Here is an 801,390-nt window from a genome sequence, read left to right on the forward strand (position 1 = left end):
GCGGTGGGTGTGCTGACGGCCGTACAGGGCGGTGAAGGAGCCGAAGGTCGCATACAGGGCGAGGTCGGTGCGGCCGATCGCCCAGAGCAGGAGGAGCGGGATAGCGATGGAGACACCGGCACGGAGGGCGACGCGGTGGGCGCCGGCGTGCGGGCCGAAGGCGATCAGCTCACGGGGGTGGGGCAGGGCGGTGGAGACGGGCATCGAGATCCTCGGGTCGTGGGATCCGAGCGGCGGCGGTCGGCAGGATGCTTCACGCGTGAAGCACTTATACTTTACCCGTGAATGATCAGAAGCGCGACGCCGTCGACGACATCCGGGCGGGATGGGCGGTCCTGCGCCCCGAGCTCGACACGAGCCCGGTCGACGTCGTCGGGCGACTGATGCGCGCCTCCGCCCTGATCGTCAGGGCGACGGAGGAGCGGCTCGCCGCGTTCGGGCTCACGCGCGGTGAGTTCGACGTGCTGACGACGCTCCGCAGGGCGGGAGAACCGCAGTCGCCGACCGTCCTCCGCACGATCGGGCTCGCCTCCGCCCCCGCGATCACCAAGCGCGTGCACGCGCTCGAGAAGCGCGGGCTGGTCGCGCGGTCGGCGAATCCGGCCGACGGACGCGGGGCGCTGATCGCGCTGACCCCGGCGGGCGCCTCCCTCATCGATCTCGCGTTCCCGGAGGTTCTGGCGGTAGAGCGCACGCTGCTCGCCGCGGTCGAGCCGGGCGCTCACGAGGAGGCGGCGCGCTCCCTCCGCGCCGTGCTCGCGAGCGTGGAGGCGGCCTCGACGCCGTGACGGCCGCGGCTACCGTGGACTCATGCGCCTGACCTCGAGCTTCACCGTGGCCACGCGACCGCCGCTCCTGCAGCTGGTGAAGACGGCGGCCGCCACGGTGGTGACCTGGATCGTCGCGGGACTGATCTTCCCCGAGACGCTGCCGGTGTTCGGCGCGATCGCGGCCCTCCTGGTCGTGGCGCCGAGCGTGAACCAGTCGTTCTCGAAGGCGATCGAGCGCAGCGTCGGCGTGATCGTGGGCGTCGTCGTCGGCTCGCTGATCGGCACGCTCTTCGGGGCCGACAGCACGATCGTGCTCCTCGCGATCGTGGCTGCGATCGCGGTGGGCTGGGCGATCCGGCTGACTCCCGCCTCCGCAGTGCAGATCCCGATCAGCGCGATGCTCGTGCTCTCGGTGGGCTCGGTCACGCCGAACTACGCGTTCGACCGCATCATCGAGACGCTGATCGGGGCGGTCATCGGAGTCGTGATCAACGGAGCGATCGTGCCGCCGGTCACGCTCGCGCCGGCCGAGCGGGCGGTGGGCGATCTGACCACGCAGGTCGCGGCGGCCCTCGACGATCTGGCCGACGCTCTGCAGGCGCCGGTCGCACGGGCCCGTCTCGACGAGCTGCTGATCAACGCGCGGCTGCTGCAGACCATGCAGCAGAAGGCGGAGGAGGCGATCGCGACCGGCGAGGAGTCGCTGCGGCTGAACCCGCGCCGCTCGGCCCATCGCGACCGGCTCGTGGCCCTCGACGAGGTCACGCCCCGCCTCGCCCGCATCGTGACGCGGGTGCGCGGGATGACCCGCACGGTGCACGACCTGTACGACGTGGACCTGGTGGGCGAGCCGACGATCGCGGACATCGCGGTGCAGCTGCACCGGGCGGCGCACGATCTGAGACTGCTCGTGCAGTCGTCGGTCGCGGTGCCCGAGCCGGAGCCGATCACGGACGAGCTTCCCGCGCTCACCGCACCGCTGGTGATCGCGACCCCCCACCCTGAGCACTGGATCCTGATGGGGGCGCTCGCCGAGGACCTGCGGCGCATCCGCGAGGAGATCGTGGGCGAGGAGTCCTGACGGGTCAGGACGTCTCTGCGTCGTCGTGCAGCGCGGCGGGGTCGGTGGCCTCGGCGTGCTGCGTCTTGCCCTCGGCGATCAGCGAGTCGTCGTCGAGGAGGACGCCGGCGAGCTCGGTCACGCGCCCGCGGACCGCGCCGAGCGGATCGGCGATGGGAGCGTCCTCCTGCGATCGGTCGATCTCGTCGTCGGGGAAGCGCTGCAGCTCGGCCTCGCTCCGGTCGGGCTGGGGGGCGCGGGCGTGCTCCACGCAGAGGCGTGCGACCTCTTCGGCGTGCCCGTGCATCACGGAGTGGGCGGCGTCGGGGATCTCCCACGAGCGGGCGTGCGGGATGGCCTCGGCGATCTCCTCGACCCACTCCCGCGGCACGAGCCGGTCGTGCTCGCCCCGGATGACGAGGGTCGAGGCGCGGATCCGCGGAACCGTCTGCTCGATCGGGTAGCGCATCATCTCGGGCAGCACCCGCGAGAACCAGCGCGGGCCGCAGAGGAGGTAGGCGGCCGCCGCGAGGATCGCGAGCTTCGGCGGCTCGCGGACGCTCGACTGCGCGAAGCGGAGCGCGGCGATCGGAAGCCGGCGCTCGTGGCGGTTCATGACCGGCCCCAGCAGCACGATCGTGGTGAGCTCGGGCCGGCGCGCCGCGAGCTCGGCGACGACCTGGGTGCCCATCGAGTGCCCGAGCACGACGGGGTCGACCAGCCCGAGCTCGTCGATGACCGCGCCGACGAGCTCGGCGTAGTCGGCGATGCTCATCCGCTCGGCATGCGGCGGATGCGGCACCCCGCCGAAGCCCGGCAGGTCGAGGGCGTGCACCGGACCGAACTCGTTGAGCGCGGGGGCGAGGCGCTCGAAGTAGGTGGCAGCGACTCCGATCCCGGGTACGAGCACGAAGGTGCGCTCACCTCTGCGACCGACGGTGCTCACGCGCGCCCAGACGCGGCCGTGGTGCACCCGCTGCACCGAGACGTCGGTGAGCGTGAGGCGTCGTCTCGGATCGCGCCGCCGCGAGCGCGTGGTCGCGAAGACGTCGCGCGCTCCGTTGCGCAGGCTCGCGGCGAGGGTGCGGAGGGGTCGGCCTGGTCGGGGCATGGGCGCCTCCTCTGATCTCGGCGGGGGATTCGGTCGGGAGCGAGCCTAGAGCCGCGTCGACGCGCTCAGATCAGCATCTCCTCCGAACGGTGGAGAACGAGGCGGGCCGGGCCGAGGTGGAGGACGCCGTTGGTGAGGGGCGTGCTGCGGATCCCGCCGCGCCTCCGCATCGCCTTGTGCGCCCCGGGCGCGAGCGAAACGTTCATCCAGGCGCAGGGGTTGGCGGGCCGGCCGCCCTGGAACTCGATCCGCTCGCCGGCCTGCTCGAGGGCGAACGTGCGGCCCGCGAGGGCGTCGATGTCGGCGCCTCGGACGACGATGTTGCGGCGGGTGTCGGCCGGATCGAAGGGAGGCGCGCCCAGCTCGGCGGCGACGTGCTCGAGCGACTCGATCGCGAAGAGGGTGACGGCGGCGGTCCGGTGCGCCCGCTGCGCGAAGTAGCGGTCGCCGACGATGCCCAGGCCTGCGCGGATCTCGATCCGCTCGGGCTGCTCGTTGCCCTCGGAGGGGATCGGGCCGTCGGCGGGGCGGCCCTCGAAGCGGTGCAGGGGAGAGACGACGAAGCGCACGAGCTCGATCGCGGCGGCCTCCATGGGTGCCACGCTACGCGGCCGCCCCGTCCGGTGTCGGCGGGGGATCCAGATCTCGCCGAGGGAGCCGGTTCTCGCGGTGTCCCGGCGAGAACTGGTTCCCTCACCGGGGCCGCTGCCGATTCGCGGAGGGGACGTCCGCCATGTATAGTCGTACCTCGTTGCGTGCGCCCCTCGGGCCGCGCGATGGACTGCGCCCGTAGCTCAACGGATAGAGCATCTGACTACGGATCAGAAGGTTGGGGGTTCGAATCCCTCCGGGCGCACTCGGAATCCAGGCCCTCACCGGCCTCGGAGCCACCGAGTACTGGTTGAGACAGTGCCACTCGCGAGAGTGCTGAACGGCCCGCTTCGGCGGGCCGTTCTTCGTTAATGGCTCCGCGAGCGGACGTTTCGCGCCACGCGAGGAACTACCGATCCCGCATGCTGCGACGCGGACGTCCCTGTCGAGGCGGTCGAGCCCGCCCGGTACCCTTCCGGTCCCGAGTGCAGCGATCTTCACGGGTGCTCCTCTCGCGTCGAGGGGGGAGGGGAGTGCGGCGCCGGTCATCGGTTGACGTAGCCCATGTGCTGGTCGTTGTACCGGTCGCCGTGCACGCCGATGCGCTGCGCGAGTCCGGTGAGGTCGGCGACCTCGTCCGCGGAGAGGGCCACCGTCATGGCGCCGGCGTTCTCCTCGATGCGGGAGGTGCGACGCGTGCCCGGGATCGGGACGATCCACGGCTGCTGCGCGAGGAGCCAGGCCAGGGCGATCTGGCCCGGAGCCGCGTTCCTGCGCGCGGCCAGGTCGGTCACGTGGTCGACGAGGGCCTGGTTGGCGGTCCGGTTGTCCTCGGTGAAGCGGGGGATGCCGGCGCGGACGTCGCCGTCCGCGAACGTCGTCGACGTGTCGACGGTGCCGGTCAGGAATCCCTTGCCGAGTGGGCTGAAGGGCACGAAGCCGATCCCGAGTTCCGCGAGGGTGGGCAGCACCTCCGCCTCCGGATCACGGGTCCACAGCGAGTACTCGCTCTGAACGGCGGTCACGGGGAACACGCTGTGCGCGCGACGGATCGTTCCCGCGGCGGCTTCCGACAGTCCGAAGTGGCGGACCTTCCCCTCGGCGACGAGCTCGCCGACTGCTCCGGCGACGTCCTCGATCGGCACGTCGGGATCGACGCGGTGCTGGTAGAACAGGTCGATCACGTCGGTGCGGAGGCGGCGCAGCGACTCCTCGGCGACAGTACGGATGCGGTCAGGACGGCTGTCGAGCCCCACGCTCGTCCCGTTCCGGATGTCCCAGCCGAACTTGGTGGCGAGGACGACCTCGCCGCGGAGCGGCTCGAGGGCCTCGCCGACCAGCTCCTCGTTGACGAACGGCCCGTACACCTCTGCGGTGTCGAAGAAGGTGACGCCGCGGTCGACGGCCGAGCGGAGCACGGCGATCATGTCGTCGCGGGTGCCGGGATTCGGGCCGTAGCTCTGGGACATGCCCATGCAGCCCAGACCGATCGCCGACACCTCGAGTCCCTGTCCCAGTGTGCGCAGGTGCATGTCGGTTCTCCTTCGTTCAGTTCTGATCGGCCGGTGGAGGGTCCGAACCGGCGGATGCCGTGCGTCGTCCGACGGCGGGGTGGGCGGTTCTCGGGCCGGTCAGCGGCCTTCGTACTCGTCGTCGGTGATGTGCTCTGCCCAGGTGGTGGTGGTCGCGGGGTCGTCGGCGTTCTCGAGGATCGCGAGGTGCTCCATGAACACGCCGGGCGCGGAGGCGTGCCAGTGCTCCTCCCGGGGCGGGGTGTAGAGCGTCTGACCGGCGTGCACCTCGACGATGCTGCCGTCCCGGGTGCCGAAGCGTCCGATTCCGGCGGTGACGTGGAGGTACTGGCCGCGGGCGTGCGAGTGCCAGGCGGTGCGCGCGCCGGGCGCGAAGCGGACGCGGCCGACGACGGTGCGCTGGTCGGCGTCGTGGGGAGCGACGATCGGGTCGAGCCAGACGTGTCCGGCGAACTGCTCGGGCGGGTTCTCGACGGTCGGTGTGCGGGGTTCGATGTTCACGGTGTTCCTCCGGTTCGGGGCGGCTGTCTCGACGGTCGGCATTGCCGACGCAAGGTCAGGAGTCGGCGCGGGTCGCCCCGGCGACGTCCTGCAGGTGGGTGGCGGCCCAGGTGCCGAGAAGGCGCAGCTGGTCCTCCGCAGCGCTGCCGGGGGTGGCGGCGTAGATCATCAGCGACAGACCGGGATCGGCGAGCAGCTCGGTTCCGACCAGCTCGAGGGTGATGGACCCGACCACGGGGTGGTTCGCGATCTTCGCGACGGCGTCGTGGCGGCGCACGTTCGCGTTCGCCCAGCGGTCGCGGAACGGCTCGCTCCGAGTGGAGAGCTCGCCGATGACCTCGGTGATGCGCTTGTCGAAGGGATCCCGGCCTGCTTCGCGGCGGAGGACCGCGACGGTCGCGTCGACGGCGGCGATCCAGTCGGGATAGAAGGTCTGCGCGGCCGGATCGAAGACGTTGAAGGTGGCCAGGTTCGGTCTCGCCAGTCGCTTGGTGTAGATCGGCGAGTAGAAGGCACGGCCGAGGTCGTTGGCGGCGAGGATGTCCATGGCGCCGTTGCGGACGAAGGCAGGCGCTCCGGTGATGGCCGCGAGAGCGGCGAGGATCCCGGGACGCACTCCCTGAAACGAGGGCCGCCGTGTCCTGACTCGCGCCGTGGCCTGAGCTCCCCGGGCGAGGTTGCCGAGGTACTCGCGTTCCGCGTCATCGAGCCTCAGCACGTTCGAGAGAGCATCGAGGACCTGCTCGGACACGCCGGAGATCTGCCCGCGTTCGAGGCGCGAGTAGTACTCGGTCGAGACGCCGGCGAGCATGGCCACCTCTTCTCGACGCAGTCCCTGAACGCGGCGGCGTCCACCGAAGTCCGGCAGGCCGACGTCCTCGGGACGCAGACGCGCCCGCCGGGAGGTGAGGAACCCGCGGACCTCGTTGCTGTTGTCCATGACGTCCACGCTAGGTCGCCCCCGCCGATCCAGACATGCCCTGCGAGTACGTACACAACCGGTCCCTCCCGCCCAGGAGGGAACCGGAGTGGACTCGTTCCCGGCACAGGAGGACGCGGTTCCGGCGCCGACCGCCCACGAGACGACCCTCGAACTGCGCCCGCGACGACCCGACCCCCGATCGAGAGAAGAAGACGATGACCGATCCCACTCCCCACCAGGTCGGCGGAGGCCGCCGCAGCCTGGGCGATTTCGCCGCGAAGCTCGCCGCTCTCACCGACGACGTGCTCTTCGAGGACGTCTGGAACCGCCCGGAGCTCTCGCCCCGAGACCGCAGCCTCCTCACCGTCGCCGTCCTCGCCGCCGGCGGCGACCTCGACCAGCTCGAGTTCCACCTCGGCCGCGGAGTGGAGAACGGTCTCACCCGGGACGAGCTGATCGAGGCGATCACCCATGTCGCCTTTTACGCCGGCTGGCCCAAGGGCATGGGCGCGATGACCGTCGCGAAGCGCGTCCTCACCGACTGACCGCCCGCTCCCGAACCCCACCTCACGACAGAAGAAGGAACCGGAAGAACCCATGAGAGCAGCCTTCATGTTCGGCGCCGGCGACGTGCGCATCGAGAACGTCCCCGATCCCGAGATCCAGCACCCCACCGATGCCATCGTGCGCACGGTCCGCTCCTGCATCTGCGGCTCCGACCTGCACCCGTACCACTCCCTCCCCGCCTCGGAGCAGGGCACCCCGATGGGCCACGAGCTCATCGGGATCGTCGAGGAGACCGGCTCGGCCGTCTCCACCGTGAAGAAGGGCGACTTCGTCATCGTCCCCTTCTCCTTCAGCGACAACACCTGCTCCTTCTGCCGCGACGGATTCCACACCGCCTGCAAGCACGGCGGCTTCTACGGCACCCCCGAGGTCGGCGGCCTGCAGGCCGAGCTCTCCCGCATCCCGCTCGCCGACGGCAGCCTCGTCGTCGTTCCGGGCGTCACCGAGAACGACAGCGCGCTGTTCCCGAGCCTGCTGACCCTCTCGGACGTCTACCTCACCGGACACCACGCCGCCCACATGGGTCGCGTCGAACCGGGGAAGACCGTCACCGTCATCGGTGACGGCGCCGTGGGCCTCTCCGCCGTCCTCGCGGCGAAGCAGCTCGGCGCCGAGACGATCATCCTGATGGGCCGCCACACCGCGCGCACCGACCTCGGCCGCGACTTCGGCGCCACCCACGTCGTCGCCGCGCGCGGCGAAGAGGGCATCGCGGAGGTGAGGGAGATCACCGGCGGCGAAGGCAGCCACGTGGTCCTCGAGGCCGTCGGCCACATGCCGGCCTACGAGCAGGCCTACGGGGTCGTCCGGCCCGGAGGCGTCATCTCCCGCGTCGGAGTGCCCCAGTACGAGGACGCCCCGGTCGGCTTCGGATCCTTGTTCGGCACGAACATCACCCTCACGGGAGGACCCGCACCGGTCCGCGCGTACCTCGAGCAGGCGATCCCGCTGGTCCTCGACGGCACCATCGACCCCGGCCGCGTCTTCGACCGGACCGTCACCCTCACCGACGTCCCCACCGGCTACACCGCCATGGACGCCCGCGAGGCCCTCAAGGTCCTCGTCACCGTCTGAACCCGCACCGCCTCTCCGGCGGCTCCAGCGTCCTGCCGGGTGCTCGCGGTCAGGGCTCGCCCCACTGCTCGCTTGACACCCGGTGGCTATTAGTTATAGCTTCTGCCTATACCCACTAGCCTGGAGGCCGAAATGCTCGAACACCTGATCACCGACGAGGGAACCATCGCCTACGACATCGCCGGGACCGGACCTCTCGTCGTCCTGGCGCACGGGATGGGCGACAGCCGGCACTCGTACCGGTTCCTCGTCCCCGAGCTCGTCGCCGCCGGGTTCCGGGTGGCGAACGTGGACATCCGCGGCTGCGGAGAATCCAGCACCGGCTGGTCCTCCTACGACCGGACGGCCATCGCCGGCGACCTGGTCGCCGTCGTGCGACACCTGGGCGGCCCCGCGGTCATCGTCGGCCAGTCCATCAGCGGGGGCGCGGCGACCATCGCCGCAGCGACGGCACCCGACGTGATCGCCGGGATCGTCGAGCTGGCCCCCTTCACCCGCAAGCAGTCCTTCGACCTCGTCGGCGTCCTCCGGCACAAGCACGTCCGCGCCGGGATGACCCAGCTCACTCGAGTCATGATGGGCAGCAGCCTCGCGGGGTGGATGAAGTACCTCGACATCGCGATCCCCGCCAAGCCGGCCGATTGGACGCTCGAACGGGCTCGCATCGAGACGTCGATGAGTCGGCCCGAGCGGATGGCGGTTCTGCACGCCATGACGAAGACCTCGCCGGCCGACGCGGGCGAGCACCTGGCAGCGGTCCGGTGCCCGGTGCTGATCATCGAGGGCAGCGCCGACCCGGACTGGGCCGATCCGCGCGCAGAGGGGATGCGCATCGTCGGCGATCTCCGCGCGGGCCTGGGTACCGTCGAGGTCATCGACGGAGCGGGGCACTACCCGCACACGGAGACCCCCGCCGCCGTCCTCGCCCTCCTCCTCCCGTTCCTCGCGACGACTCTCCTCCCGACCTCGAGCGATGCCTAGAGCTGGTCCGGCGCCCGCGACCGTCATCCGGGTGGCTGCGGACCTGGCCGACGAGCTCAGCCCGGCGCACCTGAGCATGAGCGTCGTGGCCGACCGTCTGGGCGTGAGGGCTCCCTCGCTGTACAAGCACGTCGACGGGCTCGCCGACCTCACCCACCGGGTCGCCGTCCTAGGAGCCACCGAACTCGGCGATGCGCTCCGCGACGCGATGCAGGGTCGATCCGGCGGCGACGCCCTCGCGGCTGCGGCCCGGACGGTCCGCACCTACGTCAGGGAGCACCCGGGCCGCTACGCCGCCACCATCGGAGCCACCCCGACCCGCCCCGACGACTCCCTGACCTCAGCACGGGAGCACGCCCTGCGCTCCTTCGCCGCCGTCCTGCACGGATACGACCTCGACCCCGGCCAGCAGATCCACGCGATCCGCATGCTCCGCAGCACTCTGCACGGCTTCGCCGCTCTCGAGACCTCGAACGGATTCCCGATGAGCCCCGACGTCGAGGAGAGCTCCGCCTGGATGGTCGACTTCATCGACCGCGGCCTCCGCGCGGCAGGACGATCGTGACCAGCGCGCCCCTCGCCACGAGTGACCCGTCGAGCTCGGGGTGCAGGACGTCCTGGTCGATCAGATCTGCGTCCCGCGCTGCTCCCGCGGGCTGACGCCGTACCGGCGACGGTAGGCGGCGGCGAAGGCGGCGGGCGTGCCGTATCCGCAGGAGGCGGCGATCGACGCGACAGGGAGGTCGGAGCCGCGCAGCAGCTCGCGAGCGTGCTCCATCCTCAGAGCGGTCAGGTGCCGCATCGGAGTCGAGCCGGTCGTGGCCGAGAAGCAGCGGAGGAAGTGGAAGGGGCTGAGGTGCACGAGGGAGGCGAGCTCGTCCACCGTGACCGGGTCGGCGAGGTGTGCGGCGAGGTGCCCGGTCACGAGGTCGAGCTGCGCCCGAGACAGGCGCGGTCCGTTCGCGGGCCGGTCCGACTCCGGGAGGGACAGCAGGTGGGTCACGAGCGAGGTGCTGACCGCGTCCGCCAGCAGCGGCGGCGCCCCGGCCCGCGCAGCGCGAGCCAGTTCGAGCATCGCGGAGCGCACGAAGTCGTCTCCGACGGCGAGGAAGTCGAGGCGGTCGGACGACGCCCCGGGAAGCGCCTCGAGGACTCCGGATACCAGCGGCGCGTCGATCGTGACATGCAGCGAGCGGAACGTCTCGTCGCTCGGGCTGCGCCAGGACGCGCGGATCTCGCGGCCGGGCGCCGTCGCGGCGGACCGCCCCGGGGACGCGAGCCCTCGCGCCCACCGTCCGTGCGGTCGGGCGCTCTCGATGAGATAGGAGCCGGCGGTCACCAGGATCAGCTGGAGAGCCTCCGTCGCGGGCGCGGACACCTCGTGGTCGTGCGGATCGACGACCTCTCGCACGGCGACGTCGGTCCACCCCGCGACGGGGCCGGTGAGCGGCGCAGAATCGCGGTCCGGCAGCGTGCTCACCGCACCGAGCCGAACGCCCGCACCGAGACGTCCTGCCACTCGCGCCAGGTCTGCAGCCGTTCGGCGTAGAGGGCCTCGATGGCGGGCAGGACCGTGCCGAGGATGAGGCGGGCGGGCGGATCCTCCGCGTCGACGAGCTCCAGGATCGCCGCGCTCGTCGCCGCGGGGTCTCCGACGCCGAACTCCGGCCCGTCCGCGTGCACCGCCGCGTAGTCCGGCAGCTCGGCGCTCCGGCGGGAGCCTCGCGAGAGCCAGTCGGTGGCGTACGGGCCCGGCTCCACGCACGTGACGCGCACTCCGAAGGCCGCCACCTCCTGCCGGAGCGACTCGCTCAGTCCTTCCAGTGCCCACTTCGACGCGTGGTAGGCGCCGATGCCGGGGAAGGCGCGGACGCCGCCCTCGCTGGTGACCTGGAGCAGCCGGCCGCGCGAACGGCGGAGCGAGGGGAGCGCCGCCTGGGTCACCCAGAGGGCGCCGAAGAAGTTCGTCTCCATCTGCTCGCGGATCTCGCGCTCGGTCAGCTCCTCGACCATGCCGAAGTGCCCGTAGCCGGCGTTGTTCACCACGATGTCGATGCCGCCGAAGTGCTGCTCCACGCGATCGACTGCGGTGAGCACTTCCGTGCGGTCGGTCACGTCGAGCGCGAGCGGGAGCAGGCGCTCGGGGAATCGAGCGGCGAGGTCGGTGAGGCTGTCGATGTCGCGAGCTGTGGCCGCGACGCGGTCGCCGCGCTCGAGTGCAGCCTCGGCCCAGAGGCGTCCGAATCCGCTCGACGTGCCGGTGAGGAACCAGGTTCTCGAAGTCGTCATGCTGCGAGTCTCCGCTCATCGGAGTTCTTCCGGAAGCGAATGCTCGTCACCGTCAACAGTCCTCACTGGAATGTTGCGCGCATACTGGGACGATGACGCTCGACGTGCATCCGCAGCTTCTCCGAGCACTGGTGGCGGTGCTGCGCACAGGCTCCTTCACGGGGGCGTCGGAGGAGACCGGGTTCACCCAGTCGGCCGTCTCGAAGCAGATCGCCGCGCTCGAGGATGCCGTCGGCGCGTCGCTCTTCCAGCGCGGACCGCGGGGCGTCGTCCCCACTCCGGCCGCTCTCGGGGTCGCCCGGCACGCCGCGGCGGTCCTGGATCACCTCGACGCCGCGGCCCGCGAGGTCGCGGACCTCGGCCGGACGCCGCTCGGCAGGGTCACCCTCGGCTCATTCGCGACCGCCGCGATGCACCTCGCGCCGGAGGCGATCGCCCGCGTGACGCGCGCGCACCCCTCGATCGATGTCGCGCTCCTCGAGTCCTCGACCCCGGTGCAGCTCCGGCGGCTGCGCGCCGGGCGCCTCGACCTCGCTGTCGTGGCCATCGGCTCGGAGCCCCACGAGTACGACCTCGCCGGCATCGACTCCGAGCCGCTGCCCGCCGGCGCCCTGCACGTCGCGGTGAGCGAGCGGCACCCCTGGGCGCACGCCCGCTCGCTGAGCCTCGAGGATCTCGCCGACGCCGACTGGGTGATCGGGCGGGGCGCGCGGGGCGAGCCGCAGTTCGGAGCGTGGCCGGCCCTCACGACGCCCAGGGTGGTCGCGGAGATCGACGGCTGGAGCAGCCGTCTCGGCTTCGTCGCCGCGGGCCTGGGCGTCACGACCGTGCCCGCCCTCGCGATCGCCGGCCTGCCGCGCGGGGTGGTCCCCGTTCCCGTCGAGGGGCCGCGCTGGGCGGCACGCTCGCTCCGGATCGCGTGGGTCGGACCGGTCGGCGACGCGGCTCGGGTCGTCCGCTCCGCGCTGCACGCGGTCGCGGCCGAGATCGCGGCGGCGAGCGCCTCCGACCGGGGCTAGGGGCCGGTCAGGTCGCGGGAGCGTCTCAGGCGAGGCCGCCGTTGACGAAGACCACCTGCCCGTTGACCCAGCGGCCCGGGCCGGCCAGGAACGCGACGGTCTCGGCGATGTCCTCCGGCTGACCGAGCCGCTCGAGCGGCACCGCGCCGGCCAGGCGGCCGATCTCCTCCTCCGTCTTGCCGTCGAGGAAGAGGGGAGTGGCGGTCGGTCCGGGAGCGACGGCGTTGACGGTGATGTCCCTGCCGCGCAGCTCCCGGGCGAGCACGAGCGTGAGTGCCTCGACGGCCGCCTTCGACGCCGCGTACGGCGCGTAGGTGGCGAACGAGGTGCGAGTGACGCTGGTCGAGAAGGTGATCAGCGCGCCTCCGGGTCGCAGTCTCGTCGCGGCGAGCTGCGCGATCACGAAGGGTCCGCGGATGTTGGTGCGGTGCATCCGATCCAGATCGGCGAGATCGAAGGTCGCGACGGGGCCGAGAATCATGATGCCGGCCGTGTTCACCACGACGTCGAGGCCGCCGAGCGCCTCCTCCGCCTCGGTGAAGGCCGCGGCCATCGCGGTCTCGTCCGCGATGTCTCCGCCGACGACGACGGCCTCGACGCCGTGCGCGCGGACCCCCTCGGCGACCTCCTCCGCGCGGCCGCGGTTCCCGGCGTAGTGGACGGCGACCGCGATGCCGTCGCGGGCGAGCCGCTCCACGACGGCGCGGCCGATCCCTCCGGAGCCGCCGGTCACGAGGGCGGTGCGGGCCTGGTCCTGTGCGGTCATCGGTTCTCTCCCTGAGCTGTGGTCCGTGCGGGGGCGTCGGTGTCGGTGGGGGCGAGGAGATCCTGCATCCGGATCCGCTCGTAGAACTCGCGGCGCACGGCGTCGCCGAGCTCGAAGACGCGGGCGGCGCCGTCGTCGGCCGGGTCGATGACGACCCGGAAGGGCCGCTCACCGCGGGGCAGGCCGACCACGCGCGCGATCTCGACCGCGATCTCCCGCGGATCGGCATCGCTCGGTGCGAGTTCGGCGAGGCGCGCCGAGACGTCGTCCATCAGCCCCGGGTAACGGTCGTCGTAGGCGGCGGCGATCTCGGCGCGTGCTGCCCGCCCCGCGTGCGCGAAGTGGTTCGTCCCCGTCGTGTAGGAGCCGGGCACGACGATCACGGTGTCGATGCCGAAGCGCGCGACCTCGGCCGCGTAGCCGACGGCGAGCGCATCCTCGGCCGCCTTGGCCGCGAAGTAGGGCCCGAGGTAGGGCGGGGTGCCGCCGCGCGAGCTCGACGAGCCCACCCAGACGAGCAGGCCGTCCTCCTGCGCCCGGAGGATCGGCAGCACCGCGTGGTTGAGCCTCTGCGTCGAGAGGACGTTGACGTCGTAGACCTCGGCCAGCTGCTCCACGGTGAACGCCTCGGTCGGCCCGAGGACCATGTGACCGGCGTTGTGCACGACGACGTCGATGCGCTCGCTCTCCTGGGCGATCCGCGCGACGGCGTCGTCGACGGACGCCTGGTCGGAGACGTCGAGCTCGATCGGGCGCAGATCGACGCCGTGCTCGACGGCGAAGGCTCGGGCCTCCTCGGCGGCGGGAGCGTTCCGCCCGTCCATCGCCCGCATCCCCGCGTAGACGCGGTGGCCCGCGAGAGCGAGCTCGCGCACGGTCATGGCCCCGAATCCGCTCGAGGCGCCCGACACGATCACAGTTCTCGACATGGTGGTCCTTTCGTGGGGAGAACGGGTCCCTCCCACTCTCGATCGGGTGCAGCTGCCGCGCTGTCGCGATCCTGCGCGCAAGGAGCGCGATCCTGCGCACTCTCTCGAGGCTCAGGGAGCCGACGGCGATCGGAAGGGCGCGTAGAGCTCCTCCGGTGCGCGGTGGAGCTGCGCCTTGACCTCGGCGGTCTCGCCGTCGAGCGCCTCGGCGCGTCCGGCCGCGAGCGCGTCGAGCGCGAGTGCGACGGCGGCGCGGGGATGGTTCTTCGGGATGTCCCAGCCGGCCATCATGTCCGTGTCCGTCGAGGACAGGTGCACGCCGACGACCCGGGTGCCCTGGCTCGCCAGCTCGAGCCTGGTGCTGTTGGTCAGCTGCCACTCGGCGGCCTTCGCCGCCGCGTACGCCCCGTTGCCCGGGTGGACGCGGAAGGAGAGCAGCGACATGACGTTCACGATCGCGCCGCCGCCGTTCCGCTCGAGGACGGGGGCGAACGCGCGGGTCATCGCGAGGGTGCCGAAGAAGTGCGTGTCCATCTCGGCCCGGATCGCATCGAGGTCGCCCGTCACCAGGTTCTGCAGGGTCGCGATCCCCGCGTTGTTGATGAGCAGGTCGACATCGCCTGCCCGGGCTGCGGCGTCTGCGACCTGCTCCGGATCCGTGATGTCGAGCCGGATCGTCTCGACTCGCGGATCGTCCCGCAGTCCCTCGAGACTCGGGAGGCTGCGGGCCGTCGCGTACACGCGGCGCGCTCCGCGCTCGAGCAGCTCCTCGACGAAGTGCCTTCCCAGTCCTCTGCCGGCGCCGGTGACGAGTGCGGTCGCTCCTGTGATGTCCATGTCGTCACCGTAGGATCTGACATCAGTGTCAGCTTCAAGAGGCCGGGGGAAACGGGATGAAGATCGGCGAAGTGGCGCGGCGCACCGGAGTCAGCGTGCGGTCGCTCCGGTACTACGAAGCGCGGCAGCTCATCACCTCCCGCCGGACGGACGGTGGCCAGCGCCTCTTCGAAGCCGACACCGTGGACCGGGTCCTGCTGGTGCAGCAGCTGTTCCGAGCGGGTCTCGGGAGCGCCGACGTGGTGCTGCTCCTGCCCTGCATCTACTCGGGCACGACCACACCCGCGATGCTCACGCTGCTCGAGGACGAGCAGTCGCGGCTCGACGCGCAGATCGAGGAGCTCGTGGCGACGCGCGACCGCCTGGCGGAGCTCCGCGTGGATGCGGCCGGGCGCCTGGCTGCCTGACTGCACGCGTGCCCTGGTGCAGGCCCGCCGTCTCGCGGCACTCTGTATGCATGACGTCGCAGATGATCGATCCCTCCGTCCCTCCGAGCGGCCCCGGCTGCGTCGAGTGCGAGCAGTCGGGCTCATGGTGGCTGCATCTGCGCCGCTGCGCGCGCTGCGGGCACGTCGGCTGCTGCGACGACTCCCTCAACCGGCACGCGACCGCGCACTGGCGGGCCACCGGCCACACCGTGATGCAGAGCTTCGAGCCCGGCGAGGACTGGTTCTGGGACTTCGCTGCCGACGACTACACCGAAGGCCCGCGTCTCGCCGACCCGCAGAGCCACCCGGCGGGTCAGACGACGCCCGGACCGGCGGATCGGGTGCCCCGCGACTGGCAGATCCTCCTCGCCGAGCGCTGAGCGGAGCACGCCAGAGCGGCCCTGCGCTCATGCCTCCTCGAAGCCGTCCAGCGCCTCCGCCTCGGCGATGCGCAGGCGCATCTGCCGGTAGCGGTGGAACTGGTAGACGCCGTGCAGCACCGCGAGGGCCGCGGCGGCGGTGATGCCCGCGGCGATCGACGGGAGCTCGGCGGCACCGCTCTGCGTGAGCGCCAGCGTGACTCCGGCTCCGGCGACGATCGAATTCACGACGGCGATCGCCGAGGACATGGTGAAGAAGATGCCGCGCCAGCTGCGCCTCCGGCCGATCTCGAGCATCTCGTTCGGAGCGTGCGGGCCGCGCGGCATCGTGAAGTAGCTGCCGGCGCCGGGCAGCAGGGTGCCGTAGTAGCGCCGGATGCGCTGGATGGCGGTGAGTGCGGCGATGTCCTCCATCGAGGTCTGCACGAGTCGCTCGTAGGTGAACACGCCGAGCAGGACGACGACCGGGATGATCACCGCCAGGAACCCCATCGCGTACGGGGTGGGTGCGAGGAAGCCGAACGCCACGAGCGAGCTCGACAGCATCGTCAGGTAGAGGGACGACCTGCTGCTCGACTCGGTGACGGTGATGCCCCGTGCCGACTCGAGGACGAAGTGCTCGGTCAGCAGGGCGTTGAGGAACGCCGCGGGCCGGTCGGGGAGCGAGGCGGCCGACACGGAGGCCACGGGCAGCGCGTCCGGGCGCGGCGCCTCCTCCTCGTCGAGGCGGTCGCTCGGCTCGGGGTTCACCAGGGGCTCCCGTGCGTCCGGGTCACGAGGACGTCTCCTGCAGGTAGCGGTGGGCGAAGGTCACGGCCATGGCGCCCTCGCCGACGGCCGAGGCGACCCGCTTGACGGAGCTGCGGCGCACGTCTCCCGCGGCGAAGGAACCCGGGACGCTCGTCTCGAGGTAGAACGGCGCGCGCTCCAGGGGCCAACCGGGTGCCGCGTGCTCGCCCGTGAGGTCGGGGCCCGTCACGAGGTACCCGGAGGCGTCGCGGACGATGGCGGTGCCCTCGGCCCAGGAGGTGTCGGGCGCGCCGCCGATGCAGACGAAGAGGTGCGAGGTCCCGATCGCGCCGTGCACCCCCGTCGCGGTGTTCTCGACGTCGATCGACTCGAGCGCTTCGACGCCGTGCAGGCCGGTAACCCTCGAGTCGAGCATGATCGTCACGTTCGGCTGCCGGACGACCCTGTCGGCGAGGTAGGACGAGAGGCTGTCGGCCAGATCGGGACCACGCACGAGCATGGTCACGTGCCGCGCGTGGGCGGCGAGGTTCATCACCGCCTGGCCGGCCGAGTTCCCGCCTCCGACGACCACGACGTCCTGCCCCTCGCAGAGCGGCGCCTCGCTGGTGCCCGCTCCGTAGTAGACGCCGACACCGAGCAGCTCGTCCTCGCGCTCGAGGCCGAGCCGGCGCCACTCGATGCCGGTGGCGCAGATGTTGGCCCGCGCGACGATGGTCGTCCCGTCGGCGAGCCGCGCGTGGATCCGGTCGTCGGCGAACCGGGCCCTGATCCCCTCGCGCATCATCAGCAGCTCGGCGCCGAAGTCGACGGCCTGCTGCCGGGCGCGCTCCGCGAGGCTCGCGCCCGCGATGCCGTGCGGGAAGCCGAGGTAGTTCTCGATCAGGCTGCTGTAGCCGGCCTGCCCGCCGATCGCGGACCGCTCCAGGACGACCACGCGCAGCCCCTCAGAGGCGGCGTAGACGGCGGCCGAGAGACCGGCCGGCCCGGCGCCGTAGATCGAGAGGTCGTACTCGGCGAGCCGCGGGGAGCTGATCCAGCCGAGCCGGGTGGCGACCTCGGCGATGCTCGGATCCGATGCCCGGGTCCCGTCGGGGAAGACGACGAGGGGGAGGGCGGCTTCGGCGAGCGGTCGGCCGGCGACCGCGACGCACTGCTCGTCGGTGTCGAGCGGTGTCCACGAGAACGAGACCACGCTGCGCGAGAGGAAGTCGCGGATCTCCCAGGCGTCGCGGCTCTCGCGCCGCCCGTACAGGCGGACCTGCGGGAGCTCGGGCTCGCGGGGCGATCGCGCGGTCACGACGCCCTCCGCGCCTCGAGTCCGCCGCGGAAGCGCATCAGCTTAAGGCACAGGTGCAGCGCACTCCGCGCGAGTCCGTCGTCGAGCGCGGCCCTGACCCCGGCCGGCAGGTTCTCGAGCCGGTAGTAGAGCGTGGTGCGGTGGATGTGCAGGATCGCGCACGCCTCGCGCACGCTGCCTCGCACGTCGAGGTAGACCTCGACGGTCTGCCGCTGGATGTCGTCGCCCTTCTCGAGCAGCGTCGCCGCCGCGGGCGAGAGCATCGCGAGTTGAGAGCTGTCGGCGGCGACGGAGGAGAGGAGCACCCACGCGCCGAGATCGGCGATGTCTCCGCGATCGCGGCCGTCGGGCAGCGAGCTGACGATGCTCGCCGCGAGGGAGGCGTGATCGGCGGTCGAGCGGAGGTCGTCGTCCTCCCGTCGGTGACGGGCGGACCCGATGGCGAGGACGCTCGTGCCGCGGCTGCGCGCCTCCGCGCGGACGACCGCGTCCGCCTCGTCGCCGAGGGTGGATCCCGGGGCCTCCAAGCTGACGAAGAGCAGCATCCCGCCCTCATCGGCGAGGAGCACGAGACCCGAGGAGGGGGACGCGTCGAGGCGACGCGCGAGCGACGCCCTCTGCAGCGCCCCGCCCGCGCGGTCGAGGAGCACCGCGCGGACGACGGTGTGCTGGTCGCGCCGCAGCCAGTGGCGCTCGACGGCCTCGGCGAACGAGGAGCGGCGCCTCGCCGGATCGGAGGCCAGCAGCCCCGAGAGGACCTCGGCTCGCCGGGAGCTGTCGGCGAGCGGGGCCGACGGGCTGAGGATGCGGCGGACGGAGTCGACCGCCGCCTCGATGAGGGAGTAGTGCTCCGATGCCAGCGGCGGCAGCTGGTCGTGCCCGACGCGGAGGACCGCGAGGCGGCCGCGGAGGTCACCGACAGGGAAGAGGCAGCGTCGGTGCGCGTCCGGAGCGGCGCTGCGGGCGGGCTCCTCGGGGAAGCGCAGCGTCGCGCGCTGCCCGATGGCGCCTCCCGTGCTCGAGGCGAGCACGCAGCTGCGGGGATCCTCGATCGCCACGGGCCGTCCGAGTGCTCCGGCGAGCTCGTCGACCACGTTCTGCAGGTTCATCGGCGGATGTCCGGGTGGGGGCTCATGGGCCGATCCTCGTGGAGGGTCCGCCCCGCTAGCGTGCCCCTCGCAGGCCCCCCTTACCGGTGCCGGGGCGGCGGACCCGGATCAGGCGTCGAGCGCCCACTTCGGGCGGACCCAGTGGCAGGTGTAGCCGCCGGGGTGCTTGCGCAGGTAGTCCTGGTGCTCCTCCTCGGCGTCCCAGAACTCGCCCGCCGGCTCGACCTCGGTGACGACCGGGCCGGGCCACCGTCCCGACGCGTCGATGTCGGCGATCGTCTCGCGGGCGACCCGCTCCTGCTCGGGGCCGAGGAAGAGGATGACGGAGCGGTAGGCGGTGCCGATGTCGTTGCCCTGCCGGTTCTTCGTGGTGGGATCGTGCACCTGGAAGAAGAACTCGAGCAGATCGCGGTAGGAGAGCTGCTCGGGATCGAACTCGATCTCGACCGCCTCCGCGTGGTCGCCGTGGTGGCGGTAGGTCGCGTTCGGAGTGCTGCCGCCGGCGTACCCGGCACGGGTGCTGAAGACACCCGGCATGTCGCGGATGAGCTCCTGGAGCCCCCAGAAGCACCCGCCGGCGAGGATCGCGCGCTCCTCGGCCATCAGGCGCCGGCCTTCGTGTCGTGCCCGGTCGTGTGCAGAGAATCCATCATGCGGATCAGTCCATCACGGACGAGGGCGTCCCGGTGGGCGTCGGAGGACACTCCGAGCAGGACGGCGCTTCCCTGGCCCTCCGATGGCCACGCTCGGGCGCGGACGTCGGATTACCGTGACGGTCGTGGACGACGACGGAGCGGACGTGCCGCCGGATCCCGCTCGAGGGCGGGCGCTGCTGACGCCCTGGGCGCAGCGGCCCGCCGTGCTGCTCGACCGGCACCTCGAGGTGCTCTCCGCGACTCCTCTCGCGCGGGCCCTCTCGCCCGCTCTCGTCGAGGGCGTGAACATCGCCCGCTTCACGTTCCTCGACCCGCAGGCCCAGCAGGACAGGGCCTGCTGGCGGAACGCGGCGGACGAGATCACTGCTCTGCTGAGCGACTCGCTCGATCGGCACGAGGGGGACCGCGGGTTCCGGAGCGTCGTGGGAGAGCTATCGGCCAGGAGCCCGCGCTTCGCCACCACCTGGGCCGTCGGCGCCCGTGCCGCCGGGAGCGGGTCGGTCCGCTTCCTCGACACCGCCGTCGGCACCGTTCCGTTGGGCTACCGCGTGACCCGGCTGGACGACGAGCACACGCTGCTCGTGTTCGAGCCCGCCGACGCGGCGGCGCGCGATGCGCTCGGGCGTCTCGCTCTCACCGTTCGGGAGCCGCCGGCTCCGCGTTCGCCATGACGTCGGACACCGTCTGCCGAGCAGCGGGGCGGAGCGAGGCCAAGTGGTCGATCGCCGCGGCGGCGGGAGTCCCCGGTCGGGCGAGGTACGTCACCACGAAGTGGCCCGGTGCCACGGCCGATTCGAACGTCTGCATGTCGAAGTCGAGCCAACCGAACGGAGCCACGTCGATCCGCAGCGCTCTCTGGGTGATCGGGCGGACCTCGTACTCGGCCCAGACCGAGCGGAACTGCCGGTACCGCACCGAGCACTCGCCGACGATCTCCTGAAGACGCGGGTCGTCGGGATCGCTGTAGAACCTCAGGGCGGCGATCAGTTCGCGGAAGATGCTGTCCCAGACCTCGAGCTGGTCGGCCGGGATGCCGTCCTCACGAGCGTGGACGTACCCCTCCGCGACCGAGAGCAGGAGGTTCGCGCCTGGCACTCCCTTCTCCGGGGCGATGCGCCGGAGGAGGTCGTTCGTCCCGAGGACATCGAGGTTCCGGTCGAACGCGAAGGCCGGGGTCATCGGCCAGTGCTCCAGCAGCGCCTCCATCGATGGCGCCGTGGTCGACGGCGCCCGATCGCCCGGGGGAGGAAGCGGACGAGCGAGACGGAACAGGTAGGCGCGCTCGTGCTCGTCGAGGTCGAGCGCGTGAGCGAGCGCTCGGAGTACCTGATCCGAGGGGGTGATGTCGTGACCCTGCTCGACGCGGAGGTAGTAGTCGCGGCTGATCCTCGCGCGGTCGGCGACCTCCTCCCGCCGGAGACCGGGGACCCTGCGCCTCGTGCCGGCGGTGGTCAGGCCGACCTGCTCCGGTCGCAGCGCCGCACGCCTGGCGCGGAGGAAGCCCGCGAGGGGGCTGGGGCTGCTCATCGTCGGACTCCGTCGGGTCATCTGGCGGTGCCGTGCTCGCCGCCCGGTGAGGGACGACGACACATGTCGATCAATGATCGCGCTCTCACGACGGAGGCGCCACTCGGCCCGCGCAGTCGCTCGCACGGTCGCTGGGCAACCCCCTTCTTCGCGAGTGGAGATTCAGGACGAGCCGCGTCGGGTGGATCCTCCGCTCAGCCCGGGGAGGACGTCCTGCTGGGGAAGAAGTGGCGTTCGAGGGGTTCGCCGTGGACGTGAGCCAGCGCAGCCGCGCGGATCTCGCGATCGCGACCCGTGAGACGTTGAGTCTCCTGCCGTCGGAACTCGCCCCACGACGGCACCATGAACGTCTCGAGCTGCACGTCGGCCTCTTCGCCGCTCCGGTAGAGGGCCCATCTCGAGGCCCCGGTCCGGCGTCGAGAACCTTCCACGAGGCGCATAGCGGATCGGAACGCGGCGAGGGCGCCGGCGTCGACCGTGTAGGAGATCTGCACGAGCACCGGCCCGTCCGCGGGCTGCGGCTCGAACACCAGCGTGGGTGTGGGCCACGACATCGAGATGCTGCGATCGACGGTGCTCGTTCCCGGGAGCAGAGGGAGCGCCCGCACGCTGGCCGCCACGACGAGCAGCAGGGCGGCCGACACCGCGTAGGCGAGCGAGGTGCCGAGGGCCTGCGCCACCAGACCCCAGCCGATCGAACCGATGGCCATGACCCCCATGAAGACGAAGATGTAGATCGAGGCCCCGCGGGACCGCACCCACTGGGGCAGGGTGAGCTGCAGGGCCGCGTTCAGCACCGTCAGGGTCCCGATCCACGCCAGCCCCGCGAGGACCAGGAGGATCAGCGTCGGCACGAAGGGGAGGAACGCCGCTGCGAGCGACCCCGCCGCGAAGAGCACCGAGCTCGCTGCGATGACGAGGTTGTCGGGGAAGCGGTGTCGAGCGAGAGGCAGGGCGAAGATGCCGAGCACGGCGCCGACGCCGAGAGCACCGAGGAGGAAGCCGTATCCGCTCGAGTCGAGCTGGAGCCGTTTCGCGGTGAGCGGCAGGAGAGCCCAGAGGGCGCTGGCGGGGAGGGCGAAGAGCGCGGACCTCAGCAGGATCCGGCGGACGAGGTGCGCCGAGGCGACGTACCGGATCCCGGCCTTCAACGCGGCGCCGAACTGCTCGCGATCGTCGAGGCCGGTCTGAGTGGGCCGCTTCCACCAGAGGAGGGCCAGCACCGCCCCGATGAAGCTCAGCGCGTTGATGCCGAAGACGACGGGAGCCCCGAACGCCGACAGCACGACTCCTGCCAGAGCGGGGCCGACCGCTCGGGCGCCGTTCACCGTCACACCGCCGAGAGCGGAGGACGCGGCGATCAGCTCGCGCGGCACGAGCTCCGGCTGGATCGCCTGCCAGGCCGGCGAGGTCAGGGTGGAGGTGATGCCGAGCAGGAAGGTGAAGGCCAGGATCGTCCACGGCGTCAGAGCGCCGACGGCCGCCACGACCGTCAGGGCGGCCGCCAGCAGGGCGCTGGCCGATGAGCCCCAGATCAGCAGCCGTCGTCGGTCGAGGGAGTCGGCCAGGACGCCCGCGGGGAGGGCGACGAGGAGTGAGGGCGCCAGGCTCGCCGTCTGCACCAGGGCGATGACCGCCGCACCCGCGGCAGCCTCGACCAGGTACCACTGGGCTCCGACGGTCTGCATCCAGGTGCCGATGTTGCTGCCCAGCTGGGCGAACCACAGCACCCGGAACGCGGTGATCGCCATCGGTGCCCATGCCGACGGCGGCGCCGGTGGCGGGGCAGAGGATGAAGGCGAGCGCATCCCTCCCTCTCGCGCAGCGTCGTCAGTCACCGGGGGGTGCCTGCCGCACCGAGAAGAGGTTGCCGAACGGGTCCAGCAACTGGCAGAGCCGCTCCCCGGTGAACACCGTCTTCGGACCGCGGTGCGCGAGGGCACCGTGGGCGATCCAGTCGGCGATGAAGGCGTCGACGTCGGGGACTGTCCAATAGGGACTGGTTCCGGCAGGTCCGGGCCGGTTCAGCTCGTCCCGCTCGTGCAGGGTCAGGCGCGTTCCGTTCAGGTCGAAGGCCACGAGCGCCCCTCCGCGGACGACGGGATCGCGCTGAAGGCGTGCCGAGTACCAGGCGACCGCCGCGTCGAGGTCGTCGACGAAGTAGAACACGTTGCCGATCCCGGCGAACTCCGCGGGCGCCATCCTCACGCCACCGAGAGCGCGTCGCGAAGGAAAGCGAGAGACGGGCCGATGGCCGCCTCCAGGTACCCCTCGGCGTGATGAGTGCCCGGGATCAGCTGCAGCGTGCTCGCGACGCCGACCGCCGACAGCGCCGCCTGCATGGCCTGCGCATCGCTGACCGGGACGAACTCGGCGAGCGAGTTGGCGAGGAACACCGGCCCGCCGGTCGGCGAGGCGTGACGAGGGGTGGAGGCCGCGGCGAGCAGGCTGCGGTCGCCTCCGACCTCGTTGAGGATCGTCCAGCGCAGGAAGGCGTCGTTGCGACCGGTCTGATTGATGTCGGCGCTCTTCATCGCGTCGAGGTCCTGCGACGTGGGGAGGGCCGGAAGGCCGTCCGTCGCTTCGACGATCTGCAGGAGGTCGAACATGCCCGACCAGCTGACCGCAGGCCGGCCGCTGGCGATGCTGGCCTCGACCACCAGGTTGCCGCCTGCCGAGCCGCCGAAGAACGCCAGCCTGCTCCTATCGAATGCCCAGTCGGACGAGACGGCCCACTGCGCCGCAGCGAGGACGTCCTCCCTGCTGGCCGGGAAGGTCGCCTCCGGGGCCTCGCGGTAGTTCGCTGCGAACACGATGTAGCCGGCGTCGACCAGCTTCGTCGCCAGCGCCGGCTCCTTGCTCTTGTCTCCCCTGAACCACCCACCGCCGTGGATGAGGACGATGGCGGCTCGAGCACTGTCCGCCGCCGCGGACACCGTCCTGCTGTACACGTCGAGCAGCAGAGGAACCGACCCGACCAGGCCGTACTGGATGTTGGGACTGACTGACACCTCGTCCGACACGGGGACTCCTTCTCCGGTTGAGTGCTGCGGCTCTGTCAGAACCTATGAGCGTGACCCGGGCTGAACCAGACCCTGGCGAGGTCACCCAGAAGCGTCCGGATCCTCCGCCGCCGTGACCGTGTCTCCCGCCGCCCGGACACCCGCCGAGAGCTGTGCCGCTCCGTGAAGGGGGACGGTCGCGTGGCGACCCGACTCGACGCTCGAGATCCGACAGCTTCGCAGGGGTGTGCAGCCCGGTCACGGCTTCGACCCTTCCGCTATCCAGCGCTTGAGGACGGCGACTCGGGCGGAGGGCCAGGCGCCATCGCAGGGCATCGCGCCGCTCTCCACGGCAGAGAGGATCGCGTCCTGGTGAGCGACGACATCGGAGTAGTCCCACAAGTCGAACGCCGTGACCATGCTGTTCCGGTCGAAGTCCCGGAAGAGCGGTGTGATGTCGGTCGCGAAATGCAGGGCAGCAGTGCCCTCATCCGAGTCGATCATGGTGTTCTCCTCTCACTGTCCAGCCGGATCTGAAGGTGTCGATGGCACCGGGAAGGGTCAGAGGAACTGGCGGAAGTTGGTCGATGCCAAGTCGAGCAGTTCGTCTCCGCGCCCGCTCAGTACTGTGCGGATGGCGTAGAGCGTGAAGCCCTTCGCCTGCTCCAGTGTCACGTTCGGCGGCATCGAGAGCTCCTGTCGATCCGAGCGCACTGAGATCAAGGCGGGGCCGTCGTGTGCCAGGGCTCTCGTCATCGCCTCCTCGAGCTCGTCGGAGTCGTCCACACGGAACCCGGCGATCCCGATCGCTTCGGCGACCGCCGCGAAATCGGGATTCTTCAGATCCGTACCGAAAGAGACGAATCCGGATGCTTTCATCTCCAGCTCGACGAAGTTCAACGACGAGTTGTCGAACACCACGATCTTCACCGGCAGGTTGTTCTGCACGATGGTGATCAGCTCGCCGAGCAGCATCGCCAAGCCGCCGTCGCCGGCCATCGCGATGATCTGCCGGTCGGGGAAGGCGGTCTGGGCGCCGATGGCGTGCGAGACCGCGTTCGCCATGGATCCATGGACGAAGGACCCGATCACGCGTCGCTTCCCGTTCGTCCTCACATAGCGCGCCGCCCAGATGACGGGAGATCCGACATCGGGGATGAAGACGGCGTCCTCGTCTGCGAGACGGTCGAGCACTCGAGCGATGTACTGCGGATGCAGGGGCTTCTGGTGCCCGGCCGGTACGGCCAGGTCGTCCAGTTTCTCGCGGGTCCTGGCGTAGTGCTTCCGAGCCTCGTCGAGGTGGTGACTGTGTCGTGAACCGTTCAGCAGCGGCAGGAGGGCGAGGGCCGTGTCTCTCACGGTCCCGACCAGTCCGATGTCGACCGGGTGCCGCTTGCCGAGCTGTTCGCCGCGGATGTCGACCTGGATGTGCTTCGCTCCCGCGGGATAGAACTGCTCGTAGGGGAAGTCTGTTCCGAGCATGAGGACGACGTCCGCGTCCTCCATGGCCCGGTAGCCGGAGGTGAATCCGAGAAGCCCGGTCATGCCGACGTCGTAGGGGTTGTCCCACTCGATGTGCTCTTTGCCACGAAGTGCATGCACTATCGGCGCCTGCAGACGTTCGGCGAGGGCGATCACCTCGTCGTGGGCTCCCTGCACGCCTGCGCCCGCGAGGATCGTCACCCTGCTCGCGTGGTTGAGCATGTCCGCGGTTCGCTGAAGCTCTCCTTCGGACGGGATGATGCGGGGCCTTGCCTGCTCCACCCGGACCGTGCGGTGGTGCCAGGCTTCGGCGACCAGGACATCGCCGGGGATGACGAGCACCGCGACACCGCGCTTCTCCACCGCGGCGCGCATCGCGATCTCGAGCAGCCGCGGCATCTGCTTCGCGTCAGCGACGTACTCGACGTAGACAGAGCACTCACGGAAGAGCTCCTGCGGGTGGGTCTCCTGGAAGTAGCCGGTGCCGATCTCCTTCGTCGGGATGTGGGCCGCGATGGCGAGGACCGGGACACGCGATCTGTTCGCGTCGTAGAGACCGTTGATGAGATGCAGGTTGCCCGGGCCGCAGCCCCCCGCACACACGGCCAGGTCTCCGGTGAGTTCTGCGGAGGCGGCAGCGGCGAACGCGGCGGCCTCCTCGTGACGGACGTGCACCCAGCTGACGGTGCCGTCCTTCCGCAACGCGTCGGTGAATCCGTTGAGGGTGTCACCGGGCAGACCGTAGATGCGGCGGACGTCGTTCTCACGGAGAGTGGCGACGATGACTTCGGCGACGGTGGGCATGAGGGCACGATTCCTTTCCTCGCAGCGTGATGTTGTCATCACTGCCTTCCGACGATGATGGGCCGGTCGGCCGGGGAAAAGATTCATCAAATGACGGAACTCCCGCTCGATCGTCCGCACCTCCACCGTTCTTGCGGTCGACGAACGGTTCGGCTCGCGAACTCGTCGACCCCGGAGCGGCGAGGGCCGACACGCGCGCGAGACGTGCCGACACCAGCCGCTCAGGCCGGTGTCGGCGGGTCGGGCCGGCGCGGCCGGACCGCGCGGCGGAGGGGGTCGCCTGGCTCTCTCTCCTTCTCGAGCGGTCTGACGACGACCGGGCTCCGAGCGGCTGAGCGGAGTGGGAGTAGAGGTACCCGGGGTTCCGCCGCGCCGGAGGGCGATCAGCGCGACCACGCGGCAGTCCAGGAGGAGCCGCTCCGTCCCGAGCGGTGATCCTCCGTGATCACCGTCTCCGGCCAGAGACGCGCAGATGCACCCCGCAACGTCCCGGGGTGCACCTGCGCGTCACGACTGCCGGTGCCGCCCCGGTGCTACGCCTGGATGAACGCCAGCAGGTCGGGGTTGATGACGTCGGCGTGGACCGTCAGCATGCCGTGCGGGTAGCCCTCGTAGATCTTGAGGGTCGAGTTCTGCAGCAGCTCGTGCTGCTTCAGCGCGGCGTCCTTGTAGGGCACGACCTGGTCGTCGTCGCCCTGCGTGACGAGGACCGGGACGGTGATGGCCTCGAGGTCCGCGGTCTGGTCGGTCTCGGAGAACGCGGCGATGCCCTCGTAGTGCGCGAGCGCCGATCCGGTCATGCCCTGACGCCACCAGTTGTCGATCACCGGCTGCGAGACCGCCGCGCCGGGGCGGTTGAACCCGTAGAACGGGCCGGAGGCGACGGCCTGGAAGAACTCGGCGCGGTTGGCCGCGAGTGCCTCGCGGAAGCCGTCGAAGACGGAGATCGGCGTCCCGTCGGGGTTCGCCTCGGTCTGCACCATCAGCGGGGGCACCGACGAGACGAGGACCGCCTTCGCCACACGGCCCTGGGGCTCGCCGTACTTCGCCACGTAGCGCGCGACCTGGCCGCCGCCCGTGGAGTGGCCGATGTGGACGGCGTTGCGGAGGTCGAGGTGCTCGACCACGGCGTTGACGTCGCTGGCGTAGTGGTCCATGTCGTGACCGGTGCCCACCTGGGTCGAGCGGCCGTGACCGCGACGGTCGCTCGCGATCACGCGGTAGCCGTGGGAGTGGAAGAACAGCATCTGCGCGTCCCAGTCGTCCGAGGACAGCGGCCATCCGTGGTGGAACACGATGGGCTGCGCGTCGACGCTTCCCCAGTCTTTGTAGTAGATCTCTAAGCCATCGTCCGTGGTCACAAACGGCATGATCGAAACCTCCGTGCTCAGGTCGATCCCGAGCCCTGCCCGGGTCGAATTCGAAGTGGTCGTCGTCTCTGGGAGTCCAGAGTGGCTCCACGATAACGGCGGGTATTCGCGCTGCGCGGGGTCGTCGTCGATGTTCCTACGTTTGTCCAGACCCTCCTCTTCTGCAGGTGAACGGGTGCTCTGCGGCGGGTGAACGGCTGCCGTCAGGAGGTCGCAGCCTCGACAGTGAGGGGTTCGGGGGACGTCGCCTGAGGACTCTGCGCAGCGGCGGTGAAGGACTCCGGCGTGATGTCGAAGCGCATGTCGAAGGCGACCGGAGGCAGCGCCTCGCCGGGAGCGATCGATCCTGACCAGAAGGCGGTGACGATGTTCCCGTCTCCGTAGTCGCCCAGTGTCCACCCCGCCTGCGCTCCGTTCGAGAGGCCGTAGCAGATTCCCGTCTCCTCGGCCGGGGCGAAGAGCAGCTGCACCGATGCGGTGGTGACGGGAGAGGTCCCCCCGACGACCTCCAGCTGCACGCCCGGCTTGTAGAACGGCGCGCCGGTGACGGCGAACGTCCAGCTGCGCCAGTGCAGCTCGCCTCCTGTGCTGGCCGACGCACGGGGCGCACTGAGAGCGGCCGCGATGACGGGAGCGCTCCAGGCTCCCGCCCGCACAACGGTCCGTCGATCGACATCGATGTGGTCGTGTGCCATGAGAACCCCGGTCCCGTCGCGGAGGGCGGCCCACGGAACGGGGCGGCCGTCACCTGGTGAGGACCGTAACGCACGAGCGCGGTCGCGCCGGAATTCGTCACGCACTGTTCTTCGACCGGTTGGCCGATAGCGGAAGAAACTAGCGGAGAAGGCCTTCGACGAACGGCCCGGCGACGGCCTGCTCAGACGGAGTCGCGCCTCACCGGCGGGCACGCGACGAGCTGCGGGTGCTCGGCGGCAGTGGCACCCCTGCTCAGGAGGAGCCTGACGCCCGCTGCGCCGAGCTCGTAGTGGGGCAGGGCGACGGTCGTCAGCGGAGGCCGGAGGTGGGCCGCGATCACGTCCTGATTGTCGAAGCCGATCACGGCGACGTCCTCGGGGATCCGCAGGCCGTGCTCGCGCAGCCCGTCGTAGAGCCCCATCGCGACACGGTCGTTGTGGCAGAACACGGCGCCGGCGCGCGAGGCCAGGATCCGCTCGGTCGCGAGGTACCCGCCCTCCTGCTCGGGCGAGGCCTCGACGACCAGGTCCTCGTCGAAGGGCAGGCCGGCCGCGTCGAGAGCGGAGCGGTAGCCCGCGAGCCGGCCGCTGCGAGCGGGGGAGACCGTGGTCGTGTTGATGAAGGCGATGCGGCGGTGGCCCGCGGCCAGCAGCTCCTCGGTCGCCGTCCGGCCGCCCTGCTCCTCGTCCGGCACCACCGCAGGCAGGCCGCTGCCCGGGGCGAAGCAGTTCACCAGCACGGTGTCGGTCTCCTGCAGCATCTCCGGCACGACGATCTCGCGGTGGTACCAGGTGGAGTAGAGGATGCCGTGCACCTGGTGCTCGAGCATCATCGCGATCGCCTCGTCCTCGGCCGCGCGGTTGCCGTCGGAGTTCGCGATCAGGAGCACGTAGCCCTGTCTCCAGGCCTCGTCCTGAGCGCCGTGGATGATCTGGCCGGCGAAGGGAGTGGTCGCGATCGCGTCGGCCACGAGCCCGATGAAGCGGGAGCTCCCGTGCCGGAGCGTCTTCGCGAGGGCGTTGGGGCGGTAGCCGAGGCGGGCCACCGCCTCCTGGACCCGGAGCCGCGCACCCTCGCCGATCCGGGCCCCCGGCTTGTCGTTGACGACGTGGGAGACGGTCGCCACGGACACGCCGGCCGCCTTCGCCACGTCTCTCATGGTGACGACCGGTCCGTTGCGCCCGTGGTCCGTCGTGCTCATCCCTTGGTCGCTCCGCTCTCGAGGCCCTGGATCATGGCCTTGTTCAAGACGAGGAAGACCAGCAGAAGCGGCGTCACCGTCACGCAGACCGCCGCGAAGGTGGCCGTCCAGTCAGTGTTCCCCATCGCGCCGATGTAGTTCTGCAGGCCGAGCGGGATCGTCTTCAACCCGTCCGAGAGGACGAAGGTGTTGGCGAAGATGAAGTCGTTCCAGATGAAGATGCTGTTCACCAGCACGACCGTGATGATCGTGTTCACCGACAGCGGCGACGTGATCCTCAGGAAGATCCGGAACGGACCCGCTCCGTCGAGCGAGGCCGCCTCGTACATCTCGGCGGGGATGTACTCGTAGAACGACGAGAACAGGTACACCGCCATCGGCAGGGCGAATGCGGCGAGCGGGATGATCATCGACAGGTGCGTGTCGAGGAGTCCGACCCGCGAGTAGTCGATGAACAGCGGGACGAGGGCGATCTGCACCGGCACGATGATGCCCAGGAGGAACAGCGAGCGCACGACCCTGCTCCCTCGGAATCCGAGGACCTGCAGGGCGAAGGCCGCCATCATCCCGGCCACGACGATCACGGCGCTGGCGCCGAGGGTGACGATCAGGCTGTTGACGATGTTCAGCCCGAGGTTCCCGCTCCCGAAGGCGCGGGAGTAGTTCTCGAGCGTGACCTCGGCGGGCAGGGCGAACGGGTTGCCGCCGGCGAAGTCGGCGGCGGTGCGGAAGCTGGTCAGGAACAGCCAGGCCAGGGGGTACACCTGCACGAGGACGATCGCGACGACGGTCACGGTGAGCAGGATCCGCTGCGCCCGCAGCCGCGGGGACCGGTGCGGCCGGCGCGGGCGCGGTGCCGGGGTGGTCGGGAGAGCGGCCGCTGTCGGCCGGGTGAGCACGGGCGTGGTCATGAGTCGTCCCTTCGACGCAGGAGCAGGAGGATGATGCCGACCGCGATCAGGCACTCGATCACGATGAAGACCGAGATCGCGCTGGCGTAGCCGTAGTCGGTGTGCACGAAGGCCGTCTTGTACATGTAGGTCGTCAGGAGCTCGGACGACTGGCCCGGCCCGCCGTTCGTGAGTAGGTAGGGGATGTCGAACCCGCGCAGGGCGAAGGTGGTGGCCATGATCGTCGTGGTGATCCAGACCGGGCGGATGTACGGGAAGCGCACTCGCCAGAACAGCTGCCACCAGGTCGCGCCGTCCAGCCGGGCCGCCTCCTCGAGCTCGCGCGGGACGGCCAGCAGGGCGGCGTAGATGATCAGCATGTACAGCCCGGTGAAGCGCCAGCCCTCCGGGATCGACACGGCGGCCAGCACCGTCGACACGTTCGAGAGCCAGGCCGTCTGCAGGCCGTCGAGCCCGATCCAGCCGAGAGCCTGGTTGAGCAGTCCCAGCGGCTCCAGCGAGTAGATCCGCTGGAACAGGATGGCGATCGCCACGGTCGAGATGACGGCGGGCAGGAGGTAGAGCGTCTTGACCAGCTCGCGGGCCCGCGGGAGGGCGGTGAGCAGGCTCGCGACGATGAGCGCGCCGCCGAGCTGGAGCACGAGGCAGATCGCCAGGTAGCCGAGGGCATTGCCGAACGAGGTCCAGAAGACGTCGTCGCGGGTCAGCATCTTGACGTAGTTGTCGAGGCCGACGAAGGCCATGTCGGTGATGCCGTCCCAGCGGAAGAAGCTCAGGACGAGCGACTGCACGATCGGGAGCAGCACGGCCAGCCCGTAGACCACGAGCGGTGGCAGGAGGAAGACGAGGACCGAGAGGCGGGAGCGGCGGGGGAGCATCGAGGCGACGGCGGGCCGCGCGCGTCGCCTCGTCGGCGCGGGAGCGAGCTCAGTCATCGCTGTTCTCCGCGAGGGCCGCATCCATCGTCTCGACGAACTGGTCGGGAGTGGTGTCGCCCTGGACGAGCAGGGTCAGCTCCTGCTGCAGGCGGGTGTTGGTGGCGGGGTCGAGCTGGGTGTCCCAGGGCATCGCGATGGCGGAGCCGACGCTGTCGGCCTGCTCGACGGCGCGGGTGTACAGGGGCGTGGCGTCGGCGGGGACGGCCGTGGTGGCCGTGGTGGTGGGCGAGAGGGCGCCGGTGGCGGCGTAGACCTCGGGGTAGCGCTTCAGGGCGAAGGCGAGGAAGTCGCGCACCAGCGGGTCGTAGGTCTGGGAGTTGACGGCCATGCCGATGCCGGACGGGGTGACGTACTCGTCGTCGGCGGTCACGGCTCCCTCGACGCTCGGCAGGGTGAAGTAGTCGACGGAGTCGCGGACCGCGGGGTCGAGCGCCTCGGTCGCGAGGTTGCCCAGCTCCCAGGTGCCGATGTTGTAGACCGCGGCCTTCCCCGAGGTGAAGAGCGCCTGCGCATCGGCGTAGCCCGTCGACGAGAAGCCCTCCTGGAAGCAGCCCGCCTCGCCGAGCGACGAGAGCCACTCGGCCGCGGCGCGACCGGGCGCGTCCGAGAAGGAGGCCTCACCGTTCTTGAGGTCCTGCACGTACTGCGGACCCGCCGTGCGGAACGGGTAATAGGCCATGTAGCGCTCGAGCGGCCACTGGTCCTGGCCGTCCAGGGCGATCGGCGTGACGCCCTGGGCCCGCAGCGCCTCGCACATCGCGGGGAAGTCGTCGAGGGTCGCGGGGACGGTGACTCCGGCCTTCTGCAGGAGCGCCTTGTTGTACCAGAAGAACTCCAGCTGGAACTCGAACGGGACCATGTACAGCGATCCGTCGTCGAAGCGCTGGTAGTCGAGGGCGGCCTCCCGGTACTCGTCGGCCAGGCCGAGGTCCTCGAGCAGGGCGTCGACGTCCATCATCCGGCCCTGCCCGGCGAGCTTCTGCGCGAACGGGGTGGCGTCGGTGTCGAAGAGCTCGGGCAGCTTGTTCGCGGCGGCGAGCGTCTCGTACTTCTGGACGTACGAGGGGCGGTCGGGGGTCGTGATCAGATCGAGCTCGAAGCCGGGGTGGTCGGCCGCGTACTCGTCGGCGATCTGCTGCATCGCCGTGATGACGCCTCCGTCGGCGGGGCGCGAGAGCAGCCACGAGATCGGGCGCGGGACGATCTCGCCCTCGGGGTTCACGTCGGTGGGGGCTGCACCGGACGAGCCTCCGGCGCAGCCGGAGAGGAGCAGGACGAGGGCGGTCGAGGCTGCGGCGAGGAACGAGCCTCTGCGCGTGATGGCGGGCATGATCGGAATCTCCATTGATCGGTGTGGGTGGTGGGCGTGCGGGGTGGGGAGTCGACGGGGTCAGGCGTCGGCGGAGACGAGCAGGCGCGCCTCGTCGGAGTCGGTCGCCGGTCGGCGTTCGGCGAGGGCGAAGCCGACGATCTCGACCCGGCCCTCTCCGACGAAGACGCCGACCTCGCCGGCGGGGCGGTCGTACAGGCGCGTGCTGAGCACGACGGCGTCGTCGACCGTGGCGATGCAAAGGTCGCCGTCGACGACGACCTCGAGCTCGTGGCGGCCGGGTTCGAGGCGGACCGGCCGCTCGAGCTCCACGGCGAAGGGGACGTCGCCCGAGATCTGCCACTGCTCGGTCCCGGTCGCCCGGCGGGGCCACCGGTCGATGACGAGGCGGTGGCGACGCGGTTCGAGGCGCAGGACGTAGCTCTCGTCGCCGTCGGCGCTCGCCCGGAGGAGCACGCCGCACTCGGTGGTGCCGGCGCCGATGTCGAGGGTGGCGACCAGGCGGAAGGCGGTGGGCGCCTCCGCCCCGGTCAGCAGCTGCGCGTAGCCGTCGGGGGCGTCGAGGACGCTCCCCTCGGGGGGCAGCGGGCGCGGCTCCTCGAAGCTCTCGCGCAGCTCGTCCGTCGGGTGGAAGGCGAGGGTGCCGTCGGCCCGCTGCTCGGCCTCGAGCACCGAGAGGGTGCCCGCCCACTGCCAGGCGCCGTCGTCGCTCGAGTCCTCGCGGGAGGCGATCCAGCCGAAGAAGAAGCGGCGGCCGTCCCGCTGGGCCGACTTGGCCGCGTAGAAGGCCCGGCCGTCGATCGTGTCGTGCTCGGGCACGAGCCAGGGCCCGTGCAGATCGCGCGACATCCGGTAGCGGGTGGCGAAGGAGTCGCTGAACTCCGACCAGACGAGGTACCACCAGCCGCCCCAGCGGAAGACCTCCGGGCACTCGTGGGCGAGGTAGCGCCGCGGGTCCCAGAACGGCTCGGCCGGCTGCCAGACAGCCAGGTCGGTGGAGGTGCACTGCGCGATCACGCCGCGCCGTCGTGAGGGGCCGTCGATGTGGCGGGCCGTGATGAGCATGCGCCAGAGGCCCGCCTCCTCGTCGCGGAAGACGAAGGGATCGCGCCAGTCGGCCGTCTCGTAGCCGGGGGTCGCGCCGAAGGTGTCCGCGGGGCGGCGCTGCCAGGTGCGCATGCCGTCGTGGCTGGTCGCGTGCAGGACGAGCTGCAGGGGGAGGCCGTCGGGACCGCGGTGCTCGGGGTTCTGGCCGGTGTAGAAGACGTGGTGGACGCCCTCGGCGTCCTGGACGACGCTGCCCGTGTAGACGTTGAAGTCGTCCGAGTGGGGGCCGCCGGAGTCGAGGGCGACCCCCGCGTCCTCGAAGTCGATCAGGTTCCGCGTGATCACGCGCCGCCAGGGCATGCCCTCCTTCGGCGTCGCCCGCGTCTCGTGCAGGTGGAAGAGGTGGAACCCGTCATCGTCCTGCCAGGGGATGAGATCCCCGACCCAGGCGTTCTCGGGGCGGTGGAAGCCGCGCTGACTCATGTCACTCCATCGTGTGGTTAATCGGTTACGCACACCATAACCGCTTCTCGAGTCATTGATCAACCGTTTAATCACGCGAATTCGGCTCGAGTCGGCCCGGTCGCGACGACGGCTCGAGCGCGACGAAGGCCCCGGGCGCGGAGGCGCACCGGGGCCGGGTGTGGGGGCCCTAGACGGGACGCCGGAGGAGCCCGCCCGGCGAGCGGATCGTCGCCGCAGCGATCGCCATCGCTCGGGTGAGGGCGAGGATCGGATCCTGGTCGCCGAGGACGAGCCCGGCGACGACGGTGGTGAAGGTCGCGTCACCGGCACCCATCGTGTCGATGATCGCGCCCGGCGCCGACGCGATGGGCGCCTCGGTGCGCTGCGAGCGGCCCACGAGGGCTGCTCCGTCGGGCCCCGCCGTCTCGAGGACCACCCCGGCGCCCGCCGCGAGCAGCCGCTCGGTGGCGTCGGGCAGGCCGGCGCCGAAGACGAGCTCGGCGTCGTCGGCGCCGACCTTCACCAGATCGGCGCGGGCCGCCAGTCTCAGCAGGCCCTCGGCGAAGGCGGTCCGATCGCGCAGCAGGCCGTGCCGCGGGTTCGGGTCGAGCGCCAGCCGGGCGGAGGGAGGGAGGAGCGCCTCCAGGGTCCGCACCTCGGCGGGATCGTCGAACGGGAACCCGCTGACGACGATCACGTCGGCCCGGGCGGCCGCCTGCCGCAGCGCCTCCGTCGGCACGAGCGTCCGCCGGCGCGTCGCCTCGGAGAAGGAGTAGCGCGGCTCGCCCGCCGAGCGGTCGGAGACGGCGCGCCCGGTGCCGAGCGGAGCCTCGGTCGCCAGCAGCGCGACGCCGTGCGCCTCGAGGTGCCCGCGGAGCAGCGCGCCGGCCGGATCGTCGCCGACCATGCCGGCGAGCACGGCCGGGACGCCGAGCACCGCGAATCCCACCGCGACGTTCAGCGCGGAGCCTCCCGCGACATCGATCGACCCCTCGGGCGTCCGCAGCTCGTCGATCAGCACGTCACCGAGGACGAGGACCGCCGGCCGGACGGCCCTCTCGTGCTCACCGGCCATCGAGCACGGTGACGTCGAGGGAGACGTCCGCGAGCACCGCGGACTCGGAGCGCAGCAGCACGGCGATGTCGTCGTCGGCGGGGAAGATCTGGTCGGTGAGGACGATGCGGCCGTCGTCGGCGAACACCTCGATCGAGGAGACGTCGACCCACACGTCGAGCTCGACGCCGCCCTCTCGCGAGGGGACTGCGGCCGTCGAGACACTCGCGAAGGCGGGCGAGAAGCTCGTGTCGCCGGACTCCCGGCGGTCGATGCTCAGGCGGCCCTCCTCGATGCGGACGACGGTGCCGCGCGTGCCGTCGGCCGAGGCGCGCACGACCAGCTCGAGAGGTGCCGCGGCGGGCCGGCAGCGGAGGCGGATCCGGAGCGCCCGGCCGTGCGCGCTCTCCGGGACCGCGAAGAGCCCGGCGCTCGGCGACGGGTCGTCGGAGGAGAAGTCGGGCTCCCCGGTCGCAGGAAGGGCCGGACGCTGCACCAGCCGCTCGCCCTCGAGCGAGAGCAGGCGGGGCAGAGCGGCGGATCCGCGCCACGGCGAGGTCGGGACCGTGTGGGCGTAGTCCCAGTTGCTCATCCACCCGATCATCGTGGGCGCGGGGGAGTCGGACACCGTCACTCCCGCGTAGAAGTCGCGCCCGCGGTCGAGCCAGTCCCACGACGTCGCGGTGAAGGAGGTGCCGTCGAAGTCGCCGACGAAGTACTGCATGCCCGAGCCGCCCGCCGGGTTGCCGGGGTTCAGCGAGACCAGCAGCACCCAGCGGCCGTCGAGCGGGAAGAGGTCGGGACACTCCCACACCCCGTCCGTCGCGCCCGCCGGGCCGAACACCGACAGCGGCGTCCACGAGCGCAGGTCGTCGGAGCGGAAGAGGTGGACCTGGTGATCCAGCGCCTCCACGGTCGCCATCACCCAGTGGTCCTGGTAGCGGAACACCTTGGGATCGCGGAAGTCGGCGGTGCCGCGGTCCAGGACCACCCCGTGCTTCGTCCAGGTCTCGCCGCCGTCCGTGCTCGAGGCGAGGGCCTGCGACTGGCTGCCCTCGCGATCGGAGGTGTAGAGCGCCACGAGCGGAGGCTCCTCCGCGGTGCCGAGCCCGGAGGAGTTCGTCGCGTCGAAGACGATCGAGCCGGAGAAGACGCCCTCGTGCTCATCGTGCAGCAGTGCGACGGGGTGCTCGGTCCAGGTGAGCAGGTCGGCGCTGGAGGCGTGGCCCCAGCTCATGTTCCCCCAGTCGTCTCCGCTCGGGTTGTGCTGGAAGTAGAGGTGGTAGCGGCCGCCGTGGTGGATCAGGCCGTTCGGGTCGTTCATCCAGTGGCGGGCCGGTGCGAAGTGCACGGCCGGCCTCACGGAGAGGGCGGTGGTGGTCATCGAGGGGTCCTCTCGGGGTGCGTGAGCAGGGTGGTGTCGGGGGTGCCGACGGGGGGAGTGCCTCCGAGGGCGCCGACGACGGGCCGGTCGGCGTCGTCGATGCCGTCGCGGTTCACCCAGTGCGTGCCGGTGATCCACTGCACGGCCCCGCGGTCGGCGCCCGCGCTGCGGCGGGAGGTGATGCCGGCGATCTCGGCTCGCGCCTGCGCTCGGTCGGCGCGGTCGAAGGCCTCGGTCCGGTGCGGATCGGGCGCGGCCGAGATCAGGAGTCGCGTGTAGGGGTGGCGGGGCGAGTCCATGACCTCGGCGCTGCTGCCGCCCTCGACGAGGACGCCCTGGAGCATCACGCTCGTGGTGTCGGCGAGGAAGCGGGCCGAGGCGAGGTCGTGGGTGATGTAGAGGATCGAGATCCCCCGCTCGTCTCGCAGGCGGCGCAGGAGCTGGAGGACCCCCATCCGCACCGAGACGTCGAGCATCGAGGTCGGCTCGTCGGCGAGGATCACCTTCGGGTCGGCGGCGAGGGCGCGCGCGACGGCGACCCGCTGGCGCTGGCCTCCGGAGAGCTCGTGCGGGTACCGGTCGAGGAACCCGGGGTCGAGCTCGACCGACTCCATCAGCTCCTGGGCGCGCGCGACGCGCTCGCGGGCGTTCAGCTCGGGAGCGTGCAGGACCAGGGGCCGCTCGAGGAAGTGGCGGACCTTCTTCGTCGGGTTCAGCGATCCGAAGGGGTCCTGGAAGACCATCTGCACCGTTCGGCGGTAGTTCCGCGACGCTCGGCGGGGCTCCTTCTGCAGGACGTCGACACCGTCGACGACCATGCGGCCGGAGGTCGGCTCGACGAGGCGCGCGAGCATCCGCGCGATGGTGCTCTTGCCACTGCCGGACTCGCCGACGAGGGCCATGATCTCGCCCGCGTGCAGCTCGAGGTCGGCGTGGTCGACGGCGACCGTGGACTTCTTCGAGAAGAGCCCGCCGGTGCGGAACTCCTTGGTCAGCCCGCTGAGCGAGACGACGACCTCGCGCTCGTCGGCCTTCTCGACCGGGGCCGCCTCGCCGCCGGTGCTCCGCTGGATCGGCGGGAACGCCGCGATCAGCTTGCGCGTGTAGTCGCTCTGGGGGTTCGCGTACACCTCGCGCGACACTCCGCTCTCGAGGAGGCGGCCGTGCCGCATCACGCCGAGCCGCTGCGAGATCTCGACCATGAGGGAGAGGTCGTGCGTGATGAAGAGGATCGCGAAGCCCAGGCGCTGCTGCAGCTCCTTGATCTCGTGGATGATCTCCTGCTGCACGACCACGTCGAGGGCCGTGGTCGGCTCGTCCATGATCAGCATCGGCGGTTCGAGCGCGAGCGCGATCGCGATGACGGCGCGCTGCCGCATGCCGCCCGAGAGCTGGTGCGGGTAGGCGTCGATCCGATCGCGGTCGATCCCGACGAGCTCGAGCAGCTCGGCCGCTCGGGCCCTGGCGGCCCGACGGCTGTCGCCGCGGTGGGTGGCGAGGACGTCGACGATCTGGTCGCCGACGGTCATCACCGGATTGAGCGCGTTCATCGCGCTCTGGAAGACCATCGAGACGCGGCTCCAGCGGAAGCGGCGCAGCTCCTCGTCGTCGAGGGAGGTGACGTCGACGCCGTCGCAGTGGATGGAGCCCGAGACGACGCGGCCGTTGGCGCCGAGGAGCCGGAGGATCGCCGTGGCGATCGTCGACTTGCCACTGCCGGACTCGCCCGCGAGGCCGAACGTCTCGCCGCGGCGGATCGTGAAGGACACGTCGTCGACGGCGCGGACGGTGCCGGCCCCGGTCTCGTACTCGATCGAGAGGTTGCGGACGTCGAGGACGACGTCGTCGGTCGAGGGGGAGGAGGTGCTCATTTCCGGAGGCCCTTCTTCTTCGCGCGGATGAGGCGCGGATTGGTGATCTCGTCGACCGCGTAGTTGATGAGCGCGAGCGAGAAGGCGACGAGCGCGATCGCGACGCCGGAGGGGACGAAGGTCCACCAGGTCGCCCGGATCAGGGAGCCCTCGATGCTCGACCAGTAGAGGTTCGTGCCCCAGCTGACCGACGAGACGTCGCCCAGGCCCAGGAACTCCAGGCCCGCCTGAGCGCCGATGCCGAAGATGACGCACGCGAGGAAGGTGCTCATCACGACGGACGCCATGTTGGGGAGCATCTCGCGCAGCATGATGTGCAGCGAGCGCTCGCCGGTGACGACGGAGGCGTCGATGAAGTCCTTGCCGCGCAGCGACAGCGCCTGCGAGCGGATGACGCGGGCCGAGCCCGCCCAGCCCGTGGCGACGAGCACCAGGATGATCGTGCCCGGCCCGGGCGGCAGGAACGCGGCGAGGATGATCAGCAGCGGCAGTCCGGGGATCAGCAGGAACACGTTGGTCACGACGGAGAGCACGTCGTCGACGACCCGCCCGAAGTACGCCGAGGCGAGGCCGACGATTAGTCCGACGACCGTGGCCGCGATGCCGACCGCGAATCCGATCGAGAGCGAGCTGCGCGACCCCCAGAGCAGGAGGGCGAGGACGTCCTCGCCCTTCGCCGTCGTGCCGAGCAGGTGGGCGAGCGAGGGCGCTTCGGAGCCGGCGACCACGGCGGTGTTCGGATCGCCGGGGGAGAGCAGGGGAGCGGCCAGCGAGAGGAGGACGAAGAGGGCGAGGATCGCGACGCCGACGACGGCGCGGCGGTCCTTGAGGATCCGCGCGAGGAAGTGGCTGCGCACGGCGCGGGTGGGCGCGGGCGTCGCGCTCAGCGGGTCGTCGATCGCGGTGGCGGGGAGGGGGTTCTGGAGGGACATGGCTACCTCACTCGCACGCGCGGGTCGAGCCGCACGTAGACGATGTCGATCAGGAAGTTGGCGATCAGGACGGCTGCGGTCAGGGTCAGGAAGATCCCCTGCATCAGCGGATAGTCGAGCGCCTGCACAGCGCGCAGCAGCTGGTACCCGATCCCCGGGTAGGCGAAGACGACCTCGGTCAGCAGAGCGCCGCCGACGACGAAGCCGATCGACATGCCGAACGAGGTGATCGAGGGGAGCATGGCGTTGCGGGCGGCGTAGCGGAACATGATGCGCCCCTCCCGCAGGCCCTTGGCGCGGGCCATCGTGATGTAGTCCTCGGCCGAGGTCGCGATCATCGTGTTGCGCATCCCGAGCATCCAGCCGCCGATCGAGACGGCGACGATCGTCACCGCGGGCAGGAACAGGTGGGTGAGCACGTCGCCGAGGAACTGGGGTGAGAAGGACGGCTGCGAGCCGAGCGTGAAGGCCTGCCCGATCGGGAACCACCTCAGCGTCACGGCGAAGAGGAACAGCGCGCCCATCGCGATGAAGAAGTAGGGGAACGAGCCGACGAAGACGAGCAGGGGCGGGAGGATGCGGTCGAGGACGCCGTTGCGGCGCCAGGCGACCACGATGCCGAGCAGGTTGCCGAGGATCACAGCGACGATCAGCGCGGAGCCGCCCAGCAGCAGGGTCCAGCCGAGCTGTGTGCCGATCACCTGGGTGACCGGCGTCGGGAACTGCGAGATCGACATGCCCAGCTGCCCGGTGAACACGTCGCCGAGGTACTGCACGTACTGCAGCGGCAGCGGTCGGTCGTCGAGCCCGAACAGGTGGCGGAACTGGTCGATCTGCTCATCGGTGAGCGAGCCCTGCATCGTGCCGATCATCCGGCCGACGGGATCGCCGGGGATGAGGCGGGGGAGCAGGAAGTTGATCGTCAGCGACGCCCAGAACGCGATGAGGTAGAAGCCGAGCCGACGGAGCACGAAGGTCATGAGAGTGGTCCTCCTGAGGTGTTGGGGAAGAAGGAAGGGCGTCCCGCCCGGCGCGCGCCGGGCAGGACGGAGTCAGCGGGGGACACGGTCCGCTCGCGACGGGAAGGGCCGAGCCGGGCGGCTCGGGGAGTCCTGGTACCAGTAGGCGACCGAGGACACGTCGTCGGAGCGCTCGACGAGGTCCGGGCCGACCTGCCCGATCTGCTGCAGGGTCACCCGCAGGCTCTCGTGGAAGTAGACCGGGTCGGGCTCGTGCCACCGGTACATACCGTGGACGGGCGCCATCGCTGTCGCGTACACCGCCTGCTGGGACTCGTCCCGGGTCGAGTACTGGGGGTAGCCGACGTACGGGGCGCTGTAGGTGAGCACCTGCGGCTCGAACTCCTTCGACAGGCGGTCCTGGAACGCCCAGGCGCCGCCGTAGTAGTCCTCGGTCCCGGTGCCGCAGATCGTCGGGTGGTCGGTGTCGCCGTCGAGGAAGAACTTCATCTCGCCCTCGCCCCACCAGTACCGCTCGAGCTGGACGATCGTCAGCGAGGTGCCGACGAGCACTCCCGAGCCCTCGACGCCGTCGAGGACCGTGTAGTCCACGCCTCGGGTCGTGGGGTTCTCGCGCCGGTACTCCGCGTGGAAGCGGAGCGGTCCGATCTCCGACGTGTCCTTCTTCTCGAGGTAGTCGATCTGGTAGAACAGCCCGCCCACGTCGACGGGGTGCTGGTTCTCGAGGGTGATCCGCGCCCCGTCGGCGAAGGGCATCGTGAAGTACGCGTTCATCCCCCCGGTCGGCGCGACGAGCACCAGGCTCGAGGTGACCAGGCTGCGCTGCCCGTTCCCGTTGCAGAAGAAGTCGCCCAGCGGCGCCTCGACGGCGGGCGTCTCGGAGCCGTCCCAGTACATCCGCAGCACCAGGTCGCGCAGCACGAAGCCGACCGCCTCGGTGTGCGTGGACACCGTGAACCAGAGGTGCCGGATCTCGCCGGCGCCCGAGAGGTCGGCGAGCGTGGTCGTCTCGCCGGCGGGCAGGGTGATGCAGGGGGCGCCCTTCCGGCCGGGGCCGAGGATCGAGGAGGCGCGGCCGCCCTCTCCCGGCGCTCCGGTCGGGTTCTCGGCCGTGACGGCCCTCGACCGGTCGCCGGCAGTCAGCGCCGCGTTGGCGCGGGTGAGCCAGTCGCTGCTCATCGGTCCTCCTCCTTCTCGTCCTGGATGCTCCGGAGCTCGCCGGAGACCTCGACACGACCCTCCTGAGCGAAGACCGCGAGCGAGTCGCCCCGCTGGTCGTAGCCGCGGAAGGTGAAGGCGGCGGTGCCGCCGAGGTAGACGACCGAGATCTCGCCGTCGAACACGATCGTCATCGTCACGTCGCCCTGAGGCGTCTCGAACGGGCGCACATCGAACGGCGCGTCCGACCCGAAACGGTCGAGGCGGTCGATCCGCACCCGGTGCTTCCCGGGTTCGAGGGTGACGGAGTAGCCGGGGCGGCCGGTCTCGTCGGTCCGCAGCTCGACGCCGAACGCCTTGGTGCCCGGCCCGGGAGTGAGCACGAGGTCGACGAGGCCGGTGTGCGGCATCCGCGTCAGCACCCGGCGCTCGAAGCCGTGCTCCGACCCGATGGTGCTCGCCTCGAGAGCGACCGGAGCCGCCGCGCGCGTCTGCTCGAGCGTCCGGCGGGTGAGAGCGGCCTCGACGACGCGCAGCGTGCCGTCGTCGTTCTGCAGCAGCTCGTGGACGACGAGGTTGCCGCCCCACAGCCAGGGCGCGCCGTCCTGGCCGACGGCGTAGTTCGGGCACCAGCCGACGAGGTAGCGGCGCTCGCCGTCCGAGACCGTCTTGGCGGCGTAGAGCCCGAGACCATCGAGCTCGTCGTCGTCGGGCGCGGTCCACGGGCCGTCGAGCGAGGTGGCGGTGCGGTAGCGGGTGACCGTGCGGTCGGTGAGCGTGGAGTACACGAGGTACCAGCGGTCGCCCACCCGGAACAGATCGGGGCACTCGTGCATCGAGAAGAGGCCGGGAGCCCAGAGCGGCTCGCCGACGGTCCAGGTCAGACCGTCGGGCGAGGTGGCGGTCGCGGTGACGCCTCGGCGCAGCTCCGGCCCCTCGAGGCTCTGGCCGGCGATCAGCATCCGGTAGCCGCCGTTCTCGTCCTCGAAGACGAACGGGTCGCGCCACTCGTGAGCGTCGTAGAGTCCGGCGTCCGAGACGAGCGCGAACTCCGTGTCCTTCTCCCAGGTCACGAGGTCGGTGCTGGTGGCCCGCAGGACCGTCTGGTGGCGGCCGCCGTGCTCCTTCTGCCACTCGCCGAAGCCGGTGTAGTAGGCGTAGTAGCGGTCGCCGATGCGGACGACGCTGCCGGTCGCAGCGGAGGCGTCGGCGTCGCGGAGGCCCCCGCGGCGCACGGCCGGGCCGTGCTCCTCGAACTCGACGAAGTCGGTGGTCGAGATGTGCCACCAGTCGGTCTCGACGCGATCGTGGGTGTCATCCGCGTAGCGCTTGAGGTAGAAGACGTGGAACACGCCGTCGGCGAAGTAGGGGATGGTGTCGCCCAGGCGAGCGCGCTCGGGCTTGTAGAACAGGGTCACAGGAGTCGCCTTCACAGGAGAGAGGGGGCGGTGGGGCCCGAGGGCCCCACCGCCGGAGGGACTAGCGCGGGTGGATCGTCGTCAGGACCTTGACCGTGCTCGACGCCTCGGGGGAGAGGGTCGCGTACGGGTCGTCCTCGCTGGGCCAGCCCACGAAGGTGGTGCTGTTGTAGGCGCCCCACTCCGGGCCGGGGAACAGCGGGATCGTCGGGGCCTTCTCGGAGTAGAGGGCCTGCAGCTGGTTCATCACGGAGCGCTGCTCGTCCTCGCTGGTGGCCGCAGCGAACTGGTCGAGCAGGACGTCGGCCTGCGGGTCGCAGAAGCGCTGGAAGTTCTGCGTGGCCTGCTCGCCCGCGGGCTGGACGGTGCGGCAGGAGAGCATGCCCCGGTAGAACTCGTAGGGCGTGACGCCGGTCTGGCTCCAGGCGATGTTGCCCTGGTAGGTGCCGCCGAAGAGCGCCTGGTTGATCTGCGACCAGTCCTGCACCTTCAGCGGAGCGTCGATCCCGATCGCCTTCATGTCGTCCGAGATCACCTGCGCGACCGCGATCCAGTCGGTCGACGCCGAGCCGACGCCGATCGTGAACGAGACCGGAGTGCCGTCGGGGGAGACCCGCATGCCGTCCGAGCCCTTGGTGTAGCCCGCGGCGTCGAGCTTCGCGTTCGCCGCGTCGACGTCGTAGGTGGTCCAGTCGCACTGCGAGACGATGCTCGCGTCGCGCCAGGAGTCGTAGGCGTCGCTCAGACCGGTGCAGTCGGCGGCGTGGGTGTACCCGCTCATCCCGGTCGAGGCGACCTTGTCGCGATCGATGCCCATGCTGATCGCCTTGCGCAGCTCCACATCGTCGAACGGCGCCTGGGTGGTGTTCAGCGTGAGCGAGATGGTGTTGCCGACCGAGGGGAACCAGTAGCCGCGGTGCTCGGGATCGGGATCGACGTAGGTCTTCTGGATGTCCTGGATGAAGCCGAGGCCGAAGTCGATGTCACCGTTGATCGCCGCGATGTTCGCCGCGTCGTTGCCGCCGTAGGCGATGACGCGGATCCCGGAGTAGTCGGCCTTGTCCTTCTGCCAGTAGTCGGGGTTGCGGAGCAGATCGAAGGACTGCGCCGAGAAGCTCTGCACCTGGGTGAAGGGCCCTGACCCCACCGGGTCGGGGTTCTGGAAGGTGGCCGGGTCGTCGACGTCCTTCCAGATGTGCTCGGGGACGACCACCTGGACGCCGAGCTCGTAGAGCCCGGGGGTGTACGGGCGGTTGAAGGTGTAAGTGACCGTCTTGTCGTCCGTCGCCGCGACCGAGTCGACGTAGTCGTAGGTCGCGTCGCCGAGGACCTCGCGCACGAGACCGAAGGTGTAGGCGACGTCCTGCGCGGTGAGGGCCTCTCCGTCCGACCAGGTCAGGCCGTCGTTCAGAGTGAAGGTGAGCTGCAGGCCGTCGTCGCTCCACTGGTAGCCGCTGGCGAGCCAGGGGTCGATCTCGCCCTTCGCGAGGTTCGTGACCATCAGCGACTCGTAGATCGACCGGTTGGTGATCTTGAGCGCTGTCGGTGAGAACGGGTTGAAGTTGCGGGTGAAGGAGGCGTTGCCGATGGAGGCGATGCGCAGGGTGTCGCCGGTGCTCGCGCTGGGGGCGGCGGTGCACCCGGCAGCGCCGAGCGCCACCGTTGCGGCGAGAGCCGCGGGAACTACTAACGCGCGCCAGAAGCGTCGCGCAGAAGATCGGGACATTGTTTTTCCTTTCGACTGTGAATGGAACGGGCGAGGTCCAGGGGCTGGGGGTCTCGCCACGTGGTGCGCCTCCGCGAGACGGCGGAGGAGGTCGGTGGGTCGGTCAGACGGAGTCGCGGAGGATCGGGGGGCAGCGGACCGTGAATCGTCCGGTGCCGCGATCGGCGGGGTCGCGGACGAGGAGCTCGGCTCCGAGCCGCCCCATCTCGTGGAAGGGCAGGGCGATGCTCGTGAGGGAGGGGCGCAGGTACTCGGCGATGACCTCGTGGTTGTCGAAGCCGACGATCGAGAGGTCGGAGGGGATGCTGAGGCCGTGCTCGCGGGCCGCGTCGTAGGCGCCCATCGCGATGCGGTCGTTGCCGCAGAAGAGGCCGTCGGGCCGTGCCCGCGAGAGGAGCGCGCTCGTGGCCTCGTAGCCGGTCTTCGCGTCCGCGCCGCCGATCACGATCAGCTCGGGATCGACCGGGATCCCGGCCTCGTCGAGGGCCTGCCGGTAGCCGGCGAGCCGGCCGCGCGCCGCGTCGAGGTGCTCGTCGATGCTGACGAGCGCGATCCTGCGGCGTCCGCGCTCGATCAGCAGCCGGGTGGCCGTGTAGCCGCCGTGCTGCTCGTCGGGCACGATCGACGGATGCGTGCCGGCCTCGTCGTAGCAGTGCACGAGGACGACGTCGATGTCGTCGAGGGCGCGGGGGATCTCGATCGCGCGGTTGAAGGTCGTCGCGATCATGACGCCACCGACCCGGTGCTCGAGCATCATCTCGACCGACCGGCGATCGGGGTGGTCGGGAGTCGGAGTGCCGACGATGATGAGCGACTTGCCGTGCTCCCAGAACCACTCCTGAGCACCGGCGATGAGCTCGCCCGCGAAGGGGGTCGAGACGATGTCCGTGACGAGGCCGAAGAGATCGCTCGTCCGGCCCGCGAGGGCACGGGCTCCCGCATTGGGGCGGTAGCCGAGCTCCGCTGCGGCGGCGAGGACCCGGGCCCTGGTCTCGCTCGAGACCTGCTTCTCGTCGTTGAAGGCGAACGAGACGGCCGAGCGCGAGACGCCGATGTGGCGCGCCACGTCGCTCATGGTGATTGCTCTCCGAGCCATTGGGCAACCTCCCTGTCGCGCGCCAGAAGTAAAGCTAACGCGCGTTAGAAGCGACGTCAACACCCGGACGGGAACTCCGATCCGCGACCGACGGACCGCTTCCGACGACGCGGCTAGTCGAGAGCGCCGAGGACGACGGCCGCCGAACGGGCGACGAGCGCGTCGTCGTAGGCCGCGTCGGGGTCGTTGCGCGCTGTGAGGATCGACAGGACGATCGGATCGCGGCCCGGAGGCGTGACCACCGCGACGTCGTTGCGGATCCCGCCCGCCCCGCCCGACTTGTCGGCGACGACCCATCCGCTCGGCGCGCCGGCGCGGACGAGCGCATCGCCCGTCGCGTTGCCGCTCATCCAGTCCAGGAGGAGCGCCCGGTCCTCGCCGGGCAGGGCGGTGCCGAGGGTGACGGCGCGCAGCGCAGCGGTGAAGGCGGCCGGAGTGGTGGTGTTCGCGGTGCTGCCCGGCTCGATCGTGTTCAGCGCGGGCTCGTCGTCGACGACCTCGGTCGTCGTGTCGCCGAGGTCCTCCAGACCCCTGTCGAGGGCGGACGGCCCGCCCAGGCGGGCGAGCACCAGGTTCAGGGCGGTGTTGTCGCTCCTGCGCACCGCCGCCTCCGCGAGCTCGGAGAGCGGGAGTCCCTCGCCGATGCTCTCGCTCGTGACGGGCGAGTAGCCGGCCGCCTCGACGTCGGCGGCGGTCCAGGTGACGATCTCGTCGCGCTCCGCGGCGGGAACGGCGCGGAGGAACTGGGCCGCGGCGAGCACTTTGATGCTCGACGCGTAGCCGAAGCGCTCGTCCTGGCGGTGCGAGACGAGTCGATCGGAGGCGGTGTCGACGGCACTGACGCCGATCCGCGCGTCGAACTCGCTCTCGAGCGCCGCGAGCTCGGCGGAGACGTCGATCGGCGCCGAGGACGCGGGCGGTGCGGCGGCGGTCGACGGGGGCGACGATGCGGCCGGCGCGCCGGGCGAGGTGCAGCCGGCGAGCACGAGGACGGCCGCGACGAGGAGGAGGGGCCGAGCGGCGGCACCCGGCGGGCGGCCCCTCACAGCGCCGAGTAGACGAGGAGGAAGACGCCGGCCGCCGCGGCGGTGACCGCGAGTGCCGCGACCGCGACGATCACGCGCGGACGCCTCCGCACGATCGCGAGGACGAGGAACCCGGCTCCCAGGATGATCTGGAGCCACCAGTAGACGGGGCTGGTCGAGTCGATGATCGCGCCGAGCGCCCACAGGCCCTCGCCGATCAGCACGCCCGAGAGCGGCGCGACCGCCAGCACGCGCCAGGGCGTCGTCCCGTGCAGGGTCAGCGCGGCGGCGGCTCCGAGGATCGGACCGGCGGGGACGGCGAGCAGCCAGAACACGTCGGTGAACGGAGGCGAGTAGCCGAAGCCGCGCGCCGCGGTGACGAGGTCGTAGCCCTCGAGCAGCGCCCAGAACGTCAGCAGCCCGAGCAGCGCCGCCGGCACCGGGCGGGCGCCGCCCATCCGCACCAGCGCGAACACGAGCATCGACCAGCCGCCGGAGGAGTTGGCGAACGAGCTGAGCGATGCCGGGAGCGAGCCCTGCAGCAGGCTGGTCAGCCCGCCGAGGATCAGGCCGCCGATCAGGGCGACGACGAGGGCGCGCAGCAGACGCGGGCGGGGCACGGCAGGAGGCATGAGTCGATTCTCGCCAGGTGGGAGGCGGGGGGCATCGGGGAAGACCCTGATCCGCTGACGCGAGTACCGCCGCGTCAGCGCGGCGACGGGCTCGGCCCGCCGGCCAGTAGCAGGGTCCCGGTCACGAGCTGCCAGGCTGTCACCGTGTAGACGGCGACGCGCTCCCAGACGCCGTCGGGCAGCAGATCGAGGGCGGTGCTCCCGGAGTCGACCCGCAGCAGCACCAGCCCGAGCAGCCCGACAGTGCCGAGGACGATGCCGACCGTCCCGGGCGCCCAGCGCGTGCGCGACCGCAGCACGGTGACTCCCGCGGTGATCGCGGCCAGGTTCCCGCCGATGATCGCCAGGGCGGCGCCCAGGACGTGGATCCCCGCGGTGCCGTTCTCGAGGCTCTGCCGGCTGCCGTGCACGAGGCCGACCAGGGCGATGCCGACGGAGTGGGCCGCGGCGAGAGCGAGGAAGGCCCACCGCGGGCCTCCGGAGCTCGCGCGCACCGTCGTCAGCGCGGCAGCGAGGAACAGCACTCCCTCGATGACGAAGCCGGCGTTCATCACCGCGTGCAGGGGCGAGTCGATCGCGCGGCCCTCGTAGGCGCCGACCTCGGGCACGCCGAGGTCGCTGATGTAGTTCTCGGCGTAGCTGTAGCCGGGGAAGGCCGAGGCCGCGACCGCCTCCGCGCCGAGGTAGACGAGAGGCCCGACGATCCAGAGCAGGCCCGCGATCGTGCGGAGGCGGCGAGGAGTGGTCACCGCCCCATCCTCCGCGATCGGCTCCGGTCGCTCTGACGGATCCGGGGCCGCGCACAGCGGAGCCCGCCGGACACGCAGCCCGGACCCGTTGTGCTCCGAACGGGTGACATCCCTCCGGATGCGCGACCGCGCAGGACCGATGATCCACCGCCCGTCGCGAATCGACGGATGTGCGAGCCGCCCCACCGGCGCTCCAGTGCCCTGATCGGGTATAGCGTCGGGACCAGCGTGAGTCTTCGCGCTGCACTCTCCTCGGCACATGACCGGTGGTCCCGCTCGCGAGCGGATCCGGCCCTGCGGAGCCTCTGAGCCCGCCGCTCCCGCTCGTTCGCGAGCTCTTCGACGACGATGAGGGAGACCCCGATGGGTGAATTGATCTTCGGTGCGTGGCGGCGGCGGATCGTGTTCGACGACCGCACCCTGACGCACCTGCGCGTCGCGCTCCGGACGCGGATGGAGCGCGGTGCGTCCTTCCGGCTGACCTGGAGCACTGCCGGCGACGGCGGCTACCGGTCGCAGGCGATCCTGGTGCACCCCGGTTCGGTGCTCGAGTACCGCTTCGACGGGCACCACGCCGACCTGCTGAACCGCGCGTGGCTGCGCGAGCTGCTCGGGCCGACGCTGAGCCGCGACATGGTCCTCACCGCCGAGCCGGTCTAGGACCGGTCGGCGAGCGCTCGAGGCGACGGCACTCAGGCGCGGTCGTGGAGGGTGACGTGGTAGCCGTCGGGGTCGGCGAAGGTGAAGGTGCGGCCGAAGGGGCCGTCGATCGGAGCCGAGACGATCGGGTGGCCGTCGGCGACGAGGGCGTCGTGGATGTCCTGTACATCGGTGGCGTGCAGCCAGATCGCCGCGCCGATCCCGGGCCGGTCGACTCCGGTGAGATCGGTGCCGGGGGCGATGTCGCGCAGCGCGAAGGCGATCGGGCTCGTGTCGAAGACGACGGCGTGCGGCGGGCCGGTGGGCGATCGGACGAGGCCGAGGTACTGCTCGTAGAACGCCTGGGATGCCGCGAGGTCGCGGGTCTGCAGCGAGACGAAGTCGGGTCCGGTGACGGCCATGGGGTGCTCCTGTCGGTTCGTGTCAGTTGACTGACATCGACGACTCTATGTCAGACTACTGACATGAGTCAAGACGGGATCGACCTCCCCACCTCCCTCGGCTACCTGCTGAAAGAGGCGTCGAGCGCCCTCCGCACCGCCATGGAGGCGGAGCTGCGCCCGCTCGGGATGACCGTGACCCACTACTCCTGCCTCGAGCTCCTGGCCCAGCGGCCCGGGCTCTCGAACTCCGAGCTGGCTCGCGGCGCCTTCGTGACCAGGCAGTCGATGAACGTGCTGCTGCAGGCCCTCGAGCGCGAGGGAGACGTGATCCGCCCCGCGGAGGCGCGCGTGGGCAAGGTTCTCCCGACGCAACTGACTCCGCACGGTCGGCGCCGCCTCGAGGCCGCGACCGTCGCGATCCGGGGCGTCGAGCTCCGGATGCTGGCCGGCAGCACGGCGGAGCAGCAGGCCGACGCCGCGCGGATCCTCCGCGGGATGATCCGCGCGCTGCGCGAGAGCGCGTAGTCGCCGCGGGCCCGATGTGCGCCGCCTGGGTCCCCGTGGAGGAGCGCGACGTAGGGTCGGAGGATCGCATCCCGGTCCCCGGTGCCCTGAACGTCGTTCGGGGGGCTCGCAACCGAAGGACGACATCATGATGACTCTCTCCCACACCGGCGGCTCTCTCCTGCTCGAGGACGACACCGCATCGGCCGTGGTCCGGTACTCGATGGCCCTCGCCGGTCACCGCGAGATGAGCACCGTCACGCTCGAGGACGCCGGCACTCCGGCACCGCACGCGCAGGTGCTCCTCGTCGTCGGCATGGGGGTCGCACTCTCGGTCCGCGCCGCGTGCGGTGACGTCGGGGCGTCCGACGGAGTCGAGTCCGGGGACGACCTCGACGTCAGGACCGCCGCCCTGAACGCCCCGCAGAACGCCGTCATGGCGACCGAGGAGGAGGCGCGCCGGGACGCCGCCGCCACCGCGGACGTCGACTCCTACTTCGACCTGCTCTGAGATCCCCGGTCGCCTGAGGCCCGGCGCGGTGTCGTTACCCTGGAGGCAGGAGCGACGTGATCGCGGCGCTCCGCCCGACCCCGAGGGGTCCGCTGCATGGCCCTGCGCACCAGCCTGGTCGACGACCTGACCGGCGCCCCCATCGCCGATGGCCGGGGCGGCACCGTCAGCTTCTCGATCGACGACGACGCGTACGAGATCGACCTGACGGCCGCGAACATCGGCAGGCTGCACCTCGCGCTCGCCCGCTACGTCGACTCCGCCCGGCTGCTCTCGCCCGGAGGCTCGGCACCGCGGATCACGACCGTCGCCGCGAGCGCCGGACGCAAGAGCCCCGAGATGCTGGCCGCGATCCGGCACTGGGCGAAGCGCCACGGCCACGAGGTGCCGCCGTCGGGCCGCATCCCTGCCGAGGTGCAGGCCGCGTACGACGCGGCGCACTGAGTCAGAGCCGGGCGAGCGTCGTCCGCGCCATCAGGAACACGCCGTACTGCACGACTCCGAGGCCGACGACGACCAGGACCGCCGTTCCGTAGGGCGGCAGCGCGAGGAAGCGGAACGCGCCGTCGAGCCCCGTCGCCCGATCGGCGTCACCGGTCGCCGCCGCGACGAGGAAGATCGCGCCGGCCAGGCCGACGGCGACTCCCTTCGCGATGTAGCCGGACGTGCCGAGAGCCGACACGACTCGACCACGCCGGCCGGACGGGACGCGGATCAGCTTGCGGAAGCCGCGGCGCACGCCGATCGCGATGAAGCCGATCCCGCTGCCGAGCACGATCGCGCCGGTGAGGGCCAGGATCACGAGCCCCGTCGTCGTGGCGACGAGCTCCTGGTTGATGGTCCTGATGGTCGTCGACGAGCTCGTCGAGCCGCCGAGGGCGAAGACGAGGGCCGTGCCGGCGAGGGCCAGAGAGGCGAGCCCCTTCCCCGCCTCGACCACACGGCGCCCCCAGCGGGTCGCGCGCCGGGGGCTGTCGGAGGAGCCGCCGAGCGACAGCTGCCAGAGGCCGAGCGCGAGCACGGCGGCGAACGCGGCCCAGATCGCGAACCGGCCGAGCGGTGCGCTCGTGAGGCGGGCGATCGCTCCGGATGCATCGGCCTCCACCACCGAGGTGTCACCGAAGGCGAGTCGGATCGCGATCGCGCCGATGACGAGGTGCAGCAGGCCGTTGACTGCGAAGCCGAGCCTGGCGAGCCGTCGGAACCGCCGGATCCGGGAGCCCGGGAGGCGGCGCGGCGTGAGGTCCGTCGGCACCCTCCCACTGTCTCACGGGGTGCGGGCGCCCTCAGTCCAGCCGCTCCGCGAGCGCGACGATGATCCCCTCCGGTCCGCGGACGTAGGCCATCAGCCAGACGTCCTCGAAGCGGCCGATGCCGCCGACCAGTCCGAAGCCCTCGGCGGCGAGCCGGTCGACCTCTGCGTGCAGGTCGTCGACCTCGAAGGCGAGGCTGCGGAGGCCGAGAGCGGTGGCGGGCGCCGGCTCGGGGACGGCCTCGGGATCGGGGTGGACGAAGCGCGAGAGCTCGACCGAGGTGCCTCCGCCCGGGGTCGTCAGCATGACGATCCCGGTGTGCGAGCCGGGGATGCCGATGACCGTGTCGATGAACTCGCCCTGCACCTCCGCCCGGCCGTCGATCTCGAGACCGAGGGCGACGAAGAAGGCGGTCGCCGCCTCCAGATCGCGCACCGTCACGCCGATGTGGTCGAACCGCTTGAGAGGAGCCATGCCGACAGGGTCGCGCGCTTGCGGTGCCCGGGCAAGGGCGACCGCGCGCCGGATCGATCCTCCCCGTGCGGGTCAGCCCCGCCGGCCCGCGAACAGCGCGTGCAGCAGCGGCAGCACCGACGCCACGAGGAGGACCGTCCCGAACGCTCCGTCGTCGGGGCGCACGATCGCGCCCGCGATCAGCAGGCCCGCGAACAGCACCGCCGAGACGACGCGGCGCACCATGCCCTCGAGCACGGTCAGCCGTCGCTCGACCGACGGGACGGTCACGGCCAGCGTGCCGTCCTCGAGAGTGGTGGCCAGCTCGTCGAGCCGGCGGGGGAGGCGCCAGACCAGGCCGAGGGTGTCGAGCGCCTGCCTGCCGACGTCCTGCGCGACGTTGCCGCGCTCCTCGCGGATCAGCTGCTGCGCGTACGGCTCGACCGAGTCCCACAGGTTGAAGGCCGGGTCGAGCGCACTGGCGACGCCGGAGGTGAGCGACATCGCCCGGACGATGAGCAGGAAGTTCTCGGGCAGCTGGAACGGCAGCGAGCGCACGACGTCGCCGAACTGCACCGCGAAGTCGCGGAACTCCCGCGGGTCGACCTCCCGCAGCTCCGCGAATCCCATGCCGCCGAAGCGGGCGAACAGCTGGGTCATCGCGCGCTCGAGCTCGCGAGAGTCGGCGGAGGGGAGCAGCACCCCGACCTTGCGCGCCGCATCGACGAGACCCTTGCCGTCGCGCGAGGCGGCGGCGATCAGCATCGCGCGCAGGCCCGCCCGCGTGGTCGGCGGCACCTCGCCCATCATCCCGAAGTCGATGAACGTCAGCTTCCACGGCAGCTCGGAGCCCGGGGTCGGGGTGACGAAGACGTTGCCGGGGTGCGGATCGGCGTGGAAGTAGCCGTTCGTGAAGAGCTGGTCGAACATGACCGCCGCGAAGACCGGAGCGACCTCGGCCGGGTCGATGCCGGCGGCGCGGAGAGCGTCGGCGTCCGTGATCTTGATGGCGGTGACGTCCTGGAGGGTCAGCACTTTGCGGGTCGAGCGCTCCCAGACGACGTCCGGGACGCCGACGCGCGCATCGCCCGCGAAGTCGGCGGCGAAGCGGACCGAGTTGGCCGCCTCCTGCAGGTAGTCGATCTCCTCCAGGGAGGTGACCGCGAACTCCTCCACGAGCGCGGGCGCGTCGACGCGATCGGAGACGAGACGCACGTGCGTCAGCCAGCCGCCCACGCGGCGCAGTGCCGCGAGGTCGACGTCGACGATCGCGTCGATCCCCGGCCGCTGGACCTTGATGATCGCGGTCGAGTGGCCGGTGTCGGCGGCGTCGGAGGGGGAGAGCCTGGCGCGATGGGCCTGTCCGAGCGAGGCGGCGGCGACCGGGGTCTCGTCGATGCCCGCATAGGCGCGCTCGAGCGGCAGACCCAGCTCGGACTCCGCGAGCGCGCGGATCCGGGGGAAGGGGACGGCCGGCACCTCGTCCTGCAGCCCCTCGAGCTCACGGGTGATCTCGGGGGGCAGCACGTCGAGGCGCGACGACATGAACTGCCCGACCTTGATCATCAGGCCGCCGAGCTCGACGGCGAGCACGTGGAAGCTGCGCGCGAAGCGGCGCATCCGGGCGGGCCGGGTGCGCAGGGCGATCGACGACAGCCCGACGCGGGGCAGCAGCAGATCGAAGAACCAGGTCACCGCGAGGTGCCAGGAGGCGAAGCGCAGGATGCGGCGGTAGCGCCGCTGGTCGCTGCGCGCGCGGCGACGGCCCGGGCCCTCAGGGCCCGGGCGTACCGGCGCCACCCGGGTCAGTCCTGCGCGAGGATCGCGTACAGCCTGCGGCGCGAGTCCTCGAGTTCCGTGATGGCCTTGCGGATCTGGTCCGGAGTGCCGGAGCGACCGACCTGAGCGGCGGCCTGCGCGAGCTCGACGCCCGCCTTCGGCAGGGCGCCGAAGTCGACGGGCTCGGGCTCGCCGGCGAAGGGGGCCGAGGTTCCGGAGGCGGCGACCTGAGCGCGACCCGCCTCGGTCAGCGAGTAGGTCTTGCGGCCGTTCGACTCGTCGGCGGCGATGAGTCCCTCGTCGGCCAGCAGCTGGAGGGTCGGGTAGACGGAGCCGGGGCTCGGCTTCCAGCTGCCACCGCTGCGCTCCTCGATCTCGTGGATGATCTGGTAGCCGTGCATGGGCTGCTCGGCGAGGAGCGCGAGCACCGCCGCGCGGACGTCGCCGCGGCCGACCCGCGTGCCGACGCGCTTCTCGAAGTTGGAGCGGACCTGCTCCATGGCCTGCCAGATGCCCTCGATGGGGTTGCCGGAGCCGAAAGCACCGGTCGATGACGAACTGTTCATGATGACCTCCCGTTTCTGCGAACGATACTCAGCGATATGTGCGGCGACTGTGAACGACTGCCTCCGCTTTCCTGGGAAGTCAATGCCCCCAGTCCGAATCCGCCGAGCCGTGAGACTGGATCCATGAGTGAATCCGGCAGCAGCCAGACCCTGAACGCCGGTCGTCCGGCCCGCTTCATCCGCTGGGTCCGCACGAGGGACCGCTGGTTCCCCGAGATCCTGCACGGCCGCTACCTCGGCACCACCGCCCAGGGCTGGGAGGTCAGCGCCGACGGCGAGACGCGCTACCTCGACCAGTCGGTGTGGGCGGTGTACAAGTAGGGACTCCTCCGGGAGCCCTGCGTCGAGGGAACCGGTTCCGGCCGGGGCGCCGCGTTCTGCGCGGTGTCCGGGCGGGAACCGGTTCCCTCGCTCGCGTCAGGCCTTCCACTCCCCGGCGGCACGGAGGCGCTGGATCTCGTCCTTCAGCTCGCTCGTGCGGCCCGGCAGCTCGTTCTCGAGCGTCGAGCCGCCGCCCTCGCCCCAGAAGTCGTCGACGGAGCTGCCCGCGAGCTGTCCGCGCCGCGTGTGCACGTCGAGCGCGTACTCCGGGATCTCGAACGGCTTCTCGGAGGCGTTGATGAGGTGCAGGGTGAGGTTCGCGAGCTCGTCGGAGGTGCGGTCCTTCGTCCGCTCCGAGAGGAAGCGGATCGCGTGGGTCGCGAACAGCCAGCGGTCGCCGAACGTCCGATCGAGGCGCTCGTGCATCTGGTAGAGGCTGTTCACGACGACCGGCTCGGAGTAGCTGCCGTCTCCGACGTCCTCGCACGAGATGACGTTCAGGCGCGCCCACATCATCTCCTCGAGGTCGGCGCTCGACTCGTACATCTCGCGGCCGACGAGCAGCGCGAGTTGCGTGTCTCCGCGTCGGATCGACTTCTGCAGGGTCGAGATGAGCTCGTCGGCGGCGTAGCCGCGGGCCGAGGTGACGCGGGTCCAGGGGTCTTCGGAGTAGTGCACGGGCATGGTGGTCTCGCTTTCGAGAGGTGCGGGCGTCGAGGGTCGACGCGATGAGGAGGCGCGCGAGGGCGTCGCGCGCGGGAGAAGAGGGAACGGCCGGGCTCAGCGAGCGGCGGGGGCTCGCGAGTTCGACAGCCGCCAGGTGCCCAGACGCCAGGCGCCGCTGAGGCGGCGGAGGGGCGCGGATGCGGGCACGGTGGTCGACTCCTCAGGGGGCTCCTCGGTCGTGAGCTCTGTCGGACCCTATCCGGACTCCTCCGGCGGCCGCGCCTGAGCGCGCGAGTGTTCACACGGTCGAAACGTGCCCTCGCGGGCTCCTCCTCAGGACGGTCTCCCCTCGGTTGTCCACAGATCGGCCGAGCGGCCCCGCGGTCACATGAAAGTGAGCATTACTCTCCTGGCACGGGGCTGACGTGAACCGTCGCCGGTGCCGAGCACCGAGCGGCTGAGGAGAGGACATCGGATGAGTCGAACGGAACGGTCGGGGCCGGCTGGCCGTCGGAGGCGGGAGGCGGGAGCCGTCCGCGCGTTCGCGGGGACGACGGCGGGCTGCGCGCTCGTCGGCGGGCTGCTGGGCGGTGGGGTGGCGGTGACACCCGCCGCGGCCGCCGACGCACCGCACACGACGATCGAGAACACGCTCCTGCACGGCGGGGCGACGAACGCCGGAGTGACGACGGTGTCGGCGTGGGTGCAGAAGGGCGAGACACTGCACGTCGACCTCCATCCGCTCAAGGGCGGGTCGGGATCGGGAGAGGGCGAGAGCGGCGGCGGCACCGCCGCGATCACCGCGCCCGACGGCTCCGTGCTCGACGCGCAGGCCTTCCCGCGCGGCGCTCCGCCGACCGACGCGGCCGGAGGGTCCTTCGTCGCCGGCGAGACGGGCGTGTTCCGCATCAGCGTGAGCGACGACGACGTGACGGCGCCCGTCAACCTGGTGTGGAGCATCGGCGTCGCCGACGGCTCGGGCGCGGCGATCGCGGGCCGGGTGTGGTCCGACTCGTACGCCGTCCAGTCGGGCGCGAAGGCGAGCTACGCGACGCCGGGGGAGCGCAGCTCCTCGTTCACGCTCTACGCCGTCACCGAGACCGGCGCGCGCTACGACATGTCGCTGCGCGGCTACGACGGAGTCGCGTCGACGCTCCAGGCGACCAACAAGGGCAACGTCCGGGTCGGGTCCTCCGATCCGTCCTACCTCTCGGTGCCGATGCCGCAGTCGAGCGAGGCGGGCGGAGTCGGCGCGCAGTACGTGCAGGCCTCCGGGCGCTCCGGCATCGCCGGGCTGCAGAGCTACAAGCTGTTCCTGGATCCACCCTCCGATGATCTCCCTCCGTCGATCTCGCCCGACTACCTCGCGCCGACGATCGAGGGCCTGGCCTACCGACGGGCGGGATCCGCGTCGAACGCGGGTTCGCTCACGGGCACGCTCGGCACGCAGCCGGGGACGGTCACGGTCGACATCGATGCCGACGGAGACGGTGACTACGAGGGGGCGCGCGACGTCCGGCTCACCGAGATCGTCGCCGATCCGGGGCCGTTCTCGGTCGACTGGGACGGACTCGACGCACAGGGCGCGGGGGTCGATACGGCCGACCCCGATGTCGGGTTCCGTGCATCGATCGGCCGCACCAACGAGTTCCACTTCACCCGCGTCGACGCCGAGTCGTCATCGGGGGGCATCTCGATCGTGCGGTCCACCGGAGGCGGGACCGGCCCGTCCGAGATCCACTGGGACGACTCCCTCCTCTCCGGCTCCAACGGGCAGCGCTACTCGGTCACTGCGCACGAGACCTCGGGAGACGGCGGGGCCGACTCCGCTGCCGGGGTGCACCGCTGGGAGGCGGACGACTCCGGGCAGGGGCGCGCTCCGAACGCGAACGACTCCGTCCACGGGTCGTACGGCGACCTGCGCGCGATCGACGACTACGCCTTCGGCTCCGACGGGGCGGTCGCGACCGCCGGCCTGGACGCGCTGGCCCCGCACGTCACGATCGCGAAGAGCTCGACCTCGCCCTCGGACGTGCCGCTGCTCCCCGGAGCGCGAGTGCCCTACCGGGTGACCCTGACCTCTGACGGATCCGGCGACTACGCCGACGCCGCGGTCGTCGACTTCCTCGACGAGGGCGTGCTCGACGACGCCGACCTCGACGCGGAGTCGATCCGCACCTCGCACGGCGCGGCCACGATCGATCCCGTCACGGGGCGGATCGACTGGGCCGCCGGGACTCTCCCGGTCGGGACGGTCGCGGAGCTGACGTTCGAGGTCGTCGTCCGCGCCGGCGGAGACGGGGCGCTGGTGAACACGGCATGCGTCGCGGGCGCTCCGTTCGTCCCGTCCGACACGGGGACCGGAACAGATGCGAACCCGTGCGCGACCGTGCCGCACACCATCGGCGAGGGCCGGCTGTGGCTGCAGAAGACGGCGTCCCAGCCGTCCGCCGGGCACGGCGGGCAGGCCGGGTTCGACGTCGTGGTCGGCAATGCGGGCACGGTCGAGGCGACCGACGTCACGGTGACCGACGTCCCGACCCTCGAGCACCTCTCCGACGCGACCATCGAGAACGGGCACGGCGGCGTCCAGCCGGCGACGGAGCCGGTCACCGGGCTGCGGATCCCGGCGGGCGGGCAGATCGCCCTGCACGTGACCGGACGGGTCGCCGACGGCGTCGACGCCCTGACGATCCCGAACCGCGCGACGATCTCCGATCAGCCCGACGGGTTCACTCCGCCGACGGTGCAGAACCCCTGCGCCGACGACGCTGCCTTCTCGTGCGCCGAGATCCCCGTGCCGCCCGCGGGCGGCCGGCTCGAGATCGAGAAGACGGCGCTCCGCGCCTCGGTCACGCACGGCGACCGGGCGGGCTTCGAGATCGAGGTCTCGAACATCGGCGACCGGCCGGCCGAGGGAGTCACCCTCACCGACCTGCCGACGCTCGCGCACCTCTCCGCGGTGACGATCTCCCGCGACGGCGGGCCGGCCTCCTCCGATCTGTCGATCGAGGGGCTCGATCTCGCTCCCGGGGCGACGACGACCTTCACGGTGAGCGGCCTCGTCGGCGACGGGGTCGATGCGTGGACGATCCCGAACCGGGCGCGGATCGATGACCTGCCCGCCGGGTTCGAGCCCACGCTCGTCCGCAGTCCCTGCTCGGACGACGCGTCCGCGTCCTGCGCGCAGGTGGTGGTTCCGGCGATCGGGCTCGTCCCGACCGCCCTCGCCTCGACCGGCGCGGCCGCCGGACCGCTGACGGCGGGCGGGGCGCTGCTCCTGCTCGCCGGCGGCGGGCTGCTCGCCGGTCGCCGGAGGCGCGCACTCCGCCCGATCGCGCACTGACTCCGCCCGAACGGGTGCTGACACCGCCCGATCGAGCACCGACACCGAACGAGGGGGGCTCCGGACCCGGAGCCCCCCTCCCACCACGACCCGAGGCGCCCTGCGGCGCCGACACCGGAAGGCACCGCACGATGTCCCCCTCCCACGACGAACTGCCGCTGCGGGTCACCGAGCGCTTCCCCCTGCCCGACGGGAGCGTCGGCGTCAGCACCTGGTCGGCGGCCGACCCGGAGCAGCTCGAGCAGCAGCTGCGGACCCGCGCCGGTCACGCCCACCCCGAGCGCGAACCCGCGCGCCGCCTGCACCTCGCCTCGCCGCCGCTGGTGCGGATCGAGGTCTGGGAGGCCGGCGTGCGGCACCTCCTCGATCCGGCGCACGAGGCGCTGGCCGACCCGCGATGGCATCGGGCCCTCGCCCGGTCGCGGCGACCGGCGTGGCTCCGACGCCTCGTCGGCCCGGCCGATCTCCCGCAGACGGATCCTCCGGTCGGGGCGGCGCGGTGGACCGAGCGCCCCGGAGGGATCGGCTGAGCCGCGTCAGCCCTTGACGGCCCCGGACGTCATGCCGGCGACGATCTGGCGGTTGAAGAAGATGTACATCACCAGCGGCGGGATCGTGATGAGCAGCACGTCCATGAAGAGGAGGTTCCACGACGACTGCGACTGCGACGAGAAGTTGTAGAGCGTCAGCTGCACGGTGGCGTTGTCGTCGCCCGGGAGGAAGTACAGCGCGTAGGTGAAGTCGTTGAACACCGCGACGGCCTGCACCACGATCACGGTCACGATCACCGGCTTCAGCAGCGGCAGCACCACGGTGAAGAACAGCCGGAACGGGCCGGCTCCGTCGATGACGGCGGCCTCGTCGAGCTCGCGCGGAATCGTCGAGACGAAGGCGCGGAACAGGAGGATGCAGAACGACAGACCGAACGCCACGTGCACTGCGATCAGACCGGGGAGGGTCTTGAAGAGCTCGAGGCCCTGCAGCACCCAGATCGTCGGCACCACGGCCGGCGGGATGATCAGGCCGGCGAGGACGAAGCCGTTGACGAGCGGGTTCCACTTCGACCGGCGGCGCTGCAGCACGTAGCCGACCATCGCGGCGAGGACCACCATCACCGTCACCGAGACGATCGTCAGGACCGCGCTGTTCACGAAGGCGCGCAGCAGCAGGAAGTTCCGCGCCTCGATCACGGCCTGCAGGTTCTCGAAGAACTGCCACTGGGTGGGGAACGAGAAGCCGAGCAGGGACGACTCCTGCTGCGTCTTCGACGCGGTGAGGACGATGAAGGCGAAGGGGACGATGAAGACGATCAGCGAGAGCACGATCGCGGCGATGCCGCCTCCGTAGCGCCAGGCGCGCGAGCCGCGGCCGACGCCGCGCTGCTTGACCTTGGACCGGAGGGGATCGGCGTCGAGGGGGGCCTTCGAGAGCGGGGACGGGGTGAGCGGGGTAGTGGTCACTGCTCGTTGTCCTTCCGGTTGAGCCAGGCCGACAGCGGGAAGATGATCGCCGCCACGACGAGGAAGAGGATGACGTTGCCCGCGGTCGAGAGACCGTAGAAGCCCGCCTGGTACTGCTTGTAGATGACGGAGGCGACCACGTCGCTCGTGAAGCCCGGCCCGCCCTTCGTCATCGCCCAGATCAGGTCGAACGAGCGCAGACCGCCGATGAGAGAGAGGAGCACCACCGTCACGGTCGCGGGGCGCAGGAGCGGCAGGGTGATGTGCCGGAAGTTGTGCCAGGCGCCGGCGCCGTCGACGCGGGCGGCCTCGAAGTAGTCCTGGGGGATCGCGACGATGCCCGCGATGTAGATCAGGGTCGCGAGCCCGACGCCCTTCCAGACGTCGACGAGGGCGACCGAGAACAGCGCCCACTGCGGATCCGTCAGCCAGCCGGGACCCGCGACGCCGATCGCGGCGAGACCCTGGTTGACGATGCCGTCGAAGGGATCGAGCAGCACCTTGAAGGTGATGCCGATGCCGATCGTCGACACCAGCACCGGGAAGAAGACGACGCTGCGGAGGAATCCGCGCCCGATGATCTGCGAGCTGAGCAGCAGTCCCAGGGCCATCCCGAGCACGATCTTCATGCCAGAGGTGATCGCGGCGTAGATGAAGGTGTTCACGAAGCCGGTCGAGAGCGCCGGGTCCTGGAAGAAGGCGACGAAGTTGTCGAACCCGATGAAGGTCGAGTCGAACAGCGTCCAGCGCGTCAGAGAGAAGTAGAGCGAGGCGGCGGTCGGTACGAGGAAGAGCACCACGTAGAAGACGCCTGCGGGGAGGTAGAACCAGGTCGGGTACGGGCTCTTCATGGCCCGGCGGCGCTTGGGCGGCTCCGCGGTGCGGGTGGGCGCGGGGCGCTCCTCCGTGAGTGTCGTCATGGGATCTCCGTCGATCGGGATGCGCGGGAGGGGTGGGGCTGCGCCCCGTCGGTGCGGTGAGCGGGGAGGATCCTCCGCCGCTCACCGCACCGCGGTGCTCACCAGCCTTCGAGGCCGAGCTGCTGGGCCTGCTTGGTGACGTCGTCGTCGTACTGCTTGGCACCCTCCGCCGCGGGAGTGATGCCCGAGCCCACCGCGACCGTGATCTGCTCGAGCGCCGGCCCCTTGATCGGCGAGAGGAACTCGAGAGCGAGACCGGTGTCACCGCTGTCGAAGTACGGCTGCATGTCCGACACGAGCGCCGGCACGTCGTCCGGCAGCGTGCAGCCGTCGATCACGAACGGACCCTGGGGCGCCGCGACCTCGCTCTGGATGTCGCAGCTCTCGGGGGTCACGAGGAACGCCATCAGCTTCTTCGCGCTCTCGAGCTTGGCGCCCTCGGTCGACTTGGGGATGTAGACCGCGTTGGGCTGCCATACCGTCAGCGGGTTCGAGTCGGCGGAGTCGCCGGGGAGCGGGAAGAGGCCGACCTTGTCGAGCGAGTCGGGGTAGTTCTGGATCAGCGGGCCGGCCGCGAAGGTCAGCATCGGGTACTGAGCACCCTCGCCGGTCGCGACCATGCGGACGCCGTCGTCGTAGGTCGCCGAGGCGTAGTCCTCGTTGGTGAGACCCGACTCGGCCACCTGCTGGAGGTGGTCGAAGCCCGCGAGCGCCGGCTCGTCGACGTACTTGGCCTTGTTGGCCGTGTAGTCGGTCGCCCACTCCGGGTCCTTCTCGAGCACGTTCGCGAAGTCGCCGAGCACGAAGAGCTGCGAGGTCCAGGTGTCGCCGTAGGTCTGGATGATCGGCGCGACGTCGCCGGCGGCCTTGATCTTCTCGCTGTTCGCGATGAAGTCGTCCCAGGTCTTCGGCACGGAGAGGCCGAGCGAGCTGTAGACGTCCTTGTTGTAGAGCACCGCACCGCCCATCGCCTGGCCGAGCGGGATGCCGTAGAGATCAGAGTCGGTCGAGACGACCGTGCGGAAGCCCTCGTCGAGCGAGTCGACCCAGGCCTCGTCCGAGAGGGGAGCGAGGTTCTGGTCGGGGTTGAGTGCCTGGAAGAGCGAGCCCGAGTTGTAGGCGAAGACGTCGTTCATCTCGCCGGTCGCGAGGCGCGTCTTGATCAGGTTGTCACCCTCGCTGCCCTGGGGGCGGGTCTCGATGTCGAGGGCGATGTCCGGGTTCTCCTCCTCGAACTTCGCCTTGAGCGCGTCCCAGAGCTCGACGGTCGCCGTCTGGTTGTCGATGAGCACGCTGAGCGTGGATCCGTCGGCGGAATCGCCACCGCCACCGCCTCCGGTGCTGCAGCCGGTGAGCGCGAGAGCGAGAGCCGCTCCTCCTGCGCCGAGGGCGAGCAGGGCTCGCCGGTTCTGTCGGAACGACATCCAATACCTCCATGTATCGACAACTTCGCTGTTGCGGGGGGTGCCCGAGGCGCCGATCCGATCCGCCCGATGAGGGCCTCGAGAAGCGGCGCAGGGAGAACATACGTCTGCTCCGTGAAACGTGTCAATCGATCTACGAAAATTTGTGGACCGATCTACAGGATCGTGAATGAACCGTTACAGTGGCGTTCGCGGCTTCCATCGGCGAGCCGCATCCGGGCATGTTCGACGAGGCGCAGGGGAGGCCGTGATGAGCTCGATCGACAGCGTTCGCGGCCACGCGACCATCCAGGACGTCGCCCTGCACGCCGGCGTCTCGCGCGCCGCCGTCTCGAAGGTGATCCGCAACGCCTACGGAGTCAGCGCCTCGATGCGCGAGCGCGTGACGGCGGCGATCGTCGAGCTCGACTACCGCCCGAGCGTCGCGGCGCGGGCGATGCGCGGCTCGAGCTTCACCATCGGCGTCGAGGTCCCGCACCTGGGCAACGCCTTCTTCAACCGCATCGTCACCGGAGCCAGCGCCGCGCTCGAGGGCAGCCGCTACCAGCTCATCGTCGCGCCCGCCCAGAGCGATCTCGGCGAGGGATTCCGTGCCATCGAGGCGCTCGTCGACCGCCAGGTGGACGGTCTGATCGCCGTCTCGCCCATGGTCGAGCCCGCCTGGCTCGAGCGCCTCGCCCTCCGCACGCCGGTCGTGATGCTCGGCCGCCACGACGACTCGACCGGCTACGACACCGTGACCAACGACGACGTCGCGGGCACCGACTCCGTGATGGACCACCTCCTCGCCCTCGGCCACCGGCGCATCGCGCACCTCACCGTGAGCGAGCAGATCACCGACCGGGTGGCGGGCGCCCCGCACTCCGTCCGGCTCGTGCGCTACGAGCAGCGGATGCGCGAGGCCGGCCTCACCGAGGAACTGCAGGTGATCCACCTCGACCCCGTCGTGGACAACGCCCGCGCTCGCTCGCTCGAGGTCTTCCTCTCGCCCGACCGGCCGACCGCGCTCTTCGCCGGGAACGACTCGCTCGCCCTCGACGCCCTGTGGGCCCGCGACGACGCCGGACTCACCGCCGCCGACGTCGCGATCGTCGGCTACGACGACATCGAGGTCGCGGGGCACCCCGGCATCTCGCTGACCACCGTCGACCAGCACGGAGAAGAGCTCGGCGACCGCGCCGTGCGCCTGCTGCTCGAGCGCCTCGACGGGCGCACGGAGGCGGTCCACTTCCAGCGCGACCCGATCCTGCGGGTCCGCGCCTCCTCGGGCCCTGCTCTCCACTGACCGATACGACTGACCGCACACCACCACCACGCAGAAGGACGACGATGACCGACTGGACCGCCCGCTTCCTGGCCCCCGATGACGACCTCGGCGGTGCCGCCCCCCTCCTCCGCCGCGAGACCCCCCTCGAGACCGGCCACGGGGAGGTCGCCTCGGCGACCCTCCGCCTCTCGGCGCTGGGCATCGTCGAGGCGTTCCTCGACGGCGAGCCCGCCTCGGACGAGCTGTTCACCCCCGGGTGGACGAGCTACGAGTGGCGCCTGCGCTACTCCGAGCACGACGTGACCGCCCTGATCGGCGGCGAGAGCGTGACCCTCGGCCTGGCTCTCGGCGACGGCTGGTACCGCGGACGCCTGACCTGGGGCGAGGGCGCCGCGCCCTACGGGAGCGAGATCGCCGGTGCCGCCGAGCTGCGGATCCGCTTCGCCGACGGCCACGAGCAGCTGATCGTCACCGACGACAGCTGGCGCGCCGGCGCGAGCGCGACCACCGCCGACAGCATCTACGACGGCCAGGACATCGACGCCCGCCGCGAGCCGCACGGCTGGAAGGGCGCCGGATTCGACGACTCCGCCTGGGCCGGCGTGCACGAGGTCGAGGTCGACCCGGCGATGCTCGAGCCCTACATCGCACCTCCCGTGCGCCGCCTCGCCGAGATCGCGCCGCAGAAGATCTGGACCAGCCCCTCGGGCCGCACCCTCGTCGACTTCGGCGAGAACCTCGTCGGCTGGATCCGCGTCGCGGTCACCGGGCCGGAGGGGAGCGTCATCACCCTGCGCCACGCCGAGGTCCTCGAGGACGACGAGCTGGGTGTGCGTCCGCTGCGCGAGGCGAAGGCGACCGACCGTTTCACCCTGTCCGGAGGCGCGGACGTCTTCGAGCCGACCCTCACCTTCCACGGATTCCGCTACGCCGAGGTCGAGGGGTGGCCGGGCGACATCGAGTCCGGAGCTCTCACCGCGGTCGTCGTCAGCAGCGACCTGCGGCGCATCGGCACCTTCCGCAGCTCCGAGCCGCTGCTCGACACGCTGCACGACAACGTCTTCCGCGGTATGCGCGGCAACTTCCTCGACGTGCCCACCGACTGCCCGCAGCGCGACGAGCGCCTCGGCTGGACGGGCGACATCGCCGCGTTCGCGCCCACCGCCGTGTACCTCGCCGACGCCGAGGACTTCCTCCGCGACTGGCTGCGCGACCTCGCGCTCGAACAGGCGCACCACGACGGCGCCGTGCCGTTCGTCGTGCCCGACGTGCTCAAGCGCCGCGCGGCCGAGACCAGCTTCCCTCCGATGGACTCGACCGCCCTGTGGAGCGACGCGGCAGCCTGGGTGCCGTGGGCCGTCTGGCAGGCGTACGGTGACCCGACGGTGCTCGAGGAGTCGTTCGACTCGATGGCCTCGCACGCCCGCCGCGTCCGCTCGAAGCTGTCCGACTCGGGGGTCTGGGACACCGGCTTCCAGTTCGGCGACTGGCTCGACCCCGACGCGGCCCCCGACAAGCCGGCCGACGCGAAGGCCGACACCGGAGTCGTCGCCACGGCCTGCGCGTACCGCACCGCCCGCATCGTCGCCGACACCGCCGCAGTGCTCGGCCGCGACGAGGAGGCGCAGGAGTTCTCGCAGATGGCGTCGGAGCTGCGCGAGGCGTTCCGCGCGAAGTACGTCGCCGACCAGCGCGTCTTCAGCGACTGCACGACCGTATACTCGCTCGCGATCGTCTTCGGCCTGCTCGACGACTCCGAGCTGGGCTGGGCCGGCGACCGCCTCGCCGAGCTCGTCGCCGAGAGCGGATACACGATCTCGACCGGCTTCGCGGGCACCCCGTTCATCACCGACGCGCTCTCGTCGACCGGGCACATCGACGAGGCCTACCGCCTGCTCCTGCAGCGCGAGTGCCCGTCGTGGCTGTACCCGGTGACGATGGGCGCGACCACGATCTGGGAGCGCTGGGACTCGATGCTGCCCGACGGCACCATCAACCCGGGCGAGATGACGAGCTTCAACCACTACGCGCTCGGAGCCGTCGCCGACTGGCTGCACCGCGTGGTCGGCGGCCTCGCGCCGCTCGATCCCGGCTACTCGCGCCTCCTGATCGCCCCGCAGCCCGGCGGCGACCTGACCTGGGCGGAGTCGACCCTCGAGACCCCGCACGGCCTCGCGAGCGTGCGCTGGGACCGCGACGGCTCCGACGTCTCGCTCGCCGTCACGGTGCCCGCGGGTGCGACCGCCGTCGTCCGCGCGGCCGGCGCCCCCGACCGCGAGCTCGCGGCGGGGCAGCACACGCTGACGCTCTGAGTGGAGCGGGCCCGGCGCTGTCGAGGCGTCGGGCCCGCCTCTCGTCGAGGGAGCCGGTCAGTACGCGCTGATGTAGCTGCGCAGGAGCGAGCCGAACGGGCCGGGCGGAGCGCCGGTCTCGCGGAGCATCAGTCGGAGTCCTGGTGCTCCAGCGATACGGCGGAGCACCGAGGCGGCGTCGCCCCGTGCCCCGGTGCCGACGTCACCGCCGATCCGCCATCCGCCGATCTCGTCAGCGCTGTGCGCGTTCCTGATCAGCATCAGGTTGACGATGTCGAGCAGATCCTTCGCTGCTCGCCGCGACTCGTAGGCGAGCGCCTGACGATCAGCGCTCGCTCGACCCCGGGGACGCGCGTGGAGAACGCGAGCGGTGTCCCGTCGAGCATGACCACCGTCACGTCGAGCTCGAGCGTTCCGCGCAGAGCGAGGTCCAGGCCCGGTGCGCTGTCGAACCCGCGCCCGCCGTGCTCCGTGCGCTCGAATCTGCAGTGAGAGACGGCACGAGGACATCGATCTCGCGTTCACCCGAGCCATCGTGGTCGCCCGGACTCGGCGTGTAGCCGCTGGCACCTCCGCAGGCTGAAACCGGACGAACCTCTCTGTTCTCAAGGTTTCATCCGATCGATTCGTCCTGATCCGGCGAACGAGCGCCGCCATGGCGGCACAGGGGCGCGAATAAGGTGCAGTTCGTGCAAGAATGCACTCCGTGACTGATAGTGCAACGCAGAGGATGCGGGAGCGGCGCGCCCAGCTCGGCGCACGGGCCCGCGAGCTCGCCGTCGAGCGCGGCCTCAGCGGCTTCACGATCGACGAGCTCTGCGAGGACGTCGGCGTCTCTCGGCGCACCTTCTTCAACTACTTCCCGACGAAGGAGCAGGCCGTCCTCGGCCGCCCCGAGGAGGGCCTCGAGGGGGAGGCGCTCGAGCGGTTCCTCGCGGGAGGCGGCGATCCCGGCACGCTGTCGCCGACGCTCCTCGATGCTCTGGTCGACCTCGCGGTCGAGCACTTCGAGGGCATCGGACTCACCCCCGACGGCGCTCACGAACTCGTCGCCCTGCTCGAGCGCGAACCCAAGCTCTTCACCGCGCTGATGCAGGCGGGCAGCGACCGCGACCGGCTGCTCGAGCGCTTCTCCGCCGAGCGGGAGGGCGTCGCGCCCGACGACCCGCGCCTCCGCCTCGCCGTGCAGCTCGTCGGCACCCTCGCCCGCCACGCCGTCGAGGAGTCGCTCTCCCACGCCGACGGCCCGCCGTTCGAGGTGCTCCTGCGCGCCCGCCTCGATCTCGCCCGCACACTCCTGACAAGCACACCCGACCCCGAGAAGGACCGATGACCACCACCGCCGCCCCGAAGCCGCTGCTGCTCACGCAGCGCAGGATCTGGATCATCTTCTCGGCGCTGATCGCCGGGATGCTGCTCTCGAGCCTCGACCAGACGATCGTCTCGACCGCGATGCCCACCATCGTCGGCCAGCTCGGCGGAGTCGAGCACCAGGCCTGGATCACGACCGCCTACCTGCTCGCGACCACCATCGTCATGCCGATCTACGGCAAGTTCGGCGACGTGCTCGGCCGGCGCAACCTGTTCCTGGTCGCGATCGCCCTGTTCACGATCGCCTCCGTCGGCTGCGCGTTCGCGGGCGACTTCTGGAGCTTCGTCGTGTTCCGCGCCCTGCAGGGTCTCGGCGGCGGCGGGCTGATGATCCTCTCGCAGGCGATCATCGCCGACATCGTGCCGGCCAACCAGCGCGGCAAGTACCTCGGCCCGATCGGCGCCGTCTTCGGCCTCTCGGCCATCGCGGGGCCGCTGCTCGGAGGCCTGTTCGTCGACCACCTGACCTGGCAGTGGGCGTTCTACATCAACATCCCGGTCGGCATCGCGGCCTTCGCGATCGCCTGGTTCGCGCTGACCCTGCCGAGCAAGAAGGCGCAGAAGAGGATCGACATCCCCGGAGTCGTCCTGCTCTCGGCCGCGACGACGCTCCTCATCTTCTTCACCGACTTCGGCGGCGACGCCGCTCACGGCTGGGGCGACTCCCTCACCTGGCTCTTCGGTGCCGGCTTCGTGCTCGCCGTCGCGGGGTTCATCCGCGTGGAGTCGCGGGCCGAGGATCCGATCATCCCGCTGAGCCTGTTCCGCAACCCGATCTTCGTGAACGCGACGGCCATCGGCCTCACGCTCGGCCTCGGCATGTTCTCGGCGATCGCCTTCATCCCCACGTTCCTGCAGATGGCATCGGGCACCTCCGCCGCCGTCTCGGGGCTCCTGATGCTGCCGATGATGGCGGGTCTGATGGGCACCTCGATCGCCTCCGGCATCCTGATCACCCGCACCGGCAAGTACAAGCTCTACCCGATCATCGGCACGATCCTCACCGCGCTCGCGATGACGGCGATGACGACGCTCGCGGCCGACACTCCGATCTGGCTGATCTGCGTCTACCTCTTCTTCTTCGGCGCAGGGCTAGGCCTGATCATGCAGGTCGTCGTACTCGTCGTGCAGAACGCGGTTCCCGCCGAGCAGATCGGCACGGCGACCAGCTCGAACAACTACTTCCGCGAGGTGGGAGCGGCGCTGGGCGTCGCGATCTTCGGCACGATCTTCACCAACTCGCTGACCGAGAAGCTGACGGCCGTGTTCGCGGGCTCGGGTGACGCCTCCGCCGCGGCCGCCACGCTCGACCCGCAGACCCTCGCGACCCTGCCGCAGTCGGTGCAGGACGGAGTCGTCGCCGCCTATGCGGAGTCGCTCGCGCCGGTCTTCTGGTACCTGATCCCGTTCATCCTGATCGCGCTGGTGCTCGCGATCTTCCTCAGGCAGATCCCGCTGTCGGACCAGGCCGGCATGGTCGCCCGCGGCGAGGCCGTCGGCGGCGAGGAGGCGGAGCGGCTGTCGCGCGAGGAGCCGGAGCACCCGTCTCGCGAGGACGCCGCTGACGCGACCGGGGGCCTCCGCACGCCCTGACGCCGACTCCCGTGATCGACTCCGCGAGATGCCACTTCAGTACTTCCGCGTCGGCGTGTCGCGTACCGAAGAGGCATCTCGCGGGGAGGTGTCCGGGGCGAGACTCGCGGAGGGGCGAGGCGTCAGGCGGCGATCTCGTCCTCGAGCGGGTCGTCCTCGAGGGGGTCGGTCGGCTCGTCCAGCGGCACGAGCTCGGCGGCGAGGCGTGCCCGCTCGACGCCCGCGATCAGCACCGCGAACGCCTCCTCCAGCGAGTCGGAGTCGCGCAGCAGCACGCGCTCGCCGCTCTCGACGTCGAGTCGCACGGTCTTGTAGACCGGCCGCGCCAGATCGGCGGCGAAGGTGATCAGGCCGAGCGCCACGCCGGCGCGGCGGGCGCGCGCGATCCAGCGGTTGGAGTGGGTGCGGAGCAGGATCATGGCCGTGCCGTTCTCGAGGCGTGGGGGTGCGGCGGGGGAGTGTGTGCGTGGATCCTCTCGAAGCTTCCTGTACGGACGGCCTCCGTGTCCCGCACTTGACATCAGAGGCGCGATCCGTCGTTTCGCGTCAGTCGACGACGCGGCCCCGAGCGCCGGCCGCCGCCCGCAGCGCTCGCACGAACTCCGGCACCACCGGATTCGGACTCGAGCGCACCAGCACGCCGATCTCACGGCTCGCGCGCGGGTCGTCGATCGGGATCTCGCGCACGCCGTCGTCGATGGAGGAGGGGCTCGGCGGGAGGATCGTGATCCCCAGCCCCGCGGCGGCGAGGCCCCGCGCGGCGCGGTAGTCGCCGACCTCGAAGGCGGGCACGGGGTCACGGCCGTCGATCGCCAGCAGGCGGCGGGCCGACTCGTGCAGCCCGTAGCCCGGCGAGAGCATGATCAGGTCGAGCCCGCGCAGGTCCTCCACCGTCACCGAGCGGCGGGTGGCGAGCGGATGCCGACGGTGCACGACCGCCAGCAGGGGCTCCGTGTAGAGGGTGGTCGTGGTGGTGCCCGGGAGGGTCGGCGGGTCGGCGATGATCGCGAGCTCCGCCTCCCCGTCAGCGACCGCCCGGAGGCAGAGCGCGCGCGAGCCGTGGCGCAGCCCGAAGCCGACACGGGGCCAGCGCCGGCGGAACCGGCGGATCACATCGGGCACGTAGCTCTCGCCGAGCAGCGTCTGGAAGGCGATCGAGATCCGTCCGTTCTCGAGGTCGCCCGCCTGGCGCACCTCCGCGAGACCGGCCCGGATCAGCGCCATGCCGTCCTGTGCGGCATCCGCGAGACGCGTGCCCGCCTCGGTGAGGACGACTCCGCGGCCCTCCCGCCGCGTGAGCGGGGTGCCGACGAGCTCGGTGAGGCGGGCGACCGAGCGGCTGGCGGTCGGCTGAGGTACGCCGAGCTCGGCGGCCGCGGCGGTCACGCTCCCCGTCTGCCCCACGGCGACGAGGACGGGCAGGAGGCGCAGGATCGCGGGCCATTCGGCGTCGTCACTCATGCTCTCAGCGTATGGGTCGAGTGGAAACCGGCATTGGTCATGCGCTGAGGTGCAGGCCTAGCCTCGTGTCATGACCCTCCGCGAGCGCTCGACGGAGGCTCCGCCCGCCTCCCAGCGCCGCCTGATCATCGCTCTGCTCGCCGCGGGCCTCGCCACGTTCGCCGAGCTCTACGCCGTGCAGAGCGTGCTGCCGCAGCTGGCGCGCGAGTGGCGGCTGACCCCCTCCGACGCCGCCCTCACGGTCTCGGCCGCCACGCTCGGCCTCGCGCTGATGGTGCTGCCGTGGGCGTCGATCGCCGAGCGGATCGGGCGGCTCGAGTCGATGCGGATCGCCGTGCTCTCCTCGGTCGTCCTCGCGCTGCTCGCCTGCGTCGCGCCGTCGTTCGAGGCGCTGCTGGTGCTGCGGTTCCTCGGCGGGGCGGCGCTCGGAGCGGTGCCGGCGCTCGCCGTGGCGGCCATCCACGACCGGGTGGGAGGCGCGGCGGCCACCGCGGCCTCGGCCGCCTATGTCTCGGGGACGACGCTGGGCGGCGCCGCGGGGCGCCTGATCGCCGGGCCGCTCGCCTCCGTCGTCGGCTGGCGTGCGGCGCTGCTGGTCGTGACGCTGGTGTGCGCGGCGGCGGCCCTCGCGTTCGTGCTGCTCGCACCGCGCGGGGGCGCGCGGCAGGTTCCGGAGGCGTCGGGCTGGCGGATGAAGACCGGCCGGGTCCTCCGCGATCCGGTTCTCGTCGCGATCGCGCTGCAGACGTTCTTCGTCGTCGGCGTGTTCGTCGCGGTGTACAACTACCTCGCGTTCCGGCTCGAGGCGGCGCCGTTCGCGCTGCCGCCGGCGCTCGTCTCGCTCCTCTTCGTCACCTACCTCGCGGGCACCGTCTCGTCCCGCGTCGCCGGCGTGTGGGCGCCACGACTCGGGCCGCGCACCATGATGCGGATCGGGATCGCCGCGATGATCATCGGCCTCGTCGTGATGCTGGCCGACGTCGTCGCCGTCGTGATCGCCGGGCTGGTCGTGTTCTCGGCCGGCTTCTTCGCGGTGCATGCGACCGGAGCGGCGTGGACCGGCGCGCGAGCCCCCTCCGAGCTGCGCGGCCACGCGGGCGCCGTCTACACGATCGCCTTCTACGCGGGTTCAGGAGTGGGCGGCTGGCTGCTCGGGCTCGTCATCGGCGTCGGCGGCTGGGGCGCCCTGACCGCCGTGATGATCGCCGCGCTGCTCGTGGGTGCGGGCATCGCGAGCCTGCCCTCGCGGGCTCGGGTCGCCTCCGCCGGCTGACTGGTCGAGAACGGCTGTGTCGGGTCAGCGGAGGCAGCCGTTCGTGACGGATCGAACGCGCCACCGCACGAAGACGTGCGCCAGGATGGGGACTCGAGCGCACGAAGCGGGGGCGGCATGGCCGAGAGCACCGAGACGGATCCGCGGTACCACGCGGCCTATCAGCGCGGCTACGACGGCCCCGAGCCCGAGCGGCTCACGCGGGCCGAGGAGCGGTTCCGGCGGCCACGACGTGACGGCGGCGGGGCGGCCCGATCGGTCGCGGAGCCCGTCGTCCCGCAGCCTCCGGAGGCACGTCCCGAGCGGGAGTCGCCCTTCGCGGCGCTGTCGTTCGTCGCCGATCAGACGCCGTCGCCCCTCGCCGACCAGGCGCGACCACTGCTCGCCGGAACGCCGGTCGACCCCGACGTCCCGCCGGTGCCCGGACCTGCACCGACGGCCGCGCTGTTCGCCACCCGCCGCGTCTCGTTGACGCTGGCCGCGGTCGGCACCGTCCTGATCGCAGTCGGCCTCCTCACCCTGTGGCGGAGCGCGCAGAGCTGGTACTCCTCCTCTCCGATCCAGAACACGTTCGGCGTCGAGCAGTACCTCCGCGAGCTCACGAACACCCTGACGGGGCCGTGCCTCACGGTCGGGCTCGTCGCCCTGTGCTTCTCGGTCCTCGTCCCGCTCGTGCGGGCGGTGCGGCGGTGACGCACCCGCGCCTCTGGTGGGCGGCGGCGATCCTGCTCGCCGTCGTGCTCTGGGCGGCCGTCCTGGCCGTCCCCGCGATCATCCTGCTCCTGCCCGATCAGTGGCAGGGCAGCGACCCCCAGCCGCCGCCCGAGCTGATCGTGCGGCAGGCGCTCTACTCCGTCTCGCCGCCTCTGCTCACGGCGGCACTCGTCCTCACGTCGGCGCTGATCGTCGTCGCCGTCGCGCTGCGGACGCCCTCGGCACCCGCGGCCGACGAGGCGCAGGAGGGCGACGACGAGTGGGCCGAGGCGGTGCTCGTCGAGCGGTGAGCCCCACCTCGGCCGGGTTCGCGTGCGCCGCAGCGGCGAGCGAATCGGGACCAGGGGAAACAGTTTCGGATAGTGTCGAGGAACACCCCCGACCGAAAGGCCCCCGTGGCCCGCACTCCCGATACGCGCGTCACCCTCGACGCGGTCGCCGCGCGGGCGGGAGTCTCGAAGGCCACGGCCTCGAAGGTCCTCAACGGCCGCCCCGGCGCCTCGCCGACCACCCGCGCGCGGGTCGAGCAGGCTCTGCGCGACCTGGGCTACACGCCCACGCCCCGGGCGTCGCGTCTCGGCGGCGGCATCACCGTCGTCTTCGACACGCTGCTCAGCCTCTACTCGCTGCGCGTGCTCGAGGGCATCGTCGGAGGCGCCCAGCACGAACACGTCGACGTCACGACCGGCGTCCTCGCGCCGAGCGACTCCGCGGAGGAGGGGCTGCGGTTCGACCGGGCCTTCGTCCGCTCGGTCGCCGCGAAGGGGCACCTCGGCATCCTCGCCGTCACGACCGCCATCGACGCCCGCCTCGTCGCGGCGTGCGCGGAGGCGTCGCTCCCGCTCGTCGCGGTCGACGCGCCGAATCCGCTCGACCCCTCCGTCGTCAGCATCGGTTCGAACCACTGGGTCGGCGGGCAGCAGTCGACCGAGCACCTCGTCTCGCTCGGGCACCGCCGGATCGCCTTCGTCGGCGGCGACGCCCGCAACCCGGGTCTGCGCGCCCGCTACGGCGGCTATCGAGAGGCGCTCGCCGCGGCCGGCATCACCGAGGATCCGGCCCTGGTGTCGGAGCACGGCATGGCGAGCGCGGAGCGCATCGTCCCCGGGATGCTCGCCCTCGCCGACCCGCCCACCGCGATCGTCGCCACGAACGACGGAGACGGTCTGCACTCGATCCGCGCGGTGATCGGTGCCGGGCTCACCGTCCCCGGGGACGTCAGCGTGATGGGGTACGACGACACCTTCTCCGCGCTGCCCACCGCGCCCCTGCTCTCGACCGTGCGGACCCCGATGCACGACATCGGGCGCCTCGCCGTGGACACCCTGCTGCGGATGCACGACGGCATCGCCCCGATCTCGCACCGCATCGAGCTCGCGACGACGCTGGTCCTGCGCGAGTCGACCGCGCCGCCCCGCGGCTGAGCTCAGGCCCTCGACGCCCGGCGCACGCCGATCAGCACGACCAGGCGGAGGAAGCCGACCAGGCCCGTGCCGACCAGCGCCGCGAACAGCAGCACCACGCCGAGACCGGCGACCCAGGTGGTCTCACCCGCGACGCCCTGGATCAGGAACTCGAGGCAGAACAGCGCGAGACCGGTGTACGTGAGGACGAGCACGATGATCGTCCCCGGCCGCATCAGTCGCTGACGCGGTGTGCGCCAGAGGGCGGGAGGCTCGAACGCGCGCCGGAAGAGGCGGAGGGTCAGCGTCCCGACCAGCCCGACCAGAGCGGTGCCGATGAGGACGATGCCCGCCTCGCCGATCCCCGTGACCCCGGAGCCGGCCAGAGAGAGGACCAGGCCGACGGCCACGAGGACGGCTCCGAGCACTCCGGCGCCCATCGCCGCGAACATCCCGAAGCCGCCGCGCACGACACTCTCCTGCTCGGGCCGGGGCTCGAGCGGCGCATCGACCACGCGGTGCGGGGCGGGAGGGCGGGCGGAGGCCGCCGCACTCGGGCCGGGACCCGCTCCCTGCGTCTCGACGACGTTCTCGCGCACGGGGATGTAGCGCAGCGGCGCATCGATCCGCACCTCGGGTCGGCCGCGGACGACCACCGTCGCGCCGACCCCGACCGTCCGGGGGAGCGAGCAGGGGGCGAGCAGCAGCGTGTCCTCGGAGGCGAGGGACCACTCGGCGACCCGGTGATCGGTGCCGTACCACTCGGCCGCCTGCGCACCGCCGAGCGTGATCGAGATCGGACGCCCGTCGACGAAGGCCGAGGGGTCGAGGTCGAACCGGCCGAGGTTGCGCACGGTCGCCGACACCCGCCACCAGTCGTCGCCCGCGTGCGAGAGGCGCACCTCGACGTCGATCAGCGAGGCGGGCGTCGCGCGCCGCCGCCCGACCACTACGACGACGACCGCCGCGATCGCGACGAGCAGGCCGCCGAGCAGGCCGACGAGGGCGACGATGAACTCCATCCGCCCAGTCAACCAGGCGGTGCGCCGCTAGATCGCTGCGCCCAGGGTCGCTGTGTCGAGGACGAAGCGGTAGCGGACGTCGTTCCGGCGCAGTCGCGCCAGGGCGTCCTCGATGTCGTCGGCCCCGACGACCTCGACGTCGGCGACGATCCCGTGCTCGCCGCAGAAGTCGAGGAGCTCCTGCGTCGAGCGTCGTCCCGCGCTGCCCCCCGACGAGAGGCGCTTGCGCCCGACGAGGAGGTCCATCGTCTCGATCGCGATCGGACCGAGGTGGCCGAGCGAGTAGAGCGTTCCGTCGAGGTCGAGGAGGCCGAGGAGCGGAGCGAGGGCGTGCTCGACCGCGACGGTGTCGAGGATCACGTCGAGCGTCCCGCGCGCCGCGCGCATCTGCTCCTCCGTGCTCGACACGACGACACGGGAGGCGCCCAGCTCACGCGCATCGTCGGACTTGGCCGGCGAGGTCGTGATCACGGTGACCTCGGCGCCGAGGGCGCGCCCGAGCCGGACGGCGAGGTGGCCGAGGCCACCGAGGCCGACCACTCCGAGTCGGGTGCCGGCCCCCACTCCGGCGGCACGGAGGGGTTCCCAGACCGTGACCCCGGCGCACATCAGCGGGGCGACGGCCGCGGGGTCGAGCGACTCGGGGCGCCGGTAGACGAATCGCTCGCGGGCCACGTACGTCGTGGCGAAGGCGCCGAGGGTGGGCGACCCGTCGAGGCGGTCGCGGCCGCCGTAGGTGAGGGTGGGGAACTCCTCGCAGAAGTTCTCCTGCCCCGCCCTGCAGAGGCGGCACGTGCCGCAGGAGTCGACGATGTTGCCCACGGCGACCGCGTCGCCCGCGCGCAGATCCGTCACGGCGTCGCCGATCGCGACGACCTCGCCGACGAACTCGTGGCCGGGCACGAGGGGGAATCCTGCGTCGTCGGTCGAGTCGAGCGCGTGCAGATCCGTGTGGCAGACGCCGCAGTGCGTCACCCGGATCTCGACATCGTCGGGTCGGAGGGGGCGACGACGGACGGCGGTGGGGGCGAGGGGGGAGCCGGGGCGCGGGGAGAGGAGGGCGATCGTGTCCATGGCCCGAGTCTACCTACTAGTCGGTAGGTGGCTAGGCTCGACCTCATGACCGACGCCCGTGACACCCGCCTGCGGATCCTCGCCGCCGCCACCGAGGAGTTCGCGCGCCACGGCATCGCCGGAGCACGGGTCGACCGGGTGGCGCAGCGCTCGGGCATGAGCAAGCCGATGATCTACACGTACTTCTCCTCGAAAGAGGGGCTCTTCGATGCGGTCTTCGAGACGCACGTCGTGGCGAACAGCGACCGGGTGCCCTTCGACGTCGAGGACCTGCCGGGCTACGCGGTCCGGCTCTACAACGACTACCTCGCCGATCCGGCCCTGCTGCGCCTCGTGATGTGGAAGCGGCTCGAGCGCATCGAGACCGGCTATCTCTTCGCCGGCCACGAGGCGCACGATGCGGCGCACGTCGCCCGCATCTCCGACGCGCAGAAGGCGGGCAGGGTGCGTCGTGATCTCGAGCCGCAGGACGTCTGGTCGATCCTGATCGCCACGGCCGCGACCTGGGCGCAGAGCTCGATCACCGCGGTCGCGTCGTCCGAGGAGCCCGAGGAGCAGCACGTCCGCCGGCGCCTCGCACTCGCCGCCGTCGTCCGAGACGGACTGCTGGCCGGCTGAGCGCCGTGCGTCGATCACCGCGGGCGCGCTGCTCCAGAGGCGGGGACTCCCACTCCGGGGGTTTGGCCCGTCGCGGAGGGTTCTGCATACTGGGGCAGCCGCCCCCAACAGGGAGCGTTCAGCTGCGACAGCGGAGGGTGGAGCGGTGTCGACCGTGCGCAACCGGGCCCTCGCCGCCCGCCGGACCGCCAGCCCCCTGCCTCTCTGGCTGGGCGTGGCGGGTCTTGTGGTGAGCCTGGCGCTGGCGATCCTGGCCGCCTCGACGGCCGCCGCACCGGTGCGGGTCCTCGGCGTCCCGCTGCCGCTCGTGCGCGGCGGCGCGGTGTGGATGAGCGTCGTCGGCTACCTGCTGACTCCGCTGCTCGTGTTCCTCGCGGCCGGGTGGGACCTCTCCTCCCAGCGAGCGAACAGCCTCCGCGACGCCCGGCACTTCGCCCCCGACCCGCGGCTGACGCGCTGGCTGCTGTGGCTCTCGGGAGCCGCGCTGCTCCTCGGTGCCTGGCACATCCTCAACATCAGCGTCCCGGTGTCCGAGTGGCTCGGCCTGTGATCCGGCGGGCGCTCGCGGTGGTCGTCACCGCGCTCCTGCTCGTGCTGGGCTTCGGAGCCGCGGCGCAGGCGCAGACCACCGCACCCTCCTCCGCCTCGCTCACCGACATCGGCCGCGGCGCCATCGAGGACCTCCGCACCTGCCTCTCCTCCTCCGACGTCCTCAACGTCTACTACCTCGTCGACAACTCCGGATCGCTGAACACCGGGGGCGACGACGATCGCGGCTCCGACCCCGATGTCGCCCGCGCCGACATCCTCGCGGGCAGCCTGGCCGAGCTCGGTGGCCTGCGCGACGACCTCACCGTCAACTGGGGCGCCGCCTTCTTCAGCCGCGCCTTCGAGCCCGCCGTCGACTGGCAGCAGTGGACGGGCGACAGCCCGGCCGCGCTCGCCGACACCATCCGCGCCAAGACCCCGGGCGGCGGCACCAACTGGCTGGCCGGCCTGCAGGGTGTGCAGTCGGCGCTGCAGAGCCAGCCGAGCGCCGGCTCGGCCTGCCAGCTCGTCGTCTGGCTGACCGACGGCGAGATCGACCTCGGCTCCTCTCAGGCGACCGCCGACGCGACCAACGCCCTCTGCGGCGCCCGCATCGACCCCGACGGCGCCGAGCCCAGTGGCTTCGGCGTCCTCGCCGCTCTCCGCCAGGCCGGAGTCGTCGTGATCGGCACCCTCCTCGCCGACGGCGATCAGCGCGAGGAGGCCCGCGTGATGTGGCCGCTGGTCGAGGGCAGCGGGGCTTACGGAGGCGGCACCGCCACGTGCGGACCCGCGACGGCCCCCGAGGGCTCCGTCCGCGGCGCCGTGGTCGACGCCTCCGATCCCACCGCCCTCGCCTCGGTGTTCCTCGAGCTCGGCGCCCGCATCGCCGGCGGGGCGCAGCAGGCCCTCGCGGCCGACGGCACCTTCTGGATCGACGCAGGGATCTCGCGCATCCAGGCTGTGGTCACCGATCCCGCCTGGACTCTCACGCCGCCCGCGAGCTCCGGCCTCGGAATCCTGTCGGCGACGTCGCCCGAGCTGCAGGTGAGCGGCTCGTCCGGCGCCCAGCTCGTGCAGCTCACCGTCGACCGCCCCGAGCTGCAGGGCCAGTGGACCCTGACCGGCGCCGACAGCGTCTTCTCCTTCTCCGACCTCCGGATCGTCTTCGACGACGCCAACCAGGTCGAGCGCGCCGACGACGGCTCGCTCGCGGCCAGCCTCACCGCCCGCGTCGAGCACGCCGACGGCTCCCCGGTCGACCTCTCCGTCTACGGTCAGGCCGCCTTCACCGCGACCGCCACCGCCGACGGCATCACGACGGCGCTGCCCGACGCCCGCATCGACGCGGCGACCGGAGTCATCACCCTGCCGCTGCCCGCCGACGTGACGGCCTCCGAGATCCTCGTGACCGCCTCCGTCGACCCGCTGATCACCGCGGCGCACCAGGTCGCGCTCGCGCCGGTCACCACTCAGCAGACCGTCACCACGGTGCTGCCCGCCGCGTTCCCGAGCGTCTCGTCGCCCGTCGTGCTCTCCGAGCTCGCCGGCGCCGAGGGCCGCGCGGAGGGGACCCTCGCGATCCAGGGGCCGACCGCCGGCGGCGACGGCCAGGTCTGCCTGACGGACCCGCCCACCGTCACGAGCGACAACGCCGACCGCGCCGACAGCTGGGCGTGGACCTTCACCGACGCCTCGGGTGCGGCCCTCGCGCCCAGTGCCTGCATCACCGTCGCGCAGGGTGCCTCCGCCACCCTCGCGGTCACCGCCGAGAACCCCGTGGCCGCCGACTCCTCCGTCACCGCGACCCTCCCGCTCGACATCCGCACCGCCGCCGGCAGCAGCGCGCCGCAGACGATCGCGCTGTCGTTCCCCTCGACCTTCCCGGTGAACGCGGCCGCGATCGGTCTCGTCTCGCTGGTGCTGCTCCTGCTCGGGGTGCTCCTCCCGCTTCTGCTGCTGTGGCTCTTCAACCGCCGCAACACGCGGATCGCGATGGTGGGCTCGTTCCAGCGCGGCACGATCCCGGTCGAGATCACGCCCGAGGGCGTCCGCGCCGCGCCGACCGCGACGCGCCTCGACGAGCGCTTCCGCTACCTCCGCAGCGAGACCGGCGTGCGCGAGCTCGCCGATCCCGAGCTGGGGCGCCTGCGCGCGCACGTGCCGTGGTGGCCGCTCAAGGCGCCGAGCTACCGGGTGGGCCCGCCCGCGAACGGAGTCGTCATCGCCTCCCGCACGGGCACCCGCAGCACCTCGGCGGGCCGGCCGCTCGCCGACGGCGGAGTCGCCTTCACCTCCCTCCCGCTCGACGCCTTCTGGGCGATCGTCGTCCCGGAGCAGGAGCTCGACCGGCCGCGCAGCGAGGAGCCGGTCCGCGCGACCGCCGTGCTCTACCACCGCGTCGACCGCGACGACGAGGGGCAGTACGACCGCCGCCTCGACGACCTGCTCCGCGACTCCGGCGCCCCCGCCTGGGTCACCGTCGACGCCCTCCGCCGCGAGCGGGCGGCGAAGCGCCCCGAGGCCCAGGACCCGCCGAGACCCGCCGCACCGCGCGACGGCGCCCCCGCGCGCAGCAGCGTCCCCTCCCGGCCGGTCTCGCCCCCGCGCCCCGGCACCCCGCCGCCACGCTCAGGAGGCGCTCCCGGCCGGCCGAGCTCCCCGCCCCCACCCCGCCCCGGCGGCGGCAGCACACCGCCCCCGCCGCCCGGCCGCTCCAGCCCCCGAACCCCTCCGCCCCGCGGTCGCTGACAGCGACCCTCCGCCCTCGGTCGCGTGACAGCGACCTCCTGCGATACGACGAAAGCAGACAGCCATGCTCAAACCCTTCCTCCTCATCGGAGTCGGCGGCTCCGGCGGCAAGACCCTCCGCGGCATCAAGTACCAGCTCGAGCTCAAGCTCCAGCAGCTCGGCTGGGAGGGCGGCATCCCCGCCGCCTGGCGCTTCCTGCACTTCGACACCCCGACCGTCCAGGACGGCATGGAGTACCAGGCGCCGTTCCTGCCCCGGCAGGACTACCGCGGACTCGTCAGCACCGCGGCGACGTTCGACATCGTGCACGGCTCGATCACGAGCGCGCACGCCACCAACAACGCGATGCGCCACGACATCGAGCGCCAGCTGCCCGACCCGCGCCTGGTGAAGGTCGACGTCACGAAGGGCGCCGGCCAGTACCGCGCCGTCGGCCGCGCCGTCGCGCTCGCGGCCACGAAGGAGATCGCGCAGGCCGCGCGCATCGCGATCGCGAAGATGAACGACGCCGAGGCGCTCGCCGAGCTGCAGACCCTCGGTCAGCGTCTGCGCGCCCGCGACGACGGCGGAGACGGCAGCCCGATCGTCATCGTCATCTCGTCGGTCGCCGGCGGCTCGGGAGCGGGCCAGTTCCTCGACGTGATCGAGATCGTGAAGTCGACCGCCAAGCAGTACCCGTGGTCGAACCAGTTCTTCAGCATGCTCTACGCGCCCGACGTGTTCGATCAGCTGAACGTGACCGCCGGCATGCCCGGCAACGCGCTCGCCTCGATCTCCGAGACCATGAACGGCTTCTGGACCGACACTCCGTCGCCCGCGACCCTCGAACTCCTGCGCACCAAGGGCGTCGCCCCCTCGTACGGAGCCGCGATGGACCGCGTCGGCGCCGCGTACCCGTTCATCGTCGGCCGCAGCAACAGCAAGGTCACCTTCGAGGATCAGAACGCCGTCTACGACGCCGTCGCCACCAGCCTCACCGCGTGGATGATCGACGAGCGCGTGCAGGACGACATGATCGCCTACTCCTCGGGCAACTGGCAGGCCCGCTCGGCCGCCAACGTGCTGCCCGACAACTCCGGGCTGATGAGCCCGGCGCACCACTCGCCGCCCTTCTCCTCGATCGGCTTCGGCCGCGTCACGCTCGGCCGCGAGCGCTTCCTCGAGTACTCGGCCGAGCGCTTCGCCCGCTCGGCGATCGACCGGATGCTCTTCGCGCATGCCGAGGAGGACCCGCAGTTCGAGCGGATGACCGAGCGCGAGTACATCGAGAAGTCGGCCGACAGCGAGTACCAGCGCTTCCTCCGCGAGCTGCGGCTGAACGAGGAGACCGCCGAGCACAACGACGTCACCGACGCGCTGCGCGACACCTCCGTGCTCGACCTGATCAAGGCCGAGCTGCAGCGCACCGCCGACGACGAGCTGAGCCGCCCGGAGTCGCTCGACCGCCAGGGCGGCACCGACATCACCACCTGGACCGACCGCCTGGTCAACGAGTACACGCGGGCCAACCCCCGCCTCCTGCAGCGCGATCGCGAGGCGCGCCAGCAGCGCCTCGACGAGTGGACGCGCACCATGCCCGGCCACATCCTCGAGACCGTCTCGCGCTACGTCGCGCAGGACGGCCTGCCGGTCGTCGTGGCGATGCTCCGCCGCCTCGAGCGCGGCCTCAAGGGCACCGTCGACGCGCTGCGCGTCGAGGCCCGCCAGCACGAGGAGTGGGTGGGCACCCTGAGCTCGCTCGTCTCCGACGAGCTGCGCACCTCGGCGAACCAGCAGTCGATCCGCCCCGATCAGGAGGCGGTGCAGTTCGCGATCCAGCGGCTCGGGCAGGCGCTCGAGTGGTCCTCGGAGGCGTCGCTGCGCGACTCCGCATGGGCCCTGCTCGCCGAGCTGCGCGAGACCTTCCTCGGCCCGCTCGCCGACTACCTCGACGGCTCCCGCACCGCGCTGCTGCAGCGCGTGCACTCGCGCAAGACCAGCGACGACCGCGAGAACGCCTACGAGTTCTGGCCGCGCCGTGTCGACGAGACCGTGCCGCGCAAGTACACCCCGGCGCCCAACGAGCGGATGCTCATCGAGCCCGAGAAGTACCCGGGCGAGTTCCAGAAGCTGGTCCGCGCCTCGGTCGAGGGTGACGCGAAGTACCAGGACGCCGTGCTGCGGGTCCTGACCGACCAGCTCGTCGGGATCAGCCCCGACACCGAGGGGGAGGCGGGCGCCTGGTCGCTCGTCGGCAACCCGCGCACCTGGCGCCCCACCGTGACCGCCGACCCGGCCGTCGCGAACGCCGCCCAGCGCGCCTCCTTCGAGCTCGCGAGCGACCCCGAGACCTACGTCGCCCGGGCCCGCGCCTGGATGAAGCGCGACGGCACCCCGTTCGCCGCCTACATCGGCGAGGATCTGCTCGGCTTCTTCGACCGCGAGGTGCTGCCGCCCGACGTGTTCGCCGCCCGCCGCGACCGCTACCGCGAGCAGCTGCAGGCCGCGCTCGGCGCCAGCGAGCCGCTGGTCAAGCTCAACCCGGCGCTGCTGCGCGCCGTGCACGGCAAGGCGATCAACCAGGACACCTCGCTCGTGTTCAGCTCGATCCCGTTCCGTGCGGGCACCGAGATGTACGAGGTCACCAAGGGCGTGCTCGCGCAGATGGGCGTCTGGGACGACGCGACGAGCGAGTCGTGGTTCCAGGATCAGAAGGTCGACGGCATCGAGGTCTTCGCGATGTCGGGCTTCCCCTATCAGCCGATCGTCATGGACTCGGTGATGGAGCCGATCGCCCGCGGCTGGCTCGCGCAGTCGAACACGCAGGACAGCCGCGAGGCGTTCTGGAAGTTCAAGCGCGCGCGCCTGCTCGGCGAGAGCATCCCCGCCGACCCCCGCGCCATCGAGTCGATGATCCGCGGCTGGTACGTCGCCAAGGCACTCGGCCGCCTGGCCGTCGACTCGTCGCAGGGCGAGAAGGGGCCCAAGCTCTCGGTCTGGGACCCGTCGACGCGCTCCTACGCCGACTTCCCGCACCCGCTGCTCAGCGAGCGCAACGCCCGCCCCGCCGACTTCCCCGGCGTCGTGCTGCAGTCGCTCGCGATCGCGATGGCGCTCTGCAACGTCGAGGGCACCCTCGCTCCGCTGGCCGCCTACCGCGTGCTGATCTCGCTGGGCCGGCGCGATGAGGACACCGACCTGTCCGAGTGGCTGCAGAGCGCCGCTCTGCCCACGGGCGCGCCGGTTCCGGAGGCGTCCCGCGCCGGTTCCGCCGACGGCGACCTCGCGTCGCGTCGCGCCGCCGTTCAGGCCTACCTCTCGAACGAGCTCGCCCGCTTCGACAGCGAGATCGTGCAGCAGGACGAGATGGTGTCGGTCTACGACTACCCGGTGACGTGGGAGATGCGGGAGCAGTTCGTGGACGCGATCCGCGCGCTCGTCTCGTCGGTGGTCTCGACCGGACCCCGGGACACCGGAGTTTGAGCATGTCCGACGGTTCGCGGCCCGATGGTTTCTGGCCCGACGGCAAGGCGGCGATCGTCCTGCTGCCCAGCGGTGCGCAGGGCGAGACCCTGCTCGAGCTCGCCGCGCAGTGGACCAAGACCGGACTCCTCGGCCAGGCGCTCTGGGTGCTGCCCGAGCACGTGAAGACGTCCGAGTACGCGCCTCCGCAGATCGAGGCCGTGGTACTCGGGGTGGGCGCCGACCTCGAATCGGTCGCGATCTCGGTCGACCTCTTCGAGGCGCTGGCGGAGGAGCCGCTCGGCCTGGTCCGGCTGGTCACCCTCCGCTCGGCCCTGCCCGAGCGCCAGACCGACGCCGCGCAGGACGCGGTCGCCGACCTGGTCAGCCGGTGGGTGCGCACCTCGATGCCGCTGCCGAACCCCTCCGCCACGCTCGTCGACCAGACCACCGAGCTGCGCCGGGTGACGCTGATCTGCGCGCCCACCGCGTTCCAGCTGCGCGAGCGGGTCGAGGCGCACGAGCACGGCTTCATCGTCATCGCGTCGCCCGAGGACCGCTCGAGCCCCTGGTCGGGCGACGCCTTCGTGCGCGACGACGAGCGCTTCACCGGCTTCACCCTGACCCATCTGGCGAGCGTCGCCGGGCTCTGGAACGGCATCACCGACGGCAGCGTCGAGCTGATGAGCCGCGAGACCGACGGCGGCGACTCCGTCTGGATCTCGCGCGTGTTCATGAACGCGGTGCTGACGGAGTCGCTCGGCCGTCGCGTCGCCGCCGGCGTGCTCGAGAACGCGGCCCGCCCCGACTCCCTGCTGATCGACCCCAGCGTCAGCCCGCCACCGCCCGGCACCGCCTTCATCGAGGACGGCCAGATCGCCGGCTACGTCGACGGCATGGTCGAGGGCGCTCTGCGGCTCGACGGCGGCGCGCTCACCTACGACTCCGCGGGCGCGCTGGACGTTCCGGAGCCCTCTCGGATCGGCTTCTTCGCGCAGATCGGGCGCTTCTTCGCCTTCTCGGCGGGCAAGCTCGTGCAGATGCCGCGCTGGAGCGCCCGCTGGCTGTCGTCGAGCGCCAACCGCTCGATGACCCGCGCGCTGCACACCGCCGAGGGCTCGGCGGTCGTCGGCTCCTCGTTCGACGAGGTGCTGGATGTGCGCGACCGCCTGCTGCTCGCCGACCTCGAGCGCCTGCGCGACGACGAGGGCCGCGCCCGCGTCGAGGCCGGAGCCCCTGCTGCGATGGCGCACGTGCGCACGACGCCTCAGCTGTGGGCCGGGCTCCGCGAGCTGGTGTTCGGCGCGCTCGACGGCAGCGCCGACCTGCGCGACGCGGGCTTCGTGCCCGTCGAGGGCGCGGTGCCCGTGTTCGGGCGGGTGGGCGACGTGCTCGCGCTGCCCGACGGGCCGTGGGAGTCGGGCACGCACGACGTGCCGCCGGGGTTCCCGGCGCGGGTGGACTGGTACGCGCTCGCGCTGTCGGATCCGCGGAGGCAGCTGGAGAACTGGGTGACGGCGGCGGAGGCGTCGGCGGCTGCGGAGGTGCCGGACGTCGCGGAAGCGTCGTTCGCCCCGCCCGCGCAGGAGACCCTCGTCGAGGAGGAGGCCGCGAGCACCGACTCCGCCGAGCCCGCGCGACCCGTGGTGCAGATCGAGGTCCCTGCGGAGGAGCCCGTCGCGCCGGTCGTCTCCGTCGCGCCTTCTGTTGACCCCGAGACGCGCCGCTCCGGCCGCATGCAGGCGCTCGCCGAGTACGACCTCTGGGCCGGCGCGCAGAGCTCGTCGTTCGTCTGGCGCTTCCTCGACCGGATCGGCTCCGAGCGACGCCGCGCCGAGGACGAGGTGGCCTACCTCGTGGGCGAGATCGACGCGATCCGGCCCCAGCGCCCGGGTGAGCTGCTGGCGCTGCGCCGCGACTTCCACCGCTCGATGCTCGTCGGCTGGATCACCGTGCTCGCCCTGGCGCTCGCCGTGGGCGTCGGCATCTGGTTCGTCAACGACTACGCCGCGCGCACCGATTCGTTCGATCCGCGCATCCTGACCTCGCTGCTCTCGTGGACGCTCGTCGGCCTCGGCGGCGCCGCGCTGCTCATCACCCTCGTCTCGCTCGTGCGCTACCACGCCGGCTGGTCGCGCTTCGAGCGCCGCATCGAGGTCGAGCGCACCCGCCTCGCCCACTACGGAGCGAGTGCCAGGCGGGCCCGGGAGGAGGCCGCCCGCCTCCGCTCGGTGCACCGGCAGGCCGTGGACTGGCTGGTGCTGCTGTCGAAGGCCATCCACCGGCCGTGGCACGTGCCTCCGGTGTGGACCCAGCACGAGACCTTCGACGTCGAGCGCGGCGCCATGCCCTTCGCCGTGCGCCTCGCCACCGTCAGCGGCGAGGAGACCGCCGCCGTCGCCCGCATGCGCGCCGCGATGACGTCCAAGCTGGTCCGCCGCGGCTGGCGCCACGAGGCCTTCGAGGCCCTCGTGCAGGAGATGGCCGCCGACTACGGAGCCGGCCAGGGCTTCGGCCTCTCGGCGCTCGACGAGGACCTCCCGCACTCGTCGAACCACACCCGGCGGATGCTGCTCCGCGCCCTCGACGACGAGTCCCTGCTCACGCGGATCGCCGCCCCGCGCCTCGCCGACATCGTCGCCTCCGTCCAGCGCGACGAGGAGTCGATCGCCCGCCCACGCGTGCGCCCCATGGGCTCGAACCCCCTGAACGCCCTGCGCCGCCCCGAGGACTACGAGGGCATCGAGCTCGACGTGCCGTGGGACGACTTCCTGCTGGAGTCGCTGACGCGCGCCGACCCGATGACCCCGGTGAGCGCCACGGTGCTGACCGAGCTGCAGGTGGGGGAGCGGTACCACGAGCGGGTGACGAGCTTCCTCGTCGCGCCGTCGCGACTGCAGGAGCGGCTGCGGTTCGATCCCGCCGCGCCGATCCACGTGGTGCCGTACGAGGGGGCGACGGGTGCGCCGGTGGATCTGGTGTGGCGCGTGGATGTCGTCGGGCCGGTGCCGCGCGCGGCGATCCGGCTGTGGGACGGGGCGGTGCGCGCCGACTCCGAGCCCACCGTGGCGCCGAGAGACGTGGACACGGGCATCTAGTGGTGGGAGCGCCTCCGCCGCCTCGCCCGGAAGCGTCGCGGCGGGTGGCGCCTCCGGTGCTTCGCGGTGCCGTCCCTGCGCGCGTCGTGCGCCGGCGGACGCCGTGGTGGGCGTTCGTAGTCGCCGCTGTGGCTGCTGCGGCTGTCGCCTTCGCTGTGGTCGGAGTGGGGGAGACGGTCGGCGCGCCGGGTGCCATTGGGACGACATCGGCATCTCCCTCCGCGGCTGTTGCTTCTGCGCCCGCTTCGCCTGTCGCTTCGCCTGCTGTTTCGCCGACCGCCACGACTGCCGCTTCGCCGTCCACTGCTGCTGTCGGCCCCGCCGCCGAAGCCCTCGCCGCCCTCGCGGCAATCCCGACCGTCGATGGCTTCGCCGACCTCCCCTACGACCGCGACCTCTTCGGCCAGGCCTGGTCCGACGTCGACCGCAACGGCTGCGACACCCGCAACGACATCCTCGGTCGCGATCTGATGGATCCCGTGTTCAAGCCCGGTACTCGCGACTGCAAAGTCCTCGCGGGCCTGCTGATCGATCCCTACGACGGCACCGCCGTCTCCTTCGTCTCCGGATCGAACACCTCTCGCCTGGTGCAGATCGACCACGTCGTCGCCCTCGGCTGGGCCTGGCACCACGGCGCCTGGGCATGGAGCGACGAGCAGCGCCTCGCCTTCGCTAACGACCCGGCGAACCTCGTCGCGGCCTCGGAGGAGACGAACCAGGCGAAGAGCGATGCGGGGCCGGGGGAGTGGCTGCCGCCCGCGCGGGAGCTGCAGTGCGGCTACATCGAGCAATTTGTAGCGGTAGTGAGCGCGTACGGGCTCGAGGTGACCGAGCTGGATCGGAAAGCGGCGAAGGCAGTGCTAGCCAATTGCTAATCATCGCTCTATAGGGCGAGAGGATCGAGTTTTCGACAGCTGCCGATAACACGAGCGAACCTCACCCATTGTATCGAGCGGGTTATTTAGCCTGCTTCTATGCCGGTTCAGATCTACGCGTCAGATTTCGCCTATGAACTCGATAGAACCTCGGAGGAGGCGAGCCGGATACTTGAGGATCGGTTCGGTGTGGGGAACGGCCGACCGGAAGGCTGGCTTCTCACGGAAGGCCAGGCGGCCAAATTGCAAGAGGATTTCCCGCCACCGCCGCAAGCGGGCCGCCGATTTGATCTCCCTATCGGCAAAGAGATCCGTCGGCGCTCGCTACTTCGAGCTCTCGGTGGCTCTTGGCAGAACGGGATCGCGCCGTCAGCTTCGCTGCCTGAGATATTCGCTTTTACAAACCCGAAAACCGGCGCTCGCTTCGGCTACGACCAGTTCGAAGGCGTCCGAGCGGATGGCTCATACGCTTATACGGGAGACGGCCAACGCGGTGATCAGAGCTTCGGATCATCGAATGCTGCGCTAAGAGACGCAGCGCAGAATGGGAAAGCCATTCGCCTGTTCAAAGCTAATGGTCCAAGAGTGACATATATCGGCGTTTTCACAAACGGCACTCCAAACTATGTGTATCGAACCATTCGAAGCGCCTACGAGAGCGAGCGTCGTGGAATCATTTTCAATCTTCTACCGCTAGACGCCGACCTTCGAATGCTGTCCGTTCCAGTCGATTCGTCGGGTGCAAAACCTGGGCCGCGGGACTGGGTCGCTCCAAACGTCTCAGACATTGTGATCTCCGGCGGAGATGAGGCTCTCGCGGGTGATCGGGTTGTGACCAGGGTTGAGTTTGAGCTTCAGAGAGACTTTGGGCATTGGCTCATTCAGCAGGGAACTCCGCCGAGTCTCTTGTCGCTCTCCCCCGGCTCTTCTCCGATTCAGCCAGATCTCTATGTTGAGTCCCGCGGTTGGATTGTCGAGGCGAAGAAGTCGACCGCGCGATCCCTTGTCAGAATGGCAATTGGTCAGGTGCTGGACTACGCGCACGTTGCAAGACGTCAAGGGTACCCGGCAGCCCCACTCATTCTTCTTCCAGGTAGGCCGGATGAGGATATGGTCGATTTGATCCGGAGTCTCTCGATCATCACTGCTATCCGGACGGACGACGGCTTCCAGCTCATCGACCCCTAGGTCGCGCTGCCCAGCAGGCGAACGGCAGGAAGATCTGGGGTCGCCCAGATCAGTGATGAAAGGTCGGACGGTAGCAGCCACCGGAGCTCGTCATGGTCGGTGCTCGAGGTCGGTCGTTCGCCCCACAGCGTCGCGAAATAGCAGTGCAGGCGAATGACTGCTGATGGGGTCGTCGTGGTGTCGACTGTGGCCACCTCACCGACCAGAATGCTGACGCCCAACTCCTCCACGATCTCGCGCTGCAGCGCCTGCTCGGGCGTTTCCGCGGTCTCGATCTTGCCGCCGGGGAACTCCCAGAAGCCAGCCGACGCTTTTCCCTCGCGTCGGCGGCAGGCGAGCACGTGGTCGCCATCCCGGATGATGGCGGCGACGACGTCGAGAGAATTCACCTGACGATCTTCCCTGGTGCACGGCGGATTCGTCGCGAGTGCGGCCGCGCTTCACTCGACACGGAGCCTCACTTCTTCAGCGGGTCGTTCCCCCAGTTCATCAGCGAGTACCGCCACTTCGTCTCGGTCACATCCCCCGACGGCCGCTGCTTCGAGTGCCGCGCGACGTACGCCGTGACCTTCTTCATGTGCGCGTAGTCGTCATCCGTGAGGTCGGCCTGCTTGGTGCCGAGGATCTCGACGATGCGGCGGCCGCTCTCGTGGCCGGTGGACTCGCCTCCGCTCGCGGGTTTCTGGCCCACCTCTTTCGACTCGTCCTTCTTGAGCCAGTCCTCGATCTGCTTCGCGGTCATGTTCACAGCGTCGTGGAACTCGTCGCGGATCGTGTGCTTCTCGTCGTCTGTCGTCATCGTCGGCCCTGCTCTGCTCACGCCCCCGGCATGGGGTACGCCTCCACTCGAGCGTCCCGTCGCCGAGAGGTCAAGCCCCATGCCCTCGCGCAGCCGCCGACGTAGCGTCGAAGACGTCCGCATCCCGCGTGACCCCCAGCAGAGAAGAGGCAGTCATGCCCTCACGCAACACGCTCGTCCGCAGCCTCCACGACCTCGGTGCCGCCGCCTGGTTCGGAGGCTCCCTCATGGGCGCCGTCGGCCTCAACGGCGCCGCATCCACGTCCTCCGACCCGTCGGAGCGCCTCCGTCTCGCCGCGAACGGCTGGGCGCGCTGGACTCCGGTGCAGCTCGCCGCGATCGCCGCACACGGCGTCGGAGGCATCGGCCTCATCCTGGGCAACAAGACGCGCCTCGCCAACCAGCAGGAGAGCCGCACCAACACGATCATCAAGACTGTCGTAACCGGCCTCGCCGGCGCCGCGTCCGTCACCGCCGCCATCGCCGGCGCGACTCAGGCGAAGCACGCCGACGAGGGCGCGAAGGGCGTCACGGAGGAGTCGTCGAACAACTCGCCCGAGCTGACCACCGCGCTGCGCGTGCAGAAGGTGACGCAGTGGGCGATCCCCGTGCTCACCGCCGTCATCATCATCCTCGGCGCCCAGCAGGGCGAGCAGCAGCGCCCGGTGAAGGGCCTGTTCGAGACCACGGCGCGGATGTTCCGCAAGTAGAAGATCATCGTCGCGAGGTTCACAACGTAGGAAGACTTTCGCGAGGTCCGCGTCGTTGCGGGGCCTCGATGACGATCAGACGCAATCCATCCTTCGTTGTGAACAGGGGGAGGCTGCCTCGGCGTCATTCGCGGACATGATCGGCAACCGGCAGTCATAGAGTTGCGGGCCGAGCCTCGACCCCGAAGGCCGGGGTCAGCGCGGCGTGCCCGAGCGGCCAGTGAGCGGTCTGCAACACCGCTGACGCGGGTTCCAATTCTGCCGTCGCATGCGAACTGAGGACGGAGCCGTCAACCGTCCTCCGCTTGACGATGCAACCCCTACGGCGTCGCCGTGCAGAGGGCCGTCGCGAACGCGCCGGTGCTCGTCTCCTCCGCGATCACCGTGCCGTCGAGGGTGATGCGGCAGGTGATGTCGCCCTCGTCGTCGGCGCCGTTGGTCGCGGTGAGGGTGAAGGCCTGGAAGGCGGCACCGGTCTGCGCCTGAAGTTCCTCGGTGAAGGGGAGCGCGACGTCGGTGGCCTGCTCGACGCCGGGGTCCGCGTCGTCGAAGGTCGCGTAGACGACGGTGGCAGAGGTGCCCGTGCCGGTGACCTCGTAGACGAGCGGCACGGTGGGGCCGTCGGTGGCGTTCGCCTGGGCGGTCTGGATGGCGTTCGAGACGCCGGTCGCGAAGCCGGCGGTGTAGACGATGGCCAGGACGATCGACAGGACCAGCGCGACCGCGTTCAGGATCACTCCGGCGATCGCGGTGCCGCGGGTGCGGTTCTTGAGGAACAGCGCGACGATGCCCAGCACGAGGCCGATGAAGGCGAGGAAGCCCGAGACGTAGTTGACGATCGGGATCACGGCGCCGACGAGGGCGAGGATGCCGATGATGAGGGACGCGAGGCCGAGGCCGTTGCCCGTCTTGGCGGGAGCGGGCGCCGGACCGCTGCCGGAATCGGAGAACACGGCGGGGTTGAACTGGGTCATGGGGCGATCCTCCCAGGCGGGCGGCCCCCGAGCGCGATTGACGCCGCTATCTCTACATAGGTAGCCTCGCGGCATGACTCCGCTCTCCCGCGTCACCGCCGCCACCGCGGACGTGCTGCGCACCCTTCTCGACTCCGACGGACCCACCTGGGGGATGCTCGTCATCAAGGCGACCGGCCGCCCCGCGGGCAGCGTCTACCCGATCCTCGAGCGGCTCGAGGGCGCCGGCTGGGTGACCTCGGCGTGGGAGTCGGACACCGAGCGCAGCGGCCCGCGCCGGCGGCTCTACGAGCTCACGGGCGAGGGGGCGGAGGCGGCACCCGCCGCGATCGCGCGTGTCGCCGCCCCGACACGGGCCGTCCGCATCGCGGGGGCGACCGCATGATCGACCTGCTGCTGCGCCTCCTGGCCTGCCTCCTTCCTCCGCTCGCGCGCGACCGCTACCTCGAGGAGTGGCGCGCCGATATCGCCGGCGCGCCCGAGCACCGCCGCGACGTCCTCCTGGGCGCGCTCGTGCTCAGTGCCACCCTCGACCGGGGACTGCCCGCGCATTCGGGCGAGCCGCGGTTCCTCCGGCCGCGCCGCCTCGCCCGGCGGGGCCTGGGGCTGCTGACCGCGGCGGCCGTGGTGCTGATCGGCATCTACCTCACCGGCGGGGGCATCGTTCCCGAGGGCGCCTCGGAGGGCGTGCTCGCCGCGCTGCAGGCGACCGGCAGGACCCTCACCGTGCTGGCGATCGTGACCGCGCTCGTCGGAGCCGCCTACCTCGCCGGCGCGGCCCGCGCGGCCGCGACGCGCACGGCCCGGATCTCGCTGCTCGCGGCCATCGCCGGACCCGCCATGGTCGTCGTCGGGGTCCTGGTGCCCGGAGCTCCGTGGTGGCTGCCGCTGCTGGGCTTCACCGTCGTGTTCGCCGGGCTCGCCACCGGGATCGCGGTCACGGGCGGGACGCGTCCGATCGCCGTCGAGCATCGGACGGCGCCTCGGCGGCAGCGTGTGCCCGTCGCCGTCGGTAGTGCCGTGCTCGTGGTCGCCGTGATCGTGGTCGGTGGGATCGACCTGATCGTCTGGAACCCGCTGTCGAAGGTACCGGGCACCGATCTCGCGACCATCTACGCGCTGATGGCCGAGCGCGACGGGTTCTCCCTCACGGGGACCCTCGTCGCGACGGCGATCTGGGCGGTCTTCTGGAGCGTGCCCGCGCTGCTCGTGGCGGGGCTCGCCGTGCACCGCGCGGGAGCGAACCTCACTCCGCGACGCCTCGTGATCGTGATGCTCTCGCTGGTCGGCGCCGCGATCTTCTGCCGCTTCTTCACCGGCTTCGGGATCGGCATGTCGATCGCCGACTCCTTCTCCACGAACGGCGGCGACGGGTCGATCGTCTCGGCGGTGCTCCCTTCGGTGGGTCAGCTCGCGCTCGCGGGGGCAGCGATCGCACTCGGCTGGGCTCCGCGCGTGCAGTCCAGGCCGGTCGAGAGCGCGGCGGTCGCCTGACGTGCGCACAACGTCAGCCAGGATCGCCTCTCGCGCGCGATGGTGCACGAGCGCCACTCTCAGCTGACGTTGCGCGCGCAGAAGCGGGGCCGGCGGACGAACCGCCGACCCCGCTTCCGCTGCACTGACTACTTCTGGGCGGTCCGCCTGCGCGTCGCGGTCAGCGCCAGCGCACCCGCGCCTCCGGCCACGAGCGCGAACGCCAGGGCGGCGAGCCCGGTCGTCCCCTCGGTGCCGGTGTGCGCGAGGGCAGCGGCGGGCTTACCAGTAGCGGTCGCGGTCGGAGTCGCGGACGGCACCGGGACGACCGGCGCGGCCGTCGCAGTCGGCGCCGCAGTCGGCTCAGGCGACACGGTCGGCTCAGGCGACACGGTCGGCTCCGGCGTCACCGTCGGCTCCGGCGTCGGCACGGTCGCCGCCAGCTCCGGAGTCGAGGCCGGCGCCACGCGGTGCAGCGTCGCCTGCTCGTAGTCGTACGACATCGCGAGCAGCGCCGCGTCCTGGCTGCGCGGGGCGGCCAGCTCGAGGCCCGCTGCGGCTCCGGTCGAGGTGAATCCGGCCGGCAGCGAGACCGTCGGGACTCCGGTGTTCGCGCCGACGTCGCAGAACGTCGTGCCCGCCCAGTCGGGAGTCGCCGAGGTCGCGCTGGTCGGCATCGCCAGGGCGTCGAGGTCGTTGTCGACGAAGAACTGGTCCATCGCCGCCTTGCCCGCGTCCTGAGCGGCGATCGCCGCGTCGTAGGCGGGGTTCGGGATGTCGGCGTTGCTCTCGAAGAAGGCGACGTCGTCCGGCAGCAGCGAGGTCTTGCCGTCGGCGATGACGTCCGAGAAGGTCAGCGCGTCGGCCGGCTCGGTGAGGGCGGCGAGGCCCTCGGGCCAGGTCGCCTCGGTGGTGGCGAAGAACGAGTCGATGCCCGGGCGCATGTCGAGGTAGCCGCCGCTGACGAGCGTGCCCGAGACGAACTCGCGGGTGAAGGTCGGCACCTCGACGATCTCGGCTCCCTGCGCGGCCAGGTCGGCGACGGCCTGGTCGATGAGCGCCGTGGTCTCGGCGAGGCCGGGGCGGGCCGGGTCCTCCTCGTAGTCCCAGCGGACGTAGCCGATGCGCTTGCCCTCGAGGGCGGTGTCGCTGAGCCCCTCGACGTAGGTCGAGCTGTCCTGGTCGTCGGCGATGACGGTCAGCGGGTCGGTCGGGTCGAAGCCGGCCAGCACCTCCATCAGCAGGGCCGCGTCGGTCACGGTCGTGGTCATCGGGCCCGAGACGTCCTGGCGGGGCGAGAGCGGGACGATGCCGGTGACGCTGGTCAGGCCCATGGTCGGGCGGTAGCCGACGAGGCTCTGGTGCGCGCTCGGGCCGACGATCGAGCCGCAGGTGTCGGTGCCGAGGCCCGCGGGGGCGTAGCCGGCGGCGACGGCCGCGCCGGTGCCTCCGCTCGAGCCGCTGGCGCTGTTGGCCTGGTTGTAGGGGTTGTGGGTGCGGCCGCGCTCGGAGCTGAGCGTGTACGTGCCGTGCCAGGCGAACTCGGCCATGTTGGTCTTCGCGAGGATGATCGCGCCGGCCGCGCGCAGGCGCTCCACCGCTGTCGAGTCGAGCTTGGTCTGGTAGGTGTGCAGGGAGGCGCTGCCGGCGGTCGTCGGCATGTCGAACGTGGCGTAGTTGTCCTTCACCACGATCGGGATGCCGTGCAGCGGGCCGCGGATCGTGCCGGCCGCGCGCTCGGCGTCGAGCTCGGCCGCGGTGGCGAGCGCCTCCGGGTTGGCGAGGATCACCGCCGCGAGGCCGGGCTGGTCGCCGTAGGGGTCGTCGTACGCGGCGATGCGGTCGAGGTACCGCTGGGTGAGCGCGACGGAGGTGGTCGCTCCCGACTCGAGCAGCGCGAGCGCGTCCGTGATGCTGAGGTCGACGACCGCGGGGGCGGTGACGGCGGGGGCGGTGGTCGCGCCGAACGCCGAGGGGGCGGCGAGGGCGGCGCTGAGGGCGAGGCCGGAGCAGAGGGCGGTGGCGGCGGAGAGTCGGGCGACCCTCCGGGCGGGGGAGAGAGACAAGCGGGAACCTTCGGATCGAGTGAGAGGGGGCTTGGAACCTCCCCAGTTTCGAGGGGCCGTGTTGCCGCTCTGTTTCCGTCCCGGGTCGATCGAGCGCACCCGCGTGTCACCCTTCAACGGGTAGGCGCCACCGCCCCCTCCGGCACGTGGGTGAGGATGTCGCCCGGCTGGCAGCCGAGGACCTCGCAGATGGCGTCGAGGGTCGAGAAGCGGACGGCCTTGGCGCGGCCGTTCTTGAGGATCGAGATGTTGGCGGTGGTGATGCCGACGGCCGCGGCGAGGTCGGTGACCGACATCTTGCGCTTGGCCAGCTCGACGTCGAGGTTGATGACGATGGCCATCAGACGACCTCGGCGAGCTCGCTGCGCTGCTCGACGGCGAGGTGCAGGAGGCGGCGCATCACGACCACGAGCAGGGCCAGGGCGGCGCTCGCGACGGCCACCAGCGCGAAGGCGAATGCGGGGAGCGGGGCTGGGACCGCGGCGAAGACGGCGATCGCGCCGACCGTCGCGAGGACCGAGCCCGCGACGAAGGCGCCGATCGCGAGGTCGACCCAGAGGTCGGAGCGGCGGTCGCCGGCGAACAGCGCGTCGTCGCGGACGAGGCTGAGCAGGCGCCAGATCGACACCAGCACCACCTCGATGCACAGCACTCCGGCGACGACCACGGCGACCAGGACGCCGTCGACCGGCCCGCCGTCGAGGGCGGTGAGCGCGACCGAGCCGACGCTGAGCTGGGCCAGCACGGAGCCGAGCAGCAGCAGGACGAGCAGCGCGCGGAGCGCGACGAGGACGGTTCGGGGCATCATCAGCTCCTGTATCGAATAACGTGCGGTTCGTATTGTTTATCGATACTGTCACCTCTCGAGACCGGCGGCAAGGCGCCTCCGGGGACGGGTGGCACGATGGCGCGGTATCGACGACTCCTCGGCGCGGCTCTGCTCGCCGGTGCCCTGCTCACCGGAGCACTGACCGGCTGCTCGGCGGACCACGGGCGGGCGCTCGACGCGGCGCTGTCGGTGGACCAGTGCGTGCTCGAGAGCACCACGGACTCGCGCCCGCGCCCGTTCCTCTCGCGGGACACCCCCGCGGTGTTCGACGTCGGCGTGACCGCGTCGGAGGAGTGCACGCTCGAGCAGCTGACCGCGACCGCGATGACGGTGGCCGAGGCCGCGGTGGAGGCGCTCGACGGCGTCCCCGCCTGGCTCACCTCGAGCGAGTACACCCAGCGCGTCGGCGACGACGTGTTCGCGATCGCCGACGTCCACGTCGATCCGCGCGCGGTCGTCGCCGCGCTCGAGGGCTGGGATGCGCTGCGCCGCGACGTCGACGGCGGCGTCGCGGTGCGGACGTTCGCGGGCGACTCCGCGATCGAGGTCGGGCTCGCCGCGGGGAGCCCCGACACGGCGATGGGGGTGCTCGAGAGGTTCCTCGCGGGCGGCACGGCGATCTCGCGGGGGATCCCGGAGTGGACCATCACCCGGCCGGCGGGCGGCGGGCTCCCCGCCTCCGCGGTCGTCGTTCACGAGCGGCCCGCGGAGGAGCTGCTCCGCCTCGCGCGGGAGATCGAGGGGGCCTTCACCGGCGCGACGTCGATGCAGCTCGGTGCCACGGTGCTGAGCTTCACCGTGAAAGGCGGCGATGGCGCGGGGCGCCCTCTGACCGACTCCGCCCTCTGGTCGTCGGTGCTCGGCACGATGACGGCGATGACGGACCGGGGGAGCGGCTACGGCATCGGCGGAGTCGTCGACGCGGAGGCGGCGGACGGCTCGGGGCGGGTCGTCGACGACTTCGCAGCGGCGAGCACCGACTGCGCGGCGCCTCCGGGCGGGGGTGCGACCACGCGGGCCGCCTTCGATCACCTGGCCACCGTGATCAGGCCCGCGCATCCGGGGATGCTGTTCCCGCAGGCCGGGCTGAGCGCCCCCGCGTGCCGGTGACCGGCGGAACAGCCTCACAACCAAGGCTGAACGACCTCGATGCCCGAATATGCGACGTTTCGCCTGATCCAGCCTTACTCGTGTGGCCCCGCGCCGTCACACCGCCCAGCCCGCCTCCGCCAGCGCGAGCGCCGCGTCGGCGCGGGGCGAGTACGGCAGGTCGGTGTCGAGCACCACGCGGTAGTCGGTGTCGCCCGGGCCGACCCAGAGGATGGAGTCGTCGGCGCGCGCGTCGCCCAGCGCGGCCCGCACGGCGAGGGCCGGCTCGGGGACCTCGCGCACCTCGCAGCCGCGACCGAGGGCGCCGTCGAGCAGGGCGCGGCGGATCCGCGCCGGGTCCTCGAAGCGCGGGTGGTGGTCGGTGACGATCACGAGGTCGGCCCGGTCGGCGGCGGCGCGGCCCATCGGCGCGCGCTTGCTCGGGTCGCGGTCGCCGTCGGCGCCGAGGATGACGAGCACGCGGCCCGGGGTCACCTCGCACAGGGCGTCGACGGTGCGCGCGACCGAGTCGGGGGTGTGCGAGAAGTCGACGTAGAGGCGCGGGCCCTCGGCGCCCGAGACGAGCAGGGTCCGGCCGGGCACCGAGACGACGATCCCGGAGGCGAGTGCCGCGGCGATCGCGGACCGCGCGTGGCCCGCCTCCACCAGCATCACGACGGCCAGCGCGGCGTTCGACGCCATGTGGCGGCCGATCAGGGGGACGGAGGTGGTCATCGACCAGCCGTCGGGGGCCACGAGCCTGAAGCGCGTCCCGGTCGCGGACGACGCGAGGACGTCCACGGTCCAGTCCGCGTCGACGGTGCCGACCGTGACCACGGGCACCTCCGCCTCCGCGGCGACGGTGCGACCCGACTCCGAGTCGACGACGACGACTCCGCGGCGACTCCGATCGGGACGGAAGAGCCGCTGCTTCGCCCGGAGGTAGGTGCCCAGGTCGCCGAAGTCGTCGAGGTGGTCGTGGCTGAGGTTGGTGAAGCCGGCGACGTCGAAGACGAGCCCCTCGACGCGCGAGCGGACGAGAGCCTGCGCGCTGACCTCGATCGCGGCGGACTCGACTCCGTCCTCGTTCATCCGCGCGAGGAGCGCGTGCAGCTCCGACGCCTCCGGAGAGGTCAGCCGGCTCGCGACCACGTGGTCGCCGCTGCGCCGCTCGGCCGTCGAGCTGATCCCCGAGGTCGCTCCGAGCTGCCGCAGCACCGCGTCGAGGAGGTGCACCGTGCTGGTCTTGCCGTTGGTGCCCGTCACGCCGAGGAGCGTCGGTCGCAGCCGGTCGGTGCCGTAGACGCGGGCGGCGACGGCGCCCAGTGCGGTGCGCGGGTCGGGGCTCACGAGCACGGGCAGTTCGGAGGCGCGCGCCGCGGTCATCCCGGCCTCATCGGTCAGCACGGCGACGGCTCCCGCCGCGGCCGCCTGTGCGGCGAACTCCGCACCGTGCGATCGGCGGCCCGGGAGCGCGGCGAAGAGCGCCCCCGCCCGCACCTCGCGGTGCGACACGGTGACGCTCGTCACCACGACGTCGCCGCGGCCGTCGAGCCCGAGCCCGACGGCCGCGGCGAGCTCTTCGAGCCGAGCCCCTCTGCAGTGGCTCGGCTCGAGGAGCCGGAAGACCGGCATCCGCTACTTCGCGGTCGGCCCGTAGAACGAGCTGATCTCGTCGAGCTCCATCTCGGCCGTCGTCTGGATGAGCTTCAGCAGATCGGGGTCGAGGCCCGGTGCGTACTCCTCGAAGCGCTCGGGAGCGATGACCGAGGGAACGCCCTCGGGCGCCTGCTCCTTCGACTCCAAATCGGTGCCGTCGTTCGACGGCGAGGCCCCGCGGAAGATCTTCCCCGCCTCCGACGCGCCCTCGAGGTCGAAGGTGTACTGCTTGCTCTGCAGCCCCAGGTCGAGGAGCTTCTTGACCTCGGGGAACTTCTCGGCGTTGGTCTTCGGGATCGGCAGGGTCTTCTTCCAGTCGATCCCGAGGGTCTCGAGCGCCTTCGCGTAGGCGTTCTCGTGCGCCTGGTCGCGGACGATCAGATAGGCGATCGTCGAGCGGGCCGTCTTGTTGGCGGTCATCTCGTAGATGCGCGACTTCTGCAGACGCCCGGTCGACTCGAGCATGAGGTTGTAGAGCAGGTCGAGCACGAGGTTGCCGGAGTTGTAGACGTAGCTGCCGCTCCACGGGTTGCCCACCGAGTCGACCGGCAGGGCGCCCTGCGCGCCGACGAGGTAGTGGTGGATGTTGCCCGTGTCGAGGGCGATGTTCAGCGGAGTCGCGCCGCCCGAACCCGGCTTGTCGAGCGGATCGGTCGGCTTGCCCTGGTACTGCGGCGAGCCGTCGAGCAGGCGCGAGATGGTGGTGCCGATCAGCTCGACGTGGCTGATCTCCTCCGTGCCGATGCCCTGGATGAGGTCGCGGTAGGGCTTCGCGTCGGCGCCGCGGAAGTTCATCGCCTGGAAGAGGTACTGCATCATCGTGCGCATCTCGCCGAACTGACCGCCGAGCCCCTCCTGGAGCGCGTTCGCGGCGGCCGGATCCGGCTCGTCCTGCTCGATGTCGCTGATGAGTCGCTGCACGTGGAAGAACACCATTGCCTCCAGAAAGGATCGGGAATCTCCAGCGTCCGTCGTGCTCCGGGCGCTTGCTAAGAGGCTTGCCACGGAGGGTCGGGTGTGCACCGCGGGTGCCGGGAACGGCGTGGCAGGCTGGAGCGATGCGGCCCTACGACACCCGAGCCCTCGCCTCCGCTGTGATCGGAGTCGCGGCCGTGCTGTCGATGTCCGTGCCCGCGGTGGGTGCGGTGCTCGCCGTCGTCGCGATCGTGCTCGGGCTCGGCGCCCGGCGGAGGCTGCGCGCCGACGAGACCCTCCGCGGCAGCCGTGCGAGCTTCGCGGGCGTGGTGCTCGGGCTGGGCGCGCTCGCGGTGGGGGTCGTCCCGCAGCTGCTCGGGAGCCTGCTGACGCTCCTCGCTTAGCGCCGCTCGTCGCCTAGCGCAGGGCGAACGCCTCCCGGTAGACGCTCTCGAGCTCGGGGGAGTCGGGGCCGCTCAGGCCGCAGGTGAGAATGACGCCTCCGGACGCCGCGACGAGGTAGTCGACGCCCGGCTCGAAGGTGATCGGGGCGCCGTCGACCGCCGACTCGGGCGACTGCGTCACCTCGAGGGTGTCGGCGACCTGCCCGGCGTAGCGGTCGACGACGCGGAGGGTGACGACTCCCTGGTCGATGCCGGTCGCCTCGGCGCGGAACGCGACCTCGGCGGGTTCGAGCGCCGCCGCATCCACAGGGGAGCACATGTCCATCGGGCCCCCGGTGGAGGGGAGCTGGAGGGTGGAGGCTGCTCCGCCGCCGACCCCGAAGGCGAGCGGCAGCAGGAGCGACGCGGCGGCTCCCGCGCTCAGGGCGCCGACGCCGGCGATCATCCAGCGCGAGCGGCGGGTGGGCGTGTGCCGGGGGGTGTCGTCTCCGGTCGCCGCCGCGAGGTGCGCGCCGAGCTCCTCGGCGGTCAGCGGAGCGAGGCCGCGCGCGGGGTCGGCGGAGCGCATCCGCCAGCGGACCTCGTCGTCGTCGATTCCGGTCATCGGGATCCTCCTGCTCTGGTCTGCTCGAACAGCTCGGCGAAGCGCCGCCGGGCGCGGTGCAGCCGGATCGACGCGGCGTTCGCGGTGATGCCGAGCACCTCCGCGATCGCGCGGGAGTCGAGCTCCTCCCACGCCCAGAGGCGCAGCAGCTCGGCGTCGGACTCGCGGAGGCGGGCGAGGACGAGGCGGACGGTCTCGTCCGACTCCGACGGCCCCTGCTCGGCGTCGACTTGCACCTGCGGCGGGTCGACAACGGCGATGCGCTGCGCCAGGAGCACCTGGCGGCGCTGAGTGCGGCGCGCGTTCTGCAGCTGCAGACGCGCGACTCCGATCGCCCAGGGCACCGGGTCGTCGGGGATGTCGTCGGGGCGGCGCCAGAGCACCGAGAGCGTCGCGGCGAGCACGTCGTCGGCCGTCGCCTCGTCGGTGCGGCGCCAGAGGTAGCGGCGGACCGGATCGGCGACCGCGGCGGCGACCGCGGCGAACCGGTCGGGGCCCGCGAGGGGAGCTGGCATGTTCCTCATGCTCCCCTGTGTCCGGGAGGCGCGCCCTGCTTTCACCCGGCGCGGCGAGCGGCTCGGAGGAGCGTCGCAGGCTGCGCTGATGCCCTGCTCGTCGAATCCGGTTCGGCTCGTGGGATCTGCGTGTTCCTGCGAGCCGGAGGTCGGCTGGTGCGCGTCCGCTGCTGCCGTGCACGCCGATTCCGGTGAACGAGCGTGCACCGCGGCACAGGGCGTGCACCGCGGCCTGCGGAGGAGTGGGCCCGGCTCGCTACTCTGGACCGCCCCCACCCGCCCTTCCGCCGAGGAGCCCCATGCCCATCTGGACCCTGCACGGCGACGGCCGCACCGTCGCACCCGGCGCCGTCGTCGCCCCCGGCGAGCGGCTGAGCTGGCCCGCCACGATCGCGATCGGCATCCAGCACGTCGTCGCCATGTTCGGCGCGACCTTCCTCGTGCCCGTGCTCACCGGCTTCCCGGTCGCCACGACGCTGCTGTTCTCAGGGGTCGGCACGCTGCTGTTCCTGGTGATCACGCGCAACAAGCTGCCCAGCTACCTCGGGTCGAGCTTCGCGTTCATCGCTCCGGTCACCGCGGCGACCGCGGTCGGCGGCACGGGGTCGGCGCTCGCCGGAGTCGTGGCCGTCGGCGTCCTGCTCGCGGCGGTCGGCTTCGTGGTGCAGTTCGCGGGCCTCGGCTGGATCGACCGGCTGATGCCTCCGGTCGTGTCGGGCGCGATCGTCGCCCTGATCGGCTTCAACCTCGCGCCGACGGCGTGGCTCTCGTTCCAGCAGGCGCCCGTGACGGGCACCGTCACCCTCGCCGCGATCGTGCTCGGCAGCGTGTTCTTCCGCGGCTTCCTCGGCCGCATCTCGATCTTCGTCGGAGTCGTGATCGGCTACTTCGTCGCTCTGCTGCGCAACGAGATCGACTACTCCGCCGTCTCCGACGCGGCCTGGGTGGGGCTGCCTCCGTTCACGTTCCCCGACTTCGCGAGCGGATCGACGTGGTCGGGCATCGCGATGTTCCTCCCCGTCGTGCTCGTGCTGATCGCCGAGAACGTCGGTCACGTGCGCGGTGTCGCGACGATGACCGACTCCTCCGTCAACGCGCACACCGGCCGCGCGCTGATCGCCGACGGCCTCGCGACCACCGTCTCGGGCGCCTTCGGCGGCTCGGGCACCACCACCTACGGCGAGAACATCGGCGTGATGGCCGCGACCCGCGTCTACTCGACCGCCGCCTACTGGGTCGCGGGCATCACGGCCGTGCTGCTCAGCCTCTCGCCCAAGGTCGGCGCCGTCTTCAACTCGATCCCGGCCGGGGTCCTCGGAGGCGCGACCACCGCGCTCTACGGACTCATCGGTGTGATCGGCATCAAGATCTGGATCGACAACCGCGTCGACTTCTCCCGCCCGGTCAATCAGTACACGGCCGCGGTCTCGCTCGTGATCGCGATCGCGGGCTTCGCGTTCTCGTCCGGCGGCTTCGAGCTCGGCGGCATCGTGCTGGGCGCCGCGGCGGCCCTGGTGATCTACCACCTGGGCAACGCGGTCGCCCGCTGGCGCCGCACCGGCGCGGACGACGGCGGGCCCCTGCCCGTGATCGGCCAGCTGGGCGGCGACGCGCAGGACCGCTAGGGGCGGCGCCGTTGGACACTTCTCGCCGTTCTGAGCTCCTCAGAAGGGCGGATCTCGTCCACCGGCGGCGCTGGCCGCGGCGCTGTTCGACACTTTCCGCCGTTCTGAAGTCGTCGCAGGGGCGATTCTCGTCCCACGGCCACGGCCCCCTTCGAGCAGTGAGTACCGATCCGATGAGGAAGAGGCGCACATGACCGGCATCGATCCGTTCTCGAGCATCGCGGAGCTGCGGGCGGCGCTCGCCGCGAAGGAGGTGTCGGCGGTCGAGGTCGCGGAAGGCCGCCTCGCCGCCGTCGCCGGGCACCCGAGCACCCTGGTGGCGCACGACCCCGAGGCGGTGCTGCGCGCAGCGGCGTCCGTCGACGAGCGGAGGCGGCGCGGTGAGCCCCTCGGCCCGCTCGCCGGGGTGCCGATCACGGTCAAGGACGCGTTCGAGGTCGAGGGGCTCGTCGGCAGCGTCGGCACGGCCGAGAGCGTGCATCTGTCGCAGAACGACGCTCCCGCGGTCGCGGCGCTGCGGGCGGCCGACGCCGTCATCCTCGGAAAGACCAACGTCCCGGCGTTCCTCGCCTCGCTCGACACGGTCAACGACGTCTACGGTCGCACGGCCAATCCGTGGGGCACCGGCCTCTCGGCCGGCGGCTCCTCGGGCGGGTCCGCGGCGGCCGTCGCCTCCGGGCTGTCGTGGGGCGATCTGGGCAGCGACCTGGTCGGCTCGATCCGGGTGCCCGCCGCGTGGAACGGGGTCTGCGGGCACCGCCCCAGCAACGGGGTGATCTCGAAGCGCGGCCACCTTCCGTGGCGGACGAGCACGCGGCTCGAGCCCTCCTGCTCCGTCGCGGGCCCGATCGCCCGCAGCGCGGACGACGCCGCGGCGCTCTTCGAGGCGCTCGCGGGAACGGCCTCGCCCGGTCCCTGGCGGCTCGCCCTGCCGGCTCCGCGCTTCGCGGCGCTCGGCGAGCTGAGGGTCGGGCTGTGGCTGTCGGAGGCGTCGGCCCCGGTCGACGACGAGACGGCGGAGGCGCTCGACGCGCTCGCCGACCGCCTCGCCACCGCGGGCGTCACCGTCCGCCCGGTCCGCGACTCCGTCCTCGCGACCCCCGACGCCGAGCGCCTCTTCGACCGGCTGGTGCAGCACGAGATCGCCTACGGAGCGGCGCTCGACGGCACGGCGGCCGGATTCGACACCGTCGGCGACCCCACCGCGGGAGCCCCGGCGGCGCAGGTCTGGGCCGACTGGGACGCGCAGCTCGAACTCCGTGACCGCTGGCACGACATGATCGCCGACGTCGACGTGGTGCTCGCCCCGACCGTGCCGTTCGCGGCCCCCGCCGCTCCCGTCGCGCCGGAGGACGAGCGCGCGATCAGCCGCTGGAGCACCCTGGCGAACCTCGCGATGGGCCCGTCGACCGTCCTTCCGATCGCGCTGGGCTCGTCCTCGGGCCTGCCGGTCGCCGCGCAGCTGATCGGGGCACACGGGCACGACCTGTCGACGCTCGCGGCGGCGCGGATGCTGGCGGAAGCAGGACTCGTCCCGCGTACGCTCAGGGCGCGCTGAGCCCCGCCAGCGAGAGCTTCGCGTACAGGTCCTCGAGCAGCAGGCGCGTGTCGACGGCCGTGTAGACGCGCACGTCCGGCCCGCCGTTCCCCGGAACGTACTGCCCCGCCTCCGAGATCCCGGGCCGCGGCACCCGCACGCTGCGGCTCGACGAGGTGTCGGGCTCGAACGCCGAGAGCAGGGCCGTCGCGAGCACGAGCGGGCTGTCGCCGAGCGCGTAGGTCTCGCCGAAGCTCATGCCGTGCGTCGCCCCCATCACCGAGACGGCGTCGAGGGCGTCGAAGAGGTGCCGGCCGAGGGCGCCTGCGCCGTGCATCCGCACGCGCAGCTCGGCCGTCGAGGCGAGCACCTGGCGGTACGAGTCGCGCGCGAACTGCTCGATCGGAAGCTCCGAGGCGAAGACCTCGGCCGCGGCGGGCACGTCGATCAGCAGGTTGTACTCGATCGGCATGGCGCCGGGCGGAGGCGACGCGAGCCCCGGGTGCTCGGGTCCGCCGATCCAGACCAGCGTCATTCTCGAGGCGATCGCCGGCTCGAGGCGGAGCGCCGCGGCGACCTCGGTGAGGCCGGCCCCGGCGCAGAGGTAGAGCGGTCGCGGATCCTCGCGGAGCGCCTCCGCGACGATCGCGCGGGCGGCGGGCGACGCCTCCGGAGCAGCAGCCAGCGCGAGGTTCGACCCCGCGATCACCGGCACGTCGGAGCGACCGCACAGGGCGAGCACCTCGCGCGCCGCCGATGCCGCGTTGTCGGCCGACCGGCCAGAGGGGTCGAAGGGGTCGTCGGGCCGCAAGTGCGAGCCGATCACGAGCCCGAGCTCGACGGAGGGCGACAGCGCGTGCTGCGCCAGCTGCACCAGGCCGTCGGGGTCGCCGGAGTAGTCGTTGTCCGAGATCACCCGGACCCGTGCGCCGCTCATGACAGCACCTTCGTCAGACGGATCGCCATGAACTGCCGCGCCGGCAACTCCACGCGGAACGACCCCGAGAAGGTTCCGGGCACTCGGGAGACCGTCATGCCCCAGGTGTCCACGACATCGACGATCCACTCGTCGGCGGGATCGCGCACGATCGTGCGGAAGCTCGGCCGGTTGAAGCCGAAGTAGACCAGCTGCACACTGCCCGATCCGCCCCAGGGGGCGTCCCAGTCCGAGGGCAGCGGATCGATGCGGCCGCCGGGCATCTCTGCGGTGAGGCGGCGGAGGAACGCGATCCGCGCGGGGGAGTCGCCGATGAGCTCGCCGCCCTTCGACCACCACAGCTCCTCGCGGTCGTTGAGGTACGTCTCGCCGTGGCCGACGTAGCCGCCGCGGACGGCGCCCTCCCAGAAGCGGCGGGTCATCTCCTCGCCGGTGATGTTGCCCCAGCCCTGGTCGATGTCGCCCTCGTAGGCGCACTCGTCGATGACGACGGGCTTGCCCCACTCCTCGCGCCACGCGTCGGTGTTCTCGGCGGTGCGGTAGACGTCGATCCGCTGCACGCTCGCGTGCGTGATCCACGGGCGCGTGTAGTCGTAGAAGCCGAAGCAGTTGTGGATCGAGAGCAGGTGCCCGACCGGGTCCTCGGCGACGACGATCGCGGCGAGCCGCTCCCAGTCGTCCACCGACTTCGACCAGAGCAGGTCGTACTCGTTGGCCAGCGACCACCAGACGTTCGGGTGCGCGGCCAGGCGGCGCACGACGTACCGCGTGAACAGGTCGTCGGCGGCCCGCCCCATGTCCGAGAAGCCCCAGCGGTCGTAGGCGTGGAAGAGGATCAGGTCGGCCTGGATCCCGAGGGCGGCGAGATCGGCGACGCGCTCCTCGAGGTGGCGGAAGAACGCCGGCTCGGGGCGGTCGACGTCCCACTCCCCGTCGGCACCGCGCGAGAACGGGTACAGCTCGGGCTCGTTCGTGTTGTACAGGTACGCCTTGGGGAACACGCACATCCGCACCTTGGTGAAGGGCGACTCCGCGAGCGTCGCGAGGGTCGCCTCCTCGAGGGCCTCGCCCTGGTGCGTCCAGGCGTAGGCGGTGGTACCGAGCGGCACGTGCCGGGTGCCGTCCTCGTGCGCGAAGTGGAAGGTGTCGGCGACGCGGACCGGCCCGTGCGCCTCCGGGAGCGCCGCCTCGACGACGACCGTGCCGCTCAGGCCGTCGAGCGAGCGGGCGGAGGAGGACACCGTCACGCTCCAGACACCCGCCTCGCGGGGCAGGAAGCGGGCGCGGTAGACGCCGTCGCCGTCGTAGAAGCCGCCGGTGCGCACGGCGAGATCGCCGAGCCGGAACTCGGCCGAGAACTCGACGTCGACGAACGGGTTGCCGTGCGAGGGTCCGTCGACGACGATCTCGCAGACCGCCTGCACGGTGCCCGGAGCAGCGGCGCGCAGCCGCGCAGAGGCGCGGGGAGCGTCGTCGTAGTCGTCGCGCGGCACGACGGCGACGCGCTCGGGCCGCGGGGCCGCGACTCCGGAGTCGTCGACCGCGCCGAGAGCGCTCCAGAACGACGCCTCACGGGCCGGGTCGGTCTTCAGCAGCGGGTCCATGCCGATGACCAGGCCCAGCGGCGCCGAGCGCAGCTGCACGAGCAGCGGCGAGTTGACGACTCCGGGGGCGAATCGGCGGACGACGACGGCGGCGTCGGCGTGATCGAGCACCGTGCCGAGGGTCGAGTCGCGGGTGAACGCCACGGTCACACCTCCACGGTGGTCAGGGTCTGGACGGAGCGGCGGAACTCGGCCTGCATGTCGAGCGCGTCGCGCTGCAGCAGCCACTGCACCTGCAGGCCGTCCATGGTGGCGACCGTGCGGATGGCGGCGCTGCGCGGATCGACGCCGGGCACGAGCTGGCCGCGGGTGAGCATGTCGCCGAACGCGTCGGTGAACAGGTCGACGACGTAGCGGTAGCGGTTGGCGAAGTACTCGTGCGCCGGGTGGTCGGCATGCGTCGCCTCGGCCGAGAGCACGCACTGCAGCTCGACGAGGCCGGGGATCTTCGCGTTGTAGGCGACCAGCTCGACGAGGGCGCGCACGGTCTCGAGCCCGGGGACGGCCTCGCCGCTCGGCACGCGCGTGATCGAGTGGTCGTCGCGGAGGGTGAGCACGGCCGAGAGCAGCTCCCACTTGTTGGCGAAGTGGTGCAGCACGCCGGCCTGGCTCAATCCGACCTTCTCGGCGATCTCGCGGAGGGAGGCGGCGTGGTACCCGCTCGCCGAGAACACCTCGAGGCCCGCGCTGACGATCTCGGCGCGCCGGGCCGCTGTCTTGGCGTACTGCCCGCGCGGGCGCCGCGGGGGTGAGGTGGGGAGTGCCATGAAGTGCCTCCTGGCGCATCGTTGCGAGGTGGTGGTGCGGAGCTCTGTGGGCGGGCTGGGATGCCGCCGGTGCGAGAAACCTAGCCCCTCGAGGTTTCCGAGTCAAAAACCTGGCGTCGATTAGGCTTTTGGGTTTCTCCCCGTCAGCGCGCAGATAGGGGCACCCCCGAATCCTGTGACCGGTCACGAAAATCACGAAAACCTAACGCCGCGAAGTTTTTTTGATGAAAACCTAGGGGTCATCTGTTTTTCGTGTTAGCTTCCTCGGCACCGGCTCATGGACGAGCCGGGAGAACCTGGAGACCGAAGATGTTCCGATGGAAGAGGCTGGCGGCCGCTGCGATCGCCATCACCACGATGGTCGGCTTGACCAGCTGCGCTGCCGACTCGGGAGGAGGATCCTCCGACGGCTCGGGCGGCACCCTCACTCTCGGTGCGATCCAGACCCTGTCGACGTTCGCCGCCGCGGACTCGTACTGGGCCAACGAGTCGCCCTACATGCAGGCCGTCTACGACACGGTCCTCCGCGCCGAGCCCGACGGCACGATCACCGAGGGCCTCGCCTCCGCGTGGGAGTACAACGAGGACAGCACCGTCCTCACGCTGACGATCCGCGATGGAGTCACCTTCTCGGACGGCTCGACGCTCGACGCCGACGCGGTCGCCCAGAACCTGATCCGCTTCCGCGACGGCAACTCGCCCGACACGAACAAGATGGCCGACCTCGCCGACGCCGTCGCGACCGACGCCTCGACCGTCACCGTCACGCTCAAGCAGGCCAACCCGACCTTCCTCTTCTACCTGACGCAGAACGCCGGCCTCGTCGAGGCTCCGTCGGCGTTCGAGTCGGCCGACATCCAGACCACGCCGGTCGGATCCGGTCCCTACGAGCTCGACGCGGCGAAGACCGTCATCGGCACCTCCTACGCCTTCACCAAGCGCGACGGCTACTGGGACGAGGAGTCGGTCCACTACGACGATCTCGTGATCAACGTCTACAGCGACTCCACCGCTCTGGTGAACGCGATCAAGGGCGGACAGGTCAACGCGGCCAACACCGTCGACAACAACGACCTGAAGGAGATCGAGGCGTCGGGCTTCACCGTCAACGCCTTCGAGCTCAACTGGACGGGCCTGCTCCTGCTCGACCGCGACGGCACGATCGCTCCCGCCCTCAAGGACGTCCGCGTCCGCCAGGCGATCAACTACGCGTTCGACAAGGAGTCGCTGCTCACGGCCATCGGCCAGGGCTACGGCACCCCGACCACGCAGATCTTCCCGACCTCGTCCGAGGGATACGACGAGTCGCTCGACGACGACTACCCCTACGACCCCGAGAAGGCCAAGGAGCTGCTCGCCGAGGCCGGCTACCCCGACGGCTTCGAGCTGAACATGCCCAGCTCCTCGCTGGTCGGCTCCGCGACCTTCACGCTCATCCAGCAGCAGCTCTCCGAGGTCGGCATCACCGTGACCTACACCGACGCCGGCAACAACTTCATCGCCGACGTGCTCGCTCCGAAGTACGCCGCCACCTGGCTCACGCTGCAGCAGGACCCCGACTGGGCCCTGATCAACTTCGAGCTCAGCCCGAACGCGATCTTCAACCCCTTCAAGAACGCCGACCCCGAGCTCGAGACCCTCATCGAGGCCGTGCGCACCGCCCCGGAGGCGGACTACGCCGCAGCCGTCCAGGCCGTCAACAAGTACACGGTCGACAACGCCTGGTTCGCCCCCTGGTACCGCCAGCAGTCGAGCTTCGTGACGGATGCGAACACCAAGGTCGAGACCCAGACGGGCAACGCCTACCCGTACCTCTGGAACATCACCCCGGCCTGATCCGGTGGTGAAGGGGCCGGCCCTCGGGTCGGCCCCTCCCCTTCTCGGCGCTCGGGCGCTGTCTCTCCTTGATCGAAGGAACCACTGATGACCAGGTTCATCCTGCGACGCGTCATCTCGGGGATCATCCTCGTGGTGCTGATCTCCGTCGTCGCGTACGCCCTCCTCTACCTCGGCGGCGGCGACATCGCCCGCCGCATCCTCGGACAGAACGCGACGCCGGAGGCGGTGGCCCAGCGGGCCGCGCAGCTCGGCCTCGACCAGCCCATCTGGTCGCAGTACGTCGGCTGGCTCGGCCACGCCGTCACCGGCGACCTCGGCAACTCGTGGTTCACCGGCCAGGCCGTCACGACCGCCATCAGCACCCGGGTCAGCGTCACCCTCTCGCTGGTCATCGGCGCCACTCTCATCTCGGCGGTCATCGCCGTCGTCCTCGGCGTGTGGGCCGCGGTCCGCCGCGGCTGGGCCGACAAGCTCGTGCAGGTGGTCTCGATCCTCGGGTTCGCGATCCCCGGCTTCCTCATCGCGCTGGGGCTGGTGACGGTCTTCGCGATCAACCTCCGCCTGTTCAAGCCGACCGGCTACGTCAACCTCACCGATTCGTTCTCGGGCTGGGTCGCCACCGTCACCCTGCCGATCATCGCCCTCGCGATCGGAGGCATCGCCGGTGTCGCCCAGCAGGTCCGCGGCTCGGTCATCGATGCCCTCCGCCAGGACTACGTGCGGACGCTGCGCTCGCGCGGCCTCCCCGCCTCCCGCGTGGTCTTCCAGCACGTGCTCCGCAATGCGGGCGGCCCCGCACTCGCGGTCCTCGCAGTGCAGTTCATCGGCCTCCTCGGCGGCGCGGTGATCGTCGAGCAGATCTTCGCGATCCCCGGCCTCGGCCAGGTCGCGGTCACGGCGACCACCCAGGGGGACATCCCGCTGGTCATGGGCCTCGTGCTCATCACGGCGATCATCGTCGTCATCGTCAACCTGCTCATCGACCTGCTCCAGGGCTGGCTCAACCCGAAGGTGCGACTCTCATGACCTCCACCGCCCCGCTGCCCGACCCGTCCCTCACCGTGGGCATGGAGGAGCGAGCCGCACGCACGCACCTCTTCCGCCGCCTCCTGCACAACCCGATCGGGCTCGTCTCGCTCGTCTTCCTCGCCCTCGTCGTGCTCTCGGCGATCCTCGCGCCGCTGCTCGCGCCGGCCGACCCGAACAAGGCGTCGCTGCAGGACGTGCTCGCGGCGCCCGGTGCCGCGCACCTGCTCGGCGCCGACAGTGCCGGCCGCGACGTGCTCTCCCGCCTGCTCTTCGCCACGCAGTTCAGCCTCGCTGGCGCCCTGGTCGCCCTCCTCGTCGCGATGATCATCGGAGTGACGAGCGGTCTGCTCGCCGGCTACTTCGGCGGCTGGTTCGACTCGGTGTCGGCCTGGACGACCGGCCTCCTGATGGCGCTCCCCGGCATCGTGGTGCTCCTCGCCGCCCGCGCCGTCATCGGCCCGTCGATGTGGCTGTCGATGGCCATCTTCGGCGTCCTGCTGTCGCCCGCGTTCCACCGGCTGGTCTACGCCTCCGTCACCGCGGTGCGCGGTGAGCTGTTCGTCGACGCCGCCCGCGTCTCGGGGCTCAGCAACGGCCGCATCATCGCCCGGCACATCCTCACCGTCGTCCGAGCTCCCGTCATCATCCAGGCGGCGCTCATCGCGGGCATCGCCATCGCGATCCAGGCCGGACTCGAGTTCCTCGGCCTCGGAGACCTGTCGATCCCGACCTGGGGCTCGATGCTCAACGACGGCTTCTCGAACGTGTTCAACGCTCCGATCCTGATGCTCTGGCCGAGCCTCGCGATCGGTCTCACCTCGATCGCGCTGACCCTGCTGGGCAATGCGATGCGGGATGAGCTCGAGCGCAGCGCCTCCGGGTCGAAGCGCTCGAAGAAGCGCAAGGCGGCCTCGGCGCCGGCCACCGTGCCGACCAGCCTCTCGACGATCGGCATCCAGACCATGCTCGACGAGGACGCGGCCCGGCCGCAGACCGTCGTGCACGAGGAGACGTCCGCCTCCGGCAGTGCCGCCGAGGTGCTCCGCGTCACGAACCTCTCGGTCGGCTACGGCCAGGGCGACGGATCGACGAAGACCGTCGTCCACGACGTCTCGCTCACGGTCCGCCGCGGCGAGATCCACGGGCTCATCGGCGAGTCGGGCTCGGGCAAGACGCAGACCGCCTGGTCGGTCCTGCGCCTGCTGCCCGAGGGCGGCCGCATCACCGGCGGCTCCATCGTCTTCGACGGATCCGACCTCGCTCACCTCTCCGAGAAGGAGATGACGAAGCTGCGCGGCAAGCGCATCGCGTACATCCCCCAGGAGCCGATGTCGAACCTCGACCCCTCGTTCACCATCGGCACCCAGCTCGTGCAGCCGATGCGCGTGTGCCTGGGCCTCTCGAAGGCGGACGCGAAGGAGCGCGCGCTCGCGCTGCTCGCCCGAGTGGGCATCCCCAACCCGCAGCGGACCTTCGACGCCTACCCGCACGAGGTCTCGGGCGGCATGGCGCAGCGCGTGCTGATCGCCGGTGCCGTCTCGTGCGACCCCGACCTGCTGATCGCGGACGAGCCGACCACCGCGCTCGACGTGACGGTGCAGGCCGAGGTGCTCGACCTGCTCCGCGAGCTGCAGTCCGAGCTCGACATGGGCATGATCCTCGTCACGCACAACTTCGGCGTGGTCGCCGACCTGTGCGACCGCGTCTCGGTCATGCGCGACGGGCGGATCGTCGAGACCGGGCCGGTGCGCTCGATCTTCGCCGACCCCCGCCACCCCTACACCCGCGCCCTGTTCGACGCGATCCTCGAGGAGGGGCCCGCCCGCGGACCGCTCGTCGCCACCACCGCCGTGAAGGAGGCCTCGCGATGAGCGCCAGCTCTCTCACTGAATCCAGCCTGCTGGACATCAAGGACGTCGTCGTCGAATACCCGGGCAAGGGCTTCCGCGCCCCGTCGTTCAAGGCTCTGAAGGGCGTCTCGCTCGACATCCGCCCCGGCGAGACCGTGGGTCTCGTCGGGGAGTCGGGCTCGGGCAAGACGACGCTCGGCCGCGCGGTGCTGGGGCTCGCCCCGGTGACCGGAGGCGAGATCGTCTACAACGGCCGCGACATCGCGCACCTGAACCGGCGCGAGCGCCGAGGGCTCTCCTCCGAGATCCAGGTCGTGTTCCAGGATCCGTACACCTCGCTCAACCCGTCGCTGACGATCGAGCAGATCCTGGTCGAGCCGCTCACGGTGCGGAAGGTCGACGGCAAGGTCGCCTCCAAGCGCGTGCGCGAGCTGCTCGACCAGGTGGGCCTGCCGCAGTCGGCGGCCGACCGCCTGCCGCGCGAGTTCTCGGGCGGTCAGCGGCAGCGGATCGCGATCGCCCGGGCGCTCGCCCTCGAGCCGCGCCTGATCGTCTGCGACGAGCCGGTCTCGGCGCTGGATCTCTCGACCCAGGCGCGCGTACTCGATCTCTTCACCGAGATCCAGGAGCGCACCGGAGTGGCGTACCTCTTCGTCTCGCACGACCTCGCGGTCGTGCGGCACCTCTCGCACCGGGTCGCCGTGATGTACCACGGCGAGATCGTGGAGTGGGGCGACGGCGACCAGGTCACCGCGCGGCCGGAGCACGCCTACACGCAGCGACTGTTCCTGGCGGCCCCCGTGGCCGACCCCGTGCGCCAGGAGGCGCGTCGCGAGGAGCGCCGCGCGTTCGTCGCCGCGCACTCCTGACGGAGTGCCGATCCTCGCGAAGGGGGTCGGCACCCTCTGCCGTCAGAAACCAACTACTGCTAGGTTTTGAGTGACGATGCCGTCGCTCCTAGAGAGAGAGTCACTGTGACCGACACCTCCACCGCTCCCCGCATCCCGGCTGAGGGACCCGACGCCGATGCCCTGCTCACCGAGCTCCTCGGCCGCCTCGACCTCGAGGAGAAGGTGCAGCTGCTCACCGGCCGCGACTTCTGGACCACCTGGCCGATCGAGAAGATCGGACTGCGCCGCATGCTCGTCTCCGACGGCCCCTCCGGGGTGCGCGGCGAGGTCTGGGACGAGCGCTCGCCCTCGCTCAACCTGCCCTCGGCGACCGCGCTCTCCTCCTCCTGGGACCGCTCGATCGCGAAGCGCTACGGAGCCGCCGCCGCCGTCGAGGCCCGCCGCAAGGACGTCGACGTCGTGCTCGGCCCGACCATCAACCTGCACCGCTCGCCGCTCGGCGGCCGCCACTTCGAGGGCTTCAGCGAGGACCCGGTGCTCACCGCCGACCTCGCTGCCGCCTACGTGAGCGGTGTGCAGGAGAACGGCGTCGGCGCGACCCCGAAGCACTACATCGCCAACGACTCCGAGACCGACCGCTTCACCGTCGACGTGCGCGTCGGCGACCGCGCCCTGCGCGAGCTCTACCTGCTCGCCTTCGAGCGCGCGATCGTCGAGACCCGCGCCTGGCTCGTGATGAGCTCGTACAACTCGATCAACGGCGTGACCGCGACCGAGAACGACCTGCTCGAGACTCCGCTGAACAGCGAGTGGGGCTTCGACGGAGTCGTCATCAGCGACTGGACCGCCGTGCGCTCGGTCGACAGCGCCCGTGCCGCGCAGGACCTCGTCATGCCCGGCCCCGACGGCCCGTGGGGCGCGGCGCTGGTCGCCGCCGTCCGCGCCGGAGAGATCGAGGAGTCGGTCATCGACCGCAAGGTCCGCCGCATCCTCCGCCTCGCCGCGCGGGTCGGCGCCCTGGAGGGCTTCGAGCCCGCCGTCGCCGAGCCCGTGCTCGTCGAGGACGGCCGTGCCTTCGCCCGCGAGGCCGCCGCGGCCGGCAGCGTCCTGCTGCGCAACACCGGCGAGCTGCCGTGGGACGCCTCGTCGCTCTCCTCCGTCGCCGTGATCGGCCACAACGCCCGCGAGGCCCGCACCCAGGGCGGCGGATCCGCCACGGTCCTCCCCGAGAAGGTCGTCACTCCGCTCGACGGCGTCCGCGCGGCGCTGCCTCACGCCCGGGTCGACTACGCTCTCGGCGCGGTCGTGCAGGACGGAGTCGCCCCGCTCGTCCTCGAGACGATCACCAACCCGGTCACCGGCGAGCCGGGGCAGCGCGTGCGCTTCCTCGACTCCTCCGGCGCCGAGCTCTTCGTCGAGGATCGCCGCGCCACCTCCCTCGTCTGGTTCGGCGGAACGGCGCCCATCGCCGCGTCGGCCCGCGTCGAGTTCTCGACGATCCTGACGCCCGCGGCCGACGCCACCGTGCGCCTCGGCTTCGCGGTCGCCGGCACCGCCCGCGTCTTCGTCGACGGCGAGCTGTTCCTCGAGGAGACCCTCTCGCCGGTCGGCAACGACCTCGGCGCCTCGCTCCTCGCGCCGCCGTCGGTCTCGGCTCCGCTCACCGTCACCGAGGGCACGCCGGTCGACATCCGCATCGAGTACGACATCGTGCACGCCGAGGGCGACCTCGACGGCGCGCTCGGCTTCACCTACGGCCTCGAGCCCGACGACACCCCGGCCGACGAGCTCATCGCGGAGGCGGTAGCGCTCGCCCGCGACGCCGACGTCGCTCTCGTGGTCGTCGGCACCAACTCCGCCGTCGAGTCGGAGGGCTACGACCGCAGCTCGCTCGACCTTCCCGGCCAGCAGGACGCGCTCGTGCGCGCCGTCGCCGCCGTCAACCCGCGCACCGTCGTCGTCGTCAACGCCGGAGCCCCCGTCCTGCTGCCGTGGCGCGACGAGGTCGCGGCCGTGCTCGTCGGCTACTTCGGCGGGCAGGAGATGGGCGACGCCGTCGCCGACATCCTCCTCGGCCGCGTCGAGCCCGGCGGACGCCTGCCCACCACCTGGCCTGCCGCGATCGAGGACGTCCCCGTGCTCTCGACGCTGCCCACCGACGGCGAGCTGCACTACGACGAGGGCATCCACATCGGCTACCGCGCCTGGCTGCGCAGTGAGGTCGAGCCCGCCTACGGCTTCGGTCACGGCCTCGGCTACACGTCGTTCGAGCTGCTCGCGGTGGCGACACCCGCCCCCGCGACGGCGGGCGAGGACGCGGTCCTCCTCGTCGACGTCGTCAACACCGGCGAGCGCGCGGGCAAGGTCGTGCTGCAGGCCTACGCCGAGCGCCGCGACTCCGCCGTCGAGCGCCCCGTGCGCTGGTTGGTCGGCTTCGACAGCGCGATCCTCGAGGCCGGAGCGACCGCGCAGATCGCGGTGACCGTGCCGACGCGCCTCCTCGCCACCTGGAACGACGGCTGGGAGTACGAGGCCGGCGCCTTCACCGTGCGGGTCGGCACCTCGCTCGAGGACGTCCCGCTGACGACCGAACTCGAGCTGCTGGCATGAGCGCCACGGTGGCGGGTCCTGTCGGGGCGCCGTTCCCGAACCCGCTGATCCCCGGGTTCAACCCCGACCCGAGCGTCGTGCTCGTCGACGGCGTCTACCACCTCGTCACCTCGAGCTTCGAGTACCTGCCGGGCCTGCCCGTCTACCGCAGCACCGATTTCGAGACCTGGGAGCGGATCGGCAACATCGCGACGCGCGCCGAGCAGATCGCCGTCGACGAGGTGCCGACGGGACTCGGAGTCTGGGCGCCGACCATCCGCTACCGCGACGGGCTCTTCCACGTGATCGTGGTCGTCCCCGCAGGGCGTGGTGGCGTGGTGTTCACGGCGGAGGACCCCGCTGGGCCCTGGAGCGACGGTCTCGTCCTGCGCTCCGAGAACGGGGCGGGCCTCCAGGGCATCGACCCCGACCTCGCCTGGGACGAGGACGGCACCGCGTACGTCACCTACTCGGGTCTGATCCTCGACGGGCCCGACGCCGGGCAGCACCTCGGGATCCAGCAGGTGCGCGTCGATCTCTCCAGCGGCGCGATCCTCGAGGAGCCGCGCTCGCTGTGGTCGGGCACGGGCGGCGGCTTCCCGGAGGCGCCCCACCTGTACCAGCGCGGGTCCACCTGGTACCTGCTCATCGCCGAGGGCGGTACCGAGCGCGGCCACGGAGTCTCGATCGCTCGCGGCGACGCGCCGATCGGCCCGTTCGAGACGGCTCCGACGAACCCGTTCCTCACCGCGCGCGGCACGACGCGGCCCGTCCAGAACACCGGGCACGGCGACCTCGTCGAGGGACCCGACGGCTCCACGCTGCTGGTCGTGCTCGGCGTGCGCCCGCGCGGGGCGACCCGCTCGTTCTCGGCGCTCGGGCGCGAGACGTTCGTGACCCGCGTCGACTGGGTCGACGGCTGGCCCGTGGCCGAGCCCGTGGAGCTCGCACCCCGCGGACCGCTCCGCGACGACGTCGATTTCTCGGGGCCGCTCGACTCCGGCTGGATCGGCGTGCGCCGCCTGCCCTCCGCGATCTCGACGATCAAGGATGGCGCGCTCGTGATCGCGGGGGAGGGGCGGACGCTCCGGCACCCCCAGCCGACGTTCGTGGGCCGCCGGCAGCTCACGCAGACGATGCAGGCGTCGGTCGTGGTCGATGTGAGCGGAGGCACCGGCGGGCTGGCTGTGCGCTACGACGAGGACTCGTTCTACGCGATCGAGGCCGAGTCGACCGGCTCGGGGACGCGGGTGACCGCCCGCGCGGTGATCCCCTCCTTCGAGCAGGAGTGGACCGCCGAGCTGCCCGAAGGACCGGTGACGCTGGTGCTCGAATCTGAGCGCGACGGCGGCATCGGCTTCGGACCCGGCCAGATGACCAGCGACTTCGTCGTGCTGCGCGCCGAGGCGGGCGGAGTCTCGCGAACACTCGCCCGCGTCGACGGCCGCTACCTCACCTCCGAGACCGCGACCTCGTTCACCGGCCGCGTGCTCGGCCTCTACGCCGCGACGGGCGCGCCCGCGTTCTCGGCGTACCGCTACACCGGCACGGACGACTAGCAGCGCCGTTTACCACGTTTGGGAGAGCCCGCAACCCGGTGCACTCCCAGGCGGCTCCCGAATACCGTCGAGGAAGACGACCGCAGCTGCGGATCGCCGCCATCGAAGACAGCAAGGAGCACCACCGTGCCGCAGATCATCGAGACCGTCGACGTCAACGTCCCCGTGTCCGTCGCGTACAACCAGTGGACCCAGTTCGAGGAGTTCCCGAAGTTCCTCGACGAGGTCGAGTCGATCCAGCAGGTCACCGACACCCTGACCGTCTGGAAGGTGAAGGTCGGCCCCGTCGAGCGCGAGTTCGAGGCCAACATCACCGAGCAGCACCCCGACGAGCGCGTCGCCTGGAACAGCACCGGCGGCGAGACCGACCACGCCGGAGTCGTCACCTTCCACAAGCTCGCCGAGGCCGAGACCCGCGTCACCGTGCAGCTCGACTGGGAGCCCAAGGGCTTCCTCGAGACGCTCGGCTCCCTCGTCGGCGCAGGCAGCCACGCCGTCAAGAAGGACCTCCAGAACTTCAAGGAGTACATCGAGTCCAAGGGCTCGCCGGACGGCGCCTGGCGCGGCGACGTCAAGGCCTGAGACATGAGCGACAACAAGGAAGCGGACGGCCTGGGCACCGAGGGCACGATCCCGGATTCCGAGGACGGCATCGCCCTGACCGTGTCGGGCGACTCCCACTTCAATCCCGAAGAGGACGCGCCCCACGAGGACGACGAGAAGTGACATCCACGAAGGGCCCGGCGGACTGATCCGCCGGGCCCTTCGTCGTTCGCCGTAGCGCCGGCTCAGCGCCAGGCGCGGGCGTACTGCGGAGGCGCGATCGCTGCGCCCAGCTCGTGTGCCATGCGCGTCGCGGCGTGCGGGTCGCGGAGCAGCTCCCGCGCCATCAGCACCACGTCGGCATCGCCCGCCGCGATCACGCCCTCGGCCTGCTCCGCCGTCGTGATCAGACCCACTGCGCCGACCGGGGCGCCGGTCGCCCGCCGCAGCTCGCGAGCGAACGGCACCTGGTAGAGCGGCGCGACGGGGATGTCGGTGCCGCCGACCAGGCCGCCCGTCGACACGTCGAACAGGTCGACTCCGGCGTCGCGCGCCCACTCGGACACGCGGATCGTCTCCTCGAGCGTCCAGCCGCCCTCGGCCCAGTCGGTGGCCGAGAAGCGCACCAGCAGGGGGAGCTCGCCGATCTCGGCGCGCACCGCCCGCACGACCTCGAGCAGGAGGCGCGCCCGGTTCTCGAGCGACCCGCCGTAGGAGTCGCCGCGCCGGTTCGACAGCGGCGACAGGAACTGATGCAGCAGGTAGCCGTGGGCGGCGTGCAACTCGATCACGTCGAAGCCCGCCTCGACCGCGCGGCGGGCGGAGTCGCGGAACGCCGCGACGAGCGCCGGCAGCTCCTCGACGTCGAGCGCCCGCGGAGCCGCGTAGCCGTCGAACGCGACCGCCGAAGGCGCGACCGTGTCCCAGCCGCCCTCCGCGGCGGGCACGGTGCCACGGCCGCTCCACTCCCGATAGGTCGACGCCTTGCGGCCGGCGTGCGCCAGCTGAACCCCGGCGAGCGCACCCTGCGAGTGCACGAAGTCGACGATCGGCGCCCACGCGTCGCGCTGGGCGTCGTTCCACAGGCCGGTGTCCCAGGGGCTGATGCGCCCCTCAGGCACGACGGCCGTCGCCTCCGCGATCACCACCCCCACACCGCCACGGGCGATCGAGCCGAGGTGCACGAGATGCCAGGAGGTGGGTGCGCCGTCCTGCGCCTCGACCGAGTACTGGCACATCGGCGCCGCCCACAGTCGATTTCGGGCGGTGCGGGAGCGGAGGGTGAGCGGCCGGAAGAGGGCCGGCCCGGGAGCGTCGTCAGTCATGGAGAGGAGTAACCGGGAACAGCGCCCGGCTATGCCCGATCGGCTCCGTGCCCGCCTCAGCGTGGCCAGGTCGACCCGGGCGCGTCCTGCCAGACGTCGCTCGACGGCGCGAGCTCGTCGAGCTCGTCGAACAGCGCATCGGGGATGTCGAGGGCGTCGTCGGCGACGAAGGCGTCGACGTGCTCGGCCGTCGTCGCGCCGACCACCGTCGTCGTCACCCGCGGGTCCCGCGTCGAGAACTGCAGCGCCGCCGCGGCGAGCGGCACTCCGGCGCGCTCGCAGGCGGCCCCCATCGCCGCGACCGCCTCCACGATCTCGGCGGGCGCCGTCTGGTAGGCGTAGCTGCGCACCGGCTCGGGCCAGCGGGCGAGCGCACCTCCGCCGTACACCGCCGCGTTGACCACGATGACGCCGCGGTCGACGGAGGCGTCCAGCAACTCCTCCGAGGAGCGATCGACGAGGGTGAACCGGTTGTGAGTGATCACCGCGTCGAACAACCCGGTGTCGATGTAGTGCAGCAGCATCGGCGCCGGACCGCCCGAGATGCCGATGGACAGTGCGACCCCCGCCTCCTTCATGGCGACCAGCGCCTTCACGGGGCCGTCGTCGGCGAATGCCTCCTCGTACGAGATGCGCTCGGGGTCGTGCAGGTACAGGAGGGGCAGCACGTCCATCCCGAGGCGCTCGCGGCTCTCGTCGAGGCTGCGCCGCATCCGCTCGGCCGAGAAGCTGCCGGTCTCGGGGTCCCGATCGAGCTTGGTGACCACGGTGATCCCCTCCGGAACTCCGCCACGTGCCCGCAGCGCCTCGCCGATCAGGCGCTCGCTGTGCCCGAGGGCGTACTCGTTCGAGGTGTCGATCACCGAGACGGCGCGATCTCCCGTCGTCTCGAGCACCCGCTCGAGGGCCGGAACCCGGTCGAGGTCGCGGACGCGCTCGGGCCTCCACGAGGTGCCGAGGGTGAGACGGGTGACGGAGGCGCCGGACGGGCCGAAGGGACGGAGGCTGGACTGCGATGTCATGCCGTCAGCCTTGCAGTGATCGGGGCTCAGTGCACGAGCGTGCTCAGTGCACGAGCGTGCTCAGCCACACGACGACGAAGCCGAGCAGCGTGGTGGTCAGCGTGCTCAGGAGGCGCCGCCCGAGCGAGCTGCCGCGTCGCGCGGACATCACGTAGCCGAGCACGGCGAGGATCACGACGCCCGAGCCGAGCGCGAGGTAGTAGGCCGTGTACTCCTCGACGAGCTCGAGCGGTCCGAGCGCGAGGAACAGGGCGGGCACGATCATCGCGGCGATCATGCCGATCGAGTGCCGCACGGTGTCGCCGATCGCTGCGACCACGGTGCGTGCGGTGGGCTCGGTGGTCGGCAGGCGCGCGATGGTCCCCGCGTAGACGTGCGCGACCCAGAACACCGTCACCGACCCGAGGAGGAAGAGGAGCACCTCGAGGTCGGTGTCCTTGTCCCAGCCGACGGCGATGAGCGTGATCGCGAGGACCGTGCCGTAGATCGCCCCCTCGGTGCGCATCACGGCGACGACGGCGCCGACGGTGTCGGTCTTCTGCATGGTGCTCGGCCTTCCGCTGGGCACGGGGACCGGCGGCGGGCCGGTCTGATGCTCACCCTAATGGGCGGCCGGGCCGGGCTGCGATCACGCGATCGCTGCGTCAGGGCACTCGGCGGTGGGTGACGATGCTGACTCCGGACTCGAACTGCCGCGACTCGGCGCGGTCGAACCGGCGGGCCGCGTAGGCCGCGCCCCCGAAGAGCGGGACTCCGTCGCCGAGCACGACCGGGTTCACCTTGAGGATCAGCGTGTCGATCTCGTCGATCAGGGCGCCAGCGAGCGCACCGCCGCCGGCGAGCCAGAGACCGCCGCCGTCCGCTGCGCGCAGCTCGCGGATCGTGGCGACCGGGTCCGCGGTGGTCTCGACAGCTTCCGGAACCTCGCGGCCGCCCCGGGTCGCGACGATCTGCCGCAGGTGCGGATACGGGCTGTCGATACCGGCGTCGAGCGCGGGCGTGTAGGTGCGCCACCCCATGATCACGGTGTCGAAGCGGGAGCCGTCGGCCGCGACTCCGAGTGCCTGCTGGGCGTGGACCGGGAGCGTGTCGCTGTAGTCGGCGAGGATCGCCGCGAAGTGGTCGCCTTCGGCCGGGAACGCGCTCCAGTCGCCGTCGGGCGCGGCGATGAGTCCGTCGAGACTGGTCGCGACGAAGTAGGTCAGCTCGCGCACGGCGCACCTCCGGTTCGATCGCGCCGAGTCTACGAGCGGGGGAGGATCTCGCCCTCTACTGCGGCGCGTCAGGACGGCGGCGGCTCGGCGGATGGTGGCGGCGAGTCGGCGAAGAGCACGGATGCAGTCCCGGGGGAGAGCGCAGGTGGCGGGCCCCCGGGCAGTACCGGTGGCCGGGTCGTGACCCGCCGCCCGGTGGGCGTGGTCCACTCGGCGGTGCCGTCGGGGAGGAGGGTGTAGTTCCAGCGATCGCCGTGCCGGACGTGGTGGTGCCCCGTGCAGAGCGAGACGAGGTTGTGGAGCGCGGTGTCGCCGCCGTTCCGCCACTCGACGCTGTGGTCGGCCTCGCTGGTGGCGGCAGGGCGGGTGCAGCCCGGGAAACGGCAGGTCTGGTCACGCAACTGCAGGGCCAGTCGCATCTGCGGCGGCGGGACACGGAGGGTGCGTCCGACGGAGGCGATCATCCCCGTTGCCGGGTCGGTCAGCACCCGCGTGAAGGTCGCGCCCACGCCGACGAGCTCTCGGGCGATATCGGCCGGGATCGGTCCGTAGCCGTCGAGATGGCCGCCATGGTCGTCGAGACCGACGGCCGTGGTGGCGGGGAGCGTGACTCGGATCTCGGCGCGGATACCCGGCACGAAGGTCGACACCGGGCCGTCACTCTCGAGCGGAGTGGTTCCGGCGATGTCGCCCTTGCAGACCAGATCGGCCAGTGCGTCGGCGCGCAGCTGCGCGAGCGTCCGCGCGTCGCCCGACTCCTCCGCGGCAGCGCGCAGGGTGCGGGCCATCCTGTCGAGGCGGTGGAGTGCTCCGACTGCGACCGGCGCCGGCAGCAGCGCGCAGAGTGTGGCCATCCCGTCGATCCCGGCCGACACCCACACCGAGCGCTCCTGACGCGCGAGTTCGTGCCTCTCGGAGAGGGGCTGCTCGTGCAGCTCCTCTCTCAGCTGCGCGACAGCGCGACGCAGCTGGCCCGGCGTCAGCGAGACGGCCAGCGCCGCAGCGCCTTCGTCGAATTCGGCGCGGGACTCGACGGGCAGGGTCGCCGCAGCCGCGCAGATCACCCGACCCGCCTCCCACCGGAGGAGCGCGCCGGCGAGGGCGGCCCGGGTCCGTGGCAGATCGTCGACCAGCAGTCGCGCCTGCTCGAGCTCGTTCGACGCCACCCGTTCGGAGACGCCCATCGCGACCGCGAACTCCGCGCGGATCGACCGCTCGGCCAGCTCCTTCGACTCGCCGGCCGACGTCCCCTTCGCGAACGACTCCGGAGAGGCGATCGCGGTGCGGTACCCCGCGTACAGCTGCTCCGCGGAGGCGAGGAGGATCGGCGCGGCGGCGCGCGCGAGCTCACCCGCACGGTCCCCGTGTCTGCGGGCTTCGTCGAGCGCCGCCCTTGCCTGTTCTGTCGCTGCCATGCAGAGAGTCAAACGGTCGGAGCCGGCGCCGGAACCGCGGGATCCGTTCCGATCGACGACTCACCGGAGCGATCGCCCTGTGGAGGAGCGTCGTCAGCGCCAGTGCGCCAGTTCGTTCGCCAGTGTGGCCCGGGCCCGCGCGAGCATGCCGCGCACGGTCGTCAGCGGCAGGCCGAGCTCGCGGCCGATGTCGAGGTAGCTGACGCCGTCGAGGCGCAGTTCCCAGCAACGGCGCTGCAGTGTCGGCATCGCGGCCAGGACGCGGCGGGCGTCGGCGGCGAGGGAGGCTCGGCCGGCCAGGGCGTCCGGGGCGTCGTGCGGCGAGGCCGGCAGTTCGTCATCGAGCTCGGCGCGGGTGCGCAGGGCACTCGAGCGCAGGCGGTCGTAGCTCTTGCGGCGGACGGTGGTGACGAGCCAGCCGGCGATGGTGTCGCCATCGATCACGCTGTCAGCGTGGCTCCAGGCGGCGAGGAAGGTGTCCTGCACCACGTCGTCGACGTCGGCGTGTGACCCGCCGAGGGTACGGCGTGCGGTGGCCTGCAGCAGTCCCGTGTAGCGCCGCACGATCACGGCGAACGCCTCGCCGTCGCCGGAGGCGGCCCGGATGACGAGGACGCGATCGGAGTCCGGGTCGAGCGCCGGGACGGGCGGGCGGAGTGTCCTCCGGGTGGCGGCGACCAGCGCCGGAGCGAGCGCGACCACCGCCGAGCCCAGGGAAGGAGCGGGTGCGGTCGGCGCGGGGACGATCTGGGCGGACAGGAGGGCGGGTGGCGCGGTCGTGAGCATGCGGACTCCGGTGGTCAGGAATATGTGTACGCATGATTCGGAGGCGCCGGCGAGACGGATGCACCGCTGGGCACCCCAAAACAGGGGGTGCAGACGGCCCTAGTTCCAGTCGAGCGGGTCCTCATCGATGTCGGACCCCACGAAGATGCAGAACGGATGACCGGAGGGGTCGGCGAGCACATACAGGGCCTCGGCGGGGTCGCCACTCTGGTCGTCGATCACGACGGCTCCCAGCGACACGGCGAGTTCCCGCTTCCGCTCGAGCTCGGCGGCGTCGCGCACCATGAAGTCGAGGTGCAGCTGCTGGCGCACCGGACCCTCGGGCCAGGTCACCGCGGGGAGGTCGGCCACCCTCTGGAAGGCGAGGCGGTCGCCCTCCGGGGTGCGGATCGCGACCCACTCGGCGGAGTCGTCCGAGCCGTCGGCCGGTGGCTCGTCGCCCGGGCGGTACCGCCCGCCCACCAGTGAGCAGTAGAAAGCGGAGAGGGCACGCGTGTCCTCGGTGTCGAGCACGATCTGTCGGAGTCTCATGGGCGGAGGCTACGCCCGACCGACGACACCGTTCAGCGCCGTGTGAGCACCAGGTGCACGACTCCGCTCGGCGAGGGCGTCGCCTCGATCGAGAAGCGCTCCTCGAGGCCCTCGAGTCCGTCCCAGAGGCGCTCGCCGCGGCCGAGGACGATCGGGACGAGGACGAGGTGGAGGTGGTCGATCAGATCGGCCTCGAGGAACTGCCGCACGGTGGCGACACCGCCTCCGATCCGGATGTCGCGCCCGTCTGCGAGGGCTCTCGCCTGCTCGAGGGCAGCGGCGGGCTCGGCGTCGACGAAGTGGAAGCTCGTCCCGCCCTCCATCCGGAGCATCGGGCGCGGGTGGTGGGTCAGGACGACGACGGGCGTGTGGAAGACGGGGTCCTCGCCCCACCAGCCGCGCCAGTCCTCGTCCTCCCACGGGCCGCGCTGGGGTCCGAACTTGTTGCGGCCCATGATCTCGGCGCCGATCCCGTGCCTCCAGCCGGAGGCGAGAGCGTCGTCGACGCCGACGGAGCCCGGAGTCTCGCCGGGCATGCCCATCTCGCGGAAGGTCCGCGTCCCGACGGCCCACTCGACGAGCCGGTGGCCGGCGTGGCCGAAGGGGGAGTCGAGGCTCTGCCCCTCACCGGCGCCGTAGCCGTCGAGGGAGACCGAGAAGTTGTGCACGCGGACGAGGGACATGTCATCTCCTGAGGGACGGGGGCTGTGCCGCCATCGTCCTCCTTCAGGCCGGGCAGTGCAGCTGTGTGCGCTCGCCGGAGCGGTCGATGTCGTGCAGGTCCATCGGCTTGCCGCAGAGTGGGCAGCGCGGGTCGGCGGTCGGCACGAACGGCGCCTCCGGGGAGCCGGTGCCGATGTGCGCGGGGCCGGTGAAGCTGTAGATGATCCGGTTGAACTTGTTGTAGAAGCCGGGCTTCCCGTCGAACGGGTTCATCGGGTTCGGCGTCCTTCGTGTCATAACCCTTAGTATACTAAGTAATCGTGACGACCTCTCCTCCGGCCGTGGATCCACTCGCCCTCGACCGCCAGCTCTGCTTCGCGCTGGCCGTCGCCTCCCGCACGGTGATCGGCGCCTACAAGCCGATCCTCGAGCCGCTCGGGCTGACGCACCCGCAGTACCTCGTCATGCTCGCGCTCTGGGAGCGGGAGCCGCGCTCGCTCTCGGACATCGCCGAGGTGCTCCGCCTCGAGCCCGCGACCCTCTCGCCGCTGATCAAGCGGCTGGAGGCGGCCGGCCTCGCGACCCGTGCCCGCGATCCCCGCGATGAGCGGCTGCTCGCCGTCCGCCTGACCACGGCGGGGCGGGAGCTGCGGCTCCGGGCCGAGCAGGTGCCTCCGCAGGTCGTCGACGCGCTCGGCGTCGACCTCGACGAGCTGCTCGAGCTGCAGTCGCGCCTCACGGCGGTCATCGAGCGGATAGCGCCGGCCTGATCGCTTCCGGTCGTCCTCAGTTCCGCCCGTCCGCCGCCCGGAGGTGCTCGAGCAGCGCTGGCACGAGCAGCGACCAGGTCTCGGGCGGGGGGAACTGGTGACCGAGCCCGGCGACGGGCAGGAGGCGCGCACCCGTGATCTCTCGGGCCAGGGCCTCACCGTGCCCGAGGGGGAACAGCGGATCCTCGGTCCCGTGGACGACGAGCGTGGGCGCGGTGATCCTCCCGAGCTCCTCGCGGGTGCCGCTCGCCGACGGGATCGCCCAGTGGTTCGATCCGGCAGAGAGGTCGATCGAGCGGTCGAAGGCGGTGTCGCTGATCCGCCGCACCCGCGCCTCGTCGACGGGGATCGAGCCGCCGAACAGCACTTCGTCGGCGAGAGTCCGCCGGAAGACGGCGTCGCGGTCGGTCCAGTCGGTCGGCGGCTGCTCGTGCTCGAACGAGGCCGCCAGTGCGGGCGACATCTCGGGCAGTCCCTCGGAGCCGGGACCGCCGGGGCTCGTCGAGAGCAGGGTCAGCGAGCGGATCAGCTCGGGCCGCGCGATCGCGAGCTGCTGCGCGAGTCCGCCTCCGAGGGAGATGCCGATCACGTGCGCGGGCGAGAGGCCCGCCCCGGTGATCACTCCGGCCAGGTCGTCGACCAGGTCGTCACCGGTGTAGTCGGCCTCGCCGGGCGGACGCGTCGTCGACTGCCCGGTGTCGCGCAGGTCGTAGCGCAGCACGCGGTAGCCACCGGCGGCGATCGCCTCGCAGAGCTCGACGTCCCACCAGTCGGAGGGGGACGAGGCGCCCGGGACCAGCACGACCCCCGGATCACCGGACGCTCCGAACTCGCGGACCCAGAGCTCTACTCCGTTCACGGCGAGCAGGCGGCCGGTGCGATCGTCGGTCATGCGCCCCACTCTCGTCCGGAGGCGAGCACGCGGCAAGCGCCCCGGTGCGGTCGCTGCGGGGTCGGCGCGGTCGGCGGTCCGCTGAGCGCGATCCTCCGCGAGAATGCGAGGACCCCCGGGCTCGGGGGCGATCGCGACGGCGAGGAGCCACGATGACCGATGACGACGCCCAGCGGATCCGGACCGTCACGTGGCAGGACCCGATGCTCGGGGCAGCGGCCGCGCAGACGATGAGCGGGCTGGAGTACCTCCGGGCGATGCTCGACGGCAGCATCCCGCCGCCGCCGATCGTGGCGCTGATGAACATGCGGCTCGAGCGCGTCGAGCAGGGGCGGGTCGAGTTCGCCTGCGAGCCCGACGAGTCGCACTACAACCCGATCGGGCGCGTGCACGGCGGCTTCGCCTGCACCGCCCTCGACTCGGCGGCGGGCTGCGCCGTGCAATCGACGCTGCCCGCCGGAGTCGGGTACACCTCGCTCGACCTCACCGTCAGCTACCTGCGCGGTGTGCACGCCGGCGGTGGCGAGCTCCGCGCGATCGGCACCGTCGTGAAGCCGGGGCGCCGCGTCGCCTTCGCGGAGGCGCGCCTCGTCGACGCGCAGGACCGCGTGGTCGCGACGGCCACGTCGACGCTCCTGGTTTTCCCGCACACGGGGGAGTAGGGCATCTCGCGCCGTGAGCAGGCATCTGATCGCGCCCGGGTCTCGCTCCGGCCGGCAGTGCCTGACGCAGTTCTCACTCGAGGTGGCGCAGGTCGCCGCTGACAGGAGGCAGGGACCGTGTCCACCGTTCCGCGACGCTCGCCGTCACACTGCTCCTGGCGCTGAGCGGCTGCTCGCCCCCCGAGGGCCACCCGCCAGCGCCGACACCGTCACCCACCATCACCGTCGCGACGATCGTGAACGATGCCGCCTGCCTCGCGTTCTACGACGCCGACGAGAGCTGGTCGGACACCGCCGAGCCGGCTGACGATCTGCGCGACATCATCCCCGACGCCGACGAGTTCCTCGCCGGGCAGCTCACGAACGTCGCGAACGCGCTCGACGGCATCGAGTCGGACGTGCCCTACGGCGAGGCCGAGTCGATCGCCGAGTCGCAGATCGACCGGGTCTGCCTCGACGCGGGCGTCCCCGAGCCGCACGTCGAGAACATCGCCACGTGACGGCCTCAGAGCACGATGACTCCGTCGATCACTCCCTGAGCGATGTCGGTGACGCGGGCCTGTCGCGAGCGGGCGCGCTGGCGCAGGATCACCCACGCCGCCTCCATGTCGACGTTCAGGCTGTGGGAGATGACGCCCTTCGCCTGCTCGATCAGCACTCGCGCGTCGAGCGCGCGCTGCAGCTGGTCGCGGGCGAGCGACGCCTCGCGCACGGTGCGCTCCTGCACGAGGCCGATGGTCGCGACATCGGCGATCGTCTGCGCGGCGCGGACGTCCGACTCCGCGAGTGCCCCTGGCGTGTCTAGGAAGAAGTTGAGCGATCCGATCGTCTCGCGACGCAGGCGCAGCGGCACCGCGTGCACCGACTGGTAGCCGGAGTCGCGCACACCGTGGGCGAACGCCGGCCACCGCCTCACGATCTCGTCGAGCGAGCCGGCCGTCACGACCGACCCGTGCTCGTACGACTCGACGCACGGCCCGTCGCCGGTCGAGAGCTGCAGCACCTCGATGAGGCGGATCCGCTCGCTCGTCGACGCCATCACCACCAGCTGGCCGTGGCCGTCGGCGAGGACGATGCCCACGTCGACGGCGTCGAAGATCATCGCGCACCGGTCGACCAGATCGTGCAGGAAGTCGACGACGTCGAAGTCGTCGACCAGAGTGTCGGCGACGGTCGTCAGGGTCTCGAGGAGCAGCTGCTCGCGCACCGAACCAGTCATCGGTCCATCCTTCTTTCGGGGTCGTCGCCGTGGCCGGGCGAGAAGTCGAGTTGTCTGTCCACGATCCGAGCGGCGACCTCGCGCACGCTCAGTCCCGCGGTGAAGGCGTAGACGCGGATGGTGAGCAGCGCCTCGTCCGGGGTCGATCCCGTCTGGGCGATCACCATGCCGGTCGCCTGGTGCACCTCGCGGCGCGAGAGCGCGGGGTCGCGGACGACCACTCCGCTGTCGGCCTCATCGAGCGCGCGGGAGACGACGGAGCGGGCGAGCAGGGTCGAGAGGTTCGTCGCGAGACGCAGCTGCTCGGCCTCCAGAGGCTCGGCCGAGTCGCTGTAGAGCGAGACGGCGCCGATGCTCAGCGTGCCCACGAGGAGGGGGACGGCGAGCACGGAGCAGACGCCCACCCGGGTCAGCGTCGCGGCGAAGAAGGGCCAGATCTCGCGATCGTGGTCCACCTGCATGCTGACGGGCCGGAGGTTGCGGTAGGCGTTCCAGCCCGGACCCTCGCCCAGATCGATCTGCGCGCCGTCGAGGTCCGCCGCCCGGGAGCTGCTCGCCACGAGCGTCTCGACATCGAACGGGTGTCCGAGAGCGGAGGCGGCAGCGTCGTCCACCGGCAGCAGCGTCACGAAGGACGTCAGCAGAGAGCCGAGGTCGCGGTCCTGCCCGTCGCCGTGCGCCGCGGTGAGTTCGCCGATCACGAGAAGAGACGGTAGCGAAGATGCGGTGCTGGCATGGGGAGAAACCTCGATCATCGCTCGATGACGTATCTCCGCGGTCTCACGGCGCGCACGCTGTCGAGAATTCTACCCGCTCGCGACGCCCCCCCCCCGCGGGGCGGTCTCGGCACGCTCGCGGGTTCGCGGCCGTGAGGGGCGATCGGCGGCGGGATCTCGAGGTCTGGACCTCGGCGAACCTCTGGTCTAACGTGTCGCTCGGCGGCCCTGACCCTGTTGCCGACGTCGTAGGCGATCGATCAGGGGAAGGCCGATGTCGCGCTCACGGAGTATCACGACCGCTCAGGTTCTCGAGCGGCGCCCGCCCCGCCCCCTCCGAGCCGACGTCCTCGATGACGACTCCGTGACGGAGGAGGCGCTCGTCGGGCTCCTCGCCGCGCTGAGCGTCCCGGGCGCCATCGACGCGGGTCTCGCGGCAGTGGTCTCGGAGCAGGCCCGAAGGTTCCGGGCCCTGCTCGGCGAGGCCCGCGTCGTCCGGGGGTCGGCCTTCGACGGCCGCGTGAGCGTGGTCGAGGGTGTGCCGATCGCGCCGCTCGCGGGCCGGCCCGACTGCGGCTAGCGCGGCCGGGTCTTGAGCGGGACGGCCGGCAGATCGGCCAGCGTCGGCGACACGAGGCCGATCACGTCGGAGTAGTGCTCGACGTCTCCGCCGCGCACGAACGACCAGCACTTCAGCGATGCGGGCCGCTCCTGCAGCGGCAGCGGGCTGGCCTCCACGGCGATGACCGACGGTGAGCGGTGCACGACACGCACGGGCACGCTCCTGCGCCGACCGTCGACCGTGTGGGTGGCCCAGGCGCGCAGCCGGTCGCCCTGGCGATCGACGCCGACCGACAGGACCGATCCGAAGTCGGCCGAGGCCGCGCCCATCCCGATCTGGAAGTCGGGGCCCGCCCCGTCGAGCAGGAACACGAGGTCGAGTCCGCGAAGGTGGCGGATCGCGTACGTCGCCGACAGCATTCCGCGCCCGAAGGTCGCCGTCCGGGCGTGGGCGTCGGCGAGGTGCTGTCGTGCGTCGCGCTCCTGCATGCGGGTTTCCTCCGGGGCTCTCGGACCCCACGTTAGGGGTACTCAGGCGACTCCCGACCTCCGAGGCGTGCCCGAGTGCGTTCTGCGGCCGGAGTCGGGCCGTGCGCAGTGCGACGATCGAGCGACCGGCTCGAGGACGCCGCGGCGCTCCTGTCTGTCACCGCGCCTCCTGCCGCGCCTAGGCTCGCCCCGTGACTGCAGACCACGCTCTCTCGCCACTGCCCACCCCGGCGCTCCTGCTCGACGAGGCGGTTCTCGACCGCAACATCGCCGCGACGGCGGCCTCGGCCCGCGAGCGCGGGCTGGCGCTGCGCCCGCACGCCAAGACGCACAAGTCGGTCGAGATCGGCCGGAGGCAGCTCGCGGCTGGAGCCGTCGGACTCACCGTCGCGACGGTGTCGGAGGCGGAGGTCTTCGCAGCGGGTGGTGTGCGCGACCTCTTCATCGCCTACCCGCTCTGGCTCGACGCCGAGCGCGCCGCGCGCCTCCGACGGGTGCTCGCGGTCGCCCGGATCCGGGTGGGGGTCGACTCCGCCGAGTCGGCCGCGCGTCTCGTCGCCGCGATCCCGGAGGAGGAGCGCTCGGCCCTCGAGGTCGTCGTCGAGATCGACTCGGGTCACCACCGCAGCGGCGTGCTGCCCGCCGAGGCCGGAGCCGTCGCCGGCGCGGCCGTCGCCGCGGGCCTCGACGTCGCGGGGGTCTTCACCTTCCCCGGCCACAGCTACGGCCTCGACCAGCGCGCCGCTGCGGCTCGCGACGAGGCCGGGGCGCTCGCCGCCGCCGTCGACTCCCTCGCCGTCGCAGGGGTGAGCGCGCGGGTGGTGAGCGGCGGCTCGACCCCCTCCGCCGCCTTCGCCGATGCGGGGGTCCTGACCGAGCTGCGCCCCGGTGTCTCCGCGCTCGGCGACGCTCAGCAGTGGGAGATCGGCACCACGGGCGTCGAGTCGATCGCTGTCACCGTTCTCTCGACGATCGTCTCGCGCCGCGGCGACCACCTCATCGCCGACGCCGGGAGCAAGGTGCTCTCCTCCGATCGCGGCGCCGCCTCCACCGGCTTCGGGCGGCTGCCCGCGTTCCCGGAGGCGCGCATCACCGTGCTGTCGGAGCACCACGCGACGATCACGGGTGTCGATCTGCCGCTCGGCACGCGGATCCGCATCGCCCCGAACCACGTCTGCACCGCGGTGAACCTCGCCGACGAGTACCGCGTGCTCCTCGTCGACGGAGGCGTCGCCTCCTGGCCCGTCGACGCCCGGGGCCGCAACACCTGAGCGTCAGGCCGGCGCGCGCCGCGGGATCCGCAGGCCGACCAGCGAGCTGAGCCCGAGCAGAACGAAGGCGGAGGCGAACGCCGCGGTCGGCGAGGCGGCGTCGGCGAGCAGGCCCGCGAGCAGCGGTCCGATCACACCGCCGAGGTCGGAGGCGGCCTGGAACACCGACACCGGGCGGCCGCCGCGCTCGCCGGCCGCATCGCCCACGAGCGCGCCGGGAGCGGTGCCCATGAAGGCGGCCGCCGCTCCGTAGGCGCAGAGCAGCACGACCAGCAGCCACAGCTCGCCGACCAGCGGCATCGCCAGCATCGCGACGGCCGCGACCGCGAAGCCTCCGATCAGCGCGGGCCGCCGGCCGACCGTGTCGACGAAGCGGCCGGCGGGGGCGAGCGCGAGGGTCTGCACCACGGCCGCGATCGCGAAGGCGATGCCGGTCCAGGCGGGGTCGCCGCCGAGCCCCTCGACGACGAGCACGGGCACCAGGGTCGCCCGCACGCCCATCGCCGACCAGCCGAGCGCGAAGTTCGCGAGGACGGCGCTCTGGTAGCGCCGGTCGCGGGCGACCTCGCGCAGGGGCCTGACGATCGCCGGAGCCGCTGCCGCCGCCTCCCGATCGGGCCGACGCAGCAGCACCAGGCCGACCAGACCGGCGACGGCGAGGGTGCCCGCGTAGAAGAAGAAGGGAGCGGTCAGCGAGATCGCGCTGAGCACGCCTCCGATCGCCGGACCCGCCATGCCGCCGAGCAGGAACCCGCCCTGGTAGAAGCCGATCGCGCGCCCGCGCCGCTCCGGAGCGGCCGTGCGCAGGAGGAGGGTCATCGCGGCGACCGAGAACATCGCCGAGCCCACGCCTCCGGCGCCGCGCAGCAGGAGGAGGTGCGCGTAGTCGCCCGCCAGGCCGACCAGCGCGCTCGACACGGCGACGATGCCGATGCCGGTCGCGAGCACCACGCGCTCGCCGAGGCGATCGACGAGCGGCCCGACGAACGGAGTGGCGACCAGCCGCATCAGCGCGAACGCCGACACGACCGCGCCCACCTCGACGTAGCCGACCCCGAAGCTCCGCACGAAGACGGGCAGCACCGGCACGACCACGCCGAACCCGAGCATCACGAAGAACGCGACGATCCCGAGCACCTTCACCTCGCGGGGGAGTCGCTCCGCCTCGTCACGGGACTTCCACGGAGAACGCACCCATCGACGCTACCCCGTCCTCCGAGGTCCCCCGCCACCGTCAGCAGGCCCTTGCGGAAGGCCTCCCTGCTCGCTCGTGGACGACCGCGCGGTGCGGTCAGTCGGCGAGCGGCTCGATCGACGCGAGGATCCCCGGGTAGCTCACGTAGTAGAGGACGTCGTCCTCGTGCACGACTCCGCGGCCCGGGTAGCTGTCGTCCGTGCCGTCGGGGCCGTTGAGGAATCCCGCGGCGGACGCGTCGTCGGCGACGAATCCCTCGGCGAGCAGCGCGGTCCGGCGCTCGGCCCACTCGTCGTCGTCGACGGCCAGCTGGCCGACCACGACCGAGACGTCGCCCTGGCCGGTCCACCGGCAGAGGACGCCGTCGGCGGCGATCTCCTGCACGATCGGGTAGTCGAAGTCGAACGCGGTGGCCTCGGCGGCGAGCGTGAGCCCGTCCTCGGTCAGAGAGGCGACCTCCTCCGGGGTCAGCAGCTGGTCGCACACGGTGAGTGCAGCGGCCGTGGCGGTCGGCAGCGGAGTGTCCGCGGCGGGCGGAGTCGATGCGGTCGGAGTGGCGCTCGCGGTGGTCGGGGCCGCGGTGGGCGTGGGCGTCGCCGAGGTGCATCCCGCCAGGGCGCCTCCCGTCAGCGCGAGCAGAATCGCCGCCGCTCCCAGCCTCGGTCCTGACGTCGTCCGTCCCACGGTGAGCCCCCTCGTTCAGGGACGCGGCCGATCCCGAGCCCCCTCTCCGAGCCTAGGCGTGCGCCGTCGTTCCCTGTCCACCCCCGGCCGGTGAGGAATGCCACGGCCCTCGAGGGGTTGTCCTCAGGGATGACTTCCGCAGCAGACCAGTCCCCCTCCTCCGCTCACCGCGCCCTCGTGGTCGGCGCCACCGGGATCGGAGGCTCCGCCCTCGTCGATCTGCTCACCGAGCGCGGCTGGCCCGTCACCGCCCTCTCGCGCAGACCGATCGCCGAGCGGCCCGGCGTCACTCCGCTCTCGGCCGACCTGCGCTCGGCCGACGACCTCGCCCGCGTGCTCGCCGACGAGCGGCCGACGCACGTCTTCTTCACCGCGTGGTCGCGCCAGGCGACCGAGGAGGAGAACATCGCCGTCAACGGCGGCATGGTCCGCGATCTGCTCGCCGCGCTCTCGCACGCACCGCTCGAGCACGTCGCCCTGGTCACCGGGCTCAAGCACTACCTCGGCCCGTTCGAGGCGTACGGGCAGGGCGCGATGCCCGACACCCCGTTCCACGAGGAGGAGGCGCGGCTCGACGCCCCCAACTTCTACTACGCGCAGGAGGACGAGCTCTTCGCCGCCGCCGAGCGCGACTCGTTCACCTGGTCGGTGCACCGCTCGCACACCGTGATCGGCCACGCCGTCGGCAACGCGATGAACATGGGGCTCACACTCGCCGTCGCGGCGTCGATCCACCGCGCGCAGGGCACCCCCTTCGTCTTCCCCGGTTCGCTCACGCAGTGGAACGGCCTGACCGACATGACCGACTCGAGCGTCCTCGCCGAGCAGATGCTCTGGGCGGCGACGTCCGAGGCGGGCCGCGATCAGGCCTTCAACGTGGTCAACGGCGACGTGTTCCGCTGGCGCTGGATGTGGTCGCGGATCGCCGAGCACTTCGGAGTCGAGCCCGTCGGCCCGGGGGAGGAGCCGCAGCCGCTCGAGCAGCAGATGGCCGACGCCGGCCGGATCTGGCAGCGGCTCGTCCGCGAGCACGACCTCGTCGAGCCCGACCTCGAGCGCGTCGCCTCGTGGTGGCACACCGATGCCGATCTCGGCCGCCGCATCGAGGTCGTCACCGACATCAGCAAGTCGCGCCTGGCCGGCTTCACGGTGCACCACCGCACGGTCGACTCGTTCACGGCCCTCTTCGACCGCTACCGCGCGGAGCGCCTGATCCCCTAATACCCGCCACCCCCATCCGGTCGCCCGCTCGACGCCCGCCGGACACCCGGGCGCCACCCCGCGTCTCCCGGCGCTGCCTAACGTCACGGCATGGCGGAGGCGGTGAGCACCAGGTGATCGAGCGGGTGGACCCGTTCCTCGGCACCGAGGCGACCCTCCTGCCGGAGCCGACGGGGCTCGCGGCGACCTGGTGGTCGCCCAAGCCGCAGATCGGCAACACGCATCCGGGGGCGACCTTCCCGCTCGGGATGGTCTCGGCGTGCTCCTACTCCGGCGCGTACCCGACCGGCTACGGCCGGTACGACCTGGCACTCGAGGGCGTGCCGCCGACGATCCACGACGGCCTCGTCGCCTCCGGATTCACGCACTTCCAGCAATCGGGCACCGGCGCGATCCGGAAGTACTACAACTACCTCCGCGTCACGCCCATGCTCGAGCCGCTCGACGACCTCGGGCGCAGCTGGGAGCTCGAGGACGAGGTCGCCGAGCCGGGCTACTACGCCGCGACCCTCTCCTCCGGCATCCGCGCCGAGCTCACCGTCGGACCCTCCTCGGTCGTGCACCGCTACACGTTCCCCGAGCACCGCAGCGCCCGCGTCGTCGTCGACCTCTCGCTGGGCGGCCTCGCGATCCCGTCGGGCGCGACCGTGCCCCTCCGCTCGCACCTGCACTCGATCTCGCCGGGTGTCGCCGCGGGCGAGGTCGTGATGGAGGGGGCACCCCTCGCCGTCCACCTCGAGTGCGACGCCCTGCGCTGGCGGCAGATGCTCTGGTACGACCGTCGGCTGATGCCCGGCGGCACCCGGCTCGATTTCGACCACATCCGCCCGACGACGCTCCGCCCGTTCGGGCTGATGTGGGCCGGCCCGAGCGCGGCCGGGCAGACCGTCGAGCTGCGGATGGGCTTCTCGCTCCGCGGGACCGATCGCGCCCGCGAGAACCTGCACCGCGACGTGCCGCCCGCCGGCACCGGCTTCGACCAGCGCCGCGATCGCACCCGCAAGACCTGGCGCAAGCGCCTGCGCTCGATCGCGGTCGACACCCCGTCTGCCGAGCGCGAGACGGTGTTCGCCACGGCGCTCTACCACTCGCTGATCAAGCCCTGCCTGGCGCCCGACGAGAGCCCCTTCTGGCCCAGCGAGGGCCCCTTCGTCTTCGACATCAGCACGATGTGGGACATCTACCGCACCCAGCTCCCGCTGCTCACCGCGCTCGTCCCCGACCGCGCGATCGAGATCGGAGCGGCGCTGCTCACCATCTGCGAGGAGGAGGGCAACTTCCCGATCGGCTACCGGATGGCCAAGGGCAGCGACCGCTTCTCGCGCCAGGGCAGCGCCCTCGCGCACACCTTCCTCGCCGATCTCTGCCGCCTCGGGCTGTCGGGCATCGACTGGGAGGCGGCGCTCGTGCACATGAGCGAGGACCTCAAGCGCACCTACGGCGAGGAGTTCCTCGCCGTGGGCGAGGCGCATCCGATCAGCCACACCCTCGATCTCGCGCACGGCTACTGGTGCACCGCGGTCGTCGCGCGGCACGTCGGCGACCGCGTGCTCGCCGAGCAGCTCGAGGAGAAGGCGGCGCAGTGGGTGAACGCCTACGACCTGCGATCGGGGCTGCTCAAGGACTCGACCTACTACGAGGGCACCCGGCACAACTACTCGTTCCGGCTGCTGCACGACATGGCCGGCCGCATCGCGCTGAGCGGAGGCGACGACGCGTTCGTCGCCCAGCTCGACGAATTCTTCGGCTACGGCGCCGAGGCGGTCGTGCAGCCGGGCCTGCGCCCCGACCGCGCCGAGATGCTCGCGGGCGCGGCCCTCGGGCGCTTCGAGGGGCTGAACAACGAGCCCGACATGGAGGCGCCCTGGGCGTACCACTACGCGGGCCGCCCCGATCGCACGGCCGAGATCGTGCACGCGGTCGTGCACCAGCGCTTCGCGACGGGTCGCGGCGGCCTGCCGGGCAACGACGACTCCGGCGGACTCAGCTCCTGGTACGTCTGGGCGAGCCTCGGGCTCTTCCCGGTCGCCGGCCAGGGCCTGCTGCTGGTCAACGCGCCGGCGTTCGCGCGGGCCTCGCTCGCGGTCGGCGGTGGCGACTTCGAGATCCGCACCACCGGATTCGTCGAGCCCGTGCCCGGCGGACCGGTCCAGTACGTGCAGTCGGCCGAGCTGAACGGCGAGCCCCTCGAGGCGAGTGTCATCAGCGCCGCCGACCTGCATCGCGGCGGCGAGCTGACGCTGCACCTCGGGGCCGAGCCCGTCGGCTGGGGGAGCGCGGTCGCCCACCGGCCGCCCTCGTTCCCGCTCCGCTGACGCCGCTGCGCCGACGCACTGCGCTGTCACCCCTGCGCCGACCACCTGACCACCACCCCCCTGACCCCGATCGCCCCGAAGGAGACCCATGGACCAGAGCACGCACGACCAGACCGTGCAGAACCGACTCGTCATCGTGGTCCGCGCGGATCCGGTGATCTGCGGACACTCGGTCGAGGCCCGCAACCTCGCCGAGACCGCCCTCGAGCGCGGCTTCGACGAGGTGCGCATCGTCACCTGGCCGATCGAGCGCCTCCAGGCTGCGGGCCTCCCGCTCAAGCCGCTCGACGCGGTGCTGCCGTACAGCGACGGCATCATCGTCGAGCGCCCCGAGCCGGTCGGCGACTACAAGGTGCCCGACGGCCGGTTCCTCGCCGGCATGGTCGGCCGCCTGGTCGAGCTGTTCACCGACGGTGTGCCCACGGTCTGCCTGTCGCTCTACCTCAGCCCCCACACCATCGCGGTGTCGGACGCCCTCCGCGCCGCCTGGAGCACGGGACTCCCCGTCGACGTCACCACGGTCGCCGAGGCGGTCGGGTCCGACGTCACCAACGTGGTCCGCCGCGCGGTGGAGGAGGGACGCCTCGGCGCCGCCGCCCACATCTTCGCCTCGTACCTCTCGCAGGACCACTGCGTCGCCGTCTCGGAGTACACCCGCGACCTCATCGTCGAGGAGGCCGAGCGGATCGACGCCGCGCACGGCACCCGCTTCGCCGAGCAGTGCCGCGCCCGCATCGAGATCTCGTACCCGGCGATCGACTCCGATGCCTACACGCACCTCGATCCCGCCGTCGTCGACGAGGTCGTCCGCGCGCGGGGTCTGCGCAGCGACGGCTACGTCCTCTTCCTCTCGCGCCTCACCGAGGCGAAGGGCGTCGAGGATCTCATCGGCGGCTTCGAGCGCAGCCGCGTTCACGCCGACCACGAGCTCGTCATCGCGGGGCGCGGCCCTCAGGAGGCGGAGCTGCGCCGTCTCGCGGCCGCGTCACCTCTCGCGCACCGCATCCGCTTCCTCGATGACGTCGGCGACGCCGAGAAGCCCTACCTGATGGCAGGCTGCTCCGCGTTCGTGCTGCCGTCGAAGCCGCGCCCCGAGTTCGTCGAGACCTTCGGGATCGCCCTCGCCGAGAAGATGCTGGCCGGAGGCGGCCCCGTCATCACGACCCTCACCGGCGGCATCGGCGAGGCGATCGGCGAGCACGCCTTCATCACGCCCGTCGACGATCCCGCGACGATCGCGGCTCTCCTCGACCACGTGATCCTCGATCTGTCAGCGGAGGAGAGGGCTCACCGTGCGCTCGCCGCCCGCGACTACGCCCTGCAGTTCGACCGCCGCACCGTGTTCGACCGCTTGTTCGCGCGGGTCCCACGCCCGGTGCGGGCCGAGCACGCGCTCTAGGCCCGAGGTCAGACGAGGGGACGTTCGTCCGGCGCGGCCTGAGCGAGGAGCCACAGGCGGTGCCGGACGAAGCGGAGGGTGAAGCTGCGGCGCTCGGCGCCTCCGATCCGCTCGGCGAGCACGCGGATGCCGAGGACGGCCACGACGCTCCAGTGCTCGAAGCCGTCGGAGACGACGGCCGTGAAGACGTCGCCGGGAGCGACGTCGTGCTCGGACTCGCTGCCCAGGGCGCCCTGAGTGGTGGTCTGCGGTTCTCGGGACATCTCGATGGTCATCGCGCCGACTCCTGACAGGGCGGACCTCACGGTGGTGCTTCGGGGAGTGGGCGTCGTGTCCGACCGCCGGACGCGTGAGGGGGCTCGGCGCTCGACGGTCGGTCATGAGTGCGACTCGAGGGGACGAGCCCGCCGAAACGTCCTTTGCGTCGCCCTCGAAGTGTAGGGCGGACAGATCGGGGGTGGCGCAAAATGTCAAGCACTTGCGAGCTGCTTCGAATGCAGAGCTCACCGTTGGAAAGAGGAGAGGCCCGCCTCCCTCGGGAGACGGGCTTCAGATGGGGCGGCCGCTCGATCGGGAGCGGTCCGACTCCTGAGGTCAGGCCGCGGTCTCGGTCCGGCGCATCGGCACGGCGGTGCTAGCGGGCTCCGCGACGATGCGCAGTCCCGCTCCGCTGTTCGCGCGCTCCATCAGGGCCTCGACCCATTCCGGGTTGATCGTGGGCTGGCGGCTGCCCTTGAACTCGAACTGGATCGGGATGGTGGGGTGCATCCACACCCCGCGACGGCCGGTTCCCGACTGCGGGCTGGCGTCGAGGGTGAGCAGGAAGCGCTCGTCCCGGCGGAACTTGTTGATGATGACGATCTGGAGGTGGGCGAGCGCCCGATCCTCGACCTCGATGGCGGCGGGAGGCGTTCCGTACAGGATGTTGCCCATGGTCTTCTCCGATCAGACGAGTAGCGGGTGCGGGAACACCCTATCGCTAGACAGGCTTCCTACTAGTCAAGCTAGTTAGTTCGAGTCGGAGATCGACGGAACGTCCCGTGGCCGACTGCACGCGGGTGCGATGAACGGATCGAGCCGCTCAGGAGTCGACCGACGTCAGGCTCGGCGGCGCTGGAACTCGAGGTCGACGAGGTCGAGCTCCGAGTCGTCCGCTGCGGTGTCGGCCGAGTCGACGCCCGCGGCCTGCGCCGGCTTCTCGACGATCTCGCGCATGGTCTCGAGGAATCGGATCACGGTGGCGGCCTCGGCCCCCGTGAGCTGTTCGGCGGCCTCGAGCATGCGGCGGTGCATCTCGTCGAGCGTCTCGCGGACCTCGCGGTGCGACGTGGGAGTCGCGACGATGCGGATGGCGCGGCGGTCGCTCGGATGCGGCTGGCGCTCTACGTGGCCGCTCTTGACCAGGCGGTCGATGAGCACCGTCGTCGAGGCGGAGGAGATGCCGAGGTAGGCGGCCAGGTCCTTCGGGCTCACGTGCTGACCCGACTGCTGTCGACGCATCAGGAACTGCACGGCCATGAGGTCGTTCTCGCCCATGCCCATCGATCCGCGCGTGCGGCGGCGCATCGCCGACTCGGCGGTCCGGAAGGCCCTCATCGACGCCAGCACCTCGACCGCACCGGGCTCGCTCGTCGCTCCGGGGTACCAGAAGGCCCCGGATCGATTCGTCGAGGCGTCGTCCATGCCGATCAGTTTAGACAGACACGTAGCAAGAACGTCTAGTTATGCATATCCCCGCGCTGGCACTTGCTTCGGGTCGGTGCGCGGGGTACAACTCAGATAGCTAGTTAGACAAGCTAGCGATTATGATGAACCGGGTCTGCGCCTCCGACCCTGTCGCTGTCGAGAAGGAGGATCGAGATGCCCGCAGCAGCGGAACTCGTCGACCACCTCCTCGGGGCGACCCTGCTCGACCGCTACCTCCTGCTCGAGCGCATCGGGGCGGGTGGCAGTGGCGTCGTGTACCGCGCCCGCGACCTCCGTCTCGCTCGGGCCGTCGCGGTGAAGGTGCACCGCTCGGCCGCCGACACCCCGGACGAGCGCTCCCGTCGCGAGCGCGAGACGCGCCTCCAGATCGACTCACGGCACCCGTCCATCGTCGATGTCCTCGACCAGGGCGAGGCGGGGGAGTCGTCGTTCCTCGTGCTCGAGTACTTCGCCGCCGCCGATCCCGCAGCGCGGTGGTTCACCTCGGGCGACGCGCGGCTCCTCGCTGAGGTCGGCGCTCAGATCGCCGATGCGCTCGCGCACCTGCACGAGCAGGGCGTCGTGCACCGCGATGTGAAGCCCGAGAACGTCCTCGTCCGCTCGCGCCCGGTCCCCTCCGGTACCGCGCTCTGCGAGGCGAAGCTCAGCGACTTCGGCATCGCCCGGTCGCTCGAGGATGCCCGGCTGACCCGCTCCGACGTCCTCGTGGGCACAGCCGCCTACCTGAGCCCCGAGAGTCTCGGCTCCGGTGACGTCGGACCCGCTTCGGACGTGTACTCCCTCGGTCTGGTGCTGCTCGAAGCGCTCTCGGGCGCCCGCGCCTACAGCGGCACGACGCTCGAGATCTCGCTGCAGCGGATGCACCACGCACCGGTGATCCCCGCCTCGGTCCCGCAGCACTGGCGTTCTCTGATCGCGGCCATGACGGCCCTGGACCCCGCCGCACGCCCCTCCGCTCGCGAGGTCGCCCGGCGTCTGTGGGCGGAGGTGCACGGCGCGCCGCCGGTCGAACCGGAACGGATGCGTCTGCAGGGGGCCCTCGCCACGCTCGCGGCGCTCGCCGTCGGAGCCTTGTCGACCCTCGCCGTGGCGGGCTGGCCGGCCTGACCGGGCTCGCAGGCGCCGTCGAGGCGGTCTGAGTACGCTTCCGAGCGTCCCTCGACCGACCCCGACCGCCCGCCGACGCGGGCCTCGAACGGAGCCGATCCCATGAGCCCGCGCCGCCTCTTCCGCCTCCTGTCGATCGTCGAGGCCGTGACCTGGACCCTGCTGATCGCGGGAATGCTGCTCAAGTACGTCGTGCGCGCGGGCGACTGGCCGGTGAGCGTCGCCGGGCCGATCCACGGCTTCGCGTTCCTCGCCTACGGAGCCGCCGCCCTCGTCCTCGCGGTCAATCAGCGCTGGTCCGCGGGCGCGACGCTGCTCGCGGTGGCCAGCGCGGTCGTCCCCTACGCGACGGTCCCGCTCGAGCGCGGCTTCGAGCGCCGCGGGATGCTCGAGGGTCCGTGGCGGCGCGAGGCCGGATCCGACCCGCGAGACCGGGGGATCCTCAGCCGGCTGCTCCGCTGGGCGCTCGGTCGTCCCGTCCTCGCGGGCGCCGTGGTGCTGGCGGCGGTCGCCGCGGTGTTCGGCGCGCTGCTGGTCGTCGGCCCGCCCGGGGGCGGCGCGGCCTGAGCTAGACCTTCGCGCGGACGCGGTTGTTGCGGGCGGCGTGCTCGAGCTCGACCAGGCCGAGGTGCTCGAGGAGCGGCGGCAGGTAGACGCCGAAGCGCCCGCGGTAGCCGCGGCGGAGTCCGTACCAGCCGCCGACCGGATTCGCCTCGTCGCGTCCGAACGCCTCGACGCTGCCGGCGGGCGCGGGCTTGCTCTCGTCGGCGCCGCCCAGGGGGACCCACCCGCCCTGCTGGAGCAGCCAGGCATGCAGATCGGTGACGGCGCGCAGCTGGTAGGTGAGCGTCGTCGAGCCGACCGTGCAGACGAGGGTCTCGCCGTCGCGATGCATCGTGTACGCGGAGGTGCCGGGAGCGGTGGTGAGCGCGAGGCGGGCGTCGGCGCCGCCGATGATCGCCGTGATGTCGGACATGCCCGCGAGGCTACGCGCGTGCCCGCTCGAGTGGTGGGGTGCGGCGCCTCTCGGACGTCCTGCCCGCTGATCGAGCCCGCAGCCCGCGCAGCGGGCGCATCGAGATCCACCAGTATCGGAAGGCCGGATCAGGAGGCCGATCTGCGGACGCCGACGGGTCTCGAGACGTCCCTGCCGGGCTGCGGGCTCGACCAGCAGGCGGGGGACCGTGCCGGGCGGCGTCGGGCGCTACCTCGTCTCGACGTCGATCAGGATCTCGGCCGCGCGGCGGGCGTGCAGGGCCGACTCCGGAGTGCCCGCGATCGCCGCGGTGGTCTGCGCGCCCTCGGCCAGGATCGCCAGCTGTGCCGCGAGCTCGGCGCCGCCACCCGCCTCCTCGGCGAGGGTCCCGAGGAACTGCTGGAACGACTCCTTGTGCTCGCGGGCGAGCCGGGCGACGGAGGGGTTCGAGGAGCCGAGCTCGCCGAAGGCGTTGATGAAGCCGCAGCCTCGGAAGGAGTCCTCGGAGAACCAGTCGAAGAGGAAGTCGTAGATGGCCAGGAGCTTCTCGCGGGCGCCCGATGCGGAGTCGACGCGGGCCGTGACACCCTCCGACCAGTGCTCGTGGCGGCCCTGCAGCACCGCGACGACGACCGCCTCCTTGCTCGGGAACTCGGAGTACAGGCGCTTGAGCGAGACCCCGGCGGCCGTCCGGAGCTCGTCCATCCCGACCGACTGGATGCCGCGCTCGTAGTAGAGCCGATCGGCGGCGGCGAGGATCGCCTCGCGGGGGGCGCGCTCGAGAGTGGGGGCCATCCCCCCATGGTAGGCGCTCCGGGAACGGGCGTTCTCGGCAGGCGGCAGCGCAGACGCTCCGGTGTCGGACGTCGCTGCTAGCGTCGCCGCATCGAGGAGAGGTGGAGCAGATGGTCCTGGCGATGCAGGCGGACGACTTCGGGGGGCCGGCGGCCCTCCACGCGGTCGAGGTCGACCCCGGTGAGCCCGGCCCGGGACGCGTCCGGCTCCGGGTGCGCGCGGCCGGGGTGAACCCCTCCGATGCCAAGCAGCTGAGGGGGGTCTTCGGAGGGCGCACCCCGGTGCGTCCCGGCGGGGAGGTCTCGGGAGTGGTCACGGCGGTGGGTGCCGACGCGATCGGTCCGCTCGGCGCGATGGCCGTCGGCGACGAGGTCGTCGGGTTCCGGGTCGTGGGCGGGTTCGCGGAGGAGATCGTCGTCCCCGCCGGGTCGGTCCTGCCCAAGCCTGCGGGGCTCGGCTGGGCGGCGGCGGCAGGGCTGCTGCTGACCGGCACGACCGCCGCGCACCTGCTCGAGGCGACGCACGTCACGGGCGGTGACACCGTGCTCGTGCACGGCGCGAGCGGATCGGTCGGCTCGCTTCTCGTGCAGCTGGCCCGGGCCAGGGGTGCCCGGGTGATCGGCACGGCGGGGGAGCGCGGCGAGGCGCTCGTGCGTCGCTTCGGCGGCGAGCCCGTCCGCTACGGCGACGGCCTCGAGCAGCGGGTCCGCGCGCTCGCGCCCGGCGGCATCGACGTCGCCCTCGACACCGCCGGCACCGACGAGGCCCTCGACGTGTCGGTCGCCCTCGTCGCCGACCGCTCGCGCATCGCCACGATCGCCGGGTTCGAGCACGCCGCCCGGCTCGGTGGTGTCCTCCTGCTCGGCGGCGGCGACGGAGCCGACCCCGGCACCGCGCTCCGCAGCGCCGCGCGGGCCCCCTTGCTCGAGAGTGCCGGCCGCGGCGAGCTCGAGGTGGTCCTCGGCCCCTCGTTCCCGCTGCGCGAGGCCGCGGAGGCGATCGAGCTGGTCGCCTCCGGACGCGCCGGCGGCAAGGTGGTGCTTCTCCCCTGACCGCGCCTGCACCGGTCGTCCTCGACCTGGAGGCGAACGGCCCGTTCGACCGCGAGGGCGCGGCGAGCCTCCTCCGCGCGCACTCCCTTCCGGGAGTCGACCGGGTCGCGGGCGACGGCACCCGCCTCGAGCGGCTCCTCTCCCTCGACGGCACCCCGCACCTGATCGCGCTCGAGCTGACCGCGACGGGGGTCCGCCTCGAGACCGCCGCCGCTATCGCCGCCGAGGCCGCCCGACGCGTGCGCGCCTGGTTCGACCTCGACTCCGACCTCGCGGCGATCGGCCGCGAGCTCTCCCTCGACCCGGTCCTGGCGCCGGTCATCGCCGCGCGACCGGGTCTGCGCGCCGTGCAGTACCCCGAGCCGTTCGAGTCCGCGGTGATGGCGGTGCTCGGCCAGCAGGTCTCCGTCGCCGCCGCCCGCACGTTCGGCGGGCGCGCGGTGGCGGCCTTCGGTGCCGTGGGTGCGCAGGGTCTCGCCCGCTTCCCGACCCCGGAGGCGCTCCTCGCGCCCGATCCGGAGGTGCTGCGCTCGGCGATCGGCATCACGAACGCCCGCGCGAGGACGGTCCGGGCGGTGGCCGCGGCCTTCGCCGGCGGCCTCGCGCTCGACCGCGACGGCGACCTCGTCGAGCAGCGCCGTCTCCTGCTCGCGATCCCCGGGATCGGACCCTGGACGGCCGACTACCTGCGGCTGCGCCTCCTCGGCGATCCCGACGCGTTCCCGGCCGGCGATCTCGTCCTGCGTCGCGCGCTCGGCGGCATCACGACCGCGGCGGCCGAGACGCGGTCGCTGTCATGGCGTCCGCACCGCGCGCACGCCGCCTTCTGGCTGTGGGCGTCGACGGGAGCGGTCTGAACCGGTCCGGCACCGATCAGCGCGAACGTCCGTCAGCTCACGAGGCGAGCTGCTCGGACGCCGATCAGCTCAGGTACTCGACGTCGTCGTACAGCAGCGGGGAGTCCTCCGCCTCGGTGTCCTCGACCGGGATCTCCTCGTGCTCGAGGATCACCGCGACTCCCGGCGACACCAGGACGCAGACCTCGCGATCGCCGGCGACCATGAAGTTGACCATGTCGCCGTGCGCGCGGACCGCCTCGACCAGGCGCTTCTCGAGTGTCTCGGTGTCGGCCTCGATCGGCAGGAGGAATCGGCGCCCGTCGATGCTGAGGGTCGTGCGCTTCACCGTCGCCGCTTCGGGAGGCTCGCCTCCGCGTCCCGGCGTGACCGCCTTGACGCGCATCGCCGACGAGTTCATCCGGATGACGGCGTTCATCCGGCACTCGGTCGGGACTCGTGGTGGCGGCGACCGCTCGTCCGGCGGTCCTCCTTCATCTCCGACTCGAAGAGGTGGCGGCGCCCCCCGGCGAGGCTGTCCCGCGCGGCCTGCTCCTGCTCGCGGAACTCGCGGTAGTAGGTGTCGTCGTAGTCCTCGACGATCTGGAACGTCCAGCGGCCCTCGATCACGTTGCGCCCGACGAGGTCGGCTTCGAGAGAATCGGCGATGTCGTCGTGCCCTGCGGCCCGGAACGCCTCGACCGCCTCACCGAGGGCGAGGTCCGCCGATCCGGTGAGCCGGTGGAATCCGTAGAGCAGGCCGCGTGCGTGCTCGACGGTCTCGAGCGCCTCCGACAGCTTGCCCAGCGCCGCCACCGTGGCGCTGTCGAGACCCTCCGGACGCAGGTGCGCGGAATCGGGTCTGTCGGCTGAGCGAGTCATCTCCGTGAGCTTAGGCCGACCTCATTTCTCTGTGACCCCCTTGCGCCAGGGGCCCGGAAGGGGTCGCCCTCGTCGCGAGAGCGCCCTCAGGCGGTGGTGAGCCGGCGCGGAGGCAGGCTCGTGAGCCGCACCTCGCTCAGCACGCCCGCGTCGGCCGTCGCCGTCAGGTAGGTGCAGGCGGGCTGGCGCCGGCGATCGGTCGGCGAGCCCGGATTCAGCAGCCTCATGCCGCGGGGCGAGACCGAGTCCCAGGGGATGTGGCTGTGCCCGAAGACCAGGAGATCGGTGTCGGGATGCGCGGCATCGGCCCGTGCCTCTCGCCCCGTGGCGGCTCCGGTCTCGTGCACGACGCCGACGCGCAGGCCACCGACGGTCGCGTGCGCGACCTCCGGCAGCCGGGCGCGCAGCCCCGCGGGGTCGTTGTTGCCCCAGACCGCCAGGAGGTGCCGCGAGCGCGCCTCGAGGGCGTCGAGCGTCTCCTCGTCGACCCAGTCGCCCGCGTGCACGACGAGGTCGGCGTCGTCGACGGCGCCCCAGACCTCGTCCGGGAGCGCCTTCGCCCGCTTGGGCAGGTGCGTGTCGGCGAGGAGCAGCAGCCGAACCGGGCCGCCGAGCTCGAGAGGCATCAGTGGGCGGGGCCGGGCGTCGGCTCCACCCCGCCGTCGGCTCCCGGCTCGTCGGCGGTCGCCGAGCCGCGGAGGCGGTCGTCGAGCGCGTCGACACCCGGCACGAACCAGAGGTGGTCACCCCGGTTCGACTCGACCACGAAGTCGTGCAGCGCGCTCGAGGCCGACACGTGCGCGGTGATGTCACCGAGGATCACGAGGCGCTTGCGGTAGTTGACGAGCTTCTGCACGAACTCGCCGGCGATGCCGGAGCGGAGGCGGAAGAACTCCGGGTCGAGGCGGCCGACGGGCACGACGATCGTCTCGACGTCGCCGCCGTAGGTCTCGGCCACCAGCGCGAGCGCGTCCTCGGGGGTGGACAGTGCGGCGCCCTCGTCGTCGACGAGGAGGAGGGGGACGCCCTGACGGGTCTCGGTTCGCATCCTCTCAGCCAACCACGTCGCTCCGGCCGTCGCTCAGCCGCCCGCGCGGAACGAGCGCAGGCGGAGGCTGTTCAGCACGACGAACACGCTCGAGAACGCCATCGCGGCACCGGCGACCAGCGGGCCGAGCAGCCCTGCCATCGCCAGGGGGATCGCGGCGACGTTGTAGGCGAAGGCCCAGAAGAGATTGCCGCGGATGACGCCCAGCGTCCGGCGGCCGAGCCTCAGGGCGTCGGGCACGCGCGAGAGGTCGTCGCCCACGAGCGTGATGTCGCTCGCCTCGATGGCCGCGTCCGAGCCGGCTCCCATCGCGATCCCGACGTCGGCCGCTGCCAGGGCAGCCGCATCGTTGACGCCGTCGCCGACGAAGGCGACGCTGCGCCCCTCCGCCTTCAACCGCTCGATCACGGCGAGCTTGCCCTCGGGGAGGACCTCGGCGATCATCTCGTCGATGCCGACCGCCGCCGCGAGAGACGCGGCCGCCCGGGTGGTGTCGCCGGTGAGGACGAGCACGCGCAGCCCGCGCCCGCGGAGGGACGCCACGGCGGTCGCGGCGTCGGCTCGGGGCTGGTCGCGCAGCACCACGATGCCGCGCAGCTCGCCCTCCCAGCCGACTCCGACGACCGTGCCGCCCGACTCGGCGGCTCGCGAGACCTCGCCGGCCAGGGCTTCGGAGTCGTACCCCCACTGCTCCTCGAGCCAGCCGAGCCGCCCCGCGACGACGAGGCGCTCGCCGACCCGGGCGCGCACGCCGACGCCGGCGCTCGCGCGGAAGCCGGTCGCCTCCGGCGCGTCGAGTCCTCGCGCCTGGGCTCCGCGCACGATCGCGGCCGCGAGCGGATGCTCCGATCCGCGCTCGACGGCGGCGAGCATCCGCAGCGCCTCGTCGTCGGCGGTCGAGACCAGCTCGAAGGCGCCCGTCGTGAGCGTGCCCGTCTTGTCGAAGACGACCGTGTCGACACGACGGCTGCTCTCGAGCACCTCGGGTCCGCGGATCAGGATGCCCAGCTGCGATCCGCGTCCGGTGCCGACCAGCACGGCGGTCGGTGTCGCGAGACCGAGCGCGCAGGGGCACGCCACGACCAGCACGGCGACGGCGGGCGAGACGGCGGCCGCGAGGTCCGCTCCCGAGAGGAGCCAGCCGGCGAGCGTCGCGAGCGCGAGAACCACCACGACGGGCACGAAGACGGAGGAGACGCGGTCGGCGAGGCGCTGAACCCGGGCCTTGCCGGCCTGGGCCTCCGAGACGAGACGGCCCATCCTGGCGAGCGTGGTCGCGGATCCGACGCGGTCGACCCGGACGGTCAGGACGCCGTGCGCATTGAGCACGCCGCCGGTGACGGAAGATCCGGGGCCCACCTCGACCGGCACGCTCTCGCCGGTGAGCAGGCTCGCATCGACCGCGCTCGAGCCGTCGAGCACGGTGCCGTCGGCCGCGACGACCTCACCGGGCCGCACGCGGATCCGGTCGCCGACCGCGAGCGCAGTGGCGGTCACGCGCTCTTCGCCGCCGTCGGTCGTGAGGCGTGCCGCGTCCTTCGCGCCGAGGTGGAGGAGCGCTCGCAGGGCCGCGCCCGCGTCCCGCTTCGATCGGGCCTCGAGGTAGCGGCCGGCGAGCACCAGAACGGGCACGGCCGCCGCGACCTCGAGGTAGATCTCGTCGTGGCCCGAGCGCGAGCCGAGCAGCTCGAACGGCATGCTCATGCCGATCCGCCCTGCGTCGCCGAGGAACAGGGCGTACACCGACCAGAGGAACGCGGCGCTGACGCCGAGGCTGATCAGGGTGTCCATCGTGGTCGAGCCGTGTCGGGCCGCCCGCCAGGCATTCCGGTGGAACGGCCAGGCGCCCCAGACCGCCACCGGAGCGGCGAGAGTGAGGGTGAGCCACTGCCAGTTCGCGAACTGCAGCGGAGGGATCATCGAGAGCAGCACGACCGGCGCGGCCAGCAGGGCGGAGATCAGCAGTCGCGTGCGCAGTATCCGTCGCTCGTCGTCTCCGGGCTCGACCTCCCGGCCGGCCTCGGGGGCCGAGGTCTGCGGCACGGTGGCCGTGTAGCCGGCCGCCTCGACCGCGGCGATCGCCTCTGCCGCGGTCGTCCCCTCCGGCAGGGTGAGCGTCGCGCGCTCGAGTGCCAGGTTGACGCTTGACGTCACTCCGGGGAGCGCGTCCAGCCTCCGCTCGACCCTCGCCACGCAGGAGGCGCAGGTCATCCCGCCGATCTCGAGCTCGAGCGTCGTGCCGGCCATCGGATCAGTCTTCTCCGCCGTCAGGACAGGGGAGCGAGCCGGTAGCCGGCGTCGGCGATCGCGCCGGCGATCTCCTCCCGGCCGAGCGGGCGGGTCGAGCCGACCGTCACCCGCGACACGCCGTCGGGAGCCAGGGAGATGTCGACGCTCTCGACCTCGGGATAGGCGGCGAGCTCCTCCGTGACGCTGTTCACGCAGTGCTCACAGGTCATGCCCGCGACGCCGAAGCTGACGGAGGAGGCGCTCGAGGCGGCGGCGGCGGATCCGTGGGACTCGCCGTGGCCGCCGCACGCGCAGGCGTCCCCCGAGCCGCAGCCGCCGCCGGTGCTCGCCGCGCCGCCCTTGGCCGTGAGTCCGAGATCGAGGCGGGTGCTGCTCATGCGCGTCTCCTTGCGTGGGTTCCGGGAGGGGAGTTGATACCCCCGGGGGGTACCTCCATCCTAGGTCGGCTGGGCCCTCCCGGCAAGGCGCTCCCGGCGAGGTGGGAGGCGGAGGCACGAGAATCGGAGGCAGCCACGCCATCGACAGGAGGACGGTCATGACCCAGACCCCGCCGCCGCCCTGGGGTGCACCGGGCACGCCGACCGGCCCGCGGGTCCCCCTGCCGCCCCGCACCCGCTTCGAGCCGACGACCCTCGTGACGACCCCGCTGCACGCGCGGCGCCTCCGCTCCGCGCTGGACTCGCGGCTGCGCCAGGCGTCCCCCGAGCGGCAGAGGCGCCTCGCCGAGCTGGCCGAGATCGGCGAGGGAGTCGTCGTCCTCCGGACGCGCGAGTTCGACCGCGCCCTCGAGCGCCTGGGGGCCCCCGCCTCCGCCGCCACGAGCCGCGGAGCCGTGGTCGTCACGCTCGGCGGAGGCGGGCCGGCGCTCGCCGCGGAGCGCGCCGACTCCCTCGCGATCGCGGCGTGGAGCGACGTCTCCGGAGTCGAGGTCGGCACCGTCGCCCACGGGGCGCACCGCGTCCGGGCCGCCGTGCTGTCGGTGCTGGCGCCGCTCCCGCCCGTCGCCGAGGGCTTCCGGGGGCTGGCGCGCGCCTCCCGAGCCGCGCGCCGCCGCCGGACGGTGCTCGTGCCGCTCGTGGTCGCCTCCCCGGGCCCGCTCGGCTGGGTCGTCGCGGACGACCGCGCCTTCCTGTTCGCCCTCGACCGCCTCCGGACCGCGCACGAGGGGGCCGCGCGATGAGGGCGCGACTGCCCTTCGTGCTCGCTGCCCTCGGCGCCCTGGGCCTCGGGCTCGCCCTGCGCTTCCTGCTGACCGGGCTGTTCGCCGACGTGGCGGGCAGTGTCCTCTACGTCGTGCTGGTCGCGGTGCTGGCGTGCGTGGTGCTGCCGCGGCTGTCACCCGTGACGGCGGCGGGCATCGCGCTCGCCTGGTCGATCGCCATGGAGCAGCTGCAGGCGATCGGAGCCGCGGCGCGCCTCGTCGAGCTGTGGCCGCCGCTGGCGCTCGTGGTCGGCAGCACGTTCTCGTGGCTCGACATCGCCGCCTACGTCCTCGGCGCAGTCGTGGCGGCGGCGGTGCTGATCGCGGTGGGGCCGCGGGGGGACGCGGAGGAGCCCGCACCGCGCCCGTAGTGTGGCCCCATGGATGAGGTACCCGGCTCAGCAGCTCGCGCCGACCCGCTGGGCGGCGACACCGGCGGCGTGCCGACAGCGCACCGCGACGCCCTCCGTCGCCCGCGCGACCGCCGACGCGATCGCCGCGTGCCCGAGCCGGTCGACCGCTTCTCGACCGGCGAGGAGTTCCCCGAGTACCGGGTCGATCTCGAGCGGATCCGCTTCTCGCCCTACTTCGCGCGGCTCTCGGCCGTCACGCAGGTCATCTCGCCCAGCGGAGTCGGCCAGGTCGTCCACAACCGCCTCACCCACTCGATCAAGGTCACCGCGGTCGCCCGTGCGATCGCCATGCAGCTCACCACGACCGACCGCGCCCAGCGCGAGCTCGTCGAGCGCCTCGGCGGCTGCGATCCCGTGGTCGTGCAGGCCGCGGCCAGCGCCCACGACCTGGGGCACCCTCCGTTCGGCCACCTCGGCGAGCAGGCGCTCGACCGCCTCGCCCGCGAGAAGCTCGGGCTCGAGGAGGGCTTCGAGGGCAACGCGCAGTCGTTCCGCATCCTCTCCGAGCTCGATGTCTGCGAGACGGTCGAGGCGGGGCTGAACCTCACGGCGGCCTCCCGTGCTGCCGTGCTCAAGTACCCCTGGGGGCGCGTCGTCTGCCGCCCGGGCATCGACTCCACCGACCCGACGGAGCTGCCGCGCGGCTCGACGGCCAGCCGCTGGGAGACCGCGCCGCCCAAGTTCTCGGCCTACACGCTCGATCTCGATGATCTGCTCGACGCCCGCGCGGGCTTTGAGGCCATCGCGCCGTGGCAGCAGACGCTCGAGTGCTCGGTGATGGACGTCGCCGACGACATCGCCTACTCGCTGCACGACCTCGACGACTTCTACCGGGCGGGAGTGCTGCAGCAGGCGGCCGTCGCGGTCGAGTTCCGCGCGTTCCTCCGCGAGCAGCACGCGCTCGCCTCGCTCGACGCCGGCGAGCTGTGGGGCCGGGCGCCGGGGCACTCTCTCGAGATGCTGCGGCGCAGGCTGGTCGCCCGCGACCCGTGGATCGCCGGCGACGAGCTGTTCCGCGCCTCGGTCGAGCGGGTGTCGACCGAGTTGGTCGAAGGGCTGCTCGCACTGCCGTTCGACGGCTCGACCCGCACGGAGCGGGCGATCGAGTCGTTCGTGTCGTCGTGGATCGGGCGACTGCAGCGCTCGGTGCTGGTGCTCGCCGACCCGAACGTCCGCTCGGGGCACGTGTCGCTCCTCCCGGACGCGTGGCACGACGTGGCGGTGCTGAAGTTCGTGCACACGCGCTTCGTGATCGACCGTCCCGATTTCGCGACCTACCAGCGCGGGCAGTCGCAGGTGCTCGAGACGCTGGTCACGCATCTCGACGACTGGCTGGCCGACCCGCGCGACAACGCCCGCGCCCCGCAGAAGCTGCTCGATCTGATCGAGCTCGCGACAGACGGCTACTTCCGCCTGCGCGCCGACCGCCCGGAGTGGCTGCCGGCGGGGGAGCGCGGCCGACCGCGCGCCGACCCGCAGTCGCTCGAGCGCCTGGGCCGTGCGCGCGGGATCGTCGACTACGTCGCCACGCTCACCGATGAGCAGGCGATGGCGCTCGCCGCGCGCCTCCGCGGCGACCGCGAGCCCTGGGCGATGGGGACCTAGCCCCGGCATCTCGCGGGGGCGGATGAGGGGCTCAGCGCGGCAGGTGCTCCTCGACCAGCGCTGCGAACTCCGGAGTCGCCGGCGACTCGCGCGGTCGCACCCGCGCCACGACCCGGCCGTCGCGCACCAGGAACTTCTCGAAGTTCCACTGCACGTCACCGGCGGCTCCCGACGCGTCCACCGCCTCCGTCAGCATCGAGTAGAGGGGATGGCGCTCGGGGCCGTTCACCTCGGTCTTGGCCAGCACGGGGAAGTCGACGCCGTAGGTCGCCGAGCAGAACGCCTGGATCTCGTCGTTCGTCCCCGGCTCCTGCCCGTTGAACTGGTTGCAGGGGAAGCCCACGATCGAGAGTCCCTCGTACCGCGTCGACAGCTCCTGCAGCTCGCCGTACTGCGGAGTGAGCCCGCAGCGGCTCGCGACGTTCACGATCAGCAGCAGGTCGTCGCGGTACTCGCTCAGGGTCGTCGGGGTTCCGTCCGCCGTCTCGACGGGCACGTCGTAGATGTCCACCGGTCGAGCCTACGTGCCGGGCGGGGGGTGGTTGACAGAGCAGAGGCTGTGTGGCGGCCCCCCTGACGCCCCGCCGATGCGGGCCACAACAGGTCACCCGAAGCGTCCAGCGTTCATTCAGGGAGCATCGGGTCAACGACAGCGTAAAATCACCGGGGCACTTGCCAGGATCGACAACTCGACAGGGAGTTCCGTTGGACGGAAACGCAACGACCACGCACCGCAACGTCGCGTTGCTGTCCGTCGCGACCACGATGGCCCCGCGCGTGACCACGTCGGACGAGATCGATGCGCGACTCGCGCCCGCGCTCAAGCGCCTGCGCCTGCCCACCGGACTCCTCCAGCGTGTCGCCGGTGTGTACGAGCGGCGCAACTGGGACTCGGAGCAGGACTTCGACGGTGCCGCCATCGAGGCGGGCAAGCGCGCCCTGGCCGAGGCGGGGATCCGGCCCGACCAGATCGGGCTGATCATCAACACGTCGGTCACCCGCAAGCACCTCGAGCCCTCGGTCGCCGTCCGCCTGCACCACGGGCTCGGGCTGCCCTCCTCCGCCATCAACTTCGACATCGCGAACGCGTGCCTCGGCTTCGTCAACGGCATGACTCTCGCTGCCCAGCTCATCGACGCCGGCCAGATCCAGTACGCGATGATCATCGACGGCGAGGACGCGGACGAGATCCAGGTCAACACGATCGAGCGCCTCAAGCGCGAGGGTATGAGCCGCACCGACTTCATGAGCGAGTTCGCCAGCCTCACCCTCGGCTCCGGGGCGGCCGCGGCCATCCTCGGCCCGGCGGATGCGCACCCGCAGGGCCACCGCCTCCTCGGCGGCATCACCCGCGCGGCCACGCAGTTCAACGAGCTCTGCGTCGGCAGCGTCGACGGCATGTTCACCGACGCGAAGGCGCTCCTCAAGGGCGGGATGGAGCTCGTCGTCTCCGCCTGGAAGGAGGCGAAGCGCGACTGGAACTGGGGCAAGATGGACCGCTACATCACCCACCAGGTCTCCTCCGTGCACACGAACGGCCTCGTCAAGGCGGTCGGCCTCGACAAGACCCGCGTCCCCACGACCTTCGGCACTCTCGGCAACGTCGGTCCCGCGTCGATCCCGATCACGCTCGCCCAGGAGGCGCCGACCCTCAAGCAGGGCGACCGCGTCCTGCTGATGGGAGTCGGATCCGGCATCAACACCGCGATGCTCGAGATCGCCTGGTGAGCACCGGCGCGCACCCGGCGTCGAGGATCCGCGCCGCGCTCGGCTCGAGCGCCCCGGCCCAGGTGCCGCCCGTCGGGCTCGACGGGCTCGACCCCGCGTGGTCGCGACTCGTCGAGGCGCCCGACGCCGGGGGCCTCAGCCGCAGCTGGCATCTGCTCGACACGGGGGAGGCGCTCGGCACCGAGCCCGTCGGCACGATCCTCTGCGTGCACGGCAACCCCACCTGGTCCTACCTCTGGCGCGATCTCGCCCGCGCGTCCCTCGAGGCAGCCCGTCGCGGCGAGCCGGCCTGGCGCGTCGTCGCCGTCGATCAGCTCGAGATGGGCTTCTCGGAGCGCACCGGCACGCTGCACACGCTCGCCGATCGCGTCCGCGAGCTCTCGAACCTCACCGACGTGCTCGGGCTCACCGATGTCGTCACCCTCGGTCACGACTGGGGCGGAGTCGTCTCGCTCGGCTGGGCCGTGGACCACCCCGCCGAGCTGCGCGGCGCGATGCTGCTGAACACCGCCGTGCACCAGCCCGCCGACTCGCCCATCCCGGCGCCGCTGCGCCTGGCACTGGCCTCGGGAGTCCTCGGAGTCTCGACCGTCGGCACTCCGGCGTTCCTCGAGACCACGCTCGCGCTCGGCCATCCCGCGCTGCCCACCGCGGTGAAGGACGGCTATCGCGCGCCCTACTCCGGAGCCGCCCGGCGCGGCGGGATCGGCGGGTTCGTCGCCGACATCCCCGTCGACTCCGGCCACCCGAGCCACCACGAGCTCGTCCGGATCGCCGAGGGCGTGCGAGAGCTCGCCGTCCCCGTGCTGATGCTCTGGGGTCCGCTCGACCCGATCTTCTCGGACCGCTACCTCGACGACCTCGCCGACCGCCTCCCGCACGCTCAGATCCACCGCTTCGAGGGCGCCGGCCATCTGCTGGCGGAGGACGTCGACTACGCCTCCGCGGTGCTCACGTGGCTGGGCGACGCGACCTCCGAGCGCGGTCCCGCTCCCGATGTCCGGCGGCCGACCGTGCCGGTCGAGTCGCTCTGGCGTCACCTCGAGGCGAACTCCGACGACGACGGCGTCGCCCTGGTCGAGATGGCGCCCCCCGGAGGCGGCGGGCCGCGGACGGTGTCGTGGCGCCTGCTCTCGCGACGGGTCCGCGAACTCGCCGCGGGCCTGCGCGCCTCGGGCGTGCAGCGCGGTGACCGCGTCTCGCTTCTGGTGCCGCCGGGAGCCGACCTCACCGCCCTGCTCTACGCGTGCCTCCGCATCGGCGCCGTCGTGGTCGTCGCGGACGCGGGCCTCGGGCTCCGCGGGCTCACCCGCGCCGTCCGCGGCACCTGGCCCGACCTCGTGGTCGGCGCCCTGCCCGGGCTGACCGTCGCCCGTGCCCTCGGCTGGCCCGGCGGCCGCATCTCGACGCAGACGCTGCCGCGAGCCTCCGCGAAGGCCCTCGGCGTCGGCACCTCGCTCGGTCAGCTGATCGAGCTGGGCCGCGCCGAACTCGCCGCGAACGCCTGGGCGCTGGGCGAGCCGCCGTCGCCCGACACGGTCGCGGCGATCCTCTTCACGTCCGGGTCCACCGGCCCCGCCAAGGGAGTCGTCTACACGCACCGCCAGCTGGCCGGCGTCCGCGACACCCTCGCCCGCCAGTACGGCATCGGCGAGGGGACGGGACTCGTCGCAGGCTTCGCTCCATTCGCGCTGCTGGGCCCCGCTCTCGGCGCGCGCTCCGTCACTCCGGACATGGACGTCACGTCGCCCCGCACGCTCACCGCGAGGGCCGTCGCCGCAGCGGCCGCGCAGGTCGATGCGACCGTCCTCTTCCTGTCGCCGGCCGCGCTCGCGAACGTGGTCGCCACCTCCGGCGCCCTCGACGCCGACCACCATCGCGCGCTCGGAGGCGTTCGCACCTTCCTCTCGGCCGGCGCCCCCGTTCCTCAGGCACTGCTCGCCGAGGCGCAGGCGCTGATGCCGGACTCCTCAGCGCACACCCCCTACGGCATGACCGAGGCGCTGCTGCTGACCGATGCGTCGCTCGACGGCATCCGCGAGGCGGGGCTCGACGACGACCCGCGCGGAGGTGTCTGCGTCGGCACCCCCGCCGCCGGCGTCCGGCTGCGCCTCGCCCCGCTCGACGCCGACGGGGTCCCCGCCACCGAGCCGAGAGAGGTCGTCGGAGTCACGGGCGAGATCGTCGTCTCGGCCGGCCACGTCGAGGACCACTACGAGCGGCTCTGGCTCACCGACCGTGCCGCCCGCATCGGCGCGGTCGCGGGCGAGCGCTGGCACCGCACGGGTGACGTCGGCCGCGTCGACTCCGAGGGCCGGCTGTGGGTCGAGGGGCGCCTGCCGCACGTGGTCGTGACTCCGGAGGGGGTCGTCACACCGGTCGGTCCGGAGCAGCGGATCGAGGCGCGCGTCGCCCCCGTCGCCCGTGCGGCCGTCGTCGGGGTCGGGCCCCGCGGGGTGTCTCAGCTCGTCGCCGTCGTCGAGATGCGTCATGCGGTGCACCGCACCGCGCTCGCTCCGGCCGGGCTCGCCGACGAGATCCGCGCCGCCGTCGGAGCCCCGGTCGCCGCGGTGCTCGTCGTGCCTGCGCTGCCGACCGACATCCGGCACAACTCCAAGATCGACCGAGCCGCACTCTCCCGCTGGGCCGAGGGGATCCTCGCGGGCGGACGGATGGTCGCGCCGTGAAGGTCCTGGTGACCGGCGCGAGCGGTCTGCTCGGCGGCGCGGTCGCCTCCGGTCTCGTCGCCGAGGGCCACGAGGTGCGCACCTTCCAGCGTCGCGAGTCGGGTGTGGCCGGCGCGACGGACGCGCGCGGCTCGCTGACCGATCCGCGGGCGGTGGAGGAGGCGGTCACCGGCTCCGACGCCGTCGTTCACCTCGCCGCCAAGGTCTCGCTCGCGGGGGACCCGGGCGACTTCGACCGTGTGAACGTCGACGGCACGCGCCGCCTGCTGGCCGCCGCCGCGCGAGCGGGCGTCTCGCGCTTCGTGCAGGTCTCGTCGCCGTCGGTCGCGCACGCCGGCTCGTCGATCGCGGGCTCCGACGCCGAACCGGCCGATCCCGATCGGGCCCGCGGCGACTACGCGCGCACGAAGGCGCGCAGCGAGCTTCTCGCCCTCGCGGCCGATGCCCCCGGCTTCGCGGTGGTCGCGGTGCGTCCGCACCTGGTCTGGGGCCCCGGAGACACGCAGCTCGTCGCGCGGATCGTCGAGCGGGCGCGCGCGGGTCGCCTCCCGCTGCTCGGCGACGGGCAGGCGCTGATCGACTCGACGTACATCGACAACGCGGCATCGGCCATCGCCGCCGCCCTCCGCCGGGCCGAGGACGTGCACGGGCAGGCCCACGTGGTCACCAACGGCGAGCCGCGGCCGGTGGCCGAGCTGCTCGCCGGAATCTGCCGCGCCGCGGGCGTGGAGCCGCCGCGCTGGTCGGTGCCCGCCTCCGTCGCCCGCGCCGCCGGCTCGCTCGTCGAGCGCGTCTGGGCCGTGCGTCCGGGCCAGGACGAGCCGCCGATGACGCGGTTCCTCGCCGAGCAGCTCTCGACGGCGCACTGGTTCGATCAGCGCCGCACCCGCGCCGACCTGCAGTGGACCCCCTCGGTCACGCTCGACGAGGGCCTCGCGCGCCTCGCCGCCTCCTACGCCCGCTGAGACCCGCGCACAGCATCAGCTGAGAGTGGCCGTCGCGCACGATGGTGCGCGAGAGGGCGTCTCAGCTGACGTTGCGCGGTGTCCCCACCTCGTGGACACGACGAAACGGACGGGACACCCGAGGAGGGCGTCCCGTCCGTTTCAGGAGGGGGTCGTCAGCCGGCCGTGATCAGCCGTTCGTGCTCAGTCGGCGAGGATCAGGTACAGCGCGCGCCGGGTCTCGTCGAGCTTCGCGGACGCGGCGGCCCGCTGCTCCGGTGTCGCCCCGCGGAACTGGTGCACGGCCGCCATCAGCTTGCCGACGTTCTCCATGAAGGCGCGGTCGGCGTCGCTCGCTCCGGGAGTCGCCTCCCAGGCGGCGGCGAGCTCGTCGGCGTGCTCGCGGACGTAGGTGCCGCCCGCGTCCGTCAGCTGGTACTCGGTGCCGCGGCCCTCGCCGACGGCCGTGATGAGGCCCTCGTCGACGAGCTGCTGGAGGGTGGGGTAGACCGAGCCGGGGCTGGGACGCCACGAGCCGTTGGTCTTCTCGGCGATGGCCTTGATCAGGCCGTAGCCGTTCGAGGAGGTCTCGGCGAGGAGGGAGAGGAGGGCGGCGCGGACGTCACCGCGGCGGGCGCGTCCGCCACCGCGGCCGAAGCCGGGTCCGCCGAAGCCGGGGCCGCCACCGAATCCGGGGCCGCCGAAGCCGAAGCCCGGGCCGAATCCGCGTCCGTGGCCGCCGGGGCCGCGACGCTCGCGCTGGCCGGGGTGGTCGTGTCCGTGCCCTCGGCGGGCGTCGCGGTCGGACGAGGTGCGATCTGAGAAGAAGTCGTGGGAGTTCATGGGTTTTCCGTTTCTGTCGGTGGAGGATCCCTTTCGATCGGATCCGTTCGCCCGTCTCGAGCGAATGCTCTTCGATCTGTCGGCGATGCAGTAACGATATATCGGTACTGTTCACCGAGTCAAGAGGAAACGGAAGATCGCTACGCTGACCCCGCCCACCGAACCGAGAGGCTCGCATGCCCCCGCTCTCCTCCGATGCGCTCGCCGCCGTCCTCGACGAGACGCTCCTCACCGGCGCCGTCCTCACCGACCGCTCCAGCAACCTCGGCAACCTCCGCCGCCTCGCCGCCCGCGAGCCGGCCCACCTCTACGGCGTCGACGTCGCCGAGCACTGGAGCGTCGAGAGCCTCCTCGCCCTGATGGGGGAGCGGGTCGGCATCAGCACCGACCCCTCGTTCGAGCACGGCCAGGACCGCATCGACGCAGCACTCGCGGTCGCCGGCCTCGACGCCTACCGCCTGCGGTTCGCGGAGGCGGTCCGCGACGGCGGCCTCCTCCTCTTCGCGACCGCGCACCCCGCCACCCTGATGGACGTCTACCGGCGGTTCGCGGCGGCGGCCGCGGAGGCGGGCGCCCGCGTCCTCGACGTCAACGCGCTGCCGTTCGCGCGCCCCGACGGCATCCCCCTCGCGGTGGCCGACCAGCACCTCCGGCTGTGGTCGACCGGAGGCGTCACCTGCGCCTACCGCGGCGGCAGCCTCGTGCACACCCATGCTCCCGAGCCCATGAACGCGCTCCTCGACGAGCTCGACGCCCTCGGCCTCCGCCCCGATCTCGTGATCGCCGACCACGGCTGGGCCGGTGCCTCGGGCCGTCGCGGGCTCCGCACGATCGCCATCGCCGACTGCAACGACCCGGCGGTCTTCGTCGCCGAGGCGCAGGGCTCGATCGAGGTGGTCGTCCCGCTCGACGACGGTCTCGCGGTGCACCTGTACGAGCCCGTGATCGACTACGTCCTCGACGCCCTCGCTGTCCACTCCGAGCGGGTGAGCAGTTCCGGCTCGTAGTATCGTTCTCGGCTCGTCAGGATCCGTGGATCCGGCGAGCCGAACGCGTTCCCGCGAGCCCGAGGTCCTCCCTCGCCACCCCCTCCCAGACGGAGCATCCGTGACTCAGCCCCAGGACGGCCTCCTCCCGCGCTTCGCCGTGGGCGTCGACATCGGCGGGACCTCGATCAAGGCCTCCCTGGTCGACGTCACCACCGGCGAGCGCGCCGCGCGCCGCTTCGCCGTCGCCAATCCGCTCGGCAAGGAGCCGGAGGACTTCGCCGCCGCGATCGCCGGGATCGTCCGCGACGTGTCGCCCATCGCGGGCACGCCGGTCGGAGTCGGGTTCCCCGGCATCGTCCGCGGCGGAGTCGTCCGCCAGACCACGCACGTCTCGCAGCGCTGGGTCGGCCTCGACGCGCAGGCCATGCTCTCGGAGGCGACCGGAGTCGACGTCGTCGTGGTCAACGACGCCGACGCTGCCGGAGTCGCCGAGCGCGAGTTCGGCGCGATGAGGGACCGCGACGGCCTGTGCCTCCTCACGACGCTCGGCACCGGAATCGGCACGGCGCTCGTCTACGACGGAGTCGTGATCCCCAACTCCGAGCTCGGTCACGTGCACATCGACGGCCCCGACTTCGAGCCGCAGGTCGGCTTCTCGGCCGTGCGCCGCGAGCGCATCACCCTCGAGGAGTGGGCCGGCCGCCTGAGCGTCTACTACCGCCACCTCGAGATGCTGCTCTCGCCGCAGCTGTTCGTGATCGGAGGCGCCGCGGCGCACGTCTTCGACGAGTTCGCGCGATTCCTCGACATCGGCACCGAGATCGTCCCGGCCCGCTTCGGCAACGACGCCGGATTCACGGGCGCCGCGATGGTCGCAGTCTCGCCCGACCGCCTCGCGCCCTGGCACCGCTCCACGAGCGGTGCCTGCCTCGACCCCGGAACCCCCGCCATCGCCGACTGACCGTCAGCCCGCCAGCAGCCCCCGGTACACCGCGTCCAGCCGCGCCGCGGTCGACGCCCACGAGTGCGCCGCCGCCCACTCCACGCCGCCGCGCCCGAGTCGCTCGCGCTCCACGGAGTCCGCCAGCAGCCGCCGGATCTCGGCCGCCCAGACCCCGGGGTCGTCGGAGTCGATCAGCACCCCGCTCCGTCCCTCGCTCACGGCGTCGACGAGCCCCGTGGTCCGCCGCGCGAGCACCGGCGTGCCGCTCGCCGCGGCCTCGAGCGCGATCAGCCCGAAGGTCTCGGCCGCCGACGGCACCAGGGCGAGGCGGGCACTCCGGAGGCGCACGGCGGTCTCGTCGCGATCGGCCACCCCGTCGAAGCGCACCGAGTCGGCCACGCCGAGCGTGCGCACCGCCTCCGCGACCTGGTCGAGGTAGCCCTCGCGGCCCGGCGCCGGCCCGCCGACGAGCCGCAGCACCGGCCGCTCGCCGGCCGGGATCCGCGCGAGAGCCTGCACCGCGAGAAGCTGCCCCTTGAGCGGCTGCATCCGGCCGACCAGCACGATCTCGCGCGGGCGCTCGGCCGTCCCGGGACGGAACCGCGGGTCGACTCCGGGCGCCACGATCGTCACCTTGCCCGCATCGACGCCGTACCCGCGCACGACGTCGTCGTACTCCGCCGTCCCCGCGACCACGACGGCGTCGGCGGAGGCGAGCACCGAGTGCTCCGACCGGATCCGCTCCTCGGGTTCGCGAGCGTCGCCGGGCACGAGCCGCACGTTCTTCGCGAGCGAGTTCGAGTGCATCGAGTGCACGTGCGGCGCCCCGGTCAGCATCCCGGCGAGCCCGGACACCCAGTAGTGCGAGTGCACCACGTCGGCACCGGCTGCGGCATGGGCGAAGACGGGCGCTGCGGCGGCGAGCGCGTACTTGTCGCCCTCGGGCACCGGCACCCCGACCACCTCGACGCCCGGCGCGAGCGGCAGCGTCCCGGAGCCGCGGGTCAGCACCGTGACCTCCCAGCCCAGCACGGCGAGCTCGGGCAGCACCGCCGCGAGGTACACGTTCATGCCGCCCGCATCGCCCGTCGAGGGCTGCTCGAGCGGAGAGGTGTGCGCCGAGACGACCGACAGGCGAGGCATCCCTCCATCGTAGGAGGGGCACGGATCCCGGCCCGCGGCTCGCACGGCTCCCGTAATCGGGTTGAATGGACGGATGCGTTCCGTTCGGGCCGCGGAGAGCAAGAGGTCCATGGCCCGCCAGAGTCCCCCCGCACCAGCGCCGGAGTCGGTGGCGCTCGGGACGAACGAGCCGTTCTCCGAGCAGGACATCCGCGCACTGGTCGGCACCGCCGCCTTCGAGAAGGGCACCGCCTACGCCGACGAGAGGCGTGTCGGCGAGCTGCAGTGGTTCGGCGGCCGCACCCGGCTCTTCGGTCAGGTGCAGGGCTCCGGCCGCTCGCCGTACGCCGTCAGCGTGCAGCTCCGCGAGGACGCCGGTCGCTCGATCCTGCTCGGCGGCGCCTGCAGCTGCCCCGTCAAGCACGAGTGCAAGCACGTCGCGGCGGTCCTCATCGAGGCTCTCCGTCGCGAGCGCGAGGGCGGTCTCACCGGTCCCACCGCGGGGGTCGACGCGGTTCCGGAGTGGCGCAGCGCACTCGCTCCGCTGCTCGCGGGCGCCGAGCGCTCGCACTCCGGCATCCCGCTCGGCCTCCAGTTCGAGCTCCTCCCCGGCGAGCCGGTCCGACGACCGCCCGGCCGCTACAACAGCTACCGTCCGCCGCCCGAGCCCCGCCCCCGCCTGGGCATCCGGCCGGTCCGGATGGGCGACCGCGACCGCTGGGTGCGCACCGGCACCAGCTGGCGCGACCTCGGCTACCTGCACTACAGCCACGACTACGACGAGCGCCAGATCGACGTCGTCCGCGAGATGCAGGGCATCCTCTCGGGCCACAGCGCCTCGAGCTACTACTCGCCCGACACCTGGCTCTACCTCGACCAGTGCCGGAGCGAGGCCATCTGGGCAGCGCTGCACGGCGCCGTCCGCGCGGGGATCGGCCTGGTCATGGGCGACCGCGACCAGACTCCGCTGCGGATCCTCGACACCACGGCGACCGCCTCCATCGACGTCACCCGCACCGCGAGCGGCCTCGAGCTGCGCTCGCTGGTCGCGATCGGCGAGCATCCCGCGCCCGAGGAGTTCGGCTTCATCGGCGACCCCGCCGTCGGCCTCTACACCTGGGAGCCCGGCGACGAGCTGCGCGCCCGCCCCGTGACGCTCGTGCCGTTCGCGGCGCCGCTGGTCTCCTCCGCCCGCACCTTCCTCTGGAGCCGCGAGGCGATCCGCATCCCCGAGCAGGAGGAGTCGGCGTTCCTCACCGAGCACTACCAGCGCCTGCACCGCCTGTTCGCGATCGTGTCGCGCGACGGCTCCTTCGAGGCGCCCCCGGTGCCCGAGCCGCGCCTGGGTCTCACCCTCGAGCACACCGAGGGCGCCGGCCTCCGCGGCTCCTGGTGGTGGCGCTATGGCGTCGAGGGCGCGCGCGGAGTCGAGGCCGAGCGCCTCCCGCTGCGGCTCGACGACGAGTCCGGCTACCGTGACGCCGAGGCCGAGCAGCGCATCCTCGACTCGCTCACCGGTGCAGGCATCGATCCGGAGTCGACCCCCGCGCTGGTCTCCCGCTCGAGCCGGCGCTTGCGGCCCGCGTTCGATCTGCGCGGCATGCAGACCGTCGGGTTCCTCACCGGAGAGGTCGAGCGCCTCCGCGAGCTCGGCACGGTCGAGATCGAGGAGATCGGCGAGCGCGTCGAGTACCGCGAGGCCGCGGTCGCCCCGGTCGTCGCCGTGCAGACCGTCGCTCAGCCCGACAGCCGCGACTGGTTCAACCTCGAGATCTCGGTCACGGTCAACGACGAGGCGGTCCCGCTCGCCGAGATCTTCCTCGCCCTCGCGCGCGGCGACGAGTACATGGTGCTGCCGAGCGGCGTCTACTTCGCGCTCGACGACGAGCGCTTCGGCCGCCTCCGCGAGCTGATCGCCGAGGCGCGCGAGCTCTCGGACGACCAGGGCGAGACCCTGCGCATCAGCCGCTTCCAGTCGTCACTGTGGGACGAGCTCGTCGAGCTCGGCGTCGTCGAGGCGCAGGCCGCGGCGTGGCGCCGGGCGGTCGAGGGGCTCTCCGGATTCACGGCCACGGGGGCCCTCGAGTCGCGCCCGCTCCCTGACGGCTTCTCGGTGGAGCTGCGCCCGTACCAGCAGCTCGGTTACGACTGGCTCTCGTTCCTCTACGACAACCAGCTCGGCGGAGTCCTCGCCGACGACATGGGCCTGGGCAAGACCGTGCAGTCGCTGGCGCTCGTCGCCCGCGCGATGCAGGAGCAGCGCGTCGAGATCGGAGACGCGGGCACCTCGCCGCGCCCGTTCCTCGTAGTGGCGCCCACGAGCGTCGTGCCCAACTGGGTCGGTGAGGCCAAGCGCTTCGCCCCGGGCCTGAAGGTCGTCGGCATCGACGAGACGTCCAAGAAGAAGCGCAGAGCGCTCTCGTCCGTGATCGGCGAGGCCGAGCTGGTGGTCACCTCCTACGCCCTGTTCCGCCTCGACTACGAGTCGTACGCGGGCATCCGCTGGGCGGGCTTCATGCTCGACGAGGCGCAGTTCGTCAAGAACCGGCAGTCGGCCACCCACCAGCTCGCGCGCCGGCTCGACGTGCCCTTCAAGCTCGCGATCACGGGCACTCCGATGGAGAACAACGTGATGGAGCTGTGGTCGCTCCTCTCGATCGTCGCGCCGGGCCTGTTCCCGTCGCCGGTCGGGTTCGCCGAGTTCTACCAGAAGCCGATCGAGCGCGACGCCGACACCGAGAAGCTCAGCCAGCTGCGCCGCCGCATCCGCCCGCTGATGCTGCGGCGGACGAAGGAGCTCGTCGCGACGGAGCTGCCGCCCAAGCAGGAGCAGACCCTCCAGGTCGAGCTCGGCCCGCGTCAGCGCAAGGTCTACGACACCTACCTCGCCCGCGAGCGACAAAGGGTGCTCGGGCTCATCGGCGACTTCGAGAAGAACCGCTTCGCGATCTTCCGCGCCCTCACGGTGCTGCGGCAGGTGGCGCTCGACGCGGCGCTCGTCGACGAAGCGCACGCGACGGTCCCCTCGACCAAGCTCGACCTGCTCGACGAGCTGCTCGCCGACGCGCTGGCCGAGGGGCACCGGGTTCTGGTGTTCAGCCAGTTCACGCGCTTCCTCGGTCGCGTGCGCGGGCGCCTCGATGCGGCGGGCGTCGAGTACGCCTATCTCGACGGAGCGACCAAGAAGCGCGACGAGGTCATCGAGCGGTTCCGCTCGGGCGACGCGGGCGTGTTCCTGATCTCGCTGAAGGCGGGCGGCTTCGGGCTCAACCTCACCGAGGCCGACTACTGCATCCTGCTCGACCCGTGGTGGAACCCGGCGACGGAGTCGCAGGCCGTCGACCGCGCGCACCGCATCGGTCAGACGCGCTCGGTGATGGTCTACCGCCTCGTCGCGAAGGACACGATCGAGGAGAAGGTCATGGCCCTCAAGGAGGCGAAGGCCGCCCTCTTCGCGGCCGTCATGTCCGACGACGGCGCGGCGGCCACCGGCGGCATCACAGCGGAGGACGTGCGGGAGCTGCTGGGCTGATCGAGCTGCTGGGCTGATCGTGCTGCCGGGCCGATCGCTCAGCAGCCCTGCTCGGCCAGCACCTTCGCGAAGGCGCCCGTCTGGTAGACGTACTCGTAGGCCCACGCGCCGATGCTGCTCGGCTCTCCGGAGGAGACCATCAGCACCTGCCCGTCCCAGCAGCGCTCCATCAGGATGCGCGCCCGCGTGATGTGCGGCGTCTGCGTGATGACGGCGACCGAGTCCCACCCGTTCGACTCCGCGTAGTCGCGGAGGGATCGCGCCTCACCCCGGGTCGTCCCCGGCACCGCGGTGAAGCAGACCACGACCATGTCCGGCTCGTCGCAGGCGACCACGTCGCTCTCCTCGGGTCCTGCCGCGAGCTCCGACTGCCAGACCGAGATCAGGAGCGTGTCGGCCACGCCCTCCTCGACCAGCTCGCGGCCGAGCTCCGTGCGGGCCCGAGTGGCCGGCCCGAGCACCAGCACGGCGTCGACGTGCGCGGGCACGTCGTCCGTCGCCGGGAGAACGTAGACGGGGACGCCGACGGCCACCAGCACGACGAGCGCGACCAGCGCCCCGACGGCGGCCCGGCGCGCCGAGCGCAGCGATACCCGCATGCAGCCTCCGATCCCCGGCGGTCACGGTACCGCAGCCGTGTGACGCCGATGTGTCGTCCGCCGTCCCCTGCCTGCCGGTCGACCAGCCGCCGCAGGCGGCGTCTCGAGACCCACCAGCGTCAGCAGATCTTCCGTCGGGCCTCGTCAGCCCAGCAGCCCCCGCACTCCCGCCTCGACGTCAGCGCCGAGCCGTCCGGCCCGCCGGGCGAGCCGCACCGCCACCGACCGGTGCGGGTGCAGCAGCCGCCGCGCCGCCGTGCAGGGGAGGGCGAACGCGCCCGTCACCCCCGCGTCGATCCCCTCGAGCCCGCCGTCGTCGCGGCCGTGCACGAGCTCGCGGCCCTCCCGCGCCAGCGGATCCGGCAGCATCGTCTCGCCGAGCGGCAGCCGCAGCACCGCGAGCACTGCCGCGGCCGCGATGCGCCCCGCGAGGGGCCGCCCGATCGCACCGGCGGCGAGCTCGCCGAAGAAGTCCGCCTGCCGCTCCAGGATCGCGATCGCCGCCTCTGCCACCCGCTCCATCTCGGGGTGCAGCGACAGCCGCGCCAACCGCCGGTAGGCGTGGATCGCGATGTGCGCGTCGACGGCCAGTGCGAGCGCCAGAGGCCCCGCGACCAGCCCCGCGGCCCGGTCGCGCAGCGCGCGGGGGACGGCGGCCTGCTCGGGTGGCCTGGTGTCGACGCCGCGGATCTGCGGCGACGCCGCGAGCACCTCGCCCAGCGCGTCGGCGATGCGGTGGCGGTCGGCCGCCCAGGCGGGCGCGAACGCCCGCACTCGGGGGTCGGGGTGCACGCGCACGATCGGCAGCACTCGCGCGATCACCGCGTGCTCGACGGCGCGTAGGTAGGCGGTCGCGACGATCGCCTCGCGATCGAGCGGAGTGTCCTCGAACTCCCGGAGCGAGAAGCGGTCGCGGAGGCTCCCGTGCGCACTCCGCGTGTAGCTCTCGACGTCGAACGGTTCCGCGATGCCCATGCTGTCCGCCCTTCGGTTCGACCGTACCGCTCCTCTCGCGCTCCTGCGCAGCGAGAGCCCGAACTCGCGCCCCTGCCACACTGGGAGCCGAGCGCCGCCCGGCGCGACGAGGGGGGCGGCATGACCCATCGGGGCTCGGCGATCGGCGCGGTGGTCTTCGCCGCCGTCTGCTTCGGCACCACAGGCACGGCGCAGTCCCTCGGCGCCGCGGCGGTCGATCCGCTGCTCCTGGGCGCTGCCCGCATCGTGCTCGGAGGCGCGCTCCTCGCCGCGCTGCTCGGCCTCGAGGCGGGCCGCGGCACACGGCGCACCCCGCAGCGCGCGCGGCGCTCGACGGTCCTCCTCGTCCTCCTCGGCGCGGTCGGCGTCGTCGCCTACCAGCCCGCCTTCTTCACCGGCACCGCCGAGAACGGAGTCGCGGTCGGCACGATCGTCGCGCTCGGCTCCGCCCCCGCCTTCACCGGCCTGCTCGAGTGGCTGGTGCTGCGCACCGCGCCGAGCCTGCGCTGGTTCACCTCCACGGCCCTCGCCGCCGTGGGTGTCGTGCTGCTCGCCGGCCTCGTGACGGGCGGCGCGAGCGGAGGCGTGTCTCTCCTCGGTCTCGCGGCCTCTGCCGGCGCGGGCGCCTCCTACGCCCTCTACGCCGTCTGCGGAAAGCTGCTGCTCGAGCGCGGTCTCACCCCGGCCGCCGCGATGGGCGCGCAGTTCGGAGTCGCGGCGGTGCTCGCCCTGCCGCTCCTCCTCGCGAGCGCTCCGCAGCAGCTCGTCGGCGCCCTGCCGGCCGTCCTCTGGCTCGGAGTGGTCACGGTGGCACTCGCCTACACCTTCTTCGCCCGCGGCCTCCGTCTCCTCCCCGCAGCGACCGTCTCGACCCTCACGCTCGTCGAGCCCGCCACCGCGACCCTCCTGGGCGTCGCCGTGCTCGGCGAGCGGCTGACCCCGGAGGCGGTCGCCGGCGTCGCCGTGCTCGTCGCCGCAGTCCTCCTCCTCGCCCTCCCCGCGAGGCGCACCGATCGGCAGGCGGCGTCGAGCCTCGCGGAGTAGCCTCGCTCGTGCCGCGGCGCCCTGGCGCCTCACCGATCGACGACGAGGGGCGGAGCGCATGACCAACCCCTGGCTCGCTCTGCCCGGGAGCGGTCGTCGCCGCCCGCTCGTCGAGGCCTCGTGGGAGCGCGCGAGGGGCCATCGCCTCGATCCGGAGCGCCTCACCGCTCCGCTCACCTTCTCAAGCGCCGACCTGCGCGACTACCGGATGGGGCACCCGCTCGCCTCCGTCCTCCCGGTGATCCGGCGACTCCTCGTGCGGGACGCCGACGAGGACAGCGGGGTGCTCGTCGCGGTCGGCGACGCCCTGGGCCGCCTGCTCTGGATCGACGGCGACCAGCGCCTGAAGGGCCTCGCCGAGGGCATGTCGTTCGTCGAGGGCGCGGCGTGGGCCGAGCCCGATGTCGGCACGTCGGCCCCGGGCACCGCGCTGGTGCTCGATCACGGCGTGCAGATCCACGGGGCCGAGCACTTCGCCTCGCTGGTGCATCCCTGGAGCTGCACCGCCGTGCCCATCCACGACCCCGAGACGCACGAGATCCTCGGAGTCATCGACATCACGGGGGGAGCGGAGGTCGTCGCCCCGCAGACCCTGCCCCTGATGGAGGCAACCGCGGCGGCCGTCGAGAGCGAGCTCCTCATCCAGAGGCTCCGCCGGCCGCGGCATCCGCGGCGCGCGAGACCGGCGGCCGCCCGGGCACCGAGCCTGCGCGTCCTCGGGCGCGAGACCGGCCTCGTCACCGCCGACGGAGTCGCGCTCGAGCTGAGCGCGCGCCACGCCGAGATCCTCACCCTGCTCGCCTGGCATCGCGCGGGACTCTCGGCCGAGCAGCTCGCGCTGCACGTGCACGGTCGCGAGGAGGCCGTGGTCACGGTCCGCGCCGAGATGGTGCGCCTGCGCAAGATCCTCGAGACCTCGCTGCCGCGCCTCGTGCCGCTCTCGCGCCCGTACCGGCTCGGCAGCCCGGTCGACCTCGATGCGAGGCAGGTGCTCGGGCTCCTCGACCGCGGGTCACACCGCCTCGCGCTCGACGCCTACGCGGGTCCACCGCTGCCCGGATCGGAGGCGCCCGGCATCCGCGCGATCGCCGACGACCTCCGAGCGAGGGTCCGCGAGAGCGTGCTGACGAGCGCCGCCGTCGAGACTCTGCTCGCCTACGCCAACGGCCCCGACGGCTCGGACGACACCGAGGTCTGGACCGAGCTGCTGCGCCTCCTCCCGCGCCGCTCGCCGCGCAGGGCCGGCGTGGTCGCCCATCTCGAGGCCCTCGAGCGCGACTGAGGGCCGTGCAACGTCGTGCAACCCCCCGCGACGTAGCGTCGGACCGGGCGCTCACCCCGCGCCCGCCCGACAACGATGTCGATGGAGGTCCCCATGACGCTGTACGCCGATCCGGTAGCCGAGCAGGCACCGAAGGAGCCGGAATCCACGGTCTACGCCAACCCGGGCACGGAAGGATCCGTCGCCTCGTTCCGCTCGCGCTACGACCACTTCATCGGAGGCGAGTACGTCGCCCCCGCGAAGGGCCAGTACTTCGAGAACATCACTCCGATCACGGGCAAGCCGTTCTGCGAGATCGCCCGCGGCACCGCGGCCGACGTCGACCGGGCGGTCGAGGCGGGCTGGAAGGCGTTCGCGAGCTGGGGCAAGACCAGCCCGACCGAGCGCTCGAACATGTTGCTGAAGATCGCCGACCGGATGGAGGCGAACCTCGAGCTCCTCGCGGTCGCCGAGACCTGGGAGAACGGCAAGCCGGTGCGCGAGACCCTCGCCGCCGACATCCCGCTTGCGATCGATCACTTCCGCTACTTCGCCGGAGCCATCCGCGCGCAGGAGGGCGGCGTCTCCGAGATCGACCACGACACCATCGCCTACCACTTCCACGAGCCGCTCGGAGTGGTCGGGCAGATCATCCCCTGGAACTTCCCGATCCTGATGGCGGTGTGGAAGCTCGCTCCGGCGCTCGCCGCGGGCAATTGCGTGGTGCTGAAGCCGGCCGAGCAGACTCCCGCGTCGATCCACGTGCTGCTCGACCTGATCTCTGACCTGATCCCCGCCGGCGTGCTCAACGTGGTCAACGGGTTCGGCATCGAGGCCGGCGCGCCCCTCGCCTCGCACCCGCGCATCCGCAAGATCGCCTTCACCGGAGAGACGACCACCGGTCGCCTGATCATGCAGTACGCGAGCGAGAACCTCATCCCGGTCACGCTCGAGCTCGGCGGCAAGAGCCCGAACGTCTTCTTCGCCGACGTGGCCGCCGAACGCGACTCGTTCTACGACAAGGCGCTCGAGGGCTTCTCGTTCTTCGCCCTCAACCAGGGCGAGGTCTGCACCTGCCCGTCGCGCGCGCTGGTGCAGAAGTCGATCTACGACGACTTCGTCGGCGACGGGATCGAGAGGGTCCGCCGCATCAAGCAGGGCAACCCGCTCGACCTCTCCACGATGATCGGCGCCCAGGCGTCCAACGACCAGCTCGAGAAGATCCTGTCGTACATGGACATCGGCAAGCAGGAGGGCGCGAAGCTGCTCATCGGCGGCGACCGCGCCGACCTCGGCGGTGAGCTCAGCGGCGGCTACTACGTCAACCCGACGGTCTTCGAGGGGCGCAACTCGATGCGCATCTTCCAGGAGGAGATCTTCGGACCTGTCCTCGCCCTGACCTCGTTCGACGACTTCGACGACGCCATCGGCATCGCGAACGACACGCTCTACGGCCTCGGCGCCGGAGTCTGGAGCCGCAACGGCGCCCAGCTCTACCGCGCCGGCCGCGCCATCGAAGCGGGCCGTGTCTGGTCGAACACCTACCACCAGTACCCCGCGCACGCGGCGTTCGGCGGCTACAAGCAGTCGGGCATCGGACGCGAGAACCACAAGGTGATGCTCGACCACTACCAGCAGACGAAGAACCTCCTGGTGTCCTACGCGGAAGGGCCGATGGGCTTCTTCTGAGTTGTTGTGCGAGGGCTCCTCGTTCCTCGTCGCCCTCGCCGCGGTCGGCTTTCCGAGGGGGTTGCGGTGGGAGGAGCGGGGAGCGTTCGCGCCGAGATCGATTCGCTGGGACGCGAATCAATCGTTCGGTGCTTGTCTGCACCGGCTCCTCGTTCCTCGTCGCCGGTGCCGCAGTCGGCACTCCGAGGTGGTTGCGGTGGGACGAGCGGGGAGCGTCCGCGCCTAGGGCGATTCGCTGGCACGCGAATCGGCCGTTCGGCGCTTCCCCTTGCGCGGCGCTTCCACGACCTGCCGAGCCGATTCGTCACGAGCGGCTCCCACGCAACAGCCGACACGACCACCCGTGACGAGTCGCACCACCGAAGAAGGGACACTCCATGACGAGCACGCGTGTCGATGTGACACCGGAGGCGGCGGACATGCTCCGCGCGATGACCGAGCTGCACGGGCCCCTGATGTTCCACCAGTCGGGAGGCTGCTGCGACGGCAGCTCACCGATGTGCTTCCCGGTCGGGATGTTCCGCACCGGCGCCTCCGACGTGCTGCTGGAGACCCTGCGCATCGACGGTCTCGAGCCGATCGAGTTCTTCATGTCGCGCTCCCAGTTCGAGTACTGGAAGCACACCCACCTCACCGTCGACCTCGTCACCGGGCGAGGGAGCGGTTTCAGCGTCGAGGCACCCGAGGGCAAGCGCTTCATGATCCGCAGCCGCCTCCTGACCGATGCGGAGCTGGTCGAGTACGGCCTGCTGCCCGAGGCCGCCGTGCAGCTCTGATCCGCCGGGTCAGACGCTCGGCTGCGGCGGAGCGGTCGCGGCGCTCCCCGTGCTGAGCTGCAGCCTCACCTCGGACCCGCGTACGACGGAGGTGCCCGCCGCCGGATCCGTGGAGGCGACCTGACCGGTCGGCACGGTCGAATCGACCTGGGTCGCTGCGCCGACCATCAGCCCGGCCGCCGTGAGCGCGCTCGTCGCGGCGTCGATGCTGCGCCCGGCGACGTCGGGCACGGTGACCATCGGCGCCGTGACGTACTGGGCGTCCGGAGGAGTGAAGTCCGACCCTCCGTACTCGCGGTCGAACGCGGCCATCACCGGGTTCCAGATGCGGTGCCGCGCCAGGATCGCCGGACCGCTGTCGAGGTCGATCGAGTCGAGCGCCATCCGCCTGCCCGAGGCGTCGAGTGCCGAGATGCTGCCCACCCACACCGCGAGCGCCACCTCGGAGGAGGCGCCGAGCGTCCAGCCGTCGGCCGCGCCGTCGGTCGTTCCCGTCTTCGTGATGTGCTCGATGCCGTCGCCGGGGCTCGCGGCCCGACCGGTGCCCTGCGAGGTGACCTCGAGCAGTGCGTACTGCGTCGCTCGGGCGACCGCCTTGCTGGTCGACTGCGTGCAGGTCGACTCGGGTGCGGCGATGTCCTGGCCCTCCGGGCCGACGATCGAGTCGATCGCCACGGCCGAGCAGGTGAGACCGTCGTCGGCGATGCCCGCGTAGGCGATCGCCATCGTCAGCGGAGCGATCTCGTTCGTGCCCAGCACGGTCGCAGGAGTCTTGAGGAGGTCCGTGCCGTCGGCTCGATGCACCAGGAAGGATTCGGCCGTGTCGCGGATCTCGCAGAGATCGAGCAGGTGCGCCATCCCGATGAACCCGGTGTTGATCGAGTCGATCGTCGATTCGAGGGCGTTGAGCGAATCGGGGAAGATCTGCCCGCCGTTGTTCTGCGGGTTGAACGAGGCGTAGTTCTGCGTTCCGTCGCAGCTGTCCGCGAAGCCCGTCCAGTTCTTGTTCTTCGCATCGAACTGCTCCAGGAGCGAGTGGCCGTCCTTCAGCCACTGCATCAGCGTGAACACCTTGTAGGTCGAGCCGGGCTGGAAGCCGTTGCCGCCGCCGTACGCGGCGTCCACGTTGAGGTTGATGGCGGAGTAGTCGGCCCCCTCCGCCGAGGCGATCTGCTCCGGGTCCTGGCTGTACTCCTTGTTCTGCACCATGCTCAGGATCCGTCCGGTGCCGGTCTCGACCCCGACCGCCGCCGCGCCGACGTCGAAGCGGGGGTCCGAGGCGGGAACCTGCTCGGTCATCACCTGCGCCGAGGTCTCCTGCATCCCGAGGTCGATCGTCGTGTAGACCTTGAGCCCGCCGCGCTTCAACGCCGCGTACCGCTCATCGTCGGTGGCACCCAGTGCCGGGTCGTTGCGCAGCACGTGCGAGACGTAGTCGCAGAAGTAGGCGGCGCTCCCCGCGGTCTGGCAGCCGGTGGAGGGCGGCGTGATGTCGGGTACGAGGGCCTCGGCGACGGCGGCGTCGTGCGCGGCGGCGTCGATCTTGCCGTACTCGAGCATCCGGTCGAGGATGTAGTCGCGGCGCGAGGTCGTCTGGGCGTACCCGTTCGCCTCTCCGTTGGCCGCGTCGTCGGGCCGGTCGAAGCGGAACTTCTCGGGGTTGTTGACGATGGCCAGCAGCGCCGCGGACTGCGCGATCGAGAGGTCCGCCGCCGAGGTGCCGAAGTAGTACTCCGCTGCCGCCTCGATGCCGTAGACCGTGCCTCCGAACAGCGCGATGTTGAGGTAGCCGAGCAGGATGTCGTCCTTCGAGTACTCCTTCTCGAGACCGATCGCCAGGCGCATCTCCTTCAGCTTGCGCTCGGGAGTGGTCGCCGTCGCCTCGGCGTAGGCCGCGTCGCGCTCGGTCTCGTCCGAGATCGACTCGGCCTTCTGCACGAGGACGTTCTTGACGTACTGCTGGGTGATCGACGAGCCGCCCTGGGTCTCGCTGTCGAGGAGGTAGGTGCTCGCGATCGCGCGCAGCGTCCCCTGCAGGTCGATGCCACCGTGGTCGTAGAACCGCGGATCCTCGCTCGCCACGAGCGCGTCCTTCACCGAGTCGGCGATCTGGTCGCCCGACACCTCGATGCGGTTCTGGTCGTAGAAGGAGGCGAGCAGCGTCGGGTCGTCGGGGTCGCCCGCGTAGACGTCGGTCTTCTGCATCAGCTCGCCGACCTCGAGGTAGCTCGGGAGCGATTCGAACACCGAGATCGTGCCCGAGGTGGCCGCCGTGGTGAGGGCGACGGCCGGAGCGACGACCACCGTGGCGAGCAGGCCGGCGATCACGCTGACGATCACGAATCCGAACAGCGCGCCGAGAGCTCCGTGGACGGTTCGACGGGGCTGGAAGACGGGGACGTTCGGTCGCTTCAGGATGGATCCTCTCGCTGCATCAGCACCTTAGGCGCGGCCTCCGACATGATCGATCAGGCGCGCCAGCCTCGACCGGGTCCGGTCGACGCGTGCACGACCGCAGGGCACTCCGGCCGCGTCAGTCGAGCAGTGTGCCGTTGACGTCGGCGATGTCGCCCGTGTTGACCGGCGCCTTCCCGGTGCTGACCTGGAGCGGCACGACGGCCCCGCGCAGCACGGTCTCGCCGGCACTCGGAGTCGTGGACGCGACGGAGCCCTGGGAGACGCTCGCGGAGTCGACGGGCTCGGTGATGCCGATCGTGAAGCCCGCCGCGGTGAGGGTCGCCGTCGCCTCGGCGACCGTCGAGCCGGTGACGTCGGGGACCTCTGTCGTGGTCGAGCTCCGCGCGGAGGAGGCGAGCATCGAGGTCGGCGGATCGATGAAGTCGTCTCCGCCGTACTTCTGGTCGAGCGCGGTCATGATCGGCTTGAAGATCGCGTGCCGGGTCTGGGCGGCCTGGGTCGGGATCCCCTCCGTGCCGGTGAGCCTGATGTTGCGGAGGTTGATCTTGGTGCCGTCGTCGAACCCGTTGATGCTGCCCACCCAGACGGCCAGGGCGGCCGACTTGCTGGCCCCCGCGGTCCACACGTCGGCGGCGTCGTCCGTGGTGCCGGTCTTGCCGATGTGCTCGATGCCGTCCCTCGGGTCGGAGGCGTAGCCGGTGCCCGAGGTCATCACGCGCTGCATCGCGTACTGCATGCCGTGTGCGACCTCGGCGGTGACCGAGGGCGTGCAGGTCGAGGCGGGCGCGGCGACGGGCGCTCCGGAGGCGTCGGTGATCCGGTCGATCACGATGGCCGAGCAGGTGGTGCCGTCGTTGGCGATGCCCGCGTAGGCCGTCGCGATGGTCAGCGGCGCGATCTCGTTCGTGCCGAGGACCGAGGCGGGGCCGCTCTGGAGCTCTCTGCCGTCGGCCCGGTGCACGCCGAAGGACTCGGCGGTGGTGCGCACGTCGCAGACGTCGAGCTCGTGCGCCATCCCCATGAACCCGGTGTTGATCGAGTTCGTGGTGGCCTGGAGCGCCGTCATCGAGCCCGCGTCCTCGGAGGAGTCGTCGTTCTTCGGAGCGAAGCGGGCGCCGTCGTAGTACCCGTCTCCGTCGAGGTTGCACTTCTGCGGGTACGTGCTGAAGCCCGAGGTCGGCGAGGCGAACGACTCGTTGATCGTGTGCCCCGACATCAGCCAGCGTGCGAGGGTGAACACCTTGTAGGTGGAGCCGGTCTGGACACCGGACCCGCCGCCCATGGCGAGGTCGACGTTGAGGTTGATGGCGGTGTAGCCGGGGTTCGCGGCGAGGAACTCCTCGTCCTGGCTGTAGTTCGTGTTCTGCACCATCGACAGCACCCGCCCGGTGCCGGGCTGCACGGTGGCGGCGGTCGCTCCGAGATCGAAGCGCGGGTCGGTGGCGGGGATGTAGGAGCTCAGGGCGACCTGCGAGGAGCTCTGGATGTCGAGGTCGAGCGTCGTCACGACGTCGAACCCGCCCTGGCGGATGCGCTGGTAGCGCTCGTCGTCGGTCGCACCGAAGACCTCGTCGTTGCGCAGCACGTTGAGCACGTAGTCGCAGAAGTAGGCGGCGTTGCCGGCCGTCGCGCAACCCGTCGAGGGCTGGGTGATGTTCGGGGTGATCGGCTCGGCGACCGCGGCGTCGTACTGCTCCTGGCTGATCTTCGCGTACTTCAGCTCCTCCGCGAGGATGTAGTCGCGGCGCTCCTTCGTCTCGGCGTAGCCGTTGGCGGCACCGTTCGCCTCGTCGGCGGGGTCGTCGAAGCGGAACTTCTCGGGGTTGTTCACGATCGCGATCAGCGACGCCGCCTGCGAGGTCGACAGCTGGCTCGCGGGAATGCCGTAGTAGTAGTTGGCGGCCGCCTCGATGCCGTAGACCGTGCCTCCGAAGAGGGCGATGTTGAGATACCCGAGGAGGATGTCGTCCTTCGACGACTCCTTCTCGAGGCCGATCGCGAGGCGCATCTCCTTCAGCTTGCGCTCGGGAGTGGGGTCGATCGCCTCCTTGTAGGCCGCGTCGCGCTCGGCCTCGTCGGTGATCGACTCGGCCTTCTGCACGAGCACGTTCTTGACGTACTGCTGGGTGATCGAGGAGCCACCGCCCGAGTCGTTGCCGAGGAGGTAGGTCTGCGAGACGGCGCGCAGCGTGCCCTGGAGGTCGATGCCGCCGTGCTCGTAGAAGCGCGGGTCCTCGCCCGCGACGGCCGCGTCCTTCGCGGTCTGCGCGACGTCGTCCCAGCCGACCTCGACCCGGTTCTGGTCGTAGACCGAGGCGAGCAGGGTGGTGCCGTCGCCGGCGTAGATGTTGGTGCGCTGCATCAGCTGGCCGACGTCGAGGTAGCCCGGGAGGTTCTGGAACAGGCCGATCGTGTTGCTCGTCGCGAGCCCGGTCAACGCGAGCGCCGGGGTCACCCCGACGGTGATGAGGACGCCGGCGACGACGCTCATCCCGATGAATCCCACGATCGCCCGCAGCGACATCCCGAGCGGCTTGGCGGAGCGTCGGGATGCGGTGGGGAGAGCCATGGAGCGGTCGTCCTTTCGGCACGGCGGAGCCGTGGCAGTGCAGAAGGGGAGAGGGGCGAGAGCCTCGCGTCGAACATGCGTCCCCCGAGGTGAATCGTACGTGACGCATCCGACAGGGGCGCGTCCCTCCGCAGAACGACATGCGCGGTGGCGAGGATGCACAGGTCGTCTCTCAGCCTTCGCGGCGGCAGTCGCTCGAGGGGACCCCCGCGGGGCTGTGCGAAGGCCGTAACAGGCGCCCGTCGGGCGCGATGCCTCCGTATCGTTGACCCTGCGTCCCTCGCGCAGGACGCAGCGGCGACGCACCCGCACCATGCGCCGGTCCCGGGGCCCCGGGACGGTCGGATCCGGCAGAAAGCACACCACCATGGCACGCATCTACGACGACGTGACGCAGCTCGTCGGCAACACCCCTCTCGTCCGCATCAACCGCCTCGAGGGCTCCGGCAGCGCGACCGTGCTCGCCAAGCTCGAGTTCTACAACCCCGCGAACAGCGTGAAGGACCGCATCGGCGTCGCCATCGTCGACGCGGCGGAGGCCTCGGGAGAGCTGCCTCCCGGCGGGACCATCGTGGAGGGCACCAGCGGCAACACGGGCATCGCCCTCGCTCTCGTCGGCGCGGCCCGCGGCTACAAGGTCGTGCTGACCATGCCCGAGACGATGTCGGTCGAGCGCCGCGTGCTGCTGCGCGCCTACGGAGCCGAGATCGTGCTGACCCCCGGCGGCGAGGGCATGCGCGGCGCGGTCGAGAAGGCGCAGGCGATCGTCGCCGAGACCCCCGGTGCGATCCTCGCCCGCCAGTTCGAGAACGCCGCGAACCCCGAGGTGCACCGCCGCACCACCGCCGAGGAGATCTGGAACGACACCGACGGCGAGGTCGACGTCTTCGTCGCCGGCATCGGCACGGGCGGCACCATCACCGGAGTCGGCCAGGTGCTCAAGGAGCGCAAGCCCGGCGTGCAGATCATCGGCGTCGAGCCGATCGATTCGCCGCTGCTCACCCAGGGCACCGCCGGTCCGCACAAGATCCAGGGCATCGGTGCGAACTTCGTGCCCGCGATCCTCGACCGCGAGGTCTACGACGAGATCATCGACGTGACCCTCGCCGACTCCGTGCGCGTGGCGCGCGACCTGGCCGCGCAGGAGGGCATCCTGGGAGGCATCTCCTCCGGTTCGATCATGTGGGCCGCCCTCGAGGTCGCCAAGCGCCCCGAGAACGCCGGCAAGACGATCGTCGCGATCGTCTGCGACTTCGGCGAGCGCTACATCTCGACCGTCCTCTACGAGGACCTCCGCAGCTGAGCGGGACGCCAGGTTCCGGTCGAGCAGGCACGATCTCGGCCGGAACCCAGCAGCCCGGCGCGCTCCGACGTCTGATCGAGGACGTCCGGACGGCGCGCGAGCGCGACCCCGCGGCCCGCAGCGCCGTCGAGGTCGTCCTCGCCTACCCCGGACTCCACGCCGTGTGGGTCCACCGCGTCGCCCACTCCTGGTGGCGGCGCGGCCTCCGCCTCCCCGCGCGTCTGCTCGCGCAGGCGGCGCGTGCCGTCACCGGAGTCGAGATCCACCCGGGCGCGGTCATCGGCCGTCGCCTCTTCATCGACCACGGGATGGGAGTCGTGATCGGCGAGACGGCTCGCATCGGCGACGACTGCATGCTGTACCACGGGGTCACGCTGGGCGGGAAGTCGGCTCGGCGCGAGCGCCGCCACCCGAGCATCGGCGACCGGGTGGTGCTCGGTGCCGGCTCCGTCGTGCTCGGCCCGATCACCCTGGGCTCCGATGTCAGCGTCGGCGCCAACGCGGTCGTGGTGAAGGACGCCCCGGACGGTGCCGTGCTGGTGGGCATCCCCGCGCGCGACCTTCGGGCGATGGGCCGCGCCGACGACGCCCCCGCCGACTCCGGCTTCTTCGTCGATCCCGCGATCTACATCTAGCCGCGCGCCGGGCGGGAGGCGCCTGCGCGGCTCGGCCCGTCACTCCGCCCCCCTCGACACCCTTCGGCTCGTGACACCACCTTCGGCTCGCGAGTACCGCGTATTCCTGCGAGCCGAACGCGATCTCGCGAGCCGGAGGTCCACCCGGAGTCGGTGGCCCGGGTCTAGGAGCCGTGCGCGATCCTCCGCGGAGCGCCCTTGATCGTCGCGAACGCGTCGAGCGCGTGCGCCCGGGTCTCCTTCAGGTCGAGGATCGGCGCGGGGTAGTCCTCGCCGTCCTGGGTGAGGGTGTCGCCGAGCGTCCACGGCTCGTGCACCGCCGAGCCGCCCACCGACGCGAGCTCGGGCACGTTCTCGCGGATGTAGTCGCCGTCGGGGTCGAACTTCTTCGACTGCGTCACCGGGTTGAAGACGCGGAAGTAGGGCGACGCGTCGGCACCCGAGCCCGCGACCCACTGCCAGTTGGCCGCGTTGCTCGCCGGGTCGGCGTCGACGAGCGTGTCCCAGAACCAGCTCTCGCCCACCCGCCAGTCGACGAGCATGTTCTTGATCAGGAACGAGGCGGTGACCATCCGGACCCGGTTGTGCATGTACCCCGTGTTCCATAGCTCGCGCATCCCGGCGTCGACGAGCGGGTAGCCCGTGCGCCCCTGGTGCCACGCCTGGATCTCGTCGTCGTGCGGCTCGCCCCAGGGGAAGGAGTCGAAGCGCGTGTCGAAGTTCGCGGTCGCGAGATCGGGCCAGTGGAAGAGCAGGTGGTAGCAGAACTCTCGCCAGAGCACCTCCGACGCGAAGCGCTCGCCGCCCTGCCCGCGGTGCGTGCCGTCGCGGTGCGCCTCCTCGACCGCGTGCCATACCTGGAACGGGCTGATCTCGCCCCAGCGCAGGTGCGCCGAGAGGTTCGAGGTCGCATCCTGCGCCGGCTTGTCGCGCCCGTCGGCGTACTCGTCGAGCTGCTCGGCGATGAAGGCCCGGAGGCGCTTCGCCGCGGCCTTCTCGCCCGGCTCCCAGCGCTGCCGCAGGCCCTCGGCCCAGTCGGGGCGGGTCGGCAGCAGCTCCCAGTCGTCGAGGGTGTCGGAGGCGATCCGCCCACGGAAGCCGTCGATCGAGCGCGGTCGGGCGAGCGGGGCGCGAGGGGTGTCGCGGTTGCGGCAGGCCCGGGCGAAGGGGGTGTAGACGGAGTAGGGACCGCCGCCGCCGGTCTGCACCGTCCACGGTTCGAACAGCAGCGAACCCTGGTGGCTCTCGGCCTCGATGCCGCGCGAGCGCAGGCTCTCCTTGACCGCCGTGTCGACGGCGCGCTCGGCTCCTCCGTAGCGGCGGTTCCAGTGCACCGCGCCCGCGCCGACCTCCTCGGCGAGCTGCAGGACCACGGCCTCCGCCGGGCCGCGCCGCAGCACGAGCGACGCGCCGTGCTCGTCGAGGTCGGACGCCAGCGAGACGAGGCTCCCGTGCAGCCACCAGCGCGCGGCGCCGCCGAGCGGACGGATCCCCGACGACTCGTCGTCGAGCACGTAGAGGACGACGACCGGGGCGTCGCGATCGACCGCTGCGCGCAGGGCGGGGTTGTCCGCGAGACGCAGGTCGTCGCGGAGCCAGACGAGGGTCGGAGAGGAGGAGCTCATGATCTGACCATGATCGGCGAGGTCGTCGCCCGGAGCGAAGACCTGGCCGCGCACGCCGGTGCGTGCTAACGGCCCCGTGTGTCAGCGGAGTGTCGTCAGCGCAGGCGCGTCACGCGGAGTCGACGCTTTCGCGCAGCTTGTCGCACAGCGCGATCAGCTGCGCCAGCTCGTCGTCGTCGAGGGCGGATCCCACCTGGTCCGAGATGGTCTCCATATGGGTCATGGCGACGCGGCGGAACAGGTCGTAGCCCTGGTCCGTGATCGCGATGACCGTTCCGCGGGCGTCGGTCGGATCCTCGCTCTTGGTCACGAGGCCGCGGCTGACGAGCCGGTCGATGAGGCGGCTGACGCTGGGCTGCGTGAGCAGCACGTGACGATTGAGATCGCGCAGACGCGCTCGGCGCTCCGGCTGGCGAGTCAGGTTGAAGAGGACGTCGTACTCGTTGAGCGAGATCTCCTTCGACGGGAACTCCGTGCTCAGTGTCCGCATCACGTGGACCTGGGCTCGGAAGAGCGACTCCCATGCCGCCACAGCGCGTCTCGATGCCACGCGGCCTCCTCTGTCGTTCTCAGGATACGGCGTGTCCACGCTCAGGAGGCACGCCGTGCTGACCCGTCCGGAACAGTCGCGGAGCCCGGACCGGGATCGCCATCGCGTCGGTCCGGGAACGACAGAAGGCCGGCCGCTGAGGCGAGCGGCCGGCCTTCATTCCCTTGCACCAAGAGTGTCCTGCAATCACATTCGCGCTTCGCCGCCACAGCAAACGACTAACGCTCTTGAACTATATTACGGATCGATAACGCCGCAAGACCTGATTTGCTGAGACCTCGCTGGGTGCCTCCGGAGCCCACCTCTAGGGTCGAGGGATGACTCGCACCGACCGCCTCTACGCCCTCGTGGAGGAGCTGCGCGCCGTCGCACCGCGGCCGAGGAGCGCCCGCTGGCTGGCGGGGAGATTCGAGGTCAGCGCCCGCACGATCGAGCGAGACCTCTCGGCCCTGCAGCAGAGCGGAGTCCCGATCTGGGCGGAGCCCGGGCGCAACGGGGGCTACTGCCTCGATCCGGCGCACACCCTGGCGCCCCTGAACATGACGGTCGACGAGGCTCTCGCGGTGATGATCGGTCTGGGCGCGCTCACGACCAGCCCGTTCCGTGACGCGGCGGCGTCGGCGCTCCGCAAGGTCGTGGCCGTCGCTGACGACAGCAGTCTCGCGGAGTCTGCGGCCCTGGCCGCCCGCATCCACCTGCTCGGCGTGCACCGACCCGGCGGGAATCCGCCCGCGCTGGCCGATGCGTTGACGAGCGGACGCGTCCTGCGGATCGACTACACCGACAGCCACGGCGTCTCCACACAGCGGGACGTCGAACCCCTGGGCTTCGTCGGCAAGGGCAGTGACTGGTATCTGATCGCCTGGTGCCGCCTGCGCGACGGTCTCCGGGCGTTCCGCGGCGACCGCATCACCGCGGCCGAGCCGCAGGCCGAGCGACCGCCGCGCCGTCCCCTCCGCGGGGAGGACCTCGGCATCATCGACGGGGAGCTGCGCAGGGTCGGTGCGGGCGGGAAGTCTCCGTGAACACCGACAGGACGGTGTCGCCGACGTGGCCCAGGGTGGAGTCGTCGGGCCGGGTGGCCCGACGGGAAGGACACCGTGGACCTCGTCTCGATCCGCATCATCACGCACGACGTCGATCGCCTCGCCCGCTTCTACGAGGTGGTGACGGGAGTGGTCGCCACCCGGCCCGCTCCGGTCTTCGCCGAGCTGAGGACGCCCAGCGGGCTCCTCGCGATCGCGAGCACGGCCACCGTCGCGATGCTCGGCGAGCGCGCGCCGACGCCCGGCCGCAACGACTCGGCGATCATCGAGTTCCTCGTCGCCGATGTCGACGCGGAGTTCGCTCGACTCCGCGACGTGCTCGAGGACGTCGTGCTCGAGCCCACCACGATGCCGTGGGGCAACCGCTCGACCCTCTTCCGCGACCCCGACGGCACCCTCGTGAACCTCTTCTCCCGCCCGTCGCCCTGACGCCGACACCGGCGGTCGAGGAACCACGGATCGTCGAGACCGCCCGTCAGCTCGGGCTCCCTCGACCTCTCACCCTCGGCGTCCCGGGGCGGCCGGAGTACCGGACTGCTGCACTGTCGATCACGCCTCCTGACGGTGCCGGCGCAGCCGCACGGCCCCCTCGGCGAGTGCGACGACCGGCCGCCATGCTCGAGGCGTCCGGTTGAGAACGCGTGCCAGCGTTCTCAACGAGCCGGACGCAGCACGCTCTGCGGGACGCAACCACCCTGGGAGCCGACCGCGGCGGAGCGAGCGCTGCGCGCTCGCGCAGCGATCCGACTCAGAACAGGTCGGGCGAGGGCGTCGAGGCGTAGCGGATGGCGACGTCGGCGTGGCGGTCGAAGCGGTAGCCGACGCCGCGGACCGTGCGGACGATGTCCTCGTAGCGGCCGAGCTTGGCGCGGAGGCGGCGGACGTGCACGTCGATGGTGCGCTCGTTGGGGGCGTCGTCGTCGGCGGCACCCCAGAGGGAGGCGATCAGCTCGGCGCGCTCGATGGTGCGGCCCTCGCGCAGCACGAGGTACTGCAGCAGCTCGAACTCCTTGTAGGTGAGAGCGGTGGTCTCGTCGTCGAGGATGACGCGCTTGCGGGAGATGTCGATGACGACTCCTCCGGGGGCGCGGTCGAGGTCGGGCTCGGCGTCGGCGCGGCGGCGGGCGACGGCCGCCGGGTCCTGCAGGGCGAGGCGCACGACGTCGACGTCGCGTCCGCCGGCGCCCTGCGGGGCGAGGGCGACGGAGGCGTAGGTCTCGGCGTCCGGGGCGAGGAGTGCGGTGACGCGCTTGAGTTCCTCGACGAGGCGGCCGAGGTCGACTCCGGCCGCACGGGCCTTCGCCTCGTCGATGCCGACGTAGAGGGCGAAGCCGCGGGCCTCGGTGCCCTGGGGCACGGCGCGCAGGCGCGGGGCAGTGGGGGTGCTCTCGGTGACGGCCTGGAGGCGGGGGGTCTCGGTGCTGGCGGCGGTACGGGCGTGGAGGAGGGTCATGACGAATCCTTGGGGGTGTTCGGATCCGGGACGAGTGTATGAGGAGCGGATCCGGGTGTGCGCTGCGGCGCCGTCCGCGTGACGCGGCCGGCAGAGACGGATGCGGGCATCCGGGGGACCCACCGCGCCTGCGACGCCCGTCCGATCGAGGTGATCGGCCCGATCAGGAGGATCGGGGGGCGGAGGCTGTGCGGGGATCCGGCGAGGTCAGTGCCTCACGCACACATTCGACAACACATGACGAGGCCCCCGGCCATCATCATGCCGGCATTCCCGGAGGCCTCGAAGGAGGTCAGGGCGTGCGCGTTGTCAGTCATGTTCAGAAGTAAAGCGGACGATGACGCCGTGCGTCAACAGATCTCCGCGGGTCGCGCGGAATGCGTGGGCGCCCGCCCCTGGGACGGGGGCGCCCACGACCGGTCAGCCCGCCAGGCCGTACAGGCGGTCGCCCGCGTCGCCGAGCCCGGGCACGATGTAGCCCAGCTCGTTGAGGCGCTCGTCGAGCGAGCCGAGGACGATCGTCACGTCGCGGTCGCCGAACGCCTTCTCGACGGCGGCGAGCCCCTCGGGGGCGGCCAGCAGGCACACGGCCGTGACGTCGACGGCACCGCGGTCGAACAGGAACTGGATCGCCGCGATGAGCGAGCCTCCGGTGGCCAGCATCGGATCGAGCACGAAGCACTGCCGGTTGGAGAGGTCCTCGGGGAGGCGCTCGGCGTAGGTGGTGGGCTCGAGGGTCTCCTCGTTGCGCGCCATGCCGAGGAACCCGACCTCGGCGGTGGGGATGAGCTTCACCATGCCCTCGAGCATCCCGAGGCCCGCGCGGAGGATCGGGACCACCAGCGGCTGCGGGTCGCTGAGCGCGAGGCCCGTGGTCGTCGTGACCGGCGTCTCGATGGTGACCGAGCGGGTGCGGACGCCGCGGGTCGCCTCGTAGGCGAGGAGCGTCATCAGCTCCTCGGCCAGCTGCCGGAAGGTGGGGGAGGGGGTGCGCTTGTCGCGCAGCACGGTGAGCTTGTGCGTGATCAGCGGGTGGTCGGCTACGTGGACGCGCATAAGCTCAATCTACTTGGCGGCCGTGGGCCGCCGGAGCCGGGAGGAGTGGCGTGATGCGCGAGAGCGACCTGCGCCCGCCCCCCGGCTCGGACGGCTGGATGGCGCTGGCGCTCGGCGAGGCGAGGCGGGCCTCCGGCTGGGGTGACGTGCCGGTCGGCGCGGTGGTCGTCGACGCCGACGGTGCCGTCATCGGCCGCGGGCGCAACGAGAAGGAGCTGCGCACGGATCCGACCGCGCACGCCGAGGTCGTCGCCCTGCGCGAGGCCGCGAAGGCCCGCCGGGACTGGCAGTTGACCGGCTGCACCCTCGTGGTCACCCTCGAGCCGTGCGCGATGTGCGCCGGCGCGATCCTCGCCTCCCGGATCGAGCGCGTGGTCTTCGGCGCCTGGGACGAGAAGGCGGGCGCGGCGGGATCGCTGCACGACCTCCTCCGCGACCGCCGGCACAACCACGTGGTCGAGGTCTACCCGGGAGTGCGCGCCGACGAGAGCACGCGGCTGCTCGTCGACTTCTTCGCCGCCCGGCGCTGAGCCCGAGTCAGGCCCCCAGCCACTCGGTCAACGCGAGCTCGGTCGCTGTGAGCATGCGGGCGAAGCGTCCGGCGTCGACGTCGGCCTCGAGAGTGCCTGAGCAGTAGCCCGCCTCAGCGGCGTACGCCGCGTCGCCCTCGAGCCACCGCCCGGCCATCTCGCCCGTGAGCTCGGGGTGGAACTGCACGCCGAGCAGCCAGTCGCCGATGCCGAAGGCCTCGACGGGGTACTCCTCCGAGGTGGCCAGCACTGTCGCGCTCGGCGGCAGGTCGAAGGTGTCGCCGTGCCACTGCATCACCGGCACGCCCGCGAAGTGGCGCAGCGGCGACCGCAGCCCCGCCTCCGTGGGCTCGATCGTCCGGAAGCCGACTTCACGCGTCGGGCCCGCGTAGACGCGCTCGCCGAGCGCCGCCGCGATCAGCTGTGCGCCGAAGCAGACGCCGAGCGTGGGACGGCGGGAGTGCAGTCGATCCTGCAGCAGCGCGATCTCGGGGGTGATGAAGGGGTGGTGGACGGTCTCGTAGACGCCGGCGCTCGATCCGAGCGTGACGACCAGATCGGGATCGACGATGTCGACGGAGCCGAGATCGGTGCCGGCCACCGCCTCCACCTCGAAGCCCAGACCGCGCAGGATCGGGTCGAGGACGCCGAGGCCGGCGCCCCGCTCGTTGACGATCGCCAGTGCGTGCCGCACGTCACACCGCCGTATCGGGGTCGGCGCGGTCGACGTCGGGCTCGAGGTAGATGACGCGAGCGGCAGGAACGGCGTCGCGGATCCGCTGCTCGGTCGCATCGATGCCCGCGGCCAGCTCCGCGACGGTCTCGGCCGCCGGGAAGGCGAGCTTCGCGGCGACGAGGATCTCGTCCGGACCGAGGTAGAGGGTCCTCATGTGGATGATGCGGTCGACGTCGTCGCCCGACTCGATCGCCGAGCGGATCGCCGCCGTGTCGGCCGGGGTCGCGCCCTCGCCGACGAGGAGGCTCTTGGTCTCGACGCCGAGGACGATCGCGACGATGATCAGCAGCGTGCCGATCATGATCGTGCCGATCGCGTCGAAGACCGAGTTCCCGGTGATCACCGAGAGCACGACTCCGAGGAACGCGAAGGTCAGACCGGTCAGTGCCGCGACGTCCTCGAGCAGCACGACCGGCAGCTCCGGCGCCTTCGCCCGGCGGATGAACTGCAGCCACGACTGCGCGCCGCGCGCGGGGTTCGACTCCTTCACCGCGGTGCGCAGCGAGTAGCTCTCGAGCCCGATCGACACCAGGAGCACGACGATCGGCAGCCAGACGTTCTCGAGCTCGTGCGGGTGCGTGATCTTGTCGATGCCCTCGTAGAGCGAGAAGACGCCTCCGACCGAGAACAGGATGATCGCGACGACGAAGGCGTAGACGTACCGCTCGCGGCCGTAGCCGAAGGGGTGCTCGTCGTCGGCGGCCTTGCGCGACTTGCGGCCGCCGAGCAGGAGGAGCAGCTGGTTGCCCGAGTCCGCGAGCGAGTGCACGCCCTCGGCGAGCATCGAGGCCGACCCCGAGAAGAACCAGGCGACGAACTTCGTCAGAGCGATGCCGAGATTCGCGGACAGCGCCGCGACGATGGCCCTGCTTCCTCCGGATGCGCTCACGTGGTCTCCTCGAGGATCCGAATGCGGGTGGGGCGGTCGGGCCATCCTAGGGAGTCCGCGCCCCGGCGGTGGAGCCGCTGTCCGCCCTTCGTAGGATGTGCGGATGACCGATGCTCCCGTGCAGCTCCCGTCCATCGCCGTCCTGGGCCTCGGCTCGATGGGCGGAGCGATCCTCTCGGGGCTCCTCGCTCCGGGCGTGCAGGTCGAGGGCGGGGTCCGCGTGACCAACCGCGACGCCGCGAAGGCGGCGCTCTGGCACGACCACCCGGTCGTCACCGCGTTCGCGACCAGCGATGATCCGGAGGCGAACCGCCGGGCCGTCGAGGGCGCCTCCGTCGTACTCGTGGCCGTCAAGCCGCACATGGTGCCGGCGCTGCTCGACGAGATCGCCGAGGCGCTCGCTCCGGGCGCGGTCGTGGTGAGCGTCGCTGCGGGAGTCACGGTCGAGACGTTCGAGCGCCACCTGCCCGAGTCGGTCGCCGTGCTGCGCTCGATGCCCAACACCCCCGCCGTCGTGGGGCGCGCCGTCACCGGGCTCAGCGCGGGTACGCGGTCGAGCGCCGAGGACCTCGCGCTGGTGCGCCGTCTGTTCGAGACGGTGGGCGAGGTGGTCGAGGTGCCGGAGTCGCAGCTCGACGCGCTCTCGACGATCTCCGGTTCCGGCCCGGCCTACGTCTTCCTGCTGATCGAGCAGCTGACGGCGGCGGCGATCGCGAAGGGCTTCACGCCCGAGCAGGCGGCGACCATGGTGAACGGCACGTTCCTCGGGGCGGCCGAGCTCCTCGTCGACTCCGGAGAGGACCCGGCCGAGCTGCGCCGCCGGGTGACGAGCCCGAACGGCACCACCGAGCGGGCGATCGCGGTGCTGCAGGAGGCGGACCTCGCCGCGCTCTTCGCCCGCGCGACCGACGCGGCCCTGGCCCGCGCCCGCGAGCTCGCCGCCTCCTGACGCCCGTGCTCAGGAGCCGAGGGCCGCGAAGCGCTCGATGTCGCTGGGGGTGCCGCTGACCACGATCAGGTCGTGGTTCGAGACGACGGTCTGCTCGGTGGCGTAGGTGAACGGCTTGCCGGGGCTCTTCACTCCGACGACCGTCACCCGGTGCTTGCGGCGCACCCCCGACTCGGTGAGGGTGAGGCCGCGGATGGGCTTCGGCGGGTACATCTTGGCCAGCACGAAGTCGTCGTCGAACTCGATGAAGTCGAGCATGCGGCCCGAGACGAGGTGCGCGACGCGCTCGCCGGCCTCGGCCTCGGGGTAGATGACGTGGTTGGCGCCGATCCGCTCGAGGATCTTGCCGTGCGAGCGCGAGATCGCCTTGGCCCAGATCTGCGGGATCTTGAGGTCGACCAGGTTCGCGGTGATCAGCACCGAGGCCTCGATCGAGGAGCCGACGGCGACGACGGCGACCTGGAAGTCCTGCGCGCCGATCTGCGCGAGGGCGTCGAGCGAGCGAGCGTCGGCCTGCACCGCGTGGGTCACCCGCTCCGACCACTTCTGCACGAGGCCCGCGTCGGCGTCGACGGCGAGCACCTCGCGGTCGAGTCGGTCGAGCTGGCCGGCGGTGGCGGCGCCGAAGCGCCCCAGGCCGATCACCAGCACCGGGGCGTCGTACCTGATGCGGTCAACCAACGATGGGCCTCTCTTCGGGTCGTCTGAACAGCTGCCGGCGCTGGCTGGCGGCGAGCGCGGCGGCGAGTGTCACGGTACCAACGCGGCCCATGAACATCGTCAGCGCCAGCACGTAGACACCGGAGGGGGGCAGCTCGGCGGTGAGCCCTGTCGAGAGCCCGGAGGTGGCGAAGGCCGAGATCACGTCGAACAGCACGTAGTCGAGGGAGGCCTTCGTGATCTGCAGGATGATCACCGACGAGACCGCGACGGTCGTGGCTCCCCACAGCACGACCGAGACGCCCAGGCGCAGCACGTCGTTGGGGATCCGCCGGCCGAACGCCTCCATGTCGTTCACACCGCGGGCCTCGGCGAACGCGGCGAGGAACAGGATCGCCAGCGTCGTGACCTTGATGCCGCCCGCGGTCGAGGCCGAGCCTCCGCCGATGAACATCAGCATGTCGGTGACGAGCAGGCTCGAGCCGTTGAGATCGGGGATCGTGATCGTCGAGAAGCCGCCGGAGCGCGTCATCGTCGACAGGAAGAACGACTGGAACACCGTGTCGCCCGCATCGAGCACCCCGAAGGTCTTCGGATTGTCGAACTCGAGCACGATGTAGAGCACCGCCCCGGCGACCAGCAGGATCACCGAGGTGAGCAGCGTCAGCTTGACGTGCACCGACCACTTGCTCGGGCGGCGCCAGCCCCGCGAGAGGGCGTAGATCACCGGGAACCCGATCGAGCCGAGGAACACGCCGATCATCAGGATGCTGAGGAACCAGTAGTCGTCCTCGAACGGGGTGAGGCCCGCGGCGTTCGGCGCGAACCCGGTGTTCGTGAACGCCATCGCCGAGTAGTAGAAGGAGTGCCAGACCGCCTCGCCGATCGGGATGCCGTCGATCAGCATCCGCGGGAACAGCAGCAGAGCGACGACGACCTCGATCGCGGCGGCGCTGACGGCCACCGTGGTCAGCAGCCCGCCGATCTCGCCGAGCCGGACCGCCTGGCCCTCGGCGACGGGGCCGGAGTGGATCCGCAGGGGGTTCGAGTCGCTCGCGACCATCAGCTTCGCGCGGAGGCCGAGTCGGCGTGAGACGGCCAGCCCCATGATCGACGCGAGGGTCAGCACGCCGAGCGCGCCGATGTTCACGCCGACGAAGATGATCGAGTGGCCGAACGCCGACCAGTACGTGGCCATGTCGACGGTCGCGAGGCCGGTGACGCAGATGACCGACATCGCGGTGAAGAATGCGTCGTGCAGCGGAGTGACGGTGCCGGTCGTGCTCGAGATCGGCAGAGAGAAGAGGAGCGTGAAGACGAGGATCAGCGCCGAGAAGATCAGGATCGCGAAGCGCGAGGGCGAGCGGCCGGCGAAGTCGTCGATCAGATCGCGGGCCCGCTCGAAACCGGACCAGGGCGAGATCGGCGAGACGCCGACGGGGCTGCGGAACTGCTGCCGAACCACCACGGCGATCCTCCACTCGATCGCGGCCATGCTACCCGGCCCGCGTCGCGGACCCGGCATGCACGGCACGGCATACGCGCAGGCGCCACCCTGGTCGGCCGGGAGCCGCGCTGACTACCCTGGGCGACATGGCTGACATCTTCGCGGTGATCGCGGACGGCACGCGCCGCGACATCCTCTCGATCCTGCTCGAGCAGCGGGCCGAGGGGACGACCGTCGCGGGGGGCATGAGCGTCTCGCGGATCGTCGCGCGGCTCGAGCTGAGCCAGCCGACGGTGTCGAAGCACCTCAAGGTCCTGCGCGAGGCGGGGCTGGTCACCGTCCGCGAGAGCGGGCAGCACCGCTACTACGCGCTGCAGTACACGCCGCTCGAGGAGCTGGAGGACTGGCTCCTCCCGTTCCTGGCCGCCGACGACCTCGACGAGGAGCCCGGCGTGCTCGACGCACCGACCGCGGCGCGCGCCGAGTCGCTCGGGCGGGCGCTCGCCGACCGGACGCACCAGGTCAGCACGGTGGTGCAGGACATCCAGCGCGGAGTGAGCGAGGGCGCCACGAAGGTGGCCGAGGTGCTGCGCATCCGCAAGTGACCGGCCGTCCGCCCCGGTGCTCCGTGTCGTGTAAGCTCGCGGGAGCCAGTTTTTCGTAAGCGGCCGTCCGTCGGGCGGTCGACCCCCTGAACGTTGTGAGGTCTTCGTGGGTTCTGTCATCAAGAAGCGTCGCAAGCGTATGGCGAAGAAGAAGCACCGCAAGCTGCTTCGCAAGACTCGTCACCAGCGTCGCAACAAGAAGTAGGCTCGCGCCTCTTCCCACTCGAGCGTCCGCCCCTCACGGGGTAGGGCGCTCGTCTGCGTTACAGCACTCCTCTGCGTCACAGCACTCCTCGGCGTCACGGGGCCTGCCGGTCGCTACGCGCCTCCGCTCGGTGCGTCCCGGCCTCCCTCTACACTGACCGGATGGCGGACGTGCAGCTGACTCTCGTGGGGAAGCCCGGCTGCCATCTCTGCGACGACGCCCGCGCGGTGATCCAGGGGGTCCTCTCCGACCTCGGTGACGACGCCACGGCGCCGGTCGTCATGCTGTCGGAGCTGTCGATCCTCGACGACGCGGAGCTCCACGAGCAGTACGTCGAGGAGATCCCCGTCCTCCTGATCGACGGGCGCGTCCACACCTACTGGCGCGTCGACCCCGTGCGCCTCCGCCGAGCCCTCCTGGAGCACGCATGACCATCCGCCACGTCGTCGCCTGGAAGCTGAACGCCGACGATCCTGCGCAGCGCTCGGAGCACACGGAGCAGATCTCGGACGCCCTGCGGAGCCTGCTGCCGATCATCCCCGAGATCGAGTCGATGACGATCGGCAGGAACGCGATGTTCCCGAAGGACAACTTCGACATGGTGCTCGTCGCCGACTACGCCGACGCCGACGCGCTGAACGCCTACGTCGAGCACCCCGATCACCGACGAGTGGCCGGGTTCATCCGACCCCTGGTGCGCGAGCGGGCCTGCGTCGACTTCGAGGTCTGAGCTCATGGCATGGCCTGCGGCCGTCGCGTCGTTCTGGTGAGGGCTGCAGCTGTCGCGTCGTTCTGGTGAGGGCCTGCGGGCGTCGCGTCGTTTTGGTGAGGGCCTGCGGGCGTCGCGTCGTCGCTGACGGTGCGGGTGCGGAGCGGCCGTGATCGGAACGTTGTAGAGCGCCCTCGCATGGGGGACCGGAATTCCTTCAACCCGTGGTTGAAGCCGCATAGTCTCTTCACGGGGAGGGCCGCTCCCCGTTTCCGGGGTGCACGCCGCCCCGGCGGGGGAGGAACATCCATGTCACGTCAGCGTCGCCGCAGCGCGGCCTCAGGGTTCGCCGCCGTCGCGGTGCTCGTCGCGACTCTCGCGCTGCCCACCGCCGCGCACGCGACAGAGACCGTGCCGACCGACCCTGCGACCTCGGTCGTGACCGAGCCCGAACTGCCCTCGATCCCGGAGGTGCCGGCCGAGCCGGAGATCCCGACGATCCCCGAGGTGCCGACGGAGCCGACCACCGACCCCGAGCCGGAGGTGCCGGGCGTGCCCGAGGTGCCGGTTCCCGAACCGGAGCCGGAGGTGCCCGGTGTCCCCGAGGTGCCGACCGAGCCCGAGCAGCCGAGTGAGCCCTCGCAGCCGAACGAGCCGTCCCAGCCGCAGCAGCCGACTCAGCCGCAGCAGCCCAGCCAGCCGCAGCAGCCCGCTCAGCCGGCGCAGCCCGCTCAGCCGGCGCCCGGATCGTCCTCCGGCGGCAGCTCCGGCGGCAGCGGCGGCGGCTCGAGCGGTGGCGGTTCGAACGGCGGCACCGCGACGACGGAGGCGGGCTCGGCCGCGCCGCGCTCGTCGGCACCCGGACGCACGCTCCTCTCGACCTCGGCCGCCGATCCGGCTGCCGCTCCCGCTCCCGCCTCCGAGGGCCAGCCCGCCACCGAGGCGAGCACCCCCGCCGTCTCCGTCTACCTGACCCGCGACGCGGGAGTCGACCCGGGCGCGCTCACCGTCGACCTCGCCCGGTTCTACGGAGTGGGCGTCGCCTACGCCGGCTTCCAGCGCGAGGAGGTCGCCACGGCCGTGCTCCGCGCGCCGGCGGGCACCGAGACCGCGCTCAGCGTCGCCGACCGGCAGGACGGCGCGGCCTTCAGCACCGGCTCGGCCACCGTGCCCGCCGTGGCGCTCACGTCGATCGGCAGCTACACCGTGACCACGACCGGCGACCGCGGGTCCCGCGCCGAGACGACCTTCGCGCTGATCGCCTCCTCCGGACCCGGCGTCCTCGTCGAGCCCCGCGAGGCGGGCGGCGAGCAGGCGGAGGCGCCCCGCGGCGCGGTCTGGGGCTTCGGCCCGGTCGAGAGCGTCGCCGTCGCGGCGTACACCACGGCGGGCAAGCGCGCCGATCTCGCGGCCGGCGACCTGGCGGTGCGCGTCGATGCGCTCGGCTGGTCCGATCTCGCGCTCGGCGACTCCGTCGTGGAGGACCCGACGGCCGCGCTCTACTGCATCGTCGCCGTGGGCTCGATCTCTGGCCGCACCGCCGCGGTGACCGTGGCCTACCCCGAGGGCGATTCGGCCGCCGAGGTCCCCGAGGCGTCGCAGGTCTGCGGCATCGCCATCACCGCCGCGAAGACCGGGCTCGGCTCGACGGCCGCCGGCAGCACCGAGGGGACCGGCGGTCTCTCGGCGGGAGTCGGCCTCACCATCGGCGCGGGCGTGCTGGTCGCCGCACTCGTCGCAGGCCTCGTCACCGCCGTGGTGCTCCGCCGCCGCCGTGAGAACGACGACCTCCTCATCGGCGGCCCCCTGCCCCACCCCACCGAGGAGTAGGGCACGCCGCTCGATCGAGCGGGAGCACGCGGAACGCCCGCGGGACGATGATGTCCCGCGGGCGTTCCGTCGCGGAGCGTCAGCCGAGGGCGGTGAAGCGCAGGAGGATCGTGCGGGCCTCGGGGCGCAGCTGGAAGTCGGGCCACACGTCGGGACCGCAGGCGCGCGAGCCGAGACCGTGCTGGGCCGCGTCGATGGTGAGGACCGAGCGGCTCGACTCCGGGAGCTCGTGCGGATGACCCGCGGCGGTCAGCTCGTGCGCGGTGTGGCGGGCGAGCGTGAAGCCGGGGAGCCGTCCGTGCAGGTCGGCGGCGGCTTCGATCCGGAGGCGCGGCGAGCCTCCGGAATGCAGGATCAGCTCGCGCAGCGCACTCCGGTGCCCGTTCTCCTGCGGGCGCGCGTAGGTGGTCGCGAGCTCGTCGATGCCGGACGAGAAGCGGCCGACGCGGGCGGCGCGCAGGCTGTCGGGGTACGACTCGCGAGGGCCGGTGCCGAACCACTCCGCCGCGTCGACGGACGCCGGGAGGTCGAGCCGGATGCCGAGCCGGGGCCAGACGGAGCCCCAGCCGCGGGTCGGCGCGAGGTCGACCCGCAGGACGACGGCGTCGCCGTCGGTGCTCCAGCGCTCCTCGACCAGCAGTGCCGCGTCGAGGTCGGCGGCCGACCAGCGGGTGCGGCGTCGGACTCCGTCGGAGGTGTCGAGCTCCTCGATGCGGCCGATCAGGCGGTCGAGGCCGGCCTCCCGCCAGAGAGAGGCGGAGGAGGGCGCCACCGTGCCGCGTCCGTCGCCGGCCCACGGGTCCTCGTCGACGTAGCCCGGGAAGCCGGCGCCCTCGTCGTTGTCGGTCGGTGCTCGCCACAGCTCGGCGCGCGGGCCGTCGACCGCGAGCCCGGCGAGCGAGACGAGCCGCCCGTGCCGGAAGGCGGCGGGGCCGAGCGTGCCTGATCCGTCGAGCGCTCCTCCGCGCCGCGACCGCGCCCAGTAGGGAGTCGCCGCGGGAGCCGAGAGCCGGCGCTGCCCGGTCGCGAGCACGTGCCCCTCCTCGGCCCAGGCGGTCGCCGACGCGAGAACGACGTCGACCGTGAGCCAGGCCTCTCCTCCGGACGGCACGTCGAGCGGAGGCGGCACGAGCCGCGCGGAGTCGCCCGCCGCGATCGCGGGGGCGTCGAGGGTCCCCTCCGCCGTCACGCGCCCGTCGAGCTCGAGCCGCCAGGCGAAGCGCAGGTCGGCGGTGGAGGCGGTGTGCCGGCGGTTCTCGACGAGCACGGCGTCCTCGCCGACGCTCACGCGCACCGGCGAGACGATCTGCTTCCACTCGAAGAGGCCGGGGCTCGGCGTGCTGTCCGAGAGCACCATGCCGTCCATCACGAAGTTGCCGTCGTGCACGACCTCGCCGAAGTCGCCGCCGTACGCGTAGTACTCGACGCCATCGGCAGTCGTGGCGCGGAGGCCGTGGTCGCGCCACTCCCAGACGAAGCCGCCGTGCAGGCGCGGGTAGCGGTCGACGAGGTCCTCGTACTGGTCGATCGCGCCCGGGCCGTTGCCCATCGCGTGGACGTACTCGCAGAGCAGGAACGGCTTGGTGCGCTGACGCGCCGACTCGCCCGCGGTGCAGCCCAGGAGGATCGAGCGCGAGTCGTCGCGGCCGATCCGCTCGGTCTCGGGGATCGAGGAGTACATCCGCGAGTACACGTCGGTGTAGGCACCGGTGTAGTCGCCCTCGTAGTGCACGGGGCGCTCGGGATCGCGGCCGTGCACCCAGGCCGACATCGCGGCGAGGTTCGATCCCGTGCCGGCCTCGTTGCCGAGCGACCAGATCACGATGCTCGGGTGGTTCTTGTCGCGCTCGAGCGTGCGCTCGACCCGGTCGAGGTACGCTTCGCGCCAGGCGGGGTCGTCGCTCGGGTTGCCCGCCCAGTCGTAGCGCGCGAAGCCGTGGGTCTCGAGGTCGCACTCGAGGATCACCCAGAAGCCCAGCTCGTCGGCGAGGTCGAGCAGGCGCGGGTGCGGCGGGTAGTGGCTGGTGCGGATCGCGTTGACGTTGAACCGCTTCATCATCGCGAGGTCGGCGCGGGCGAAGTCCTCGTCGAAGACGCGACCGCGGTCGGGGTGCGTCTCGTGGCGGTTGACGCCGTGGAAGACGACTCGGGAGCCGTTCACGAGGAACCGGTCGCCGCGGATCTCGACCGTGCGGAAGCCCAGACGGAGCGAGACGGTCTCGCCCGCGGAGGCGAGCTCGGCGTCGTACAGACGCGGCACCTCCGCCGACCACGGCTCGACGGCGGGCACCTCGATCGGAGTGACGTCGTCGGCCGTGGCCCAGACCGTCTCGATGCCGAGCTCGGGGACGCGCAGCGTGACGGGGAACGCCTCCGCCTCGGCCCTGATCTCGGTCTCGAGCCGGCCGGCGCCCTCCGAGTAGGAGGCGCGCACCCAGGCGTCCTCGATCCCGCCGGTGGGACGCGCGAGCAGGTGCACCGAGCGGAAGATCCCCGGCAGCCACCACTGGTCCTGATCCTCGACGTAGCTCGACGCCGACCACTGATGCACCCGGACGACGACCAGGTTCTCGCCCGGCCGCACCGCCCCGGTCACATCGAACTCCTGCGCGAGACGGCTGCCGGAGCCGATGCCGATCTCGACGCCGTTGACCCAGACCCGGTAGCGCGACTCGACCCCGTCGAACCGCAGGACGATCGCGGCGGCGTCGCTCCACGACTCCGGCACCTGGAACGAGCGCCGGTAGTCGCCGGTCGGATTCTCATCGGGGACGAACGGCGGCTCGGTCGCGAAGGGGAACTGCACGTTCGTGTAGGCGGGGCGGCCGTATCGGCCGTCGCCCTCGAGGACCCAGTGCGCGGGGACCGTCAGCAGCTCCCAACCGGAGTCGTCGAAGGACTCGCCCCCGACGTCGTCCACTCCCTCGCCGTCGGGCAGCACGCCGAGACCCCCGAGCGTCCCCGGAGCGGCGGGGAGCAGGCGGAAGCGCCACTCCCCGTCGAGGGTGAGCGCAGGAGCATCGGTGTGCAGCCACGACCGGGCGGGCCGGCGGAGGCCGGATCCGGGACCGGTATCGGTGAGGTAGTGGGCGGTCGTCGGGGGAGTCGTCACTTCACGGAGCCTTCCGTCAGGCCGCCGCGCCAGAAGCGCTGCAGCACGATCATGGCGATGGCGAGCGGGATGATCGACAGCAGCACGCCGCCGGTCGTCAGCTCGTAGAACTCGGGCAGGCGATCGACCTGACTGAGCCAGTTGTTGAGACCGAGTGTGATGGGGAACAGGTTCGTGTCCGAGAGCATCACGAGCGGCAGGAAGTAGTTGTTCCAGATCCCGACGAGCTGGAAGAGGAACACGGTCACCAGCGCCGGGGTCAGGATGCGCAGGCCCAGCGTGTGGAAGATGCGCAACTCGCTCGCGCCGTCGATCCGAGCCGCCTCGATGATCGCCGTGTCGACCGTCGCCTGCGCGTAGATGCGGCAGAGGAAGAGGCCGAACGGAGAGACCAGCGAGGGGATCAGCACGCTCCAGTAGGTGTTCGCGATCCCCATCTGGCTGAAGAGGAGGAACAGGGGCAGCGCCGTCGCGGTCCCCGGGACCAGGACGCCCGCGAGGATGGTGCCGAAGACGAGCTTGCTGCCCTTGAACTCGTACTTCGCCAACGCGTAGCCGCCCGCCGCCGCGAGGTACGTCGCGAGCAGTGCGCCGACTCCGGCGTAGAGCACCGAGTTGAGGAACCAGCGGACGAAGATGCCGCCGTCGTAGGTCAGCACCTGGCGGAGGTTGTCCCAGAGCGCGAAGGTCGGCGCGAACCAGAAGCCGTAGGTGGCGAAGAGGTCCTCGGTGGTCTTGGTCGCCGCGACGACGACCCAGTAGACGGGGACCAGGAAGTAGACGGCGACGATGACGAGGATCGCGGTGACGATGATCGTCGAGGCGCGGTTGCGGCCCGCCGATCGGTCGGGGCCGCGGGCGGGACGCACGGGGCGGTCGGCGGTGACCACTCCGGTCGTCGTCGTGGGCTGCTCGGTGCGCTCGACCGTGCTCATGAGGACTTCCTGTTCGAGATCGAGAGGAACGTGAACGAGAGGATGAACGCGACCAGCGCGATCAGGACGGCCTGCGCGGCGGCGACGTTGTAGTCGTTGTAGGCGAAGGCGGTCGTATAGGCGCTGAGGTTGGGCGTGTACTGGCTGTCGATCGCGGGAGCCACGGTCTTGAGCACCTGCGCCTCGGCGAAGAGCTGCAGCGTGCCGATGATCGAGAAGATCGTCGTGAGCACGAGGGCGGGGCGGATGAGCGGCAGCTGGATGCTGCGCGCGACGCGCCAGGTGGAGGCTCCGTCGACCTTCGCGGCCTCGTAGAGCTCGACCGGGATCGCCTTCAGCTGGGCGACGATGATCAGCATGTTGTAGCCGGTGTAGCTCCAGAGCGAGATGTTCGCGATCGACCACAGCACCGAGTTCGCTCCGAGGAAGTCGGGCTCGAGCCCGACGACGTTCGCCGCGTCGATGATCGGGCTCAGCCCCGGCACGTAGAGGAACGACCAGAGGATCGTGGCGATGACTCCGGGGACCCCGTAGGGCAGGAAGTACGCCGCGCGGAAGAAGCCGGGCATCCGGGCGGAGGCCGACTCGAGCATCAGCGCGAGCACCGTGCAGAGCGCGATCATGATCGGCACCTGGACGATGCCGAAGAGGAACATCCGGCCGATGGAGGCGATGAAGTTGCCGTCGGCGAGGGCCTGCGCGTAGTTGTCGAAGCCCGCGAACCCGCTCGTCACTCCGGCCTCGCCGAACAGGCCCGAGCGGGTCACCTTGGTGAAGCTCGAGCCGATCGCGACGACGATCGGGATGATGAAGGTGAGGACGAAGAGCGCCAGGAAGGGCGCCAGGAGGATCCACGGAGCGCGGCCGACGGCGCGACTGCGCGTGGTCGGTCTGCCCGAGGTGGCCGCGACGGCGGCGGCTGCGGGGGACGTCGTGGTCGTCATGCCGATGCCTTCCTGATGCTGAGGCCCTTGTTCTCGAAGACCGTGATGATCTGGTTCTCGGCCTCGGCGACCGCGTCGACGAGCGACGTGCCGGACGCCTTCTTGCGGAAGCCGTCGCTGAGGATGTTGAACGACTGCTGGGTGACGGGCCACCACGACCAGTCGGGGTTCTGCTCCTTCGAGGCGGGCACCATGACGTCCTCGTTGTAGTTCTCGCCGCTGAAGAACTCGCTCGGCTCCTGCCGGGTGGTGCCGATCTCGCCGACGGCGGGCGACCAGCCGATGCCGCTGTTGGCGATCATCGCGTCGATGCCCTCCTGCGAGGTGGTCATCCAGACGGCGAACTCGAGAGCCTCCTGCGGGTGCTTGCTGCTCGCGAAGACCGCCGCGGTCGACCCGCCGAGGAAGCTCGAGCCGAAGCCCGTGTCGCCCCAGGTCGGCATCGGCGCCACCTTCCACTTGCCCGAGCCGCCGCTGACACCCTGGATGAGGGCGTCGCCCCAGCTGCCGGTGGTGCACGAGGCGATCCCACCGCTCGCGGCCGCCGCGAACCAGGCGGGGGAGTAGGCGCCGTAGCCGGTCTGCACGAGGTCCTGGTCGATGGCGGTGTCGAAGAACTGCGCGACCTGCGTCGTCGCGTCGTCGGTCATGTCGATGACCCAGCCGTCGTCCTCCGCCTTCAGCCACTGCGCCCCGGCCTGCGTCGCGAAGGCGGCGAAGACGGAGGCGTCGGCGAGCGGGAAGCAGTCGATGTAGGAGTCGACGCCGCGCAGCTCGGTGGCGACCGCGGCCCACTCGTCCCAGGTCGCGGGGGCGGCCGCGCCGACCTTGTCGAGGATCTCGGGCTGGTAGAAGAACGCCATGGGGCCGCTGTCCTGCGGGATCCCGTAGACGCCTCCGGTGTAGCTGACCTGGCCCCAGAGCGTGGGGTCGTACCGGTCGGCGTACTGCTCGGCACCGTAGCGGTTGAGGTCGACGAGTCCGTTGACGAGCATGAACTCGGGCAGCGAGCGCATCTCGACCTGGCCGATGTCGGGGCCGCCACCGGCGGCGAGGGCCGAGTAGAGCTTCTGGTACCCGCCGGCGTTGCCGCCGGGGATCCAGACCGCGTCGACCTGCACGTTCGGGTTCGAGGCGTTCCAGACGTCGCAGACCTTCTGCAGATCCTTGAGCCACGCCCAGTACTGCAGGCGGATCGGTCCGCTCGCGGCGGGGATCGCCGCCGCGGTGTTGACCGAGACGGTGCCGGGGGTGGCGCAGGCCGTGAGCCCGCCGAGTGCCGCGGTGCCGAGTCCGGCGGCGATGAGCTGTCTCCGTGTGAACGGTGTCACTGTCCCTCACTTCATCGTGGTGGAGTTCCGCGACGCTGCGCCGCGGATGCTTCGGACGCTATCACAAAGTCGAGTAGCCACTCGAAATTCGTTTGGCGACCGCGTCCCGAGGCGTGGAACGCGCGCTACGCTGAGCGGTCCGAGGGGTAGACGGCCTCCCGGGGCGCGAGGAGCAGCGATGACGGAGGCGGTCCCCACGCGGAGTGCGCGCCGCGGCCCGTACGCCAAGTCGGCCGAGCGGAGGCGCAGCATCATCGCGGCGGCGCACGCCGTCTTCGCGGCACGCGGCTACGCCCGCGGCTCGCTGCAGGACGTCGCCGACCGGGTCGGCCTCAGCCAGACCAGCCTGCTGCACTACTTCCCGACGAAGAACGAGCTGCTGCTCGCCGTGCTCGAGCACCGCGACCTGATCACGGGCGACGGCTCGTCGCCGCCCGACCCCCAGGAAGGGCTCGTCGCGGGGATCCTGCGCCAGACCCGCTACAACGAGACCGCGCCCGGAGTGATCGAGCTCTACGCGGTGCTGTGCGGCGAGTCGACGACCGACGAGCATCCGGGGCGCGAGTTCTTCGCTCGACGCTTCGGGAGGCTCCGCGCCGAGTACACCTCGGAGCTGCTCGCACTGCGCGACGCGGGGCGGCTGCGCGAGGGCGCGGACCCCGAGCGGGTCGCAGCGTCGATCATCGCTCTGTGGGACGGCATCCAGCTGCAGTGGCTGCTCGACCACGACGCGGTCGACATGGTGGCGTGCCTGGCCGACTACCTCGACCTGGTGATCCTGCCGGCGCCGCCGCAGGTCCCACCCGGCCGATCCGTCACGAACGGCTCGTCCGACTCGGTGTGAGGAGCCGTTCGTGACGGATCGATCGTGCCGGCGGCACGGGGATCAGGGCAGGAGGCGCGTCGGACCGCGGAAGAGGTAGGTGACCTCGCGGAGGTTGGCCTGCTGAAGCATCAGCATGATGACGCGCGACAGGCCCATGCCGAAGCCGCCGTGCGGCGGCACGCCGTAGCGGAAGAAGTCGAGGTAGAAGCCGAGCTCCTCGGGGTCGAGGCCCTTCTCGCGCGCCTGCTCGACGAGGACGTCGATGCGGTGCTCGCGCTGGGCGCCGGTCGAGATCTCGACTCCGTTGTAGATGAGGTCGTAGCTGTTGGTGATCGTCCCGTCGCCCTCGCGGCGCATGTGGTAGAACGGCCGGATGCTCGAGGCGTAGTCGGTCAGGAACACGAAGTCGTGACCGAACTCCTCCTGCACGTACGCCGCGATGCGGCGCTCGCCCTCGGGGTCCATGTCGTCGTCGGCGCGCGGCACCTCGTAGCCGCGCTCGGCGACGATGCGCTTGGCCTCGGCGAGCGGGATGCGCGGGAACGGCGTGGTCGGCACCGTGAGATCGATGTCGAAGAGCGCCTTCACCTCGGCGCCGTGCTTGGCGACGACGGCGGTGAGCCCCGCGACGATGAGCTGCTCGTGCAGCTCCATGACGTCCTCGTGCGAGTCGATCCACGAGACCTCGGAGTCGACGCTCGTGAACTCGGTCGCGTGCCGCGAGGTGAAGCTCGGGTCGGCCCGGAACGCGGGCCCGACCTCGAACACCTTGCCGAAGCCCGCGGGCTGCGCCATCTGCTTGAAGAACTGCGGGCTCTGCGCGAGGTAGGCCTTGGTCTCGAAGTACTCGACCTCGAAGAGCTCGGCGCGCGACTCCGAGGCGCTCGCCATCAGCTTCGGGGTGTGGATCTCGATGAAGTCGTTGTCGACCCAGTAGGTGCGCAGGGCGTGCTCGAACGTGGTCTGCACGCGGGCGATCAGGTTCTGCTCGGGGCGGCGCAGGTCGAGGAAGCGCCAGTCCATGCGCTTGTCGATGCCGGAATCGGGGGCGATGGGAGCCTCCGGAATCGACTCGGACACGATCTCGAGCGTCTCGAGCTTGACCTCGATGCCGCCGAGCTTGACGCGCTCGTCGTGCTTGAGCGCGCCGGTGACCGTGATGAACGAGCCCTGCGCGAGGCCGGAGATGGTCTCGGTGATCGCGAGCCTGGCTGCGGAGGCGTCATCGCCTTCGACCGCCTCGCGGATCGCGGGGTTCACCAGCTGCACGGCGCCCGACTCGTCGCGGAGGACGACGAACTGCACCTTCTTCTGATCGCGCACGGTCTCGACCCAGCCGGAGACGCGCACCGGCCCGTCTTCGAGGGCGGCGAGCTTCTTGACGGTGGTTCGGGGGAGGCGGGTCGCGTCGGTCACGGTAGGGGAGTCTACTCGCGAGGGTTCGCGGAGCGGTCCTCCAGCTACCATCCCCGCATGAGCACCGCACTGATCACCGGAGCGTCCAGCGGCATCGGCGCCGCCTTCGCCCGCGCGTTCGCCGAGAGGGGGTGGAGCCTCGTGCTGGTCGCCCGCGGCGAGCAGCGGCTCCAGGAGGCGGCGCGCGCCTTCGAGGCGCTCGGCGCTCCCCACGTCGAGGTCCTCGCGGCCGACCTCAGTGATCGCGAGCACGTCGAGCGGGTGCGCGCTCGGGTGGCCGACCGTGAGAACCCGATCCGGGTCCTCGTCAACAACGCCGGCTTCGGCATCGACGGCAGCTTCTCCGAGCCCGACATGGAGGCGCAGGACGAGGCGTTCGAGGTGATGGTCCGCTCCGTCGCGGTGCTCTCGGGAGCGGCGGCGGAGGCGATGACCGCGCGTGGGCAGGGCGCGATCCTCACCGTGTCGAGCGTCGCCGGCTTCGTGCACCTCGGCCCCTACTCGGCGGTGAAGGCCTGGGCGACGGCGTTCACGCAGTCGCTGGCCGTCGAGCTGCGCGGCACGGGCGTCCGGGCGGCGGCGCTCTGTCCCGGATGGGTGCGCACCGAGTTCCACGAGCGCGCGGCGATGGACACCTCCTCCATTCCGGAGGCGCTGTGGCTCGACGCCGATGAGGTGGTCGAGGAGTTCCTCCGCGACGTCGCGCGAGGCAGCGTGGTGTCGGTGCCGTCGTGGCGGTTCGGGGTGCCGGTCGCGGTCGCGAGGCACCTGCCCGACGCGCTGGTCCGCCGCATCTCGTCGGCGGTCCTCGCGAGGCGCTGACCGCGCCACCGGGCGCGTCGCCGACCCTGAGTGCGGCTCCGGCTCAGGCGTCCCTTTCCCGGCGTTCGCCCACGCCGCGTTCCGTACACTTGACGCTCGTGGTTGCCGATCAGATCCATCTCGTGCGGCACGGCGAGGTGTTCAACCCCGACCGGGTCCTCTACGGGCGACTCCCGAACTTCCGGCTCTCCGAGCTCGGCCACCGGATGGCCCGCGCGGCGGCCGACGACCTGCTCGAGCGGCGTCGACACGTGACCGCGCTGATCGCCTCCCCGCTGCAGCGCACGCGGGAGTCGGCGCAGCCGATCTCGCAGGCGTTCGAGCTCGAGGTGGGCATCGACGAGCGGATCATCGAGCCCTCCAACCGCTTCGAGGGCAAGCGCATGGAGGCGCGCGCCTCGGCGCTGCGGAACCCGCGCAGCTGGCCGTGGCTCCGCAACCCCTTCGAGCCCAGCTGGGGTGAGCCCTACCTCTCGATCTCGGCGCGGATGTACGCCGCGATGGAGTCGGCCTGGGAGTCGACCGTCGAGGGTGACGTCGCCCTCGTCAGCCACCAGCTCCCGATCTGGACAGCCCACCGCGCCATCGCCGGCGAGCGGCTCTTCCACGACCCCCGCAAGCGCCGTTGCGCGCTCTCGAGCATCACCACGTTCGAGCGCAGCGGCGACCGCTTCGTCGAGGTCGGCTACTCCGACCCCGCGGGCGGGCTCCAGGGTCTCGCGACCGACGTCGGAGCCGTCTGATGGCGCGGCTCCGCGCGGCGGCAGTGCTGGCTCTCGCGGCCGCTCTCGTGCTCTCGGGCTGCACCGAGGACAAGCTCGCGACGCAGTACCGAGTCGGCGACAACAAGGGCTACATCTCCGGAGACGGGACCGTCACCGAGATCGCCTCGGCCGATCGCGACGAGCCGATCGTCTTCTCCGGGACCGACGAGAACGGCGAGAGCATCGACTCCGCCGACCTCGCCGGCCGCGTCGTGGTCGTCAACTTCTGGTATGCCAGCTGCGCCCCGTGCCGTGCCGAGGCGGCGGACCTCGAGTCGGTGAACACGGAGTTCGCCGGCCAGGACGTCTCGTTCGTCGGCGTCAACGTGCGCGACCAGGCGCCGACCGCGGCCGCCTTCGCCGAGACCTACGAGCTCACCTACCCCTCGATCGTCGACGTCGACGGATCCACCCAGCTCGCCTTCTCGGGCAAGGTGCCGCCGAACGCGGTTCCGACCACCCTCGTCCTCGACAAGGAGGGGCGCGTCGCCTCGCGCATCCTCGGCCAGATCCAGGAGGCGTCGATCCTCTCGACGCTCGTGGGCGACACGCTCGCGGAACCGGAGTAGCCGCGTGGGCGACATCGTCATCAGCGGACAGCTGCTCCTCGCGGTGCCGATCGCGCTCCTCGCCGGACTGGTGTCGTTCGCGTCGCCGTGCGTGCTCCCGCTCGTGCCCGGCTACCTCGCCTACGTGGGCGGCTTCACCGACGCCGACGAGCGCGCGGCGCGTGGCCGCCGCCGGGTGGTGCTCGGCGTGCTGCTCTTCGTACTCGGCTTCTCACTCGTGTTCGTGCTCTACGGGACCGCGGCCGGCTCGATCGGCTTCTGGATGCAGCGCTACAGCGACGTCATCACGCGCGTGCTCGGCGTGGTCGTCATCGCGATGGGGCTCGTCTTCATCGGGCAGTTCTCGTTCCTCCAGCGGACGCTGCGCCCGAGCATCCGTCCCGCGACCGGGCTCATCGGAGCGCCGCTGCTGGGAATCGTCTTCGGCATCGGCTGGACGCCGTGCCTCGGCCCGACGCTCAGCTCGATCCTCGCGCTGGGGCTCGGAGCCGGCTCACCGTGGCGGGGCGCTCTCCTCGCGCTGATGTACTGCCTCGGCCTCGGGCTGCCGTTCCTGCTCGTGGCGTTCGGCTTCAGCTGGGTCACCACCGCCCTCGCCGTCGTGAAGCGGCACATCCGCGCGATCAACATCGCCGGAGGCGTCGCCCTCGTCCTGATCGGAGTGCTCATGGTGACCGGGATCTGGAACACCCTCGTCTACGGATCCCTCGCAGGGGTGATCAATGGCTTCCAGCCCGCGATCTGAGCCCGGGGCGCGATCCGACCCCGGCACGTCGGTCGACGGCGACGCCGCGCAGAAGCGTGCCGACGCGACCTTCCGCCCCGCCGACCACTTCGACTCCGACGCCGACGCGATCACGCAGCCCAAGCTGGGCCTCACCGGCTGGCTGCGCTGGATGTGGCGGCAGCTCACGAGCATGCGCACGGCGCTGTTCCTCCTGCTACTGCTGGCGATCGCGGCGGTGCCCGGCTCGCTCGTGCCGCAGCGCTCCTCCGACCCGAACGGCGTCACCCAGTACTTCGTCGACAACCCCGATCTGGCGCCGCTGCTCGACAAGGTGCAGGCGTTCGACACCTACACCTCGGCCTGGTTCTCGAGCATCTACCTGCTGCTGTTCATCTCGCTGATCGGCTGCATCATCCCGCGCACGAAGCACCACTTCGAGGCCATGCGCTCGCGGCCGCCGCGCACCCCCGCGCGCCTGCAGCGTCTCGCCGGGTACACCGTGCGCGAGGTCGGCGGCGCGAGCGAGGCCGAGGCGATCGACTCCGCCCACGCCGTGCTGCGTCGCGCGGGCTACCGCGTCGAGCGGTACGACGACCCCCGCGGGCGCTGGACGAGCGTGTCGGCCGAGCGCGGCTACCTCCGCGAGACCGGCAACCTCGTGTTCCACTCCGCGCTGGTCGGGATCCTCGTCGCGGTCGGAGTCGGCGGCGGATTCGGCTACAGCGGCCAGCGCGTGCTCGTCGAGGGCGGGCAGGGCTTCGCGAACAACCTCGCCGCCTACGACTCGTTCAACCCGGGCCGCTTCTTCGACAGCAGCCAGCTCGACCCGTATCAGCTGACGCTCGACAGCCTCGACGTGAAGTACGAGGAGCAGAACCAGAAGGCGCTGGGGCAGCCCGTCGACTTCACCGCGAACGTGACCACCACCGAGCGCGGAGGCGGCACCGAGGACCGCACGATCAAGGTCAACGAGCCGCTCGCGATCGGCGGCACCAACGTCTATCTGCTCGGCAACGGCTACGCGCCGACGATCACGGTGCGCGATCCGTCGGGGACGGCGATCTTCACGGATGCGGTGCCGTTCCTCCCGCAGGACGCGAACCTGACCTCGGTCGGCGTCGTGAAGGTGCCCGACGGTCTCGCGGAGCAGATCGGCATGACGGGGTTCTTCTACCCGACGCAGGACGAGCTCGCCTCGGGCGCCTCGACCTCGGTCTTCCCCGACCTGCAGTACCCCGTGCTCTCGCTGAACGTCTTCTCGGGCGACCTCGGCCTCGACGCCGGCGTCCCCACCTCCGTCTACGTGCTCAACGTCGACAAGCTCACCCGGCTCACCGGTGGCACGACCGGGGTCGCCTCGATCGCGCTCAAGCCCGGGCAGACGGCCGACCTCCCGAACGGACTCGGGACGGTGACGTTCGAGAACGTCGGAGCCGACCCCTCCGTCGTCGGGACCGACAGCGTCAAGCGGTTCGCCTCGTTCGACATCCACCACGACGCCACGCAGGGCTGGGTGCTGCTGTTCGCGATCCTGGTGCTCGCGGGGCTGCTGACGTCGCTGTTCGTGCCGCGCCGGCGCGTGTGGGTGAAGGCGACGACGGGATCGGACGGCGCTCTGACGCTCGAGTACGCGGGCCTGGCCCGCGGTGAGGATCCGCAGCTGGTCCGCGCGGTGCGCGAGGTCGCCGACCGGCACGCGCCGCTCGACGCCTCCTGACGGCGTGCCCTGAGCGCTGCCTCCCGGGCCACCGCGCCCCGACCGCACCGCAGAGGAGGAAGGACGCCCTAACCTGTGCGTTCGCGCAGGGGCGGGCTCGGGCCGCAGCGATTACCCTGAAGGAGTGATCGAGACCCTTTCGCAGTACTCCGTGCTGTGCCTCTACTCCGCCATGGGCATCTATGCGCTGGCGTTCATCTTCTTCGCGGTCGACCTCGCCCGCCGCGCCTCGGTCGCCGACGGCGAGTCGATCGAGGTCGTGCAGGAGGCGGAGCGCCTCGCGTCGGCGGCCGCCGCCGACCGTGCGGCGAGCGGCAGGGCGACGGTGGCCGCAGGTTCGGGTCGCACGACCGCGACCCTCTCGCGCCTGGGCAGCCGCGTCGAGGACGAGGTCTACAACGCGCCGGCCCGCTCGAAGGCGATGCGCATCGGCTTCTCGCTCACCCTGCTCGCCTTCGTGCTGCACCTCGGTGCGACCGTGCTCCGCGGAGTCGCGGCCGGCCGCGTGCCGTGGGCCAACATGTACGAGTTCTCGATCACGGGCACCCTCATCATCATCGGCGTGTTCCTCGGCGTGCAGCTGCGCTGGGACCTGCGCTTCCTCGGCGCGTTCATCACCGGCCTCGTCCTGGTGCTGCTCGGAGTCGCGACCGTCAACTACTACGTGGACGTCGTGCCACTGCCACCGGCACTGCAGTCGTACTGGCTCGTGATCCACGTGCTCGTCGCCATCCTCGGCACGGCGTTCTTCGCCCTCGGCTTCGCGCTGTCGGTCACCCAGCTCCTCCAGTCGCGGAGGGAGGCGGAGGGCGAGTCGCCGCGCTCGCTCCTGCGGTTCCTGCGCACGCTGCCCAGCGCGCTCACGCTCGAGAACCTCGCCTACCGCGTCACGATCATCGGCTTCATCCTCTGGACCTTCACGCTCATCGCGGGCGCGGTCTGGGCCGAGAAGGCCTGGGGCCGCTACTGGGGCTGGGACACCAAGGAGGTCTGGACGTTCATCATCTGGACCATCTACGCCGGCTACATCCACGCCCGCGCGACCCGCGGCTGGCGCGGCACCCCCTCGGCCTGGCTCGCGATCATCGGCTTCGCAGCCGTCATGTTCAACTTCGGCGTCGTGAACGTCTTCTTCAAGGGGCTCCACGCCTACTCCGGCCTCGACACCGGCATGTGATCGGCGGGCCCTGGCGGGGCCGCTCGCGGCGTTGTCGGCGACGACCGTAGCGTCGCTACGGCCGACGCCTCCGCCTTGCGATCGACCCCACCAGGACCCGCCGATTCAGGGGGTGCGCTTTCGAGAACCGCACGCGCCTGCGGTGTTCGATCCGTCACGGATGGCGCGTCCGACTCGCTTCAGGGAGCCGTTCGCGCCGGATCGATCGCCCGCCGATGATCCGGCGGGTCTGCTGTCCGCGACCTGCTACTCGGCGGGCACGGCGGCGCCGCCCCTGATCACGTCGATCAGGTGGGGGGCGAAGGGGGCGTCGAGCGCGAGCACGTAGCGGGTGCGGGAGCCCTCGGGGTGCACGTCGCGGTAGATGCCGCGGAGGTCGGGCAGGGTCTGGCCGCGGCCGGGTCCGGTGGTCGCGTCGACCTCGACCGGGACGCGCGGGGCGGAGGCGAGGCTCAGCGCCTCGACGGCGATCGCGGCGGCCATCGGGTCGTGCAGGGCTGCGGTCCGGACGCCGAAGTGGCCCACGTAGAAGTCGAAGTAGAAATCGAGCGCGCGGCCGATCGTCGCGGCGAGCGGGTCGGCAGAGGCGAGCAGCACCGCGCGGTGCTCCTCCGTCATCAGGTGCCGCATGGTCACGTCGAGCGGGACGAGGGTCAGATCCCAGTCGGCGGCGACCACCTCGGCGGCCGCTGCGGGGTCGTGCCAGATGTTCGCCTCCGCCACCGCGCTGATGTTGCCGGGCACGAGCGCCGCCCCGCCCATCACCGTGACCGAGTGCAGCAGCGACGGCAGCTCGGGGTGCTTGCGGAGCGCCAGCGCGATGTTCGTCAGCGGGCCGATCGCGACGAGGCGCAGCTCGCCGGCGTGCTCGCGGGCGAGGCGGAGGAGGAGATCGGCCGGGTCCTCGTCGACCGGCTCGGCGCCGACGGGCAGGTCGACGTCTCCGATGCCGTTGTCGCCGTGCACGTAGGGGGCACCGCCGGCGTACGCCTCCTCGAGGAAGTCGTGCGCCCCGATCGCGACGGGGATGTCGGTGCGGCCGGCGAGCGCGAGCAGGCCGAGGCTGTTCACCGCGGCCTGGCGCGCGTCGGTGTTGCCGCTCACGGTGCTGATGCCGACGAGGTCGGCGAGCGGGGAGCGCAGGAGGTAGGCGAGGGCGAGCGAGTCGTCGATGCCGGTGTCGCAATCGAGGAAGACGGGAACGGCGGGCACGGGTCTCCGATCAGAGGGGGTGGGGGACGCGACGGGCGACGGCGGCCGAGCGCCTCCATTCTGGTCCGTCTGCACCATTCGGTTCACCACGCCGCCGGTAGCCTGGCTGTGCGCGGTCGCCCGTCCGCCGACAGCAGAGGAGGACCGGTGCCGCGTCCCTCGCTCGTCTCGACCGTCGCCGACGCACTGCTCGACGACATCGTGGCGGGCCGCATCCCGATCGGCTCCGAGCTGCCGAGCGAGGCCGAGCTGGCGCTCTCTCACGACGTGAGCCGCGCGACGATGCGCGAGGCGCTCGGGCGTCTGCAGGGTCTCAATGTGATCGACGCGCGGCGGGGCAAGCGGGGGGCCGTGAATCCCGTCGAGCGCTGGACCGACCTCGAGCCGATCCTCCGGGCCACAGCCTCCGGTGTCGACTCGGCGGCGGCGTCACTGCACCTGATCGAGGTGCGCGAGATGATCGAGACCGGCGCGTCCGCCCTCGCCGCCGTCCGCCGCTCCGAGGCCGACCTCGAGCGGATGGAGGCGGAGCTCGAGCGGATGCGCGCCGCACACGACGAGGGCGACCTGGCGGGCTTCGTGGCCGCCGACATCGCCTTCCACGACGTGATCCTCGCCGCGACCGGCAATGTGTTCGTCGCCGCGGTCTTTGCCCCGCTCGCCAAGGTCATGCGGGCGAAGCGCGAGCAGACGTCGGCGCTGGTGCGGATCCAGGAGAACGCACTGGTCAAGCACCGCGCCGTGCTCGACGCGATCCGATCGGGGGACGCGGATGCCTCGCGCGCGGCGATGGCCGACCACATTGCGCAGACGGCCGAGGACCTCCGCCGCTACGTGCTGCCGCCGCCGCGCGACTAGGAGGCGTTCGCCCGCGCGTAGCCGAGCGCTGTCACGACATGTGGACCCCACAGCTCGATCGCTGCGCGGTCGTCGTCGAGGCGCGGCACCGTCACCCACTCCTTGAGCGTCCGGGTGCCCATCACGACGGGCTCGGCGAGGCCCTCCGCGATCAGGTCGAGAGTGTCCTGCCGCGTCAGCTTCACGATGAGCCGGGCGTCGTGGCTGAGGAAGCACACGATCTTCCCGTGGAAGCGGATCGCGGGGGAGCCGAACATCGTCGCGATGTCGACGTCGACGATCCGGCAGTGCTCGATCAGATCCTCGAGCAGGTGGCGACGGGCCTCGATCGGGACGGTCATGCCCGGGATGCTACTGGCTGCCCTTGACGGGCGAGCCGCAACTTGTATGATATCTGACAACCCAGGACGAAGGAGTACCGGTGATCTCGGAAGACACACTGCTCGCGCAGCACCCCGCGGAGGTCCCGGTCGCGGCCGAGTCCGTCGCCCGGACCCGCACCGAGCGCACGCCGATCCTGATCGTGCTCGACGACGACCCCACCGGGACGCAGTCGGTCGCCGACCTCCCCGTTCTGACCGCCTGGAGCGAGGACGACCTGCGCTGGGCCCTGCAGACCGGCGCGCCCGCCGTCTACGTGCTCACGAACACCCGGAGTCTCGCCCCCGAGACGGCCACCGCGCTCACTCGCGAGATCGTCGCGAGCACCCTCGCCGCCTCCCGAGCTCTCGAGGTCCCGGTCACCTTCGTCAGCCGTAGCGACTCGACACTGCGCGGGCACTTCCCGCTCGAGACCGACGAGATCGCGGCGGCGGTCGGTGCCGTCGACGCCGTGATCCTCGTCCCCGCGTTCCCCGACGCGGGCCGCGTGACGATCGGCGGGGTGCACTACATGCGCGGTGCAGAAGGGCTCCAGCCCGTCGCCGAGACCGAGTTCGCCCGCGACTCCACCTTCGGCTACGCCCACTCGGATCTCCGCGAGTGGGTCGAGGAGAAGACCGCCGGACGCTGGACGGCCGAGCAGGTGGTCTCGCTCGACCTCCACACGATCCGCGCCGGTGCCGAGGCGATCTCCGCCGTCCTCGCTCCGCTGCAGGGCGGCGTGCCCGTGGTGGTCGACGCCGTCACCGAGAACGATCTGAGGCTCCTGGCCCTGGGGCTCGCCGCGGCGGAGGAGGCCGGCGCCCGCCTCCTCTACCGCGTCGGTCCGCCGTTCGTGCGCGCCCGCATCGGCCAGGAGGTGCACGCACCGCTCACTGCCGCCGAGATCTTCCCGGAGGAGGCGCCCGCCGGCACCGCTCGCGGCGGTCTCGTCGTCGTCGGCTCGCACGTCGGGCTCACCTCGCGACAGCTGGCGCGTCTCGAGGCGACCGGCACGCTGCAGGCCGTGCTCGAGATCGACGTCGACGCGGCCGTCGACCCGTCGCGTGCCCCGGCGCATCTGGCCACGCTCGTCGAGGAGGCGGTGACCGCCCTCCGCGACGGTGACGTGGCGGTGCACACCAGCCGCTCGCTGCGCCGGACCGACGACCCGCAGGAGAGCCTCGACATCTCGCGGCGCGTCTCGGCCGCCGTGGTCGAGGTGGTGCAGGGCGTGCTCGCGCAGCTGCGTCCGCGGTTCGTGATCGCGAAGGGCGGCATCACGTCGAGCGACGTCGCCTCGAAGGGCCTCGCCGTCCGCCGCGCGATCGTGCGCGGCCCGATGCTCCCCGGGATCGTCTCGCTGTGGGAGCCCGTCGACGGCCCCGCCGCGGGCGTCCCCTACATCGTGTTCGCCGGCAACGTCGGCGACGACGACTCGCTCGCGCGGGTCGCCGCGACCCTCAGCGCCCCTGCGCTCTGACCCGCTCGACCCCGCTGACCCTTCGACCCCTCAGGAGACCCTCGTGCCCGCCTACACCGTCGCCGTCCTCGGACTCGGCGCCATGGGACTCCCCATGGCCACGCGTCTCGCCGGCTCCCTCACCGTCCACGGCTTCGACATCGCCGAGCCGCGACTCGAGCTGGCGCGCGAGGCGGGAATCCGCCCGTTCGCCTCCGCTCGAGAGGCGGTGGCCGGCGCCGACGCCACCCTCCTCGCCGTGCGCAACAGCGCCCAGCTGCGCGAGGTGCTCTTCGGCGGCACGGAGACGGAGGGGATCGCCACCGCGCTCGTCCCCGGCTCCGTCGTCATCATGACCAGCACTGTCGGCATCACCGACGTCGTCGACGTGGCGGCGGCGCTCGCCGAGCACGGTGTCGAGCTGGTCGACGCGCCGCTCAGCGGCGGCCCCGTCCGCGCGGGCCAGGGGGATCTGCTGATCGTCGTGGGCGCGACTCCGGCCGCGCGCGAGAAGGCGCAGCCGGTGCTCGACCTGCTCGCGTCGACGCTGAGCGTCATCGGCGATCGACCCGGAGACGGTCAGGCCTTCAAGACCGTCAACCAGCTGCTCTGCGGAGTGCACATCGCCGCCGGCGCAGAGGCCCTGGCGCTCGCGGCGAAGCTGGGACTCGACCCCGCGGCGACCCTCGAGACGCTGTCGGCCGGCGCGGCGGGCTCCTTCATGCTCGCGAACCGCGGCCCGCGGATGCTGCAGGCCGACGACGAGGGCGGAGCGGAGGTGCTCAGCCGCCTCGACATCTTCGTCAAGGACATGGGGATCGTGACGACGGCCGCGCGCGGGGCGGGTCTCGCGACTCCGGTCGCCGCCGCCGCGGAGCAGCTCTTCCTCCTCGGCGCCGCGCAGGGCCTGGCCGCCGCGGACGACTCCGCTGTCATCTCGGTGATCGCGCCCGGCTGAGCGGCAGAGCTGAACGCCAGAGCCGAGCGTCAGAGCAGTGCGTAGGAGTCGCGCAGCCGCGCCCGCCACCACGCGAGCCGCTCCGGCGAGACGGCGTGGCGCGCGAGCAGATCCTCCGACACCTCGACCCGCTCGACGGCGATCGTCCCGTCGACCGGGCGCAGCGGTCGCTCGGTGACATCGGCCGCCAGGAGCGACGCGGTGCCGAGACCGCAGTCGTAGGGCAGCTCGGGCAGGGCGGCGGCGAGGGCGGCGCCCATGGCGAGCCCGACCGAGCTGTCGAGCGCGCTCGAGACCACGGCGGGCAGTCCCGCCTCCGCGGTGATCGCGAGCGCTCGGCGCACGCCGCCCAGTGGCTGCGCCTTGACGACCAGCAGGTCGGCCGCGCCTGCGCGGGCCACGGCGAGCGGATCGACGGCCTTGCGCACGCTCTCGTCGGCCGCGATCGGGATGCCCATGTACTTCACCCGGTAGCGCAGCTCGGCCAGCTCGTCGACGCTCGCGCAGGGCTGCTCGAGGTACTCGAGGTCCACTCCGGCCATCGCGTGCACGGCGTGCTCGGCCTCGTCGACGTTCCAGGCGCCGTTCGCGTCGATGCGGATGCGGCCCTCCGGCCCGAGGACGCGGCGGACTTCCTCGACCCGCGCGACGTCGTCGGCGAGGGTCTGGCCGCGCTCGGCGACCTTCACCTTGGCCGTGCGGCAGCCGTGGTAGCTCTCGAGGATCGCGGCGACCTCGGCCGGGTCGACCGCGGGCACGGTCGCGTTGACGGGGATGCGGTCGCGCAGCGCGATGGGCTGCTCGTTCCAGCCGTAGTCGAGCGCGGCGCGCAGCCACGCGGCGGACTCCTCGGCACCGTACTCGAGGAACGGCGAGAACTCGGTCCAGCCCTCCGGCCCCCGCACCAGCGCGATCTCGCGGTGATCGACCCCGCGGAAGCGCGTCCGCAGCGGCAGGGACACGACGCGCAGGCCCGCGTCGACCTCGTCGAGGGTGGGGAGGGGGGAGCCGGGCACGTCATCGTCCATGCCGCCATTGTCCTCCGGGTGCGCCGGCGCGCAGAACCGACCAGCCGTCGCCGCCTCCCGGCCACGATCGTGCGCGCTCGCCCACCGTGCGAGACTGGCGGCGCTGCCGCTCGACCCCGGAGGAACGCGATGACCCAGGCCCCGATGAGTCCGCCGCCCGCTCCCGGCCGTCGCCCGCTCGGCACCGCCGGCTGGGTCGCCCTCGCCTCGAGCGCCGTCCTCGGGGTGCTGTACACCGGGACCCTCGGCACGCTGCTCGCGCTCAGCGTCACCGCCGCGGTCGACGTGGCGGGCGACGCCGTGCCGACCGACGTGCCCGGCTTCTCCGATGCGCCCGACGCGGGCGGGGACGCGGGCGACCCGTTCTACGACTACCCCGGCTACCAGGACGGCGACGCGGCGATCGTCCTCGACCAGCCCTCCGCGGAGGCGGCCGTCGCCGCCTCGACCGCGGCCGTCTCCGCCGTCGAGGCGGCCGCGATCGGCGGCTGGGAGTCGGCCGACGACGAGTACTACGAGCGCTCCGACAACGCCTACGGCGGGCCGTCGCTGCTGTACGACTACATCTCGGCCACCGACTACGCCGACGCCGACCTGAGCACCGAGGCCGACAAGCAGGCCGTCGTCGACCTCTTCACCGCGGCGGTCGCGCCTCTCGGCTTCGACTCCGTCGACATCGCCGACACCCCGGCCGACTGGTCGGAGGTCGGCTACGACCTCGACGGCGACCTCACCGATGAGGACGCCTCGGCGACGCTCTGGATCGTGACGGCCTACTCGAGCACCCAGCCCGTCCCCTCGATCGAGCTCGGACTCGTCGACCTCGACGCCGACTCGACGGGCGAGGTCGCGGCGATGCTCGGCGATGTCGGCATCACTCCGCCCGACAACGGCGCCTTCCTCGCGGGCTACGCGAACAGCCTGCTCGAGGAGGGCGACCGCGCGGAGTTCACCGAGCGGATGGCCGACTTCGGCGGAGTCGCCGCGACCTGAGGTACCGGCATCCACCGGTCCCCGCAAGCCCGAGCCGAGCGCTCCCCGGCCGCCTAGCGTGAGGGGATGGCCGAGCACCGAGCGACGAGACCCCTGCGCGACTACGCGGCGATCGGCGATGGGAGGACCGTCGCCCTGATCGCCCGGGACGGCAGCGTCGACTGGATGCCCGTTCCCGATCTCGGCTCCGTCCCCGCGTTCGCGGCGATCATCGACGGGCGCTCCGGCGGCTGCATCGAGCTCGGTCCGGTCGAGCCGGCGGAGGTGTCGCGCGAGTACCTCCGCGACACGAACGTGCTGCAGACCACCTTCACCACCGAGTCCGGGTCCGTCACCGTCACCGACGCACTCGTCACCGGGATCGCCGGCCGCCTCCCGTGGGCCGAGCTCGCGCGGCGCGTCGACGGCGTGTCGGGCGAGGTGCGGATGCGCTGGGCCGTGCGGCCGGGCACCGGTCTCGGCACCATGTCGCCGTGGATCCAGAACGCCGACGGCCGCTCGCTCATCCGCGTCGGGAACATCACGATCGGCGTGACGGGCGACGGCCACGGCCCCGACAGCGACGACGCCCCCTCGGGCGCCGGCGACGAGCTGACCGGATCGTTCACGGTCACGACCGACAAGGGCCGCCACGTGCTCGTCGTCTCGGCCACCCACGACGAGCCGCTGCACTTCCCCGACGCGACGAACGTCGACCGGGGCATCGACCGCACGATCCGAAGCTGGCAGGACTGGTCGGAGGAGTTCTCGTACGACGGCCCCTGGTCGGACGCGGTGCAGCGCAGCGCGCTCGCGCTCAAGCTGCTGATCTACTCGCCCACCGGAGCGATCGCGGCGGCCGCGACCACGTCGCTCCCGGAGTCGCCGAACGGCGGCAAGAACTGGGACTACCGCTTCGCCTGGATCCGCGACGCCGCCTACACGGCGCACGCGCTGGTCCGATTCGGACTGCGGGAGGAGACGCACGCGGCCCTCTCGTGGCTCCTGCGCACGATCAAGGAGCACGGCCCCGACCTGCACATCTTCTACGGACTCGACGGCTCGTTGCCGACCGGGCTCACCGAGTACGACGTTCCGGGCTGGTCGGGCATCGGCCCGGTCGTCTCGGGCAACGGCGCCCAGGATCAGCTGCAGCTCGGCGTCTTCGGCGATCTCTTCGACATCTGCCGCATCTACGTCGACGAGGGCAACGTCCTCGACATCCAGACGGGGCAGCTGCTCTCTCGGGTCGCCGACAGCACGTGCGATCTCTGGCGCAACCGTGACGCGGGCATGTGGGAGCTCGAGGAGGAGCAGCACTACACCTCCTCGAAGATGGGCTGCTGGCAGGCCCTCGACGCGGCCGTGCACCTCGCCGAGCTGGGCCAGGTGCCGGGCAGCGCCGAGCGCTGGCGCTTCGAGCGCGACCGCATCCGCGACTGGATCGAGGAGAACTGCTGGTCGGAGGAGCTCGGCGCCTACGTGATGTACCCGGGCACCGAGGAGCTCGACGCCTCCGTTCTGCTGCACACCACGAGCGGGTACGAGCGCGGCGAGCGGATGATCTCGACGATCGACGCGCTGGTCGCGGAGCTCGGCCGGGGCCCGCTGATGTTCCGCTACTCCGGGATGGAGGGCGAGGAGCACCCGTTCGTCGCCTGCTCCTTCTGGCTCGTCTCCGCGCTGGCCTGCGTCGGCCGGCACGAGGAGGCGATCGCGCTGATGGACGAGCTGGTCGAGACGATCCCGAACGACGTGGGGATCATGTCCGAGATGGTCGCCGTCGACGACCTCGCGTTCTGGGGCAACCTCCCGCAGGGCCTCAGCCACCTCGCGCTGATCAACGCCGCGATCACGATCGAGGAGCTCGCTCCCGACAAGCTCGGCGATCGCTAGACCCGGCGAGGGCTCTGCGCAACCCGCTTGAGCGCCGCGGAGGGGGAGCGTAGACCGGAACCATCGCCTGAGCACGTACCCGGCGATGCCGTGCCGCTCGGCCCCCGCACCGCTCGCATCCGGGAGCCGCCCAGCAGCACCCGTCACACTCGGAGTCGGAGATCCGCACTCCGGCACTGCAAGAGAAAGGATCGGTCCATGACCACCACCCTCGAACGCCACACCGAAGCCCCCGCCGGCTCCGGCGCCAAGACCAGCCGCCGCCAGAACGCCGAGAAGGGCTTCAAGGCCTCCAAGGAGCTGCTCGACAGCCTCCAGATCGTGCTCGTCGACCTGATCGAGCTGCACGTCCAGGGCAAGCAGGCGCACTGGAACGTCGTGGGGAAGAACTTCCGCGACCTCCACCTCCAGCTCGACGAGATCATCGAAGCGGCCCGCGAGTTCAGCGACGACGTCGCCGAGCGGATGCGCGCGCTGCACGGCATCCCGGACGGGCGCAGCGACACCGTCGCCGCGACCACGACGCTGCCCGAGTACCCGCACGGCGAGATCGACACCGCCGAGACGGTCGACCTCGTCACCATCCGCCTCGAGAACACCGCGGCGACCATGCGCGAGGTGCACGACAGCGTCGACGAGGAGGACCCGACCAGCGCGGACCTGCTCCACGCGATCATCCAGAGCCTCGAGCAGTACGCCTGGATGGTGTCGGCCGAGAACCGCCGCACCTCCACCGCGAAGTAACCGCACGGCACTGACGAAGAGGGATCCCGCCACGTGCGGGGTCCCTCTTCGTCTGCGGGGGTGCCCTGGTGAGACAGGCCCCGGCAGAACCCTTCACAGCCTCCGCGGCGGTCCGTACCGTTGCCGCCATGGATCACCGGGCCGAGGTACGCGAATTCCTGGCGTCGCGCCGCGGCCGCCTCACCCCCGCCGAGGCGGGGATCGAGCCGAGCGGCGGCAGCCGCCGGGTCCCCGGACTCCGCCGCGACGAGGTGGCCCGCCTCGCCGGCATGAGTGTCGACTACTACACCCGGATCGAGCGCGGGAACCTCGCAGGAGTGTCCGACTCCGTGCTCGACGCGATCGCGCGTGCCCTCGGCCTCGACCGGGCCGAGCACGACCACCTCTGCGATCTCGCCCGCACGGCCGACGAGGCCGGGGTGCGCTCACGCTCCCGGCCGTCGGTCGCGCCGACGATCCGGCCCGAGCTGCAGTACCTGCTCGACGCGATCACCGGCGCTCCGGCCTTCGTGTCGAACATCCGGATGGACCTGGTCGCCGCGAACGCGCTCGGCTACGCGCTCTACTCCGAGATGTACCGGGGCGCCGCGCGACCGGCCAACCACTCGCGCTTCATCTTCCTCGACCCGCGAGCGCACTCGTTCTACCCCGACTGGGAGCGGGCGGCCGATGTCAACGTCGCGATCCTCCGCCGCGACGCCGGCCGCAACCCGCACGACCGCCGGCTCGCCGAGCTGGTCGGCGAGCTCTCGATGCGCAGCGACGACTTCCGCACGCGGTGGGCCGAGCACAACGTGCGCCGGCACTACACCGGCCTGAAGCAGTTCGACCACCCCGCGGTCGGCCTGCTCGAGCTGACCTTCCAGGCGACCGAGCTCCAGGACGACCCCGGCCACTCGATGACGGTCTACCCGGCGGTCCCCGGCAGCGCCTCCGACGAGAAGCTGCGGCTGCTCGCGACGTGGGCCGCGACCGAGGACATCGCGCGGCTCACGACCTGATCCCCTCTGCTTCCCGATCTCTCTGTCCGGAAGGACGTCATGACCTCCACCGCGCCCGCCTCCGCCGCCACTGAGCCTCCGATGCCCTGGCTCGCGCTGGCGCTGCTCGCGACGATGGGCTTCCTCCTCGTCGCCGCCGAGACCATGCCCGCGGGCCTGCTCCCGGTGATCGCCGAGGGGATGGGGATCAGCGAGGGGACCGTCGGGCAGTTCATCAGCGTGTGGGCCCTCGGGACCGTGGTCGTCACGATCCCGGCGATCAGCCTGACCCGCGGATTCCGGCGGAAGCCCCTGCTCCTGGTCGCCATCGCGGGTCTGATCGTCGCGAACACCGTCACCGCACTCTCGAGCGATGTCGTCGTGTCGCTCGGCTCGAGATTCGTCGCAGGAGCGTTCACCGGGATCATCTGGGGGATGCTCGCGGCGTACGGCCGCCGGATCAGCCCGCCCCGCCGCGCCGGACTCGCGCTCTCGATCGTCTCGGTGGGAGCGCCGGTCGGCTTCGCGCTCGGGACTCCGCTCGGCGCCTGGCTCGGCACGACCTTCGACTGGCGCTGGTCGTTCGGCGGGCTCAGCCTGATCGCCCTGATCACGTTCGTCCTGATCGCCCTGCTCGTCCCCGACGCTCCCGGACAGCCGAGGAGCGCCACGGGGAGCCTCCCGCTGACGCGCGTTTTCGCCATGCCGGGTGTGGCGATGGTCTGCCTGGTGATCGTCGTGTGGATGCTGGCGCACAACACGATCTACACCTACATCGCACCGTTCCTGCGCGAGGGCGGCTCGGGCCTCGGCCCCGACCTCGTGCTCCTCGTCTACGGCGTCTCCTCGATCATCGGAGTCGCGCTCACGGCGGCGCTCATCGACCGCTTCCCCCGGGCCCTGCTGCACGGGAGCGTCGGTCTGTTCGTCGTCGCCGGTCTCGTCCTCCTCGTCGGCCGTGCCGCCCCCGGCGCCGTGCTGTTCGCGAGCATGCTGTGGGGCATCGCGTTCGGAGGCTCCTCCGCACAGCTCCAGTCGGCGCTGAGCCGCGCGGGGCGCGAGAACTCCGACATCGCGAACTCGTTCCTCCCGGTGGCGTTCAACCTCGCGATCTTCGCGGCGGGCGTCGTCGGCGCCGTGCTGCTCGAGAGCGTCGACGCGCTCGCCCTCGCGGGTCTGATGGCGGCGCTGGGCACGGTCGCCCTCGTCCTCACCCTCCTCGGCCGCCGGACGGCGTTCACCGCGGACCACGTCGATCCGTCCCCCTCTGCGCCCCTCTCGCCGACGCCGACGATCCGGCCACGACCACGACCCGGCTCGAGCACGTGACCGCCGCCCGCGGAGGTGCGAGTGCAGGGCTGACGGGCAGCCCCCGCCAGTAGGGTCGAGGCCATGAGCACGCAGGTTTCCGAGCTGTTCGACGCGCGCCGCTGGGCGCCCGTCGCCGGGTTCGACGGTCTCGAGGACATCACCTACCACCACGACCCGAGCGGCCGCATCGCCCGCGTCGCGTTCGACCGGCCGGAGGTGCGCAACGCCTTCCGCCCGCGGACGGTCGACGAGCTCTTCCGCGCCCTCGAGGACGCGCGGACGAACCCGCGCATCGGCGTCGTCATCCTGACCGGGAACGGCCCGAGCCCGCGCGACGGCGGCTGGGCGTTCTGCTCGGGAGGCGACCAGCGCATCCGGGGACGCGACGGCTACCGCTACTCCGACGGGGAGACGGCCGAGGGGATCGACTCCGCCCGCAACGGGCGCCTGCACATCCTCGAGGTCCAGCGTCTGATCCGCTTCATGCCGAAGGTCGTCATCGCCGCGGTCCCCGGCTGGGCGGCCGGAGGCGGTCACTCCCTGCACGTGGTCTGCGACCTCACGATCGCCTCGGCCGAGCACGGGCGCTTCAAGCAGACCGACGCCGACGTCGGCTCGTTCGACGCGGGCTACGGATCGGCGTACTTCGCCCGCCAGATCGGGCAGAAGAACGCCCGCGAGGTCTTCTTCCTCGCCCGCGAGTACTCGGCGCAGCGCGCCTACGAGATGGGGGCCGTCAACGCGGTCGTCCCGCACGCCGAGCTCGAGCCGACCGCGATCGAGTGGGCCGAGACGATCCTGACCAAGTCGCCCACCGCGATCCGGATGCTCAAGTACGCCTTCAACGCCGTCGACGACGGCCTGGTCGGCCAGCAGCTCTTCGCGGGCGAGACCACGCGCCTCGCCTACGGCACCGACGAGGCCGTCGAGGGCCGCGACTCCTTCCTCGAGAAGCGCGAGCCCGACTGGTCGCCGTTCCCGTGGCAGTTCTGAGTCGCGGGGCGCGGAGGTGACGCGCGCGCTGATCGAGGTCGATCCGGCTCCGGAGGCGGTGCTGATCGCCCTCCGCGCGGCGCTCGACGGCAGCGGGCCCGCCGTCCGCATCGCCGCGCCCGGTGCGCCGGCGGTCGCGAGCGGCACGGTCCCGCAGAGGGTCGCCGTCGTGGTCGAGACCTCCGGATCCTCCGGTCCGCCCAAGCGCGTCGCGCTCGCGACATCGGCGCTGCTCACGAGCGCCTCCGCGGCGCTCGCCGAGCTGGGCGGGCCCGGTCGCTGGCTGCTCTGCCTCCCGACCCACTACGTCGCCGGTGTGCAGGTGCTGGTGCGCTCGCTCACCGCCGACGCCGATCCGGTGCTGCTCCCGCTCGGCGGCTTCGACGCGGCGGCCTTCTTCGAGGCGGCTCGGACGATGCCCGCGGGGGAGCGCCGCTACTCCTCGCTCGTGCCGGTGCAGCTCGCGCGCCTGCTCGACCGGGCCGAGGGCGATCCGGCCGACGCCGAGACCCTCCGGTCGTTCGACGCCCTGCTGATCGGCGGGCAGTCGACCCCGCAGCCGCTGCGCGAGCGCGCGGCGGCGATCGGCGCGCGCATCCGGCTCACCTACGGGTCGAGCGAGACCGCCGGCGGCTGCGTCTACGACGGCGTCCCGCTGCAGGGCGTGCAGGTGCGCATCGACGACGGCCAGGTGCTCCTCGGCGGTCCGACGCTCGCCGAGGGCTACCTCGGCACCGGAGGCGCCCCCGATGACGAGCGCACCGCCTCGGCCTTCGTCTCGCTCGGCGGGCAGCGCTGGTACCGCACCGGAGACTCCGGAGTGCTGGCCGACGGCCGCCTGAGCGTCACCGGCCGGCTCGACCGCGTGCTGGTCTCGGGCGGCGAGAAGGTGTCGCTCGACGCCGTCGAGCGGGTGCTGCGCGAAGGGGGGATCGCCGACGCGGTCGCCGTCCGCCGGCCGGACGAGCGCTGGGGGGAGGTACCGGTCGTGATCACGGCCGAGGCGGCTCCCGCGCTCGCCGAGCTGCGTGAAGCCGTCGTCGAGCGGCTGGGGCGGGCCGCGGCACCGGCGGCGATCCTCCGCGTGCCCGAGATCCCCCTTCTCGCCTCCGGCAAGCCCGACCGGCGGGCGCTCGAGCAGCTGGCGGAGGAGTCCCGCGATTCCTGAGACCGCTCGGCCCGCGCACGTCCCAGCCCCAGGGGGCATCGAGGCCACTCGGTAGGATTCCCTCCGTGTCGAGTACGAGTCGCAAGAAGAAGCCGCGCAGCGGTCGCCCCGGCGGCAACCCCCGCAAGGTCGAGGTGAAGCCCGCCGGCGTCCGCGAGTGGATCGGCGGAGCCCGGCTCCGGACCCTCCCGCTGGCCATCGCCCCCGTCCTCATCGGCACCGGCGCGACGCAGGTGACGGACGAGGGCTGGCACTGGGTGCGCGCCCTGCTCTGCCTCGCGGTCGCGCTGGCCCTGCAGATCGGCGTCAACTACGCCAACGACTACTCCGACGGAGTCCGCGGGACCGACGCGAACCGGGTCGGCCCGTCGCGGCTGACCGGCTCGGGCGCCGCGAAGCCGAAGACCGTGCTCACCGTGGCCCTGGTCTTCTTCGGCCTGGCGGGTCTGGCGGGACTCGCGCTGACGGTCCTCTCCGGGTTCTGGTGGCTCCTGATCGTCGGCGCGGCCGCGATCGCCGCCGCCTGGTTCTACACCGGCGGGCGCCGGCCCTACGGTTACCTCGGCCTCGGCGAGGTCTTCGTGTTCGTGTTCTTCGGGCTCGTCGCCACGGTCGGCACGACGTTCGTGCAGATCGGCCGCACCAATCAGGAGTCGTGGCTCGGCGCGGTCGCGGCCGGCCTCTTCGCCTGCGCTGTCCTGATGGTCAACAACATCCGCGACATCCCCACCGACCGGCTGTCGGGCAAGCGGACGCTCGCGGTGCTCACCGGCCCGACGGTCTCGCGCGCGATCTACAGCGCCTTCGTGCTGGTGCCGTTCGCGATCGCGGTCATCCTCGCGCTGTTCTACCCGCTGGCGTGGCTGACGCTCTTCGTGCTGCTGGCGATCCTCCCGGCGATCCTGATCACCCTGACCGCGCGCACCGCCAAGGAGCTGATCCTCGCCCTGCAGCTGACGAGCCTCGGCGGCCTCGCCTACGCCGCGATCCTGGGCGCGGCGCTCGCGTTCTGACCCGGCGGCCTGGCCGGGGGAACCCCGGTCCGTCGAAGGAGCCCGTCGTCCCGGGCGGCCTCGACGGTCAGGGGTTCCCTCAGCGCCTACCCGCGCCGAGTTGGCCGGGAGGTCAGCGCTCGTCGCGGGAGGCGTCGATCGCGGCGTCCTCGATGTCGTCGTCCGTGGCCTTCCGCGGCACGTCCTTGCGGCGCTCGTAGATCGCCTCGGCGATGCGCTCGCGGGGCTTGCGCAGCAGGATGTACGACAGCGACATGCTCGCGACAGCGGCGACGATGCCCGCGGTGACGGCGGCGGTGAGCTCCGAGTCGAGGAACGTGCGGGCCGGCAGGTACACCAGCACGAAGACGGCGGCGAACATCGCCAGGCGCAGGAGCGAGTAGACGACGACCGCGCGGCTCAGTTTCACCGGCTCAGTGTACGTCGACCCCGGCAGGCGGTCCCGTATGCACCCCGGGAGCTCCCTGTCCAGCGACCGTGCGCCCGGTTCTCGGGAGTGTGCCGGACGTACACTGAATCCATGATCCGCCTCGTCATCGGCCTGCTCGTGGCCCTCGCCGTCTTCACGGTCTACACCGTGATCGACGTCGCTCTGAGCGATCGTCGTGCGGTGCGCGCCATCCCGAAGTGGTCGTGGCTGATCGTGGTCCTCGTCCTGCCTCTCATCGGGGCCGGCCTCTGGTTCTGGATCGGACGCCCGCGCAAGCAGCGGGCCGAGACCCGCCGCTTCACGGCCCCCGACGACGACCCCGACTTCCTCGGCACCCTCCGCCAGGAGCGCGACCCCGAGAAGGAGCGCGAGCAGGCCGAGCGCATCGCGCAGCTCGAGCGCGATCTCGCCGACCTCGACGAGCCGGGAGAGACCGACGGCTCCGGTCGCCGGGATGCCTGACCACCTTCCGGTCGCCCCCTCCACCCGTTTCGCGATCGACCTCCTCACCCGTTTCGTCGCGCTCGGAGTCACCGACGTCGTCGTCGCTCCCGGGTCGCGCTCGCAGGCGCTCGCCCTCGTCGCCGCCGAACTCGAGACGCGGGGGAGCATCCGGCTGCACGTGCGCGTCGACGAGCGCTCGGCAGGATTCCTCGCGCTCGGCCTCGCACTCGAGTCGGGCCGCCCGGCCGTCCTCGTGACCACCTCCGGAACGGCGACGGTCAACCTGCACCCCGCCGTGCTCGAGGCCGACGCGTCGGACGTGCCGATGATCGTGATGACGGCCGACAGGCCGGACGAGCTCCGCGGGATCCGCGCCAACCAGACGACCGATCAGCGCGAGCTCTTCGGCCGCGCCGTGCGCCTCTTCGAGGACGTCCCGGCGCCGGATGCGGAGAGCACCCCTGACACCGCGACCGCACTGGCCGATCGCGCGATCGCGGCGGCCCTGCGACCCGGCGGTCCGGTGCACCTGAACCTCGCCTTCCGCGATCCGCTCTCGTCGCGCCTCCCCGCGTTCGCTGATCCCGTGCCCGGCGCTCCTGATCTGCCTGCTCTCGAGGCCGAGCCGACGACCGTCTGCGCGGGCCCGGACGAGCCGCTGACCGTCGTGATCGCCGGCGACAAGGCGGGCGCGGAGGCCGAGGCGATCGCCCGCGCCGGCGACTGGCCCCTGCTCGCCGAGGTCTCCTCCGGTGCCCGCTTCGGCCCGCAGCTCGTGGTCGCCTGGCGGGCGCTCCTCGCCGAGCCCGAGTTCGGCGGACGGATCGGGCGCGCCGTCGTCCTCGGACATCCGACGCTCTCGCGCGAGGTTCCCGAGCTGCTGCGTCGCGACGATGTCGAGGTGATCGTGGTCGACCACGGGCGTCGCGAGTTCTACAACCCCGGCCGACGCGCGCGTCGCGTCGCCGCCGTCGACGTGGCGCGGGTCCCCGGATCGCCGCGTCCCGAGCGGGCGGAGCGCGCCTGGACGGGATCGTGGGTCTTCGCGAGCCGCGCGCTGCTCGAGGCGACGGATCCCGACGCGATCGACGAGGTCCCCGACGGCGGCACGATGTCGGTCGAGGACCGCCGAGGCTACGCCCGCAACGCCCTCGCGGCAGTGCGCGCACCGCTGACGCGCGAGTTCGTCGTCTCGGCGGTCTGGCGGGTGACCTGGCCGCACGACCGGCTGCTGTTCGGAGCGTCGCGCCTGATCCGCGTGGCCGACGGCACCCTGCCCGGCAAGAAGGTGACGGTGCACGCGAACCGCGGGCTCGCGGGCATCGACGGCACGGTCTCGACCGCCGTCGGCATCGCGACGGCGTCGCAGTCGGGCGAGCGCGGCTCCGGAGGCGTCACTCGCGTGATCCTGGGCGACCTGACCCTGCTCCATGAGGCGGGCGGCCTCCTTCTCGCGCCCGGCGAGCGGCGCCCCCGCGTGCAGCTCGTCGTCGTCAACGACGGAGGCGGCACGATCTTCGACGGCCTCGAGGTCGCGTCGAGCTCGGCGCCCGACGCCTTCGACCGCGTGCAGTTCACCCCGCAGTCGGTCGACCTCGAGGCGCTCGCCCGCGCCTACGGCTGGAGCTTCCGTCGCGTCGCGACCCGCGGTGAGCTCGAGCAGGCGCTCATGTCGCCGGGTGACGGCCCGGGCATCGTCGAGATCCCGCTGGCCCGCTGAGGCGCACCTCGCTCGGCTCTGCGCGCTCCCTGCTGGTCGAGCAGCCCGCGCATCGAGATCCACCTGCGTCGGAAGACAGGATCAGAAGGCGGATCTGCGGGAGCCGGCGGGTCTCGTTCCGCCCCTGCGGGGCTACTCGAGCAGCAGCGGGGGCTCAGGCCCCGTCGGCACCGCCGAGGGCGTCGAGCACCGGGCGGAACTTCATCCGGGTCTCGGCGAGCTCGGACGCCGGGTCGCTGTCGGCGACGATGCCCGCTCCCGCCCATGCCGTGACGCCGCCGTCCTCGGCGATCTCGGCGCTGCGCAGGCCCACGGCCCACTCGCCGTCGCCGTTGCCGTCGATCCAGCCGACGGGGCCGGCGTAGCGGCCGCGGTCGAAGGGCTCCAGCTCCTCCAGCAGTGCGAGAGCCCGGTCGGTCGGGGTACCCGCGACGGCGGCCGTCGGGTGCAGGGCGTCGACGAGGTCGAGCGCGGTGGAGGAATCGTCCAGCGTGCCGCGGACATCGGTCGCGAGGTGCCAGACGTTCGGCAGTTCGAGCGTGAACGGCTCGTCGCTCACCGTCAGTGAGCGGGTGTGCGGTCGCAGCTCCTGAAGCAGACTCGCGATGGCGAAGGCGTGCTCCGAACGGTCCTTCGGGCTGTCGAGGAGCGCCTGCGCGACGCGCGCGTCCTCGGCGGCGTCGCCTCCGCGGGCGCTGGTGCCGGCGAGAACGCGCGCGGTGATCGCACCGTGGTCGACGCCGACGAGGGTCTCGGGACTCGCTCCGACGAAGCCGTCCACCGCGAAGGTCCAGCAGTCGGAGTAGCCCGTCGCGAAGTCGCTCAGGAGGTGTCGCAGGTCGGCGTCGAGCGGGAGCCGGCCGACGAGGTCGCGCGCGAGCACCACCTTCTCGAGCGACCCCGAGCGGATGGTGGCGACCGCAGAGGCCACGGCGGCGCGATACGCGTCGGGCGTCATCGCGCCGGGCTCGAGGTCGACGCGGTACCGCGGGCCGAGCGGAGCCGCCGCGGGCGCCTCGATGGCGGCGCCGCCTCCGCTCGTCGAGACGGTCGTCACCCAGGAGCGCCCCCCGCGGGTACCGACGACGGTGCGCGGCACGATCAGGACGCTGCGCGCCGACGACCGGCTCGAGAACGCGAACGCGCCGAAGGCGACGAGCCCGGTGCCGGGCAGCCCGACTGGGTCGGCGACCACGGCGGAGGCGGACAGCGCGCGCCACGCGTCGGCCGCGTCGCGCAGGCGGCCGGGCCCCGAGAACTCGAGGCGCAGCGCCTCACCGAAGCCCGCGAGACCCGATCCGCCGCGCTGCCAGAGCAGTGGACGACGCGGATCCACGCGGGACACGAGCCCGAGCGGGGAGTCCAGCGGCGTCGTGTCCACGTGGAGAGGAGGAGCCCCGGTGCCGATGAGCGTCACTCCTTCAGAGTACGCCCGCGCCAGAAGACGGGTCGTCCCACGCCCGCCCGGCCCGCGCCGAAAGGGCCGGGCTAGCCTGATCCGGTCCGGGACCGTCGGGCTAGGCGGAGCAGGACGGTCCCGGCACCCCGGGCTTCCGGCACCTCTCGATCCCTGCACAGGCGTGCGACCGGGGCGGATGCACAGCCGCCCCGCCGCCCGCCGCTCTAGACTCGATGATCGTGACTAAGGCAGACCTCACCAAGCGACCCGACGAGGTCGCAGCCATGTTCGACACGGTGGCGCCCGCTTACGACCTGACCAACACGGTCCTCTCGGTCGGCAACGACCACCTGTGGCGGATCGCCACGACGCGCGCCGTGAACCCGGCCGCCGGTGAGCGGATCCTCGACGTCGCGGCGGGCACGGGCACCTCGAGCGCCTCGCTCGCCCGCTCCGGAGCGAGCGTCGTCGCCGCCGACTTCTCGCGCGGGATGATCTCGGTCGGCCGCCGCCGTCACGCCGACGACGAGCGCATCGAGTTCGTGCACGCCGACGCGATGGACCTGCCGTTCGAGGACGACTCGTTCGACGCCGTCACGATCTCGTTCGGCCTGCGCAACGTCGCCGAGCCCACCACGGCGATCGCCGAGTTCTTCCGCGTGGTGAAGCCCGGCGGGCGCATCGTGATCTGCGAGTTCTCGACTCCGCCCGCGAAGCCCCTCGCCGCGGCCTACGACCTCTACCTCTCGAAGGTGATGCCCGCGATCGTGCGGATCGCCTCCTCCAACGACCCCGCCTACGACTACCTCGGCGAGTCCATCCGGGCCTGGCCCGAGCAGAAGGTCGTCGCCTCCTGGCTCCGCGACGCCGGTTTCGAGCGCGTCGCGTACCGCAACCTCACCGCGGGCATCGTCGCGCTGCACCGCGGCATCAAGCCGATCACCGCCGGCCGATGAGCGCCGGGGCCCCCTCGGGGCGAGACGTTAGGGTTTCAGTGTGAACGCCAGTGCGCCCGTCGCCCGCCGCAGCCCGTCTCTGACGGCGCAGCTCGGCCTCTCCGAGCGCATCTTCTCCTCCGCCTCCGACCGCGCGCTCGCCCGCACGATCGATGACGGACTGGAGCAGGTCGAGGCCGGGATGGTCCACCAGCTGTCCTTCGCGGACGCGGTCGCCGACGTCTCGACCCGCTACCTCCTCGAGGCCGGCGGCAAGCGCGTGCGGCCGATGCTGACCCTGCTCACCGCGCAGCTCGGCCGCGGCAACACCCCCGAGGTGCTCAGCGCCGCGCAGGCGATCGAGATCACCCACCTCGGCTCGCTCTACCACGACGACGTGATGGACGAGGCCGAGAAGCGCCGCGGAGTCCCGTCGGCGCAGACGGTGTGGGGCAACAACGTCGCGATCCTCACCGGTGACCTGCTCTTCGCGCGCGCCAACCAGCTGATGACCGAGCTGGGCGAGCGGGCGATCCGCCTCCAGACCGACACCTTCGAACGCCTCGTCCTCGGGCAGCTGCACGAGACCGTCGGCCCGAGCGACGGCGAGGACCCGGTCGAGCACTACCTCGGCGTCCTGGCCGACAAGACCGGCTCGCTGATCGCAGCGGCGGCCCGCACCGGCGTCGTCTTCTCGGAGGCGCCCGCGCCGTTCGAGGAGGCCGTCCGCGTCTTCGGCGAGAAGATCGGCGTCGCCTTCCAGATCGTCGACGACGTCATCGATCTCTCGCCGCAGCCGGAGGAGACGGGCAAGAACCCGGGCACCGACATCCGCGCCGGAGTCTCGACGCTGCCCATCCTGCGACTGCGCGAGCGCGCGTCCTCCGATCGGACGGCGGCCCTGCTGCTCGCGCGCATCGAGAGCTACGTGAGCCGCACCCACGATGCGATCGCGCACACCGACGAGCAGAGCGCCGACATCACCGACGCCATCGCCCAGCTGCGCGACCACGACGTCACCACCCAGACGCTCGCCGAGGCCCACCGCTGGGCCGACGAGGCCGTGGCCGCACTCGCTCCGCTGCCCGACGGCTCGGTCCGCAAGGCGCTCACGCGCTTCGCCGACACGGTCGTCGACCGCAACGGCTGACCCTTACCGTCGCGGCGCACCACGCGCCGCAGTTATGAGACCGGAGGCGCGGCACTGCGCCCCGGCAGGAGGAACGCAATGACCAAGCTCAGGCTGGCCATCGTCGGCGCGGGTCCCGCGGGCATCTACGCCGCCGACCTCATGATCAAGGCCGAGAAGAAGTTCGACGTCTCGATCGATCTGTTCGAGCAGCTCCCGGCGCCCTACGGGCTGGTGCGCTACGGAGTCGCCCCCGACCACCCGCGCATCAAGGGGATCATCACGGCGCTCCGCGAGGTCCTCGACCGCGGCGACATCCGGATCTTCGGCAACGTGCACTTCGGCACCGATATCACGCTCGAGGATCTCAAGCGCCACTACCACGCAGTGATCTTCTCGACCGGAGCGATCCGCGACGCCCCGCTCGAGATCCCGGGCGTCGAGCTCGAGGGCTCGTACGGCGCCGCCGACTTCGTCAGCTGGTTCGACGGCCACCCCGACGTGCCGCGCACGTGGCCGCTCGAGGCGTCCTCGGTGGCCGTGATCGGCAACGGCAACGTCGCGCTCGACGTGTCGCGGATGCTCGCGAAGCACGCCGACGACCTCCTCCCCACCGAGGTTCCGCCGAACGTCTACGAGGGCCTCAAGGCCTCGCCCGTCACCGACGTCCACGTGTTCGGGCGCCGGGGGCCGGCGCAGGTGAAGTTCACGCCGCTCGAGCTGCGCGAGCTCGGCGAGCTGCGCGACGTCGACATGATCGTCGCCGACGAGGACTTCGTGATGGACCCCGCCTCGCAGGCGGCCATCGACACCAACAAGCAGGTCATGGTCATCAACCGGGTGCTGAACCAGTGGCGCACCCGCGAGGTCGGGGCCGCGTCGCGCCGCCTCCACCTGCACTTCTGGGCCAAGCCGCTCGAGTTCGTCGACGACGGCGAGGGGCGCGTCGCGGCGATCCGCTACGAGCGCACCGAGCCCGACGGCGAGGGCGGTGTGCGCGGCACGGGCGAGATCCGCGAGGTGCCGGTGCAGGCCGTCTACCGCGCTGTCGGCTACTTCGGCTCGCCTCTCGACGGCCTGCCGTTCGACGAGCGCCGCGGAGTGATCCCGAACCGTGAGGGAATGGTCCTGGACGACGAGGACCAGCCGGTCCACGGCGTCTACGCGACCGGCTGGATCAAGCGCGGACCGGTCGGGCTCATCGGCCACACGAAGTCCGACGCGATGGAGACCGTCGGGCACGTGCTCAACGACCAGGCCTCGTGGTGGACGCCGGCGCACCCCGAGGAGTCGGCGATCGTCGCCCTCCTCGAGGAGCGCGAGGTCCCGTACACCGACCTCGACGGCTGGCACCGTCTCGACGAGCACGAGATGGCGCTCGGTGCGCCCGAGGGTCGCGTGCGCGTCAAGGTCGTGCCGCGCGAGGACATGATCGCGATCTCGCGGTCCGAGGTCGTCGCGCGCTGACACCGCTCGATCGAGGGCCCTCCGGAGCGATCCGGGGGGCCCTTCGCCGTCGTCGCGCGGATGTCGGTGGGCTCCCGTACCATTCGGGCAACCACGAGGACGGGGACGCCATGAGCACGCAAGGCCCGCACGACGTCATCCGGGTGCGCGGCGCCCGGCAGAACAACCTGCGCGGGGTCGACGTCGACATCCCCAAGCGCCGCATCACGGTCTTCACCGGTGTCTCGGGCTCGGGCAAGTCGTCCCTGGTGTTCGGCACGATCGCGGCCGAGTCGCAGCGACTGATCAACGAGACCTACTCCGCGTTCCTCCAGCAGTTCATGGGCTCGCCCGCCCGCCCCGATGTCGAGTCGCTCGACGGGCTCTCGGCCACGATCGTGGTCGATCAGGAGCGGATGGGCTCGAACGCCCGCTCGACGGTCGGCACCGCGACCGATGCGTACACGATGCTGCGCATCCTCTTCAGTCGCATCGGCGACCCCCACGTGGGCACCAGCGGCGCCTTCTCGTTCAACCTGCCCGAGGGGATGTGCCCGCGGTGCGAGGGCACGGGGCGCGTCTCCGACATCGACCTCGACGCGCTCTTCGACCGCTCGAAGTCGCTCGACGGCGGAGCGCTCGACGCGATCCCCAACTTCGTCGTCGGCGGCTGGTACTGGAAGAGCCTCGCCGAATCGGGCCTGTACCCCGCCGACGTGCCGATCGCCGACTTCACCCCGCAGCAGCTCGACGACTTCCTGTACCACCCGTCCGCCAAGATGGCGATCGCGGGCATGAACCTCACCTACGAGGGGCTCGTGGTCAAGGTGACCAGGCTCTACCTCGCGAAGGAGGCGGCGCAGGCGCACATCCGCGCCTTCGCCGAGCGGGTGGCCACCTTCGCCGACTGCCCCGAGTGCGGCGGAGCGCGGCTGACGCGGGCGGCGCTCTCCTCCCTGATCGCCGGGCGGAACATCGCGGAGTGCTCGTCGATGCAGGCGACCGATCTGGCCGAGTGGCTGCGCACCGTCGAGGACGCCTCGGTCGCTCCGATCGTCGACGCGCTGCTCGGCACGCTCGACTCGCTGGTGCAGGTCGGGCTGGGATACCTCTCGCTCGATCGCGAGTCGGGCACCCTCTCGGGAGGCGAGGCGCAGCGGGTCAAGATGGTGCGGCACCTCGGCTCGAGCCTGACCGACATCACCTACGTCTTCGACGAGCCGACGGCGGGCCTGCATCCGCACGACGTGTCGCGGGTGGTCGAGCTGCTCCGCCGGCTCCGCGACAAGGGCAACACGGTGCTCGTCGTCGAGCACAAGCCCGAGATCATCCGGATGGCCGACCACGTCGTCGACCTGGGGCCCCGCGCCGGCGCGCACGGCGGCGAGATCCGCTTCGAGGGGTCGGTCGAGGAGCTCCGCGGGTCGGACACCCTGACGGGGCGCCACCTCGAGCACCGGGTGCCGCTCAAGTCCGCCGTCCGCTCTCCGCGCGGCGTCGCCGAGATCCGCGGGGCCGCGACCCACAACCTCCGCGGTGTCGACGTCGACGTGCCGCTGGGAGTGCTGGCCGTGGTGACGGGAGTCGCGGGGTCGGGCAAGTCCTCGCTCATCCACGGCTCGCTGGCGAAGCGCGAGGGGGTGATCGTCGCCGATCAGTCGCCCATCCGCGGGTCGCGGCGGAGCAATCCGGCCACCTACACGGGCGTGCTGGACTCCATCCGCGCCGCCTTCGCGAAGGCCAACAAGGTCAAGCCCGCGCTGTTCAGCGCCAACTCCGCCGGCGCCTGCCCGGTCTGCAAGGGCGCGGGGCTGATCTTCACCGAGCTGGGCCCGGCCGCGACGGTCTCCTCGGTCTGCGAGGAGTGCGAGGGCAAGCGCTTCACCGCCGAGGTGCTCGAGTACCGGCTCGACGGCAGGAACATCCACGAGGTGCTCTCGATGCCGATCCTCGAGGCGGCCGGCTTCTTCGACTCGGGGCCGGCGCACACGGTCCTCGCCCGCCTGGTCGACGTCGGCCTCGGCTACATCACCCTCGGGCAGCCGCTCAACACGCTCTCGGGCGGCGAGCGGCAGCGACTGAAGCTGGCCATCAACATGGCCTCGAAGGGCTCGGTCTACATCCTCGACGAGCCGACGACCGGGCTGCACCTGGCCGATGTCGACAACCTGCTGGGCCTGCTCGACCGGCTGGTCGACTCCGGCAACTCGGTGATCGTGATCGAGCACCACCAGGCGCTGATGGCGCACGCCGACTGGATCATCGACGTGGGACCCGGCGCCGGCCACGAGGGCGGCTCGATCGTCTTCGAGGGGACGCCGTCGGCACTCGTCGCCGACGCCGACACCCTCACCGCGCGGGCGCTGCGCGCCTACGTCGGCTGAGCACCGAGGGAACGCCGGACCGTCACCGCCCGTTCCGGGACTCCTCGACGGTTCGGGGTTCCCTCGCCGACGCCGCGTCAGCGCGCGAAGGGGCCCTTCAGGGCAGCCCACTGCAGCAGCATGATCGTCTTGGCGTCGACGATCTGCACGCCGATCTGGGCGAGCGCCTCGTCGAACGAGAGCTCGACCAGCTCGGTGTCCTCGCCCTCGTCGGCGAGACCCGCGTAGGCGCCCTCGCGCGAGCCCGCGCGGTAGCGGCCGGCGAAGAAGTGCAGCTTCTCGGTGATCGAGCCCGGGCTCATGTACGAGTCGAAAACGTGCTCGAGGCGGCCGATCTCGAGGCCGGTCTCCTCCTCCGCCTCGCGGCGGGCGCCCTCCTCCGGGCCGTCCTCGTCGAGGAGCCCGGCCGGCACCTCGAGGAGCATGCCGTCGAGGTTGCCGTTGACGTAGGTGGGGTAGCGGAACTGGCGGACCAGCACGACCGTGCGTGCGTCGGGGTCGAAGAGCAGCACGGCCGCGCCGTTGCCCCGGTCGTACGTCTCGCGGTGCTCGGTGGTCCAGCGGCCGTCGCGGTGCCGGTACTCGAACTCGGTGGTGCGGAGGATGTACCAGTGGCTGGAGAGCAGGGTCACCTGCTTCACCACGACATCCGGGTTGCCGGTGAGGTCGTAGCCCTCGCCGTCGAGGCCGGTGCGGCCTCGACGATCGGGGACGTCGATGCCGGGAGTCGAGATGTCCGTTGCGTTCGACATGCCTCAGCGGAAGTTGACGAACTGGAGGTCGAGGTCGAGATCGGCCCCGCGCAGCAGCGCCATCGTCGCCTGCAGGTCGTCGCGGCTCTTGGAGGAGACGCGGAGCTCGTCGCCCTGGATCTGCGACTTGACCGACTTGGGCGCCTCGTCGCGGATCAGCTTGTTGATCTTCTTCGCGTGCTCCTGATCGATGCCGTCCTTGAGGGTCGACTCGATCCGGTACTCCTTGCCCGAGGCGAAGGGCTCGCCCGAGTCGAGGCTCTTGAGGCTGATGCCGCGCTTGATCAGCTTCGTCTGGAACACGTCGAGGATGGCGTTCGCGCGCTCCTCGGTGTTGGCCTTGATCAGGATCTTCTCGCCGCTCCAGGCGATCGAGGCGCCGACGTTCTTGAAGTCGTAGCGCTGCTCGACCTCCTTGTGGGCCTGGTTCAGGGCGTTGTCCGCCTCCATCTTGTCGACCTTGCTGACGACGTCGAACGTTGAATCTGCCATGCCTCCGAGCTTAGCTTTCGGGGGCTGCGGGGCCGATGCGCAGGCACCGCTGGTGCTGGTGCGCAGGCACGCCTGATAACACTGGAGGGTGCGCCGCCTCCCATCCCTGCTCGTCGTGCCGCTCGTCGCTGCGCTGCTCGCGGGCTGCGCTCCCTCGGCGCCCTCCTCCTCCGTCGACTACGAGGCCGGTGTGAGCACGGTGCCGCCGACGGTGAGCGCCCCCGCCGCCGCCGACCCCGCGCTGCTCGAGGACGCGGACGAGACCGCGGCGACGCCGGTGCGGCTCCTCACCCGCGCCGACTGGCTGTCGAGCGCGGCGGAGGGGAGCGGCATCCCCGAGCGAGCGCTCACCGCCTACGCGGGCGCCGCGCTCCTCACCTCCTCCGTCGACCCCGGCTGTCGGCTCGACTGGGCGACGCTCGCCGGCATCGGCTACGTCGAGAGCCGGCACGGGACGATCTTCGGCGGTGTCCTCGGCGAGGACGGCCGCCCCTCCGAGCCGATCTACGGCCCCCGCCTGGACGGCACGCAGTTCGACCTCGTCGAGGACAACGACGGCGGAGCGCTCGACGGCGACCCCGAGGTCGACCGCGCGATGGGACCGCTGCAGATCATCCCGGCCACCTGGATGGCGTGGGCGTCGACCGGCTGGGACCCGCAGAACGTCGATCAGCAGGCCGTCACCGCGGCGCGCTACCTGTGCGAGGCGGGCGGCGACCTCTCGACCGAGTCGGGCTGGCGCGCGGCGATCGCGGCCTACAACCCCGCGGCGAGCTACGCGGGCAAGGTCGCCGAGGCGGCCTCGCGCTATGCGGCGGCGACGGAGTGACCGGGCGCGCTCGATTTCCGATCCACCGGCCGCGTGGGTATCCTTGTCCAGCGCCTCCGGTCAGAGCCAGCCTCGCGGCCGGGTGCGCCACGGCGAGTTACCCTAGCGGCCAAAGGGATCTGACTGTAAATCAGACGGCGTAGCCTTCGGGGGTTCGAATCCCTCACTCGCCACTCCACGCACTACAACCAGCGATTCTGGTGTGTTTCGTGTGCTGAAGCTCCTCGTCCCCGGATGGAGCGTCTGCCGGAACCGTCCCTCGGAGTGCAGAGCTCCGGAAGCCCCGCGATCGCCTCCTGGAGGGGGTCGGCGGGGCTTTTTCCGTGCCGGCGGTGGTGCTGTGCCGAGCACCTGCCTCACAACTGAGGCTGGATGCTGCGAATCGCCGATTTCATCGCGATTCGGGTCGTCCAGCCTGAGTTGTGGATCCGCGCGACGACGCCGCCGGGCAGCGGTCAGAGAGAGGCGGGCGGATCCACGGCGAGGAACTGCCCGAGCGACAGGGGAGGGCGGCCGGTCAGGCGCTCGACGTCTCCGCTCACCTGCTCCAGCTCGCCGGCGGCGACGGCCGTGTAGGTGCTGACCCAGGCATCGAGCTGCCAGGGCGGCGCGTTCCAGCGGGCGCGCGATGCGTAGGCCTCGTCGAGGGTCTCGTCGATGAAGGCGGCGGGGCGGCCGGCCGCGGTCAGGGTCGCCGCGATCTCGGCGAAGGTGACGGCCTCGGGGCCGGTGAGCTCGTAGGTGGCGCCCCGGTGCTCCTCCGGAGAGCGGAGGATCGCGGCGGCCGTGCGGGCGACATCCGCACGCGCGACGATCGCCGCCCTGCCCTCACCCGCCGGTCCGCGGATCGCGCCGTCCTCGCCGAGCATCTCCGACATGAAGTCGAGGTAGAGGTTGTCGCGGAGGAAGGTCCAGGCCATGCCCGACGCGCGGATCGCCTCCTCCGTCGCGGCGTGATCGCGGGCGAGCGTGAAGGTCGCGGTCGGGGACGCGCCGACGAAGGAGGTGTAGACGATGTGCTCGACGCCGGCCTCCGCGGCGGTGGCGACCAGCGCGAGGTGCTCCGAGAGGCGGTCCTCCTGCTCCGCGGCCGAGACCATCAGCAGCAGTCGCACGCCGCTGAGCGCGTCGCCGACGTCGGTGAAGGAGGCGCGCCTGGTCTCGGCTCCGGGGAGCACGGGCGCGCGCGAGGGGTCGCGGGCGAGGAGACGGAGGGGGAGGCCCTCCTCGGCGAGGAGGCGGGCGACGCGGCCGCCCACGGCTCCCGTCACTCCGGTGACGGCGATCGGCTGCTGAGTGCTCATGCTCTCCATGATCCTCCGCGCGCCGGTCCCTAGGCTGGGCGCATGAGTGCCAACGCGTCCCTCCTCGCCATCGCCCGATCGATCGCCGTGGAGGCTGCGCATCTCGCCCGGCAGCGTCGGCAGGACGGAGTCGAGATCGCGGCGTCGAAGTCGTCGCCCGAGGACGTGGTCACGGCCGCCGACCGCGAGGTCGAGCAGCTCATCCGGCGCCGTCTCGCCGAGGCTCGGCCCGATGACGCGTTCCTCGGGGAGGAGTCGGGCGGCGGAGGAGGGACGAGTGGGCTCACGTGGGTCGTCGATCCGATCGACGGCACGGTCAACTACCTGTACGGCATCCCCTCGTACGCGGTGAGCATCGCGGTCGTCGAGGGCGAGCCCGACCCGGCGACGTGGACGGCGCTCGCCGGAGCAGTCGTCAACGGTGCCACCGGCGAGGTGTGGACGGCCGCCGGGGGAGAGGGCGCCGAGCGCGACGGAGTCGCTCTGCGCGCGGTACCGCCGGCCTCCCTCTCGCTCGCGCTGGTGGGGACGGGCTTCGGCTACGACGCGGGCCGGCGGATGCGTCAGGGCGCGGTGGTGCAGGAGCTGCTCGGAGAGGTGCGCGATATCCGGCGGATCGGATCCGCGGCGCTCGATCTCTGCGCGGTCGCGACGGGACAGCTGAACGCGTACTTCGAGCGCGGGCTCAACCCGTGGGACCTCGCGGCTGGCGCCCTGATCGCGCAGGAGGCGGGCGTGCGCGTCGAGGGCTTCGGCGGACGCGCGGCGAGCTCGGAGCTGCTGATCGCGGCGCCCGACCCGCTGTTCGGCGAGCTCGAGGCGGTGCTGCGTCGGTTGAGGGCGGACGACGTCTGACCTGCGCGCGACTGATGCAGGCGCATGCATCCCCGCGCAACGGAGGCGCCACCCGTCGGTGCTGTCGAGCTCGAATCGAGCGTGACGAGGGCCGGCTCTGGTCGGATCGGGCCGCTGTGGGTATCCTTTATGAATTCGTGATAATCGCACAGGATGCGATCACGGATGCCCGGGAAGCGCTTCGACCCCTGACGCAGCACTCTCCCCCTCCCCGACCCCGACGGAAGATCCCGATTTCGTGAGCCTCGATTCGCCCTCCACCGCTGCCTCCGCATCGACCCCCGGCGAATCGACCCCACCCCTCTCGCGGCGCGAGGCACGTGAGCGCGAGCGTGCCGCGGTACTCGCCGCCGAGGTCTCGTCGGAGGGAGTCTCGGCGAGCCCCGCCGAGCTGCGCGACGCAGAGCGCCGCGTCGCCGCGTCGCGCACGACTCCGCCCGCCCCTGTCGCCGCTCCCCGGGTCGCGCCGTTGCGCCCCGTGCGCGGTGGCCGCCGCCTCGGTGGACTCGTCGCCGTCTCGTTCGCCGCGGCCATCATCGCGGCGACCTCGGTGCCGGCGACCTCGCTGCTGACGGCCGAGGACGTGCAGGCGCAGGGGATGGCATCGATCACCTCGGACGAGGCCCGCGACTCGCAGTCGTTCACCACCGGCGAGGTCAGCGCCGAGACGGTGGCGCGCGACGGGTTCGGCGTGCAGGAGCGGAAGACCCAGACGAACGTCGCAGCGATCGGCCGGACGTCCGACTCGGGGTTCACCAACGATCCCAACGCCTCGGTCCAGTGGCCGTTCGCGGTGGGCGTCCCGGTCGGCGACCGCTTCGGCTACCGCAACTGCGCCGGCTGCTCCGTGAACCACGGCGGCACCGACTTCAACCCGGGCGACGGCTCGCCGATCCAGGCGATCGCCGACGGCGTCGTCCGCACGGTGATCGACGGCGAGGGCTCGCTCGGCGTGCACGTGATCATCGACCACGAGATCGACGGCGAGCTGGTCTCGAGCGTGTACGCGCACATGCAGCACGGCTCGGCGGCGGTCAGCGAGGGCGACCCCGTCAAGGTCGGCCAGCTGCTCGGGCTCGTCGGCACGACCGGCATGTCGACCGGGCCGCACCTGCACTTCGAGATCCGCCTCGACGGGACGACGAAGGTCGACTCGTACCTCTGGCTCAAGGAGAACGCGAACCGCTGATCGCGCGGCCGCCGCGCGACCTGACATCCGGTCGGTCGAGTGCGGTCTGCAGGCGTTCGTGCCGTCTGCAGGAGTCGGAGTGCGGTCTGCAGGTGATAAGTCGCTGAGAGCGCTTCCACCCGTGTCGAACGACTCGCACGGCCGGGATCGCCTGCAGATCGCACCCGCACCTCCTGCAGATCGCACGTGCTCCTGCAGACCGCACCTGCGCCCCGCGGGAGCACGCACCTGTCAGTCGGCGCGGAGCCAGACCGTCGTGTCGCCCGGTAGTGCCGGCTCGTGCAGCTCCTCCGACGCGACCAGCACCGTGCCCACCGGCAGCTCGACAGGGTCGGAGCCCGTGTTCGCGATCACGGTGACGGCGCCGTTGCGGAACGCGACCACCTCCTCCGGGAAGCCCTCGAGCCACTCGACGGCACCTTCGCCGAGACGCTCGGCACCGCGCACCGCGAGCAGCGACCGGTAGAGCTCGAGCGTCGACCCCTCGACACCGCGCTGGGCGTCGCGCGCGAACGGCGCCCAGTCACCCGGCTGCGGCAGCCACGAGGCGCCGGAGCCGCTGAAGCCGTAGGCGGGGTCGGCCGCCTCCCAGGGCAGGGGCACCCGGCAGCCGTCGCGCCCGTAGCGCTCGCCGTGCGTGCGGAACCAGGTCGGATCCTGGCGGGCCTCGTCGGGCAGGTCGATCGCCTCGGGCAGGCCGAGCTCCTCGCCCTGGTAGACGTAAGCCGAACCGGGGAGCGCCAGCATCAGCGCGGTCGCGGCGCGGGCACGCCGCAGCCCCAGCACGGGGTCGGGCAGTCCGGGGGTGCGCGGTCCGATGCCGTAGCCCTGCGGATTGTCGGACGTCAGCGCCAGGCGGCTGGCGTGACGCACGACGTCGTGGTTCGAGAGGACCCAGGTCGACGGGGCGCCGACCCGGGCGAAGGCGGTGAGCGAGGCGTCGACGATGTCGCGCAGAGCGGGCCCGGCCCACGGCGTCTCGAGGTAGGCGAAGTTGAAGGCCTGGTGCATCTCGTCGGGGCGGACCCAGCGCGCGAGCTTCGAGAGCGGCTGCACCCACGCCTCCGCGCAGAGCACGCGGTCGTCGGGGTACTCGGCGAGCAGCTCGTGCCAGTCGCGGTAGATCTCGTGCACGCCGTCCTGGGCCCAGTAGGGCGCGGTGACCGGATCCTCGCCGTCGGACGGGGCGACGCCTCCCATGGAGCCGCTGTCGGCGGGCGGGGTGTAGTCGGGCAGCCCGTCGGCCTTGATCATGCCGTGCGCCACGTCGACGCGGAAGCCGTCGACGCCGCGGTCGAGCCAGAAGCGCAGGACCTCGCGGAAGCGCTCGCGCACCCACTCGTTCGTCCAGTCGAAGTCGGGCTGCGAGGTGTCGAACAGGTGCAGGTACCACTGACCGGCCGCGCCGTCGGGCTCGGTGACGCGGGTCCAGGCGGGGCCGCCGAAGACCGACTCCCAGTTGTTCGGGGGCAGCTCTCCCGAGGTGCCGCGGCCGTCGCGGAAGAGGTAGCGCGCCCGCTCGGCGCTGCCCGCGGGGGCCGCGAGCGCCTCCTGGAACCACCGGTGGGCACTCGAGGAGTGGTTGGGGACGAGGTCGACGATGATGCGGATGCCGAGGGCGTGCGCCCGCGCGAGCATCGCGTCGAAGTCGGCGAGGGTGCCGAAGAGCGGATCGACGTCGCAGTAGTCGGCGACGTCGTAGCCGGCGTCCCTCTGCGGAGAGGTCATGAACGGCGAGAGCCAGATCGCGTCGACTCCGAGCTCGGCGAGGCTGTCGAGTCGGGAGGTGATGCCGAGCAGATCGCCGATGCCGTCGCCGTTCGAGTCCGCGAAGGAGCGCGGGTAGATCTGGTAGATGACCGCCGTGCGCCACCACTCCGAGCCCGGGCGGCTCGTGGTGTCGGAGGAGTTCTCGGGCGCGCCGGAGAGAGCGGAGTCCAGGGTCATGGAATCAAGGGTATCGGCAGCCTGTCCCGCGAGCTCAGCGCGTCGAGGCCCTAGGGTCGACGGGTGAGCGATGAGACCCCCGACCAGGCCCGAGCCCGACGCCGGAGGGCCCTGCTCTGGGTCGTCCCTCTGCTCGTGCTGCTGATCGGCGGACTCGTCGCGGTGACCGTGGCGATCGGAGGCTTCGCCGCGCGCTCCATGACGGGCGCGCAGCCGATCGCGCAGCTGCAGCAGGCCTAGGCCCTAGGCCTTCGCGGCCGGCCCGTCCTCGTCCTCGGGCTGCGGCGCGGTCGAGCGTTCAGCGGCCTCCTCGGAGGCGTGCCCCGACTCCGGCCCCGAGTGCGCCTGCTCGTCGGCCCGGCTGACCGCGTCGGCGAGCTCGTCGGCGACGAGGTACCCCATCGAGACCGCCTCGGCGCGATAGGCCGCGCGGCCGACCATGTGCGCCGAGACGGGGACGGTCAGCAGCTGGAATCCGATGACCAGCACCACGGTGCCCGCTGCGGCGAAGCCGGGATTGCGGATGGCGACGGCCAGCATCACGCAGATCAGCCCAAGCACCTGAGGCTTGGTGCCGGCGTGCATCCGCGAGAGCAGGTCGTCGAAACGGAGCAGCCCGATCGCGGCGACCAGCGACAGCACGGCGCCGGCGGTGACGAGCACGCCCGTGACGATGTCCCAGAAGAGGTCCATCTCAGTCCTCCTCGCGGTTGGCCATGAACTTCGCGACGCTGATCGATCCGAAGACCGCGAACAGCGCGAGCCCGAGGGCGACGGGCAGCGTCGTCGCGTGCTGGTTGACCGCCATCTCGGCACCCAGGCCGCAGATGATCGTCGCGACGAGCACGTCGGCGGCGACGACCCGGTCGAGGATCGAGGGTCCGCGGAGGATGCGGATCAGGGAGAGCAGGGTCGCCGCTCCGAACAGGGGGACGAGGATCCAGGCGAGCCAGTCGATCATCGCAGCGCCCCCGCTCCCTCGCCGAGCGGCTGGTTGACGCGTGCGACGTCCTCGCGCGAGCCGATCGCGCGGACGATGCGCGCCTCGGTCTGCAGCACGGTGCGGCGCACCTCCTCGATCCGGTGACCCTCGTCGTGGGTGACGCCCAGCACGTGCAGGTACAGCACGTTCTGCTGCGGGTCGACGTCGATCACGAGGGAGCCGGGGACGAGTGAGACGGCCTCGGTGGTCCAGACGAGCATCCCCTCGGAGCGGCTGCGCAGGTGCACGGCGACGATCGCGTTGTGCACCGGCACCGGCAGCGTGAGGATCTGCCACGAGACCTTGACCGAGGCGATCGCGATGTCGGCGGCCAGACGGAGGAGGAACACCAGCAGGCACCAGGGGTTCACCCGGTTCGAGAACTCGACCGGCGGCAGGTAGAAGACCCGCGTGATCAGGAGGGCGACGAGGAATCCCGAGACGATCGAGAGGACCGAGACGTCGTCCCAGAGCAGCACCCAGATGCCGACGAGGGTGACGAACATCGCGAAGCGGTTCCAGAAGTCGACACGGCGGCGCGGGCTCATCGGGGCCCCTCCTCTCCGAAGGACGAGTCGCGGTAGACGGTCGCGATGTAGGTGGAGGGGTCGGCGATCGCCTCGGAGGCCCGCTCGCTCGCCTCGTAGAGCGGTCCGGCGCCGATCGTCAGCACGACGCTGACGAGCACCATGCCGGCCGTCGCGAGCACCATCATCGGCGGCGAGTGGCGGGTGCGGACGGTGCCGGTGTCGTGCGGATCCTCCTGCAGCTGGTCGATCAGCGGCGACTCGTAGCCGGGCACCTCCTCCTGGCGGCGCCAGAACGCCATGTTCCAGACACGCGCGACGGCGTAGAGGGTGAGCAGCGAGGTCACCGCTCCGGCACCGATGACGGCCCAGACCAGCCAGTTCGGCTGCTCGACGGCCGACTCCGTGCCGGCGACGAACAGGCCGACCTTGCCCAGGAACCCGGTGAAGGGAGGGATGCCGCCCAGGTTCATCGCGGGGATGAAGTACAGCAGCGCGAGCAGCGGCGAGGCCTTGAGCAGCCCGCCGAGTCGGAGGATCGAGGTCGTCCCTCCGACGCGCTCGATGAGTCCCGTGGCCAGGAACAGCGTCGTCTGCACGGTGATGTGGTGGATCACGTAGAAGATCGTCGCCGCGTAGCCCGCCGGGGTGCCGATCGCGATGCCGAACACCATGTAGCCGATGTGCGAGACGAGCGTGAAGGAGAGCATCCGCTTGATGTCGGCCTGCGCGACCGCGCCGAGGATGCCGACGATCAGGGTGAGCAGGGCGACGACCAGCAGGACCTCGCTGAGCGCACCTCCCGGGAACAGCAGCGTCTCGGTGCGGATCAGCGCGTAGACGCCGACCTTGGTGAGCAGGCCTGCGAACACCGCCGTGACGGGGGCCGGGGCGGTCGGGTACGAGTCCGGCAGCCAGAACGACAGCGGGAAGACCGCCGCCTTGATCCCGAAGCCCAGCAGGAGCATCACGTGCAGCACCATCTGCACGTCGGCGGGCAGCTCGGCGATGCGGATCGACAGCTGCGCCATGTTGACGGTGCCGGTCGCGCCGTACAGCAGGCCGATCGCCGAGAGGAAGAAGACACTCGAGACCAGGCTCACGACCACGTAGGTCGTGCCCGCCCGGATGCGCGGCGCGGTGCCGCCGAGGGTGATCAGGACGTAGCTGGCTGCGAGGAGGATCTCGAAGCCGACGTAGAGGTTGAAGAGGTCGCCCGCGACGAAGGCGTTGAGGATGCCCGCCGAGAGGATCAGGTAGGTCGGGTGGAAGATCGTGACCGGAGTCTCGCGGTTGCCGTCGACGAGACCCTGTCCCACCGAGAACAGCAGGACGCCGAGCAGCGTGATCGACGTGATCACGAGCATCAGCGCGGCCAGCGGATCGACGACCAGCACGATGCCCCACGGCGGCTCCCAGCCGCCCACGTAGACGGCGTCGCCGCCTCCGTCGCCCGCGAGCACGATCACGAGCATCACGCACGAGATCACGAGGACCGCCGAGAGCGTCACGATGTTGACGAGGATCTGCGCACGACGGTGGCGGCCGAGGATCAGCGCGAGCGCAGCACCCAGCAGGGGGAGGGTGACGACGAGGGGGATCAGCGCGGTCATCGGTCCTCCTTCCTGTCATCGGTCATGGCGCTCTCGGCGTGCTTGGCCGCCGTGCCCTCGTCGCTCGACTCGAGCAGCACGTCGAGGGCGCGGTCGTCGGCCGTGGTCTGCGCCGAGATACCGGCCGCATCGGCGCGGACCGAGGTGTCGGTCTCGTCGTCCTCGACCTGGTCGGCGTTGGCGAGGCGCCAGCGCCGGTAGATCATCGCGAGGAGGAAGGCCGAGACTCCGAACGTGATCACGATCGCCGTGAGGATCAGGGCCTGGGGGAGCGGATCGGCCATCTCGTCGGCGATCTGCTCGTAGGAGCGGCCGTCGTCGGTGACGAACGGAGCGACTCCGGACCGCCCCGCCATCAGCAGGATCAGGATGTTGGTCGCGTTGCCGATCAGGAGGAAGCCGATCAGGATGCGGGTGAGGCTGCGCTCGAGCATCTGGTAGACGCCCGCGGCGTACAGCACCGCCATCACGACGACGAGGACGAGGGTGATGCTCACGCGTCGTCCCCCCGCCCGGGGCCGCCGACGACCGTCGAGCCGGTCGGGAGCTTCGTCTCGAGCCCGTCGACCGTGCCGTCGCCCGGTCCCGGCGTGCTGTCCGTCGAGTGGGTGACGCCGTCGCCCGAGGCCGCACCGCTCTCGGCCTCCTCGCCGTGGCGGTCGACCTCGCCGCCGAGGCTGCGGAGGATGTCGAGGGCCAGACCGATCACGATGAGGTAGACCCCGATGTCGAAGAGGGTGGAGGTGCCCAGGTGCAGCTCGCCGAGGATCGGCACCTCGAGGTCGAGCCAGCTCGACTCGAGCACCTGCAACCCGAAGACGAGCGAGGACACCGCGGTGCCCACCGCGAAGAGCAGCCCCAGGCCGAGCACCTTGCCGGCGTCGATCGGCGCGGCCTCGCCGAGCTCGAAGCGGCCTCCGGCGAGATAACGCGCGACGAGAGCGAGACCGGCGAGCAGGCCGCCCGCGAAGCCTCCGCCCGGGGTGTTGTGGCCGGTGAAGAGCAGGTAGACCGAGACGATCATCGCGGGGTGGAACAGGAGGCGCACCAGCACCTCGAGGACGATCGAGCGGTTCTCGGGGCGCAGCGTGCGCCCGGCGACGAGCCAGGAGCCGCGGTCGGCGTCCTTCGCGGGGGCGGTGAGGTCGAGGGCGCGCTCGGCGCGGTCTGCCGCACTCTGCGACTCGAGGCGGGGCGCGCCTCCTGCCCTGCTCGAGAGGAAGATCAGGCTCGCGACGCCCGTGGCCACGACGACGAGGACCGAGATCTCGCCCATCGTGTCCCAGGCGCGGATGTCGACGAGCAGGACGTTGACGATGTTGCGGCCCTTGCCCTCCTCGTAGGCGAGGCGGGGCAGCTCGGCCGAGATCGGCACGGCGGTGCGGGCGCCGAGCGCGATCGCCGCGACGACGGCCATCACGGCGCCGACCGAGATGCCGATGACCGCGCGCAGGCGCTTGCGCATCGGCTGGTGCTTCTGCGCGATCCGCGTCGGGAGGCGGCGCAGCACGAGCACGAAGACCACCAGGGTTACCGTCTCGATGAGGGCCTGGGTGAGGGCGAGGTCGGGGGCGCCCTGCAGGGCGAAGAGGGCGACCATCCCGTAGCCGGTGGCGCCGGCGAGCAGCACCGCGGCGACGCGGTTGCGGGCGATCGCGCAGAGGATCGCGGCGACGATCATCACCGCGGCGACGGCCAGCTGACCGGGGCTGTCCCAGAAGACGAGCTCCTCGGGCCAGGTGCGGTTGAGGGCCGAGGCGGTGCCCGCTCCGACGAAGAAGACCGCGAAGATCACGGTGAGATAGCGGGGGAGCGAGCCGCGCTGCACGAACTCGGTCACCGTGCTCGAGACGCGGTCGAGCCAGCGGACCGTCGCCCAGTAGCCCTCAGCGGAGTCGATGCGGTTGGGCAGCAGCGACTGCGCCCTCGCGACGGCGACCCGCTTCGAGAAGAGGAGGAGCCCGATCGCGATGACCAGGGCGCTCAGGCCCAGCGCCGGCTCGACGCCGTGCCAGAGGGCCAGGTGGTAGGTGCCGTGCTCGGCGAGAGCCTCCGCCGCCAGCGCGGGGTCGGCGTCTGCTGCGGCGAGCGGCAGGGTGTCGGCGTAGACGGCGACGAGCGGGTCGATGGCCGACGCGGCGACGCCTCCGGCCACGCTCGCGACAGCGAGGACGACCGGGGCGGCGGTGAAGGTCCACGACTCGGCGTGCAGCTCGGTGTCCTCGAGGCCCTTCTTGCGGGCGAAGGCGCCCCAGAAGAAGCGAGCCGAGTAGGCGACCGTGAGGATCGACCCCAGGATCAGCCCGATCAGCGCGACCCAGGCCCAGACCGAGCCCTGCTCGCCTGCCTCGAGAAGGCTCGTGAAGACGGCCTCCTTGGCGACGAAGCCGAGCAGGGGCGGGAGGCCGGCCATCGAGAGCACGCCGATCAGGGCGGCGGCGGCGAGCACGGGCGCCTGCCGGCCGAGCCCGCTGAGCTTGCGCAGGTCGCGGGTGCCGGCGCGGTGGTCGACGATGCCGACGACGAGGAAGAGCAGAGCCTTGAAGAGCGCGTGGCCGATCAGGAGCGTGAGGCCGGCGAGGGCGGAGTCGCGCGAGCCGAAGCCGACGGCGACCGTGAGGAAGCCGAGCTGGCTGACGGTGCCGTAGGCGAGTACGAGCTTGAGGTCGTACTGACGCAGCGAGCGCCAGCCGCCGACCAGCATCGTCCACACCCCGACGCAGACGATCACGGGCAGCCAGACGGAGTCGTCGGCGAAGCCGGGCGCGAGGCGGGCGACGAGGTAGATGCCCGCCTTCACCATCGCCGCGGCGTGCAGATACGCGCTGACCGGAGTGGGCGCGGCCATCGCGGCCGGGAGCCAGAAGTGGAACGGGACCAGCGCCGACTTCGAGAACGCGCCGAGCAGCACCAGCACGAGTGCGACCGACACGATCGGGCCGGACGGCGCGGCGGCGACGATGCCCTCGAGGCTCGTCGTGCCCGCCTGCACGATCAGGATCACGACGCCGACGAGCATCGCCAGTCCGCCGAGCGTGGTGACGAGAAGGGCCTGGAGCCCTGCTCCGCGGCTCTCCTTGCGACCGCTGTAGTGGCCGATCAGGAGGTAGGAGAGAACGCTCGTCGCCTCCCAGAAGACGAAGAGGATGATCACGTCGTCGGCGGTGACCAGCCCGTACATCACGCCGGCGAAGGCGAACAGCAGGGCGGCGAAGCGCCCGAGCGACGGCTCGTCTCGGCGGAAGTAGCTCGCGCAGTACGCGAGGACGAGGGCGCCGACTCCGCTGACCACGAGGGCGAGCACCGTCGAGAGAGCGTCGAGCCGGAAGGAGAGGGCGATGTCGAGGGAGGGGATCCACTCCACCCGCTCGCGGATCTCACCGCCGGCGAGGACGGTCGGCAGCGAGGCGGCCGTGGCGACGAAGGTGCCGGCCGGGACGAGAGCCAGACCGTAGAAGGCCTTCGGGCCGACACGATCGACGATCCAGGGAGTGACGACGGCGAGAGCGAAGGTGATCGTGAGGATGAGGAGCATCACATGTTCCTCTCAAGTCATACCCAGCGCAGTCGTACCTCAAGGGTACTGGAGGGCCCCGCGCGGGAAGCTGAGTGCGGACAGGCTTGACGGGTCACCGTACTTTTGGTCCATGGCCCGTTCCCTCCTGCCCCGTCAGCTCTGCCGACTCCGAGTGCACGATGTCGCGACCGGAGTCGCCACCACCGTGTTCGAGTCGGACACCCTGCTCGTCGAGGCGCCGAACTGGTCGCCCGACGGCTCGTTCCTCGTGGTCAACGGTGACGGCGGCCTCTTCCGGCTCCCGCTGGACGGCTCGGGATCGCTCGAGGCGATCGCGCTCGACGGCGTGCCCGACGAGCTCAACAACGATCACGTCCTCGCTCCGGAGGGCGGCACCGCCTACGTCTCCGCGCGCGACGGGCACCTCTACGCGGTCGCGCTCGACGGATCGGCGCCGGCCCGTCGCCTGACCGCCCCGCCGGAGGGCGCCCGCTTCAAGCACTATCTGCACGGCGTCTCGCCCGACGGCACGCTGCTCGCGCTGATCGGCGGCGGCGAGGACGCCTCCGGGGTCTGGCGGACCAACGTGTACACGATGCCCGCCGGCGGCGGTCCGCTCACGGCGCTCACCGACGACGAGCACCCCGACGACGGGGTCGACTTCGCACCGGACGGGCGGAGCGTGTACTTCAACTCCGAGCGCGCAGGCTCCGGGGCGCAGATCTTCCGGATGTCCGTGGACGGCTCCGAGCCCGAGCACGTCGTCGAGTCGGACACCGTCGACTGGTTCCCGCACGTGTCACCCGACGGCGCGCACCTGCTCTACCTGGCGTATCCCCCGGGCACCGCCGGGCACCCCGAGAACCTGCCCGTGGAGCTCCGGCTGATCGACCTCCCCTCCGCCACCGCGCCGGGCCGTGTCGTGCAGCGCCTCGTCGGCGGGCAGGGCACGATCAACGTCGCGGGCTGGGCGCCCGACTCGACGCGTTTCGCCTACGCCGACTATCCGATGGACGACTGACGCCCCACCCTGAGTGCTTGCCGAACATGACGGGGAGGGGGTCTCGCGGGTGCGCGGCGGCGGGTTGAATCGGACGATGACGATCGACAGCGCAGCCCCGGCCCACGACTCCTCCACCCGCGCACCGCTCGGCGATTCCGGGATCGAGGTGTTCCCGCTCTCGCTCGGCGGCAACGTCTTCGGCTGGACTTCGGGGCGGCAGACCTCGTTCGACGTGCTCGACGGCTACGTGGCCGCGGGCGGGAACTTCATCGACACCGCCGACTCCTACTCGGCCTGGGTGCCCGGCAACAGGGGCGGCGAGTCCGAGACCATCATCGGCGAGTGGCTGACCCGCCCCGGGACCTCGCGCGAGGACGTCGTCATCGCGACCAAGGTGAGCCGCCACCCGCAGTTCACCGGCCTCGCTCCCGCGAACGTCCGCGCAGCGGCCCGTGCGTCGCTCGAGCGCCTGCGAACCGACCGCATCGACCTCTACTACGCCCACTTCGACGACGACGCCGTGCCCCTCGAGGACATCGCGCGCGTCTTCTCCGAGCTCGTCGACGAGGGGCTCGTGCGCTCGATCGGCGTCTCGAACTTCAGCGCCGAGCGCGTCTCGGGGTGGCTGCGCATCGCGGCGGAGGAGGGGCTGCACGCGCCGGTCGCCCTCCAGCCGCACTACAACCTGGTCGAGCGCGGCATCGAGGCCGACCTGCTGCCCCTCGCGCGCGAGGCGGGCCTCGCGGTCGTGCCGTACTACGCGCTCGCCTCCGGCTTCCTGACCGGCAAGTACCGCGACGGAGCGACGCCGGACAGCCCCCGCGCCTCCGGAGCCGCGCAGTACCTCGACGCCCGCGGGCGCCGGGTGCTCGCCGCGCTCGACGCGGTGGCCGAGGCGCACGCCGCCGAGGTCGCGACGGTCGCGCTCGCGTGGCTCCGCTCGCAGCCCGGCGTCGTCGCGCCGATCGCGAGCGCCCGCGTGATGGAGCAGCTGCCCGCACTCGTCGCCTCGGCGTCGCTGGAGCTGGACGCCGCGGAGCTCACGGCGCTCGACACGGCGAGCCGCTCCTAGAAGCCCGGTCGTGCAGGGTCCGGGACCGGTCAGCGCAGCGGTCCTGCACCCCGCCCGACCGCGGTCGGTGACGCCCCTCCGGGGTGCTATTGTCTAACGGTGCCAAATCGCGGGCACGCCTCGAGAGGGGCGACGAAGACCCGCAGGTGCGCCCCCTTAGCTCATTGGTAGAGCACTTCCTTGGTAAGGAAGAGGTAGTGGGTCCGATTCCCACAGGGGGCTCCGTTCCCGGCAGGCCGAGCCTCCGGAGACGCGCGGCGGGGTAGCTCAGGTGGTTAGAGCACACGGCTCATAATCGTGGTGTCGCGGGTTCAAGTCCCGCTCCCGCTACGTTCAGGAAGAACCCCGTCTCGCATCTCGCGGCGGGGTTCTTCTGCGTCAGCACGGCACGCCGGTCGCTCCGCGCCGAGGTCTGCACGCGGCCGAGAGGTAAGGCTAGGCTAACCGAACCCGCCGCATCCGTCGGCCCGTCCGGAGGTCCCGCATGCCACGCTCGTTCACCCCGACCAGGCCCACCGATCCCCAGGTCATCGCCGTCGAGGTCGTGCGGACTGCGCGGGTGACGCCGAGCATGCAGCGCGTCACGTTCGGCGGCCCGGGAGTGGCGCTCCTGCATCCTCTCGGGCACGACCAGTGGTTCCGGTTGTTCCTCCCGCGCCCGGGGCAGGAGGAGCTGCGGCTCCCCACCCGCGCGAGTGCGCTCTGGTACGCCCAGTACCTCGCGATGCCCCGGGCCCGCCGCCCGTTCGTGCGCAACTACACCGTCCGCCGGTACCGCGCCGAGGGAGCCGACGGCGGTCCCGAGCTCGATGTCGACTTCGTGGTGCACGGTGAGGAGGGGGAGGCGGGACCGGCGGTGACCTTCGCGCTCACCGCCGCGGCAGGCGATCGGGTCGGCATCCTCGACCAGGGCTTCGGCTACCGCCGTGCGGACGGCACCGACTGGTGCCTCCTCGTCGCCGACGAGACAGGACTGCCCGCGGTCGCAGGGATCCTGGAGTCGCTGCCCGCCGCCCGTCGCGTGGAGGTGTTCCTCGAGGTGCCCGGCGACGAGGACCATCAGCCGATCACCGCCTCCGAGGCCGTCACGGTGCACTGGCTGCCGCGTGCCGAGGCGCACGCCCGGCCCGGCGAGCACGCACTCGACGTGCTCCGTGGAGCCGAGCTGCCGGGCGGTCGCCCCTCCGTCTTCGCGGTGGGCGAGTCGGCTCTCGCCACCGGTGCTCGTCGCCACCTCGTCGCCGAGCGGGGTGTCGACAAGCGCGACATCACCTTCGCCGGCTACTGGCGGCACGGAGTCGCGGCGCCCTGATCGCGCGTCACAGCCAGCCGTTGCGCTCCGCGATGCGGGCGGCGTCGGCGCGATTGCGCGCACCGGTCTTGCCGATGACCGCCGACAGGTGATTGCGGACCGTCCCCTCCGAGAGGTGCAGCATCCGCGCCAGGTCGGCGATCGAGCCGCCGGTGCGCGCGGCCGAGAGCACGTCGGTCTCGCGCTCGGTGAGCGGCGTACCGCCCTGGGCCAGCGACTCCGCAGCGAGGGAGGGATCGACGACGTGCAGCCCCTGCGCCACGCGCCGGACGGCGTCGGCGAGCTGGGCCGAGGGGGTGTCCTTCACGACGAATCCCGAGGCGCCCGCGTGCATCGCGCGGCTGAGGTACCCGGGGCGGCCGAAGGTCGTCACGATCAGCACCCGGCACTGCGGCAGCGCGGCGCGGAGCTCGCCGGCGGCGGTGATGCCGTCCATCCCGGGCATCTCGATGTCGAGCAGCGCCACATCCGGAGTGCTGGCCCGCGCCGCGGCGAGCACCTCGTCGCCCCGGCCGACCTCGGCGACCACCTCGATGTCGTCCTCGAGCGAGAGCAGCGCCGCGAGCGCGCCGCGCACCAGCGCCTGGTCGTCGGCGATCAGCAGGCGGAGGATCGGCCCGCTCATCGCGGACCCTCCGGCAGCGAGGCCCGCAGACTGAAGCCGCCCAGGTCGCTCGTGCCCGTCGAGAGCCGACCGCCCGCCGACTCGACCCGTTCGCGCAGTCCGCTGAGACCCGTCGACATCGGCGACTCCGCCCGCCGGCCGACCCCGTCGTCGGCGATCTCGACCTCGCAGCCGCTCAGGCGGATCCGGCAGCGGGAGGCGCCCGCGTGGCGGACGACGTTCGTCACTCCCTCGCGGATCACCCAGCCGACCAGCTCGCGGTGCGCGGGCGGCACGGCGTCGGTCGACGACGGCAGATCCGCAGTGACGCCGGCGGCGGTGAGCGCGCCCCGCGCCGCGGCGAGCTCGCCACTCGCGGTCATCGCCCGGAAGCCGGAGACGGTGGCCCGCACGTCGGCGAGCGCTCCGCGGGCGAGCGATTCGACGTCGGCGATCTCGGCGCGCGCCCGTACCGGATCCGCGTCGATCAGCCGCCCCGCCAGCTCGGACTTGACGGTGATGACGGTCAGGGAGTGCCCGAGGATGTCGTGGATGTCCCGCGCCACCCGGCTCCGCTCCCGCTCGGCGGTCATCAGCTCGAGCTCGGCCTGCGTGGCGCGCAGCTGGTTGACCGTCGCGATCGTGCGGGCGAAGGTCGCCATCATCAGTGAGATGGACAGGACGATGACGGGAACGATGAACGCCGTCTCTGTCCAGCCGCCCGCGTCGACCCGGACCGCGAGGGTGACGAGCGTGAGGCCGCCGACGATCAGCAGCGTCATCCGCCACGAGAACACGCACATGCCGACCAGCACGCCGACGTAGGTCCAGAGCCCGGTGACGTCCCGGCCGAGCCACGGCAGGAGGGTGAACGAGAGAGCGAGCATCGCTGCGCAGACGACGACGCGTCCGCGTGCTGCGAGCATCCAGGCGACCGGGGGCGCGATGAGGAACGCGAGGCTGAAGACCACGATGAGGGCGACGCCCGAGACGCGGAACGCGGTGGAGCCCTCCGAACGCAGGATGTCGGGAACGGTCGAGTAGGCCCAGAAGAGCGAGAAGGCGGCGCCGACGTACCAGCGGGTCGCGCGCCCGGTCCAGAGCGCCGATCTCAGCGAGGCGGAGCTGTCGGCACCGGCCGTCGCAGGGCGGATCGGCCAGCCGGGCCCGCCCGCGTCCCGCTGCTCGCGCATCGTGCTCACCGGCCCACCTTAGGTCCGCCTCCCCGGGCGTCAGACACGCTTCGTGTCGCGGCGGAAGAAGACCACGGTGCCCCCGAGGAACACCGCCAGCCAGACGATCGCGTTGATCAGCGCCGCCAGGTCGAAGCCCTCGCCGGTCAGCGGCGCCCGGGCGAGCTCGGCGATCCCGTAGACCGGGGTGAACGAGGCGATCGTCTGCATGAAGTCGGGCATGCTGCTGACCGGGTAGAACAGTCCGCCGAGGAACGCGAGCAGGACGATCACGAGGCTCGTCGCCTGCGCGGCGTTCTCGCCCGGCACCAGGTAGCCGACCATCAGGCCGAGCGAGGTGAAGACGGCGCTCGCGAGCAGCCAGCCGGCGACTCCGGTCGAGAGCCACTGCGCGGTCGAGAGCTGCACGCCGCTGACAGCGCCCACGAGGTAGGTCGCGACGACGGCGACGAGGCCCAGCATCATCCCGGCGATCATCTTGATCAGTACGTTGACGAACGGGTCGAGCGGGGTCAGCCGCAGCTGGCGGCTCCAGCCCTGGGCGCGCTCGACGGCGACGGAGGCGCCGGTCTGCGTCGCCGACATCATCGCCCCGTACATCGCCATCGACACCATGATGAACGCCGCGACCGAGGTCCCTCCCTGCGCGACCGGTGTCGCGGTCAGCGCCTCGTCGCGGAGCGGGTAGCCGATGATCAGGAACATCATCACGGGGAAGACGAGCGTGAACACCAGCGTCCGCCGGTTGCGGAGCTTGCGTGCGAGCTCGATGCGGAGGTAGGTGAGCGTGAAGCCGCCGAACGGCGGGACGCGGCGATCGAGTCGCACCCGGTCGGCGGGCGTGGTGGCGGTCATGCGGAGGCTCCTTCGGAGGTGAGGGCGAGGAACACGCTCTCGAGGTTCTGGGCCGTGATCTCGAGGTCGAGCGCGCTGGTCCGGGTGAGCAGGTGGCGCGCGACCGCGTCGGAGTCGCCGGTGTGGATCGTGACGCGGTCGCCCCGCGCCTCCACCGAGTCGACGGAGGGGAGGGACGCCAGCCCATCGAGATCCGCGCCGGGCAGGGTCGCCTGCACGATCCGCCCCGAGACCAGGTTCTTGATCTGGCTGGTCGCGCCGTCGGCGACGATGCGGCCGCGGCTCATCAGCACGATGCGATCCGCGTACTCGTCGGCCTCGTCGAGGTAGTGCGTCGCGAAGAGCACGGTGCGCCCGCGGGCGGCGTCGGCGCGGATCGCGCTCCAGAACGCGCGCCGCCCCTCGACGTCCATGCCGGTCGTCGGCTCGTCGAGGATCAGCAGCCCCGGATCGGGCAGCAGTGCCATGGCGAAGCGGAGGCGCTGCTGCTCGCCGCCGGAGCAGACGCCGACGCGGCGCGCGGCGAGGCCGGTGATCCCGGCCCGTTCGAGCACCTCGTCGACCGGGCGGGCGTCGGCGAAGAGGCTGGCCGTGAGCTGCAGCGTCTCGCGCACCGTGAGGTCCTTGAGGAGCCCGCCGGTCTGCAGCACCGCCGAGACCAGTCCGTGGGCGATCGCCGTGCGGGGCTCGTGGCCGAAGACCCGGACCGCACCGGAGTCGGGGGAGGAGAGCCCCAGGATCATGTCGATCGTGGTCGTCTTGCCCGCGCCGTTCGGGCCGAGGAACGCGACGATCTCGCCGGGGGCGACGGTCAGGTCGACTCCGGCCACCGCGGTGACGGAGCCGAAGCTCTTCGTGATCGCGGAGGCATCGATCGCGGGGGAGGCGTGCGCTGGCTGTGTCATGCCTCCAGCATCTCGGCGGACCGCGGCGAGGACCTCGCCCGTCCGTCACGACTGGGCCATGACATCCGTCACGGGCGGCCGTCGCGAGTCTCCCCTCGGTCCTGAGATACGCGGGGTGCTGTGCACCCGAGCGGAGACTCGAGTCAGACGGTGCAGCCCGCGAAGAGGACGTCGTCGGAGGCGACGAGGTCGTCGAGGGTCAGCAGCCGGTCGAGGTCGTGGCCGGCCGCGAGGGCGTTCGCGCGCTCGAGTGCGGTCTGCGGGGCGAGCCGCCCTTCCATCACGCCGCCGAGAGCGCGCACCGCGCAGGCGGCGACGACTCCCTCCGGGGTGCCGCCGATGCCGAGCACCAGGTCGACGCGGCCCGCGGGGTCGGCCGCCTCGATCGCGACCGACACGTCGCCCTCACCGCGCAGCTCGAGCGAGACGCCCGCGGCCCGGAGTGCGGAGACGAGCTCGGAGTGCCGCGGCTTGTCGAGCACCACGACGACGAGCTCGCCGAGAGGCTTGCCGAGTGCCTCCGCCAGCCGCCGCGCGTTCTCGGCCGGAGCGAGATCGAGCGAGACGACTCCGGCGCCCGCGGCCGAGCAGACGAGCTTGTCCATGTAGAAGACGTCGCGCGGGTCGAGCATCGTGCCGCGCGGCGCGAGCGCGATGACGCAGACCGAGCCCGGGATCCCCTCCGCCGTCAGCCGCGTGCCGTCGAGCGGATCGACCGCGACGTCGCAGGAGGGTGCACTCGCCCGCCCGAGCCGCTCGCCGTTCGCGAGCATGGGTGCGTCGTCCTTCTCGCCCTCGCCGATGACGACGATGCCGTCGAACGGCGCCTCGGCGAGCACCGCGCGCATCGCCACGACCGACGCCGCATCGGCCGCGAGCTTGTCACCCCGGCCGTACCAGCCGCGCGCCGCCTCCGCCGCTGCTCTGACGCTCTCGCCCACCGCCTCCCGCAGTTCGGGCGGGTACGAGGGCGACGCGATCAGGCGGACGTCGCTCACGCGCGCGCCGGCTGCGAGGTCGCCGTGCGCACCAGGCGCTCGAGCGTGCGCAGCCCGTCCGAGGAGAGCACCGACTCGAGGTGCCCCTGCACCGACGCGATCCCCTCGCCGCGGAGCGCGTTGACGACTCCGGTCGCCGCGTCGCCCGAGACCTCGAGGTCGAGCAGCGGCGTACGCGTCGTGCCCGCACCGGCGACGGAGGAGAAGGTGTTGTAGAAGCCGATCGCCGCGTCCTCGCCGAACACGTCGACCGCCAGGCGCACGCCCTGGCGCGGGGCGGGCAGCGGCTCGACCGGCAGCCCCGCCAGCAGCGAGAGCATCTGGTGGCTGAGGCAGACGGCCAGCATCGGCCGCTCCGAGTCGAGCCGCTCGGTCATCAGGGCGCGCAGGCGCGCGATCCGCGGTTCGGAGTCGTCCCGCGGGTCGCCGGGGCCGGGACCGAACACGACGAGGTCGTCCGAGAGCACGTCCTCGACGCTCGACCAGCGCTCGACCCGGGCGTCCATGCCGAGGTGGCGCAGCTGGTGCGCGAGCATCGTCGTGAACTGGTCCTCGTTGTCGACGATCAGGGCGGTGTGCCCGGCGAGACCCTCGATGTGCTCGGGGGCCTGGGGGCGGAGCCAGAACGAGGCGAGCCGCTCGTTGCGGGCCTCGAGCGCCTCCTGGACCCCCGGCTGCGCGTTGAGGTCGATCGCGGGCGGGACGTCGCGGTGCGGCAGGAGCCCGAGCGCCGAGAGCACGCCCGACGCCTTCGCCCGGGTCTCGGCGACCTCGCCCTCGGGGGTCGAGTGGCGCACGAGCGTGGCGCCTGCGGGCACCGTCAGCCGGCCGTCCTCGCGGAGGTAGGCGGTGCGGATCAGGATCGGCGCGTCGACCGTGTAGCCCTGCTCCTCGGGCTCGAACAGGGCGAGCACGCCGGAGTAGTAGCCGCGCGGCTCCTTCTCGTACTCGGCGATCACCGCGCACGCGTTCTCCATCGGCGAGCCGGTGACGGTCGGCGCGAACATCGTCAGGCGCAGCACCTCGCGCACGTCGAGGTCGGTGCGGCCCTCGAGCAGGTACTCGGTGTGGCTCAGCCGCGACATCTGCTTGAGGAAGGGCCCGAGGATGCGTCCGCCGTTCGGGCAGACCGCGCTCATCATCTTCATCTCCTCGTCCACCACCATGAAGAGCTCCTCGCTCTCCTTCACATCGGCGAGGAACGCGAGCACCCCCTCGCCCGTGGGGCCGGTGGCGGGGTGGCGGAAGGTGCCGCTGATCGGGTTCATCATCGCCACACCGTCGCGCACCGACACGTGCCGCTCAGGGGTGGCCCCGACCGCGGTCACCGTCGGAGCACCGTCGGTGCCCGGGGTGTGGATCGCGAAGGTCCAGTAGGCGCCCGACTCGTCGGTGAGCAGCCGGCGGAACCAGGCCAGCACCGCCTCGACGGCAGGGGCGTCGGTCTGCGCGACGAAGGCTCGGTTGATCACGAAGTTGGCGCCCTCGCCCCGGCCGATCTCGTCGTCGATCACGCGGCGGACGATCTCGGCGTACTCCTCGTCGGGAACGTCGAAGCCGCGCTCCTCGACGGGGATCTCGCGCTCGGGCAGCAGCGCGAGCACCTCGGCCAGCGGGACGCTCTCGCGCTCGCGCACGATCAGGTTCCGCAGCGGCGCCCCGTCGTCCTTCGCCGCGAAGCCGCGCTCGCGCACCTGGCGGTAGGGCACCAGGGTGAGCACCTCGTCGCCGTCGAGCGGGATGTCGGCGAGCCCGTCGACATCGACCACGTCACCGGTGAAGACGTCGACCTCGGTGCGGCCCTGGCGGAGGACGACCGCGAACGGCAGCGAGCCGTCGGAGGCGAGGATGCGGGAGAGCAGCGAGGTCATCGTGGTCCTTGGGTCGGGGTGTCCCTCACCCGGGCCCCGACATGCAGAACGACCGCCCGGTCGAGGCGGTCGTGTGCGAGAGGAGTCTGCGCGTCGGCCTGCCTAGGAGGCGGGCCACCAGGAGCGGCGGAGGGTCGACGTGCGCATGGGGGGAGTCTAGGGGACCGGCCCTCAGGCGGCCAAGGTGGTCGCGACCCGCTCGGTCGACTCGCCCCGCAGGTGCCGGAGGAGGAGGGTCGCGCCCGCCGTCGCCGCGGGCGTCGCGACCACCGCGCCTCCGGGAACGAGGAAGGCGAGGTAGACCGCGATGCCGAAGCCGAGCGACACCGCGCGATGCCTGCCCAGCAGGCGCCGGCGCTCGCCGAGGCTCATCCCGCGGGCGTCGCCGGCGAATCCGGTGAGCTCGAGGGCGAGCGCCCGGCCGCCGACGAGGGCGCCGGCGATCAGGCCCACGATCTGCCCGACGACGGGGATGAAGCCGAGCAGCACGAGGACCACGCCGATGGCGAGCGAGGTGGCGACCAGCACAGCGGAGTCGCGGACGCTGCGGCCGAGCCCGCGCCAGAACCCCGTCTCGTGCTCGTCGGGCACGCCGCCGAGCTCGTCCTCGACCCCGCGCCAGATCCGCTCGTAGAAGGGATCGCCCACCAGGAGGGTGACGGCGGCGAAGAGCACGACCCCCAGGGCGACCAGCGCGCCGACCGCCGCGATCGCGAGCAGGAGGCGCGCGGTCGACGCCCACGCCTCGCCCCAGCCGTCGAGGAACGGGGTCAGCGCGCTCACGACCTCGTCGATGCGGGTGAGCGCGAGGACGAGGACGCAGACGAAGACGAGGCCGACGATCAGCGGCGGGATCGCCCCGAGGAGCATCGACCGCGGCGATCGGACCCAGGTCCCGAAGCCCCGCCCGAACAGCCGTGCGCCGAGAGCCAGGTCGCGGAGGATCGCCATCTCCCGATCCTCGCAGAGACCGGGCTGCGCGCCCGTTATCCGATCGATGCGGAACGTGGTCGCACGGTGGATGTGCGTGCGTTCAGCCGGCTGATAGACATCAGCCAGGCGCCACGGGGGCAGCTTCGGCGTCGATCCCGCTTCCACATTCTCGAGAAGGAACACATCCATGTCTCTCCGGGGGACCTCTCTCCGCTCGCGCTCGCGTCTCGCGTGCCTCACTCTCGCCGTCGGCCTCGCCGCCGGCGTCCTCGCGCCGGGGGCGGCCGCGAGTACCAGCACTCCCGAGCCCACGTCCACCGCGGTCCCGACCGCGTCTCCCCTTCCGACGGCCACGACCGCGCCGACCGCGACTCCGACCGCGACTCCGACCGCGACCGCGACTCCGACCGCAACCGCGACTCCGACCGCGACCGCGACGGCCACCGCGACTCCCACCGCGACCGCGACTCCGACTCCCGAGCCGACGCCGCCGCAGGTGGGCTGCTTCGACGGCCCTCCCGGCGCGGAGCACGACGGCGGAGTCGGAGTGATCCTCGACGGAGTCCCGTCCGTGTCGGCTCGTCCCGGCGCTCTGGTCCTCGATCTCCCGCGCGTCACCGAGCGCGGGTGCTACGACTCCGTGGTCTTCGGGTACACCGTCAGCAGCAAGGAATACCCGCGGATCGTCGCGGCGGACGAGTCGTTCGAGGTGCCCGATGCCGGACTCGACAGCTCGAGTGTCGTCGTCGACATCCCCTTCGCAGGGGAGTGGGGTGTCGACGTGTGGGCTTACGGCCGGACCGGCGGTGACGTCTGGGCCAAGGTGAGCGTCTTCTCGGCGACCGTCTCCGTCGCGAGCATCCCGCTGTCGAGCGAGGAGCAGGCGCTGGCGGACGCCGCCGACTACAGCGCGTGCGTCGCATCGAACGACGGGCAGGTGATCGTCAGCCAGTCCGGTGATGTCACGGCGAGCACGAAGAACGGCGTGATGACCGTGGTGCTCCCCGCGATCCGCACTGTCGACTGCCTCGACTCGGTGACCCTGGTGGTGTGGGCGGCCGACTACGACCGGCCGACCGAGGACCACCCGTTCGTGGCGGACGAGCTCGACCGGATCGAGATCCCGGCCGACTACAGCGGCGGTACCTTCAGCTACCCGGTCGCCGCGGGCCACATCGACGCGATGGTCACGGTGGTGGGCACCCTCGGGACCGCTCAGGGCGGACTCGAGTACGTGACGTACCGCGCGCACGTGCCGCGGCCCGGTGATGCCACCACCGTCTCCACCACGGGCAGCGGGACGCGTGGCGGCCCGGCCCTCGCCGCCACGGGCGTCGAGGCCGCGGGCGTCGGTTCCGGCGCGGTGGCACTGCTCGCGCTCGGACTCCTCACGCTCGTCGTGACGCGCCGCCGAGCCGCACAGCAGCGCTAGTCGCTCCACGCGAGAGGCCCGGGAGTCGATCCTCCCGGGCCTCTCGCGTGCCCCGGCTCAGGCGAGCTCGAACGGGGCGAGCAGGCCGCTCATCGCCTTGGTGCGCGGCATCGCGAACTCGTCGCGGCGCGACGTCGTGACTCCCATCGCCACGAGGCCCTCGACCAGCCGCACGGCCGAGACCACGCCGTCGATCACGGGCACGCCGAGCTCGCGTGAGAGATCGCGGCAGAGGTCGGCCATCCCGGCGCAGCCGAGCACGATCGAGTCCGACCCGTCGGCGGCGAGCGCGTCGCGGCAGGCCTCGAGGATCACGCGGCGCGCGTCGGAGCGCGGGTCCTCGAGCTCGAGCACCGGGATGTCGCAGGCGTGCACGTCGCGGCACGCCTCGCCGAATCCCGCCCGGCGCGCGATGTCCCAGGCGCGACCGCTGGTGCGCGAGAGCGTCGTGACCACGCTGAAGCCTCGGCCGACGAGTGTCGCCATGTGCATCGCCGCCTCCGCGATGCCGATCACCGGGCCGCTCGCGACCTCGCGGGCGGCGTCGACGCCCGGGTCGCCGAAGCACGCGATGACCGCGCCGTCGCTCCCCGCCGCCTCCGCCCGCGCGATCTCGTGCAGCACGCCGGGTACCGCGAGGGCCTCGTCGTAGTGGCTCTCGATCGAGGCCGGGCCCATCGGGGGCGTCACCGCGGCGATCTCCGTCCCGACCGAGGCGACCGAGCGCGCGGCGCGCCCGATCGTCTCGGTCATCGAGGCGCTGGTGTTGGGATTGATGACGGTGATGAGCACGGTGTCCTCGATCGGGGTGGGGGAGGAGAGGGGAGGGGCCCCTCCGGGATCAGACGAGCGCGCCGTCGCTGACGTTCTCGAGGTCGTCCTCGAGCCGGCCGATGCGCGGCGACCGGCGCTCGAGCACCGCCATGGCGACGAAACCGAGCCCGCAGCCGATGAACCAGCTGTAGTCGCCGAGCCAGGTGAAGGAGGCGCCGCCCGCCTCCTCGATCCAGCGCGGCACGAGGACCGAGAGGACGGAGGGGACGCCGCCGATCGCGGTCGCCCAGACGGCGTTGGGGTTGAACCCCTTCGAGAACCAGTAGCGGCCCTTCTCGCTCATCGAGTAGAGGTCGTCGACCCAGACTCGCTGGCGGCTGATCAGGTAGTAGCCGGCGATGAGCACGCCGAACAGCGGGCCGATCAGGGCACCGAGGATGCCGAGCGTGTAGTGGATCGCGGTGTCGTTCGAGTACCAGTTCCACGGGGTGAGCAGCACCGATCCGACAGCGGCGATCATGCCGCCCATCCGCCAGCTGATCTTCTTCGGATTCACGTTCGAGAAGTCGAACGCGGGCGAGATGAAGTTGGCGACGATGTTGATGCCGATCGTGGCGATCACGAAGGTGAGCCCGCCCAGCAGGACGGCGAACCAGGTGTCGATCCGCTCGACCGTCTCGATCGGGTCGGTGATCAGCTCGCCGAAGACGGGCACCGTCGCGGAGGCGGTGATCACCGTGAGCAGCGAGAAGAAGAGGAAGTTGATCGGGAGTCCGAGGAGGTTGCCCTTCTTGACCGCCTTGTAGCTGCGGGCGTAACGCGAGAAGTCCCCGAAGTTGAGCATCGGGCCCGAGAAGTAGGCGACCACGAGGGCGACGGCCGAGATCATGACCGGGATCGACGCGGCGAAGTCGAGGGGCTCGCCCGAGCCGAGGTTCAGCGAGATGTTCTCCCACCCCGCCTGCGAGACGAGGTAGATCGCGAGGATCAGCATCACAACGTAGACCGCGGGGCCGGCCCAGTCGATGAAGCGGCGGATCGACTCCATGCCCCGCCAGAACAGGGCGGCCTGCGCGACCCAGAGGATCGCGTAGGAGACGTAGCCGAGTGCCGAGAGTCCGAGGAACGAGGCCTCGGGGGTGTTCCACGAGGCGAGGTCGGGGAAGAACTTGAGGAACACGATGTTCAGCGACTGCGCCGCGAGGTAGGTCTGCACTCCGTACCACGCGATCGCGATGAGGCCGCGGATGATGCCGGGGATGTTCGCGCCGCGGATGCCGAAGATCGCGCGGTTGATGACCGGGTACGGGACGCCGGTGACCTGGCTCGGCTTCGCGACCAGGTTGCAGAAGATCTGCACGATCACGATGCCGACCACGAGCGCGACCAGCACCTGCCAGCCGGCCAGGCCCAGCGCGAACAGCGAGCCCGCGGTGACGTAGCCGCCGACGCTGTGCACGTCCGACATCCAGAACGCGAAGATGTTGTAGCTCGACCAGCGCTGCTTGGCGAGCGGAGCCAGGTCGTCGTTGGCGAGGCGGTCGTCGTAGCCCGGCTTGATCAGCGGGGCGCCGGCGGGGAGGTCGTCGTCGATCGACACCGCGGAGTGCGGGTCGGTGCGGGCGGCGGTGGCGCGGTCGGTCATGGTGGATCCACCTCTCGGGCGGTCGTGCGTCGGCGAGCGCACGGACGGGATGTGTCAGGGTGGTCGCGACGGCGGGCCGACCGGGTCGGCCGCCACCGCGAGGGTCGTGGAGCAGTGGGCATCGTGTGAAGTGATCGCTTCACGGATGTCAACCTACGACTCGGCCCCCCGCGGATCGTTTCGGCTCCGTTACGGGTGCGTGACGATCACTGAGGAAGGACGACGGGCGATGCTCTCCGACAGCTCCGCCGACGGTGGCGGCACCGCTGGACCTCGGGACGCCGCCGAGGAGCGGGCGCTCGCCGCGGCCGTCGGCGACCGCGAGCGGCTCGGAGCGCGGCTGCGCGATCTGCGCCTCGCGTCGGGGATGTCGCTGCGGGCCCTGGCCGGCGACCTCGGGATCTCGGCCAGCGCCGTGTCGCAGATCGAGCGCGGGGCGATGCAGCCGTCGGTCGGCCGCTTGATCGCGATGGTCGGAGCCCTGGGTGTCCCGCTGTCGGCCGTCTTCGACGAGTCGGCCCCCGCGCCCGCCCTGATCGAGACCGCGGTCGTCCGCGCGGGCGAGGTGGCGCCGGTCACCCTCGACGGAGGCGTGCTCTTCCGCCGGCTCGCACCCGGGCCGATCGACGCGGTGGACTTCTTCGAGTCGACCTATCCGCCGGGGTCGACCTCGACGGCGCACCGGCAGTTCCTCCGCCACGACGGCTTCGAGGTCGGGACCGTGACGCTCGGCGAGCTGACGGTCGAGTTCGAGGACGAGATCGTCGTGCTGGCCGCGGGCGACGCCATCACCTTCCCGTGCGAGCGCCCGCACAGGATGGTCAATCGCGGGACCGGGACCGCGATCGCGACCTGGTTGATCGTGCACCGCTGAGTCGCGCGCCCACCCCGGTCCCGCCCGCCTGCTCCTCGGACCATCCCGGTATGGGATCCTGTTCGCGCTCCTCCACAGCGGGGGCGAGGTGGGTTCTTGTCCACATCCCACGGTGGATCCGGGGGGAGACCGGCCTCGATGTCGGTGCCGCCTGATGGGCTGGGCACCTCGAGCGATTGGTGCGGAACGTGGATGGATGCAAGGACGACAGGCGCGGCGACGGATGTCCGCGGTGGTGTGCGGGAGAGCACGACGAGGTCTCGACGGTGGCCGACCGGCTGCATCGCTCGGCCGTGCGATCGCTGCCCGTGGTGCTCTGGGCGGGCAGTCGGGAGGTCGATGGGCCGAGCGCGGCGACGGTGCACGTCTCGCTGTGCCGGCCGGGTCCGGCGGGGGAGGAGCGACTGCGACTCGAGGCCGACGAGCTCGGCGAGGTCGATCTCGACCTCAGCTCGGCGGCGCGTCTCGCCAGGGGGGTGGAGACGGTGCTCGGCCTACTCGGTCACGCCTCGTGAGGCGCGGGGCGGGTTGGGCGGCAGCAGATCCATCAGCTCGATGTCGAGCGCCTCGCAGAGGGCGAACAGGGTGCGCAGCGTCGGGTTGGCGGGCGACCCCGGCTTCGACTCGCCCTTCTCGAACTTCTGGTAGGTGTATCCGGCGAGCCCCGCCGCGTGCGCGATGCGCTCCTGGCTCTCGCCCTTCGCGATGCGGGCGCGGTGCAGGGTGGTGCCGAGCTCACGCGCGTAGGCGGCCCAGTCGCGTTCGGGGGTGGGAGTCGACATCCGGCCAGCTTCCGAGATGTTCGGCTCCCGGTCAGCCATATGCAGATGGGAAATTCGCTGTGGGCATACTCGGGTGGCCTGAGCGGGCCGGTGACCGGTCATTCGGGGGGTAGGCGCGCACCGCCTAAGATGGCCGGGTGCCAGTGAACACCGAACTCGTCGGGCGCGCCTTCGCCCCCACCGAGCCCTATCAGGTGGGTCGTGAGAAGGTGCGCGAGTTCGCGCGCGCCGTCTTCGCGATGTCCCCCCTCCACCACGACCCCGAGGCCGCCCGGAGCGCCGGATACGCCGACGTGATCGCGCCGTCGACCTTCCCCGTGGTGATGCAGGAGTTGACCATCGCGCAGATGCTGGCCGAGCCCGACGCCGACATCGACTTCAGCCGCGTCGTCCACGGCGACCAGCGGTTCGCCTACAGCCGCCCCATCGTCGCCGGCGACGAGCTGACGGCGCAGCTGACCATCGCGGGCGTGAAGCGGCTCGGTCCGCACTCCATGATCACGATCGAGTCCTTCATCGCCGACGACAACGGCGAGCACGTCGTGACCGCCGTGTCCACTCTCGTCGTCAGGGGAGACGAATGAGCGCCGAGCGCACCACCCCGGCCGGAGCCGTCGTCGACGCTCCCGCCGGCCGTCCCGTCCTCTCCGACCTCGAGGTCGGCCAGGTGATCGCCGAGCGCCGTTTCCACTTCGATCGCGACACCCTCGTCCGCTACGCCGCCGCCTCCGGCGACTTCAACGCCATCCACTACCGCGACGACGTCGCGGCCGAGGTGGGCCTCCCCGGCGTCCTCGCCCATGGCATGCTCACGATGGGCACGGCCGTCCAGGTCGTCGTCGATTGGATCGGCGACCCCGGCCTCGTCGTCGACTACCGGGTCCGCTTCACCCGCCCGATCGTCGTCGACCCGCGGGACGGCGCCGAGGTCGACGTCGTGGCGAAGGTCGGCGAGATCGACTCCGATGCCGGCGCCGCGCGGATCGACCTGGCGGTCACCGTCGCCGGCCAGGCCGTGCTGGGGAAGGCCCAGGCGCGCGTCTCGCTCGTCTGACCCGTCCCCGATGACCACCCCCTCCCTCTCCTCCCTCACGACTCTGAGGGTCGGCGGCGCTCCCGAGCGCTGCTTCGAGGCCGCGACCGCGGACGAGCTCGTCTCGGTGCTGCACGAGCTGTGGGCCGAGGACGAGGCGTGGCTGCTCGTCGGCGGCGGCTCGAACCTCCTCGTCGGTGACGACGGAGTCGAGGGCACGGTCGTCCTGGTGCGCACGACCGGCGTCGAGCGCCTCGAGTCCGAGCGACCGGGCGCCGTGCACCTCCGTGTGCAGGCGGGCGAATCGTGGGACGGCCTCGTCGCCACCGCTGTCGAGCGCGGCTGGGCCGGGCTGGAGGCCCTCAGCGGGATCCCCGGCACCGTCGGCGCATCGCCGGTGCAGAACATCGGCGCCTACGGGCAGGAGCTCTCGGACACTCTCGTCGCGGTGTCCTTCCTCGACGAGGACGCTTCGGAGCCGGTCAGGCTGACCGCCGCCGAGCTCGGTCTCGGCTACCGCACCTCCGTCATCAAGCAGGGTCGCCGCGGCGCGGTCCTCGCGGTCGAGTTCCTCCTCGAGGAGGCGGGCGCGGGCGGGGCCGGTGCTCCGGTCGCCTACGCCCAGCTCGCCTCGGCGCTCGGAGTCGCGCTCGGCGACCGGGTGCCCCTCGCCGAGGTGCGCGAGACGGTGCTGCGCCTTCGAGCCGCGAAGGGCATGGTTCTCGATCCGCGCGACCCCGACACCGCGAGTGCCGGCTCCTTCTTCACCAACCCGATCGTCACGACCGCGTTCGCCGGCGGCCTGCCGCCCGCCGCACCCCGCTGGCCGGTCGAGCCGGTGCACGAGGCCGCGGTCGTCACCCCGCTCTCGGCCGTCGAGGCGGGCGAGCCGGTCGGCGTCCCCGCCCCCTCGGCACCCGGCGAGCTGGTCAAGCTCAGCGCCGCCTGGCTGATCGAGCACTCCGGAGTCTCACGCGGCTTCGCGCTGCCCGGCTCGCGCGCCGCCGTGTCGAGCAAGCACACGCTCGCGCTCACCAATCGGGGCGGAGCGCGGGCCGAGGAGATCGCCGAGCTCGCCCGCTACGTGCAGGGCAGGGTCCTCGCCGAGTTCGGCGTCCTCCTGCACCCCGAGCCGGTCGTGGTCGGCACCACCGTCTGACCCGTGCGGGTCAGGAGTCCCGCCGGATCCAGCGGAACGTGAGCCGGCAGGCGACGAGGCCCACGACCAGCCAGACGGCCAGGACGAGGGCCACTCCGCCGAGATCCCACGAACCGTCGACCTCGAGCTGCTCGAAGTCCGACGGCAGGAACACGGCGCGCATCCCCTGGGCGATCCACTTCAGCGGGAACACGCTCGCGACGTTCTGCAGCCAGTCGGGCAGCGTGGTGAACGACAGGTACGACCCCGAGATGAACTGCAGCACCAGCAGCGGAGGCACGATGACGGCCGTCGCGCTCTTGCCCGATCGAGGGAGCGCCGAGACCGCGATGCCGAGGATCGCCGAGGTGGCGACTCCGCCCAGGTACACCCAGGCGAAGGTCGCCCAGCGCCCGCTGTCGCTCGGCAGCTCGACCGAGAAGACGGTCGCCGCCACGATCAGGAGGAGCGCGGTCTGCGCGAGGCTCGTCACGAGCACCTGCCCGAACTTGCCGAGGAAGTAGCTCAGCACGGGCAGGGGAGCCCCGGCGAGGCGCTTCAGGGTGCCGTCGCTGCGCTCGACCGCGATATCGACGCCGAGGTTCTGCACGCCCGAGAGCAGGATGCCCGCCGCAGCGAGCCCCGGCACGTAGTACTCGGCCATCGTGATGCCCGGGTCCTGCGGGTCGGCCTGCATGATCGCGTTCTCGCCGAAGGCGACCGAGAAGATCGTCAGCAGCAGCACCGGGAAGAGGAACGTGAAGAAGACCTGGTCGGGCGCGCGGAAGTACGACCGGACCTCGTAGCGCGCCCGCGCGGCGCCGAGGCGCAGTGTCCGGACGGGGCCGTAGCGGAGGGGCGTCGAGCGGATCGGCTGCCGGGTCACGGTGCTCATGCGGGCTCTCCGATGCGGTCGAGGGAGTCGCCCGCGCGGTCGTCGCGGATGAGGTCGAGGTAGATGTCCTCGAGACTCGGCCGCACCACCGCGAGGGCGGTCGGCTCACCCAGGCGATCGCTGAGCTCGGCGACGGTGCGCGCGGGCTCGGAGGAGCGCACGCGCCGCAGCAGCCCGCCCTCCTCCCACTGCACGATCGGCACACGCGCCTCGTCGCCGCCGATCTCGCTCACCGGGCCGATCGCGAGCAGGCGGCCGCCGGCGATGACGGCCGCGCGATCGCCGAGCCGAGCCGCCTCGTCGAGGTAGTGGGTGGTCAGCAGGATCGTCGTGCCCTCGCTCTTGAGGAGCGCGACGAGATCCCAGAAGGAGTGGCGCGCCTCCGGATCGAAGCCCGTGGTGGGCTCGTCGAGGAACACGAGCTCGGGACGGCCGATGATGCCGAGGGCGACGTCGACGCGGCGGCGCTGACCGCCCGAGAGCTTGCCGATGCGCGAGCGCGCCTTGGCGGTGAGCCCGACCGCCTCGATCGTCTCGTCGACGTCGCGCGGATGCGGGTAGAGGCCGGCGAAGTGCGCGATCTGCTCGCGGACCGTCGCGTTGCCGGATTCACCGCTGGACTGCAGCACGATCCCCAGGCGCGACTTCCAGGCGAGATCGCCGTGCCGCGGGTCGGTCCCGAGCACGCTCACCTCGCCTCCTGAGCGGTCGCGGTAGCCCTCGAGGATCTCGATCGTCGTCGACTTGCCGGCGCCGTTGGGCCCGAGCAGCGCGAAGGTCTCGCCGCGGTGGATGTCGAACGAGATCCCGGTGACGGCCGGCGCACCGCCGTAGTCCTTCCGCAGATCGCGGACACGGACCGCGGGCTCATCGCTCATCCCACCAGCGTGCACGAACCCCGCCCTCAGCGACAGTAATAGTCCCCATCCGCCCCTTTTCCCCTAGCAGAGGCGCCCACACCCCGCGACTGCTATGGCTTCCACCGATCCGGACCGGTGTCGTGCATCGGTCCGGATCGAGCGCCTGCAGACCCCCGACCCCGTTCGAGCGCAACCGGCGATTCGCGTCTCAGCGAATCGTTGTGCGCGAACGCGACCCGCTCTCTGGATCGCGACCCCCTCGGAAGCCGACTGCGGCTGATCGACGACGAAGGAGGAGATCAGCTCGAGGGACACCGCGACTGCGGCCGATCGACGACGAAGGAGGAGAGAGGCTAGGAAAACAGCGCCTGGAGGCGCTTCACGCCTTCGAGCAGCGCGTCGTCGCCCAGGGCGTAGGACAGCCGGAGGTAGCCGCTCGGTCCGAAGGCCTCGCCGGGCACTGTGGCGACCTCGGCCTGCTCGAGGATGAAGTCGGCGAGCTCGAGCGAGGTCGTCGGAGTGACGCCGCGCCACTCCCGGTTGAGGAGGCCACGGACGTCCGGGTACACGTAGAACGCGCCGCCGGGGGTCGGGCACTCGACCCCGTCGATCGCGTTCAGCTCGGCGACGATGGTGCGGCGACGACGGTCGAAGGCGAGGCGCATCTCCTCCGCCGGCTGCTGCGGGCCGGTGAGGGCGGCGATCGCCGCGCGCTGCGAGATGTTCGAGACGTTGCTCGAGAGGTGCGACTGCAGGTTCGAGGCGCCCTTGATCGCGTCGGCCGGGCCCACCATCCACCCCACGCGCCAGCCGGTCATCGCGTAGGTCTTGGCGACGCCGTTGACCAGGATGGTGCGGTCGCGCAGTGCGGGCACGGCCTCGACGATCGAGGTGGCGCTCTCGAGCGGCGCCGCGTCGTCCTGGCCCTCGGCCGCGTAGACGAGGTTCTGGTAGATCTCGTCGGCGATGACCCAGAGACCGTGCTCGTCGGCCCACCGGCCGATGGCCGCGGTCTGCTCGGCGGAGTAGACGGCCCCGGTGGGGTTGGACGGCGACACGAAGAGGAGGACCTTGGTGCGCTCGGTGCGCGCCGCCTCCAGCTGCTCGACCGTGACGAGGTAGCCCTGGTCGGCTCCCGCGAAGACGTCGACCTGCACGCCTCCGGCGAGCTTGATCGCCTCGGGGTACGTGGTCCAGTAGGGAGTGGGGACGAGGACCTCGTCGCCGTCGTCGAGGAGGGTCTGGAACGCCTGGTACACGGCCTGCTTGCCGCCGTTCGTCACGACGACCTGCGAGGGCTCGACGGCCCATCCGGAGTCGCGCGCCGTCTTGTCGGCGATGGCCTGCCGGAGGTCGGGGAGGCCCGCGGCCGGCGTGTAGCGGTAGTTCCTCGGGTCGAGCACCGCGGCCGACGCGGCCTCGACGATGTGCTGCGGCGTCCGGAAGTCGGGCTCGCCCGCGGCGTACGAGATGACGGGCCGCCCCTGCGCCTGGAGGGCCTTCGCCTTCGCGTCGACCTTGAGGGTCGCGGACTCGGCGATGGCGGAGATGCGGGCGGAGATGCGCGTGGGTGAGGACACGATCGTCAGCGTATCCTCTGCGCGCGGGAGCCTCCATCCGCGGCCCGGCGCTCGGCTGGACACGCCCCACGGGGCCACGTACACTCGTCCGAGGTAGTCGAACTCTGCCCCGATTCACTGCGCCCGAGAGGGTGCCGGAGGGGTGGAGCAGGGTCCGATTCCTCCTCGGATGCTCGCAACGGCATCCATAGGGCGGTGGCTCAATTGGTAGAGCAGCGGTCTCCAAAACCGCAGGTTGCAGGTTCGAGCCCTGTCCGCCCTGCACATCGATGCCCGTCGCACGCGGTCCCCGCGAAGCAGCGGACATCGGTCCAGGGCCGCCCGATGGGCGGCCGGCCACACCGGAGGTTCCGGTGCGGGAAAGGTGCGTGCAGGTGGCCGGGAAAGCAGTCGACGAGCCGAGCGAGGACGTCGTCGCGATCGCGAATCAGCAGCGAGCCGCGCGGCGCAATCCGTTCGCGAGAATCGCCCTCTTCATCCGGCAGGTCATCGCCGAGCTGAAGAAGGTCGTCACGCCGACCCGCAAAGAGCTGGGCAACTACGTCGTGGTGGTGCTGATCTTCGTCGTCATCATGATGGCGCTGGTCTCGTTCCTCGACTGGGTGTTCGCGCTGGCCGTGACCTACGTGTTCGGCACACCCGCCACCTGAGCCCGGAGGCGTCCGCGACCGCGAGAGCGGCGGACGCCGGCGACAGCGGTGCGCGGCCCGACGGGTGCGCACCGGATCGAACGAGAGAGAGTTGTGACGAGTGTCTGACAGAAACCGCGACGACGTCGACTGGGCGACGGCTGCCGAGCAGTCGTCGGAGGTCGACGAGGCGCAGGAGGGCGGGACCCTCGCCCAGGCTGAGGACGCCATCGAGCCCGCCGAGGAGGGCGCGCTGAGCGTCATCGACGAGAACGAGTCCGAGGACGACCTCGCCTCCGACCTGGAGGCCGCGCTTGACGCCATCGGCTCGATCGACGACCCCGAGGCCGACGAGGCCGTGGACGAGGCCGCGCACATCGACACCGTCGAGGAGGCCGAAGCGGCCCTCGAGGCCGTCGAGGACGAGGCCGAGGTCGCCGCGGAGGACGCGGAGGCCGAGGGCGAGGACGTCGCCGACATCGACCCCTACGAGGCGTTCCGCACCGAGCTCCGCGGCAAGATGGGCAAGTGGTACGTCATCCACTCCTACGCCGGCTTCGAGAAGCGCGTGAAGTCGAACATCGAGAACCGCAAGGTCTCGCTCGAGGCCGAGGACTACATCTTCGAGGTCCAGGTCCCGATGGAGGACGTGGTCGAGATCAAGAACGGCCAGCGCAAGATGGTGACCCGCGTGCGGATCCCCGGCTACGTGCTGGTGCGCATGGACCTCAACGAGGACTCGTGGTCGGTCGTCCGCCACACCCCCGGCGTGACCGGCTTCGTGGGCAACGCCCACAACCCGACCCCGCTGCGCTTCGAGGAGGCCTTCACGATGCTGAAGAGCCTCGTCGAGATCAAGGAGGTCGCGCCCTCGAAGGCTCCCGGCGCCAAGGGCCAGAAGCAGGCGCAGCGCGTCCTGCCGGCCGAGGTCGACTTCGAGATCGGCGAGACCATCACCATCAAGGAGGGCTCGTTCGCGGGTCTGCCCGGATCGATCAGCGAGATCAAGCCCGAGAGCGGCAAGCTCACGGTGCTGGTGTCGCTCTTCGAGCGCGAGACCCCGGTCGAGCTGTCGTTCGACCAGGTCACCAAGCTCTGACGCACATCGTCCCGCCCGAACGCCTCCTCCGCACCGTCGGAGGGGGCGTTCCGCGTTGCGGTCTCCCCGGAGTCGCCCTGTCGGTACCGGGCTGCAGCGTGTAAGCTCGTACGGGTTTTCGTGTCGGCGCCCAACTGCGTGCGCGCCGGCCGACCCTCCTCCACCGCGATCCGACTCCGTCGGGTGCGCGGGAGAGCGGCCGGGAACCCCCGACCACTCGAACCCTGAGAAAAGGAATCCTGAATGGCCCCCAAGAAGAAGGTCACCGGCCTGATCAAGCTCCAGATCAAGGCCGGCGCGGCGAACCCCGCGCCCCCGATCGGTCCGGCGCTCGGTCAGCACGGCGTCAACATCATGGAGTTCTGCAAGGCGTACAACGCGCAGACCGAGTCGCAGCGCGGCAACGTCATCCCCGTCGAGATCACCGTCTACGAGGACCGTTCGTTCACGTTCATCCTCAAGACCCCGCCCGCCGCGGAGCTCATCAAGAAGGCCGCCGGCGTCGCCAAGGGCTCGTCGACCCCGCACACCGTCAAGGTCGCCAAGCTGACCCGCGCGCAGGTCCGCGAGATCGCCGAGGCGAAGCAGGCCGACCTGAACGCCAACGACATCGAGGCCGCGTCGAAGATCATCGCCGGCACTGCTCGTTCGATGGGCATCACGGTAGAGGGCTAGTCCTCCGCCCTTCCAGAACTCAACACCCGTGGGAGAGCCCGCCAGGCTCTAGAACCACATTCTCGTTTCAAGGAGAAACAACATGGCACAGAAGTCGAAGGCCTACCGGGCCGCCGCGGCCAAGCTCGAAGAGGGCAAGTTCTACACCGCCGACGAGGCGGTCGCGCTCGCCCGCGAGACCGGTTCCGCCAAGTTCAACAGCACCGTCGAGGTCGCCCTCAAGCTCGGTGTCGACCCGCGCAAGGCCGACCAGATGGTCCGCGGCACGGTCATCCTCCCGCACGGCACGGGCAAGACCGCCCGCGTCATCGTGTTCGCGACCGGCCCCGCGGCCGAGGCCGCGATCGCTGCGGGCGCCGACGAGGTCGGCGGCGCCGAGCTCATCGAGAAGGTGGCGGGCGGCTACACGTCGTTCGACTCCGCCGTCTCGACGCCGGAGCTCATGGGCCAGGTCGGTCGTCTCGGAAAGGTGCTCGGCCCCCGCGGCCTCATGCCCAACCCGAAGACCGGCACCGTGACCCCGGACGTGGCCAAGGCCGTGACCGAGATCAAGGGCGGAAAGATCGAGTTCCGCGTCGACAAGCACGCCAACGTGCACCTCGTCGTCGGCAAGGCCGCGTTCACCGAGGAGCAGCTCCAGGAGAACTTCAAGACGGCTCTCGACGAGATCAACCGTCTCAAGCCGTCCTCCTCGAAGGGTCGCTACATCCAGAAGGCCGCCGTCTCGACGACGTTCGGCCCCGGCATCCCGCTGGACGTGAACGTCCTCTCCTGAGCCTCGGCTCGGCAGTGACGAGGAGGGGGTCCGCTTCGGCGGGCCCCCTCCTTCGTCGTCTCCGGGTGCGGTCATACTGATCTGCATGCCCGACACGAGCACCCCCGCGATCCGCCGCGCCGTCGCCTCGGACGCCGTCGCCCTCGCCGAGCTGGCGGCCGCGACGTTCCCGCTCGCCTGCCCCCCGCACACCACTGCGGAGGCGAAGGCCGACTTCGTCCGCACGGTGCTCTCGGTCGAGCGGTTCCGCGAGTACCTCGCCGAGGAGGCTCGGGTGCTGTTCGTCGCCGAGGACGAGAGCGGGGCGGTCGGGTACACCATGCTGATCCGCGGCGAACCCTCGGACGCGGACGCCGCCTCCGCGATCACCCACCGGCCGACGGTCGAGGTGAGCAAGTGCTACGCGCTGCCCGCCCGGCACGGATCGGGCGTCGCCGGGCTGCTGATGAGCGCCAGTCTCGACGACGCGCGGGAGAGCGGTGCACGCGGCGTGTGGCTCGGCGTGAACCAGGAGAACGAGCGGGCGCGCCGCTTCTACGCGAAGCACGGCTTCGCGGTCGTGGGCACGAAGCGCTTCCTCGTCGGCGGGCGCTACGAGGACGACTTCGTCCTCGAGCGCGCCCTCGCCTGACGCGTGGTTCGCGACATGCCTCTTCGGTACGCCTCCGTCGGCGTGTCGCGTACCGAAGAGGCATCTCGCGAGGCGGTCAGCCCTCGGCGACGGTGAGGACGATCTTGCCGCGGGTGTGGCCGGTCTCGAGCTGCTCGTGGGCCTCGCAGGCGCGGGCGAGCGGGAAGATGCCGTCGATGAAGACGCGGACGTCGCCCGACTCGAGCAGGCGCGAGATCACGGCGAGCGTGGCGCCGTCGGGGGCCACCTTGTAGGTCGAGGCGCGCACTCCGGCCTCAGCCGCCTCGGGGAAGAACTCGGGCCAGCTGCCCGTCGGTGCGTTCACGATCAGCCCGCCCGGGCGCAGGACCTTCAGCGAGCGCGAGCCCGTGCTGTCGTGCACATTGCCGACCAGGTCGATCACGACGTCGACGCCCGAGAGCATCTCGTCGAAGCGCTCCTTCGTGTGGTCGATGACCTGGGAGGCGCCGAGCTCGCGCAGCCACTGCAGGTTGCGCGTGGATCCGGTCGCGATGACCGAGGCGCCGAAGTAGGCGGCGAACTGCACCGCGAAGTGGCCGACGCCTCCGGAGCCGGCGTGGATCAGGATCCGCTGCCCCTCGTGCGCCTTGGCGAGCTCGACGACCATGCCCCAGGCGGTCAGCGCCGCGAGCGGCACGCCGGCGGCCTCGACGTGCGAGAGGGTCGAGGGCTTCCGGGCGATCGAGACGCTCGGCACGCTCACGTACTCGGCGTAGGAGCCGGAGTAGCGGGGCACCATCACGAAGCCGTAGACCTCGTCACCCGGCCGCAGGGAGTGGGCGGGGTAGGGGCTCGAGACGACGACGCCCGAGAAGTCGTGGCCCAGCACGGCAGGGTAGGAGGCGATCTGCGAGGCGACTCCGCGACCCGCGCGCGTCTTCGCGTCGAGCGGGTTCACTCCCGCCGCGATCACCTTGACGGTGAATTCGGCGTTGATGGCCGTCGGTGTGGGCACCGTCGCGAGGTGGAGGACGGCGGCGTCGCCCGGTGCATCGATGACCGCCGCCGTCATGGTGTCCGGCAGGACGACCTCCTCCGGGATCTCCCCGATCGTGAGGCCGTGCCCGAGCGCACTGTTGTGCATCATCGCCCTTCCTGTTGCGCCTCGGTGATGCTTCGAGCGGAGGGGACGGCGGAATCCCGCCCCCGGACCCCGCTTCCGAGTGCCGCGCTCAGTCAATCGAGGTAATGAGTCCGGGCTGTTTCGGCGGTGTCACCCCCCGGAGAAGATTGCTGCGATGGCCCCCGGAAGGGAGGGTACGACGGTCGCTCGGCGGCCGTCTGGCACGATGAGGGTATGCAGCAACGGTCCGCGCGGGGAGTCCTGCTCGTGGCCGGCTCGTTCCTCGTCCTGGCGGGCCTCGCGCTCCTCCTCGCCGCGCGGGTGAGCATCGGGACCAGCCGCTGGGTCTACGTCAGCGAGATGGGCGCCCCCGACATGGCGACGGCCGGGACCTTCCGGATCGCACTCGTCCTGGTCGCGATCGGCGGCACCCTGACCGGGGCCGGCGCGTGGAGTGTGCGGGTGCGCCTGCTGCGGAGCCTCCGGCCCGCGCTGGCGATCCTCCTGGCCGCCGGCTGCTTCGCCCTCGCCTCGCAGGTGACCTGCACGGCCGGCTGCCCGCTGCCCGTCGGGCCGAGCTTCAGCTGGCAGGACCTCGTGCACACGTCGGCGGCGGTCCTCGGCTTCGCGGCGGCGTGCGTGGCCATGCTGCAGCTGTCGACGGCACGCGAGAGGCCGGGAGTCGCGCGGCTGTCGCTCGTGGCGGGCGTCACGGTCGCGCTCGTGGCCGGCGCGGGCGCGATCCTGTCGCTCCTCCGGGTCTGGATGGGCGTCGGAGGCACGCTGGAGTTCGTCGCGACGGTGATCGCGGTGCTGTGGCTGGTGTTCGTGGGTCTGGTGCTGGCGGCCGAGGAGGTCAGCGCCGCGCGAGCCAGTCGCGGACGTGACCGCGGATCAGCTCCTGCTGCTGCGCGAGACCCGCGTCCCGCGCAGGGACCCGCTCGAGGTCTGCGTCCGGAAGAGCCCTAGCCCACTGCTCCGCGACGGCGACGGGATGCACGGGGTCGCGGTCGGCCGCGATCACCAGGGTGCGCGCGATCACTCCGGCGAGCTCGCCCGAATCGCGGTAGGCGGAGTTGCGGGGGATCTCGGCGAGGCGGACGGCGCGCTCCGCGGCATCCGGGGCGCGGAACTGGGCGACGAGCGCCTCCGCCGAGGCGGGTGAGACGTCCGCGGCGCGCTGGAACAGGCCGGAGGCCCGGAACATCCGCTCGCCGCGCTTGGCGCCGTGATCGTGCAGGAGCTGCGCGATGACCGGGAACACCGACAGGTTCTCGGGCAGCGGCTCGGCGGTGAAGGCGGGGCGCACGAAGACGGCGCGGTCGATCGGCAGCACCTTGCGGCTGGCCAGCCGGAGAGCGATCGCGGCTCCCATCGAGATGCCGAGCACGGTGAGCGGCTTGTGCGCGGCGCCGGCGCGGACCACCTGCTCGGTGACCTCGTCGGCGAGGGAGTCGAGCGAGAAGTCGCCGGCCGAGCCGAGCTCCTCGGAGGCGCCGTGCGCGCGGACATCGGGAGCGATCACCTCGACCCCGGCCGGCAGCGCCGCGCGCAGGAGCCCGAGCGGCTGGGAGCGATCACCGCCCAGGCCGTGCAGGAGCAGGACGGTCACCGCCTGCCCGCGCGGGTTCTCTCGTGCAGCTCGGCCATCAGCATGCCGGCGAGGCGGACGAGCATGTGGATCTCGTCCTCGTCCCGGTCGACCCAGCGGCACTCGGGGTCGGCGTCGAGCGGGACGAAGTCGCGGTGCTGCTCCCAGACGACGAGCGTGCGCTCGGCGCCGAGCACGTACTGCTGCCAGAAGACCTGGCGCAGGTAGTGGCGCGGGATGCTCTTCCACGGCTTGGTGGTGGTCTTGATCTCGCACAGCTCGAGGCGGCCGTCCTCGCGGAGGCCGATGCCGTCGGGGGTGGCGAGGTGGCGGCGCTCCTGACTGGCGTGGAAGAGGGTGCTGCTCGGCTCGATGGCGTGCTCTCGGCGGACCCAGGCGGCGATCTCGGGTTCGCGCGCCCGGCCGTGATCGGTGAAGGCGTTGCCTCCGAAGCCCGTGCCGTAGAGCTTGTCGAGCGCCGCCTTGTCGATGGCGGCGGGGGAGGAGAGCCGGGCGACGTCGGTCGCGGTGATCCCCCGCGAGCGGGCCCGGAGCCAGGCGACGCGGTCGTTCGAGTTCGCGACGACCCGCTTCAGGTGCGGCGGCTCTGCCTCCACGAAGACGGGCTGCGTCTCCCAGGGGAACGAGAGCTGCAGATCGGGCACCGAAGAAGTCTGCGCCCGATCCGCCGCCGAGCCGAATCGGCACGCCGCGCCGCCGTGTTCGCTGCGCGCGAGATCCGGGACCCGTCCCGGAGGGGCGGGGCGGGTGAACCCGGCCTAGGGTCGGCGGAGGATCGGAAGAGGGAGTCGATGATGGACGTGATCTTCGTGCACGGAGCGCTGGTGCGCGACGGGGCCTGGTGGTGGCGGCGGACGGCGGAGCTGCTCGAGGAGCGCACCGGGATCGGGAGTCGCTCCGTGGCGCTGCCGTCGTGCGGCGAGGCCGCTTCGGAGGATCGCGGGCTGGTGGCCGACGCCGCGGCGCTGCGGGCCGTGCTCGATGAGGTGGACTCCGCGATCGTTGTCGGCCACTCCTATGGCGGCACCGTGATCGCCGAGGTGGGCGCACACCCGGCCGTCGCCCACGTCGTGCTGGTGTCGTCGTACCTGCCGGAGGTCGGGCAGTCGCAGGGCGCGATCATGAGCGGCGAGGCCGACCCGGTCTCGATCGGCGAGGCGGACGCCGGCTCGATCGCGGTGACCGGGTACGACGAGCAGTCGTTCGCGGCCCGATTCCTCCAGGACGCGGATGCGGAGGCGCAGCGCGGCGGGTGGGAGCGGGTCACGGCGCAGCACCTCGAGTCGTTCACGACTCCGACGAGCGCGGCGGGGAGGTCCGGCGTCGAGTCGACCTACCTGGTCTGCGCGGAGGACCGGAGCACCTCGGTCGAGCTGCAGCGGCTGCACGCTGCGCGCGCGACACGGTCGGTGGAGCTGCCGACCGGGCACCACCCGTTCCTGTCGCGGCCGGACCTGGTCGCCTCGGAGCTCGAGGGCGTGCTCGCGCGCCTCTGACCGGTTGTCGCCCTCGGCTGGGCGGGGGCCGCCCGGAGACGGCCCCCGCTCGGTCAGAACGCGGCCGCTCCCGCCTCGGCGACCGTCTGGTCCTGCTCGATCGAACCGGTCGAGACGCCGATCGCGCCGACGATGCGGCCGTCCCGCACCAGCGGGATCCCGCCGGGGAAGACGACGAGCCGACCGCCGTGGGCGTCGTTCAGGCCGAAGAGGTCCCCGGTCGGACGGGTGGCCTCGGTGAGATCCCGCGTCTGCGTCTGGAACGCGATCGCGGTGTAGGCCTTGTTGATCGAGATCGAGATGCTGCCGATGTTCGCGGTGTCCATCCGCACGTGCGCCTTCAGGTGCCCGCCGGCGTCGACGACGGCGATGTCCTGCGGCTGGCCGATCTCATCCGCCTTCGCGAGGGCGGCGTCGATGACGCGGCGGGCGTCCTCGAGGCTGAGGGAGTCGCCGATCTTCTCGTTGTTGCCCATGGTCTCGTTCCCCGGCTCAGAACGTGCGGATCGGGATCTCGGCGGGAGCTGCGAGCAGCTCCTTGATCTCGTCGTCGAGCTTGACGAGCGTGATCGAGGCACCGGCCATGTCGAGCGAGGTGCAGTACTCACCGACGTAGCTGCGGACGGGCCGGATGCCGAGCGCGGTGAGCTTCTCGTGGGCGATGCCGTAGAGGAGGTAGAGCTCGGAGATCGGAGTGCCGCCGAGGCCGTTGATCATCAGGGCCACCTCGTCGCCGTCGGAGTACGGCAGGTCGGCGATGATCGGGTCGAGGAGCAGGTCGACGATCTCGTTCGCCGACACCATCTTCTGGCGGGCGCGACCGGGCTCGCCGTGGATGCCGACTCCGAGCTCGATCTCGTCGTCGCCGAGCTCGAACAGGGGCGAGCCCTTCGACGGCGGGGTGCAGGCGGTGAGCGCGACGCCCATCGTGCGGGTGACCGAGTTGACCTTCTCGCCGACGCGGACGACCTCGTCGAGCTCGGCGCCCGCCTCGGACGCCGCTCCGACCGCCTTGATGACGAAGAAGTTGCCGGCGACCCCGCGGCGGCCGATCGTGTAGGTCGAGTCCTTCACCGCGACGTCGTCGTCGATGAAGAGCGTCTTGACCTTGATCCCCTCGGCGTCGGCGATCTCCTCGGCCATCTCGAAGGCCATCTTGTCGCCGGTGTAGTTGTTGACGAGCAGCAGCACGCCCTTCGCGCTGTTCACCCGGCGTGCGGCCTCGGTGACGTAGTCGGTCGGAGGCGCCGCGAAGACGTCGCCGGGACAGGCCGCGTCGAGCATCCCCCTGCCGACCACCATGACGTGGGCGGGCTCGTGACCCGAGCCGGAGCCCTGCACGATCGACACCTTCGCGTCGTTCGGCGCATCGGCCCGGATCACGAGGTTGTACTTCGGGTCGTAGACGAGAGTGTCCGGGTTCGCGAGCGCGAGCCCCTTGAGCATCTCGGGGACGAACGCCTGCGGGTCATTGACGAACTTCTTCATGGGTGGTCCTCACTTCATCGTGGGTCGGGGAGTCGGGAGTGGTGGTCGGGTCACCAGGTGTCGGCGATGCGCTCGGCCAGCACGGCCATCGCGATCGCACCGGGGTCGGGCGAGCCGATGCTGCGCTCGCCGGTGTACGAGGCTCGGCCGCGGCGGGCCTGGAGGGTCGAGGTCGCCTCCGCGGCGGATCGAGCGACGTCGGCGGCGTGGCGGGCGATCTCGGCGGGGGGCCTCCCCTCCGCGGCATCGGCCTCGATCGCGTAGGTCATCGGCACCAGAGCGTCGAGGAGGGTCTTGTCGCCGAGGTCGGCGCCTCCGCGCTTCTTGATGCCCTCGACCGCGGCGCGCAGCATGGCGACGACGTCGGCCGGCTCGAGTTCGTGCCTGCCCTTGATCGTGATCGCGGCGCGGAGGAACGCGGTGCCCCAGATCGGACCGGAGGTGCCGCCGATCCGGCCGCTCATTGTCGTGGCGACCTTCTGGAGGAAGGCGCCGAGGTCGGAGCGGTCGAAGGTGTCGAACTCGGCGAGCACGTTCTCGAAGCCGCGGGCGAGGGAGTAGCCGAAGTCGCCGTCACCGGCGACGGCGTCGAGGTCGCAGAAGTACTTCTCGTTGTCGACGCAGGTCTGCGCGATCAGCCGGACGGTGGATTCGAGCCGGGTCTCGGTGTCAGTGCTCATGGAGGGTCCTCGTATCGGAGTATTCAGCGGGTGAGGAGGGTGGTCAGGATGGCGAGGTCGACGCGGTCGCCGACCTCGAGGCCGCTCGGGTTCGCCAGCACGCGGGCCGGCTGCGACGGAGGGTCGCCGAGGCTGTCGACGACCAGCGCGGCGCCGGAGAAGTCCTCCTCCGCGGTGAAGCTGCTGACCGTGACGACGGTGGTGAGGCCGGCCGCGACGGCCGCCCGCAGGCCGTTGGCGCTGTCCTCGATGACGACGGCGTCGGCCGGATCCACGCCGAGCGAGGTGAGCGCGAGCTCGTAGATGTCGGGGGCGGGCTTCTTGCGGGGGACGACGTCGCCCGCGAACACCGCGAACCGCGAGGCCGTCCCGGTGCCGACGGCGTGCTCGAGCACCGCGCGCACCGACGCCTCCGCCGAGGTGGAGGCGACGGCGAGGAGCCAGCCCGCCTCGAGCGCCTCGGTGACGATCCGCGCGATCCCCGGCCGGCCGGGCATCCGTCCGGCGCGGACCATCGCGGTGTAGCGCCGGGTCTTCTCGGCGTGCCACTCCTTTATCAGTGCCTGCTGCTCCTCCTCCGACGCGGGCAGACCGGCGCGCTCGACGAACTCGGGAGTGAGGAGGGAGGCGAGTCGCTCCTTCCCGCCGCCGATCCGGAGCACCTCGGCGTAGTCGCTCTCGCTCCACCTGACGGGGAGGCCCGCGTGCTCGAAGGTCTCGTTGAAGGCCGGCAGGTGCCCGTCCCGCTCGGTGTCGGCCAGGACGCCGTCGCAGTCGAAGATCAGCGCGCGGGTCATCGCGCCCGGCCCTCGGCGCCGAACCACGCGATGTGCTCGGCGATGGTGTCCGTCACCGCGGTCGAGATGTCGGCGATGAGCTTGGGTGGGTCCCAGGAGTCGGAGTCGCGCGCTCGCTCGAGGTGGGCGAGCGACGCCTGCATGTAGGCGTGCTTGACCGCGGTCGAGATGTTGATCTTCGACACGCCCGCGTCGATGAAGGCGCGGAAGTCGCTCTCGGTGAGGCCCGTTCCTCCGTGAAGCACGATCGGCCGGTCGGTCAGGGCCGCCAGAGCGGCGGCTCGCTCGGGGAGGATCTCGGGGTCGGCCTTGTAGAGCCCGTGGCTGGTGCCGAGCTGCGGGGCGAGCAGATCGGCACCCGTCCGGTCGCCGACCTCGGCCAGCTGCTCGACGGAGTAGGCGTGCGGCGCATCGTCGCTGCCGACGCCGTCCTCGACTCCGAGGATGTTCTCGATCTCGGACTCGACGTCGACCCCGGCGGCGTGCGACTGCTCGACGACCTCCTCCGTCTCGCGCACCGCGTCGTCGAAGCCCCGGTCGGAGGCGTCGAAGAGGACGGAGGACCAGCCCGCGGCGACGACCTCGTCGATCACCGCGCGGTCGGGGCAGTGGTCGAGGTGCAGGGCGATCGGCACCGTCGCGTCGCGGGCGAGGGCGGCGAACAGGGCGGTGATGAAGGAGCAGCCCGCCGTGCGGACGGTCTTGGTCGAGATCTGCACGATCAGCGGGGCGCTCGTGCGCTCGGCGGCCGCGATGACCGCTCGCATGCTGATCTCGTCGAAGACGTTGACGGCCGGAACGGCGTAGCCGCCGCTCCGGGCGGTGCGGGTGAGAGTACGGGTGGAGACGTCCACGGGGGCGTTCCTCACTTCCTCGTGAGTGGTGCTGCACCGCATCGTCGCGGCGTCTGCGTCGGACCATACCTGCCTATACCGCCCTATACAAGTAGGATTGCGGTTGACTGGCTGGGGAACGACCGACAGGAGACGGAGCATGGCCGAGGTCATCGATCGGAACTCCGCCGTCCCGATCTACCAGCAGCTCGAGGACATCCTCCAGGCGCGGATCGCGAGCGGCGAATGGCTGGACGGCGGGCGCATCCCCTCCGAGAACGAGCTCAACCGCGAGTACGGGCTCAGCCGCATGACGGTGCGCGGAGTGCTGAACAAGCTCGCCGCCGACGGGCTCGTCGTGCGCGTGCCGGGCAAGGGCACCTTCGTCGCCCCCGAGAAGATCAGCGCGGTCTCACCGGCGTACCGCGGCATCCGCGAGCAGCTCGAGGTGCTCGGCTACGCCATCTCGACGCGGCTCGTCTCGCTGGCGCGAGGTGTCGCTCCGGGCCGGGTGCAGAAGCGCCTCGGGCTGACGGCCACCGACGAGGTCTTCGCGATCGTGCGACTCCGCTCGGTCGACGGCAAGCCGCTCAGCGTGCACCGCTCGTTCGTGCCGGCGGCCCTCGCGCCGACGCTCGACGGGCTCGACGTCGTCGGGGAGCAGCTCTGCGTGGTGCTCGAGGACCACTTCGCGCTCGATATGCACGACGTGTCGGAGGGACTCGAGGCCGTGGCCGTCGGGGAGGCGGACGCCGCCCTGCTCGGGCTGCACCGGGGGGACCCTGCCCTGCAGCTCACCGACGTGATCTCGAGCCGGGCCGGAGTCGCGTTCGAGTACTCGACGATCGTGTTCCGCGGCGACCGGATGCGCCTGCAGTTCGACTACACCCGGCCGTAGGCGCCGGGGCTCAGGGCGCGAGGAGCGCGTCGACCTGTGCGGGGGAGAGCAGGTGGCGCCGCACCATCAGCGCGGCGCCGCGGGCTCCTGGCGCGCCGCGCGGGGCGGAGGGGAGGATGTCGAGGGAGCGGGTCGCCAGGGGCAGGGAGCGGCGGTAGACCACCTCGCGGATGCCGGCGAGGACCTCGTGGCTCGCCTCCGCGATGCTGCCGCCGATCACGATGACGGAGGGGTTCAGCAGGTTCACGCAGGTCGCGAGCACCTCGCCGATGTCGCGGCCGGCGGCGCGGGTGAGCTCGACCGCGGCGGCGTCGCCCGCGTGCAGCAGCGCGACCACATCCGAGGTGCTCGAGACGCCGAGGCGGCGCGCGATCGCGGAGCCGCTCGCGATCGCCTCGAGGTCGGCCTCGCCGCGATCGCCCGGCACCTGCACGTGGCCGAGGTCGCCGGCCGCGCCGAGGGCGCCGCGCTGGAGGACGCCTCCGCTGACGATGCCGGCGCCGATGCCGGTCGACACCTTCACGTAGAGCAGGTCGTCGACCTCGCGGTAGTGGTCGGCGTGCTCGCCGAGGGCCAGCAGGTTCACGTCGTTGTCGACGAGGACGGGCACGGGGAGGCGCGCGCCGACGAAGGCGGGGATGTCGAAGCGGTCCCAGCCCGGCATGATCGGCGGCTTCACGGGCCGGCCGGTCGCGTGCTCGACGGGGCCAGGGACGCCGACGCCCACTCCCGCGAGCGGTGCGCCTCCGGGGATCTCGGCGAGGAGAGCGTCGGCGACGTCGAGGGCGTGGCCGAGGACGCGGAGCGGGCCATCGGCGATGGCGATCGCCTCGCGCCTCTCGCCGAGGACGCGGCCGTCGAGGTCGGTGACGGCGATGGTGGCGTGCGCGGCGCCGAGGTCGATCGCGAGGAGTCGGCGGGCGGCCGCGTCGAATGCGACGCGTGCGGCGGGGCGGCCGCCGGAGGAGGGGGCGTCGTCGCGGCGTGCCACGAGGCCGGAGGAGGTGAGCGCGTCGAGCTGCGCCGAGACGGCGGCGCGGTGGGCGCCGGTCTCGGCGGCGACGTCGGCCCGGGTGCGGGCGACTCCGTCGGAGAGGAGGAGCAGCAGCCCGCCGGCCGCGCTCACGGCGGGTCGGCGGCGGAGTGGCATGGCGAGAGTCAACCACAGCGTCCGGGCTTCTGCTCGGCATTCCACTACTTACAACCAAGCGGCGCTCAGGTTTTGCTTGTCTCGCGACAGAAGCCGCCGTAGGGTCGGACCACCATCCTTTCGACGTCGAATCAGGAGCACTCCCGGTGGCCACACCCACAGACCTCTCCGTCCAGCTCTACTCGGTCCGCGAGCCCCTCGCCGCCGACCTGCCCGCCACGCTCGACCGGCTCGCCGGCATCGGCCTCACGAAGGTCGAGCTCTTCGACTTCGTCACCCTCGCCGAGGGCTACCGCACCGCCCTCCCCGCCAGCGGACTCACCGCACCGAGCGCCCACGCCCGCCTCCTCGGACCGCAGGAGGGCACCTCCGTCGACGAGATCCTCGACATCGCCGCCTCGCTCGGCGTGCAGACGGTCATCGACCCGCACGTCGATCCGGCCCGCTGGACGAGCGCCGACGACGTCAAGGCGATCGCCGACGACCTCAACGCCCTGGTCGACTCCGCCGCGGCGCGCGGGCTCGTGCTCGGCTACCACAACCACGCCTTCGAGTTCGAGAACCGCGTCGAGGGCCGCAGCGCCTTCGAGCACCTCGCGAGCCTCGTCGACCCGCGCATCGTCCTCGAGCTCGACACCTACTGGGCCGCGGTCGGTGGGGACGACCCCGTCGAGGTGCTCGGCCGACTCGGTGACCGGGTCCGCTTCCTCCACATCAAGGACGGACCGATCTCGAGCGACACGCAGGAGCAGCTCCCCGCGGGAGAGGGCGCGATGGACATCCCCGCGATCCTCGCGGCGGCGCCTCAGGCGCTCCCCGTGCTCGAGTTCGACGCGTACGCCGGCGACATCTTCGCTGGTCTCACCACCGGGTTCCGCTACGTCACCGGGATCGACGCATGACCGGCTCGGGCCGCGCCGGCGTCGGCGTCATCGGTGCGGGCAACATCAGCACGCAGTACCTCACCAACCTCACGACCTTCCCCGACCTCGAGGTCCTCTTCGTGGCCGACCTCGACCTCGACCGCGCGAAGGCCCAGGCCGAGACGTTCGGAGTCCCCGGGTCGGGCTCGGTCGACGAGCTCCTCGCGCACCCCGGCATCGAGATCGTCGTCAATCTGACGATCCCGGCAGCACACGTCGAGGTCGCCCGCCGCGCCATCGAGGCCGGCAAGCACGTCTGGACCGAGAAGCCCTTCTCGCTCGACCGCGACAGCGGAGTCGAGCTGCTCGCCCTCGCGAAGGAGAAGGGACTGCGCGTCGCCACGGCACCCGATACCTTCCTCGGCGCGGGTCTGCAGACCGCCCAGCGCGTCATCGAGAGCGGAGCGATCGGCACACCGCTCTCGGCCATCACCCTGTTCCAGGGCCCGGGGCCCGAGGGCTGGCACCCGAGCCCCGAGTTCTTCTTCACCGAGGGCGGCGGCCCGCTGCTCGACATGGGTCCGTACTACATCACGACCCTCGTGCAGAACCTCGGACCGGTCGAGAGCGTCACCGCGGTCTCGTCGCAGGCGCGGGCGACTCGCGTCGTCGGCTCCGGCCCCCGGGAGGGCACCGAGTTCCCGGTGACCATCCCCACGCACATCGGCGGACTGCTCCGCTTCGAGTCGGGGGCGTCGGCGCAGGGTGTCTGGAGCTTCGAGTCGAGCATGCTGCGGATGGGCTTCGTCGAGATCAACGGCTCCGAGGGGACCCTCGTCCTCCCCGACCCCAACATGCACGACGGCGAGATCACCCTCTACCGCCGCGGCCAGAAGGAGCCCGAGGTCATCCAGGCCACGGGCTCGACCGCCTCGCGCGGCACCGGCGTGCTCGAGCTGGCGCGCGCGATCCGCGCCGACCGGCCGGAGGCCGCCTCCGGCGACCTGGCCTACCACGTGACCGACGTCATGCTCTCGCTCCTCGAGGCCGCCGAGACCGGCGAGAAGGTGCTCGTCGAGAGCACCGTCGTGCCCCGCCCCGCGCTGCCCGAGGGCTGGGACCCGACCGAAGCGACCCTGGTCTGATGGCTGCCGCCCTCCGCGTCGGCGTGCTCGGCGGAGGCTTCATGGCCGCCGTGCACAGCCGCGCGGCCCGCAGCGCCGGTGCGGAGCTCGCGGGCATCGCCTCCTCCAGCCCCGCGAAGGGCGAGAGGGCGGCGAGCGAGCTCGGCTTCGAGCGGGCGTTCGCCGACGCCCGGGCGCTGATCGAGGACGACGACATCGACCTCGTGCACGTCTGCACGCCCAACGTGTCGCACGCCGAGCTCGCGCTCGCGGTCATCGCGGCGGGCAAGCACGTCGTCTGCGAGAAGCCGCTGGCCGCGACGGTCGAGGAGGCGCGCTCGCTCGCGCAGGCCGCCTCCGCCGCCGGGATCGTCGCCACGGTGCCGTTCGCCTACCGCTTCCACCCGATGGTGCGGGAGGCGCGGGCCCGGGTCGCGGCGGGCGAGACCGGGCGGCTGGTGACGGTGCGCGGCAGCTACCTGCAGGACTGGCTGCTGGGCGCCTCCGACGACAACTGGCGCGTCGACCCCGCGGCGGGCGGACGCTCGCGCGCCTTCGGCGACATCGGCTCGCACCTCGTCGACCTGCTCGAGTTCGTGACGGGGGAGCGCATCCTGTCGCTCGCCTCGGTCACGAGCACGATCCACGCCGAGCGGGGCGGCAGGCCGGTCGAGACGGAGGATGTCGCCGGCGCGATCGTGCGGTTGGCCGGCGGTGCCGTCGGAACGCTCCTGGTCTCGCAGGTGACCGCCGGGCACCGCAACGAGCTCGTGCTCGAGGTCTCGGGGGTCGAGGAGTCGCTGCGCTTCGAGCAGGAGCTGCCCGAGACGCTGTGGGTCGGGCGCCGCGACAGTGCGGTGCTCGTGCCACGGGACGGCGGCATCCTCGCTCCGGACGCGGCGCGGCTCTCGATCGTGCCGAGCGGGCATCCGATGGGCTATCAGGACGCGTTCACCGCGTTCGCCCGCGACACCTACGCGGCCGTCGCGGGTGCGGAGGTCGAGGGCCTGCCGACGTTCGACGACGGACTGCGCGCGGCGCTGATCACCGAGGCCGTGCTGGACGCGGCGGAGACCGGCGCCTGGGTCACCGTGCCCGGCCGCTGATACGAGGGAACCCCGCCCCGTCGAGGGAGCCTGCACGCGCAGGCCGTCTCGACGGGACGGGGTTCCCTCGATGTGGGGGAGCTACTCGGCGCCCTTGGCCGCGCGCTCGGCCTTGATGCGCGCCTGCTCGCGGCGCACCTCCGCGTAGCGGTTCTGCTCGACGCGCAGCCACTCGGGCACCTCGTCGAGCAGCGCCTGGATCTCGGTCGACGTGAGGGCCTCGGTGACGCCTCCGCGGGCGAGACCCGAGATCGAGACGTTGAGCCGGGAGGCGATGACCGGACGCGGGTGCGGCCCGTTCTCGCGCAGCTCCGTCAGCCAGGCCGGAGGGTTCTCGACGAGCTGGTCGTACTGCTCGCGGGTGATCGACGACTCCTGGAACTCCTCGGGGGTCGCCGGCAGGAAGATCTGCAGCTTCTTCGCCGCGGTCGCAGCCTTCATCGTCTGTGTCGCCTTGGCCATGCGGCAACCCTACCGGCGCCCGGCCGACCGCCTACCCTGGTGCGATGAGCGACGAGCCCGAGACCCCCGATCACGAGGCGGCCTCCGAGCCCGATGACGCGATCGACGCGGGTCCGGTGCTCACCGTGTCCCTCGTGCCCGGCGTCACGCCGACCAAGTGGACGCGCGTCTGGGGTCAGCGCCGTCCCGAGCTGCCGCTGCGCATCACGGTGATCGGCGAGCACGAGCAGGAGGAGGTGCTGCGCGACGGCCGAGCGACCCTCGCCTTCATCCGCGGCGTCGTCGGGTCGGCCGACGTCAGCTCGATCCATCTGTACGACGAGCAGCCCGTCGTGGTGCTCTGGCGCGAGCACGCGCTCGCCGACGCCGAGGGCGTCGAGGTCGCGCTGCTGGCCGACGAGCACCTGCTGCAGGATCCCGCGCAGGTGCCGGAGTGGGCGGCGCTCGCCGCCGAGATCGCGGACGGCTCGCGCCGGCCGCTGCCGGAGCTGCGCACGCTCGACGACGCGGTCGAGCAGGTCGCGGCGGGCGTGGGTGTCCTGATCCTCCCGCAGTCGGTCGCGCGGGTGCACAGCCGTAAGGACGTGGTGGCCGTCCCGGTCGAGGGAGTCGCGCCGACCTCGGTCCGCCTCGCCTGGCTGACGGAGGAGAAGAGCGACGACATCGAGGACTTCATCGGCGTGGTCCGAGGCCGCAGCGCCACCACCACGCGCGGCACCGCGGCGACGCCCAAGGTCGAGTCGCGTGCCAAGGCGGCCAAGGCGAAGGCCCGGGAGGCGCGCGAGGCGGCCGAGAAGGCGGGTGGCGGCAGGAAGAAGCCGGCTCGCAGCAGTGCGCCGAAGGCGATCGTGCGGCGGACGCGCAAACCCCGTGGACGCTGAGGTCTCGCTGCGCCCGGCTGCCCTGTCGGACGCGGCCTGGATCGCAGAGCTGCGCGCCGTCGTCATGCGACCCGATCTGGAGCGGCTGGGCCGCTACGACGCACAGCGGGTGCGGCGGCGATTCCTCGACGGGTACCGGCCCGAGCACACCAGGATCATCGAGCTCGACGGCGAAGCGGTCGGCTCCATCGCCGCGCGGGTCGAGGACGACGCGGTGTGGATCGAGCACTTCTATCTCGCGACCGCCGTCCAGGGGCGGGGCATCGGCAGCGCCGTGCTGGCGCGGGTGATGCGCGAGGAGGTGCGCCCGACCGGCCCTTCCGCATCGACGTGCTCAAGGAAGCGCCTGCGCGCAGGCTGTACGAGCGCCACGGGTTCGTCTGGGAGCGGGCCGAGGAGTGGGACGACATCCTGATCGCGTCTCCCGCCTGAGACCTGTTGCGTGCGCTCGCGAGCGCCTGCATACTGATTACCGAGTGGTAGTAGGTTTTAACTCCCCTCGGCGGCAGGCAGTACTCGATGACGAGAGGACGGCGCAGTGACGACAGCGAGTGAGCGCGTCGGCAGCGATAACGCCGTCGAGCGTCACCGCCTCTCCGGCTCCGGACCGGCCGGAGCATCAGGACCTCGGCCGGCACGGGCCGCCTCGCCACGGCCCTCGTCGTCCCGGCCGTCGTCGTCCCGGCCGTCGCCGTCCCGGCCGTCGAAGTCCTCCGGGAGAGGATGGACGTGCTGCCCCGATGCTTCCGCCCGCCTCCTCGTCCGCACAGCCTCCCTCCGTCCGATCAACCGAAAGCGAGAACGACCATGACCCTTCCCGTCGCCTCCGTCCAGCTCTACACGCTGGCCAAGGAATTCACGGAGGACCCGAGCGGGTCCCTCGACAAGCTCGCCGCCATCGGCCTCAAGAACGTCGAGGCGTTCGACTTCGTCGGCCGTCCGACCGAGATCCGCGCGGCCCTCGACGCCAGCGGGCTCGCCTCCCCGACCGGACACGCCCCTCTCCTCTCGGACGAGCTCTGGACGCCGGACGGCTCCATCCCGACGCCGGCCCCCGAGGTCGTCTTCGCGGCGGCCGCCGAGATCGGCATCACCACGGTCATCGACCCCTTCGTCGCCGCGGACCGCTGGCTCACCGAGGACGGCGTCGCCGATATCGCGGACCGCCTGAACAAGGCCGCGGAGGTCGCAGCGACCTTCGGCCTCACCGTCGGCTACCACAACCACGCGCAGGAGTTCATCGCCTCCTTCGACGGCCAGACCGCCTACGAGCGCTTCGTCGCCACGACCGACGAGCGCGTCGCCATCGAGCTCGACCTGTTCTGGGCGCTGACCGGAGGCCAGGACGGCGCCGCGCTCGTGTCGAAGCTGGGCTCGCGCCTGATCGCGGTGCACGTGAAGGACGGCATCGCGCCGGCAGAGAACCCCTTCGCGCCCGGCGCCCCGGCCTTCGGCTCGGACACGCTCGACCAGCGCCGTCCCGGCGAGGGCGACGTGCCGCTCATCGCCGCGCTCCAGGCCGGAGAGGGTGCGATCAAGTACGCCGTCATCGAGTACGACAAGGCCCCCGGAGACGTGTTCGCCGACATCCGGGCCAGCTACGACTTCCTCGTGAAGGGCGGGTACGCCGCATGAGCGGGTCCGTCGGAGTCGGCATCATCGGCGTGGGCGTCATCAGCGACACCTACCTCGAGAACCTGAAGTCGTTCCCGGACGTGGAGGTCCTCGTCGTCGGCGATCTGCTGCTGGACCGGGCGAAGAGCCAGGCCGAGAAGCACGGCGTGCCCGCCTGGGGCTCGGCGGAGGACGTGCTCGCGCACCCCGACGTGCAGGTCGTCGTCAACCTGACCGTCCCCTCCGCGCACATCGCGGTGTCCTCGGCCGCTATCGCCGCCGGCAAGCACGTCTGGAGCGAGAAGCCGCTCGGACTCGACCGCGAGGGTGCCGCCGCACTGCTGCGCGACGCGGCCGCCCGCGGGCTCCGCGTCGGCTCCGCGCCCGACACCGTGCTCGGCCCGGGGTTCCAGACGGCCAAGCGCGCCATCGCCGAGGGCGTCATCGGCGAGCCGATGTTCGCCTCCACGGCCTTCCAGACCGTCGGACCGGATCTGTGGCACCCGAGCCCGGCCTTCCTCTTCGAGCAGGGCGCCGGCCCGCTGCTGGACATGGGGCCGTACTACTTCACCGGCCTCGTGAGCCTCTTCGGCTCGGTCGAGCGCGTCGCCGCACTCGGCCGCAAGAAGCTCGAGGAGCGGGTCATCCAGAGCGGCCCCGACGCCGGGACGGCGTTCCCGGTCGAGGTGCCCACCTCGCTGCAGGTCCTGACCTCGTTCGCGGCGGGCCAGCAGGCGTCGAGCCTGCTCAGCTTCGACTCCGCGCTCGAGCGCCACGGCGTCTTCGAGATCCACGGCACGGAAGGGTCGCTGGTCATCCCCGACCCGAACCAGTTCTCGGGCCGCACCGCCTTCGTGAAGGCCCGCACCTCGATCGCCGACGGCGAGTGGGGCGAGCAGGAGTGGACCGAGATCGAGCAGAAGGGCACGGTCGTGGGCCGCGGCCTCGGCCTGCTCGACATGGTCCGCGCCATCGCCGAGGACCGTCCGCACGTCGCCACCGGCGAGCTGGGCTTCCACGTCCTCGACGTCATGCTCTCGGCGGAGGAGTCGGTGCGCACCGGCGAGTTCGTCGCGATCGGCAGCTCCGTCCCCGCGCCGGTGCCGGCCGTGCCGGTCGACTTCGACCCGTTCGCGCAGACGCTCTGACGTCCGCCCGCCCTGCCGGGTCTCCGGGCCCCGGCAGGGCGGCGGCCCAGACGCCGGAGCGACGGCGCGCAGGCCGCTGTCGGGGGTCGCGGCTAGGGTTCGCGTCATGCCTACGAGCGATGAGACCTGGACCCTGGCCGACCACGACGTACCCGTCTACCGCAGCGGTGACGGGGAGCACGCCCTCATCGTGATCCACGAGGTGTGGGGAGTGGACGGGCACATCCGCTCGGTCGCCGACCGGTACGCGGCCGAGGGGTTCCGCGTGGTCGCGCCCGAGCTGCTGGCCGAGAGCGGGCTGCTCGAGCAGCTCGACACCGAGCAGCGCGCCGACTACGACCACCCGGTGCGCAGGCTTCCCCGCCAGGTCGAGCTGCGCACGTTCTTCGCGCCCGTCTTCACTCCCGAGCACGCGAAGCGCTCGGTCGCGATCCTCCAGGCGCTGGTGACCCGGCTGCTGAGCGAGGAGGGGGTGCTGAGCGTCTCGGTCACGGGCTTCTGCTACGGCGGCACGTTCAGCTACGCGCTGGCGCTGGCCGAGCCGCGCCTCGCCTCCGCCGTGCCGTTCTACGGGCACTGCACCGCCTCCGACGAGGAGCTCGCCGCACTCGAGGTCGCGGTGCTCGCCTTCTACGGCGACCAGGACGCGCCGCTGATGGCGCAGGTTCCGCGGATCCGCGAGGCCACAGCCGGGAAGGACGTCGAGCTGGTCGTCTACCCGGGTGCGGGGCACGCGTTCTTCAACGACTCCAACGACGGCACGTACGACGAGACCGCGGCGACCGATGCGTGGCCGCGTGCGCTCGAGTTCCTGCGGGCCCACGCGATCTGAACCGATCGATTCGTCACGAGAGGCTCCCTCGAGGACGCGGAGGGAGCATCTCGTGACCGCTCGATGAGTCGCTACGCGACGTCCTTCACGGTGCCGCCCGTGATGTGCAGGCGGCGCTGGGCGCGGCGGGCGACCGCGGAGTCGTGGGTCACGATCACCAGGGTGAGGCCGAGGTCCTTCCAGAGCGTCTCGAGCAGCGTCATGATGTCGTCGCGCGTGTCCTCGTCGAGGGCGCCGGTCGGCTCGTCGGCCAGCAGTACCTTCGGGTTCTTGACCAGCGCCCGGGCGATGGCGACGCGCTGCTGCTGACCGCCCGAGAGCTCGGCCGGCAGGTGGTCGAGGCGGTCGGCCAGCCCGACGGAGGCGAGGGCCTCCTCCGCCCGTGACGCCCGCTCGGCCGGCCGGATCCTCTGCGGCGCGAGCGCCGTCTCGACATTCTCGAGCGCGGTGAGCGTCGGGATCAGGTTGAAGCTCTGGAAGACGATGCCCACCTCCGTCGCCCTGACCGCCGCCAGTCGGCCGTCGCCGGCGGAGGAGATCTCGTGCTCGCCGAGCACGACGGTGCCCGAGGTCGGCCGGTCGAGGGCGCCGAGCATCTGCAGCAGTGTCGACTTGCCGCCGCCGGTCGGACCCTGGACGGCGACCATCTGGCCGTCGGGGATGGTGAGCGTGACGTTCTTCAGCGCCGTGATCGTCGTCTTCGCTCCGGCGTAGCTCTTGCTGACGTTCGTGAGGGTGTACATGTCGATGTCCTTCCGAGAGGGGTGGGCCGGCTCAGCCGACGGAGCGCAGGGCGGCGGCGGGGCGGAGGCGGGCGGCGCGCCAGCCTCCGACGGCTCCGGCGAGCAGGCCGCCGAGGACGGCGAGGCCGACCGCGAGCAGGATCACGGGGACGGTGATCGGGAGCGAGAGGGCGATCTCGGTGGCGGCCGCCGTCTGCGCGGCGCCGGGTCCGCCTCCGAAGCCGCCGCCGGGGCCCGCGGCCGCCGTCGTCGTAGCCGAGCTGCCCGAGAGCGTCGGCGCGATCATGTTGACGACCGCGACGCCGAGGAGCCCGAGCACGATGCCGGCGGCGCCTCCGATCAGCCCCTGCACCACGGATTCGCCGGCGACCTGGCGGACGATCGAGCCGTTGGTCCAGCCGATGGCCTTGAGGGTGCCGAACTCGCGGGTGCGCCGGGTGACGCCCGAGACGGTGAACAGCGTCGCGATCAGGAACGCGGCGGCGAGGACCAGCAGCGAGAGCCAGGTGCCGAGGTTCGCGACCAGGTCACCCGCGGTCGAGAGCGAGCCCGAGACCGAGGAGGCGAGGTCGGACTGCGTCGACACGGTGGTGTCGGGCAGCGCGGTCCGGATGTCGGTCTGGATCCGGCCGATGTCCTCGGAGGACGCGGCCTGCACGTAGACGGCGGAGATCATGCCGTCCTCACCCGAGAGCGTCTGCGCGACGTCGAGCGGGATGTAGGTGTCCGAGGCGGTGGAGGCGTCCGTCGAGTCGGAGGTGACGATGCCGATCACGCTGAACCCTGTGCCGCCGATGTCGAGGGTCGAGCCGACCGAGAGCTCGGCGGTCGTGGCGTAGGACGAGTCGATCAGGACCACGTTCTGCCCTGCGTCGTCGGCGGTGAAGGTGCGCCCATCGGTGAGGCTCACGTCGGCCAGGGGGCCGATCGCGGAGCCGGCGGGGTCGAGGCCGAGCACCGAGAAGGAGTCGACGTCGAACGAGGATCCACCGGCGCCGTCGGGACCGCCGGTGGGCGCCTCGCCGGTGGCGGACTGGTCGGGCGCGGTGCCGGTGCCCGCCTGGCTCCTGTCGGGAAGCTCGCCGTCGAAGGTCGTGTCGGTCAGCGACAGCACGCCGATGGCGTTCTGCACGTTCTCGACTCCGAGCACGGTGTCGACGGCGGTGGCGTCGAACGTCGTCGTGCCGCGGTCGGCCTCGAGCCGCGACTGGCTGACCGAGGTGGTGCTGCCGTCGGTGGTGCCGTCCGCCGAGCCGAAGTCGAACTGCTGGCCCGGCCCGTCTCCCTCGGCGGGAGCCGTCGCGGCCTGGGTCACGGTGATGTCGGTGCCGACTCCGTAGACGGATTCGAGGACCGAGGCCTGGGCGTTCTGCACGCCGGCCGAGAAGGCGTTGACGAGGATGACCAGGGCGATGGCGAGGGCCGTCCCGGCCGAGACGATGACGGTCTGCCGTCGCCGGTTGGTGAGCTCTCGCCTGAGATAGGTGACGAACATGGGTTCCTTCGGTCGGGGGAACCGAGCGGTGTCGTCCACCCGGCGTCCCGACCCTAGGAATGCGCTCTATGCGGACCGTCGCCGCCGCCTATGGGTCGCCGATGAGCCGCTACAGCAGGCTTCGGACGAGCTGGAACGTCCGCTCGGGCGCCTCCAGGTGCATGTCGTGGTGCACGCCGGGGAGGCGGCGCACGGCCCAGCCCTGCGCCTCCAGCCGCGTCGCGAGGGCATCGGGCAGCACCGCGGGCGAGTCGTCCGACAGCACGATCGTCGACGGCACCGCCGGGGCGCCGACCTCGACGGGGTGGAAGGCGACATCGCGGAAGACGCCGATCGCCATCCCGCCGTCGAAGCGCCGGCGGGCGTCGTCGAGCGAGGTGCGGACGGCCGGGGGATAGGCGCGTCTGATCGGCGCGCCCTTGCGCGCCTGCACGAGCCCCGCCGCGCCCATCGTCAGCTGCGGCACCGCCCAGAACAGCCGCCCGGCCATGCCGGTGGTGGGCAGTGCCAGCGCGAAGCCGGGGTCGAGGTAGACGGCGCGAGCGGGGCGGAGGCGCGCGACGGCCCGCACGAGCACCGACCCGCCGAGCGAGTGGCCGACCACGGCGTGCAGGTCCGCCGGCAGGCTCTCGGCGAGGTCGTCGGCGAAGTCGTGCAGGCGGTAGGAGGAGGCGCGATCGCTTCCTCCGTGCCCGCGCAGGTCGACGGTCGTCACTGTGAACCCACCGGTCGCGACCAGTCGGTCCACGAGCGGCGCCCAGGTCGCACCGTCGGCCCCGAGGCCGTGCACGAGGCCCACGTGGCGCTCGCCGTCGCCGGTCGTCGTCGTGCTGAGTCGCATGGCACCGTTCCTTCTCGAGAGCGTCGGCGTGGCAGTGGAGGGCCCCGGAGACCCGCCGCGGTCTCCGGGGCCCGGGGAGTCAGCGGACCGACTTGATGGGGAGGACCGCCAGGGCGCCGAGCGCCACGAACACGATGCCCGAGACGAACAGCACGGGGTAACCGCCGGTGAGCGCGACCAGTCCCGCCGCGATCGAGGGGCTGAGCGCCTGGGGCAGCGTCGTGGCGAGTCCGAGGATGGCGAGGTCGCGGCCGGCCGAGCTGGCACCCGCGGTCATCGAGACGGGGAGCACCTCGGTCATCAGCGCGAGGTCGATCGAGATGTAGGCGCCGAAGCCCAGGCCGAGCAGGAAGCTGTAGATCAGGATTCCGGTCGTGGTCGGCAGGACCAGCGGCACGGCGAGCCCGATGGCCATGATGACCGAGGCCCAGATGATGAACGGCTTGCGGCGGCCCAGCCGGTCGGAGAGCACTCCGCTGGCCAGCGCCGAGATCAGCACACCGAGCAGCAGGACGATGCCGATCTGGGCGGCGAAGCCGTTGGACTCCTCGTCGCTCAGACCGATGTAGTCGCGCAGGATGTAGAGGCCGAAGGTTTGGGCGCCGTAGAACCCGATGACCATGAGGAAGCGGGCGGCGAAGGCCCAGGCGAAATCGGGGTGCTTGCGAGGGTCGACCCAGAAGCCGCGGAGGAACTCGCCCATCGACGGGCGGGGCGCCGCTGTCTCGTCGCGGCTCGAGCGGTCGGGGTTGACGAGCACGAAGCCGGCGACGATGACCAGCAGGAGCACGGCGAGCACGATGTAGGGAAGCGAGCCGGAGCCGGCCATCGACCCGGCGATGACGGCGCCGGCCGCATTGCCGACGGTGATGCCGAGTCCGATGAGGCCCGAGACGCCTCCGCGCTTGGCCGCCGGGAACCGGTCGGGAACGAGAGCGGTCGCGGCCGCCTGCAGGGCGTTGAGGCCGAGCTGCACGACGAGCCAGATCAGCGCGACCGTGATCACCGAGCTCGCCAGGGGGAGCCCGAGCACGAAGCCGCCGGCGAGCAGCGCACCGCCGACCATCCACGGGGAGCGGCGGCCGAACCGCGAGCGCGTCGCGTCGGACAGGGCGCCGGCGAGGGGCTGTGCGATGACGTTCGCGAGGAACGCGACCGTGGTCACGATCGCCAGGTTGCCGATCTTGTTCGCCGCGTCGATGTTCGAGACGAGGTTCGGGATGAGGATGCCGAGCCCGCCGGAGTTGATGGCGAGGATCGCCACGTAGACGAGCGCGAGCCCGACCGAGAGGCGGCGGAGGCGGAGGGGGCCGGTGACGAGCGGCGGGTTCTCGGCGACGCCGGTCGCGCCGGTCGAGCCGGGGGGCGGGGTGGTGTCGGAGGCCGAGAGGCCGTGATCGGGCTGGCGGGGAACGACGTTGTTCATGAGGGCTCCTGAGCTGGGGGCGGCGGTGCCGCTCGGGGACGATCCACTCTCAGCCCTGGCGCCTCTCGGCGACAATGGTCGGAGCTTCTACACTCGAGCGAGGCAATGGAGGAACCGTCCATGACGCAACGGCAGTGGCTCGATCTCCTCGCCGACCAGGCCGACGTGCCCGAGCTGGAGGCGCACCGCGCAGCCCTCGCCGCCGCCGGCTCCGAGGAGGCCGACGCCGAGGCGCGGTCGGCGATCGGGATCGCCGTGCTGCTGCAGGAGCGGCGGCACCGCGTCGTCGAGCTCGCGGCCCTCAATGACATCGCGGGTCGCCTCGCCGCCGTCGCCGACCCGGGAGAGCTGCTGGTCGAGGTCGTCGACCAGGCCAGGAGGCTCCTCGGCGTCGACCTCACCTACGTCGCGCTGCTCGACGGTGACGACCTCGAGATCCGCGTCGCCAGCGGTGATCGCTCGACGCACCTCGTCGGGGTCCGGCTGCCGCGCTCCGCCGGGCTCGTCGGCAGCGTCCTCGGCACCGGATCTCCGCGGTGGACCTCGGACTACGCGGCCGACGGCGACCTCGTGCACGAGGAGGGCGCCGACCGCGCCGCCGCCGCGGAGTCGATCCGCGGTCTGCTCGGGGTGCCGATGACGGTGCGCGGCCAGATCCTCGGAGTGCTGCTGGCGGCCAAGCGCGAGGAGCGCCGCTTCGGGGAGCACGAGATCAGCGTCCTCACCGCCCTCGCGGCCCACGCCGCGGTCGCGCTCGACAATGCGAGCCGGGCCCGCGAGCTGCGCGACGCGAAGGACGGCTTGGAGGCGACGCTCCGGCTCGACGCGGAGCTCACCCGGGCGGTGCTCGCGGGAGGACATCCCGCCTCTCTCGTGGAGCGCGTGCAGGCGATGACCGAGGCCTCCGTGCGCTGGTTCGACCACCCGGGCCCCGGCCCGATCGGCTCGGCGCTGGCGGGTGCCGCCGAGTCGGGCGGCACGGAGAGCCTCCGGGTGGGCACCGAGCTGGTGCAGCCCGTGATGGCGGCGGGCACTCTGTTCGGGGCGCTGGTCGTCGGCACCGGTCCCGCGGCCGCCGCGCACGACTCCGGTGCGACCCCGATCGACGCCGTCCTGCTGGTCGAGCGCGCGGCTCCGCTCATCGCGCTCACCCTGGTCGGCGCGCGGGCGACCGCGCGAGCCGCGCAGCTCGGCCGCGACATCGCGACCATCGACCTCCTCAGCCGCACCGAGCACGATCCGGCGGCCGAGAACCGGCGCTGGTGGGGCGCGGGCCTCGACCCGCGACGGCCGCACCACGTGGTCGTCGTGAGCGGCGATCCCGGCCGGGCCCGGCGCTACATCACCGGGCTGCCCCTCGGCGAGCGGATCGCATCGGCTGTGCACCGCGATCAGCTCGTGCTCGTGGTGCCGGCGACCCTCGACCTCGAAGCGCTCTGGGGCGGAGAGGGCGCGCCCGCCGCCGGGCTGGCGGGGCCGGTGACCGAGCCGGCGGGGCTGCGCTCAGCGCACGCCGAGGCGAGCCGCACCGCACGGGTCATGACGACGCTCGGCCGCTCCGGTGTGCTCGCGCGCGCCGACGACCTGGGGGTCTTCGCGGTGCTGCTCAGCCGCACGGGCCGGCAGGAGCTGCGCGACCAGGCCGCCCGCGAGCTCGGCGCCGTGCTCGCCGAGGAGGCGGCGCGCGGCGTTCCGCTGATCGAGACGCTGGAGGCGTTCCTCGAGCAGGGACGGCGGCCCACCGCGACGGCGACGGCGCTCCGCGTGCACGTCAACACCGTCTACCAGCGGCTCGCGACCCTCGACCGGCTGCTCGGCAGCGAGTGGCGCGACCGCTCGCTCGAGCTGCAGGTCCTGCTGCGTCTGCGCCGAGCGGCGGGCGACCTCGACGACGTCTGACGCGCTCCCCTGCATCCCGGATCGGGCCGGGAGGGGTTCCCCGCCGTCCACGGGCGGTCGTAGGCTCGCGCCCAACCGGAACGCGCCGATCCCGGCGCAGGACGAGCCGACGGAGGCGCCGATCATGACTGCGACCAGCGACACGAAGACCGCCCCGCCCGAGCTGAAGCGGGTCCTCGGCCCCAAGCTCCTGCTCCTGTTCGTCGTCGGCGACATCCTCGGCACCGGCATCTACGCCCTCACCGGGCAGGTCGCGGCCGAGGTCGGCGGAGCCGCCTGGCTGCCGTTCGTGATCGCCTTCGTCGTCGCGACGCTCACCGCCTGCTCGTACCTCGAGCTGGTCACCAAGTTCCCGCAGGCGGCGGGCGCCGCTCTCTACGCGCACAAGGCGTTCGGGATCCACTTCGTCACGTTCCTGGTCTGCTTCACGGTGATGGCGAGCGGGATCACCTCGGCGAGCGCCGCCTCCGGAGCGTTCGCGAGCAACTTCGCCCTCGGCTTCGGCCTGGGCGACGGCGCCGGCGTGCGGCTGAGCATCGCGCTGGTCTTCATGGTCTGCATCGCGCTGGTGAACCTCCGCGGCGTCGCCGAGAGCGTGGGCCTGAACGTCGTGCTGACGCTGATCGAGCTCTCGGGTCTGCTGCTGGTGATCTTCGTCTGCTTCTTCGCGGTCTTCGGAGGCAACGCCGACTTCTCGCGGGTCGTCGCCTTCGAGAGCCCCGAGGACAAGTCGCTCCTGCTCGCGGTGAGCACCGCCACCTCGCTCGCCTTCTTCGCGATGGTCGGCTTCGAGGACTCGGTGAACATGGCGGAGGAGACCAAGGAGCCCAGCCGCATCTTCCCGAAGGTGATGCTCACCGGACTCGGCATCACCGCGGTCGTCTACGTGCTGGTCTCGACGCTCGCCGTCGCGATCGTGCCGGTCGGCGAGCTGGCCGGCAACGACACTCCGCTGGTCACGGTCGTCGAGACCGCGGCGCCCGACTTCCCGATCTCGACGCTGCTGCCGTTCATCTCGCTCTTCGCCGTCGCGAACAGCGCGCTGATCAACATGATGATGGCCAGCCGTCTGCTCTACGGGATGAGCAAGCAGGGCGTGCTCCCGCCGTTCCTGCGCAACGTGCTCCCGGGTCGGCGCACGCCGTGGGCGGCCATCCTCTTCACGACCGTCATCGCGCTCCTGCTCACCGCGTACGTGTCGCGCGACCCGTCCGACCCGATCGTGGTGCTGCTGGGAGGCACCACGTCGCTCCTGCTCCTCGCCGTCTTCGCTGTGGTGAACGTCTCGGTGCTCGTGCTGCGCAGGCAGCCCGTCGACCATCGGCACTTCCGGACGCCGACGGTGCTGCCGATCCTGGGTGCGGTCGCGTGCCTCTACCTGGTGCTGCCGATCACCTCGGGTCGCGACATCGCGCAGTACGAGATCGCGGGGGTGCTGCTGGTGGCGGGCGTGCTGCTGTGGTTCGCGACGTTCATCGACCGGCGGGTGCGCGGCTACGCACGCTCGGCGAAGGTCGAGGACATGGAGGCGGCCGATCCGACGAAGGAGGGCTGACCCTCCGGCCGGTGCCCGGGACACAGGGACGGCATCGGGCGCGCATAGCCTCCTCATAGGAATCTGTCGATACTTGTGAGACATGAGCATCCCGGCCCCCTCGAAGCACGTCGCCTCCGCGCAGCGCACCCGCCTCAAGCGCGCGGACGGATCCCCGATCCGCGTCCTCGTCGTCGACGACGAGAGCACCCTCACCGATCTGCTGCAGATGGCGCTGCGCTACGAGGGCTGGGAGGTGCGCACCGCGGCCGAGGGTCGTGCCGCGATCACGATCACCCGCGAGTTCCGCCCGGATGTCATCGTTCTCGACGTGATGCTCCCCGACATCGACGGGCTGCAGGTGCTGCAGCGCGTCCGCGCCGACGGCAGCGAGACCCCGGTGCTCTTCCTGACGGCGAAGGACGCGCTCGACGACCGCATCGCCGGCCTCACCGCGGGCGGCGACGACTACGTCACCAAGCCGTTCTCCCTCGAGGAGCTCGTCGCCCGGATGCGCGGCCTCATCCGCCGCTCGACCCTGCTCGCGAACGACGTCGACGACCCCGAGGTCGTCGTCGGCGACCTGGTGCTCAACGAGGACAGCCACGAGGTGCGCCGCGGCGACACCGACATCGAGCTCACCGCCACCGAGTTCGAGCTGCTCCGCTTCCTGATGCGCAACCCGCGCCGGGTGCTGAGCAAGGCGCAGATCCTCGACCGGGTCTGGTCGTACGACTTCGGCGGCAAGTCGAGCGTGGTCGAGATCTACATCTCCTACCTCCGCAAGAAGATCGACGCCGGCCGCTCGCCGATGATCCACACGGTGCGCGGCGCCGGCTACATGCTGAAGCCCGCGGAGTAGTGGCGCGCCCGCGCCCGACCTGGGGCGACTTCGCCACCCGCTCGGCTCTGCGCGGCTCCCGCGCGGGGCGGCGCGTGCCGTGGACGCTGCGGCGCCGGATGGTCGTCGCGGTGGTCGCGATGATCGCGGTCACCGCCGGCATCGTCGGGGCGGTCAGCGTGCTGTCGCTGCAGACGATCCTGCTCGATCGGGCGGATCAGCAGCTGGACCAGTCTCTGGGGCGGCTCACCGAGTTCGACGGGCCCGGACAGTTCGCCGGTGCGAGCGCCGTCGAACGTGCGACGAGCTGCCCGACCGGCTCGTTCGGCGGCGGACCCAACCAGAACATCAACACGATCACGGCGCTCCAGCGCTCCGACGGCACCTACGTCGGCACCTACGTCGACGTCGACGACGACTGCCAGGAGTTCGTCGAGCCGGCCGACTCCGTGCTCTCGCAGGTCGCGGCCGCCTCCGACGCGGTGACGGTCGATCTCGGTGGGCAGCTCGGGGAGTACCGCGCCCAGTCGACCGTCGTGGACGGCGCGGTCGTCATCGTCGGAGTCCCGCTGAGCGAGGGGCAGTCCACGCTGCGCTCGCTCACGGTCGTCGTCGTGATCGTCGTGCTCGCCGCGATGCTGCTGGTCGCCCTGATCGCGACCGCGATCATCCGCGTGGCGCTGCGTCCGCTCGAGCGGGTCGAGGCCACCGCGACCCGGGTCGCCGAGCTGCCCCTCGAGCGCGGCGAGGTCGAGCTGGTCGAGCGGGTCGCGGAGGAGGACGCCGACACCCGTACCGAGGTGGGCCGGGTGGGTGCCGCCTTCAACCTCATGCTCGACCACGTGGGCGGCGCTCTGGAGGCACGCCAGGCCAGCGAGAACAAGGTGCGCCAGTTCGTGGCCGACGCCTCGCACGAGCTGCGGACCCCGCTCGCCGCGATCCGCGGTTACGCCGAGCTGCCGCGGCGAGGCGACGTCGAGCTGCCGGAGGCGGCGACGTACTCGCTCGACCGGATCGAATCGGCGGCGACCCGGATGACCTCGCTGGTGGAGGACCTCCTGCTGCTCGCGCGGCTCGACGAGGGGCGCGACCTCGAGAGGGAGCCGGTGGATCTGACGATGGTGCTGATCGAGGCGGTGTCGGACGCGCACGTCGCCGGGCCCGACCACGAGTGGGATCTCGAGCTCCCGGAGGAGCCCGTCGAGATCCGCGGCGACGGCTTCCGGCTGCACCAGGTGGTCGCGAACCTGCTGCGGAACGCGACCGTGCACACGCCGCCCGGCACCCGCGTCGTCGCGGCGCTCGCCGAGGACCACGACGCCGCCGGCCGTCCGATCGCAGTCGTCACCGTCACCGACTCCGGGCCCGGGATCGACCCGGCGCTGGTGCCGGTGCTGTTCGAGCGCTTCGCGCGTGGTGACTCGTCGCGGGCTCGCACGACCGGCTCGACCGGGCTCGGGCTGGCGATCGTGGCGGCGGTGGTCGACGCGCACGGCGGGCGGGTGCTGGTCGAGTCGGCGCCGGGCCGGACGGTCTTCCGCGTGGAGCTGCCGGCCGGCTGAGGCCGCCGGTGCGGCGTGCGGGTGCCGGTGCGGTGTGCAGGTGCTGGTGCGGTGTGCAGGTGATCCGAGCGAAGTGCCGCATCCTGCCGCGTGATCGCCTCCGGACAAGCCGGATCTCCTGCACATCGCACCGACTCCTGCAGATCGCACGCCGGCCGGGAGGCCGTGCACGTGGACCCGGTGGTGCGATCTGCAGGCGATGCCACCTCTCCTGTGGTTGGCATGCGGATGCAAGCGCTCTCTCGCTCGGTGCTCCTGCACATCGCACCATCTCCTGCAGATCGCACGTCCCGCGGTCGGGACGTCGGGCGCTAGACCGACACGCCGAGGCGGCGGCGCGCGTCGTCGAGCGTCCGCACCACCTGCACGACCTCGTCGAGCGGGTGCAGCGGCGACTCGGTGCGGCCCTCCGACACGTACTGCGCGAGGTGCAGCGCCTCCCAGGCGAGACCCTCGCCGCCCTGCAGCGCCGAATCGTCGGTCCACGTCCCGCTGTCGGAGTCGCGGGTGAGCGTCACGCCGCCCGGGCTCCAGAACGACGGGTGCACGTCGATCCGCCCCTCGCCGCCCGCTACCCACGCCGCCTGCGGAGTGTCGGCCAGCACGGTGGACGTCGCGATCGACTGCACGCCGTGCGCGTGGCGCCCGACGATGGTGGCGGTGGCGTCGACCCCGGTCGAGGCGAGACCGCCCGACACCTCGGTGCTCTGCGGGGTGCCGGCGACCATCGAGACGAACGAGGAGGCGTAGACGCCGACGTCGAGCAGGCCGCCGCCCGCGAGCGCCGGGTCGAAGATGCGGCTCGCCGGGTCGAAGGGGAACGCCGCGCCGAAGTCGGCGGAGACCAGCGCGAGCGGGCCGACGGCGCCGTCGGCGACGAGCTGCCGCACCACGTCCATGTGCGGCAGATAGCGCATCCACATCGCCTCCATCGCGAAGACCCCGGCGTCGCGCGCCGCGTGCACGATCATCTCGGCCTCGCCGGGCGTGGGCGCGAACGGCTTCTCGACCAGGATGTGCTTGCCCGCGGCGATGGCGAGCAGCGCCTGGCGGGCGTGCTCGGAGTGGGGCGACGCGATGTAGACGACGTCCACCTCCGGATCGTCCACGACCGCGTCGTAGCCGGCCGAGGCGCGCTCGATGCCGAAGCGCTGGGCGAACCGCTCGGCGCGCTCGAGCGAGCGGGAGCCGACGGCGACGACCCGCTGTCGCGTGTGCTTCTGCAGGGCCCCGACGAAGCTGCCGGCGATCCCGCCCGGGGCGACGACCCCCCACTTCAGAACGGGCGAGTCGAGGAGGGAGGGGAGCCGAGGTTCCGGGAGCGTCAGTGCCATTCCTCCACGCTATCCCGCGCTCCCGGCCCGCCCAGGGATCGAGACTCCAGGAGTCGTCGCTCTCGGTGCTCGAGTACGACGACTCCTGCGTTCTCGCGGCGGTCGCGACGCCCTAGTGTGTGACCCGCGCGCGGAGCAGCGGGCAGGAGGAGGAGCCATGCCCGAGTGGTACACCCTGGGTGTCGTCGGTCTGGTGATCGTGCTCGTCGTCGTCGCGATCGTGCGCTTCCGGCAGAACCCGGTGCTGGTGCTCGCCGTCGGCGCCGCCGCGATCGGGCTGCTGACCGGGCTCGGCCCTGTCGACACCGTCTCGACGATGACCCGCGGCTTCGGCGACGTGATGATGGAGGCCGGCCTCCTGATCGGCTGGGGCGTCCTGATCGGCGCGATGCTCAACGAGATGGGCGCCGTGGTGCGCCTCGTCGAGGGCCTGATGCGGATCTTCGGGCGCCGCGGGATCCCCTACGCACTCGGGCTCTCGTTCGCCACGTACCTGCAGACGATCTTCGTCGACGCGCTGATCGTGATCGCCGCCCCGCTCGCGCGGAAGATCGCGCCGCGGCTCGGGCGGGCCGGCACCGGCATCATCGCGGTGACCTTCGCCGTCGGCCTCGAGATGGGCATCGTGATGATGGTCCCGGGCTTCGCGGCGGTCGCGCTCGCCGGGCTCCTCGGGGTGCCGCTCGGCGTGATGATGCTCGGCGGCTTCGCCGTGGTGGCGCCGACGGTCGTGGTGACGATCCTCCTGATGTCCCTCGCGTTCCGGATGGGCTTCTGGGACCCGGCGCGAGACGAGCAGGTCCTGCTGCGCGACGAGGCACCGGTGCTCGTCGCGGCGTCGGACGGAGAGCCGCGCCCGGCCAGTCCCGACTTCTCCTCCCCGGGCCGTTCCGCTCCCGACGGCGCTGGCGCCCCCGATGCTCCCCGCGAGCGCCCGCTCCTCCTCCTCTTCGCACCGATGCTCCTCGCGCTGCTGCTGATCGCCTCCGAGGCCGTGCTGACCGTCGCCGGAGCCGAGGTGCCGGTGCTGCAGTTCCTCGGCGATCCCGTGATCGCGCTGCTGATCGCCGTGATCGCTACCGGAGCCGTCGGCCGCTCGGTGGTCGGAGCGAAGCGGATCGAGAAGGCGGTCGCGAAGGGATTCCAGGACGGCGGCCAGATCTTCCTGCTGACCGGAGTGGGCGGCAGCCTCGCGGCGGTGATCGCGGAGGGAGACCTCGGCGAGCTGCTCAAGGGCTACTTCTCGGCGTCGGCGACCGCGCCGCTCCTGCTCGTCTGGCTGATGGCGGCCGTGCTGCACATCGCCGTCGGCTCGGTGACGCTCTCGGCGATCACGGCGGCGGGAGTCGTGGCGCCGGTCGCGGCGACGCTCGGACTCGATCCGCTGCTGGTCGCGCTGGCCGCCGGCTCGGGCGCCCTCTTCTGCATCCACGTCACCTCCAACACGTTCTGGCTGCTGCAGAGCTTCCTCGGGCAGTCCGTCCGCGGCGCCCTCAAGTCGGTGACGGTCGGCGTCTCGCTGGCCTCCGTGATCGCGCTCGGCATGACCCTCCTGCTCTCGCTCGTCCTGCGCTGACCCTGCGCTCTCCGGCCGCCTCCGCGAGATGCCACTTCGGTAGGCGACACGCCGAAGAACGCGTACCGAAGTGGCATCTCGCGGGCAGGTCGGGCGGGCGGCAGGATGGCGGCATGCTCCGCGCCACTGACCTGCCCTGGGACCGGATCCGCGACGAGGGGCCCGCGGTCGCGCTGCTGCCGTTCGGGGCACTCGAGGCGCACGGCTTCCACCTGCCGCTGTCGACCGACACGCTCGTCGCCGAGGCCGTGGCCGAGCGGATGGCCGGCCGGCTCGGCGCGCTCCTGCTCCCGGCGATCCCCTACGGAGCCACCGCCGGCACCGCGGGCTACCCCGGCACCGTGTCGCTCTCGGCTCCCACCGTCACCGCGATCACGGTCGACATCGCCCGGGCGCTCGACGCCTCCGGGACGATGCTCGTGATCGTGAACGGCGACTGGGGCAACCGCGCCCCGCTGCGGGCGGCCGTCGACCTTCTCCGCGCCGAGGGCATCGACGCGCTCCAGCTCGACTACCCCGGGTTCGAGGAGGCGGCGCTCCGGGTCCGCGAGTCGCGGCCCGCCGCGGCCGGGCTGGCGCACGCCGAGGAGCTCGAGACCTCCCTCGTGCTCGCCCTCGCTCCCGAGCTGGTCCTGCCCGAGCGCTACGTCGTCTGCTACCCGGTGTTCCCGCCCGAGTTCGGTACCGTCGAGATGCCGCTGCACCCGTTCTCGGAGTCGGCGGTGTTCGGCGACCCGACGTCCGCCACCGCGGCCAAGGGGGAGGCGATCCTCGGCGCCGTCGTCGAGGCGTCGATCGCGGCGGTCGAAGCGGCGAGGGGCTGAGCCTCAGGCTCTCGCGACCACTCGCACCCGCGCGGTGCTCGCCCGCACCACCAGCTCGACCGGCATCGACTCGCGCACCCGCGCGACCGACGGATCGACGAGCGCATCGAGCAGGAGGCGCGCCGCCCGCGATCCGATGGCCACAGCGGGCTGGCTGATCGAGGTCAGCCCGATCAGCGACGCCGCCTCGATGTCGTCGAACCCGATGACCGAGACGTCGCCGGGCACGTCGATGCCGGCGGCGCGCAGCCGGCCGATCGCTCCGATCGCGAGCTCGTCGTTGCCCGCGGCGATCGCGGTGAACGGAGTGCCGCTGCGCAGCGCCTCATCGGCCAGGGCGGCACCCGACTCGGTCGAGAAGTCGCCGTTGAGCATCAGCGCGTCGGGGAACGACTCCCGCAGTCCCGCGGCACGATCGCGGGTCGACACCTGCGTGCGCGGCCCGGCGATGATCAGCACCCGCTCGTGTCCGAGAGCGGCGAGGTGCTCGCCCGCCAGGCGCCCGCCGTGGCGGTTGTCGGAGGTGACCACCGTCACGTCCTCGAGCGAGGGCAGCTCCTCGTCGGCGAGCACCAGCGGGTAGTCGGCGGCGAAGGGCCGCAGCTCCTCCGTGTCGACGGGGGAGTCGCCGGCGACGTAGACGAGCCCCTCGACGGTCCGGTTGCGCAGCAGGTCGAGGTAGCGGCGGCTGCGCTGCCCGCCGATCGAGGTGCTGCAGAGGATCACGCCGTAGTCGACGGTCGCGGCGACGAGCTCGACGCCCTTCGCGATGCGGCTGAAGTACGAGGTGGTGATGTCGGGCACGGCGACCGCGAGCAGGCGGCTGCGCCCCGACTGCAGGGTGCGAGCCGCGGAGTCGGGCACGTAGCCCGACTGGCGGATGATCGCGAGGATCCGCTCGGCCGTCCGCGGGTTCACGGGGCGCTTGCCCGAGAGCACGTGCGACACCGTCGTCACGCTGACTCCCGCCAGCTGCGCGATCTGCTGCATCGTCGGTCTGCTCGCCGGCACCGGCGCCCCCACTCTGATCTCTGCTCGGCCGCATCCAAAGCGCTTTGCATCCCCAGTTCATCTCACCACACCGGGGAGCGGAAGGGGCGCGCGTCGTCATTTCGCGACTCCGCGCAGAATCCCGCCCCGGAAGCGCCGCGTTTCGACCCCGTTTCGCGCGGGAGAAAAGGACGTTACGAAGCCCCGGACGACCCTCGGGCCGCGCCGCGCTGACCCTAGGCTCGGGAAATCCTCACGGATGCAAAACGCTTTGCGCCCCGCGCACACGACCGGAACCCAGGTGACCGTGAAAGACCTCGACCTCGCCCGCGCCGCCCAGCGCGTCTCCGTGCCCGTCGTCGCCGTGCTGCTCGCCCTCGTCATCGGCGCGATCCTGATCGCGGTCTCGGGGCGCTCGCCGGGCGACGCGATGGCGGCCATCGGGCAGGCGGCGTTCACCTGCGACCCCGGCTACTGCAACTTCGGCACAGTGCTCACCACCGCGACTCCGCTGATCATGACCACCCTCGGCGCCGTCATGGTGCTGCGCGCGGGGCTCTTCAGCATCGGCCAGGAGGGGCAGTACGGCCTCGGCGCCATCGCCGCCGTGATCGTCGGCTACCAGGTGCACCTCCCGGGGGGCCTGCACCCGATCGCGGCGCTCGCCGCGGCCGCCGTCGCCGGGGCGCTCGTCGGCCTCGTGCCCGCGGTGTTCCGGGTCTTCCTCGGCGCGAACGAGCTGATCGTGAGCATCATCGTCAACTCGATGGTCGCTCTGCTGCTCAGCTTCCTCATCAACTACCCGCTGCGCGACACGGGAGGCACCGCCTCCTACACACCGCAGATCGACGAGACGGCGCGCCTGCCGATCTTCGACGTCGCCACCAAGCTCGGGGGCAACCTCGTCATCGCGCTGGCGTTCGTCGCGCTGGTCGCGGTCTACCAGTCGCGCACGACCTGGGGCTACGAGCAGCGGATGGCGGGGGAGGCCCCGGTCTTCGCGCGCTACTCCGGCATGCGCACCCGCACCGCCGTGCTGCGGGCCGCGGCCCTCGGCGGTGCGCTCGCGGGCATCGGGGGCGGCATCCAGGTGATCGGGATGAACTACCGCGTCATCGACGGGTTCCTCGACGGCACAGGGTTCAACGGGCTGACCGCCGCGATCCTCGGAGGCACCACCGTCATCGGCGGGTCGCTCGCGGCGATCCTGTTCTCGGCGATCACGGTCGGTGCGATCAACGGCCTCCAGATCCTGATGGGCATCCCGCGCGAGATCGGCGCGGTGATCCTCTCGCTGATGATCCTGCTCGTGGCCATCCAGACCCCGCTCGCCGGCCGCCTCGAGCTCTGGCTCAGCAAGCGGCGCGGGGCGCGCGAGATCGCGGCGCGCGCGGCCGCTGCACCGCCGCCTCCGGAGCCCGTCGACACGCCCCCCGACCCCGACCTCGTCCGCGCCCACGCGGAGTCCGAGGCCCCGACCCGCGAGAGGGAGGAGTGAGCATGGACTTCCTCTCGGCCTTCCTCACTCCCGAGCTGATCCACAACGGGATCCAGCTCACGACACCGATCCTGTTCGGCGCCCTCGCGGCGGCGCTCAGCTCGCGCGCCGGCGTCCTCAACCTGGCGATCGAGGCCAAGATGCTGGTCGGCGCCTTCGTCGGCCTCGTCGCCCTGGACGGCACCGGCTCGCAGCTGCTGGCGATCATCATCGCGGCCGTCGCCGGCGGGATCACCGGCGGCCTGATGGCCCTCGCCCACCGTGTCGGGGTCGACCTGATCGTCTTCGCGATCGGCCTCAACATGCTCCTCCTCGAGCTGTCGATCTATCTCATGCGCCAGTTCTTCGGCGGTGTCGGAGTCTGGACTCCGGACGTCGAGACGCTGCCCGACATCCCCCTGCCGTTCCTCGAGGACGTCCCGGTGATCGGGCCGCTCGTCAGCGGCTACAACGGGCTCGTCTACCTGGCCTTCGCCTGCGCGGCCGCCTTCGGGCTGCTGTTCCGCTACCGCCCGGGGCGGCACCTGCTCGCGGTCGGCGAGGCTCCCGGCGCCGCGAGTGCCGCGGGCATCTCGGTGCCGAGGGTGCAGACGCTGGCCCTCATCGGCTCCGGCGCCCTCGCAGCCCTCGGCGGTGCGTTCCTCACCGTCGGCGAGCTCGGCCTCTTCGCCCGCAACATGACCGACGGAGCCGGGTGGATCGCGATCACGGCCGCGCTGCTCGCCGTGAACCGGCCCGTGTTCCTGGTTCCCGCCTCGCTCCTGTTCGGATTCTCGGACGCGTTCGCGATCCGCCTCCAGAGCACGACCGACCTGCCCCAGGTGCTCGTGCAGCTGATCCCGATGGCGGCGACGCTGATCGTCCTCGGGTTCGTCGGCTACCGGGGCCTGCGCGCCAAGGAGACCCTCGGCCTCCCGCGCCGTGCCCGACGGCAGCTCGCAGCCGTGCGCTGACCCCTCCCTCCCCAGCCCCGATCCCGCACCCGAGACCGAAGGACACCATGACCCACCGCAGCTCCGCCCTCACCCGCCGCCGTCCGCGGCAGATCGCCACCCTGGCCCTCCTGGCCGCCTCCTCCCTCGCGCTCGCCGCCTGCAGCAGCGGCGGCGGCGCCTCGGCCTCCTCGGCGGACCCCGACGCCTACAAGGTCGCCCTGGTCGGCGGAGTGGCGGGCGACCTCTCGTACACCGACTCCGCTCTCGCCGGTCTCACCGAGGCGAAGGACACCCTCGGCGTCACCACCACCCACATCGAGGCGCCCGACGTGGCGCAGGGCGAGACCCTGCTCCGCTCGGCGATCCAGACCTCGCCCGACCTCGTGCTGAGCATCACGCTGCCGCTGGACACCGTCATCGCCATCGCCGAGCAGTACCCCGACCAGAAGATCGGCATGCCCGACCAGAGCCTCGAGGACTCCGAGATCCCCGACAACCTCGAGCTCTACACGATCAACACCCACGAGGGCTCGTTCCTCGCGGGTCTGGTCGCGGGCACGATGACGACCACGAAGAAGGTCGGCGCGGTCCTGGGCGGCGACTCGCCCGGTCTGAACCAGTTCGGCTGGGCGTACGAGCAGGGCGTGAAGACCGCCTGCGCCGACTGCACCGTGCAGAAGACGTACCTCAACTTCACCTTCAACGACCCGGCGCTGGGCAAGTCGACCGCGCTCGACATGCACAGCGACGGCGTCGACGTCATCTTCCAGGTCGCGGGAGGCTCGGGAACGGGCGTCATCGAGGCGGCGGAGGAGGGCGGCTTCTACGCCATCGGCGTCGACAGCGACCAGGACTCGGTCGCTCCCGGCACGGTCATCACCTCGATGATGAAGCACGTCGACGCGAACGTCCTCAACATGGTGACCTCGGCGAAGGACGGCGACTTCACCGCCGGAGCGACCAACGTCGGCCTCGCCGACGGGGCGACCGGCCTCTCGTGGGACGAGGGCTCGACGGTCTTCGAGGACGCGCACCCCGAGCTCGCCGAGACGATCGCCGCCGCGAAGGCGTCGGTCGAGGACTACAAGGCGCAGATCCTCGACGGCAGCTTCGAGGTCTGCGACGCCCTGAACGCCGCCGACTCGGCAGCCTGCGCCCCCTACGCCGGCTAGCCGCACGACCGCAGGAGCCGCCGTCCCCCCGCGGCGGCTCCTGCGCCGGCACCCTCCTCTCCACCATCCGTCCGGAAGGGCAGCACCATGAGCACGTTCCTGAGGCTGGTCGGCCTCCGCAAGTACTTCGCCTCGTCCGGGGTGCTCGCCGTCGCCGACGTCTCGCTCGACGTGGCCGCCGGCGAGGTCGTCGCGCTCGTCGGCGAGAACGGGACGGGCAAGACCACGCTGATGAACCTCCTCTTCGGCGCGTTCCCGCTCGACGCGGGCCGCATCGAGATCGAGGGGGAGGAGGTGGCGATCCGCGGCCCCCAGGACGCGATCGACCACGGCATCGGCATGGTGCAGCAGCACTTCGCGCTCGTCCCCTCCTTCACCGTCGCCCAGAACGTGCTGCTCGGGCGCGAGCCGCGCACGCGCGACGGCCGGGTCGACGACGCCGCCGCCGAGCGCGAGGTCGCGGCGCTCGCCGACCGCCTCGGCTTCCCCATCGATCCCGGAAAGCTCGTCGCCGCGCTCCCGATCGGGCTGCAGCAGCGGGTCGAGATCCTCAAGGCGCTCGCGGGCGACACACGGCTCCTGATCCTCGACGAGCCCACCGCCGTCCTCACGCCCGCCGAGGCGGAGGACCTCCTCCGCGCGGTCCGCCACCTCGCCTCCCTCGGCACCGCCGTGGTGTTCATCAGCCACAAGCTGCCCGAGGTGATGGCGGTCGCCGACCGCATCGTGGTGATGCGCCGCGGGCACATGGTCGGCGAGATGACCGTCGCGGAGGCGTCGCCCTCGACGATCGCGCGCATGATGGTCGGCCGTGAGGTGCTCCTCACCGCCGACATCCCGCCGGGCACCCCGGGTGAGACCGTGCTCGAGGTCTCCGGGGTCTCGACGCCGCAGGTCAGCGCGGGCGACTCCGGTCTCGACGACGTGTCGCTGGCGATCGCTGCGGGCGAGATCCTCGGAGTCGCCGGCGTCAGCGGCAACGGACAGGGCGCCCTCGTCGACGCGATCGCCGGCCTCCGCCGCGTGCAGTCGGGGCGGGTCGTGATCGCCGGGAAGGACACCACCGGCCGCGGTCCGCGCGCCGCCCGCGACGCCGGCCTCGCGCACATCGCGGAGGACCGCATGCACGTCGGCCTCAACCGCGGCGCGACCCTCGAGGAGAACGCCGTCTCGGTCGCCTACCGCTCGAGCCGCTTCCACCGCGCCGGCCTGCTCCGCCGCGGTGCGATCCACCGCTTCGCGCAGCAGCTCATCGCCGACTACGTGGTGCGCGGAGCCTCCGCCCGCCGCCTGATCGGCTCGCTCTCGGGCGGCAATCTGCAGAAGATCGTGATCGGGCGCGAGCTCGACGGCGACCCCGCGGTCATCATCGCGAACCAGCCGACCCGCGGCCTCGACGTCGGCAGCATCGAGTTCGTGCACCGGGCGCTGCTCGCCGCGCGCAGCCGCGGCGCCGGCGTGCTGCTGATCTCGGCCGAGCTCGAGGAGATCCTCTCCCTCTCGGACCGCATCGTCGTCCTCTACGAGGGCCGTCTCGCGGGCCCCTTCCCGCGCGGGGCGCTCGAGACCTCCGAGATCGGCGCGCTGATGGCCGGCTCCGGCCCGGCGGTGCCGAGCCGATGACGCGCACCCTCGTCGTCGCCGACCACGTGCTGGCGCAGGCGGAGGCCGACGAGCTCGGCCCCGCCGTGGTCACGATCGAGGACGGGATCGTGCTCTCGGTCGAGCGCCTCCGGGGCGTCCGGCCCAGCGGACCGGACGTCGTCGACCTGGGCGCCAGCGTCGTGATGCCGGGTCTCGTCAACGCCCACGCGCACGCGCCGATGATGCTGTTCCGCGGGGTGTCCGAGGGGTACTCGCTGCTCACCCTCGAGGGCTGGCTCGGCGCCATCCGCTCGCTGGAAGCGCACCTGACCCCCGATCTGCTCTCCGCCTCCGCCTCGGTCGCCTGCGCCGAGATGATCGGCAGCGGCACCACCTTCTTCGCCGACCAGTACCTCTTCGCCGAGGCGTACCTGCCGGCCGTCGAGGCGTCGGGCCTGCGCTCCCGGGTCGCCTACGGCATCGTCGAGCTCGGCGACGACGACGCCAGAGCCGCGGGTCTCGCCGCGGCGGAGGCGTTCGTCGCCGCGTCGCAGGAGCACCCGCTCGTGCGCGGCTGGGTCGGCCCGCACGCCTTCTTCGTCGACAACCAGGTCGAGGCGATCGAGGCCGAGGTCGCGCTCGCCCACCGCTTCGGCGTCGGCCTGCACACCCACTACGGCACCTCCGGAGAGGAGGACGCGGCCTGCCGCGAGCGCTACGGCCGCAGCGCCCTCGAGATGATGGGCGAGCTCGGTCTGTTCGACGTGCCGCTCCTCCTGGCCCACTCGAACGAGATCGTGGTGGAGGAGCTGGGTCTGCTCGCGGGGTCGCGCGCGAGCCTCGTGACCGCCGCCTCCGTCGCGATGATCAGCGGAGCCGCCGCGCCGCCCGTGCGCCAGGCCCTCGACGCCGGAGTGAACGTGGCGATCGGCACCGACAACCTCTGCGGGAACAACAACGCCGACCTCTTCGAGGAGCTGCGGACCCTCGGCAAGCTGGCCGCCTTCGCCGAGCGGCGCCCGAACGCGATCACGTCGCGCGAGCTGCTCGGCATGGCGACCTGGCGCGGCCACCGGGCTCTCGGAGGTGCGACGGCGGACGGCACGCTGGCTCCGGGCGCGGTGGCCGACCTGATCGCACTGCCCGTCTCGGCCCTGCACCGCGGCCCTCTCGGCGCGCAGTCGCTGCACTCGGCGCTGGTCTACGGGGCCTCGGGCTTCGACACCTCGCACGTGATGACCAGCGGTCGGTGGCTGAAGCGCGACGGAGTCGTGCAGACGGTCGATCTCGCGGCGTCGCTCGAAGGGCGGCAGCGCGACTACGACGTGCTGATGGAGCGGGTGCGCGCGGCCGCGTGACGCGTCAGCCGGTGCGGACGAAGACGATCTCCCCGGCGGAGCGGAGCGGGCCTAGTGTCGCTGCATGAGCGGGTCGGCTGAGCACGGTGTCCGAGGGGGCTGGATCCTCGTCGCGATGCTGTGCGCTGCCGGAGTGCTCCTGGTGCTGATCGACGTCTCCACGGGCAGCTGCACCGACTACGTGAGCGCACCGGGCGTCTGCACGAGCAGCACGTCCGTCGACTCCGTGGTGCGCTGGGTCGCGGCGGGGATCGGAGGCGCGGGCGTCGTCTTCGCGCTGGTCCGCGCGTTCCGGCGCCGCTGACGCGCAGGCTCCCGCCCGCTGGTCGGGCCCGCAGCCCCGAAGGCCGGCAGACGTGTATCGAGCGCAGCAGATCGGCCGTCAGCCCTGGTTCCTGGTGCTCGTGCGTCCGCGCCCGCCAGACCACGGATCGGAGACCTCGAATCGCCTGATCGAGCAGCGGGCCTCCTCCACAGGTGCTCGTCGTGGGTGGACCGTCCCGTTTCGGCGGTCGGGCCGGTCGGGCGTCGCCCGTCCCTGTTTCGATGCTCGTATGGATCGACCAGCTGGGACAGAGACGGTGAAGGCGCGGCTCGGCGCCGTCGCGGAGCTGACTGCTCTCGCGGCGAGTGCGGGGTTCCTGTCGGCGCAGTTCCAGTTCACGCGGGCGGCCGCGCTCTTCCTCGCGTTCCGGATGGCGAGCGAGATCCCGGAGGCGTTCGCGCGCGGTGGCCGGTCGTCACGCAGTGAGTCGGAGGAGTTGGTGGGGCGGTCGATCCGTGCTGAGCTGGCGATCGGGCAGAGGATGACGGAGGCGAGGGTGAAGCGGATCCTCGAGGTGGCGACGCTGCTGTTCGAGCACCTGCCGCTCACCCGGGCGGCGGTCGCAGAGGGGCGGCTGCTGTGGGAGGCGGTCGAGGCGATCTGCGACGCGGCAGCGTCGCTCCCGACTGGGGTGCGGGGTCTGCTGGATGCGCAGGCCGTCGAGGTCGCGTTCACGGCGAACCCGACGCAAGTGAGGAAGGCCGTCGCGCGGCTGCGGGACGAGCTGCACGACGAACCTCTGGCCGTGCGGCACGTGCGCGCCCGCCAGGAGCGCGCCGTGTGGATCTCGCCGGAGATCGACGGGATGGCGACTCTGTGCGCGCTGATGCCGGCGCCGGTCGCGCTGGGCGCGTACGAGCGTCTGGACCGCATCGCGCGCACGCTCCGGAATGGCGATGGGTCCGAGAGCGAGAGCTCCGGCGACGAGCGCACGCTCGCGCAGCTGCGCGCCGACGCCCTCGCCGACCTGCTCTGCGACGGGGACGTCGCGGGCACCACACCCCACGGCGACGGCCCGACGGCCCCTCCGACGTTCGTGCCGGGGGTGCGCGCCGAGGTGCGGCTGACGCTGGCCGCGAGCACCGCCACCGACGCCGACGACGCCCCCGCCGACCTCGACGGATACGGCCTCATCCCCGCCGACGTCGCCCGCGAGTTGGTCGGAGTCGGCGCGTCGTTCACGCGGATCCTGACCGACCCGGACACCGGCGCCGTCGCCTCCGTCGGACGCACCCACCGCGTCCCGCCACAGCAGATGCGACTCCACCTGCAGCTGCGCGATCAGACCTGCCGCTTCCCCGGCTGCACCCGCCCCGCCTCCACCAGCGAGGCCGACCACACGATCGAGTGGCGCAACGGAGGCGAGACCGCGCTCCACAACCTGGCCTCGCTCTGCACGAGCCACCACCACGTCCGCCACGGTGACCGCTGGACCTACCGGCTCCACCCCGACGGAGCGGCCGAGTGGACCACTCCGACGGGTCGCCGTGTCACCACCCGACCGCCTCTGCTCCCCGGAGGGCCGCCCGCGCCACCCCCTCGACCGCGCTTCGAGGACGCGCCACCACCGTTCTGACCCACCGGTGGGTCTCCGTCGACCGCGGAGGAGGCCGACGGGCCGTTCGCCGAGAGATACCCGCCGAAGGCGATACCCGCGTACGAGCGGCGCCGATCGAGGGTGAGTGTTCCCGCACGGGAGAGAGTGGCGGAGCCGGCCATTAGGCTCTCCCCGTCCGGTCAGACGCCCCAGTTCGCCGAGGGCGCGACGATCCTCGACACCGTGGTCTCGTCCTCCGCGACCGCCATCACGGAGTTCACCAGATCGCCGCCGTTGTGCGACCCCACTGTCGTCTCGTCGAACAGGAACAGTCCGAGCGACCCGTCCGCGGAGCCCGCCGGAACGCCGTCCGGGTGCTCCGCGCGCACGTCCTGCGCCGCATCGCCCACGGCGACTCCGCCCAGGGTGCTGATGGCGACATCGCCGACCGCGGGGGCCGTCGCCTCGACCAGGAAGTCGGGCTCGGGGAACGTCAGCTCCGGTCCGCCCGCGTCGTACACCTCGGTGTCCTTGAAGGCGAATCCGGGCCACCCCGAGACGCGGCTGCGGAAGCCCTCGTACGGCACGTCGTCCGACTCGGTCGGCGCGCTGCCGAACGCCTCGGTGAGCGCCTCGACCGCACCCGTTCCGTTCCGGTAGTCCCAGGTCCCCAGCTCGGTTCCGGAGGCGTCCACGAGGGAGAAGGACGTCGGCCCGATCAGCAGGCTCGCCGCGTCTGCCATCGCCGGCGCGGGCGTCGCCGACCCGTCGGGCGTGCTCGAACCGCTCGCACTCGGATTCGCGGAGGCGGCGGGTGCCGGGGCCGCCTCTCCACCTGTCGTCGTCGGGTCGGTGGGGGGATCGGTCGCGGGTACGCAGCCGGTCAGAGCGGCGGCGACGACCGCCGCGGCGGCGACGCTCGAGAGCATTCGGTGACGGATGTGCATGGTGAAGGACCCCCGGAAGCAGACAGCGGGGCTCGGACCGGCCCCCTCCGCTCATCATCCGGTCGGCGAGCAGGAACCGGGCGCAGGATCCGATAACGATCTGCGGGGGTCAGGTCACGTCACTCGCTCAGACAGGTGCACGGTGACCGCGTCTCCCAGCTCCTTGCCCAGCTTCCTCCTCAGCTTCGCGCTGATCGAGAGCATGTGGCCGCCGGAGCCGGTCGGCAGGAGCCCGGCCGTCACCGGCTCTCCGTCGACGGTCGCCACGACCCGCACAGTCTTGCCGGTGCCGAACAGCTCGACCGAGTCGGGGACCTCGACGCACGGCCAGAGGTCGCCCTTGACCAGGACGCCGAGGGGGGCGGTGAAGGTGATGCCGATCGGACCGATGCCGATCACGAGGCGGGTCCGGGCTGCATCGTCCGTAGCGGAGAGATCATGCGGCCACGAAACCACAGCCGGGGCCGCCAGCGCGTGTCTAGCGCGCCGACCGCGGCGGCAGGAGGCTGACGCAGTCGGGTCGGAGCGGGGTGAGGAGGGCCTCGGCAAAGTCCTCCAGCTGGTCCACCTGCTGGTCCTCGAGGAGCTCGAACACCCGGGCGCGGACCGCGGCGACGTAGCCGGGCTCCACCTCTGTCAGGAGGTCGGCTCCCGACGGAGTCAGTCTCGCGAGCGTCCTGCGCGCGTCCGCCGGGTCCGTGTTGCGCTCGAGGAGGCGCCGCTTCTCGAGTCGGCCGACGATCCGCGACAGGTGCGAGGGCGTGACGCTCGCGGTGGCGGCGAGGCGGCCCATGTGGACCTCGCGGTCCTCGCCGGGCGACAGGCAGCGCAGCACGCCGTACTCGGCGTGGCTGAGATCCGCGGTCTGCTCGAGATGGGCGTCCAGTTCGGCGGGCAGCCACATCATGACGCCGACCAGCAGCGACCAGGTCCGATCCTGCTGCGGCGAGAGGCGGTCTGCTGCGGACATGCTCCTGATCGTACCGTTGCTTGCTGCGGAAAAGGATTCGGGATAGCGTTCCTTTCCGCAGCAAGCACCTGCTGCGACGCCCCCGATCAGAGAGCCGACCTCATGCGCGCTGCCCGCTTCCACGCCTACGGAGCCCCCGACGTCCTCGTCATCGAGGAGGCGCCCGACCCCCATGCCGGTGACGGCTCGGTGCGCATCCAGGTGCAGGCCACGAGCGTCAATCCGATCGACGTCCTGCTCCGCGCTGGGCGGCTCGTGCAGTTCCTGCCGCTGGCGCTGCCGGCTGTCCCTGGTCGCGACGCCGTCGGAGTCGTCGACGAGGTCGGCGCGGGAGTGACCGGCACGCAGATCGGCGACGTGGTGTTCGGCCTCGGCGGAGTCAGCGACACGACGGCCGAGTTCGCCGTCCTCACCGCCTGGAGCGCCGTCCCCGCCGGGTGGTCGACGGCGCAGGCGGGCGCGGCCGGACTCGCCTCCGCCACCGCCGCGGCCGCCCTCGAAGCGCTCGGCGACCTGACGGGGAGGACGCTGCTCATCGAGGGCGCCACCGGTGCCGTCGGCAGCGCTGCCGCGGCGTTCGCTCTCGCCGCGGGCGCCACCGTCATCGGAACGGGCCGCGAGGCCAACCACCCGCACCTCGAGGCGCTCGGCGTCCTCCCCACGACCTACGGCCCGGGGCTGGCCGAGCGCGTGGCCGTCCTCGCGCCCGGCGGTGTGGACGCGGCCCTGCACTCCGCTCCGTCCACCTCGCTTCCGGACCTGCTGCGCATCGTCGGGGATCCCTCCCGAGTGGTGACGGTCGTCGACGGAGAGGGTGCTGCGCGACTCGGCGTCGTCAAGGTCGACGCTCGGAACGACTCGGCCCTTCTGCGGTTCGCGGCGGCACTGGGGCGCGACGGGCTGTATAAGCCCCGCGTCGACCACGAGCTCGCGCTGGCCGACATCGCCGTGGCGCACACCCTGGCCGAGAACGGCGGCGGCAAGGTCGTCGTCACGATCGCCTGACGAGGCGGCAGCCGGTCACCTCCGCGCCGCCGCGAACGACGGCGCGAGGCGCTCCTCGAGCAGCCGCTCGCGCCGCTCCTCGTCGAGGAACCCCGCCGCCAGCGCCGTCCGCTGCGCCCGCTCGACGTCGGCGAGCGTCCAGCCGAAGCGGTCGACCATCAGCCGCAGCTCACCCGTGACCCCGGTCATCGAGAGCAGCCGGTTGTCGGGATGCACGGTCACCGCGACTCCGGCCGCGTGGAGCAGCCCGACCGGGTGCTGGGCGAGCGTGTCGACGACTCCGCCCGGCTGCGAGTTCGAGGTCGGGCACAGCTCGAGCGGGATCGCCTCGTCGACGATCCGCTGCGCGAGGGGGCCGAGGCGGAGGGAGTCGCGCCCGCCGCCCGCGCGCTGCCAGGCGGCGACGACCTCGTCGACCGGATGCAGGCGACCGTCGACCGCGATGTCCTCGACGAGGCGCGCGCCGTGGCCGATGCGCTGCGCCGCGCAGCTGTCGAGGGCGTCCTCGATGCTCCGCGCCCCCGCCATCTCGCCGGCGTGCACCGTGCGCGACAGGCCGTGCTCGCGGGCGAGGCGGAACCACTCCGCGTGCTCCCGAGCCGGGTGGCCGCCCTCGTGGCCGGCGAGGTCGAGGCCGACGACCGCGTCGCGGTTGCGCAGCGCCGTGGCGACCACCTCGGAGCCGCGGTCGCTCGTGCGCATGATCGACAGCAGCTGGCGCACGAGCACGGGCCGGCCGTCGCGGGCCGCGTCGCGCATGCCTGCGTCGAGTCCGTTCTGCACGGCGGCGAGCGCCTCGTCCATCGACAGACCGCGGGCCAGGTGCTTCTCGGGCGCCCACCGCGTCTCGGCGTAGACGACGCCGTCGGCGGCGAGCGTGCCGACGTACTCCCGCGCGATCCGGCGCAGCTGCGGCGCGGTCTGCATCACGGAGGTGGTCAGCCCGAACAGCAGCTCCCAGTCGGCACCCGGCTCGAGCTCGACGAAGTGGGTGAACCAGTGCTGCAGCGCGTCCGCCTCCGCTCGGGGAACCGGCGCGCCCGACTCGGCCGCGAGCTCGAGGAGCGTGGCGGGGCGCACGGAGCCGTCGAGGTGGTCGTGCAGCGACACCTTCGCCAGCGCGGCGAGCGGATCGGCGGGGTCGACCCAGGTCGTCACGCGCCGGCCCTTCTCGACAGCCGCAGCAGGGCGTCTGCCGTCGCGAGCAGATCGACGCCGGCGGTCCCGGGGAGCAGGATCCCCTCGAGCGCGGCGAGCGACCGGTAGGCGTCGAGTGCGCCCGTGCCGGACGAAGCGCCGCAGAGCGCGCCGACGATCGCCGGCATGCCGTCGGCGGCACGCGAGACCGACAGCGCGAGGGGGATCGCGCGCCCCGGGTCGCCACCGGCGAGCCCGACGACGACCAGCGCGACGGGGAGCGTGACCGCCGCCGCGTTCGAGTACGAGTAGTTGCGGGGGACGAGGCGCTCGATCAGCTCCGGCAGGACCGCGAAGGGAGCGGCGTCCCAGGTCACGAGATCGCGGGCGTCCTCGAGCGCCGCGGCGAGTCGACCCTCGCGAGGCCCGTCCAGCGCCTCCGCGACGACCCCCGGCAGCTCCGCGCCGCCGACGAGCGCCGCGATCGCCCGGGCCACGATCACCGCCGCGGCGACGCCGTCGCCCGAGTTCGTGATCGAGGCGTACCCGGCGGCGATCCGGCCCGCACGATCCGGGTCCCCGGCCGCCGCGATGCCGATCGCGACCGCCGCGGGCAGTGCGGTGTCGTCGTCGCGCGCCGGGTTGTCGTCTCCCGTCGCGGGAGGCACGAGGCCCAGCGCGAGGTTCCGCTCGGCACTGCGCGCGGCGATCCCCATCCAGGCGTCGTCGCGGACGTGCTGGGCGGTCCAGTGCGGCAGCAGCGCCTCGACCCGATGATCCTCGGGCGAGGCGAGCAGGGCGAGCGCGGCGGCGGCCGCGGTCTCGGCGTCGTCGGTCGCGACGAGGCCCCGCGTGCCGTCGAGCGTCGGCGCGAAGGGGAGGAGCGGGCGGCTGACCCGCTGGGCATCGAGCGCTGCCGTACCGCTGCGGACGGCTCCGCGAGGCCACGGGTGCCGGATCGAGCGGTGCGCGTCGGCCGGATGCCCGAGCGCGTCGCCCACGGCGAGGCCGAGCAGGGCACCGCGGGCGCGGTCGGCGGTCATCGGAGCGCCCCCGCCTCGGCGAGTGCGTCGGCCAGGTCGATCAGGTCGGTCCCGGCCGTCGCGGTGATGCAGCGACCCGAGACGGATCGCACCGTGTCGCGCCAGAGCGGTGGGATCGCGTCCTCACCGTGGATCGCGCCGCAGATCGCACCCGCCATCGCGGCGATGGTGTCGGAGTCGCGGCCGATGTTCACCCCGGCGAGCACGGTGTCGACGAGCCGGCCCTCGTGGGCGGCGACGAGCCCGAACGCCAGCGCGAGCGCCTCCGGTGCCGCGTCGGCCCAGGGGTAGTGCAGCAGCGGGATGCGCTCGGCCAGCGCCGTCTCGGCAGCCGCGGTCTCGGGCGCTCCTGCGACGAGGAGCAGGGCGCGGTCGACGGTGCGGCGGGTCCAGCTGTCGGCGGGCAGGGCGTCGAGACCGGCATCGAGCGCCTCCTGCCACGAGCCGCCGCCCGCTGCCACGGCGACGGAGGCGGCGATGGCGGCCGCCGCGTACACGCCGTCGCGCGCGTGGCTGACGGCGGCGTCGACGGAGGCGAGGCGCGCCGCCTCCGCGGGATCGCCCGCGCAGAGCAGGCCCAGCGGTGCGGCCCGCATCGCCGCCCCGTCGCTCCAGGACTCGTCGTTGCGCTCCCCGCTGGCGGGCGGGCGGATCCCGCGGCGCAGGTTGTCGAGGGCGACCATCTCCGAGAACCCGGCGCCGGCGAACCCGCCGTCCTGCACCGAGAGGGCCTCGAGCCACAGGTCGGCGACGTCGGAGGAGGTGAGCGAGCGGCCGTGGCGGAGGGCGCCGCGCGCGCAGAGCACGGCGTACTCGGTGTCGTCGGTGCCCGCGGCATCGGGGTCGAGGAAGCCGTCGACCCGGCCCCAGCACTCGGCGATCGCCTCTCTCGTCATGCCCTCGGTGGGCGCGCCGAGCGCGTCTCCGGAGGCGAGTCCCAGCAGGGATCCCCGCGCTCGCGCCTTCAGTTCCATCACCGCTCCGATCGCCGTGCTGTCAGGGTACAAAACGTTTTGTATCGTCCGTATGACGATCCGTGGCACGCTGTGCGCATGACCGCACCCCGCCCCCGCGTCGTGTTCGACACCGATCTCGGCACCGACGTCGACGACGCCCTCGCCCTCGCGCTGCTCCTCGGCGCCTCCGACTCGATCGACCTGCTGGCGGTGACGACCGTCTACGGCGACACCCTCCTCCGCGCCCGCCTCGCGCAGCGCTACGCGGGCCTCGCGGGGCGGCACCTCGACGTGCACGCCGGCGAGTCGGCGACGCACTCGGGCCGCGAGGTCTGGTGGGCCGGGCACGAGGGCACTCTGCACGAGGGGCTCGAGCGCGAGAGCGTCTCGGCGGAGTCGGGGGTGGACGCCCTCGTCCGCCTCGTCACCGCGGAGCCCGGCACCGTCGACGTGATCGCCGTCGGGCCGCTCACCGACATCGCCGCCGCGATCCGGCGCGACGACCGCTTCGCCGGCTCCGTCCGCCGGCTGTGGCTGATGGGCGGCGCGTTCGGCACGGGCGAGACCGAGCACAACATCCGGAGCGACGCCGACGCGGCGCGCACCGTCTTCGCGGCCGGCATCCCGACCGTGATCGCGGGCCTCGAGGTGACTCAGCGCATCGCGATGCGGGCGGAGCAGCTCGACGAGATCCGCGCGGCGGGCGCGCTCGGCGAGGCCCTGCACCGCGACATCCGGCAGTGGTGGGAGTTCTGGAGCGAGACCTGGAACGTGCCGCACGACCCGGTGACCGTGCTGGCGCTCCTCCGCCCCGAGCTGGTCGCGCTGTCGGAGCCGGGGGCGGTGACCGTCGGCCTCGGCGGCGATCCGGAGGAGGACGGGTTCACGACGTTCACGCCCGACGCGTCCGGCTCGACGCGCCTGGTCGTCGATCTCGATCCCGAGGCGGTCTCGGCGGCCATCGTCGCCGGGGTGCAGGCGGCGGGCCGGCCCCTCGAGGAGTGAGCGGTCAGGCGCTGATCGCGGCGCGCACCGCCTCCGGAGTCGCCGGCTCGGTCGCGAGCAGCGCGCGGAGGTACTCGAAGAACCGCTCCCCGTCGATCCGCTCGACCGCCGTCGCATTCGCGATCTCGGGAGTCGCCTTCCAGTCGAAGACCGTCGCCCCGAGCGTCGCGCGCCCATCGGTCTCGACAGCGACGGAGTAGTGCCGCTCGGCCAGCACGATGTCCTCGTCGAGGCTGAGCAGCACCGAGAGCGAGTCGGGATGAGTCGACCCGTCGATGCCGACCCGGACGTCGAAGTCGAAGGTCGCCCGGTTGGCGCGCACGAAGAACTGCGAGAGCGGGGTACCCGCCTCGGCGATCCTTGCGACGCGGTCGGCGTCGAAGACGGCGTCGCGGAGGGTCAGAGGGTCCCAGGTGACGAACCGCAGATCCGCGAAGCCCGCCTCGGTCACGATCGCGGCCGCCTCCGGATCGACGTAGACGTTGAACTCGGCGGCCGGAGTGATGTTGCCCCGGCCGTTGATCGACCCGGCCATCACCGTCAGCCGCTCCACGTTGCCGACGAAGGACGGGTCCTTGCGCGCGGCGAGCGCGATGTTGGTCAGCGGGCCGATCGCGACGATCCGCAGCCGGCCCGCGTGCTCGGCGGCCAGCCGGATGAGCGCGTCGACGGCGTGCTCGGCGTCGGGAGTCTGCCCGTCCTCGGGGCGGCGGATCCCGCCGACCCCGTCGCCGTGCACGTCGGTCGCGCTCACCCAGGGGCGCAGCAGCGGGGTCCGGGCGCCGAGGTGCACCGGCACCTCCCCGGCGCGACCGGCCAGTGCGATGGTGAGGAAGGCGTTGTGCAGCTGCTGGTCGAAGCCCACGTTGCCGGCGACCATCGTGACCGCGCGCAGATCGGCGCGCGGGTCGAGGAGGCCGATGAGCAGGGCGAAGCAGTCGTCCGCGGCGGTGTCGGTGTCGATGACGAGGGGGATCACGCCCCGAGCGTAGGGGCGGTGCGTTTCGTGCGTGTGACGCCCCGGTCTCCTCCGCGAGATGCCACTCGGGTACGCGACACGCCGACGAACCCGTACCGAAGAGGCATCTCGCGGGGCAGGTCGGAGGAGCTAGCACGGCAGAATGGGTGGGGATGACAACCACACCGCCTCCGCTCGGCCTCCTCCTCGACGTCGACGGCCCCATCGCCAGCCCCGTGACCCGCACGATCTCGATCCCGGCCATCGCCGACGACCTCGTGACGCTCGCGAACGCGGGGATCCCGATCGTCTTCAACACCGGCCGCTCCGACGCGTTCCTGCGCGAGCGGGTGCTGCCCTCCCTCCTCGAGCGCGGCGTCTCGGCCGACGCCCGCATCGTGTGCGTCTGCGAGAAGGGCGCCGTGTGGTTCACGGTCGACTACCGCGGCACCTCCGAGCCGATCGTCGACGAGTCGCTCGCGATCCCGGAGGCGGTGGCCCGCGATCTCGAGCGGATGATCCGCTCCGACTACGACGACCTGGTCTTCTTCGACGAGACCAAGCGCGCGATGGTGTCGGCCGAGCAGCTCGTCGACCTCTCGAGCGAGGACTACCTCGAGCGCCAGCTCGTGTTCGACGCCGACGCGCTGCAGATCATGACCGCAGCGGGCCTCGGAGTCGAGCGCCGCGGCATCCGCTACCCCGACGACGCCGGCAAGGTCCAGTACCGCATCGACCCCACCGTCATCTCGACCGACATCGAGTCGAACCGTCTCGGCAAGGACCTGGGCGCCCAGCGCGCCGTCGAGCTGCTCGGCGCCACCGGCGCGATCCCGCAGCGCTGGCGCACCGTCGGCGACTCCCGGAGCGACTACGCGATGGCCGACTGGCTGTTCGAGCACGCCTACGACGTGGCCCACGTCGACGTGCGGCCGGCCGAGGGCGTGCCCGAGAAGCCCTACCCGATTCTCGTGGTCGACGGCCTGGTCAACGACGAGGCCGGCGCGAGCGTGCTGAAGCGCTGGACCGAGCTCGTGGCCGACGAGACGACCCCCGAGGTCGGCGGCGGAATCTCCCTCCACTCCCGCGAGTGATCCGCCACCCCTCCCCGCGGACGGGGTCGGACCGTTAGCGTTCGACGCATGAGAATCGCAGTCACCGGAGGATCCGGCAAGCTCGGCCGCAGCGTCGTCGCCCGCCTCCGCGCATCAGGCCACGACGTGTTCGACCTCGATCGTGCGGGGGAGCGCGGAGCGGGCTTCATCCGCATCGACGTCTCCGACTACGGCCAGGTCGTCGACGCCCTGCAGTCGGTGAACGACCAGTACGACGGTATCGACGCCCTCGTGCACCTCGCCGCCATCCCGGCGCCGGGCATGGCGCCCGACATCGCCACCTTCCACAACAACATGACGTCGACCTTCAACGTCTTCCACGCGGCGATCCGTGCGGGGATCCGCACCATCGTGCACGCGTCGAGCGAGACCGTCCTCGGTCTGCCGTTCGACGAGGCGCCGCCCTACATCCCCGTCGACGAGAAGTACCCGGCCCGCCCGGAGTCGGTGTACTCGCTGACCAAGGTGCTCGAGGAGGCGCTCGCCGTCGAGCTGTGCCGCTGGCACCCCGACCTCAAGATGATCGGCCTGCGCTTCTCGAACGTGATGGACGAGGCCGACTACGCCGAGTTCCCGTCGTTCGACTCCGACGCGCTGGCCCGCAAGTGGAACCTGTGGGGCTACATCGACGGCCGCGACGGCGCGCAGGCGGTCGAGAAGGCCCTCGAGCTCGACGCCACCGGCTACGACCGCTTCATCATCGCGGCCGCCGACACCGTGATGACCCGCTCGAACGCCGAGCTCGTCGCCGAGGTGTTCCCCGGCGTCGAGACCCGCGGCGACCTGGGAGTGAACGACACCCTGCTGTCGATCGACCACGCCCGCGAGGTCCTCGGCTACGCCCCCGAGCACTCTTGGCGCGACTCGCAGAACTGACGCGCGTCCCGAGCACGTTCGGCTCGCACGAACACGTTCGGCTCGCAGGAATCCGTGGATTCTGCGAGCCGAACGTCGTATCACGAGCGGAGGATCACCCGGCCGGGTGTCACTCCGGGATGTAGTTGAAGGTGTCGGGGTCGGGGCCCGTGCGGTGCCCGCGGTCGAGCGCCGTGATGGCCGTCATCGACTCGTCGTCGAGCTCGAAGTCGAAGAGCGCGAAGTTCTCCTCGACGCGGGCGCGCGTCACCGACTTGGGGAACACGATGTCGCCGCGCTGGATGTGCCAGCGCAGCACGACCTGGGCGGGGGAGCGGTCGACGCTGTGCGCGATGCGCACGATCGCCTCATCGTCGAGGACGAGACCCTGCGCGATCGGCGACCACGCCTCGATGGCGATGCCGTGCTCGGTGCCGTACGCGCGCAGCTCCTCCTGGATCAGGTAGGGGTGCACCTCGATCTGGTTCACGGCCGGGACGATCGTCGCCTCGGCGCGGAGTCGGTTGAGGTGATTGGTCTGGAAGTTGGAGACGCCGATCGCCTTCGCCTTGCCGCTGCGGTAGATCTCCTCCATCGCCTTCCAGGTCTCGAGGTAGTCGCCGACCTTGGGCAGGGGCCAGTGGATGAGGAACAGGTCGACGTAGTCGAACTGCAGTTCGCCCAGGGTGACGTCGATCGCGGCGAGAGCGTCCTCGCGGGCGTGGAAGCCGTTGTTCAGCTTGCTCGTCACGAAGACCTCGGAGCGGTCGAGCCCGGAGGCGCGCACGGCCTCGCCCACGCCGGCCTCGTTGCCGTACATCTCGGCGGTGTCGATGTGGCGGTAGCCGACCTCGAGGGCCGCCAGAGTGGCGTCCTTGGTCTCGGCGGGGTCGATCTGGAACACGCCGAATCCCAGCTGCGGGATCTCGACTCCGTTGTTCAGGGTGATCGTGGGGACGGTGGTGTCCGTGCTCATACTCGAGCGTCCTTTCGTCGGGGGTCGGCCGCGTCGTGATGCAGGCGGCCGAAGACCAGTTCACGCCCCGGGCCCTCCCAGCTGCAAGGCCTTGCGCGGCCCGCGAACACCGGGAGCCGGGAACGCCGAAGGCCCCCGGCACGGATGCCGGGGGCCTTCGAGGGAGTGCTTACGCGCGCGACTTGCGGCCGGTGATCGCGCCGTAGATCAGCAGCACGATGATCGCGCCGACCACCGCGAGGATGATGCTGACGAGGTTGAAGCCCATCGGGTCGTCGCGCCCGAAGAGCGCTCCGCCGATGAATCCGCCGAGCAGTGCGCCGACGATGCCGAGGATGATGGTGATGATCCAGCCACCGCCCTGCTTGCCGGGGAGGATGAGCTTGGCGAGTGCCCCGGCGATGAGGCCGAGAACGATCCATCCGATGATTCCCATGATGTTTTCTCCTTAGTGTCCGTGCCCGATCGGCCGTTCCGATGCGAGCGGGCGACGCCTGTCGTGAGGGCGTCGTGAGTCGAGTGGTGCCGGTCAGCGGATCGAGCGCTGCACCTTGTCGCGGGCCTTGGCCGCGACCTTGGCGAAGTGCTTCGCCTCGCGCTTCGAGGACTTCTTGAGCTTCTTGCGGGTCTTCTTCGTGGCGGGGTCGTTCCACACACCGAGTGCGAGATGACGGAGCTCTTCGTAGCGTCCGCGTCCGGCGCGAGCACCGAAGACGTAGGCGGCGAGAGCGACGAGCGCCAGCAGGACGAGGCGGGGATTCATGCGGTGACCCTTCCGACAGAGGAGCACCGGGTCGTGCTCGACACCTACTGTGACTCTCCGGGGGGATCCGTGACAATTCAGTCCCCGACCATTGACAGCGACCCCCGTCGTCGTGCGACGCGTGCGCGCCGACCCTGTCAGACGGAGGAGCAGGCCGGGGCGGCGCTCGAGAACCGCTCGTGCAGATAGGCGCCGTAGCCGCCCGTGACCCGGTTGTCGCGTCGGCCCGAGGTGACCACCTCGCCCCGGTCGGTCGCGCCGATCACGGCGCCGAGCGCACGCAGCCGCTCGACCAGCCTCACGTCCTCGTGCAGCTCCTCCGCGCCGAACCCGCCTGCAGCGAGGTACGAGCTGGCCCGCACCCCGAGGTTGGCCCCGTGGATGCTGCCGATCGACTCCTCGCGAGCGCGGGTGTCGCGCCAGCGGCCGTACGCCTCCGGGTCGAGGTCGGCGGGCTCGGGGCGAACGGTGCCCAGCAGGGCGTCGTGCTCGAGGGCGTGCTCGACGTGCACGCGCAGCCAGTCGAGGGGCACGACGGTGTCGCCGTCGGTGTTGGCCAGCCAGAGGCGGGCCGAGGGGGAGGTCGCGCCGGCGAGAGCGTGCTCGATCCCCGCCGAACGGGCGGCACCCACTCCGCAGCGCTCGATCTCGAGCACCTCGGCGCCGGCGGCCAGGGCGCGCTCGACGGTCGCGTCGGTGCAGCCGTCGGCTGCGACGACGAGCCGCGTCGAGACGGAGGGGTGCGAGCGCGCGAGGTGCTCGGCGCTCGCGAGGACGGAGGACACCAGGCGCCCGATCCGCTCCTCCTCGTCATTCGCGGGCACGACGACGAGGATCTCCTCGATCGGCCCGGGTTCCGTCACGGTGCGCTCCCTCAGTGCGTCGTCGATCACAGCAGTCCCGTCCGCCGCGCGACCGAGCGGTGGTCGCGGGTGTGGACCTCGAGGAGCACGTCCTCCTCCTCGTGCCGCACCAGCCTGTGCAGGCCGAGCCGACCGACTGCGCGCTGCACGGCGTCGCCGTCGAGTTCGACGCCCTCGATCGGGTGCCGCCAGTGGACGGTGACCAGCTCGCCGCCGGGGGAGAGGCGTCCGAGGATCCCCGCCAGCGCGTCCTCGAGCGCCGCGGCCCCGAGGTAGTAGCCGACCTCCGAGAGCACGACGAGGTCGAACGGCCCCTCCGGCACGCCACGGGTGATGTCGTGGTGCTCGACGCGGACGTGCGCGAGCGGAGCCAGCCGCCGGGCCGCCCTGTCGACCGCGGCCGCCGAGACGTCGATCGCGAGCAGCCGGTCGGCGCGCTCCGCGAGCGCCTCGGCGAGCACGCCGATCGAGGCGCCGATCTCGAGCACCGATCCGTAGCGCCGCTCGGGCAGGCTCGCGAGCGTCAGGGCGCGCTTGCGCTCCTCGTACCAGCGGCTCGTGTAGCCCCAGGGGTCCTCGTGCCGCTCGTACAGCTGGTCGAAGTAGCTCATCGTCACGTCCCCAGTCTCTCGGAGCCGAGGCGCTCGAAGGTCGGCGTCATGCGATCCGCACCAGCCGGTCGTCTCCCGCGAAGTTCCGGAGGAAGAGGGGGTGGAGCACGGCGTCGGTCCCGCCCGGGCCGGGAGAGGTCTGGCTCCCGTAGCGCTCGAGGGCGCTGCGCTTGCGCTCGCGCGCCTCGGCGTCGAGCTCGACGCGCACGAGAGCGGTCCACGGCACCTCTTCGTGCGACGGATCCGCCCAGTGCCAGAGCCAGATCGGCGCGGCGAGCGCGGGGTGGCCGAGCTCGGCGGCGATCTCGGCGCAGATCTCACCGACGACGCGGTGGTCGCGGTGCCCGTCGCGCTCCCAGGTCGAGAGCAGGAGCACGCTCCCCGCCGTCCCGGAGGCGCGCGAGCGCACCTCGTCGGCGATGCGGTCGCGGTGCTCGGGAGTCGCCGAGTCCGGCACCTCGAGGAAGCCGAGCCCGATGCCCGCACCGAGCTCCGCGAGCGCCTGCTCGGCCTCGACCCTGCGCTCGGCGGCGAGATCGGCGGAGGCGTCGCCGTGCGCCGCGGCTCCGTCGGTCACGATCACGACGTCCACCGGGGTCCCGAGCCGCCGCGCGAGCGCGATCGTGCCGCCGCAGCCGAGCGTCTCGTCGTCCGCGTGCGCGACGACGACCAGGACCCGGTCGATCGTGGGCGCCGCGAGCAGTCCGTGCTCGAGGAGGGGGAGCCGGTCGAGCCGGCCGTCGTCCCGCCACCGTTCGAGGGGAGTGCCCTCGAGGTGGCCGTCGAAGCTCACCACTGCTCTGCGCTCCCGGAGGAGAGCACCGCGCGCCCGAGCGATTCGTCGTCGCGCTCGGCGTGGTGCTGACGGACGTAGAGGAGGAGGTCGGCGACCCGCTTCGCGTGCTCGGCGTCGAGGGCGAGGGGCGCCGGTCCGAGCGCTCGGCCGGCGCGCAGGAGGATCTCCTCCACCGCCCCCGCGACGCTCGCGCGGACGCGCTTGGCGAGCAGGGATCCGGCGGCGCCCCGGGCTCGGCCGCCGTCGATCAGGAGCGCGGCCTCGTCGAGCGCGCGCCGGGCGGCCGACAGCGCCGTGTCGATCGCGCCGAGGTGCGCGAGCAGGTGCGGATCCTCGCGCCGCGAGGCCGCGCGTGCGACCGCTGCCGCGACTCCGAGCGCCCCGCCGTACCAGCAGGCCGCCACCCCGATCCCGCCCCAGGCGAAGCCCGGCCGTGAGAGGTACCAGCCGGCCTCGCCGACCGCCCTGGCCCGGGCCGCGCGGAACAGGACCGGCCCACTCGGGATCTCTATGAGGCCGCGCGGATGCCAGGCGCCCGCCTCCGGAGTCGCCCGCCCGTCGCCCAGGCCGACGGAGAAGAGCCGGCGCTGACCGGAGGCGTCGCCCACGTGCGCGGTGACCAGCGCCGCGTCGAGGCGGTCGGCCAGCGAGCACCACGGCTTCACTCCGTCGAGCAGCCAGCCGTCGCCGTCGGGTCGCGCGACGAGCGGCTCGTCACCGCCCTCCGCGGCGAACACGCCCCAGGTCGCCTCGACGGCGATGCCGGTGTCGGAGGGGCCCAGCCCCGCCTCCGCGAGGATCGCCAGCGCATCCAGGTGCGGCTCGATCGCGCGGGCGACACCGAGGTCGTGCCGCGCGAGGCGCTCCAGCAGGCCGAGCAGCTCTGCGGTGCGGCCGGAGCCGGGCAGCGGCGCGTCGCGTGCGATCGTGCGGGCCAGCGCGAGCGCGCCGTCGACGTCGTCGGGCAGGGGCGGGAGGTCGCGGGCATCCATCCCGGTCGACGCTACGCAGTCGTCCGCCCCGCGGGACCCCGATTGCCCGACTCGCCCCGCGGTGGTAGCGCCGCCGTCACGACCTGCCGCCGTCGAAGTCGAGTGCGTTGATCCGGTGCAGCAGCCTCGCGAACAGCTCGACGTCGCCGTGCTCCCAGCGGCGCAGCTCCTCGTGCATCAGCGCCTGGTTCGAGCTGCGGATCTCGCTGAGCCGGGCGGCCGTCTCCTCCGTGACCGCGAGGATGGTCACGCGTCCGTCGCCGGGATCGGGCGCCCGGATGAGGAACCCGAACCGGTCGAGCGCGGTGATCTGCCGGCTGAGTGTCGACTTGTCGAGCTCGAGCAGCTCCGCCAGCGCGCCGGAGGGGAGGGGCCCGCGCCGGTCCAGCGCCGACAGCGTCCGGTAGCCCAGGGCGGTCAGCTCGGGATGCAGCTGCTCGGCGTACGAGCGCATCGCCGCCCTGACGCGGGTGAGGAGGGTGCTCAGCTCGCCCTCGACCGAGGCGATGGCGGCGTCGCTGGCCGGCGTGGAGGTCATGACTCCAGGATCCTCCGTCCGCGCGCCGACTCCGACTTGCGCCGCACCCCCAGCACGTCGTACGCTTTCCGAAGCCAAAGACCGCCGGTTTCCGGTGTGCGCGCGAGCAAGGCCCTGGGCCCTGCGAAACCGCCACCGGACGAAGGATTCGCAGAGCGAATGGCCCGCGCAGGTGTGCAAGAGATTCAGTACTGCGATTCATCGCGATCCCCGAAGCTCCCGCGCTCCTGCGCCGGAGCTTTTTTCTTTGCCTGCTTCGGGCTACCGGCACGAGAATTCACAGGAGTAACCATGGCGAACAAGGAAGCCTCGGTCGCCGAGCTCACGGACAAGTTCCAGAGCTCGACCGCCGTTCTGCTGACCGAGTACCGCGGTCTCACTGTTGCTCAGCTGAAGACGCTGCGCAAGGACATCAGTGAGCACGCGACCTACGCCGTGGTGAAGAACACGCTGACCAAGATCGCGGCGAACAACGCCGGGATCACGTCATTCGACGACGAGCTCGCCGGCCCCTCGGCCATCGCGTTCGTGCACGGCGACCCCGTCGCCGTGGCCAAGTCGCTGCGTGCCTTCGCCAAGGCAAACCCTCTGCTCGTGGTCAAGGGCGGTTACTTCGACGGTAACCCTCTGACCGCAGAAGAGGTGGGCAAGCTCGCCGACCTCGAGTCCCGCGAAGTTCTGCTCGGCAAGCTCGCCGGCGCCTTCAAGGCCTCGCTGTTCGGTGCCGCATATCTGTTCCAGGCGCCGCTGTCCAAGGCCGTTCGCACGGTCGAGGCACTGCGCGAGAAGCAGGAGTCCGCGAGCTGATCCGTCCCTCTCGGGAGACGGTGCGCACGCGGTTCGTAGACAAGAAAAACTAGGAGAAAAATCATGGCAAAGCTCACGCAGGACGAGCTCATCGAGGCCTTCAAGGAGCTCACGCTCATCGAGCTCTCTGAGTTCGTCAAGAAGTTCGAAGAGGTCTTCGAGGTCACCGCCGCCGCGCCCGTCGCGGCTGCAGGCGCTGCCGGTCCGGCCGCCCCCGTCGAAGAGGTCGAGGAGCAGACCGAGTTCGACGTCGTGCTCGAGGCCGCCGGCGAGAAGAAGATCCAGGTCATCAAGGAGGTCCGCGCGCTCACCAGCCTCGGCCTCGGCGAGGCGAAGGCCGTTGTCGATGGCGCCCCCAAGGCTGTCCTCGAGGCCGTCAACAAGGAGACCGCCGAGAAGGCCAAGGCTCAGCTCGAGGCTGCCGGCGCGACCGTCACCGTCAAGTAAGCAGTTCCCTTCCGGCTCACGCCGGTCTGCTCTGCTCCGCCCCTCGCGGCGCATCAGTGGGCACAGGGCGTCGTCTCCTCGGAGACGGCGCCCTTCGTCGTTCCCGGCCGTCGACCTCGCCGCGGGCCCGCCGCCGCGCGGGCTCTAGGATCGGAGGCGTGACTGCTCCCGATCCGCTCGCCGGCCTGCCGGCCCGTGACGTCCCGCCCAGCGAGGTCTCGCTGAGCGAGCTGCTGAGCGACTTCGTCTCGGTGACGCACCGCATCACCCGCCTCGCCGCGCAGGCGACCGACAACCAGGAGTCGCAGGCCGTCTGGCGCACCCTGTCGGTGCTGCTGTCGATGGGCCCGATGCGCCTCGGCGAGCTGGCGGTGCAGAGCCGGGTGTCGCAGCCGACGATGACCAAGATCGTGAAGAACCTCGTCGAGTCGGGCTGGCTCGACCGCATCGCCGATCCGATCGACGCCCGCGCCTGGCAGATCCGCCTCGCCCCGGCCGGAGCCGACGCCCTCACGGCCTGGCGCTCCCAGCTCGGCGACGCCCTGACCCCGATCTTCGACGACCTCTCGCCGGAGGACCGCCGAGTCCTCGAGCGCGCGGTCGAGATCATGCACGAGCGCCTGGTCGTCGCCCCCCGCCCCTGAGGTCCGCGCTCAGTCCTCGGGCCAGCGGACGCGCACGTCGACCTCGGGGTGCTTGCGTAGCCATGCGGCGATGAACGGGCAGCGCGGGACCACGGTGAGCCCCGCCTCCGTCACGGTGAGCACCGCGGCGCGGGCGAGGATGCCGCCGAGGCCCCGGCCCTCCCAGCCGTCGTCGATCACGGTATGGGTGAGGACCACCTCGTCGCCGCGCCGCAGGTAGGCCGCGAAGCCGGCCGTCTCGCCTCCGACCGCGATCTCGAAGCGCGAGCGCTCCTGGTCGTCGCGGACGGTGGGCGTCTCTCGATCGGTCATGCTCCGATTCTGACTCCCCGCGGCGTCGACGTGCTCGTCCTGATCACCAGCGTGGCCGGGATGGTGGTGTGGCACGCCGGGGGAGGGGTCTCTCCGCGCGCACTCGCGGCCAGCGCCTCCAGGACCAGCTGGACCGCCAGTTCGCCCTGCTGGCGCGGATCCTGCCGGATCGAGCTGAGCCCGAACAGCTCGGCGAGCGGGTGGTCGTCGATCCCGATGACCGAGACGTCCTCGGGGACGGAGAGGCCGAGCTCGCGCGCCGCGAGGATGATGCCGATCGCGATCTCGTCCGAGGCGGCGAAGATCGCGGTCGGTCGAGTCCTCGGGTCGCCGAGCACCTGTCGTCCGGCTCGGTGGCCGCCGGGGATGTCGAACCGCGTCGGCACGAACGAGGCCGGGTCGGAGGTGAGGCCGGCCGCCTCCATCGCCTCGCGGAACCCGTCGCGGCGCTTGGTGTGCACGTGGAAGTCCATCTCCTCCTCCGCGAGACCGCCGATGTGCACGATGCGCTCGTGGCCGAGCGAGAGGAGGTGCTCGGTGGCCAGGCGCGCAGCGGCGACGTCGTCGATGCTGAAGGTGGGGATGCCGGGGAGCTCGCCGCCGATGCCGACCACGGGCTTGCCCAGCGCGAGCAGGGCCTCCGTCTCGTCGGGTGAGATCTCGAGGGTGACCGCGACGATGGCGTCGACGCGCTTGCGGACGAGGTAGTACTCGAAGACGCTGCGGCGCGCGTCGAGCTGCTTGTCGATGTTGTAGAGCAGGAGGTCGTAGCCCGCCGCGAGCAGGGCGTGCTCGATGCCCTCGATGATCCCGCCGAAGAACCACTGGTTGATGATGGGGATGACGACGGCGATGTTGTTGCTGCGACCGGTGACCAGGCTCGAGGCGTTCGCCGAGACGACGTAACCGAGGCTCGCTGCTGCACCCTCGACCCGCTGCTTGGTGCTCGCCGAGACGTACCCGCGGCCGCTGAGCGCCCTCGAGACCGTCGCCTTCGAGACTCCCGCGAGTTCGGCGACCTCTTCGATGCCCGGCACGTCGTGACCCTCCCGACCGTCCGGCGTCGGTGCTGGAAACGGTTCCAGGAATTTATACCCCGAATGCGGGAGGTGGCGCGCTGATGAGACCGGTCACACGGTGTCGGAACCCGCTGGATGCGCGGTTCGACGCCGAATCGTTATCTCAGAGAGCGCTCTATCGCAGTCGTTGTGATTTCATCGATCTTGTGGAAAGGTTTCCCTCCGTGGGAACCCGCCCACACGAAACCGGTGATCCGCTCGGAGTTCCTCCAGGCGTCACCATCACCAGCATCCGAGTCGTCGCGACACCCGCTTCGAGCCGCCACAGCCCTCCGGTCACCCGGATGGGTGCCGCTCGCGGCGATGCCAGCGGATCGAAGCTGATCCACCACTCAATGAGGAGGAAGTATGCGGTCATCCCTGCACCGCCGTATCACCGTCCCGGTCGCCGTCCTGGCAGCCGCCGGAATCGCGCTCTCTGGCTGCTCGAGCAGCAGTGACCCCAACGACCCCAACGCCGGCGGCGGCAGCGGAGCCGGGACCGTCGGCACCGCCGACGGCGTCGTCAACGTCTACGGCACCATCAACGGCGATGAGGCCACCCTTCTCGAGCAGTCCTGGGCGGACTGGGAGGAGGAGTCGGGCATCGACATCAAGTACACCGGCGACAAGGAGTTCGAGAAGCAGATCGGCATCAAGGTCCAGGGTGGAGACACCCCCGACCTCGCGATCTTCCCGCAGCCCGGTCTGCTCGCCGACACCGTCGCCTCCGGCAAGGTGCAGGAGCTCCCCGAGGGCGCGCTCAAGAACGTCCAGGACAACTGGTCCGAGGACTGGCAGAAGTACGGCCAGGTCGACGGCACCCAGTACGGCGCACCGCTGATGGCGAGCGTCAAGGGCTACATCTGGTACTCGCCGAAGAAGTTCGCCGAGTGGGGCGTCTCGGTTCCCAAGACCTGGGACGAGATGGAAACGCTCGGCAAGACGATCGCCGAGAAGACGGGCGGACCGTCCTGGTGCGCGGGCTTCAACTCCGGTGAGGCGTCCGGCTGGCCGGGCACCGACTGGATCGAGGACGCCGTCCTCCGCGAGGCCGGCCCCGACGTCTACGACTCCTGGGTCGCGGGTGACACCGAGTTCACCGACCCGAAGATCAAGGAGGCGTTCGACTCCGTCGGCTCGATCCTCCTCGACCCGACCCTGGTCAACGCCGGCTACGGCGACGTCTCGTCGATCAACTCCACGGCGTTCGGCGACGTCGCGCAGAACGTGGCGAACGGCACCTGCGCGCTGACCCACCAGGCGTCCTTCTTCGAGGGCTTCCTGATCTCGGCCGGCGCCACGGTGGCCGAGGACGGCGACGTCTGGGCCTTCCTGACCCCGCCGACCAACGCCGACGACCCCCAGGCCGTCACCGGTGGTGGCGAGATGGTCGCCGCCTTCTCGAACGACGAGGACACCGCGAAGGTCCAGGAGTACCTGGCCAGCGCTGACTGGGCCAACAGCCGCGTCAAGCTCGGTGGAGTCATCTCGGCCAACAAGGGCCTCGACGCCGCGAACGCCGGCAGCGACATCCTGAAGGACTCGATCGGCATCCTGCAGAGCGAGGACACCACGTTCCGCTTCGACGGATCGGACCTCATGCCGAAGTCCGTGGGCGCCGACAGCTTCTGGAAGGGCATGGTCGACTGGATCGACGGATCGAGCACCGACCAGGTGCTCGAGGAGATCCAGGCCGGATACACCTCCTAGCAGCCACGAGCACGAGGGCCGCCGCTCACTGGGCGGCGGCCCTCGTCCGATGTCCTGCTCCCGATGTCCGCCCGGCGGACCGCGGGTCTAGGCTTCACCTGAGTTCAGAGTCGCACTCGAAAGGGCGTCCATGTCCGCATTCTTCCAGTGGCTGGCGAGCATCCCCCCGCTCGCGCAGATCCCGCTCATCCTGATCGCCTTCGCGGCGGTCGTGGCGATCATCCTCTTCTTCGTCGAGGTCGCCCCGCGTCGCGGGACGGGCTACACGGTCCTCCGCCTCGCGGTCTCGGTCGTGATCCCGGTCGCCCTGCTCTTCGCGTTCGGCCTGTACAACTCCGTCATGTGGGTCGCGGTCGTCGCGGCCGTCCTCGGCGGCATCCTCTTCCTGCTCGACTTCCGCTCCCGCAAAGGCGCGGGGTACGCACTGCAGCTGATCGCCTTCATGGCGCCCGCCGCGTTCTTCATCCTCATCGGCCTGATCTACCCGACGATCACGACCGCGTTCAACGCGTTCATGAAGAACGACGGCTCGGGCTTCGCGGGCCTCGACAACTTCGTCTGGGTGTTCACGAGCCCCGACGGCGTCACCGCGTTCCTCAACACCGTGGTCTGGGTGCTGCTCGCGCCGATCACGGCGACGGCCATCGGCCTCGCCTACGCGGTGTTCATCGACAAGAGCCGCGGCGAGAAGTTCTTCAAGCTGCTGGTGTTCATGCCGATGGCGATCTCGTTCGTCGGCGCGTCGATCATCTTCAAGTTCTTCTACGACGTCCGCCAGGGCGAGCAGATCGGTGTCCTCAACGGCATCCTGACCGCGTTCGGCGCCACTCCGGTCGACTGGCTGGGGCTCGAGCCCTGGAACACGCTGTTCCTCGTGGTCGTGCTCATCTGGACGCAGGCCGGCTTCGCCATGACGGTCCTGTCGGCGGCGCTCAAGGGCGTGCCGGCCGAGCAGCTGGAGGCGGCGTCGCTCGACGGCACGAACGCCTGGCAGTCGTTCTGGAACGTCCAGGTCCCCGGCATCCGCTCCTCGATCGTCGTCGTGCTGACCACGATCTCGATCGCGTCGCTCAAGGTCTTCGACATCGTCTCGGCGATGACCGGCGGCCGCTCCGACACCACGGTCCTCGCGTTCGAGATGGTCCGTCAGTTCCAGCTCGGCGCCCGCAGCGGCTACAGCGCGGCCCTCGCGGTCATCCTGTTCCTGCTGGTCCTGCCGATCGTCGTCTACAACGCCCGCCAGCTCGCGAAGCAGAGGGAGATCCGATGACCGCCACACCCACCCCGATCCAGGTCCCGGTCGACCGCACCACCGAGCGTCGCCTGGCCCGTGGCGAGTCGAAGATCGAGGCCGCCAGCGGCAAGGTCAAGAAGGCCACCACCTCTCGCGGAGCGACGATCGCGGCGCTGATCATCGCGGTCATCTGGACCATTCCGACGCTCGGCCTGTTCATCTCGTCGTTCCGTCCTGCGAACGACATCAAGACCACCGGCTGGTGGACGGTCTTCGCGAACCCCGGGTTCACTCTCGACAACTACGTCAACGCCCTCAACTCGGGCGACAGCCTGACCCTGGGCAAGGCGTTCGTGAACTCGCTCGTGATCACGCTGCCCGCAGCGCTCATCCCGATCACGATCGCGAGCCTCGCCGCGTACGCCTTCGCGTGGATCGACTTCAAGGGCCGCAACACGCTCTTCGTCCTGGTGTTCTCGCTCCAGATCGTGCCGATCCAGATGGCCCTCGTGCCGCTGCTGCAGCTGTTCTCGGACGGCCTGCGCATCGGCAACCTCTACATCCTCCCGGGGCTGGGGGTGAACGGGTTGGACGGCTCGTACGCGAAGGTGTGGATCGCGCACACGATCTTCGCGCTGCCGCTCGCGATCTTCATGCTCCACAACTTCATCTCGGAGATCCCGGGAGAGGTCATCGAGGCGGCCCGCGTCGACGGCGCCGGACACGGGCAGATCTTCTTCCGGATCGTCCTGCCCCTCTCGGTCCCGGCGATCGCGTCCTTCGGCATCTTCCAGTTCCTCTGGGTCTGGAACGACCTGCTGGTGGCGACGGTGTTCACCTCCGGGCAGGGGCTGCCGATCACGAAGGCACTGCAGGACCTCTCGGGGTCGTACGGGCAGTCGTGGGAGCTCCTCACGGCCGGCGCGTTCATCTCGATCATCGTCCCGCTCATCGTCTTCTTCAGCCTCCAGAGGTTCTTCGTCCGCGGCCTCCTGGCCGGCGCGACCAAGGGCTGACGGTCGTCAGATCCGCTTCTCCGGCCCGGTGGTCCTGCTCTCAGGATCACCGGGCCGGCGTCGTTCTGCGGGCGCCCGCCCCAGCACATCTTCGCCGTGGGCGGAAGCCGCGGGTGGTGTCGGTGGGCGGGGTTAGGGTCGAGCGATGAGCAGGATGGGTGACGTCGCGGCAGGCGGCGGGATGCGCGGCGGAGCGGGGCGCGGCAGGATCTCGGGCGGCGACTCCGAGAGTCAGCGGCAGATGAACGCCGACGCCCCGCGCATCGACGGGCTGTTCCGCCGGATCGCCGAGCTGTTCCGCGACCACCGCTCCAAGCTGACCCTGACCGTCGCGCTCGTGCTCGTCGGCGCGGCACTGACGGTCGTTCCGCCCCTCCTCACCCAGCTCGCCTTCGACCGGGGGCTCTTCCCTCCGGGGGGCCGGCCGAACTTCCCCGTGCTGCTCGAGCTCGTCGGGATCATGGTGCTCGTCTGGGCGCTCTCGGCGGTCCTCGGCGTCTGGCAGACCTACCTCACGGCGACGGTCGGCAACACGGTGATGGGCGAGCTGCGCATCCGGCTGTTCCGGCACCTCCAGGCGATGGAGCTCGGCTTCTTCACCCGCACCCGCACCGGAGTCATCCAGTCGCGCCTCGCGAACGACGTCGGCGGCGTGGCGAGCGTGCTGACGAACACCGTCTCGAGTGTGCTCGGCAACACCGTCACGGTGATCGCGGCCGTCGTGGCGATGCTGCTGCTCTCGTGGCAGATGACGATCGTCGCTCTCGTGCTCACCCCCGTCCTCGTGATCGCGCAGCGCCGCGTCGGTCAGGTGCGCGCCCGCATCGCGACGAAGACGCAGGAGTCGCTGTCCGAGATGACGGCGATCACGCAGGAGACCCTGAGCGTCTCGGGCATCCTCCTCGCCAAGAGCTTCGGTCGGCAGGAGTCGGAGGTGACCCGCTACGCCGACGAGAACGGCCGCCAGATCGACCTGCAGGTGCGCCAGCAGATGTCGGGTCAGTGGTTCTTCGCGATGGTGCAGATCTTCCTCTCGGTGATCCCCGTCGTCGTCTACCTGGTCGCGGCGTGGCTCATCCTCGGCGGGACCACGGTGACGGCCGGCACCGTGGTCGCGTTCACCACGGTCCAGGCGCGGCTGATGTGGCCGTTGCTCGGCCTGATGCGCGTCGCGCTCGACCTTCAGACCGCCGGCGCCCTGTTCGCGCGCATCTTCGAGTACCTCGACCTGCGTCCGGCGATCGCCGACCGCGCCGGCGCGCGCGACGTCAGCGGCGAGCTCGGCCGGGTCGAGCTCGACGAGGTCGTGTTCCGCTACCCCGACCAGACCGACGAGGCGCGGCCGACCCTCGACCGGGTCTCGGTCTCGATCGCGCCGGGTCAGTTCGTCGCCTTCGTCGGGCCCTCCGGCGCCGGGAAGACGACCATCTCGTACCTCGTGCCGCGTCTCTACGACGTGACAGGAGGCTCCGTGCGGTTCGCCGGGACCGACGTGCGCGAGCTGCGGCAGGCCTCGCTCGTGTCGCACATCGGCATCGTCAGCCAGGAGACCTACCTCTTCCACGCCTCGATCGCCGACAACCTCCGCTACGCGCGTCCCGACGCGACGCAGGAGGAGCTCGAGGCGGCGGCGCGCTCGGCCAACATCCACGACACGATCGCCTCGTTCCCCGAGGGCTACGACACCCTCGTCGGCGAGCGCGGCTACCGGCTCTCGGGCGGCGAGAAGCAGCGGCTCGCGATCGCACGGGTGCTGCTGAAGGACCCGGCGGTGCTCATCCTCGACGAGGCGACCAGCGCCCTCGACACGGTCTCGGAGCGGATCGTGCAGACGGCGCTCGACGACGCCTCCCGCGGACGCACCACCATCGCGATCGCGCACCGCCTCTCGACGGTCGTGTCGGCCGACGTGATCCACGTCGTCGACGGCGGCCGCATCGTCGAATCGGGCACCCACGCCGAGCTCCTGCAGCGGGCCGGACTCTACGCCTCGCTGTACGCCCAGCAGGTCGAGACAGCCGTCGGCGCCTGAGTGGTCAGGACTCGCAGCCGACCCCGTCGCCGTCGCGGTCGAGCTTGCGGCTGTAGCCGGGATCTCCTGTGGTGATCGGTGCCGCTCCTGCGGCGCGGACCGCATCGCAGTTCGCGTAGTAGGCGGAGGATGCCGGAGCTGCGGCAGCGGGAGCGGCGGCGGCAGGCGCGACGTCGGCGACGGCCACGGGTGCCGCGGCACGGGTGGCGGCGGCCGCCTCGAGCTCCGAGATCCGCGCGTCACGTGCGGCGATCGTCGTCGCGGACGACGAGGCGTCAGTAGTGAGCGCGTCGACCTTCGACTGCAGCGCGACGACGGTCGCCTCGGCGGCGGCCAGGTCCTTCTCGGCAGCGAGTCGGGCCGTCTCGGATTCGTAGGCCGCCTCCGCCTGAGCGCCGAACGTCTCCTGCGACGCAACCAGCTCCGTCTGCACGGCGTCGAGCTGCTCCTGCACCTCGGCGGTACCGGACGCGCCGGCGCCGGTGCCCATCGCGGAGCCGAGCACCAGCGCGGTCGCGGACGCCGCGACGAGCATCCACAGCGGAACCACGCGGCGCTTCTTCGCGCCGGCGCTCTGCGTCGAGGGGAGCGGAGGCGGCCAGACGACGGAGTCGCGAGCAGTGGAGTCGGTCATGAGGAAGCCTCTCGAGATCGGGGAGCAGTCCGATCGCGGAGCACCGCGCACAGCTGAACCGCAGATGACGGCTCGAGCGAGGTGGTTCTACCTGGAAGAGGTCAGGCGGCGGGGCGGTCGGCGAGCATCTGCTCCATCAGGGAGATCTCGGCCTCCTGAGCCTTCACGACGGAGGTGGCGAAGTCCGTGGCGACGGTGACGCGGCTGCGGGCGAGGAGCGCCTCCGCCATGTCGATCGCCCCGCGGTGGTGGGTGATCATCAACTGCAGGAAGAGGCGGTCGAGGTCGCGACCGGAGGCGGCGGTCAGCTCGTCGATCTGATCCTGTGTCGCCAGGCCGGGCATGCTCGACGGCACGACGCCGTCCTCGGTGCCCATGCCCATCGACGAGTGCTCATCGGCGGCGCCGGCGAGCGTCGGGCGCCCCATCCAGGTCATCGACGGCTCCGGGGAGGCCTGCGGCAGGCCCCACGAGGTCAGCCAGCCGAAGAGCTGGCCCGATTGCTGCTGCTGGGTGAGCAGGATGTCCTTCGAGACGGTCAGCACCTCGTCGTCGGCACTGCGCTCGTGCGCGATCAGCGCGAGCTGGGCGCCCTGCAGGTGGTGGACCTGCATGTCGCGCGCGAAGCCCGCTTCGGCGCTGGTGCTCGAGGGGGTCGCGGCCTGCGAGAACGGGGCGATGGCGCCGAGGACGTAGCCGCCGGCCGTGCCCAGGAGCAGGGCGACGACGGCGACGGCCGCGAGGAGGAGTCGACCTCTGCTGCTCGCGGGGGCCATCACTGCTTGCCGGGGGCGTCGATGCCCCCGGTGCAGGGCGCGCCGGGCTCGGGCGCGGTGGACGACTGCCAGAAGCGCTCGATGAAAGCGTCGATGCGGGGGTCGTCGGGGGAGTCGATGGCGACCTGCGCATCCCAGGCGCTGAGGACGATCGGCGACTCGAGACCCTCGTAGGGCGAGACCACGGCGTAGGTGTCGGGCATCGCGGCGATCAGCGCGTCGACCTCGGCCTGCGGGAGCGAGGGGTCGTATGTGGCCCAGACGGCTCCGTGCTCGAGGTCGTGCACCGCGTTCTCGTTGGGGACGGGCTGGTCGTAGACGCCGCAGTTCATCCAGACGGAGTTGTGCGGGCCGCCCGCGGGCGGGGTCTGCGGGTAGTCGACCGTGCCGGCGACGTGGGTCGCATCGTTCTCGAAGGTCTGCAGGCCGTCGATCTGCCGCGCCTCGACGATCTGCTGGTTGCCGAAGACGGTGACGGCCACGATCGCGCCGACGGCCAGCACGCCGAGGGCGGAGAGCGACCAGATCCAGATGCGACCGCTCCGCTTGCGCTTCTCCTGCTCCCGGCGGTAGGCCTCGAGCTTCTCCTGGCGGGCGCGGTTCTTGGCGGACATCGTGTCTCTGGGCACGCGGCGTCTCTCGTTCTGGTCGCGGATGGCGCACCGGGATCGGCGCAGGCGCCCTGAGAGGCGCTCTCAGAGGATAACGAGACAGCCTCCGGATCGGATCAACGCCCGCCCCGAGCGGACCGACGCCGGGGTCAGGGGGCGAAGGTGAGCCAGAGGAGCAGGCCGTTCAGGACGATGAGGAAGGCGGCGGCGAGGGTCGCGCCGAGGGTGGTGAACCAGCGGTTGGCCTGGTCGCCCATCAGGCTGCGGTCACGGGTGAGGATCACCAGCGGCACCAGCGCGAACGGGATGCCGAACGACAGCACGACCTGGCTCAGCACGAGCGCCCGCGTCGGGTCGAAGCCGATCGCCAGCACGATGAGGGCCGGGATCAGCGTGACGAGGCGCCGCGCGACCAGCGGTACCCGGACGTGCAGCAGCCCGTGCATGATCTCGGCTCCGGCGTAGGCGCCGACCGAGGTCGAAGCCAGTCCGGAGGCGAGCAGGCCGACCGCGAACAGCGTCGCCACCACGGGGCCGAGAGCGGCTCCGATCGCGGCGTGCGCGCCCTCGAGGCTGTCGGTGCCCGCGACACCCGAGAGCGAGTGCGCGGCGAGGAGGAGGATCGCGAGGTTCACGGTGCCCGCGATCGCGAGCGCGATGGTGACGTCGATCCGCGTGGCGACGAGGATCCTCCGCCGGGCCCCGACGCCGTCGATACGGCCGAACCGGTCACGGGCGAGGGCCGAGTGCGCGTAGATCGCGTGCGGCATGACGGTCGCGCCGAGGATCGACGCGGCGAGGAGCACCGACTCCGAGCCCTCGAACCGCGGGACGAGGCCGGCGACGGTGGAGCCGGCATCGGGCGGGTCGACGACCACGCCCACGGTGAAGCCGATGGCGATGAGGACCATGAGCAGTGTGATGACGCGCTCGAACGGCTGCGCGCCTCCGCGGGTCTGCACGAGGAGGAGGGCGAGCGACACCGCCCCGGTCACGAGGCCGCCCACGAGCAGCGGCAGGCCGAAGAGCAGGTTGAGCGCGATCGCGCCGCCGATCACCTCGGCGAGGTCGGTGGCCATCGCGACGGTCTCGGCCTGCAGCCAGTACGCCCGCCGTCCCCACCGGCCGCGGAGGCGCTCGCCGAGCAGCTCGGGCAGGCTCCTGCCCGTCATCAGGCCGAGCTTGGCCGAGAGGTACTGGATCAGCCACGCCATCAGGTTGCCGAGGACGACCACCCAGACCAGCAGATAGCCGAAGCGGGCGCCCGCCGTCATATTGCTGGCGACGTTGCCCGGATCGAGGTAGGCGACTCCGGCGACCATCGCCGGGCCGAGCAGGCGCAGGAGGTGCACATCGGCCGGACGCCGCGGCGGTGCGGCGATCGGTGAGGTCATTCGGGGTCCGTTCCGTTCTCAGCGGCAGCGCTCGCGGACCCCCACGATAGGGCACTCAGGATCGCGGCGACAGCACCTCGCGGGACCCGGCCGAAGCTGTGCTCAGCGCTCCCGTCATACGCTCTGAACCGGTTGGTACCCTGGCCGTATGACCCTCGATCGCGCCCTGCCAGCACGCCCGGAGACCGGGATGGCCTACGCCGATTCGGTGCTCGACCTGATCGGCGACACCCCGCTGGTCAAGCTCGGACCGACCGCCTCGGGGGTGCAGGCGACCGTCCTGGTCAAAGTGGAGTACCTCAACCCCGGCGGCTCGTCGAAGGACCGCATCGCGACCCGCATCATCGACGCGGCCGAGCGCGACGGTCTGCTGAAGCCCGGCGGCACGATCGTCGAGCCCACGAGCGGCAACACCGGCATCGGCCTCGCGCTCGTCGCGCAGCAGCGCGGCTACCGCTGCGTCTTCGTGCTGCCCGACAAGGTCGGCGAGGACAAGCGCAATGTGCTGACGGCCTACGGGGCCGAGATCGTCGTCACGCCGACGGCCGTCGCCCCCGACGACCCGGACTCCTACTACTCCGTCTCGGACCGTCTCGCCCGCGAGATCCCCGGCGCGTTCAAGCCCAACCAGTACGCGAACCTGAACGGTCCGCTCAGCCACTACGAGACCACGGGGCCCGAGATCTGGCGCGACACCGCCGGGCGCCTGACCCACTTCGTCGCGGGCGTCGGCACCGGCGGAACGATCAGCGGAGTCGGGCGCTACCTCAAGGAGGTCTCGGACGGCCGCGTGCAGATCGTCGGCGCCGACCCCGAGGGCTCGGTCTACTCGGGCGGTGGCGGCCGGCCCTACCTGACGGAGGGCGTCGGCGAGGACTTCTGGCCCAGCGCCTACGACCCGAGTGTCGTCGACCGCATCATCGCCTCCAGCGACGCGGAGTCGTTCGCCATGACCCGGCGGCTCGCCCGCGAGGAGGGGCTGCTCGTCGGCGGCTCGAGCGGCCTGGCCGTCTCGGTCGCGCTCAAGGCGGCGGCCGACCTGGGCCCTGACGACGTCGTCGTCGTGCTGCTGCCCGACGGCGGGCGCGGCTACCTCGGCAAGATCTTCAACGACCGGTGGATGCGCTCCTACGGCTTCCTCGAGCGGCCGGAGGAGGGCACCGTCCGCGACGTCCTCCGCGCGCGGGCCGCGAATCCGCAGATCGGCGAGCTGCCCGCGCTCGTCCACGCGCACCCGAGCGACACCGTGCGCGACGCGATCGAGATCATGACCACGTACGGGGTCTCGCAGCTGCCGGTGCTGAGCGCCGAGCCGCCCGTCGTGATGGGCGAGGTCGTCGGAGCGGTCGACGAGCGCGAGCTGCTCGATCGCGTGTTCAGCGGGAAGGCGGCGATGACCGATCCGCTCGGCGCCTCCTCGGGCGACTCGCTGCCCCTGATCGGACTCGGCGAGAGCATCTCGGCGGCGCGCACGGCGCTCACCGAGGTCAGCGCCCTGCTCGTCACCGACGAGGGCAAGCCGGTCGCCGTGATCACCCGGCAGGACCTGCTCTCGTACGCCTCCGCCTGACCGGCGCCCTTCCTCCTCACCCCCTACCCGGAAAGCACGCAGCCATGCCCAAGAAGCAGCACTTCGACACCCGCGCCATCCACGCCGGTCAGGAGTTCGACCCGACGACCGGCGCGGTCGTCCCGCCCGTCTACATGACCTCGACGTTCGTCCAGGACGGGATCGGCGGTTTCCGCGGCGGCTACGAGTACGCGCGCTCGGCGAACCCGACCCGCGACTCGCTGCAGGAGCTGATCGCCTCGCTCGAGGGCGCCGACGTCGCCTACTCCTTCTCCTCCGGTCTCGCCGCCGAGGACACGCTGCTGCGCGCCGCGCTCGCTCCCGGCGACCACATCGTGCTCGGCAACGACGCGTACGGCGGCAGCCACCGTCTGATCGACCGCGTCCACGGGGCGTGGGGGATCCGCAACACCGCCGTCGACATGTCGAACCTGCGCGAGGTGCAGCACGCGATCATCCCCGGCGAGACCAAGATGCTCTGGGTCGAGACGCCGTCGAACCCGCTGATGACCGTCAGCGACATCGCGGAGCTGGCCGACCTGGCCCACGCGCACGACCTGATCGTGGTCGTCGACAACACCTTCGCCTCCTCCGCTCTGCAGCAGCCGCTCGCGCTCGGCGCCGACGTGGTCGTGCACTCGACGACCAAGTACCTGGGCGGGCACTCCGACGTCGTGGGCGGCGCGCTGGCGCTGCGGGCCGGGAAGCTGGCCGAGAAGATCGGCTTCCTCCAGTTCGCCGTCGGCGCGATCTCGGGGCCGATGGACGCGTGGCTGACCGTCCGCGGTATCAAGACCCTCTCGGTGCGGATGGAGCGGCACTCGAAGAACGCCCTCGCGGTCGCGGAGTACCTCGTGGAGCACCCGGCGGTCACGGCCGTCTACTACCCGGGGCTGCCGAGCCACCCGGGGCACGAGCTGGCCAAGCGCCAGATGTCGGGCTTCGGCGGGATGCTGTCGGTCGAGCTGGCGACGCCGCGGGCGGCACGCAGGTTCGCGGAGTCGACGAAGCTGTTCCAGCTCGCCGAGTCGCTCGGCGGCGTGGAGTCGCTGATCGGGTATCCGAGCGAGATGACGCACGCCTCGGTGAAGGGCACGCCGCTCGAGGTGTCGGAGTCGCTGGTGCGCCTGTCGGTCGGCCTCGAGGACGCGGACGACCTGATCGCGGACCTCGCGGCGGCGCTGCCGAAGAAGTAGCGGAGGCGCGTGTCCTGATCCCGGCGCGATGTGGCAGTTCTTCGCGGGACGCGGTGATTCTGCCACTGCCAGGATCGGGGCATGACCTCCTCCGCGCGCCGTCTCGTCGATCTCAGCCACACCGTCGCGGACGGCCTGGTGACCTACCCGGGTCTGCCCGCGCCGCGCATCCGCCCGCATCTCACCCGGCAGGCGTCGCGCGCCGCCTACGCGCCCGGCACCGAGTTCGCGATGGACGTCATCGAGATGCTCGGCAACACCGGCACGTACCTCGACAGCCCGTACCACCGCTACGAGGGCGGTCGTGATCTGGCCGACCTCGAGCTGGAGACGCTCGTCGACCTGCCGGCGGTCGTCGTCGATGCGCGCCGGAGCGACCGGGCGATCGGCGCGGAGGCGTTCGCGGGGCTCGATGTCCGCGGCTGCGCGGTGCTGCTCTCGACGGGCTGGGACGCGCACTTCGCGACCCCGGCCTACGGCCACGGCGCCCCGTACCTGACGGAGGACGGGGCGGCGGCGCTCGTGTCGGCGGGCGCCGTGCTCGTCGGCATCGACTCGCTCAACATCGACGACACCGAGGCGGGCGGCGCGCGGCCCGCGCACAGCCTCCTCCTCGGCGCCGGAGTGCACGTGGTCGAGCACCTGACCGGGCTCGAGGGGCTGCCGCCCACCGGCGCGCGCTTCACGGCGGTCCCGCCCAAGGTGCGCGGGTTCGGGACCTTCCCGGTGCGCGCGTATGCGACGGTCGACGCCGACTGAGCGACACCGGGCGTCCAGGGCGTCCTGACTATCCTGGATCGATGCATCCCGCCCTCGCCGCGCTCGGCCGCCGTCTCCGGCCTCGCACCCGGCTCGCCGCGCTCGGCCGGAGAGTGCGCCCGCGGACGCGGATCCTCGCTCTGCGGTCCCGTCTGCTCGAGCGGCGCGCCGCCGCCGTCGCGGCTCGGCCGATCGACCACCCGGGCTCGCTCGCGTTCCGCCGTGAGCTGCTGATGCTCGAGCTCGCGAACCGGTTCTCGCGCCGAGCCGTGACCGACCCCGACGGCGAGGTCGTCGTCACGATGACGACGCACGGCGAGCGCATCCACCGCGTGCACGTCGCCCTCGAGTCGATCGCACGCGGTTCCGCCCGCCCGGCCCGTCTGGTCCTCTGGCTCGACGACCCGGCGCTCGTCGCTGCACTGCCCGTGAGTCTGCGGCGCCTCCGCCGCCGGGGTCTCGAGATCCGCCTCGTCGAGGGCCACCGCGTGCACACCAAGTACTACCCGCATCTGCTGTCGGGGCGGGCGGGCGAACGCGACCTGGTCACCTCCGACGACGACATCGTCTACCCGCGGCACTGGCTCCGCGGACTGCTCGACGCCCGGGCGCGGTACCCGCGCGAGACGGTGCTCTGCTACCGGGCGCACCGGGTCGCGGTCGTCGACGGGGTCGTCGCGCCGTACACGAGCTGGCGCCCTGTCGCCGACACCCGCGCGCGATTCGACGTCTTCGGCACTTCGGTCTCGGGCCAGCTCTTCCCGAGCGAGCTGATGGAGGCGGTGGCCGCGCACGGCGACGCGTTCCGCGAGGTCGCCCCCGACGCGGACGACATCTGGCTGCACGTGCGCGCCGTCGACGCGGGCTATCGGGTCGCGCAGATCCAGCCGGAGGCGGAGCTGTTCCCGTTCGTGCCCCGGACGCAGCAGTCAGGGCTCTACCTCGTCAACTACTGGGACGGCGGCAACGACCGCCAGGCCGGCGCGACCTACACCCCGGCCGTCACCGAGCGCATCGCCGCCGACGCTCGAGGAGAGATCTCATGACCGCTCCGATGCGACTCCTCTTCCTCAGCAACCTCTACCCGCCCCAGGTCCTGGGTGGCTACGAGATGACCTGCGCCCGCGTGGCCGAGGCGATGGCCGCGCGCGGTCACGCCGTGCGGGTCCTGACCACGCCGACGTACCTGCCTCCCGAGGCGTCGCCGGTCGAGGTGCACCGGACGCTGGGGCTGCGCACCTACTTCCCGCTGCCGCAGACCGGCGGCGAGCTCCTGCAGCTGATGCACCACGAGAGCGCGGTGTCACGGTTCGAGAACACCCGCATCCTGCTCGAGGAGCTGCGGGACTTCGCGCCGACCCACGTGGTGGCGTTCAACCTGCTGGGCCTCGGCGGGCTCGCCCTGATCGATCTGCTGCGCACGGTCGACGCCGGGTGGATGTGGAACCTGGGCGACCGGATCCCGAACGGCCTCGTCGACGGGCTCCCCGAGCGCGTCCTGCAGGTCTACGGAGCCGATGCGCCCGACCACTTCGACCGCGGTGAGATCGTGGCGGTCAGCCGCTCCCTCGTCGACGCGATCGAGGCGGGCGGGCTCGAGCTGGGAGAGGTCGAGGTGATCGGTCGCGGCGTGACGGTGCCGCCCGACTCCGGTGAGTCCCGCCGGTACCGCGAGGGCGGGATCACGCGGTTCACCTTCGCGGCGTCGCTCGGCGAGCACAAGGGCGTGGGACTGGTGCTGGAGGCGGCCGCGCTCCTCTCGGAGGAGACCCGCGACTTCCGTGTCGACCTCTACGGCGACGGCGACGTCGACGGCTACCGCGCGCGGGCCTCGGAGGCGGGGCTCGACGGCCTCGTCGAGTTCCACGGGGCCACGCCGCGCGAGCAGGTGCTGGCGGCGCACGAGACGGCCGATGCGTTCCTCTTCCCGACCTGGGCGGGGGAGGCGTTCGGAGTCGCTCCGGTCGAGGCGGCCGCCGCGGGCTGCGTGCCGATCGTGACGGCGTCCAGCGGCGTCGCCGAGTTCCTGATCGACGGGGTCGACTGCCTCAAGATCACCCGCTCGACGGCGTCGCTGCTCTCGGCGATGCGCGACGTGGTCTCCGGAGCGGTCGACCTCGAGGGCCTCGGGAGGCGCGGACGGGCCGCCGCGCGTGGTCCGCTCTCGTTCGAGCACTCCGTCGACCTCCTCGAGCGCTCCCTCGAGCGGAGGAGCCGGCCGGGGCTCGGCGAGCGCACGGCCGACACCGGCATCGAGGCCGACATCATGGACAAGGACCACCGGGCGATGGATCTGCTCCACCGCCGGTTGTCCGGACGGGACGACGACGATGACCAGTGATCACGACTACCTCGAGGCACCCGGCTCCGTGCCGACCCGCCTCGGCCGGGGCGGTGCGGCACTGCGCGAGGCGGTGCACCGGCTGATCGCGCCGTACTTCGAGCAGGCGCGGCTGCGCACCGAGGCGGTGCGGGCGGAGACCGCGGCGCTGCGGGGCGAGCTCGCGGCGGTGCGGGAGGAGCTCGCGGCGGTGCGGGAGGAGCTCGACGGCGTCCGCGCGACGACGGGCGAGCTGCGCGACGCGGTCGCCTCGTGGCGCGAGTCGACGGAGGAGGCGCTCGGCGCCACTCCGCCCCTCTTCGCCGCGGCCGACGAGCGTGCCGAGCTGATGGAGGAGCGCCTCCGCGGGGCCGAGCTCGAGCTGCGCGCGGTCACCCGCCGGCTCGCGGAGGCCGTCGACCCCGCCTGACAACGCCTCAGGCGGGCACGGCCGACCGGGCCAGCAGCTCCGAGATGCGGCCGGTGCAGCCCCCGCAGCCGGTGCCGGCGCGGGTCGCGGCACCCACGCACGCGACCGTCTCGGCGCCGTCGGCTATCGAGGCGGTGATGGCGGCGGAGGAGACGCCGTTGCACCAGCAGACGGTGGCGTCGGGGGCGAGCGGATCGCCGGTGGGCGCGGCTCCGGCGTCGGGTGCGTCGAGACGCAGCAGGCTCGAGCGATCGGCCGGCAGCTCGGACCCGCGCTCGAACAGGAGCGTCAGCTCGGCTCCGGCGCGGGGCAGGCCGACCGAGACGAAGCCGCTCAGCACGCCGCCGACGGTGACGAGCTTGGCGTAGCTTCCGCGCGCGGGGTCGGCCCAGACGGTCACCTCGGCGTGCTCGGCACAGCCGGAGGAGTGCGGGACCGCATCCCACGGCTCGGCCGAGGCGTCGCCCCCCGCGACCAGGTCGACGCCCTCGGCCTTCAGCATCACGACGGCCCGGCGCTGCTCGGGCACGCGGTCGTCCGCGGCGCGGCCCTCCGCCTCCGCCCGGAGTCGCGCGGCCAGGCGGTCGGCCTGCTGCCAGCCCGGGCCGATCAGGCCGCTGGGGCCGCCGGGCACACGGCCGTCGGGGAGGGCCGAGCCGCGCGGAGCGACGTGAGCGCAATCTCCGATCGCGAAGACGTCGGGGTCGCTCCAGCTGCGCTGGTGCTCGTCGACGAGGATCCCGGTCGACACCGCGAGGTCGGCGCTCGCCGCGAGCTCGATCCGGGCGCCGACCCCGCACGAGAGCACCAGCAGATCACCCTCGATCTGCTTGCCGTCGGCGCAGACCAGCGCCTGGAAGTGCGCGCGTCCGAGCTCGTCGTGGGCCAGCAGGATGCTCTCGGAGCGGGCGTGCGACACCATGTCGACGCCGGCGGCGCGCGCGGCCGCGGCGAGCATCCGCCCGCCCCCGTGATCGAGGTTGCGCCCCATCGGGATGTCGCCGTGATAGACGACGACCACGTCGGCGCCCTGCTCGGCGGCGGCGAGCGCGAACTCGATGCCGAGCACGCCCGCGCCGAGCACGACGATGCGCGACCCCGAGCGCACGGCGTCGCGGACGACGTGCGCGTCGTCGAGCTCGCGGAGGGCGACGACGCGCTCGGGCAGCGCGCGTTCGCCGCGGTCGAGGACCTCGGGGGAGGCGGAGCGCGCGCGACGATCGCGCCGCGCCCGCTCCATCCCGGCCAGGGTGGGCACGTTGGCGCGGGCGCCGGTCGCGAAGACGAGCCGGTCGTAGGCGAGGCGCTCGTCGTCGTGCAGCCGCACGCTGCGGCGCGCGCGGTCGAGCCCGACGGCGGCCGTGCCGAGTCGGAAGACGACGCCCGCCTCCTCCGCCGCGACCCGGTCGCCGAGGTCGAGGCGCTCGCGGGAGGCGCGGCCGACGGCGTACTCGGCGAGCAGCACCCGGTTGTAGGCGTCGTCGCGCTCGGCACCGACGACGGTCAGTGCGACGGAGCCCGAGCGGACGGCAGGCAGCAGCTCCTCGACGAGACGCGCGCCCACCGGTCCGTAGCCGAGGAGGACGATCCGGAGCGGCTCAGGCATCAGTGGTCTCCTCCGCGCGGACCCAGACGCGCGTGCGCTTGAACTCGGGCATCGAGGAGATCGGATCCACGACCGCCTCGGTCAGCAGGTTGGCGCACTGCTCGCCCGCGTAGTGGAACGGCAGGAACACCGTGTCGTGGCGGATGTCGGCCGTCACCGCGGCCCGCGCCCGCACGACTCCGCGGCCGTTGCCGACGGCGACGCGCGAGCCGTCGGCCACGCCGAGACGCGAGGCGGTCGCGGGGTGGATCTCGAGGCGGGCCTCGGGTCGCGCGGCGTCGAGCTCGGCGACGCGGCGGGTCTGCGTGCCCGACTGGTACTGCTGCAGGTAGCGGCCGGTGATCAGCGTCAGCTCGTCGCCGCGATCGGTCACCGGGGCGGTGCGCGGAGTCACGGCCACCAGCCGCGCCCGGCCGTCCGGGTGCCCGAAGCGCTCGCCGAAGAGCCGCGGAGTGCCGGTGCTTCCCGCCGGATACGGCCAGTAGGCCGCGACTCCGGTGTCGAGCAGCGCGTGCGAGAGGCCGGAGTAGTCGGCCGTACCGCCCTCGGAGGCGCGGGCGAGCTCGTCGAACACCTCGGCGGGGTCCGTCGACCAGACGCCCGGCGCCTCGAGGCGCCGGGCCAGCTCGCTCAGGATCCACAGCTCGCTGCGGACGCCGGCGGGCGGCTCGAGAGCCTTCCGCCGGCGCAGCACGCGCCCCTCGAGCGAGGTCATCGTCCCCTCCTCCTCCGCCCACTGCGGCACCGGCAGCACGATGTCGGCCAGTGCCGCCGTCTCCGAGAGGAAGAAGTCGCACACGACGAGCGTGTCGAGCGATCGGAGCCCCGCGCGCACCGCGTCGACGTCGGGCGCCGAGACCACCACGTTCGAGCCGTGCACGAGCAGGCAGCGCACCGAGCGGCCGAGCTCGGCGAGCAGCGCGACGGCGGGCAGCCCCGCGCCCGGGATCACGGCGGGATCGACGCCCCAGACCTCCGCGACGTGGCGACGCGCCTCCGGATCGCGGATCGAGCGGTAGCCCGGCAGCTGGTCGGCCTTCTGCCCGTGCTCGCGCCCGCCCTGCCCGTTGCCCTGGCCGGTGAGGGTTCCGTAGCCGGATCCCGGTCGGCCCACGAGGCCCAGGATCAGGGCGAGATCGATCGCGGCCGTCGCCGTGTCGGTGCCGTCGACGTGCTGCTCGACGCCGCGGCCGGTGAGCACGTACGAGCGCCCCTCGGCCAGTCGCCGCGCGGTGCGCCGCAGCAGCTCGGCAGGCACTCCGGTGACGGAGGAGGTGCGCTCGGGCCACCACGACGAGACGCTGCGCCGCACCGCGTCGAACCCGGTCGTTCGCTCGGCGAGGTAGGCGGTGTCGGCGAGGCCCTCGGCGAGCACCAGGTGCGTGAGCCCCAGCAGCAGCGCGAGGTCGGTGCCGGGGGCGGGCTGCAGGTGAGTGCCGGCGCCGTCCTCTGCGAGCCGGGCGGTCGCGGAGCGGCGCGGGTCGACGACCACGAGACCGCCGCGAGAGCGCGCGCCGGCGAGGTGCGCCAGGAACGGCGGCATGGTCGCGGCGACGTTCGAGCCGAGCAGGAGGATCGTGTCGGCCTCGTCGAGGTCGGTGACCGGGAACGGCAGGCCGCGGTCGACTCCGAAGGCGCGGTTGCCGGCAGCGGCGGCCGACGACATGCAGAACCGGCCGTTGTAGTCGATCCGCGAGGTGCCGAGCGCGATCCGAGCGAACTTGCCCAGCTGGTAGGCCTTCTCGTTGGTCAGACCGCCGCCACCGAACACCGCGACCGCGTCGGCGCCGTGCCGCTCGCGGGTACCGAGGACCGCCTCCGCGACCGCGTCGAGCGCCGCCGCCCACGACACCTCGACGAACCCGCCGTCGGCTCCGCGCATCAGCGGCGCGCGGAGCCGCTGACCACTGGCGAGCAGCTCGGCGGCGGTCCAGCCCTTGGTGCAGAGCCCGCCCCGGTTGGTCGGGAACTCCCGGCCCGCGATGCTCACCGGAGTCGCGCCGTCGGTCGGCGTCAGCGTCATCGCGCACTGCAGGGCGCAGTACGGGCAGTGGGAATCGGTCGGGGCGGGCGCATTCACCATCGTCAGATCCGGGTCCCCGTCTTCGCGGCCAGGCGGAGGTAGACGCCCGCCGTGATGGCGAGCATCACCGTGTAGGCGCCGACGAACCAGCCCAGGGCCGTCGTGTAGTCGCCGAAGGTCGTCTTCGAGTAGCCGAGCAGCTGAGGGATCACGAAGCCGCCGTAGGCGCCGATCGCCGAGATGAGACCGAGAGCCGCGGCGGAGGTGCGCTGGGCGCCGACGCCGTCGCCGCCCTTCTCGCGGGCACGGAGGGCGAACACCGTGGGGATCATCCGGTAGGTCGCGCCGTTGCCGATGCCGGCCGCGGCGAAGAGCACGAGGAAGCCGAGCAGGAACAGCCAGAAGCTCGCCATCGGCAGCGTCGCGATCACGCCGAGGATGCCGGCGCCCATGGCGATGAACGCCGCGATGGTCACGGGGGCACCACCGAAGCGATCGGCGAGCCGGCCGCCGTAGGGCCGGGCGAGCGATCCGACGAGCGCACCGAGGAACGCCAGGGTCAGGGTCGCCGAGCCGACCGCGAAGCTCGAGTACTCGGGGAAGATGTCGGCGATGAGTTTCGGGAACACGCCCGCGAAGCCGATGAACGAGCCGAACGTGCCGATGTAGAGCACGGCGAGCAGCCACAGGTGCGGTTCGCGCAGTGCGGCGAGGGAGGCGGCGACGTCGGCCTTCGCGGCCGAGAGGTTGTCCATCCGCTTATATGCGCCGATCATCGCGACGACGATCAGCGGCACCCAGATCCAGCCCGCGAGCGGCAGGTTGAGCGTCGCGGCGGCACCGAGGGTGATCGCGATCGGCACGATCAGCTGTGCGACGGAGGCGCCCAGGTTGCCGCCGGCGGCGTTGAGCCCCAGCGCGTAGCCCTTCTGGGCATGAGGGTAGAAGAAGGTGATGTTCGCCATCGAACTGGCGAAGTTGCCGCCGCCGAAGCCCGCGAGCGCCGCGACGGCGAGCATCACGCCGAACGGCGTCCCGGGGTCGCCGACCGCGAGCGCGAGGCCGATGCTCGGGATGAGCAGGAGGCCCGCCGACACGATCGTCCAGTTGCGCCCGCCGAAGCGGGGAACCATGAACGTGTAGGGGATCCGGAGCGTCGCGCCGACCAGGCTCGGCATCGAGATCAGCCAGAAGATCTCGCCGGTGGTGAAGTCGAAGCCGGCCGCGGGCAGCTGGACGACCACGACCGACCAGAGCTGCCAGACGACGAAGCCGAGGAACTCGGCGAAGATCGACCAGCGCAGGTTGCGGCCGGCGACCGAGCGCCCCTCCGCCTCCCACTGCGCCGGGTCCTCGGGGTTCCAGCCGTCGATCCAGCGTCCGGGCCGGCGGGTGAGGCCGGAGTCGGTGGTCGGTGCGGGTGCGGTGGTGGGGGGTGCAGCGGTCATCGTGTTCCTCCGGAGAGTGGGCGGCGCGCGCGAGGGCGCGCTCGAGAAGGGGAGGTGGTGCGGTGGTGGTGCGGGAGGAGGCTCAGGCGTTGCGGCCGAACAGCTCCGAGACGATGTCGACCAGCTCGCGTGCCGGCGGGTCGACGGCGGTGAGCAGGGGTGCCGAGGTCAGGTCGGCGCCGGCCGCGGCCGCGAGGCCGGCGAAGTATCCGGGCGCGAGCAGGTAGGTGGCGACGACGACCCGGGACCCCGGGTGCGCGGCGCGCTCGGCGGCGACCGCCTCCGGGACCCGCGGGTCGGCGGCGGAGATGAACGAGACGCTGACGTCGCGGCCGAGCTCGGCGGCGAGGAGGCGGCCCGTGGTCCAGCAGTCGGCGACGGCGCCGGCGTCGCTCGAGCCGGCGGCGGCGAGCACGACGCGGTCGCCGTCGGCGAGGCCGGCCTCGTGCAGGCGCCGGGCGAGGACGCGGGCGAGCCGCGGGTCGGGGCCGAGGGCACCCGAGACGCGGACGGGCCGCTCGGCCTCCGACGCCGCCTCGGCGAGGTCGACGTGCACGTGATAGCCGGCCGAGAGCAGGAGCGGCACGACGACCGCTGCGCGCCCGGGCTCGAGAGTGCCCAGGGTCGCGGGGACGTCCGGCTGCTGCACGTCGACGAACGAGTCGAGGACGTCGACGGCGGGATTCGCCCGGCGCACGGCCTCGACGAGAGCGGCCACGGCGACGCGTCCGTCGTCGTCCGAGGTGCCGTGCGAGGCGGCGACGAGCGCGGTGCGCTGGGCCACCTCGATCACTCCGTCGACCTCGCGGACGCTCCAGGTCGCGAGGTGCAGCTGCTCCTTCGTGTAGCAGCGGCCCGTCTCGAGGTCGAAGACGTCCTTGTGCAGCGGCGACGCGATCGTCGGCCGCTGCACGCCGTCGACGCTGCGGGATCCGACGATGCCGCGGGAGAGCACAGCGGCTCCGGTCGCGGGGTCGAGGTTCGAGACGGCGAAGACGCGGCCGTCGGGGAGGAGGAACAGCGCGAGCTGCACGCCGCCGACGAGGGCGGCCTCGCCCCAGAGCGGCTCGAGCTCGAGCCGGTTGCAGACCGGAGCCCAGGTGGTGACCGGAGCGAGGACGAGTGCGGTCATCGTCGCGCCTCCTCTCGGGGGTCGGGTGCCCGCATCCGATCGGAGGCGGTGAGGCCACGGTAGAGACGCCACGTTTCGCGGGAGCACGCCGTCGGTGTCACCTGCGTAACGAACCTCTCACGGTGGCCGATGCCGACCGTGAGGCGCCGGTCACACGGCGTTACGTCGGGGCAACGGCCTCGAAACGGCCCGTGCCTACGGTGGGGTGCATGACTCCAGGAGCGATCCCCGCAGCACCCCGGCGCGTGCTCGTCGTCGGTGCAGGCCCCGCCGCGCACCGCCTCGTCGACGCGCTCGTCGCGCGGGCCGCCGAGCCGCTCGACATCACGGTCTTCGGCGAGGAGGCGCACCGCCCCTACGACCGCGTCGCGCTCTCGAAGCGCCTCGAGGGCGCCGTCGACCTCACTCTGGGCGACGGGGCGCTGTGGGAGTCGGCCCGCCTGGTCGCCTCCTCCCGCGTCGTCGCGATCGACCCCGAGGCCATCCGCATCGAGCTCGCCGACGGGCGGGTGTTCGACGGCGACGAGATCGTGCTCGCCACCGGCTCCTCCGCCACCGTGCCGCCGATCGAGGGCGCCGAGCACGGCCGCGTCTACCGCACTCTCGAGGACGTCGACTCGCTCGTCGCCGACCTGGCCGCGTTCCGCCTCCGCAGGGGCCGCCCGGCCAACGTGGTCGTGGTCGGCGGCGGACTCCTGGGGCTCGAGGCCGCGGGAGGCGCGCACCGGCTCGGCGCGCGCACGGCGCTCATCCACTCCGGCCGCTGGCTGATGAGCGCGCAGCTCGACGAGGGAGCGGGCCAGGCCCTCGGCCGCATCATCACCGCGCAGGGCGTCACGCTGCACCTCGGCACCCGCCCCACCGCCGTGCTCACCTCGCCGATCGGCACGGTGCTCGGAGTCGCCATGACCGACGGCAGCAGCATCAGCGCCGACCTCGTCGTCTTCTCGATCGGCATCACCGCCCGCGACGAGCTGGCCCGCGCGGTCGGCATCGAGGTCGCGCCCCGCGGAGGCGTCGTGGTCGACGAGGCCTGCCGCACCAGCCGCCCGCACGTCTGGGCGATCGGCGAGGTCGCGGCGATCGACGGCCGCACCGTCGGACTCGTCGCGCCCGCCAACGCGATGGCCGAGGTCGTGGCCGACCGCCTCCTCGGCGGCGATGCGACCTTCCCCGGCGTCGACGACGCGACGAAGCTCAAGCTCTCGGGCGTCGAGGTCGCGAGCTTCGGCGATGCCCTCGGGGCCGGCGGGGGCGCGCTCGAGGTCGTCTACGCCGATCCGGCGCGCGGGCTCTACCAGAAGATCGTGGTGTCGGACGATGCGCGCACCCTGCTCGGAGGCATGTTCGTCGGCGACGCAGGTCCGTACTCCTCCCTGCGCCCGCTGCTCGGTCGCGAGCTGCCCGCCGAGCCGAGCGCGTATCTCGCGGCGGCCGGGGCCGAGGCGCCGTCCGGCGACCTGCCCGACGACGCCCAGCTCTGCTCCTGCAACAACGTGTCGGTCGGCGATGTCCGCCATGCGATCGGCGAGGGCTGCACCGAGCTCGGCCCGCTCAAGGCCTGCACCCGCGCCGGCACCCAGTGCGGCTCGTGCGTGCCGCTGGTCAAGAAGCTGCTCGACACCGAGTTGACCCGCGCCGGGGTGGAGGTGTCGCGCGCTCTCTGCGAGCACGTGGCGCTCAGCCGCAGCGAGCTCTTCGAGTCGGTCCGCATCCTCGGCCTCCACTCGGCCGAGCAGGTGATGGAGCGCTTCGGCTCCGGGCTCGGCTGCGACGTCTGCAAGCCCGTGATCGCCTCCGTGCTCGCGACCCAGACCAACGCCTACATCCTCGACGCCGGTCAGGCGCCGCTGCAGGACACCAACGACCGCGCCCTCGCGAACATGCAGAAGGACGGCACCTACTCGGTCGTCCCGCGCATCCCGGGAGGTGAGATCACGCCCGCGAAGCTCAAGGTGATCGCCGAGGTCGCCGAGCAGTACGGGCTCTACACCAAGATCACGGGCGGCCAGCGGATCGACATGTTCGGCGCCCGCCTCGAGCAGCTCCCCGAGATCTGGCGGCTGCTCGTGGACGCCGGCTTCGAGTCGGGGCAGGCCTACGGCAAGTCGCTGCGCACGGTGAAGTCGTGCGTCGGCTCGACCTGGTGCCGGTACGGCGTGCAGGACGCGGTCGGCATGGCGGTGTTCCTCGAGGAGCGCTACCGGGGCCTGCGCTCGCCGCACAAGTTCAAGCTCGGAGTCAGCGGCTGCGCCCGCGAGTGCGCGGAGGCGCGCGGCAAGGACATCGGCGTGATCGCCTCCGACGCCGGCTGGAACCTCTACGTCGGCGGCAACGGCGGCTATCAGCCCGCGCACGCGCAGCTGCTCGCACAGGATCTCGACGATGAGACGCTCGTGCGCTACATCGACCGCTACGTGATGTACTACGTCCGCACGGCCGAGCGCCTGCAGCGCACCGCGCGCTGGCAGGAGGAGCTCCCCGGCGGGCTCGAGCACGTGCGCGACGTCGTCTGCGCCGACTCCCTCGGGATCGCCGCCGAACTGGAGGCCGCCATGGCGACGCACGTGGACACCTACGTCGACGAGTGGGCGGCGACCCTCGCCGATCCCGACCGGCTCCGGCGGTTCCGCTCGTTCGTGAACGCGCCCGACACCGCGGATCCGCGGGTGGCGACCGTGCGCGAGCGCGGCCAGTCGCGGCCGGCGGGGCGCGACGAGCGTCCCGACGGTCCGGTGCTCGTGGCGGGCACGACGATCCCGATCGGGCCGGGCGGGCTGAGCATCGTCACGCCCGCCGTGTCCGTGACGGAGGCGTGATGCAGCTCTCACTCGATCTCACCGGCCGCCGCGTCCTCGTGGTGGGCACCGCCCCCGGAGCGCGCCGCGTGCTGGCCCGCTACCGCGCAGCGGGCGCCGTCGTCTCCCGGGCCCAGGAGTGGCTGGACCTCGCCTGGCGCCCGGACCTGGTGGTGTGGGTCGAGGGCTCCGCCTCCCTCCGCGCTCTCGTCGGTCGTCACGGGATCTGGATCGTCGACGAGGCACCCGCCGCGCACCGGTCCGTCGGCCACGTCAGCATCGTCGGCGGCGGGCCGGGCGACCCCGAGCTGATGACGCTCGCCGCGCACCGCGCCCTCCGCGAGGCCGACGTCGTGCTCTTCGACCGCCTCGGCCCGCACGACGGACTCGCCGAGTGGGCCCCCGGCGCCGAGCTCATCGACGTGGGCAAGACCCCCGGCCACCACGCGGTCCCGCAGCACGAGATCGAGCGGCTGATGGTCGCGCGCGCCCTCGACGGCCTCGACGTCGTGCGGCTGAAGGGCGGCGACCCCTTCGTCTTCGGCCGCGGGTCGGAGGAGGTCCGCGCGTGCCGGGCCGCCGGCGTCCCGTTCACGATCGTCCCGGGAGTCACCAGCGCGATCTCGGTGCCGGCCGCCGCGGGCATCCCCGTCACCCACCGCGAGGTGAGCCGTGCCTTCACCGTGGTCTCGGGCCACGCCCCCTTCAGTGAGGAGGAGCTCGGCCACCTGGCCGGCCTCGGCGGCACGCTGGTCGTCCTGATGGGCGTGAACACCCTCCCGCACCTCGTCGCGGGGCTGCAGCGCGCCGGGATGACGGCCGACATGCCGCTCGCGATCGTCGAGCGCGGCTGGTCGCGCGACCAGCGCACCACGATCACGTCGGTCGGAGGCGTCCTCGGGCTGCTCCCCGACCTCGCCCCGCGCTCGCCCGCGGTCATCGTCATCGGCGAGGTCGTACGGCAGGCCGCGTGCGATGATGCTGGGGATCCCGAGAGCATCGCCCGCGCGGTCGATGCCCTGACCACGTGAGAGCCGGAGGCGGGCCGACGATGACCGACCTCGACCCCTCCCCGGGCTTCCGCCCCGACCAGCTCGACGGCTTCCGCATCGGAGTCACGTCCGACCGCCGCTCCGAGGACCTGATCGCGGCCTTCGAGCGCCGCGGTGCCGACGTCACCCACGCCCCGACGATCCGGATGCGCGCCGTCGACACCGAGGGAGTCCTCGAGGACGAGACCCGCGCGATCATCGCCGGCCGGCCCGACGTGCTGCTCGCCACCACCTCCTACGGACTCCGCCGCTGGCTCGAGGCGGCCGATGCCGCGGGCCTGGAGCTCACCGACGCCCTGTCGTCGGCGCGCATCCTCGTCCGCGGACCCAAGGCGCGCGGAGCGATCCGCGCCGCCGGTCTGGACGACCACGGCATGAGCGAGCGCGAGACCACCACCTCCCTCGTCGACCTGGCCCTGCGCGAGGGCGTCGAGGGCCGCACGATCGCCGTCCAGCTGCACGGTTTCACCGACCCTGCGCAGCTCGAGCGGCTGACCCGTGCGGGCGCGACCGTGCTGACCGTCGCCCCCTACCGCTGGACCGCGCACGAGGACTCCGCGCGCGTCCTCCGCCTGATCGACGCGGTCTGCGGAGGCGGGATCGATGCCGTCACCTTCACCAGCGCTCCCGCCGTCGACGCCCTCTTCACCGTCGCGGAGGCGGCCGGCCGGCTCGACGCCCTCCAGGCCGCCTTCCGCGAGACCGTCGTCGCCGCCGCCGCCGTCGGCCCGGTCACGGCCGCCCCCCTCGTCGAGGCGCAGATCCTGCCGATCGTGCCCGACCGCTTCCGGATGGGCGCCCTCATCCGCCTCCTCTGCGAGCACCTCGAGCAGTCCGCCCCCCGCATCGACACCGTCCACGGTCCGCTCGAGCTCCGCGGCCGTCACGCGATCCTCGCCGGCACCCGCGTCGCCCTGACCCCGGTCGCCCTCGCGCTGTTCCGCACCCTCGTCGCCGCCGAGGGCGCGACCGTCGCCCGACACGTGCTCGCCGCCTCCGCCCCAGAAGCCCTCGACGACCACGCCGTCGACGTCGCCATCAGCCGCCTGCGTCAGGCCCTGCCGGAACCGCGCGTCGTCGCCACCGTCATCAAGCGCGGCTACCGCCTCGCGACTCCGTAGCCGCTGCCCGCGCTCAGCTCAGTGGGAGCGGTGCGAGCGCTCGGCCCCGTTGGCGTCCGTTCGCCGACTGGGCGCGGGGCCCTGGTCCCCGGATCGCCTCGAGTGGACGTCGAACGGGGTGTACCGGGCATTCACCCACCGGCAGGCGTCTGTTCGCGGCAGAGCCGGTCTGCGAGTGGACGCGCGATGGGCGTCGATACGGCGGCCAGGCTCTGCGCGGGTCCACTCGGGTCATGGGGCGGAAGCCGCACCGGCGGTCACGCGGAGGCCTGCCAGCCGCCCGCGACAAGGGCCCGGCGGACACGGTCCGCGCAGGCGACCGGGTCGCCGTCGAACGAGGTGCCGGCGATCCTCACCGGCGTCCACCCGGCCGCGACCAGCCGCTCGTAGCGGAGGAGGTCGCGATCCCACTGCGCACGGTCCGTGCGGTGGTGGTCGCCCTCGTACTCGACGGCGACCTTCCACCGTGGGTAGAGGAGGTCGATGCGCCCGATCAGTCCGGCCGCGTCGACGACCTCGACGTTCAGCTCCGGTGCCGGGAGGCTGGCCGACAGGAGGACGAGACGCAGGAGGGTCTCTCGACGCGACTCCGCACCCTCGCGGACGAGGGCGAGTGCCTGCCGAGCCACGCGGGCGCCACGCCCGTCGTGGGCGCCGACCCGACTCCGCAGCTCGCGCAGCGGTACCCACGGGCGCGGATCCTCCGCTCGAGAACGGACCGGCGCGAGCACGAGGGCATCGCCGACTGCGACGAGATCCTCCAGCGAGAGGACGGAGGCGAGCTGCACGAACACGCTCGCCCCGTCGGCGAGGAGGAGACCGCCCCGCCGGACGCCGCGCAACTCCGGATCGGCGATCGAGTGACCGGCGACACCCCGGCCTCGCGGGGCGTGCGCAGGAGGCCTCACTGCGACGTGGAGCGACTCGTCCGGACGCCCTGCAGGCAGATCGAGCGGCCAGAGTCTCGCGGCCGTGACTCCGCAGAACAGCGAGCGCTGCATGACGGTCGCGTACGCGCGGGCGCGCTGCTCCACGGTCACCGCCTGGCCTCTCGGTACACGTACGCCTCGGAAGGGAGCTTCCAGGTCGCTCGCGCGAAGCCGCTCGGTGCTGACGCCCGCTGCTGTCGCCTCCGCCACCGAGAACGCCCGCCCCGTGAGTGCAGAAGGGAGAGGTGCGGGCCGGGGCATCGCGCCAGCCTGCCCGATCGGCCCTCGTTCCCGTTCCGGTTCTCCACAGGCGTCACGCGAGGCGGCGCGATGTGGGCTCTGGGTCGTGCGCGGACCCCGACCCGCGACCATTCATCGCACTGCTCGCGGCGACCGCCGAGGCGGGCGGGCCGCTGCACGCCCTGGCACACTGGGGCGCATGAGCAGTGCAGCCCTCCGCATCGTCATCGCCCCCGACTCGTTCAAGGGGTCGGCGACCGCCGTCGAGGTGGCGGAGGCGCTCGCCGCCGGCTGGCGCGAGGTGAGGCCCGGCGACGAGCTCGTGCTCGCGCCGATGGCCGACGGCGGCGAGGGCACGGTCGACGCGTTCGAGGTCGCTGTCCCGGAGGCGCGACGCCGCACGATCACGGTCACCGGCCCCGACGACCGTCCGGTCGAGACCGCGTGGCTGCTGCTGCCCGACGGCACCGCGGTGATCGAGCTCGCCTCGGCCAGCGGGATCACGCTGCTCGACCCGCTCCGACCGCTCACCGCCCACACCCGCGGCTTCGGGCGCGCGATCGCGGCGGCCCTCGACGCCGGCGCGCGCTCCCTCCTGCTCGCCATCGGCGGCAGCTCGTCGACCGACGGCGGCGTCGGCGCCCTGCGCGAGCTCGGCGCCCGCTTCGTCACCGTCGCGGGGCACGACCTCGGCGACGGAGGCGGCGCGCTGCACGAGCTCGCGGCGGTCGACCTCCACGCGCTCCGGCCCGTGCCGAGCGGCGGCGCGCGCATCCTGAGCGACGTCACGAACCCGCTGCTCGGCGACTCCGGAGCCGCGCACGTCTTCGGCCCGCAGAAGGGCGCGAGCCTCGACGACGTGCTGCGGCTCGATGACGGGCTGCGCCACCTGGCCGCCCACCTCGACGCCGACCCGGAGGAGGCGGGCACGGGCGCCGCGGGCGGGACCGGCTTCGGGCTCCTCGCGTGGGGCGCACGGCTCGCCCCCGGCTCGGCGGCCGTCGGAGAGGCGCTCGGGCTCCCGGCGCTGGTCCGCGGCGCCGATGTGGTGATCACGGGCGAGGGGCGCTTCGATGCGCAGTCGATGGCGGGCAAGGTGCCCTCCTACCTGCTCGGACTCGCTGAGGCGGCCGGCGCGCGGGCGCTGCTCGTCGCCGGCGCGATCCAGGCGCCGACGACCGCGTTCGCCGGGGCGGTGTCGCTGACGGAGGCGGCCGGTTCCGCCGCCGCGGCCATCGCCGACCCGCTGCCTCACCTGCGCGCCGCCGCGCGCGAGCTGGCTCGCCGCAGCTGAGCCTCGTCGCAGCTGAGCCTCGCCGCAGCTGAGCGGAGGCGGCTCCCGCGCCCGCCCGGTGTCGGTGGTCGGGCGTAGCGTCGGAGCATGGCCCGGAGCGAGCGTCGACCGCTAGATGTAGTGGTCGGTGCGCCCTCGGAGCCCGGCATGTCGGGCATGCCGACACGCCGGTCGACGTTGTACCCAGGGAACCCGTTTCGTCTGTCCACAGCGGTGGATAACTCCCTTCGAACCGCGAGAATCCGCGGGTCGCGCGCCGCCGCCCTGTGGATGAACGGGCGGGGAACGGTGGATAACTACACGAATGTAACTACTAGCCCTAGTGTGCTCCCGCCAGGCGCCCCCCTATATGTAGTATTGCTGAGCAGGTCGGGGCGCACCCCCGCCGGCACCCGATGCCTCCCACGATCCACTCCCCACGACCGCCTCCCGCCCGCCCGGCCCTCCGGTGCCGAGCAGGCGAGCGGCCCCGGGACACCTCCTCCGGAAAGGACGACCCCATGGCTGTGACGGTCTACACCAAGCCCTCCTGCGTGCAGTGCACCGCGACGTACCGCGCTCTCGACAACAAGGGCATCGACTACGAGGTGTTCGACCTCTCCGTCGACGAGAAGGCGCTCGAGGCCGTCAAGGCGCTGGGCTACCTGCAGGCCCCCGTCGTGATCACCGACGACGACCACTGGAGCGGCTTCCGCCCCGACAAGATCGCGACGCTCGGAGCCTGATCGCTCCGCCGCCCGCGCCTCTCATCGGTGCGGGCGCCATGCTCCGTCGGTCCGGGTGGGCAGGTTCTGCCCCGGGCCGGCGGAGGATCCGAGTCGCAAGGCTGAAGGATCCGAACCGACCGTCACGACGCCGAGCAGGCACCCGGGGGAGGAGCGCGACGTGAGTGCACTCGTCTACTTCTCGAGCAGCTCGGGCAACACGCACCGCTTCATCGAGAAGCTGGGGCGCCCTGCGCAGCGGATCCCGCTGCACTCGCACCGCGACGGAGCCAAGGCCGAGACGCTCCGCGTCGAGGAGCCCTACGTGCTCGTGCTCCCGACCTACGGCGGCGGCATCGACGGGGGAGCGGTCCCCAAGCAGGTCATCCGCTTCCTGAACGAACCGCGCAACCGCTCCCTGCTCCGCGGCGTCATCGGCGCCGGCAACACGAACTTCGGCGAGGCCTACTGCCTCGCCGGCGACATCATCGCGCGCAAGTGCACGGTGCCGCACCTCTACCGCTTCGAAGTATTCGGAACCCCTGACGACGTCCGCGCCGTCGACGAAGGATTGGACACGTTTTGGACGCAGCAGTGATCGACGCCCCCCGCGACGCCGCACAGATGGACTACCACTCGCTCAACGCGATGCTGAACCTCTACGGCCCGAGCGGAGAGATCCAGTTCGACAAGGACCGCGAGGCGGCTCGCGAGTACTTCCTGCAGCACGTCAACCAGAACACGGTGTTCTTCCACACGCTCAAGGAGCGCCTCGACTACCTGGTCGAGAAGGAGTACTACGAGCAGGCCGTGCTCGACCAGTACTCGTTCGACTTCATCCAGGAGCTCAACGACCTGGCCTACTCGAAGAAGTTCCGTTTCGCGACCTTCCTCGGCGCCTTCAAGTACTACACCTCGTACACGCTGAAGACGTTCGACGGGAAGCGCTACCTCGAGCGCTTCGAGGACCGCGTCGTGATGACCGCCCTCGGCCTCGCCCAGGGCGACGAGAAGCTCGCGATCGCCCTCGTCGAGGAGATCGTGGCCGGCCGCTTCCAGCCCGCCACCCCGACCTTCCTCAACACCGGCAAGGCCCAGCGCGGCGAGCTCGTCTCGTGCTTCCTCCTGCGCATCGAGGACAACATGGAGTCGATCGCCCGCGGCATCAACTCCGCCCTCCAGCTGTCCAAGCGCGGCGGCGGAGTCGCCCTCTCGCTCTCGAACATCCGCGAGGCCGGCGCCCCGATCAAGCAGATCGAGAACCAGTCCTCGGGCATCATCCCCGTGATGAAGCTCCTCGAGGACAGCTTCAGCTACGCGAACCAGCTCGGCGCGCGCCAGGGCGCCGGAGCGGTGTACCTCTCGGCGCACCACCCCGACATCCTGCGCTTCCTCGACACCAAGCGCGAGAACGCCGACGAGAAGATCCGCATCAAGACGCTCTCCCTCGGAGTCGTCGTGCCCGACATCACGTTCGAGCTCGCGAAGAACAACGAGGACATGTACCTCTTCTCCCCGTACGACGTCGAGCGCGTCTACGGCGTGCCCTTCGGCGACGTATCGATCTCGGACAAGTACCGCGAGATGGTCGACGACCCGCGCATCAAGAAGACCAAGATCTCGGCGCGCGAGTTCTTCCAGACCATCGCCGAGATCCAGTTCGAGTCGGGCTACCCCTACATCGTGTTCGAGGACACGGTGAACAAGGCGAACCCGATCAAGGGCCGCATCAACATGTCGAACCTCTGCTCCGAGATCCTCCAGGTCAACACCCCCACGACCTACAACGAGGACCTGTCCTACGCCACCATCGGCAAGGACATCTCGTGCAACCTCGGCTCGCTCAACATCGCGCTGACGATGGACTCGCCCGACTTCGGCCGCACCATCGAGACCGCTATCCGCGGCCTCACCTCGGTGTCCGACCAGTCGCACATCACCTCGGTGCGCTCGATCGAGGACGGCAACGACAAGTCGCACGCCATCGGCCTCGGCCAGATGAACCTGCACGGCTACCTCGCCCGCGAGCGGATCCACTACGGATCCGAGGAGGGCATCGACTTCACGAACATCTACTTCTACTCGGTCGTCTTCCACGCCCTGCGCGCCTCCAACCGGATCTCGATCGAGCGCGGCACCACCTTCGAGGGCTTCGCCGATTCGAAGTACGCCTCGGGCGAGTTCTTCGACACCTACACCGAGAAGGAGTGGGCACCCTCGACCGAGCGCGTCGCCCGCCTCTTCGCCGAGGCCGGCATCGCCGTCCCCACGCAGGACGACTGGCGCGCGCTCAAGGCGTCGGTCATGGAGCACGGCATCTACAACCAGAACCTGCAGGCCGTCCCGCCGACCGGCTCGATCTCGTACATCAACAACTCGACGTCCTCGATCCACCCGATCGCGTCGAAGATCGAGATCCGCAAGGAGGGCAAGCTCGGCCGCGTCTACTACCCGGCGCCGTTCATGACGAACGACAACCTGGAGTACTACCAGGACGCGTACGAGATCGGCTACGAGAAGATCATCGACACCTACGCCGCGGCGACGCAGCACGTCGACCAGGGACTCTCGCTCACGCTGTTCTTCAAGGACACCGCGACCACCCGCGACATCAACCGCGCGCAGATCTACGCCTGGCGCAAGGGCATCAAGACGATCTACTACATCCGTCTCCGCCAGCTCGCGCTGGAGGGCACGGAGGTCGACGGCTGCGTCAGCTGCATGCTGTAGCGTCCACAGCCCACCCGACTCGCACCCCTCATTGCACGAAGAAGAGATCATGACTCCCCCTGAGAAGCTCAAGCTGGTCAGCCACGTCAACGCCATCAACTGGAACAAGATCCAGGACGACAAGGACGTGGAGGTCTGGAACCGCCTCACGAGCAACTTCTGGCTGCCCGAGAAGGTGCCGCTGTCCAACGACATCCAGTCGTGGAACACGCTCACCCACGACGAGCAGCAGCTCACGATGCGCGTGTTCACGGGCCTGACCCTGCTCGACACCATCCAGGGCACGGTCGGCGCGGTCTCGCTGATCCCCGATGCGCTCACGCCGCACGAGGAGGCCGTCTACACGAACATCGCGTTCATGGAGTCGGTGCACGCGAAGTCGTACTCGTCCGTGTTCTCGACGCTCTCGAACACGCAGGACATCGACGAGGCGTTCCGCTGGTCGGTCGAGAACCCGAACCTGCAGAAGAAGGCGTCCATCGTCATGGACTACTACCGAGGCGACGACCCGCTGAAGCGGAAGGTCGCCTCGACGCTGCTCGAGTCGTTCCTCTTCTACTCGGGCTTCTACCTGCCGATGTACTGGTCCTCGCGCGCCAAGCTCACCAACACGGCCGACCTCGTGCGCCTGATCATCCGCGACGAGGCCGTGCACGGCTACTACATCGGCTACAAGTTCCAGAAGGGACTCGAGCTGGTCGACCAGGCCAAGCGCGACGAGATCAAGGACTACACGTTCTCGCTGCTCTACGAGCTCTACGACAACGAGGCGCAGTACACGCAGGACCTCTACGACCAGCTCGGCCTGACCGAGGACGTCAAGAAGTTCCTGCACTACAACGCCAACAAGGCGCTGATGAACCTCGGCTACGAGCCCATGTTCCCCAAGCAGGTCACCGACGTGAACCCCGCGATCCTGTCGGCCCTCTCGCCCAACGCCGACGAGAACCACGACTTCTTCTCGGGCTCCGGCTCCTCCTACGTGATCGGCAAGGCCGTGAACACCGAGGACGAGGACTGGGACTTCTAGAGTCCCGCTCACCGCGAAAGGCCCCTCGACCCGTATGGGCGAGGGGCCTTTCGCGTACGCGAGAGCGGATCAGACGCGGGTGAAGGCCGAGCGGATCGTCGCCAGCAGTGTCGGCGCGTGCGCGGTGACCGTCGTCCAGAGTCGGTCGCTGTCGAGCGCGCCGTAGTTGCGCGCGGCGATGTTCCTGGTCGCGCGCAGGCCCGTCACGTCGAGGGCGGGCAGCGTCGACACGATCTCGTCGGGCAGATTGCGATGCACGAGGTCCGCAAGGTTGATCAGGGCGAGCGCGGCGACGTCGCGGCTGTCGGACTCCGCAGCGAGGAACGCCTCCCGGCCGTCGCGGGCGGACCTTGCCAGGCGGGACGAGAGGTGATCGACCTCGGCGATGAGGCGACGCGTCTTCTCGACATCGTCCCCGCTGCGTCTCGGGCGGGCGGAGAAACCGCTCACAGCGGCACCGCCTCTCGCCGGATGGCGCGGACGATGTCGTCGTCGGAGTCGTCGATGACGACGTCCACCGGGAAGCCGAGCAGTTCCTCCGCCTGTCCGCGAAAGGCCGCCAGCCCCAGATAGTCGACCGCGACGTCGGCTCTGACGAGCAGATCGACGTCGCTCCGCTCGTGATCGGTGCCCCTGACCGTCGAACCGAACACCCGCACGTCGGAGAGCCCGTGTTCGCCGGCCACTTCTCGCACCTGGTCGGCGAGGAGCTCGAGAGCCACCGAGGGCCGCAGTCGCGCCGCCCGCAGGATCCGCTCGAGCAGCTCGGGGCCGCTCGTCGTGCGCCGGTCTCGATCGCGGCGAGGTCGGACTGCTGCAGACCTGCGGCCCGGGCGAGGGCCACCTGCGACAGTCCGATGTCCGCTCGGGCGCGACGGACCACCGCGGCGGGGTCGAGCGAGTCTGTCTGCATAGGTCGACGAGATCAAGGTGATATCGCGGGCGTCAGTCGAGCGGCAGGCGCATCACGATGCGGGGAAAGCCGGCCAGCACCGACGTGGTGTCGGCCGCGTACGTGAAGCCCGCGCGCTCGAAGAGGGCGCGCGTGCCGACGTAGGCCATCGTCTGCTCGACCTTCGCGCCTCCGTTGTCGACCGGGTAGCCCTCGATCGCCGGGGCGTCGTGGGCGCGAGCGAAGTCGACGGCGCCGGCGAGCAGCGCGTGCGAGATTCCGCGCTTGCGGAATCCGGGGCGGACGCGGATGCACCAGACGCTCCAGACGTCGAGGTCGTCGACGTGCGGGATCCTGCGGTTCTTCGCGTAGCTCGTGTCGGCGCGTGGATGCACGGCGGCCCAGCCGGCCACCTCGTCGCCGTCGTACGCGAGGACGCCGGGCGGCGGATCCAGGGCGACGAGCTCACGCATCCGCTCTCCGCGGGCCGGCCCCCGGAGCGCACTGTTCTCGGTGGAGGAGAGCAGGCGGTAGCTGAGGCACCAGCACGAGTTGGCGTCGGGGCGCTTCGGGCCGTTCATCATCGCGAGATCGTCGAAGTCGGTGGCGGGTCGCACCTCGATCGTCATGGCGGCAGCCTCCCACCGTCCGGCCCGCCCGACAAGGCGTTCACAACGTAGGAAGGAATTCGGAGGTCCCGCACCCCTCCCCGGAACACGCGTCGGCCGACCGCATCCTTCCTACGTTGTGAACGTCCCGACCCGATTGACCACTCCCGCGCATGAATCGCACCCGCACCCGCTGTTGGACGTCACCCAGGCGGCACGCCTACCGTGGACGAGGTATCCAACGAAGGAGCACTCCCTTGAAGCACGTCCCCCTCGGCGCCTCCGGCCTCGACTCCCCGAACGTCGTCCTCGGCGTCATGCGCATCCCCGACATGACCGACGACGCCATCCGCGACCTCGTCCGCTCCGCCCGCGACTCCGGCATCGACTTCTTCGATCACGCCGACGTCTACGGCAACTCGGTGCACCAGTGCGAGGAGCGCTTCGCCGAGGCGCTCGCACTCACGCCGAGCGAGCGCAGCGAGATGGTGTTGCAGACCAAGGCCGGCATCGTCGGCGACGGCCCCTACTTCGACTTCTCGTACGAGCACCTGATCGAGTCGGTCGAGGGCTCGCTGAAGGCGCTGCGCACCGATTACATCGACGTGCTCCTCCTGCACCGGCCCGACGCCCTCGTCGAACCCGACGAGGTGGCGCGGGCCTTCGACGAGCTGCACGCGGCCGGCAAGGTCAAGCACTTCGGAGTCTCGAACCAGACGCCGCTGCAGATCGAACTGCTGAAGAAGTCGCTGAACCAGCCGATCGTGGCCAACCAGCTGCAGCTGTCGATCACGCACTCGCCGATGATCGCGCAGGGTGTCGCCTCGAACATGGTCGCCGAGGACCAGTCGACCATGCGCGACGCGGGAATCCTCGACTACTGCCGCCTGAACGACATCACCGTGCAGGCCTGGTCTCCGTTCCAGAGCGGGTTCTTCAGCGGTGTCTTCCTCGACAACCCCGAGTACGCCGACCTCAACGCGGTGATCGACCGCCTGGCGAAGCAGTACGACGTGCCCGCGATCGCGATCGCGACGGCGTGGATCACCCGCCACCCGGCGAAGATGCAGGTCGTGCTCGGCACGACGAACGCGCAGCGCGTGAGCGATGCGGCCCTCGGCTCCGACATCCCGCTGACGCGGCCGGAGTGGTACGAGCTGTTCCGCGCGGCAGGACACATCGTCCCCTAGAGCTCCCACCCCGGAGAAGAAGCGCGTCGGCGCACAGGGAGGCACGGATCCGCGAGGGTCCGTGCCTCCTTCTCATGTCGCGAGGACGAGCCGCAGCCCCACCACGGAGTCGACGTCGACGTCCTCCGCGCGGCGCACCGAGGTCTTGATCGGCACGAGGAAGCTCCCGTCCTTCGGCCAGAGCGACGTCGTCCAGGTGCTCCCGCCGAGTGTCACCGTCGCTGGGATCATGCCCCAGCCGTAGGTGACATGCGCGGCGACGGAGGCGATCGCCTCCGCCTGCTCGACCGGCACGCTGACGAAGTGCCACGGCGCCGGCCCCCGCCAGAACACGACGACGCCCTCGAACTCGAGCTCCACGACCTCAGCGTAGGACCCCTGACGAGTGCCGCGAGATGCCACTTCAGTACGCGGCACGCCGGAGAAGCCGTACTGAAGTGGCATCTCGCGGAGCCCGCAGGCAGGCGTCAGCGGATACGGGGAATAGGACGAGCCCCCCTGCGTTGAACTTGAGCGTAACCGACTCAACTCTTCCAGGAGGACTGGTGCCCGACAACTTCAATGAGGCCGGAGCGAGCTCGTTCGACGACTTCCTCGCCCGCTACCTCGACGGCGAGCGTGCTCGCGCGGCTCGGTCGATCGACCTCAGCCGCTTCCTCACCGCTCGCACTCAGAGCATCCTGCAGGCCGCAGGACGCTTCGCCCTCGAGCGCGGCCAGACCGAGCTCGACGCCCTGCACGTGCTGCGGGTCCTCGTCGACGACGAGGCCGTCGCTCAGGCCGTCCAGCGCATCGGGGTCGACCCGGGCGCCATCGCGACGGCCACGGAGGCGCGCCTCCCGCAGGCGACCGAGGCGGGAGCCTCGCAGAACGCCGCGACCATCACGAACAGCGCCCAGCGCGCCCTCTTCCACGCCTACCAGGTGGCCCGCTCGAGCGGCTCGACCTACATCGATCCCGAGCACGTCTTCTTCGCGCTCGTCCTCGGACAGGACGCGCCCGCCGGCCAGGTGCTCGCCCGCGCCGGCGTGACCGCCGAGGCCCTCACCCAGGGCATGCGCGAGACGGTGTCGGCGGGTGTCTCCCAGGAGGAGCCGACCGGCACCGCCTCCGAGACCCCGATGCTCGACAAGTTCGGCACCGACCTCACCCAGCTCGCCCGCGACGGCAAGCTCGACCCCGTGATCGGCCGCGCCGACGAGATCGAGCAGACCGTCGAGATCCTCAGTCGCCGCACCAAGAACAACCCGGTGCTGGTCGGCGAGGCCGGTGTCGGCAAGACCGCGATCGTCGAGGGGCTGGCGCGCGCGATCGTCGCGGGAGAGGTCCCGGAGCAGCTGCGCGACAAGCGCGTCGTCTCACTCGACCTGCCGGCGATGCTCGCGGGCACCCGGTACCGCGGCGACTTCGAGGAGCGCCTCACCACGACGATGGACGAGATCGCCGCCCACGCGGGCGAGCTCATCGTCTTCGTCGACGAGATCCACACCGTCGTCGGCGCCGGCGGCGCGGGCGAGGGCGGCATGGACGCGGGGAACATCCTCAAGCCCCGTCTCGCCCGCGGCGAGCTGCACCTCGTCGGTGCGACCACGCTCAAGGAGTACCGGACGATCGAGAAGGACCCGGCGCTCGAGCGGCGCTTCCAGCCGGTGCGCGTCGGCGAGCCCGGAATCGAAGACTCCGTCGCGATCCTGCACGGCCTCCGCCCCGCTTACGAGGAGCACCACCGCGTCACGTTCACCGATGAGGCCCTGCGCGCCTCCGTCGAGCTCTCGGCCCGCTACCTGACCGATCGAGTGCTGCCGGACAAGGCGATCGACCTGATCGACCAGGCCGGTGCGCGCCTCCGCCTGACGCTCGGCACGGGAGTGGACACCGCTGCGCTGCTCACCGAGCTGGCCACGCTCGAGGCCGACAAGAACGCCGCCGTCTCCGGCGAGCACTACGAGGAGGCGTCGCGCCTGCGCGATGAGATCACCGGGGTGCAGTCCGAGCTCGACGCGGCGACGGGCCACGTCGCTCCGGAGGCGATCGTCGGCGAGACCGAGATCGCCGCGGTCGTCGCCCGCGCCACCGGCATCCCGGTGTCGCGGCTGACGGAGGGGGAGCGCGACCGCCTCGCGCACCTCGAGACCGAGCTGCACCAGCGCGTCATCGGCCAGGACGACGCGGTCGCCGCGGTCGCCCGCGCCGTGCGCCGCAGCCGCACCGGGCTGGGCGACGCGACGCGTCCGGTCGGGTCGTTCCTCTTCCTCGGTCCGACCGGAGTGGGCAAGACCGAGCTCGCGCGGACGCTGGCGGGCTCGCTCTTCGCCGACGAGCAGTCGGTGATCCGCTTCGACATGAGCGAGTTCGGCGAGCGTCACACGGTCTCGCGTCTGGTCGGTGCCCCTCCCGGGTACGTCGGCTACGACGAGGCCGGCCAGCTGACCGAGCGCGTCCGCCGGAACCCGTACTCCGTGATCCTGTTCGACGAGATCGAGAAGGCGCACTCCGACGTCTTCAACCTGCTGCTGCAGGTGCTCGACGACGGACGCCTGACCGACGGCCAGGGCCGCACGGTCGACTTCCGCAACACCGTGATCATCATGACCTCGAACCTGGGGTCGGAGTTCCTCGCGTCGCGGTCGGGAGCGCTCGGCTTCGTCGCCCACAGCGACGACGCGGCCGAGGGCTTCGCCTCGGAGAAGGACCTGCGCGACCGGGTGATGGGACGCCTCCGCGAGGCCATGCGGCCCGAGTTCCTGAACCGGATCGACGAGATCGTGCTGTTCCGCCGTCTCGGCCGCGAGCAGCTGCGCGAGATCGTGAGCATCGTGCTCGACGCGACCCGGGCCCGCCTCGCCCCCCGCGAGGTGTCGCTCGAGGTCACTGAATCGGCGATCGACTGGCTGGCCGAGCACGGCTACGAGCCGCAGTACGGGGCGCGTCCGCTGCGCCGCCTGGTGCAGCGCTCGGTCGACGACCGCATCGCCGATCTCTTCGTGAGCGGTGACGTGACCGACGGAGGCGCGGTGCGCGTCGACGCGGTCGGCGGCGAGCTGGTGGTCACCTCGGCCGCGCGCCTGCCCCTGGCGGCGTAGCGCACGAGAAGCCCCGGCCTGCTCTCTGGAGTGGGTCGGGGCTTCTGCCTGCCCCTCAGCTCGCCCGAGCGCAATGCGTTGCGGGGGAGGCCGCGGCCGGATAGACACGGAGGGCACGAGAACCGGAGGCCCGATGTCGAATCCGCGCTACTACGATCCCGTGGGTCGAGCCATCCGTGCGCTGCTCTGGCTGAGCCTGGTCTGCTTCGGGCTCGCGATCGGCTTCTTCGCGCTCGATGTCGTGACTCCCGGATCGATGACCGACGCGCAGCGCCCCTACGCCGACGCGAGCGGGGCGCTGGCGTGCTTCGGCCTGTTCGGCCTCTTCGTGCACTACGCGACGGTCGCGATCGTCGGCGCCATCCGCGGCCGCGGGCAGTAGGTCTCGGCTCGCAGAAACGCGTTCGGCTCGCAGGAATCCGAGGATCCTGCGAGCCGAACGCTGTTTCACGAGCCGGAGGTGCTCAGCAGCCGGAGGCGCTGCCTACGGGCACTTCTTGGCCGAGACGGCGACCTTCAGGGCCGCATCCGGGGCCACGGAGGAGCCGCCCGCCGGATCCTGGCCTGTCACCTGGCCGGTGTCGGGTGCCTTCGGATCCTCGGTGCACGACAGCGTGATGCTCGCGAAGCCGGCCGCGCCGAACGCGGCCTTCGCCGCCTCCAGCTCCTGGCCAACCACGTCGGGCACCGTCTTCTGGTTGCCGTTGCTGGTCCACACGGTGATCCCGGTGCCCGCCTGAGCGGAGCCGGAGGGATCCTGCCGGGTGACGGTGCCGATCGCGGCGTCGCTCGCCTCCGCACCGCCGTCGACCACGCGGAAGCCGGCGGCCTCGAGCTTGGCCTTCGCGTCGGCGAGGGCGAGGCCTGTCACATCCGGGATCCCGATCTTGGGAACCACCTGGAGTGATCCGTCGGCCTCAGGGAAGGCGGTCCCGCCGTACTTCGCGTTGGCCGCCGCCATCACGACGGGCCAGATGCGGTGGCGGGCCGTGGCCGCGGATCCGGAGTCGAAGGCGTACCTCGAGGAGCGCAGGCTCGCGTCGCCCTTCACGTTGAACACGCCGACAGCGGTCGCGACCTTCGTGCTGGCGCCGGTCATCCACGTGGCGACCGCGTCGTCGGTGGTGCCGGTCTTGCCGATGAGAGGGATCCGGTCGGGTGTGCGGGAGGCGACAGCGGTTCCGCCCGACGTGAACGTCGACTGCAGCGCGACCGCGGCGGTCGCGGCGACGTTCCGGTCGATCGACTGTCGGCAGTTCGCCGGCGGCACGGGCTGATCGGCTCCGGTCGCGTCGGTGATGCGATCGATGGCGATCGGGTCGCAGGTCGTCCCACCGGAGGCGATGGTCGCGTAGGCGCCGGCCATCGAGAGGGGAGAGACGTAGTTGGTGCCCAGGATGGTCGCGGGGTAGCGCTCGAGCTCGCCGTCGCTGCCCTGGACGACGCCCATCGCGGCGGCCGTGTCGCGGATCCCGCAGAGGTCGAGCTCGCGGGCCATGCCGACGAAGCCGGTGTTGAGCGACGTCTTGGTGAAGGTCACCGGCGTGCCGACCTGGCCACCGCCGCCCTCGTCGTTGCGCGCGCTGGTGTCGGAGCTGGTCGTCGTGCCGCCCGCCTCGCAGGAGTCGGTGAACGTGCCCCACGTCGCCTTCCGTGTGCCGTCGACGGACTCGTTGATGCTGTGCCCCTCCTTCAGCCACTCGACGAGCGTGAACAGCTTGTAGGTCGAGCCGGGCTGGATGCCGGACGAGCCTCCATAGGCCTTGTCGGTGCTGAAGTTGATGGCGCTGTAGGACGCGTCGGTCGTCAGGACGTCCGGGTCCTGCGAGTAGTTCTTGTTCTGCGTCATCGCGAGGACGCGTCCCGTCCCGACCTCGACGCTGACCGAGACGGCCCCGACGTCGAAGTTCCAGGTCTGCGGGACCTGGGCGTTGACGGCGTCGACCGCGGCGTTCTGCAGGTCGACGTCGAGCGTCGTGTACACGTCCTGTCCGCCGCGGCGGAAGTTCGTCCAGCGGGTGTCCTCGTCGGCGCCGAAGATCTCGTTGTTCTTGAGGACGTTCGTGACGTAGTCGCAGAAGTAGCCCGCGTTGCCCGCGGTGGAGCAGCCGGTGCTGGGCTCGGTGATCTGCGGCTCGACCGGCGTCGCGATCGCGGCGTCGTGGTCCTCCTGCGAGATCTTCCCCTCCTCCAGCATCTTGTCGATGATGTAGTCGCGGCGGTCCTTGTTGCGCAGGTAGCCGTTCGCGACACCGTTGTCGGCGTCGTCCGGCTGGTCGATGCGCAGCGCCGCCGGGTTGTTGACGATCGCGATCAGGCTCGCGGCCTGAGCGACCGTGAGGTTCGCGGCGGTGGTGTTGTAGTAGTAGTTCGCGGCGGTCTCGAGGCCGTAGGTGGTGCCTCCGAAGAACGCGATGTTGAGGTAGCCCTGAAGGATCTGGTCCTTCGTGTACTCCTTCTCGAGGCCGATGGCGAGCTTCATCTCGCGCAGCTTGCGCTCGGGGGAGGTGCGGGTGGCGTTGTCGATGGCAGCGGCGCGCTCGGCCTCGTCGGTGATGTTGCGCACTGCCTTCTCGACGAGCACGTTCTTGACGTACTGCTGCGTGATCGAGGATCCGCCCTGGACGTCGTTGCCGAGCACGTAGGTCTGCGCGACGGCGCGGAGGGTGCCGGGGAGGTCGACTCCGCCGTGCTCGTAGAAGCGCGGGTCCTCACCCGAGACGGCGGCGTCCTTGGCGAACTGCGAGATCTGGTCGAGGGGCACCTCGATGCGGTTCTCGACGTAGAAGGAGGCGAGCAGCTGCGTCGATCCGTCGGAGCGGGTCGCGAAGATGTTGCTCTTCTCGGAGAGCTTGTCGACCTCGAGGTACTCGGGGAGGCCGTCGAAGATGCCGATCGACTGGTTGGCGGCGACCCCTGCGATCGCCACGGCGGGTGTCACGGTGGCGGTGACCAGCACTCCGGCCACGACGCTCATGGCCAGGAAGCCGACGGTCGCCTTGATGACACCGCCCACGGACCTACTGTCGGACGCCAAACCTTCTCCTTCGGATACCCCCTGTTTCGCGCCGTCAAGACCGACGCCCTAGCACGTTCCGCGCCAGGTCAACCTCGACAGACTAACCCGAGACCTCCGGAAGGCGAAGGATCCGGCTGGGGCTGAGGGCTGCCTGGGCCTCACCGGGAAGGCGGCGAGGCCGGCCAGACGCCTTCCGGCACCGGACGGTCACCCCTGCGTCACGGGGATGTCGACGGGGAGCCGTAGCGTCCGGGGCATGACCGGACTCCCCCTCCTCGCCACCGACGACGTCCAGCTGCGCTGGGCCCGTCCCGAGGTGCTCGACTCGTCGCGGCACCGGATGCTCCGCCTCCTGACCCTCGCCGAGCGCCTCCGCTACGAGGCGACCGGGCGTCGCGAGACCCGCGACAGCTTCCTCCTCGGTCGCGTCCTGGTGCGCGAGCTGGCTGCCGAGACGCTCGGCATCGACCCGCTCGAGGTCGTCGTGGACGCCCGCTGCGACCGCTGCGGTGGGCCGCACGGCCGCCCGGTGCTCGGCGGTGAGCACCCGGCTCTCGAGCGGATGCGGATCAGCATCGCGCACTGCGACGGTGCGGTCGTCGCTGCACTCGCCACCGGACGTGATCTCGGCATCGACGCCGCTCGCACGCGCACGGTCCGCGACCGCGTCGCCTCGGGCGAGGCGACGGCGGAGCAGATCCTGCACGAGCTGCGCGCGCAGGCGGTCGCGAAGGCCGACGGCCGGGGCGCCTCGAGCGACGAGCCGGTGCGCTTCCGCACTCGCGAGGGCGCGACGGAGGCGTGGATCGAGGGGTCCGAGCGCTACTTCGCCGTCTCGGAGCCGATCGTGCACTCCGCGCTCGTCGTCACGCTCGCGGTCGCGCAGGCCTGAGGGCCTCGCTCACTCGAAGAGCGAGAGGGTGAGCGTCGAGCGGTAGGCGCCAGCGGCGATCGAGCGTTCGGTCGCCAGGAGCAGCTCGGCCGTCGCTGACGCCGTGACCGGGCCGCCGGACGCCGCGAGCAGGACGGCGTCGCGCAGCCCGTCGCCTCCGTCGAGCGCGGACAGCACCCGCTCGCCCGCGCGACCCCCTGCGGGCTCGCCGACGAGCGACGGCGTCCAGCCGAGGTGATCGCCTCCGATCGTCGACCGGCCGGCCGCGCTCACGAAGTCACCGGCCGAGGCCAGGACGTACCAGCCCGCGGAGCCCGCCCCGCGGGTGTCGGTCACGGTGACCGTGGGGAGCGCTCCGCGGAACTCCCGCCGCTGCGCGCCCGCCTCCGCCTCCTGCAGCTGCGCCGCCGAGCTCGCGACCGTCATGGCCAGCGCGCCCGGGCCCGCCGGCGGGTCGATCGCGACCCCGACGTCGATGCCGTCGGCGTCTCTCGGCTCGGGGTCCCTCGGCTCGGAGTCGCTCTCCGCGGAGTCCTCGCCGTCGACGATCCGCTCGGGAGACTCCGCGTCCGGGGTGCCCGTCGCGCGGGGAGCCGGCGTTTCGCCGACGCTCGAGTCCTCCGCACCCGCGTCCGCGCCTGGGCAGCACGGGATGCCGGGCGCGGTGTCGTCGTCGCCGCGGGGCATCGGCGTGCTTTCGGCCGTCGGCGTGAGCGTCGGAGTCGCGGCGACGACCGCCTCGGCGCTCGGCTCGGGCGCGGTCGCCGCCTCCGGAGCGAGCGCGGCCGAGGCGAAGACGACGGCCAGCGCCAGGGCAGCGGTCGGGACGACCACCGAGAGGGCGGCGCGGGTGGTGCGGATCACAGGCTCTGCCGTTCGTCGGGTCGGGAGGAGCACCGACCTGTGATTCCTATCAGCCGCCCGGACGCCGAGGGCACCCCTCGTCCGGGTGGAGCCGACCGCCGCGCGGGCACGCCGAAGAGGAGGGCGGATCGCGGCCCGCCCCTCCTCCTCGTCGCTCGGATCAGCAGCTGCGAGCCGGGTACGCCACCGTCTGCTCGAGGGTGGAGCCGCCTCCGCTCGCGGTCACCACGACCTCACCGGCCGGCATGGTCGCCTGCCGCGTGCTGAAGCCGTGCGTCGCGTTCGAGCCGGCGGCGACTCCCGAGAACGACTTCTGCCCGTAGGTCGAGCCGAACGTCATGCCGAGCGGGCCGGACTCTCCGTTGGCCGCCGTCACCGAGAGGATCGCCTTGCCGGCCACGCAGCGCGACGAGACCGATGCGGTGACCTTCAGCGCCGGTGCCGCTGTCTCGGGGACCACGATCTCGGTGATCTTGAGGTACGAGTTCGGGGTCGAGAAGGTCAGCTTCAGTCCGGTCGCCGAGACCGCGGTGAACGGGATCGTCGTCAGCGACCCGTTCGCGGCGGGTGCCACGTTCTGGGCCGAGGTCGGCTTCCACGTGCCGTCGGCCGCGCGGTAGGCGACGCTCACCGAGGCGAGCGTGCCCTCGGTGTTGGTGAACGTCAGACCCGAGACGCGGTGCGCCTCGGTGTTCGTCAGCGTGAAGTCGGCGCTGCCCGCGAACGTGCCGTCGGTCCAGGTCGACCACGCGGTGGTGACGTTGCCGTCGCACGCGTTGGCCGCGGGGAGCGTCGCCCACTTGGTCTGGCTGAACGACGCCGAGACGGCGGCGCCCTTCACGCGGCAGACGTTCACCGGGGGCGCGGTACCCCAGATCTGCACCTCCGCGATCGACTGCCAGGTGTTCGCGGTGGTCGTCAGGTGCAGGCGCAGCCCGGTGGTGTCGGGGAGCGACGACAGATCGAGCACCACCGTCGGAGCGGCGTCGGTCGCGGTCTGCGAGAGCGTCGCGCTGACCGAGCTCGCCGTCCACGCACCGTTGACCTGGTACTCGACCTCGATGCGCGAGGGCCACGTGGCGGTCGCGCCGTCCTTGAACGCGTGCACCGTCACCGAGTCGAGGTTCTGCGGCGAGCCCCACGAGAAGGCGAGGCGGCTGTCGCGCGGGTACCCGGAGCCCGACCAGTCGTCCCAGCCCTTGGCCTCGGTGTCGCCGTCGATCAGCTTGGGGGCCAGGTCGCTGCGGCTCGAGACCGTCAGCGATGCTCCGGGTGCCAGGTTCGCGATGCCGGGCTCGGCGACCTCGATGGTGCGCGTGAAGGTGCGTCCCGTCGCGAACTCGGAGTCGGCGGCGAGGACGCCGGTGACCTGCAGCATGCCGAGTGCCGCGGGGCCGGTCGGCTTCCAGGTCACGGCGACGTCGCGGGTACCGGTGCCGGTCGTCACCGACACCGTCGCGGGCAGCACGGCGGCGACGTCGGCGTTCCTCCGCACCGTGTCGGGAAGGCGGTCGTCGACGACCGACCAGGTGCCGGTTCCGACGCCCTTGTCGTCCCAGTAGGAGGCGTCCCAGCCGGTACCCCAGCGGGCCGGGTCCTCGGCCGCGGGGTTGCGCATCTCGAGCCGGCCGTTCTCACCGACCGTCATCGGCAGCCAGACGTAGGTCGAGTCGGAGGCGCCGTCGTTCCAGCGGTCGCCCATGTAGACGTACTTCCCGGGCGCGAGCGTCAGGACGTTGGTCGACTGCGAGCCGAAGGTGGTGCCCCGCGCGTCTCCGATCGACAGGCGTCCGTCGCCGCCCTCGGGGATCGCGTTGTAGGCGACGTTCTCGTTCGCGTCGGCCTTCTCGACGCCGCGGATCCACGGGCCGAGGATCGAATCGGCGGTGTAGTAGGTCTGCTGGTTGGGCGCCCAGCCGGTCGCTCCGGAGGCGATCGTGTAGTAGGTCCCGCCGTTCGCGAAGATCGCCGGCGCCTCGAGGTGACCGCACTCCTTCACGATCTGGAAGTCGGTGCCGCGCACGGGGGCGCCCGCCTTGCCGTCGGCGAAGACGGAGGGGTACTTCCCGTCGGCCGAGTACTGGTGGGCGTTCAGAGTGTCCGTCGACGTGGTGCGCTCGACGTTGGTGAAGCTCGCATCGAGCTTCGCGACGTAGAGCGTGTAGTTCTCCTCGGAGGAGTAGGAGATGTAGGCGGTGCCGTCCTCGTCCTGGAACACGGTCATGTCGCGGGCCTGACCGGGCACGGCCGACGACGTGCAGGCCTGGTAGTTCGAGCGGTTGTAGAGCCGGTAGACGCCCTGGAGCGTGAACGGACCAGTCGGGCTGTCCGACACCGCGACTCCGGCCATCGACCGCGCGTAGGTGCTGCCGCCCGGCGTGGTGCGTCCGTCGGAGTGCCACCACATGACCCACTTGCCGGTCTTCTCGTTGAAGAGGACCTTCGGCCGCTCGAAGATCGCGGTGTTGGGCGAGGACTGGGTGGTGTCGAGGTGGTAGTCGAGCTCGGCGATGCGGTCGGCGCGCGGCTGGCCGGCGTCGTCGACCGTGTCGTAGAGCGCGTCGAAGTAGGGCGCCGTCAGGTCGTCGGGAGTCGAGACGCTGCGCAGCGCCGTGCCCCGGTTCTCCCAGTTGTGGCCGTCGGTCGAGCGGTAGACCGCGACTCCGGGGCTGTTCCAGTACCCCTTGGTGCGGTCCTCGCCGTACCAGTACTGGACCTGCGCTCCGCCCTCCTCGACCGTGACGATCTGCCCGCCGTGCGCCTGGATGTGGCGGCCGTCGGTGTCGTACCAGTAGGGCTGGAAGTAGCCGGCCGCGCCGAGGCCGGGGTCGGCGACAGCGGGGTAGTCGGTGTAGGTCGGCGGCGAGCTGGTGCGGGGGACTCCGTCGTTCGGATCCGTCACCACCCCGGCGGCCGCCGCGGGCTGCGCTCCGACTCCGAGAAGCGCCGCGACCAGCAGAGCCGCCACCGCCGCTCCGGCCGATCGTGTACGAGACGTCATGCTGTGCTCCTTTGCACGGGACCTGCGCGGATGTTCACGCAAACATTCCGACTTCACCGTACATGGTGACGTCAACATCGCGCGAGGGAGAACCGCGGCCGCGGCTCAGGAGGAACCGCCCTCCCGAGCCGCGAGGCGTCAGCGCGGCGCGCGCACCGTCGCGAGCGAGTCGACGTGCAGCGGCCCGGTCTGCCAGCGGGCCGCGAACGTGCCGGTCTCGGGCGAGACCCGCACGTGCAGGCGGTGCGGCGTCTCGACGAAGATCACGTCGACCAGCAGCGAGCCGTCGGCCGCGCGGCCGGCGCTCGCCGAGTGCGCGTCGCGGGTGACCCACTCGCCCGATCCCGGCGCGAGCACGAGCCGCTCGTCGCTTTCGATCAGCGAGATCGTCCAGGAGTCGCCTCCCGAGACCTCGACCGCGGTGATCGACGCGATCTGCGAGTCGTCGGCGGGGGAGTACCGGCCGGGCTCGGGCGACTCCGCGAGCCCCTCGAGCGCAGGCAGCGCGAGCGAGCCCAGGCGCTCGGACAGCCGAGCGTCCGCGTCCGCCGTCGAGGGCCGCCCGACCGCGGGCAGCAGGTGCTCCCACACGCTCGAGAGGAGCGTCTCGGTATCGCTGGTCTGCCCGGTGATCGCGACGACGAGGTCGTGCTCGGGCAGGATCAGGCTGAACTGGCCGTACGCGCCGTCGGCGCGGTAGCCGTGCAGCGACCGCCAGAACTGGAACCCGTAGCCCTGCTGCCAGTCGGGCCCGCCCGCCTCCGCGGTGGTGACGTGGGCGGTCGACGCCTCGGCCACCCACTCAGCGCTCAGCAGCTGCTCGCCGTTCCAGCGACCCTCCTGCAGATAGAGGAGTCCGAGCTTCGCGGCGTCCTCGGTCGTCGCGTGCAGTCCGCTGTAGCCGATCTCGCGGCCCGAGTCGTCGCGGATCCAGGCGACCTCGCCGATGCCGAGCGGATCGAGGAGCCTCGGTCGCAGGTACTCGAGCAGCGAACCGCCGCTCACCCGCTGCACGACCGCGGCGGCCGCGAAGGTGCAGGGCTGGTTGTAGGCGAACAGGCTGCCCGGCTCCTCCTCGGGGGGAGTGAGGAGGAAGCCGCGGACCATGTCGACCGGATCGACCTCGCGCGCGCGGTCGATGGTCTCGGCCCGGTGGCCGCTCGCCATGGCCAGCACGTCGCGGAGGCGGATCGAGCGCGATCGAGGGTCGGTCACCTCGGCGTCGAGCTCGGGGAAGAAGGAGAGAACGGTGTCGTCGAGATCGAGCAGCCCCTCGGCCGCGGCGAGGCCCACCGCGGTCGAGGCGAAGCTCTTGCTGAGGGAGTAGAAGAGGTGCAGGCGCTCGGGGGTGTACGGCGCCCACCAGCCCTCGGCGATCACCTGGGCGTGGTGCACGATCACGAGTCCGTGCAGCTCCACCCCGTCGGCGGCGTCGAGGGCGTCGAGCAGATCGAGGACGCCCTCGGCGTCGATGGACGTGGCGGAGGGGGTGCTTCTCGGCAGTGAGACGGTCATCCCCCGATGCTACGGCGGGCTATGCGTCCCGCTGGGTCGGGAAGGGGCCGAGCCCGAGGAGGAAGCGCAGGATCTCCTCCGCCGGCGCGCGGACCGCGGGGCCCAGGCCCAGCGTCCACTCGGCGTCGGTCGGGGCGAGCGAGCGGCCGCGGATCGCCGCTCGGATGGGCAGCGGTGCGCGCTGCATCCGGTCGAGTGCGACGGCACCCGACAACCGCGAGGGCAGCTCGAGATCGGAGGAGAGGGCGAGCTCGACGCGGACGACCTCGACCAGTTCGGCGACACCGTTCGGGCCGCCGCCGGCGCGACGGGCGGAGGAGAGAGCAGCGAGGGCCGAGGGGATCCCGCCGGGCGGAGGAGGGGACGCGGCCTCGCGCGCGCCGACGCGGGTCGCGAGGCGCTGGCCGGTGCTGCTCGAGAGCCGCACGACGAGATCTCCGAGCAGTGAGACGGCGCTGGCCGCCTCACCCTCCGCGGGGGAGGGGGAGGCGGCCAGCGTCGCAGCAGCCAGGACGGCGAGCCGATCGAGCCGATCGGCGACGAGGGGGCGCCAGTCGTTGCTGACGCCCGACTCGTCGGCCGAGGGCCCGATGCTCAGCGGCAGGAACCGCGACCAGTCGGGCACGGAGCCTAGCGCCCGCCCGAGCGGCGCTTGTTGTAGACGTCGAAGGCGACCGCGAGCAGGAGCACGAGGCCCTTGACCGCCTGCTGCCACTCGATGCCGATGCCCATGATCGACATGCCGTTGTTCAGGACGCCGATGATGAGACCACCGAGGATCGCGCCTCCGATGGTGCCGACACCGCCCTGGACCGCCGCGCCGCCGATGAAGGCCGCCGAGATGGCCTCCAGCTCGAAGCCGTCGCCGGCCTTCGGGCCCGCGAGGTTGAGGCGCGCGGTGAAGACGAGGCCGGCCAGCGCCGCGAGGACGCCCATGTTGACGAACAGCCAGAACGTGACGTTGCGGGTCTTGATGCCCGACAGCTCAGCGGCGTGCAGGTTGCCGCCGATCGCGTAGACGTGGCGGCCGAAGACCGAGCGGTTCATCACGACGCCGTAGACCAGCACGAGCACGGCCAGCACGATCAGCGTGACCGGGATGCCCTTGAACGAGGCCAGCGCGAAGGCGAAGGCGCCGATGACGAGGGCGACGAGGACGAGCTTCGTCACGAACCAGGCGCCGGGCTCGACACCCTGGTTGTACTGCTGGCGTCCGCGGCGGGTGCGGATCGACTGCACGGTGAACGCGATGATCGCGAGCGCTCCGACTCCGAGCGACAGCGGGTCGAGCTCGGTCTCGCCGAACAGGTCGGTGAGGAAGCCGTTGCCCAGGGCGCGGTACTCGACGGGGAACGAGCCGATGTTCGCGTTGCCGAGGACGACGAGCGCGAGACCTCGGAAGATCAGCATGCCCGCCAAGGTCACGATGAACGCGGGTATCCCCACGAACGCGATCCAGAAGCCCTGCCACGCACCGACCGCCGCGCCGATGAGCAGCGACAGGATGATCGAGAGCCACCACGGCAGGCCCATGTTGACGGCGAAGACGCCCGACATGGCTCCGACGAACGCGGCGATCGAGCCGACCGAGAGGTCGATGTGCCCGGCCACGATGACCATCACCATGCCGATGGCGAGGATCAGGATGTAGCCGTTCTGGACGATCAGGTTCGAGATGTTCTGCGGGCGCAGGAGGATCCCGTTGGTCATGATCTGGAACAGCAGCACCACGACGATGAGCGCGAGGAAGATGCCGTTCTTGCCGAGGTCGCTGAGCACGTGGCTGATGCGCGCCGTGAACGCGTTCTCGACGGGCTTCACCTGCGCGCCCGCCGCGGTCGACGGTTCGTTCTGCAGATCGGTCATCGTTGCTTCTCCTGAGTCATGAGGGTGAGGACGGCCTCGGGCGTGGCCTCGGCGATGGGCAGCTCGCCCGTGATGCGGCCCTCCGACAGCGCGTAGACGCGGTCGCAGATGCCGAGCAGCTCGGGCAGCTCGGAGGAGATCACGATGATCCCCTTCCCGGCCGCCGCGAGCCGGTTGATGATCGTGTAGATCTCGTACTTGGCGCCCACGTCGATGCCGCGGGTCGGCTCATCCAGGATGAGGACGTCGGGGTCGGAGTAGATCCACTTCGACAGGACGACCTTCTGCTGGTTGCCGCCGGAGAGCTTGCCGGTCTTGGCGAGCACGGTCGGCGACTTGATGTTCATGCTGCCGCGGTACTCGTTGGCGACCTCGAACTCGCGGTTGTCGTCGACGAGTCCGGTCTTGGACACCTTGTCGAGCGAGGCGAGCGAGATGTTCCGCTTGATGTCGTCGATGAGGTTGAGGCCGTAGTGCTTGCGGTCCTCGGTGGCGTACGCGAGTCCGTGCGCGATCGCCTCGGACACGTTGCGCATCTTGATCTCCTTGCCCGCCTTGAAGACCTGGCCCGAGATCCGGCTGCCGTACGAGCGGCCGAAGAGGCTCATCGCGAACTCGGTGCGACCGGCTCCCATGAGCCCGGCGATGCCGACGATCTCGCCGCGGTGGACGTTGAGGTTCACCTTGTCGACCATCACGCGGGTGGGGTCCTGCGGGTGGTGGGCGGTCCAGTCGACGACGCGGAGGATCTCCTCGCCGATGTGCGGCGTGTGATCCGGGTAGCGGTGGTCGAGATCGCGCCCGACCATGTCCTTGATGATCCGGTCTTCCGTGACGTCGTCGTGGGCGATCGTCTCGATCGTCTTGCCGTCGCGGATGACCGTGACGGTGTCGGCGATCTTCTTGATCTCGTTCAACTTGTGGCTGATGATCAGCGACGTGATGCCCTGCTCCTTGAGGTGCAGGATCAGATCGAGCAGGTGGTCCGAGTCCTCGTCGTTGAGGGCCGCGGTCGGCTCGTCGAGGATGAGCAGCTTGACCCGCTTGGAGAGCGCCTTGGCGATCTCGACGAGCTGCTGCTTGCCGACTCCGATGTCCTGGATCTTGGTGGTCGGGTTCTCGCGGAGGCCGACGCGGGCGAGCAGCGCCGCCGCCTCCTGATTGGTCTTGTTCCAGTCGATCAGGCCGGCGAATCCGCGGACCTCGTTGCCGAGGAAGATGTTCTCGGCGATCGAGAGGTAGGGGCTGAGGGCCAGCTCCTGGTGGATGATGACGATGCCCTTGGCCTCCGAGTCGCGGATGCTGGCGAACTGCATCACCTCGTCCTCGAAGACGATGTCGCCCTCGTACGTGCCGTGCGGGTAGACACCCGACAGCACCTTCATCAGCGTCGACTTGCCGGCGCCGTTCTCTCCGCAGATCGCGTGCACCTCGCCGCGCTCGGCGTTGAGGGTGACGTCCTGGAGCGCCTTCACGCCCGGGAACGTCTTGGTGATGCCGCGCATCTCGAGGATGTTCGTGGTCACGTACGCCTCACTCCTTCGTAGTGGGGGAGGGCGCCCGTGCTGGGCGCCCTCCCGTTGTCCTTACCTGTCGTGCGGAGTCGGACTCAGCCGTTGACCTCTTCGTCGGTGTAGTAGCCACCGTCGACGAGGACGGACTGGATCTCGTCCTTGGTCACGATGACCGGCTCGAGGAGGAACGACGGGACGACCTTCTCGCCGTTGTCGTAGGTCTCGGTGTCGTTGACCTCGGGCTCGGTGCCCTCGAGGACGGCCTGTGCCATCGACACGGCCTCCTTGGCGAGCTCGCGGGTGTCCTTGTAGATGGTCGCGTACTGCTCACCCGAGATGATCGCCTTGACGGAGTCGAGCTCGGCGTCCTGACCGGTGATGATCGGGAAGTCGGTGCCCACGGTGTAGCCGGCGTCGGTGAGGGCCGAGATGATGCCGCGGCTCAGGCCGTCGTAGGGCGAGAGGACGCCCTGGATCTTGGTGCCGTCGGAGTACGTCTTGGTGATGATGTCCTCCATGCGGCTCTGGGCGACCTCGGGGTCCCAGCGCAGCGTGGCGACGGTGTTGAACTCGGTCTCGCCGCTGGCGACGACGAGGGTCTTGTCGTCGATGTAGGGCTGGAGGGTGTCCATCGCGCCGTTGAAGAAGAACGTCGCGTTGTTGTCGTCGGGGCTGCCGGCGAAGAGCTCGATGTTGAAGGGGCCGGCGGGGGCGTCGGTCGCCTTCGTGCCCTCGAGGTCGGTCAGTCCGAGACCGGCGAGGAGCGAGGTGGCCTGCTGGACGCCGACCTTGTAGTTGTCGAACGTCGCGTAGTAGTCGACGTTCGCGGAGTCGCGGATGAGGCGGTCGTAGGCGATGACGGGGATGTCGTTCGCGGCCGCCTCCTCGAGCACGCTCGTGAGGGTGGTGCCGTCGATCGAGGCGATGATCAGGGCCTTGGCGCCCTTGGTGATCATGTTCTCGAGCTGCGAGACCTGGGTGGGGATGTCGTCCTCGGCGTACTGCAGGTCGACCTGGTAGCCGGCCTCCTCGAGCTGCGACTTGACGTTGTTGCCGTCGGCGATCCAGCGCTCGGAGGACTTGGTCGGCATCGCGACGCCGACGAGTCCGCCGTCGCCCGAACCGGAACCCGAGTCGCTGCCGCCGGAGCCGCTGGAGCAGGCTGCGAGGGAGAGGATCATCGCGCCACCGGCGATGCCGGCGATGAGAGCGCGCTTCATTGTGGTCACTGTGATTCCTTCGTCATTGAATGCAGTGGATGCTTCGCCACTGTGAGCAGGGTGTGCGGCGATGTGATGGCCATGTGAGCGATCACATTGCGTCAATATAGCCCCGCGGGCGGGTTTCGTGTCAACGCCCGTGTCTCGACTCGATAACGGCCGCGCGACGACGGAACCCGGCCGGGCCACCCCTGCCGGCGTCGGCTGTCAAGCCCCGGCGGGCCGGAAGGGAGCGCCCCTCGCGGGTGTTGTCGATGTCACTGTCGAGAGGACGAGAGACATGACGAAGACCTGGTTCATCACCGGCGCCTCGAAGGGCTTCGGCCGCGAGTGGGCCGAAGCGGCACTGGAGCGCGGCGACAGCGTCGCGGGAACGGCCCGCCGCCCCGAGACGCTCGACGCGCTCGTCGAGCGCTACCCCGACACGTTCCTGCCGATCCGGCTCGACGTGACCGACCGGGCGGCCGACTTCGCCGCCGTGCAGCAGGCCGCCGAGCACTTCGGGCGCCTCGACGTCGTGATCAACAACGCCGGCTTCGGCCACTTCGGCATGATCGAGGAGCTCACCGAGGAGGAGGTCAGGGCGCAGCTCGAGACCAACGTCTTCGGTGCGCTGTGGGTGACCCAGGCGGCCCTCCCGATCCTGCGCGAGCAGCGCTCGGGGCACATCATCCAGGTCTCGAGCATCGGAGGCATCAGCGCCTTCCCGTCGATCGGCGCGTACCACGCGTCCAAGTGGGCGCTCGAGGGCTTCAGCCAGTCCCTCGCCGCCGAGGTAGCCGAGTTCGGCATCCACGTCACCCTCGTCGAGCCGGGCGGGTACTCGACCGACTGGTCGGGAGCCTCCGCCTCGACGAGCGAGCCCATCGCGGCGTACGACGCGGTCCGCGAGGCGGCCTCCCGCCGGCCGACCGCCTCCGTCAAGGGCGACCCGACGGCGTCGCGGATCGGGATCCTCGCGGTGGTCGACGCGGAGGAGCCTCCGCTGCGGATCTTCTTCGGCCGTGCCCCGCTCGGCATCGCCACGGCCGACTACGAGTCGCGCCTGAAGACCTGGAACCAGTGGCAGGACGTCTCGATCGCCGCGCACGGCGACTGAGCTCCCGGGCTCCTAGCGGCGCGCCGCCGCTGCCGTCTGGGTGCGGGGCACCGCCGTCGAGCCGCGGACGAACAGCTGCGGCTCGATCGGCGCGCCCGGATCCGGCCGCTCGCCCTCGATCAGGCTGAGCAGTGCCGCGACGGAGCGCCGGCCGAGCTCGGCGAAGTCCTGGCGGACGCTCGTCAGCGGCGGCCAGTAGAACGCGGCCTCGGGGATGTCGTCGAAGCCGATCACGCTGACGTCCTCTGGCACGCGGACGCCCCGCTCGTGGAAGGCGCTCATCAGCCCCAGCGCCATCTGGTCGTTGGCCGAGAACACGGCGGTGAAGTCGAGGAAGCGCGCGAGCTCGAGGCCCACGCGGTGACCGCGCTCGGCACTCCAGTCGCCGAGGATCGGCGGGCGCAGCGGCATGTTCCGGTGGTCGAGCTCGGCGAGGTAGCCGCGCATGCGCGCCTCCGCCTCGATCCAGTCCTGCGGGCCGGCGAGGTGCACGATCTCGGTGTGGCCCAGGTCGATCAGGTGCGCCGTCGCCATCCGCGCCCCCGCCATCTGATCGACGTAGAGCGCGTCGTCGCGCTCGTCGTCGCTCGTCTGCAGCGTCACGTTCGGGATGCGCAGCGCGACTCCCGAGAGGATGTCGAAGACGCGGATCTGGGGCGCGAGGACCACCAGGCCCTCGACGGCCTGGTTCAGCAGGTGGCGGATCCCCGCCTGGATCGACTCGCCGTCGGTGCCGTCGACGCTCGCCGTCACCACCAGGTAGCCCGCCTCGCGGGCCGCGACCTCGATGGCCTGGAGGCTGGACGCGGGGCCGTACTGGAGGCTCTGCGACGAGAGCACGCCGATGGTGCGCGTGCGGCTGGTGACCAGGGCGCGGGCGGCGAGGTTGGGCCGGTAGTCGAGCCGGGCCATCACCTCGAGCACGCGCTTCTTGGTCTCGGCGCGGAGGCTGGGGTGGTCGTTGAGGACCCGGGAGACGGTCTGGTGCGAGACTCCGGCGGCCTTCGCGACGTCGTAGATGTTGGGCGCGCGGGCCGCGGACTTGTCTTCCGGCATCGGGCACCGCGGCTTCCTGTGATCGGGCGGCGCCTCGAGCGGGGGCCGTCGCGGCCCGCGGCAGTGCGGGGCCGCTGGCTCGCGGGGCGCGTGTGAGCACACCTTACGTCCCCGCGCAGGCGGCGAGCCCCGAGGACGCCGGATCGGCCGGCGCTACGGCTCGACGACCTCGTCGCCGTCGTGGGCGCCGTAGAAGGCCGACTGCCCGCGCATCAGCTCGCGCATCGTGGTGGTCCCGTCGGCTCCGTAGACGGTGCCGACGAAGTCGAGCGTGCGCTGGATCGCCCCGATCTCGTCGTGCCGATCGGGGGGCAGGATGCTCGCCGGGGACCCGACGGCGACCCAGCCGATCGGGACGACGGCGCCCGGCGCGAGGGTGCTGTTCACCTGGACGACGCCGTGGATGCGGACCTCCGCTCCGGCGCCGACGACGCTGCCGGGGAAGAGCGCTGCTCCGGTCGCGAGGAAGGCGCCGTCGCCGACGGTGGTGCCGTTGAGGTGCGCGTGCGGGCCGATCATCACCGCTGATCCGATCAGCGCAGGGTGCCCGGCGCGACCGCGGACGACTGCGTTCTCCATCACGACCGTGTCCTCGCCGACGACGACCGCGCCGTCCTCGGCGCTGAGCACCGCGCCGTGCAGGATCCGCGCGCCGGCGGCGATGCGGACGTCTCCGATCAGCACGGCGGTGGAGGCGACCGACGCGCCGGGATCGACCACGGGCGAGGCGCCGCGATGGCGGAGGAGCATGCGGATCTCCGTTCGTCGCGGACCAGGGTAGCGCGGCGCGGCGGGTAGCGTGGACGGATGCGCCTCCTCCTGATCCGCCACGGACAGACCCCCTCGAACGTCGCCGGACTGCTGGACACCCGCATCCCCGGGCCGGGTCTGACGGACCTCGGGCGGGAGCAGGCCGAGGCGCTCCCGGCGACCCTCGTGGGCGAGGACATCGGCGCGCTGTGGGTCTCGACGATGGTGCGCACCCACGAGACCGCCGCGCCCCTCGCCGCCGCCCTCGGGCTCGAGCCGATCGAGCGCGCCGGTATCCGCGAGATCGCCGCGGCCGCGCTCGAGATGCACGGCGACGAGGAGGCGGTGACCGAGTACATGGACACGGTCTTCCGCTGGGCGGGTGGCGAGACCTCGATCCGGCTGGCGGGCGGCGAGACCGGCGACGAGTTCGCGGCCCGGTACGACACGGTCGTGGCCGAGGCGGAGGCCTCGGGCCACCCGGTCGTCGCCCTGGTCAGCCACGGTGCGGCCATCCGCTGCTGGGCGGGCCTGCGCTGCGCAGGGCTCGATGCGCGCTTCATCGCCGACCACCTGCTCGACAACACGGGCGTCGTGGTCGTCGAGGGCTCGGGATCGAGGTGGGAGCTGGTGTCGTGGGAGGGCGAGCCGGTGAGCGGCGTCGGCGCGGAGGCTCCCTCGGGCCCGGCGGGCGAGACCACCGACTGAGGCCCGCGCGGGCGACGACCCGCGCTCACCCCGCGGCGTGCCTCCCGCGCACGAGGGTCCCCTCCGCGAGGCGCAGCACCCGGTCGGCCGAGGCCTGCACCGAGGCGTCGTGGGTGGCGATCAGCGCCGTCGCCGACTCCGCGCGCACGGCCGAGCGGATCAGGTCGACGATCGCCGCGCCGGTCGCGGCGTCGAGCTGACCGGTCGGCTCATCGGCGATCAGCAGCCGCGGTGAGGTGGCCAGCGCTCGGGCGATAGCGACGCGCTGCTGCTGGCCGCCCGAGAGCTGGCCCGGCCGCGAGCCGCCGCGACCCGCGAGACCCACCAGGTCGAGGAGGTGCACGACGCGGTCCTCGCGGGCACGGGGCTCCTCGCGGCGCAGTCGAAGCGGGAGACCGACGTTCTCGGCGACCGTCAGGTGCGGCAGCAGCCCGAACGTCTGGAACACGAAGGCCATCGACTCCCGCCGCAGCCGGGTGCGCCCCGGCTCGTCGAGGCCGGTGACGGGCCGGCCGTCGAGCACGACGGTGCCCGAGGTGGGAACGTCGAGGCCGCTCACGCAGTTCAGCAGCGTGGTCTTGCCCGAGCCCGACCGCCCCGCGACGGCCACGATCTCGCCCTGCGGGATCCGGAACGACACGTCGTGGAGCGCCGTCACCTCGCCTGCCGGCGTGCGGAAGCTGCGGGTGAGTCCCTCGACGACGAGCACGTCGCTCACGGCGTCTCCTCCGAGGTCGGGGCGGGAGCCGGATGCTGCGGCCAGACCCCGACGTGGTCGCTTTCGAGGGTCAGCCGCACGCGGTCGGTCAGGTCGAGAGCGTCGCGGTACTCGGCGGGCAGCTGGAGCCGGCCGACGCGGTCGAGCACCGCGAACTCCTCCTCCGACAGCGTGGCCCCGCCCGTCTCCTGCCGCCGCAGCGTCTCGGACGAGATGCGCCCGTCGCGGATGGCGACCGTGCGCCGCACCTGACTCGCCACTGCGGCATCGTGCGTGACGATCACGATCGTGCAGCCGAGCTGCTCGTTGACGGCGCGCAGCGCGGCGAAGACCTCGTCACCCGTGCGGGCGTCGAGCTGCCCGGTCGGCTCGTCGGCGAGCAGCACCTGCGGCGACCCGGCGAGAGCGACGGCGAGGGACACGCGCTGCTGCTCGCCTCCGGAGAGCTGCGTGGGTCGGCGGTCGGACCGGTCGGCGAGTCCGAGCATCCCGAGCAGCTCGGCGGCCCTGGACGCCCGCTCGCGTCGGCCCCGGCCCGCCAGAGCGAGCGGGAGCGCCACGTTCTCAGCGGCCGACAGCGCGGGCAGCAGGTTCCGCGAGGCCTGCTGGCGGACGAAGCCGACACTCGAGCGGCGGTAGCGCACGAGCTCGGCGCCGCGCATCGCGCCGAGATCGTGGCCCGCGAGCCGCGCCCGCCCCGCCGTCGGAGTGTCCAGGCCCGAGAGGATGCCGAGCAGGGTCGACTTGCCCGATCCGGAGGCGCCCACGATCGCGAGCACGTCGCCCTCCTCGACGAGCAGGTCGAGCCCCTGCAGGGCCTGCACCTCGACTCCTCCGGCGCGGAACACGCGCACGAGGGCATCGCAGACGATGAGCGCCTCCGCCCCGAACTCGCCGCCGCCCGTCTGAGCGAGCGCACTGGTGACCGTCATGATTCCTCCCCGGATCGCAGGATGTCGGATGTGCGGATGCGCCGCGAGAGCGCGGCGTCGACCGCGAGAGCGAGGGCGAGCGCGGCCACGGCGGCGGCGAGAACGCCCGGCACGAGCCAGGGCGGTGCTGCCGCGACGGCGGAGCCGCCCACGAGGGTGTCGACGCCGAACGCCGGCCAGGCCGCTCCCAGGACGACGGCGGCGGTCACGAGCCCGCCGACGACTCCGCCCGCGACGATCGGCGTCAGCTCGCCGGCGGCGAGCGCGTACCGGGTGCGCGCCGGGACGCCGAGGGCGCTGAGGAGGGCGAGGGTGCGACCGCGCCTCCTCGCTCCGATCGCGGTGGTTACGAGGAGGGCGAGCGCCGCCAGCAGTGCGGTCGCCCCGAGGGACTGCCGCGTCGCCTCGGCCGCCCCTCTGACGAGGGCGAGGTCGCGCTGAGCGTCGAGGACGTCCTCGCGCAGGACGACCGTGCCGCCGGCCTCCGCGGTCCGCGCGCGGAGGTCGGGACCGACCGCGAGCACGGTGGCCGGGTCGAGGACGGCCGAGAACTGCGCTGCGGCCGGCTGCTCCTCGGGAGTCGCGGGCAGAGCGGCGAGCAGGCCCGGGCGACCCACGACGGCGAGGCCCTCGTCGCCGGCCAGCGGGGTCCCGGTGGCGACGGCGGGGACGCTCGCGCCACCGACCTCGAGCGTGAAGACGTCGGTGCCAACGCTCGCGGCGAGGCGTTCGTCGACGAGGGCGGGGAGCGGCTGCCCGAGAGCCACCGGTGCTGCGATCCGGGTGGCCGCCTCGGCCGCCGCCCACCGCGGCTGGTCGTGGGGCAGTGCGGCGAGCAGGGCCCCGTAGTCGGAGTCGACCGCCAGCACGGTGGCGGTCGTCGAGCGGGTCGCGCCGTCGACGCCGATGCGGGCGAGCTCGGCCACGGCGGCCGCCTCGGTGCCGGGCACCGACAGCTCGCGGGCGAGCGCCGAACCGTCGGCCGCACCGTCGATCCGGGCGTCGGCGCCGACGATCCACCACGACTGCGCCTCCTGACCGTCGGCCACGCTCTGCAGCAGCACGAGCGAGGTGACGGCGGCGCTCGCCGCGAGGACGACGGCGACGAGCGTCAGCACCGAGCGCCCCTCCTGCGCACCGGCACCGGCGAGCAGTGCCGAGGGGCCCCTGGCGCGACCGGCGGCTCTCACGAGCGGGCGCGCCACGACCGAGGGGAGCGGAGCGAGCAGCAGTGCCACCACCGCCGCGCACAGCACCGGCGCGACCAGCGCCAGCGGATCGACTCCGGCACCCGTTGTCCCTCCCGCTCGCAGCGCGAGCACCGCCGTGACCGCGACCGCGACGAGGGTGGCGGCGCCGCCGAGCCGAGCCGTGCGCTCGCGGGCCGGCGCGAGTGGCCGCAGCAGCGGGCGGAGGGTGGCGATCACGGGCGCCATCGCGACGATCGCGGCGACGCCAACCAGCAGGTCCGGCTCGGACCAGCCCTGCCAGGCGGCGCCGAGAGCGACTCCGATCAGCGTCACGACGATGGACTCGACCGCGGCATGCGCGCCGATCACGCCGAGGGACGCGCCGTGCGAGCGCAGGAGAGCGATCTCGGGTCTCCGACGCCGCGCCAGGGCGGTGCCCGCCAGCACCGCGACGAGCACGGCCACCCCGAGCAGGCCCGCAGCGAGGGCCGAGAGCTGAGCGGTCGCGGCGGAGATCGCCGCGGGGAAGCCCTCGACCGCCTCCTCGTAGCCCGAGACCGCCCTGACACTCACCGGTGCGCCCTGCGTGAGGGTCCAGCTCTCGGTCTCGAGTGCGTCGATCGCGCGACCGGCGGAGGCGATCGTGGCGGCGTCGAACGAGCCGGGGTCGAACGAGACCCGCACCGTCCCGGTCGACGCCTCGGGGAAGCGCGCGGCGACGCCGTCGAAGGAGGCGGCGTCGGTGAGCGCGGTGAACCCCGATCCGGTCGGCTCCCACACGCCGGGCAGATCGGCCCAGCGGACGTCTCCCGGGTCGTCGGTCTCGATGACGCCGCTGATGAGGAGGGTCACCGTCGTCTCGGGGGTCGCGCCCTCGATCGAGAGCGTGCCGCCCACTCCGAGCCCCGCCGCGGCGGCGGCGGCGGACGACACGACGACCGGGACGGCTCCGCCTCCCGCCGTGCCCTGCGGCAGCTGCCCCGCCACCGTGCGCACGGCATCCGCGGACGAGGGAGCGAGGACCCCGAGCTGCACGACGACCGCCCCGCTGGGCCCGACCGCCTCGACCTCGGGGCCGAGGATGCCGGTGTCGACCCCGCGGCGGAGCGCGGCCAGCTCCGGCGGCAGGCGGTCTGGCACCTCGGCGGCGAACGCGACCAGGCGCTCGGCCGTGGCCGTGCTCTCTCCCGAGGCGTCGGCGATGCTCGAGCGGAGCAGCAGATCGGAGTCGCGCCCCGCCGCGGTCACCGCCTCCCGAGCGGCGGCGTCGAGGGTCGCGCCGATCTCGCGCGGTACCGCGAGGGCGATCGCGCAGGCGAGAGCGGTGAGGAGGATCAGCGCGAGCAGGGCCACGAGGTCGCGGCGCGCGCGGCGGAGGACGAGGAAGAGGGCGGTGCCGAAGGCTCTCATCCGTCGGCTCCCGTGCGCAGCAGCTCGGGCAGGGGCAGGCGGCGCTGTCCGCGGGCGAGGGCGACCGAGACGGCGCCGAGCCCGGCGAGCAGCGCGAGCGGGACGAGCGCGAGCGCCTGCCACGGGACGACGAGCGCAGCCGTGTCGCCGCCGCCGTCCGCCGCGATCCGCGTGCCGGTGAGCAGGAGCACGACCCAGCCCGCCGAGACCCCGACGACGACTCCGGCGAGCGCTGTCGCGACCGTGTCGGACGCCATCACCGTGAGCATCCCGCGCCGCGAGAGCCCGACGGCGCGCAGCTGCGCCGCCTCGAGCCGTCGGGAGCGGTCGACGGCGGCCGCACGGGCGCCGAACCCCGCGAGGGCGAGCAGCAGACTCGCCCACACGGCGACGGAGGCGGCGGCCGGGATCTCGGCCCGCAGGGGCGCCTCGAGCATGCGGTCGCCGAGGGAGGCGGCATCGATCGTCGGGGTGCCCTGTGCGGCGTCGTCCGGCAGCCAGTACTCGTCGACCAGCGGGCCGACGGCGGCCGACTCCGCGAGCCGGTGCGCGAGCGCGCGGCCGTCGACGACGATCGTGGAGTCGGAGCGGGCACTGGAGGGCAGACCGGCGGCGAGCGCGGCGAGGTCGTCGGTGGTCGCGGAGCCGGGCACGCCGCTGGTGTCGCCGACCATGCGCAGGACGATCGGGGTGCCGGCCACGAAGCCGGTGAGGTCGGCTCCGGGGACCACGTCGAGGTCGTCGGCGAGCCCGAGGGGCACTACCGCGCCGATCGTCGTGCCGGGCTCCCAGCCGACGGCGCCGAGGGTGATCGGCACCTGCGTCAGCACCGTCGTCGTCGACAGCGCGAGCCCCGTGCCGGTCGCCGTCACCTCGGGCGGCCTCGCGGGATCGTCCTCGTTCGACCCCTGCCAGCTCGCCGCCTCGGCCATCGGCAGTGGCGTCGTCGCGCCGTCCGTGCCGACCGTCGAGACGTCGGAGATCGTCACCCGGACGACCGCGGGGTTCGCCGACTCCGCGCCCCGCAGCGTCGCTGTCACGGCGACGAGCCGGAGTCCTCGGACGTCGATCCCCGTCGAGAGGACCGACGACCCTGCCGCGGCGGTGAGGGTCCCGAGCGGCAGGAGGGCGAGACCACCGAGGTCGTCCTCGACCACAGCGGTGACGGCAGCCTCGGTCCCGTCCGGCACGTCGAGGGTGACGAGCGCCTGCACCGCGGTCGTGCCGTCGGGCAGCAGCGGGCCGGAGTCGTCGACGTCGGCCGCGGGCAGGCCGCCGAGGATCGCGGCGCCGCCCGCGCTCGCGACCAGGTCGGCGCCCTCGCCCAGCGAGCGGCGCGCGGGGCCGTCGAGCGCCAGGATCTGCGCGGTGGAGGACGCCACGTCGCGCTCGGCGTCCGGGGGCAGCCGCTTCGTCACCAGGCTCTGACGGCGCAGGACGGGGCTCCCGCCGTCCGGCGCCGCGTCGGTGGTGGCGCGCGCCGGTGGACCGACGGCGACGGTGGCCTCGTCCCGCACCGACTGCTGCCAGGTCGCACTCGTGCCGAGGGCGATCACCGACACTCCGACGGTCAGGGCGACGAGCACGATCCCCGACGACCGCCCCCGCCCGCGGGCGGCGAACCAGCCCGCGAGCGGAGCGACGGCGCCTCGGGAGCGTGCCGCGAGTGCCGCGAGCGGGTGGGCGAGTGCCTCCGTCACGCGTGCGCCGACGAGGGCGGCGGCGGTCAGCACGACGGCGGGCGTGAGCGTCAGGAGCAGGTCGGAGCGGCCGAGCCCGCCGGTCGCCGCACGCCACGCCAGCACAGCGGCCACCACGACCACCGCGATCTGCGCGGAGGCGGCGATCGGCGAGCCGCGCCCGCTCCGCTCCTGGCGCGCGACGAGGACGCCGACGAGCACCGCGACCCCGGCCGCGCAGAGCCACGCGGAGGCGTCGGGCAGCACCCAGCGCGGGAGCTCCGCCGCGCTCAGCGGGGGAGCGGAGGCGACCAGGGCGTGCAGGAGGACACCTCCCCATGGGCTGAGCCCCGCGATCAGCACCGCCACCGCGGCGGCGTCGACCGCCACCGTCCCCGCCCGCTGGGTGCGGGTGGCCCCGCGCTCGCTCAGCCGCTCGAACTCGTCGCGCCGCGCCTGGGTCAGCAGCCCGGCGACGGCCGAGGCGGAGGCGAGGAGGACGACGATCACCAGGAGCGCCACGACCAGCGCCGCCGCCCTGGCGACCGCCAGTCCGGCCGCGACGTCGTCGAGGGCGGACGGGAGCTCGGTGTCGACGAAGAGAGCGCCGTCGGGGTGCGCGACGGCCTGCGCGATCGCGGTCTCCGCCTCTGCTGCCGACGCGCGCAGCGCGGTGAGCCCGTCGACGCCGGTCGCCGAGAACACGGGCCGCTCCACGGCGGCGAGCTGAGCGGGGGTGATACCGGAGGCGTCGATGCCCCCGGGTGGCGTGAGCAGCGGTCCCACGGCGTGGACGGGGTTGTAGAACGAGCGGTCCGGTTCGGGGAAGTTGTCGGCGTCGCCCTGGGCCTGCAGGGGGTCGTTCTCCCAGAACCGCCCGGTCGCGGCGGAGTACAGGGCGTCGATCCGCAGCGGGACGCCGGCGTCGTCGAGGGTGAGCGTGTCTCCGACGGCGAGCCCGAGCGAGCGGGCGGCGGAGTCGGGGAGCGCGACGCCCGGGGCGGCGGTCGGCCAGGCTCCGGCGACCAGGGTGGCCTCGGCCGCCGGATCGTCCAGTTCGGCGAGGTAGGAGAAGACTCCGTCGCCGGTGCTCGACCACTCCGAGGTCGACCAGCCGCTGCTCGCCCAGGCGACCCCGTCGCCGTACGCCTCGCGGGTGGCGGTGTCGACCGCCGAGCGCGCGTCGACGACGGGGCTCGCGGGCGCGAGGACCCTGACGGTCACGTCGACCCGGTCGCTCGCGAGCGCGGTCAGTGTTCCGCTGACGCCGCTCTGCTCGGTCGAGTGCACCAGGAGGAGCGAGCCGCAGAGGACGGAGCCGGCGAGGATCGCGACCGCGAGGACGAGGGCGAACAGCCTCGCGTGCGTGCGCCAGCGGCGCACGGCGAGTGCGGCGGCCCAGAGGGGCAGCGATCCGGACGCGGTGACGACCGTGCACCTCCTTCGGTGACTGATCCTGCGGTCGAGACCGCGCGCCGAGTCTAGGCGCGGGAGAGCGCTCTCGGGGCCGCGGTCCCACCCGCGCAGTCGCCGCGAGCCTGCTGCTCGAGCAGCCGCCGCAGCCGGCGTACCGGGTCACCACGGACGTCGGTCCCCACCTGCATCCGATCCGCAGGAGTCGTGGCTCTGCGACGACGGGCAGACCCGGGTGCGGGCGGTAACAATCGGGCAACGGTGTCGAAAGCAACCCTGACCGGCGATTCTCTTGCTGATAGCTCATCTATGCATCGATTCACGGCGCGACAGCGCGCGGCGGAGGTTTGCTCAGGCACGGCTCCGCGGCTACCGTGGACGGCGGTCCTCGAGACCCCGATGAATCGGTCCGCGCTCGCGCGGCGTCCACCAGGACGCGCCGCGAACGTACGGTCAACGGGAGCGGAGGCGGCCCCGCGGTCGCCTCTCGGACACCGGAATCGCCTCCGCACGACACCGCCCACGCGGTCCGCGGAGGCTCGACGTACGGCGTGTCCCACGCTCCCGACCCGGCACCACGAGATGAGAGTGCAGGGATGCGTCCCCGCACGCCTACGGAGTGCACGTGCAGCAGAACCACCAGTCCACCAGCGAGCCCGCGAGCGGGGTGAGCACCGCTCCGGCCCTCGAGGCGCGGGGCCTGTTCAAGGTCTTCGGCCGACGGCCCGAGGAGGTCGTGAAGCGCCTTCGCTCGGGCTCGGACCGCGGCACCCTCACGGCGCTCGGCACCGCGGCCGTGATCGACACCTCCTTCGAGGTTCGCCGCGGCGAGATCTTCGTCGTGATGGGGCTCTCCGGCTCCGGCAAGTCGACCCTGATCCGCATGCTCAACGGCCTCCAGGAGCCCACCGATGGCGAGGTGCTGATCGACGGCACCTCGATCACCGGGGTCTCGGAGGCGGAGCTGCGGCGGGTCCGCCGCTCGTCGATCTCGATGGTGTTCCAGCACTTCGCGCTGCTCCCGCACCGCACGGTGCTCGACAACGTCGCCTACCCGCTCGAGATCCAGGGCGTCCCCGCGGCCGAGCGGCGCGAGCGCGCCCTCGTCGCGGTGGAGCGCGCCGGCCTCGCGGGCTGGCACGAGAAGATGCCCGACGAGCTCTCGGGAGGCATGCGCCAGCGCGTCGGTCTCGCCCGCGCGCTCGCCGCCGACACCGACATCGTCCTGATGGACGAGGCGTTCTCGGCGCTCGACCCGCTGATCCGCCGCGAGATGCAGGAGCAGCTGATCGAGCTGCAGCACGAGCTCGGCAAGACGATCGTCTTCATCACCCACGACCTCAACGAGGCGATGTTCCTCGGCGACCGCATCGCGGTCATGCGCGACGGCCGCATCGTGCAGATCGGCACTCCGGAGGAGATCCTCACCGATCCCGCCAACGACTACGTGGCGCAGTTCGTCCAGGACGTCGACCGCGCCCGCGTGCTCACCGCCGCGGCCGTCATGGAGCCCGCGCGCTCGGTCGTCACGCTCGCGGCAGGCCCCCGGGCGGCGCTGCGCGGCATGCGCGATCTGCAGACCTCGGCGGCGTTCGTCGTCGGCAGCGGTCGACGCCTGATCGGCACCGTCCGCGACCGCGACGTGATCGAGCAGGTGCGCCGGAGCGAGGTCGACCTCTCGGCCGTCGTCGTCTCGGACGTCGTCACCGTCTCGCCCGACACCGCGCTCAGCGAGATCATCGAGCCGGCCGTCGAGTCGGCGCTCCCCGTCGCCGTGGTCGACGCCGACGGGCGCCTCCTCGGCGCGATCCCGCGGGTCACTCTGCTCGCCGCACTCGGCAACATCACCTCGCACACGGGGGAGCAGCCGGTGATCGAACCGCCGGCCACGGTCTCGACCGAGATCGTGACCGCCACCCTGCACGCGACGGGCGGCCCCGTCGACGACGCCGTGCTCGTGACCGAGGGAGGTGTGCGATGAGCATCCGCCTGCCCCTCGGCGACGCGGCGGAATCCGCCGTCGACTTCCTCACCCTGACCTTCCAGCCGGTGTTCGACCTGATCAGCACCGTCTTCAGCGCGCTCTACTCCGGCGTCGACCTCGTGCTCGCGACTCCGCCGTTCTGGGTGATCGTCGCCTTCATCGCGGTCCTCGGCTATGCCGCGCGCGGCTGGGTGTTCGCGATCGGATCCGCGGCCGGACTCCTCCTGATCGCGAGCGTCGATCAGTGGGAGAACGCGATGGACTCGCTCGCCCTCGTCCTCGTCGCCTCGGTGATCGCCATCGCGCTGAGCGTGCCGCTGGGCGTGCTCGCGGCGCGCAACCGCAGCGCCTCCGCCGTCATCAGACCCGTGCTCGACCTGATGCAGACGATGCCGGCGTTCGTGTACCTGATCCCGGCGCTCATCCTCTTCCGCGTCGGCGTCGTGCCCGGCATCGTCGCGACGATCGTGTTCGCGATGGCCCCCGGCGTCCGTCTGACCGAGCTGGGGATCCGCGGCGTCGACCCCGAGCTGGTCGAGGCGGGGGAGTCGTTCGGCTCGTCGAAGTGGCGGATCCTGCGCCAGATCCAGCTCCCGCTCGCGCTGCCGTCGATCCTCGCGGGACTCAACCAGGTGATCATACTGTCGCTCTCGATGGTGGTCATCGCGGGCATGGTCGGCGCGGGTGGTCTCGGCGGCGACGTCGTGGCGAGCATCGGCCGGATCGACGTGGCGCTCGGCTTCGAGGCGGGCATCGCCGTGGTGGTCCTCGCGATCATCCTCGACCGGATGACCGGCGCTCTCGGCGCGCCCTCGCCGGCCCGCGTCGCCCGAGCAGGCAGTCGCCGCGCCGTCGTCGCGACCCGTGCGGCCATCGCCGCCGTGTCGGTCGCGGTCGTCGCCTCCCTCGGCGCCTCGGCGCTGGCGGCTCCGGCGAGCACCGCCTCCGTCGACAACGGCGACCGCGGTGACGTGACGATCGCCGTGTTCCAGGGCTGGGACGAGGGGATCGCCGTCTCGGCGCTCTGGGAGTCGGTGCTCGAGGAGCAGGGCTACGACGTCACGCTGCAGAGCGCGGATGTCGCGCCCGGCTTCTCGGGGCTCGCGAGCGGCGACTACGACCTCGCCCTCGACACCTGGCTGCCGACCACCCACGCGAGCTACGTCGAGCGCTACGGCGACGACATCGTCGATCTGGGCGCGTGGAACGACGAGGCGAAGCTGACCATCGCGGTCAACGCCGACGCTCCGATCGACTCGCTCGAGGAGCTCGCGGCGAACCCCGACGTGGTCGGGAACCGCCTCGTCGGCATCGAGCCGGGCTCCGGGTTGAACACGATCACCTCCGAGGAGGTCATCCCCGGCTACGGCCTCGAGGGGATGGAGTACCTCACCTCGTCGACCCCGGCGATGCTGCAGGAGCTCTCGAGTGCGACAGCGGCGGGCGAGAACATCGCGGTCACGCTGTGGCGCCCGCACTGGGCCTACGACGCGTTCCCGATCAAGGATCTCGAGGACCCGTTGGGCCTGCTCGGCGACGCCGAGGGGCTGCACTCGTTCGGCTCCGCGGCGTTCGAGGGCGATTTCCCGACGCTCTCCAGGTGGATGCGCGATTTCCGGATGGACTCGGACACGCTCTACTCGCTCGAGAACGCCCTCTTCAACGACGGCGCCGCCGATCAGGACGCGGCCCTCGCCTCCTGGATCGACGAGAACCGCGAGTACGTCGACGGCCTCACTAACTGAGCCCGGACGCCCCTCCGCGTCGAGCGGAGGGGCTCGTCGTCAGGCGCGGGCCGCCGCGTACTGCTCGCGGATGACCGCGCGGTGATCCGGCGCAGGCTCCGCGAGCGACGTGACCTCCCACGTCGGCCGTTCGCCCGTCAGCGCCCACGCCGCCTGCACGGCGGCGCCGTCGGCCACGTACTCGCCCGGGGTCGGCACCACGACCGGCACGTCGAACACCTGCGACGCCGCGAGCTGCACGGCGCGATTCTGCGCCGCTCCGCCGATCAGCAGGATCCGCCGCGCCTCGACGCCCTGCGCGCGCACCGCGTCGAGGCCGTCGGCGAGCCCGCAGAGCATGCCCTCGATGGCGGCGCGCGCCAGGTTCGGCCGGGTCGTCGAGGCGATCGTCATGCCGTGCAGGCTCGCGGTCGCATCCGGCAGGTTGGGCGTCCGCTCGCCCTCGAAGTAGGGGACCAGCACGAGGCCGCCGGAGCCGGGCTCGGCCTCGAGGGCCAGGGCCGCGAAGTCGTCGAAGCCGCTGCCGAGCAGTGCCGCGGTCGAGGCGAGCACGCGCGCCGCGTTCAGCGTCGCCACCAGCGGCAGGAAGCGGCCGCTCGCGTCCGCGAAGCCCGCGACGGTCCCGGAGGCGTCGCGCACCGGCGAGTCCGTCACCGCGAACACGGTGCCGCTCGTGCCGATGCTGACGACCACGTCGCCCGGGCCCGCGCCGAGCCCGAGGGCGGCGCCCGCGTTGTCGCCCGCGCCGGGGCCGACGACGACGCCGCTCGGGGTGGTGCCCGCCGCCTCCGACGGCCCGAGCACCCGGGGCAGCAGCGGCCGATGGCCGAGCGAGCGCTCGAGCAGCTCGAGGTCGTAGCCGTCGGCGCCCCAGTACGAGGTGCCGGAGGCGTCGGAGCGATCGGTCGTGAGCGCGTCGAGCTGCGGCGCATCGGGACCGTAGCCGAGCAGGCGCCAGGTCAGCCAGTCGTGGGGGAGCGCCACGGCGGCGACGCGCGCGGCGTTCTCGGGCTCGGCGTCGCGCAGCCAGCGGAGCTTCGTGGCGGTGAAGGAGGCGACGGGCACGCTGCCGGTGCGCTGGGCCCACGCGTCCGCTCCCAGCTCCTCGATCAGGTCGCGCGCGGCGCCGGCGCTGCGGGTGTCGTTCCAGAGCAGCGCGGGGCGGATGACGCGACCCTCGGCGTCCAGGACGACCATGCCGTGCTGCTGCCCGCCGACCGAGATCGCGGCGACGTCGTCGAAGCCGCCGGCGTCCGCGATCGCGAGCTGCAGCGCCTCCCACCACGCGGCCGGATCGACCTCGGTGCCGTCGGGGTGAGCGGCGCGGCCCGTGCGGACGACGGCTCCGCTCTCGAGATCGCGGACGACCACCTTGCAGCTCTGGGTGGAGGAGTCGATGCCTGCGACGAGCGTCATCGCCGTCACCTTTCCGTACGGGCGGAGGGGTCGCCTCCGCCGGGAGACAGGAGAACGGACGAGACCCCGCGTCGAGCGCGGGATCTCGTCCGTATCGGAGCCGGAGGGGCCCCGGGGGAGTGGGTCAGCGGGCGCCGAGCAGGTGCTCGGTGGCCAGCTGCTGGAGCTTCACGAAGCCGAAGCCCTTGCCGCCCAGGTAGGCGTCGGTGTCGAAGTCCTCGTACGAGGCGGAGTCGGCGAGCAGGTCGTCGTACGACTCGCCCTCGTTCAGCGTCGGCTGCGCGAGCTCGAGGACCTTGGCGGCCTGGAGCGCCTCCTGCACCTCGGGGTCGGCGCGGAAGGCCGCGGCGCGCTCCTTGAGCAGCAGGTAGGTGCGCATGTTGGCGGCGGCCGAGTCCCAGACTCCGGTCTCGTCCTCGGTGCGCGAGGGCTTGTAGTCGAAGTGGCGGGGGCCGTCGTACGAGGGGACGCCGCCCGGGCCGCCGTTCTCGAGCAGGTCGACGAGCGAGAACGCGTTGTGCAGGTCGCCGTGACCGAAGACGAGGTCCTGGTCGTACTTGATGCCGCGCTGGCCGTTGAGGTCGATGTGGAAGAGCTTGCCGTGGTACAGCGCCTGGGCGATGCCGGCGGTGAAGTTGAGGCCCGCCATCTGCTCGTGGCCGGTCTCGGGGTTCACACCCACGAGCTCGGGGCGCTCGAGCGAGTCGATGAAGGCGATCGCGTGGCCCAGCGTCGGCAGCAGGATGTCGCCGCGGGGCTCGTTGGGCTTGGGCTCGATCGCGAAGCGGATGTCGTAGCCCTTGTCGGTGACGTAGTCGCCGAGCAGGTTGACGGCCTCGCGGTAGCGCTCGAGGGCCGAGCGGATGTCCTTGGCGGAGTCGTACTCGGCGCCCTCGCGGCCGCCCCACATCACGAAGGTCTTGGCGCCGAGCTCGGCGGCGAGGTCGAGGTTGCGGAGCACCTTGCGCAGCGCGAAGCGGCGGACGGCGCGGTCGTTCGACGTGAAGCCGCCGTCCTTGAACACCGGGGCGCTGAAGAGGTTGGTGGTGACCATCGGCACGATGAGGCCGGTCGAGTCGAGGGCGCCCTTGAGGCGGTCGATCTGGGTCTGGCGCTCGGCGTCGGTCGAGCCGAAGGCGAAGAGGTCGTCGTCGTGGAACGTGAGTCCGTAGGCGCCGAGCTCGCTGAGCTTCTCGACGGCATGCACCACGTCGAGCGGCGGGCGGGTCGGGCCGCCGAACGGGTCCGCCCCGTTGTAGCCGATGGTCCAGAGGCCGAAGGAGAACTTGTCCTCGCGGGTGGGGGTCAGAGACATGGAACCGATCCTTTCCGGCGACGTCGCCGAATTGTTGTTGCGCCCAACATATCGGGGGCGGGGACGAGGCGCAATGGCGCGGGCGCCGCGTCGCGTCGATATGTGGTGCCGCCGAACGAATTCCTTGCGGAAGCGTTTCGACTGTGCGTACAGTGCACTGCAGCACGATCGGTCGAAGCGCTTCGAAGCCTCGATCGCACCGACGACGAGGTCCGGCAGGAGGAACGATGGCGACCATCCACGACGTCGCCCGCGCCGCCGGGGTCTCGATCAGCACGGTCTCGTACGCCCTCTCTGGCAAGCGCTCGATCGCCGCCACGACGCGTCAGCGCGTCGAGGACGCGGTCCGCCAGCTCGACTACCGGCCGCACGCCGGGGCGCGGATGCTCGCCGGGGCGCGGACCCACATCCTCGCGCTCTCGGCGCCGATGCGCGGCGAGCTGCACCTCCCCACGCACATGCGCTTCGTGACCGAGGTGCTCGAGCGGGCCCGCGAGTCCGACTACGACGTGCTGCTGCTCGTCACCGACGAGGCGTCCAGTGGCATCGGCCGCGTCTCGTCCTCCTCCCTCGTCGACGGCATCGTCCTGATGGGTGTCGACGACGACGACCAGCGGGCCACGCTGATCCGCGAGGCGGGTGTTCCCGCGACCTTCATCGGCGTCCCCTCCGACGCGCACGACCTCGCCTGCGTCGACCTCGACTTCGCCGAGGCCGCGCGGCAGAGCGTGCGCACCCTCGCCGAGAACGGCCACCGCTCGATCGGCCTGATCGAGCACCCGCAGTCGTACACCGACCGCAACGCCGGCTTCGTGCGCCGCTACGACGACGCGTTCCGCAGCGAGTGCACGGCCCTCGGCCTCGACCTCGTCGTGGAGCGCCCGCACCTCGGCCGCGGCAGCGCCGTCGCGGCGATCGACGCGGTCCTCGCGGCAGCGCCCACCGCCCTCGTGCTGCACTGCAACGAGCCCGTGGCGGAGGCGGTCCTCGACCGCGTCCTCGAGCGCGGTCTGAGCGTGCCGGGCGATCTCTCCGTGCTCGCCGCCTGCGCGAGCTACGACGGCGCGACGCTGCCGGTCCCCGTCAGCTCGATCCCGCTGCCACTGGAGGCGATGTGCCGCGCGGCCGTCGCGCGGACCCTCCAGCAGATCGACTCCGGTCGCACCGTCGGCGTCGAGCTGCTCCCACCCCACTACGTCGACCACGGCTCCATCGCGCTCGCGCCGAGTGGCGCGCTCGCTCCGCTCGTCTCCTGATCCTTCCCGTCCTCCGATCCACCTCCGTCCGCCCATCGTCGAAACGCTTCGAAGCCTCCTCGGCCACTGAGAGAGCGCTCCACGCCGCCTGCACCATCCCGCCACAGCCCTGCGGCACCCATTCAAAGGAGAACACCCGCAATGTCGCTTCGTTCCAGCACTGCCTTCCACCGTCCGAGCGCGTCCTCGGTCGGCGCCCTCAGCCGCCGCGGCCTGATCGCCGGCGGCGTCGGCATCAGCGCGATGTTCGCGCTGGCCGCCTGCTCGGGGGGCGGCTCCGACGCCGGCTCCGACGCCCTCTCCACCACCGTCGACGGCGCCGGCCGCACCCTCACCATGTGGGACTTCGAGACCCCCGACAGCGACCGCGGCATCGCCTGGCTCGCCGCGCGCGACATCTTCACCAAGGAGACCGGCGCCGAGATCGCCTACGAGTTCAAGGCCTTCGAGCAGCTCCGCACCGGCGCCAGCCAGATCTTCAACTCCAACTCGGCTCCGGATGTCGTCGAGTACAACAAGGGCAACGCGACCAGCGGACTGCTCTCGAGCCAGGGACTGCTCACCAACCTCGACGAGGCGGTCGAGTTCTACGGCTGGGACAAGCTCATCCCGGGCGCGCTCCAGACGACCGCCAAGTACGACGACAAGGGCATCATGGGCTCCGGCTCCTGGTACGGCATCCCCAACTACGGTGAGTTCACCTTCGTCTACTACAACGAGGACGCCTTCGCCGCGAACGGCCTCGAGGTGCCGACCAGCTACGACGAGTTCCTCGCCGTGCTCGACGCCTTCGTCGCCAAGGGCATCACCCCGCTGGCCGAGGCCGGCGCCGAGTATCCGCTGCAGCAGCTCTTCTACCAGCTCGCGCTGCTGAAGGCCGATCGCTCCTGGATCACCGACTACCAGACCTACACCGGCGAGGTCGACTTCGAGGACGCGGCGTGGAGCTACGCGGCCGACCAGCTCAAGACCTACGTCGACAAGGGCTACTTCTCGGCCGATGCCTCCGGGCTCAAGGCCGAGGACGCGGGTACCGCCTTCATCTCGGGCGAGTACCCGATCTTCTTCTCGGGCTCGTGGTGGTTCGGCCGCTTCAAGACCGAGATCACGGGCTTCGAGTGGAACACCTTCCTCTTCCCCGGCGCAGAGTTCACGATGGGCTCCGCGGGCAACCACTGGGTCATCCCCGAGACGGCGAAGAACAAGGACCTCGCCTACAAGTGGATCGACATCACGATGCGCCCCGAGATCCAGAACCTCATCGGCAACAACGGAGGAATCCCGCTGGTCGTCGACGAGACCGCGATCACCGACGAGAAGAGCAAGGAGCTGCTCTCGCAGTGGAAGACGGTCGTCGACGGCGACCAGCTCTCCTTCTACCCCGACTGGCCCACCGCGACCTTCTACGACGACCTCGTCGCGGCGACCCAGGAGCTCATCAACGGCTCGAAGGACGAGACCGACATGCTCTCCGAGCTCCAGGAGAAGTACGACGACGGCGTCGCCGACATCAAGTGACGCTGCGCGTCACTTGATTCGGCGACGAAAGGCGGCAGCCCCGCGCCCGCGGGCGCGGAACAGCCGCGGCAGCCTCTGAATCGTGACGGCGGCCCCTACAGGGGCCGCACCACGGTCGTCAGAATCCCCACCTCGCGAGATGCCACTCGCGCACGCCCCACTCGGCGTGTCGCGTACGCGAGTGGCATCTCGCCCACCCCCGAGCACATCCCCGGACGAAGGACTACGACATGACGACGACCGCCCCGCGTCGCACGGAGAGCGCACCGCCGCCTCCGGCCGCGAAGGCCCCCCGCGAGAAGCGCGCCGGCGGCTACTGGCTCTACCTGATCCCCGGGTTCGTGCTGTTCACGTTCATCGTGCTCATCCCGCTGATCTGGAACATCTACATCAGCTTCACCTCGTGGCGCGGCATCAAGCCGCCCATCTTCATCGGCCTCGACAACTGGATCGAGCTGATGGGGGACGACCAGTTCTGGACGTCCTTCCTCAACTCCGTCTACATGATCATCGCGATGGTGATCGTCCCGACGATCCTCGGCCTGCTGCTCGCCGCCATCCTGTTCGACCTGGTCGGCAAGAAGTTCGGCGGCAGGCTCGCCAGCTTCCTCCGGGCGACCTACTACCTGCCGCAGATCCTCCCCACGGTCATCGCGGCGATCGTGATCGGCTGGATCCTCCGCCCCGACAACGGCGCGCTCAACTCGATCCTCGAGGCCGTGGGTCTCGGCTCGCTGGCGCACGACTGGCTCGGCAAGCCCGACACCGCGATGCTCTCGATCATGGTCGTGATGATCTGGGTGCAGCTCGGCTACCCGGTCGTCATCTTCATGGCCGCCCTGCAGCGCGTCGATCCCGAGCTGTACGAGGCCGCCGAGCTCGACGGCGCCAACTGGTTCCAGCGCTTCCGCTGGATCACCATCTCGATCATCCGCCCCGAGGTCTTCGTGGTCACCCTGACCTGCACCATCGCGGCGCTGAAGGTCTTCGGACCGATCTACGCGCTGACCCGCGGCGGGCCGGGCGATTCGACGATCGTGCCCAGCTACTACTCCTACACCGAGTTCTTCCAGAAGCAGCAGGTGGGCTACGGCGCGACCATCGCGACCGCTCTCACGATCGTCATCGTGATCCTGGCCGTCCTGTTCATCCGCGCCCAGGAGCGCGTCGAGCGCAGCGAAGGAGTCCGCTGATGTCGGCCATCGAGACCCTGCCCCTCACTCAGGCCGGCACAGAGGACAGTGACCTGACCACTCCCAAGAAGGCGCCCAAGGCGTCGAAGGGCGCGACCAAGCGCACCCTCGGCGACTGGATGATCCTGCTCGTGGCGGTCGTGATCGGACTCGTGATCATCAGCCCCGTCGTGCTGATCCTGCTCAACTCGTTCAAGTCCCCGACCGACTACTCGGCGAACGGTCCGCTGTCGATCCCGACCGGCCTCTCGTTCGACGGACTCTCGACCTTCTGGGAGCGCGTCAACTTCCCCGAGAAGCTCGGCAACTCGATCCTGATCTCCGGCTCCGTCGCGATCCTCGCGGTCGTGCTCTCGGTGCTGAACGCCTACGCGATCGGGATCGGACGCGTCCGCGGCCGGAGCTGGATCATCATCCTGTTCCTGCTGGCGAACATGCTGCCCCAGGAGGCGCTGCTCTACCCGCTGTACTACATGTTCAAGGCGGTCGGCATCTACGACAGCCAGCTCTCGGTGATCATCATCTTCACCGTGATCCAGTCGGCGTTCGGCACCTATCTGCTCTCGAGCGTCTACGGCACCTTCCCCAAGGAGATCCTCGAGGCCGCGGCTCTCGACGGCGCCTCGAAGTGGCAGGTGCTCACCCGGGTGATCGTCCCGATCTCGCGGCCGACCCTCTCGGTGCTGATGATCTTCTTCTTCATCTGGACCTGGAACGAGTTCCTCATCCCGCTGGTGTTCCTGGTCAGCGATGCGACGCAGACCGTGCCGATCGCGATCTCGAGCCTCCAGGGCGACAAGATCATGGACGTCACGACGACCAGCGCCAGCGCTCTTCTGGGCCTGCTGCCGACGCTGATCTTCTTCCTGATCTTCCAGCGCACGCTGACCCGCGGCATCACCGCCGGCGCGGTCAAGTAGCACCACTATCGCCGCGGGGCGGGCTCCTCCTGAGCCGCCCCGTGGCGCTCCTCTTCTTCGGCGCGCTCCGACGAGCGCGATCACCGCCCCGGAAAGGCACACGCATGAAGTTCACCGACGGGTTCTGGCAGACGAGGGCAGGATTCACGCCCCTCTTCTCGCAGGAGGCGTACGACATCCGCACCGACGGTTCGACGCTCGAGGTGATCGCTCCGACCAAGGTGATCCAGGGTCGCGGCGATGTGCTCAACCGCCCCACGCTGACCGTCACGGTCTCGTCCCCCGCCGAGGGCGTCGCGAAGGTGCGCATCGAGCACTGGCGCGGCACCGCGACGCGCCCCGGGTTCGACCTGGTCGACGGCTCCGTCGGCGAGGCGAGGGTCACGGAGGCGGGCGGCGTGCTCCGCACGGGCGATCTCGAGGTCCGCTTGGCGCAGGGCGCACCGTGGTCACTCGAGTTCTGGGACACCGCGACCGGCACCCGCCTCACCGGCTCCGGGCACAAGGCGCAGGGCTACCTGACGGGTCCCGACGGCGAGGCCTACCTGCACGAGCAGCTCGATCTCGGCGTCGGGGAGCTCGTCTACGGCCTCGGCGAGCGCTTCGGCCCCTTCGTCAAGAACGGCCAGACCGTCGACGTCTGGAACGCCGACGGCGGCACCTCCTCCGAGCAGGCCTACAAGAACGTCCCGTTCTACCTCTCGAGCCGCGGCTACGGCGTGCTCGTCAACGACCCGGGCCTGGTCTCGTTCGAGATCGGCTCGGAGGCGGTCGAGCGCGTGCAGTTCTCGGTCGGTGGCGAGGCGCTGGAGTACCTGGTGATCCAGGGCCCGACGAAGAAGGACGTGCTGCGCCGCTACACCGGGCTCGCCGGCCGCCCGGCCGTCGTCCCCGCCTGGACCTACGGACTCTGGCTCACCACCAGCTTCACCACGAGCTACGACGAGGAGACGGTCACCTCCTTCATCGACGGCTTCGCCGAGCGGGAGCTGCCGCTCTCGGCCTTCCACTTCGACTGCTTCTGGATGCGCGAGTTCCAGTGGACCGACCTCGAGTGGGACCCGCGCACCTTCCCCGATCCCGAGGGGATCCTCGCCCGCCTGCACGAGCGCGGCCTGCACACCTGCGTCTGGATCAACCCCTACATCGCGCAGGCCTCCGCCCTCTTCGCGGAGGGCCGCGAGAAGGGCTACCTGCTGCGCACCGCCTCCGGCGACGTCTGGCAGTGGGACCTGTGGGTCGCCGGCATGGCGCTGATCGACTTCACCAACCCGGAGGCGACGCGCTGGTTCCAGGACAAGCTGCGCATCCTCGTGCGCCAGGGAGTCGACTCGTTCAAGACCGACTTCGGCGAGCGCATCCCCTCCGAGGGCGTGGTCTGGCACGACGGCACCGACCCCGAGGCGATGCACAACTGGTACACCCAGCTCTACAACCGCGCCGTGTTCGAGGTGCTCGAGGAGGAGCTCGGCGAGGGTCGCGCGGCCCTCTTCGCCCGCAGTGCCACCGTCGGCGGCCAGGCGCTGCCCGTGCACTGGGGCGGCGACAACACCTCCTCGTACGTGTCGATGGCCGAGACCCTGCGCGGCGGGCTCTCGCTCGCCCTCGGCGGCTTCGGCTTCTGGGCGCACGACATCGGCGGCTTCGAGGGCACGCCCGATCCCGGCGTGTTCAAGCGCTGGCTCGCCTTCGGCCTGCTCTCGTCGCACTCGCGACTGCACGGCTCGTCGTCGGTGCGCGTGCCGTGGGCGTTCGACGAGGAGGCGGTCGAGGTCACCCGCCGCTTCACGAGGCTCAAGCTCTCGCTGATGCCCTACCTGTTCGCTGCGGGAGCGGAGGCGGCGCGCGTCGGCACCCCCGTCATGCGCCCGATGACGCTCGAGTTCGAGGACGACCGGAACGCCGCGCACCTCGACACGCAGTACATGCTCGGCCACGACCTGCTGGTCGCTCCGGTGTTCACCGCCGACGGCTCGGTCGAGTTCTACCTGCCCCGCGGCCTCTGGACCAGCTGGTGGACCGGCGAGACGATCGCCTCGACGGGGGAGTGGCGCCGCGAGGTGCACGGCTTCGACTCGCTGCCGCTCTACGTCCGCGAGGGCGCGGTGATCCCGGTCGGCGCGCGCAGCGACGTCGCCGAGTACGACTACCTCGACGGGCTCGAGCTCCGGGTCTTCCCCGGCGGCGACGGCGCGACCGAAGTGCGGGTCGTGGCGCACGACTCCGGAGCCGAGACCGTGTTCACCGTGACCCGTTCGGGAGGCGACGTGGCCGTCGACGCGCCCGCCGGCTCCTGGAGCTGGACCCGCGCCGGAGCCTGAGTCGCGCAACGTCAGCTGAGAGGGCTTCTCGCGCACCATCGTGCGCGACGACTCTTCTCAGCTGACGTTATGCGCGGCGGGCGCCGTCCCGCCCGCCGATAGGCTGGCTCCGGCCAGAAGAGGAGATCGCGGAATGCCCGACCACGCGACGCGCGGCAACAACCTCGACCGGGTCCGGCGCCACAACCTCGCCGCGATCCTCCGTCTCGTCCACCGCGGCGGCCCGCGATCCCGCTCGCAGCTCACGCGGGCGACCGGGCTCAACCGCTCCACGATCGCGGCTCTCGTCGGCGAGCTCGTCGAGCTCGGCATCGTCCGCGAGCGCGACCCCGACACGGTGAACCAGGTGGGGCGCCCGAGCCCGATCGTCGAGGCCGATCCGCGGATCGTCGCCCTCGCCGTGAACCCCGAGATCGACGCGGTGACCGTCGCGGTCGTCGGCTTCGACGCCGAGGTGCGCCACCGCATCCGCCGCACCGCCTCCGTGCCGACCGCCGAGGCCGCCGCGCGCCTCGCGGCCGACGCCGTCGCCGAGCTCCTCGCCGAGCTGCCGGAGGACGTCCGCACCGTCGGGATCGGCGTCGCCGTCCCCGGCCTCGTCCGCGACGCCGACGGACTCGTCAGGGTCGGCCCGCACCTCGGCTGGTCCGACGAGCCGTTCTCGCGCATGCTCGCCGAGGCGACTGGCCTCCCCGTCCTGTCGGCCAACGACGCGAACCTCGGCGCGCTCGCCGAGAGCGTCCTCGGCGCCGGCCGCGACGTCTCGCACCTCGTCTACCTCAACGGCGGCGCGAGCGGCATCGGCGCCGGCGTCATCGTCAGAGGCACGCCGCTGCACGGCATCGACGGCTACGCGGGCGAGATCGGCCACACCCTGGTCAACAGCGCGGGCGTCGACTGCCACTGCGGCGCGATCGGCTGCCTCGAGACCGAGGTGGGGCGCGCCGAGCTGCTCACGGTGCTGGGGCTCGAGGAGAGCGAGCGGCTCGAGGAGGCGCTCGCCGCTTCCGAGGACCCCGCCGTGCGCACCGAGGTCGAGCGGCAGCTCGGGCACCTCGCGGTGGCGCTGCGCAACGTCATCAACATCTTCAACCCGCAGCTCGTGGTGCTCGGCGGGTTCCTGGGCGCGCTCGTCGGAGTCGCACCCGGGTTCCTCGAGGCGCGGCTGGCGCGCGGCGGCCCCTTCCGTGTCGCGCTCGACTCCGTGCGCATCGCCCGGACCGAGCTCGGCGGCGATCTGCTGATGCTCGGAGCCGCCGAGCTCGCCTTCGAGCACCTGCTGGCCGACCCGCTGACGGCCGAGCTGCACCCGGCCTGACTCGGCGTCGGTCACGCGGCGCCGACCTGCAGCCGGGTCATCAGGCGTCGATCCGGCCTCGACGACCTGTCCGCCCGCGATGGGCACAAGGAGAGGGTCGGATCTAGCGGGACGAGGCAGCGGTCTCGGGCCAGTGGTCGAGGGCGACGATGAAGCCCTGGACGAGCCGCTCGAAGCTCCGGTCCACGTCGGCGCTCCATTGGAACGCTCCTGCCGTCTCGTACGAGACGAACCCGTGCAGCGTGGAGCGGAAGGCGCGGACGGCGTCCACCGCGTCGTCGCCCTCGAGGCGGTAGGCGGCGAGGACGTCGGCGATCACCTGGATCGCGGCGACCGAGACGGCCTCGTCGTCGACGTCGCCGGGCGCCGGCATCAGGTTCGCCGCCTCGTACCGGGCAGGGTGCTCCCGTGCCCAGTCGCGGTAGGCGTGCGACATCGCCGCGATCGCGTCCGCGCCGGAGCGGCCGGCGGAGGACCGCGCGAGGACTCCGCCCAGTGCGCGCTTGGCGTGCACGGCGATGTCGCGGTGCAGGCCCGCCATCGAGTCGATGTGCTTGTAGAGGGAGGGCTGGCGGACGCCGAGGCGCTCCGCGAGGGCCGAGAGCGTGAGCCGGGCGAGGCCCACCTCGTCGGCCATCGCGGCTGCCTCCTCCGCCACGCGGTCCCTGGTCAGTCCGGCCCTAGGCACGGTGGCCGGCGCTCGTCGAGTTCATGGTCTCGAGCATGGCCGCCTTGGGGCCTATAAGCAATAGCTGATGGCTATTGACTATAGCTTCGCAGCGGAGCATGCTGACTCCACCACCCGCCGCACCCGAAGAACGGAAGACACCATGAGCATCGTCCTCGCCACCACGGTCGACATCATCGCCACTCCTGAGGAGGTCTGGGAGGTGCTCTCCGACTTCTCCGCGTACGGCGAGTGGAGCAACTTCTCCCGTGTCGACGGAACCGCAGAGCTCGGCAGCACCCTGCGGATGCGGATGCGGATGCCCGGGTTCTGGTTCTCCTCGACGGTCACCGCCGTCGACGAGGCCCGCGAGCTGCAGTGGTCGGCGACGCTCCTCTCGGCGGGGCTCTTCCTCGGCGAGCACTCCTTCGTCCTCAGTGTCACCGACGACGGCGGCACCCGGGTCCACAACACCGAGACGTTCTCGGGAGCGCTCACCGGGCCGTTCACGGGTCTCTTCGCGAAGAACCACGGCGACGGGGGCTACGCGGCGTTCAACCAGTCGCTCAAGCGCCGGGTCGAGGCGCGGGTCCCGCAGGCGTCCTGAGTCCGGAGGGACGGGTTGTCGAATGGATTCGATGAATCGGGAATAGACGGTTCGCCGCGTCGCTTTCTGTGAGGAGCGGTGCAGATCCGAGGGTCGGCCGCGACTCCTCCGACCGCTCCGCACTGCCTCCGCGCAGGAAGGCCCTCGTGACCTCGACCTCCACCCCCTCGACCGCGGTGCACCGCCACCCCGGCGACGCGCTGTCGAACCGCCAGCGCCTGATCTACGTGATCGTCCTGGGCGCGCTGACCGCCCTCGGCCCGTTCACGATCGACCTCTACCTCCCCGCGTTCCCCGCCCTGCAGAGCGAGCTGAACGTCTCGGAGGCGGCCGTGCAGCTCACCCTCACCGGCACCACCCTCGGCTTCGCCCTCGGGCAGCTGGTCGTCGGACCGTGGAGCGACGTGGTCGGCCGGCGGCTGCCGATCCTGCTCGCGACCTCGCTGCACGTGCTCGCCTGCATCGGCGCGGCCTTCGCGCCCGAGATCGTCTCGCTCGGCGTCTTCCGCTTCCTGATGGGTGCCGGCGCGGCAGCGGGCGGAGTCGTCGCGATGGCGATGGTCCGCGACCTCTTCGGCGGTCGTCCCCTCGTCAAGATGCTCTCGCGCCTGGCCCTCGTGTCCGGTCTCGCCCCGGTGCTCGCACCCGTGATCGGCTCGCAGCTGCTGCTCGTCATGGACTGGCGCGGCATCTTCGTCTTCCTCGCCGCCTACGGCGTGCTCGTCATGACCGCCGTCGCGCTGCTGATCGTCGAGACCCGCCCGCGCGAGGTGCGCCGAGACAGCGACGGCCGGACGCTCGTCCAGCGCTACCGCGCCGTGCTCAGCGATCGCACGTTCCTCGGTGTCGCCGTGATCGGCGGCATGACCTTCGCCGGTCTGTTCACCTACCTCTCGAGTTCGGCGTTCCTCTTCCAGGGGCTCTACGGATTCGACGCGCAGCAGTACGGACTGCTCTTCGCGGTCAACTCGCTCGGCGTGGTCGCGGGTGTCCAGGCGTCCTCGTACCTCAGCCGCCGGGTCGGCCCGCAGTGGATCCTCGCCATCACGACGATCTCGCTCTTCGTCACTGCGGGGCTCATCGCCCTCTTCGACGTGCTCGACTTCGGCATCTGGGGCACGCTCGTGCCGCTCTGGCTCTTCATCGCGTCCTGCGGCTTCAGCTTCCCGTGCGTGCAGGTGCTCGGTCTCGTCAATCACGGGCGGGAGGCGGGCACCGCCGCATCGCTGCTCGGCGCCGTCAACTTCGGCACCGCGGGCCTGCTCTCGCCGATCTCCGGCATCTTCGGCGCCGACTCCGCCGTGCCGATGGCCCTGGTGATGATGTCGACCGCCGCCGTGTCGATCCTGGCGCTCTGGCTGATCGTCCGGCCGCGGACGGTGCCCGACCTGCAGGACTGACCTCCGGCTCGTCGAATCGCGTTCGGCTCGCTGATTCCGTCGGTTTCTGCGAGCCGAACCGGATTCTGCGAGCCGAACGTGCCCGGCAGGCCCGCCGCCGCGATGCAACCCCCTGCGGTGAACGGCGGGCGACGGCAGTATGTCCGGATGGATCCCCGCGACGACCGCCTGTCGACCGAGCCCGGCATCGCCCGTCCCGACGCCGTGCAGCGCCAGCGACTCGACGAGCAGACCCCCTCCGACGACGTCGTCGCCAAGATCCTCACCACGGAGGCGGCGCACCGCGTCTCGCGCCGTTGGCCGCTGATCTCCGCCACGGTCGCGCTGCTGGTCACGATCGTGCTGGCGGTGATCATCGCCTTCCGCCCCACCTCGGCGTTCTCGTTCGACGTCGAGTGGATGGACGAGGTCGTCGAGCACCGCTCGACCTTCTGGGACGTCCCCGCCCTCGTGATGAACACCGTCGGCGCCGGCATCACCGGCACCGCGATCATCCCCCTGGGCATCGTCGTGGTCCTGCTCGTGTTCCGGAGGCGCTGGGCCGCGCTCTACTACGCGGTCGCCGCCCTCGCGAGCGTCGGTCTCACGCAGCTGATCAAAGAGCTGGTGGGACGCGCCCGCCCCGAGGACATGCTGGTGACCAGCGACTACGGCTCGTTCCCCTCCGGTCACACCGCGAACGCGGCGACCACGGCGATGGTGCTCGCCCTGGTCTTCCCGCTGCTCTGGGTCTGGATCGCGGGCTTCCTCTACTCGATCGCGATGATGGCCAGCCGCACCTACCTCGGCGCGCACTGGCTGACCGACACCATCGGCGGGCTGCTGCTCGGCATCGGTGTCGCACTCATCGTCTGGGCGCCGCTGGCCGGCCGCCTGCGCACCGAGGCCGAGCTGCCGCACCCGCCGATCTGGGTGCGCGCCGCCCGCTGAGCCGCCTCTGACTGCTGATCGAGCCCGCAGCCCGCGCAGCAGGCCTATCGAGATCCCCAGGCTCCCGCAGCCGAGGCCGTCAGCTCGTGAACGCCTCCACCCCGTCGAGCTCGTTGAACGTGTACACGTGCAGCCCCTCGAGCCGGTCGCCCGCTGCCGCCTCGAGCCGCCCGACGAACGCCGTCGGGTCGAACCGCCGCCCGCGCAGCAGCCCGCCCGCCACCGACGAGCTGCGCTTCAGGAACCCGAGCGACGAGCCCACCCCGATCCGCGCCCCGAGGCTCAGGAGTCGCGTGCGCTCGACCGGACCCGGCACCCCTGCCCACACCCCGGCGGTGATGCCGCGGTCCCGCAGCCCGTCGGCGTACCCCACGACCGCGTCGACGTCGAAGCACATCTGCGTCACGATGCTGCGGACGTACGGGGCGCGCTCCCGCAGGTGCCGCTCGATGCTCTCGTCGGAGAGGTGCGGATGCCCCTCCGGGTACCCCGCGATGTCGAGCGCGATGCCCGGCGCGATCTCGACGGTGTCGCGGATCAGCTCGAGGCTCGTCGTGTAGGCGCCCGCCGCGGTCCTCGCGTCGCCCGAGATGACGAACGCCTCGTCGATCCCGGCGTCGAGCAGCCGGCCGAGCGTGCGCTCGAGGTCCGAGCGCCCGCCGATGTTGCGCGCCGCGAGGTGCGGGACGACGCGGAAGCCGCGCCCGGCGAGATCGAGGGCGCACGAGATCGTCCGCTCCGTCCCGTGCTTCGGGAGGCTCGTGACCGTGAGGGTCACCCGCGACGGATCCGCGAACGCCCGGGCCGTCTTCTCGCCGATGTCGTCGGTGGGGATGATCTCGAAGCGCGGCCTGGTCACCCGGCCAGCCTCCCACGCGGCTCCGATGTCGGAGGGTCCGCCTAGCCTGGGGGCGTCGTCGCTCGACGGCCGGAGGGAGTCGGATGTTCGTCGAAGGAGACCGTGTCGTCACGAGTCCCACCGATCTGTCGAACTGGTCGGCCTGCGAGTGGGCCGTCCTCCGGCGCCTCGACGCCGCCCTCGGCCGGTCCCCGCGGGTCGTCGTCGTCGAGGACGACATGCTCGTCCGCACCGCGCGCCTGGGCGACGAGCACGAGCGCCGGTTCCTCGCCGAGCTGAAGGAGTCGCACCGCGTCGTCGAGTTCGAGCGGCCCGAGCGCGCCGACTACGCCGCGGCGGCCGACGCGGCCGTCGAGGCCGTGCGCGCGGGCGCCGACGTGCTCTACCAGGCCACGTTCTTCGACGGGAGCTTCATCGGCTTCTCCGACTTCCTGCTCCGCACCGACGACGGCGCGTACGAGGTCTACGACACCAAGCTCGCCCGCCACGCCAAGATCCCCGCGCTGCTCCAGCTCGCCGCCTACGCCGAGCAGATGGAGGCGCGCGGCATCCGCGTCGGCCCGCGCGTGCACCTCGTCCTCGGCGACGGCTCGATCACGAGTCACGAGCTCGCCACGATCGCTCCGGTGCAGCGCGTCCAGCGTGCGCGCCTGCGGGCGGTCGTCGAGGAGCGGCTGGTCGCCTCCGAGCCGCTCGCCTGGGGAGACCCGCGCTACGTCGCCTGCGGGCGCTGCGCCCTCTGCACGCCCGAGGTGCGCGCGCACCGCGATCCGATCCTCGTCGCGGGGATGCGGGTCGACCAGCGCGCGAAGCTCGCTTTCGCCGGAGTCACGACGATCGACGCACTCGCCTCCGGAACGGGCGGTGTCCCCGGCATCAGCGCGGGTACCCTCGAGTCGCTGCGCGACCAGGCCCGGCTCCAGCTCGCCTCCGAGGCGGCACCGGGTCGTCCGCCCGTCGTCGAGCTGCTCGACGCCTCCGTCCTCGCCGCGCTCCCGCGCCCCGACCCGGGAGATGTGTTCTTCGACTTCGAGGGCGACCCGCTGTACTCCGAGGACGGTCATCAGTGGGGCCTCGACTACCTCTTCGGTCTCGTCGACGTCGACGAGCGGTTCACGGCCTTCTGGGCGCACGACCTCGCCGCCGAGCGCCGGGCTCTGATCGACTTCCTCGCAGACCTGCGCGAGCGGCGCGCGTCGAATCCCGGTCTGCACGTCTACCACTACGCCTCCTACGAGCGCACGCACCTGCTCTCGCTCGCCCAGCGCCACGGAGTCGGAGAGGAGGAGGTCGACGCGCTCCTGCGCGACGGCGTCCTCGTCGACCTCTACCCGGTCGTCCGCCGGGCCCTGCGGGTGGGCTCGCCGAGCTACTCCATCAAGAAGCTGGAGCCGCTCTACATGGGCGACGACCTGCGCGACTCCGAGGGGGTCACGAACGCCGCCGACAGCATCACCGCCTACGTCGAGGCGATCGCGCTGCGCAGCGGCCACGACCCCGGGGAGGGCGAGCGCCGACTCGCCGAGATCGCCGAGTACAACGCCTACGACTGCCGGTCGACCCTCCGCCTCCGCGATTGGCTGCTCTCCCTCGCACCCGAGCGCGACGACCTGCCGCCGCTGGTCGAGGTCGACCTCCCGGTCCCGCGCGAGCCCGATCCGGTCGCGGTCGCGCTCCTCGCCGAGATCGAGGGCGTCGAGCCCCGCGAGCGCACCCCCGACCAGACCGCTCTCGCCCTCGCCGCGGCCGCGATCGACTACCACCGGCGCGAGGCGAAGACCTTCTGGCAGGAGCACTTCGACCGCCTCCGCCAGCCGCTCGACGACTGGGCCGACGCGCGCGACGTGGTCGTCGTCGACCGCGCCGAGGTGGTGCGCGACTGGTCGACGATGCCGCGAGCGCGCACGCTCTCCCGCGAGCTCCGGCTCCTCGGGCGCCTCGCGCCGGGCAGTCGGCTGAGCGTGGGCGCGAAGCCGTTCCTGGTCTACGAGTCGCCGGCGCCGCCCGGAGCCCCGTCGCCCGGCCCGGGTCTTCGCGGAGCCTCCGATCGGAGCGAGATCCTCGCGGTCCACGACGAGGGCGACCGCGTCGTGCTGCTGCTCAAAGAGAGCATCCCCGCGGGGGAGGAGCCGCACGACGACGTCCCGGTCGCGCTGGCGCCCGCACCGCCTCCGCGGGCCGCGCCGCAGCCCGAGGCGATCGCCGAGTGGGGCGGCGAGGTGCTCGATGCGCTGCCGGCGCTCCTGCCCGACGCCGCGTTCGACGTGCTCCGCCGCACGCCCCCCGCGAGAATCGTCCCCGTCTCCGGCGGTGACGTCGTCGGCGCCGTGGTCGGGTCGCTCCTCGCCCTCGATCACGCGGCGCTCGCCGTCCAGGGCCCGCCCGGCACCGGCAAGACCTACGTCGGCTCGCACGTCATCGCCCGCCTGGTGCGCGAGCACGGCTGGCGTGTCGGCGTCGTCGGGCAGTCCCACTCCGTCGTCGAGAACGTGCTGGCCGCCGTCGTCGGCCGCGGAGTCGATCCGGCGCGGGTGCTCAAGATCCCCAAGACCGGAACCACGGCCGAGGCGCTCGCCGCGGCCTCCTGGACACCGGTCAAGAACGGAGCGGCGCTGGCCTCCGCGGCCGAGGCCGGCGGCGGCTGCGTGATCGGTGGCACCGCCTGGACCTTCGCCAACGCGGGCACGGTCCCGCGCCGCTCCCTCGATCTGCTGGTGATCGACGAGGCGGGCCAGTTCTCCCTGGCCCCGACGATCGCCGCCTCGATCGCCGCCCAGCGTCTCCTCCTGCTCGGAGACCCGCAGCAGCTGCCGCAGGTCAGCCAGGGGTCACACCCCGAGCCGGTCGACACCTCCGCGCTCGGCTGGCTCGCCGACGGGCACGACGTCCTGCCGTCCGAGTACGGCTACTTCCTCGCGCAGACCCACCGCATGCACCCCGCACTCACCGCGGCCGTGTCCGAGCTCTCCTACGAGGGCGCCCTCAGCTCGCGGGCCCCCGACGAGCGCTTGCTCGCGGGTGTGGAGCCGGGCCTGCACTCCGTCCCGGTCGAGCACCACGGAGACACCACCTCCTCGGTCGCCGAGGCGCGGCGCGTCGTCGAGATCGCCCTGTCGATGATCGGCCGCTCGTGGGTCGACGAGCACGGCCGGCGGAGTCTCACCGCGGCCGATGTGATCGTGGTCGCCCCCTACAACGCCCAGGGCGGGCTCCTCCGCGACGCCCTCGACGACGCGGGTCTCACCGAGACGGCGGTCGGCACCGTCGACCTGTTCCAGGGCCGGGAGGCGGTGGTCGCCGTCGTCTCTCTCGCCGCGTCCTCCGGCGCCGACGTCCCGAGGGGCCTCGAGTTCCTCCTGATGCCCAACCGGCTCAACGTCGCGATCTCGCGGGCGAAGTGGGCGGCCTACCTGGTCCATTCACCGGCACTCGCCGCCTCGCCCCCGACGTCGATGGTCGCGCTCGAGCGGCTGTCGCGGTTCATCCGCCTGCTCGAGGCTGCCGTCGAGTGACGGAATCAGCGGCATCAGCGCGGCGCAGCCCTCGTTCTCCTCTGTCCTCGGGCTTCTGTGCCATGGAATCCGTCGCTACGGTGGTCCCATGAGAATCCTCCTGGTCGGCGCCGGCGGCGTCGGCGACGCCATCGCCAAGATCGCCGCGCGCCGCTCCTTCTTCGAGCAGATCATCGTCTGCGACTACGAGCTCGACCGTGCCGAGCGGACCGTCGCCTGGATCGCGGAGCGGCACGGCCAGGACGGGGTCGAGAACTGCTTCGTCGCCGCCCGGATCGACGCCTCCGACGCCGAGAGCGTCGAGACCGTCGCCCGCGCGCACGGGGCGACCCACGTGATGAACGCCGTCGAGCCGAAGTTCGTGCCGACCATCTTCGCCGGGGCACTCGCCGCCGGCGCCGACTACCTCGACATGGCCATGAGCCTCTCGAGGCCGCACCCCGACGAACCGCACTCGCTCACCGGGTTGAAGCTCGGCGACGAGCAGTTCGCCGCCTCGAGCACCTGGGAGACGGCGGGGCGCCTCGCGCTCGTGGGCATGGGCGTCGAGCCCGGCCTGTCCGACGTCTTCGCGCGCTACGCCTCCGACCACCTCTTCGACCAGATCGACGAGCTCGGGGTGCGCGACGGAGCGAACCTCGTCGTCCGCGACGAGAGCGGAGCCGAGATCTTCGCGCCCTCCTTCTCGATCTGGACGACCATCGAGGAGTGCCTGAACCCACCGGTGATCTACGAGAAGGAGCGCGGCTGGTTCACCACCCCGCCCTTCTCCGAGCCCGAGGTGTTCGAGTTCCCCGAGGGCATCGGCCCGGTCGAGTGCGTCAACGTCGAGCACGAAGAGGTGCTGCTGATGCCGCGGTGGCTCGACGCGAAGCGCGTCACCTTCAAGTACGGGCTGGGGGAGGAGTTCATCGGCGTGCTGCGCACCCTCCACCTGCTCGGTCTCGACCGCACCGAGCCGCTCCGCGTGCGCTCCTCCGAGGGTCCCGTGATGGTGGCGCCGCGCGACGTGGTCGCCGCCGGCCTGCCCGACCCCGCCAGCATCGGCCCGCGGATGACCGGCAAGACCTGCGCCGGCCTGTGGGTGAGCGGCACGAAGGACGGCGCCCACCGCGAGGTGTACCTGTACCACGTCAGCGACAACGAGTGGACGATGGCCGAGTACGGCGCTCAGTGCGTCGTCTGGCAGACCGCGCTCAACCCGGTGGTCGCACTCGAGATGCTGGCGACCGGCGCGTGGTCCGGCTCGGGAGTGCTGGGCCCCGAGGCCTTCGACGCCGAGCCGTTCCTCGAGCTGATGGCCCGCCCGATCGCCGACGGCGGCTACGGCCAGACCTGGCACGTCCGCGAGGACTGACCGCCGCGCCGACCTAGGCTGGGCGCATGAGCATCGATGACGGGCTCGCCTCGGCGAGGGACGAGGCACGCGCGGCCCTCGAGGCCGCTCGCGCACTGCAGGCGCAGGCCGCGGCCGCACTCGAGCGTGCGGAGGCGGCAGCGGCGGCTCTCGAGTCCGCGAGCGGTCCCGAGGAGGCCGCGGCCGTCGTCGACGACGTACGGCTGGTCGCGGCGGTTCCGGAGAAGTCGGCGGCCGCCGCTCCGCCCGCACCCGCCGCGCCCGGCCCCCTCCCCGAGTCCGCCGTCGAAGCCGTTCGCGCCGGCTACGCCTTCGCCGGACCCGCCCTCGAGCTCGGGGCTCTCGTCAACGGCGACGCCCGCATCGACGTCCCGATCCGCCTCCCGCTCGGGATGCTCAACCGGCACGGACTCGTCGTCGGGGCGACCGGCACCGGCAAGACCAAGACGCTGCAGGTCATGGCAGAGCAGCTCTCGGCGCACGGCGTCCCGGTCTTCGCCGCCGACATCAAGGGCGACCTCTCGGGTCTCGCCACGCCCGGCACGGCGAGCGACTCCCTCCTGGCGCGCACCCGCACCATCGGCCAGAGCTGGGTCGCGGAGGCGGCGCCCGCCGAGTACTTCGCGCTCGGCGGCATCGGCACGGGCGTCCCCGTCCGCGCGACCGTCACCGGCTTCGGGCCCCTGCTGCTCTCGAAGGTCCTCGGTCTCAACCACACGCAGGAGTCGAGCCTCGGCCTCGTCTTCCACTACGCCGAGTCCGCGGGCCTGCCGCTCGTCGACCTGTCCGACCTCCGCGCCGTCCTCACCTACCTCGTCGGCGACGAGGGCAAGGCCGAGCTCGCCGAGCTGGGCGGCCTGTCGAAGGCGACCGCGGGCGTGATCCTGCGCGAGTTGATCGCCTTCGCCGACCAGGGCGCCGACGTCTTCTTCGGCGAGCCCGAGATCGACACGGCCGAGTTCCTCCGCTCGACGCCCGACGGCCGCGGCGTCGTCAGCCTGCTCGAGGTGCCAGGAGTCGCCGACCGGCCGGCGCTGTTCTCGACGTTCCTGATGTGGCTGCTCGCCGACCTCTTCAACGACCTCCCCGAGGTCGGCGACCTCGACCGCCCCAGGTTGGTGTTCTTCTTCGACGAGGCGCACCTGCTCTTCCGCGACGCGTCGAAGGACTTCCTCGCGGCGATCACCCAGACCGTGCGGCTGATCCGCTCGAAGGGGGTCGGCATCGTCTTCGTCACCCAGACGCCCAAGGACGTGCCGAGCGATGTCCTCGCCCAGCTCGGCTCGCGCGTGCAGCACCAGCTGCGCGCCCACACGCCCGACGACGCCAAGGCGCTGCGGGCGACCGTCTCGACCTACCCCGAGTCCGACTACGACCTCGGCGAGATCCTGCAGGCCCTCCCGATCGGCGAGGCCGTCGTCACCGTGATGAACGAGCGCGGTGCTCCGACCCCCGTCGCCTGGACGCGGCTGCGCGCCCCGCAGGGCTCGATGTCGCCCACACCCGAGGCGGAGCGGGAGGCGAGCGTCCAGCGGTCCCCGTTGCTCGCGCGCTACGGCACTGCTCTCGACCGCGACTCCGCTCGCGAGATCCTGACCCGCCGCCTCGACGCCGCCGCCGAGGCCGAGGAGGCCCGCACCGCCGCCGAGGTGCGCGCCGAGGAGGAGGCCGCCGCAGAGAAGGAGCGCGCCCGCGAGGAGGTCCGCCGCGCCAAGGAGCGCGCCACCGCCGAGCGCAGAGCCGACGAGGCCGCGGAGCGCTCCCGCCGCCGCACAGCCCCGCGCTCGACCTCCACCCGGACCCCGCGCCGCGACAAGACCGTCGTCGAGCAGGTCCTCGGCTCCTCGGTCGGCACGACTCTTCTCCGCGAGGTCGTCCGCGGCATCTTCGGCACGGCCCGCCGGCGCTGACGGCGGCCATCTGCGGCGTTGTCGTCGGTCGCGATACCGCCGGTATCGCTCCTTCCTCCGCCTTGCAGCTGACCTCCGTCAGCGCCGGCGGAGAGTGGTCAACGGGTTCTTTCGTCCCGCTGCCCGCTGATCGAGCATCCCTGCAGGGGGCGTACCGAGATCCACCTCCGTCAGCAGCCGAGCCGCCCGGTCCGACCACCGGCGCATTCCGCTAACGCCCGCGTGTTAGCGTCGGCAACATGCCCGAGAGCCCGACCACCCGCGACCGCATCCTCCGGGCGACCGCCGAGCTCCTCGCCGAGGGCGGGCGCGACGCCGTCTCGACCCGCGCGATCAGCACCGCCGCCGGCGTCCAGGCCCCCACGATCTACCGCACCTTCGGCGACCTCCGCGGCCTCCTCGACTCCGTCGCCGCCGCCGGATTCGGGGCCGCCCAGGCCGAGTTCGACCGCGTCGACCCGCCGGCCGACCCGGTCGACGCCCTGCGCGCCGCCTGGGACCACCACGTCGCCTTCGGCCTGGCCGAGCCCCACCTCTACGCGCTCATGTTCACCGCGCGCCCGGGGGAGGAGTCGGAGGCGGCGCGCCACGCCCGCGGCGTCCTCGCGACCCACGTCCACGCCGTCGCCGAAGCAGGCCGCCTGACCGTCGACGTCGAGCGAGCGGCGCGCCTGCTGCAGTCCGCCGCTCTCGGCTGCACCCTGACGCTCACCGCCGACGGCGACGACGAGCTCTCGGCGCGCTCCCGAGAGGCGGTCCTCGCCGCGATCACGACCCAGGAGGCGGGCCCCGCCGATCCTGCGGCCCGCGCCGTCGTCGCCCACGCGGTCGCCCTGCGCACGGCCCTGCCGACCATCGACGCCCTGAGCGCGGGGGAGCAGGCGCTCCTCGAGGAGTGGCTCGACCGCCTCGCGCACTGAGCGCACTGACGGCACTGACCGCACCGAGCGCACGGAAACAGCAAACGGCGCCGCGCGCTGGCGAGAGCGTGCGACGCCGTTCGGCGGAGGATGGGGGATTCGAACCCCCGAGGGCTTTCACCCAACACGCTTTCCAAGCGTGCGCCATAGGCCACTAGGCGAATCCTCCAGGCGCGACCGTGATCGCGACCTGAAGCACACTACCTGAAACCGACCGGCACCGCTGACCACGGGCGTCCGGCGGCTCGCAGGATCGGGTTAGACTGTTTCCCGGCTCCCCGCGTGGCGCCATCCAGGCCAACTCCCCCAGGGCGGAAACGCAGCAAGGGTAACCGGGCTCTGGCGGGTGCGCGGGGGGTCTTCTCTGTTTCCAGGGCTCTCCTCCACAGGCCGCCCCAGCTGCACGCTCTCCCATACCGAGTGCCCGCCCAGCCGTACCAGAGGCCCCCTCGGTAGGCTCTGCCCCGATGGTTCAGAGCATCTACATCTCGTCCGCCGAAGGTCATTCCGGCAAGTCCACGGTCGCCCTCGGCGTCCTCGATCGGCTCACCAGCCAGGTGCAGCGGGTGGGCGTCTTCCGCCCCATCGCGCGCTCCGCCTCCGAGCCCGACTACGTGCTCGAGATGCTGCTGGGCCACTCCGATTCGGGTCTGCCCTACGACGACTGCATCGGCGTCACCTACGAGGATGTGCACACCGACGGCGAGGCCGCGCTCTCGCGGATCGTCGAGCGCTACAAGCACGTCGAGGCGCAGTGCGACGCGGTGGTGATCCTCGGCTCCGACTACACCGATGTCGGCAGCCCGACCGAGCTCGGCTACAACGCCCGCGTCGCGGCCAACCTCGGCGCGCCCGTCCTCCTCGTGCTCACCGGCCGCGATCCCTCCCGCAGCGAGCAGCTCGGCCAGGCGCCCGCGCGGACCCCGGAGGAGATGCGCCAGATCACCGAGCTCGCCGCGGTCGAGCTGCGCACCGCACACGCGACGCTGATCGGAGTCATCGCGAACCGCGCCGATCCCGAGACGGCACCGGCGGCGGTCGAGGCGATCCGATCCGCTCTCCCCGTCCCCGTCCCGGTGTGGGCGATCCGTGAAGACCCGTTCCTGGTCGCTCCGAGCTTCTCGCGCCTCGTCGAGGTCGTCGACGGAGTCGTGGTCGCCGGCGACCCCGAGCTGCTCGGTCGCGAGGTGCTCGGCGTCGTCGTCGCCGGCATGTCGATGGTCAACGTCCTGCCGCGCTTGATGGAGGGCGGCGTCGTGATCGTCCCGGGCGACCGCCCCGAGGTCGTGCTCGCCGTGATCATGGCGCACGCCTCCGGCAACTTCCCGACGGTGTCGGGCATCATCCTCAACGGAGGATTCGAGCTGCAGGAGCCGATCGTCCGCCTCATCGAGGGCGTCGACAACAAGCTCCCGATCGTGATGACCGAGCTCGGCACCTACGACACCGCCGTGCGCGTCACCGCGGCGCGCGGTCGCCTCGCAGCCGACTCGCCCCGCAAGCGCGACACCTCCCTCGCCCTGTTCGAGGAGGCGATCGACGCGGTCGAGCTGCTCACGCTCCTCGACGTCGGCCGCTCCGAGGTCGTGACCCCGCTGATGTTCGAGTACGGGCTGATCGAGCGTGCCCGCATCGCCGACCGCCACATCGTCCTGCCCGAGGGTGGCGACGACCGCATCCTCCGCGCCGCCGCGACCGTGCTCAAGCGCGGCATCGCGCGTCTGACGATCCTCGGCGAGGAGGCGGAGGTGCGCGGTCGCGCCGCCGGGCTCGGTCTCGACATCGACGGAGCCCGCGTGCTCAGCACCCACGACCCCGAGCACCGTGCGCGCTTCGCCGACGAGTACGCGAAGATCCGCGCGCACAAGGGCATCACCTATGACCACGCCTACGACACGGTGACCGACGTCTCCTACTTCGGCACGATGATGGTGCAGCTCGGCCTCGCCGACGGCATGGTCTCGGGAGCCGCGCACACCACGGCGCACACGATCCGCCCCGGCTTCGAGATCATCAAGACCACTCCGGGCGTCTCGGTCGTGTCGAGCGTGTTCCTGATGGCCCTCGCCGACCGCGTCCTCGTCTACGGCGACTGCGCGGTCAACCCCGACCCGACCGCGACGCAGCTCGCCGACATCGCGATCTCCTCCGCCGAGACCGCGCAGCAGTTCGGCATCGACCCGAGGATCGCGATGCTCTCCTACTCCACGGGCGAGAGCGGAGCGGGAGCCGACGTCGAGAAGGTCCGCGAGGCCACCGCGCTCGTCCGCGAGCGCCGGCCCGACCTGCTCGTCGAGGGCCCCATCCAGTACGACGCGGCAGCGGATGCGGCCGTCGCCGCCTCCAAGATGCCCGGTTCGCAGGTCGCGGGGCGCGCGACGGTGTTCATCTTCCCCGACCTCAACACGGGCAACAACACCTACAAGGCGGTCCAGCGCTCGGCCGGCGCGGTCGCCATCGGCCCGGTCCTCCAGGGCCTCCGCAAGCCGGTCAACGACCTCTCGCGCGGCGCCCTCGTCCAGGACATCGTCAACACCGTCGCGATCACCGCGATCCAGGCGGCGACGCAGGCGATCGTGCCGCCGACCTCCGCCATCCCCCTGCCCGTGCGCTGACGGCCACCCGCCGCCGCGCCCCTCCCGACCCCGATCACCCCAGGAGTCCCATCGTGTCCGTCGTCCTCGTCGTCAACAGCGGTTCGTCGTCGTTCAAGTACCAGCTCATCGAGATGACCACGGAGGAGACGCTCGCCAGCGGCCTCGTCGAGCGGATCGGGGAGGAGACGGGGCGCACGAAGCACACCCGCGACGGCGAGAGCATCGAGTTCGAGGCGCCGATCCCCGACCACACCGCGGGCTTCGACGCGATGATCCGCGCCTTCGCCGAGCACGGACCGAGCCTCGACGAGTTCCCTCCGGTCGCGGTCGGTCACCGCGTGGTCCACGGCGGCAAGCGCTTCTACGAGCCCACGCTCATCACCGACCTGGTCAAGATCAACATCGAGGACCTCTCCGATCTTGCTCCGCTGCACAACCCGGCGAACCTCGAGGGCATCGAGGCCGCGCAGAAGGCGTTCCCCGAGGTGCCGCACGTCGCCGTCTTCGACACCGCCTTCCACCACACCATCCCGGCGGAGGCGTCCGCCTACGCCATCCCGGCCGAACTCGCCGACAAGCACCGCATCCGTCGCTACGGATTCCACGGCACGTCGCACAAGTTCGTCTCGGAGTCGGCCGCCGCGTTCCTCGGCCGACGCCGCTCCGACCTCAAGACGATCGTGCTGCACCTCGGCAACGGCGCCTCGGCCTGCGCGGTCGACGGAGGCGAATCGGTCGAGACCTCGATGGGCATGACCCCGCTCGAGGGCCTGGTGATGGGCACCCGCTCCGGCGATCTCGACCCCGCGGTGGTCTTCCACCTCGCCCGCAAGGCCGGCCTCTCGATCGACGAGCTCGACACCGTCCTCAACCGGCGCAGCGGGCTCCTCGGCCTCTCGGGTCGCGGCGACATGCGCGACGTGCAGGAGGCGGCCGAGGCCGGCGACGAGAAGGCCCGCGCCGCCCTCGACGTCTACTACCACCGCCTCCGCCACTACATCGGCGCCTACTACGCGCAGCTCGGCCGCGTCGACGCGATCGTCTTCACGGCCGGAGTCGGCGAGAACGTCGCCGCCGTCCGCGCCGGCGCTCTCCGCGGACTCGAGGGCCTCGGCATCGAACTCGACCCCGCCCGCAACACGAGTCCCGAGCGCGGCGCCCGCCGCATCTCGACCGACGACTCCCGCGTCGCCGTCCTCGTCATCCCCACCAACGAAGAACTCGAGATCGCCCGGCAGTCCTTGTCGGTTGTTTAGCGGCTCGCCGCTAAACAACTCGCGGTCGGCTACCAGAGGTGATTGCGGTTCGCAGAGCGTGTTGCGTCGGGCTGCCGGAAATCGCTGGCACGCGATTTCCGGTCGCGCCCTCTGCGGTGCCGATGTCCGAGCCGCTCCCTGCGCGGCTCGGCGCGGTCGGCCCGTTCACGTGGTGCGTTCTGCAGAGCGGGTTGCGTCGCGCTGTCTCGAAACGCTGACACGCGTTTCTCGATCGCGCCCTCCTCCGTCTTGAGGCAGGTCTGAGACGCCGATCGCCCGGGCTTGTTGATCGAGCCAACAGCCCGCGGAGCGGGCGTCTCGAGATCCACCGCCGCCGGCGAGGGAACACTGGACCATCGAGGCCGCCGTCCAGGGCGGGCTTCCTCGACGGTCCGGGGTTTCCTCGCCTCGACACTCCGTCCAGGCGACCGCGTCAGGGCAGCAGGCGCTCCGCACCCGCGTAGACGTTGAAGCCGGAGGCGCGGCTGAAGCCGAGGAGGGTCAGGCCCGAGCGGCGCGCCAGGTCGACGGACAGCGACGACGGCGCACCGACAGCGGCCAGCAGAGGGATCCCGGCCATCACCGCCTTCTGCACCAGCTCGAACGATGCCCGGCCCGACACCTGCAGCATCGTCCCGCGCAGCGGCAGCCGCCCCTCCCGCAGCCCCCATCCCACGACCTTGTCCACAGCGTTGTGCCGGCCCACGTCCTCCCGCAGCACCAGCAGCGATCCGTCCGCGTCGAACAGACCCGCCGCGTGCACTCCGCCCGTCCGCTCGAACACCGCCTGCGCGTCCCGGAGCCGCTCCGGTAGCTCGATCAGCAGCTCGCGCGAGACCCGCAGCGGGTCCTCCGCCACTGTCCACGCCGAGTCCGTCGTCACCGCGTCGAGGGAGGCGAGCCCGCACACTCCGCACGAGCTCGTCGTGTAGACCGACCGCTCGCGCTCGAGCAGCACCGCCTCGCGTCCGCCGCGCACGGTCGCGTCGACCACGTTGTAGGTGTTCTCGGCCGGACCGGATCCGCTCGCGCAGTACCTCATGGCGGCGAGCTGCTCGGTCGCCGTGAGCACCCCCTCCGAGACCAGGAACCCCGCGACCAGGTCGAAGTCGTCGCCCGGAGTGCGCATCGTGACGCTGAACCGCCGCCCGCCGACCCGGATCTCGAGCGGTTCCTCGACCGCGAGCACGTCCTCGCGGACGCGGGGCGGCGCCTGGGCGCGGACGGCGGTCAGGCGGGTGCGGACGACATTGCGGCTCATGGGGCTCCTCCGTGGGTGGGAGTCATCCTCGCACCGCAACCCCGGAGCAGCCCGCGACGTACGATGCTGGAATGGTCGATGACGCCGAGCCCCGCGAGAGTCCGATCGACGAGAGTCGCCTCACGGTCGGAGCCCCGAAGCGCAGGGCGGTCGGCATCCCCGGCGTCGCTCACGCTCTGCAGATCTCGCTGAAGCAGATGGGCCCGGTGCGCAGCGCCGAGACGCTGCTCCGCGTCAACCAGAAGACCGGCTTCGACTGCCCCGGCTGCGCCTGGCCCGAGGCCGACAAGCGCCACGTCGCCGAGTTCTGCGAGAACGGCGCGAAGGCGGTGGCCGAGGAGGCGACCCTCCGCACCGTCACATCGGCCTTCTTCGCCGCGCACCCGGTCACCGAGCTGGAGGAGTGGGACGACTTCGCCCTCGGCCAGCAGGGCCGCCTCACCGAGCCGATGCTGCTCGAGGCCGGAGCGACGCACTACCGCCCCGTCGGCTGGGACGAGGCTCTCGACATCGTCGCCGACGAGCTCCGCGCCCTCGACGATCCCGACCAGGCGATCTTCTACACCTCCGGCCGCACCTCGAACGAGTCGGCCTTCGTCTACCAGCTGCTCGTGCGCGGCTTCGGTACCAACAACCTCCCCGACTGCTCCAACATGTGCCACGAGTCCAGCGGCTCCGCCCTGACCGAGACCATCGGGATCGGCAAGGGCACGGTCAGCCTCCGCGACGTCGAGCGCGCACCGCTGCTCATCGTCGCGGGCCAGAACCCCGGCACCAATCATCCGCGGATGCTCACCGCGCTCGAGCGGGCGAAGCGGGCGGGCAGCACGATCGTGGCCGTCAATCCGCTGCCCGAGGCAGGGCTGCTGCGCTTCGAGAACCCGCAGACCGTCAAGGGGATGATCGGAGGCGGCACGGCGCTCGCGGACCACTTCCTCCAGGTCCGGCTCGGAGGCGACCAGGCCCTGTTCCAGGGATTCGGCAAGGCGCTGCTCGAGCTCGAGGAGGCGCGCGGCGACGTCTTCGACCACGCGTTCATCCGCGAGAGCACCGACGGCCTCGACGGCTACCTCGACGAGCTCCGCGCGACCCCGTGGTCCGAGATCGAGCGGGGGAGCGGCATCGACGAGACCCGCATCCGCACGATCGCCGAGCTGATCGCCGCGGCCGAGGGCACGATCGTCTGCTGGGCGATGGGGCTGACTCAGCACCGCCACTCCGTCGCCACCCTCAAGGACGTCGTGAACGTGCTGCTGCTCACCGGCAACATCGGCAAGCCGGGCGCGGGCGTCTGCCCGGTCCGCGGCCACTCGAACGTGCAGGGCGACCGCACGATGGGCATCTTCGAGCGGATGCCCGACTCCTTCCACGACGCCCTCGACCGGGAGTTCTCGTTCGCGTCGCCGCGCGACCACGGCACCGACACCGTCGCGGCGATCCGCTCGATGCGCGACGGCACGGCCCGCGTCTTCGTCGGCCTCGGCGGCAACTTCGCCCGCGCGACTCCCGACAGCGGTGTCACGGAGGCGGCGATGCGCTCGCTGGCGCTGACCGTGCACATCTCGACCAAGCTCAACCGCTCGCACGTCGTCACCGGCCGCCGCGCGCTGATCCTGCCGACGCTCGGCCGCACCGACTCCGACGTGCAGGCGACCGGCGAGCAGCGCGTCACCGTCGAGGACTCGATGAGCGCGGTGCACGCGTCGCGCGGCAGGCTGAAGCCGCCGAGTCCGACGCTGCGCTCGGAGGTGGCGATCCTCACCGGCATCGCCGAGCGGCTGCTCGAGGGTCGCGACAACGCTCCCGCGGTCGACTGGCCGGCGCTGCGCGGCGACTACCGGCTGATCCGCAAGCACATCGAGCACGTGGTGCCCGGCTTCGCGGCGTTCGAGCAACGGATCGACGTGCCGGGCGGCTTCGTGCTCCCGAATCCGCCGCGCGACGCCCGTCGCTTCGCCACAGCGTCGGGTCGCGCCCAGTTCACCGCGAACACCCTCGACTACCCGCGCGTGCCGGAGGGGCGCCTGCTGCTGCAGACCCTCCGCTCGCACGACCAGTTCAACACCACGATCTACGGCAAGGACGACCGCTACCGCGGCGTCCACGACGGGCGCAGGGTGGTCTTCGTGCACGCGGCCGACATCGCCGCGCTCGGCTTCGCCGACGGATCGATGGTCGATCTCGTGTCCGAGTGGGAGGACGGCGTCGAGCGCCGAGCGGAGGCGTTCCGCGTCGTCGCGTACGACACTCCGCGGGGCTGCGCAGCGGCCTACTACCCCGAGACCAACGTGCTCGTGCCGCTCGACTCGACGGCGCGCGTCAGCAACACGCCCACGTCGAAGTCGGTGGTGATCCGGCTCGAAGCGGCCGCCTGAGCTGTCACCAGGGCAGGCGCAGCAGCGGCACGGAGTCGCCCGCTCGCCCGCCCTCGGGCGGCACCACCGCGACGGCCCCCGATGCCGCGAGCCCGGTCAGCATGTGCGAGCGGATACCCGCCGCCGCCCGCCACCGCCCCTCGTCCTGCCGCACCGGCACGAGGGTCGTCGTGCCTGGCCGCCCGAGCGACTCGGCGAGCACGCCGACCTCGAGTGCGCGGTCGGCGACGCCGCTGACCGCGTCGACCGCCGGAGCGAGGAACGACAGCGCCGCGAGCACCGCCGCGAGCGGGTTGCCGGGCAGCGCGATCACCAGGCGGTCTCCGGGCAGTGCCGCGACGAGGGTGGGGTGGCCGGGTCGCATGGCGACGCCGTCGACGAGGGTGCGGCCGCCCGCCGCGATGATCGCGCGTCGCACCGCATCCGCTCGAGAGCGCCCCGTACCGCCGGTCGTGACGATCAGCGGAGCCGCGGCGTCTGCCAGCAGCGCGGTGATCGCCGCCTCGTCGTCGCGCTGGCGCGTGATCGAGTGGATCGCACCGCCGAGCGCTCGGACGAGCGGCGGCAGGAGCGGCGTGAAGGCGTCGCGGACGCGGCCGGGCTCGGGCATGCCCGACGCGTCGATCTCGTCGCCGGTGAAGACGAGTGCGACTCCGGGTCGCGGGCGCACGCTGACCGCGTCGAATCCGGCGACCGCGAGCAGGGCGAGGTGCGGCGGGCGGAGGCGCGTCCCGGCCTCGACGAGCACCGCACCCTCACCGGCTTCGTCGCCCGCGCGGCGGATGTGCCGGCCGGGGGCGGGAGGCTGTGCAGTCGTGAGGACGCCGTCTCGAGACGTCCCCTCCTCCGACGGCACGATCGCCTCGCACCAGGCGGGGACGAGCGCACCGGTGACGATCGGCTCCGCCGACGTCCCGAGCGACCACGGTCCGGAGCCGCGCACCGCCCAGCCGTCCATGGCGGACGAGTCGTAGTGGGGGAGCGGGCGGACCGCGCGGACGTCCTGAGCGGTGACGCACCCCTCCGCTTCGGCGAGTGGGCGGTCGCCGACGGGAAGCGGGGCCGCGCCCTGCGCCACGAGTGCGCGGGCGCGGCCCCAGTCGGTCGCCCGGTGCCCGCTCATCCCCTCATTCTGAGGGGTGCGCGGACGCCTGCTCAGCCGAGGTAGCCGTTCGGGTTGAGCACGAACTTCTTCGCCGCGCCCTTGTCGAAGTCGGCGTATCCCTGCGGGGCGTCCTCCAGCGAGATCGCCGTGGCCTGCACGGCCTTGGCGATCTGCACCTTGTCGTGCAGGATCGCCATCATCAGCGACCGGTTGTACTTCATCACCGGGCACTGCCCCGTCGTGAACGACAGCGACTTCGCCCAGCCGAGCCCGAGGCGGATCGAGAGCGAGCCCTCCTTCGCGGCGTCGTCCACTCCGCCCGGGTCACCCGTGACGTAGAGCCCGGGGATGCCGAGGGCGCCACCGGCTGCGGTGATCGACATCAGCGAGTTCAGGACCGTCGCGGGTGCCTCACTGCCCGAGTCGGGCCCGTTGCCGTGCGCCTCGAAGCCGACGGCGTCGACTCCGCAGTCGACCTCCGGCACGCCGAGGATCTGCTCGATCTGCCCCGCCGGGTCTCCCTTCGAGACGTCGACGGTCTCGCAGCCGAACGAGCGCGCCTGCGCGAGCCGCTCCTCGTTGAGGTCGGCGACGATCACGACGGCCGCGCCGAGCAGCTGCGCGCCCACGGCGGCCGCGAGGCCCACCGGGCCGGCGCCCGCGACGTAGACCGTCGAGCCGACTCCGACACCCGCAGTGACCGCGCCGTGGAAGCCGGTCGGGAAGATGTCGGAGAGCATCGTGAGGTCGAGGATCTTCTCGAGCGCCTGGTCGCGGTCGGGGAAGACGAGGAGGTTCCAGTCGGCGTAGGGGACCATCACGTACTCGGCCTGTCCGCCGACCCAGCCGCCCATGTCCACGTAGCCGTAGGCGCTGCCCGGGCGGTCGGGGTTCACGTTGAGGCAGATGCCGGTCTTGCGCTCCTTGCAGTTGCGACAGCGACCGCAGGCGATGTTGAACGGGACCGACACGATGTCGCCGACCTTGACGAACTCGACGTCGGGGCCGACCTCGACGACCTCTCCGGTGATCTCGTGACCGAGGACCAGATCGGACGGGGCGGTCGTGCGCCCGCGGACCATGTGCTGGTCCGATCCGCAGATGTTCGTCGAGACGGTCTTCAGGATCGCTCCGTGGGGGAGCTTGCGCCCGATGTTGGCGGGATTGACGCCCGGCCCGTCCTTCAGCTCGAACGTCGGGTAGTCGATGTCGATGACCTCGACGACTCCGGGGGACTTGTAGGCGACGGCTCTGTTGCCTGACATGCGGTTCTCCTTCGATGAGGATGTCCGCGGCGCGCGTGCGACCGCGGGAGTCGCGTCACAGCGGATCGCTCGCACGGGAGAGAGGCCGCGGCGTCGGGGCTCGAGCGCACCGTACGGGTGCCGGATGTGAGGGAGCGGTGACTGCGCGCGGAACGTCCGATGCGCGGGGCGGTGCGTCGATCAGGCGGGTCGGGCGTGCTGCGCGATCGCTCCGCTCGCGGCCGAGACGGCTCGGGTGAGGGCGTCGGCGCCGCCTCCGTCGAGGCCCGCCGCGTAGCCCACGAGGAAGGTCGTGAGCGGAGCGGCGGGGCGGACGACCCCGTGCGCGGCGTCGCCGGCGAGCGAGAGCAGTGCGTCGTACGAGATCGGGACCTCGCCCAGGCCGAGGGCGTCGGTCAGCTCGCGCCACCAGTCGGAGAGGGTGGTGTCGGTGTCAGTCATGCGTCGATTCTGCGTCAGGACCGGGGGGACGCGGCAGTGCGATGCCGAGCAGGAGAGCGTCTTCGGGGTCGTCGACGTCGTCGGTCGAGCCGGCCGGAACCTCGACGAGCACTGGCGTGAGCGGGCGGAGCAGATCGCGCACGGAGGCGTTCTCGGCCCGGTCGAGCAGGTGCAGCGCACGGGCGAGCTCCCGTGTCCGGTGCACTCCGAGGAGGAGCTGCGTGCGCGACTCCGCGTCGACGGCGAGCAGCGAGGCTGTCGATCCCTCCGCCTCTGCCGCCGCCACCAGCAGCGACTCGACCGCCGGTCCCGGGTCGACCAGATCGCCGGCCAGCAGCAGCACCCACTCGGGGGCCGACGGCCGCTCCAGGAGGGGGAGCGCGGCCGCGAGGGCGGCGACCGGACCGCCGAACGGAGGGTCCTCGCGCACCGCCACGGCGCGCCCGAGGAGCCGGTGCGGCAGCGGCGGACCGACGACGACCACGGTGGCGGCGCGCTCCGTGCTCGCGAGCACCCGCTCGAGCAGCGTCCGTCCGTCGAGGAGCAGGAGCGGCTTGGGGATCCCGTCGAGCCGGCGGGCGCGCCCTCCCGCGAGGATCACCGCATCGAAGGCGCTCGCCGTGGTCTGCTCGGTCACGGTCCCGATCGTAGGACGGGGTTCCGCGGCGAGCGGACCCGACTCCGGTGTCGGAGGTCGCGGCTACTGTTATCGGGTGGTAGCAGCCCTGTATCGCCGGTACCGGCCCGAGACGTTCGCCGAGATGATCGGCCAGTCGCAGGTGACCGATCCGCTCATGACGGCCCTGCGCACCAACCGCGTCAACCACGCCTACCTCTTCAGCGGTCCGCGCGGCTGCGGCAAGACGACGTCGGCGCGCATCCTCGCGCGGTGCCTCAACTGCGCCGCCGGCCCGACCGACACCCCGTGCGGTGTCTGCGACAGCTGCGTCGAGCTCAGCCGCGACGGCCAGGGCTCGCTCGACGTGGTCGAGATCGACGCGGCGAGCCACAACGGAGTCGACGACGCGCGCGACCTGCGCGAGCGCGCCATCTTCGCCCCGGCCCGCGACCGCTTCAAGATCTTCATCCTCGACGAGGCGCACATGGTCACGCCGCAGGGCTTCAACGCCCTGCTCAAGATCGTCGAGGAGCCGCCGGAGCACGTGAAGTTCATCTTCGCGACGACCGAGCCCGACAAGGTCATCGGCACCATCCGCTCGCGCACCCACCACTACCCGTTCCGGCTCGTGCCCCCGGCGCAGATGCTCGACTACACCCAGGAGCTCTGCGAGCGCGAGGGCGTCGGCGTCGCGGCCGGCGTGCTGCCGCTCGTCGTGCGCGCCGGTGGTGGCTCCGTCCGCGACACCCTGTCGCTCCTCGATCAGCTGATGGCGGGCTCCGAGGCCGAGTCGATCGAGTACGAGCGGGCCGTCGCCCTGCTCGGCTACACGCACGGCGCGCTCCTCGACGAGGTCATCGACGCGCTCGCCGAGCGCGACTCCGCGGAGGCGTTCGGCGCCGTCGACCGCGTCATCCAGACGGGTCAGGATCCACGCCGCTTCGTCGAGGATCTGCTCGAGCGTCTGCGCGACCTCATCGTGGTCGCGGCGACCGGAGGCGCAGCCTCCGCGGTCCTGCGCGGCATCTCGCAGGACGAGCTCGACCGCATGGCCGGGCAGTCGCGCGCCCTCGGTCTCGCCGAGCTCTCGCGGGTCGCCGACATCGTCAACGACGCGCTCACCGAGATGACGGGGGCGACGTCGCCGCGCCTCCACCTCGAGCTGATGATCGCGCGCACCCTGGTGCAGGCCGGGGGAGCGGTCGTCGCCCCGGGTGCGATCGCGCCGGCCCCGAGCCGAGAGGCGCCGAGGCAGCCGGTGCGCGAGGCCCGTGCGCCCGAGCAGCACTCCGCGCAGGCGCGGCCCGCCGAGTCCCGGCCGGCCGCACCCCGGCCCGCCGAGTCCACGCACACTTCCTCCGCCGCGGCGGAGTCGCCCGTCTCCTCGCGCGCGCCGTCGCCCGCCTCCGTGCCGGAGTCGCTGGCCGCCGCGCCGCGCGCCGAGGCGCCGGTCGCGTCCGCCGCCGCGTCCGAGCCGGTCGCGTCCGAGCAGGCCGCGACCGAACCCTCCGAGTCCGCACCGGCCGAGTCCGCGCCGATCCCCGAGCCCGTGGCGCCGAAGCACGTCGCCCCGAAGCCCGAGGCCACCGCAGCCGCGCCCACCACGCCCTCGTCGACCGCCCCCGCCGCACCGGTGGTCGCCGCCGACGAGGCCGGCGGCGTCACCCTGCAGCGGATGAAGGACAGCTGGCCCGAGATCCTCGAGGTGGTGCAGAAGGCGCGGATGACGGCCTGGCTCGTCGCCTACACCGCTCAGGTCCGCGCGCTGAAGGACGATGTCCTCACCCTCTCCTTCCCGAGCCAGACCGACGTCGACTCCTTCAAGATGCCGGGGACGGCGGGGCAGCCCGGGGTGAGCGAGTACCTCCGTCAGGCGATCCAGCAGGTGCTCGGGCTGCGGGTGAAGTACATCGCGCGGGTCGAGCCGTCGGCCGTCGCCCCCGAGTCCGAGCGCTCCGCGGTCGAGGCCGCGCCGTCGGCTCCCGCCGCGCAGAAGCAGCCGTCACCGGAAGCGTCCACCGGAGCCGATGGCTGGGCGACGGTCGCGATCCCCGCCGATCCGATCGCCGCTCCCGATCCGGCCGACGCCGACTCCGTCGCGGCGGTTCCGGAGGCGGCGCCCGAGCCCGTCCGCCGGCCGGCCACCGCGCCGACTCCGGCCGACTCCGACGCTCCTCCGCTCGACGAGGAGCCGCCGGAGGAGGACATGCCGCCGGTCGAGCCGCCGATGCCCGACTCCTGGGCGACCGTCGCGCCTCCGGGCGAGCCCGCCGCGGCCCCCGAGCCCGTGCGACCCTCGGCGCCCGCTCCCGAGCGCCGCGCGCCGGCCGAGCGCCCCGCGACCCGCACCACCCGTGCGGCCACCGCCGACGGGCGGCAGCGCTACGGCGAGGCCGTCGTCCGCGAGATCCTCGGCGCCCAGTTCATCGAGGAGCAGCCGCACGTCCCGCGCGGCCCCCGCGTGACCGGCGCATGACCCGCACCACCGAGCCCTCCCGAGAGGAGGCGACCGCATGTACGAAGGCATCGTTCAGGAGCTGATCGACGAGCTGGGCCGGCTCCCCGGCATCGGCCCCAAGTCGGCTCAGCGCATCGCGTTCCACATCCTGCAGACCGAGACGTTCGATGTGACCCGTCTCGCCGAGATCCTCCTCGAGCTGCGCAGCCGCGTGCACTTCTGCGACATCTGCGGAAACGTCGCCGAGGAGGCGACCTGCGGGATCTGCCGCGATCCGCGCCGCAGCCGCGCCGTCATCTGCGTGGTCGAGGAGGCGAAGGACGTCCCCGCGATCGAGCGCACCCGCGAGTTCCGCGGCCTCTACCACGTGCTCGGCGGAGCGATCAGCCCGATCGACGGCATCGGCCCCGATCAGCTCCGCATCCGCCAGCTGCTCCAGCGGCTCGCCGACGGTGAGGTGCAGGAGGTCATCATCGCCACCGACCCCAACCTCGAGGGCGAGGCGACCGCGACCTACCTCTCGCGGATGCTCAGCACCCTCGGCATCCGGATCACCCGCCTCGCCTCCGGCCTGCCGGTCGGCGGAGACCTCGAGTACGCCGACGAGATCACCCTCGGCCGTGCCTTCGAGGGTCGTCGCCTCGTCGAGAACTGATCCGCGCCGGACGACCGGGTCGAGGGCCCGTGACACATCGCCGATCCCGCATGCGCCCGCTGGTAGACTCCTCCATCGGGTCTCGACGGCCCCTCAGCCACTGACCCGGGAGTAGCGCGTGAGCCTGATCGTCCAGAAGTTCGGCGGATCCTCCGTCGCCGACGCGGAGAGCATCAAGCGGGTCGCGAAGCGCATCGTCGCCACGAAGCAGGCAGGCAACGACGTCGTCGTCGCCGTCTCGGCGATGGGCGACACGACCGACGACCTGCTCGAGCTGGCCCACCAGGTCACCCCGATGCCGGCACCGCGCGAGCTCGACATGCTGCTCTCCTCGGGCGAGCGGATCTCGATGGCCCTGCTGGCGATGGCGATCAAGAGCATGGGCTACGAGGCGCGCTCCTTCACCGGCAGCCAGGCCGGCATGATCACCGACGCCCGGCACGGAGCCGCGCGCATCGTCGACATCACGCCGGTGCGCCTCCGCGAGGCACTGGACGAGAACGCCGTCGTCATCGTCGCCGGGTTCCAGGGCTTCAACCGCGACACGAAGGACATCACGACCCTCGGCCGCGGCGGCTCCGACACCACGGCCGTCGCGCTCGCCGCGGGCCTCGGCGCCGACACCTGCGAGATCTACACCGACGTCGACGGTGTCTTCACCGCCGATCCCCGCGTCGTGAAGCGCGCCCGCAAGCTCGACCGCATCTCGAGCGAGGAGATGCTCGAGCTCGCCGCCGCCGGGGCGAAAGTCCTGCACATCCGCGCCGTCGAATTCGCCCGCCGCCACGGCGTCACCCTGCACGTGCGCTCGTCGTTCAGCCCCAACGAGGGCACCATCGTCTACAACGCCGCGCCGGGCGCCGACGCATCGAGCACCGAGAAGAATGGACAGACCGTGGAAGAGCCGATCATCGCCGGAGTCGCGGCCGACCTCAACGAGGCCAAGATCACCGTGGTCGGCGTGCCCGACATCCCGGGGAAGGCCGCGCAGATCTTCACGATCGTCGCCAAGACCGGCTCGAACATCGACATGATCGTCCAGAACGTCTCGGCGGCGGCCACGGGTCGCACCGACATCTCGTTCACCCTCCCGAAGGCCGACGGCCAGACCGTCCTCATGGCGCTCAACGCCGAGAAGGAGGAGGTGGGCTTCGAGTCGCTGCAGTACGACGACCAGATCGCCAAGCTCGCCCTCGTCGGCGCAGGCATGCGCACCAACGCCGGAGTCTCCGCCAAGCTCTTCCGCTCTCTCTTCGAGGCCGGCATCAACATCGAGATGATCTCCACCAGCGAGATCCGCATCTCGGTCGTCACCCGGGCCGACACCGTCGACGAGGCGCTCCGCGTGGTGCACACGGCTTTCGGTCTCGACGGCGAGGACGACGCGGTCGTCTACGCCGGCACCGGTCGCTGACAGTCGGCCTCCCCCGTTTTTCCGCCGGTGGCGCCTCCGCAGGAGGGGTGCCCGGCACCTTCCCTGTGAGAGCGGCCGCCGCGCCGCACGGACGAAAGAGCACAGAATGAGCAGCACCCCCCTCCACGTGGGCGTCGTCGGCGCGACCGGTCAGGTCGGCAAGGTGATGCGGCGCCTCCTCGAGGAGCGCGACTTCCCCCTCGCCTCGATCCGCTTCTTCGCCACCGCGCGCTCCGCCGGCACGACCCTGTCGTTCCGCGGTGAGGACGTCGTCGTCGAGGACGTCGAGACCGCCGACCCGTCGGGGCTCGACATCGCCCTCTTCTCGGCCGGAGCGACGGGGTCGCGCGCGCAGGCCCCCCGCTTCGCCGCCGCGGGCGTCACCGTGATCGACAACTCGAGTGCCTGGCGGATGGACCCCGAGGTGCCGCTGGTCGTGAGCGAGGTCAACCCGCACGCGATCGACGAGGCCGTGAAGGGGATCATCGCGAACCCCAACTGCACCACGATGGCCGCGATGCCGATCCTCAAGGTCCTCGACCGCGAGGCAGGGCTCACCCGGCTCATCGTCAGCACCTACCAGGCGGTCTCGGGCAGCGGACTCGCCGGTGCCAACGAGCTCGCGGAGCAGGTCGTCGCCGCGGTCGCCGACGAGCACCTCCTCGACCTCGTGCACGACGGCTCCGCCGTGACCTTCCCGGCGCCCGACAAGTACGTCGCTCCGATCGCGTTCGACGTGATCCCCTTCGCCGGCAACCTGGTCGAGGACGGCTCCAACGAGACCGACGAGGAGAAGAAGCTCCGCAACGAGAGCCGGAAGATCCTCGAGCTCCCCGGGCTCCTGGTCTCGGGGACCTGCGTACGGGTGCCCGTCTTCACCGGGCACTCGCTGTCGATCAACGCGGAGTTCGCGTCCGCCCTCAGCCCCGAGCGCGCCCGCGAGCTGCTCGCGGACGCCCCCGGAGTGGTGCTGCGCGAGGTGCCGACGCCGCTCGAGGCCGCCGGAACCGACCCGAGCTACGTCGGTCGCATCCGCGCCGACGAGGGCGCTCCGGAGGGTCGCGGTCTCGCGCTCTTCATCAGCAACGACAACCTGCGCAAGGGCGCGGCGCTGAACGCCGTGCAGATCGCCGAGCTGATCTCGGCGCGTCAGCCGGCCTCCTGAGTCCTCGCGGGCCGGCGCTTCGAAGCGCCGGCCCGTGGCTCGTGGAAAAGCCGCGAATTTGATGGGCAGGTCGGCCCCTGGCCCGCTTCCGCGGGGCGGAGCGACGGTAAACTCGACTCTCGTGAACTCCTCGGAACCGGTCGACGTCGCCCTCATCGGAGGCGGCATCATGAGCGCCACGCTCGGTGCCCTCCTCACCAAGCTCCAGCCCGACTGGACCATCGCCGCCTACGAGCGGCTCGGAGACGTCGCGCAGGAGTCGTCGAACCCGTGGAACAACGCGGGCACGGGCCACGCGGCTCTCTGCGAGCTGAACTACATGCCCGAGGCGGCCGACGGCTCCGTCGATCCCGCCAAGGCGATCCAGATCAACGAGCAGTTCCAGATCTCGCGCCAGTTCTGGTCGAGCCTCGTCGAGGCCGGTGACATCCGCGAGCCCTCGAGCTTCATCAACACCACGCCGCACATGACCTTCGTGCACGGCGAGGCCAACGTCGAGTACCTCCGCAAGCGCTACGAGGCTCTGAAGGACCAGCCGCTCTTCGCCGGCATGGAGTTCACCGAGAGCATCAAGACCATCCACGAGTGGGCGCCCCTGCTGATGGAGCAGCGCCCCGCCGGTGGCGGCCCCTACGCCGCCACGCGGATCCCGGCCGGGACCGATGTCGACTTCGGCGCGCTGACGCACCAGCTCTTCGATCACGTCGTGGCCCACGGAGGCACGCTCGACACCGGTCACGAGGTCACGAACGTCACCCGCCAGAAGGACGGCACGTGGCGCCTCGACCTCAAGCAGGTCGTCGGAGGCACGCCCAAGCGCGTCACTGCGCGCTTCGTCTTCGTCGGCGCGGGCGGCGGCGCCCTGCACCTGCTGCAGAAGTCGGGCATCCCGGAGATCAAGGGCTTCGGCGGCTTCCCGATCTCGGGGCAGTTCCTCCGGACCGACGACCCCGAGCTCGTCGCCAAGCACCAGGCGAAGGTCTACGGCAAGGCGGCCGTCGGTGCGCCCCCGATGTCGGTGCCCCACCTCGACACCCGCATGGTCGACGGCCAGGCCTCCCTCCTCTTCGGCCCGTACGCCGGCTTCACGCCCAAGTTCCTCAAGCGCGGGTCCTGGCTCGACCTGCCGCTCTCGATCCGCCCTCACAACATCGGCCCGATGCTCGCGGTCGCCCGCGACAACCTCGACCTGATGAAGTACCTGCTCGGCGAGGTGCTCGCCGGGAGGTCGAAGAAGCTGAAGGCGCTGCGCGAGTTCCTGCCGACGGCCCGCTCGGAGGACTGGTACCTGATCACTGCCGGCCAGCGCGTCCAGGTGATGAAGAAGGACGAGAAGAAGGGCGGCGTGCTGCAGTTCGGCACCGAGGTCATCACGGGCGCCGACGGCACGATCGCCGGGCTGCTCGGTGCCTCGCCGGGAGCCTCGACCGCCGTGCCGATCATGCTCGACATCGTCAAGCGCTGCTTCCCTGACCGCATGAAGGCCTGGGAGCCGCGCATCCGCTCGCTGGTGCCGAGCTACGGCTCGACGCTCAACGACGCCCCCGAGGTCGCGGAGCGGACCGTCAGCGCGACCTCCGAGGCCCTGGAGCTGACCGCCTCGGTCTGAATCGCGCCTGCTCCGTCTCCATGGTTCGAACGTATGTTCTAATTGCTCCATGAGGTGGAGCGGGCAGGCGGTCGGGGCGGCCGACGACAGCGCGCTCCCCGGGCTGGTCCGGATCTCGGACCTGGTGCGTACGGTCCGGACGCCCGAGTTCGACGGCATCACCTTCTACGAGGTGCTCGCGAAGTCGGCGCTCAACCGGGTGCACACCTCGTCGAAGATGCCCTTCGGGTGGACCATCAACCCGATGCGAGGCTGCACCCACGCCTGCACCTACTGCTTCGCGCGCCCCACGCACGAGTACCTCGAGTTCGACGGCGGCCGCGACTTCGACTCGCAGATCGTCGTCAAGGTCAACGTCGCGGAGGTGCTCACCCGTGAGCTGGCGAGGCCGAGCTGGGAGCGGCACCCGGTCGCGCTCGGCACCAACACCGATCCCTACCAGCGGGCGGAGGGCCGGTACCGGCTGATGCCAGGCATCATCGCCGCGCTCGCCGCCTCGGGGACCCCGCTCTCGATCCTGACCAAGGGATCGCTCCTGCGCCGCGACCTCCCGCTCCTGCGCGAGGCGGCCGAGCACGTGCCGGTCGATCTGGGCCTCTCGATCGCCGTGTGGGACGAAGAGCTCCAGCACTCCGTCGAGCCCGGTGCGCCCTCGGCCGCCGCGCGCCTGGCCACGGTCACCGCCGCACGCGAGGCGGGCTTCGAGTGCTCGGTCTTCCTCATGCCGATCCTGCCGTTCCTCACCGACACGAAGGCGCACCTCGACGCCTCGCTGCGAGCGTGCCGGGCGGCCGGCGCCAGCTCGATCATGTACTCGGCGCTCTATCTCAAGCCCGGGGTGAAGGAGTGGTTCCTGCAGTGGCTGGCGCACGAGCACCCCGAGCTCCTCGACCGCTACCGCTCCCTCTATCCGGGTCGCTCCGCCTACGCGCCCGTCGAGTACCGGCGCTGGCTGTCCGAGCGGATCCGTCCGCTGATGCGCGCCCATCGACTCGAGCGCGGCGAGGAGGATCCGGCGACCGGCTCGATGCGCTCCTCGGCGCTGCGCCCCTCCACGCTGGGATCGCTGGGGACGCTCCGGACTCTCGGGGGAGAGCGGCGCTCGCTCCAGCACGACGGCCTCCTCGCCGAGGAGCTCGGGCCGGCTGGAGCCGCGATGCTGCCGGGCGTGGGCCAGCCGACGCTGTTCTGACGCTCGATCCCGATGCTCACCGCGCCGGCCGCGCCTTCGTGGCCGCGATTAGGATCGACCCATGGTCACCCGCTCCGGTGAGCCCTCGTCCGGCTCCTCTGCCCGGAGCGACGACGACGCCCCCCGCCCCGTGCGCCTCGGCCTCCTCGACGACCACGAACTGCTTCTGGACAGCATGAGCAGCTGGATCCAGGCCCACGCACCCGATTTCGAGCTCGTCGTCCGCGCCGGGACCTGGATGGAGCTCGTCACCAGCACAGTGTTCCCCACGCAGCTCGTGATCATGGACTTCGAGCTGCGTGAGCCGATCTCGATCGAAGCGCGGATCCGGACCTGCCGGGCGGCGGGGGCCACGGTCGTCGTGCTCTCCGAGCGCGAGGACGACGAGGTCAGGGAGCGCTCGCTCCGAGCCGGCGCCGCCCGCCACCTCACGAAGGCGCAGCCCCTGCGCGAGGTGATGGAGAGCGCGCGCTCAGCGATGGAGATGCGCTCGGTCGCGGGGTCGCCCGCCCCGTGGCGCCCCCTCCCGATCGGTGTCCCCGCTCACCAGCGCCCCCGGCTGAGTGCGGGCGAGCTCGAGGCGCTCCGCCTCTACGTCGCGGGCGCGAGCACGCCGGAGGTGGCGGCGAGGATGAACGTGCAGTTCGAGACCGCGAAGACCTACCTCCGCCGCGTCCGCCAGAAGTACGTCAAGATCGGACGTCCGGCGAGTCGGCGGGCCGAGCTGATCCGTCGCGCCGCCGAGGACGGATTCCTCGAGTGACCACCCGGGTGCGGCTCCGACCTGTGCGAGAGAGCTGAGGGATCCGATGGCCAAGCTGTACTTCCGGTACGGAGCGATGAACAGCGGCAAGAGCACCTCCCTGCTGCAGGCCGCCTTCAACTACGAGGAGCGCGGGCACCGGGTCCTCCTGGCGAAGCCGGCGGTCGACACGAAGGGCGACGAGCTCATCGTGTCGCGGCTCGGCGTGACCCGTCCGGTGGACATCCTGTTCCACCCCGGCGAGGATCCGGTCGCCGTCTTCACGAGCGCGCGCGCCCGCGTCCTCGCCGAGTCCGCGCGCGACGTCAGTGCGCTGCTCGTCGACGAGGCGCAGTTCCTCCCCGAGGACCACGTCGACGACCTGCTGAGGATCGCCATCCTCGAGAACGTGCCCGTGCTCGCCTACGGCATCCGCACCGACTTCAGAACGGCCGCATTCCCCGGGAGCAGGCGGCTCCTCGAGATCGCGCACAGCCTCGAGGAGCTCAAGACGATCTGCCGCTGCGGTCGCAAGGCGATCTTCAACGGCCGCGTCGTCGACGGCCGATTCGTCTTCGACGGCGACCAGGTCGCGATCGACGGCGCCGAGGTCACCTACGAAGCACTGTGCGGCTCGTGCTATCTGCAGGAGAGCCGCGGCCGCCTGAGAGGGTAGGGTGTCGAGGATCCCTCGATCCCGCGACACCCCTCCGAAACGAGGATGTGGGTAGCCTTGCGGGCGTGACATCACCGGAAACGGAAGTACGCCTTTCGCAGCAGCAGGCGGGGTCGGATCAGCAGAAGAGGTCAGGGGGATCGATGACGGCGCAGGGCATCACGCCGAAGCGCCGTCCGTCGTGGGAGCAGGACTACCGCCGACGCCTCCTCCTCTCCGACGTCATCGCGATCGTCGTCTCGGTCTTCGGCACGCAGCTCGTCTGGTTCGATCTGAACCTCAACTCCGATGTCGGGTTCAACAACCCTGTCGACATCGCCATCAACTACACCTGGGTCTCGGTCGTCCTCTCGGTCGCCTGGCTCCTCGCGCTGCAGGTCTTCGACACGCGCGACCGCCGCATCGTCGGCACCGGCTACGTCGAGTACCGCCGGATCGTCGACGCCTCGATCTGGCTGTTCGGCATCGTCGCGATCATCGCCTACCTGCTGCAGATCCTGCTCGCCCGCGGCTACATCATCACCGCGTTCCCCTTCGGGATCCTGCTCATCTGCGTCGGCCGGCTGGGCTGGCGCTCCTGGCTCACCCGCCAGCGCCGCGACGGCCGCTTCGCGAACCAGGTCATCCTGCTCGGCTCCCGCGCGAGCGTGCTCCACACCGCGCGCGAGCTCCGTCGCGGTACCGAGGCCGGCTACAAGCTGGTCGGCGCCGTCTCGACGTCGCCGGGCGGGGCGGAGGCGCTGGGCGCCGAGGAGGAGCTGTCGGGCCTCACGCTCCACGGCTTCACGGGCGTCGACGGTGTCCGCGCCGTCATGGACGCCACGGGAGCCGACACGGTCGTCGTCACGAGCTCCGACGAGCTCGCCCCGCAACGCATCCGCGAGCTGAGCTGGACCCTCGAGCCCGGCCGGGAGCACCTCGTCGTCGCACCGAGCCTCACCGACATCGGCGGTCCCCGCATCCACACCCGCCCCGTCGCGGGCCTCCCGCTGATCCACGTCGAGACCCCGCGGTTCGACGGACGTCAGCGCTTCGCGAAGCGGCTCTTCGACATCGCGGCGTCGACTCTGCTGATCATCCTCAGTGCGCCCGTCCTCGTCGTGGTGGCGATCCTGGTCAAGGCGACGAGCCCGGGGCCGATCCTGTTCCGTCAGGAGCGCATCGGCCTGAACGGTGCGACCTTCGAGATGCTGAAGTTCCGCTCCATGGTCGTCGATGCCGAGGCCCGTCTCGCGGCGCTCGCGGCGCAGCAGCGCGACGAGGGCAACTCGGTCCTCTTCAAGATGGCGAAGGACCCCCGCGTCACGAAGGTCGGCACGGTGCTCCGCCGCTTCAGCCTCGACGAGCTGCCGCAGTTCCTGAACGTCTTCCGCGGCGACATGTCGCTGATCGGTCCTCGCCCGCCGCTCGCGCGCGAGGTCGAGCAGTACGAGGAGCACGTGCACCGCCGCTTCCTGATGAAGCCGGGCATCACCGGTCTCTGGCAGGTCAGCGGGCGCTCGAACCTCTCGTGGGAGGACACCGTCCGTCTCGATCTGTACTACGTCGAGAACTGGTCGATGACGGGCGACCTGATCATCCTCTTCAAGACCGCACGCGCCGTCCTCGCGCGGGACGGAGCGTATTGATCGGCACCGCTGTCACGGCCCACTCCACGAGGAGCATGTCGATCGCCGTCCTCGAGGTCCCCTTCCGGGTCGACTTCGGACCGGGTCTCGACGAGGCCGACGTCCAGCGGATCACGGCGAGCTGGTCCTCCTGCGCCGGCGCTCCCGACGACACCGCACTGGTCGTGCACGCCGACGTGATCGTCGACGGCGCCTCTCGCCCGTCCACCGGGATCCGCGTCCACACCCGCTCGGTCGCACAGCTCGAGGAGTCGCTCACGTCGACCCTCACCGTCGAGGCGATCGGCGTCCGCCGGCACGATCTGCTCATGCTGCACGCCTGCGGCATGGCGGCCGAGGACGGTCGCGTGCTCGCCTTCGTCGCGGCCTCGGGCACGGGCAAGACGACGATCGCGCGCGCCCTCGGCACGCGCTTCGGATACGTCACCGACGAGACGGTCGGAGTGACTCCCACCGGGCGCGTGCTGCCCTACCCCAAACCGCTCTCGGTGAAGCCGCTCACCGGCTCGGCGCCGAAGGCCCAGCTGGCGCCGGACTCGATCGGCCTCCGGCCGATTCCGAAGGCGCCGCTGGTGCTGGCCGGCGTCGTCCTGCTCGACCGCCGCGAGCACGTCGAGGTGCCGCGCCTCGAGGCGGTGGATCCGATCGAGGCGATCGACCTGCTCGTCCCGCAGACCTCCTATCTCTCCGCGCGTCCGCGGCCTCTCACCGATCTGGTCGAGACGCTGCGCGGGCTCGGCGGCGTGACACGCCTCGTCTACTCCGAGGCGACCGGCGCCCTCGATCTCGTCGAGGCGGCGTTCGCCACCGTCGCCGTCGATGCTCCGGACGCCTGGAACGAGATCCTGTCGCTGGGGCTCGAGACGCCCGACGCGCCGGTCGGCGGGCTCCTCGTCCGCGCGCCGGTCGACGACGCGATCCTCCTCGCCGGCGGAGAGCTGGTCGTGTTCTGCGACAACAGACTCGCGCGCCTCGAGGGCATCGGCCCGGCTCTCTGGCACCTGACGGGCGAGGCGATCAGCGCCGATGAGCTCGTCGAGGCCGTCGTCACGTCGGTCGGGCCCGCCCCCGAGGGCGTCGATGCGCGGGCAGCGGTCAGCGCCGCTCTGGTCGAGCTGATGGCGCTCGGCGTGATCACGAGGACGCCTGCATCCGCACCCACCCCCGATGGGGTGCACGCATGACGTGCCGGGAAACAGGCCCGATACACGCCTGTGCAATGATTCCAGAGCTATCCGCCCCCGAAGGCCGTACACCGCTCCGAACCAGTGAAGGAACTTGACACTGTGGAACTTAGAGACGTCCTCCGGCTTCTCCGCGATCACTGGCTGGCGATCGTCGCAGCAATCCTCCTGGGCACTCTCCTCGCCTTCGGCTGGTCCCTGACGCAGAAGCCGCGCTACGTGGCCGACTCGCAGGGCATCGTCTCGGTGGACGTCGGCTCGGGCGATCCGAGCCAGGCCGTGTACCTCCGGCAGATCTCGGCGACGGTCGCCAACTCGAGCCTCAAGACCTACCTCCCTCTCGCGACGTCCCGTGACACCGCCGAGATCGCGATCGAGAACCTCGGCCTCGACGTCAGCCCGTCGGCGCTGATCTCGGCGATCACGGTCGAGTCCGAGACGGATGCGCCGGTGATGAACATCACCGCCAGCGCATCGACCGCCGAGGGCGCGCAGAAGCTCGCCGACGCCTGGGTGGCGGCCGTCGCGACGCGCATCCAGCAGATCAACGCCGAGACGGGAGCCGGCGACACCGTCAGCCTCGCCGTGGTCCAGGCCGCAGCCCTCCCGTCGTCGCCGGCGTACCCGAACCTGCGCCTCGTCCTCGCGATCGGCGCCCTCGCGGGCCTCGTCCTCGGTCTGGTCTACGCGTTCGTGCGCAACACCCTCGACCGGCGCATCCGCACCGCCGAGATGGTCGAGCGCCTGTTCGACCTCCCCGTGGTCGGCACCCTGCCCGTCGACAAGCGCTTGAGCGAGACGAACCGCATCGTCCCGGAGGCCGACACCACGGACTACGTGAAGTCCGACGGCAAGCACGCGCTCGCCGAGGCGCTGCGCGAACTGCGGACCAACCTGCAGTTCATGAACGTCGACAGCCCGCCCCGCATCATCGTCGTGACGAGCCCGCTGCCCTCGGACGGCAAGTCGACCGTGACGGCGAACCTCGCCGTGACGCTCGCCGCGTCCGGTCAGCGCACGGTCGTCGTCGACGGCGACCTCCGCAAGCCCACCGTCGCCAAGTCGTTCGGGCTGGTTCCGGGTGTCGGCCTGACCGATCTGCTGATCGGCAAGGCCGAGCTCCAGGACGTCCTGCAGCCCTGGGGTCCCTCGGGCAACCTGTGGATCCTCGGTGCCGGCTCCATCCCGCCGAACCCGAGCGAGCTGCTGGGCTCCAACGGGATGGACATCCTCCTGCACGAGATCGCCCGCGAGGCCATCGTGATCGTCGACGCACCGCCGCTCCTGCCCGTCACCGACGGCGCCATCCTCACGGCCCGCACCGACGGCGCGCTCGTCGTGATCTCGGCCGGCAAGACCACGACCGACGAGCTGGGCAAGGCGATCCAGAACCTCGAGCGGGTCAGCGGTCACACCCTCGGCGTCATCCTCAACCGCGTGCCCCCCCGTGGGCAGGTCGGCCGGGGCTACGGCTACTACTACACGAGCTACTACGGGTCCGAGCGCTCCGGCGCCCGAGCCGAGACGGTGCCCGAGCCCGCGCCGAGCGCCGTCTGAGCGGCGGGCGATGACCTTCCCCGGAGACGAAGGAACCCGTCGTCCACGCCGCGGGTGGCGGCCGTCGGAGGCCGTCGTCACGTCGGACGCCCCGGTCTTCACCGTCCTCTCGGTCTGCACGGGCAACATCTGCCGCTCACCGCTGTCCGAGCAGCTCTTCCGCAGCGCACTCGGCGCCGACCTCTCACCACGCGGCGGAGCGCTCTTCGGCTTCCGGAGCGCCGGCGTGGAGACGCGGGACGGCTACGCGATGGACCCGAACTTTGCCCGGATGTCCACCCAGTACGGGGGTGATCCGGTCGGCCACTCGAGCGCTCGACTGACGGAGTCGCTCGTCGGGGAGGCGGACGTGATGCTCACCATGACCCGCGACCACCTCATCGACGCCGCCCGGCGGTTCCCGTCCATCCTGCTGCGGGGCTTCACGCTCCTCGAATTCGCCCGGGTCCTGCCGTTCGTCGCCGCGCAGGTGCCGATCCCGGAGGTCGAGGATCCCGCCGTGCGACTGCGCGCCGTCGTGCGCCTGGCAGCCGCCAACAGGGGCCGCGCGCCGGCCGGCGAGCGCGGTGACGACATCGACGACCCCATCGGCCGCAGCGAGGCCACGCACGCGCGGGTGGCGGAGGAGATCGCCACGGCCGTCTCCAGTGTGTCGCGTGATCTGAGAGCATTGGCGCGGTGACGATGCCGAGCACGGCTCGCCGTGACCGGTCGACCCAGCCCCTCTTCCCTTCCCGTCGCTGACGCGACACCTCCCCGCATCCCGTTCGGAGAATCCCCTTGAAGCTTGGAGAAGCACTGTGAAGCTTTCTGTCATTGGCTGCGGCTACCTCGGAGCCGTCCACGCGGCCGCGATGGCCGAGCTCGGTCACGACGTCATCGGCATCGACGTCGACCAGGCGAAGATCGACGCACTGGCCGCCGGCACCGCTCCCTTCTTCGAGCCCGGCCTGCCCGAGCTGCTGTCGTCCGGCGTCGCCTCCGGGCGCCTGCGCTTCTCGACGAACACGGCCGACGCCGCGGACGCCTCGGTGCACTTCGTCGCCGTGGGGACCCCGCAGAAGAAGGGCGAGAACGCGGCCGACATGACCTACGTCGACGCGGCGATCGACGGTCTGCTGCCGTTCCTCACCGCCGACTCCCTCGTGGTCGGCAAGTCGACCGTGCCGGTCGGCACCGCGTCGCGCCTCGCGGAGAAGGTCGTCGCGACCGGCGCGACGCTGGCCTGGAACCCGGAGTTCCTCCGCGAGGGCTTCGCCGTCCTGGACACCATCAGCCCGGACCGCCTCGTGTACGGCGTGCCTGCCGGAGAAGCGGGCCAGGCCGCCAAGGCCACTCTGGACGAGGTCTACGCGACCGCCCTCGCCGCGGACACGCCGCTCGTCGTCACCGACTACGCCACGGCCGAGCTCGTCAAGGTGTCCGCCAACGCCTTCCTCGCGACCAAGATCTCGTTCATCAACGCGATCGCCGAGATCGCCGAGGTGACCGGAGCCGACGTGACGCAGCTCGCCGACGCCATCGGCTACGACGCGCGCATCGGCCGTCGATTCCTCAACGCCGGCATCGGCTTCGGAGGCGGCTGCCTCCCGAAGGACATCCGCGCGTTCGCCGCGCGCGCCGACGAGCTGGGCGTGGGGGAGTCCGTCGCCTTCCTCAAGGAGGTCGACGCCATCAACCTCCGCCGTCGCCAGCGCGTCGTCGACCTCGTCAGCGAGGGACTCGGTGGAGACGTGTCCGGCAAGAAGATCGCCGTCCTCGGGCTGGCGTTCAAGCCCGAATCGGACGACATCCGCGACTCGCCGTCGCTCGACGTCGCCGCCCGCCTGCACGACCTCGGTGCGACCGTCGTCGCGACCGACCCCGAGGCGATTGCGAACGCGCAGCGCAAGTACCCCGACATCTCGTACACGACCGATGTCGACGAGGCCCTCGCCGGCGCGGACGCCGTCGTCGTCGTGACGGAGTGGAAGCAGTTCAGGGCGATCGACCCGGTCGCCGTCGGCGCGGCGGTCGCCCAGCGCTTCATCGTCGACGGGCGCAACTGCCTCGACCCGGCCGCCTGGCGGGCCGCCGGCTGGGAGTACCGCGGCCTCGGCCGCTGACTCCGACCGACCGCCGACGGCGGTCAGCGATCGCCGACGACGCCGGAGGTGCTGCGGAGCGGGATGTGCGCGAAAGCGAGATCCGACTCCGCCGCCCTCCGGCGTTCTCGTGCCGTCAGCCACCAGCGCAGGAGCACTCCGACGACGGCTCCGACTCCAGCCCCGATGGTGTTCGTCAGCACGTCGTGGAGGCTCGCGAAGCGATCCGAGAGCAGGACCAGCTGCCCCGTCTCGATCACCGTGCTCACGGCCGCGCCGAGCAGGATCACCAGGCCGGTCCAGCGGGCACGGAGCAGCAGAGCGCCGAGCAGGCCGAACGGCACGAAGAGCAGGACGTTCGCGCCGGACTCGATCACTCCGTAGTCGATCCAACCCAGACCCCGACGCTCGAGCCAGCCGAGGGCGCGCGCGATCAGACCGCCGAAGGGCGCGTCGACAGGGGTGGGCCAGAAGGCGATCGAGGCCAGGGCGCCGAGGTAGAGCGCGCCGACGGTCACGATGAGGCGGGTGAGCGACCGGGGCACGGCGGCTCCTCTCGGCGGGCGTCGCGGGGGCGACGAGGAGGGCAGGGCTGTCGGCGACGACTCGACACCCAGTCTGACGCGTGGACCCGTGCGGCCCCTGGGCCTCGAGCGGAATCGGCGCGTACTGTCGGCGCCGCGTCCGGCCGCCGTTAACGACGGAACCCGGCCGGATCGATGATCCAGCCGGGTTCCTCACCGGTCGGGGTAGCGGGATTCGAACCCACGACCTCCTCGTCCCGAACGAGGCGCGCTACCAAGCTGCGCCACACCCCGGTGGACTCGAGCGGCAGTACCGCTCACGAGCCTCGACAATGATAGCCGATTTCTTCGGAGCCGCCGCACACGCGCCCATGACCGGTCAGCTCACCGGCTCGAGAGTCAGGAGGGTCGCCTCGGGCCGGCAGGCGAAGCGCATCGGCGCGTAGATGGAGGTGCCGAGCCCGGCGGAGACGTTGAGGCGCGCGCTCCGCCGCCCGTGGTGCCAGGTGGTGAAGCCCGCGACCTTGTCACGGGGGATGTCGCAGTTGGTCACGAGGGCGCCGAACCCGGGCACGCAGAGCTGACCGCCGTGAGTGTGCCCGGCGAGGATGAGATCCGCCCCTCGGGTCACGAAGTCGTCGAGGATGCGCTGGTACGGGGCATGGGCGACGCCGATGCTGATCTCGGCGGACTCGTCCTCCGCGGCCCGCAGCTCATCGACGGCACCTGCGACGACATCGATCCTGTCCAGGCCGATGTGCGGATCGTCGACACCGAAGAACTCGACTCTGGTGCCCCGGATCGTGAGGTTCTCGGCGCGGTTGTTGAGGTCGGTCCAGCCGAGCGAGTCGGTGAAGTACCCCGTCAGTGCGTCGGTGTCGAGGTCGGCCTGGTTCGGCTTCGGATTGAGCGACGGGCCGCGGAAGTAGCGCAGGGGGTTCTTGACCCTCGGGCCGAAGTAGTCGTTCGATCCGTTCACGAAGACACCGGGGATGCCGGCGAACGGCTCCAGGGCCCGCCGGATCCCGAGGATCCCGTCGCGGTGCCCGAGGTTGTCGCCGGTGTCCACGATGAGGTCAGGAGCGAGGGCGACGAGCGAGCGGATCCACTCCTGCTTCTTCGACTGCCACGGAGCCATGTGCAGATCGGACAGGTGCAGGATCCGCAGCGGGGGAGCGCCCACTGGCAGGACGGGTGCCGAGACCCGGCGGACCGTGAAGAGCGTCCGCTCGATCCCGATGCCCCAGACGGCGGCGGCACTGCCGACAGCGGCGACTGTCGCTAGTGCGGTGGTGAGGGGGCGTCGGCTCATGTGTCCTTCTCTCGACGGGGTCGGGCCTTCATTCTGCCGGACGGCCCCGAACGGACGGCCCCGAACGGACGGCCCCGAACGGACGGCCCCGCGCGGACCGGGTGGCTCAGCCTCCGGGGGGCGGTGTGGACGGGCCGGCGCTGATCTGCAGGGTGATCGCGGAGCCCCGAGAGACCCGCGAGCCAGCGGGCGGGTTCGTCTGCGCCACCGAGCCGGCGGGACGATCGGAGGGGATCCGGTTCGGATCGATCGTCACCGTGAAGCCGAGGTCCTTCAGACGGGCTGTCGCCGCGGCCGGGCTCTGACCGGTGACCTCCGGCACCGCCTCCTGTGGCGCCTCGACGAGTGAGCGCTCGGGAGCGGGGAAGGCGCTGCCGCCGTACTTCGCATCGGCGACCCGCATGATCCGCGGCCAGATCTGGTGACGCACCTGACCGGCGTTCACCCCGTTCAGGCGGAATCCGCGCATCGACGTGAACCCGGTGACGTTCCCGACCCAGGTCGCCGTCGCCACCTCGGTGCTCGCGCCGACCATCCAGGTGTGCAGAGCGTTGTCCGTGGTTCCCGTCTTGCCGATGTGCGGGATACCGGTCCTCGGGTTCGACGGCGCGCCTGTTCCGCCCGTCATCACCTGCTGGAGGGCGAAGCCTGCGGTCGCGGCGACCTGCTCCGACATGCCCTGGCTGCACTCCGAGGCCGGAGGGGCGATGTCCGCGCCGCTCCGGTCGACGATGCGATCGATCGCGATCGGCGTGCAGACGGTGCCCTTGTTGGCGAAGCCCGCGAACGCCGTCGCCATGGTCAGGGGTGCGATCTCATTCGTGCCGAGGATCGTCGGTGCGTACTTCTGCAGCTCGTTGCCGTCCGCGCGATGCACGCCCATGGCCAGGGCGGTGTTGCGGATGCCGCAGAGGTCGAGCTGCTGCGCCATCGCCGCGAAGGAGGTGTTGATCGAGCCGGTCGTCGCCTGCAGCGCCGTGGTGACGCCTCCGTTGCCGCCCTCGTCGTTGCCGGGGTTCCAGGACTCGCCGTAGTAGACGCCGTCGGGTTCGCAGCTGTCGCGGAAGGTCGTGTAGGCGCGACGGGTGCCGTCGACGCTCTCGCCGAGCGAACGGCCCTCCTGGAGCCACTCGGCGAGGGTGAACACCTTGTAGGTCGACCCGACCTGGAATCCGGAGGATCCGCCGTAGCCGAAGTCGGTGCTGTAGTTGACGCTCGTGTAGTTCGCGCCGGTGACATCGGGATCGTTCGAGTAGTCCTTGTTCTGCGTCATCGCGAGGATGCGGCCGGTGCCGACCTCGACCGACACGCTCGCGCTGCCGATGTTGACGTTCGCCATCGACTTCGGGACCCACGCGTCGGTCGCCGAGACAGCGGCGGTCTGCAGCTCGCTGTCGAGCGTCGTGTAGATCTGGTAGCCACCGCGCTTGAAGGTGGCGTCCCGCTCGTCCTGGCTCGCGCCGAACGCGTCGTCGTTCTTGATCACCCAGGTGACGTAGTCGCAGAAGAACGCCGAGATGCCCGCGGTCTGGCAGCCGGTGCTCGGCTCGGTGATGACCGGCTGAACGGGGGTGGCCGCGGCCTCGGCGATCTGCTCTGGCGTGGCCTTCGACTCCAGGCCCATGCGGCCGAGGATGTAGTTGCGCCGGTCGAGCGTCACCGGGTAGCCCCCCGCGGCGGGGTTCGCCTCGTCGGCGGGCCGGTCGAAGCGGAACTTCTCGGGGTTGTTCACGATGGCGATGAGCGCGGCCGACTGGGCGAGCGAGAGATCGCGGGCACTGATGCCGAAGTAGTACTTCGCGGCCGCCTCGATGCCGTAGACCGTGCCTCCGAACAGCGCGATGTTGAGGTAGCCGAGCAGGATGTCGTTCTTCGGGTACTCCTTCTCGAGCCCGATGGCGAGGCGCATCTCGGCGACCTTGCGCTCCGGAGTCGTCTCGGTCGCCTCGCGGTAGGCGGCGTCGCGCTCGATCGGATCCGACAGCGCCTCGGCCTTCTGCACGAGCACGTTCTTCACGTACTGCTGCGTGATCGAGGATCCGCCCTGCACGTCCCCGCGGAGTGCCGTCGTGGCCGCCGCTCGCACCGTGCCCAGCAGGTCGATGCCGCCGTGCTCGTAGAAGCGCGGGTCCTCGGAGGCGACGACAGCGTCCTTCACGAACGGCGAGATGTCGTCCCAGCCCACCTCGACGCGGTTCTGCGCGTAGAAGGAGGCGAGGAGCACGTCGGCGCCGCTCGCATCCTTCGCGTAGACGTTGCTCTTCTCAGCGAGAGTGCCGATCTCGAGGTACTCGGGGAGGTTGTCGAACATCTCGACGGAGTTGTTCGCGGCCATGCCCCCGAGGGCGATCGCCGGAGTGATCGACGCCGCGACGAGCACCCCCGCGACGACGCTCATGGCGACGATCCCGATGAGTCCGCCGATCGCGCCTCCGACCGACTTGACGACCCTGGTACCGCGCGCCCCCGACATAGAATCAGCGTAGTCGCCGCGCTCGGGACGAGCCGCTGCGGCCCGTCCGCCGCGCGGACCGCGCACTGCGCGCCCGGCTCTGAACATCCGGCCGTGAACACCTGTCCCTGCAGCCTGCCCTGAGGAGAACCATGTCCGTCCCCCGCTGGGAGTACGTCACCACGCCGCTGATGATCCACAACACCACGGCGATCCTGAACACCTGGGGATCGGAGGGCTGGGAGCTCGTGCAGGTCGTGACCGGCCCCGAGGGCGGGCTCGTCGCCTACCTGAAGCGCCCCGTCGCCGAGGCCGGCGCGTGATCGCCGAGCGTCTCGCCGAGCTCGGCATCGAGCTCCCCGCCGTCGCCACTCCGGCGGGCGCCTACGTCCCCGCGGTCGTGAACGGAGCGCTCGTCTTCACGGCGGGGCAGATCCCGTTCGTCGACGGTGCTCTCCCCGCAGCGGGCAAGGTCGGCGACGGCCTCGTCTCACCCGAGGTCGCCAAGGATCTGGCTCGCGTGTGCGCGCTGAACGCGCTCGCCGCGGTCGCCGACGTGCTCGGCTCGCTCGACCGCGTGACGCAGATCGTGAAGCTGACGGGCTTCGTCGCCTCCGCCCCGGGCTTCAACGGACAGCCCGGCGTGATCAACGGTGCGTCGGAGGTGCTCGGTGAGATCTTCGGCGAGGCGGGCCGCCACGCGCGCTCGGCCGTCGGCGTCGCCGAGCTCCCGCTCGATGCTCCGGTCGAGGTCGAGCTGATCGTCGCCTTCGAGTAGTCCTCCCGCCCCCTCGCTCCTCACCGTGCGAGGGGGCTGCAGCGCCCCCCTCAGTCGGCGGCGACGGCGGAGGAGATCACCGACATCACCTGCGTGTCGGCGAGTGTCGTGGTGTCGCCGACCGCGCGGCCCTCTGCGACGTCGCGGAGCAGCCGGCGCATGATCTTGCCCGAGCGGGTCTTCGGCAGCTCCTGCACGATGAAGATGCGCTTGGGGCGGGCGATCGCGCCGATGTGCTCGGCCACGTGCGCCTTCAGGGTGGCCTCGAGCTCGTCGTGGCCGTCGGCGAGGGCCTCGGCCTGACTCGCCTTCGCGATCACGAACGCGACCACCGCCTGGCCGGTCGTCTCGTCCGCGGCGCCGACGACCGCCGCCTCCGCGACGACGGGATGCGACACGAGCGCCGACTCGATCTCGGCCGTCGAGAGGCGGTGGCCCGAGATGTTCATCACGTCGTCGACACGGCCCAGCAGCCAGAGGTCGCCGTCGCGGTCCCGTCGAGCCCCGTCGCCGGCGAAGTACCGGCCGGGGAACTTCGACCAGTAGGTCTCGACGTAGCGCTCCGGGTCGCCCCAGATGCCTCGCAGCATCGACGGCCAGGGCTCGGTGATCACGAGAAGTCCGCCCGAATCGGCGCCGACCGGGACGCCCTGCTCGTCCACCACGTCGATCGAGACCCCGGGGACGGGGACCTGAGCGGATCCTGGCTTGAGGGTCGTGACTCCGGGGAGGGGGGAGACCATGATCGCGCCGGTCTCGGTCTGCCACCAGGTGTCGACGATCGGGGTGCGCCCGCCGCCGATGACGTCCCGGTACCAGATCCACGCCTCCGGATTGATGGGCTCGCCCACCGAGCCGAGCAGTCGGAGGCTCGAGAGGTCGAAGCGCTGCGGGATCTGCCGGCCGAGCTTCATGAAGGAGCGGATCGCGGTGGGGGCGGCGTAGAGGATGCTGACGCCGTACTTCTCGATGATCTCCCACCAGCGGCCCGTGTGCGGGGTGTCGGGAGTGCCCTCGTACATGACCTGGGTGGCACCGTTGCTGAGCGGGCCGTAGACGACGTAGCTGTGCCCGGTGATCCAGCCGACGTCGGCGGTCGACCAGTACACGTCGCTCTCGGGCCGGAGGTCGAAGACCGTGCGGTGCGTGTACGCGACCTGGGTGAGGTAGCCGCCAGTGGTGTGGAGGATCCCCTTCGGCTTCCCCGTCGTACCGCTCGTGTAGAGGATGAAGAGGGGCTGCTCCGCCGGGAAGGGACGGGCGACGTGATCGGCGTCGACGGCCGTGATCTCCTCGTGCCACCAGAGGTCGCGACCCTCGCTCCACTCGACGGAGTTGCCGCCGCGGCGGACGACGAGGACGTGCTCGACGCTCGAACCACCGCCCTCGAGTGCGAGAGCGGCGTCGACCGCGGGCTTGAGCGGGAAGACCGAGCCCTTGCGCCAGCCGCCGTCGGCCGTGATCACGAGCTTCGCCTCCGCGTCGTCGATGCGGGCGCGCAGGCTCTCGGCGCTGAAGCCGCCGAAGACGACCGAGTGGATCGCGCCGAGGCGGGCGACCGCGAGCATCGCGATGACCGCCTCGGGGATCATCGGGAGGTAGACGGCCACCCGGTCGCCCGCCACGATGCCGAGGCTCGCAAGGAGGTTGGCAGCGCGTTTGACCTCGGCGGTCAGCTCCGCATAGGTGAGAGAGCGGCTGTCGCCGGGCTCGCCCTCCCAGTGGATCGCGACGCGGTCGCCGTGCCCGGCGAGGACGTGGCGGTCGAGGCAGTTGTAGGCGACGTTCAGCTCGCCGTCGTCGAACCACTTCGCGAACGGCGGCTCGCTCCAGTCGAGGGTGCGGGTGAAGGGGCGGTGCCAGTGCAGCAGCTCGCGGCTCTGCTCGGCCCAGAACTCGAGGCGGTCCTCCGCGGCGCGGGCCGTGAGCGCTCGGGCGGCGGCGGCCCCGGCGCCGAACTCGGCGGGCGGCGGGAAGCGGCGCGTCTCGTGGAGGAGGTTGTCGATGCCCGGCGTACCGGGATCTCCCGCCTCGTCGAGGGCTCTGATGTCATCGAGGGGAGTGGACATCTGCGTTTCGCTCCTTCGCGAGTGCACCGTGCGCCGACCGGCTCGGTCGACCTCGACCACCGTAGCGTCCGGCTCCGACGCCGGGTGCGCGGCCTCCGAACCTGGCAGGGACTCCTGGTTCGGATAAGAGTTCGCAGAGAACGCCGATCGGGCTTGGTGATTCGCGCGGGTTCACGTACTCTTTCATACGGCCGAATGAAAGTTCGGTCTCAGCGGCGCAAGTGATTCCCCCCAATCCCGCGCCGCCGAGGCGGCACCTGTTCCCCCCAATGGGTGCCGCCCCCTTCTCTTTCTGCGAAGTCCTCGCTGGAGCACCGGTGCTCGCGACGTCGTCGCCACTGTCCGTCCGCGTGCTGGGGTGAGTCCTCCACAGACGCTGCTTCTCCGCGCTCTCCACTGATCGAGCGGCACGACCTCGGAGCCGTCGTGCGCGCGCCTACCGTTCCCGGCATGACCGCTGACTTCGTGCCTCGCGTCCCCGCCGCCTACCGCCGGGACGATCCGTCTCCGGGGCTCGCCGATCCGGCCGTCCCGATCCGGCCGGGAGCAGCCGCGCTCGGCCTCCTGGCCCCGTTCGCCGCCGATCCGTCGGTCACCGACCTGTTCGTGAACGGCGGATCCGGCCTCTGGGTCGACCGGGGGAGGGGCGCGATCCGCGATCCGAGCTGGACACTGGATGCCGGAGGAGCGCGTCGACTGGCCGTCGCCCTCGTCTCGGCGGGTGGGCGCCACGTCGACGAGGCGAGTCCGTGCGTCGACGTCCGGCTCCGCCACGGGGTCCGGGTGCACGTCGTGCTGCCGCCCGTCGCGACCGGCGGGACGCTGATCTCCGTCCGCGTCCCCCGCGCCGACGCCTGGAGCCTCGACGAGCTGCACGCCGCCGGGATGCTCGACGAGCAGGGTCGACTGCTCCTGCGCCGCGCGGTCGATGCGCGCTGGAACCTCCTGATCTCGGGCGCCGGGGGATCCGGCAAGACCACGCTCCTCGGCGCTCTGCTCGGCTTCGCGCCGCCGCAGGAGCGCATCATCGCGATCGAGGACGTGGGTGAGCTGCGCCCCGCGCATCCGCACTTCGTCGCGCTCGAGTCGAGGCAGCCGAATCTGGAGGGCGCGGGCGGGGTGGGTCTGGACCGCTTGGTCCGCGAGGCGCTGCGGATGCGTCCCGACCGCCTCGTGCTCGGAGAGTGCCGCGGGGTCGAGCTGCGCGAGCTCCTCTCCGCGCTCAACACCGGGCACGACGGCGGCGCAGGCACGCTCCACGCGAACTCTCTCGCCGATGTCCCCGCGCGGCTCGAGGCGCTCGGTGCGCTCGCCGGGATGGGGCAGGAGGCGATCGCCCGTCAGACAGTGAGCGCGATCGATCTGGTGCTGCACCTCGAGCGTGTCGGCGGCCGACGCCGGCTGGCGTCGTGGGGCGGTTTCGCCCTCGATCCGGCGGGCCGCCTCCGGATCGAGGAGGGCGCGCTGCCGCCGCGGCCGAGGTCGGCGGCGTGAGTCGGCAGGACGGACTCGACGAGGTCGCCGCCGTCGTCCAGCGACTCGCCGTGCTGCTCGCCTCGGGGGTGGCCCCCGCGTCGGCGTTCGAGCACCTCGCGTCGTCGGCCGCTTCGAGCGCTCCGGGTGCTGCGGCCAGACGTCGCCTCCTGCGTGCCGTCGCGCTGGAGGCCGCGAGCGGCGAGGACGTGACGGCGGCGATCCTCCGCGGGGCACCGGCGTCGAGAGGGCGACGCGAGCGGCGTCGACGGCGAGACAGGGGAGAGGAGGCGGGATGGGCGGCGCTCGCCGCCTCGTGGCGTGTCGCCGCCGACTCCGGGGCGCCGATCGCCTCGACACTCGGCGAGCTGGCGGAGTCGTTGCGCGAGCTGGGGCGGGCACGACGCGACATCGACGTGGCTCTGGCCGGGCCGGCCACGACCGGGCGGGTGGTGAGCGCGCTGCCGCTCGTGGCGCTGGGCTTCGGCACCGTCCTCGGCTTCGACGTCGCGGGGGTGCTGGTCGGCACGGCGCCGGGCCTCGCATGCCTGGGCGGCGGCGGTGTGCTGATGCTCGCCGCTCAGCTGTGGACCAGACGACTGGTGCGGGGAGCCGACCCCGGCGACCCGGCCCCCGGGCTGGCCCTCGATCTGCTCGCGGTCGGGCTCGCGGGCGGCGGGTCGATCGATCGCGCACGGAGCCGGGTCGTCGCTGCGCTCGGCGAGTGCGGCCTGGGCGCCGATCCTCGCGCGCTGGAGGCGGCCGATCCGGTGCTCGCGCTCTCGTCGGCCGCGGGAGTGCCCGCCGGACGCCTCCTGCGCAGCGAGGCCGCGCTGACGCGGGTGCGGGCGGCGGGGCGGGCGCGGGAGCGCGCGGCGCGGCTCGGGGTCACCCTGATGCTCCCGCTCGGGGTGTGCGTGCTGCCCGCGTTCCTGCTGCTCGGGGTGGCGCCGCTCGTGATCTCGGTGCTGCTGTCGACCTTCGCCGTCGCGAGGTGAGCGTCGTGCGAGTGTCCTCCACAGGGGCCGTCTCGCGAGGTCGTGCACTGTTCCGGGCTTCGCCTCTCTGGGCTCCGCCCGACTCGGCGATCCTCGTGGGACGGGGCGAAGTGAATGGGGCGGAGACGGAGTGGACTCGGATGGACGGCGCAGGACGGTGGAACCGGAATGACCCGGCGGGGAGAGAAGGAGTGATCGGTTCGGAGCGGTGGCGGGTCGGAGCGATGCCTCCGCGGGGCGGTGGAGCGTCGGGGCTACTCGCGGGTCTCGTCGACGAGGAGGGGTCCGCCACGGCGGAGTACGCGATCGCGACGATGGCCGCGGTCGGGTTCGCCGGGCTGCTGGTGGTGATCCTCAAGGGCGACGAGGTGCGCGGGATCCTGACCGACCTGGTGACGCGGGCGCTCACCTCGGGCGGATGAGGGCCGCCCGCGGAGTCCTCCGTCGGCTGGCCGAGGCGGAGGGCTCGGCCACGGCGGAGTTCGCGGTCGTCCTGCCCGCCGTGGTCGTCGTGCTCGCGCTGTGCCTGGGCTCGGTCGCGGCGTCGGCGCAGTACGTGCGGCTCGTCGACGCCACGGCGGACGGGGCGAGAGCGGCCTCGCGGGGAGACGACGCGGCCCGCCCCGTGCATCGGGTCGACGGTGGCGCCACCGTGGGGACCGTGGAGGACGACGGCCTGGTCTGCGTGCGCGTGGAGGCGAGCCTGCACCCGCTGCCGGCCGTCGCGGTCCCGGTCTCGGTCCGCTCGTGCGCACTGGGAGGCGGGGAGTGACCCGCACCGGCTCCGGAGCGGACGAGCTCCGCGCCCGCTCCGGAGAGGAGGGGTCTGCGGCGGTGACCGCGATCTCGGTGGTCGCAGCGACAGTGCTCGTCACCGCTGCGGTGCTGAGCGGGTGCGGGGCCGTGCTCGCGCATCAGCGGGCGGTGTCGGCAGCGGACGCGGCGGCGCTCGCCGCAGCCGACACCGCCTCGGGCCTCGTCCCCGGCGAGCCGTGCACGCAGGCGTCCCGGGTCGCAACGGCGGGCGGCGCCGAGCTCGCCGAGTGCTCGGTGGCCGAGGGGAGGGCGAGCGTCGAGGTGGTGGTCGCCGTCGGGCCGCTGACGATGCCGGCACGGTCGCGGGCGGGACCGCCGCCGTGACCCGGCGGAGTCCGAGCCCGGCCGGGCCGACGGCTCGTCGGGCCGTGGACCGGGCCACGAGTGGAAGGGTCAGTCGGAGCTGAGGCGCTGGTACCGGTAGGCGGCGGCGGTCGGGAGGGTACCCGCGCCCTCATCGTGCTCGAGAGCACCGGAGAAGAGGTAGATGTAGTGGGAACCGGCTCGCGGGCCCGGGATCTCGAGTCGGGCGGCGGGAGTCGTCGCGCCGTCGTAGGAGCGCCGGAGGGTCTTCCCCTCGAGCGGTCCGTCGACGAGCTTCGCCGTATAGACGGAGGTGGTGGGGGACGAGGTCGTGTGCGTCGTTGCCATGCACCTCATCATGCGCCGATCCTCGCTCGTCGTCACCGCCCCCACGCAGATCACGCGGCCGGCGTTCACGCGGCGAGGGGCCCGCTCCCAGGCTCCGGGCAGCTCTCGACGGGGAGTGACGCCCGGAGTCAGTGTGTATGGTGTGGCTGTCGGGCGCCCGAAGCCGACAGCGAACCGCCAGCCGCCAGTGCACCGATCGGACGAAGATCCCGATCGGAGCGTGGACGGCGTACCGTTCCTCTCTGCGGTCGCCGCGCACCGCCTCCCCGAAGCAGGGGACCCGTCGGACTCACCTGTCAGTCCGACCGACAGCATCAATCGAGGAGAACTGTGTCCGGCACGAAGAAGCTGGTGATCGTCGAGTCGCCGGCGAAGGCCAAGACCATCGCCCAGTACCTGGGCGACGGGTACGAGGTTCTCGCCTCCGTCGGCCACATCCGCGACCTCATCGAGCCCAAGAACCTGCCCCCGGAGCTGAAGAAGGGCCCGCTGGGCAAGTTCTCGGTCGACGTCGACAACGGCTTCGAGCCCTACTACGTGGTCTCCGACCAGAAGAAGAAGACGGTGGCCGAGCTGAAGCGGGCGCTCAAGAACGCCGACGAGCTCTACCTCGCGACTGATGAGGACCGCGAGGGCGAGGCCATCGCGTGGCACCTGCTCGACGAGCTCAAGCCCAAGGTCCCCGTTCACCGGATGGTCTTCCACGAGATCACGAAGGACGCGATCCAGAAGGCTCGCGAGAACACCCGCGACATCGACACGTCGCTGGTCGACGCCCAGGAGACCCGCCGGATCCTCGACCGCCTCTACGGCTACGAGATCTCGCCGGTGCTCTGGCGCAAGGTCGGCCCCGGCCTCTCGGCCGGTCGCGTGCAGTCGGCAGCGACCCGCCTGGTCGTCGACCGTGAGCGCGAGCGTCTCGCCTTCGTGTCGGCGAGCTACTGGGACCTCGCGACGGTGCTCGCCCCGGAGTCCGATGCGGCGTCGGCGTTCGATGCGCGCCTGGCACGACTCGACGGGAAGCGGATCGGAAGCGGCCGCGACTTCGACGACCGCGGACAGCTCAAGGGCGATGTCACGGTCCTCGACGAGACGTCCGCCGCCTCGCTCGCCGACGCGCTGCGCGACTCCGCCACCACGGTGACGGTCTCGAACCTCGAGTCGAAGCCGTACTCGCGCCGTCCCGCAGCGCCCTTCACCACCTCGACGCTCCAGCAGGAGGCGGCGCGCAAGCTCCGCTTCTCGGCACGGCAGACGATGAGCGTCGCGCAGTCGCTCTACGAGAACGGCTTCATCACCTACATGAGGACCGACTCGCCCAACCTCTCGCAGCAGGCCCTCAACGCTGCCCGCTCTCAGGCGACCGCCCTCTACGGCGCCGAGACCGTGCCCGACAAGCCGCGGATGTACTCGGGCAAGAACAAGAGCGCCCAGGAGGCGCACGAGGCGATCCGCCCCGCCGGTGAGACCTTCCGTACCCCCGATCAGCTGTCGGGGACCCTCCGCGGCAACGACCTCCGCCTGTACGAGCTCATCTGGAAGCGCACCGTCGCCTCGCAGATGGCCGACGCCAAGGGCTCGACTGCGACGGTGACCCTCGAAGCGCACCCGGCCGGCGACACCTCCCGGCTCGCCGAGTTCACCGCCTCCGGAACCGTCATCACCTTCCGCGGCTTCCTGCTCGCCTACGAGGAGGGCCGCGACGAGGAGCGCCACGGCTCCCGCGACGACAAGGACGCGAAGCTGCCCGTCCTCGCGGTCGGCCAGAGCCTGGTCGTCACCGACGTCGAGGCCAAGGGCCACGAGACCTCGCCGCCCCCGCGCTACACGGAGGCGAGCCTCGTCAAGTCGCTCGAAGAGCTCGGTATCGGTCGCCCCTCGACCTACGCCTCGATCATCTCGACCATCGTCGACCGCGGCTACGTCACTCCGCGCGGCACCGCCCTCGTGCCCAACTGGATCGCCTTCTCAGTGGTCCGTCTGCTCGAGGACTTCTTCTCGGACCTCGTCGAGTACGACTTCACGGCCGAGATGGAGGGCGACCTCGACAAGATCGCCGGCGGCGAGGAGGACCGGGTCGCCTGGCTCAACCGCTTCTACTTCGGCGGCGGCAACCAGCCCGGGCTCCGTCACGTCGTCGACAACCTCGGCGAGATCGACGCGAAGAGCATCAACTCGATCCGGATCACCGACGACATCACGCTGCGGATCGGCAAGTACGGCCCGTACCTCGAGGTAGCCGAGGAGGAGGGGCAGGAGACTCCCCGCCGGGTCAACCTCCCGCTCGAGCTCGCGCCCGACGAGCTCACGCCGGCCAAGGCGCAGGAGCTCATCGACGCGCCTGTCCAGACCGACCGCGTGCTCGGCAGCAACCCCGACACGGGCAAGATCGTCGTGGTCAAGGACGGCCGCTTCGGTCCGTACGTGACCGAGACCGATCCGGAGCCCGACACGGTCGCCGATCCCGCGACCGGCGAGGTCGTCGAGCCCGACAAGGCTCCCACTGCCAAGCGCGGCGCGAAGAAGCCGGCGGTCGTCAAGCCGCGCACCTCGTCGCTGTTCAAGTCGATGGACGTCGCCTCGATCGACCTGGCCACGGCCCTGCGTCTGCTCGACCTGCCCCGCACGGTCGGTGTGGACCCCGAGTCGGGCGAGCCGATCACGGCCCAGAACGGCCGCTACGGTCCCTACCTCAAGAAGGGGACCGACAGCCGCTCGCTCACGAGCGAGGACCAGATCTTCGAGGTCGACCTCCCCGCAGCTCTCGCCGTGTTCGCCGAGCCCAAGTACGGCGCGCGCAAGGCGTCGAGCGCGCTCAAGGAGTTCGACGCCGACCCGGTCAGCGGCAAGCCGATCCGGATCCGCGACGGCCGCTTCGGCGCCTACGTGACCGACGGCGAGACGAACGTCACGATCCCCAAGACGCAGACGATCGAGGAGATCGACTTCGAGCAGGCGGTGCAGATGCTCGCCGACAAGCGCGCGAAGGGACCGGCGAAGAAGGCTCCTGCGAAGCGGGCGCCGGCGAAGAAGCCTGCGGCGAAGACGACGGCGGCCAAGACGACGGCGGCCAAGACGACGGCGGCCAAGACGACCGCCGCCAAGAAGCCGACTGCCACGACCGCGGCTGCGAAGACGACGGCTGCGAAGGCGACCGCCGCCACGACCACCACCGCGCGGACCACGGCGGCCAGGAAGCCGGCCGCGAAGAAGCCCGCGGCGACGACGGGCGCGACGGAGTCGTGACCGGGCTGTTCGTCACCCTCGAGGGCGGGGACGGAGCGGGCAAGACCACGCAGGCCCGGCTGCTCGAGGAGTGGCTGGGCACGCGGGGTCGCACCGTCGTGCGCACTCGCGAGCCGGGCGGCACCGAGGTCGGCGTCCAGATCCGCGAGATCGTCCTCCATCATCGCGGCGAGATCGACCCGCGCGCGGAGGCGCTCCTCTACGCCGCCGATCGCGCGCAGCACATCGGCACCCTGGTTCGCCCGGCGCTCGAGCGCGGCGAGGTGGTGATCCAGGATCGCTACATCGACTCCTCCGTCGCTTATCAGGGCGCCGGGCGTGTGCTCGACGCCGGCGAGGTCCGGACGCTCTCGGAGTGGGCGACCCACGACCTGCGCCCCGACCTCACGGTGCTGCTCGACCTGGACCCCGCGGCGGCCCGCACTCGGCTCGACGCCGCACGCACCCGCTTCGACCGGCTCGAGGCCGAGAAGCAGGAATTCCACGAGCGCGTGCGCCGGGCCTTCCTCGCGATCGCCGAGGCCGACCCCGCGCGCTTCCTGGTCGTCGACGCGAGCCTGGCGATCGAGCGCATCGCCGAGGCGATCCGCGACCGCGTCGCGGGACTGCTCGGCGACCGGCCCGCTGTCAGTGCTCGCGGCTAGCCTGGACCTGTGACCGTCTGGAGCCAGCTCGTGGGGCAGGAGCACGCCATCGGCGCCCTGCAGGACGCATCGACCCCGCGCGACGAGCAGGGGCACGAGTCGTCCGCGATGACGCACTCGTGGCTCATCACCGGCCCTCCGGGGTCCGGGCGCTCCAACCTCGCGTACGCCTTCGCCTCCGCGCTGCTCTGCCGCCGCGGCGGCTGCGGCGAGTGCCCCGACTGCAAGCAGGTCGCGGCGCGCTCGCACCCCGACCTCTCGGTCCTGACCACCGAGCGCGTCATCATCTCGATCGACGAGGTCCGCCGCCTGGTCGCGAGCTCGCAGTACTCGCCCTCGGTGTCGCGCTACCGCGTCATGGTGATCGAGGACGCCGACCGGATGGCCGAGCGCACCTCCAACGTCCTGTTGAAGGCGCTGGAGGAGCCCCCGGAGCGCACCGTCTGGATCCTCTGCGCGCCGAGCGAGGCCGACCTGCTGCCGACGATCCGCTCGCGGGTGCGCTCGGTGCGCCTCCGGGTGCCGAGCGTCGACGACGTCGCGGGTCTGCTCGAGCGCCGCGACGGAGTCGACGCCGAGACCGCTGAGCGCGCCGCCCGCCAGGCCCAGAGCCACATCGGCATGGCGCACCGCCTCGCGACGAACGCCCACGCGCAGGAGCGGCGCGACGAGTCCCTCCGGATCGCGCTGCGCCTGCGCGGAGTCTCGGACGCGGTCCTCGGCGCGGCCCGGCTGATCGAGGTCGCCACCGAGGACGCGAAGGCGATCACGCTCGAGCGCGACGAGGTCGAGCGGCAGCAGGCGCTCCGCTCACTCGGGGTCGAGCCGGGCGGGACCGTCCCCGCGCAGCTCCGGTCGCAGCTGCGCGCTCTCGAGGAGGATCAGAAGCGCCGGGCGACCCGCAGCCTGCGCGACGGCCTCGACCGCATCCTCGTCGACCTGATGTCGCTCTACCGCGACGTCGTCCGCCTCCAGCTCGGCGCCCCGGGCGGAGTCATCAACGAGGAGGTCCGTGCCGAGATGATCGCGCTCGCCGACGCCACGACTCCCGAGCGCACGCTCGCCGTGCTCGACGCCGTCCAGGAGGCCCGCCAGCGGATCGACGCGAACGTCTCGCCCGTGCTCGCTCTCGAGGCGATGCTCGTGGTCGCCGCCCGCCGGCCGGTGGCCGCATGAGGCGCGTCCGGCGCGCCTCCGCCGTGGTCGTCGTCCTCGCCGCTGTGTCCCTGCTGACCGCGTGCTTCGCTCCCGGTGGCGCGTCCGCCGAGCGCACCTCCACTCCCGCCCCGCAGGCGGTCGCCGCCGATCTCGAGCCCTACTACGGGCAGGTCCTGATCTGGGACGACTGCGGCGACGGCGCGCAGTGCACCGACGCCGCCGTCCCCCTCGACTGGAGCGACCCGTCGGGCGAGACCGCATCGATCGCCCTGATCCGCCGGCCGGCGACCAGTGGAACCGCGATCGGGTCGCTCCTGGTCAACCCGGGCGGCCCGGGCGGCTCCGGCGTCGACTTCATCCGCGACAGCGCCGACTACGCGGTCGACGCCGACCTGGCCGCCGAGTACGACGTCGTCGGCTTCGACCCGCGCGGGGTCGGCGCCTCGAGCGCCGTGTCGTGCCTCGACGACGCCGGGCTCGACTCCTACCTCTACGACATCGTGCCGGGCGAGCGCGGCAGCGACGAGTGGATCGCCGCCCAGCGGACCGGATCGGCCGCGTTCGCCGCCGCCTGCCAGGAGCGCACCGGCGCCCTGCTCGGCGAGGTCGGCACGCCGAACGCCGCGCGCGACCTCGACGTGCTGCGGGCCGCACTCGGCGACGTGTCGCTGAACTACCTCGGCTACTCCTACGGCACCTTCCTCGGCGCCACCTACGCCGGTCTCTTCCCCGATCGCGTCGGGCGTCTCGTGCTCGACGGCGCGATCGATCCCGCCGCCTCCTCCCTCGATCTGGTGCGAGAGCAGGCGAAGGGCTTCGAGAGCGCGCTGCGGGCCTACCTCACCGACTGCCTCGACGCAGAGGGCTGCCCGTTCACCGGGTCGGTCGACGACGGCATGGCCGAGGTGCGCGACATGCTCGACACGGTCGATGCCTCGCCGATCCGCGCCACCGACGGCCGTCAGCTCGGCTCGAGCACCCTGCTGACGGCGATCGTGTACCCGCTGTACGACGCCGCGGGCTGGAGCGCGCTCAGCGAGATGCTGACCGACGTGCGGCGCGGCGGGGCCGAGATCGCATTCCAGTACGCCGACGCCTACAACGGGCGCGGCGCCGACGGGGAGTACACCGACAACTCGACCGAGGCGTTCCTCGCGATCAACTGCGTCGACTACGCGTACAACGGCGACACCGCCGCGATGCGCGCCGACGAGGCCGTGCTCGAGGAGGCGGCACCGACCATCGGGCGGTACATGGCCTACGGCGACATCCTCTGCAGCGAGTGGCCGGCGGCGTTCGAGGGATCGCGCGAGCCGATCACGGCCGACGGCGCCGCTCCGATCCTGGTGGTCGGCACGACCAACGACCCGGCGACCCCCTACGTCTGGGCGCAGGCGCTGGCCGGCGAGCTCGCCGACGGCCACCTCGTCACCTACACGGGCGAGGGCCACACCGCCTACAACAAGTCGAACTCGTGCGTGAACGACGCGGTCGACGCGTACCTGCTCGAGGGCGTCGTCCCCGAGGAGGATCCGAGATGCTGAGCGGACAGGGCCGCCGCGCGGCGCAGACCACGATCGAGGCGGGCGCGCGGGAGCAACCGGGGCTTCGGGAGCGCAAGCGGATCGCCACCCGCAGGTCCATCGAGATCGCCGTGCTCCGCCTCGCCTCCGAGCGGGGACCGGACAGGGTCACCATCGAGGACGTGTCGCGTCTCGCCGACGTCTCGACGCGCACGTTCTTCAACTACTTCGCCTCGAAGGAGGATGCGCTGGTCGGCGGACTCCCGGTGATCACCGACGAGACGGCCTCGGCGTTCCTCGCCGGCACGGGATCCGTGCTCGACGACCTGCAGCCGGTGTTCGTCGCCGCGATGGAGGAGCCGCTCGAGGAGGACCGCGAGCTGCACGTGCTGCGTCGCGCGCTGTTCCGCGACAACCCGCACCTGGTCGGCCTCAAGATCGCCGGGATGCGCGAGTTCGAGGTCGCCGTGGAGGGGCTGGTCGGTGAGCGGCTCCGCCGCGACGAGACCGACCCCGAGCGGGTGCTGAGCCGGTCCCGGATGCTGACGCTCCTCGGCCTCGCCGCCATGCGGCACGCCTGGGCGGGTTGGGTCGATCACGACGGTCGCGACGCGCTGCCGGGGCTCGCCGCCCGCTCCTTCGACGAGCTGCGCGGCGCCCTCTCCTGACCCGCGGCGTCCGAGCCTCCCGTGCACGCGAGCGCCCGCGAGCAGGCTATGCTGTGTAATCGTGTCCGGGGCGAGAGCCCCGTGTGCACGCCGCCTTAGCTCAGTCGGCAGAGCGTCTCACTCGTAATGAGAAGGTCGTGGGTTCGATTCCCACAGGCGGCTCCGTGTTCTCCTCCGTGGTGTAGCCGGACGTGTAGCCGGTGCTCCTCGTGCGGGTCCTCCGCAGTGCTGGTTCCTCCGCAGTGATGGTTGCTCCACAGTGCTGGTTCCTCCACAGTGCTGGTTCCTCCACAGCACCGGTCCCTGCGGCTTCTCCACTGGTCGGGCTGGGACCCCAGGGTCGGCCGACGGCTCGCGGTTACCCTGTTGGGGATGACTGACACGCCTCCCCGACGCAGGCCCTGGCTCCTCGTGGCTGCGGCAGTGCTCGCTCTCGCCCTCCTGGGTGCGGGCGCGTTCGGTGCGGGCACGGCCCTCGGCCGCGGCGCCTCGGCGACCGCCTCGCGCGCTCCGACTGCGTCGACGACGCCGTCGAGCACACCGACGACCGCCCCGACCGTGCGCCCGTCCGGGGGCGCGACGGCCCAGGCGCTGCGGACGTGCTCCGTCGTCGAGGCGGCCGCCGACCCGAGGCTCGGCTCGATGCAGGCCCGCGTCGTCGACGCCGCGACGGGCGAGGTGCTGTTCGATCGCGGGGGGACGACCGCGTCGCGCACCGCCTCCGCCCTCAAGATCCTGACCGCGGCCGCGGCGCTCGCGGTGCTCGGGCCCGACACCCGGATCGCCACGACCGTCGTCCGCGGTGCCGAACCGGGGAGCATCGTGCTGGTCGGCGGGGGCGACCTGACGCTGAGCCGCCTCCCCAGCGGCCAGGAGTCGTTCTACACCGGCGCCGCCCACCTCGACGACCTCGCCGAGCAGGTCGAGACCGCCTGGGACGCGGACCCGTCGACGGCGGGCACCTCGATCACCTCCGTCGTCCTCGACGCCTCCCTCTACTCGGGCGACACCTGGCAGCCGAGCTGGAACCGCAAGGAGCAGACCGACGGCTACATGCCCGAGATCACGGCGCTCCAGGTCGACGGTGACCGCACCGATCCGACCGCGTCGACCTCGACGCGCGGCACCGACCCCGTCGGGCGCGCCGGGACGGCGTTCGTCTCCGAGCTCTCGGGTGATCCTGTCCTCACGACCGGGACAGCGCCCGCGGGTGCGACGGTCCTCGGCACCGTCGAGTCGGCACCGGTGCGCGATCTCGTGCAGCAGATGCTCCTCGTCTCGGACAACGCGATCGCCGAGATGCTCGCGCGGCTCGTCGCGATCCGCACCGGGTCGGGCAGCGACTTCGCGGCGGAGCAGGCCGGTGTGCTGCAGGGACTCGCCGGCTACGGCGTGGACACCGCAGGCATCACGATCGTCGACGGATCGGGGCTCAGCGACGACAACGCGGTGGCGCCCGCCTACTTCACCTCGCTGCTGCGCAAGATCCAGGCCCGTGAGGGGCAGCTCGGCATCCTCCTCGACGGACTGCCGGTGTCGGGGAGGACCGGCTCGCTCTCGTACGCCGATCGCTTCGCCGGGGACAACGCCGTCGCCGACGGCGCCGTGCTCGCCAAGACCGGCTGGATCGACACCGGGTACACCCTCGCCGGAGTCGTGAACGCTCAGGACGGCACGGCGCTGACCTTCGCCGTCTACGCGCTCGGCGACGTCCAGGACTCGGCGAAGACCGCGATCGACACCCTGGTCACGGGCTTCTACCGCTGCGGCGAATCGCTCTCCGACTCCTGACCGCTTGATCTCCGACCCCGACCCGAGAGGACCCCGATGACCACGGCACTGCTGATCGTCGACGTGCAGAACGACTTCACAGAGGAGGGGGCGCTCGCCGTCGCGGGCGGGTCTCGCGTGGCGTCCGGCGTGAGCGCGCACCTCCTCGCGCACGGCGACCGCTACGACACCGTGCTCGCGTCCCGCGACTGGCACGACGGCGGCGACTCCGACAACGGCGGGCACTTCGCCGAGGCCCCGGACTTCGTCGACACCTGGCCGGTGCACTGCGTCGCGGGCACGCCCGGCGCCGAGTACCACCCGAGCCTCGAGATGGACGCGATCGACGTCCACATCCGCAAGGGCCAGGGCCGGCCGTCGTACTCGGCGTTCGAGGGGACGACCACCGACGGCGAGGCGGTGCCCGAACTGCTCGCGAGGCTAGGGGTGACGCGACTCGACGTGGTGGGTCTCGCGACCGACTACTGCGTGCGCGCCTCCGCGCTCGACGCCCGGAGAGCGGGGCTCGAGGTGCACGTGCTCGACGACCTGGTCGCGGGCGTCTCGTCGGAGGCGAGCGCGGCGGCCCTCCGCGAGCTCGCGGACGCGGGGGTCGTCGTCGAGCCGTCGGCCTAACGAGGGCCGCCGTAGACTGAGAGGCCTTCCCGCGCGGCCCGACCACGACGTTGCGCCCCCCGTGTTCCGCAGAGAAAGAGCGATGCCGTGTCCGCTTCCGTCGAGGCCTCCGAGGCCGCCCTCCTCGCCCGCGTCCCCTCGCAGCTGTTCATCGGCGGCGCCTGGGTCGACGCGTCCGGCGGTGGGACGATCGACGTCGAGGATCCGGCGACGGGCGAGAAGATCCTCACGATCGCCGACGCGACTCCCGAGGACGGACTGCGAGCGCTCGATGCCGCGGTCGCCGCGGGGGAGTCCTGGGCCGCGACGGCGCCCCGGAAGCGCGGCGAGATCCTCCGCCGGGCCTTCGACCTGCTGCAGGAGCGCAAGGACGAGTTCGCCCTGCTGATGACCCTCGAGATGGGCAAGCCCGTCGCCGAGGCGCTCGGAGAGGTCGCCTACGGAGGCGAGTTCCTCCGCTGGTTCAGCGAGGAGGCCGTGCGGATCTCGGGTCGCTACGGCGTGAATCCCGAGGGCACCGGCCGGATGATCGTCTCGCAGCACCCCGTCGGGCCCTGCTACCTCATCACGCCGTGGAACTTCCCGCTGGCCATGGCGACACGCAAGATCGCGCCGGCGCTCGCCGCCGGCTGCACGGTCGTCGTGAAGCCCGCGGAGCTCACTCCGCTCACGACGCTCGCCTTCGCGGCCCTCCTCGCCGAGGCGGGGGTGCCCGACGGAGTCGTCAATGTGGTCACGACGTCGTCGGCGGGCGCGCTGTCGGAACCGATCCTGAACGACCCGCGGCTGCGGAAGATCTCGTTCACAGGATCGACCCCCGTGGGGCGGACGCTGCTGCAGCAGGCGTCGGCGAACGTGCTCCGGACCTCGATGGAGCTCGGCGGCAACGCGCCGTTCGTCGTCTTCGAGGACGCCGACCTCGACAAGGCCGTCGAGGGAGCGATGCTCGCGAAGTTCCGCAACATCGGCCAGGCCTGCACCGCGGCGAACCGCTTCTTCGTGCACGAGTCGATCGCCGAGGAGTTCGCCGCTCGCGTCACCGAGCGCGTCAGCGCCCTCCGCATCGGCCGCGGAACCGAGGAGGGCGTCACCATCGGCCCGCTCATCGACGACCGTGCCGTCGCGAAGGCCGGCGCCCTCGTCGAGGACGCGGTCGCCCGCGGCGCCCGGATCCGCACAGGAGGGCACAGCGTCGACCGCAGCGGCCACTTCTACGAGCCGACCGTGCTGTCGGGCGTCGACGGCGGGAGCGAGATCCTCCGCACCGAGATCTTCGGCCCGGTCCTGGCGATCGTGCCGTTCCGCGACGAGGACGAGGCCGTCGCGCTCGCGAACGACACCGAGTTCGGTCTCGTCTCGTACGTCTTCACCCGCGACCTCGCGCGCGGCCAGCGGATGATCGAGCGCCTCGCCACCGGGATGATGGGGCTGAACGTCGGCGTCGTCTCGAACGCGGCCGCGCCGTTCGGGGGCGTCAAGCAGTCGGGTCTCGGCCGTGAGGGCGGGCTCGAGGGCATCCACGAGTACCTCGACACGAAGTACACGCTCACCCCCGACCCGTTCGCCTGATCCGGTGCTCCCGACCGAGGTCCGCTCCCTCGAGGACCCGCGGCTCCGCGACTACGCGCACGCGACCGACGTCGCGCTGAAGAACGCCCGAGGCCCGCACGGGATCTACATCGCGGAGTCGGCGCTCGTGCTCGAGCGCGCGCTCGTGGCCGGGCATCGACCCCGCTCGGTCCTGGCGCTGGGAGGCTCGGCCGCCGAGGCCGCCCGCCTCGTCGAGGGTTTCGACGTCCCGGTCTTCACCGGGCCCGCGGAGATGCTGGCCGAGCTGACCGGCTATACCCTGCACCGCGGGTTGATCGCCGCGATGGACCGACCGCCGCTGCCCGATCCGGCGCAGCTGCTCGCAGGCGCGCGGCGCATCGTCGTGCTCGAGGACGTGGTCGATCCGACCAACGTCGGCGCGATCTTCCGGTCGGTCGGGGCGATCGGTGCCGACGCAGTGCTCGTCACGCCGCGCTGCTCCGACCCGTTCTACCGCCGCGCCATCCGGGTCAGCATGGGGACGGTGCTCCAGGTGCCGTGGACGCGCGTCGGCGGGTGGGACACCGCGGCGGCCCTCCTGCACGCCGCGGGATTCACGATCGCGGCGATGGCGCTGACCCCGGAGGCGGTGCCGCTGCGCGAGTTCGCGGCCTCCGCACCCGAGCGGGTCGCCCTCGTCCTCGGCACCGAGGGTGACGGACTGACAGCGGAGGCTCTCGCGGCGGCGGACGTCGCGGTGCAGATCCCGATGCGGCACGGCATCGACTCGCTCAACGTCGCGGCGGCCAGCGCGGTGGCGATGTGGGCGCTGGCCCCCTCCTAGACGGGGTGCCGTCGAGCGCGCCGGGCGGCCGCAGGGGACGCGCGCTGCGATACGCTCGCAGCCATCCTGTCGGCATCGAAGCGAGCGAGGTCCCCCATGCCCGATCGCACCGCTCTCGACCGCACCGCGCCTCCCCGGACCACGGCGCCTCCGCTCGCTCGCGCCGGCCGCTCGCTCCTGTCGTCATCGCTCGCCGTCGTCGTGCTCGCGCTGGCGGCCTGCACCGCGCTGCCCGCCGACGTGCCCGAGGACGCGGTGCTCGGCCCGGGCAGCTCCGTGCCGCTCACCACCGTCACGCCGACCGGAAGCCTCGCGGTCGACGGCGACGATCTGACGCAGCGCATCACGCTCTGCCTCGCCCGCTACGGCCTCGGTGAGCGGCCGTCACTGCCCGACGAGACGGCGACCGCGGACGAGCGACTGTCGGCTCAGCAGCTGCTCGACGCTTACGACGCGACCATGACCGACTGCTCGGCCGAGGCGCTCGGCACTGCGCCCGCCACTTCTGCGCCCGCCACTTCTGCGCCCGCCACCACTGCGCCGTCCAGCACTGCGCCGGCCACGGACGCCCCGTCCCCGACTCCGTCCTCCTGACCGTGCTGATCGACGGGTGCTCCGCTCTGGTCGCCGGTGGCGCCTCCGGACTGGGCGCGGCGACGGCGATCGCCCTGCTCGACGCGGGTGCACGAGTGACGGTGCTCGACCTGTCCGAGGCCGTCGCCGCGGCGAGCCTCCCCGACTCCGTGACCCTGATCGCGGGCGACGTGCTCGACTCCGATGCCGTCGCGCGCGCGATCGAGGCGGCGGGGGAGCTGCGGATCGCGGTGGTCTGCGCGGGGATCGCGACGCCCGGGCGCCTCCTCGGCCGCGACGGCCCGCTCGCGCTCGAGGCGTTCGAGCGGGTGCTGCGCGTCAACACGGTGGGCACGCTGAACGTCCTGCGGCTCGCGGCCGCGTCGATCGCCGAGCGGGAGCCGATCGACGGGGAGCGCGGAGTCCTCGTCACCACCTCGTCGGTCGCCGCGTTCGAGGGGCAGATCGGGCAGGCGGCCTACGCGGCGTCGAAGGGTGCGGTCGCCGCGCTCACGCTGCCGCTGGCGCGGGAGCTCGCCGAGAGGCTGATCCGCGTCGTGTCGATCGCACCCGGCACCTTCGACACTCCGCTGCTCGCCGGGCTGCCCGAGCGCGCGCGCACCGCGCTCGGATCGGCGACGCCGCACCCGGCACGTCTCGGCCGCCCCGCGGAGTTCGCGGCACTCGTGCGGCACGTGGTCGAGAACCCGATGCTCAACGGCGAGGTCGTGCGGCTCGACGGCGCGCTGAGGCTGCCCCCGCGCTGAGCTCCCGCAGGTCGATCAGACCAGCAGCTGGTGCTTCGCGAGATCGCGGTAGAGCGGGGTCGATTCGACGAGCTCGGAGTGCGTGCCGATTCCGACGACCTCACCCTTGCTGAGCACGACGATCTGGTCGGAGTCGACCACGGTCGAGAGCCGGTGGGCGATGACGAGCAGCGTGCGGTTCTCGGCCACGGCGTCGATCGCGAGGCGCAGGCGCTGCTCGTTCAGACCGTCGAGGCTCGACGTCGACTCGTCCAGCAGCAGGATGGGCGGGGCGGCGAGCAGCGCGCGGCCGATCGCGAGGCGCTGGCGCTCGCCGCCCGAGAGCATCACGCCGCTCTCGCCGACGGGCGCGTCGAGTCCGAGCGGGTTGCGCTCGAGCACGTCGGTGAGGTTCACGGCCTCGAGCACGCGGCGGCAGTCGGCGTCGTCGGCGTCGGGACGCCCGAGGACGAGGTTCTCGCGGATCGTGCCGGCGAGGACCGGCGCGTCCTGCTCGACGTAGCCGATCTGCGCGCGGAGGGCGTCGCGGTCGATCGCGGTGATGTCGACCCCGCCCAGTCGGACGACGCCTGCCTCCGGGTCGTAGAAGCGCTCGATGAGCGCGAGGATCGTGCTCTTGCCGGCACCCGATGGGCCGACCAGGGCTGTGCGCTTGCCGCGGGGGACCGTGAACGACACACCGCGCAGCACGGTGCGCTCGCCGTCCTCCTGCTCGGTCACCGCGCGGGCGTCGTACGAGAAGACGACGTCGTCGAACGAGATCGCGCTGTCGGACACTCCGGCGCCGAGACCGCCGGAGGAGGTGTCGCCGTCGCCCTCGATGGGGAGGTCGATGATCTCCTGGATGCGCCCGAGCGCGCCGAGGGCGGAGTTGACGGAGGTGATCGCGCCGATGAAGTTGCCCAGCGGCATCACCATCATGAAGAGGAAGAGGATGAACGAGACCAGCTGGGCGATGTCGATCGCGCCGGACGCGACGCGGTAGCCGCCGACTCCGAGGACCGCGAGGAACGCGACCTGGAGGGCGATGCCCGCGACCGGGACGACGAGGGCGGAGACGTGGGCGACGCGCAGGCCGAGGCGGTACGCCTCCGTGGCGTGCGAGTCGACGACGGCGATCTCGCGATCGGTGGCGCCGGCCGCGCGGATGGTGCGGACCGCGCTGATGGCGCGCTCGACCGATGCGGCGAGGTCGCCGACCTTCTCCTGCGCCTGGCGGCTCGCGATGCGGATGCCCCGGCCGAGGGTGAGGGCGAGCGTCAGAGCGGCGGCGACGACCGCCACGATGATGAGCAGCAGCACCCAGTCGATGATCGCCATGGCGATGATGGCGCCGACGAAGACCAGCGAGCCGGCGATCGAGTCGACCAGCCCCTGGGTCAGCACGGCGCGGAGCAGGGTCGAGTCGGAGCCGACGCGCGAGACGAGGTCGCCGGTGCGGCGGGCGTCGAACTCGCGGATCGGCAGGCGGAGGAGCCGGGCGACGATCCGGCGGCGGCTCGAGAGCACGATTCCCTCGCCGGTGCGCTGGAGGAGGTAGTGCGCGAATCCCGAGATGAGGCCGGAGGCGACGACCAGGGCGACGAGCGCCCAGACCAGCGGGCCGAGGTCGAGCCCGGTCTGCACGCGGGTGATGACCTGACCGACGATGAGCGGCTGCGCGAGGCTGGCCGCGGCGCCGATCAGGCTCAGCACGACGACGACCGAGAGGATCCCGCGGTGCTCGAGCAGGTAGGGGACGAGCTGCGAGAAGGAGGCGCGGGGCCCGTCGTCCTTCTTGCCGCGGCCGGACCGCCTCGGGGTGGTGGTGCTCATCGCTCGTCCGTCCTCGCTCATGCCTTGCCGTACTTCTTGTGGACCGCCTGTCGGCTGACACCGAGGCACAGGGCGATCAGCTGCCACGAGGCGTTCGCATTGCGCGCCCGTCGGACGGCGAGAGCCTCGGTGCGGTCGAGCTCGGCGCGGAGGCTGTGAATGGCCCTCAGCGCCGCGATCGGGTCGTCGGCGCCGGCGTCTCCGGCCAGTGTCGCGATCGTGCCGTCGTTCATTCTGCCTCCTGATCGCTGCGAACCAGCCGTCGGCGGAGACGGCGGAGATGTCAATCCAGGTTTACAGGCTAGCTGAGGCGCGCGGCGGGTGTCAACGTGGATTGACGGTGGTTCGATCTGCAGGATGTGCGGCGAGTTTCGGCACGGTGAAGCGGCAGGACGGGGCGACTCGGCGCGAAGGCCTGCAGATCGCACCGACGCCTGCAGATCGCAGGGGCCACGGCCCGGAGACGCGTCCGGCCCGCCGGGTGCACCGACGGGCCGGACGAGCGGGAGCGGACTCCTACGACACGTTGTCGTGGTACGCCGTGTGCTGGGTCTCCTTCGAGAGCAGCAGTGCGATCAGCGTCAGCACGCCGGCGCCGCTGAGGTAGAGGCCGACCAGCACGGGGCTGCCGCCGGCCGACTGCCAGAGCGCGACCGCGATGATCGGCGCGAGCGCTGCTCCGAGGATCGACGCCAGGTTGTACGCCATCGCCGAGCCGGTGTAGCGGACGTTGGTCGGGAACAGCTCCGGCAGGACGGCGCCCATCGGCCCGAAGGTCAGGCCCATCAGCGTGAAGCCGAGGATGAGCACGGCCATCACGCCGACGAAGCCGCCGCCGAACAGCGGCACGAACAGGAGGCCGAAGGCGATGATCGCGCTCGTGACCGTGAGCAGCGTCCTGCGGCGGCCGTACTTCTCGGCGAGCGGACCGGAGACCAGCGTGAAGATGCCGAAGAACACGACACCGACGATGAGCATGATCAGGAAGTCGTTGCGGGTGTAGCCGAGGCCCGGGGTGGGGCCGTCGGTCGCGGCCGTGCCGTACGTGAGGGTGAACGTGGTCATCAGGTAGAAGAGCACGTAGGTCGCGAGCATGATGAACGTGCCCAGGATCAGCGGGCGCCAGCTGGTCTTGAAGACGCGCGCGAGGGGCAGCTTGGCCACCTCTCCGCTGTCGACGACCTTCTGGAACGCGGGAGTCTCGACGAGCTTGAAGCGGACGTAGAGGCCGATGATCACGAGCACGGCGCTCGCGAGGAACGGCACGCGCCAGCCCCACGCGGCGAAGGTCTCGTCGCTCATCGTGCTGGCCAGGACGAGGAAGAGCACGTTGGCGACGATGAAGCCGATCGGGGCGCCGAGCTGCGGGAACGTGCCGTAGATGGCGCGCTTGCCGGCCGGGGCGTTCTCGGTCGCGAGCAGCGCGGCTCCCGACCACTCACCGCCGAGGCCGAGGCCCTGGCAGAAGCGCATCACGACGAGCAGGAACGGTGCGAGGAACTCCCAGCCCGGGGTCAGCGCGGTCGGCAGGCAGCCGATGAGGAACGTCGCGACGCCCATGGTGAGCAGGGAGGCGACGAGCGTGCCCTTGCGGCCGACCCGGTCGCCGAAGTGGCCGAAGATGATCGACCCGATCGGGCGCGCGATGAACGCGACTCCGAAGACCGCGAACGAGGCGAGGAGGGCGACGGCCGGGTCCTCGTTCACGAAGAAGAGGGTCGGGAAGACGAGCACGGCGGCGGTCGCGTAGGCGTAGAAGTCGTAGAACTCGATCGACGTGCCGATGAGGCTCGCGAGGATCACGCGTCCGCGGGAGTTCTGCGGGGCGGAGGGCGCGTCGGCGGTGGCGGATGACGTGGACATGGAAGGCAGGCTGCTCCGTAGTGACGGGGATCCCGGAGCGACCAGCGGGCGTCGATCAGGCGCTGCGGGCCGTGAGGGGAGGAAGAGTAGAGCCGTTCGTGACGACCCGACCACTTTACTCCGTGTTCTCCCAGCTTGGGGCGGCGGTCCCCCTACGAAGGGGGTCGCCGCCCCGACGGGCTCAGCCGCGCAGCTGACGGAGGAGGAGCGCGGTGGCGACCGCCGCCTCGGCCGCCTCGCGGCCCTTGTCCTCCTTCGAGCCGGGGAGGCCCGCCCGGTCGATGCCCTGCTGCTCGGTGTCGAGGGTCAGCACGCCGAAGCCGACGGGCTTGCCGGTCTGGATCGAGACGTTCGTCAGACCCGAGGTCGCCGCGTCCGACACGTACTCGAAGTGCGGGGTGCCGCCGCGGATGATGACGCCGAGGGCGACCACCGCGTCGGCGCCCGCCTCCAGCGCGACCTTCGAGGCGACCGGCAGCTCGAACGAGCCCGGCACGCGCACGAGCGACCAGGAGGCGCCCGACTCGTCGAGCGCGCGGCTCGCGCCGGCGATCAGGCCGTTCGAGATCTGCTCGTGCCAGGTCCCGGCGATGACGACGATGCGAAGGCCCGAGCCGTCGACGGGGGAGGTGGTGGGTGCGCCGCTACCGGCCATGGTGCTACTCCTTCGTGGTCGCGCCGGTGATCCCGGCGTCGAGGTGGTCGAGGTGGTCGATGGTGAAGTCGTGGCCCATCCGGTCGCGCTTGGTCGCGAGGTAGCCCTCGTTGAACGCGCCCGCGCCGACGACGAGCGGGACCCGCTCGGACACGGTGATGCCGCGATCGGTGAGCTGGCGCACCTTCTCGGGGTTGTTGGTGAGGAGGCGGACGTCGGAGATCCCGAGGTCCTCGAGGATCCCGACAGCGGCTCCGTAATCCCGCGCATCGGCGGGCAGCCCGAGCGCGAGATTGGCGTCGAGGGTGTCGAGGCCGTCGTCCTGCAGGCGGTAGGCGCGCAGCTTGTTGATCAGGCCGATGCCCCGGCCCTCGTGTCCGCGGAGGTACACGACGACTCCGCCGTCGCGCTGCACGGTGTCGAGAGCCGCGTCGAGCTGCGGACCGCACTCGCACCGGAGCGAGCCGAAAGCCTCGCCGGTGAGGCACTCCGAGTGCACGCGGACGAGGGTCGAGTGCCCGGCGCCGACGGTCCCCGCGACGATGGCGACGTGATCGGCGCCCGTCTGGCGGTCGCGGTAGGCGCGCACGCGGAACGGCCCGTGCGTGGTCGGCACGGTCGTCTCGACCTCGAAGCTCACCCGGGCGCTCTCGGGCACGGACACCGCGAGCGGGACCTCGGTGTCGCAGTGGAACTCCTGCAGGTAGGCGATCAGCGCGGCGACCGTGGTCACCGGCACTCCCTCGCGCTCGCCGAGGGCGATCAGGCCCGGGAGGCGCATCATCTCGCCGTCCTCGGCCACGATCTCGGAGATGGCGCCGACGGGGTAGAGGCCCGCGAGCTTCATCAGGTCGACCGCGGCCTCGGTGTGGCCGTCGCGCTCGCGGACTCCTCCGTCGACGGCGCGCAGCGGCAGGATGTGGCCGGGGCGGTGCAGTCGCGACGGCGTCGCCTCCGGATCGGCGAGGACCCGGAGGGTGTGCGCCCGGTCGGAGGCGCTGATGCCCGTCGAGAGGCGGTCGGCGGCGTCGACCGAGAGCGTGTACGCGGTGCCGCGCGGATCCTCGTTGTCGACGACCATCAGCGGCAGCTCGAGGCGGTCGGCGATCTCGTTGGTCATCGGCGCGCAGATGAAGCCGGAGGAGTGCCGCACCATCCAGGCGATCGTCTCCTGGCTGGCGAGCTGCGCCGAGACGATGACATCGCCCTCGTTCTCGCGCCCCTCGTCGTCGGCCACGATGATCGGCCGGCCGGCGCGCAGCGCCTCGACGGCCTCGGGGATGCTGGAGAGAGTCATTTCCCACCTCCGGGAAGGGTGACGGCGCGCAGGGCGAGCATCCGCTCGACGTGGCGCGCGAGGATGTCGGTCTCGATGTTGACCCGCTCGCCGACGGCGCGGGCGCCGAGGGTGGTGGCCGCGAGGGTCTCGGGGATCAGCGAGACCTCGAACCACTGGTCGGCCTCGGTGGCGGGACTGATCGCCGAGACGGTCAGCGAGACTCCGTCGACCGCGATCGAGCCCTTGTCGGTGACGAGGGGAGCGGCCTCGGGGGGCAGCGAGAAGCGCAGCACCCGCCACGCGTCTCCCGGAGTGATCGACAGCAGCGTCGCCGTGCCGTCGATGTGGCCCTGCACGATGTGGCCGCCGAGGCGGTCGCCGACCAGGGCGGCGCGCTCGAGGTTCACGGAGTCGCCCACCGCCACGCCGTCGAGCGTCGACATCCGCAGCGTCTGCGCCATCACGTCGGCGGTGAAGCCGTCGGGCGACTGGTCGACGACGGTGAGGCAGACGCCCGACACCGCGATGGAGTCGCCGTGCCGTGCCCCCTCGACGGCGAGCGGGCCGCGCACCGTCAGGCGGATCGCGTCGGCTCCCGCGTCGATCGCGGTGACCACACCGATCTCCTCGATGATTCCGGTGAACATCAGGTCTCCTTCTGCAGGACGGGCAGCGGGCGGGCGGTGACCAGCAGGTCGTCGCCGAGGGTCTCGACGGAGCGCAGCGTGAGGCGGTGAGCGCCGCCGATGCTCTCGACGCCGAGATCGTCGAGGGCCAGGCGCGGGCCGCCGAGCAGTGCCGGCGCGAGGTAGACGAGGAACTCGTCGACGAGGCCGTCGGCGACGAGTGCGGAGGCCAGGGTCGGCCCGCCCTCGACGTAGACGTGGCGGATCTCGGCGTCGTAGAGGCGGTCGAGGACGGCGGCGAGGTCGTGGGTGCGCTCGAGGATCGGAGCGTGCGGGTGCTCGAACAGGCGGGCGTCGGCGGGAACGGCGCGCGAGCCGACCACCACGGGGACGGGCTGGTCGGCGAGCAGCTCGCCTCCGTCACCCCTCGCGGTCAGACTCGGGTCGTCGGCGAGGACGGTGCCGGTGCCGACGAGGATCGCGTCGGCGGTGGCGCGCTGCTCGTGCACCCGCTGCCGGGCCGCGGCGCCCGTGATCCAGCGGCTGCTGCCGTCGGCGGCGGCGGTGCGGCCGTCGAGCGTGGACGCCCACTTGAGGGTCACCCAGGGCCGGCGGCGGCGGGTGGCGGACAGCCAGACGTGCAGGAACTCCTCCGCCTCGTCGGCGAGGACCCCCTCGATGACCTCGACGCCGGCCGCGCGGAGCGTGTCGGCGCCTCCGGAGGAGCGGTCGCCGGGGTCGCCGACCGCGTAGACCACGCGGGTCACGCCGGCGTCGATCAGGGCGCGGCTGCACGGGCCGGTGCGGCCGGTGTGGTTGCAGGGCTCGAGCGAGACGACGGCGGTGGCTCCGGAGGCGGCGCCCGGGGCGAGAGCGGACAGGGCGTCGACCTCGGCGTGAGCGGTTCCGGCGCCGTGGTGCCAGCCCTCGGCGAGCACCGAGCCGTCGGGCGCGAGAACGACGCAGCCGACACGCGGATTCACACCGCGCGCGGGCCCGTGCTCGGCGAGAGCGAGCGCCCTGCGCATCGCGTGCTCGAAGTCGATCGTCATTCCCGGTCTTCCGTTCGTCGCCGAACTCCGGGGTGCGATCGGCGGTGCGCGGGCACCGTCGTTCAGCGCCGCGCTCGCGCGCGACGCTCGTGCTGCCTCCCATCCGGACTTTCACCGTCGGTCCCGGAGTTCCACCAGGTCAACCGCCTCCCACCGAAGTGGTCAGCGGCTCGCGGACTGTCACCGCCGGTTCGGACTCTCACCGACCCCGGAGCACGTTCTTTCACCGCCAGCCTAGTCACCGAGGCTGGGAGCGCCGTCTCCGGGCGTCACGCGTGGCCGCTCGGCGACGTCAGGGGTGGGCGCTACCCTCGGCCAGGTGGATGAGGACAGGTACGGGCGGGACGTGCTCGCGGGCGACTGGCGGGCGAAGAACAAGGTCGAGGTCGCGGTGGTCGAGGCCGTGCGCGATCTCGTCGTCGAGGAGGTCGCCTCCGGATTCGTGGGCGCCGTGGTCGGCGTCGAGCTGCGGATGGTGAAGCTCGAGGACCGCTTCGGCAAGGTCCGCGTCTTCCCGATCGGCCCCGGGTTCCTCATCGACGGCAAGCCGGTCTCGCTCAAGGCGCCGGGTCTCAAGCGCGACGCGAACCTCGGGCGGGCGCGCTCCGCGTCCGGATCCTTCCACGTCGCCGACGCGAGGGCGCGCGTCGCGCTGCCGAGCCGCATCTACGTCGAGGGTCGGCACGACGCCGAGCTCGTCGAGAAGGTCTGGGGCCACGACCTGCGCATCGAGGGTGTCGTGGTCGAGTACATCGAGGGCGTCGACAACCTCGACGAGCTGGTGCGCGCGTTCCGCCCGGGCCCCGGGCGCCGGATCGGCGTGCTCGTCGACCACCTCGTCCGCGGCTCGAAGGAGTCGCGCATCGCCGACGCGGTCGCGGCCGGCCCGCACGGTGCGCACGTGCTCGTCGTCGGCCACCCCTACGTCGACGTCTGGCAGGCCGTGAAACCGGCACGGGTCGGGCTCGAGCGCTGGCCCGAGATCCCGCGCTCGGTCGAGTGGAAGCACGGCATCTGCCAGGCGCTGGGCTGGCCTCACGAGGAGCAGGCCGACATCGCCCGCGCGTGGCAGCGCATCCTCGGGCAGGTGCGGACCTTCCAGGACCTCGAGCCGGCGCTGCTCGGCCGCGTGGAGCAGCTCATCGACTTCGTGACGGAGCCGGCGTGAGCGGCCGCGCATGGCTCGGGCTCGGGCTCGACGTCGGGCTCGTGCTCGTCTTCGTGCTGATCGGGCGGCGGAGTCACGACGAGGGCTCCGAGGCCGCCGGGCTGCTCGTGACGCTCTGGCCGTTCCTCGTCGCGCTCCTCGCGGGCTGGCTGCTCTCGCGCTCGTGGCGCTCGCCCGACCGGCTGGTCCCCTCCGGGATCGTGGTCTGGGTGACGACGGTGATCGGCGGGATGCTGCTGCGGATCGCCTCCGGTCAGGGGGTGCAGTGGAGCTTCGTCATCGTCACGACGCTCGTGCTCGCCGTGTTCCTGCTCGGGCGCCGGGCGCTCACCCGGCTGATCCGGCGCCGACTCGCTCGGCACTGACGCGGCTCAGCGGCCGGCGCCCGGTGGTCAGCCGAGGACTCTGACGCCGAAGTGCTGCGCGAACAGCGGCAGCATCAGGCTCAGCTGCAGCTCGGTGAGCGCAGCGCCGCGGAGACCGTCGAGCCCGCCCAGCACGTGCAGCTCGGCTCCGCGCAGATCGAGGTCGTCGATGCGCGCGTTCGGCAGCTCGAGCGAGCGGATCTCGCAGTCGACGAACGCCACGCGGGATCCGCTCGCCCCGCCGAGGTCGAGCTCGTCGATCGTGCAGCGCTCGAACACGACGTCGCGCAGGGTCGCGCCGCGCAGGTTGACGTACCCGAGCTTGCAGTCGGCGAGGTGCACCTGCTCGAAGGTGCTCTCGTAGAGCTCGGCCGACCCGAGGCGCGAGGCGAGCAGTTCGACCGAGCGCCAGCGACTCCGCGGCGCCGAGAGCCCCGGCACGTCGAGGCGCTCGAGGCGTGATTCGACGACGGAGGCAGCGCGCAGCTGCGCCCGGTCGAGCGCGGCGCCGTCGAGCACGCACTCGCTGAAGGAGGAGGCGGTCAGATCGACCCCCGAGAGGTCGACGTCGGTGAACCTCAGCCCCTCCGCGTGCTCGCGGGCGCCGGTGTCGCCCGCGTACCCCTCGGCGAGGTCGTCGAGGACGAGCGGGTCGAGTCGGGGAGCGGAGATCGCGGCGCGCATCCGGGGAGCCTACGCGCCCTCGACGTCCGGGCGATGGCACGATGTGGGCATGCCCCGACTCCTCGCCGTGTGCCGCGTCGACCGCCTGCTGCCCGATCCCGGATCCGTGGGGGTGACCGCGATCGACAAGCGCCCGGTCGAGGGACCGGTGGTCGTCCGCGATCTCGGTCTGTACGCGGACGTGCAGGCCGACCGGGCGCATCACGGCGGCGAGGCCAAGGCGCTCTACGCCTATGCGGCGGAGGATGCGCAGTGGTGGGGAGAGCGTCTCGGGCGCGCGACGCCTCCGGGACTCTTCGGCGAGAACCTGCGGACCGAGGGGCTCGACCTCTCGAACGCCGTGATCGGCGAGCGCTGGCGCATCGGCGAGCGCGTCGAAGTCGAGGTGACGATGCCGCGGACGCCGTGCGCGACCTTCCAGCGGCACCTCGACGAGCCGCAGTGGGTGAAGCGCTTCGCCGAGGCGGGCCGGACCGGCGCCTACCTGCGGGTGCTGCACCGCGGCTCCGTCGAGGCGGGCGACCCGATCGAGCTCCGCTCGCGCCCCTCCCGCGGTGTGCCGCTGCGTCGCTGGTTCGTCGAGCGCCGCGCCGACGACGCGCAGACCCTCCTCGACGCGGGGGCGGCGGGTGAGCTGCACCTCGCCGAGGCGCTCCTGCCGTACCTGCACCGCGCCCTCGCCTGACACCGACTCGTCACGAGCGGTCGTCGTCGGTCTCGTGACACGACCGCTCGTGACGAGTCGGTCTGCGCGGTCGGCCTGAGAACGCCGGGCCTGTGGAGAACGGCGGGCCCTGTGGAGAACCGTTCTCGCGGGCTCCACTGCGGCACTGTGTCGTCATGCAGCAGCCGTCACACCTTCCGCGCGAGCTCCGGGGGCGTCCCTTCACGGTCGCGGAGGCGTCGCTCGAGGGCGTCTCGCGCGGCCGGCTCCGCAGCAACGACCTCCGCGTTCCCTTCCGCGGGGTGCGGACAGACGTCCTCGAGCCGAGTCTCGAGATCCGTGTGGAGGCGCTCCTCGCCGTTCTCGGGCCGGGCGCGGTCCTCAGCCATCTGACGGCGGCTCGGCTCTGGCCGCTCCCGCTCCCGCAGCCGCTCGGGGCGGAGAAGCTCCATGTCGGCGTGCGATCGCAGGCGCGGGCTCCCCGGCAGCCGGGAGTCGTCGGGCACGCGATCTCGGATCCGCGGGTGCGGGGCATCCTCCGGCACGGGCTGCCGATGACCGACGGGGCATCGTTGTTCTGCCACCTCGGCACCCTGTTGGAGCTCGACGATCTGGTCGCGGTGGGCGATGCGCTGGTCCTGACTCCGCGGCGCGGCGACGCGGCCGATCCTCGCCCGTGGGTACCGCTGGCCGACCTCCACGATCGTGTCGCGTCGTTCCGCGGTCGCGGCTCGGTGCGTCTCCGGGAGGCGGTCGCGCTGGTCCGCGGCGGTGCCGAGTCTCGGCAGGAGACGCGCTTCCGGCTCGCGTCGGTGCGCGCGGGGCTGCCGGAGCCGCTGCTCCAGGTGCCCCTTTTCACGTCTGCGGGTGTGTTCGTGGGGCGTCCGGACGGCTGGTACCCGCGGGAGAGGGTCTCGTGGGAGTACGAGGGCGACGGCCACCGCACGAGCAACCGGCAGTTCGCCCGAGATGTCGGACGCTACGACGACTTCCTCGCGATCGGCGTGCATCCCGTCCGCATCGTCGCCGCCGAGTTCCTCCCCCATCCCGAGCGCTCCGTCGAGCGCCTCCGCCGCGCTCTCGCCGACCGATCCGTCACCAACGGCTCCCTCACCTGACTCGACGCGACCATCCATGACGAGTCGACTCCGTGCGATGAGCGCCCGCTGTGCGTTCGCCGATCGACTCGTCACGAACGGCTGCCTGGATCGACTCGGGACGACCACTCGCGACGAGTCGATTCCGCGCCTTGGGGAGGGGGCCCCTCCGACTCGGAGCGATTCGTCGAATCGCGTGCGAGCGATTCGACGGAGCGAAGGCGGGACGCTCTGCGGGACCCGGCCACGCCGACGGGCCGACCGCGGGAGGGGCGGCGGGGACGCCCCGCCTCGCAAGCACCGAAAGCACGCGATCATGGACGGATGACTCCGACGCTGCTCGAACGCATGCCGACGCCCGATGCCGACGGGCGCGTCGACGACGATGCGGTGTACCTGGCGTTCACCGAGTGGGCCGAGGCGCGGGGGCTGCCGCTGTATCCGGCGCAGGACGAGTCGATGATCGAGATCGCGTCCGGAGCGAACCTGATCCTGTCGACGCCGACCGGCACGGGCAAGTCGCTGGTCGCGATCGGGGCGCACGCGGCGGCGCTGGCGAACGGCAGGCGCAGCTACTACACGGCGCCGATCAAGGCGCTCGTGTCCGAGAAGTTCTTCGCGCTGGTCGACGTGTTCGGGGCGTCCAACGTCGGCATGGTGACGGGCGACTCCTCCGTGAACCCCGACGCGCCCATCATCTGCTGCACGGCCGAGATCCTGGCGAACCTGGCGCTGCGCCACGGCGCCGACACCGATGTCGACCAGGTCGTGATGGACGAGTTCCACTTCTACGCCGACCCCTCGCGCGGCTGGGCGTGGCAGGTGCCGCTGCTGACCCTCCCGCACGTGCAGTTCGTGCTGATGTCGGCGACGCTGGGCGACGTGACGGCGCTCGCCGCCGACCTGAGCCGGCGCACGGGGCGCGAGACGGCGACGGTCACCGGGGTGGAGCGGCCGGTGCCGCTGCACTTCTTCTACGAGATCGCGCCGATCCACGACTCGATCGAGGAGCTGCTGTCGACGAACCAGTCGCCGGTGTACGTCGTGCACTTCTCGCAGGCGGCGGCGCTCGAGCGGGCGCAGGCGCTGACCAGCGCGAACATCGCCAGCCGCGAGCACCGGGACCGCATCGCGGAGGTGATCGGAGGCTTCCGCTTCACCACCGCGTTCGGCAAGACGCTCTCGCGGCTGCTGCGGCTGGGCATCGGCGTGCACCACGCGGGCATGCTCCCCAAGTACCGCCGGCTCGTCGAGCAGCTCGCGCAGCAGGGGATGCTGCGGGTCATCTGCGGCACCGACACCCTCGGCGTGGGCATCAACGTTCCGATCCGCACTGTGCTGCTCACCGCGCTGACGAAGTACGACGGCACCCGGATGCGGCAGCTCTCGGCGCGCGAGTTCCACCAGATCGCGGGGCGTGCCGGCCGTGCGGGCTACGACACCGCGGGCACGGTCGTGGTGCAGGCGCCCGAGCACGAGTCCGAGAACCGGAAGGCTCTCGACAAGATGGTCGACGACCCCAAGAAGCGGCGCAAATGGGTCGCGAAGCGAGCGCCGCAGGGCTTCATCAGCTGGGGCGAGCCGAGCTTCCGCAAGCTCGTCGACGCCGAGCCCGAGACGCTCACCTCGCACATGACGATCACGTCGGCGATGCTGCTGAACGTGATCGCGCGGGGCGGCGACGCCTACGCGAACGTGCACTCCCTCGTCTTCGACAACCACGAGCCGTGGCGGAGGCAGCTCCAGCTCGCGCGCCGGGCTCTCGGCATCTACCGCACGCTGCGCGAGGCGGGCGTGGTCGAGCAGAGCCTCGGCGAGGACGGGGTGGTGCGGATCCGCCTGACCGTCGATCTGCAGCCGAACTTCGCGCTGAACCAGCCGCTCTCCCCGTTCGCGCTCGCGGTGTTCGACGTGCTCGATCCCGAGTCGCCGAGCTTCGCGCTCGACGTGATCTCGGTGCTCGAGGCGACGCTGGACGATCCGCGGCCGATCCTCGGCGCGCAGCAGTTCCAGGCGCGCGGCGAGGCGGTCGCGGTGATGAAGGCGGAGGGGATCGAGTACGAGGAGCGGATGGAGCTGCTCGAGGCCGTCACGCACCCCAAGCCCCTCGACGAGCTGCTGGAGGCGATGTTCGCCACCTACACGTCCGTGCAGCCGTGGGTGCGCGACTTCGAGCTCTCGCCCAAGTCGGTCGTGCGCGACATGTACGAGCGGGCGATGTCGTTCGGCGAGTACACCGCGTTCTACAAGCTCTCACGGTCGGAGGGACTCGTCCTGCGCTACCTGTCCGACGCGTTCCGCGCGGCACGGCAGACGATCCCCGACGAGCTGAAGAACGAGGAGCTGCACGACCTGATCGAGTGGCTCGGCGAGCTGGTGCGCCAGGTCGACTCGTCGCTCGTCGACGAGTGGGAGGAGCTGATCAACCCGACGCTGCACGCCGCCGACCAGTCGATCGTGCCGCCCGCTCCTCGCCGCCTCACGGCCAACCACCGCGCCTTCCGCGTGCTCGTGCGCAACGAGCTCTTCCGCCGGGTGACGCTGGCAGCACTCGACGACCACGAGGCCCTGGGCGAGCTCGACCCGGGATTCGGAGCCGACGCCTGGGGCGCCGCGCTCGACGACTACTACGACGAGCACGACAGCATCGGCACCGATTCCGACGCGCGCGGGCCCGCGATGCTGCTCGTCACCGAGGAGCCGGCCGAGTGGCGCGTGCGTCAGATCTTCGCCGACCCGGCGGGGGACCACGACTGGGGGATCTCGGCCGTCGTCGACCTCGCGGAGTCGGACGAGGCGGGCGCCGCGGTCGTCCGCGTCACCTCCGTCGGGCGCTTGGACGGCGCGGTCTGAGCGGCGCCACCCCCTCTCAGGGCGGATGTCGACCGGAGAGGACTGCCCCCATACTGGTCACCGTGGTGGTGGGAGCAGGGCAGGGTGGAGCCGCGCGCGAGCGTCTCGCCTGGGTCGACACCACCCGCGGCCTCGGCGTCATCGCCGTCGTGGTCTTCCACGTCCTGATCTGGAACTACGCCGGACTCGTCGACGGCACCTCGGCCGTCGCCGCGGCCTGGGACCAGGTCGGCAGCTCGCTCGGCCGCATCCGGATGCCGATCCTCTTCGCCCTCTCGGGGCTGCTCGCGCACCGCGGACTCCTGCTCGGCTGGCGCGCCGGGTCGGCGAGACTCCGGCTGGTGTCGAACGCCTACCTCTACGTGGTGTGGGTCGCGCTCTACGGAGTGTTCTTCGCGCTGCTGGCGCGCCCCGACTTCCCGCACTCGATCGACACTCCGGCGCAGTTCGCCCTGCAGTTCGTGTTCCCGACGACGACGCTGTGGTTCATCTTCGCGCTCGCGGTCTACCCGGTCCTGCTCGTCGGGTTCCGAGCGCTGCGGGTGCCGTGGTGGGGGATCCTGCTGCTCGGCGCCGCGGGCTGGCTCATCGCCGCGAACGTCCGGATGATCCTCTTCGGCGATGCGCTGCTGCAGAACTTCGTCTTCTTCGCGCTCGGTGTGCTCGGGGCGGAGCAGCTGCGCCGATTCTCCCGGCCCGCGGTCGTGACGTTCCTGGCTCCGCTCGGGGTCTTCCTGCTCGCTGTCCTCGGCGGGCACCTGGTCGACGGTCCTGCGGCCGAGGTGTTCGGCTTCGTCGCGAGCACGGGAGCGATTCCGCTCGCGGTCGTCTCGGCCGCGCTCCTGTGCCTCTGGGCCCCCGCCGCCCGGCTGGGCTCCGCGATCGGCCGGCGGACGCTGCCGATCTACCTTCTGCAGGTGCCGCTGCTCGGGCTGTGGTCGCTCGTCGCGCACCCGGGAGCGGAGTGGCTGGTCGCGCTCCTCCGGAACCCGATCGCCGAGCTGGTCTACCCGCCCCTGGTCACCGCGGCGATCATCGCGGTCTCGCTCGGCCTCCGCGCCCTGCTCGCGCGGCTTCCCGGCGATCCGCTGTTCTCGGTGCCGTCGGCGCTCACCGCGCTGGCGCGCCCGAGGCGGCGCGGACGGCACACCTAGGCCTCACGCCCGGGCGCCTCACGCCCAGATGGTGGCCAGGTACTCGTCGGTGACCTGCGGGCTGCGCTCGTGCACGTCGTCGGCGCTCCACTCGAGGATCGACGGGTCGATGGTCCACTCGCCCTCGGTCGGAGCGGAGGTGCCCTCGTAGCCGACGGTCGAGTCGGTGACCTCGGCCCAGCTGGAGGCGCCGATCGCTCCGATGAAGATGCTGTCGACCGCCGAGCAGCCCTTGTCGGCGCCGGGGCCGTTCGAGGCGGCGAAGTTCCCTCCGGGGTCCGCTCCGTCCGGGAGGGGGAACACGCGGTGCACCACGTCGCCGCCGACGACCAGGCAGTGCTCGTAGCGCACGTTGGGCGCCGAGCCGATCTGGAAGGCCGTGTTGGTCGAGGCGAAGTCGATGCAGTCGACGCTGGTGAAGTCGCCGTAGTAGTTGTCGCCCTGACCCGACATCTGGATCGTGTCGGTGTGTGCGTTGGAGTCCTTCGCCTTGTACCCCGGAGCCGTGTAGCAGGCCACCCGGCGCACGTAGCGGAGGCTGCCGTCGCCCTTCGTCGGGGTGCGGAGGCTCGTCACATCCTCGTCGCGGAGCTGGGCCTCGGGGACGACGACCTCGACCACCTCGACGTTCTCGGTGTACTCGACGCCGTCGGCACCGTGCACGTTGTAGGCGGCGTCCACCCTGATCCGGGCGAACGCGGATCCCGAGCAGCCGGAGACGAGGAAGCCGCCGGTGGTGACGATGCCGGCCACGGTGACGCCGTTCACGCGCAGCATCCGCCAGGAGTTCGCCGTCGTGACCGTGCCGTAGCCGTCGCGCGGATAGACCAGGACGCGGTTCTCGCGGTCGAGCGAGCCGACGTCCTGCATCACGGGAGTGGAGCTCGCGCCCGCACCGCCGCCGGCCAGCTCGCCGGGGGCGACCAGGATGCGGATCGTGTCGGAGGGACCGGCCGTGGTCAGCGCCGTCGTGATCGCCTCGGCGATCGCGGCCCAGGTGCATTCCACCTCGACCTCGGTGTCGACGTCACCGGTGATCCAGGGGGTGAGGGAGGGCCAGTGCGTGCCGTTCGGTCCGAACGACTGCACCGGTTCGGGGACGCCGGGAAGCAGGACGACCTCCTGCGGAGGTGCGCCCTCGTCGCCGGGAACGCCGGGGACGTCGTCGGGACGGAACGCCTGGTAGGCGGCGTAGCCGGCACCACCGAGAGCGGCGACGCCGAGACCGGCGCCGACCGCTCCGAGGATCACGGCTCGGCGGCTCGGCCGCTTCGGCGGCGGCACTTCGTCGAAGGAGAAGGGGGGCTGGGTGGAGTCGGCCAAGGGTGTCCAAACCGTCAGTGGGCGGTGCCGGAGGCGGAACGCCGCAGGTCCGGCGCGCCACGCTGTGCCGTGAGCGCCACCGTCGGGTCGCCGGAGCGCTCCAGGGGAGACTAGCAGGCACGTTCGGCGGTCTCCTGGGACCGATCAGGCCGTGCTCGCGACGGCCGTCTCGCGTTCACCGGGCCCTAGTGGCCGCGCAGCTCCCGCTTGCGCATCTCGGCGGCGATGTCGGCCTCGGTGATGTCCTTCTTCATCGGTCCCCAGGTGGAGGCGGCCTGGCCGACCACCCCGATGCCGATGCCGATCATGGGCCAGATCGGCCAGAAGTAGCCGTCGGCGCCTCCTGCGACCCAGATCCCGGTGGTGATCGCCGAGACGCTGGCCCACCCTCCGAGAGTGCTGAAGAAGTCGCGGCGCTGCTTCAGATGCCGGACCGCCTGCGCCCGCTCCGTGTCCTCGACCCGCGCGGGGGTGTCGGCCGTGCGCTCCGCCGGCGTCGCCGCGGGGGAGGGCTCGACCTCTTTCCGGGCTGCGGGATCGGGGGATCCCCATACGTCGCTCATCCGGCTCCTCCGCTGTCGTCCCGGTCAGCCTACGCAGGGGGAGACGCGCGCGCATCGGCCCAGGAGCAGTCGTCACAGCTCGGGCTGGCAGTGCGGGCACCACCAGGTACGACGCCGCTCGGGGTCGCCGGCGACCTCGGCCCGCACGAGGACCGTGCTGCCGCAGCGACGGCAGGGGCGGCCCGCGCGCCCGACGACCCAGTGCCGCTCGCCCCGGCGGGTGTCGCCGGTCGTGGTCTGGAACATCCTGGGCACCGTCACGGAGGCGCGGAGGGCTCGGGAGGCGGTGGCGGTGAGCGCCCGGATGTCGAGCGAGCCGATCGGCCGCCAGGGCCAGACGCCCCGGAGGAAGCAGACCTCGTTCGCCCAGAGATTGCCCAGCCCTGCGATCAGCCGCTGATCGAGGAGTGCGGCGATCACCGGGCGGTCGGGAGCGAGGGAGAGGCGGCGGATCGCCTCCTCGCCGTCCCAGTCGCTCCGGAGCGGATCGGGACCGAGATGCCCGATCGCGCGGTGCTCGTCGCGGGTCGGCAGCAGCTCGACCACGGGCAGGTCGAGACCCCAGACGGTCGAGTCGTCGTCGAGGCGGAGGCGGACGCGGACGTCCTTCTGCACGCGGCGGGGGATCGCGCGGCCGGGGGCGGTGACGGTCCACGAGCCCTGCATCCGGAGGTGGGTGTGCAGGGTCGTCTCGCCGCTCAGGCGCGTGAGGAGGTGCTTGCCGTGGGTGTCGTGCTCGAGGATGCGGAGCCCCGCGAGGTCGGTGCCCGCGGCGTCTCCGGAGCGGAGCTCGCCCTCGACGATCGTCCGCCCGTCCGCCGCCCGTCTGAGGCGGGCGGCGAGACGGTGGACGCTGTCTCCCTCGGGCATCTGTGCACTGTAGGAGGCGTGCCCGAGGGAGAGGCAGGGGTCGCGCCGGGCTACCGGGCCCGGTAGGCCTGCTCGTAGCGGCGCTCGGTGCCGTCCTTCGCGGTGACCTCGATCGTCGCGACGCCGGCCTTGATCGGGCGGAGCAGGGTGATGAACGTCGTCGTGAAGGTCTGGCCCGGCTTGACAGCACTCTTGGTCCTGGTGCCGTACGGGGTCGAGATCTCGACGGCGACAGTCTCGGGTCCGTTGTTGACCGCGGTGACGGTCAGCGAGCGGATCGGCCCGAGGCGGTCGGTCCGCGCGCTCGTGGCGATGTCGATCACCGTCGCCGGGGCCGCCTCCGGGAGGTCGAGGCCGACGACGACCGGGTCGTGGTCGCTCGAGCGGAAGGCCGAGGTGTCGTAGAAGATCGTCGCGTTGTAGTCGTAGCGGCTGTACTCCAGCGCCACGGACTCGCCGCTGTTGATGTTCCAGGTGTCGACCCCGGTCACGGTCGCATCGGCGGCCGGCGAGGCGAAGACGTGGTCGAGCGAGCCGACCGCGCCGTCGAAGGCGTAGGAGTACTTGCCGTCCTTGGATCCCTGGTCGATGAAGCCGGCGTCGGTGATGACCGTCACCGGGTCCTCCTTCGAGTAGGCGTTGAAGTCGCCGAGGAGGTAGACGAGGTCGGTCGACTTCTCGGCCTCGAGCCGGTCGGCGAAGGCGACGAGCGCGGTCGCCTGCGCGACGCGCGAGGCGTTCGACGCGCCCTGGCCGTCGCCCTGGTCGGCGTCGACGCCCTCTCCGGAGCCCTTCGACTTGAAGTGGTTGACGATCGCGACGAACTCGCTCTCGGCGTCGCCGATCAGGCGGAACTCCTGGGCGAGCGGCTTCCGCGCGTTCGAGAAGGCGGTCGAGTCGAGCAGGATCTCGGACTCACCCACCGGCTCGATGACGGCCTTCCTGTAGATGAACGCGGTGCGGATGACGTCCTCGTCGGCGAGGGCCGGAAGGGCGGCGGGCGAGGGCACGTACGCCCACACCTCCGAGCCGGCGGCGCTGTTGAGGGCGGCGGTCAGCGTGGCGAGGGCCTCGTCACGCGGCTTGCCGAACTTCGCCGAGTTCTCGATCTCCTCGAGTGAGACGACCCCGGCGCCGAGGGTGTTGATCGCGGTGACGATCTTGGCCTGCTGGCGCTCGAGGTCGTCGGCGTTCGCCGCTCCGCGGGCGTCGCAGCCGGAGTTCACCGTGACGGGGTCACCGTCGCGGTCGGTGTAGAAGGTGCAGCCGGTGATCGAGTCGCCGGTGGTCGAGAAGTAGTTCAGCACGTTGAAGGAGGCGATCGAGAGGTCGCCGCCGACGGCCTCGGGCTGCGCCTCGCGGGTGTTCGCGAAGCTCGCCGGCTGCACGGAGTCGGCGTTGTCGACGGTCAGCTGCGTCGTGGGCTGGAACGACCAGGCGCTGTTGCGGAAGTCGAGGACGACCGGCTGCGTGAAGGTCGCGGGCGCTCCGACCCGGATCGGCTCGGTCGGCGTGAGATAGGGCAGCGGGATCGCCTTGTTCGCGGCCGAGCCCAGGAAGTTGATCGAGGCTCCGTCGTCGAGCGTGATCGCGCGGGCGGCGTTGTCGGCGACGACGGCGGCCAGCTCGGGCGTGCCGGGGCGGGCGACCTCTGTCGGCGTCAGGAGCGGGGAGTCGCCGGCGGCGAGACCGATCGAGCCGTAGCTGTTGAGGTCGTAGGTGTCGGTGACCGTGAACGCGCCCTGGGGGGCGATCAGCATGCTCTCGAGCGTCTCGCGCTCCTCGGTGCTGCGGGGCAGGCCCACGGCGGCCGGCACGGGGGCGACGACCGGAGCGTCGAGCCGGACGACGGTCGCAGCGGAGGTCGGGGTGAGCTCGGTGAGTCCGTTGAATTCGCTGACGGCGCCGGTGATCTGCAGGTGGTCGCCGATCGCGACCGAGCCGACCGAGGCCGACGAGTAGACGAAGACGGCGTCGGAGGCGGTGCGGCCGCTGGTCTGCGCTCCCGTGCCGGCGGTCTGGATCACGTAGCCGCTGAAGCCGCCGGAGGGGTAGCGGGCGGTGACCACGCCGGTCGTGGTGACGGTCTGCCCGACGAGCGGTGACGAGGCTCCGGTGCCCTGGATCTCGGCGATCGTGACGACCGGTGCAGGCTCAGGGGTGCCGGTCGGGACCGGGGTCGGGGTCGGGGTCGAGGTCGGCGGCGCGGTCGGCTCGGGCGTGCTCGTGCCTCCGCTCGACTCGGGCGTCATCGCGCCGAGTGCGAAGTCGGCCGCGTTGACGTCGGTGTCGCCCGAGGCGGTCTCGGCGCGCGCGATCGACTCGGTGAGCGTCGGCGCGGTGGCCGCGGTCGTCTCGAAGGTGTTCGACGTGCCGTAGCCGAGGAGGTCGAGGACCGCGTCGGGCTGAGCCGCGGCTCCGGTCGGCGGGGCGACGAGGGTGGCGGTGCCGTCGACGAGGAACAGCGTTCCTCCCGCGGCGGCGATGTTGAGGCCGCCCGCGGTCTGATCGGCCGCAGGGAGGGGGGCGCCGTTCGCTCCGTTGCTCGCGCCCGCGATCAGGAAGTGCCCCTCGGCGGGGACGGTGCCGGTGAGCGCCACGGTCGTCGTGGGGTTCGCGGTGCCCGTGGCCGAACGGTACTGCAGCGAGAGGCCCGAGAGTGCGATGTCGTCGTCGGTCGGGTTGAAGAGCTCGACGAAGCGGTTGGCGTAGGCGGCACCGGCGGAGCCTCCGCGGGCGAAGACCTCGCTGATGACCAGCTCGTCCCCGCTCGGCGCCGCGCCGGCGGGCGTCGCGACGAGGGGAGCGGCGGCGAGCGAGAGCCCGGCGAGCAGCGCCAGGCCGAGCGCGCGCCTCGGGCGGCCTCGCGTGGGAGCGGGGGCTTCTGACATGGAGACGTCCTCTCGATCGCCGCTGCGGTGAGCGGGCGCTGGTGCTCTGCGCGGTGGTCCGCGGCTGGTCCGCCTCCCCGAAAGGGGTACGGAATAGCCACGCTAAGCAGTGCGGGTGCCCGGCTCGTGAACCCGGCGTTTCATGAACGTAAACTCACCCACCGACATTCGGCGCGAATCCGATGACCGGCCGTCGCGGGAGCACCCGGACGGGTGTCCGCTCGCGGCCGACACCCGGGAAGGCGCGCCAGACTCGGGGGATGATCTCCTTCGAGCTGGCCAGGGCCCTGCGGACCGCGGGTGTGCGCTGGACTCCCGCCATCGGCGACCGCTTCCGCATCGAGCGCGAGGGCTTCGACGGCGACGTCTTCACGATCAGCGACATGACGATCGAACCGCACGAGTACCCCAGCGGTACGGTCCTCGGCTTCAACGGCACGACGGAGTGGGCGCTCGACTCGGTGTCGGTCGAGGACTCGCTCTGGCTGCCGCGCGAGGATCAGCTCCGCGAGCTGCTCCGGGGCACGTTCCGCGCGCTCCGCCGCCTCGACGCAGCGCGCTTCGCGGTCGAGGTGGAGCTCGGTGGGCGGGCTCGCGTCTTCGAGGACGAGGTCGCCGAGAACGCCTACGCGGAGGCGCTGCTCACGCTGGTCAGCTCGGTCGCGGTCGACCTCGACGACGTCGACTGACCGCTCTCAGGACGCCGCCTTCTTCTCGGCAGCGGTCTCCGACTCGGCAGCGGACTTCTTCGCGGCGGGCTTCTTCGCCGCCTTCTTCGGCGCCGCCTTCTTCTTCGGGGCCGCGGCCTCCGGGTCGCTCGCCTTCTTCGCCGCTGTCTTCTTCTCCGGAGCCGCCCCCGCCTTCGACCCGCGACTGCGCTCCACCGAGCGCTTCAGCGCCTCCATGAGGTCGAGCACCTCGCCGCCGCCCTCCTCCTCGGGCGCCGAGCCGAAGGTGGCCGCCGTGTCCAGCGTATCGCCCTGCTCGATCTTCGCGTCGATGAGGGTGCGCAGCTGCACCTGGTACGCGTCGGTGAACTTCGCCGCGTCGAAGTCCTCGGAGTAGGAGTCGACGAGGTGGGACGACATCTCGAGCTCGCGCGCCGCGATCCGCGTCGTGCCCTCGAGCGAGGGGAACTCGACCTCGCGGACCTCGTCGGCCCAGAGCAGGGTCTGCAGCATCAGCAGCTTGCCGCGCACCCGCAGCGCCGCGAGCCGGGTCTTCTGCCGCAGCGCGAACTCGACGATCGCGGTGCGATCCGTCTCCTCGAGAGTGCGCCGCAGCAGCACGTAGGCCTTGGGGGAGGAGGAGTCGGGTTCGAGGATGTAGGCGCGGTCGAACATGATCGGGTCGACCTGGTCGCTCGGCACGAACTGGACGACGTCGATCTCGCGGTCGCGCTCCTCCGGCAGCGCCTTGAGCTCGTCCTTCGAGAGCACGACCGTGCGCTCGCCGTCGTCGTACGCCTTGTCGATGTGGTCGAAGCTCACGACCTCGCCGCAGATCTCGCATTTGCGCTGGTACCGGATCCGCCCGCCGTCGGCGTCGTGCACCTGGTGCAGGGCGATGTCGTGGTCCTCGGTCGCGCTGTAGATCTTCACCGGCACGTTGACCAGGCCGAAGGTGATCGCGCCCTTCCAGATGGCTCGCATGGCCCCAGTGAACACCGTGCGTCGTGGCGGCGGGAACCCCCGGGGCGCGCGCACTCGACGTCCTCCCGGCGGGCGGGTGTCGAATGGGTCCCTATGAGCGATGAGAACCGGCCCGCCGACAGGCTCCGCGCGGCCCTGGGCGCCTCCGATGCGTCATCGAGACTGCAGGCGGCGATGAGCGCCGGCACCCGCCCCGCCGACGAGTACGCCGCGGTCCTCGTCGCGCGGTGCGCGGTCGAGACCGACTTCGGGGTCCGCGAGATGCTCACCTGGGCTCTGACGCGGCACGACCCCGCGATCACGGTCGACCTGCTGCTGCCCGAGCTCGAGTCGGAGTCGCCGCAAGCCCGCAGCCAGTCGCTGCACACCCTGTCGAAGGTCGGCGATCCGCGCGCCTGGCCGGCGATCACGCCTGCGCTGCTGCACGACGAGCACCCCGAGGTCGCCCGCGCCGCCTGGCGCACGGCCGCACGGCTCGCGCCCGAGAGCGAGCGGCCCGCACTCGCCCGGCAGCTCTCCGAGCACCTCGGCGAGGGCGACCGGCCGGAGCAGCGGAGCCTCACCCGTGCGCTGCTGATGCTCGGCGACGCGGCCGCCCCCGCGCTGGAGGCCGCCGCACAGTCCCCGGAGCAGGCCAGGCGGATCCACGCCCTCGCGACCCTCCGCCTCCTCGCCGACCCTGACGAGGACATCGAGGAAGCCTTCGCCCGCGCCCGTCGGTGAGGTGCCCGGTACGGCGATCTGCGGCGTTGTCGTCGGGCGCGATACCGCCGGTATCGCTTCCTCCTCCGCCTTGCAGCTCACCGCACCGGGCACCTCACCGCACCCGTCGCACATGCGCACACGAGGGAACCCCGGCCCATCGAGGCGACCAGCACGTGCTGGCAGCCTCGTCGGACCGGGGTTCTCCGGGGGTACGACCGGGGCCGTACGAGGATCACGCGCGGTCGCGCGCCTCCGAACGCTGACGGCGGAGCGCGGCGAGCAGGAGCCCGCCGATGCCGCCCGCGATCAGCAGGCCGCCGATGCCCAGCGGGAGGCCGGTCTCGGCACCCGTCGCGGCGAGGGTCGGCTTCGTGGGCTTCGCCGGAGCGTGCCCGGCACCCGCAGTGGGCGTGCTGCTGGGCATGGGTGCGGCGGTCGGCGCCACGGTGGGCTCCGTCGTCGGCTCGGCCGTCGGCTCCGCGGTGGGCTCGGCCGTCGGTGCGACGGTGGGCTCAGCGGTCGGCGTCGGAGTGGGCTCCGGCGTCGTCGGGTTCTTCTCGGCGTCGATGGCCGAGGTGTCCTCGGCGAACGAGGCGGTCACGAACGCGATGGCCTTCGAGGTGATGCCGAGCGCCTCCTGGTTGATGTTGGCGATGTCGTCACCGGCCGAGTGGTAGTTCGGGTCGTGCGTGATGCCGGCGGTGCCGCCGAACAGGGCGACCTCCTCCTCGGTCTTCACATCGTCGGCTCCGGTGAAGACACCGGAGGACGGGATGCCGACCGAGATGAAGCCGTCGTAGTCGCTGCGACCGTCGAACGCGGTGTCGATCCAGGGCTGGTCGATCGAGTCGAAGTAGTCGGTGAACGCCTTCTCGGTCGCGATCGAGCCCGCGGGGACCTCGACCGGCGCCTCGTAGGTGGACTCGTTCGCGTCGTAGACCGAGATCACGTAGTTGGGCGACGCGACCATGTCGAAGTTCATGTAGGTCGCGATCTTGTCCGCGTCCTCCTGCGTCAGCGAGTCGACGTAGGTGTACGAGCCGACGAGGCCGACCTCCTCGGCGCCCCACCAGGCGAAGCGCACCGCGTTGGTGGTCTCTCCCGCCTCGGCGAGCTGGACGGCGGTCTCGAGGAGCGTCGCCGACCCGGAGCCGTTGTCGTTGATGCCGGGGCCCTCGGGCACACCGTCGAGGTGCGCGCCGAGCATCACGACGTTGTCGTGGTCGCCGCCCGCGGTCTCGGTGATGATGTTGAAGGTGTCGGTGTCGGTGGTCGTCTGCTCGAGGACGAGCGTCGCCGTCGACGGCAGAGCGGCGATGAGCGACTGGCCCTCTTCGAGCGTGACGCCGACGGAGGGGATGTAGCTGTCGTCGGGCGCGCCCAGGGTGCCGTTGAGGGGCTCGGCGGCCACGTTGTTGTGGATGATGATCGCCGAGGCGCCCGCGGCTCCCGCGGCGGCGCTCTTCTCCGAGAAGCTGCAGGTGCCGCGGCTGACCAGGGCGACCTTGCCGGTCGCGTCGAGCCCGGCCCAGGCGTCGGCGTCGCAGCCCAGCGGGTCGATCGGCTGGATCAGCTCGCCGGTGACACCGCCCTCGGGCGTGGACGGGGTGAACGACATCGGGATGCCCTCGACCGCGGGGGTCGTGGTCAGCGAGAACTCGTCGATGGTCTGGGTCGTGGTGGTGAAGTCCTGGCGCTCGGTGACGTAGCCGGCGTCCTTCAGGACGGACTCGACGTACTGCCCGCTGAGCTCGTAGCCCTCGGTGCCGATGGCGCGGTTGCCGTCGTTGGCGTCCGCGATCGCCTGGAACGCCTCGAGGTGCGTCATGATGCCGTCGACCGTGACGGTCTCGGCGAAGTCGACCGGCTCGACGGCGCTCGCCGTCGGCGCGAAGGCGAAACCGGCGACGATCGCGCCGGCCCCGATCATCGCACTCGAGCTGATCAGTGAGCGTCGGCGCCGAGCGCCTCCGGCTCCGTGGGTGGTGTTCGCCACAGGTGGTCCCTTTCGTCGATGACAGGGGCCGTCGGATCGACGGCCGGTGCGCACCCGATCCTGGGATCGAGCCGCGCCCTTTGCGAGGCTATTCACAGGATCGACGAAAGCACACCCTTTCGAGGCAGATTTCACGGCGACGAAACACCGGGCGCAGCGCGTCACGCCGTCGCGGCGCTCTCCGCCCACTCCCGGAGCATCGCGATCGTCTCGGTGGGGCGGTCTCGATGCGGGCTGTGCCCCGCCCCCGAGACCACCGCGTAGCGCACCCGCGGGTTCGCGCGGAGCACCTCGGCGGCGAGACGCGGCGGGAGGAATGTGAAGATCTCAGGATCGCCGGCGAGCACGAGCGCCGGCACTCGAAGAGCGGTGACGTCGGCGAGCAGGTCCCACGGATCGTTCTCGTCGATCGTCGCGGCGACCGCCGCAGGATCGGCCGCGCGGGCCGCGTCGAGCTTCTCGGCGCGATCGCGCTCGTCCCAGTGCGGCGTATCGGCGGCGAGCTGCTCCGCGGTCACGCCGAGGGCGGCGAGCTCGCCCTGGCGCACCTCCGATCGCAGCGCCCGCTCGAGGCGGAGCACCGGGTCGAGCAGCACCAGCCGCTCGGACCATGCCGCGTCGCGCGCGGCGGCACGCACCGCGACCGCGCCGCCCAGGGAGTGCCCGACGACGAGCCCCCAGGCCCCCTGCTCGGGTCGCAGCGCAAGGGCGTCATCGGCGTACGCGTCGTGGCCGGAGGCGCCGCCGCGCGGTCCGGCGCCGTGACCGCGCAGATCCGGTGCCGTCACCCGCCAGCCGGCTTCGCGCAACTCGTGGGCGAGCCTCCACCAGGTTCCGGAGGCGCCGCCGAGGCCGTGCAGGAGGAGAGCGTCGCGGTTCGTCATGCCGCCAGGCTAGGAGCCGTCAGTCGAACCGGGGGTCGCGCCCGGTGCGCTCGCCGGTCGCGAGACCGCTGATTCCTGCCAGATCGTCGTCGTCGAGGGTGAAGCCGAAGACGTCGAGGTTCTCGACGATCCGTGCGGGCGTGACCGACTTGGGGATGACGACGACCCCGAGCTGGAGGTGCCAGCGCAGGACGACCTGCGCGGGCGAGACGCCGTGCTTCTCGGCGATCCGTGCGAGGACCGGCTCCTCGAGCAGGCGGCCGCGTGCCAGCGGCGACCACGCCTCGGTGACGATTCCGTGGGCGGCGTCGAAGGCGCGCAGCTCCTCCTGCGGGAGCCGCGGGTGCAGCTCCACCTGGTTGATCGCCGGAACCACGCCGGTCTCGCCGAGGAGCCGCTCGAGGTGCTCGATCGCGAAGTTCGACACTCCGATCGAGCGCGCCCGCCCCTCCTGCTGGATGCGCTCGAGGGCGCGGTAGGTGTCGACGTAGCGATCGCGGGAGGGGATCGGCCAGTGCACGAGGTAGAGGTCGATGTAGTCGGCGCCGAGCAGCTCGAGGCTGCGGTCGAAGGCGGCGAGGGTCTCGTCGAAGCCGTGGTCGTCGTTCCACACCTTGGTCGTGACGAAGACCTGCTCGCGCGGGACTCCGCTCGCCCGGATGCCCTCGCCGACGCCGCGCTCGTTGCCGTAGAGGGTGGCCGTGTCGACGTGCCGGTAGCCCGCCTCGAGGGCGGTCGCGACGGTGCGGGCCGCCTCGTCGTCGCCGATCTTGTAGACGCCGAGCCCGATCTGCGGGATCGCGCGGCCGTCGTTCAGGGGGATCAGCGGCGGGGTGRTCAGCGGAGTGCTCATGCCCTCCATGCTGACACGCACCACCGACGTCGGAGGCACCGACGTCAGAGGCTCCAGTCGAGCTCGCCGTGCTGGCCGACGCCCACCGAGTCCTCGATCAGGGCGGCGAGTCCGGCGACTCCGAAGAGGAGGCGGCGCTCGGCGCGCGAGGCGGCGTCGCGTTCGGCGAGGTTCTGCACCGCGAAGTAGGAGTCGTGACCCGGCTGCAGTCCCTCGACGGGGCCGTGGTCGCCGAGACCGAGGAGTCCGCGGGCGGGTCGACGACCGAGCCCGGCGCCGGACCAGAGCGAGCCCGTCTCGAGGACGACCACGGTCGTCGCCGTCGAGCCGCCTCCGGGGATCTCGCGGTGCGCCGTGAGCTGCCAGCCGAAGCCGAGGTGGTGGAGCCGGACCTGGTGCGGCCCTCGCCACGCGTGCGACTGGTCGTCCACCCGGTAGTACACGGGGCTCGGGCGGAAGGACCCCTCCCACAGCGCGGCCGCGAGCTCGGCGCACCACTCGGGCGTCTCCGTGTCGGCCCAGGGCTCGATCACCTGCGCGTCCGCTGCCGCGCGCTGGTGCTTCCGGACGAGATCCTCCGCCTCGGCGCGCAGCCGAGTCATGCGCACCTCTGGATCCCCCGTCATGGGGCCAACCCTAGGGTGGTGCCAGGGGCCGGGCAACGGGGCCGCGGATCAGGTGGGCAGGTTCACGGGTTCGGTGTCGGGGAGCGGGCTCGCGTCGCGGCCGCGCAGATCCGGGTGGTAGCGGCGGCCGAGTGCCGGGACCACGAATCCGACGAACGCGAAGACCGCGGCGACCACGATCGCGGCCGACGGACCGGCCTGATCGATCTGCACGCCGGCGATCGCCGAGCCGAGCGCCGCGCCGATGAGCTGGCCGGTGCCGACCCAGCCGTACGCCTCCGCCGTGTCCGAGAAGCGCACGCTCGCGGCCGTGATCGTGAACAGCGCGGCGAGGGCCGGAGCGATGCCGACCCCTGCGAGGAACAGAGTCGCCGAGAGCCACCAGAAGTCGGTCGAGAAGGCGGCGAGACCCATGCCGACGGTCACGATCAGCATGCGCCGCGCGGTCGCCCAGCGGCTGATCGGGATGTGCCCGAGCGTCAGACCACCGACGAGCGAGCCCGCCGCGAAGATCGCGAGGACCACCCCGGACTCGACGCCGCCCTCGCCGAACACCGCGACGACTCCCGCCTCGACCGCCGCGCAGGCGCCGACGAGCAGGAACCCGACGACGGTCGCCAGCAGAACCGGCGGCTTCGTCAGCACCACGCCGAGCCTGCGCTTGGAGCGCGGGATGCGCACGCGGCCGACCTCGGGCGACGCGATGAACCAGACGCCGCCTCCGATCAGGAACGCGGCGGCCGTGAGGATGCCGGCGACCGTCGAGATCTGGATCGACACGAACGTGGTCAGCACCGGGCCGAGGACCCAGATGATCTCCTGCGCCGAGGCGTCGAGCGAGAAGAGGGGAGTGAGCTGCGAGCTGGTGACCATCTTGGGGTAGATGGTCCGGACGGCCGGCTGCACGGGCGGCATGCTGAGGCCGGCGATCAGAGCGATGACGACGAACTGCCAGATCTCGAGCTCGAGCAGGGCCATCGCGATGATGGCGGCGGCGCACACGATCAGCGTCAGCGTGAGCACCAGGCGCATGCCGAGCCGGCCCATCAGACGGCTGGTGAGCGGGCCGGCGATCGCCTGGCCGATCGACATCGAGCCGAGCACCAGACCGGCGGCCGCGTACGAGTCGTGCACGCGCTCGACATGGAGCAGGAACGCGAGCGAGAGCATCCCGAACGGGAAGCGCGCCGTGAGCTGTGCCGCGATGATGCGCCCCACGCCGGGGGTCTTCAGGAGTTCGGTGTAGCTGCCCACCGGACGACACTAGCGGCCCGCGTGAGCGGTGCGGGCGGCCTCCGGTGAACGGGACGCCGCCCCGGCGCCCTCAGCCCGCGAGCACCTTGCGGATGCGCTGCAGCGAGACGCTCTCGGCCGTCCCGAGGCCCTGCGCGAAGAAGCTGACGCGCAGCTCCTCGATCATCCATCGGGCGCGGGCGATGTTCTCCGGCGCGTGCGGCGGCAGCGGCCGCACGCCACCGGCCGTGCGGTACAGCTCCTGCGCCGCCTGCACCTCGTTCAGCCAGACGCGGTCGCGCCCCACGTTCTCGACGATCTTGCCGAAGCGCTCGGTGATCGCTGCGAGGTAGCGCGGCAGGTGGCGGAGGCGCTCCACCCCGGTCGCCGAGACGAAGCCCGGGTAGACGAGGCCCGACAGCTGCTCCCGCGCGTCGGTCAGCGCCGGCAGCAGAGCCATGCTCGAGGACGCCTTGAGCGCCTTCTCGACTCCGCGGGCAGTGGTCAGGATCGTGGTCACCGTCTTGACGGTCTCGAACATCGAGTCCATCACGCTCGCCGAGACGCGGTCGCGCACGGCATCGAACTCGGCGCGGAGGAACAGCATCCCGTCGGGCTTCATCCGCCAGAGCACCGCGTCGACGCAGGCGAGCAGGCAGTCGGTGAACAGCGCGGTCGTGTTCTGGTACGGGCTCTGCGCGAGCACGAGCTTCTCGTGCGAGGTGAGGTGCTGCTGCACGTAGGCGACCGGGCTCGGGGTCGCGAGCACCAGGAGGCGGCGCACCCCGCGCGGGTGCTCGCGCGCCTGGTCCTCCGGAGTGGCGAGCAGGCGGATCGAGACGGAGTCGCCGTCGTCGATGAGGGCCGGGTAGGCGCGGATCGTGTTGCCGCCCTGGCGGGTGTCGGTCACCCGGGGGAGCTCGGGCATGTCCCAGGTCTTCAGCCCCCGGCGCTCGAGCGCATCGGGCACCCGCGCCTCGACGACGCGCGCGACCTCGTCGCGGACCCGGCCGCGGAGCCGCTCGGCCAGCGGAGCGAGCTCCTTGCCGGCGGCGATCGTCCGCCCGCGCTCGTCCGCGATCGCGAAGGTCACGCGCAGGTGCGTGGGGATGCGGTCGAGCTCGAAGTCGGAGGCCTTGACGACGACGCCCGCCTCGCGCTGGATGGCGCTCGCGAGGGTCGCGGCGAACGACTCCGTCGGCGGGTTCGGCACGTCGTGCGGGAGCGCGGCGGTGAGCCGACGGGCCCAGTCGTTCGCGGGCACGACGTTGCGGCGCAGGTGCTTGGGCAGCGCCTTGATCATCGCGGCGACCAGTTCGTCGCGGAGTCCCGGGACCAGCCAGTCGAAGCCGAGCGGCGAGACGCGCGGCAGGAGCGCGAGCGGCACGTGGACGGTGACACCGTCCTCCTCGGTACCCGGCTCGAACCGGTACGAGAGCCGGAAGCGCTGGTCGGCCTGGCGCCACTGCGTCGGGAACGCGGTCTCGTCGATCTCCTCCGCGTCCTCGGGCAGCAGGGTCTGCTGGGTCATCGTCAGCAGATCGGGCTCGTCGTGCTGCGCGGTGCGCCACCAGGAGTCGAACGAGCGCACCGAGTGGATGTCGCGGGGGAGGCGGCGGTCGTAGAAGTCGAAGACGGCCTCGTCGTCGACCAGCAGATCGCGTCGCCGGGTGCGCTCCTCCAGCCGCTCCAGCTCGGCGCGCAGGGCCCGGTTCTTGCGGTCGAACGCGTGCCGCGACTCCCACTCGCCCTCGACCAGGGCGTGCCGGATGAACAGCTCGCGGGCGTAGGAGGGGTCGATCCGCGAGAACTGCACGCGGCGGCGGGCGATGATCGGGACTCCGTAGAGCGTGACCTTCTCGTAGGCGACGGCCGCGCCCTGCGACTTCTCCCAGTGCGGCTCGCTGAACTGCCGTTTCACGAGGTCGCCGGCGATCGCCTCCGCCCAGGCGGGATCGATGGCGGCGTTGGAGCGCGCGAAGAGCCGGCTGGTCTCGACCAGCTCGGCGCTCATCACGGCATCGGGCAGCTTCTTGGCGAGAGCGCTGCCCGGGAAGATCGAGAACTTCGCGTTGCGCGCGCCGACGTACTGCACGCTCTGCCGCTCGCGGTTCTTCGCCGCGCGCTGGGCCTGCTGCGAGGTCGTGTCCTTGATGCCGAGGTGCGAGAGCAGGCCGGCGAGCAGCGAGCGGTGGATGCCGTCGGGGTCGACCTTCGGCTCGCCGATCTCGAGCTTCAGTGGGCGGGCGAGCTGGCGCAGCTGACGGAAGACGTCCTGCCATTCGCGCACCCGCAGGTAGTTGAGGTACTCGGCCTTGCACAGCCGGCGGAAGGCGCTGGACGAGAGCTCGGCCTGCTTCTCCTCCAGGTGGTTCCAGAGGTTGAGCAGGGTGAGGAAGTCGCTGGTCGGGTCGATGAAGCGCGCGTGCTGCTGGTCGGCCTGGGCGCGGCGCTCGAGCGGCCGCTCGCGCACGTCCTGGATCGTCAGACCCGCGACGATCGCCATCACCTCGCGGCTGACGCCGTGCTTGCGCGACTCGATGACCATCCGGCCGAAGCGCGGATCGATCGGGAGGCGCGCCAGATCGCGGCCGATGCGCGTCAGCGTCGGTGCTGCTCCCGATCTGCTCCGCGAGATGCCACTTGAGTTCGCTTCCCGCGGCGTGTCGCGTACCGAAGTGGCATCTCGCGGAGGCTCACCGGCGTCGCCCTGGGCTCGGATCGCGCCGAGCTCGCTCAGGAGGTCGAGGCCGTCCTTGATGCCGCGCGAGTCCGGAGGCGTCAGGAACGGGAAGGAGGCGATGTCGCCCAGCCCGAGCGAGATCATCTGCAGGATGACCGCGGCCAGGCCCGTGCGGAGGATCTCGGGATCGGTGTACTCCGGGCGGCGGAGGTAGTCCTCCTCCGAGTACAGCCGGATCGCGATGCCCGCGCTGGTGCGGCCCGAGCGCCCGGAGCGCTGGTTCGCCGATGCCTGCGAGACGGCCTCGATGGGCAGCCGCTGGACCTTGGAGCGCGCGCTGTAGCGCGAGATGCGGGCCGTGCCTCCGTCGATCACGTAGCGGATGCCCGGCACCGTCAGGCTCGTCTCGGCGACGTTGGTGGCGAGGACGACGCGCCGGCGCACGCCCGGGGTGCGCGAGCGCTCGAAGACGCGGTGCTGATCGGCGGCCGACAGGCGGCCATAGAGCGGGAGGACCTCGGTGCCCGGCAGGTCCCGCCCGCGGATCGCGTCCTCCGCGTCGCGGATCTCGTTCTCGCCCGAGAGGAAGACCAGCACGTCGCCCGCGTCCTCGCGCGCCAGCTCGGCCAGGGCATCGGTGATGCCCGTCATCAGGTCGCGGCTGCCCGCTGTCGCGTCGGGGGTGTCGGTGTCGTCGTCCTCCTCCGGCTCCTCGGCGATCAGCGGGCGGTAGCGGATCTCGACGGGATAGGTGCGGCCCGACACCTCGATCACCGGGGCGGGCTTCCCCTCGGCGTCGGAGAAGTGCTTCGCGAAGCTCGCGGGGTCGATCGTCGCGGAGGTGATGACGAGCTTCAGCTCCGGTCGCTGCGGCAGCAGGCGGTGCAGGTAGCCGAGCAGGAAGTCGATGTTGAGGCTGCGCTCGTGCGCCTCGTCGATGATGATCGCGTCGTACCGGCTGAGCATCCGGTCGTGGTTCATCTCGTTCAGCAGGATGCCGTCGGTCATCAGCTTGATCCGCGTCGAGGCGCTCGCCTTGTCGGTGAAGCGGACCTGGTAGCCGACGATCCCGCCGACCTCGTCGTCGAGCTCCTCCGCGATGCGCTCGGCGATCGTGCGCGCGGCGATGCGCCGCGGCTGCGTGTGCGCGATGCTGCCGAGCCCCAGCTCGAGCAGGATCTTCGGCAGCTGCGTCGTCTTGCCGGATCCGGTCGCCCCGGCGACGATCACGACCTGGTTGTCGCGGATCGCGGCGGCGATGTCGTCGCGCCGCGCCGACACGGGCAGTTCGGGCGGATAGCGGATGCTGAGGACGTCTGACATGAGCCCTCCATCCTACGGCCGCGTGCGAGAATGCCCTGTCCCCTCGGCGATCCGGCGGGCTCCCGAGCAGAGAGGGCGGTCCGCGTGAATCCGCAGTCGCTGCTCGTCGTGCTCAACATCGTGCTGCTGCTGTTCGCGATCCAGGGCGTGCTGTCGAACCGGCACCTCTCGAAGGTGGCCAAGGTCGGCTGGGTCGCCTTCATCATCATCGCGCCCTTCCTCGGCAGCATCGCCTACCTCGTGTTCGGCAGGCGCGGCCGCGGATCCGGCACGGCGGCCCCGCCTCGTCCCGAGCGCCCGAGCGGCTGGTTCTTCGAGCGGTGACGGCGGAGCAGCGAGTGCGGGACAGCCTCCGCACCCCCCGCCCGTGGCTGATGCTCGCGCTCGGGGTCGGCGCGCAAGCCGCCACCACCGTGTTCGTGTCGGTCCCGCCGTTCCTGATCCCGCTCCTGCACACCGGGTACGGCTATTCGCTCGCCCAGGCGGGGCTGCTCGCCTCCGCGCCCAACCTCGGTCTCGTGCTGACGCTCGTCGCGTGGGGCGCCCTCGCCGACCGCTACGGCGAGCGGGTCGTGATCGCGATCGGAGTCGGCGCGACGGCCGTCAGCGCGGTCGCGGCGATGCTCGCGGGCGGCGACCTGATCGCGCTCGCCGTGCTCCTCTTCTTCGGCGGCATGGCATCGGCCAGCGTCAACGCCGCGAGCGGGCGCGTGGTGATCGGCTGGTTCCCGCGCCACCGCCGCGGGCTGGCCATGGGCATCCGGCAGATGGCCCAGCCGCTCGGAGTCGCGGTGGCCGCCCTCGTGGTCCCGCCGATCGCCGCCGCGGCCGGGATCCCGGCAGCTCTCGCCGTGCCGGCCGTGCTGCTCGCCGTCCTGGCCGTCGCCTGCGCGATCGGCATCGTCGATCCGCCTCGGGCGGCCCGCGACGCCGCGGCTCCGGCGCGCAATCCGTACCGGGGGAGCGGCGCTCTCTGGCGCATCCACGGCGTCTCGGCGCTCCTGGTCGTGCCGCAGTTCACCCTCTCCACCTTCGGCCTGGTCTGGCTGATCGTCGATCAGAGCTGGGATCCGGCCGCCGCCGGCGTGCTCATCGCGGTCGCGCAGTTCGCCGGCGCGTTCGGCCGGATCGCGGTGGGGGTGCTGAGCGACCGGGTCGGCTCGCGACTGGCTCCGCTGCGCTGGGTGGCCGTCGCGGGTGTCATCGCCCTGCTGCTGCTCGCCGGCACGAGTGCGCTGCACGCCGGAGTCGCGGTCGCCGCCGTCCTCTTCGTCGTCGCCACCACGATCTCGGTCGCCGACAACGGGCTGGCGTTCACCTCCGTCGCCGAGATCGCGGGGCCGTCGTGGTCGGGCCGGGCGCTCGGCGCCCAGAACACGGGGCAGTTCGCCGCGGCAGCCGTGGCGGCGCCGGCGATCGGTGCGCTGATCGGGCTGGTCGGCTACCCGCTGGCCTTCGTGGTCGTCGCTCTGGCGCCCGTCGTCGCTCTGCCGCTCGTGCCGTCGCCCCGGCGCGAGGAGGCGCTGCAGAACGTCGGCTGAGAGTGCCCGTCGCGCGCGAGCGGCGGTCTCGGCCGATGTCGCGCACGGCCGGCAACCCCCTGGCGCCCCGGCCGAGCCGGGATAGCGTGGCGGGATGGCCGAACGACTGCGCTCGAGTGTCAGCCCCTACCTCCGCTCGCACGCGGACAACCCCGTCGACTGGTTCCCGTGGGGCGAGGAGGCGTTCGCTGAGGCGGTGCGCCGCGACGTGCCGGTCCTCGTCTCGATCGGCTACGCGACCTGCCACTGGTGCCACGTGATGGCGCGCGAGTCGTTCTCGGATCCGGTGCTCGCCGCGCGGTTGAACGCCGGCTTCGTCGCCGTGAAGGTCGACCGCGAGGAGCACCCGGATGTCGACACCGCCTACCTCACCGCCGCCAGCGCGTTCACCCGCCACCTCGGCTGGCCGCTCACCGTCTTCACCACACCCGAAGGCGAGGCGTTCTACGCTGGCACGTACTTCCCGCCGCGCGCGGTCGGCGGGACGCCCGCCTTCTCCGACGTGCTCGACGCCGTGTCCGAGGCGTGGCGCCTGCGCCGCGACGAGGTGCACGCGACCGCCGGCTCGCTCGCGACGGCCCTCCGTGAGGCGACCTCCGAGCGCCCGGTCTCCTCGGGCCTTCCTGACGACGCGGCGCTCGACGCCGCCGTCCGGTGGCTGGCGGAGGAGGAGGACCGCGAGCACGGAGGCTTCGGCGGAGCGCCGAAGTTCCCGGTGGCTCCGGTGCTCGGCTTCCTCGCCTCGCGACCCTCGGGCGCCGAGCTGGCCGAGCGCACCCTCCTCACGCTCGCGCACTCACCGCTGCGCGATCGCGACGGCGGCTTCTTCCGCTACGCGACCCGCGCCGACTGGAGCGACCCGCACTACGAGCGGATGCTCTACGACAACGCGCTGCTCCTCGACGTCGCCGCCGTCCTGCTCGGCCGCGACGGGACCGACACCGCCGCGCTGACCGGAGTCGCGGAGGGGATCGCCTCCTTCCTGCTCACCACGCTCCGGCGGCCGGGCGGCGGCTTCGCCAGCGCACAGGACTCCGAGAGCACCGTCGACGGGCAGCGCTCCGAGGGCGGCTACTACCTCGCGGAGGATCGGAGCGGCCTCGAACCGCCGGCACTCGACGAGAAGGTGGTCACCGGCTGGAACGGCCTCGCGATCCAGGCCCTGGCGCGTGCCGGCCGGGCTCTGGGCCGCGAGGAGTGGATCGACGCGGCCCGGGGCGCGGCCGACTTCCTCCTCGAGCGGCATCTGGTCGACGGGGAGGTCGCGGTCCGCGCCTCCCTCGGTGACGCGGTCTCGGCGGCTCGGCCCGCACTCGAGGACCTCGGGATGCTCGCCGGCGGGCTCCTCCGTCTCGCCGTGGCCGAGGGCTCGCCGCGGTACGCGCGGGTCGCGCGAACCCTGATCGACGGCGCGCTCGAGGCCGCGGGGGAGTGGCCGCCGTTCGCGCTGCCGGGAGGCGGTGATCCCGCCCTCGCCGTGCGCGGACTGCTGCTCGCCGCCGACCCCTCGGAGGGGGCGTACCCCTCCGGGCTCTCGGCCGCGGCCGATGCGGCGCACGAGCTGTACCTGCTGACCGGCGAGCTGCGCTATCGCGAGGCGGCGGAGGCGGTCGTCGCCGCGGTCGCGCCCGGCGCGGTCCCGCAGCCGATGGGCTCCGGCGCGGTCCTCGCCCTGGCGACCCGGCTCGCGCGGCCCGTGACGCAGCTGGTGCTGGTCGCTCCGGGCGACGCGGTGGAGCTGCTGACCGGCGCGCGGACCGCCGGACTGGGCATCGCGGTCGCGGTGTCGGACGAGGGTGCCGTCGAGTGGGCGGAGGCGGGCTTCGAGCTGTTCGAGGGCCGCAGCTCCCGGGACGCTCTGCCGACCGCGTACGCGTGCGAGGCGTTCGTCTGCGCGCTGCCGACGACGAGCCTGCCCGCCGTGCTCACGCCGCGGTGACCACCAGCGGCGCCTCGGGGTCGGCCGCCCACTCGTTGAGCGAGCCGTCGTAGACCACGACGTCGTCCCTGCCGAGGAGGCTCAGCGCGAGTGCGTCGGCGGTCGCGGCGACACCGCCGCCGCAGTAGAGCACGATCCGCTCGGCGCCGAGCACGTCGGCGAAGAGCTCGCGGAGGCGCGCGGTCGGCAGGATCGTGTTCGTCCCGCGGTCGACGAGTCGCGTCGCGGGCACGCTGACCGAGCCGGGCAGGTGGCCGCGGCGGGGGCGCTGGCCCGCCTCGCCGGTGAACTCCTTCGGCGGCACGGCGCAGACCAGGGCGCCCGACTCCTCACCGTTCACGATGCGCTCGACGCCGACCTTGTCGATCCAGAGCGGGCGCTCCTCACGGACTGCGATACCGGCTGTCGGCACGGGCGCGACGTGCCCGGTCTCGATCGGCCGCGACTCCTGCCGCCACGCGGTGAGACCACCGTCGAGCACGGCGACGGACTCGTGGCCTGCGGCGCGCAGCAGCCACCACAGCCGGGACGCCCACTGCCCGACGGCCGAGTCGTAGACCACGACGACCGAGTCGTCGGTGACGCCCAGCGCGCCGACCGCGGCGGCGAAGCGCTCGGGGTCGAGGCGGCTGAACGGGTACGCGGCCCCGGCGTCCGAGAGGTGCTCGATCAGGTCGGCGAAGACGGCTCCGGGCACGTGGCCCTCGACGAGGTACTGGTCCTCGCCGCTGAGGTAGCGGTAGCGGCCGTCGAAGCCGGGCACGAAGAGCACGCCGGCGTCGATGACGACGAGGTTCTCGCGCCCCAGCTGGTCGGCCAGCCACTGCGTCGAGACGATCGGCCGGGTCAGGTAGGGCGAACTGCTCATGCCCTCACGCTAGGCCGCACCCCCGACACCCGCACCCCGGCACGTAACCCCGCTTCACGTGCCGCCCCACATGCCGCCCCGAGACGCCGCGTTCTTCTCGAGACACCTCGCATGCGGTGGTGTCTCGGCAGCGAGCACGGTGCCTCAGCACCTCGCGGGGACTCTACGAGGTGCCTCCACAGGCGCACGCCATCCACAGCCTGCTCAGATGAGCTCCACGGGGGTGGCGGCATCGCGCAGGATCGGCGCATGACCGAGCTGCCGCTGTTCTTCGTCCGTGATCTGCGTGCTCGAGGCGCCTCGACTGTGCTCGCTGACGCGGCGCACCTCGAAGCGATCTGGCGAGGGGTCCGGGCGCCTGCGGCGGCGTGGGAGCAGGCGGATGAGCGCACTCGGCAGCACGCGCGCGCTCGAGCGGCGGTGGGGTTGAGGCACGGCGTCCTCGTCGGCGAGTCGGCGGCACTCCTGCACGGGATCCCCCTGATCGACGGACTCGACTCGCGAGTTCACGTGCTCGCTCGAGCAGGCGTGGGGAGCAGGAGCCGGGACGCCGTCAGGGAGCGCGCGTTCGCCATCGCGCCGGAGGAGGTGCTGGTGGACGGCGTCGTGGTGTCGTCGATCATCGACACGGTGGTCGATGTGACGCGGTGCTCCGGGTTCCGGCGTGGCGTGGTCGCGGTGGATCACGTGCTGCACGGCGAAGCGGTCGCTGCTCGCGATCCCGAGGTGATGCGCGACCGCCTGACCGAACGTCTGTCGAGGTTCGGGTCGGCGCGCGGTGTCCGGAAGGCGAGAGAGGTGATCGCGTTCGCGGACGCGCGGGCCGAATCGCCGCTGGAGTCCGTCAGCAGAGTGGAGATGGCGGTCGCAGGTCTTCCCGCCCCGCGACTCCAGCATGTCTGGACACTCCCCGGAGGAGGGCGGGCCGTGACCGATTTCGACTGGCCCGAGCACGGCCTCGTCGGAGAAGCCGACGGACGGGCGAAATACTCCCTCGGGGCATCGGGGGTCACGGAGTCGATCTTCCGCGAGAAGCGCCGCGAGAACGCGCTGCGCCTCCTCGGCCCGCGCGTGGTCCGGTGGGAGTGGAAGGACGCGATCGCCGGAGCACCCCTGATCTCGCTTCTCCTCGCAGCCGGGCTGCCTCGAGAGCGATGACGGGTGCTCGAGACACCTGCTTCTTCAGCGAGACGTCCCGGTCATCGTGGCGGCTCGGCGAGACCTGGCCGGTTCGGCGACAGAGTGACCGATCGGTCAGCACTCGATGACGTTGACCGCGAGGCCGCCCTCGCTGGTCTCCTTGTACTTGGAGGACATGTCGATGCCGGTCTGGCGCATCGTCTCGATGACCGTGTCGAGCGAGACGCGGTGGATGCCGTCGCCGTGCAGGGCGAGGCGCGCGGCGCTCACGGCCGTGGACGCGGCGATCGCGTTGCGCTCGATGCACGGGATCTGCACCAGCCCGCCGACCGGGTCGCAGGTGAGGCCCAGGTGGTGCTCCATCGCGATCTCGGCGGCGTTCTCGACCTGTCGCGGCGTGCCTCCGAGGACCGCGCAGAGCGCCCCCGCCGCCATGGCGCACGCCGAACCGACCTCGCCCTGGCAGCCCGCCTCCGCGCCCGAGATCGACGCGTTGGTCTTGCAGAGCGAGCCGATCGCCGTCGCCGTCAGGAGGAAGCGCCGGATCCCCGCGCGGTCGGCGCCCGGCACGAAGCGGAGGTAGTAGTGCGCGACGGCCGGGATGATGCCGGCCGCTCCGTTCGTCGGAGCCGTCACGACCCGCCCGCCCGCCGCGTTCTCCTCGTTCACGGCGAGGGCGAACGCGTGCAGCCACTCGACCGAGGTGGCGCGGGCGCGGTCGAGCGGATCGACCTCGAACGCCTCGAGCCGCTCGCGCATCAGCGACGCCCGCCGGCGCACCTCGAGCCCGCCGGGAAGCACGCCGTCGGTCTCGAGGCCGTGCTCGACGCAGGCGGCCATCGCGTCCCAGATGCCGTCGAGGCGGGCGTCGATGTCCTGGTCGGGGTGCAGCGCGCGCTCGTTCGCCGCGGCGATCTCGTCGATGCTCGAGCGGGTCCGGTCGCACGTCGCGAGCAGGTCGAGGGCCGAGACGAAGGGGTACGGATGCGCGGCCAGCGCCGCGAGGTCGGCGCGCTCTCCCGCTCGGCGGATGAAGCCGCCTCCGATCGAGTAGTAGGTCTCCTCCCACGCCGGCAGCGCCTCGTCGCCCAGCCACACGCTGAAGGTGAGCGCGTTCGGGTGCTCGGGCAGGCGGGTCCGGGGCTCGAAGGCGATGTCGTCGCGGGTCATCGGCAGCCGCCGCTCACCGGCCAGCAGGATCTCGGCGTCCTCGTCGAGTCTCCGCCAGGCTCCGCGCACGGCGTCGGGGTCGCAGCTCTCGGGAGCGAGTCCGGACAGACCGGCGACGACCGCGTCGGGCGTGCCGTGACCGATCCCGGTCGACCCGAGCGAGCCGTACAGCGTGCAGCCGACCCGCGTGACCGTGCCGAGCAGCCCCGCCGCGCGGAGGCGCCCGGCCAGCGCCAGCGCCGCGCGCATCGGGCCGACGGTGTGCGAGCTGGACGGACCGATCCCGACGCTGAACAGGTCGAGGACGGAGACGTAGGCACTCATGTGCCGAGACTACGCCGCGCACGACGGAGGGGGCGGGCTCCTCGATCAGGCGCCCGCCCCCTCCGCCGAGTGGTCAGAACTCGCAGTGCACGTGATCCGAGTGGCCCGCGCCACCCGGGCCGAGGGTGAGCGTCGCCACGAGCAGCTGCGGGAGGCGATGGCCGGCATCGAGTACCGCGACACCGGCGAGATCCCGGCGGCCTACAAGCCGATCGACCGGGTGATGGCGGACGCGGCCGACCTGGTCGAGGTGCGCCGCACCCTCCGGCAGCTCGTCAACGTGAAGGGCGACTGACCCCCGGCTCGCGGACAGCGGTTCGGCTCGCAGGAATCGAGAGATCCTGCGAGCCGAACGCGATTCTGCGAGCCGCCGTCGAACGCGGGCGAGCCGGTCGCCCTGCCGTCAGCGGATCGTCTTGCGCGCCGTGATCTGCCCGGTGTCGAAGCCCAGCAGGTGCAGCCCGCCGTGGAACCGCGCGTGCTCGACCTTGATGCAGCGGTCCATGACGACCGTCAGGCCCTTCGACTCCCCGTACTCGGCCGCCTCCTGGTTCCAGATGCCGAGCTGCACCCAGACCGTCGGCGCGCCGATGGCGACGACGTCGTCGATCACCGAGGGGATGTCGCTCGCCTTGCGGAACACGTCGACGATGTCGGGGACGACGGGGAGGTCGGCGAGGCTCCTGTAGACCCGCTGCCCGAGGATCTCGGTCGCGTTCGGGTTCACGAAGTACAGCTCGTAGTCGCTCGACTGCTGCAGGTAGGTCGAGACGAAGTACGACGAGCGCGCGGGGTTGGGCGACGCTCCGACGATCGCGACCGTCTTCGCGCGGCGGAGGATGTCGAGCCGCTGCTTCGCGTCGGGCCCGACCCAGGTGCGCTGCGACTTCAGCAGCTTCGCCAGCGGCGAGCTCGCGGGCACGGAGCAGCTCAGCCCGTTGGTCAGCTGGGCGACGACGGTGTCATCGGTCGTGGTCATGGCTCAGACCTCCACGGTGGGGGAGTCGATGGTCACCGAGACGTCGTCCGGCAGCTCGGTCGGCGCGTCGGGGGTGCCGTGCTTCTCGACCGCGCGGGTCAGCGCCTGGTCGAGGTCGTAGATGATGTCGTCCGCGTCCTCGATGCCGACCGAGAGGCGCACGAGGCCCGGCAGGACGCCGGCGTGCAGGAGCTGCTGCTCGGTGAGCTGCGCGTGCGTGGTCGAGGCCGGGTGGATGATCAGCGTCTTCGCGTCGCCGATGTTGGCGAGGTGGCTGGCGAGGTCGACCGACTCGATGAAGGTCTGGCCGACGGCACGACCGCCCTTGACGACGAAGCTGAAGACCGAGCCCGGGCCCTTCGGCAGGTACTTCTGGGCGCGGGCGTGGTGCGGGTGCTCGGGCAGGCCCGCCCAGTAGACCGCCTCGATCCGCTCGTCGGCGTCGAGCCACTCCGCTACGCGGCGGGCGTTGTCGACGTGCGCCTGGATCCGGTAGGGCAGCGTCTCGACGCCCTGCGCGAGCAGGAACGCCGAGTGCGGCGCGAGCACGGGGCCGATGTCGCGCAGCTGCTCGGCGCGGAGCCGGGTGAGGAAGCCGTACTCGCCGAAGTTCCCGTCCCACGACAGCCCGCCGTAGGACGCGACGGCGTCGTGCAGCAGGGGGAACTTCTCGTGCGAGTAGTGGAAGCGACCCGACTCGACGACGATGCCGCCGAGGGTCGTGCCGTGCCCGCCGAGGAACTTGGTCGCCGAGTGGATGACGATGTCGGCGCCCCACTCGATCGGGCGCACCAGGTAGGGCGTCGCGACGGTCGAGTCGATGATGAGCGGGATGCCCGCGGCGTGCGCGACCGCGGCCAGGCCCTCGATGTCGGCGATCTCGCCGGAGGGGTTCGCGATGGTCTCGGCGTAGAGCACCTTCGTCTTGTCGGTGATCGCCGCCGCGTAGTCGGCCGGATCGCTCGACTGCACGAAAGTCGTGTCGACTCCGAAGCGCCGCAGCGTGACGTCGAGCTGGGTGATCGAGCCGCCGTAGAGGTTGGCCGACGAGACGACGTGGTCGCCGGCTCCGACGAGCGCCGCGAAGGTGACGAACTGCGCCGACAGGCCGGAGGCGGTCGCGACGGCCCCCAGGCCGCCCTCGAGACTCGCCACCCGCTCCTCGAACGCCGCGACGGTGGGGTTCGACAGGCGGGAGTAGATGTTGCCGTACTTCTGCAGGGCGAAGCGCGCGGCCGCGTCGGAGGTGTCGTCGAAGACGAACGCGCTCGTCTGGTAGATCGGCAGCGCGCGCGCTCCCGTCACCGGGTCGGGGATGTTGCCCGCGTGGATCGCACGCGTCTTGAAGCCGTACTCGCGATCTGCCATGCATCGACGTTAGCCGCCGGCACCGACACCGGAGGGCCGCAGGTGTCGCATCCCGTAACACTCAGGCGGAGGCGTGCACCGCCACCAGCGCCATCGCCGCGATCGCGACCCACGACGCGAACGCGACGACCAGCGCCCGCCACCCCGTCGTGACGAGCGATCGGAGCCGCACGGCGCTCCCGAGAGCGAACAGCGCGGCGGCCAGCAGCCAGGTCTGCGCGACGTCGGCGGCGGCGACGACCTCCGGTGCGAGAGGCACGAACGAGCGCACCAGCACCGCGGCGAGGAACCCCGCGACGAACAGCGGCACGACGGCCGGCCGGGGTCCGCCTCCGTCGCCCCGGCGCCGCGACACGGCGGCCGCGATCGCGACCATCGGCGCGAGCATCACGACCCGCGTCAGCTTCACCACGACCGCGATCGCGAGCGCGGACGCCCCGGCGACCTGCGCCGTCGCGACCACCTGCCCCACGTCGTGGACCGAGGCCCCGACCCAGTGCCCGAACGCGAGATCCGAGAGACCGAGCGGCTGCTGCAGCGCCGGCAGGATCGCGATCGCGAGGGTCCCGCAGAGGGTCACCAGCGCGACCGGGACGGCCTGCTCCTCCTCCTTCGCGCGGGTCGCCCCGGCCATCGCCCCGATCGCGGAGGCGCCGCAGATCGAGAAGCCCGCGGCCAGCAGCAGCGGCTCCTTGCCGGGGAGGCGCAGCGCGCGCCCGAGAGCGTAGGTGATGGCGAAAGTGGCCAGCACGATCGCGACGACCACGAGGATCGCGATTCCGCCGAGCCCCGCGATGTCGACCAGCGAGAGCTTGAGCCCGAGCAGCACGATCCCCGTGCGCATCAGCGTGCGCGACGAGAACTTCAGCCCCGGAGAGAGCCTCCCGAGCGCGGGCCGCGCGGCCGGGATCTGCGCGATGACGATCCCGAGCGCCACGGCTGCGGTCAGCATGGGCACGGCGGGGAACGCGGAGTGCACCGCGAACGCGATCAGGGCGGCGAGAGCGCAGACGGCGACCCCCGGCGCGAGACGCCGGAGCGTCAGACCCACGACGGCAGCCACATGTGCGCCTGCCAGAACGCGAACGACGTCTGCTGCCCCGTCCAGAGTGGATAGAAGTAGGCCGTGAGCGCCGCCGCCGCCAGCACGAAGACGCCGACGATCACGATCCCTCTGGTGCGCTTGCGGCGCTCGTCACCCGGGGAGCCGAGCAGGATCCCGGCCGTGAGGGCGAGCGCGAGCATCATGTAGGGCTCGAAGACCACGCAGTAGAACTGGAACACCGTGCGGTCGAGGTAGAGCATCCACGGCAGGTACCCGGCGACGATGCCCATCAGCACGAAACCCGCGCGCCACTCGCGGTAGCGGGCGAAGCGGTAGAGGAGGTAGCCGAGCGCGATCACTCCGGCGTACCAGATCAGCGGATTGGCGACCGAGGTGATCGCCTCATCGCAGCGCGCCGCCGTGCAGCCGTCGACGCCGGTCGCCTGGTCGACGAAGTACATGCTCGTCGGCCGCTGCATCAGCAGCCACGTCAGCGGGCTGGCCTGGTACGGGTGCGTGGCGCGCAGGTTGATCGAGTAGTCGTACATCTGCACGTGGTAGTGCCAGAGGCTCTGCGCCCAGTCCGGCACCCACGCGAGCGCGCCCGTCCAGGCGTTGCCCGGCGCCTCCGTCGCCCACTGCCGGGCCCAGCCGCCGGAGGTGCGCAGCCAGCCGAGCCAGGTCGCGAGGTAGGCGACGAGCGCGATCGGGACGACCAGGAGGAACGTGACTGGACCCTGCTTGAGGAGCGCTCCGCTCGCCCAGAACGGCACGCCCGCGCGGCGGCGCATCATCGCGTCGACGAGCACCGAGTAGAGGCCGTAGGCCGCGAGGAAGTAGATGCCCGTCCACTTCACCCCGGCCGCGAGGCCGAAGAAGAGGCCCGCCGTCAGGAGCCACGGACGCCACCACAGCACGGGGCCCCAGCTGGGCAGTGCTCCGGCCGCGACCTTCTCGGCCAGCCGCAGCTCGGCCCAGCGCCGGTCGAGCAGGACCGCCGCCACTCCGCAGAGGGCCACGAACATCAGGATGCCGTCGAGCAGCGACACCCGCGACATCACGATCGCGTGACCGTCGAGCGCGAGGAACGCGCCGGCGAGGGAGGCGATCAGCGTCGAGCGGAAGAGCAGCTTCGCGATGACGATGACGAGCGCGACCGCGAGGATGCCGACGATCGCCGTCGAGAGGCGCCAGCCGACGCTGTCGTCCGCGCCCAGCGCTCCCATCCCGAGCCCGATGATCCACTTGCCCAGGGGCGGGTGCACCACGAACGACGGTGCGCCGGTGAAGGTGTCCACGGCGCCGGAGATGAACCCGGGATCGGCGTCCTCGGGCCACGCGCCCTCGAACCCGAGGTTCCAGAGGGTCCAGGCGTCCTTGACGTAGAAGGTCTCGTCGAAGACGAGCGACCGCGGGTGGCCGAGGTTCCAGAGGCGGAGGAACGCGGCGACCACCACGACGAGCAGGGGCAGCCCGAGGTCGTAGAGACGGCGGCGCGCCGGCGTGGAGACGAGGCGGCCGAAGACGTCGTCGAACCAGGAGCCGCGCGGCACCTCGGCGCGGGTCCGCGGAGTCGGCACGGTGGTCGCGACGGGATCGAGCGGTTCCGATCGCGTCGACCCGGCGGAGTCCAGAAGGAGGTCGTCGAAGTCGCGCTGCGGTCGGTCCGTCACTCGGCCATGCTAACCGGGCGGCGGGGCCCCTCCTCCGCCCGATCGCCCGCATCACGCGGATCGGACGAGATCGGCCGGACGGAGTTCCTCCCGGCTGGGAGGATGGCCGGATGATCATCCTCGCCGGCACGCCCATCGGAAACCTCGGCGACGCCTCGAGGCGGCTGGTGGAGGCGCTCTCGACCACGGAGCACATCGCGGCCGAGGACACCCGGGTCACGATCCAGCTGCTGCGCGCCCTCGGCATCGAGAACCGGCCGACCCTCTACGCCCTGCACGACCACAATGAGCGCGAGCGCTCGGCCGAGCTGGTCGAGCTCGCCCGGAGTCAGGACCTCCTCGTGCTCAGCGACGCCGGCATGCCCACGGTCTCGGATCCGGGCTACCACCTCGTCGAGACCGCCGTCGCCGCCGGGGTCGCCGTCACCGCCCTGCCCGGCCCGTCGGCGGTGCTGATGGCGCTCGCCGTCTCGGGCCTGCCGACCGACCGCTTCAGCTTCGAGGGCTTCCTGCCCCGCAAGCACGGCGAGCGCGTCTCGACGTTCCGCGCCCTCGTCGACGAGCGGCGCACCATGGTCTTCTTCGAGTCGCCGCACCGCATCGGCGACGCGCTCGCCGATCTCGTCGAGGTGATGGGCCCCGAGCGCCGGGTCGTCGTCTGCCGCGAGCTGACCAAGATGTTCGAGGAGGTGCGCCGCGGCCCCGCGGCCGAGCTCGCCGAGTGGGCGGCCGGCGGGCTCCGCGGCGAGATCTGCCTCGTCGTCGAGGGCGCGCCCGTGCGGGAGGCGTCGCTCGAGGACGCGCTCGCGGCCGTCCTCGAGCGGGTCGCCGCGGGCACCCGGCTCAAGGAGGCATCGGCCGAGGTCGCCGAGCACACCGGTCTCTCGCGCCGGACCCTCTACGAGGCGGCGCTCGCCTCGCGACGAGGCTGAGCGCCGCCGGTTCCTACGCGCAGGTGCCCTCGCGGCGGAACGAGTCGTCGCCCTGATCGCTCTGGCTCTTGTCGGTGCCCAGACCGCCCGCCGCGGTCTGGACGGTGCTCGTGATCGTGGCCGACGGATCCGTGGTCGTGGCCAGGTCGATCCGGAGGGTCGCACCCGGTGCGACCGGCTCGGTGGTGAACCAGTACGACGAGCCGCCCGACGAACCGCCGACCCGCATCGTGGTCGGCACGCCGTCGATCGTCGCCGAGGCGATCGCGACATCCGTCAGGAGGCGGTCGTCGTAGTAGTAGTAGACCTGCGTGTCGACCGGGACCGGGTTCGCCCCGGTGCTCGCGACGACGATCGCGCTCGCGTACGGGTAGGTGCAGCTCGCCGTGGTCAGCTCGGCCCACTCCGCGCTGATCGCGCCGTTCCACGGCACCACCGTGCCCACCTCCGCCGTCGACGAGATGGCGTCGTTCGAAGGGTCGGAGTCGGCGCCGGCGGGCGAGGACAGCGTGAACGAGTGGGCGGTCAGATTCGCGAACGCGGTCGTGAAGTCGTGGATCGCGCCGGCGTCCTCCTGGGTCAGCACGTCGGCGAAGCGCGGCCCGAACACGACGTCCGCTCCGGCCGGGATCGGCACTGAGATCACCGCGGTGAAGGTCGAGTGGTCGCCCTCGACGACCGGGCCGGTGATCGAGACGGCGCTCGCCGGGATGTCCGATCCGGTGGCGACGGTGAGCGAGGGCGAGCCGAGGACCCTGTCGTCGGATCGCATGACGACGACGGTGCCGGCCGGCGCCGCCTCCGGACCGGCGTTGTGCACGGTGGGCGAGAAGAAGGTGTTGTAGCCCAGGTACTGCGTGCGGTCGTCGTTGTACCAGCCGCCGTCATCGCCCGAGAAGTTCTGCATCTGCAGATCGAATCCGGCGGTCGAGCTCGCGGCGGCGGCGGGAGTCGCGGTGGCGGTGGCGACCACCGGGAGGGTCCACGCGGCGGCGACGAGGGCCGTCCGTCGGCTGAGCAGGGCGGAGGTCGAGGTGACCTTGTCGTGAGGAGTCATGGTGCATCCGTCTCGTAGGGGTCGTGGAACCCGACGAGGCTAGGTCGCGCCCGAGGGGATGTCACCTCGGGCGACATGATGTCCGCACCCGGCCAGCGGGGGTCTGTCCGGCCTCGGCGTCACACGCCGGAGGGCGCGCGGCGCGAAGAATAGGATGGTCGCCATGTCCGACGGCGCCTCCTTCTATCTCACGACCCCGATCTTCTACGTGAACGACGTCCCGCACATCGGGCACGCGTACACCGAGGTCGCCGCCGATGTGCTGACGCGCTGGCACCGCCAGTCCGGCGACGACACCTGGCTGCTCACCGGCACCGACGAGCACGGTCAGAAGATCCTGCGCACCGCGACCGCGAACGGAACCACCCCCAAGGAGTGGGCCGACCGCCTCGTGCGCACCGCCTGGCAGCCGCTGCTCGAGACCATCGACATCGCCAACGACGACTTCATCCGCACCACCGACGAGCGCCACGAGGTCAACGTGCAGCGCTTCCTCCAGAAGCTCTACGACGAGGACGCGATCTACACCGGCGAGTACGAGGGCTACTACTGCGTCGGCTGCGAGGAGTACAAGCAGCTCTCCGATCTCGAGGAGGGCACGGGCGACTACACCGGGCAGTACGTCTGCAAGATCCACTCGAAGCCGGTCGAGCTGCTCAAGGAGAAGAACTACTTCTTCAAGATGAGCGAGTACACCGAGCGCCTCCTCGCGCTCTACGAGGAGCGTCCCGACTTCATCCAGCCCGAGTCGGCCCGCAACGAGGTCGTCAGCTTCGTGCGCTCCGGGCTCGCCGATCTGTCGATCTCGCGCTCGAGCTTCGACTGGGGGGTGAAGGTGCCGTGGGACGACTCTCACGTCGTCTACGTCTGGTTCGACGCCCTCCTCAACTACATCACCGCGGTCGGCTACGGCCAGGACGAGGCCGAGTTCGAGCGGCGCTGGCCGGCCACTCACATCGTCGGCAAGGACATCCTCCGCTTCCACGCCGTCATCTGGCCCGCGATGCTGATGGCTGCCGGGCTCGAGGTGCCCAGGCAGGTCTTCGGCCACGGCTGGCTGCTCGTCGGCGGCGAGAAGATGTCGAAGTCGAAGCTCACCGGCATCGCGCCCGAGCAGATCACCGACACCTTCGGCTCGGATGCGTTCCGCTACTACTTCATGCGCGCGATCACCTTCGGCCAGGACGGCTCGTTCTCGTGGGAGGACCTGTCGGCCCGCTACCAGGCCGAGCTCGCGAACGGATTCGGCAACCTCGCCTCCCGCGTGATCGCGATGCTCCACCGCTACTACGACGGCGTCGTGCCCGAGCCGGGTGCGCCGACCGAGGCGGAGGAGCGCGTCCAGCGCACCGTCGCGGAGGCGGCGACCACGGCCGACAGTGCCATCGAGACCCTCGCGATCCACGACGCCATCACCGCGGTGTGGACCATCGTCGACGAGCTCAACGGCTACATCACCGAGCAGGAGCCGTGGGCGCTGGCCAAGTCGGGCGACCGCGAGCGTCTCGGCACCGTGCTGTACACGGCGTCGGAGGGGCTCCGCGCCCTGGCCGTGCTGCTCTCGCCGGTCGTGCCCCGCGCGACCACCCTGCTCTGGGAGGCGCTCGGCGTCGAGGAGGCACTCGGCTCCCTCACCGCGCAGCCCGTCCGCGAGGCGGGGGAGTGGGGGCGCCTGCCCGTCGGCACGACGGTCGGCACGCTCGCGCCGCTCTTCCCGCGCATCGAGGTCCCGGTCGCCTGACGGGGCCGGGAGTCCAGCCCCGGCGGCCTGTCGGGCCCTCCCGCTAGCCTGGAGCGCATGACCGACAGCCAGCACGTCCGCGCCCGCGAGAACACCTCGGGCCGCGACCTGACGTACCCGCCGCTGCCCGAAGCGCTCGTGGTCCCCGTCTACGACAACCACACGCACCTCGAGATCGCGGACGGCCTCGAGCCCCTGGACTACCGCGAGCAGCTCGATCGTGCCTCCACCGTCGGCGTCCGCGGCGTCGTCCAGGTCGGCACCGACGTCGAGACCAGCCGCTGGTCGGCCGAGATGGCCGCCTCCGAGCCGCGCATGCTCGCCGCCGTCGCCATCCACCCCAACGAGGCGCCCGAGCTCGAGGCCCGCGGCGAGCTCGACGAGGCCCTCGCCGTGATCGCCGAGCTCGCGACGCAGCCCCGCGTCCGCGCCGTCGGCGAGACGGGGCTCGACTTCTTCCGCACCGGCGAGAGCGGTCGCGCCGCCCAGTACCGCTCGTTCGAGGAGCACATCCGCATCGCGAAGGAGACCGGGACGGCGCTGCAGATCCACGACCGCGACGCGCACCGCGAGGTCATGGACACCCTCCGCCGGGTCGGCGCCCCCGAGCGCACCGTCTTCCACTGCTTCTCCGGCGACGCCGAGATGGCGCGGATGTGCGCGGAGGAGGGCTGGTACCTCTCCTTCGCCGGCAACGTGACCTTCAAGAACGCCGAGCCGCTGCGCGAGGCGCTCGCCGCCACTCCGCGGCACCTGATCCTCGTCGAGACCGACGCGCCGTTCCTCACCCCGAGCCCGTTCCGCGGCCGCCCCAACGCGCCCTACCTGATGCCGCACACGGTGCGCGCGATGGCCGAGTACCTCGAGACCGACGTCGGCCACCTGGCCGCGACCATCGCCTCCAACACCGAGCAGGTCTACGGCGAATGGGGCGGAGAGGTCGGCTCCGAGCCGACCGAGCCCGTCGGGCCGCTCGCATGAGCGGACGTCACGCGGCCGAGCCCGCCGCAGTCGAGGTCCCCAAGCTGCTGGGTCCGGCCGAGATCCGCGATCTCGCGCAGATCCTCGACGTCACCCCGACCAAGAAGCTCGGGCAGAACTTCGTGCACGACGCCAACACCGTGCGCCGCATCGTCAAGCTCGCCGGCGTCGAGACCGGCGAGACGGTCGTCGAGATCGGTCCGGGCCTGGGGTCGCTGACCCTCGGCCTGCTCGAGGCGGGCGCCGGAGTGGTCGCCGTCGAGATCGACGGCCGCCTCGCCGAGCAGCTGCCCCGCACGGTCGAACTGATGGCTCCCGGCGCCGAGCTCGAGGTCGTGCACGCCGACGCGCTGCGCGTGCTCGAGCTGCCGGGGGAGCCCGCGCGGCTCGTCGCGAACCTCCCGTACAACATCTCCGTGCCGGTCCTCCTGCACTTCCTCGAGCACTTCGCGAGCATCCGCTCCGGAGTGGTGATGGTGCAGGCCGAGGTCGGGCACCGGCTCGCCGCCGTGCCCGGCTCGAAGGTCTACGGAGGCCCGAGCGTGAAGGCCGCGTGGTTCGGCTCCTTCACCACCGGCGGCACCGTCTCGCGGCAGGTGTTCTGGCCTGTCCCCAACGTCGACAGCGTGCTCGTCTCCTTCGAGCGCGGCGTCGAGCCGGGAGACGAGACCCTGCGCCGCGCGGTGTTCGCCGTGGTGGACGCGGCGTTCGCGCAGCGGAGGAAGATGCTCCGTCAGTCGCTCTCCAGCCTCTTCGGCGACAGCGCCGCCGCCATCGACGCGCTCGAGTCGGCCGGAGTGCCGCAGACGGCGCGCGGCGAGGAGCTCGGGGTCGAGGAGTTCACCGCACTCGGACGCGCGCTCGACCCGTCGCGCGTACCGGTCCGGGGCGGCTCCGTGCCCGACGGGACCGCCTCCGACGACGACTTGGACGACGCCGACGAGGACGCCGACGAGGCCCTCCCTGCCCGGGACGAGAGCCGCTCCGCCACCCTGTAGCGTGGGTGCATGGCCCCTCGCGCGATGTCGACCCGGGTCCACGCGCGGGCGCCCGGCAAGATCAACGTCTTCCTCAAGGTGGGCGCCGTGCGCGACGACGGGTATCACGAACTCGCGACGGCCTTCCAGTCGCTGTCGCTCTACGAGGACGTGTTCGCGACCGAGGCCCCCGACTTCTCGGTCGAGTTCTCGGGCTCGATCGACACCGCCGCTCTCGCCACCGACGGCTCGAACCTCGCCATCAAGGCGGCGCGAGCCCTCGCCCGCGCCACCGGCTACCGGGGCGGCGTGCACCTCGAGATCGAGAAGAACGTGCCGATCGCCGGGGGGATGGGAGGCGGCTCCGCGGACGCCGCAGCGACCCTCCTCGCCTGCGATGCGCTCTGGGGCACCGCGTGCACCCGCGAGCAGCTGCTCGGCATCGCCTCGAGCCTCGGCGCCGACGTGCCCTTCTCGTTCACCGGAGGCACCGCGATCGGCGTCGGGCGCGGCGACGAGCTGAGCCCCGCGCTCGCCAAGGGCCGCTTCGAGTGGGTGCTGGTGCTCTCGGAGGAGGGCCTGTCGACCCCCGAGGTGTACAGCGAGCTCGACCGGCATCGGGAGCGGCACCTGCACGACTTCCGCCCGATCTCGGCGACTCCGAGCATCGACGCGAACGTGCTGCAGGCCCTGCGGGCGGGCGACGCGGCGATGCTCGCCGACGCGATGCACAACGATCTTCAGGCGCCGGCCCTGCACCTGCAGCCGGGACTCGCGAGGATCCTCGAGCTGGGCGAGGGGCGCGGGGCGCTCGGCGGTCTCGTGTCCGGCTCCGGCCCGACGGTCGCCTTCCTCGCGCCGGACGCCGACGCCGCCGAGGAGCTGCGTCGTGAGCTGAGCGCGGCGCGTCTCCGGGCCGTGCGCGTGACCGGGCCGGTGCACGGCGCCCGCATCCTGTCGAGCTAGGCGCCGGCTCCTCCTGTACCTGCGTGATCTGCCGGCGATGGTGCGGTCTGCAGGCGATGGTGCGCGGTCTGCAGGAGGTGGTGCGGTCTGCAGGAGGTGGTGCGGTCTGCAGGTGATGGTGCGGTCTGCAGGCGATGGTGCGGTGTGCAGGCGATGGTGCGGTCTGCAGGAGATCCGGCCCCGTCGAGTCGACGGCATGCGGCGGGAAGCGTGTTCCGGCTGCGAACTCCTGCAGATGGCACGAACTCCTGCAGATCGCACGAGTCGCCGGCCCGCAGTCAAGCCCCGGACTCGTGGCCTAGAGTGCCGCTCATGCCCCCCAGACGAGCCGCACTCCTCGCGATCCTCACGGGGATCGTCGCCGCCGCAGTCGCGCTCGCGAGCGCTGAGCTCGTGGCCGTGTTCACCGGCGCCGGAGGCAGCCCGCTCGTCGCGGTCGGCGGCTTCGTCATCGACATCGTCCCGCCCGGAGTCAAGGACACCGTCATCGCGCTGTTCGGCACCGCGGACAAGATCGTCCTGCTGGTCTCGGTCGGCTTCGCGGTCGCGCTCCTCGCGATCGCGGCCGGCCTGCTCGAGTTCCGCAAGCCTCCGCTCGGCGTGCTCGTGCTCGCCGTCGTCGCGGGCCTCGGTGCCCTCGCCGCCGTCACCCGCGAGGGAGCGCCCGGTCTCGCCGCCGCGCCGAGCGTCGTCGGGATGGTGGTGGGTGCCGCGTTCCTGCGCGCCGCCGCCGCCCGCCTCCGCGGCTGGGAGGAGGAGCCCGCGCGCGGTGCCACCGACCGCCGCTCCTTCCTCCGGCTCGTCGGCATCGCCGGTGCCGCCGCCGTCGTGGTCGGCATCGGCGCACGCGTCGTGACCGCCGCCTCCGACGCCGTCACCGCCGTGCGTGCGGCCGTGAAGCTGCCGGCGCCGGCGAGCACCGCCCCCGCCGTCCCCGCCGCCGCGGTGCTCGACGACATCGAGGGCATCACTCCGTTCGTCACCTCGAACGCCGACTTCTACCGGATCGACACCGCGCTCTCGGTGCCGTCCGTCGATCCGGCCGACTGGTCGCTCCGCATCACGGGCATGGTCGAGGAGGAGGTGACGATCACCTGGGACGAGCTGCTCGCGCTCCCGCTCGAGGAGCACCTGGTCACGCTGTCGTGCGTCTCGAACGAGGTCGGCGGCGACCTGATCGGCACCGCCCTCTGGCTCGGCTACCCGATCCGCGATCTGCTCGCCCGCGCGCGTCCGCTCGCCGGCGCCGACATGGTGCTGTCGCGCAGTGTCGACGGATTCACGGCGTCGAGCCCGCTCGAGGTCCTGCAGGACGAGGGCCGGCCGAGCATCGTGGCGGTCGGGATGAACGGCGAGCCGCTGCCCGTCGAGCACGGCTTCCCCGCGCGCCTGGTCGTGCCCGGGCTCTACGGCTACGTGTCGGCGACCAAGTGGGTCACGGAGCTCAAGGTGACGACCTTCGCCGACGACGTCGCCTACTGGTCGACGCGCGGCTGGACCGAGCGCGGACCGATCAAGATCGAGTCCCGGATCGATGTGCCGCGGCAGGGCCAGGCGGTCGCCGCGGGCACCGTCGCGGTCGCCGGAGTCGCCTGGGCGCCGCACACCGGCATCGCGGGGGTCGAGGTGCAGGTCGACGGGGGCGCCTGGCAGCCCGCTCGCCTCGCCGAGGCCGTCACCGCCGACACCTGGATCCAGTGGCTCTACGAGTGGGAGGCGATCGCAGGCGACCACGTCCTCCTGGTGCGCGCCACCGACTCCGAGGGCCTCGTGCAGACCCCGGAGGAGGCGCCCCCGGCACCCGACGGAGCCTCCGGCTGGCACATGCGCACCATCACCGTGGCCTGAGCGGGCCTCCGCGCGGCGGCCTGCGGCGTTGTCGTCGGTCGCGATACCGCCGGTATCGCTTCCTCCTCCGCCTTGCATTCCACCGCGCGGAGTCCCGCTCAGTGCTGCTGGCTCGGCGTGCAAGACCCAGCCGGTAAAATAGGCCCCTATGGCACATCTGCTGGGCGCCGAGGCGCTCCGACTCGAGTACCCCACGCGGGTCATCTTCGACGACGTCTCCCTGGGCATCGAGGAGGGCGACAGGATCGGCATCGTCGGACGCAACGGCGACGGCAAGTCGACGCTCCTCCGCCTCCTCGCTCAGCGCATCGAGCCCGACAGCGGCCGCGTCACGCACCGCCGGGGCGTCACCCTCGGCATGCTCGACCAGGCCGACACCGTCGATGAGGAGCTCACCGTCGCGCAGGCCGTGGTCGGCGGCCTCGAGGAGCACGAGTGGGCCGGAGACGCGCGCACCCGCGACGTGATCGCCGGGCTCCTGCGCGACGTGCCGTGGGACGGCGTCGTCGGCTCGCTCTCCGGAGGCCAGCGCCGCCGCGTCGCCCTGGCCAAGCTGCTCGTCGGCGACTGGGACGTCGTGTTCCTCGACGAGCCCACGAACCACCTCGACGTCGAGGGCATCGCCTGGCTCGCCGAGCACCTCAAGCGCCGCTGGGCCGCCTCCTCCGGCGGGCTCGCGGTCGTCACCCACGACCGGTGGTTCCTCGACGAGATCTGCACCGCCACGTGGGAGGTCCACGACCGCCTCGTCGAGCCCTTCGAGGGCGGCTACGCGGCGTACATCCTGCAGCGCGTCGAGCGCGACCGGATGGCCTCCACGATGGAGTCCAAGCGCCAGAACCTGATGAAGAAGGAGCTCGCCTGGCTCCGACGCGGCGCGCCCGCCCGCACCGCCAAGCCCAAGTTCCGCATCGACGCGGCGAACCAGCTCATCGAGGACGAGCCTCCCGTGCGCGACAAGGTGTCGCTGTCGCAGCTCGCGGTCTCGCGGCTGGGCAAGGACGTCGTCGACCTGCTCGACGTCACCGTCCGCTACGGCGAGCGGACCGTGCTCAACCGCATCGAGTGGCGGATCGCCCCGGGCGAGCGCACCGGCATCCTCGGCGTGAACGGCGCCGGCAAGTCGACCCTCCTCGGTCTCGTCGCGGGCAGCGTCCAGCCCACCGGAGGCAAGGTCAAGCGCGGCACCACGGTCCGCGTCGCGATCCTCGACCAGCAGCTGCGCGAGCTCACGGAGGTGCAGCACCAGCCGGTCCGCGAGATCATCGCGGAGCAGCGCACCAGCTACTCCATCGGCGGCAAGGAGATGACGCCGGGCCAGCTCCTCGAGCGCCTGGGCTTCTCGAGTGCGCAGCTCTCGACTCCGGTGAAGGACCTCTCGGGCGGGCAGCGCCGCCGCCTCCAGCTGCTGCTCATCCTGCTCAGCGAGCCGAACGTGCTGATCCTCGACGAGCCGACCAACGACCTCGACACCGACATGCTGGCCGCGATCGAGGACCTCCTCGACTCCTGGCCCGGCACCCTGCTCGTCGTCTCGCACGACCGGTACCTGCTCGAGCGCGTCACCGATCAGCAGTACGCGGTGATGGACGGCGCGTTCCGTCACCTGCCCGGCGGAGTCGACCAGTACCTCGAGCTGCGCCGCGCGCTCGAGAAGGGGTCGCCGGCCGCGTCCTCGGGAACCGCCTCCGCCGCCACCCCGGGTCTCGCGGGTGCCGAGCGCCGCACCGCGACCAAGGAGGTGTCGGCGATCGACCGGCGCCTGTCGAAGCTCGGGCAGCTCACCGCCGACGTGCACGAGAAGATGGCGACCCACGACCCCGACGACTACGACGGCATCCTCGAGCTGAACGCGAAGCTCCGGGCGTACGCCGACGAGACCGCCGAGCTCGAGGTGCGCTGGATGGAGCTCTCCGAGCTGCTCGAGGCCTGAGGTCCGCCCGACCTCAGCTGAGAGTGCCGCTCGCGCGCCATGGTGCGCGAGCCGCACTCCTGGCTGTTGTCGCGTTCAGCCGAAGTCGAGCGAGAGCTTGCGCAGGAGCTGCGCGAGCCGCTCCTGCTGCGCGTGCGTGAGGGCGCCGAGCAGCTCCTGCTCCGCGTCGACCAGCCGGGTGATCGCCGCGTCGACCCGGGCGAGCCCGGCGGGCGTCATCTGCACGAGCACGCCGCGTCCGTCGTTCGGGTCGTCGAGGCGCTCGACCAGGTCGCGCTCGACCAGGCGGTCGATGCGGTTGGTCATGGTGCCGCTGGTGACCATGGTCGCCTGCAGCAGCTGCTTCGGGCTCATCCGGTAGGGGGCACCGGCGCGGCGCAGCGCCGAGAGCACGTCGAACTCCCACGTCTCGAGCTCGGAGCGGCCGAACGCGATGCCGCGTGCGCGCTCGAGCTGCTTGGCGAGCCTGCGCATGCGCGAGAAGACCTGCAGGGGAGTGAAGTCGAGGTCGGGCCTCTCGCGCACCCAGGCGTCGACGATCCCGTCGACCTCGTCATTCGCACTCACCCGTCCATTCTGGCGGGTGGCGGGCCGGGAGGCGGCAGGGTGCGGAGGAGGCCGCGGGCGGATGGCAGGATGGACGGCGCGCGCGGGAGCGCGGTCCGCCATGGTGTAACGGCAGCACGGCAGCCTTTGGAGCTGTCCGGTCCAGGTTCGAATCCTGGTGGCGGAGCAGGGGTCACCCACGCGGCGGGCCTCGGAGGAGAACGAGACATGGTCGACAGCACGCTCGCGGTGGTGATCCTGGCCGCCGGTCAGGGCACCCGGATGAAGTCCCGCACCCCGAAGGTCCTGCACAGGCTGGCGGGCCGCCCGCTGCTCGGGCACGTCCTCGACACCGCGTCCTCGCTCGACGCGGCGCACGTGGTCACGGTCGTGCGCCACGAGCGCGAGCGGGTGGCGGAGGCGGTGCTCGAGCACACTCCCGCCGCCCTCGTGGTCGACCAGGACGACGTCCCCGGCACCGGCCGCGCCGTCGAGCTCGGCCTCGCCGCTCTGCCCGACGACTTCGACGGGACGGTCGTGGTGCTCAGCGCCGACGTGCCCCTGCTCGACGCGCCGACCCTCCGTCGCCTGGTCGACGAGCACCTCGTGGCCGCGAACGCTCTGACTATGCTGTCGTGCGTGCTCGAGGACCCGACCGGCTTCGGCCGCATCGTCCGCGCCGTCGACGGCGGCTTCGCCTCCATCGTCGAGCAGAAGGACGCGAGCGACGACGAGCTCGCCCTCACCGAGACCAACGCGGGGGTCTACGCGTTCGACGCCGCGGCGCTGCGCTCGGTCATCGGCGCCATCGGCACCGACAACGCCCAGCGCGAGAAGTACCTGACGGATGCCGCCGCCGCGCTCAAGGCCGCCGGCCGCGCCATCGAGGCCGTCCCCGTGCAGGACCGCTGGCTCGTCGCCGGCATCAACGACCGCGCGCAGCTCGCCGACGCCGCGCTCGAGCTCAACGCCCGCATCGTGCGGCGCTGGCAGCTCGAGGGCGTCACGATCCAGGATCCGGCGACCACTTGGATCGACGTGGACGCCGTCCTCTCGCCCGACGTCGAGATCCTCCCCGGCACGCAGATCAAGGGACCGACCGTCATCGCGAGCGGCGCGATCATCGGGCCCGACACCACCCTCGACGCCTGCGAGATCGGCGAGGACGCCGTGGTCAAGCGCTCGGATGCGACCCTCGCCGTCATCGGGGCCCGCGCCCAGGTCGGCCCCTTCTCCTACCTCCGCCCCGGCACCGTGCTCGGTGAGCGCGGCAAGATCGGCACCTACGTCGAGACGAAGAACGCGACCATCGGCGCCGGCTCGAAGGTGCCGCACCTCTCGTACGTCGGCGACGCGACGATCGGCGAGGAGTCGAACATCGGCGCGGGCTCGATCTTCGCCAACTACGACGGAGTGAGCAAGGCCGCCTCGATCGTGGGGTCGCATGTGCGAGCCGGGTCGCACAACGTCTTCGTCGCCCCCGTTAGAATCGGCGACGGAGCGTACACGGGCGCCGGCACGGTCATCCGCAAGGACATCCCCGCCGGAGCCCTCGGGATCACCGTCGCTCCGCAGCGCAACATGGCCGGGTGGGTCGAGGCCCACCGTCCGGGGACCGCGTCGGCCACCGCCGCCGAGGCAGCCCAGGCGTCGGAGTCCGAGGACTCCGACCTGCCCACCGGAGGAAGCGGAGAACTGTGACGGCCATCACCGCCAGCAACAAGAAGAGCCTGGTCCTCGTGTCGGGGAGGGCGCATCCGGCACTGGCGGAGCAGGTCGCCGCCGAGCTCGGCACCGAGCTCGTGAACACCGAGGGCCGGACCTTCGCGAACGGCGAGCTCTACGTGCGGTACGGCGACTCGGTGCGCGGCGGCGACGTGTTCGTCCTGCAGTCGCACACCTCGCCGATCAACGAGTGGCTCATGGAGCAGCTCATCATGGTCGACGCACTCAAGCGCGCCTCGGCGAAGCGCATCACCGTCGTCGCGCCGTTCTACCCCTACGCCCGGCAGGACAAGAAGGGCCGCGGGCGCGAGCCGATCTCGGCCCGCCTCGTCGCCGACCTCTTCAAGGCCGCCGGTGCCGACCGCATCATGTCGGTCGACCTGCACGCCGCGCAGATCCAGGGCTTCTTCGACGGCCCCGTCGACCATCTCTTCGCGATGCCCGTGCTCCTCGAGCACTTCCGCGAGAAGCTCGACCCGAAGACCCTCACCATCGTCTCGCCCGACATGGGCCGCGTCCGCGTCGCCGACATCTGGAGCGACAAGCTCGGCGTCCCACTCGCGATCATCCACAAGCGCCGCGACCCCAAGGTCGCCAACCAGGTCTCGGTCCACGAGATCGTCGGAGAGGTCTCCGGCCGCGTCTGCCTCCTCGTCGACGACCTCATCGACACCGGCCGCACCATCGCCAAGGCCGCAGAGGCCCTCAAGGCAGCGGGTGCCATCGGAGTCGTCGTCGCCGCCACCCACGCGGTCTTCTCCGACCCCGCCCGCGAACTGCTCAGTTCCGAGTTCATCGACTCGGTCGTCGTGACCGACACCCTCCCCCTGCCCGAGGAGAAGCGCTGGGACCGCCTCACGATCCTCCCCATCGCCCCGCTGCTCGCGCGAGCGATCCACGAGGTCTTCGATGATGGATCCGTCACCTCCATGTTCGACGGCGACGCCTGAGCGCACCTCGGAGACGCCATCCGCGGCGTTGTCCTCGATCGCGATACCTCCGGTATCGCTTCCTCGTCCGCCTTGCGGCTGACGCCTCCGAGGCGCGCTCAGGACGGCTGGTGAGGCTGCCGCGGGCGGCTGGTGAGGCTGCCGGGGTCTGCTGAGCGAGGCTGCCGCCGGCTGCTGAGCGAGGTCGGCGCTACCTGCGGGCGAGGCTGGCGCTGCCTGCGGGCGAGGCTGGCGCTGCCTGCTGATCGAGTACCCCCGGAGCGGGCGTGGCGGGATCCCCCTGCCTCGGACGGTGGGCGCGTCACCCGGTGCACCTAGGGTGGGCGAGTGGCTGTGCGATCGGATCAGACCCGGACGGGGGGTTCGATGGGCGCGCTCCGGGAGCCCGGTTGGGCGCTCGGGGTGGCGGGTCTGTTCCTGGTGTGGGCGCCGGCGGCGCGGGAGGCCGGCTGGTGGCTCCTTGTCGGGCTCGGGATCGCGGTGGTCGCCGCGGGGCTCGGAGTCGTCGCCGACGCCGGTCGGGAGGTTCAGGACGGACCGACAGGGGCGTGGCTGAGGCTCGCGGGACGAGCCCTCGCCTCCGCTGCCATCGCTCTGACGGCCGCGGAATCGGTGCTCGGCGCGAGTGCGCGGCCGGTCGCGATCCTGCTCCTCGTCGCGGTCACGCTGTTCGTCGTCCGCGGGGGAGTGCTCCGTCCGCGCCTCGCCGTGACGCTCGGAGCCCTCGTCGGACTCCTGCTGGCCGCCGCGGTCGTGATCGTGCTGCTCGCGCCTCCGGTCGTCAGGTCGTCCGACCTGATCCTGGGCGGCCCGGAGGGCGCCGTCACCGCGGCCGCCTACCTGCTCCTCCTCGTCGTGCCCGCCGCGCAGCAGGCGACCTCGACCCGCCGATCCCTCCTCCGCCTCGCTGTCGCCGCCCTCGTCGCCGCTGCGGTCGGCACCGGGCTGCTGCTCCTCGTGGGGCCGGAGGCGCTCGCGGCCTCGGCCACTCCGCTCCGCGCCCTCGCCGAGGGCACCGCGGCCACCGTCCCCGTCGCGATCGCGGCGGTCCTGGCCTCCCTCGTCGCGCTCGTCGTGCTGGCACGGCGCGACGGCTCCGCCCTCGTGCGCCTCGCCGACGAGGGCGAGATCCCCGGGCCGTTCGCCCGGCGCAACCGCCGGACCGGGGTGCCGTCGGCCCTCCAGCTCGTCGTCTGCCTCGTCTCGGTGCTCGCCGTGGTGATCCTCGATGCGGATGCTCTGCTCGCCTTCGCGGTCGGCGCGGGGCTGGTCGCGTCGATCCTGCGCCGCCTCGACCGGGGTGTGGCGGGTGCGCGCTGGCCGGCCGTCGTGTCGGCCGCGCTGGCGCTGATCCTCCTGCTCGCGCTGCCGTCGGCGACGGCCGCTGCGGTCGCAATCGTGCTGGCGGGGCTGCTGATCGTGCGCTCGTTCCGGCGCTGACCGCGGTCAGGCTCCGGCGGCCGCCACATCGTCGAGGACGTGACCGGGGAGCCGCAGCGCCAGCGGATCGGCACGGACTCGGTCGAGACCCGAGCGCACGGCCCCGAGGGCGACGGCCTGGTCGCCGAGAGTCGACGCCACGATCCGCGGCACCGGGGCGTGCACGCGTCCGACGAGCCGCCGGGCCACCTCGGTCAGGAGCGGCTCGGCGGAGGCGGAGAGGGCGCCTCCGACGACGATCAGCGAGACGTCGAGCAGGTTCGCCAGGGTCGCGGCGATGTTGGCGAGGCGCTCGGCGAGGCGGTCGACGATGTCGCGGGCCAGGGGGTCGCCCGCCGCGGCGGCGGCGAGCACGTGCTCGGCTCCGGGAGCGTCGATCCGGTCGAGGAGGGACGCAGGATGGCCGGGGACGGCGAGCGCCTCGTGCGCCCAGACCCGGGCGAGGGCGGCGATGCCCTCGGCCGACCCGACGCCCTCGACGAGGTCGAGGTAGCGCATCTCGCCGGTGAGCCCGCGGGCGCCGCGCAGCAGCCGGCCGCCGAGGACCACGCCTCCGCCGAGCCGCTCGCCCGAGAGCAGGGCCACGTAGTCGTCGGACGCGACGGCCGCCCCGCGCCAGCCCTCGGCGAGGGCCGCGAGATTGGCGTCGTTGTCGACCACCGGCTGCCAGCCGCGGTCGGCGAAGCGGTCGGCGAGCCCGGGGTTCATCACACGCCAGAAGTCGTTGTCGCCCTCGGGGGAGCGGCCCAGGGCGTCGACGGGTGCGGGGACGCCGAACGTGATCGCGAGCACGCCGGAGTCGGCGATCCCCGCCTCGGAGAGGGTGCGGTCGAGGACGCGCTCGATGTCGGCGAGGCGGCGCGCGGGGGAGACGTGCTCGTGCGCCACCGGCTCGGTGCGCCGGCCGACGGGCTCGCCGAGCAGGTCGGCGACGAAGACCCCGACGCTGTGCTGGCCCGCGTCGACGCCCACGACGGCTCCGGCATCGCGGCGGAGCGAGTAGCGACGGGCGGGACGCCCCTTCACGTAGTCGCCGGCCGCGCGCTGGTTCTCGAGCTCCTGGATCCAGCCGAGCTCGATCAGGTCGTCGCACACCGCGATGACGGTGGAGCGGGTCAGCCCGGTGCGCTCGATCAGGCCGGAGGCCGTGAGGGGTGCTCCGCTCCAGGCCTGCCCGAGGACCTCGAGGGCGTTGCGGCGCCGTTGGAACGAGAACGAGCTGCCGTCGGACATCCGCTGCACCTCCCTCTTGACCCCGGGCGGATCGGCTGCAACAGTACATCGCGTACTAGATTTTCTCATTAGATTTAGTCGGAACAGCAACTTATCCACGACCCACGGGAGACGACGACGTGCCCCTTGCACCCCCTACCGCCGGCGGCCTCAGCCGGCGCGCCCTCCTCGCCGCGGCAGGAGCGGGCGCCGCGACGCTCGGCCTGTCGGCCTGCGCCTCGCCCGCCTCCTCCGGCGGCGTGACCGAGATCACCTTCTTCCAGTCCAAGCCCGAGGTGATCGGCTATTTCGGCGACGTGATCGACCGTTTCCACGCGTCGCAGTCGCGGATCCGCGTGGTGCACGACTTCTCGTCGAACCTCTCGGCCGGCTTCGTCCGGAGCAACCCGCCCGACCTCGGCTGCCTGAACTACAACTTCGAGGTGGCGCGCTTCGTCGAGCGGGGGGCGCTCAGCGACCTCTCCGACATGCCGGAGGCGGAGCGGATCAATCCCGCGATCCAGCCCCTCATCGAGCAGACCGCGTCCTACCCGGATCGCACCAGCGTCCTGCCGTACTCGCTGATGATGGCCGCGGTGCTCTACAACCGCGAGATCTTCGCGGCGCAGGGACTGGAGGTGCCCACCACGTGGACCGAGTTCCTCGCGGTCTGCGACGCCCTCACCGCCGCGGGCATCACTCCGATCTACGGAACCTACAAGGACCCGTGGACGGTCGCGCAGGGGCTGTTCGACTACTCCGTCGGCGGCACCGTCGACCTCGACTCCTTCTTCACGCAGCTGAAGGAGCAGGGCGCCGACGTCGGCGCCTCGTCCCCGGTGTCGTTCGAGAAGGACTTCGCCGCCCCGGTCGATCAGATGCTGCAGGTCGCCGCGTACTCTAACCCCGATGCGGCGAGCCGCGCCTACGGCGACGGCAACCTCGCCTTCTCGAACGGCGAGGCCGCGATGCTCTTCCAGGGGCCGTGGGCGCTCAGCGAGATCGCGAAGACGGCGCCCGACCTCTCGATCGGAGCGTTCCCCCTGCCGATGACCGACGACCCCGACGACCGCCGGGTGCGGGCCAACGTCGACCTGGCGCTCTGGATCCCCGAGGCCTCGGACAAGAAGGAGGCGGCGCGCGAGTTCCTCTCCTTCCTGATGCAGCCCGAGATCATCGACGCCTACAACGCCGACAACAACGCGTTCGGAGTCACGACCGACGCCCCCGCCGTCACCCAGCCGACCCTGGTCGAGCTGCAGGAGTTCTACGACAGGGCCGCATTCAGCCTCGGTGCCTCGCAGCTCGTGCCGCAGAACATCCCGCTGCAGAACTACCTCCAGGGCATCGTGCTCGGCTCCGACCCCGCGTCGACGCTGCGCACCGTGGACGCCGACTGGGCGCGCATCGCGTTCCGCTCCTGACCCTCCCCTTCTCCCCACCTCACCGCTGTCCAGAACATCTCAGAGACGAGACACCCATGGCACTCTCGACACCCACTCGAGCGGAGGCGCGTCCCACCGAGGCGCCCCGCCCGGCCGTCCCGGAGCGGCGCCGGCCGCGCACCGACAGGACCTTCCTCCTGTACTTGCTCCCCGCGCTCGTGCTGTTCACGCTCGCGATCACCCTGCCCGCTCTGATGGGCATCTTCTTCAGCTTCACCGACTCGATCGGCTTCGGCGAGTGGTCCTTCATCGGGCTGACGAACTACGTGGCGCTGTTCTCGGACCCGGCGATCGCCGCCTCCTACGGCTTCACGGTCCTGCTCGCCCTGGTCACCGTGCTGGTCGTGAACGTGGTCGCGTTCCTGCTCGCGATCGCGCTGACCTCGCAGATCCGCGGCAAGGTCGCCCTCCGCGCGGTGTTCGTGCTGCCGATGGTCGTGTCGGGCATCATCATCGCGTTCGTCTTCAACTTCCTCTTCTCGAACTCGCTGCCCGACTTCGCGGCCTCGGTCGGAGCCACTCCGCTGGCGACGAGCATGCTCGCCGACCCGAATCTGGCGTGGCTCGCGATCGTGATCGTGACCGCGTGGCAGTCGGTCCCCTCCGCGCTGCTGATCTACATCGCCGGGGTGCTCTCGATCCCCGGGGACGTCTACGAGGCCGCCTCGCTCGACGGCGCCTCGAGCTGGGGGCAGCTGCGCTCGATCACCCTCCCGCTGGTCGCGGGCTACGTCGTGATCAACCTCGTGATCGGGTTCAAGAACTTCCTCAACTCGTACGACATCATCGTCGGCCTCACCGACGGCGGCCCCGGAACCTCGACGCGCAGTGTCGCGATGACGATCTTCACGGGCTTCACCAGCGGCGACTACGCCTACCAGATGGCCAACGCCACGATCTTCTTCCTCATCGCGCTCGTGATAGCGCTCGTGCAGTTGCGCGTCTCGCGCGGAAAGGCGGCCTTCTGATGACCAGCCAGGTCCCCCTCGCCCCGTCCCTCCCCGGGACCCGGGCGGCGGCCGACGCCGACGCCCGCCGCGGCTCTCGACGCAAGCGCTCGAGCCTGCTCCTCACCATCGTGCTCGCGATCTGCGCTCTCTCGGTGATCGGCCCGCTCTGGGTCACGCTGACCATGGCGTTCAAGACCACGGCCCAGGCGGTCGACGGCAACGCCTTCTCGATCCCGCTGCCGTTCTCGGTCGAGGGCTTCGTGCAGGCATGGAACCTCACCGACTTCCCCCGCGGCTTCGCCATCTCGGTGCTCGTCTCGGCGATCACGGTGGCCGGCACGATCGTCCTCAGCGCACTCGCGGCGTTCGCGATCTCGCGCAACTGGAGCAAGCGCTTCTACCGCTGGTCGTTCTTCTACCTGCTGGCGGCGATGTTCCTGCCGTTCCCGGTGCTCGCGCTCTCTCAGGTGTCGCTCACCGGCCTGGTCGGCCTCGACAACCCGATCGGCGTCGCGATCCTGCACGTGATGTTCCAGCTCTCGTTCAGCGTGATGCTGTTCACCGCGTTCCTCCGCTCGCTGCCGGAGGAGCTCGAGGAGAGCGCGCGCCTCGACGGGGCGACGACGAACCAGGTGTTCTGGCGGCTGGTGTTCCCGCTGCTCGCGCCGATGAGCGCGACGGTCGGCATCTTCGCCTTCCTCGCCTCCTGGAACGACTTCATGATGCCGTCGCTGATCACCTCCGACCCGTCGCTGCAGACGCTGCCGGTGCTGCAGAAGATCTTCCAGACGCAGTTCAGCAACGACTACAACGTGGCGTTCGCGTCGTACCTGATGGCCATGGCGCCGGCGATCATCGTCTACCTCTTCACGCAGCGGTGGGTCATGTCCGGCGTCACTCAGGGCGCCATCAAGTGAGCCCGCGGGTCTCGGGGCGGCCATCTGCGGCGTTGTCGTCGGTCGCCGTAGCTCCGCTACGACTCCCTCCTCCGCCTTGCAGCTCACCACCCCGAGACCCGCGGGCGCGACTCCGGGGTAGCGGGGGAGTGGCCGCGCTGCGCGCGAGCCGGTGGGGAGGGGCCGTGCTGCGCGCGAGCCGGGCGAGCGAGTTCTGCTGATCGAGCAGCCCGCGCAGCGGGCGTAGCGAGGTCGGTGTCCTCAGCGGGGTGACCCGGACGAATCAGATCGATCAACGGAAGGAAACACGTGACAGACACGGTGCTCACCAGGAGCGGGACGACGGACGACGCCCTGTGGTGGCGGCAGGCGGCGGTGTACCAGATCTATCCGCGGAGCTTCGCGGATGCGAACGGGGACGGGATCGGCGATCTGGCCGGGATCATCCAGCGCATCCCGTACCTCCGCGCGCTCGGGATCGACGCGGTCTGGCTCAGCCCGTTCTACCCGTCGGCGCTCGCCGACGGCGGCTACGACGTGGCCGACTATCGCGACGTCGACCCGCGGATCGGCACGCTCGCCGAGTTCGACGAGATGACGGCGCTGCTGCACGACGCCGGGATCCGCGTGATCGTCGACATCGTGCCGAACCACTCCTCCGATCTGCACCCGTGGTTCCAGGAGGCGCTCGCCGCCCCGAAGGGATCGCCCGAGCGCGAGCGCTACGTGTTCCGCGACGGCCGCGGCGAGTCGGGGGAGCTGCCTCCCAGCGACTGGGAGTCGGTCTTCGGCGGTCCCGCCTGGGAGCCGGTCGGCGACGGCCAGTGGTACCTGCACCTGTTCGCCAAGGAGCAGCCCGACTGGAACTGGGACAACCGCGAGATCCGCGACGACTTCCTCGAGACCCTCCGCTTCTGGTCCGACCGCGGTGTCGACGGGTTCCGCATCGACGTCGCGCACTCGCTGGTGAAGGATCTGACCGAGCCGCTCGCCGCCTCCGCCGACCTCGTCGAGCAGCGCCTCGACGGCAGCCACCCGTTCTGGGACCGCGACGAGGTGCACGAGGTGTACGCCGAGTGGCGCGCCCTCTTCGACTCGTACGATCCGCCGCGCACCGCGGTGGCGGAGGCGTGGGTCGACGCGTCCAGGCGCGCCCGGTACGCGAGCCCCGAGGGCCTCGGTCAGGCGTTCAACTTCGATCTGCTCGAGGCCGACCTCGACGCCGGCACCTTCCGCCGGCTGATCTCGTTCAACCTCGAGCTGGCCGCCGAGTCGGGCTCGTCGACGACCTGGGTGCTCTCGAACCACGACGTGGTCCGGCACGCGACCCGCTACGGGCTGCCCTCGCAGGGCGAGGCTCCGATCGCCCCCGCGAAGCAGTGGCTGCTGAGCGGTGGCGCGGAGCCGGCTCTCGATCGCGAGAAGGGCCTGCGTCGCGCGCGCGCTGCGACCCTGCTGCTCCTCGCCCTGCCCGGTTCGGCGTACCTCTACCAGGGCGAGGAGCTCGGCCTGCACGAGGTCGCCGGCATCCCCGACGCCGACCGCCAGGATCCGACGTTCTTCCGCAGCGGCGGCACCGACGTCGGCCGCGACGGCTGCCGGGTGCCGCTGCCGTGGGAGTCGACGGGCACGTCCTTCGGCTTCGGTCCGGGCGGCGCCCACCTGCCCCAGCCCGCCTGGTTCGCCGACGCCTCCGTCGAGGCCGAGGAGCTGAGGGAGGAGTCGACCCTGTCGCTCTACCGCCGCGCCCTCGCCCTGCGGCACGCGCTGCAGACCGACGAGCAGCTGGAATGGCGCGACAGCGCGGAGGGCGTGCTGCACTTCGCGCGCCCGAACGGCTGGCGCTCGGTGACCAACCTCGGCGCCTCCGACGTCGCGCTGCCCGAGGGCGAGATCCTGCTGGCGAGCGGACCGCTCGATCGCGTGCTGCCTCCGGACACCACCGTCTGGCTGCGCTGACGAGAACGACGAAGGCGCTCCCGCACGCGTGTGCGGGAGCGCCTTCGTCGTGTTCCGGCTAGTGGGTCGACGGGTCCTGCTCGACCTCGGTGCGGTCACCCGACCACAGCGTGTGGAAGGTGCCCTCCTTGTCGACGCGCTGGTAGGTGTGCGCGCCGAAGAAGTCGCGCTGGCCCTGCACGAGCGCGGCGGGGAGGCGCTTGGACGCGAGCGAGTCGTAGTACGACAGTGCGGCGCCGAAGCCGGGGATCGGGACGCCCGAGAGCGCGGCGGTCGAGACGATACGGCGCCAGGCGGCCTCGCCGTTCGCGACGGCGTCGGCGAAGTACGGGTCCTCGAGCAACGTGGTGATGCTCGCGTCCTCGGCGTAGGCGTCGACGATCCGGTTCAGGAACTGGGCGCGGATGATGCAGCCCGCGCGCCAGATCTTGGCGACGGCGCCCTTGTCGATCTCCCAGCCGTACTTCTCGGCGCCGGCGATGATCGCGTCGAAGCCCTGCGAGTAGGCGACGACCTTGGAGGCGTAGAGGGCGGCGCGCACGTCGTCCTCGAAGCCGTCGTAGAGGGCGACGGGGGTCGGTCGCGAGGTGACGCGCTTCTGCACCGCGGCGCGCTGCTCCGGCTTCGACGAGACGGCGCGGGCGAACACGGCCTCGGCGATGCCGCCGACGGGGACGCCCAGGTCGAGAGCGTTCTGCACGGTCCACACTCCGGTGCCCTTCGAGCCGGCCTGGTCGAGCACGACGTCGATGAACGGCTCGCCGGTGTCGGCGTCGACCTGGCGGAGGACCTCGGCGGTGATCTCGATCAGGTACGACTCGAGGTCGCCCTTGTTCCACGCGTCGAAGACCTCGGCGATAGCGGCGGGCTCGTGGCCGCCGACGGTGCGGAGCAGGTCGTACGCCTCGGCGATCAGCTGCATGTCGGCGTACTCGATGCCGTTGTGGATCATCTTGACGAAGTGGCCGGCGCCGTCGGTGCCGATGTGCGTGACGCACGGCTCGCCCTCGGCGACCGCGGCGATCGAGGAGAGGATCGGTCCGAGCGTCTTGTACGACTCGACCGAGCCGCCGGGCATGATCGACGGGCCCTTGAGCGCGCCCTCCTCGCCGCCCGAGATGCCGGTGCCGACGAAGTGGATGCCGGTCTCGCGGACCGCCTTCTCGCGGCGGATGGTGTCGGTGAAGAGGGCGTTGCCTCCGTCGACGATGATGTCGCCGGGCTCGAAGACCTTCGTCAGCTGCTCGATCACGGCGTCGGTGCCGCGGCCGGCCTGGACCATGATGATCGCGGTGCGCGGGGTCTGCAGCGACGCGGCGAAGTCCTCGATGGTCTCCGAGGCGACGAAGCCGGCCTCGGGGTGCTCGGTGATCAGCGTCTCGGTGCGCCCGTACGAGCGGTTGAAGACGGCGACGGTGTTGCCCTCGCGGCTGGCGAGGTTGCGGGCGAGGTTCGAGCCCATCACCGCCAGACCGACGACTCCGATGTTGGCGGTGGCGGTGGGCTTGTCAGACACGGTTCTCCTCGACGTACGCGTTCAGGGTCGGAATCAGGGTATCGCCGGGCCCCCGCGCGGTGCCCGGTGATCTGCGCACGTCCGTCGCGATCGCGCCGCACGGCCGTGCGGCGAGGGAGCCTCCGGCCGTCGAGACCGCCTCGCAGGGCGGGCCGCCTCGACGGTCCGGGGTTCCCCCGGGGTCACGCGCCGTGCTCGGCGGGCACGCGCTCCGAGGGGATCGGCGGCGGCGGAGGAGTGCCGTCGCCGAAGGGGCGCCCACCGAGCTCCTCGCGACCCGAGGGCACGAGCCAGCCCGACAGGTCGGGGCCCTTGGGGACCACTCCGGTCGGGTTGATGTCGCGCTGCACCTCGTAGTAGTGCGACTTGATGTGGCTGAAGTCGATCGTGTCGCCGAATCCCGGAGTCGCGAACAGGTCGCGTGCGTAGCCCCAGAGGGCGGGCATCGCCGAGAGCAGGTTCCGGTTGGCCTTGAAGTGGCTGTAGTAGACGGCGTCGAAGCGCGCGAGCGTCGTGAAGAGCCGCACATCCGCCTCGGTGATGGTGTCGCCCACCAGGTAGCGCTGGGTCGAGAGGCGCTCCTCGAGCCAGTCGAGGCGCGCCCAGAGCCGGTCGTAGGCGCGCTCGTACGACTTCTGCGATCCCGCGAAGCCGCACTTGTAGACGCCGTTGTTGACGTCGTGGAACACGAGCTCGGCGACCTCGTCGATCTCGTCGCGGTGCTTCTCCGGGTAGAGGTCGGGCGCGCCGTCGCGGTGGAAGGCGGTCCACTCCGTCGAGAAGTCGAGCGTCATCACCGGATAGTCGTTGGTGACGACCTCGCCGGTCGGGATGTCGACGATCGCCGGCACGGTGATGCCGCGCGGGTAGTCGGGGAAGCGCTTGAGGAACGCGTCCTGCAGGCGCGGGATGCCGAGCACCGGATCCACGCCGCCGGGATCGAGGTCGAAGGTCCAGCTGCGCTTGTCGTGGGTCGGGCCGCAGATCCCCATCGAGAGGGCGTCCTCGAGGCCGAGCAGGCGGCGCACGATCACGGCGCGGTTCGCCCACGGGCAGGCGCGCGAGACCACGAGGCGGTAGCGGCCGGCCTCGACCGGGAAGCCGTCGCGGCCGTCGGCGGTGATGCGCGTCGGGATGTAGTTGGTGTCGCGGTGGAAGCCGTTCTTCTCCACGTACGAGCCGAAGTCGTCAGTCGTCATGCCCGCACGGTAGCCATCCCGGCTGAGTGCCCGGGGGAGCGGTGGCGGGTGGGCGCGCCGAACCGGTAGGGTGGGCAGCTGAACTTCGGCGAGGGATGCGCACGTGCATCCGTGATCGACGCGGTGGAAGCAGGCGAAGCGCCCCGAGAGGGTCGCCCCGGACTTTTCCTCACGCTGACATGCGTTCGAGTCGAAACCCCGTCCGTGGCCCTCGGCCACGACCCGATCAGGCGGCGCCTCGCGCCGCCGAGGAGAACATCATGGCTGAACTGACCAACAAGGTCGTCGTCGAGGTCCGCACCTCGTTCGGCAAGGGAGCGGCCCGCAAGATCCGCGCCCAGAACAAGATCCCCGCCGTCCTCTACGGCCACGGCACCGAGCCGCAGCACGTCACGCTGCCCGGCCACCAGATCCTCCTGCTGACCCGCAAGGCGAACGCGATCCTCGAGCTCGACATCGACGGCGTCGCGCAGACCACCCTGGTCAAGGACATCCAGCGCGACCCGGTGCGCCAGATCATCGAGCACATCGACCTCGTCGTCATCCAGCTCGGCGAGAAGGTGACCGTCGACATCCCCGTGCACGTCGAGGGCGACGCCGCTCCCGGCACCCTCGTCTCGCTCGAGGCGAACACCCTCTCGCTCGAGGTCGACGCCACCAAGATCCCGCAGAACATCGTGGTCTCGGTCGAGGGCCTCGAGGAGGGGACCCAGATCCTCGCGAAGGACATCGAGCTCCTCGACAACGCGACGCTGCTCACCGACCCCGAGGCGCTCGTGGTCAACGTGACCGCCGAGGTCGAGCAGGACCTGGGCGAGGACGACGAGACGCCGGCCTCCGGTGACGTGGTCGCCGAGACCGCCGAGTAGTCAGCACCACCCCGCACGGACGGGCCCGCCGCGATCGCGTGCGGGCCCGTTCCGCGTCCGGGCTCCCTTCACGAGAGCTCCGTCCACGAGAGGAACGACATGGGAGACACCTGGCTGGTCGTCGGTCTGGGCAATCCGGGCGCGCAGTACGCCCGCAACCGGCACAACGTCGGCCAGATGGTGCTCGACGAGCTCGCGACGCGGATCGGCGGCTCGTTCCGCCGGCACAACCGCGCGAACGCCGTGGTCGCCGAGGGCTTCCTCCGCCCCGGCGGGCCGAAGTTCGTGCTGGGCAAGCCCAACAGCTTCATGAACCTCTCGGGCGGCCCGACGGCGCAGCTGCTCGACTTCTACTCGCTCGAGCCCTCGCGCCTCGTCGTCGTGCACGACGAGCTCGACATCCCCTTCGACACCCTCCGCCTCAAGCAGGGCGGCGGCCACGGCGGTCACAACGGCATCCGCGACATCCTCGCCTCGACCGGAGGCGCCGACTTCGTCCGCGTCCGCGTCGGCATCGGCCGTCCGCCCGGCCGCCAGAGCGCCGCCGACTTCGTGCTGAAGGACTTCGCCGGCCCCGAGCGCGACACTCTCCCCATCCTGGTCGCCGAGGCGGCCGACGCGGTCGAGCTCATCGCCGACTCGGGCCTCTCGGCCGCGCAGCTCAAGTTCCACACGAGCGGCTAGCCGCCGATCGAGCGCAGGCCTGCTGCCACCGGTACCGTGGCCGGGAGATCGAGGGGGTCGGGATGAGCGAGTCGTTCTTCCGCGAGGTCGAGCCGCGTCCGTACGACGAGGACGACCATCTGCCGCCGTTCGACATGCCCGCCTGGACCGGTCCGCCCTGGCACCGTGCACCGGGGATCGTGCTCCTCGACCACGAGCTGGGCCGCTCCGACACCACCGTCGTCTCGCTCGAGTCCGCTCGTTGCTTCGAGGAGGGCGTGCTGCTGCGTCTGACCGTGCGGGTCGCCGACACCGGTCGCCGCGCCCGGCAGCGCGTGTTCGAGTACCTCGAGCGCGCTCACGGACGCGGCCGGCTCGACGAGCGCTTCGCCCCCGACGGCCTGCGGTGGGGCGTGGCGTTCTCCGACGGCCGCACCGTGACGACGCAGGACGAGTCGCCGTGGGCCGGCGCGGAGGACATCCACGACACCAGGATCGCGGGGCCCGTCCTCGAGGGCGGCGGCCGACCCTCCGTCTTCATGGACACGTGGTCGCGCGACGTCTGGCTGTGGCCCCTGCCGCCGCTCCCGGCCCTCCACGTCGCCGTCGAGTGGCCCGCCCGCGGCATTCCCGAGATCGTGACCGCCCTCGACGTAGCGCCCCTGCTCGACGCCTCCGCCCGCTCCCGCCCCCTCTGGCCCACCCCACCCGCCTGACCGCGCCTCCGACTCGTCACGAACGGTCGCCTCAGCTCCCTCGACCCGACCCTTCGCGACGGATGGAACGCCCCACTCCCCGAGGAGCACGCGGAGGCCTGGAGCAGCCGACGCACCCCGCCCCGTGGAACGCACCACGCTCACGAGCCGACTGCGCTGCGCCGGGCGGGGACCGGCGTAGACGGAGGACCTCCGACAGCGGCCCACCGGGCCGATGTCAGAGGTCCGCAGTAAACTCGCACAGTGCCCCTCAACGAGATCATCTCGGCGCTTTCGCGCGCCTCCACGTTCGACGCCGCTCTCGCGTACTCGGTGCGCGATGCCGATTTCTCCGTGGCCGACGGGCTCCGCGTACCGCTGCTCGCAGGCCTCCTCGAGCGGCGTGCCGAGGCTGGCCGTCCGCAGGCCGCCCTGGTCGTGACCGCGACGGGCCGCGACTCCGAGAACATCCGGGCCTCCCTCGGCTGCGTGCTGCCCGAGGCCGAGGTCGTCGAGTTCCCCGCGTGGGAGACGCTGCCGCACGAGCGTCTCAGCCCGAGCGCCGAGATCGTGGGGCGCCGGCTCGACGCGCTCCGCCGGATGAAGCAGTGGACGGGGGAGCGCCCGCTGGTGGTCGTCGCCTCCGTGCGCGCCGCCCTGCAGCCCGTCGCCGACAACCTCGCCGACATCGAGCCGATCCGCCTGGTGAAGGGCACCCGCGGCTACGATCTCGGCCGCATCGCCGCCGAGCTGGTCGACCTCGCCTACGCGCGCGTCGACATGGTCACCCGGCGGGGGGAGTTCGCCGTCCGCGGAGGCATCCTCGACGTGTTCCCGGCGGTCGCCGAGCACCCGAGCCGCGTCGACTTCTTCGGCGACGAGGTCGACTCGATCCGGGCCTTCTCGGTCGCCGACCAGCGCTCCCTCCCCGGCGAGTCCGACTCCGTCGTCCTGCCGCCGAGCCGCGAGCTCCTGCTCGTGCCGGCCGTGCGCCAGCGCGCCCGCGAGATGCTGCACGAGTTCCCGAGCCTCTCGGGTCTGCTCGCGAAGATCGCCGAGGGCATCCCGGTCGAGGGCATGGAGTCGCTCGCGCCGGCGCTCCTCGAGCGCCTCGTCCCGATCTCGCACTACCTCCCCGAAGGGGCCGCCGTCGCGGTCCTCGCCCCCGAGCGTGTCGCGACGCGCGCTATCAGCCTCGCCGAGACGAACCGCGAGTTCCTGCAGGCCGCGTGGAGCGCCGCGACCGCGGGAGCCGAGGCTCCGATCGACCTCGCCTCGGGTGAGTTCATCTCGCTCGGCGCCCTGCGCGACGCGGTGAAGTTCAGCGCCCCGGGTGCCGCGGCGCCCGACCACCCGTGGTGGACCATGAGCACCTTCCGCCAGGGTCCCGCCGCGGGCGAGGCCGAGGTGCTCCCGGAGGATCTGGGGATCGACGAGATCCTCGCCGTCCGCGTCGAGGGCGAGCCCGTCCCCGGCTTCGGCGGCAGCGTCGAGGGCGCGCTCGCGCACGTGCGATCGCGCCTCGCCGAGGGCTGGACCGTCGTCCTCACCGCTCCCGGCACCGGCACGGTGGAGCGCACCGACCAGGTGCTCGCCGAGCACGAGGTCGCCGCCCGCATCGTCGCCGACCTGCCCGGCACTCTCGACTCCGGTCTCGCGTACGTGCTGCAGGCCTCCGTCGACCACGGCTTCGAGGTCGAGGAGGCGAAGCTCGCCCTGCTCACCGACACGGAGTTCTACGGGCGCACCGTCGGCTACGACTCCCGCGCCGTCAAGAAGCTCGCATCGCGGCGCAAGAACGTCGTCGATCCGCTGCAGCTCACGCCCGGCGACCACGTCGTCCACGCCACTCACGGCATCGGGAAGTTCGTCGAGCTCTCGCAGCGCGAGGTCTCGAGCGGCGGGCGCAACGCCGTCAAGACGCGCCGCGAGTACCTGGTGCTCGAGTACGCGCCCAGCAAGCGCGGCTTCCCTGGCGACAAGCTCCTCGTCCCGACCGACCAGCTCGACCTCCTCTCCCGCTACGTCGGAGGCGAGGCCCCCGCGCTCAGCAAGATGGGCGGCAGCGACTGGGCGCAGGCCAAGAGCAAGGCGCGCCGGGCCGTCCGCGACATCGCGGTCGAGCTCGTCAAGCTCTACTCGGCGCGGATGGCGTCGCGCGGGCACGCGTTCCCGCCCGACACTCCGTGGCAGCGCGAGCTCGAGGAGGCGTTCCCGTTCGCCGAGACCCCCGACCAGCTCACGGTGATCGACGAGGTGAAGGCCGACATGGAGCGGCCGATCCCGATGGACCGCCTCCTGTCGGGCGACGTCGGCTTCGGCAAGACCGAGGTCGCCGTGCGCGCCGCCTTCAAGGCGATCCAGGACGGCAAGCAGGTCGCGATGCTCGTCCCGACCACGCTGCTCGTGCGCCAGCACCTCGAGACGTTCCAGGAGCGCTTCGCCGGGTTCCCGGTGCATCTGCGCGCGCTCAGCCGATTCCAGACGCCCAAGGAGTCGAAGGAGACGATCGACGGCCTGGCCGACGGCACGGTCGACATGGTCATCGCGACCCACCGCCTCCTCTCCGACAACATCGCCTTCAAGGACCTCGGCCTGCTCGTGATCGACGAGGAGCAGCGCTTCGGCGTCGAGCACAAGGAGAAGCTGAAGGCGCTGAAGAAGGACGTCGACATCCTCTCGATGAGCGCCACCCCGATCCCGCGCACGCTCGAGATGGCGGTGACGGGCATCCGCGAGATGTCGACGCTGGCCACCCCGCCCGAGGAGCGCCACCCCATCCTCACGTTCGTCGGTCCCTACTCCGAGAAGCAGATCTCGGCCGCGATCCGCCGCGAGCTGCTGCGCGAGGGCCAGGTCTTCTTCGTGCACAACCGTGTCTCGACGATCAACCGGGTCGCGTCGCAGCTGGCCGAGCTGGTTCCGGAGGCGCGTATCGCGGTCGCGCACGGCAAGCTCAGCGAGACCCAGCTCGAGCGCATCATCGTCGACTTCTGGGAGCGCAAGTTCGACGTGCTGGTCTCGACCACCATCGTCGAGACCGGCCTCGACATCCCGAACGCGAATACCCTGATCGTCGACCGCGCCGACAAGTACGGCCTCTCGCAGCTGCACCAGCTGCGCGGCCGGGTGGGCCGCGGCCGCGAGCGCGCCTACGCCTACCTCCTCTACGACGAGATGAAGCCGCTGAGCGAGACCGCGCACGACCGTCTGCAGACCCTCGCCGCCAACTCCGACCTCGGCGGCGGCATGCAGATCGCGCTGAAGGACCTCGAGATCCGCGGAGCGGGCAACCTGCTCGGCGGCGAGCAGTCCGGCCACATCCAGGGCGTCGGCTTCGACCTCTACCTGCGGATGATCGGCGAGGCCGTCGACACCTTCCGCGGCGACGTGGCCGAGGGGCAGACCGAGCTGCGTCTCGAGCTGCCGGTCGATGCGCGGATCCCCGAGGAGTACGTCGACAGCGAGCGGCTGCGCCTCGAGGCGTACCAGAAGCTGTCGGCCGCGACGTCGCCGAACGCCAAGGAGGGCAGCGTCGACCTCGTGGTCGAGGAGCTCACCGACCGCTACGGCGAGCTCCCGGAGGCGGTCGAGAACCTGATCCTCGTGTCGCGCCTCCGGATGCGCGCGCAGGCCGCCGGGCTCAGCGACGTGGTGGCGATGGGCTCGAACGTGCGCGTCGCGCCGGCGCACCTCGCCGACTCGATCCAGGTGCGGCTGCGCCGGATGTACCCGGCCGCGAAGTACCTCCAGCAGGCCAACGCGGTGGTCGTGCCGATGCCCGTGCTCGACGGAGTGCCTCTCGGCGACCGCGCTCTGATCGAGTGGGTGCGCACCCTCCTCGACGCCCTGTTCCCGGAGCCGGCCACCGTCGCGAGCTGACCCGCCGAGCGGGTCTCCGCTCGGGTGCGCGACCCCTGCCGAGCGGAGACTCGCAGAGCCGGCCCGCCGGCGCCGGGGGCCTACTCTGAGCGGACCGCCGACGGAAGGACGAGCCATGCCGACTCACGACGAGACCCCTGCTCCGCACATCCCCGCGCCCGATGAGCCGAGCATCCCGGAGCTCGAGGTCGACGAGACGATCGCGCCGCGCCCCGAGGAGGAGGTCGCCGACCTCGCCCGGGCCGAGCCCGATCTCGAGGACCACACCCCCTGATCCGTTCCGCGAGTCTCCGCTCGACGTCATGACGACGCCGGAGCGGAGACTCGCGGAGGGTTTCAGTGCCCGAAGTGCGCCCGGACCTCGGCCTTCCAGCGGTCGCGGTCGGTCTCCGAGATGAACGCGGCGTCGAACGAGTTCAGCGCCAGCGTCTCGATCTGCTCGTCGTCCATCCCGAGCTCCTCGACCAGGGCGCGGTAGTTCGCGTCGACGTAGCCGCCGAAGTACGGCGGGTCGTCGCTCGACACCGTGGCGACGAGCCCGGCCTCGAGCATGGCCGGCAGCGGGTGGTCCTTCATCGTGTCCACCGCGCGCAGTGCCACGTTCGACAGCGGGCACACCGTCACGGGGATGCCCTCGACGCGCAGCATCGTCACGACCGCGGGATCCTCCATCGCCCGGATCCCGTGGTCGATCCGCTCGACCCTGAGCAGCTCGAGCGTCTGGGCGACCGTCTCGGGCCCGCCCTCCTCGCCCGCGTGCGCGACCAGGTGCAGCCCCTCGGCGGCGGCACGCGCGTACACGTCGACGAACAGCTCCGGGCCGAAGCCGACCTCGTTCGAGTCGAGCCCCACGCCGATGATGTGCTCGCGGTAGGGGAGGATCGCCGTCAGCATCTCGTCGGCGGCATCGGCGCCGAGATCGCGCAGGAAGCACATGATCAGGTCGGTCGAGATCCCGTGGGTCTCCTCGCTCCGCCCGAGCGCGCGGGTGAGCCCGGCCATGACGGTCTCGAGCGGGGTCCCGTTGCCCAGGTGGGTCTGCGGGTCGAAGAAGATCTCGGCCCGGCGCACGTTCGCGACCTTCGCGCGATCGAGGTAGCCGGTGGCGAGCTCGAAGAAGTCGCGCTCGGTCTTGAGCACGGTGAGGTTCGAGTAGTGCAGATCGAGGAACGAGCCCAGATCCGTGAAGGAGTAGCGCGCGCGCAGGGCGTCGAGATCCTCCGTCGGCAGCGTGACGCCGTTGCGGCGCGCCATCTCGACGATGTGCTCGGGCTCGATGGTGCCCTCGATGTGGATGTGCAGTTCGGCACTCGGCGGTGCGCCCCGCTCTGGCGTCATGGTGTCTGGCACGGTGATCCTGTTCCTGGATGCGCGGCGCACCCGCCGACACGCTAGCGGTGCCGTGTTACGAGCCGATGACCGGGCGGCGTCCGTGCAGGCGGGCGTAGTGCCGCGACCGCAGCGACACCAGGATCGCGGCGATCACGATGCTGATCCCCGAGCCGAGCAGCACGGCGAGCGTCCCCTCGTCGGCGACCTCGGGAGAGTCGGCGAAGGCGAGCTCGTTCATCAGAAGCGACACGGTGAAGCCGATCCCGCCCAGTGCGCCCACGACGAGGACATCCGCGAACTGCAGCGCCTCGCGATCACGGCGCACGGCGAGCGCCCCGCTGACTCCTCCGGCGATCGCGATGCCGAGCAGCTTGCCGACCGGGAGTGCCAGGACGATCGCCCAGAACGCGGGACTGAGCTCGTCGATCCCGAGCTGCGGGATCGCCACGAGCGCGGCCGAAAGCGCGAACACCGGCAGCACGACGCCGTTCGACCACGGCTCGAGCACGTGGTGCACGCGCCCCGCGGGCCGGCGGGTCATCACCAGGCCCAGCGCGACTCCGGCGATCGTCGCGTGCACACCGGAGCGGTAGGTCAGGTACCAGGCCACAGCGCCGATCAGCACGAGCAGCACGATCAGCGGCCACACCGGTCGCCGCGCGAGCAGCCACGGCGATCGCGGGCGCAGGAGGCGGCTCACCAGCCCGAAGGCGGCGACCGCGAGCACCGCCCCGCCGAGCATCACGAGATCCGCGTCGGCCGTGAAGAACACGGCGATGATCAGGATCGCGACCAGGTCGTCCAGCACCGCGAGGGCCAGGAGGAACACCCGCACCCGAGTCGGGATCGCCGATCCGAAGAGGGCGAGCACCCCGAGCGCGAAGGCGATGTCGGTCGCGGTCGGGATCGGCCAGCCGCCGCCGAGACCGGGCTCGCCCGAGAGTCCGACGACGAGCAGGTAGACCCCGGCGGGCACGGCGACCCCGCCGACCGCCGCGATCGCCGGCAGCAGCGCCTTGCCGGCCGAGTTCAGCTCGCCGATCACCAGCTCGCGCTTGAGCTCGATGGCGACGAGGAAGAAGAACACGGCGAGCAGCCCGTCGCTGACGATGTGACCGATCGAGATGTCGATGCCGGGGAGCACGAGGTGCTCGTCCTGAGCGGCGATCAGGGCGGGACCGACGGGCGAGTTCGCGAGGGCGAGCCCGAGCACGGCGGCCCCGAGCAGGAGGAGCGCCGAGATGCGCTCGGAGCGCAGGGCGGAGGAGATGCGGGGCATGGCGGCCTTGTCGTCGATGTCGGCCGGGCCGACGGAGGGGAGGGGGAACGTGCTCCGCGAGGCACTCGCGGGCCGACCAGACTTCCCGGCACTCCGCTCACGAGTTTAGTCGAGGATGGTGGACATGTCTCCGCTCCTCACCGCACGCCGAACGGCTCGGCTCCCGCCCGTCGAGGGTCCGCTGATCGATCTCCGCGAGGTCTCGGTGCGGACGACCGAGGGAGTCCTGCTCGCCCCGACCTCGCTGCGGGTCGAACCGGGCGAGGTCCTCGCCGTGACGGGGTCGAACGGCAGCGGCAAGACCACGCTGCTCCGGGTGATCGCCGGGCTGCTCGCACCGACCGAGGGTGCGGCACTGGTCGCCGGCCGCCCCGCCGACGAGCGGACGCCTTCGCACCGCCGCACGGTCGCGGCGCTGGTGCAGACGCCTCCGCTCGAGCGCGACCTGACCCTCGAGGAGCACCTCGCGATGGTCGCGGTGTCGTGGGGTGCGCGCATCCCGGAGGCGCGCGAGCGGGCAGCGCGAGGGCTCGCCGCACTCGACCTCGCTCCGCTCGCCCGCCGCTTCCCGCACGAGCTGTCCTCCGGCCAGCGGCAGTCCTTCTCGCTCGCGCTGGTCCTCGCCCGCCCGTCCGACGTGCTGCTGCTCGACGAGCCCGAGCAGCGGCTCGACGCCGATCGGGTGCCGCTCGTCGTCGAGGTGCTGCGGGAGGCTGCGCAGGACCGGGCCGTGGTCATCGCGACCCACAGCCCCGTGATCACCGAGGGTCTGGCCACCCGCGTTCTCCGGCTGGGGGAGTCGTGACGATCGCCGCCGTCCGCTCGGCCTACCGCTCCCGGGCCGGCCGCCGTCGCGCGGGCGCCTACTCCGGCTACCTCGCCGCGATGCTCCTCGTCGTCGTCGTCCTGCCCACGGCGCGAGCCCTCGCGATCACCCTCACCGACCCGGCGGTCGGGCCCGCCCTCGCCACGGTCGACCTCGGTGCGCTGATCGCCGTCGCCGCCGGAGCCGCGATCCCGGTCGCCGTCCTGCTCGGTCGCGCCCGCGGCCCGGCCGTCGACGCGCCCCACCCGACGGCGCTGCTCCTCGCCACCGAGGCGCGGCGCTGGCACGTCCTGCGGCGCTCGGTGGTCGTGTCGGGCGCCCTGGCGGCCGCTGCAGCCGCACTCGCGGCCACCGCCCTCGCGCTCGCCTCCGGCTCGCCGCTGCTGCCGGCCGCCCTGGCGGGTGCGGCCTTCGGTGTGCTCCTCACCGTCGCGGCCCTCGCGGGTCAGTGCCTCACTCCGCCGCGATCCGCCGTGCTCGCCGCGGTGCTCGTACTCCCCGTCCTCGCTGTGCCTGCGCTCCCGTTCACGCCGGGCGGCCTCGTCGCCCTCGCCGTCGCCGGTGCGCCGTCAGCGGCTGTGTCGATCGTGGCCCTCGCGGTTCTGGTGGTGCCGCTCGCGCCCCGACTGCTCGACGACGCCTCCGGCCCGTCGCTCCTCGCGCAGTCCCAGCGCTGGCGCTCCGCCGTGACCGGTGCCGCCAACGGCGACGTCGCAGACGCCCTCTCGGGCTACCGCTCGCTCCCGCGCCGCAACCGGTGCGTCCAAGCCGTCCGGGTCGGCCCCTTCCCGGTGACGGTCGTGGTCCGCGACGCGGTCGGCGCCCTGCGCACGCCTGGTCGCTCCGCCGCGGCCGGCCTCGCCCTCCTCGCCGCAGGAGCAGCGGTGGCCGTCGCGGCCGTCGCGCCGCCCTCGCTCCTCGCGATCCCCGCCGCCCTCGCGGGAGTCCTCGCCTACCTCGGTGCGGGTGTGTGGAGTGACGGCTTCCGGCACGCCGCCGAGACAGCGGGGCAGACCGCCTTCGTCGCGACGCCTCCGTTCGAGCTGCTCCTGCTGCACGGCGTCCTGCCGCTCGCGCTCGCCCTCACCCTGGTGACGGTCGGCGCGCTCCTGCTCTCCGGCGGCGCACTCGCCCCGGCGGCCGCGACGGCCCTCGTCGCCGTCGCCGCCCGGGCGATGGACGCCACCCGCGGTGCCCTGCCACCGCGGCTCCTCTCGCCGATCCCGATGCCGATCGGCGACGGCGCCGGCGCGGCAGTGCTGCTCTGGAACCTCGCCGCGCCGCTCGTCAGCGCAGGCGCGGCGGTCGCGGTCGTCGTCGCCCCCGGGCCGCTCATCCTCGCGCCGGTCGTCGCCCTCACCTGCCTCCTCGTCGCCCGCCGTCGGCTCGCGAGCGCCTGAGCGCCGACGACCGGGTGCGAGGATGGCCCGGTGACCGACCACCCCCGGCTCGACGAGCTCATCCGCACCGTCCACGTCCTCCGCGCCCCGGGCGGCTGCCCCTGGGACGCCGAGCAGACCCACGAGTCCCTCGTGCGCTACCTGATCGAGGAGTCGCACGAGCTCGTCGACGCCATCGAGGCGGGGGAACGCGACGACCTCGTCGAGGAGCTCGGCGACGTGCTCTACCAGGTGCTGTTCCACGCCGACCTCGCCGCCGACGGCCCCGAGCCGTTCACGATCGAGGACGTCGCCGCGCACATGAACGCCAAGATGATCGGCCGCCACCCGCACGTCTTCGGCGACGCGACCGCCGAGACCGCCGACGACGTCATCGCCGTCTGGGACGAGCTGAAGAAGGTCGAGAAGCCGCACCGCACGAGCGTGCTCGACGGCATCCCGCAGGGGATGCCCGCCCTCGCCCTGGCCGACAAGGTCATCGGCAAGGCGACGACCCTGGGCATAGTGGATGCGGGGGAGGGGCCGCTCCCGATCGACTCCGAGGACGACCTCGGGCCGCTCCTGCTGGCGATCGTCGCCTCCTCCCGCGCGCGCGGACTCGACGCCGAGCGCGCCCTCCGCACCGCCGTCCGCGACCTCCAGGACGAGATCCGCGCCGTGGAGCAGGAGCGCCGCGAGGAGTGATCGCGCACAACATCAGCTGAGAGGGGTCGTCGCGCGCCATCGTGCGTGAGACGGCTTCTCAGCTGACGTTGTGCCGCCCTCAGGCCACCCGCCGCCCGCGCGGCAGCCGCGCCGCCGGCGTCGCCGTGCGCCGGATCGCGCCGAGGATCAGCCCGACCGCCAGCACCAGCTGCAGCGCCAGCCCGACGAACCACGACGGCACTGTCTGCTCGAACACCTCCTCGGGGGTGAGCGCGACGGAGGAGGAGTAGTCGCTGCACTCGATCTCGACGACCTCCTCCGGCGGTATCTGCGCCTGGCGCACGAGGAGCGAGATCGACCCGAACAGGTCGTCCGGCTGCCCGTACTCGCCGAGCTCGGGCGGGACGGCGTCGGCGAGGACGACGAACGGATTCACGGCGAGAAGTCCCCAGTAGAGATCCGCCCGGGCGACCTGCGTCTCGTAGCTCTGACCGCAGTAGCCGTCACTGCCCGGAGTCGACCCGACGAACACGGTCCGCTGGGTGGTCTGCGTCACGGCCGTCAGCAGCCCGAACGCGATCAGCGATCCGACGCTCAGCGCGGCCACCACCAGGTAGGTCGTGACCACCGACATCAGCGGCCGGTCGAGGATCCCGCTCAGCCCCACTCCGATCGCCGCGACCACCCCGAGCTGCACCGAGAGCACCAGCACCGACACGACGGCCGAGACGGGCGACACCCCACCGACCAGCACGGCGATCAGGAGGAACGGCACCGTGCTCGCGAGGAACGCCAGCGCGACCAGCCAGGCCGAGACGAGCTTGCCGATCACCAGCTGTGACGTGGTGACGAGCGTCACCTGCGTCGTGGCGAGCGTCCCGGCGTCGCGGTCGCCGTTGATCGCCGTGCCCGACAGTGCGGGAGTCACGAGGCTGCCGAGCAGCAGCACGAAGTACATCAGGATCGAGTAGATCCAGCCGCCGACGCTCGCTCCGCTGCCCGTGAGCACGCCGGTCGCCACGATCAGCAGGGCGGTGACGGCGCCGACGAGCACGAAGAACAGCGCGAGCAGCACGAACGACGAGGCGCCGCGCACCCGCTGGGCGAGCTCGAGCCCCAGGACGATCCGCACGCCCCTGAGGAACGGCAGCGGGCGGGCGGTGGTGGCGGTCATCGTGCCTCCTCCGTGCTCGTGCGCGTCAGATCCGAGAAGGTGTGCTCCAGCTCGCCGACGGCCGGAGCGAAGCGGCTCACCGCGACTCCGGAGGCGACCAGCCGGCTGAGCAGGAGGGCCGCGGCCGCATCGTCGGCCACCGGCACGAGCACGGCGTCGCGCTCGACCTGCACCCGCACCCCGGTCAGCTGCTCGACGGAGGCGGCGAGCTCGGCTCCCCGCGGCGAGACCGCGTCGATCCGCCAGGCGCGCAGCGACCGGGCCGCCCGCGCGACCGCCTCGCTCGAGGCCGTCGCTCCGGCGTCGAGGTACACCGCGGCCGTCGCCATCTCGTCGAGCTCGGCCAGCACGTGGCTCGAGACCAGCACGGTGCGTCCCTCGTCGGCGAGACGGAGGACGAGGTCGCGCAGTGCGATCCGCGCTCCCGGATCGAGCCCGGACGCCGGCTCGTCGAGCACCAGCACCGACGGGTCGTGCACGAGGGCGCGGGCGAGGCTCAGCCGCTGCTTCTGCCCGCGCGACAGCACGCGGGTCGGGCGGTCCGAGAACTCGACGAGGTCGACCTCGTCGAGCAGCTGCAGGGCCCGCGCCTCCGCGGCGTCCCGCGACAGCCCGTAGAGCAGTCCGGTGGTGCGGAGGGTCGCCCGCGACGTCAGCGTCGCCCATGACCCGAGGACGTCCGGCATCCACCCCAGGGCCGCACGGACGGCGGCCGGATCCTCGACCGGATCGTGCCCCGCGACCCGCAGGACTCCGGCGTCGGGCCGGAGCAGCGTCGCCAGCAGGAGCATCAGCGTGGTCTTGCCGGCCCCGTTCGGGCCGATCAGCGCCGTCACCTCGCCGGGTCGCGCCTCGAAGCTCGCATCCCGCACCGCGTGGACGGAGCCGAACGCGCGTGAGACCCCCTCCGCGACGATCCCCTCGTGTCTCCCGTGCTCAGCCATCGGACCCTCCCCGTCCACCCGCGCGAACCCCTGATCCCGCGAGCGCCGCGAGCCTAGCCGACCCCTCCGACACGGAGTCGACCCGTGCCGGTCTGGAAGAATCGCAGGCATGGCCTCCCCGATCACCCCGCCCCGCGGTATGCGCGACTTCCTCCCCGCCGACAAGGCGAAGCGCGAGCACGCGCTCGGAGTCATCCGCCGCGTCTACTCCGCGCACGGCTTCGACGAGATCGAGACCCCGGTCGTCGAGGACTTCGAGCGCCTGCACTCCGGCCTCGGCGGCGACAACGAGAAGCTGGCCTTCAGCGTCCTGCGCCGCGGGATCTCGCGCGACGACCTCGCCGCGGCCGCCGACTCCGACGACGCCTCCGCCCTCGCCGACCTCGGCCTGCGCTTCGACCTCACCGTGCCCCTCGCCCGGTTCTACGCGACGCACCGCTCCGAGCTGCCGACGGTGTTCCGCTCGGTGCAGATCGCCCCGGTCTGGCGGGCCGAGCGCCCGCAGAAGGGCCGCTACCGCCAGTTCGTCCAGTGCGACATCGACATCATCGGAGAGCCCGGGCAGCTGGCCGAGGTCGAGCTGATCACCGCGACCGCCGCCGCGCTCGACACCCTGGGCCTGCGCGAGTGCACCATCCGCATCAACGACCGGCGAATCCTCACGGGGATCCTCGAGTACTGCGGTTTCGCCCCGGAGCGCTTCGGCCCCGCCCTCATCTCGATCGACAAGCTCGACAAGATCGGCGCCTCCGGGGTCGTCGGCGAGCTCGAGGCCGACGGCGCCGATGCGGCGGCGGTGCTCGGCGGCTACCTGTCCCGCATCGAGGAGTCGATCGCCGCCGGGGGAGTTCCGCTCGACGAGCCCGCGATCCTCGATGTCCTGCCCGAGGGAATCGACCAGGAGGCGGTGATCGCGCTCGTGACGCTCGCCCGGTCGCTCCGCTCGCTTCCCGCGGGCGTCTCGCTCCGCTTCGATCCCACCCTCGTGCGCGGCATGGGGTACTACACGGGCACCATCTTCGAGATCGCGCACCCCTCCAGCGGGTCCTCGGTCGGCGGAGGCGGCCGCTACGACGGCATGATCGGCCGCTTCCTCGGCCAGGACGTCCCGGCGTGCGGCTTCTCGATCGGCTTCGAGCGCATCGTCGAGCTGATCGACGTACCGGCCGACGAGCGCCAGGACGCGGTCGTCCTCGTCCACGAGCGCGACGCCGCCCCCGAGACTCTGCTGGCTCTCAAGCAGGAGCTGATCGCCCAGGGCTCCCGGGTCCGCCTCGAGCGCCGCTCGAAGAACCTCACGCCTCTGCTCGATCGCGCGACCGCCGCCGGCTTCACGCGCTTCGCCCTCGTGCCTCGCGATGCCTCCGCCGTCGAGGGACTGACGTTCAAGGCGCTCGGCTGACCCGCTGAGAGAGGTCTCACCCGATCCGCCGGTCGACGGGGGCGGATCGGTCGTCGGCTTGTCCGATCCGTGAGAGCCTTAACCCCCGCGAAATCTGCGGACACACCTGAGAAATCTCCCGAGGATAGCGTCGAGGCACCCGATCGGCGCGACTTGGCGCGCCTCGACGGGTACCGCGAGCCGCGACCCCCGCACTCAGCACCCCGCATCACAGCAGCATCACCGCAGCAGCGCTGACGCACCTACCCGAGGAGTCCTCTTGACCCTGTCGCCCTTCCGCACGCCGAACTTCGATCGCCGCAGCCTCCTCCGCATGGCCGGCGTGGCGGGTCTCGCCCTCGGCGGTGCCACCGTGCTCGCCTCCTGCTCCTCCGACGCCTCGGCCGGAGGCACGGCCGACGGCGCCGACCTCGGCACACTCAAGGTCCAGCTGTCGTGGATCAAGAACGAGGAGTTCTCGGGCGAGTTCTTCGCCGACTCGAAGGGCTACTACACCGACGCCGGCTTCTCGAGCGTCACCCTCACCGCCGGCCCCTCGACCGGCACCGCCGAGTTGCTCTCCGGCTCGGCCGACGTCGCGCTGAGCGACGCCGTCTCGGTCGGCACTGTGATCGCTCAGCAGGAGGCGCCGCTGAAGATCATCGGTGCGACCTACCAGAAGAACCCGTTCACGGTCCTCTCGATCGCGACCGCCGGCAACATCGCGACCCCCGCCGACCTCAAGGGCAAGAAGATCGGCGTCCAGGCGTCGAACACCTCGCTCTTCCAGGCGCTGCTCGCCGCGAACGACCTCTCCGAGTCGGACCTCACGGTCGTCCCGGTCGAGTACGACCCCTCCGTCCTCATCAACGGCACCGTCGACGGCTTCATCGCCTACCTGACCAACGAGGCGATCACCGTCGCGAACGAGGGCTACGAGGTCGTCAACCTGCCCTTCGCCGACAACGGCCTCCCCTTCGTCGCCGAGACCTTCACGGTCAGCGACCAGTCCATCTCCGAGAAGCGCGACGCCCTCAAGGCGTTCCTGCTCGCCGAGATCAAGGGCTGGACCGACGCGGTCAAGGACCCGGAGGCGGGCGCCATGCTCGCGATCGAGACCTACGGCAAGGACCTCGGCCTCGACGAGGCAGCCTCGAAGCAGGGCGCGACCATCCAGGCCGAGGAGCTCGTCGTCTCGGACGACACCGCCGCCAACGGCCTCTTCACCATCTCGGAGGACCTCCAGGCCGAGACCGTCGCCTCCCTCGCCGGAGCCGGCATCGACATCGAGGCCTCCGACCTCTTCGACATGTCCCTCCTCGCCGAGGTCTACGAGGAGAACCCCGACCTCGTCGACTACACGGCCTGATCCCACAGCGCTGATCTCTTCGGCGCACTGCCGCCCGATCTCGCCGGGCATCTGATCCACCTCCACGAAGGGCACCACTCGTGACCGAGACGACCGACGCCGGCATCCTGAGCGATCAGGGTGCCGGCGGCACCGGCATCCAGATCCACGGCCTGTCGAAGACGTTCCGGATGGGCTCCCGCAGCGTGACGGCGCTGCAGGACACCGACCTGCACACCGATCAGGGCAGCTTCCTCGCGCTCCTCGGCCCCTCGGGCTGCGGCAAGTCGACGATCCTCCGCATCCTCGCGGGGCTGGAGGAGCCCACGTCGGGCTCCATCCGGGTCGACGGCCGCACCCCGAAGGAGCTGCGGCGCGACAACAAGCTGGGCATCGCGTTCCAGGACCACGCTCTGCTGCCCTGGCGCAGCGTGATGTCGAACATCCGCCTCCCGTTCGAGATCGCGGGCAAGTCGGTCGACCAGTCGTACATCGACGAGCTGATCGACCTCGTGGGCCTCCGCGGGTTCGAGAAGGCGAAGCCGGCGCAGCTCTCCGGAGGCATGCGCCAGCGCGTCTCGATCGCGCGCTGCCTGATCCTCAAGCCCGAGGTCCTGCTGCTCGACGAGCCGTTCGGCGCGCTCGACGACATGACGCGGCAGAAGCTCAACCTCGAGCTGCTGCGCATCTGGACCGAGAAGCCGGCCACCACCCTGCTCGTCACGCACGGCATCTCGGAGGCGATCTTCCTCTCCGACCGCGTCGCCGTGATGAGCCCGCGTCCGGGCCGGGTCAAGGAGATCATCGACATCGATCTCCCGCGCCCGCGGACTCCCGAGATGCAGCGCACCCCCGAGTTCCACGCCTATGTCGACCAGGCCTCCGAGCTGCTGTTCGGCGACGGTGGCGCGGCCGCCGACGACCACTGATGGCGGTCACGACGAGCGCGACGCCGACCGTGCGGCGCTCCTTCTCGCTCCCGCCGTGGGCCTCCGGGCTCCTCGGCGTCCTCGGCATCGTCGCGATCTGGTGGGTGATCGCCCTTCTCACCGCGCCGACCGGCGGCACCACCTACGCCGTCGTCCCCACGCCGATCCAGGTCGCGCAGACCGCGATCGACGACGGCGTGGGCTTCTACTGGACCAACTTCTCCGTCACCATCGGCGAAGCCGCGGTCGGCTACTTCTGGGGCAATCTCCTCGCCCTCGTCCTCTCGGCCCTCGTCCTCGTCCTGCCGTGGCTGGAGGGGGTCGTCTCGCAGCTCGCGGTCGTCACCTACTGCGTTCCGATCGTCGCGATCGGCACCCTGGTCCTCCTCATCCTCGGCGGATCCGACGCGCCGGGACAGCCGAGCGCCACGGCGACCTTCCTCGCGGGGCTCTCCGTCTTCTTCACCACCGTCGTGGGCAGCCTCCTCGGCCTGAAGGCGGCCGACAAGGCATCGCTCGACGTGGTGACCGTCTACGGCGGCACACGATTCACCCAGCTGCGCAAGGTCCGCCTGATCGCCGCGCTGCCGAACATCCTCTCGGCCCTGCAGATCGCCGTCCCTGCGGCGTTCCTCGGTGCGATCCTGGGCGAGTACTTCGGCAAGATCGAGACGGGCGTCGGGCCGATCCTGGTCGCGGCGCAGGTGTCGCTCAACTCGCCGCGCGTCTGGGCGCTCTTCCTCCTCTGCGCGGGAGTCGCGCTCGCCGGCTACGGCCTCGTCGGCCTCATCGGCCGTCTCGTCGCTCCGTGGTCCACAGGAAAGGAGGCGTGACATGACCGCCACTACTGACAGGACGGCCCAGCAGTCGACCGACACGACGATCATCGCGGTCGACGAGCTGCGTCGACAGCTGCGCAACGCGGCCCTCGGCGCCACCCTGAAGAGCCTGCGCAAGAGCTTCCTGATCGCGCTGTCGACCGTCGTGATCGTCCTCGCGATCTGGATCGGCGTCATCCTGTTCAGCGGAGTCTCGCCCTACGTCATCAAGGGTCCGTGGGACGTCTGGGCGCACCTGATCACCGACGACTCCGCGGCCGAGCACCGGGCGGAGCTCGGCGGCCTCTTCGGCATCACGATGGTGGACTCGTTCATCGGGTTCGCTGCGGGACTCGTCGTCGCGATCCTGGTCGCGATCCTCTTCCGCCTCTCCAAAGGAGTCGAGCACGCGCTGATGCCGTTCGCGCTGCTGCTGCGCTCCGTGCCGCTCATCGCGATGGCGCCGCTCATCATCCTGGTCTTCGGCCAGGGCACGGTCGCGTCGGTGGCCGTCGTCGGCGGCATCGTGGTGCTCTTCCCGGCGCTGGTCACCATCGCCTTCGGCCTCAACAACGCGTCGCCGCAGATGCTCGACGTCGTCTCGGTCTACGGGGGCTCCACGCTGACCGCGATCCGCAAGGTCGCGATCCCGGGCGCTCTCCCCTCCCTGTTCGCGGCGATCCGAGTCTCGGTGCCCGGGGCGATCACCGGTGCACTGCTCGCCGAGTGGCTCTCCACCGGAGACGGGATCGGCGGCGAGATCGCCGGCTGGACGAACCAGGCGAGGTTCGACGACATCTGGTCGGCGGTCGTCATCGTGACCGGCGTCTCGCTGATCCTCTACATGGTCGTGCAGGTCATCGAGACGTTCGTGCTCTCGCGGATGTCCCTCTCGCTCTCCTGATCCGCTCGGCTCTCGACCTGCTCCGCGAGATGCCTCTTCGGTACGCGCTCACCGGCGTGTCGTGTACTCGAGTGGCATCTCGCGGAGCCGGACCGGGCGTGAGCCCGCGCGTCAGACGGTGACGATCGCGTCGATGCGGCGGCCGGCCAGGAGCTCGCGGCCGCCGAGGCCGTCGAGCTCCATCACGACGGCGATGCCCTCGAGGCTCCAGCCGGCCCGCTCGATCAGGCGGCAGCTCGCGTCGAGGGTGCCGCCGGTGGCGAGGATGTCGTCGACGAGCAGCAGCCGGGAGCCGACGGGCACCGCGTCCTCGTGCACCTCGAGCGTGGTGGTCGCGTACTCGAGGGTCGCCTCCTCGCGGAGCACCCCGCGCGGCAGCTTGCCCGGCTTCCGGATGGTCACGACGCCGAGTCCCGCGGAGTAGGCGGCGGCCGCGGCGAGCAGGAAGCCGCGCGCCTCCACCCCGGCGATCGCGTCGATCCGCCCGAGGTAGGGCTCGATCAGCGCATCGGCGACCGCGCGCAGCGCCGGGCCGTCACCGAAGACGGGAGTGAGATCGCGGAAGAGGATGCCCGGCTTCGGGAAGTCGGGGACGACCTCCGTGAGGCTCTCGACGAGGGCGGCGGCGGTCGTGGTCACGGGGATCCTCCGGTCGGCTGGCTGCGGCCCTGGGAGTCTACGGGCGCCCCCCGTTCGCCGTCCGCCGTTACTCCAGGCGTCGGAGGCGGTCAGTAGACTCCTTCCCGACCGCTCCCGCCCTCCTGGGAGCCCACCCGTCAAGAGGAGATAGTTGTGGCCCTTATCGAGGCAGTCGTCGCCCGAGAAATTCTGGACTCCCGTGGCAACCCCACGGTCGAGGTCGAGGTCCTGCTCGAGGACGGCGCGTCCTCGCGAGCGGCCGTCCCGTCCGGCGCCTCGACCGGTGCCTTCGAGGCCTACGAGCTGCGCGACGGCGACGCCGGCCGCTACCTCGGCAAGGGCGTGCAGAAGGCCGTCGACGCGGTCATCGACGAGATCGGCCCCGCCATCGAGGGCTTCGACGCCACCGACCAGCGTCTCGTCGACGCCGAGCTGATCGAGCTCGACGGCACCGAGAACAAGTCGCGCCTGGGCGCGAACGCGATCCTCGGCGTGAGCCTGGCCGTCGCCAAGGCCGCCGCGCAGTCGGCCGACCTCGACCTCTTCCGCTACGTCGGCGGCCCCAACGCGCACACGCTGCCCGTCCCGCTGATGAACATCATCAACGGAGGCGCGCACGCCGACACCGGCGTCGACATCCAGGAGTTCATGGCCGTCCCGCTGGGCGCCGAGTCCTTCTCGGAGGGCCTGCGCTGGGGCGTCGAGATCTACCACGCGCTCAAGTCGCAGCTGAAGAAGGCCGGCTTCGCCACCGGACTCGGCGACGAGGGCGGCTTCGCCCCCGACCTGCCCACCAACCGCGAGGCGCTCGACTTCATCCTCAAGGCCGTCGAGTCGGCCGGGTTCACGCCCGGCACCGACATCGGGCTCGCGCTCGACGTCGCCTCGTCGGAGTTCTTCGAGGACGGCGCGTACACGTTCGAGGGCAAGAAGCTCTCGGCCGAGGAGCTCTCGGCGTACTACGCCGACCTCGTCGCCAACTACCCCCTCGTCTCGATCGAGGACCCGCTGGACGAGGACGACTGGGCCGGCTGGACCCACCTCACCGCCGAGATCGGCGAGAAGGTGCAGCTCGTCGGAGACGACCTCTACGTCACCAACCCGGTGCGTCTGGCCCGGGGCATCGCCGAGAAGGCGGGCAACTCGATCCTGGTCAAGGTCAACCAGATCGGCACGCTCACCGAGACGCTCGACGCCGTGGCCCTCGCCCAGCGCAACGGCATGACCGCGATCCTCTCGCACCGCTCCGGTGAGACCGAGGACACCACGATCGCCGACCTCGCCGTCGCGGTGGACGGCGGCCAGATCAAGACCGGCGCGCCCGCGCGCTCCGACCGCGTCGCGAAGTACAACCAGCTGCTGCGCATCGAGGAGATCCTGGGAGGCGCCGCCACGTACGCGGGTCGCTCCGCGTTCCCGCGCTTCACCGCGTAGTCTCGCCACGCCGGAGCGGCCCCGGAGCCTCTGCACTCACGTGCGGGCGCCGGGGCCGCTCCCGTTCCCGCCCGTCGCGCGCCCGACGCCGTTCCGCCAGAGGAGGCATCCGCCATGGCCCGTCCGCCCCGCCGCCCCGCCGCCCCGGGCAGCGCCCCGCGCCCGAGCTCGCCGGGGGCGGAGCAGCCGAAGCCTGCGTCCTCGAAGCAGGCTCGGACGGCCACGTCGTCGACATCCGCGTCCTCGACGCCACGGGCGACCGGCCGCTCGTCGAGGTCGCCCGCGCGCCCCGCCTCCACGGCCTCCCGACCGCCCCGCCCGAAGCAGCCGCCCGCTGCGCCCTCCTCGGCCTGGCTCGCCGGGGTCCGCGGATCCGGATTCACGCTCCTCGTGATGGGCATCATGATCCTGGCGGTCGTGGTCCTCGCCCCGAGCATCAAGAACTTCGTGGAGCAGCGCGCCGAGATCTCGGAGCTGCAGCGTTCCGTCGACGCGGCCAAGACCCAGTCGCAGAACCTCGACGAGGAGCGCAGCCGCTGGTCCGATCCCGCCTACATCCGCGCGCAGGCCCGCGAGCGCCTCTATTTCGTGATGCCGGGCGAGGTCAGCTACCTCGTCCTCGACGACATCGCCGTGGCCCAGCAGTCCGAGCAGCCCGCGAGCGACTCGGTGCAGGAGACGGCCTCCGACTGGGCGGGCTCCCTGCTCTCGTCGATCGCCGTCGCCGGGCTCGGCGACCCGACCACCGCGGAGCTCGCCCCGGCTCCGTGAGCGGCTCCGGCGTAAACTGGACCGTTCTTCCCGCAGACCCCCTGGAGCACGCCGTGACCACGCCCCCCTTCGATCCGCCCACCGAGCGGGACATCGCCGTGGTCTCCGCCCAGCTCGGCCGTCCCGCTCGCGACGTGGTCGGGATCAGCGCCCGCTGCGTCTGCGGCAACCCGACCGTGGTCTCCACCAGCCCGCGCCTGAGCGACGGCACCCCGTTCCCCACCTTCTACTACTTGACGCACCCCGCCGCGACCGCCGCGATCTCGCAGCTCGAGGCGACCCGGGTCATGGTCGAGTACAACGAGCTGCTCGCCGGCGACGAGGAGCTGCGCGAGGCCTACGCCGCCGCGCACCGGGCGTTCCTGGCCGACCGCGAGAGCATCGGCTCCGTGCCGGAGATCGCAGGCATCTCCTCCGGGGGCATGCCCGTCCGCGTCAAGTGCCTGCACGCCCTCGCCGGTCACGCGCTGGCCGCAGGCCCGGGAGTGAACCCGATCGGCGATCTCGCGCTCGCCCGCGCCGACTGGTCTCCCGAGTCGTGCGAGTGCCGTCCGTTCGAGGACGGGCACGTCGAGGGCTGAGGCTGGCCCTCCTACCCGACCTGCCGATCGGCGCGCTCTTCGCTAAGCTGATTCCCAGTCGGGGTCAGCGCTGCCACCCGCGTCGAGAGCGGGCACTTCGCGTTGAGCAGGGTGATCCGCATGGTCCATTCCTCTGGAGAGAACTTTGCCCAAAATCCTGATCGTCGGAGGCGGCTACGCCGGTTTCTACACCGCGTGGAAGCTCGAGAAGTACCTGCGACCCAACGAGGCAGAGGTCACGATCGTCGACCCGCTGCCCTACATGGCGTACCTGCCGTTCCTCCCCGAGGTCGCCGCCGGCTCGATCGAGCCGCGCCACGCGATCGTGTCGCTCCGTCGTCACCTCAAGAAGACCGCGATCCTCGCCGCCAAGGTCACCAAGATCGACCACGCGAGCAAGACCGCCACGATCACCCCGACGGTCGGCGAGCCCTACGACTTCGAGTACGACCAGATCGTCGTCACCGCCGGTTCCGTCTCGCGCACGTTCCCGATCCCGGGCGTCGCCGACAACGCGATCGGCCTCAAGACGATCGAGGAGGCGACCGCCATCCGCGACCGCATCCTCACCAACTTCGACAAGGCGGCCACCCTGCCCGCCGGTCCCGAGCGCTCGCGCCTGCTGACGGTCACGGTCGTCGGAGGCGGCTTCGCCGGCATCGAGGTCTTCGCCGAGCTGCGCTCCTTCGCGAGCGCGCTGCTCAAGCGCTACCCCGAGATCGACTTCGAGGAGACGCAGTTCCACCTCGTCGAGGCGATGGGGCGCATCATGCCCGAGGTCGCGCTCGAGACGAGCCACTGGGTCCTCAAGAACCTCGACCAGCGCGGGGCGACGGTGCACCTCGACACCCAGCTGAAGTCCGCCGAGGGCGGCGTCATCGAGCTGTCGACCGGTCAGACCTTCGAGTCCGACCTGATCATCTGGACCGCCGGCGTCATGGCGAACCCGTCGATCAAGAACTCCGACTTCCCGATCGAGGAGCGCGGGCGCCTGCGCGTGCGCGCCGACCTCCGCGTCGGCCACGACGACGTCCTCGTCGAGGGCGCCTGGGGTGCCGGCGACGCGACCGCCGTCCCCGACCTCACCGGAGGCGGAGTGGGCGGCTACTGCGTCCCCAACGCCCAGCACGCGGTGCGCCAGGGCAAGCTGATGGCGAAGAACATCGTCGCCGTCCTGCGCGGCGAGACCCCGAAGGACTACTTCCACAAGAACGCCGGAGCCGTCGCCGGTCTCGGCATCGGAGTCGGCGTCTTCCAGTCGGGCAAGATCGCGATCAAGGGCTTCCCGGCCTGGGTCATGCACCGCGGCTACCACGGTCTCGCGATGCCGTCGTGGGAGCGCAAGCTCCGGGTGGTCGGCGGCTGGGCCGCCAACCTGGTGCTCGACCGCGACATCGCCTCGATCGAAGCCCGCGAGAACCCGCGCGGCTCCTTCGAGACCTACGCGTCGCGTCCGCGTCCGGCGGCCCCCGCCGCCGCTCCGGCCGAGACCCCCGGCCCCGCCGGCGCTCCCGTCCCCGTGGGCGGCGAGCCGGCCAAGTCCTGACGTCCCGGTGGGAGGCGCGAGCGATCGCTCCTCCCATCGGCCGCCCCCATAGCCCAACGGCAGAGGCAGACGACTTAAAATCGTTTCAGTCTGGGTTCGAGTCCCAGTGGGGGCACTCCTCTCCTTCTCGCGTCACGCGATCTTCTTCGGCAGTCCGTGAGACGGGCACCGCGGCCGCCGTCTCGGGGCCCAATCGCCGCACACTCCGGCTCGAGGTGGCGAAGGCCGTGGCGGCCAGGATGGCGGCGGCGCAGCCGAGGAGCGTGCTCCGGGTGCCGTGGATCTCGGCGAGCGGGCCGACGAGGGCCTCGCCCAGCGGAACGGCGACGAACGAGCCGACCATGTCGTAGGAGTAGACGCGCGCCAGCGCCTCGCGGGGGACGTGGGTCTGCAGCGACTGGTCCCACGCGATCGCGAAGACCTCGAGTGCGACACCGCCGAGAGCGAAGGCGACGAGCAGCACGGTCAGCTCCGGGGCGATGGCGAGGGTCGCGACGGGGACCGCCGTCAGCGCCATCAGCGCCACGCCGATGCCGAGTGCTCGGCGCGGGCGCCAGCGGAGGGCGAGCAGGGCGCCGAGAGCGAGGCCCAGTGTCTGCGCGGCGATGACCAGACCCCAGGCCGCTCGGCCGAAGGAGGCGTCGGCGATCACCGGCCCGAGGACCGTTGTCGCGCCGACGAAGGCGGCGTTGAGGACGGTGAACTGAGCGACGACGATCCACACCCAGCGCCGGCTCGAGAACTCCCGCCAACCGTCGCGGAGATCGCTGATCACGCCTCCGCCGGTGGCGTGGGGCCGATCATCGCAGGGCGTGCGAATCCGCGCGTACAGGGCGGCGGCGACGGCGAAGCCGGCGGCATCCACCGCCAGTCCCCACCCCGGCCCGACGACGGCGACGAGTGCCGCTCCGCCGGAGGCGCCGACGATGCTCCCTCCGTTCAGCCCGAGGCGGAGCAGGGCGTTCGCCGGGCGGAGGAGGTGCTCAGGCACGGTCTCGGGGACCATCGCCGCGGCGGCCGGCAGGCTCACCGCGGCGACGGCACCGTTGAGCAGGCTCAGGACGACCAGGACCCCGAGCGTCGCCGTTCCGTTGATGACGAGAGCGGCGACGAGGCACTGCGTCGCGGCAGCGGCGAGCGAGGACCCGACGAGGACGATCGAGCGGGGGAGCCGGTCGGCGATCACTCCGCCGAGCAGGAGGACCGCGACGTTCGCGAGCGAGCGTGCGGCGACGACCAGGCCGAGGTCCACGGCCGACCCCGTCAGATCCAGGACGGCGAAGGTGAGGGCGAGGGGAGCGAGCGAGTTCCCGAGGATGCTGGTCGAGCGGGCCGCGAGCAGCCACCGGAACGGGCGGTGGGTGAGGGGTCCGCCTCGCGCCGGGCCGGGGGAGGTGGCGGTCGCCATGGCCCGCGTCACGGTCGCCGGAGGGGGAACAGCACGGCCGACATCGACACCGGTCCGGTTCCAGGGGTCCGCGGAGTGCGCGCAGCGGCGTGCAGCAGAGCGGAGGCCTCGCCGACGTGGCGGACCACTCGCCGCCAGGTCTCGGGGTCGACCCAGAGCTCGGCGTCCGTGGACAGCTGGGGGCCGTCGATCCGCTGTCCTGCGCGGCGCCTCAGCTCCTCGATCAGTGCGTCGAGGTAGGCGCTGTGGTCCTCCCGCGAGACCGCCCCGCGCGGCTGATCGACGTCGAAGGGGAGAGCGGAGGTCTCGTGCCGGTACCGCTTGGCCTCGCCGCCGCGCACCCGCACCGTCTCGACCACACGGACGAGGCCGGCGCGCTCCAGGACCCGCAGGTGATAGCTCGCGGTCGCCTGCGAGAATCCGAGCTCACGACCCGCCTCGGCAGCGCTGAGGGCGGCTCCGGTGACCAGCGAGAGCAGCCGGAGCCGGAGCGGATGCGCGGTGGCGCGCAGTTCGTCGAGGGAGGACATGCCGCCATCGTCACTCGCGAGCGAACGACCGTCAAATGTCCCTTTGGGGGTCGGGTGAACCCCTCCCGCTCAGCGACGGAGCGTCGGGCAGCGGTCGACGCTAGGCGGCGCGGGCATGCGCGCTCTTCTCGAGGGGCACCGCCGCCTCGAGCATCGGCGTGCTCAGCAGCGCGGCCTCGATCACGCCGGTGAGCTCGCCCGGTGCGCAGTCGGCGCACAGCACGACGAGGTCGTCGACATCACCCGCTCCGGAGCGGTCGAGGACGAGGGAGTCGGTTCCGCAGCTTCCGCATTCGATCATGCGGGTACCGTACGTCCGACCTCCGACATCGGCGGGAGGGGGCTCGGCGGGTCGGTCGGCGGATACCGCCCGGTCCCGGAGCCGTCAATCCCCACCCCCGCCCGCCGACCTCCCCTAGAGTCGTCACCAGGCGGTTCTCGCGCCCGTTCGGAGCGCCTGCGCCTCGGTCGCGGGGGTCGGTTCGGCCGGATCACCGGGGGACGCGCTCGCCGAGTGCGACCCTCCTTTCGTGCCCGCGGGCACCGTCACGTACCGCCCGGCGACGGGCGGCAGGAGGCCTCCATGGGGAAGCTGCTCTACGGCGCCTCGGGCGTCGAGATCGAGTTCGACGACCGAACGCTCACACACGTCCAGATCGTGATCGCCAACAAGCTGCGGCGGCGCGAGAGCTTCTTCTTCTCCTGGCGCGACGACCCCGCGGTCGGCGACGGGCGCTCCAGCATCTGGCTGGACCCGACGGTGCCGCTGTACTTCAAGTACTTCGGCGGGCGGGTGCCCTCGATCAACCGCACCTGGATCGACCTGCTCACCGTGTCGGCGAACTCCTCGGGCGGGCTCCAGCTCGTCCAGGAGCCCGACGCCGCGCCGACCCCGCCGCCGAAGGGCGAGCAGGGCGCCTGACGCGCCCGGGCCCGCTCGTCCTGCACCGCCCGACCCCTTCATCCCAGGAAGAGCGATCATGAAGCGCGAAGTCTCGGCCCACCTCACCCTCGACGTCGCGCAGCCCGCGATGCTCGTCTTCTCGATCGCCGTCGCCTCGGCGTACGGTGCGCGCGAGACGCTGTCGATGTCGGTCGACGATCGACCGGTCTCTCCGCGCGAGGTCCTCGATCAGCACGGCACCCGGCTGCACGTGCTCGAGGCCGAGCGCGGTCGGCTCGTCGTCGACTACAGCGCGAGCATCGAGGGGCGCCTCGGCCCCCTCGACGGGGAGGAGGTGGACAGGCTGCGCTACCTGCGCCCCAGCCGCTACGCCGAGTCCGACATCCTCTCGGCGACGGCCCGCGCCGAGTTCTCGGGACTCTCGGGGCAGGATCTCCTGGGCGCCGTCAGCTCGTGGGTCGGCACCCGACTGGCCTACGTGACGGGCTCGAGCCTGCCGACGGACGGAGCGGAGCGCACCCTGCTCGCCCGCCGTGGCGTCTGCCGCGACTTCGCGCACCTCGTCGTCGCCCTGCTGCGCGCTCTCGATGTCCCGGCGCGCCTCGTCGCCGTCTACGCCCCCGGGCTCGCGCCGATGGACTTCCACGCGGTCGCCGAGGCGTGGGTCGACGGCGAGTGGCACGTGGTCGACGCGACCACCCTCGCCCCGCGACCGAGTCTCGTGCGGATCGCCACAGGGCGCGACGCGGCCGACACCGCCTTCCTGAGCGTGTACGACGGCATCGCGACGCTGGGGGAGCTCGTCGTCAGCGCGGTCGCCGACGTCCTGCCCGACGACGACGTGCGCCGTCTGGTCACGATCGGCTGAGCCGGCCGCTACTCCGGATCCACGAAGCGGCGCCACGCCCAGATCGACGTGCAGACCGCCCCGAAGGCGACGACCGCGAGGACCGAGGGCCCTGCGCCTCCGTCGGTCGACCACGCCGTGATGGTCGGGGTCAGCAGGAGGAAGAGCACGGTCGTCGACAGCAGCGTGAGCCCCAGCCAGAGGGCCGGCGACCAGCGCAGGATGCTCTGACCTGCTGGGCGCCCGACCGGGAAGAGCAGGACGACGCTCGAACCCACGGCGAGCAGGGTGGTCGCGCTGAGCACCTCCGCGCCGAGAACGGCGACGAACGTCCCGTCGGCCGGCACGAGGGCGGAGGCGCCCCAGGCGAGTCCGCCGAGTGCCAGGAGGGACACGACGCGGGCGGTCGCCAGCTTGGCGCGATCGATGGCGGACGCGCCCTCGGGCAGCAGGAGCCCGATCACGACGCCGAAGAGGAACGCGGGGTCGAGTCCGGCGAAGCGCGAGAGCAGTGCGGCGCCTCCGACGAGCAGCAGCGCCCGGGGCGAGGCGGCGACACCGATCCCGGGGAGGCCGAGGCGGCGTCCCAGCACGGCGGGCACTCCGGCCGCGACGGCGTTCACGAGAGCCACGGCGATGATCACGGCGATCAGGAGCCGGAGGTAGGCGGGCTGCCCGTCGACGCGTCCCGACAGCAGCACGAGGCCCGCCGCGCAGCCGATCATCCCGATCACCATCGTCCGCTGCGAGGGGGCGGCGCGCTCCGGCCGGTCCTCGAACTCGATGCGGGCGCGGTTGCGTCCGGTGAGCCGCCAGGTGCGCGGCGCTCGGGGCGCGCGGCCCGCGACGGCGAGACGGGCCGGAACGACCACGAGGGCGAGGGAGGCGATCGCCAGAGCGAGCGAGCGCATCCAGTCGGCCATCGTCACGAGCGGGGCGCCGGCGGAGAGCGCCGTGGTCATGCCCGTCGCGGCGCTCCAGCCGCCGGGCGCCGATCCGCCGTCCGGCGGGGTGACGGGGGCGGGAGGCCCGTCCGTCGGGGCCGCACCGGGAGCGGGTGCCTCGGTCGCGCCGGGTGGCGCACTGCCCTGCGGGGTCGTCGGCGCGGTCTGGCCGGGTCGCGACGGAGTCGCGGTGGCGGAGGGACGCGGCGTGGTCGACTGCGGAGTCGGCGACGACGAGCCGGGAGAGCCCGACGGACTCGCTCCCGGACCGGTCGCGCTCGCACTCGGAGTCGGCGCGGTCGCCGACGGGGTCGGGCTCGTCGTCGCCGCGAAGGTGACATCGAGCCAGGGGCTCGGCGAGCTGTAGTTGCCGGCAGCGTCCCCGGCGATCGCAGACACGCGGTGCGCGCCCGCCGTGATGGTGCCTCCGGTGCAGGTCCAGACGCCGCCGGTCACCGCGGCGTCGCAGGTGTTGACCCGGTCGACGTAGACGAAGGCGCGCGTGCCGTCGACTCCGGTGCCCGTGTACACCGCGCCGGTGAGGGGGAGCGCGGCGCCCGCTGCGGGAGACGTCACGGTGGGCGCGTCGGGTTCGACGGTGTCGACGACGAGGGTCACCGCGGCACTCGGCGGTGAGACCGCGCCACCGGCGAAGGAGGCGGTCTGCGTCGCGGTGACGCGGTAGCTCCCGGCTGCGGGAGTCGGCGCGAGCTGGCAGAACCAGCGGCCCGAGGAGTCGGCGGTGGCCAGGCACGAGGCGCCGCCGTCGGAGGTCGCGGCGACGCCGGCTCCGGGGTACGCCGTTCCGCTGACGGAGCCCGCGGAGGTCGCCGAGCCGTCGACGGATTCGATCACGGGCGGACCGAGGACGGCGACGCCGACGCTCGTCGAGGTCGTCCCGCCCGCTGCGAGAAGCTCGACGGCCGTCAGGGTGAAGCGGCCGTCGGCGAGCTCGAACGAGCAGCTCCACGTGTCGTCGGCCGCGACCGTCGCGATGCAGGCCGGGTCGCCGCCCGCCTGAGTGCCGACCTGGATCTGGTCGCCGGCCGTCCCGGTGCCGGTCACGGTGATCGAGCGGCCCGGGAGGAGAGTGCCCGAGGCGGGCGAGGTGATCGTGAGCGGTGCGGCCGCCAGGGCGGACGGGGCGATCAGGCCTGCCGCAGCGCCCACGGTGGCGAGGACGAGCGCGAGGAGGACACCCGACCTGCGGGATCGGCGGAGCCGACCCATCGGGACGCCCGATGAACCCCCCGGCACTGCCACGTCGACGCTCGCTATCACGTTGCGTCCATTGCACGGGGGCGCACGGGCAGTGTCAAGCGCGCCGCACCGTCGTTGCACGATGTACATCGACGGAAGGGGGGTGCTCCTCCGCGCGGAGGAGTGGTGGTCGGGTCGGGAGAGCGCTTCCGCGACAATATACCCATCCCACTAAGGCTCGGAGGAGAAGATGCGCGAGGACGAGGCACGCGGGCGCGATCGGCAGCAGGTGCGCGCCGAGGCCGTGCGCTTCGACGACCCGCGCGAACTCGGGCGGCTGCTGCCGGCGGGGCTGCGCATCGGGCTCGCGCAGAGCGCCTTCCAGACCGAGGGCTCGCTCGAGACCGGCGGGCGCGGACGCTCGGTGTGGGATGACTTCGCGCTGCGCCGCGGGACGATCGCCGAGGAGGCGACGCCCGAGATCGCGACCGACTTCTTCCTCCGCTGGCGCGAGGACCTCGCCCTGATGGTCGACCTCGGCATCGACGAGCTGCGGCTCTCGATCGCGTGGCCGCGCCTCCAGCCCGAGGGGCGCGGCCCGATCGATAACGGCGGCATGGGCTTCTACGACCGCGTGCTCGACGCTCTCGCCGAGGCGGGCCTCCGGGTCGCGCTGACCCTGCACCACCGCGACACGCCCTCGGCGCTCAGCGGCGGGTGGATGAACCGCGACACGGCTCTCCGCTTCGGCGACGTCGCCTTCGAGATCGGATCGCGTCTCGGCGACCGCGTGGCCGACTGGATCACTCTCGATCAGCCGTCGACCGTGATGCTCGAGGGCTATGCGCTCACGAGGCAGGCTCCCGCCGCCGGGCGGCTCTTCAACGCCCTGCCCGCGCTGCACCACCAGCTCCTCGGTCACGGAGTCGCCGTCGAGGCGCTCCGGGCCGCCGAGGTCGCCGGGCGCATCGGCCTCGTGGACGCCCTCGCTCCGGTCGAGCCCGCGAGCGAGTCGGAGGAGGACGGCGCCTGGGCCGCGCTGGCCGACGTCCTGCGCAACAGGCTCGTCGCCGACGCCGTGCTGACGGGCGCCTATCCGGCGGGGCCGGGGGAGCTGCCGCCGTTCCTCGAGGCGCTGGAGCGCGTCGATCCGCGCGACCTCGAGCGGATACGCGCCCCGCTCGACTTCTACGCCGTGGCGCCGCTCGCGCCGCAGCGCATTGCGGCCGGGCGCGATCCCGCCGCGCCGGTCGGGGTGGGTGCGCCACCCGCGCTGCCGTTCCACGAGCGGCCCTGGCCCGAGCTCGACCGGACCGGCGACGGCTCACCGTCCGCCCCGTGGGCGCCGGTGGCCGTGCTGCGACGGCTGGTCGAGCGCTACGGCGACTCCCTTCCTCCGCTGGTCGTCACGGCACTCGGAGCGAGCTACCCCGACAGCATCGACCGCCACGGCGCGATCGTCGACACCGAGCGCATCCGCTGGCTCGGCGCGCACCTCGGGGCGCTCGCCGAGGCCGTCCACGAGGGGCTGCCTCTCGAGGCGGTGCAGCTGTGGACCCTGGTGGACGCGTTCGAGTGGCAGCACGGCTACACCCGCCCGCACGGACTCGTCGCGCTCGAGCGCCACGGCGCCGATCGCGTCCCGAAGGCCTCGTTCGACTGGCTGCGGCGGGTGCTCGACGCCCGCTCCTGACGACGCGGCGTGCGAGACTGCCGCGATGCAGAGCCTCCTCGCCCTCGCCTCGATCCTCCACGCCGAGCCGGGGGCCGTCCTCGCGGCGCTTGCTGAGGTCGTCGCGGACGACGACGGCGCCTGGGTGCCCGCCGGCGACTCGCTCGAGCGCCGGCTTCCGGTCGTCGGGCTCGAGCAGTGGCGCGTCCTGCCCGACGAGGAGGGCTCGCGGGTCGAGTTCGAGATCGTGGCGTCGGCGGCGTCGTCCGCTCTCGCGGGTGTCCTCGCGCGGAGGCGGATCCGCGCGGCGCCGGAGCGGTTCCGCGCCGTCGTCACCGCCCTCGCCGACCGCGTCGAGGAGCGCTGAGGGCGGCCCTGTCACCAGAAAAGAGGATTGCTCACCAAAGAGGTTCTCGGGAAACCTGGCAGCGAACACTTCCTCACGACTGGAGACGATGATGGCGCTGTCAATGAAGATGCGACTGATCGGGGCGACCTTCGCCGCGTTGGCTTTCACTTAGCGGTTGCCCCTCCAGCAGAAGCGGCGAGCGGCCCAGGCGGTCGTGTTATCACCTGCACGGTGAAAGTGCAGTATCCGCACAACTCGTCTCATGTCGGCGGCACGATCAATGTCCCGTCCGACATCAAATGCACAAATGGGGTCGACTCGATCCACTCGTCAACCGGTCTTCGTGGTACTCAGTCCGCGAATGGCTGGAAACAGAAGTACAACGACTTCTACGTCTCGTCAAACGCCGCCAAGCCTTGCAAGAACGGCACCTACTGGGGAGTCGGCTCTGGAACAGTGACCTTCCCTTCGGGCTACCCTCCCCGGGCCAGAACATGGAGGGCGGCGGTGCCACGAGGGCCGTCGACTGCTCGAAGAGGTCGTCTGTCGACAGCGCCGATTCGACGGCGAGTGATGGGGCGGTGTACTACCAGATCACTGCAACCGCTGAGGGAGGTCGATGAATGCTGGAACCCTGGTCCGACGTCGGGCCATCTGAATGGGTGACTCGAGGGTCGACCGACACGCGTCTCACGGTCGGTGGTCTCATACCCGCGAAGTACCCCGCGTATGCGCGGGTGCTGCACTCCGTTCCTCCGGACACATGGTCGTCTCTCGCGGCTCGTGCGGGCATCCCTCTATCGCCGACAGTGCAGTGGGATCACATCGACGTGTCGTCGGAGGGAGAGCCATCTGGACTGGCTCCGCGCGTCGGCTTCCTTCTCCCGGACGACGCGCGACGCCTCTCCGCCGTTCTCGAGGCGCAGACGACGGCTCCTGACTCGTGCTGGTTCGGACTCTGGGAGGGCTGGGCCGACGCCGTGGCTCCTCGAGAGGCGGCGATTTTCGCATGGTCGCTGAGAGATCTAGCCCTCTTCCACGGGGCCGTCGACGATGTGCTGGGATTCCCTGGCGAGCGAACTCCCGCGGTCTGGTGGCCAGAGGACCGCTCCTGGTTCGTGGTGACCGAGGTCGACTACGACAGCACCATCGTCGGCGGCACGCAGGCGTGCATCGATGCCGTCGTCGGCTGCTGTCTCGAGGTATTGCGCATCGGGCCTGAGGACGATCTCCTGCTCCGTTGAGAGGCCTGGCCGCGGCCCCCGTCCGGGGAATGCCTGAGCAGTTCTCGCTGTTATCTCGTGTGACGGGCCGGGGCTTCGGAGCTCCGTCCACAGGACCGCTCGGAGGAGCACGAGGCATATGGCAGGAACAGGCATCAGCAAGGCACGGGGATCACGCGGCGGCGACGAGGAGATCGTGTACCGCCGGCACGCCAACGGCCGCGGCATGGTCGCGCCCGGATCGCGAGTGGCGGCCACCGCCTACGTCGAGACGGGCGCGTACGTCGAGCCCGGGGCGAACGTCGGCGAGCGCGCCTGGATCGGCGCAGGCAGCTGGATCGATCGCGACGCCATGATCGGGCACAGCGCCTTCATCGGCGCGAACGTGCACGTCGGGCCCGAGGCGATCGTCGGCCCCGGCGCGCGGATCGGCAGCTACTCGAGGATCGGCGACTCCGCGGTCATCGCCACCGGTGCACGAGTCGACCGCGACACGTTCGTGGCTTCCGGGAGCCGGTTCGGTCTCGACGAGAGCGCTCGCGAGTCCGGCAGCCGCGCCGCGTAGCACCACCACGACGACCCTGTTCCGCGGGCTTCCAGAAGCCGCGGAATAGGGTCGTCGTCATGTTCGAACTCCATCACCTCAGCGCTCAGGAGCAGTGGGACTGGCTGCAGCGCGGCGAGGTCACCCCGCTCGAGCTCACCGAGCACTACCTCGCCCGCATCGAGCGTCTGAACGGCGAGTTGGGTGCCTTCACGACCGTGACGGCCGAGGCGGCGCGCGAGCGGGCGGCGTCGCTCGCCTCCGGTGCTCTGCCGTGCACTGCGGCGCTCTGGGGACTGCCGAGCGGTGATAAGGACCTCTGGCGCCGCGCGGGGGTGCGCACCACCTTCGGATCGCGACTGCGCGCGGACTTCGTGCCGGACGCCTCCGATGAGATCGTCGACGCGCTCGACGCCGCGGGGGCGGTCAGCCTGGGCAAGACGGCGGCGCCGGAGTTCGGCATGCCGTCGTACACCGAGAGCCTGGTCGGGCCGCCGGCGGTCACGCCCTACGACACCCGGCTCGGGGCGGGCGGGTCCAGCGGAGGCGCGGCGGTCGCCGTGGCCGCGGGCCTGCTCCCGTTCGCGCCGGCCTCCGACGGGGGCGGGTCGATCCGCATCCCGGCCGCGGCCTGCGGACTCGTTGGGTTGAAGCCGTCGCGCGGCCGGGTGCCCGCTCTCTCCGGAGTCGGTGGAGTCGGCGGGCTCACGGTGGCCGGACCGATCGCGCGCTCGGTCGCGGACGCGGGGCTGCTGCTCGAGGGGCTGCTGGAGCGCCGGAACGGCGTGATCCCCTCCCGGTACGCGCTGTCGGCGCCGGGCGACGGGGACGGCTCGTTCCTCGGTGCCGCGGTGCGCGGGGAGGGGCGGTTCCAGATCGGTGTCCTCACACAGTCACCGTGGGACGACACCCACGAGATCGGTCTCGCACCGGAGGCTCGCGCGGCGCTCGAGGAGGGCATCGCTGCGCTGGACGCGCTCGGTCACGGCCTCGAGGAGGCATCGCTGCCTCCGAGCGCCGCCTATCCCGACGCGTTCCGCACCCTGTGGCAGAGCGGTGCCGCCACGCTGCCCGTCGAGGGGGACGACCTCGACCTCCTCGAGGCGCTCACGCGATGGCTCGTGACGGAGGGGCGCCGCCGCTCCGCCCGCGCGATCATGGAGGCCGCGGGCGTGCTGTCGGCGTACGAGCGCGCCGTGATCGCCGCCTTCTCGGGATTCGACGCGGTGCTCACGCCGTCGATGACCATGACTCCGCGCCCCGTCGGCTGGTACGACGCGGAGGATCCGGAGCGCAACTTCGCGCAGCAGGTGCAGTACACGCCCTACACGTCCTTCGTGAACGTGAGCGGGCTGCCGGCGATCGCCCTCCCGCTGAGCGTCACCGAGGGCGGCCTGCCGATGGGCGTCCAGCTGATCGGGCGGCCGGGCGGCGAAGCGGTGCTGCTGTCGATCGGCGCGCAGCTCGAGCGGCGGGCGCGCTGGCAGCGGAGGCATCCGCCGCAGTGGTGACACCCTGCGCTGCGACACCCGGTGGATGGTCAGCCTCCGGCCGTTGTCGCTGAGGTTAGGCATGCCTATACTTACCTACAAATGTGCATGTTCGAGGGACGCGAGACGGACGCCGTGGCGGCGCCGTCGGTCGACGCCAAGCAGTTCCTGATCGCCGGCGACGAGACCGTCGTCCCGTGGATCCAGAGCATCCTCGACGATCTCCCGGCGAACGCCCGCGGCCAGGTCTTCATCGAGGTCGACGACGCCCGCGGACTCCCGCCGCTCGCCGCGCCGGGGCGCGTCTGCGTGACCTGGCTCGGCCGGTCGACGCGATCGGGTGCGCCCGGTACTGGTGCGCTCTGCGGCCGCGGCGAAGCGCTCGACCGAGCGGTCCGCGCCTGGGTCGGCGAGATGTCGGTGGTCGATCGCGACTATCCCTGGGCCGACGACCGTCACGACTTCTGCGCGTGGATCGGCGGTGCCGGACCGCTCGTCGCCGAGCTCGCGTTCGATGTCGAGGTGCGTCTGCGCGTGTCGGCCGAGCACGCGACGCGCTCGCTCTGATCCCGCCCTCGTGGATCCGGCGATTTAGGTAAGCCTTACCTCTCGTGCGATACTGAGGCGATGCCTCCGACGACCGACGCCCCCGCCCGCCCGGCCTACCGGCCGTTCCTCGCCACCGTCGCCCGCGCGACCAGGATCGCGCCGCACTTCATCCGCGTGACGCTGACCGGCGACGAGCTCGCCGCAGTCGGCTGCACCGGCCCCGACCAGCGGATCAAGCTCGTCGTCCCGACAGCGACGTCGAGTGCCGAGGACTTCATGGGCTCCGTCGCCGATCCGGCCGGCCCCGACGGCCTCGCACCCGACTGGTACACCCGCTGGCGCGACCTGCCCGACGAGCAGCGCAACCCGCTCCGGACCTACACGATCAGGGCGACGCGCCCCGAGGCGGCCGAGGTCGACGTCGACTTCGTGGCGCACGGCGACACCGGGCCCGCCTCGGCCTGGGTCGAGTCGGCGGCGCCGGGGGCGCGCGTCGTCATCATCGCGCCCGACTCGCGCTCCGAGATCGCCGGCGGTGGCGTCGAGTGGCATCCCGGGGCGGCGACCACGCTGCTCCTGGCCGGAGACGAGACAGCCGTCCCCGCCATCAGCGCGATTCTCGAGAGCCTCGCCGAGGATGCGACCGGCGCGGCGTTCCTCGAGGTGCCGACCGCCGAGGACCGGCTCGCGCTGCGCCACCCCGCCGGCGTGAGCGTCACCTGGCTGGTCCGATCGTCGGGAGCGGCTCCCGGCGCCGCGCTCGGCTCCTCCGTCCGCACGTGGGCGACCCGGTTCCTGACGGCGCACCACCGCGGCGTCGAGGTCTCCGATGTCGACGTCGACAGCGAGATCCTCTGGGAGGTCCCGGAGGAGAGCAAGGACCCGGGCCTCTACGCGTGGATCGCCGGCGAGGCCGGCGCGATCAAGCTGATCCGCCGCTGCCTCGTGACCGAGCTCGGCCTCGACCGCCGGCGCGTCGCGTTCATGGGCTACTGGCGCACAGGTCGCTCCGAAGCGAACTGAGGTCGCGGGTCTCCGCACGGCCATCTGCGGCGTTGTCGTCGGTTGCGATACCTCCGGTATCGCGCCCTCCTCCGCCTTGCAGCTGACCGCGCGGAGACCCGCGATGACGGTGCGGGCCTCCGCACGGCCATCTGCGGCGTTGTCGTCGGTTGCGGTACCTCCGGTATCACGCCCTCCTCCGCTTTGCAGCTGAGCGCGCGGAGACCCGCGATGACGGGCACCTCCGAGCAGGGGTGTGAGGAGACCCCGGTGGCGGGTCAGAGGGTGGGCGGGACGCCGACCAAGCGGCTCGAGAGGGTCCAGAGGTCGCGGCCCAGCTGCCGGTCGCGGGCCTGGGCGGCGAGGGCGCCTCCGGGCGTGAGGCCATCGAAGTAGGTGCCACTCGCGGCGCCGACGTCCGGCTCCGAGATCAGGGTGATCAGCGGAACGGCGCCGGCCTCGGCCGAGATGCCGAACGAGCCCGACGACATGCTCGTCGCGAGCTTCATCAGGCGCGAGTCGCCCCCGAAGCCGGTCGAGACGACCCCCGGGTGGAAGGAGTACGCGTCCACCGCGGTCGGGAGCAGTCGCTCCGCGAGCTCGCGGATGAACAGGATCGTCGCGAGCTTCGACGTGCCGTAGGCGCGCCAACCGCCGAGCCATGGGCCCCTCCTGCGGTCGAGGTCGTCGAGCCTCAGGTGCCCGAACCGGTTCGCGAGACTCGCCGTCGACACGACGCGCGCGCCCGGACGCTCGCGGCCGGTCTCGATGAGGCGGGGGAGCAGGAGCCGCGTCAGCAGGAACGGCGCGAGGTGGTTGCTCTGGATCGTGCGCTCGTAGCCGTCTGCGGTCTCGCCGCGCTGCGACACGAGGCCGCCCGCGTTGTTGGCGAGCACGTCGATGCCGTCGTACCGGGACAGCAGTGCGTCGGCGAGCGAGCGCACGTCGTCGAGCCGGTCGAAGTCGGCGAGGAACGGCTCACCCCCGACGGCGGACGCGACCGCACGGGTGCGCTCCGCGTTCCGCCCGACGACGGCGACCGCGGCGCCCGCCGAGGCGAGCTCGGCCGCCGCGACCTTGCCGATGCCGGAGCTCGCTCCGGTGAGCACGACGACGCGCCCCTTCATGTCAGCGACCACGGAGGTATCCGCCCTTCTCGAGACCGGCTTCGATCTCGAATCGATTGCGCAGCGGATCGCGGCCCGCCACGAAGTAGGCGAACGGGAACCACATCCCGAATCGCTTCCACTGCTGCTTGTGCACGGCCTCGTGCTCGAGGACGCGGTCCGACGCGTTGTCGTCGGTGTAGTAGCTCGTGCCCACGCAGGATCCGCCTCGGCCGAACGACCACGAGGGCATCCCCGTGAAGACGACGAGTCCGTTCCGGCGCTCGACGCGCCCCGTGCTCCAGAGCGCACCCCAGGCGAGCCCCACCGCGCAGGCGAAGAGGTAGCCGGGTCGCGTGATCGCCGGGTCGAGGGCGACCCTGGCGACGGCGCGGCGCAGCGGGACCGACTGCAGGAGGCTCACGCGCTGTCGCGCCCGTAGGTCTCGAGCAGCCGGAGCCAGACCTCGCTGATCGTCGGGTACGACGGCACCGCGTGCCAGAGCCGCGAGAGCGGCACCTCGCCGACGACCGCGATCGTGGCCGAGTGGACGAGCTCGCCGACCTCCTTGCCGACGAACGTCACCCCGAGCACCACCGAGCGCTCCTCGTCGACGACCATCCGAGCGGTGCCCGTGTAGCCGACGGCGGTGAGGGAGGCGCCCGCGACCGAGCCGATCTCGTAGTCGACGACGCGGGTGCGGTAGCCGGCCTTCTCGGCGGCGGCCGCGGTGAGGCCGACGGAGGCGACCTCGGGGTCGGTGAAGACGACCTGAGGCACGGCCTCGTGGTCGGCGGTCGCCACGTGGGCACCCCAGGGGGAGTCGTGCACGGTCGCGCCGGTGCTGCGGGCGACGATCACGTCGCCAGCGGCGCGCGCCTGGTACTTGCCCTGGTGCGTGAGAAGGGCCCGGTGGTTGACGTCGCCGACTCCGTAGAGCCAGGGAGCGCCCGAACCGACGGGCCGGCCATCGGCGCCGAGCACGAGCATCGTGTCGTCGACGTCGAGCGAGGACCCGGGCTCCAGTCCCACCGTCTCGAGCCCGATGTCGCGGGTGTGCGGGGCGCGACCGGTGGCCGCCAGGATCTCGTCGGCCTCGAGACTCTCTCCGCCCTCGAGCGTGACCGCGACGGTGCCGTCGGCGCGGCGCTCGACGGAGGCGGGGGAGGCGCCGATCCGCAGATCGACGCCGAGCGCGCGGAGGGAGTCGCCGACGAGCTCACCGGCGAACGGCTCGAACGGGGCGAGCAGTCCGCTGCGGGCGAGCAGGGTCACGGAGGAGCCGAGGCCGGCGTAGGCCGTGGCCATCTCGCAGGCGACGACGCCTCCTCCGACGACGATGAGGCGAGCGGGCACCGACTCGGCGCTGGTGGCCTCCCGGCTCGTCCACGGAGCCGCGTCGCGCAGGCCCGGGACGTCGGGGACGACGGCGGTGGTGCCGGTCGCGACAGCGACCGCTGCACGCGCGTGCAGGACCCGGACGGATCCGTCGGGCGCGGTCACGCTGACCTCGCGCTCGCCGCTCAGTCGGCCGTGCCCGCGGACGAGCTCGATGCCCGCCCCGTCGAGCCACTGGACCTGCCCGTGGTCGTCCCAGTTGCTCGTGACGGAGTCGCGGTGCGCCAGCAGGGCCGCCACGTCGACGCCGCCGGTCACGGCCTGCGCCGCCCCCGGGAGGTCGCGAGCGGCCCGGAGCGCCATCGGCGCGCGCAGCAGCGCCTTCGAGGGCATGCAGGCCCAGTAGGAGCACTCGCCGCCGACGAGCTCGCTCTCGACGACCGCGGCGGTCAGTCCGCCCTGGACGGCCCGGTCGGCGATGTTCTCGCCGACGGGACCGGCTCCGATGACGATCAGGTCGAACTCGTCCGCGGAGGCGGTGCTGGTGTTCTCGGTGCTCATGGTCTCTCCCGCTTCGTCGCGGGCGCGTCGAGCGCCCCGCTGGGTGTCTGCCGCTCGCGCATCAGTGCGCGGGGACGATCTCGGCCCGCCAGCCGTCGTAGCGCCCGCCCTCGCGCTCGACCGCGTCGACGACCTGGCGGAGGAACGCGCTGGTCGCCTCCTCGTCGACGGCCGCGTGGTGGCTGGCCACCAGCACGTGGCGGAGCCGGAGCCTCGAGATCGCGATCTCGTAGCCGGAGGCGACGAGGGTGCGCGCAGCCCGGCGCGCTCTGCCGCGGCCGAGGAAGACGGCGAAGTGGTCGACCTCGCGCAGCTCCCAGACCTGGTCGCCGTAGCGGAGGCGGATCTCGAGCTGCTGCGCCGCGCGCTCGCGCTGGGCGTCGTAGACGGAGCGGTTCTCGGGTGCGCGGATCACGGTCTCGTCGCTCATCGGCCGGTGAACTCCGCGGTCTCGCGGGCGAGGAACGCCTCCATGCCGATCCGGGCGTCGTCGGACGACGCGAGGCGCGCGAGCTCGGCGGGCAGGGCGGCCGACGCCGCCGTGTCACCGGAGGAGACGGCGAGACGGGCGTTCGCCAGTGCCGCCTGCACCGCGAGCGGCGCCTGGGCGGCGATCCGGGCGGCGAGGGCGTGCGCGGCCTCCGCGACGGTGCCGTCGGGCACGACCTCCTGCACGAGCCCGATGCGGTGCGCCTCGACAGCATCGAAGGTGTCGCCCGTGAGGATCCAGCGCATCGCATCGCCCCAGCCCGCCGCGCGCGGGAAGCGCAGGGAGGCGCCGCCGAACGGCAGGATGCCGCGGGACACCTCGATCTGGCCGAAGCGGGTCGACTCCGCAGCGACGACCACGTCGCTCGCGAGCGCCAGCTCGATGCCGAGCGTGAGACAGATGCCGTGGACGCCGATCACGACGGGCTTCGAGACCGGTCGGGTCCGCAGCCCCCACGGATCGAGACCGCCCTCGAGCACGAAGTCGAGGCCCCCCGCACCGATGCGCGGGCCGATGTCGGCGAGGTCGAGCCCGGCGGTGAAGTGCTCGCCCGAGGCCAGCACGACGCCCACGCGGAGCTCCGGGTCGCGGTCCAGGTCGCCGTAGGCGGCGGCGAGAGCGCTCAGCATCGCGATGTCGGCGGCATTGCGCTTCCCGGGGCGGTCGAGCACGATCTCGAGGACGTGGCCGCGGCGCTCGGTGCGCACACGAGGCTCAGTCGCAGTCATCGTTCCTCCGCTCGGGTCGCGTTCGTCCATCCTGCCGTGCGCCACCGACACGCGGGCGGCGACGGCCGGGGATTGACGGGGGTCGCTCAGGCCCCGCGAGTCAGCGCGCCGACGATCCGGAGGATCGTGGACAGGTCGTCGACCGCCGCGGCGGGGGAGGCGGGTGCGAACGAGGTGACGGCGGCACCCGCGAGCGGGAAGCGCGCTCGCAGCGCTTCCAGTGAGGCGATCAGACGTGCGGCGGGCACCCCGAACGGCACCGGATCGAAGAGCCCCGCGATGTCGGCGGGGTCGAGCACGTCGAGGTCGATGTGCACGTACACGGAGCCCGCGCCGGTGGCCTCGACGGCCGCCACGAGCGACTCCGGATCGAGCTCGTCGACCGGGAGATGCCGAGCGCCGCTCTCGAGCAGGCCCTCGAGCTCGCCCGGATCGCTCGAGCGGATGCCGGCGAGCACGACGCGCTCGGCGGGCACGCGCTCGTCGGCGGCGGCGCTGAGCAGTCCGACGCCGTGCCCGAGGGCTGCCGACAGCACCATGCCCGAGAAGGCGCCGCTCGGCGAGGACGCGGGGGTGTTCGCATCGGGATGCGCATCGAACCAGACCAGGGCGACGGGCTGTGCGCTCGTGCGGACCGCGTGACCTACCGCCGCGAAGGAGACGCCGCAGTCGCCTCCGATGGTGACGACGGGGCCGGTGCGGCCGAGGAGCGCCTCGCGCATCCGCTCGGCGGTCGTGGCGACGGAGGCGTAGCGGCGGATGCCGGTGTCCTGGGCGTCACCCGCCTCGGCGGGCACATCGACGACGATCGTGGCGGAGGAGGGCAGATCGCCGCGGATCGCCTCGGCTCCGTCGACGAGACGCATGGCCCGCGTCGACGCGGACCCCTGCCACTGCGGGACAACGAGGAAGGACGCCATGGGACTCACTATGGCACGCACGATCCGCGCGCCGCGGTGAGCGGCAGCCCCCGTCCGGCCGTCGCCGCTCAGCCGACGGCGTCCAGGTCGACGAGCGTCTCGTCGAGAGCCGAGCGACCCCGGTCGACGGCCTCGCGCGCCTGCTCGAGCGCCGTCGCGGGGTCGGTGGCGGCGAGTCGCGCCAGGCTGTCGAGGCGGTCGACCGTCTCCTCCGCGAGGATGCGCGGCGCCGCGGTGACGCGGTCGCCGTGGATCCGGCCGAGGAGTGCTGCGGCGTCGGCGCCGAGTCGGGCGGCGGTCCGGGAGGCCTCGAAGAGCAGGAGCTGGCGCTCGGCCTGCGCGCGGGGCTCGCGGTAGCCGGTGACGACGGTGTCGAGCACGGCGTCGGCCTCGAGGAGCAGCGTGAGCGCCGCCGCAGGATCGTGCAGCGCGGCTGCCGCTCTGGCCTCGTCGGCGTCGAGCAGGAGCGCGCTGGCGGCCGCGCCCGCCGTCGCGACATCGGCGGCCGAGGCGAGCTGGGCCGACGTCCGGACGGTCGAGAGGGTCGCCGCGCGGTCGAGGTCGTCCCTGACCGAGCGCTCGAGCCGGCTGAGCTGGCCCTCGGCACGCGCGAGCAGGGCCGTCAGCCCCTCGACGGCGTCGAGCAGATCGGCCGGCCCACCCCTGGCCACCGCGTCCACCGCCTCGCGCAGAGGGCGCACCGTTCGCTCGGAGGAGGTGCCGGCGAGGACGGAGACGTCGGCTCGGAGGCGCTGCAGCCGCTCCGGGAGGGACGGGGGCGGCGAGGTCATCCCGCGATCGTACGGGCCGCGTGTTACAGACCGTGTCGCCTCGAGTCGACGGTGCCGGGCGAGCGCCGCAGGATGGGACGCATGCCCAGGACACTCGCCATCGTGGAGGTCGCCCGTGTGCGACCCGGTCGCGACGAGTACCACGCCTATGTGCAGATCCTGAACGGCCGTCTGCTCGCCGTCGCCCGCGACCTCGGCTGGGAGGCGGAGCGCTTCGCCGCGGAGGACCTCGGCACCGCGGAGCTCCTGGCGCGGACGGCCGGCGCGGACGCGATCGTGCTGGCGGGCGGCGAGGACATCGCCCCCGAGCACTACGGTGCCACGCGCGGTTACCCGGGAGAGGGGCCGCACGCCGAGCGCGCCGATGCCGCTCAGATCGCACTGGTGCACCGCGCGTTCGCCCGGCGCACTCCGCTGCTCGGCATCTGCCGCGGACTCCAGGTCGTCAACGTCGCCCTCGGCGGCACCCTCGTCCCCGATCTCGGGCCGGACGCCCCGCACGTGAACGCGGCCGCGCCGGCGCACGAGCGGATGCACCGCCACGACGTCGCGCTCGCGCCGGCCACCGTCCTCGGCGACCTCTTCGGGGCCGATCTGATCGCCGTCCAGAGCGCACACCACCAGGCCGTCGATGTGCTCGCCCCCGGTCTGCGGGTGGCCGCCGTGGCGGACGACGGTGTCGTCGAGGCGATCGAGCACCGCTCCGCGCCGATCCTGGGAGTGCAGTGGCACCCGGAGGATCCCGCCGCGCCGGGCGGTCAGCTCGCCACGCTCCTCGACGGGCTCGCCGAGGCGACGGTGCACGGAGCGTTCGCGCCCGCCGCCCTCGCGGCCTGAGCGCCGCGGCCCGGACCGGGTCAGCCGCCCAGGCGCGCCATCCACTCCTCGATGGCGTCGGCCGAGCGGGGGATGCCGGCCGAGAGGTTCTCGGCGCCGTCGGCCGTCACGAGCACGTCGTCCTCGATCCGGACGCCGATCCCGCGCAGCTCCTCGGGCACGGTGAGGTCGTCGGGCTGGAAGTAGAGGCCGGGCTCGATCGTGAAGACCATGCCCTCCTCGATCACGCCGTCGATGTACATCTCGCGGCGCGCCTTCGCGCAGTCGTGCACGTCGAGCCCGAGGTGGTGGCTGGTGCCGTGCACCATGTAGCGGCGGTGCTGCTGGTTGTCGGTCTCCAGAGCCTCCTCGGCGCTGACGGGCAGCAGACCCCACTCCGCGGTGCGGCGCGCGATGACCGCCATCGCGGCGGCGTGCACCTCGCGGAACCGGATGCCGGGCCGGACGATCGCGAACGCGGCATCGGCCGCCTCCCGCACCGTCTCGTGCACCCGGCGCTGCGCCTCGCTGTAGTGGCCGTCGACAGGGAAGGTGCGGGTGATGTCGGCGGTGTAGTAGCTCTCCTGCTCGACTCCCGCGTCGAGCAGCACCAGGTCGCCGGGCCGCACGGGTCCGTCGTTGCGAGTCCAGTGCAGGATGCACGCGTGCGTTCCGGCGGCGGCGATCGTGTCGTAGCCGACCGCGTTGCCGTCGGCCCGCGCCCGGCCGTTGAAGACGCCCTCGATCAGGCGCTCGCCGCGCTCGTGGGCGGTGATGCGGGGCAGATCGGAGAGGACGTCCTCGAAACCCCGCGCGGTCGCGGCGACGGCGGCGCGGAGCTCGGCGATCTCGTACTCGTCCTTGACCAGGCGCAGCTCGGAGAGGTCGCGCTCGAGGGCGCCGTCGCGGTCGTGGGCCGGCACGCGGGCGGCGACCAGCGGGTCGGCCTCGCGCAGCAGCGCGACGGGCACGCCACCGGCGTCGAGCACGGCGTCCAGGTCGTCGATGCCGCGGGCCTCGAGACCGAGATCGCTCGACACCTGCGCCAGCGAGGGCCGGGGTCCGATCCAGAACTCGCCGATCTCGGGGTTGGCGTAGAACTCGTCGGAGTCGCGGCCGGCCCGCTCGCGGAAGTACAGCGTCGCAGTGTGGCCGGACTCGCCCGGCTCGAGCACGAGCACGGCGCCCGGCTCGGAGTCGGCGCCCCAGCCGGTGAGCCAGGTGAAGGCCGAGTGCGCGCGGAACGGGTAGTCGGTGTCGTTCGCGCGCTGCTTCAGACGCCCCGCGGGGACGATGACGCGGACGCCGGTGTGCAGCGCCGAGAGGCGGGCGCGGCGCTGGGCTGCGAACGCGGCCTGCTCGCGCGGCTCGGGCAGGGTCTCGGCGCGCTCGGCCCAGCCGGAGGCGATGAAATCGCGGAAGCGGTCGGAAGCGGGGGTCGTCGACCGGTTCGCCGTCGCGCGCGGCGTCGGTGCGGCGGCGGGGTCGGGGGTGAAGCTGGCGGCGGTCTGGCGGTCCGTATCGGTCATGACGACCATTGTCCTCCTCCGCGATTCGTCCCGATCGCTAGGACGAGTCCTTGACCATCCCGCGCACCGAGAGCTGGGCGAGGACCGGACGGTGGTCGCTCCCGTCGTCGTCGTGGTCCTCGAGGACGACGTAGCCGGACACGTCCCAGCGGCCCGAGAAGAGGACATGGTCGATCGACGCACCGAGCTCCGCCGGGAGCGACGTGGGCCAGGTCCCGAGGGCCGCCGCGTTCGCGAGGGCACCGGAGTCGGAGCAGGCACCCAGATCGGCCGTGCCGGGGATCCCGCTCCAGTGATCGAGCGTCGAGTTGAGGTCACCGAGCACCACGACGTCGTCCTCGGTGCTGCACAGCGCGGCGAGGCGGTTGAGGTCGCTGCTCCAGTCGTCCATCACCCCGGGGATCGGCGGGACCGCGTGCACGGCCGCGATGACGGGCCGGTCGGGGGTGTCGGGGCGCGCGACGAGGGAGGGGTACGTCCCGGTGGGGACGGTCTCGGCGTCGACGGCGTAGGTGCCGAGGGAGGAGCCGAGCAGGAGCGCCGTCCCCGCGATGCCCGCATCGCCGACGGCGTAGTGCAGAGTCATCGGCAGACCCGCTGCACCGAGCGCGTCGGCGACCCCCTGCGCCGTCTCCTGCGACACCTCGACAAGGGCGAGGGCGTCGACGGCGTTCTCGGTCGCCACCGAGGCGATCGTCTCGACCGGGACCGTGTCGAGCACGTTCCAGCTGAGCACGCGGAGATCGGCGAGCCGGTGGGCGCGCGGAGGTGCGGCGTCGAAGCCGCGGACGGCCTGGAGGCCGGCGAGCACGAGTGCGAAGGCCAGCCCGAGGGCGCCGAGAGCGAGCGCGAGTCGGCGGATCGGGCGGACGAGAACCGCGATGACGACGAGGACGACCGCGACTCCGACCGCCGCGAGGGCGGTGGCCAGCCGGAACGACACGAGCTGGGCGAAGGGCGCCTCACGGACGATCCCGAAGAAACCGGGGGCCGCCGCCACGATCAGCACGATCGCCACCACGGCCGCCACCGCGAACTTCACCAGTCTCGTCCCCATCCCGGCTCAGGTTAGGGCATCCAGGCCCCGGGAGCCTGCCGGCGCGCGTCTACGATGGCTGGCATGCATGACGCCGGAGGCCGATTCGACCTCCACACCCACTCCCTCGTCTCCGACGGCACGGAGCCGCCCGAGGTGCTGGTGCGAGCGGCCGCGGCGGCCGGTCTCGCCGGTGTGGCGCTGACGGACCACGACTCGACGGCCGGCTGGCCGGCGGCGATCGCTGCGGCGGAGGACGCCGGGATCGAGCTCGTCCCGGGCATGGAGCTGTCGTCGCGGGCGGGCTGGGCCAGCGTCCACGTGCTCGCCTACCTCGTCGATCCGGAGGATCCCGGCCTCCTCGCCGAGACCACCCGCATCCGCTCGGAGCGGGTGCATCGCGCCGAGGCGATCGTGACCGCGATCGGCGCCGACTACGACCTGACCTGGGACGACGTCCTCGCACAGACGAGCCCCGGAGCGACGATCGGGCGCCCGCACATCGCGGACGCGCTCGTCGCCCGGGGGCTCGCGACCGATCGCTCCGCCGCCTTCGCAGGGATCCTCGACTGGCGCGGCGGCTACTTCCAGCCCCACTACGCGCCGGAACCGCTGGAGGCCGTCCGCCTGGTGCGCGCCGCAGGCGGAGTCCCCGTGATCGCGCACCCGGCCGCGAGCTCCCGCGGGATCGCCGTCGAGCGGATGCTGCCCGAGCTCGTCGACGCCGGGCTGTTCGGGCTCGAGGTCGAGCACCGCGAGAACACGGCGGACGGCAAGCGGAGGCTCCGCGAGCTCGCCGAGCGCTACTCGCTCGTCACCACGGGCTCGAGCGACTACCACGGCACGGGCAAGCCGAACCGGCTCGGCGAGAACACGACTGATCGGGCGACGGTCGACGCGATCCGCGCCTCCGCAGGCCGCTGATCCGCCCCGCGATGTCTCGCGGGGCGGGTCGACGGGTCACGCCTGGGTGTCGGGGCGCGGAGCGCGGTTGCGCGAGCGGGTGCGGCGGCGCGGCGCGCTGTTGCCGTCGTGGTGCTCCTTGCTCTCGCTCGAGGGCGCCGGGCCGGTCTGCGGCGCGGCGACGTCGGCGCTGCGGCGACGAGGCTCGCGCTGACGGCTCGAGCGCTCGGGGCGCGCATCGGCCTTCGCCTCGGCGGGGATCGGGGTCGGCTTGAGGCGGCCCTTCGTCCCGACGGGGATGTCGAGGTCGGTGTAGAGGTGCGGCGACGACGAGTAGGTCTCGACCGGGTCGGGCTGGCCGAACTCGAGAGCGCGGTTGATGAGGGCCCACTTGTGCAGGTCCTCCCAGTCGACGAAGGTCACGGCGATGCCGGTCTTGCCGGCGCGGCCGGTGCGGCCGACGCGGTGCAGATAGGTCTGGTCGTCGTCGGGGATCGTGTGGTTGATGACGTGGGTGACGTCGTTCACGTCGATGCCGCGCGCCGCCACGTCCGTCGCGATGAGGATGTCCTTCTTGCCGGCCTTGAACGCGGCCATCGCCCGCTCGCGCTGCTCCTGGTTGAGGTCGCCGTGCACGGCAGCGGCGTTGAAGCCCCGGTCGTTCAGCTCCTCGACGATGCGGGCGGCCGCGCGCTTGGTGCGGGTGAAGATCACGGTCTTGCCGCGACCCTCCGACTGCAGGATGCGCGCGATGACCTCGTCCTTGTCGAGCGAGTGCGCCCGGTAGACGATGTGCTTGATGTTGGCCTGCGTGATGCCCTCGTCGGGGTCGGTCGCGCGGATGTGGATGGGCCGGTTCATGAAGCGCCGCGCGAGCGCGACGATCGCGCCGGGCATCGTCGCCGAGAAGAGCATGGTGTGCCGGGTGGCGGGGGTCTGGGCGAAGAGCTTCTCGATGTCCGAGAGGAAGCCGAGGTCGAGCATCTTGTCGGCCTCGTCGAGCACCATCACCTGCACGTTCGCGAGTGAGAGCAGGCGCTGGCCGGCGAGGTCGAGGAGGCGACCCGGCGTGCCGACGACGATCTGGGCCCCGGCCTTCAGCTGCTCGATCTGGCCCTCGTAGGCCTTGCCGCCGTAGATCGAGACGATCTTGGTCGGCCGGTTCGACGCGGCCAGCTCGATGTCCTCCGTCACCTGGACGGCGAGCTCGCGCGTCGGCACGACGATGAGCGCCTTGACGCCGGGCTCGGGGTCGGTGCCGAGCGCCTGGATGAGGGGGAGCCCGAAGCCGAAGGTCTTGCCGGTGCCGGTCTTGGCCTGGCCGATGATGTCCTGCTTCTGCAGGGCCAGGGGGATCGTCTGCTCCTGGATGGGGAACGGCTCGAGGATGCCCTTCGAGGCGAGGGCGGCGACGATGTCGTCGTCGATGTTCAGATCGGAGAATGTCACGGAGGTGAGCGCCTTACGTCTTGTACGGTCCACGCCCTGTACGACTCCGGGCGCTTAGGCCACCGATCCAGCGCCGGTGACGTCCCGGCGAGTCTACCGGCACCCGCCTCCGGGGGCCCGGAGGACGCCTCCGACGCGCTCTACACTGATCGGATGGCACCCTGGTTCCGACGTCGACGTCCCGCCGGAGACCTCCCGCGCCTCACCCCCCGCGGCGAGTCCTCGACCAAGCGCGACCGCGTGGATCTCGCCGATCTGACCCCCGAGGTGCTGCCCTACCTCGGTCAGGTGGCCTACCTCCAGTTGGCGATCTTCGAGGCGCTGGCCCGTGCGGTCGCCTCGACGGACGACCTCGCCGACAAGGAGGCGATCTCGGCGGCCGCCGGCACCGCGCTCGCCAAGCACCACGCCGTCGTCGCGGAGCTGCGCCGCCGCGAGGTCGAGCCCGGGGAGGCGATGGCGCCGTTCCGGCCCGCGATCGACACCTTCGAGCACCTCACGCGCGGTGCCGATCTGCACGAGACGCTGTTGTCGGCGTACATCACCGCGGGACTGCTCGACGACTTCTTCATCCGCCTCACCGGCGGCCTGCCCAACGACGTCGGGCCCCGCATCGCGCAGACCCTCGGAGCCGACACCGGCGTCGAGGGGCTCATCACGATCCTCCGCCGCGAGATCGCCGCCGACGACCGGCTCGGGTCGCGCCTGGCCGTCTGGGGGCGCCGCCTGGTCGGCGACACGCTGCTGGTCGCGCGCTCGGCGCTGATGGGCTCGGGCAACCAGGTGTCGGACGAGTCGCGCATCGAGCCGGTGTTCACCGAGCTGATCGCCTCGCACACCCGGCGGATGGACGCACTCGGCCTGACGGCCTGACGGCGGGGGCCCGTCGATCGGGGCCTCCGCCGTCGACATCGTGGCGTCGGGCTAGGGAGCGATCCGGCCCGCCAGCATCGCCTCGAGCGAGGCGTCGTCGCGGCGCGCGCGAGCGCTGCCGAGGCGCAGGTCGACGAGGAGCACGGCGACCGCCGCGACGACCAGGGTGATCACCCAGATCAGCCCGCCGTCCCATGCCAGCCCGGCCCAGGTCAGCGCGACCCACACGGCCGCCGCGACGATCCCGCCGATCGCGGGGACCAGAGCGGAGCCGTGCAGGTGACGGTGCGGGAGCGCATACCGCGCGGCGAGCCCGAGGAGCACGCCGCCGAGGGTGATGAAGAGGAGTTCCATGGCTCGCCCCGGCGCGAGGGGCTAGGCGACGAAGCCGACGCGGCGGGACTCCTCGGAGCCGACCTCGACGAAGGCGATGGTCTCGGTCGGGATGATGTAGATCTTCCCCTTCTCGTCGCGCAGGCGGAGGACCTTGGTGCCGGCCTCGAGGGCGGTGGTCACCGTCTTCTCGACCTCGGTCACGGACATCGAGGACTCGAAGTTGAGCTCGCGCGGGGTGTTGACGATTCCGATACGGATTTCCACCAGCAGTGCCTTTCGGGAGGGGATGTGCTGTCACGATACGGCACCGGGTGGAGGCGCCGACGCGGGTTTCGCGCTGAGCGGATAGGCCGTCGGGCAGGGGCCCCCGGGTCGGGCGGAGAGTGTCGGAGGTCTTCGTTAGCGTGGTCGCGTGACTGCTCCCGGATCTCCGATCGCCCCCTCCGCGCAGCCCCTCGCGGGCTCCGCGCCGGGGGTGCTCGACGCGTCGCAGCGCGCGGTGCTCGAGCTCCCGGAGGGGCGCAGCGCCGCGGTCCTCGGGGCGCCGGGGTCGGGGAAGACCACCACGATCGTCGAGCTCGTCGCCGAGAGGGTGCTCGAGCGCGGCTACGCACCGGAGTCGGTCGTGGTGCTCGCCGCCAGCCGCACCGCGGCGACGGCGCTGCGCGACGTGCTGGCGCTGAGGCTCGACGTGCCGACCAGGGGACCCCTGGCGCGGACCGCGACCTCCTTGGCGTTCGAGGCCGTGACGGCCTCCGCGAAGGAGCGGGGGACCGAGCGGCCGACCCTCCTCACCGGCGGCGAGCAGGACGCCCTGCTCTCCGAGCTGATCGAGGGGCACCTCGAGGACGGCACGGGTCCCCGGTGGCCCGATGAGTTCACCCCCGAGGTGCTCCGGCTCCGCACCTTCCGCACCGAGCTCCGCGAGTTCGGGATGCGGGCGACCGAGCACGGGCTCGACTCCACTTCTGTGCGCGCGCTCGCCGTCGATGCCGACCGCGGCGAGTGGTCGGCGGCCGCGGCGGTCCTCGACGAGCTCCGCGACGTCGTCGACTGGATGACGCCTGAGGCCGGCACCCGGCTCGACGCGGCCGAGTTCGCGGCGTTCGCGGCCGAGGCGATCCGCTCCGGCGGCGGAGGCGAGCGCATCACGGCGCTCCGCCTCGTGGTGGTGGACGACATGCAGGAGGCGAGCGAGTCGACCGTCGTGCTGCTGCGGGCGCTCGCCGAGCGCGGCGTGACGGTGATCGCCTTCGGCGACCCCGACGTGGCGACGAGCGCGTACCGCGGGGCCGCCTCCGACACCCTCGGCCGCTTCGCGAGCAGCATCGGCGTGCGCGACGCCGAGACGCTGGTGCTCGGCCGGGTGCACCGCCACACCGCGGCGCTGCGCTCGCTCGTCTCCGGAGCGACGCAGCGCATCGGCACCGCGGCGGCCGGTCGGCAGCGCGCTGCTGTGGCCGAGTCCGATCCCGAGGGTGCACCGGCGCCGGTCCTGGTGCTCCACGCACCGACGCCCGCGCGCGAGGCGGCGACGATCGCCAGGCTCCTGCGCGAGCGACGGCTGCGCGACGCCGTGCCGTGGCGGCGGATGGCGGTCGTCGTCCGCTCCGGCGCGGCGGTGCAGCCGCTCGTCAAGGCGCTCGCGGTCGCCGAGGTGCCCACGCGCTCGGTGCTGGCGGGCCGGGCCCTCCGCGACGACCACGCCGCGAGATCACTGCTGGTGCTCGTGGGCGTCGCGATCGGCGAGCGTCCGCTCGACGCCGAGCTGGCGGCGGAGCTGCTGCTCGGACCGTTCGGCGGGGTCGACCGGCTCGGTCTGCGGCGACTCCGGCTGGCTTTGCGCGCCGAGGAGCTCGCGGGCGACGGGATCCGCGCGAGCGATCCGCTCCTGGTCGAGGCGCTGTCGGCCCCCGGCCGCTTCGCCACCATCGACTCCGCGCCCGCGCGTCAGGCCGAGCGCCTCGCGGTCTCGATCGACAGGGTGCGGCGCCTGCACGACGAGGGGGGATCGATCGAGGAGCTGCTGTGGTCGGCCTGGGAGTCGAGCAGGGTGGCGTCGTCGTGGCGCGAGCTCTCGCTCGGCACGGGGCTGACCGCCGCCGAGGCGAACCGCAACCTCGACGGAGTCGTCGCCCTCTTCAGCGCCGCGCGGCGCTTCGTCGAGCGCGCCGCGGGCGACTCCGCTGCCGCCTTCGTCACCGAGGTCCTCGAGGCCGAGGTGCCGGAGGACTCGCTCGCACCCCGGTCCGTCGAGGACGCGGTGCTGATCGGCACACCGTCCTCGGTCGTCGGGCTCGAGTTCGACGTGGTCGTGATCGCGCGCCTCCAGGACGGCGTCTGGCCGAACCTCCGCCAGCGCGGCTCGCTCCTCGATCCCGACGGGCTGATCCGCGCCTCCCGCGGCGAGGGCGGCCTGCCGCTCGACGCCCGCAAGGCGACGCTCGACGACGAGCTGCGCATGTTCGCCCTCGCCGCCTCCCGCGCCCGGCGCCAGCTGGTGCTGAGCGCGGTCGCGGGGGAGGACGAGACGCCGTCCCTCTTCTTCCGTCTGACGCCTCCCGACGCGCCGCGGCTGGACGCCGCCTCGGCCGTGCCGCTGACGCTCCGGGGAGCCGTCGCTGGCCTGCGCCGCACCTCGACGACGCCGAACGCGGTGGACGCCCCCTCGGCGATCCGGGGGCTGCGCGCTCTGGCGCTCGCCGAGGTCGCCGGCGCCGATCCCTCCTCCTGGTACGGCGTGCTCGAGCCGTCCACGAGCGAGCCGCTGTTCGATCTCGACGACCCCGAGCGGCCCGTCTCCGTCTCCCCCAGTCGTCTCGAGGCCTTCGAGAAGTCGCCGCTCGACTGGTTCGTCGACGCGGTGTCGGGATCGACTACCAGCACCGCGATGGGCGTGGGCACCCTGGTGCACTGGGTTCTCGAGAACGCCGCGGTGCCCGACACCGAGGCGCTGTGGTCGGCGCTCGAGGCGCGCTGGCCCGAGCTGGTCTTCGAGTCGCCGTGGCTCGGGGAGCGGCAGAAGCGCCTCACCCGCCGCCTCGTCGAGGGGCTCGCGGACTACCTCGTCGACTTCGAGCGCGCGGGAGGCGAGGTCCTCGGCCGCGAGCAGCAGTTCGAGATCGAGGTGCCGCCGGCGCGGGTGCGCGGCTCGATCGACAGGGTCGAGCGCGACCGCGACGGAGCGGTGACGATCGTCGACCTCAAGACGGGGCGCAGCGTCCCTCGGCAGGCCGACATCGCCGAGCACGCGCAGCTCGGCAGCTACCAGCTGGCCGTCGCGAGCGGCGCGATCGAGGCGGCGGGGTCGGCGGCCGAGGGCGGAGCCAAGCTCCTCTTCGTCGCCAAGGGCGTCCGCGGCAGGACCTACCGCGAGGTCGAGCAGCCGCGCTTCGGCGAGGAGGAGCTCACCCGGCTGCGCGAGCGGGTCGTGGCCGCCGCGACCGGCATGGCGGCGGCCGAGTTCTCGGGACTGCTCGACGCGGTCCCCTTCTCGCCCGGAGACGCCCTGCGCTACCGGATCCACGCGGTGCCGGAGGTGTCGGGCGACGGTCTGCTGCGCGTGGACCGGCCCGAGGACGATCCCGCGGACGAGGATCCCGCCGAGGAGGAGGAGCAGCAGTGATCGACGCCCTGACCATCGCCGAGCGTCTCGACCTGCGCCCGCCGACCGCCGAGCAGCGCGCCGTCATCGAGGCGCCGCTCGAGCCGGCCCTCGTCGTGGCGGGAGCGGGCAGCGGCAAGACCGAGACGATGGCGAACCGGGTGCTGTGGCTCCTGGCCAACGGGCTGGCGGCTCCCTCCGACGTCCTCGGACTGACCTTCACCCGCAAGGCCGCCGCCGAGCTCGGCGAGCGCATCGGCCGCCGCATCGATCAGCTGGGTGCGGCGGGCCTGCTGCCGCTCGCGCCCGGGCAGTCGGAGCCCGACCCGTTCGAGGCCGCCACGGTCTCGACGTACAACGCCTTCGCCAACACGATCTTCCGCGACAACGCGGCTCTCATCGGCCGCGAGGGCGACGCGACGGTGCTCTCGGAGGCGTCGGCCTGGCACCTCGCCCGCGGCGTCGTCGCGGACACGGTCGACCCGCGGATCCTCGACGTCGAGGCGAGTCTCGACCGGCTGACCGACCTCGTCGTCTCGCTCGCCCACGACCTGGCCGACAACCTCGCCGACCCGGCCGAGGTCGCCGGCTTCGCCGAGGACTTCCTCCGGCTGGGCGAACTGCCCCGCGGCTCGAGCGGCAGCGGCATGTACCGCGAGCTCGAGCGCGCCCTCCAGGCGGTCGGGGCCCTGCCGATCCTGACGGCGCTCGCCGAGCGGTTCCAGGAGGCGAAGGCCGACCGCGGCTTCGTCGAGTTCTCGGATCAGGTCGCGCTCGCGCTCCGCATCACCGAGCGGGTGCCGCGGATCGTCGACGAGCACCGCGCCCGCTACCGTGTCGTCCTCCTCGACGAGTACCAGGACACCTCCGTGCTGCAGACCCGCCTGCTCGCCCGGCTCTTCGCCGAGCAGGGCGTGATGGCCGTCGGCGACCCGCACCAGTCGATCTACGGCTGGCGCGGTGCGAGCGCCGAGGGTCTCGGCCGCTTCGCCGTCGACTTCGGCTCGGCGCGCCGCTTCTCGCTCTCGACGAGCTGGCGCAACGGCCACGGGGTCCTCGCCGCCGCGAACGCGATCGTCGCGCCGCTCGCCTCCGGCAGCGCGGTGCCGGTCGACCGGCTCGCCGCGGGCCCCGGCGCGAGCGGGCATCCCGTCGAGCTGACCTTCCCCGAGACGATCGACGAGGAGGCCGACGACGTCGCCCGCTGGTTCGCCGGGCGGCTCGCCGAGACCCCCGAGCCCCCGTCGGCAGCGGCGCTCTTCCGGGTCCGCGCGCACATGGACCGCTTCGCGGCGGCCCTCTCGCGGCACGGCGTCCGCTACCACATCCTCGGGATCGGCGGCCTGCTGCGGCAGCCCGAGATCGCCGATCTGGTCGCCGCGCTGACGGTCGTCGAGGATCCGGCGGCCGGCAGCGAGCTCGTGCGCCTGCTCGCCGGAGCGCGGTGGCGCCTCGGCGTGCGCGACCTCAAGGCGCTGCGCGACCTCGCCTCGTGGCTCGCCTCGCGCGATCACGCCCACCGTCTGCTGCCCGAGGAGGTCCGCGAGCGGATGCGCGCCTCCGTCACCGAGGGCGAGGGCGGCTCCATCGTCGAGGCGCTCGACTTCATCGCCTCCAGGAGGCAGGGCGACGACGGCCGCCTCGACCACTCCGCCCTGAGTGCGTTCAGCGAGGAGGGGCTCCGGCGCCTGCACGAGGCGGGGAGCCTGTTCGCCCGCCTCCGCGCCCGTGCCGGGCTCGACCTGCTCGACTTCGTGACGCTCGTCGAGCAGGAGCTCGGCCTCGACATCGAGGTGGAGGCGAACGAGACCCGCGGCGACGGCCGCGCCAACCTCGAGGCGTTCCGCGAGGCCGCCGCCGGGTACCTGCAGACCGATGATCGCGGCGCGGGCACCGGCTCCTCCCTCCGCGGCTTCCTCCGCTGGCTCGTCCTCGCCGACAAGCGCGACGGCCTCGCCCCGCGTCCCGAGGACCCTGAGCCCGGCACCGTGCAGCTGCTCACGATCCACGGCTCCAAGGGTCTCGAATGGGATCTCGTCGCGGTGCCCCGGCTCGTCGACGGTGAGCTCCCCGGAACGCCGATCGAGGGCTTCCGCGGCTGGGTGCGGCTCGGTGCGATGCCGTACGCCTTCCGGGGCGACGCGTCCGAGCTGCCCGACCTCGCCTGGCGGGGCTGCGCGACGCAGAAGGAGGTCGTCGACGCGATGACCGACTTCGGCGACACCCTGCGCGAGCGCAACGAGTCGGAGGAGCGCCGCCTGGCCTATGTCGCGGTCACCCGCGCCCGGCACCATCTCCTGCTCAGCGGATCCTGGTGGGCCGGCCAATCGAAGCCCAGGGGGCCGGGGGTGTTCCTCCGCGACCTCGCCGAGGCCGAGACGATCCCCGAGCTGCCGTCCGAGCCGCAGAACCTCGAGAACCCGCTCGAGCAGGCGCCGCGGACGTTCCGCTGGCCGCACGATCCGCTGGGAGCCCGAGGCGACCGGGTCCGCGCCGCCGCCGAGCGGGTCCGGATCGCCGAGCCGGCCCTCCTCGGTGCGCGCGGGAACGACATCCGGCTCCTCCTCGCCGAGCGGGCGGTGCGCCTGGCCGGAGGCGAGCGCATCGCCCTCCCCACCCGCATCCCCGCCTCGCGGTTCAAGGACATCGTGAGCGCCCCCGCCGAGGTCACCGCTCAGCTGCGCCGCCCCATGCCCGAGCGGCCCTACCGGCAGACCCGGCTCGGCACGACCTTCCACTCCTGGGTCGAGAACCGCTTCGGGATCCAGGGCGGGGCCGAGGCCGTGGACACCTTCGCCGATGAGCTCGACGACGCCGGCGGGACGAGCGTCGAGCAGGAGAGGCTGTCCGCGCTGATCGAGACCTTCGAGCGCTCGGAGTGGGCCGACCGGAGGCCGGAGGCCGTCGAGATCGAGATCCACCTCCAGCTCGCCGGGCACGTGGTCGTCTGCAAGCTCGACGCGGTCTACCCGACCGCCGAGGGGCACCAGATCGTCGACTGGAAGACCGGCCGTGCGCCGAAGGACGCCGCCGACCTCGAGCTCAAGCAGTTCCAGCTCGCGCTCTACCGCCTGGCCTTCGCCCGCTGGCGGGGAGTGCCTCTCGAGAGCGTCGACGCCGTGTTCTTCTTCGTCGCCGACGACCTCGTGCTGCGCCCCGAGCGCTTCTACTCGGAGCGGGAGCTCGCGGAGTCGCTCTCCTCGGCGACGGGGGTGAGCCCGCGGCCGTGAGCGGAGGCGTCGGTGCGGGCGCCCGGCGTGCGGTTCAGCAGCTCCTCCACCTCCGACACCTCGAGCACCGGACCGGTGTCGGTCGAGAGCGGGGCGGAGAGATCGCCGAGCACGCTGTCGACGAGCGTGTCGAGCATCCCGACCGCGTCGTCGACGATCGTGGCGTCGCCGGTCTCGGTCCCGTGCAGCAGCCAGCGTGCGAGCTCGAGCTCGGCGTAGAGCTGGGCGCGCTGCCGGACCGTGCGGTCGACCGCGCCCGCGCGCATCCGCGCATAGGCCGAGAGCGCCGTGCCCGAGCCGGGTGCGCTCAGGAGCCAGTGCAGATCCCGGGCCGGGTCGCCGACCCGCAGCGCCGCCCAGCCGAGCACCGCCGTCACGACCTCGCCGGAGCGCAGGAACGAGTCCGAGGTCATCGAGCCGTTCACGACGGCCGGGTCGAACTGCCACAGCGACTCGTCCGACGACGCCGACTCCCAGCGGGCGACGAGGGCGGCGGGCACGTGCCCGGTGTCGGCCGCGCGCTCGATCACGGCGACCGTCTCGTTGACGGCGTCACGGGTGGAGGAGACGGGGAGTCCCGCCTCGTGGACGAACGAGGCCGGCAGCGAGTGGATCGCTCCGATCGCCCGCCCGACCGAGTCGGCGAGCCCGCTCGACGGGGCGACGTCGTCGATGAGGACGCGGTCGCCGTCGAGATACTCGTAGACCACGGCGCGGGTGCCGTCGAACGAGGTCTGGCCGACGCTCTCCTGCAGATCGAAGGGCAGGCGGCTCCGGATGCCGGCGGTCAGCGCACGCAGGGCGACCAGGTCGCCGAGCTGCTCCTGCTCGGCCAGCGCGGAGGTGGGAACCCTCACGACGAGCCGGGCGCCGTCGCGCGTGGTCAGCAGGGCGGAGTCGAAGTCGCCGTGCGTCGAGTGGGTGAACGGGCGCGCGGAGCGGACGTCGAGGCCCTCGACGGCCGAAGTGGCCAGCGCGGCTAGAGTGAGATGGGTTCTGGCCATGGGTTCTAGGTTAGGTCGCTCGGCGCCGTACCGGCCCGACCGCCACGCGCTGTCCCTGCACCGGTTGTCCCGCCCCAGGGGGCGCGCACAGAGCCACGCACTCCGACGACGCGCCCCCTGACGCCATTCCCAGGAAACGAGCCACGCATGCCTGTGCCCTTCGCCGACCGCCTCCCGCTCTCGCGACAGGCCGCCGATCGCGACTACCTGTCCCGCGCACGCCCCGCGCTCTACGACGAGCTCCTCGGAGACGAGGCGACCCGCGTGCTGCCGCTCTGGAAGGACAGGGCCCTGGTCGACGGCGACCGGCTCGTGCTCCGCAGCGCTCAGGACGTCACCGCGGGCACCCTCCGCGTCTACCTCGGCCGCACCACCGTCGACGCCGAGGGCGAGCCCGCCGGCACCCCGGTCATCGCGACGGTCCTCACCGACGCGGCCGCCATCGAGCTCGAGCCCGACGAGGACCGCTGGAGCGGGCTCCGCCCGGTCGCCGAGAAGCTCAGCGACCGCGACGCGGGACTCTTCACCGAGGCGCTCGCGATCGTCAACTGGCACGCCTCCCACGGCTACTCGCCCCGCAACGGCGACCCGACGGTCGTCGAGCAGGGCGGCTGGGTGCGCCGGTCACCGTCCGACGGCAGCCAGGTCTTCCCCCGGACCGACCCCGCGATCATCGTCTGCGTCCTCGACGGCGACGACCGCCTCCTGCTCGGCTCGAACGCGATGTGGGGCGCCGACCGCTTCTCGCTCCTCGCCGGTTTCGTCGAGCCGGGGGAGTCGCTCGAGGCGGCGGTCGTCCGCGAGATCTTCGAGGAGTCGGGCATGCGCGTCGTCGACCCGCAGTACCTCGGCTCGCAGCCCTGGCCGTTCCCCGCCTCCCTGATGGTCGGCTTCACCGCGCGCCTCGCCGACGACCAGGAGCCCGCCGCCCTGAAGCCCGACGGGGAGGAGATCGTCGATCTGCGCTGGTTCACCCGCCAGCAGCTGCACGACTCGCTCGAGTCCGTGCTCCTGCCCGGCCGCTCCTCCATCGCCCGCGCGATGATCGAGGACTGGTACGGGGGCGAGCTGGAGAACGGTCCGATCCTCGCGTGAGCCTGCTCGACGGGCTCGACGAGGGGCAGCGCGAGGCGGCGGAGGCGCTGCTCGGACCGGTCTGCGTGCTCGCGGGCGCCGGCACCGGCAAGACCCGGACCATCACGCACCGGATCGCGCACGGTGTCGCGACCGGCGTCTACACGCCGGGCCGGGTCATGGCCCTGACCTTCACCAGCCGCTCGGCCGCCGAGCTGCGCACCCGCCTGCGCGTGCTCGGTGCCGGAGGCGTCCAGGCCCGCACGTTCCACGCCGCGGCTCTCTCGCAGCTGAGCTACTTCTGGCCGCAGTTCGTCGGCGGCACGATGCCGCAGCTGCTCGACAACAAGGCGCGGATGCTCGGCCACGCGGCCGAGCGCCTCCGCCTCAAGCTCGACACCGCGACCCTGCGCGATCTCTCGGCCGAGATCGAGTGGCGGAAGGTCTCGGCGCTCTCGCTCGAGCAGTACGCGGTCGCGGCCCGCACCCGCGCACAGCCCGGTCGGCTGACTCTCGAGCAGACGATCGCGCTGGTCGACGAGTACGAGGGCCTCAAGGACCAGCGCCGGCAGATCGACTTCGAGGACGTCCTCCTCGTCACCGCGGGCATGCTCGAGTCGGAGCCGGCCATGGCGATGCAGGTGCGCGAGCAGTACCGCTTCTTCACGGTCGACGAGTACCAGGACGTCTCGCCGCTCCAGCAGCGGCTGCTCGAGCTGTGGCTCGGCGACCGCGGCGATCTCTGCGTGGTCGGCGACGCCAGCCAGACCATCTACTCGTTCGCGGGCGCGAAGGCCGACTACCTGCTCGACTTCGCCGCGCGCTGGCCCGCGGCCACCGTCGTGCGACTCGAGGAGAACTACCGCTCGGCGCCTCCGATCGTGCACACCGCGAACCGGCTGATGCGCGGGCGGCCCGGCGCGCTCGTCCTGCACTCCGTTCAGCCCGTCGAGGCTCCCGAGCCCGCCGTCGACGCCTACCCCGACGACATCGCGGAGGCGCGCGGGATCGCGGCGCGCGTCGCCGCGGACATCGAGGCGGGCATCCGACCCTCCGACATCGCCGTCCTGTTCCGCACCAACTCGCAGTCGGCCGTCATCGAGCACGCGCTCGGCGAGAGGGGGGTCAGCGCGCACATGCGCGGAGGCAAGCGCTTCTTCGATCTGCCCGAGGTGAAGCAGGCCGTGATGCAGCTGCGCGCGGCCTCGGTGTCGATCGCGGGCGAGCCGCTCTTCAAGTCGGTGAGCGACGTGCTCCGCTCGCTCGGCTGGAGCGCGGAGCCGCCCGCCGCCCCCGGGGCCGTCCGAGACCGCTGGGAGTCGCTCGACACCCTCTCCCGACTGGTCGACGAGGCCCCGTCCGACTGGACCTTCAAGCAGTTCACCGACGATCTCCTCGCGCGCCAGCAGGGGCACCACGAGCCCGACCGTGCGGCGGTGACCCTCGCGACGTTCCACTCGGCGAAGGGACTCGAGTGGGACTCGGTGCACCTGATGGGCCTCGCCGAGGGCCTCGTCCCGATCTCGTACGCGAACGGTCTCGAGGCTGTCGACGAGGAGCGCCGGCTGCTCTACGTCGGGATCACCCGCGCCAGGCGCCGGCTCCGGCTGTCCTGGTCGGGCTCGACGGTCGGGCGGGTCACACGGAGGGAGCCGTCGCGGTTCCTCGCCGAGATCGGCCAGCGGCCGACGGCGGCGCGGGAGCCGGGAGGGCCCGGCACGCGCAGTCGCGGTGCGGCTCCAGCGGGCGCTCGCTGAAGGTCCCGGAGGCGTCCGAGTAGGTCCGCACGGAGCCGCTCAGCCCGGTCCACCCGGCGAGCACCCGGCGCAGCGCCGCGTCGGCGGCGGTGACGGCCATCGCGGCGCTCGCCAGCGGAGTGCGGGTCGGAGCGGTGCGCCCGAGCACCTGGATGATCAGTCGCGGCCAGTCGGGATCGAGGTCGATCCGGTCGCGGTCGGCGCAGTGCAGGCAGGGACCGCGCCCCGGCTCGACGAGCGGACCCAGGCGAACCGACTCGTCGCCGAAGACGACCGGGAGGTGCGGCACGTCGGCCGCGAGCCAGTGCGCCGCGCGCGCCGGGGCGACCGCGAAGTCGACGACCAGCACCGCCAGATCGGGCATCGCCTCGTCGGCGACCAGCTCGCAGCCCTCGCCCCGGAGGATCGTGCGGAGCGCGTCGGCCGCGGCGCCCAGGCCCTCGACGACGATCCGCGGCGGCGCGGGGGAAGCCTGGTCGACACTCCGCAGCAGCACCGGCCGCAGCGCCGCGAGCACGTGCTCGACCCGCTCCTCGGAGGCGCCGGCACGCGTCGCGATCAGCCGCGCCGTGCCCGCACTCGTGCCGAGGCGGAGGGCGTGCAGCAGCAGCTCCTCCGGGTAGCCGATGCCATCGATGACCACGCGCGGGTGATCGAGGCCGACCTGCATCGCCGTCGCCGAGCGCCAGAGGAGGGGTAAGCGGGGATCGAGCCGGAGGACCATCGGGCGATCATGGCCGACCCGCTCGATCCGCCGCTCGAGTTCTCCACAGCCCTCGTGGCCCGGAGCGCGGACCTCAGACCGGGCGGTCGCCGGTCGGTCCCTGGTCGCCCTCGCCGTCGGCGGGCGGCGTCGTCCCGTTCAGCAGCTCCTCGAGCGCGATGTCCATCTCGTCGGGCTCCGGAGTCTCGCCGCGGGCCTCCGCCGTCAGGCGCGCGACCAGCGCGGCCGGGTCGTCGAGATCGTCCGACCCCGGCAGCAGGTCGGGGTGCGACCACAGCGCATCGCGCGCCTCGGGGCCGACCGCGTCGGTGACCGCCTGCCACATCGCGGCGGCCTCGCGGAGGCGTCGCGGCCGCAGCTCGAGCCCCACGAGTGTCGCGAACGCCGACTCGGCGGGGCCTCCCGCGGCGCGGCGCCGGCGCACCGTCTCGGCGATCGCGCCCGCACTCGGCAGGCGGGTGGTCGCTGCGAGGGTCACGACGTCTACCCAGCCCTCGATCAGGGCGAGCACGGTCTCGAGGCGTCCGTGCGCCGCGAGCTGCTCCTCGGTCTTCGGGGGGATCAGCGCGCCACTGGTCATCGCGTCGCGCAGCTCCTCCGGGTTCGAGGGGTCGAAGTTCTCGGCGAGCTCCTCGAGGCGGGTCGTGTCGATGGTGATCCCGCGGGCGAAGTCGGTGATCTGCGAGATGAGGGCGAGACGGAGCCACTTGCCGTGCCGGAACAGGCGGGCGTGCGCGAGCTCGCGGACCGCGAGGTAGATCTGCACCTGGTCGACGGGGATGTCGAGGCCCTCGCCGAAGGCCGCGACGTTCTGCGGCAGGATCGCGGCGTCGTTCTCCTCGAGCAGCGGGATGCCGATGTCGCCTCCCGAGACGACCTCGGCCGCGAGCTGCCCCACGACCTGGCCGAGCTGGAGGGCGAACAGCGTGCCGCCGATTCCGCGCATCATGTTCTCGGCGCCGGCGATCATCGCCTGCATCTCCTCCGGGGCCTGGTCGCGCATCACTCCGGTCAGGGCGTCGGAGATGCTCAGGGCGACCGGCTCGGCGAGCTGCGTCCAGACCGGCATCGTCTGCGCGATCCACTCGAGGCGGCTGAGCGAGCGCGGCGGGCGGCTCAGCTCCGAGACGTACGCGACCTCGTCGAGCCACAGGGCCGCGACTCCGAAGGCGCCGTCGAGCGGAGCCCGGACGGCGTCGGTGACGGGCGCCGAGTCGGCGCGGGCGATCTGCTTGGCCTGCTCGAGCGCGAGCGACCAGTTGATGCCTCCGTCGCCGCTCTGCTGCATCGCGCTCTGCAGCTGCGAGAGCAGGTTCTGCAGGGCGACCGGGTCATTGGGCAGCCCCGCCGCCCCGGCGAGCTGAGAGGGATCGATCGGACCGTTCCCGGAGAGGAACTGCCGCAGCATCTCGCGGAACTCGTCCTCCGAGCCGCCTCCGGTCCGGTCCGCGCTGTCGCCTTCGGCCATGGGGATCAGCCCTTCCGTCGTTCGGGTCGAACGGCCCGTGGCGGGCCTGGACGGTGGGTCGGGCCTCGGTGGTGACACGACTCCCAGTCGTGCAAGCTACGTTAGCCCGAGCGTCCGGGGCGACGGCGTGCAGGACGACCGTCCCCGCCCGAACCTCTTCCGCCCGCCGCGAACATCCCGGCGGAGCCGCTCCGCCCCCGCCCTCAGGAAGGCCACCGTGTCGCTCTTCTCCGACGACCCGCGCTCCGGTGCCCCGCGCGGTCGCCGCGCCTGGGTCGGCCCGGCCGTCCTCTTCTCCGGAGTCGGCCTGGTCGTCGCTCTCGGCATCGCCCCGGCGCCCTACGTGATCGAGCAGCCGGGTCCCGTCTTCGACACCCTCGGCACGAGCGGCGACGATGTGCCGCTCATCTCGATCCCCGACGAGACCGTCTACCCCACGACCGGCACTCTCGACATGCTCACGGTCTCCGTCGTCGGCAACCCCGACAGCCTCCCCAACTGGGTCGAGGTCGCGGGCGCCTGGTTCGACCGCACCAAGGCCGTCGTGCCGGTCGAGCAGATCTTCCCCGCCGCCACCACCGTCGAGGAGCGCGACCAGGCCAACCAGGCCGAGATGACCGACTCGCAGCAGGAGGCGATCGCCGCCGCGCTGACCGAGCTGGGCTATCCCGTGACCCAGCGCGTCTCGGTCGCGCAGATCCCCGACGACTCGCCGTCGACGGGCGTGCTCGAGGCGGGCGACGAGGTCCTCGCCGTCGAGGGGACGTCCGTCGCCGATGTCGCGGCGCTGCGCGAGGCCGTTCAGGCCGCAGGCACCTCCGGCCCTGTGACACTGACGATCGAGCGCGACGGCGCGCAGCAGGACGTGCGGATCACCCCCGTCGACAACGACGGAACGGCGGTCATCGGCATCGTCGCCGGGGCGGTCTTCGACTTCCCCTTCGACGTCGACATCCAGCTCGACGACGTCGGCGGTCCGAGTGCCGGCATGATGTTCGCGCTCGGGATCATCGACAAGCTCACCGAGGGGTCCCTCAACGGAGGCGAGCAGGTCGCCGGGACGGGCACCATCGACGCCGCGGGCGAGGTCGGCCCGATCGGCGGCATCCGCCAGAAGATGTACGGGGCGGTCGGAGCCGGCGCCACGCACTTCCTCGCGCCGAGCCGGAACTGCGGCGAGGTGGTCGGGCACGTGCCGGACGGGCTCGAGGTCCTGAGCGTGTCGACCCTCGACGAGGCGCTCGCCGCGCTCCAGGGCATCGCCGCCGACGACACCGCGGGCCTGCCGACCTGCGACGGCGCGACTCCGGTCGGCTGACCCGGACGGGGGCGACGCTCAGGTGGGCGGCACGGCCGTCGCCTACCATGGGGAGCCTCCCCTCACATCTCGACAGCAAGAGGCCCATCAGTGAGTTCCACAGCAACCGAAACGCCGCCGCGGAAGAGACGGAGCGTTCTCGCCGTCACGGTCGTGGTGGTCGCCGTTCTGGTGGTGGCGTTCTTCGTCTTCGCCGGTCTCTACACCGACATCCTCTGGTACGACCAGCTCGGGTTCCTGTCGGTGCTGACCACTCAGTGGGCGGCGGCGGGTGGTCTCTTCGCCCTCGGCTTCATCGCGATGGCGGTGCCGGTCTTCATCAGTCTGACGCTCGCCTACCGCCTCCGGCCGGTCTACGCGAAGCTCAATTCGCAGATCGACCGCTACCAGCAGGTCGTCGAGCCGCTGCGTCGCCTGGCCACCTTCGGGATCCCCGCGGTGCTCGGCCTCTTCGCCGGCGTCTCGTCCGCCACCCGCTGGCAGACGAGCCTGACCTACTGGAACCGCACGCCCTCCGGCGTCACGGACCCGCAGTTCGGCCTCGACACGTCCTTCTACCTCTTCGAGCTGCCCTTCTACCAGAGCATCGTCGGCTTCGCCTCGGCCGTCCTGCTCATCGCCGGCCTCGCCGCCCTGGCCACCGGGTACCTCTACGGAGCGATCCGCGTGAACGGCCGCGAGGTGCGGATCTCGAAGTCCTCGCGCATCCAGCTCGCGATCATCGCCGCCCTCTACCTCCTCGTGCAGGCCGTCAGCCTCTGGCTCGACCAGTACGCGACGCTCACCGACCAGGGCGCTCGCATCACCGGCGCGACGTACTCGACGGTCAACGCGGTCATCCCCGGCCTGCAGATCCTCGCGGGTGTCGCGGCCCTGGTCGCCGTCCTCTTCGTCGTCACGGCGTTCATCGGCCGCTGGCGCCTGCCCGTCATCGGCACGGCGCTCCTCATCGTCTCGAGCCTGCTCGTCGGCTCCCTCTACCCGTGGGTCGTGCAGACGTTCCAGGTCGTTCCCAACGAGCGCACGCTCGAGGAGCAGTACATCCAGCGCAACATCGACATGACCCGTCAGGCCTACGGAGTCGACGACGTCCAGGTCATCCCGTACGACGCGACCACCGACGCCGAGCCGGGCGCCCTGCGCACCGACGCCGAGACCACGGCCAACATCCGCATCCTCGACCCCGCCGTGGTCACCGACGCGTTCTCGCAGCTGCAGCAGTTCCGCCAGTACTACTCGTTCGGCGACCAGCAGAACGCGCTCGACGTCGACCGCTACTCGATCGACGGATCGACGCAGGACGCGGTGGTCGGCGTGCGCGAGCTGAACCTCGCGGGCCTCGGCACCAACCAGACCTGGTACAACCAGACCCTCGTGTACACCCACGGCTACGGGTTGGTCGCCGCCTACGGCAATCAGCGCTCGGCCGACGGCGAGCCGGTCTTCATCGAGTCGGGCGTCCCGACGGTCGGCGACCTCGGCGACTACGAGCCGCGGATCTACTTCGGCGAGAACTCGCCCGCGTACTCGATCGTCGGCGGAGACGACGACCGCAACATCGAGCTCGACTACCCCTCGGGGACCGAGGGTGAGCAGCAGACCTACACGACCTTCGACGGCGACGGCGGGCCCTCGCTCGACAACGTCTTCAAGAAGCTCGTCTACGCGATCAAGTTCCAGTCCGAGCAGATCTTCCTGTCGGACGGTGTGAACGACCAGTCGCAGATCCTCTACGACCGCAACCCGGTCGACCGTGTGCAGAAAGTCGCCCCCTATCTGACCCTCGACTCCGACGCCTACCCGACCGTCGTCGACGGCCGAGTGGTCTGGGTCGTCGACGGATACACGACCTCGGCCGACTACCCGTACTCGGAGGTGCAGAGCCTCTCGCAGGCGATCGCCGACACCAACACGCAGCAGCAGTTCCCGACCGACGACGTCAACTACATCCGCAACAGCGTCAAGGCCACGGTCGACGCCTACGACGGCAAGGTGACGCTCTACGCCTGGGACACCGAGGACCCGGTGCTGCAGACGTGGCAGAAGATCTTCCCGAGCACCGTCGAGCCGATCAGCGACATGTCGGCCGATCTGCTCAGCCACGTCCGCTACCCCGAGGACCTCTTCAAGGTGCAGCGCGCCGTGCTGGGCACCTACCACGTGACCGACGCGGGATCGTTCTACTCCCGCGAGGCCGCGTGGTCGACTCCCGACGACCCGACGAGCGGCAACTCGACGACGACCGCGACCGGTGTGGGCGGAGACTCGCTGCAGCCTCCGTACTACCTGACGCTGCAGACCCCCGATGTCGAGGCCCCGTCGTACTCGCTGTACTCGACGTACATCCCGGCGAGCACCCCCGGTAGCGCCGCGAGCCGCAACGTGCTGACGGGCTACCTCGTCGCCGACTCCGACGCGGGCTCCACCCAGGGCTCGGTCGCCGACGGCTACGGCACGCTGAGACTGCTGGAGCTGCCGAGCGACGACACGGTCCCCGGCCCCGGCCAGGTGCAGAACGCGTTCAACACCGACCCGACGGTCGCCAACCAGCTGGCTCTGCTCCAGCGCGGCGACACGACGGTCACGCGCGGCAACCTGCTCACCCTCCCGGTGGGCGGCGGGCTCCTCTACGTGCAGCCGATCTACGTCAGCTCCAACGGCAACACGAGCTTCCCGCTGCTGCAGAAGGTGCTCGTCGCGTTCGGTGACGACATCGCCTTCGAGGACACCCTCGACGCGGCACTGGACAGCCTGTTCGGCGGCGACTCCGGAGCCGATGCGGGCGACACCGGCACACCGGTCGACCCGAGCACCGACCCCGCCGTCGACCCGGGCACGGGCACCGACCCGGGTACCGGTACCGACCCGGGTACCGGGACGACCGACCAGACGGAGCTGCAGGCCGCGCTCAGCGACGCGAGCGCCGCCCTGGCCGAGCGTCAGGCCGCTCTCACCGCCGGTGATCTGACCGCGTTCGCGGCCGCCGACGAGAAGCTGACGGAGGCGCTGCAGCGCGCTCTCACGGCAGAGGGAGCGCAGTAGCACGATGGTTCAGGTCGACCGCGGCGAGCATCTGAGCTCGGGGGAGTGGCTCGACCTGAACCGCGCCTACTGGGAGTCGCGGGATCCGTCCCGCCCCGACCCGCTCCTGGCGGCGACCGCTCCCTCCGAGGAGGAGGAGGGCGGTCGCGTCCTCCATCTGCAGAGCGGTGACGGCTCCCGGAGCCTCGTCCGGGCGAAGCGGGGCGCGGAGGTCATCGGCGTCGACTTCTCGATGCCGGCGGTCCGTCGCGCCCGCGCGCTCGCGGCCGACCTCGGCCTCACCGGGCGCTCGCGGTTCCTCTGCGCGAACGTCTACGAGCTGCGGCACATGCTGCCCGAGCCCGACTCCTTCGGGCTCGTCGCGACGAGCAGGAGCGCCCTCTCGTGGCTGCCCGACCTCGACGAGTGGGCGCGGATCATCGAGTGGTTCGTCGAGCCGGGCGGCACTCTCACCCTCGATCCCACCGTCGGTGAGCCGGTCGTCGACGCCGACGTCCGCCGCTTCGACCATCCGACCGACCGCATCGTCGACGCACTCGAGCGCGCCGGACTAGAGGTCTCCGACTCCGCTCCGGGGGTCGCGATCGTGGCGTCCAAGAGGCTCTGAGCACCCCTCCCGAGCCCGCCGGCCACTCGATTTGCGCTCCGCAGAATCCGCATGTAGTGTTTCTTCTTGTGCCGCGGGGTGGAGCAGTTCGGTAGCTCGCTGGGCTCATAACCCAGAGGTCGTAGGTTCAAATCCTGCCCCCGCAACAAGAAGACGGAAGCCGGTCCTGACAAGGGCCGGCTTTCGTCGTTGTTGCGGCCTTCTCAGCCCGCGGCGATCACGCTCAGCACGTTGCCCGCCGGATCGCGGAACCAGGCGATCGTCGGCCCGTGGCCGCGCATCACGCCCGTCGCGTCGGTCGGGAGATCGCTGTCGTCGTAGATCTTCGTGACGACGCCCGCGCGATTCAGCTCCGCGACCGCGACGTCGACATCGACGACCTCGAGGTTCAGGATCGTGAAGCCCGCGGGCTCGTGCGTCGGCTTCGGATACGCGATCGCGCGGCCGCCGCCCGGCAGCGCGATGTCCAGGATCCCCATCTCGTTCACCGAGACATCGAAGCCGAGCGTCCCGCCGTAGAAGCGCTCCGCCTCCTCCACACTGTCGACGCTGAATCCGCTGAAGACCCGCTCGCTCGTGACCATGGCCCGTCCCTCCTCGCGCGGCTCCGTCGCCTGCGCCTCGCCCCGGACGCTACTCCGGTCTCCCGCTCGCGTCATCGGCCGGTCGAGCAGCGTCACGATGCGTCCCGGCCTGGTGTGTCGCGTCGAGCCGCAGGGTATCCTCGTCGGGATGCGAAGGGTTCAGGCGTGACGGACGAACAGGTGGACGACAGCCCGGTACCGACCCCCGAAGGGTCGAGCGGGCCGACGGTCCACCCCACCCGGCGCAGCCGCCGGGACGCGGAGTCCGCCACCCGGCCCGTCCCCGTGGTCCGGCCGGCGCCGAGTCCGGTGAAAGCCCCCGTCCTCGCCGCGGTCGCCCCCGTCCGGCGCCGCTCCCGTCGAGCGCTCCGTACCGCGCTCAGCACCGTCGCCGTCGCGGCCATCGCCGGGATGGTCGCCGTGATGGCCCTGCCCGCCTACTCGTTCGATCCCGCACCCGACTCGCAGGCCGCCATCGAGGCGGCCGCCCGGGTGCAGGCGCTCGGCAACCAGAAGCTCACCGTCTCGGGCGCGGCCGTGCAGGAGCAGGTCATCCGCGACTCCTTCACCGCCCCGACGCAGGCCCAGCTCGACGAGGCCGCCGCGCAGGCTCGTGCGCTCGCCGCCGCGGCCGAGAAGGCCGCCCGCGAGGCCGAGGAGGCTGCCGCAGCAGCGGAGGAGGCCCGCACCTCGGGTGAGGCGGCGGGCTCCACCGCCGCGGGCTCCTCCGGCTCCAGCACCTCCGTCACTCCGCGCGAGGAGGGCGACGACTACCCCTGGCGCGACGCGCTCACCGACGACCAGGGCGGTGGCCTCTCGCCGCTGCGCTACTACTACCGCGAATGCGTCGACTTCGTCGCCTGGCGTCTCAACCGCGACCAGGGCTCGACCGGCGCCCCGTTCAAGTGGACCTGGGGCAACCTGACCCCGGGCGGCGGCAGCGCCTACGCCTGGGCCGGACAGTGGGCCTCGCACGGCTGGGTGACCAGCAGCACGCCGGTCCCCGGCAGCGTCGCCTGGTTCAACGGCAACCACGTCGCCTACGTGCAGTCGGTCAACTCCGACGGCACCGTCTCGCTCGAGGAGTACAACTGGGGCAACGATCACGCGTACCACGCGCGCACGATCCCGGCCTCCAGCGTCCCGCTGTTCCTCTACCCGCCGAGCTGATGACGGCCGAGCCCGCCGCGAGCGATGCGGTCGGAGTCGCCGTGGCGCAGTTCGCGCCGATCGCCGACCGCGACGCCAACCTCGCGACGATCCGTCGACTCGCCGCGGTGGCGGCGGAGCGCGGCGCGACTCTCGTGGTCCTCCCCGAGTACAGCTCGTTCTTCGTCGATCCGCTCGGTCCCGAGCTCGTCGCGGCGGGCGAGGCGCTCGACGGCCCCTTCGCCTCCGGTCTCGGTGCCATCGCCCGCGAGCTGGGGGTGCACCTCGTCGCCGGGATGGTCGAGGCGGTCGACGACGGTCGGCGCATCGCGAACACTCTGATCGCCGTCGATCCGAGCGGCTCACTGGTCGCCCGGTACCGCAAGCTCCACCTCTACGACGCCTTCGGCCAGACCGAGTCGGAGTGGGTCGCCGCCGGAGCGATCGAGGCCCCGCAGACCTTCGTGGTCGGCGGCCTCGTCGTCGGACTGCAGACCTGCTACGACCTCCGCTTCCCCGAGGTGACCCGCTGGCTCGTCGACGCGGGTGCCGAGGTGGTCGCTGCTCCGGCCGAGTGGGTGCGCGGCCCGCTCAAGGAGGCGCACTGGCGCGTGCTGGTGACGGCGCGCGCGCTCGAGAACACGATCTATCTGCTGGCGGCCGACCAGACGCCTCCGATCGGTGTGGGCACCAGCATGATCGTCGACCCGATGGGCGTCGAGATCGCGACGCTCGGCGAGGCCGAGGACGTCGCGGTGGCCTGGATCTCCCGCGAGCGGATCGACGCCGCCCGCGCGAAGAACCCGGCCTTGGCGCTCCGGCGCTTCAGGGTCCAGCCCGTCTGAGCGCCCGTCAGGCTCTCGGTCGCATCGCGGCGAGCCGCTCGGCCGCACGGTCGAGCACCTCGACGCGCTTGCAGAACGCGAAGCGCACCAGCGAGCGGTACGGAGCCGCATCCTCGGCGCGGCAGAACGCCGACACCGGCACCGCGACGACTCCCGCCAGCTCGGGCAGTGCGCGGCAGAAGGCGACGGAGTCGTCGAACCCGAGCGGCGCCGCGTCGGCCACCACGAAGTAGCTGCCCGCCGAGGGCGACACCGTGAAGCCCGCCGCCGACAGTCCCGCCGAGAGGATGTCGCGCTTGTGCTCGAGGGTCGCCGCGATCCCGGTGAAGAACACGTCGTCGAGGCCGAGTCCTCGAGCCACCGCGCCCTGGAAGGGCGACCCGCTGACGTAGGTGAGGAACTGCTTGACGGCGAGGACCGCGGTCAGCAGGTCACGAGGGCCGGTGATCCAGCCGATCTTCCAGCCCGTGGTGCTGAAGGTCTTGCCGGCGGAGGAGATCGTGAGCGTGCGCTCGAACGCACCGGGCAGGGTCGCGATCGGCACGTGCGCGCCGTCGAAGCGGAGGTGCTCGTAGACCTCGTCGGTCACGATCAGCGCGTCGTGGCGCTCGGCGAGGCGCACGATGAGCTCGCGGGTCTCGGCGGGCAGGACGGAGCCGGTCGGGTTGTGCGGATCGTTGACGAGGATCACGCGCGTGCGGTCGGTCACCGCTCCCTCCAGCTCGCCGTGGTCGACGGTGAACGAGGGGCCGCGCAGGGCGACGGTGCGGTGCACACCTCCGGCCAGCGCGATGAGTGCGCCGTACGCGTCGTAGTGCGGGGTGAACGTCACGACCTCGTCGCCGGGCTCGAGGAGCGCGAGGAGCGTCGCCGCGAGCGCCTCCGTCGCACCGGTCGTGACGAGGACCTCGCCGTCGGGGTCGACCTCGAGCCCGTAGAAGCGGCGCTGGTGGGCCGAGACGGCGGTGCGCAGCACCGGGAACCCGGGCCCGGGCGGGTACTGGTTGAGGCCGGAGGCGATCGCCTCCCGCGCCGTCTCGAGCACTTCTCGAGGACCGTCCTCGTCGGGGAAGCCCTGACCGAGGTTGATCGCCCCGGTGCGGGTCGCGAGGGCGCTCATCTCGCTGAAGACAGTGGGGGCGACAGCGCCGCCGGGGCCGAGAAGTCCGGCGCCCGCTGCGGCGCGGGTCCAGGATCCGTGGATGCTCACGCTCTCAGTCTGCACCTCAGGCATTGATGTCCCGCTTGCAGGCCTGTCATAAGAAACGCCCAGGTTCCCTGGTCAAGCTATCCCCGCTTGGAAGGAGCAGCACCCATGACCGAGAGTCACGAGGGTCCTCGTCAGCCGGAGGAACCCACCACGCCGTCAGAGTCCGGCGACCGCGAGGGAGCGTCCTCGTCGACGACCGGGCCCACCGAGCCGATCCGCGAGGCCGCCGCGCCTCAGCCGCCCTACACGCCGAACACCGAGGCCGGCAACGAGGCCCGACCCGAGCAGCCCTCGCCCCGGTACGGACAGTACGCTCCGGCCGCCGCCCAGTACGCTCCGCCCGCACCGCACACCGTGCACAGCACCGAGCAGCCGCCCTCGAGCGCCTTCGGTCCTGCCGGCGAGCAGCCCGGACCCGTCCCGACCGCGACCAAGCGCCGCGCGGGTGTCAGCGTCGTCGCGGCCCTCGCCATCGGCGCGGTCGTCGGTGGAGTCGCCGGGGCCGGTGTGTTCGGTCTCTGGTCGGCCTCGAACGGCGCGGGCACCCGCGTCGTGTCCGCCGGGGGTTCGCAGACCATCACCGTCAACAACGCCGAGGACGCGACGACCGCGACCGCGGTGGCGGCCAAGGCGACTCCGAGCGTGGTGACCATCTCGGTCAGCGGCAGCTCCTCCGCCGGCACCGGCTCGGGCATCGTCCTCTCGAAGGACGGCTACGTGCTCACGAACACCCACGTCGTCACCCTCGACGGCGCGATCTCGGACGCCGCGGTCACGGTCACGACCAGCGACGGCCGGATCTTCGCGGCGACCGTCGTGGGCACCGACCCGACCCTCGACCTCGCCGTGATCAAGCTCACCGACGCGAGCGACCTCACTCCGATGACCTTCGCCGACTCGACGAAGATCAACGTCGGCGACACCGCCGTCGCGATCGGAGCTCCGCTGGGCCTCTCCGGCACCGTCACCGACGGCATCGTGAGCGCGCTCAACCGCAGCATCCAGGTCGCCTCCTCGGCCGCTCCAGACGACTCGGGCGACAGCTCGAGCGGCAGCACCGACAGCCCGTTCAACTTCGACATCCCGGGTCAGACCCCGCAGACGCAGGCCACCAGCACGATCTCGCTCCCGGTCATCCAGACCGACGCGGCGATCAACCCCGGCAACTCCGGTGGCGCGCTGCTCGACAGCGACGGCGAGCTCATCGGCGTGAACGTCGCGATCGCCAGCGCCGGGCAGTCGTCCAGCTCGGGCGAGCAGTCGGGCAACATCGGAGTCGGCTTCGCGATCCCCAGCGCGATCGCCGAGCGTGTCGCGAAGGAGATCATCGCGAACGGCTCCGCGACGCACGGCCTCCTCGGGGCGAGCGTCACCGACTCCACGGCCGACGTCCTCGGCGCCTCCATCCAGGAGGTCACCAGCGGAGGAGCGGCACAGGCCGCCGGTCTCGCCAAGGGCGACATCGTGACGGAGGTGTCGGGTACGCCCATCACGAGCGCCTCCGACCTGACGGCACAGGTGCGTGCGCAGGCCGCCGGCGCCGACGTCCAGCTCACCTACGTGCGCAACGGACAGAGCTACGAGGTCGACGTCACGCTGGGCACGATGGCCACCAGCTGACCCTCCCCAGCACCGCCGCAGCCCCCGAGGACGTGTCCTCGGGGGCTGCTAGGGTTGTGCTCCCGCCACACGAACTGGACCCATGCAGCCCGAGACACCGACGGACGACCTCTCCGATCTGCCCGGCGTCTCGTACGTCATGCCGGTTCTGAACGAGGTCACCCACGTGCGGGCGGCGGTCGACTCCCTGCTCGCGCAGGACTACTCCGGGCCCTTCGACATCGTGCTCGCGGTCGCCCCGAGCATCGACGGCACCGAGGAGCTGGTCGCCCAGCTGAGCGGGGCCGACCCGCGGATCCACGTGGTCCCGAACGCCGTCGGCTCGACGCCCGCCGGGCTCAACGCCGCCATCCGAGCGTCGCACCACCCCGTGGTCGTGCGCGTCGACGCGCACTCGGTCCTACCGTCCGACTACGCGCGCGAGGCCGTCGCGGCGCTGCAGCGCTCGGGAGCCGACAACGTCGGCGGAGTCATGGCGGCAGAGGGTCTGACCCCGTTCCAGCGCGCCGTCGCCCGCGCCTACGGCTCGCGCATCGGCCTGGGCGGCACACCGCACCACGTCGGCGGCCAGGAGGGTCCGGCCGAGACGGTCTACCTCGGCGTCTTCCGCCGCACGGCGCTCGAGCGCGCGGGCCTCTTCGACGAGCGCTTCAAGCGCGGCCAGGACTGGGAGCTGAACCGCAGGATCCGCGAGCTCGGGGGAGTCGTCTGGTTCACTCCGCGCCTCACCGTCACCTACCGGCCGCGCCCCTCGATGCGCGCGCTGCTCCGGCAGTTCCTCTCGACCGGGATGTGGCGCGGCGAGCTCACGCGGCTGTTCCCGGCCTCGCGCTCGGTGCGCTACTTCGCGCCTCCGGTGCTCGTGGCCCTGCTCGCGCTCGGGCTGCTCGTGGGGATCGGGGGAGTCGTCCAGGTGCTCGCGGGCGCCGCACCGTGGCTGCTGCTCGGCCTCGTCGTCCCGGTCGGCTATCTCCTCCTGGTCGCGCTCGCGACGATCGTCGTCGCGCGGGCCGACGGGATCCGCGCGATGCTGTGGTTCGCTGTCGTGATCCCGTCGATCCATGTCGCCTGGGGCACCGGCTTCGTTCTGGGCTTCGCCGGTCTGACGAGCAACATCTCCGCCCACCGCCACCAGCCGCGGGCCGACCCAGCGAGGGGCGCATGACGCAGACCACGAGACCGCGATCGATCGCCGAGCTCCGGGCGGTGGCGCAGCCACCGGAGGTGAGGGGCCGCCGGAACGCGGAGCACTGGACCGCCTCGCTCTACCTGCGGCGGTTCTCGCCGTACCTCACCTGGCTCCTCCTGCGCACGTCGATCACGGCGAACGGCGTGACCGGCCTGATGATCCTGGTCGGCTGGAGCGCCGCCGCTGCGCTGCTGATCCCGGGCATCGCCGGGGCGGCGCTCGCGCTCCTGCTCGGCCAGCTGCAGATGCTGGTCGACTGCTGCGACGGCGAGGTCGCGCGCTGGCGCCGCACCTCCTCTCCTGCAGGCGTGTTCCTCGACAAGGTCGGGCACTACACGACCGAGGCGCTCATCCCGATCGCGCTGGGCCTGCGGGCGGCGGGGCTGCCCTTCGACGCGCCCGCCGACTATCTCTGGACGACCGTCGGGCTGGCGCTCGCCCTCGTGATCGTCCTGAACAAGGCGCTCAACGACATGGTGCACGTGGCCCGCGCGAACGCGGGGCTCACCAAGCTGGCCGACACGAAGGGCGAGGCGGTGCCGTCCTCCTCGGGGCTCGCGCGCCTGCGCCGTGCCGCCCGCTTCGTGCCGTTCCACCGTCTCTACCACTCCGTCGAGCTGACGATGCTCGCCTTCGCGGCGACGCTCGTCGGGCTCGTCGTCGGCGCCTCGGCGGCCGACCGGTTCCTCGTCTCGGCGCTGCTGCCGCTCGCTTTCCTCGCGCTGATCGGGCACTTCGTCGCGATCATGGCGTCCAAGCGTGTCCGCTCCTGAGCCCCGCGTCGGAGTCGTCGTCCTGACCCAGGGGACGCGGCCCGACGATCTGGCGACCGGCCTCGCGAGCGTCCTCGCACAGCGGGGTGTCGTGCTCGACATCGTCTGCGTCGGCAACGGCTGGGAGCCGACCGGCCTCCCCGAGGGCATCCGCGCTCTCGCCCTGCCCGAGAACCTCGGCATCCCCGCGGGGCGGAACGCAGGAGTGCCCGCGGTGGCGGGGGAGTACCTCTTCTTCCTCGACGACGACGCGCGGATCCCCTCGCCGACGTTCCTCGCCGACGCCGTCGCGCTCCTGAGCTCGCCGCGGCGGATCGGCCTCGTGCAGCCCCGGGTGGACAGCACCGACGGCACTCCGGCGCCGACGCGCTGGATCCCGAGGATCCTCAAGGGCGACCCGCGTCGCTCCGGCCCCGTGTTCTCGGTCTGGGAGGGGGCGGTCGTGCTGCGCCGCGACGTCTTCGAGCAGACCGGCGGCTGGGCGGCTCCCTTCTTTTACGCCCACGAGGGCATCGAGCTTGCCTGGCGGGTCTGGGACACCGGACGCAGCACGTGGTACGCCGGAGAGCTCGTCGCCGAGCACCCGGTGATCCAGCAGACGAGGCACGCCGACTACTACCGTCTGAACGCGCGCAACCGGGTCTGGCTCGCGAGGCGCAACCTCCCGGCTCCGCTCGCCCTCGCCTACGTCGGCTCGTGGACCGCGATCCAGTGCCTCCGCTGGGCGCGCGACCCCGCCGCCCTCGGTGCGTGGTTCGCCGGCTGGCGCGAGGGCTGGCGGTCCGACCCCGGTGAGCGGCGCGTGCTCTCGGTGCGCACGGTACTGCGCATGGCGTTCGCCGGGCGTCCCCCGATCGTCTAGCATCGGGTCATCCGCCCCCGGCAGTGGGCGGGATGCCCCGAAAGGACGACGGTGTTCGATTCGACGCAGCTGCTTCCCGGTGCCGTCGCACCGGGTGCGCTCACGCCTTCCGAGCTCCTGCAGACCGTGCGGAGCCGGATCGACGAGGCCGACGGAGCGACGGCCGATCCCGAGTTCCAGGGGCGCCTCGATGCGCATCTGCCCCGGCTCGTCGAGCTGCTGTCCGAGGTGTACGCCGAACGCGACGACCTCGCCGATCAGGTCGTCGCCCTCGTCGAGCTCGCCGCCTCCTCGTGGGAGGCGCGCCCCGACGACCTGCGAGCGCTCGACCGCGTGCGGCAGCAGCACCCCGACTGGTACCTGTCGAACAAGGCGCTCGGCGGCGTCTGCTACGTCGACCGCTTCGCCGGCGACCTCGAGGGGCTCCGCGCCGAGATCCCGTACTTCCGCGAGATCGGGCTCAACTACCTGCACCTGATGCCGATCTTCGACGCTCCGGAGGGGGAGTCCGACGGCGGGTACGCGGTCTCGAGCTACCGGCGCGTCCGCCCCGACCTCGGCGACATGGAGGGGCTCCGGCTCCTCGCCTCCGAGTTGCGCGAGCACGGCATCGCCCTCGTCGTCGACTTCGTCTTCAACCACACCTCGAACGAGCACGAGTGGGCTCGCCGCGCGCTCGCGGGCGAGGAGCGGTTCGAGGACTACTACTGGATCTACCCCGACCGCGAGCAGCCCGACGCCTTCGAGCGCACCACCCGCGAGATCTTCCCCGACGACCACTCCGGGTCGTTCGTACAGCTCGAGGACGGCCGGTGGGTCTGGGCGACGTTCCACAGCTACCAGTGGGACCTCAACTACTCCAACCCCGAGGTCTTCCGTGCGATGGCCGGCGAGATGCTCTTCCTGGCCAACCAGGGCGTCGACGCGCTCCGCATGGACGCGGTCGCCTTCATCTGGAAGAAGCTCGGCACCGCGAGCGAGTCGCAGCCCGAGGCGCACCTGCTGCTCCGCGCGTTCAACGAGGTCTGCCGGCTCGCCGCTCCGTCGCTGCTGTTCAAGTCCGAGGCGATCGTCCACCCCGACGAGGTCGTCGAGTACATCGACCTCGAGGAGTGCCAGCTCTCCTACAACCCGCTGCAGATGGCGCTGACCTGGGAGGCGCTCGCCACCCGCGACGTCCGCCTCCTCTCCCAGGCGCTCGAGCGCCGGCACGCACTGCCGGAGGGGACCGCGTGGGTCAACTACGTCCGCGGGCACGACGACATCGGCTGGACCTTCGCCGACGAGGACGCGGCCGAGCTCGGCATCGACGCCGCGGGGCACCGCCGGTTCCTCAACGACTTCTACACCGACCGCTTCGAGGGGACGTTCGCACGGGGCGTGCCGTTCCAGGAGAACCCCCGCACCGGCGACCGCCGGGTCTCCGGCACCACGGCGTCGCTCGCGGGCGTGGAGGCGGGCGACGCGTTCGGGATCGACCGCGTCCTGCTCGCGCACTCGATCGCGCTGAGCACCGGCGGACTCCCGCTGATCTACCTCGGCGACGAGGTCGGACAGCTGAACGACTACCGCTACGTCGAGGACCCCACGACCGCGGGCGATTCGCGCTGGGTGAACCGGCCACGCCGTCCGGCCGAGCGGTACGCCGAGCGCGAGACTCCCGGCACCGACGCCGGCGAGATCTTCGGTGGGCTCCTGCACCTGATCGCGATCCGGAAGGCCGTGCCGCTCTTCGCCGGCACCGAGCTGACGGTCTTCGACCCGGTGAACCGGCATGTGCTCGGATACCAGCGGCCGGGCGACGGCGAGTCGCTGCTCGTGCTCGCGAACGTGTCCGACGACGTGCAGGAGATCGACCCCGAGCGCTTCGTCGGCTTCGATGCCTGGGCGCTCGACCTGGTCACCGAGATCACGGTCGATCTGCGCGAGGGATTCCGGCTGGCGCCGCTCCAGTTCGTCTGGCTCCGGGTGACGCCCGCCTGACCCGGTCTCCGTCCGGCCGGGCCGGGTAGCCTGGTCCGATGCCGGCCCTCCGCGACGCCCTCGACCGCCTCCGGACGGATGCGGGCCTCGCGCGCGGGATCGGACTCGATCTGCTCGCCTCCCGACGTGCCCGGCACGCGGTCGCGCGCCTCCTCGCCGCCCGCGGGCCCCTGCCGGCCGACCGCTTCGAGATCGGCGTGTACTTCGCCGACGCCGACATCAACCTCTACCAGGTGCGGCAGTGGTACCGCCCGCTCGAGGAGCTGGCGCGGACGCATCCGGTCGTCGTGCTCTCGAGGAACGCGAGCGCCGCCGAGGTGCTGCTGCGGGAGAGCCCGGTCCCGGTCGCGTACGTCCGCTCCGTCGCCGACCTCGAGAGCACGATCGCCTCGCAGCCGCTGCGCATCGTGCTGTACGTCAACCAGAACTCCCGCAACTTCCAGATGATGCGGTACGGACGCCGGTGGCACGTCTTCGTCAACCACGGCGAGAGCGACAAGATGTACATGACGACGAATCAGTACAAGGCGTACGACTACAGCTTCATCGCCGGCGACGCCGCCCTGGCCCGACTGCACCGCGTGCTCTGGGACTTCGACTTCGACAAGCGCGCCCTCGCGATCGGGCGGCCCCAGGCCGACCACTTCGCCGGGCGCACGCCGTTCGCTCCGGACGAGCGCCAGGTCGTGCTCTACGCGCCGACCTGGGAGGGCGACCGCCCGGCGGCAGGCTACGGCTCGATCCGGAGTCACGGTCTGGCGCTCGTCGAGGCACTGCTCGCCGACCGGCGGTACCGCCTGGTCTACCGTCCGCATCCCCGCAGCGGAGCCGTGGATCCTCAGTACGGCGCCGCGAACCGGCGGATCGTCGCGCTCCTCGCCGCTGCGAACGCCTCCGACCCGACGGCGCACCACGTGCACGACACCGGGGCGGAGCTCGGCTGGCAGCTGGCGGCGGCCGACATCGCGATCCTCGACGTCTCGGCGATGGTCTACGACCGTCTCGCCACGGGTCGGCCCCTGATGGTCACTCGGCCGACGAGCCCGGACGCCGAGGTCGACGAGACCGGCTACCTGGGTGATGCGGAGTGGCTGCGCGCCGAGGACGCCTCCGCCATCGCCGACCGGATCGGCGCCGTCGAGCACGACGAGGCCTCGGTCGAGCGGCTGGAGCGCTGGGTCGCGCACTACTTCGGCGACACGACGCCGGGTGCAGCCACGGCGCGGTTCCACTCGGCGATCGAGACGCTGCTCGCCGAGTGGGAGCGTCACGCCGCTCTGCACCGCGATGACCCCGCCGTCGACGACAGCGATCCGGAAGGCTGAGCCTGGCCGCCGTCAAGGCCTGAGCGGCGTCGCGGGGCGCCTGTGCGCCTCCCGCTACGCTCGACGCATGATCACCCCTCGTGCCTTCGCCCGCTCCCGCCGGCGCAGGACGGCGGTCACCCCGCCCCCCGTCGAGCCCGACATCGTGGTGTCCACCGATCCGGAGAAGCCGGTCTTCACGATCCGCTCGTTCCGCATCGGCCTCTTCGGCGGTCTGGGCGTGCTCGTCGCACTCGTGCTCGGCGGACTCGTCGTCGAGCTCGGCACGGTCCTGACCTACATCTTCGTCGCGATGTTCTTCGCGCTCGGGCTCGACCCCCTGGTGTCCTGGCTCGAGAGCAAGCGGATCCCCCGGCCGCTCGCGATCACGCTGGTGTTCGCCGCGGTCGTCCTGATCTTCGCGGGGCTCCTGCTCTACATCATCCCGATCCTCGTCGAGCAGCTGACGCTGTTCGTGACGAGCGCTCCGCGGATCGTGACCGACATCGCCTCGCAGCAGTGGGTCCTCGACCTCGAGCAGCAGCTGCGCGGTGTCGTGGACGTCGACGAGCTGATCCAGTCCGTGCAGAGCTTCATCGGCGACCCGAACAACCTTCTCTCGCTCGGCGGCGGACTGCTCGCGGTCGGCACCGGCATCGCGAGCGGCGTCACCGGCTCGATCATCGTGCTCATCCTGACGCTGTACTTCCTCGCGTCGCTGCGAGCGATGAAGTCGGTCGCCTACCGCTTCGCCCCGGCCTCGCACCGCGCCAAGGCGCACGAGGTGGGCGACGAGATCACCGGAGCCGTCGGGCGCTACGTCGTCGGCCAGGTGTCCCTCGCCGGAGTGAACGGCATCCTGACCTTCATCCTGCTGCTGAGCATCGGCGGTCCCGTCCCGGCGCTGCTGGCGTGCGTCGCGTTCCTCGGCTCGCTGATCCCGCTCGTCGGCACCATCTCGGGCGCCGTCATCATCTCGCTCGCCTGCCTGCTGGCGTCCCCGCTCACCGCGTTGGTCGCCGCGATCTACTACCTGGTCTACATGCAGGTCGAGGCCTACCTCCTCAGCCCGCGGATCATGAACCGCGCGGTCTCGGTGCCCGGTGCGGTCGTCGTCATCGCGGCCGTCGCGGGCGGCACGATCGCCGGAGTGCTCGGCGCGCTCGTCGCGATCCCGGTCGCCGCGTCGGTCATCATCGTGGTGCAGAAGGTGGTCTTCCCGCGTCAGGACGCGAAGTAGGCGCTCACCGGAAGGCGGGTGCCGCCGACTCGACCGCGTCGATGAACGCGGTGACCGACGGCGGCACCTCCGAGGCGGATCCCGGCGCCGCGATCGGAGCGAGCGTCCGGGTCACCACGGGGACGACTCCGGCCCAGACCCCGTCGGTCTGAGCATCGTCGTCCGACGGTCCCGCCGCGCGGATCTTGACGCTCGCCTCGTCGAGCGGCAGTCGCAGCACCAGGGTCGCCGCGATCTCCCGCGCCGTGCTCGGGCGCACCTCGCGGTCGCGCCCCGGAAGCATCCGCGCGGTGAGCAGCTCGAGGGCGCGCGCCTTCTCGGTGCCTTCGAGGGTCTCGGCGGTGCCGAGGATCATCGCGGAGCGGTAGTTCATCGAGCTGTCGAAGGTGGACCGGGCGACGACGAGACCGTCGAGCAGGGTGACCGAGACGGTGAGGGGCGAGCCCTGCGCCGCCGCCCGGAGGAGTCCGCCACCGCTCGAGCCGTGCAGGAGGAGGCCGTCTCCGTCGCGGGCGAACAGGATCGGCAGCACGATCGCGACTCCCTCGCGCACGACGGCGACGTGCGCGATCAGCGCCTCGTCGAGGATCGCGTCGAGGGCGCCCCGGTCGGTGACCTGCCGGTCGCGGAGGCGGGTGACGCGGGTGCGGGCGGAGGCGGGGAGAGTGGTCATGGCGTCATCCTGACCGGTGCTCTGGATCTGTCAGAATGCCACCGGAGTGCTATTCGAGTGGTCCAGTGCGGAGTGGTCCATGGCGTCGGGTGATCTGGAGAGTCCGCTGCTGCTCGAGCCCGCCGCCCGCGGCAGGGTGCGGGCGACGCTCGCGGAGGCGCTGCGGTCGGCGGTCCTCGACGGCCGCTACCGAGCCGGCGAGCCGATACCGTCGAGCCGCGTGCTCGCCGAGCAGCTCGGAGTCTCGCGCGGCACTGTCGTCGCCGCGGTCGATCAGCTCGTGGGAGAGGGGTATCTCGTCGCCCGGCCGCGCGCCGCGGTCTCCGTCGCCACCGACGGTGTGGTCGTCCCGCACACCGCGCAGCCGCCGGTTCCTGAGGCGCATCCCGGCTCGAGCACCGAGCCCCGGCTCGATCTGCGGCCGGGGCGCCCCGACACCCGCGGTCTCGACACACCGGAGTGGCGCGCCGCGTGGCGACCAGCCCTCGCCGCGCCACCCTCCGCGCTGCCCGTCGCCACGGGTGATCCGGGCCTCCGCGAGCAGATCGCCGACCAGCTGCGCCGCTCACGAGGCCTCGACGCGCACCCGGGCGACGTCGTGGTGACGAGTGGCACGGCCGACGCCGTGGCCCTGCTCACCCGGGCGGCGGCCGGCGCGCTCGGGCGACCGGTCCGGGTCGCCGTGGAGGACCCGGGCTACCCCGCCGTCCGGCGGCGCTTGCGCGCCGAGGGACACGAGGTCGTCGGCGTCCCGGTTCGCGGCGATGGCATCGATCTGGCGGCACTCGACGCGGTCGCTGCCGACGTCGTCGTGGTCACTCCGTCGCACCAGTACCCGACGGGCGGTCGCCTGGGCCTCGCCGACCGCCTCGAGCTGGTGCGCCGCTCCGCGGCCGGGCGGATGCTCGTCATCGAGGACGACTACGACAGCGAGTTCCGCTACGTCGGGGCGCCCCTGCCCGCCCTCGCCTCACTCGACACCGCCGGGGGAGTGGCGCACGTCGGCTCGTTCTCGAAGACCGTCTCGCCGTGGCTGCGGGTCGCCTACCTGGCACTTCCCGCCTCCTCGTGGCTGCGGCCGGCGCTCGCCGAGCTCGACGCGGAGCGGGACGCCTCCGTCTCGGGGCCGACACAGGAGGCGCTCGCCGCGTTCATGGCCGACGGAGCGTTCCGCCGCCACCTCACCCGCTCCCGGCGCCGCTACGCGCACCGCCGCGAGCTCGTCCGACGCTTCGCCGAGGGCATCGACTGGGGCTCGGTGAGCGGACTCGACGGCGGGCTGCACGTCGTGCTCACGGTGCCGCTGCCCGCGCGGGAGGTCGCAGCGGCCCTCCTCGCGGAGGGGCTGCAGGTCGCCACGCTGCACGAGTACGCCCTCTCGGGGCGAGCCGACGAGGATGCGCTCGTGCTCGGCTACGGCGGTGCGAGCGATCTCGAGCTGGCGGAGGCGCTCGGCATCATCGACCGCACGGTCCGCCGGCTCGTCGCCGCAGTGCCGTCCTCGGGCGTCCGTGGTATCCCTGGAGGATGACCGCCGCACCCGCTCTGCACATCACCGACGACGCCGACGCCGACGCGCTGCTCAGCCGCGACCCGCTCGCCTTGCTGATCGGCATGCTCCTCGACCAGCAGGTCGCGATGGAGACGGCGTTCTCGGGCCCCCTCAAGATCGAGCAGCGCCTCTCCGCCGCGGGAGCCTCCTTCGACGCGCCGTCGATCGCCGCGTTCGACGAGGACGCCTTCTCGGAGCTGTGCCGCACGCCGCCGGCGGTCCACCGCTATCCGGCGAACATGGCCGGCCGCGTGCAGGTGCTCTGCCGCGCGCTGGTCGACGAGTGGGACGGCGACGCGTCGACCATCTGGACCCGCGACGACCCCGACGGCCGCACCGTGCTCGCCCGCCTCAAGGCGCTCCCCGGCTTCGGCGACCAGAAGGCGCGGATCTTCGTCGCCCTGCTCGGCAAGCAGCGCGGCTTCGACGGCGAAGGCTGGCGCGCGGCCGCCGGCGCCTACGGCGAGGAGGGCTCCTTCCGCTCGGTCGCCGACATCGTCTCCCCGGAGTCGCTCACGAAGGTCCGCGAGACGAAGCAGGCCGCCAAGGCCGCCGCCCGCGCCGCGAAGAAGTAGCTGCGATTCCCGGCCGGCGGCCTCAGAGCCGGTCGTCCAGGGCCGCGATCAGCGCCGCGCGGTCCTCGCGGAGGATCGATGCGCCGGCGCCCGGGACGGTGCGCACCTCGACGCCGCGGTCGGTGAGCACCGATGCGAGCGAGGCGTGCCCCAGCGGGTCCTCGGGGAGCACCGCGAGGGTCGGCACGGTGAAGCCCTTCGGCGCGTCGGCCGCGTCCTTCGCGGTGAGTCCCGACGCGGACGCCGGATCCCACAGGCGGTGCGCCGAGACGTCGAGCTCGATCTGCTCGTCCGTCCAGAGGGGGTGGCGGCGGCGCACCTCGTCGGCGTCGCCCTTCTCGACCTGCACGAGCGAGCCGGCGCGGTGCAGCGCTCCGCCCAGCCCGCGGGAGTCCGAGAAGGCAGGGTCGAGCAGCACCAGTCGATCCGGCCGGTACCCGTCGGCGAGCTGCGCAGCGACGACGGCGCCGAGGCCGTGGCCGATGATCAGGTCGGGAGTCTGCAGAACCGACGCCCGGACGTCGGCCGCCCAGCGCTCGGGGGAGTAGGCCGGCGACTTCGGTGACCCGCCGTGGCCGGCGAGATCGGGCGCGATCACCCGGTAGCCGTGCTCCTGCAGCGTCGGCACGAGCCCGTACCAGACGCGCGAGTCCGAGGCGAGGCCGTGCAGCAGCAGCGCCACCCGCTCGCCCGATCCGCCGTAGTCGCGGACGTAGAGCTCGAGCGGCTCGACGGGGCCGGCCGCGAGGGCCCTGCGCTGGGCACGGGTCGGTTCGATCACCAGTGCGTTCGCGAAGACCTGCGGAGCGGGGCCGAACGCATCGCGGGCGGACTGCACGACGCGACGGCCGAGCATCGCGTTGCCGACGCCTCCGATGGCCGCGCCGATGCCGAAGGGCATGGCCCGGCCGACGAGCCCCGCGCCCTGCTGGGTGAGGAAGTGCCGGGTGAAGGAGCGCTTCGCCCGATCGGCGATCTCGCCCACCAGGAACGACGGCAGGCCCTTGGTCACGACCGAGCCCCAGTACTGGTTGAGTCCCGCGCCGCCCCCGGTCGCCTGCCCGGCGACCTGACGGACGAGCTCGCTCCCCGAGGAGCCCATCATCAGGGTCAGCACGAGCGCCCGCGCCCGCTCGGGGTCGACCAGAGCGATGCCGTGCACCTCGGTCACCGACTGCGCGAAGAGCGCGCTCGCCTCGAGGAAGCCGGCCGCACTCGCACCCGACAGGGCGACGGAGGTCGCGGTGCCGATCCCGGGGACGACCGCGGTGGCGCCGATGGCCGCGCCTCCAGCCGCGACGCTCGCGAGGTACTGCCGCTCGAGCGAGGTGATGAGCTGCTCCGGAGTCGCGTTCGGTCGGCGGCGGCGCAGCGCGCGGATGTTCGCGAGCACCGCGGGCCGCTGGACGGCCAGCAGGCGATCGAGCATCTTCGCGAGATGAGGGTTGCCGACCTCCGCGTCCGAACCCGACGTGTCGTCGATCCGCTTCTCGAGGTCGCGCGTGCGCTTGCGATCGGCCATGTCCTGCACTCCTGCGTCGTCTGCCGATCGCGGGTGGCCCGACGTGCTCGTCAGTCGGCGGCGGCCTGCGGTTTCGGGGCGTAGTCCTCAGCGTAACGGGCGAGAACCTGCTCGATCGGTGCGTCGAGCACGAGTCGGCCCTTGTCCAGGTAGAGCCCGCGCGTGCAGAACCGGCGGAGGTCCCGCTCGTTGTGCGAGACGAAGAAGAGCGTCCTCCCGGCGGCGAGGAGCTCCTCGATCCGGGCGTAGCACTTCTCGCGGAACGCCTTGTCGCCGACCGCGAGGACCTCGTCGACGAGGATGATCGGCTCCTCGAGTCGCGAGACCACCGAGAACGCGATCCGCACCTTCATCCCGCTCGAGAGGTGCTTGTAGGGGGTGTCGAGGAAGTCGCCGATCTCGGCGAAGTCGATGATCGAGTCGAAGCGCGCATCGACCTCGCGCCGGGACATGCCGTGCAGGCCCGCCGTCAGGTACACGTTCTCGCGCACGCTGAGATCGGCGACGAAGCCGCCCGTGATCTCGATCAGCGGAGCGACTCCGCCGCGGACCTCGACCACGCCCTCGTCGGGCAGCACCACGCCGGCCACGAGCTTCAGGAGCGTCGACTTGCCCTGGCCGTTCCGGCCGACGACGCCGATCGCCTCGCCGGCGCGCACCTCGACGTCGAGCCCGCGCAGGGCCCAGAACTGTCCCGGACGCGAGCGACGGGAGCGCCCGGCGAAGAGGTCCTTGAAGGAGCGGCGCCCACGGCGGTTCCGGCGGAAGCTGATCCCGAGACCGCGGCACGCGATCACGACGGGCGACTCGGCCGCGGTCATCACAACTCCTTCAGGACCGCGCGCTCGGAGCGGCGGAAGACGATGAGGCCGACGACGAGCACGAGCACCGAGATCAGCGCCGACGTGAGGATCAGCGGCGCATCGAGCTCGCTCGCGAAGAACGTCGAGCGGTACAGCGCGAAGATCCCGCTCAGGGGATTCAGCGCGGCGTACGGCTGGATCTCGACGGGCAGGTTGGCGGTCGAGTAGATGATCGGCGAGGCGTAGAACAGGAAGCGCAGCACGAGCTTGATCACCCGCTCGAGGTCGCGGAAGAAGACCACCAGCGGCGCGACCAGGAGGGCGACTCCGAGCGTCAGGACCGCCTGCAGCACGATCGCCACGGGGAAGAGGAGGACCGCCGGGGTCACCTCCGCCCCGGCGACGACGGCGAACAGCACGAGCACCGGGATGCTCGCCACGAACTCGATCCCCTTGGACAGCACGATCCGGCCGACCCAGATGGTCCGCGGGATCGACGTCGAGCGGACGAGCTTCGCCTCCTTGAGGAACGCGCGCGTCGCATCGGACGTCGCCTGGTTGAACCACATCCACGGGAGCAGTCCCGCGAGCAGGAAGACGATGTACGGATCCTCGCCGACCGAGCGGTCGAAGACGACCGAGAAGACGAAGTAGTAGATGCCCGACATCACCAGCGGGTCGAGCACCGACCAGAAGTAGCCGAGCGCGCTCGTCGCGTAGCGGACCGTCAGGTCGCGCTTGGTCAGCAGCCAGAGCGAGTGGCGGTAGCGCCACGCACGCGAGCGGCGGTGGCGCACGTCGGTCTCGGTCGAGACGTCTGCTGCCGCTGGCGTGCTCATCGCGCGTGACTCCTCCGTGCCGAGCGAGCCGGCGGAGGAGCCGCGAGCGTCAGACGAAGAGGTTCGCGCGCTCGAGGTCTTCGGCGAAGTCCACCTCGACGGCGTAGAGGTCGGAGATGTCCATCGGCTCGACGAGCAGTCGGTCCTGCTCGATCGCCAACTCTATGCCACGCTCGAAGTAGTCCTGAGCGTCGACGCGGGCGAGCTGGCGGATGAGCGCCGGCTTGTCGGCGGCCGAGACGTAGTTGATGCCGACGGCCTCGCCGAGGCCACCGCGCACCGTCTTGGAGAGCTGGTCGATGTAGCCCTCGGCGCTCGTCGTGTACTTGACCTCCTCGTCCGACACCTTCGCGGTGTTCACCGTGACGAAGGAGGTCTCCTTCGCGATGAGCGCTGCCGTGCGGTCGAGGATGCGAGGGTCGAAGACGACGTCGCCGTTCATCCACAGCACCCCGCCCGAACCGGACGCCTGCAGGGCGCGCAGGAGACTCTTGGAGGTGTTGGTCTGGTCGTACTGCTCGTTGTAGACGAACGACGCCGAGGGGAAGGCCTCGATGATGTGCTCGAGCTTGTAGCCGACCACGATGCTCACCGGCGTGGCCGTACCGAACGCGTGGTGGATGTTGTCGAACTGCTGCTGCATGATCGTGCGGCCGTCGCTGAGGGGCGTCAGCGGCTTCGGGAGGGACCGGCCCAGCCGGCTGCCCATGCCCGCGGCGAGGATGACGACCGAGGACGGAGTGCCTGCGGTGCTCGAACTCGTCGAACCTGTGTGCATCGCCATGTCTTCTCCTCGTGTTAACCGCTGCGTATCGATCTGATTGCTCCCTGGGTCGAGACTTAGTGTACAGTTCCCGGCCTTTCAGGCCAGTGTGGTTGACGTCCCGCCGTGTCGGTGCGCTCCCGTCGGGGCCTGGGCGACTTGGTACCGTAGCCGGATGACGTCCGCGACGAACGCCGAGGCAGCCGAGCCCGAAGCCGCTCCCTCCGCGGATCCGCAGACCACGGCCGTGCCGCCGCTCGCGGGGGGGACTCCGGCCGAGGAGCCGACGGTCGAGGGATCGCCGGGCGCGGACGAGCGGGACGGCGCTCCTCCCGTGGTCTTCGCCGTGCGGGGACTCACCCGCACCTTCGGCCGCACCGTCGCGGTCGATCGCATCGACCTCGAGGTCAGGGCGGGCACCTTCTGCGGCATCATCGGCCCCAACGGCGCGGGCAAGACGACCACGCTCTCGATGATGACCGGGCTCCTCCGCCCCGATGCCGGCCAGGTGCTCGTGCAGGGCGTCGACGTCTGGAAGGACCCGCGCGCGGCGAAGCGGCTCATCGGGGTGCTGCCCGACCGGCTCCGGCTCTTCGACCGGCTGACCGGTGCCCAGTTCCTCTACTACGCGGCCTCGCTCCGCGGGATCGACCGCACGACGGCGAAGCAGCGCATCGTCGAGCTCGCCGAGGCGCTCGGCCTGACCGACGCGCTCGAGCGCCTGATCTCCGACTACTCCGCGGGCATGGCCAAGAAGGTCGCTCTGGCCGGCGCGATGATCCACGCCCCGCGCGTCCTGGTGCTCGACGAGCCGTTCGAGTCGGTCGACCCCGTCTCGTCCGCCGCGGTCATCACCGTGCTGCGCCGCTTCGTCGCGGGAGGGGGCACCGTGGTGCTCTCGAGCCACGGACTCGACTTCATCGAGCGCGTCTGCGACGACGTGGCCGTGATCGTCGGCGGGAAGGTGCTCGCCTCCGGATCGGTCGCGGAGGTCGCCGGTACCGCGACGCTCGAGGAGCGCTTCCTCGAGCTCGCGGGCGGCAAGCAGATCGCCGAGGGGCTGCAGTGGTTGCACGACTTCTCCGGCTGAGGCTCGACGTCCTCCTCGGGGCGTTCCGCTCCGGGCCCGCGCACGCCGCCGGTGTCGTCCTCGGCGTGCTCGTGGTCGTCGCGGCGACGGCGGGCCTGCTCGCCGGAGCCCGTGCTCTCGAGCCGTCGAGCGGACTCGCGGGCGACGCCGTCGTGACCGGCGGCTCGCTGCTGACCCTCGGCTTCCTCGCGCTGCCCTTCCTTCTCGGCCCGGTCGATCCGATGGACCCCCGCGCGTTCCGGCTCTTCGACATCCCGAGCGCGCCCCTCGCCGGAGCCCTCGCGCTGGTCGGGCTGATCTCGGTCCCCGTCCTCGCGCTCGCCGTGCTCGGCGCGGCGGTGATCCCGCTGTTCCCCGAGGCGGGGCTGCTCGCTGTCGTCGGTCCGCTGCTCGCGGTGCTCACGAGCGCGCTCCTCGCGCGGATCGGGCTCGCCGCCTCCGCCGCACTCGTCCCCTCGCGCACGGCCCGGGAGCTGCTCGCGGTGGTCGGACTCGTCCTGATGCTCGCGGTGCCGGTCGCCCTCGTCCTCGTCACGGGGCTCGACTGGGGAGGCGCGGGGTCGCGCGCCCTCGACGGCCTCTCCGGCGCGCTCGCCTCGACGCCCCTCGGGGCCGCCTGGGCGATCGCACCGGCGGCCGCCGCGGGCGACCCGGCCCCGTCGCTCCTGATCGCCCTGCTCACACTCGTAATCGCGGGCGGTGCCTGGTGGCTGATGGTCCGGCTGCTGACCGAGCGCCCGGAGCGCACCCACCGCCCCGCGCGGGGTGTGCGACTGGGCTGGTTCGACGCGCTGCCCGCCTCGCCCGCCGGGGCGATCGCCGCGCGGAGCATCACCTACTGGGCGCGCGACCCTCGCTATCAGGCCTCCCTCGTCGCCGTGCCGCTGCTCCCCGTCGTCACGATCGTGCTGCTGGCGGTCGTGGGGGTGCCGTTCCCGCTGCTGTCGCTGCTCCCGGTGCCGCTCGTCGTGCTCTTCCTCGGCTGGTTCCTGCACAACGACACCGCCTACGACGGGTCCGCCTTCTGGCTGCACGTGGCGGCGGGCGTGCGCGGCCGCGCCGACCGCCTCGGCCGGGCGTTCCCGACCCTCCTGCTCGGACTGCCCGTCGTGCTGCTCGGCTCGCTGGTGAGCAGCGCCACCTCGGGGCTCGACGGCTCCTTCCCCGTGCTCCTCGCGGCCAACACCTGCCTGCTGCTCGTGCCGGCCGGAGTCGCGAGCGCGGTGTCGGCGCGGCTCGCCTACCCCGCTCCGCGGCCCGGCGACAGCGCTTTCGTGCAGCCGCAGGCCCCGGGAGCGAGCGGCGCGGGCCCGCAGGCGCTCGCGTTCGGACTCGGGCTGCTGCTCGCGGCGCCGACCGTGGTGCTCGCCATCCGCGCGCTGTTCATCGACCAGGAGGCGGTGTCGACCGCCATCATCACCGGCTTCGGCAGTGCCGTGGTCGTGTTCGGCCTCGGCGTCCTCGTGGGCGGCTGGCTGTTCGACCGCCGGGCGGCCGAGCTCGTCTCGTTCACGAGCCGCTACTGAGCCTCCTGGGACGTGCCGCGCGTAGAATCCTCGCCATGACGACCCTTCCCACGAACAGCAGCTCCGACCCCCTCGAGGGCGGCGGAGGAACCGCCACGCTCGACCGCGAGCTCGAGGAGCTCCTCAACCAGGAGACGATCGAGCCCGGCGATCACGAGCGCTTCTCGCACTACGTGCCGAAGGACAAGATCCTCGAGAGCGCGATGACCGGCAAGCCCGTCCGCGCACTCTGCGGCAAGAAGTGGCTGCCGGGCCGCGACCCCGAGAAGTTCCCGGTCTGCCCGTCCTGCAAGGAGATCTACGCCCGGATGAAGTAGGGCGCGGCTCAGGCGTACCGCGTCGGCAGCACCGGGTCGCCGCGGCCCAGGCGCAGGGCGTCCTGCGGCAGCTCGAGCACCGCGTTCGCGTGGTGCTCGCGGGCGGCCGTGACGCCCTGCGGTCCGAGGTAGTCCGGCAGGATCCGGCCGCCGTCGACCAGGGGCACCAGCAGCGCGCGCTCGCCCTCGCCGACCGCGCCCTCGGGGCCGGCGCCGACGTGCACGACCTCCTCGATCGCGATGCCGTCGTCCGAGAGGAGGCGGCCCGCGGCCTTCCGACCGCCGATGGACGCCTTCGCGATCGACTTCTTGGCCACGGCGACCCACTCGCCGGTGTCGTCCTCGTGCGCGACGAGCTTGTAGACCATGCCCGCCGTCGGGTGGCCCGAGCCGGTCGCGACGGAGGTGCCGACCCCGTAGGAGTCGACGGGGGAGGCGGACAGCGCCGCGATGCCGTACTCGTCGAGATCGTTGGTGACAGTGATCCTCGTGCCTGTCGCTCCGAGGGCGTCGAGCTGCGCGCGCACGGCGGCCACCTGCTGCGGCAGATCGCCGGAGTCGATCCTCACGGCTCCGAGACCGGTGCCCGCCACGCGCACGGCGAGATCGACCGCGGCGGTCACGTCGTAGGTGTCGACCAGGAGGGTCGTGCCCGGGCCGAGCGCTGCGACCTGCGCGCGGAACGCCTCCTCCTCGGAGTCGTGGAGCAGGGTGAAGGCGTGCGCGGAGGTGCCCATCGTCGGCACGCCCCAGCTGCGGCCCGCCTCGAGGTTCGAGGTCGCGCCGAACCCGGCGATGTAGGCGGCGCGGGCCGCTGCGATGGCCGAGCGCTCACCGGCACGGCGCGATCCCATCTCGGCGAGCGGCCGGCCGTCGGCGGCCGACACCATCCGCGCGGCGGCGCTCGCGACGGCGCTGTCGTGGTTGAGGACGCTCAGGACCAGGGTCTCGAGCAGAACGCCCTCGGCGAAGGGCGCCTCGACGATCAGCACGGGCGATCCGGGGAGGTAGATCTCGCCCTCGCGGTATCCCCAGACGTCGCCGCGGAAGCGGTAGTCGGCCAGCCAGTCGAGCGTGCGGGAGTCGACCACGCGGTTCTCGCGCAGCCAGTCGAGCTCCGGCTCGCCGAAGCGGAACCTCGAGATCAGCTCGAGCAGGCGGCCGGTCCCGGCGAGCACGCCGTAGCGGCGGCCGGGCGGCAGGCTCCTGGCGAACACCTCGAACATGCAGCGGCGGTCGGCGGTGCCGCTGCCGAGAGCGCCCTCGACCATCGTGAGCTCGTAGCGGTCGGTGAGGAACGACGTCGCATCCATCCGACCAGTGTTCCACGAGGGCGCCGGTAGGCTCGTCTCCCGTGACGGACGCACCCATCGGCATCTTCGACTCCGGGGTCGGCGGTCTCACGGTCGCCCGCTCGGTGATCGACCAGCTGCAGAACGAGTCGATCGTCTACCTCGGCGACACCGCGCACTCGCCCTACGGGCCCAAGCCCCTGGCCGACGTCCGCGCCTACGCCCTCGACACGCTCGACACCCTGGTCGACCAGGGGGCGAAGCTGCTCGTCATCGCCTGCAACACCGCCTCGGCCGCGATGATGCGCGATGCCCGCGAGCGCTACACGATCGGCCGCGGCATCCCGGTCGTCGAGGTCATCCAGCCAGCAGTGCGCAGCGCCGTGCGCGACACCCGCAACCGCCGGGTCGGCGTCATCGGCACGGTGGGGACCATCCGCTCGCGCGCCTACGACGACGCCTTCGTCGCGGCCCCGGACCTCGAGCTCGTGACCGCGGCGTGCCCGAGCTTCGTCGAGTTCGTCGAGGCGGGCATCACCTGGAGCGACGAGCTGCTGGCGATCGCCGAGGAGTACCTCGCGCCGCTCAAGGCGGCGGGAGTGGACACCCTCGTCCTCGGCTGCACCCACTACCCGCTGCTGCGCGGCGCCATCGCCTACGTGATGGGCCCGGACGTCCGCCTGGTGTCGAGCGCCGAGGAGACCGCGCTCGACGTCTACCGGACGCTCGTCGCCCACGGCCTGCAGCGCACCTCCTCCGCCCCGCCGAGCTACCGCTGGGAGGAGACCGGATCGAGCGACTTCGTCCGCCTCGCCCGAAGGTTCCTCGGGCCCGAGGTCTCGAGCGTCGATCTCGTCGAGACCGGAACCATCAATCTGCGCGAGCTCGACCGGGCCGCGCCCCAGACAGGGAGCCCCCAGTGACCGACAGCACCGCCAGCACCGTGAAGCGCAAGGACGGCCGCGCGGCCGACGAGCTGCGCACCGTGACGATCGAGCGCGGCTGGAGCACGCAGGCCGAGGGCTCGGCGCTCGTCTCGTTCGGCAACACCAAGGTCCTCTGCACCGCCTCCTTCACCAACGGCGTCCCGCGCTGGCTCCAGGGCAAGGGCAAGGGCTGGGTGACCGCCGAGTACGCCATGCTGCCGCGCTCGACCAACTCGCGGATGGACCGCGAGGCGGTCAAGGGCAAGGTCGGCGGGCGCACCCACGAGATCTCGCGCCTGATCGGCCGCAGCCTCCGCGCGGTCGTCGACATGAAGGCGCTCGGCGAGAACACGATCGTGATCGACTGCGACGTTCTGCAGGCCGACGGCGGCACTCGGACCGCGGCGATCACGGGTGCCTACGTCGCCCTGGTGGACGCCATCGAGTGGGCTCGGGGCAAGAAGTACGTGGGGCAGAAGGCGACCCCGCTGATCGACAGCCTCTCGGCCGTCTCCGTCGGCATCATCGACGGCGTCCCGATGCTCGACCTCGCCTACGTCGAGGACGTGCGGGCAGAGACCGACATGAACGTCGTCGTCACCGGCCGCGGCCTCTTCGTCGAGGTGCAGGGCACGGCCGAGGGCGCTCCCTTCGACCGGCGCGAGCTCGACGCGCTGCTCGACCTCGCCGTCGCCGGTGCGGCCGACCTCGCCCGCATCCAGGCGGAGGCGCTCGCCGCGGAGCCGTCCGCGTGAGCCTGGATCTCGTCCTCGCCACCCACAACGCGGGCAAGGTCGAGGAGTTCCGCGCGATGCTCGCCGGTGCTCTGCCGGGCGTCGGCGTACGCGCGTACGACGGGCCGGAGCCGGTCGAGGACGGGGTCTCGTTCGCCGAGAACGCGCTGATCAAGGCGCGTGCGGCGGCGGCCCACACCGGCCTCGTGGCGCTGGCCGACGACTCCGGCATCTGCGTCGACGTGCTCGGAGGCGCACCCGGCATCTTCTCGGCGCGCTGGTCGGGCCGTGCGCACGACGCCACCGCGAACCTCGAGCTGCTGCTCGCTCAGCTCGCCGATGTGAAGGCCGAGCACCGCGGGGCGCACTTCAGCTGCACGATCGCGCTCGTCGTCCCCGGCTCCGTGATCCCCGGCGGCCAGGAGATCGTGGTCGAGGGCCGCTGGGACGGAGCGATCGCCGGCGCCCCGCGCGGCACGAACGGCCACGGCTACGATCCGGTGTTCGTCCCGGAGTCGGGTGCCCTCACCGCGGCCGAGCTCGCGCCCGAGCAGAAGAACGCCCGCAGCCACCGTGCCCGGGCGTTCACCGCGCTCCGCTCCGAGCTCGTCGCGCTGGAGTCGCGCCTGGGCTGACGCTGGTCGGCGCTGCGCTCTCAGTGCTTGGGGCGCTTGTTGTCGAGGGCGTCCTGGTCGAGGACGTAGGCGGCCGACTCGCTCGAGTCGGTCTCCTTGTCGTTCGCGAGGCGGGCCTTGCGGCGCTGCTGGAAGAAGTGGAACAGCGTCGGCACGAGCGCGAGGAGCACCGCGCCGATCAGGATGACGTCGATGTAGTGCGACACGAAGTCGGCGACCGGCGGGATGAAGGCGAGGAGCCAGCCCAGGAGGGTCACGCCGCTGCCCCAGATCAGCGCGCCGATCAGGTTGTAGAGGCTGTACTTGCGGTAGTTCATGTGCGCGACTCCCGCGGCGATCGGCGCGAAGGTGCGCACGATCGGCACGAATCGCGCGAGGATCACGGCGAAGCCGCCGAAGCGCTCGAAGAACGCGTTGGTCCGCTTGACGTTCTCGATGCTGAAGAAGCCCGACTCCTTGCGCTCGAAGATGCGCGGACCGGCCTTGTGCCCGATCAGATAGCCGACCTCGCCCCCCAGGAATGCGGCGAACCCGATCGCGAGGCAGATGAGCCAGATCGGCACGCCGAGCCCGCCGTTCGCCGCGTTCTCGTGCGCCAGCAGGCCGGTGATGATGAGGAGGGTGTCGCCGGGGAAGAGGAAGCCGATCAGAAGCCCGGTCTCGGCGAACACGATCAGGCAGACCACCAGGACGCCCCACGGGCCGAACGAGGTGAGGATCGTCTCCGGGTCGAGCCAGGGGATCAGGGCGGCGTGGTTCAACGGTTCTCCAGTCGATCAGTGCGCTCAGCGTACCGTCGGACCGTCGTGCGGAAGGTGGGACTCGAACCCACATGCCTCTCGGCACAGGAACCTAAATCCTGCGTGTCTGCCATTCCACCACTCCCGCGAGTGCGGGTCCCAGTCTAGGAGGGGCCTCAGGACGCAGCCTCGGCGCCACCGGGCCTGCGGTGCGGCAGGTAGCGCGGGATCCAGCGCGCGAGCGCCGCGGCGCCGGCGAGGCCGAGCACTCCCATCGCCCCCGCGGCGAACGGCAGCGAGACCACGGCCGTCAGCACCGACACGATGATCGGCGCCGCAGCGTTGCCCGCGTCACCGGTGAAGCGGAACGCGCCGAGGAACGGGGCCGGATCGTCGGGAGGCGCGAGGTCGGCTCCGATCGTCATCAGGATCCCGGAGCCGATGCCGTTCGCGAGCGCGAGGATGCACGCGACGGCCACGAACCACGGCACGGGATCGACAGCGAAGAGGGTGAGCACGAGGACCAGGTGTCCTGCTCCCAGCCCGATCATCGAGGGGATCGCCGTGGCGCCGCGGCCGAAGCGGTCCATCACCTGGCCGCCCGCGTAGAAGAGAGCGAAGTCGATGGCGCCGGCGATGCCGATGATGATCGCCGTCTGCGTCTCGGCGAGCCCGATGCTGACCGCCCAGAGCGGGAGGATGAGCGTCCGGCTGGCGCGGAGCGCCCCGATCACCGCCGCTCCGGTGCCCATGCGGGCGAGGACGCCCCTGTGCTCGCGCAGCGTCCTGACCAGGCCGTGGGACGACTCCGGGACGAGCGCCGCCTCGTCGACGGTGCCTGCGGTGGTGCCGGCCGCGGCCTGGGCTCTGCGCAGCACCGTCGCCGGGTCGGGGACGAGCAGCAGCACGACGACCGCCGCGACGCAGCAGACGATGTGCACCCAGAAGACCGACTCGACCGATCCGGTCAGGTGCACGACTCCCGCCGCGAGGAAGGGACCGACGAACCAGCCCGCGCGGAACGCCCCCGCCAGCGCGCTCAGCGCCCGGGCCCGGTGGCTGATCGGCACGAACGACGTCATGAAGGCGTGCCGCGCGAGCCCGAAGACCGCCGTGGCGAGGCCGATGATGAAGACCCCGATCGTGAGGCCGACCCACGAGGTCGACAGCAGGCAGATCACGAGCCCGATGATCGAGGCGGCGGAGGCGCTCAGCATCGCGCCGCGCTCGCCGATCCGCGAGACGATCCAGCCGCTCGGGATGTCGCCCGCGAGCTCGCCGATCATGATCATCCCGGCCACGAGCCCGGCCAGAGCGAGTGTCGCACCGAGATTGCCCGCCGCGGCGGGCAGGAGGGGGATGATCGCTCCCTCGCCGATCGAGAAGAGCAGGGTCGGCAGGAAGGTGGAGAGCAGCAGCGGACCGACGGGGAAGGGGCGCTCTGCGGGGACGGTCACCGTGTCCATGCTAGGTCGGCGCGGGCCTCCGTCTGCTCCCACCGACACCCCGGTAGTCTGAGAGGACCATGCTGGACAACGACTTCACCGAGCAGATCACTGCTCTCCGCTCCACCTTCTCCGACATCCGAGCCGTCATCGACGTGGAGGGGCTCCGCGCGAAGATCGCCGAGCTGAGCGAGCAGGCGGGCGCTCCCGACCTGTGGGACGACACCGACGCCGCGCAGAAGATCACGAGCGCGCTGAGCCACCGGCAGTCCGAGCTGGCCCGCATCACGTCGATCGAGCGCCGCCTCGACGACCTCGAGGTGCTGGTCGAGATGGCCAACGAGGCCGAGGACGCCGAGTCCGAGCAGGAGGCGATCGCCGAGCTCACCGCCCTGCAGAAGGTGATGGGCGAGCTCGAGGTGCAGACGCTGCTCGACGGCGAGTACGACGACCGCCCGGCGGTCGTGACGATCCGCGCCGGCGCCGGGGGAGTGGACGCCTCCGACTTCGCCGAGATGCTGATGCGCATGTACCTTCGCTGGGCCGAGAAGCACAAGTACACCGCCACGGTCATGGATGCGAGCTATGCGGAGGAGGCCGGCATCAAGTCGGCGACCTTCGAGATCGACGCTCCCTACGCCTTCGGCACGCTCTCGGTCGAGGCGGGCACGCACCGCCTCGTCCGGATGAGCCCCTTCGGTGCCGCGGGCAAGCGCCAGACCTCTTTCGCCGCGGTCGAGGTCATCCCGCTGATGGAGGAGGCCGGCGCGGTCGAGATCCCCGACAACGACATCCGCGTCGACGTCTTCCGCTCCTCCGGACCGGGCGGCCAGTCGGTCAACACCACCGACTCCGCCGTGCGCATCACCCACCTCCCCACCGGGACGGTCGTGTCGATGCAGAACGAGAAGAGCCAGATCCAGAACCGTGCCGCCGCCATGCGGGTCCTGCAGTCCCGGCTTCTGCTGATCCAGAAGGAGCAGGAGGCGGCGACCAAGAAGGAGCTGGCCGGGAACATCACGGCGAGCTGGGGCGACCAGATGCGCAGCTACGTGCTCGCGCCCTACCAGATGGTCAAGGACCTCCGCACCGACCACGAGGTCGGCAATCCGTCGCACGTCTTCGACGGCGACATCGACGGCTTCATCGCCGCGGGCATCCGCTGGCGCAAGTCGGCCTGATCCGCGCGCGGCTCGACGCGCCGCGCGCGCACTCGGCCGACTCTTCGAGATCGTCGTTTACCCTCGGTACGACATGATTCGCTTCGACAACGTCTCCAAGCAGTACCGAGGCGGCACCAGACCCGCCCTCAACGCCATCGATCTCGAGATCCTCCGGGGCGAGTTCGTCTTCCTCGTCGGCGCCTCGGGCTCCGGAAAGTCGAGCTGCCTCCGCCTGATCCTGAAGGAGGAGCGGCCCTCCTCCGGTGCGATCCACGTGCTCGGGCAGAACCTGGGCAAGATCTCGAGCCGCAAGGTGCCGTACTTCCGCCGCAACATGGGCGTGGTGTTCCAGGACTTCCGGCTGCTGCCGAACAAGTCGGTGTTCGACAACGTCGCGTTCAGCCTGCAGGTGATCGGCAAGTCGAAGGGCTACATCCAGGAGGCGGTCCCCGACACGCTCAAGATGGTGGGCCTCGCCGGCAAGGCGTCCCGCCTGCCGCACGAGCTCTCCGGAGGCGAGCAGCAGCGCGTCGCGATCGCCCGCGCCGTGGTGAACAAGCCGGCCGTCCTCCTCGCCGACGAGCCCACGGGAAACCTCGACCCGACCACCAGCGCCGGCATCATGGCGCTCCTCGAGCGGATCAACGCCGGCGGCACGACCGTCATCATGGCCACCCACGAGGCCGGCATCGTCGACCAGATGAAGCGCCGCGTCATCGAGCTCTCGGCCGGCAGCATCGTCCGCGACGAGCGCCAGGGCGGCTACGGCCAGACCGAGAGCATCACCGTCGTCCACGACGGCGTCGTGGTCGTCGCGGCCGACGACCACAAGGTCGCCGAGACGACGTCGATCCCGGTCCTCACCGAGAGTGCGCTCGCGCCCGCCGAGGTGCCGCAGGTCGATCTCCGGCGCTCCGCACCTCCGCTGCCGACCGCGACCGACCCGCACGGCGGGTCCTTCGTCCGGCCCCGCGTCTCGCAGACGGCCGCGCAGCCCGTCGTCCCCGAGGGCCGCCGCTCGGCCGCCGCCCCCGAGGCCCACGTCACCGCGGCGCACCCCGTCCTCCCCGCACCCCCGGCGCCGGAGGCCCCCGAGGCTCCGCGCGTCGTCGAGCTCGCGAGCCAGACCGGCCCGATCTATCTGCCCGCCGACACCGGTGCTCTCCCGGAGGAGTCGCTCGCGGCCCGCCTGGGCCTGCGCGCCGCTCGGGAGGACGGCGACGAGACCGGGGACGACCAGCAGAACGTAGGACCCGTCAAGTGAGATTCGCACTGATCTGGTCGGAGGTCTCGAGCGGCCTCCGACGCAACGTCTCGATGGTGGTCTCGGTCATCCTCGTCACCTTCATCTCGCTCACCTTCGTCGGCACGGCGATCCTGCTGCAGATGCAGATCGGCCAGATGAAGAACTTCTGGTACGACAAGGCGCAGGTCGCGGTCTACATGTGCACCGCCACCTCCGGCGGCTCGAACTGCAGCGGCACCGATGCGACCCAGGAGCAGATCGACTCGGTGGAGTCGCAGCTCGAGGGCGCGACGCTGGCCCCGTACATCGGCGCGTCCTACTTCGAGGACCACGACCAGGCCTATGCGAACTTCCAGGAGCAGTTCGCCGGGAACCCGGTCGCCGAGTACGTCACCCCGGATCTGCTCAACCAGACGTTCTGGATCAACCTCAAGGACCCGACCCAGTCGGACGTCATCGTCGAGAGCCTCTCGAGCGTCTCGGGCGTCGAGAGCGTCACCGACCAGCGGCAGTACCTCGACCAGATCTTCTCTATCCTCAATGCGGCGAGCTACACGGCGATCGGCATCGCGGTGCTGATGCTCGTGGCGGCGGTGCTGCTGATCGCCACGACGATCCGGTTATCGGCGTTCTCGAGACGCAGGGAGCTGGGCATCATGCGGCTCGTGGGGGCCTCGAACCGCTTCATCCAGACACCGTTCATCCTCGAGGGCGTGTTCGCGGCGCTGCTCGGCTCGATCCTCGCGGGAGTCGCGGTCCTCGCGATCGTGCAGTTCTTCGTGCAGGGGTTCCTGGCGTACCGGATCCCGCTGACCTCCTTCGTGGGCCTCGACGACGCGCTGATCGTGTTCCCGATCCTGGTGGTCGTCGGCATCGTGCTGGCCGCGGTCTCGGCGAACGTGGCGATCGCCAGGTACCTGCGGGTCTGACCGCTCGCTGCTCGCGGCCGTATACTGGTGGGCTGTCCCGTGCGGGGCAGCCCATCGTCGCTCTCGGAGAGGAGCCGCCGTGCCCAGGGAACAGGGACAGAAGGTCGTCGCGACCAACCGCAAGGCGCGCCACGACTACCTCATCGAGGACACCTTCGAGGCGGGACTCGTGCTCACGGGCACGGAGGTCAAGTCGCTGCGCGCCGGCCGGGCGTCGCTCGTCGACGGCTACGCGTTCGTCGACGGCGGCGAGGCGTGGCTCGACGCGGTGCACATCAACGAGTGGGCGCAGGGCACGTGGACGAACCATCCGCCCCGACGCAAGCGCAAACTGCTGCTGCACAAGGCGCAGATCCTGAAGATCCACAACAAGGTGAAGGAGGGCGGGTACACGCTGATCCCGCTCTCGCTCTACTTCAGCGACGGCAAGGCCAAGGTCGAGCTCGCGGTGGCCAAGGGCAAGAAGGACTACGACAAGCGCCAGGTGCTGCGCGAGCGTCAGGATCGGCGTGAGGCGGATCGCGCGATGTCGACGCGCCGCCGCCTGGGCGACTAGGCGCTCGGACGCAACCGTCTGCACGACGTCTGGCGGTTTGGGAGACTGGAGCCCGTGACCGCCTCCGAGAACGCCCTGAGTCCCGCTGAAGAGAAGACCCGCTGGCGGGCCTTCGCGATCAGCGTCGCGGTCGCCGCGATCACGATCCTCGATCTCTCGAAGGTCAACGTGGGCCTGCCCTCGATCGAGAAGGCGCTCTCGGCGGATGCGAGTCAGCTGCAGCTCATCGTCGCCGGCTACGCGCTCGCGTTCGGACTCGCGCTCGTGCCGGCGGGTCGTCTCGGCGACATCCGCTCGCGGCGCCTGCTCTTCCTGATCGGCCTCACGGCCTTCACCGTGACGAGCCTCCTGTGCGCGATCGCCCCCAGCATCGAGGTGCTCGTGGTCGCGCGGTTCCTGCAGGGCGTCGCGGCCGGCATTCAGATGCCGCAGGTGCTCGGCCTGGTGCAGCAGATGTTCACGGGGGCGGAGCGGGCGCGGGCGTTCGGCGTGTTCGGCGCCGTCATCGGTCTCTCGACCGCCTTCGGGCCGACGCTCGGCGGGCTCCTCATCGCGATCGGCGGCGACCAGGACGGCTGGCGCCTTCTGTTCTGGATGAACATCCCGCTCGGCGTGGTGGCGCTCGCTTTCGCCTGGCGGCTCTTGCCGCGGACCCATCGGAAGCCCGGCGGCGACACCTCCCTCGACCCGGTCGGGCTCCTCCTGCTGGCCGTCGCGATCTTCGCCTTCATGCTCCCGTTCCTGCTGACGACGGGGAGTTCGTCCGACTCGCCGTTCCGCTGGCTCTGGCTGCTGCTGGCCGCCGCGGCGGCGTTCGCGTTCGTGCGGTGGGAGGGGCACTACTCGGGCCTCGGCCGGACTCCGGTCATCGACTTCCGCATCTTCCGCACGAGCTCGTACCGCAACGGGATCCTGGTCGCCACGTCGTACTTCGCGGCGATCCCGGCGACGTTCCTGCTGACGACGCTGTTCCTCCAGCAGGGCCTCGGCCTCGCCCCCGTCTTCGCGGGCATGGTGAGCATCCCGTTCGCCCTGACCTCGGCGGTGACCGCCTGGTACGGCGGCAAGCTCGTGCAGACCTACGGCCGCGCGCTCGTGGTGCTCGGGATCCTGCTGGTCGTCGTCGGCTTCACCCTGGTGCTGCTCGCCGCCGAGCTCCTCCCGGCCGAGACCGCCGCGTACGGCATGGGAGCGGCGATGCTGGTCGCGGGGGCCGGCGGCGGCTTCGTCGTCTCGCCGAACCAGACCCTCACGCTGGCCGAGATCTCGCCCGCGCAGGGCGGAGTCGCGGGCTCGGTCGGTCAGCTCGGCCAGCGTGTGGGGACCGCGGTCGGTACCGCCTGCGCCTCCGCTGTCTTCTTCGCCACCCTCGCGAGTGAGCAGGGCATGGCGGAGGGGCTCGACCGCTACCACGACGCGTTCCGCAACGGCTACTTCGTCACTCTCGGGCTGATCGCCCTCGCTCTCGTGCTCGGGCTGCTCGATCTGCGCCGCCGCCGCGTGAGCGCTCGCGACGCGGGGTAGACTGGCTCCTTGTAACTCCACAGTGTGCGACGACGACCCACTCCGGTCGCGCCGAGATCCTCGAGATCCCGGCCGGCGAGTGCTCGCGGGGATGATCGGTTTCGACATTGCCTGCGAAACTGCGAGAAGCGGGTCGAGGATCCAGGGTTATCTCGTTAACGATCTCTGGAAAACACAGGTGCCGAACAGAAGCGCACCGACTTCGCTCTCGCTGCCTAAGCCAGAGTAGATAGTCCGTCAGTCCGTGGGTGCGTCCTCGCCCCGGATCCTGGCGTCATCTAGAGGACTTGCTGCGTCGTTACGCCTGAGGGCGACGCGGGACTTGCACTCGGGCTGGGCCCGTCGACCGATGCGCCGATGGTAACGGTCGGGGCCGAGCAGAACGCTCTCATCGGCTACACCCGTAGAAGGCGCAGAATCACAGCGATGGACGGGGGTTCGATTCCCCCCATCTCCACCACCGGTCGTCGTCGCACACGTCGAGTCACGCCGAGGAGGCCGTCCAGCAGGGCGGCCTCTTCGGCGTTGCGGCGCGATCAGCGCGCGGTTCCGAAGAGGCTCCCGGCGGCCGGGCCGGTGGTCGGGTCGAAGACGGCGCAGACGACGGCGCGGTCGCCGTGCCGCCAGCTGACCTCCGAGGGGACGAAGCTGCGGTACTCGAGCACCGAGTCGCCGTAGTCGATGCCGATGGTGGGCGGGAACTCGGGCTCGCAGGCGGCCTCGGCCTGGGCGAGCAGCGTGTTCTTGCTCGTGTAGTCGGCTCCGGGCTGCTCGAAGGCGTGGAAGACCTCGAGGTCGTGCACCTCGGCGCACGGGACGAGGTCGACGTCGGCGACCCGGTCGCCGTCCGGCTCGAGCAGGCAGTCGCCCTTGCGGACCGAGAACGCATCGCTCACGCCTGCGCTCACGACGGCTCCGCTCTCGTCGCGCACCGCCTCCGGATCGCCGGAGCCGACCACGGAGGAGCACGCCGCGAGGGGCAGCGCGAGCGCCGCCACGACGCAGACGCGAGCGAGGCGCCTCATCGGCGTGCCGCGATCCGCAGCACGGCGTCGTGCAGCACGCCGTTGGTCGCGAGGGCGCTGCCCTGCCAGGGCCCCGGCTCCCCATCGACCGAGGTGAACCGGCCGCCCGCCTCCTCGACGATGGGGATCAGTGCCGCGAGATCGTAGGGCTTCACGTCGAACTCGCCCGCACCGTCGATGAGGCCCTCGGCGACGAGCATGTACGCCCAGGCATCGCCGTAGGCGCGGTCGCGGAAGACCGAGCGCGCGAGCTCGAGCAGCTGCTCGAGGCGACCCGCGCCGTCCCACTGCTGGATGCTGTTGTAGCTGAACGTCGCGTCGGCGAGGTCGGCGACCTGCGAGACCCGGATGCTCCTCGGCTCGTCGCCGTCGAGGACCCACGCCCCCGAGCCCCTCGCGGCCCACCAGCGCTTCCCGAGCGCGGGGGAGGAGACGACTCCGACGACCGGCACGCCGTCGACGGCGAGAGCGATGAGGGTCGCCCAGATCGGCACTCCGCGCAGGAAGTGGGCGGTGCCGTCGATCGGATCGAGGATCCACTGCCGAGAGGAGTCTCCGGAGGTGCCGAACTCCTCGCCGAGGATCGAGTCGTCGGGACGCTCGGCGTCGAGGATCTCGCGGATCGCCTCCTCGACCGCGCGGTCGGCGTCGGTCACCGGCGTGTGGTCGCCCTTGGTCGTGACGACGAGGTCCAGGGCGCGGAAGCGATCGCGCGAGATCGCGTCGGCGGCGTCGGCGAGGCGGAGGGCGAGGCGGAGGTCGTCGTCGAGAGTCACGACTCCACGATAGGGGGCCCGCCGGGGGCGGCTCGATTTGACGAACCGGGGGGAGCCGCTGGTAGTGTGATCCCTCGGTTCGGCATGCAGTATTCGCCGGGTCGAATGCACCTCTAGCTCAATCGGCAGAGCAACTGACTCTTAATCAGTGGGTTCTCGGTTCAAGTCCGAGGGGGTGCACCCCTGAAACGCTCGCCCCGGCATCATCGCCGAGACGAGCGTTTCGTCGTTCAGCGTCGAGCTCTGCATCGCCTCACGCAGGCTCCGCCGAACGAAAGGCTCTGAATGCCCGAAGACACCCTCTCCGAGATCGGCTCGATCGCCCTCGCCGTGGTCATCGCCGTCGTCGTCGCGACCGTGGTCACCGCCGTGGTCGCGCTCGTCGTCCGCTCGATCGGCAAGCGCAAGACCTGGGCGCGGCTGCTCATCCGCCGCGTGCGCATCCCCTTCCGGGTGCTCCTGATCACCATCGCGGTCTGGGTGGCGCTCGCCGCGACCGTGTCGGGCGAGGTCTGGCCGGGTCTCGTCGACCGCGTCTTCCAGATCGCCACGATCGGAGCCGCCGCCTGGCTGGTCGGGGCGATGTTCGTGTTCCTCGAGGATCTCGGTGCCGAGCGGTACCGGACCGACACCGCCGACAACCGGCGCGCGCGGCGCCTCCGGACCCAGATGACGATCATCAGGCGGGTGGCCGTCGCCGCGGTCGTCGTGGTCGCCCTCGGGGCCTCGCTGCTGACCTTCCCGGAGGCGCGGACCGCCGGCGCGAGCGTGCTGGCCTCGGCCGGAGTGCTCTCGATCGTCGCCGGGCTCGCGGTGCAGTCGAGCCTGACCAACATCTTCGCGGGGATGCAGCTCGCCTTCAGCGATGCGATCCGCCTCGACGACGTGGTGATCGTCGAGGGCGAGTGGGGGAGGATCGAGGAGATCACGCTGACCTACGTCGTCGTGCACCTGTGGGACGACCGCCGTCTGGTGCTCCCCACGAACCACTTCACGACGCAGCCCTTCCAGAACTGGACCCGCACCGGATCGGAGCTCCTCGGCGCCGTCGAGCTCGACCTCGACTGGCGCGTGCGGCCCGACGAGATGCGCGAGGAGCTGCACCGGATCCTCGAGGAGACCGAGCTCTGGGACCAGCGCGTGAGCGTTCTGCAGGTCACCGACGCCGTGGGCGGGCACGTGCGCATCCGAGTGCTCGTGACCGCGAAGGACGCACCGACGCTGTTCGACCTGCGCTGCTACGTCCGCGAGCGGCTCGTCACCTGGCTGCACGAGAGCGACCCCGTCGCCCTGCCTCGCCAGCGCGTCGAGATGCAGCAGCCGCAGGAGCGCAGCGCCGGTGTCGCGCCCCGCACCCACGTGCACTCGTCGCCCGACAACCTCTTCTCGGGCGACCGCGCGTCGAACGAGCGCGGTGCGCTGTTCACCGGCCTGATCGACCTGCGCGAGTCTCCGAAGCGGGAGTAGCGCAGGCCGATCGGGGGAGGGTCAGCGCCCGATCGACGACATGTCGGCGTACCGGTCGCCGACGGGCGGCTCGACGGCGGTCAGCGCAGCGAGCTGCTCCCCGGTGAGCTCGAGCGAGTCGGCCGCGGCGTTCTCCTCGATCCGCGAGACCCGCTTGGTGCCGGGGATCGGGGCGATGTCCTCGCCCTGCGCGAGCAGCCAGGCGAGGGCGACCTGAGCCGGGGTGGCGTCCGCCTCCGCCGCCACGCGCTCGACCTCCGCGACGATCCGGAGGTTCGCCTCGAGTGCGTCGCCGGCGAAGCGCGGGTTCGCGCGCCGGAAGTCGTCGGCCCCGAGGGCGTCGACGGAGCGGATCGTGCCGGTGAGGAACCCGCGGCCCAGCGGCGAGTAGGGCACGAAGCCGATGCCGAGCTCGCGCAGGAGCGGGAGCACGCCGGCCTCCGGATCCCTCGTCCAGAGGGAGTACTCGGACTGCACCGCGGTCACCGGGTGGACGGCATGGGCGCGGCGGATCGTCGCGGGCGCCGCCTCCGACAGGCCGTAGCCCCGGATCTTGCCCTCCTGGATGAGCTCCGCGAAGGCGCCCGCCGTGTCCTCGACCGGGACACCCGGATCCATCCGGTGCTGGTAGTACAGGTCGATCCGGTCGGTGCCGAGTCGGCGGAGCGACCCCTCGACGGCGAGGCGCAGGTTCTCGGGAGAGCCGTCGAGGCCGCGCTCACCGGTGGTGCGGTGGAGGATGAACCCGAACTTGCTGGCCAGCACCACCTCGTCGCGGCGGCCGGCCAGCGCGCGGCCGACCAGCTCCTCGTTCGTGTAGGGGCCGTAGATCTCGGCGGTGTCGAGGAAGGTGACGCCGAGATCGAGGGCGCGGTGGATCGTGCGGATCGACTCGGAGTCGTCCGTGCCGGCGCCGGTGTAGAAGTCCGACATGCCCATGGCTCCGAGGCCGAGGCGGGAGACGTCGAGGGCGGAGGCGGGGTGGCCGGATCCGAGGGTGATGGTCTTCACGGGGTGGTGGTCCTCTCCTGGTACGTCGCGATCTTGATGTCGATCGCGACGAGGCTGGCGTGGGTCCGGGCGAGCTGCTCCTCCACGTCGGCGCGATGCGCCTGGAGGAGCGCGAGGCGCTCGGGTTCGCTGTCCGGTCCGATCCTGACCAGCTCCGCGTACTCGCGGATGCGCGCGATCGGCATCCCGGTGGAGCGCAGCCGGGTCAGGAAGTCGACCCAGCCGATGTCCGCTGGGCGGTAGCGCCGGTGGCGGGACGAGGCTCGCTCGATCGCGTCGAGCATGAGCCCCGCCTGCTCGTAGTACCGCAGCGTGTGCACGGTGAGCCCGGTGACGGCGGCGACCTCCGAGATCGACAGGGCGCCGTCGTCGGTGCGCTCGGGAGCGGGTCGGGTGGTGGACATGGCGTCAACCTACGACCTCGAGTGCACTCGAGGTCAAGCGGAGGCCAGGAACGGCAGCAGCGCTCCGGTGATGGCGCGGTCCGCCTCCTCGTGGCTGATCGACGCCGTGCCGTCGCCGGGCTGCGGGCCGTACCAGCCGAAGTCGGCGTGGTTCGCGCCGTCGATCTCGACCAGGTCGGCGGAGGCGGGCAGCTGATCGCGGGCGGCGTCGACCTTCTCGAGGGTGCTCAGGCCGTCCTCCGAGCCGCTGAGGCTCAGGACGGCGACGTCCGACTCCGAGAGGTCGTTCGCGCAGTAGCTCCCGAGCAGCACGAGGCCCGCGACCTCCGGGTCCTCGGCCCACTGGCAGGCCTTGACCCCGCCGAGCGAGTGGCCGCCGACGAGCCAGCGGTCGACGCCCTCGGCCTGGTCGGTGAAGCTCTCGAGCGAGCGCAGGTCGAAGAACGCCAGGTTCAGGATCGGGCGGGTGATGACGACCGAGGCGCCCTCGTCGACGAGGGGTGCGAGAGTCGCCTCGTACGACTGCGCATCGACCTTGGCGCCGGGGACGAAGACGAGGCCGACTCCCGCGAGATCGTCGCTCGCGGCGGCGGCCGTCGGGGTCATCACGATCGCGGAGGCGGTGCGCTCGACGCTCACGCCCGCGTCCGCCCGCACTCCGGCGAGTGCGTCCTCGTCGGGGCCCATCACGATCGATGACCAGGTCAGGAACCCGAGGACGGCGACGGCCACCAGCCCGCCGATGATCAGCAGGACGAGGCGGGCGGGGCGGCGGCGCGCGCTCATCGGTTCGCCGCGATCGCGTCGGCCGCCTGCACGAGGGCGAGGTGCGAGAGGGCCTGCGGGGTGTTGCCCGCGTGGCGCTGCTGCTCGACGTCGTACTCCTCCGAGAGCAGGCCGACATCGTTGCAGAGCCCGACCAGCCGCGTCATCAGGGCCTCGGCGTCGTCGAGGCGGCCCGAGTAGGCGTACTGGCGCACGAGCCAGAACGAGCAGGCGAGGAACGGATGCTCGCCGCCCTCGAGACCGTCGACCGAGGACTCGGTGCGGTAGCGGTGCAGCAGACCCTTCTGGAGCAGGACCCGCTCGAGCTCGGCGACGGTGCCGAGCATCCGAGGGTCGTCCGCCTCGACGAAGCCGACCATGGGCAGGACCAGCAGCGACGCGTCGACCTCGCTCGATCCGTACGACTGCACGAAGTGGCCGCGGTCGCCGTCGTAGCCCTTCGCCTCGATCTCGGTGCGGACCTGATCGCGCAGCGCCTCCCAGGTCTCGACCGGGCCGTCGAGCCCGCACTCGCGGGCGGCGCGGACACCGCGGTCCAGCGCCGCCCAGATCATGACGCGCGAGTGGGTGAAGTGCCGCGGCTCGCCCCGGATCTCCCAGATGCCGTTGTCGGGACGCTGCCAGTTGGTCTCGACGTAGCCGAGGAGCGCGCGCTGGAGCGGCCAGGAGAACTCGGTCTCGTCGACTCCGGCGAGCCGCGCCTCGTGCAGGGCGACCATCACCTCGCCGATCACGTCGGCCTGGTACTGGTCGACCGCGGCGTTGCCGATCCGCACCGGTGAGGCACCGTCGTAGCCGGGAAGGCTCGGCATGGTGCGCTCGAGCAGGTCGCGCTCGCCCGCGAGCCCGTACATGATCTGCACGTCCTCGGGAGCCCCCGCGACCGCGCGCAGGAGCCACGCACGCCACTTCTCGGCCTCCTGCTCGAAACCGTGGGCGAGCAGCGCCTGCAGCGTCAGCGAGGCGTCGCGGAGCCAGACGTAGCGGTAGTCCCAGTTGCGGCTGCCGCCGAACTGCTCGGGGAGCGAGGTGGTCGCCGCCGCGACGATACCGCCGGTCTCGTCGTCGGTCAGGGCGCGGAGGGTGAGCAGCGAGCGGACGACGGCCTCGCGGTGCGGGCCGTCGTAGCGGATCGACTCCGCCCAGGTGCTCCACCACGAGATCGTGCGCTCGAGGGCCCTGTCGACATCGAGCTCCTTCGGGGCCCGCCGGTGAGACGGGAACCAGGCCATCGACAGGTCGACGGTCGCCCCCGCGGCGACCTCGAACTCGGCCGAGTGCACGTGATCGGTGGCGGTCAGGCGCATGCCGCGCACGACGACCGCGTCGGGCCCGGCGACCGCCACGAGCAGCGGATGCTCATCGGTCCCCTCCTGGCGCACCCACGGCACCGTCCGTGCGTAGTCGAAGCGGATGCGCAGCTCCTGGCGCATCTGCACCGAGCCGGAGACTCCTCGGACCCGGCGCACCAGCTCGGCCCGCTCGTCGCGCAGCGGCATCACGTCGACCACCTCCACGACTCCGGTCGCGGTGGTCCACCGGGTGACCAGCGCGAGCGTGTCGCCGAGGTAGTGGCGCTCCGCCGTGGCATCGGCGTCGAGCGGACGCAGCGACCAGCGGCCCTGGTCGTCGCCGCCCAGCAGCGCGCCGAAGACGGAGGCGGAGTCGAATCGGGGGAGGCAGAGCCAGTCGATCCCGCCGTCGCGGGAGACGAGGGCGGCGGTGCGGCAGTCGGAGAGGACGGCGTAGTCCTCGATCGGGGAGACCATGGGCTGATCCTCTCAGCAGCCGGCTGCATGTCGAGCAGACATCGGGACCTCCCAGTCAAGGCGGAGCGACGCGCCGCGGGCGCGCTCTAGGGTGATCCGCATGCCTCACTCCGTCTCCACGCTGCTCATCCTCGGCGCGACGGGAGACCTTTCCTCCCGCCTCCTGCTGCCCGCCGTCGGGCAGCTGCTCACCCGCGAACCAGAGCGCCGCCTCCAGCTCGTCGGCGCCGGGCGGGAGGACTGGACGCAGCAGCACTGGCACGAGGTGGTCGCCGCCTCGTTCGGGACGGAGGAGTCCACCGGCACCGGCATCGACGAGCTCGTCGCGGGGACGCGCTACCAGCAGATCGACGTGACCGACGCGGAGGCGCTCGCCGCGCTCCTCGCGAGCTGCGACGGCCCCGTCGCGGTCTACTTCGCACTGCCTCCGGCGATCGCGGCGAAGGCCTGCGACGCCCTGGCCGAGCACGAGCTGCCGGAGGGGACCGTCCTCGCCCTCGAGAAGCCGTTCGGCACCGACGAGGCCGGCGCCCGCGCCCTGAACGAGCGGCTCGCGGCCCTGGTCCCCGAGGACCGCATCCACCGCGTCGACCACTTCCTCGGCCGTGCGACGGTGATGAACATGCTGGGGCTGCGCTTCGCGAACCGCATCCTCGAGCCGCTCTGGTCGTCGGAGCACATCGAGAGCGTCGCGATCGTCTACGACGAGCAGCTCGGGCTGGAGGGGCGCGCCGGCTACTACGACGGCGCCGGCGCGATGATCGACATGATCCAGAGCCACCTGCTGCAGGTGCTCGCGGTGGTGGCGATGGAGCCGCCGTCGACGCTCGGCGCGGCCGACCTGCGGGATGCGAAGGGGATCGTGCTGCGGGCGACGCGCCTGCGGGGCGACGACCCGTCGGCGAGCTCGCGTCGCGCGCGCTACACCGCGGGCACCATCGACGGGCGGGAGCTGCCGGCCTACGTCGACGAGCAGGGCGTCGATCCCGAGCGCGGCACCGAGACCCTCGCCGAGCTGACGGTCGAGATCGACACCTGGCGCTGGGCGGGCGTGCCGTTCACGCTGCGCTCGGGCAAGGCGCTGGGGGAGCGCCGACGCGAGGTGGTCATCCGCTTCAAGCCGGTGCCGCATCTGCCGGAGGGCTTCCACGGCACCGAGGAGCCGTCGGTGCTGCGACTGTTCCTGGCCCCCGACCAGATGTCGCTCGAGCTGAACATCAACGGACCGGGCGACCCGTACTCGCTCGAGCGCGCCTCGCTCGAGGCCACGTTCGGCGCGGGCGAGCTGCTCGCGTACGGCGAGGTCATCTCGGGGATCCTCGACGACGATCCGTCGCTCTCGGTGCGCGGGGACGCGGCCGAGGAGTGCTGGCGCATCGTGCAGCCCGCGATCGACGCCTGGCGCGCGAAGGACGTGCCCCTCGACGACTACGCCGCGGGCAGCGGCGGACCGGAGGCGTGGCCCGCGGTCTGAGAGCGGCCGCGGTCTGAGAGCGGCTCAGAGGGCGGAGTCGGCGACCGCGGGGGCGTCGGCCCGGTCGGCCTGCGACGGCTCGGCCCACACGGCGATCGGCTGCGGCTCCCAGGTCAGGGCCGCCGGCTCGGCCGCGGTCACATCGTCCGACGTGACCGGCGGCGTCGATGCGGTCATGACGGGGATCGCCTCCGTGATCGGGCTCGAGGTCGCCTCGACACCCGCACGCACCTGCTCCGCCTGGATCGCCGACGAGAGCTCGTGCGCGAGGGAGCGGGCGAGCATGCCGTGGAAGATCGGATCGCGATCGTCGTGGCTCCGACGGGTGACGACCCACGCGCCCTGCTCGCCGACGAAGGCGGCGAGGCGCTCGTGCACGACGGCGAAGAGCTCGTCCTGAGTGAGGGCGGGAGCCGCGACGACCTCGGGGGCCGGCTGGCGGCGCCTCAGACGAAACCTCATGACGAACCCCGTTTCCCGTGCACCTGGCGGTATGGCCACCAGTGTCGCCGGGAGCCGGGGCGAACGAGCGCTGACACGCCGCGGCGGCGGCACGCGACGTGTCAGGTGGTGGAGGAGCGGCCGATCAGCGGTCGCGCTTCTTGCCCTTCGACTCCTTCGCGAGCTCCTTCGAGTCGTAGGAGACGGAGCCGAGTGCGACCGCGACCGCGATCGCCCAGCTGACCCACTGCAGTGCGAGCCGCCAGTCGCGCGGCCCCTTGCGGGTCGTCTGGAGAATGGACCAGCCGCCGACCATCGCGCTGATGACGCTCGAGTTGAGGATGAACTTGCGCATCGATTGCCTCCTGTGTTCATGACGACGCTAGCGGGCTGACCGGGCTCTCAGGAACGGTTGACACCGTGCCCTGCTCCGGCCCGCTACGGTGAACCGCCGCACAGGCACCAGGGACGACGACACCGACGAGAACGGGTACGACATGCGCACGGCGGTGATCGGAGCGGTACTGCTCGTGCTCGGGGCAGTGGCCGTCCTGACGGGCGTCCTCCCGCTCGACGCCCTGGGCGAGCTGGTGGAGCGCACGGCGCCCATCCTCGCGTTCGTCGTCGCCGTCACCGTGGTCGCCGAGCTCGCCTCGGAGGCGGGGGTCTTCACCGTGGTCGCCGAGCGCGCCGCGGTCTGGGGTCGCGGACGCACTCCCGTGCTCTGGCTCCTGGTCGTCGTGATGGCGATCGTCAGCACGGTCTTCCTCTCGCTGGACACGACGGCGGTGCTGCTCACCCCGGTGGTGGTGCTGCTCGCGGCGCACGTGAAGGTCTCGCCGCTGCCGTTCGCGATGGCGACGGTCTGGCTGGCCAACTGCGCGTCGCTCCTGCTCCCCGTGTCGAATCTGACGAATCTGCTCGCGGAGCGGCGGCTCGGCGTCGACAGCCCGCTCGCGTTCGCCTCCCTCACCGCCCTGCCCGCGCTCGTCGCGGCGGCGGTGCCGGTGCTGATCCTGGCCGTGCGCTACCGCCGTGAGCTGGCGGGCCGCTACGTGCCGGGGGAGCGGACGCCGGTCGAGGACCGCGTCCTCCTGGTCGGCGCCGGGATCGTCGTCGCCCTGCTGCTGCCCGCTCTGGTCTCCGGTCTCGAGGTGTGGATCCCCGCGGCGGTCGCCGCCCTCGCCCTCGTCGTGCTCTTCGCGGTGCGCCGGCGAGGGGTGCTGCGGCTCTCGCTCCTGCCCTGGCAGCTGGTCGTCTTCGCCTCCGGTCTCTTCGTGGCGATGGAGGCGGCGCACCAGCTCGGCCTCGGCGCGGCGCTCGCCGTGGTCGCGGGAGAGGGGAGCGACGTCGGAGACCTGCTGCGACTCGCCGGCTCCGGTGCGGTCGCCTCGAACCTCGTCGACAACCTGCCCGCGTATCTCGCGCTCGAGCCGGTCGCCTCCGATCCGGTGCGCCTCGTCGCACTGCTGATCGGAGTGAACGCCGGCCCGCTGATCACGCCGTGGGCGTCTCTCGCGACGCTGCTGTGGCATCAGCGGCTCACCGCCCTGGGCGTCGCCGTCTCGTGGCGCCAGTACGCGCTGCTGGGAGCCGTCGCGGTCGTGCCGACGGTCGGCGGAGCGGTGCTCGCGCTCGCGCTCACGCAGGTCTGAGCCCGGCACTCGTCCGGGAGGGGCTGCTACCCTCACCGCGTAAGAGACGGCTCGACCGACGATGGGGAACACCATTCTTCCGAACACTGCCTCCGACCCTCTCGAGAACGCCGCGGCATCCCGCAACGCGTTCGTGGTGGTCTCCAACCGACTCCCCGTCGACCGCGTGGTCGCCGAGGACGGGACCGCCTCGTGGAAGACCTCGCCGGGCGGCCTGGTCACCGCGCTCGAGCCCGTGATGCGCGCCAACGCCGGCGCGTGGGTCGGCTGGCCGGGGGTCGCCGACGAGGAGGTCGCGCCGTTCGAGAACGACGGCGTGCAGATCGTCCCCGTCGCCCTCAGCGCGCAGGAGCTCGAGGACTACTACGAAGGCTTCTCGAACGACACGCTCTGGCCGCTCTACCACGACGTGATCGCGCCCCCCACCTACCACCGCGACTGGTGGGACGCCTACGTGCGCGTCAACCGGCGCTTCGCGGAGGCGGCGGCCGCGGTCACCGAGGACGGCGGCGTCGTCTGGGTGCAGGACTACCAGCTGCAGCTCGTCCCGAAGATGCTCCGCGAGCTCCGGCCGGACGTCACGATCGGCTTCTTCAACCACATCCCGTTCCCGCCCTACGGCATCTTCGCGCAGCTCCCGTGGCGCAAGCAGATCGTCGAGGGCCTGCTCGGCGCCGACGTCATCGGCTTCCAGCGCCAGGGCGACGCGGGCAGCTTCCTCCGCGCGGTCCGCCGCCTGCTCGGCTACGACACCCGCAGCACCCTCGTCGAGGTGCCGGTCGAGGAGGAGGCGGTCGTCGGCACGCGGCGCGTGAACCGCTCCCGTCGCGGCGCGAGCGTGCGGCCCGTCGTGGCCAAGCACTTCCCGATCTCGATCGACTCCGCGTCCTTCGAGGAGATGGCGCGCAGCCCCGAGATCCAGGAGCGCGCGAAGCAGATCCGGCACGACCTCGGCGACCCGCAGACGGTGATGCTCGGCGTCGACCGCCTCGACTACACCAAGGGCATCGGTCACCGCCTCAAGGCGTTCGGCGAGCTGCTGGCCGACGGGCGCCTCAGCACCGACGACGCGGTGCTCGTGCAGGTGGCCAGCCCGAGCCGCGAGCGCGTCGAGACCTACAAGCAGCTGCGCGACGACATCGAGCTGCAGGTCGGCCGCATCAACGGCGACTACGGCACGATCGGCAACCCGGCGATCAGCTACCTCCACCACGGCTACCCCCGCGAGGAGATGGTCGCCCTCTACCTGGCGGCCGACGTGATGCTCGTGACGGCGCTGCGCGACGGGATGAACCTCGTGGCGAAGGAGTACGTCGCCTCGCGCTTCGACAACGACGGCGTGCTCGTGCTGAGCGAGTTCACGGGAGCGGCGGACGAGCTCAAGCAGGCCGTCCAGGTGAACCCGCACGACATCTCGGGCCTCAAGGACGCGATCGAGGAGGCGGCGCGCATGCCGCGGACGGAGCGCTCCCGGCGGATGCGGGCGCTGCGCCGCCGCGTCCTCGAGAACGACGTCGCCCGCTGGTCGGCCAGCTTCCTCGCAGCGCTCGCCGAGCACGCCGAGGGCCAGCAGCTCGACGTGCGCCCGGCCGCACGGGGCCAGGAGGCACCTCTCGGCCAGGAGGCCGAGCACGACCAGGACGCCGCGCACGGCCTCGCCGCAGTCGCCCGCGAGGCCGAGGACGCGCGATGAGCACGCTCACCCCGACCCCCGGAGTCCCGCACCAGCCCGGTGTCCCCGACCGTCTCGTCATCGCTCTGCGCGATCTCGCCGCGACCGACCGGCTCCTCGTCGCCCTCGACTTCGACGGCACCCTCGCCCCCGAGGTCGACGAGCCCGCGCACGCCCGAGCGCTGCCGGAGGCGCGCGACGCCGTGCTGCGCCTGCTCGCGCTGCCGGGCACCCGCGTCGCCCTCGTCTCGGGGCGCGCGCTGGAGAGCCTCGAGGAGGTGGCGCAGCTGCCCGACGAGGCGCTCCTCGTCGGCTCTCACGGCGTCGAGATCCGTCTCGACCCGGACGAGGACGCCGTCCGCCTCGACCCCTCCGAGCAGGCCAGGGTCGACGTGCTCGAGGACGTGCTGAAGGGCATCGCCCGCGGCATCGACAACGTCTGGATCGAGGACAAGCCGGCCGGGTTCGCCCTGCACACCCGCCTCGCCACCGACCGGCACAGCCGGGTGGCGCACGTCGTCGCCCTCTCGGAGGCGCGCGCCGAGGTCGAGGGCGTCCACGTCCGCGAGGGCAAGAACGTGCTCGAGTTCTCGGTCCGCTCCACCACCAAGGGAGAGGCGGTCGAGCACCTGCGCCGCTACACCGGCGCGACCGCCGTGCTCTACGCCGGCGACGACGTCACCGACGAGGACGCCTTCGCGGTGATGCGCCCCGGCGACGTCGGCATCAAGAGCGGTGCGGGCACGACCTCCGCCGCCTACCGTGTCCGCGGCCCCGAGCAGGTCGCGCACGCGCTGTCGCTGCTGGCCGATTTCCGCGGCACCGCGGGCTGAGCTCCGGACACCTCCGGAGAGCCGGAGCACCGCGCGCGAGGCGGTAGCCTCGTCACATGCCGGAAATCGATTGGAAGCCTCGTTCGCGCACCGTCACGGACGGCATCGAGGCCACGACGTCGCGCGGGATGCTGCGGGCGGTCGGAATGGGAGACGACGACTGGGAGAAGCCCCAGATCGGCATCGCCTCCTCCTGGAACGAGATCACCCCCTGCAACCTCTCGCTCGAGCGCCTCGCGCGCTCCGCCAAGGAGGGCGTGCACTCGGGCGGCGGGTACCCGCTGCAGTTCGGCACGATCTCGGTGTCCGACGGCATCTCGATGGGCCACGAGGGCATGCACTTCTCGCTCGTCTCGCGTGAGGTCATCGCCGACTCCGTCGAGACCGTGATGATGGCCGAGCGCCTCGACGGCACCGTCATGCTCGCCGGCTGCGACAAGTCGCTGCCGGGCATGCTGATGGCGGCCGCGCGGCTCGACCTCGCCGCCGTCTTCGTCTACGCCGGATCGATCGCCCCGGGCTGGGTCAAGCTCTCGGACGGCACCGAGAAGGACATCACGATCATCGACTCCTTCGAGGCGGTCGGCGGCGTCAAGGCCGGGATCATGTCCGAGGAGGACGCCAAGCGCATCGAGTGCGCGTTCGCGCCGGGCGAGGGCTCGTGCGGAGGCATGTACACCGCGAACACCATGGCGAGCGTCGCCGAGGCGCTCGGCATGAGCCTGCCCGGTTCGGCCTCGCCGGCCGCGGCCGACCGCCGCCGCGACTACTTCGCCCGCAAGTCGGGGGAGGCCGTCGTGGAGCTGCTCCGCAACGGCACCACTGCGCGCGACATCCTCACGAAGAAGGCGTTCGAGAACGCGATCGCCGTCGCGATGGCGTTCGGTGGCTCCACCAACGTCATCCTGCACCTGCTCGCGATCGCCAACGAGGCCGAGGTCGACCTGACGATCGACGACTTCAACCGCATCGGCGACACGATCCCGCACATCGGCGATCTGAAGCCGTTCGGCAAGTACGTGATGAACGACGTCGACCGCCACGGGGGAGTCCCCGCCGTGATGAAGGCGCTGCTCGACGCGGGCCTCCTGCACGGCGACTGCCTCACCGTCACCGGGAAGACGGTCGCCGAGAACCTCGCCGAGATGGACATCGCACCGCTCGACGGCGAGGTCATCCGCACGCTCGACAACCCGATCCACGCGACCGGCGGCCTGACGGTGCTCAAGGGCACGCTCGCTCCGGAGGGAGCGGTCGTGAAGACCGCCGGCTTCGACGCCTCCGTCTTCGAGGGCCCCGCCCGGGTCTTCGAGCGCGAGCGCGCCGCGATGGACGCGCTCACCGAGGGCCTCATCAAGCACGGCGACGTGGTCGTCATCCGCTACGAAGGGCCCAAGGGGGGCCCCGGGATGCGCGAGATGCTCGCCATCACCGCGGCCATCAAGGGGGCTGGACTCGGGAAAGATGTACTACTCTTGACCGACGGACGATTCTCAGGCGGCACAACCGGCCTGTGCATCGGCCACATAGCTCCCGAATCGGTGGACGCAGGTCCTATCGCATTCGTTCGCGACGGTGACCCGATTCGGGTCGACATCGCCGCTCGCTCGATCGACCTACTCGTCGACGAAGCCGAGCTCGCCGCCCGCCGAGAAGGCTGGGCGCCCCTCCCCCCGCGCTACACCCGTGGTGTCCTCGCCAAGTACGCCAAGCTCGTCCGCTCCGCCGCGGTCGGCGCCACCACCGGGTAGCCCACGCCGGCCCGCGCACTCGCGCCTCCCGCCGACGCTCTCCCTCTCGAAGGAATCGACACCCGCATGACACCGGACCCGTCCGCCGTGCAAGCCGCACCGACGCCCCAACCGCCCCGCCCCGCCTCCGCGACGTCCGGATCGGTCCCCGCGACCGAGGTCCTCACCGGCGCGCAGGCGGTCGTCCGCTCGCTCGAGATGCTCGGAATCGAGGACGTCTTCGGCCTGCCCGGCGGCGCGATCCTGCCCGTCTACGACCCGCTGATGGACTCGTCGAAGATCCGGCACATCCTGGTCCGCCACGAGCAGGGCGCCGGCCACGCAGCCGAGGGCTACGCCTCGGCGACCGGCAAGCTCGGCGTCTGCATCGCGACCTCGGGCCCCGGAGCGACCAACCTCGTCACCGCGATCGCGGACGCCTACATGGACTCGGTCCCCATGCTCGCGATCACCGGTCAGGTGTTCTCGACGCTGATGGGCACCGACGCGTTCCAGGAGGCGGACATCGTCGGCATCACGATGCCGATCACCAAGCACTCCATCCTGGTGACCAAGCCGGAGGACATCCCTCAGGCCCTCGCCTCCGCCGCCCTGATCGCGACCACCGGCCGCCCCGGCCCCGTGCTCGTCGACATCACGAAGGACGCGCAGCAGAACGAGGCGCCGTTCCTCTGGCCGCCGAAGATCGACCTGCCCGGCTACCGTCCCGTCACCAAGGCGCACGGCAAGCAGATCCAGGCCGCGGCGCAGCTGCTCGCCGAGTCGAAGAAGCCCGTCCTCTACGTCGGCGGCGGCATCATCCGCGCCCGCGCGGCGGCCGAGCTCAAGGCCTTCGCCGAGGCGTCCGGCGCTCCCGTCGTCACCACCCTGATGGCGCGCGGCGCGTTCCCCGACTCGCACGAGCAGCACCTGGGCATGCCCGGCATGCACGGCACGGTGCCCGCGGTGCTCGCCCTGCAGGAGGCCGACCTGATCCTCGCGCTCGGCTCGCGGTTCGATGACCGCGTGACCGGCAAGGCGGCGCTGTTCGCGCCCAAGGCCAAGGTCGTGCACGTCGACATCGACCCCGCCGAGATCTCGAAGATCCGCGTCGCCGACGTGCCGATCGTGGGCGATCTCAAGGACGTCCTCCCCGACCTCACCGACGCGTACGTGAAGGCGATCGACGGCGGTCGGCCCGACACCGGCGAATGGTGGACGTACCTCAAGGGGCTCCAGGAGGAGTTCCCCCTCGGCTACACGGAGCCGGTCGACGGCCTGCTCTCCCCGCAGTACGTGATCAAGCGCATCGGCGAGATCACCGGCCCCGAGGGCGTCTTCGCCTCCGGAGTCGGCCAGCACCAGATGTGGGCGGCGCAGTTCATCCAGTACGAGCGCCCCAACTCGTGGCTCAACTCCGGCGGTGCCGGCACCATGGGCTACTCCGTGCCCGCGGCGATGGGCGCGAAGGTCGGCGAGCCCGACCGCACCGTCTGGGCGATCGACGGTGACGGCTGCTTCCAGATGACCAATCAGGAGCTCGCCACCTGCACGATCAACGACATCCCGATCAAGGTCGCGGTGATCAACAACTCCTCGCTCGGCATGGTGCGCCAGTGGCAGACGCTCTTCTACGAGGGCCGCTACTCGAACACCGACCTCAACACCGGGCACGACACCGTCCGCGTCCCCGACTTCGTGAAGCTCGCGGAGGCGTACGGCGCGCTCGGGATCCGGGTCACCAAGCCGGAGGAGATCGACGACGCCATCCGCCTCGCGATCGCCACCAACGACCGGCCCGTCGTCATCGACTTCGTCGTCAGCCGCGACTCCATGGTCTGGCCGATGGTCCCGCAGGGCGTCTCGAACAGCTACGTCCAGTACGCCAGAGACCACAGCCCGACCTGGGACGACGAGGAGTAGACCGCCATGACCCATCACGTCCTGTCCCTGCTCGTCGAAGACAAGCCGGGACTCCTCACCCGTGTCGCCGGGCTGTTCGCCCGTCGCGGCTTCAACATCGAATCCCTCGCGGTCGGGCCGACCGAGCTCGAGGGCCTCTCGCGCATCACGGTCGCCGTCGACGTCGAGGACCTGCCGCTCGAGCAGGTGACCAAGCAGCTGAACAAGCTCGTGAACGTCATCAAGATCGTCGAGCTCGACCCCGACCAGTCGGTGCACCGCGAGCACCTGCTCGTGAAGGTGCGCGTCGACAACGTCACCCGCTCGCAGGTCCTCGAGGCCGTGAACCTCTTCCGCGCCCGCGTGGTCGACGTCGCGACCGACGCCCTCGTGATCGAGGTCACCGGCGACTCGGGCAAGACCACGGCCTTCCTCCGAGTGATCGAGCCCTACGGCATCAAGGAGATCGCGCAGTCGGGTCTGCTCGCCATCGGGCGCGGCTCGAAGTCGATCACCGAGCGCGTCTTCAAGAACTGACCACCGCACGTTCCACTACAGAACTCCTCCACCAGAAAAGGACTCACCACGTGACTGAGCTCATCTACGACGCCGACGCCGACCTCTCGATCATCCAGGCGAAGAAGGTGGCCATCGTCGGCTACGGCTCGCAGGGCCACGCCCACGCGCAGAACCTCCGCGACTCCGGCGTCCAGGTCGTCATCGCGCTCAAGGAGGGGTCGAAGTCGACCGCCAAGGCCGAGGACGACGGCTTCGAGGTCAAGAGCGTCGCCGACGCCGCGGCGTGGGCCGACCTGATCATGATCCTCGCGCCCGACCAGCACCAGCGCGCCATCTACAGCGAGCAGATCGCGGACAAGCTGACCGAGGGCAAGACGCTGGCGTTCGCGCACGGCTTCAACATCCGCTTCGGCTACATCGAGGCGCCCGAGGGCGTCGACGTGATCCTGATCGCCCCCAAGGCCCCGGGTCACACCGTGCGCCGCGAGTTCGTCGCCGGCCGCGGCATCCCCGACATCATCGCCGTCGAGAACGACGCGTCGGGCACCGCCTGGGAGACCGCGAAGTCGTACGCGAAGGCCATCGGAGGCACCCGCGCGGGCGTCATCAAGACCACCTTCACCGAGGAGACCGAGACCGACCTGTTCGGCGAGCAGGCCGTGCTCTGCGGCGGCACCTCGCAGCTCGTCCAGTACGGCTTCGAGACCCTGGTCGAAGCGGGCTACCAGCCCGAGATCGCCTACTTCGAGGTGCTCCACGAGCTCAAGCTGATCGTCGACCTCATGTGGGAGGGCGGCATCGCCAAGCAGCGCTGGAGCGTCTCGGACACGGCCGAGTACGGCGACTACGTGTCGGGCCCGCGCGTCATCGACCCGAGCGTCAAGGAGAACATGCAGGCGGTCCTCGGGGACATCCAGAGCGGTGCCTTCGCCAAGCGCTTCATCGCCGACCAGGACGCCGGAGCGCCCGAGTTCACCGCCCTGCGCGAGAAGGGCGAGAAGCACCCGATCGAGGCCACCGGTCGCGAGCTGCGCAAGCTCTTCGCCTGGAAGCAGACCGACGAGGACTACACCGACGGCAGCGTCGCGCGCTAGTCACGACCTGGTCGCAGAAGAGGGAACCCCGGATCGGGGTTCCCTCTTCTGCGTTCAGTGGCCGAGGTCGCGGGCCAGGCGGCGGAGGCCGCCCTTCGGAGGCACGACGACGGGGTCGGGCCAGCGCGGGGTGAGGTGGTCGCCGAGGGTGACGCGGCGGATCTTCCGGCCGACCAGGGGGAGCAGCCAGTCGGAGGTCCAGCGGTGCTGGTCGCGGAGCCACTCGACGGCGGTCAGCGGCTCCGGAGGGTCCCACGGGCCCGCCGAGACGGTGTGCGGGACGCCGAGGATGTCGAGCACCCGTGCGGCGAGGAACCGGTGACCGCGCTTGGAGAGGTGCATCCGGTCGGGCGACCACATCATCGGCTCGCGGAACGCCTGCATCCGCCAGTAGTCGACGAGGACGGCGCCGCGCTCGCGGGCGATCCGGCGGACGGCCGCGTTGTAGACGCGGTTGCGGCGCACGAACATCCGCGGCGCGGGCAGGCCGGGGATGTCGAAGCCGGTGAAGAGCACCAGGGAGGCGCCGGTCGTCGCGAGCGCGTCGACCAGGCACTCGTAGCCGTCGACGAGCACCCGCATGTCGGTCTTGAGATCGAGGATGTCGTTGCCGCCGGCGTAGAGGGTGACGAGGGTCGGCTGCAGCTCGAGCGCGCGGGGGAGCTGCTCGGCGCGGATCTGCGCGAGGCGCTTCGAGCGGATCGCGAGGTTCGCGTACTCCCAGCCCGGCTCGGCGCGGGCGAGACGGTCGGCGACACGATCGGCCCAGCCGCGGACTCCGTTGGGCAGTCGCGCGTGCGGGTCGCCGACACCCTCGGTGAAGGAGTCGCCGATCGCGACGAATCGGCGCCCCGACCCCGCGTCGGTGCGATCAGTCATCCGCAGAGCATCGCGCCCGCGCGGGACCGGGGGGTGTCCGACGGGTGACGGGTGGGTGTCGGCCCGCTCCGAGGTTCCCGCGAGGCCCGCGCGGCTAGGGTGTTGCGGTGATCGAGGACAGGCCAGGGCACGACAGTGCGGACGACAGCGACGACGACGCTCTGAGCTGGGCGGGCGAGGGTGCTGATCCGACGCTCGGGGGAGTCGCCCCGAGGGCCGTCCGATCCGCCCCGACGGTGCGCGCCGCCCGACCGGCCGACTCGGAGGAGGACCTCCCCGAGGAGCTGCTGGACGACGAGGACGATGCGACCTCCGCGGCCGAGGCGGCCGCCGCCTCCTCGGTGCTGCTCGTCGCGACCGGTGTGACCGCGGGGCTCTACCTCCTGTACACGATCGGCTGGATGATCACGGCGACGCGGCAGAACGCCACCATGGCCGCCTCCTTCTCGGGGGATCCGCTCGGCGGTGCGCTCTACGGGCTCGGCCTGTGGCTCGCCGTCGCGGCGCCGGCGACCTGGTTCGCGACGGTGCTGCTGGGCACGCGCGACTCCCGGGTGCGCACGCGCGTGCTCTGGCTGGTGGCCGGACTGGTGCTGCTCGCTCCGCTGCCGTTCCTGAAGGGAGCATGAGCATGACGGACTCGCTGTCGGCGAAGGCCACGCTGGGGGACGGCCGGGGCGACCGGCGCGGACGCCGCCTGGCCGCCTCCATGCTGATCGCGCTGGGCTTCGCGCTCTTCTTCGCGTGGGACGTGTGGGAGGCGATCGGCAACCTCGTGGGGCTGCGCACCTACGCCGCGACCCTCGGCACCGACCTGAACTCGACGGGCTGGGTCGTGCTCGTGCTCGGACTGGTGCTGCCGGTGGCCTGCTTCGTCGCGGCGGTCGTGCTCGGCCGCCGACGGGGGCTTCTCGCCCGCACCGGGCTCCTCGTGGCGGCACTCTGCGTCTCGGCGGCGCTGTCGCTCGACGTGCAGCTGATCCTCGGATTCGAGAGCCTCGTCAGCCTGAGCTGAGTGCGGCGTCACACGACCGGGCCCCTCGGTGGGGCTCCGCTACCATGGCGGGGGCTCGCGGACACCCGCGCCGGAGCCTGCTCCGTCCCCTCCCCGAAGGAAGCGTCTGTCGTGACAAAGCCGGTCGTCCTGATCGCCGAAGAACTCTCGCCCGCCACCGTGGACGCCCTCGGTCCCGACTTCGACGTCCGCTCCGTGGACGGCACTGACCGCCCGGCGCTGCTCGAGGCGCTCGGTGAGGCCGACGCGATCCTGGTGCGCTCGGCGACGCAGGTCGACGCCGAGGCGATCGCCGCGGCTCCGTCGCTCAAGGTGATCGCCCGCGCGGGAGTCGGACTCGACAACGTCGACATCGCCGCGGCGACCACCGCGGGTGTCATGGTCGTGAACGCGCCGACCTCCAACATCATCTCGGCCGCCGAGCTGACGGTCGGCCACATCCTGAGCCTCGCCCGTCACATCCCGGCCGCGCACAACGCCCTCGCCCAGGGGCTGTGGAAGCGCTCGAAGTACACCGGCGTCGAGCTCTACGAGAAGACCGTCGGCATCATCGGTCTCGGCCGTATCGGGGCGCTGATCACCGCACGCCTGCAGGCCTTCGGCGTGAACGTCGTCGCCTACGACCCCTACGTGACCAGTAGTCGCGCGCAGCAGCTCGGCGTCACGCTGCTCTCGCTGGAAGACCTGCTCGCCCAGAGCGACTTCATCTCGATCCACATGCCCAAGACCGCCGAGACGACCGGGATGATCTCGGACGAGCAGCTCGCGCTGATGAAGCCGACCGCGTTCATCGTCAACGTCGCCCGCGGCGGGCTGATCGACGAGGACGCGCTGCACCGCGCGCTCGTCGCGAAGACCATCGCCGGCGCCGGACTCGACGTGTTCGTGAAGGAGCCGCCGACCGGGTCGCCGCTGCTCGCCCTCGAGAACGTGGTCGTGACTCCGCACCTCGGCGCCTCGACGGACGAGGCGCAGGAGAAGGCCGGCGTCTCGGTCGCCAAGTCGGTGCGCCTCGCGCTCTCGGGCGAGCTCGTGCCCGATGCGGTCAACGTCGCCGGCGGGGTCATCGACGAGTACGTCCGCCCGGGCATCCCGCTGGTCGAGAAGCTCGGCCAGGTGTTCTCGGGTCTCGCCGACTCGCCCGTCACGTCGATCGACGTCGAGGTGCACGGCGAGCTGGCCGGCTACGACGTCAAGGTGCTCAAGCTCGCGGCGCTCAAGGGCGTCTTCACGAACGTGGTGTCGGAGTCGGTGTCGTACGTGAACGCGCCGGTGCTCGCGGAGCAGCGCGGCATCGAGGTGCGGCTGATCACCGACTCGGTCTCGGACGAGTACCGCAACGTGATCACGCTGCGCGGCGCTCTCTCGGACGGCTCGCAGATCTCGGTCTCGGGCACGCTGACCGGCACCAAGCAGGTCGAGAAGCTCGTGTCGATCAACGGCTACGACGTCGAGGTGCCGCTCGCGAAGCACCACGTGGTGATGAGCTACATCGACCGGCCCGGGATCGTCGCGGTGTACGGCCGCGAGTTCGGCGACGCCTCCGTCAACATCGCCGGCATGCAGATCGCGCGCACCGAGGCGGGCGGCAAGGCCCTCTCGGTGATCACGATCGACTCGCCCGCTCCCGACGGCCTGCTCGAGAAGGTCCGCGTCGCGATCGACGCCGACCTGATGCAGGAGATCGACATCACCGAGCAGTAGTCGTGGCTTCTCGGAGGTTCGCGCAGGTCGACGTGTTCGCGGCGGAGGCGTTCCGCGGCAATCCGGTCGCGGTCGTCATCGACGGCGACGGGGTGTCGGACGCCGACATGGCGGCGTTCGCGCGCTGGACGAATCTGTCGGAGACGACGTTCCTCCTGGCGCCCACGGTGCCGGGAGCCGACTACCGCCTCCGGATCTTCACGCCCGGCGGCGAGCTGCCGTTCGCGGGTCACCCGACGCTCGGGAGCGCGCACGCGTGGCTCGGCGCCGGGGGAGTGCCGCGCACCGAGGGCTCACTGCTGCAGGAGTGCGCGGCGGGGCTCGTGCGGCTGCGCGTGACGGAGGCGGGGATCGCGTTCGCGGCGCCACCGCGGCGCCGCTCGGGGCCGGCCGATGAGGCGACAGTGGAGCGCGCGGCCGCGGCGCTGCGGATCCCGCGCTCCGAGATCCTCGGGCACGAGTGGGTCGACAACGGGCCGGGCTGGCTCGCGGTGCGACTGGCGTCGGCGGCGCGGGTGCTCGAGCTGGCGCCGGACCAGGCGCTGCTCGCAGGGCTGCCGCTCGGGGTGGTCGGTCCGTACGAGGCCGGCGCCGAGTTCGCGTTCGAGGTGCGGGCGTTCATCCCGGATGCGGGAGTGCTCGAGGACCCGGTGACGGGGAGTCTCAATGCGGGCATCGCGCAGTGGCTGATCGGCGCGGGGCTCGCTCCGGAGCGGTACGTCGCGGCGCAGGGTGCGGCGCTCGGGCGCGCGGGGCGCGTGCACGTCGAGCGAGTGGGCGAGGACGTGTGGATCGGCGGGGCCACGGTGACGCTGATCGACGGAGTCGTGCGGCTCTAGGACGCAGCGTCGGCAGAGGGTGTGCGCGCGTGGTCGAGAGGCGCGGACGTCGGGGGAACCGCCGTCTGCTCTCCGTCTGCTCGGTGGTCGAGTAGCCCTGCAGGGGCGTACCGAGACGAGCTTCCGAGGTCAGTCCGCTGATCCGGCCTTCTGATGCTGGTGGATCTCGACAGGCCCGCTGCGCGGGCTACTCGATCAGTAGGGAGGGGGGTTGCGCGACTCGCCGAGTCTTGACGGGGCCGACTGGTCGAGCAGCTCCGCGGGGCGCATCGAGACCCCCCAGCGTCGACTGGGCAGGGGTCCCGCCACGCCTCCTGGAGCAGGCGCGTCAGAACGGGGGTGGTGGGCCGTCGAAGCGCGGGCGTGGGGTGGGTGGTCGTCCGGGGAGGGCGGGTGGTCGGGTGGTGACGTGGCGGCCGGTGGGGGTGGTCCAGTCGGTGGTGCCGTCGGGGTGGAGGACGTAGGTCCAGCGGTCGCCGTGGCGGAGGTGGTGGTGGGCGGTGCAGAGGGAGGCCAGATTGCTCAGCGCCGTCTCGCCGCCGTTGCGCCATTCGATCGTGTGGTCGGCCTCGGCCGTGGAGGCGGGTCGGGTGCAGCCGGGGAAGCGGCAGGTCTGATCGCGCAGCTGCAGGTGAAGTCGCATCTGCGGCGGCGGGACCCGGAGGGTGCGTCCGACGGAGGCGACCGTGCCGGTGTCGGGGTCGATCAGGACGCGGGTGAACGTGGCGGCGATCCCGACGAGGTGGCGGGCGGTTGCGGCGGGGATCGCTCCGTAGCCGTCGAGGTCGGCGTGAGCGTCGTCGAGACCCGCGGCGGTGCTCGCGGCGAGGGTGAGGCGTACGTCCGCGCGCATTCCGGGGACGAACGTCGGAGTCGTCGTTCCGTCGCTGACCGGGGTGGTGCCGGCGATGTCGCCGTCGCAGAGCAGATCGGTGAGCGCGTCGGCGCGCAGCTGAGCGAGAGTGCGCTCATCGCCGCACTCCCCGCTGCCGTCAGTCCCGTCGCGGAGGCTCCGCGCGATGCGGTCGAGGCGGTTGTAGACGCCGACCGCCAACGGGGCAGGTAGATACGCGGACAGCGTGGCCATTCCGTCGATCTCGGGGGTGAGCCAGACTTCGCGGTCCTCTTTCGCGCGGGCGTGCCGCTTCTCGAGGGGCTGGTCGTGCAGCTCGTCGCGGAGGCGGTCGACGGCGCGTCGCAGCTGCGTCGGCGTCGTCGTGAGCGCGAGCTCCGCGGCGCGCTCGTCGAACTCGGGGAGCGACTCCTTCGGCAGCAGCGCGGCGACCGAGCAGATCACCTCGGCCGCCCGCCACCTGATCCGCGCGGCCGCGAGCGCCGCCCGGGTCAGCGGCAGGTCCTCGACGAGCAGNAGCGCGGCGACCGAGCAGATCACCTCGGCCGCCCGCCACCTGATCCGCGCGGCCGCGAGCGCCGCCCGGGTCAGCGGCAGGTCCTCGACGAGCAGATGCGCGCGTTCGAGCTCGCGCGACAGCTCCCGCTCGGAGACCCCCGATCCGACCGCGAGCTCGGCGCGGATCGAGCGCTCGACGAGGTCGTGGGACTCGCTGCTCGACAGGCGACCGCGGGCGAACGCGAGCGGGATCGAGAGTGCTGCCCGGTACACCTCGTACAGCTTCTCGGCAGCCGCGAGCAGAGCCGGGGACGCGTTCCGGGCGAGCCGGCCGACCTCGTCCGCGCCCTCGCGAATCGCGTCGAGTGACGCCTCCGCGGGTCTCATTTCTGCTGCAACTGCCATACGGACATCGAACCAGCGAGTACCGACACGGGACCGGCGAAGGCGCCAGAACAGGACGACTCGCGCCACGAGAAGGCCGATGAGAGGAGCGGGTGAGGAGAAGAGGAGCTGCTGCTTGCTCTGGGCCGCGAGACGAGATCTGCGGGTCCCGCCTTCTGACGCGGGTGGATCTCTCTACGCCCGCTGCTCGGCCTACTCGCGCAGCAGGCAGCAGGCAGCAGGCAGCAGGCAGCAGGCAGCAGGCAGCGGGCGGTGGGGATCGGGTGGCTGGCGGCGGCGGTGGGGATCGGTTTGCGGGCGGCAGGCAGCGGGCGGCAGGTGGCGGATGGCGGGAAGCGGGTGGGGAGTCGCGGGTGGCGGGCAGCCGGTACGAGGTGGCTGGCGGCTGGCGTCAGGCGCTGACCAGCGGGCGGTGGGCAGCAGGAGGCAGCCGGCAGGCGGCCGGGGCCGTGGGACCCGGCTGTGAGCGGCTCGCAGCAGTCGGTCGGTGCCGTCGGGTGGCGGCGAGCGGTGGAGTGCGAGCAGCGTGCAGTAGCAAGCGCAGGCGGGGCGGCGGCCGGCAGGTCGGCGGCAGGCCGCGGGCGGCAGCAGGACAGGCGCGAGTCGTGGGTCGCGGCCGCGGCGGCTACTGGTCGAGGAGGCGGGCGATGACGGCGAGGACGTCGTCGGCCTGGCCGCGGGGGCCGTCGGCAGAGGGCAGCAGGGCCGAGTTGTAGTAAAGGCCGTCGCTCATCAGGACGATGGCGCGGGCGATCAAGGGGTCGCCGACGGCGTCGGTGACTACCGCGTTCCAGCTGTCGTGGATCCGGGCGAGGCCGGCGCTCGCGCGCTCGTCGTGGCCCTGGGCGATGCGCGAGACCGCGAGGATCGTGCGGTCGAAGGGGGTGTCGGCGGCGAACGAGGTGCGGATCAGGTAGGGGACGACGCCCTCGTCGGAGGTCCTGATCCGGCCGATGTCCTCGGCGAGACGCTCGTCGAGGCGCTCGACGAGACCGTCGACCAGGGCGTCCTTCGAGGGGAAGTGGTAGAGCAGCCCGCCCTTCGAGACGCCGGCGGTGCGGGCGGTGGCGTCGAGGGTCGCCGCGCGCTCGCCCTGCTCGATGAGGAGCGTCTCGAACGCGTCGAGGACGCGGTCGCGGGCGGGGGAGGGCATGCGCCCAGTCTACGAGCGAGACTTCGCCCAGCTCTCGACTACTGTACCGGCTGGACGGTATACTTCTCCGAGTCGTCCCTCGAGAGGAAGCACCACCGTGTCCGCCCGCACCGCCCCCGCCGCCGTCCGCCTGCCCGCCTCCGACCCCGCCACCGACCGGGTCGGCCGTCGCGCCTGGTTCGCGCTCGCGGTGCTGATGCTGCCCGTGCTGCTGGTCTCGGTCGACAACACCGTCCTCAACTTCGCTCTGCCCTCCATCTCGGAGGACCTCGGCCCCTCGGGCACCGAGCTGCTCTGGATCGTGGACGCGTACCCGCTCGTGCTCGCGGGACTCCTGGTCGCGATGGGGAGCCTCGGCGACCGCGTCGGGCGCCGCAGGCTGCTGATCATCGGCGCGATCGGCTTCGCCGTCGTGTCGGTCGCGGCGGCCTTCGCGCCGACCGCAGGCGCGCTGATCGCCGCACGTGCCGCGCTCGGCCTCTTCGGCGCGACCCTGATGCCCTCGACGCTGTCGCTGCTCCGGAGCCTCTTCCCGAACCGCGATCAGCGGCGCCTCGCGATCGCGATCTGGGCGACCGGGTTCGCGGTCGGGTCCGCGGTCGGACCGCTGGTCGGCGGCGTCCTGCTCGAGAACTTCCCCTGGGGCTCGGTGTTCCTGCTCGCCGTCCCCGTTCTGCTGCCGCTCGTCGTGCTCGCACCGCTGCTCGTCCCGGAGTCGCGCGACCCGCGGCCCGGCCCCGTCGACATCGTCAGCATCGTGCTCTCGCTCGCGACGATGGCTCCGATCGTCTACGCGATCAAGTCGGCGGCCGAGCACGGGATCGACGCCGTCGCGATCGTCTCGCTCGTGGTCGGAGTGACGAGCGGCGTGCTGTTCGTGCGCCGCCAGCAGCGCCGCGCGGTGCCGATGCTCGACCTCTCGCTCTTCCGCCGCGGCTCGTTCAGCGCGGCGATCCTGGTCAACCTGCTGAGCGTCGTCGCGCTCGTCGGCGGGCTGTTCTTCGTCTCGCAGCACCTGCAGCTCGTGGTCGGGCTCTCGCCGCTGGAGGCCGGCCTCGTGCTGGTTCCCGGGCTCGCGGTGATGATCGTGGCGGGGCTGGGTGTCGTACCGGTCGCGCGGAGGATCTCGCCGCGCCTCGTCGTGCCGGCCGGCCTCGTGATCTCGGCGGTCGGCTACGCGCTGCTCGCGCTCGGCAGCGACGTGCCGGGCGGCGCCTCCGCGCTGACCGTCGCGGTGGCCTTCGCCTTCCTCGGGCTCGGGATCGGCGCCGCGGAGACCGTCTCGAACGAACTGGTCCTGGCGAACGCCCCGGCCGACAAGGCGGGTGCCGCCTCCGCCGTGTCGGAGACCGCGTACGAGCTCGGCGCGGTGCTCGGCACGGCCACGCTCGGCACAGTGCTCACCGCCGCCTACCGCAGCGGCGTCGTGCTGCCGGAGGGCCTCGACGCCGGTCAAGTGCAGCGCGCGGGCGAGACCCTGGGCGGAGCGGTCGCCGTCGCGGGCGAGCTGCCCGCCGACTCCGCCGCGAGCCTGCTCGCCTCGGCCGGAGCCGCGTTCGACGCGGGCGTGGGCGCCTCGGCCTGGATCGGCGTCGGACTCGTGCTGCTCGCGGGCGGCCTGGCGGCCTGGCGGCTGCGCCGGAGCTGACCCGCGCGGCCGAGAGTACGCTGGGGGCGTCCCTGTCCCCGCACGCCTGAGGATCCCCATGCCCCGCACCGTGTCGCCCCGAACCGTGAAGCTCGCCGTCATCCCCGGAGACGGGATCGGACCGGAGGTGATCACCGAGGCCGTGAAGGTCCTCGACGCCGTCACCGCCGACTCCGACCTGGTGATCGAGAAGACCCCGTTCTCGCTCGGCGCCGGCCGGTTCCTCGAGACGGGCGACGTGCTCACCGACGAGGACCTCGCCTCGATCGCCGGGCACGACGCGATCCTGCTCGGCGCCGTCGGCGGCGTACCGGGGGACCCGCGCCTGAAGAACGCGAACATCGAGCGCGGGCTGCTGCTGCGCCTCCGCTTCGCGCTCGACCACTACGTGAACCTGCGGCCGACGCGCCTCTACGCCGGGGTGCCGTCGCCGCTGTCGGCGCCCGGCGAGGTCGACTTCGTCGTCGTGCGCGAGGGCACGGAGGGGCCGTACGTCGGCAACGGCGGGGCGATCCGCCAGGGCACGCCGCACGAGATCGCCAACGAGGTCTCGGTCAACACGGCCTACGGGGTCGAGCGCGTCGTGCGCCACGCGTTCGAGCTGGCCCGCAAGCGCCGCTCGAAGCTGACCCTCGTACACAAGACCAACGTGCTGGTCTTCGCCGGCTCGCTCTGGAAGCGACTCGTGGACGAGATCGGGGCCACCTACGAGGACGTGGCCGTCGACTACCTCCACGTCGACGCCGCGACGATCTTCCTGGTGACCGACCCTGCTAGGTTCGACGTCATCGTCACCGACAACCTCTTCGGCGACATCCTGACCGATCTGGCCGGCGCGATCAGCGGCGGCATCGGCCTCGCCGCCTCGGGCAACATCAACCCCGACGGCGCGTTCCCCAGCATGTTCGAGCCGGTCCACGGATCCGCGCCCGACATCGCCGGGAAGCAGCTCGCCGATCCGACGGCCGCGATCCTCTCGGTCGCCCTGCTGCTCGACCACCTGGGCCTCCCCGACGAGGCCGCCCGCGTGACGGCGGCCGTGACCGCCGACATCGAGTCGCGCGACGGCACCGCGCGCTCGACCTCCGCGATCGGCGACTCCGTCGTCTCCCGCCTCCGCTGACCTCCCGCAGAAAGCTCACACCATGACGATCCCCCTCCCGCTCGCGCAGGACCTCACCTTCGCGGTGACCCCCAACCCGGCCCCCCGCTCGGCCGAGGAGCGCGCGCACATCCTCCAGGCCCCCGGCTTCGGCGTGCACTTCACCGACCACATGGTCGACCTCTGCTGGTCGCGCGCCGGCGGCTGGCACCGACCACGCGTGCAGGCCTACGGCCCGATCTCGCTCGACCCGGCGGCGTCGGTGCTGCACTACGCGCAGGAGATCTTCGAGGGGATGAAGGCCTACCGGCACGCCGACGGCTCGATCTGGACGTTCCGCCCCACGGCGAACGCCGCCCGGCTGCAGCGCTCGGCCCGGCGCCTCGCGCTACCCGAGCTGCCGACCGAGCTCTTCGTCGAGTCGCTCCGCCAGCTCATCGCGGTCGACGGAGACTGGGTCCCGTCGGAGCCCGAGACGAGCCTGTACCTGCGGCCCTTCATGTTCGCGAAGGAGGCGTTCCTCGGGGTCCGCGCCGCCGAGAAGGTCGCGTACTACGTGATCGCGAGCCCCGCCGGCGCCTACTTCTCGGGAGGCGTCGCCCCCGTGTCGATCTGGCTCTCCACTTCCTACGCCCGCGCGGGCAAGGGCGGCACCGGAGCCGCGAAGACCGGCGGCAACTACGCCTCGTCGCTGCTGCCCCAGCAGGAGGCGTACGAGCACGGCTGCGCGCAGGTGCTCTTCCTCGACTCCGAGGAGTCCCGCTACATCGAGGAGCTCGGCGGCATGAACGTCGTGCTCGTGAAGAAGGACGGCACACTCGTCACTCCGGAGTCGGACTCGATCCTCGAGGGCATCACGCGCGACAGCGTGCTGCAGCTCGCCGAGGACCGCGGGCACCGGGTGGAGCGCCGCCGCGTCACGATCGACGAGTGGCGCGACGGCGTGGCCTCGGGCGACGTGGTCGAGGTCTTCGCCTGCGGGACGGCGGCGGTCATCACTCCGATCGCCGAGCTCAAGGGCGACGGCTTCTCGGTGGGCCACGAGGGCGCGCCGGCCGGCCCGCTCACGATGTCGCTGCGCGAGGAGCTGACCGACATCCAGTACGGACGTCGCGAGGACACGCACGGCTGGATGACGAGGTTGGACGCATGAAGATCGCACGATTCGCCACGCAGCGCTCCGGGGACAACGGGGGCGCCATCTTCTTCGGGATCGTCGACGAGGACGAGCTGGTGGTCCTCGCGGGCGACCCGATGTTCGCCGGGTTCGACACGACGGGCGAGCGCATCCCGATCTCGGAGGCGAAGCTGCTCGCACCGGTCATCCCGCGCTCGAAGGTGGTCGGCATCGGCAAGAACTACTCCGACCACGCGGCCGAGATGGGCGGCGACGCTCCGGCCGAGCCGCTGATCTTCCTCAAGCCCAACACCTCGGTGATCGGCCCGGACGAGGCGATCGTGCTGCCCGAGGACAGCCAACAGGTCGAGTACGAGGGCGAGCTGGCGATCGTGATCGGCGCCGTGGCGCGGAACGTGCGCGCGGAGGACTACGAGGACGTCGTCTTCGGCTACACGATCGCCAACGACGTGACCGCGCGCGATCTGCAGAAGTCGGACGGGCAGTGGGCGCGCGCGAAGGGCTACGACACGTTCTGCCCGATCGGGCCGGTGATCGAGACCGAGCTGATCTGGAACGAGAGCGCGCTCGAGACCCGCGTCAACGGCCGCCGGGTGCAGTCGGGCAACACCGGCGACATGATCCACGGGGTGCCCGAGATCATCGCGTACGTCTCGCGGGTGTTCACGCTGCTGCCGGGCGACATCATCCTCACCGGCACGCCCGCCGGCGTCGGGCCGATCGCGAACGGCGACACGGTCGCGATCGACATCGAGGGCATCGGCACGCTGTTCAACCCGGTGATCGTGCGCGGCTGAGCCGTCACGACCACCGGGTCGGTGCTCAGTCGGCGCTCGCGCGGTCGTCGCCGACCGGGCCGTCGGTCTCGTCGGGGAGGGTCGCGTCATCGGCGACCGTGTCGCCACCGCTGTCGCCCTCGGTCACGGCGTCGCTGACGCCCCGGTCGATGGCCGTGCCCCCGGGGGCAGCGCCCGCGGCGGAGCCGTCGGTGCCGCCCTCCCCGGGCAGCACGGTCTGGGCTCCTCCGAGGTTCGGTGCCTCGGTGCCGGTCTGCTCCGGCAGGTCCTCGTTCACGTTCTCGGCCACAGCGGCTCCTCTCGTAGGACTCCAGTCGAGCACGCGGGCCGTTCGGCGAGCAGGGTCTTGACACTCCGGGAGGCGGCCGGCCAGGGCGCTTCACCGTGCTCCCCGGAGCTGTCAAGCAGGGTCGCGGCGGGCGGGCGGAGTCGTAGCGTCGAAGGCATGAGCTCGACCCGCACGACCCGTTCCGCCTCCGATCCCATCGCCCGCATCGCCCGGGAGGACTTCGGCTGGTCCTCGCTGCTGCCGGGGCAGCGCGAGGCCATCGAGTCGGCAGCCGCGGGGCGCGACACCCTGCTCGTCCTCGCCACCGGAGGCGGCAAATCGGCCGTCTACCAGATCGCCGGGGCCGAGCGCGGAGGCGTCGTGCTGGTCGTGTCTCCGCTCGTCGCGCTGCAGGCCGACCAGCTCGCCTCGATCGAGGCGGCGCCCGCCGCGCCTCCGGCCGTCGCCGTGAACTCGGCCCAGGGAGCCTCGGCCGTGGCCCGGGCCTGGGAGCGCATCGACGAGGGAGGACCCCTCTACGTGCTCCTGGCTCCCGAGCAGCTCGCGAAGGAGGAGAACGTCGCGCGGCTCGCCGCGGCCGGCGTCTCGCTCCTCGTGGTCGACGAGGCGCACTGCGTGTCGTCGTGGGGCCACGACTTCCGCCCCGACTACCTCCGCCTCGCCGACGTCCGCCGCGAGCTCGGCGACCCTCCGGTACTCGCGATGACGGCGACCGCCTCCGGTCCCGTGCGCGACGAGATCATCGAGCGGTTGCGGATGCACGACCCCGAGGTGCAGGTGCACGGGGTCGACCGGCCCGAGATCAGGCTCGTCGTGCACCGCCACGAGAGCGAGAACGAGAAGCGCGCGGCGGTCGTCGAGGAGGCGCGCAGCTGGACGGCTCCCGGGCTCGTCTACGTCGCTACGCGCAAGGAGACCGAGGTCTACGCCGCCGAGATCGCGGCCGAGGGCCGACGGGTCGCGGCGTACCACGCGGGACTCAAGGTCTCGGAGCGCAAGGTCGTGCACGAGCAGTGGCGGCAGGGCGAGCTCGACGTGGTCGTGGCGACGTCGGCCTTCGGGATGGGTATCGATCGCGGCGACGTGCGCTTCGTGCTGCACGCGACTACGACGGAGTCGCTGGACGCGTACTACCAGGAGATCGGCCGGGCCGGCCGCGACGGCGAGCCGGCGACCGGAGCCCTGCACTACCGCGCGGAGGATCTGGGACTGCGCCGCTTCTTCGCCAAGCGCTCGGTCGACAAGGCCGCTCTGCGGGTGGTCTGGGCCGCCGTCACGAGCCAGCCGGGCGTGAGCATCGCCGAGCTCGCGGAGGCGTTGGGGAAGCCGGCGCGGACCGTCTCCCGGATCGTGAACGACCTGGCGGACGCGGACCTGCTCGAGACCGGCGCGGGGCTGCGCGCGACCAGCGAGGTCAGCGGCGATGCCGCCGTGCGGGCGGTGAAGGAGGCGATCGCCTCCCGTGAGCGGATCGCCGAATCACGGCTCTCGATGATGCGGGCCTACGCGGAGACGACCCACTGCCGCCGCCGGGTGCTGCTGGACTACTTCGGCGTCGAGAGCGAGGAGTGGTGCGGCAACTGCGACGGCTGCGAGCGGCGCGAGGCGGCGTTCGAGCACGCGGTCCAGGAGGCCCCGGCCGACGCTCCGCTCTCGGTGGACGAGGCGGTGGAGCACCGCGAGTGGGGTGCCGGGACGGTCATGAGCGTGGAGGCCGACCGGGCGACGATCTTCTTCGAGTCGGAGGGCTACAAGGTGCTGTCGTTCGCGGCGCTCGAGACGGGAGTGCTGCGCGAGCGCGAGGACGCCTCCGCCTGAGACCACGCAGAAGGCCGCCCCTCACGGGACGGCCTTCTGCGTGACGGGGCTCAGACGTTCGAGACGGCCGAGCTGACGTCGGTGGGCTTCTCGTAGTCGCCGTCGGGGATCGCACGCAGGGCGTCGAGGACGTCGCCCTCGGCACCCTCCTTCTCGGCGGTCTCGACGATCGTGTCCTTCGACGCGGGGTAGTCGATCCCGGCGAGGTACTTCTGGATCTGGATGGGGTTGGGCGTGGCCATGACGGCGTCCTTTCGTGGGGGTGTCAGGAGGGGCGGGTCTGAGTGCCGGAGCGGATGCGGTGCACCATCTCGGTCGTGGAGTGCTCGGAGACGTATCCGACCGTCGTGACGGTGCCGCCGTACGAGCGCACGACCACCGCCTCCGCGAGCATGTCGGGGGCGTAGTCGCCGCCCTTCACGTAGACGTGCGGCCGCACGCGCTCGAGGAGCGGGATCGGGGTATCGCCGCTGAAGAGCGTGACGTAGTCGACGCAGCCGAGCTCGGCGATGACTCCTGCGCGGTCGCCCTCGCCGTTGATCGGGCGGCCCTCGCCCTTCAGGCGGCGGACGGAGTCGTCGTCGTTCACCGCGACGACCAGCACGTCGCCGAGCTCCCGTGCCTGCCGCAGGTAGGCGGTGTGGCCGCGGTGCAGCACGTCGAAGCAGCCGTTGGTGAAGACGACCCGGCGGCCGCGGCGCGACTCCTCGGCGAGGACCTCGACGAGGCGGTCCTCGTCGAGCACCGTCGCGGCGGGGGCGGCCAGAGAGGCGAGCAGGTCGTCGGCGCTGCAGACGGAGGTGCCGGGGCGCTGCACGACGACGTCGGCGGCGGCCTGCGCGAGGTCGACGGCGTTGGCGAGGGAGCGTCCGGCGGCGAGGGCGAGCGTCGCGGTGGCGGCGAAGGTGTCGCCGGCTCCCGAGGCCTGCTTCTCCTCGGCGGGCTGGGCGAAGGTGCGGGTGAGCGTGCCGTCGGCGTCGAGGGCGGCCGACCCGTCGCGGTCGAGGGTGACGACGACGTGGCGGGCGCCGGAGCGCTCGCGGAGGCCGTCGGCGTTCGCCCGCACGGCGGCGGCGCGCGCGGTGCCGCGGCCGAGCGAGCCGCCGAGGAGGAGCTCGGCCTCCTTCGCGTTCGGCGTGACGAGATCGGGTCGCGCGAACGCCCAGTCGGCGAGGTCGTGCGCGTCGATCACGAGCAGCTCGGGGCGGCCGGCGGCGAGCATCCGCTCGACCGCGGCGCGGAGGACGCCGGAGCCGTAGTCGCAGACGAGGACGGCATCGGCGCCCCTGGCGGCCTGCACCGCGGTGTGCGCCAGCTCGTCGAGCACCGCGTCACCCGGACGGTGGGGGCCGGAGTCGACGCGCAGCATCACGCTGTCGCCGCCGACCACGCGGGTCTTGATCGTCGTGGCGACATCGCTCCGGATGATCGCGCCGGTGTCGAGGCCGGCGCGGTCGAGGGCGGCGAGGAGGCGGTCTCCCTCGGGATCGCGGCCGGCGACTCCGACCGTGCGGACCTCGGCGCCCAGGGCGCGCAGGTTGGCGGCCGTGTTCGCCGCACCGCCCGCGACGTCGACGACGTCATCGAGGCGGAGGACCGGAGCCGGAGCCTCGCGGGTCACCCGCTCGGCCTCGCCCAGCCACCACGAGTCGAGGATGAGATCGCCGACGACCACGACGACCGGCGGCCGCTCGCGGACGTGCGCGACGAGAGCGCTCGCGCGCTGGAGAGCCGAGCCCTCGAGGCTCATCGGCCGGCGCCGGGGAGCACGGGCAGGCCGAAGTGCACGACCGTGGTGGTGGTCATCTCGTCCAGCAGCTCGGGGCCGTAGCCGAAGCCGGAGCCGCTGGTGCCGCGGGGCTGCGCGCTGCCGCCGGGGGCGCCTCCGAAGACGCCGTTGATCTTGACCGTGCCGACCGGGAGGGTCGCCGCGGCACGGTGGGCGTGCTCCATGTCGGCGGTGAGCACGGTCGCGGCGAGGCCGTAGGGGCTAGCGGCGGCGCGGGAGAGGGCCTCGTCGAAGTCGTCGACGACGAGGATCGGCGCGACGGGACCGAAGGTCTCCTCGGTCATGACGAGCATCTCGTCGGTGCAGCCGGTGAGGACGGTGGCGGGGTAGAAGGTGCCGTCGCCGGGCGCGCCTCCCGTGAGGGCGGTCGCTCCGTTCGCGGTGGCCTGCGACACGTGCTCGTGCACGGCATCGCGCATGCGGGCGTCGACGAGGCGGGGGAGCGGGCCGGCGCTCCAGCGGTCGGCTTCGGCGACGAGGGCGGCGGTGAACGCCTCGGCGACATCGCGGTGCACGTAGATGCGCTCGACGGAGGTGCAGATCTGGCCGGCGTTGGCGAAGGCGCCGAGGGCGGCCTGCTCCGCGGCCCAGACCGGGTCGACGTCGCGGTCGACGACGAGCGCGTCGTTGCCGCCGTTCTCGAGGATCACGTGCGCGCCGGTGACGGCGGCGACCCGTGCGAGCGCGCGGCCGGTGGCGGTCGAGCCGACGTGCGCCAGGACGTCGACGCCCTCGGTGCGGGCGAGCGCGTCGCCCACGGTGCCGTCGCCCTCGACGAGGGTGAGCACGCCCTCGGGCAGCGCTTCGGCGAGGATCCTGGTGAAGAGCGCACCGGTGCCCGGGCTGCGCTCGCTGGGCTTGTGGATGACGACGTCGCCCGAGACGATCGCGGCGCCGAGCATGCCGGCGGCGACGGCGACGGGGTCGTTCCACGGGGTGAGCGCGAGGACCACGCCGCGCGGGTGCGGCAGGGCGAGATCGACGTTGAGGGCGCCTCCGCGCAGGCTCCTGCCGCGGTGCAGCGGGCCGAGCTCGGCGTACTGCAGGAGCGTGTCGACTCCGGCGCGGACCCCGCCGAGGGCGTCGCCGGCGGGCTTGCCGGTCTCGTGGGTGTTGAGCGCGGCGAGCTCCTCCTCGCGCGCGGCGACGCGGTGCGCGGCGGCACGGAGCAGGGCGCCCCGCTCGGCGGGCGCGGTGGCGGCCCAGGCGGGGAAGGCGGCGCGGGCGCCTCGGACGGCGTCGGTCGCGAGGGCGGTGGGGGGTGCGGTGTCGATGGTCACGGTCACCTCTCGGTCGGAGGCGTCCTGCAGGGTCGCGGACGCGCTCCCGTCCCGTACCCTCGCGTCGGGTCGTTAGACACGGCCCCGGCGATCAGCTCCGCTCGTCGGCGGCGTCGAGCAGCCGGAGCGTGATGCGGTCGAGGACGCTCGCGGCCGCGGAGAGATCATCCGCGGTCGGATCGGCGTCGTCGGGAGAGAGGTGCCGGTGCAGGTCGCGGTGCATCGCCCGCATCGCCTCGTCACCGGTGGTCGTCAGCTCGAGGTGCAGGCTGCGTCGATCCTGCGGGTGCTCGACCCGGCGGACGAAGCCCGACGACACCAGCCGCGTGGTGATGCCGGTCACCGCGCCCTTCGACACCGCGAGCAGAGCCGAGAGCTCCTTCGGCGTGATGGAGCCGGCCGCGCCGATGCGGAAGAGGCAGCGGAGCTCGACGTCCGACAGGCCGTGCTCGGCGGCGAGGCGGCCCCGGTGCCCCTCCAGAGCGCGGACGAACCGCACGGCCGCATCCGGGAAGCCCTCGAGCCGGTGCTGCTGCGGCGTTCCGCCCGTCACTCGCGTCTCCCCGAATCCACCCCGTTACGCTACGCGGTCGTCGCGGAGAAGACCACTCATTTGTTCAGTAAACGAATAGTTCACAATCTGAACCATGATTCCCGACATCCTGACCCAGGGTCAGTACGACACCGTCTACAACGCCCTCTCGCTCGTGATCGCCTCCCAGCTGTTCACGGCGATCTTCCTCGCCATCTCGCTGACCAGGATCCTGCCCCGGTACCGGCAGGCGATCACCGTCGCCATCGTCGTGTGCGGGATCGCGGCCTACCACTACTTCCGCATCTTCGACTCCTTCAAGGAGGCGTTCGTCACCGAGTCGATCGGCGGGACGGGCGACTACACCCAGGCCGCGGGCGCCTCCTTCAACGAGGGCTACCGCTACGTCGACTGGCTCCTGACCGTGCCGCTGCTGCTGGTCGAGCTCGTCGCGGTGCTCGCCCTCGCGCGGAAGGTGCAGTCGCGGCTGCTCTTCCGGCTCGTCCCCGCGTCGGCCCTCATGATCGCGCTCGGCTACCCGGGCGAGATCAGCGGGGACAACGGCGTGCGGGGGATCTTCGGGATCCTCTCGACGATCCCGTTCCTCTACATCCTCTTCATCCTCTTCACGCAGCTGAGCCGCTCGCTCGAGAACCAGCCGGCGGGCGTGCGGGGCACGCTGGGACGGCTCCGCTTCCTCCTGCTGCTCAGCTGGGGCGTCTACCCGATCGCCTACCTTCTGCCGCTACTCGAGGTCTCGGGTGCTGACGCGTGGGTCGGCAAGCAGGTCGGGTACTCGATCGCGGACATCCTCGCGAAGGCGGTCTACGCGCTGATCATCTTCCACGTCGCCAAGATCAAGTCGTACGACGACGACCACACGTTCGCGGCGATCGAGACGTCGAGGGCCGACGCCCCGGAGCGGGAGGCGCCGGTCGAGCGCGGTGTCGCCAGCGAGGGCGAGGCGGCGGCCCGCGGCTGAGCGCGCACCGGGCGGCGGTTTGCGGCGGACGGGCCGCCGACCCCTCCGCGGCAGTCCTCGGTCACTCCCGCGACCCGCCCCGCCCCCTCGGACCGACGACGGCTCTCCAGATCCCGACGCCGACCCCGAGTGTCCAGAACGGGAGGCCGACGAACGCCAGGATCCACAGAGGCCCGCCGCGCCGACCGGAGCCGACGACCTCGTCGAGACGCCAGTCGTGGGCGATGCAGACGGCGAGAGTGACGGCGAGGAATCCCGCCGACACCGCCGCCAGGAGCAGGGGGCGGGCGGCGAGGGCCTCGTGGACCTTCCGCCGCTGCGTCATCCCGTCACACTAGGACGGCCCGGATCCTCTCGGCGACCGGCACGGCGGGCGGCCGGATGCTCAGCGGAAGAAGCGGATCGCCGGGACCCTGACCACCCGGCCACCAGAGGACTGCACGAGACCGACGACCGCGACGACGAGAGTGACGACGCCGAGCAGCAGCCAGACGATCGCGGCGAGATCCCAGGGGAAGAAGCCGCTCGCTCGGATCGACAGGGCGACGACCCACACCACGGTGCACGGGACGGCGATCACGAGAACGGTGAGACCCCAGTCCGCGGCTCGGCGGCCGTTCGCGCGCGCGAGTCCGCCTGAGCGGCTCTGATGCAGGCCGACGGCCACCATCACCACGCCGCTGATCACGAGAGTGACGAACGGGAGCAGGAGCAGTCCCAGGAGCCCGAGCCCCCAGGACAGGGCCGCCGCGGGCGGTCGGACGGCGGACGGCGGCGGCGGTGTCGGGGCGTTCGTCACCCGCACAGGCTACCGACGGAGGTCCGGCGTGACGCCCCGGAGCACGCGCGCGTTTCGGATCGGCGCCCGCGGGGAACAGGGAGGGTGCACCCGCCCCCGGAGACGTTCGCGCCTCCGCCGCACCCGAGAGGAACCCCCGTGGTCGCCATCGCCCCGCTCCGAGACCGCTTCGACGGAGTCGAGAGGATCGCGGTGCTGCGCGGCGGCGGACTGGGCGATCTGCTGTTCGCGCTGCCGGCGGTCGACGCGCTCGCCGCCGCGTACCCGGGTGCCGAGATCACTCTGCTCGGGAGTCCGGCCCACCGTGTGCTGCTCGACGGCGTCGACTCGCCGGTGGCGGACGTCGAGATCCTGCCCGTCGCGCAGGGCGTCCGCGATGGCGCCGGGGAGGACGAGCGCGTCGTCGAGGACTTCACGGCGCGCATGCGGGCCCGGCGGTTCGACCTGGCGGTGCAGCTGCACGGGGGCGGCCGGTTCTCGAACCCGTTCCTGCAGCGGCTCGGAGCGCGGCACACGATCGGGACGCGAACCGACGACGCGGCGGAGCTCGAGCGCACGATCCCCTACGTCTACTACCAGCACGAGATGCTGCGTGCGCTCGAGGTCGTCGGCCTGGCAGGGGCCGGAGCGGTCAGGCTCGAGCCGTTCCTGCACGTCGATCCGGAGCGGCGCGACCGGCTCGCGGCCGCGCTGCCCGCGGGCGGCCCGCTCGTGCTGATCCATCCGGGCGCGACGGATGTGCGTCGGCGCTGGCCGAGCGCCTCCTTCGCCGAGGTGGCGCGGGCGCTGCTGGCCGATGGGGCGCGCGTGCTCGTCGTGGGTGACGCCTCCGACGTGCCGGCCGCCGACGAGATCGTCGCGGGAGCGCCCGGCGCCCAGTCGTGGGCGGGCGCGGTCGAGCTGCCCGATCTCGCTCCGCTGCTCTCGCTCGCCGATGTCGTGCTGGGCAACGACAGCGGCCCGCGCCATCTGGCGGCAGCGGTCGGCGCGCCGACGGTCGGGGTCTTCTGGGTGGGCAACGCGATCAACGCCCAGCCCCTCGGCAGGCAGCGCCACCGCGTGCAGCTCAGCTGGACGACGCGCTGCCCGGTCTGCGGGATCGACGTCACGCAGGTCGGATGGACGGCTCCGCGCTGCGAGCACGAGCTGAGCTTCGTCGACGACGTGCCGGTCGACCGGGTGCTCGAGGACGTGCGCGGAGTGCTCGCCGCGACCCGCTGACCGCGAGATGCCACTTGAGTACACGACACGCCGCGGCGGGCGTACTCAAGTGGCATCTCGCGGAAAGCCGTCAGGGCATCAGGGCCAGGACGGCTCCTCCTCGTGCGTGATCACGAGCTCGCGGACCTCGCAGCCGCGCGGCTGGCCGAGCACGAACATCACGGCGTTCGCCACGTTCTCCGGGTCGTTCAGCAGCGCATCCGGTCCCGGCTTGTACTGCGCGTCGCGGTCGTCGAAGAAGCGCGTCTTCATGCCGGAGGGGATCAGCGTCGTCACGCCGATCTCGCCCTTGGTCTCGGCCGCGAGGGCGCGGGTGAAGCCGAGTACGCCGAACTTCGACGCGCAGTAGGCGGTCGCGTCCGAGACGGCCTTGATCGCGAGCGAGGAGGCGACGGTCACGACGCGACCGTGCGACTCGGTGAGGAACGGCAGGGCCGCGCGGACGACCGCCGCAGTGCCGAGCAGGTTGACCGAGATGACGCGCTCCCACTCCTCCGGCTCGACGTCGACGAGGCGACCGCAGCGGTCGATGCCGGCCGCGGTGACGACGGCGTCGAGCCCGCCGTGCTCGCGGGCGATCTCGACGACGGCCTTCTCGGCCTCGCGGGTCTTCGCGACGTCGACCTGGTAGGCCGCGACGCCCTCGCCGAGCGAGGAGACGTCGCGGTCGAGGATGATCGGGGTCCCGCCGGCGGCGGTGACCGCGGCGGCGACGGCGGCGCCGAGGCCCGACGCTCCTCCGGTGATCAGAACGCGGCCGATGGGGGTGGGAGTGGTGCTCATGGGTGTCCTTTCGAGGGGGCGGAGTCAGCCGACGCGAGCGAGCGCGGCGGCGAGACGGGTGGTCGAGCGGCCGGGGTGGTACGGCACGGTGAGCACGCGGCCACCCCACTCGGCGACGGTCGCGGTCTCGGGCAGGGACTCGGCGGAGTAGTCGCCGCCCTTGACCCAGACATCGGGGCGGATGCGGCGCAACGCCTCGTCGGGCGTGTCCTCGCCGAAGACGAGCACGGCGTCGACGCAGCCGAGCGCGAGGAGGAGGTCGACCCGGTCGTCCTGGGGGATGATCGGCCGGAGCTCGCCCTTCAGGCGCCGCACGGAGTCGTCGGAGTTGAGGCAGACGATCAGGCAGTCGCCGAGCGAGCGCGCGGCGGCGAGGGTCCTGGCGTGGCCGGCGTGCAGCAGGTCGAAGCAGCCTCCGGTGGCGACGACGGTGCCGCCCGAGGCGCGGACCGCCTCGGCGACCCGGAGCGCGTCGACGCCGCCGCCGTGCAGCGGTGCCGCGTCGGCGGGGGCAGCGAGGGAGGAGACGCCGCCCGCGAGCAGGTAGGCGCCCGCGTCGGCCACGGCGGTGCCGACGGCGGCCGAGGCGCTCGCGCCGTGCGCGAGGGCGACGGCGGCGGAGGCGGCGAACCGGTCGCCCGCGCCGCACGGGTCGGTCGGCGGCACCGGGGCCGCCGGCACGACGACCGGCACGCCGGCTCCCCGGGAGCGCACCAGCGCGCCGCCGGAGCCCATGGTCACGGCGACCGCCCCGCAGCCCCAGCGCTCGAGCAGCGTGGTCGCTGCCGACTCGGCCAGCGTCACTCCGCGACCCGTCGCTCCGGAGAAGGCGGTCGCCTCCGCGAGATTCGGGGTGACGAGCGTCGCCGCGGCGACCGGAGTAGAGCCGCGCGGGTGCGGATCCCAGACGAGCGGCACCGTCAGCGCATCGAGCGCTGCGCGCAGCGAGGCGTCCTCGGTGAGGCGCCGTCCGTAGTCGGCGACGACGACCGCGTCGACTCCGTCGAGTGCGGCGAGCATCTCCTCCGTCACCGCGGGCACCGGCGGGCGCTCGCAGCCGCGGTCGAGGCGCACGACGGCGTGCCCGGAGGCGGCGACGCGGGTCTTCACGGGCGTCGGGGCGCCGGACGGCCCGGCGATGACGCGCACGCCGTTCAGCTCGGCGGTCAGCTCGGAGGCGTCGGGGTCGTCGGAGAGCACCGTCACCAGGGTGACGTCGTGACCGTCGCGGGCGAGCATCCTGGCCACGAGGCCGGCGCCTCCCGCACGGACGCTGCGGGTGGACACGTCGATGACGGGCACCGGAGCATCGGGGCTCAGCCGCTCCGCCGGCCCCGAGAGGTCGACGTCGAGCATCACGTCGCCGACGACGGCGATCCGCAGGCGGGCGCTCACGCGGCGGCCTCGGTCCGAGCGCGGATCCGGTGCTCGAACGCCCGGCACAGTGCGTGCACGAGCACGAGCTGCGCCTCCTGCACATTCGAGCCGTGCCCCTCGAGCGCGATGGAGTCGTCGCACGCCTCGGTCAGCGGGTTGGGCCCATCGCCCGTGAGCGCCCAGGTGCGGGCCCCCGCGGCGCGCGCCGCCTCGGCCGCGTGCAGCAGGTTGGCGCTGCGTCCGCTGGTCGAGAGCAGCACGACGACGTCTCCCGCGCGGGCGTGCGCGGTGACCTGGCGGGCGAACACGTGGTCGAAGCCGTAGTCGTTGCCGATCGCGGTGAGGCTCGACGACTCCGCGTGCAGCGAGATCGCCGAGAACGGGATCCGGTCGCCGTCGAAGCGGCCCACCAGCTCGGCCGTCAGATGCTGCGCCTCGGCCGCCGAGCCGCCGTTGCCCGCGGCGAGCAGGCGCGCACCCGAGTGCAGGCGGTCGGCGAGGTCGATGCCCCAGGCCGCGATGCGCTCGGAGTGGCGCTCGAGCTGCGCGACGACGTCGAGCGCGCGGGCGACGTGGTCGTCGATCAGGCGGCGGGCCGCGTCGGTCGGAGTGTCGAGAACGGTGTCGAGGGTCATCGTGCCGCCTTCCGGGGGAGGGGGAGCGAGGGCGCTCCGGTGAGCAGGGGCTCGGCGAGCGCCGAGAGGTAGGCGGTCTCGGTGTCCGCGGCGACGCGGTCCCAGGAGTAGCGGGAGGCGACTCGCTCGCGGCCGGCGGCCCCGTAGGCGCGGGCGCGATCGGGCTCGTCGATCAGTGCGGCGAGGGCGGAGGCGAGCGCCACCGGGTCGCGCGGCGGCACGTGCACGCCCGTGACGCCGTCGACGACCGTGTCGATGAGCCCGCCGACGGAGGACGCGACGACCGGGACTCCGCAGGCCATCGCCTCGAGCGGCGTGATGCCGAACGGTTCGTACCAGGGCGCGCAGACCACGATGTCGGCCGAGCGGAGCATCGACGGCATGTCGGTCTGCGAGAGCTGGCCGACGAGGGCGACGCGGTCGGCGACTCCGAGGCTCTCGGCGATCCCGTGCAGGCGCTGGTACTCGGGGTCGGCGGCGAGCGCGTCGCCCGAGCCGGAGCCGCCGACGATGACGAGCTCGGCGTCGCGGCCGTCGGCGACCAGCCGGGCCAGCGCCTCGATGGCGTGGCCCATGCCCTTGCGCGGCACGAGGCGGCCGATGCTCATCAGCCGGGTGCGGTCCGAGCGGGGCGCGACGGGCCCGTCCGGGGTGAAGCGCTCGATGTCGACTCCGCACGGCACGATCGAGATGCCCTCGGCCGGGACGCCCAGGGCGGTGAGCTCGGACACCTCGTCGGAGCACGTCGCGACGATGCCGTCGGCGCGGCGGCCGACCCCGGGCTCGAGCCATTCGCGCTCGGCGGGGCTCGTGTCGTTCGCACCCTGCTGGCGGCGCTTCACGACTCCGAGAGCGTGGAAGGTGTGCACGACCGGCACGCGGTGGCCCGTCGCCTGCTCGATCCGCTCGGACGCGTCGAGGGCGGCGACGCCCGACATCCAGAAGTGGCTGTGCACCAGGTCGGGCCGCTCCTCGAGCCAGTCGGCGGCGAGATCGACCGCGAAGTCGCCCATGAACGGCAGCAGCTCGTCCTTCGAGACCCGGCGGGCCGGTCCCGCGTCGATGTGCACGACCTCGACTCCGGAGGAGAAGGGGACGCGGCGGGGGAGGGCGGCGTCGTCGCGGCGCGTGTAGACCACGACGCGGTGGCCGCGGCGGGCGAGAGCCTCGGCGAGGGCCGCGACGTGCACGTTCTGCCCGCCCGCGTCCACTCCGCCGAGGGTGGCGAGCGGGCTCGCGTGCTCCGACACCATCGCGATGGTCAGGGGCTGCGTCATCGGGTGCTCCCTCTCTCAATGAGGCTGTGGCGGGGGAGGTCGGCGAGCACCGTGTCCCAGTCGCGGTGGAACCGGCCGAGTCCGTAGCGCTCGAGGGCGACCTCCCGGGCCACCGCTCCGGCGATCGCCGCGCGCTCCGGGTCCTCGATCAGCGCGCGGGCGGCGGAGGCGAGGGCGTCCAGGTCGTTCGTGATCGCCCCGGCCTCCGGCGGCACCGCACGGCCCGCCTCCGTCACGTCCAGCGCGACCACGGGCATCCCGAGGTGCATGGCCTCGAGCAGCGCGAGGCCGAGCGAGGTCCAGCGGAACGGATGCAGGTACACCCGCCGCTGGGCGAGCGCGGCGTGCATGGCCTCGGTGCGGACGTCGCCCTGCACGTTCACGGCGTCGAGCCCCGGCAGCTCGCGGAGGCGATCGGTCTTCATCCCGAAGACGTCGAGCGGTGCGATCGCGGCGAAGCGCGGCAGCAGGTCCGTCCCGGCGACCCGGCCGCGGCGCACCGGCTCGTTGACGGCGACGCCGAAGTGCGGCAGCTCGCCCGTGTAGAGCGCGCCGGGGTCGTGGATCCCGTGCTCGATGACCGTGGTCCTCGTCGATCCGGTGTCCCACATCAGCGCGTTGAAGTGCGTGACGTGCACCAGGAGGAGGTCGTCGCGGTCGGCGAGCGGGTGCCGGTTGTGGGGTACGTCGCCCCGGGGCGTGTTGTGCTCGACGTAGATCATCGGGACGTCGCGGCCGAGGAGGCGCTGCGCCTCGGCGAGCTCCTCGGGGCGCTGCAGCAGCACCGCGTCGACCTCGGCGTCGCGCAGCTCGCGCGGCGCGATCTCGATCGCGTTCGGCCAGTCGCGGCCGCCGGTGCCGAGGCCCCAGCCGTCGCGCTCCGGAGTCGTCGGGAGCAGGTACTCGTGGTCGCCGCGGACGAACGCGTCCGCCCAGCCGCCGTGCACGTGCCAGAGCAGGATCCTCATGCCATCGCCTCCGTCGTCGTCAATCGCAGGGCGGCGGCGACCGCCTCCTCGGCGCTCACCCCCGCCAGGCAGGGGTGGCCGGGCACCGGGCAGACCCGGGCACGCGAGCCGGCGCAGGCCGCGTGCTGGTCGCCGAGCAGCGCGACCGGAACGCCGTAGGGCGCCCAGCGCACGGCCGGCACGACCGGCGCGAAGAGGCTGACCACCGGCGTGCCGACGGCCGCCGAGAGGTGCGCCGGGCCGGTGTTGCCGCAGATCACCACGGAGGCGCGCGCGAGCACCTCGGCGGCCCCAGCGAAGTCGGTGGCCCCGCCCAGGTCGACTCCGCGCGTGCCTGCGACCTGCGCGGTCAGCGCGCGCTCGCCGGGGCCGCCCGTGACGGCGACCGTCCAGCCGGCGTCGGCGAGCAGCTCGACGGCGCGGGCGGCGTTCTCGGCGGGCCAGGCCCGGGCCGGGACGGCCGCGCCGGGGTGCACGACCACGTAGCGGCCGACTCCGTCGAGCGCTGCGGGGAGGCCGCCCTCGCGGCGTACCAGCAGCAGTCCGTCGTCGCCCTCGGGCAGGGGGAACCCGGCCGCGGCGGCGATCGCGAGTGCCCGCTCCGGCTCCGGCTGATCCTCCTCGAGCGTCTCACCCGGGACCAGGCGCACGTCGAGCAGTGCGCCCGCGAAGTCGACGGAGGCGCCCGAGACGCGGGCGACACCGGCCAGGCGCAGCAGCAGCGCGAGCGGCAGCGGCGACTGGTGGAACGAGGTGAGGATCACGGCCTCGTCCGGTGCGAAGTCCCGCACGATCGCGGCGAGCTCCTCGACCAGGGCGGCATCGACCGGCCGGGAGGCGTCGCCTATCCAGGGGCACGACCAGGTGCGCACGGAGGAGGGGCCGGGCAGCAGGGCGCCCGCGGGCGCCCCCTGCGGCCCGCAGAGAAGCAGCACCTCGGCGTCCGCCGCGATCGCGCGGACGGCGGGCCCGCAGAGCAGCACGTCCCCGGCGCTGTCGAGGCGGGCGACGAGCACGCGCCGGGTCACTCCGCGTCTCCGTCCGGCTGCATCGCGAGCAGCAGCTCGACCGCCTCGAGGAGGGTCGCCGCCTGCAGGGGCGCGGCCGCCACCTCGGCGTCGAGGGTGATCGGAGTCGGCACGAGCACCCCGCGGGCGCCGGCGGCCGCCGCGGCGCCCACATCAGCGCCGATGTCGCCGATCACCGCGAGGGAGTCGGCGGGCAGCCCGAGGGCATCGGCCGCGCCGAGCACCATCCCGGGGGCGGGCTTGCGGCAGTCGCAGCCGTCGTCGGGCCCGTGCGGGCAGAGCATCCAGACGTCGAAGCCGCCGAACAGCTCGTCGACCCGTGCGTTCACGGCGTCGGCCTGTGCGCGGTCGATGATGCCGCGGGCGATGCCCGACTGGTTGGTGACGACTCCGAGGGCCAGCCCCGCCTCGCGGGCGCGCGCCACGGCGTCGAGCGCGGTCGGCATCGGCACGACCTTCGAGGCGTCGCCGTTGTAGGGCACGTCGACGACGAGCGTCGCGTCGCGGTCGAAGAGGATCCCGCGGAGCCGCGCCGGGGCGGAGGCCGGGGCGGAGAGGGAGCTCGGGGAGACGTTCACGTTCTTCTCGTACCCCTCCCGGAGGGGTCGTAAACCGGCGGGAGGAGAACTGCTCCTTCTCGGGCGCGTCGAAGCGGGCTCGTCTGAGGTACCGCGGGCGGGGTACCGGTCCCGCGACAGGAAGGAGGCGCCGTGCGCGCTCTCACCGACCCCGACGGAACCCCCGAGGTCCTCGCTCTGCGGGCGCTCAAGCTCGGCGACCTGCTCGTCGCCGTCCCGGCGCTGAAGGCGCTGCGCCGCGGCTTCCCCGAGCACCGGCTGATCCTCGCCACGACCCCCTGGCTCGAGCCGATCGTCGATCTCGTCGACGGCCTCGACGCCCTGGTCCCGACGCTGCACGGTCTCGACGATCCGCTGCCGGTCGCGCCGCGCCGCATCGATCTCGCCGTCAATCTGCACGGCAATGGCCCGGAGTCGCGCGACGCGCTCACCGCGCTGATCCCGGAGCGCACCCTCGAGTTCCGCGTCCCCGCGCTCGATCCCGACGCAGGGCCCGATGATCCGCGTCCCGTCTGGATCGACGGCGAGCTGGAGCGCGCCCGCTGGGCCCGGCTCGTGAACTCGATCGGTCTCGACGCCGACCCCGAGGACGTCGCGATCGCCGTCCCCGACGCTCCGGCCCCGATCGACGGCGCGGCCGTCGTGCACATCGGCGCCTTCTACGGCTCGCGCGAGTGGCCGGAGGAGCGCTTCGCCGCGGTCGCGCGCGAGCTCGCCCGGCAGGGTCACCGCGTCGTCTACACCGGCGGCGCGAACGAGGTCGATCGTGCGCGGCGCGTCGCCGAGCAGGCGGGCACCGGAGAGGTGCTCGCCGGTGCCGTCGACCTCTCGGAGTTCGCGGCCGTGGTCGCCGCCGCCGAGGTCGTGGTGACCGTCGACACCGGAGCCGCGCACCTCGCCTCGGCGTACGGGATCCCGTCGGCCGTGATCTTCGGACCGGCGCCGCCCGAGGCGTGGGGGCCGCCCGTCAGCGGCCCGCACGTGGTGCTCACCGACGCGTCGCTGCGACGCGGCGAGGCGTTCGCCTCCGAGCCCGATCCCGCGCTCCTGGCAGTCCAGGTCGAGGACGTCCTCGCCGCCCTCGCCTCGCTGCCCTCGCGCGCCGAGGCGCACCTCAGGCGGTCCGCAGGGTCTCGGTCGAGCGCACCGGAGTGACGCGGGCCCGGCGCTCGCGCTCCGGAGCTCCGAGCGCCTCGGCGAGCTGAGCGAGCGTGCGGCGCTGCAGGCGCGAGACCTGCATCTGAGTGGTGCCGAGCTCGTCCGCGATCTGCTGCTGGGTCATCTCGTCGACGAAGCGCATCCGGAGCAGCTCCTGCTGCCCCTCCTCGAGCATCGCGAGCGCCTCGGCCAGGCCGTGCCGGCGCTCGATGGCGGCGAGGCGCTCGTCGTCGCCGCCGAGCGTCTCGGCCAGGCGCACCCCGGCCTCGCCGACCGTCTCGTCGAGCGAGAGCGGGTTCCCCGCCGAGCGCGCATCCGTCACCTCGCCCACCTCGACCCCGAGCCGCCGGGCGACCTCGTGGTCCGCGGGATGGCGGCCGAGCTCCTGCGCCAGCTCCTCGGCGACCACGGCCTCGCGACGGTGCAGCTCCTGCACGGTGCGGGGCGGGCGGATCATCCAGCCCAGGTCGCGGAGGTGGCGCTTGAGCTCCCCGGTGATGGTCGGAACCGCGAAGGCGGCGAAGCTGTCGCCGCGGTCGGGAGTGAAGCGCTGCGCCGCCTTGACCAGGCCGACGTAGGCGACCTGCCGCAGATCCGACCAGTCGCCTCCGGCCTGCGAGCCCGCCGACTGCGGGCCGCCGCGCGAGATCCGGCGGGCCATGGCCTCGGCCAGCCCCAGGTGGTCGAGGACGATGCGCTCGCGGATGCGGTCGGCCTCCGCGGGCTCGACAGCGGCGCGGCGGAAGAGCGAGAGCGTGCGCGCGTCCTTCTCGTCCCTGGCCGACTCCGAGAGGGCGCCGGGGCGGGCATCGAGACGGCGCTCTGCGGCGAGATCGGTCAGGCTCATGCGGGCGCCTTTCAGGGTCGGAGAAGAAGGCTTCGGTCGCTCGAGGGCAGGCTGGCGCTCGGCAGACGGGTGGCGAGGGCGCGACCGTCGGGCGGAGGACGATCGCGGGGAGAAGCGCTCGGCTCAGAGCACCACTGCTCCTCCCCGAAAGGGAGTCCATTGACGCGGAGCACTGCTTCGCGCTAGGAGTCGCGGGGCCCCGCCCGCCCACCGGTCGGGCGCCGGAGGGCCCCGCGCGGATAAGATCGGACCCGTATGTCTGAGCTCACTTCCCCCCTGGATCGCGCCCCCGACGCGCACCCGTTCACCACCGCGACCGGCAGCGATATCCGAGTCCGGTTCTGCCCGTCGCCGACCGGGACCCCGCACGTCGGCCTCATCCGCACCGCCCTGTTCAACTGGGCCTACGCACGGCACACCGGAGGCACCTTCGTCTTCCGCATCGAGGACACCGATGCCGCGCGCGACAGCGAGGAGAGCTTCGAGCAGATCATCGACGCGCTGCGCTGGCTGAGGCTCGACTGGGACGAGGGCGTCGGAGTCGGCGGCCCGCACGGCCCCTACCGCCAGTCCGAGCGGAGCGACGTCTACCTCGACGTGATCGCCCGCCTGCTCGCCTCCGGCCACCTCTACGAGAGCTACTCGAACGCCGAGGAGATCGACGCGCGCAACGAGGCCGCAGGACGCGCGAAGCAGCACGGCTACGACAACTTCGACCGCGGCCTCACCGAGGAGCAGCGCGCAGCCTTCCGCGCCGAGGGCCGGCAGCCCGCGCTGCGCCTCCGCGTACCCGACGCCGACCTGTCGTTCGACGACCTCGTCCGGGGGCCGATCACGTTCCCCGCGGGCTCGTTCAGCGACTTCGTCGTCGTGCGTCCCAACGGCCAGCCGCTCTACACGCTGGTGAACCCGGTCGACGACGCGATCATGCAGATCACGCACGTGCTCCGCGGCGAGGACATCCTGCCCTCCACCGCCCGGCAGATCGCGCTGTACCACGCCCTCATCGACATCGGAGTGACGACCTTCGTGCCGCGCTTCGGCCACCTCCCCTACGTGATGGGGGAGGGCAACAAGAAGCTCTCGAAGCGCGACCCCTCCGCGAACCTCTTCCACCACCGCGACCGGGGCTTCATCCCCGAGGGCCTGGTCAACTACCTGGCGCTGCTCGGCTGGTCGCTGACGCACGACCGCGACGTGTTCTCGATCGACGAGATGATCGCCGCGTTCGACGTCGCCGATGTGAACCCCAACCCCGCGCGCTTCGACCTCAAGAAGGCCGAGTCGATCAACGGCGACCACATCCGCCTCCTCGCCGTCGACGACTTCACCGAGCGGACGATCCCCTACCTCGTCGCCGCGGGCGTGCTCGCGGGTGAGCCGACGGCCGAGCAGCGCGCGGTGCTCGACGCCGCGGCCCCGCTCGTCCAGGAGCGGATCGGCCTGCTCGGCGAGGCGCCCGGCATGCTCGGCTTCCTCTTCACCGCCTCCGACGCGCTCGAGTACGACGAGGACGCGCTGAAGGGCCTGCCCGCGAACGCCGGCGAGGTGCTGGCCGCCTCCGTCGGCGCGCTCGAGCTCGTCCCCGAGAGCGAGTGGCTGGCGGCGTCGGTGCAGGAGGCGCTCGCCTCCGCCCTCATCGAGGGGCTCGGCCTCAAGCCGCGCATCGCCTACGGCCCGCTCCGCACCGCGATCTCGGGTCGCCGGGTGTCGCCTCCGCTGTTCGAGTCGATGGAGATCCTCGGCAAGACCGAGTCGATCGCCCGCCTCGTGCGCCTCTCCTCCCGGCTCGCCTGACATGCGCGAGGCAGTGGGAGGCCACTACGACGTCGTCGTGATCGGCGCGGGCCCGGCCGGGCTCTCGGCGGGGCTGAACCTCGTCCGTGCGCGCCGGAGCGTGCTGATGCTCGACGCCAACCGCCCGCGCAACGCGGCGACGCTGCACTCGCACGGCTTCATCACCCGCGACGGCATCTCGCCGCTCGAGCTGCGCCGCCTCGGCCGCCAGGAGTTCGAGGCCTACGAGGCAGCCGAGGTGCACAACTGCCTCGTCACCTCGGTCGAGCGCTCGGGTGGCGAGTTCGTCGTCTCGGCCCGCGGCACCCGCGGTGCGGCCGACCGCCGCGTCCTCGCGACCGCCGTGGTCGTCGCCGGCGGCCTCTCCGAGCGACTGCCCGCCCTGCCGAGCCTGCGCGCCTACTACGGCACCGCGGCGCACAGCTGCATGGAGTGCGACGGCTATGAGAAGGCGGGCGAGGCGCTCGCCCTGATCGGCGAGACCGACGACCTCGCCGAGCGCGCCATGCTGCTCTCGCAGTGGTCGACCGACATCATCGTCTTCACCAACGGCGTCGGAGTCGTGAGCGACGCCGACGAGACCCTGCTCGGCTCGATCGGCGTCCGCGTCGAGCGCCGACCCGTCGCCGACCTGGCGGGGGAGCGCGCCACGATGACCGGCGTCGCCCTCGTCGACGGCGACGTGATCCCGCGCACCGGCGCCTTCGTGCGCCCGGTCTGGGTGCCCGTCCTCGACTACCTCGACGCCGCCGGCCCCGAGCGCGACGCCGAGGGCTTCCTCCGCGTCGACGCCGGCGGACGCACCTCGGTGCCCGGCCTGTACGGCGCGGGCGAGGTGACGGCCCCCGGTCCGCAGCAGCTGATCGTCGCCGCCGGCTCGGGAGCGACGGTCGCCTCGGCGCTGAATCGCGACCTCGTCCGGGCGCGTCTCGGCGAGGCCGCCCCGGAGTCTGAGCAGATCGCGGTCCCCGATTTGAGCAGCGTCCGCCCGTAGGGTACTGTCGTCTCTCGGCGCTGGAACTCGTTCCGGCCGCCGCCTGGTCATCGGGATCATCCCTGGATGACCATTGGGGTATGGTGTAATTGGCAACACGGCTGATTCTGGTTCAGTTGTTCTTGGTTCGAGTCCAGGTACCCCAGCACTTATTCGGCGGAGCTCAGTCACCTTGCTTCGTCGACCTGCGCGATGGCCGCTGATCACTGGTCGGGTTCGGCGAACGGCTCACGGCCGCGGCGATCTGTCCACTCCGATCTCCGTCCTCACCCCGCCGATACGCTGACGACATGACGGCGGAGCGGGTGGTGAGGCTCGGGCCCCTCGCCCTCGCCCTGATCGCCGTCCTCCTCCTCACCGGCTGCGCGGGCGACTCCTTCCGGGCCGACTTCGCCCGGACCTTCGGCAGCGACGAGGCCGTCGGCGGAATCGAGCTCTCGACCGTCGACAACATGCCCTTCACCGGCGGGGTGAGTGCCGAGGTGACCGCCCGCGACGGGATCGCCGACGCCGATCTGCTGGCGCTGGCCGGTCGTCTGAGTGCCTTCGCGGCCGAGCGGCCCGCAGGGGAGGTGCGCGTCGTCCTCGACGCCGATCGCCTCAGCCTGCCCGTGTCGGGCGACTCCGCTGTCACGGCCTCGAGACTCTCGGCGGCGCTCGACCTCCGCGACGATCCGCGAGTCTCGTCCGTCGCGCTCACTGCTGACGACGACGGCGAGAGCGTGAACGGGCTCAGTCTCTTCCTCGAGGAGTCGACGCCCGCCGAGGAGGCGTTCACGCTCGCCCGCGACGCTCCCGACCTGCTCCCCGACGCGGGAGTCCCGCACGTCAGCGTGCAGAGCTCCGACCGGTCGGTGCTCGTCCGCGGAGCGCCGGGTCCGTGGCTCGATGGCGCCGAGCGTGTCTGGGCCGCGGTCGCGGAGGCGGTTCCGACCACAGGAGTCCGGGCCCAGGAGGAACGGCTCGTGGTCGCGCTCGCGAGTGAGGACGACCTCGCAGCGGCGGAGCTCGCCGCCTCCGTCGAGACCGCCGCCGGCGCGGTCGACTTCTCGAGCCCGCTGGTCGCCCTCGGCGACAGCGCGTCCGGAGAGCCCGCCCGCACCGTGCTGGCCGCGCTCGCCCCTGAGATCCGCGCGGAGATCCGCTCTGTCTGGACGGATGACCAGCGACTCCGGATCGCCGTCGACTCGATCGATCGGGCCGGCAGGGTGGCGGACGCCCTGTCCGACGGAGCGGGCGCTCTCGACCTCGTCACGGTGACGGTCGGCGGCGACACCCCGCCGCTCGAGGTGACGGCCCCGCCCCGCTCCCTCGGAACGGCCGTGACCGACGCCTCGGCCCTGCTCGCTGCTCCGGGAGTCGTCTCCGTGAATCGCTCGGAGCGGTTCGTGACGGTGATCGCCTCGGGAGACGACTCCGAGCTCGAGCGTCTCCTGCCGTCCGCGCAGAGTCTCGCCCCCGAGGGCGCTCGCGTGTGCGTGCACCGAGCCGACGGCACGGGAGTCTGCGACACCACCGCGCACTGACGAGCGCGGACGCGCCGGACCGAGCCCCCGCTCCCTCATGCATGACACGATGGTTCCTGTACATCGCTCAGGAATCCGCTCACCGCGGGTCCCGACAAGGGGGTCTCTCGTCCATGCAATCTGATCTGCTCTGGATCGTCGTCGCGGGGGTCGCCGTCGGCGCCCTCCTGCTCATCGCCATCATCGGCTTCTTCATCTTCCGGGCCTGGTACCAGGTGCCGCAGGCCGACGAGGCGATCGTCATCGTCGGTAAGAAGCAGAAGGGCGATGACGGGCTGACGTCGAACATGACCGTCATCACCGGTGGTGGCGCGTTCGTCAACAAGCTGACCCAGCGCTCCGACCGCATCTCGCTGCGGTCGCGGCAGATCAAGATGGAGCCGGTCGCGCAGACCAAGAACGGCGTGACCATCCACCTCGCGGGCGTCGCCCTCGTCAAGATCGGCTCCACCGCCGACCAGGTCCGCGCCGCCGCCGAGCGCTTCGCCTCGCAGGACCAGTCGATCGACGTCTTCACGACCGAGCAGCTGGAGGGCGCCCTCCGCGGCGTCGTCGCGAAGCTCAGCGTCGAGGAGGTCATGCAGGACCGCCAGAAGCTCGGTGACGAGATCGCCGAGGGGATCAAGGGCGACCTGCTCGCCCAGGGCCTGGTCCTCGACTCCTTCGCCATCCAGGGGGTCACCGACCGCAACGGCTACATCGAGGCTCTCGGCGCGCAGGAGATCGAGCGCGTCCGGCGCGAGGCCGACGTCGCCCGTATCAACGCGGCCCGCGAGGTCAAGGCCCGTCAGCTCGCCACCGACGAGGCGAACCTGATCGAGCAGACCGCCTACGACAAGAACACCGCCGCCGCGAAGTCCGAGGTCGGCCGCGCCAACGCCGAGGCCGAGCAGGCCGAGAACCTGGCCCGCGCCGAGCGCGAGCAGGCCGTCCTGGTCCAGCGCGCCGAGAACCGGCAGGCCGAGCTCGACGCCGACGTCAAGCGCGTCGCCGACGCCGAGAAGTACCGCCGCCAGACCGAGGCCGACGCCGACGCCTACGGGCGCGAGAAGAAGGCCTCGACGGATCGTCAGGTCGCGCAGCAGGTGTCCGACGCCGAGGCCTACGCCGTCCAGCGTCAGGCCGAGGCCCGCCAGGCATCCGCCGCTGCCGAGGCGGCGGCCCTGAGCGCCCGCGCCGAGGCCGAGGCCCACGCACTGCGGGCGAAGGCCGGCGCCGAGGCCGAGGCCCTGCGCGCGAACGCCACCGCCGAGGCGGAGGCCATCCGCGCCAAGGGAGAGGCGAGCGCGGCCGCGATCCAGGCCGAGGCGGAGGCGCTCCGCGAGAACCAGGAGGCGATCCTCGGCCGCGAGCTCATCGGGCAGCTCCCGTCGCTGATGGCCGAGTTCGCGAAGGGCTACCAGAACGTCGGCACCGTCACCCTGATCGGGGGCGACACCGCCGGCACCCACATCGCCCGCGAGCAGGCGGCGAGCCTCGCGGCGACGTTCGACAGCGTCAAGTCGGCGACCGGTGTCGACCTCGGAGCGATCCTGCAGGGCCAGGCCTTCGGCCGCGGCGTGGCGACGGCCTCCGGGACGTCCGAGCCCACCGATCCGACCGTCATCCCCTCGACGAGCTGACGTCCGGGGCCGCCCGCCCGCGACGTCCTCGCGAGCGGGCGGCTCGTTCGGTTCGCTCGACGGCCCGGTCCGCGGAGCCGAGCCGAGGTCACCCGACCGGCTGATCCCCGCGACAGCAGCGCCTCGTTACGCTCGTCGGATGTTCGCAGGACTCACAGGCTGGCACCTGATCATCATCGCCGTCATCGTCTCGCCCGTGCTCATCGCGGCGATCGGCATCCCGATCGCCGTCACGCAGGGCAGGGCCCGGCGCGATGCCGGCCTCGTCACGGATCCGCGCATCAATCCGCTCTCCATCGCCGCCTTCGTCGCCGCGTTCCTGATCGGCATCGTGGGCGTGGTCCTCGGCCACCTGGCCCGGGCGCAGATCCGCAGGAGCGGCGAGGCGGGTTGGGGCTTCGCGACCTTCGCGCTGTTCCTCGGCTACTGGGCGACGGCGATCGCGCTGCTGGGCCTCGTGTCGGTGGTCGGCGCTGCGCTCTGGCAGAGCTGACGCCACGCACGGACCTGCGCACCTCGGAGGGCCTCGCACCGGATCCCGGGCGACGTCACCCGAGCTCCTTGCGCATCTGCACCGCCGTCGTCTCGTAGCCGAGCGACTCGTACAGACCTCGCGCGGCCGTGTTGAAGCCGAAGACGTTCAGCGCGAGCGCCCGGCCGCCGCGGGAGGCAGCGTGCTCCTCCGCCAGCAGCATCGCCGCCCGGCCGAGGCCCCGGCCGCGCTCGGCCGCGTCGACCTGCACGTACCACACCCAGAACACGCCCTCCAGGTCGCTCGGATGCGGCCCGAGCCAGATCGTGCCGACCCGACGATCCCCGTCGAGGATCACCAGCACGTCGTGACCCGGCGCCGGGACTCCGTCCGGGAAGTACTTCTCGTACGAGGCGTCGGCGTTGCGGGTCGCCGCCGCCTCGTCGTCTCCGGAGCGGATCCGGTCGGTGATGTACTCCGCGCGCTGAACCTGCACCCAGGCGGCGAGAGCGGAGTCGGTCAGTGGCGAGAGCGAGACGGTCACCCCTCCACCGTGCCACGTCGACCGGTCGCGAACGGCTCCCTCCCGCCGATCGAGGCCGCCGTTCGTGACGGATCGGCGCGGGCTACGAGCGGTCGGCGTGCGCCTTCTTGCCGAAGCGCGTCGCCAGGAACAGCACCGTGCCGACCACGGCGTAGGCCAGCGCTCCGAGCCACACCGGCCCGGTCTGCTGGGTCAGCAGGACGATGCTCGCGATGATCGCCAGCACCGGCACCACCCGCGGCACCGAGAAGTGCTCGTGGTCGACCTTGTCCTTCTTCAGCACCAGCACCGAGACGTTCGCCGAGATGAACACCAGCAGGAGCAGCAGCACGGTGGTCTCTGCGAGCGTTCCCACATCGCCGACGAGGCTGAGGACGGCGGTCGCGACGCCCACCGCGAGGATCGACACCCACGGGGTGCCGCGCTTGGGCAGCACGTAGCCGAAGGCGGTCGGCAGCAGGCCGGAGGAGGCCAGCCCGAAGCCGACCCGGCTCGCCATCACCATGAACAGCAGGGCGCCGTTCGCGATCGCGACCAGCGCGATCAGGCCGAACAGCCACGGCGGCACCGCCACTCCGCTCGCCGAGACGACATCGAGCAGGGGGCCGGTCGAGCTCGCGAGCTCGTCGATCGGCAGGACGATCACGGCGCCGAGCGCGATCAGGAGGTAGACCACGGCGGCCGTGAACAGGGCCGCGAAGAGCGCGCGGGGGTAGACCTTCGACGGGTTGCGCACCTCCTCCGCCATGTTCGCGGCGGCCTCGAAGCCGAGGAACGAGAAGAACGCGACGATGGATGCGGCGAACGCGCCCTGCAGCGGCGCCACATCGGGGTTGAACTCGAGGACGCGCGCGGCGTCCCCGTTGCCGCCGCCGAAGAAGATGGCGGCGCAGACGATGACGATGACGAGACCGCTGACCTCGATCACCGATGCGACGAGGTTCGCGGTGAGCGACTCCTTCACGCCGCGCAGGTTGATCAGCGTCAGCAGGGCGATGAAGACGATCGCGGTCGGAGCGGGCGGCACATCGAGCAGCGCGCCCAGGTAGTCGCCGGCGAACGCGTTCGCGAGCGAGGCCGCTGTCGTGATGCCCGAGGCCATCATCAGGAAGCCGACGAGGAACGAGAGGTACGGCGTGCCGAACGCCCGGTCGACGTAGCGGGCCGCGCCGCCCGCGTGCGGGTACTTGGTGATCAGCTCGGCGTAGGTGCCCGCCGTCAGCAACGCGATGACGAGCGCGATGAGCAGGGGCAGCCAGATGACGCCTCCGACATCGTTCGCCATCGTGCCGACGAGCGTGTAGATGCCGGCGCCGAGGGTGTCGCCGACGATGAAGGCGAAGAGGAGGGGGCCGGTGATGACCTTCTTGAGCGATCCACCGCCCTTCGGAGTGGCGGGGGCCGCGGTGTCCGTCGTATCGGTCATCCGGACACTCCACCGACCCGGCGCGCCACGCGCAACCCCTACCGCGAGATCGCTGCGAGATTTCTCACGATCGAAACACGGGGTGCCCTGCGCTCGCACTGCGGCACGATGAGCAGTGCACCCGCTGAGAGAGGCACGACCATGGACTCCGTCACCCCGCGCCCCGGCATCGCCGACCGTCTCTCGCAGCTGCTCCGGGTGCCGACCGTCTCCGCCGAGCTGGCGAGCGCCGATGAGTTCCTCGCCGCCCTGCGCGAGCTGTACCCCCTCGTGCACGAGCGCCTCGGGCTGGAGCGCATCACCGATCGCGGGCTCCTCTACCGCTGGCCGGGCATCGACACGAGTGCGCCTCCGCTGCTGCTGATGGCGCACTTCGACGTCGTGCCGGTCGAGGATCCGGAGGCGTGGACGCATCCGCCGTTCGACGGCACGATCGCCGACGGAGCGGTGTGGGGCCGAGGAGCTCTCGACGACAAGGGCCCGCTCGTGGTCGTGCTCGAGGCCGTCGAGAACCTGCTGGCCGCGGGAATCACTCCGGCCAGGGACGTGCTGCTGGCGTTCGGCGGCGACGAGGAGGTGCGCGGGGCGGCGGCGCAGGCGATCGCGGCGACGCTGCGCGAGCGCGGCGTCACTCCGTGGCTCGTGCTCGACGAGGGCAGCGCGGTGGTCGAGGCCCCGCTGCCCGGGGTCGTCGGCGCGGTCGCGATGATCGGCGTCGGCGAGAAGGGCCTGCTCACTCTGCGGCTGACGGCGCGCAGCAGTGGCGGTCACGCCTCCGCCCCGCCCCGACTCACCGCGATCGGCCGCGTCTCGCGCGCGGTCACCCGGCTGACGCCCTCGACGTTCCCTGCAAGGGTTCCGGAGGCTCTGGCCCGGGCGCTCACGCTCCTGGCCGATCGCGCTCCAGGTCGTCGCGGAGCCGTCTACCGGGCGGCAGGCGCCCGGCCCCGGCTCGCGGCGCCCCTGCTGGCGGCGCTCGGCGGCGAACCGGCGGCGCTGGTGCGCACGACCATCGCGCCCACGATGCTGCGGGCGGGGACCACCGACAACGTGCTCGCGGCGGAGGCGTCCGTCACCCTGAACCTGCGCCTCGCGCCCGGCGAGACGGTGCGCAGCGCGACGGAGCGGGTCCGGCGGCGTGTCCGCGACCCCGAGGTCTCGATCGACGTGGTCGCCGGAGAGGATCCGTCTCCGCAGTCGCCGAGCGAGGGAGCTCCGTTCGAGTCGCTGCGCGCGGCGCTCGCCGTCTCGCATCCGGGAGCGGCGGTGGTGCCCTATGTGATCAACGCCGCGACCGACTCGCGGCACCTCCACCGTTTCGCCCCGGCGGTGTACCGCTTCGCGCCACTGGTGATGTCGCGGGAGCAGCGCGCCGGGATCCACGGGGTCGACGAGCGCGTCGGCGTCGTGGCGCTCGAGCAGGGCGAAGCCTTCCACCGTGCTCTGATCTCGGGTCTGACGGCATGACACGCGAGCGGGTGACCGTCCGCACGCTCGCGTCGGTCGTCGGCGTGCTCGTCGTGGTCGAGTTCACCAGCGGCGTGCTGCAGGGCTGGTACACGCCGATGCTCACCGACATCGCCCGGAGTCTCGACATCCGCGACGCCGATGTCAACTGGTTCGAGGGGGCGCAGCTGCTGCTCGCCGCCCTCGTCGTGCCCGCGTTCGCGCGGCTCGGCGACATGCTCGGCCACAGGCGGATGCTGCTCTGGTCGACGGCGCTGACGGCCCTCGCCTCCCTCGCGCTGCCGTTCACCGGATCCTTCGCACCGTTCCTCGTCGCGTGGGCGCTCCAGGGCTTCTACGTCGTGTGGCTGCCCCTGCAGATCGCGCTGATCTGGTCGCGGTCGAGGAGCCTCGCGAACCGGGCCGCGGTGACCGCCGCCGCCGCGGGCCTCCTGGTCGGCGCGCTCGAGTTCGGCGCGATCACCGGCGCGCTGCTCGGCGGAGCGCTCGTCGGCACGCTGCCGCTGCCGGTCGTGCTGCTGATCCCTGCGCTTCTGGTCGTGCTGTGCTTCGTCGTGGTGCTGATCGGCGTGCGCGAATCGCCGCAGCCGGCCGGCGGGCGCTTCGACGGCGGCGGGCTGGCACTCGTCTCGGTGGGCCTCGTCGGCGCGCTCGGCGGGCTCGGGCTGCTCCGCATCCTCGGCGCGACGAGCCCAGTGCCGTGGCTGCTGCTCGCGGCGGGGATCGGCGTGCTCGCCGTCTTCGCCCGCTTCGAGCTCCGGCAGGAGGAGCCGCTGATCGACGTGCGGATGTTCCGCTCGCCGGCGCTCGGCCCCGTCTTCCTCACCGCCGGGCTCTTCGGAGTGAGCGTGCTCGGCGCGCAGGCCCCGCTGTCGACCTTCGCGCGCACCGACCCCGCCGTCCACGGCTACGGACTCGGGACGACCGGCTTCACCACCTCGCTCATCATCGGCGTGTACCTCATCGCGATGATCGCCGGCGCGCTCCTCTTCCCGCCGATCGCCCGCGCCGTCTCGCCGCGGCGGACCCTCGTGGGCGCCTCGATCCTGGTGGCCGGCGGCTTCCTCCTCCTGATACCGCTGAACGGCGCCTACGCGAGCGTGACGGCCTGCATGGTCGTCGTCGGCCTCGGCTCCGGCGCCCTCGTGGCAGCCCTGCCCGCAGCGGCGGCTGCCGCGGCACCCGCCTCGCAGACCGGAGTCGCGACCGGCCTGACCAACTCGGTCAAGACGGTCGGCGGAGCGATCGCCTCCGCGGTCTTCGGCCTCGCCCTCGTGCAGGGCGCCTCGACCGCCACCGTCAGTCCCTTCGCCGGCTACGTCACGGTCTGGGCGGTCTGCGCGGGCACCGCGCTCGTCGCGGCCGTGCTCCTCCTGCTGGTCGTGCCGCGCGACGCGTTCACCGACGCCTCCGTCCCCGCGCGACCAGCCAGAACAGGTACGCCCCGCCGACCGCCCCGGTGACGAGCCCCACCGGCAGCTGCAGCGGGGCGAGCAGGCGCTGCGCGAGCACATCGGAGGCGAGCAGCAGCGCCGCGCCCACCGCCATCGACGCGGTCAGCGGGATCCCCACCGAGCGGGTGGCCCGGCGGGCCAGCTGCGGGGCGGCCAGGGCGACGAAGCCGATCGGTCCGCTGACGGCGGTGGCGGTGCCGACCAGGCCCGCGGCGATCAGGAGCAGCAGCAGCCGACTGCGACGCAGGGGGACTCCGAGGCTCGTCGCGACGTCGTCGCCCAGCTCGAGCATCCGCAGGGCCCCGCGCTGCGAGGCGAGGAGCATCACGAGGACGCCCGCGGCCATCACGAGCAGCACGACGTCGGCCCAGGAGGTGGCCGACAGCGAGCCGAACAGCCACAGGGTCGCCGCGCGCGCGACCTCGGTCGGCGCCCGCGTCAGCAGGAACTCGTTGACCGCCGAGAGCAGGGCGGCCAGGGCGATGCCCGCGAGGATCGTGCGCTCGCTCGCGAGCCCCGCGCCGCGGGTGAGGAACAGCACGATCAGCAGCGCGCCGACTCCGCCGGCCCACGCTCCGAGGGCCGGACTCGCGGGGGGCGTGAGCAGCACCAGGCAGACCAGCGCTCCCGTCGCCGAGCCCGCGCTGAAGCCGACGATGTCGGGGCTGCCCAGCGGGTTCCGCGAGAGCGTCTGGAAGACGGCCCCCGCGAGCCCGAGCGCGGCGCCCACGAGCAGCCCGGCGATCACGCGCGGGAGGCGCAGGTCGACCACGATCGCCGTCGTGCGCTGCGACGCCGTGCCGAGGAGGGCGTCGCGGACGTCGCCGAGCGACGTCTGGTACGACCCTCCGACGATGCCGGCCGCGGCGGCGACCACGATCACGGCGATCACGACCGCGAGGACGGTCCGGCTGCGGATCACCGGCTCCTCCTTCTCCCACGCGTCGCGAGATGGAAGAGCAGGGGCGCGCCCACCAGTGCGGTGACGATCCCGACCTCGACCTCGGCGGGCGCGGACAGGAGTCGGCCGAGCACGTCGCTCGTCACCACCAGGAGCGCACCGCCGAGCACGGCGAGCGGCAGGCCGACGCGCAGATCCGGCCCGCTCCGGGTGAGCACGACGTGCGCCACGAGGAGCCCCACGAACGCGAGCGGCCCGGCGGCCGCGGTCGCCGCTCCGCAGAGCAGCGTGATCGACGCGCCCGCGCCGAGGATCACCGCCAGTGGCCGGACGCCGAGGGAACGCGCCACATCGTGCCCGAGCGCGAGCTGGTTGAGACCCGGGACCACGACCGCCGCCACGACGAGACCGAGCATCACGAAGGGCGAGAGCTGCGCCGCCGTATCGAGCTCGCGGCGCTCGAGCGAGCCCACGACCCAGAACCGGTACGACTCGAAGGTCTCCTCGTCGAGGAGGGTGACGATCCCGATCAGCGCGCTGAGGCAGGCGCCGAGCGCGACCCCCGCGAGGACGGTGCCGATCGGATCGCGCCCGTCGCCGCCTCCGACCAGGTGCACCAGCACGGCGGCCGCCGCGGCGCCGGCGAACGCGAACCAGACGTAGCCGCTCGCGGTGCTCACCCCGAAGAACCCGATCGCGACGACCACCGCGGCGGAGGCACCCGCGTTCACGCCGAGCAGGCCGGGGTCGGCGAGGCGGTTGCGCGTGACCGCCTGCATCAGCAGTCCGGCCGCCCCGAGTGCCGCGCCGACGAGCAGACCGGTCGCCGTCCGGGGAATGCGGAGCTCGCGCACGATCAGGGCGTCGGCGCTCGTGCCGCCGTGGAGCAGCGCGTCGACGGCGGCACCCACGGGCACAGGGCGCGACCCGACGACGAGACTCGCGACGACGGAGGCGGCCAGCATGAGTACCAGCACGAATACGGAGGCGGTGGTGCGGCCGATCCGGCGGCGGGAGACGGGCGTCGGGGCCGGTGCGGTCGAGACGGACATTAGCTAAGGCTATCCTTACCGCGTGAACGTGAATCGCCGCTCCCTCCGCTCCTCCCTCCGCCGCCCGGGTCTCGCCGTGCTGACCGCCGCCGCGCTCGCGCTGGCGCTCGCCGCGTGCTCGGGCACCGCCTCCGGAGCCTCGGCACCGCCCGACGCCGAGGCCGCCGCGACCACTGGCGAGTGGACCGTCTCGCGCGTGATGGCCGACGGAATGGGCGCGCCAGAGGCCGACGGCGTGTTCCCGCGCACCGTCGAGCACTACTCCGGTTCGACAGTTCTCGAGACCGCGCCCGTGCGGATCGCCGTCGTCTCCACCGGCCAGCTCGACGCGCTCCTCTCGCTCGACGTCGTCCCGGTCGCGGCGACCCGCGCCGAGACCAGCGGTCTGGTGCCCGAGTACCTCGCCGACCGGATCGACGACCCCTCGGCCATCGCCGACATCGGCGAGCGGACCGAGCCCGACGTCGAGGCCGTCGCGCAGGCCGACCCCGACCTCATCCTGATCAACTCCGTCCGCGGCGCCGATCTCTACGCATCGCTGAGCGCGATCGCGCCGACCGTCGTGACGCTGGGCAACGGAGTGAACTGGAAGAGCGACTTCCTCCTCCTCGCCGACGCCCTCGGTCGCGAGGGCGACGCGCAGGCCGTGCTCGACGGGCTGCACGCCGACGCCGACGCGTTCGCCGCGACCCTCCCCGCGGAGGCGCCCACCGTCTCGTTCCTCCAGTCGACCGGCGACCGGACCCGGATCATGGGCGTGCCCTCGTTCACCGGCGGCCTCGCCGAGGATCTCGGTCTCGCCCGTCCCGAGTCGCAGCGGTTCGACGACACGTCGCAGGAGATCAGCGCGGAGCAGCTCGAGCTCGCCGACGCCGACTGGATCTTCTACGCCGGTCAGGGCGACGGCCTCTCGCTGATCGAGGACGCGACGCTCTGGCCCACGCTGAGCGCCGTCGCGGCCGGCACGATCGAGGAGGTCGAGCTCGACCCGTTCTTCATGAACGCCGGCCCGATCGCCGCGCGCCTCGTGCTCGACACGGTGGCCCGAGCGGTGGCCTGATCCACTCCTTCCACGCCGCGTCCGACCTCTAAGCTGGATTGCTTCGTCGAGAGCGGAGCGGTCGCGGAGGAACGATGGGCAAGAAGCGCAATCAGGGACGACCCGGGGGCGGCGGCTCCGGTGGATCCGGTGGCCAGGGCGGCGGGCGCACCGCCGAGACGGCGATGATGGCTCGGTTCCGCAGCTGGTATCGCGCGCACCTCGCCGACGTCGCCGTGCTGCACGAGCACCTCGAGGTCGACGAGGCCGTCGAGGTGCTCACCGACCTCTTCGCCATGACCCGTGATCTCCGCCCGCGCGGCTCCTTCGCCAAGCCCGATGCCGAGCTGCTCGAGGCCGTCTTCGACCAGATCGAGGCCGACCTCTCGGGCGAGGAGAGCGAGGCCGATCTCGACGACACGCTCTTCACCGTCGCCGAGGTCGTCGAGCACTTCCTCGACTTCCTCACCGACGAGGACCTCTGGACCGGCACCGACGAGGAGCTCGACGAGTGCCAGGCCGTGCTCGACGAGGTGCTCGACCTCGCCGGCTCCTTCGTCGAGGCCGTCCTCGACGACCTCCTCGAGCTCGAGCAGGTGCCCGCCGACCGGATGCTCGCCGCCCTCCGCGCGACCGCCGTCGTCCACGCCGCCGATGTCGTCGTCGAGCACCTCGCGGCGAGCGACGACGCGACGGTGACCGAGCGCGCCGCCCGCGAGATCGTGGTCGAGGCGGGTATCGCCTCCGCCGGGTCCACGCCGAGCGACGACGCGGTCCGGATCCCGGTGTCGGCCTGGTGGGACGCGCTGGTCGCCTCCTCCGTGCTCGAGGCCGACGGCGAGCAGGCCTCCCTCGGCGAGTCCGCTCCGCTCTGGCGCAGCTCGGAGCCGCTCGAGGCGTGGGCCGAGCGGATCGCGTACCTCGCCCGATTCCTCGGGCAGTGGGTGCTCAGCGCGCAGGAGTCGCTCGCCGCCTCCGACACCGAGAACGGCGCGTTCTCGCCGCGCGAGCGCGCGATCACCACGACCGACGCCGTGCTGCTCCGCATGGCGGTCGCCTGCCAGGCCGAGATCCACCCCGGCCTCGTCGTCGGCGAGCTGGTCGACGAGCTCGCCGCCGATCTCGACGTCTCCCTCGAGGAGGCGCTCGACGAGCGCGAGCGGATGGTCGGCTCGGCCGAGCGGATGCTCGACGACGCCGCCGAGCTCGGCCTCCTGCTGCACGAGCCCGAGTTCGGCTACGTCGTGCCCGACGGGCTCCAGCCGGGCATCGCCTCGATCGTCCGCGCGAGCATCCTGCTGCTCAGCGAGAGCGACGCGACGCGCCTCGAGATCCTCGACGAGGCGACGCAGGACACCGCGTCCGTCTTCGCGCTCACCGTCGCCCTGCTCGGCACGAAGCCCGCCGTCTGGCGTCGGCTCGAGCTGTCGTCGGAGTCGTCACTGCGCGATCTGCACCTCGCCCTGCAGCTCTCGCTCGGCTGGACCGATGCCCAGCCGCACTTCTTCAGTGTCGGCGTGCCCGACGAGGAGCGCCCGCCGATCGGCTCGCCGGCCGACGCCGAGGAGCTCGGTCCGGATTTGGTCGACGAGTCGCAGGTGGCCCTCGCCGAGGTGCTCGACGCCGTCGGCGACGAGCTGTTCTACGTCTACGACCTCGAGGACGAGTGGCGCCACGTCATCCGCCTCGAGGCCGTCGCGCCGATGCGTGCCACGCTGCCGCGCTGCACCGGGGCTCGTGGTGCCGCTCCGATCGACGCTCCCGGCGGGCCCGTCGCGTGGGCCGACACGGTGCGGGCGGCGACCGACGCCTCCTCGCCGGACCACGCGGAGGCGCTCGAGGCGCTCGGCCTCGCCGCCGGAGCGTCGTTCGACCCCGCGGCGGTCGACGTCGACGGGATCAACCGCTCGCTGGGGCTGCTCCGCTCGGGAGTCTGACCTCAGCGCCGCTACGGCGTCAGAAGCAGCTTGCCGATGTGGCCGGACGCGCGCATGCGCTCGTGCGCGCGCTCGGCCTCGGCGAGCGGCACGACCTCGTCGATGACCGGGCGCACCGTGCCGTCGGCGACCAGCGGCCACACCTTCTCTCGGACCTGCGCGATGATCGCGCGCCGCTCTTCCAGCGGCCGGGCGCGGAGCGTCGTGGCGTGCACGGCCCCGCGGCGGCGCATCAGCGCGCCGATGTCGAGCGACCCGAGACCGCCGGACTGGTTGCCGATGAAGACGATGCGGCCGCCGAGCGCGAGCGCCTCGACGTCGCGGGCGAGGTAGTCGTCGCCGACGGGATCGAGGATCACGTCGACGCCGCCGGTCTCCTCGGCGAGGCGCGCGACGAAGTCCTCCTCGCGGTAGTCGATCAGGATGTCGGCGCCGAGCGCGCGGCAGGCGTCGAGCTTGCGCGCACTGCCGGCCGTCACCGCGACGCGGGCGCCGATCGCGACGGCGATCTGGATCGCGGCCGTTCCGATGCCGCTGCCGCCGCCGTGGATCAGCACCGTCTCGCCCGCGCGGAGCTCCGCGACCATCACCAGGTTCGACCAGACCGTCGCCGTGGCCTCGGGCAGCGCCGCCGCCGAGACGAGCCCGACCCCCGCGGGCACGGGGAGCAGGAGCCCAGCGTCGACGACCGCGTACTCGGCGTAGCCGCCGCCGGACAGGAGCGCGCAGACCTCGTCGCCGACGGAGACCCCGTAGGCGTCGGGCCCGAGCTCGACGACCGCACCCGACACCTCCATCCCGAGAACCTCGGAGGCGCCGGGCGGCGGCGGGTACGCGCCCGCCCGCTGCGAGAGGTCGGCGCGGTTGACCCCCGCCGCCGCCACCCGGATCAGCACCTCACCCGGTCCGGGCGAGGGCGTCGGCACCTCCTCGAGCACGAGTCGGGAGTCGGGGCCGGGCTGGTCGACGCGGATCGCAAGCATGCCGCGATGCTACGCCGCGCGCCTCCGGAGTCTCGTTCTGTGCGGTCTGCAGGTGCTCGTGCGGTCTGCAGGTGCTCGTGCGGTCTGCAGGAGAATGTGCGGTGTGCAGGCGATCTGCGCTGCCTGCACGATCCTGCGCGGATGAGAGCGATCTCTCGTCACCATCTCCTGCAGATCGCACCATCTCCTGCACATCGCACGCGTACCCGCGCCTCAGGCGTGCTCCGCGAGGAACGCGAGCACCGCGTCCTTGAACGCGCGCGCCGGCACCGTGCTCGTGTGATCGCGGCCCGGGACGCTCACGAAGCGCGCGCCCGCCTCGGCGGCCAGCCGCGCGCCTCCGGGAGCGATCGGGTCGGCGTCGCCCGTCACCATCAGCGTCGGCACTGCGGGGTGCGCGCCGAGCTCCGGGTGCGCCCCTCCGCGCACCCCGTCGGCGACCGCCACCAGCGCCGCGAGATCGTTGCCCGCCACGCCCTCGGCCATGCCGATGAACGCGCGGGTGAAGCCGTCGTCGATCGCGCCTCCGCCGGCCACGCGCGTCCGCGCCGCGTCGGCGTCGAAGTGCCGCAGCGGCTCGCCGACGGTGAGCCCGCCCAGGCTCAGGGTCGCCAGTCGCTCCGGATGCCGAAGTCCGAGCACCCAGCCCATCCGCGCCCCGAGCGAGTAGCCGAGGTAGTGCGGCTCGACCAGGTCGTAGGAGTCGAGGACGCGGACGATGTCGCCCACCATCACGTCGACTCCGTAGGCGTCCGCGCGGTGCGGCTTCTCACTCGCGCCGTGCCCGCGCTGGTCGAGGGCGACCACGCGGTAGCCGGCGCGGACGAGGGTCCGCAGCCAGCCCGAGGTCTGCCAGTTGAGCAGGGCGTGGGACGCGAAGCCGTGCACCGCGAGCACGGTGGGTGCACCGTCGTCACCCACGGCGTACGTGGCGATCCGGCTCCCGTCATCGGCCACGACGAACACGGGGGAGGGGAACTCGATCACCCCACCACCCTGCCATCCCGCGGCGTCGGGCCGGTGCCGTGGGGGTGGGAGCGACTCGGGTCAGCGCGGCGGGCGGGAGGAGCGCACGAACGGCACCGCGATCAGCAGGCGCACGGGCTTCCCTCGTCCCGACCGGAGGCCGAGCACGGCGCACAGCACGATGTTCAGCACCGCGAGCAGGAGGATCGCGGCGATGGTGAGCGTCGGCCATTCGCCGCCGAGGGTGTCGCGGACCGAGACGAGTGCGAGATGCAGCGGCACGAGCATCAGCTGCAGGGCGAGGTAGGTGAGCTGCCAGTTGACGGCGACGACGCCGTTCCGGTCGCTGAGGGGGCCCGTCCCGCGCTTCGCTCCCCAGGTCATCACCGTCGCGATCAGCGAGATGATCGGCGAGAGGATCACGAATCCGGCCAGGGCCGCGAGGCCCGCGAGCCAGACGGCCCGGGCGCCCTTCGCGTCCCGCGTGCGGAACCGGACCTCGTCGTCGTCCATCCGCCTCCTCCTCGCGCCCGTCCGGCTGCGCGCCGGCACCTCAGTCTCGCACCCGCCCCCTGGACGACACGGGGGCTGACCCCACCGCTTCGGGGGTTCCCCGGATGGGTGGCATGCCAGCGCCTCCGTAGCGTGGAGACATCGCCGGAACGACCACGCCGGCACCTCGAGAAGGAGCACCCCATGACCACCGACGGCAGCAGGACCCCGGCCGCGCAGTCCACCGACGAGCAGCCCACCGAGAACCTCGGCACGACCGCCGTCCTCACCGCCCCGGAGCCGCAGCCCGCGCCGCAGCCGCAGCGCGCCCAGGCCCCCTACGGCACCCCGCCGGCTCCGCACGTCGCCACGCCCGCGCCGTCGACGCCGTTCTCGCTGACCAGCCTCATCCTCGGCGTCACCTCGGTCTTCTTCGGCCTCACCGTGATCGCGCCGGTCGCCGGTCTCGTCTTCGGCATCCTCGGCCTGCGCCGCGAGCCGGCCGGCCGCACGCTCGCGATCTGGGGCATCGTGCTGAACGCCGTGATGACCGGACTCGCCGTCCTCGTCCTGGTCGGCCTGCTGTTCTTCGGCCTCCTGATCCCGCTCCTCGCCCTCGTGTCCGGCAGCGGCGACTACCGCTGATCCGTCACGCCAGGAAGGCGCGCAGAAGCGCCGCCGAGGCCTGCACGTGCTCCGACATGAGGCGCGCGGCCTCGTCGGCGCGTCCGGTGAGGATCGCCGTGACCAGCGCCCGGTGCTGCTCGTCGGCGTGTGCGATGTTGCGCGGCAGCAGCGGGATGTCGTCGAGCAGCTCGTTGACCCGCATCCGGCTCTCGGCCACGAGCGGCAGGAGCGACGGGACCCCGGCCAGCTCCGCCACCGCGAGGTGCAGCCGCGAGTCGAGCCGGCGGTAGTCCTCGGGGCTCGCCGCCTCGACGTCGGCGAGCGCCTGGAAGAGCTGCCCGCGGTCGGCCGCGGTGAGATCCGACGCCGCCGCCAGCCGCGCGGCTCCGACCTCGAGGATCTCGCGGAGCCCCACCACGTCGTCGATCTCGGCGCGGTCGAAGCCCCGGCGCCCCGGCACCTCCGCAGGCAGCTCGACGGCGACGGACGTGCCGCCGTAGCGTCCGCGCCGGACCGTGAGGAAGCCCGCGTCGGCGAGGGACGAGATCGCGTCGCGCACCGTGTCGCGGCTCACCCCGAGCCGCGCGGCGAGCTCGCGCTCCGGCGGCAGCCGCTCGCCCGGCGCCACCAGACCGAGCTTCACCGTCTGCATGAGGCGCTGCACCGTCTCCTCGAACGAGTTGCCGGTGCGCACGGGTCGCAGCACCGCCTCCTCGGCGCTCGCCGCGGGAGCGGCTCCGCTCTCGCCCGCCACGTCGCTCACTCCGGAGTGACGTACGCCGACGAGATGCCGCCGTCGACGAGGAAGGTCGACCCGGTGATGAAGGAGGCGTCGTCGCTGGCGAGGAATGCGACCGCCGCGGCGAGCTCCTCCGGTTCGGCGAAGCGGCCGACCGGGATGTGCACGAGGCGGCGCTGGGCCCGCACCGGATCCGCGGCGAACAGCTCCTGCAGCAGCGGCGTGTTCACCGGTCCGGGGCAGAGCGCGTTGACGCGGATGCCCTGGCGCGCGAACTGCACGCCGAGCTCGCGGCTCATCGCCAGCACGCCGCCCTTCGACGCCGTGTAGCTGATCTGCGAGGTGGCCGAGCCGAGCACCGCCACGAACGACGCGGTGTTGATGATCGATCCGCTGCCCTGCTTCGTCATGTGCCGCAGCGCCGCGCGGCAGCACAGGTAGACCGACTTGAGGTTCACGTCCTGCACCCGCTCCCACGCGGGCAGCTCGGTGATCTCGATCGAGTCGTCGTCGGGGGGAGAGATCCCCGCGTTGTTGAAGGCGATGTCGACCGAGCCGTACGCGTCGACGGCGGCCTGGAACAGCGCGTCCACCTCGGCCTCGCTCGTGACGTCGACCTTCACGAACAGCCCGCCGAGAGCTTCGGCGACCTCGGTGCCGCGCACCTGATCGACATCGGCGATGACCACCCGAGCACCCTCGCGCACGAAGCGCGTCGCGGTGGCCAGGCCGATCCCGCTCGCGCCTCCGGTGACGACCGCGACCTTGCCGGCGAGGCGCTGCCCGAGGTCGAGCGGGGTCGTGTCGAGAGAGGGGATCGCCATGGTCGGCCTTTCGGGGTAGGTGCAGAGGTGCGGGGGAGTCGCGGCCGGCTCAGTCGGCCGCGAAGAAGATGTTCTTGGTCTCGGTGAAGCCGAGCGCGGCGTCCGGGCCGAGCTCGCGGCCGAGGCCCGACTGCTTGAAGCCGCCGAAGGGCGTCGAGTAGCGCACCGACGAGTGCGAGTTGACCGAGAGGTTGCCGCTCTCGACCGCGCGGGACATCCGCAGGGCGCGGCCGAGGTCGCGGGTCCAGATCGAGCCGGAGAGGCCGTAGTCGGAGTCGTTCGCCAGCCGGATCGCGTCGGCCTCGTCCTCGAACGGCAGCACCGAGACGACAGGTCCGAAGACCTCCTCGCGCCAGACCGCGTCCTCGCTCGAGGGCAGCAGCACGGTCGGCGGGAACCAGAAGCCGGAGCCGCTCGGCGCCGAGCCGCGGAAGGCCACGGGTGCCCCCTCCGGAACGAACGACGCGACGCGCTCGAAGTGGGCCGCCGAGACCAGCGGACCCATCTCGGTCGCCTCCTCACGCGGATCGCCGACGACGACGCCCTGCACCGCCGGCTCGAGCAGCTCGAGGAAGCGGTCGAAGACGCTGCGCTCGACCAGGATGCGGCTGCGGGCGCAGCAGTCCTGCCCGGCGTTCTCGAAGACGCCGTACGGAGCGGTGGCCGCCGCGCGCTCGAGGTCGGAGTCCGCGAAGACGATGTTCGCGCTCTTGCCGCCCAGCTCGAGCGTCACGCGCTTCACCTGCTCGGCGCAGCCCGCCATCACCCGCTTGCCCACGCGCGTCGATCCGGTGAAGACCACCTTGCGCACCAGCGGATGCGTCACGAAGCGCTCGCCGACGACGTCGCCTCGGCCGGGCAGCACCTGGAAGAGCCCCTCCGGGAGCCCCGACTCCCGCGCCAGCTCGGCGAGGCGGAGGCTCGTCAGCGGCGTCCACTCGGCCGGCTTCACCACGACGGCGTTGCCCGCGGCGAGCGCCGGTGCGAAGCCCCAGGAGGCGATCGTCATCGGGAAGTTCCACGGGGTGATGATGCCGACGACGCCCAGCGGTTCGTGCACCGTCACGTCGAGTCCGCCCGCGACCGGGATCTGCGCGCCGAGCAGCCGCTCCGGAGCGGCGGAGGCGTACTCGAGCACATCGCGCACGTGACCCGCCTCCCAGCGGGACTGGGTGATCGGGTGGCCGGAGTTGCGGGTCTCGAGCGCGGCCAGCTCCTCGATCGCGCCGTCGACGGAGGCGGCGAAGCGGCGGAGCGCGCGGGCGCGGTCGACGGGAGCGAGGGCGGCCCAGCCGCGCTGGGCTGTGGCGGCCCGGGCGATCGCGGCGTCGACGCCCGCGAGGTCGACGAGGGCGATCTCGTCGAAGGCGATACCGGTCGAGGGGTCGACGAGGGACTGCGTGCTCATGCGTGTGCTGCCTTAGCGCTGAGGGCCTCGCGCCGGGCGAGTGCCGCCGCGACGAGGCCGGTGAAGAGGCGGGCGTCCGAGGCGTCCTCCTCCGGGTGCCACTGGACGCCCAGGGCGAAGCGCCGCCCGGGCACCTCGAGCGCCTCGATGGTGCCGTCGGCGGTGCGCGCGGAGACCTCGAGGCCGTCGGCCACCCGGTCGACCGCCTGGTGGTGGTAGACCTGCGCGACGACGGCGTCCTCGCCGAGCAGCCCGCGCAGCCGCGACTCCGGCTCGACCGCGACATCGACGTGCGAGAACACGCCGCCGCCCACCTGGTAGCGGCGATCGCCGACCACATCGGGCAGGTGCTGGTGCAGGGTGCCGCCGAGGTTCACGTTGAGCAGCTGAGCGCCGCGGCAGATGCCGAGGAACGGGGTGTCGCTCTCGAGCGCGGCGGTGACGAGGTGGTCCTCCCACGCGTCGCGCTCGGGGCGGGGCGCGTCGGTCTCGGGGTGGGGCTCCTGCCCGTAGCGGGCGGGGTCGATGTCCTTGCCCCCGCAGACGATGAGGCCGTCGAGCCGGTCGACGACCGCGCGCGCCGTCTCGGCCGATGCGGGCTGCGGAGGCAGCAGCAGCGCCACGCCGCCCGCGCGCGTCACCGAGTCGATGTAGTTCGCGGGCAGGAAGGACGCCTCGACGTCCCAGACTCCGGAGACCGCGCGCTCGCGGTAGGTGGTGAGCCCGATGATCGGCCGCGGGGCGACGGAGGCGTCAGAGCCGCTCAAAGCCGCGCACCCTCTCCCAGTCGGTCACCGCCGCGTCGTACGCCGCGAGCTCGACCCGGGCGTTGTTGACGTAGTGGTCGACGACCTCGTCGCCGAAGGCGGCCCGCGCCAGGGCGGAGTGCTCGAACAGGTCGGCGGCCTCGCGCAGAGTCGTCGGGACCCGCGGAGCACCGGAGCTGTAGGCGTTGCCGGTGCAGACCTCCTCGAGCTCCAGCTCGTTCTCGATCCCGTGCAGTCCCGCGGCGATGAGCGCGGCGACGGCCAGGTATTGGTTGACGTCGCCTCCTGGCACGCGGTTCTCGACCCGCATCCCCGGGCCGTGGCCCACGACGCGGAGCGAGCAGGTGCGGTTGTCGAGACCCCAGGCGACCGCGGTCGGTGCGAAGGAGCCGTCGACGTAGCGCTTGTACGAGTTGATGTTGGGAGCGAAGAAGAGCGTGAACTCGCGCATCGCCGCGAGCTGACCCGCCAGGTAGTGGCGGAACATCGCCGACATCCCGTGCTCGCCCTCGGCATCGGCGAACACCGGCGTGCCGTCGGTCCCGCGCAGGGAGAGGTGGATGTGGCAGGAGTTGCCCTCGCGCTCGTTGAACTTGGCCATGAAGGTCAGGCTCTTGCCGTGCTTGTCGGCGATCTCCTTGGCCCCCGACTTGTAGATCGAGTGGTTGTCGCAGGTGACCATCGCGGTGTCGTACTTGAACCCGATCTCCTGCTGGCCGAAGTTGCACTCGCCCTTGATGCCCTCGCAGTAGAGACCGGCGCCCTCCATCGAGACGCGGATGTCGCGCATCAGCGGCTCCATCCGCGTCGAGGCGAGCAGCGCGTAGTCGATGTTGTAGTCGCTCGCCGGGGTCAGCTCGCGGTAGCCCTTCGTGAAGGCCTCGCGGTAGGAGTCGTCGAAGACGATGAACTCCAGCTCGGTCGCCACGAGTGCCTCGAGTCCGCGCTCGGCGAGGCGGTCGAGCTGGGCGCGGAGGATCTGCCGCGGCGCCTCGCCGACCGGCGCGTCGTCGAGCCAGGTCAGGTCGGCCGTCACCATCGCGGTGCCGGGCAGCCAGGGCGCGAGCCGGAGCGTCGAGAGGTCGGGGATCATCGCCATGTCGCCGTAGCCGCGCTCCCAGCTCGAGATGGCGTAGCCCGCGACCGTGTTCATCTCGACGTCGACGGCGAGCAGGTAGTTGCAGCACTCCGCTCCGTGCTCGGCGACGTCGTCCTGGAACAGGCGCGCCGAGATGCGCTTGCCCACCAGGCGCCCCTGCATATCGGTGAAGGCGACGATGACGGTGTCGATCTCGCCCGCGGCGATCAGCTCGTCGAGGTGATCGAGCGTGAGCATGCCCCTCTTGATCGTCGGATCGGTGCCGGCTGTGCTCATCGTCTGCCTCCGGGTGCTGGCTCCGCCGGTCGGCCGAGAGGAGGCGCATGGTCGGATCGGGGACCATTAGACCACAGAGCTGCTCGACCTCCCGCTGGAATATATGTAGAGCAATGCTTCAGCGAAGGGAGAGTTTAACCTGCTCGAAACGCCAGTGGCCTTCACAGCGTCCATTGAGGTCCCTATGCTCGGTCGCGACGACCCGAGGAGACCCGATGACCCAGCAGTCCGACGCCCCGAAGTCCCCGCCCCGGAGCCCTGAGACGGGGGTCCGAACGAAGAGCCCCGACTCCGCGAACGTGACGAGCACCGCGGGCGTGAGCTACCGCAAGGCCGAGGAGGGCTACTTCGAGAAGCGGACCCTCCGCCGCTCGGCCGGTGTCTGGGGCCTCTGGGGCCTGGCGGTCGCCGCGGTCATCTCGGGCGACTTCTCCGGCTGGAACTTCGGCATCGACTTCGCCGGCTTCGGCGGGATGCTGATCGCCTTCGCGATCCTCGTGGTGATGTACTACGGCCTCATCTTCTCGATCGGCGAGATGTCGGCGGCCATGCCGCACACCGGAGGCGCCTACTCCTTCGCCCGCTCGGCCATGGGCCCGTGGGGCGGTCTCGTCACCGGGCTCGCCGAGACGATCGAGTACGTCGCGACGACCGCGGTGGTCGTCTTCTTCTCGGCGCAGTACGCGAACGGAGTGACGAGCGAGCTGCTCGGCTTCGACCTCTCGGGCGCGATGTGGATCTGGTGGCTCGTCCTCTACATCGTCTTCGTCGCGCTCAACTCGGCGGGAGCGGCCATCTCGTTCCGCTTCGCGATCGTGGTGTCGATCGTCTCGATCGCGATCCTCCTGGCCTTCTCGGTCATGGCGCTCCTCTCGCCCGCGCTCGACTGGTCGAGCCTCTGGAACATCGCGCCCGATGAGGGCCAGACCGAGTTCCTCCCGCACGGCGTGCTGCCGATCCTGTTCGCGCTGCCGTTCGCGATGTGGTTCTTCCTCGGCATCGAGGAGCTGCCGCTCGCGGCCGAGGAGGCGCACGACCCGGTCCGCGACATCCCGCGCGCCGGGTTCTGGGCCCGCGGCACCCTGATCGTCACCGGCCTGCTGGTGCTGTTCCTCAACACCGCGCTGATCGGCTCGGAGGACATGGGCGTCTCGGCCGAGCCCCTGCTCGACGGCTTCCGCGCGATGGTCGGCGACGGAGCGGCGGCCGTGCTCGCCCTCTTCGCGCTGATCGGCCTGCTCGCCTCGCTCCAGGGCATCATGTTCGCCTACGGCCGCAACATGTACTCGCTGTCGCGAGCCGGGTACTACCCGCGGGTCTTCTCGCTGACCGGCAAGCGCCAGACTCCGTGGATCGCGCTGACGGTCGGCGCGGCGATCGGCTTCGTCGCGCTGGTGGTCGTCGACCTGCTGACCGCCATCAACCCCGACACGGTCGCCGGTGCGGTCGTGCTCAACATCGCGGTCTGGGGCGCGGTCATCGCCTACTTCATGCAGATGGTCTCGTTCGTGCTGCTCCGCCGCAGGTTCCCGAACGCGGCGCGCCCCTACCGCAGCCCCTGGGGAGTCCCGGGTGCGGTCATCGCGGGCCTGATCAACGTGCTGATCTTCTTCGGGTTCCTGCTCAACGAGGCCTTCCAGCCGGCGATCGTCGGCATCGCGGTCGTCTACGTGGTGATCCTGGTCGGGTTCGCCGTCTGGGGCCGCAAGCGCCTCGTGCTCTCGCCCGAGGAGGAGTACGCGCTGAGCGGCGGACTGCACGCGGCCCCCAGCATCCCGGAACCGGACCGCGTCGACTGAATCAGGAGTCGCCTCCGCGGCTGTCGTACTGCGGGTCGAACGCGGCGGGCCGGTACCCGTCGCGTTCGACCGCGCGCACCAGCAGGAGGAGCGCTGTCGCGGCGAGGACGGCCAGGAGGAGGAGCAGGACGAGCATGAGGAGTCCGATCGGGTCGAGGAGGCGGCCACTTCGGGCCTTCGACTCGAGAGTGGCCCTTGAGACGCACTCCGCAGACGCCGAAGAGCAGTCCACCTCGCCGGAGGAGGCTTGGACCATTCCAGCCGGGCCCAGGTGGCCTGCCTTCAGCCGCACCGGGCCTGCGGCGTAGGCTGGAACGAGCAGTTCGCGGACCCCCTGCACTCCCGGGGCCGCACGACGACAGCAATGGAGCTGACGTGACCCTCGCCACGAGCACCCTCCCAGACGACCAGCCGGAAGGACGCGACCTGACCACCACCGCACCGGGCACCCCCGCCGAGCCCGCCGCCGCCGTCCGCACCGAGACCGACTCCCTCGGCTCGCTCGAGATCCCCGCGGACGCCTACTGGGGCATCCACACCGCCCGGGCGCTCGAGAACTTCCCGATCTCGAAGCGCCCCATCTCGATCTACCCCGATCTGGTCAAGGCGCTCGTCACGGTCAAGCTCGCGGCCGCCCGCGCGAACACCGAGATCGGGAGCCTCTCGCCCGCGAAGGCCGAGCTGATCGAGGCCGCCTGCCGCCGCATCATCGACGGCGAGTTCCACGACCAGTTCGTGGTCGGCGTGATCCAGGGCGGAGCCGGCACCTCCAGCAACATGAACGCGAACGAGGTCGTCGCCAACGTCGCCCTCGAGATCGCTGGTCGTCCCAAGGGCGACTACGCGTTCCTGCACCCGCTCGACGACGTCAATCGCAGCCAGTCGACCAACGACGTCTACCCCACGGCGATCAAGATCGCGATGACGTGGTCGCTCCGGCGCCTGCTCGACGAGCTCGCCCTCCTCCGCCAGTCGTTCTCGCACAAGGCGGTCGAGTTCGGCGACGTGCTCAAGATCGGCCGCACTCAGCTGCAGGACGCGGTCCCGATGACGCTCGGCCAGGAGTTCCACGGCTTCGCCACCACTCTCGGCGAGGACCACGCGCGCCTCTCCGAGACCATCTGGCTCCTCGCCGAGGTCAACATCGGCGCGACCGCCATCGGCACGGGCATCACCGCCGATCCCCGCTACGGCGCCGCCGCGGTGCGCCACCTCAACGAGATCACCGACCTCGACCTCGAGATGGCGCAGGACCTCGTCGAGGCCACCAGCGATACCGGAGTCTTCATGTCGTTCTCGAGCGCGCTCAAGCGCTCGGCGATCAAGCTGTCCAAGATCTGCAACGACCTGCGGCTGCTCTCCTCCGGCCCGCAGGCCGGCTTCGGCGAGATCAACCTCCCGCCGCGCCAGGCGGGCTCGAGCATCATGCCGGGCAAGGTGAACCCGGTGATCCCGGAGGTGGTCAACCAGGTCGCGTACTCGGTGGCCGGCGCCGATGTCACCGTCACCATGGCCGCGGAGGCGGGTCAGCTGCAGCTCAACGCCTTCGAGCCGGTCATCGCGCACTCGCTGCTGCAGAGCATCACCTGGATGACCCAGGCCTGCCTCACCCTCCGCATCAACTGCATCGACGGCATCACGGCCAACGAGGACCGGCTCGAGGCGATGGTCGCCTCCTCGGTGGGAGTCGTCACCGCGCTGACCCCGAGCATCGGCTACACCGCCTCCGCCGCCATCGCCAAGGCGGCGCTGTCGACGGGCCGCAACGTCGCCGACCTCGTCGTCGAGGCGGGGCTGATGTCGCGCGAGGAGGTGCTGCGGCTGATCTCGCCCGCGCGCCTCTCGGGGATCGAGGCGATGACCGCGGCGATCCCGATCATCCCGCCCGAGCAGTGATCGCCCGCGGGCGCGCCGCTCGCCAGAGGTGCATCCCGGCGTAGCTGCGCCACGGTGCCCAGACGAGTCCGCGCTCGGCCAGGGCCCGGGCCTCGGAGGGCAGCCCGGCCACCGCCGCTCCGGAGCGCAGAGCCAGGTCGCCGGTGAGCAGCACGTCCGGGTCGCCGGTGACCCGCATCGCCACATAGCCGGCGGTCCACGGTCCGATCCCCGGCACCGCGAGCAGCTGCTCGGCGAGCTCGTCGCGGCTCCCGCCCGCGTCCAGGCGCAGGGTCCCCTCGGCGAGCAGCCCGCAGACCCGCAGCACCGTGTCGATGCGGCGGGCGGGGCCGCGCAGCACGTCCGCCCCGCGCTCGGCGATCGCGGCGGCGGAGGGGAACGAGCGCCTGATCGTGCCGGTTGCGATCGCGGGCGGCAGCTCGTCGCCGAGCGCCTCGACCAGTCGGCCGAGCGCGGTGCGGGCGGCGCCGACCGAGACCTGCTGACCGAGCAGGGTGCGCACGAGCGTCTCGTCGGCATCGACCGAGCCGGGCAGCCGGATACCCGGGGTCGCCGCGACCAGGGGAGCGAGCGCGGGGTCGGCGGCGAGCGCCTCGTCGATCGCCCGGGAGTCGGCGTCGAGGTCGAGCAGCCGGCGCACTCGGGCGACGAGGGGTCCCGCATCGGCGAGCGAGGTGAGGGTCGCCGTGCAGCGCACCCGCTCGCCGTCGAGCTCGAGCCGCACGAGGGCCGGCCCGCCGGGGAGTGTCAGCGCGCGCGAGTAGACGCCGGGCGCCGCCTCCTCGAGCCCTGTGACGGCCCGATCGCCGAGGAACGCCAGCACCCCCGCATCGAACGGCGCGCGCACCGGCAGCCGCAGCCGCAGCGTCGTCGCGCCGGCGTGCACCTCGGTCTCGGAGCGGTCGGCGCGGGCACTGGCACGCAGGGCGCTCGGGGTGCGCTCGTACACCTCGGCCAGCGTCGCGTTGAACTGCCGGATGCTGGTGAACCCGGCCGCGAAGGCGACGTCCGAGACCGGGAGCCCGGTCCCGGTCAGCAGCAGCCGGGCCGTCTGCGCCCGCTGGGCGCGGGCCAGAGCGAGCGGAGGCGCGCCCAGCTCCTCCCGCAGGATGCGGCCGAGGTGCCGCGATCCGTAGCCGAGGCGCGCGGCGAGTCCCTCGACGCCCTCACGGTCCACGACTCCGTCGGCGATGAGCCGCATCGCCCGGGCGGCGGTGTCGTCGCGGAGGTTCCACTCGGGGGAGCCGGGCACCGCGTCGGGCAGGCAGCGCTTGCAGGCGCGGAGGCCCGCCTCGTGCGCGGCCGCGGCGGTCGGGTAGAAGCGGACGTTCCTCCGCCGGGGCGTCGTGGCGGGGCAGCTCGGCCTGCAGTAGATCCCGGTCGAGTGCACACCGGTGATGAACCGGCCGTCGAAGCGCGAGTCGCGGGAGGCGACCGCGCGGTAGCGCTCCTCGAACAGCGGATCGGTCGACATGCCTCGAGCCTCGCACGGTCGGAGGCGGACCGATCGCGGTAATCGGACATCGCAGCCGCGGCCCCGCCGCTGTCAAGCACCGGAGCGCAGCGCACCCGTGCCCTACTCTCGGACCCCATGAGCGCCTACCCGCCGCCGACTCCGCCCGCCCGCCCCTCCGTCGTGCCGACCGTCCTCGGTGCCATCGGGGTCGCGCTGCTGGGCATCCTGCTGCTGCTGGTCCTCGCCTACGTCGTCCTCGGGCTCGGAGTGAGCGCCGCCGCGGTCTGCGCCGTGATCGCGCTCATTCCGCTGACGCTCGTGCTCGCCGGGGTCCGCTGGGTGGACCGCTGGGAGCCCGAGGCGCCGCTGGGCCTCTGGTTCGCGTTCCTCTGGGGTGCCGGCGGCTCGGTGGCGATCGCGCTGCTGGTCGACCTCGGTGTGCAGGTCGCGGTGTACGCCTCCGGATCGCAGCCCAGCGAGTCCGACTTCGTCGGCGCCGTGATCCAGGCGCCGCTCGTCGAGGAGACAGCGAAGGGTCTCGGAGTCCTCCTGGTGCTGCTGATCTGGCGACGCTCGTTCGACGGGCCGGTCGACGGCATCGTCTACGCGGCGGTCGTCGCCTCGGGCTTCGCTTTCGTCGAGAACATCCTCTACTTCGGCAGCGCGCTGGTCGAGGGCGGCCTCGGCTCGCTCGCGGTGACGTTCTTCCTCCGCGGGGTGCTCTCGCCCTTCGCGCACGTGCTGTTCACGGCGTGCACCGGGGCGGCGCTGGGCTTCGCGGCGAGTCGGCGCGGAGCCGCGGCGGTCCCGATCGCGCTCCTCGGCCTCGCGCTCGCCGCGTTCCTCCACGCGCTCTGGAACGGCTCCTCGTTCCTCGTCTCCGACTGGTTCGGCTTCTACGGAGTCGTCCAGGTGCCGCTCTTCGTCGTCGCCGTGGTCGTCGTGGTGCTGCTGCGCCGCCGCGAGCGCGCGGTCACCCTCGAGCGCCTCGGCGACTACGCGGCCGCGGGCTGGCTCTCCCCGGCCGAGGTCCGGATGATCGGCACGGCCGAGGGACGCCGCACCGCCCTTCGATGGGCGAGGACCGCGGGCAGCGACCGACCCCGGGCGATGACGGGCTTCATCCGCACGGCCACGCGCCTCGCGCACCTCAGGCAGCACCAGATCGCCGGGCGCGGCGGCCGGGCGGCGGCCCTCGACGAGGGCGTGCTGCTCGACGAGCTCGTGGCCCGCCGAGCCGCTCTCATGCGCTGACGAGTCGGGCGGAGCGACGGCTGCGGAGATCGACCAGCGCCACGACTCCTGCAGCGACGCACACGACCGCCACCGCGGGGGCGACCAGGTCGATCGAGGCCTCGAGCCCGAGCGCCGTCGCGAGTGCTCCCGCGACGACCGCTGTGACGGCCTGACCGAGGTAGCTCAGGAGGTAGACCGCCGAGATCATCGAGCCGCGGTGCTCGGCGGGCGCGGCTCGCCCGACGAGCGCGAGACCGCCCGAGAAGCTCAGCGAGTAGCCGATGCCGCTGACCACGGCGAACGCGAAGAACAGGGGGAGGGAGCCGCTCGCGGCCGTCCACTCGAGCAGCCCGAGCGAGACGATCGCCACGACGGCGCCGATCACGATCGCCGTGTGCGCAGGGACCCTCTGGATCGCGAGCGCGGTGCTGCCGATGACGATCGCCGACAGTGCCAGGACCGACCCGGTGACGAGCAGGTCCGTGGTGCCCGTCAGCTCGCGCACCATCTGGGCGCCGAGCGAGAGCACCAGAGCGCCCACCGCGTACGCGACGGTGACGGCGAGCGTCGCCGAGGCGTACGCCCTCCGCAGCCCCGAGGGCACGTGGGGGAGGCGCGGTCGCCACCGGCGCGCCCCGGCCGGCCGGTCGTCGCGGGTCACCGCGAGCAGCGCGAGGGTGGCGATGCCCACGACGGCGAGGACCCAGAAGCTGAGCTGGAGGGGGAGGGGAGCGTACTGGGCGAGTGCACCCGAGAGCAGCAGCGAGAGCGTGAGCCCCGTGGCGGTCGAGACGGTCGTCAGCGACGAGGGCACCCGGGGGTTCCCGGACACGTTGTTGTCGACGAGGGAGGCGCTCGCCGCACCCAGCGCCAGCGCGGTGCCCAGGCCCTGCAGCGCGCGGCCGACGTAGAGCAGCGCGATGCCGTCGGCGAACGAGAACGCGACGGCCGACACCGAGATGAGCGCGATGCCCAGCAGCATGGTGCGCCGGCGTCCGATCACGTCGGACAGGTCGCCGACCACGAGCAGCGCGAGCAGTAGCACGAGCGGGTAGGCGCCGAACACCGTCGTGATGACGACAGGCGAGAGGTCCCACTCCCTCGCGTAGCTCGGGTAGAGCACCGAGGGGGAGCCGCTCGACCAGAGGCAGAGCGCCAGCACCAGGGTCGAGACCCAGAAGCTGCCGCGACGGCCGAGGCGCCCGGGCCGCGGCATCAGGCCGCGACGGCGCGGCGCACGCGGCGCTCACCGGCGGTCACCGCGACGGCGAGGCGGTTCTGCGCGGGCGGCAGCGGGCAGTTGTAGTGCGGCGAGAATCCGCACGGCGGGATGTAGGCCCGGTTGAAGTCGAGCAGCACGGGCCCCGGGGTTCCGGCGTCGGCCGCACCGCCGAGGCGCTGCACGACGAGGAAGCGCCCGACCGGGTAGCTCGCCAGCTCCGGGTCGTCGCTGCGGTTGGTCGGGTCGCCGAACGGGACGAGCAGCGTGCCACCGTCGTCGAACGCCGCGACCGTGTACTCGCGGGCCCGGCCGTCGTCGACGAGCGCGAAGGTGATGTCGCCGGGCACGACGAGGTCGCGGGTCGCCCCGTTGTCGCGAAGGTGCTCGAACGGGATGGTCCGCTCCTCGTCGACCGGCTCGAACCAGGCCTCGAGCACCCAGGCCGCGTCGAACGGGAACGTCTCGATCGCGTCGAACTCCCGGATCGCCTCCGAGCGTGCGTCCCAGACGCGGTAGCCGTACTCGTCCGCGCCGGTGTCGAGGCTCGCGCGCCGCATGCGGGTGAGGGTGGCGGTCGGGCCGTAGCCGGCGAGCGCGGTCTCGTCGTCGACGCTCTCGCCCGGCTCGAGCCAGCGGGTCTCGACCAGGGCGAGGTCGCCGCGGGGGCCCGTGACGCGGGCGGCGCGGCGGAGGAGCCACGCCTCCCAGCCGGCGCGCGCCGACTCGGTCAGGTCCATCGAGGCACGGGAGGGGGCGGTGATGCTGCTCGTCGACGACATGCGCAGTGCAACGCGAGAACGCCCGCAACACTTCCCGACGCGCGCTGCCGATGGGGTTAAAGAGCTCGACGCCCTGCGGCAGCGGCGCAGCCGGCTGCTCTGACGGGGCGTCGAGCTCTTCTTGTCTCGATGATGCTCCCGGTCGATCCGATCCGCAAGAGCTGCGAGGTGTTCGCTCGCGGCCTCCGCCGAGGAGGAGTCCGGGCCCCGAGCGCTCGTTAGACTGGACCGCCTGTTTTCTCGCGACCCCCCGGAGTGCACTCCGCCTCCGGACCGCGACGGCGATGCACGGGAAGGCGCACGATGGCAGACTCCGACACCGTCCTCGAGTCCGAGCTGACGAGGGAGCGCGACTACGTGGCCGGGCTCTACGCCCGCCTCGACGAGCTGATCGCCGAGGCCCGGTCGGCGCTCGACTCCGTGCGCATCGAGAGCGTCGGAGGCAATCACCAGAGCCGTTCCGAGCGCGACGCGTTCGCGCGGCTGTACGAGGACCGCCTGCGGATGCTCACGGGCGCCGACGACCGGCTCGCCTTCGGCCGCCTGACCCTGGCCGACAGCGACACCGAGCACCGGTACATCGGCCGGATCGGCCTCCGCGACGAGGAGCAGGACGCGCTCCTGCTCGACTGGCGCGCTCCGCAGTCGGCCGCCTTCTACCAGGCGACCGCCGCGCAGCCGATGGGCACCCGCGCCCGCCGGCACCTGACCACCCGCGGCCGAGAGGTCCTCCGCTTCGAGGACGAGGTGTTCGATGAAGAGCTCCTGCGCGAGGGCACGGCCCTGCAGGGCGAGGGCGCTCTGATGGCGGCCCTCGGCGCCGAGCGCACCGGGCGGATGCACGACATCGTCGCCACGATCCAGAGCGAGCAGGACCGCATCATCCGCTCCGACCTCCGCGGCGTGCTCGTCGTGCAGGGCGGTCCCGGCACCGGGAAGACCGCCGTGGCGCTGCACCGCGCCGCCTACCTGCTCTACTCCTACCGCGAGCGGATCGCCTCCCAGGGCGTGCTCGTCGTCGGCCCGTCGCGCTCGTTCCTGCGCTACATCGAGGCCGTTCTGCCCTCCCTCGGCGAGACCGGTGTCGTGCTCTCGACCCTCGGCCAGCTCTACCCCGGCCTCGACCTCGTCGAGGAGGACGAGCCGACCGTCGCCCGGGTGAAGGGCTCGGCGCGCATGGCCGAGCTGCTCAAGCGCGCCGTCCGCTCCCGGCAGGTGATCCCCGCCGAGACGCAGATCCTCGAGGTGAACGGCGAGAAGCTTCGCCTCGAGCCGCACGAGGTCGAGCGCGCGATCACGCGGGCTCGCGACTCGCGCAAGCCGCACAACGAGGCGCGCGTCACGTTCGTCAAGGCGATGCTCTCGCAGCTGACCCGTCAGCTCGCCGACCAGCTGCGGAGCCACGGCAACACGGTCGACGAGGCCGACGAGGCGGTGCTGCGCGAGGACGTCCGGACCGCCGACGACGTCCGCGTCGCGCTCAACACCGCGTGGATCCCGCTCACCCCCGAGAAGCTGCTGCAGGACCTCTACGCGCGGCCGAACTGGTTCGCCTCCCTCACGCCGCGCTGGACCGCGGCCCAGCGCGCCCTGCTCCGACGCGACCGCAGTGCTCCGTTCACCGTCTCGGACGTCCCGCTGCTCGACGAGGCCGCCGAGCTGCTCGGCGCCTACGACGACCACGCCGACGCTCAGAAGAAGGCCGAGAAGGAGCAGCGCCGCCGCGACGTCGAGAACGCCGAAGCCGCCATCCGCAACATGGGCGTCGAGGGCCTCGTGAACGCGAAGGACCTCGCCGCGGGCTTCGCCGAGCGCACCAGCATGGGCACCACCTCCGAGCGCGCCGCCGCCGACCGCTCGTGGGCCTACGGCCACGTGGTCGTCGACGAGGCGCAGGAGCTCTCGCCGATGCAGTGGCGCGTGCTGATCCGCCGCTGTCCGATGCGCTCGTTCACGATCGTCGGCGACGTCGCCCAGGCGTCCGGCGCCTCCGCGGCATCGAGCTGGGACGACGCGCTGCGCGACGCCTTCGGCCGCCAGGGTCGACCCGGGGAGGCACCCGCGTGGCGCCTCGAGGAGCTCACCGTCAACTACCGCACCCCCGCTCAGATCGTGGCGCTCGCTGAGCGCACCGCCCGCGAGAACGGGCTCGAGATCACCCCGAGCCGCTCGGTGCGGTCGACGGAGTGGCCGGTCCGCACCGTCCGCGACCGCGGCGAGGCACCGCTCGCCGACCGCGTGCTGGCCGCCGTCCGCGAGGACCGCGCGATCAGCACCGACGGAACGCTCGCGATCATCGCTCCCGACGCCGACCTCGACGCGATCGCCGTGCGAGCGGAGGCGGAGCTCGGTCGAGAGGTCGGCCGCGGATCGCGCGGACTCGACCGCCCGGTGGCGATCCTCTCGACGACCGAGGCGAAGGGGCTGGAGTTCGACTCCGTCGTCATCGCCCGGCCGCGCCTGATCGCGGCGACGGGCGAGCGGGGAGCCGCGGCGCTGTACGTCGCGATGACCCGGCCGACGCAGCGGCTCACGCTGGTGGAGTGAGCACGGCGGTCCAGGGGACTCCCCGACGCCGCGTCCTAGGATTGACGACCATGAGCAGCGAGAACCTGACCAAGCCCGAACTCGACGCGCCCGACGGCCCGGCCCCCGACACCCTCGTCGTCGAGGACCTCGTCATCGGTGACGGCGCCGAGGCCCAGCCCGGCTCCACCGTCGACGTCCACTACCTCGGCGTCGAGTACGACACCGGCGAGGAGTTCGACTCCTCCTGGAGCCGCAACCAGTCGATCAACTTCCCCCTGAACAACCTGATCCGCGCCTGGCAGCAGGGCATCCCCGGCATGAAGGTCGGCGGCCGTCGCAAGCTGGTCTGCCCGCCCGCCCTCGCGTACGGGCCCGCCGGCGGCGGACACCCGCTGTCGGGCAAGACCCTGATCTTCGTGATCGACCTGCTCGGCACGAAGTAGTCGCACGCCCACGGCGAGAAGGCGCGGTCCCGAGCTATCGGGGCTGCGCCTTCTTCACGCGGTCGACGAGTTCGCGCCACGCGCCGTCGAGCTCGGTCTCTCCGAGGCGGACGTGGTGCGTCTGCACGCGGATCTCGTAGACGAAGCGGTCGGGTCGGCCGGTGGCGGCGGTGCGCGGCGCCTCCGACTCGGCCCAGGGGAGCGACTGCAGCAGCTCGAGCCAGGAGCGCTCGTCCGGCTGCTCGGTGACATCCACCCGCCACACCCGGCGCAGCCCGGCGAAGCCGCCGCTGCGCGACACGATCACGTCCATGGGCGCGATGCTACTCGCCGCTCCCGCGCAACGCCGGGGCAGCGCGGGTCACGCCTCCGGGAACTCGACGCCGACCGTCGTCCAGCCGGTGCGGACGGCCCGCTCGACGTCGGAGCCCGCTCCGTAGCGCGTGGCGGCCGCTCGCACGGTGAGACCCGCGAAGGCCGGGAAGTCGGCGGTCGCGGTGAGGACGCCTCCGGTGAGCACGTCGTACCAGACCTGCCCTGCCCGCTCCCAGGCGTTCCCGCCCAGGGTGGTCGCGGCGACCGCGAAGGCCCGGTTGGGGATGCCGGAGTTGATGTGCACGCCGCCGTTGTCGTCGTCGGTGTCGACGTAGTCGGCCATCGAGCCGGGCTGCGGGTCGGTGCCGAGCACGTCGTCGTCGTAGGCGGTGCCCGGCGCGATCATCGAGCGCAGCGCCGCCCCCTCGACCTCGTCGGTGAACAGGCCCTCGCCGATCAGCCAGGTCGCCTCCTCGGCGCTCTGCCCGGCGCCGAACTGCTCGAGCAGTGCACCGAAGACGTCCGAGATGGACTCGTTGAGCGCGCCCGACTGGCCGCGGTAGACGAGGTTGGCCGTGTACTCGGTGATGCCGTGCGCGAGCTCGTGCCCGATGACGCTCGGCGAGACGGTGAAGCGGCGGAACACCTGGCCGTCGCCGTCGCCGAACACCATCCGGGAGCCGTCCCAGAAGGCGTTGTCGTACTCGTCGCCGTAGTGCACGGTCGCGTCCAGCGGCAGCCAGGCGTCGTCGATGGAGTCGCGGCCGTACGCCTGCTGCAGGAACGCGAACATGGCGCCGAGGCCGTCGTAGGCCTCGTCGACGGCGGGATCTCCGGTCGCGGCCCCGCCCTCGCGCCGGACGACCGTGCCGGGGAGGACCTCGGCGGTCTCGGCGTCCGAGATGGTGCGCTGGAGCGCCTCCACCCGCTGCCGCGGCGACGGGGTAGCCGTGGCCGTCGGGCCGGGAGCGCCGCGGCCGGGCCCCGGGGCGGGCTCGCCCGGCCGGACGCGGCGGAAGGGCTCGTCCTGCTCGAGGGAGCGGCTCGCAGCCCTGGCGGCCCGCGCGAACGCGGGATCGTCGAGGCGGGCGATGCGGACGAGGAGGTACGGCGGCACGACGGTTCGTCTCATGCTGCGATCCTCGCACCGACCTCCGACACCGTCCCGGGCTCGATCGACGCGGGCGGATGCGGTATCGCCCTCCTGATATCGCCCCCGCGCGATAGCCTGACGCTCGACGAGCGGTATCCATCGATCCGGGCGCACCCCGGGGAGCACGAGGGCGAGCATGGGCATCATCACGCGGGGATTCTTCGGCAAGCGCGAACAGAATCCCGACATCCCTCCGGGCCAGTACCTCGAGAACGGCTTCCCCGTCCTCTCGATCGGCCCGACGCCCAACATCCACGAGTGGGCCTTCTCGATCGACGCGGGCCCGGCCGGCCAGCGCCGCTGGACGCGAGCCGAGTTCGACGCCCTCCCGCACGAGGACGTCCACACCGATATCCACTGCGTCACCCGGTGGTCGAAGCTCGGCACGAGCTGGCGCGGCGTCTCGGTCGACACCCTCCTCGACGGGATCGAGAGCGACGCGGGCTTCGTGATGGCCGAGAGCTTCGGCGGCTACACGACCAACCTCCCCCTCGCCGAGATCCGCGGCGGCAAGGCGTGGGTCGTCACGGAGTTCGAGGGCGCGCCGCTGGCACCCGAGCACGGAGGACCGGCCAGGCTGCTCGTTCCCCACCTCTACTTCTGGAAGAGTGCGAAGTGGGTCAGGACCCTGCGCCTCATGCCGGGCGACCAGCCCGGGTTCTGGGAGCAGAACGGCTACAACATGCACGGGGACCCGTGGAAAGAGGAGCGCTACTGGTGATGTGGACGGAGGCGGTGACCGAGTCGGTCGCCCCGCTCACCCCGACGTCGCGCCTCCTCACCCTGCGGGTGCCCGGCTGGCCCGGTCACCTGGCCGGTCAGCACCTGGACGTGCGGCTGACCGCCCCCGACGGCTACCAGGCGAGCCGCTCGTACTCGATCGGCGCTCCCTCGAACGGGGAGCTCGTCGAGCTGGCCGTCGAGCGCCTCGACGACGGCGAGGTCTCGCCCTACCTGGTCGACGGACTCGAGGCGGGCGACCGCCTCGAGGTCAAGGGCCCGATCGGCGGCTGGTTCGTCTGGCGCAGCGACCAGGTCGAGCCGGTCCAGCTGATCGCGGGCGGGAGCGGGCTGGTTCCCCTGATGGCGATGGCACGCGAGCACGGCCGGAGCGGCAGCGCGGCTCCGATGCGCCTGCTCTACTCGGTGCGCTCGCCCGTCTTCGCCTACTACCAGGCCGATCTGGGGGCCCTCGCGCAGGCGTCTCCCGAGCACGGCGGAGTCGTGACCGACATGGTCTACACCCGCGTCGCGCCGCCCGGGGCCTTACGGCCGGCCGGCCGCGTCACTCCGGAGCTGCTGGCCGCGGCGACCCTGCCGCCGTCGGCGCAGCCCACGATCTACGTCTGCGGCCCCACAGCGTTCGTGGAGGCCGTCGCGACGGCGCTCGTCGCGCAGGGTCACGCTCCCGAGCGCGTCCGCACCGAGCGCTTCGGCGGCCCCTGAGCAGGGACAGCCGAGCGCTCGTACCGGCCGCTACTCGAACGACACCGTGCGGTTCTCGCCGATGTCGGGCTGGCCGCCGGTCACGGCCGCTGCGATCACCTTGAAGAGGACGACGGGGCGCGCGTCGTCGGTCGTCCACAGCTCGACGGTCTCGGCGGCGACGCGGATGAGCGCGATCGTCGGGTCCTCCTTGCCCTCCGGGAACCACGCTGACACCGAGGGCGTCCACAGCTCGTCGACCTTCGCCGCATCGTGCACGATCGTCGCCGAGCCGGCGACGGAGAGGTAGCCCTTCTTCGACTCGAAGGCCACGTTCACGCTCGGGTTGGCCCGGATGTCGTCGACCTTGGGCGACGGGTCCTGGGTGAAGAACCAGAGATCGCCGTCGAAGTCGGTGTCCTGTGCGGCGAGCGGGCGGCTGACGAGCTGGCCGGTCTCGTTGACGGTGGTGAGGAGCCCGATCCTGGCGCTCGTCACGAGCTCGGCGATCTGGGCGATGTCGTCGGAGCCGGCGGGGGTGATCTCTGTGTCGGTCATGCACCCGACGCTACGCGCGCCGCTCCCCGGAGCAAGGGGTGGCGGGCCCGCCGCTCGCGTGTCTAGCGTCGAGGCATGGAATCCACCACGTACACGGCCATCCTCGACAGCGGCGCCGAGCAGGAGAGCATCCGCCTCGAATACGTCGACGGCGCTCCGCAGCCCACCCTGACCCGCCTCGCCGACATCGACGGCGAGGACGTCGAGGTCGTCTGGGAGCTCGAGCCCGACGACGAGGGCTTCCACGTCTACCGTCCGGTGCGCGTCGCGGGACGCGACGACGACAGCGGAGCCGTCTCGGACGAGAACCTGACGGACGGCAACGGCGCCGGCGCCTACTCCGGCGAGTGACTCGGCCCGGGGAGGAGCCATCTGCGGCGTTGTCCTCAGTCGCGATACCGCCGGTACCGCTCCTTCGTCCGCCTTGCAGCTGACTCCTCCCCGACCCGAGGCTGCTAGGCCACGGGGTGCAGTGCGTCGTAGTCGCGGAACGCCACGCGGGTGCGCAGGACCACGGCGAGGATCGCGATGATCGCGAGCCCGCCCGCGAGCGGCGGCAGCCAGAGCAGGGCGAGTGAGGCGAGCAGCCCCGTGTAGAGGTCGCCCACCCGTGGCCCGCCGGTGACGACCACGATGAAGACGCCCTGCAGGCGGCCCCGCATGTTGTCGGGGACCGCGGTCTGCAGCATCGTCTGACGGAAGATCGAGCTCACGTTATCGGCCGCCCCGGCTCCCGCGAGGGCGACGGAGGCGGCGATCACGAGGGGGAGGTTCGGCACGGAGGCGTCGTGCTCGACGAGCGCCGCGACGAGCAGCACGGCGCCGAACGCGACGATGAAGCCTCCGTACACCTGGATCGAGCGGCCGATCGCGAGACCCTGGCGGCGGACGCCCGTCAGCCTCCCCGAGAACACGCCGCTGAGCAGCGCGCCGATCGCGAACGCCGCGGTCAGCACCCCCACCGTCACCGCGCCTCCGCCGAGCAGGATCGCGGCCGCCGCGGGGAACACGACCCGCGGCTGTCCGAAGGTCATCGCGACGATGTCGACCACGAACGACATCCGGATGTTCGGTGCTCCCTTGAGGAACCGCATCCCGAACCGCAGCGATTCGAGCCCCGGTCGCTGCCGCTCGCCCTCCGGCACGAGCGTCGGCAGGCCGGCGATCCCGAGGAACGCCGCGAGGAACAGCACGACGTCGATCGTGTACGTGACCGCGAAGCCGGAGGAGGCGACGAGCACACCCGCGAGAGCCGGCCCGACCGTCACCTCGACGCCGCTCGCTATGCCGCCGAGCGCTGCCGCCGCCGGCACCAGCTCGGTGCGCAGCAGCCGGGGCGCGAGGGTCATCCGCGTCGCGACGATGACGGTGGTCGCGACGGCGTTCACGGCGGTCAAGAGGTAGAGCGTCGGAGGCGTCTCCGCGCCGAGCCATGCGAGCGCCGCGATCCCCGCGGTCGAGCCCCAGGCGATGATCGCCGCCACGAGCAGGACGAGCCGGCGATCGAAGGCGTCGGCGAGCATCCCGCCGTAGAGCCCGGCGAGGACGGTGGGGACGAGGGCGACCACGCCGACCATCGCGACCGCGAGCGTGGATCCGGTGAGCTCGTAGATGTGCAGCCCGACGGCCACGATCGTCATCTGCCCGCCGATGCCCGAGATCACGTTGCCCGCCCACAGGCGCGCGAAGGCCGGGGACTCGCGGAGGGGGGAGATGTCGATGACGTGGCTGCGCCGGGGCGGGGGCGGGGTCTGGCTCACTCGCTCCATTGTGCTCGCTCCGCGCCCCGCGATGCGCGGAACGGAGGCTTCGGAGGCGGACCCTCTAGGGTGAGGTCCATGAGCTCGTCACCCGACGGCGCGCCCGGACGTCGGGCCGCGCCCGCGCGAACCGCCGGAGCCGCCCCCTCTCGCCGGGCGGCCCGCACTGCCGCCCCGGCGACGCGCACCGCCGGCCGCCGCCCCTCCCGAGCGGCGTCGGTCGCCTCCGGCGCGCGTGCCACGGCCGGCTGGCGCCGCTACGGTCCGGCGCTCGCGTCGATCGCGATCGCGCTCATCACGGTCCCGATCTCGTTCTTCGTCTGGTATGCCCTGATCTCGCTCGGCGCCTTCCCGGGCGACCAGGCCGTCTCCGATCTGCTGGTCGGCGTCCTCTACACGGCGATCGTCCACGCCCTGCTGCTCGCGGGTGTCCTGCTCGGAGTCTCGTCGATCCGCGCGCGCCGCCGCGAAGGCCGTCCCGCGGTGGCCGGCTGGATCGGCGTCGTCCTCAACGTGCTGGTCGTCGTCTACTGGGAGCTGCTCGTCTCGCCGTGGCTCGTCGAGCTGTGGAACCGGGCCACCGCCTCCTGAACCCGCTCCCTGACCGGGCCCCGCCGCGGCGCCCGCTCTGGTAAGGTCGTGAAGTTGCCGTTCAACGGCCGCGGATCAAGAGAGCCCACGCATCAGGCGCAGGGCACCGCGCAACGAGAGAAAGGGGATCCATCTATGGCACTCGAAGGAGACGTCAAGAAGGCGATCATCGAAGAGTACGCGACCCACCCCGGTGACACCGGATCCCCCGAGGTGCAGGTGGCTGTCCTGACCAAGCGGATCAAGGACCTCACTGAGCACCTCAAGGAGCACAAGCACGACCACCACTCGCGTCGTGGCCTGCTTCTGCTCGTGGGTCAGCGTCGTCGACTCCTCGGCTACCTGTCGGATGTGGACATCAACCGCTACCGCTCGCTGATCGAGCGTCTCGGTCTGCGCCGCTAGTTCCCTGTCGGGAAGGGGCCGCTGGCTCCTTCTGCAGGCGAGCAGCGCGTGGTCTCGATGACACCGCGAACTTCTTGGCCGTTCGGGCCGTTCTCCTCCGGGAGGACGGCCCGTTCCGCTTTCCACCCGCGTCAGGTCAGGCGCTCCGGCCGGTCGACGCCTCCCCACGAGAAGGCGCTCGACGCCGCGAACCAGTCGGCCGCCGCCCGGGAAGTCGCTGCATCCGCCTCCTGCCGCTCCGGCCGCGCGAGGGCCTCGGCGAGCGAGGGGAGCAGCCAGCCGTCCGAGAGCGCCGTCACCTGCGCCCCTCGCCACGCTCGGGCGCACCCGCCGTCGTCCATCGCGGCCTCGGCCGACGAGGTCACGGCCCAGCCCTCGCTCCGTTCGACCAGTGCCAGCGCGCACGTGAGAGCGGCCGTGCGCACGACGCTCCTGGGTGCCCGCGGGGGTCCGTCCGACTCGGCGAGATCCTGCGCCTCGACGACCGCCGAGAGCGCGAGGAAGAGGCGCGTGCCGTCCACGTCCGGCTGAGGCGTGAGCCGTCCGGGTCCCGCGGAGATCGCCGCGGAGGCGCCCGGCGCCAGGATCAGCCCGAGTCCCGCCCGTGAGGCGTGGGAGCTGAGCAGCCCGGTGACGCCTCCCGTCTGGCTGACGACTCCGCGGACCGACGGGTCGCTCAGCGCCCAGACGATCGGCGTGCGGTTGTGGATGGTGAGCCGACGGTGGCCCTCGTCGACGCAGGCGATCAGGTGCCCGGCCACCGCGACGGACCCGCTGTCGAGCACGGAGCCCGCGTCGAGGAGCTCGCGAGCGTCGCCGCACTGGCGGGGCGCGTCGGCGACGGTGGCGGGCAGCCCTGCGAGGGGGGCCAGCACGCCGAGACCGAGCGCCAGCACCGCGACGGTGATGACGGAGGCGGCCGCCGAGCCGAGCAGGCGGCGCCGGGCACCGGAATCAGGCCGCAGTCGACTCCGCCGCGATCCCGATCTGATCGCCGGCTCGGCCGTGTCGCCGCGTCGCACCATCCGGCACTCCCTCTCCCCGGAGGCTAGTCCTGCGCCTGGCCCCCGAGGAGGGGTGCTCGCGAAAAACTTCGAGATTTCTCCGGATCCGTGCATCCGCCGGGGGTGCTCGGCCGGAAGTAGTCCGTGAAGGCCCTTCTCGAGAACCCACCGACCCGCATGCGGGTCCCATCGTGAAAGAGGAACATCGTGAACACCTCCCACTTCTCCCGCCGCCTCCTGACCGGAGCCTGCGTCGGCACCCTCGCAGTCGTCGGCCTCGCCGCGGCACCGGCGAACGCCGCCGACGCCGACTCGGCCGACCTCTACGTCCTCCACGCGGTCCCGGACACCCCGGTCGACGTGTACGTCAACGGAGCACTGACGCTCGACGACTTCACGCCCGGTTCGCTGGCCGGCCCGCTGGATCTCCCGACCGGCACCTACACCGTGGCGATCACCGCCGCGGACGCCGCCGACGCGAGCGCCCCCGTCATCGGCCCGGTCGACCTCGCGCTCGAGGCCGGCAAGAGCTACACCGTCGCCGCGCACCTCAAGCCCGACAACACCCCGACGGCGACGCTGTTCCCGAACGACATCTCGGCGACCGCTGCGGGCGAGGGGCGACTCACCGTCCGCCACATCGCCGCGGCTCCGGCCGTCGATATTCTCGCGGGCGGCACCCCGGTGCTGACCAACGTGACGAACCCCAACGAGGGCATCCTGAACCTCGCGCCGGCGACGATCTCGACCGTCGTCGCGGCGACCGGGACCACCGCTCCGGTGATCGGCCCGGCCGACGTCCAGGTCCAGGAGGGCGTCAACACGATCGTCTACGCCTGGGGCAGCCTCGAGAAGGGCAACCTCGCCCTCGCCACGCAGACCATCGGCGGACTGCACTCGACCCCGACCGGCGTCCCCGCCGGTGAGGCCGGACTCGCGGCCGACAACCGCCCCGACGCGGCCGCCGGCTGGTGGGGCGCTGCGGCCCTCGCCGCCCTCGCCCTCGCCGGTGCGACCCTGTTCGGACGACGCAAGGCCACCGCGGGTCGCTGACCCGTCCCGGGTCGCCGGTCCTCGGGGATCGGCGGCCCGGCCCCCTACTCACTGACCGCCGGACGGCGACGCGGGAGCGCCGCCGATCCGGCCCGCTGATCACGAGCGAGGAGAACGCGATGAGGTCGATCCCCCTCCGCCTCCGCACCCTCGCCGTGGTCGGCGTGATCGTGGTCGGCGCCGGTCTCGGCGGATGCTCGGCACAGGCGGCCGGGGTCGTGCCCGCCCCTGACGCGAGTACTCCGTCACAGCAGCCGACGCCGACCGCGATCCCCTCCGCGACGAGCGCCCCCGCGGCACTCCCGTCGATCCCGATCGGCGATGCGCGCCTCGGCGCGACTCCGGCCCCGACCGTCACGGCCCCTGAGCGGATCGTCGTGGACGGCCTCCCGGTCGACATGCCGCTCGAGCCGGTCGGAGTCGCCGAGGACGGGACCATGGAGCTCGTCCCGGACACGGACGTCGCCGGCTGGTACCGCTTCGGCGCCGGACTCGACGAGCCCGACGGCACGATCGTGATCGCCGCGCACGTCGACTCCCTCACCTACGGACTCGGTCCTTTCGCCGAGCTCAAGAAGGCGCAGCCAGGGCAGACGATCCGCCTCAGCGCGCCGGACGGATCGGAGCGGGTCTTCGTGGTCTCGACCGTCGAGACGACGGAGAAGACGAGCGTCGATCTCTCGACCGTCTTCGTCCGCGACGGCCCCCCTCGCCTCGTGCTGATCACCTGCGGGGGCGACTTCGACTACGACACCCGCCACTACCTCAGCAACGTCGTGGTGACGGCTGAACCCGCGCCATGACCCCGCCCGCGAGACGCCGCGCCGTACGATGAGCGGAGCAGTCGTCGCAGCGCCGCACGCCTCCCGGGCGGCGCGCAGCATTCCCCCCAGGAGGACCCCCCTGACCGACGCCGAGACGAGCGGACCCCACGACGGGGCCGACGATGAGCGTGCCGTCGTGCACCGCCTCGGCCTGCGCTTCGTCGCGGGGGAGGAGCGGGCGCTGTCCGAGGCCTACTCGCGGTGGTCGCCCCTGGTCTTCACGCTCGCCCTCCGCTCGCTCGGCGACCGAGGGGAGGCGGAGGACGTGGTCCAGCGCGTGTTCGTCTCGGCCTGGACGGGTCGCGAGAACTTCGACCCCGGTCGATCCGCGCTCGGGGCCTGGCTGGTCGGCATCTCGCGGAACCGCATCGCCGACGCCCACGAGAGCCGGACGCGCCAGCGGCGGCTCACCCAGGCGCTGGTCGCCGTCGCTCCCCGCGACGAGGGCGACACACCGGTCGATCTGGAGGCCAAGGTCCTGGTGGCCGACGAGCTCGCCCGCCTCGATCCGGTGCCCCGCCGAGTGATGAGCCTCGCCTTCTACGACGACCTCACCCACACCGAGATCGCCGAGCGCACCGGGCTCCCGCTCGGCACCGTCAAGAGCCACATCCGCCGCAGTCTCGATCGACTCCGCTCCCGTCTGGAGGTGAGCAGCACATGACCCATCTCGACCCCGACGAACTCGCCCTGCTCGCCCTGGGTGAAGACGCGACCTCCGACGCCGAGGCGCACCTCCGCGACTGTCCGGAGTGCGCTCAGCAGCTCGTCGAGCTCGGCCACGCCGCCGGCCTCGGCCGCGAGAGCCGCGACTACGTCCTCGAGGCCCCGCCCGCGGCGGTCTGGGACCGCATCCGCGACGAACTGGCGCTGGAGGGCGAGCCCGCACTGCACGAGGAGCAACCGGTGGCTCTCGCCCCCGTCACGCCCCTGCCGACCGGGCGCCATCGACCGGAGCGACGCCGGCCCCGTCGCGTCCTCGGCATCGCGGTCGCCGCCGCTGCGGCACTGGTGGTAGGCGTCATCGGAGGCGCGTGGTGGCAGTCCGCCCGTCCCGACCCGGCCGTCGTCGTCGCCCGCGCCGACCTGCAGGCCTTCCCTGGCTGGCAGGGCGCGAGCGGCACGGCCGAGCTCGAGGACTCGGACGGCGAGCGCCAGCTCGTGGTGCACCTCGACGCGACCGAGGGAGCGGCGGCGTACCGCGAGGTCTGGCTGATCGCCGGCGACGCGTCGGGCCTGGTCGGCCTGGGCGTGCTCGACGGCACCGACGGCCGCTTCACGGTGCCCGCCGACGTCGACCTCTCGCGGTACTCGCTCGTCGACGTGTCCGAGGAGCCGCTCGACGGCGACCCGGCGCACTCCGGTGACTCGATCGTGCGCGGGCCGCTGCTCGAGGGCTGACGGGTTCAGGCGGCCGTCCGCTCCTCGAGCAGTGCGACGAGCGCCTGGACCGCGCCGGACGGGTGCGACCCGGTGCACACCGACAGCTCCCACTCGAGCCCCGGCCAGTCGAGGTCGATCGCCGTCACTCCCTCGAGCGGAGCGATGCCGGCCAGCGGCACGATCGCCGGACCGAGTCCGGCCTGGACGAACCGAGGGATGCCGGGCAGGTCGGCGACCTCGGTGGTGACCCTCCGCGACGCCGACGCCGCGCGGAACGCACGGTCGACCGTGACCCGGTTGCCGAACCCGGCCGGAGTGTCGACGAAGGTCAGACCGTCGAGGTCCTCGGGAGTCGGCCGCGTCGTGGCCGCCAGCGGATCCGCACTCTCGACGAGCAGGACGTAGCCGCTGCGCACGACGGTCGTCACCGCGAAGTCGGTCAGCTCGGACGCAGGCAGGGCCAGGAGCGCCACGTCGAGGCGACCGCGCCGGAGATCGTCGGCGAGACCGGTGGAGCCGGTGGTCGAGGTCCGGAGCAGGAGATCGACGAGCGGATGCCGGCGGTGGAAGACGCCGAGCGCCCCGGGCAGATCGACGAGGTCGAGCGCCGAGAAGGTGCCCAGCCTGACGCGACCGCGCAGCCCCGCCGCGTCCTCCGCCGCCAGCGAGCGCAGGCGGTCGAGGCCGTCGATCGTCGAGCGGGCCACGGGGAGCAGGGCCTCTCCGACCGAGGTGAGCGCGACCCGGCGCGTGGACCGGGTGAACAGCGGCGCTCCGAGCTCGTGCTCGAGCGAGCGGATGCTCGCCGACAGCGTCGACTGGACGACGAAGAGCCGTGCGGCCGCGCGGGTGAAGTTGAGCTCCTCCGCGACGGCGACGAAGGCGGCGAGCTGACGATCGTCCATCCTGCGATTATCCAGCTCCGACGATCAATCCCACCGAGATGATCCGTTGGACTCGGATGACCGGCGGGAGGACCCTGATCCCGTGCCCACCTCAGACAGTGTCCTGCTCACCGCTCCCGCTCGCCGCCGCGAGCTCCCGCACCGCCACGGCTTCTGGGTCATCGCGGTCGCGTTCCTCGCCGTCATGGCCTTCTCGACCGTGCCGACGCCGCTGTACGCGATCTACCAGCAGCGCGACGGCTTCCCGGCCTTCGTGGTGACGGTCGTCTTCGCGGCGTACGCCGTCGGAGTCGTCGCCAGCCTCTTCCTCGCCGGTCACGTCAGCGACTGGCTCGGACGCCGCCGCATCCTCCTGGCGTCGATCCTGGTCGAGGTGCTCGCGAGCGCCGTGTTCCTGCTCTGGCCCGAGGTGCCCGGCCTCCTCCTCGCGCGCCTCCTGACCGGCCTCGGCGTCGGCGCCCTCACCGCCACGGCCACCGCGCACCTCTCCGAGCTGCGCGCCATCGCCCGACCCGATGAGGGCCCCGGCACCTCCCGCGCCGTGTCGACCCTGGTCAACATGGGCGGCCTCGCCCTCGGCCCGCTCATCGGCGGGATCTTCGCGGTGACCGTCGACCGCCCGCTGGTCGTCCCCTACGCGGTCTTCCTGGTGCTCCTCGCCGTGCTCGGCGTCGCGGTGGCGCTCGTCCCCGAGACCGTCGAGCGCCGAGAGATCCTGCCCGCCTACCGCCCGCAGCGCCTCGCGGTCCCGGAGGCGTCCCGCGGCACGTTCCTGTCGGCCGCGGTCGGCGCGTTCGCCGGCTTCGCGGTCTTCGGCCTCTTCACCTCGCTCGCCCCCGCCTTCCTCGCCGGCCGGTTCGGCGAGACCTCGCACCTCGAGGCCGGCGCGGTGTCCTTCGGGGTCTTCGCCGCGGGAGCCGTCGCCCAGCTGGCATCGACCCGTCTGGCGCCGCGACGCGCGCTCGGCATCGCCGCCGTGGCACTGACCGTCGGGCTGGTGCTGGTGGCGGTCGGCGCCGTCGTGGTCTCGTCGGCCGCGTTCATCGTGGGCGGGGTGCTCGCCGGCGCGGGGGTCGGCCTGCTCTTCCGCCTCTCGCTCGGAGTGGCGGGGTCGCTCGCCTCGGACGAGACGCGCGGCGAGGTGCTCGCGGCGATGTTCCTCGCCGCGTACCTCGGGCTCGCCGTGCCGGTCCTCCTGATCGGCGCCGCGCTCGCTCTGCTGCCCTCGGTGCCGGTGCTGCTCGGCTTCGTGGCGGTCGTGCTGGTGCTGGTGCTCGCGGCGATCGCGCGGATGCGGCGCTCGGCCGAGTGACCCCGCGCCGGGTCGCGGCGGCCCGGCGCCGAGCTCCACAATGGAGGCATGAAGCTCTTCTCCTTCGGACGCGGCGACGCCGAGAACCCCCTCCCCTCGAACGACCGGGGGTCGGGGAAGCTCGAGGACTACGACTACGACCTGCTGCCCAAGTCGCGCCGCGGTGAGACCCTGCTCGGCATCGCCGACTCCGCCTCGCACCAGGAGGAGCTCGCCCGCATCCTCTCGTTCGGCGAGGAGGAGGTCACGGCGCTCATCCCGCGGCGATCGGCCGAGGAGGAGCGCACCGACGCTCCGATGCCCGTCCGGCTCTTCGCGAACCAGCGCCCCTCCGACCTCGTCGGCTACGTGCCGCGCGGCCTCGAGAACGTCGTCGACGCAGCGCTCGCGCGACTCTCGGAGGCGGGCAAGCAGCCCCGCATCCCCGCCCGCATCAAGAAGGTCAAGGGCGCCCTGCGCGTGCAGCTGCTGATGCACGAGACCCGCGGCTGATCCGCGGATCCTCGCCGATCGGGACCCGTGCTGATAGCATGAACCGGTTCCGAATCCGAAAGCGGCCGCCGGCTGCAGCCGGATTCGAATCACGGAGCAGGCTGGCAGGAAGCTGGTCCTCGGTGGTGGAGTCCCGGACGGCGTCGATCGATCGGCGCAGCGACACACGGTCGCGGCAGCCCGGAGCTTTTCTACTGGTGGCCAGCACGAACGCCCTCCACACGACGGCACGGCGCGAAGCCCTGCCGTGGAATCGTCTCGATTCCTGACCGGAACGCTGCTCCGACGAACGCCGGCGCCCAGAAGGGGCGCCGCTGCAGACGTTAAGGAGACAGACCTCTTGGAAGGTCCTGAAATCACATTCGCCGAAGCCGTTCTCGACAACGGCTCGTACGGCACCCGCACCGTCCGCTTCGAGACCGGCCGCCTCGCGCAGCAGGCTCAGGGAGCGGTCGCCGCGTACCTCGACGAGGACACCATGCTCCTCTCGGCCACCTCGGCGTCGAAGAACCCGAAGGACAACTTCGACTTCTTCCCGCTGACCGTCGACGTCGAGGAGCGCTCCTACGCCGCCGGCAAGATCCCCGGCTCGTTCTTCCGTCGCGAGGGCCGCCCCTCGACCGAGGCGATCCTGGTCTGCCGTCTGATCGACCGGCCGCTGCGCCCCTCCTTCGTCGAGGGTCTGCGCAACGAGGTCCAGATCGTCATCACCGTCCTGAGCATCGCTCCCGACGAGTTCTACGACGCCCTCGCGATCAACGCCGCGAGCGCCTCGACCCAGATCTCGGGTCTCCCCTTCTCGGGTCCCGTCGCGGGTGTGCGCCTCGCGCTCATGTCCGACGGCTCGGGCAACGACCAGTGGGTCGCCTTCCCCAAGGCCTCGCAGCTCGAGAACGCCGTCTTCGACCTCACCGTCGCGGGCCGCGTCGTCACCAACGAGGACGGCTCCTCGGACGTCGCCATCATGATGGTCGAGGCCGAGGCCACCGAGCACTCCTGGAACCTCATCAAGGCCGGTGCCACCAAGCCCAACGAGGCCGTCGTCGCCCAGGGCCTCGAGGCCGCCAAGCCCTTCCTCCGCGCGCTCGTCGAGGCGCAGGCGAAGCTGGCCAGCTCGACGGCCAAGCCCGTCCGCGACTACCCGGTGTTCCTGCCCTACACGCAGGAGACCTACGACAACGTCGCCGAGCTCAGCTACGACGAGCTCGTCCGCGTCTACCAGATCGCCGACAAGGTCGAGCGTCAGGACGCCGACGACGCCCTCAAGGCGAAGGTCAAGGAGCAGATCGCCGAGCGCATCGCGTCCGGTCAGCTCTCCGCCGAGTCCTACTCGCAGGTCTCCGGCGCGTACAAGTCCGTCACGAAGGTGGTCGTCCGCGGCCGCATCCTCCGCGACGGCGTGCGCATCGACGGCCGCGGCCTGGCCGACATCCGCCCGCTCGACGCCGAGGTGCAGGTCATCCCGCGCGTCCACGGCTCGGCGATCTTCCAGCGCGGAGAGACCCAGATCCTGGGCGTCACCACGCTGAACATGCTCAAGATGGAGCAGCAGATCGACTCGCTGTCGCCCGTCACGAAGAAGCGCTACCTGCACCACTACAACTTCCCGCCGTACTCGACCGGTGAGACCGGTCGCGTCGGGTCGCCGAAGCGTCGCGAGATCGGGCACGGCTTCCTCGCCGAGCGCGCCCTCGTGCCGGTGCTGCCGAGCCGCGAGGAGTTCCCCTACGCGATCCGTCAGGTCTCCGAGGCGCTGAGCTCCAACGGCTCGACGTCGATGGGCTCCGTCTGCGCGTCCACCCTGTCGCTGCTCAACGCCGGTGTGCCGCTGCGCGCCCCGGTCGCGGGTATCGCGATGGGCCTCGTCTCCGACGTGGTCGACGGCCAGACCCGCTACGCGGCGCTGACCGACATCCTCGGCGCCGAGGACGCGCTCGGCGACATGGACTTCAAGGTCGCCGGCACCTCCGAGTTCGTCACGGCCATCCAGCTCGACACGAAGCTCGACGGCATCCCGTCGTCGGTCCTCGACGCCGCGCTCAAGCAGGCCAAGGACGCCCGCACCACGATCCTCGCGGTGCTCACGGCTGCCATCGACCAGCCCGACGAGATGGCCCCGACGGCGCCCCGCGTGATCTCGGTCCAGATCCCCGTCGACAAGATCGGCGAGCTGATCGGCCCCAAGGGCAAGACGATCAACGCGATCCAGGACGAGACCGGCGCCGACATCTCCATCGAGGAGGACGGCACCGTGTACATCGGCGCCGTCGACGGACCGTCGGCCGAGGCCGCTCGCGCCCAGGTCAACGCGATCGCGAACCCGACCAACCCCGAGGTCGGCGAGCAGTTCCTCGGAACCGTCGTCAAGCTCGCGACGTTCGGTGCGTTCGTCTCGCTCCTTCCCGGCAAGGACGGACTGCTGCACATCAGCGAGGTCCGCAAGCTCGCCGGTGGCAAGCGCGTCGAGAACGTCGAGGACGTGCTCGGTGTCGGCCAGAAGCTCCTGGTCCAGATCACCAAGATCGACGACCGCGGCAAGCTCTCCCTCGCGCCCGTCGTGGCCGAGGAGGCGGAGGCGCTCGTCGTCGCCGTCGAGGAGCCCGTCGAGAGCTGATCCCTCCCGCACGATCGCGACGCCCGTCCCACCTCCGGTGGGGCGGGCGTCCGTCGTCGCCCCGCCATGGGCCGTCCCACCTCCGTGGGGCGGGCGTCCGTCGACTTCCCACCATGGGGTACGGTGGCCGGACCGTGCCGTCGCACCGCCCCGACCGGAGGATCCCGTGACCGACCCGACGCCCCTGGCCACCGAGCTGGAGACGCCTCCTCCGTTCCGCACTCTGGGTCGCACCGGCCTCCCGGTGCATCCGCTGGCCCTCGACGGCTCCGTCTTCGGCTGGGCCACCGCCATCGACGACACGACGGAGGCGCTCGACGCCTTCGCCGCGCTGGGCGGCACCCTGATCTCGACCGCCGACCACTACGCCACCGGTCGCAGCGAGTACATGATCGGCCGCTGGCTCGAGGCGAGCGGCGCCCGGGCGCGGATGCTGGTCGCCACGAAGGTCGGCCGCCACCCCGACGCTCCCGGCCTTGCCGCCGCCGACGTCACCGCCGCCGTCCACGGCTGCCTCGAGCGGCTCGGCACCCGGATCGACCTGCTGTCCTTCGACAGCGAGGACCCCGAGGTGCCGATCGAGGAGAGCCTGGCCGCCGTCGCGCCGTTCCTCGCCGACGGCTCGGTCGGAGCTCTCGGCGCCGCGCACTTCAGCGGCGCAGCCCTCGCCGAGGCCCAGGAGGCCGCGAGCAGGCTCGGCCTGCCGCCCTTCTCGGTGGTCATCGCCGAGTACAACCTGATGGAGCGCGGCGCCTACGAGAGCGATGTCGCTCCCGAGGTCGAGCGGCAGGGTCTCGCGACCCTCGCGCGCCTCCCGCTCGCGAGCGGCTACCTCACGGGCCGGCTCCGCCATCGCTCGGACGAGCCGGAGTCGGTGATGTTCGAGGCCGCCGTCGACTACGTCGGCCGGCACGGCAACCATGTGCTCAGCGTCCTCGACGAGGTGTCGGAGGCGCACGGCACGAACCCGGGCACCATCGCCCTCGCGTGGGTCCTCTCGCACCAGGAGGTGGCGGCCGCCGTCATCCGCGCGCGAGGAGCCGCAGACCTCGAGGCGGTCTTCGGTGCCGCAGCGATCCCGCTCACGCGCAGCGACATCGCGCAGCTCGACCGCGCGTCGGCCTGACGGGCCGGGCGCCCGCAGAGGAGTTCGCCCGCACCCGGCCCGTCGCCGCCGTCCGCGTCAGCGTCGGAGGATCCGCGCCTCCCACGGCCCGAGCGTCGACCCCGAGGCGCCCTTCACGTTGCCGAGCACCGTCTCGGCGCCGGCCCACTCATCGAGCAGCGCGACCTCGAGCGGCTCGCCGGAGACGTTGCCGACGACCAGCAGCTCGTCGTTCCCCGACCGGGTGAAGGCGAACAGGCGCGGATGCTCCGCCTCGAGTAGGGCGAAGCGGCCGAGCTGCACCGTCTCGTCGGCGTGCCGGAGCGCGATCAGCGCGCGGTAGTACTCGAACACCGACCGCTCGGCGGCACGGTCGGCCTCGACATTCACCTCGGCGTGGTTCGGGTTGACCGGGATCCAGGGCTCGCCGGTGGTGAATCCGGCCTGCGAGCCCGCGTCCCACTGCACCGGCGTGCGGGCGTTGTCTCGGCTCTGCGCGCGGAGCCCGGCGAGCACCGCCTCCGGATCCTCGCCTCTCTCGTCGACGGCCTCGGCGTAGTAGTTCAGCGATTCGACGTCGCGGAAGTCGTCGATCCCCGAGAACGGCACGTTGGTCATGCCGATCTCCTCGCCCTGGTAGATGTAGGGCGTGCCGCGCTGCAGATGCAGGAGCGTCGCCCACAGCGTCGCCGACTCGTAGCGCCACGCGCCGTCGTCGCCGAACCGCGAGACGAGCCGCGGCTGGTCGTGGTTGTTCAGGTAGAGGCTGTTCCAGCCCTTCTCGGCGAGTCCGTCCTGCCAGCGGGCGAGGTTCGCCTTGAGCGCGACGAGGTCGAGCGGCACCGGATGGAACTTGTCGACACCGTGGTCGATCCCCACGTGCTCGAACTGGAAGACCATGTCGAGCTCGCCGCGCTCGGGATCGGTGACGAGCGCCGCCTCCTCGAGGGTGACGCCGGGCATCTCGCCGACGGTCAGGTAGGCGCCCTCGCGACCGGCGAACACCTCCCGGTGCATCTCCTGCAGGTACTCGTGCAGTCGGGGCCCGACTCCGCCCACGATCCCGGAGCCACCGGCCTCGCCGTCGATCTGCTCGACGTCCTTCGAGACGAGGTTGATGACGTCCATCCGGAAGCCGTCGACCCCGCGGTCGAGCCACCAGGTCATCATCGCGTGCACCGCGTGGCGCACCTCGGGGTTCTCCCAGTTGAGGTCGGGCTGCTGCACCGCGAAGAGGTGGAGGAAGTACTCGTCGGTCGCCGGGTCGAGGGTCCATGCCGGCCCCGAGAAGTACGAGCGCCAGCCGTTGGGCTCGGCGACGTCGAGCCGCGCGTCCGAGGCAGCGTCGAGCTCGCGATGCTGCTCGAGCGGCGTGCGACCGCGGCGCCACCAGTACCAGTCGCGCTTCGGATCCTCCTGCGACGAGCGCGACTCGACGAACCACGCGTGCTCGTCGCTCGTGTGGTTCACCACGAGGTCCATCACGATCCGGATGCCGCGCTCGTGCGCCTCGGCCAGCAGCAGGTCGAACTCGGCGAGCGAGCCGAACAGCGGATCGATGTCCTGGTAGTCGGAGATGTCGTAGCCGTTGTCGTGCTGCGGCGACGGAGAGATCGGCGAGAGCCAGATCACGTCGACGCCGAGATCGGCGAGATGGCCGAGTCGTGCGCGGATGCCGCCGAGGTCGCCGATGCCGTCGCCGTTCGAGTCGGCGAACGAGCGGGGATAGATCTGGTAGACGACGGCGCTGGTCCACCAGGGCACGGTCGGGGTGAGGGGCTCCATGACGGTGAATCTAGCCGCGACGACCGACACTCCGGGTGCCGCCGCACCGCCGTCGCCCCCCAGGCTGCGAGCGTGTAACGATCGGGTAAATCGTCTCCGACCGCCTCCGAGCGCCGTGGCTCCACTCGACTACTCTCGCTTGTGGCGGGCACCCGAGCCGCCGCAAGGAGAGTGGTGGCGTGCCGAGGGTCAAGGTCGGCGCCGTGCGCCCCTCGACTGTCGAACCGGTCGTCGCGCACACCCAGCGCCGCCCGCTCGGCGAGAGCAGCCAGGCCCTGTTCCCCCTCGTCCTCGACGCCGCGGCGATCTGCCGCGCAGCCGTCGACTCCTCCGTCCTGCTCGATCGCTACGCGGCCTGGGGCGGCAACGCCCTCGTCGCGACCGACGGCGGTTCGGCCGAGGCCGAGTCGGCCGTGGGCGGCTGGCTGTCCGGACGCCGCGACCGCGACCGCCTCCTCCTGATCGGCCGCTTCGGCGCCCCCACCGGGACCGCGGCCTCGCCGCGCGCGCTGGTGAGCAGGGTCGAGGAGTCGCTGCGCCGCCTCCGCACCGACCGCCTCGACGTCCTCGCCGTGCGCCCCGACGGCGCGGGCCGCCTCGACGAGCTGCTCGCGGCCGCCGAGGTCCTGCTGGCGCGCGGTACGGCGCGCTCGGTCATCGCCTCCGGCTTCGCCGCGGAGGAGCTCTTCGAGGCCCGGGTCATGGCGGGCCACGGCCTCCCGCGCTTCGCCGCCGTCGAGGTCGGCTACAACCTGCTCGAGCGCGCCGAGGCCGAGGGCGACCTGGGCCTGGTCGCGGCCGGCCAGGGGCTCTCGCTGGTCTCGACCGTGCCGCTCGCACACGGATTCCTGCACGGGATCGCGCGCAGCCGCAAGGAGCTGAGCAGACTCCCCGACGGGCACCGCGCCGCCGCGCACGCCGGTCGCCGCGGCCGCCGCGTGCTGGCGACCCTCGAAGCGATCGGCGTCGAGCTGTCCGCGGCCCCCGCCGCCGTCGCCCTCGCCTGGCTGCTGGCGCGCCCCCGGCTCGTCGCGGCAGCTGTCGCTCCCAGGAGCACGCCCGAGGTCGACGCCTTCGTCCGCGCGGTCTCGCTCGACCTCGACGAGGGCCATCTCGCCGCCCTCGAGCGCGCCCGCCGCTGACGCGCGGCGCCTCGCGCCATCGAGCCGGTCGGCCGCTCCCGCGTGGCCTACGCTGGGTCGGATGAGCAACGGCGTGGCACTCCCTCTCGAACAGCCGGAGACGACCATCGGAGCCGCAGGCGGGTCCCTGGTCCGCCGATCGGTCCTCCCGAGCGGAGTCCGCATCCTCAGCGAGGCGGTGCCCGGTGCCCGCAGCGCGACCGTCGGGTTCTGGGTCGCCGCGGGATCCCGCGACGAGGCCCCCGCCCGCGCGGGAGTCGGCGGCGCGCCCGGCACGCCGTCCAACTTCGGGTCGACGCACTTCCTCGAGCACCTGCTGTTCAAGGGCACCACCTCGCGCACGGCGCTCGACATCGCCGTGTCGTTCGACTCCGTCGGCGGTGAGCACAACGCGCTCACCGCGAAGGAGTACACCTGCTATTACGCCAAGATCCAGGACCGCGACCTCCCGATGGCCGTCGAGGTCATCGCCGACATGGTCACCTCCAGCCTGCTCGACCCGGTCGAGTTCGAGACCGAGCGCGGCGTGATCCTCGAAGAGCTCGCGATGGCGGACGACGATCCGGCCGATGTGGCGAGCGAGCGCCTGTTCGAGGCCGTCTTCGGCGAGCACCCGCTCGGGCGGCCCATCGGCGGCAGCGCGGCGACCATCGGCGAGGCGACCCGCGACGCGGTCTGGGCGCACTACCGCGCGGCCTACCGCCCGAACGACCTCGTCGTGACGGTCGCCGGGGCCGTCGACCACGAGGCGCTCGTCGCGCTGCTGAGCCGCGTGCTCGCCTCCGACGGCTGGGACCTCGCGACGCCGGCGTCGCCGGTCGCCCGTCGGGTCGGAGGCTCTGCCGCCTTCACGCGTGGCACCCCGCTCTCGATCGTGCACCGGCCGACCGAGCAGGCGAATCTGCTGATCGGCTTCCCCGGCCTCGCGGCGGCCGACGAGCGCCGCATGACGATGGGCGTGCTCAACTCGATCCTGGGCGGGGGGATGTCCTCCCGGCTCTTCCAGGAGGTCCGCGAGAAGCGCGGCCTCGCGTACTCCGTCTACTCCTTCGCCCCGTCGTACTCCGACGCCGGCATCTTCGGGCTCTCCGCCGCCTGCACCCCGGCGAAGGCCGGCACCGTCGCCGAGCTCCTGCTCACCGAGTTCTCCCGCCTCGCCGAGCACGGCGTCACCGCCGACGAGCTCCGCCGGGCGCAGGGTCAGCTCTCCGGAGCGGCCGCCCTCGCCCTCGAGGACTCGGACACGCGGATGTCCCGCCTCGGCCGCGCCGAGCTCACCTTCGGCGAGTTCGTCGACCTCGACGAGAGCCTGCGGCGCCTCGCGCGCGTCAGCGCGGACGATGTCCAGGCACTCGCGGCAGACTTGTCGAGGGGGCCGTCGTCGATCTCGGCCGTCGGCGCGGTCGACGACTCGACGTTCGCCGGCATCGTCGAGGTCGAGAGCGCTCCCGCGGTCTGAACGGATCGCACGACCGCTGACCGCGCATCGACGCGCCGCACCAGGGAGGGCCCCGTGTCCCACTACATCTACCTCGTCCGTCACGGAGAGCAGCAGGACGCCGAGCACGGGCTCCCCGACGGCCCTCTCTCGGCGAGGGGCGAGCGCCAGGCGCGGCTGATCGCCGAGCGCCTCGGCGGCGTGCCGTTCACCGGAGCCTGGCACTCGCCGCTGCGCCGGGCGGAGGAGACGGCCGCGCGCTTCCAGGCCGTCCTGCCGGGGCTGTCGATCGAGCCGTCCTCGCTGCTCTTCGACTGCATCCCCTCCGGCCCCACGCCCGACATGCCCCGCTCGTTCGAGCCGTTCTTCGGCAGCGTGACGCCGGCCGAGATCGAGGCGGGGCACGCGCAGATGCAGGATGCCGTGGCCGAGTTCCTCGCGCCGTCGCGAGAGGACCGCCACGACCTCCTGATCACCCACAACTTCGTCATCGGCTGGTTCGTCCGCCACGTCTTCGACGCGCCCGACTGGCGCTGGCTGGGCGTCAACCAGGCGAACTGCGGACTCACGATCATCCGGGTGCGCTCGAGGAAGCCCCCGGTGCTGGTGGTGCACAACGACCTCGCGCACCTGCCCGTCGAGCTGCGCACCGGCCTGCCCGAGGTTCAGCCGTACTAGCGTGACCGGGTGACACAGCCTCTCCTCCGCCCCGGCTCCGACCGCGACGTCGACGCCTGCGTGGCGGTGTGGCTCGAGTCGCTCGAGGCCCGTGACGGCCGTGCGCCCGCCTCCGGTACCGAGGAGCGCGTCCGCGCGAAGCTCGGCGCCCCGCGTGTCTCGTTCGTCGTCGCCCAGGGCGACGGCCCGATCGACGGCTTCGCCCTCGTGTCGACCCCCGGGAGCGGATTCGCCGACGACCCGCCGGGAGCCGCGTACCTCTCTCTGCTCGCCGTGCGGCCGTCGGCCCAGGGGAGGGGGCTCGCTCGGCGGCTGCTCCGGGCCGCGGAGCGGGATGCGGCGGCCGTGGCGGACGAGGCCGTCCTGCACGTCCTGACCGGCAACGCGGCCGCCCGCGCCCTCTACGCCTCCGCGGGCTGGACGCAGGCGGGGGAGGAGTTCCCGCATCCGCTCTCGGGTGCCCCCGTGATCTCGCTGCGGCGACTCCTCGGCGACTGATCGTGCGGGCGACTGATCGTTAGGCTGAGCGGGTGACTACCTCCGTCGCCGTGGTCGGCGCGTCCGGCAAGCTCGGCTCCCTCACCTGCTCCCTCATCGAGGCGTCCGACGCCTTCGAGCTCGTCGCACGCCTGGGCTCCCGGAGCGATCCGCGCGAGATGCTCGCCGCCGACGTCGTCGTCGATATGACCGTGCCGGCCGTCAGCCAGGGGATCGTCGACCTCGCCGTGGCGCACGGCCGCAAGGTGCTCGTCGGCACCTCCGGCTGGACGGGCGACCGGATCGCGACCCTCCGCCGCTCGGTCGAGGCCCAGCCCGACGCCGGCGTCGTCATCATCCCCAACTTCTCGCTCGGCTCGGTCGTCGCGACGGCCCTCGCGACCGTCGCCGCGCAGTTCTTCGACGCGACCGAGATCATCGAGACCCACGGCGCGCGCAAGGTCGACTCGCCGTCCGGCACCGCCGTGCGGACGGCCGAGCTCATCCTGCAGGCCCGTGCCGAGCGGGGACCGGTGGAGGCGCCGCACACCGACCAGCGCGCTCGCGGCCAGCAGGTGGCCAGCATCCCGGTGCACAGCCTGCGGCTGCCCGGTGTGGAGGCGCGCCAGGAGGTCGTCTTCGGAGGTACCGGCGAGACCGTCACCATCCGGCACGACACGTCGTCGCCCGCGTCCTACGAGGCGGGCATCCTCCGGGCGCTCCAGGCCGTTGTGACGACCTCGGGAGTCGTCGTGGGCCTCGACGCGCTGCTCGATCTCCGCGCCGCGTTCGATGCGGCACCGCTCGCAGTGCGGGTGTCCGACGAGCCTCTCGTGTCGGACGACGTCCCCTCCGGCCAGGCGGCCGCGGCGACGAGCACGCCGTGAGGACTCGCATCGGCGTCGGCCTGATGGCGGTCCTGCTCGCCCTCTACCTCTTCGTCTGCCTCCAGTACTCGGTCGTCGCCTTCGCCGCAGGCACCGTGCCCGGCATCGTGATGGGTGTCGGGCTCCTGATCCTCGGCGGGATCGGCGTCTGGGGTCTGGTGCGCGAGCTGCTCTTCGGCGTCCGCGCCGAGCGGCTCGCCCGCCGGCTCGAGCAGGAGGACGCGCTCCCGCAGGAGGTCGTCGACTCGCGTGAGAGCGGGCGCCCCCTCCGCGAGGAGGCCGATGCGCTGTTCCCTCGCTACGCCGAGGAGGTCGACGCCCATCCGGAGAGCTGGCGCGCCTGGTACCGCCTGGGTCTGGTCTACGACGCCAGCGGCGATCGCAAGCGCGCCCGCGGAGCGATCCGCCGCTCGATCGCCCTCGAGCACGAGGCCCCTGCCTGAGCGGACTAGTTCAGGACCCAGCCGAGCGCTTCGGCGACAGTCCTGTGCCGGAACACGAAGCCGTCGTCGAGCAGCCGCTGGGGCACGAGCTGCTGGCTCGAGAGCAGCAGCTCGTGGCCCGCGTCCCGCAGGGCGAGCTCGATGATCTTCTCCGGCACGGCCAGTTTGAACGGCCGGTGCAGCTGCTCGGCGAGCGTGCGCATGACGTCGTTCGCCGTCGCCGGGGTGGGCCCCGCGAGGTTGACCGGGCCGGAGAGCGTCGAGGTGAGGAGGTGGCGGATCGCCGCCGCCTCGTCGTAGAGGCTGATCCAGGGCCAGAACTGCGCGCCGCCGCCGAGCGGGCCGGAGAGGCCGAAGCGGGTGAGCGGCAGGAGCGGCTTCAGCGCGCCTCCCCTGCCGAGCACGAGGCCGGTGCGGATCGTGACGACCCGCGTGCTCTCGGGCGCGAGGTGAGCGGCCTGCTCCCAGCGCTCGACGACATCGGCGAGGAAGCCCTCGCCGCACGCGGACTCCTCCGTCAGCTCCTCGCCCGGCCGGTCGCCGTAGTAGCCGACCGCGGAGGCGTTCAGCAGGATCGTCGGGGGAGTGGTCGCCATCCGCATCGCGTCGGTGATCGTCTGCGTCGCCTGCACCCGTGAGTCGAGGATCTCGCGCTTGTACGACGAGGTCCACGGCAGGCGGCTGATCGAGGCGCCCGAGAGGTTGATCACGGCGTCGACGCGGTCGAGCACGCTGAAGTCGAGCATGTGCGAGGTCGGGGCCCAGTGGAACTCGTCCGGAGCCGTGGGCGCGTGCCGCACGAGCCGGAAGATCTCGTGCCCGTCAGCACGCAGCTGTGCGGTCAGCTCGGAGCCGATCATCCCGCTCGCGCCCGAGATCAGCACCCGGAGACGGCGGGGCGTCTGCTGTTCCGTGTCGGTGTCCGGCAGCACCGTGGGGCGCTGCTCGGAGGACCGGTGCGACCGGCGCGCGGATCCGGCGGTCGCGTCGGCTCCGTCGTGATCGGAGTGCCGTGCGGATGAGTCGCTCATGATGCCTCCTGAGGCTCGTCGCGGGCGGCCCGCGAGGCAGGTCAAGCCTAGGACGTCAGGCCCGGGAGCCCGCCGAGCGCCCGAGCAGCCGGGCGCGCACCAGGAGGAGGTACAGCTCGCAGCCGAGGCAGAGACCGAAGGCGGCGTTGAGGAAGGCGGCGAGGAACGCGATGGCCGCCGCGACCGGGACCGCTCCCGGGACTCCGGCGAGGTGCGCCACGGCTCCCGCTCCCGTGACGATCAGGCCGATGAGCTGGGCGAACCGCGGCGGCCGGGCGTCCTCCCACTCGGTCGGCGGTGCGAGCCGCGGCCGCACGAGGTGACGGAAGACGACGGCCCACGGCCCCGAGCCGACTCCACGCGCCGCCGACCAGGCGAACAGCGCGGCGAGGGCGAGCAGCAGGAGGAAGCCGGGTTGCGCGAGTCGTGCCGCCACGTCGCTCGCCGTCGGTGCGGCGAGGCCGAGGCCCACCGTCGCGAGCAGGAGGAGCGCCGTGATCGACGCGGCGAAGCGCGGCCCGCGCGGGTCGACTCGGCCACGAGGGGGTGCGGTGCTCATCGTGCGGTCTCCAGTCGGTCGAGCTCGTCGAGGACGACGGCGCGGGTCGGGGCGCCGCCGATGCGGCTCCGGGGGATCCCGCCGGCGTCGAGCACCAGCAGGGTCGGGGTCTGCCGCACGCGGAAGCGGTCGGCGAGGTCGGCGCGGTGCGTCAGATCGACGTCGAGGTGCACGACTCCCGGGCGCTGCCGGGCGACATCGGTCAGCATCCTGCGCACGGCCGGGCAGCGGGTGCAGAACTCGGTCGAGAACTGGACGACGGTCGCGACGCCTCCGAGGACCGCGCCCTCGACGAGGCCTGCGGGATCGACCGGGTCGATCGCGGCCGTGGGGCGGACGCGCCCGGCCGAACGCCGATGAGCGAGACCGAGGGCGGTCGCGAGCGCGACGAGCGCCAGCAGCGAGGCCGCGATGACGAGGGGATCCACGGTTCGACGCTACGTCGAGCGGCCGCGGCGAAGCGGTTCGTGACGCCGTGAGACGTCGGAGCGTGCTCTAGGGTCGAAGCCGTGACCGAGCAGAACGCCCCCGACGGCGAGTTCACCTTCCGCTCCGATGTCGTCGTCGAGCTGATCAGGTCGAACGCCCACGACTCCGACGTCCTCTTCGCGGCCCGCGTCTCGACGCAGGGCGAGCAGACCCTCGCCGCCGCCCTCGACGAGGAGGACGCCGACGCCGAGAAGCAGCGCAAGCGCGACCGCGGCCTCATCAACTACCTGATGCGCGACCGGCACGGCTCTCCGTTCGAGCACAACTCGATGACCTTCTACGTGCAGGCGCCGATCTTCGTCTTCCGTGAGTTCATGCGGCACCGCATCGCCTCCTACAACGAGGAGTCGGGACGCTACCGCGAGCTCCGGCCCGTCTTCTACGTGCCCGGCCCCGAGCGCAACCTGGTGCAGGTCGGCAAGCCCGGCGCCTACTCCTTCGAGCCCGGCACCCCCGAGCAGACCGAGCTCGTCGTCGCCGAGACCCGCCGCGCCAGCATCCAGGCCTTCGAGGCCTACCAGCGGATGCTCGCGCAGGGTGTCGCCCGCGAGGTCGCCCGCATCGTCCTGCCGCTCAACATCTACTCGTCGATGTACGTGACGCTGAACGCCCGCTCGCTGATGAACTTCCTCTCGCTGCGCACCAAGCGCGAGGACTCGACGTTCCCCTCCTTCCCGCAGCGCGAGATCGAGATGGCCGCCGAGCAGATGGAGCAGCACTTCGAGCAGCTGATGCCGCTGACCGCCGCCGCCTTCACCGCGAACGGCCGCGTCGCCCCGTAGCCCCCGGCCCGCCACCTGATCGACTCCGACCGCCCCGCGCCGACCCGATACCCTGATGCTCGTGTCAACTCCGGAGAATCCTTTCGGCCAGGTCCTGGTCGCCCTGGTCACCCCGTTCACCGCCGACGGCGAAGTCGACTGGCCCGGCGTCGAGAAGCACATCGACGACTGCATCGGCGCGGGCGCCGACGGCATCGTGGTCACCGGCACCACGGGCGAGACGAGCACGCTCACCGACCCCGAGAAGATCCGTCTCGTCGAGGTGGGCAAGGCCGTCGCCGCGGGCCGCGCGAAGATCATCACGGGAGGCGGCTCCAACGAGACCGCGCACGCCATGCAGCTCGCGCGTCAGAGCGAGAAGGCCGGCGCCGACGGCAACATGATCGTCACGCCGTACTACAACAAGCCCACGCAGGCCGGCATCCTCACGCACTTCCGGATGATCGCCGACGCGACCGATCTGCCCGTGATCCTGTACGACATCCCGGGCCGCACCGGCGTCCCCATCCGCTACGAGACGATCCTCCGCGCGGCGAAGCACCCCAACATCCTCGCGGTGAAGGACGCCAAGGGCGACCTCTCCGAGGTGAGCCGCGTGCTCAACCAGACCGACCTGATGTACTTCTGCGGCGACGACGCCAACGTCCTCCCCGAGCTCGCGATCGGCGCCACGGGACTGATCGGCGTGACGGCGAACATCGCGGCCTCGCCGTACCGCACGATCGTCGATGCCGTGAACGCGGGCGATCTGCACGCCGCGACCCGCGCGCACCAGCAGCTCGAGCCGCTCGTCCGCGCCGTCATGACCCACGTCCCCGGCACCGTCGCGGCGAAGTACATCCTGCACGGCCTCGGCCGCATCTCCTCCCCGCGCGTGCGCCTGCCGCTCGTCGGCCCCGAGGAGTCGGAGGCGGCGCTCATCGAGGACGAGCTCGGCCTCGTCCGCGACATCCCCGGAGTCGACTTCCGCAACTTCCGGCCCGACCGCAACGCGGCGGCCGGCGGAGCCCTCCCGAAGATCGCGGGCACGACGCGCTGACGCCGCTCCCACCCCGCCACGACACCAGAGGAGGGCTCATGCCCGGTTCCGTGATCATCCCCGCGCCGCCGGCGCCCGGGACCCTGCGGATCATCCCTCTGGGCGGTCTCGGCGAGATCGGCCGCAACATGACGGTCTTCGAGATCGACGGCAAGATCCTCGTGGTCGACTGCGGAGTCCTCTTCCCGGAGGAGAACCAGCCGGGCGTCGACCTGATCCTCCCCGACTTCAGCCCGATCGAGGACCGGCTCGACGACATCGTCGGAGTGGTGCTCACGCACGGGCACGAGGACCACATCGGAGCCGTCCCGTACCTCCTCCGACTCAAGCGCGACATCCCGCTGATCGGCTCGACGCTGACCCTCGCCCTGGTCGAGGCGAAGCTCAAGGAGCACCGGATCACGCCGTACACGCTGACGGTGAAGGAGGGGGACGTCGAGAACCTCGGCCCCTTCGAGCTGGAGTTCGTCGCGGTCAACCACTCCATCCCCGACGCCCTGGCCGTCGCGATCATCACCGACGCCGGCTCGGTGCTGCACACCGGCGACTTCAAGATGGACCAGCTCCCGCTCGACGGCCGGATCACCGATCTGCGCGCCTTCGCCCGGCTGGGCGAGGAGGGCATCGACCTCTTCCTGGTCGACTCGACCAACGCCGACGTCCCAGGATTCACCCCGAGCGAGCGGGACATCGGCCCGGTGATCGAGGCGGTGATCGCCAAGGCCACGCGTCGCGTCATCGTCGCGAGCTTCTCGAGCCACGTCCATCGCGTGCAGCAGGTGCTCGACGCCGCGCACGCCAACGGACGCCGCGTCGCACTCCTCGGCCGCTCGATGGTCCGCAACATGAGGATCGCCGCCGATCTCGGCTACCTGAAGGTGCCGCAGGGCGTCCTGATCGACGTCAAGAAGGCCGGCGACATCCCCGAGAACGAGATCGTCTACATGTCGACCGGGTCGCAGGGCGAGCCGATGGCGGTCCTCAGCCGGATGGCGAACCGCGACCACCAGATCGCGCCGGGGGAGGGCGACACCGTCATCCTCGCCTCGAGCCTGATCCCGGGCAACGAGAACGCCGTCTACCGCGTGATCAACGGCCTGACGAAGCTCGGCGCGACCGTCGTGCACAAGGGCAACGCGAAGGTGCACGTCTCGGGCCACGCCGCGGCGGGCGAGCTGATCTACTGCTACAACATCCTCAAGCCGACCCACGTGATGCCCGTGCACGGCGAGTACCGCCACCTCGTCGCCAACGCGAAGCTCGCGCAGGACACCGGGATCCCGGAGGAGAACACGATCGTCGCCGAGGACGGCACCGTGGTCGATCTCGTCGACGGAACGGTGACGGTCGTCGGCCGGCTCGACCTCGGCTTCGTCTACGTCGACGGCTCATCGGTGGGCGAGATCACCGACGCGGATCTCAAGGACCGCAGGATCCTCGGCGAGGAGGGCTTCATCTCGATCATCGTCGTGGTCGAGGCGGGCACCGGCCGCATCGTGGTCGGCCCCGAGATCCACGCGAAGGGCTTCGCCGAGGACGACCGGGTCTTCGACGAGGTGAGGCCCCGCATCGCGCAGGCACTCGAGGAGGCGGTGCAGGGCGGAGTGAGCGACCCCCATGCGCTCTCGCAGACGGTCCGGCGGGTCGTCGGACGATGGGTGAACACCCGCTTCCGCCGCCGCCCGATGATCGTCCCGCTGGTCATCGAGGCCTGAGCACCGCCTCCGTCTGGCCGATCGCTCGTCGAGCGGGCACACTGTGCGCGGGGGAACGTTGCACGACCCACCCGCCCGGAGGCCCGCATGGACTACCCGATCCGCTCCGCGCGCCGGGATGACGGCCCGTTCCTCGCCGACATGCTGGTGGAGGCGGCGAACTGGACAGCCGGATCCTCGCGCTCGAGGGTCGACGTCCTCGCCGAGGAGGCGACCCGGCGCTACATCGCGGGCTGGCCGCGCGCCGGCGACCTCGGCTCCGTCGCGGAGACGATCGACGGCGAGCGCATCGGCGCCTGCTGGACCCGGCTGTTCTCCTCCGCGATGCCCGGTCGCGGTTTCATCGCCTCCGGGGTCCCCGAGCTGACCCTCGGCGTCCGTCCCGTCTACCGCGCCCAGGGGGTGGGGCGTGCGCTGCTGCGAGCGGCGATGGCCCAGGCGCGAGCGGCCGGGTACGCGCGGGTCTCGCTGAACGTCGCCAGCGACAACTTCGCCCGCCGTCTCTACATCAGCGAGGGCTTCGCCGTCGTCACCGACCGCGGCGAGGCGGAGACCATGGTCGCCCTGCTCCGCTGACGCAGGCCCGGCGCGGGTCCGCGGGGTTGTCGGAGGCGACGGGTACGGTGGCCTCATGGCGACGAGCACCAAGACGACCTCCCGCGGGCGGGGGAGTGCCTCCGCGCGCTCCTCCACACCGCGTTCCGGCCGGGGCTCGGGGCGGGGTGCCTCCGAGAAGACCACCGTCGCCTTCGAGTCGGCCCCCCGCCCGAATCTCCTCGTCCGCCTCTGGATGACGCTGGCGCACGTGGTCGGCGGTGCCGCGCGAGCGCTCGGTCCCGAGCGGCTCGCGAAGGAGGAGCGCCGCGACGGCGTCCCCTTCCTCCTGGTCCTGCTAGGAGTCTCGGGTGCGGTCGTCGAGTGGTTCCTGGCCACCGATCCGGTGGCCAAGGTGCTCGACGCATGGACGTTCGGTGCTCTCTTCGGGCGGGTGGCCTACGTGCTCCCCGTCGTTCTCCTCCTCTTCGCACTCTGGCTGTTCCGGCACCCGAGCTCTGTCGACGACAACGGCCGCATCGGCGTGGGGCTCTCGTTCCTGCTGGTCGCCTCGGCGGGGATCTGCCACGCTCACCTCGGCGCTCCGGCACCCGGTGTCGGCATCGAGCTGATGGCCGCGGCCGGAGGCGTTCTCGGCTGGCTGGTCGGGGCGCCGCTGGTGGCGATCGCAACGGTTCCCGGAGCGACGGTCCTGCTCTCCGCGGTCATCCTGCTCTCGCTCTTCATCATCACCAAGACACCGCCGAACCGCATCGGTGCGCGCCTTCGCCAGCTCTACTCCTACCTCTTCGGCACGCCCGTCCTCGACGACGAGGAGCGAGCCCGCCTCAAGGCCGAGAAGGCCGAGGCGAAGGCGGCCGCCAAAGCGGAGGCCGAGGCCTCAGATGAGCAGGAGGACGGCGGTGAGCTGCCCTGGTGGCGTCGCACCGACTCCGGTCGCGAGGACGAGCCGACGGTGCAGACCGAGCTGCCGATCGACTCCCTCACCGAGGTCATCGACACGCCCAAGGGCCGTCGCGGGCGCGCCAAGGGCTTCGACACCGCGCTCGAGGAGCGCGAGGAGCCCGTCGATCCGCCGACCCGCTCCTACGCCACCGAGGTCATCACCGAGGCCGAGAGCGCCGAGGCCGCACTCGCGCGGTTCGAGAAGGGCAGCGGCACCCGCCCCCTGCCGGGCGTCGTCGACGATGATGCGACCGGAGTCATCACCCTCGATGATCTCGATGTCGCGCCCGTGGTCCCGGTACCGCCCGTCATCGAGACAGGGCCGATCGCCCCGCTCCCCGACGCCGACCCGACCGCCGAGTTCGACTCCTCGTTCGAGGACGACGCCCCCTACCGCCTGCCCTCTGCAGCGGCGCTGTCCACCGGCACTCCGTCCAAGGCGCGCTCCGCGGCGAACGACGAGATGGTCCACGCGATCACCACGGTCCTGCAGCAGTTCAACGTGGACGCGACCGTGACCGGCTTCTCCCGCGGTCCGACGGTCACGCGCTACGAGATCGAGCTCGGCCCGGGCGTCAAGGTCGAGCGCGTCACGGCGCTGAGCAAGAACCTGTCGTACGCGGTCGCCAGCAACGAGGTCCGCATCCTCTCGCCGATCCCGGGCAAGAGCGCCATCGGCGTCGAGATCCCCAACTCCGATCGCGAGATCGTGTCGCTCGGCGACGTCCTGCGGTCGGGTGCGTCGACGTCCTCCACGCACCCGATGACGATCGGCGTCGGCAAGGACGTCGAGGGCGGGTACGTCGTCGCGAACCTCGCCAAGATGCCCCACCTCCTCGTCGCCGGCTCGACCGGCTCGGGCAAGTCCAGCTTCGTGAACTCGATGATCACGAGCCTGCTCATGCGGGCGCGTCCGCAGGACGTCCGCATGGTCCTGATCGACCCCAAGAGGGTCGAGCTGACGATCTACGCGGGCGTCCCGCACCTGATCACGCCCATCATCACGAACCCCAAGAAGGCGGCAGAGGCGCTGCAGTGGGTCGTCAAAGAGATGGACATGCGGTACGACGACCTCGCGTCGTTCGGGTTCCGACACATCGACGACTTCAACGCGGCCGTGCGCGGCGGAGACCTGAAGCTCCCCGCGGGCAGCAACCGCGTCCTCAAGCCCTACCCCTACCTCCTCGTGGTCGTCGACGAGCTCGCCGACCTGATGATGGTCGCCCCACGCGACGTCGAGGACTCGATCGTGCGCATCACCCAGCTCGCGCGCGCCTCGGGCATCCACCTCGTCCTCGCGACCCAGCGTCCGAGCGTCGACGTCGTGACCGGCCTGATCAAGGCGAACGTGCCGAGCCGGCTGGCGTTCGCCGTCACCAGCGTCACCGACTCCCGCGTCATCCTCGATCAGCCCGGAGCGGACAAGCTCATCGGGCAGGGCGACGGACTCTTCCTCCCGATGGGCACCAACAAGCCCATGCGCGTGCAGGGGGCGTGGGTCCGCGAGGACGAGATCGCGAAGGTCGTCGAGCACGTCACGCGCCAGGCGCAGCCCGAGTACCGCCAGGACATCACCGTGCAGGCGCAGCGCAAGGAGGTCGACTCCGACATCGGGGACGACCTCGAGCTGCTGATCGCGGCGGCGGAGCTGGTCGTGAGCACGCAGTTCGGCTCGACCTCGATGCTGCAGCGCAAGCTCCGCGTCGGCTTCGCCAAGGCCGGCCGCCTGATGGACCTCCTCGAGTCGCGCGAGGTCGTCGGCCCCTCAGAGGGCTCGAAGGCGCGCGACGTCCTCGTCTCCGGCGAGCAGCTGCCGGCTGTGCTCGAGCGGATGCGGGGTGGCGAGACGGGCGATGCCCTCCCCGCGCCGTCGGCGGTCGCCCCCGATCCCTACGAGGATCCGCTGGCCGAGCCGACCGGTCCGGCCGCGACCGACTACCACGACGACGACGAGGGCTCCTCGGACGACGCCTGGGCCCTGACCGGACGCGACTGAGTCGTGATCCCCCGAGGCGACATCCCGACCACGACGAGCAACGGAGCACCATGAGCAGCCCGACGGCCGGAGTGCCTGCGCGCTCCGGCAACTGGAACCTCCCGAACGCGATCACCGTCGTCCGGATCCTCCTGGCGCCGCTGTTCTTCTGGCTGCTGCTGGCCGACAGCGGAGAGGACGGCGGTCTGCGGATCGCGGCGGCCCTGCTCTTCATCGTCGCGATCGCGACCGACGGGATCGACGGGCACATCGCGCGAAGCCGCGGGCTCGTCACGGACCTCGGCAAGCTCCTCGACCCGATCGCCGACAAGGTGCTCACCGGCGCCGCCCTCGTCGGGCTCTCGATCCTCGATGAGCTCCCGTGGTGGGTGACGATCGTCATCCTCGTGCGCGAGATCGGCATCACAGTGTTCCGCATGGCGGTCCTGTCCGACCGGGTCATCCCGGCCTCACGGGGCGGGAAGCTCAAGACCATCGTGCAGTCCGTCGCGATCTCGCTCGCCCTGCTCCCGCTCTGGCTCGTGCTCGGGGAGTGGGTGCACTGGCTCAACGGCATCACCATGACGGCGGCCGTCGTCCTCACCGTCGTGACGGGCATCGACTACCTCGCCGACGCGGCACGCCAGAGTCGCGCCGCTCGCAAGCGCCCGTGATCGCCGCGCCGCTGGTCAGAACGCTCGGGCAGCACGGTCTCGGTCTGGCGATCGCCGAGTCGCTCACGGGCGGTGCGCTGAGCTCGGCCGTCGTCGAGGTGCCGGGCGCCTCCGCCGTCTACCGTGGTGCGGTCGTCAGCTACGCGACCGATCTGAAGCACCGGCTGCTCGGGGTCGACGCTGCGCTGCTCGCCGAGCACGGCCCGGTCCACCCCGAGGTCGCCCTCCAGATGGCGCGCGGCGCGGCGTCGAGGCTCGGCACCGAGGGGGAGCGCACCGTCGGAGTCTCGACCACCGGGGTCGCCGGCCCGGACCCGCAGGGCGGCGCCGCGGTCGGCACGGTCTTCGTCGCCGTCGTGCTGGGCGATCTCGAACGAGTGCACGCGCTCCACCTCGAGGGCGATCGCGCGGAGATCCGATCGGCCTCCGTGAGTGCGGCGCTCGAGGCCGCGACCGAGCTCGTCACCTCTCTCGACCTGGGAATTCAGCCCCTTTCCTGATCAGTGCCGGATCGTGGAATGCCCCGCGTTTCGCCCCGGTTACATCTGACGTCGCTCACACGCAAAGTCCAGTCATCCGGTATTAGAGTCGACACACGAACCGGGTAGTGAACAGCTATCCGGTTCCTTCGTACTCAGCCCCCTCGATCAGAACGCTCCCTCGTGGCGCGTCCGGATCGCCCGGGCCGGACGAGGTCGCGGTTGACGTGGAGAAGGAGGGTCCAGTGGTTCTAGTTCGTCAGGAGATCGGCGATGTCCTCAGGGACTTTCGCCTGCAGAAAGGTCGCACGCTGCGTCAGGTGGCGAGCAAGGCGAGTGTCGCTCTCGGCTACCTCAGCGAGGTCGAGCGCGGTCAGAAGGAGGCGTCGTCCGAGATCCTCGCGTCGGTCGCCGATGCGCTCGACACGCCCATCTCGGTGATCATGCGAGAGGTCGGCGATCGCCTCGCCGTCATCGAGGGGATCGACACGATCCCCGACACCATCCCGGCCGACATGGTCGCCGGATTCGACGCGGACCTCATCGCCCAGTAGGCGGTTCCGCACCCCCACCTCCACCCACCGCACCCCGTTCCGCTTGAAGGGCGTCCGAGTCTCGACTCGGGCGCCCTTCGGCGTTCCCCGGGGCCGGCGTTCCCGGGGCTCGGGGTGGCCCGTTAGCGTGGGGGGATGCGATTGAGCGAGTTCCGTCAGCTGGTCGACGACGAGTTCGGTGCGGCGTACGCCCGTGTCCTCGTGTCGGACCTGGTGCTGACCGAGCTCGATGGCCGGACAGCGGAGCGGGCGCTGCAGGACGGCATCGAGGCGCGCGAGGTCTGGCAGGCGCTCTGCCGCGCCAATGATGTGCCCGAAGCGCGCTGGCACGGTATCGACCCGAAGAAGCGCCGCGACTGATCCCTCCGGCGCCGGCCCCTCGAGGAGGGTGCCGAAGCCGTGTTCGACACGCCGTACCCACTTCCTCGAACCCCTGTTCGATCAGGTCTAAGCTCCTCAACAGAAGCAGATGCCGCTCTCTCTCCACCGAGCGGCAGTCGCTCGGCCCCGATGTCGGAGGTCGGGCGTACCGTCGGGAACAAGTCAACGGACCTGCTTCACCGCCTTGTCGCATCCGGCCGGCGCACCGATCGGAGACACCGATCGGCCAGCCCGGCACGACGCGACAGCCTGTAGGCGATACCACCACGAGCACGAGAGCGAGACGGCCATGCCCAGTTCTTCAGACCGCGAGAAGTCCCTCGAGACTGCACTCGCCCAGATCGACCGCCAGTTCGGCAAGGGCGCAGTCATGCGCCTCGGCAGCGACGACCGCGCCCCGGTCGAGGTGATCCAGACCGGTTCGATCGCGCTCGATGTCGCGCTCGGCATCGGCGGCCTCCCGCGCGGGCGCATCGTCGAGATCTACGGCCCCGAGTCCTCGGGAAAGACCACGTTGACGCTGCACGCCATCGCGAACGCGCAGCGCAACGGAGGCATCGCCGCCTTCATCGACGCCGAGCACGCGCTCGACCCCGAGTACGCGAAGAAGCTCGGAGTCGACATCGACTCGCTGCTCGTGTCGCAGCCCGACACGGGAGAGCAGGCGCTCGAGATCGCCGACATGCTGGTCCGCTCCGGCTCGATCGACCTGATCGTCATCGACTCCGTGGCGGCCCTCGTGCCCCGCGCCGAGATCGAGGGCGAGATGGGCGACTCCCACGTGGGTCTGCAGGCCCGCCTGATGTCGCAGGCCCTCCGCAAGCTCACCGGCGGTCTCAACACCACCAACACCACGATGATCTTCATCAACCAGCTGCGCGAGAAGATCGGTGTCTTCTTCGGAAGCCCTGAGACCACCGCCGGTGGAAAGGCGCTGAAGTTCTACGCGTCCGTCCGCCTCGACATCCGCCGTATCGAGACGCTCAAGGACGGCACCGACGCGGTCGGCAACCGCACCCGCGTCAAGGTCGTCAAGAACAAGATGGCCCCGCCGTTCAAGCAGGCCGAGTTCGACATCCTCTACGGCATCGGGATCTCGCGCGAGGGCAGCCTCATCGACTTCGGTGTCGAGCACGAGATCGTCCGCAAGTCGGGCGCCTGGTACACCTACGACGGCGACCAGCTCGGGCAGGGCAAGGAGAAGGCGCGCCAGTTCCTCATCGACAACTCCGACATCGCGGCCGAGATCGAGAAGCGCATCCTCGTCAAACTCGGTGTCATCGCCGATCCGAACGCGAAGGTCGAGGCGGCTCCGGTCGCCATCGAGACCAAGCAGCCCGTGCGCAAGGGCGCGTAGATCGTGCGCGAGAAGGCCACGGAGGGGCCCGGAGGCCGCCCCGTGGCCTTCCTGCCCTGGGTGAAGGCCGACGCCCCGGCCGAACAGGAGGCTCCTTCGGAGCAGTCCGCGCCGGTCAGCACGATCGGACGCTCCGAGTCGCGAGCCGCGGCGGCCGAGCGCGTCGCCGAGCTGTCGGCGCACGTGGCGCGGCGATCGGCGAGCGAGGCGCGAGACGAGGCCCCCCGCGAGGAGGACGATCGCGAGATCGAGCTCGCCGCTCCGGAGGAGCCCGATCCCGAGCAGATCGCCGACCGCATCGTCCGCGGGCTCTCGCGCAAGAGCCTCTCGGTCGCCGAGGTCGAGGCGCGGCTCTACACCGAGGGCGTGGCCGAGAAGGATGCGCTCGAGATCCTCGAGCGGTTCGCGCGCTTCGGCTACCTCGACGACTACAAGATGGCCGAGCAGCTCGTGCTCTCCCTCCGCGAGCGCAAGAAGCTCGGCCGGTCGTCGATCCAGCAGGAGCTGAGGGGCCGCAAGCTCGATCCCGATGCGATCGCCTCGGCGCTCGACGAGTTCGACGGCGACGACGAGTACCGCACGGCCCTCGAGCTGGCGCGCAAGCGGCTCCCGAGCCTGCGGTCGCTCTCCGACGAGGTCGCTGAGCGCCGCCTGACGGGGTTCCTCGCCCGACGAGGGTACGGCGGAGCACTCGTCCAGCGGGTCGTGCGCGAGACCGTGCGACGCCCGGGGTCGAGCCCCCGCTTCCGCTGAGGCCGGCGACCGGTTCCCGAGTCACCGACGCGTAGAATCGCCACCCATGAGCACGCTCGGTCCGATCCCCACCCTCGCCGAGGCCCGTCCGCGGACCTACGAAGTGCGCACCTTCGGCTGCCAGATGAACGTGCACGACTCGGAGCGCCTGAGCGGTTCGCTCGAAGCGGCCGGATACGTGCCCGCCGATGGCGCCGAGGCCGACGTCGTCGTCATCAACACCTGCGCCGTGCGCGAGAACGCCGACAACAAGCTCTACGGCAACCTCGGTCACCTCGCGTCCGTCAAGCGGCGTCATGAGGGGATGCAGATCGCCGTCGGCGGCTGCCTCGCGCAGAAGGACAAGAACGTCATCCTCGATCGAGCGCCGTGGGTCGACGTCGTGTTCGGGACCCACAACATGGGCGCTCTCCCGAGCCTCCTCGAGCGGGCGCGGCACAACGAGGAGGCGCAGCTCGAGATACTCGAGTCGCTGGACGTCTTCCCGTCCACCCTCCCCACCAAGCGCGACTCGACGTACAGCGGCTGGGTCTCGATCTCGGTCGGCTGCAACAACACCTGCACCTTCTGCATCGTCCCTGCGCTCCGCGGCAAGGAGAAGGACCGGCGGCCGGGCGACATCCTCGCCGAGATCCAGGCCCTCGTGGACGACGGTGCGATCGAGGTCACGCTGCTCGGCCAGAACGTCAACTCGTACGGCGTCGAGTTCGGGGATCGGCAGGCGTTCTCGAAGCTGCTGCGCGCCGCCGGAGCCATCGAGGGTCTCGAGCGGATCCGCTTCACGAGTCCGCACCCCGCCGCCTTCACCGACGACGTCATCGACGCGATGGCCGAGACGCCGACGGTCATGCCCCAGCTGCACATGCCGCTCCAGTCGGGCTCCGACCGCATCCTCAAGGCGATGCGCCGCTCGTACCGCTCCGATCGCTTCCTCGGAATCCTCGACCGCGTCCGCGCGCGCATGCCGCTCGCCGCCATCAGCACCGACATCATCGTGGGGTTCCCCGGCGAGACCGAGGCCGACTTCGCCGAGACGCTCCGCGTCGTCGAGGAGGCCCGCTTCGCGTCCGCCTTCACGTTCCAGTACTCCATCCGTCCCGGCACTCCTGCGGCGACGCTGCCCGATCAGGTGCCGAAGGCGGTCGTGCAGGAGCGCTATGAGCGTCTCACCGCCCTGCAGGACGCGATCAGCGAGCGAGAGAACCGCACGGTCGTCGGTCGCGACGTCGAGGTGCTCGTCGCCACCGGTGAGGGGCGCCGCGACAGCGAGACGCACCGCCTGAGCGGCCGCGCTGAGGACAGCCGGCTGGTCCACTTCGATGTCCCGGACGGCTCCGAGCTGCCCCGACCGGGAGACGTGGTGTCGGTGCGGGTCACCCGCGCAGCTCCCTTCTACCTTCTGGCCGATTCGGTCGACGGAGCGCCGCTGCGTGTCCGGCGCACCCGTGCGGGCGACGCCTGGGACCGTGCCCAGGCCGAATCCTGCGGTGTCCCCGCTGCGGCGACTCCGGGAGTCGCGCCTCGGGTGTCGCTCGGCCTCCCGAGTCTGCGTGCCCGGACCGCGACGCTGACCACTCCGATCTACGACACCGCCGATGGCGAGCGCTGAGGCCGACCGGCCGTTGACCGACAGGCCCTTGGCCGACCGGCCCCTGAACGACGGAACCGGCGTCCTCGTCGTCGTCGGTGCGACCGGCACCGGCAAGTCCGAGCTGTCGCTCGATCTCGCTGACGCGATCCGGGCCTACGGTGGCGCGGCTGAGATCGTCAATGCCGACGCGATGCAGCTCTACCGCGGAATGGACGTCGGCACCGCGAAGCTCGCCCCGGCCGATCGGCGAGGAGTGCCCCACCACCTGCTCGACGTGCTGGACGTCACCGAGGAGGCCTCGGTCGCTCGGTATCAGCAGGAGGCGCGTCGCGTGATCGACGACGTGATCGAGCGGGGCGCCACGCCGATCCTCGTCGGCGGCTCCGGGCTGTACGTCTCCAGCGTCATCTTCGAGTTCACCTTCGCCGGCACCGACCCCGACCTCCGTCGCTCCCTCGAGGAGGAGGCGGAGCGCGAGGGCGCGGCGGTCCTGTTCACCCGCCTCCGGGCGATCGACGCCGAGGTCGCCGAGCGGATCGGCCCGTTCAACGTCCGGCGGATCGTCCGCGCGCTCGAGATAGCCGAGCTGACCGGCTCGCCGCACAGCGCTCTGATGTCGGACGAGCCCGTGTCGTGGCGCCCGTCGGAGGTGCTGATGCTCGAGGCCCCGCGCGAGGTCCTCGTCGAACGCCTCGATCGCAGGGTCGAGCGGATGTGGGCGGGCGGCATGCTCGACGAGATCGAGCGCCTCGTCCCTCTCGGTCTCGAGCGGGGCGTCACCGCCGGTCGGGCGATCGGCTACGCCCAGGCCCTCGCCCAGCGTTCGGGCGAGATGAGCGAGGAGGAGGCGATCGCCGCCACCCAGTCGCTCACCCGGCGCTACGCCCGCCGCCAGAACAGCTGGTTCCGGCGCTACGGGCACGCGCACCGACTGCCGTTCGACGCACCCGATCTGCTGGCGCGCGCGCTCGATCACGCACAGGTCCATCCTCCACGCCCTCGCTAGGCTGTCCGCCATGACGATCGAGCTGCACTTCACGAAGGGCCAGGGCACCGGGAACGACTTCGTGCTCTTCAGCGACCCGGACGGTGAGGTGGACCTCTCGCCCGCCCAGATCGCGATGATCTGCGATCGACACTTCGGTGTCGGTGCCGACGGCGTGATCCGCGCAGTGCGCTCGCGAGCCCTCCCCGAGGGCACTGCCGCCCTCGAGCAGGAGCCGGAGGCCGAGTGGTTCATGGACTACCGCAACGCCGACGGGTCGATCGCCGAGATGTGCGGCAACGGCATCCGTGTCTACGCGGCCTTCCTCCTGGCCGGCGGCCTCGCCGAGCTCGAGCCGGGCGACACCCTGCCCATCGGCACCCGCGCCGGCGTCCGGGACGTCACCCGCAGCGGTGCCGGCTTCCAGGTCGACCTCGGCCGCTGGGAGCTCGCGGGAGGCGAGCCCCTGGTCCGCGCCAAGGAGCTCAAGGTGGCGCGCCCCGGTCTCGGCATCGACCTCGGCAACCCGCATGTCGTCGTCGCGCTCAGCAACGACGAGGAGCTCGACTCCGCCGACCTGGTCTACATCCCGCAGATCGAGCCGGAGCCGGAGGACGGCGCGAACGTCGAGTTCGTGGTGCCCGGGGAGCCGCTGATCCACGACGGCGTCGGCCGCATCCGGATGCGGGTGCACGAGCGCGGCAGCGGTGAGACCCTCAGCTGCGGGACGGGCGCCGCCGCGGCCGCTCTCGCCGTCCGCTACTGGGCGGGCCCTCGCGCGCCCCAGTCGTGGCGCGTCGAGGTCGCCGGCGGCACGCTCGGAGTGACGATGTTCCCCACCGAGGAGGGCGAGCACGTCGGCCTCTCGGGGCCGGCCGACCTCGTCTACACCGGCACGATCCGGATCGACTGACGGCCTGCATCGACCGCCGCGATCAGAGCCGCGTCGTCCGGAGGATCCGGAATCCCTTCGCGGACGAGACCCGCTCGACCTCGAGACGGCTCTCGAACGCGTCGGTCATCCAGGTCTGGAGCGAGTCGGAGCCGAGGTTGCGCTGCACCACCAGCCACGCGTCGGCGCCGTCCTCGAGGCGGGGGAGCCAGCGCTCGAGCAGCGCGTGCAGCTCGTCCTTCCCGACCCGGATCGGCGGATTCGACCAGATGGTCCGGAATCGCAGCCCCTCGGGAACATCGTCGGGCAGCACGGCGTTGACATTGGTGAGGCCGAGTTCTGCGCAGTTGCGCCGGACGAGTTCGAGCGCTCGCTGGTTGACGTCGACCGCCCACACCCGGGCGTCGGGGGACTCGAGGGCGAGCGTGAGCGCGAGCGGTCCCCAGCCGCAGCCGAGATCGAGCAGATCCCCGTCGGCCGGGACTTCGGGAGCGGCGTTGAGCAGGACGCGGGTCCCGAGGTCGATGTGCCCGGGGCTGAAGACGCCTCCGGCGGTGGTGACCTCGAGGTCGCGACCGGCCAGACGGACCGAGATCCGGCGGGGTCGGAGATCACCGTCGGGAGTACTCGTGAAGTAGTGCTCGCCGGCCATGAGAAGAGAACTTATCAACACCCGAGGAGTTAGTGTTACAAGGATGACCGAAGACCTGAACGAGACCGACACGACCGACGCCGTGGATGTCGTCTCGCGGGTCCTGGCGAACGCGCAGTCGCGTTCGGCGGGCTACTCGCGCTTCGTCTCGGGCGGCGCGCAGGCGCTGCAGACCAGCGGCCACGGAGGCGAGAACTCCGACGGCGACCAGTTCGACCGCGAGGACCGGCAGGCGCTCCGCCGGGTGGCGGGGCTCTCGACCGAGCTCGAGGACGTCTCCGAAGTCGAGTACCGGCAGCTGCGTCTCGAGAACGTGGTGCTGATCGGCGTGTACTCGCAGAACTCGCTCGAGGACGCCGAGAACTCGCTGCACGAGCTCGCCGCACTGGCCGAGACGGCGGGAGCGACCGTCCTCGACGGCCTCCTCCAGCGCCGCCCGCACCCCGACCCGAGCACGTACCTGGGCAAGGGCAAGGCCGAGGAGCTCGCCTCCCTCGTCGCCGCCCTGGGCGCCGACACCGTCGTCGCCGACACCGAGCTCGCACCCAGCCAGCGGCGCTCGCTCGAGGACGTCGTCAAGGTGAAGGTGATCGACCGCACGGCCGTCATCCTCGACATCTTCAGCCAGCACGCCACGAGCCGCGAGGGCAAGGCGCAGGTCGAGCTCGCGCAGCTCGAGTACCTGCTCCCGCGCCTCCGCGGTTGGGGCGAGTCGATGTCGCGCCAGGCCGGAGGCCAGGTGGGCTCCGGCGCCGGAATGGGCTCGCGTGGACCGGGTGAGACGAAGATCGAGCTCGACCGTCGACGCATCCACACCCGGATGGCGCGGCTGCGCAAGCAGATCACCGCGATGAAGCCGGCGCGCGAGGCGAAGCGGGCGAACCGCAAGCGGAACGCGGTGCCTTCCGTCGCGATCGCCGGATACACGAACGCCGGCAAGTCGAGCCTCCTGAACCGGATGACCCACGCGGGAGTGCTCGTCGAGAACTCGCTCTTCGCGACTCTCGATGCGACGATCCGCAAGTCGCAGACCAGCGACGGCCGCCTCTACACGCTGGCCGACACCGTCGGCTTCGTGCGGGCGCTCCCGCACCAGCTGGTCGAGGCCTTCCGCTCGACGCTCGAGGAGGTCGCCGACTCCGACATCATCGTGCACGTCGTCGACGCCTCCCACCCCGACCCCGCTGGTCAGATCGCGACCGTCAGGGACGTCATCGGCGAGGTCGGTGCGCGCGGCATCCCCGAGATCATCGCCTTCAACAAGTCCGACCTCATCGACGACGGGGCGCGTCTCGTGCTCCGCGGGCTCGCTCCCGATGCGGTGTTCGTCTCGGCCCGCAGCGGCGAGGGGATGGACGAGCTGCAGGCGAGGATCGCCGAGATCCTCCCCGAGCCCGAGATCGAGATCGACCTGCTCGTGCCCTACGACCGCGGCGACGTGGTGTCGCAGCTGCACCGCAACGGGCGCATCCTCACGACGCAGTACGTCGAGGGCGGTACCCACGTGCGCGCGCTGGTGCACGCCGAGCTGGCCGGCTCGCTCGGCGAGTTCGCGGCTCCGCCGGCGGTCGTGGAGGCCTAGCAGGACAGTCCTCGATGCGCCCGTGACCCCGGAGAGATCCGCGGGTCGCGGGCGCTTCGTCGTCCGCGCGGACGATCGATCGACACACTCCGTCACGCCCGTTCACACCGCGTCACGCGAGTCGACGCCGCTGCTCGGCGTTCCTACTGTGGACCGCGAGGCGCCGGGTGCATCGCAGCGGACCGGGCTCAGGACGAGGGAACGGAGGGCTGCGTCGTGCCGACGAATCACGCGGGGCCCGCTCCGGAACCCCCCTGTCCCGGTCGCATCCCCTTCTCCTTCGAGATATACCCGCCTCGCACGACCGAGGGCACGGCGGCACTGCTGCGCACGGTGGACCGTCTGACCGAGGCCCGGCCCTCCTTCATCTCCGTGACCTACGGCGCCGGCGGCTCCTCCCGCAGTGCGTCCCTCGAGATCCTCCGCCACATCCACCGCAGCACCTCGGTCGAGGCGCTGGCCCACCTCACCTGCGTCGGCTCGACCCACGCCGAGGCGAGCCGCCTCGTCCACGAGTTCCTGGAGGCGGGGGTCACCCGGTTCCTCGCCCTCCGCGGCGATCCGCCGGTCGGCAGCCCCGATGGAGTGGATGTCGTCGGCGACTTCGGCAGCGCTGCCGAGCTGGTGCAGCTCATCCACCGCGTGCAGGCGGAGCGCGAGCCCTACGGCGCCGTGGCCGTTCCCGGGCAGCCGAACGCGCAGCGGGTCGACGTCGCCGGCCGTCCCCGCGCGCAGGTCGCCGTCGCGGCCTTCCCCAACGGCCATCCGCGGTCGCGCTCGCGCACGCAGGACCTCGACGCCCTGCTGGCGAAGGAGGCCGCGGGGGCGTCGTTCGCGATCACGCAGCTGTTCTTCCACCCCTCCGACTACGTGCACTTCGTCGAGCGCGCCCGGGCGGCCGGTGTCCGCATGCCGATCATCCCGGGGGTCATGCCCGTCACCAGCCCGGCTCGACTCCGCCGGATGCTCGAACTCAGTGGTGAGGACCTGCCCGCCGAGCTCGCGATCGCCCTCGACGTCGAGCCCGACGACGACGCGCGTCGTCGGATCGGGGTCGCCCATGCGGCCGCGATGGTCAGGACTCTCGTCGCGGCCGGGGCGCCGGCGATCCACCTGTACGCCTTCAACCGCCACGAGGAGGCCCTCGCCGTCCTCGCCGAGAGCGGCCTCCTGCCCCGGGAGCCCGCGCTCGCGGGCGGTCCGCGCCCGTCACCACCCCTCACCACGGAGAGAGCATCATGAGCACGACCGCAGCCGTCTTCCCCACCGGAACCGTCCTGGGCTATCCCCGCATCGGCCGGCGCCGCGAGCTCAAGAAGGCGATCGAGTCCTTCTGGGCCGGATCGATCGGGGTCGCGGCGCTCGAGGAGTCTGCCGCCGGGCTCCGCGCCGCCACCCGCGAGCGGCTGCTCGCCCTCGGTCTCGGCCGCGACGACTCATCGATCCCCGAGGCGCACTCGTTCTACGACCAGGTGCTCGACACGACCGTGGCCGTCGGAGCGATCCCCGAGCGCTTCGCGGACCTCGTCGTCGCCGGCTCGCTCGATCTCGCGGGCTACTTCACCCTGGCGCGCGGCGACGGCGACCGCGCTCCGCTCGAGATGACGAAGTGGTTCGACTCCAATTACCACTACCTGGTGCCCGAGATCGGCCCCGAGACCGTGTTCTCGCTCGCCGACACCCGGCGGGTCCGCGAGGTCGAGGAGGCGCGCGAGACCGGATTCACCACCCGCCCGGTCCTGGTCGGGCCCGTCACGTACCTCCTGCTCGCAAAACCGTCCGAGTCGGCGCCCGCCGGGTTCGAGCCCCTCTCGCGGCTGGCCGACCTGCTGCCCGTGTACGTCGAGCTGCTGGCACGCCTCCGGGAGGCCGGAGCCGAGTGGGTGCAGCTCGACGAGCCGGCACTGGTGTCGGAGTCGATCGAGGTAGGCCGCGCCCGGGTCCTCGGGGCCACAGCCGAGGCGTACCGGGAACTCGGCACGGCGGAGGATCGACCCGCCCTCTTCGTCGCTGCACCCTACGGCGACCTCGGCGACGCTCTGCCCGTCCTCGGCGCCTCGCCCGTCGAGGCGATCGGAGTCGACCTCGTGAAGGGCTCCGCGCCCACCCTCGCGCTCGAGGGCACCGTCCTCGTGGCGGGCGTGGTCGACGGCCACAATGTCTGGCGCGGCGATCTCGCCGGCGCGCTGGAGGCCGCGGAGGCGCTCCGCCCCTTCGCGGCCCGGGTCGCCGTCTCGACGTCCACGTCGCTCTTCCACGTCCCGCACGACGTCACCGACGAGCCCGACCTCGATGCACGGCTCGCGTCGTGGCTCGCCTTCGCCGATCAGAAGGTGGCGCAGGTCGCGGTCCTCGCCCGCGGTCTCGCGGAGGGACGCGATGCGATAGCGCCCGAGCTCGCTGACGCCGCCGCGGCGCTCGAGGACCGCCGGGAGGCTCCCGGCGTCCGTGACGGAGCCGTGCGCGCCCGCGCGGCCGCCCTCCGGCCGGAGGACTACAGCCGCGCCTCCTACGACGAGCGTTTCGCTGCTCAGGAGGAGGCTCTCGGGCTCCCGCCGCTGCCGACGACGACGATCGGCTCGTTCCCGCAGACCCGTGAGATCCGGACGGCCCGCGCGGCGGTCGGACGCGGCGACCTCACCGAGGTGCAGTACGTCGAGCGGATGCGGGCCGAGATCGAGCGGGTCGTGCGCCTCCAGGAGGAGATCGGGCTCGACGTCCTCGTGCACGGCGAGCCGGAGCGCAACGACATGGTGCAGTACTTCGCCGAGAACCTCGACGGGTTCGCGGTCACCCGCAACGGCTGGGTGCAGTCCTACGGGAGCCGCTGCACTCGGCCGTCTCTGCTCTGGGGCGACGTCTCGCGCCCGGCCCCGGTCACGGTCGACTGGTCGAGCTTCACGCAGTCGCTGACCGACCGGCCTGTCAAGGGCATGCTGACCGGCCCGGTGACGATCCTCGCCTGGTCGTTCGTGCGCGACGACCAACCCCTGAAGGAGACGGCGGAGCAGGTCGCGCTGAGTCTGCGCGACGAGATCGCCGACCTCGAGCGCGCGGGCATCCGCATCGTCCAGGTCGACGAGCCGGCGCTGCGCGAGCTGCTGCCGCTCGAGAAGGCGAATCAGCCCGCCTACCTCGACTGGTCGGTCGGCTCCTTCCGGCTCGCGACCGCGGGCGCCGCGACCGGGACGCAGATCCACACCCATCTCTGCTACTCCGAGTTCGGCGTGGTCATCGATGCGATCGATCAGCTGGACGCCGATGTGACCAGCATCGAGGCGGCGCGCTCGAGGATGGAGGTCGTCACCGACATCGAGCGGTCCGGCTTCGCCCGCGGCATCGGCCCCGGCGTCTACGACATCCACTCCCCGCGCGTCCCGAGCGAGGCGGAGCTGACGGATCTGGTGGGCACCGCCCTCGGCTCGATTCCGGCGCGACAGCTCTGGATCAACCCCGACTGCGGCCTCAAGACCCGTGGCTACGAGGAGACCGTCGCGTCGCTGCGCGCGATGGTCTCGGCGGCGGCGGGTGCCCGCGCGGCGCTCCCGGAGGCGGCAGCCGTCTAGGGGGCCTTCGACCGAGCGAGGGAACCCCGGGCCGTCGAGGCGGCCTGCTCGCGCAGGCACTCTCGACGGGCCGGGGTCCCCTCGTTCCTGGTCAGACGGAGCGGAGCACGGCGACGATCTTGCCGAGCACCTCGGCCTCGTCGCCGAGGATCGGCTCGAAGTTGGAGTTGCGGGGGAGGAGCCAGGTGTGGCCGTCGCGCTGACGGAGCACCTTCACGGTCGCCTCGCCGTCGAGCATGGCCGCGACGATCTCGCCGTTCTCGGCGGTGCGCTGCGACCGCACGACGACCCAGTCGCCGTCGCAGATGGCGGCGTCGATCATCGACTCGCCCACGACCTTCAGCATGAAGAGCTCGCCCTTGCCCACGAGCTGGCGGGGGAGGGGGAACACCTCGTCGATCTGCTGGTCGGCCATGATCGGCACGCCCGCGGCGATGCGGCCGACGAGGGGGACCATCGCCGCATCGCCGACCGTGACGGTCGACTCGAACGAGCCGTCGTCCTCGGTCGAGCTGGGGACGTCGATCAGGATCTCGAGTGCGCGGGGACGGTTGGGGTCGCGGCGGAGGTAGCCGCTCAGCTCGAGCTGGTTGAGCTGGTGGGTCACGCTCGAGAGCGAGGCGAGGCCGACCGCGTCGCCGATCTCGCGCATGCTCGGCGGGTAGCCGCGGCTCGAGACCGAGCGCTGGATCGCATCGAGGATGGCGAGCTGCTTCGCGCTCAGGTTCTTGCGGCGTCGGCCCGCGCTCTGCTTGGTCTTCGGCGTCTGCGCGTCGCTCACGATGCTCCCTCTCTCGGCGCGCACCCCGCGTGCGCGCCCTCCCGGCCACGATCCGACGACGAATGTCGGTGGTCGCTGCTGTACTACCTCCGGGCTCTCGAAACTGTATCCGCCGCGGGTCCCCGTTCGAAACATTCGTTCGAGTGTGTCGCGAGACATCTCTCGAAAGACACGCAAGGGATGCGAGGCGTCAGGCACTTGCCGAGCGCGAAGTTCGAAGATATATTCGGAACAGAGATTCGGGGCGGCCTCCCGGCCGAGGTCCGCCCCGAATCCCTGCTGAGAGGAGCGATCCCGAATGACCGCACAGCATGTCCCCACGACGCAGCATTCCCCGATGACGGGGGAGGCGTCCACGACCGCGCGAGCAGGCAAGACCCGTTCGCTCGCGTCCGTGTCGGTCCCGACCACGCACCTCCGCATCACGCGGCGAGGGCGGGCGGTGCTCGCCACGCTCGGTGCGCTGCCGATCGTCGCCGGTGCCTTCGTCTTCGGTCTGAACGGCGGGGGAGCGGTGGCTTCGGCGGATCAGTCGAGCGTCGAGTTCCAGTACGTCACGGTCCGTGCGGGCGAGTCGCTCTGGTCGCTGGCCGAGGAGCTCGCTCCCGAGTCCGACCCGCGTGATGTGGTCGACGACATCCTCTCGCTCAACCAGCTCCCGAGCGCCGGCATCGAGCCAGGTCAGCGACTCGCGGTCCCGTCGCAGTACGACGTCGTCCGCTGAGGTCCGGCCCCGGCGGTCCGGAGCCGCGCCGCTAGCATCTTCTGGTGACGACTCTCGATGACCTGCCCCTCCGCGACGACCTCCGTGGCAAGCACCCCTACGGTGCGCCGCAGGCCGTCGTGCCTGTCGCTCTGAACGTCAACGAGAACACCCACCCGGTCCCCGACGACGTCGTCGCCGACATCATCGAACGGGTCGGTGTCGCCCTGCGGACCGTGAACCGCTATCCGGATCGCGAGTTCCGAGAGCTCCGCGACTCCCTCGCCCGCTATCTGGGCCACGAACTCACCGCCGAGAACGTCTGGGCAGCGAACGGCTCGAACGAGGTCCTGCAGCACGTGCTCCAGGCGTTCGGCGGGCCGGGTCGCTCGCTCCTCGGCTTCGCGCCGACGTACTCCATGTACTCGATCCTCGCCTCCGGCAGCGGCATGGAGTGGATCCCCGCGCCGCGCGAGAGCGACTTCCGGGTCGGAGCCGCGCACGCGGCCGAGCAGGTGCGCCTGGCACAGCCCGACATCGTGTTCCTGTGCGCTCCGAACAACCCCACCGGCACCCCGCTCGACCTCGACACCGTCGCCGCCGTCTACGACGCGACCGACGGCATCGTCGTGGTCGACGAGGCCTACGCGGAGTTCGGCGGCAGTGGAGCGCCAACAGCGCTGAGCCTGCTCCCCGGCCGGCCGCGCCTGCTCGTCTCCCGCACGATGAGCAAGGCGTTCGCCTTCGCCGGGGTGCGCCTCGGCTACCTCGCCGCCGATTCCGCCGTCGTCGACGCGCTGCGCCTCGTCCGGCTGCCCTACCACCTCTCCGCGCTCACCCAGGCGGCGGCGACGGCGGCGCTCGCCCACTCCGACGAGATGCTCGCGATGGTCGGCGAGATCATCGTCCAGCGCGACCGCATGGTCGACGGGCTGCGCGCTCTCGGCTTCCGCGTGCACGAGACCGGCAGCAACTTCGTCCTGTTCGGGGGAGTAGACGATCCTCAGGCGGTCTTCGAGGCCCTGCTGGCCCGCGGCGTCCTCATCCGCGACGTCGGCATCCCGAACCACCTGCGCGTGAGCGCGGGGACGGAGGCCGAGACGACGGCGTTCCTCGAGGCGATGTCCGAGGTGACGGGCGGCCAGGAGGCCACCTCCCGCTCCTGACCCTGCTGCCACCGGAGGGCGCAGGCCGCCCCGAATAGACTGGTGGTATGACTTCTCCGAGCGCCGCACCCCGGCGCACCGCCTCCCTCAGCCGTGCCACCAGCGAGTCGAGCATCGAGCTGTCCCTCGATCTCGACGGCACCGGTGTCGCCGACCTCGAGACCGGCGTCCCCTTCTTCGACCACCTGCTGACGGCGTTCGCGAAGCACTCCCTGACCGACCTCACGGTCCGCGCCACGGGCGACATCGACATCGACATCCACCACACCGCCGAGGACATCGGCATCGTCCTGGGTGCGGCGATCAGGCAGGCGCTCGGCGACAAGGCGGGCATCTCCCGCTTCGGCGACGCTCTCGTGCCCCTCGACGAGGCGCTCGTCCAGGCCGTCGTCGACATCTCGGGCCGGCCCTACCTCGTGCACACCGGAGAGCCGGAGGGCTTCGCGCTGCACCTCATCGGCGGCCACTTCACCGGCTCGATGGTGCGGCACGTCTTCGAGGCGATCGCGTTCAACGCGGGGCTGACCGTGCACGTGACCGTCCTCGGAGGCCGAGACCCGCACCACATCGCCGAGGCCGAGTTCAAGGCGTTCGCGCGCGCCTTCCGTCAGGCGAAGGCCTTCGATCCCCTGGTGGCGGGAGTCCCGTCGACCAAGGGCGCGCTGTGACCGGCGATCGCCCCTCCGTCGTCGTCTACGACTACGGCTCGGGCAATGTGCACTCCGCGGTCAAGGCGCTCGAACTGGCGGGCGCCGATGTCGAGCTGACCTCCGATCGCCGACGCGCGCTCGAGGCCGACGGGCTCCTCGTTCCCGGCGTCGGTGCGTTCAGCGCCGTCATGGATGCGCTGACGAAGGCGCGCGGCGGCGAGATCATCGACAAGCGGCTCTCCGGTGGCCGCCCCGTCCTCGGGATCTGCGTGGGCATGCAGGTGCTCTTCGAGCGGGGCGTGGAGCGCGGTGTCGAGAGCGAGGGCCTCGGCGAGTGGCCTGGCGTCGTCGACCTCCTCCCGGCGGAGGTCGTGCCGCACATGGGCTGGAACACCGTCTCGGCGCCGACCGGCTCGGTGCTCTTCGACGGCATCGCCGACGAGCGCTTCTACTTCGTGCACTCCTACGGCGCCCGCGAGTGGTCCCTCGACGTGATCCCGCCGTTCCCCCGGCCGCACATCACCTGGGCGGAGCACGGCGGGCCCTTCATCGCGGCGGTCGAGAACGGGCCGCTCTCGGCGACGCAGTTCCACCCCGAGAAGTCGGGGGCCGCAGGGCTGCGACTGCTCTCGAATTGGCTGGGCAGCCTCCGCACGAACTAGGATCGGCCGGTGGTCGGCCGCCCCTGGCGGTCGGTCTGCACCAGGACTCCGAGACTGAGGATGACGATGAGCGAGTTCACCAAGGCCCCGGGCCTGGTCCTTCTCCCCGCGATCGACGTGGCCGGCGGCAAGGCCGTCCGCCTGACGCAGGGCGAGGCGGGCACCGAGACCAACTACGGAGACCCCATCGACGCCGCGCGCGACTGGGCCGACCAGGGCGCCGAGTGGATCCACCTGGTCGACCTCGACGCCGCCTTCGGTCGCGGTGACAACCACGCGATCATGAAGAAGGTCATCCGCCAGGTCAAGGGCGTGAACGTCGAGCTCTCGGGCGGGATCCGCGACGACCGGAGCCTCGAGTCGGCCCTGAGCGCCGGAGCGAAGCGCATCAACCTCGGCACCGCGGCGCTCGAGAACCCGGAATGGGCGGCGAGCGTCATCGGCCAGTACGGCGACCAGATCGCCGTCGGACTCGACGTGCGCGGCACCACGCTCGCGGCTCGCGGCTGGACGAAGGAGGGCGGCGACCTCTGGAACGTGCTCGAGCGCCTCGAGGAGGCGGGCTGCACGCGCTACGTGGTCACCGACGTGACGAAGGACGGAACCCTCCAGGGCCCCAACCTCGAGCTCCTCGAGCAGGTCATGTCGCGTACGCGCCGCCCGGTGATCGCCTCGGGAGGCATCTCGAACCTCGACGACATCGCCGCGCTGCGGGACCTCGTCCCGCAGGGCCTCGAGGGCGCCATCGTCGGCAAGGCGCTGTACGCGGGCGCGTTCACGCTCGCGGAGGCGCTGGATGTCGCGTCCGAGTGACGGACGCGCACTGCCCGCGCATCTGACCGACTCCGCCGGGACCCCCTGGGCCGGCCGGCACTTCGAGCCGAACGCCGCCGGCGACGACGACGGCAGCGCTCCCGCTGTCGTGATGCGGGCTCTCGCCGCTTTCGCCGCCGGCGAGAGCGGGCCCGAGAGCGTCGTCGACGCGCTGCGCGAGGCGCGACTGCTGATCCCGCTCGTCGCGCACCTCGGCGAGGAGGCCGAGGGCGTCGGCGGGCTGCGTGCCGACAAGACGCAGGAGCTCTCGATCGTCACCGTCGCCGGACCCGACGGCCGCAACGTCCTCCCCGTCTTCAGTGGTGTGGACGCGATGCGACGCTGGGATCCGGACGCCCGGCCCGTCCCCGTGGACGGTCGTCGAGCGGCCCTCGCCGCCGTCGCGGAGGCGACCGAGCTGATGGTGCTCGACCCCGCCTCCGAGCACGAGTTCGGCGTGAGGCGACCTGCACTGTGGGCGATCGCCGAGGGATCACCGTGGCGGCCGAGCCCGGGCGACCCCCGCGTGCTCGATGCGCTGGGAGCGTCTGCTCGGGCCGAGCCCGCCGTCGTGTCGCTCGACGTCAGGGCGGGGGACCCTCGTCAGCGCCTCGCAGGGCCCGAGCTGATCGTCGTGCTCGAGGTCCGTCCCGGCCTCGACCGTGCTGCGCTCGACGGACTCGTCGCGCGGCTCGGCGAGCGCTGGGCCGGCGACGAGGTCGTCGCCGCCTGCGTCGACTCGATGTCGCTCCGGCTCGCGGCGTCCTCGGCGCAGTGAGGATCTAGGTGACCGGCCCGGTCCACTTCTCGCCGGGCCCCTTGCCGATCGGGTCCTGGATCGGAGAGGCCTCGCGGAACGCGAGCTGCAGCGTGCGGAGACCGTCGCGCAGACTGCGGGCGTGCATGTCGCTGATGTCGGGGGCGCCCGCGGTCACGAGACCGGCGAGAGCATTGATGAGCTTGCGCGCCTCGTCGAGGTCGATCTCGGCGCCCGGCTCGTCGGCGAGCCCGCACTTCACGGCAGCGGCACTCATGAGGTGCACCGCTGCCGTGGTGATGATCTCGACCGCCGGCACCTCGGCGATGTCCCTGGCGGCCTCGATGTCGGAGGGATCGCCTCCCTCGCCGAATCGTCGTGCGTAGTCGTCGTCGTACTGAGCCATGGGTCCTTCGTTCGGTGAGTGGCGAGCGCGGCGGAGTCGCGGCGACCGAGGTCTCCGGAGCACTGCATCCGCTGCTCTGTCGCCTCGGCCGCGAGTCTGCTATGGTGATCCGGGCTCCGGGGCATGTCCCCGGTTCGAAAGTGGAGATTCTCCCACCCGCGCTTGACCGCTTCACTAGGTTACCGGGTCAGAAGCACTCCGCCTCCGGCAACGGGGGCAGGGCTGCGGTCCTCGAGACACGTCTCGAGGTCGCGTCGTAGGGTGCAGCGATGTGCGTTCCACGCACGCCGCGCAAGGGAATCACCTCTCTCGGGATGCGTCGGATCACTCCGGCCGCAGAGCAGCAACTCACCGAGATCAGAGGAGAAACGCAATCAGCGATCCCCGTACCAACGACCGTATCCGCGTCCCCGAGGTCCGCCTCGTAGGTCCCGCCGGAGAACAGGTCGGCGTCGTGAAAATCGAGGTCGCCCTGCGACTCGCGCAGGATGCAGACCTGGATCTGGTCGAGGTTGCTCCCAACTCCAAGCCTCCCGTCGCCAAGATCATGGACTACGGGAAGTTCAAGTACGAGCAGGCTCAGAAGCTCAAGGAAGCCCGTCGCAACCAGGCGAACACGATCCTCAAAGAGGTCCGTTTCCGTCTGAAGATCGACAAGCACGACTACGAGACCAAGCGCAAGCGCGCCGAGGGCTTCCTGAAGGCCGGCGACAAGGTCAAGGCGATGATCCTCTTCCGGGGCCGCGAGCAGTCGCGCCCCGAGATGGGTGTCCGCCTCCTCCAGCGCTTCGCGGAGGACGTGGCCGAGTTCGGTCAGGTCGAGTCCACCCCGACCATCGACGGTCGCAACATGGTGATGGTCATCGGCCCCCTCAAGAACAAGTCCGAGGCCAAGGCCGAGGCGAACGCCGTCCGCGCCGCTCGTCGCGAGGCCAACACCCCCGACGATCACTCGGACTCCGACGACTCGGTCGAGGCCGAGACCGTCTAGTACTCCACCGCCCCGACCTCGGGGCAGGTGCGCGCCCCGCTCGCGGGGCACACATGCTTCGCCCCGCCGCGTGCGGGTGCGACGTCGACAAGGAGAGAACATGCCCAAGATGAAGACGCACTCCGGTGCCAAGAAGCGCTTCAAGGTCACCGGATCCGGCAAGCTCATGAAGCAGCAGGCCGGAATGCGCCACAACCTGGAGTCCAAGTCCAGCGTCCGCACCCGCCGCCTCAACCAGGACCAGGTCCTCGCCCCGCAGGACGCGAAGGTCGCCAAGAAGCTCCTCGGCCTGTAGTCCGCTCCGCGGCCGCACAGGACTTCACCGACCAGGATCGATAGGAAGAAAAAGAAATGGCAAGAGTAAAGAGGGCGGTCAACGCCCACAAGAAGCGTCGCGTCATCCTCGAGCGCGCGAAGGGCTACCGCGGCCAGCGTTCGCGTCTGTACCGCAAGGCCAAGGAGCAGGTCACCCACTCCCTCGTCTACTCGTACCGCGACCGCCGCGCCAAGAAGGGCGAGTTCCGCCGCCTCTGGATCCAGCGCATCAACGCCGCGTCGCGCGCGAACGGCCTGACCTACAACCGCTTCATCCAGGGCCTCGCCCTCGCCGGAGTGCAGGTCGACCGCCGCATCCTCGCCGATCTCGCGATCACCGAGCCCGCGACCTTCGCCGCCCTCGTGGCGACCGCGAAGAACGCCCTGCCGGCCGACACCTCCGCCCCCCGCGCCGCGTAGTCAGCACTGCTTCCCGAAGGGGGTCACGACCGAGGTCGTGGCCCCCTTCGTCGTCTGCGCGACGTGTCGCCCGGGGCGGCGCGATCCGCGCCGATAGGCTCGCCGCATGCTCGACAACCCCCGTTCTCCGCGCGTCCGCTCCGTCGCCAAGCTCACCCGGCGCCCCGCGCGGCAGGAGACGGGGCTCTTCCTCCTCGAGGGTCCGCAGGCCATGGCGGAGGCTCTGCAGTACCGTCCCGAGCTCCTCGTCGAGTCGTTCGCCACTCCGACGGCGCTCGAGCGCCATCCCGAGATCGTCGCCGCCGCCGAGGAGGCGGACGTCGAGATCGAGTACGTCACCGAGGACGTGCTGGACTCGATGGCCGACACTGTGACTCCGCAGGGCTTCGTCAGCGTCTGCCGCCAGTTCCCGACCTCGCTCAAGGACATCGTGGCCTCGGGCCCGCGCCTGGTCGCGGTGCTCGAGGAGGTCCGCGATCCGGGTAATCTCGGCACGATCATCCGCGCGGCCGACGCCGCGGGTGCCGACGCGGTCGTGCTGACCGGCCGCTCCGTCGACCTCTACAACCCCAAAGTCGTGCGCTCGACGACCGGCTCGCTGTTCCACCTGCCCGTCGCGGTCGATGCCGAGCTGTCCGACGTGCTCCAGCGCCTCCGCGGGGCGGGGCTGCGCGCCGTCGCAGCCGACGTGAAGGGCGAGGATCTGCTCGTCATCCGCGACCGCGGCGATCTGACCCAGCCGACGGCCTGGGTGTTCGGCAACGAGGCGCGGGGGCTCGAGGACGCATCGCTCGAGCTCGTGGACGCCGTGGTGGCCGTGCCCATCTACGGGGCCGCGGAGTCGCTCAACCTCGCGACCGCCGCCTCCGTCTGCCTCTACGAGAGCGCCTTCGCCCTCCGTTCCTGAGAGGACGAGCGCGCTGTCTGAGGACAGGCTGGAGAAAGAGCCCGGTTGTTACTCTCTGATTAAGAAAACGCTCATGATTTGACCGGCCCATCCGCGTGTGATTCTCTGACGACATGGAAGCAGCTCCTCAGCGCTCGTCCGCGCCCGCCGGTGAACCACTGGTCGTCCTCGACGGCGTGCAGAAGCACTACGGCGAGTTCCAGGCCCTGAAGGACATCGACCTCACCGTCCATCGCGGCGAGGTCGTCGTCGTCCTGGGCCCGTCGGGCTCCGGCAAGTCGACCCTCTGCCGGACGATCAACCGTCTCGAGACCATCTCGGGCGGGACGATCTCGATCGACGGTCAGAAGCTGCCCGAGGAGGGCAAGGGTCTCGCCGAACTCCGGGCCGACGTCGGCATGGTCTTCCAGTCGTTCAACCTCTTCGCGCACAAGACGATCCTCGAGAACGTCACGCTCGGCCCGATCAAGGTCCGCAAGCTCGCGCGCAGGGCGGCGGAGGCGGAGGCGCAGGCTCTTCTCGACCGCGTCGGAGTCGGGCACCAGGCGGCCAAGAGCCCCGCCCAGCTCTCCGGCGGTCAGCAGCAGCGCGTGGCGATCGCCCGCGCGCTCGCGATGAAGCCTAAGGTGATGCTCTTCGACGAGCCGACCTCGGCGCTGGATCCCGAGATGATCAACGAGGTCCTCGACGTGATGGTCGGCCTCGCCAAGGACGGCATGACGATGATCGTCGTCACGCACGAGATGGGCTTCGCCCGCAAGGCCGCCGATCGCGTCGTCTTCATGGCCGACGGCGAGATCCTCGAGGACACCGATCCCGAGACCTTCTTCACCGCCCCGCGCACCGATCGCGCCAAGGACTTCCTCTCGAAGCTGATCACGCACTAGCCGATCCGCTCCCGCGCCCGAACATCCGACACGTCGGCCCCCGGAACCCTCGGGGCCGACAGGACATCGCCCGCTCCGGCGGGCCGAACCCCAGGAAGGACGATCATGCGCACCAAGCTCATGTTCATGACCGCAGGACTCGCCGCCGCGGCACTCACCCTCACCGGCTGTGCCGGCGACTCCGGAGCAGGCACCGACTCCGGTTCCGGCGATGCGGCGACCTACGAGGTCGCCTCCGACGTGACCCTCGAGGGCAGCCCCACCTTCGACGCGATGACCGACGCCGACAAGGTGACCATCGGCGTCAAGGAGGACCAGCCCGGTCTGGGCTACCTCGACGCCGCCACGAACGAGCGCTCCGGCTTCGACATCGAGATCGCCAAGTGGATCGCGGCGTCGCTCGGGTTCTCCGAGGACAAGATCGAGTTCCAGGCGATCCCGTCGGCCAACCGCGAGGCGTCGATCGTGAACGGCGACATCGACTACTACGTCGGCACCTACTCGATCACCGACAAGCGCAAGGAGCAGGTCGGCTTCGCAGGACCCTACTTCGAGACCGGGCAGCAACTCCTCGTCGCGGCGGACAATGACACCATCGAGGGTCCGGACGACCTCACCGCCGACACCACGGTGTGCTCGGCGACCGGATCGACCCCGATTCAGAACATCCGCACCAACTACCCCGAGGTGCCGACCGAGGAGTTCGACACTTACTCGCAGTGCGTCGATGCGCTGAACGACGGCCAGGTCGACGCGGTCACCACCGACGGCGCGATCCTGATCGGCTACGCGGCGCAGAGCCCCGACGAGCTCAAGGTCGTCGGCGAGCCCTTCAGCACCGAGCTCTACGGAGTAGGCCTCGCGAAGGACGACGACGCCCTGCGCGGCTTCGTGAACGACATGTTCACCGAGGGTGGCGACACCTGGACCGCCATCTACGACGAGACGCTGGGCAAGTCCGGCACCGAGGTCGAGCAGCCCGCGGTCGACGCCTACTAGGAGGCGACCCGGGCGGCCTGAAGCGCCGCCCGGGCCCTCTGTCCGCTCTCACCTCCCGATGAAAGGGCCCGCCGCATGGATGTTCTGCTGAACAACCTCGACGTGTTCGTGCCGGCCTTCGGCAACACACTGTTGCTGTTCGTCGTCTCGCTCGTGTTCGCCCTGATCATCGGGACGGTCGTGGGAGCCATGCGCGTCTCCCCGGTCCCGATCGCCCGCGCGGTCGGCACGGTGTACGTCAACACCGTCCGGAACACGCCGCTCACACTGCTGATGTTCTTCTTCGCGTTCGGCTATCCCAAGCTCGACCTGCCCGACGTCGACTACACGAACCTCGCCATCTGCGCGCTCAGCCTCTACACGGCGACCTACGTCGCCGAGGTGCTGCGCTCGGGCATCAACACCGTCCCGATCGGGCAGGCGGAGGCCGCCCGCGCGATCGGGCTCGACTTCGGGCTCACCATGACGCAGGTGGTGCTTCCGCAGGCCTTCCGCTCCGTGATCCCCCCGCTGATGAGCGTCTTGATCGCTCTGCTCAAGAACACGACGGTCGCCGCCGGCTTCTCCGTCGCCGAGGCCGGGACGATCGTCCGCGAGCTGAACGAGCGAGGCGAGAACAGCCTGGTCGTCCTGCTCTGGGTCGCCCTCGTCTTCGTGGTGCTGGTCTCGGTCCTCTCGGTCATCCAACGTCAGCTCGAGAAGAAGTGGAGGGTCGCCCGATGAGCTCCGTCCTCTTCGACAACCCCGGTCCCCGCGCGAGGGTCCGCAATCGCATCCTCGGCGGCCTGGTGATCCTGCTCGTCGTAGCGGTCTTCGCCTTCATCCTCTGGCGCTTCGCCGAGTCGGGGCAGTTCTCGGCCGAGAAGTGGCGGGCGTTCCGGTACCCGCTCGTCTGGCAGAGCATCGGGGCGGCGCTCGGGCAGACTCTCGGCGCGTTCGCCGCCGCCGGAGTCGCGAGCCTCGTCCTCGGGTTGGTCCTCGCGGTCGGCCGGCTCTCCGACCGTCGCTGGATCAGCCTGCCGGTCACGACCTTCATCGAGCTCTTCCGGGCGATCCCCGTCCTGATCCTGATGATGCTGATGTACTACGGTCTGCCGTTCATCGGTCTCAAGCTCACCCCGTACCTCGCCGTCGTCATCGCGCTCACGCTCTACAACGGCTCCGTCTTCTCCGAGATCTTCCGGGCCGGCATCGAGGCCCTCCCGAGAGGTCAGAAGGAGGCGGGCTACGCGATCGGCCTGCGGAAGGCCGGCGTGATGCGCCTCATCCTGTTCCCGCAGGCCATCCGAACGATGCTGCCCGTGATCATCGCCCAGCTCGTCGTCGCCCTCAAGGACACGGCGCTCGGCTCGATCATCACCTACAACGAGCTGCTCTACTACGCGAAGTACCTCGGCAACCAGTCGAGCCTGGACAGCCCGATCATCCCGGCCGCCATCGTCATCGGCGCGATCTACATCAGCATCTGCCTCCTGCTCTCGGGTCTCGCCAAGTGGATCGAGGTCCGCACCAAGAGCATGGGCCGCGGAGGAACGGGCCACCCGGCCGCTCGCGCCACGACGAACACCGCACTGATAGCCGCCCAGGACTGAGTCCGATCGTCTCCGACCCCCTCCGCGAGATGCCTCTTGAGTACGCCGGCAACGGCGTGTCGCGTACCGAAGTGGCATCTCGCGAGCCGGACCGGAGGATTCACGTTCTCGGGACGCACCACCCCTGAGCGTTGACGGAGGTCGCCGTCGCCCTCGGGCGATGGAGACGATCTAGACTCACTGATCGTGTCTGACAGCAACCCGATCACCGACGAGGCCGCCTCGGCCGCGGTCACCGAGGCGCTCACCGCGATCAGCGCGGCCGGCGACTCCGCGGCCCTGAAAGCGGCCCGCTCCGCGCACCTCGGCGAGGGCTCCGCCCTCGCCCGGCTCAACGCGCAGATGCGCTCCGTCCCGCCCGAGTTCAAGGCCGCCTCCGGCAAGCTCATCGGTGGCGCCCGCAAGCAGGTCGGCGACGCCTACGCCGCCCGCGAGGCCGAGATCGTCGAGGCGGAGGAGACGGCAGCACTCGACGCCGAGCGCGTCGACGTCACCGCGGGTGCCTCGTTCGTCCGCCAGGGTGCACGCCACCCGCTCTCGCTCCTGCAGGAGTCGATCGCCGACGTGTTCGTCGGCATGGGCTGGGAGATCGCCGAGGGGCCGGAGCTCGAGAACGAGTGGTTCAACTTCGACGCCCTGAACTTCGACGAGGACCACCCGGCCCGCGCGATGCAGGACACCTTCTTCGTCGACCCTGTCGACTCGCACCTCGTGCTGCGCACGCACACGAGTCCGGTGCAGATCCGCTCGATGCTCGAGCGCACGCCTCCGGTCTACGTGATCGCGCCCGGACGCGTCTACCGCACCGACGAGCTCGACGCCACGCACACCCCCGTCTTCACGCAGTTCGAGGGTCTCGCCGTCGACCGCGGCCTGACGATGGCGCACCTGCGCGGCACTCTCGAGCACGTCGCCCGGATCATGTTCGGCGACGAGGCGAAGATCCGCCTCCGCCCCAACTACTTCCCCTTCACCGAGCCGAGCGCCGAGCTCGACATCTGGCACCCCACCTTCGTCGGCGGCGCACGCTGGATCGAGTGGGGCGGCTGCGGCATGGTCAACCCGAACGTGCTGCGCGCGGCCGGGATCGACCCGGAGGAGTTCTCCGGCTTCGCCTTCGGGATGGGGATCGAGCGGACCCTGATGTTCCGCAACGACGTGAAGGACATGCGCGACATGGTCGAGGGCGATGTCCGCTTCAGCAAGCAGTACGGGATGGTGATCTGATGCGCATCCCGCTGAGCTGGCTGGGCGAGTACGTCGACCTCGAGCAGGGCGTCTCGACCGAGGCCGTGCACGCCGCACTCGTCTCCGTCGGCCTCGAGGAGGAGGACGTCCACCGCTTCGAGGTCACCGGCCCCGTCGTGGTGGGTGAGGTCCTCGACCTCGTGCCCGAGCCGCAGAAGAACGGCAAGACGATCAACTGGTGCACGGTCCGTGTCGCTCCCGAGGGCTCGCTCGCGGCCGACGGCGGCGCTGACGTCCGCGGAATCGTCTGCGGCGCCCACAACTTCGCCGCCGGAGACAAGGTCGTCGTCTCGCTGCCCGGCGCGGTCCTCCCCGGTCCCTTCCCGATCTCGGCGCGGAAGACCTACGGTCACGTCTCCGACGGCATGATCGCCTCCAGTCGCGAGCTCGGGCTCGGCGACGACCACGACGGCATCCTCCGCCTGGCGAGCCTCGGCGTCGATCCGGAGGCGGGTGCCGACGCGATCGCCCTGCTCGGGCTCGATGACGCGGCCGTCGAGGTGAACGTCACTCCCGACCGCGGCTACGCCTTCTCGATCCGCGGCATCGCCCGCGAGTACGCACACGCGACCGGCGCCTCCTTCCGCGATCCCGCTCTGGCGGTCGCCGTCCCGGAGCGCGCCGACTCGGCCGAGGTCTTCCCGGTCTCGCTCGAGGACGACGCACCGATCCGGGGCCGCGACGGCGCCTCCGTCTTCGTCACCCGCGTCGTGCGCGGAGTCGACGCGAGCCGCCCGACGCCGCCGTGGATGGTCGCGCGCCTGCGGCTGGCGGGCGTCCGCTCGATCTCGCTGATCGTCGACATCACCAACTACGTCATGTTCGAGCTCGGGCAGCCGCTGCACGGCTACGACCTCGACGCCCTCCAGGGCGGCATCGTCGTGCGCCGCGCCGAGCCGGGGGAGACCCTCGAGACCCTCGACGGGCAGACCAGGCGGCTCCACCCCGAGGACCTCGTCATCGCGGACGCGGGCGGAGCCGTCGGCCTCGCCGGCGTGATGGGCGGCGCACGCACAGAGATCGGAGCCGCGACCACCGACGTCCTCCTGGAGGCCGCGAACTTCGATCCGGTGTCGATCGCCCGGACCGCGCGCCGACACAAGCTGCCGAGCGAGGCGTCCAAGCGCTTCGAGCGCGGAGTCGATCCGCTCGTCGCCGCGGTCGCTGCGGCCCGCGCGGTCCAGCTGCTGGTCGAGCTCGCGGGCGGCACCGCCGACGAGCTCGGGTCGGCTCTCGTCGATCCCCGGGAGGCGGCCGTCATCGAGCTGCCCGACGGCTACGTCTCGGGTCTGGTCGGCGTCGAGTACACGCCGGAGGAGATCCGCGGCTCCCTCGTCGAGATCGGCGCCTCGGTCGAGACCGGCGGCGCAGGCCTGATGGTCACTCCGCCGAGCTGGCGCCCCGATCTCACCGACAAGTCGACCCTCGCCGAGGAGGTCGCCCGGATCACCGGGTACGACCGCATCCCCTCGGTGCTGCCCGTCGCGCCTCCTGGCCGCGGTCTCACCACCGGTCAGCGCCTCCGGAGGACGGTCGCGCAGAGCCTCGCCGCGAGCGGACTGACCGAGGTGCTGTCGTACCCGTTCCTCTCGCGGGCGATCAACGACCGTTTCGGGTCGGTCGACGGCGAGCCCCGCGAGCAGATCACCCTCGCGAATCCGCTCGACGCCACTGCGGCGCAGCTGCGCCTCTCTCTGCTGCCGGGTCTCGTGCAGATCGCCGCCCGCAACCGCTCCCGCGGGCTCACCGACCTCGCGCTCTACGAGCTCGGGTCCGTGTTCGTCCCCGTGGCCGGCCGGCCCTTCGGGTCCGGCGCGCTGCCGAAGGGAGCCGTTCGACCCTCCGCCGAGGTGGAGGCCGAGCTGAACGCCGGCATCCCGGCACAGCCCCTCCACCTCGCGGCGCTGCTCACCGGTGCCGCGGTCGAGCGTCAGCCCGGCGTGGCCGCTCGCGATTTCGACTGGCGCGACGCGCTCGACGTGGTCCGCGAGGTGTCGACCGCCGCCGGAGTCGAACTGGTCGTCCGCCAGGGAGCGCACGCCGCGCTGCACCCCGGACGCACCGCGGAGATCGTGCTCGACGGAGCGGTCATCGGTCACGCCGGCGAGCTGCTCCCGTCGCTCGCCGACGAGCTCGACCTGCCGCGCCGTGTCGCGGTGGTCGAGCTCGACCTCGACCCGGTCATCGCGCGCGCCGGACGCGTGGTCGTCGCCCGCCCCGTCGGCGCCCTCCCCGCGGCGACGCAGGACCTCTCGCTGGTCGTGCCGGTCGAGGTACCAGCCGGATCCGTCGCCGAGGCCGTCTCCGAGGGGGCCGGTGAGCTGCTCGAGGCGATCCGCCTCGTCGACGACTACCGCGGCACCGGGCTCGCCGAGGGCACCAAGTCGCTCACCTTCGCCCTGCGCTTCCGCGCCGCCGACCGGACGCTGACAGCGGCCGAGGCGACGGCCGCGAAGGAGAGCGGCGTCGCCGTCGCCGCCGCGCGGTTCGGCGCCCAGCTGAGGGAGTGACTCCTGACCGGGCCGCGCCCCCGCACGGACTAGGCTCTCGGGCATGACTTTTTCCGTGGCGGTGGCCGGGGCGAGCGGGTACGCGGGCGGCGAGCTCCTGCGCCTGCTGGCCGATCACCCCGAATTCGAGGTGCGCACGGTGACGGCGCACGCCAACGCCGGTCAGCCGCTCGTCGCGGTGCATCCGCACCTGCGCTCGCTCCGCGATCTGGTGCTGGTCGACACCACGACCGAGAACCTCGTCGGGCACGACGTCGTCTTCCTCGCTCTGCCGCACGGCAGATCGGGGGAGATCACCGCGACTCTGCCCGACGACGTGCTCGTCGTCGACTGCGGCGCCGACCACCGGCTGACCGACGCGCGGAACTGGGCCGACTACTACGGCGGCGAGTTCGCTGGCGCTTGGCCGTACGGGCTGCCCGAGCTCCTGCTCGCCGGCGGCGGACGCAAGCAGCGCGAGGTGCTCGCGGGCGTGCGGCGCATCGCGGTCCCCGGCTGCAACGTGACCGCGATCACCCTCGGCCTCGCACCGGGGCTGCACGCCGGCGTCATCGAGCCGGGCGATCTGGTGTCGGTGCTGGCTGTCGGTCCGTCGGGTGCGGGCAAGAGCCTTCGCACCGACCTGCTCGCCAGCGAGCTGCTCGGCTCGGCGCATGCCTACGGAGTCGGTGGCGGGCACCGCCACAATCCCGAGATCCGGCAGAACCTGGTGCTCGCGGGAGCCGGACCGGTCTCCATCTCGTTCACCCCGGTCCTCGTGCCGATGTCCCGCGGCATCCTCGCGACCTCGACGGCGCGTCTCGCGCCCGGTGTGTCCGCGGGCGACGTGCGGGCGGCGTGGGAGACGGCCTACGGCGACGAGACCTTCGTCCAGCTGCTCCCCGAGGGGTCCTTCCCTCGGACGGCGGACGTGGTCGGCGCCAACACCGCTCTGATCGGCCTGGCCGTCGACGAGCGCGCTCGGCGCGTGGTCGCCGTGACCGCGATCGACAACCTCGTCAAGGGCACCGCAGGCGCCGCGATCCAGTCGACCAACATCGCCCTGGGCCTCCCCGAGTCCCTGGGCCTCAGCGTGAACGGAGTCGCGCCGTGAGCGTCACTGCAGCAGCAGGATTCGAGGCGGCGGGAGTCGTTGCAGGCCTCAAGTCGACCGGGGCGCGCGACGTCGCTCTCATCCGCAACGTCGGGCCCTTGCAGAACGCGGCCGCCGTCTTCACGAGCAACCGCTGCAAGGCGAACCCGGTCCTCTGGAGCGAGCAGGTCATGAGGGACGGCACCGTCTCCGCGATCGTCCTCAACTCCGGGGGCGCCAACTGCTACACCGGCGCTCAGGGCTTCCAGGTCACCCACAGCACTGCGGAGTCGGTGGGCGAGGCGCTCGGCGTCTCGGCCGGCGACGTCCTCGTCTGCTCGACCGGGCTGATCGGCGATCAGCTCGACCTCGGGAAGATCACGAGCGGGGTGACGGAGGCGGCGGCGTCGCTCTCCGGGGCCACCGGCGTCGACGACGGCGAGGCCGCGGCGCGCGCGATCATGACGACCGACACCGTCCCCAAGCAGGCGACCGTCCGCTCCGAGCAGGGCTGGAGCATCGGCGGGATGGCCAAGGGCGCGGGGATGCTCGCCCCCGGGCTCGCGACGATGCTCGTCGTCATCACCACCGACGCCGCGCTCGACTCCGCCGATCTCGATGCGGCTCTCCGCGCCTCGACCCGGGTGACCTTCGACCGCCTCGACTCCGACGGCTGCATGTCGACGAACGACACCGTCGCCCTCCTCGCGAGCGGCGCGAGCGGAGTGGCGCCCGACGCGGCCGCGTTCACCGCCGCGCTGACCGAGGTCTGCCGTGATCTGACTCTGCAGCTGCAGGCCGACGCCGAGGGCGCCGCGCACGACGTCGCCATCCGCGTCGTGAACGCCGCTTCCGAGGACGAGGCGGTCGTCGTCGCGCGCGCCGTCTCGCGGAGCAACCTCTTCAAGGCCGCCATCTTCGGCAACGACCCCAACTGGGGCCGGGTGCTCGCTGCGGTCGGCACCACCGACGCCGCGTTCGACCCCTACGGCATCGACGTCGCGATGAACGGCGTCCGGGTCTGCCGGGCCGGCGAGCCGTTCGAGAGCCGCGACCTGGTCGACCTCGCCCCGCGTAAGGTGGCCGTCGACATCGACCTGCACGCGGGTACCGCGACCGCGACCATCTGGACCAACGACCTCACGCACGACTACGTGCACGAGAACTCCGCCTACGCGAGCTGAGCGACCGATGAGCGACGAGACCCGCACCGAATCCGAGAGCCTGGCGCTGCGCGACGCCGCGGCCGCCAAGGCGGGCACGCTGATCGAGTCGCTGCCCTGGCTGCAGCGCTTCCACGGCCGCACGATGGTGATCAAGTTCGGCGGCAACGCCATGGTCTCGGAGGAGCTCCAGCGCGCCTTCGCGCAGGACATCGTCTACCTGCACTACGCGGGCATCCGGCCGGTCGTCGTGCACGGCGGCGGCCCGCAGATCTCGAAGATGCTCGAGCGTCTGGGCATCGGGAGCGAGTTCCGCGGCGGCTACCGCGTCACGAGCCCGGAGGCGATGGAGGTCGTGCGCATGGTGCTCACGGGCAGCATCAGCCGCGACATCGTGCGCAGGATCAACGAGCACGGCCCGCTCGCCGCAGGGATCTCGGGCGAGGACGCGGGGCTCTTCGTCGGTCGTCGGCGCGGGGTCGTCCTCGACGGAGTCGAGCACGATCTCGGTCTGGTGGGCGATGTCGTCGCCGTCGACCCGGCGGCGGTCCTCGCTCAGCTCGACGCGGGCCGGATCCCCGTCGTGTCCTCGATCGCGCCCGACTCCGACGACCCGACGCAGTCGCTGAACGTCAACGCAGATGCGGCGGCTGCGGCGCTCGCGGTGGCGGTCGGCGCCGAGAAGCTCGTCATCCTCACCGATGTAGCGGGCCTCTACTCCGACTGGCCGAACCGCGACTCCCTCGTCTCGCACCTCTCCTCCGACGAGCTGGCGGCCCTGCTGCCCTCGCTCGAGTCGGGGATGATCCCCAAGATGACCGCCTGCCTCGACGCAGTGCTCGGCGGCGTGCCCAAGGCCGCGATCATCGACGGCCGCGTGCCGCACTCGATGCTGCTCGAGGTCTTCACCTCGGAGGGCGTCGGCACCGAGGTCGTGGCGAGCGAGAGCCGGGAGCGAATGTCGGGCCGCTGATCCGCAGCGGCCCCGGCTCCGAGCGTCCCCCGACACGGGTGAGCGCACCGACGGCCCACGAGGCCGGACCGCTCCGATCGAAAGGCTCGACAGATGACCACCGACACGACCACCGGGACGACCAGGACCGACACGGCCCGCGATCGCTACGCCTCGGCGATGATGCAGACCTTCGCTCCACCGCTCGCCGTCCTCGACCGCGGTCTCGGCTGCAGGGTCTGGGACGTCGACGGGCGCGAATACCTCGACTTCCTCGGCGGCATCGCCGTCAACTCGCTCGGTCACGCCCACCCCGTCTTCGTCGAGGCCGTCACCCGTCAGGCCGGCGCCCTCGCGCACGTCTCCAACTACTTCGCGACGGCGCCCCAGATCGAGCTCGCCGAGACCCTGCGGAGGCTGACCGGTGCCGGCGACGAGGGCCGCGTCTACTTCGCGAACTCGGGTACCGAGGCCAACGAGGCCGCGTTCAAGCTGGCGCGCCTCAACTCCGGAGGCGGTCGCCACCGCGTCCTCGCGCTCCACAACGCGTTCCACGGCCGCACGATGGGCGCGCTCGCCCTCACCGGCAAGGCCGCGATGCGGGCGCCCTTCGAGCCGATGCCCGGCGGAGTCGAGCACATCGACGCGACGCTCGGCGCGCTCGAGGCGGCGCTCGACGACTCCGTCGCAGCGCTGGTGGTCGAGCCGATCCAGGGTGAGGCCGGCGTCATCCCGCTGCCCGACGGCTTCCTCGAGCGGGCTCGTCAGCTGACGAGCGAGCACGGCGCGCTCCTGATCGTCGACGAGATCCAGACGGGCGTGGGCCGCACCGGGAGCTGGTTCGCCTATCAGCGCTCCGGCATCGTCCCCGACGCGGTGACCGTGGCCAAGGGCCTCGGCGGCGGGTTCCCGATCGGCGCGCTGGTGACCTTCGGCGGTGCGTCCGCGCTGTTCCGCAGGGGTCAGCACGGCAGCACCTTCGGCGGCAACCCGCTGGCGACCGCGGTCGCCGGAGCGGTCCTCGGCGAGATCGAGCGGGCGGACCTCCTCCGCAACGCCCGCGAGCGCGGTGAGCAGATCACGCGCGCCGTCCTCGCCATCGGCTCGCCCCTGATCGACTCCGTCCGCGGTGCCGGGCTCCTCCTGGGTCTCGCCCTCACCGAGCCGGTCGCGGGCGCCCTCGCGGCAGCGGCCCTCGAGGAGGGTCTCATCGTCAACGCGGCGAACGACTCGAGCATCCGCCTCGCTCCACCGCTCATCGTCTCGTCCGACGAGGTCGACGAGTTCGCCGAGCGCCTCGCCCGCGCGCTCGGCGCACTGAGCATCTGACCCGACCGACCCCGATCGAAAGCGACCAGCACCCGTGACCCGCCACTTCCTCCGTGACGACGACATCAGCCCCGCCGAGCAGGCCGAGATCCTCGATCTCGCTCTCGAGCTCAAGCGCGACCGCTTCTCGCGGACGCCGCTCGCGGGTCCGCAGACCGTCGCGGTGATCTTCGACAAGTCCTCCACCCGCACCCGCGTGTCGTTCGCGGTCGGCATCGCCGATCTCGGCGGCAGCCCGCTGATCATCTCGACGGCGAGCAGCCAGCTCGGCGGCAAGGAGACCGCCTCCGACACCGCGCGCGTGCTCGAGCGCCAGGTCGCGGCGATCGTCTGGCGCACGTACGCGCAGTCCGGTCTCGAGCAGATGGCGGAGGGGACCCGCGTCCCGGTCGTCAACGCGCTCTCGGACGAGTTCCACCCGTGCCAGCTGCTCGCGGATCTGCTCACGATCCGCGAGCACCGCGGTCGGCTCGCCGGCCTGACGCTGACCTTCTTCGGCGACGGCGCGAGCAACATGGCGCACTCGTACCTGCTGGCGGGAGCGACGGCGGGCATGCACGTCCGCATCGTGTCGCCCGACTCCTACGCGCCCGATCCGACCGTGCTGGCGGATGCCCAGCGCATCGCCGGTACCACCGGTGGCTCTGCCACGACGACGACCGACCCCGCGGCGGGCGCCGCCGGCTCCGACATCGTGATCACCGACACCTGGGTGTCGATGGGCAAGGAGGAGGAGAAGGCCGCGCGCGTCGCGACGTTCGGGGCGTACCGCGTGGACGCGGCGACGATGGCCGCGGCCGAGCCCGACGCCCTCTTCCTGCACTGCCTGCCGGCCGATCGCGGCTACGAGGTGACAGCCGAGGTGATCGACGGCCCGCAGAGCGTGATCTGGGACGAGGCGGAGAACCGCCTGCACGCGCAGAAGGCCCTGCTGGTCTGGCTCCTGGAGCGGGCCGGCGACGCCGGACCAGCTCTCTAGGACGCCGGACCCCACGACGACCCGCGGCCTCGTGCACCGAGGCCGCAGACACCGAGGAGAACCATGACGGAACGACCCACCGCCCGCGCGGGCGAGGCCGGCGCGCTCTGGGGCGGCCGGTTCGCCGGCGGCCCGTCGCCCGAGCTGGCGGCGCTCTCGAAGTCGACCCACTTCGACTGGCAGCTCGCCGAGTACGACATCGCCGGCTCGAGGGCCCACGCCCGTGCGCTCTCGGCGGCCGGCTACCTCGATGAGGCCGAGCTGACGGGGATGCTCGACGCGCTCGAGCGCCTCCGCACCGCCGTCGTCGACGGGAGCTTCCGAGCCGAGGAGTCCGATGAGGACGTGCACGGCGCGCTCGAGCGCGGACTGATGATCGAGGCCGGGCCCGAGCTCGGCGGCAAGCTGCGGGCCGGCCGCTCGCGCAACGACCAGATCGCGACCTTCGTGCGGATGTACCTCCGCGACCACGCCGCCGTGATCGCGGAGCTGGTCGTGCAGCTCGTCGACGCCATCGCCGCTCAGGCCTCGGCGCACCCCACCGCGATCATGCCCGGTCGCACGCACCTGCAGCACGCGCAGCCGGTGCTGCTCGCCCACCACCTGCTCGCCCACGCGTGGGCACTGCTGCGCGACCTCGAGCGCCTCCGCGACTGGGCGGTGCGCGCCGACGTCTCGCCCTACGGATCCGGCGCCCTCGCCGGCTCGACCCTCGGTCTCGACGCCGAGTCGGTCGCCCGCGAGCTCGGCTTCGCGTCCAGCGTTCCGAACTCGATCGACGGCACGGCGAGCCGCGACCTGGTGGCCGAGTTCGCGTTCGTCGCGGCGATGATCGGCATCGACGTCTCGCGGATCGCCGAGGAGATCATCCTCTGGAACACCCGGGAGTTCGGCTTCGTCACGCTCGACGACGGCTACTCCACCGGATCGTCGATCATGCCGCAGAAGAAGAACCCCGACATCGCCGAGCTCGCGCGCGGCAAAGCGGGACGGCTCCTGGGCAACCTCACCGGGCTGCTCGCGACGCTCAAGGCGCTCCCGCTCGCCTACAACCGCGATCTGCAGGAGGACAAGGAGCCGGTCTTCGACTCGGTCACCACCCTCGAGGTGCTCCTGCCCGCGTTCAGCGGCATGATCGCCACCCTCACCTTCCACACCGAGCGGATGGCGGAGCTGGCTCCGCAGGGCTTCTCGCTCGCGACGGACGTGGCGGAGTGGCTCGTGAAGAAGCACGTGCCCTTCCGCGACGCGCACGAGATCACGGGAGAGCTGGTCAAGTCGGCGGAGTCGCGCGGACTGGGCCTCGACGAGCTCGACGACGAGGCGCTCGCCTCCGTGTCGCCGCTGCTGACGCCGGACGTCCGCTCGGTGCTCAGCATCGAGGGCTCGGTGGCCAGTCGCGACGGAGTCGGCGGTACGGCGCCGGCGCGCGTGGCGGAGCAGCTCGCGCAGCTCACCGAGCGCGTGCGGATCGTCCGGTCGGCGCTCCGGGGGGAGGGCTCGTGACGCTCAGCAAGGACGACGGACAGGACGAGGGGCGCCCGCCGCTGCGACCGTGGCAGCACCGGACGCTCGTCATCGTCGCCGCCGTCGTGATCCTCGCTGTGATCATCGTCACCGTCGGCTCCGGGCAGCGGTTCTTCTAGCGTGGCGGCGTGACGCTGCCGCCTCCGAGGCTGCCGGACCTGTCGAGATCTGCCCTCGAGGTCGCCCCCGATCTGCTCGGCTGCACTCTGCTCCATCGCACGGAGGAGGGCGTGGTGGGGGTGCGCCTCACCGAGGTCGAGGCGTACCTCGGCCCGGGTGCGGATCCGGGCTCGCACAGCTTCCGCGGGCCGACCCCGCGCACGCTGCCGATGTTCGGGCCGCCCGGCACGGTCTACGCGTACTTCACCTACGGCATGCACACCTGCCTCAACCTCGTGTGCGCGCCGGAGGGGGACGCCTCGGCCGTGCTCCTGCGAGCGGGCGAGATCGTCATCGGCGAGGAGCTCGCCCGAGTGCGCCGCGGCGACGTCCCGACCCGCGATCTCGCCAGAGGCCCGGCGCGGCTCGCGAAGGCGCTCGGCGTCCTGCTCGTCGAGTCGGGCGACCCGATGGAGCGCAGCTTCGAGCTGCTGCCCCCTGAGCACCGCGGCGCAGTCCTCGCCACGCAGCGCACGGGTGTCTCGGGTGCGGGTGGCGGAGCCGAGTACCCGTGGCGCTTCCTCCTCGAGGGCGAGCCCACCGTCTCGCCCTACCGTCGAGCGGTGCCGCGCCGCGTTCAGGCGAGGTAGAGCCGGGCGAGCGTCCCGAGCGCGGCCGACCAGGCGAGGCTCGCCAGCGTCCCGATGATGAAGCGCTCGCGCGCCTCGGGGGACGCCAGCTCGCTGAATCGGCCGACGCCCTTGACCGCCACGACGACCGCGACGCCCTCGGGAAGCCCGCTCATCAGTGCGCCCGCGGTCGCGATGCGCTCGAGCAGTCCGATCGTGGTGCCGCCGCGCAGCACTTCGATCGGCTGACCGATCGCGGTGGGTGCGCCGGGCGCGGAGGAGGGGCGCGCGGGCGGTCCGGCGATCATGATGCCGCCGTGCGCGCCGCTCCGGGAGTCGGTCGTCGCGAGATCGAGCGTCATCAGCACCACGGGCCCGCCGCCGACCACCGCGATCGCGAAGGCGAGCACCGCGACGGTGAGCACCAGCACCGGGGGAGCGTCGGTACCGCCGAGACCGGTGAGCAGGAAGGCGGCAGCGGTCGCGCCGACGCTGATCCAGGCGAGGTGGGGACGGTGCAGCCGGACGGCGAGCACAGCACCGACGACTCCGGCGAGGAGGACGAGCACGACGCCCGTCCAGGAGGCGGACTGCACCGTGTCCGCCAGGGTTCCGGTCAGTGAAGCGGGGAGCACCGTCATCGCTCGTTCCTCTCGTCGGTGGGGTCGAGCGTACGGTCGACCACCGTCAAGAGACGCGCGAGCGCCTCGGCGGTCGGACGGTCGAGGCGTGCGTCGGCCGCGCGCACCCGCAGGCTCACGGCCTGCGGGCTGATCGCGAGATGCGCGGCGGCCTCCTTCTGCGATCGTCCCGAGTCGAGGAGGTCGACGATCTCCCAGCCGGCGGCGGTGCGCGAATCGCGCAGATGGAGGAGCGGGTCGAGCAGTGCCTGGGCGTCGATGACGGAGGGGAAGGGCGCGACGGGGGAGTCGGGGTCGAGCGAGAATCTGCTCGGTCGTGTCTTCGCAGCCTCGACCGCGCGGCGCGCAGCGAAGTAGGCCTCACCGCGGGCCGCTCGCGTGGTGCTCGGCAGCGGTCGCTCGATCGGCCCGATGCCGAGCCCGATGCTCCAGTGCGCTTCGCGGTGCAGGAGGAGGACGACCTCGACGGCGGCGTCCGCCCGGTGGAGGACGCACTGGAACTCGTCCCCCGCCGTCCGCTCGGGAGGGAGGACGAAGTCGGCGCCCCGCGAGTCGAGAAGCTCGGCGATGGCGCGGTCGACTCTGTCGTCGTCGTGACGGCTGTCCCGCTGATCGGCGGTGATGACGAACATCCTGCACCTCCTCGATCAAGTATGTGAACTTGATCTTGCTAGATCAAGCCTTGGAGCTTCAATAGCCGGTATCAAGGGCGTCTCACCGCGCTACTCTCGGAGGGTGACCGACGAGCAGACCCGAGGATCCTCGACGCCTCCCGCCCTGGACGCGTCCTTCGACACCGTCTGGGACGAGCTGGTGTGGCGCGGATCCGTCCACGTCTCGACCGATCGCGATGCGCTGCGCACGCTGCTCGCGGGGGAGCCGATCACCTACTACTGCGGGTTCGATCCCACGGCCCCCAGCCTGCACCTCGGCAACCTCGTGCAGCTCATCGTGATGCGCCGCCTGCAGCTCGCCGGCCACCGTCCCCTGGGTCTCGTCGGCGGATCGACCGGGCTGATCGGCGATCCCCGGCCCACCGCCGAGCGCACGCTGAACTCGCGTGAGACGGTGCTCGACTGGGTGGCCCGCCTGCAGGCGCAGGTGTCGCGCTTCCTGGCCGTCGACGGCGAGAACCCGATGCGGCTGGTCAACAACCTCGACTGGACGGCGCCGCTCTCGGCGATCGACTTCCTGCGTGAGATCGGCAAGCACTTCCGGGTCGGCACGATGCTCAAGAAGGACGCGGTGAGCGCGCGCCTCAACTCGGATGCGGGGATCAGCTACACCGAGTTCAGCTACCAGATCCTGCAGGGGATGGACTTCCTCGAGCTCTACCGCCAGTACGGCTGCGTCCTGCAGACGGGTGGCAGCGACCAGTGGGGCAACCTCACCAGCGGGACGGACCTGATCCACCGCGCCGAGGGAGCGTCGGTCCACGCGATCGGCACGCCCCTGGTGATGAACAGCGACGGGACGAAGTTCGGCAAGAGCGAGGGCAACGCCGTCTGGCTCGACCCGGAGCTGACCAGCCCGTACGCCTTCTACCAGTTCTGGCTCAACACGGACGATCGGGACGCGGTCGACCGTCTCAAGACCTTCACGTTCCTGACGCGAGCCGAGATCGAGCGGCTCGAGCGGGCGGGTCTGGATGCGCCGTTCAAGCGCGAGGCGCAGCGCGCGCTCGCGTGGGAGGTGACCTCGCTCGTCCACGGAGAGGCGGTGACGCAGGCCGTCGTCGATGCGTCGGCGGCACTGTTCGGCCGGGGCTCGCTGGCGGGCATCGATCCGGTGATCCTCCGCGGAGCACTCGAGGCGGTCCCGACAGCGGAGCTCGATGCGAGCACGCCGGTGCTGCAGGCGTTCCTCGAGACGCGACTCGTCGCGAGCCTGGGGGAGGCGCGCCGAGCGATGGCGCAGGGCGGACTGTCGGTGAACAACGACGTGGTCACCGAGGAGTCGCTCGCCGTGGGCGAGCTCGCTCTGATCGACGGCATCGCGGTGCTCCGCCGCGGGAAGAAGAACTTCGCAGGAGCCTTCGTCCGCTAGCCGGCGGGGGCCGCCGGGCGACACGCCCGGATCGCAAGCGATTTGCAGGCCCGCGAAACATCGACGTAATGTAACTCCTCGTCACCCCAAAGGAGCGGCGAGCGAGAGTCGGACGCAGAGCGTCGAGACCCGCTGGCCCACCTCAAGCGGGGACCATCCCCTCACTCCACGGCCCTGTTAGAGATTCGTCTCTTGATGGGAGCGGATCGTGAGCGTACGATGTAAAGCCTCCGCTGGACCTGCTGGTCCGGTCTTCGGTGCGACAGACAGAGCTTCACCGCTCTTGCTCCGCACGATGCGGCGTTCAGATCCCCGGATCACGGCGCCGAGCATCACGAAGACGCCGACTTGACACGGTCTGCGGATGTGCTAAGTTATACAAGTTGCCACGGCAGCGCGCAGGACTTCGGTTCTGACAAGCGTAACCCGAATGGCAGCCATAATCAAATCGAGAGCTTCGGCTCTCGGTAGACTTCGATCACTCTCGTTGTGAAGCGCTTTCTTTGGGCGTGGAGGCGGGGTGTGTCCGATTCTTGAGAACTCAACAGCGTGCACTATGTTCAATGCCAAATAATAT

The 801,390-nt window shown here is 71.8% G+C and carries 748 protein-coding genes, 15 tRNA genes, 2 other RNA genes and 1 riboswitch (1 of these 766 only partly in view); of the genes, 426 read left to right on the forward strand and 339 right to left on the reverse strand.

Annotation, left to right across the window (positions count from 1 at the left end):
* A protein-coding gene (locus ASG06_RS08595) for an FUSC family protein (protein WP_056041068.1) crosses the window boundary here: on the reverse strand, positions 1 to 204 show its 5' portion. 891 nt of this gene lie to the left of the window's left edge; 204 of the gene's 1,095 nt are visible here — the first part of the coding sequence; the start codon lies at positions 202 to 204; its stop codon lies beyond the left edge, outside the window.
* Between the two features lie 77 nt (positions 205 to 281).
* Between ASG06_RS08595 and ASG06_RS08600 the strand changes: the two genes are divergently transcribed.
* Positions 282 to 788, forward strand: a complete 507-nt coding sequence (locus tag ASG06_RS08600; RefSeq protein ID WP_056041070.1) for a MarR family winged helix-turn-helix transcriptional regulator — start codon at positions 282 to 284, stop codon at positions 786 to 788.
* A gap of 22 nt (positions 789 to 810) precedes the next feature.
* A complete protein-coding gene (locus ASG06_RS08605; protein ID WP_056041072.1) occupies positions 811 to 1,851 on the forward strand; it encodes an FUSC family protein in 1,041 nt (346 codons plus the stop codon).
* Positions 1,852 to 1,855: 4 nt separating this feature from the next.
* On the opposite strand, the gene ASG06_RS08610 is transcribed toward ASG06_RS08605, so the two are convergent.
* Together ASG06_RS08610 and ASG06_RS08615 are read right to left on the reverse strand one after the other, a co-directional pair.
* Positions 1,856 to 2,941 carry an alpha/beta fold hydrolase gene (locus ASG06_RS08610; RefSeq protein WP_082499081.1) on the reverse strand — a complete coding sequence of 362 codons (1,086 nt, stop codon included), beginning with the start codon at positions 2,939 to 2,941 and terminating at the stop codon, positions 1,856 to 1,858.
* Positions 2,942 to 3,006: 65 nt separating this feature from the next.
* Positions 3,007 to 3,534: an MOSC domain-containing protein gene (locus tag ASG06_RS08615; protein ID WP_056041074.1), complete on the reverse strand. Its 528-nt coding sequence runs from the start codon at positions 3,532 to 3,534 to the stop codon at positions 3,007 to 3,009.
* Positions 3,535 to 3,724: 190 nt separating this feature from the next.
* On the opposite strand from ASG06_RS08615, the gene ASG06_RS08620 reads away from it, so the two are divergent.
* A tRNA-Arg gene (locus ASG06_RS08620) sits at positions 3,725 to 3,797 on the forward strand.
* Positions 3,798 to 4,077: 280 nt separating this feature from the next.
* Here ASG06_RS08620 and ASG06_RS08625 read toward each other — a convergent pair.
* The 3 genes from ASG06_RS08625 to ASG06_RS08635 form a co-directional block, all read right to left on the reverse strand.
* On the reverse strand, positions 4,078 to 5,064 hold the full coding sequence (locus ASG06_RS08625) for an aldo/keto reductase (RefSeq protein WP_056041076.1): 987 nt from the start codon (positions 5,062 to 5,064) through the stop codon (positions 4,078 to 4,080).
* 99 nt (positions 5,065 to 5,163) lie between these two features.
* Positions 5,164 to 5,565 carry a (R)-mandelonitrile lyase gene (locus tag ASG06_RS08630; RefSeq protein WP_056042475.1) on the reverse strand — a complete coding sequence of 134 codons (402 nt, stop codon included), beginning with the start codon at positions 5,563 to 5,565 and terminating at the stop codon, positions 5,164 to 5,166.
* A gap of 55 nt (positions 5,566 to 5,620) precedes the next feature.
* Positions 5,621 to 6,505: a helix-turn-helix transcriptional regulator gene (locus ASG06_RS08635; protein ID WP_056041079.1), complete on the reverse strand. Its 885-nt coding sequence runs from the start codon at positions 6,503 to 6,505 to the stop codon at positions 5,621 to 5,623.
* A gap of 197 nt (positions 6,506 to 6,702) precedes the next feature.
* Between ASG06_RS08635 and ASG06_RS08640 the strand changes: the two genes are divergently transcribed.
* The 4 genes from ASG06_RS08640 to ASG06_RS08655 all read left to right on the forward strand — a co-directional run bounded on the left by ASG06_RS08640 (position 6,703) and on the right by ASG06_RS08655 (position 9,674).
* Complete coding sequence (locus ASG06_RS08640) at positions 6,703 to 7,032, forward strand: carboxymuconolactone decarboxylase family protein (protein WP_056041081.1); 330 nt, start codon at positions 6,703 to 6,705, stop codon at positions 7,030 to 7,032.
* A 52-nt stretch (positions 7,033 to 7,084) separates the two neighbouring features.
* Positions 7,085 to 8,128, forward strand: a complete 1,044-nt coding sequence (locus tag ASG06_RS08645; protein ID WP_197409397.1) for a zinc-binding dehydrogenase — start codon at positions 7,085 to 7,087, stop codon at positions 8,126 to 8,128.
* Positions 8,129 to 8,260: 132 nt separating this feature from the next.
* Positions 8,261 to 9,109 (forward strand): alpha/beta fold hydrolase, encoded by an 849-nt coding sequence (locus ASG06_RS08650; RefSeq protein WP_056041086.1) that lies wholly within the window; start codon positions 8,261 to 8,263, stop codon positions 9,107 to 9,109.
* A 31-nt stretch (positions 9,110 to 9,140) separates the two neighbouring features.
* Positions 9,141 to 9,674 carry a TetR-like C-terminal domain-containing protein gene (locus ASG06_RS08655; RefSeq protein ID WP_327205490.1) on the forward strand — a complete coding sequence of 178 codons (534 nt, stop codon included), beginning with the start codon at positions 9,141 to 9,143 and terminating at the stop codon, positions 9,672 to 9,674.
* A 60-nt stretch (positions 9,675 to 9,734) separates the two neighbouring features.
* Here the strand turns inward: ASG06_RS08655 and ASG06_RS08660 are convergent, their stop codons facing one another.
* Positions 9,735 to 10,589, reverse strand: coding sequence for a helix-turn-helix domain-containing protein (locus tag ASG06_RS08660; RefSeq protein WP_056041091.1), 855 nt, complete (start codon positions 10,587 to 10,589; stop codon positions 9,735 to 9,737).
* Positions 10,586 to 11,398 carry an SDR family NAD(P)-dependent oxidoreductase gene (locus tag ASG06_RS08665; protein ID WP_056041092.1) on the reverse strand — a complete coding sequence of 271 codons (813 nt, stop codon included), beginning with the start codon at positions 11,396 to 11,398 and terminating at the stop codon, positions 10,586 to 10,588. Before ASG06_RS08665 ends, ASG06_RS08660 begins: the two co-directional genes overlap by 4 nt.
* Positions 11,399 to 11,490: 92 nt before the next feature.
* On the opposite strand from ASG06_RS08665, the gene ASG06_RS08670 reads away from it, so the two are divergent.
* Entirely contained in the window at positions 11,491 to 12,417 is a 927-nt protein-coding gene (locus ASG06_RS08670; protein WP_056041094.1) for a LysR family transcriptional regulator, read from the forward strand.
* 25 nt (positions 12,418 to 12,442) lie between these two features.
* Here ASG06_RS08670 and ASG06_RS08675 read toward each other — a convergent pair whose 3' ends face one another.
* The 3 genes from ASG06_RS08675 to ASG06_RS08685 form a co-directional block, all read right to left on the reverse strand.
* Positions 12,443 to 13,183 carry an SDR family oxidoreductase gene (locus ASG06_RS08675; protein WP_056041096.1) on the reverse strand — a complete coding sequence of 247 codons (741 nt, stop codon included), beginning with the start codon at positions 13,181 to 13,183 and terminating at the stop codon, positions 12,443 to 12,445.
* Positions 13,180 to 14,112, reverse strand: coding sequence for an SDR family NAD(P)-dependent oxidoreductase (locus tag ASG06_RS08680; protein WP_056041099.1), 933 nt, complete (start codon positions 14,110 to 14,112; stop codon positions 13,180 to 13,182). The genes ASG06_RS08675 and ASG06_RS08680 overlap by 4 nt, the downstream gene beginning before the upstream one ends.
* Before the next feature lie 111 nt (positions 14,113 to 14,223).
* Complete coding sequence (locus ASG06_RS08685; protein ID WP_056041101.1) at positions 14,224 to 14,949, reverse strand: SDR family oxidoreductase; 726 nt, start codon at positions 14,947 to 14,949, stop codon at positions 14,224 to 14,226.
* A 56-nt stretch (positions 14,950 to 15,005) separates the two neighbouring features.
* Between ASG06_RS08685 and ASG06_RS08690 the strand changes: the two genes are divergently transcribed.
* Complete coding sequence (locus tag ASG06_RS08690) at positions 15,006 to 15,356, forward strand: MerR family transcriptional regulator (RefSeq protein ID WP_056041104.1); 351 nt, start codon at positions 15,006 to 15,008, stop codon at positions 15,354 to 15,356.
* 50 nt (positions 15,357 to 15,406) lie between these two features.
* Positions 15,407 to 15,757: a UBP-type zinc finger domain-containing protein gene (locus ASG06_RS08695; protein WP_056041106.1), complete on the forward strand. Its 351-nt coding sequence runs from the start codon at positions 15,407 to 15,409 to the stop codon at positions 15,755 to 15,757.
* 27 nt (positions 15,758 to 15,784) lie between these two features.
* Here the strand turns inward: ASG06_RS08695 and ASG06_RS08700 are convergent, their stop codons facing one another.
* The 4 genes from ASG06_RS08700 to msrA form a co-directional block, all read right to left on the reverse strand.
* Entirely contained in the window at positions 15,785 to 16,507 is a 723-nt protein-coding gene (locus ASG06_RS08700; RefSeq protein WP_056041109.1) for a hypothetical protein, read from the reverse strand.
* Positions 16,508 to 16,529: 22 nt separating this feature from the next.
* Positions 16,530 to 17,804, reverse strand: coding sequence for an NAD(P)/FAD-dependent oxidoreductase (locus tag ASG06_RS08705; protein WP_056041112.1), 1,275 nt, complete (start codon positions 17,802 to 17,804; stop codon positions 16,530 to 16,532).
* Positions 17,801 to 18,913 (reverse strand): helix-turn-helix domain-containing protein, encoded by a 1,113-nt coding sequence (locus ASG06_RS08710; protein WP_056041115.1) that lies wholly within the window; start codon positions 18,911 to 18,913, stop codon positions 17,801 to 17,803. Before ASG06_RS08710 ends, ASG06_RS08705 begins: the two co-directional genes overlap by 4 nt.
* Before the next feature lie 108 nt (positions 18,914 to 19,021).
* Entirely contained in the window at positions 19,022 to 19,516 is a 495-nt protein-coding gene (gene msrA, locus ASG06_RS08715; RefSeq protein WP_056041118.1) for a peptide-methionine (S)-S-oxide reductase MsrA, read from the reverse strand.
* Between the two features lie 175 nt (positions 19,517 to 19,691).
* On the opposite strand from msrA, the gene ASG06_RS08720 reads away from it, so the two are divergent.
* A complete protein-coding gene (locus tag ASG06_RS08720; protein ID WP_156465936.1) occupies positions 19,692 to 20,240 on the forward strand; it encodes an MmyB family transcriptional regulator in 549 nt (182 codons plus the stop codon).
* Here the strand turns inward: ASG06_RS08720 and ASG06_RS08725 are convergent.
* From ASG06_RS08725 to ASG06_RS08845, 25 genes are all read right to left on the reverse strand, one after another.
* Positions 20,203 to 21,096, reverse strand: a complete 894-nt coding sequence (locus tag ASG06_RS08725) for a helix-turn-helix transcriptional regulator (protein WP_056041124.1) — start codon at positions 21,094 to 21,096, stop codon at positions 20,203 to 20,205. The two genes, ASG06_RS08720 and ASG06_RS08725, sit on opposite strands and share 38 nt — an antisense overlap.
* A 194-nt stretch (positions 21,097 to 21,290) precedes the next feature.
* Positions 21,291 to 22,904 (reverse strand): MFS transporter, encoded by a 1,614-nt coding sequence (locus ASG06_RS08730; RefSeq protein WP_056041129.1) that lies wholly within the window; start codon positions 22,902 to 22,904, stop codon positions 21,291 to 21,293.
* Positions 22,905 to 22,926: 22 nt separating this feature from the next.
* Positions 22,927 to 23,298 carry a VOC family protein gene (locus tag ASG06_RS08735; protein WP_056041131.1) on the reverse strand — a complete coding sequence of 124 codons (372 nt, stop codon included), beginning with the start codon at positions 23,296 to 23,298 and terminating at the stop codon, positions 22,927 to 22,929.
* 2 nt (positions 23,299 to 23,300) lie between these two features.
* Positions 23,301 to 24,119, reverse strand: coding sequence for an alpha/beta hydrolase (locus tag ASG06_RS08740; RefSeq protein ID WP_056041135.1), 819 nt, complete (start codon positions 24,117 to 24,119; stop codon positions 23,301 to 23,303).
* A 237-nt stretch (positions 24,120 to 24,356) separates the two neighbouring features.
* Complete coding sequence (locus tag ASG06_RS08745) at positions 24,357 to 24,602, reverse strand: hypothetical protein (protein WP_056041138.1); 246 nt, start codon at positions 24,600 to 24,602, stop codon at positions 24,357 to 24,359.
* 57 nt (positions 24,603 to 24,659) lie between these two features.
* On the reverse strand, positions 24,660 to 26,384 hold the full coding sequence (gene poxB / locus ASG06_RS08750; protein ID WP_056041141.1) for a ubiquinone-dependent pyruvate dehydrogenase: 1,725 nt from the start codon (positions 26,382 to 26,384) through the stop codon (positions 24,660 to 24,662).
* Positions 26,385 to 26,917: 533 nt separating this feature from the next.
* Positions 26,918 to 27,754, reverse strand: coding sequence for an alpha/beta fold hydrolase (locus ASG06_RS08755; RefSeq protein WP_056041145.1), 837 nt, complete (start codon positions 27,752 to 27,754; stop codon positions 26,918 to 26,920).
* 203 nt (positions 27,755 to 27,957) lie between these two features.
* Positions 27,958 to 28,449, reverse strand: a complete 492-nt coding sequence (locus ASG06_RS08760; protein WP_156465937.1) for a hypothetical protein — start codon at positions 28,447 to 28,449, stop codon at positions 27,958 to 27,960.
* Positions 28,450 to 28,631: 182 nt separating this feature from the next.
* On the reverse strand, positions 28,632 to 29,651 hold the full coding sequence (locus ASG06_RS08765; RefSeq protein WP_056041149.1) for a LacI family DNA-binding transcriptional regulator: 1,020 nt from the start codon (positions 29,649 to 29,651) through the stop codon (positions 28,632 to 28,634).
* The gene (locus ASG06_RS08770; RefSeq protein WP_056041151.1) at positions 29,648 to 30,562 is read right to left on the reverse strand and encodes a carbohydrate ABC transporter permease; all 915 of its coding nucleotides are present in this window, start codon (positions 30,560 to 30,562) and stop codon (positions 29,648 to 29,650) included. The genes ASG06_RS08765 and ASG06_RS08770 overlap by 4 nt, the downstream gene beginning before the upstream one ends.
* Entirely contained in the window at positions 30,559 to 31,440 is an 882-nt protein-coding gene (locus tag ASG06_RS08775; protein WP_056042477.1) for a carbohydrate ABC transporter permease, read from the reverse strand. The genes ASG06_RS08770 and ASG06_RS08775 overlap by 4 nt, the downstream gene beginning before the upstream one ends.
* Positions 31,441 to 31,489: 49 nt before the next feature.
* Positions 31,490 to 32,830: an ABC transporter substrate-binding protein gene (locus ASG06_RS08780; protein WP_056042480.1), complete on the reverse strand. Its 1,341-nt coding sequence runs from the start codon at positions 32,828 to 32,830 to the stop codon at positions 31,490 to 31,492.
* A 60-nt stretch (positions 32,831 to 32,890) separates the two neighbouring features.
* Complete coding sequence (locus ASG06_RS08785; RefSeq protein WP_056041154.1) at positions 32,891 to 34,360, reverse strand: GH32 C-terminal domain-containing protein; 1,470 nt, start codon at positions 34,358 to 34,360, stop codon at positions 32,891 to 32,893.
* 169 nt (positions 34,361 to 34,529) lie between these two features.
* Positions 34,530 to 35,417 carry a carbohydrate kinase family protein gene (locus ASG06_RS08790; protein ID WP_056041155.1) on the reverse strand — a complete coding sequence of 296 codons (888 nt, stop codon included), beginning with the start codon at positions 35,415 to 35,417 and terminating at the stop codon, positions 34,530 to 34,532.
* Positions 35,407 to 36,780, reverse strand: coding sequence for a glycoside hydrolase family 32 protein (locus ASG06_RS08795; RefSeq protein WP_056041158.1), 1,374 nt, complete (start codon positions 36,778 to 36,780; stop codon positions 35,407 to 35,409). The genes ASG06_RS08790 and ASG06_RS08795 overlap by 11 nt, the downstream gene beginning before the upstream one ends.
* A complete protein-coding gene (locus ASG06_RS08800; protein WP_056041160.1) occupies positions 36,777 to 38,651 on the reverse strand; it encodes a dipeptide ABC transporter ATP-binding protein in 1,875 nt (624 codons plus the stop codon). Before ASG06_RS08800 ends, ASG06_RS08795 begins: the two co-directional genes overlap by 4 nt.
* Positions 38,648 to 39,583 (reverse strand): ABC transporter permease, encoded by a 936-nt coding sequence (locus ASG06_RS08805; RefSeq protein ID WP_056041161.1) that lies wholly within the window; start codon positions 39,581 to 39,583, stop codon positions 38,648 to 38,650. The genes ASG06_RS08800 and ASG06_RS08805 overlap by 4 nt, the downstream gene beginning before the upstream one ends.
* A gap of 2 nt (positions 39,584 to 39,585) precedes the next feature.
* A complete protein-coding gene (locus ASG06_RS08810; RefSeq protein ID WP_056041163.1) occupies positions 39,586 to 40,563 on the reverse strand; it encodes an ABC transporter permease in 978 nt (325 codons plus the stop codon).
* Between the two features lie 72 nt (positions 40,564 to 40,635).
* Positions 40,636 to 41,742: a glycoside hydrolase family 172 protein gene (locus ASG06_RS08815; protein ID WP_056041165.1), complete on the reverse strand. Its 1,107-nt coding sequence runs from the start codon at positions 41,740 to 41,742 to the stop codon at positions 40,636 to 40,638.
* On the reverse strand, positions 41,739 to 43,139 hold the full coding sequence (locus ASG06_RS08820; RefSeq protein WP_056041167.1) for a family 43 glycosylhydrolase: 1,401 nt from the start codon (positions 43,137 to 43,139) through the stop codon (positions 41,739 to 41,741). The genes ASG06_RS08815 and ASG06_RS08820 overlap by 4 nt, the downstream gene beginning before the upstream one ends.
* Before the next feature lie 61 nt (positions 43,140 to 43,200).
* Positions 43,201 to 44,865, reverse strand: coding sequence for an ABC transporter substrate-binding protein (locus tag ASG06_RS08825; RefSeq protein ID WP_056041169.1), 1,665 nt, complete (start codon positions 44,863 to 44,865; stop codon positions 43,201 to 43,203).
* Between the two features lie 103 nt (positions 44,866 to 44,968).
* On the reverse strand, positions 44,969 to 45,961 hold the full coding sequence (locus ASG06_RS08830) for a LacI family DNA-binding transcriptional regulator (RefSeq protein ID WP_082499085.1): 993 nt from the start codon (positions 45,959 to 45,961) through the stop codon (positions 44,969 to 44,971).
* A 113-nt stretch (positions 45,962 to 46,074) separates the two neighbouring features.
* On the reverse strand, positions 46,075 to 47,007 hold the full coding sequence (gene bla, locus ASG06_RS08835) for a class A beta-lactamase (RefSeq protein ID WP_056041171.1): 933 nt from the start codon (positions 47,005 to 47,007) through the stop codon (positions 46,075 to 46,077).
* The gene (locus ASG06_RS08840) at positions 47,004 to 47,618 is read right to left on the reverse strand and encodes a DUF6518 family protein (RefSeq protein WP_156465938.1); all 615 of its coding nucleotides are present in this window, start codon (positions 47,616 to 47,618) and stop codon (positions 47,004 to 47,006) included. Before ASG06_RS08840 ends, bla begins: the two co-directional genes overlap by 4 nt.
* A 74-nt stretch (positions 47,619 to 47,692) precedes the next feature.
* A complete protein-coding gene (locus ASG06_RS08845) occupies positions 47,693 to 48,367 on the reverse strand; it encodes a DUF998 domain-containing protein (protein WP_056041174.1) in 675 nt (224 codons plus the stop codon).
* 363 nt (positions 48,368 to 48,730) lie between these two features.
* Here ASG06_RS08845 and ASG06_RS08850 point away from each other — a divergent pair, with 363 nt between their 5' ends.
* The gene (locus tag ASG06_RS08850) at positions 48,731 to 49,027 is read left to right on the forward strand and encodes a DUF7882 family protein (protein ID WP_156465939.1); all 297 of its coding nucleotides are present in this window, start codon (positions 48,731 to 48,733) and stop codon (positions 49,025 to 49,027) included.
* Positions 49,028 to 49,059: 32 nt separating this feature from the next.
* Here ASG06_RS08850 and ASG06_RS08855 read toward each other — a convergent pair whose 3' ends face one another.
* Positions 49,060 to 49,428 carry a VOC family protein gene (locus tag ASG06_RS08855; protein ID WP_056041178.1) on the reverse strand — a complete coding sequence of 123 codons (369 nt, stop codon included), beginning with the start codon at positions 49,426 to 49,428 and terminating at the stop codon, positions 49,060 to 49,062.
* A 63-nt stretch (positions 49,429 to 49,491) separates the two neighbouring features.
* Here ASG06_RS08855 and ASG06_RS08860 point away from each other — a divergent pair, with 63 nt between their 5' ends.
* The 3 genes from ASG06_RS08860 to ASG06_RS08870 all read left to right on the forward strand — a co-directional run bounded on the left by ASG06_RS08860 (position 49,492) and on the right by ASG06_RS08870 (position 50,869).
* Positions 49,492 to 49,935 carry a MarR family winged helix-turn-helix transcriptional regulator gene (locus ASG06_RS08860; RefSeq protein WP_056041180.1) on the forward strand — a complete coding sequence of 148 codons (444 nt, stop codon included), beginning with the start codon at positions 49,492 to 49,494 and terminating at the stop codon, positions 49,933 to 49,935.
* Between the two features lie 127 nt (positions 49,936 to 50,062).
* Positions 50,063 to 50,425 (forward strand): hypothetical protein, encoded by a 363-nt coding sequence (locus ASG06_RS08865; RefSeq protein WP_056041182.1) that lies wholly within the window; start codon positions 50,063 to 50,065, stop codon positions 50,423 to 50,425.
* A gap of 96 nt (positions 50,426 to 50,521) precedes the next feature.
* Complete coding sequence (locus tag ASG06_RS08870; RefSeq protein ID WP_056041184.1) at positions 50,522 to 50,869, forward strand: histone-like nucleoid-structuring protein Lsr2; 348 nt, start codon at positions 50,522 to 50,524, stop codon at positions 50,867 to 50,869.
* A gap of 1 nt (position 50,870) precedes the next feature.
* Here the strand turns inward: ASG06_RS08870 and ASG06_RS08875 are convergent, their stop codons facing one another.
* From ASG06_RS08875 to ASG06_RS08890, 4 genes are all read right to left on the reverse strand, one after another.
* Positions 50,871 to 51,680: a DUF1206 domain-containing protein gene (locus ASG06_RS08875; protein WP_056041186.1), complete on the reverse strand. Its 810-nt coding sequence runs from the start codon at positions 51,678 to 51,680 to the stop codon at positions 50,871 to 50,873.
* A gap of 31 nt (positions 51,681 to 51,711) precedes the next feature.
* Positions 51,712 to 52,152: a VOC family protein gene (locus ASG06_RS08880; RefSeq protein WP_056041189.1), complete on the reverse strand. Its 441-nt coding sequence runs from the start codon at positions 52,150 to 52,152 to the stop codon at positions 51,712 to 51,714.
* Positions 52,153 to 52,224: 72 nt separating this feature from the next.
* Positions 52,225 to 53,931 (reverse strand): ABC1 kinase family protein, encoded by a 1,707-nt coding sequence (locus ASG06_RS08885; RefSeq protein ID WP_056041192.1) that lies wholly within the window; start codon positions 53,929 to 53,931, stop codon positions 52,225 to 52,227.
* A gap of 5 nt (positions 53,932 to 53,936) precedes the next feature.
* A complete protein-coding gene (locus ASG06_RS08890) occupies positions 53,937 to 54,476 on the reverse strand; it encodes a PadR family transcriptional regulator (RefSeq protein WP_056041195.1) in 540 nt (179 codons plus the stop codon).
* Positions 54,477 to 54,599: 123 nt separating this feature from the next.
* Between ASG06_RS08890 and ASG06_RS08895 the strand changes: the two genes are divergently transcribed.
* Entirely contained in the window at positions 54,600 to 54,797 is a 198-nt protein-coding gene (locus ASG06_RS08895; RefSeq protein WP_056041197.1) for a hypothetical protein, read from the forward strand.
* 96 nt (positions 54,798 to 54,893) lie between these two features.
* Here ASG06_RS08895 and ASG06_RS08900 read toward each other — a convergent pair whose 3' ends face one another.
* Positions 54,894 to 55,481 (reverse strand): hypothetical protein, encoded by a 588-nt coding sequence (locus ASG06_RS08900; RefSeq protein ID WP_056041199.1) that lies wholly within the window; start codon positions 55,479 to 55,481, stop codon positions 54,894 to 54,896.
* Between the two features lie 457 nt (positions 55,482 to 55,938).
* Here ASG06_RS08900 and ASG06_RS08905 point away from each other — a divergent pair, with 457 nt between their 5' ends.
* Together ASG06_RS08905 and ASG06_RS08910 are read left to right on the forward strand one after the other, a co-directional pair.
* Positions 55,939 to 58,809 (forward strand): DUF7927 domain-containing protein, encoded by a 2,871-nt coding sequence (locus ASG06_RS08905; RefSeq protein ID WP_156465940.1) that lies wholly within the window; start codon positions 55,939 to 55,941, stop codon positions 58,807 to 58,809.
* Between the two features lie 131 nt (positions 58,810 to 58,940).
* Positions 58,941 to 59,339: a hypothetical protein gene (locus tag ASG06_RS08910; protein ID WP_056041203.1), complete on the forward strand. Its 399-nt coding sequence runs from the start codon at positions 58,941 to 58,943 to the stop codon at positions 59,337 to 59,339.
* 6 nt (positions 59,340 to 59,345) lie between these two features.
* Here the strand turns inward: ASG06_RS08910 and ASG06_RS08915 are convergent, their stop codons facing one another.
* The 3 genes from ASG06_RS08915 to ASG06_RS08925 form a co-directional block, all read right to left on the reverse strand.
* Entirely contained in the window at positions 59,346 to 60,143 is a 798-nt protein-coding gene (locus ASG06_RS08915; RefSeq protein WP_056042485.1) for a carbohydrate ABC transporter permease, read from the reverse strand.
* A gap of 122 nt (positions 60,144 to 60,265) precedes the next feature.
* Positions 60,266 to 61,189: a carbohydrate ABC transporter permease gene (locus tag ASG06_RS08920; RefSeq protein WP_056041205.1), complete on the reverse strand. Its 924-nt coding sequence runs from the start codon at positions 61,187 to 61,189 to the stop codon at positions 60,266 to 60,268.
* 98 nt (positions 61,190 to 61,287) lie between these two features.
* On the reverse strand, positions 61,288 to 62,613 hold the full coding sequence (locus ASG06_RS08925; protein WP_056041206.1) for an ABC transporter substrate-binding protein: 1,326 nt from the start codon (positions 62,611 to 62,613) through the stop codon (positions 61,288 to 61,290).
* Between the two features lie 250 nt (positions 62,614 to 62,863).
* Between ASG06_RS08925 and ASG06_RS08930 the strand changes: the two genes are divergently transcribed.
* Positions 62,864 to 63,898 (forward strand): LacI family DNA-binding transcriptional regulator, encoded by a 1,035-nt coding sequence (locus ASG06_RS08930; protein WP_056041208.1) that lies wholly within the window; start codon positions 62,864 to 62,866, stop codon positions 63,896 to 63,898.
* A 44-nt stretch (positions 63,899 to 63,942) separates the two neighbouring features.
* A complete protein-coding gene (locus ASG06_RS08935; RefSeq protein ID WP_056041210.1) occupies positions 63,943 to 66,192 on the forward strand; it encodes an alpha-L-rhamnosidase in 2,250 nt (749 codons plus the stop codon).
* Positions 66,193 to 66,249: 57 nt separating this feature from the next.
* On the opposite strand, the gene ASG06_RS08940 is transcribed toward ASG06_RS08935, so the two are convergent.
* Positions 66,250 to 66,453: a hypothetical protein gene (locus tag ASG06_RS08940; protein WP_056041214.1), complete on the reverse strand. Its 204-nt coding sequence runs from the start codon at positions 66,451 to 66,453 to the stop codon at positions 66,250 to 66,252.
* Positions 66,454 to 66,898: 445 nt separating this feature from the next.
* Between ASG06_RS08940 and ASG06_RS08945 the strand changes: the two genes are divergently transcribed.
* Both ASG06_RS08945 and ASG06_RS08950 read left to right on the forward strand, forming a co-directional pair.
* The gene (locus ASG06_RS08945; protein WP_162239018.1) at positions 66,899 to 67,525 is read left to right on the forward strand and encodes a TetR/AcrR family transcriptional regulator; all 627 of its coding nucleotides are present in this window, start codon (positions 66,899 to 66,901) and stop codon (positions 67,523 to 67,525) included.
* Positions 67,522 to 69,156 (forward strand): MDR family MFS transporter, encoded by a 1,635-nt coding sequence (locus tag ASG06_RS08950; RefSeq protein ID WP_056041219.1) that lies wholly within the window; start codon positions 67,522 to 67,524, stop codon positions 69,154 to 69,156. The genes ASG06_RS08945 and ASG06_RS08950 overlap by 4 nt, the downstream gene beginning before the upstream one ends.
* Positions 69,157 to 69,278: 122 nt before the next feature.
* On the opposite strand, the gene ASG06_RS08955 is transcribed toward ASG06_RS08950, so the two are convergent.
* Positions 69,279 to 69,575: a hypothetical protein gene (locus ASG06_RS08955; protein WP_056041220.1), complete on the reverse strand. Its 297-nt coding sequence runs from the start codon at positions 69,573 to 69,575 to the stop codon at positions 69,279 to 69,281.
* Positions 69,576 to 69,702: 127 nt separating this feature from the next.
* On the reverse strand, positions 69,703 to 70,617 hold the full coding sequence (locus ASG06_RS08960; protein WP_056041222.1) for a LysR family transcriptional regulator: 915 nt from the start codon (positions 70,615 to 70,617) through the stop codon (positions 69,703 to 69,705).
* Positions 70,618 to 70,687: 70 nt separating this feature from the next.
* Between ASG06_RS08960 and ASG06_RS08965 the strand changes: the two genes are divergently transcribed.
* The 4 genes from ASG06_RS08965 (at position 70,688) to ASG06_RS08980 (ending at position 74,028) form a co-directional block, all read left to right on the forward strand.
* Positions 70,688 to 71,890 carry an MFS transporter gene (locus ASG06_RS08965; protein ID WP_056041223.1) on the forward strand — a complete coding sequence of 401 codons (1,203 nt, stop codon included), beginning with the start codon at positions 70,688 to 70,690 and terminating at the stop codon, positions 71,888 to 71,890.
* Positions 71,891 to 72,007: 117 nt separating this feature from the next.
* Complete coding sequence (locus ASG06_RS08970; protein ID WP_056041225.1) at positions 72,008 to 72,583, forward strand: hypothetical protein; 576 nt, start codon at positions 72,008 to 72,010, stop codon at positions 72,581 to 72,583.
* A complete protein-coding gene (locus ASG06_RS08975; RefSeq protein WP_056041226.1) occupies positions 72,580 to 72,894 on the forward strand; it encodes a hypothetical protein in 315 nt (104 codons plus the stop codon). Before ASG06_RS08970 ends, ASG06_RS08975 begins: the two co-directional genes overlap by 4 nt.
* Before the next feature lie 105 nt (positions 72,895 to 72,999).
* Positions 73,000 to 74,028, forward strand: coding sequence for a LacI family DNA-binding transcriptional regulator (locus ASG06_RS08980; protein ID WP_056041228.1), 1,029 nt, complete (start codon positions 73,000 to 73,002; stop codon positions 74,026 to 74,028).
* Between the two features lie 2 nt (positions 74,029 to 74,030).
* Here the strand turns inward: ASG06_RS08980 and ASG06_RS08985 are convergent, their stop codons facing one another.
* Entirely contained in the window at positions 74,031 to 75,029 is a 999-nt protein-coding gene (locus tag ASG06_RS08985) for a hypothetical protein (RefSeq protein ID WP_056041231.1), read from the reverse strand.
* 27 nt (positions 75,030 to 75,056) lie between these two features.
* On the reverse strand, positions 75,057 to 76,103 hold the full coding sequence (locus ASG06_RS08990) for an NAD(P)-dependent alcohol dehydrogenase (protein WP_056041234.1): 1,047 nt from the start codon (positions 76,101 to 76,103) through the stop codon (positions 75,057 to 75,059).
* A 45-nt stretch (positions 76,104 to 76,148) separates the two neighbouring features.
* Between ASG06_RS08990 and ASG06_RS08995 the strand changes: the two genes are divergently transcribed.
* The 7 genes from ASG06_RS08995 (at position 76,149) to ASG06_RS19965 (ending at position 88,603) form a co-directional block, all read left to right on the forward strand.
* Positions 76,149 to 76,721 (forward strand): TetR family transcriptional regulator, encoded by a 573-nt coding sequence (locus tag ASG06_RS08995; protein WP_056041236.1) that lies wholly within the window; start codon positions 76,149 to 76,151, stop codon positions 76,719 to 76,721.
* A gap of 145 nt (positions 76,722 to 76,866) precedes the next feature.
* Positions 76,867 to 77,271, forward strand: a complete 405-nt coding sequence (locus ASG06_RS09000; RefSeq protein ID WP_056041238.1) for a hypothetical protein — start codon at positions 76,867 to 76,869, stop codon at positions 77,269 to 77,271.
* On the forward strand, positions 77,268 to 80,000 hold the full coding sequence (locus ASG06_RS09005; protein ID WP_056041240.1) for a VWA domain-containing protein: 2,733 nt from the start codon (positions 77,268 to 77,270) through the stop codon (positions 79,998 to 80,000). Before ASG06_RS09000 ends, ASG06_RS09005 begins: the two co-directional genes overlap by 4 nt.
* Positions 80,001 to 80,064: 64 nt before the next feature.
* Positions 80,065 to 83,463 (forward strand): tubulin-like doman-containing protein, encoded by a 3,399-nt coding sequence (locus tag ASG06_RS09010; RefSeq protein WP_056041242.1) that lies wholly within the window; start codon positions 80,065 to 80,067, stop codon positions 83,461 to 83,463.
* A 2-nt stretch (positions 83,464 to 83,465) separates the two neighbouring features.
* Positions 83,466 to 86,540, forward strand: coding sequence for a hypothetical protein (locus tag ASG06_RS09015; RefSeq protein ID WP_056041244.1), 3,075 nt, complete (start codon positions 83,466 to 83,468; stop codon positions 86,538 to 86,540).
* 164 nt (positions 86,541 to 86,704) lie between these two features.
* Positions 86,705 to 87,415 (forward strand): HNH endonuclease family protein, encoded by a 711-nt coding sequence (locus ASG06_RS09020; protein WP_156465941.1) that lies wholly within the window; start codon positions 86,705 to 86,707, stop codon positions 87,413 to 87,415.
* A gap of 99 nt (positions 87,416 to 87,514) precedes the next feature.
* Positions 87,515 to 88,603: a hypothetical protein gene (locus tag ASG06_RS19965; RefSeq protein ID WP_156465942.1), complete on the forward strand. Its 1,089-nt coding sequence runs from the start codon at positions 87,515 to 87,517 to the stop codon at positions 88,601 to 88,603.
* Here the strand turns inward: ASG06_RS19965 and ASG06_RS09025 are convergent.
* Both ASG06_RS09025 and ASG06_RS09030 read right to left on the reverse strand, forming a co-directional pair.
* A complete protein-coding gene (locus tag ASG06_RS09025; protein ID WP_056041248.1) occupies positions 88,600 to 88,992 on the reverse strand; it encodes a (deoxy)nucleoside triphosphate pyrophosphohydrolase in 393 nt (130 codons plus the stop codon). The two genes, ASG06_RS19965 and ASG06_RS09025, sit on opposite strands and share 4 nt — an antisense overlap.
* Positions 88,993 to 89,060: 68 nt before the next feature.
* Positions 89,061 to 89,402 (reverse strand): DUF3140 domain-containing protein, encoded by a 342-nt coding sequence (locus tag ASG06_RS09030; RefSeq protein WP_056041250.1) that lies wholly within the window; start codon positions 89,400 to 89,402, stop codon positions 89,061 to 89,063.
* Between the two features lie 155 nt (positions 89,403 to 89,557).
* Here ASG06_RS09030 and ASG06_RS09035 point away from each other — a divergent pair, with 155 nt between their 5' ends.
* Positions 89,558 to 90,112, forward strand: a complete 555-nt coding sequence (locus ASG06_RS09035; protein ID WP_056041252.1) for a hypothetical protein — start codon at positions 89,558 to 89,560, stop codon at positions 90,110 to 90,112.
* Between the two features lie 199 nt (positions 90,113 to 90,311).
* Positions 90,312 to 90,382: transfer RNA gene (locus ASG06_RS19970), tRNA-Cys, on the forward strand.
* Positions 90,383 to 90,432: 50 nt separating this feature from the next.
* On the opposite strand, the gene ASG06_RS09040 is transcribed toward ASG06_RS19970, so the two are convergent.
* Positions 90,433 to 91,086 carry an MmpS family transport accessory protein gene (locus tag ASG06_RS09040; protein WP_056041254.1) on the reverse strand — a complete coding sequence of 218 codons (654 nt, stop codon included), beginning with the start codon at positions 91,084 to 91,086 and terminating at the stop codon, positions 90,433 to 90,435.
* A gap of 73 nt (positions 91,087 to 91,159) precedes the next feature.
* On the opposite strand from ASG06_RS09040, the gene ASG06_RS09045 reads away from it, so the two are divergent.
* On the forward strand, positions 91,160 to 91,471 hold the full coding sequence (locus tag ASG06_RS09045) for a PadR family transcriptional regulator (protein ID WP_056041256.1): 312 nt from the start codon (positions 91,160 to 91,162) through the stop codon (positions 91,469 to 91,471).
* A complete protein-coding gene (locus ASG06_RS09050; RefSeq protein ID WP_056041259.1) occupies positions 91,468 to 92,580 on the forward strand; it encodes a hypothetical protein in 1,113 nt (370 codons plus the stop codon). The genes ASG06_RS09045 and ASG06_RS09050 overlap by 4 nt, the downstream gene beginning before the upstream one ends.
* 128 nt (positions 92,581 to 92,708) lie before the next feature.
* Here ASG06_RS09050 and ASG06_RS09055 read toward each other — a convergent pair whose 3' ends face one another.
* The 3 genes from ASG06_RS09055 to ASG06_RS09065 all read right to left on the reverse strand — a co-directional run bounded on the left by ASG06_RS09055 (position 92,709) and on the right by ASG06_RS09065 (position 95,430).
* Positions 92,709 to 94,625, reverse strand: a complete 1,917-nt coding sequence (locus ASG06_RS09055) for an amidase (protein WP_082499091.1) — start codon at positions 94,623 to 94,625, stop codon at positions 92,709 to 92,711.
* Positions 94,626 to 94,738: 113 nt separating this feature from the next.
* Positions 94,739 to 94,966, reverse strand: coding sequence for a helix-turn-helix domain-containing protein (locus ASG06_RS09060; RefSeq protein ID WP_056041261.1), 228 nt, complete (start codon positions 94,964 to 94,966; stop codon positions 94,739 to 94,741).
* On the reverse strand, positions 94,966 to 95,430 hold the full coding sequence (locus ASG06_RS09065) for a DUF2975 domain-containing protein (protein ID WP_082499180.1): 465 nt from the start codon (positions 95,428 to 95,430) through the stop codon (positions 94,966 to 94,968). Before ASG06_RS09065 ends, ASG06_RS09060 begins: the two co-directional genes overlap by 1 nt.
* Before the next feature lie 99 nt (positions 95,431 to 95,529).
* Here ASG06_RS09065 and ASG06_RS09070 point away from each other — a divergent pair, with 99 nt between their 5' ends.
* Complete coding sequence (locus ASG06_RS09070; protein WP_056041265.1) at positions 95,530 to 96,564, forward strand: hypothetical protein; 1,035 nt, start codon at positions 95,530 to 95,532, stop codon at positions 96,562 to 96,564.
* 96 nt (positions 96,565 to 96,660) lie between these two features.
* Here ASG06_RS09070 and ASG06_RS09075 read toward each other — a convergent pair whose 3' ends face one another.
* Both ASG06_RS09075 and ASG06_RS09080 read right to left on the reverse strand, forming a co-directional pair.
* Positions 96,661 to 98,178, reverse strand: a complete 1,518-nt coding sequence (locus ASG06_RS09075) for a Mur ligase family protein (RefSeq protein WP_056041268.1) — start codon at positions 98,176 to 98,178, stop codon at positions 96,661 to 96,663.
* Positions 98,179 to 98,181: 3 nt separating this feature from the next.
* Positions 98,182 to 99,135, reverse strand: coding sequence for a manganese catalase family protein (locus tag ASG06_RS09080; protein ID WP_056042487.1), 954 nt, complete (start codon positions 99,133 to 99,135; stop codon positions 98,182 to 98,184).
* Between the two features lie 125 nt (positions 99,136 to 99,260).
* Here ASG06_RS09080 and ASG06_RS09085 point away from each other — a divergent pair, with 125 nt between their 5' ends.
* On the forward strand, positions 99,261 to 99,521 hold the full coding sequence (locus ASG06_RS09085; RefSeq protein WP_056041271.1) for a hypothetical protein: 261 nt from the start codon (positions 99,261 to 99,263) through the stop codon (positions 99,519 to 99,521).
* A gap of 13 nt (positions 99,522 to 99,534) precedes the next feature.
* On the opposite strand, the gene ASG06_RS09090 is transcribed toward ASG06_RS09085, so the two are convergent.
* Entirely contained in the window at positions 99,535 to 100,125 is a 591-nt protein-coding gene (locus ASG06_RS09090) for a hypothetical protein (RefSeq protein WP_056041272.1), read from the reverse strand.
* Positions 100,122 to 100,640, reverse strand: coding sequence for an RNA polymerase sigma factor (locus ASG06_RS09095; RefSeq protein ID WP_056041274.1), 519 nt, complete (start codon positions 100,638 to 100,640; stop codon positions 100,122 to 100,124). The genes ASG06_RS09090 and ASG06_RS09095 overlap by 4 nt, the downstream gene beginning before the upstream one ends.
* A 299-nt stretch (positions 100,641 to 100,939) precedes the next feature.
* On the opposite strand from ASG06_RS09095, the gene ASG06_RS09100 reads away from it, so the two are divergent.
* Positions 100,940 to 102,265, forward strand: coding sequence for a uracil-xanthine permease family protein (locus ASG06_RS09100; RefSeq protein WP_056041277.1), 1,326 nt, complete (start codon positions 100,940 to 100,942; stop codon positions 102,263 to 102,265).
* Positions 102,266 to 102,455: 190 nt separating this feature from the next.
* On the forward strand, positions 102,456 to 103,823 hold the full coding sequence (locus tag ASG06_RS09105) for an amidase (protein ID WP_056041280.1): 1,368 nt from the start codon (positions 102,456 to 102,458) through the stop codon (positions 103,821 to 103,823).
* Here ASG06_RS09105 and ASG06_RS09110 read toward each other — a convergent pair.
* The 3 genes from ASG06_RS09110 to ASG06_RS09120 are packed head-to-tail and all read right to left on the reverse strand — an operon-like array spanning position 103,810 to position 107,110.
* On the reverse strand, positions 103,810 to 104,739 hold the full coding sequence (locus tag ASG06_RS09110; RefSeq protein WP_056041282.1) for a nucleoside hydrolase: 930 nt from the start codon (positions 104,737 to 104,739) through the stop codon (positions 103,810 to 103,812). The genes ASG06_RS09105 and ASG06_RS09110 overlap by 14 nt on opposite strands.
* Positions 104,736 to 106,487 carry a DUF5605 domain-containing protein gene (locus ASG06_RS09115; protein ID WP_056042489.1) on the reverse strand — a complete coding sequence of 584 codons (1,752 nt, stop codon included), beginning with the start codon at positions 106,485 to 106,487 and terminating at the stop codon, positions 104,736 to 104,738. The genes ASG06_RS09110 and ASG06_RS09115 overlap by 4 nt, the downstream gene beginning before the upstream one ends.
* Positions 106,488 to 106,489: 2 nt before the next feature.
* On the reverse strand, positions 106,490 to 107,110 hold the full coding sequence (locus ASG06_RS09120) for a TetR/AcrR family transcriptional regulator (protein WP_056041283.1): 621 nt from the start codon (positions 107,108 to 107,110) through the stop codon (positions 106,490 to 106,492).
* 309 nt (positions 107,111 to 107,419) lie between these two features.
* On the opposite strand from ASG06_RS09120, the gene ASG06_RS09125 reads away from it, so the two are divergent.
* The 8 genes from ASG06_RS09125 to ASG06_RS20230 all read left to right on the forward strand — a co-directional run bounded on the left by ASG06_RS09125 (position 107,420) and on the right by ASG06_RS20230 (position 117,553).
* Positions 107,420 to 108,946 carry an ABC transporter substrate-binding protein gene (locus ASG06_RS09125; protein ID WP_056041285.1) on the forward strand — a complete coding sequence of 509 codons (1,527 nt, stop codon included), beginning with the start codon at positions 107,420 to 107,422 and terminating at the stop codon, positions 108,944 to 108,946.
* 87 nt (positions 108,947 to 109,033) lie between these two features.
* Positions 109,034 to 109,975 (forward strand): ABC transporter permease, encoded by a 942-nt coding sequence (locus ASG06_RS09130; RefSeq protein WP_056041287.1) that lies wholly within the window; start codon positions 109,034 to 109,036, stop codon positions 109,973 to 109,975.
* Complete coding sequence (locus ASG06_RS09135) at positions 109,972 to 111,849, forward strand: dipeptide/oligopeptide/nickel ABC transporter permease/ATP-binding protein (protein WP_056041289.1); 1,878 nt, start codon at positions 109,972 to 109,974, stop codon at positions 111,847 to 111,849. Before ASG06_RS09130 ends, ASG06_RS09135 begins: the two co-directional genes overlap by 4 nt.
* Positions 111,846 to 112,697 (forward strand): ATP-binding cassette domain-containing protein, encoded by an 852-nt coding sequence (locus ASG06_RS09140; protein WP_056041292.1) that lies wholly within the window; start codon positions 111,846 to 111,848, stop codon positions 112,695 to 112,697. Before ASG06_RS09135 ends, ASG06_RS09140 begins: the two co-directional genes overlap by 4 nt.
* A 105-nt stretch (positions 112,698 to 112,802) precedes the next feature.
* Positions 112,803 to 115,289: a glycoside hydrolase family 3 C-terminal domain-containing protein gene (locus ASG06_RS09145; RefSeq protein WP_082499092.1), complete on the forward strand. Its 2,487-nt coding sequence runs from the start codon at positions 112,803 to 112,805 to the stop codon at positions 115,287 to 115,289.
* Positions 115,286 to 116,827, forward strand: a complete 1,542-nt coding sequence (locus ASG06_RS09150) for a glycoside hydrolase family 43 protein (RefSeq protein WP_056041294.1) — start codon at positions 115,286 to 115,288, stop codon at positions 116,825 to 116,827. Before ASG06_RS09145 ends, ASG06_RS09150 begins: the two co-directional genes overlap by 4 nt.
* A 126-nt stretch (positions 116,828 to 116,953) precedes the next feature.
* Positions 116,954 to 117,409 (forward strand): SRPBCC family protein, encoded by a 456-nt coding sequence (locus tag ASG06_RS09155; protein WP_056041296.1) that lies wholly within the window; start codon positions 116,954 to 116,956, stop codon positions 117,407 to 117,409.
* A 3-nt stretch (positions 117,410 to 117,412) separates the two neighbouring features.
* A complete protein-coding gene (locus tag ASG06_RS20230; RefSeq protein WP_197409399.1) occupies positions 117,413 to 117,553 on the forward strand; it encodes a hypothetical protein in 141 nt (46 codons plus the stop codon).
* Between the two features lie 62 nt (positions 117,554 to 117,615).
* Here ASG06_RS20230 and ASG06_RS09160 read toward each other — a convergent pair whose 3' ends face one another.
* From ASG06_RS09160 to ASG06_RS09200, 9 genes are all read right to left on the reverse strand, one after another.
* The gene (locus tag ASG06_RS09160) at positions 117,616 to 118,695 is read right to left on the reverse strand and encodes an NADH:flavin oxidoreductase/NADH oxidase (RefSeq protein ID WP_056041298.1); all 1,080 of its coding nucleotides are present in this window, start codon (positions 118,693 to 118,695) and stop codon (positions 117,616 to 117,618) included.
* Positions 118,696 to 118,751: 56 nt separating this feature from the next.
* A complete protein-coding gene (locus ASG06_RS09165) occupies positions 118,752 to 119,717 on the reverse strand; it encodes an aldo/keto reductase (RefSeq protein WP_056041300.1) in 966 nt (321 codons plus the stop codon).
* Between the two features lie 43 nt (positions 119,718 to 119,760).
* On the reverse strand, positions 119,761 to 120,261 hold the full coding sequence (locus ASG06_RS09170; RefSeq protein WP_056041301.1) for a hypothetical protein: 501 nt from the start codon (positions 120,259 to 120,261) through the stop codon (positions 119,761 to 119,763).
* A gap of 100 nt (positions 120,262 to 120,361) precedes the next feature.
* Positions 120,362 to 120,931 (reverse strand): dihydrofolate reductase family protein, encoded by a 570-nt coding sequence (locus tag ASG06_RS09175; protein ID WP_056041304.1) that lies wholly within the window; start codon positions 120,929 to 120,931, stop codon positions 120,362 to 120,364.
* A 68-nt stretch (positions 120,932 to 120,999) separates the two neighbouring features.
* The gene (locus ASG06_RS09180; protein WP_056041306.1) at positions 121,000 to 122,346 is read right to left on the reverse strand and encodes an HNH endonuclease signature motif containing protein; all 1,347 of its coding nucleotides are present in this window, start codon (positions 122,344 to 122,346) and stop codon (positions 121,000 to 121,002) included.
* 93 nt (positions 122,347 to 122,439) lie between these two features.
* Entirely contained in the window at positions 122,440 to 123,132 is a 693-nt protein-coding gene (locus tag ASG06_RS09185; protein WP_056041307.1) for an RNA polymerase sigma factor, read from the reverse strand.
* Positions 123,133 to 123,231: 99 nt separating this feature from the next.
* The gene (locus ASG06_RS09190; RefSeq protein ID WP_056041309.1) at positions 123,232 to 123,663 is read right to left on the reverse strand and encodes a VOC family protein; all 432 of its coding nucleotides are present in this window, start codon (positions 123,661 to 123,663) and stop codon (positions 123,232 to 123,234) included.
* A 32-nt stretch (positions 123,664 to 123,695) separates the two neighbouring features.
* Complete coding sequence (locus ASG06_RS09195; protein WP_056041311.1) at positions 123,696 to 124,346, reverse strand: dihydrofolate reductase family protein; 651 nt, start codon at positions 124,344 to 124,346, stop codon at positions 123,696 to 123,698.
* A 43-nt stretch (positions 124,347 to 124,389) separates the two neighbouring features.
* The gene (locus ASG06_RS09200; protein ID WP_056041313.1) at positions 124,390 to 124,623 is read right to left on the reverse strand and encodes a hypothetical protein; all 234 of its coding nucleotides are present in this window, start codon (positions 124,621 to 124,623) and stop codon (positions 124,390 to 124,392) included.
* Between the two features lie 23 nt (positions 124,624 to 124,646).
* On the opposite strand from ASG06_RS09200, the gene ASG06_RS09205 reads away from it, so the two are divergent.
* Positions 124,647 to 125,096 (forward strand): MarR family winged helix-turn-helix transcriptional regulator, encoded by a 450-nt coding sequence (locus tag ASG06_RS09205; protein ID WP_056041315.1) that lies wholly within the window; start codon positions 124,647 to 124,649, stop codon positions 125,094 to 125,096.
* Positions 125,097 to 125,112: 16 nt separating this feature from the next.
* On the opposite strand, the gene ASG06_RS09210 is transcribed toward ASG06_RS09205, so the two are convergent.
* Complete coding sequence (locus ASG06_RS09210; protein ID WP_056041317.1) at positions 125,113 to 125,988, reverse strand: alpha/beta fold hydrolase; 876 nt, start codon at positions 125,986 to 125,988, stop codon at positions 125,113 to 125,115.
* Positions 125,989 to 126,140: 152 nt separating this feature from the next.
* Between ASG06_RS09210 and ASG06_RS09215 the strand changes: the two genes are divergently transcribed.
* Positions 126,141 to 126,650 carry a PaaI family thioesterase gene (locus tag ASG06_RS09215; RefSeq protein ID WP_056041319.1) on the forward strand — a complete coding sequence of 170 codons (510 nt, stop codon included), beginning with the start codon at positions 126,141 to 126,143 and terminating at the stop codon, positions 126,648 to 126,650.
* Positions 126,651 to 126,886: 236 nt separating this feature from the next.
* Entirely contained in the window at positions 126,887 to 127,150 is a 264-nt protein-coding gene (locus tag ASG06_RS09220) for a hypothetical protein (RefSeq protein WP_056041321.1), read from the forward strand.
* A gap of 5 nt (positions 127,151 to 127,155) precedes the next feature.
* Here ASG06_RS09220 and ASG06_RS09225 read toward each other — a convergent pair whose 3' ends face one another.
* Both ASG06_RS09225 and ASG06_RS09230 read right to left on the reverse strand, forming a co-directional pair.
* Positions 127,156 to 127,869, reverse strand: a complete 714-nt coding sequence (locus ASG06_RS09225) for a GAF and ANTAR domain-containing protein (protein ID WP_056041323.1) — start codon at positions 127,867 to 127,869, stop codon at positions 127,156 to 127,158.
* Positions 127,866 to 128,570 carry a GAF and ANTAR domain-containing protein gene (locus tag ASG06_RS09230; protein WP_056041324.1) on the reverse strand — a complete coding sequence of 235 codons (705 nt, stop codon included), beginning with the start codon at positions 128,568 to 128,570 and terminating at the stop codon, positions 127,866 to 127,868. Before ASG06_RS09230 ends, ASG06_RS09225 begins: the two co-directional genes overlap by 4 nt.
* Before the next feature lie 289 nt (positions 128,571 to 128,859).
* Here ASG06_RS09230 and ASG06_RS09235 point away from each other — a divergent pair, with 289 nt between their 5' ends.
* Positions 128,860 to 129,165: a hypothetical protein gene (locus ASG06_RS09235; protein ID WP_056041326.1), complete on the forward strand. Its 306-nt coding sequence runs from the start codon at positions 128,860 to 128,862 to the stop codon at positions 129,163 to 129,165.
* On the opposite strand, the gene ASG06_RS09240 is transcribed toward ASG06_RS09235, so the two are convergent.
* A complete protein-coding gene (locus ASG06_RS09240) occupies positions 129,162 to 129,635 on the reverse strand; it encodes a hypothetical protein (protein WP_056041328.1) in 474 nt (157 codons plus the stop codon). The two genes, ASG06_RS09235 and ASG06_RS09240, sit on opposite strands and share 4 nt — an antisense overlap.
* Positions 129,636 to 129,826: 191 nt before the next feature.
* Here ASG06_RS09240 and ASG06_RS09245 point away from each other — a divergent pair, with 191 nt between their 5' ends.
* The gene (locus tag ASG06_RS09245; RefSeq protein WP_056041331.1) at positions 129,827 to 130,906 is read left to right on the forward strand and encodes an alanine racemase; all 1,080 of its coding nucleotides are present in this window, start codon (positions 129,827 to 129,829) and stop codon (positions 130,904 to 130,906) included.
* Positions 130,907 to 130,909: 3 nt separating this feature from the next.
* Here the strand turns inward: ASG06_RS09245 and ASG06_RS09250 are convergent, their stop codons facing one another.
* Positions 130,910 to 132,100 carry an MFS transporter gene (locus tag ASG06_RS09250; protein WP_056041334.1) on the reverse strand — a complete coding sequence of 397 codons (1,191 nt, stop codon included), beginning with the start codon at positions 132,098 to 132,100 and terminating at the stop codon, positions 130,910 to 130,912.
* 97 nt (positions 132,101 to 132,197) lie between these two features.
* Positions 132,198 to 132,785 carry a hypothetical protein gene (locus ASG06_RS09255; RefSeq protein WP_056041337.1) on the reverse strand — a complete coding sequence of 196 codons (588 nt, stop codon included), beginning with the start codon at positions 132,783 to 132,785 and terminating at the stop codon, positions 132,198 to 132,200.
* Between the two features lie 129 nt (positions 132,786 to 132,914).
* Here ASG06_RS09255 and ASG06_RS09260 point away from each other — a divergent pair, with 129 nt between their 5' ends.
* The 3 genes from ASG06_RS09260 (at position 132,915) to ASG06_RS09270 (ending at position 137,720) form a co-directional block, all read left to right on the forward strand.
* Complete coding sequence (locus ASG06_RS09260; RefSeq protein WP_056041341.1) at positions 132,915 to 134,006, forward strand: SDR family oxidoreductase; 1,092 nt, start codon at positions 132,915 to 132,917, stop codon at positions 134,004 to 134,006.
* 113 nt (positions 134,007 to 134,119) lie between these two features.
* On the forward strand, positions 134,120 to 136,321 hold the full coding sequence (locus ASG06_RS09265) for a glycoside hydrolase domain-containing protein (RefSeq protein WP_082499095.1): 2,202 nt from the start codon (positions 134,120 to 134,122) through the stop codon (positions 136,319 to 136,321).
* Between the two features lie 88 nt (positions 136,322 to 136,409).
* A complete protein-coding gene (locus ASG06_RS09270) occupies positions 136,410 to 137,720 on the forward strand; it encodes a glycosyltransferase family 4 protein (RefSeq protein WP_056041343.1) in 1,311 nt (436 codons plus the stop codon).
* 8 nt (positions 137,721 to 137,728) lie between these two features.
* Here the strand turns inward: ASG06_RS09270 and ASG06_RS09275 are convergent, their stop codons facing one another.
* The 3 genes from ASG06_RS09275 to ASG06_RS09285 form a co-directional block, all read right to left on the reverse strand.
* Positions 137,729 to 137,995: a hypothetical protein gene (locus ASG06_RS09275; protein ID WP_056041345.1), complete on the reverse strand. Its 267-nt coding sequence runs from the start codon at positions 137,993 to 137,995 to the stop codon at positions 137,729 to 137,731.
* A gap of 319 nt (positions 137,996 to 138,314) precedes the next feature.
* The gene (locus ASG06_RS09280) at positions 138,315 to 138,653 is read right to left on the reverse strand and encodes a DUF7882 family protein (RefSeq protein WP_056041347.1); all 339 of its coding nucleotides are present in this window, start codon (positions 138,651 to 138,653) and stop codon (positions 138,315 to 138,317) included.
* Between the two features lie 165 nt (positions 138,654 to 138,818).
* Entirely contained in the window at positions 138,819 to 139,403 is a 585-nt protein-coding gene (locus ASG06_RS09285; RefSeq protein WP_082499096.1) for a MarR family winged helix-turn-helix transcriptional regulator, read from the reverse strand.
* A gap of 177 nt (positions 139,404 to 139,580) precedes the next feature.
* Here ASG06_RS09285 and ASG06_RS09290 point away from each other — a divergent pair, with 177 nt between their 5' ends.
* Positions 139,581 to 140,534, forward strand: coding sequence for a serine/threonine-protein kinase (locus tag ASG06_RS09290; protein WP_056041350.1), 954 nt, complete (start codon positions 139,581 to 139,583; stop codon positions 140,532 to 140,534).
* A 102-nt stretch (positions 140,535 to 140,636) separates the two neighbouring features.
* Positions 140,637 to 141,101 carry a DUF3817 domain-containing protein gene (locus ASG06_RS09295; protein ID WP_056041354.1) on the forward strand — a complete coding sequence of 155 codons (465 nt, stop codon included), beginning with the start codon at positions 140,637 to 140,639 and terminating at the stop codon, positions 141,099 to 141,101.
* A 1-nt stretch (position 141,102) separates the two neighbouring features.
* Here the strand turns inward: ASG06_RS09295 and ASG06_RS09300 are convergent, their stop codons facing one another.
* Positions 141,103 to 141,510 (reverse strand): DUF6855 family protein, encoded by a 408-nt coding sequence (locus tag ASG06_RS09300; RefSeq protein WP_056041356.1) that lies wholly within the window; start codon positions 141,508 to 141,510, stop codon positions 141,103 to 141,105.
* 228 nt (positions 141,511 to 141,738) lie between these two features.
* Positions 141,739 to 142,305 carry a TetR/AcrR family transcriptional regulator gene (locus ASG06_RS09305; protein WP_056041358.1) on the reverse strand — a complete coding sequence of 189 codons (567 nt, stop codon included), beginning with the start codon at positions 142,303 to 142,305 and terminating at the stop codon, positions 141,739 to 141,741.
* Between the two features lie 110 nt (positions 142,306 to 142,415).
* Here ASG06_RS09305 and ASG06_RS09310 point away from each other — a divergent pair, with 110 nt between their 5' ends.
* Entirely contained in the window at positions 142,416 to 143,357 is a 942-nt protein-coding gene (locus ASG06_RS09310) for a quinone oxidoreductase family protein (RefSeq protein WP_056042494.1), read from the forward strand.
* Between the two features lie 26 nt (positions 143,358 to 143,383).
* Positions 143,384 to 144,214 carry a DNA-3-methyladenine glycosylase family protein gene (locus ASG06_RS09315; protein WP_056041360.1) on the forward strand — a complete coding sequence of 277 codons (831 nt, stop codon included), beginning with the start codon at positions 143,384 to 143,386 and terminating at the stop codon, positions 144,212 to 144,214.
* Between the two features lie 64 nt (positions 144,215 to 144,278).
* On the opposite strand, the gene ASG06_RS09320 is transcribed toward ASG06_RS09315, so the two are convergent.
* The 6 genes from ASG06_RS09320 to ASG06_RS20480 form a co-directional block, all read right to left on the reverse strand.
* Positions 144,279 to 144,632, reverse strand: a complete 354-nt coding sequence (locus ASG06_RS09320) for a hypothetical protein (RefSeq protein WP_056041362.1) — start codon at positions 144,630 to 144,632, stop codon at positions 144,279 to 144,281.
* Complete coding sequence (locus ASG06_RS09325) at positions 144,629 to 145,075, reverse strand: hypothetical protein (RefSeq protein ID WP_056041364.1); 447 nt, start codon at positions 145,073 to 145,075, stop codon at positions 144,629 to 144,631. Before ASG06_RS09325 ends, ASG06_RS09320 begins: the two co-directional genes overlap by 4 nt.
* An 86-nt stretch (positions 145,076 to 145,161) precedes the next feature.
* Entirely contained in the window at positions 145,162 to 145,701 is a 540-nt protein-coding gene (locus ASG06_RS09330; protein ID WP_056041366.1) for a metallophosphoesterase family protein, read from the reverse strand.
* The gene (locus ASG06_RS09335; protein ID WP_056041369.1) at positions 145,701 to 146,123 is read right to left on the reverse strand and encodes a DUF4180 domain-containing protein; all 423 of its coding nucleotides are present in this window, start codon (positions 146,121 to 146,123) and stop codon (positions 145,701 to 145,703) included. The genes ASG06_RS09330 and ASG06_RS09335 overlap by 1 nt, the downstream gene beginning before the upstream one ends.
* Before the next feature lie 33 nt (positions 146,124 to 146,156).
* Positions 146,157 to 148,370 carry a heavy metal translocating P-type ATPase gene (locus ASG06_RS09340; RefSeq protein ID WP_056041371.1) on the reverse strand — a complete coding sequence of 738 codons (2,214 nt, stop codon included), beginning with the start codon at positions 148,368 to 148,370 and terminating at the stop codon, positions 146,157 to 146,159.
* Positions 148,371 to 148,390: 20 nt separating this feature from the next.
* On the reverse strand, positions 148,391 to 148,750 hold the full coding sequence (locus ASG06_RS20480; protein ID WP_082499097.1) for a heavy-metal-associated domain-containing protein: 360 nt from the start codon (positions 148,748 to 148,750) through the stop codon (positions 148,391 to 148,393).
* Between the two features lie 158 nt (positions 148,751 to 148,908).
* On the opposite strand from ASG06_RS20480, the gene ASG06_RS09350 reads away from it, so the two are divergent.
* Genes ASG06_RS09350 through ASG06_RS09360 form a run of 3 tightly spaced genes read left to right on the forward strand, consistent with a single transcriptional unit; the run spans position 148,909 to position 151,592 of the window.
* Entirely contained in the window at positions 148,909 to 149,553 is a 645-nt protein-coding gene (locus ASG06_RS09350; RefSeq protein ID WP_056041374.1) for a hypothetical protein, read from the forward strand.
* Complete coding sequence (locus ASG06_RS09355) at positions 149,550 to 149,945, forward strand: DUF2809 domain-containing protein (protein ID WP_056041377.1); 396 nt, start codon at positions 149,550 to 149,552, stop codon at positions 149,943 to 149,945. Before ASG06_RS09350 ends, ASG06_RS09355 begins: the two co-directional genes overlap by 4 nt.
* 9 nt (positions 149,946 to 149,954) lie before the next feature.
* Complete coding sequence (locus ASG06_RS09360) at positions 149,955 to 151,592, forward strand: deoxyguanosinetriphosphate triphosphohydrolase family protein (protein WP_082499098.1); 1,638 nt, start codon at positions 149,955 to 149,957, stop codon at positions 151,590 to 151,592.
* Positions 151,593 to 151,623: 31 nt separating this feature from the next.
* Here the strand turns inward: ASG06_RS09360 and ASG06_RS09365 are convergent, their stop codons facing one another.
* Entirely contained in the window at positions 151,624 to 152,103 is a 480-nt protein-coding gene (locus ASG06_RS09365; protein ID WP_056041380.1) for a glutathione peroxidase, read from the reverse strand.
* A 194-nt stretch (positions 152,104 to 152,297) separates the two neighbouring features.
* Between ASG06_RS09365 and ASG06_RS09370 the strand changes: the two genes are divergently transcribed.
* The 3 genes from ASG06_RS09370 to ASG06_RS09380 are packed head-to-tail and all read left to right on the forward strand — an operon-like array spanning position 152,298 to position 156,972.
* Positions 152,298 to 153,320: a 3-oxoacyl-ACP synthase III gene (locus ASG06_RS09370; protein ID WP_056041382.1), complete on the forward strand. Its 1,023-nt coding sequence runs from the start codon at positions 152,298 to 152,300 to the stop codon at positions 153,318 to 153,320.
* Positions 153,317 to 156,007: an alpha/beta fold hydrolase gene (locus ASG06_RS09375; protein ID WP_231727667.1), complete on the forward strand. Its 2,691-nt coding sequence runs from the start codon at positions 153,317 to 153,319 to the stop codon at positions 156,005 to 156,007. The genes ASG06_RS09370 and ASG06_RS09375 overlap by 4 nt, the downstream gene beginning before the upstream one ends.
* Positions 156,004 to 156,972 (forward strand): NAD-dependent epimerase/dehydratase family protein, encoded by a 969-nt coding sequence (locus tag ASG06_RS09380; RefSeq protein ID WP_056041384.1) that lies wholly within the window; start codon positions 156,004 to 156,006, stop codon positions 156,970 to 156,972. Before ASG06_RS09375 ends, ASG06_RS09380 begins: the two co-directional genes overlap by 4 nt.
* Positions 156,973 to 157,155: 183 nt before the next feature.
* Here the strand turns inward: ASG06_RS09380 and ASG06_RS09385 are convergent, their stop codons facing one another.
* Positions 157,156 to 157,794 (reverse strand): PadR family transcriptional regulator, encoded by a 639-nt coding sequence (locus tag ASG06_RS09385; protein WP_056041386.1) that lies wholly within the window; start codon positions 157,792 to 157,794, stop codon positions 157,156 to 157,158.
* A gap of 176 nt (positions 157,795 to 157,970) precedes the next feature.
* On the opposite strand from ASG06_RS09385, the gene ASG06_RS09390 reads away from it, so the two are divergent.
* Positions 157,971 to 158,801 carry a phosphatase gene (locus tag ASG06_RS09390; protein ID WP_056041388.1) on the forward strand — a complete coding sequence of 277 codons (831 nt, stop codon included), beginning with the start codon at positions 157,971 to 157,973 and terminating at the stop codon, positions 158,799 to 158,801.
* Positions 158,802 to 158,901: 100 nt separating this feature from the next.
* Entirely contained in the window at positions 158,902 to 159,744 is an 843-nt protein-coding gene (locus tag ASG06_RS09395) for an ROK family protein (protein ID WP_056041390.1), read from the forward strand.
* Between the two features lie 3 nt (positions 159,745 to 159,747).
* Here ASG06_RS09395 and ASG06_RS09400 read toward each other — a convergent pair whose 3' ends face one another.
* Positions 159,748 to 160,869 carry a glycosyltransferase gene (locus tag ASG06_RS09400; RefSeq protein WP_056041392.1) on the reverse strand — a complete coding sequence of 374 codons (1,122 nt, stop codon included), beginning with the start codon at positions 160,867 to 160,869 and terminating at the stop codon, positions 159,748 to 159,750.
* A 109-nt stretch (positions 160,870 to 160,978) separates the two neighbouring features.
* Between ASG06_RS09400 and ASG06_RS09405 the strand changes: the two genes are divergently transcribed.
* The gene (locus tag ASG06_RS09405; protein ID WP_162239019.1) at positions 160,979 to 164,380 is read left to right on the forward strand and encodes a DEAD/DEAH box helicase; all 3,402 of its coding nucleotides are present in this window, start codon (positions 160,979 to 160,981) and stop codon (positions 164,378 to 164,380) included.
* Between the two features lie 38 nt (positions 164,381 to 164,418).
* Here the strand turns inward: ASG06_RS09405 and ASG06_RS09410 are convergent, their stop codons facing one another.
* Positions 164,419 to 164,979 carry an ElyC/SanA/YdcF family protein gene (locus ASG06_RS09410; RefSeq protein ID WP_056041397.1) on the reverse strand — a complete coding sequence of 187 codons (561 nt, stop codon included), beginning with the start codon at positions 164,977 to 164,979 and terminating at the stop codon, positions 164,419 to 164,421.
* Positions 164,980 to 165,123: 144 nt separating this feature from the next.
* Positions 165,124 to 165,954 carry a hypothetical protein gene (locus ASG06_RS09415; protein WP_056041399.1) on the reverse strand — a complete coding sequence of 277 codons (831 nt, stop codon included), beginning with the start codon at positions 165,952 to 165,954 and terminating at the stop codon, positions 165,124 to 165,126.
* A 120-nt stretch (positions 165,955 to 166,074) separates the two neighbouring features.
* Here ASG06_RS09415 and ASG06_RS09420 point away from each other — a divergent pair, with 120 nt between their 5' ends.
* The 4 genes from ASG06_RS09420 (at position 166,075) to ASG06_RS09435 (ending at position 170,724) form a co-directional block, all read left to right on the forward strand.
* The gene (locus tag ASG06_RS09420) at positions 166,075 to 166,998 is read left to right on the forward strand and encodes a DMT family transporter (protein WP_056041401.1); all 924 of its coding nucleotides are present in this window, start codon (positions 166,075 to 166,077) and stop codon (positions 166,996 to 166,998) included.
* Between the two features lie 58 nt (positions 166,999 to 167,056).
* Positions 167,057 to 168,280, forward strand: a complete 1,224-nt coding sequence (locus tag ASG06_RS09425; protein ID WP_056041402.1) for a helix-turn-helix domain-containing protein — start codon at positions 167,057 to 167,059, stop codon at positions 168,278 to 168,280.
* A 93-nt stretch (positions 168,281 to 168,373) separates the two neighbouring features.
* A complete protein-coding gene (gene exaC, locus ASG06_RS09430; protein ID WP_056042500.1) occupies positions 168,374 to 169,948 on the forward strand; it encodes an acetaldehyde dehydrogenase ExaC in 1,575 nt (524 codons plus the stop codon).
* Between the two features lie 377 nt (positions 169,949 to 170,325).
* Positions 170,326 to 170,724: a DUF779 domain-containing protein gene (locus ASG06_RS09435; RefSeq protein ID WP_056041405.1), complete on the forward strand. Its 399-nt coding sequence runs from the start codon at positions 170,326 to 170,328 to the stop codon at positions 170,722 to 170,724.
* 9 nt (positions 170,725 to 170,733) lie between these two features.
* On the opposite strand, the gene ASG06_RS09440 is transcribed toward ASG06_RS09435, so the two are convergent.
* The gene (locus ASG06_RS09440) at positions 170,734 to 173,064 is read right to left on the reverse strand and encodes a penicillin-binding protein (protein ID WP_082499101.1); all 2,331 of its coding nucleotides are present in this window, start codon (positions 173,062 to 173,064) and stop codon (positions 170,734 to 170,736) included.
* A gap of 193 nt (positions 173,065 to 173,257) precedes the next feature.
* Positions 173,258 to 175,711 carry a transglycosylase domain-containing protein gene (locus ASG06_RS09445; RefSeq protein ID WP_056041407.1) on the reverse strand — a complete coding sequence of 818 codons (2,454 nt, stop codon included), beginning with the start codon at positions 175,709 to 175,711 and terminating at the stop codon, positions 173,258 to 173,260.
* Positions 175,712 to 176,078: 367 nt separating this feature from the next.
* On the opposite strand from ASG06_RS09445, the gene cysK reads away from it, so the two are divergent.
* Positions 176,079 to 177,014 (forward strand): cysteine synthase A, encoded by a 936-nt coding sequence (gene cysK / locus ASG06_RS09450; protein ID WP_056041409.1) that lies wholly within the window; start codon positions 176,079 to 176,081, stop codon positions 177,012 to 177,014.
* 32 nt (positions 177,015 to 177,046) lie between these two features.
* Entirely contained in the window at positions 177,047 to 177,649 is a 603-nt protein-coding gene (gene epsC, locus ASG06_RS09455) for a serine O-acetyltransferase EpsC (protein WP_056042502.1), read from the forward strand.
* 164 nt (positions 177,650 to 177,813) lie between these two features.
* Here epsC and ASG06_RS09460 read toward each other — a convergent pair whose 3' ends face one another.
* Together ASG06_RS09460 and ASG06_RS09465 are read right to left on the reverse strand one after the other, a co-directional pair.
* Positions 177,814 to 179,274, reverse strand: a complete 1,461-nt coding sequence (locus ASG06_RS09460; RefSeq protein WP_056042504.1) for a cryptochrome/photolyase family protein — start codon at positions 179,272 to 179,274, stop codon at positions 177,814 to 177,816.
* A gap of 109 nt (positions 179,275 to 179,383) precedes the next feature.
* On the reverse strand, positions 179,384 to 179,764 hold the full coding sequence (locus tag ASG06_RS09465; protein WP_082499183.1) for a MarR family winged helix-turn-helix transcriptional regulator: 381 nt from the start codon (positions 179,762 to 179,764) through the stop codon (positions 179,384 to 179,386).
* Between the two features lie 377 nt (positions 179,765 to 180,141).
* Between ASG06_RS09465 and ASG06_RS09470 the strand changes: the two genes are divergently transcribed.
* Both ASG06_RS09470 and ASG06_RS09475 read left to right on the forward strand, forming a co-directional pair.
* Positions 180,142 to 180,849: a helix-turn-helix transcriptional regulator gene (locus tag ASG06_RS09470; protein WP_056041413.1), complete on the forward strand. Its 708-nt coding sequence runs from the start codon at positions 180,142 to 180,144 to the stop codon at positions 180,847 to 180,849.
* Positions 180,850 to 180,924: 75 nt separating this feature from the next.
* Positions 180,925 to 181,299, forward strand: a complete 375-nt coding sequence (locus ASG06_RS09475; protein ID WP_056041419.1) for a VOC family protein — start codon at positions 180,925 to 180,927, stop codon at positions 181,297 to 181,299.
* A gap of 319 nt (positions 181,300 to 181,618) precedes the next feature.
* On the opposite strand, the gene ASG06_RS09480 is transcribed toward ASG06_RS09475, so the two are convergent.
* Positions 181,619 to 182,323, reverse strand: coding sequence for a winged helix-turn-helix domain-containing protein (locus ASG06_RS09480; protein WP_156465944.1), 705 nt, complete (start codon positions 182,321 to 182,323; stop codon positions 181,619 to 181,621).
* Positions 182,324 to 182,743: 420 nt separating this feature from the next.
* A complete protein-coding gene (gene upp / locus ASG06_RS09485) occupies positions 182,744 to 183,379 on the reverse strand; it encodes a uracil phosphoribosyltransferase (protein ID WP_056041421.1) in 636 nt (211 codons plus the stop codon).
* A gap of 53 nt (positions 183,380 to 183,432) precedes the next feature.
* Here upp and tadA point away from each other — a divergent pair, with 53 nt between their 5' ends.
* Positions 183,433 to 183,909 carry a tRNA adenosine(34) deaminase TadA gene (tadA, locus tag ASG06_RS09490; RefSeq protein ID WP_056041423.1) on the forward strand — a complete coding sequence of 159 codons (477 nt, stop codon included), beginning with the start codon at positions 183,433 to 183,435 and terminating at the stop codon, positions 183,907 to 183,909.
* A 7-nt stretch (positions 183,910 to 183,916) separates the two neighbouring features.
* Here the strand turns inward: tadA and ASG06_RS09495 are convergent, their stop codons facing one another.
* Both ASG06_RS09495 and ASG06_RS09500 read right to left on the reverse strand, forming a co-directional pair.
* Positions 183,917 to 184,603 carry a glutamine amidotransferase-related protein gene (locus tag ASG06_RS09495; RefSeq protein ID WP_056041426.1) on the reverse strand — a complete coding sequence of 229 codons (687 nt, stop codon included), beginning with the start codon at positions 184,601 to 184,603 and terminating at the stop codon, positions 183,917 to 183,919.
* 1 nt (position 184,604) lies between these two features.
* Entirely contained in the window at positions 184,605 to 185,534 is a 930-nt protein-coding gene (locus tag ASG06_RS09500; RefSeq protein WP_056041428.1) for a cation diffusion facilitator family transporter, read from the reverse strand.
* Positions 185,535 to 185,637: 103 nt separating this feature from the next.
* Between ASG06_RS09500 and proC the strand changes: the two genes are divergently transcribed.
* Positions 185,638 to 186,483: a pyrroline-5-carboxylate reductase gene (gene proC, locus ASG06_RS09505; protein WP_056041429.1), complete on the forward strand. Its 846-nt coding sequence runs from the start codon at positions 185,638 to 185,640 to the stop codon at positions 186,481 to 186,483.
* 9 nt (positions 186,484 to 186,492) lie between these two features.
* Here proC and ASG06_RS09510 read toward each other — a convergent pair whose 3' ends face one another.
* Together ASG06_RS09510 and ASG06_RS09515 are read right to left on the reverse strand one after the other, a co-directional pair.
* Positions 186,493 to 187,164, reverse strand: coding sequence for a potassium channel family protein (locus tag ASG06_RS09510; RefSeq protein ID WP_055790397.1), 672 nt, complete (start codon positions 187,162 to 187,164; stop codon positions 186,493 to 186,495).
* Positions 187,157 to 188,638: a potassium transporter TrkG gene (locus ASG06_RS09515; protein WP_082499104.1), complete on the reverse strand. Its 1,482-nt coding sequence runs from the start codon at positions 188,636 to 188,638 to the stop codon at positions 187,157 to 187,159. The genes ASG06_RS09510 and ASG06_RS09515 overlap by 8 nt, the downstream gene beginning before the upstream one ends.
* A 98-nt stretch (positions 188,639 to 188,736) precedes the next feature.
* Here ASG06_RS09515 and ASG06_RS09520 point away from each other — a divergent pair, with 98 nt between their 5' ends.
* The 5 genes from ASG06_RS09520 (at position 188,737) to ASG06_RS09535 (ending at position 191,939) form a co-directional block, all read left to right on the forward strand.
* Positions 188,737 to 189,195, forward strand: coding sequence for an ArsR/SmtB family transcription factor (locus ASG06_RS09520; RefSeq protein ID WP_056041431.1), 459 nt, complete (start codon positions 188,737 to 188,739; stop codon positions 189,193 to 189,195).
* Between the two features lie 106 nt (positions 189,196 to 189,301).
* On the forward strand, positions 189,302 to 189,400 hold the full coding sequence (locus ASG06_RS19525; protein WP_003792170.1) for a 30S ribosomal protein bS22: 99 nt from the start codon (positions 189,302 to 189,304) through the stop codon (positions 189,398 to 189,400).
* 161 nt (positions 189,401 to 189,561) lie between these two features.
* Positions 189,562 to 189,831: a glutaredoxin family protein gene (locus ASG06_RS09525; protein ID WP_056041433.1), complete on the forward strand. Its 270-nt coding sequence runs from the start codon at positions 189,562 to 189,564 to the stop codon at positions 189,829 to 189,831.
* Positions 189,828 to 190,130 (forward strand): Dabb family protein, encoded by a 303-nt coding sequence (locus tag ASG06_RS09530; RefSeq protein WP_056041435.1) that lies wholly within the window; start codon positions 189,828 to 189,830, stop codon positions 190,128 to 190,130. The genes ASG06_RS09525 and ASG06_RS09530 overlap by 4 nt, the downstream gene beginning before the upstream one ends.
* Before the next feature lie 288 nt (positions 190,131 to 190,418).
* Positions 190,419 to 191,939 carry a hypothetical protein gene (locus ASG06_RS09535; protein ID WP_056041437.1) on the forward strand — a complete coding sequence of 507 codons (1,521 nt, stop codon included), beginning with the start codon at positions 190,419 to 190,421 and terminating at the stop codon, positions 191,937 to 191,939.
* Positions 191,940 to 192,018: 79 nt separating this feature from the next.
* Here the strand turns inward: ASG06_RS09535 and ASG06_RS09540 are convergent, their stop codons facing one another.
* From ASG06_RS09540 to ASG06_RS09555, 4 genes are read right to left on the reverse strand one after another with little or no spacing between them, the layout of a single operon-like run.
* A complete protein-coding gene (locus ASG06_RS09540) occupies positions 192,019 to 195,051 on the reverse strand; it encodes a glycoside hydrolase family 2 TIM barrel-domain containing protein (protein ID WP_056041439.1) in 3,033 nt (1,010 codons plus the stop codon).
* Entirely contained in the window at positions 195,048 to 195,986 is a 939-nt protein-coding gene (locus tag ASG06_RS09545; protein WP_056041441.1) for a carbohydrate ABC transporter permease, read from the reverse strand. The genes ASG06_RS09540 and ASG06_RS09545 overlap by 4 nt, the downstream gene beginning before the upstream one ends.
* Positions 195,983 to 196,930: a carbohydrate ABC transporter permease gene (locus tag ASG06_RS09550; RefSeq protein WP_056041443.1), complete on the reverse strand. Its 948-nt coding sequence runs from the start codon at positions 196,928 to 196,930 to the stop codon at positions 195,983 to 195,985. The genes ASG06_RS09545 and ASG06_RS09550 overlap by 4 nt, the downstream gene beginning before the upstream one ends.
* The gene (locus tag ASG06_RS09555) at positions 196,927 to 198,261 is read right to left on the reverse strand and encodes an ABC transporter substrate-binding protein (protein WP_056041446.1); all 1,335 of its coding nucleotides are present in this window, start codon (positions 198,259 to 198,261) and stop codon (positions 196,927 to 196,929) included. The genes ASG06_RS09550 and ASG06_RS09555 overlap by 4 nt, the downstream gene beginning before the upstream one ends.
* Before the next feature lie 178 nt (positions 198,262 to 198,439).
* Here ASG06_RS09555 and ASG06_RS09560 point away from each other — a divergent pair, with 178 nt between their 5' ends.
* On the forward strand, positions 198,440 to 199,105 hold the full coding sequence (locus ASG06_RS09560; RefSeq protein ID WP_056041448.1) for a TetR/AcrR family transcriptional regulator: 666 nt from the start codon (positions 198,440 to 198,442) through the stop codon (positions 199,103 to 199,105).
* A 42-nt stretch (positions 199,106 to 199,147) separates the two neighbouring features.
* Here the strand turns inward: ASG06_RS09560 and aspS are convergent, their stop codons facing one another.
* Positions 199,148 to 200,503, reverse strand: coding sequence for an aspartate--tRNA(Asn) ligase (gene aspS / locus ASG06_RS09565; RefSeq protein WP_056041450.1), 1,356 nt, complete (start codon positions 200,501 to 200,503; stop codon positions 199,148 to 199,150).
* A gap of 57 nt (positions 200,504 to 200,560) precedes the next feature.
* On the opposite strand from aspS, the gene ASG06_RS09570 reads away from it, so the two are divergent.
* From ASG06_RS09570 to ccsB, 6 genes are all read left to right on the forward strand, one after another.
* On the forward strand, positions 200,561 to 201,325 hold the full coding sequence (locus ASG06_RS09570; RefSeq protein ID WP_056041452.1) for an SDR family NAD(P)-dependent oxidoreductase: 765 nt from the start codon (positions 200,561 to 200,563) through the stop codon (positions 201,323 to 201,325).
* 98 nt (positions 201,326 to 201,423) lie between these two features.
* A complete protein-coding gene (locus ASG06_RS09575) occupies positions 201,424 to 202,068 on the forward strand; it encodes a histidine phosphatase family protein (RefSeq protein ID WP_056041454.1) in 645 nt (214 codons plus the stop codon).
* Positions 202,068 to 202,658, forward strand: coding sequence for a TlpA family protein disulfide reductase (locus ASG06_RS09580; RefSeq protein ID WP_056041456.1), 591 nt, complete (start codon positions 202,068 to 202,070; stop codon positions 202,656 to 202,658). The genes ASG06_RS09575 and ASG06_RS09580 overlap by 1 nt, the downstream gene beginning before the upstream one ends.
* Before the next feature lie 4 nt (positions 202,659 to 202,662).
* Entirely contained in the window at positions 202,663 to 203,403 is a 741-nt protein-coding gene (locus ASG06_RS09585) for a cytochrome c biogenesis CcdA family protein (protein ID WP_056041458.1), read from the forward strand.
* Positions 203,381 to 205,102, forward strand: a complete 1,722-nt coding sequence (gene resB / locus ASG06_RS09590) for a cytochrome c biogenesis protein ResB (protein WP_082499106.1) — start codon at positions 203,381 to 203,383, stop codon at positions 205,100 to 205,102. The genes ASG06_RS09585 and resB overlap by 23 nt, the downstream gene beginning before the upstream one ends.
* A 124-nt stretch (positions 205,103 to 205,226) precedes the next feature.
* On the forward strand, positions 205,227 to 206,279 hold the full coding sequence (gene ccsB, locus ASG06_RS09595) for a c-type cytochrome biogenesis protein CcsB (RefSeq protein ID WP_442965603.1): 1,053 nt from the start codon (positions 205,227 to 205,229) through the stop codon (positions 206,277 to 206,279).
* A 246-nt stretch (positions 206,280 to 206,525) separates the two neighbouring features.
* On the opposite strand, the gene ASG06_RS09600 is transcribed toward ccsB, so the two are convergent.
* Positions 206,526 to 207,491 (reverse strand): nucleoside hydrolase, encoded by a 966-nt coding sequence (locus tag ASG06_RS09600; RefSeq protein ID WP_056041459.1) that lies wholly within the window; start codon positions 207,489 to 207,491, stop codon positions 206,526 to 206,528.
* A gap of 147 nt (positions 207,492 to 207,638) precedes the next feature.
* On the opposite strand from ASG06_RS09600, the gene ASG06_RS09605 reads away from it, so the two are divergent.
* Positions 207,639 to 208,349 carry a FadR/GntR family transcriptional regulator gene (locus tag ASG06_RS09605; RefSeq protein WP_056041461.1) on the forward strand — a complete coding sequence of 237 codons (711 nt, stop codon included), beginning with the start codon at positions 207,639 to 207,641 and terminating at the stop codon, positions 208,347 to 208,349.
* Here the strand turns inward: ASG06_RS09605 and ASG06_RS09610 are convergent.
* Positions 208,346 to 208,690 carry a hypothetical protein gene (locus tag ASG06_RS09610; RefSeq protein ID WP_056041463.1) on the reverse strand — a complete coding sequence of 115 codons (345 nt, stop codon included), beginning with the start codon at positions 208,688 to 208,690 and terminating at the stop codon, positions 208,346 to 208,348. The two genes, ASG06_RS09605 and ASG06_RS09610, sit on opposite strands and share 4 nt — an antisense overlap.
* A gap of 80 nt (positions 208,691 to 208,770) precedes the next feature.
* Here ASG06_RS09610 and ASG06_RS09615 point away from each other — a divergent pair, with 80 nt between their 5' ends.
* Together ASG06_RS09615 and ASG06_RS09620 are read left to right on the forward strand one after the other, a co-directional pair.
* A complete protein-coding gene (locus ASG06_RS09615; protein WP_056041466.1) occupies positions 208,771 to 210,192 on the forward strand; it encodes a four-carbon acid sugar kinase family protein in 1,422 nt (473 codons plus the stop codon).
* Between the two features lie 43 nt (positions 210,193 to 210,235).
* A complete protein-coding gene (locus ASG06_RS09620; protein ID WP_268788319.1) occupies positions 210,236 to 211,129 on the forward strand; it encodes an NAD(P)-dependent oxidoreductase in 894 nt (297 codons plus the stop codon).
* Positions 211,130 to 211,158: 29 nt separating this feature from the next.
* Here the strand turns inward: ASG06_RS09620 and ASG06_RS09625 are convergent, their stop codons facing one another.
* Positions 211,159 to 212,157, reverse strand: a complete 999-nt coding sequence (locus ASG06_RS09625) for an o-succinylbenzoate synthase (protein ID WP_056041468.1) — start codon at positions 212,155 to 212,157, stop codon at positions 211,159 to 211,161.
* Positions 212,158 to 212,286: 129 nt separating this feature from the next.
* On the opposite strand from ASG06_RS09625, the gene ASG06_RS09630 reads away from it, so the two are divergent.
* The 8 genes from ASG06_RS09630 (at position 212,287) to ASG06_RS09665 (ending at position 221,234) form a co-directional block, all read left to right on the forward strand.
* Positions 212,287 to 213,150, forward strand: coding sequence for a hypothetical protein (locus tag ASG06_RS09630; RefSeq protein ID WP_056041470.1), 864 nt, complete (start codon positions 212,287 to 212,289; stop codon positions 213,148 to 213,150).
* Between the two features lie 66 nt (positions 213,151 to 213,216).
* Positions 213,217 to 215,025 carry a glycoside hydrolase family 15 protein gene (locus ASG06_RS09635; protein WP_056041472.1) on the forward strand — a complete coding sequence of 603 codons (1,809 nt, stop codon included), beginning with the start codon at positions 213,217 to 213,219 and terminating at the stop codon, positions 215,023 to 215,025.
* A 198-nt stretch (positions 215,026 to 215,223) separates the two neighbouring features.
* A complete protein-coding gene (locus ASG06_RS09640; protein WP_056041474.1) occupies positions 215,224 to 215,769 on the forward strand; it encodes a Dps family protein in 546 nt (181 codons plus the stop codon).
* Between the two features lie 128 nt (positions 215,770 to 215,897).
* Positions 215,898 to 216,770: a helix-turn-helix transcriptional regulator gene (locus tag ASG06_RS09645; protein WP_056041476.1), complete on the forward strand. Its 873-nt coding sequence runs from the start codon at positions 215,898 to 215,900 to the stop codon at positions 216,768 to 216,770.
* 39 nt (positions 216,771 to 216,809) lie between these two features.
* Positions 216,810 to 218,078, forward strand: a complete 1,269-nt coding sequence (locus tag ASG06_RS09650; RefSeq protein ID WP_082499109.1) for an MFS transporter — start codon at positions 216,810 to 216,812, stop codon at positions 218,076 to 218,078.
* Between the two features lie 63 nt (positions 218,079 to 218,141).
* Positions 218,142 to 219,053, forward strand: coding sequence for a 1,4-dihydroxy-2-naphthoyl-CoA synthase (locus tag ASG06_RS09655; protein WP_056041478.1), 912 nt, complete (start codon positions 218,142 to 218,144; stop codon positions 219,051 to 219,053).
* Between the two features lie 16 nt (positions 219,054 to 219,069).
* Complete coding sequence (locus ASG06_RS09660) at positions 219,070 to 220,221, forward strand: AMP-binding protein (RefSeq protein ID WP_082499110.1); 1,152 nt, start codon at positions 219,070 to 219,072, stop codon at positions 220,219 to 220,221.
* 65 nt (positions 220,222 to 220,286) lie between these two features.
* Positions 220,287 to 221,234: a 1,4-dihydroxy-2-naphthoate polyprenyltransferase gene (locus tag ASG06_RS09665; protein WP_056041481.1), complete on the forward strand. Its 948-nt coding sequence runs from the start codon at positions 220,287 to 220,289 to the stop codon at positions 221,232 to 221,234.
* A 112-nt stretch (positions 221,235 to 221,346) separates the two neighbouring features.
* On the opposite strand, the gene ASG06_RS09670 is transcribed toward ASG06_RS09665, so the two are convergent.
* A complete protein-coding gene (locus ASG06_RS09670; protein ID WP_056041482.1) occupies positions 221,347 to 221,643 on the reverse strand; it encodes a DUF4229 domain-containing protein in 297 nt (98 codons plus the stop codon).
* A 111-nt stretch (positions 221,644 to 221,754) separates the two neighbouring features.
* Between ASG06_RS09670 and ASG06_RS09675 the strand changes: the two genes are divergently transcribed.
* Positions 221,755 to 222,126 (forward strand): PLD nuclease N-terminal domain-containing protein, encoded by a 372-nt coding sequence (locus ASG06_RS09675; RefSeq protein ID WP_056041484.1) that lies wholly within the window; start codon positions 221,755 to 221,757, stop codon positions 222,124 to 222,126.
* Positions 222,119 to 223,828, forward strand: coding sequence for a 2-succinyl-5-enolpyruvyl-6-hydroxy-3-cyclohexene-1-carboxylic-acid synthase (gene menD / locus ASG06_RS09680; protein WP_056041486.1), 1,710 nt, complete (start codon positions 222,119 to 222,121; stop codon positions 223,826 to 223,828). The genes ASG06_RS09675 and menD overlap by 8 nt, the downstream gene beginning before the upstream one ends.
* Positions 223,829 to 223,982: 154 nt before the next feature.
* On the opposite strand, the gene ASG06_RS09685 is transcribed toward menD, so the two are convergent.
* Positions 223,983 to 225,245, reverse strand: a complete 1,263-nt coding sequence (locus ASG06_RS09685; RefSeq protein WP_231727669.1) for an isochorismate synthase — start codon at positions 225,243 to 225,245, stop codon at positions 223,983 to 223,985.
* Between the two features lie 221 nt (positions 225,246 to 225,466).
* Here ASG06_RS09685 and ubiE point away from each other — a divergent pair, with 221 nt between their 5' ends.
* The 4 genes from ubiE to ASG06_RS09705 all read left to right on the forward strand — a co-directional run bounded on the left by ubiE (position 225,467) and on the right by ASG06_RS09705 (position 231,121).
* Entirely contained in the window at positions 225,467 to 226,183 is a 717-nt protein-coding gene (gene ubiE, locus ASG06_RS09690; protein WP_231727670.1) for a bifunctional demethylmenaquinone methyltransferase/2-methoxy-6-polyprenyl-1,4-benzoquinol methylase UbiE, read from the forward strand.
* Between the two features lie 40 nt (positions 226,184 to 226,223).
* Positions 226,224 to 227,312 (forward strand): polyprenyl synthetase family protein, encoded by a 1,089-nt coding sequence (locus tag ASG06_RS09695; RefSeq protein WP_056041491.1) that lies wholly within the window; start codon positions 226,224 to 226,226, stop codon positions 227,310 to 227,312.
* A gap of 78 nt (positions 227,313 to 227,390) precedes the next feature.
* Positions 227,391 to 228,758 carry an FAD-dependent oxidoreductase gene (locus ASG06_RS09700; RefSeq protein WP_056041494.1) on the forward strand — a complete coding sequence of 456 codons (1,368 nt, stop codon included), beginning with the start codon at positions 227,391 to 227,393 and terminating at the stop codon, positions 228,756 to 228,758.
* A 110-nt stretch (positions 228,759 to 228,868) separates the two neighbouring features.
* Positions 228,869 to 231,121, forward strand: a complete 2,253-nt coding sequence (locus ASG06_RS09705; protein WP_056041496.1) for an ATP-binding cassette domain-containing protein — start codon at positions 228,869 to 228,871, stop codon at positions 231,119 to 231,121.
* Positions 231,122 to 231,198: 77 nt separating this feature from the next.
* Here the strand turns inward: ASG06_RS09705 and ASG06_RS09710 are convergent, their stop codons facing one another.
* Positions 231,199 to 231,873 (reverse strand): NUDIX domain-containing protein, encoded by a 675-nt coding sequence (locus ASG06_RS09710; RefSeq protein WP_056041498.1) that lies wholly within the window; start codon positions 231,871 to 231,873, stop codon positions 231,199 to 231,201.
* A gap of 3 nt (positions 231,874 to 231,876) precedes the next feature.
* Positions 231,877 to 232,365, reverse strand: a complete 489-nt coding sequence (locus ASG06_RS09715; RefSeq protein WP_056041500.1) for a YajQ family cyclic di-GMP-binding protein — start codon at positions 232,363 to 232,365, stop codon at positions 231,877 to 231,879.
* A gap of 88 nt (positions 232,366 to 232,453) precedes the next feature.
* Between ASG06_RS09715 and ASG06_RS09720 the strand changes: the two genes are divergently transcribed.
* Positions 232,454 to 233,194 (forward strand): hypothetical protein, encoded by a 741-nt coding sequence (locus ASG06_RS09720; RefSeq protein ID WP_056041502.1) that lies wholly within the window; start codon positions 232,454 to 232,456, stop codon positions 233,192 to 233,194.
* Positions 233,195 to 233,285: 91 nt separating this feature from the next.
* Positions 233,286 to 233,367 (forward strand) — tRNA-Tyr (locus tag ASG06_RS09725).
* Between the two features lie 282 nt (positions 233,368 to 233,649).
* On the opposite strand, the gene ASG06_RS09730 is transcribed toward ASG06_RS09725, so the two are convergent.
* Positions 233,650 to 234,498 (reverse strand): SDR family oxidoreductase, encoded by an 849-nt coding sequence (locus ASG06_RS09730; RefSeq protein WP_056042523.1) that lies wholly within the window; start codon positions 234,496 to 234,498, stop codon positions 233,650 to 233,652.
* 42 nt (positions 234,499 to 234,540) lie between these two features.
* On the opposite strand from ASG06_RS09730, the gene ASG06_RS09735 reads away from it, so the two are divergent.
* The gene (locus ASG06_RS09735; protein WP_056041504.1) at positions 234,541 to 235,353 is read left to right on the forward strand and encodes an inositol monophosphatase family protein; all 813 of its coding nucleotides are present in this window, start codon (positions 234,541 to 234,543) and stop codon (positions 235,351 to 235,353) included.
* Positions 235,354 to 235,591: 238 nt separating this feature from the next.
* Positions 235,592 to 236,542 (forward strand): M23 family metallopeptidase, encoded by a 951-nt coding sequence (locus ASG06_RS20600; RefSeq protein WP_056041506.1) that lies wholly within the window; start codon positions 235,592 to 235,594, stop codon positions 236,540 to 236,542.
* 231 nt (positions 236,543 to 236,773) lie between these two features.
* Here ASG06_RS20600 and ASG06_RS09745 read toward each other — a convergent pair whose 3' ends face one another.
* Complete coding sequence (locus ASG06_RS09745) at positions 236,774 to 238,489, reverse strand: glycoside hydrolase family 13 protein (RefSeq protein WP_056041508.1); 1,716 nt, start codon at positions 238,487 to 238,489, stop codon at positions 236,774 to 236,776.
* A 63-nt stretch (positions 238,490 to 238,552) separates the two neighbouring features.
* On the opposite strand from ASG06_RS09745, the gene ASG06_RS19975 reads away from it, so the two are divergent.
* Positions 238,553 to 238,729 (forward strand): hypothetical protein, encoded by a 177-nt coding sequence (locus ASG06_RS19975; protein ID WP_156465945.1) that lies wholly within the window; start codon positions 238,553 to 238,555, stop codon positions 238,727 to 238,729.
* Positions 238,730 to 238,732: 3 nt separating this feature from the next.
* Here ASG06_RS19975 and mnhG read toward each other — a convergent pair whose 3' ends face one another.
* From mnhG to ASG06_RS09775, 6 genes are read right to left on the reverse strand one after another with little or no spacing between them, the layout of a single operon-like run.
* Positions 238,733 to 239,182 (reverse strand): monovalent cation/H(+) antiporter subunit G, encoded by a 450-nt coding sequence (gene mnhG, locus ASG06_RS09750; RefSeq protein WP_082499111.1) that lies wholly within the window; start codon positions 239,180 to 239,182, stop codon positions 238,733 to 238,735.
* A gap of 1 nt (position 239,183) precedes the next feature.
* Positions 239,184 to 239,450 (reverse strand): monovalent cation/H+ antiporter complex subunit F, encoded by a 267-nt coding sequence (locus ASG06_RS09755; RefSeq protein WP_056041510.1) that lies wholly within the window; start codon positions 239,448 to 239,450, stop codon positions 239,184 to 239,186.
* Positions 239,447 to 240,019 carry a Na+/H+ antiporter subunit E gene (locus ASG06_RS09760; protein WP_056041512.1) on the reverse strand — a complete coding sequence of 191 codons (573 nt, stop codon included), beginning with the start codon at positions 240,017 to 240,019 and terminating at the stop codon, positions 239,447 to 239,449. Before ASG06_RS09760 ends, ASG06_RS09755 begins: the two co-directional genes overlap by 4 nt.
* Positions 240,016 to 241,611 (reverse strand): Na+/H+ antiporter subunit D, encoded by a 1,596-nt coding sequence (locus ASG06_RS09765; RefSeq protein ID WP_056041515.1) that lies wholly within the window; start codon positions 241,609 to 241,611, stop codon positions 240,016 to 240,018. Before ASG06_RS09765 ends, ASG06_RS09760 begins: the two co-directional genes overlap by 4 nt.
* Positions 241,608 to 242,108: a Na(+)/H(+) antiporter subunit C gene (locus tag ASG06_RS09770; RefSeq protein ID WP_056041517.1), complete on the reverse strand. Its 501-nt coding sequence runs from the start codon at positions 242,106 to 242,108 to the stop codon at positions 241,608 to 241,610. Before ASG06_RS09770 ends, ASG06_RS09765 begins: the two co-directional genes overlap by 4 nt.
* Entirely contained in the window at positions 242,105 to 245,146 is a 3,042-nt protein-coding gene (locus ASG06_RS09775) for a Na+/H+ antiporter subunit A (RefSeq protein ID WP_082499112.1), read from the reverse strand. The genes ASG06_RS09770 and ASG06_RS09775 overlap by 4 nt, the downstream gene beginning before the upstream one ends.
* Before the next feature lie 112 nt (positions 245,147 to 245,258).
* Here ASG06_RS09775 and ASG06_RS09780 point away from each other — a divergent pair, with 112 nt between their 5' ends.
* The 5 genes from ASG06_RS09780 to ASG06_RS09800 all read left to right on the forward strand — a co-directional run bounded on the left by ASG06_RS09780 (position 245,259) and on the right by ASG06_RS09800 (position 248,515).
* Complete coding sequence (locus ASG06_RS09780) at positions 245,259 to 246,149, forward strand: TolB family protein (protein WP_056041519.1); 891 nt, start codon at positions 245,259 to 245,261, stop codon at positions 246,147 to 246,149.
* 76 nt (positions 246,150 to 246,225) lie between these two features.
* Positions 246,226 to 247,203, forward strand: a complete 978-nt coding sequence (locus tag ASG06_RS09785) for an aldo/keto reductase (protein ID WP_056041521.1) — start codon at positions 246,226 to 246,228, stop codon at positions 247,201 to 247,203.
* Positions 247,204 to 247,353: 150 nt separating this feature from the next.
* Positions 247,354 to 247,425, forward strand: a tRNA-Thr gene (locus ASG06_RS09790).
* Between the two features lie 34 nt (positions 247,426 to 247,459).
* Positions 247,460 to 247,533 (forward strand) — tRNA-Met (locus ASG06_RS09795).
* Positions 247,534 to 247,687: 154 nt separating this feature from the next.
* The gene (locus ASG06_RS09800) at positions 247,688 to 248,515 is read left to right on the forward strand and encodes a siderophore-interacting protein (protein ID WP_056041523.1); all 828 of its coding nucleotides are present in this window, start codon (positions 247,688 to 247,690) and stop codon (positions 248,513 to 248,515) included.
* 7 nt (positions 248,516 to 248,522) lie between these two features.
* Here ASG06_RS09800 and ASG06_RS09805 read toward each other — a convergent pair whose 3' ends face one another.
* The 7 genes from ASG06_RS09805 to ASG06_RS09835 all read right to left on the reverse strand — a co-directional run bounded on the left by ASG06_RS09805 (position 248,523) and on the right by ASG06_RS09835 (position 255,892).
* Positions 248,523 to 249,128: a response regulator transcription factor gene (locus ASG06_RS09805; protein WP_056042525.1), complete on the reverse strand. Its 606-nt coding sequence runs from the start codon at positions 249,126 to 249,128 to the stop codon at positions 248,523 to 248,525.
* Positions 249,129 to 249,136: 8 nt separating this feature from the next.
* Positions 249,137 to 250,312 carry a sensor histidine kinase gene (locus ASG06_RS09810; protein WP_056042528.1) on the reverse strand — a complete coding sequence of 392 codons (1,176 nt, stop codon included), beginning with the start codon at positions 250,310 to 250,312 and terminating at the stop codon, positions 249,137 to 249,139.
* A 39-nt stretch (positions 250,313 to 250,351) separates the two neighbouring features.
* Complete coding sequence (locus tag ASG06_RS09815; protein ID WP_056041525.1) at positions 250,352 to 251,167, reverse strand: ABC transporter permease; 816 nt, start codon at positions 251,165 to 251,167, stop codon at positions 250,352 to 250,354.
* Positions 251,164 to 252,072, reverse strand: a complete 909-nt coding sequence (locus tag ASG06_RS09820; RefSeq protein WP_056041527.1) for an ABC transporter ATP-binding protein — start codon at positions 252,070 to 252,072, stop codon at positions 251,164 to 251,166. The genes ASG06_RS09815 and ASG06_RS09820 overlap by 4 nt, the downstream gene beginning before the upstream one ends.
* A 143-nt stretch (positions 252,073 to 252,215) precedes the next feature.
* Positions 252,216 to 253,070: a fructose-bisphosphatase class II family protein gene (locus ASG06_RS09825; protein ID WP_056041529.1), complete on the reverse strand. Its 855-nt coding sequence runs from the start codon at positions 253,068 to 253,070 to the stop codon at positions 252,216 to 252,218.
* Complete coding sequence (locus ASG06_RS09830) at positions 253,067 to 254,941, reverse strand: anthranilate synthase family protein (protein WP_056041530.1); 1,875 nt, start codon at positions 254,939 to 254,941, stop codon at positions 253,067 to 253,069. Before ASG06_RS09830 ends, ASG06_RS09825 begins: the two co-directional genes overlap by 4 nt.
* Before the next feature lie 171 nt (positions 254,942 to 255,112).
* The gene (locus tag ASG06_RS09835) at positions 255,113 to 255,892 is read right to left on the reverse strand and encodes an EI24 domain-containing protein (RefSeq protein WP_056041532.1); all 780 of its coding nucleotides are present in this window, start codon (positions 255,890 to 255,892) and stop codon (positions 255,113 to 255,115) included.
* A 169-nt stretch (positions 255,893 to 256,061) separates the two neighbouring features.
* On the opposite strand from ASG06_RS09835, the gene ASG06_RS20240 reads away from it, so the two are divergent.
* On the forward strand, positions 256,062 to 257,306 hold the full coding sequence (locus ASG06_RS20240) for a hypothetical protein (protein WP_056041534.1): 1,245 nt from the start codon (positions 256,062 to 256,064) through the stop codon (positions 257,304 to 257,306).
* A 57-nt stretch (positions 257,307 to 257,363) separates the two neighbouring features.
* Here the strand turns inward: ASG06_RS20240 and ASG06_RS09845 are convergent, their stop codons facing one another.
* Positions 257,364 to 258,098: an aspartate/glutamate racemase family protein gene (locus ASG06_RS09845; protein ID WP_056041536.1), complete on the reverse strand. Its 735-nt coding sequence runs from the start codon at positions 258,096 to 258,098 to the stop codon at positions 257,364 to 257,366.
* A gap of 49 nt (positions 258,099 to 258,147) precedes the next feature.
* On the reverse strand, positions 258,148 to 259,725 hold the full coding sequence (locus ASG06_RS09850; protein WP_082499113.1) for an NCS1 family nucleobase:cation symporter-1: 1,578 nt from the start codon (positions 259,723 to 259,725) through the stop codon (positions 258,148 to 258,150).
* A gap of 229 nt (positions 259,726 to 259,954) precedes the next feature.
* Here ASG06_RS09850 and ASG06_RS09855 point away from each other — a divergent pair, with 229 nt between their 5' ends.
* The gene (locus ASG06_RS09855; RefSeq protein WP_056041538.1) at positions 259,955 to 260,599 is read left to right on the forward strand and encodes a helix-turn-helix domain-containing protein; all 645 of its coding nucleotides are present in this window, start codon (positions 259,955 to 259,957) and stop codon (positions 260,597 to 260,599) included.
* A gap of 266 nt (positions 260,600 to 260,865) precedes the next feature.
* Positions 260,866 to 261,114 carry a hypothetical protein gene (locus tag ASG06_RS09860; protein ID WP_056041540.1) on the forward strand — a complete coding sequence of 83 codons (249 nt, stop codon included), beginning with the start codon at positions 260,866 to 260,868 and terminating at the stop codon, positions 261,112 to 261,114.
* On the opposite strand, the gene ASG06_RS09865 is transcribed toward ASG06_RS09860, so the two are convergent.
* Positions 261,094 to 261,381 carry a helix-turn-helix domain-containing protein gene (locus ASG06_RS09865; protein WP_056041542.1) on the reverse strand — a complete coding sequence of 96 codons (288 nt, stop codon included), beginning with the start codon at positions 261,379 to 261,381 and terminating at the stop codon, positions 261,094 to 261,096. The genes ASG06_RS09860 and ASG06_RS09865 overlap by 21 nt on opposite strands.
* 137 nt (positions 261,382 to 261,518) lie before the next feature.
* Between ASG06_RS09865 and ASG06_RS09870 the strand changes: the two genes are divergently transcribed.
* Genes ASG06_RS09870 through ASG06_RS09880 form a run of 3 tightly spaced genes read left to right on the forward strand, consistent with a single transcriptional unit; the run spans position 261,519 to position 263,573 of the window.
* A complete protein-coding gene (locus ASG06_RS09870) occupies positions 261,519 to 261,965 on the forward strand; it encodes an FAS1-like dehydratase domain-containing protein (protein ID WP_082499114.1) in 447 nt (148 codons plus the stop codon).
* On the forward strand, positions 261,962 to 262,435 hold the full coding sequence (locus ASG06_RS09875) for a MaoC/PaaZ C-terminal domain-containing protein (RefSeq protein ID WP_082499115.1): 474 nt from the start codon (positions 261,962 to 261,964) through the stop codon (positions 262,433 to 262,435). The genes ASG06_RS09870 and ASG06_RS09875 overlap by 4 nt, the downstream gene beginning before the upstream one ends.
* Before the next feature lie 10 nt (positions 262,436 to 262,445).
* The gene (locus tag ASG06_RS09880; protein WP_056041546.1) at positions 262,446 to 263,573 is read left to right on the forward strand and encodes a UDP-N-acetylmuramate dehydrogenase; all 1,128 of its coding nucleotides are present in this window, start codon (positions 262,446 to 262,448) and stop codon (positions 263,571 to 263,573) included.
* Positions 263,574 to 263,583: 10 nt separating this feature from the next.
* On the opposite strand, the gene ASG06_RS09885 is transcribed toward ASG06_RS09880, so the two are convergent.
* The 3 genes from ASG06_RS09885 to ASG06_RS09895 all read right to left on the reverse strand — a co-directional run bounded on the left by ASG06_RS09885 (position 263,584) and on the right by ASG06_RS09895 (position 266,887).
* Positions 263,584 to 264,447 carry an ABC transporter permease gene (locus ASG06_RS09885; RefSeq protein WP_056041548.1) on the reverse strand — a complete coding sequence of 288 codons (864 nt, stop codon included), beginning with the start codon at positions 264,445 to 264,447 and terminating at the stop codon, positions 263,584 to 263,586.
* Positions 264,444 to 265,325, reverse strand: a complete 882-nt coding sequence (locus ASG06_RS09890) for an ABC transporter ATP-binding protein (protein WP_056041550.1) — start codon at positions 265,323 to 265,325, stop codon at positions 264,444 to 264,446. The genes ASG06_RS09885 and ASG06_RS09890 overlap by 4 nt, the downstream gene beginning before the upstream one ends.
* Before the next feature lie 335 nt (positions 265,326 to 265,660).
* Entirely contained in the window at positions 265,661 to 266,887 is a 1,227-nt protein-coding gene (locus tag ASG06_RS09895) for a pyridoxal phosphate-dependent aminotransferase (RefSeq protein ID WP_056041552.1), read from the reverse strand.
* Positions 266,888 to 267,076: 189 nt separating this feature from the next.
* Between ASG06_RS09895 and ASG06_RS09900 the strand changes: the two genes are divergently transcribed.
* From ASG06_RS09900 to ASG06_RS09925, 6 genes are all read left to right on the forward strand, one after another.
* Positions 267,077 to 267,149 (forward strand) — tRNA-Trp (locus tag ASG06_RS09900).
* Positions 267,150 to 267,261: 112 nt separating this feature from the next.
* Positions 267,262 to 267,537 carry a preprotein translocase subunit SecE gene (gene secE / locus ASG06_RS09905; protein WP_056041554.1) on the forward strand — a complete coding sequence of 92 codons (276 nt, stop codon included), beginning with the start codon at positions 267,262 to 267,264 and terminating at the stop codon, positions 267,535 to 267,537.
* Between the two features lie 100 nt (positions 267,538 to 267,637).
* On the forward strand, positions 267,638 to 268,615 hold the full coding sequence (gene nusG / locus ASG06_RS09910; protein ID WP_056041556.1) for a transcription termination/antitermination protein NusG: 978 nt from the start codon (positions 267,638 to 267,640) through the stop codon (positions 268,613 to 268,615).
* Positions 268,616 to 268,858: 243 nt separating this feature from the next.
* Positions 268,859 to 269,290, forward strand: a complete 432-nt coding sequence (gene rplK / locus ASG06_RS09915) for a 50S ribosomal protein L11 (RefSeq protein ID WP_056041558.1) — start codon at positions 268,859 to 268,861, stop codon at positions 269,288 to 269,290.
* A gap of 82 nt (positions 269,291 to 269,372) precedes the next feature.
* Positions 269,373 to 270,065, forward strand: coding sequence for a 50S ribosomal protein L1 (gene rplA / locus ASG06_RS09920; RefSeq protein WP_056041560.1), 693 nt, complete (start codon positions 269,373 to 269,375; stop codon positions 270,063 to 270,065).
* 85 nt (positions 270,066 to 270,150) lie between these two features.
* On the forward strand, positions 270,151 to 270,696 hold the full coding sequence (locus tag ASG06_RS09925; protein ID WP_056041562.1) for a GNAT family N-acetyltransferase: 546 nt from the start codon (positions 270,151 to 270,153) through the stop codon (positions 270,694 to 270,696).
* 76 nt (positions 270,697 to 270,772) lie between these two features.
* On the opposite strand, the gene ASG06_RS09930 is transcribed toward ASG06_RS09925, so the two are convergent.
* Entirely contained in the window at positions 270,773 to 271,801 is a 1,029-nt protein-coding gene (locus ASG06_RS09930; RefSeq protein ID WP_442965607.1) for an NADP-dependent oxidoreductase, read from the reverse strand.
* A 213-nt stretch (positions 271,802 to 272,014) separates the two neighbouring features.
* Here ASG06_RS09930 and ASG06_RS09935 point away from each other — a divergent pair, with 213 nt between their 5' ends.
* Entirely contained in the window at positions 272,015 to 272,749 is a 735-nt protein-coding gene (locus ASG06_RS09935) for a DUF998 domain-containing protein (protein ID WP_056041564.1), read from the forward strand.
* On the opposite strand, the gene ASG06_RS20245 is transcribed toward ASG06_RS09935, so the two are convergent.
* Both ASG06_RS20245 and ASG06_RS20250 read right to left on the reverse strand, forming a co-directional pair.
* The gene (locus ASG06_RS20245; RefSeq protein ID WP_056041566.1) at positions 272,637 to 273,392 is read right to left on the reverse strand and encodes an alpha/beta hydrolase; all 756 of its coding nucleotides are present in this window, start codon (positions 273,390 to 273,392) and stop codon (positions 272,637 to 272,639) included. The genes ASG06_RS09935 and ASG06_RS20245 overlap by 113 nt on opposite strands.
* Entirely contained in the window at positions 273,389 to 274,027 is a 639-nt protein-coding gene (locus tag ASG06_RS20250) for a YqaJ viral recombinase family protein (RefSeq protein WP_197409416.1), read from the reverse strand. Before ASG06_RS20250 ends, ASG06_RS20245 begins: the two co-directional genes overlap by 4 nt.
* 156 nt (positions 274,028 to 274,183) lie before the next feature.
* On the opposite strand from ASG06_RS20250, the gene ASG06_RS09950 reads away from it, so the two are divergent.
* A complete protein-coding gene (locus tag ASG06_RS09950; RefSeq protein ID WP_231727672.1) occupies positions 274,184 to 274,888 on the forward strand; it encodes an alpha/beta fold hydrolase in 705 nt (234 codons plus the stop codon).
* A gap of 53 nt (positions 274,889 to 274,941) precedes the next feature.
* On the opposite strand, the gene ASG06_RS09955 is transcribed toward ASG06_RS09950, so the two are convergent.
* Genes ASG06_RS09955 through ASG06_RS09975 form a run of 5 tightly spaced genes read right to left on the reverse strand, consistent with a single transcriptional unit; the run spans position 274,942 to position 278,707 of the window.
* On the reverse strand, positions 274,942 to 275,364 hold the full coding sequence (locus ASG06_RS09955; protein ID WP_056041570.1) for a GlcG/HbpS family heme-binding protein: 423 nt from the start codon (positions 275,362 to 275,364) through the stop codon (positions 274,942 to 274,944).
* Between the two features lie 16 nt (positions 275,365 to 275,380).
* Complete coding sequence (gene dhaK, locus ASG06_RS09960) at positions 275,381 to 276,376, reverse strand: dihydroxyacetone kinase subunit DhaK (protein ID WP_056041572.1); 996 nt, start codon at positions 276,374 to 276,376, stop codon at positions 275,381 to 275,383.
* A 50-nt stretch (positions 276,377 to 276,426) separates the two neighbouring features.
* A complete protein-coding gene (dhaL, locus tag ASG06_RS09965; RefSeq protein ID WP_056041574.1) occupies positions 276,427 to 277,056 on the reverse strand; it encodes a dihydroxyacetone kinase subunit DhaL in 630 nt (209 codons plus the stop codon).
* 23 nt (positions 277,057 to 277,079) lie between these two features.
* Positions 277,080 to 277,853: an HAD-IA family hydrolase gene (locus ASG06_RS09970; RefSeq protein WP_056041576.1), complete on the reverse strand. Its 774-nt coding sequence runs from the start codon at positions 277,851 to 277,853 to the stop codon at positions 277,080 to 277,082.
* Positions 277,850 to 278,707, reverse strand: coding sequence for a class II fructose-bisphosphate aldolase (locus ASG06_RS09975; protein ID WP_056041579.1), 858 nt, complete (start codon positions 278,705 to 278,707; stop codon positions 277,850 to 277,852). Before ASG06_RS09975 ends, ASG06_RS09970 begins: the two co-directional genes overlap by 4 nt.
* A 139-nt stretch (positions 278,708 to 278,846) precedes the next feature.
* Between ASG06_RS09975 and ASG06_RS09980 the strand changes: the two genes are divergently transcribed.
* Positions 278,847 to 279,584 (forward strand): GntR family transcriptional regulator, encoded by a 738-nt coding sequence (locus tag ASG06_RS09980; RefSeq protein WP_056041581.1) that lies wholly within the window; start codon positions 278,847 to 278,849, stop codon positions 279,582 to 279,584.
* 10 nt (positions 279,585 to 279,594) lie between these two features.
* Here ASG06_RS09980 and ASG06_RS09985 read toward each other — a convergent pair whose 3' ends face one another.
* Positions 279,595 to 280,734, reverse strand: coding sequence for an ROK family protein (locus tag ASG06_RS09985; RefSeq protein ID WP_056041583.1), 1,140 nt, complete (start codon positions 280,732 to 280,734; stop codon positions 279,595 to 279,597).
* A gap of 146 nt (positions 280,735 to 280,880) precedes the next feature.
* Here ASG06_RS09985 and ASG06_RS09990 point away from each other — a divergent pair, with 146 nt between their 5' ends.
* The 3 genes from ASG06_RS09990 to ASG06_RS10000 are packed head-to-tail and all read left to right on the forward strand — an operon-like array spanning position 280,881 to position 283,827.
* The gene (locus ASG06_RS09990; RefSeq protein WP_056041585.1) at positions 280,881 to 281,636 is read left to right on the forward strand and encodes a sugar phosphate isomerase/epimerase family protein; all 756 of its coding nucleotides are present in this window, start codon (positions 280,881 to 280,883) and stop codon (positions 281,634 to 281,636) included.
* Positions 281,633 to 282,742 carry a Gfo/Idh/MocA family protein gene (locus tag ASG06_RS09995; RefSeq protein WP_056041587.1) on the forward strand — a complete coding sequence of 370 codons (1,110 nt, stop codon included), beginning with the start codon at positions 281,633 to 281,635 and terminating at the stop codon, positions 282,740 to 282,742. Before ASG06_RS09990 ends, ASG06_RS09995 begins: the two co-directional genes overlap by 4 nt.
* A complete protein-coding gene (locus tag ASG06_RS10000; RefSeq protein WP_056041588.1) occupies positions 282,742 to 283,827 on the forward strand; it encodes a Gfo/Idh/MocA family protein in 1,086 nt (361 codons plus the stop codon). The genes ASG06_RS09995 and ASG06_RS10000 overlap by 1 nt, the downstream gene beginning before the upstream one ends.
* 81 nt (positions 283,828 to 283,908) lie before the next feature.
* Here ASG06_RS10000 and ASG06_RS10005 read toward each other — a convergent pair whose 3' ends face one another.
* Positions 283,909 to 284,289: a DUF5997 family protein gene (locus ASG06_RS10005; RefSeq protein WP_056041589.1), complete on the reverse strand. Its 381-nt coding sequence runs from the start codon at positions 284,287 to 284,289 to the stop codon at positions 283,909 to 283,911.
* 44 nt (positions 284,290 to 284,333) lie between these two features.
* Between ASG06_RS10005 and ASG06_RS10010 the strand changes: the two genes are divergently transcribed.
* The 5 genes from ASG06_RS10010 (at position 284,334) to ASG06_RS10030 (ending at position 288,764) form a co-directional block, all read left to right on the forward strand.
* Positions 284,334 to 285,170 carry a LysR substrate-binding domain-containing protein gene (locus ASG06_RS10010; RefSeq protein ID WP_056041591.1) on the forward strand — a complete coding sequence of 279 codons (837 nt, stop codon included), beginning with the start codon at positions 284,334 to 284,336 and terminating at the stop codon, positions 285,168 to 285,170.
* The gene (locus ASG06_RS10015) at positions 285,160 to 285,585 is read left to right on the forward strand and encodes a GNAT family N-acetyltransferase (RefSeq protein WP_327205491.1); all 426 of its coding nucleotides are present in this window, start codon (positions 285,160 to 285,162) and stop codon (positions 285,583 to 285,585) included. Before ASG06_RS10010 ends, ASG06_RS10015 begins: the two co-directional genes overlap by 11 nt.
* Positions 285,586 to 285,977: 392 nt before the next feature.
* On the forward strand, positions 285,978 to 286,805 hold the full coding sequence (locus ASG06_RS10020; RefSeq protein ID WP_056041593.1) for a sugar phosphate isomerase/epimerase family protein: 828 nt from the start codon (positions 285,978 to 285,980) through the stop codon (positions 286,803 to 286,805).
* Positions 286,802 to 287,932, forward strand: coding sequence for a Gfo/Idh/MocA family protein (locus tag ASG06_RS10025; protein ID WP_056041595.1), 1,131 nt, complete (start codon positions 286,802 to 286,804; stop codon positions 287,930 to 287,932). The genes ASG06_RS10020 and ASG06_RS10025 overlap by 4 nt, the downstream gene beginning before the upstream one ends.
* Positions 287,933 to 288,038: 106 nt before the next feature.
* Positions 288,039 to 288,764 (forward strand): dienelactone hydrolase family protein, encoded by a 726-nt coding sequence (locus ASG06_RS10030; protein WP_056041596.1) that lies wholly within the window; start codon positions 288,039 to 288,041, stop codon positions 288,762 to 288,764.
* Between the two features lie 71 nt (positions 288,765 to 288,835).
* Here ASG06_RS10030 and ASG06_RS10035 read toward each other — a convergent pair whose 3' ends face one another.
* From ASG06_RS10035 to ASG06_RS10050, 4 genes are all read right to left on the reverse strand, one after another.
* The gene (locus ASG06_RS10035) at positions 288,836 to 289,507 is read right to left on the reverse strand and encodes an ABC transporter ATP-binding protein (protein ID WP_056041598.1); all 672 of its coding nucleotides are present in this window, start codon (positions 289,505 to 289,507) and stop codon (positions 288,836 to 288,838) included.
* A gap of 31 nt (positions 289,508 to 289,538) precedes the next feature.
* Positions 289,539 to 291,002 carry an ABC transporter permease gene (locus tag ASG06_RS10040; protein ID WP_056041600.1) on the reverse strand — a complete coding sequence of 488 codons (1,464 nt, stop codon included), beginning with the start codon at positions 291,000 to 291,002 and terminating at the stop codon, positions 289,539 to 289,541.
* A 109-nt stretch (positions 291,003 to 291,111) separates the two neighbouring features.
* Entirely contained in the window at positions 291,112 to 291,843 is a 732-nt protein-coding gene (locus ASG06_RS10045) for an alpha/beta fold hydrolase (protein WP_056041602.1), read from the reverse strand.
* A 79-nt stretch (positions 291,844 to 291,922) separates the two neighbouring features.
* Positions 291,923 to 293,269 carry an MFS transporter gene (locus ASG06_RS10050; protein WP_056041604.1) on the reverse strand — a complete coding sequence of 449 codons (1,347 nt, stop codon included), beginning with the start codon at positions 293,267 to 293,269 and terminating at the stop codon, positions 291,923 to 291,925.
* A 120-nt stretch (positions 293,270 to 293,389) separates the two neighbouring features.
* Here ASG06_RS10050 and ASG06_RS10055 point away from each other — a divergent pair, with 120 nt between their 5' ends.
* The 4 genes from ASG06_RS10055 to ASG06_RS10070 all read left to right on the forward strand — a co-directional run bounded on the left by ASG06_RS10055 (position 293,390) and on the right by ASG06_RS10070 (position 299,105).
* Entirely contained in the window at positions 293,390 to 295,168 is a 1,779-nt protein-coding gene (locus ASG06_RS10055) for a helix-turn-helix domain-containing protein (protein ID WP_056041606.1), read from the forward strand.
* A gap of 124 nt (positions 295,169 to 295,292) precedes the next feature.
* Complete coding sequence (locus ASG06_RS10060; RefSeq protein ID WP_056041608.1) at positions 295,293 to 296,723, forward strand: APC family permease; 1,431 nt, start codon at positions 295,293 to 295,295, stop codon at positions 296,721 to 296,723.
* A gap of 82 nt (positions 296,724 to 296,805) precedes the next feature.
* A complete protein-coding gene (locus tag ASG06_RS10065; RefSeq protein ID WP_056041610.1) occupies positions 296,806 to 297,564 on the forward strand; it encodes a response regulator transcription factor in 759 nt (252 codons plus the stop codon).
* A complete protein-coding gene (locus ASG06_RS10070) occupies positions 297,564 to 299,105 on the forward strand; it encodes a sensor histidine kinase (protein WP_056041612.1) in 1,542 nt (513 codons plus the stop codon). The genes ASG06_RS10065 and ASG06_RS10070 overlap by 1 nt, the downstream gene beginning before the upstream one ends.
* A gap of 311 nt (positions 299,106 to 299,416) precedes the next feature.
* Here ASG06_RS10070 and ASG06_RS10075 read toward each other — a convergent pair whose 3' ends face one another.
* Positions 299,417 to 300,439 carry a Gfo/Idh/MocA family protein gene (locus ASG06_RS10075; protein ID WP_056041614.1) on the reverse strand — a complete coding sequence of 341 codons (1,023 nt, stop codon included), beginning with the start codon at positions 300,437 to 300,439 and terminating at the stop codon, positions 299,417 to 299,419.
* A gap of 157 nt (positions 300,440 to 300,596) precedes the next feature.
* Here ASG06_RS10075 and ASG06_RS10080 point away from each other — a divergent pair, with 157 nt between their 5' ends.
* On the forward strand, positions 300,597 to 302,015 hold the full coding sequence (locus ASG06_RS10080; protein WP_056041616.1) for a GntP family permease: 1,419 nt from the start codon (positions 300,597 to 300,599) through the stop codon (positions 302,013 to 302,015).
* 113 nt (positions 302,016 to 302,128) lie between these two features.
* Complete coding sequence (locus ASG06_RS10085; protein ID WP_056041618.1) at positions 302,129 to 302,839, forward strand: creatininase family protein; 711 nt, start codon at positions 302,129 to 302,131, stop codon at positions 302,837 to 302,839.
* A gap of 3 nt (positions 302,840 to 302,842) precedes the next feature.
* On the opposite strand, the gene ASG06_RS10090 is transcribed toward ASG06_RS10085, so the two are convergent.
* Positions 302,843 to 303,829 (reverse strand): LacI family DNA-binding transcriptional regulator, encoded by a 987-nt coding sequence (locus tag ASG06_RS10090; protein ID WP_056041620.1) that lies wholly within the window; start codon positions 303,827 to 303,829, stop codon positions 302,843 to 302,845.
* 307 nt (positions 303,830 to 304,136) lie between these two features.
* Between ASG06_RS10090 and ASG06_RS10095 the strand changes: the two genes are divergently transcribed.
* The 7 genes from ASG06_RS10095 (at position 304,137) to ASG06_RS10125 (ending at position 312,277) form a co-directional block, all read left to right on the forward strand.
* Positions 304,137 to 305,327, forward strand: a complete 1,191-nt coding sequence (locus ASG06_RS10095) for an ABC transporter permease (protein WP_162239021.1) — start codon at positions 304,137 to 304,139, stop codon at positions 305,325 to 305,327.
* 2 nt (positions 305,328 to 305,329) lie between these two features.
* A complete protein-coding gene (locus ASG06_RS10100) occupies positions 305,330 to 306,280 on the forward strand; it encodes an ABC transporter permease (RefSeq protein ID WP_056041623.1) in 951 nt (316 codons plus the stop codon).
* A gap of 47 nt (positions 306,281 to 306,327) precedes the next feature.
* Positions 306,328 to 307,434, forward strand: coding sequence for a BMP family ABC transporter substrate-binding protein (locus ASG06_RS10105; protein ID WP_056041625.1), 1,107 nt, complete (start codon positions 306,328 to 306,330; stop codon positions 307,432 to 307,434).
* An 87-nt stretch (positions 307,435 to 307,521) separates the two neighbouring features.
* The gene (locus tag ASG06_RS10110; RefSeq protein ID WP_056041627.1) at positions 307,522 to 309,057 is read left to right on the forward strand and encodes an ABC transporter ATP-binding protein; all 1,536 of its coding nucleotides are present in this window, start codon (positions 307,522 to 307,524) and stop codon (positions 309,055 to 309,057) included.
* Entirely contained in the window at positions 309,054 to 310,376 is a 1,323-nt protein-coding gene (locus ASG06_RS10115) for an amidohydrolase family protein (RefSeq protein ID WP_056041629.1), read from the forward strand. The genes ASG06_RS10110 and ASG06_RS10115 overlap by 4 nt, the downstream gene beginning before the upstream one ends.
* 64 nt (positions 310,377 to 310,440) lie before the next feature.
* Positions 310,441 to 310,680 carry a hypothetical protein gene (locus tag ASG06_RS10120; protein ID WP_056041631.1) on the forward strand — a complete coding sequence of 80 codons (240 nt, stop codon included), beginning with the start codon at positions 310,441 to 310,443 and terminating at the stop codon, positions 310,678 to 310,680.
* A gap of 250 nt (positions 310,681 to 310,930) precedes the next feature.
* Positions 310,931 to 312,277, forward strand: a complete 1,347-nt coding sequence (locus ASG06_RS10125; RefSeq protein WP_082499119.1) for an HNH endonuclease signature motif containing protein — start codon at positions 310,931 to 310,933, stop codon at positions 312,275 to 312,277.
* A gap of 161 nt (positions 312,278 to 312,438) precedes the next feature.
* Here ASG06_RS10125 and ASG06_RS10130 read toward each other — a convergent pair whose 3' ends face one another.
* The 3 genes from ASG06_RS10130 to ASG06_RS10140 all read right to left on the reverse strand — a co-directional run bounded on the left by ASG06_RS10130 (position 312,439) and on the right by ASG06_RS10140 (position 314,155).
* Positions 312,439 to 313,167 (reverse strand): hypothetical protein, encoded by a 729-nt coding sequence (locus ASG06_RS10130; RefSeq protein ID WP_156465947.1) that lies wholly within the window; start codon positions 313,165 to 313,167, stop codon positions 312,439 to 312,441.
* Between the two features lie 132 nt (positions 313,168 to 313,299).
* Positions 313,300 to 313,584 (reverse strand): DUF1905 domain-containing protein, encoded by a 285-nt coding sequence (locus ASG06_RS10135; protein WP_231727673.1) that lies wholly within the window; start codon positions 313,582 to 313,584, stop codon positions 313,300 to 313,302.
* Between the two features lie 79 nt (positions 313,585 to 313,663).
* The gene (locus ASG06_RS10140; RefSeq protein WP_056041637.1) at positions 313,664 to 314,155 is read right to left on the reverse strand and encodes a MarR family winged helix-turn-helix transcriptional regulator; all 492 of its coding nucleotides are present in this window, start codon (positions 314,153 to 314,155) and stop codon (positions 313,664 to 313,666) included.
* A gap of 102 nt (positions 314,156 to 314,257) precedes the next feature.
* On the opposite strand from ASG06_RS10140, the gene ASG06_RS10145 reads away from it, so the two are divergent.
* Positions 314,258 to 315,160 (forward strand): alcohol dehydrogenase catalytic domain-containing protein, encoded by a 903-nt coding sequence (locus ASG06_RS10145; protein ID WP_056041639.1) that lies wholly within the window; start codon positions 314,258 to 314,260, stop codon positions 315,158 to 315,160.
* 15 nt (positions 315,161 to 315,175) lie between these two features.
* Here the strand turns inward: ASG06_RS10145 and ASG06_RS10150 are convergent, their stop codons facing one another.
* Genes ASG06_RS10150 through ASG06_RS10160 form a run of 3 tightly spaced genes read right to left on the reverse strand, consistent with a single transcriptional unit; the run spans position 315,176 to position 318,314 of the window.
* Complete coding sequence (locus ASG06_RS10150) at positions 315,176 to 316,318, reverse strand: adenosine deaminase family protein (RefSeq protein ID WP_056041641.1); 1,143 nt, start codon at positions 316,316 to 316,318, stop codon at positions 315,176 to 315,178.
* Positions 316,315 to 317,340, reverse strand: coding sequence for an ADP-ribosylglycohydrolase family protein (locus tag ASG06_RS10155; RefSeq protein WP_056041643.1), 1,026 nt, complete (start codon positions 317,338 to 317,340; stop codon positions 316,315 to 316,317). Before ASG06_RS10155 ends, ASG06_RS10150 begins: the two co-directional genes overlap by 4 nt.
* Positions 317,337 to 318,314: an ADP-ribosylglycohydrolase family protein gene (locus tag ASG06_RS10160; RefSeq protein WP_056041645.1), complete on the reverse strand. Its 978-nt coding sequence runs from the start codon at positions 318,312 to 318,314 to the stop codon at positions 317,337 to 317,339. The genes ASG06_RS10155 and ASG06_RS10160 overlap by 4 nt, the downstream gene beginning before the upstream one ends.
* A gap of 78 nt (positions 318,315 to 318,392) precedes the next feature.
* Here ASG06_RS10160 and ASG06_RS10165 point away from each other — a divergent pair, with 78 nt between their 5' ends.
* Complete coding sequence (locus ASG06_RS10165; RefSeq protein WP_056041646.1) at positions 318,393 to 319,301, forward strand: nucleoside hydrolase; 909 nt, start codon at positions 318,393 to 318,395, stop codon at positions 319,299 to 319,301.
* A gap of 4 nt (positions 319,302 to 319,305) precedes the next feature.
* On the opposite strand, the gene ASG06_RS10170 is transcribed toward ASG06_RS10165, so the two are convergent.
* Entirely contained in the window at positions 319,306 to 320,280 is a 975-nt protein-coding gene (locus ASG06_RS10170) for a nucleoside hydrolase (protein WP_056041649.1), read from the reverse strand.
* Between the two features lie 152 nt (positions 320,281 to 320,432).
* Here ASG06_RS10170 and ASG06_RS10175 point away from each other — a divergent pair, with 152 nt between their 5' ends.
* Together ASG06_RS10175 and ASG06_RS10180 are read left to right on the forward strand one after the other, a co-directional pair.
* A complete protein-coding gene (locus ASG06_RS10175) occupies positions 320,433 to 321,353 on the forward strand; it encodes a hypothetical protein (protein ID WP_056041650.1) in 921 nt (306 codons plus the stop codon).
* A gap of 48 nt (positions 321,354 to 321,401) precedes the next feature.
* Entirely contained in the window at positions 321,402 to 322,250 is an 849-nt protein-coding gene (locus ASG06_RS10180; protein WP_056041652.1) for an NAD-dependent epimerase/dehydratase family protein, read from the forward strand.
* Positions 322,251 to 322,359: 109 nt separating this feature from the next.
* Here the strand turns inward: ASG06_RS10180 and ASG06_RS10185 are convergent, their stop codons facing one another.
* From ASG06_RS10185 to ASG06_RS10220, 8 genes are all read right to left on the reverse strand, one after another.
* Positions 322,360 to 323,205 carry an aldo/keto reductase gene (locus ASG06_RS10185; protein WP_056041654.1) on the reverse strand — a complete coding sequence of 282 codons (846 nt, stop codon included), beginning with the start codon at positions 323,203 to 323,205 and terminating at the stop codon, positions 322,360 to 322,362.
* 169 nt (positions 323,206 to 323,374) lie between these two features.
* Positions 323,375 to 323,641, reverse strand: a complete 267-nt coding sequence (locus tag ASG06_RS10190) for a GlsB/YeaQ/YmgE family stress response membrane protein (RefSeq protein ID WP_056041656.1) — start codon at positions 323,639 to 323,641, stop codon at positions 323,375 to 323,377.
* A gap of 93 nt (positions 323,642 to 323,734) precedes the next feature.
* Positions 323,735 to 323,968 (reverse strand): hypothetical protein, encoded by a 234-nt coding sequence (locus ASG06_RS10195; RefSeq protein ID WP_056041658.1) that lies wholly within the window; start codon positions 323,966 to 323,968, stop codon positions 323,735 to 323,737.
* A 137-nt stretch (positions 323,969 to 324,105) separates the two neighbouring features.
* On the reverse strand, positions 324,106 to 324,831 hold the full coding sequence (locus ASG06_RS10200; RefSeq protein WP_162239022.1) for a glycosyltransferase: 726 nt from the start codon (positions 324,829 to 324,831) through the stop codon (positions 324,106 to 324,108).
* A 26-nt stretch (positions 324,832 to 324,857) separates the two neighbouring features.
* Positions 324,858 to 325,442, reverse strand: coding sequence for an SAM-dependent methyltransferase (locus ASG06_RS10205; protein WP_056041662.1), 585 nt, complete (start codon positions 325,440 to 325,442; stop codon positions 324,858 to 324,860).
* A gap of 46 nt (positions 325,443 to 325,488) precedes the next feature.
* A complete protein-coding gene (locus tag ASG06_RS10210; RefSeq protein ID WP_162239023.1) occupies positions 325,489 to 326,235 on the reverse strand; it encodes a PIG-L deacetylase family protein in 747 nt (248 codons plus the stop codon).
* Complete coding sequence (locus ASG06_RS10215) at positions 326,232 to 327,230, reverse strand: acyl-CoA dehydrogenase family protein (protein WP_056041667.1); 999 nt, start codon at positions 327,228 to 327,230, stop codon at positions 326,232 to 326,234. Before ASG06_RS10215 ends, ASG06_RS10210 begins: the two co-directional genes overlap by 4 nt.
* 76 nt (positions 327,231 to 327,306) lie before the next feature.
* The gene (locus ASG06_RS10220) at positions 327,307 to 327,768 is read right to left on the reverse strand and encodes a MarR family winged helix-turn-helix transcriptional regulator (RefSeq protein ID WP_056041669.1); all 462 of its coding nucleotides are present in this window, start codon (positions 327,766 to 327,768) and stop codon (positions 327,307 to 327,309) included.
* A 291-nt stretch (positions 327,769 to 328,059) separates the two neighbouring features.
* Between ASG06_RS10220 and rplJ the strand changes: the two genes are divergently transcribed.
* The 3 genes from rplJ (at position 328,060) to ASG06_RS10235 (ending at position 329,666) form a co-directional block, all read left to right on the forward strand.
* Positions 328,060 to 328,575 carry a 50S ribosomal protein L10 gene (gene rplJ, locus ASG06_RS10225; protein ID WP_056041671.1) on the forward strand — a complete coding sequence of 172 codons (516 nt, stop codon included), beginning with the start codon at positions 328,060 to 328,062 and terminating at the stop codon, positions 328,573 to 328,575.
* Positions 328,576 to 328,638: 63 nt separating this feature from the next.
* Complete coding sequence (rplL, locus tag ASG06_RS10230; protein WP_056041673.1) at positions 328,639 to 329,022, forward strand: 50S ribosomal protein L7/L12; 384 nt, start codon at positions 328,639 to 328,641, stop codon at positions 329,020 to 329,022.
* 158 nt (positions 329,023 to 329,180) lie between these two features.
* Entirely contained in the window at positions 329,181 to 329,666 is a 486-nt protein-coding gene (locus ASG06_RS10235) for a MarR family winged helix-turn-helix transcriptional regulator (RefSeq protein WP_231727674.1), read from the forward strand.
* Positions 329,667 to 329,675: 9 nt separating this feature from the next.
* On the opposite strand, the gene ASG06_RS10240 is transcribed toward ASG06_RS10235, so the two are convergent.
* Entirely contained in the window at positions 329,676 to 329,978 is a 303-nt protein-coding gene (locus tag ASG06_RS10240; protein ID WP_056041675.1) for a GNAT family N-acetyltransferase, read from the reverse strand.
* Positions 329,975 to 331,015: a LacI family DNA-binding transcriptional regulator gene (locus ASG06_RS10245; RefSeq protein WP_056041677.1), complete on the reverse strand. Its 1,041-nt coding sequence runs from the start codon at positions 331,013 to 331,015 to the stop codon at positions 329,975 to 329,977. The genes ASG06_RS10240 and ASG06_RS10245 overlap by 4 nt, the downstream gene beginning before the upstream one ends.
* A gap of 390 nt (positions 331,016 to 331,405) precedes the next feature.
* On the opposite strand from ASG06_RS10245, the gene ASG06_RS10250 reads away from it, so the two are divergent.
* The 4 genes from ASG06_RS10250 (at position 331,406) to ASG06_RS10265 (ending at position 337,031) form a co-directional block, all read left to right on the forward strand.
* Positions 331,406 to 332,749, forward strand: a complete 1,344-nt coding sequence (locus ASG06_RS10250) for an ABC transporter substrate-binding protein (RefSeq protein WP_056041679.1) — start codon at positions 331,406 to 331,408, stop codon at positions 332,747 to 332,749.
* Positions 332,750 to 332,879: 130 nt separating this feature from the next.
* Positions 332,880 to 334,019 carry a carbohydrate ABC transporter permease gene (locus ASG06_RS10255; protein ID WP_056041681.1) on the forward strand — a complete coding sequence of 380 codons (1,140 nt, stop codon included), beginning with the start codon at positions 332,880 to 332,882 and terminating at the stop codon, positions 334,017 to 334,019.
* Positions 334,016 to 334,999 (forward strand): carbohydrate ABC transporter permease, encoded by a 984-nt coding sequence (locus tag ASG06_RS10260; RefSeq protein ID WP_056041683.1) that lies wholly within the window; start codon positions 334,016 to 334,018, stop codon positions 334,997 to 334,999. The genes ASG06_RS10255 and ASG06_RS10260 overlap by 4 nt, the downstream gene beginning before the upstream one ends.
* 154 nt (positions 335,000 to 335,153) lie before the next feature.
* Positions 335,154 to 337,031, forward strand: a complete 1,878-nt coding sequence (locus tag ASG06_RS10265; protein WP_056041685.1) for an ABC transporter ATP-binding protein — start codon at positions 335,154 to 335,156, stop codon at positions 337,029 to 337,031.
* Between the two features lie 4 nt (positions 337,032 to 337,035).
* On the opposite strand, the gene ASG06_RS20490 is transcribed toward ASG06_RS10265, so the two are convergent.
* The 4 genes from ASG06_RS20490 to ASG06_RS10285 all read right to left on the reverse strand — a co-directional run bounded on the left by ASG06_RS20490 (position 337,036) and on the right by ASG06_RS10285 (position 340,446).
* Positions 337,036 to 337,665, reverse strand: coding sequence for an excalibur calcium-binding domain-containing protein (locus ASG06_RS20490; RefSeq protein ID WP_056041687.1), 630 nt, complete (start codon positions 337,663 to 337,665; stop codon positions 337,036 to 337,038).
* Positions 337,666 to 337,766: 101 nt separating this feature from the next.
* Positions 337,767 to 338,441 carry a DUF305 domain-containing protein gene (locus ASG06_RS10275; RefSeq protein ID WP_056041689.1) on the reverse strand — a complete coding sequence of 225 codons (675 nt, stop codon included), beginning with the start codon at positions 338,439 to 338,441 and terminating at the stop codon, positions 337,767 to 337,769.
* Positions 338,441 to 339,070 carry a DUF3105 domain-containing protein gene (locus tag ASG06_RS10280; RefSeq protein WP_231727675.1) on the reverse strand — a complete coding sequence of 210 codons (630 nt, stop codon included), beginning with the start codon at positions 339,068 to 339,070 and terminating at the stop codon, positions 338,441 to 338,443. Before ASG06_RS10280 ends, ASG06_RS10275 begins: the two co-directional genes overlap by 1 nt.
* Positions 339,071 to 339,201: 131 nt before the next feature.
* Positions 339,202 to 340,446, reverse strand: a complete 1,245-nt coding sequence (locus ASG06_RS10285) for an Nramp family divalent metal transporter (RefSeq protein WP_056041693.1) — start codon at positions 340,444 to 340,446, stop codon at positions 339,202 to 339,204.
* A 190-nt stretch (positions 340,447 to 340,636) separates the two neighbouring features.
* On the opposite strand from ASG06_RS10285, the gene ASG06_RS10290 reads away from it, so the two are divergent.
* From ASG06_RS10290 to ASG06_RS10315, 6 genes are all read left to right on the forward strand, one after another.
* Positions 340,637 to 342,016, forward strand: a complete 1,380-nt coding sequence (locus ASG06_RS10290; protein ID WP_056041695.1) for a cystathionine beta-synthase — start codon at positions 340,637 to 340,639, stop codon at positions 342,014 to 342,016.
* A gap of 44 nt (positions 342,017 to 342,060) precedes the next feature.
* Positions 342,061 to 343,212, forward strand: a complete 1,152-nt coding sequence (locus ASG06_RS10295) for a cystathionine gamma-synthase (RefSeq protein ID WP_056041696.1) — start codon at positions 342,061 to 342,063, stop codon at positions 343,210 to 343,212.
* Between the two features lie 81 nt (positions 343,213 to 343,293).
* The gene (locus ASG06_RS10300; protein WP_056041698.1) at positions 343,294 to 343,971 is read left to right on the forward strand and encodes a cyclase family protein; all 678 of its coding nucleotides are present in this window, start codon (positions 343,294 to 343,296) and stop codon (positions 343,969 to 343,971) included.
* Between the two features lie 41 nt (positions 343,972 to 344,012).
* Entirely contained in the window at positions 344,013 to 345,017 is a 1,005-nt protein-coding gene (locus ASG06_RS10305; RefSeq protein WP_056041700.1) for a hypothetical protein, read from the forward strand.
* Complete coding sequence (locus ASG06_RS10310) at positions 345,014 to 346,312, forward strand: glycosyltransferase family 4 protein (protein ID WP_056041702.1); 1,299 nt, start codon at positions 345,014 to 345,016, stop codon at positions 346,310 to 346,312. Before ASG06_RS10305 ends, ASG06_RS10310 begins: the two co-directional genes overlap by 4 nt.
* Positions 346,302 to 346,721: a hypothetical protein gene (locus tag ASG06_RS10315; RefSeq protein WP_056041704.1), complete on the forward strand. Its 420-nt coding sequence runs from the start codon at positions 346,302 to 346,304 to the stop codon at positions 346,719 to 346,721. Before ASG06_RS10310 ends, ASG06_RS10315 begins: the two co-directional genes overlap by 11 nt.
* A gap of 7 nt (positions 346,722 to 346,728) precedes the next feature.
* On the opposite strand, the gene ASG06_RS10320 is transcribed toward ASG06_RS10315, so the two are convergent.
* From ASG06_RS10320 to nirD, 4 genes are all read right to left on the reverse strand, one after another.
* Positions 346,729 to 348,327, reverse strand: a complete 1,599-nt coding sequence (locus ASG06_RS10320; RefSeq protein ID WP_056041706.1) for an FAD-dependent oxidoreductase — start codon at positions 348,325 to 348,327, stop codon at positions 346,729 to 346,731.
* Positions 348,320 to 350,410, reverse strand: coding sequence for a molybdopterin oxidoreductase family protein (locus tag ASG06_RS10325; protein ID WP_056041708.1), 2,091 nt, complete (start codon positions 350,408 to 350,410; stop codon positions 348,320 to 348,322). Before ASG06_RS10325 ends, ASG06_RS10320 begins: the two co-directional genes overlap by 8 nt.
* A 2-nt stretch (positions 350,411 to 350,412) precedes the next feature.
* Complete coding sequence (locus ASG06_RS10330; protein WP_056041710.1) at positions 350,413 to 351,798, reverse strand: MFS transporter; 1,386 nt, start codon at positions 351,796 to 351,798, stop codon at positions 350,413 to 350,415.
* 82 nt (positions 351,799 to 351,880) lie between these two features.
* Positions 351,881 to 352,930 (reverse strand): nitrite reductase small subunit NirD, encoded by a 1,050-nt coding sequence (gene nirD, locus ASG06_RS10335; protein ID WP_082499120.1) that lies wholly within the window; start codon positions 352,928 to 352,930, stop codon positions 351,881 to 351,883.
* 209 nt (positions 352,931 to 353,139) lie between these two features.
* Here nirD and nirB point away from each other — a divergent pair, with 209 nt between their 5' ends.
* Genes nirB through ASG06_RS10350 form a run of 3 tightly spaced genes read left to right on the forward strand, consistent with a single transcriptional unit; the run spans position 353,140 to position 357,901 of the window.
* On the forward strand, positions 353,140 to 355,749 hold the full coding sequence (nirB, locus tag ASG06_RS10340; RefSeq protein ID WP_056041711.1) for a nitrite reductase large subunit NirB: 2,610 nt from the start codon (positions 353,140 to 353,142) through the stop codon (positions 355,747 to 355,749).
* Positions 355,749 to 356,759 carry a uroporphyrinogen-III C-methyltransferase gene (gene cobA, locus ASG06_RS10345; protein WP_056041713.1) on the forward strand — a complete coding sequence of 337 codons (1,011 nt, stop codon included), beginning with the start codon at positions 355,749 to 355,751 and terminating at the stop codon, positions 356,757 to 356,759. Before nirB ends, cobA begins: the two co-directional genes overlap by 1 nt.
* Positions 356,760 to 356,779: 20 nt before the next feature.
* Positions 356,780 to 357,901, forward strand: a complete 1,122-nt coding sequence (locus ASG06_RS10350) for a uroporphyrinogen-III synthase (protein ID WP_056041715.1) — start codon at positions 356,780 to 356,782, stop codon at positions 357,899 to 357,901.
* Positions 357,902 to 358,158: 257 nt separating this feature from the next.
* Here the strand turns inward: ASG06_RS10350 and ASG06_RS10355 are convergent, their stop codons facing one another.
* Positions 358,159 to 358,941: a hypothetical protein gene (locus ASG06_RS10355; RefSeq protein WP_056041717.1), complete on the reverse strand. Its 783-nt coding sequence runs from the start codon at positions 358,939 to 358,941 to the stop codon at positions 358,159 to 358,161.
* A 328-nt stretch (positions 358,942 to 359,269) separates the two neighbouring features.
* On the opposite strand from ASG06_RS10355, the gene ASG06_RS10360 reads away from it, so the two are divergent.
* From ASG06_RS10360 to nrdF, 5 genes are all read left to right on the forward strand, one after another.
* Positions 359,270 to 360,364, forward strand: coding sequence for a glycerate kinase (locus tag ASG06_RS10360; protein WP_056041719.1), 1,095 nt, complete (start codon positions 359,270 to 359,272; stop codon positions 360,362 to 360,364).
* A 500-nt stretch (positions 360,365 to 360,864) separates the two neighbouring features.
* Positions 360,865 to 361,089 (forward strand): glutaredoxin-like protein NrdH, encoded by a 225-nt coding sequence (gene nrdH / locus ASG06_RS10365; RefSeq protein WP_056041722.1) that lies wholly within the window; start codon positions 360,865 to 360,867, stop codon positions 361,087 to 361,089.
* A gap of 160 nt (positions 361,090 to 361,249) precedes the next feature.
* A complete protein-coding gene (gene nrdI / locus ASG06_RS10370; RefSeq protein ID WP_056041724.1) occupies positions 361,250 to 361,666 on the forward strand; it encodes a class Ib ribonucleoside-diphosphate reductase assembly flavoprotein NrdI in 417 nt (138 codons plus the stop codon).
* A 26-nt stretch (positions 361,667 to 361,692) separates the two neighbouring features.
* On the forward strand, positions 361,693 to 363,798 hold the full coding sequence (nrdE, locus tag ASG06_RS10375) for a class 1b ribonucleoside-diphosphate reductase subunit alpha (RefSeq protein ID WP_056042545.1): 2,106 nt from the start codon (positions 361,693 to 361,695) through the stop codon (positions 363,796 to 363,798).
* A 49-nt stretch (positions 363,799 to 363,847) separates the two neighbouring features.
* Positions 363,848 to 364,828, forward strand: a complete 981-nt coding sequence (nrdF, locus tag ASG06_RS10380) for a class 1b ribonucleoside-diphosphate reductase subunit beta (RefSeq protein WP_056041725.1) — start codon at positions 363,848 to 363,850, stop codon at positions 364,826 to 364,828.
* A 69-nt stretch (positions 364,829 to 364,897) separates the two neighbouring features.
* Here nrdF and ASG06_RS10385 read toward each other — a convergent pair whose 3' ends face one another.
* The 3 genes from ASG06_RS10385 to ASG06_RS10395 all read right to left on the reverse strand — a co-directional run bounded on the left by ASG06_RS10385 (position 364,898) and on the right by ASG06_RS10395 (position 366,349).
* A complete protein-coding gene (locus ASG06_RS10385; RefSeq protein WP_056041727.1) occupies positions 364,898 to 365,278 on the reverse strand; it encodes a HepT-like ribonuclease domain-containing protein in 381 nt (126 codons plus the stop codon).
* Positions 365,275 to 365,514 (reverse strand): nucleotidyltransferase family protein, encoded by a 240-nt coding sequence (locus ASG06_RS19545; protein WP_231727676.1) that lies wholly within the window; start codon positions 365,512 to 365,514, stop codon positions 365,275 to 365,277. Before ASG06_RS19545 ends, ASG06_RS10385 begins: the two co-directional genes overlap by 4 nt.
* Before the next feature lie 259 nt (positions 365,515 to 365,773).
* Positions 365,774 to 366,349 carry a GNAT family N-acetyltransferase gene (locus ASG06_RS10395; protein ID WP_056041731.1) on the reverse strand — a complete coding sequence of 192 codons (576 nt, stop codon included), beginning with the start codon at positions 366,347 to 366,349 and terminating at the stop codon, positions 365,774 to 365,776.
* A 236-nt stretch (positions 366,350 to 366,585) separates the two neighbouring features.
* On the opposite strand from ASG06_RS10395, the gene ASG06_RS10400 reads away from it, so the two are divergent.
* Positions 366,586 to 367,518, forward strand: coding sequence for an aldo/keto reductase (locus ASG06_RS10400; protein ID WP_268788321.1), 933 nt, complete (start codon positions 366,586 to 366,588; stop codon positions 367,516 to 367,518).
* 72 nt (positions 367,519 to 367,590) lie between these two features.
* Here the strand turns inward: ASG06_RS10400 and ASG06_RS10405 are convergent, their stop codons facing one another.
* Positions 367,591 to 367,878 (reverse strand): DUF1905 domain-containing protein, encoded by a 288-nt coding sequence (locus ASG06_RS10405; protein WP_056041733.1) that lies wholly within the window; start codon positions 367,876 to 367,878, stop codon positions 367,591 to 367,593.
* 185 nt (positions 367,879 to 368,063) lie between these two features.
* On the opposite strand from ASG06_RS10405, the gene ASG06_RS10410 reads away from it, so the two are divergent.
* Together ASG06_RS10410 and ASG06_RS10415 are read left to right on the forward strand one after the other, a co-directional pair.
* The gene (locus ASG06_RS10410; protein WP_056041736.1) at positions 368,064 to 370,601 is read left to right on the forward strand and encodes an ATP-dependent Clp protease ATP-binding subunit; all 2,538 of its coding nucleotides are present in this window, start codon (positions 368,064 to 368,066) and stop codon (positions 370,599 to 370,601) included.
* A gap of 133 nt (positions 370,602 to 370,734) precedes the next feature.
* Positions 370,735 to 370,983, forward strand: coding sequence for a hypothetical protein (locus tag ASG06_RS10415; protein ID WP_056041739.1), 249 nt, complete (start codon positions 370,735 to 370,737; stop codon positions 370,981 to 370,983).
* 102 nt (positions 370,984 to 371,085) lie between these two features.
* On the opposite strand, the gene ASG06_RS10420 is transcribed toward ASG06_RS10415, so the two are convergent.
* Positions 371,086 to 373,617 (reverse strand): transglycosylase domain-containing protein, encoded by a 2,532-nt coding sequence (locus ASG06_RS10420; RefSeq protein ID WP_056041741.1) that lies wholly within the window; start codon positions 373,615 to 373,617, stop codon positions 371,086 to 371,088.
* Positions 373,618 to 373,876: 259 nt separating this feature from the next.
* On the opposite strand from ASG06_RS10420, the gene ASG06_RS10425 reads away from it, so the two are divergent.
* Complete coding sequence (locus tag ASG06_RS10425) at positions 373,877 to 374,512, forward strand: 4'-phosphopantetheinyl transferase family protein (protein WP_056041744.1); 636 nt, start codon at positions 373,877 to 373,879, stop codon at positions 374,510 to 374,512.
* Between the two features lie 9 nt (positions 374,513 to 374,521).
* Here ASG06_RS10425 and ASG06_RS10430 read toward each other — a convergent pair whose 3' ends face one another.
* The 7 genes from ASG06_RS10430 to chvE form a co-directional block, all read right to left on the reverse strand.
* Entirely contained in the window at positions 374,522 to 375,376 is an 855-nt protein-coding gene (locus ASG06_RS10430; RefSeq protein ID WP_056041746.1) for a hypothetical protein, read from the reverse strand.
* Positions 375,377 to 375,536: 160 nt separating this feature from the next.
* The gene (locus ASG06_RS10435; protein ID WP_056041748.1) at positions 375,537 to 378,377 is read right to left on the reverse strand and encodes a glycoside hydrolase family 43 protein; all 2,841 of its coding nucleotides are present in this window, start codon (positions 378,375 to 378,377) and stop codon (positions 375,537 to 375,539) included.
* A gap of 138 nt (positions 378,378 to 378,515) precedes the next feature.
* Entirely contained in the window at positions 378,516 to 379,892 is a 1,377-nt protein-coding gene (locus ASG06_RS10440; RefSeq protein WP_056041749.1) for a serine hydrolase domain-containing protein, read from the reverse strand.
* Positions 379,893 to 379,911: 19 nt separating this feature from the next.
* Positions 379,912 to 380,517: a hypothetical protein gene (locus ASG06_RS10445; RefSeq protein ID WP_056041751.1), complete on the reverse strand. Its 606-nt coding sequence runs from the start codon at positions 380,515 to 380,517 to the stop codon at positions 379,912 to 379,914.
* A gap of 5 nt (positions 380,518 to 380,522) precedes the next feature.
* On the reverse strand, positions 380,523 to 381,758 hold the full coding sequence (mmsB, locus tag ASG06_RS10450) for a multiple monosaccharide ABC transporter permease (protein WP_056041754.1): 1,236 nt from the start codon (positions 381,756 to 381,758) through the stop codon (positions 380,523 to 380,525).
* Positions 381,755 to 383,284: a multiple monosaccharide ABC transporter ATP-binding protein gene (gene mmsA, locus ASG06_RS10455; protein ID WP_056041756.1), complete on the reverse strand. Its 1,530-nt coding sequence runs from the start codon at positions 383,282 to 383,284 to the stop codon at positions 381,755 to 381,757. The genes mmsB and mmsA overlap by 4 nt, the downstream gene beginning before the upstream one ends.
* Positions 383,285 to 383,367: 83 nt before the next feature.
* Positions 383,368 to 384,492, reverse strand: a complete 1,125-nt coding sequence (gene chvE, locus ASG06_RS10460; RefSeq protein WP_056041758.1) for a multiple monosaccharide ABC transporter substrate-binding protein — start codon at positions 384,490 to 384,492, stop codon at positions 383,368 to 383,370.
* 280 nt (positions 384,493 to 384,772) lie between these two features.
* On the opposite strand from chvE, the gene ASG06_RS10465 reads away from it, so the two are divergent.
* Positions 384,773 to 385,591, forward strand: a complete 819-nt coding sequence (locus ASG06_RS10465) for an SDR family oxidoreductase (protein ID WP_056041760.1) — start codon at positions 384,773 to 384,775, stop codon at positions 385,589 to 385,591.
* A gap of 12 nt (positions 385,592 to 385,603) precedes the next feature.
* On the opposite strand, the gene ASG06_RS10470 is transcribed toward ASG06_RS10465, so the two are convergent.
* Together ASG06_RS10470 and ASG06_RS10475 are read right to left on the reverse strand one after the other, a co-directional pair.
* A complete protein-coding gene (locus ASG06_RS10470; protein WP_056041762.1) occupies positions 385,604 to 386,647 on the reverse strand; it encodes a LacI family DNA-binding transcriptional regulator in 1,044 nt (347 codons plus the stop codon).
* 153 nt (positions 386,648 to 386,800) lie between these two features.
* Entirely contained in the window at positions 386,801 to 387,397 is a 597-nt protein-coding gene (locus tag ASG06_RS10475) for a gamma carbonic anhydrase family protein (protein ID WP_056041764.1), read from the reverse strand.
* 57 nt (positions 387,398 to 387,454) lie between these two features.
* On the opposite strand from ASG06_RS10475, the gene ASG06_RS10480 reads away from it, so the two are divergent.
* On the forward strand, positions 387,455 to 388,105 hold the full coding sequence (locus ASG06_RS10480; protein ID WP_056041766.1) for a histidine phosphatase family protein: 651 nt from the start codon (positions 387,455 to 387,457) through the stop codon (positions 388,103 to 388,105).
* A 25-nt stretch (positions 388,106 to 388,130) separates the two neighbouring features.
* On the opposite strand, the gene ASG06_RS10485 is transcribed toward ASG06_RS10480, so the two are convergent.
* From ASG06_RS10485 to ASG06_RS10500, 4 genes are read right to left on the reverse strand one after another with little or no spacing between them, the layout of a single operon-like run.
* A complete protein-coding gene (locus ASG06_RS10485; protein WP_056041768.1) occupies positions 388,131 to 388,823 on the reverse strand; it encodes an ABC transporter ATP-binding protein in 693 nt (230 codons plus the stop codon).
* Entirely contained in the window at positions 388,820 to 389,755 is a 936-nt protein-coding gene (locus ASG06_RS10490; RefSeq protein ID WP_056041770.1) for an ABC transporter ATP-binding protein, read from the reverse strand. Before ASG06_RS10490 ends, ASG06_RS10485 begins: the two co-directional genes overlap by 4 nt.
* Positions 389,752 to 392,355: an FtsX-like permease family protein gene (locus ASG06_RS10495; protein WP_056041772.1), complete on the reverse strand. Its 2,604-nt coding sequence runs from the start codon at positions 392,353 to 392,355 to the stop codon at positions 389,752 to 389,754. Before ASG06_RS10495 ends, ASG06_RS10490 begins: the two co-directional genes overlap by 4 nt.
* Positions 392,352 to 395,417 carry an FtsX-like permease family protein gene (locus ASG06_RS10500; RefSeq protein ID WP_056041774.1) on the reverse strand — a complete coding sequence of 1,022 codons (3,066 nt, stop codon included), beginning with the start codon at positions 395,415 to 395,417 and terminating at the stop codon, positions 392,352 to 392,354. Before ASG06_RS10500 ends, ASG06_RS10495 begins: the two co-directional genes overlap by 4 nt.
* A gap of 655 nt (positions 395,418 to 396,072) precedes the next feature.
* Between ASG06_RS10500 and ASG06_RS10505 the strand changes: the two genes are divergently transcribed.
* A complete protein-coding gene (locus ASG06_RS10505; protein ID WP_056041776.1) occupies positions 396,073 to 397,428 on the forward strand; it encodes a quaternary amine ABC transporter ATP-binding protein in 1,356 nt (451 codons plus the stop codon).
* Positions 397,425 to 399,176 (forward strand): ABC transporter permease/substrate binding protein, encoded by a 1,752-nt coding sequence (locus ASG06_RS20645; RefSeq protein WP_056041778.1) that lies wholly within the window; start codon positions 397,425 to 397,427, stop codon positions 399,174 to 399,176. Before ASG06_RS10505 ends, ASG06_RS20645 begins: the two co-directional genes overlap by 4 nt.
* 39 nt (positions 399,177 to 399,215) lie before the next feature.
* Here ASG06_RS20645 and xylB read toward each other — a convergent pair whose 3' ends face one another.
* Together xylB and xylA are read right to left on the reverse strand one after the other, a co-directional pair.
* Positions 399,216 to 400,592, reverse strand: a complete 1,377-nt coding sequence (xylB, locus tag ASG06_RS10515) for a xylulokinase (protein WP_056042547.1) — start codon at positions 400,590 to 400,592, stop codon at positions 399,216 to 399,218.
* A 124-nt stretch (positions 400,593 to 400,716) separates the two neighbouring features.
* Positions 400,717 to 401,907 carry a xylose isomerase gene (gene xylA / locus ASG06_RS10520; RefSeq protein WP_056041781.1) on the reverse strand — a complete coding sequence of 397 codons (1,191 nt, stop codon included), beginning with the start codon at positions 401,905 to 401,907 and terminating at the stop codon, positions 400,717 to 400,719.
* 227 nt (positions 401,908 to 402,134) lie between these two features.
* Here xylA and ASG06_RS10525 point away from each other — a divergent pair, with 227 nt between their 5' ends.
* The 6 genes from ASG06_RS10525 to ASG06_RS10550 all read left to right on the forward strand — a co-directional run bounded on the left by ASG06_RS10525 (position 402,135) and on the right by ASG06_RS10550 (position 410,433).
* On the forward strand, positions 402,135 to 403,163 hold the full coding sequence (locus ASG06_RS10525; protein ID WP_056041784.1) for a LacI family DNA-binding transcriptional regulator: 1,029 nt from the start codon (positions 402,135 to 402,137) through the stop codon (positions 403,161 to 403,163).
* A gap of 141 nt (positions 403,164 to 403,304) precedes the next feature.
* Positions 403,305 to 404,681, forward strand: a complete 1,377-nt coding sequence (locus ASG06_RS10530) for an ABC transporter substrate-binding protein (RefSeq protein WP_231727677.1) — start codon at positions 403,305 to 403,307, stop codon at positions 404,679 to 404,681.
* 230 nt (positions 404,682 to 404,911) lie between these two features.
* Positions 404,912 to 405,874, forward strand: a complete 963-nt coding sequence (locus ASG06_RS10535; RefSeq protein WP_056041786.1) for a carbohydrate ABC transporter permease — start codon at positions 404,912 to 404,914, stop codon at positions 405,872 to 405,874.
* On the forward strand, positions 405,874 to 406,794 hold the full coding sequence (locus ASG06_RS10540; RefSeq protein ID WP_082499125.1) for a carbohydrate ABC transporter permease: 921 nt from the start codon (positions 405,874 to 405,876) through the stop codon (positions 406,792 to 406,794). The genes ASG06_RS10535 and ASG06_RS10540 overlap by 1 nt, the downstream gene beginning before the upstream one ends.
* A 104-nt stretch (positions 406,795 to 406,898) precedes the next feature.
* Positions 406,899 to 409,115: an alpha-xylosidase gene (yicI, locus tag ASG06_RS10545; RefSeq protein WP_056041788.1), complete on the forward strand. Its 2,217-nt coding sequence runs from the start codon at positions 406,899 to 406,901 to the stop codon at positions 409,113 to 409,115.
* 133 nt (positions 409,116 to 409,248) lie between these two features.
* Positions 409,249 to 410,433 carry an ROK family transcriptional regulator gene (locus tag ASG06_RS10550; protein ID WP_056041790.1) on the forward strand — a complete coding sequence of 395 codons (1,185 nt, stop codon included), beginning with the start codon at positions 409,249 to 409,251 and terminating at the stop codon, positions 410,431 to 410,433.
* Positions 410,434 to 410,536: 103 nt separating this feature from the next.
* Here the strand turns inward: ASG06_RS10550 and ASG06_RS10555 are convergent, their stop codons facing one another.
* Positions 410,537 to 411,070, reverse strand: a complete 534-nt coding sequence (locus tag ASG06_RS10555) for a TetR/AcrR family transcriptional regulator (protein WP_197409420.1) — start codon at positions 411,068 to 411,070, stop codon at positions 410,537 to 410,539.
* Between the two features lie 193 nt (positions 411,071 to 411,263).
* Here ASG06_RS10555 and ASG06_RS10560 point away from each other — a divergent pair, with 193 nt between their 5' ends.
* The 3 genes from ASG06_RS10560 to ASG06_RS10570 all read left to right on the forward strand — a co-directional run bounded on the left by ASG06_RS10560 (position 411,264) and on the right by ASG06_RS10570 (position 414,037).
* Positions 411,264 to 411,707 (forward strand): SRPBCC domain-containing protein, encoded by a 444-nt coding sequence (locus ASG06_RS10560; RefSeq protein ID WP_056041793.1) that lies wholly within the window; start codon positions 411,264 to 411,266, stop codon positions 411,705 to 411,707.
* A 146-nt stretch (positions 411,708 to 411,853) separates the two neighbouring features.
* On the forward strand, positions 411,854 to 413,107 hold the full coding sequence (locus ASG06_RS10565) for a multidrug effflux MFS transporter (RefSeq protein ID WP_056041795.1): 1,254 nt from the start codon (positions 411,854 to 411,856) through the stop codon (positions 413,105 to 413,107).
* Between the two features lie 147 nt (positions 413,108 to 413,254).
* Positions 413,255 to 414,037, forward strand: coding sequence for a phosphatase PAP2 family protein (locus ASG06_RS10570; RefSeq protein WP_082499127.1), 783 nt, complete (start codon positions 413,255 to 413,257; stop codon positions 414,035 to 414,037).
* 79 nt (positions 414,038 to 414,116) lie between these two features.
* On the opposite strand, the gene ASG06_RS10575 is transcribed toward ASG06_RS10570, so the two are convergent.
* Complete coding sequence (locus ASG06_RS10575) at positions 414,117 to 414,896, reverse strand: methylenetetrahydrofolate reductase (protein WP_056041797.1); 780 nt, start codon at positions 414,894 to 414,896, stop codon at positions 414,117 to 414,119.
* 83 nt (positions 414,897 to 414,979) lie between these two features.
* Here ASG06_RS10575 and ASG06_RS10580 point away from each other — a divergent pair, with 83 nt between their 5' ends.
* The 4 genes from ASG06_RS10580 to ASG06_RS10595 all read left to right on the forward strand — a co-directional run bounded on the left by ASG06_RS10580 (position 414,980) and on the right by ASG06_RS10595 (position 422,595).
* The gene (locus ASG06_RS10580) at positions 414,980 to 418,408 is read left to right on the forward strand and encodes a TM0106 family RecB-like putative nuclease (RefSeq protein ID WP_056041799.1); all 3,429 of its coding nucleotides are present in this window, start codon (positions 414,980 to 414,982) and stop codon (positions 418,406 to 418,408) included.
* An 88-nt stretch (positions 418,409 to 418,496) separates the two neighbouring features.
* Positions 418,497 to 419,765: a saccharopine dehydrogenase family protein gene (locus ASG06_RS10585; protein WP_056041801.1), complete on the forward strand. Its 1,269-nt coding sequence runs from the start codon at positions 418,497 to 418,499 to the stop codon at positions 419,763 to 419,765.
* Between the two features lie 26 nt (positions 419,766 to 419,791).
* Positions 419,792 to 421,675 (forward strand): helicase HerA-like domain-containing protein, encoded by a 1,884-nt coding sequence (locus ASG06_RS10590; RefSeq protein WP_056041804.1) that lies wholly within the window; start codon positions 419,792 to 419,794, stop codon positions 421,673 to 421,675.
* 239 nt (positions 421,676 to 421,914) lie between these two features.
* On the forward strand, positions 421,915 to 422,595 hold the full coding sequence (locus ASG06_RS10595; protein ID WP_056041806.1) for a TetR/AcrR family transcriptional regulator: 681 nt from the start codon (positions 421,915 to 421,917) through the stop codon (positions 422,593 to 422,595).
* An 84-nt stretch (positions 422,596 to 422,679) separates the two neighbouring features.
* On the opposite strand, the gene ASG06_RS10600 is transcribed toward ASG06_RS10595, so the two are convergent.
* Positions 422,680 to 422,764: transfer RNA gene (locus ASG06_RS10600), tRNA-Ser, on the reverse strand.
* Between the two features lie 100 nt (positions 422,765 to 422,864).
* Here ASG06_RS10600 and ffs point away from each other — a divergent pair.
* The 3 genes from ffs to ASG06_RS10610 all read left to right on the forward strand — a co-directional run bounded on the left by ffs (position 422,865) and on the right by ASG06_RS10610 (position 426,448).
* Positions 422,865 to 422,961, forward strand: an RNA gene (gene ffs, locus ASG06_RS19550) — signal recognition particle sRNA small type.
* Between the two features lie 101 nt (positions 422,962 to 423,062).
* Positions 423,063 to 425,210 carry a phosphate acetyltransferase gene (gene pta / locus ASG06_RS10605; protein WP_056041809.1) on the forward strand — a complete coding sequence of 716 codons (2,148 nt, stop codon included), beginning with the start codon at positions 423,063 to 423,065 and terminating at the stop codon, positions 425,208 to 425,210.
* A gap of 53 nt (positions 425,211 to 425,263) precedes the next feature.
* Positions 425,264 to 426,448: an acetate/propionate family kinase gene (locus ASG06_RS10610; RefSeq protein WP_056041811.1), complete on the forward strand. Its 1,185-nt coding sequence runs from the start codon at positions 425,264 to 425,266 to the stop codon at positions 426,446 to 426,448.
* A gap of 433 nt (positions 426,449 to 426,881) precedes the next feature.
* Here the strand turns inward: ASG06_RS10610 and fdhD are convergent, their stop codons facing one another.
* On the reverse strand, positions 426,882 to 427,709 hold the full coding sequence (gene fdhD, locus ASG06_RS10615) for a formate dehydrogenase accessory sulfurtransferase FdhD (RefSeq protein ID WP_056041813.1): 828 nt from the start codon (positions 427,707 to 427,709) through the stop codon (positions 426,882 to 426,884).
* A 71-nt stretch (positions 427,710 to 427,780) separates the two neighbouring features.
* Between fdhD and ASG06_RS10620 the strand changes: the two genes are divergently transcribed.
* Positions 427,781 to 430,084, forward strand: coding sequence for an FdhF/YdeP family oxidoreductase (locus tag ASG06_RS10620; RefSeq protein ID WP_056041815.1), 2,304 nt, complete (start codon positions 427,781 to 427,783; stop codon positions 430,082 to 430,084).
* A 4-nt stretch (positions 430,085 to 430,088) separates the two neighbouring features.
* On the opposite strand, the gene ASG06_RS10625 is transcribed toward ASG06_RS10620, so the two are convergent.
* The 4 genes from ASG06_RS10625 to mobA all read right to left on the reverse strand — a co-directional run bounded on the left by ASG06_RS10625 (position 430,089) and on the right by mobA (position 433,532).
* Positions 430,089 to 431,207, reverse strand: a complete 1,119-nt coding sequence (locus tag ASG06_RS10625; protein ID WP_056041817.1) for a molybdopterin molybdotransferase MoeA — start codon at positions 431,205 to 431,207, stop codon at positions 430,089 to 430,091.
* Positions 431,208 to 431,239: 32 nt separating this feature from the next.
* Positions 431,240 to 432,454 carry a formaldehyde dehydrogenase, glutathione-independent gene (fdhA, locus tag ASG06_RS10630; RefSeq protein WP_056041820.1) on the reverse strand — a complete coding sequence of 405 codons (1,215 nt, stop codon included), beginning with the start codon at positions 432,452 to 432,454 and terminating at the stop codon, positions 431,240 to 431,242.
* A 180-nt stretch (positions 432,455 to 432,634) separates the two neighbouring features.
* On the reverse strand, positions 432,635 to 432,895 hold the full coding sequence (locus ASG06_RS20255) for a DUF6457 domain-containing protein (RefSeq protein ID WP_056041822.1): 261 nt from the start codon (positions 432,893 to 432,895) through the stop codon (positions 432,635 to 432,637).
* Positions 432,888 to 433,532 (reverse strand): molybdenum cofactor guanylyltransferase, encoded by a 645-nt coding sequence (mobA, locus tag ASG06_RS10640; RefSeq protein WP_056041824.1) that lies wholly within the window; start codon positions 433,530 to 433,532, stop codon positions 432,888 to 432,890. The genes ASG06_RS20255 and mobA overlap by 8 nt, the downstream gene beginning before the upstream one ends.
* 76 nt (positions 433,533 to 433,608) lie before the next feature.
* Between mobA and ASG06_RS10645 the strand changes: the two genes are divergently transcribed.
* The 13 genes from ASG06_RS10645 (at position 433,609) to ASG06_RS10705 (ending at position 449,899) form a co-directional block, all read left to right on the forward strand.
* Positions 433,609 to 435,990, forward strand: a complete 2,382-nt coding sequence (locus tag ASG06_RS10645) for a DNA polymerase III subunit gamma and tau (protein ID WP_056041826.1) — start codon at positions 433,609 to 433,611, stop codon at positions 435,988 to 435,990.
* Positions 435,991 to 436,027: 37 nt separating this feature from the next.
* Positions 436,028 to 436,627, forward strand: a complete 600-nt coding sequence (recR, locus tag ASG06_RS10650; RefSeq protein WP_056041828.1) for a recombination mediator RecR — start codon at positions 436,028 to 436,030, stop codon at positions 436,625 to 436,627.
* A gap of 118 nt (positions 436,628 to 436,745) precedes the next feature.
* Positions 436,746 to 438,041 (forward strand): aspartate kinase, encoded by a 1,296-nt coding sequence (locus tag ASG06_RS10655; RefSeq protein WP_056041830.1) that lies wholly within the window; start codon positions 436,746 to 436,748, stop codon positions 438,039 to 438,041.
* Between the two features lie 106 nt (positions 438,042 to 438,147).
* Complete coding sequence (locus tag ASG06_RS10660) at positions 438,148 to 439,206, forward strand: aspartate-semialdehyde dehydrogenase (protein ID WP_056041832.1); 1,059 nt, start codon at positions 438,148 to 438,150, stop codon at positions 439,204 to 439,206.
* Positions 439,207 to 439,267: 61 nt separating this feature from the next.
* Entirely contained in the window at positions 439,268 to 440,815 is a 1,548-nt protein-coding gene (locus ASG06_RS10665; protein ID WP_082499129.1) for a malate:quinone oxidoreductase, read from the forward strand.
* A gap of 49 nt (positions 440,816 to 440,864) precedes the next feature.
* Entirely contained in the window at positions 440,865 to 442,007 is a 1,143-nt protein-coding gene (locus ASG06_RS10670; RefSeq protein WP_056041834.1) for an Rv2578c family radical SAM protein, read from the forward strand.
* A gap of 61 nt (positions 442,008 to 442,068) precedes the next feature.
* A complete protein-coding gene (locus ASG06_RS10675) occupies positions 442,069 to 442,770 on the forward strand; it encodes a helix-turn-helix transcriptional regulator (protein WP_056041836.1) in 702 nt (233 codons plus the stop codon).
* 46 nt (positions 442,771 to 442,816) lie between these two features.
* Complete coding sequence (locus ASG06_RS10680; protein WP_056041838.1) at positions 442,817 to 443,425, forward strand: thymidine kinase; 609 nt, start codon at positions 442,817 to 442,819, stop codon at positions 443,423 to 443,425.
* A gap of 143 nt (positions 443,426 to 443,568) precedes the next feature.
* The gene (locus ASG06_RS10685) at positions 443,569 to 445,053 is read left to right on the forward strand and encodes a sugar transferase (RefSeq protein ID WP_082499130.1); all 1,485 of its coding nucleotides are present in this window, start codon (positions 443,569 to 443,571) and stop codon (positions 445,051 to 445,053) included.
* Positions 445,054 to 445,088: 35 nt separating this feature from the next.
* Positions 445,089 to 446,237 (forward strand): hypothetical protein, encoded by a 1,149-nt coding sequence (locus ASG06_RS10690; RefSeq protein WP_056041842.1) that lies wholly within the window; start codon positions 445,089 to 445,091, stop codon positions 446,235 to 446,237.
* A gap of 102 nt (positions 446,238 to 446,339) precedes the next feature.
* Entirely contained in the window at positions 446,340 to 447,794 is a 1,455-nt protein-coding gene (locus ASG06_RS10695; protein WP_056041844.1) for a polysaccharide biosynthesis tyrosine autokinase, read from the forward strand.
* A 10-nt stretch (positions 447,795 to 447,804) separates the two neighbouring features.
* Positions 447,805 to 448,476 (forward strand): arsenate reductase/protein-tyrosine-phosphatase family protein, encoded by a 672-nt coding sequence (locus ASG06_RS10700; protein WP_056041846.1) that lies wholly within the window; start codon positions 447,805 to 447,807, stop codon positions 448,474 to 448,476.
* Positions 448,477 to 448,594: 118 nt separating this feature from the next.
* Positions 448,595 to 449,899: a UDP-glucose dehydrogenase family protein gene (locus tag ASG06_RS10705; protein WP_056041848.1), complete on the forward strand. Its 1,305-nt coding sequence runs from the start codon at positions 448,595 to 448,597 to the stop codon at positions 449,897 to 449,899.
* 23 nt (positions 449,900 to 449,922) lie between these two features.
* Here ASG06_RS10705 and ASG06_RS10710 read toward each other — a convergent pair whose 3' ends face one another.
* The 4 genes from ASG06_RS10710 to ASG06_RS10725 all read right to left on the reverse strand — a co-directional run bounded on the left by ASG06_RS10710 (position 449,923) and on the right by ASG06_RS10725 (position 454,187).
* Positions 449,923 to 450,423, reverse strand: coding sequence for a VanZ family protein (locus ASG06_RS10710; protein ID WP_056041850.1), 501 nt, complete (start codon positions 450,421 to 450,423; stop codon positions 449,923 to 449,925).
* Between the two features lie 199 nt (positions 450,424 to 450,622).
* A tRNA-Pro gene (locus ASG06_RS10715) sits at positions 450,623 to 450,696 on the reverse strand.
* A gap of 85 nt (positions 450,697 to 450,781) precedes the next feature.
* Positions 450,782 to 451,714, reverse strand: coding sequence for a metallophosphoesterase (locus ASG06_RS10720; protein WP_056041852.1), 933 nt, complete (start codon positions 451,712 to 451,714; stop codon positions 450,782 to 450,784).
* A gap of 106 nt (positions 451,715 to 451,820) precedes the next feature.
* Positions 451,821 to 454,187: a penicillin-binding protein gene (locus ASG06_RS10725; protein WP_056041854.1), complete on the reverse strand. Its 2,367-nt coding sequence runs from the start codon at positions 454,185 to 454,187 to the stop codon at positions 451,821 to 451,823.
* A 131-nt stretch (positions 454,188 to 454,318) separates the two neighbouring features.
* Between ASG06_RS10725 and ASG06_RS20260 the strand changes: the two genes are divergently transcribed.
* Both ASG06_RS20260 and ASG06_RS10730 read left to right on the forward strand, forming a co-directional pair.
* The gene (locus tag ASG06_RS20260; protein ID WP_197409402.1) at positions 454,319 to 454,489 is read left to right on the forward strand and encodes a hypothetical protein; all 171 of its coding nucleotides are present in this window, start codon (positions 454,319 to 454,321) and stop codon (positions 454,487 to 454,489) included.
* Positions 454,486 to 454,944, forward strand: coding sequence for a RidA family protein (locus tag ASG06_RS10730; RefSeq protein ID WP_056041857.1), 459 nt, complete (start codon positions 454,486 to 454,488; stop codon positions 454,942 to 454,944). The genes ASG06_RS20260 and ASG06_RS10730 overlap by 4 nt, the downstream gene beginning before the upstream one ends.
* A 50-nt stretch (positions 454,945 to 454,994) precedes the next feature.
* On the opposite strand, the gene acs is transcribed toward ASG06_RS10730, so the two are convergent.
* Positions 454,995 to 457,013, reverse strand: coding sequence for an acetate--CoA ligase (gene acs / locus ASG06_RS10735; RefSeq protein WP_082499134.1), 2,019 nt, complete (start codon positions 457,011 to 457,013; stop codon positions 454,995 to 454,997).
* A 450-nt stretch (positions 457,014 to 457,463) separates the two neighbouring features.
* Here acs and ASG06_RS10740 point away from each other — a divergent pair, with 450 nt between their 5' ends.
* The 5 genes from ASG06_RS10740 (at position 457,464) to ASG06_RS10760 (ending at position 460,624) form a co-directional block, all read left to right on the forward strand.
* Entirely contained in the window at positions 457,464 to 458,507 is a 1,044-nt protein-coding gene (locus ASG06_RS10740) for a TadA family conjugal transfer-associated ATPase (protein ID WP_082499135.1), read from the forward strand.
* On the forward strand, positions 458,504 to 459,484 hold the full coding sequence (locus tag ASG06_RS10745) for a type II secretion system F family protein (protein ID WP_056041860.1): 981 nt from the start codon (positions 458,504 to 458,506) through the stop codon (positions 459,482 to 459,484). The genes ASG06_RS10740 and ASG06_RS10745 overlap by 4 nt, the downstream gene beginning before the upstream one ends.
* 224 nt (positions 459,485 to 459,708) lie before the next feature.
* Entirely contained in the window at positions 459,709 to 459,906 is a 198-nt protein-coding gene (locus ASG06_RS10750; RefSeq protein ID WP_056042558.1) for a DUF4244 domain-containing protein, read from the forward strand.
* Positions 459,903 to 460,256, forward strand: coding sequence for a TadE family type IV pilus minor pilin (locus ASG06_RS10755; RefSeq protein WP_056041861.1), 354 nt, complete (start codon positions 459,903 to 459,905; stop codon positions 460,254 to 460,256). Before ASG06_RS10750 ends, ASG06_RS10755 begins: the two co-directional genes overlap by 4 nt.
* On the forward strand, positions 460,253 to 460,624 hold the full coding sequence (locus ASG06_RS10760) for an Rv3654c family TadE-like protein (protein WP_056041864.1): 372 nt from the start codon (positions 460,253 to 460,255) through the stop codon (positions 460,622 to 460,624). Before ASG06_RS10755 ends, ASG06_RS10760 begins: the two co-directional genes overlap by 4 nt.
* Positions 460,625 to 460,693: 69 nt before the next feature.
* On the opposite strand, the gene ASG06_RS10765 is transcribed toward ASG06_RS10760, so the two are convergent.
* A complete protein-coding gene (locus ASG06_RS10765) occupies positions 460,694 to 460,951 on the reverse strand; it encodes a hypothetical protein (RefSeq protein WP_056041865.1) in 258 nt (85 codons plus the stop codon).
* Between the two features lie 330 nt (positions 460,952 to 461,281).
* Between ASG06_RS10765 and topA the strand changes: the two genes are divergently transcribed.
* The 12 genes from topA (at position 461,282) to ASG06_RS10825 (ending at position 474,310) form a co-directional block, all read left to right on the forward strand.
* Positions 461,282 to 464,197, forward strand: a complete 2,916-nt coding sequence (gene topA / locus ASG06_RS10770; RefSeq protein WP_056041867.1) for a type I DNA topoisomerase — start codon at positions 461,282 to 461,284, stop codon at positions 464,195 to 464,197.
* Positions 464,194 to 464,841, forward strand: a complete 648-nt coding sequence (tmk, locus tag ASG06_RS10775) for a dTMP kinase (protein WP_056041869.1) — start codon at positions 464,194 to 464,196, stop codon at positions 464,839 to 464,841. Before topA ends, tmk begins: the two co-directional genes overlap by 4 nt.
* Positions 464,842 to 464,850: 9 nt before the next feature.
* Positions 464,851 to 466,017, forward strand: a complete 1,167-nt coding sequence (locus ASG06_RS10780; protein ID WP_056041871.1) for a DNA polymerase III subunit delta' — start codon at positions 464,851 to 464,853, stop codon at positions 466,015 to 466,017.
* Positions 466,014 to 467,543 carry an alpha/beta hydrolase gene (locus tag ASG06_RS10785; protein ID WP_056041874.1) on the forward strand — a complete coding sequence of 510 codons (1,530 nt, stop codon included), beginning with the start codon at positions 466,014 to 466,016 and terminating at the stop codon, positions 467,541 to 467,543. The genes ASG06_RS10780 and ASG06_RS10785 overlap by 4 nt, the downstream gene beginning before the upstream one ends.
* A complete protein-coding gene (locus tag ASG06_RS10790) occupies positions 467,537 to 468,190 on the forward strand; it encodes a TetR/AcrR family transcriptional regulator (RefSeq protein WP_056041876.1) in 654 nt (217 codons plus the stop codon). The genes ASG06_RS10785 and ASG06_RS10790 overlap by 7 nt, the downstream gene beginning before the upstream one ends.
* Positions 468,191 to 468,279: 89 nt before the next feature.
* Positions 468,280 to 468,352: transfer RNA gene (locus tag ASG06_RS10795), tRNA-Thr, on the forward strand.
* A 210-nt stretch (positions 468,353 to 468,562) separates the two neighbouring features.
* Positions 468,563 to 469,981: a D-alanyl-D-alanine carboxypeptidase/D-alanyl-D-alanine endopeptidase gene (gene dacB, locus ASG06_RS10800; protein ID WP_056041879.1), complete on the forward strand. Its 1,419-nt coding sequence runs from the start codon at positions 468,563 to 468,565 to the stop codon at positions 469,979 to 469,981.
* A 36-nt stretch (positions 469,982 to 470,017) separates the two neighbouring features.
* Positions 470,018 to 470,596: an isochorismatase family protein gene (locus ASG06_RS10805; RefSeq protein WP_056041881.1), complete on the forward strand. Its 579-nt coding sequence runs from the start codon at positions 470,018 to 470,020 to the stop codon at positions 470,594 to 470,596.
* 87 nt (positions 470,597 to 470,683) lie between these two features.
* On the forward strand, positions 470,684 to 472,165 hold the full coding sequence (locus ASG06_RS10810) for an NAD-dependent succinate-semialdehyde dehydrogenase (protein WP_056041883.1): 1,482 nt from the start codon (positions 470,684 to 470,686) through the stop codon (positions 472,163 to 472,165).
* A 4-nt stretch (positions 472,166 to 472,169) separates the two neighbouring features.
* Entirely contained in the window at positions 472,170 to 472,970 is an 801-nt protein-coding gene (locus tag ASG06_RS10815) for a TrmH family RNA methyltransferase (RefSeq protein WP_056041885.1), read from the forward strand.
* Between the two features lie 96 nt (positions 472,971 to 473,066).
* Positions 473,067 to 473,564, forward strand: a complete 498-nt coding sequence (locus ASG06_RS10820) for a hypothetical protein (RefSeq protein ID WP_056041887.1) — start codon at positions 473,067 to 473,069, stop codon at positions 473,562 to 473,564.
* A gap of 2 nt (positions 473,565 to 473,566) precedes the next feature.
* A complete protein-coding gene (locus tag ASG06_RS10825; protein ID WP_056041889.1) occupies positions 473,567 to 474,310 on the forward strand; it encodes an SDR family NAD(P)-dependent oxidoreductase in 744 nt (247 codons plus the stop codon).
* Positions 474,311 to 474,325: 15 nt separating this feature from the next.
* Here the strand turns inward: ASG06_RS10825 and ASG06_RS10830 are convergent, their stop codons facing one another.
* From ASG06_RS10830 to ribD, 7 genes are all read right to left on the reverse strand, one after another.
* Positions 474,326 to 476,125, reverse strand: coding sequence for an ABC transporter ATP-binding protein (locus ASG06_RS10830; RefSeq protein ID WP_056041891.1), 1,800 nt, complete (start codon positions 476,123 to 476,125; stop codon positions 474,326 to 474,328).
* A gap of 17 nt (positions 476,126 to 476,142) precedes the next feature.
* Positions 476,143 to 476,358, reverse strand: coding sequence for a hypothetical protein (locus ASG06_RS10835; protein WP_056041894.1), 216 nt, complete (start codon positions 476,356 to 476,358; stop codon positions 476,143 to 476,145).
* Between the two features lie 283 nt (positions 476,359 to 476,641).
* Positions 476,642 to 477,988 (reverse strand): MFS transporter, encoded by a 1,347-nt coding sequence (locus tag ASG06_RS10840; RefSeq protein ID WP_056041897.1) that lies wholly within the window; start codon positions 477,986 to 477,988, stop codon positions 476,642 to 476,644.
* Positions 477,989 to 478,169: 181 nt separating this feature from the next.
* Positions 478,170 to 478,643, reverse strand: coding sequence for a 6,7-dimethyl-8-ribityllumazine synthase (gene ribH / locus ASG06_RS10845; RefSeq protein ID WP_056041899.1), 474 nt, complete (start codon positions 478,641 to 478,643; stop codon positions 478,170 to 478,172).
* Between the two features lie 4 nt (positions 478,644 to 478,647).
* Positions 478,648 to 479,940 (reverse strand): bifunctional 3,4-dihydroxy-2-butanone-4-phosphate synthase/GTP cyclohydrolase II, encoded by a 1,293-nt coding sequence (locus tag ASG06_RS10850; RefSeq protein ID WP_056041900.1) that lies wholly within the window; start codon positions 479,938 to 479,940, stop codon positions 478,648 to 478,650.
* Positions 479,937 to 480,569, reverse strand: coding sequence for a riboflavin synthase (locus ASG06_RS10855; RefSeq protein WP_056041902.1), 633 nt, complete (start codon positions 480,567 to 480,569; stop codon positions 479,937 to 479,939). Before ASG06_RS10855 ends, ASG06_RS10850 begins: the two co-directional genes overlap by 4 nt.
* A complete protein-coding gene (gene ribD, locus ASG06_RS10860) occupies positions 480,569 to 481,600 on the reverse strand; it encodes a bifunctional diaminohydroxyphosphoribosylaminopyrimidine deaminase/5-amino-6-(5-phosphoribosylamino)uracil reductase RibD (protein WP_056041904.1) in 1,032 nt (343 codons plus the stop codon). The genes ASG06_RS10855 and ribD overlap by 1 nt, the downstream gene beginning before the upstream one ends.
* A gap of 86 nt (positions 481,601 to 481,686) precedes the next feature.
* A riboswitch (FMN riboswitch) is annotated at positions 481,687 to 481,820 on the reverse strand.
* 99 nt (positions 481,821 to 481,919) lie between these two features.
* Here ribD and ASG06_RS10865 point away from each other — a divergent pair.
* Both ASG06_RS10865 and ASG06_RS10870 read left to right on the forward strand, forming a co-directional pair.
* Positions 481,920 to 482,768 (forward strand): DUF3097 domain-containing protein, encoded by an 849-nt coding sequence (locus tag ASG06_RS10865; protein WP_056041905.1) that lies wholly within the window; start codon positions 481,920 to 481,922, stop codon positions 482,766 to 482,768.
* On the forward strand, positions 482,765 to 483,133 hold the full coding sequence (locus ASG06_RS10870; RefSeq protein WP_056041907.1) for a DUF3054 domain-containing protein: 369 nt from the start codon (positions 482,765 to 482,767) through the stop codon (positions 483,131 to 483,133). The genes ASG06_RS10865 and ASG06_RS10870 overlap by 4 nt, the downstream gene beginning before the upstream one ends.
* Positions 483,134 to 483,160: 27 nt before the next feature.
* Here the strand turns inward: ASG06_RS10870 and ASG06_RS10875 are convergent, their stop codons facing one another.
* Positions 483,161 to 483,817 (reverse strand): pentapeptide repeat-containing protein, encoded by a 657-nt coding sequence (locus ASG06_RS10875; RefSeq protein ID WP_056041909.1) that lies wholly within the window; start codon positions 483,815 to 483,817, stop codon positions 483,161 to 483,163.
* Positions 483,818 to 483,866: 49 nt separating this feature from the next.
* Here ASG06_RS10875 and ASG06_RS10880 point away from each other — a divergent pair, with 49 nt between their 5' ends.
* The 4 genes from ASG06_RS10880 to ASG06_RS10895 all read left to right on the forward strand — a co-directional run bounded on the left by ASG06_RS10880 (position 483,867) and on the right by ASG06_RS10895 (position 489,585).
* A complete protein-coding gene (locus ASG06_RS10880; RefSeq protein WP_056041911.1) occupies positions 483,867 to 484,502 on the forward strand; it encodes an MOSC domain-containing protein in 636 nt (211 codons plus the stop codon).
* Positions 484,503 to 484,657: 155 nt separating this feature from the next.
* Positions 484,658 to 485,599, forward strand: coding sequence for a hypothetical protein (locus ASG06_RS10885; RefSeq protein WP_056041913.1), 942 nt, complete (start codon positions 484,658 to 484,660; stop codon positions 485,597 to 485,599).
* 303 nt (positions 485,600 to 485,902) lie between these two features.
* Complete coding sequence (locus ASG06_RS10890) at positions 485,903 to 488,431, forward strand: DEAD/DEAH box helicase (RefSeq protein ID WP_056041914.1); 2,529 nt, start codon at positions 485,903 to 485,905, stop codon at positions 488,429 to 488,431.
* A gap of 62 nt (positions 488,432 to 488,493) precedes the next feature.
* A complete protein-coding gene (locus ASG06_RS10895) occupies positions 488,494 to 489,585 on the forward strand; it encodes an acyltransferase family protein (protein WP_156465948.1) in 1,092 nt (363 codons plus the stop codon).
* An 18-nt stretch (positions 489,586 to 489,603) separates the two neighbouring features.
* On the opposite strand, the gene ASG06_RS10900 is transcribed toward ASG06_RS10895, so the two are convergent.
* From ASG06_RS10900 to ASG06_RS10915, 4 genes are all read right to left on the reverse strand, one after another.
* Complete coding sequence (locus ASG06_RS10900; RefSeq protein ID WP_056041918.1) at positions 489,604 to 490,908, reverse strand: hypothetical protein; 1,305 nt, start codon at positions 490,906 to 490,908, stop codon at positions 489,604 to 489,606.
* A gap of 185 nt (positions 490,909 to 491,093) precedes the next feature.
* Positions 491,094 to 491,471 (reverse strand): 2TM domain-containing protein, encoded by a 378-nt coding sequence (locus tag ASG06_RS10905; RefSeq protein WP_056041920.1) that lies wholly within the window; start codon positions 491,469 to 491,471, stop codon positions 491,094 to 491,096.
* Between the two features lie 72 nt (positions 491,472 to 491,543).
* Positions 491,544 to 492,341: a DNA-formamidopyrimidine glycosylase family protein gene (locus ASG06_RS10910; RefSeq protein ID WP_056041922.1), complete on the reverse strand. Its 798-nt coding sequence runs from the start codon at positions 492,339 to 492,341 to the stop codon at positions 491,544 to 491,546.
* Between the two features lie 50 nt (positions 492,342 to 492,391).
* On the reverse strand, positions 492,392 to 495,232 hold the full coding sequence (locus ASG06_RS10915; protein ID WP_056041924.1) for an ExeM/NucH family extracellular endonuclease: 2,841 nt from the start codon (positions 495,230 to 495,232) through the stop codon (positions 492,392 to 492,394).
* Positions 495,233 to 495,492: 260 nt separating this feature from the next.
* Between ASG06_RS10915 and ASG06_RS10920 the strand changes: the two genes are divergently transcribed.
* A complete protein-coding gene (locus ASG06_RS10920) occupies positions 495,493 to 495,921 on the forward strand; it encodes a hypothetical protein (RefSeq protein ID WP_056041926.1) in 429 nt (142 codons plus the stop codon).
* A 6-nt stretch (positions 495,922 to 495,927) separates the two neighbouring features.
* On the opposite strand, the gene ku is transcribed toward ASG06_RS10920, so the two are convergent.
* A complete protein-coding gene (ku, locus tag ASG06_RS10925) occupies positions 495,928 to 496,884 on the reverse strand; it encodes a non-homologous end joining protein Ku (RefSeq protein ID WP_056041928.1) in 957 nt (318 codons plus the stop codon).
* A 93-nt stretch (positions 496,885 to 496,977) separates the two neighbouring features.
* Between ku and ASG06_RS10930 the strand changes: the two genes are divergently transcribed.
* A complete protein-coding gene (locus tag ASG06_RS10930) occupies positions 496,978 to 497,607 on the forward strand; it encodes a HEAT repeat domain-containing protein (RefSeq protein ID WP_056041930.1) in 630 nt (209 codons plus the stop codon).
* Positions 497,608 to 497,821: 214 nt separating this feature from the next.
* Here ASG06_RS10930 and ASG06_RS10935 read toward each other — a convergent pair whose 3' ends face one another.
* The 6 genes from ASG06_RS10935 to hrpA all read right to left on the reverse strand — a co-directional run bounded on the left by ASG06_RS10935 (position 497,822) and on the right by hrpA (position 507,187).
* Complete coding sequence (locus ASG06_RS10935; protein WP_056041932.1) at positions 497,822 to 499,585, reverse strand: M28 family peptidase; 1,764 nt, start codon at positions 499,583 to 499,585, stop codon at positions 497,822 to 497,824.
* Positions 499,586 to 499,746: 161 nt separating this feature from the next.
* The gene (locus ASG06_RS10940; RefSeq protein ID WP_056041934.1) at positions 499,747 to 500,469 is read right to left on the reverse strand and encodes an alpha/beta fold hydrolase; all 723 of its coding nucleotides are present in this window, start codon (positions 500,467 to 500,469) and stop codon (positions 499,747 to 499,749) included.
* A 19-nt stretch (positions 500,470 to 500,488) separates the two neighbouring features.
* The gene (locus ASG06_RS10945) at positions 500,489 to 501,322 is read right to left on the reverse strand and encodes an aldo/keto reductase (protein WP_056074151.1); all 834 of its coding nucleotides are present in this window, start codon (positions 501,320 to 501,322) and stop codon (positions 500,489 to 500,491) included.
* 44 nt (positions 501,323 to 501,366) lie between these two features.
* Entirely contained in the window at positions 501,367 to 501,924 is a 558-nt protein-coding gene (locus ASG06_RS10950; RefSeq protein ID WP_056041937.1) for a hypothetical protein, read from the reverse strand.
* 72 nt (positions 501,925 to 501,996) lie between these two features.
* Entirely contained in the window at positions 501,997 to 503,202 is a 1,206-nt protein-coding gene (locus tag ASG06_RS10955) for an MFS transporter (protein WP_056041939.1), read from the reverse strand.
* Between the two features lie 70 nt (positions 503,203 to 503,272).
* The gene (hrpA, locus tag ASG06_RS10960; RefSeq protein ID WP_056041941.1) at positions 503,273 to 507,187 is read right to left on the reverse strand and encodes an ATP-dependent RNA helicase HrpA; all 3,915 of its coding nucleotides are present in this window, start codon (positions 507,185 to 507,187) and stop codon (positions 503,273 to 503,275) included.
* Positions 507,188 to 507,271: 84 nt separating this feature from the next.
* On the opposite strand from hrpA, the gene ASG06_RS10965 reads away from it, so the two are divergent.
* The 3 genes from ASG06_RS10965 to ASG06_RS10975 all read left to right on the forward strand — a co-directional run bounded on the left by ASG06_RS10965 (position 507,272) and on the right by ASG06_RS10975 (position 510,667).
* Positions 507,272 to 507,511: a PLD nuclease N-terminal domain-containing protein gene (locus ASG06_RS10965; RefSeq protein ID WP_056041943.1), complete on the forward strand. Its 240-nt coding sequence runs from the start codon at positions 507,272 to 507,274 to the stop codon at positions 507,509 to 507,511.
* 50 nt (positions 507,512 to 507,561) lie between these two features.
* Positions 507,562 to 508,728 (forward strand): MFS transporter, encoded by a 1,167-nt coding sequence (locus ASG06_RS10970; RefSeq protein WP_056042560.1) that lies wholly within the window; start codon positions 507,562 to 507,564, stop codon positions 508,726 to 508,728.
* A 94-nt stretch (positions 508,729 to 508,822) separates the two neighbouring features.
* A complete protein-coding gene (locus tag ASG06_RS10975) occupies positions 508,823 to 510,667 on the forward strand; it encodes a thioredoxin domain-containing protein (RefSeq protein WP_056041945.1) in 1,845 nt (614 codons plus the stop codon).
* On the opposite strand, the gene ASG06_RS10980 is transcribed toward ASG06_RS10975, so the two are convergent.
* A complete protein-coding gene (locus tag ASG06_RS10980; protein WP_056041948.1) occupies positions 510,654 to 511,535 on the reverse strand; it encodes a sulfurtransferase in 882 nt (293 codons plus the stop codon). The genes ASG06_RS10975 and ASG06_RS10980 overlap by 14 nt on opposite strands.
* A gap of 249 nt (positions 511,536 to 511,784) precedes the next feature.
* On the opposite strand from ASG06_RS10980, the gene ASG06_RS10985 reads away from it, so the two are divergent.
* Positions 511,785 to 512,693, forward strand: coding sequence for a hypothetical protein (locus ASG06_RS10985; RefSeq protein WP_056041950.1), 909 nt, complete (start codon positions 511,785 to 511,787; stop codon positions 512,691 to 512,693).
* Between the two features lie 96 nt (positions 512,694 to 512,789).
* Here ASG06_RS10985 and ASG06_RS10990 read toward each other — a convergent pair whose 3' ends face one another.
* Positions 512,790 to 514,169 carry an L-serine ammonia-lyase gene (locus ASG06_RS10990; RefSeq protein WP_056041951.1) on the reverse strand — a complete coding sequence of 460 codons (1,380 nt, stop codon included), beginning with the start codon at positions 514,167 to 514,169 and terminating at the stop codon, positions 512,790 to 512,792.
* Between ASG06_RS10990 and ASG06_RS20605 the strand changes: the two genes are divergently transcribed.
* Positions 514,168 to 514,464 carry an RtcB family protein gene (locus ASG06_RS20605; protein WP_056041953.1) on the forward strand — a complete coding sequence of 99 codons (297 nt, stop codon included), beginning with the start codon at positions 514,168 to 514,170 and terminating at the stop codon, positions 514,462 to 514,464. The genes ASG06_RS10990 and ASG06_RS20605 overlap by 2 nt on opposite strands.
* A gap of 108 nt (positions 514,465 to 514,572) precedes the next feature.
* On the opposite strand, the gene ASG06_RS11000 is transcribed toward ASG06_RS20605, so the two are convergent.
* The 4 genes from ASG06_RS11000 to ASG06_RS11015 form a co-directional block, all read right to left on the reverse strand.
* Positions 514,573 to 515,148, reverse strand: coding sequence for a CoA-binding protein (locus ASG06_RS11000; protein ID WP_056041956.1), 576 nt, complete (start codon positions 515,146 to 515,148; stop codon positions 514,573 to 514,575).
* Positions 515,149 to 515,151: 3 nt separating this feature from the next.
* Positions 515,152 to 516,516: an O-acetylhomoserine aminocarboxypropyltransferase/cysteine synthase family protein gene (locus tag ASG06_RS11005; protein WP_082499137.1), complete on the reverse strand. Its 1,365-nt coding sequence runs from the start codon at positions 516,514 to 516,516 to the stop codon at positions 515,152 to 515,154.
* A 61-nt stretch (positions 516,517 to 516,577) separates the two neighbouring features.
* Positions 516,578 to 517,579, reverse strand: a complete 1,002-nt coding sequence (locus ASG06_RS11010) for a YeiH family protein (protein WP_231727678.1) — start codon at positions 517,577 to 517,579, stop codon at positions 516,578 to 516,580.
* Complete coding sequence (locus ASG06_RS11015) at positions 517,558 to 519,234, reverse strand: dolichyl-phosphate-mannose--protein mannosyltransferase (protein ID WP_231727679.1); 1,677 nt, start codon at positions 519,232 to 519,234, stop codon at positions 517,558 to 517,560. The genes ASG06_RS11010 and ASG06_RS11015 overlap by 22 nt, the downstream gene beginning before the upstream one ends.
* Before the next feature lie 110 nt (positions 519,235 to 519,344).
* Here ASG06_RS11015 and rsmI point away from each other — a divergent pair, with 110 nt between their 5' ends.
* On the forward strand, positions 519,345 to 520,166 hold the full coding sequence (gene rsmI / locus ASG06_RS11020) for a 16S rRNA (cytidine(1402)-2'-O)-methyltransferase (RefSeq protein ID WP_056041957.1): 822 nt from the start codon (positions 519,345 to 519,347) through the stop codon (positions 520,164 to 520,166).
* Positions 520,167 to 520,179: 13 nt separating this feature from the next.
* Here the strand turns inward: rsmI and ASG06_RS11025 are convergent, their stop codons facing one another.
* Positions 520,180 to 521,223, reverse strand: coding sequence for a hypothetical protein (locus tag ASG06_RS11025; RefSeq protein WP_056041959.1), 1,044 nt, complete (start codon positions 521,221 to 521,223; stop codon positions 520,180 to 520,182).
* Positions 521,224 to 521,386: 163 nt separating this feature from the next.
* Between ASG06_RS11025 and metG the strand changes: the two genes are divergently transcribed.
* The 6 genes from metG (at position 521,387) to ASG06_RS11055 (ending at position 529,669) form a co-directional block, all read left to right on the forward strand.
* Positions 521,387 to 522,964, forward strand: coding sequence for a methionine--tRNA ligase (gene metG, locus ASG06_RS11030; protein WP_056041960.1), 1,578 nt, complete (start codon positions 521,387 to 521,389; stop codon positions 522,962 to 522,964).
* 57 nt (positions 522,965 to 523,021) lie between these two features.
* Positions 523,022 to 523,945 (forward strand): TatD family hydrolase, encoded by a 924-nt coding sequence (locus ASG06_RS11035; RefSeq protein WP_056041962.1) that lies wholly within the window; start codon positions 523,022 to 523,024, stop codon positions 523,943 to 523,945.
* Positions 523,942 to 524,943 carry a 16S rRNA (adenine(1518)-N(6)/adenine(1519)-N(6))-dimethyltransferase RsmA gene (rsmA, locus tag ASG06_RS11040; RefSeq protein ID WP_082499138.1) on the forward strand — a complete coding sequence of 334 codons (1,002 nt, stop codon included), beginning with the start codon at positions 523,942 to 523,944 and terminating at the stop codon, positions 524,941 to 524,943. The genes ASG06_RS11035 and rsmA overlap by 4 nt, the downstream gene beginning before the upstream one ends.
* A 9-nt stretch (positions 524,944 to 524,952) precedes the next feature.
* Positions 524,953 to 525,888, forward strand: a complete 936-nt coding sequence (locus ASG06_RS11045) for a 4-(cytidine 5'-diphospho)-2-C-methyl-D-erythritol kinase (RefSeq protein ID WP_056041964.1) — start codon at positions 524,953 to 524,955, stop codon at positions 525,886 to 525,888.
* 312 nt (positions 525,889 to 526,200) lie between these two features.
* On the forward strand, positions 526,201 to 527,736 hold the full coding sequence (locus ASG06_RS11050; protein WP_056041965.1) for a molybdopterin-dependent oxidoreductase: 1,536 nt from the start codon (positions 526,201 to 526,203) through the stop codon (positions 527,734 to 527,736).
* A gap of 148 nt (positions 527,737 to 527,884) precedes the next feature.
* Positions 527,885 to 529,669, forward strand: coding sequence for an ABC-F family ATP-binding cassette domain-containing protein (locus tag ASG06_RS11055; RefSeq protein ID WP_056074154.1), 1,785 nt, complete (start codon positions 527,885 to 527,887; stop codon positions 529,667 to 529,669).
* Between the two features lie 75 nt (positions 529,670 to 529,744).
* On the opposite strand, the gene ASG06_RS11060 is transcribed toward ASG06_RS11055, so the two are convergent.
* Positions 529,745 to 530,236, reverse strand: a complete 492-nt coding sequence (locus ASG06_RS11060; protein ID WP_056041969.1) for a MarR family winged helix-turn-helix transcriptional regulator — start codon at positions 530,234 to 530,236, stop codon at positions 529,745 to 529,747.
* Between the two features lie 94 nt (positions 530,237 to 530,330).
* Here ASG06_RS11060 and ASG06_RS11065 point away from each other — a divergent pair.
* The 4 genes from ASG06_RS11065 to ASG06_RS11080 all read left to right on the forward strand — a co-directional run bounded on the left by ASG06_RS11065 (position 530,331) and on the right by ASG06_RS11080 (position 534,330).
* Positions 530,331 to 530,402, forward strand: a tRNA-Gln gene (locus tag ASG06_RS11065).
* Positions 530,403 to 530,443: 41 nt separating this feature from the next.
* Complete coding sequence (glmU, locus tag ASG06_RS11070) at positions 530,444 to 531,916, forward strand: bifunctional UDP-N-acetylglucosamine diphosphorylase/glucosamine-1-phosphate N-acetyltransferase GlmU (RefSeq protein ID WP_056041976.1); 1,473 nt, start codon at positions 530,444 to 530,446, stop codon at positions 531,914 to 531,916.
* Positions 531,913 to 532,890, forward strand: coding sequence for a ribose-phosphate diphosphokinase (locus ASG06_RS11075; protein WP_056041978.1), 978 nt, complete (start codon positions 531,913 to 531,915; stop codon positions 532,888 to 532,890). The genes glmU and ASG06_RS11075 overlap by 4 nt, the downstream gene beginning before the upstream one ends.
* A gap of 366 nt (positions 532,891 to 533,256) precedes the next feature.
* Entirely contained in the window at positions 533,257 to 534,330 is a 1,074-nt protein-coding gene (locus ASG06_RS11080; protein ID WP_156465951.1) for a hypothetical protein, read from the forward strand.
* A gap of 6 nt (positions 534,331 to 534,336) precedes the next feature.
* Here ASG06_RS11080 and ASG06_RS11085 read toward each other — a convergent pair whose 3' ends face one another.
* Positions 534,337 to 535,563: an ROK family protein gene (locus ASG06_RS11085; protein ID WP_056041982.1), complete on the reverse strand. Its 1,227-nt coding sequence runs from the start codon at positions 535,561 to 535,563 to the stop codon at positions 534,337 to 534,339.
* Between the two features lie 119 nt (positions 535,564 to 535,682).
* Between ASG06_RS11085 and ASG06_RS11090 the strand changes: the two genes are divergently transcribed.
* From ASG06_RS11090 to ASG06_RS11105, 4 genes are all read left to right on the forward strand, one after another.
* Positions 535,683 to 536,966: an ABC transporter substrate-binding protein gene (locus ASG06_RS11090; protein WP_056041984.1), complete on the forward strand. Its 1,284-nt coding sequence runs from the start codon at positions 535,683 to 535,685 to the stop codon at positions 536,964 to 536,966.
* Positions 536,967 to 537,022: 56 nt separating this feature from the next.
* Entirely contained in the window at positions 537,023 to 537,955 is a 933-nt protein-coding gene (locus ASG06_RS11095; protein ID WP_056041985.1) for a carbohydrate ABC transporter permease, read from the forward strand.
* Positions 537,955 to 538,854 (forward strand): carbohydrate ABC transporter permease, encoded by a 900-nt coding sequence (locus ASG06_RS11100; RefSeq protein ID WP_056041988.1) that lies wholly within the window; start codon positions 537,955 to 537,957, stop codon positions 538,852 to 538,854. The genes ASG06_RS11095 and ASG06_RS11100 overlap by 1 nt, the downstream gene beginning before the upstream one ends.
* Positions 538,855 to 539,142: 288 nt before the next feature.
* Positions 539,143 to 540,792 (forward strand): glycoside hydrolase family 13 protein, encoded by a 1,650-nt coding sequence (locus ASG06_RS11105; RefSeq protein WP_056041990.1) that lies wholly within the window; start codon positions 539,143 to 539,145, stop codon positions 540,790 to 540,792.
* A gap of 58 nt (positions 540,793 to 540,850) precedes the next feature.
* Here ASG06_RS11105 and gndA read toward each other — a convergent pair whose 3' ends face one another.
* Both gndA and ASG06_RS11115 read right to left on the reverse strand, forming a co-directional pair.
* A complete protein-coding gene (gene gndA / locus ASG06_RS11110; protein ID WP_082499141.1) occupies positions 540,851 to 542,308 on the reverse strand; it encodes an NADP-dependent phosphogluconate dehydrogenase in 1,458 nt (485 codons plus the stop codon).
* Positions 542,309 to 542,490: 182 nt separating this feature from the next.
* Positions 542,491 to 543,507: a glutathione S-transferase family protein gene (locus ASG06_RS11115; protein WP_056041991.1), complete on the reverse strand. Its 1,017-nt coding sequence runs from the start codon at positions 543,505 to 543,507 to the stop codon at positions 542,491 to 542,493.
* A 260-nt stretch (positions 543,508 to 543,767) separates the two neighbouring features.
* On the opposite strand from ASG06_RS11115, the gene ASG06_RS11120 reads away from it, so the two are divergent.
* The 5 genes from ASG06_RS11120 to ASG06_RS19995 all read left to right on the forward strand — a co-directional run bounded on the left by ASG06_RS11120 (position 543,768) and on the right by ASG06_RS19995 (position 549,890).
* Positions 543,768 to 544,376, forward strand: a complete 609-nt coding sequence (locus ASG06_RS11120) for a 50S ribosomal protein L25/general stress protein Ctc (RefSeq protein ID WP_156465952.1) — start codon at positions 543,768 to 543,770, stop codon at positions 544,374 to 544,376.
* 99 nt (positions 544,377 to 544,475) lie between these two features.
* The gene (pth, locus tag ASG06_RS11125) at positions 544,476 to 545,060 is read left to right on the forward strand and encodes an aminoacyl-tRNA hydrolase (RefSeq protein ID WP_056041994.1); all 585 of its coding nucleotides are present in this window, start codon (positions 544,476 to 544,478) and stop codon (positions 545,058 to 545,060) included.
* A gap of 62 nt (positions 545,061 to 545,122) precedes the next feature.
* The gene (locus tag ASG06_RS11130) at positions 545,123 to 545,755 is read left to right on the forward strand and encodes a hypothetical protein (RefSeq protein ID WP_056041997.1); all 633 of its coding nucleotides are present in this window, start codon (positions 545,123 to 545,125) and stop codon (positions 545,753 to 545,755) included.
* A 243-nt stretch (positions 545,756 to 545,998) separates the two neighbouring features.
* Positions 545,999 to 549,616: a transcription-repair coupling factor gene (gene mfd, locus ASG06_RS11135; RefSeq protein ID WP_056041999.1), complete on the forward strand. Its 3,618-nt coding sequence runs from the start codon at positions 545,999 to 546,001 to the stop codon at positions 549,614 to 549,616.
* 115 nt (positions 549,617 to 549,731) lie between these two features.
* Positions 549,732 to 549,890, forward strand: coding sequence for a hypothetical protein (locus ASG06_RS19995; RefSeq protein WP_156465953.1), 159 nt, complete (start codon positions 549,732 to 549,734; stop codon positions 549,888 to 549,890).
* 62 nt (positions 549,891 to 549,952) lie between these two features.
* Here the strand turns inward: ASG06_RS19995 and ASG06_RS11140 are convergent, their stop codons facing one another.
* Together ASG06_RS11140 and ASG06_RS11145 are read right to left on the reverse strand one after the other, a co-directional pair.
* Positions 549,953 to 550,966 (reverse strand): adenosine deaminase, encoded by a 1,014-nt coding sequence (locus tag ASG06_RS11140; RefSeq protein ID WP_231727680.1) that lies wholly within the window; start codon positions 550,964 to 550,966, stop codon positions 549,953 to 549,955.
* Positions 550,967 to 551,021: 55 nt separating this feature from the next.
* On the reverse strand, positions 551,022 to 552,227 hold the full coding sequence (locus tag ASG06_RS11145; protein WP_056042003.1) for a Na+/H+ antiporter NhaA: 1,206 nt from the start codon (positions 552,225 to 552,227) through the stop codon (positions 551,022 to 551,024).
* Positions 552,228 to 552,351: 124 nt separating this feature from the next.
* Between ASG06_RS11145 and ASG06_RS11150 the strand changes: the two genes are divergently transcribed.
* From ASG06_RS11150 to ASG06_RS11160, 3 genes are read left to right on the forward strand one after another with little or no spacing between them, the layout of a single operon-like run.
* Positions 552,352 to 553,032 (forward strand): ABC transporter ATP-binding protein, encoded by a 681-nt coding sequence (locus ASG06_RS11150; protein ID WP_082499142.1) that lies wholly within the window; start codon positions 552,352 to 552,354, stop codon positions 553,030 to 553,032.
* Positions 553,029 to 554,453 (forward strand): hypothetical protein, encoded by a 1,425-nt coding sequence (locus ASG06_RS11155; protein ID WP_056042005.1) that lies wholly within the window; start codon positions 553,029 to 553,031, stop codon positions 554,451 to 554,453. Before ASG06_RS11150 ends, ASG06_RS11155 begins: the two co-directional genes overlap by 4 nt.
* 30 nt (positions 554,454 to 554,483) lie before the next feature.
* Positions 554,484 to 555,137, forward strand: a complete 654-nt coding sequence (locus ASG06_RS11160; protein WP_056042009.1) for a MazG family protein — start codon at positions 554,484 to 554,486, stop codon at positions 555,135 to 555,137.
* A 79-nt stretch (positions 555,138 to 555,216) separates the two neighbouring features.
* On the opposite strand, the gene ASG06_RS11165 is transcribed toward ASG06_RS11160, so the two are convergent.
* The gene (locus ASG06_RS11165; protein WP_056042011.1) at positions 555,217 to 556,272 is read right to left on the reverse strand and encodes an ABC transporter permease; all 1,056 of its coding nucleotides are present in this window, start codon (positions 556,270 to 556,272) and stop codon (positions 555,217 to 555,219) included.
* Complete coding sequence (locus ASG06_RS11170; RefSeq protein WP_056042013.1) at positions 556,269 to 557,216, reverse strand: ABC transporter ATP-binding protein; 948 nt, start codon at positions 557,214 to 557,216, stop codon at positions 556,269 to 556,271. Before ASG06_RS11170 ends, ASG06_RS11165 begins: the two co-directional genes overlap by 4 nt.
* A gap of 109 nt (positions 557,217 to 557,325) precedes the next feature.
* Here ASG06_RS11170 and hisS point away from each other — a divergent pair, with 109 nt between their 5' ends.
* The 5 genes from hisS to ASG06_RS11195 all read left to right on the forward strand — a co-directional run bounded on the left by hisS (position 557,326) and on the right by ASG06_RS11195 (position 562,596).
* On the forward strand, positions 557,326 to 558,618 hold the full coding sequence (gene hisS, locus ASG06_RS11175; protein ID WP_056042015.1) for a histidine--tRNA ligase: 1,293 nt from the start codon (positions 557,326 to 557,328) through the stop codon (positions 558,616 to 558,618).
* A 259-nt stretch (positions 558,619 to 558,877) separates the two neighbouring features.
* Positions 558,878 to 559,966 (forward strand): ABC transporter substrate-binding protein, encoded by a 1,089-nt coding sequence (locus tag ASG06_RS11180; protein ID WP_231727681.1) that lies wholly within the window; start codon positions 558,878 to 558,880, stop codon positions 559,964 to 559,966.
* A gap of 170 nt (positions 559,967 to 560,136) precedes the next feature.
* Complete coding sequence (locus ASG06_RS11185; protein WP_082499196.1) at positions 560,137 to 560,874, forward strand: ABC transporter ATP-binding protein; 738 nt, start codon at positions 560,137 to 560,139, stop codon at positions 560,872 to 560,874.
* Positions 560,874 to 561,707: an ABC transporter permease gene (locus tag ASG06_RS11190; RefSeq protein WP_056042019.1), complete on the forward strand. Its 834-nt coding sequence runs from the start codon at positions 560,874 to 560,876 to the stop codon at positions 561,705 to 561,707. The genes ASG06_RS11185 and ASG06_RS11190 overlap by 1 nt, the downstream gene beginning before the upstream one ends.
* A gap of 1 nt (position 561,708) precedes the next feature.
* Entirely contained in the window at positions 561,709 to 562,596 is an 888-nt protein-coding gene (locus ASG06_RS11195) for an ABC transporter permease (protein ID WP_197409403.1), read from the forward strand.
* 111 nt (positions 562,597 to 562,707) lie between these two features.
* Here ASG06_RS11195 and ASG06_RS11200 read toward each other — a convergent pair whose 3' ends face one another.
* Entirely contained in the window at positions 562,708 to 563,235 is a 528-nt protein-coding gene (locus tag ASG06_RS11200) for an adenine phosphoribosyltransferase (protein ID WP_442965604.1), read from the reverse strand.
* Positions 563,236 to 563,388: 153 nt separating this feature from the next.
* Between ASG06_RS11200 and eno the strand changes: the two genes are divergently transcribed.
* The 5 genes from eno to ASG06_RS11225 all read left to right on the forward strand — a co-directional run bounded on the left by eno (position 563,389) and on the right by ASG06_RS11225 (position 567,682).
* On the forward strand, positions 563,389 to 564,669 hold the full coding sequence (eno, locus tag ASG06_RS11205) for a phosphopyruvate hydratase (protein ID WP_056042023.1): 1,281 nt from the start codon (positions 563,389 to 563,391) through the stop codon (positions 564,667 to 564,669).
* Positions 564,670 to 565,062: 393 nt separating this feature from the next.
* Positions 565,063 to 565,440, forward strand: a complete 378-nt coding sequence (locus tag ASG06_RS11210; protein WP_082499197.1) for an FtsB family cell division protein — start codon at positions 565,063 to 565,065, stop codon at positions 565,438 to 565,440.
* 53 nt (positions 565,441 to 565,493) lie between these two features.
* Positions 565,494 to 566,021 carry a DUF501 domain-containing protein gene (locus ASG06_RS11215; protein ID WP_056042026.1) on the forward strand — a complete coding sequence of 176 codons (528 nt, stop codon included), beginning with the start codon at positions 565,494 to 565,496 and terminating at the stop codon, positions 566,019 to 566,021.
* A gap of 145 nt (positions 566,022 to 566,166) precedes the next feature.
* Positions 566,167 to 567,567 (forward strand): NAD(P)/FAD-dependent oxidoreductase, encoded by a 1,401-nt coding sequence (locus ASG06_RS11220; RefSeq protein ID WP_056042028.1) that lies wholly within the window; start codon positions 566,167 to 566,169, stop codon positions 567,565 to 567,567.
* Between the two features lie 42 nt (positions 567,568 to 567,609).
* Positions 567,610 to 567,682 (forward strand) — tRNA-Leu (locus ASG06_RS11225).
* Here ASG06_RS11225 and ASG06_RS11230 read toward each other — a convergent pair.
* The 3 genes from ASG06_RS11230 to ASG06_RS11240 all read right to left on the reverse strand — a co-directional run bounded on the left by ASG06_RS11230 (position 567,653) and on the right by ASG06_RS11240 (position 569,806).
* Positions 567,653 to 568,975, reverse strand: coding sequence for an MFS transporter (locus tag ASG06_RS11230; RefSeq protein ID WP_082499198.1), 1,323 nt, complete (start codon positions 568,973 to 568,975; stop codon positions 567,653 to 567,655). The genes ASG06_RS11225 and ASG06_RS11230 overlap by 30 nt on opposite strands.
* Positions 568,976 to 568,983: 8 nt before the next feature.
* A complete protein-coding gene (locus ASG06_RS11235; protein ID WP_056042030.1) occupies positions 568,984 to 569,505 on the reverse strand; it encodes a winged helix-turn-helix domain-containing protein in 522 nt (173 codons plus the stop codon).
* Positions 569,506 to 569,605: 100 nt separating this feature from the next.
* The gene (locus ASG06_RS11240; RefSeq protein ID WP_056042033.1) at positions 569,606 to 569,806 is read right to left on the reverse strand and encodes a hypothetical protein; all 201 of its coding nucleotides are present in this window, start codon (positions 569,804 to 569,806) and stop codon (positions 569,606 to 569,608) included.
* Positions 569,807 to 570,088: 282 nt separating this feature from the next.
* Between ASG06_RS11240 and ASG06_RS11245 the strand changes: the two genes are divergently transcribed.
* Positions 570,089 to 570,427 carry a DUF7882 family protein gene (locus tag ASG06_RS11245; protein ID WP_056042036.1) on the forward strand — a complete coding sequence of 113 codons (339 nt, stop codon included), beginning with the start codon at positions 570,089 to 570,091 and terminating at the stop codon, positions 570,425 to 570,427.
* Between the two features lie 58 nt (positions 570,428 to 570,485).
* Positions 570,486 to 571,277 (forward strand): transglutaminase-like domain-containing protein, encoded by a 792-nt coding sequence (locus ASG06_RS11250; RefSeq protein ID WP_056042038.1) that lies wholly within the window; start codon positions 570,486 to 570,488, stop codon positions 571,275 to 571,277.
* An 8-nt stretch (positions 571,278 to 571,285) separates the two neighbouring features.
* Here the strand turns inward: ASG06_RS11250 and ASG06_RS11255 are convergent, their stop codons facing one another.
* On the reverse strand, positions 571,286 to 573,430 hold the full coding sequence (locus tag ASG06_RS11255) for a hypothetical protein (protein WP_056042039.1): 2,145 nt from the start codon (positions 573,428 to 573,430) through the stop codon (positions 571,286 to 571,288).
* A gap of 220 nt (positions 573,431 to 573,650) precedes the next feature.
* Here ASG06_RS11255 and ASG06_RS11260 point away from each other — a divergent pair, with 220 nt between their 5' ends.
* The 7 genes from ASG06_RS11260 to ASG06_RS11290 all read left to right on the forward strand — a co-directional run bounded on the left by ASG06_RS11260 (position 573,651) and on the right by ASG06_RS11290 (position 580,250).
* On the forward strand, positions 573,651 to 575,093 hold the full coding sequence (locus ASG06_RS11260; protein WP_056042042.1) for a glycoside hydrolase family 1 protein: 1,443 nt from the start codon (positions 573,651 to 573,653) through the stop codon (positions 575,091 to 575,093).
* Positions 575,094 to 575,118: 25 nt separating this feature from the next.
* Positions 575,119 to 575,439 carry a hypothetical protein gene (locus ASG06_RS11265; RefSeq protein WP_056042044.1) on the forward strand — a complete coding sequence of 107 codons (321 nt, stop codon included), beginning with the start codon at positions 575,119 to 575,121 and terminating at the stop codon, positions 575,437 to 575,439.
* 791 nt (positions 575,440 to 576,230) lie between these two features.
* Complete coding sequence (locus ASG06_RS11270; RefSeq protein ID WP_056042047.1) at positions 576,231 to 576,665, forward strand: hypothetical protein; 435 nt, start codon at positions 576,231 to 576,233, stop codon at positions 576,663 to 576,665.
* 118 nt (positions 576,666 to 576,783) lie between these two features.
* Positions 576,784 to 577,209, forward strand: a complete 426-nt coding sequence (locus ASG06_RS11275; RefSeq protein WP_056042049.1) for a hypothetical protein — start codon at positions 576,784 to 576,786, stop codon at positions 577,207 to 577,209.
* Between the two features lie 59 nt (positions 577,210 to 577,268).
* Positions 577,269 to 578,699, forward strand: a complete 1,431-nt coding sequence (locus ASG06_RS11280) for an amidase (RefSeq protein ID WP_056042051.1) — start codon at positions 577,269 to 577,271, stop codon at positions 578,697 to 578,699.
* Positions 578,700 to 578,786: 87 nt separating this feature from the next.
* Positions 578,787 to 579,245, forward strand: a complete 459-nt coding sequence (locus ASG06_RS11285; RefSeq protein ID WP_056042053.1) for an SIP domain-containing protein — start codon at positions 578,787 to 578,789, stop codon at positions 579,243 to 579,245.
* A gap of 60 nt (positions 579,246 to 579,305) precedes the next feature.
* A complete protein-coding gene (locus ASG06_RS11290; protein WP_056042055.1) occupies positions 579,306 to 580,250 on the forward strand; it encodes a siderophore-interacting protein in 945 nt (314 codons plus the stop codon).
* Positions 580,251 to 580,507: 257 nt separating this feature from the next.
* Here the strand turns inward: ASG06_RS11290 and ASG06_RS11295 are convergent, their stop codons facing one another.
* The 7 genes from ASG06_RS11295 to ASG06_RS11325 all read right to left on the reverse strand — a co-directional run bounded on the left by ASG06_RS11295 (position 580,508) and on the right by ASG06_RS11325 (position 586,163).
* The gene (locus ASG06_RS11295) at positions 580,508 to 581,368 is read right to left on the reverse strand and encodes an SDR family NAD(P)-dependent oxidoreductase (RefSeq protein WP_231727682.1); all 861 of its coding nucleotides are present in this window, start codon (positions 581,366 to 581,368) and stop codon (positions 580,508 to 580,510) included.
* Positions 581,358 to 581,750 carry a Fe-S oxidoreductase gene (locus ASG06_RS11300; RefSeq protein ID WP_231727714.1) on the reverse strand — a complete coding sequence of 131 codons (393 nt, stop codon included), beginning with the start codon at positions 581,748 to 581,750 and terminating at the stop codon, positions 581,358 to 581,360. The genes ASG06_RS11295 and ASG06_RS11300 overlap by 11 nt, the downstream gene beginning before the upstream one ends.
* A gap of 5 nt (positions 581,751 to 581,755) precedes the next feature.
* Entirely contained in the window at positions 581,756 to 583,234 is a 1,479-nt protein-coding gene (locus tag ASG06_RS11305; protein ID WP_056042059.1) for a dihydrolipoyl dehydrogenase family protein, read from the reverse strand.
* 61 nt (positions 583,235 to 583,295) lie between these two features.
* Entirely contained in the window at positions 583,296 to 583,664 is a 369-nt protein-coding gene (locus ASG06_RS11310; protein WP_056042061.1) for a ribonuclease E inhibitor RraB, read from the reverse strand.
* Complete coding sequence (locus ASG06_RS11315; protein ID WP_056042063.1) at positions 583,661 to 584,452, reverse strand: crotonase/enoyl-CoA hydratase family protein; 792 nt, start codon at positions 584,450 to 584,452, stop codon at positions 583,661 to 583,663. Before ASG06_RS11315 ends, ASG06_RS11310 begins: the two co-directional genes overlap by 4 nt.
* An 86-nt stretch (positions 584,453 to 584,538) precedes the next feature.
* On the reverse strand, positions 584,539 to 585,372 hold the full coding sequence (locus ASG06_RS11320) for an arginase family protein (RefSeq protein ID WP_056042065.1): 834 nt from the start codon (positions 585,370 to 585,372) through the stop codon (positions 584,539 to 584,541).
* Between the two features lie 68 nt (positions 585,373 to 585,440).
* A complete protein-coding gene (locus tag ASG06_RS11325) occupies positions 585,441 to 586,163 on the reverse strand; it encodes a hypothetical protein (RefSeq protein WP_056042067.1) in 723 nt (240 codons plus the stop codon).
* A gap of 81 nt (positions 586,164 to 586,244) precedes the next feature.
* Here ASG06_RS11325 and ASG06_RS11330 point away from each other — a divergent pair, with 81 nt between their 5' ends.
* Positions 586,245 to 587,000, forward strand: a complete 756-nt coding sequence (locus tag ASG06_RS11330; protein WP_197409404.1) for a gamma-glutamyl-gamma-aminobutyrate hydrolase family protein — start codon at positions 586,245 to 586,247, stop codon at positions 586,998 to 587,000.
* Positions 587,001 to 587,020: 20 nt separating this feature from the next.
* Here the strand turns inward: ASG06_RS11330 and ASG06_RS11335 are convergent, their stop codons facing one another.
* Both ASG06_RS11335 and ASG06_RS11340 read right to left on the reverse strand, forming a co-directional pair.
* Positions 587,021 to 588,517 (reverse strand): aminopeptidase P family protein, encoded by a 1,497-nt coding sequence (locus tag ASG06_RS11335; protein WP_082499144.1) that lies wholly within the window; start codon positions 588,515 to 588,517, stop codon positions 587,021 to 587,023.
* A 28-nt stretch (positions 588,518 to 588,545) separates the two neighbouring features.
* Positions 588,546 to 589,565, reverse strand: a complete 1,020-nt coding sequence (locus ASG06_RS11340) for an endonuclease/exonuclease/phosphatase family protein (protein ID WP_082499145.1) — start codon at positions 589,563 to 589,565, stop codon at positions 588,546 to 588,548.
* 54 nt (positions 589,566 to 589,619) lie between these two features.
* Between ASG06_RS11340 and ASG06_RS11345 the strand changes: the two genes are divergently transcribed.
* Positions 589,620 to 590,468 carry a PHP domain-containing protein gene (locus ASG06_RS11345; RefSeq protein ID WP_056042073.1) on the forward strand — a complete coding sequence of 283 codons (849 nt, stop codon included), beginning with the start codon at positions 589,620 to 589,622 and terminating at the stop codon, positions 590,466 to 590,468.
* Positions 590,469 to 590,504: 36 nt separating this feature from the next.
* Here the strand turns inward: ASG06_RS11345 and ASG06_RS11350 are convergent, their stop codons facing one another.
* Positions 590,505 to 591,896 (reverse strand): DEAD/DEAH box helicase, encoded by a 1,392-nt coding sequence (locus tag ASG06_RS11350; RefSeq protein WP_056042075.1) that lies wholly within the window; start codon positions 591,894 to 591,896, stop codon positions 590,505 to 590,507.
* A 153-nt stretch (positions 591,897 to 592,049) separates the two neighbouring features.
* Here ASG06_RS11350 and ASG06_RS11355 point away from each other — a divergent pair, with 153 nt between their 5' ends.
* On the forward strand, positions 592,050 to 592,769 hold the full coding sequence (locus tag ASG06_RS11355) for a ferritin-like fold-containing protein (protein ID WP_056042077.1): 720 nt from the start codon (positions 592,050 to 592,052) through the stop codon (positions 592,767 to 592,769).
* Positions 592,770 to 592,820: 51 nt separating this feature from the next.
* Here the strand turns inward: ASG06_RS11355 and ASG06_RS11360 are convergent, their stop codons facing one another.
* Both ASG06_RS11360 and ASG06_RS11365 read right to left on the reverse strand, forming a co-directional pair.
* A complete protein-coding gene (locus ASG06_RS11360) occupies positions 592,821 to 593,123 on the reverse strand; it encodes a hypothetical protein (RefSeq protein WP_056042080.1) in 303 nt (100 codons plus the stop codon).
* A gap of 21 nt (positions 593,124 to 593,144) precedes the next feature.
* Positions 593,145 to 593,369 (reverse strand): DUF3107 domain-containing protein, encoded by a 225-nt coding sequence (locus ASG06_RS11365; protein ID WP_056042082.1) that lies wholly within the window; start codon positions 593,367 to 593,369, stop codon positions 593,145 to 593,147.
* 148 nt (positions 593,370 to 593,517) lie between these two features.
* Here ASG06_RS11365 and ASG06_RS11370 point away from each other — a divergent pair, with 148 nt between their 5' ends.
* Positions 593,518 to 596,730: an ATP-dependent DNA helicase gene (locus tag ASG06_RS11370; RefSeq protein ID WP_231727683.1), complete on the forward strand. Its 3,213-nt coding sequence runs from the start codon at positions 593,518 to 593,520 to the stop codon at positions 596,728 to 596,730.
* Positions 596,727 to 599,939, forward strand: coding sequence for an ATP-dependent DNA helicase (locus tag ASG06_RS11375; protein ID WP_056042084.1), 3,213 nt, complete (start codon positions 596,727 to 596,729; stop codon positions 599,937 to 599,939). Before ASG06_RS11370 ends, ASG06_RS11375 begins: the two co-directional genes overlap by 4 nt.
* Here the strand turns inward: ASG06_RS11375 and ASG06_RS11380 are convergent.
* A complete protein-coding gene (locus ASG06_RS11380; protein ID WP_056042086.1) occupies positions 599,876 to 600,943 on the reverse strand; it encodes a phosphotransferase in 1,068 nt (355 codons plus the stop codon). The genes ASG06_RS11375 and ASG06_RS11380 overlap by 64 nt on opposite strands.
* Positions 600,944 to 601,090: 147 nt before the next feature.
* On the opposite strand from ASG06_RS11380, the gene nudC reads away from it, so the two are divergent.
* Together nudC and ASG06_RS11390 are read left to right on the forward strand one after the other, a co-directional pair.
* Positions 601,091 to 602,038 (forward strand): NAD(+) diphosphatase, encoded by a 948-nt coding sequence (gene nudC / locus ASG06_RS11385; protein WP_056042088.1) that lies wholly within the window; start codon positions 601,091 to 601,093, stop codon positions 602,036 to 602,038.
* Positions 602,035 to 603,774 carry an ATP-dependent helicase gene (locus tag ASG06_RS11390; RefSeq protein WP_082499146.1) on the forward strand — a complete coding sequence of 580 codons (1,740 nt, stop codon included), beginning with the start codon at positions 602,035 to 602,037 and terminating at the stop codon, positions 603,772 to 603,774. The genes nudC and ASG06_RS11390 overlap by 4 nt, the downstream gene beginning before the upstream one ends.
* Here the strand turns inward: ASG06_RS11390 and ASG06_RS19555 are convergent.
* Positions 603,656 to 604,498, reverse strand: a complete 843-nt coding sequence (locus ASG06_RS19555) for a TOMM precursor leader peptide-binding protein (protein ID WP_082499147.1) — start codon at positions 604,496 to 604,498, stop codon at positions 603,656 to 603,658. The two genes, ASG06_RS11390 and ASG06_RS19555, sit on opposite strands and share 119 nt — an antisense overlap.
* Before the next feature lie 73 nt (positions 604,499 to 604,571).
* Entirely contained in the window at positions 604,572 to 605,966 is a 1,395-nt protein-coding gene (locus ASG06_RS11395) for a zinc-dependent metalloprotease (RefSeq protein WP_056042090.1), read from the reverse strand.
* Between the two features lie 217 nt (positions 605,967 to 606,183).
* Here ASG06_RS11395 and ASG06_RS11400 point away from each other — a divergent pair, with 217 nt between their 5' ends.
* From ASG06_RS11400 to ASG06_RS11415, 4 genes are all read left to right on the forward strand, one after another.
* Positions 606,184 to 607,284: a YlbL family protein gene (locus ASG06_RS11400; protein ID WP_056042091.1), complete on the forward strand. Its 1,101-nt coding sequence runs from the start codon at positions 606,184 to 606,186 to the stop codon at positions 607,282 to 607,284.
* Between the two features lie 90 nt (positions 607,285 to 607,374).
* Positions 607,375 to 610,326, forward strand: a complete 2,952-nt coding sequence (locus ASG06_RS11405; protein WP_197409406.1) for a UPF0182 family membrane protein — start codon at positions 607,375 to 607,377, stop codon at positions 610,324 to 610,326.
* Between the two features lie 4 nt (positions 610,327 to 610,330).
* Entirely contained in the window at positions 610,331 to 610,933 is a 603-nt protein-coding gene (locus ASG06_RS11410) for a class I SAM-dependent methyltransferase (RefSeq protein ID WP_056042094.1), read from the forward strand.
* Positions 610,934 to 611,005: 72 nt separating this feature from the next.
* Positions 611,006 to 611,079 (forward strand) — tRNA-Met (locus ASG06_RS11415).
* A 57-nt stretch (positions 611,080 to 611,136) separates the two neighbouring features.
* On the opposite strand, the gene ASG06_RS11420 is transcribed toward ASG06_RS11415, so the two are convergent.
* On the reverse strand, positions 611,137 to 611,517 hold the full coding sequence (locus ASG06_RS11420) for a VOC family protein (RefSeq protein WP_056042096.1): 381 nt from the start codon (positions 611,515 to 611,517) through the stop codon (positions 611,137 to 611,139).
* Between the two features lie 165 nt (positions 611,518 to 611,682).
* On the opposite strand from ASG06_RS11420, the gene ASG06_RS11425 reads away from it, so the two are divergent.
* Together ASG06_RS11425 and ASG06_RS11430 are read left to right on the forward strand one after the other, a co-directional pair.
* Positions 611,683 to 612,687, forward strand: a complete 1,005-nt coding sequence (locus ASG06_RS11425; RefSeq protein ID WP_156465954.1) for a CHAP domain-containing protein — start codon at positions 611,683 to 611,685, stop codon at positions 612,685 to 612,687.
* On the forward strand, positions 612,687 to 613,511 hold the full coding sequence (locus tag ASG06_RS11430; RefSeq protein ID WP_056042100.1) for a carbon-nitrogen hydrolase family protein: 825 nt from the start codon (positions 612,687 to 612,689) through the stop codon (positions 613,509 to 613,511). Before ASG06_RS11425 ends, ASG06_RS11430 begins: the two co-directional genes overlap by 1 nt.
* Before the next feature lie 7 nt (positions 613,512 to 613,518).
* Here ASG06_RS11430 and ASG06_RS11435 read toward each other — a convergent pair whose 3' ends face one another.
* Positions 613,519 to 614,721, reverse strand: coding sequence for an aminotransferase class I/II-fold pyridoxal phosphate-dependent enzyme (locus ASG06_RS11435; protein ID WP_056042586.1), 1,203 nt, complete (start codon positions 614,719 to 614,721; stop codon positions 613,519 to 613,521).
* Positions 614,722 to 614,826: 105 nt separating this feature from the next.
* Here ASG06_RS11435 and ASG06_RS11440 point away from each other — a divergent pair, with 105 nt between their 5' ends.
* The 7 genes from ASG06_RS11440 to ASG06_RS11470 all read left to right on the forward strand — a co-directional run bounded on the left by ASG06_RS11440 (position 614,827) and on the right by ASG06_RS11470 (position 623,692).
* Positions 614,827 to 616,341 carry a S1C family serine protease gene (locus tag ASG06_RS11440; protein WP_082499148.1) on the forward strand — a complete coding sequence of 505 codons (1,515 nt, stop codon included), beginning with the start codon at positions 614,827 to 614,829 and terminating at the stop codon, positions 616,339 to 616,341.
* Positions 616,342 to 616,423: 82 nt separating this feature from the next.
* Positions 616,424 to 617,506 carry a glycosyltransferase family 2 protein gene (locus ASG06_RS11445; RefSeq protein ID WP_056042102.1) on the forward strand — a complete coding sequence of 361 codons (1,083 nt, stop codon included), beginning with the start codon at positions 616,424 to 616,426 and terminating at the stop codon, positions 617,504 to 617,506.
* Complete coding sequence (locus tag ASG06_RS11450) at positions 617,503 to 618,303, forward strand: CDP-alcohol phosphatidyltransferase family protein (protein WP_056042104.1); 801 nt, start codon at positions 617,503 to 617,505, stop codon at positions 618,301 to 618,303. Before ASG06_RS11445 ends, ASG06_RS11450 begins: the two co-directional genes overlap by 4 nt.
* Positions 618,290 to 619,165, forward strand: coding sequence for a glycosyltransferase family 2 protein (locus tag ASG06_RS11455; RefSeq protein ID WP_056042106.1), 876 nt, complete (start codon positions 618,290 to 618,292; stop codon positions 619,163 to 619,165). The genes ASG06_RS11450 and ASG06_RS11455 overlap by 14 nt, the downstream gene beginning before the upstream one ends.
* Positions 619,166 to 619,291: 126 nt before the next feature.
* A complete protein-coding gene (locus tag ASG06_RS11460) occupies positions 619,292 to 621,148 on the forward strand; it encodes an amylosucrase (protein WP_442965608.1) in 1,857 nt (618 codons plus the stop codon).
* Positions 621,149 to 621,186: 38 nt separating this feature from the next.
* Positions 621,187 to 622,473, forward strand: a complete 1,287-nt coding sequence (locus tag ASG06_RS11465) for a hypothetical protein (protein WP_231727684.1) — start codon at positions 621,187 to 621,189, stop codon at positions 622,471 to 622,473.
* A gap of 67 nt (positions 622,474 to 622,540) precedes the next feature.
* Entirely contained in the window at positions 622,541 to 623,692 is a 1,152-nt protein-coding gene (locus ASG06_RS11470; protein WP_082499149.1) for an AI-2E family transporter, read from the forward strand.
* Between the two features lie 4 nt (positions 623,693 to 623,696).
* On the opposite strand, the gene ASG06_RS11475 is transcribed toward ASG06_RS11470, so the two are convergent.
* Positions 623,697 to 624,365 carry a pyridoxamine 5'-phosphate oxidase family protein gene (locus tag ASG06_RS11475; protein WP_056042109.1) on the reverse strand — a complete coding sequence of 223 codons (669 nt, stop codon included), beginning with the start codon at positions 624,363 to 624,365 and terminating at the stop codon, positions 623,697 to 623,699.
* A gap of 79 nt (positions 624,366 to 624,444) precedes the next feature.
* Between ASG06_RS11475 and pdxR the strand changes: the two genes are divergently transcribed.
* Both pdxR and ASG06_RS11485 read left to right on the forward strand, forming a co-directional pair.
* Complete coding sequence (gene pdxR, locus ASG06_RS11480; RefSeq protein ID WP_056042111.1) at positions 624,445 to 625,896, forward strand: MocR-like pyridoxine biosynthesis transcription factor PdxR; 1,452 nt, start codon at positions 624,445 to 624,447, stop codon at positions 625,894 to 625,896.
* Positions 625,893 to 626,492, forward strand: coding sequence for an HhH-GPD-type base excision DNA repair protein (locus tag ASG06_RS11485; protein WP_056042113.1), 600 nt, complete (start codon positions 625,893 to 625,895; stop codon positions 626,490 to 626,492). The genes pdxR and ASG06_RS11485 overlap by 4 nt, the downstream gene beginning before the upstream one ends.
* A gap of 22 nt (positions 626,493 to 626,514) precedes the next feature.
* Here the strand turns inward: ASG06_RS11485 and ASG06_RS19560 are convergent, their stop codons facing one another.
* The 4 genes from ASG06_RS19560 to ASG06_RS11505 are packed head-to-tail and all read right to left on the reverse strand — an operon-like array spanning position 626,515 to position 630,440.
* Positions 626,515 to 628,014, reverse strand: coding sequence for an alpha/beta fold hydrolase (locus tag ASG06_RS19560; protein WP_082499150.1), 1,500 nt, complete (start codon positions 628,012 to 628,014; stop codon positions 626,515 to 626,517).
* 50 nt (positions 628,015 to 628,064) lie between these two features.
* Positions 628,065 to 628,835, reverse strand: coding sequence for an ABC transporter ATP-binding protein (locus ASG06_RS11495; RefSeq protein ID WP_056042115.1), 771 nt, complete (start codon positions 628,833 to 628,835; stop codon positions 628,065 to 628,067).
* Entirely contained in the window at positions 628,835 to 629,656 is an 822-nt protein-coding gene (locus tag ASG06_RS11500; protein WP_197409407.1) for an ABC transporter permease, read from the reverse strand. Before ASG06_RS11500 ends, ASG06_RS11495 begins: the two co-directional genes overlap by 1 nt.
* Before the next feature lie 49 nt (positions 629,657 to 629,705).
* Positions 629,706 to 630,440: a phosphocholine cytidylyltransferase family protein gene (locus ASG06_RS11505; RefSeq protein WP_231727685.1), complete on the reverse strand. Its 735-nt coding sequence runs from the start codon at positions 630,438 to 630,440 to the stop codon at positions 629,706 to 629,708.
* 154 nt (positions 630,441 to 630,594) lie between these two features.
* On the opposite strand from ASG06_RS11505, the gene ASG06_RS11510 reads away from it, so the two are divergent.
* Genes ASG06_RS11510 through ASG06_RS11520 form a run of 3 tightly spaced genes read left to right on the forward strand, consistent with a single transcriptional unit; the run spans position 630,595 to position 633,352 of the window.
* On the forward strand, positions 630,595 to 631,509 hold the full coding sequence (locus tag ASG06_RS11510) for an ABC transporter ATP-binding protein (protein ID WP_056042118.1): 915 nt from the start codon (positions 630,595 to 630,597) through the stop codon (positions 631,507 to 631,509).
* Positions 631,485 to 633,035, forward strand: a complete 1,551-nt coding sequence (locus tag ASG06_RS11515) for a hypothetical protein (RefSeq protein WP_056042119.1) — start codon at positions 631,485 to 631,487, stop codon at positions 633,033 to 633,035. The genes ASG06_RS11510 and ASG06_RS11515 overlap by 25 nt, the downstream gene beginning before the upstream one ends.
* Before the next feature lie 35 nt (positions 633,036 to 633,070).
* Positions 633,071 to 633,352, forward strand: a complete 282-nt coding sequence (locus ASG06_RS11520) for a DUF3039 domain-containing protein (RefSeq protein WP_056042121.1) — start codon at positions 633,071 to 633,073, stop codon at positions 633,350 to 633,352.
* 8 nt (positions 633,353 to 633,360) lie between these two features.
* Here the strand turns inward: ASG06_RS11520 and ASG06_RS11525 are convergent, their stop codons facing one another.
* The gene (locus ASG06_RS11525; protein WP_056042123.1) at positions 633,361 to 634,665 is read right to left on the reverse strand and encodes a nicotinate phosphoribosyltransferase; all 1,305 of its coding nucleotides are present in this window, start codon (positions 634,663 to 634,665) and stop codon (positions 633,361 to 633,363) included.
* A 41-nt stretch (positions 634,666 to 634,706) separates the two neighbouring features.
* On the opposite strand from ASG06_RS11525, the gene murI reads away from it, so the two are divergent.
* From murI to rdgB, 3 genes are read left to right on the forward strand one after another with little or no spacing between them, the layout of a single operon-like run.
* Positions 634,707 to 635,567 carry a glutamate racemase gene (gene murI, locus ASG06_RS11530; RefSeq protein WP_056042125.1) on the forward strand — a complete coding sequence of 287 codons (861 nt, stop codon included), beginning with the start codon at positions 634,707 to 634,709 and terminating at the stop codon, positions 635,565 to 635,567.
* Positions 635,564 to 636,325 carry a ribonuclease PH gene (gene rph / locus ASG06_RS11535; RefSeq protein WP_056042127.1) on the forward strand — a complete coding sequence of 254 codons (762 nt, stop codon included), beginning with the start codon at positions 635,564 to 635,566 and terminating at the stop codon, positions 636,323 to 636,325. The genes murI and rph overlap by 4 nt, the downstream gene beginning before the upstream one ends.
* A complete protein-coding gene (rdgB, locus tag ASG06_RS11540) occupies positions 636,322 to 636,939 on the forward strand; it encodes an RdgB/HAM1 family non-canonical purine NTP pyrophosphatase (RefSeq protein ID WP_056042129.1) in 618 nt (205 codons plus the stop codon). The genes rph and rdgB overlap by 4 nt, the downstream gene beginning before the upstream one ends.
* 20 nt (positions 636,940 to 636,959) lie before the next feature.
* Here rdgB and ASG06_RS11545 read toward each other — a convergent pair whose 3' ends face one another.
* From ASG06_RS11545 to ASG06_RS11555, 3 genes are all read right to left on the reverse strand, one after another.
* Positions 636,960 to 637,700 (reverse strand): DedA family protein, encoded by a 741-nt coding sequence (locus ASG06_RS11545; protein ID WP_056042131.1) that lies wholly within the window; start codon positions 637,698 to 637,700, stop codon positions 636,960 to 636,962.
* A 46-nt stretch (positions 637,701 to 637,746) separates the two neighbouring features.
* Positions 637,747 to 637,827 (reverse strand) — tRNA-Leu (locus ASG06_RS11550).
* A gap of 28 nt (positions 637,828 to 637,855) precedes the next feature.
* Positions 637,856 to 639,136: an MFS transporter gene (locus ASG06_RS11555; RefSeq protein WP_231727686.1), complete on the reverse strand. Its 1,281-nt coding sequence runs from the start codon at positions 639,134 to 639,136 to the stop codon at positions 637,856 to 637,858.
* Positions 639,137 to 639,204: 68 nt separating this feature from the next.
* On the opposite strand from ASG06_RS11555, the gene prfB reads away from it, so the two are divergent.
* The 6 genes from prfB to ssrA all read left to right on the forward strand — a co-directional run bounded on the left by prfB (position 639,205) and on the right by ssrA (position 645,002).
* Positions 639,205 to 640,305, forward strand: coding sequence for a peptide chain release factor 2 (gene prfB, locus ASG06_RS11560; RefSeq protein WP_056042135.1), 1,101 nt, complete (start codon positions 639,205 to 639,207; stop codon positions 640,303 to 640,305).
* 73 nt (positions 640,306 to 640,378) lie between these two features.
* Positions 640,379 to 641,551, forward strand: coding sequence for a cell division ATP-binding protein FtsE (gene ftsE / locus ASG06_RS11565; RefSeq protein ID WP_056042137.1), 1,173 nt, complete (start codon positions 640,379 to 640,381; stop codon positions 641,549 to 641,551).
* Positions 641,548 to 642,462: a permease-like cell division protein FtsX gene (gene ftsX / locus ASG06_RS11570; protein ID WP_056042139.1), complete on the forward strand. Its 915-nt coding sequence runs from the start codon at positions 641,548 to 641,550 to the stop codon at positions 642,460 to 642,462. Before ftsE ends, ftsX begins: the two co-directional genes overlap by 4 nt.
* 79 nt (positions 642,463 to 642,541) lie before the next feature.
* A complete protein-coding gene (smpB, locus tag ASG06_RS11575) occupies positions 642,542 to 643,018 on the forward strand; it encodes an SsrA-binding protein SmpB (protein ID WP_056042141.1) in 477 nt (158 codons plus the stop codon).
* Positions 643,019 to 643,072: 54 nt separating this feature from the next.
* On the forward strand, positions 643,073 to 644,542 hold the full coding sequence (locus ASG06_RS11580; RefSeq protein ID WP_082499151.1) for an MFS transporter: 1,470 nt from the start codon (positions 643,073 to 643,075) through the stop codon (positions 644,540 to 644,542).
* An 87-nt stretch (positions 644,543 to 644,629) separates the two neighbouring features.
* Positions 644,630 to 645,002, forward strand: a transfer-messenger RNA (tmRNA) gene (ssrA, locus tag ASG06_RS19565).
* A 76-nt stretch (positions 645,003 to 645,078) separates the two neighbouring features.
* Here the strand turns inward: ssrA and ASG06_RS11585 are convergent.
* Positions 645,079 to 645,567, reverse strand: a complete 489-nt coding sequence (locus ASG06_RS11585; protein ID WP_056042143.1) for a septum formation family protein — start codon at positions 645,565 to 645,567, stop codon at positions 645,079 to 645,081.
* On the reverse strand, positions 645,564 to 646,343 hold the full coding sequence (gene hisN, locus ASG06_RS11590) for a histidinol-phosphatase (protein ID WP_056042145.1): 780 nt from the start codon (positions 646,341 to 646,343) through the stop codon (positions 645,564 to 645,566). The genes ASG06_RS11585 and hisN overlap by 4 nt, the downstream gene beginning before the upstream one ends.
* 107 nt (positions 646,344 to 646,450) lie before the next feature.
* On the opposite strand from hisN, the gene ASG06_RS11595 reads away from it, so the two are divergent.
* Together ASG06_RS11595 and ASG06_RS11600 are read left to right on the forward strand one after the other, a co-directional pair.
* A tRNA-Lys gene (locus tag ASG06_RS11595) sits at positions 646,451 to 646,523 on the forward strand.
* Between the two features lie 105 nt (positions 646,524 to 646,628).
* Positions 646,629 to 647,810 (forward strand): mechanosensitive ion channel family protein, encoded by a 1,182-nt coding sequence (locus tag ASG06_RS11600; protein ID WP_056042147.1) that lies wholly within the window; start codon positions 646,629 to 646,631, stop codon positions 647,808 to 647,810.
* Positions 647,811 to 647,831: 21 nt separating this feature from the next.
* Here ASG06_RS11600 and ASG06_RS11605 read toward each other — a convergent pair whose 3' ends face one another.
* The 4 genes from ASG06_RS11605 to ASG06_RS11620 are packed head-to-tail and all read right to left on the reverse strand — an operon-like array spanning position 647,832 to position 651,780.
* Positions 647,832 to 648,821: an aldo/keto reductase gene (locus ASG06_RS11605; RefSeq protein ID WP_056042150.1), complete on the reverse strand. Its 990-nt coding sequence runs from the start codon at positions 648,819 to 648,821 to the stop codon at positions 647,832 to 647,834.
* Positions 648,818 to 649,225 (reverse strand): MerR family transcriptional regulator, encoded by a 408-nt coding sequence (locus ASG06_RS11610; protein WP_056042152.1) that lies wholly within the window; start codon positions 649,223 to 649,225, stop codon positions 648,818 to 648,820. The genes ASG06_RS11605 and ASG06_RS11610 overlap by 4 nt, the downstream gene beginning before the upstream one ends.
* A 33-nt stretch (positions 649,226 to 649,258) precedes the next feature.
* Positions 649,259 to 650,011 (reverse strand): alpha/beta hydrolase, encoded by a 753-nt coding sequence (locus ASG06_RS11615; RefSeq protein WP_056042154.1) that lies wholly within the window; start codon positions 650,009 to 650,011, stop codon positions 649,259 to 649,261.
* The gene (locus tag ASG06_RS11620; RefSeq protein ID WP_056042156.1) at positions 650,008 to 651,780 is read right to left on the reverse strand and encodes a glycoside hydrolase family 15 protein; all 1,773 of its coding nucleotides are present in this window, start codon (positions 651,778 to 651,780) and stop codon (positions 650,008 to 650,010) included. The genes ASG06_RS11615 and ASG06_RS11620 overlap by 4 nt, the downstream gene beginning before the upstream one ends.
* A gap of 100 nt (positions 651,781 to 651,880) precedes the next feature.
* On the opposite strand from ASG06_RS11620, the gene ASG06_RS11625 reads away from it, so the two are divergent.
* Positions 651,881 to 653,254: a glucose-6-phosphate dehydrogenase gene (locus tag ASG06_RS11625; RefSeq protein WP_056042602.1), complete on the forward strand. Its 1,374-nt coding sequence runs from the start codon at positions 651,881 to 651,883 to the stop codon at positions 653,252 to 653,254.
* A gap of 24 nt (positions 653,255 to 653,278) precedes the next feature.
* Here the strand turns inward: ASG06_RS11625 and ASG06_RS11630 are convergent, their stop codons facing one another.
* A complete protein-coding gene (locus ASG06_RS11630) occupies positions 653,279 to 653,716 on the reverse strand; it encodes a hypothetical protein (RefSeq protein ID WP_056042158.1) in 438 nt (145 codons plus the stop codon).
* Between the two features lie 124 nt (positions 653,717 to 653,840).
* On the reverse strand, positions 653,841 to 654,050 hold the full coding sequence (locus tag ASG06_RS11635) for a hypothetical protein (RefSeq protein WP_056042160.1): 210 nt from the start codon (positions 654,048 to 654,050) through the stop codon (positions 653,841 to 653,843).
* Between the two features lie 142 nt (positions 654,051 to 654,192).
* Between ASG06_RS11635 and ASG06_RS11640 the strand changes: the two genes are divergently transcribed.
* The 7 genes from ASG06_RS11640 to ilvC all read left to right on the forward strand — a co-directional run bounded on the left by ASG06_RS11640 (position 654,193) and on the right by ilvC (position 663,100).
* On the forward strand, positions 654,193 to 655,350 hold the full coding sequence (locus ASG06_RS11640; RefSeq protein ID WP_056042604.1) for an SLC13 family permease: 1,158 nt from the start codon (positions 654,193 to 654,195) through the stop codon (positions 655,348 to 655,350).
* 61 nt (positions 655,351 to 655,411) lie between these two features.
* Entirely contained in the window at positions 655,412 to 657,043 is a 1,632-nt protein-coding gene (gene otsA, locus ASG06_RS11645) for an alpha,alpha-trehalose-phosphate synthase (UDP-forming) (protein ID WP_056042163.1), read from the forward strand.
* Positions 657,040 to 657,855: a trehalose-phosphatase gene (gene otsB / locus ASG06_RS11650; protein WP_056042165.1), complete on the forward strand. Its 816-nt coding sequence runs from the start codon at positions 657,040 to 657,042 to the stop codon at positions 657,853 to 657,855. Before otsA ends, otsB begins: the two co-directional genes overlap by 4 nt.
* A gap of 56 nt (positions 657,856 to 657,911) precedes the next feature.
* On the forward strand, positions 657,912 to 659,606 hold the full coding sequence (gene ilvD, locus ASG06_RS11655) for a dihydroxy-acid dehydratase (protein WP_056042167.1): 1,695 nt from the start codon (positions 657,912 to 657,914) through the stop codon (positions 659,604 to 659,606).
* Positions 659,607 to 659,672: 66 nt separating this feature from the next.
* On the forward strand, positions 659,673 to 661,508 hold the full coding sequence (locus tag ASG06_RS11660; protein ID WP_056042170.1) for an acetolactate synthase large subunit: 1,836 nt from the start codon (positions 659,673 to 659,675) through the stop codon (positions 661,506 to 661,508).
* A 6-nt stretch (positions 661,509 to 661,514) separates the two neighbouring features.
* Entirely contained in the window at positions 661,515 to 662,024 is a 510-nt protein-coding gene (ilvN, locus tag ASG06_RS11665) for an acetolactate synthase small subunit (RefSeq protein WP_056042173.1), read from the forward strand.
* Entirely contained in the window at positions 662,021 to 663,100 is a 1,080-nt protein-coding gene (ilvC, locus tag ASG06_RS11670) for a ketol-acid reductoisomerase (RefSeq protein ID WP_082499200.1), read from the forward strand. Before ilvN ends, ilvC begins: the two co-directional genes overlap by 4 nt.
* 54 nt (positions 663,101 to 663,154) lie before the next feature.
* Here ilvC and ASG06_RS11675 read toward each other — a convergent pair whose 3' ends face one another.
* Positions 663,155 to 663,979, reverse strand: a complete 825-nt coding sequence (locus tag ASG06_RS11675; RefSeq protein ID WP_056042178.1) for an SGNH/GDSL hydrolase family protein — start codon at positions 663,977 to 663,979, stop codon at positions 663,155 to 663,157.
* 107 nt (positions 663,980 to 664,086) lie between these two features.
* Here ASG06_RS11675 and ASG06_RS11680 point away from each other — a divergent pair, with 107 nt between their 5' ends.
* The 4 genes from ASG06_RS11680 (at position 664,087) to ASG06_RS11695 (ending at position 667,537) form a co-directional block, all read left to right on the forward strand.
* Positions 664,087 to 664,608 (forward strand): hypothetical protein, encoded by a 522-nt coding sequence (locus tag ASG06_RS11680; protein ID WP_056042180.1) that lies wholly within the window; start codon positions 664,087 to 664,089, stop codon positions 664,606 to 664,608.
* The gene (locus tag ASG06_RS11685; protein ID WP_156465955.1) at positions 664,605 to 664,994 is read left to right on the forward strand and encodes a hypothetical protein; all 390 of its coding nucleotides are present in this window, start codon (positions 664,605 to 664,607) and stop codon (positions 664,992 to 664,994) included. The genes ASG06_RS11680 and ASG06_RS11685 overlap by 4 nt, the downstream gene beginning before the upstream one ends.
* A 111-nt stretch (positions 664,995 to 665,105) precedes the next feature.
* Positions 665,106 to 666,698 carry a phosphoglycerate dehydrogenase gene (gene serA / locus ASG06_RS11690; protein ID WP_056042182.1) on the forward strand — a complete coding sequence of 531 codons (1,593 nt, stop codon included), beginning with the start codon at positions 665,106 to 665,108 and terminating at the stop codon, positions 666,696 to 666,698.
* 2 nt (positions 666,699 to 666,700) lie between these two features.
* Complete coding sequence (locus ASG06_RS11695) at positions 666,701 to 667,537, forward strand: PhzF family phenazine biosynthesis protein (RefSeq protein ID WP_056042184.1); 837 nt, start codon at positions 666,701 to 666,703, stop codon at positions 667,535 to 667,537.
* Between the two features lie 328 nt (positions 667,538 to 667,865).
* Here ASG06_RS11695 and ASG06_RS11700 read toward each other — a convergent pair.
* The coding region (locus ASG06_RS11700; RefSeq protein WP_231727687.1) for an HNH endonuclease signature motif containing protein at positions 667,866 to 668,906 on the reverse strand (1,041 nt) is incomplete at its 5' end.
* Positions 668,907 to 669,918: 1,012 nt separating this feature from the next.
* Positions 669,919 to 670,446, reverse strand: a complete 528-nt coding sequence (locus ASG06_RS11705) for a TetR/AcrR family transcriptional regulator (RefSeq protein WP_056042188.1) — start codon at positions 670,444 to 670,446, stop codon at positions 669,919 to 669,921.
* A 97-nt stretch (positions 670,447 to 670,543) separates the two neighbouring features.
* Between ASG06_RS11705 and ASG06_RS11710 the strand changes: the two genes are divergently transcribed.
* The 4 genes from ASG06_RS11710 to ASG06_RS11725 are packed head-to-tail and all read left to right on the forward strand — an operon-like array spanning position 670,544 to position 675,131.
* A complete protein-coding gene (locus tag ASG06_RS11710) occupies positions 670,544 to 672,094 on the forward strand; it encodes an MFS transporter (RefSeq protein WP_056042191.1) in 1,551 nt (516 codons plus the stop codon).
* A gap of 58 nt (positions 672,095 to 672,152) precedes the next feature.
* Positions 672,153 to 673,217: a 3-isopropylmalate dehydrogenase gene (locus ASG06_RS11715; protein ID WP_056042194.1), complete on the forward strand. Its 1,065-nt coding sequence runs from the start codon at positions 672,153 to 672,155 to the stop codon at positions 673,215 to 673,217.
* A gap of 22 nt (positions 673,218 to 673,239) precedes the next feature.
* Positions 673,240 to 674,349, forward strand: a complete 1,110-nt coding sequence (locus tag ASG06_RS11720) for a branched-chain amino acid aminotransferase (RefSeq protein ID WP_056042196.1) — start codon at positions 673,240 to 673,242, stop codon at positions 674,347 to 674,349.
* Positions 674,346 to 675,131 carry a fumarylacetoacetate hydrolase family protein gene (locus tag ASG06_RS11725; protein WP_056042197.1) on the forward strand — a complete coding sequence of 262 codons (786 nt, stop codon included), beginning with the start codon at positions 674,346 to 674,348 and terminating at the stop codon, positions 675,129 to 675,131. Before ASG06_RS11720 ends, ASG06_RS11725 begins: the two co-directional genes overlap by 4 nt.
* A 25-nt stretch (positions 675,132 to 675,156) precedes the next feature.
* Here ASG06_RS11725 and ASG06_RS11730 read toward each other — a convergent pair whose 3' ends face one another.
* Positions 675,157 to 675,420, reverse strand: a complete 264-nt coding sequence (locus ASG06_RS11730) for a hypothetical protein (protein WP_056042199.1) — start codon at positions 675,418 to 675,420, stop codon at positions 675,157 to 675,159.
* A gap of 156 nt (positions 675,421 to 675,576) precedes the next feature.
* Between ASG06_RS11730 and ASG06_RS11735 the strand changes: the two genes are divergently transcribed.
* Positions 675,577 to 677,238, forward strand: coding sequence for a RecQ family ATP-dependent DNA helicase (locus ASG06_RS11735; RefSeq protein WP_056042201.1), 1,662 nt, complete (start codon positions 675,577 to 675,579; stop codon positions 677,236 to 677,238).
* 50 nt (positions 677,239 to 677,288) lie between these two features.
* On the opposite strand, the gene ASG06_RS11740 is transcribed toward ASG06_RS11735, so the two are convergent.
* The 4 genes from ASG06_RS11740 to ASG06_RS11755 form a co-directional block, all read right to left on the reverse strand.
* Positions 677,289 to 677,480 carry a DUF2795 domain-containing protein gene (locus ASG06_RS11740; protein ID WP_056042203.1) on the reverse strand — a complete coding sequence of 64 codons (192 nt, stop codon included), beginning with the start codon at positions 677,478 to 677,480 and terminating at the stop codon, positions 677,289 to 677,291.
* A 23-nt stretch (positions 677,481 to 677,503) separates the two neighbouring features.
* Positions 677,504 to 678,988 carry a D-glycero-beta-D-manno-heptose 1-phosphate adenylyltransferase gene (rfaE2, locus tag ASG06_RS11745; RefSeq protein WP_056042205.1) on the reverse strand — a complete coding sequence of 495 codons (1,485 nt, stop codon included), beginning with the start codon at positions 678,986 to 678,988 and terminating at the stop codon, positions 677,504 to 677,506.
* Entirely contained in the window at positions 678,985 to 680,301 is a 1,317-nt protein-coding gene (locus ASG06_RS11750) for an aldehyde dehydrogenase family protein (protein WP_442965609.1), read from the reverse strand. Before ASG06_RS11750 ends, rfaE2 begins: the two co-directional genes overlap by 4 nt.
* Positions 680,302 to 680,398: 97 nt before the next feature.
* The gene (locus ASG06_RS11755; protein ID WP_056042209.1) at positions 680,399 to 680,860 is read right to left on the reverse strand and encodes a MarR family winged helix-turn-helix transcriptional regulator; all 462 of its coding nucleotides are present in this window, start codon (positions 680,858 to 680,860) and stop codon (positions 680,399 to 680,401) included.
* A gap of 94 nt (positions 680,861 to 680,954) precedes the next feature.
* On the opposite strand from ASG06_RS11755, the gene ASG06_RS11760 reads away from it, so the two are divergent.
* The gene (locus tag ASG06_RS11760; RefSeq protein ID WP_082499154.1) at positions 680,955 to 681,821 is read left to right on the forward strand and encodes a bacteriorhodopsin; all 867 of its coding nucleotides are present in this window, start codon (positions 680,955 to 680,957) and stop codon (positions 681,819 to 681,821) included.
* A 61-nt stretch (positions 681,822 to 681,882) separates the two neighbouring features.
* On the opposite strand, the gene ASG06_RS11765 is transcribed toward ASG06_RS11760, so the two are convergent.
* Positions 681,883 to 682,146 (reverse strand): hypothetical protein, encoded by a 264-nt coding sequence (locus ASG06_RS11765; protein WP_056042212.1) that lies wholly within the window; start codon positions 682,144 to 682,146, stop codon positions 681,883 to 681,885.
* 60 nt (positions 682,147 to 682,206) lie between these two features.
* Entirely contained in the window at positions 682,207 to 682,620 is a 414-nt protein-coding gene (locus ASG06_RS11770) for a DUF4870 domain-containing protein (RefSeq protein WP_056042214.1), read from the reverse strand.
* A 138-nt stretch (positions 682,621 to 682,758) separates the two neighbouring features.
* Here ASG06_RS11770 and ASG06_RS11775 point away from each other — a divergent pair, with 138 nt between their 5' ends.
* Positions 682,759 to 683,841, forward strand: coding sequence for a glycosyltransferase family 9 protein (locus ASG06_RS11775; RefSeq protein WP_056042216.1), 1,083 nt, complete (start codon positions 682,759 to 682,761; stop codon positions 683,839 to 683,841).
* A 78-nt stretch (positions 683,842 to 683,919) separates the two neighbouring features.
* Here ASG06_RS11775 and ASG06_RS11780 read toward each other — a convergent pair whose 3' ends face one another.
* From ASG06_RS11780 to ASG06_RS11810, 7 genes are read right to left on the reverse strand one after another with little or no spacing between them, the layout of a single operon-like run.
* A complete protein-coding gene (locus tag ASG06_RS11780; protein WP_056042218.1) occupies positions 683,920 to 684,624 on the reverse strand; it encodes an SDR family oxidoreductase in 705 nt (234 codons plus the stop codon).
* A 24-nt stretch (positions 684,625 to 684,648) separates the two neighbouring features.
* The gene (locus ASG06_RS11785; RefSeq protein ID WP_056042607.1) at positions 684,649 to 686,007 is read right to left on the reverse strand and encodes a PfkB family carbohydrate kinase; all 1,359 of its coding nucleotides are present in this window, start codon (positions 686,005 to 686,007) and stop codon (positions 684,649 to 684,651) included.
* 8 nt (positions 686,008 to 686,015) lie between these two features.
* On the reverse strand, positions 686,016 to 686,636 hold the full coding sequence (locus ASG06_RS11790; protein WP_056042220.1) for a D-sedoheptulose-7-phosphate isomerase: 621 nt from the start codon (positions 686,634 to 686,636) through the stop codon (positions 686,016 to 686,018).
* On the reverse strand, positions 686,633 to 687,901 hold the full coding sequence (locus tag ASG06_RS11795; protein WP_056042609.1) for a glycosyltransferase: 1,269 nt from the start codon (positions 687,899 to 687,901) through the stop codon (positions 686,633 to 686,635). The genes ASG06_RS11790 and ASG06_RS11795 overlap by 4 nt, the downstream gene beginning before the upstream one ends.
* Positions 687,902 to 687,909: 8 nt before the next feature.
* Positions 687,910 to 688,881 carry a glycosyltransferase gene (locus tag ASG06_RS11800; RefSeq protein ID WP_056042221.1) on the reverse strand — a complete coding sequence of 324 codons (972 nt, stop codon included), beginning with the start codon at positions 688,879 to 688,881 and terminating at the stop codon, positions 687,910 to 687,912.
* Positions 688,878 to 689,909, reverse strand: coding sequence for a glycosyltransferase family 9 protein (locus tag ASG06_RS11805; RefSeq protein WP_056042223.1), 1,032 nt, complete (start codon positions 689,907 to 689,909; stop codon positions 688,878 to 688,880). Before ASG06_RS11805 ends, ASG06_RS11800 begins: the two co-directional genes overlap by 4 nt.
* Positions 689,906 to 690,487, reverse strand: coding sequence for an HAD-IIIA family hydrolase (locus ASG06_RS11810; RefSeq protein WP_056042224.1), 582 nt, complete (start codon positions 690,485 to 690,487; stop codon positions 689,906 to 689,908). Before ASG06_RS11810 ends, ASG06_RS11805 begins: the two co-directional genes overlap by 4 nt.
* A 132-nt stretch (positions 690,488 to 690,619) precedes the next feature.
* Here ASG06_RS11810 and ASG06_RS11815 point away from each other — a divergent pair, with 132 nt between their 5' ends.
* Complete coding sequence (locus ASG06_RS11815; protein ID WP_056042226.1) at positions 690,620 to 691,642, forward strand: glycosyltransferase family 9 protein; 1,023 nt, start codon at positions 690,620 to 690,622, stop codon at positions 691,640 to 691,642.
* Here ASG06_RS11815 and ASG06_RS11820 read toward each other — a convergent pair.
* Entirely contained in the window at positions 691,602 to 692,492 is an 891-nt protein-coding gene (locus tag ASG06_RS11820; RefSeq protein WP_056042228.1) for a sigma-70 family RNA polymerase sigma factor, read from the reverse strand. The two genes, ASG06_RS11815 and ASG06_RS11820, sit on opposite strands and share 41 nt — an antisense overlap.
* A 255-nt stretch (positions 692,493 to 692,747) precedes the next feature.
* Here ASG06_RS11820 and gltX point away from each other — a divergent pair, with 255 nt between their 5' ends.
* From gltX to ASG06_RS11850, 6 genes are all read left to right on the forward strand, one after another.
* The gene (gene gltX / locus ASG06_RS11825; protein WP_056042230.1) at positions 692,748 to 694,289 is read left to right on the forward strand and encodes a glutamate--tRNA ligase; all 1,542 of its coding nucleotides are present in this window, start codon (positions 692,748 to 692,750) and stop codon (positions 694,287 to 694,289) included.
* 1 nt (position 694,290) lies between these two features.
* On the forward strand, positions 694,291 to 695,283 hold the full coding sequence (locus ASG06_RS11830; protein WP_056042232.1) for an NAD(P)/FAD-dependent oxidoreductase: 993 nt from the start codon (positions 694,291 to 694,293) through the stop codon (positions 695,281 to 695,283).
* 74 nt (positions 695,284 to 695,357) lie between these two features.
* Positions 695,358 to 695,429: transfer RNA gene (locus ASG06_RS11835), tRNA-Gln, on the forward strand.
* 144 nt (positions 695,430 to 695,573) lie between these two features.
* Entirely contained in the window at positions 695,574 to 696,809 is a 1,236-nt protein-coding gene (locus tag ASG06_RS11840; protein ID WP_056042234.1) for a hypothetical protein, read from the forward strand.
* Positions 696,810 to 696,922: 113 nt separating this feature from the next.
* Complete coding sequence (locus ASG06_RS11845; protein WP_056042235.1) at positions 696,923 to 698,431, forward strand: SPFH domain-containing protein; 1,509 nt, start codon at positions 696,923 to 696,925, stop codon at positions 698,429 to 698,431.
* A 139-nt stretch (positions 698,432 to 698,570) separates the two neighbouring features.
* On the forward strand, positions 698,571 to 698,924 hold the full coding sequence (locus ASG06_RS11850) for a DUF4190 domain-containing protein (protein WP_056042237.1): 354 nt from the start codon (positions 698,571 to 698,573) through the stop codon (positions 698,922 to 698,924).
* A 55-nt stretch (positions 698,925 to 698,979) separates the two neighbouring features.
* Here ASG06_RS11850 and ASG06_RS11855 read toward each other — a convergent pair whose 3' ends face one another.
* Both ASG06_RS11855 and ASG06_RS11860 read right to left on the reverse strand, forming a co-directional pair.
* Positions 698,980 to 699,447, reverse strand: coding sequence for a GNAT family N-acetyltransferase (locus tag ASG06_RS11855; RefSeq protein WP_056042239.1), 468 nt, complete (start codon positions 699,445 to 699,447; stop codon positions 698,980 to 698,982).
* Between the two features lie 82 nt (positions 699,448 to 699,529).
* Entirely contained in the window at positions 699,530 to 700,873 is a 1,344-nt protein-coding gene (locus ASG06_RS11860; RefSeq protein ID WP_056042241.1) for an APC family permease, read from the reverse strand.
* Positions 700,874 to 701,014: 141 nt separating this feature from the next.
* On the opposite strand from ASG06_RS11860, the gene ASG06_RS11865 reads away from it, so the two are divergent.
* Entirely contained in the window at positions 701,015 to 702,340 is a 1,326-nt protein-coding gene (locus tag ASG06_RS11865; RefSeq protein ID WP_056042243.1) for a M20/M25/M40 family metallo-hydrolase, read from the forward strand.
* Entirely contained in the window at positions 702,337 to 703,803 is a 1,467-nt protein-coding gene (locus ASG06_RS11870) for an MFS transporter (RefSeq protein WP_056042246.1), read from the forward strand. Before ASG06_RS11865 ends, ASG06_RS11870 begins: the two co-directional genes overlap by 4 nt.
* Here the strand turns inward: ASG06_RS11870 and ASG06_RS11875 are convergent.
* Positions 703,739 to 704,716 (reverse strand): FecCD family ABC transporter permease, encoded by a 978-nt coding sequence (locus tag ASG06_RS11875; protein WP_056042248.1) that lies wholly within the window; start codon positions 704,714 to 704,716, stop codon positions 703,739 to 703,741. The genes ASG06_RS11870 and ASG06_RS11875 overlap by 65 nt on opposite strands.
* Positions 704,713 to 705,747, reverse strand: a complete 1,035-nt coding sequence (locus tag ASG06_RS11880) for a FecCD family ABC transporter permease (protein WP_082499157.1) — start codon at positions 705,745 to 705,747, stop codon at positions 704,713 to 704,715. Before ASG06_RS11880 ends, ASG06_RS11875 begins: the two co-directional genes overlap by 4 nt.
* 22 nt (positions 705,748 to 705,769) lie before the next feature.
* Between ASG06_RS11880 and ASG06_RS11885 the strand changes: the two genes are divergently transcribed.
* Positions 705,770 to 706,807 (forward strand): ABC transporter substrate-binding protein, encoded by a 1,038-nt coding sequence (locus ASG06_RS11885; RefSeq protein ID WP_156465957.1) that lies wholly within the window; start codon positions 705,770 to 705,772, stop codon positions 706,805 to 706,807.
* A 74-nt stretch (positions 706,808 to 706,881) separates the two neighbouring features.
* Complete coding sequence (locus ASG06_RS11890) at positions 706,882 to 708,723, forward strand: plasmid pRiA4b ORF-3 family protein (protein WP_056042249.1); 1,842 nt, start codon at positions 706,882 to 706,884, stop codon at positions 708,721 to 708,723.
* 11 nt (positions 708,724 to 708,734) lie between these two features.
* Here ASG06_RS11890 and ASG06_RS11895 read toward each other — a convergent pair whose 3' ends face one another.
* The 3 genes from ASG06_RS11895 to ASG06_RS11905 form a co-directional block, all read right to left on the reverse strand.
* Positions 708,735 to 709,706, reverse strand: a complete 972-nt coding sequence (locus ASG06_RS11895) for an NAD(P)H-quinone oxidoreductase (protein ID WP_056042251.1) — start codon at positions 709,704 to 709,706, stop codon at positions 708,735 to 708,737.
* Between the two features lie 213 nt (positions 709,707 to 709,919).
* Positions 709,920 to 710,693, reverse strand: a complete 774-nt coding sequence (locus tag ASG06_RS11900; RefSeq protein ID WP_056042253.1) for an alpha/beta fold hydrolase — start codon at positions 710,691 to 710,693, stop codon at positions 709,920 to 709,922.
* A gap of 60 nt (positions 710,694 to 710,753) precedes the next feature.
* Positions 710,754 to 711,185 carry a DUF4870 domain-containing protein gene (locus ASG06_RS11905; RefSeq protein ID WP_056042256.1) on the reverse strand — a complete coding sequence of 144 codons (432 nt, stop codon included), beginning with the start codon at positions 711,183 to 711,185 and terminating at the stop codon, positions 710,754 to 710,756.
* A 183-nt stretch (positions 711,186 to 711,368) separates the two neighbouring features.
* On the opposite strand from ASG06_RS11905, the gene ASG06_RS20510 reads away from it, so the two are divergent.
* Positions 711,369 to 711,809, forward strand: coding sequence for a DUF4190 domain-containing protein (locus ASG06_RS20510; protein WP_231727688.1), 441 nt, complete (start codon positions 711,369 to 711,371; stop codon positions 711,807 to 711,809).
* Positions 711,810 to 711,813: 4 nt separating this feature from the next.
* Here ASG06_RS20510 and ASG06_RS11915 read toward each other — a convergent pair whose 3' ends face one another.
* From ASG06_RS11915 to ASG06_RS11935, 5 genes are read right to left on the reverse strand one after another with little or no spacing between them, the layout of a single operon-like run.
* Positions 711,814 to 712,554: a FadR/GntR family transcriptional regulator gene (locus ASG06_RS11915; RefSeq protein ID WP_231727689.1), complete on the reverse strand. Its 741-nt coding sequence runs from the start codon at positions 712,552 to 712,554 to the stop codon at positions 711,814 to 711,816.
* Positions 712,551 to 713,354: a 3-oxoacyl-ACP reductase gene (locus tag ASG06_RS11920; protein ID WP_056042258.1), complete on the reverse strand. Its 804-nt coding sequence runs from the start codon at positions 713,352 to 713,354 to the stop codon at positions 712,551 to 712,553. Before ASG06_RS11920 ends, ASG06_RS11915 begins: the two co-directional genes overlap by 4 nt.
* Before the next feature lie 49 nt (positions 713,355 to 713,403).
* On the reverse strand, positions 713,404 to 714,762 hold the full coding sequence (locus ASG06_RS11925; RefSeq protein WP_056042260.1) for an aldehyde dehydrogenase family protein: 1,359 nt from the start codon (positions 714,760 to 714,762) through the stop codon (positions 713,404 to 713,406).
* Positions 714,759 to 715,529 carry a gamma-glutamyl-gamma-aminobutyrate hydrolase family protein gene (locus ASG06_RS11930; RefSeq protein WP_056042262.1) on the reverse strand — a complete coding sequence of 257 codons (771 nt, stop codon included), beginning with the start codon at positions 715,527 to 715,529 and terminating at the stop codon, positions 714,759 to 714,761. Before ASG06_RS11930 ends, ASG06_RS11925 begins: the two co-directional genes overlap by 4 nt.
* Entirely contained in the window at positions 715,516 to 716,904 is a 1,389-nt protein-coding gene (locus tag ASG06_RS11935; protein WP_269433420.1) for a glutamine synthetase family protein, read from the reverse strand. Before ASG06_RS11935 ends, ASG06_RS11930 begins: the two co-directional genes overlap by 14 nt.
* A gap of 215 nt (positions 716,905 to 717,119) precedes the next feature.
* Here ASG06_RS11935 and ASG06_RS11940 point away from each other — a divergent pair, with 215 nt between their 5' ends.
* Positions 717,120 to 718,703 carry an amino acid permease gene (locus ASG06_RS11940; protein WP_082499158.1) on the forward strand — a complete coding sequence of 528 codons (1,584 nt, stop codon included), beginning with the start codon at positions 717,120 to 717,122 and terminating at the stop codon, positions 718,701 to 718,703.
* A gap of 1 nt (position 718,704) precedes the next feature.
* On the opposite strand, the gene ASG06_RS20610 is transcribed toward ASG06_RS11940, so the two are convergent.
* Positions 718,705 to 718,839, reverse strand: coding sequence for a hypothetical protein (locus tag ASG06_RS20610; RefSeq protein WP_268788324.1), 135 nt, complete (start codon positions 718,837 to 718,839; stop codon positions 718,705 to 718,707).
* Between the two features lie 290 nt (positions 718,840 to 719,129).
* On the opposite strand from ASG06_RS20610, the gene ASG06_RS11945 reads away from it, so the two are divergent.
* On the forward strand, positions 719,130 to 720,599 hold the full coding sequence (locus ASG06_RS11945) for an aspartate ammonia-lyase (RefSeq protein WP_056042627.1): 1,470 nt from the start codon (positions 719,130 to 719,132) through the stop codon (positions 720,597 to 720,599).
* Here ASG06_RS11945 and ASG06_RS11950 read toward each other — a convergent pair.
* On the reverse strand, positions 720,580 to 722,073 hold the full coding sequence (locus tag ASG06_RS11950) for an AlkA N-terminal domain-containing protein (protein WP_056042265.1): 1,494 nt from the start codon (positions 722,071 to 722,073) through the stop codon (positions 720,580 to 720,582). The genes ASG06_RS11945 and ASG06_RS11950 overlap by 20 nt on opposite strands.
* A gap of 117 nt (positions 722,074 to 722,190) precedes the next feature.
* Between ASG06_RS11950 and ASG06_RS11955 the strand changes: the two genes are divergently transcribed.
* On the forward strand, positions 722,191 to 723,309 hold the full coding sequence (locus tag ASG06_RS11955) for a PrsW family intramembrane metalloprotease (RefSeq protein ID WP_082499159.1): 1,119 nt from the start codon (positions 722,191 to 722,193) through the stop codon (positions 723,307 to 723,309).
* Here the strand turns inward: ASG06_RS11955 and ASG06_RS11960 are convergent.
* Complete coding sequence (locus ASG06_RS11960; RefSeq protein ID WP_056042267.1) at positions 723,299 to 724,507, reverse strand: MFS transporter; 1,209 nt, start codon at positions 724,505 to 724,507, stop codon at positions 723,299 to 723,301. The genes ASG06_RS11955 and ASG06_RS11960 overlap by 11 nt on opposite strands.
* The gene (locus ASG06_RS11965; protein WP_231727690.1) at positions 724,507 to 725,250 is read right to left on the reverse strand and encodes a DUF1684 domain-containing protein; all 744 of its coding nucleotides are present in this window, start codon (positions 725,248 to 725,250) and stop codon (positions 724,507 to 724,509) included. The genes ASG06_RS11960 and ASG06_RS11965 overlap by 1 nt, the downstream gene beginning before the upstream one ends.
* A 22-nt stretch (positions 725,251 to 725,272) precedes the next feature.
* Here ASG06_RS11965 and ASG06_RS20615 point away from each other — a divergent pair, with 22 nt between their 5' ends.
* From ASG06_RS20615 to ASG06_RS11975, 3 genes are all read left to right on the forward strand, one after another.
* On the forward strand, positions 725,273 to 725,395 hold the full coding sequence (locus tag ASG06_RS20615; protein ID WP_268788325.1) for a hypothetical protein: 123 nt from the start codon (positions 725,273 to 725,275) through the stop codon (positions 725,393 to 725,395).
* Between the two features lie 200 nt (positions 725,396 to 725,595).
* A complete protein-coding gene (locus ASG06_RS11970) occupies positions 725,596 to 727,839 on the forward strand; it encodes a HelD family protein (protein ID WP_056042271.1) in 2,244 nt (747 codons plus the stop codon).
* 50 nt (positions 727,840 to 727,889) lie between these two features.
* Positions 727,890 to 728,264 (forward strand): FKBP-type peptidyl-prolyl cis-trans isomerase, encoded by a 375-nt coding sequence (locus ASG06_RS11975; protein WP_056042273.1) that lies wholly within the window; start codon positions 727,890 to 727,892, stop codon positions 728,262 to 728,264.
* Between the two features lie 34 nt (positions 728,265 to 728,298).
* Here ASG06_RS11975 and ASG06_RS11980 read toward each other — a convergent pair whose 3' ends face one another.
* On the reverse strand, positions 728,299 to 728,577 hold the full coding sequence (locus tag ASG06_RS11980) for a protealysin inhibitor emfourin (protein WP_056042275.1): 279 nt from the start codon (positions 728,575 to 728,577) through the stop codon (positions 728,299 to 728,301).
* A 48-nt stretch (positions 728,578 to 728,625) separates the two neighbouring features.
* Complete coding sequence (locus ASG06_RS11985; RefSeq protein ID WP_056042278.1) at positions 728,626 to 729,711, reverse strand: M4 family metallopeptidase; 1,086 nt, start codon at positions 729,709 to 729,711, stop codon at positions 728,626 to 728,628.
* Between the two features lie 157 nt (positions 729,712 to 729,868).
* Here ASG06_RS11985 and ASG06_RS11990 point away from each other — a divergent pair, with 157 nt between their 5' ends.
* Together ASG06_RS11990 and ASG06_RS11995 are read left to right on the forward strand one after the other, a co-directional pair.
* The gene (locus ASG06_RS11990; protein WP_056042280.1) at positions 729,869 to 730,453 is read left to right on the forward strand and encodes a molybdopterin-dependent oxidoreductase; all 585 of its coding nucleotides are present in this window, start codon (positions 729,869 to 729,871) and stop codon (positions 730,451 to 730,453) included.
* On the forward strand, positions 730,453 to 731,178 hold the full coding sequence (locus ASG06_RS11995) for a ferredoxin reductase (protein WP_056042282.1): 726 nt from the start codon (positions 730,453 to 730,455) through the stop codon (positions 731,176 to 731,178). Before ASG06_RS11990 ends, ASG06_RS11995 begins: the two co-directional genes overlap by 1 nt.
* A gap of 30 nt (positions 731,179 to 731,208) precedes the next feature.
* Here the strand turns inward: ASG06_RS11995 and ASG06_RS12000 are convergent, their stop codons facing one another.
* The gene (locus ASG06_RS12000) at positions 731,209 to 731,715 is read right to left on the reverse strand and encodes a pyridoxamine 5'-phosphate oxidase family protein (protein ID WP_056042284.1); all 507 of its coding nucleotides are present in this window, start codon (positions 731,713 to 731,715) and stop codon (positions 731,209 to 731,211) included.
* A gap of 75 nt (positions 731,716 to 731,790) precedes the next feature.
* Here ASG06_RS12000 and ASG06_RS12005 point away from each other — a divergent pair, with 75 nt between their 5' ends.
* Positions 731,791 to 732,066: a hypothetical protein gene (locus ASG06_RS12005; protein WP_056042286.1), complete on the forward strand. Its 276-nt coding sequence runs from the start codon at positions 731,791 to 731,793 to the stop codon at positions 732,064 to 732,066.
* Positions 732,067 to 732,170: 104 nt separating this feature from the next.
* Here ASG06_RS12005 and ASG06_RS12010 read toward each other — a convergent pair whose 3' ends face one another.
* On the reverse strand, positions 732,171 to 733,484 hold the full coding sequence (locus ASG06_RS12010) for an MFS transporter (protein WP_082499160.1): 1,314 nt from the start codon (positions 733,482 to 733,484) through the stop codon (positions 732,171 to 732,173).
* A gap of 69 nt (positions 733,485 to 733,553) precedes the next feature.
* Between ASG06_RS12010 and ASG06_RS12015 the strand changes: the two genes are divergently transcribed.
* Together ASG06_RS12015 and rpsO are read left to right on the forward strand one after the other, a co-directional pair.
* Positions 733,554 to 734,066 carry a hypothetical protein gene (locus ASG06_RS12015; protein ID WP_056042290.1) on the forward strand — a complete coding sequence of 171 codons (513 nt, stop codon included), beginning with the start codon at positions 733,554 to 733,556 and terminating at the stop codon, positions 734,064 to 734,066.
* A 135-nt stretch (positions 734,067 to 734,201) separates the two neighbouring features.
* Positions 734,202 to 734,471: a 30S ribosomal protein S15 gene (gene rpsO, locus ASG06_RS12020; protein ID WP_056042292.1), complete on the forward strand. Its 270-nt coding sequence runs from the start codon at positions 734,202 to 734,204 to the stop codon at positions 734,469 to 734,471.
* A gap of 131 nt (positions 734,472 to 734,602) precedes the next feature.
* Here rpsO and ASG06_RS12025 read toward each other — a convergent pair whose 3' ends face one another.
* Positions 734,603 to 735,496, reverse strand: a complete 894-nt coding sequence (locus tag ASG06_RS12025) for a hypothetical protein (RefSeq protein ID WP_056042294.1) — start codon at positions 735,494 to 735,496, stop codon at positions 734,603 to 734,605.
* 186 nt (positions 735,497 to 735,682) lie between these two features.
* Here ASG06_RS12025 and ASG06_RS12030 point away from each other — a divergent pair, with 186 nt between their 5' ends.
* The 4 genes from ASG06_RS12030 (at position 735,683) to ASG06_RS12045 (ending at position 738,753) form a co-directional block, all read left to right on the forward strand.
* Positions 735,683 to 736,528 carry a DUF4397 domain-containing protein gene (locus ASG06_RS12030; protein WP_231727693.1) on the forward strand — a complete coding sequence of 282 codons (846 nt, stop codon included), beginning with the start codon at positions 735,683 to 735,685 and terminating at the stop codon, positions 736,526 to 736,528.
* A gap of 119 nt (positions 736,529 to 736,647) precedes the next feature.
* Entirely contained in the window at positions 736,648 to 737,331 is a 684-nt protein-coding gene (locus ASG06_RS12035) for a class F sortase (protein WP_056042296.1), read from the forward strand.
* Between the two features lie 28 nt (positions 737,332 to 737,359).
* The gene (locus ASG06_RS12040) at positions 737,360 to 738,016 is read left to right on the forward strand and encodes an RNA polymerase sigma factor (RefSeq protein ID WP_082499161.1); all 657 of its coding nucleotides are present in this window, start codon (positions 737,360 to 737,362) and stop codon (positions 738,014 to 738,016) included.
* Positions 738,013 to 738,753: an anti-sigma factor gene (locus tag ASG06_RS12045; protein ID WP_056042298.1), complete on the forward strand. Its 741-nt coding sequence runs from the start codon at positions 738,013 to 738,015 to the stop codon at positions 738,751 to 738,753. Before ASG06_RS12040 ends, ASG06_RS12045 begins: the two co-directional genes overlap by 4 nt.
* 5 nt (positions 738,754 to 738,758) lie before the next feature.
* Here ASG06_RS12045 and ASG06_RS12050 read toward each other — a convergent pair whose 3' ends face one another.
* Positions 738,759 to 739,640, reverse strand: a complete 882-nt coding sequence (locus tag ASG06_RS12050; RefSeq protein ID WP_056042300.1) for a LysR family transcriptional regulator — start codon at positions 739,638 to 739,640, stop codon at positions 738,759 to 738,761.
* A gap of 82 nt (positions 739,641 to 739,722) precedes the next feature.
* On the opposite strand from ASG06_RS12050, the gene ASG06_RS12055 reads away from it, so the two are divergent.
* From ASG06_RS12055 to ASG06_RS12070, 4 genes are all read left to right on the forward strand, one after another.
* Positions 739,723 to 740,952 carry an MFS transporter gene (locus ASG06_RS12055; RefSeq protein WP_056042301.1) on the forward strand — a complete coding sequence of 410 codons (1,230 nt, stop codon included), beginning with the start codon at positions 739,723 to 739,725 and terminating at the stop codon, positions 740,950 to 740,952.
* A 48-nt stretch (positions 740,953 to 741,000) separates the two neighbouring features.
* Complete coding sequence (locus ASG06_RS12060; RefSeq protein WP_056042302.1) at positions 741,001 to 741,444, forward strand: hypothetical protein; 444 nt, start codon at positions 741,001 to 741,003, stop codon at positions 741,442 to 741,444.
* Positions 741,445 to 741,784: 340 nt separating this feature from the next.
* On the forward strand, positions 741,785 to 744,058 hold the full coding sequence (locus ASG06_RS12065) for a polyribonucleotide nucleotidyltransferase (protein WP_056042303.1): 2,274 nt from the start codon (positions 741,785 to 741,787) through the stop codon (positions 744,056 to 744,058).
* Positions 744,059 to 744,224: 166 nt separating this feature from the next.
* Positions 744,225 to 745,184 (forward strand): aldo/keto reductase, encoded by a 960-nt coding sequence (locus tag ASG06_RS12070; RefSeq protein WP_056042305.1) that lies wholly within the window; start codon positions 744,225 to 744,227, stop codon positions 745,182 to 745,184.
* Positions 745,185 to 745,241: 57 nt separating this feature from the next.
* On the opposite strand, the gene ASG06_RS12075 is transcribed toward ASG06_RS12070, so the two are convergent.
* Positions 745,242 to 746,948 carry a glycoside hydrolase family 13 protein gene (locus ASG06_RS12075; protein WP_056042307.1) on the reverse strand — a complete coding sequence of 569 codons (1,707 nt, stop codon included), beginning with the start codon at positions 746,946 to 746,948 and terminating at the stop codon, positions 745,242 to 745,244.
* A gap of 179 nt (positions 746,949 to 747,127) precedes the next feature.
* Here ASG06_RS12075 and ASG06_RS12080 point away from each other — a divergent pair, with 179 nt between their 5' ends.
* From ASG06_RS12080 to ASG06_RS12105, 6 genes are all read left to right on the forward strand, one after another.
* A complete protein-coding gene (locus ASG06_RS12080; RefSeq protein ID WP_056042308.1) occupies positions 747,128 to 748,090 on the forward strand; it encodes an aldo/keto reductase in 963 nt (320 codons plus the stop codon).
* A gap of 61 nt (positions 748,091 to 748,151) precedes the next feature.
* Positions 748,152 to 749,549, forward strand: a complete 1,398-nt coding sequence (locus ASG06_RS12085) for a M16 family metallopeptidase (RefSeq protein WP_056042309.1) — start codon at positions 748,152 to 748,154, stop codon at positions 749,547 to 749,549.
* Positions 749,550 to 749,603: 54 nt separating this feature from the next.
* Positions 749,604 to 750,206, forward strand: a complete 603-nt coding sequence (locus tag ASG06_RS12090; protein WP_056042310.1) for a histidine phosphatase family protein — start codon at positions 749,604 to 749,606, stop codon at positions 750,204 to 750,206.
* Between the two features lie 9 nt (positions 750,207 to 750,215).
* Positions 750,216 to 750,704 (forward strand): GNAT family N-acetyltransferase, encoded by a 489-nt coding sequence (locus tag ASG06_RS12095; protein WP_056042311.1) that lies wholly within the window; start codon positions 750,216 to 750,218, stop codon positions 750,702 to 750,704.
* Positions 750,705 to 750,736: 32 nt separating this feature from the next.
* The gene (dapB, locus tag ASG06_RS12100) at positions 750,737 to 751,570 is read left to right on the forward strand and encodes a 4-hydroxy-tetrahydrodipicolinate reductase (protein ID WP_056042313.1); all 834 of its coding nucleotides are present in this window, start codon (positions 750,737 to 750,739) and stop codon (positions 751,568 to 751,570) included.
* Positions 751,567 to 752,013 carry a hypothetical protein gene (locus ASG06_RS12105; protein ID WP_056042314.1) on the forward strand — a complete coding sequence of 149 codons (447 nt, stop codon included), beginning with the start codon at positions 751,567 to 751,569 and terminating at the stop codon, positions 752,011 to 752,013. Before dapB ends, ASG06_RS12105 begins: the two co-directional genes overlap by 4 nt.
* A 5-nt stretch (positions 752,014 to 752,018) precedes the next feature.
* Here the strand turns inward: ASG06_RS12105 and ASG06_RS12110 are convergent, their stop codons facing one another.
* From ASG06_RS12110 to ASG06_RS12120, 3 genes are read right to left on the reverse strand one after another with little or no spacing between them, the layout of a single operon-like run.
* The gene (locus ASG06_RS12110; protein ID WP_082499164.1) at positions 752,019 to 753,044 is read right to left on the reverse strand and encodes a TIGR01777 family oxidoreductase; all 1,026 of its coding nucleotides are present in this window, start codon (positions 753,042 to 753,044) and stop codon (positions 752,019 to 752,021) included.
* 55 nt (positions 753,045 to 753,099) lie between these two features.
* Positions 753,100 to 753,603, reverse strand: coding sequence for a DUF4395 domain-containing protein (locus ASG06_RS12115; RefSeq protein WP_056042315.1), 504 nt, complete (start codon positions 753,601 to 753,603; stop codon positions 753,100 to 753,102).
* Positions 753,600 to 754,031, reverse strand: coding sequence for a thioredoxin family protein (locus ASG06_RS12120; protein WP_056042316.1), 432 nt, complete (start codon positions 754,029 to 754,031; stop codon positions 753,600 to 753,602). Before ASG06_RS12120 ends, ASG06_RS12115 begins: the two co-directional genes overlap by 4 nt.
* An 81-nt stretch (positions 754,032 to 754,112) precedes the next feature.
* Between ASG06_RS12120 and thyX the strand changes: the two genes are divergently transcribed.
* The 14 genes from thyX to dapF all read left to right on the forward strand — a co-directional run bounded on the left by thyX (position 754,113) and on the right by dapF (position 768,790).
* The gene (gene thyX, locus ASG06_RS12125) at positions 754,113 to 754,874 is read left to right on the forward strand and encodes an FAD-dependent thymidylate synthase (RefSeq protein WP_056042317.1); all 762 of its coding nucleotides are present in this window, start codon (positions 754,113 to 754,115) and stop codon (positions 754,872 to 754,874) included.
* Positions 754,875 to 754,929: 55 nt separating this feature from the next.
* Positions 754,930 to 755,913 (forward strand): 4-hydroxy-tetrahydrodipicolinate synthase, encoded by a 984-nt coding sequence (gene dapA, locus ASG06_RS12130; RefSeq protein WP_442965605.1) that lies wholly within the window; start codon positions 754,930 to 754,932, stop codon positions 755,911 to 755,913.
* A gap of 38 nt (positions 755,914 to 755,951) precedes the next feature.
* The gene (locus ASG06_RS12135) at positions 755,952 to 757,628 is read left to right on the forward strand and encodes a ribonuclease J (RefSeq protein ID WP_056042318.1); all 1,677 of its coding nucleotides are present in this window, start codon (positions 755,952 to 755,954) and stop codon (positions 757,626 to 757,628) included.
* An 87-nt stretch (positions 757,629 to 757,715) separates the two neighbouring features.
* Positions 757,716 to 758,204, forward strand: a complete 489-nt coding sequence (locus tag ASG06_RS12140; RefSeq protein ID WP_056042320.1) for a GNAT family N-acetyltransferase — start codon at positions 757,716 to 757,718, stop codon at positions 758,202 to 758,204.
* Between the two features lie 55 nt (positions 758,205 to 758,259).
* Complete coding sequence (locus ASG06_RS12145) at positions 758,260 to 761,124, forward strand: DNA translocase FtsK (RefSeq protein ID WP_056042328.1); 2,865 nt, start codon at positions 758,260 to 758,262, stop codon at positions 761,122 to 761,124.
* 50 nt (positions 761,125 to 761,174) lie between these two features.
* The gene (pgsA, locus tag ASG06_RS12150; RefSeq protein WP_056042330.1) at positions 761,175 to 761,777 is read left to right on the forward strand and encodes a CDP-diacylglycerol--glycerol-3-phosphate 3-phosphatidyltransferase; all 603 of its coding nucleotides are present in this window, start codon (positions 761,175 to 761,177) and stop codon (positions 761,775 to 761,777) included.
* Complete coding sequence (locus ASG06_RS12155; protein ID WP_056042332.1) at positions 761,774 to 762,277, forward strand: CinA family protein; 504 nt, start codon at positions 761,774 to 761,776, stop codon at positions 762,275 to 762,277. The genes pgsA and ASG06_RS12155 overlap by 4 nt, the downstream gene beginning before the upstream one ends.
* A gap of 224 nt (positions 762,278 to 762,501) precedes the next feature.
* Positions 762,502 to 762,810 (forward strand): helix-turn-helix domain-containing protein, encoded by a 309-nt coding sequence (locus ASG06_RS12160; protein WP_056042334.1) that lies wholly within the window; start codon positions 762,502 to 762,504, stop codon positions 762,808 to 762,810.
* 135 nt (positions 762,811 to 762,945) lie between these two features.
* On the forward strand, positions 762,946 to 763,170 hold the full coding sequence (locus tag ASG06_RS12165) for a DUF3046 domain-containing protein (protein WP_056042336.1): 225 nt from the start codon (positions 762,946 to 762,948) through the stop codon (positions 763,168 to 763,170).
* Positions 763,171 to 763,480: 310 nt separating this feature from the next.
* Positions 763,481 to 764,548: a recombinase RecA gene (recA, locus tag ASG06_RS12170; RefSeq protein WP_056042338.1), complete on the forward strand. Its 1,068-nt coding sequence runs from the start codon at positions 763,481 to 763,483 to the stop codon at positions 764,546 to 764,548.
* 42 nt (positions 764,549 to 764,590) lie between these two features.
* Positions 764,591 to 765,301 (forward strand): regulatory protein RecX, encoded by a 711-nt coding sequence (locus ASG06_RS12175; protein ID WP_162239024.1) that lies wholly within the window; start codon positions 764,591 to 764,593, stop codon positions 765,299 to 765,301.
* 46 nt (positions 765,302 to 765,347) lie between these two features.
* Positions 765,348 to 766,910: a tRNA (N6-isopentenyl adenosine(37)-C2)-methylthiotransferase MiaB gene (miaB, locus tag ASG06_RS12180; protein WP_056042341.1), complete on the forward strand. Its 1,563-nt coding sequence runs from the start codon at positions 765,348 to 765,350 to the stop codon at positions 766,908 to 766,910.
* Between the two features lie 28 nt (positions 766,911 to 766,938).
* Positions 766,939 to 767,898, forward strand: coding sequence for a tRNA (adenosine(37)-N6)-dimethylallyltransferase MiaA (gene miaA, locus ASG06_RS12185; protein WP_231727694.1), 960 nt, complete (start codon positions 766,939 to 766,941; stop codon positions 767,896 to 767,898).
* Positions 767,899 to 767,908: 10 nt separating this feature from the next.
* Positions 767,909 to 768,790 carry a diaminopimelate epimerase gene (gene dapF / locus ASG06_RS12190; protein WP_056042342.1) on the forward strand — a complete coding sequence of 294 codons (882 nt, stop codon included), beginning with the start codon at positions 767,909 to 767,911 and terminating at the stop codon, positions 768,788 to 768,790.
* A gap of 22 nt (positions 768,791 to 768,812) precedes the next feature.
* Here the strand turns inward: dapF and ASG06_RS12195 are convergent, their stop codons facing one another.
* Complete coding sequence (locus ASG06_RS12195) at positions 768,813 to 769,421, reverse strand: class I SAM-dependent methyltransferase (RefSeq protein ID WP_056042344.1); 609 nt, start codon at positions 769,419 to 769,421, stop codon at positions 768,813 to 768,815.
* Between the two features lie 43 nt (positions 769,422 to 769,464).
* On the opposite strand from ASG06_RS12195, the gene hflX reads away from it, so the two are divergent.
* The 3 genes from hflX to metE all read left to right on the forward strand — a co-directional run bounded on the left by hflX (position 769,465) and on the right by metE (position 774,569).
* Positions 769,465 to 771,003, forward strand: a complete 1,539-nt coding sequence (gene hflX, locus ASG06_RS12200; protein WP_056042346.1) for a GTPase HflX — start codon at positions 769,465 to 769,467, stop codon at positions 771,001 to 771,003.
* 216 nt (positions 771,004 to 771,219) lie between these two features.
* A complete protein-coding gene (locus ASG06_RS12205; RefSeq protein WP_082499167.1) occupies positions 771,220 to 772,245 on the forward strand; it encodes a methylenetetrahydrofolate reductase in 1,026 nt (341 codons plus the stop codon).
* Positions 772,242 to 774,569: a 5-methyltetrahydropteroyltriglutamate--homocysteine S-methyltransferase gene (metE, locus tag ASG06_RS12210; RefSeq protein WP_056042348.1), complete on the forward strand. Its 2,328-nt coding sequence runs from the start codon at positions 772,242 to 772,244 to the stop codon at positions 774,567 to 774,569. The genes ASG06_RS12205 and metE overlap by 4 nt, the downstream gene beginning before the upstream one ends.
* A 91-nt stretch (positions 774,570 to 774,660) precedes the next feature.
* Here the strand turns inward: metE and lexA are convergent, their stop codons facing one another.
* Positions 774,661 to 775,350, reverse strand: coding sequence for a transcriptional repressor LexA (gene lexA, locus ASG06_RS12215; RefSeq protein WP_231727696.1), 690 nt, complete (start codon positions 775,348 to 775,350; stop codon positions 774,661 to 774,663).
* Positions 775,351 to 775,648: 298 nt separating this feature from the next.
* Here lexA and ASG06_RS12220 point away from each other — a divergent pair, with 298 nt between their 5' ends.
* From ASG06_RS12220 to ASG06_RS12245, 6 genes are all read left to right on the forward strand, one after another.
* Positions 775,649 to 776,074, forward strand: a complete 426-nt coding sequence (locus tag ASG06_RS12220; RefSeq protein WP_231727697.1) for a LysM peptidoglycan-binding domain-containing protein — start codon at positions 775,649 to 775,651, stop codon at positions 776,072 to 776,074.
* 44 nt (positions 776,075 to 776,118) lie between these two features.
* Positions 776,119 to 777,219 (forward strand): histidinol-phosphate transaminase, encoded by a 1,101-nt coding sequence (locus tag ASG06_RS12225; protein WP_056042349.1) that lies wholly within the window; start codon positions 776,119 to 776,121, stop codon positions 777,217 to 777,219.
* Between the two features lie 47 nt (positions 777,220 to 777,266).
* A complete protein-coding gene (gene hisB / locus ASG06_RS12230) occupies positions 777,267 to 777,887 on the forward strand; it encodes an imidazoleglycerol-phosphate dehydratase HisB (protein ID WP_056042351.1) in 621 nt (206 codons plus the stop codon).
* Positions 777,884 to 778,531 carry an imidazole glycerol phosphate synthase subunit HisH gene (gene hisH / locus ASG06_RS12235; protein WP_056042356.1) on the forward strand — a complete coding sequence of 216 codons (648 nt, stop codon included), beginning with the start codon at positions 777,884 to 777,886 and terminating at the stop codon, positions 778,529 to 778,531. The genes hisB and hisH overlap by 4 nt, the downstream gene beginning before the upstream one ends.
* 66 nt (positions 778,532 to 778,597) lie before the next feature.
* Positions 778,598 to 779,344 (forward strand): bifunctional 1-(5-phosphoribosyl)-5-((5-phosphoribosylamino)methylideneamino)imidazole-4-carboxamide isomerase/phosphoribosylanthranilate isomerase PriA, encoded by a 747-nt coding sequence (priA, locus tag ASG06_RS12240; RefSeq protein ID WP_056042650.1) that lies wholly within the window; start codon positions 778,598 to 778,600, stop codon positions 779,342 to 779,344.
* Complete coding sequence (locus tag ASG06_RS12245) at positions 779,328 to 780,122, forward strand: SseB family protein (RefSeq protein WP_056042359.1); 795 nt, start codon at positions 779,328 to 779,330, stop codon at positions 780,120 to 780,122. Before priA ends, ASG06_RS12245 begins: the two co-directional genes overlap by 17 nt.
* 4 nt (positions 780,123 to 780,126) lie before the next feature.
* Here ASG06_RS12245 and ASG06_RS12250 read toward each other — a convergent pair whose 3' ends face one another.
* The gene (locus tag ASG06_RS12250; protein WP_056042361.1) at positions 780,127 to 780,507 is read right to left on the reverse strand and encodes a DUF1844 domain-containing protein; all 381 of its coding nucleotides are present in this window, start codon (positions 780,505 to 780,507) and stop codon (positions 780,127 to 780,129) included.
* Between the two features lie 373 nt (positions 780,508 to 780,880).
* Between ASG06_RS12250 and infC the strand changes: the two genes are divergently transcribed.
* The 18 genes from infC to ASG06_RS12335 all read left to right on the forward strand — a co-directional run bounded on the left by infC (position 780,881) and on the right by ASG06_RS12335 (position 798,147).
* On the forward strand, positions 780,881 to 781,498 hold the full coding sequence (gene infC / locus ASG06_RS12255; protein WP_156465973.1) for a translation initiation factor IF-3: 618 nt from the start codon (positions 780,881 to 780,883) through the stop codon (positions 781,496 to 781,498).
* Positions 781,499 to 781,598: 100 nt separating this feature from the next.
* A complete protein-coding gene (rpmI, locus tag ASG06_RS12260; RefSeq protein WP_056042364.1) occupies positions 781,599 to 781,793 on the forward strand; it encodes a 50S ribosomal protein L35 in 195 nt (64 codons plus the stop codon).
* 56 nt (positions 781,794 to 781,849) lie between these two features.
* Positions 781,850 to 782,233, forward strand: a complete 384-nt coding sequence (gene rplT, locus ASG06_RS12265; RefSeq protein ID WP_056042366.1) for a 50S ribosomal protein L20 — start codon at positions 781,850 to 781,852, stop codon at positions 782,231 to 782,233.
* A gap of 106 nt (positions 782,234 to 782,339) precedes the next feature.
* The gene (locus ASG06_RS12270) at positions 782,340 to 783,140 is read left to right on the forward strand and encodes a TrmH family RNA methyltransferase (RefSeq protein WP_056042368.1); all 801 of its coding nucleotides are present in this window, start codon (positions 782,340 to 782,342) and stop codon (positions 783,138 to 783,140) included.
* A 113-nt stretch (positions 783,141 to 783,253) separates the two neighbouring features.
* Entirely contained in the window at positions 783,254 to 784,027 is a 774-nt protein-coding gene (locus tag ASG06_RS12275) for an amino acid ABC transporter ATP-binding protein (RefSeq protein ID WP_056042370.1), read from the forward strand.
* A 105-nt stretch (positions 784,028 to 784,132) separates the two neighbouring features.
* Positions 784,133 to 785,026 carry a glutamate ABC transporter substrate-binding protein gene (locus tag ASG06_RS12280; protein WP_156465959.1) on the forward strand — a complete coding sequence of 298 codons (894 nt, stop codon included), beginning with the start codon at positions 784,133 to 784,135 and terminating at the stop codon, positions 785,024 to 785,026.
* Between the two features lie 75 nt (positions 785,027 to 785,101).
* On the forward strand, positions 785,102 to 785,749 hold the full coding sequence (locus ASG06_RS12285) for an amino acid ABC transporter permease (protein WP_056042375.1): 648 nt from the start codon (positions 785,102 to 785,104) through the stop codon (positions 785,747 to 785,749).
* The gene (locus tag ASG06_RS12290) at positions 785,746 to 786,618 is read left to right on the forward strand and encodes an amino acid ABC transporter permease (RefSeq protein ID WP_056042653.1); all 873 of its coding nucleotides are present in this window, start codon (positions 785,746 to 785,748) and stop codon (positions 786,616 to 786,618) included. The genes ASG06_RS12285 and ASG06_RS12290 overlap by 4 nt, the downstream gene beginning before the upstream one ends.
* Positions 786,619 to 786,804: 186 nt before the next feature.
* Positions 786,805 to 787,845 carry a phenylalanine--tRNA ligase subunit alpha gene (pheS, locus tag ASG06_RS12295; RefSeq protein ID WP_056042377.1) on the forward strand — a complete coding sequence of 347 codons (1,041 nt, stop codon included), beginning with the start codon at positions 786,805 to 786,807 and terminating at the stop codon, positions 787,843 to 787,845.
* On the forward strand, positions 787,845 to 790,376 hold the full coding sequence (gene pheT / locus ASG06_RS12300; protein WP_056042379.1) for a phenylalanine--tRNA ligase subunit beta: 2,532 nt from the start codon (positions 787,845 to 787,847) through the stop codon (positions 790,374 to 790,376). Before pheS ends, pheT begins: the two co-directional genes overlap by 1 nt.
* Positions 790,377 to 790,419: 43 nt before the next feature.
* A complete protein-coding gene (argC, locus tag ASG06_RS12305; RefSeq protein WP_056042381.1) occupies positions 790,420 to 791,469 on the forward strand; it encodes an N-acetyl-gamma-glutamyl-phosphate reductase in 1,050 nt (349 codons plus the stop codon).
* Positions 791,466 to 792,632, forward strand: coding sequence for a bifunctional glutamate N-acetyltransferase/amino-acid acetyltransferase ArgJ (argJ, locus tag ASG06_RS12310; protein WP_056042383.1), 1,167 nt, complete (start codon positions 791,466 to 791,468; stop codon positions 792,630 to 792,632). Before argC ends, argJ begins: the two co-directional genes overlap by 4 nt.
* Positions 792,633 to 792,639: 7 nt before the next feature.
* A complete protein-coding gene (gene argB, locus ASG06_RS12315) occupies positions 792,640 to 793,584 on the forward strand; it encodes an acetylglutamate kinase (RefSeq protein WP_056042386.1) in 945 nt (314 codons plus the stop codon).
* Between the two features lie 93 nt (positions 793,585 to 793,677).
* Positions 793,678 to 794,892 carry an acetylornithine transaminase gene (locus ASG06_RS12320; RefSeq protein ID WP_082499171.1) on the forward strand — a complete coding sequence of 405 codons (1,215 nt, stop codon included), beginning with the start codon at positions 793,678 to 793,680 and terminating at the stop codon, positions 794,890 to 794,892.
* A 34-nt stretch (positions 794,893 to 794,926) separates the two neighbouring features.
* The gene (argF, locus tag ASG06_RS12325) at positions 794,927 to 795,871 is read left to right on the forward strand and encodes an ornithine carbamoyltransferase (RefSeq protein ID WP_056042388.1); all 945 of its coding nucleotides are present in this window, start codon (positions 794,927 to 794,929) and stop codon (positions 795,869 to 795,871) included.
* Positions 795,872 to 795,934: 63 nt separating this feature from the next.
* A complete protein-coding gene (argH, locus tag ASG06_RS12330; RefSeq protein ID WP_056042390.1) occupies positions 795,935 to 797,377 on the forward strand; it encodes an argininosuccinate lyase in 1,443 nt (480 codons plus the stop codon).
* Positions 797,374 to 797,517, forward strand: a complete 144-nt coding sequence (locus ASG06_RS20000; RefSeq protein ID WP_156465960.1) for a hypothetical protein — start codon at positions 797,374 to 797,376, stop codon at positions 797,515 to 797,517. The genes argH and ASG06_RS20000 overlap by 4 nt, the downstream gene beginning before the upstream one ends.
* Positions 797,518 to 797,526: 9 nt before the next feature.
* The gene (locus ASG06_RS12335) at positions 797,527 to 798,147 is read left to right on the forward strand and encodes a DNA-3-methyladenine glycosylase (RefSeq protein ID WP_082499172.1); all 621 of its coding nucleotides are present in this window, start codon (positions 797,527 to 797,529) and stop codon (positions 798,145 to 798,147) included.
* Here ASG06_RS12335 and ASG06_RS12340 read toward each other — a convergent pair.
* Both ASG06_RS12340 and ASG06_RS12345 read right to left on the reverse strand, forming a co-directional pair.
* On the reverse strand, positions 798,135 to 798,767 hold the full coding sequence (locus ASG06_RS12340) for a hypothetical protein (RefSeq protein WP_056042393.1): 633 nt from the start codon (positions 798,765 to 798,767) through the stop codon (positions 798,135 to 798,137). The genes ASG06_RS12335 and ASG06_RS12340 overlap by 13 nt on opposite strands.
* Entirely contained in the window at positions 798,764 to 799,399 is a 636-nt protein-coding gene (locus ASG06_RS12345; protein WP_056042396.1) for a hypothetical protein, read from the reverse strand. The genes ASG06_RS12340 and ASG06_RS12345 overlap by 4 nt, the downstream gene beginning before the upstream one ends.
* A gap of 103 nt (positions 799,400 to 799,502) precedes the next feature.
* Here ASG06_RS12345 and tyrS point away from each other — a divergent pair, with 103 nt between their 5' ends.
* Positions 799,503 to 800,813, forward strand: a complete 1,311-nt coding sequence (gene tyrS, locus ASG06_RS12350) for a tyrosine--tRNA ligase (RefSeq protein WP_056042398.1) — start codon at positions 799,503 to 799,505, stop codon at positions 800,811 to 800,813.
* Positions 800,814 to 801,390: the final 577 nt, after the last annotated feature.

The organism is Rathayibacter sp. Leaf185 (assembly GCF_001423885.1).
Taxonomy (GTDB): domain Bacteria; phylum Actinomycetota; class Actinomycetes; order Actinomycetales; family Microbacteriaceae; genus Rathayibacter.

Excerpts from the sequence above, each read along its gene's own strand:
- ASG06_RS08605 (WP_056041072.1), top strand. The coding sequence starts at position 811 with ATGCGCCTGACCTCGAGCTTCACCGTGGCCACGCGACCGCCGCTCCTG.
- ASG06_RS08610 (WP_082499081.1), bottom strand. The coding sequence starts at position 2,941 with ATGCCCCGACCAGGCCGACCCCTCCGCACCCTCGCCGCGAGCCTGCGC.
- ASG06_RS08615 (WP_056041074.1), bottom strand. The coding sequence starts at position 3,534 with ATGGAGGCCGCCGCGATCGAGCTCGTGCGCTTCGTCGTCTCTCCCCTG.
- ASG06_RS08625 (WP_056041076.1), bottom strand. The coding sequence starts at position 5,064 with ATGCACCTGCGCACACTGGGACAGGGACTCGAGGTGTCGGCGATCGGT.
- ASG06_RS08635 (WP_056041079.1), bottom strand. The coding sequence starts at position 6,505 with ATGGACAACAGCAACGAGGTCCGCGGGTTCCTCACCTCCCGGCGGGCG.
- ASG06_RS08640 (WP_056041081.1), top strand. The coding sequence starts at position 6,703 with ATGACCGATCCCACTCCCCACCAGGTCGGCGGAGGCCGCCGCAGCCTG.
- ASG06_RS08645 (WP_197409397.1), top strand. The coding sequence starts at position 7,085 with ATGAGAGCAGCCTTCATGTTCGGCGCCGGCGACGTGCGCATCGAGAAC.
- ASG06_RS08650 (WP_056041086.1), top strand. The coding sequence starts at position 8,261 with ATGCTCGAACACCTGATCACCGACGAGGGAACCATCGCCTACGACATC.
- ASG06_RS08665 (WP_056041092.1), bottom strand. The coding sequence starts at position 11,398 with ATGACGACTTCGAGAACCTGGTTCCTCACCGGCACGTCGAGCGGATTC.
- ASG06_RS08670 (WP_056041094.1), top strand. The coding sequence starts at position 11,491 with ATGACGCTCGACGTGCATCCGCAGCTTCTCCGAGCACTGGTGGCGGTG.
- ASG06_RS08675 (WP_056041096.1), bottom strand. The coding sequence starts at position 13,183 with ATGACCGCACAGGACCAGGCCCGCACCGCCCTCGTGACCGGCGGCTCC.
- ASG06_RS08680 (WP_056041099.1), bottom strand. The coding sequence starts at position 14,112 with ATGTCGAGAACTGTGATCGTGTCGGGCGCCTCGAGCGGATTCGGGGCC.
- ASG06_RS08685 (WP_056041101.1), bottom strand. The coding sequence starts at position 14,949 with ATGGACATCACAGGAGCGACCGCACTCGTCACCGGCGCCGGCAGAGGA.
- ASG06_RS08690 (WP_056041104.1), top strand. The coding sequence starts at position 15,006 with ATGAAGATCGGCGAAGTGGCGCGGCGCACCGGAGTCAGCGTGCGGTCG.
- ASG06_RS08695 (WP_056041106.1), top strand. The coding sequence starts at position 15,407 with ATGACGTCGCAGATGATCGATCCCTCCGTCCCTCCGAGCGGCCCCGGC.
- ASG06_RS08710 (WP_056041115.1), bottom strand. The coding sequence starts at position 18,913 with ATGAACCTGCAGAACGTGGTCGACGAGCTCGCCGGAGCACTCGGACGG.
- msrA (WP_056041118.1), bottom strand. The coding sequence starts at position 19,516 with ATGGCCGAGGAGCGCGCGATCCTCGCCGGCGGGTGCTTCTGGGGGCTC.
- ASG06_RS08725 (WP_056041124.1), bottom strand. The coding sequence starts at position 21,096 with ATGAGCAGCCCCAGCCCCCTCGCGGGCTTCCTCCGCGCCAGGCGTGCG.
- ASG06_RS08730 (WP_056041129.1), bottom strand. The coding sequence starts at position 22,904 with ATGCGCTCGCCTTCATCCTCTGCCCCGCCACCGGCGCCGCCGTCGGCA.
- ASG06_RS08735 (WP_056041131.1), bottom strand. The coding sequence starts at position 23,298 with ATGGCGCCCGCGGAGTTCGCCGGGATCGGCAACGTGTTCTACTTCGTC.
- ASG06_RS08745 (WP_056041138.1), bottom strand. The coding sequence starts at position 24,602 with ATGATCGACTCGGATGAGGGCACTGCTGCCCTGCATTTCGCGACCGAC.
- poxB (WP_056041141.1), bottom strand. The coding sequence starts at position 26,384 with ATGCCCACCGTCGCCGAAGTCATCGTCGCCACTCTCCGTGAGAACGAC.
- ASG06_RS08755 (WP_056041145.1), bottom strand. The coding sequence starts at position 27,754 with ATGCCGTTTGTGACCACGGACGATGGCTTAGAGATCTACTACAAAGAC.
- ASG06_RS08760 (WP_156465937.1), bottom strand. The coding sequence starts at position 28,449 with ATGGCACACGACCACATCGATGTCGATCGACGGACCGTTGTGCGGGCG.
- ASG06_RS08765 (WP_056041149.1), bottom strand. The coding sequence starts at position 29,651 with ATGAGCACGACGGACCACGGGCGCAACGGACCGGTCGTCACCATGAGA.
- ASG06_RS08770 (WP_056041151.1), bottom strand. The coding sequence starts at position 30,562 with ATGACCACGCCCGTGCTCACCCGGCCGACAGCGGCCGCTCTCCCGACC.
- ASG06_RS08775 (WP_056042477.1), bottom strand. The coding sequence starts at position 31,440 with ATGCTCCCCCGCCGCTCCCGCCTCTCGGTCCTCGTCTTCCTCCTGCCA.
- ASG06_RS08780 (WP_056042480.1), bottom strand. The coding sequence starts at position 32,830 with ATGCCCGCCATCACGCGCAGAGGCTCGTTCCTCGCCGCAGCCTCGACC.
- ASG06_RS08785 (WP_056041154.1), bottom strand. The coding sequence starts at position 34,360 with ATGAGTCAGCGCGGCTTCCACCGCCCCGAGAACGCCTGGGTCGGGGAT.
- ASG06_RS08790 (WP_056041155.1), bottom strand. The coding sequence starts at position 35,417 with ATGGCCGGTGAGCACGAGAGGGCCGTCCGGCCGGCGGTCCTCGTCCTC.
- ASG06_RS08795 (WP_056041158.1), bottom strand. The coding sequence starts at position 36,780 with ATGACCACCACCGCCCTCTCCGTGAGGCCGGCCGTGCACTTCGCACCG.
- ASG06_RS08800 (WP_056041160.1), bottom strand. The coding sequence starts at position 38,651 with ATGAGCACCTCCTCCCCCTCGACCGACGACGTCGTCCTCGACGTCCGC.
- ASG06_RS08805 (WP_056041161.1), bottom strand. The coding sequence starts at position 39,583 with ATGTCCCTCCAGAACCCCCTCCCCGCCACCGCGATCGACGACCCGCTG.
- ASG06_RS08810 (WP_056041163.1), bottom strand. The coding sequence starts at position 40,563 with ATGACCTTCGTGCTCCGTCGGCTCGGCTTCTACCTCATCGCGTTCTGG.
- ASG06_RS08815 (WP_056041165.1), bottom strand. The coding sequence starts at position 41,742 with ATGAGCAGCGACTGGCTCACCCGCGCCAACGCGGCGCTGACTGCCGGC.
- ASG06_RS08825 (WP_056041169.1), bottom strand. The coding sequence starts at position 44,865 with ATGTCCCGATCTTCTGCGCGACGCTTCTGGCGCGCGTTAGTAGTTCCC.
- ASG06_RS08830 (WP_082499085.1), bottom strand. The coding sequence starts at position 45,961 with ATGGCTCGGAGAGCAATCACCATGAGCGACGTGGCGCGCCACATCGGC.
- ASG06_RS08840 (WP_156465938.1), bottom strand. The coding sequence starts at position 47,618 with ATGCCTCCTGCCGTGCCCCGCCCGCGTCTGCTGCGCGCCCTCGTCGTC.
- ASG06_RS08850 (WP_156465939.1), top strand. The coding sequence starts at position 48,731 with ATGGGTGAATTGATCTTCGGTGCGTGGCGGCGGCGGATCGTGTTCGAC.
- ASG06_RS08855 (WP_056041178.1), bottom strand. The coding sequence starts at position 49,428 with ATGGCCGTCACCGGACCCGACTTCGTCTCGCTGCAGACCCGCGACCTC.
- ASG06_RS08860 (WP_056041180.1), top strand. The coding sequence starts at position 49,492 with ATGAGTCAAGACGGGATCGACCTCCCCACCTCCCTCGGCTACCTGCTG.
- ASG06_RS08865 (WP_056041182.1), top strand. The coding sequence starts at position 50,063 with ATGATGACTCTCTCCCACACCGGCGGCTCTCTCCTGCTCGAGGACGAC.
- ASG06_RS08870 (WP_056041184.1), top strand. The coding sequence starts at position 50,522 with ATGGCCCTGCGCACCAGCCTGGTCGACGACCTGACCGGCGCCCCCATC.
- ASG06_RS08880 (WP_056041189.1), bottom strand. The coding sequence starts at position 52,152 with ATGGCTCCTCTCAAGCGGTTCGACCACATCGGCGTGACGGTGCGCGAT.
- ASG06_RS08890 (WP_056041195.1), bottom strand. The coding sequence starts at position 54,476 with ATGAACAGTTCGTCATCGACCGGTGCTTTCGGCTCCGGCAACCCCATC.
- ASG06_RS08895 (WP_056041197.1), top strand. The coding sequence starts at position 54,600 with ATGAGTGAATCCGGCAGCAGCCAGACCCTGAACGCCGGTCGTCCGGCC.
- ASG06_RS08900 (WP_056041199.1), bottom strand. The coding sequence starts at position 55,481 with ATGCCCGTGCACTACTCCGAAGACCCCTGGACCCGCGTCACCTCGGCC.
- ASG06_RS08905 (WP_156465940.1), top strand. The coding sequence starts at position 55,939 with ATGAGTCGAACGGAACGGTCGGGGCCGGCTGGCCGTCGGAGGCGGGAG.
- ASG06_RS08910 (WP_056041203.1), top strand. The coding sequence starts at position 58,941 with ATGTCCCCCTCCCACGACGAACTGCCGCTGCGGGTCACCGAGCGCTTC.
- ASG06_RS08920 (WP_056041205.1), bottom strand. The coding sequence starts at position 61,189 with ATGACGACACTCACGGAGGAGCGCCCCGCGCCCACCCGCACCGCGGAG.
- ASG06_RS08925 (WP_056041206.1), bottom strand. The coding sequence starts at position 62,613 with ATGTCGTTCCGACAGAACCGGCGAGCCCTGCTCGCCCTCGGCGCAGGA.
- ASG06_RS08930 (WP_056041208.1), top strand. The coding sequence starts at position 62,864 with ATGAGCTCGATCGACAGCGTTCGCGGCCACGCGACCATCCAGGACGTC.
- ASG06_RS08935 (WP_056041210.1), top strand. The coding sequence starts at position 63,943 with ATGACCGACTGGACCGCCCGCTTCCTGGCCCCCGATGACGACCTCGGC.
- ASG06_RS08940 (WP_056041214.1), bottom strand. The coding sequence starts at position 66,453 with ATGCTGATCAGGAACGCGCACAGCGCTGACGAGATCGGCGGATGGCGG.
- ASG06_RS08950 (WP_056041219.1), top strand. The coding sequence starts at position 67,522 with ATGACCACCACCGCCGCCCCGAAGCCGCTGCTGCTCACGCAGCGCAGG.
- ASG06_RS08955 (WP_056041220.1), bottom strand. The coding sequence starts at position 69,575 with ATGATCCTGCTCCGCACCCACTCCAACCGCTGGATCGCGCGCGCCCGC.
- ASG06_RS08960 (WP_056041222.1), bottom strand. The coding sequence starts at position 70,617 with ATGAGTGACGACGCCGAATGGCCCGCGATCCTGCGCCTCCTGCCCGTC.
- ASG06_RS08965 (WP_056041223.1), top strand. The coding sequence starts at position 70,688 with ATGACCCTCCGCGAGCGCTCGACGGAGGCTCCGCCCGCCTCCCAGCGC.
- ASG06_RS08970 (WP_056041225.1), top strand. The coding sequence starts at position 72,008 with ATGGCCGAGAGCACCGAGACGGATCCGCGGTACCACGCGGCCTATCAG.
- ASG06_RS08985 (WP_056041231.1), bottom strand. The coding sequence starts at position 75,029 with ATGGAGTTCATCGTCGCCCTCGTCGGCCTGCTCGGCGGCCTGCTCGTC.
- ASG06_RS08990 (WP_056041234.1), bottom strand. The coding sequence starts at position 76,103 with ATGGACACGATCGCCCTCCTCTCCCCGCGCCCCGGCTCCCCCCTCGCC.
- ASG06_RS08995 (WP_056041236.1), top strand. The coding sequence starts at position 76,149 with ATGACCGACGCCCGTGACACCCGCCTGCGGATCCTCGCCGCCGCCACC.
- ASG06_RS09010 (WP_056041242.1), top strand. The coding sequence starts at position 80,065 with ATGCTCAAACCCTTCCTCCTCATCGGAGTCGGCGGCTCCGGCGGCAAG.
- ASG06_RS09015 (WP_056041244.1), top strand. The coding sequence starts at position 83,466 with ATGTCCGACGGTTCGCGGCCCGATGGTTTCTGGCCCGACGGCAAGGCG.
- ASG06_RS19965 (WP_156465942.1), top strand. The coding sequence starts at position 87,515 with ATGCCGGTTCAGATCTACGCGTCAGATTTCGCCTATGAACTCGATAGA.
- ASG06_RS09030 (WP_056041250.1), bottom strand. The coding sequence starts at position 89,402 with ATGACGACAGACGACGAGAAGCACACGATCCGCGACGAGTTCCACGAC.
- ASG06_RS09035 (WP_056041252.1), top strand. The coding sequence starts at position 89,558 with ATGCCCTCACGCAACACGCTCGTCCGCAGCCTCCACGACCTCGGTGCC.
- ASG06_RS09040 (WP_056041254.1), bottom strand. The coding sequence starts at position 91,086 with ATGACCCAGTTCAACCCCGCCGTGTTCTCCGATTCCGGCAGCGGTCCG.
- ASG06_RS09045 (WP_056041256.1), top strand. The coding sequence starts at position 91,160 with ATGACTCCGCTCTCCCGCGTCACCGCCGCCACCGCGGACGTGCTGCGC.
- ASG06_RS09050 (WP_056041259.1), top strand. The coding sequence starts at position 91,468 with ATGATCGACCTGCTGCTGCGCCTCCTGGCCTGCCTCCTTCCTCCGCTC.
- ASG06_RS09060 (WP_056041261.1), bottom strand. The coding sequence starts at position 94,966 with ATGGCCATCGTCATCAACCTCGACGTCGAGCTGGCCAAGCGCAAGATG.
- ASG06_RS09065 (WP_082499180.1), bottom strand. The coding sequence starts at position 95,430 with ATGCCCCGAACCGTCCTCGTCGCGCTCCGCGCGCTGCTCGTCCTGCTG.
- ASG06_RS09070 (WP_056041265.1), top strand. The coding sequence starts at position 95,530 with ATGGCGCGGTATCGACGACTCCTCGGCGCGGCTCTGCTCGCCGGTGCC.
- ASG06_RS09075 (WP_056041268.1), bottom strand. The coding sequence starts at position 98,178 with ATGCCGGTCTTCCGGCTCCTCGAGCCGAGCCACTGCAGAGGGGCTCGG.
- ASG06_RS09085 (WP_056041271.1), top strand. The coding sequence starts at position 99,261 with ATGCGGCCCTACGACACCCGAGCCCTCGCCTCCGCTGTGATCGGAGTC.
- ASG06_RS09090 (WP_056041272.1), bottom strand. The coding sequence starts at position 100,125 with ATGACCGGAATCGACGACGACGAGGTCCGCTGGCGGATGCGCTCCGCC.
- ASG06_RS09095 (WP_056041274.1), bottom strand. The coding sequence starts at position 100,640 with ATGCCAGCTCCCCTCGCGGGCCCCGACCGGTTCGCCGCGGTCGCCGCC.
- ASG06_RS09100 (WP_056041277.1), top strand. The coding sequence starts at position 100,940 with ATGCCCATCTGGACCCTGCACGGCGACGGCCGCACCGTCGCACCCGGC.
- ASG06_RS09105 (WP_056041280.1), top strand. The coding sequence starts at position 102,456 with ATGACCGGCATCGATCCGTTCTCGAGCATCGCGGAGCTGCGGGCGGCG.
- ASG06_RS09110 (WP_056041282.1), bottom strand. The coding sequence starts at position 104,739 with ATGAGCGGCGCACGGGTCCGGGTGATCTCGGACAACGACTACTCCGGC.
- ASG06_RS09120 (WP_056041283.1), bottom strand. The coding sequence starts at position 107,110 with ATGGCACTCCCCACCTCACCCCCGCGGCGCCCGCGCGGGCAGTACGCC.
- ASG06_RS09125 (WP_056041285.1), top strand. The coding sequence starts at position 107,420 with ATGTTCCGATGGAAGAGGCTGGCGGCCGCTGCGATCGCCATCACCACG.
- ASG06_RS09130 (WP_056041287.1), top strand. The coding sequence starts at position 109,034 with ATGACCAGGTTCATCCTGCGACGCGTCATCTCGGGGATCATCCTCGTG.
- ASG06_RS09135 (WP_056041289.1), top strand. The coding sequence starts at position 109,972 with ATGACCTCCACCGCCCCGCTGCCCGACCCGTCCCTCACCGTGGGCATG.
- ASG06_RS09140 (WP_056041292.1), top strand. The coding sequence starts at position 111,846 with ATGAGCGCCAGCTCTCTCACTGAATCCAGCCTGCTGGACATCAAGGAC.
- ASG06_RS09150 (WP_056041294.1), top strand. The coding sequence starts at position 115,286 with ATGAGCGCCACGGTGGCGGGTCCTGTCGGGGCGCCGTTCCCGAACCCG.
- ASG06_RS20230 (WP_197409399.1), top strand. The coding sequence starts at position 117,413 with ATGAGCGACAACAAGGAAGCGGACGGCCTGGGCACCGAGGGCACGATC.
- ASG06_RS09160 (WP_056041298.1), bottom strand. The coding sequence starts at position 118,695 with ATGACTGACGACGCTCCCGGGCCGGCCCTCTTCCGGCCGCTCACCCTC.
- ASG06_RS09165 (WP_056041300.1), bottom strand. The coding sequence starts at position 119,717 with ATGACATCGCAGTCCAGCCTCCGTCCCTTCGGCCCGTCCGGCGCCTCC.
- ASG06_RS09170 (WP_056041301.1), bottom strand. The coding sequence starts at position 120,261 with ATGCAGAAGACCGACACCGTCGGCGCCGTCGTCGCCGTGATGCGCACC.
- ASG06_RS09180 (WP_056041306.1), bottom strand. The coding sequence starts at position 122,346 with ATGGCAGCGACAGAACAGGCAAGGGCGGCGCTCGACGAAGCCCGCAGA.
- ASG06_RS09185 (WP_056041307.1), bottom strand. The coding sequence starts at position 123,132 with ATGCTCACGACCGCGCCACCCGCCCTCCTGTCCGCCCAGATCGTCCCC.
- ASG06_RS09190 (WP_056041309.1), bottom strand. The coding sequence starts at position 123,663 with ATGAGACTCCGACAGATCGTGCTCGACACCGAGGACACGCGTGCCCTC.
- ASG06_RS09195 (WP_056041311.1), bottom strand. The coding sequence starts at position 124,346 with ATGTCCCTCGTCCGCGTGCACAACTTCTCGGTCTCCCTCGACGGCTAC.
- ASG06_RS09200 (WP_056041313.1), bottom strand. The coding sequence starts at position 124,623 with ATGACACGAAGGACGCCGAACCCGATGAACCCGTTCGACGGGAAGCCC.
- ASG06_RS09210 (WP_056041317.1), bottom strand. The coding sequence starts at position 125,988 with ATGACCGACGATCGCACCGGCCGCCTGCTCGCCGTGAACGGAGTAGAG.
- ASG06_RS09215 (WP_056041319.1), top strand. The coding sequence starts at position 126,141 with ATGACCGATGACGACGCCCAGCGGATCCGGACCGTCACGTGGCAGGAC.
- ASG06_RS09225 (WP_056041323.1), bottom strand. The coding sequence starts at position 127,869 with ATGACTGGTTCGGTGCGCGAGCAGCTGCTCCTCGAGACCCTGACGACC.
- ASG06_RS09235 (WP_056041326.1), top strand. The coding sequence starts at position 128,860 with ATGTCGCGCTCACGGAGTATCACGACCGCTCAGGTTCTCGAGCGGCGC.
- ASG06_RS09240 (WP_056041328.1), bottom strand. The coding sequence starts at position 129,635 with ATGCAGGAGCGCGACGCACGACAGCACCTCGCCGACGCCCACGCCCGG.
- ASG06_RS09260 (WP_056041341.1), top strand. The coding sequence starts at position 132,915 with ATGACTTCCGCAGCAGACCAGTCCCCCTCCTCCGCTCACCGCGCCCTC.
- ASG06_RS09270 (WP_056041343.1), top strand. The coding sequence starts at position 136,410 with ATGGACCAGAGCACGCACGACCAGACCGTGCAGAACCGACTCGTCATC.
- ASG06_RS09275 (WP_056041345.1), bottom strand. The coding sequence starts at position 137,995 with ATGACCATCGAGATGTCCCGAGAACCGCAGACCACCACTCAGGGCGCC.
- ASG06_RS09280 (WP_056041347.1), bottom strand. The coding sequence starts at position 138,653 with ATGGGCAACATCCTGTACGGAACGCCTCCCGCCGCCATCGAGGTCGAG.
- ASG06_RS09285 (WP_082499096.1), bottom strand. The coding sequence starts at position 139,403 with ATGGACGACGCCTCGACGAATCGATCCGGGGCCTTCTGGTACCCCGGA.
- ASG06_RS09290 (WP_056041350.1), top strand. The coding sequence starts at position 139,581 with ATGCCCGCAGCAGCGGAACTCGTCGACCACCTCCTCGGGGCGACCCTG.
- ASG06_RS09295 (WP_056041354.1), top strand. The coding sequence starts at position 140,637 with ATGAGCCCGCGCCGCCTCTTCCGCCTCCTGTCGATCGTCGAGGCCGTG.
- ASG06_RS09300 (WP_056041356.1), bottom strand. The coding sequence starts at position 141,510 with ATGTCCGACATCACGGCGATCATCGGCGGCGCCGACGCCCGCCTCGCG.
- ASG06_RS09305 (WP_056041358.1), bottom strand. The coding sequence starts at position 142,305 with ATGGCCCCCACTCTCGAGCGCGCCCCCCGCGAGGCGATCCTCGCCGCC.
- ASG06_RS09310 (WP_056042494.1), top strand. The coding sequence starts at position 142,416 with ATGGTCCTGGCGATGCAGGCGGACGACTTCGGGGGGCCGGCGGCCCTC.
- ASG06_RS09320 (WP_056041362.1), bottom strand. The coding sequence starts at position 144,632 with ATGAACGCCGTCATCCGGATGAACTCGTCGGCGATGCGCGTCAAGGCG.
- ASG06_RS09325 (WP_056041364.1), bottom strand. The coding sequence starts at position 145,075 with ATGACTCGCTCAGCCGACAGACCCGATTCCGCGCACCTGCGTCCGGAG.
- ASG06_RS09330 (WP_056041366.1), bottom strand. The coding sequence starts at position 145,701 with ATGCCTCTCGAGCTCGGCGGCCCGGTTCGGCTGCTGCTCCTCGCCGAC.
- ASG06_RS09335 (WP_056041369.1), bottom strand. The coding sequence starts at position 146,123 with ATGCGAACCGAGACCCGTCAGGGCGTCCCCCTCCTCCTCGTCGACGAC.
- ASG06_RS09340 (WP_056041371.1), bottom strand. The coding sequence starts at position 148,370 with ATGGCCGGCACGACGCTCGAGCTCGAGATCGGCGGGATGACCTGCGCC.
- ASG06_RS20480 (WP_082499097.1), bottom strand. The coding sequence starts at position 148,750 with ATGAGCAGCACCCGCCTCGATCTCGGACTCACGGCCAAGGGCGGCGCG.
- ASG06_RS09350 (WP_056041374.1), top strand. The coding sequence starts at position 148,909 with ATGACCCAGACCCCGCCGCCGCCCTGGGGTGCACCGGGCACGCCGACC.
- ASG06_RS09355 (WP_056041377.1), top strand. The coding sequence starts at position 149,550 with ATGAGGGCGCGACTGCCCTTCGTGCTCGCTGCCCTCGGCGCCCTGGGC.
- ASG06_RS09360 (WP_082499098.1), top strand. The coding sequence starts at position 149,955 with ATGGATGAGGTACCCGGCTCAGCAGCTCGCGCCGACCCGCTGGGCGGC.
- ASG06_RS09385 (WP_056041386.1), bottom strand. The coding sequence starts at position 157,794 with ATGAACTCCCACGACTTCTTCTCAGATCGCACCTCGTCCGACCGCGAC.
- ASG06_RS09390 (WP_056041388.1), top strand. The coding sequence starts at position 157,971 with ATGCCCCCGCTCTCCTCCGATGCGCTCGCCGCCGTCCTCGACGAGACG.
- ASG06_RS09400 (WP_056041392.1), bottom strand. The coding sequence starts at position 160,869 with ATGCCTCGCCTGTCGGTCGTCTCGGCGCACACCTCTCCGCTCGAGCAG.
- ASG06_RS09405 (WP_162239019.1), top strand. The coding sequence starts at position 160,979 with ATGGCCCGCCAGAGTCCCCCCGCACCAGCGCCGGAGTCGGTGGCGCTC.
- ASG06_RS09410 (WP_056041397.1), bottom strand. The coding sequence starts at position 164,979 with ATGCGGGTATCGCTGCGCTCGGCGCGCCGGGCCGCCGTCGGGGCGCTG.
- ASG06_RS09415 (WP_056041399.1), bottom strand. The coding sequence starts at position 165,954 with ATGGGCATCGCGGAACCGTTCGACGTCGAGAGCTACACGCGGAGTGCG.
- ASG06_RS09420 (WP_056041401.1), top strand. The coding sequence starts at position 166,075 with ATGACCCATCGGGGCTCGGCGATCGGCGCGGTGGTCTTCGCCGCCGTC.
- ASG06_RS09425 (WP_056041402.1), top strand. The coding sequence starts at position 167,057 with ATGACCAACCCCTGGCTCGCTCTGCCCGGGAGCGGTCGTCGCCGCCCG.
- exaC (WP_056042500.1), top strand. The coding sequence starts at position 168,374 with ATGACGCTGTACGCCGATCCGGTAGCCGAGCAGGCACCGAAGGAGCCG.
- ASG06_RS09435 (WP_056041405.1), top strand. The coding sequence starts at position 170,326 with ATGACGAGCACGCGTGTCGATGTGACACCGGAGGCGGCGGACATGCTC.
- ASG06_RS09445 (WP_056041407.1), bottom strand. The coding sequence starts at position 175,711 with ATGGCTCTCCCCACCGCATCCCGACGCTCCGCCAAGCCGCTCGGGATG.
- cysK (WP_056041409.1), top strand. The coding sequence starts at position 176,079 with ATGGCACGCATCTACGACGACGTGACGCAGCTCGTCGGCAACACCCCT.
- ASG06_RS09460 (WP_056042504.1), bottom strand. The coding sequence starts at position 179,274 with ATGAGCTCCTCCTCTCCGACCCTCGTCTGGCTCCGCGACGACCTGCGT.
- ASG06_RS09465 (WP_082499183.1), bottom strand. The coding sequence starts at position 179,764 with ATGCGGACACTGAGCACGGAGTTCCCGTCGAAGGAGATCTCGCTCAAC.
- ASG06_RS09470 (WP_056041413.1), top strand. The coding sequence starts at position 180,142 with ATGACTCGCACCGACCGCCTCTACGCCCTCGTGGAGGAGCTGCGCGCC.
- ASG06_RS09480 (WP_156465944.1), bottom strand. The coding sequence starts at position 182,323 with ATGACCCTCCTCCACGCCCGTACCGCCGCCAGCACCGAGACCCCCCGC.
- upp (WP_056041421.1), bottom strand. The coding sequence starts at position 183,379 with ATGCGCGTCCACGTAGCCGACCACCCGCTGATCACGCACAAGCTCACC.
- tadA (WP_056041423.1), top strand. The coding sequence starts at position 183,433 with ATGCGCGAGAGCGACCTGCGCCCGCCCCCCGGCTCGGACGGCTGGATG.
- proC (WP_056041429.1), top strand. The coding sequence starts at position 185,638 with ATGACCGATGCTCCCGTGCAGCTCCCGTCCATCGCCGTCCTGGGCCTC.
- ASG06_RS09515 (WP_082499104.1), bottom strand. The coding sequence starts at position 188,638 with ATGGCCGCGATCGAGTGGAGGATCGCCGTGGTGGTTCGGCAGCAGTTC.
- ASG06_RS09520 (WP_056041431.1), top strand. The coding sequence starts at position 188,737 with ATGGCTGACATCTTCGCGGTGATCGCGGACGGCACGCGCCGCGACATC.
- ASG06_RS09525 (WP_056041433.1), top strand. The coding sequence starts at position 189,562 with ATGGCGGACGTGCAGCTGACTCTCGTGGGGAAGCCCGGCTGCCATCTC.
- ASG06_RS09530 (WP_056041435.1), top strand. The coding sequence starts at position 189,828 with ATGACCATCCGCCACGTCGTCGCCTGGAAGCTGAACGCCGACGATCCT.
- ASG06_RS09535 (WP_056041437.1), top strand. The coding sequence starts at position 190,419 with ATGTCACGTCAGCGTCGCCGCAGCGCGGCCTCAGGGTTCGCCGCCGTC.
- ASG06_RS09545 (WP_056041441.1), bottom strand. The coding sequence starts at position 195,986 with ATGAGCACGGTCGAGCGCACCGAGCAGCCCACGACGACGACCGGAGTG.
- ASG06_RS09550 (WP_056041443.1), bottom strand. The coding sequence starts at position 196,930 with ATGACGACCACGACGTCCCCCGCAGCCGCCGCCGTCGCGGCCACCTCG.
- ASG06_RS09560 (WP_056041448.1), top strand. The coding sequence starts at position 198,440 with ATGACGGAGGCGGTCCCCACGCGGAGTGCGCGCCGCGGCCCGTACGCC.
- ASG06_RS09570 (WP_056041452.1), top strand. The coding sequence starts at position 200,561 with ATGAGCACCGCACTGATCACCGGAGCGTCCAGCGGCATCGGCGCCGCC.
- ASG06_RS09580 (WP_056041456.1), top strand. The coding sequence starts at position 202,068 with ATGGCGCGGCTCCGCGCGGCGGCAGTGCTGGCTCTCGCGGCCGCTCTC.
- resB (WP_082499106.1), top strand. The coding sequence starts at position 203,381 with ATGGCTTCCAGCCCGCGATCTGAGCCCGGGGCGCGATCCGACCCCGGC.
- ASG06_RS09610 (WP_056041463.1), bottom strand. The coding sequence starts at position 208,690 with ATGACCGTCCCGATCGAGGCCCGTCGCCACCTGCTCGAGGATCTGATC.
- ASG06_RS09625 (WP_056041468.1), bottom strand. The coding sequence starts at position 212,157 with ATGGACGATGACGTGCCCGGCTCCCCCCTCCCCACCCTCGACGAGGTC.
- ASG06_RS09630 (WP_056041470.1), top strand. The coding sequence starts at position 212,287 with ATGACCCAGGCCCCGATGAGTCCGCCGCCCGCTCCCGGCCGTCGCCCG.
- ASG06_RS09635 (WP_056041472.1), top strand. The coding sequence starts at position 213,217 with ATGGCCGAGCACCGAGCGACGAGACCCCTGCGCGACTACGCGGCGATC.
- ASG06_RS09640 (WP_056041474.1), top strand. The coding sequence starts at position 215,224 with ATGACCACCACCCTCGAACGCCACACCGAAGCCCCCGCCGGCTCCGGC.
- ASG06_RS09645 (WP_056041476.1), top strand. The coding sequence starts at position 215,898 with ATGGATCACCGGGCCGAGGTACGCGAATTCCTGGCGTCGCGCCGCGGC.
- ASG06_RS09650 (WP_082499109.1), top strand. The coding sequence starts at position 216,810 with ATGACCTCCACCGCGCCCGCCTCCGCCGCCACTGAGCCTCCGATGCCC.
- ASG06_RS09655 (WP_056041478.1), top strand. The coding sequence starts at position 218,142 with ATGAGCACGCAGGTTTCCGAGCTGTTCGACGCGCGCCGCTGGGCGCCC.
- ASG06_RS09675 (WP_056041484.1), top strand. The coding sequence starts at position 221,755 with ATGATCCGCCTCGTCATCGGCCTGCTCGTGGCCCTCGCCGTCTTCACG.
- menD (WP_056041486.1), top strand. The coding sequence starts at position 222,119 with ATGCCTGACCACCTTCCGGTCGCCCCCTCCACCCGTTTCGCGATCGAC.
- ASG06_RS09700 (WP_056041494.1), top strand. The coding sequence starts at position 227,391 with ATGACCAAGCTCAGGCTGGCCATCGTCGGCGCGGGTCCCGCGGGCATC.
- ASG06_RS09705 (WP_056041496.1), top strand. The coding sequence starts at position 228,869 with ATGAGCACGCAAGGCCCGCACGACGTCATCCGGGTGCGCGGCGCCCGG.
- ASG06_RS09710 (WP_056041498.1), bottom strand. The coding sequence starts at position 231,873 with ATGTCGAACGCAACGGACATCTCGACTCCCGGCATCGACGTCCCCGAT.
- ASG06_RS09715 (WP_056041500.1), bottom strand. The coding sequence starts at position 232,365 with ATGGCAGATTCAACGTTCGACGTCGTCAGCAAGGTCGACAAGATGGAG.
- ASG06_RS09730 (WP_056042523.1), bottom strand. The coding sequence starts at position 234,498 with ATGAGCACTCAGCAGCCGATCGCCGTCACCGGAGTGACGGGAGCCGTG.
- ASG06_RS09735 (WP_056041504.1), top strand. The coding sequence starts at position 234,541 with ATGAGTGCCAACGCGTCCCTCCTCGCCATCGCCCGATCGATCGCCGTG.
- ASG06_RS09745 (WP_056041508.1), bottom strand. The coding sequence starts at position 238,489 with ATGACCCTGGACTCCGCTCTCTCCGGCGCGCCCGAGAACTCCTCCGAC.
- mnhG (WP_082499111.1), bottom strand. The coding sequence starts at position 239,182 with ATGGACCTCTTCTGGGACATCGTCACGGGCGTGCTCGTCACCGCCGGC.
- ASG06_RS09755 (WP_056041510.1), bottom strand. The coding sequence starts at position 239,450 with ATGATCGACTGGCTCGCCTGGATCCTCGTCCCCCTGTTCGGAGCGGCG.
- ASG06_RS09760 (WP_056041512.1), bottom strand. The coding sequence starts at position 240,019 with ATGAGCCCGCGCCGCCGTGTCGACTTCTGGAACCGCTTCGCGATGTTC.
- ASG06_RS09765 (WP_056041515.1), bottom strand. The coding sequence starts at position 241,611 with ATGACCGCGCTGATCCCCCTCGTCGTCACCCTCCCCCTGCTGGGTGCT.
- ASG06_RS09775 (WP_082499112.1), bottom strand. The coding sequence starts at position 245,146 with ATGCTCCTCATCCTCACGATCACCTTCGCTCTCGCCGTCGTCACTCCC.
- ASG06_RS09780 (WP_056041519.1), top strand. The coding sequence starts at position 245,259 with ATGGCCCGTTCCCTCCTGCCCCGTCAGCTCTGCCGACTCCGAGTGCAC.
- ASG06_RS09785 (WP_056041521.1), top strand. The coding sequence starts at position 246,226 with ATGACGATCGACAGCGCAGCCCCGGCCCACGACTCCTCCACCCGCGCA.
- ASG06_RS09800 (WP_056041523.1), top strand. The coding sequence starts at position 247,688 with ATGCCACGCTCGTTCACCCCGACCAGGCCCACCGATCCCCAGGTCATC.
- ASG06_RS09810 (WP_056042528.1), bottom strand. The coding sequence starts at position 250,312 with ATGCGCGAGCAGCGGGACGCGGGCGGGCCCGGCTGGCCGATCCGCCCT.
- ASG06_RS09815 (WP_056041525.1), bottom strand. The coding sequence starts at position 251,167 with ATGACCGCCACCACGCCCGCCGACCGGGTGCGACTCGATCGCCGCGTC.
- ASG06_RS09820 (WP_056041527.1), bottom strand. The coding sequence starts at position 252,072 with ATGACACAGCCAGCGCACGCCTCCCCCGCGATCGATGCCTCCGCGATC.
- ASG06_RS09830 (WP_056041530.1), bottom strand. The coding sequence starts at position 254,941 with ATGACCTCGCTGCTCTCCCGCATCCTCGCCTCCGACGGCTCGCTGCCG.
- ASG06_RS09835 (WP_056041532.1), bottom strand. The coding sequence starts at position 255,892 with ATGGCGATCCTCCGCGACCTGGCTCTCGGCGCACGGCTGTTCGGGCGG.
- ASG06_RS20240 (WP_056041534.1), top strand. The coding sequence starts at position 256,062 with ATGTCTCTCCGGGGGACCTCTCTCCGCTCGCGCTCGCGTCTCGCGTGC.
- ASG06_RS09850 (WP_082499113.1), bottom strand. The coding sequence starts at position 259,725 with ATGACCGACCGCGCCACCGCCGCCCGCACCGACCCGCACTCCGCGGTG.
- ASG06_RS09855 (WP_056041538.1), top strand. The coding sequence starts at position 259,955 with ATGCTCTCCGACAGCTCCGCCGACGGTGGCGGCACCGCTGGACCTCGG.
- ASG06_RS09865 (WP_056041542.1), bottom strand. The coding sequence starts at position 261,381 with ATGTCGACTCCCACCCCCGAACGCGACTGGGCCGCCTACGCGCGTGAG.
- ASG06_RS09875 (WP_082499115.1), top strand. The coding sequence starts at position 261,962 with ATGAGCGCCGAGCGCACCACCCCGGCCGGAGCCGTCGTCGACGCTCCC.
- ASG06_RS09880 (WP_056041546.1), top strand. The coding sequence starts at position 262,446 with ATGACCACCCCCTCCCTCTCCTCCCTCACGACTCTGAGGGTCGGCGGC.
- ASG06_RS09885 (WP_056041548.1), bottom strand. The coding sequence starts at position 264,447 with ATGAGCACCGTGACCCGGCAGCCGATCCGCTCGACGCCCCTCCGCTAC.
- ASG06_RS09890 (WP_056041550.1), bottom strand. The coding sequence starts at position 265,325 with ATGAGCGATGAGCCCGCGGTCCGTGTCCGCGATCTGCGGAAGGACTAC.
- rplK (WP_056041558.1), top strand. The coding sequence starts at position 268,859 with ATGGCCCCCAAGAAGAAGGTCACCGGCCTGATCAAGCTCCAGATCAAG.
- rplA (WP_056041560.1), top strand. The coding sequence starts at position 269,373 with ATGGCACAGAAGTCGAAGGCCTACCGGGCCGCCGCGGCCAAGCTCGAA.
- ASG06_RS09925 (WP_056041562.1), top strand. The coding sequence starts at position 270,151 with ATGCCCGACACGAGCACCCCCGCGATCCGCCGCGCCGTCGCCTCGGAC.
- ASG06_RS09930 (WP_442965607.1), bottom strand. The coding sequence starts at position 271,801 with ATGCACAACAGTGCGCTCGGGCACGGCCTCACGATCGGGGAGATCCCG.
- ASG06_RS09935 (WP_056041564.1), top strand. The coding sequence starts at position 272,015 with ATGCAGCAACGGTCCGCGCGGGGAGTCCTGCTCGTGGCCGGCTCGTTC.
- ASG06_RS09950 (WP_231727672.1), top strand. The coding sequence starts at position 274,184 with ATGATGGACGTGATCTTCGTGCACGGAGCGCTGGTGCGCGACGGGGCC.
- ASG06_RS09955 (WP_056041570.1), bottom strand. The coding sequence starts at position 275,364 with ATGGGCAACAACGAGAAGATCGGCGACTCCCTCAGCCTCGAGGACGCC.
- dhaK (WP_056041572.1), bottom strand. The coding sequence starts at position 276,376 with ATGAAGAAGTTCGTCAATGACCCGCAGGCGTTCGTCCCCGAGATGCTC.
- dhaL (WP_056041574.1), bottom strand. The coding sequence starts at position 277,056 with ATGAGCACTGACACCGAGACCCGGCTCGAATCCACCGTCCGGCTGATC.
- ASG06_RS09970 (WP_056041576.1), bottom strand. The coding sequence starts at position 277,853 with ATGACCCGCGCGCTGATCTTCGACTGCGACGGCGTCCTGGCCGACACC.
- ASG06_RS09980 (WP_056041581.1), top strand. The coding sequence starts at position 278,847 with ATGGCCGAGGTCATCGATCGGAACTCCGCCGTCCCGATCTACCAGCAG.
- ASG06_RS09985 (WP_056041583.1), bottom strand. The coding sequence starts at position 280,734 with ATGCCACTCCGCCGCCGACCCGCCGTGAGCGCGGCCGGCGGGCTGCTG.
- ASG06_RS09995 (WP_056041587.1), top strand. The coding sequence starts at position 281,633 with ATGACCGGCTCGGGCCGCGCCGGCGTCGGCGTCATCGGTGCGGGCAAC.
- ASG06_RS10000 (WP_056041588.1), top strand. The coding sequence starts at position 282,742 with ATGGCTGCCGCCCTCCGCGTCGGCGTGCTCGGCGGAGGCTTCATGGCC.
- ASG06_RS10005 (WP_056041589.1), bottom strand. The coding sequence starts at position 284,289 with ATGGCCAAGGCGACACAGACGATGAAGGCTGCGACCGCGGCGAAGAAG.
- ASG06_RS10010 (WP_056041591.1), top strand. The coding sequence starts at position 284,334 with ATGAGCGACGAGCCCGAGACCCCCGATCACGAGGCGGCCTCCGAGCCC.
- ASG06_RS10020 (WP_056041593.1), top strand. The coding sequence starts at position 285,978 with ATGACCCTTCCCGTCGCCTCCGTCCAGCTCTACACGCTGGCCAAGGAA.
- ASG06_RS10025 (WP_056041595.1), top strand. The coding sequence starts at position 286,802 with ATGAGCGGGTCCGTCGGAGTCGGCATCATCGGCGTGGGCGTCATCAGC.
- ASG06_RS10030 (WP_056041596.1), top strand. The coding sequence starts at position 288,039 with ATGCCTACGAGCGATGAGACCTGGACCCTGGCCGACCACGACGTACCC.
- ASG06_RS10035 (WP_056041598.1), bottom strand. The coding sequence starts at position 289,507 with ATGTACACCCTCACGAACGTCAGCAAGAGCTACGCCGGAGCGAAGACG.
- ASG06_RS10040 (WP_056041600.1), bottom strand. The coding sequence starts at position 291,002 with ATGTTCGTCACCTATCTCAGGCGAGAGCTCACCAACCGGCGACGGCAG.
- ASG06_RS10045 (WP_056041602.1), bottom strand. The coding sequence starts at position 291,843 with ATGCGACTCAGCACGACGACGACCGGCGACGGCGAGCGCCACGTGGGC.
- ASG06_RS10050 (WP_056041604.1), bottom strand. The coding sequence starts at position 293,269 with ATGAACAACGTCGTTCCCCGCCAGCCCGATCACGGCCTCTCGGCCTCC.
- ASG06_RS10055 (WP_056041606.1), top strand. The coding sequence starts at position 293,390 with ATGACGCAACGGCAGTGGCTCGATCTCCTCGCCGACCAGGCCGACGTG.
- ASG06_RS10060 (WP_056041608.1), top strand. The coding sequence starts at position 295,293 with ATGACTGCGACCAGCGACACGAAGACCGCCCCGCCCGAGCTGAAGCGG.
- ASG06_RS10065 (WP_056041610.1), top strand. The coding sequence starts at position 296,806 with ATGAGCATCCCGGCCCCCTCGAAGCACGTCGCCTCCGCGCAGCGCACC.
- ASG06_RS10075 (WP_056041614.1), bottom strand. The coding sequence starts at position 300,439 with ATGGCACTGACGCTCCCGGAACCTCGGCTCCCCTCCCTCCTCGACTCG.
- ASG06_RS10080 (WP_056041616.1), top strand. The coding sequence starts at position 300,597 with ATGCCCGAGTGGTACACCCTGGGTGTCGTCGGTCTGGTGATCGTGCTC.
- ASG06_RS10085 (WP_056041618.1), top strand. The coding sequence starts at position 302,129 with ATGCTCCGCGCCACTGACCTGCCCTGGGACCGGATCCGCGACGAGGGG.
- ASG06_RS10090 (WP_056041620.1), bottom strand. The coding sequence starts at position 303,829 with ATGCAGCAGATCGCGCAGCTGGCGGGAGTCAGCGTGACGACGGTGTCG.
- ASG06_RS10100 (WP_056041623.1), top strand. The coding sequence starts at position 305,330 with ATGGACTTCCTCTCGGCCTTCCTCACTCCCGAGCTGATCCACAACGGG.
- ASG06_RS10105 (WP_056041625.1), top strand. The coding sequence starts at position 306,328 with ATGACCCACCGCAGCTCCGCCCTCACCCGCCGCCGTCCGCGGCAGATC.
- ASG06_RS10110 (WP_056041627.1), top strand. The coding sequence starts at position 307,522 with ATGAGCACGTTCCTGAGGCTGGTCGGCCTCCGCAAGTACTTCGCCTCG.
- ASG06_RS10115 (WP_056041629.1), top strand. The coding sequence starts at position 309,054 with ATGACGCGCACCCTCGTCGTCGCCGACCACGTGCTGGCGCAGGCGGAG.
- ASG06_RS10120 (WP_056041631.1), top strand. The coding sequence starts at position 310,441 with ATGAGCGGGTCGGCTGAGCACGGTGTCCGAGGGGGCTGGATCCTCGTC.
- ASG06_RS10125 (WP_082499119.1), top strand. The coding sequence starts at position 310,931 with ATGGATCGACCAGCTGGGACAGAGACGGTGAAGGCGCGGCTCGGCGCC.
- ASG06_RS10130 (WP_156465947.1), bottom strand. The coding sequence starts at position 313,167 with ATGCTCTCGAGCGTCGCCGCCGCGGCGGTCGTCGCCGCCGCTCTGACC.
- ASG06_RS10140 (WP_056041637.1), bottom strand. The coding sequence starts at position 314,155 with ATGTCCGCAGCAGACCGCCTCTCGCCGCAGCAGGATCGGACCTGGTCG.
- ASG06_RS10145 (WP_056041639.1), top strand. The coding sequence starts at position 314,258 with ATGCGCGCTGCCCGCTTCCACGCCTACGGAGCCCCCGACGTCCTCGTC.
- ASG06_RS10155 (WP_056041643.1), bottom strand. The coding sequence starts at position 317,340 with ATGACCGCCGACCGCGCCCGCGGTGCCCTGCTCGGCCTCGCCGTGGGC.
- ASG06_RS10160 (WP_056041645.1), bottom strand. The coding sequence starts at position 318,314 with ATGGAACTGAAGGCGCGAGCGCGGGGATCCCTGCTGGGACTCGCCTCC.
- ASG06_RS10165 (WP_056041646.1), top strand. The coding sequence starts at position 318,393 with ATGACCGCACCCCGCCCCCGCGTCGTGTTCGACACCGATCTCGGCACC.
- ASG06_RS10175 (WP_056041650.1), top strand. The coding sequence starts at position 320,433 with ATGACAACCACACCGCCTCCGCTCGGCCTCCTCCTCGACGTCGACGGC.
- ASG06_RS10180 (WP_056041652.1), top strand. The coding sequence starts at position 321,402 with ATGAGAATCGCAGTCACCGGAGGATCCGGCAAGCTCGGCCGCAGCGTC.
- ASG06_RS10185 (WP_056041654.1), bottom strand. The coding sequence starts at position 323,205 with ATGAGCACGGACACCACCGTCCCCACGATCACCCTGAACAACGGAGTC.
- ASG06_RS10190 (WP_056041656.1), bottom strand. The coding sequence starts at position 323,641 with ATGGGAATCATCGGATGGATCGTTCTCGGCCTCATCGCCGGGGCACTC.
- ASG06_RS10195 (WP_056041658.1), bottom strand. The coding sequence starts at position 323,968 with ATGAATCCCCGCCTCGTCCTGCTGGCGCTCGTCGCTCTCGCCGCCTAC.
- ASG06_RS10205 (WP_056041662.1), bottom strand. The coding sequence starts at position 325,442 with ATGAGCTACTTCGACCAGCTGTACGAGCGGCACGAGGACCCCTGGGGC.
- ASG06_RS10215 (WP_056041667.1), bottom strand. The coding sequence starts at position 327,230 with ATGGATGCCCGCGACCTCCCGCCCCTGCCCGACGACGTCGACGGCGCG.
- ASG06_RS10220 (WP_056041669.1), bottom strand. The coding sequence starts at position 327,768 with ATGACCTCCACGCCGGCCAGCGACGCCGCCATCGCCTCGGTCGAGGGC.
- rplJ (WP_056041671.1), top strand. The coding sequence starts at position 328,060 with ATGGCGAACAAGGAAGCCTCGGTCGCCGAGCTCACGGACAAGTTCCAG.
- rplL (WP_056041673.1), top strand. The coding sequence starts at position 328,639 with ATGGCAAAGCTCACGCAGGACGAGCTCATCGAGGCCTTCAAGGAGCTC.
- ASG06_RS10240 (WP_056041675.1), bottom strand. The coding sequence starts at position 329,978 with ATGACCGATCGAGAGACGCCCACCGTCCGCGACGACCAGGAGCGCTCG.
- ASG06_RS10250 (WP_056041679.1), top strand. The coding sequence starts at position 331,406 with ATGCGGTCATCCCTGCACCGCCGTATCACCGTCCCGGTCGCCGTCCTG.
- ASG06_RS10255 (WP_056041681.1), top strand. The coding sequence starts at position 332,880 with ATGTCCGCATTCTTCCAGTGGCTGGCGAGCATCCCCCCGCTCGCGCAG.
- ASG06_RS10260 (WP_056041683.1), top strand. The coding sequence starts at position 334,016 with ATGACCGCCACACCCACCCCGATCCAGGTCCCGGTCGACCGCACCACC.
- ASG06_RS10265 (WP_056041685.1), top strand. The coding sequence starts at position 335,154 with ATGGGTGACGTCGCGGCAGGCGGCGGGATGCGCGGCGGAGCGGGGCGC.
- ASG06_RS20490 (WP_056041687.1), bottom strand. The coding sequence starts at position 337,665 with ATGACCGACTCCACTGCTCGCGACTCCGTCGTCTGGCCGCCTCCGCTC.
- ASG06_RS10275 (WP_056041689.1), bottom strand. The coding sequence starts at position 338,441 with ATGGCCCCCGCGAGCAGCAGAGGTCGACTCCTCCTCGCGGCCGTCGCC.
- ASG06_RS10285 (WP_056041693.1), bottom strand. The coding sequence starts at position 340,446 with ATGACCTCACCGATCGCCGCACCGCCGCGGCGTCCGGCCGATGTGCAC.
- ASG06_RS10290 (WP_056041695.1), top strand. The coding sequence starts at position 340,637 with ATGGCCTACGCCGATTCGGTGCTCGACCTGATCGGCGACACCCCGCTG.
- ASG06_RS10295 (WP_056041696.1), top strand. The coding sequence starts at position 342,061 with ATGCCCAAGAAGCAGCACTTCGACACCCGCGCCATCCACGCCGGTCAG.
- ASG06_RS10300 (WP_056041698.1), top strand. The coding sequence starts at position 343,294 with ATGACCTCCTCCGCGCGCCGTCTCGTCGATCTCAGCCACACCGTCGCG.
- ASG06_RS10305 (WP_056041700.1), top strand. The coding sequence starts at position 344,013 with ATGCATCCCGCCCTCGCCGCGCTCGGCCGCCGTCTCCGGCCTCGCACC.
- ASG06_RS10310 (WP_056041702.1), top strand. The coding sequence starts at position 345,014 with ATGACCGCTCCGATGCGACTCCTCTTCCTCAGCAACCTCTACCCGCCC.
- ASG06_RS10315 (WP_056041704.1), top strand. The coding sequence starts at position 346,302 with ATGACCAGTGATCACGACTACCTCGAGGCACCCGGCTCCGTGCCGACC.
- ASG06_RS10320 (WP_056041706.1), bottom strand. The coding sequence starts at position 348,327 with ATGCCTGAGCCGCTCCGGATCGTCCTCCTCGGCTACGGACCGGTGGGC.
- ASG06_RS10325 (WP_056041708.1), bottom strand. The coding sequence starts at position 350,410 with ATGGTGAATGCGCCCGCCCCGACCGATTCCCACTGCCCGTACTGCGCC.
- ASG06_RS10330 (WP_056041710.1), bottom strand. The coding sequence starts at position 351,798 with ATGACCGCTGCACCCCCCACCACCGCACCCGCACCGACCACCGACTCC.
- nirD (WP_082499120.1), bottom strand. The coding sequence starts at position 352,930 with ATGACCGCACTCGTCCTCGCTCCGGTCACCACCTGGGCTCCGGTCTGC.
- nirB (WP_056041711.1), top strand. The coding sequence starts at position 353,140 with ATGACTCCAGGAGCGATCCCCGCAGCACCCCGGCGCGTGCTCGTCGTC.
- cobA (WP_056041713.1), top strand. The coding sequence starts at position 355,749 with ATGCAGCTCTCACTCGATCTCACCGGCCGCCGCGTCCTCGTGGTGGGC.
- ASG06_RS10350 (WP_056041715.1), top strand. The coding sequence starts at position 356,780 with ATGACCGACCTCGACCCCTCCCCGGGCTTCCGCCCCGACCAGCTCGAC.
- ASG06_RS10360 (WP_056041719.1), top strand. The coding sequence starts at position 359,270 with ATGAGCAGTGCAGCCCTCCGCATCGTCATCGCCCCCGACTCGTTCAAG.
- nrdH (WP_056041722.1), top strand. The coding sequence starts at position 360,865 with ATGGCTGTGACGGTCTACACCAAGCCCTCCTGCGTGCAGTGCACCGCG.
- nrdE (WP_056042545.1), top strand. The coding sequence starts at position 361,693 with ATGGACTACCACTCGCTCAACGCGATGCTGAACCTCTACGGCCCGAGC.
- nrdF (WP_056041725.1), top strand. The coding sequence starts at position 363,848 with ATGACTCCCCCTGAGAAGCTCAAGCTGGTCAGCCACGTCAACGCCATC.
- ASG06_RS10395 (WP_056041731.1), bottom strand. The coding sequence starts at position 366,349 with ATGACGATCGAGGTGCGACCCGCCACCGACTTCGACGATCTCGCGATG.
- ASG06_RS10415 (WP_056041739.1), top strand. The coding sequence starts at position 370,735 with ATGTCGAATCCGCGCTACTACGATCCCGTGGGTCGAGCCATCCGTGCG.
- ASG06_RS10425 (WP_056041744.1), top strand. The coding sequence starts at position 373,877 with ATGACCGGACTCCCCCTCCTCGCCACCGACGACGTCCAGCTGCGCTGG.
- ASG06_RS10435 (WP_056041748.1), bottom strand. The coding sequence starts at position 378,377 with ATGACGTCTCGTACACGATCGGCCGGAGCGGCGGTGGCGGCTCTGCTG.
- ASG06_RS10440 (WP_056041749.1), bottom strand. The coding sequence starts at position 379,892 with ATGACCGTCTCACTGCCGAGAAGCACCCCCTCCGCCACGTCCATCGAC.
- mmsB (WP_056041754.1), bottom strand. The coding sequence starts at position 381,758 with ATGACCGATCTGCAGAACGAACCGTCGACCGCGGCGGGCGCGCAGGTG.
- chvE (WP_056041758.1), bottom strand. The coding sequence starts at position 384,492 with ATGAAGCGCGCTCTCATCGCCGGCATCGCCGGTGGCGCGATGATCCTC.
- ASG06_RS10465 (WP_056041760.1), top strand. The coding sequence starts at position 384,773 with ATGACGAAGACCTGGTTCATCACCGGCGCCTCGAAGGGCTTCGGCCGC.
- ASG06_RS10470 (WP_056041762.1), bottom strand. The coding sequence starts at position 386,647 with ATGCCGGAAGACAAGTCCGCGGCCCGCGCGCCCAACATCTACGACGTC.
- ASG06_RS10475 (WP_056041764.1), bottom strand. The coding sequence starts at position 387,397 with ATGCTCCTCCGCCATCGCGGCGCCTCGCCCGTGGTCGATCCCGGCGCG.
- ASG06_RS10480 (WP_056041766.1), top strand. The coding sequence starts at position 387,455 with ATGCGCCTCCTCCTGATCCGCCACGGACAGACCCCCTCGAACGTCGCC.
- ASG06_RS10490 (WP_056041770.1), bottom strand. The coding sequence starts at position 389,755 with ATGACGGTCACCAGTGCGCTCGCTCAGACGGGCGGCGGCGAGTTCGGG.
- ASG06_RS10495 (WP_056041772.1), bottom strand. The coding sequence starts at position 392,355 with ATGAGAGCCTTCGGCACCGCCCTCTTCCTCGTCCTCCGCCGCGCGCGC.
- ASG06_RS20645 (WP_056041778.1), top strand. The coding sequence starts at position 397,425 with ATGAGCATCCGCCTGCCCCTCGGCGACGCGGCGGAATCCGCCGTCGAC.
- xylB (WP_056042547.1), bottom strand. The coding sequence starts at position 400,592 with ATGACGCTCGTCGCAGGCATCGACTCCTCCACCCAGAGCTGCAAGGTG.
- xylA (WP_056041781.1), bottom strand. The coding sequence starts at position 401,907 with ATGTCTCTGACCCCCACCCGCGAGGACAAGTTCTCCTTCGGCCTCTGG.
- ASG06_RS10525 (WP_056041784.1), top strand. The coding sequence starts at position 402,135 with ATGGCGACCATCCACGACGTCGCCCGCGCCGCCGGGGTCTCGATCAGC.
- ASG06_RS10530 (WP_231727677.1), top strand. The coding sequence starts at position 403,305 with ATGTCGCTTCGTTCCAGCACTGCCTTCCACCGTCCGAGCGCGTCCTCG.
- ASG06_RS10535 (WP_056041786.1), top strand. The coding sequence starts at position 404,912 with ATGACGACGACCGCCCCGCGTCGCACGGAGAGCGCACCGCCGCCTCCG.
- ASG06_RS10540 (WP_082499125.1), top strand. The coding sequence starts at position 405,874 with ATGTCGGCCATCGAGACCCTGCCCCTCACTCAGGCCGGCACAGAGGAC.
- yicI (WP_056041788.1), top strand. The coding sequence starts at position 406,899 with ATGAAGTTCACCGACGGGTTCTGGCAGACGAGGGCAGGATTCACGCCC.
- ASG06_RS10550 (WP_056041790.1), top strand. The coding sequence starts at position 409,249 with ATGCCCGACCACGCGACGCGCGGCAACAACCTCGACCGGGTCCGGCGC.
- ASG06_RS10555 (WP_197409420.1), bottom strand. The coding sequence starts at position 411,070 with ATGGCCGACGAGGTGGGCCTCGCCCGGCTCACGCTCTCGGCCCTCGCG.
- ASG06_RS10560 (WP_056041793.1), top strand. The coding sequence starts at position 411,264 with ATGAGCATCGTCCTCGCCACCACGGTCGACATCATCGCCACTCCTGAG.
- ASG06_RS10570 (WP_082499127.1), top strand. The coding sequence starts at position 413,255 with ATGGATCCCCGCGACGACCGCCTGTCGACCGAGCCCGGCATCGCCCGT.
- ASG06_RS10580 (WP_056041799.1), top strand. The coding sequence starts at position 414,980 with ATGTTCGTCGAAGGAGACCGTGTCGTCACGAGTCCCACCGATCTGTCG.
- ASG06_RS10585 (WP_056041801.1), top strand. The coding sequence starts at position 418,497 with ATGAGAATCCTCCTGGTCGGCGCCGGCGGCGTCGGCGACGCCATCGCC.
- ASG06_RS10590 (WP_056041804.1), top strand. The coding sequence starts at position 419,792 with ATGAGCATCGATGACGGGCTCGCCTCGGCGAGGGACGAGGCACGCGCG.
- ASG06_RS10595 (WP_056041806.1), top strand. The coding sequence starts at position 421,915 with ATGCCCGAGAGCCCGACCACCCGCGACCGCATCCTCCGGGCGACCGCC.
- pta (WP_056041809.1), top strand. The coding sequence starts at position 423,063 with ATGGTTCAGAGCATCTACATCTCGTCCGCCGAAGGTCATTCCGGCAAG.
- fdhD (WP_056041813.1), bottom strand. The coding sequence starts at position 427,709 with ATGAGCCGCAATGTCGTCCGCACCCGCCTGACCGCCGTCCGCGCCCAG.
- ASG06_RS10620 (WP_056041815.1), top strand. The coding sequence starts at position 427,781 with ATGGTCGATGACGCCGAGCCCCGCGAGAGTCCGATCGACGAGAGTCGC.
- ASG06_RS10625 (WP_056041817.1), bottom strand. The coding sequence starts at position 431,207 with ATGAGCGGGCACCGGGCGACCGACTGGGGCCGCGCCCGCGCACTCGTG.
- fdhA (WP_056041820.1), bottom strand. The coding sequence starts at position 432,454 with ATGTCAGGCAACAGAGCCGTCGCCTACAAGTCCCCCGGAGTCGTCGAG.
- ASG06_RS20255 (WP_056041822.1), bottom strand. The coding sequence starts at position 432,895 with ATGACTGACACCGACACCACCCTCTCCGACTGGTGGCGCGAGCTGACC.
- recR (WP_056041828.1), top strand. The coding sequence starts at position 436,028 with ATGTACGAAGGCATCGTTCAGGAGCTGATCGACGAGCTGGGCCGGCTC.
- ASG06_RS10660 (WP_056041832.1), top strand. The coding sequence starts at position 438,148 with ATGAGCAGCACCCCCCTCCACGTGGGCGTCGTCGGCGCGACCGGTCAG.
- ASG06_RS10665 (WP_082499129.1), top strand. The coding sequence starts at position 439,268 with ATGGGCAGGTCGGCCCCTGGCCCGCTTCCGCGGGGCGGAGCGACGGTA.
- ASG06_RS10670 (WP_056041834.1), top strand. The coding sequence starts at position 440,865 with ATGAGGTGGAGCGGGCAGGCGGTCGGGGCGGCCGACGACAGCGCGCTC.
- ASG06_RS10675 (WP_056041836.1), top strand. The coding sequence starts at position 442,069 with ATGGTCACCCGCTCCGGTGAGCCCTCGTCCGGCTCCTCTGCCCGGAGC.
- ASG06_RS10680 (WP_056041838.1), top strand. The coding sequence starts at position 442,817 with ATGGCCAAGCTGTACTTCCGGTACGGAGCGATGAACAGCGGCAAGAGC.
- ASG06_RS10685 (WP_082499130.1), top strand. The coding sequence starts at position 443,569 with ATGACGGCGCAGGGCATCACGCCGAAGCGCCGTCCGTCGTGGGAGCAG.
- ASG06_RS10690 (WP_056041842.1), top strand. The coding sequence starts at position 445,089 with ATGTCGATCGCCGTCCTCGAGGTCCCCTTCCGGGTCGACTTCGGACCG.
- ASG06_RS10700 (WP_056041846.1), top strand. The coding sequence starts at position 447,805 with ATGACCTTCCCCGGAGACGAAGGAACCCGTCGTCCACGCCGCGGGTGG.
- ASG06_RS10720 (WP_056041852.1), bottom strand. The coding sequence starts at position 451,714 with ATGAGCCGACGCCCCCTCACCACCGCACTAGCGACAGTCGCCGCTGTC.
- ASG06_RS10725 (WP_056041854.1), bottom strand. The coding sequence starts at position 454,187 with ATGTCGGGGGCGCGCGGTACCAGGGTCGTCAAGTCGGTCGGAGGCGCG.
- ASG06_RS20260 (WP_197409402.1), top strand. The coding sequence starts at position 454,319 with ATGTCCGTCCCCCGCTGGGAGTACGTCACCACGCCGCTGATGATCCAC.
- acs (WP_082499134.1), bottom strand. The coding sequence starts at position 457,013 with ATGTCCACTCCCCTCGATGACATCAGAGCCCTCGACGAGGCGGGAGAT.
- ASG06_RS10740 (WP_082499135.1), top strand. The coding sequence starts at position 457,464 with ATGACCGCTGACTTCGTGCCTCGCGTCCCCGCCGCCTACCGCCGGGAC.
- ASG06_RS10750 (WP_056042558.1), top strand. The coding sequence starts at position 459,709 with ATGCCTCCGCGGGGCGGTGGAGCGTCGGGGCTACTCGCGGGTCTCGTC.
- ASG06_RS10755 (WP_056041861.1), top strand. The coding sequence starts at position 459,903 with ATGAGGGCCGCCCGCGGAGTCCTCCGTCGGCTGGCCGAGGCGGAGGGC.
- ASG06_RS10765 (WP_056041865.1), bottom strand. The coding sequence starts at position 460,951 with ATGGCAACGACGCACACGACCTCGTCCCCCACCACCTCCGTCTATACG.
- ASG06_RS10785 (WP_056041874.1), top strand. The coding sequence starts at position 466,014 with ATGAGGCGCGTCCGGCGCGCCTCCGCCGTGGTCGTCGTCCTCGCCGCT.
- ASG06_RS10790 (WP_056041876.1), top strand. The coding sequence starts at position 467,537 with ATGCTGAGCGGACAGGGCCGCCGCGCGGCGCAGACCACGATCGAGGCG.
- dacB (WP_056041879.1), top strand. The coding sequence starts at position 468,563 with ATGACTGACACGCCTCCCCGACGCAGGCCCTGGCTCCTCGTGGCTGCG.
- ASG06_RS10805 (WP_056041881.1), top strand. The coding sequence starts at position 470,018 with ATGACCACGGCACTGCTGATCGTCGACGTGCAGAACGACTTCACAGAG.
- ASG06_RS10820 (WP_056041887.1), top strand. The coding sequence starts at position 473,067 with ATGCCCGATCGCACCGCTCTCGACCGCACCGCGCCTCCCCGGACCACG.
- ASG06_RS10830 (WP_056041891.1), bottom strand. The coding sequence starts at position 476,125 with ATGAGCACCACCACCCCGAGGCGGTCCGGCCGCGGCAAGAAGGACGAC.
- ASG06_RS10835 (WP_056041894.1), bottom strand. The coding sequence starts at position 476,358 with ATGAACGACGGCACGATCGCGACACTGGCCGGAGACGCCGGCGCCGAC.
- ASG06_RS10840 (WP_056041897.1), bottom strand. The coding sequence starts at position 477,988 with ATGTCCACGTCATCCGCCACCGCCGACGCGCCCTCCGCCCCGCAGAAC.
- ribH (WP_056041899.1), bottom strand. The coding sequence starts at position 478,643 with ATGGCCGGTAGCGGCGCACCCACCACCTCCCCCGTCGACGGCTCGGGC.
- ASG06_RS10850 (WP_056041900.1), bottom strand. The coding sequence starts at position 479,940 with ATGACTCTCTCCAGCATCCCCGAGGCCGTCGAGGCGCTGCGCGCCGGC.
- ASG06_RS10855 (WP_056041902.1), bottom strand. The coding sequence starts at position 480,569 with ATGTTCACCGGAATCATCGAGGAGATCGGTGTGGTCACCGCGATCGAC.
- ribD (WP_056041904.1), bottom strand. The coding sequence starts at position 481,600 with ATGACGATCGACTTCGAGCACGCGATGCGCAGGGCGCTCGCTCTCGCC.
- ASG06_RS10875 (WP_056041909.1), bottom strand. The coding sequence starts at position 483,817 with ATGCGCGCCGCGATCTCCGCTCCCCGACTCGACCCGCTCGTCCTCGAC.
- ASG06_RS10880 (WP_056041911.1), top strand. The coding sequence starts at position 483,867 with ATGCCCCGACTCCTCGCCGTGTGCCGCGTCGACCGCCTGCTGCCCGAT.
- ASG06_RS10885 (WP_056041913.1), top strand. The coding sequence starts at position 484,658 with ATGCAGCAGCCGTCACACCTTCCGCGCGAGCTCCGGGGGCGTCCCTTC.
- ASG06_RS10890 (WP_056041914.1), top strand. The coding sequence starts at position 485,903 with ATGACTCCGACGCTGCTCGAACGCATGCCGACGCCCGATGCCGACGGG.
- ASG06_RS10905 (WP_056041920.1), bottom strand. The coding sequence starts at position 491,471 with ATGAGCGACGTATGGGGATCCCCCGATCCCGCAGCCCGGAAAGAGGTC.
- ASG06_RS10910 (WP_056041922.1), bottom strand. The coding sequence starts at position 492,341 with ATGCCCGAGGGAGACAGCGTCCACCGTCTCGCCGCCCGCCTCAGACGG.
- ASG06_RS10915 (WP_056041924.1), bottom strand. The coding sequence starts at position 495,232 with ATGTCAGAAGCCCCCGCTCCCACGCGAGGCCGCCCGAGGCGCGCGCTC.
- ASG06_RS10920 (WP_056041926.1), top strand. The coding sequence starts at position 495,493 with ATGATCTCCTTCGAGCTGGCCAGGGCCCTGCGGACCGCGGGTGTGCGC.
- ku (WP_056041928.1), bottom strand. The coding sequence starts at position 496,884 with ATGCGAGCCATCTGGAAGGGCGCGATCACCTTCGGCCTGGTCAACGTG.
- ASG06_RS10930 (WP_056041930.1), top strand. The coding sequence starts at position 496,978 with ATGAGCGATGAGAACCGGCCCGCCGACAGGCTCCGCGCGGCCCTGGGC.
- ASG06_RS10940 (WP_056041934.1), bottom strand. The coding sequence starts at position 500,469 with ATGACGAACCGCGACGCTCTCCTCCTGCACGGCCTCGGCGGCGCCTCC.
- ASG06_RS10950 (WP_056041937.1), bottom strand. The coding sequence starts at position 501,924 with ATGACTCGGCTGCGCGCCGAGGCGGAGGATCTCGTCCGGAAGCACCAG.
- hrpA (WP_056041941.1), bottom strand. The coding sequence starts at position 507,187 with ATGTCAGACGTCCTCAGCATCCGCTATCCGCCCGAACTGCCCGTGTCG.
- ASG06_RS10970 (WP_056042560.1), top strand. The coding sequence starts at position 507,562 with ATGCTCGCGCTCGGGGTCGGCGCGCAAGCCGCCACCACCGTGTTCGTG.
- ASG06_RS10975 (WP_056041945.1), top strand. The coding sequence starts at position 508,823 with ATGGCCGAACGACTGCGCTCGAGTGTCAGCCCCTACCTCCGCTCGCAC.
- ASG06_RS10980 (WP_056041948.1), bottom strand. The coding sequence starts at position 511,535 with ATGAGCAGTTCGCCCTACCTGACCCGGCCGATCGTCTCGACGCAGTGG.
- ASG06_RS10985 (WP_056041950.1), top strand. The coding sequence starts at position 511,785 with ATGACCGAGCTGCCGCTGTTCTTCGTCCGTGATCTGCGTGCTCGAGGC.
- ASG06_RS20605 (WP_056041953.1), top strand. The coding sequence starts at position 514,168 with ATGTGCCGAGACTACGCCGCGCACGACGGAGGGGGCGGGCTCCTCGAT.
- ASG06_RS10990 (WP_056041951.1), bottom strand. The coding sequence starts at position 514,169 with ATGAGTGCCTACGTCTCCGTCCTCGACCTGTTCAGCGTCGGGATCGGT.
- ASG06_RS11000 (WP_056041956.1), bottom strand. The coding sequence starts at position 515,148 with ATGACCACGACCGATGACACCGTCGTCGCCCAGCTGACCAACGGGCTG.
- ASG06_RS11005 (WP_082499137.1), bottom strand. The coding sequence starts at position 516,516 with ATGGCAGATCGCGAGTACGGCTTCAAGACGCGTGCGATCCACGCGGGC.
- rsmI (WP_056041957.1), top strand. The coding sequence starts at position 519,345 with ATGATCATCCTCGCCGGCACGCCCATCGGAAACCTCGGCGACGCCTCG.
- ASG06_RS11025 (WP_056041959.1), bottom strand. The coding sequence starts at position 521,223 with ATGACTCCTCACGACAAGGTCACCTCGACCTCCGCCCTGCTCAGCCGA.
- metG (WP_056041960.1), top strand. The coding sequence starts at position 521,387 with ATGTCCGACGGCGCCTCCTTCTATCTCACGACCCCGATCTTCTACGTG.
- ASG06_RS11035 (WP_056041962.1), top strand. The coding sequence starts at position 523,022 with ATGACCGACAGCCAGCACGTCCGCGCCCGCGAGAACACCTCGGGCCGC.
- rsmA (WP_082499138.1), top strand. The coding sequence starts at position 523,942 with ATGAGCGGACGTCACGCGGCCGAGCCCGCCGCAGTCGAGGTCCCCAAG.
- ASG06_RS11045 (WP_056041964.1), top strand. The coding sequence starts at position 524,953 with ATGGCCCCTCGCGCGATGTCGACCCGGGTCCACGCGCGGGCGCCCGGC.
- ASG06_RS11050 (WP_056041965.1), top strand. The coding sequence starts at position 526,201 with ATGCCCCCCAGACGAGCCGCACTCCTCGCGATCCTCACGGGGATCGTC.
- ASG06_RS11055 (WP_056074154.1), top strand. The coding sequence starts at position 527,885 with ATGGCACATCTGCTGGGCGCCGAGGCGCTCCGACTCGAGTACCCCACG.
- glmU (WP_056041976.1), top strand. The coding sequence starts at position 530,444 with ATGGTCGACAGCACGCTCGCGGTGGTGATCCTGGCCGCCGGTCAGGGC.
- ASG06_RS11080 (WP_156465951.1), top strand. The coding sequence starts at position 533,257 with ATGGGCGCGCTCCGGGAGCCCGGTTGGGCGCTCGGGGTGGCGGGTCTG.
- ASG06_RS11085 (WP_056041982.1), bottom strand. The coding sequence starts at position 535,563 with ATGTCCGACGGCAGCTCGTTCTCGTTCCAACGGCGCCGCAACGCCCTC.
- ASG06_RS11095 (WP_056041985.1), top strand. The coding sequence starts at position 537,023 with ATGGCACTCTCGACACCCACTCGAGCGGAGGCGCGTCCCACCGAGGCG.
- ASG06_RS11100 (WP_056041988.1), top strand. The coding sequence starts at position 537,955 with ATGACCAGCCAGGTCCCCCTCGCCCCGTCCCTCCCCGGGACCCGGGCG.
- ASG06_RS11115 (WP_056041991.1), bottom strand. The coding sequence starts at position 543,507 with ATGACGACTGACGACTTCGGCTCGTACGTGGAGAAGAACGGCTTCCAC.
- ASG06_RS11120 (WP_156465952.1), top strand. The coding sequence starts at position 543,768 with ATGGCTGAACTGACCAACAAGGTCGTCGTCGAGGTCCGCACCTCGTTC.
- pth (WP_056041994.1), top strand. The coding sequence starts at position 544,476 with ATGGGAGACACCTGGCTGGTCGTCGGTCTGGGCAATCCGGGCGCGCAG.
- ASG06_RS11130 (WP_056041997.1), top strand. The coding sequence starts at position 545,123 with ATGAGCGAGTCGTTCTTCCGCGAGGTCGAGCCGCGTCCGTACGACGAG.
- ASG06_RS19995 (WP_156465953.1), top strand. The coding sequence starts at position 549,732 with ATGCCGACTCACGACGAGACCCCTGCTCCGCACATCCCCGCGCCCGAT.
- ASG06_RS11145 (WP_056042003.1), bottom strand. The coding sequence starts at position 552,227 with ATGCCCCGCATCTCCTCCGCCCTGCGCTCCGAGCGCATCTCGGCGCTC.
- ASG06_RS11150 (WP_082499142.1), top strand. The coding sequence starts at position 552,352 with ATGTCTCCGCTCCTCACCGCACGCCGAACGGCTCGGCTCCCGCCCGTC.
- ASG06_RS11165 (WP_056042011.1), bottom strand. The coding sequence starts at position 556,272 with ATGACCGCCACCACCGCCCGCCCGCTGCCGTTCCTCAGGGGCGTGCGG.
- ASG06_RS11170 (WP_056042013.1), bottom strand. The coding sequence starts at position 557,216 with ATGGCTGAGCACGGGAGACACGAGGGGATCGTCGCGGAGGGGGTCTCA.
- hisS (WP_056042015.1), top strand. The coding sequence starts at position 557,326 with ATGGCCTCCCCGATCACCCCGCCCCGCGGTATGCGCGACTTCCTCCCC.
- ASG06_RS11185 (WP_082499196.1), top strand. The coding sequence starts at position 560,137 with ATGGGCTCCCGCAGCGTGACGGCGCTGCAGGACACCGACCTGCACACC.
- ASG06_RS11190 (WP_056042019.1), top strand. The coding sequence starts at position 560,874 with ATGGCGGTCACGACGAGCGCGACGCCGACCGTGCGGCGCTCCTTCTCG.
- ASG06_RS11195 (WP_197409403.1), top strand. The coding sequence starts at position 561,709 with ATGACCGCCACTACTGACAGGACGGCCCAGCAGTCGACCGACACGACG.
- ASG06_RS11210 (WP_082499197.1), top strand. The coding sequence starts at position 565,063 with ATGGGCATCATGATCCTGGCGGTCGTGGTCCTCGCCCCGAGCATCAAG.
- ASG06_RS11230 (WP_082499198.1), bottom strand. The coding sequence starts at position 568,975 with ATGGCGACCGCCACCTCCCCCGGCCCGGCGCGAGGCGGACCCCTCACC.
- ASG06_RS11235 (WP_056042030.1), bottom strand. The coding sequence starts at position 569,505 with ATGTCCTCCCTCGACGAACTGCGCGCCACCGCGCATCCGCTCCGGCTC.
- ASG06_RS11240 (WP_056042033.1), bottom strand. The coding sequence starts at position 569,806 with ATGATCGAATGCGGAAGCTGCGGAACCGACTCCCTCGTCCTCGACCGC.
- ASG06_RS11245 (WP_056042036.1), top strand. The coding sequence starts at position 570,089 with ATGGGGAAGCTGCTCTACGGCGCCTCGGGCGTCGAGATCGAGTTCGAC.
- ASG06_RS11250 (WP_056042038.1), top strand. The coding sequence starts at position 570,486 with ATGAAGCGCGAAGTCTCGGCCCACCTCACCCTCGACGTCGCGCAGCCC.
- ASG06_RS11255 (WP_056042039.1), bottom strand. The coding sequence starts at position 573,430 with ATGGGTCGGCTCCGCCGATCCCGCAGGTCGGGTGTCCTCCTCGCGCTC.
- ASG06_RS11260 (WP_056042042.1), top strand. The coding sequence starts at position 573,651 with ATGCGCGAGGACGAGGCACGCGGGCGCGATCGGCAGCAGGTGCGCGCC.
- ASG06_RS11265 (WP_056042044.1), top strand. The coding sequence starts at position 575,119 with ATGCAGAGCCTCCTCGCCCTCGCCTCGATCCTCCACGCCGAGCCGGGG.
- ASG06_RS11275 (WP_056042049.1), top strand. The coding sequence starts at position 576,784 with ATGGCAGGAACAGGCATCAGCAAGGCACGGGGATCACGCGGCGGCGAC.
- ASG06_RS11280 (WP_056042051.1), top strand. The coding sequence starts at position 577,269 with ATGTTCGAACTCCATCACCTCAGCGCTCAGGAGCAGTGGGACTGGCTG.
- ASG06_RS11285 (WP_056042053.1), top strand. The coding sequence starts at position 578,787 with ATGTTCGAGGGACGCGAGACGGACGCCGTGGCGGCGCCGTCGGTCGAC.
- ASG06_RS11290 (WP_056042055.1), top strand. The coding sequence starts at position 579,306 with ATGCCTCCGACGACCGACGCCCCCGCCCGCCCGGCCTACCGGCCGTTC.
- ASG06_RS11305 (WP_056042059.1), bottom strand. The coding sequence starts at position 583,234 with ATGAGCACCGAGAACACCAGCACCGCCTCCGCGGACGAGTTCGACCTG.
- ASG06_RS11310 (WP_056042061.1), bottom strand. The coding sequence starts at position 583,664 with ATGAGCGACGAGACCGTGATCCGCGCACCCGAGAACCGCTCCGTCTAC.
- ASG06_RS11315 (WP_056042063.1), bottom strand. The coding sequence starts at position 584,452 with ATGACTGCGACTGAGCCTCGTGTGCGCACCGAGCGCCGCGGCCACGTC.
- ASG06_RS11320 (WP_056042065.1), bottom strand. The coding sequence starts at position 585,372 with ATGGCGTCCTTCCTCGTTGTCCCGCAGTGGCAGGGGTCCGCGTCGACG.
- ASG06_RS11325 (WP_056042067.1), bottom strand. The coding sequence starts at position 586,163 with ATGACCTCGCCGCCCCCGTCCCTCCCGGAGCGGCTGCAGCGCCTCCGA.
- ASG06_RS11330 (WP_197409404.1), top strand. The coding sequence starts at position 586,245 with ATGCCCAGGACACTCGCCATCGTGGAGGTCGCCCGTGTGCGACCCGGT.
- ASG06_RS11335 (WP_082499144.1), bottom strand. The coding sequence starts at position 588,517 with ATGGTCGTCATGACCGATACGGACCGCCAGACCGCCGCCAGCTTCACC.
- ASG06_RS11340 (WP_082499145.1), bottom strand. The coding sequence starts at position 589,565 with ATGGGGACGAGACTGGTGAAGTTCGCGGTGGCGGCCGTGGTGGCGATC.
- ASG06_RS11345 (WP_056042073.1), top strand. The coding sequence starts at position 589,620 with ATGGCTGGCATGCATGACGCCGGAGGCCGATTCGACCTCCACACCCAC.
- ASG06_RS11355 (WP_056042077.1), top strand. The coding sequence starts at position 592,050 with ATGGCACCCTGGTTCCGACGTCGACGTCCCGCCGGAGACCTCCCGCGC.
- ASG06_RS11360 (WP_056042080.1), bottom strand. The coding sequence starts at position 593,123 with ATGGAACTCCTCTTCATCACCCTCGGCGGCGTGCTCCTCGGGCTCGCC.
- ASG06_RS11380 (WP_056042086.1), bottom strand. The coding sequence starts at position 600,943 with ATGGCCAGAACCCATCTCACTCTAGCCGCGCTGGCCACTTCGGCCGTC.
- nudC (WP_056042088.1), top strand. The coding sequence starts at position 601,091 with ATGCCTGTGCCCTTCGCCGACCGCCTCCCGCTCTCGCGACAGGCCGCC.
- ASG06_RS19555 (WP_082499147.1), bottom strand. The coding sequence starts at position 604,498 with ATGGTCCTCCGGCTCGATCCCCGCTTACCCCTCCTCTGGCGCTCGGCG.
- ASG06_RS11395 (WP_056042090.1), bottom strand. The coding sequence starts at position 605,966 with ATGGCCGAAGGCGACAGCGCGGACCGGACCGGAGGCGGCTCGGAGGAC.
- ASG06_RS11410 (WP_056042094.1), top strand. The coding sequence starts at position 610,331 with ATGGTTCAGGTCGACCGCGGCGAGCATCTGAGCTCGGGGGAGTGGCTC.
- ASG06_RS11420 (WP_056042096.1), bottom strand. The coding sequence starts at position 611,517 with ATGGTCACGAGCGAGCGGGTCTTCAGCGGATTCAGCGTCGACAGTGTG.
- ASG06_RS11430 (WP_056042100.1), top strand. The coding sequence starts at position 612,687 with ATGACGGCCGAGCCCGCCGCGAGCGATGCGGTCGGAGTCGCCGTGGCG.
- ASG06_RS11440 (WP_082499148.1), top strand. The coding sequence starts at position 614,827 with ATGACCGAGAGTCACGAGGGTCCTCGTCAGCCGGAGGAACCCACCACG.
- ASG06_RS11445 (WP_056042102.1), top strand. The coding sequence starts at position 616,424 with ATGCAGCCCGAGACACCGACGGACGACCTCTCCGATCTGCCCGGCGTC.
- ASG06_RS11450 (WP_056042104.1), top strand. The coding sequence starts at position 617,503 with ATGACGCAGACCACGAGACCGCGATCGATCGCCGAGCTCCGGGCGGTG.
- ASG06_RS11465 (WP_231727684.1), top strand. The coding sequence starts at position 621,187 with ATGCCGGCCCTCCGCGACGCCCTCGACCGCCTCCGGACGGATGCGGGC.
- ASG06_RS11470 (WP_082499149.1), top strand. The coding sequence starts at position 622,541 with ATGATCACCCCTCGTGCCTTCGCCCGCTCCCGCCGGCGCAGGACGGCG.
- ASG06_RS11475 (WP_056042109.1), bottom strand. The coding sequence starts at position 624,365 with ATGACCACTCTCCCCGCCTCCGCCCGCACCCGCGTCACCCGCCTCCGC.
- pdxR (WP_056042111.1), top strand. The coding sequence starts at position 624,445 with ATGGCGTCGGGTGATCTGGAGAGTCCGCTGCTGCTCGAGCCCGCCGCC.
- ASG06_RS11485 (WP_056042113.1), top strand. The coding sequence starts at position 625,893 with ATGACCGCCGCACCCGCTCTGCACATCACCGACGACGCCGACGCCGAC.
- ASG06_RS19560 (WP_082499150.1), bottom strand. The coding sequence starts at position 628,014 with ATGGCCGATCGCAAGCGCACGCGCGACCTCGAGAAGCGGATCGACGAC.
- ASG06_RS11495 (WP_056042115.1), bottom strand. The coding sequence starts at position 628,835 with ATGACCGCGGCCGAGTCGCCCGTCGTGATCGCGTGCCGCGGTCTCGGG.
- ASG06_RS11500 (WP_197409407.1), bottom strand. The coding sequence starts at position 629,656 with ATGAGCACGCCAGCGGCAGCAGACGTCTCGACCGAGACCGACGTGCGC.
- ASG06_RS11505 (WP_231727685.1), bottom strand. The coding sequence starts at position 630,440 with ATGGCGATGCACACAGGTTCGACGAGTTCGAGCACCGCAGGCACTCCG.
- ASG06_RS11510 (WP_056042118.1), top strand. The coding sequence starts at position 630,595 with ATGACGTCCGCGACGAACGCCGAGGCAGCCGAGCCCGAAGCCGCTCCC.
- ASG06_RS11520 (WP_056042121.1), top strand. The coding sequence starts at position 633,071 with ATGACGACCCTTCCCACGAACAGCAGCTCCGACCCCCTCGAGGGCGGC.
- ASG06_RS11525 (WP_056042123.1), bottom strand. The coding sequence starts at position 634,665 with ATGGATGCGACGTCGTTCCTCACCGACCGCTACGAGCTCACGATGGTC.
- prfB (WP_056042135.1), top strand. The coding sequence starts at position 639,205 with ATGCTGGACAACGACTTCACCGAGCAGATCACTGCTCTCCGCTCCACC.
- ftsE (WP_056042137.1), top strand. The coding sequence starts at position 640,379 with ATGATTCGCTTCGACAACGTCTCCAAGCAGTACCGAGGCGGCACCAGA.
- ASG06_RS11585 (WP_056042143.1), bottom strand. The coding sequence starts at position 645,567 with ATGAGGCGCCTCGCTCGCGTCTGCGTCGTGGCGGCGCTCGCGCTGCCC.
- ASG06_RS11600 (WP_056042147.1), top strand. The coding sequence starts at position 646,629 with ATGCCCGAAGACACCCTCTCCGAGATCGGCTCGATCGCCCTCGCCGTG.
- ASG06_RS11610 (WP_056042152.1), bottom strand. The coding sequence starts at position 649,225 with ATGTCCACCACCCGACCCGCTCCCGAGCGCACCGACGACGGCGCCCTG.
- ASG06_RS11615 (WP_056042154.1), bottom strand. The coding sequence starts at position 650,011 with ATGAGCGCGCGCCGCCGCCCCGCCCGCCTCGTCCTGCTGATCATCGGC.
- ASG06_RS11620 (WP_056042156.1), bottom strand. The coding sequence starts at position 651,780 with ATGGTCTCCCCGATCGAGGACTACGCCGTCCTCTCCGACTGCCGCACC.
- ASG06_RS11625 (WP_056042602.1), top strand. The coding sequence starts at position 651,881 with ATGCCTCACTCCGTCTCCACGCTGCTCATCCTCGGCGCGACGGGAGAC.
- ASG06_RS11630 (WP_056042158.1), bottom strand. The coding sequence starts at position 653,716 with ATGAGGTTTCGTCTGAGGCGCCGCCAGCCGGCCCCCGAGGTCGTCGCG.
- ASG06_RS11635 (WP_056042160.1), bottom strand. The coding sequence starts at position 654,050 with ATGCGCAAGTTCATCCTCAACTCGAGCGTCATCAGCGCGATGGTCGGC.
- ASG06_RS11640 (WP_056042604.1), top strand. The coding sequence starts at position 654,193 with ATGCGCACGGCGGTGATCGGAGCGGTACTGCTCGTGCTCGGGGCAGTG.
- otsA (WP_056042163.1), top strand. The coding sequence starts at position 655,412 with ATGGGGAACACCATTCTTCCGAACACTGCCTCCGACCCTCTCGAGAAC.
- otsB (WP_056042165.1), top strand. The coding sequence starts at position 657,040 with ATGAGCACGCTCACCCCGACCCCCGGAGTCCCGCACCAGCCCGGTGTC.
- ilvD (WP_056042167.1), top strand. The coding sequence starts at position 657,912 with ATGCCGGAAATCGATTGGAAGCCTCGTTCGCGCACCGTCACGGACGGC.
- ASG06_RS11660 (WP_056042170.1), top strand. The coding sequence starts at position 659,673 with ATGACACCGGACCCGTCCGCCGTGCAAGCCGCACCGACGCCCCAACCG.
- ilvN (WP_056042173.1), top strand. The coding sequence starts at position 661,515 with ATGACCCATCACGTCCTGTCCCTGCTCGTCGAAGACAAGCCGGGACTC.
- ASG06_RS11675 (WP_056042178.1), bottom strand. The coding sequence starts at position 663,979 with ATGACTGATCGCACCGACGCGGGGTCGGGGCGCCGATTCGTCGCGATC.
- ASG06_RS11685 (WP_156465955.1), top strand. The coding sequence starts at position 664,605 with ATGAGCATGACGGACTCGCTGTCGGCGAAGGCCACGCTGGGGGACGGC.
- ASG06_RS11705 (WP_056042188.1), bottom strand. The coding sequence starts at position 670,446 with ATGCCCTCCCCCGCCCGCGACCGCGTCCTCGACGCGTTCGAGACGCTC.
- ASG06_RS11715 (WP_056042194.1), top strand. The coding sequence starts at position 672,153 with ATGCCCCGCACCGTGTCGCCCCGAACCGTGAAGCTCGCCGTCATCCCC.
- ASG06_RS11720 (WP_056042196.1), top strand. The coding sequence starts at position 673,240 with ATGACGATCCCCCTCCCGCTCGCGCAGGACCTCACCTTCGCGGTGACC.
- ASG06_RS11725 (WP_056042197.1), top strand. The coding sequence starts at position 674,346 with ATGAAGATCGCACGATTCGCCACGCAGCGCTCCGGGGACAACGGGGGC.
- ASG06_RS11735 (WP_056042201.1), top strand. The coding sequence starts at position 675,577 with ATGAGCTCGACCCGCACGACCCGTTCCGCCTCCGATCCCATCGCCCGC.
- ASG06_RS11740 (WP_056042203.1), bottom strand. The coding sequence starts at position 677,480 with ATGGCCACGCCCAACCCCATCCAGATCCAGAAGTACCTCGCCGGGATC.
- rfaE2 (WP_056042205.1), bottom strand. The coding sequence starts at position 678,988 with ATGAGCCTCGAGGGCTCGGCTCTCCAGCGCGCGAGCGCTCTCGTCGCG.
- ASG06_RS11760 (WP_082499154.1), top strand. The coding sequence starts at position 680,955 with ATGATTCCCGACATCCTGACCCAGGGTCAGTACGACACCGTCTACAAC.
- ASG06_RS11765 (WP_056042212.1), bottom strand. The coding sequence starts at position 682,146 with ATGACGCAGCGGCGGAAGGTCCACGAGGCCCTCGCCGCCCGCCCCCTG.
- ASG06_RS11780 (WP_056042218.1), bottom strand. The coding sequence starts at position 684,624 with ATGAGCACCACTCCCACCCCCATCGGCCGCGTTCTGATCACCGGAGGA.
- ASG06_RS11790 (WP_056042220.1), bottom strand. The coding sequence starts at position 686,636 with ATGACCCTCGACACCGTTCTCGACACTCCGACCGACGCGGCCCGCCGC.
- ASG06_RS11800 (WP_056042221.1), bottom strand. The coding sequence starts at position 688,881 with ATGAGGATCCTGCTCTGGCACGTGCACGGCGGCTGGGCGGACGCGTTC.
- ASG06_RS11820 (WP_056042228.1), bottom strand. The coding sequence starts at position 692,492 with ATGAGCCTGACCGATCTCGCCGCAGAGCGCCGTCTCGATGCCCGCCCC.
- gltX (WP_056042230.1), top strand. The coding sequence starts at position 692,748 with ATGTCTGAGCTCACTTCCCCCCTGGATCGCGCCCCCGACGCGCACCCG.
- ASG06_RS11830 (WP_056042232.1), top strand. The coding sequence starts at position 694,291 with ATGCGCGAGGCAGTGGGAGGCCACTACGACGTCGTCGTGATCGGCGCG.
- ASG06_RS11840 (WP_056042234.1), top strand. The coding sequence starts at position 695,574 with ATGACGGCGGAGCGGGTGGTGAGGCTCGGGCCCCTCGCCCTCGCCCTG.
- ASG06_RS11845 (WP_056042235.1), top strand. The coding sequence starts at position 696,923 with ATGCAATCTGATCTGCTCTGGATCGTCGTCGCGGGGGTCGCCGTCGGC.
- ASG06_RS11850 (WP_056042237.1), top strand. The coding sequence starts at position 698,571 with ATGTTCGCAGGACTCACAGGCTGGCACCTGATCATCATCGCCGTCATC.
- ASG06_RS11860 (WP_056042241.1), bottom strand. The coding sequence starts at position 700,873 with ATGACCGATACGACGGACACCGCGGCCCCCGCCACTCCGAAGGGCGGT.
- ASG06_RS11865 (WP_056042243.1), top strand. The coding sequence starts at position 701,015 with ATGGACTCCGTCACCCCGCGCCCCGGCATCGCCGACCGTCTCTCGCAG.
- ASG06_RS11870 (WP_056042246.1), top strand. The coding sequence starts at position 702,337 with ATGACACGCGAGCGGGTGACCGTCCGCACGCTCGCGTCGGTCGTCGGC.
- ASG06_RS11880 (WP_082499157.1), bottom strand. The coding sequence starts at position 705,747 with ATGTCCGTCTCGACCGCACCGGCCCCGACGCCCGTCTCCCGCCGCCGG.
- ASG06_RS11890 (WP_056042249.1), top strand. The coding sequence starts at position 706,882 with ATGGGCAAGAAGCGCAATCAGGGACGACCCGGGGGCGGCGGCTCCGGT.
- ASG06_RS11895 (WP_056042251.1), bottom strand. The coding sequence starts at position 709,706 with ATGCTTGCGATCCGCGTCGACCAGCCCGGCCCCGACTCCCGACTCGTG.
- ASG06_RS11905 (WP_056042256.1), bottom strand. The coding sequence starts at position 711,185 with ATGGACGACGACGAGGTCCGGTTCCGCACGCGGGACGCGAAGGGCGCC.
- ASG06_RS20510 (WP_231727688.1), top strand. The coding sequence starts at position 711,369 with ATGACCACCGACGGCAGCAGGACCCCGGCCGCGCAGTCCACCGACGAG.
- ASG06_RS11920 (WP_056042258.1), bottom strand. The coding sequence starts at position 713,354 with ATGGCGATCCCCTCTCTCGACACGACCCCGCTCGACCTCGGGCAGCGC.
- ASG06_RS11925 (WP_056042260.1), bottom strand. The coding sequence starts at position 714,762 with ATGAGCACGCAGTCCCTCGTCGACCCCTCGACCGGTATCGCCTTCGAC.
- ASG06_RS11935 (WP_269433420.1), bottom strand. The coding sequence starts at position 716,904 with ATGAGCACAGCCGGCACCGATCCGACGATCAAGAGGGGCATGCTCACG.
- ASG06_RS11940 (WP_082499158.1), top strand. The coding sequence starts at position 717,120 with ATGACCCAGCAGTCCGACGCCCCGAAGTCCCCGCCCCGGAGCCCTGAG.
- ASG06_RS20610 (WP_268788324.1), bottom strand. The coding sequence starts at position 718,839 with ATGCTCGTCCTGCTCCTCCTCCTGGCCGTCCTCGCCGCGACAGCGCTC.
- ASG06_RS11950 (WP_056042265.1), bottom strand. The coding sequence starts at position 722,073 with ATGTCGACCGATCCGCTGTTCGAGGAGCGCTACCGCGCGGTCGCCTCC.
- ASG06_RS11955 (WP_082499159.1), top strand. The coding sequence starts at position 722,191 with ATGAGCGCCTACCCGCCGCCGACTCCGCCCGCCCGCCCCTCCGTCGTG.
- ASG06_RS11960 (WP_056042267.1), bottom strand. The coding sequence starts at position 724,507 with ATGCCGCGGCCCGGGCGCCTCGGCCGTCGCGGCAGCTTCTGGGTCTCG.
- ASG06_RS11965 (WP_231727690.1), bottom strand. The coding sequence starts at position 725,250 with ATGGACCTGACCGAGTCGGCGCGCGCCGGCTGGGAGGCGTGGCTCCTC.
- ASG06_RS20615 (WP_268788325.1), top strand. The coding sequence starts at position 725,273 with ATGCTGCTCGTCGACGACATGCGCAGTGCAACGCGAGAACGCCCGCAA.
- ASG06_RS11970 (WP_056042271.1), top strand. The coding sequence starts at position 725,596 with ATGGCAGACTCCGACACCGTCCTCGAGTCCGAGCTGACGAGGGAGCGC.
- ASG06_RS11975 (WP_056042273.1), top strand. The coding sequence starts at position 727,890 with ATGAGCAGCGAGAACCTGACCAAGCCCGAACTCGACGCGCCCGACGGC.
- ASG06_RS11980 (WP_056042275.1), bottom strand. The coding sequence starts at position 728,577 with ATGGACGTGATCGTGTCGCGCAGCGGCGGCTTCGCCGGGCTGCGCCGG.
- ASG06_RS11985 (WP_056042278.1), bottom strand. The coding sequence starts at position 729,711 with ATGAGACGAACCGTCGTGCCGCCGTACCTCCTCGTCCGCATCGCCCGC.
- ASG06_RS11990 (WP_056042280.1), top strand. The coding sequence starts at position 729,869 with ATGGGCATCATCACGCGGGGATTCTTCGGCAAGCGCGAACAGAATCCC.
- ASG06_RS11995 (WP_056042282.1), top strand. The coding sequence starts at position 730,453 with ATGTGGACGGAGGCGGTGACCGAGTCGGTCGCCCCGCTCACCCCGACG.
- ASG06_RS12000 (WP_056042284.1), bottom strand. The coding sequence starts at position 731,715 with ATGACCGACACAGAGATCACCCCCGCCGGCTCCGACGACATCGCCCAG.
- ASG06_RS12005 (WP_056042286.1), top strand. The coding sequence starts at position 731,791 with ATGGAATCCACCACGTACACGGCCATCCTCGACAGCGGCGCCGAGCAG.
- ASG06_RS12010 (WP_082499160.1), bottom strand. The coding sequence starts at position 733,484 with ATGGAGCGAGTGAGCCAGACCCCGCCCCCGCCCCGGCGCAGCCACGTC.
- ASG06_RS12015 (WP_056042290.1), top strand. The coding sequence starts at position 733,554 with ATGAGCTCGTCACCCGACGGCGCGCCCGGACGTCGGGCCGCGCCCGCG.
- rpsO (WP_056042292.1), top strand. The coding sequence starts at position 734,202 with ATGGCACTCGAAGGAGACGTCAAGAAGGCGATCATCGAAGAGTACGCG.
- ASG06_RS12025 (WP_056042294.1), bottom strand. The coding sequence starts at position 735,496 with ATGGTGCGACGCGGCGACACGGCCGAGCCGGCGATCAGATCGGGATCG.
- ASG06_RS12035 (WP_056042296.1), top strand. The coding sequence starts at position 736,648 with ATGAGGTCGATCCCCCTCCGCCTCCGCACCCTCGCCGTGGTCGGCGTG.
- ASG06_RS12040 (WP_082499161.1), top strand. The coding sequence starts at position 737,360 with ATGAGCGGAGCAGTCGTCGCAGCGCCGCACGCCTCCCGGGCGGCGCGC.
- ASG06_RS12045 (WP_056042298.1), top strand. The coding sequence starts at position 738,013 with ATGACCCATCTCGACCCCGACGAACTCGCCCTGCTCGCCCTGGGTGAA.
- ASG06_RS12050 (WP_056042300.1), bottom strand. The coding sequence starts at position 739,640 with ATGGACGATCGTCAGCTCGCCGCCTTCGTCGCCGTCGCGGAGGAGCTC.
- ASG06_RS12060 (WP_056042302.1), top strand. The coding sequence starts at position 741,001 with ATGAAGCTCTTCTCCTTCGGACGCGGCGACGCCGAGAACCCCCTCCCC.
- ASG06_RS12075 (WP_056042307.1), bottom strand. The coding sequence starts at position 746,948 with ATGGAGCCCCTCACCCCGACCGTGCCCTGGTGGACCAGCGCCGTCGTC.
- ASG06_RS12085 (WP_056042309.1), top strand. The coding sequence starts at position 748,152 with ATGAGCAACGGCGTGGCACTCCCTCTCGAACAGCCGGAGACGACCATC.
- ASG06_RS12110 (WP_082499164.1), bottom strand. The coding sequence starts at position 753,044 with ATGAGCGACTCATCCGCACGGCACTCCGATCACGACGGAGCCGACGCG.
- ASG06_RS12115 (WP_056042315.1), bottom strand. The coding sequence starts at position 753,603 with ATGAGCACCGCACCCCCTCGTGGCCGAGTCGACCCGCGCGGGCCGCGC.
- dapA (WP_442965605.1), top strand. The coding sequence starts at position 754,930 with ATGCTCGTGTCAACTCCGGAGAATCCTTTCGGCCAGGTCCTGGTCGCC.
- ASG06_RS12135 (WP_056042318.1), top strand. The coding sequence starts at position 755,952 with ATGCCCGGTTCCGTGATCATCCCCGCGCCGCCGGCGCCCGGGACCCTG.
- ASG06_RS12140 (WP_056042320.1), top strand. The coding sequence starts at position 757,716 with ATGGACTACCCGATCCGCTCCGCGCGCCGGGATGACGGCCCGTTCCTC.
- ASG06_RS12145 (WP_056042328.1), top strand. The coding sequence starts at position 758,260 with ATGGCGACGAGCACCAAGACGACCTCCCGCGGGCGGGGGAGTGCCTCC.
- pgsA (WP_056042330.1), top strand. The coding sequence starts at position 761,175 with ATGAGCAGCCCGACGGCCGGAGTGCCTGCGCGCTCCGGCAACTGGAAC.
- ASG06_RS12165 (WP_056042336.1), top strand. The coding sequence starts at position 762,946 with ATGCGATTGAGCGAGTTCCGTCAGCTGGTCGACGACGAGTTCGGTGCG.
- recA (WP_056042338.1), top strand. The coding sequence starts at position 763,481 with ATGCCCAGTTCTTCAGACCGCGAGAAGTCCCTCGAGACTGCACTCGCC.
- miaB (WP_056042341.1), top strand. The coding sequence starts at position 765,348 with ATGAGCACGCTCGGTCCGATCCCCACCCTCGCCGAGGCCCGTCCGCGG.
- dapF (WP_056042342.1), top strand. The coding sequence starts at position 767,909 with ATGACGATCGAGCTGCACTTCACGAAGGGCCAGGGCACCGGGAACGAC.
- ASG06_RS12195 (WP_056042344.1), bottom strand. The coding sequence starts at position 769,421 with ATGGCCGGCGAGCACTACTTCACGAGTACTCCCGACGGTGATCTCCGA.
- hflX (WP_056042346.1), top strand. The coding sequence starts at position 769,465 with ATGACCGAAGACCTGAACGAGACCGACACGACCGACGCCGTGGATGTC.
- metE (WP_056042348.1), top strand. The coding sequence starts at position 772,242 with ATGAGCACGACCGCAGCCGTCTTCCCCACCGGAACCGTCCTGGGCTAT.
- ASG06_RS12220 (WP_231727697.1), top strand. The coding sequence starts at position 775,649 with ATGACCGCACAGCATGTCCCCACGACGCAGCATTCCCCGATGACGGGG.
- hisB (WP_056042351.1), top strand. The coding sequence starts at position 777,267 with ATGACTTCTCCGAGCGCCGCACCCCGGCGCACCGCCTCCCTCAGCCGT.
- priA (WP_056042650.1), top strand. The coding sequence starts at position 778,598 with ATGAGCGAGTTCACCAAGGCCCCGGGCCTGGTCCTTCTCCCCGCGATC.
- ASG06_RS12245 (WP_056042359.1), top strand. The coding sequence starts at position 779,328 with ATGTCGCGTCCGAGTGACGGACGCGCACTGCCCGCGCATCTGACCGAC.
- ASG06_RS12250 (WP_056042361.1), bottom strand. The coding sequence starts at position 780,507 with ATGGCTCAGTACGACGACGACTACGCACGACGATTCGGCGAGGGAGGC.
- rpmI (WP_056042364.1), top strand. The coding sequence starts at position 781,599 with ATGCCCAAGATGAAGACGCACTCCGGTGCCAAGAAGCGCTTCAAGGTC.
- rplT (WP_056042366.1), top strand. The coding sequence starts at position 781,850 with ATGGCAAGAGTAAAGAGGGCGGTCAACGCCCACAAGAAGCGTCGCGTC.
- ASG06_RS12270 (WP_056042368.1), top strand. The coding sequence starts at position 782,340 with ATGCTCGACAACCCCCGTTCTCCGCGCGTCCGCTCCGTCGCCAAGCTC.
- ASG06_RS12275 (WP_056042370.1), top strand. The coding sequence starts at position 783,254 with ATGGAAGCAGCTCCTCAGCGCTCGTCCGCGCCCGCCGGTGAACCACTG.
- ASG06_RS12280 (WP_156465959.1), top strand. The coding sequence starts at position 784,133 with ATGCGCACCAAGCTCATGTTCATGACCGCAGGACTCGCCGCCGCGGCA.
- ASG06_RS12285 (WP_056042375.1), top strand. The coding sequence starts at position 785,102 with ATGGATGTTCTGCTGAACAACCTCGACGTGTTCGTGCCGGCCTTCGGC.
- ASG06_RS12290 (WP_056042653.1), top strand. The coding sequence starts at position 785,746 with ATGAGCTCCGTCCTCTTCGACAACCCCGGTCCCCGCGCGAGGGTCCGC.
- pheT (WP_056042379.1), top strand. The coding sequence starts at position 787,845 with ATGCGCATCCCGCTGAGCTGGCTGGGCGAGTACGTCGACCTCGAGCAG.
- argC (WP_056042381.1), top strand. The coding sequence starts at position 790,420 with ATGACTTTTTCCGTGGCGGTGGCCGGGGCGAGCGGGTACGCGGGCGGC.
- argB (WP_056042386.1), top strand. The coding sequence starts at position 792,640 with ATGAGCGACGAGACCCGCACCGAATCCGAGAGCCTGGCGCTGCGCGAC.
- ASG06_RS12320 (WP_082499171.1), top strand. The coding sequence starts at position 793,678 with ATGACCACCGACACGACCACCGGGACGACCAGGACCGACACGGCCCGC.
- argH (WP_056042390.1), top strand. The coding sequence starts at position 795,935 with ATGACGGAACGACCCACCGCCCGCGCGGGCGAGGCCGGCGCGCTCTGG.
- ASG06_RS12340 (WP_056042393.1), bottom strand. The coding sequence starts at position 798,767 with ATGACGGTGCTCCCCGCTTCACTGACCGGAACCCTGGCGGACACGGTG.
- ASG06_RS12345 (WP_056042396.1), bottom strand. The coding sequence starts at position 799,399 with ATGTTCGTCATCACCGCCGATCAGCGGGACAGCCGTCACGACGACGAC.